The organism is Paraburkholderia lebeckiae (assembly GCF_050436325.1).
GTDB lineage: Bacteria > Pseudomonadota > Gammaproteobacteria > Burkholderiales > Burkholderiaceae > Paraburkholderia > Paraburkholderia tuberum.
In genome coordinates, this window is record NZ_JBNDLZ010000003.1 from 115,344 (window position 1) to 1,038,089 (window position 922,746).

Sequence of the window (922,746 nt, forward strand, 5' to 3'; positions counted from 1 at the left end):
ATCAAGCAGCATTTCGCCACGCGTAACTCAATGGAGCGCCCCACGCGCATCGACATGGAATTCGCCGACGGTCCGTTTCGCAAGTTCACCGGTTTCTGGCGCTTCACGCCGCTGCGCGCCGATGCATGCAAGATCGAATTCGCGCTGCACTACGAGTTCACCAGCATCCTGCTCGAGAAGATCATCGGGCCGGTGTTCAATCACATCGCCAATACCTTCGTCGAATCTTTCGTGAAGCGCGCCAACCAGCGCTATGGTCAGTCATGAGCGCGCGGCTAACGGTCGAGGTCTGCTATGCGCTCGCTGCCGAGCAGGCGCTGATTGCGGTCGAGTTGCCCGCGGGCGCGACGCTGCAACAGGCGATCGGCGCAAGCGGGATTCTGCAGCGCTTTCCGTCGATCGATCTGAACACGCAGAAGGTGGGCGTGTTCGGCAAGCTCAAGGCGCTCGATACGGTGCTGGCCGACCATGATCGCGTCGAGATTTACCGGCCGTTGCTGGTGGACCCGAAGGTGTCGCGCCAACGCCGCGTCGAAAAGACACGCAAGGCGGGGTCGATCGAGGGGCGGCGTTGGTTGAACAAGGATTCGCGCTAGGCGGCGCTAGTTGGGGGGGGGCGGCGGACCTTTTCGCGCGCCACCCGACTTGCATCATCACGTCACGTCACCTCAAGGCGCCGCCGTCTGCGCCTTATCGTTCATGCCCTCGATGCGCGCCGCACCCGACGAATCGTCGTCCGAATGCCGGCGCACCGACCACCAGACCCCCGCCACCAGCAGCAGGATCGCCGCGAGTTCGAGCGGGCGCGGCAGGCGCTCGTCGTAAATGAACGCGTAAAGCAGCGCGAACAGCGTCTCGAACACGATCATCTGGCCGGACAGCGTAAGCGGCAGCCGTTTTGCCGCGGCATTCCACAGGCCGTTGCCGATCCACGACGCGCCGATCGCGAGTGCGAGGTTGAGCAGCCAGAACGTGTGCCAGCGCGGGTCGGCCAACTCACCCCGCGGGCCGCCCGACGGCAGCGCCGCGACCACGAGCCACAACGCGCCGCCTAGCGCGCCAGTCACGACGCCCCACAGCACCGACCACTCATTGCCGCTGAAATGCGTCTGACGCTGCAGGTAACGGGCGTTCTCGACCGCGAACCAGGTCCAGCAAATGAGCGCGCCCACCGCGCAGGCCACGCCGAGCAGGCGCGTCGCGATGCTCGCCGGTGCCGCGCCGGCCACCGTAAAGACGTCGATATTGATGCAGACGATGCCCGCCATCACGGTCGCGAGCGGCCATGCGAGGCGCGCGAGCGGCACCGCGCCGTGATCGCGCCGGCCGAGCAGCGTGACCGTGACCGGCAGCACGCCGACGATCAGCGAGGCCGGTGCGATTCCGATCAGGTGCACGGCGGCCGTCAGCAGCAGGTAATAGACGATATTGCCGGCCAGCGCGAGCTTGACGAGCGCGATCAGATCCTCGCGGCTCAGCCGTTTGGCGAGCGAACGCGCGATCGGTAGCGCTGCGGCGAGCGACACGACGCCGTACATCGAGTAGCGGCCGGCGACGAGCAGGAGCGGGGAGAAGTCGGGCAGCACCCGCGGCACCAGAAACACCATGCCCCACAAGGCTCCGGCCATGACGCCGTATACGACACCGCGCTGCATCGACTGCCTCTGCTGGATAAACTGGAATGGCCGGCAGAATAGCGGTTATGCGAGCGGGGTGTCTTGTTCGATCCTGCATTCGGGCCGCTCGACCGCCGCTCGACAGGGTACGTGCCGCGAAAATGCCGCCGGCTCTGCCCCGATTTCGCCTGCGAACGCGCAAACGAAACCCGATCGAACCTGACGCGAACAGGCAAGCGAAATCGACGTATGCCGGAGCGGCAAAAAATCGTCTGAAATTCGCTAAGCTGCTGTTCGCGCAGTGAAAACCGGGGTGGTATCGCGTATAATTCGCTTTTGCGCCTATAGGATTTGCCATGCGTCTGATCCAAACAGCACTCACATTCGATGACGTGCTCCTCGTCCCGGCCTTCTCCGACGTTCTGCCGCGCGACACCAGCCTCAAGACCCGGCTGACCCGCAACATCTCCCTCAACATGCCGCTCGTGTCCGCCGCGATGGACACGGTCACCGAAGCACGTCTGGCAATCGCCATGGCGCAAATGGGCGGCGTCGGCATCATCCACAAGAACCTCACACCGGCCGAGCAGGCGCGTGAAGTCGCGAAGGTCAAGCGTTTCGAGTCGGGCGTCGTGCGCGATCCGATCACCGTGCCGCCGCAAATGAAAGTGCGCGACGTGATCGCGCTGTCGCGCCAGCATGGCATTTCGGGCTTCCCGGTCGTCGAAGGCTCGCAGCTCGTCGGCATCGTGACCAACCGCGACCTGCGCTTCGAAGAGCGTCTGGACGAGCCGGTGCGCAACATCATGACGCCGCGCGAGCGCCTCGTCACCGTCAAGGAAGGCACGCCGCTCGCCGAAGCGAAGGCGCTGATGCACAGCCACCGCCTCGAGCGCGTGCTGGTCGTCAACGACGCATTCGAACTGCGCGGCCTGATGACCGTCAAGGACATCACCAAGCAGACCGAGCACCCGGACGCATGCAAGGACGAGCACGGCAAGCTGCGCGCGGGCGCGGCGGTCGGCGTCGGCGCGGACAACGAAGAGCGCGTCGAGCTGCTCGTGCAGGCCGGCGTCGACGTGATCGTCGTCGATACCGCGCATGGCCACAGCATGGGCGTGCTCGAGCGCGTCAAGTGGGTCAAGCAGAACTTCCCGCACGTCGAGGTGATCGGCGGCAACATCGCAACCGCCGCGGCCGCCAAGGCGCTCGTCGAATACGGCGCGGACGGCGTCAAGGTCGGTATCGGCCCGGGCTCCATCTGCACGACGCGAGTCGTCGCAGGCGTCGGCGTGCCGCAGGTCACCGCTATCTCCAACGTGTCCGAAGCGCTGAACGGCACCGGCGTGCCGGTCGTCGCCGACGGCGGCGTGCGCTTCTCGGGCGACGTCAGCAAGGCGCTCGCGGCGGGCGCCAGCGCGGTCATGATGGGCAGCATGTTCGCCGGTACCGAGGAGTCGCCGGGCGAGGTATTCCTGTACCAGGGCCGCCAGTACAAGTCGTACCGTGGCATGGGCTCGGTCGGCGCCATGAAGGACGGCGCGGCGGACCGCTACTTCCAGGACAACTCGGCCAACATCGACAAGCTGGTGCCGGAAGGCATCGAAGGTCGCGTCGCGTACAAGGGTTCGGTCAACGCGATCCTGTTCCAGTTGATCGGCGGCGTGCGCGCGAGCATGGGCTACTGCGGCTGCCGCACCATCGCCGAAATGAACGAGAAGGCCGAGTTCGTGCAGATCACCGGTGCGGGCCTGCGCGAGTCGCATGTGCACGACGTGCAAATCACCAAGGAAGCGCCCAACTACCACGTGGACTAAACGCCCATGAAGCCACTGCTGCGCGTTGTACTGATCCTCGATGCGTTGTTGCTGCTGGCGTTCGGCCTGCTGTTCGTGCTGACGCCGTGGACCTCGCTGTATGACGCGTTGCAACTGGTGCCAACGGAGCCGATGCTGGTCGGCCAGGCGTTCGGCGTCGCGCTGATCGGGCTCGCGTGGCTCGCGGTGCATGCGTCGTTCGACGGGGCGCTGACCTCGACGGTCGCGAAGGTCGTCGGTCATGCGCACTGGCTGATCGGCGTGCTGATGCTGGTCTGGCTGCTGGGGCTGCATACGCCGTCGCTGACCGGCTTCGGGCAGATGGTGGCGGTGCTGGCCGGTGTCGTGCTGGTGGTGATCGGGCTCGGCGGCGTGCGGCTGTCGGGTGTGGTGCGGCGGCGCGAGAAGGGGATCGTGATCAAGCCCTCGTCGAGCAAGGCCGACAGTCGTGCCGATAAGCGTGCCGCGAAAGAAGCCGAAAAGGATGCCGCACGGCAGCGTGAACCCGAACGCGACAACGCGCGCGAGCCACGTGCCTCAGCGGGCTTTCCGGTCTATCACGCCGAGCCGGTGCCCGAGCCGGTCGTGCCGGTCACGCGGCCGGCCAATCCGGCTGCCGCGGCTTCCGTTGCCACTACCGCGCCGCTTCATCCGGCCGCAAGCGAGCCCGGCCTGAGCGAGTCCGAACGCGCCGCGCGCGACACCAGCAACGACGTGCCCGGCGCACCCCGGCCGCCGTTTCATGGTTGAAGCGCCGCGCGCCAGGCCGTTTGCCGAAGCTAACGGATTTCGTCCGCGCGCATCGCAGGCGGCGAGTTCCGAGGTTGGCCGCGCCCTTGTGCTTCATCGTAACGTTGGCTGTCCGCGCCGCGCCAAGACCGTCGCCGCGTGGACCGCTTTGAATTCCACGCCGCGCCTCGCGCGCGGCATTCCGTATCCGCTCACTTCTGATTCCGTCCGCTGCCATGCATGACAAGATCCTGATTCTCGACTTCGGTTCGCAAGTCACCCAACTGATTGCACGTCGCGTTCGCGAAGCCAACGTGTATTCGGAAATCCATCCGTACGACGTCGACGCGTCGTTCATCCGCGACTTCGCGCCGAAGGGCGTGATTCTGTCGGGCGGCCCGAGCTCGGTCACCGAGGAAGACACGCCGCGCGTGCCGCAAGCCGTGTTCGAACTCGGCGTGCCGGTGCTCGGCATCTGCTACGGCATGCAGGCGATGGCGCAGCAGCTCGGCGGCAAGGTCGACATCGGTCATCTGCGCGAATTCGGCTACGCCGAAGTGCGCGCGCGCAACCATACGAGCCTGCTCGAAGGCATCAGCGACTTCACCACGTCCGAAGGCCACGGCATGCTGAAGGTATGGATGAGCCACGGCGACAAGGTGCTGGAGATGCCGGCGGGTTTCGCGCTGATGGCATCGACGGAATCGTGCCCGATCGCCGCGATGGCCGACGAACAGCGGCGCTTTTACGGCCTGCAATGGCATCCGGAAGTCACGCACACGGTGCAGGGCCGCGCGATGCTCGAGCGCTTCGTGCTGCAGATCTGCGGCGCGAAGGCCGATTGGGAAATGGGCCACTACATCGACGAAGCCGTCGCGAAGATTCGCGAGCAGGTCGGTAACGAGCACGTCATTCTGGGCTTGTCGGGCGGTGTGGATTCGTCGGTGGCGGCGGCGCTGCTGCACCGCGCGATCGGCGATCAACTGACCTGCGTGTTCGTCGATCATGGCCTGCTGCGCCTGAACGAAGCCGAGCAGGTGATGGCGCTGTTCGCCGATCACCTTGGCGTGAAGGTGATTCACGTCGACGCGAGCGAAGCATTCCTCGGCAAGCTCGCCGGCGTGACCGATCCTGAAGCGAAGCGCAAGATCATCGGCGCGGAGTTCGTCGAAGTGTTCCAGGCCGAAGCCGGCAAGCTCACCGACGCGAAGTGGCTGGCACAAGGCACGATCTATCCGGACGTGATCGAATCGGCGGGCAAGGGCAAGAAGGCCGCGCAAACCATCAAGAGCCACCACAACGTCGGTGGTCTGCCGGAGACGCTGAACCTGAAGCTGCTCGAACCGCTGCGCGAGCTGTTCAAGGACGAAGTGCGCGAGCTTGGCGTGAAGCTCGGTCTGCCGCACTCGATGGTGTATCGCCATCCGTTCCCTGGTCCGGGTCTGGGCGTGCGGATCCTCGGCGAAGTGAAGCGCGATTTCGCGGACCTGCTGCGCCGCGCGGACGCGATTTTCATCGAGACGCTGCGCAACACGATCGACAAGGAAACCGGCAAGTCGTGGTACGACCTGACGAGCCAGGCGTTCGCGGTATTCCTGCCGGTCAAGAGCGTCGGCGTGATGGGCGACGGGCGCACCTACGAGTACGTCGTCGCGTTGCGCGCGGTGCAGACGCTCGACTTCATGACCGCGCATTGGGCGCATCTGCCGCATGAACTGCTTGGCCATGTGTCGAACCGGATCATCAACGAAGTTCGCGGGATCAACCGGGTCGTCTACGACATCTCGGGGAAGCCGCCTGCGACGATCGAGTGGGAGTGAAGGTAAAAATATCTCAATTAAATCAATGGATTACGAGGCTTGTTCGGATTGTCTATCAGAGTGCAACGTTGCCTCTAAGTATTTGATTTTTAATGAGTATCTCCACCATTCCGTAGAAAGCTGGACGTATTTGACGGTATCAAAGACGGTACAAGTGTCGGTAAACCGGACGGTAGTGGTTCCGTTCAAAATCCGGGTTTCAATTGTTACCGTCAATGCGATTCCGGACATGACCGTAAGGTTTTCCCCGAAAAGCTAGACTCCGCGTGGGTTAGCGGGCGTCTGTAGGTCTTGTGGTTGGTGACGGTAAAAAGTCGTCCCAACCACGAGAACGACCCACGATGCTCACCGAATCCGCGCTTCGCAACCTCAAGCCCCGTACAACTCTGTACAAGATTGCCGACCAGCCTTTCTGAGCGTCATTCGTCAGCTTAGGAACTACATGCCAGGGCTTCATGAAGCCGGGTTTGGGTCGTGCGCAAGCTCGTACACGGACAGCAATTTCAGCTGTCCACGGCACATGTACCGACGTATATTTTGGACAATTCTGTAGTGGCGGAAAGTTGGCCAGGTGAAGAAAAGCCGCACACTGCGGCTTTTCTTCGCACTCGTCATGCCAGTCGGAGCATGAGTGTGAGGGGACGAACCGGAGAAGGTGTGAACCCGTACGGACTCATAGAAAGCCGCTGCGTGTGCGTCAGTCGCATGCACAAGCATCGCACGTACGCCAAGATCTTTTGCGATCGAGCTAGCGCGATTGAGGGCATCCTTCAAAAGGGCAGCGCAGAGTTGGACGCCTTTTGTATTTACGTCTCGTGCTAGCCGGCCAAGCACAACCACCGGAATTGGATTCGGCATATTTCGACGAACGTTGCCGGTTGCATCGACATGGGCAACGGCTCCAGCCGCGAGGGCATAGTAGACGTGGGCGGTATCATCGGTCGTTACTAATACACGGCTTGCCCCACTGTTGTGGTTAATCAGGGCGCGCCGCTTCAGCCAGTCGTCAAGCTCCAGCCTTCCGCAGGAAAAGCTGGCAACGTCGTGCTCGGCCAGCAGCGGCTGCGGAGCAGAAAGCTTCCGATTCATTCGCTGTTTTCATTCCAAGGGGTTTTCACGTCCATAAGACGTGCAAGACCCGCGTTTGCGACTTTCGGCGCGTCTAGCAATTCGGTGAACTGCTTAAATTTTTCCGAATCAAGCCCAAAGAAAGTGCGATCCAGGACGACGGTCTGAGCGCGCTCGCAAGCGGCCTCCAACATAAAGTCAGAGCGGTTTTTGCCAAGCAGGCCCGCTGCGTAATCGATCAGATCACGTTGCTCTGGCAAGGCGCGAAGATTAATAGGTGTGTCGCGCATGATGCACTCCATACTGTATATACGATAGATATACGTGTGATAGAGCAATGTATATCTGATCAATACGCGCCGTAGCAGAATCAGTCAAGTTTCAGCCTGGCGACTGGATCGAGAAGTGCCTGGCGCACGAGGACGGACGTTCGATCTACAACAAGGCAGAGTACGCCGAGCAGCGGCGCCACATGCTGCAAGAGTGGGCCAACATGGTCGATGCCTGGATCGACGGGTAGAGCTACGTGCCGAAACTATTGCCCGAGACTGTGGTAGTGCCGGTGCTGAGTGCCACCTTGTGTGTCGAATCTGCGGGCGATGGAGGACGAGGCCCGGGATATACTGTGTGTCCTCTTTTTACCGAGCCAGTGGGCAATCAAGGACGCCTTACGGACTCGATCCGGGGGGCGGATTCAGCCGTTGGCGGATTGACTGGATCTGCCCGCGTGGGAGGCAATCCGAGACCCGCTGGACTTCGCATTGTTGGAGCGGGTCGGTCGCGCAAATATCACGTCAAGTCATGACTAGCAAACACTCTTCCACCAAGTCACGTCGATCCTCGAAGCTTTCCCGCCTCCACGCCCCCGATCACATGTCGCCCGCCGACTGGCAGCGCGCCTTGCGTCGGCAATTCGGGCAAGAGCAAGCGTTCTCGCTGGAGAATCTCGGGACGGAGACGTATTTCTCCGAATTCCGCGTCGGCAATCCGGAGTCGAACTTCAGCTATCGCGTGTCGATTCGTGGGGTCTGCCCGGGCGACAACTTTTGCGACTGTCCCGATTACGCCACCAACGAACTCGGCACCTGCAAGCACATTGAATTTACCTTGTCGCGACTGCTGCGCAAGCGAGGCGCAAAGGCGGCCTTCGCCCGTGGTTATCAGCCCGCATTCTCGGAGCTGTATTTGCGAAACGAGGGAGGCAGAGCGGTCCATTTTCGCGCCGGCGCGGATTGTCCGGCAAAGGTAGCCAAAGCGGCCGCCGCTTTGTTCGACGAGTCTCGGCGATGGCATCTGCCGGAGGACCGTTTCGAAGATCTCGGGCGCTTTCTCTCCAGGGTGGCGAAGGCCGGGCACGAATTGCGCGCCCATGACGACGCGCTCGATTTCATCGCCGGCCGAAACGATGCGGCGCGCCGTGCCAGGATGCTCGACGGGCAGTTTCCGCAAGGAGGGGCGACGCCCTCGCTGAAGAAGCTGCTCAAGGTGCCGCTCTATCCGTACCAGGCCGAAGGCGCATTGTTCGCCGTGCGTGCCGGGCGCGCCTTGATCGGCGACGAAATGGGCCTCGGCAAGACGGTGCAGGCCGTCGCGGCGGCGGAAATCCTGATCCGGCATTTTGGCGTGTCGAAAGTGCTAGTGATTTGCCCGACTTCGCTCAAGTATCAGTGGCAGAGCGAGATCACGCGGTTCTCCGGCCACGCTTCGAGGGTCGTCGCGGGCGGCCTTGCCCAGAGGCGGGGCGAATATGCGGCCCAGGATCTCTACAAGATCACCAACTATGAGAAGCTGAAATCGGACCTCGACATGATTTCCGCGTGGGCGCCGGAGCTGGTCATCGTCGACGAGGCGCAGCGCATCAAGAACTGGAACACCATTGCGGCGAAGGCTCTCAAGCGAATCGACAGCCCCTATGCCGTCGTGCTGACGGGAACGCCTCTCGAAAACAAGCTGGAGGAACTCGTTTCCATCGTTCAATTCGTCGACCAGCACCGTCTCGGGCCCACGTGGAAGCTGCTGCACGAACATCAGGTCAAGGACGAGGCGGGACGCGTGACCGGATACACGGGCCTCGAGAAGATCAGCCAGACCCTGGCGCCGATCATGATACGGCGTCGCAAGTCCGAGGTGCTGCTGCAGTTGCCCGGGCGCACCGACCAGAATCTGCTGGTGCCCATGACCGAGCTGCAGATGGCGTATCACACGGAAAACGCGGACATCGTGGCCAAAATCGTCCGACGCTGGCGTAACACCAGGTTTCTGTCGGATCAGGACCAGCGGCGCCTCACCTGTGCTTTGCAGAACATGCGCATGTCGTGCAACAGCACCTATCTGCTGGACCAGGAAACCGATCATGGCGTGAAGGCCGACGAGCTGGCGACGTTGTTCGAGTCGCTTTTCACGCAGCCGGACGAGAAAGTCGTGGTGTTCAGTCAATGGACGCGCACGCATGAGATAGTCATTCGCCGGCTCAAGAAGCTCGGCATCGGCTACGTCAGCTTCCATGGCGGCGTGCCGTCGGAAAATCGGCCCGCACTGGTGCAGCGCTTTCGGGACGATTCGGACTGTCGGGTATTTCTGTCGACGGACGCAGGTAGCACGGGGCTCAACCTCCAGCACGCGTCGACGCTCGTGAACATGGATCTGCCGTGGAACCCGGCGGTGCTGGAACAGCGCATCGCGCGCATCTATCGGTTGGGCCAGAAAAAGCCGGTACAAGTCGTCAATTACATCGCGAAGGGAACGATCGAGGAGGGCATGCTGTCGGTGCTGGCTTTCAAGCGCTCGCTGGCGGAAGGCATCCTCGATGGCGGCGCCAGCGAAATTCTGCTCGGTGGTTCGCGCCTGACCCGCTTCATGAAGGATGTCGAAAACGTCGCGGGGCGCATGGGAGAGAGCGAGGTCATGGCCGCGGCGGAGGAAGCCGCGAGCGGCGCAGTCGTGTCCGGCGACGCGGCGCGTGACGCGAGCGTCGTGGAAACCGACCTCGCCGGTACCGGAGAGCAGCCTCAAGCTTCGACCATCGATACAGCGCAACGAGGCGCGTCCTTCGAACCGTGGTCAGGGTTGCTGCAGTTCGGCGCGGCGCTGGCGTCGGCGTTGAATGAGCCGGGCGATGGCGCGGTTGCCGCACACCCGTGGGTCGAGCGCGATGCCGTGACGGGCGCGCGAAGTCTCAGGTTGCCGCTGCCATCTCCCGAGACGGCAAGACGACTGGCTGAGGTGCTGTCGACGATCTCGGATGCTCTGCTGCGCAACGGCAGCGCAAACTAAAGTCGCTGAACGTGGGAGTTGGGGCAGGCATCTTCGAGGCGGCCTGCTTCGAGTCGTATTCGAGTTGTACCCGACGGTGAGATGGGGAAGTTCTAAGCGCAAGCCCGCTCTTCGAGCGCCGCCCTGACCCGCCCGAATCCCACGCGCTCTTGCTCGAGCCGCAATCCATGGCGAATCCGGTTGTCGCGGAGGTCATCGAAGAGTTCCCGCTCTTCGGCAGTGAGCCGCGGCAGATCGCGGGTGACCTGATCGCCTTCTTCTCCCCAGAACGCTTCATGCGCCACCAGCGTCGCGCGGTCCATCAAGAACGATCCAACATGCGGGAACCGGCTGCGCAATTGATCGAGAATGGCGAAGCCGTGCGTGTCGATGTCGCCCCAGTAGTGGAGCGCACAGTCCGTGAGCCATCGCGCCGGCTCGAGAGCTTCCCAACCGTAGCCCGCCCCGAAGAGCACGATCGACTGCGGAACGTCGGGAAACGCCAAAAAATTTATCTCGTTTTCCGTAATGAACACGTGGCGGCATGGCAGTGTGAGGCGCGCGAAGCTGTCCGCGTCGAGTGCGATGTCGGGCCGGCCCATGCCGGGCAGAACGGCGAGCCTGTCATCGAGCGCGCGAAATCGAATCCGAGGCGGCTTCTCGCGGAACCCGTAGCGAGCAGCGAATTGGGCGGCGGCTGTCCGGCTGCTGTCGATTGACTCCGACGGCAGCACGAGATCGAGCCATTGGGCGAGGACGCCGCGCCGCGCCTCGATGAATTTCGTGTCGACGTTGGCGATTTCGGCTTGGCGAAGATATACGCCCGGCTGCGGATGTGCTTGCAGCCAATCGACGACTGCCAGCAGTCGTTCCCAATCGCCTGCGAATTCGAGTGCTTGCAACGGGCGCTGCGCAAGCCACGTGGTGAGCTTCGGCTGGCGGGAGCGTGTGATTTCGAGCAGCCGCTCGAACTGCGCTGCGTCGCGGCGCTTGCCGGCGACCGCGAGCGCATCGTCCAGACTGTCCACCCAAGCTGCTTGTGGCAAACGCTGCAGGCCGAGAATTCGATGATTGATTTCTCGCCATTCGATGCGTACGCGCGGTGTCGCGGCAATTTCCGCGATCCATGCGCGTACCGCGTCGAAGCGTTCGGCCAATTCGGACGAACTCGGGCCTTTTATCGTTAGACGTAGCGGGAACAGCCCCTCGGTGCCGTCTACGAGGCTCCGCAGCCATTCGCCACGCTCCCATAGGCGCTGGAGGCGAACGCGCAGTTCGGCGGTCGTCGTCCAATTCATCGCTCGAACTCCGCCTTGCGCGCGCGGTACTCCTCGATCGACAGGTTGCGCAGCTTCGAGGCGCGTCCGCCCTCGTTCTGAACGAATCCGACGCTCGAAACGAACGGCTCGATGATGTGAATCTTCTGCAGCGGCGTGACGATCAGCAGTTGCAGGTTCAGTTTTTGAAACAAGGTGAGACCGTATTGCGCCGATTCGTCGGAGCCTCGTCCAAACGCCTCGTCGATGACGACGAAGCGGAACGATCGAGAACGCACGGCGCCCCATTCGAGGCCGAACTGATAGGCGAGACTCGCGGCAAGGATCGTATAGGCGAGCTTTTCCTTCTGGCCGCCCGATTTACCGCCCGAGTCCGAATAGTGCTCGTATTCGCTGTCGTCCTCACGCCAACGCTCGCTGGCGGCGAACAGAAACCAGTTGCGCACGTCGGTCACTTTGGCGCGCCAGCGCCGGTCCTGCTCGGTCAACCCTTCGCGGCCGCGGAACCGGTCAATGATCCGTTTGACTTGCAGGAACTTGGTCTCCGAGTATTGGCTATCGTCCGAGCCGGTGAGTTCGCCCTCGGTGCAAGCACGCAGGTCGCTCTGGAATTCGCGGATCTCCGCGTCGGGGCTGGACTGACTCTCGAGGACGATGTATCGGCCCGCGTTGTAGTCGATTTGTCGCAACGATTCGTTGATGCGTTCGATACGTTCCTTGATCGTTTGCCGTTCGCGGGCGAGCTGGCCGTGGAAGTTGGCGATCTCGTTGATCGTATTGACGTTGAGCAGCTCTTTGAAACGCGCTTCGAAGCGCGGCAGATCGTCCGCTTGCAGCCGCGCGAGCATGTCACGGTACTCTGAGGTCGCGTCGAGGCTCGCATCGAAGTCGGCCGTTTCGAGCTTGTAGGCATCCTTGAAGGCCGCCATGGCCTTGACGATTTTTTCGGCAAGGCGGCCGAGCGACTTCGTTTCGTTGTCGATACGGGTTGTCAACGCCTCTCGCACGTCCCGCTCGCGGTTGTCGCATGACTCGACGGAAAGCTGGTGTTCGCCGAGAATCTCCGCTCGCAGCGCCTCGATTCGCTCGGCAAGTTCGGCATTCACTTCCGCAACGAGCGAGCGCGTCTCGTCGCGCAACGTTTGCGCTGCCTCCCGCCTGGCCAGGATACCGCCCAGTTCCGAGTCGGTTTCCGAGATCGCCGCTTCACTCTCTGTCAACGACGCTTGCGCCGAGTCCAATTGGGCCGTTAGCTCCGCGAGGGCGTCGCTTGCCGCTTCGAGGCGGGCTTTTTCGTCTGCCAGACGTGCGATCGCGGTCGCGCAGCTTCCCCAGTCGATGTCGCGGAAGTCGACGAACTCGCCGATGCGCGCAAGCGCTTCGAGCTGCTCGCGCACCTTCGCGTGCTCGCTTTGAGCTTCTCCAAGCTTCTGTCCGATCTCGCCAAGCCGAACCTCGAGCGCTCGCCGTTGTGCTTCGAGGGCGGCAATTTTGGCCGTGTTGCTCCAACCCAGCACGTAGCGGCTGCGATCGTCAAGCGGGTGGCGGTCGTCTTTTTCGTGGCGCTCGCCAGGCGCTTTCGCCTGGCCCGCACGCGTGATCGCGCGCATCTCGCGCCGAAACTGCTCCTGCGTATCGCAGCATGCATAGTCGAACCGGCGGCCGATTTCGCGCTCGAGCCAGCCATAGAACAGCGAATCGGGCTTGATCGCGAGTTTGTGCGCGAGCGAGTGGCGGTGTAGCTCGATGGCCTCGGCTGCACGCGCGGCGCGTTCAGAGCGCACGCGAAAGTAGACGAGCCGCCCCCGGAGATGAGTGCGATCGACCCACGCGGCGACGTTCGCATAGTGCTCGTCGGGCACGAGCAGCGACAGGCCGAAGTTGCGCAGGACGCGCTCGGCGGCGCCCTCCCAGTCGCGCGCATCCTCCTGCACCTGAATGAGTTCGCCGGCGAACGGCAGGGCGTCTTCCTCCAGACCGAGCGCCGAGCATAGGCTCGCCCGCATCGCGACTTGTTCCTTCGGGATGTTGTTACGTCGAGCTTTCAGGCTCGCGATTTCGTCCTCTAGCAGATCACGCTGCGCTTTCCCTTCGCGAAAGGCCACGCTCCATTCGGTAATCGCATTTTGCTTTTGCGCTTCGTCGTCGACGAGCGAGCTGCGCCGCTCGGCCAGACGTTGGCGTTGGGAAGCGAATGCGGCCTCATCCGTGGCCTCGGTTTCGCCGAGCAGCGTAACGATGGTGGCATAGCGTTGCGCGCGTTCGCGGCGACGCGCGCTTTCTCGCTCGTGCTGGCGGATTTCGACCTCGAGCTGCGCGATGCGATCGCCGCCTTGTTCGGCCACGGCGCGGCGCAAATCGTCCACGCGCTGGCGCGCCTGGTCGCGCGCTTCTTCGTGCCGCGCCTTGCGTGATATTGCACGCGCGTGATCCTCGTCGAGCAATTGGAGGCGGCGCTCGATGAGGCCGAGCTTGAGCCCGGCGAAGTAGGGTTTCAGTGCTTCACGGCACGCTCGCCAGCCTTCGAGAACGTGTCCTTGCTCGCTGTGGCGATCGCAGTCGTCGACGAGCGGTGTCAGCAGTTCCACCTGGCGCTTGGCTTTCAGTACCGCCTCGTGCGCGCGATTCAGATCGTCGAAGTGAGTGATCAGTGCGTCGACGCGCGGTGCAACGTCGAACGGCTCAAGCATGTGGCTGCGTACGAAGTCGGTGAGATTGCCCACCGATTTCATCGATACCGTTTGATGGAAGAGCTCGAGCGCTTGCTCGTTTTCGATTCCGAAGCGCCGCCGGAACCAGGCGCTGTATTTCGGAAATGTGTCCTCGATTTCGGCACCCAGCCCGCGCAGCTTTTTGCGCAGCTGTGCGATGTCGGTGCCGAAGCGCGAGAAGTCAGCGGCGATCGAGAGATCGCGTTCGGCACAGACGAAGAATCGCGCGGGTTGAGCGTGTGCGTCTTTCATCCAGAACACCTGCGCGAGTGTGACTGTGGCATCGTACCCGGCGTTACGAAACACGCCCAAAATCACCGAATAGCTGTTATGGTTGCGCAGGCTCACGGGCTTGGCCGTCCCCGTGACCTCGTTGCGCTCCGACTTGTAGTAGCCAAGCACATACGAGCGTAACGTACGTTCCTTGCTGTCCGCGCCTGCCGCCTTGTTGTAGGCGATGCGCTGCGCGGGCACGAGGAGGGTGGTGATGGCGTCGACTAGCGTCGACTTGCCGGAGCCGATGTCTCCTGTCAGCAGGCCGTTGCGGCCATCGACCCGCAGCACCCAGACTCGTTCGTCGAAGGTTCCCCAATTGAAAACCTCGAGCCGTTCGAGGCGAAAGCCCGTCAGGGCGTCGTCGATGGCAAAATCGAGGCCGAGCGTGCGCGGCTCATTCATCGCGGCTCTCCTGTCGGTCAGAAACCGTCGAATCTTGAAGGTGGTGCGCCCGATAGCTCGCGAGCCGGGCGTCGAAATCGAGCAGCCATTGCGCATCGACGAACGCCTTGAGAATGCGCCGCACCTCGAATGTGGGCGGTCCGCTCGTGGTCTTCATCCGGCGTAGGAAGCCGAGCTCGACGATCTTGTTCACGTGTGTATCGATTTGATCGACCAGGCGCGCCTCGTTGGTGCTCGCGGGAAGGAATACGCGTACGAGCTCGACGATGTCCTCGCGCGCAAGGACGAGCCGCGTGTCGCCGCCGCCAGCATCCCATTCCGCCAGCTTCTTTCGCAGCAGCGCGAGCAGCAGGCTCACGGGGAACGAGAGTGGACGCCGGGCAACGAGCCGGGGTAGCTTAGCCTGTTCCCCATCGACTTCAGCGTCATGCGCGGCGCGGCTTTTTACGAAGGCGTAGCCTTCCGCCTCGTCCACGACGAGCTCGAGGCCAAGCACGGCGACGTAGTCGCGCGCGTGCGTCTGCAATTCGAGCAGTGCGGCCCAGAGGTGCTCGTTTCCATCACGATAAACCACGCCCTTGAGCAGCGCGATGGCAACTGTCGACAAATCACCTCGACCAGGCGACGAGGCTTGCTGTTCTTCCGTCATCTCTACCTTGTGAAGATCACACGCGGCATCGTCGTGCGCTTAATGATTGGTGTTCCGTTGGCGTCGTTCGCCTGCCACTCGATCGTATCGGAAATGGTCTCATCGACGGTCGCGCGAAACGATCCAGCTTCGGCGCTCAGTTGCAAATAGGCGACGAGCTCGGCGAGCCCATGCTCGAGAGGCTGCGAAGCGGTCAGTTCGGCAAGCGTCACTTGCGGCCGATCTTGCAGGCATCGGCGGATATGGCCTGCGAGGCGCGCGCGATCGACGACGATCTGCGTGTAGAGTGCCGAGGCATCGAGGTTCGCCTCACCGGTTTCGATAGAGACGTTGGCAATGAGAGGGCGCAGCGCCGGCGCGTAAAGCGGGCGTTCCATCGGCAGCTCGATGTCAGTGGATGCGGTCTCGATCTCCATGACGGAGCCTGGTGGGGGCGCTTCGCGCAGCGCAAGCGCTTTCGTTTCGATACCGCGCAGAATGTCCATGATGCGGCGGTTTTCGAGCCACGCTTGATCGTCGAGGAAGCGTCGAAGCTGCTGCGAGAGCTGAGCTACCGTGCGCTGCGTATGCTCGCCGGCTTCCAGCCAGTCATAGTGGACGCGCCGCGTGCGCGCGTCGGGCCTCATTTCCATGACCGCCGGCAGCGCCAGCACGCGCTCGAGCCGTTTCGAGAGTTCCTCTTGACGGCGGCTCGACATCAGGAAGTCCCAAAACGCCCGGAAGCTGCTGCCCTGGTCCGAATCGGCGATCGCGTCGCGCTCGCCCATGATTTCCTCGATGAGCGCACCCTTCGATCCTTCCCAGAGCGCGATTCGCTCGCGCACATGTCGGTCCAGCAGCCGAAAGTTTTGTTCGACTTCACGGAAATCCGTGAGCAGGTCGCGCGCCATCTGCATGAATTGCTGAAAGCGGTCCTTGAGCGCGGCATCGTCGAGCAGCCGAACGTCACCGGCCTCCACGCGGGCGATTTCTTCGTCGATCTGGCCGCGCCGCGTGTGGAGTTCGGCAAGACGCTTTTCGGGGTCCGCCTCGCTGCCTTCGCCCATCTGCCGCAGCAGCTCGAAAAGTGTCAAGAGCCTCGATTCCGTGCCGACAAAGCTGCGTTCCGTCAGCGTGCCGAGCCACGCTATCGCTTTCTCCGTGGCGGGTGTCAGGTCGAACTGCGGTTCATCGGAACCTTGGCGATAGTACTTGCGTAACCATCCCTTTTCAGGGCTGGCCCAGTCGTTCAGATACTCGAGCGCCGGCTTCGGGAAGGCGTCATCGCCGAGTTGTTCGCGCAACGCGTAAAGCTCATCTTCGAGTGCTTCGGCAAGAAGCGGAGCCGCCACCACGCGCACGTTTGGCGCGACGAACACGCGGTGCAGGAAGCTGACAGCGAGCGGCGCGTGGTCGGAGCGTAACAGGCGCCAAGCGGGATGGCGCGTGCGCAGCGCATCGAGGGTAGGGTAGTCGAGGGGCATCGGTGCGAGATGACGGGTTCGGCACCCCTGAGGAGATCGCCGATCTTTGGCTCAAAAGGCCAGTATCCTACTCCGATTGTCGTCCCGATTTTGCAAGGCTCCGCTCTGGAATGAGTCTCACGGTGTTTCTGGCGGTGTACGTGGGCGCCCGCGCAGGGGTTCGCTCACGGTATCGACGACGGTATCGAATCGGCTTCAGATGCTCGGTCTTCCTGGCTTTTTAAACGGAGCGGGTGCCTATTGTCCAATGCCGTGCAATGGACCTCGAGATGGGCGGCGCTCCTCGACGATCTGGTCGCGCGAGCGCCGCGGTAGTCGTCGCGCGCGGCGCAAGGGCGAGGTGTCGTTGCGAGAACAGAATTGCCAGCGTATGCCGGTGCATCAGGTCCTCGCTGCCGCCGCGACTCGCGTCAGAACCCGAAGACCCGCAGCGCGTTGTTGCCGCGGATCGCGTCGCATTGCTCCTTCGGCAGACGCGCGGTGTTGGCGAACGCGCCGCGAATGTCGTACACCTGATGCGGCCAGTCGGTCCCGAACATCACGCGATCCGCGCCGACCACCGAGACGAGAAATTCGAGCGACGCCGGGCTATACGTGATGCAGTCGTAGTAGATACGGCGCAGATAATCGATCGGCTTGCGCTTCATCTTGCGACGTTGCGGGATCTCGACCTCGTTGCCTTTCTCGAAGCGGCCCGCCAGATAAGGCAACGCGCCGCCCGCATGTGACGCGATGAGCTTCAGATTCGGATACTGATCGAAGAAGCCTTCGAAGATCGTCCGCGTGATGGCGAGCGTCGTGTCGAACATGAAACCGACCGCCCAGCTCAGATCGAACTTCGTCATGTCCATCAGATCGACGCCGGGCGGATCGGTCGGATGCACGAGCACCGGCAACGCGCGACGGTCGATCTCGGCCCAGATCGGCGCGAACATCGGATCGGTGAGGTTGCGTCCCGCGATGTTCGCGAGCACCATCACGCCGCTCGCGCCGTTCTCGCAGGTGGCGAACTCGTTCACCGGCGCGGCGCCGCGCTTCAGCATGAACGCGCCGATCAGGCCGAGCGCGAAGAACACCGCGCAGAAATGCGCAGGCATCATGTTGTTGCCAGTCACGTGCAGCAGCCACGTCAGCACCATCGGCGAGAAGCCGCCGAAAACGGCCGCGCCGATGTTGTACGAGATCGCGAGGCCGGTCGAGCGGACTTCGGTCGGGAACAGGCCGGCGAGCGCGGTCGGAATCGGCGCGTTCGACGCGCTGATCAGCAGCGCGAAGCCAAGTTCGACGGACATGATCGACGCGAACGACGGCGCGTTGACGATCCAGTAGTAAGCGGGGTACAGCACGACGAGAAACAGCGCGAGCGCGACGCGAATCATGCGTTGGCCGCCGATGGGATCCGCGAGATGACCGAATAGAGGAATCGTCACCGCGCGCAGCAGCACGCTCGCGAGCAGCACGGAAAACGGCGGCGTCACCGGCATATGCAGGTTCTGCACCGCGTAAATCGGCAGATACGTGATGATCACGTAGGCCATCACGTTGAGCGCGGCACGACAGTGCGGTCGCGACGAACAACTCGCGCGGATAGTGCATCACGACGCGCGAGAACGGTACCTTCACGCGCGCGCCGAGCTTCAGGAACGCCTCGGTTTCTGGCAGATTGCGGCGGATATGGAAGCCGACCGGGCCGATCAGCAGACCAGGCAGGAATGGAATGCGCCATGCCCACGACTCGAGCGCCTCATGCGTGAACAGATGCGTGAGCGCGCTGCCCATCGCGACCGCGAGCAACGCGCCCAGGGCCTGTGCGAACATCTGCCAGCTGCCATACAGATTGCGGCGCGCTGTCGGTGCAGATTCGATCAACATCGCGGTCGCGGTGCCGAATTCGCCGCCGGCCGAATGCCCTGCAACAGACGCGCGCACAGCACGATCGCCGGCGCGATCAGGCCGATCTGCTGGAAGCCGGGGGTGAGCGCGATCATCGCGGCGGCCACCGTCATCATCGCGATGACGAGCGTGACGGAACTGCCCGGGCGTGAGCGCGGTCGGCTGCGCTTTGCGGCGACGCCGTCGATCGCGGCGGCGATCGTGCCGAAACTGCTCGCCGAATATCGCGCGCTGTACCCGAACATCGAGGTCTCGGTCGACGACGCCGCGCCCGATCGCCTGAGCGCGTCGACGCTGACAGGCGACGTCGAGTTCGGCATCGGCACGATCAGCGAGCGGCCCGAGGGCATCACGCTGCAATGCCTCGCGCGTGACAACTTGTGCGCAATCTGCCGCAAGGATTCGGAGCTCGCGAAAAAGCGGCGTGTGAGCTGGAAGGATGCGCTGCAGTCTCCGTGGATCGGTATCAAGTCGACGAGCGGCATTCGCAAGTTGATCGACGAAACGTTGTTCACGCACGGCATGCGCAAGGCGGTCGAGTACGAAGTGTCCTATATGACGACCGGGCTTTCGATGGTGCAGGCCGGTCTCAGTTGCACACGGCCTGTCGTACTGTATGAATATACAGTATCATGACTGCAATGGGCCGCTTGTGCGGCGGTGTGCGAATCGGCGGAAAAAATCAGCGAAGGAACGAGGCGCGATGCCTGAACAACTGTGGTTGCCCGGACTCGAGGCGCCGCCCCCGCTCACCGACGGGCTCTTTTTCGCGGTCTATCCCGATGCCAATACCGCGGCCGGTATCGCGAAGCTCGCGCAGCAGCTTTGCGTGGAGGCACGCGTGCGTAGCGGCGGGCACAGCGGCGTGCGCGGCAAACCGCTCGCGGCGAACCGTCTGCACGTCACGCTCAGGCATCTCGGCAATTTCGCGGGCGGCTTGCCGGCGGATGTGGTCGAGGCGGCGAAACGGGCGGCCGCGGCGGTCAGCATGGCGCCGTTTACGGTCGAATTCGACGCGGTTGCCAGCTTCGCGAAAAGGCCGCGGCTCGGGCCGGCGGTGCTGGTGGGCGAGCACGGTGTGCACGGACTGCACGTGCTTCACGATGCGCTCGAAGCGGGCTTGCGCGACGACGGCATCGAGCCCGGCGCACGTTTTACGCCGCACGTGACGCTGGCGTACGGGATGCAGTGGATCGAGCGCCGTACGGCCGAGGCGGCGTGCTGGAATGTGCGCGAGTTTGCGCTGATGCACAGCCTGCTGGGACGGACCAGACATATCGTCCTCGCGCGGTGGCCGTTGGTGGGGCCGAGCTGAGGAAGGAGGCGTAGGCCACCTCGGTGACGAATGCGCGGCTGTTTCGCGAGGCGCCGGCTAGAACCGCACGCTCGTCCCGCAGCCCCCGGCATAGGCGCCGCCGCTCGCCGCGGCGCCACCGCAAAAAACGCCGCAGCCGGAAAGCAGCACGGCCGCGGTAATCGCTGCCAGCGCGCTACGCACGCCGTTCCGCCGAGACGCTTGCTGGCCCCCTCGCGCTGGCTGCGCGGCGCAGATCGGACGCGGTTCCGCGACGGGGAGAGCACTGGGACGGCCGATCGGTGTGAATGGCATGGCGGCATCAAATTCGACGAGAGGGAACCTCTGCGTGCCGCGCCGGTTAAGCGCCGCGCGCGTTGTGCGACTTGATGACTTACTCTAAGTCCACGCTGAAACACCGTCAAATGCCGAGTTGCCGTCAAATCGGCGCCTTTATGCCGTCACGTGAGCACGGAGCGTCCGTGCGCTCCCTGATAGAATGCTCGGGCCGCAACGTTGTGGATTGCAGATGAAATTGCTTGATGCGCTTGTCGAACAGCGTATTGCCGCCGCCGCCGCGCGCGGAGAGTTCGACGACTTGCCGGGTGCGGGCGCGCCGCTGGCCCTCGACGACGATGCGTTGGTGCCGGAAGAGGTGCGCGTCGCCAACCGGATTCTGAAAAATGCGGGCTTCGTGCCGCCCGCCGTCGAGCAGCTTCGCGCGTTGCGCGATCTGCAAACGGAGCTGAATGCCGTGAGCGATCAGCCGACCCGTTGCCGTCTCCAGGCGCGCATGCTCGCGCTCGATATGGCGCTCGAATCGCTGCGCGGCGGCCCGATGGTCCTGCCGCGCGAATATTGCCGCCGCATCGCGGAGCGTCTCTCGGAGCGCGTGGGCAATGTCGATGTCGCCGCCGCGGGTTCGCAGTGAACGAGCCGCTCCCGTGTGCCGCCTCGATCGGCTCTTCTGCGCCAGCCGAGGCCGGCGAGAAATCCGTTGGCGCTTGCATCGGCGCGGTCTTTGCACCGGCGGCTGATCACCCCGTGGCCGCTGCCGCCATCCCTCCCGGAAATTCCGACGCTGCCATCATCTCCGAACGCGACCTGCGCTTCATGGCGCTCGCTCAGGCCGCCGCCGAAGAAGCGCGCGCAGCCGGCGAAGTACCGGTCGGCGCGGTGCTCGTGCGCGGCGACGAAGTCATCGCCACGGGCTTCAATCATCCGATCGGCGCGCATGACCCGTCCGCGCACGCCGAAATGGTCGCGCTGCGCGCAGCCGCGCAGTCGCTCGAAAACTACCGTCTGCCGGGTTGCGAACTCTATGTGACGCTCGAGCCTTGCCTGATGTGCGCCGGCGCGATCATGCACGCGCGCATCGCCCGTGTCGTGTTCGGCGCGCGCGATCCAAAAACCGGCGCGTGCGGCAGCGTGGTCGATGCGTTCGCGAATCCTCAGTTGAACCATCACACGACGGTCAGCGGCGGCGTCCTCGAAGCCGAATGCGGTGCCGCGCTCAGCTCGTTTTTTGCCGAGCGGCGTCGGACGAGTCGCGCAGCCCGCGCGGCGGCGCGCGGCGAAAGGGCTGAAGCGGCCGAAGCTGCCGTTGACACCGCCACACCCTCCAGCAGCGAACCGCCTCCAACCACGCCGCTCTAAAACAACCACGCCCAACGGGTCTTGCCATGACCGCTTCTCGCACCATCGAACTGATTGCGCCATCCGGCTATCCGCATGATCCGGAGGTGCTGCATCGCGCGCTGCATCGGCTGCGTGCGCAGGGGCATCGAGTCGACGGCGAGGAGGCCGCGAAGCGCCGCTACCAGCGCTTCGCCGGCACCGACGGCGAGCGCGCGGCCGATCTGAACCGGCTCGCCGATCCATCGCGTGAGCTGCCCGATGTCGTGTTGGCCGTGCGCGGCGGCTACGGCGCGGTGCGGATTCTGCACGGTCTCGACTACGAAGGGCTGCAGCGGCGGCTCGCCGATCAGCCGATAGCGCTGGTCGGTCACAGCGACTTCACCGCGATCCAACTGGCGCTGCTCGCGCGCGCCGGCCTGAAGACCTTCGGCGGCCCGATGCTGATGAGCGATTTCGGCGCCGAGCAGCTCAGCGAATTCACGATGCGGCATTTCTGGTCGGCGTTGACGCAGTCGACCATCACGGTCGAGAGCGACACGCCGCAAGCGCAGAGCGTCGACGTAACGGGCACGTTGTGGGGCGGCAATCTGGCGGTGGTGGCGTCGCTTGTCGGCACGCCGTATATGCCGCTGGTGCAGGGCGGCATCCTGTTCGTCGAGGACGTCAACGAGCAGCCGTTCCGCATCGAGCGGATGATTTATCAGCTGCATCTGGCCGGCATCCTCGCACAGCAGAAGGCGCTCGTGCTCGGTGATTTATCGGGCGGCAAGCCGTACGACTACGACAACGGCTACGACCTGCACGCGATGGTCGAGCAAGTGCGCTCGCTGATCGGCATTCCTGTCGTGACGGGGCTGCAGTACGGACACGTTCATAACATGGTGACGCTGCCGGTCGGCGCGGACGCGCATCTGGTCGCCAATGCGCATGGCTTCAGGCTGACGGCGTCGGGCTATCCGAGCATTGGCTGAAGCCGCCATAAGCGGGGCGGAGGGGGCGGATCGCCCGCTTTTTTTGCGTCAGTAACGCAACTAACTGTCGGTATTTGCACACTCACCACCTTCCACACCCACCGCCAAGGTTTTCAGTTTTTGTTGACAAAAACTGGCTGCCAGTACTCATCGTGGCATTGTCAAAACCGGGTAAGATTCCCGCCCAGACAGCCGCACACCTTGGTTCACAGGGCTTCTGCTGACGCAACGCAGCACGAAAACTGTCGAAAATAGACGCAAAAATTGTTGACAATATTTGTGTCCGTCCTATGATGACCAACATACCGAGACGCCAATCATGTCCGACACCGAATCCGTCGCGAACAGTTCGAAGCCCGAAGCAATCGCCGAACGCATCCGCGCGGCGATCCTCGAGCACCGGCTGGCACCCGGCGCGAAGCTCACCGAAGCTCAGCTATGCGAAGTATTCGGTGTGAAGCGCGGCCCGATCCGCCAGGCGCTGTCGCAGCTGGCGGGTGAGCGCCTCGTCGATCTCGAGCCGAATCGTGGCGCGTTTGTCGCGAGTCCGTCGCTGCAGGAGGTGCACGAGGTGTTCGAAATGCGCCGCATCATCGAGCTGGCCGTCGTCGAAAAGATCTGCAGCGGACACGGCATGCGGCGTTTGAAGAACATCGGCGGCATGATCGGCCGGGAACGCAAGGCATTCGAAACGCGGGATTTTCCGGCATGGATCCGCTTGTCGGGCGAGTTTCATACGGAGCTCGCGAACCTGACCGGCAACTCAGTGTTGTGCGATTGCCTGAACGGGCTGGTCGCGCGTTCCACGCTGATTTCCGCGCTGTACGAATCGCTCGGACGCAGCCCGTGCTCGTTCGAGGACCACGAAGCGATTCTCGCCGCGCTCGACGCCGGCGATGCGAAGCAGGCGGCCGCGCTGATGTCGCGCCATCTGCAAAGCGTCGAGTTGAAGATGCTGGAGCGCCCCGCGCGCGGGGCAGCGGATCTGCATGAAGTATTCGGCGCGCTCGCGCCGAAAGAAGCGTCCACGTAAAGAGCCGAAGCCGACTGCACCCCAGGCTGAGGCAAGCAGCAGGCGAGCGCCCGTTGGTGGTGCGCGCCGCACTGAATTGAACTGAACCGACATATGCACGGCCAGGCGGCCTCGCGTGAGCGCCGCCGGCCTGAACACGCATGTCCGTCGCGAGACGACGGACTTTCAGGTAGCGACGCATCGCCGGAAATCCGCGGCGGCTGGCGATGCGACAACCACAAGTACGTCAGTACGGAGACACGCGCGGCACGGTCCGGGACCACGACGCCGACTTCTTCGACCCTCGCGGGACGAGAAGCGAGCAACTGGCATGGCCGATGCAGTGTCCGTCGATGCTCTTTCGACGGTCCCTATCCAAAGGAGGAATCATGGCTCAGTTCAGTGCAGCGCCAGGCAGTCACCCCATCTCCAACTATCCGGACGGCACGGCTCAAACCGATCCGTCGATGCCGGCCGGCTACAGCGAGCGGCTCTACAACGAGGACCTCGCGCCGCTGCGCGCGCAGAACTGGAGCGCGTACAACATCTTCGCGTTCTGGATGTCGGACGTGCATAGCGTGGGTGGCTATGTATTCGCGGGGAGTCTGTTCGCGCTCGGCCTGACGAGCTGGCAGGTGCTGGTCGCGTTGCTCGTCGGCATCACGCTCGTGAACGTGCTGTGCAACCTGATCGCGAAGCCGAGCCAGCTGAACGGCGTGCCGTATCCGGTCGCGTGTCGCGCGACCTTCGGCGTGCTCGGCGCGAATGTCCCCGCAGTAATTCGCGGCCTGATCGCGGTCGCGTGGTACGGCATCCAGACCTATCTCGCGTCGAGCGCGCTCGTGATCGTCGTGCTGAAGTTCGTGCCGCAACTGCTGCCGTATGCGGACGTGCATCGGCATGGTCTGTTCGGTCTGTCGACGCTCGGCTGGGCGGGCTTCATGCTGCTGTGGGTACTGCAGGCGCTGGTGTTCTGGCACGGCATGGAGACCATCAAGAAGTTCATCGACTTCGCCGGGCCAGCCGTCTACGTCGTGATGTTCATTCTTGCCGGCTACATGGTGTATCGCGCAGGTTGGCGCAACATCGGCATCAACCTCGGCGGCGTCAAATATCACGGCATGGAAGTGCTACCGGTGATGATCACGGCGACCTCGCTGGTGGTGTCGTACTTCTCGGGACCGATGCTGAATTTCGGTGACTTCTCGCGCTACGGCAGGAGCTTTCGCAGCGTCAAGCGCGGCAACTTCTGGGGTCTGCCGGTCAACTTCCTCGCGTTCTCGCTCGTCACGGTGATCACGACCGCGGCCACGCTGCCGGTGTTCGGCGAACTGATCACGGATCCGGTCGAGACGGTGGGCCGCATCGACTATCCGATGGCCGTGATTCTCGGCGCGCTGACCTTCACGATCGCGACGATCGGCATCAACATCGTCGCGAACTTCGTGTCGCCGGCCTTCGACTTCTCGAACGTTGCACCGCGTCTGATCAGCTGGCGCGCGGGCGGTATGCTCGCGGCGGTCGCGTCGGTGTTCATCACGCCGTGGAACCTGTTCAACAATCCGGCCGTGATCCACTACACGCTCGACGTGCTCGGCAGCTTCATCGGACCTTTGTACGGCGTCCTGATCGTCGACTTCTACCTCGTGAAGCGTCAGAAGATCGTGCTCGACGATCTGTACACGGTCGCGTCGAGCGGCTCGTACTGGTATCGCAACGGCGTCAACTATCGCGCGGTCGCCGCGTTGCTGCCGGCCGCGCTGATCGCGGTGATCTGCGTGATGGTGCCGGGGCTCGACGGCTGCGCGAATTTCTCGTGGTTCATCGGCGCGGGACTCGGCGCGCTGTTTTACCGGATGCTCGCACGCTGAGTTTCGAGGCTTTGCGCAAGATTTCGCCGCTGCAATCACGAGTCGAACAGGAGTCGCCATGCGTATCAAACTGATCAATCCGAACACGACGCGCCGCATGACCGAGGCGATGGGGCGCTGCGCGCGCGACGTCGCCGCGCCCGGCACCGAAGTGATCGCCGTCAATCCGACGATGGGGCCGCCGTCGATCGAGGGCTATTACGACGAAGCGCTCGCCACGCCCGGTCTGCTCGCCGAAGTCGCGGCCGGCGAACTGGACGGCTGCGACGGCTACGTGATCGCGTGCTTCGGCGACCCCGGTCTCTATGCGGCCCGCGAGTTGGCGCGCGGTCCGGTCATCGGCATCGCCGAGGCGGCGATGCACGCGGCGAGCGTGCTCGCGCCGGGCTTTTCGGTCGTGACGACGCTCGCGCGCACCTGCGGCATGGCCTGGCATCTGGCCGAGCGCTACGGCATGAAGCGCTTCTGCCGCAACGTGCGTGCGACCGACGTCGCCGTGCTCGATCTCGACACGCCGGGCTCGGCGGCGCGCCGCATCATCCTCGACGAATGCCGTCGCGCGCTCGCCGAGGACGGCTCGGACGCGATCGTGCTCGGCTGCGCGGGCATGGCCGAGCTGTGCGCGGAGATCGAGGATGCGCTCGGCGCGCCGGTGATCGAAGGCGTGACGGCGGCCGTCAAATGGACCGAGGCGCTGGTGACGCTGCGTCTCGCGACGGCCAAGCGCGGCGACTACGCGCGGCCGCTCGCGAAGCGCTACGACGGCGCGCTCGCGTCGTTCAGCCCGGGTCCGCTGCGGGTAAACGCCGAATCGGCGGACACGCACATACACTCGCTGTAACACGCACTATCTGCCCGGCTGTATGGGCGCACCGGGGTGTTTTCGCTACACTGGGTCAACTCGGCGCTGCGGTTTCGGCAGCCGCTGAATCCACCTGTTGCGTGGCTACACGTGTGAACCCCGCACCGTTGCCGAGGGGTTTCGAACCGCGTTCACGCGCATTCCTGGTCCCGTCACTACGCATCCGTCAAACCATGCCACTCGACCCGAACTACCCACGCGATCTGATCGGCTACGGCCGCCACCCGGTGCATCCGAACTGGCCGGGGCGAGCGCGCGTTGCGGTGCAATTCGTCCTCAATTACGAAGAGGGCGGCGAAAACTGCGTGCTGCACGGCGATCCCGGTTCCGAGCAGTTCCTGTCGGAGATCGTGGGCGCGGCGGCGTATCCGGCGCGGCACATGAGCATGGAGTCGATCTACGAATACGGCTCGCGCGCTGGCGTGTGGCGCATCCTGCGCGAATTCGAAAGGCGCGACCTGCCGCTGACGGTGTTCGGCGTCGGCATGGCGATCGAGCGGCATCCGGAAGTCGCGCAAGCGTTCGTCGAACTCGGGCATGAGATCGCGTGCCACGGCTATCGCTGGATTCACTATCAGGACATGTCGCCGGAGCAGGAAGCGCAGCACATGCGCCTCGGCATGGAGGCGATCGAGCGCGTGACCGGCGTGCGGCCGCTCGGCTGGTACACCGGCCGCGACAGTCCGAACACTCATCGGCTGGTCGCCGAATACGGCGGCTTCCTGTACGACTCCGATTACTACGGCGACGACCTGCCGTTCTGGATGGACGTCGAGGTATCGGGTGGCAAGACCGTGCCGCAACTGATCGTGCCGTACACGCTCGACACCAACGACATGCGCTTCGCCACCCCGCAAGGCTTCAACACCGCGGACCACTTCTTCACCTACCTGCGCGACGCATTCGACGTGCTGTACGAAGAAGGCGACGAAGTGCCGAAGATGCTGTCGATCGGCATGCACTGCCGGCTGCTCGGGCGGCCGGGGCGTTTCCGGGCGCTGCAGCGCTTTCTCGACCACATCGAACAGCACGATCGCGTGTGGGTGTCGCGGCGCGTCGATATCGCGCGGCACTGGCACGAAACTCATCCTTACCAGCAAGACAGCCGCGAGGCTGCGGCATGAAGGCGATGCAATACACCCTGGACCAACTCAACAGTATCTCGACCGACGCGTTCGTCGCGGCGCTGTCGGGCATCTTCGAGCACTCGCCGTGGGTCGCGGAGATTGCGGCGCGGGAGCGGCCGTTCGCGAGCATCGACGAGCTGCATCGCAGGATGTCGCAGATCGTCGAAACCTCGGGCGAGGAGAAGCAGCTTGCGCTGATCAACGCGCACCCGGAGCTGGCCGGCAAGGCCGCGGTGCGCGGCGAGCTGACCGCCGAGTCGACGCGCGAGCAAAGCGGCGCGGGTCTCGCGCAATGCACGCAGGAGGAGTTCGACAAGCTGCATGCGCTCAATCACGCGTATCGCGAGAAATTCGGTTTTCCGTTCATTCTCGCGGTGCGCGGCTACGACCGCCACGGCATCATCGCGGACTTCGAATCGCGCGTGAACAACAGCCGCGCCGACGAACTGCGCGCGAGCCTCGATCAGATCTATCGCATTGCACGTTTGCGGCTCGACGACCTGATCGGCGCGTGACGCGCACCGCGTCACACAGCGAGCCGTAACGTTTTTCCCGCACCAATCGATCTCAAGGACGACAAAGATGGCAACTCCGATTCTCGACCCCAACGCACCGGAATTCACGCGCCGTTACGTGAACCTGGCGGACCCGCGTCTGGGCGCGCAGGCGCTCGAGGCCAGCGACGAATTCTTCGCGCCGAAGGACCGCATGCTGAATCCGGAACCGGCCGTCTTCATTCCGGGCAAGTACGACGACAACGGCAAGTGGATGGACGGCTGGGAAACGCGTCGCAAGCGCACGACCGGCTACGACTGGTGCATCGTCAAGCTCGCGCGGCCCGGCGTGATCAAGGGACTCGACCTCGACACGAGCCACTTCACCGGCAACTTCCCGCCGGCGGCGTCGGTGGAAGCGGCGCGCGTTGCGGATGGCGAGCCGAATCAGGCGACGCAATGGACCGAGATCGTGCCGTCGACCACGTTGCAGGGCAATAGCCACCACTACCTCGAAGTCGGCGACGCGAGCGCGTACACGCATCTGCGCGTGAACATCTATCCGGACGGCGGCATCGCGCGTCTGCGTGTTTACGGTCAGCCGCAGGTCGACTGGGGCGGCGCGAGCCGCACCGAGCAGTTCGATCTCGCGGCGATGGAAAACGGCGCGTATCTGGTCGGCGCGAACAACCAGCACTTCGGCGCGGCCTCGACGCTGCTGATGCCGGGTCGCGGCGTGAATATGGGCGACGGCTGGGAAACGCGTCGTCGTCGCGAGCCGGGCAACGACTGGGCGATCATCGCGCTCGCGCAGCCGGGCGTGATCCGCAAGATCGAAGTCGACACCGCACACTTCAAGGGCAATTATCCGGATCGCTGCTCGATCCAGGCCGCGTACGTAAAGGGCGGCACCGACAGCTCGCTCGTCACGCAGGCGATGTTCTGGCCGGTGCTGCTCGGCGAACAGAAATTGCAGATGGACAAGCAGCATTTCTTCGAGAGCGAGATCGCGGCGCTCGGGCCCGTTACGCATGTGCGCTTCAACATCTATCCGGACGGCGGCGTGTCGCGTCTGCGTCTGTGGGGTACGCTCGAATGAAAACGCTCGCCATCGAACCGCTGACGAAAGCGGCGTTCGCCGCATTCGGCGACGTGATCGAACTCGAAGGCGCGAAGCAGATTCCGATCAACCTCGGCACGACGATCCGCTATCACGACCTCGCGAAGGTCGACGTGACCGACGAGCACGGCCGCACGCTCGTCAATCTGTTTCGTGGCCAGCCGCGCACGCTGCCGTTCGAAGTGAAGATGCTCGAGCGTCATCCGCTTGGCAGCCAGGCGTTCGTGCCGCTCAACGACAAGCCGTATCTGGTCGTCGTCGCGCCCGCGGGCGCACTCGACACGAAGAAGATCCGCGCGTTCGTCACCAGTGGCTGGCAGGGCGTCAACTACGCGAAAGGCGTGTGGCACCATCCGCTGATCGCATTGGGCGAGACGAGCGACTTTATCGTCGTCGATCGTGGCGGCGAGGGGCTCAATCTGAACGAGCAGGATCTGGCGGAGTCGCTGTGGCTCACGGAAGATGCGTTGAGCGCGGTGGCGGTTTGATGGCGTTGCTGCTGCCGGGTCGCCGGCAGCGTTGCGGTTCGAAGAACAGGCCCGCGACGTGCGTTACGTCGTGGGCTTTTTTGCATGGATGGCGATCACTTGCGCTTGCCGAGCAGCGGCGAATGCCCGATGACTTCCCTTGACCGTTCGGGCGGCTCAGGCGCCGAAAATCCCGCTGCTTCGATCGCCGGCTTGAGCCCCCTGAATTGCACGCTTTTCTTTGGCGAGCGCAGCGATGTCATGCCGTCGTCCCACGCGTGCAGCATCTGTTTCGCGACCGTGCGCCACTGCGGTTCGTTGCGTGCTGCTTCGATCAACTCATGGCCGACCTCGACAGCCGAATCGCACAGCGCTTCGATCATCTGCGCATATTGGCGCGGAGCGATGCCCATGCGCGTGTTGAAAAATCGTTCCAGCGTTTTACCGGCTGCCCAGGTCTTCCGGCCGTCAACAGGCAAGCCGGGCGGATTGGCTGCGAAGCGCGGATAAGCCTGCGTCGTCACGACATCGTAGACGGGCGTGAACGCGACATCGTCGACCGACGTATAGAACAGTGCGACGTTCTTGGTGTGACAGTCCGCATTGCGCACGACGTAGTTGGTCAGCAGATGCCAGCCGAGCTGCTGGAGTTGCATCCGCGTGGTGTCGCGATCGAGCAGATAGGCTCTTGCCGCGTTGAGCATTTTCTCGCTGGTCGAATTGTATTTTTCGTGCGGCGGCAAACCGAGCAGGCCGCACAGGTCTTCCACCCCGTACGCCGGCAGTCCTTGCGCGTCCACATCGAAGCGCTCGACGATCAGTGCGCGGCCATCGTCCGACATCTGCGTGCGCGCAACGGACGCAACCCCAAGCCGCTCCAGCACGCGCATCGAATAGAACTCGTTGAAGCCGAGAAAGGGCGTGTTGTCGTCCGAACCTTTGACGATGTGACGGCTCGTTCGAATCGTCGGCTTACCGAGCTGCAACGGCGGTGACGCAGCAGACGGCTGCGCCTCTGGCGCGATGAACTTCGGCACGACGCCCGAAATAGCCGCTCGCGCGTATTCACGTACGAGTTGCGCGAAATGTTCGGCGGTGTTGTCGCCGTGCAGGATGTGCTGGACGTCGAGCGCCTGGAGTTCCGTGCCCGGCGCGACACCTTCGGGCGTGACAGTGACCCGACCAATCCCCATCGAACCCACCACGGCGAGCAACGAGAGATCGGTTCCGTCCAGCAACGGCCCGAATTGCTCGCGGATCAGATTCAGTAGATAGCCCTCGGGCAGGTTCTGCCGGAAAAACGGATGCAGGTCGCGCGGCCAGCGCCAGGCCTCTTCGCGCACCGGCATCGTCAGACTGACGAAGTCGGCCGCGCTCGCATCGACGTTGTATTTGAGGACATAGTCATCGCGCTCGCGAAACAGCGTGGCAACGTGCTTGCCTAGTACCTGAACGTCGAGCTTCATGGCTGCGCATCCGGGCTGCGCTGTTCGGCGAGGATGTCCTCAAGCGTGCGGCCGTGCCCGTGCGCGACGAACTTGAGATCGTAACCGGCGGCTTCGAGCAGGCGCACGAGCACGGACACGCTCATATCGTTTTTGGCGAGCGTTTCCATCCGTGCGACGGTCGTGCGGGCAACGCCCGCGCGGCGCGCCAGGTCTTCCTGCGATAGTTTGCTGTCTCGTCGTACGGCTTTGAGCATGTCCGAGACATCGGCGAGGTTGGTCATTTGTAGCCTCAGGGCGTCAAATTCGGCGAATCTGAGATTAATTGTAGCTCAAGGGGTACAAAACACTAATTTGTTTTGTGTCTCAAGGGCTACAATTCCGGTGGATTTGCGGATTTTGTCGCCCAAGGGCTACAAAATGAAAAATGCCGATCCGGTTGACTGCACCCGTCGCCATCCCAAAACAACAGCGGGCTTGCCGCTCACGTGACAAGCCCGCTTCACATTTCAGCCTCTGCCTCGGCACCGGTTCCGTGATCCGGACAGACGTCCTTACTTCGCCGCGCCACCCTCGAACCACGCGGCGATCTTCATCCGCTCGTCGTCGGTCATATGCGTGACGTTGCCGAGCGGCATCGCCTTCAACGTGACCGCCTGCTGATAAATGCGTTGCGCGTTCTGCGAAATTTCGTCGGGCGTATCCATCAGCACGCCGGCGGGCGCGCTGCCCATCATCGTCGGATGCGCGGAGTGGCAGGCCACGCAGCGCTGCTGCAGCACCGGCGCGATGTCGGCGACCTTCAGCGCCGGCGCGTTGGCGGCCTGCGCCTGCGGCACCACCGGACGCGGCATGGTCCACACGAGTGCCGTGCACATCAGCGCGACGCCGACGAGCGGCAGATACCACAACACCTGGCCGCGATGGCGCATCACGAAGAACTGACGGATCAGCGCACCGGCCAGCATGATGACGACGAGCACCGCCCAGTTGTACGGATGCGTGTAGGTCATCGCGTAGTGGTTCGACAGCATCGCGAACACGACCGGCAGCGTGAAATACGTGTTGTGCACCGAGCGCTGCTTGCCGCGCTTACCGTAGATCGGGTTCGGCGTGTCGCCCTTCAGCATCGCGTCGACCATCTTGCGTTGACCCGGAATGATCACGAAGAACACGTTGGCCGACATGATCGTCGCGAGCATCGCGCCCATGATCAGATACGCCGCGCGGCCCGCGAAGATATGGCAGGCGAGATACGCCGCGATCAGCACATAAACGCCGACGCAGATGCCGAGAAGTTTGTCGCGCGTGCCGAGAATACGGCACAGCGAGTCGTAGACGATCCAGCCGGCCGCGAGGAAACCGATCGCCGAGGCGACGGCGACCACCGGACCCATGTCGAGCACGTTTTTGTCGATCAGGTAGGTGCTCGGCGAGAACAGATACAGCACGGTAAAGAGACCGAAGCCCGACAGCCACGTCGTGTACGAAGGCCATTTCGACCAGTGCAGGTCTTCGGGCATTTCGGGCGGCGCGACCGTGTACTTCTGCATGTTGTAGAAGCCGCCGCCGTGCACGTGCCACAACTCGCCGAACACGCCGCGACGGCGCTGGTTCGGATCGGTCGGCGGCTTCAGGCTGTTGTCGAGCGCGACGAAATAAAACGATTCGCCGATCCATGCAATGGCGACGATGACGTGGAACCAGCGAATCGCGAGGTTCAACCAGTCGGTGATAAAGCCTTCCATGAAACTCCTCCACTTCTGATTCGTTGCGCGCGCGATGACGGTCGACGTCGTCGGTCATCGCGCCGACTGCGGGATAAAAGACGCAGCTCGCGGGTTGTTATGGGTATCGCGGGGCGCTTGTGCCTGGTAGTGCCTGCTTGTCCCGGTCGGGCGCGGCGCGCTAGCTGCCCCGATACGTGCTGTACGAAAACGGCGACACCAGCAGCGGCACGTGATAGTGTGCGTCGGCATCGGCGACGCCGAAGCGCAGCACGACGCGATCGACGAAGCGGGGTTCCGGCACCTTCGTGCCGAGCGAGGCGAAGTAGTCGCCCGCGCCGAACACGAGTTCGTACTCGCCCGCGACGAGCGCGTCGCCTTCGAGCAGCGGCTCGTCGCAGCGGCCGTCGTGATTGGTGACAGTGGTTTTGAGCGCGCGGCGCGTGTCGCCCGCGAGCGCGAAGAGTTCGACCTTGATGCCTGCGCCGGGACGGCCGTTCGCGGTGTCGAGCACGTGGGTAGTGAGCTTGCCCATTCGCAATTGTCCTTGTGTGAATGCGAGGTGTCGGCGGCGGCCCGATCCATTACGTTTGCGGCGGATCGAGGCTCCACGTCAGTGGCTACATACCCGTCGGCGAATCGAAGCGAGCGCCGTGGCAGCCATTGTAGAAAGGATGCTCTGTCCCGAGCGCGAGCGATAGGAAAGATAATAGTTCGCGCATGATGGACAGCCAGACGAAAGCCGCGCCGGCTCATCGGCCGATCGTACCGGCGCCAAAAATGCACCACTATATTGGCGGAGTGAAGTTGGGTATCGCAACCGCGCGGGTTGTCAGCGGGATTTTGGCTACCGAAGGTAAGCGCTGTGCGGCGCGACCCACGCGAACCCGATCCGGTTCGCGCGAGGTGGCGGCGCGACACACCCGTGCAAAGGCAGGCCTTTGGCACGAGAACCCCGAAGACGGCGACTCACGCTGGGTAACCGGGCCAATGGCGTTCAACGGAACGCGACGGCACGGTGGCGTGCCGCCGCATCGCGTTCGGAACGGCTTTGCATGCAGGCAATCAGGCGGACAGACGAATGACGATGAATGAAGCACTGAAACAACCCGGTAAAACGATGCTCGTGAAGCACGCGGACGTGCTGGTCACGATGGATGACGAGCGGCGCGAACTGCGCGACGCCGGGCTGTACATCGAGGACAACCGGATCGTCGCGGTCGGATCGACCGCGCAACTGCCGCAAACGGCCGACCAGGTACTCGACCTGCACGGCCATCTCGTGATTCCGGGCCTCGTCAACACGCATCACCACATGTACCAGAGCCTCACGCGCGCGATTCCCGCCGCGCAGAACGCCGAGTTGTTCGGCTGGCTCACGAACCTGTACAAGGTGTGGGCGAACCTCACGCCTGACATGATCGAAGTATCGACGCTGACCGCGATGGCCGAGCTGCTGCTGTCGGGCTGCACGACGTCGAGCGACCATCTGTATATCTATCCGAACGGCAGCCGTCTCGACGACAGCATCGCGGCCGCGCGCCGAATCGGCATGCGCTTTCATGCGGCGCGCGGCAGCATGAGCGTGGGACGCAAGGACGGCGGCCTGCCGCCCGATTCGATGGTCGAGCGCGAAGCGGACATCCTGAAGGACACGCAGCGTCTGATCGAGACGTATCACGACGATGGGCGCTACTCCATGCTGCGCGTCGTCGTGGCGCCGTGTTCGCCGTTTTCGGTGAGCCGCGACCTGATGCGCGAATCGGCGGCGCTCGCGCGCCAGTACGGCGTGTCGCTGCATACGCATCTGGCTGAGAACCTCAACGACGTCGAGTACAGCCGCGAGAAGTTCGGCATGACGCCGGCCGAGTATGCGCACGATCTCGGCTGGGTCGGCCATGACGTATGGCATGCGCACTGCGTGCAACTCGACGACGCGGGCATCGCGCTGTTCGCGCGCACCGGCACCGGCGTCGCGCACTGTCCGTGCTCGAACATGCGGCTCGCGTCGGGCATCGCGCCGATCAAGCGAATGCGGCTCGCGGGCGTGCCGGTCGGGCTCGGCGTCGACGGTTCGGCGTCGAACGACGGTGCGCAGATGATCGGCGAAGTGCGCCAGGCGCTGTTGCTGCAGCGCGTCGGTTTTGGGCCCGATGCGATGACCGCACGCGAGGCGCTCGAAATCGCGACCCTGGGTGGTGCGCGCGTGCTCAATCGCGACGACATCGGCGCGCTCGCGCCCGGCATGGCTGCGGATTTTGTCGCGTTCGATCTGCGTGAACCGCATTTTGCCGGCGCGCTGCACGATCCGGTGGCGGCTCTGGTATTCTGCGCGCCGTCGCAGGTCAGCTATAGCGTGATCGACGGCAAGGTGGTGGTGGAGAATGGGCAGTTGGCGACGCTCGAACTCGGGCCGGTGCTCGAGCGGCATAACGCGCTCGCGCGGCAGCTTTACGAGGCGTCGGCTTGAGTTCGAGCGGAACGGGTGGCACTCGCGCCGCGCGCAAGCCGCGAGTCGCTGATCCGTGAGCGGTGGCGCCCGGCGCGATCGGCGTCGCAGGCGGCGTCAGGACTTGTCGATCAAGGTCCGGGTCGCCTCGCCAACCAGGCCGCGCAGCCAGCGCACTTCGTCGGAGTAATGCACGCGCTCGTGCCACAACTGGTAGTACTGCATCGGCGGAAAGTCGAGCGGCGCGGCCACCACGGTCAGCGGCAGGAACTTCGCGTAGTAGTCGGCAAAGAGGCGCGTCGTCGTGAAGATCAGATCGGACTTGATCAGCACGTACGGCGCGAGATTGAAGTAGGGCAACGTGACGACCACATGGCGCTTGAGCCGCTCGCGCGCGAGATGCACGTCGATCGCGCCGCGCTGGCCGACCGAATACGGCGTCGGCGCGAGATGTGGCGCGTTCAGGTACTGGTCGAGCGTGAGCCCGCCGCGTTTGGCGAACGGATGCGCGTTGCTCATCAGGCAGACGATCTGATCGACGAACAGGTTCGACAGATGCAACTGCTCGGGCGGCTCCGGCCAGTTGCCGACCACGATGTCGAGCTTGCCGTCCTCGAGCGCGAGTTCGTAGTCGAACGCAGGGCCGAGCGAATGGAATTCGAGCGTCGCGTTCGGCGCGGCCTGGCGGAAACGCTCGACGACCGTCGGCACGAACAGGACGTTCAGGTAGTCAGGACAGCCGATCCGGTAGCAGCGGATCGACGTGGCCGGATCGAAATTGTGCTGCTGGAACTTGATGCGCTCGATTTCGCGCAGCGCGTTCTGCACCGGTTCGAGCAGGCGCAGACCGTACTCGGTCGGCACCATGCCGGACTTGCCGCGCACCAGCAGCGGGTCGCCGGTGATGTCGCGCAGACGGCGCAGAGCCGCGCTGATGGCGGGTTGGGACTGATTCAGTTTGACGGCGGCGCGGGTGACGCTGCGCTCCATCAGTAGCGTGTGCAACACGCGCAGCAGGTACGTGTCGATCGCCTCGCGTTGCTGGCTCATGGATTCTCCGAATATACGTACTGGCTGATCGAACTGACGTTGGGGTATATGCGTTTTAATATGGATGAAAAACGGCGTCAAGGGTGACATACCCGCAGAGCTTGCAGCGGCGGGGGTTTGCGGGAATTTTGTCAACTCGACTGAGTGGGGCGAATTAGGTATTGTCATCCGGTTGTGGTGACGGATCGCCCGTCGGCGGGGCGGACCGATAGTCCGCAATCTGGCGGCAATCTGGCGGCAAGCAGGCGGCAAGCAGCGTCACGAACGCACTACGGAATCTCATGAGCAACACTCCACTTAGCGACGACGCGCAACTCACCGGCCAGGCGGTGCCTCGGCTCGCGCTGACGGGCATCACGAAGCAGTACCCGGCCGTGCGCGCCAACGACGATGTCACGCTCGTCGTCGCGCCCGGCGAAATCCACGCGGTACTCGGCGAGAACGGCGCGGGCAAGAGCACGCTGATGAAGATCATCTACGGCGCCGTGCGACCCGACGCCGGCGAGATCCGTTGGGAAGGCGAGACGGTCGATATCGCGAGTCCGGCGGCCGCCCGCAAGCTCGGCGTCGGCATGGTGTTCCAGCACTTCTCGCTGTTCGAGACGCTGACGGTCGGCGAAAACATCGCGCTCGCGCTCGACGAACCGTTCGATCTGAAGACGTTGGCCAAACGCATTCGCGAGGTATCGGCCGACTACGGGCTCGACATCGATCCGCAGCGGCATGTCCACAGCCTCACCGTCGGCGAGCGGCAGCGTGTCGAAATCGTGCGCTGCCTGCTGCAGAATCCGCGTCTGTTGATCATGGACGAACCGACCTCGGTGCTGACGCCGCAGGCGGTCCGCAAGCTCTTCACGACGCTGCGCCGGCTCGCGGCCGAAGGCTGCAGCATCCTCTACATCAGCCACAAGCTCGACGAAATCCAGGAGTTGTGCGACACCGCGACGGTGATGCGCGGCGGTCGCGTGACCGGCCATGTGACGCCGAAGAACGAGACGCATGCGTCGCTCGCGCAGTTGATGGTCGGCCACTCGCTGCCGGACTACACGCGGCGCGAGCACAAGCCGGGCGCGGTGCTGCTCGACGTCAGGCAGTTGTCGGTCGCGAGCGACGATCCGTTCGGCACCTCGTTGCGCGACGTGTCGTTCAGCGTGCATGCGGGTGAGATCTTCGGCATTGCCGGTGTGTCGGGCAACGGGCAGGCGGAACTGCTCGCGGCGTTGTCCGGCGAGAAGCGCGCTGAAAAACGCAGCCTGCCGGCCGACACGATCACGATCTGCGGCAAACCGGCCGCTCGCCTCGGCGCGGGCGGGCGCCGCGCGCTCGGCTTCGGCTTCGTGCCCGAAGAGCGGCTCGGCCGCGGCGCGGTGCCGGCGATGAGCCTCGCCGACAACGCGCTGCTCACCGCGCACCGGCAGAGCATGGTCAACTCGGGCTGGATCAAAACGGGCGCGATGCGCGCGTTCGCGAAGCGCTGCATCGACGCGTTCGACGTGCGCTGCGGCGGCCCCGACGCGCTCGCGCAAAGTCTCTCGGGCGGCAATCTGCAGAAATACATCATGGGCCGCGAGATTTTGCAGGCGCCGAAGGTGCTCGTGGTCGCGCAGCCGACGTGGGGCGTCGATGTCGGCGCGTCGGCGTTCATCCGTCAGCAACTGCTCGATCTGTCGGCGCGCGGCGTTGCGATTCTGGTGATCTCGGAGGAACTGGAAGAGCTGTTCGATATCTGCGATCGCCTCGCGGTGCTCGCGGGTGGGCGGCTGTCGCCGGTGCGCGCGACCGGTGCGACCAACGCCGAGGAAATCGGCCGCTGGATGGCGGGGCTGTTCGGCGATCGCGAGGGCGCTGCGCCCGCGGCGGATCAGCCGGCGCATGCATGAGGCGAGGCGTTGCCCGCCGGCCACGCCAGGACGCTAACCACGCACGCGAATGCGGACCCTGAAGAACAGAACCCGAACAAATAGACGCTACCCATGATGCTTCCCTATCGACTCGAAGCCCGCACGTCGCCGTCGCGCACGATGCAGCTCGCCGTGCCGCTGATCGCCGCGTTGTTGACGCTCACGATCGGCTTCCTGATCTTCGGCCTCGTCGGCCGCGACCCGTGGCAGGCGATGCACGGGTTCTTCATCGAGCCGCTGTCGAGCATCAACGGCTGGTCGGAGCTGCTGCTGAAGGCGTCGCCGTTGTGCCTGATCGGCCTCGGTCTCGCGATCGGCTATCGCGCGAACGTGTGGAACATCGGCGCCGAAGGGCAGATGCTGCTCGGCGGCATCGCGGCAAGCGGCGTCGCGATCTATTTCGATCAGGCGAGCGGCTGGTGGATCCTGCCGACGATGATGGCGGCCGGCGTTCTCGGCGGCATGGCGTGGGCCGCGATTCCCGCGTTTCTGAAGAGCCGCTTCAATACCAACGAGATTCTCGTGAGCCTGATGCTCACGTACGTCGCGACGCAACTGCTGATCTATCTCGTGAGCGGCCCGTGGCGCGATCCGCAGGGCATGAACTTCCCGCTGTCGGAGATGTTCAGCGGCGACGCGCTGTTTCCCACGCTGTACGGCGACTGGCATTGGAAATTTCTGCGTGGCACGCGCCTGAATGCGTCCGTGTTCCTCACGCTGATCGCGATTCCGCTCGTCTGGCTGTTCATGCGCAAGAGCTTCGCGGGCTACCGGATGAACGTCGGCGGACTTGCGCCGCTCGCCGCGCGCTACGCCGGTTTCTCCGACAAGAAGACGATCTGGACGTCGCTGCTGATTAGCGGCGGCCTCGCGGGCCTCGCCGGTATGGGCGAAATTGCCGGTCCGATCGGCCAGTTGCAGGCGACGTGGTCGCCGGGCTACGGCTTCACCGCAATCATCGTCGTGTTCGTCGGCAGGCTGCATCCGCTCGGCATCGTGCTCGCCAGTCTGCTGATGGCGTTGCTGTATCTCGGCGGCGAAGCGGTGCAGACCTCGATGCAATTGCCGCAGGCGCTCTCGGGCGTGTTCCAGGGCCTGCTGCTGTTCTGCCTGCTCGGCGCCGACCTGTTCGTGAACTACCGCGTGCGGCGCCGCTCGGCCGCAGCAGTGGTTCGTTAAGTTTGCCAATAAGCTCGCTAATCCGCTTTCAGACTCGATATGGATATCCAGCAAGCCAGCGCGCTCACGTCGAGCGCGATCACCGCGGCGATCCCGCTCATGTTCGCGGGCGCCGGCGAACTCGTCGCCGAAAAATCGGGCGTACTCAATCTTGGCGTGGAAGGGATGATGCTGATGGGCGCCGTCAGCGGCTACGCGGTCACGTCGATCACCGGCAGCCCGTGGCTCGGCGTGCTCGCCGCGATCGGCGCCGGTCTCGCGATGTCGCTGCTGTTCGCGTTCCTCACGCTGACGATGCTCGCCAACCAGGTCGCGACCGGCCTGTCGCTGACGATCTTCGGCATCGGGCTGTCCGCGTACGTCGGCAAGCCGTACACGTCGGCGGCGGTGCGCGCGACGATCGATACGTGGACGATCCCCGGCCTGTCGAACATCCCGGTGCTCGGCCCCGCGCTGTTTACCCTCACGCCGCTCGATTACCTCGCGTTCCTGATGTTCGCCGCGATCGGCTGGTTCCTCTATCGCACGCGCGCGGGACTCGTGCTGCGCTCGGTCGGCGAATCGCCGCAGGTCGCGCACTCGGTCGGCTTTCCGGTGGTCGGCGTGCGCTATGGGGCGGTCGCGTTCGGCGGCGGCATGGCGGGGCTCGCCGGCGGCTACTATTCGATCGTCAATCTGCACCTGTGGCAGGAGAACCTGACCTCGGGCCGTGGCTGGATCGCGCTCGCGCTCGTGGTGTTCGCGACGTGGCGCCCTGGGCGACTGCTGATCGGCTCGCTGCTGTTCGGCGCGGTGACGGGGCTGCAGTTCTATGCGCAGGCGATCGGTGTGCCGGTGCCGACGCAGTTCCTCGCGATGCTGCCGTACGTCGCGACGATCGTCGTGCTCGCGCTGATCTCGCGCAATCCGAACACGATCCGGCTCAATGCGCCCGCGTCGCTCGGCAAGCCGTTTTTCTCGGCGGGCTGACGGCGACACAGATTCTTTATCGATCCGCTCAAACTATTCGCTCATTACGACAGGGGAAAAAAACATGAAGAGAAGAAATCTGCTGACCGCTTTCGCGTGGGGCGCGGCGTCGCTTGCACTTGCCGCGCCGCTCGCGCAAACCGCGCAGGCCGCAGACGTGCCGGGCGTCGCGTTCGTCTATCTCGGCAATCCGGGCGATGCCGGCTGGACCTTCGCGCACGACCAGGGCTCGCGGGAAGCCGAAGCGAAGTTCGGCAACAGGATCAAGATCACGCGCGTCGAGAACGTACCCGAATCGGCCGACTCCGAGCGCGTGTTCCGCGATCTCGCGAACAAGGGCAACAAGATCATCTTCGGCACGAGCTTTGGCTACCAGGATTTTCAGCTCAAGGTCGCCAAGGACTTCCCGGACACCATCTTCCTGCACGCGACCGGCTACAAGAAGGCGCCGAACTTCGGCACCTACGACGTGCGCATGTACCAGGGCGCGTACCTGGCCGGCGTCGCCGCGGGCTACGTGACGAAGAGCAACACGCTCGGCTTCGTCGCGTCGGTGCCGATTCCGGAAGTGGTGCGCAACATCAACGCGTTCACGCTCGGCGCGCGCTCGGTGAATCCGAAGGTGCATACGAAGGTGATCTGGATCAACAGCTGGTTCGATCCGGGCAAGGAAAAGCAGGCCGCCGAAACGCTGATCGGCCAGGGCGCCGACGTGCTGCTGCAGAACACCGATTCGAGCGCGACGCTCGCGACCGCGTCGGAGAAGCACGTGCACGCGTTCGGCTGGGATTCGGACATGAAGAAGTTCGGTCCTGACGCGCATCTCGGCTCGGTCGTCGCGCACTGGGGCGTGTACTACAGCGCGGTGATCCAGCAGGTGCTCGACGGCAAGTGGAAGAACGATCCGGTGTGGTGGGGCATTCCGCAGAAGGCCGTCAACCTCGAGGACCTGAACACGGCGGCGATTCCGGCCGATGGGCAGAAGCAGGTTGCCGCGAAGCGCGACGAACTCGCGAGCGGCAAGCGCGACGTGTTCACGGGCCCGATCAAGGATCAGTCGGGCACGGTGAAGGTGCCTGAAGGCAAGACGCTGACCGATGCGGAACTGCAGCGCCTGAACTGGTACGTGGAGGGTGTCGACGGGTCGCTGCCGAAGTAAATCGGGCGGTCCGTTGTTGAAAAAAAAGCTGCGTCCAGCCCAGCCTGGACGCAGCTTTTCTGTTTGCGGCTTGCGCGTGGCAACGGGCAAGCGTGTCGTGCGGTCGCCGCTCAGTCCTCGATGCGCAGGCCGACCTTCAGCGTTACCTGCCAGTACGCGACCTTGCCGTCCTCGATCTGGCCGCGCGTTTCCGTGACCTCGAACCAGTGCAGATTGCGCAGCGTTTCCGACGCTTTGGCAATTGCGGTGGTGATCGCGTCGTCGATCGATTTCGTCGACGAACCGGTCAGTTCGATCTTCTTGTAAACGTGTTCTGACATGAGTTCCTCCTTGGTGTGCGCCGCTGGTCAGTAAAACGCTGCTCGGAAACGCGCATGGAAAAAAGTATAGGCAACGGTTCGCGCAGTCCGACGGACATATGCGTCCTCGCCAGCGCAATTGCCTGCGCGGCGGATCAGACTTCGCCGCTCGAACCATTGATACTGCACATCGCATGCCCGATATCGCGCGACTTCAGCGCGGCGCGCGGTCGCTATCATCTGTACGCAACATAAGCCATTCAATCTGATAGCCGACGAGGTTCGAACGTGGAAACTGGTTTTTGCGGCCCGGTCTGATGGGCGCGCCGATGATCCGGCACCTGCTGCATGCGGGTCATAGCGTGCATGTGTGGAACCGCACGCGAGCCAAGGCCGAGGCCTTGCGGGCCGAGGGCGCGCACGTCGTCGATACGCCGCGCGAGCTGGCCGCGCGCTGCGACGCGGTTCTGCTGTGCGTAGCGGACGCGGCGGCGGTCGAGCAGATCGTGTTCGGCCCGGCGGGGCTGCTCGATGGCGGCCCCGCGGCGCCGCGCCGCATGGGCTGGATCGTCGATCATTCGAGCATTCCGCCGGCCGCGACGCGCGCGCTGGCGCGGCGGGTGGCGGATTTCGGCGAAGCGGGCGGGGCGGCGGACGGCGCGGCGGGGGAGCGCCTACGAGACCGGCACGCCGATGCCGGTCGCGTCGACGGTCCAGCAATTGCTGCGACTGGGTGCCGCGATGGGGCTCGCCGACGCGGATTTTTCGGCCTTCATCGACATTCTGCAGACGCCGCGCGGCGGCTCGAACGGGTGAGGCGGGTCGCGCCGGACCAACTGTCGGGTTGAAATCTCTAAACCTGCTAAAATATTCGGTTTTTCGCCGATATCACATTCAAAGGGACGCGCTGTGCTGTCTACTGCCAATATCACCATGCAATTCGGGCCGAAGCCCCTCTTCGAGAACATTTCGGTCAAATTCGGGGGAGGGAACCGCTATGGCCTGATCGGTGCGAACGGCTGCGGCAAATCCACCTTCATGAAGATTCTGGGTTCGGATCTCGAGCCGAGCTCGGGCAACGTGATGCTCGAGCCGAATGTGCGCTTGGGCAAGCTGCGCCAGGACCAGTTCGCGTACGAAGACGTGCGCGTGCTCGACGTCGTGATGATGGGCCACGCCGAAATGTGGGCCGCGATGACCGAGCGCGACGCGATCTACGCGAACCCCGACGCGACCGACGACGACTACATGCACGCGGCCGAACTCGAAGCGAAGTTCGCCGAGTACGACGGCTACACGGCCGAAGCGCGCGCGGGCGAGCTGCTGCTCGGCATCGGCATCGCGATCGAAGACCACAACGGCCCGATGAGCAACGTGGCGCCCGGCTGGAAGCTGCGCGTGCTGCTCGCGCAGGCGCTGTTCTCGAAGCCGGACGTGCTGCTGCTGGATGAGCCGACCAACAACCTCGACATCAACTCGATCCGTTGGCTGGAAGATGTTCTCAACCAGTACAACTCGACGATGATCATCATCTCGCACGACCGGCACTTCCTGAACCAGGTCTGCACGCACATGGCCGACATGGACTACGGCACGCTGAAGGTCTATCCGGGCAACTACGACGACTACATGCTCGCCAGCACGCAGGCGCGCGAGCGTCAGCAGGCCGCCAACGCGAAGGCGAAGGAGCGCGTGGCCGATCTGCAGGACTTCGTGCGCCGCTTTTCGGCGAACAAGTCGAAGGCGCGCCAGGCCACCAGCCGTCTGAAGATGATCGACAAGATCAAGATCGAGGAATTCAAGCCGTCGTCGCGGCAGAACCCGTTCATTCGCTTCGAGTTCGAGAAGAAGCTGCACAACATCGCGGTGGTCGCCGACAGCATCTCCAAGAAATACGAGCGCTCGATCTTCAATAACTTCAGCATCAGCGTGCAGCCGGGCGAGCGCATCGCGATCATCGGCGAGAACGGCGCGGGCAAGACCACGCTGCTGCGCTCGCTGCTGGGCAATCTGCAACTCGACCACGGCACGGTGAAGTGGGCGGAAAACGCCAACGTCGGCTACATGCCGCAGGACACGTACGAAGAGTTTCCGAGCGACGTCACGCTGATGGACTGGATCGACCAGTACCGCAAGGAAGGCGACGACGAGCAGATGGTGCGCGGCACGCTCGGCCGGCTGCTGTTCAATGCGGACGACATCCGCAAGTCGGTCAAGGTGCTGTCGGGCGGCGAGAAGGGCCGCATGATCTGGGGCAAGCTGATGCTGGGCCGCCACAACGTGCTGCTGATGGACGAGCCGACCAACCACATGGACATGGAGTCGATCGAGTCGCTGCAGATCGCGCTCGACAAGTTCGACGGCACGCTGATTTTCGTCTCCCACGACCGCGAGTTCGTGAGCGGCCTCGCGAACCGGATCATCGAAGTGAAGACCAATGGCACGCTGAACGACTTCGGTGGCAACTATGAGGACTTCCTGACGAGTCAGGGCGTTCAATAAGCGCTTCGGTTCACGCTGATCGAATCGCGTCATAGCAAAAAGCCCGCTTCGTCGAAGCGGGCTTTTTTTATGGTCGCGTCAATGTGCGATGCGCGCAACGAACACGCTCACACCTTGTCGTTCTGAAACCGCATCGCCGTGCCTTCCCGTTCGATCCGAGCCCAGATCGCGCGCTTTTCCTCGTCGCTGAGGAACACCCAGTTCGACACTTCGGTGGCGGTTCGGCCGCAGCCTTTACAGACCTCGTCGAAGAGCGTGGAGCAGACGCCGATGCACGGGCTGTCGGGAAGATCGTGGAGATTCGAAGTCATCGGAAACCTTGAGGCGGGGAGGCGAAGTCCCGCTATGTTAACCGATGCGCGCCGTGCGCCTCGCACGCGCCGCTCAGCGTCGTGCGGACTTCATGTCAATTGCGCTGACCTTTGCGTCTGCGATCACGCCTAAGTCGCCAGTTGCCACATCAGCGCGCCATTGAGCGCAATGATGAACGCCGCCGACAGCCATGACAGCACGAGCGGCACGCCGTGCACGCGCCAGCCGCGCATCAGCGCCGCATCGGACGCGCAGCGGATCAGCGGCACGACCGCGAGCGGCAATTGCAAGCTCAGCACGACCTGGCTCGCGACCAGCAACTGATTCGAGCCATGCTGGCCGAACACGCCCACCGCGAGCAGGGCCGGCCCGATCGCGAGCGCACGCGTGAGCAGCGCGCGTTTCCAGCGCGGTAACCGCAGCCGCAGGAAGCCCTCCATCACCGTCTGACCGGCCAGCGTGCCGGTGACGGTCGCGCTGAGCCCGCACGCGAGCAGCGCCGTCGCGAACAGGATGCCGGCCCAGCGGCTGCCGACGAGCGGCGCGATCAGCCGATGCGCATCGGCCAGATCGGTCACGTCGCGATGGCCGCTCGCATAGAACACGGCGGCCGCGACGATCAGCAGCGCCGCGTTGATCACGAACGCGAACGCAAGCGAGCCGAAAGTATCGAGATTGACGACGTGCAGCGCGGCCTTGATCTGCGCGTCGCTGCTGTCGGGCGCGTGATGCTTGACGAGCGCCGAATGCAGATACAGGTTGTGCGGCATGACCGTCGCGCCGACGATGCCCGCCGCGAGCCACAGCATGCCCGCGTTTCTGATCAGCTCGAGGCTCGGCGCCGTACCGGCCAGCGCCGCGTGCCAGTCGGGTCGCGCGAGCGCGAGCTGCACGACGAAGCACAGGCCGACGAAGCCGATCAGCGCGGCGATCACCGCCTCCAGCCTGCGGCCGCCTTTCTGCTGGAGCGCGAGCAGCGCGAAGGTGCAGACCGCCGACATCAGCACGCCGACCGTCAGCGATACGCCGAGCAGCAGTTGCAGCGCGACCGCGCTGCCGACCACCTCGGCGACATCGCAGGCGATGATCGCGACCTCGCTCGTCAGCCACAGGAACAGCGTCGCGCGCCGGCCATTGCGCTCGCGGCACAATTGCGCGAGGTCGCGCCCGGTCACGACGCCGAGGCGCGACGACAGCCACTGCATCAGCATCCCCATCAGGCTCGACAGCAGCACGATGCCGAGCAGGCCGTAGCCGTAGCCCGCGCCGGCGCCGAGCGCGGTCGCCCAGTTGCCGGGATCGATATAGCCGACCGCGATCAACGCGCCGGCGCCGAGGGAACGAGAACCAGTGCGCCGGACGCGTCGGCTCGCCCGGCAGACGCCGGCGCCGGTCGGGACGCATCGCGAAAGGATTGGTGTTCATCGTGCCAGAGCTTCTGGGAAACGCATCCTGCCGCAAGTCACATGCCCATCGCACGCGCGCAGCGGCTGGCCGGACATCGCGCGACGACGTCGCGCAATACGCATCAAAAGATCATGATAGGAGCATTCGAGCCGTCGTGGCGGCGCCGCGCGCATGAAAGGCGCGCCGGACGCCGACGCGGCTCTGCACCGTCCGGCACTCGTGCGGGCCAGAGCGGCGCACCGCCCAGGTGCGAGCCAACGCCGAGCTGACAACCAGATAACAGCGACTCGACGAAACCCTCGCAGCCGGTGCCCAGCGCGGATAGAGCGCGGCCGACGCCCGCGTATTTTTCGGTAGACAGGCGCCGATAACCCGTTAAAATTGCGCCCATTTTGCAAGGGTGCGGCCAGAGCCTGTACCGTTTGCGCGACAGCTCCGGGTTTTTTTTTGTGCGGGCAATAATTGGTGGTAGTTTTCGGGGTTTTCAGGGGACCGTGCAGGCGACGGCGCGGCTTGAGTGACGAGAGGATCGGAGAACGAGATGAACAAGCGGATAGTGGGGCATATGGCGGCGCTGGTCTTGTGCGCGACGCCGTGGTTGACGGCTGCTGCGAAGGATACGCAGCTCAACGTATATAACTGGTCTGACTACATCGCGAAGGACACGATCCCGAACTTCACCAAACAGACCGGCGTCCAGGTCAAGTACGACAACTACGACAGTGACGACACGCTGCAGGCGAAGCTGCTCACCGGCAACTCGGGCTACGACATCGTCGTGCCGACCAGCAACTACGCGGGCAAGCAGATTGCCGCGGGCATCTTCGAGCCGCTCGACAAATCGAAGCTGCCGAACCTGAAGTACCTCGACCCGTCGCTGATGGCGCTCGTCGCCGGCGCCGATCCAGGCAACAAGTACGTGGTGCCCTGGGCGTACGGCACGACCGGCCTCGGCTACAACGTGACGAAGGTCCAGCAGATCCTCGGCAAGGACGCGCCGCTCGATAGCTGGGACATCCTGTTCAAGCCGGAAAACATCTCGAAGCTGAAGGCCTGCGGCGTGTCGGTGCTCGACGCGCCGGACCAGATGTTCGCAGCCGCGCTGCACTATATCGGCAAAGACCCGATGAGCACGAACCCGGCCGACTACCGCGCCGCGCTCGCGATGCTGAAAAAGATCCGCCCGTATATCACGCAGTTCAACTCGTCGGGCTACATCAACGACCTCGTCGGCGGCGACATCTGCTTCGCGTACGGCTGGTCGGGCGACGTCGTGATCGCCAAGCATCGCGCGATCGAGGCGAAGAAGCCGTACAAGATCGAGTACTTCGTGCCGAAGGGCGGCGCGCCGGTGTGGTTCGACGTGATGGCGATTCCGAAGGATGCGAAGCACAAGGAAGCCGCGCTCGAGTGGATCAACTACATCGAGACGCCGCAGGTGCACGCTGCGATCACCAACGCCGTGTACTACCCGAGCGTCAATATGGAAGCGCGCAAGTACGTGGACAAGGACGTCGCGAACGACCCGGCCGTGTACCCGTCGCCGGAAACCATCAAGACGCTGTTCCTGTTGAAGCCGCTGCCGCAGGAAATCCAGCGGCTGCAAACGCGGCTGTGGACCGAGTTCAAGTCCGGCCGCTAGGCGCGGCAACAAACAGATAAGCAGCCTATGAAGCCCTCGGTGTTCACCGGGGGCTTTGTTCGTCAAACGCCGGAGTGAAGCAGCATTATGATGAGTAGTGACCAGCCGGGCGCGCTGGCCGGGACGGCCGTGCCGTCGACGGGCTCGAACGCCGCTACGGGCGACGCAGCGGAGCAGTACATCCAGATCGTCGATGTCGTGAAGAAGTTCGGCGAGACCGTCGCGGTCAAAGGGGTCAATCTGACGGTGAAGAAGGGCGAGCTGTTCGCGCTGCTCGGCAGCTCGGGCTGCGGCAAGTCGACGTTGCTGCGCATGATGGCCGGGCTCGAAACCGTGACGTCGGGCAAGATCCTGATCGATGGCGAAGATCTCGCGCAACTGCCGCCGTATCGCCGGCCGGTCAACATGATGTTCCAGTCGTATGCGCTCTTTCCGCACATGACGGTCGAGGCGAACGTGGCGTTCGGTCTGAAGCAGGAAGGCGTGCCGAAGGCCGAGCTGAAAGACCGCGTGCACAACGCGCTCGAACTCGTGCAGATGGGCCGCTTCGCGAAGCGCAAGCCGCATCAGCTGTCGGGCGGCCAGCAGCAGCGCGTTGCGCTCGCGCGCTCGCTCGTCAAGCGGCCGAAGCTGCTGCTGCTCGACGAGCCGATGTCGGCGCTCGACAAGCAGATCCGCCAGCGCACGCAGATCGAGCTTGTCAACATTCTCGACCAGGTCGGCGTCACCTGCATGATGGTCACGCACGATCAGGAGGAAGCGATGACGATGGCCAACCGCCTCGCCGTAATGAGCGAAGGCCAGATCGTGCAGCTCGGCACGCCGCATGAAGTCTACGAGTACCCGAACAGCCGTTTCTCGGCGGAATTCATCGGCTCGACCAATCTGTTCGAAGGCCATACGGTCGAGGACGAACCCGATCACGTGTTCATCGAAACGCCGGATCTGACGTGCCATTTGCACGTCAATCACGGCATCAGCGGTCCGCTCGGCATGCCGGTGACGATCTCGGTGCGCCCCGAACGCATCGCCCTCACGCGTAAGCCGCCGGAGGGCGCCTACAACTGGGGCAGGGGCGTCGTCACGAATATCGCGTACATGGGCGGCTATTCGCTGTATCACGTGAAGCTCGACGGCGGCAAGACCGTGATCGCGAACGTGACGAGCCTGGCGCTCACCGAAATCGATCCGCCGTCCTGGGGCGACGAAGTCTACGTGCGCTGGAGCGCATCGGCCGGCGTGGTGCTGACGTCATGAAAGAGGCGCTTTCGTCGTTTTTCGCGTGGCCAGCGCAGCGTCTGAAGTTCACGGGACGCACCGCGGTGGTGGCGGGGCCGTTCATCTGGCTGCTGCTGTTTTTCCTCGTGCCGTTCCTGCTGGTCGTGAAGATCAGCTTCGCCGATTCGCAGCTCGGCATTCCGCCGTACACGCAGCTCGTCACCTTCGCGGAAGGCGCGCTGCACATCACGCTCGATCTGTCGCACTACGCGTTTCTGTTGACCGACAGCCTCTACTTCGCGACCTATGTGAATTCAGTCGTGGTCGCGGCGATTTCGACCGTGCTGTGTCTGCTGATCGGCTATCCGATGGCGTACTACATCGCGCGCTCCAATCCGGCCACCCGCAATCTGCTGATGATGGCCGTGATGCTGCCATTCTGGACCTCGTTCCTGATCCGCGTGTACGCATGGATCGGCATTCTGAAGAACAACGGGCTGCTGAATAACTTCCTGATGTCGGTCGGCCTGATCCATTCGCCGATCGAGCTGTATCACACGAACACGGCGGTCTATATCGGCATGGTCTATTCGTACCTGCCGTTTCTCGTGATGCCGCTGTACGCGCATCTCGTGAAAATGGACCTGACCTTGCTGGAAGCCGCCTATGACCTCGGCGCGAAGCCGTGGAAGGCGTTCTGGCAGATCACGCTGCCGCTGTCGAAGAACGGCATCGTCGCCGGCTGTCTGCTGGTGTTCATTCCGGCGGTCGGCGAGTACGTGATTCCTGAGCTGCTCGGCGGCGCGAACACGCTGATGATCGGCCGCGTGATGTGGAATGAGTTCTTCGACAACGCCGACTGGCCGATGGCATCCGCCGTCACGTGCGCGATGGTGTTGCTGCTGCTGGTGCCGATGGCGCTGTTCCAGCATGCCCAGGCGAAGGCATTGGAGGAGGGCCGCCAGTGAAGCCGAATCGCATGCTGCAGCTGATCGCTCTGGGCATCGGCTTTCTGTTTCTGTATATCCCGATCGTCAGCCTCGTCGTGTATTCGTTCAACGAATCGCAACTGGTGACGGTGTGGACGCGCTTCTCGACGCGCTGGTACGCGGCGCTGTTGCAGGACGGCGAGCTGATCACGTCGGCGTGGCTGTCGCTGCGTATCGGCCTGCTCACGGCGTTCGCGTCGGTGATCATCGGTACGTGGGCCGGCTTCGTGCTCGCGCGCATGGGGCGCTTTCGCGGCTTCACGCTGTACACCGGCATGATCAACGCGCCGCTGGTGATCCCCGAAGTGATTCAGGGCATCTCGCTGTTGCTGCTATTCATCGAAATGGCGCGCTGGATCGGCTGGCCGGCCGAACGCGGCATCTTCACGATCTGGATCGGTCACGTGATGCTGTGTATTTCGTACGTCGCGATCATCGTGCAATCGCGCGTGCGCGAACTGCATCCGTCGCTCGAGGAAGCCGCGCTCGACCTCGGCGCGACACCGCTGCGCGTGTTCTTCTTCGTCACGCTGCCGCTGATCTCACAGGCGCTGGTGTCGGGCTGGCTGCTGTCGTTCACGCTGTCGATCGACGACGTGGTGCTGTCCGCGTTCCTGTCGGGTCCCGGTTCGACGACCTTGCCGCTCGTCGTGTTCTCGCGCGTGCGACTTGGTCTGAACCCGGAGATGAATGCGCTCGCGACGCTGTTCATCGCGGTCGTCACGGTCGGCGTCGTCGCGGCGAACTTCTTCATGCAGCGCGCCGAGCGCAAGCGGGTCATGATGGCGGTTTGAGCTTGCGCGACGCGCGGACATCGCGCGCGACGCGTGATCGAACTGGAAATCGCGGCCCTCACTTCTTCTCAAGATAGCGATGATCGAGTCCCTTCTGCGCGTGCTGGACTGGCAGCCGCTCTATCGGCTGTGGGAACTGATCGTGATCATCGTGAAGTTTCTGTGGGAGCTGTTGCGGTTGCTGAGCGGTGGCGGATAACGAATGCGCCGGCCCATGCCCAAGGCGCCGGATTGCCATTGTGCGGACTCAAGGCGCGAAGCGGTAATCCTGCGGCCGCACGCGGCGCGTACGCTTGCGAAAGCTGAACGTGAAGCCGGGCCAGATCGCGGTGACTTTGCCGCTCTGCGTCTGATACCAGCTGTGGCAGCCGCTCGTCCACACCGCGTGCCGCATCGCCTGTTGCAAACGCGCGTTGAAATCGCGCTGCACGTCGGCGCGCAAGGTCATCGTGCGCGCATTCTGTTTGCGCAGCACGCGCAGGCAATCGCCGATATACCGCAGTTGCGACTCGATCATATAGATCATCGAGTTATGGCCGAGCCCCGTGTTCGGGCCGGCGATCATGAAGAAGTTCGGGAAGTTCGCGATGCTCGTGCCGAAATAGGCCTCGGGGCCATCGCGCAGCCAGAGCGTGCTGAGGTCGGTGCCATCGAGGCCGGTCACTTCGAACGGCGCGGGCACGTCGTTGACCTGGAAGCCGGTGCCGCAGATGATCGCGTCCGCGCGGTGATGCACACCGTCGTCGGTCACGATGCCATCCGCGACGATCTCGCGGATACCGCTCGTCACGACGTCGACGTTCGGCTGACAGACGGCCGGGTAATAGTCGCTCGACAGCAGCACGCGCTTGCAGCCGAGCCGGTAGTTCGGCGTGAGCTTCGCGCGCAGCGCCGGGTCTTTGACGCGTCGCTGCAGATAGCTGAGGCCGAACTTCATCGGCATCTTCATCAGCTTCGGATTGACGACGAACGCGATCCCACGCGACTCGAGCTGCCAATAGATCGCGCTGCGAACGAAGCGCTGCGTGAACGGCAGCGTGCGGAACAGCCATTGCGCGTGCGGGCCGATCGGCTTGTCGCGTTTCGGCATCACCCACGGCGCGGTGCGCTGGAACAGAGCCAGATGCGCGACACGCGGCTGGATTTTCGGCACGAACTGGATCGCGCTCGCACCGGTGCCGATTACCGCGACGCGTTTGCCGTCGAGCGGATAGACGTGATCCCAGCGCGCCGAATGGAACAGCTTGCCCTCGAAACGTTCGATGCCGGCGATGCGCGGCAGCGCGGGACGCGACAGCGGACCGTTCGCGGCGATCAGCACGTCGGCCTCGACGATTTCGCGCGCGCCGTTCGTGTCGAGCTCGACGAGCCAGATCTGCCGCGCTTCGTCGAAGCGCACGGCGCTCACTTTCGCATTGCAACGCACGTAGCGATCGACGCCGTACTTGCGCGCGCAGTGCTGCAGATACGCGAGAATTTCGGCCTGGCTGCTGAACGAGCGCGACCACGCCGGATTCGCCTCGAACGAGAACGAATAGAGATGCGAGGGGACATCGCAGGCCGCGCCGGGGTAGGTATTGTCACGCCACGTGCCGCCGATGCCGCTCGCGGCCTCATAGACCGTAAACGACGTGATGCCCATTTGCTGCAGACGGATGGCCATGCCGATGCCGGCAAAGCCACTGCCGACGATCGCAATGCGCAGCGCGGTGGATGAAGCGGAAGGGACAGGCGTCACGGCGGTCTCCGGCACGGGGCGAAAGCGGCGGGTGAAACGATAGCGGCTCCGGCGCGCTGGACTCGCGCGGCGCGACGGGCAGGGGCGAAATCGCGCGTCTACAGCCTGTCTTTTCATTCGACGCGGATCGATCGGGTTCGATCAGGTATCGGTCCAACCGCCGGAATCGTCGTTGCTGCCCATATCGATGCCGCCGCCGCTGCCGTCATCGTTCCAGTCGTTCGAACCCTGACCGAAGTCGAGGCCGCCGCCGTTTGCGCCGTCGTCGCCGCGCCGGCGCAGTTCGTCGGGGTCGACGACCACGTCGCGCTCGACTACGCGGTCACGCCCATGACTGAGCGCCTCGCCAAGCAGCACGCCGGTCAGCAGACCGCCCATGCCGCCACCCATGCCACCACCTTGCTGCACGATGACCTGCGGCTGCTGCTGATAGGGACCCTGTTGCGGATAAGGCGGTTGCGGGTTGCCGAAGCGCTCGGCCTCCTGCGCGTACGTCGATTGCTGAGCGGTGCCCACGGACGCGGCGGTCGGATCGGGCCGGCCGTCGGCGCGCGCGCGCAGGCTCGCGATGCGCTGCTCGAATTCGTCGAGTGCATAGGGCGGCAGCGGATTCTTGCCGTTCGACAGCGTTTCGACGGCGCCGCGCAACTGCTCTTCGGTCGCTTCGACGTCTTTCTCGAGCAACTCGTGACCCGGCGTGGTGGACAGCTTCACGTCGAGCTTGATCGAACGCACCGTGTTGAGCATGTCGGTGGCGCGCTTCAATTGCGCGCGGCGGTCCTCGTCGGCGCGCGTGTCTTCCTGGCTGCGCGCGCGGCGCAAGGTCCAGCGCAGCACGAGCGCGATCACCGCGATCAGAACAATGATACCGATCCACATACCCACCCCCGGACCATGCCGTTGTTGCGCTTGCGACATCATCGCCGACTGTTGCTGCACAGCAGGCGCATTCTGCTGCGCGAACGGATTCGCGGCGTGACGGGTGACGTTGCCGCCCGCGCGTTCCGCGTCGCGGCGCAGGCGCGCTTCGGTTTGCGCGAAGCGGCCCGGGTCGGTGAAGCGGATCTGCGGATCGAGCGTCTTTGCCTGTTGGAGCTGCGCGAGCGCCTCGGCGGAACGGCCTTCGCGATCGAGCACCTGGGCGTACAGATAGTGCGCGTGCGCGTTGTTCGGATGCGCTTGCAACACTTCGGTGAGGCCGGCGTCGGCCTGCTGCCAGTTGCCCTGCGACATCGCCGATTCGATTTGCTGAGCGGTCGGCACCGCGAACGCCGCGGCCGACACGAGCAGCAGCGAAGCGAAGGCGGTTGCGAAAAGTTTTTTCATTTGCGGACCGGGCGGGGCGCGCCCGTCTCCATCAGTCGATTGCGGTGGCTGCCTGTGGCGGCCGGTATGCCGGTGCGTTCAGAAGCGAGCGCACCGGCATGTACTGCTACTGCCGTTGTCATTGCCGCGCGTACTTGCTGTGCGTACTTGCTGTGAAGCGGGTACACGCATCCAGCATTCACTGCGCCGGCGTATTGAGCTGCTTCTTCAGCGCTTCGAGCCGATCGTCGACGGACGGGCCGCGGTTCAGATCCGCGAGCTTGTCGTCGAGCGCCTTGCCGCTTTTCTCGTCGGCGGAGTTCAGCCGTGCGTCGGAACGCGCGTTCGACAGCGCGACTTTATCTTCGAGCTTCTGGAAATCCTCGGACAGGTTCTTGCCGCCGATGCCGCCGAGTGCGGTGGCCGCGGTATCTTTCGCCTGCGCGATCTGCTGCTTGGCTTGCAGGATGTTCGAGCGCGCGTTCAGGTCGTTGCGGCGCGTGCGCATGTCCTCGATCTGGCTCTTCAGTTGCGCGACCGACGGCTCCAGCGAAGTCAGTTCTTTCGTCAGCGCATCGCGTTCGGCTTCGGCCGTGGCCTGCGCGCCGAGCGCTTCACGCGCGAGCGCTTCGTCGCCGGACTGCAGCGCCCGGCGAGCACCGTCTTCATACTTCTTCGCCTTGTCCGCGGCAACATCGCGCTTGCTTTGCTGGGTGGCGACCTGCGCCTGAATCTCGATCAGCGAGTTTTCGGCCTTGCCGATGCTGTCGTCGAGTTCGCGCACGATCTGGCGCGAGTCGCGCGACGGATCCTGCACCGAGTCGGCCGCATCGTTCAAAAGACCTTTGAGCGTGCGCGAAATGCTGTCGAAAAGCGACATGAAAACCTCCAGAGAATGTGAGCGGCGCCGACGATGCGTGTGCGCCTGACTGCCTTGAATCATTGCTACTTTACGCCGCCGCGCGCCATGCTGCGCAACGTTCGGACCGGAGTTCGGGGCGCGCTTGCCAATTGCAATAGCGCGGTCCGTTTTTGTTGGGGCGCAAAGCCGGGTTGAGGATTGTCTGGATGATGGAAAGCCGCGATGGGCATGGACTTGACGGCGGATATTACACCATCGGCTGTGTTGAAGATGGCTTAATCGATGCGGCTTGCCGAAGGCCCGAACGATGCGCGAAAAGCCGCTGTTTGCGCGTGTGGGCGGGTGTTACCGCGCGACGTTTTCACGCAGGTGTCACTGATGTAACGATATGCAACGGGGACTCGTTGCGTACGCCCGCGTGCTGGCTCGGATGCAGTGATTGCGGCTCGGCGCGCGGTAATTTACTGTCACGCGAAGCGGCCGCCTTCGGCGCTCGGGTCGCTGTGCGGTTCGTCGTCGTCGGAGTCCGGGTCGTTGTGGCGGCGCTTGAGTGAGTTGCGCAGACGCGCCGACGTGCCGGCCAGCCGTTTCGATGCGGCGTTGTCGATTGCGTCCGCTTCGGCGTTTTCCGCGTTTTCGGCGGCTCGTGCTGCCGTCAGACGCGCGACGGCTTCGGCGGTGGCCGCGGCCTGTTCGTCCTGCTCGGCGGCGAGCGCGGCGGCGACGCCCGCGGGAAGCAGCGGGGCGGGAGGATCCGCAGCGTCGGTCGCGAGAGCGGGTCGACCGGCTTGCTGCATCGAGGGCGAATCCACGGCACCGGCCGCGCCGGCAGCCGCGCTTGCCGCGGCGGCCGCCGCCGGAGCCGCCGCGTCTTTCTCGTGCGCTTGCAGCGCTACCGGCAGCACGGCGCGCGCATAGCGCGTACCGCGCGCGACGCGCTGCAGCGCCGCGTTCAGCGGATCGGGCGCGCGCGGCGCGCGCAGCCGGTCGACGATGCTCGCGGCCTTGACCTGTTCGCTGGTCGCGCCGAAGCTCAGCACCGCGCGCCGCATCAGTTCACTCACGCTGATGCCCAGATCCTCGGCAGTCGCGGTGATCGCACGTTTCTGCGCGGTCGTGACGAACACGACGATGCGCTCACTGGGCTTGGACATGATCGACTCGCAGTCTTGTTAGCATGGGCGGGTCGGCGCGTGCCTCCGGATACGGTGTCGGAACCCGTCATCGGAACTGCCGTTGGATCCCGCCGTTCGGGTCCCCATCGCGCGCATCGAGGGACGCGCGCGGGGTTCATCATATGACGAGTTGCGACGCCACGGAACAAGCGCGGTGCGAAAATCCCGTGACATCAATGAGTTGTCGTGTTTGCGGCCGGCTTGTCCACAGCCCTTTCAACAGAAAATGTTGATAACCCCGCATAAGCTGCGCGTCGCACGCACGCTGCAATGCGCGCTGCGCGAAATTACAGACCCTTACCAGGAAAAGGCGGCCGGCGAAGGGAATTCTTACAAAAAAACTGCCTTGGACCGCTGCCGATTTCTTTAAAATGTGCCGTTACGTTGCGCCGGACATGGTCCGAGGCGTGCCGTGCGGCCGGCCGGGGGCAAGGTCCGCAGGGCGGCGTACGTCCCGGCCAGGATGTCGAACACGACCCATGCGCGCGCCGCGAGCGCGTGCAGACAGGCGCGCAGTCGCGGGCCCCTTATTCCAGTCATGCCAATCATCAAACGACCGCATTCCTCGAACTCTCCGGCCGGTGAAGACCGGGACTCCCACCAACGCACCCCTGGACGCAATGCCGCTTCGCGCGAGCCCGAGCGCGGCCGTCGATCGATCGGCGCGTCGCTCGTGCTGTGGTTCTTCGGCCTGATCGCGACCGTCGTCGTGGTCGGGGCGCTGATCGTCGGCTATGCGCTCGTCGTGATGGGGCCGCAATTGCCGTCGCTCGACGCGCTGACCGACTATCGCCCGAAAGTTCCGCTGCGCGTCTACACCGCCGATCACGTGCTGATCGGCGAATTCGGCGAGGAGCGGCGCAGCCTCGTGCGCTTCCAGGACATCCCCGACCAGATGAAAAAAGCGGTGCTCGCGATCGAGGACTACCGCTTTTACGAACACGGCGGCGTCGACTTCGTCGGCATCCTGCGCGCCGGTTTCGCCGATCTTGCGCATGGCGGCGCATCGCAGGGCGCGAGCACGATCACGATGCAGGTCGCGCGCAACTTCTTCCTCTCCAGCGAGAAAACGTACACGCGCAAGATCTACGAGATGCTGCTCGCGTACAAGATCGAGCGCGCGTTGACGAAGGACCAGATCCTCGAGCTGTACATGAACCAGATCTATCTGGGCGAGCGCGCGTACGGCTTCGCCGCGGCCGCGCGCGTGTATTTCGGCAAGGACCTGAAGGACCTCACGCTGGCCCAGGCCGCGATGCTCGCGGGTCTGCCGAAGGCGCCGTCCGCGTATAACCCGGTCGTCAATCCGAAACGCGCGAAGATCCGTCAGGAGTACATCCTGCGACGCATGCTCGAGCTGAACTACATCACGCAGCAGCAGTACGACCAGGCCGTGAAGGAAGAGATTCAGACGAAGAATCCGGGCAACGAGTACAGCGTGCACGCCGAGTACGTCGCCGAAATGGTGCGGCAGATGATGTACGCGCAGTACAAGGACGAAACCTATACGCGCGGCCTGAACGTCACGACCACGATCGATTCCGCCGATCAGGACGCCGCGTATCGCGCGGTGCGCAAGGGCGTGATGGACTACGAGCGGCGCCACGGCTATCGCGGACCGGAAGGCTTCGTGCAGTTGCCCGAGGCGGGCGACGACCGTGACCAGACGATCGACGACGCGCTGACCGATCATCCGGACAACGGCGAGATCATCGCCGGCGTGGTGACGGACGCAAGCGCGAAGCAGGTGGTCGCGCAACTGGTCGACGGTACGCAGGTGACGGTGTCGGGCGACGGCCTGCGCTTCGTCGCCGCGGCGCTGAGCCCGCGCGCGAACGCGACGCTGCGCATCAAGCCGGGTTCGATCGTGCGCCTCGTCGCCGACGACAAGGGCAACTGGCAGATCACGCAGCTGCCGCAGGTTGAGGGCGCGCTCGTGTCGCTGACGCCGCAGGACGGCGCGATCCGCGCGCTGATCGGCGGTTTCGACTTCAACAAGAACAAGTTCAACCATGTGACGCAAGCGTGGCGCCAGCCGGGTTCGAGCTTCAAGCCGTTCATCTATTCGGCGGCGCTCGACAAGGGGCTCGCACCGGCGACGATCATCAACGACGCGCCGCTGTACTTTCCGCCGAGCACGCCGGGCGGCGACGCATGGGAGCCGAAGGACGACGACCAGCCTGACGGTCCGATGTCGATGCGCGTCGCGCTGCAGAAGTCGAAGAACCTCGTGTCGATCCGCATCCTGTCGTTCATCGGCACCAAATACGCGCAGGACTTCGTCACGCAGCGCTTCGGCTTCGACGCCGACAAGACCCCGCCGTATCTGCCGATGGCGCTGGGCGCTGGCCTCGTCACGCCGCTGCAGTCGGCGGGCGCGTACTCGGTGTTCGCGAACGGCGGCTACCGGATCAATCCGTATCTGATCAACGAAGTGACTGACGCGCGTGGCGTGGCGATCTCGCGCGCGCAGCCGCTCGTCGCTGGGCACGATGCGCCGCGCACGCTAGAGCCGCGTAACGCATACATCATGAACAGCCTCTTGCACTCGGTCGCGACCGAGGGTACGGGAGCAGGCACCAACGTGCTGAAGCGCTCGGACCTGCAGGGCAAGACCGGTACGACCAACGACGCGAAGGACGGCTGGTTCGCCGGCTATCAGCAGTCGCTGGTGGCGGTCGCGTGGATGGGCTACGACCAGCCGAAGAGTCTCGGCAGCCGCGAATTCGGCGCGCAGCTCGCGCTGCCGATCTGGGTCGAGTACATGCAGCGCGCGCTGCGCGGTGTGCCACAGGCCGAGCCGCAGCAACCCGACGGTGTGACGGTGATGAACGGCGAGCTGTTCTTTACCGACAAGTTGCCTGGGCAAGGCTTCGTCGCGAGCATCGGTCTCGATTCGGGCAATCCGATGGCCGGCGCGACCGATACGGTGGGCGGTGTCGGGCCGGCGGGCATGACGCCGCCGGTGGTGCCGCCGCCGAGCGTGTCGACGAACGAGAAGAAGCAGATAATGGATCTGTTCGAGTCGAACAAGCCTTGATGTAGAAGCCTTATACGGCGGGGCTTTTCCGCGGTGTGCCACAAAATCTGTTCACAGTGCACCGAAAGTGTGATCATTTTCCGGCGCCTTAGCTCGTTGCAACGAGCTAAGGCGCCGGCGTGGTATGCAGAGCAGCACGGTGTCGCTCTGCACATGCCAACTCACCCGCGTGTGGCGCACGTCGTGAAACCTGAACTTCTCGGTGATGCCCACGCGTCGACGCGCCGCGCGCCACTCGTAATCGTTCCATCGGTCGACGGGTTCGCCGCCCTCTGTTGAATGGTCGGTTAACGATTCCCTACTGACCCGATCCTTCTCTGCGGCCTGCGTGCGCGAATGTATCGGGGGCTGAATCCATCGCGCGCTCAAGCACTTGGGCGCGATCTCCAGGCTTTATCAACAGGTCTTTCAACACATTCTGTGGATAACGGACCCGGCCGTTGTTTTCCCTTCGTGATTCCGCCCGACCGCGCTCTATTGCTTCAAAGCTGCTCCCTTGCACGACTTGCACGACAATGCGATTCGCTTCAAGCACTTAGACGCTTAGCCCCAGGCTTATCAACAAGTCTGTCAACACAAACTGGGGATAAGTGCGCCGCACTCCGTAGGGAATCCCAGGTTTAATTCGATGCGGTTGTGTTCGGTGTACCGACAGACGACGTCCCTCTTTGATCAACCGGCGGATTCCCCATCGCCTGAAACAACGCGGCCGTATCCGTCAGCCGCGCGCTCATATAGCGGATCTCATCGAGCTGCGCGTTGCGCCATTGCTGCTCGCTCGAACGCGTCGCGGCGACGGGCAGCGCGCCGAGCCGATAGCGCGCCGAGGTCTCATTGAACACGCCCTGTGCCGAACGCGCGGCGACGTTCGCGGCATCGAGCGACTGCGCGTCGTGCTCGAGCGAGGCGAGCGTGTCGGCGACGTTCTGAAACGCGGCCAGCACGGTCTGTTTGTATTGCGACACGCTCGCTTCGTACGTGTGCTGCGCCGCGCGGCGCTGCGCGAGCAGCGCGCCGCCATGAAACAGCGGTTGCGACAGCGACGCGCCGATGCTCCAGATGGCCCCCGCACCGGACATCGCGACCGGCCAGCTAAACCCGCCTTGTCCCATCGATGCCGACAGCGACAGACTCGGGAACATCTGCGCGGTGGCGACGCCGACATCGGTCGCCGCGGCCTTCAGCGCGGCGTCGGCGGCCTCGATGTCAGGTCGCGTGCGCAGCAGCTCCGACGGCACGACCACCGGCACCTGCTCCGGCACATGCAACTGCGCGAGATCGATGTCGTCGGGCGCGGCATCGGGTGTGCGGCCAAGCAGCACCGCGAGCGCGTGACGCGTAGTGAGCCACTGTTGCTTCAGCGCCGGCAGACTTGCCGACACGCTCGCCGCGCTCTGCTGCGCGTTCAGCAGATCGGCATGCGATACCGCGCCGAGCGCGAAGCGCCGTTCGGTATCGCGCGCCTGATCGTTGGCGAGGACCACGAGCCGCTCGGTCGTATCGATCTGAGCATGCAGCGCGGCGCTCGTGATCGTCGCGGTCACGATGTTCGCGGCGAGCGCGCGCCGCGCCGCCTCGAGCTGGTAGACCTGCACGTTCACGCGCGCGGCGAGCGCCGCGTTCGCGAGCCGCGCGGCGCCGAACAGATCGAACGTGTAGTGCGCCTGCAACTGACCGACGAACACGTTGTACAGAAACGTGTTCGGTCCGATCTCGGGGATCGCGAGCGCGCGATTGCGGGTGGCCTGGCCGCCGGCGTCGATGGTCGGCAGCAGCGAGCTGCCGACCTGCGCGCGCAATTGCTCGCGCGCGGCGGCGAGACTGCGGTCGGTCGCGTCGAGCGTTGGACTATTGCGCAGGCCTTCTTCGACGAGCGCGTTCAGCGCATCCGAGCGGTACAGCTTCCACCATTCGGGCACCGGCTGCGCGCCGGTCACGAACTCCTGCGTGACGCCCTGCGCGGGCACGGTTTGCGTCGGTAGCGGCTCGGCACCGTAGTGCGCGGGCTGCGGCATCGCGGGCGCTTCGCCGTTCGGTCCGAACGAGCAGGCGCCGAGCATGCAGGTGATGCTGGCAATGCTGGTGGCAAGCGTGGTACGGGCCAGCGCGTCGAAGCGCGCGCGGCGGTGGCCGGATAGGGCGGGAATAGTCATGCTCGTGCTCATGCTCAGTTACCCGTGTGCGTGGCGCCGGCACCGGACGGCGTCTGCGGCTCGCGCTCGTCGGCGCGTACGCGGAACGACGCGGCGTACAACGCGGGCAGATAGAACAGCGTGAGGATCGTCGCGCTCGTGATGCCTCCCATCAGCGCGGTCGCCATCGGCCCGAAGAAGTTCGAGCGCAGCAGCGGGATCAGCGCGAGCACGGCGGCCGCGGCGGTCAGCGTGATCGGCCGGAACCGCCGCACGGTCGCGCCGACGATCGCATCGAAACGCTTGTGCCCCGACGCAATGTCCTGCTCGATCTGATCGACGAGGATCACCGAGTTGCGCATGATGATGCCGAACATCGCGATCACGCCGAGCATCGCGACGAAGCCGAACGGCTGGCCGAACAGCAGCAAGGTGAGCACGACGCCGATCAGGCCGAGCGGCGCGGTCAGCACGACCATCAGCACGCGCGCGAAGCTTTGCAGCTGGATCATCAGCAGCATGAGCACCGCGATCACCATGATCGGAATCTGCGCGTTGATCGAGGTTTGACCCTTGGCGCTTTCCTCGACGGAGCCACCGATCTCGATCCGGTAGCCGACCGGCAGCGTCGCGCGGATCGGCGCGAGCGCGCGGTCCACCGCGTGCGTGACGTCGATGCCTTGCGCGCCGGCCGACACGTCCGACTGCACGGTGATGGTCGGCTGACGGTCGCGTTCCCAGATCACGCCGTATTCGAGGTCGTCGCGCAGATGTCCGAGCGTGCCGAGCGGCACCGGCCCGTTCGGCGTCGGCATCGCGAGCGCGGTCAGCAGCGACGGGTCGACGCGTTCGGCGCGAGGTGCGCGCAGATCGACGCTGATCAGCTTGTCGCGCTCCCGATACTGCGTGACCGTGTAGCCGGACATCGTCATCGCGAGGAAGCTGGCGATGTCTTCGGACGTCACGCCGAGTTCGCGCGCGCGTTTCTGGTCGATCTCGAAGCGCACCGAGCGCTCGGCGGGTTCGTCCCAGTCGAACTGCACGTTGCGCGTGCCGCGATTGGCGCGCATCGTCGCAGCGACGCGTTCGGCGATCGAGCGCACGGTCGCGATGTCGTCGCCGCTCACGCGGAACTGCACCGGATAGCCGACCGGCGGCCCATTCTCGAGGCGCGACAGGCGCGTGCGGATCGCCGGGAAGTTGTTGAACAACTCCGGTTCGAGCCACTGCGCGAGCTTCTCGCGATCCTTGACCGACTTCGCGGTGATCACGAACTGTGCGAAGTTCGGCTGCTGCAATTGCTGATCGAGCGGCAGATAGAAGCGCGGCGCGCCGGTGCCGACGAAGCTGACCGAGTGATCGATTTCAGGCCGGCCTTTGAGAACCTGCTCGAGGCGCTGCGCCTGGCGCAGCGTTGCATCGAACGACGCGCCTTCGGGCAGCCGCACATCGACCAGCAACTCCGGCCGGTCCGAGCTCGGGAAGAACTGCTGCGGCACGAGCGAGAAGCCGGCCATCGCGAGCACGAACAGCAGCACGGTGATTGCGAGCACGACGAAGCGCCGCTCGATGCACCAGCCGACCCAGCCGCGCAAACGCGTGTAGAAGCGCGTGTCGTAGATGTCATGTTCGTGATCGTCAGGCTCGTGCGCATGGCGCTTGCGCTCGGGCAGCATGTGATAGCCGAGCAGCGGAATCAGCACGACCGCCGCGAGCCACGACGCGATCAGCGCGATCGCCGACACCTCGAAGATCGAGCGCGTGTACTCGCCGGTGCTCGACTTCGCGAGCGCGATCGGCAGGAAGCCGGATACGGTGACGAGCGTGCCGGTCAGCATCGGAAACGCGGTGCTGGTGTACGCGAAGGCCGCGGCGCGCGTGCGGTTCCAGCCTTGCTCGAGCTTCACCGACATCATTTCGACCGCGATGATCGCATCGTCGACGAGCAGGCCGAGCGCGAGCACGAGGGTGCCGAGCGATACCTTGTGCAGGCCGATATCGAACAGGTACATGCACAGCGCGGTGACCGCGAGCACCACCGGAATCGAGATCACGACCACCATGCCGGTGCGCACGCCGAGCGATACGAGGCTCACGATCAGCACGATCCCGACCGCTTCGGCGACCGCTTCGAGGAAGTCGTTGACCGAGCGCGCGACCGCGTGCGGCATGCTCGATACTTCGACGAGATTCAATCCGGCGGGCAGCGCGGCGCGCAGTTGGGTCATCTGCTGATCGAGCGCGCGGCCGAGGCGGATCACGTCGCCGCCCGGCTGCATCGTCACGCCGATACCGAGCACGGGTTTGCCGCCGAAGCGCATCTGCGTGACGACCGGGTCGTCGTAGCCGCGCTTGATCGTCGCGATGTCGCCGAGACGGAACGTGCGGTTGTTGATGCGGATCAGCATGTCGGCGAGCGCGCCCACGTCGTTGAACTGGCCGCTCGGACGCACGAACACGCGGTCGTCGGTGGTGGTCAGCGTACCTGCGGGAGCGATCGTGTTCTGCGCGTTGATCGCCTGCCCAAGCTGTTGTGGCGAGATCCCGAGACGCGTCAACTGCGTGTTCGCGATCTCGATGTAGATGTGCTGATCGGGGTCGCCGAAATAGTCGACCTTGCCGACGCCCGGCACGCGCAGCAGCACCGAGCGTAGCTGGTCCGCGTAATCGTGCAGTTGCGCGGCGGAAAAGCCGTCGCCTTCGAGCGTGTAGATGTTGGTGTAGACGTCGCCGAATTCGTCGTTGAAGAACGGGCCCTGGATGCCCGACGGCAAGGTCGCCGCGATGTCGCCGACTTTCTTGCGCACCTGGTACCACGTCTCGGGCACCTGGCTCACCGGCGCCGAGTCCTTCATCGTGAAGAAGATCAGCGATTCGCCTGGACGCGAGTAGCTGCGCACGAAATCGATGTACGGCGTTTCCTGCAGCTTGCGGCCGATGCGATCGGTCAACTGCTCCTGCACCTGGCGCGCAGTGGCACCCGGCCAGTACGTGCGGATCACCATCACGCGGAACGTGAAGGGCGGGTCTTCCGACTGCGCGAGCCGCGTGTAGGCGAGGATGCCGAACGCGGTGGCGAGCGCGATCAGGAATACGACCAGCGCCTGATGACGCAGCGCCCACGCGGACAGATTGAAGCGTCCTTCTTCGTGCGACGTGCTCATGAAGCGAAGTCCTCGGGATGCAGCGGCGCGATCGCGCGGACTTTCTGGCCGGCGCTCACGGTGTGCACGCCTTGCAGCACGACGCTTTCGCCATCTTTCAGGCCATCGCTGACGACGAACGTGCGCTCGTAGTAGCGCGTAACGGTCACGCGACGCAGCTCGAGGGTGTTGTCCGCGGCGCGCACGACCCACACGGCCGGTTCGCGCCCCTCGTGAAATAGCGCGGTGACCGGCAGCGTGAATACGCCGTGCTGCGCGGCCGCCGCGGCGAGCGGCACCGCCGGCGTGACGTCGGCGGTCATGCCGAGGCGCACGTCGGCGCCGGCATCGAGCAGGGTCAGACGCGCGCGCCAGGTGCGGCTTTGCGGATCGGCGGCCGGCGACAGCTCGCGCACGCGTGCGGCGAGCTTGCGGCCCGGCAGCGCGGCGAGCGTGACGCTCGCGTTCTGGCCGACCGCGAATGCGGCGAGCGCGCTTTCGGGCACGTCGCACAGCACGTCGACGTCGCCGCTCCACGCGAGGTTGTAGACGGCCTGACCCGCCGACACGTTCTGGCCCGTGTCCGCCTGTTCAGCCGTGATGACGCCCGCATGACCGGCGACGAGCGTCGTGTACTGCAGCTGGTTCTTCGCGAGCGCCGCCTGCTGCTGCGCCTGATCGCGCTGCGCGAGCGCGGACGCGTAGGCGTTGGTGGTCTGTTCGAGCTGCGCGGGCGCGATCAGGTTTTCTTTGGCCTGCGCCCTGTCGCGTTCGAGCTGCTGCTGCGCATAGACGAGGTTGTGCTGCGCGGCGTCGAGCTGCGCCTGCGTGCTCGCGGCGTTTTTCTGCGCATCGGCCGGGTCGAGCAGGGCGACGACTTCGCCGCTTTTCACCGTGTCGCCGAGCCGTACCCGCCGCTCGATGATCTTGCCGGCGACGCGGAACGACAGCGGCGTCGAATAGCGCGCCTGCACTTCGCCGGGCAGCGACGCCGCCTGCAGCGCGTGGCCGTCCGCATGCACGGCGAGCGCGACCACCGGGCGCGGCGCGGGCGCCGCGGCTTCCTTCTTCGAGCAGGCCGCGAGCGCGAGCACGCCTGCCAGCGCCAGCGCGCAGGTCTGCCTGGAGAAACCGCGGTGAGAGGATGGGGGAGACTGCTGGCGCATCGCTGACGATGCGGGAGAACCGGGACGCTTCACAATTACCCCAACTGGAGACAGCGAACGAACACGGCAAGCCGCGCGGCCCGCCAGCGAAGACCGCATGCCGCGTCATGCTAATGGCATACAGGGATGGCTTTGAATGACGAGACGCATTCTAATACACTCCTGTATCTGAATGTATAGGTGGATTTGAATTCTTTTGGGTGCTAGGCTTGCGGCCATGAAACGTCAAAGACTGACAAGAGAGCAGAGCAAGGACCAGACGCGGGAGCGGCTGCTCGATGCCGCGCAGGCAACTTTCATGAAGAAGGGCTTCGTCGCGGCGAGTGTCGAGGACATCGCGGCGGCGGCCGGCTATACGCGCGGCGCGTTCTATTCGAACTTCCGCAGCAAGACCGAGCTGTTTCTGGAGCTATTGCGGCGCGATCACGAAGCGATGCAGGCGGGCCTGCATGCGATCTTCGAAAGCGCGGCGTCGCGCGAGGAGATGGAGGCGCGCGTGCTGCGCTACTACAGCTCGCTGCATCGCGAGAACAAGTGTTTTCTGTTGTGGGTGGAGGCGAAGCTGCTGGCGGTGCGCGACGGCCGTTTCCGGCTGCGCTTCAACGCGTTCATGCACGAAAAGATCGAACAGTTGAGCGCCTATGTGCGCGAGTTTTCGGAGCGCGTGGGCACGCCGATGCCGATGCCGCCCGAGCAGCTCGCGATCGGCCTGATGGGTCTGTGCGACGGCGTGCAGTTCTTCTTCACGGTCGATCCGCAGAATGTGCCGACGGAGATGGCCGAAACGGTGCTGGCGGGGTTTTTCTCGCGCGTGGTGTTCGGGCGCGATGCGTAACGGTAGGCGTTGAGCTTGGAGGCGCAGATGCGCGAATGCGCGACCCGGAGGGATCGCGCATCAGATACGGTTCAAGGCGGAAAAATCATTCGACCGGCAGTCGTGCGCAGGCCTCGGCGGCGGGCGCCGCGCACGCGAACGCGTATTGGCCGCTGGCGTCGAGGAATTTTTCCCCGGCGTGCAGGGCAACCTTGATATCGGGGCAGCGCTCGTAGCCGATATAGGCCGAGCTCGCGGCGGCCGACCAGCAAACCAGCGAAAACGCGATCTTTTCCAGCAGACGAAAACGATGTGGCATGGCGGTGTAGCGGTAACTTTCTTTGGCCGCTATCTTACCAGAGACTAGGGTTTATACCTAGCTAAAATCCACGATAGACACCGTAATAGTGGCGCGATGGACACGCCGCGCCGAATCTGACCGGAATGTCATGTCTGGGTCAGGGTTGGGACATGTCCTATAGCTAGAATCGGTTGCGTTGGGCGGACCCGCGCGCGCCCATGCGGCGCGGGTCGACACAGGCGGCAACGGTTGCGCCGGCCCGGCTTTACCGAGGCAGGAGTCGTCCCATGAATCAACTGCAGTCGATGCGCGTGTTCGTCAAGGTGGCGGACCTCGGCAGTTTCGTCGGCGCGTCGGGCGCGCTGGATCTGTCCACCGCGGTCGTCACGCGGCACGTCGCGGATCTCGAAGCGCGGCTCGGCACGCGACTGCTGAACCGCACCACCCGCCGTCTTTCCCTGACCGAATCGGGCGCGACCTATCTGGAGCGCGTACGCCACATCCTCGCCGATCTCGAAAACGTCGAGCAGATGGTGGTGGCGCGCAATCACGAGCCGGTCGGCACGCTGCGCATCGTCGCGCCGGTCGTGTTCGGATTGCACAGTCTCGCGCCGGTCGTGCAGTCGTACGCGGCGCGCTATCCCGACGTCGTGCCCGACGTCACGCTCGCCGACCGCCACGTCGATCTGGTCGAAGAGGGCTTCGACGTCGGCATCCTGGCTGCGCGGCACATGCGCAGCGCGAGCATCGTCACGCGGCGGTTGACAACCGGATACATGACGGTCTGCGCGACGCCCGAGTATCTGGCGCAACACGGCACGCCGAAGCGCCCCGAGGATCTGCTCAGGCATTCGTGTCTGAGCAGGCCGGCCGAGCAGGGCGGCGAGGAGCGCGTGTTCAATGGGCCGGCCGGCGAAGTGCGGGTGCGGCCGACCAACGCGATCGCGGCGAACAACGCCGAGATGCTGCGACAGTTCGCGCTGCTCGGCATGGGCGTGGCGATCCTGCCGAGCTACCTGATCTGCCGTGATCTGACGGCGGGGCGGCTCGTGCGCCTGCTCGACGCGTACAGTCTGCCGCCCATCGAGATCACGATTGCGTATCCGAGCCGGCTGCATCTGCCGGCGAAGGTGCGGACGTTTATCGACCATCTGGTCGAGCATTTCCAGCCGGAAAGCGCACGGGCGCGGGATTCGCGTAGCGTGGCGCCGGTGCGGGCGGTGGCGGAGGTGAGCGGGTCCGACGCTCCGACGGCGCGCGAGATCGCCGACGACGCGCTCGAAACCAGCCGCACGACGCGCCGTGTGACGCGGGTGGCGCGCGCGCGGATCGCGGCGGCGTCGCAGTTCTGACGTGTGAGGTGAAGCGAGGCTGAATCCGGGTTCAGATCCCTAAGCCCGGGCCATAGTTGCCGCCGATCAGGCGCGTGACCGACTCGACGTCGACATAATCCTGCTCCGGCATACCATCGAGCATCGCCAACACCTCGTTGCTCGCGCCGGCTTCACGCGCGGCGTCGACGAGTGCATCCTTGTTGGTCGGGAATTCGACTTCGCTGAGAAGATCGGCGATCTGCAGATCGATCGATTCGCCGGGGATGTCCGAGGCCGTCATGCGCATGCTCCTGGTGAGCTTAAATTAGTCACGTTGTTATTGCTGCCGCGAAAAGCCAGCGCCTCGCCGCGATGAGTTTCTCGCAGTCTGTCGCAATCCCGCGCGCATCGCCCCCATCGTCATGGCAGCCGGCGCAAACCGGGCAGGCGCGCCGTCGTAGTCGCGCCGCCGCCCGCCGTTGCGGCGGCCCTCACGTGGTCAGATGCTCGTTCTGCCCGGTCAGGCTGCGTTCCAGATGTCGGGACTTCGGTAGCGCAAGATGCTCCCAGTGCTGCGGACGGCTGGCGTCGGTGCCCGACACGTCTGGGGCCGGAGGCGCGACCGGCGCGGCGTTCGCGCGTTGGGCAAGCGTGATGGAATCCGTGCTGTCCGACGCGGTATGAACCGGCGCGGCAAAGCACGAGGCTGACAGCGTCACCATGATTAACAGTGTCGAGGTTTTCATCGCCCGACCTCCTAAAGCTCATGCGGCGCTGACAATCGAGCAAACCCTGTGCCGTCCCGCGTCGAGAGGACGGTGCAAGTCGAGGACGGCATGGCGCTGCGCGGCCCAGGCTCCTTACCATCTTAGATGGCAAATACTGCAACGCGCGCACATTTGCGACAAACCGTCTTGTAAATTCCATCATGGCACGAACAGGCGCGCGCGTCCGCCATGCGCTAGCGCAGCACGTCGAAGCGCGTCCACGGCCACGACGGCCGGTCGCGCATATAGCCGTTGAGCCAGTTCCACTGCGGATGCCGCTTCATGAACGCCTGTGCGTCGAACGGCCGGCCGCACGGATGCCCCCAGCGCGCGGTGAAGGCCATCTCGCGGGCCATTTCGCTGTCGACCACCTTGCCGTCGTTCGCGCCCCACGGATTGAACGGCCCGTGATCGGTGCCGCCGAAGCGCGCGTCGTCGAGCTCCAGATGCCCGCAGATCGTGCGCGAGCACGGGTTGTCGTTGCGATCGAGATAGACGTCGTGATGATCGGCGATCATCTGCTTCGCGAGCTCGACGTCGATGCTGCCGCGATGCAGTTCCTCGAGCTGCATGAAACGCAGACGCCGCGCGCCGTTCTTGCGCACGTCGGTATAGTCCTCGCCTTCGCCGATGCATTCCTGGTTGCGGATCTTCAGATCCGTCGCGGTGTTGTAGCCGCTGTAGAAACCGTCTTTGGTGGTCTCGAAGCCCGCATAGTGCAGCCCGAGTTCGTAACGCGCGATCTCGCCGGTCTTCGTGTCGCCGAGCAGCCAACTGTTCGCGTAGCCGCCGTTGTTCGCGAGCGAGAACATGTCGCACCATTCCTTGATGCTGTTCGCATATTGCGACGCGCGCCGCGAGCGATAGAACTCGGGCGCGCCGGCCGCGTTGTAGCCCGCGAAGTTCGAGATCGTGGTTTCGGTGATCATCAGGCCGGCCGCCGTGACCCAGAAATCGGTCAGGCTCGAGATGCAGCCCGGCAGGCCCTGCATCAGGATGCGGTTGCCGCGGTCGGGCACGATGTCGAACACGACGTTGAACGCGTCGCCGGCCGCGTAGCGGTCCCACGAGTTGTGCGCCATCACGATGCGGCCGTCGCGCGTCGCGTTGCCGGCCGCGATGAACGCGCTGCAGTGGTGACCGCGCCGGCCGCGCCACAGTTTCGCGCCCAGATGCGGCTGCGCCTGCGCGGCGTGCGTCGGCCACCAGCTTTGCAGCAGATCCATGTAGCCGTTCCACGCGAGCACTTCGGCGAACGGCAGCTTCGCACCGTCGGCGATGCCATGGATTTCATCGGCGAATTCGGTGTCGAGCTTGCTCGCGAACTGGCTCGTCGCGGCATTGACGAAGGTGTCGAACTCCTCGCCGGTGTCCCATTTGGCGAGATAGCGCGCGGTGCGGATCGCGTTTCTGATTTCGTCGGCGAGCAACTGGCCGTGCTGCTCGCCGCGATCGTACGGCTCGCCTTCGATATGCACGAAAATCCAGCCAGCCTGATCGCGGCGTACGGCCTCGGGGGACGGTTCGCTCATCTTCGCTCCGACGATACGGCGGGCGCTGTCGCTGCGCCCAAGCTGGGCTCACGCGTGCCGGCCGCGTGAAGGGCCGGCGGGTCTGTCCATTGTAGAGAATCCGCGGCGCTTTGCATCGCGCCCCGCGAAGCCTTCGAAAGCTCTAGTGCGACGGATTCATGCGGAAGTACGCATCGAGCAGCGAGGTCTTGTAGACGACGCCGGCGAGCTTCGGGTGCGCGGTGCTTTCGATCACCGGCAGCCGCTCGCCCTGAAACGCCATGAAGTGCTGTAACGCGACGGCGAGCGACATGTCCGGCGTCAGCACGTCGAAATGCGGCTGCAGATAATCGGCGGCGGTTTTCATCGACGTGTCGTGCCGGTCGAGCAGATCGGACGTGATGTCCTTCAGCGCGACCACGCCGAGAAACGCGCCCGAGTCGTTCGCGACGTACAGATACTTGACCGGATACTCGAGGAACACGCGCGTCATGTCGTGCACGGTCGCGTTCGGCGGCACGACGGTCTGCGCGGGGCGGATCAGCTCGCGCATCTGCGTCGCGCGCAATCGCGAGCGCTCCTGCTCCTCGCGATTGCGGCGCAGCGTGATCTCGTACATGGAGGTCTTGCCGATCGCGCGCGCGATGAAATACGCGACCACGCACGACAGCATCAGCGGCAGCACGACCTGATAGCTCAACGTCATCTCGAAGATCATCAGGATCGCCATCAGCGGCGCCTGGGTCGCGCCCGCGAGGAATGCGCCCATGCCGACCATCGCATACGCGTAAGAGGCCGACGTCGCATGCGGCCACAACGCGTGCATGCCTTGGCCGAACAGCGAGCCGACCGCCGCGCCGACGAACAGCGTCGGCGTGAACACGCCGCCCACCGCGCCGGAGCCGGCCGTCGCCGCGGTCGCCGCGAGCTTGCAGACGAGCACCAGCAGGAGCGCGGACCATGTCCACGGCGAATGCAGGATCGAGTTCACGACGCTGTAGCCGTTGCCCCACACCTCGGGCTCCGCGACCGAAATGATGCCGACCACGAGACCGCCGAGCGCGAGCCGCACCGGCAATGCGACCGGCAGCTTGCGAAAGGCCGCCTTCGATGCGTCGAGCAGCCGCAGAAACTGCGGCGCGGCCGCGCCGCACAGCGCGCCGAGCGCGACGAACAGCAGCACCTCGGGACCGGTCACGGTCGGAAACTCCGGCATCTCGTAGGGCGGCTTGTAGCCGGCGAACTCGCGCATCGTGATGTTCGCGACGACCGCCGCGACCAGCACCGGCCCGAAGCTTTCCATCGCGATCGAGCCGAGCACGATCTCGGTGACGAAAAACGCGCCCGCGATCGGCGCGCTGTACGCGGACGTGATACCGGCCGCCGCGCCGCACGCGACGAGCAGGCGCAGCCGCGGCGGATCGAAGTGGACCCAGCGGCCGATCAGCGACGAGGCGAGCGCCGCGAGCTGCACCATCGGACCTTCACGGCCGATCGAACCGCCGCTCGCGATCGTAAACAGCGACGACACGCTGCGCCACAGGCTCAGGCGCACCGGCACGACGCCGTCGCCGATCGCGACCGCTTCCATGTAGTCGGTGTGCGTTTTCGTGTCGGCGTGACGCTGCGCAATCAGCAGAAAAACGCCGGCGACGAGACCACCCGCGGCCGGCAGCCAGATGCGCATGGTCCACGGTAGGCTGCGCGCCATGTCGACGAAGCTGCCGGAGCGGCCGGCAATCGCCAGTTGCAGCAGTTCGATGCCCTTGCGAAACACGATGGTCGCCAACGCGCCGGCAATGCCGACCACAACGGCCCAGACCAGCACCGTATGGGCTTCGGAGAGGCGGAAAACGCTTTGGGCGCGGGTGCGCAGCTTCAGCAGGAATGAAAGCACGTCGTCGGTACGGGGCGCGATGGAAGGTTGAAAAAACCGCGGCACAACAGCAGCGCGCCCGCCTCGAATGGCGGGCGCGCGGCGGCGAGCGGGCGGGGGCCGGCGGCGCGGTTCAAGTCGCCGCCTTGTCGAGTTCAGGATAGTGCCGGAAGATGCAGCTTTCGTTATGGTCGATGCGCCGGTCCGAGTCCAGATACGCGGCGATGTTCGGTCTGGCGATCACCATGTCGTGCAGCGCGGCGAGCCGCGGATAGTGCTCGCCGAAGCGTTTCAGCGCGCGCGGAAACGCGTACAGCAGACCGTCGATCAGCTGGAACATCGACAGGTCCACATAGGTCAGCGTGTCGCCGACCATGAAGCTGTCGCCGGCCGGATTCTGCGCGAGCACGCGCTCGAAGTACGACATGAACTTCGGAATCCGATGGTCGATGAAATCGTGCGCGCGCACCTTCGCCGCGTCTTTCTGCTCCTCGTAGTAGAGGCCGCTCGCGAGCGGATGGTGGGTGTCGTGCGCTTCGGTGACGACGTCGGCGATCGTCAGTTGCAGGCCGTTCGCGACGTAGCGCAGGCTGTCCACCTCCGGCGCGAGCTTGAGCCGCGGGCCGAGATAGAACAGGATGTTGGCGGTCTGCGGGATCACCAGATCGCCGTCTTTCAGAAACGGCGGCGCGAACGGCGGATACGGTTCGTCGGGGCTGTCCATCACGGCCATCATCGCCTCCGTGCCAAGGCCCTTCGAAGGTTTGCCGCGCGCGACTTCGACATAGTCGACGCCGGCTTCCTCCAGCGCGAGCCGCACGAATTCACCGCGGCCTTGCAGGCCATCCCAGTAGTACAGTTCCAGGCTCATCGATCGATCCTCATTCCGGTCGCCGGGACGCATCGCGGGAAGGCAGTTTCACTACTGCCATCGGACCGTGTGCATAGGCGGGTTGTGGGAGCAAAGTTCGCAGCAACGAGTATGCCGTGTGATCGGCCCGGATGGGGCGCCAGAAAGCGCAAAACCCCGCGCGCGGCGGGGTATCGGCGAAGGCGGGGAAGCCGGCGACGGCTCAGCGGAACAGGTGCTGGACGGCCCATGTGATGCCGAGTCCGCCGGCGATCAGCCATACATACAGAATCAGGCCGGTGGTCAGCGCGCGCGGACCCGCTTCGCGAATCTGCGAGAAGCGCGTTTCCATGCCGAGTGCGGTCATCGCCATCGTCAGCGCGAAGGTGTCGAACAGGTTCAGCGTCGAGGTGGCGCTTTCCGGCAGCACATGCAGCGAGTTGATCGCCACGCAGGCGAGGAAGCCGAGTGCGAACCAGGGGATCGCCAGCTTGCGCGGGGCGGCGCCGTCCGTGCCGCCATCCTTCGCGCTGCGCGTCGCGCGGTTCACCCACAGGCCGACCACCAGCAATACCGGCACGAGCAGCATCACGCGGGTCATCTTGACGATCGTCGCGATGTGCGTCGCTTCGGGGCTCACGTTGCTCGCCGCGCCGACCACCTGCGCGACCTCGTGGATCGTGCCGCCGAAGAACAGGCCGGCGCCGATCGTGTCGAGATGCAGCCAGCCTGCGTTGAACAGCACCGGGTAGAGGAACATCGACAGCGTGCCGAACAGCACGACGCTGCCGACCGCCATCGCGCTCTTGTGCGGCTTCGATTGCAGCGTCGATTCGAACGCGAGCACCGCGGCGGCGCCGCAGATCGCGCTGCCGGCCGCCGTCAGGAGCGCGGTGTCGCGATCGAGCTTCATGATTTTCATGCCGGCCCAGGTGCCGATCACGAGCGTGCTGACGACGATCAGCACCGACTCCGCGAGACCCGGCAGGCCCACCTGGGCGATTTCCTGCAGGCTCACACGCAAGCCGAAGAACGCGACCGCGATGCGCAGCAGCTTGCGCGCCGAGAAATTCACGCCGGCCGCCCAACTGACCGGCATGCTGTCGCGCAGCGCGTTGCCGTAGATCGCCCCCGCGACGATGCCGACGATCAGCGGACTCAGGCCAAGGCCGGCAATCGCCGGAATCGCCGCGATGCGCGTGACCGCGGCGGCGAACAGCGCGACGAACAGTACGCCGTTGAGCTGGCCGCGGGTGGACAGCGCGGGGGAGGCGGCGGCGAGCGGGGCGGTGGGTGTGGACATGATCGGTGGCTTCGTAACGGACTTGCGTGGGACTGCATGGGCAGCAATGGGGCTAATCCTAAATTAGATATATCGATATGAAAAATCGTGATTTAGAATGTGAAGTATCGGCTCAACGGATATTTAAGCGAGATGACCCCGGATCAACTTATAACGTTCGCTGCCGTCGCTGAGCATCGCAACATCAGCCGGGCGGCGGTGGCGCTGCATCTGTCGCAGCCGGCGGTGTCCGGCCAGTTGCGGCAATTGCAGGACGAGTTCGGCGAGCCGCTGTATCAGCGCGATGGCCGCGGGGTGCGGCTGACGCCAGCCGGCGAGCAGCTCGCCGCCTATGCGGCGCGGCTGCGCGACACCTGGCGGCAGGCGCATGCCTATCGCGACGCGCTGCGCGGTCTCGAACAGGGCACCTTGCGGATCGGCGCGAGCACGACGCCGGCGAGCTACCTGCTGCCGTACCTGATCGCCGAATTCCATCGCCGCTATCCGCACGTGACCGTGCATACCGCCAACGGCAACACGGCCGAGATCGTCGGCGCGCTCGGCTCGGTCGATATCGCGATGATCGAGGGTCCCGCCGGCGCCGATCTGCCGCCGGACACGGTCGTCCATGCGTGGCGCGAGGACGAGATCGTCGCGATCATGCCGCGCTCGCATCCGCTCGCGCAGGCGGAAAACGGCGGGCGCATCGAGCTGGCCGCGTTCGGCGCGTATCCGCTGGTGCTGCGCGAGGAAGGCTCGGGCGTGCGGCAGACGGTCGAGCGCGAGTTCGCTCGCGCGGGCGTGCCGATGCGCGTGGCGCTCGAAATCGCGGGGGTCGAAGGGGTGAAGGAGGCGGTGCGGGCGGGGATGGGTGTCGGTTTCGTGTCGGCGATGTCGATGCGGCATGAGGACGGTGCGCTGCGGCTCTTGTCGCTGAGCCCCCAGCCGCTAACGCGGCGGCTGTCGATTCTGGTGCCGCATGCGAGCGCGCCGTCGCGGGTGGTCGAGCAGTTTCTGGCGATGTGCGTCGCGGACGAGGCCAGCTGACTTCCGCGCTGGCAGCGTACGGGTCGAGAATCCGAACCCACGGAGCGCTGCCGTGGCCGGCGCGCTTCGCTTTACGCTCGCCGTATGCCGGCCGCGCCTGGGGATTTCCTCTATGGTGCGCGATGGCTGTCCCGAGCACCATTCGCACATCGCAGCGCCTCCGGCGCTTTTTTTCGACGTTTAGTTGGAACCGGTTCCAGAAGCGGTTTCGCGCCACGATTGAGTGAGTTGGACATGGCTGATGCAGTGGAGATCGCGGTCGTCGCCAGCGCGTTCGGTGTGAACGCCGTGCGCGCCGACGGCCATCTGAAATGGGCGCAGGCGGCAAAGCGCGCCGGCGCGGCGGGTTTCGAAGTGCGCCGGGAGCTATTCGCAAGCGACGCGGACGCGGACCCGCAACGGCTGCGCGCGTTCGGCGCGGCGTTGGCCGATCTCGGGCTGTGGTCGGTGTTCTCGACGCCGGCATCGTTGTACGCGGCGGACGGCCAGCTCGACACCGACGCCCTGCGTGTCGCGCTCGATCAGGCGGCCGCGCTCGGCGCGCGCTTCGTCAAGCTGCAACTCGGCGGCTTCGCGGGCGAGGCTCACGGCGCGGCCATCGTCGCGCACGTCGCGGGCGGCTCGGGCACCACGGGCGTTGCGCGGCCACGGCTCGTCGTCGAAAACGGGCAACTGGCGCAGGGCGGCTCGCCCGCGCAGTTCGTCGGGCTGTTCGATGCGCTCGCGCGTGAAGGCCACGCGGGCGTGCTCGGCATGACGTTCGATACCGGCAACTGGGCGTGGCTCGACGTTGCGCCGCTACACATCGCACCGCAGCTCGCGCCGTACGTCGAGTACATCCATTGCAAGACCACCGCGGGCGAGGGCGCGCGGCGCTTTGCGAGCGCGCCGGCCGAGGATGACGCGCCATTCCTCGCGCTCCTCGACCGGCTGCCCCGCGATGTGCCGCGCGGCATCGAGTTTCCGTTCGATCCGAGCCGGATCGACGCGGATGCCGCGCGTTATGTGAGCTGGCTTGCGCGCGTGTAGACGCGCGACGCGGCATCACGAAGCGCCTCGGTCGAAGCCGTATGGAGCAGACGAGGCAGCAACCGAAGCAGCAACCGAAGCAGCAAAGAACGCATTCCACGCAACACGAATCACCGCATCAGAAGCACCACCAGGAGCCCAGCATGACCCGCCCTTACCCCGCCCTCGACGTGATCACCTACGGCGAAGCGATGGCGATGTTCGTCGCCGCCGAAGCCGGCCCGCTCGCGGGCGTCGGGCACTTCACGAAGCGCATCGCCGGCGCGGATCTGAACGTCGCGATCGGCTTGTCCCGACTGGGCTTCAGGGTGGGCTGGATGAGCCGCGTCGGCGACGATTCGTTCGGCCGGTACGTGCGCGACACGCTGACGAAAGAGGGCATCGACCAGCAATGCGTGAGCACCGACGCGCGCCATCCGACCGGCTTCCAGCTGAAGTCGAAGAGCGACGACGGCAGCGACCCGGCGGTCGAATACTTCCGCAAGGGCTCAGCGGCGAGCCATCTGTCGCTCGACGACTACGTCGCCGATTACGTGCTGCCCGCGCGTCATCTGCATCTGACCGGCGTCGCCCCGGCGATCTCGGCAAGCTCGCGCGAACTCGCATTCCACCTGGCCCGCGAAATGCGCGCTGCAGGCAGGACGATCTCGTTCGACCCGAACCTGCGTCCGACGCTGTGGCCCTCGCGCGCGGCGATGGTCGAAGGCTTGAACGCGCTCGCCGCGCTCGCCGACTGGGTGCTGCCCGGCATCGGCGAGGGCGAGATTCTGACCGGCCACACGCAGCCGGAGGACATCGCGAAGTTCTATCTCGAGCGCGGCGCGCGCGGCGTAATCGTCAAGCTCGGCGCGCAGGGCGCGTATTACCGCACCGCGACCGATGCCGCGACGATCGCCGGCCGGCCGGTCGCGAACGTCGTCGATACGGTCGGCGCGGGCGATGGTTTCGCGGTCGGCGTGATCAGCGCGCTGCTCGAAGGCCGCACGCTCGCGCAGGCGGTCGCGCGTGGCAACCGGATCGGCGCGCTCGCGATCCAGGTGATCGGCGATTCGGAAGGTTTGCCGAGCCGCGCCGAACTCGACGCGCTGGAGCTGGCCGAAGTACCGGGCATCGCAAGCGCGGCCTGACGCGGATCGGACCGCATCGATAGCGCTGCATCCACAACCAGCATCGACGACAACAAGAGCGCCCACAGCGCGCCCAGATTTTTTTCATCATTGATTCGGGACGACGCCGTCCAAGGAGACTTCCATGACCTCATCGCTTGCGATTCGCCGTTGGTGGACGATCATGCCGATCGTGTTCATCACCTACAGCCTCGCGTATCTGGATCGCGCGAATTTCGGCTTCGCGTCGGCGGCCGGCATCAACCAGGATCTCGGCATCAGCAAGGGGCTCGCGTCGCTGATCGGCGCGCTGTTCTTCCTCGGCTATTTCTTCTTCCAGATTCCGGGTGCGATCTATGCCGAGCGCCGCAGCGTGAAGAAACTGGTGTTCTGGAGCCTCGTTCTGTGGGGCGGCTGCGCGGCGTTGACCGGCATGGTCAGCAACATCCCGTCGCTGATGGCGATCCGCTTCCTGCTCGGGGTCGTCGAAGCCGCGGTGATGCCGGCGATGCTGATCTTCATCAGCAACTGGTTCACGAAGAGCGAGCGCTCGCGCGCGAACACCTTCCTGATCCTCGGCAATCCTGTCACGGTGCTGTGGATGTCGGTCGTGTCGGGCTATCTCGTGCATTCGTTCGGCTGGCGGCAGATGTTCATCGCCGAGGGCGCGCCCGCGATCATCTGGGCGATCTGCTGGTGGTTCCTCGTGAAGGACAAGCCCGAGCAGGTGTCGTGGCTGTCGCAGCAGGAAAAGGACGCGCTCGCGCAGACGCTGCGCGCCGAGCAGGCGGCGATCAAGCCGGTGCGCAATTACAGCGAGGCGTTTCGCACGCCTGCGGTCATCAAGCTGTGCGCGCAGTATTTCTGCTGGAGCATCGGCGTGTACGGTTTCGTGCTGTGGCTGCCGTCGATCCTGAAGAACGGCTCGTCGTTCGGCATGGTGGAAACCGGCTGGCTGTCGGCGCTGCCGTATCTGGCCGCGACGATCGCGATGCTTGCAGCTTCGTGGGCATCGGATAAACTCAACCGCCGCAAGGTGTTCGTGTGGCCGTTCCTGCTGATCGGTGCGATTGCGTTCGCGGCGTCGTACGGGCTCGGCTCCGCGCATTTCTGGGTTTCGTATGCGCTGCTCGTGATCGCGGGCGCCGCGATGTACGCGCCGTATGGACCGTTCTTCGCGATCGTACCGGAGCTGCTGCCGAAGAACGTCGCAGGCGGCGCGATGGCGCTGATCAACAGCATGGGCGCGCTCGGTTCGTTCGTCGGCTCGTACGTGGTCGGCTATCTGAACGGCGCGACCGGTTCGCCCGCGGCATCGTATGCATTCATGAGCGTGGCGCTCGTCGCCGCGGTGATCCTGACGCTCGCCGTCAAGCCGGCCGCGGCCGAACAACGTGGCCCCGCTCGTCCCACCGTCGCAAGGAAAATTAGCTGATGAACAAGATCGTCGCCTGGAAGTCGCTGCCCGAGGATGTGCTCGCCTATCTGCAACAGCATGCGCAGGTTGTGCAGGTCGATCCGTCACAGCATGATGCGTTCGTCGCCGCGCTGCGCGATGCCGACGGCGGCATCGGCGCGAGCGTGCAGATCACGCCGGCGATGCTCGAAGGCGCGAGCCGGCTGAAGGCGCTGTCGACGATCTCGGTCGGCTACGACCAGTTCGACGTCGACGACCTCACGCGCCGCGGCATCGTGCTCGCGCACACGCCGGACGTGCTGACCGAATCGACCGCCGATACCGTGTTCTCGCTGATCCTCGCGTCCGCGCGGCGCGTCGTCGAGCTGGCCGACTGGGTCAAGGCGGGGCAGTGGCGCACGAGCATCGGGCCCGCGCAGTTCGGGCTCGACGTGCAGGGCAAGACGATCGGCATCGTCGGGCTTGGACGCATCGGCGGCGCGGTCGCGCGACGCGCGGCGCTCGGCTTCAACATGGAGGTGCTGTACACCAATCGCAGCGCGAACCACCAAGCGGAGCAGGCGTATGGCGCGCGGCGCGTCGAGCTGGCTGAATTGCTCGCGCAGTCCGATTTCGTCTGTCTGCAGGTGCCGCTCACGCGAGAGACGCGACATCTGATCGGCGCCGCCGAACTGCGCGCGATGAAGAAGAGCGCGATCCTGATCAACGCTTCACGCGGCGCGACCGTCGACGAACCGGCGCTGATCGAAGCGCTGCGCAACGGCACGATTCACGGCGCGGGCCTCGACGTGTTCGACACCGAACCGTTGCCTGCCGACTCGCCGTTGCTCGCCATGCCGAACGTGGTCGCGCTGCCGCATATCGGCTCGGCGACGCACGAGACCCGTCATGCAATGGCGCTCAACGCGGCGGAGAACCTGGTCGCCGCGCTCGACGGCACATTGACGACTAACATCGTCAACCGTGAAGTCCTGGCGAAGTGAATCGCAGGGCGGCGCGCAAGCTCCCGCCCTCGGCCCGACACGAGCGATGAGCGAATGAGCACGACCCCGCCCAGCATGCCGCCTGGTCCCCCGAGCGCGCCGACGCGCCGCGCGACGATCACCGATGTCGCGCGCGAGGCCGGCACCGGCAAGACCAGCATCTCGCGCTATCTGAACGGCGAGTTCAGCGCGCTGTCGCCCGAGCTGCGCGCGCGCATCGAAGCCGCGATCGCGCGGCTCGACTATCAGCCGAACCAGATGGCGCGCGGCCTGAAGCGCGGTCGCAACCGGCTGATCGGCATGCTGGTCGCCGACCTGACCAATCCGTACTCCGTCGAAGTGCTGCAAGGCGTCGAGGCCGCGTGCCACGCGCTCGGTTTGATGCCGCTGATTTGCCACGCGGCGAACGAAGTCGAGATGGAGCGGCGTTACCTGCAACTGCTGACCACGTATCGCGTGGAAGGTGTGATCGTCAACGCGCTAGGCGTGCGCGAGGAGACGTTGCGACCGGTCGGCGACGGCGGGATTCCGGCGGTGCTGGTCGATCGGCGCGTGGAGGGGCTGGTCGCCGACATGGTCGGTCTGGACAATGGCGCGGCCGCCGCGCTCGGTACGCGGCATCTGCTCGAACGGGGCTTCGAGCACATCTGGTTCGTCGTGCAGCCGTTCGAGCAGGTCAGCTCGCGACAGTTGCGTGTCGAAGCATTCGATCGGGCGATGCGCGACGATGGCCGCGCGCGCGGTCGTACGCTGGTGCTCGATCTCGCCGATGCAACTGCGCTCGAGCGCGGTCTCGCGGAGCTGGATCGTGCGATCGACTCGCTGGGCGGGGCCGGTGCCGAGCCCGCCGGCGCCTCCCCACGCGTCGCGCTGTTCGCGGCCAACGCACCGGTCGCGTTGCGTCTCGCGCTGCATCTGAACGCACGTTACGGCGCGCACTGGCAGAGCCGCGTCGCGCTGCTTTCCATCGACGATCCGGATTGGGCCGAGCTCGCCGGCATCACGACGATCCGCCAGCCGACCTACGACATCGGCTATCGCGCGGTCGAATTCCTGCACGAGCGCATCGAAGGCGCGCAGACGGGCGCGCGCGACTGCCTGTTGCCCGGCGAGTTGATCGTGCGTGCGTCGACCGCACGCTGATTTCCGGCCAATCTGCGATGATGCGGGCTGCGGCGCGCAGCAGTTGCGCGCCGGGGATTGCAAGGAACCCCGCAAGGATACTCATGGTCGTGCCACCGCTTACCCTCGCGAGCCTCGCGCTCGCCACGCTCGTCATCGCCGCTTTACCGTTTCTGATTTACCGACAATTGCGCCGTCCGCTCGCGCTTCGGCCGCGCGACGCGATCGCCGGCGTCGCGGTGTTCGCGCTGTTCGCGATGGTCATCGAGCGTGCGCTGCACGACTATCTGTTGCGCGGCAACGAGACGAGCGCGGCGTTCCTTTCGCAGCCGCTCGCGTTCGTCGTCTATGGTGCGCTGGCCGCGGGCGTTTGCGAGGAAGTGGGGCGGTTCTTCGGCATGCGGCTGCTCATGAAGCGCGCGGCGGCGCGGCCGGCGGTGCGCAAGAAGGCGAACGTCGACGCGCCCGCCGGCGTCGATGCAAGCGCGGGCGCGAGCCCCGCCGCCAGCACGACCGCCGACGCGCGCACCGCCGCATTGCGCGCCGACGATGGCGCCGCGCTCAGCTACGGCCTCGGCCACGGCGGCGCGGAAGCGTGGATGGTCGGCGTGGTCGTGCAGTTCCAGTGGCTCGTGTTCGCGGTCCTCGAAAACCGTGGCCGGCTCGGCGATTACCTCGGCAATCTGCCGGCCGAAGCGGTGATGCGCGTGCATCTGATTCTCGCGAGCCTGACGCCGCAACTGGCCGGCATTTTCGCGCTCGAACGCGTCGCGGCGCTGGTGTTCCAGATCGGCCTGTCGGTGCTGATGTGGCGCGGCGTGCGGGCCGGCTCGCGCGCCATCCTGCCGCTCGCGATCGGGGCGCACGCGCTGATCGACGTGCCTGCGGCAATGACGCAGGCGCGGCTGCTGCCGCTCGCGGCGGCCGATACGATCTATGCGGTGGCGGCGGTGTTCGTCGCGGGACTGCTGATACGGATTTACCGGCGGCCGGCCGCGGCGTGAGCGGATGAGCCGCTGGACGGCAGGCGCCTCGCTATCCTTTCAGCGTTTCTCTAAAATGCGCCTACGTTTCAGGACCTTCTTTTCCCGGCAGCCTTCATGGAAGCTTACCAATACGACTGCGCGCATCCGGAGTTCGACGAACTCGCGCGCGTCATCAGCGATCTGTTTCCCGAGCAGACGCAGTTCATCGAGCGTGCCGCCGACGATGGCACGCCCACACTGACGGTTCACTGGGTAGCAATGCGCTTCGGTTCCACCGCGCGCCGTATCGCGATGACGGTCGCGATCGCGCCGGCGGCGCTCGCGCGTTATCGCGCGATGCCGGCGCGGTTGCGTGGCCGCAGCTTTGCGGTCTTGCGCGCGTACGTCGAAGCGAGCCTGGGCTCGCTCGAAGAAATGTACGCGAACGGTCAGGCGGTCCCGCGCGAAGTCACGGTCGATCTCGGCGAAGAGTTCGCGTGACGCGCGAATGAAGCGCGGGTGAAACGCGTGTGCAGCGGATTCAATTCGCGAGCCGATAGACCTTCGCGAAACGCGCGGCCTGCACGACGCCATAGTCGCCGGGCGCGTACTGCATGACCCAGTCGCCGGCCGCGCCGTGCAGCACGTCGCCGCCGCTCGCGGAGCGCGCGAGCGAGAAGGACTCGTCCATCCGGCGGGCTAGTACGACCGCCGGGCGGTTGCGGTAGGCGCCGGCTTCGCCGTGCGCGAGCGCGGCATCGGCGGGCAGGTACTTCGCGTCGAAGCGCTCGCGCGACACGACCCAGCGCTCGCCGGTCGAGCCGGTGATCAGCGCATCGCCGCGCACATAGCGGTTCGGGCCTTCGAGGCTCATCAACTGGCCCTCGGCGGCGGCGAATTCGACGCTTACCGTTTCGTCCTTGACGACGCGTTGGGCGTGCGGATCGTCACGCAAATCGAGATTGCTGAGTTCGGTCATGAAGCGGGTGGAAGATTAAGGGTGAGCGTTGCGGCGCGACTTGCCGCTTTGCGACGATCGTGCGTCGAGTCGCTGGGACGGGTAGCCGGCCCAGACAGCGCGCCCCCGAATAATGCCAGATGCATGAGCCGGGCGGGGGGAGGCGAAAGGCTGAGGCGTGGTGAGAAAGCCGCTGTTCGAGCGCCGGCGGAATCGCTGAAATCAATCGCGTCCGAACGGACCCACGCCCGCGACGGGGCAACCCCGGCGCGGGCGCTCTTTCATTACGGCTTGACAGTCGCGTCGCTCGCGGCTTCTGCCGCGGGCTTGCTGCCCTTGCCCTTGCCATGGTGGCCGCGATGATGACCCTCGGGGCCGCCCTGATGGAACGTCGCGTCGGCGAGCTTCTTCTGCTCCGGCGACAGGCTGCTATACAGCGGATCGAACGCATCGACGAGCTTCTTCATGCCGTCCGCATGCGCCTGCGCGATCGTTGCGTACTGTTTCATGTCGTCGAGCGCGCTCACGTTGGTGGCCGCCTTGCGCTGCTCGAACAGCTGGCCCATCGTTTCGCCATTGCTGCGCATGACGTCGGCGAACGCCTTCCATTGCGTTTCCTGCGCGGGCGTGATCTTCAGTTGCGAGTGCAGATAGGCAATGCGGTCTTCGACGTTGCGTTCGTGGCCGGCCTTGGCCGCGGGGGCCGAGGCCGTGGTGTCCGGCGCCGCGGCCGGCGCGGCGGTTTGGGCGAACGCGCCGCCCATCGAAACGGCCGTAGCCAGCATAACCAGTGCTTTTTTCATCGAAACTCCTGATGTCTGTTCGTTATTGAGACACGGCGCGCGGCGAGCGTCATGCCCCGCGCCAGCGGCGAATGGCGCCGCACCGCAAGCGGCTGCCGCATTCGCCCGTCGCCGCTATTAGTAACACGTTAACCCTACAATACGGTGCGTGTGCGACAAACGCTTACAACCGAAACGAACGCGAAACGGCTCGCGCCTGAGCGGCAATCGCGCCGACATACTGCGCCGGGGCCGCCCCCACAGTGTGCCGTGCATCTGTGACCGTACCGCGTGGCGTGACATGGCGCCGCTCCGTGCAGGCGCGCGATAATCCGCGACATTCCACACCAACTTCCTTCCCCTTCGATGAGACCTCCGCGCCTCGACCAGCTCGACGACCTCGACCGCAACCTCGTTGCACTGCTGCAAGCCAACGCGCGCGAGAGCGTCGCGAATCTTGCGCGGCAGCTCGGCGTCGCGCGCACGACCGTGATCGCGCGCATTGCGCGGCTCGAGCGCAGCAACGTGATCGCCGGCTACAGCGTGAGGCTTGGCCAGGATGTGCTCGATTCGAGCATCGTCGCGTATGTCGGCATCATCATCGCGCCGAAGCACGGGCCGGCCGTGCAGAAACGCCTCGGCAAAATGCCCGAAGTGCAGCTGCTGTGCGCGGTCAGCGGCGAGTTCGACTACGTGGCATGGCTGCGCGCCGATTCGCCGGAGCGGCTCAACGATCTGCTCGATCAGATCGGCGGGCTAGAGGGCGTCGAGCGGACCACGACGTCGATCATTCTCGCGCGCAAGATCGACCGCGGCACGGTGTGAGTCGGCGCGAGGCGTAACCTCTTCGCGAGTGCTGCGAGAGTCAATCGTTGACGCCTTTTTTACGCTGTTTCGACAAATCGCTTGACCGGTTCGTCAGAACGTCGAACCTGATGGTCAAACCGCAGCATTTTGCGCGTATGAACTGTTTTTGCTTCTTCCTACACTGTCATTCAAGGGTTCGGCCCGCAGGCGCCGCGCGCAACACGCGGCGCACTTCCCAAGCTCGCAGACAGCACATGGATAACAAGGAGAAGCAGATGAAAGTAGCTATCGTTGGCGCAGGTCTGATCGGTCACACCATTGCCCATATGCTGCGCGAGACGGGCGACTACGAAGTCGTCGCGTTCGACCGCGATCAGCACGCGCTCGACAAGCTCGCCGCCCAGGGCATTCCCACCCGTCGCATCGATTCCGCCGACGCCGCCGTGCTGCGCGCCGCGATCCAGGGCTTCGACGTGCTGATCAACGCGCTGCCGTACTACCTCGCGATCAACGTCGCATCGGCCGCGAAGAGCGCGGGTGTGCATTACTTCGACCTGACCGAGGACGTACGCGCGACGCACGCGATCCGCGCGATCGCCGAAGATGCCGATCACGCATTCATGCCGCAGTGCGGTCTCGCGCCGGGCTTCATCGGCATTGCCGCGCACGAGCTCGCGAACCGCTTTACGGAAATCCGCGACGTGAAGATGCGCGTGGGCGCGCTGCCCGAGTTTCCGACCAATGCGCTGAAGTACAACCTGACGTGGAGCGTCGACGGCCTGATCAACGAGTACTGCCAGCCGTGCGAGGCTATCCGCGATGGCCGCACGCAATGGGTGCAGCCGCTCGAAGGCCTCGAGCATTTCTCGCTCGACGGCACCGAGTACGAAGCGTTCAACACGTCGGGCGGGCTGGGCACGCTGTGCGAAACGCTGGCGGGCCGCGTCGAATCGCTCGACTACAAGTCGGTGCGCTATCCGGGTCATCGCAACCTGATGCAGTTCCTGCTCGAAGACCTGCGTTTGTCGAGCGACCGCGATACGCTGAAGACCATCATGCGCCGCTCGGTGCCATCGACCGCGCAAGATGTCGTGCTGGTGTTCATCACCGTGAGCGGCATGCGCGACGGTCAGCTCTTGCAGGAGGTGTTCACGCGGAAGATCTTCGCGAAGACCGTCTGCGGCGTGCCGATGAGCGCGATTCAGATCACGACTGCCGGCGCGATGTGCGCGGTGCTCGATCTGTTTCGCGAGCGCAAGCTGCCGCAAAAGGGCTTCGTGCGCCAGGAGCAGGTATCGCTCGGCGATTTTCTGGCGAACCGCTTCGGCAAGTTGTACGAAGGGCAGTCGCTGGAGGCGATGGCGACCGTTTGAGGCCGGCATGGCTCGCGTCGAATGAAAATCCCCGTACGTCGCCGACGTACGGGGATTTTCCGTTTTTCAGCCAGCATCGGACCAGCGCGGCACTCGCCAGACAGAAGGGAGGGCCGTCATCCAGCCACGATTTGCGCGACCAGCGCTTCATGGTCCGCCGAACTGGGCGCGGTATTGTCGAACATCAGCAGACCCTCGCGGCTCGCGCCGCTCGGCTCGAAACGCCGCCGCCGGTAGTCGTCCCAGTGCGCGAGCTTGTACGCATCGTTGGGATTCGCGCGCGCGACGATCCGCTGCCGCGCCACGTCCTCCGAGGTCCGCACCCACACGACACGCAACCTCACGTCCGGCGCGACGCCGAGCCACGCGTGATCGAACAGCCGCCGCTCGCGCACCTCGCGAGACAGCGGGCCGACGACCAACGCGCTGATGCCGAGTTCGAGATTGTCGCGCGCCGCATCGATGAGGCCGCGATACTCGGGGTCGCGCAGGTGCTGCAGGAAAAGAGGGCTGTCGCGATCGTTCGGATTGCCGGTCAGCATCGCCATCGCGGCCGCGCTATAGCCGCCGTACAGCGTGTCCTTGTCGAGCAGGCAGAAGGGGGTGCCGCTCACTTTCATCAGCGAGCCGAGCAGTTTTTTCGCCAGCGTCGTCTTGCCCGTGCCCGCATGACCGCAAAAGAAAACCAGAGAAGTCACGCAGGCTTGTCCTCATGCGGCGCGGCGGTGGCATCGGGGCGCGGGTCGCGCGCGAACTTGCCGTTGGCCTCGAGCCACATCACGTTGATGATGCCGAAGGCGAGCGCCACACCCACGCCGAGAATCCAGGTGAAATACCACATCGCAGTCTCCTTGATCGTGCGTCCGGCGACGCGGATCGACAGGCATGCCGGCAACCGACGACGGCCAGCCGCGAGCGCGGCCGCCTGCACCGATCATGAAGAAGAACGCCGCGCCATGCAAGAGGCGCGGCGCCCGAGCTCCGTGCGCCGTGGCTGGCGGTATGTCCGCGCGTTGCTATGATGCGCAACGGTCATGCGTACGAGCGTACCGTGTCCGCCGAACCGGCGGACGCGGAGCGACGACCCGCACTGCGTAGTCGGAAACTCGGGGCCACAATCGGGAGCACACGGGAGAACCAGCATGCCGATGCGCCTGTCTTGCCGCTGCCGAGCCGCACGGCTGGCCGGGTCCGCACGCTGTGCCGCGTTGGCCGCAGGCGTCGCGCTCAGCGTGCTGTCGCTGGCCGGCTGCGCGTCGACCCCGGCCGAGCCGGTACCGTTCGAACCGGTGCCTGCCGAGCGCATCGTCAGACAGGGCTATACGGCGCCGGGCCCCGGCCTCGTCGCGGTGGACCTGCGGCGCGAGCGTTCGCGCGACGTGATCGTGCGGTTTCGCAATGCGCTCGTCTATATCGACGGCGAGCGCGTGACCGACCTGATGAACGGCGAGCACGTGGTGTTCTATCTGCCGCCCGGCGCGCATCGGATCGGCGTATCGACGCAGTTCGATCCGGTCATCGAGCTGAACTTCGTCGTAACGGCCGACCCGCGCTACACGAACCGCGCCTCGGTCACGTTCAACGACGATCACCGCATCGGCCTGCAGCGGGTCGCGCAGTAGCGTGCGGTCGAGCATTAACAATTGGATACGCGCGGCTTAGGTATCGCGCCTTAACATGGCGGCTGATACAAGCGGCCTGGAAGCGTGCTTGTCCGTTCATGCAGGTCCGTCGACCGTCTTACGCAATGCTTACGTGAGAGGGTGGCGAGGTCTGCTTTCGTATGCAAGGTAATCCGAACATGCTGATCAATTGCGCCGCCTATCAGGACGGCCGGAAACTCGCCGACGTCGATGTCGACAGCATCAGCGACTACGTCGCGCGGCCCGAGTGCTTCGTCTGGGTCGCGTTGAAAGACCCGGAGCCCGAGGAACTCGCGGCCATGAAAGACGAATTCAATCTGCACGAGCTCGCGATCGAAGACGCGCAACACGGTCATCAGCGCCCGAAAATCGAGGAGTACGGCGATTCGGTCTTCACCGTGATGCACACGGTCGAGATGGATGAGACAGGCGAGCTGGTGATCGGCGAAGTCGATGTGTTCGCCGGCGCCAACTATGTGCTGTCGGTGCGCCGCGGCACGCGCACCGGTTTCCAGAGCGTGCGGACGCGCTGCGAGCGCGAGCCGCATCTGTTGAAGGAAGGCTCGGCGTTCGTGCTGTACGCACTGATGGACGACGTGGTCGACCGTTATTTCCCGATCATCGAGGCGATGAGCACCGAGCTCGAAACGCTCGAGGACCGCATCTTCGAGAAGAACGATTCGGCCGCCTCGCGCGCGATCGTGCAGGACCTGTACTCGATGAAGCGCCGGCTCGTGATCCTGCAGCACCATATCGTGCCGCTGCAGGAAGCGGTCGGCAAACTGACGGGCGGCCGTATTCCGAGCGTTTGCGCAGGCATGCAGGCGTACTTCCGCGACGTCTACGATCACCTCGACCGGATCGTCAGAACCATCGAGGGGCGTCGCGAAATCGTCGTCACGGCGGTGCAGGTGAACCTCGGCATGATCTCGCTCGCCGAGAGCGAAATCACCAAGCGGCTCGGCTCGTTCGCCGCGCTGTTCGCGGTGCCGACCATGATCGCCGGCATCTACGGGATGAACTTCGAGCGCATTCCCGAGCTGCATTTCAGGTACGGGTATCCGGTCGTTCTGGCGGTGATGCTGGCGATCGACTTCGTGCTGTACCGGCGTTTTCGCAAGGCCGGCTGGCTGTAGCCGGCGCACCGTTCAATTTCCTCGGGGTTTCACTTGCGGCGCGCGCGATACCAGGCCAGCATAAGCGGCCTGTGTGTCGCGCCGCACGCGACACACGGGCGTCATCGACTGCACGGACTGAGCGAGGGAACCTTGCCACACGCTGCCCGGATCGAACGAGCGTATTGCGGCGCCGCAGATGTTGCGCGCCGGTGCGTTGCAACACCGCGAATCGTTGACATTCCGAAGAGCTTGCGCTGAGAATAGGCCTCGCAAACGTTTGCGCATCACAAAAAATACGGCTCGCCCGCGAGCCTGACAACCTTGGAGATACGCATGAGCCATCGAACCCGTCGTCGCATTCTTGCCGCCGCAGTTCTCGCCACCGCCTCCGCCGTCCTGCCTTTTTCCGCCGCCCACGCGCAGAACGCCCCGGCTCATAAGCCGAAGGTCGCGCTCGTGATGAAGTCGCTCGCCAACGAGTTCTTCCTGACCATGGAGACCGGGGCGAAGGACTATCAGAAGCACAACCCCGACAAGTTCGAGCTGATCACGAACGGCATCAAGGACGAAACCGACACCGCCAACCAGATCCGCATCGTCGAGCAGATGATCGTGTCTAAGGTCGACGCGATCGTGCTTGCGCCGGCCGATTCGAAGGCGCTTGTGCCGGTCGTCAAGAAGGCGGTCGACGCGGGCATCATCGTCGTCAACATCGACAACCGGCTCGATCAGGACGTGCTGAAGTCGAAAGACCTGAACGTGCCGTTCGTCGGCCCCGACAATCGCAAGGGCGCGCGGCTCGTCGGTGACTACCTCGCGAAGCGCCTGAAGGCCGGCGACGAGGTCGGCATCCTCGAAGGCGTCTCGACCACCACCAACGCGCAGCAGCGCACGGCGGGCTTCAAGGACGCGATGCAGGCGGTCGGCGCGAAGGTCGTGTCGGTGCAGTCGGGCGAGTGGGAAATAGACAAGGGCAACGCGGTCGCATCGGCGATGCTCAACGAGTATCCGAACCTGAAGGCGCTGCTCGCCGGCAACGACAACATGGCGATCGGCGCGGTGTCGGCCGTGCGCGCGGCCGGCAAGCAGGGCAAGGTGCTGGTGGTCGGCTACGACAACATCAACGCGATCCATCCGATGCTGAAGGACGGCCGCGTGCTCGCCACCGCCGACCAGTACGCGGCGAAGCAGGCCGTGTTCGGCATCGATACCGCATTGAAGGCGTTGAGCGAAAACAGGAAGCAGTCGCAGCTGTCGGGCGTCGTCGAAACGCCGGTCGTTCTGGTGACGAAGGACACCCTGAAGTAAGCGCGCCGCGCCCGGCGTGAAGCACGAGCCGGGCGCAGTCGGAAAAGCGCACGGGAAGCCGTAAAAATCGCCACGAATTATGCGGGTAGCATGTTTTAGAGGCAAACCACCACCCAGTGATCCGCTTTTATTCAACGGACGCTCAAGAATCCCGCCGCACCGCCGTTAATCCCAGAGATAAGCGTCATGACAGCGGCTCGCGTGGTGAGAGGGAGCGCGGCCATGAGCACCTGTGCATTCCGCGCAGTGGGCCGGCATGACTCGTGGCAGCCGGGCGCGGTGTGCTGTGCGGCAAGCGCAGCGGACCGCCGGGGCGCCACGAAGGCGCCAGAAGCGCCATGCAACCAGGAGCGCGATGGATTCGACCGACCACGACGCCTTGCCTGTCGTACTGAGCGTCAGCGGCATCGGCAAGACCTATGCCGAACCGGTGCTCGCCGACGTATCGCTGTCGCTGCGAGCGGGCGAGGTATTGGCGTTGACCGGCGAGAACGGCGCGGGCAAGAGCACGCTGTCGAAGATCATCGGCGGGCTGGTCGAGGCGAGCGCGGGCACGATGCGGCTTGCCGACGCGCCGTACGCGCCCGCGAGCCGCACCGAGGCCGAGGCGCTCGGCGTGCGCATGGTCATGCAGGAGTTGAATCTGCTGCCTACGCTGTCGGTCGCCGAGAACCTGTTCCTGAACCGGCTGCCGCGTGCGGGCGCGTTCAGCTTCGGTTGGATCGATCGCGGCAAGCTGCGCGAGAACGCGCGCGAGGCGATGGCGCAGGTCGGACTCGACGCGATCGATCCCGACACGCTGGTCGGCGAACTGGGCATCGGTCATCAGCAAATGGTCGAGATCGCCCGCAACCTGATCGACGACTGCCGCGTGCTGATCCTCGACGAGCCGACCGCGATGCTGACCGCCCGCGAGGTCGATCTGCTGTTCGAGCAGATCGGACGGCTCAAGGCTCGCGGCGTCGCGCTCGTCTACATCTCGCACCGGCTCGAAGAGCTGGCGCGGGTCGCCGAACGGGTCGCGGTGCTGCGCGACGGCCGCCTCGTGCATGTCGACGCGATGGCGAACCTGACGAGCGAGCAGATCGTCACGTGGATGGTCGGCCGCGAGCTCGGCGAGCATATCGATCTCGGCGAGCGCAACATCGGCGCGCCGCTCCTGAAAGTGGAGCGGCTCGCGCGCGGCAAGGTCGTGCGCGACGTGTCGTTCGAGGTGCGCGCGGGCGAGATTTTCGGTGTGAGCGGACTGATCGGCGCGGGCCGCACCGAGCTGATGCGGCTCATCTACGGCGCCGACCGCAAGGACGGCGGCAGCGTGTCGCTCGCCGCGACGCCGGGCGCGTCGCCTACGCCGGTGCGAATCGACTCGCCGGCGGACGCGGTACGCGCGGGTATCGCGCTGATCACCGAAGACCGCAAGGGCGAAGGCCTGCTGCTGCCGCAACCGATCGCGGCCAACCTGTCGCTCGGCAATCTTCGCAGCGTCGCGCGGCACGGCCTCGTCGACGCGAAGCGCGAGAACGCGCTGGCGCACAAGCAGATCGCCGCGATGCGGATTCGCAGCTCGGGGCCCGCGCAGATCGTCGGCGAGCTGTCGGGCGGCAACCAGCAGAAGGTCGTGATCGGCCGCTGGCTCGCGCGCGACTGCCGCGTGCTGTTGTTCGACGAACCGACGCGCGGCATCGACGTCGGCGCGAAGTTCGATATTTACGGCCTGATGGGCGCGCTTGCTCGCGCCGGCCGCGCGCTCGTCGTGGTGTCGAGCGATCTGCGCGAACTGATGCTGATCTGCGACCGGATCGGCGTGATGTCGGCGGGCAGCATGACAGGCGTGTTCGAGCGCGCGAGCTGGAGCCAGGATGCGCTGCTCGCGGCTGCGTTCGCCGGCTACCGCGGCCGTGACGCGCTGCTGCACGCGCACGGCGTCAACGAAGCAGGGAGTCTGTGATGACCGATCAATCGTGGCGCGAGGCGGCGGGTGTCAAACAGGACGGCCAGTTGGACGGCCAGTTGGACGGCCAGCAGGGCGGCAAGCAAGGCGGTGCGCCGGACGCGCCCGCCGTGACGACGCCCGCCGATCCGTCGGCGCCGCTCGCGAGCGGCAAGCCGGCCGGCACGCGGCTCGGCTTTTCGAACTACCTGGGCCTCGCCGGCGCGCTGCTCGCGATGATCGTGCTGTTCTCGCTGCTGAGTTCGCACTTTCTGAGCTACGACACGTTCAGCACGATCGCGAACCAGATTCCGGATCTCGTCGTGATGTCGGTCGGCATGACCTTCGTGCTGATCATCGCGGGGATCGATCTGTCGGTGGGCTCGGTGCTCGCGCTCGGGGCGTCGGTGGTCAGCGTGGTGACGCTGAAGTGGGGCTGGGGGCCGGCTGCCGGCGCGCTGCTCGGGGTCGCGGTCGCGGCGCTGACTGGCACCGTGACCGGCGCGGTGACGGTGGGCTGGCGAATTCCGTCGTTCATCGTGTCGCTCGGCGTGCTCGAGGCGGCGCGCGGCATGGCGTATCAGATGACCAATTCGCGCACCGCGTATATCGGTGATGCGTTCGATTTTCTGTCGAACCCGATCGCGCTCGGCATCTCGCCGGCCTTTCTGATCGCGGTGGCGGTGATGGTGACAGCGCAGTTGGTGCTGACGCGCACGGTGTTCGGGCGCTACCTGGTCGGGATCGGCACCAACGAGGAAGCGGTGCGGCTCGCGGGCGTCAATCCGCGGCCGTACAAGGTGATCGTGTTCGCGCTGATGGGCGCGCTGTCCGGACTCGCGGCGCTGTTCCAGATCTCGCGGCTCGAGGCGGCCGATCCGAATGCAGGTGTCGGCCTGGAGCTGCAGGTGATCGCGGCGGTCGTGATCGGCGGCACGAGTCTGATGGGCGGACGTGGTTCGGTTATCAGCACGTTTTTTGGCGTGCTGATCATTTCGGTGCTGGCGGCGGGCCTCGCGCAGATCGGCGCGAACGAGCCGACCAAGCGCATGATCACCGGCGCGGTGATCGTGGTGGCGGTGGTGCTCGATACGTACCGCAGTCGTCGCAAACGCGCCTGAGGTGGGAGCCGCGGCGCAACGATGAATGAGTGCATGGGACCGGAGTAAGCGCTAAAGCGCCAACTCCGTTCGACCGCGATGAGACTGCATGGGACCGGAGTAAGCGCTAAAGCGCTAACTCCGTTCGACCGCGATGAGACTGCATGGGACCGGAGTAAGCGCTAAAGCGCTAACTCCGTTCGACAGGAGAGCAACAGGTTATGACGACGATCAAGGATGTAGCGGCGGTGGCGGGCGTGTCGTTCACGACGGTATCGCACGTCGTGAACAACTCGCGGCCGGTGTCGGCCGATGTGCGCGCGAAAGTCGAGCACGCGATCCGTCAACTGCACTATGTGCCGTCGGCAGTCGCGCGCTCGCTGAAGGCGCGCTCGACCGCGACGATCGGACTGGTGGTGCCGAACAGCACGAACCCGTATTTCGCGGAGCTCGCGCGCGGCATCGAGGACGGCTGCGCGCGCAATGGCTACTGCGTGTTCTTCTGCAACTCCGACGATGACCCCGCGAAGCAGCGCAACTATCTGCGCGTGCTGCAGGAAAAGCGCATCGACGGGTTGATCGTCGCGTCGGCCGGCGACGACGCCGTGCTCGCGCAGGCGCTCGCCGACGCGCGCGAGCCGCTCGTGGTGGTGGACCGCAACATCGAGGGAGTCAACGCGGACCTCGTGCAGATCGATCACGAGAAGGGCGCGTATCTGGCCACGCGTCATCTGCTCGAGCTCGGGCATGTGCGGATCGGTTGCATCACGGGGCCGGTGCAGACCGCGGTCAGCGCGATGCGGGTGCACGGCTTCATTCGCGCGATGGCCGAGCGTGGCATCGAGATTCCTGCCGATGCGATCGTCGAAAGCGATTTTTCGGGGACGGGCGGACATCGCGCGGCCGCGCAGCTGTTCGATACGGTCAGGCCGTCGGCGATTTTCGCGGGCAACGACATGATGGGTATCGGCGCGTTGCGCGCGGCGGCGGAGCGCAATATCAGCGTGCCGCGCGATTGCTCGATCATCGGTTTCGACGATATCGAGCTGGGCCGCTTCACGTTCCCGTCGCTGTCGACGGTCGGACAGTCGGTGCGCGCGCTTGGCGACACGGCCGCGCAGACGTTGATCGACCGGATCGCCGAGGCGTCGTCGAACGGCACCGCGCGGGCGCCTGCGCGCCGCCGCGTGGTGTCGCCGCGGCTGATCGTGCGGGAGTCCACCGCGACATGGGCGGGTGCGGAACGGCGGGATCTGGCGGCCTGATGCGCCGGATGAAGGACGCATGAGGGGCGCTCGAAGGACGCGCGGGCAATAGCGACGCGACCCGTCGCGCAACGGAGGACACTCGAGTGGCAAGCAACCCAACGCGCGCACGCGTCACGGTGGTCGGTAGTCTGAACATGGACCTCGTGGTGCGTTCGCCACGCCTGCCCCAACCGGGCGAGACGCTGGCCGGCCGCGGCTTCGCGCAGGTCGCGGGCGGCAAGGGCGGCAACCAGGCGGTCGCTGCCGCGCGGCTAGGCGCGCAGGTGTCGATGCTCGGCTGCGTCGGTGCCGATGCGAATGGCGCGCAGCTGCGCGCGGGCCTCGAAGCGGAGCGCATCGACTGCGCCGCGCTCGAAACCGGCAGGGAGCCGAGCGGTGTTGCGCTGATCGTCGTCGACGATGCGAGCCAGAACACGATCGTGATCGTCGCGGGCAGCAACGGCGAGGTCACGCCGGCCACCGTCGCGCGACACGAAGCGACGCTCGCCGCCGCCGACGTCGTGATCTGTCAGCTCGAAACCCCGCCCGAATCGGTGCGCGCGGCGCTGGCGACGGCGCGGCGGCTCGGCAAGACCGTGATCCTGAATCCGGCGCCCGCCACCGGCCCGTTGCCGGCCGACTGGCTGCCGCTGATCGACTACCTGATTCCGAACGAACTCGAAGCCGCCGCGCTGAGCGGTCTCCCCGTCGATTCGCCCGAGGACGCCGCACGGGCCGCCGCCGCGTTGCGCGCGGCCGGCGCGCGCAACGTGCTGGTCACGCTCGGTGCGCGCGGCTTGCATGCGTCGCTCGAAGGCGCGGCTGCGACGCTGTACGACGCGCCGCGCGTCGAGGCGGTCGACACGACCGCGGCCGGCGACACCTTCATCGGCGGCTTCGCGGCGCAGCTCGCGCAGGGCGCGAGCGTCGATGCGGCGATCCGCTTCGCGCAGCGCGCCGCCGCGCTATCGGTGACGCGCGCGGGCGCACAGCCATCGATTCCGACGCGCTCCGAGGTCGACGCATTGGACTGATGCCGCGGCGGCATTGGCACCTCGCACGTTGCCTGATCGAACTGTCCTGCAACCGCTTCGGGCGACTCCGAACGGCTCGCTTCTCCACCCATTCGCCCCGCCAAAACGTCAAAAATCGTGCTTTGACGAACATCGCCGCGTTTCCCTGCGCGCCGCGAACACACTCGCTTCCAGTCAACTTGCTTTCAACGTCCAACAACGTCTTTGTTCATACCTTTTAAATGCTTCAAGTCTATGAGTATGCTGCCGTAAACGGAAATTAGAGCGCTCGTTCAAAAAAGCGCCGGACCTAACACACGCCGCGCCCACGCTGCGTAGGCAGCCGCCGCTCACTGAGTACAGCACACAGGACCAAGCATGTTGAATAAAGGCATCACGATCAAGGCGCGAATTGGCCTCACGATGGCGTTCCTCGCCGCGTTGCTGGTTGCGATCGGCGTTTTCGGTCTGTTCGGCATGAGCCGTTCGAACGACGCCTATGAGGATACGTTCACCAACGCGATGCCGGGCGCGGTGAACATCGGCAACGCGGAAATCTACGCGGCGCGCGAACGACTCGCGCTCGACCGCGCCGCGTTCCTGGTCGGCACACCGGAAGCGGCCACCACCATCGAGCGCGGGCGCATGCTCGGGGGCACGTCCGACATGTGGTGGAAAAAATATCTCGATCTGCCACGCGACGCGGACGAAGACCGGCTTGCGCAGGACGTCGCCGCGAAGCGCAACGCGCTGCATCAGCAACTCGAAACGTTCGCCGCGACGATCACGGCGAACGATCAGGGCAAGCTGGTCGAGGACGCGAAGAATCTGCAGGTCGTCTTCAACGACCTCGTCGGCGCCGACGACGCGGTGCGCAAATACCAGTTCGACTCGGCCAGGCAGGGCTTCGACTCCGCGCAGAGCAGTTTCCAGACGTTCCGCGTGGTCAGCATCGGCGCGCTGGTGATCGGCGTGCTGGCGGCGGCGCTGTCGTATCTGACGCTGAGCCGCTCGATCGCGCGTCCGCTCGACGAAGCGCTCGGCCACTTCGATGCGATCGCGGCCGGCGATTTGCGTCGTCCGGTGATCGCGACATCGCGCGACGAAATGGGGCAACTGCTCGAAGGAATCGCCAGAATGCAGCGCAGCCTCACCGAAACGGTGCGCAGCGTGCGCGGCGGTAGCGAGTCGATCGCGACCGCGACGCGCCAGATCGCGGCGGGCAACGTCGACCTGTCTTCGCGGACCGAGGAGCAGGCGTCGGCGCTGCAGGAAACCGCCTCGAGCATGGAGCAGTTGACCGGCACCGTGCGGCAGAATGCCGACAACGCGCGCCAGGCGAGCGCGCTCGCGGCCAACGCGTCCGAGATCGCCAACAAGGGTAGCGCGGTGGTCGGCCAGGTGGTCGGCACGATGGGCGACATCAACCAGAGCTCGGCGAAGATCGCCGACATCATCTCGATCATCGAAGGCATTGCCTTCCAGACCAACATCCTCGCGTTGAACGCAGCCGTCGAGGCGGCGCGCGCCGGCGAGGAGGGGCGTGGCTTCGCGGTCGTCGCGGGCGAAGTGCGCAGCCTCGCGCAGCGTTCGTCGGCGGCGGCCAAGGAGATCAAGGAGCTGATCGATACGTCGGTCGAGCGCGTGCAGTCGGGCTCGGCGCTCGTCGACGAGGCCGGCCGCACGATGAGCGAAATCATCGGCGCGGTGCGGCGCGTGACCGACATCATGGGCGAGATCGCGGCGGCGTCGGAGGAGCAGAGCGGCGGCATCGACCAGGTCGCGCGCGCGGTCACGCAGATGGACGAGGTCACGCAGCAGAATGCGGCGCTCGTCGAGGAAGCGGCCGCCGCCGCGTCGTCGCTCGAGGAGCAGGCGGCGCGGCTGCGCAGCGCGGTCGCGGTGTTCCAGGTCGACGACAGCGGCCGTGGCGGTCACGAAGCGGCGTCGGCGCTTGCTGCGCCGAAGCGCCCGGTGTCCACGAGGCCGGTCGCTACACGCGCACGCAAGCTCACGCCGGCTACCTCGCAGACGGCGTTGCCGGCGAAGGCATCGATCCCGGCCGCGGCCGCTGTCGCGCCGCAGGTAGCGGCCGCGTCCACGCCCACGCGCGCGCCGGCCAGGTCCGCGGCGACGGCCGGCAGCGATCAGGATTGGGAGACCTTCTGAGCTGGCTCGGATCAGGTGTACATGGGCGGCGGCGCCGTCGTGCGTCAGGTGAGTCGAGACGCGCCGTTCGGCGCACCAGCCGTTGCCGTTTCCGTTCGCTAGCTGTCCGGCATTCGCGTCGCACCCGCGACGATCGCTTCGCGAAAAACCGCGCCTGGACCCCCATGCGCGGTTTTTTTTTCAGCTCCCGCAAGAATTAACGTTTGCGCGCCGCCGCCTTTCACCGGCGCGTGCTGCGATCCGGTACATTGACGGGCACGGCCCCGATCCGTTTGCGCGGCGCGCGGCTGCCCGCACCTCAACAGGTGGTTCCCACATATTGCTACGTCCTGCGAACCCTGCCATGCGCCAGCCACAAAGAACCGACATGACGCGATACGATCTTGCGCAATGCCTCGTCGAGGCACGCCGGCAGCGCCGGCCGATCGACGCGCCCGCACCCGACAGCCTGCCGCCCGACGCGGCGACCGCCTACGCGATCCAGCAGGCGGTGATCGTGGGCCTCGGTGAGTCGACCGGCGCGTGGAAGATCGGCGCGAAGTCGCCGGGCGGCGCCGCGTCGGGCGCACCGATTCCGGCCTCGCTGGTGATGCCGTCGCCAGCGACGCTCGCGCATGACGGATTCTTTCGCGTGCTGGTGGAGCTAGAGATCGCGTTCCGCTTCGACGTGACGATCGAGCCGCGCGCTCAGGCGTATGCGCGCGACGAGGTATTGTCGAAGGTCGGCGCCGTGCTGCCGGCCATCGAGATCGTCGACAGCCGCTTCGCCGAATGGCCGAACGTCGCGCCGCTCGCGCAGTTGGCCGACGCGCAGAACAACGGCGCGCTGATCACCGGCCATCCGGCCGTCTATGCGAGCCTCGCGCGCGGCTTCGACTTCGTGTCGCCGGAACTGGAGCTGAGTTTCAACGGCCGCTCGCTGATACCGGAAGTGACCGGCAATCCGGCAGGCGATCCGCGCGAGCTGCTCGTGTGGTTCGTCAACCATTGCGCGGCGATGGGCATCACGATCGAGCGCAACTGGACCTTGACCACCGGGTCATACGTCGGCGCGCACAAGATCGACGAGCCCGGCATCGTGCGTGGTCATATCGACGGATTGGGTGAAGTGGAAATTGAACTGACCTGATCGATGCTGCGGCGCTTGTAACCGCAAATTACAACGCTTGATTCCAAACGGCTGCCCGCGTGCAGCCGTTTTTATTTTGGCGAATTTGAAACGGTGGCAGTCTTTGATCGTTAACCTGTTCGAATGCATTTGTTGCAACTTTGCCGCTTCCACACCTATGAGAGCGCCGCGAGCTCGTCACGTGCATGCTTTTTGTGACGAAGTGTGCGTGCGCAGACAGCCGCATTGTGGTGGAGGGTCGACGGTGCGGGTACGGGATGTGCAATAGCAGCGCGGTGACATGACGCGATGCAGCGCTCCGGCGAAGTCGTGCAGGAGCACTGAATAGCGATGCGGTGCTGAAGAAGGTAGCGATACAGCGGAGCAGCAGATGATGTGACTGGTTGCCGTGTGAGTAAAAAAATTGTAGGCGGTCGAATCTCTGTTTCCAAGTGAGGATTGTAGCGGTGGCGGTTACGGCGCGATTTTCGCAACGTAGTCCGTGAAAAAAAATTTAAAAGGGTTTAGGATGAATTCGAGCGATGTCGTTTCCGAATAGCGCGCCGCGCACGACATCGCTCCAGACTTTGGCGAGGAGGTAGCATGGATATCTACAGCAGTTTCGCGACCCGCTTCGAGAAAACACGGGAGGACGAACTCTCGCTCGAGGAGTATCTCGCGCTCTGCAAAGACAATCCCGCCGCGTACGCCACCGCCGGCGAACGCATGTTGACGGCAATCGGAGAACCGGAACAGATCGACACTCGCAACGATCCGCGTTTATCGCGTATCTTCGCGAACAAGGTCATCAAGGTATACCCCGCATTCCGTGAGTTCTACGGAATGGAAGAGGTGATCGAGCAGGTGGTCGCCTACTTCCGGCATTCGGCCCAGGGGCTCGAAGAAAAGAAGCAGATCCTGTATCTGTTAGGACCGGTCGGCGGCGGCAAGTCGTCGATCGCGGAACGTCTGAAGCAATTGATGGAACGCGTGCCGTTCTATGCGATCAAGGGCTCGCCCGTCAATGAATCGCCGCTCGGTCTGTTCGACTACGAGGAAGACGGTCCGATCCTCGAAGAGCAATATGGCATTCCTCGTCGCTACCTGCGAGGCATTCTGAGTCCGTGGGCGGTCAAGCGCCTGCACGAGTACAACGGCGACATCCGCAAGTTCCGCGTGGTGCGCCGCTATCCGTCGATCCTTCGCCAGATCGCTATCTCGAAGACCGAACCGGGCGACGAGAACAATCAGGACATTTCGTCGCTGGTCGGCAAGGTCGACATCCGCAAGCTCGAACAGTATGCGCAGGACGATGCCGACGCGTACAGCTACTCGGGCGGCCTGTGCCTCGCCAATCAGGGCCTGCTCGAGTTCGTCGAAATGTTCAAGGCGCCGATCAAGGTGTTGCACCCGCTGCTCACCGCGACCCAGGAAGGCAACTTCAAGGGCACGGAAGGCTTCGGCGCGATTCCGTTCGACGGCATCATCCTCGCTCACTCGAACGAATCGGAATGGAAGGCATTCCGCAACAACCGTAACAACGAGGCACTGCTCGACCGGATCTTCGTCGTCAAGGTGCCGTACTGCCTGCGCTATAGCGAAGAGGTCAAGATTTACGAGAAGCTGCTGCGCAACTCGTCGCTGGCCAACGCGGTCTGCGCGCCGGGCACGCTGAAGATGATGGGGCAGTTGTCGGTGCTCACGCGTTTGCACGAGCCGGAGAATTCGAGCCTGTTCTCGAAGATGCAGGTCTACGACGGCGAGAATCTGAAGGACACGGACCCGAAGGCGAAGTCGTATCAGGAGTATCGCGACTTCGGGGGCGTCGACGAAGGCATGACCGGCGTGTCGACCCGCTTCGCGTTCAAGATTCTGTCGCGCGTGTTCAACTTCGACTCGACCGAGGTCGCGGCCAATCCGGTGCATCTGATGTACGTGCTCGAACAGCAGATCGAACGCGAGCAGTTCCCGCCGGAAACCGAGCAGAAGTATCTGTCCTTCATCAAGGACGTGCTCGCGTCGCGCTATGCGGAGTTCATCGGCAAGGAGATTCAGACCGCGTACCTGGAGTCGTACTCCGAGTACGGTCAGAACATCTTCGACCGCTATGTCACGTATGCGGACTTCTGGATCCAGGATCAGGAGTTCCGCGACCACGACACCGGCGAAAGCTTCGACCGTGCCGCGTTGAACGCCGAGCTGGAAAAGATCGAGAAGCCCGCGGGCATCAGCAATCCGAAAGACTTCCGCAACGAGATCGTGAACTTCGTGCTGCGTGCTCGGGCTGCGAATGCGGGCAAGAACCCCGCGTGGATCAGCTACGAGAAGCTGCGCGTCGTGATCGAAAAGAAGATGTTCTCGAACACGGAAGAACTGTTGCCGGTGATCTCGTTCAACGCGAAAGGCTCGGCCGAAGAGCAGCGCAAGCATGAAGACTTCGTCAATCGCATGGTGGCGAAGGGCTATACGCCGAAGCAGGTGCGCTTGCTGTGCGACTGGTATCTGCGCGTGCGCAAGTCGTCATGATGCGCGCATGATACTCATGGTGTGCCGCCCGTACGGTTCGACCGTACGGGCAACCGGCGAGGCGCAAGCCGCATAGCATTGCACTGCGCGGCGGGCGTCTCGCGCACCCGAAATATTAGTGCGGCCGCAGGGAATCGCGGTTGCATGGACGGGAGACCGGGCGTGCTTCATCAAATCATCGACCGCAGATTGGCAGGCAAGAACAAGAGTATTGCGAACCGTGAGCGCTTTTTGCGCCGCGTCAAAAACTATATTCGTCGTGCCGTTTCGGAGGCGGTGCGCGATCGCAGCATCAAGGACATCCAGAACACCCAGAGCATCACCATTCCGCGCAAGGACATCGCGGAGCCGTCGTTCCGTCATGGACCGGGCGGCCGGCGCGAGATGGTGCATCCCGGCAACTCGGACTACATCCGCGGCGACAAGATCCAGCGCCCGCAAGGCGGCGGTGGCGGCGGCGGAGGCAGTCAGGCCAGCAACGAGGGCGAGGGTCAGGACGACTTCGTGTTCGAGCTGAGCCGCGAAGAGTTCATGCAGTATTTCTTCGACGACCTCGAACTGCCGCGTCTCGTCAAAACCCATCTGACGGCCGTGCCGACGTGGAAAAGCGTCCGCGCGGGCTGGGCCGCCGAGGGTACGCCGAACAACATCGACGTCGTGCGTTCGCTGCGCAGCGCGCTCGGCCGGCGCATCGCGCTCGGCGCGCCGCTCGTCAACCAGCTGCACGAAATGGAGCGGCAACTGGAAGAGTTGAAGGCCGATCCCGCCGATCGCCGCGAAGAGATCAAGCTGCTCGAAGACGACATCCACCATCTGAAAGGACGCATCTGGCGGATTCCGTTCATCGATCCGTTCGATCTGCGTTACGTGAATCGCGTGAAGCAGCCCACGCCGTCGAGCCAGGCGGTGATGTTCTGCCTGATGGACGTGTCCGGTTCGATGGACGAGCAGCGCAAGGATCTTGCGAAGCGCTTCTTCATCCTGCTGTACCTGTTCCTGAAGCGTAACTACGAGCGCATCGAAGTGGTGTTCATTCGCCACCACACGCGCGCCGAGGAAGTCGACGAAGACACGTTCTTCCACTCGACCGAAAGCGGCGGCACCGTGGTGTCGAGCGCGCTCGAACTGATGCGCAAGGTGATGGACGAACGCTACTCGCCAACTGAATGGAACATTTACGGGGCGCAGGCTTCCGACGGCGACAACTGGACCGACGACTCGCCGAAGTGCCGCAAAATACTCTCGGATGACATCCTGGAGAAGGTGCGGTATTTTGCGTATATTCAGGTGACGCCCGAAGAGCAGAATCTGTGGCTCGAATACGCGCAACTGGCGCTATCGCAACCGCACATGGCGATGAAGAAGGTCGAAACCGCGGCCGATATTTATCCGGTGTTTCGCGAACTGTTCGAGAAGCAGGCGGCGACTTCTTGATGGGATACTGGTGGCGCACGAAGCGCCTGAACGACGAAGCGCGCGGCGATTCGTACGACAAGGGTGACCCGTCGTATGACGGCGCCGCAGCGCAACAAAGGCGTGCCGCAGCGACAGTCGGGGCATGCCGAGGCAGGAGTGGCCAGCACGGAGCCGCTCGCGCCGGAGCAGTCCGCGATCTGCAGCACGGGACGCACCGGAACGCCCATCGAAGGGCAAAGGGAAGTCCGTATGAACGTAGCCGATAGACGGCCTCTGCCGTGCCCGTCCGACTGGACCTTCGAATTGATCGAAGAGTACGACTCGCATATTGCCCGTGTTGCGGAGCAATACGAGCTCGACGTGTATCCGATCCAGCTCGAACTCATCAGCGCCGAACAGATGATGGATGCCTATGCGTCCGTCGGCATGCCGGTGAACTACCGTCACTGGTCGTTCGGCAAACATTTCCTTTCTACCGAAAAAAGCTATCGTCGCGGCCAGATGGGGCTCGCGTACGAGATCGTCATCAATTCGAACCCCTGCATCGCGTATCTGATGGAAGAGAACACGATGACGATGCAGGCGCTCGTCATCGCGCATGCCGCCTACGGTCACAACTCGTTCTTCAAGGGCAACTATCTGTTCCGCTTATGGACGGACGCGCACGCGATCATCGACTACCTCGTCTACGCGAAAAACTACATCGCGGAATGCGAGGAGCGCTATGGGCTCGATCGCGTCGAGGAATTGCTCGACTCGTGCCACGCGCTGATGAATTACGGCGTGGACCGCTACAAGCGGCCGCAGAAGCTGTCGCTCCAGAAGGAGTTCGCCGCGCGTCGCGAACGCGAGGCGTATCTGCAGTCGCAGGTCAACGAGTTGTGGCGCACGTTGCCCACGCGCCATACGCCGCTGCCCGAAGAGGTCGAGGGGCGCTATCCGCCCGAGCCGCAGGAAAACCTGCTGTATTTCGCGGAGAAAAACGCGCCGCTGCTCGAAGCGTGGGAGCGCGAGGTGATCCGGATCGTGCGCAAGATCGGACAGTACTTCTATCCGCAGCGGCAGACGCAGGTGATGAACGAAGGCTGGGCGACGTTCTGGCACTACACGCTGCTCAATACGATGTACAACCAGGGCAACCTCGAAGACGGCTTCATGATGGAGTTTCTCCATTCACACAGCAACGTCGTCTATCAGCCGCCGGTCACGAAGCCGTATTACAGCGGCATCAATCCGTATGCGCTGGGCTTTTCGATGATGAGCGATATCCGGCGCATCTGCGAAGCGCCGACCGACGAAGACCGCAAGTGGTTTCCGGATCTGGCCGGCAGTCCGTGGCTGCCCGCGATGCACTACGCGATGCGCAACTTCAAGGACGAGAGCTTCGTCGCGCAGTATCTGTCGCCGCATCTGATCCGCGAAATGCGTCTGTTCTCGGTGCTCGACGACGACATGCGAGACGCGCTCGAAGTGTCGGCGATTCACGACGATAGCGGCTACCAGTACGTGCGGCAGGCGTTGTCGCGGCAGTACGACATGCATCACCGCGAGCCGAACATTCAGGTGTGGGCCGTCAATACACGCGGCGATCGCAGCCTGACGTTGCGGCATTTCATGAGCGACAACCGGCACCTGTCGTCGGATAGCGAGGAGGTGCTCAAGCACATGGCGCGCTTGTGGCAGTTCGACGTGTACCTCGAAAGCGTCGACGAAAACGGTACCGTCAGAAAACGCTACGACTGCCGGTATATGCCGCCGTCCGTGAGAATATGAGCGCCGCCTGACTCCCGCCTGAGCGGTCCGTGTCGCCCGTCAAGCCCCTGCCAGTTCCCAACTGGCAGGGGCTTCGTTCTGTTGGTGCGCAAATCCGGCCGACCCAGGGCTTTCATCAGGCCACGCTGACAAAAAACCTTCCTGTGCTTTCATTTATGTAAAATTCGCGCACCCGCGACGGCCGCGCAGGCTGGGCGCGCGACATCAAGGCGGCGCCACGACCGTCCTCCTCGTTTAAATAAGGAAAGACACCAGCATGAACGACCAAACCGAACAATACGTCGTGGCCTCGGCGCACGACACGCGGCGCCGCATTTTTGCAATCGTCGGCGCTTCATCGGGCAATCTCGTCGAGTGGTTCGACTTCTATGTGTATTCGTTCACGGCGCTTTACTTCGCGCCGTCGTTCTTCCCGAGCGGCAACACGACCACGCAGTTGCTGAACACGGCCGGCGTGTTCGCCGCGGGCTTTCTGATGCGGCCGATTGGCGGCTGGTTCTTCGGGCGGCTCGCCGACAAACGGGGTCGCCGCGCCGCGATGATGGTGTCGGTATTCATGATGTGCGGCGGCTCGCTCGTGATCGCGATGCTGCCCACGTACGCGCAGATCGGCGCGCTCGCGCCTGCGCTGCTGCTGCTCGCGCGGCTGTTCCAGGGCCTGTCGGTGGGCGGCGAATACGGCACCAGCGCGACCTATATGAGCGAAGTCGCGTTGAAGGGCCGGCGCGGCTTCTTCGCGTCGTTCCAGTATGTGACGCTGATCGGCGGCCAACTGTGCGCGCTGCTCGTGCTCGTGACACTGCAACAGACGCTGACGACCGAAGAGCTGAAGGCGTGGGGCTGGCGTGTGCCGTTCGTGATTGGCGCTATCGCCGCGTTGATCGCGCTCTATCTGCGTAAATCCCTTGATGAAACCACCACCGCGGCGACGCGCCAGCGCAAGGAAGCGGGCACGCTGCGCGGGCTGTGGGAGCACAAGACCGCGTTCATGACGGTGCTCGGTTTCACGGCCGGCGGATCGCTGATCTTCTATACGTTCACCACCTACATGCAAAAGTACCTCGTCAATACGGCCGGCATGCACGCGAAGACCGCGAGCTCGGTGATGACCGCCGCGTTGTTCGTCTACATGTTGATGCAGCCGGCGTTCGGCGCGTTGTCGGACCGCATCGGGCGGCGCCGCTCGATGCTGTGTTTCGGCCTGTTCGCGACCCTCGGCACGGTGCCGCTGCTGCATGCGCTGAAAGACGTGACGAGCCCGTACGCGGCCTTCGCGTTGGTCGTCGTCGCGCTCGCGATCGTCAGCTTCTATACGTCGATCAGCGGCCTGATCAAGGCGGAAATGTTTCCACCGCAAGTGCGTGCGCTTGGCGTAGGGCTGTCGTATGCGGTCGCCAATGCGATCTTCGGCGGCTCGGCGGAATATGTCGCGCTGTGGCTGAAGTCCGCCGGTGTCGAGACGATGTTCTTCTGGTACGTGACGGCGCTGTGTGCACTCGCGGGTATCGTGTCGCTGCGTATGCGCGATCCGTCGTCGGAAGGGTATCTGCGGCACGAGCCGTGAACCGCTAGTCGGGCACGGCGAAACGTCGTGCCGCGATGGCAGCGTTCAAGCGGCGGTCCAGGGCAACCGGGCCGCTGTTTTTCATGGCATCGACGTTTGCGCTTCAATCCGCAAGCGAGGAACAGTGCGCTTCGCTCAACTGACGACGATCAGTGTCCCCCACGCACGCAGCAGGTCGCGCAAGCTCTCGGCCTGTTCCATCCTCGCGCCGCTGCGCAGATGAATCTGCACCGCGCGGCCCGCGATGCCGTCGATCGGTTGCGCGAACCATAACTCGACCGCGAGGCCTAGTCCTTCGCGTTGGTCATCGACGACCGGTTCGATCACGCGCGGCTTGAAACACGCATTGTCTGACATGGCGAAACACCACTGTTGCGAAGACGGGTCGTGCCCATCGTAATCAGCGGCGCGGGCGGGACCAGGTAACGAATGCGCGTTTGCCAAGCAGGGAATGCCTGGCAGAAAATCGCCTTGCACGGGCTCGCGCCGGTCGCGAGGCGCCTGTCGCAGTTCATACCGGCTTCGACCCGTTGTCGACGAACTCATCGATCCTCGCGGCCTCATTCACCGTGGCCGCGCCAACGGCCGCGACCGTCGCCATCGACGGCGTCGCCGCTACGCCGCCGACAGCATCGGCCGCCGCGCGCGGCATCGGCAGACGGCCACGCCAGGCCGCGCGCGCCAGCATCAGCAGATGGTAGTAAAGCCGCGCGCTAAAGCCGTAGTTGTAGGCGAACAGATGCGCGCGCGCGATCCGCCAGCCGGCGCGCGCCTCGCCGTTTCTCGCGTGAATCGACACCACGATCGGTACTAGCCGCCGCAGCGCCTGCCGCCGCGACGGTTCGAGCGCCGCCGGCAGACGCAGCGACTTCACGAACGCATACGCGCTCGACGTTGCGGCCATGCTCGTGCCGCGCGTGCTGTGCGAGACCGACGTCGCGGTCTTCCGATACACCGACACATAGTCGTGCAGATAAAACACCTCGCGCGCGGCCAGGCATAGCTCGGTGCCGAACACGTAGTCGCAGCAGACGTCATACCGCGCGTCGTAGCCGACCCGCTTGACGAGCCGCGCGTCGGCCATCCAGCCATTGTTCGGAAACATCTGGATCAGGCCCGTGCGGCCCGCGAGCGGCTGGAGACCCTCGCTGGCCTGAGTGCGCCGGAACGCCTCGTTCAGGCGCGCGCTCGCGGCGAGATCGATCGCACCGTCGTGACCCGCTTCGTATTGCGCACCGAATGCCGCATCGAGCCGCGGATAGCGCTGCCACAACGACACGAGTTTGTCGACGGCGTCGCTCGTCAGCAGATCGTCGTCGTGGATCAGCAGGATCTTGTCGCCGCGCGCCCGCTCGAACAGGCTCGACACATTGCGCGCCTGGCCAAGCGGCGGCTCGTGCTTCTCGTAGCGCACGCGCGGCTCGTCGCGGTAACGCTGCAAGACCAGTTGCCGCGAGCGCGCGTCCGTCGAATCGTCGCCAATCACGATTTCGACATGCGGATAGCTTTGCGCGAGGCACGAGTCGATGCATTCGATCAGCAGGTCGGGACGATTGCAGGTGGGCACGCAGATGGACACTTGGGCAACGGCCGCACGGGCGAGGGGAGAACTTGACGCGTTGGACATGATGACGCCTTTTATCGATCGGAAGCGGCATAAACCGGCGGAAAGCGGCAGCCGGTTCGCAGGGCGCACACCTTGCTGCAAGCAGCAAAAATAGTCCAAGGCGTCAAAAAAATATTCGGTAAAAATGAGGAAGAAATGTTTGCTTACAGAAAGGTGCTGGAAGGGAAAAGTGATGCGGCCCGGGTGCGCGACGCAGCCAGGGCCGCTCTGATAGGGTTCAATTTTCAACCGACTGACGGTTCGCCCTCGCCGGGTTTTTTGCCCGGACGGTCCGCCGGAGACTGCTTGTGACCTTCGTCGTGGCGCTCGGGCATCTTGCTCTTCGCGTTGTCGCTATGCACGGCACGGTGCGGATGCGCGAAATCCTCGGTCTGGGCGCTGGCCTCGCTTTTCGATTCGTTGTCGGCCGCGCTTTTTGCTTCGCCTTGGGATTTTTCCGTCGTCTTGCTCATCGCTGCTCTCCTGGAGGGGAAGACAAGCCTCCGGCAGCAAGACGCGGACCCGGGCGGGAGCAAACGGAAGTTCCGCGCTCAGGCAGCCGCGTGGCGCGGCCTGCTGCCCGTCAGCGACATGATGAAGTCGAGAAACACGCGCACCTTGGCCGGCGGATGGTGCCGTGACGGATACAGCGCATACAGCGGGTACACCTCGTCGCCCCAATCCGGAAAGAGCTCGATCAGCTTGCCGCTCGCAAGCAGCGACTCCGCGCCGAGCGCGAGAATCTGCGCGATGCCCTGGCCCGCGATGCATACGCTATGCAGCGTGCCGACGTCGTTGACGGTCAGCCGCCCCGGCGGCGTCAGCGCGAGCTGCTTGCGGCCGCGATGGAATTCCCAGCTGAACGGATAACCGGTGAGCGGATCGCGAAACTTGATGCAGATATGCCGGCCGTCTTCGAGCTCGCCCGGATTCGCCGGCTTGCCATGCTTCTTCAGATACGACGGCGCCGCGACGGTCAGGATGCGCGTATCGAGCAACTTGCGGGCGACGAGCGTCGACACCGGCGGGTCGCCGAAGCGGATCGCGACATCGAAACCGTCTCCGACCATATCGCCCAACTGATCGCGCGTGACGAGTTCGAGTTGCAGGTCCGGATGTTTGTCGATGAAACCGCCGAGGCGCGGCCCGAGCAAGAGCCGCGAAAAGAATGGGTCCATATTGACGCGCAGACGCCCGCGCACCGCGGTCGCGCCCTGCGCGGCGGAGGCGGCCGCTTCCTCGAGTCCGCCGAGCAACGGCACGATCTGCTCGTAGAATCGCCGGCCTTCGTCGGTCAGCGTGACCGAGCGCGTGGTGCGGTCGAACAGACGAATGCCGAGGCGTGCTTCGAGCCGGGCGACCGAACGGCTTACGCCCGATTGCGACATGTCGAGCGCTTCGCCGGCGGCCGCGAAACTGCCGCAATCGACGATCGCAGTCAGGACGCCCATGCCGTTCAGCACGCGCTCATCGAATGGCATCGGGGCTCCCTGCCTGGTAGCCATGGATGCTCGACATGCTAACGCGAAGACCATTCGAATGCATGCGCCGGCACACGATGAAACGCGTCGCGTCTCAACGCCCCACGCTCGGCGCAGCCTGGCCGCGAATCACGCGCGTGCCCGACGGGTCGTCGAGGTGGCGGAAGATCCACGCGGACACGAGCGTGATCGCGCCGACGCACACGAATGCGAGCCGGAAGCCGAGCGCCGCCGACCATTGCGCGGCGAACAGATTGACGAGCCCTCCGCCGATCGACACGCCAAGCCCGATCGCGAGCATCTGCACCATCGAGAACAGGCTATTGCCCATGCCAGCGTCTTCGTGCGACAGGTCCTTCAGCGTGACACTGTTCATCGCCGCGAACTGCATCGAGTTGGCCGCGCCGAACACCGCGAGGATCGCGATTTCGATCACGAGCGGTGTGCCGAGCGAAATCAGCGAGAATGCGACGATCGCCGCGCCGACGATGACCGTGTTGACGAGCAGGAACGTGTCGTAGCCGTAGCGGCGCACGAGCGGCGCGATCCAGCGTTTCGCGAGCGTGCCGGCGAGTGCCGCGGGCAGCATCATCAGACCCGAGTGCAGCGGCGAGTAGCCGAGCTGCAATTGCAGCAGCAGCGGCACGAGGAACGGCACCGCGCTCGAACCGACCCGGCATACGAGGTTGCCGATCAGGCCGACGCTGAAGTTCGGCTCGCCGAACAGCGACAGCTTGAACAGCGGATCGCGGCGGTTTCTGGCGTACGGAATATAGGCGAGCGCGCTGGCGACGGCCAACGCGAACAGCCCCGCCGACCACGCCGCGCGATGCGAAGGGACCGGCGCGTCGATCGCGAGCGAAAACGCGATCATGCACAACGACAGCAGGGCGCAGCCGATTACATCGAACGGCGGCGCCTGCGCCTCGTCATGCGACGGCAGAAAGCGGTGCACCGCGTACAGACCGAGCGCGCCGATCGGCACGTTGATCAGAAAGATCCAGTGCCACGTGATCGCCTGCACGAACCAGCCGCCGAGCGTTGGCCCGGCGATCGGGCCGAGCTGCCCCGCGATCGATATGAACGCGAGCGCCGACACGTATTGCTCGCCCGACACGCTGCGCAGCACCGCGAGGCGTCCGATCGGCAGCAGCATCGAGCCGCCGAGGCCTTGCAGCACGCGCGCCATCACGAGCTGGCCGAGCGTGTGCGCGCTCGAGCAGCAGATCGAGCCGAGCACGAACACGAGAATGGCGGCGAAATAGACGCGGCGGGTGCCGAAGCGATCGGCAAGCCAGCCGGAGGCGGGCGTCAGCATCGCCATCGTCAGCGTGTAGGCGACGACGACCGGTTGCATCGCGAGCGGCGCGACGCGCAGGCTGTTCGCGATCGACGGCAGCGCGGTGTTGACGATCGTCGTGTCGAGCGACTGCATGAAGAAGCCGGCAGCGACGATCCATAGTAGGGCGGTTTGAGAGGAATCCTTGGTCATGTTTTCGACAGCGGGCGCGGCGGCGGCAAAGCGCCGCCAGAGCGGGGCCAGGGCGAATTCCGTCATCTTATTGACATTCTCGTCAATCGGAACCCCACTAAGTTCGCTGACTGTTATCGACAATGCCGATAACCAGCGCGACAATCACGCATGCTCAATCCAATCTGGCTCAAGACCTTCTCGACCGTCGCGGCTTGCCATAGCTTCAGCGAAGCGGGGCGGCGGCTCGACCTGACGCAGTCGAGCGTCAGCGAACATATCCGGCGCCTCGAACAGAGCGTGGGCCGGCGCCTGTTCGTGCGCGACACCCATTCGCTCGCGATGACACCCGACGGCGAAGCGATGCTCGCGCATGCGAGCGTGATCCTGCAGGCGCTGTCGCGCGCGGAATCGCAGTTTCGCGCGCCGCGTCTGAAGGGGCGCGTGCGGCTCGGCTCGTCGGACGACATCGCGCTCGGCCCGCTCCCCACCGTGCTCGCGGCGTTTCGCAACGCGCATCCCGACGTCGAACTGGAAATCACGATCGGCATGACGGGCAGGCTCTACGAGTTGCTCGACGCGGGCGCGATCGATCTGCTGGTCGGCAAGCGCCGGCTCGGTGACCGGCGCGGCGTGCCGCTCTTCACCGGGCGCCTCGAATGGCTCGCGCGGACCGGCACGCTCGTCGATCTGAGTCAGCCGCTGCCGCTGATTCTGGTCGCCGAGCCGAGCGTGACGCGCGCGGTCGTGCTAGATGCGCTCGCCGAAGCAGGCGCGAGCTGGCAGATCGTCTGCACGAGCAGCAGTCATTCCGGCTGTATCGCGGCCGCGCGCGGCGGACTCGGCATCACCGTGCGGCCGCAGTATCTGGCCGCGCGGGGCCTCGCGCCGCCGTTGAATGCGGCCGGACTGCCGACCCTGCCGTCGGTCGAATTCATCGCGCTGGCGGCGAAGCGCTTGAGTCGCCCAGCGGGCACGCTGTTGCAGTTGCTGCATGACAGCGACCTGCGCGGGTCGTGGATCGGGGAGTGAGGCGGCCAGTGCGTCGCCTCATGCTGCCGTCATGCCGCCGCTCAGGCCGGCATCTTCCGGAACGAGATCGCGAAGCGGTTCCATGCATTGATCGCCGAGACGAGCAGCGTCAGGTCGACCAGTTCCTCGTCGCTGAAATGCGGCCGCACCGCCTGCCATACCGCGTCGGGCACATGCTCGTGCGACACCAGCGTGAGCGCTTCGGTCCACTCGAGCGCCGCGCGTTCTCGGTCCGTGAAGAACGGCGTTTCGCGCCACACGACGACGGTCGCGAGACGCCGCTCGGTTTCGCCGCCCTTGCGCGCGTCCGCCGTATGCATATCGACGCAATACGCGCAGCCGTTGATCTGCGACGCGCGCAGCCGCACCAGTTCGGTCAGCGATTTTTCGAGCGACGACTTGCCGATGCGCTCTTCGACGCCGAGCAGCGATTTGATCGCGGCGGGATTGGCTTTGTAGAAGTCGAGACGTTGTTCCATGATGGGCTCCTTGGCGGGTTGGACGATGCGATGCATCGGACAGGGGTTAGCTTAGTCCGTCGTTTGGATCATAAGAATGGCCGATTCCAGGTATTTTCAGGTAGCCACTTTCGGGCGTTGAGCGTGCCCGCCCAGCGCCCTTACCGTCGACGATGGCATCGTTGCCGCGGGCGGGCCGATTCGGTATGGTGGGTCAACGACGCTTCCATTGCGCCTTTCAACGTGATCCGGAGACCTGCCCCATGACCGTTGCCACCGATCCGTCCGCTGTGCCCACCTCGCCGATCCGCACCGATGTCCTGATCGTCGGCGCCGGTCCCGTGGCTCTGTTCGCGGCATTCGAGGCCGGCGTGATCGGCCTCACCTGTCAGATCGTCGACATACTCGAACGGGTCGGCGGCCAATGCATCGAGCTGTATCCCGACAAGCCGATCTACGATATCCCCGCGATTCCGTCGTGCACCGCGCGCGAACTGGTCGAGCGACTGGTCGCGCAGTGCAAGCCGTTCGATGTGCCGATTCATCTGGAACAGCGCGTCGACACGGTCGAGCAGCGCGACGACGGACGCTGGACCGTGCGCACGCAGCGCGGCCTCGTGTTCGACGTCGCGGCGATCCTGCTCGCCGCCGGCAACGGCGCGTTCGTCCCGCAAAAGCTCACGCTCCCCGAGGCCGTGGCGCTGGAACAGCGCCACGTGCACTACAGCGTGCCGCGCCTCGCCGATTTCGCCGACAAAAACGTGGTCGTCGCGGGCGGCGGCGATTCGGCGCTCGACTGGGCGCTGGCACTACGCAAGGTCGCGCGGCGCGTGACCCTCGTGCATCGGCGTGCCGGCTTCAGCGCGGCCGATTCGAGCGTCGAGCTGATGCGGCGCGCGGTCGACGCTGGCGAGATGGACTTCGTCGTCGGCGGGATCGCGGCGCTCGATGTGGAAGACGGCGCGCTGCGTTCGCTGACGCTGCGGCAGGTCAACGGCGAGACACAGCTCGAAGCCGAACATCTGATCGCGCTATATGGACTCGTCGCCGATCTCGGACCGATCGCGCAATGGGGACTGACGATTCATGGCGGGCGCGTCGACGTTGATACCTCGAACTACGAAAGTTCGCGGCCGGGCATCTTCGCCGTCGGCGACATCGCGAACTATCCGAACAAGCAGAAGCTGATCCTGTCGGGCTTTCACGAGGCGTCGCTCGCGTTGCGCAAGGCGTACGCGTACGCGTATCCCGACAGGAAACGCGTGCATGTCCATTCGAGCTACGACGCGAAGCTCGCGGAAAAGATCGGCGCGGCGGCTTGACGGGCGCGCCAGCGCAGCAGCAGTTTCGATTGGCGACGCGTGCCGATTCCCAGCGATGTCGAGCCGGGCCGGCCGTTGGCCTCACGCGACGGTCGGCCCGCGACTATCTGCTCGTGTTCCTCGCGGCAGGCAGTATTTCCAGCGGGTCGATTCGCGGCGGCCGCGGCGCTCGCGGCTTTGTCTTTCTTGCTGGCCTCATGGTGGCCAATCGCGCAGGCCGCCGCGTCGTGAATACCTTTTTCAATTGACACTCCTGTTTTTGCCAACGAAGGCCAAAACGGAAAGCCGAAACCGCGGCGCGGCGACGTTTTCCGTCATGCCTCGCTGGCTATCGCGAGGCTCGCCGTTATAAGCTTTGCGCCTTATCAGCCGGCGCGCGAGCGCCCTTCGCGACGCATCACGGCCCCTCCGTGGACCGCGCAACCGCTTGCGCGACGGCTTCGCCGCCGGCCAGGCGCGAGGTTTGCTTAAAACGAAAGTTCCAATGACGTGTCCGCCATGACCCAGCTCGATGCTTCTTCTTCCCACGACCACGCCGAGCGCGTTCGAGTGCAGGCCGAGGCCGCGCCGTCAGCGCCCGTCGGCGTCGATTATTTGTCGCTCGTGCAGGCGATCTCGGACTACGCGATCTTTCTGCTCGATGCGAAAGGCAACATCGTCAGCTGGAATGCCGGCGCCCAGAAGCTGAAGGGCTATGCGCAGAGCGAGATCGTCGGCCAGCATTTCTCGCGCTTCTATACCGAGGAAGCCGTCGCGCGCGGCTGGCCGACCTACGAACTGGAACAGGCGGCGCTGACCGGCCGTTTCGAAGACGAAGGCTGGCGCGTGCGCAAGGACGGCACGACGTTCTGGGCGAACGTCGTGATCACCGCGATACGCAGCGAGAAGGGCCAGGTCACGGGCTTCGCGAAGATCACGCGCGACCTGACCGCGCAGCGCGAATACCTCGAAGCGCTGCGCCAGAGCGAGGAGCGCTTCCGTCTGCTCGTCGATAGCGTGAAGGACTACGCGATCTTCATGCTCGATCCGCAAGGCTTCGTCGTCAGCTGGAATTCGGGCGCCGCGCGCATCAAGGGCTATACGCACGACGAAATCGTCGGCCGGCACTTCTCGCAGTTCTATGTGCCCGAGGAGGCCGCGGCCGGCAAGCCCGCGCGCGAGCTCGCGATCGCGCGCCAGATCGGCGCCGTCGAAGACGAAGGCTGGCGCATGCGCAAGGACGGTTCGACGTTCTGGGCCAACGTGATCATCACGGCCGTCTATGATGAATCGCGACGCTTGCGCGGCTTCGCCAAGGTCACGCGCGATTTGACCGAGCGGCGCCGGCGCGAGGAACTGGAGCGCTCCGGGGAGCGCATGCGCGAATTTCTCGCGACGCTCGCGCACGAACTGCGCAATCCGCTCGCGCCGGTGCGCAACGCGGTCGGCACGATGCAGATGGAAACCGATCTGAGCCCGGTGGTCGCGCGGGCGCGCGATCTGATCGATCGCCAGGTCACGCACCTGACGCGACTCGTCGACGATCTGCTCGATATCGGCCGCATCATGTCCGACAAGGTCGAACTGCGTATTGCGCGCGTCGATCTCGCCGAGCTCGTCGCGCGCGCGATCGAAGCGGCCCGGCCGTTCACCGACTCGCGCGAGCAGCGCGTGGTCGCGCATGTACCCGACGCTCCCGTGATGATTCGCGGCGACATGACGAGGCTCGTGCAGGTCCTGCAAAACCTGCTGCACAACGCGTCGAAGTTTTCGCCGAACGGCAGCGCGATCGAGATACAGGGACGTGTCGACTTTCGTATGGCGGTGCTCGAAGTGCGCGACCCCGGCTGCGGCATTCCGGTGCGCTCGCTCGACAAGATCTTCGAACTGTTCGCGCAGGAGAAGGAAGGGCAAAGTTTCGGCGAGGGCGGCCTTGGGATTGGCCTGACGCTGTGCAAGTCGCTCGTCGAAATGCATGGTGGCAGCATCGTCGCGAGCAGCGAAGGACTGGGACTCGGCAGCACGTTCACGCTGAGTCTGCCGCTCGCCTCCGCGCAGTCCGACACCGCGGAGAGCGGCACGATCGATGCCTCGCCCCACGTGCAGCCGCTGCGCATTCTCCTCGTCGACGACAATCGCGATTCGGCCGACAGCCTCGCGATGCTGCTCGAACTGAAGGGCCACGAGGTGCGTATCGCCTACGAGGGCGAGCAGGCGCTGCAGATCGCGCCGCGCTTCTCGCCGCATCTCGCGCTGATCGACCTCGCGATGCCGAAGATGGATGGCTATGCGACGCTTGCGGCGATGCGCGCGCGGCCCGAGATGTTGCGCACGATGTACGCCGCGATGACGGGTTTCGGCCATGCGAGCGATCTCGATCGAACTCGCAACGCGGGTTTCCATGCGCACCTCGTGAAGCCGGTCGAGATGGCGGTCCTCGACGCGTTGCTCGTGAAGGCGGATGGACGTCTGAGCGGAAGCGGCGGGACGTAGCCGCTTTTTCGCTGCGCGGCTGCCCCGCCAGCCGGGGCACGGTGTTTGCTGCGCCTCTGCATACGTTCCGGTCCGCCGCCGCTCGGCGGGCCGTGGATCGAACCGGTGCAGGGAGGCACGATGCTCGACACGCGCGACCATGCGGCCAGCTTCAAGGCCCAGTCACGGCAGGTCTCAAATCAACACGGTGGCCGCGCACTACGCGCGAGCGCCCGCGCGCCGCAGCCCGGCAAGCCAGCTATCTCGCTCGACGATTTTCTGCGCGACGCGCGTTTCGATGCGAACGATCCCGCTGCCCTCGGAGCGCTGCTCGCTGACCTGATCGAGCGCGGCTACGATCGCGCGCCGATCTTGCCATTGCCGGGGCATGGCGAGACGCCGGTGCGCTGGCGCGCGCTGGCCGCCGTTGCCGCATGCGACCTCGGTCTCGTCAAACTGTTCGAAGGCCACACCGATGCGCTCGCGATTCTCGCCGAGCTCGATGGTCCGCTGCCGCCCGCGGCAAGCCGCTGGGGCGTGTGGGCCGCCGAGGCGCCGCACGCGCGGGTGCGCGCCATCGACGAAGGAATCCAGAACGTTGCCGGCGAGGGCGCGCAGGTGCGCCTGTCCGGCACCAAAGCCTGGTGCTCCGGCGCGCGGGCGCTCACCCATGCGCTGGTGACCGCATGGCGCGACGACGAGCCCGTGCTCGCGGCGCTCGCGCTGGACCAGACCTCGATCTCGATCGATACATCGAAGTGGCAGGCCGTCGGCATGCAGGCGACCGCGAGCGCGGATGTCACGTTCAAAGACACCGTGGCGACGCTCGTCGGCGCGCCGCATGCGTATCTGCGCCGCGCGGGCTTCTGGCATGGCGGCGCCGGTATCGCCGCGTGCTGGTACGGCGCGGCCGCGCAAATCGCGCGCACGCTGCGCGACGCGTGCGCCCGGCATGCGGACGCGTATCGGCTGGCTCATCTCGGTGCGACCGATGTCGCCTTGCAGTCGGCCGCCGCGCTGCTGCGCGAAACCGCCGCGTGGATCGACGCGCAGCCGTCGGCCGATGCAGCGACGCGCGTGTTGCGCGCGCGTCTGGTCGTCGAGCAGGCCGCGAGCGCCGTGATCGAGCACGCGACGCGCGCGCTCGGCGCGGGCCCGTTGTGCCGCGACGCGCGCTTCGCGCGGGCGCTCGCCGACCTGCCGGTGTTCCTGCGGCAGAGCCACGCGGAACGCGACCTCGCAGCGCTCGGCGAACGGCTCGTCGAGGCCGCTGACACGACTGCCGCGCCGGCATCGCATCAGGCGTCTTGGCAAACACTCGCGCCGTGGACGCTATGACTTTTTTCCCCCAGCCGTGGGAGGATCGCTGAGATGAGCTCGACGGTGCCGTACTTCGATGAACTCTACCGACGCAGCGACGATCCGTGGCGTTTGCGCGAAGGCTGGTACGAACGCCGCAAGCGTTCGCTGACGCTCGCGCTGCTGCCGCGGCCGCGCTATCGCAACGCGTTCGAACCGGGCTGCGCGAACGGCGAGTTGACGGCCGGCCTCGCGATGCGCTGCGACGCGCTGCTCGCCGCCGATCTGCACGCGCGCGCCGTCGAGCTTGCGTGCGAACGCGTGGCGGGCGCACCGAACGTGCGGATCGAGCAGCGTAGGGTGCCGCGCGACTGGCCGACGGAGCACGGGCCGTTCGATCTGATCGTGATCAGCGAGTTCGCGTACTACCTCGACGCGGCCGAGCTCGAAACGCTGGCCGCGCGCATCGCCGGGTCGCTGACGGCGGACGGCACGCTGCTCGCGTGTCATTGGCGCCGGCCGTTCGCCGAAGCGCGCGAATCCGCCGACCATGCGCACGCGCTATTCGATGCGCGCTGCGGTCTCGCGCGTCTCGCGCATCATGACGAAGCCGACTTGCTGATCGACGTATGGTCGCGCGACGCACGTTCGGTCGCGCAGCGCGAGGGGCTTCTATGATCGGCGTGATCGTTCCCGCGCATAACGAAGAGGCGTTGCTCGCACGGTGCCTGGCGGCCTTGCTCGAAGCGTCGCGACACGAAGCGCTCGCCGGCGAGGAGGTGCGGATCGTCGTCGCGCTCGACGCGTGCAGCGATTTCAGCGGGGCGATCGCGCGCGCTTACGGCGTGCAGACGCTGACGCTGAAGGCGCGCAACGTCGGGATCGCGCGGGCGCTCGGTGCGTCGCTGCTGCTCGCGCACGGCGCGCGCTGGCTAGCGTTTACCGATGCCGACAGCCGCGTATCGCCCGGTTGGCTGGCCGCGCAACTGGCGCTCGGCGCCGATGCGGTGTGCGGCTCGATCGCCGTCGACGACTGGAGCGCGCATCCGCACAGCGTGCGCGAATATTTTCGCAAGACGTATGTCGACGCCGACGGACATCGTCATGTGCACGGCGCGAATCTCGGCGTTTCCGCGGACGCCTATCGGCGCGCGGGCGGCTTTCCGCCGCTCAAGTGCAGCGAGGACGCCGCGCTCGTCGATCGCCTGATCGCGACTGGCGCGCGCATCGCGTGGAGCGCCGCGCCGCGCGTGACCACGAGCGCGCGCACCGTGGCCCGCGTGCGCGGCGGTTTCGGCGATACGCTCATCTCATGGGCAACGGACGGCGCGCTGGCCTGAGCGACGGCGATGCGTCGCGGGCTCGTCTCGCTCTCAACTATCTGGACACCAGAACATTCGCACGGCAATCCGCCGCGGGGAGGACGAACATGATGGACGCGTTTTTCGTTCTATTCGGCCAAGGCAGGGAGCTCGATCCGTTGCAGATGGGTATGCGCTCGATCGCCGTGTTCGTGATCGCGCTCGCGCTGATCCGTGTATCGGGGCGCCGTTCATTCGGGCAGCGCTCGCCGTTCGATTCGGTCGTCGTGATTTTGCTCGGCGCGACGCTGAGCCGAGCGATCGTTGGTGCGTCGCCGTTTATCGCGACCGTGGTCGCGTCGTTCGCGATCGTCGTGTGTCACCGGGTGCTCGCGTGGTCGTGCATACGCTCGCGCCGCTTCGAGCTGCTGGTGGGCGGCGCCGAGCGCGAGGTGTTCAGCGACGGCAAGTTCCACGCGAACGAAATGCACGCGGCGCTCGTCACGCGCACCGACATCGAGGAAAGCGTGCGGCAGAAAACCGGCTCGCGCTCGATGGACGACGTGGCCGCCGCGATTCTCGAACGCAATGGCGAAGTGAGCGTGATTCGCAAGCGCGCGTGAGCGCCCGAACCCGTGAAGAGCGGGGCGCTCGCGCGGGGACACGGCAGCCGGCTCAGCCGCGCCCGCCTCGCGAAATCTCCGCGCCCGCGCCGCGCGGCAGGCGCAGCGTGACCGGAATCGACGCGAACGAGCATAGCCCGACCACGAGAAACGCGGGCCAGAAATCCGACCAGGTGATGCTCGGATGCCCATGCAGCGCGCGCGAAATCTGCAGCACGATGCCGCCGACCGTCACGCCGAGGCCGAGCGACATCTGCTGCACGACGCTGCCGAGGCTCGTCGCGCGGCCGACGTCGCGGCTCGCGATCTCCGCGTAGGTCAGCGAATTGAGGCTCGTGAACTGCAACGCGGGGAAGAAGCCGCCGAGCAACACGACGATCCAGATGATCCACGTCGGCGTGTGCGGGAAAAACAGCCCGCACGCGGCGATCGAAATGCCCGATAGCGCGGCGTTGAATACGAGCACCTGGCGAAAGCCGAAGCGGCGCAGCACCGTGGAGGCGATCGTGCGCATGAACATGCCGCCGAACGCGGACGCGCAGGTGATCAGCCCCGATTGGAACGCGCTCATGCCGTGGCCTTCCTGCAGCAGCAGCGGCAGCAGGAACGGCAACGCGCCGAGACCGATGCGAAATAGCGAGCCGCCGAGCACGCTCGCCTGGAAAGTCGGCACCTTGAGAAAACGCAAGTCCAGAAGCGGCAGTGCGACGCGCTGCGCATACGCGACGTAGACCGCGAGCAGCACCGCGCCGAGCGCGCACATGCCGAACGCGTCCGTATTCGAAATCAGTTCGCCGCCGACCAGCGACAAGCCGAGCAACAGCAGCACCGCGCCCGCCGCCGACAGCAGGAAGCCGATCCAGTCGAGCGGGCCGGGGTCGGGCTCGCGCGTATTGGCGATATAGCGATTGGTCAGATAGATGCCGAGAATGCCGATCGGCACGTTGATGAAGAAGATCAGCCGCCAGTGCAGATACGTGGTGATGAAGCCGCCGAGCAGCGGACCGGCGGCAGGGCCGAGCATTGCGGGCACGCTCAGGTAATTCATCGCGCGGATGAAGTCGGCTTTCTCCACCACGCGAAAGATGATGATCCGCCCGACGGGCACCATCATCGCGCCGCCGACGCCCTGGATGAAACGCGCAACCGTGAAAGTGGCAAGCGAGTTCGACGCGGCGCACAAAAGCGAACCCGTCACGAAGATGCCGATCGCGGTGCGGAATACCGTGCGCGCGCCGAACCTGTCGGCGAGCCAGCCGCATACCGGGATGAACACGCCGAGCCCGAGCACGTAACTTGTCACCGCGATCTTCAGTGTGACCGGATCGCGCCCGAAATCGCGCGCCATGGCTGGCAGCGCGGTGACGATCACGTTGGCGTCGACGCTTTCCATGAACATCGCGCACGCGACGATAAGAGGCGCAATCAGAGCTTTTCGGGTCTGGGCGATGGTCATATCGGCGAACCTGCGGCGAAGCGCCGCAGGCAAAGGGGTCATTATTGCACCTGTACGGTGCGGATTGTTAATACCTGCGCGACCGATGCCGCCCCTTTACTAATTTTCCGTCTCTGGTACGCGACGTTGGCATCGCGACGTCGCCAAAAATATTGTTTTGTTGCGCTGCGGCACGAGATCGCTATAATTGGGGTTATTGCGTAGGTATAAACCCTGATAAGGAGTCGCCATGAATACCGCATCGAATGTCGTCCGTTCCACCCCCGCTGCCAACACGTTCTTCGGCAAGCTGCGCGCGCTGGCGCTGCATGCGCTGAACCTGCATCTGCAGAACTGCGCAGTGATCGCCGAAGCGTACCGTCGCCCGAACTAAACGCGGAGGGTGCCCGCGGGCCCCAAGCCGCGGCTGTCGTGTCAATGCCCGCTCGAGTAGCGGGCATTGTGCTTTCTGGCCCCGTCAAGCGGAGCACATTCAGCGAGTCGGCTCCCCAGTCCCACCAGATAGACGCCCGCCGTCAGCCAATTCCGGGCTGCCAGCGCCGTTTCCTTCCTGATATCGTGCTTCCGCTACTGATTACGGCACGCCCAGCCGTGATCTTGATGCCGCGGTCGCGCCGGCCCGATGCCTCGCATCACGCGAGGAAGCATTACAATCGCGCTCTTTTGACGCGCGCCGCGCAAGTGAATCGACAGCAAAATTGCTAATGCTGTCAACCTTTTGCACGTTTTGCCGTTATCACTTTGTAATCGCCGCCACAGGCGACGCCGCGCGTGACGACCCGTTGCCGCGACCGCTCCTCGCAAGGCCCGCATTGACCATGTTCCACCGACTTCAACACAGCTTCGAGCGCCTCCCCGCGCTGCTCGGCCGTGCATCGAAAGCGCTTGGCAGCCGGGGCCTGCTGTCGTCCGTGCTCGCGCTCGTCATTTGCGGGCTGCTGCTGCTCGTGCTGCAGCATCTGTCCGAGGCGGTGAATTACCGTTCGGTGATCCGCGAACTGCGCCAGCTCTCGGCGCGCGAGTGGATCGGCGCGCTCGGCGCGACCGCGCTCAGCTACGTCGCGTTGGTCGGGCGCGACGCGGTCGGCCTGCGCTATCTCGGCGCGAGCGTGCCGCGCGCGGCGCTGTGGGTCGGCGCGACGGCCGGTTCGGCGCTCGGCAATGCGACCGGTTTCGGCGCGCTGACAGGCGGAGCGGTGCGCGCTCGCGTGTACGGCGTCGCGAACATCACGCCCGCGCAGATCGGCCGCATGACGGTGTTTACGAGCGTGTCGCTCGCGCTCGCCCTCGTGTTGATGACCGCGCTGGGCATGGTCTGCATGGCAGGCCAGCTCGCGCCGATGCTGCATGTGTCGCCAGTCGCGCTGCGCTGGAGCGGCGCTGCGCTGCTGCTCGCGCTGGCGCTCGCCGCGGCCGCGTGCCGTCGGCAAACCCGGCCGATCCGCACGCGCTGGCAGTGGCTCTCGTTCGATATTCCCGCGCGCCGCGATCTGCTCGCGCAGGTTGCGCTGGCGGTGCTCGACGTGGTCGCCGCGGGCCTCGCGTTGTGGGCATTGCTGCCGCACGCGAACGTGAGCTTCGTCGGCTTCATCACCGTCTACGCGGCCGCGCTGCTGCTAGGCCTGATTGGCCATACGCCCGGCGGCGTTGGTGTGTTCGAAGCGGCGATGGTGTTCACGCTGAGCGGCAGCGTGCAGATGCATCAGATGGTCGCCGCGCTGCTCGCCTATCGCGCGATCTATTTCGGCGTGCCGCTGATCGTCTCCGCGGCGCTGCTCGCGGGCTTCGAGGGGCGCGCGCTGAAGAATCGTCTGTCGATGTTGCAGGCGGAGCGCGTGTCGGAACTCGCGCCGCTGTTTCTGAGCCTCGTCACGTTCGTGGTCGGCGGGATGCTGGTCATTTCGAGCGCGACGCCGGCGTTCTGGCAGCGCATTCATATGCTGCGCGACCTGGTGCCGCTGTGGGTGCTCGAAAGCTCGCAGATGCTATGCAGCGTGCTCGGCGTGCTGCTGCTGTTCGTCGCGCGCGGCCTGCTGCGGCGGCTCGATGCGGCATGGTGGATGACGCTCGCGCTCGCGTTGCTGAGCCTCGCGCTGTCGCTGACCAAGGGTCTCGCGTTCGTCGAAGCCGGTGTGCTCGGCATGCTGATCGTGCTGCTGCTCGCGACGCGCAAGCGCTTCAACCGTCATTCGTCGCTGTTTGCGGAGCGTTTCACGGCCGGCTGGCTCGTGTCGGTCGCGATGGTGCTGATGCTCGCGACGTGGGTCATGCTGTTCGCTTTCCGTGACGTGCCATACACGGGCGATCTGTGGTGGCAATTCGCGTTCGACGAGCGCGCGCCGCGCGCGCTGCGCGCGACGCTCGCTGCGAGCGTGTTCGCCGCGACCTTCTCGTTCTGGCAATTGCTGCGTCCGGCGCCGGGCCGCTTCGTGAAGCCGGCGCCCGAAGATCTGCACGACGCCGCGCGCATCGTGCGCGCGCAGGAACGCAGCGATGCCGGTCTCGCATTGATGGGCGACAAGAGCTTCCTGTTTTCGGAGTCGCGCGAGGCGTTCCTGATGTACGCGAAATACGGCCGCACGTGGGCCGCGTTGCACGATCCGGTGGGGCCGCGCGAAGAGTGGGCGGGTCTCATCAGCAAGTTCGTCGCGCTCGCGCATGCACATGGCGGTCGCGCCGCGTTCTACCAGGTGCGCGCGAATGCGCTGCCGCTGTATCTCGACGCTGGCCTCACGCTGATGAAGCTCGGCGAGGAAGCGCACGTCGTGCTCGACGACTTCGATCTGAAGGGCTCGCATCGCGCGCATCTGCGCTATGCGCTCAAGCGCGGCGAGCGCGACGGCTTTAGCGTCGAAGTGATCGATCAGGCCCATGTGCCGGCCTCGCTCGAAACGCTGCGCGGCATTTCCGACGGTTGGCTCGACAGCCGCGACGCGCGCGAAAAGAGCTTCTCGGTCGCGGCTTTCCATGACGAATACCTGGCCGCGCAGTCGGTGATGCTGGTGCGCCAGAACGGCGAGCCGGTCGCATTCGTGACTTTCATGACGACCGATATGAATACCGAGGCGACCGTCGGCGTGATGCGTCACGTCGAAAGCGCGTCGCCGTATGCGATGGAATATCTGTTCACGCAGCTCGCGCTGCATCTGAAACAGGCGGGTTTCCGCTCGCTCAGTCTCGGTATTGCGCCGCTCTCCGGCGTGCAGCCGACGCCGCTCGCGTCACGCTGGCATCGGCTGGCCGGCATCGTGTGGCGCTTCGGCGGCCGCTTCTATAACTTCCGCGGACTGCGTGCTTTCAAGAGCAAGTTCCAGCCGCGCTGGGAGCCGCGTTATCTCGCGGCATCCGGTTCGGGCGTGTTCTTCACGCTCGCGGACCTGTCGCTGCTGGCAGGAGGCCGGCGTTCATGACATTGCATCCGTTGTTCCGGCTCGCCGTTGCGGCGAGCGTTCTGAGCTGCGGCGCGCCCGCGCACGCGGCCACCACCACCGTGCCTGGCGGCCGCTATGGCGACGTGCGCGTGACGCAGCCCGAGGGGCCGCTGCGCGGCTTCGTCGTGCTGTATTCGCAGGCAAGCGGCTGGAGCGCAGCCGATCAGCAGAGCGCCGATGCGCTCGCGAAAGCGGGCGCGATGACGGTCGGCGTCGATACCGCGCACTACGCGGCCAACCTTGCCGCGAAAAAGGAAACCTGTCATCAGCTGGTAGGCGATGCCGAGGCGCTGAGCCATCAGCTCGAACGGCAATCGCAGTCGAGCCGCTACTTCGCGCCGATCGTCGCGGGTACGGGCCAGGGCGCGACGCTCGCGATGCACGTGCTCGAGCAGGCGCCGTCCAATACGATCGCGGGCGCGGTGTCGGTCGACGCCGATCACACGCTCGACGCGCGCTTCGAACCGTGTCCGCCCGACCCGACCGTGATTCGCGACAAGGTGCCGGGCTTCGTCGAAAAGGCGAGCACGGGCAATGCCGATCGCGCGCGTCTCGTTGCATTGCTGACGCCGCATTTGCAGCCGGTCTCGACCAGCGCCGACGACGTGTCCGACCTGCCGCTGATCGAATTGCCGGCCGCGCATCCGAACGGCTTGATGGCGATCGTGATTTCCGGCGATGGCGGCTGGCGCGATCTCGACAAGACGATCGCGCAGGCACTGCAGAAAGATGGCGTGTCAGTCGTCGGCTGGGACAGCCTGCGCTATTTCTGGAGCGAGAAGCCGCCCGCGCAAACGAGCCGCGATCTCGCGCGGGTGATGCAAACCTATGGCGAACGCTGGCACGCGCAGCATATCGCGCTGATCGGCTATTCGTTCGGCGCGGACGTGATGCCGTTCGCGTATAACCTGCTGCCGCAGGCGCAGCGCGATAAGGTGTCGTTGATCTCGCTGCTAGGCTTCGCGCCTGACGCCGATTTCCAGATCCGCGTCGGCGGCTGGCTCGGCATGCCCGCGAGCGACAAGGCGCTGAACGTGCGCCCCGAGTTGACGCATGTGCCGCCGTCGATCGTTCAATGCTTCTATGGCAAGAGCGAGGCCGACACGCTGTGTCCGGCGCTCGACAAGACCGGCGTCGAAGTCATCCGCACCACCGGCGATCATCACTTTGGCCACGATTACAATGCGCTCGAGCAACGCATTCTCGCGGCATTCAAAAAGCACAGCGGCGTGCGCGATTGATGTCGGTGTTGATCGCATCAGCGGGGGCGCGCTTGCCGGTGCGCCCCGTTTTTCTTTGTGTCACTGCCGCACTGCGCGGAGATTGACAAAGCTTGCCAGGTCGACGAAGATCGCCGACATGAACTGCCTCGACATCCGTATTGCGCTGATTATTAGCATCATTCATCGAATGGTGGGTTAGCGCGCGTCGACTTGCAGTCACACATAACCCGCCAAACGAGGCGGGTTTTTTTATGTCCGCTTTCAGGTTCATTCTCTGCCTGCCTCCTGGCGAACATGCCGCGATTGCTATCGTTCGATGTCGATCGCCGTTGATGCGTTGTTGCATCGAATGTTGCCACCCAGGAGCTTGCCGTGCTGTTAAACGAACTCGAACAGGCCGCCGCAGCGGCCGGGCGCGTCGCGCCGTCTCATGACTACCTGAAAAAGACCCTGACCGCGCGCGTCTACGACGTGGCGCGCGAGACCGAACTCGAACGCGCGCCGAACCTGTCGGCGCGGCTGCGCAACCCGGTCTATCTGAAGCGCGAGGACAATCAGCCGGTGTTCTCGTTCAAGCTGCGCGGCGCATACAACAAGATGGCGCATATTCCGGCCGAGGCGCTCAGTCGCGGCGTGATCACCGCGTCGGCGGGCAATCATGCGCAGGGCGTTGCGTTGTCGGCGGCCCGCATGGGCGTGAAGGCGATCATTGTTGTGCCGGTGACGACGCCGCAGCTCAAGGTCGACGCGATCCGCACGCACGGCGGGCCGACCGTCGAGGTCGTGCAGTTCGGTGAGTCGTATAGCGACGCCTATGGTCACGCGGTCAAGCTGCAGGAAGAGCGCGGCCTGACCTTCGTGCATCCGTTTGATGATCCCTACGTGATCGCCGGCCAGGGCACCGTCGCGATGGAAATCCTCAGCCAGCACCAGGGCCCGATTCACGCGATCTTCGTGCCGATCGGCGGCGGCGGTCTCGCGGCCGGTGTCGCCGCATACGTGAAATCGGTGCGCCCCGAGATCAAGGTGATCGGCGTGCAGACCGATGATTCGTGCGCGATGGCCGCGTCGTTGCAGGCGGGCGAGCGCGTGACGCTGAACGAAGTGGGCCTGTTCTCCGACGGCACCGCGGTGAAGCTCGTCGGCGAAGAGACCTTCCGTCTGTGCCGCGAATATCTCGACGAAGTGCTCCTGGTGAACACCGATGCGCTGTGCGCCGCGATCAAGGACGTGTTCCAGGACACGCGCAGCGTGCTCGAACCGGCGGGCTCGCTCGCGGTGGCCGGCGCCAAGCAGTATGCCGAACGGGAAGGCATCGAGAACCAGACGCTGATCGCGATCACGTCGGGCGCGAACATGAACTTCGACCGCATGCGCTTCGTCGCCGAACGCGCGGAAGTGGGCGAAGCGCGCGAAGCGGTCTTCGCGGTGACGATCCCCGAAGAGCGCGGCAGCTTCAGGCGCTTCTGCGAGCTGCTCGGCACGCGCAGCGTCACCGAGTTCAACTACCGGATCGCCGACGCGAACTCGGCGCATATTTTCGTCGGCGTGCAGATCCGCAATCGCAGCGAATCGGCGCAGATCGCCGGCGCCTTCGAAGCGCACGGTTTTGCCACCGTCGACCTGACCTTCGACGAACTGTCGAAGCAGCACATCCGCTACATGGTCGGCGGCCGCTCGCCGCTCGCGCGCGACGAACGACTGTTTCGCTTCGAGTTTCCCGAGCGTCCGGGCGCGCTGATGAGATTCCTGTCGTCGATGGCGCCGAACTGGAACATCAGCCTGTTCCACTACCGCAACCAGGGCGCGGACTACAGCTCGATTCTGGTCGGCATTCAGGTGCCCGGGAGCGACCATGCGGCGTTCGAGCGCTTCATCGAAACGCTCGGCTATCCGTGCTGGGAAGAGACGAAAAATCCCGTCTACCGACTGTTTCTTGGCGAGTTGCAGCTCGTTTAGCGGATCGGGGTTTACCTGAGGGAACGCCATGCCGCAGCACGAGCCGCGTGTCGTGCAAATCGCCGGAAAAACCCACCAGTCTTGTGTTTGCGGACGAAACAGCCGCACGGCGCCGGCTCCTGCCTTACACCTTCTATCGCGCAACGCGATACGGCCTATCCGCCATATCGCGTTGCGCGATAGGCGTCGCGATCGTCACACTGAGCGCAAATTTCATCACCGCATTCAGGAGACATACATGCGCACCCAAGTCGGCATCATCGGTGCAGGGCCCGCTGGCCTGCTTCTTTCCCATCTGCTTCATTTGCGCGGTATCGACTCGGTCGTGCTCGAAACGCGCACGCGCGATCAGATCGAATCGACGATTCGCGCCGGCGTGCTCGAACAGGGCACGATGGACCTGCTGACGCAGACCGGTCTCGGCGAACGCATGAAAGCCGAAGGCGCGCTGCATCACGGTTTCGAACTCGCGTTCGAAGGCAAGCGTCGCCGCATCGATCTGACCGGCCTCACCGGTCATGCGATCACGGTTTATGCCCAGCACGAAGTGATCAAGGATCTAGTCGCGGCGCGCGTCGCCGCGGGCGCCGAACTGCGTTTCGGCGTATCGGAGACGTCGGTGCACGGCATCGATACCGATAAGCCGTCGATCCGCTATCGCCACGAAGGCGCGGAGGACGAACTGCAATGCGACTTCGTGATCGGCTGCGACGGCTCACAAGGCGTGTCGCGCCAGGCGATCCCGCAGACGCTGCGCAAAGATTTTGAGCGCGTCTATCCGTTTGGCTGGTTCGGCATTCTGTGCGAAGGCCCGCCCTCGTCGGAAGAGCTGATCTATGCGCGCCACGAGCGCGGCTTCGCGCTGATCAGCACGCGCTCGCCGAACGTGCAGCGCATGTATTTCCAGTGCGATCCGAAGGACTCGGTCGACAACTGGTCCGACGATCGCATCTGGGCCGAGCTGCATGCGCGCGCCGATTCGGACGAAGGCCACAAGATCATCGACGGCAAGATCTTTCAGAAGAACATCGTCGGCATGCGCAGCTTCGTGTCGACGACAATGCAATACGGGCGCCTGTTCCTCGCTGGCGACGCCGCGCACATCGTGCCGCCGACTGGTGCGAAGGGCATGAACCTCGCGGTCGCCGACGTGAACGTGCTCAGCAAGGCGCTCGACGCGTTCTACAAGGAAAACCGCGCCGATCTGCTCGACCGTTACAGCGAAACCGCGCTCAAGCGCATCTGGCGCGCCGAGCACTTCTCGTACTGGATGACCAGCATGCTGCATCGTATCGAAGGCGCTTCGGCGTTCGAGCAGCAGTTGCAGGTTGCCGAGCTCGAGTACGTGACGACGTCGCGCACGGCGGCGACCGTACTGGCGGAGAACTACGTCGGCGTCGCCGGCGCGCAGATGCAGGCGCAGCTGTAAGCGCTACTGCAAGCACCGCGCGATCATCGGGATCGCTAATTGATCGACAGATCCCGATGCGCGGCCGCCTGAAACTCCTTGGGCGTGACGCCGGTCTGCTTGCGGAAATAGCGGCTGAAATAGGCCGCATCTTCGAAACCGAGCGCATGCGCGATCTGTTTGATGCTCGAACCCGAGTAGACCAGATCGCGCTGCGCCTCGCGTATCAACTGATCGTTGACGAGCGACAGCGGCGAGTGGCCAAGCTCATCACGACAGATGCGGGCCAGTTGCGCCGCGGTCACCCCCAATTTTTCCGCGTAAAAATCGATTGGCAGATGCTCGCGCACATGCGTGGCGATCAGTTCGCGTAGCCGTTTGATCTGCGCGGCGCGCCGGTCATTGACGCTCGCGCCCGCGCTCGAGGCGGCATCGGTCAGACGGGCGACCTGCACAAAAAGTGCAATCATCAGCGACATGCCCGCGGCGATATGGCCGCGGGCGCTGCCGCGAAATTCCTGCTCCAGCAAACCGAACAAGGGCATCAACGTGCGCTCGCCGACCGAGGGCCGCACGGGAATCAGCGCGGGCCGCTGCAGCACCGGCACGAGGCCCGGCGACACCGCTTTCGAAATCGACTCCAGCGCGCGCTGCGCGGCTGTAATCACGAGCCCGTCGATCTCCGGCAAAAACACGAAACCGTGCACCGTTTGCGCTGGAATCAGGATCAGGCATGGCGCTTCGATCGTGAGCTTTTCGCTTTCGATCAGCACGTGGCCCGACCCGCTGCGGATATAGAGAATCTGCAGCAGTGCATCGTGCCGGTGCGCGGCGATATGCCAGTCGTTCGGACGACTGCGCTCGACGATCCATTCGAAATTGAACGCGTCGTACCACGGCGGCCGCGCGGACTCTCCGTACAGATCGTAGTTAGGGATATTCCTCATGCGGTTTTGTCTCCAATGTTCGAATTGTCCTGCGATGCGTTGCCTTTGTCCAATTTCGTCCCGAACCGCGTGGCTATACTTTTTTCCATCGAAGACGCGGTCGAATGACGCAGTTTGGTGAAGCCAGCCAACCTAAGCTCGCCGCGATCGGGAACATGGAGATCGGGAGGACTAAGCAAATGAATCAACGGAGAGATCGGCGGCGCGACACACCCGCCAACGCGCGACACTGGCTCGGGCTCGAAGGCAGCGTCTGCGTCGTGAGTGGCGCGGCGGGCGGCATCGGCAGCGCGATTGCTCAGGTGTTGGGCGACGCTGGCGCACGCGTGGCGCTGCTCGATCGAGATGAGCAGAAGTGCCGTGACGTCGCGCAAGCGCTGAACGCGAGCGGTGTCGAAGCACTGGCGCTCGCCTGCGATATCGGCGACATCGATAGCGTGCGCGGCGCGGTGTCGGAGGTCGAAGCGCGCCTCGGCGTCGCCGATGTGCTCGTGAACAACGCGGGCCTGTTGCGGCCGGGGGGCATCGAAGAGATTGGGCTCGATGCATGGAACGCGATGCTGCGCGTGAATCTGACCGGCTACATGCTGTGCTCGCAGCAATTCGGTCAACGCATGCTGAAGCGCTGCGCTGGCGCGATCGTGCATGTCGCGTCGGTGGCCGCGCATCATCCGCAGACCTATAGCGGCGCTTACAGCGCGGGCAAGGCCGGCGTCGCGATGCTGTCGAAGCAGATCGCGGCGGAGTGGGGGCCACGCGGCATTCGCAGCAATACCGTGTGCCCGGGCATGATCCGCACGCCGCTGTCGGCGGCGTTCTACGAGCACGGCGATATCGAACGCCGGCGCAGCGCGATGACGGCGAGCCGGCGGATCGGCGAGCCGAACGATATCGCCGATGTCGTCGCATTTCTCGCGAGCGAACGCGCGGCCTATGTGAACGGCGCCGAAGTCGTCGTCGATGGTGGCTTCGAAACCATGCTGATGGACCTCGTGCCGCGTCCCGGCTTCGAAGCCAACCAGGCCGCGCAAGCCACCCATGCCGACCGCCAGGTCCGCGCGTAAGGAGACCATCATGACCAACGCAACACGCGGCGCGACACTCACGTGCGACGTGCTCGTCATCGGTTCGGGTGCGGGAGGGCTGTCGACCGCGATCACCGCGCGCAAACACGGTCTCGATGTCGTCGTGATCGAGAAGGAGCCGTTCTTCGGCGGCACCACCGCGTTCTCGGGCGGTGTGCTGTGGATTCCGGGCAACCGTCACGCAAAGAGCAACGGCGTCAGCGATACGCGCGAAGCGGCGCTGACCTATATGCGCAACGAAACCGGCGCGTGCTTCGATGCCGCCGCCGTCGACGCGTTTCTCGACACGGGCCCAGAGATGCTCGACTTCTTCGAGCGCGAAACTGCCGTCAAATTCGTGCCGACGCTGTATCCCGACTATCACCCGAACGTGGGCGGTGGTATCGACATTGGCCGCTCGGTCGTCGCCGCGGCGTTCGATGCGCGCGCGCTGGGCCAGGACATCTCGCGATTGCGCCCGCCGCTGAAGACGATCACGTTCATCGGCATGATGTTCAACTCGTCGAACGCGGACCTGAAGCACTTCTTCAATGCGACGCGTTCGCTCACCTCCGCGCTGTACGTCGCGAAGCGCCTCGCGAGCCATCTGAAGGATCTTGCGCTGTACCGGCGCGGCGTGCAGATCACGAGCGGTAACGCGCTCGCCGCGCGACTCGCGAAGTCCGCGCTCGATCTCGGCATTCCGATCCATACGAACACGGCCGCTCGCGAGCTGACCGTGACGAACGGCAGCGTGACCGGCGCGCTCGTCGCCGGACCGCAAGGCGAGATGCGCATCGTCGCGCGACGTGGCGTCGTGCTCGCGTGCGGCGGCTTCTCGCATGACGTCGCGCGGATCGCCCGCGCGTATCCGCATCTGCGGCGCGGCGGCGAACACCTGTCGCCGGTGCCGCGCGGCAATACGGGCGACGGCGTCGGCATGGCCGAACGTCTCGGTGCGCAGGTGACGATCCGTTATCCGCAGCCCGCCGCATGGATGCCGGTGTCGCGCGTGCCGATGAGCGACGGCAGCGTCGGTGTGTTTCCGCATCTGGTGGATCGCTACAAGCCTGGCGTGATCGGCGTGACGCGCGCGGGCAAGCGCTTCACCAACGAAGCGAATTCGTATCACGACGTGGGTGCCGCGATGATCGAGGCCTGCGCGAACGAACGCGAAACCGCGATGTGGCTGATCTGCGATCACGCGACGATCCGCAAATACGGGCTCGGTTATGCGAAGCCGGCGCCCGTGCCGCTCGGCCCGCTGCTGCGCAAGGGCTATCTGAGCAAGGGCCGCACGCTCGCGGAACTCGCGCGCAACGCCGGTCTCGACGGCACGGCGCTCGAGGCGACCGTGAAGCGCTACAACGCCGACGCGGTGCGTGGCGAGGATCGCGAATTCGGCCGCGGCACGACATCGTTCAATCGCTATCTGGGAGACCCGGAGCACCAGCCGAACCCGTGCGTCGCGCCGATCGGCGACGGTCCGTACTACGCGCTGAAGGTCGTGATGGGCGATCTCGGCACCTTCGACGGCATCTCGACGAACATGACCGGTGAAGTGCTCGACGTGAAAGGCGCACCGATCGGCGGCCTGTACGCGGTCGGCAACGATCGCGCGAGCGTGATGGGCGGCAACTATCCAGGCGCGGGGATCACGCTCGGGCCGATCATGACGTTCGGCTATATCACCGGTCGTCATCTCGCGGGCGTGAGCGTCGAAAGCGCAAACAGCGCGAAGAGCGCAAGCAACGCGGACACCCGCGCAGTCGAAACCGTATTGAGGAGCGGCACATGAGCCAGGGCAAACCTTTCGTCGATCATCGCATCTACACGATCCGTCCGCGCGGCATGGCGGAGTTCATCGACGTTTTCGACCGGCTCGCGATGCCGATTCAGCTCAAGTATCTGGGCGCGCCAGTCGGCTTTTACATGAGCGATATCGGCGCGCTGAACCAGGTCGTGCATCTGTGGGGCTACGAGAGCATCGGCGACTACGACCAGCGCCGCACCGCGCGCGATGCCGATCCCGAGTGGCCCGCGTATCTGCAGGCGTCCGCGCATCTGATCGTCGCGCAGGAAAGCCGCATCATCAGGCGAGTCGACTTCAGGACGCTGACGATGCTGCGCTAGCCGCCCGTTCGAGGAGGAGACAGGCATGAACGAACGGACAGCGCGACGCTCGCAAACACGGTCGCGACCACCGTCGCGGCGTCCGCGTGTTGAACAGCAATTCGAACAATAAGAAAACACACCTTCATCTCAAGGAGACATCGCCATGAACAAGCTGAAAGGAGCACGCACATGAGCCGCTCCGAACGCAGTGTAGACGTGCAGGCCCTTATCGATGGACAGCGCTTCTCGCCGTTTCAATGGACGATTCTGGTGCTGTGCTTTCTGGTCGTCGCCGCCGACGGTTTCGACACCGCCGCGGTCGGCTTCATTGCGCCGTCGCTCGTGCAGCAGTGGGGTATCGCGCGCAGCGCGCTCGGCCCGGTGATGAGCGCGGCGCTGGTGGGACTCGGCATCGGCGCGCTCGCGGCCGGCCCCTGCGCGGACCGTATCGGACGCAAGACGGTGCTAGTGCTGTCGGTGTTCTTCTTCGGGCTGTGGAGTCTCGCGGCGGCCCGCGCGAGCTCGATCGAATCGCTGACCTTGCTGCGCTTTTTCACCGGCCTCGGTCTCGGCGCGGCGATGCCCAACGCGGTCACGCTAATGTCCGAGTACGCACCCGCGCGGATTCGCGCGGTCGCCGTCAATGCGATGTTCTGCGGCTTTTCAGGCGGTCTCGCGATCGGCGGTCTCGCATCCGCATGGCTGATTCCGCATTTCGGCTGGCCGAGCGTGCTGGTCGCCGGCGGCGCCGGTCCGCTCGTGCTTAGCGTGATGTTGATATTGTTTCTGCCCGAATCGGCGCAATTTCTCGCGGTGCGTAAGCGCGCCGATCAACGGATCGCGCGAATCCTGCAACGCATCGCGCCCCACGACCGCTTCGACGGATGCCGTTTTTTCGCAGTCGACGTGCGCCGTAATACCGGCGACGCACGTTCGCAATGGGCGCTCGCGATCATCCTGTCGGCGCGCTACCGCTTCGGCACAGTAATGCTGTGGCTCGCCTATTTCATGGGGCTACTGATTTACTATCTGCTGACCAACTGGCTGCCGACGCTGTTCAAGGACACCGGCTTCTCCGGTGAAAAGGCCGCGTTGATGACGTCGCTGTTTCCGCTCGGGGGCATCCTCGGCAATCTGTGCGTCGGCTGGGTGATGGATCGCTTCGCCGGGCATCGCGTGATCGCGTTCACCTACGTCCTCGTCGGCGCGCTCGTGTTGCTGGTCGGGCGGGGCGTCGGCCATCAGGTCTGGCTCGGGACGCTGATCTTCCTGACCGGCACGGTCGCGACCAGCGCGGTCACGTCGATGTCGGCGCTCGCGGCAAGCTTCTACCCGACCCGGGCGCGCGCGACGGGCGTGGCGTGGATGCTGGGAATCGGCCGCGTCGGCGGCGTGGCGGGCGCGCTCGTCGGTGCGGCGTTGATGGGGCTCGGCTGGCAGTTCGGCGCGGTGTTCAGCCTGCTCGCGGTGCCGGCCGTGATCGCGGCGGGCGGGGTGGTACTGGTGATGCGGCGCGAGCCGCTCGATCACGCACCGGTCGATGAAAACGTCGGCGCCATAGCGATCGAATGAGCGCGGCGTCGGGCGTGCCGCTACGCTCGAACAACGCGCGACCGCTCAGGACGCGCGCAGCAACGCCATTTCGTTGTGCAGCAGCGCGAGCAATTCGTCGTCGGTTGGCCGCGTGCCCCAGTGGCGCGCGCCGGCCACCGACGCGATCGCCATCCACGAATGCGGTGGAAACCATTCGCGCACCAGCGTGCCGTCCTGGCGCAGGCACAGCTGGCCGGTCAGCTCGCTGTATTCGGCGCAAATGTGCGCGCCGTCGACCTGCGCGGTTACTCGTCTCGGATCATTGCGTAGCACGTCGTCGCTCCTGTCAAAGGGGTGGCGCGAATGCAGGCGCGACACGTTGGCGCGATGGACGCCACCTGCCGTCTGTCAATGGTCATGCCCGCGATCGTCATGGTCATGACCATGACCGTGCCAGCCGTTGTCGTGCCAGTCGCCGTGCGGTCCGCGTGCATCGCGCCATTCGTCGTGATGACGCTCCCACTCGCGACGCTCCCAATAGCGATGACCATCGTAGTAGCGTTCGCCGTACCAGCCCGGAGCGACTATGACCGCGGGAGGCGGCGCAGGCGCATAGACGGGCGCGGGCTGCACATAGACGGGCGCAGGCGCGACCGCGATGCCCGGCACGCCGATGTTCACGCCGACATCGACGTGCGCGAAAGCGGCCGTCGATGCGCCGATCGCGAGACCCGCGACGACGGTCAACGATACCCAGCGGTTGCGTGAAAGACTCATGATTGTTCTCTGTTGTTTGGATGTCTGTGATGGAGTGCGAGCCGGACGCGCACCTACTGCGCGTGATGGCCCGATCAATAACGTTCGTAGTAGTGGTCATGATGCGGATGATCGCCAGGGACGACGATGCAGCCGCTCAACGCGCCACCGAGCGTGGCGGCAAGAATGACCAATGCGAGGATTTTTTTCATGATGTTGCTCCCTGAAATCTGTGATGCGCGTGCCTGTCGTGCGAAGCGTTTCATCAGAACCGCTTTCGTTTGAACCGAACTCTACTGAGCGGCGCGATTACCGGTGTGTTTGTGTGTAACAGGACGTGTCGATCCGAGTTCGCGCCGAAACGTCGATGCGCGTGCGATGAACGAGGAGGGAAGGCGCCGTGGGTTACGGGTCGAAATGCCGGGCGACTGTCGAGCGCGCGGTCAAACCCTTGAAGGGTCTATGAAAAAAACCGCATTCAATGGCAGACGAGGTATGGATTCGAAGCGAAGGTTCGGCGCCTCGCTTGCTGAAAAAAGAAGCGCATCGATTTTCGGCATATGTATGCGGCGCAGATACATTCGGTTGCAGACTGGGTAAGAAGTTCGGTGGTGCGCTCGGGCGAGCGTGATGGAAAGACGCTACACCTGTAGCGTCATCAGCTTGTCTTCAGCTTCGGTGAGATAGGTAAAAACGCATCGCGCGCGCACGACTTACTGCGCGGCCGCGGGCTCCGGGGCGGTCGCTTCGCGATAGCCGAGCCGCGTCGAAATCGCGAGACCGGCCTCTTTGAGCAACGCGACGTAATGCTGCTTCGTGTCGGGACCGCAGCATCGTTGGAAACGAAATCGACAGACCGGCGATCACACGGTCGAAGCGGTCGAACACGGGCACCGCGATGCATTGCAGGCCTTCTTCCTGCTCCTCGTTGTCCTCGCCGTAGCCCTGCTCGCATACGCGCGGCAGGATGCTCAACACCGCTTCGGCGCAGGTCAAGGTTTTTTGCGTCGACTTGCGAAATTCGATGTGCGAGAGCACGTCACGCGCGTCGGCCGGGTCCATCCATGCGAATAGCACCTTGCCGATCGCCGTGCTATGCAGCGGATTGCGTCGGCCGATCCGGGACTGCATGCGCAGCCCGTAGTCGGCGTCGATCTTGTGGATGTAGATGATCGCGTCGTCGTCGAGCGCGCCCAGGTGTACCGCTTCGCGTGTCATCTGGCCGATGCGGCGTATCTCGATGTCGGCCTCGCGCACCAGATCGACGCTTTCGAGCGCTTTCGCGCCGAGCTCGAACAGACGGATCGTCAGCCGATAGCGCTCGGTTTCGACTTCCTGGGTCAAGTAGCCGAGCGCCTTCAGTGTTTGAATCACACGATGCACGGTCGTCTTCGACATGCCGAGCCGTTGCGACAGCTCGCTGATGCCGATCTGTCCGGTGTCGCCGATCGCGCCGAGAATCGCGAACACGCGCCCGATCGACGACGCCGATTCGCCGCGCCCCGTATATTGACAGAAGAACGATCAATGGACGTGAGACAGGCCATCAACAGGGAATACACGGCCGTGATGCAACAGTACGGCACGAAGGAAGAGGCGGGCGCGTTCGTGCTGATGTCGGTCGAATCGGGGCCGCTGATCAGCATGATCATTCTGGGTGCGACGGGGCTCGCGTTCTTCGAGCCGCGCCTGTTCGTCGGCGCGGTGCTGCCGTTTCTGATCGGGTTTGCGGTCGGCAACTTCGATAGCGAGCTGCGCGAGCTGTTCGGCCGCTGCGTGCATCCGCTGATTCCGTTTTTCGGCTTTGCGCTCGGCAACGGCATCGATCTGAACGTGATCGTCACGAGCGGCCTGCCGGGCATCGTGCTGGGGCTTGGCGTGATCGTCGTGACTGGCGTGCCGCTGATTCTCGCCGATCGCTGGATTGCCGGCGGCAATGGCGCGGCGGGGCTGTCGGCGTCGTCGACGGCGGGGGCCGCGGTCGCGAATCCGGCGATCATCGCCGACATGATTCCAAGCTTCAAACCGCTGGTGCCGGCCGCGACCGCGATGGTCGCCACCGCTTGCCTCGTGACCGCGATTCTGGTGCCGATCCTCACGGCGCTGTGGGTGCGCCGGCATCATGCACGCGACGGGCTGCGCGAGGAGTTCGCCACCGCGACGCAGGCGCCGCCGCTCAACGAGCAGCGCGATGTGCCCATTTGAATGAGTCGGTAGCAGGAAGCCGGCGCGCCGCTCAGCGCGCCAGCTTCGCTTCGAGCATCGCTTTCACCGCCGGCCATTCGTCGTCGATGATGCTAAAGCGCACCGAGTTGCGCTTGCGCCCATCGGGCATGATCCGCTCGTGCCGCACGATGCCTTCCTGTTTCGCGCCGATGCGCAGGATCGCCGCGCGCGACTTGTCGTTGAGCTCGTCGGTCGTGAACTGCACGCGCACGCAGCGCATCACGTCGAACGCGTGGCACAGCAGCAGATATTTCGCCTCGGTGTTCACGACCGAGCGCTGCGCCGAGGCGGTGAGCCACGTATGGCCGATTTCGAGCTTGCGGTTCGCGCGATCGATCTTCCAGAACCGCGTGCTGCCGACGATCCGGCCAGCGCCCCCATTCTTTTCGTCCTTGTCGCGCCGCACGATCGTGAACGGCATCACCTTGCCGGCCGCGCGGCCGGCGAGCGCGGTGGCGATATAGGCGTCGACCGTCGCCGGGCCCGGCACGACGGTCAGCTTCATGTCCCACAGTTGCCCGTCGGCGGCGGCATCGACGAGGGCTTGCGCGTGCTCCTCGCGCAGCGGCCGCAGCTCGACGAACAAGCCGCTCAGCGTGGGCTGCATCGATTCGGCGGAAATATCGTTCATGGCAATAAAAAAGGCCCGCGAGCGGAAGACTCGTGGACCCGGCAGAGCGGTTGAGCCGCGCTCGGGAACGATGCGAGCGGCAAAACCGCGGCGCCGTTCCCGAAGCGCGTGATTGGCGTGATTAAACCGACATCACCGTGACCGCCTTGGTCACGAGGTAGGCTTCCATCGCCTCCGGGCCGCCTTCCGAACCGTAGCCGGAATCCTTGACGCCGCCGAACGGCATTTCCGGCGTCGGCGTGGCAGGCTGGTTGATCCACAGCATGCCGACTTCCATGCGCTGCGACAGCAGATGCACGTTGGCGAACGACTTCGTATACGCATAGCCGGCGAGGCCGAACGGCAGGCGGTTTGCTTCGGCGATCGCTTCTTCGAGCTTGTCGAAGCCGCGAATCGCGGCGACCGGGCCGAACGGCTCGTTGTTGAACACGTCGGCTTCGAGCGGCACGTCGGTCAGCACGGTGGCCGCGAAGAAGTTGCCTTCGGTACCGACGCGCTCGCCGCCCGTCGCGACCTTCGCGCCGGTCTTGCGGGCGTCGTCGACGACCTTGGCCATCGCGCTCAGACGGCGCGAGTTGGCGAGCGGCCCGAGCGTCGTGCCTTCGGCGAGACCGTCGCCGAGCTTCAGGCTTTCAGCGTGCTTGACGAGCGCCGCGGCGAACTCTTCGCGGATGCTGTTGTGCACGAGAAAACGCGTCGGCGAGATGCAGACCTGGCCCGCGTTGCGGAACTTCGCGGCGCCGGCTGCCTTGACCGCGAGCGCGACGTCGGCGTCTTCCGCGACGATCACCGGCGCGTGGCCGCCGAGCTCCATCGTCGCGCGCTTCATGTGCGAGCCGGCCAGCGCCGCGAGCTGCTTGCCGACCGGCGTCGAGCCCGTGAACGTGACCTTGCGGATCACCGGATGCGGGATCAGGTAGCTCGAGATTTCAGCCGGATCGCCGAACACGAGGCCGACCGTGCCGGCCGGCACGCCGGCTTCGACGAAGGCTTGCAGCAGCGCCGCCGGCGACGCCGGGGTTTCTTCCGGCGCCTTGACGAGGAACGAGCAGCCGCAGGCGAGCGCCGCCGACAGCTTGCGCACGACCTGGTTGACCGGGAAGTTCCACGGCGTGAACGCCGCGACCGGGCCGATCGGCTCCTTCAGCACCTGCGACTGCGCGGCAAGGTTGCGCGACGGCACGATGCGGCCATACACGCGGCGGCCTTCGTCCGCGAACCATTCGATGATGTCCGCGGCGGCCAGCACTTCGCCGCGCGCCTCGGCGAACGGCTTGCCCTGTTCCTGCGTCATCAGGCGGCCGATGTCCGCGGCGCGCTCACGCACGAGGGCGGCGGCACGGCGCATGATGGTTGCGCGCTCGTTGGCCGGCACCTTCCGCCAGGCTTCGAAGCCGCGCTGCGCGGCTTCGAGCGCGCGGTCCAGATCGGCGATGCCGGCATGCGCGACCTTGCCGATGGCCTGGCCGGTCGCGGGGTTGATCACGTCGAGGGTCTTGCCGCTGGCGGCGTCGCACCATTCGCCGTTGATCAGAAGACGGGTATCGGTATAGCTCGAGATGGCCATGCTGGGTTCCTGTGAGTGGGAAACAACTGGCCGCGCGGACGTGCGGCACGAGGCGACACTCCTGCGCGGCCATGAATGAATTGCCGATACCATTTATCTTATCTGATTGCGGGCAATCGCACCGGGCGCGGCCCGCAGGCGCCCGGTCGCGGCATGCGGCTTGCTGGGGCTTGGCACCGGAGCGATTTTGCGGGCCGTGCCGGGGCGCCGCGTCAGCGCTGCACGAAACGCTTGCAGGACGCAGCACTTCATCCATTCAACCGCTACTACAGCGCATCACGAGGACATCGCCATGCCAACCGGAACAGTGAAATGGTTCAACGACGCAAAGGGCTTCGGCTTCATCACTCCCGATGACGGCGGCGAAGATCTGTTCGCCCATTTTTCGGAGATTCGATCCGAAGGTTTCAAGTCGTTGCAGGAAAACCAGAAAGTCAGCTTTGAAATCAAGCAGGGGCCGAAAGGCAAACAGGCTGCCGACATCAAGCCCGTGTGACGCCGGCCGGGCGGCTCGTCCGCATGCGAGGCAGCCATGGATAAGGACGCCGCCTACGCGGAGATCGAGCGCAATGGCGGCGCCGCCTATGCGAAAACCTTCGCCGCGCGCTATCCCGACGAACCGCTGACGCCGTTCTGTCATCGCTATCTGTTCGAGCAGGCGCAGCGTGACGACGCGGCGCATGAGGCGGCCGCCGCCACGCACGACGACGAGCGCGGTTTCGCGCTGAGGTCGCTCGCGCGCATGGAGGCGTCGTCGCATATCGCGCAGGCGGCGGCGAGCGCGTCGCGCGACGCTGCAGCCGCCGCTCACACGTCGGCGCGCTCGGCGCGGCGCTCGGCCTTCTGGACCATGATCGCCGCGCTCGCGTCGGCGCTCGGCGTAGTGGTAAACGTGGCCCTCAATCTCGGCTGGCTCGAATGGGCGAGGCATATCGCGCGATGAGCGACGCGTCGGGCCGAGCGTTCGCGCCCGTGAAGGTGGCGTGAATCGGCGGCGCCGGCGGCGCTCGCCCGCACGCCACGCGACAACCTATCCATTTACCACACCGATACGACATCGATGCGACACGATTGCACGAACTCATCGATTACACAAATCGCCTCATCGGAGCATGCCGCGCGCGGTCTGAACGCAGTATTATTCTTCAGGTTTCCTTCAGCTTTGCTCCGTACTATTTGCGCCACTGCCCGTGGCCTTTCCGGACCGCGGCCGTCGCTACGTGCAGGTCGAACACAGGCTTTCCCGACCTGCATTCGGGCAATGGAACAGAATAGATTCCCTACTGAAAACCGAAAGCGCCTATAAAGGCTTGCTGGAGCATCCATGAAAACTCTGTTCTTGCAGGCGCCGTCGTACGACGGCTTCGATGGTGGCGCGGGTTCGCGCTATCAGGCCAAGCGTGAAGTTCGCTCGTTCTGGTATCCGACGTGGCTCGCCCAACCCGCGGCACTGGTTCCCGACAGCCGCGTGCTCGACGCCACGGCAGACGGCCTGTCCGTCGACGCCGCCCTCGACATCGCCTCGCAATACGAGCTGGTGGTGATTCACACCAGCACACCATCCTTCCCGACCGACGCGCTGTTCGCCCAGGACCTCAGGAAGCGCAAGCCGTCGCTGCTGATCGGCATGGTCGGCGCGAAGGTCGCGGTCGATCCGCATAATTCGCTGACCGCGACCGAGGCCATCGACTTCGTGTGTCGCGAGGAATTCGATTTCACCTGCAAGGAAATCGCCGAAGGCAAGCCGTTCGCACAGATCCTCGGCTTGAGCTATCGCACCCCCGACGGCTCGATCGAGCACAACGAATCGCGCCCGATCCTCGAGAACATGGACGAGCTGCCGTTCGTCGCGCCGATCTACAAGCGCGATCTGACCATCAAGAACTACTTCAACGGCTACCTGAAGCATCCGTATGTGTCGCTCTATACCGGCCGCGGCTGCCGCTCGAAGTGCACGTTCTGCCTGTGGCCGCAAACGGTCGGCGGCCATCGCTATCGGGTGCGTTCGGTCGAGAACGTGCTCGAGGAAGTCAAGTGGATTCGCGACAACATGCCCGAAGTCAAGGAGATCATGTTCGACGACGACACGTTCACCGACTTCAAGCCGCGCGCCGAAGAAATCGCGCGAGGCATGGGCAAGCTGGGGGTCACGTGGTCGTGCAACGCGAAGGCCAACGTGCCTTACTCGACGTTGAAGATCATGAAGGACAACGGCCTGCGCCTGCTGCTGGTCGGCTACGAGTCCGGCGACGACCAGATCCTGCTGAACGTCAAGAAGGGCCTGCGTACGGACATCGCGCGGCGCTTCGCGCAAGACTGCCGCACCCTCGGCATCAAGGTGCACGGCACCTTCATTCTCGGTCTGCCGGGTGAAACGCCGGAGACGATCCAGAAGACCATCGAGTACGCGAAGGAGATCAATCCGCTGACGATCCAGGTGTCGCTCGCCGCGCCGTACCCGGGCACTACGCTCTATAACCAGGCGGTCGAGAACGGCTGGCTCGCGGAGAACAAGGTGATCAATCTCGTCAGCAAGGAAGGCGTGCAGTTGGCGGCGATCGGCTACCCGCATCTGTCGCGAGACGAGATGTACCACCAGCTCGAAAACTTCTATAAACGCTTTTATTTCCGGCCGTCGAAGATCTGGGAGATCCTGCGCGAAATGCTGACCAGCTGGGACATGATGAAACGGCGCCTGCGCGAAGGCGTCGAATTTTTCCGCTTCCTGCGCGCGCACGAGGCGTGAGCGCCGCACACCTCGCCGCCGTCACGCTCGCGTACGCGTGCGCGGCGGCGACCGTTGTCGGCATCGGCTACACCGTGCTCGCGAGCGCGCTGATCGGGCGCTTCTTCGCGAGGGATGTAGCCGAACCCTCCAGCTTTCCACCCATTACGGTCATCAAACCGTTGCATGGCAACGAGTGGGCGTTGCTCGACAATCTGTCGAGCTTCTGCGCGCAAAATTATCCGGGGCCCGTGCAATTCCTGTTCGGCGTGCATGACTGCGCCGACCCCGCGCTGCAAACCGTCAACGAACTGCGGCGTCTCCATCCTCAGGCGGACATCACCGTAGTCGCCGATGCGCGTCTGTACGGCCCGAACCGCAAGATCAGCAACATCCTCAACATGCTGCCGCAGGCGCGCCACGACGTGCTCGTGTTCGCCGACAGCGACGTGTGCGTCGGCCCGGACTATCTGCGCAACGTGATCGGCGAATTGCAGCAGCCGGGCGTCGGGCTCGTCACCTGCGCATATCGCGGCCAGCCCGATCCGGGTTTCTGGCCACGGCTGTCGGCGATCGCAACCAACTACCAGTTCCTGCCCGGCGTCGTCACCGGACTCGCGCTCGGGCTCGCGCGGCCGTGCTTCGGCCAGACCATCGCGATGCGGCGCGACACCTACGAGCGGATCGGCGGCTTCATGCCGTTCGTGCAGCATCTGGCCGAGGACTACGAGATCGGCGCGGCGGTGCGCGCGGCGGGCGAGCAGGTCACGATTCCGCCGTTCGCAATCACGCATGCGTGTGTCGAAGCGAGCGCCGCACAACTCGTGACGCACGAACTGCGCTGGAGCCGCACGATTCGCCGCATCGATCCGCTCGGACACCTCGGCACGGCGCTCGTGCATCCGTTGCCGTTCGCGCTGCTCGCGCTCGCATGCTCGGGCGGCGCGCCGTGGGCGTGGCTGCTTGCGGCAGTGACGGTGCTCGCGCGTCTCGCGTTGAAGTGGCGCGCGGATCGGGCGTTGCGTCAGCGCTGCCGCGATCTGTGGCTTCTGCCGTTATGGGATATCGTATCGTTTGCGATTTTCGTCGCGAGCTTCCGCTCGTCGCGGGTGATCTGGCGGGGCTTCAGCTTCAAGGTCGACGGCGATGGGCTGCTGTCGGCGGCGCAGGACGAATGACGAACGAACGGCAGATTGGGCTGGCAATGAACGAAGAAGCTTCGAACGGGCGAAATGGGAGCGCCCTGGAGACGCATGGCAGCGCCCCGGCGACACGCGGCGTGCGGCGCATTACGTATACTGAGGTCGTGTGCGAGGTGCCCGCATGATGAAGCATCTGGGCCGCGCGGCTGCGCTCGCGGGTTTGCTGATCTCTTTGTGGCTCGTCTGGCGCGAAGATCCGCGCGCGGTGCTCAGCGCGTTGCGCGCGGCTGGCGCGGGCCTCGTGGTGGCCGCGCTCGCGCATGTGCTGCCAATGATCGCCAACGCGTGCGACTGGCGCTCGCTGATTCGCGGCGCGAACCGCCCCAGCTTCGGCAGGATGCTGCATCTGGTGTGGGTGCGGGAATCGGTCAACTCCATGCTGCCGGTCGCGCGGATCGGCGGCGAACTCGTGTCGTTCCGTATGTTCAAGCGCTGGGGCGTCAGGCCGTCGACAGCGGTGGCCAGCACCATCGTCGACATGCAGCTGACCGTGATCAGCCAGTTGATGTTCACGATGGTCGGCATTGGTTTTCTGTTCGCCAATGCGCAATCGGGCGCGCTGCGGCTCGCCGGGCAGCTCGCGTGGGGCGTGGTCGCGTTGACGCCGGTGCTGTTGCTGTTCGGGCTCGTCCAGCATGCCAATCCGTTCGAGCGCGTCACGCGCGTGGCGAACCGCGTGACGAGCGGCAAGCTAACCGCGCTGGTCGGCCAGTCCGCGCAGATCGATCAGTCGATCAAGGTGATCTGGCGCCGCCGCGCGGTCGTGCTGCGCTATCTGTTCTTCTGGCAGCCGCTGCAATGCGTGCTGACCTCGCTCGAAATCTGGCTCGCGCTGTATTTCCTCGGCGCGCGCGTGACGCTCGTCGAGGCGATCGTGATCGAATCGCTGATCCAGGCGGTCAGCAGCGCCGCGTTCTTCGTGCCGGGCGGTCTGGGCGTGCAGGAGGGCGCTTTCGTACTGATTGGCGGGGCGCTGGGGCTCGACCCCGCCACCTGTCTCGCGCTCGCGGCCGCGCGGCGAATTCGCGATCTGCTGATATTCGTGCCGGGCCTGATCGCGTGGCAGCTGTTCGAAGCGTCCGGCAGCGCGCGGCCGCATGCCGCACCGCACGGCGTGCGCGCCGAACTGACCAGGCAGCGTTCGGGCGTCGCTGACGCGAACCGGGGCGGCGAGCGGCGCTGAGCGATTGGCGCGCGCCTTCAGTGCGTCGCGCGATAGGCCGGAAACGACACCCTCACCGCAAGCCCTTGGTCCCCAATCCCGGCGCCTAGCTGCAGACTCGCGCCGAAATGCTCGGCGATCCGCGCAACGATCGACAAACCGAGCCCGCTGCCGGTCGCCTGATTGCCGGTCGCGCGGAAAAAGCGGTTCGTGAGCCGCGCGAGATCGTCCGGCGCGACGCCGGGGCCGTCGTCGCGCACGATCAGCTGCACCTGCTCGTCGGCATGGCGCACCGCCACTTCGACAGTGCCGCCCGTGCGTCCGTACTTGATCGCGTTATCGAGCAGATTGTCGAGCAGGATGCCGATCAGCACGGGCTCCGCGTCGATCTCGGCGAGCATGTCGCCGACCAGCTTCACATTGATGTGCTTCTGTTGCGCATTGCGCCTGTTCGCGAGCAGCGTATCTTTCGCGATCGCCGCCGGCCTCAGCGGCTCGGTGGGCAGCTTCTCCTGCACGTCTAGCCGCGCGAGCAGCAGCAGTTGCTCGGCGAGCCGCGCGCTGCGATCGACGCCTTGCACGACGCGCTCCATCGCGAGCCGTTGCAGCGCGATGTCGGGCTCGGCGAGCGCGACCTGCGCCTGTACCTTGATCGCGGCGAGCGGCGTCTTCAGTTCGTGCGCGGCATCGGCGGTGAAGGCGCGCTCGAGCTCGCGCGCATGGTGCAGACGCGCCAGCATCTGGTTGATCGCGTCGACGAGCGCGCGCACCTCGAGCGGCGTGCGGCCGATGCCGACCGGTTCCATGCGGTTGATGTCGCGCGAACGGATCGCGGCCGACAACACCTTCAGCGGCGCGAGACTCCAGCCGATGCTGAGCCACACGAGCACCGCGAGCACTGGCAGCGCGATCAGCGTGGGCCGCGCGATGCGGCTCGCGACACCGCTCACCAGATCGCTGCGGGTGTTGGCCAGTTCGAACACACGCACGCAGTGACCGAGCGCCGTTTCGCGCAACGTGAACGAGTGATAGAGCTGACCGCCCAGCGTGACGTCCTGCGCGCCGCTCGCGGGCGGCAACGGCAAATCCCACGCGGCGAGCGCATGCAGTTGCGGGCTGCCCGCCAGAATGGCGCCGTTGGCCGCGCGCACCTGGAAGAGGGCGTCGCGCGGCAGCGTGTCGTCGTCGTCGAGAACGCTCGCGCCGGGCTCACCGCCTCTCTCTTCTTCGCGCACGTCGATGCGCGCATTGGCGAGCGTCATCAGATTGCTCGAATCGAGCAGCGCGAGCATCTGCGCGAGTTCGGCGAGACGCGCTCGTTCCCACGCGGCGACTTCGTGGCTCGCCTGCCGGTAGCTCGACACGAGCGCACCGCCCCATACGATCGCGATGCTGGCGAGCACGAGCAGCACGAGGCGCCGTCGAATCGACGGACCGATCATTCTTTCTCCATCACATAGCCGATGTTGCGCACGGTCTTGATCAGGCTTGCGCCGAGCTTCTTGCGCAGGTTCGACACGTGCACCTCGATCGCATTGCTTTCGATTTCTTCCTGCCAGCCGTACAGGCTTTCTTCGAGCCGCGAGCGCGACTGAGGAATGCCGAGATTAGTCAGCAGTTGCAGCAGAATCGCCCATTCGCGCGACGTGAGCGGCACGCGCGCCTCGTCGATCTGCACCGTTTGCGCGGCCGGATTCACTGTCAGATTCTGGTAACGAATCAGATCGATACTGCGACCTTGTGCGCGGCGCAACAGCGCGCGGCACCGCGCCACCAGTTCGGTGAGATCGAACGGCTTGCCGAGATAGTCGTCGGCGCCCGCTTCGAGTCCGCCGACGCGATCGACGACCGTGCTTTTTGCGGTCAACACCAGCACCGGCACGTCATTGCCGACGTCGCGCACGCGTTTGAGCAGTTCCGTGCCGCTCACGCGCGGCAGGCCGAGGTCGAGTACCACCAAGGCATATTGAGTCGTGTCGAGCGCGAGGCCGGCCTTGTGGCCGTCGCGTGCCCAGTCGACTGTGAAGCCGGCCTGGCGAAGGCCCGCCTCGACACCGCAGCCGATGAGCTCGTCGTCTTCTACGAGGAGTAAGCGCATGAGGCAAATATTCCATTGTGGGGCTTTATTGCATAACGTCGAGCATTATGATGCAAGCGACATTGATGCACATAGACGAACAATCGGCCGCGTTCCGAAGTGTGACCACGCCGTTCGTTAGCCGCTTTATGCCATGCGCGTGCTTAAGGTTTCCTTCAGCTTGAATCGATACCATCGACGCGCTATAAAATGGTCGTCGCAGATCGTGATGCATGTGCGAGACCAGGTTGTCGTCAGACCATCGCAACCTGATCGTAAGGACTTCGATGGAGCGACGCGCGAGGCATTCTTTATGCTGGTTGATGGCGTCGATGGACGATCTCGACGAGTCCCGCCCATTGCCAGCATCCGGTCGGGCCGCAAGGCCGCGCACAAGGCACGTTATGAAGCGAGTCACCATCGACATGCTACGAGCCCATCTGCTAGTCGCGTCTCTGACGGCCGCAGCCACCGAAGCGCTGCTGTGCATCGCGTTACCGGTACTGCCCGTCCCTGACGCTTTTTTCGCTTCGGCATCGTTCAGGCTGTTCGCGCTGGCGCTGATCATCGGCGGCGTGGTGATCGCGCGCGAATTTGCCGAGGTCGCCTTCGAGGTCGCGGTGCGGCGCGACTACGCGATTCGCGCTGCTGTCGGCGCATCGCCCGCGGTGATCGCAGCGAATTGTCCGCGCCGGTGGCTCGTCGTGCTTCATCTGCGGCTAACGGGGCAACCTTTCGTGCTGGCCGGGCACTGACGGACACGGACGACACACAATGGCGGCGCACGCGTTGATGGCATGTCAATGGCTTCTGTTAGCCGCCTGCGTTAGCGCTTCGATCTATACGGTAGCCGCCGCGCTCGCCATGCCGTTTTTCACCGCCCGACATAAATCGAACCATCATGGGGGCAGGGCCGTCACTCGTGCGCTCAGCCGTTCGCTGATGGATTCGCTCGATTGCCCAACCGGGCCGTTCGCGCAGGTCGGTGTCAGCGTGCTGAAGCCGCTGTGCGGCGCCGAGCCGCGTCTCTACGAAAATCTGCGAACCTTCTGCGAGCAGCGCCATCAGCATTTTCAGCTGGTGTTGGGTGTGTCGTCGCCGCACGATCCCGCCATCGCGGTGGTGCGCCGTTTGCAGGCCGCCTATCCGAAGTGCGACATCGAGCTTGCAATCGACACACGCGTACACGGCAGCAATCTGAAAGTCAGCAACCTGATCAACATGGCGGCACGCGCGCGCCACGACGTGATCGTGATCGCCGACAGCGACATCGCGGTCGACTCGGACTATCTCGACAGCGTCGCCGCGCCGCTCGCGGACCCGAACGTCGGCGTGGTCACGTGCCTGTACGTCGCGCGCGGCGTCGGCGGTTTCTGGCCGCGTGTCGGTGCGCTGTTCATCAACGAGTGGTTCGCGCCCTCGGTGCGGGTCGCCCATGCGATGGGCTCGCGCCGCTTCGGCTTCGGCGCGACGCTCGCGTTGCGGCGCGCGACGCTGCAGCGCATCGGCGGCTTCGAAGCGCTGAAAAACTGCCTCGCCGACGACTACTGGCTCGCCGAGCACGTGCGCGCGCTCGGTCTGCAAACCGTGCTGTCGCGCGTGATGGTCGCGACCGACGTGATCGAGCCGACCTTCGCGGCGCTGTGGCAGCGCGAAACGCGCTGGCTGCGCACGATCCGCTCGGTCAATCCGCCGGGCTTCGTGTCGCTGCTGATCACGTTCCCCACGCCGTGGCTGTTGACGAGCGCGGGGCTGACCGTGTCGCTCGCGACGTGTGCTCACGCGCCTTTCGCGGCGGTAGTCGCGAGCGCGTCGGCCACCGCGGTCTGCGTTGGCGCGCGCCTGCTGCTGCACCTGCGCGCGGCACGCCGCGCGCGCACGTTCTGGCGCGATCTGCCGCTGGTGCCGTTGCGCGATACGCTGCTCGCGCTCCAGTGGCTCGTCAGCGCGTTCGGTTCGCACGTCGTGTGGCGCGGCGAGCGCATGCAGCTCGGCACGCCCTCCGCCGAGCGCAGCGGCCGGCTGGACAGCCTCACGTGATGGAGAGCGCAAAACCCACCCCGCCGCGCGGACTGATCACCACCGCCGACGATTTCGGTCTGCATCAGCGCGTCAATATCGCGGTCGAGCGCGCGCATCGCAACGGTGTGCTGCGCGCCGCGAGTCTGATGGTCGGCGCGCCGGCCGCCAAAGACGCGGTCGCGCGCGCGCGTATGCTGCCGGAACTGCGCGTGGGCCTGCATCTGGTGCTGGCCGACGGCGCCGCGCTGGCGCCGCGCGAGCAGGTCGCCGCGCTGCTCGACGACAACGGCCGCTTCGGCAGCAACATGGTGCGTGACGGCGTGCGCTTCTTTTTTCTGCCGCACGTGCGCCGGCAGCTCGCGCACGAAATTCGCGCGCAATTCGAAGCCTTCGCCGCGACCGGCCTTACGCTCGACCACGTGAACACGCACAAGCATTTTCATCTGCATCCGACGGTGCTGGGCCTGATCGTCGACATCGGCCGCGACTACGGCATGAAGGCGATGCGTTTGCCGTTCGAAGCGAACGCGCCGCTGTGGCTGCGGCCGTGGATCGCGCACGTGAAGACGCGGCTCGAACGCGCGGGGATCGCGCACAACGACTACGTGGTTGGCATCGCGGCGAGCGGGCGCATGGATGAGGCGACCTGGCTCGCCGCGCTCGCGAATCTGCCGCATGGTGTCGGCGAAATCTACTGTCATCCGGCGCTGGCCGGCGACGCGCTGAGCGACGGCATGCACGACTACCGGCATGCCGACGAGTTGCAGGCGCTGCTGTCGCCACGGGTGGCCGCCGCGATCCGCGCGCTTGGGGGGCGGCTCGGCGGGTTCGCGGATGTGCTCGAGTAGCGCCGTGCTTCGCGAAACGCGCATAACCTGGACTGCGCTCACACCGGCTGCTTTTTCATCAGCAGCTTCAGCAAAGCCGGCAGCAGCAACAGCACGAGCGGCAACTGCACGATCAACCCCGAAATGATCGCGATCGCGAGCGGTTGCTGCATCGCCGAACCTTGGCCCAGCGCGAACGCGAGCGGCAGCAGCGCGAGGATCGCGGCGATCGTCGTCATCGCGATCGGCCGCAGACGGTTGCGGCCGGCGGCCTGCAACGCGTCGTCGAAGGGCATCTCGTCGTCGCGCACCAGCGCCTGCAATTCCGACACATAGAAGATCGCGACCTCGGTCACGATGCCGATGATCATCGTCATGCCCATCATCGCTGAGATGTTCAACTCTATGCCGGTGATCCACAGGCCGATGAACACCGCGCCGGCCGCTAGCAGCGGCATCGCCAGCACCGCGAGCGCGACGCGCAGGCGCTCGTACAGGAACAGCAGGAGGCCGAACACGAGTGCGATCGCGGCGCCGAATACGGTTAGCAGACCCTTGAAGGCGATCTGCTGTTGCTGGTACAGACCGCCGAGCTCGTAATAGACGCCCGACGTCAGCAGGTTCGCGTCGCCGAGCGCCTTCTGCACGTCGGCGATCGTCGAGCCGAGATCGCGCCCGTCGATGCGCGCGGTGACCGCGACCATCCGCTTCAGATTCGAGCGGCTGATCTCGGGCTGACCGGTGACGCTCACGCGATCGGCGACGCGCTTCAGCGCGAACAGATGTCCGTCCGGCGCGCGTATCTGTAGCTGACCCAGTTGCGTATCGGTCATCTGGCGCGCGCCGTTCACGCGCACGCGCACGCCGACCGTTTTCGGGCCGCTCTGGAACTGCGTCGCGACATTGCCTTCGAGCATGTCGGTGACGGCCTGCGCGATCGCTTGCGGGTCCATGCCTTCGGCCGCGGCTGCGGCGGGCAGAATGTGCAGCTCGATCGCGTCGCCGGCGGGATTGATGCCGTCGTTCACGTCGACGATGCCCTGAATCTGGCCGATGCGCGCGGCCACCTTGCGCGCGGTGGTGTCGAGCGTGTGCGGGTCGTCGGAGAAAATCTTGATCTGCACCGGCTGCGGCACCGCGGTCAGATCGCCGATCAGGTCTTCCATCAGTTGCGCGAGCTCGATGCTGACGCCCGGCACCTGCGTGTCGATCTGCGAGCGGATTTCTTCCATCACAGTGTCGATCGGCTCGCGTTTGCCGGACTTCAGCCGCACGAAGAAGTCGCCCTTGTTCGGCTCGTTCAGATCGCCGCCGAGACCCGCGCCGGTGCGGCGCGAATAGGTCGCGACGTTCGGGTTCGCGCGCACGATCTGCTCGATCTGCTTCATCAGCCGGTCCGTTTCGGTGATCGACGTGCCCGGCTGCGTGTGATAGTCGAGCACGAAGCCGCCTTCGTCCATGCTCGGCATGAAGCCGCTGCCGACGCGCGTGAACGCGAACGCCGCAACGACGATCAACGGCACGACGCCGAGCAGCACGAGCGGCGGCCTCGCGATCACACGCCCGACCGTCACCGCATAGCGCCGGTTCAGCCACGCGGAGAAACGTGTTTCCTGGTGCTCCTCGGCGTCTTTGGGCTTTAGCCAGTGGTCGCACAGGATCGGGACCGCGAGCCATGTGACGAGGAACGAAATGAACAGCGCGCTCGCCATCGTCAGCGACAGCGCCTTGAAAAAGGCCCCCGTCACGCCCGACAGAAACGCGAGCGGCACGAAGATGATCAGTGTCGCCGCCGACGAACCCGCGAGCGGCCGCGTGAATTCGAGCGCCGCGGCCATCACGCGGCCGTGGAACGCGCGCGCGCCGGCTTCGCGCATGCGCCGCACGATGTGCTCGATCATCACGATCGCGTCGTCGATGACGAGGCCGACCGCGGCCGCCATACCGCCCAGCGTCATGATGTTGAAGCCCATGCCGAACACGTCGAGCAGCAGGATCGTCGCGGCCATCACGACCGGCACCAGCGCGACCGCGATCGCGGTGATCTTCCAGTTGCGCAGGAACACAAACAACGTCAGTGCCGCGAGCACGATGCCGATCATGATCGCGTCGCGCACGCTGGTGGCCGACGCGATCACGAGTTCGCTCTGGTCGTACCAGTTCGACAGATGCACGCCCGCGGGCATCTGCGGCTCGAATGCCGCGATCTTCGCGCGGATCGCGCGCGCCATCGCGACACTGTTGGCGCCGGGCTGCTGGTACACGTTCAGTAGCACCGCATCCTGACCATCGGCGGTGACGCGCATCCATTGCGGCACCACGCCCTGGCTCACCGTCGCGACGTCGCCGAGACGGATCTGCGCGCCGTTCGCATTGCCGTTGGCGGCCACGACGACGTTGCGCAGTTCGTCGAGCTGCGTGATCGTCGAGTTCGTGACGACGAGGTACAGCTTGTCGTGATCCTCGATGCGGCCGTTCGCCATCAGCACGTTGCTCGCGCCGATCGCCTTCGATACATCGGCGAGCGAGAGCTTGTACGCGGCGAGGCGGGCGGGATCGACCGCGACTTCGAACTCGTCCTGCGCGCCGCCGGTCACCTCGACGCGCGCGACGCCTTCCACCGACGACAGCAGCGGCCGCATCTGGAACTGCGCGAGATCGCGCAGTGCGGACAGCGACTGCCGCGTCGACGTGAGGCTGTACGCGAGCACCGGAAACACGGTCGGGTCCATGCGCCGCACGTGCATCGTCGTGCCGGGCGGCAGCGTCGTGAGAATTTCGCTGATCGCCGATTGCGCCTGCAACGTCGCCTGCGCCATGTCGGTGCCCCAGTCGAAGTTCAGCGAGATCTCCGCGGCGCCGCGGCTCGTCGTCGATGCGACGTCGCGCACGTTCGGCACGCGGCGCAGCGCTTCCTCGACCGGCATCGTGACGAGCGTCGTCATCTGCTCGGCGGGGCGGTCGCCCGCGTCGAGCGACACGACCGCGCGCGGAAACGCGACGTTCGGAAACAGCGAGATCGGCAGACGGAATGCGCTCAGCGCGCCGGCTATCGCGAGCAAGGCGATGACGAACAGCAGCGAGCGGCGATGCGTCTGCATCCATTGACCGAAGTTCATCGCGCGCCATCCCCGCCGGCGCGTACCGCCATGCCGTCTTTCAGCTCGTAGTTGCCGCTGCTCACGACGCCGAGCATGGGGTCGAGCGGACCGTCGACGCCGTAGCGTTCGCCGTTTTCGACCGCGATGCTCACCGCGACGCGGCGCGCCTTGTTTTGCGGGGTGATCTGGAACAGGTATGCGTGCTGGCCATCCCGCAGCACGGCCGCGCGCGGCACGATCCAGTGCGTGCCGGTACGGGTCGCGATGTCGCCAGAAACGCGCGTGCCGGGGATGAACGGCGTCTGCGCGAGCGGTACTGTCGCGCCGATGTTGACCAGTTGCGATTGCGGATCGATCGCGGCTCCGACGAGCACCACGCGGCCTTCGATCGACGTCTGCGCGAGTGCCGTGGACAGGCCGTGCAGTGTGACGGCATCGCCGGGATGGATCGAGGCGGCGTCGGTGGGCTCGACGCCGAGCGTCACGTTCGCGCGCGCGTCGCGGCTCGCGCCACTCGCGAGTTGCAGAATCGCCGCGCCGGCCTGCACCTGGTCGCCTTGTGCCGCCGATAGCTGCAGCACCACGCCGTCGAACGGCGCGGTCACGACCTTGTTGCCGCTCGTGATGCCGGTCTGATTCTGCGCGGCGAGCGCTTCGCGCGCATCGTCGACGGCTTTGCTCGCGCTGGCGAGCTGCGATTGCGTCGCGAGCCCCTTGTCGTACAGCGACCGGGTACGCACGAGTTCGCCTTGCGCGAGCGTCAGCGCGCTTCTCGCCTGGGTTGCGGCAAGCACGGCGGCAGGATCGGCCTGCACGACAAAGAGTGGCGTGCCGCGTTTGACGGTCTCGCCCGCCTGCACGCGCATCTGCACGATACGCGACAGGTAGGGCAGGTTGATTGTCGTCAAGTTCGACGCGGTGGCCGCGACGATCCCGAAGCCGCGCACCGGCTGCGCGATTGCGGCGCGCTGCACGCGCACGGTCTGTACCGCGACCGACGGTTGGGCTCCGCTGGCGGCGTTGTCGTCCGCACGAACCGGATGGACCGATGCATACAGCAGGATCGCGCAAGCGAGCGGCGCGGCGACGGCCGCAACGCGCGGCCACGGATGCCGCGACGAGAATAGGCTATTTCGCATGAGTGTCGATGAAAGTCTGAGCGGAAGAGAAAGCATCGGGAATCGCGCTGCCGAGCAGCGCCTGCAAGCCGATGCGTTGTTCGGCGAGCGCTTCGCGCAGCGTCGCGACGTCGATGCGTTTCGCGAGCGCGGCGCTTTGCGCATCGGTGTATGCGCCGAGCACGAGGTTGTGTTCGGCGTAGGCCGCCGCGGCTTCGCGCGCGGCGCGCTCGACGCCGGGCAGCGCGGCTTCGGTCTGCTGCAATTGGCGCGCGAGAATCGCGCTGTCTTCGCGTAGCCGGGCGACGTCCGCATACGCCTGGTTCAGGCGGGTCTGGTACTCGTCGCGAAGCCGCTGGCGGGTCGCTTTTTCGATCGCGACGTTGCCCTGGTTGCGGTTGAAGATCGGCAGACTCAGGTTGACCTGAAAGCCGCTCGTGTAGATGTTCGACGTGTCGCGCGCGCGCACGAAGCCGACCGACAGACTCGGGAACTGGCCCAGAATCGCCGCGCGATATTTCTGCTCCTGCGCTTCGTAGCCTGCCTGCAGCGCGATCAGATCGGGGCGGCGGCGGGCGAGCTCGGCGAGCGCTGAGTCGAGTGTGGCGTCGGTGAGCGGCGCGACGTCATCGTCGCCGCCCGGTTGCAATTGCATTTGCACGTCGGGCGCGAGGCCCAGCAACGCATTCAGATCGTGATGGGTTTGCGCGGCCGCGCGCTCGGCGTCGGTGTATTGCTTGCGTGCGTCGCCGTAGGCGAGCAGCGCGGCGGTGAGCGTATCGTCGGTCAGATTGCCAGCGGCGCGCGCCGCGGCCATGCGCTCGTAGCGCGTGCGCGCGAGATCGCGCTGCTGTTGCAACAGCGGCAGCATGCGCTGCTGGAAGCAGCGCTTCACGAACAACTGCCGCGCTTGCGCGACGACCTGCCATTCCTGCCACAGCAGGCCGAGATCGGTCTTCGCGAGCGTCGCGTCGGCGGACTGTTTATTCGCGCTGCGCAGCACGATCGCCATCACGTCGATGCTGAGGCCATAATTGAACGCGCGCGTGGTGCCGGCCGCGCCTGGATAATCGCTCGACACGCTCAGTTGCGGATCGGGCAGCAGACCCGCCGAATAAGCCTGCGCGCCGGCAATCCCGAGATCGTCGCGGGCCAGCTTCAGATCGGGGTTGTTGGCGACCGCGAGCATCGCGACTTCATCGATGTCGAGCCCGTCGGCGGGATCGAAACGATGCGCGGCCAGTTCGGGCAGCGGCATGCTAGCGGGATCGATGCGGATCCGCTCGAGCGATCGCGCTGACGTCGAGGTGTCCTGCGGCGCGAGCGGCTCGCGGTGATAGGTCGCGCAGCCACTCATCAGCAGCACGCACAACGGCATCAGTGCGCGCCGACGCAGCGTCGCGACGGAATGGAAATCAGGCAAAATCCGGCTCCTGCGAATCATCGGAAGGGGCGAGCGACTCGCGAACGAGGCCTCGCAGAGAGGGCTGATTTTCCGCAGCGCGCGCTTAAGACAGGCTTAACGTCGAATCGCGCGACCCAGGCCGTGCGAAATCGACGCGTCATCAGTACCCCGTAAGGGTTCGTTAAGCTGCCGCGGCCGATAATGCGGCGGCCAAAACCGCACGAAGGAGAGGAGAGGCCATGCGCCTGCTACTGGTCGAAGACGACGACATGATCGCGGAATCGGTGCTGGGCGCGATGCGCCGCGCCGGCTACGCGATCGACTGGGCCGAGGACGGCCGCGCGGCGGAACTGTCGCTCGATAACGGCGTGTACGACCTCGTGCTGCTCGACCTCGGCCTGCCGAAAAAAGACGGCATCGACGTGCTGAACGCGTATCGACGCAATGGCGGCGCGGCGCCCGTGATCATCCTGACCGCGCGCGACGCGGTCGACGAACGCATCCGCGGTCTCGATGCCGGCGCCGACGACTACCTGATCAAGCCGTTCGACCTCGACGAACTGGCCGCGCGCATTCGCGCGCTGCTGCGCCGGCGCACCGGCCAGAAGCAGCCGGTCTACAGTCACGGCGAACTGACGCTCGACCCCGCCGCGCATGAAGTGACCAAGGACGGCGTGCCGCTGCCGCTGGTGCCGCGCGAATTCGCGTTGCTGCAGGCGCTGATCGAGGAGCCGACCCGCGTGTTCACGAAGGCCGAGCTCGAAGAAAAGCTGTACGGCTGGGGCGAGGAAGTCGGCAGCAATACGATCGAAGTGCATGTGCACAGTCTGCGGCGCAAGATCGGCGCGGACCAGGTCGTGACGGTGCGCGGGGTCGGCTACCGCCTGAAGAGGTGCGGATGACGTCGATTCGCCGCTGGCTGCTCGGCTGGCTGATCTTCGGCATGGCGGCGGCGTCGATGGTCGCGGCTTTCGCGATCTTCCATACCGCGCGGCGCGAGGCGAGCGAGCTGTTCGACTACGAACTGCGCACCGTCGCGCTGTCGCTGCCGTCGGCGCTGAGCGGCGCGGGCAGCCGCGAGCGTCGCAACCCCGACCTCGGCGATCTCGCCGACGACCGCATCGTCATCGAAATCTGGGACCGCGGCGGTACGCTCGTCTATCGCTCCGCGCGGGCGCCGGTGTTCGAGCGTCTGCCGCCGGGCTTTCACACAGTGCCGCGCGGCGAATACCACTGGCGCATCTTCGGCGTAGCGCAGACAGACCGCTACGTGCAGGTCGCGCAACCGGTCTCGGTGCGCGAAGAACTCGCGTTGCATCTCGCGCTGCACACGCTGTGGCCGCTCGGCGTGCTGCTGCCAGTGACGATCGCGCTGGTGCTGCTGGTGGTCGCGCGCGGGCTCGCGCCGATCGGCGGCCTGTCGCGCGCGCTCGCGACGCGTTCGATCGATTCGCTCGAACCGCTGCGGCTCGACGGCAACCTGCCGGTCGAAATCCGGCCGCTCGTCGAAGCGCTGAACGATCTGCTGCAACGGTTGCATACGGCGTCGCAGGCGCAGCGCACGTTCATCGCCGATGCCGCGCACGAGTTGCGCTCGCCGCTCGCGGCGCTGAAGCTGCAACTGCAGGCGGCGTCGCGCGATGGATCGCTGAGGGGCGAGGGGCAGACGCTCGAGCGCGTCGAAAATCGGGTGAACCGGATCATCCACCTCGTGCAGCAACTGCTGACGCTCGCACGCGAAGACGCGCAGCCGGTCACGTCGACGGTGCCGGTCAGCCTGCGGCGCATCGGCGAGCAGGCGGTCAGCGATTGTTCCGTGCTCGCGGAGCTGCGAGAGATCGATCTCGGCCTCGAATGCGAACACGCGCGCACACCGAACGACGCCTATACCGTGCTCGCGGAGCCGCACAGTATCAGTGTGTTGTTAGCGAACCTGATCAATAACGCAATCCGTCATACGCCGCCGGGCGGCCGTGTCGACGTGGTGCTGCGACGCACGGGCGAGCGCGTGGGCTTCGAGGTCGTCGACAGCGGCTCGGGAATTCCGGAGGCGGAGCTCGAACGCGTATTCGACCCTTTCTATCGCGGCGAGGAGTCGAAGGGCGAGGGCAGCGGGCTCGGTCTCGCGATCGTCGCGCGGATCGCCGAGCGGCATCAACTCGGCCTGTCGCTGAGCAACAATGTCGGGGGGCCCGGTTTGCGGGTGTCCGTCACGGGGCTGCGCGCGCCCGCCGCCGACGCGCCCGTCACGGCCGCGAATTGACAATCGCCACTGCGGCTCGGAGTTGTCACAAGCACGTGAGCGCACGCTGCTACAATCTCGTTTTTACAGATCGACAGATTGGTTGTGCACTATGGGTTTCGAACAACTCGCTGAACTGAAGAAGCAACTGGCCGCGGCGCGCGCCGCCGCAGAGTCCGCCGGCAAGCCCGATCGCAAATCGGCCGCGCGCCCCGCTTCGAAGGCCGCTGGCAAGCCCGCTTCAAATTCAGGGGCACAACCTGGTTCACATGCCGACCGTGGCGCCAATCCGGGCACGAAGCCCGGTGGCCGGCCCGGCGCGAAGCCGGCCGCAAAGGGCGGCGCTCGCCCGGACGGTAAGCCGGGCACGCGCGCCGGCCGCCCGCAGCCGGCGCGCCACACCGAGCCGGCCAGGCCGGCGGTGGACGCCAAGCCGGTGGACCCGGTGGTGCGCTCGATCGGTCGTCTGCAAAAACGTTTCCCGGTCGCCTTCCCGAAGAATCCGGCCCCGAAGCTGGCGCTGAAGATCGGCATTTTCGAAGACCTCGTCGTGCATGCGAAGGAGCTGTCGCTGAGCGAAGCCGAACTGCGCGACGCGATCAAGACGTGGTGTCGTGGCGGACGCTACTGGAAGAGCCTCGTCGAAGGCGCGGCGCGCGTCGACCTGGCGGGCGTCGAAGCCGGCAAGGTCACGGCGCAGGAAGCGGCGGGTGCTCAGCGCCTGCTCGCGCATCGCGCGGCGAAGGCCGCGCAGAAGACCGCCACCGCGACGGCAAGCGCGAATGCGCCGACCGATGCAGGTACACCGGCCGAAGGCGCGGCCGCTAAAGAGTCGCAGGCCGAAGCAGCGGTAGCGGCAGTCGCGGAACAAGCGGCCCGCCAAGCGGATGCCGCTGCTGCGTCGCCGGAAGCCGTAGCGGCGGATGCCGCCGGGGGCGCGGACACGCAGGCGCAGACCAGCGCGCAACACGAACCGCAAGCCACCGCTCCCGCCTCGCCCCCCTCCCAAGCCTAACCTTGGCACAGCCCGTCATGGCCTTGATCACGAGGCCATGACGGGCGGCGCAGCCGTCAACCGGCTGCGCACGAATCCCACATGCTCGCGCAGCACGTAAAACGCATCCGCATACGCGAGCGGCATGCGCAGGTGGCTCAGCGCCGCCTCGATCTCATCCAGTTGCCCCAGTAGCTGCGTGCGCTCCTCGTCGGTTGCGCCGGCGAGCGCGTGCCGCTCGATCGCGATCAGCGAACCGTAATAACGATAGATGCGCGAGCGCACCCGCCACCGGTACAGCGCCGGAATCACGCGCATGGCGGGCACTAGCAGCACGGCGACCGGCAACAGCAGGAAGAGCGTACGATCGCCGATGCTCGCGAGCCAGAAAGGCAGCGTTCGATACAAAAAGCCCTTGCCGGTCCGGTAATAGCGCTGCGCGTCTTCGCTGATCGGATATTCGTGCTCGACCGGGTTCGGGAACTGGCCGGCGTGCTGCAACAGGCCCGCGGCGCCGTGCACTTCCTGCGCCGCCTCGATCAATAGGTCCGAAATCGCCGGATGCAGCGTGCTGCGCGCGACGAGTTCGACCGTCGGACTAATCAGGTGGACGGTCTCGGGCGGAATGCGCCGCTTCAGATCGAGCACGCCGGGCGGCAAGTCGATCTGGTCGAGAAACGGAAAGACGCGTGTATAGGCGCTCGCTTCGTCGAAATTCATCACCGAGATGCCGGGTACGCGCAACAGCCGCAGCATCAGGCCGCGCGTTGCCGAATCGCCGCTCAGAATCGCCGCGTCGACCTCGCCGGCAACCAGCTGCGTGGCGGCCTGCAGGCCGTCGCTGGGCACTAGCGTGGTGGCGCCGCCGGGCTCGATGCCGTTCGCCGCGAGCAGTTGCAGCGCGAGCAGCCGCGTGCCGCTGCCTTCGCGGCCGACCGCGATGCGCTTGCCTTCGAGCTGCGCAAGTTGCGTGAGCGCCGCGCCGCGATAGAACACGACGATCGGCACATAGAACACGCTGCCGAGCGACACCAGCGACGAAGTATCGAGCCCTTCGGCCACCCCGCCCTGCACGAGAGCGATATCGACGTGCTGCGTCGGATCCAGCAGCCGCTGCAGGTTCTGCACGGAACCTTGGGATTCGAGCACGTTCAGGCGGATGCCGTTGCGCGCGAGGATCTTGCGGTACTGGTTCGCGGTGACGACGAACGAGCTGTCGCGCGGGCCGGCGCTGATCGTGATCGTGCGCGGCGGCGCCGGATTGGCGATCCAGATGATCAGCACGATCGCGAACGCGATCAGCAGCGCCGTGATGAAGTAGGGCAGCAAGTGCTCGCGCCATTCGGCGCGCGTTGGTTCGGCGGGAAAGTGCGGAGGCCGCGGACGCTGCGCTTTCATGAAGACTCCGTGCGGGAAGCCAGGTGAAGGCATTGTCGCCTGTGCGGGGCGGCTTTGCCGTCGACGGTTCGCTCTATTGACCGGGCGCGCGGGGGTCGACGAAACCTGCCACCCACGGCCGAAAAATAACGACGTACATGGCATAATTTGCCGCAAATCGTGGTCCGGCAGTAGTGGACTGCAAAAACTCGCGGCGTGGCGCTGAGCGCATGTTGAATCGTTGGCATCGGAAGATCGGCAGTTGGCTGGGATTGCTCGCGATCCTGCTGACGACGCTCGCGCCGACCATCTCGCAAACGCTCGCCGCCCATTATCGCGCCGACGCGATGATGGGCGGGCATTGCCAGATGACGTCGATGGACGACACGGCGTCGATGCCAGGCATGCGGATGCAGGACGACACGCCCGACACCACCCAGCCCACCGCCAACCCGCCCGACGACTCCGCCACGCCTGCCAGCCATGCCGGCGCAAAGCACGCCCAGATGTCCGGCGATGCCTGCGGCTATTGCAGCCTGCTCGCGCATCTGCCAGTGATGCCGAGCGTCGGCATGCTGTTCGTCGCCGCGGTCCGTGCGCGCCAGCATACGGCCGCGGTGCGCTTCGACAGCGTGCGCCGCGTCGAACCGCCGAGCTTCGCGCAGCCACGCGCCCCACCTTCCGCCTGCTGATCCGAATTCGTTACGACGCGATGCGCGAACCCGCATCGCGCCCGCTCGCGCGCGTCCGTTCGATGACGCGCGCCAGCCTCGTCTCAACCGATCAGACAGGATGCACCCGATGCACACACCAGCAATGCGCGGCGGCCGTCCGCCGCGCGCGGCGCCGCTCGTCGCGGCCGCCACCTATTTCGCCTACACCGCTTACGCCGCGTGCGGCGTCGCAGGCCTCATCGCCGCGCCGTCCATCGCGCACGCGCACGCGATCGCGGGCGATCGCGTGTTCCCCTCGACGCTCGCCGTCGACGACCCCGGCGTCGGCGACGAAGCCAACTTCGAGTACGGCCATCAGCGCGTGCCCGGCGACGACGGCGACCAGAGCATCAACACCTTCAGCTTCGAGTACGACAAGCTGATCACGCCGCGTCTGGCCGTGTCGATCGACGGCGGGTACGTGATGCAGAACAACCCGCGCGCGGCCGGCTTCGACAACTTCGGCGTCGGCCTCAAGTACCTGCTGTACGTGAACGAGCCGCACGAGCTGATGACGTCGATCGGCGTCGATGCGGAGCTCGGCGGCACTGGCAGCCGCGCGATCGCCGACAATTTCTCGACGATCTCGCCGACCATCTTCATCGGCAAGGGCATGGGCGATCTGCCCGCTTCGCTCGCGTATCTGCGCCCGGTCGCGGTCACGGCCGAGGCGGGCCCCGCGCTCACCACCGGCGCGGGTCAGCCGAACGCGTTCAACTATGGCTTCACCGTGCAGTACAGCCTGCCGTATCTGCAGCAGCACGTGCACGACGCGGGTTTGCCGCAGCCGTTCGCGAACCTGATTCCGCTCGTCGAGATTCCGCTGTCGCGCAGTCAGGGGCAGACGACCGGCACGGTCAATCCGGGCTTTATCTGGATCAATCGCTATGGACAGTTCGGCGTCGAGGCGCAGATTCCGATCAACCGCGCGAGCGGCTCGCACGTCGGCATTCTGGTGCAGGCGCACCTGTTCTTCGACGACATTGCGCCGACCACGCTCGGCAAGCCGCTGTTCCCTTAAGTAGCGCAGGAGAAAGACGATGAACAACAGCTTCAAACATCACGCGATGCGCGCGGCGGCACTGATCGGCGGCGTGACGCTCGCGAGCGCGGCGTTCGCGCATGTGTTTCCGCAGAAGCAGGAGCCGGGCGCGGGCGCATCGGTGGCCGCGCCCGCGCAGGTCAAGGTGACCTTCGACGGGCCGCTCGAACCGGCGTTCAGCTCGCTCACCGTCACCGATGCGAGTGGCAAGCAGGTCAGCACGCGGAAGTCCTCGGTCGATGCGCAGCAGCCCGCGGTGATGACGGTGGCGCTGCCGACGCTCGCGGCCGGGCACTACACCGTGCATTGGGTCGCGGTGGCGTCGGACGGACATCGAACGCATGGGGATTATGGGTTCGATGTGAAGTAGCGCGGTACGATGCGCCGCGTCGCCGTGCTTAGGCGCGCGGCGCTCAGACCGCTCAGACGCGCTTGAACAATTGCCGCGCGAGCGAGCACATCAGCATCGTCGCCGGCGATTCGTCCTGCAGGCGCCGGCTCATGATGATCGGCGACGCGGCGCTTGCCGACGGAATCGGCCGGTACGCGACGCCATGCGCGCGCAAGCCCTCGACGCTCTCCGGCACGAGACACACGCCGACCTGCGCGGCGACCAGCCCCAGCGCGGTCTGCAACTCCCGCACTTCATGGATCGCTTTCGGCTCCAGCGCCTGATCGTGCATTGCCGAGATCTGCTGGTCCGCATAGCTCGGCCGCGGCGTGCTCGGATAGACGATCAGCGTTTCCTCGGCGATCGCGGCAAGCGTCAGCGGCTTCTTTTGCCGCGCGAGTGGATGGTCCTGCGGCAATGCGGCGATCATCCGTTCCTCGACCAGCACTTCGCGCGCGAGTTGCGCATCGTCGAAGCGCAGCCGGCCGAAGCCGACGTCGATCCGGCCACCTTTGAGCGCGGCCAACTGCTCGATCGTGAACATCTCGATCAGCGACAGCTCGATGTGCGGCGCGGCCTCGCGAAACGAGCGGATCACCGCGGGCAGCGCGCCATACAGCGTCGACGGTACGAAACCGATCACGATGCGTTCCGCGAGTTGCGCGAGCCGGCGCGTGAGCGGCGCGAGTTCGTCGGCTTCATCGATCAGACGTTTCGCCTGCGTGTAGAAAATGCGGCCGGCTTCGGTGAGCCGCAACGGCCGCGAGCCGCGCTCGAACAGCGGCAGGCCGACACTTTGCTCGATCTGCTGGATCTGCCGCGACAGCGGCGGCTGTGTCATATGCAGACGATTGGCCGCCCGCGTGATGTTCATTTCCTCGGCGACCGCGATGAAGTAGCGAAGTTGGCGAAATTCCATGCATGCCTCTGAGGTGTGATGCGTCGGCAATTGGCGTTGCGTTGGTCTGCTTCGCCTTGGGTGCTGCCGGTTGCGGTACGGTGCTGCCGCCGCGGCGCTGCGCGAGGGCAACGAATGATAGCAACAGCGCCGCTAAATACCGGCCAGATGGCGCACGAGCGCCTTTTCCGCGCGCGGCAGCGCATTCAGCTCGCGCATGCTGTTGCCGTCGTTCGTCACCAACGTGTGGCAGCTGTTTGCGGGATCGGGCGTGCGCGCGCTCGTCGGACGCTTATGGCCGATGCTGGCGGGCATCGTACTCGGCACGCTCGTTGCGGCACCATTCATTGCTTTATCTGACTGCTCGGCCTCGGCGTTCAATTGATGGCGCGCGCATTCGTTTAAAAGACGTTGGGAGGCAGCGGATAGCGGAGGAGGGAGATCGTGTGGCCCATTATTCTCGATACGCTCGGCGCGCTCGCGGTGCTCGCGAGCGTGGCCGCGCACATCGCGCTGCTGCTCGGCAGCGAACAAAAGCGCGGTGAATAAAAGCGCTTTTAGTGTATAGCGCCTGATCGTGACGTCTGCCCGTAGGAGTCTTGCGCGGTGCACGTCTCTGCTGCTGCGCGCCGTTCTTGCGGTCGATCAGCGCGCGCTTCCGCGACGCCGACGCGGACGCCGCGGCGCAAGCCAAACATCATCAATCGACGTAAGCCACGTCAACGGGCCCATCGAGGTCCGATGCGAATCGATTGTTCGTCGGAAGCGGCGTATCAATTCGTCTCGAGCCGCTTTATCCGGCCTCGCGCCATGCCTAAATTAACGACCAGTGACAGCGCCACTGCATTTCTGGCTTTTATTGGCGTGGGCCCCGCGACTCCTCGCGAGGCATGCCGGCGCGAACCATTGAAAGGACACGATGATGAGCAAGCTCACAGGCAAGGTAGCGGTTGTAACGGGTGCATCGAAAGGCATCGGAGCGGCGATTGCGAAGGCATTGGCGACGCAAGGCGCGTCGGTCGTGGTGAACTATGCGTCGAGCCGCGCGGGCGCCGACAAGGTGGTCGCCGATATCACCGCGGCGGGCGGCAAGGCGGTTGCGGTTGCCGGCGACGTGTCGAAGGCCGCGGACGCGAACGGCATCATCGATACGGCGATTGAAACGTACGGGCGGCTCGACGTTCTCGTCAACAACTCGGGTGTCTATGAATTCGCGCCGCTCGAAGAGATCACCGAAGCGCATTTCCATAAGCACTTCGATGTCAACGTGCTCGGGCTGCTGCTCGTGACACAGGCGGCGGCCAGGCATCTGGGCGAAGGCGGCAGCATCGTCAACGTGAGCTCGGTCGCGAGCCGCATCACGCCGCCGACCACCGCGGTCTACACGGCGACCAAGGGCGCGGTCGATGCGATCACCGGCGTGCTCGCGAAGGAACTCGGACCGCGCAAGATCCGCGTGAATTCGGTGAATCCGGGCATGGTCGAGACCGAGGGCACCCACAGCGCCGGCGTGATCGGCTCGGACTTCGAAACGTGGGCGATCAGCACGACGCCGCTCGGCCGTATCGGCCAACCCGACGATATCGCGGATGTCGTGACCTTCCTCGCTTCGGACGATGCGCGCTGGATGACGGGCGAGAGCCTGATCGCGAGTGGCGGGTCGCGTTAAGTCTGAAGGGGTTGCCAACGCTCGTGGCAACCCGCGGAACGATTCGAGCGCGATAGCGGGCGGCGGGGCCGGCAGCATGAAGGCCACGCCGCTCCTTGCAGCGACGGCGCGCGAGCTACGCGCGTTGAACGTCGCCCCCCGAGACCTCTGTTTCGGCTCCCGGCAACTCCACCGCAAAAAACGCGTCGAGCAGATTCGAGCCGGGCCGCTCGGCGAGCCGCGTCAGCGATTCGATCATCTGCACGCGGCAATCGAGCAGCGGCACCATCCGGATCCGCCGCGACTCGTTGAACTCTGCGCGCGCGATGACGCCGACGCCGATTCCCTGCGCGACCGCTTCCTCCAGCGCCTCGCGGCCATCCACGTACATGACCGGCTCGACTTGCAACGACTCCCGCACGAGCTCGATTTCGAGCAGTTGTTGGGTGACCGATTGCGGCTCGCGAAAGATCATCGGCTGTTCGACGAGCTCGGCGTAGCTCAGCCGGCGCTTCTTCGCGGCCGGGTAGCTCGCTGGCACCATCGCGACCAGCGGATCGCGCCGCAACACGCGCGACTGCAAGCGGCTATGCACCTGCGGCGCGGCCGTGATCGCCGCGTCGACCGCGCTCGACAGCACGCGCTGCATGCACTCTGCCGCATTGGCGATCGACAGCGTGACGACGATGCCCGGGTGCCGTTGGCGAAACGCGCCGATCAGCGCGACGGCGAGATCGGGCGCATCGGCCGCGAGCGATAGCGAACCCGACTTCAGCCCGCCCGCTGATTCGAGCAGTTGGCGCGCGTCCCGCTCGCAACTGAGCATATGCCGTGTCACGCTGAACAGGCGCAGCCCGAGTTCGGTCGTCTCCACGCCGCGCGGCCCGCGCTCGAACAGCTTGACGCCGTAGTCCTGTTCGAGCCGCCGCACGTGATCCGACACCGCCGGCTGCGTCAGCGACAACGCCTGCGCCGCTTTCGAAAAGCCGCCATGTTCCGCGACTGCATGGAACGCCCGCAATTGCGCGTATTGCACGTGAACCTCGTCATCCAATAAGTTTTTGCGATATCGCCATCGATTATATCGATTTTGCCGATGGACAACGCTTCTGTATCGTGTCAGCTATCGACATAGCGATATCGGAGTTGCGGACATGGAAAGCGCGATCGGCGGTTCGGCGGCGGCATTGGCCGTGGCAGCCGCGGCAACTTCGACCCGTTGCACCACACCCTGCGCCGCGCCGGCTGGCGGCGAGCCTTATCTGCTGACGCCGGGCCCGCTGACCACGGCACTATCGACGAAACAGGCGATGCTGCGCGACTGGGGCTCCTGGGACGGCGACTTCCGCGCGATGACCGCCGAGTTGCGCGCGAGCCTGCTGGAGATCGCCGGCGACACCGCGGGCGAGTACGACTGCGTGCCGCTACAGGGCAGCGGCAGCTACTGCGTCGAAGCGATGCTCGGCAGCCTGATTCCGCGCGACGGCCACGCGCTCGTGCTCGCGAACGGCGCGTACGGCAAGCGCGCGGCGACCACGCTTGGCTATCTCGGCCGCGCCTGCACACTGCTCGACAAGGGCGACTACCTGCCGCCGCGCGGCCTCGAAGTCGAACGCATGCTTGCCGCCGATCCGTCGATCACGCACGTGATCGCGATCCATTGCGAAACGAGCTCGGGCATCCTCAATCCGCTTGAGGAGATTGCAGCTGCGGCCGCCAGGCACGGTCGCAAACTGCTGATCGATTCGATGAGCGCCTTCGGCGCGGTGCCGCTCGACGTGCGGCAGATCGCGTGCGAGGCGTTCGTGTCGTCGGCGAACAAGTGTATCGAGGGCGTGCCGGGTTTCGGCTTCGTGATCGCGCGCAAGAGCGCGCTGCGCGAAGCGAAAGGCCGCAGCCATTCGCTCGCGCTCGATCTCTACGATCAATGGGACGTGATGAATCGCACGGGCCAGTGGCGCTTCACACCGCCCACGCATACGGTGGCCGCGTTCTTCGAGGCGCTGCGTCTGCACCGGCTCGAAGGCGGGCAGCCCGCGCGGCTCGCGCGCTACGCCAACAATCGCGACGTGCTGGTGGCCGGCATGCACGGGCTTGGCTTCGAGCCGCTGCTCAACGGGCGCTGGCGCTCGCCGATCATCGTGACGTTTTTTTCGCCGGCGCATCCGTCGTTCGAGTTCGCGCGCTTCTATGAACTGATGAAGGAGCAGGGCTTCATCATCTATCCGGGCAAGCTGACGGTGGTCGACAGTTTCCGCATCGGCTGCATCGGTCAGGTCGACGAGCAGGTGATGCGACGCGTGGTCGATGCCTGCGCGCAAGCGCTGCGCACGATGGGCGTCACGCACGCGGGGCCGCCGCCCGCCGCGCTCGACGAACGCAAGGCGCTCGCGCAGGCGGCCTGAGCCGCGACAGCAAACCCGCGACAGCAAACCCAATACATTCGGATTCCTGGGGATTCAAGCAGATGAAACACGTGAAGGCAGTGATTTTCGATTGGGCCGGCACGGTGGTCGACTACGGTTCACGCGCGCCGATGGGCGCCTTCGTCGAGACCTTCGAGCAGTTCGGCGTGCCGATCACGATCGACGAAGCGCGCGGCCCGATGGGCATGGCCAAGCGGCCGCACATCGCGGCGCTGATGGCGCTGCCGCGCATCGCGCAGGCTTGGGCCGAGCGCCACGGCCATATGCCGACCGACGCCGATATCGACGCCGTGTACGACGTGTTCGTGCCGAAGAACATCGCGGTCGCGGCGAGCTATAGCGCGGTGATCCCGGGCGTCGCCGAAGTCGCGAGCGCATTGCGTCAGAACGATATCCGCATCGGCACGACGACCGGCTATACCCGCGAGATCATCGACGAAATCGTACCGGGCGCGGCCGCGCAGGGCTTTGTGCCGGACAGCATCGTGTGCACCGGCGATACGCCGGAAGGGCGGCCCTCACCGTACATGATCTACCGGACACTGCCGGAACTCGGCGTGTGGCGCGCGAAAGAGGCGATCAAGGTCGACGACACCGAGGTCGGCATCGAAGAAGGCATCAACGCCGGCACGTGGGCGGTCGGCGTCGCGGTGAGCGGCAACGCATTCGGCATGAGCGAGGCCGAGGTGAAGGCGTTGCCGGCCGACGAATTCGCCGCGCGCCGCAACGCCGCGACGGCCAGGCTGAAGGCGGCGGGCGCGCATTACGTGATCGACAGCGTCGCGGATCTGATGCCGGTCGTGTACGACATCGACGCGCGGCTCGCGCGCGGCGAGCGGCCTTGAAGCGTCACTTGAAGAAACCGACCGCGAGATCGATGAACTCGCGCACCTTGCGCGGCACGAACTCGCGGCTCGGATACACCAGCGACACGGCCACGTCGCCATTGAGCACCGCATAGCCGTCGAGCACGCGCACTAGCGTGCCGGCGCGCAACTCGTCCTCGACCATTTCGAGCGGCAGCAGCGCGATGCCCATCGCGCCCAGCGCGGCCTGCTTCTGCATGATCATGCTGTTGACCGTGAACGATGCATCGATCGCGATGCTCTCGCCGCTGTCGTCGCCGTCCTCGCTCGCGCTTTCGGCATCGCCGTCACCCTTGCGGAAGATCCACATCGGGCCGGTCGTGTCGAACGGCGCGGCAATCAGCCGATGCCCGTCCAGTTCGGTCGGCGTTTGCGGTTGACCGGCCTGCGCGAGATACGCGCGCGCTGCCACCGGCACCGCGTGCGAGTTGATCAGACGCCGTACCACTAGCGACTCCGAGCGGATCATATGCTCGGTCACGATGCCGACATCGAAGCCGCCTTCAAGCAGATCGACCCGTTTTTCCGTCAGCGTGACGCGCAGGCTGACTTGCGGAAAGCGCGCCTGATATTCGGCGAACAGCGGCGTTAGCCGAAACAGCGAAAAACTGCCGAGCGCGACGATGCGCAGATCGCCGGCCACGTCGCGCGAGGCCGTGGTCGCGCGCGACTCCACTTCCTCCAGTTCGGCGAGCAGCACGCGGCAACCGTCCGCGTATTGCGCGCCGGCCTCGGTCAGCACGACCTTGCGCGTGGTGCGCTGAAACAGGCGAATGCCGAGATGCTGTTCGAGGCTCGACACATGACGCGTGACGACGGACGTCGACACATTCAGTTGCGCGGCGGCCTGCGCGAAGCTGCCGACATCGGCCACCTTGACGAAGGCCTGCATGGCCTGAAAAAGATTGATCATTCGAGTCCAAAAAACGTCTTTGTTGTGGCGGACGGCGTGGCTGAACTACCGCGCGACCAGCGCGCCGTCGCGGCCGTTCGCAATGACCAGCTTGCGCGCCGGCCGCGCAACGAGCGCATGCGCGAGCGTGTCGGCGTCGACCAGCACCAGATCGGCGCGTGCGCCCGGCTGCAAACCATAGCCTTCGAATCCGCAAGCGCGCGCGGCGGTGCCGCTGACGCAATCGCACGCGAGCGCAAGATCGTCGTCGCGGCGCAGGCCGTAGCGCATCGCGATCAGCATTGCCCGTTCCAGCATGTCGGGCGAGCCGTATGGCGTCCACGTGTCGCGAATTCCGTCGTTGCCGCCGAATGACGTGACGCCGTGCGCGAGACAAGCCGTGAGCGGCGGTACTGGCCCCGACGGCGGCGCGCTCGTCAACAGCGCGACGTGCAGCTCGGCGAGCCGCACGTTGGTGACCAGCGAGGCGTTCGTCGTGGGGCGCGGGGTGGTCATGGTCACGAGCGGCGGGCAAGGGGAATGAACGGGATGAAGGGGGTGAACGGCCGGTGCGTTGACGCAATCCGCGATGCTACCCTTAGACGATAATAAATTCGCCCCCGTTACGGCAAATACAGCGTGAACTAAGCCGGATATTCGGCGCGGCGAGATTGCGGCGCGAGGACGCGCCGACCGGCAAAATCCAAGGCCGGACGGCGGTTCACGGTATACTCCCGCGTAACTTGCCTGATCGCCAGGCTTGCCCGATACTCAGCTGTTACCCCCAAAATCTCCCCGTACGTCGAGTTAACGCTACTGCTTATGAGTACAATCCTTGAAAGTCTTCCGATCGGCCAGAAGGTCGGTATCGCGTTTTCCGGCGGCCTCGACACTAGCGCCGCGCTGCACTGGATGCGCAAGAAGGGCGCCGTGCCGTACGCCTACACGGCCAACCTCGGTCAGCCCGACGAAGACGATTACGATTCGATCCCGCGTCGCGCCACGCAATATGGCGCCGAAGGCGCGCGCCTGATCGACTGCCGCGCGCAGCTGGTCTCGGAAGGCATCGCGGCGCTGCAGTGCGGCGCGTTTCATATCTCGACGGCGGGCGTCACCTACTTCAACACGACGCCGATCGGCCGCGCCGTGACCGGCACGATGCTGGTCGCCGCGATGAAGGAAGACGGCGTCAACATCTGGGGCGACGGCAGCACGTACAAGGGTAACGACATCGAGCGTTTCTACCGCTACGGTCTGCTCGTGAACCCGGACCTGAAGATCTACAAGCCGTGGCTCGACCAGCTGTTCATCGACGAACTCGGCGGCCGTTCTGAAATGTCGGAATTCATGCGCCAGTCGGGCTTCGACTACAAGATGTCGGCCGAAAAGGCGTATTCGACCGACTCGAACCTGCTCGGCGCGACGCACGAAGCGAAGGATCTCGAAAGCCTCGAGTCCGGCATCAAGATCGTGAACCCGATCATGGGCGTCGCGTTCTGGCGCGACGACGTGCAGATCGCGAAGGAAGAAGTGACGGTCCGCTTCGAGGAAGGCCAGCCGGTCGCGCTGAACGGCCAGACGTTCCCGACCGCGGTCGAGCTGCTGCTCGAAGCGAACCGGATCGGCGGCCGTCACGGTCTCGGCATGAGCGACCAGATCGAAAACCGCATCATCGAGGCGAAGAGCCGCGGCATCTATGAAGCCCCGGGCCTCGCGCTGCTCAACATCGCATACGAGCGTCTCGTCACCGGCATCCACAACGAAGACACGATCGAGCAGTTCCGCGAGAACGGCCGCCGCCTCGGCCGTCTGCTGTATCAGGGCCGCTGGTTCGATCCGCAGGCGATCATGCTGCGCGAAACCGCGCAGCGCTGGGTCGCGCGCGCGATCACCGGCGAAGTGACCGTCGAGCTGCGCCGCGGCAACGACTACTCGATCCTCAGCACGAAGTCGCCGAACCTCACGTATCAGCCCGAGCGTCTGTCGATGGAAAAGGTCGCATCGACGTTCTCGCCGCGCGACCGCATCGGCCAGCTGACGATGCGCAACCTCGACATCACCGACACGCGCGACAAGCTGCGCATCTACTCGCAGGTGGGCCTGCTGTCGTCGAACGAGACTTCGGCGCTGCCGCAGGTGAAGGGCGACAAGGAGTAAAGCGGCGCGTCTGATTACCCGAACGTCGCATCGATCGATGGGCCGGCTCGCGAGAGCCGGCCCATTTTCTTTGGGGCTCCCGGATACGCTCCGGCGCTTGGGCGCGATCCCACATTCTGTGCTCAAGTTTCACGTGCCTATGCCGTTGACATAAGCTAAGCCCATTCTGGAACCCTTCCGTGCAACTCGCCCACAGTAACGACCGCCTCGCCAGCCGGATGCCAGTCGACTCGACCGCCGCCGGCGAACCCGAGGTCGAGTCTTCGGTCATCGAGTGGCTGTTGCACGACGACCAGGTGATGCGCGAGTGCTTCACGCATGCGGCGGAGATTCTGAAGAGCGTGACCGGCGCGGCAATTACCGCGATCGTGCTGCTCGACGAGGAGCATCAGCACTATCGCGCCGAGGTCGGCATGGCGATGCCGCTCGTCACGCGTGCGCGCTCGCTCGCCGACTACGCGGTGCGCGATGCCGACCTGTTCGTGATCGAGGATGCGCACAACGACAGCCGCTTCGGCGAATGCATGCTCGTCAAGCGTCATCCGTTCGTGCGCTTCTACGCGGCGATCGCGTTGCGCGCGCCGAACGGCGAGATCGTCGGCGCGCTGTGCGCGATGGACCCGGCGCCGGGCCGGCTCGACGCGGGCCGGCGCGGCGTGTTTTACCACCTGCGCGCGATGATCGAAAACGATCTGAAGATGCGCACGGCCACCGCGATCGATCCGCTCACCCAGTTGTACAACCGGCGCTTTCTGCTCGAAACCATCGCGCGCCGCTGGAAGGAGGCGCGCGACGGCGACGTGATGGGCTCGGTGGTCGTCGACGTCGACTGGTTCAAGCAGTACAACGACACCTACGGTCATCAAGCCGGCGATCACTGTCTGTGTCTGGTCGCCTCCGTGATGCAGGCCGCCGCCGACAGCGAACGCATCGTGGTCGGGCGCATGGGCGGCGAGGAGTTCGGAATGCTGATTCTCGAAGCGCAACCTTCGGTGCTCGAAGACACGCTCGAAACGCTGCGCCAGCGAGTGGCGGACCTCGCGATCGAGCATCGCGCGTCGCCGCTTGGGGTGGTGACGGTCAGCATTGGCGCGTCGCTCACGCCTATCAGCGATCTGTCGCGACCCGCGCATCGCGACGGTTTCGCGAGCGCTGACCGTGCGTTGTATCGCTCGAAGCATAAAGGACGAAATCTCGTGACGATGGCGTAGCGGGCGTTGGCGATTACGTCGGTACGGCTCTTTCTTCAGTCATGGCGCATTGCTTATAGGACCATCGTCCCATTTTCACCCGTTGCCATCGTGGCAATATGGATGCGCGTAGCGAACGTCGACGCAGTCGCCGGGTGCGACAGCAGGGTGTTTTACGATGCGCATCATTCAAACGTTGCTGTACATCGCGGCGTTCTGCTCAGGCATGATCGTCGGCCCCGCGGCGTGCGTCGCCGCCCAAAGTGTCGCCGCGCAGCCGGCCGCCTCGTCGGCCCTCCCGGCATCCCCAACCGCCGCGGCGTCGGCTCCCGCAGCGCGCCGTATCGATCTCGGCAATCAACCGTTCACGGGGGATTTCGACGCCATGCTCGACCGGCGTCTGATCCGCGTTCTGGTTCCCTACAGTCGAACGCTCTATCTGAATGAGCAAGGTCACGAACGTGGGCTGACCGCCGGTCTCATGCGGGACTTCGAGCGTTATGTGAACAAGAAGTACCGGGCGACGCTCGGCAAGCGTCCGCTCACTCTGGTCATCATTCCGACGACTCGCGACCAGTTGCTCCCGGGGCTGATAGCGGGCCGGGGCGACATCGCCGCGGGCAATCTGACGGTCACGGAGGCCCGCCTGAAGCAGGTCGACTTCGTGGCGCCGCGTGACCGGACAGCAGTACGCGAGGTGGTCGTGACCGGGCCGAAGTCGCCGGCCCTCGCGAAGCTCGACGATCTCAGCGGTAAGACGGTCCATGTGCGGCCAAGCAGCAGCTATTACGAGAGCCTGAACGCGTTGAACGCGCGTTTTGGCAAGGAAGGCAAAGCTCCGGTGAAACTCGTGCCGTTGCCCGACGCGCTCGAGGACGAGGACGCGATGGAGATGCTCAATGTCGGGCTGCTCCAGATCCTCGTCGTGGACGACTGGAAGGCAAAGGTATGGGCGCCGGTACTGGCTGGAATCGTCGTGCACAACGATATTTCGGTGCGCGACGCAGGCTACATCGGCTGGGCGGTGCGCTTCAAGAGCCCCAAACTGCAGGACGCGATCAACGACTTCTACTTGAATTACGTGAAGAAGCAGAGTGTCGCGGAAGTCCGTCTGCAGCAGGAAATGAAGCGCATCAAGCAGATCTCCAACAATACGGAGTCAGCGGAGCTGAAGCGGTTCAGACAGACCGTCGGTCTTTTCAAAAAATACGGTGCGCAGTACGGCTTCGATCCGCTTTTGCTTGCGGCTCAGGGCTATCAGGAGTCCCAGCTGAACCAGAGCGCCCGCAGTCACGTTGGGGCAATCGGGATCATGCAGCTGATGCCAGCCACGGGGAAGGAACTTGCGGTTGGCGACATCAGGGTGGCGGAGTCCAACGTACATGCGGGAGCGAAATATCTCGATGTGCTGATGGCCCGTTACTTTCCCGATGCTCACTTCTCGGAACGGGACCGCTCGCTGTTCGCATTCGCAAGCTATAACGCAGGACCCGCAAACATCGCCAAAATGCGCAAGGAAGCGGCGGCGCGCGGTCTCGATCCTAACAAGTGGTTCAACAATGTCGAAATCGTAGTCGCCGAGAAAATCGGCATCGAGCCAACGACGTACGTGCGCAATGTCTTTAAATATTACGTTGCGTACCGGCTCGTCCAGGAGGCCGAGGCTGCACGCGCTCGCGCTATCGGGCAGATGCGCAAGCTGGGCGGAACGTGAGGGAAGCGGGCATCTGAAAGCGCTGTCACCGCAGCGACGTGCCGCAGCCACACTGCTGCGCGATCATCGAGGCGCGCGCGCGAATAAACGCCGTCGGGCATTCACGTGGAGTCTGAATATGTCGACCGTTGAAGATCGCTTGCACGCACTTGGCTACGTCTTGCCGGAACCGTTGCGGCTTCCTCCAGGCCTGACGCTTCCGTTCCCATGGGTACGGGTAGTCGGCAACAGGGCTTGCATCTCGGGCCATGGACCGACCAACGCGGACGGCTCGCTGGCCGAGCCACTTGGCAAGGTGGGCAGTCAGGTTTCGCAGGAGCAGGCCTTCGTGGCGGCTCGTCTCACCGCGCTCGCTATTCTGGGCAGCCTCAAGCGCGAGCTCGGAAGTCTGGAGCGCATCGCCTGTTGGACGAGGGTGTTCGGCATGGTCAACTCGGCACCAGGGTTCAACCGACAGCCCGCGGTGATCAACGGCTTCTCGGAACTGATACTCGCTGTCTTTGGCGAGGAGCGCGGCGTTCACGCTCGCAGCGCGGTGGGACTGGCCGAGCTTCCCTTCAACATTCCCGTGGAGATCGAGGCTGAAGTCGAACTTTTTCCACGAGACGCTCGAGCGATTGCATCGAGCGAGGCGTGAGCCCGTGCCGCCACCGCTGTCGCGAGCGATCGTTTGAGAAATGGAAACGATCACGTTTCAGCGTGGAGGAGCGCCATGGTGAAGCGCCGTGATCTGATCAGGTGGCTCGCGGTCGTTCCGCTGGGTCAGTCAATCGGGCCGTTGCTTCGGCCTGGTGCCGCTCAGGCTGCGGAGGTCCCGCGACGCGTACGACTGGGCGAACCGGGATGGCCCACGCCTTCGGACTGGGCGCGACTGAAATAGCAGGTGGATGGCTACCTGATCCGAGCGGAGTCACCGCTCGACCTCTGTCGTGAATCTCCCGGCAATCGAATCTCGCCGAGGCCGGTCATGTGATCCACGGCTTCGACTCGCTGTGGTTGCCTGCAGCAATGCTGGCGAGCGAACGCCAACCCGAACTCGTCGACGCGCTGATGAGCGCTACGCGCTACTGGCTTGTCGAACTTCATTTTCAGAAAGGGCTCGCCGGCGCCCCTGCCGATGTCATTGCCGCCGGCCTGCAAACCCCAGTCAATCCAGTCGTGGCGGAGTCGTTCGCATTGGCAATCGCTGCGAGCGAGCGGCCACCGGCATTCGACGGACTGACAGGTCATCAACCCGATGTCTCGAAGGCACAGCGAGATGCGAAGCTCATCGGATTGGCCATCAACGAACTCGGGAAAATCGCAACGGCCGGTGGCGCATACGTCGCCGAGAGCAGCTATTTCCAGAAGGACTCGTAAGCGGCATATTGGGGGGCCAACTATGCCGCTCGCCGATTACATGACGCTCGCGAACCTGCTGCAGCCGTGCGCCGCGCTCGCGCCCGCCGCGACCGGCGCGCCGTATCTGACCGCGCTGCCGAGCGCGACCACCACCGCGCTGCGCACCGCGCGTTGCGCGTCGCTCGCGGCGGCCGGCGTGATCGCGGGAACGGATACGGTGACGCAGGCCACCAATGCGCTCGCGCTGCTGCATCAGAACGGCTATCAGACCGACTCCGACCTGCTGCAAGCGCCGATGTGGGACTCGCAGGCGGTGCCGGCCGTCGCCGTGACCTATGCGAATGCGTATGCGCGCGCAAGTGTCGCCGACAACCTGTGCGACTTCAGCTTCGGCACCACCAGCGCGACTGGCGCAGCCGGCGTGACGCCGGCGGTGTCGCCGATGCTGACGGTGTTCGGCAACGGCAACGGCGTGCCGCCGACCAATGGCATCAACCTCGTCTACAACGCGGGCGCCTCCGGCGCGGTCGATCATCGGCTCGCGACCGCCGATGCGAGCTACGCGGGCGCCGCATGTCTGCGCGCGCGGTGGACAAGCGGTTCGTTGAATGCCAGCGTCGATGCAATTCGCGTGAATGCGAATCTGCATGGCAAGCCCACCATCATCGTGCAAGGACGCGCGGATGCGCTCGTGCCGATCAATCACGCGTCGCGGCCGTATCTCGGATTGAATCAGGTGGCTGAGGGCAGCGCGAGCAAGCTGGCGCTGTACGAAGTCACGAACGGTCAGCACTTTGACGCGTTCCTCGGCGTCGCCGGTTTCGATACGCGTTTCGTGCCGTTGCATTACTACAATCTTCAGGCGCTCAATCTGATGTGGGCTCATCTGAAGAACGGCACGCCGTTGCCGCCGTCGCAGGTGATCCACACGATACCGCGCGGCGGCGTGCCGGGAGCCGCACCGGCGCTGACCACGGCCAACCTGCCGGCGATCTCGACGAGCCCGGGTGTCAATGCGATTTCCGCAACGAATGGCGCCGTGAACGTGCCGAATTGAGGGGCGCGTGCTGAAGCAATGCGCGCACACAGGTATCCGCCTGTGTGCGCGTTGCTGTGCATCTGGACGCCGCACGGGCGGTGCTGAGCTTCGCGCCGCGCAAAACGCTTTAGCCGCCGATCAGCTTCAACCCGACCGGCAGCGATTCCCCGAACACGCGACCTTCGTCGGCGTTATCGAGCGCGACGACTTCGCTGACCATCGTGATCCAGGCGCGCGGCGCGCTCGCCGCTTCGAGGCGTCGCACGACGCTCGCGCGCAGCGCGTCGGGCAGATCGCGCGAGCGGTCGCCGGTCATGCGGACGATCTGGACGGCCGCGAAGGCGGCGGGGTCGACCTTCTTCCAGTCGAGCGCGAGGATCGCATCGAGCCATTGCGCGGCGACCTCGGGCGGCACGACGCTATGCGCGCTGCCGTAAAACGGCTGGCGCGCGCCGATCCGTCCGACCGCCCACCAGCTTTGATGGTTTTCCGCGGGCTTTTTCAGGCGAGCGAGCACCGCCTCGCCAAGTTCGATCTTGCGTTCGGCCGGAATCCGTTCGAGCGATGCGGACAGGCGCACCATATCGGCAAAGCCGGTCTTCGCGACATCGAACGGCAGCTTGTGACGCGAATGCGCGGCCTTCTGCAGATAGTCCATCGCGTCGAGCACGCGCAGCTGCGCATCTTCGCCGAGGCCACCGGCCGCGCGGCGCCACAGCGTCCACCATTCCGACCATACCTGGCTGTCGGTCACGTATTGGATGCCATCGTCGAACAGCGTCCACAGTTGCTCGACGCGCCATTCGTCGAGCGGATAACCGAAGCCGGGCCGCACGCAATAGCCGGCCAGATTCAGCCACAGCCGTTCGTGATCGGCCGTGCGGCGGCGGCGGCGCGCGCGCTCCCACAGCGCGCCGAACAGTTCGCGCAGCAACGCGCTGTTCCAGCTGTCGCGCGGGCCGAGCAGATGTTCGAGCTGCGCGCGCAGTCGTTTGATCTCCTTCGGGTCGACGTTTTGCCCGCGGGCGCCGAAGCAACGGTCGATCAGTTCGATCGCGCGATCGAGCGCCGGGTGGCGTTGCGGTGCGCCCTCGGAGGATAGATCCACTTGCGCGTCGGCGTGGCGCAGCTGGAATTCGAGCAGCCAGCGTTGCGACGGCTCGTCGAGCTCGATGCAATGGACGTCGAGCGTGCCGACCTCGGTCAGCGACGTCGCGATGCGCACGGCGGTTTCGCGAGCGCGATGGCCGTCGCGTGGCTGGACGATCGTCGCGATCGGCGGCAAACGCACGAAGTCGCCGCCCGCGAGGTCGACCAGTTCGCCGGGCTGATACGCGGTGTCCGCGCTCGACGACACCAGGTGAAAGCGCACCGGATGCCCGAGCCGCAGCGCGAACGTGCGGTCCGAGATCAGAATCTCGTGACCTTCCTCGGTGCCGCGCGGCAGCAGGCAGATGCCGCGTTGCGCGGGCGTCGCGTCCGGTTCGGCGTCGCCTTTGCCGGCAGGCGTTTCGTCGAGCACCAGAAAATAGCTGCGTGGCGAACCGCCGCCGATTTTCGGCGCGAAGCCCGCGCGCGCGAGCGTATAGGCGACCGCGCCGCGTGCGACCGCGATGTCGGGGTTGTCGTTGTGCAGCACGTTGAGCGGCGCGCCGCGCCACCCGCCGAGCGTGTCGGCCAGACGCCGCGACAGCGCGTCGGCGCGGAACACGCCGCCGTTGAGCAGTAGCGTGTCGGGAACGGGCAGGGCGGCTGTGCCGGATGCGTCCGGCTTGCTGGAATCCGCGTCCAGGGCCTTGCGCGACTGCGCGGCGAAGCGTTCGAGAAACGCCGCGATATGCCGCGTGACCGCCGCATCGGTCGCGTACGGCAGGCCGAATTCGACGATCGCGCCGCGCGGCCGGCCCGGACGCTCATCGGCGGCCACCTGCGGAAAGAAACCATCGACGATGATCTTCTCGACCTCGTCGCGCGTGACCTGCGTCGTGCGCGCGCCGCCGATCAGCTTCGAGCCCGCGCCGAGCAAGGTGACCGGCGCCGACTCGGGCGCCTGCGCGCCGAGCAATTGCTCCTTCGCGACGCGCGGCATCGCTCGACCAGCTGCGACAGGCTCGCCGCCGATAGCCGTTGCGGCGCCTGCGCACCGCCGCCGGCACCACCCAACAGCCGCGCCTCGACCAGATGCGCGAGCGCGAGGTCCATGTTATCGCCGCCGAGCATCAGATGATTGCCGACACCGACGCGCGTCAGGCGCGGCTCGCCGTCGTCGGACAGGCCTACTTCGATCAGCGTCAGATCGGTGGTGCCGCCGCCGACGTCGCAGATCAGCACGAGCCGGGTGTCCGCCAACTCGTCGGCAAGCGTGTCGCGATGCCGGAACAGCCAGTCGTAGAACGCGGCCTGCGGCTCTTCGAGCAGCCGCAGCGACGGCAGCCCCGCGAGCCGCGCCGCTTCGACGGTCAACGCGCGCGCGCCTTCGTCGAACGATGCGGGCACCGTCAGCACGACATCCTGCTGTTCGAGCGGCGCCTTCGGAAAGTGCTGGTTCCATGCGGCGCGCACGTGCGCGAGGTAGCTCGCGCTCGCCTCGAGCGGCGAAATCTTGCGGACGTCGTCGGGCGCGCCCCACGGCAGGATCGGCGCGACGCGATCGACCGACGCGTGCGACAGCCAGCTTTTCGCGCTCGCGACGAGCCGCCCCGGCACCTGCGCGCCGAGCAGCCGCGCGAGCCGGCCGACCACGACCGGCTGCGTCGCGTCCTTGCCGTGGCCCGACGCCGCACGCGCACCGGACCACGGCAACTGCAGGTCGGCCGCGCTCAGTTCGCCGTCGGCCGGCTGATAGCGCACCGACGGCAACAGCGGCCGCGCGGCGACTTCGCCGGGGCTCACGAGTTGCTCGATCTCGAACACATGAATCTGCTGCGATCCGGCTTGCGCGTACGCGAGCACCGTGTTGCTGGTGCCGAGATCGATGCCGACGCTGTACCGCTTCATGTCAATCACGCATTCGCGTTGCCGCGCACGTCGAATTCGACTTTCCAGCGCTCGTCGGAGCCGCGCGGGATCGCTTCGAGTTCGAGCGTGCCCGCTTCGGTCACACGCGCGTGCAGCTTCACCGGCACGACTTCGCCGGCGGTGCGGCCGGCCGCCGGCAGCGTCGCCTGGATTTCCTCGAGTTCCTGCAACTCCTCGGGGCCCCAGTAATCGAGCAGCGTGCCGACCTGATCCTGACGACGCACCGACGAGCCGAAGAAGCGGAAATGCACGGGCTCGCCGACGACCAGCCCGAACTCCTGCGCGGGCAGCTCGGCGTCGGTGCCTTCTTCCATGCCGAACGGCGCGACGCACAGCGCCTGCACCGGCGGCTCGAGCCCGGGCACGGCCGGCATCGCCGATTCGATCGCGATGTAGTACGCGCGCGCGGTGCCGCCGCGAATCCGCACGCCGCGGCCGCGCCGCACGTAGCCGTAGTAGGCCGCGCCGCGCGCGACCGCCAGATCGAGGTCCGCGCCTTCGAGCAGACGGGCGGGCGCCGCGCCTTCGGTCGCGAGCCAGCCGTTCAGCGTGCCCATGATCCGTTCGACGAGCAGCGTCGACTTGAACACGCCGCCGTTGAACAGCACCGCGGTCGGATGCAGGAAGCTCGCATTGGGCGCGACATGCTCGCGCAGCCCTTCGAGTTCCGCCAGCGCGCCGACCTGACGCCCGAGGAACGCCGCCAGATGCCGCGTGATGCCCGCGTCCTGCGCATACGGCAAGCCGAGCTGCGTCAGACCGACCCGCGCGCGGCTCACCGGACGCGCGGCGCTGTCGATCTGCGGGAAGAAGCCGTCGAGGATCGTCTGTGTCAGTTCGGCGCGCGTCAGCTCGGTGCGGATCGAGCCGCCGATCAGCTTCGAGCCGCGGCTCGGCACGACGAGCGGCACGGTGTCGGTGGCGGGGTCGCTGAGCAGCGTTTCCTTCGCCGCGCGGCACGCGTAGGTGAGCGCGCGCAGTTGCCACGCGTCGGCCTGGGTGCCCTGCGCGGCGAGCTTGCGCGCGACCACGTGCGCGAGCGCGAGGTCCATGTTGTCGCCGCCGAGCAGGATGTGATCGCCGACCGCGACGCGATGCAGTTCGAGATTGCCGTCGCGCTCGATCACCGCGATCAGCGACAGGTCGGTCGTGCCGCCGCCGACGTCGACGACGAGGATGATGTCGCCGACTTCGACCTGCTTGCGCCACTGCCCGCCGCTCTTCTGGATCCAGCTATAGAGCGCCGCCTGCGGCTCTTCGAGCAGCGTCATGCGCGTGAAGCCGGCGGCTTCGGCGGCCTCCGCCGTCAGCTCGCGCGCGGCCGGGTCGAACGACGCCGGGATCGTCACCGTGATGTCCTGCTCGCCGAACGGCGCGTCCGGATGCGCGTGGTCCCACGCCTCGCGCAGGTGCGTCAGGTAGCGCACCGAGCTTTCGAGCGGCGACACGCGCGTGACTTCGGGCGGCGCGTCGTTCGGCAGAATGCCCGCGCGCCGGTCGACGCCCGGATGGCACAGCCAGCTTTTCGCGCTCGACACGAGCCGGATCGGCGTGCCGGCGCCGCGGCTGCGCGCGAATTCGCCGACCGCGAATTCGCGCTGGCCGGTCCACGGCAGGTAGAGATCGCCGGAGGCCAGTTCGTCGGGATGCGGCAGGTACAGGAACGAGGGCAGGAGCGGCAGATTATCGATTGCGCCGGGGCCCGTGAGCTGGGCGATCGACAGCACGTCCTGGGTGGTTTTCTCGCCGTCGCTCGCGTGCGTGTCCACGTAGGACAACGCGCAGTGCGTGGTGCCGAGATCGATGCCGATCGAATAGCGTGCGTCGTTCATAGCTCCACCTCCGCCGGTGCGATGACCTTTGCGTTATGACCGTCCGCGAGCTTCGGCAGACGCACATCCTCGACGCGCCAGCCGCGATGGCTGATGCTGCCGTTGAACGGCGCACTGCCGACCACGTTGCCGGTCAAACGGACCGAGCTCGCGTCGAAGCCTGCGGGCAGCGTCACGCGGCTGCCTTCGGCTTCGTCGCGCACCGGGCGGATCGTGAAGTGCTCGCGCAGCGTCGCGCGGCAGCCTTCGTGCACGAGGCGCGCGGCCGCGCCGATGTCGGCGTCGCTATAGGCCTTGATGTCCTCCTCGACGAAATCGATGAAGCGCGCGTCGCGTTGCAGCAGGCCGAGCAGTTGCAGCGCGGCGTCGGGGGAGGCCTCCTTCAGCACCGGAGCGCGTTGCGGCTTCGGTTGCGGGGCGGCGGCGGGGGCCGGGGTTGCCGCGGCGGCGGGGGCGGCTGCCGGGGCCGCGCCGATCTTTTCGCCGTTGCGCAGGCGCAGGACGTCGGCGGCGAAGTCGCCATTGCCGAGAATGCTGAAAAACGTGCCGACGGCCAGCGAAATGCGGCCGAGGAAGGATGGATTCGAATCGCTCATAAAGGCTCCTGATCTGCTCTGTTGGGGACGAGCGGTCCTCGCCGCGCTGCGTGCGCCGGGCAGCGAAGCTGACGGGCCGGGCGGGGCTGTGATGTTGCGGGTCGGCGCGCGGTCCGGGGCGACGATGCAACCGCTGGGCCCGAAAACGGTTTGGGGACGCTTCGCGACCGGGTCGGCCGCGCGTGCGGCGCGCGCAAAACCCGTATTTTGCCTTGCGGCGCGCCCGACGCGGGCAAAGCCGGCAATTCTAGCGGGCAATGGGGTGGGATTGGCGGGGAGTTGGGGGAAGCGGGCGATGCAGGAAGGCGCTTTGGCAGCGCGCCTGTCAGCGACGTTATGACTTCTTCGGATCCTTCGACACCCGCTTTGCCGATGGTGCGGGCGCGGGCCTGACCGGCCCGGCGACGTGGATGACGGCGCGGCGCGGTTGTCCGTGCGCGGCCGTCGCGGGTGCCGACCTGACCGGTCCGGCGACGTGCCTGTCGGCTCGAGGCGGCTGTCCGTGCGCGGCCATCGCCGGCGCGGTGCCGCCCGGGTGCCCGAGCGGCGGATGCGCGCCCCCCGGATGCTCGCCGCCGGGATGCTCCGGCAGATGACCGTCATGGCTCGCCATCACGCGATGCAGCTCCTCACGGCGATGCAAGACCTCCGCGCGATGATCGCCATGAGCATAGAACTGGCGATGCCGGACGCCGTCGCGACCGACGACCCAGATATACGTATCGCCGCCGACGATCACCACATCGCGATCGACCACATTGGCGACGTACACATCGGTCGGCAACGGCTGATACGCGGTCACGGTCACTTCGTTGACCCGGTTCGGGGCGCTGACGAGCCGGTCTTGCCCACTGGTCACGCAGCCCGCGAGAAAGGTAGCGCACGCAGCCGACGCCAACATCGCGTTTGTGATGGTTTTCAAGTTCATTCCCCGGTTTGCATCGATTGTTTGTCGAGCGACGCTCGTTTAACGGTCGGCGTTTTGCATTCTTGAGATATGAATCGACGACTAGGGAAATGAGCGGGTAAACGCGCAGGCGCAAACGCATGCCCGGCGCGCATCGCCTGATGAATTGATCCAACTGGGAAATAGAAAGAAATAACGCAAAAATTCCGGCACGCTTCACACGCCCGCTTCACACGCCCGATCCGCGCCTAATTGCCGCCCGCATCGCCGTCTTTAGACTTCGCCTCGTCCCAGTTCATCCGGTGTCGATTAACGGTCTCGGTATGCCGCGCGTCGTCCTCGGTATGGAGGTAAAGACTGGTCGTATTCAGCGAAACGTGGCCGAGATTGTCGCGGATCGTGCGCAGATCGACGCCGCCGTCCGCCTGATGCGAACCGGCCGTATGCCGCAGCCAGTGCGCCGACGCGCGCTCGAGCTCGTCGGCGCGATCGGCGAATTCGGGGCCGCGCGCGCGCAACCACATGGCCGCGCCCGCGAAGATGCCCTTGATCGCGTCGTGAATCGCCGAGCGCGACAGGCAGCGGTTGCGGCCCTTGAACGGCAGCACGAGCGGCGTTTCCTCGGCGCGGGTCGGCAGGGCGGCGAGGCCATTGAGCGTGCGGTAGCCGCGCAGTTCCTGAACCAGTTCGGCCGACACCGGCACGATCCGCTCCTTGTCGCCCTTGCCGAGCGTCTCGAGCCACCACTGGTCCTGACCATCGGCGCCGAGCCTTCTGAAGAACTGGCCCATCTGCCCGCCAGCCACCTCGGAAATGCGCATGCCCTGCAAATAGAAGAGCGTGGTCAGCCAGCGGCAACGCGCGTAGTACGCGCGTTGCGCATCGGTATCTTGCGGCAGCTGCTCGACGAACAGCTTCACTTCGTCCCATAGCGACGTCGACAGATAGCGGGTGACGCGCGGCGCCGAGCGCTTCGCGCGTTGTCGCAGGAGCGCCATCGGATTGCCGCGCAGATAGCCGGCATTGACGAGCCACGTGAACATCGCGTTCAGGATGATCAGCGCCTGGCGCTGGCTGGCCGGCGACAGCGGCCCGTTGAACGGCCGCCAGCGTGCGTCGCCGCGCGCGTATTTGCCGCCGTTCGCCGACACCCAGCGGGTGGCCGGCTGCGGATCGGCGATGAACGCCTTGAACAGCAGCAGATCCTCGTGCGTCAGCGACGACAGGCGGCTTGCCGAGCTGCACGACGGCCCATAGCAGCAGCCGCTCCGCTTCCTTGCGGTAGTTGTCGAAGGTGGTCTTGGTGTCCGCGTAATTGGACAGCCAGGCGCGCACGGCGTCGAGGTCGTTGCGCGCCGATAGTTGCGAGTTTTCCGCCGCGCCGCGATTGGTGCCGTCGCGGCCATCGAGCAGTTCCGGCACGACGAGCGATTCGACGGGCTGGACGGTGGCGAGCTCAGCGTTCAGGGCAGCTTTCGGCACGGCTTTGGACACGGTTCGGGACACTCCTCGGGCGCACGCCGTTTGGCGTCATTCTGCTCCGCTCAGGTGCTGTCAGAAGCGCTCGCCTGAAAAGAAAGCAGCGCCCACTCTGTTGCGGAAGAAACGCGAAACCCTATCACACAGTCGGCTGCGCCTGGCGCAAAACAGCCGGGTGCGCTCAAGCTTCGACTTGGTGTCGATCGATCGGCGTTCAGCGATGCGGGACGCCGCGCGGTGGCTACCCGATATAGTCGCCGTCTATTAGTGGCATTGCCGTATTCGAATACTATTGAACTTTGTCCTCGCCTATATTCGAATAGGAGTAGTGCGCCGACTCTGGATTTCATGAGTGCACTGCCGAGCCATTCGGCTGACTGTCGGGTTTTCGGATCGTCAAATTGCCACGCGAGCCTGACACGATGACAAACGCATAACAAGTACCTTGCATGGATTGGAGAAAGTACCTAGGCACCGACTCCGATCGACAACGGAGACATCCTCCAAAGGAGAGAACGCATGTCAAACGAAGCAAAGTGCCCGTTCATCCATACCGCCGGCGGCGGGACGACCAATCGGGACTGGTGGCCGAAGCAATTGCGCCTCGACCTGCTCAACCAGCATTCGAACCGCTCCAATCCGCTAGACGAAGACTTCAACTATGCCGAGGCATTCAAGAGCCTCGACTACGCCGCGGTCAAGAAAGACCTCGCCGCGCTAATGACTGATTCGCAGCCTTGGTGGCCCGCGGACTTTGGCCACTACGGCCCGCTGTTTATCCGTATGGCGTGGCATGCCGCCGGCACGTACCGCATCGGCGACGGCCGCGGCGGCGCAGGGCGCGGCCAGCAGCGTTTCGCGCCGCTCAATAGCTGGCCGGACAACGTGAGCCTCGACAAGGCTCGCCGGCTCCTATGGCCGATCAAGCAGAAATACGGCCAGAAAATTTCGTGGGCCGACCTGCTGATCCTGACCGGCAACGTCGCGCTCGAAACGATGGGCTTCAAGACTTTTGGTTTCGGCGGCGGCCGCGCGGACACGTGGGAACCGGATCAGGACGTTTACTGGGGCAATGAAAAGACCTGGCTCGGCGGCGACGTCCGCTACGGCAAGGGAGCGGCCGGCAGGGAAGACGACGAAGGCGTGCTGGTCGCCGACGAGGAACTGCACGGCACCGAAAAGAGCCGCACCGATCCGCCCGGCCGCAACCTCGAAAACCCGCTCGGCGCGGTGCAGATGGGCCTGATCTACGTGAATCCGGAAGGCCCGGACGGCAATCCCGATCCGCTCGCCGCGGCAGTCGACATCCGCGAAACGTTCGGCCGCATGGCGATGAACGACGAGGAAACGGTCGCGCTGATCGCCGGCGGCCACACGTTCGGCAAGACGCACGGCGCGGCCCCGGCCGATAACGTCGGCCCGGAACCGGAAAGTGCCGGTCTCGAGGCCCAGGGGCTCGGCTGGCGCAACAGCTTCGGCACCGGCCGGGGCGGCGACACGATCACGAGCGGTATCGAAGTCACGTGGACCGCGACGCCGACGCAGTGGGACATGAGCTACTTCCAGAGCCTGTTCGGCCACGAGTGGGAGCTGACGAAGAGCCCGGCGGGTGCGAACCAGTGGGTCGCGAAGGACGCGCAGGCCACGTATCCGCACGCGCACGACCCGTCGAAGAAAGTGCTGCCGACGATGCTGACGACCGACCTGTCGCTCCGCCTCGACCCGATCTACGAAAAGATCTCGCGGCGCTTCATGGACAACCCCGACGAGTTCGCCGACGCGTTCGCGCGTGCGTGGTTCAAGCTGACGCATCGCGACATGGGTCCGCGCGCCCGCTATCTCGGCCCGGAAGTGCCGTCGGAGGAACTGCTGTGGCAGGACCCGATTCCGGCCGTCGATCACCCGCTCGTCGACGACAAGGACGTCGCGGCGCTGAAGCAGAAGATCCTCGCGTCGGGGCTGTCCGTGTCGCAGCTGGTCACGACCGCGTGGGCCTCGGCCTCGACGTTCCGCGGCTCGGACAAGCGCGGCGGCGCCAACGGCGCGCGCATCCGGCTCGCACCGCAGAAGGACTGGGCCGTCAACCAGCCCGCTGAGCTCGCGAAGGTGCTGAAGGTGCTCGAAGGCATCCAGAGCGAGTTCAACGGTGCGCAGTCCGGCGGCAAGAAGATTTCGCTTGCCGACCTGATCGTGCTGGCGGGTGGCGCCGGTGTCGAGCAGGCCGCGAAGAACGCCGGGCAGCAGGTGACGGTGCCGTTCTCGCCGGGTCGCATGGATGCGTCGCAGGAGCAGACCGACGTCCAGGCGATCGCGGTGCTGGAGCCGGTCCACGACGGCTTCCGCAACTATCTGGGCGGCAAGTTCCCGGTGGCGGCGGAGAAGCTGCTGATCGACAAGGCGCAACTGCTGACGTTGACGGCGCCCGAGATGACGGTGCTGATCGGCGGCCTGCGCGTGCTGAAGGTGGGCGCTGGGAGCGAAGGTGTGCTGACGAACAAGCCGGAAACGCTGTCCAACGACTTCTTCCGCAATCTGCTCGACATGGGCACGGAATGGACGCCGGTGTCGGAGGCCGCGGAAACGTTCGAAGGTGCCGACACGAAGAGCGGCGAAGTCAAGTGGACCGGTACGCGCGTCGATCTGGTGTTCGGCTCGAACTCGGTGCTGCGCGCCTTGGGCGAGGTCTACGCGAGCGAGGACGGCAAGGAGAAATTCGTGCGCGACTTCGTTGCCGCGTGGGTCAAGGTGATGAATCTGGATCGTTTCGATCTGGCTTGATCCAGCCGGTGCTGGCCAGTAGTTCTTTGCCACGTCGACGCAGTTTTTGAAGGTGGATTTGCGAAGTCATCGAGCGCGCTTGCCGGGATGCCGGCAAGCGCGCTTTTTCTTCGCCTCGTCACTGCTTCTGCGCCGCCGCCTTTCAGATGTTCGAGCACCGGGTGCCGATGACACTCGTGCTGCCCGTATCCAGAATGGTCATGCAATCTCCATTGCCTCCACCGGAGGCAGCCACTCAGACCATCTTCAACACCACCCTGAAACGCGCGTGACCGCTCATCATCCGGTCGAAGGCCTGCGCCGCCTCGGCGAGCGGATACTCTTCGATCATCGGCTTGACACCGGTGAGCGCGCTGAACGCGAGCGTGTCCTGCGAATCAGCCGAGGTGCCGGAGGGCCAGCCTTGCACCGAGTTGCGTCCCATGATGAACTGCACGATCGGCACTTCGACCGGCTCTTCGGAAACCCCGACCATCACGAGCTTGCCGTTCAGGCCGAGACCGCCGAGCGTCGCGGTCATCGCCTTGCCGCTCGTCACCGTGGCCAGTATCAGCTTCGCGCCGCCCAGTGCCTGCAGCTTCTCGGCGACGTTTTCCGTTTTGCTGTCGATATAGTGATGCGCGCCCAGTTGCTGCGCGAGCGGGGCCTTGTCCTGACCGCGCGCGATCGCCACCGTGCGAAAGCCCATCTTGCGCGCGAACTGCACGCCGAGATGACCGAGGCCGCCGATTCCGAGAATCGCGACCACCTCACCGGCGCGCGCGCCGCTATTGCGTATCGCGTTGAACGTCGTGATGCCCGCGCAGAGCAGCGGCGCGGCATCGACATCGGAGAGATCGTCGGGAATGCGCGCCAGGGCTTCGACCGGGACCACCATGTATTCGGCGTAGCCGCCGTCGTAGCTGATGCCGGGGATGAGGGCGAACTTGCACAGCACGAAGTCGCCCTGGCGGCAGTGTTCGCATTTGCCGCAATGCCCGCCGTGCCAGCCGACCCCGACACGCTGCCCGACCTGCCAGCCCTCGACACCCGCACCGACCGAATCGATCGCGCCCGCTATCTCGTGACCGGGCACACGCGGATAGGCCAGGCCCGGCCACAGGCCTTCCTTGGTCATCGCATCGCTATGGCAGATGCCGCAAGCCTGAATCCTGATACGCACGTGACCCGCGGCCGCCTCGGGCACCTGGCGTTCGACCAGTTCGAGCGGGCCGCCGGCCTGCTTCACTTCGACTGCTTTCATCGTGGCCATGATGTTCTTCCTTTCCAGTGACGAACGGGACAAGAGGGGAACGAACTCCAACATCATAGTCCGCGTCCAGGGCGGCTCGCCAGAAAGAAGCCGCCGCCGCATGGCCGAGGGCGATGACATCCGATGTAATTGGCGCGCCGCGCGGCTGCCTCTACTCTTCGACTACCGCGCCGCCGATCCGATGGCGCACACCTCAAGGAGATACCATGTCCAGCTATCCCGTTCACACGATCGAGTCCGCTCCCGAGCAATCGAAACCCGTGCTGCAAAAACTGCAACAGGCGTTCGGCGTGATTCCGAACATCGCGGCCAAGATGGCGGCTTCACCGGTGCTGATCAACGGCTTCATCGGCCTGTTCGAGCGCGTGCATGCGAGCAGTCTGACGGAACCGGAGATCCAGACGCTGCTGCTCACCAACGCCGTGACGAACGCGAGCGAATGGGCGGTGGCGTTTCATACCGCGCTCGGCTTGAACGCGGGCCTGCGTCGCGCCGACGTCGAGGCGATCCGCCACGGCGGCGTGCCCGACGACACGAGGCTGGCGGCGTTGTCGACGCTCGCGCGCACGCTGATCGAAGAACGCGGCCGCCTCGCCGATGAGGACCGGCAACGCTTCCTCGCGGCAGGTTTCAGCGCGGAGCAGATTCTCGAGGTGGTTGCGGCGGTCGCCGCCTCGACGATCACGAACTACACCGGCAGCGTCACCGAGCCGCCGCTCGAAACGCAGTTCGCCGAATTCGCGTGGCACGCGCCCGCGCGCTGAAGCGATCCCATTCAGGCATCAACAGGAGGGCGACACGATGAACGTCACGAGTCACGATCCCAAAGTGCAGCCGGGCGATCTCGGCAGTCTGTTGCGCTATTGGCGTGACGTGCGTGGCGTGAGTCAGCTCGATCTGTCGCTCGAGGCCGGCATCTCGCAGCGGCAGATCAGCTTCATCGAGAGCGGGCGCAGCGTGCCGGGCCGCGACACGCTGCTGACGCTTGCGCAGACCCTCGACGTGCCGCTGCGCGAGCGCAATGCGCTGCTGCTTGCCGCGGGTTATGCACCGATCTATTCGGAAGCACCGTGGAATGCGCAGGAAATGCACGGCGTGGTTCGCGCGCTCGAACGGATCGTGCGTCAGCACGAGCCGTTTCCGGCGCTCGTGATGGACCGCGACTGGAACGTGCTGATGACCAACGACGCGGCCCCGCGCTTCTTCAACTGCTTCATCGACATGACCGCGCGCGAAGGCCCGCGCAACATGCTGCATCTGATTTTCGATCCGCGCGGCATGCGTCCGTTCGTCGCCGATTGGCAGGAGGTCGCGCGAAGTCTGCTGCAACGCGTGTATCGCGAGTCGGTCGGTCATGTAATCGGCGCCAACACGAAGCGTCTACTCGATGAACTGCTTGCGTATCCCGACGTGCCGCGCGACTGGAAGACGCATCATGGCTCTTCCGCGACACCCGCGACGCTGCCGATGGTTCCGCTCGGCTTCATCAGCGAAGGCGTGGTGCTGCGCTATTTCTCGATGGTCACGACAGTGGGCACACCGCAAAACGTGGCCGCGCAGGAGTTGCGCATCGAATGCATGTTCCCCGCCGACGACGCCACCGAAGCACGCCATCAGCAGCTGCTCGCGGCGCATGCGTCCCCGCAACCTCCAATATCGGCAAACCGTATGCCGTGATATAGCATCCTCGCGAATGGAACCCGACCGCTCGCGAAAGAGCCGGTCCCAGCGACATATGCGCTGATCTCATTGCGCAATGTCCCGACGGACGCCCGATTGAAGTAGTCCAGCGATCGCGCCCGTCAAAAACTGGCAGAACACAACACGAAACCGACCACCCGCGTCGGCGTTGTTTTCGTAGTGCTTGACCCAGATCAAGCCACCCGTCACACCGGGGCTCATGATGTAAGCGCGTGACGCATTACGTTCCCGCCAGCGCTAGCCGACGCATGACGCGACCGGGTTCAGGCGCGAACACGTTTGCCGCCACGCATCGTGTTTCATTCCGGCCATAGGAGAAGTCCGTCATGAAAGCACTCGTTTATCACGGTCCCGGCAAAAAGTCGCTCGACGAACGGCCGATACCCGAAATCACGGCGCCCACCGATGCAATCGTCAAAGTCACCCGCACGACGATCTGCGGCACCGATCTGCACATTCTCAAAGGCGACGTGCCGACCTGCGAGCCGGGCCGTATTCTCGGCCACGAAGGCGTCGGTGTCGTGCATCAGGTCGGCGAGGCGGTGAGCGGGCTCGCGGCCGGCGATCACGTGCTGATCTCGTGCATCACCTCGTGCGGCCGCTGCGACTACTGCCGGCGCGGCATGTATTCGCATTGCACGACGGGCGGCTGGATTCTCGGTAACCGGATCGACGGCACGCAGGCCGAATATGTGCGAATCCCGCATGCGCAGAGCAGTCTGTACCGCATTCCGGCTGGCCTCGACGAAGAGGCGCTCGTGATGCTGTCCGACATTCTGCCGACCGGCTTCGAATGCGGCGTGCTCAACGGCAAGGTTCAGCCGGGCTGCACCGTGGCGATCGTTGGCGCCGGGCCGATCGGTCTCGCTGCGCTGTTGACCGCGCAGTTCTACTCGCCGGCGCAGATCATCATGATCGATCCCGACGCGAACCGGCTGGAGGTCGCGCACCGCTTCGGCGCGACCGCGTGCATCGACAACGCGCATGCCGATGCGGTCGCGCAAGTGCTGAAGCTGACGGAATCGGTAGGCGCCGACTGCGTGATCGAGGCGGTCGGCATTCCGCCGACGTTCGAGCTTTGCCAACAGCTGGTCGCGCCGGGTGGAACGATCGCGAACATCGGCGTGCACGGCGTCAAATGTGATCTGCATCTGGAAAAGCTGTGGGATCGCAACATCGCGATCACGACGCGTCTCGTCGATACCGTCAGTACACCGATGCTGATGAAGACGGTCAAGGCGGGGCGGATCGATCCCACGCGTCTGATCACGCATCGCTTCCGGCTCGACGATATTCTTTCGGCTTACGAAACGTTCTCCCGCGCGTCGAGCACGCGCGCGCTGAAGGTGTTGATCGAAGCGTCATAGACGGTCAAATACACTCGAAAACGCGCGAATCAATATGGCACCGCGAATGCGCGCAATCACTCCGCAAAACGCGTCACCACCGCGGCGCCGACCGTTTCCATTTCGACGAGCACGGGTTTAGCGCCGATCGGCAACACGGTACGGCCCAACGACTCGTTGATGATCTCCGCCGCCGACAGATAGAACGCCAGCAGCGCTGTCAGCAGTCCGCCATAGCCTCCCGCGTGCCGCAGTGTCGCCGAACCGAGCCATTCGCCGGCCGCGAGCAGAAAGAAGGTTGCCCACAGCGCGACGAACACGCCCTGCAGCGCGCGCGACGAGCGGAACGTCGCGATCCACATGTAGAACGTGAAGACGCCCCACAACAGCAGATACCAGCCGACGAACGCGGCCGGCACCTGCTCGTGCAGGAACAACGCAAACAGCGCGAACGACCACCAGAACGCGCCATAGCTCAGAAACGCGGTGGCGCCGAACGTGTTGCCGCGCGGAATCTCCATCAGTCCGGCGACGATCTGCATGCTGCCGCCGAACGCGAACGCGACGGCGAGCACGAGGCCGAGCGAGCCGCCGCTGAACCAGCCGGCGTTGATCATGCTGAGCAGCCACGTGGTCAGCGCGAAAGCCGCAAGGCCGAGCGATGCGGGGTTGGGTGTGGTGAGTTTCATCGTGAAGTCTCCTGAATCGATCCGGGGGGCTTACTCGTGGTGGCAGAACTGCCGCAGCACGGCGGGGTTTTCGACGGTGGACATGTCCTGCGCGAGCGTTTCTCCCTTCGCGACCGAACGCAGCAGACGCCGCACGACCTTGCCGGAGCGCGTCTTCGGCATGCTGTCGCCGAAGCGGACTTCCCTGGGTTTGGCGATCGGCCCGATTTCCTTGCCGATCCACGCGCGCAGCTGGTCGGCGACCTGCCTTGCTTCGGTGCCTTCCGGGCGCGTGCCCTTGAGCACGACGAACGCGACGATGGCTTCGCCGATGGTCTCGTCGGGCCTGCCGACGACCGCGGCCTCCGCCACCAGCGGATGCGCGGCGAGCGCCGATTCTATTTCCATCGTGCCCATGCGGTGGCCCGAAACGTTCAGCACGTCGTCGATGCGGCCGGTGATCGTGAAGTAGCCGGTCCGCGGATCGCGGATCGCGCCGTCGCCCGCCAGATAAAGTTTGCCGCCCAGGTCGGCGGGGTAGTAGCCACTGCGGAACCGCTGCGGATTGCCCCAGATCGTGCGCAGCATCGACGGCCACGGCTGCTTGATGACCAGCAGACCGCCCTCGCCGTGCGGCAACTCGCAGCCGGTTTCGTCGACGATCGCCGCCTCGATGCCAGGCAGCGGCAACGTGCACGATCCCGCGACGAGCGGTGTTGCGCCCGGCAGCGGCGTGATCATGTGGCCGCCCGTTTCGGTTTGCCAGAAGGTGTCGAGCACCGGACAGCGCCCGCCACCGACTTCGCGCGCAAACCACTCCCACGCGCTCGGATTGATCGGCTCGCCGACGGTGCCAAGCAAACGCAACGAGTCGAGGTCGAAGCGGCGCGGATGCACGCCGCTGTCCGTCTCGGCGGCCTTGATCAGCGAACGGATCGCGGTGGGCGCCGTATAGAAGATGCTGACCTTGTGCCGCGCGATCATCTCCCAGAACCGTCCCGCGTCCGGCCACGTCGGCACGCCCTCGAAAATCACCTGGGTCGCGCCGACCGCGGTCGGGCCATAGCAGATGTAGCTGTGCCCCGTGATCCAGCCGATGTCGGCCGTGCACCAGTACACGTCGTCCGCGCGGAGGTCGAAGGTCCACTTCATCGTGACGGCGGCCCACAGCAGATAGCCCGCCGTGCTGTGCTGCACGCCCTTCGGCGTGCCGGTCGAACCGGACGTGTACAGAACGAACAGCGGATGCTCGGCACCGACCCATTCGGGCTCGCAGGTGTCGGGTTGGGCCGCTTCGAGTTCGTGCAGCCAGCAGTCGCGCGGTTCGTCCCACAGGATCGAGCCGCCCGTGCGCCGATAGACGATCACGGTATGGATGCCGTCGGTGCCTGCCATTTTCAGCGCTTCGTCGACGACGGATTTCAACGGCAGGTTCTTGCCGCCGCGCATCTGCTCGTCGGCGGTAATGACGGCGACGGCGCCGACATCGACCATCCGTTCATGCAGCGACTTCGCCGAGAAGCCGCCGAACACGACCGAATGCAACGCGCCGATGCGCGCGCAGGCCTGCATCGCGACGACGCCTTCGATCGACATCGGCAGATAGATCATCACGCGGTCCCCACACGCGATGCCGCGCGCGCGCAGCGCGTTCGCGAGGCGGCACACGCGCGCATGCAGTTGCCGGTAGGTGATGGTCGTCACGCTGCCGTCGTCGGCCTCGAAAATGATCGCGGTCTTGTTAGCGTTGCCGTCGTGCAGATGACGATCGAGGCAGTTGTACGACGCGTTCAACAGACCGTCGTCGAACCATTTGAAGAACGGTGCGTTCGATTCGTCGAGTACCTTGGTGAAGGGCCGGCGCCAGCTCAGATGCTCGCGCGCGAGCCGCGCCCAGAAACCGGTCCGGTCGCTGCGCGCTTCGTTGACGAGCGCTTCGTAGGCGGCCATGCCGTCGATGGCCGTGTCCGTCAGAAGCGACGGGGCGGCCGTTTCCGGCGCTTGATGGTTGATGGCGACAGTGGACATAGTCTCCTCGCTGGCTTGAATGACTGATATGGGACGGGCACACCGCGACTGCCGATGTCCAACGATCGGCGGCGCGGCTGCGCGCATGACTCGAACAGTGTTCTGGATGTCGCGACCAGTGTGTTGCGGGAAGCAAGGGGCACGATTGACCCAGATCAATCGCGGGTGCGGCGCGTGGTCGCGCCGTTGGCCTCTATACTGTGCGTCGTCAAACACGAGGCCCGCCGACGGCCCCTTGCCCGCCGGCTCTCGAAATCGGCATCGCTCGAACCCGCACATCCATGGATACTGATTTGTCGTCGCCGCGCCGCTCACGGCTCACGCGCGTGATCGAGGTTTTCGTCGTCTTTCTGAAGCTCGGGCTGACCAGTTTCGGCGGCCCGATCGCTCACATCGGCTACTTCCGGCGCGAGTTCGTCGAGCGGCGCCGCTGGCTCGACGATGAAGCCTTCACCGACCTGATCGGCCTGTGCCAATTTCTGCCAGGACCCGCGAGCAGCCAGGCGGGGTTTTCGATCGGGCTGCTGCGGGCCGGGTGGGGTGGGGGGCTAGCCGCCTGGTGCGGCTTCACGCTGCCGTCGGTACTCGTGATGCTGGCCTTTGCCGCGATCGCGCCGGACCTGGGCGGCGCGCTCGGCACGGGCGTGATTCACGGCCTGAAGCTCGTCGCGGTGGCCGTCGTCGCGCAGGCTGTCTGGGACATGGCGCGGCGTCTGTGTCCGGATCGCCGCCGCGCGGCAATCGCGCTCGCATCGCTTGGATTGCTCAGTGTGCTTGGCACCGTCTACGCCCAACTGATCGTGATCGGCGCCGGCGCCGTGCTCGGTGTCGCGCTGTGCCGGACCACGGCGGTGCAAGCGCCACGCGCCATTTCTCCGCGGGCCGGCGATTTTCAGGTGTCGCGTACGGCAAGCATCGTCGCGCTAGTGCTCTTCTGCGCATTGCTGTTCGCGTTGCCGCTATGGGCGGCAAGCGGGACCTCGCAAGGCATCCGCGTATTCGATGCGTTCTATCGCTCCGGCGCGCTCGTGTTCGGAGGCGGCCACGTGGTGCTGCCATTGTTGCAGCGTGCAACCGTCGCGACCGGATGGGTCACGCCCAACGACTTCCTGGCCGGCTATGGCGCGGCCCAGGCCGTACCCGGACCGCTGTTCACGTTCGCGGCGTTTCTCGGCTGGATGATGGCGCTGCCACCCAGACACTGGAGCGGCGCACTGCTGGCGACAGTGGGCATCTTTCTGCCGGGTCTGCTGCTCGTTCTCGCCGCATTGCCGTGGTGGCAGGCGCTGCGCGCGCGTGCGACGATGGCGGCGGCGCTTGCCGGCGTCAATGCCGCGGTGGTCGGCCTGCTGGCCGCCGCGCTTTATTCGCCGGTGTGGACGAGCGCGGTCCTGTCGGCGACGGATTTCGCCGTGGCGTGCATCGGCTTTTTGCTGTTGCTGCGCTGGAAGGCGCCCCCGCTTGCGGTCGTCGTGCTGTGTGTGGCGGCCGGCGTCGCGCAAACTGTGCTGCACCCGCTCTGACAGGACATGGTGGGCTCCTTGAATGTGATGTCGAGTGCGTGAATCAGGTTATGCGCGCAATGTGCGGATACCCGCACGGACGGTGAACCGCGTCGTGCGTGCGGGTGTTGGTCAACTTGCCGGTCGAGCGCGGGCAGCGTTAGAAGATTTACTGGCCCGCGCTCTGGTCGCCGTCCACATGCAGGATCTCGCCGGTCACGAACGATGCCGAGTCGAGATAGAGGATCGCATTGACGATGTCGCTCATCTCGTCCATGCGCCCGACCGGATGCAACGTGGCGAGCACCGATGCCTTGAGATGCGCCGGTGACGATGACGACCTTGGAGGTGCTCATGATTTGTCTCACGGAGTGATGATTCGGCCTGCTGGCCGTTCGAATCGATGGACCCGATGGAGGGCACCGTAGGCGCATCCGCCGCGAATTCGAGCACACACATGGACAAAGAGTCTTGCGCCACGAGAACAAATCTCGTGGAATCTGCCGGCTAGAGCCAGCGCCAGATGCCCGCGGGCCAACCGGAGAGCGGAATATGCGCCCAGGTCGCGACGAGCCAGAAAACGACGCCGCCCACCAGCGCGTGCATGCCGAACCCGCCCAGCCGCGCGCGGCCGGCGGCGATCGCCGCGAACGGCAGATAGCTCGTCTTCGATTCCCATGCGGGCCACAGATCGGGTTGCAGCCGCCGTTTCTTGCGGTCCTGTAGCGCGGCACCGACCAGCGCGAGGATGATGATCGCCCCGGCAAGCACGACGTTCCGGGTGACCGGGAACACGGCGATATGGCACAGTCCCCAAAGCGCGAACGACCACATCATCGGGTGACGGGTCACTGCGTACACGCCGCGCGCCGCGTCGGGAAACGCGGTGGGCCGGCCGCCGGTGGGCAATGCCGGGTTGCGGATCAGGGAGCCCATCAGAAGGATCGACGCGATCAGCATGAGCACGGTCACAACCGCCCACAGCACGTTGCCTGCCGGCCATAGCGGAGCGGAGACGGGCGTCCTGTCGTAAGCCATGACCATCCAGCCGAACGTCAGTATCGCAATCAGCGAATAGACGCCCATGGCACCCCGTTCGCCGATTGCCCGGACCATACCCGCCCGCAGCGGATGGGACAGGAGAAAGTGGCTGCCGACAAAAGCGAATGCCGCCACGACAAGTGCGTCGATGCTTTCCATTGGCCCGGCTCCTCAAGTCAGATGATCGGTCGACCGCGTGCATTGCGAGAATACTACTTCGCGCGCCACAACGAATGCAGCGATCGCTTCGCGATTTCAATTGCCGCGCGTCGCAAAACCTTGATTGGCAGTCTCGTCGTCGCAATGGCCGGGACACTCGCCATCGCGTCGACTGCGCAAGCGGGGCAACGGGCCCCAAACCATCCCCGGCGCATCGTTCACGCGCGGCGCAACCCGGTCGACACCTGTCTTTCCTGCTACACGGAACTGTTTGCGGGCGATCAGCCGTTTGCTTACGAGCTGACCGGACTCGGCGAGCATTACCGTTACTACGAGCGGCTCATCGCTCATTGGCGCAGCGTGCTACCGGCCGGGCGCTTCATCGAGGTCGATTACGAAGCGGTCGTCGATGACCTCGAAGGCGAGGCGCGACGTCTGGTGAATTTTCTCGACCTGCCCTGGGATGACGCTTGTCTGCGCTTCCATGAATACGGCCGCGTCGTGCGCACGGCCAGTCTTAATCAGGTGCCTCAGCCGATCTATAGGAGCTCGAAAGGTCGCTGGAAGCCGTATGAGGCTTATCTTGGTCCATTGCTGGAAGCGCTGGACAGCACGGGTTAAGAGGGTTGCGCGTAGCGCATTCGATGTTTCGGGAAGTTCTTCCGACTTACCTGGCTGCCAATCTGGCTGCCAATCCGTCGACGCGATGAGTTCAACGCCTCATGAATTACGCTGAAAGGAAGCGGGGGATCGCATTGTGTGAAGGTAAACCGCGCTGAGCGGTTATAGCTCAGGGTGGCTATCATAGTGATGTCCTATTTCAATGATATTGACAATATGGTCGCCTCCGAAATTCGGGTCATACTGGCTGATGACCACCCCATGATGCTGATCGGTATCGAACACAAGTTTGCAGATGTGAGCACGATCGAACTGGTAGGGAAAGCCAGCAACTCGACTGAACTGATCGCGCTTCTCACGAACACGCAATGTGACGTTGTCGTATCCGATTACGCGATGCCCGCGGGCGAATACGGTGATGGAATTGCTCTGTTTTCGTTTATAAAGCGCCGGTATCCTGACATCAAGATCGTTGTGCTGACGATGCTGGACAACCCGGCAGTAGTACGTGCGCTCGTGACGCAAGGTGTAACGTGCATCGTGAGCAAGTCCGACGCTGCTACCCACCTTATCCCCGCGGTTCATGCCGTCCATCACGGCGGCAAATATTATTCGCCGACCATCAACGAGATCGTCCAGTCGATTGACTGGAACCGCCGGGGCAGGGGCTCCTCGGAGGTCCTGAGTCAGCGCGAATCCGAAGTTGTACGTCTTTTTGCATCGGGCCTGACGGTAAACGAAATTGCCGAACGGCTGAGTCGCAGCAAGAAGACCATCAGTACCCAGAAAATGAAAGCGATGGAAAAGCTCGGTATTGAGCGAGAAGTCGATCTGTTTCGATATGCGTTGGATAATGGAATGGTGACTTCGACGCAGAAAACGACGGACAGTCCTCCTTCCACAGAATGAACACAGGAAGCGACCTGCGCTTTCATCGCGCTGCTCGAAAAACCGTCAACCTTCTTTGTGCGGGGAATTGAAGCGAGTTACCGCTTGGCAACCCACGTCAGGCTGTCCGAAATAACTTGACTGCTACAGTCCCGTTCACTGCGACTCTATCCTTGAGTGCGGCAAGTGGCCACGGCAGGTTCTAGAAGGGCAGACTTCTGGAATCATCGTCAGCACGGTGCTGAAACCATCCCTTGCGTCCCTGATCCAGGTCCGCCATGCCATCAAAGAGCATAGATTCCAGCGGGCATGAACGCGTGGTTCATCCGCCCACCGGCGATTCGCGCGTTGATGAGCCGAGCAGACTGAATCGCTATCAGCGGACGCTCGTCATGGGGGCAGGGGTCGCCGTCTCGTTTGTGCTGGTGCTGTTGACCGGCGTCGTGCTGAAATCGGCGGTCACCGACTACATCGACGATCGCTATACCGATTTCGCTCTACGGCAGACTCGCCTACAACTGGAATTTCTGGAGCGGGAAAGAACGCTGAGAGCCGCCATCCTGCATGAAGAATCGGCGTGGGGCACGCGAGTTCCTCCACCCGCGACCCTCGTCGACGAGTTTGCCGCGCAGCATGGACGAGTCGTTCTGCAGCGGCACAGGAATTTCGAACCGTTGATGATGCTCGGCGACGTCGGTCCGTCGCTGAACGCATCGGATTTCGCACCGTATCTGGCGCTCGGTGTTGATTTTGACTATCGTCTCGGCCCTTGGGCCAAGGTGCAGACCAGTGCCGTGTCAGGCTTCTTCTATTCGCCTGAGCGACGGTTCCTCGGCATTGTTCCTGCGCCGGCATCCGGCGATCTGTTCAAGCAGAGCGGCGCGCAAGACGTCCACGAACTTCTCGATCGCATTGCGCCGGACATCGGCGCTCTCGCGGACCCCAAGGTGGTCGAGCGGTTACGCAAGGACAGGAGTGCGATCTGGTTCCCGCCAGTCACTGATCCGTTTAGCGAACAGCCCGCAATCCGTCTGGTCATGCCGGCCTTTAGCGACGGCAAGATATTCCTCGTGGCTGTCCGCAAGATCTACGTGGGCCCCCTGATCGAAATGCTAACCGGGGAGCGGCGCTACGATGAAGAATCGCTGCTGCTCGATTCGGCCGGCAATGTGATCCTCAGCACGGCCAAGCCGGGTACCGGTGCCGCGCTGACGCAACGGATTCTCAATTCCCGTACGCAAGGGATGCAACCCGCCGGAGGAGTCCATCGCTCCCGGAATGGATTGTTCATGGCCAGTGCGGAGGTAACGGACTCCGGCTGGACGCTCGTTCACGCATTCACGTGGCGCACCATTTTGCGTGACATCGGTGCACGCCTCGCCGTTTACGTTGCCGCGATGCTGCTGGTCGTGGCTTTCATGTGGGTGCTTCTGTTGATGCTCGATCACAAGCTGTTCAAGCCCGACTACGAACGTTCGCAGCGAATATTCGAAAGTGAAGCCCTGAACCGCACGATGGTTGCTGCAGCACCGTCGGGATTCGCGCTGCTGTCTTTCGAGCAGGGAAATATTCTGTTGCAGAGCAACCTGATGCGTACCTACGAAGCGAACACGCATCCGGATGAACCAGGCTTGCACACCCGCCTGCTCGGTCTCTATGACCGCGGCCCCGGCGCGCCCGCGTGGCAGTCCGATCTGGAGATGGCGCTCAGACTTGCCGACGGCCGCGTGGACGATCTGCTAGTGAGTATGGTGCGTACCAGGTATCGTGGAAAAGAGGTGCTGCTTTGCAGTTTTTCCGACATTACGACTCTCAAGAACACGGAGCGCAAGCTGGACGAGGCGCGTGCGGCAGCGGACGCCGCCAACGAGGCGAAATCTGCGTTCCTCGCGATGATGAGCCACGAAATACGTACGCCGCTCAATGCCATTCTCGGCAACCTCGAGTTGCTCGGACGCTCGCCGTTGTCACCGTCGCAGGAGGAGAGAGTAGGGGTCATCACGTCGTCGTCCACTGCGCTGCTCGGGATCATCAACGACATTCTCGATTTTTCGAAGGTCGAGTCTGGCCAGATGACGCTCGAGTCGATCAGTTTCGATCTCGGCGATGTCATTCGACAAGTGGGTGCGATGTTCGAACCCGTCGCGCATGCGAAGGGACTCGAATTCGACTGCGTGATCGACGATGCGCTCGCGCCGCACTATCTGGGTGACCCAACGAGAATCCGGCAGATCGCGGTCAATCTGGTCAGTAATGCGATCAAATTCACTGCGAGTGGCGACGTACTGCTCGAGGTTTACCTCAAGGACGACACGGCCGACGATTCGCCCATCGTGATTGGCGTGAGCGACACCGGCATCGGCATGACGCCTCAGCAGCAGGAGACGCTATTTCATGCATTTAGCCAGGCCGATTCGTCGATCGCCAGGCGCTATGGCGGAACAGGACTCGGACTTGCGCTCTGTCTGCGCCTGACCGAATTGATGCATGGCACGATCCAGGTGAAGAGCGAGTTGAATGACGGCAGTACCTTTGTCGTGACGTTACCCATTCCGGTGAGTAGTGGCACACCGGTCGTCGCCCCAGAAGACAGCAAAGCCAAATGGGAGTTCACCGCGATCGACACACACGCCGTTCACATTCTTGTGGTCGACGATCAGCTTGCAAATCGGGAGTTGATCGCCGCGCAACTTGCCACGCTGGGATACGAGGCCGATATCGCCGATAGTGGCGGGGAGGCAGTGCGGCGCTTCAATGAACGCCACTATGATCTTGTGATGACCGACATCAATATGCCAGGGATGGACGGGTACGCGCTCGCGCGGTGTCTGCGCGATCAAAGCGCGACGGTGCCGATCATCGCCATTACTGCGCAAGTGGGTGCAGAAGAGCGTTCGCGATGCAAGAAGGCCGGAATCGACGAGGTCCTGCTGAAACCCGTCCTGCTTGGCACCATGGACGCGACGGTGAGGCGGCTGGTCAAGGAGGCCGGCAAACGCCCCGCAAGTGACACCGCAGCCAGGCTCGACATTTCGCATGGGCCATTGCCCGAGCCCATCCATGCTGCGATGAGCCAGGCACTGAAGGAATCGCTCGAGGCGCTGTATGTCGCCATTGAACGGGTCGATATAAAAACGGTGCTGGCCCATCTTCATTCGCTACGCGGCTCCTTCGCGATGATTCAGGAGACCGAGGTGGCGAATGCGTGTGCACAGATGGAGCAGGAAGCCAGAAATAACGACATTCCTGCCGTCAAGGACGGGCTCGATCGTTTCGAACCACTCGCTTATTCGACGCTCGCGCGGCGCGTGATAAACACGCAGCCAGAGGCGTGAGTTTTTTGCTTCAGCGCTGAATCAGCAGGCGTCTGGTCACTAACAGACGCTTGTGAATGCTGATTATCTTGCACGAAAAAATGCTGTGCTCCTATTTCTGTCTGGCGCGTCGTACGAGACGATAAAAAGTAAGTCGCCTTTTTCGCCAAAAACATATCTATCCCGACATAGCGACCAGCACACCTGACCCGTCACACAGTTCCGGTAGGATGCGCTCCTGATCAAGTTGACGATGCGCTTTACGCACTGTTTCCGGGTCAGCTTGAGCGATGGCAACGGCGGAAACGAATGCGCGAAGCGTAGCGTAGAGCCGTTAGGCGGCAACAGTTTTAGACCGCATTTTCGACCGGTTCCGGTGCGCCGCCGTTGGCTGCAGAACGGTATCCTGCCTCGACGACAGCGATCCCATGCTCGGCCTCCCGCAAACCTGCGACCGGAGGACGACCATTCGCCAGATCGGCCCAGTTGCGCCTTAAGAACACCGAGTAAAACGCGTCCGTGTTGTATTCGACCGTCGCGGTGCGTCCCTGCTGTTGGTCCCGCGCTTTGATGTAAAGCTGGTCGGCATAACCCCGGGCGTAGGAGGAGGTATGCGAGATGGAAAACGCGAAGTCTCGCTGATCTTCCGCTGTCGATGGATACAGGTAACCCGTTTCCACCACGCCGATTTGGCCCGCAGCGTTCCGGCAGGTGAACACGGCTTGCTCTTCAACGGTCACATCAGGCCGATACGTTCGCATCTGCGCCGAGACGTGGGTGATCGGGTTGTTTGTCAGGGTCGAGATCAGGTCGATGAAATGAACGCCGACATTTAACGTGCACCCTCCACCTGCATGCCGTTTATCGAGCATCCAGCTGCACCCGCCGCGTTCATATCGAGCTACGGGGCCAACGATGAACCTGAACGAGAGATGCTGGTATCCCTCCGGCGTAAATCCCTCTGCGGGGGAAAGACGGGCAGCCAGATCGCTCACGCGCATGATGAATGGAACACTGACGTAAACGCCGTGCATCTCGGCGAGCTGCCGGACCCGGCGAACCTCCCGGAGATTAAGTCCGCAAGGCTTCTCGATGAGAAACGGAATGCCGCGGGCAATCAGCCGCTCGGCCAGTTCGGCCATTTCTGAATGACGGCTGAATACCAGAGCAAAGTCGAAATCCTCTTTGAGCAGATCTTCATTGGAGCCGTACAGCTTGCAATTCAGCTGGTCCGCGACTGTTGATCCAGCAAATGAGGCAGTATCTGAAATACCCACAACCTGGACACCAGGATCTCGCAATGCAGCGAGATAGAGGGGAAAGTGCCAGTGGCTGACGTCGAAAACAGCAATTCTCATAGGGGGCTCCGGAGCACTACGATTGTCGAGGGCGTCAATCCATGTAGGAGCCACCATTCACGCTGAGTGTCTCACCGAAGATGTAGCTTGCATCATCCGAGGCGAGGAAGGCAGCGGCCCGTGCAATCTCCTCTGGGCGCCCAAGGCGGCCCGCGGGAATGTTAGAGATGGTCGTCGCCTTCATCTCGGGGCTCATCTCATCGGTGAGTTCCGTCGCGACGAGGCCCGGCGCGATGGCATTGACATTGATGCCAAAGGGTGCCGCGTAGCGTGCGAGCGATTTCGTCAGGCCGATGATTCCAGCCTTCGCAGCGGTGTAATGTGCGTTGCCACTGAAGTCGCCGCGCTTGCCGGCCACTGAACTGACGTTGACGATCTTTCCATACTTTTGCGCCTTCATCGACGCGAGAACAGCCTGGCAGCAGAGGAACGAGCCCTTGAGATGGATGTTAATCATCCGATCCCATTTCTCTGGGCTAATCTCGGGAAAACTGACGAAGTCGCCAATTCCAGCGTTGTTAATCAGGATGTCGACGCGACCATGGTCCGCAAGGAGCCGGCGGAACGCGTCCTCGACCTGGCTCGTATCAGCCACGTCAAAAGCGATGGCGCTAGCGCTTCCACCCCTTCGCTGAATGTTTTTCGCCGCGTCGGTTGCCGGTTCAAGCGTGCGGTCATTGACGATCACATGGGCACCACGGTCGGCGAGAACATCGGCAATAGCGATACCCAACCCGCGCCCAGCGCCCGTGACCACGGCAATCTTGCCCGACAGGTCCTGCTGATTTGAAATCATGACTACCCCCGATGTTGTTGGCTCGCGAGTACGTCGGAGCGCATCTGATTGGCGAAATCCTGTGAGTCGGCTGTTTCGGTTGCCCCGACCATCGTCTCGGCACGCAGGCGATCGTAGTCGCCTTTCGGGACGGGAACCGCGTTGCGGTCGCCGAGATCGCTGAGGTGGATCCGGTACGTCTCCCGCGTAGTGAAAGCGGCGATCGCGGCCACTACACAGATACCGAATGTCAGGGCCCCGATCTTCAGCGGGATATTGGCGGAGCCGGGGGGCGCGACCGCGACGAAGAGCGCGGGGAGAAACGCGGTCAGCATCGTGCCGACGTTCTGCCCGATGGCCATCCCGGACACGCGCACGCGCGTGCGGAACAGTTCGGGGAAGAGGCTCGGAAACACGCCGTTGAAGCCCTGATAGGCGACGCCCCACATGAGCACCGAAAGAGTCATCGCCAGCCACAGGTTATGGATGCTGATGGAGTACAGATACGCGAACGAGAGCAGTCCGGCGCTGAGCGTGCTGACAAGGACTGGCAGCCTGCGGCCAACCTTGTCTGAGAGGTTGCCGACGTAGGGAATCAGAATCACCGCGGAGATATTACCCAGAACAGGAATCCACAGATACACGCCGGGAGGAAAGCCGATGCCATACGCCGGCTGAACCGCGTAGGCGGCGCCGAAGACTGAGGCGACAACGGCGATCACCGCGGTAAGCGCCATGCAGAGCACGCGCGCGATATCGCCCCAGTTCTGCCGGAGCACTTCGACGACCGGCGAGACGGGAACTTCACCGTGTGCGCGCTCCTCGGTGAAGGCCGGGGTCTCGTCAACTTCGCGGCGAATGATGTAACCCGCAATGAGAACGACGATGCTGAGCAGGAACGGGATTCGCCAGCCCCAGGCGGTGAACTGGTCCTTGGGCATGAAACGCGCGAGTGGCAGGAAGATCGCTGCCGCGAGGAGCTGTCCCGCCTGGACCCCCTGGAGGGTAAAGCTCGCGAAGTAGCCACGCCGCCCGAACGGTGCGTGTTCCAGAATCATCGAACTGGCGCCGGAGATTTCTCCAGCGACCGCGAAGCCCTGGATGAGGCGCAGAACCACGAGCAGCACCGGAGCCCAGATCCCCACCTGCTGATACGTTGGCAGGAGCCCGACGGCCATCGTCGAGAAGCCCATGAGGAACATGCAGAGAATCAGCACCGTCTTGCGGCCGTGGCGGTCGCCCCAGTGCCCGAGGACGACAGCGCCCAACGGCCGGGCGATATAGCCGACACCATAGGTCGCCAGCGACGCAATGATGGCGACCGTCGGGTTGTTCGACGGAAAGAAGAGCTGCGGGAACAGCAACGCCGCCGCGGTCGCGTAGATGAAGAAGTCGTAATACTCCAGTGCTGAGCCGATCCACCCGCTGGCCGCGGCTTTCTTCGACTGGCGCTTGCCGTGAGGCTCAAGCGGGGTGTTCAGTTTCATCACTCGTCTCCGTTTTGATTGACTTTCCGGTGTTGGTTGTCTATTGTTGTAACACCGTTCCATTAAGAATCATGTTACGTCAATTATGAGAGTTGTCAAGGGTGCAGTTGATCGGTCGCTACAGGCGATCGAGTTGCTCGCAAGAGAAGCACGATGGATGCGTATGTCTGACATCGCCGCGGAACTCGAGCTCGAAAAAGGGCCCGCCCACCGGGTGCTCGCGCAACTCTGCGAGCAGGGTTGGGCGGAACAGGATGAACAGACGTCCCAATACCGTCTGACATTGAAGCTGTCCTTGCTGGGCCAGCGGTACCTGCACGGGCTCGGTCTGCCGGGTCTGGTGCAGCCCATCCTCGATGAAGTCGCCGCTCAATGCCGCGAGCTGGTCCGGTTGACCGTTGTCAACGAGGGAACACTTGCGTGGCTGGCATCGTCCCAGGGTGCGGCGCCCGGCCTGATGTATTCGCCGTCAATGGACAAGCCCATCGTCTTGCATGCCACGGCCAACGGCAAGGTATGGCTCGCGACCATGTCCAACGACGAGGCGATTGAACGCGCATTGCGCGGTGGGCTCGGCAAAGCGGCCGCCAGCGGCGCCTGTGCGCCGAAGGCGATCACCAGCGTCGAGCAGTTGATTCCGGAACTGGAGCGGACGAGGCAGCGTGGCTACGGACTTGTCGTTGAAGAGGCCGAGCCGGGCGTCGTGGCTCTGGCTGTGCCGGTGCGTTCGCTGACTGACGGTGCGGTGGTCGGCACCATGAGTATTGCGGGACCTGTCATGCGGGCTCAGCCGGAGCGTTACGACGCCTTTTACTCGCTACTGCAGGAAGCGTCCGCGAAGCTGGGTGCCGTATGGCCGCGCCAGAGCGTCGGTGCGCATGCGAGCGAGGCGGCATGAACGCGCCGGGCGCAGTTCAGGCTCTCGAGCGACTCACCGCGTTCGATGAACGCGCAGCACGTGTCCTCGTCGCGGCGCGCCGGCAAGGCACGCTCGCGGAGCGCCTTCCCATCGAGCTGCGCCCCGCGAATCTGGACGAGGGTTTCGCGATCCAGCAACAGGTGGGCGATCAGCTCGGCCGGCAGGCTGGCGCGTGGAAATGTGCGCTGCCGCCGGCGGGCAAACTCATCGCTGCGCCAATCTACGACGCCGTCATTCATCGAGGCGCCCAATGCCGCATTCGCGCGATGCCTGGGCAGTCCCTGGTAAGGGCAGAGCCTGAACTCGCCTGTTTGCTGGCTCGCGATCTGCCTCCACGGCGCGAAGCGTATGGCGAAGCCGAGGTGCTCGACGCTCTCGGGAATGTTCACCTCGCGCTCGAACTGCTGGCCAGTCGCTATGCGCATCCGGAGGCGCTGACGTTTCCTGAATTGCTGGCAGACGGTCTGTTCAACGCTGGTCTTGTCATTGGGCCGCGCGTTCAATTGCCCGAGGGCGCGACGCCGGCCGATCTCCCGATCGAATTCACCGTCAGTCTGACTCGCGCCGGACACGACACGGTCAGTTTTGCTGGCCGCCACCCTGATCGCAGCGTGCTCGCGCCGATCGTGTGGCTCGTCAATTTTCTCCGCGTCCGCGGCCTTGGGTTGCATGCCGGCCAGGCGGTGATCACGGGCTCTTACGCGGGCGTGCTCGAGTTGCCGATTGGTTGTGAGTTGCATATCGGCTTCGGTGATCTCGGCACGTTGCCGATACTTTTTTTGTCTTGATAGGAGTCTTCAAATGCGTCTCGTCCGTTTCGGCCAGCCTGGTCACGAGCATCCCGGTGTCATCGATTCGAGTGGCGCGATCCGCGATCTGACCGGCGCCGTCGACGACATCGACGGAACGACTGTTTCGCCTGCCGCCCTTGCGAAGCTGAGCGAACTCGATCTGAACCGCCTGCCCGTGGTGGAAGCGGGCATGCGCCTCGGCGCCTGTATCGGCAATGTCCGTAACCTCGTGTGCATTGGTCTCAACTACACCGACCATGCCGCCGAAACCGATACGCCGATTCCGCGGGAACCCGTCGTGTTCAACAAGCATACGGGTTCGATCAGCGGTCCGAACGATCCGGTCATCTTGCCGGCAGACGCGCAAAAGCTGGATTGGGAGGTCGAGCTGGGCGTGGTGATCGGCAAACCCGCCTGGCAGATCGATGAAGCTACCGCGCTCGATCATGTGGCGGGTTACTGCCTTGCCAATGACGTTTCCGAACGCGCGTATCAGCTCGAACGCGAAGGCCAGTGGACCAAGGGCAAAAGCGGCTTCTCTTTTGCGCCGCTCGGCCCGTGGCTCGTAACGCGTGATGAAGTGCCCGACCCGCAGGTGCTCGACCTGTGGCTCGACGTCAACGGCACACGTCGTCAGACGGGCAACACACGCACGATGATTTTTAACGTCGCGCATATCGTGGCGTATCTCAGCCGCTTCATGCCACTGATGGCTGGCGACGTCATTATTACCGGGACGCCTCCCGGTGTCGGCCTCGGTCAGAAGCCGCCCGTCTTTCTGAAAGCGGGCGACACCATGACCCTCGGCGGCAGCGGACTCGGCGAGCAGAGACAGAAGGTCGTGCGGTATGCGGATTCGCTTGGCACGGCATGGGGCCGTGGCGAATATCCGTTGGCACGATAAAACAATTCGATCTGTAGGAGGAGGAGATATGAGCCTTGCTGGAACGGGCGTCGTGACAATCTGGCATGACCTGCTGCCGGAAGCGAAGGATGAATTCTACGAGTGGCACAACCGCGAGCACATGCCGGAACGCGCCGGGATTCCTGGGTTCAGGCGCGGCCGGCGCTACATTGCGCTGGATGAGGGCCCCGAGTACTTCAATCTGTATGAAGCCGACACCGTGGAGGTGCTCGGCGCGCAGGACTACCTGCTTCGGCTGAATTCACCGACGCCGTGGACCAAGCAGGTCGTCGCCTCGTTTCGCAGCGTGGCCCGCTCGATCTGCCATGTGGCGTACTCCGACGGCGTGGGGCAGGGCGCCAATCTCATGACGGTGCGCTTCGACGTGCCTTCGGCGGCGCGGGCCGATGTCGTGAAGGGATTGCGTCAACAGGTCTTGCCGCCGCTCGCCGACCGGCCCGGCATCACGGGCGTGCACCTGTGTCTGGCCGATGAGGCCGTCAGCAAGGTGGAAACTGCCGAGAAGAAGGCGCGTTCGGAAGGCACCGAGGTGCCGACATGGATCGTGATGATCGAAGGATGCCGCGCCGACTATGTCCGCACAGCAGTGGACGCTTTCCTTGCCGGACTCGCTGCTTTGCCCGGGGCCGCTGCGGTTGCGCCGCACGCCACGCTCTATCAACTGGAGTACACACGCTGCAAGACGCCGTGGAGCGCTGGCTGAAACGTCGTTTGAACACGGCTGCACGGCGCGTCACACGACGTCGCGCAGCCGGCCCCGAAAATGTCGTCACGTTGAGAAACGAAGGAGTCGTTCCATGTCGTCCCCTGTTGCGGACAAGTCCGTCGCATCGACCGCGCTCAGGCCGGTTCGCGTCATTCGGCTCAATCCCGCTGACGATGTCGTCGTCGCCCTCGATCAGCTTGTGTCCGGCACGGTGCTGGATGTGGAAGCGGTGACGGTCTCGGGATTGATCCCGCCCGGTCACAAAGTGGCGACACGCGACATCGGTGAGGGTCAAGCGGTACACCGTTACGGCCAGATCATCGGCTTTGCGAGTCAGCCGATCCGCGCGGGGCAGCACGTTCATACGCATAACCTTGCGATGGGCGAATTCGCCCGTGACTACGCATTCAGTCAGGGCGTGCGTGCCAGTGTCCCTTCAACTGAGCCCGCGACATTTCGGGGCATTTTGCGCGAAGACGGCCGTGTGGCTACGCGTAATTACATCGGCATCCTTACCTCGGTGAATTGCTCGGCCACGGTCGCGCGAGCCATTTCCGACTATTTCCGCCGCGACATTCGTCCGCATGCGCTGGCCGCGTTTCCGAATGTCGACGGCGTCGTCGCGCTCACCCATGGTTCCGGTTGCGCCATTGACTCCGAAGGCGACGGTCTCGCGATCCTGCAGCGCACGCTTGGCGGCTATGCGTGCCATCCCAACTTCGCGAGCGTGCTGGTCATCGGCCTGGGCTGCGAAACGAACCAGATTTCCCGGCTGCTCGAAACCCAGGGGCTCAAAGAACATGACCGCTTGCGAACCTTCACGATTCAGGACACCGGTGGCACGACCCTGACAATTGCAAAGGGTATCGAACTGGTTCGGCAGATGCTGCCCTACGCGAATGACGTCAAGCGGGAAGCGGTTTCGGCAAGTCATCTCACCATCGGCCTTCAATGCGGTGGGTCGGACGGATATTCGGGCGTCACGGCCAATCCCGTGCTGGGTGCAGCCGTCGACCTGCTCGTGCGGCAGGGCGGTACTGCGATTCTCTCGGAGACGCCGGAAATTTATGGCGCCGAGCACCTGTTGACCCGCCGTGCGGTAACGCCCGAAGTGGGACAGAAGCTGGTCGATCGCATCCGGTGGTGGGAAGCGTACGCGCAGCGGCAAGGGGCGCAGATCAACAACAATCCGTCGGCGGGCAATAAGGCCGGCGGCTTGACGACCGTCCTCGAGAAATCGTTGGGCGGCATCGCAAAGGCAGGTTCGACGAATCTCGTCGAGGTGTACCAATACGCCCAGCCGGTTAAGGCGCGCGGCCTGGTGTTCATGGACACGCCTGGCTACGACCCGGTGTCGGCTACCGGACAGGTCGCGGGCGGTGCGAACCTGATCTGCTTCACGACGGGACGCGGTTCGGCTTACGGCTGCGCGCCCTCGCCGTCGGTAAAGCTCGCGACAAACACCGCACTCTGGCAACGTCAGTCCGACGACATGGACCTGAACTGCGGAGAAGTGCTGGAAGGGAGCGCAACGATCGAGCAACTCGGCGCGGTGCTGTTCCAGCTGCTGCTCGACGTGGCCTCCGGGAAACGTTCCCGTAGCGAGCAGCACGGTTACGGACAAAACGAATTCGTCCCCTGGCAAATCAGCGCAATTATGTGAGCCGCCGTTGTCCGGCATAAGTAGAGCGTGCACCGCGTTGATGCTCAGCAATGACCCATACCAGGTTGGAGAAAGATAGATGCCATTGAATGACCGATCCGCGCTGCCTGACGATCTGGAACACGCTGTGCTCGTGGGGCGCGCGTGGTGCCCTGATATCGGCGCGCCGCGTCCTGTTGCCGTTATAGGTGGCGAACTGGTGGATGTGTCGTCGTTCGCGCTGACGACCAGCACGCTGCTTGAGCAACCAGGAATCGGCCTTCGGCTGGAGGAGGCCGCCGCGAGCCTGCCGAAGCTGGCGACACTGGACGCGGTTCTTGCCAATTCGGCCTTCGATCGACGCGATCCGTCCACCCCTTGGCTTATCGCGCCATGTGACCTTCAGGCGATCAAAGCGAGCGGTGTGACGTTCGTCGAAAGCCTTCTGGAGCGGATGATCGAGGAGCGCTCGGGAGGCGACGCGAGCCGGGCCGATGAAGTGCGCGCGCGTGTCATGTCCGTGCTGGGCGATCGGCTCGCAAGCGTTCGCCCAGGGTCTGCGGAAGCTGAGGCGGTGCGCCAAGTACTTATTCAGGAAGGAATGTGGTCGCAGTATCTGGAAGTCGGCATCGGTCCCGATGCGGAAATCTTCACGAAAGCGCAGCCCATGTCCGCCGTCGGTACCGGCAGCGAAATCGGAATCCACGAAAATTCGCAGTGGAATAACCCGGAGCCTGAAATCGTGCTGGCGGTGACCAGCCGGGCGGAAATCGTCGGCGCCACGCTTGGCAATGACGTCAATCTTCGGGATTTCGAAGGCCGCAGTGCACTGTTGCTCGGTAAGGCGAAGGATAACAACGCGTCGGCCTCGATTGGCCCGTTCATTCGCCTCTTCGACAGTACATTCGGTCTCGATGATGTTCGGGCTGCGGAGCTTTCGCTGCGCGTAGAAGGAACGGATGGATATGTTCTGACAGGGGCAAGTTCCATGAAACGCATCAGCCGGGACCCGTCAGAACTCGTTGCGCAGGCGATGGGTTCTCACCATCAATACCCGGACGGAATGATGCTTTATCTCGGGACATTGTTTGCACCGAGCGCCGATCGTAATGTGCCGGGGCAAGGATTCACGCATCAGATCGGCGATACCGTGACGATATCGAGCCCGCGATTCGGTGCGCTCGTCAACACGGTCAACTATTCGCATCGCATTGCGCCGTGGGAGTTTGGAGTCGGCGCGCTGCTCGCCAGCATTCTTCGCCGGCAGCGAGGTTCGAATCGTGGCGTCTTTTCACCGGCCTTTAACCGAATTCCATCCACTGATTTCTGAGCAACGGACCCGCCCTGTGACCTCGCGGCACGTTCGGTTAGTTTGACAAAGCGTTCGAGTCTATATCTAGAGGCGACGGTCGTACGGCCGTGAGACTATCCGAGGACACTCACGGCCCATCGGCCGACGTTGTTGGGCTATCCTGCTGCTCTACTACTACCAGGACAGTCCGCCGCACGCCATGGCTCTCTCTCCGTTACCTCCACTGGCATGTCTGCAAGCATTCGAAGCTAGCGCCCGTTATCTGAGCTTCACTCGCGCGGGGCAGGAACTGAACCTGTCCACCAGTGCTGTGAGCCGCCAGATATCTCAACTCGAAGAATTCCTGGGACGCCGGCTGTTCGTGCGGGAGCACAACACCCTAAGGCTCACGCCGGCAGGGGAGACCTATGCGGTGGACGTGCGGCGCATGTTGGAACTATGCACTAGCGTTACCTCAAGTCTGATGGCTCGCGTCGTCAAGTCTCGTCTCACGGTGTCCTGCACAGCGGGCATCTCGGTATTCTGGCTCGCGCCCAGAATCGGCTCGTTTATCGACGCGAATCCCGATGTGGACCTGCGCATCATCGTGCGGGACCACTTTGGAGCCGTCTCGCCAGCTGAATACGACGTAGGCATTTTCTATCTGCGCAACCCCGAGGTTCCCGGAACGCACATACGGAAGCTCTTCGACGAAGAGGTCTTTCCGGTTTGTTCGCCGACCTATCTTGATGGGCGCAAACTGAAGCCAGTGGAACTGCTGTCCTGCACGCTACTTGTTCTTGAGGACGCGGAACGTAGCTGGATGTCCTGGCACACCTGGTTCGAACAGGCTGGGCTTGAACGACCAGCGCTCAATCAAACCATCATTGCCAACAGCTACCCACTCATTGTGCAGCTCGCGACGCATGGCAAGGGCGTCGCGCTCGGTTGGAACCGGGTTATCGACCCGCTCCTTGAGCACGGCGCGCTCGTCAGGGCATCGGACTCCCACGCCACCATGGGCGGCTCATACTTTGTCACCTGGCCATCAGAGCGTGCGGAAACACCTGCCGCCCGTCGGTTCCGCGAGTGGGTAGTCAGCCAGACACCCGCTTCCTGACGAACCCCGTTGCAAGCCTCTGGATGCGGTTGCGTTTTTTGCAAGCGCGTTTGCGAATTTAGCGTTATGCGGTCGCCACGCCAAAAATTACATTGGTTGCGTGACGAATCGCGAACGCACGCCCCGCAAAGCGACAATCCAGAGAGGTCTAAATGGCAACGAGTGCATCAAATGGCGTACTGGTGGGCGTGCCGCCCACGAGGACTGTGACGCGCCGGAAGGCGATTTTCGCCACTGTCATTGGCAGCGGTCTGGAATGGTTCGACTTTTCCGGGTACGCATTCTTCGCAGCAACCATCGGTAAGTTATTTTTCCCCGCAGGCAACGAGACAACGTCGCTGCTGCTATCACTGGCGACCTTTGGGGTTGGCTTCGTGATGCGACCCCTCGGCGGCATCGCGTTCGGCATCTACGGCGACAGGGTGGGGCGCAAGCGGGCGCTGTCGCTCGCCATGCTCATCATGGCGCTCGGCTCGGGCATCATTGCTTTCGCCCCTACATACCAGTCTATCGGCATCGCCGCGCCGTGTCTTATCGTCATCGCGCGATTGCTGCAGGGGCTGTCCGCTGGCGGTGAAATGGGCGGCGCTACCGCGTTCCTTACCGAGCATGCTCCAGCTAAACGTCGTGCTTTCTATTCGAGCTGGATTCAGACGAGTATCGGTTTCGCCGTGGTCATCGGCAGCCTTACCGGTACGCTCATCACGTCGAGCATGTCGGCTGATTCGCTGACCGCATGGGGATGGCGTATTCCGTTTTTCATCGGCATGCTGGTGGCTCCGGTTGGATACTACATTCGGCTGAAAATCGAGGAAACGCCCGAGTTCGTATCGGAGAAGCGCCACACCAACACGCCGCTGCGTGACGTCATTCGCGAGTATCCCCGCCAGGTGCTCTCCAGCCTGCTGATGGTCGTACTGTGGACCGTCTGCACGTACGTCATCCTGTTCTACATCCCGACTTATGTTGTGAAGTATCTGCACATGACCCAGCGCGAGGGCTTCACGTCGGGCGTCGTCAGCGGTGTCGTGCTGATGGTCATGGCGCCCGTGTTCGGGGCACTGTCGGATAAGGTCGGCAAGCGGCGGGTCCTGTCGGTTGCTGCGCTCGTTATTCTGGTTGCCAGCTATCCACTGTTCTCTCATCTGATTAAATCGCCCGACCTTGCCACGCTGCTGACCTTCCAGGCGATTTTCGGCGTGCTGATTGCTGCATACACCGGCCCGATTCTGGCTCTCTTCACGGAAATGTTCCCGAGCCGCGTCCGTGCGACCGGATTGTCTTTGGCCTACAACGGCGCAGTGACCATCTTCGGTGGCTTTGCCGCTTTCATCATCACCTGGCTCACCCAACACACGGGTGACGCCGAGTCTGCGTCTTATTACATTATCTTCGCCGCGGTAGTTAGCCTGCTCGGCATCTTGCTGACAAAGCCATACCAGGCTTGAGGAAATTCAGATGAACATGTTGGTAATCGAAGGGGTCAACGTTTTCGACCCTGCAACGAAGAAACGCCAGACAAACGTCAATGTCTGCATCGCCGACGGGAGGATTGCGGCAATAGGACAGATACCGTCGTCGTTTGTCGATGCCCGCAGAATGAGCCTTCCCGGGCGCACCGTCTTGCCGGGTTTCATCGACCTGCATGTCCACGTCGTCGCGTCAAATGCGAATCTGGGCGCTAACGCGATGATGCCAAACTTCCTGGCTGCGCTTAAAACGTTGCCGATTCTGCGCGGCATGCTGAATCGTGGGTTCACCACCGTTCGTGATGCAGGCGGCGCTGACTTTGCAATGTGCGATGCTGTCAACAGCGGCGTGCTTTGGGGCCCGCGCATCCTGTCTTCGGGCAAGGCGCTATCGCAGACCGGTGGGCACGGCGACTTCCGTCAGCGCAATGACAAGCTTGACGATGCCTGTGGGTGTCTGGGACGTCAGGGAGCGATTGCCCGGGTGGTCGATGGTGTCGAGGCGATGCGCCTGGCAGTACGCGAAGAACTCCTCAAAGGGGCCTCCCAAATCAAGATAATGGCGTCCGGCGGTGTCGCTTCGCCCAACGACCCCATCACCAACACCCAGTATTCGGAAGATGAAATCCGTGCCGCGGTTCAGGAAGCGGAGGCTGCCGGGACGTACGTGATGGCGCATGCCTACACCGCTCGTGCCGTCCGGCGCGCCGTCGAGTGCGGGGTGAAATGTATCGAGCACGGAAACCTTATCGACGAGGAGACTGCCCGTCTGCTGGCGGAGCGCGGCGTCGCGGTTGTGCCCACGATCGCCACTCTCGACCGTCTCATTGAACAAGGTCCCGCGCTTGGTTTCCCCGCTGAATCGCTCGCAAAGATTGAGGGAGCACGCTCCGTCGGCCGGCAGGCACTTGCGCTGATGGCGCGCGAAGGCGTGAAGGTCGGGTTCGGCTCAGACATGCTGGGCGAGCTGCACACCTTCCAGTCCGACGAGTTCGCGGTTCGGGCAGAAATCGTCGGCAACGTCGAGGCCATCCGGTCGGCAACCTGCGTTGCCGCCGAAATCACGGGTGAAGCAGGCGTGCGGGGAACGGTCGCCGTCGGAGCCGTGGCTGATCTCATCGTGGTCGACGGTGACCCGATTGAGGACATTTCACTTCTGCTGGGGCAAGGCGAACACATTCCCGTGGTCATCAAGGCTGGAGTGTGTATGAAGGAAGCCGGCCGACTGCTCGAGCCAATCGCAGAGTGAACTGCTGGCGCGCGGCATCGGTCGCGCCCACCCCTCCAAAGGCGGACCCGAACATGACCTCTCCCGGCACCCGAAATTTCGACGCCCACGCAACAGCTGCGCTGCTGGACTATCCCTCGCTGGTGCGCGTTCTTCGGGAGACCATCATCGAATACGGCGCGGGACACATCGTGAGTCCTGAGCGACTGGCCATTCCGATGCAGGACGGCGGCCTGATGTTATCGATGCCTGCCAGTGCTAAAGACATCGCCATCCATAAGTTGGTGACCGTGTGTCCTTCGAACGGAAAGCGCCTGCTTCCGACCATCCATGGTCAGGTCATCGCATGCGACGCGCACACCGGGGAAATGTTGTTCGTGCTCGACGGCCCGACCGTGACCGGGCGGCGAACGGCAGCGGTCACTGTGTTGGGCATCCAGACCCTGCATGGCATGGCTCCCCGCGAAATTCTCATCATGGGCACCGGGAAACAGGCGGCCAACCACGCGGAAGCTCTCGCGGCCTCCTTCCCGGAAGCCAAACTGTTCACAAAGGGCACCTCGCCGGCCGTCGCGGAGGCCTTCGTGGCGCGGACCCGGTCGGTAGCACCGAACCTGTCTGTCCTTGATGGCGATGTGATTCCCGACAGCATTGAAGTCGTCATCACGTTGACAACGAGCAAGTCTCCGGTCTACACGTTGCCGGCGCGACCGGGCCGTCTCGTCGTCGGGGTCGGCGCTTTCACGGCAGACGCAGCGGAAATCGGCAAGGAAACCGTCGGCGGAAGTTTCGTAGTTGTAGATGACCCTGTCGGCGCAACGCATGAAGCGGGCGACCTTATCCAGGCCAGAGTCGACTGGGCCTCAGTTTCTCCGCTTGCCAAGGCACTAGCTGGCGAGCCGAAGCCGAGTGCGCCGATTCTGTTCAAAAGCGTTGGCTGTGCTGCCTGGGACCTGGCCGCGTGCCGGGTAGCACGTTCAGCGCTCGACTCAAACGCCTGTCAAGTCGGCGCTGATGTGTCAGTAGCGTCGATTTGAATCGCCGCCGTCCCCGTAAAGCGAGGAAAAGCAGGACATCCACAGATTTCAGCGAAGCAAACATGAAAATCACGCGCACCATCTCGACTGTTGAAGTTCACACCGGCGGTGAAGCATTCCGCATTGTCACCAGCGGTTTGCCGCGCCTGCCTGGCGACACTATCGTCAAGCGACGTGCATGGCTGAAGGAGAACGCCGACGGTATCCGCCGGGCCCTGATGTTCGAACCGCGTGGGCATGCCGATATGTACGGTGGTTACCTGACGGAACCAGTGAGCCCGAACGCGGATTTCGGCATCATCTTCCTGCACAACGAGGGTTACAGCGACCACTGCGGTCATGGTGTCATCGCGCTGTCGACAGCAGCGGTCGAACTGGGCTGGGTGCAACGTCAGGTACCAGAGACACGCATCGGTATCGATGCACCGTGTGGCTTCATCGAAGCGTTCGTTCAATGGGACGGCGAGCACGCGGGCAATGTCCGTTTCGTCAATGTGCCGTCCTTTATCTGGAAACAGGACGTGACCGTCGAGACGCCGTCGTTCGGTTCGGTGACTGGCGACATTGCGTTCGGCGGTGCATTCTACTTTTACACCGACGGTCAACCACACGGACTTGAAATTCGTGAATCGTCGGTGGAAGAACTCATTCGTTTTGGAGCGGAGGTAAAGGAGGCTGCGAACAAGGCGTTCCCCGTCGTGCACCCTGATATCCCTGAAATCAATCATATCTACGGGACCATTATCGCTAACTCACCGCGGGGCGAGGGTGCCACGCAAGCCAACTGCTGCGTATTCGCCGACCGCGAAGTGGACCGTTCACCGACCGGCTCCGGTACCGGCGGACGCGTCGCTCAGCTGTATCTGCGCGGTAAGTTGGGAAAGGGCGACACGCTCGTGAACGAGTCCATCATTGGCACGGTATTCAAAGGACGGGTGCTGAGCGAGACGACTGTGGGCGATTTCAGGGCCGTCATCCCCGAGGTCGAAGGCAACGCTTTCGTTTGCGGCTTTGCGAATTGGATTGTGGACGAGCGTGACCCTCTGACTTATGGGTTCCTCGTACGGTAACCGGCTTTTGGTAGTACCAGTCAGCGCGGAACGCTGAGACGCCATCACGCGCGCTTTTTTGGGCCTCGAAAGTCGATAGCTCCCGTAACCTGGCGAGAAGGCAGCAACGCAGCACTTTCCTCGCGCTTTGCCGCCGTACGGGTTCGTCCTGCACATCGCGACTATGGGCGAAGCACCGTTCGCGATGAAGAATGGCTGCTTATCGAATGGCCTGATGGCGATCCGGAGCCGCTCAAATACTCTCTCATTATCGCCCGCGAAGAGGCGACACTTGGGTTTCTGATGGCTCAACGACTCCGAATGCAATCGGATGGACGGGATAAAAAAACTTCCTTGAACGCGCGCTGCCTGCCCTTTCCTCGGATTACATCCCCCGGAGCAGTCCAGCGCGCTCAACGCCACGTTCCTGATTCCATTACTACGTTGCGCATCCTGCTTGGACTAAGGCTCATGCAACGATGGCTCTCTTCCTGGTACGGCAATAGAGCGCGCAACTAATTATGTGACGCACTTAAGGCTAGACACCGATCCGATCACCGGCGCGAGCCTCACGCCGCACCTCCTGCGGCGGTAGGCCAAACCCGCGAATGAACGCTTCGCGCATATGCCGACGATCGCGAAACCCCGTCTCTGTTGCGATCACTTCCAGCGAGTGCCGACTCTTCTCGATCATCAGCCGCGCGGCTTCGAGCCGCAGCCCTTCGATCGCCTTCGCGGGCGACTGTCCGGTCTCCAAGGTGAACACCCGGCTGAACTGCCGCGGGCTCAGATGCGCCGTACCCGCGAGTTCCTCGACGGTGAGCGGCAGCCTCAGGTTCTTGCGCGCATAGTTCAGCGCCTCCTGGATGCGGTCGGATTTGGGTGCCAGGTCGAGCATTTCCGAATGCTGCGACTGGCCGCCCGCGCGCCGCTGATGCATCACGAGCTTGTGCGCGACCGAACGCGCCACGTCGGCGCCGAGATCCTTCTCGACCATCCCAAGCGCGAGGTCAAGCCCCGCAGTCATCCCCGCCGATGTCCAGATCGGCCCATCGACAATGTAAATACGATCTTCTTCGACGTGGATATCCGGAAACCGGCTCATCATGTCGCGCGCATGGGCCCAATGCGTCGTCGCGCGCCGGTTCGCAAGCAGCCCCGCTTCGGCCAGCACGAACCCGCCCGTGCAGATGCCGGCAATGCGTCGCGCCCGCGTAGCCGCCTTGCGCAGGAATGCGAGCATTTCGGCTGGCGGAGGCGAGGTGAGTGGCGCGCTGACACCCGCCGCGATCCACGTGTCGATCGCGGCGCGCACCCCGAGCGCACGCGTGACGACTGACATGCCGAGCGAGGAGCGCACCTCGCCGCCAGCTACCGAGAAGTTTTCGATCCGGTAGAACGTTTCGCCCGCCGCAACGTTCGCGTATTCGAAAACCGACTGTGACGCGAGCGCCATCACCTGGAAGCCATCGCTCAACAAATATCCGATCCGATGCATGTCGGCCCTCCGCTGTTTATCAGGTCAAACATCCGTGGCGGCGAGATGTCCTAAATCACGACCATATACGTCATTTGCGTCGGCGTCAATCCGGACCACAATTGCCTCACGCAATCACCAGCGAACGTCCAACAGGAGTACATCATGACGCAGGCACATCAGGGTACAGCTTTCATTACGGGTGCATCCACGGGTATCGGCGCGGTCTATGCCGAGCGGCTCGCAAAACGTGGCTACGATCTGATTCTCGTTGCGCGCAGCCGCGACCGGCTCGTGAGTCTCGCCGAGCGCATCGCCAACGAAACGGGCCGGTCCGTCGAGATAATCGACGCCGATCTCAATGATCCAACTTCACGCGCCACGTTGGAAGCGAAACTGGCGGAAGACGCGAGCATCGTGCTGCTCGTGAACAACGCGGGTGTCGGCACGCATACGCCGTTGCTCGACAGCGATGTCGAGGCCATGACGCGGATGATCGATCTGAACGTTACCGCGCTCACCCGCCTCACGTACGCCGCGGTGCCGGGCTTCGTCTCGCGTGGCTCGGGCGCGATCATCAACATCTCGTCGATCGTCAGCATCGCGCCGGAGCGCCTGAATGGCGTGTATGGCGGCACCAAAGCCTTCGTGCTTGCGTTCAGCCAGTCGCTGCATCACGAGCTCGCCATCAAGGGTGTGAAGGTACAGGCGGTGCTGCCCGGCGCCACGGCCACCGATTTCTGGCAGACCGGCGGCTTGCCGCTCGAGAACCTGAATCCGGCCATCGTCATGTCCGCAGGCGACATGGTTGACGCGGCGCTCAGCGGCTTCGATCAGGGCGAGCTCGTCACGATTCCGTCCCTGCACGACGGCGCGAAGTGGGATGCCTTCGAAGCCGCGCGCCAGGCAATGTTGCCGGAACTGTCGACCAACACGCCCGCACGCCGCTACACCGCTAACGAAAGGACCGTCGAGGGCGCATAGACACGATCGCGCGAATGCAAGCGGTATCGATGCGATACGGAAACGGCGCCCGTAACCGCGAGCGCGCAAGGCCGCACATCCTTTTTCAAGGAGTATCACCATGCCTATAGTTTCGACGGCGCCGACCCGGCGCAGCGCGTTCTCTTCAGCCGCGGCCGTACTCGGCCTGTTCCTGGCCGCTGGCTTCAGTTGCGCCCATGCAGTTCCGGCGGCGGAACAGCCTTCGGCGATACCACACGCAGCGGCTGAAGACGACTCGATCCGTCCTTTCTACGTTCACGTTCCAGACGAAACACTCGTCGACCTGCGCCGCCGAATCGCGGCCACCCGGTGGCCCGACAAGGAAACCGTCGCCGATCAATCCCAGGGCGTGCAGGAGGCGAAGATTCAGGCACTGGTGCACTACTGGGGAACCGACTACGACTGGCGTAAGACGGAGGCCAGGCTGAATGCCCTGCCGATGTTCGTGACCACGATCGACGGCGTCGATATCCAGTTCATCCACGTGAAGTCCCGTCACCCGAACGCGCTGCCGCTGATCGTCACTCACGGATGGCCAGGCTCGCCTCTGGAAATTGAAAAGGCCATCGGTCCACTCACCGATCCTATGGCTTATGGCGGCCGTGCGGAGGACGCCTTCGATGTCGTCATCCCCTCGATGCCCGGCTATGGCTTCTCCGGCAAACCCACTGGCGTCGGCTGGGGTCCCGATCACATAGCGCGGGCGTGGGATGTGCTGATGAAGCGTCTGGGATACAAGCAGTATGTATCTCAAGGCGGCGATTGGGGATCGGTGGTGGCGGATGCGATGGGGCGTCAGGCGCCGGCAGGGCTGCTGGGCATTCACGTCAATATGCCTGCGACGGTGCCACCGGAGGTCGCGAAGGCGCTAAACAGTGGCGAACCGGCGCCGGCCGGGCTGTCCGAGGTGGAAAAGGCCGCGTACGAATCGCTCGCCAACCTCTACAAAAAGGGCGGCGGCTATGCCGCCATGATGGTCACTCGCCCGCAAACCGAGGGCTACGGCCTGGCTGATTCACCCGCCGGTCAGGCGGCCTGGATGTACGACAAGTTCGCGGCCTGGACCTATAGCGGCGGCGACCCCGAGCGCTCACTCACCAGGGATGAGATGCTCGACGACATCACGTTGTACTGGGTCACGAACACATCGACCTCGTCGGGGCGGCTCTACTGGGAGAACAACAACAACAACTTCAACGCCGTGGAACAGAAGACCGCCGATATTTCCGTCCCGGTCGCAGTGACGGTTTTTCCCGGCGAGATCTATCGGGCGCCACGGAGCTGGACCGAGCGCAGCTATCACAATCTCAGCTATTTCCATGAGGTGAACAAGGGCGGCCACTTCGCAGCGTGGGAACAACCGCAGCTTTTTGCTCAGGAGCTCCGCGCGGCGTTCAGACAGGTGCGCCGACAACAGTGAGGTTCCGCCGGTTGCTCTAGCACGAATTCGTGGCAGCAACCGGCGCCAGGAGCCCACATCTCAGCAGGTTAGTGACATCAAGCGCCTGGTATCTGGTCGCTTCTACTTTATCGACGAGCAGGGACACGTGATCCTTGCTGATTTCGGCGAAGGCAAAAACGAGCCGCCCGCGGCGGCGAGCAGGCAGTTGCTCGCGCAAAAATTGTGCGGCGTACGCAGCTTTCCGGATTGAAATGAATCCACGGAACCGCGGATACACAGTCTTGCAAAACGCCCGGTTCACGACACACGTCAGATGCGTCGGCGCGCTGAAAATATTAACGACGGAGCGCGCCGAGTTGCCATCCAACCGATGTGTTCCGGGCGTTTTACCACCATTAATCGTTTCAAGGAGAACAGCATGAAAACTTCGATCGTAGCTTTAGCTTTTGCAGCATTCGCTGTTTCGGGCATAGCTCAGGCCGCCGAGAGCGCCACGACCTCCGCTGTCGCGCAGACGGAGCAATCCGGTACGAGCCGAATCGGCGCGTCGCCGAAGACGCGTGCCGACGTGCGCCACGAATTGATGCGGGCGCAGCAGGATGGTCAGCTCGCGAGTCTCCGCACGCTCTATCGCGGAAGCTGAACCTATCGTCATAGATCAGGGCGGCGCCGATTACAGTAACCGAGCGTTCGGCGGTATGTCCGATACGACATCGCAGTCGGGTTTCCGGCTCACCGTCCGGGATACTGTTTCCACCTATTCGCATCACTGAGCCGCTACGGCAAGGAATTCATCATGTCTCGAATCGACAAAGTGTTGTACACGGGCAAGACCCACACGACGGGTGGACGCGACGGCGCATCGCGCAGTTCCGACGGACGCCTCGACGTCAGACTCGCGGCACCAGGATCAACGGGCGGCGGGACGAATCCCGAGCAGATGTTCGCGGCCGGCTGGTCCGCCTGTTTCATCGGCGCAATGGGATTGGCGGCCGCGAAGATGAAGGTCGCGCTGCCCCCCGATACGGCCGTCGACGCCGAGGTCGATCTGTGCATCACCGATGGCGCTTACTTTCTGCAGGCTCGGCTAAACGTCAGCCTGCCAGGTGTGGAGCGCGAAGTCGCCGAGGCGCTGGCGCGCACAGCACACGAGACTTGCCCGTACTCGAAGGCGACGCGCGGGAACATCGATGTGGGCATCAGTGTGGTTTGAATGCGGCGACGCGGGTGGCGAAACTTCCGCCTGACGCATGAACGGCGGTCGGTGTGATCTGGGAAGCTCCATCCGCACCGACTTGCAGCCAATTGCCGAAGCAACAACAGGCGCCGCTTGGTAACAAAAAACCTGAGTCAATGCGGAGCAGCGCGTCAATCAGGAGTTCAAGGGATTATTTCTTGCGCGGGCGAGCCCGGCAGATAACTGGAGGAGGAGGGTGGCGGATCCTCGCCCCTTGACTTCCTGATCCGTCATCAGAGAAGAGGGCGAAGCTTATTGTCCGCGCCTAGTTCTAGCGGTCCTTTCCAGCCATTCCATAAAGCAAGTCTGCCGCTCGTTATAAGTGCTGCGTCACAGTTCGATTTGGCCGCAAGTTTGGTCCAGAACATACAGGCCGGAGCATGAACCGGTTTGGGCCAATCGGAAGAACCCAAATCGATTTTGACCAGACGCGCCTGGCTCGTGCCGTTCTTCGTGAACCGGCCTGTAAGTCGCGTGGTCATGGAGGCGCGGCAGCGCGCACCATCGGCCGCGAGTCCTGACGCGGCTTGGCCACGACGTGCGGCTCATCGAAGCCCAGCTCGCACGGCCGCTCGTGAAATCAAACAGGAATAACGCAGCTGCGGCGATCTGAGAAGCGGCCCAGAGTCCAAGCGTGCGGGTCGTTGCCGTCAAGACTGAAGACCAGCACGTGATGCTGACCATGCACCGCGTACAAAAGCAACTGTTCCTAATCCGCGTCATGCAGGTCAACCAGCTTCGCGGACTGCTATGCGAGGTAGGAGTTGCATTACCGCAAGGCCGCCGGGTATCAATAGAGACGCCAAAGGCGCGCTAGCTTCACTGGACGACAAGTTGCCCACGATGCTGACAGAGCTGCCGCTGTACGGTTTCTTGCCATTCAAGCCAAAACTCGGTCGTCGCGAGCGTCAGCCGCAGAAAGGAAAGCGCATCAAAACGAGTCGAAAGCCCGCTCGATACGGCCTCCCAGGAGAAGTGCGTGGAACTAAATAATCGACTTTCCAGGATGTGAGACGCCTTGTGCTGTGGGCGTTCGGGAGCGGCACCGAAGTCGTCCTCACCGAAATGCGCGCCAATTAGTTCCACTTTTTGGAACTAAATTTCGCGCACCTCTGCGGCCGGAACTAAATTTTGCGCATCTCTGTGGGCTCATCTACACTTGGATTGCCTCTCTCCTGGACGGGATCCTGGAAAGCATGCTTCATGTGGAGGACCGATGCCAAAGAGTCGCACCTTGCCGTCGCGGCAGCGAGAGCGTGTGCTAGTCGCCTATCGTTCACGTGGCAGAGCCAATCGAAATTTGTGGTTGGTTTATAGCCTTAAAACGAACCGCGATTGGGTCTTGGACAGTGACCGCCATCTTTTGCATTGGATCATCTTTCTTGAAACCAACCCCGATGTCCGGGCGTTTACCTTGGGACCTGACGACGATCCTCGAGCAGGCGGATCGGAAGAGCTGGATTTTGACGCTGCAGTGGATCTGACGGTGGGTGGGCGTGAGTACCATAAGCTCCAGTTCGGAGCGACGACGGAAGAGCGGAGGGGGCCTCCCTTCGAGCTCAACGAGTCCGACAAAAAGAATGTACGCATTTTCACGGAGGCCGACCTTTCGCCGCGCGCTGAAGAGGCTATGAGGTGGCTAAAGGTTCTGTCGTACAGTGCCGCTATTCGCGATGAAGCGCAATCAGGGGCCAGTGAAACTGCGATCACGATCATGCGCGGGCAGGGCGGTGGCTCCATTCGCGACGTGGTCCAGGCAATGGGGGATTTCGACGCCCAGATCGCCATTGGAGTCATTTCCCGTATGGCGGTATTGGGTCACGTCGCGCTTGACCTTTCTACGGCGGGTTTCACATTTTCCTCCCCGTGGGTTTGGAGGTCAGCATTATGAAATGGTCGAAAAAGGCGGCCCGAGCGGATGCACTTCCGCCCGATGAATGGCCGACACTTGACTATTCCAAACTGTCCAAGGAGGATCGGGAGTTTCTTGAGAATAGGGAAAACGCGGTCCGAATGGTGATTGCAGGGAAAACATATAAAGACATTCGAGCGGCCACCGGGATAGATAAAGACCAGGCCAGAAGAATCACGATGCTTTGCCTTTCGCCCGCGAAAGATGGAAGAATTATGGGATTTCGGGGGCTGCTTCCGTTCACGCGATTGAACAACAATATCCGCAGAAATCCGATAAGTCCGAAGCGGAGAGATCAACAGGGCGGGATGTCGTGCGCGATGCAAAGCATTCTTGCTCGGTTCCCCGACCTTGAGCGGCAGATGATCAAGCAGATTCGTAAAGAGAAAGAGCAAGGAACGATTCCAGAGTTTAGAATCAAGGGAACCGACTTGCATCGGATATTTACGGCGTTTCTAAAGGACGCAGGCGTTGGTGAGAATGAATGGCCTTTTTCGGCAAAATATAGAGGGCGGAAGAGTATTAATTCCTTTATGCGTGCCGTTCTTGAAAATGACGCTGGGGCAGCTGTAGATGCGCGCGGTGAGAAGGACGCAAAAGCGCATTTTGCGACCGGCTCGGGAATATCGCCCATAATTCCGTTTTCTGAGCCCTATGATGCAGTCGAGATTGACGCGCATCATATCGACGCGGTCTTCACGGTCGTGTTCAAAACTCCAATCGGGACGGAGGTCGAATCAGTCCTGGAAAGACTTTGGCTGATTGCGATAGTCGAACGACTGTCTACCGCTGTGCTCGCATATCGGGTTATTTATAGAACGGAAGTGACTGCTGTCGACGTTGCCGGATTAATTCGTGACGCGATAAGTAAGCGTTGGGTACCGAAGGAGCTAACAATTGGAGGGCTGAAGTATCCGCCGCGGGGTGGGTTTCCGAGCAGCGTGATACCCGAGGCCGATGGGGCTGTTTGGACGGTTACCATGTTCGATGGTGCTCTGGCGCATTTGTCAAAGCTCGTGCACAACACGCTTCGCCGAGAGATCGGGTTTGTGATCAATTGGGGACCGCCCGGCCACTTTGAACGTCGCCCGAACGTCGAGCGGACTTTCAAACGGATTACTGATGATATCTTTCTTCGTCTGCCATCTACGACAGGATCGGATCCGAAGTCAGGGCGTGCGGACGACGCAGCTGGCGCGGCCATGCATTACCGAATTCGTGCCGATGATACAGAACAATTACTAGACGTTGTGTTTGCCGAACACAATGCTTTGCCGGGGCAAGGAAATTTCTACAATTCTCCCCTTGAGACTCTACAGTTCTTTCTGAACGGCCCCTCACCTAGGGTGATGCTCCGAAAGCTGCCGTTCGCGGGATCAATCCGTGCCCGCTTGCTGCTAAGGCGGGAGCTTTGCACTGTGCGGGGCGGCGTCAAAAGCGGCCGCAAACCCTATATTCAGTTCGAAAATGTGCTCTACACTAGTCCTCTTCTGAGTACAAGTATAAAGCTTGTCAATAGCGAATTGACAATCTACGTTGACGACGAAGACCTTCGTACAGTCAAGGCATTTACGTCGAATGGATATGAACTCGGAATCCTAACCGCAATGCGCGGATGGAATCTGACGAAGCACAGCCTCGCAACGCGCAAAGCGATATTTCAGTTGGTAAGCAGGCGGATCTTAGTTTTAAGTCAATCGGCGGATCCAGTTCAAGTGTACCTAGTACATTTGGCAGAGCAGGTTGAAAAGTCTCGCAAAGCTGGAAAAGGTTCTTCAAAGGAATCAACGGACCTAGCGAGAGTAGCGAAAGACGCAGACATGACTCCGACGTTGCCCGGCGTTTCCTCTGATGGGATGCCAATAAGCGTTGCGGCTGAATCGACTGAACGGCCGCATCTGCGCCTAGTTCCGCCGTCGCGGAAACGCTACAAGGTTACGAACCGATAAAGAGGTCCGACATGTCAATACCTTCCGACGACAAGCCACGTTTATTATCAGAAGAAAGGGCCTCAGAAAGCGATATGTCTGGCACGGAGCAGGCAGCACCTGGCGACGTCCTAAAAAGCGATGAAGTTGATCCGGTTCGTTCGTGGTCAGTTGAGCGACGCGACGAATTTCTACCCGATCACCCGGTCGTAAAGCGCCGCTACACCGTGCCAACACCGATGCTGATACACGCACACGAAGAGTCGCGAGACCGGGTGTGGACGCGCAGAACTGGTATTGTATTCTATGGCGAACCGCGGGTTGGGAAGACAACTTGCGCCAGAAGCGTCATGTATTTTCTGCGAGAAGAGTTTGAGTCCATCTACATCACGATGGCTAGTTGTCGACGTTCCAAAAACCCGCGCGAAGGACTCATGTCGCGCCTGATCCTGGAGGGTAGTGACCACATACTCGCTGCCCGTTCAAAGCCTGATGACCTATTCCAAACCGTAATTTCGGACATTTTGACCAATGTGTCGAACTTGGGCGGCGACCAGTTTGTTCTTATTCTGGATGAGGTTAATCTTTGCAATGAATCAGATCTGACGGAGCTACTCCAAATTCACAATAAGCTTGAGATGAAAGGCGTCACGATGACAACGATTTCGTTTGGACAATCAACAGTTCTGAACTTGATTTCCAGCCTGAGGATAAGTGAAGAGTTCCAGATAGTCGCTCGTTTTTTCAGAAAGCCCATACCGTTTCTATCCTGTAATTCCGAGCAAACGCTCGCCGCCGTCCTCCAGTGTCTTGACGAAGAAACCGAATGGCCAGAAGGATCAGGCTGTAGTTATACTAATTTTTTCTTTCCGAAGGCATTCCGCGCAGGTTTCAGGCTCTATCAATACGCGAACCCCATCTGGAACGCCCTTGTAAACGCATCCCCACGCAGGACGTGGGGATTTACGATGGAGTCTATTACATTGACTGTAAATGGAATTTATATTGGAAAGAGCAGCTCCGATTCCGCCGGGATGGTGCTTTCCTCTGAAGATATTGACAACGCGTTGTCATCGGCTGATATCTGATCGTCATTTTTACGACCTCAAAATTTAATGTGCGTGGGAGCGTCACGTGAGTGTCCTGCCAGAAACATCGAGAGTTTAGACGCTTCGTTGATGTCTAAATAAGGGGCAACGAGCGTTGGCCCGCTTCCGTGCGCCGGATTTCGGAGATCGATCGGTTTTCCCCGCGCGTCGCTGCCGGGATAGATGTTTGGCTGCGCTGGAAGGTGCGATTTTATGCTGGATTTGGATAATGGAGCGAATTTCGCGAGGGACGCTACGTAGTGAGCGCCTAACTTGGAGTGACAAAGGGCCCGCGCCTTTCGAATCTGCGTGGAATTTACTGTTAAAGGTGCAGCTACTTAATGCTGTTGGTATTCAAGAACTGAGCCAACTGGGCCTAGTCGTTTACCGAGAACGTGAAACCCGTCGGCTGTTCACTTCCCAGGCGGATTGGGACATTCCACGCATCGCTTCTTGTCTGCATGTGGACGTCGCGCGAATTCGCACGGCGTTTATTGACTGTCTAGGTTTTCCAGCACCGCGGGATGGGCAGTACGCGGTACGCCATTGCCCTGACTGCAGAGCAGTAAACTATCACTGCACACTATTCAACTTGCCAATGGTCTCGCGCTGTCCTTGGCATGAGAAGGAATTGGTACACGGCTGCGATCGTTGCGGGAGGTCATCAACACGTCTGGATCGGAGACCTGGGCGAGACTTGCCGCGATGGAATTGCCCAGATTGCGGTTATGTTGTTGACCTCGACGCAGACCGGAATGTAAATCTGGTGTCGGACGAGACAGAAAAGGTCATTCGCGTTCATTGTCAACGCTTGATCGATTGGTGGACGGCAATTCAACGGGCGGCCGGCGACGCATCGGCGCTGTTAGATCCTCTAGCGAATACCGTTCGGCCGTTTGATTGTGACTGGATGTGGCGACTCAACTGGGCGGCAGGAGTCTGCCCTCCGCCGCCAGGGTGGGGCGTCACTCCCTGCACGTTTGCCGCCGGGTCCATTCTGCGATTCCCAGTCGGGGAACGAGCCCAGTCGCCAGACGGAGCGCAACATTACAGCGCCTACAGATTGATCCGGAAGTCTATTTTCCGGCAATTCATTTCGCCGCATGCAGAATGCTTGTCTGAATTGCAGGCGATGGACCCTTTCGAGAGGATATCGCTCGACCGCTCTACTTTGTGCACTGTGTGCCTTGCCTTTCTGAGTTGGCGCGTAGCGCATGAGGGACAAATTCCAGTCTTTGATCCTCACGGTGGACGGATTTCTCGTCCTCGGCTCGAAACTGTTGAATCTGTTGGCTCACCGGCGCATGGCGGCGATCATGAGATCCTTAACTTTGCGAATTTTCTCCGCATCTGGGCGCAAATAGAGCATTGCACCTCTGTGTCCGCATGCAGGATTGAATTATCACCCGAAAGATCCGTGCTAAAGCGCATTCCGCACGTTGTTGTTAGAAGCGAGGAGCACGAGGAACTGGTTTGCCTGATTCCTTCTGCTGCGCAGTTTTCAGCGATCGCCTTGGAACGGTGTTCGAAGCGACGATCCAGCGGTACGCCGATGGCGCGGGCTCCCGCAGCGTATGCTCGCGCGCGCTGGAATGTGGCGGACGAAAGCTTGCTGTTTGCCGCTCACAATCATGAGTCGCAATTCCGCAACGCGTATCAGTACGTTTATGTTTAGCACAATGGATTTGGCCGGAAGCAATGCAAGCTTTTGCGTCAGGTTGGCGATCTTGCTTGATGCCAATACGCTAATTCGATCGATTTTGGTCAGCGCGTCGTGGGCAGCGAACTTTGACGTAGCCGTGGGTCGGGTTATTGCCCATAGATGAGACTGATCGCCCGCGAGGATCTCGAGCCACGAGCCAGCGCGTCTCGGGTCAAGTTGTCGGAAAACTCCCCTCCACAAATGGCGCGTGCCTCACTCTGGCCGGTGCGCGCATAGGCGGCCGTGGTCTGCACCGACGCGTGGCCCAGCAGCGCCTGGGCGACCGGCAACGGCACGCCATGGTCGATCACCAGCGTGCGCGCATAGCCGTGCCGCAGCCAGTGCGTGGAGGCCCGCTCCAGCGCCGCGTGCATCGCGCTGTCTGCCGCCGGCAAGCGGGCCGCGGCCAGCGCGAAGAGCGCCCGGACCTCGTCGTAGAGTCCACTCGCGCCGAGTGCCCGGCCGCGTTCGCTGTGGATCAGTGGCAGACGTTCCTCGGCGGCCGGATCGGCCGGCAGTCCCACGGCGCGCCGGTAGGCGCGTAGGGCGGGCAGGCAGGCGCCGGGCAACGGGATCGCGCGCAGCCGATTGCCTTTACCCAGCACGTGCAGGGTCCACTGCCGGGCGTCGTCGACTTCCACGTGCGGCAGCGCCCGTTCCTCATGCCAGACGAGCTCCGCGAGCCGCACGCCACCGTAGCGGTAGAGCGTCCAGATCGCGCGGCGCCGCATCCAGAGCACCGGCGGTACCCCGGCCGGCGCGTCACCGGCGGCGACCGCATCGCAGTGCGTGAGCGCGGCGGCCGGCAGGAACCGCACGGGCGTCCAGGTCATGCGGGCGCGGCGCCCGGCGGCGAGTCCCTCGGCCGGATTGACCGTCAGATAGCCCACGCGGTGCCACCACGCAAAGAGGCTCGAGACCGCGGCGAGCGCGCGGGAGACGCTCGCCGGCGCCGGCCGCGTGACGTGGCCTGCTGCGTCCTGGCGGGGCGCCTGCAGCGCGTCGCGGTACGCGATCAGGTCCTGCCGCGTGAGATCCGAGAAGGGGCCGAGCACCTCGCGCCGGCACCAGGCGGCGAGGCGCCGCAGTTCGGACAGGTAGGCGCGCAACGTGTGCGGGGAGTGCGAGGCGCGCTCGCGCAGGAAGAGTTTCGCCGCCTGTGCGTCATCGGCGACACCGAGCGTGTTGGTGAGCGGCACCCGATTCGCAAAACGTCCGGCACGCGCGAGCCACGCCGGCTCCACCCCGGCGGGCAGCGGCACGAGGTCCTGGCGGACGGCAGCAGACTGGGTGACCGGGGCGTCTGCCTGCGCTTCGTCCACTGCCGCGGGACGGAAGCGCCGGCGGTGCTGGCGCAGGGCGCGCTCGAGCACGGTGGCTGCGGAGGGGGCCGCGGCTTCCGGCACGACCCGCAGCCGCCCGCGCTCCCAGTACTCAATGGCGGTGTCGTGCTCGAGCAGCAGCGCGAACACGGCGGGGTGTTCGCGCTTCGCGTCGGCAAGCGACGGGCAGCCGCGCTTGAGCGCCGTGAGCGTCCATCGGCAATGCCGCGGGTGGCCGAGCGCGTGGGCCAGGTACCCGAGCGCGGCGTCGACGGAAGCGGGCAGGCGCTGCGGCGGCCGGCAGCCGGTATCAAGCCAGTCGGACGGGTTCATCGCATTTTCCTCGCGGAGGCCGGCCTTTGTCCGGATGGGCGGGCGTGGCCCGCGACGCCGGCCTGAGCAGTTTTCACGGCGGGGCGCAGCCGGCGGCGGGCGGCCGGGGAGGATCCTGTCGCGGCCGCGTGGCCCAACAGGGCCAGCATCTGGCGTTGCTGCTCGACTACCACCGTCAGCGCGGCCGCTTCGGCCGACGCCTGCTGCTGGGCCGGGCGCTGCTCGGCCAGTTCGGTCAGCAGCCGCTCGCGCAGTGCCTCCAGCGCACCCAGGCGCTCGGCCGCCCGGGCAATCTCGGCCTCGAGGCGTTGCCGTTCGGTGTGAAACGTCTCGCGCTGGTGCGCGGTTTCGCGCAGCAGCTGCCGGGACAGGCCGTCATAGCGGGCGCGTTCGGCGGCCAGTTCCCCGGCGTGCTGGCGCGCTGATTCGGCCGCCGCGGCTTCCACGGCCCCAAGCTGTGCGCGCAGCGTGGCCACGGCGTCCCCGGCGGCGGCTGACCGTTTCTCCGCCGCCTCAAATCCGGCGCGGGCGACCGCGAGCTCCGCCTCGCGCGCACTGAGCTGGGCATGCACGTCGGTGAGTTCGACGCGCAGCAGTTCGACCTTCAGCCCGGCGTTGCGCTGCGCCTCGGTCGAGGCTTCCACCCGGGCTTCCGTTTCGCGACGCAGCCGCACGATGCCCTCGAGCTGGGTCGCGACGGCCGCTTCCCACAGCGCGCGCATCTGCGCGGCAATCTCCGCTGGCACGTCGGGCACCGCGAAGCCGGTCAGGCCCGCCTGCACGACTTCGGCCTCGATCGCGTTCAGGTGCCGGGACAGTGTGGCGGGGTCGCCGGCGCCCAGGCGCGCCCGCAGCTTGCGCACCGACACGATCCGGCGGAAGCGCGCGTCGGTGGCGGGCGCGGTGTCGCCCGCCTCGGCGAGCATCGCGAGCACGGTGGTGCGGATCGTCTCGGGAGTGACAGCGGCGGGGCGGGCCATGGCGGACTCCGGAAACCAGCACGGCAGCACGCCAGCGCGCCGGGGCGACGGGCAGAAACCCGCGGCAGGGGCGCAGGGCGGGATTTCCAGATTAGATTACGCACAGGCCTGACGCAAGACAACCCGATTTGGCGCGGCTAAAAATAGCGTTGCCGCGATAAACGCCCTTATCACCGGAAAACGCGGACAGGTCACCAAGCCGATGGGCACGTTCGCGGCCCTGCGAAGGACGCCTTACCTAGCCGTGTGAGGATGGCGGAGCACACTGTCGAACTTCAGCGGCGCACGCCGCCGGCTGATATGGGGGAAGCGTCACTGCGTTGTGGAGTGCGAGGCTTTCCTCGGTGCGGTGGCGGTCTTTGACGTGGCAGCGCGCTGTCGTTTCGGCCTTACCTTTCGGCGTCGAGCTTTTGCAATCCGACCTTCCAGATCGGCGAGCAGATCGCTGGGTGCACAACTGAGGGCAGCGGCGAGCGAGAACAGCATGGTGAGCGTGGGCTGGTGCTGGCCGAGTTCGAGCATGCTGACATAGTTCCGGCGGATTGACGCCTCAAATGCAAGTTGTTCCTGCGTCAGTCCGGCCGCAAGACGTCGTTCCCGCAACAGCACGCCAAAAACTGCCCGTACCTCTTCCAAATCTTGCTCCCAGTGAAATGGGAGCACTGTCGGCCGTTGCCGAGATGGCGGGTTGTGGAGATGTGCTCATCCTGCAATTTGCCGCTGGAAAACGCGACCTGCCCCGGGTTGCAATGGTGGAATTCGCGTCGGGTGCTGCGAAGACGCTGCTGCAACTGACGGCAGACGGCCAGATCGTGCGGGGCGCGGCAGTGCTGAGCGCGAAGCCGCACAAGGACTCGGCACAATGGAGTCTGCAGCCGCTGAGCGAAATTCACATCGGCGCAACCGCAGCCTATGACGAGGACCATCCGCTGGTGTCGTTCGCGCGATTCACGACAGCAGCGGGCGAGGAATTCTCGATGCCTGTCGGTATCGCCGAGAAACACTCGCCCGGAAAGCGCATCTACCCGTCCACGCCGGCGCGTTCGTCGAAGGCTGGTCGCCGGAAATCGAGGGTTGATGTCGCAGGTACGAGCTGACGGCATGCGTATCCAGATCGCCTCGGATCTGCATCTGGAGATCGTGCACCAGAGTTTTCCGGGTCACAACCCCGTCAGGCTGACGAATGCCGACGTGCTGGTGCTCGCGGGTGACATCGCGAAGGGGGCCGATGCGGTTGAGCCGTTTGCGCGCTGGCCGGTGCCCGTCATCTACGTGCATGGCAACCATGAAGCGTATGGCATGGAGTACGACACGCTGGCCAACTCCATCCGTATGCGCGCGGCCGGTACTGCGATTCATTACCTTGAGCGCGACACGTTTGTCATGGGTGATGTGCGGTTTCTCGGTTGTTGCCTCTGGACAGACTATGCGCTCAGTGGCGTGCGCGACCGGAGCATGGCGCTGGCCGGGCGGATGCTGCATGACCATCGTGTGATCCGCGTCGGCGACGGCACACGTTTTCGGCCGGAGCACGCGCTGGCGGAGCACGAAAAAGCACTGGCGTGGCTGCGGACCGAGCTGGCAAAGCCCTTCGACGGGCGCACGGTCGTCGTGACCCATCACGGCGTTGCGCCGCCGTCGGTGCATCCGCGCTATGCGAACGACCCGGTCAACGCTGCCTTCGTGAGTGACCTGCGACCTGTGCTCGAGCTGGCCGACGTGTGGATTCACGGTCACGTGCATGACTCGTTCGATTATCGCGTTGGCCAGTCGCGGGTGATTGCCAACCCGCGCGGCTATGCGACGAACCGTCTGATGGCGGGTGCGCCGACCGACCTGAAATGGGAAAACCCGGCGTTTGATCCGGCGCTGGTGATCGAGTTGTGAGCAGCTGTGCCGTGGCGCGCTGAGGCGGCGCAAACGTTCTGGCGATGCGCATGGGCGCTGCCGCGAGGAGATCGCCTGCAAAAAAATGGTTGACCCCCAGGACTACGGACTCGAGGGAGCATCTCGACACGGAGCGCGCCTGACCAGGGCGAACCGGCGAAAAAGACGGCGACAGTCATTGCCGCCTGACGGGAGAAGCGCACAGTTACGGGCGCGCCTGAAGGCCTTTGCGCTCGCCACGCGTAAAACAGGAACAGCGATGACTACAGCCCTCCACAGTCTTCAGGTTCAGCGGGAAGACACGATCCTGAAAATACTGGCCGAGGGCGAGTGGATTGGGGCAGACACCGTTCCCGCGGACGTAGCCGGATGGCAGCAGCGCGGCTGGATCTTTGGCGTGGAAGCTGAAGGTCAGCGGTACTTTGCCCGATACCAGTTCGATGATCGTGATCAGCCGCTGCCGGTCATCAGGGAAATTCTGGCAGAGCTCGGACTCGCCACGGACCCGTGGACAATTGCCGCCTGGTTTCACTTTCCCAACGGCTGGATTGTGGAGGAGGGTTGTACCGCCCCGATCGCGCCCAAGGATGCGCTTGATCACCACGTTGCGGTCGTTGATGCCGCACGCCGGTTCCGCGGAACATTCGGAGCATAACCATGGACGAATTTCCCGACCCGACAGGACCTTTCCGACCGGAAACGGTCGGGTTCGGGCATTCCCGATCAAGGTTGCGCTTACGCGCAAGACTGCTTCGACTTTCTCAACGGTCATCGCTGATGCCAGGATGCAGGTATCAGCTCGAACTGATGGGCACATGTCCGAACGCGCGACCGCCGCGTGGCAGAAAAAGGCTTATGTCATTGACGTCGCGGATTGCGTCCAGTATCTGAAGCGACTGCCCGTGACACGTGGCGCGTCGGCTAAACGCTCGCAAAAGGAACAGCGATTTATGAGCAGCAAGGACCACATCCGATATCAAGCGAAAGAGGGCGGTCAGCCCGGCTGGGATCTTTACGCCGAGATTTTTGAGCCAGAGGACGTCGTGTATCTGGAACTTGACGGGGTCGCCGCTGAAGTCACGATGCTCGGGAACCTGGAGCGCGGGCCGGGCACGGTGCTGTTGCCCTGCCGGTCGCCACCGCGAAGCAGCTCGGTCTCGTGCCTCCTGGCTGGAAAAAGTCGGGCTGGGAAAGGGAGTAGGTCATGCGCGAATACCGTGACAGGATGGTGCAGGAGATCGCCGCCTGCACATGCGACCGCTGCAGCCAGCGCATGTCGCCCGATGATGACCAGGGGGAGTGGTATGAAAAAGTGTCGCTCGACTGGCGCGGCGGCTTTGGCTCGGTTTTTGGCGACGGTGCCCATCTGAGCATTGACCTTTGTCAGCAGTGTCTCCGCGATACGCTCGGGTCATGGCTGCGGGTCGATCCGCCGTCCGCAACGGATAACGTGATTGAAGCCTTGAAGGGCGTCGTTTCCCGACCCGATGTGCCGGTAACTGTGGACCAGATGAATCCACTGCTGTTCGGCGAGCAAGACGAGTCCCGTGGCACGTTACTCCTTGCGACACGTGTCGCGAAAATAGTTGCGCAGGCGATAGCCGTCTTCCGGGAGCAGGATAAGGCGATCCGGTGGCTGGTCATGCCGCACAAGCGGTTTGCCGGCCGAACTGCGCTCGAAATGGCGAAGACCGAGGATGACGCACGGCTGGTTGAGGAAGCGCTGGTGCGGATTGACGAAGGGTACGGATAGCAAAAGGCCGGACTTTGGGGGCGCGACTGAAGAACTTGCTGCCCGATTGCGCATCCGCACATCGCCTAAAGCCGACGATCATCCGATGCGATAACTTGTATGTTGTCGCTGGGCATCCCCTTGAGCAAGCGTTTTCGCCGCGCAGTCTCGGACGCAACCGGAAAAACGGTCTTTAGCCCCGACATCCGGCTGACCGGTGCGCTCGGGTTGCGCTCACTGAGCTATCAAGCCACCAAGCGGCCGGTGGCATCGTGCGAGCCTGCGAATGGCTGATCAAGGTTCCGTTGCTGAACGCGTACAGTCGGCCACATTCGGTCATTCGCTAACAAGACCTGGATCGTCAACAATCGACGAGCCGAGACGATGGTCCTGACGCAGCTTCCTTTCCGCCAGGCAGAAGACGTCAATGATGAAATTGCTGACTGTTCGCGTTAAACCTGCCGTTCGGATTTGCGCATGTCCTTGATCCGGGTACAGCACACATCAGAGGCAGTGAACCGGTTTGACCGCCGCAACTTAGGGACGTCAGACAGATGTGAGCGTAAGCCCGGCAGCGTAGAAGGACGTCTAGCGCTGCCGGGTCATCCCCCTACGCGACGAAACGGCACTCCGACGCGGGTGTCCGCGTATCCATGTTCCTTCCGCGGTTCATATGGTCGTCGATTTCAGCCGCGCAACCGAGCATGCGGGGGTATAGAAATATAGTGAAGGCGGCCGTCTCCAAGGCGTTGCGGGAATAGGTTCCGTCACGATATGGCTGCCAGAGCATCTTGAGCAGCAACGCGGCAATCACCGCGTCGACGTTGACGCAGTAGACGTTTCGCGAAACCCCGGCGTCGAACAGACTTTGCACCAACGTCCGATAGAAGTCGTGGAAGATGTTATATTCGTCACGCTCGGCGAACAACTGCCGAACGAACACTTCACGTGGATCGTGGTTGACCGGCTTGTCCTTAAACACCGGATGATTCACGCCGGGAATCTTCTGAATGTCGAGGCTGCCGCTCGTTTTTTTGCTCGATTTGTATTTGGCATAACTTTCCACGTACATCATCGCCAGTGCTTTCAGATCGAGCCCGTGAGCCGGGTCGCCCGGGTCAGTCAGTCCACTATCCCTGAACTGGTCGAGCAAAAATGCAATTCCCTCGAATCCATTTCCGCCGTGTGTATAACCGCTGTGCGTCAGGAAGCCGATTAACGCCTTGTTGAGCTGGACGCGTTCGGGGTCTTCGGGACCGTCAGCAGAGACCGCACCTTTTGCACCCTGCGCGGAAATCGTTCCGGGTCCATTTGACAGCAGCAGACCGACCAGCAATTGGAAGGAAAACAAGTCGCTCGTGCCTGGCGACAATCCAAACAACGCGCTGAAGGCGGTTTCACCAAGCGACCGCTGCTCCAGGATTGCTTTCGTTTCGACGCCGCAGAAGCTGTCCGGGCAGTGCTGATCCGACGGCACCGACGCTCCGATTAAAGAACCGAACAGCTGTATCCACCAGGGAAGGCTCTCGGCCGAAAGGCGCGAAATGCGTTTGCGCATTAGCGGACCCCATGCGAGCGTCGCGCAAATGGCCGCCAGTACGGCGTCAGTAGTCGGTTCGCCAGGCAGGCTTTCGATATATCGCACGAACGTCGACTTCACGTCGCGGGCGTTGAGTCCGTCCAGGATTGCGCGAGCCCGCAAATCAGGTTCGCTGCCGACGAACAGGCTTAAGTCGCTGACTTGGGCGCGAGAAAAGTCGAAATTTTCGTCCGTCGCGTTCTCAAGCCTCACCGCAGCGAAGGCGTCGATTAGAGCGCGGACCGCCTGGCGGGGCCCGACTTGCCCGCGCGGCCCGATAATGCTCGCAGCGGCGGCAAGAACAGTGTTCGGTGCATTACCGGCATCCCGTGCAGCCTGCGCCGCCGCGAGCGCAGGATGGCCATACAGGTTCAGGAACGCACTCACAGCGACATTGATTAGCGCGCGGTCGTTCATCCCGCCGGGTTCGTGCAGCAGCGCAAGGCTTACGTTTGTCTCAAGGGGGTACTGCGCCGCATCAAGCATCGAAACACCGTACAGACTGGTCACCTGCGACTTCGGGTCCATCTGCGACGCGCCAGAAGCGTCCTTCATCGACTGTCGCGGTGGTACAGCTCCAACCTGTTTGTCGAGCGCGGCAATCTGGGCATCGTATGGGGCTGTGGCCTGCACGACAGGCAAATCGAGCGCCTGCGGCAGGCTCAATCCGCGGTGACTGCTAAACCACGGCTTCAAAGCAAGGTTGCCCTCAGGCTCGAAATCGGGCCGACAGGCGTTTTCACGCATCACAGCCGTCAGAGCGGCGGGTATGTGCGCGATGTTCGTGACGAGCGCGCCCTTTGCCGACACGACCGGATTGTCCGGTGTGAACACGCTCGATACCCCGAATTTATCGAGGAACCACTGTTCTTTTGATACAGCGTCGTCTGCACCACCAGACATGGCACCCGCGTGTCCCACTGCGCGGGTCAGCTTCGCCTTCCAGCGCCCCACGACGCACGCAACCACCGGTTTCGTGAAGTTGGCGTCGAGCTCATAGTAGCCGCCAGGTTCGACATAAAGAACGGCCGCCTTGCTTCGCGCGTCGTTTGCCAGCGCCGCAGCGAACTCGGGCGCCGCGAATTGAACGAATACGTCTTTGCCACTTGAAATGGCTGTTGTCGTACCCCATCCGGCCATCCGCAGGTAGGTTGCAATGGTCGTTGTGAAGTTGCCCGAGTTCGAGAACAATGCAATTGAGCCCCGCCGCAATGCCTCTTCAGGGTGGTCGCCGCCCAGCGCTCCGCCGATACGCACCTGGTTCCAGGCGTCAGCTACGCCGAGGCTGTTGCCGCCAAAAATGTCGATGCCGTTGGACTGACCCATCGCGCGGATTTCGCGGGAGTCACTGACTGCCAGCTTTTCGGTGACGATGAATATCTTCTTCAGTTCCGGATTGACACGGATTAGCTCAGCCACGCCGTCCCGTGCAGCGGAAGGCGGCAGATAGATGACGCCGCAGTTGAACCGGTGACCATCGTTCAGGCCTTCAAGGACATTGTTGTAGACCGGCACGCTTCCAAGTGCCGTTTCCAGTACCTGTCCGCGCTTTCCTGGAGCCGTACCAAACACCACGTTGCCGCCGGAATAGGCATGACCGACGGGCGTGACATCGCTCGACTCGCCGCCCAGAATGTTGAGCACGCAAACGCGGTCGTCCTTTGTGGCAACTTGGGATAACGAACTAATTCCTACGAAGTATTTAAACTCGCCAATGCCCTGCTTGTACATAATGATTCTCCTCAGTCGATGAGATGCTCAGGCAGCCTGTTTGACCGCAATTCCCAGCTTCGCCGCAATCTGCTCACGGCCGCCTGCTTTCATCCATTGGTCAACCTGCTTCGCATGCAGGACGACCTCGCTCATGTCCGAGTCAAACCCGAAGAAGGTGTACGGCAATCCCAGCGAATCGAGCGTGTCGCGCAATGCTCCCATTCCGCGAACCAGATTCGGACCACCACGGCCGACCACCACATAGAGCGGCGTCGGGCCGTGCTGACTGAAGTGCTCGCGTAACGCGTCGGCCATTGCGCGAAACGTTTCAAAAATATCCGTGTTGTTTGACTTTCCACCAATAATGAACAGAACATTGCTTTGCTGAATCCAGTGCTTGAAACAGATGCGGGCAACTTCCTTCATTTTTTCGTAGGGTGGGTTGCCGCCGAAGTCTGACGAGATGATGGCGTCGTCTCCGAGCATTTGCGTGACAAGGGAGTTCGCGCCGCCACCGAACGTCGGAGCGAGAATGCTGCCCTTCGCGTTAATGACGTAGACGTCGCTCTGCCCCTGATACGTGCGAAGCTGGTTGATTTCCTGTTCGAAGTCTGAATAGTCGACTGCGAAGAGATGCGCGGGCAGGTTAAGGCGCTGCCAGCGCGGGTCGTCACGGTCGAAACCGCATTTGAAGTCGCAGGCGATGGGCGTCAGCCTTCCCTTGCTATCCTCGCGCATCCGGATTGGATTGAGCTCGAGGGTCGTCATGCCGAATCCGTGATAGAGCTCCCACAACTTGGGGAGGTGCTGTACAAGCGGCGAGATAATCTGTTTGGGTGCGCCCAGCGTCGAAAGCGCGTTCGCCACGACGAATGCCTTGAGCCCGGTGAGCGGGTCAAACGGAATCTGCACAACTTGTGACTTGTCCAGTTCCTCGATGTCGACGCCACCGTGGTGCGTAAGCGTCATGGTGGGCGCGCGGAAGTGTGTCGAGTCGGTAATCGAGAAATAGACCTCGTACTCGGCCGGCACACCCGCCTCAAAGGTCACGCCGTTAGCTTTTGAAACGGTGTTGGCGACGTGATGCTCGACGAAGTAAAGGCGCTCCTTCTCCTTCAAGGCGGTCGTCAGGTCAGTTGCACGGCCAATCAGACCGGCCTTGCCCTTTTTGCCAACGCCGCCCTTGAAAACCGGCTTGATGAAGATCATGCCGTGCTTTTTCAGCATCGCTCGAATCTGTTCTTCGCTAGCGTCCGGACCCAGAATCTCGGGCGTCGGAAAGCCCACGAACTGCAGCAATCTGGCGCCGTGCAACATACCGGTGACTTGCATGATGACCTCAGGAAGTGAGTTGGGAAGTCGGTGTCGTCGGGACAATATCCCTCACGGGGTCTTTGTCGAACCCGTAAAACGAGTGCGGGGTTGAGCACAGGATTGCCTCGACAATCGCGGGCGCAAGAGGTAAGTCCAGCAACGCGCCAAGCGTCTGGCTGTAGTTCGTCGCATGTTCAAACTGCGTGTGTGGCCAGTCGCTACCCCACATCAGACGTTCGGCGCCAAATGCGTCTATGAGCTGGTCCGTGGCATCGCGCATGAACCTCGAGTCCGGCACCGAGCACCGATAGGCACCCGAAAGCTTGACCCACACGCGGCCAGATGGGCCAAACTCCAACAGGTCGTGAAACCCCGGGTCGCGTGTGCCGCTGTCCGGGTCAGGGCGGCCAAAATGGTCAACGACAACGGGCAAGCCCACGTCCAGCAAAGTGTTGACGAGTGGCGCCAGGTCCGACGCCTCCCTATGCAACTCAACATGCCAGCCTAGTTTTGATAACTGCCGCCAAAGCGTTACATATGGCGCCGAGCCCAGCTTGGGGAGCGTCTGCCCGACAAGGTTCAGACGCACGCCCGTCACACCCTGGCAGTTCAGCCGCACCAGGTCGTCTTCTGAAATATCGGGGGACACGACTGCCACACCGCGCAGCCGGCCTATGTCTCTGGTCAGCGCCTGTAAAAGATGGCTGTTATCGGTGCCGAGAAAGCTGGGCTGGACAAGGACGGCATTGGCAATATCGTTCTCGTCCAGCAGCTTCAGGTAGGCGTCCAGCGTTGCGTCATAGTCGGGTGCGTAGCGCCGTCCGTCCGCCAGCGGCAGCGTCCGGGCAAACACGTGCGCGTGCGTGTCAACGCGCGGCAGCCGTGGCCGCGCGATGGATGGTGCCTGGGTCATCGCTGGCTCCGGGGATGGTCAAGCGCTAATTCGGCGTCGGCGACCAGTTGTGAAGCCTGCTCGACGCCGGACGGCCGCAAACGCTTGCCGCGCGTTTCGGGAAGCAGCAACACGGCAACCATCGCCAGCCCGTACGCAATTGCGGCATCGATGCCAATCGCTGCTCCCAGCGACATCGAATGACTCATGTACCCGACCAGCACAGGGAAACCCGCCGAGGCGATGCGGCCGAAGTTGTAGCAAAAGCCGACGCCTGTCCCGCGCATATCCGCAGGATATAACTCGTTAAAGAGTGCGCCCAGACTGGCTGGGATGCCGGCAGCAAAGAAGCCTAGCGGGAAGCCCAGAACAAGCATTGCCGTGTTGCTCAAGGGAAGCATCACGTACGCAAGCACGGTGACGATGCAAGAAAATGCAAAGAATGCGATGTTGCGACGGCGTCCGATACGGTCGAGCAGGTAAGCACTCGCCATACAGCCGCACCAGAAAGCGACGATAACAACCGCAAGATACCCACCGGTGTTGAGGACCGACAGATGTCTTTCCTTGGAGAGGAAGGTCGGCAGCCAGGTCATGATGGCGTAGTACCCGCCGTGTGCGCCTGTGCCCAGAATCGCCCCGATAACGGTGGTCTTGATGACGCGCGGCTGAAACACCTGCGCGATTTGCGCCCACACAGAAACCGCTGGTTCAGCGCGAGACGGCTCAACGCGCACAGGTTCGCGGAGATTGCGGCGGACGTAAAGGACGAGAAGCGCGGGCAGCAGGCCAACACCGAACATGACACGCCACGCCGTGTCTGACGGCAACCACGAAAAAGCTGCGGCATACAACAGCACTGCGCCGGCCCAGCCGACAGCCCAGGCGCTCTGTACCGCGCCCATGGCCTTGCCGCGGTGTTCCGTCCGGATGGTCTCAGCCATCAACACGGCGCCTGCAGCCCACTCTCCGCCGAACCCGAATCCTTGCAGGGCCTTCAGGACCAGTAGTTGAGGAAAACTCTGGGCGAAGGCACAAAGGAACGTGAAGCTGGCAAACCAGAGAATCGTAATCTGCAGCGTCCGCACCCGACCAATCCTGTCGGACAAGGCGCCCGCCAACCAGCCGCCCATCGCCGATGACACCAGTGTCACGCCGCTGATTGCGCCCGCCTGCGTGTGGTCGATGCCGTACGCTGCGATGATTGCGGGGATTGCCAGGGTAAACATCTGCACATCGAGGGCATCGAGGCCCCAACCCGCGAAACATCCCCAGAAGGTGTTTCGTTCGAGAGGTGTACCTTGCTTGTACCAGGTGAACATCGCCGTCTCCAAGGTAAATTCATATATTCATGTATATGACTATATGTTTAGTCTAGGCGCCTTTACGAAAAAGTCATTGGGGATTTACCCTTGTTCCTGCAGATGTTGTACAGTGACTATTCCTGTGAACAACTATATGAATCATGGATATGCAATCGTTCTCGGCCAAGCCAGACGGTCGATTGCCCCGATACCAGCAGCTACGCGATGACCTGGTGCGCCGCATCGCGGAGGGCGAATGGGCGCCAGAAAAGGCAATCGACACAGAGGCGGAACTTAGCCAGTTCTACAACGTGTCGACCGGAACCCTTCGGAAAGCCATTGATTTGCTGGTGGCTGACGGGGTACTCACCCGCACCCAGGGAAAAGGGACGTTTGTCCGCCGCCCGCGCTTTGATTCGTCGTTGTTCCGCTTCTTCCGATTCAAGTCAGCTGACGGGAAGCCGGTCCGACCGACGGCGAAGGTGCTCAGCCGCGAGGTCGTCAAGCCAAACGAGACGATTCGCTCAACCTTGCGGATGAAGGCGACCGAGAAGGCTGTTCATCTCTCGCGGGTACGACTGATTGAGGGACAACCGGTTTTGTCGGAAGAAATATGGCTACCACGAAGCCGTTTCGAAGCGCTGGCGACTCTGCCCCTTGGTGGCTTCGAAGATTTGCTTTATCCGCTCTACGAGCGGCTTTGCCGCCAAATCGTCGCATCCGCCACCGAAATTCTGAACGTCGAACAGGCGACGGACGCTGATGCAGCGCTCTTGCATATCGACGTTGGGAGCCCGGTAATCCTTGTGCACCGTGTGGCATCCGATTTCGCCGGGACGCCTCTTGAATGGCGCACCACGCGTGGTGCTGCTGCAGCGTTCCAGTATCAGGTTGATATTCGCTGACAACGCGACTTCCTCGCCGCGTTCGGTGCCGTCATAGGGACCGACAACGCGAACCGACTCGCTGTCACCCCGGCAAGTCGCATCTGTCCCGCGACTTTCAGGCTCTACACCTCGTTCGCCGAATACATCACTGGTCGCCAGCTGCGGCCGCAGCTCGCTTGCATGCGCTCGTCCGGGTTATACCTCATTGCAGCCCGACCTCAAACATACAAACATATACATGACTATATCAATCTGCTTGTTTTCGTCTGACTGACCGTTTTTGAAACGCCAGTCGAGCGGCAGCGGGCATGGAACTTGGAGCGAACATGTCTACGTCCGTAACACGTGAGCAGCAGGTAATGAAGAAAATGGCATGGCGGCTGATGCCGCTGCTGATTGTCATGTTTCTTATCGCATTCATCGACCGCCAGAATGTCGGCTTCGCGAAACTGGAAATGGTTCAGGCACTCGGCATGACGGAAGCCGCGTATGGCCTTGGAGCATCGCTGTTTTTCATTGGCTACCTGCTGTTCGAGGTGCCCAGCACACTGGCGCTACATCGGTTTGGAGCCCGGACGTGGCTCGCTCGCATCATGATTACGTGGGGCGTCGTTACAGTGCTAATGGCGTTCACCAGGTCCCTGCCAGCTTTTTACTCGTTTCGGTTTGCGCTGGGCGTTGCTGAAGCCGGCTTTTATCCAGGCGTCATTTACTACCTGACGCAGTGGTTTCCTCAAAGCTACCGGACACGTGTGCTTGGCCTGTTTACCCTCGGCAGTTCGCTGGCAAACATGCTTGGCGCGCTGGTCGGAGGGCTGCTCCTTTCCTTGGGCGGAACACTGGGACTGGCGGGTTGGCAATGGGTCTTCCTTGCCACCGGTCTTCCGGCAATACTGATTGCCTTCGTAGCGCTTAAATATCTACCGAGCTCCGTCAAGGAAGCGAACTTCCTTTCCCAGGACGAGAAGGACATTGTGGTCGCAGCGCTTGTGCGCGATGCGTCCCCGGAAGCAAAGGAGTCCCGGCCATGGGCGGCATTGCTTGACCCGAAGGTTCTCATGTTCGCAGCGACCTACATGCTGATGTCGACGTCGCTGTACGGTGTTACGTACTGGTTGCCTACGCTGGTCAAGAGCTGGGGCGTTTCGTCGAGCGTCAATGGCCTGCTCAACATGATTCCGTGGGCACTCGCGACACTTCTTCTGCTTTGGCTTCCCGGGAAGCTCAAACGTGAACAGGTGGTGTTAAAAGCAATGGTCGTGGTCGCAGGCATCGGCGTTGTATGTTTTGCCTCCAGCCTCGTATTGCCGACGGTCTCGTTGCGCTTCATCGCCCTGTGTGTGGGTGGCGCCTGTATTCCTCTGCTGTACCCTTGTTTCTGGTCGCTTCCCCCGCGCTTCTTTTCCGGCGCTCGAGCCGCCGCAAGTGTCGCCGCCATCAACTGCATCGGCAATCTCGGAGGGTTCTTCGCACAGAACCTGATGCCGTACGTCGGCAAAGTTAGTAATAGCCATGTCGCACCAATGCTTGTTCCGACTGCATGCCTGTTAGCTCTCGCAATCGGGACCGCGATTGCGTGGACAGTCGGTGGGCATCGCAAGGCGGCGCTTGCATCGTCAACGGTTCCGCTTTGACGAGAGCGCTGAGACGCCTGGGCTCTTTGCACAGATGCAACGTGCACTTATTCGAGCCGCACTTTTCGACTGGTTGCTGGCTGAGTGCGGTTCAACATCGCGAACGGTTAAAGCCATCCGGGCTGGCTGGAGGCAGTTCCGTAGCAAGGCTCAAATCGAGCGCTCGTCGCCCTTTGCGCTTCTTCGGATATATGACGGGTTGTACGCCTGTAACCCCATCGTTTGTACGAAGTGAACGACCGCTTACGAGCTAGCTGAATGTCTCTTCGGGGTCGCAGAACGAAACCGCTCGCGCGGTAGGGGGCTCCGGTCCGACGCGGGAGGGCAGGGCGAGGCCGGTCACGCGGTTTTATGTTGGCGAATGAGGCAATCCGCCTCGTTCTCCAGCAGGAGCCGAATCATGACCTCCGCCCAACCGACCGTCAGCCCGCTGCGCCAGCGCATGATCGACGACATGCGTATGCGCCAGCTTGCCCCGAAGACGCAAGCCAACTATGTGCGCATCGTACGCGAGTTCGCCCGATACATCGGGCGCTCGCCTGATACCGCCACCGTCGAGGACCTGCGAACCTACGAGCTGCATCTGGTCGATCATGGCACGTCGCCGGTGTCACTGAACGCCGCGATCACCGGGCTGAAGTTCTTCTTCGAGATCACCCTCCACGAGCCCGAACTGATGGCCCGGATGCAGCCCGTGCGCGTGCCCCGTACGCTACCGGTCGTGCTCAGCCCCGATGAAGTGCGGCGGCTCATCGCCGCAACGGGCAACCTCAAGCACCAGACGGCCCTCTCGGTCGCCTACGGCACCGGGCTGCGTGCCAGCGAAGTGGTGGCGCTGAAGGTCACGGACATCGACAGCCAGCGCATGACGCTGCGCATCGAACAGGGCAAGGGCCGCAAGGACCGCTACGCGATGCTCTCTCCGGTGCTGCTCGAACGCCTGCGGGTCTGGTGGCGCGTGGCCCGTGCCCAGGGCAGGATGCCCGACGGCGGGTGGCTCTTCCCCGGGCTCGATCCCGTCGACCCGCTCAGCACCCGGCAGCTGAACCGCGCCATCCATGCTGCCGCCGAGGCCGCGCAGATCGACAAGCGCGTGTCGATGCACACGCTGCGCCACTATCTTCCCTGCCGGACTATGTCGGGCGATATGGATGAGAGTTCATATTGGCCCAACGATTGCACGCCTCAGAACAGAAGCGCCGCTCCGATCACCCAACATAGTTTCGTGACCCTACAGGCTGTTCAGAAAGGCGAGCAGTTGGTCCGTCGGGCAGAAGCGTCCCGCCTTGCCGCGTAATGGCGACATCTTCGCAAGGGCCTGTTCCTTCATTGCAAGCGTTGCCTCGAGATAGATCTGCGTTGTTTCTACCGATTCGTGTCCGAGCCACAGTGCAATCACTGAACGAGGAACGCCCGATTGAAGAAGGTCCATGGCAACCGTATGCCTCAAGCAGTGGACGGTGATCCGCTTCGTGTTCAAGGAGGGACACATTCTTGACGCCGCTTCTCTATGCTTGTTTATCAGGTACTGGACGCCATGGACACTGAGACGTCCTCCCCTGGCGCTCGGGAACAGCACATCACCATCACCGCGCTGCGGCTCGCGCAACCAGGATTTCAATACGGCGCGCGTAGACTTCGTGATCGGCGTGCAGCGCTCTTTGCGTCCCTTGCCGATTACGCGTACATGAGCGCCGGCACCAAGAACGAGATCCTCGCGTTTGAGTCCAGTCATCTCGGATAAACGCAGGCCGGTCTGCGCAGCCACCAGCAAGAAGGCATGATCACGTCGGCCGGACCAGGCACATTGATCGGGCGCGGCAAGGAGTGCGTCGATCTCCGGGCGAGTCAGGAAGTTGACGAGCGTGCGGGTGAAGCGCTTGCTGGGAATGGCTAGCACGCGCTGGATCTGCGCAGAGACCTGACGGCGGCTTATGCAGGTGTTGCTCGGCGAACCTCAGAAACTGACGGAAGGTGTCTCGATACGAGATGATGGTGTGAGGACTGGCCTGCCGCTGCTGCATCAGGCGCTGTATAAAGAATCGCTCCAGAAAGGGAGCAAAGCTGGCTGACTTGTTCATGAGCGGTTCTCCCAATGCCGCTCGAGTCGGCCCATCGATTCGCGCATGAGTTCGGGCGAGGCGTTGAGGTACCACTGCGTATCGGCCACATGGACATGACCGAGGTAGGCCGACAGGATGGGCAGACGACGCTCGGGGTCCTGTCCAGACCGGTACCAATGTAGAAGCGTTCTCGTCGCAAAGACGTGCCTCATGTCATGCAGGCGTGGCCCGTGACTGTCTGATTCGCCGCGCAGCCCAATCTGGCGCGAGAGTCGATAAAAGGCGCGATGAATCTCGCTGTTGTCCAGCCGGTTCCCCCTATTGGAAGCGAATACGTAGGATGACACGGTTCGCCCGGCCCAATAACGTTCTCGCCGTGCAATGTAGGCGGCAAGTACTTTGCAGGTCGAGACATGTAAAGGAACGAGTCTCGACTTGCCGAACTTGGTGCCGCAGATCGTCAACACTCCTGTCTTCAAATCAACGTCTTCAAGTTCAAGGTTTCTGACTTCGCCCAGACGCATACCCGTTACGCTGAGGAGCCCGAACAGGCAATGATAGGTCCATGGCTGCAGTTCATTGCGTTGGAACCTGCACGGCATTTGAAGCGCCGCGTCCAGCAGCGCTCGAATCTCACCATCCGAATATAGATATGGTCGTGCCCGCGTCGGCCGAAAGGGAAGCAGGCCTTGCGCTGGGATCTGGGTGCGTGGATCGGTTGCACTGCGATAGCGCGCGAACATACGGACAAAGCCCAGCCTCTGCGCCCAGCTTGCGGGTCGCTGCCATGATGGTTGCTGAGCCCATTCGAGAGCGAGCGATTGCGTGATGTACGAGGCGCGGCGTCGTTCCATGAACGCGACAAAGTCGCGCAATCCCTTGTCTGCCTCATTCAGCTTGAATCCGAGGGCGCGTCTCACGGTAACGTACTCGTCGAGCGCTTGCCGAAGCGTGTTCATCGCACACCTCCTGGCCATGGCACGGCCAGCGTTCGCAGCGCCTTGATATCGACCTTCGTGTAGATCCTCGTGGTCTGTGGATGCCGGTGTCCAAGGAATTCACCGATCTCGCCGAGCGACGCACCGTGGCACAGCATCTCAGTGGCCAATCCGTGGCGAAATTGGTGTGCTCCCATAGTCGGCGCGTCAATGCCGGCGCGCTGGAGCGAATGACGCACAACGGAGCCGACCGCACACGCGCTCCGAAACCCGGTGAACGGAGCTCTTGAGCGCAAGAATACGCGCCGACAGAGGCCGGACGGTCGATCACGACTCAGATATGCGGCGATCGCCCTACCGACGTCAGCGGGCAAGGGCAATTCGTTGCACAACCCGCTGTTGTTGCGAACAGTCAGGCATCCCTCGGCCCAGTCGATGTCGTTGAGTTCGAGGAACGCTACTTCTCCCGACCGCAATCCAAGTCGGGCAAGCAGGAGCAAAATGGCGTAGTCGCGACGACCAACCGCACTTCGACGATCGATGCTAGCAAGCAATTGCCGGATTTGAGCCGGCGCGATCGCGCGGGGAATCGCAGGCATCGACCAGTTGGCTACAACGGGAACAGCTGCGGCGAGATCGAGCGCCACGTCGCCACGATAGCTCGTATAGCGTAGAAAGGATCGCAGCCCAGCGGTCATGAGCTTCGCCCGCTTCGGGTGCAAACGTGGTGCCTGACGTCGCACGAATCTCACGATATGGCCCGCGCGCAAACGGGAGAGCGTGACCCGTTGGTTGCCGAAGCAGTCCTCCAGGAAACTGCGGACGAAGGGCACGTAGTTGCGAATCGTCGCTTCGGTCAGGGCGCGCGCTTCGCGCAAGTACGCTACGTAGGCCTTGATACAGCGCTCAATAGGCGACAGTTGGGAAACCGGTGTCTTCTCAGCGTGAATTACTTGCCTACTGCGTAGGAATTCCATGAGGTGTCCGAGGGCGGCGCGATCTCCGCGGCACAGTCGAACGATTCGCGCGCGATGTCGCAAATACCGTGTTGCATGGTCAGTGCCGATGCGGCGTGTTCCGACACCTGCGTGTTCAAGCCACCTGCTAAAGTCTGCTGCAATGCGCACTTGCCGATGCAGGGAATACGCACTGTATCCCTGATCACTCAGCGCTCTTGCAAATGAGGCGAGAAGCGTCGCAAGTGGCCCTTCAGGTGGTCGTGAGAGGACCACCTGATCATGGATGACGTACTTCACGTTGAGCTCCTTCCCCGATGTTGGGGTGCAGCGGGAAGGAGCCCCAGACTATCTCTATTTGGCTTCGCCCATTTGCCTCAAAAGGAGCAGCATTCCGGGCTTACAAGACATAGTCCGGCAGGGAAGATAGTGGCGCATCCAGTGCGGACTGGCCCGACGCAGCTTTTCCGCGAGCGGCGGATGATCGGCTTCGATGCTCTTCGCGGCGAGCACGAAGAAGCGCCGGAACACACCCCACAGGCGCGCAGAGCTGATCGCTGCGTCGCTGTCCGTCTCAAGGCTGCCGATCACTGGCGTTCCCGGTCGCCAGCGCTCGGGTATCACCGGCAACTCGCGCTCAGCCAGATAGCGGGCGAGGGCATCCCACGCAAGTGGCGGCAGCGCAACCCGCGCGAGCTTTTTCCCCTTGCCGGTGACCCGCAGCCAGTGCTCGCCCCGCGCATTGGTCTCGACGTGACCGAGCGTCGCGCCGACCAGTTCGCTCGCCCGCAGCCCGGTTGCGTAACCGAAGTCGATCAGAAACCGCAGCCGCTGCGCTGCTGGCGTAGACCAGCCATAGGACCATTCCAGCCCATCGGCCATCGTGCGAACCAGGGCCCATTCTCCGTCGGTAAAGGCACGCGACGCGTCGAGCGTCGATGCCGTTTTGCCGCCGCGCACCTTGATGCCCGCAAACGGATTGGCGAGCACGTAGCGCTGTTCGATCAGCCAGCGGAACAGCGAGCCGAGAATCGACAGCGCGTGCGCCACCGAGCGGGCCGACAGGCTGCCATTGAACGGCCGCCAGTCCGGCGACGTGCGCGGCCGCACGGGACCCACCCACCGGCCGCGCGGCGAGGGCGCGCGCAGGAACGTGCGATAGGCGATTGCATCGTCGGTCGTCAGGGAGGAGAGCGCCCGCCCGCGCTCGACGATCGCCCACAGCATCAGCCGCTCCGCTTCCTTGCGGTAGGTGCGTTGCGTGGCCGGCGATTCGTGCAGCGCAAGCCAGCTCTTCACCGCCTCGTAGTCGTTGGTGGCGTCGAGCGTGCAGGTGGCGGCCGGTGCGCGGAAGGTGCCTTCCGAACCATCGACTTCACCCGGCACCTTCAGCGATTCCCACGGCACCAGTTCACCCTGGCGGCTCGCCAGTACCAGCGCGCGTGCTCTTTCGGTCAGGGCCGGCCATGCCGCGAAGAACGCTTCGATGGCACGGGCGCTGGCCGCACCCAGCCCGGGCACGACCTTCCACCACTGGCGGCGACGGGGAATGCGCACCGTAAGATCCGCCAGCGTCCCGATGCCGTAGTCGCGCAGCACCCGCACGGCGCGGGGCGCGAACCATTGCGCGATGTCGTCGGCGATCTGCGGCTCAGGTGCGTGCGCGGTACGCAGTGCCTCGATCGCCTGTGCAGCGGTCTTCGCATGCTGCTCGCGTGCTTCGGCCGGATGGTCGAGCAGCACCGCGAGGTCATTGCGGTGAACCGCATGCGCGACGGTCACCAGCTTGCGCCAGATGGTGCCGAGCACGCCGCGTGCTGACCTCCCGTCGCCGAGTCGGGAAGGCAGATAGCGCTCGACCGCCTGCCGCACCGCTAATCCGGCGTACCAGGCCAGCAGTACGGCGAGTTCGTCGGCGTCAGGAAAGCGGGAGGGCCGGAGGGTGCGGGGGAGGGCAGGGACGTGCGACGCGTTTTCATGGCCTCATGTTTAGACGATGAACAGAGGCATTTTGGTCGGGTAGCAGCGGTGCATTACTGCACCGCCGCCCCCTAAGAACCGTGCATGCGAGTTTCCCAGCACAGGGCTCAAGCCTTTCAAAGCCCCATTGCCGAGGCCGGTTTCACTACTGAGAGTCCGAGGGCACGCGGCCCGATGGCAATCCGGGTGAAGCATCGTCAGGTTGCTGATCGTGTCCTTACCGCCATCGATCTTTCGCTCCAGATGGTACAGCCGCCAGCCACTGGATTTCGTGATCATTTGACGACAGACCGAACAGGACCTCTGCTGATCGAGCCACAACCGGATCAGCCGCATCCGGCCCTTGAGCGAGTCCATCATCGCGAAGCCCAACCGCTCTTCGAAATAACTTTCCCACTGCGGGTCGAACGGGTTTGCGGCACCCTTGATCTTGCGGTGCCGCCGGATCGGCGTGCCGACAATGTCGTACAGCGTCAGAAGTTCACGCTTTCCATTGCTGAGCACTTTGTCCGTCGCCGTACCAAAGACCCATTGGCGGGCGCCAACGGTTCGAAAGTACTTCCGACGTACCCAGTGCGAGTTCTTCTGCGGGTGTCGGCGCTTCGCCCAACGCCATAGACATTGCCAAATCGCATGAGCAACCTTGTTAAAGGTGCGCTTCGCCACGACATGCCGATAATAATCCGCCCAACCGCGAATCTTTGGGTTGAGCAGGCGGATCAGACGATCGTGTCTTAGCGTTGCATTGCCTTTCACGATGTCCCGAAGCTTCCGCATGAAGCGCTGAACGCTCGTTTTGGCCGGCTTGATCAACAACTTGCCGTCGTACTTGCGAACGTTCATGCCCAGGAAATCGAACCCATCGTTGATATGCGTGATCCGGGTCTTCTCCCGTGACAGCGATAATCCCCGCTGTGCAAGAAACTGCACGACCAGCGGCATGACTTCATCCTCCAGCACTTCTCGCGTCGCGCCAGTGATAACAAAGTCATCTGCATATCGAACGACGTTAAGGAAGGTCTGCACAACCCGCTTTTCACGCGTTATTTTTCACATCCAGCGCAGCCTCTGCGTTCAGATATTTTTTGGTGAGTTGGTCGCCGTTTTTTTCGCGCGCCGGAGCTCTTCAACCAGACATACGGACTTTATCGGCTCGGTGTTTCAAGCTTTGCGCAAAGCTCTACGCGCCATCCATAAATTGCCCAAAGCAAACAGCGTAGTGATCTGGGCGGTGTTCTTCATCAAACCACGATAGCGGGTCTTCATGTAACCGAACTGCCGCTTGAGGATGCGAAACGGGTGTTCGACCTTGGCTCGAATACCCGCCTTCAGGCGTTCGATCTGATCGTATATCGCGTCCACCGAATCACTCAGATCCAGTTTCCTGCGCTTTGCCGGTCGCATTGCAACATGCCAACGAACCGCGTCAGCCTCACAACGCTTTTCGATACCCTGATATCCGGCGTCCGCGTACACATCCGTTTCTTTACCATGCAGCAATGCCTGGGCTACGTTGATGTCGTGAACATTGGCCGCCGTTCCGATGACCGTATGGACCAGGCCCGAGTCGGCGTCCACGCCGATATGCATCTTCATCCCGAAGTACCGGTTGCCACCTTTCTGCGTTGATTGCATTTCCGGATCACGCGTGCCGGAGCCATTCTTTGTCGAACTGGGCGCGGCAATCAGAGTGGCGTCGACTGCCGATCCAGCCTTGAGCATCAGGCCTTTCTCCGTCAGGATTTCATTGACCAGCGCCAGCATTTGCACTGCCAGTCCGTGCGTTTCCAGCAGATGGCGGAACCGGAGAATCGTGCTTTCATCCGGCAAGCGAACCATCCCGCCGTCGAGACCCGCGAACTCGCGATAAAGCGGCACGTCATAGAGTGCCTCTTCCATGGCAGGGTCTGACAGACCGAACCATTGCTGCATGAAATGAATCTGCAACATCGTCGCAATCGGGAACGGCGGCCGACCGGTTTTGCCCGTGGGATAGTGCGGCTCGATCAGCGCAATCAGCTTCAACCAGGGCACAACACGCCGCATCTCATCGAGAAATTCCCGTTTGCGCGTGCGCTTCGTTGACAGATCCAGACCAAGACCAAGTTGCGCCATCACACTGCTCCTCGCCTAATTCGCTCTGTTTCCAGGATAGCTCAGCAGCAACGCAATGCCAGGACTTTTGCAGACCTTCCTTAACGATGTTTATCAGCAGTTCAAATACTTTAGCCATGCCATCCAGTCTAGCGCCCCCTCCGCATTGACACTCGCAGGGGCACCGTCGTCTCACGACCACGGCTTAGCTTGCGCCGGGCTACATTGTCTCGGTGGCTTCACACGGCGCTGTTACCAGCCCCGCATGCACCAATAGACTACGGGCGACGGAACGCCCGGTTTCCTCCCGCCAGACATCGACGGTAAAACAACGAACGAAGCGACCTCACGTCGCACATAAGAAAACTTATCTTAATAGTGTCGTTTGGCGATGCGTTTTTTTGCGCAAGCTTTTCTGGATGCTCGCGATCAGTCGTTCTCCAGCTGGAAAAATGAAGGGAAGAATGATTTATCCCCCCCGCTTTCGCGTCACCGTTAGCGGGGATAATCGGGCTGGGCGGCGGCATCGGTTTCTCGCTGAACAATCCTGTGCTGATCATCGCGGGCTCGCTCGTCGGCTCGTCAGGTGCGACTCTCTCGTACATCATGTGTCGCGCGATGAACCGCTCGTTCTTCAGCGTGATTCTCGGCGGCTTCAGCAACGAACTTGGCGCGCCGGCGGGCGGGCCGGCGAAACGGCGTCTGGTGAAATCCGGTTCGGCGGACGATGCGTCGTTCATGCTCGGCAACGCCGAAACCGTCGTGATCATGCCGGGCGACGGGCTCGCGTGACGGCGCGCAGAACGAATCGAAGGAGCTGACCGCAAGCTGGTGGAGAAGGGCATCGAGGTGAAATACGCGATTCACCCGGTCGCCGGACGGATGCCGCGGCACATGAACGTGCTGCTCGTGTAAGCCGACGTACGTTACGACAGTGCTCAAGATGGACGACATCCACGACGAGTTTGGTCAGGCCGACGTGGTGCTGGTGCTCGGCGCGAACGACGTGGTGAACCGGCCACGAAGAACGATCCGAAATCGCCGATTATGGGCGTGCCGATTATCGAGGCGTATAAGGCGCGCACGGTGATCGTCAACAAGCATTCGATGGCGGCGGGCTACGCCGGTCTCGACAACGATCTCTTCTACATGGACAAGACAATGATGGTGTTCGGCGATGCCAAGAAGGTGATCGAGGATATGGTGAAGGAAGTCTGAGGCATACATTACTCAAGACGTAAACCAGGTGGTTGCAGCACCTCACGTGATGGAGTTGTCAACGGCGGCGTAGGGAGCTTCGATGGGCAGTGGCAGCCCATATGCAAGCAACGAGCATTGGCCTTGCTCAAGCGGCATCACGTGGTTTGCATGAGCCGCAAGGGACGTTGTTTGGGTGGGCCAGAAACGCGAGCGTCTGCTCGCCCATCGCTGACATATAATTCGAATGTTGGTTAATTAGGATTTATATGATGGCGGATGAGCGACCCCTTGGGACCGAGCGGCCGGAACTGCCCGCCGAGCGCGGCGTTGCGCAATATCACCGGCTGGCGTCCCTGCTGCGGCACCGAATCGCGAAGGGCGAGTACCCGCTCGGCACGCAGCTGCCGCCGATCACGCAACTCGCGGACGACCTGGGCGTCGCCGTCATCACCGTCCGGCAAGCATACGAGCTGCTTTCCAAGGAAGGGCTAATCCGCAGCCAGCGGGGCGTTGGGACCCACGTTGCAGCGCTGCCCGCCGCCACGGGCGACCTCGAACAGGTGATCAACAATCCCTTCGCCGCGCCGCAGGCGCTTGCCTTCGAGATACTCGAAGTCGGGCGCCGCACCCTGATGCCGCAGGAGCTGCTCGCGCCGGATGATCGGCCGGCTGGCGAATACGTGTGCGTCCGCAAACTGCACACCTATTCCGGCGAGCCGTTCTGCTACGCCGAAATCTATGTGCCCACGCCGGTTTTCGAATCGCTGCCCAAGGACATCGCGATGCAGCGGAAACTGCTCGCCGCGGTACTCGACAAACTTGGCGCGCGCTGCAAACGCTTGCGGCAACGCGTGACCGTGATACCCGCCGATTTTCCTCTGTGCGATATGCTGAAGATCCCGTTTGCCTCGCCCGTCGCGAAGATGTCGCGACGCCTGGTTGACGGCAAAGGCAACGTGCTGTACGCCGGTGTTACCTGGTATCGGGGAGACCGCTACGTCTCCGAGATCGACCTCCCCGCGTCCGCCCTGAAAACCGTGCCGGGGATCACCGAGCCCCAGCGGCGGGCTGTCGGGTAAGCCCGCACTTGACGCCACTTTGCGCACGCCTAAACTACTAACATTAGTCATTTAAGTTTAACTCCGCGAAGCTGAGTCCTCACTGGAGTTCAATGCGTATGTGGAACCTTCTCTTCCTCCCGGCTACCCCCGTCCTTGAGTCGCAAGCGATGGCGGCGGCCCCTTATCCGGCCCAGCCCATCAAGATGATCATTCGCTTTCCGGTGGGAAGCGGAATGGACGCCGTGGCGCGCGTGCTCGACCAATCGCTGCCCGCCAGCAAGGGCCGGCCCGTCATCGTGGAAAACCATCCCAATGCCTCCGGCTTCATGGCGGCGCAGGCCGCAGCCCCGGCGGTCAAGATCGCATGGAGCCAGCCCGAATGAACCCCGTACCTACCGTGGTCAGGGCGGCCGATCTTGCCGCCTACGCGCCGGCCAACCACACCGGCACCTCCAACGTGCGCGTGATCGGCCCCGAGACTGTTGGCGCGACGGCGCTCGAAGTGCTGGTCGGCACGATCGTGAAATCGCACGGCGCGCGGCCGCACGCGCATCCGCACCTGGAGCAATGCGCCTACATGATCGAGGGAACCGGGGAGTCGGGGGCGGAAGGCCGCGTGGAAGCGATGGAGCCCGGGACCTGGGCCTACGTGCCGGCCGGCGTATTCCATTCGTTTCGCGTGACCAGCGACCAGCCCGGGCGTGTGCTGATCGTCTATACGCCGCCGTATGGCGAGAACCCGGCGCACACGATCACGGAACCCGACGACGCTGCCGCCGCGCCCGCTCACGGCAAGGTGCGCGTGCTTGCCGCCGGCGACGCCGCCACCGGCACGGTTCCCCTCATCGACCGCGAGACCGATGGCGCGCGCTGGGTCGACATTGCGGCGCTGCGCATGCCTGCCGGCAGCCCATCGGTCTGCACCGCGGAGCCTGACGTCGAGCAGGTTCTCTACGTCGCAGACGGACGGATCGACGCACGTGTCGACGGGCAGGACTTCGGTCTCGCCCCGGGCGACTTCCTGTTTCTTCCGCGCGGGGTCGCCGCCTCCCTGCGCTGTTTGCCGGAGCAGCCTGCATCCGGCTTCCTTATCAGGGGGCGGCTTCCATCCACTGCTTCAAATCCAGTAACAACGGGAGACAATTCATGAACGCAAGAATGCTCGCGCAGCCCACCACGTCCACCGGCGCCCCGCTGCCGCTGCCCGCTCTGCCACAGGACAAGCTCCTGACCGTCAACATCGAGCAGATCCCGCTGATCAGGGATGTCTTTCCGGGCATCCACATCAAGCCGCTGCGCCTTGACCTGGAGCGCGGCGAGTGGGTCTTCATGGCCATCCTGGAACCCGGTTGCTCGCTGCCGATTCACTACCACACCGGTACGGCGCAGGTGTGGACGATCCAGGGCTGCTGGGCGTATCGCGAGTACCCCGAGCAGCGGCAAACGGCAGGCTCCTACCTGTACGAGCCCGGCGGCTCGGTGCACACCTTCTACACCCCCGAGGACAACACCGAGGACACCATCACCATCGCCTGGATCGAAGGCGCGCAAGTGAGCTTCAACGAGGACGGCACGTTCCACTCGCTCAATGACGCGGTCTCGATCCGGTACGCGATCGAGGCCCTCGCGGCAGCGCGCGACATCGGACCGGTGCCCTACATTCGCGGCAATGGCGCCGACGTAGCCGGTGCCTGACCGGAAAAAGGAGCGCGGACAGAATGAGCAACGACTCGAACCAGGGTGGGCCGCTGGCCGGCCTGCGCATCATCGACATCACCGAGGTCGTCATGGGACCTTCGGCCACGCAGATGCTGGCCGACCTGGGGGCCGACGTGATCAAGGTGGAGCCGCCCGGCGGCGACATGCTGCGCGCCGTCGGACCGGGCGGGCGCTCGGGCGCCGGCCCCCTGTTCCTCAACCTGAACCGCAACAAGCGCAGCGTTATGCTGGACCTGAAGCGCCCTGCCGGCAAGGAAGCGCTGCTGAAGCTGGCGCAGACGGCCGACGCGCTGGTCTACAACGTGCGGCCGCAGGCGATGCAGCGCCTCGGGCTGGATTATGAGGCGCTGCGGCTGGTGAACCCGCGCATCGTCTACGTCGGCACCTTCGGCTTCAGCCAGCGCGGCCGCTATGCGGACTCGCGCGCCTTCGACGACCTGATCCAGGCGGCCGTCGCGATCCCCGAGGCCAGCGTGCGGGCCGGTTCCGACGTGCCGCGCTATGCCCCGCTCAACCTCTCGGACCGGGCCACGGGCCTGTACGCGTTCGGCGTGATCTGCGCGGCCCTGCTCGCGCGCGAGCGCACGGGCTGCGGGCAGGCGGTGGACGTGCCGATGTTCGAGACCACCGCGCAGATGATGCTGGGCGATCATCTCTACGGCCACACGTTCATCCCGCCGCGCGGTGGCTTCGGCTATCCGCGGCTGCTCAACCCGCAGAGGCGGCCGTACGCAACGCAGGACGGCCTGGTGTGCCTCGTCGTCTACACCGACGAACAGTGGCAGGCCTTCATGCGCGTGGTCGGCGAGGCCGAGCGGTTCAACAGCGACCCGCGGTTTGCCGACGGCGAATCGCGTACGCAGCACGTTGAGGCGCTGTACGAGATCCTCGGCGACAAGCTGAAAGCGCAGACCACGCAGCAATGGCGCGAACTGCTGGAGCCGCTTGGCATCCCGGTGTTGCCGGTGCACACCTTCGAGTCGCTGATGGACGATCCGCACCTGCAGGACATCAAGTTCTTCCAGCAGTTCGAGCATCCCACCGAGGGCATGCTGCGAACCATGGCGGTGCCCAGCGAATGGCCGCAAACCCCGCTGCCGCGGCTGCGCCCGCCGCCGTTGCTGGGTGAGCACAGCGCACAAGTGCTGGCCGAGGCCGGCTACTCGCCGCAGCAGATCCGCGAGATGGTGCAGGCGGGCGTGACGCAAGTGGCGGCGTGCAGCGAGTCAACGGGAGTCGAAGCATGAGCGAGGTCGTGCACGCCAGCCGGCAGGACGCGCGGCTGATTCTCACCATCGACCGCCCGGAGCGCCGGAATGCGCTCAACGCGGAAGTGATCGGCACGTTGCAGGAAGCGCTGGACCGCGCCCGGTCTGACGAGACGATTCGCGCGGTGGTGCTCACCGGCGCGGGCGACGAAGCGTTCTGCGCCGGCGCCGACCTGGGCGGGGATGCGTTCGCGTTCGGCTATTCCACGCCGACCAGCGCCTATGCCGACCTGCTGCGCACGGCCCGCAGGCTGAACGTGCCGCTAGTCGCGCGGGTCAACGGCGCCTGCATGGCCGGCGGCATGGGCCTGCTCGCGATGTGCGATCTCGCCATCACGGCCCGGCACGCGAGCTTCGGCCTGCCCGAGGTGAAGGTGGGCGTGTTCCCGATGCAGGTGCTCGCCGTGCTGCAGGCCCAATTGCCGCTGCGCTGCCTGGCGCAGCTGTGCCTGACGGGCGAGCCCATCGACGCGGCGCGGGCACGCGAGATCGGTCTGGTGAACGAGGTGGCTGACGACCTCGACGCTGCGCTCGAGCGCCTGCTGTCGCGGCTGCTCGCGAACTCACCCACCGCGCTGCGGCGCGGCATCTATGCGATGAAGGCGATGCGCTCGATGTCCTTCGAAGAGGCGATCGCCTTCGGCGAAGGGCAGATCGGCCTGCTGGCCCTGACCCAGGACGCGCGCGAGGGCCTGGCCGCATTCAAGGAAAAAAGGAAACCGCAATGGACGGGCAACTGACATCGTCGACGCCGGGCAAGGTCGTGCGCATCGGCGGCGCCTCGGGCTTCTGGGGCGACAGCAGCCTCGGGCCGCTGCAGCTGGTGCGCTGCGGCGCCATCGATTACCTCGTGTTCGACTATCTCGCCGAGCTCACCATGTCGATCCTCGCGGGCGCGCGCATGAAGCGGCCGGAGCAAGGCTACGCCATCGACTTCGTCACGGTGGCGCTGCGCTCGGTGCTGAAGCAGGCCGTCGAGCAGGGCATCCGCATCGTCAGCAACGCCGGCGGCGTGAATCCGAGGGGATGCGCCGCGGCGGTGCGGGCTCTTGCCGACGAACTCGGCGTACCGGTGCGGGTCGCGATCGTCGACGGCGACGACGTGCTCCCGCTCGCCGCGGCGATGCGAGCGGCCGGCACGGTCGAAATGTCCAGCGGCGAACCGATGCCGGAGCGGCTGGTGACGGCCAATGCCTATCTCGGCGCACTGCCCATCGCGCGGGCCCTGGCCGCGGGCGCCGACATCGTCATCACCGGGCGCTGCGTCGACAGTGCCGTCACCCTCGGCGTGCTGATGCACGAGTTCGGCTGGGAGGCCGACGACTTCGACCGGCTCGCCGCCGGCAGCCTCGTCGGCCACATCATCGAATGCGGCTGCCAGGCGACAGGCGGCCTGCACACCGACTGGGCCAGCGTGCCGGACTGGGCGAACATCGGCTATCCGATTGTCGAGTGCCGCGAAGACGGCAGCTTTGTGGTCACCAAGCCCGCGGACACCGGCGGCCTTGTCACGCCCGCAACCGTCGGGGAGCAACTGCTGTACGAGATAGGCGATCCGGCCAACTATTTGCTGCCGGACGTGACCTGCGACTTCCGCGAGGTGCGCATGGAGCAGGCCGGGCCGCATCGCGTGCTCGTGACCGGCGCGCGCGGCCGCCCGCCGACCGGCACCTACAAGGTCAGCGCCACCGCGCCGGCGGGCTTCAAGGTGTCCGGGCAGCTCACCATCGTCGGGATCGACGCCGCAGCGAAGGCCAAGCGCACGGGCGAGGCGCTGCTCGGGCGCGGCCGCCGGCTGCTGCAGGAGAGCGGGTTCGCGGATTTCCTGGCCACCCATATCGAGCTGCTCGGCACAGAGTCGGCTTACGGGCCGCATGCGCGCCCCTTGCCGACGCGCGAAGTCGTGTTGCGCCTGACCGTGAGGCATGCCGACCGGCGCGCACTGGAGATGTTCAGCCGCGAGTTAGCCGCACCAGGCACATCCTGGTCACCCGGCACGACCGGTGCCGGTGGCCGTCCCTCGGTGTCGCCGGTGCTGCGGCAGTTCGCCTGGCTCATTCCGAAGGAGCAGGTGACGCCGACGGTGACGCTCGGCGAGACGACATTCACCGTGACGCTGCCGCCACCGCAACCGCAGGTCGCGCGGGAACCGTTGGCGCCCATCGAGGGTGCGCTGCCCGCCGGCCCACGCCAGAGCGTGCCGCTCCTGAGAATCGCGCTCGGACGCAGCGGCGACAAGGGTGACACCTCCAACATCGGCCTCATCGCGCGGCATCCGGCCCTGCTGCCGGTGCTGAAAGACCAGGTGACGCCAGAACGCGTCGCGGAGTACCTCCGCCATCTGGTGCAGGGGCCGGTCCACCGTTACGAGCTGCCCGGCATCCATGCCATCAACCTCGTCTGCGAGCGGGCGCTGGGCGGCGGCGGCATGGCGTCGCTGCGCAACGACCCGCTCGGCAAGGGCATGGCGCAGATGCTGCTCGACATGCCGGTCGACGTCCCCGCAGGCATGTTGCAGGAGCTCCCCGCATGAATTTTGACTTCTCCGACGACCAGCTTGCAATCCGCGACGCCGTCGAGGCCCGCTGCGCCGACTTCGGCGCCGATTACTGGCTCGAGCGGGACCGCGATGGGCGCTGGCCCAGCGAGTTCTGCGACGCCGTTGCCCGCGGCGGGTGGTTCGGCGTGACCATGCCCAAGAAACATGGCGGCGCCGGCCTCGGCATCTCGGCGGCTGCGATGGTGATGCGCACGATCGGCAAGCTCGGCTCGGCGGCGGTGTCGTCGGTACACCTCAACCTGTTCGGCCCGCAGCCAGTGGTCGTGTTCGGCAGCGAGGCGCAAAAGCGGCGCATGCTACCGCCGTTGATCGACGGTTCGGATCGCGCCTGCTTCGGCGTGACCGAGCCCAGCGTCGGTTCCGACACCACACGCGTCAGAACCTTCGCCCGTCGCGCGGGCGACCGCTACATCGTCCACGGCCAGAAGGTCTGGACCTCGACCGCGCAGCACGCTAACAAAATCCTGCTGGTGGCCCGCACGACGGCGATCGAGGCATGCGCGCGGCCGATGGAGGGCGTCACGCTGTTCTACACCGACCTGGATCGATCGCGCGTGCGCATCAGCGAGATCGACAAGATGGCGCGCAAGGCAGTGGACTCGAACGAACTGTTCATCGACGGGCTGGAGATCCCCGTCGAGGATCGCATCGGCGACGAAGGCCAGGGCTTCAGGTACCTGCTGCACGGCCTGAATCCGGAGCGCATTCTCGTCGCGGCTGCCGCACTCGGCGCCGCTGAGACAGCGCTGGCGCGGGCAACCGACTACGCCAGGGAACGCGTCGTGTTCGGCCGGCCGATCGGCAAGAACCAGGCGATCCAGCATCCGCTGGCGGAATGCTGGATGCGCCTGCAATCGGCCGAACTGCTGATGTGGAAGGCGGCGGCGCTCTACGACGCCGGCAAGCCCTGCGGTGTCGAGGCTACGGCGGCCAAGTACCTGGCGGCGGAGGCCAGTTTCGAGACGTCGTTGCGTGCGGTGCGCACGCATGGCGGCTACGGCTACGCGAAGGAGTACCACGTCGAGCGCGGCCTGCGCGAAAGCGTGCTGTCGCTGCTCGCACCGGTGACACAGGAGCTCGCGCTGTGCTTCGTCGCCGAGCAGGCGCTCGGATTGCCGAAGTCGTACTGACCCGCGCAGCGCGAGACAAATCGCATCCAGGGCGCCGCAAAGGCACGTCCGGCGACACCGACCAGAACAATCAGCAACGCTCGACAAACCAGCGCCTGGAGACTGCGAAATGACGATGAACCTTGCGGGAGGACAGTCTCATGAAGAGGTTTGAGGGTAAGGTCGCAATTGTCGTCGGCGCCGCCGGGCACGGCAACATGGGACAGTGCATTGCCCGACACTTCGCCGGCGAAGGCGCCAGCGTGGTTGTAGCTGGACGACGCGCGCAGCCGTTGGATCAGCTGGCAAGCGAAATCGGAGGCGCCAGCCGGCTTTGCGATTTCACGCGCAAGGAAGACGTCGACGCCCTCGTCGCCTTCGCGCGCGAGCGCTATGGCCACGTCGATGTCGGCATCAACGCCACGGGCTGGGGACTTCTCCGGCCGTTCGAAGACACGAGTGAGGAAGAACTGCAGGCGATGATGGATCTCCAGTTCAAGGGACCCTTTCAGTTCATGCAGGCGCTCGTGAAAGCGATGAGGCAAAATCCGACGCCGGGGGGCTCGATCATCATGATCTCGTCGGCGACCGCGACGATCATGCTTGAGAACCACGCCGCCTATATGGGCACCAAGGCTGGCACCGACCACGTCGTGCGCTGTGTCGCCAACGACTTTGGCCATCTCGGAATTCGCGCCAATTCGATCTCTCCTGGCATCACTCGCACGCCGATGTCGGGTGACGCCCTGAACAACCCCGAAATACTGGGGGCCTTCGAGGCCGGCTATCCGCTCGGACGTATTGGCACTGTGGACGACGTCGCCGAAGCGGCTTTGTGGTTGGCAAGCGACGCGTGCTTCATGACGGGACAGAACCTGCAGGTCAATGGCGGGCTGACGCTGCGCCGCAATCCGACTGCGACGGAAATGGGCGCCCCCTATGCCCGGGTTATCGCGGACCTGTCCGCATAACGGAATCAATGGGGCAGACACGATTGAATACTCGTCCGCCGCCGAACGTGTCGTGCGAGGGGAGGCCGTGACGCAGCTGGAGGAAGCGGCGCCATGACAAATAAGTGCATCGGTTCTGGGGCGCATCCAGGCGATGCAGCTTTCCTGGTTATCAAATCAAGTAAATCAAAGGAAATGGCGTGAGCATCTTCACAGTGATATCGCCTGAATTCAAGGATCAGGACCGGCTGCAACTGGTGCATGAGTTCGATGGCTTCGACGGGACCGGCCAGAACCGTTCGCCCGCGCTGCAATGGCACGGCGCGCCGGCAGGCACCGGGAGCTTCGCCCTGACGCTGTACGACCCGGACGCACCCACCGGCAGCGGCTTCTGGCACTGGATCCTGTTCGATATCGATTCGTCCGTCACGCAGCTCGCCGCAGGCATAGGCTCCGCCGACGCCACGGACCTGGGCGCCAGCGGCACTCAGGTCACCAACGACTACGGCGCCACCGGCTACGGCGGTCCGTGCCCGCCCAAGGGCTTGCCGGCGCACCGCTATATCTTCACCGTGCACGCGCTGGGTGTGCGCAAGCTGGAGCCGCCGGCCAACGCGCCCAACGCGGTGGTGCGCTTCGTGATCTACCAGAACACGCTCGCTACGGCTACCCTGACCGGCCTCTACAACCGGTGAGGGTGCGCCTTGCCGCGACTGTTCGAACCTCTCGCCAGCCCCAACGCTCGGCTCGGCGCGACGCGGGCGGACGGCGTTCCTAGTGCTGGTGGTGGGACCGCTGGTGGATTCAATGGGGGCGGACACGATTGAACAATCCGACGCATTACAGCTACCCCCAACTTTGGAGACTGCAAATTGAGAACGAACATAGCCAAAGGCATCCTGATATTGCCGATGCTGACGTTGCTGGTGTTGCTCACGACGCCGCTCACCACGAACGCCTGGGAGCGCGGCAAGGTCGAGAAATTTGCCACGTTGCCGCCGGGTGAGGCGCATCCCGAGGGGATCACCATCGACCGTCAGGGGAACGTCTACGTCGCCACAGTGGCGGCGAACAAACCTGAGACGAGTGAGGGAACGCTCATTGTGTTCGACCCACATGGCAAGCACCTTCGGACTGTTCGGGTCAAAGGCTCAAGCCGGCTATTGCTCGATCTTGGGTTCCATCCGCAGAACGGCAAGTTGCTTGTGGTCGATTACCAAGCCGCGAAGGTCTGGGTCGTCGATCCCAACACGGGTGCCGCATCCGTTTTCATGACGGTCAAGGGTAATAATCCCGGCCTCGACGGGATGACGTTCGACGCTGCGGGCAACGTGTACGTGACCGACTCTCACCAGGGCATCATCTGGAAAACTGGACCGGGCGGCGGCGAAGCATTCGCGTGGGTCAAAAGCCCACTGCTCAGTCCGGCAAGGCCAGCACCGCGCATCGGCGCGAATGGTTTGGCGTTCAACAACGAGCGGACAGCGTTGTTCGTCGCCAACACAGCGAACGACACGATTGTCAAGATACCGGTGACCGGGTCGACGCTTGAACCTGGCACGCCTGAGGTCTTCGTCAATCGCGTCGGTGGGGGACCTGACGGCCTGATCATTGACGAGCACGATAACATCTGGACCGCGTGCAACCAGTCCAACGAAATTCTCGTACTCGAACCGACGCAGGGGCGAGTGATTGCAAAGCTCGGCGATTTCGGCGGAATCGATCGCGAGGGGGCGCCCATAGGCTTTCTCTGGTCGAACAGCCTCGTATTCCGCGGGGATGAGGTTCTTGTCACCAACCTTTCGCTCGATTTTGGCGCGGTCGTTTCGCAGTCTGAACGGACAATCGATGGACCGTGGGCTCACCAGGTGAAGGTCCACACGATCTCGAAAATCAAGAGGCGGATACCGGACATTTACAAGAAGTGACCGGATGCGCTCAAGAGTCCATGCCCAAACGGGGACTGGATCCGCGCCATAAGATGCCCCGGTCCTTTTACCGCACATTCTCGATCGATCCCAGAAGTCGCTCTTCGCTCCGAGGCCGCGCGACTTCTCGGCACGTCCCAGGGTGGGGGCGATCCCAGCCTCGCCTTCGAACTGCGGTACGCGCGCCAGAGCTCCTCGTCATTCGGGCACATGAAGCGCAGGTGTGAATTGGACTAGCCAGATTGCTTGCATGGAGATGGGCCGCCAGGTACGGATTCCAACCTCGGGACGATGCGGGCCATAAAGCGCTGGCGTGTGATGGCGATTTACAGATATGTAGTACTAAATATATCGGCACATCGAACATGTAATCGACATGAAGACACCTGGTCAGGACGATCACTGGGAGCGAGGAGATATTGATGAAGCAAGCGCCGATAGGAGACAGCATGCGTGCGATCAGTCGGGGAATTTGCGGTGCTACGTTGGTTCTTGCCGCAGGCCATGCAGTAGCGCAGTCGAGTGTGACGTTGTATGGGGTGGTCGACGTTTTTGGTCAGTATCTGAACAACGGTGGGACTCATTCGTTTTCCGAAAGAAGTGGCGGCTCCTCAGCGTCCCTTTTGGGGTTCAAGGGAAGTGAGGACCTCGGCCGCGGGTTGACGGCCGAATTCGCCCTCGAAAGCGGCTTCAACGTGAACAACGGGACGTTCTTCGCGGACAGCAATGCGCTCTTCTATCGTCAGGCGTGGGTCGGGTTGAGTCACGCCGACTTCGGTTCGCTGACCTTCGGTCGGCAGTATCAACCGAGCTTCAAGGTCGCCTACCCCGTCGACCCCTTTCGCATCAACGAAGTGATTTCGCCGCTCGCCGCGGCCGTCCTCGCAATTGACCGAAACACCTTGTCGACGCAGTACACCACCGGACGCACCAGCAATTCGATCAACTATCAATCGCCGAATCTGGGCGGTTTCACGTTCAACGCGATGTACGCGTTCGCCGCTACTGTCACGCAGCCTTTGCCGTCCACGTCGGGGAATTTTCTCGATGTATCGGCAACCTATTCTAACTATGGCCTGTTTGCTGGTTTCGGATACCAGTATCAGCATGCTGGACAGTTGAGCTTTCCTGGACTTCCTGGCCGCCTGGATCTGGTTGGAACGGCTCACTACACGGGGGCATTGGCTTACCGGTTCGGTATCGTGAACCTGCAGTTCGCCTATCTGTACGTGCAACCCAAAGACGCTGCAGCTGGTTCACTCGCGGCCCGTCTTGGTACGGTCCATTCCGTCAGCATTGTTGAGGTGGGGGCGACGATTCAGGCGACGTCGCAGGATGCCATCCAGATCGCCGTAATTGAACGTAATGTGCGCGGTTCACACGACAATACGCCCGGAATAGAAGTGGGCGCGGAACATAGTCTTTCGAAGCGCACGTTCGTGTACATGCGGGCCGGCTATATGAAGAACAATGGAGGCGCGACGACGAGCTGGCCCGGTATTGCCGTGACCGAACCCAACGCGTCGCAGACGCTGGTGCTCATGGGCGTGACGCACCGGTTTTAGCCGACATATGTCCGCGGACCGGCGACCAATCTGCTCGGGGAAGAGGACAGTGATTTTTAGTCAGCTCAGCCGCGCCTGGTACCTGGGCGCATCGCCACTGCATGCGCGCGATTGACGCGGCCGATCTTGCGCTCGAACTTATGATCGAGCGTGCGCAGTCGCGCCGGACACCGGGTGGTCGCCAACCTCCGCCGTCCCCGGGGAGGCGAGCACGTGCCACTGGCTCTGCTGATCCTGGGCACCGATTCGGTCAGGAGGAGTTCCCGCGGTGGGAAGAAGAGTTCGTCAGGCGCGGTATCGCCACGTTGAGCATGGACGGCCCAGAACAGGGCGAGGTCGGGTTCGAGCTTCGGGATCCGGCACGACTACGAGCGGCCGGTCGGCGCGCTGCTCGACGCCCTGGCAGGCCGGAACGACCTCGACCTGAGCCGGATCGCCGTGGCCGGCGCCAGCCTCGGCGGCTATTACGCCATCCGCGCGACGGCGTACGAGCCGCGCATACCTGCCGCGTTGGCCAACGGGACCCTGGAGCATGGCCGATGCGTGGTCCGGGTTCTCAGCGCTCTACCTCGCCAAGTACACGTGGAACCTCGGTGACGGCTGCGCCGAGACGGCCCGCCAGCGTGCGGCGTGCATGACGCTGGAAGGCGTTGCCGGTCACGTTGCGGTGCCGGCCCTGGTGATCTTCGGCACAGCGGACGCGTTGCTGGACGCCGACCGGCACGGTCGGCGGACCGCCAGCGAGATGCCCAAAGGAGAGCTGTGGATGTTCGAGGGCGGCAACGATGGCGTCAGCAACTTCGCGGCGGAGCACCTTGGCCCGGCGCCGACTGGCTCCTTGCCCACATGTAGCCGCGAGGATCTTTCTACCCTATACGTTCACGTATCCGCCTCCCGTGCGGACAACGGCTTTCCGCTCAGGGGAGAGGTCATGGACAAAGGTGTCAGCTTCCCGCAGGTCTCGAATAATTACAGTCTGCGGGGTTGCCAACGTAATGGCCGCCGCACGCAACCGCTTGAGAATGTCGAACAGCAGGTCGCTCCTCGTATCGCCTGCTATTCTTGGGCTGCGAACATAGCCGGTGACACTCAATGTGATGCCGTCGGCGGCGAGCTCACTGAACATGACCGATGGTGCCGGATGGTCCAGTATCGACGGGTGCGCCTGGTAGGCAGCGAGCAGAAGATCGCGCAACTGTTCAGGATCGATGTTGAGCGGGAAGGTGAGCGTGAGGGTCGCGACACCCTGCGTCCGGTTTCCCATCGTCACGTTGCGCACGTTTTGCGAGATCAGGTGGGAATTCGGGACGATGACCGTGGACCGGTCGGCGAGCTGGATTTCGGTAGCGCGAACGTTGATGCGGCGGATGTCGCCCTCGACGCCCGCAATACTGACGATATCCCCGACCTTGACCGGGCGCTCGGTCAGCAGGATCAGGCCGGAGATGAAATTCTTGACGATTTCCTGAAGCCCGAAGCCGATGCCGACCGACAGCGCGCTGACGATCCACGCGAGGCTGGTCCACCGCACACCCAGTATCGACAGCGTCAGCAGCGTGATAATCACCCGGCCCGTGTTGACCAATAGCGCGAGGAGGGTGGCTCGCATGCCGGCGCTCATACCGGTTTTGGGCAGTAACTCCTGATCCAGCCATTTGCGCACGGACCGAAGCAGGTACAGGCCAACACCCAGCGTGAGAACCGCGTTGACGATGTGTTCGGGAACGATGTGCAGCCTGTGCAGCCGGTTGCCGCCGACGATCTGGAGGATGCTGCCAGCCAGGCCGGCCGGCGTGGTGCCGAAGCCGCCGGTCAGCAGCGCGATGACCGTGATCGCCAGCAGCAGGCTACGGCCCACCGCGGACGTCACCGTCGAAGCCTGTTCGAGGTGGATGTCGTCCAGCCCGAATAGCTGCCTGATGGTTTGCCCGCTGGCATGGTGCGCCGAGAAGAGGTTTTCGCAGATGTCCTGGGTGAGCCTGCTCAGCAGGTAGAAGCTGCACAGGACGAGATCGAACCAGACAAGCTCATAGGTCAGGAATCGTGCAACCGAAATGTAGCCGGTCAGCAGCGAAACCAGCGAGCCCACGACGGCAATGGCGACACCGGCATGGATCAACCCGGCGACGGTCGAGCGGGCCTCCGGCGGTTCTCCCGCGGCGGCCAGCGCACTACGCACACGGTTCGCCCGCAGCAGGGCAGCGCCGATGGTCAGTGCGACCACCAGCGACACCACCCCGCGTCCGAGCAGCGTCATCTGCAGACTGGTATCGACTGTTCTGTTGAACTGCTCCACCGCGCCGGAGAGCATGAGCAGGGCCGCCAGTATCCGGGGGAACGGCTGGATCGCGCGCGCCACCGGATCGGCCATGACCGTCAGGCGCCACGAGGGTCGGTCACTGCGCAGCAGCGCCCGACCCAGTCCCGCGATCATTGCGCAGGTCAGGGCAAGCGTAGTCAGTTCGCTGGCGAAATCCTGCAGGTTGGCGTTTAGTGGCTGCTGATGAGTCAGGGCAAGATAGATGAACCGGACTGCGCATGCAGCGGCCGCCACGCTGGTGAGCGTGGTCGACAGCGCGATTGCGCTGCGTCGCAAACGGCCTTCAGGAAGGCGGTGCAGGCAGAACCATAGCAGTGCCCGTTCGAGCAGGTGGGCGCCTGCCGTCGCTGCTCCGAGCGCGAGCAGCAGCATCAGTACGATCGTGAGTCGCTCGCCCGGTTGCCACGCCGACTGCAGTTGACCGGTAAGCAGCGAATTGAATGCCTTCAGCCGGTCACGGTCGGTCGGTTCGGTCTGTAAGAGCGGGGCCCAGAACGCACGGCCCAGAATGCTGCCGGAGCGAAAGGCGAGCTGGTTTTTCAAATAGTCATGCTGCAACCGGCCAATCTGGGTAGTCAGGTTTGGCAGGTTCTCCCTGATGGTTTCCACCTGCCCGAATTCGGCGTCGAGCCGCGCCCGCTGTGCCGCAATAGTGAGACGCTGCTGGGCGACCGCCGGTATTTCCACACTGGTGCCCGGAGGCGGCGCAGGACCGAGCACGTCAAGCTGGGCCTGCAATTTCGCGCGCCCGGGCACCAATGACGTGGCCAGGAAATTGTCCACCCGAGCCGAAAGCTGCTGGATTGCTGTCTGCAGCTCGACGAATTGCGCGTCGCCTGTCGCCGTTGATGCCCGCTGCTTGATCTGGTCCTGTTGAGTCTGCAGCTTCCCCAGAATTGTCAGGGTCTCAGTGTCGTCGCCAGGCGATGCCAGAGGCGCAATTGCGATGGATTCCGACGGAGTGGCGGCCCAGACTGTCGGGGGAATCAGGCTGAATAACGCCAGCAGGGCGAGATGAAAGACGAAGTCCGGTACTTTGCGCATGATGGTTGAGCCGGCAAGGGCATGTAATTGCGTAAGGGGTGTAATGGCTCAGGCCTGTGGCGTACAGCCACGCTGTCGCGACTGCGCCCAGCCTCGCGCATCCTCCGCGATGCGGCCGGCCAGGCTCGCAATGGCGAGTTGCTGCGCGCGCACCAGGTCCGCGTAGCGCGAGCCACCGATCGACATCGAGCTGGCTTGCGCGATACAGGACGGCCGAACATTGCCCGCAGCGCGCCACCTCGCGCGTGGCCAGCGCGCGGCGGCGGTACACGCTGTCACAATGCTCGCAGACGACGAGAGTAGGGAAGGTTTGCATGAGCATCTCGCAATCAGGACGGCCTGCCACTGCCGCCGGCCACCGTTCGCTGCTGTGGCGCGTGGCCTACCTGAGCAGCGCGCGCGTCGAAGTACGAGGTCACATAGTCGATGAACGCCCGGACCTTCGCCGTCATCAGGCTCCGGTCCCGATAGGCGAGCCTGAGTTCGGCGTCCCCGCTCATAAGCTCGAAGTCGGGCAGCAACTGTACCAGCCGGCCATCGTCCAGCTCCTTGCCGACCATCGTCAGCGGCAACACGCCGAGACCCGCACCGCTCATCACCAGTTCCTTGTTCAACGCGGCGTTGTTGGTCGACACGTCGTGTTCCAGTGACACGGCAATCTGTTCGCCACCGCGCCGGAGCCGCAACTGTGGTTCGCTGATCGATGCCAGCATTGTGACGAAGCGGAATGCGGCGAGATCGTTGGGCCTTTGCGGTAGCTGGCGCCCCTTCAGATAGCTGGGGGAGCCCACCACGGCGAGTGGGAGGCGGCACAACGAACGGGTGATCGTGAGCTCGCTCGTGAGCATGAACGGCAGCACGATACCGAGATCAAAGGCTTCCCTGATCAGATCGACTGGCCGTTCCGCCAGCGTCAATTCGAGCTGCACGGCTGGGTACCGGGCGCGGAACCCGGCGATCAGTGGTGGCAGCTCGATCAGCGCCGCGGTGGTGTGGGCGACGAGCCGCAGTACCCCCGCAGGCTCCCGTGCGCGCTCCCCGGTACCGGCCTCGAGCACGTCCAGTTCAGCAACCACGCGCGAGCAGCCGCCGTAAAACTCCTCGCCAGATTCAGTGAGTGCGAGATGCCGGGTCGTGCGCTGGAAAAGACGCACACCGAGCCTGTTTTCGAGCCCGGTTATCGCGCGCGAGACGACTGTCTTTGAGACACCCAACGTATGCGCGGCGTGCGTGAAGCTCTGCATTTCGACGACGGTACAAAAGGTCCGCAGCGTTTCGAGATGGTCCATAAGTGTTCGCAATCCAGAGTAAATCAGTATTCAAAACCATACGGTTCAGTATAGGGAAACATACTGTTGCTGTCAACGTAAATAAACCGGTCAGTTCAGTATGTTAAAGTGACGTCAGGAAGATGGAAGATCGGTCAAGGTGCGTTGCCGCCGGCGGCGTCGTCGATCGATCTCATAAACAAAAGGAGAGCCCGAAGATGAGGGGGAAAACGGAAGCAAAGCGGCAGGCGATTGTTGACGCCGCGTTTGAGGTGTTCAGCGAGGTGGGGTTCGAGCAGGCGTCGATGTCGGAGATTGCGGCGCGGGCAGGCGGGTCGAAAGCCACGCTCTACAGCTACTTTGAATCAAAGGAAGAGATGTTCACTGAGTTCATGACCGCGGCCGCGCAGGAGGAAGTCCGGGAGGGGTTCGAACTGCTCAAGACCTCCACGCCGGTTCGCGATGCACTGGTGAGCTTCGGCACGCACTATCTGGTTGCGGTGCTGAAACCGCAACTCCTCGCCGTGCGCCGTCTCGCGCATCGCGAAGGCGGCCGGTCGAATATCGGCGCCCTGTTCTATGAGCGCGGGCCGAAGCTCGGCTGGCAAACGGTGGCTGTCTTCCTGCAGCAATTGATTGACGCTGGGCAGTTGCGCAGCTGTCACGCAGCCATCGCGACAGCGCATCTGCGCACGCTGTATGAAGCGGAGTTGATGGAGCTCTGCCTGTTTGGCGTGCCGGCCGATACCAGCCCCCGCAACATCGCGAAGGTCGTCCAGAGAGCGGTCGACGTGTTCATGGCCGCATACGGGCCGACCCACGCCGCACAAACCACGCACTGATCATCCGGCTGCCGCCCGCATTGTCCGGGCGGCACCGGCATCCAGGACAAACCCGCGGTCAATCCTTATACAGCGCACTGGCCACGTAGCGGCGCCGAAGGTCGCCCAGCAGCGCTGCAAGGATCGCACTCACTGGCAGCGCGAGCAGCACGCCAAAAAGGCCAAAAAGCTGGCCAAACGCAAGCAGGGCGAAGATGACCGCGAGCGGGTGTAGACCGATGCGGTTACCCACGAGTCTGGGAACAAGAAAAGAACTTTCGAGAACCTGCCCAACTCCGTACACGCTGCGACTGCGCCGATGCCGTACCAGCCGCCAAACTGCCGAAGTGCGGCAAGAAGGGCAAGGGCGAGTCCCAGGGCGCAACCCACGTAGGGGATGAACACCGCCAAGCCGGTGAAGAGCCCGATGGGCAGCGCGATGTCGAGGCCGGCCAGCGTCAACGCGATCGGGTAGAACACGGCGAGCACGCCCATCACGAGCAACTGGCCGCGCAAGTATTGCGACAGCATCTGGTCCATCTCGGTCACGAGTCCCCGGACCTTGCCGACCCAGCGCCGCGGCACAAAGCTTTCCATCCGCGCGAATATCTGGTGCCGGTCGTAAAGCTGATAGAAAAGGACAAGCGGCACGAGTACGACGTTACTCACCACGGGCGGCACGACGTTGCTGCCTGTACGCACGTACCGCCAGGCGGCGAGTATGACGGTCTGGCCGTCGCCGACTGTGTCGCCCGTCAGCAGGTGGCGGACTCCGGGCAGGTCGAGTGAGTAGCTGACGCCCAGCAGTGCCAGCTTCGGTTGCAGCCACGCGTTCAGGCCGGCGATGAAGACGGGAATGTTCTTCGCGAGCTCGGGCCCTTCCTTGTGGATCACGGCGAACGCAAGTAGCGGCAGTAGCGTCAGCAGCGATGCAAACAGGAGCATCATCAGGAGCACGGACACCGTACGCGGTACACGCTGGCGCACCAGCCACTCGACGCCCGCCTGCAATATGTACGCGACGAGCGCACCGAGCAGGAATGGCGTGAGAACCGGTCGCAAGATCCATAGAAGGATACCGAGGCCAGCGGCGATGGCGCTCCAGACGAGGGCCTGGCGCTGATAGGGAGTCGGGGGCATGGTTGAGAGTGGTATTCGGGTGGCCCGCAAGTGACAGCGCAAAAAAGACTGCGGCGTATCGGGGAGGGGTCATCAGTGTCGCCAATCAATCAGCGGGGCGCGCCCGCGCGCCCCCCGCGCTCAATGCGCCTGCGACGTATCCGCCACACGCGTCGGTTTGGGCGCAATCCAGATCGCCAGTGCGCCGACGACGAAGCAGCATGCGATGTTAAAGAAAAGCTGGTTGGTGGCGAGCATCACCGCCTGCGACTCGACCACGGTGCTGATCTGAGCCTGCGCCTGATGTGCGCTCCAGCCTGAGCCCGCTAGCGAGGACGCATAGTGGCCAGCCTGATCGACCAGGCCCGACAGCTCCGCGCGGTTGTACTTGGTCTTGTTCTCCCACAACGTGTTGACGACCGACGTGGCAATCGCTCCGCCGAAGGTCCGGCAGAAGCTCATCAGCCCCGCCGCCGAAGCTGTTTCGGGCTCGTCGACACTGCTCAGGCCGAGGCTCGTCGTCGGCACGAAGAAGAACGGCAGGCCGACGCCTTGCAGCAACAGCGGCAAAGCCACCTGCCAGAAGTCCATATCCGAATTCGCATGGGTGCGGAACAGTGTCACCGAGCCGAGCCACATTACGCCGGCAAACACGAGCCAGCGTCCATCGAACTTCGTTGACAATTTGGCAGCAAGCGGCGCGGACACGACCGCGAAGATGCCCGTCGTGGCCGTGGCATACCCGGCCCACGTGGCCGTGTACCCCATATTGTTCTGCAACCACAGTGGCGTGAGCACGGTGGCGCCGAAGTACGCGCCGAACGCCAGCGTCATGGTGACCACGCTCGCACCAAAGCCACGATGGCGGAACACCCGTAGATCGACGATGGGGTTACGCTCGGTCAGCTCCCAGATGAGGAAGGCGAGGAAGCCGATCACCGCAGTCACCGCCAGTACGCGAATTTCCATCGAGCTGAACCAGTCCTTGTCCTTGCCCTCATCGATCATGATCTGCAGCGCCGAGACCCAGATGACCAGTAGCACGAGTCCACCCGTGTCGATCCGCATCCGTATCTTCTCGGATTCATAGCGCTTGAGCAGCATCCATCCGGCGTAGGCGCAGATCAACGACACCGGCACGTTGATGAAGAAGATGTAGGACCAGTGGTAGTCGTCGCAGATGACGCCGCCCAGTACAGGGCCCATCACCGGCGCGAGCAGGGTCGTCATGCTCCACAGGCCGAGCGCGGCGGCGGTCTTCTCCTTCGGGAAGATGCGCAGCAGCAGGGTTTGCGAGAGCGGCATGAGCGGGCCGCCCGCGAGCCCCTGGAACACACGGAACAGCACCAGCGTGCCGAGCGACGTCGCCATCCCGCACAGTGCCGAACCCAGTCCGAACATGATGAGCGCCGTGATGAACACACGCACCGTTCCGAAGCGACTCGCAAGCCAGCCGGTCAGCGGAACCGTGATCGCTTCGGCCACCGCATAGGACGTGATGACGTATGTGCCCTGGCTGGTCGAGGAGCCAAGTGCACCAGAAATGGTCGCTACGGACACATTCGCAATGGTGCTGTCCAGCACCGCGACAAAGTTGGCGGCGGCGATCATCACCGCCGCGAGAATCAGCATGGAGCCGGACAGCGGCGGCAATGCGATGTCATTGACCTGACTGGAAGACATGGCGGCGGATCCTTAGTGAGCGGGCGCGTCGTTGCCGCCGCGCGTGTCGACCGTCGCTTCCATCGACAGGTTGATGCCGAGCGGGTGCGTGCGAAGCTCGGCCGGATCGATCCTGACGCGCACAGGCAGGCGCTGCACGACCTTGATCCAGTTGCCGGTCGCGTTCTGCGCGGGAATCATCGCGAACGCCGAGCCTGAACCGCCGGCCAGGCCCGTGACCTTGCCGTGATAGACGACCTTGCTGCCGTACAGGTCCGACTCCAGTTCCACCGGTTGACCGATGCGCACCTTGCCGAGCTGCGTCTCCTTGAAATTGGCGTCGACGTAGACGGATTCGATCGGCACGACCGACATCAACGCCGTGCCGGTCTGAACGCGCTGCCCCACCTGAACCTGGCGGCTCGCGACGACACCGTCGACCGGCGCGCGCAGCACGGTGCGCTCGAGATCGACGCGGGCCTGATCGCGCTTCGCGCGTGCAAGCAGGACTTCCGGATTGGTTTCGACCGTCGTGTCCGCAATCAGCACCTTGTTCGCTTCGAGCGAGCCGACTGCGGCGTCGCGGCTTGCCTTCGCCTGCAAGGCCGCGGCGCGCGCTGCGTCGAGCGCTGCCCTGGCGGTGGCAAATGCAGCACGGGCGTTGCTCAGCTCTTCACCGGATACGCTGCCGGTGTGGGTCAGCACCTCGCGGCGCTGCAGGTCGATCGCCGCGCGGTCAAAGTCAGCCTGGGCCGACGCGATCTGCGCGGCCATCCGGGTCTGGTCGGCTGCGCGCGCACTGACCTGCGCGCTCAGCTGGGTATCTGTGGCGACATAGCCGCGAACTTTGCGTTCGGCGCGGCCCACATCGGCCTCAGCCTGCGCGAGCGCAATCTTTGCGTCGGTGTCATCGATGACCACCAATACGTCGCCCTTATGTACCTGCTGCGTATTCACGACCGGAACGCTCCTGACGATCCCGCTCACCGCCGGCGTGATCGACGCGACTTCGGCTGCGGTGTAGGCGTTATCGGTCGACACGTGGTGCGACGCGATGAAGTGCCAGTAGCTTGCGTAGGCGAGACCGGCGACGAGAATGGCGCCGCCGAGCAGCGCGAACAGCTTCTTGCGGTTCGAAGGGGGAGCGCCGGCCGCGGCACCGGTATCGGCGGGCGCAGCGGAAACAGCGGAAGAGGGCGAGTCCGGCATCAGCGACTCGCTGGTTTTGACGAATTGGGTTTCAGACATGATCGGAGTCCTTGAAATCAGCTTTGCTTGTTGGGATGGGCTGCATCGGTCGCGGCCGGCGTGCTGGCCTGATATCCGCCGCCGAGTGCGCGCACGAGCGCGACATCGAGCGAGAAGGTGCGCGACCGGATATCGGCGAGCTGGCGCTGCGCGGAAGTCATCGTGTCGGCGGCGTTCAGCACTTCGAGATAACCGGCAAGGCCGGCTCGATAGCGATCGAGCGCGACCTGGTGCGCCTGGGCGGCGTCGTCGTAGGCGGCCTGCGTCGCTTGCAGCCGGTCCGCCAGCGCGCGTTCGCTTGCGGCAACGTCGGCCACGTCGTGCAGCGCCTTCGTCAGCGTTTCGTCGTAGTTCGCGACCGCCTCGTCGTAAGTCGCCCGCGCGCCGCGCAGTTCGCCGCGCAAACGTCCGCCGTTGAAGATGGGCAGCGTGATCGCCGGACCGAAGTTGCCGGCCAGCGAAGCCGCGTTCGTCAGCATGTTCAGGCCAAGCGACTGGAAGCCGACCGACGCGCCAAGCGTGATGTCCGGATAGAACCCGGCTCGCGCGACGTCGATCCGCTTCGCCGCCGCCTCTACACGCAGGCGTGCAATCACCACGTCCGGACGGCGGCCAAGCAGGCCGAGTCCAAGGTTGGCGGGCATCCCGGCAGGCTGCGTCAGATCGACGGCCGGCGGTGCGATGCGCAGGCCGCGGTCGGGCCCGGCGCCCATCAGCGCGGCGATCTGGTTGCGCTCGAGTGCAATCGATTCATCAAGCGCGAGAAGGTCGGCCTGCGCGCTTTGTTGCTTCGACTCGGCCTGCTTTACACCGGCCTGCGTTTCCAGACCGTTCGCGAAACGCTCCCGGAACAGCTGCGCGGATTGCGTGCGGACCTGCAATGCCGCCTGCGCACTGTCGCGCTCGGCGAATAGACGCGCGAGGTCGGCATAGGCTGCGGCGATCGACGCGGAGAGAACCATGCGGGCCTGTGCCGCATCGGCGCGCGCGGCGTCGAGCTCAGACGTAGCGGCGGCCAGCGCCGCGCGATTCTTGCCCCAGAAGTCGATCTCGTAGCTGAAGTTGAGCTCGGCGCTGCCGTAGGGGCGCCACCCGTGGGGAACGAAATCTGAGGGAATACCGTTGTTGTAGCTCTGCTTTTTCTTCTGGACCGAGCCGTCCGCGCTGACTTCGGGAAGCAGCGCCGCGCCCGCCACCTGCGCCGACGCCTCGGCGTTATGCAGCCGCGCCTGGGCGGCCGCCAGCGTCGGCTCATCCTGGAGCGCTTCCCCAATCAGCGCGTTCAGTTGCGGATCGTTGTAGCTGAGCCACCACTGATCAGTGGGCCATGCAGACGCCGTGCTGCCCTGCTTGCCGCCGTCCGCGCTGAGACTGTGCGCCGTCTCATACCTGCTGACGTCTTTCATGATCGGCTTCTGCGGCATGTCGGGCAGTTGCGCGCAGGCGCTCACCGCGAACGCGAACGCGAACGCGACGGCCAGCCTCACCGGTTTCATCTGACTCCGAATGTCCGTGCTCTCTTGCATGATCTCCTGCTCCCTTTGCGCCTTTTACAATACCGCGCAGTCTAGTTATCCAGATCGCCCATGTCAACACAAATAAACTGTACGGTTCAGGTATGGTAAAATCACAACATTGAAAATCAATACCGGTCACGAGCGTCGCCGCCGGCCATGTCGTTGATCAGTCTTGTAGACAGAAGGAGGGCATTGAAAATGAGGGTGAAGACAGAAGAAAAGCGGCAGGCGATCGTCGACGCCGCGTTCCAGGTGTTTTGCGAAGTGGGATTCGAACGGGCATCCATGTCCGAGATCGCGGCGCGGGCAGGCGGATCAAAAGCCACGCTCTACAGCTATTTCGAGTCCAAGGATCTGATGTTCGCGGACGTCATGATGGCCGCCGCGGAGGAAGCCAAAGTAGCGACGGAGCTACTCAAGACCTCGCTGCCGATTCGCGAGACACTGCTGAGGTTCGGCAAACACTATCTCGCCGCCACGCTCAAGCCGCAGATACTGGCGGTGCGCCGTCTGGCAAATCACGAAGGCGGCCGCTCGCACGTCGGCGCCCTGTTTTATGAGCGCGGGCCGAAGGTCGGCTGGCAAATGGTGACTGACTTCCTGCAGCAGGCGATTGACGGCGGGCAGCTGCGCAGCTGTAACGCAGACGTCGCGACCGCGCATCTGCGCGGGCTGTATGAAGCGGAGTTGCTGGAGCTTTGCCTGCTGGGTGTGCCGGCGGACACCAGTTCCCGCAACATCGCCAAAGTCGTTCAAAGAGCGGTTGATGTCTTCCTGGCCGCATACGGCCCCACGGACCAAGGTGACGCCGCATAGGCAGGACGCCTGGACGGGTCGCGGAACTCGGGGAGACGGCGGGCGAACCGCTACCGTGTCGCCAGGTGGGCGGTTTAGCCTGGACAGCGTCGGCGAAATCCGCCGCTTGCAACGCCTGACATGGGTAACAGCCTGCTAGCCCGTACCGGAGCCAATCGTACCTTGAAACGGCCAGTGGATGGCTACTCTGAAACATACCAGGACGGCGGGCCACGCCGATGGCGGTCCATGCGACCGCCGAAACCCGCAGGCAGCCGGCGAAGATGCAGCGCCTCCGAATTGCTGGGCAAGCGTTGAGAGCAGTCTATTGCTCGACCAGTCACGGTCTCACGGCCAGCGATTCGCGGACGTCATAGATGAATCGCCGGCAAACGCCGTCATGCATCGCATCATGCCCACCGCGAGGAACAGAATTGGGGTAGCCGCGATAATCGCCGGTCTCTCGGGCATGGCTGCGTGGATTGCGCAGCCACAAGGTTATTTCGGAAGCTGGGTCGGGACTTGCGTCGACGCTTGTGTCGGAAGCCGGTTCGGAAGCTGCGGAAGCTGTGGAGGGTGCGGAAGCTGCGGAAGCTGCGGAAGCTGCGGCCCACCCTGTGAAAGCTTCGTGGCGGGTTGCCGGGCGGAGGCTGGCTGCTGTTTTGGCAATTGCTGCGGCAGACTGCTTTGCGCCAGCACGGATGCGCTGGTAAGGAATGGGAACAATACGGGGAAGGTCTTTTTCATTTCAATTTTGTTCAGCTGGTTGTCTTGACCTTGATGCGATTGGCAGCCGCATGCCGTATCAACGCGCGGCCACAGTTGCCTTGTAACGCCAGGACGCCGTTGCGGTACTGAAGTCGACGGGGCTGCCCGACGCCACGTTGTCTGACGGGAGGGGAGCGGACGAACTATTCAGCCCGCCGTAGGTGTGGAACGCCTGTCGTTGGGCTTCCACGCGGGCCAACACCGCCTGAAAGTCCATTGCATGTTGTGTAGCGGCGCTCGTGCGGTCATGGTAGCCGACCGTTTGACGCTGAACCATTTGCGCAGCCGCTTGCTCATACGTCTGGGGACCATCGCTGTTAGCGAATGCGGCGGTCGAAAACGACAGGACCGACGCCACAACAGGGACGGGGAGGAAGGTCTTCGACTTTTGCATGATCAGACTCCATATCGAACGTCGGATGCGGGAGACGCGGTGTTTGGGGAACAACAGTCTGGCGAGGCATGAGTGCTGTTTGCCAGTTCGTTGGTGCCAGTTTAGTCAGTTACCGTCGGCTTACAAGCATCCCCGGGGCAACGGATAGTTGCCGTTGCCGTCACTGCAAGGGTCGCAGCCGGTTGCCCTGGAGCGGTGCGCGGTTCTTTAGTGCGTCCGCGGGCAGGGGCCGAGCGGACCATCTGGATGACGCGCAGCACATTTGCTTCGACGGTATCGAGCCGGGGCGTTACGCTAGCGGGATGCCGTCGAGCGTAACGCTTCAATCGAAGTTCGTTGCCGGGACGCTACGTGAATATCGCAATATCTTCCGCCTGTTGTTCTGATGCCAGCGCTTCGCGGTTCACGCCAGCCCGCGTATTGAAGATTCTCGCAACTCATAATTGCGCGCGTCAAAAGGCGGCGCGCTTTGCTTATACTGCATCCTCTGACACACACACTTCGCTATTTACGCAGGAATGCTTATGGCACACCAAATCACGTTCCAGATCGGATCATCGAACACGGAAGTCATTCATGAGGTCGTTCAGCATGCGTTGCGCAGCGCTGCTACGGCCTCCACCACGAATGGGGCTATCGATGTGCTCGGCCAGGCGCTACTCGAGGTCGAGCGCCTCGCCGTGCAAACGACCGTCCTGACGCACTGAGCCCTCTGCGCCCAACGGCGAAGGCCGCTCGATGACACGTCCAATGCGGCGCGTGTGACGGTTCTTTTGGCTGGTAAAGATACCCGCCGTTTCCCTTGACGCGGACCAAGCGACGAACGCGGCCCGTGCCGGGGTTCAACAATTTCGCTGTGCCCGGAACCTTGACGGACTTTAGATTGGCAACTTTTTTTGCACGATCCATAACCGGCTTCGCCTTTGAATATTCGCCCACGCGTCTATCACAGCTCGATTCCGAGATCGTGACAATGACTTTCGCATCGGGGCGGATTTGACCGGACGACCTCGGACAGGCTAGCGGGATACGTAGCGCGCCGGCCCGCACAAGCTCCGTTCGACACCCTCGATCTACAGACTAAAATCTTCGAGTGGCGCAAGATTTGCAAACGTCCCTCGCACACCTGTTAAGCGACATCGGCGCGCATCGGCGACGTCCAGTATGCGGCTCGAGGATACAAGTTGACTGATCGGTCGCGGGCAGCAACTGCGCGCGGTCGCGCAGTGTTTGTCCGGGAAGCATTACCAGCGAAACACGCCCGCGAAATCAAAAAAATGGATCGGCAAAGGCGAACTCGACTAACGTTCCGAGCATCATGGCAGCCGCATTTGCGGGAGGCGGGTCCACCTTTGTGGGGCGGTAGATTACATCGCCTGCGGCGATGCCTTGTCCGTTCAAAGCGCATATACCGCATCGTTTCGCTGTTTGAAGGCGCCAAAGCTGTTCGCCGTACCTGCAACCTCGAGCGTCGCTCCACGATACGGTGACTGTTCGTGGACCGGGTCGGTCGAGCAGCGCGATCGCAACGTCGCCATTCTTGACCGGCAGACTGCTCGATCCACGCGAATCGACTATATGCCTGACCCGAGCCGCCAATTGTTCCGCGCATCCCAAATCGAGTTGGCCCACTGTGCTCTGCCATGCAGTGTCCGCCGTCCCGCATAGATCCATGGGTGTACTCCCGTCAAAAGTGAGGTGGCGTTCAGCTGAGCCGTATCTTCGGCTGCACGAAGCCGTTAATCCGCTCGGCAGTCCATAGCATCATGGCCTTGCCAAGACCGTGCAAAGCCTGCTGATGTTGTCGATAGAGCATGGCGTGACTGAGCTGCGCGAATCGGCCCTTGATAAACCCGCCGCGGAAGAATCCGAACTGCCCGAGCGTCCCAAAAGCGTTGTAGTCGCTCAGCGACACGAGCGCGCCGAAGTCGTGAAATGCAAAGTCGGGCAATGAACCCCCGCCGAGCCAGTCCGGCAAGTGCTTTGCGAGGTGTTGTGCCTGCTGCGTGGCGACTTGCGCCGTCGGTGCGAGAGGACGTTCATTGCCGGCGAGCGTCAACGTCGAGCAATCGCCGAGGGCGAATAGTGCGTCGTCGTCCTGCGCCTGCAGGGTCGGCCTGACGGTGATCTGATTGGAACGATTGCTATTTATCCCATCCAGTTTGCCTAGAAAATCAGAGGCCTTGACGCCCGCCGCCCATACCATCAAATCCGCCGGTTGCTTGCTGCCGTCGCCCAACCGGAATCCATCGGATTCGGCGGCGGTCACTCGCGTGCCCGTTCGCACCGTGAAACCGATATGCCGTAACTGTGCCTCGGTGGACTCTGACACCGCCGGCGGAAATGCCGCCAGTACGCGCGGGGCACTTTCATAAAGGGTGAGCTCCAGTCGTGAGCGGATGCCGGGGTCGCCGTAACTCGACGCCACTTCGAGTAAGCGGCTCAATTCAGCTGCCAGTTCGACGCCGGTCGCTCCGGCGCCGACGATGGACACGCGCAAGGGGCTATTCGTCACAACACTCTGGAATATACGGATTCGCAATGCTTCGTTGAAGACTTCTGCCTGTGCCTGGCTGTCAATGAAATGGCAATGATCAAGTACGCCTGGCGTGCCGAAGTCGTTGGCGCGACTGCCTAATGCAAGAATCAGCACATCGTATTCGACAGTGCGCGGCCCGATCACGACTTCCCCCGACGGCGAACGCAGCGCCGCCAGCTTCACGATATGAGCGTTGCGGTCCAGACCTTCCATTTCCCCCGGCTGATAGTTGAAGCCGTGGTCGCGGGCGTGGGCGAGATAGATGACCTTCTGTTGCTGGGCATCGCGAGTGCCTGCCGCGATGGTGTGCAGCATGGGCTTCCAGATATGGGTTGCACTTTTGTCGATTAGCGTTACCTGACCGCGGCCGCTGCGGCCAAGCGTGTTGCCCAGCCTGGTCGCCAGCAGGAGTCCAGCGATGCCGCCGCCGACGATGACGATCCGGGGCGTTTGGCGCATCGTCAAATGTCTCTGTTGCATGATTTCGTACTCCCTTTCACCTTTTACAATACCATGCAGTATAGTTATCAGGCGGCCCCGATGTCAACATAAATGTACTGTACAGTTTCTGTAACGGAGGATCACAGCATTGCGAATCGTAGGCCAGTCGCGGGCGTCGCCGCCGCTGGTCATGTCGTTGATCGGTCGTGCAGCCCGCCGCAGCATTGAAGATGAGGGTGAAAAACAGGAACAAGGGCGGGTGACCGTGATGCCGCATTTGAGGTGTTCAGCGAATTGCGGTTCGAGCAGGCGTCGACGTCCGAGGTTGCGGCGCGGCAGGCGCATCAAAGACCACGGTCTACGACTGCTTCGAGTCGAAGGAAGCGAGGTTCACAGAATTCATATGCGCCGCTGCGCTACAACGAGTGGAGAGTGGCGGTCGAGGAACTCGCTTCTGGGTGGTTCGCCCGGGCGTGGACGCTAGCGCCATCTCGTACCTCGGCACGCTGCTGTGCGGTCATCGCAAAGGGGCGGATGAGAGATTCGAGTGGGCACGATGAGCCTGAGCAGCGACGCACTCGGCGCGGGGTCGCACTGATCGGATTCGGTATGGACGCGGCAGCTTCGCTCGAAACGGCATTGGCTGCGGCGTTTGCGCACGCCGGCGGCCACCGGCCGTATGGACGGCTCTAGGGCGCGAGGCGGGTGTCGCCTCTGACCGGCCTTCGCGCTTTCAAAGTTGTGATCTTGGTATGCCTGTACTGTGCAGTTTATTTTGGTTGATGTGAGTGGCTTATATAACTATACTGTACCGTATCGTAAAAGAAGAATAAGGGGCGGGCGATCATGCCGGAGAGCACGGACTCAGAGACCTTCCGCGGCCGCGCCAGAACGGATAACGATGACGATGCGCGGACCCACCTTCACCAATTGGCGGTGGAGAAAGGCGTCCAGCCTGGCGTTTGCTTACTGGATAAAAGACTAGTAGATCGCCGGCCGTCGGCCAGACGAACTGACGGCCTATCCATTTGGACAAGACGTGCCGCTGCACACTGGACTACATCGCGCGCAGTTTCCGAGGATCCGACGCAGAGTATCGGGTCACGCCTGAAGATGGTGGCGGTCCGAACTATGCAAATACATGACTACGCGGCAGCTCGTCGTTTCAAGAAGAGCGCAGAAGCAAATCAAGGAGGAACCCATGCAGAGAGAAGTCGTTGTTGTCAGCGGTGTGCGCACGGCCATTGGAAAATTTGGTGGTGGTCTGAAAGATTATCCACCGACAGAGCTCGGCGCGATTGTGGTGCGCGAGGTGCTGGAGCGCGCGCAGGTAGCGGGCAATGAGGTCGGCCATGTCGTATTCGGTAACGTCATCGCTACTGAACCGAAGGACTTTTATCTGGCCCGCGTCGCTGCACTCGTTGGTGGAGTCTCCAAGGCGACGCCGGCGTTTACGGTCAACCGGCTGTGTGGATCGGGGTTGCAGGCAATCGTCTCCGCCGCGCAAACGATCCTGGTCGGCGACGCGGACGTGGCGATCGGCGGGGGCGCGGAGAACATGAGCCGCGCTCCATACATGACAGCGGAAGCGCGCTTCGGCGCCCGCATGGGTGACGCGCGTCTGATCGACATGATGCTCGGAGCATTGAACGACGTTCCATGCGGTGCCGATGGGTATCACAGCGGAGAACGTCGCGCAGAAATATGGCATTTCGCGCGAACAGCAAGACGCCCTAGCGCTGGAATCTCACCACCGGGCGCCCCGCGCGATCTCCGAGGGGCGCTTCAAGGAGCAGATTGTCGCGCTAACGCGAATCCAGAAGGGGCGAGAAGTCGTGTTGTTTGACACCGACGAGCACGTGCGCCAGGACCTTGATCTAGCGGAACTCGCGGGGTGGTATGAACCGTTCGGCGCGGTGACACACGGCGAGCGGCATCGAGCGCCGCTTCATCGTCGGCAACGGGGCCTGCATTCAGCCGCGCAGAGCGGCATTCCATCCCCTTCCAGTATTAGCGTTTCATTGCATTTTGCGCCGGCGCGAATTCGTCATTCGCTCCGGCGTTTTGTCGTCTGTAATTGCTTTGCGCCCACTGGAGTGACGTTGCAGACGCACCAAGTATCTATTGTGTGAAAGGTGATTGTAATGGCGCGTTAAACCGATAAACTGGCTTCAACGACTAAGCACACAGGCTTCCGCCCCGGCGGTCGTTGTTCCGCTAACCAGTCTTTCTTTCTGTTTCTGATGGAGGTCTCATGCAAGTCCTGTTCAAGTCCTGCGACATTGAAGGCGCAAGCTTGCGCAGCTTCGCGCGCCAACGCACCCAGTTTGTGTTCCGCCCGATGGCCTGGCTGGTTTCCCGGGCCACCGTCAATCTCTCCGACGTCAACGGCCCGCGCCGCGGACTCGATAAGCGTTGCCAGGTGTAGGCGCAGGTGCCAGGTGCCAGGTGCCAGGTGCCAGGTGCGACCCCGGTCGTGGTGACGTCGATTGCGAAAGACTGGCGCGGCGCCCTCGATCTCTCGCTTGCCCGCGCCGTTTCTTCGATCGTCCGCAGGCGCTAGGCGCGCGCCGCGAGGCGCCGCGCGAGTCAACGAGAGTGCACCTGGAGCGCTGAGCCTGATGCCGTCTAAGCAAGCCACGCTTGCACGGCTACGGTGGCATCGTATGAGCGGTATTGCTCGCTATTTGCGGTCCGCGATGGAAAGACGCGTTCGGGCGACCTTCGCGAATTTCCGTCCTACACGAAAGAGATTCTTATGTATTCGCACACAATCAATCAGCTGCGACGCCTTGCGGTTGTCGTGACGCGCGGTACCGGTGTACTGGCCATGGCGCTACTGCTCCTCGCGGGTACTGTCGCATCCAACCATGCCGAAGCGAAGCGTATTGGCGGTGGTAGTAGCGTCGGCCGCCAGTGGCAGACGGCGTCGCCGGCCGGGCAAGGCCAACGGAGCCAGCAAGCTCAACCGGCGCAGCAGGCCGCGCCGGCGGCCGCTGCCGCGAAGCCAGGCAACCGCTGGATGGGCCCGCTCGCCGGCCTGGCCGCAGGACTCGGCATTGCCGCGCTGATGTCGTCGTTGGGGCTGGGTGAGGGGCTGGCCCAGATGCTGTCGAGCGTAGTGGTGATTGGCCTCGTGATTGTCGCCGGCATCATGCTGTTCCGCTTCATTGCCAACCGGCGCCGTCCGGATCTCGCTTATGGGCACGACGCGGCGAACGGGCAGCGCATGAACGGCTCCTTGCTCATGAATCAGAGCGGGCAGGCGGCGCCTGAAGCGAATTTCGGTGCCTGGCCGCGCACAGCAATGAATCCCGCCGCAGCGGCACAAACAACGACAGTGTCGGGGCTGCCTGTCGGGCTCGATCAGGCGGTCTTGCTTGCATCGGCCAAGACCTTGTTCCTGCGTCTGCAACGCGCCTGGGACCAGAACGAACAAGGCGACCTTTTCGAGCTGACAACCCCGGAAATGTTCGCGGTGATCAAGCGGGACCTGGAAGATCGGGGTAAACAGCCGAGCCATACGGAAATCACGCAGCTGGACGTGGAATTGTTGGCCACGGAACACAATGGCAGCGAAACGCTGGTTAGCCTTCGCTTTCACGGCCAGATGCGCGAAGACGAGGACGCGCAGACGGCGCAACCGTTTGAGGAGGTTTGGAACATCGTGGGCGAAGGGCACGGCGACCAGGCCTGGCGACTGGCGGGAATACAGCAGATTGGCCGTTAGCATCGAGCGCGGTCGGAACCGGCAGCGACTCGCTGCCGGTAGCCCACAAGCGCTATTGCGCGACTCGCAAACGGCAAACAAACCAACATCCGACATCACACAATCCGGGACTCATTCTATGCGTCGAGACTACTTTTCTCTTTGCCTGGCCACTGTCACGATGACATGCTTGCTAAGCGCCTGCGCGACCTCGCCGCCCAGCAGCCCGTCACCTGTTGCCGGTGCAGATCGCGATGCGCATGGTTGTATTGGTTCGGCTGGGTATTCTTGGTGTGAATCCACGCACCAATGCGAACGTCCTTGGGAACTCGCCAAGCGGAACGGCTTCGCGCTCTCCGCAGAGCAGTTTGCTCACTACTGCACGCCTGGATCAGCCGATTAGTCAATGACTTCAATGCGCGGACGCGTCAACAATGGCCTCGGGCGAGCAGCGTGCCTGCTCGATAGAATCGGCTTGGCCCCGCTTGTCGGCACTGGCAGAGTTCCTTAGTATGCCGGCCGAACGCCGTGTCGCATCACCATCTCAAGGCGGCCATTCGGCCGACGGACAAGCAAACGGCAGAGCAGGGTGGCTTGGAGCCTATTACATCTACAACGGTCTCACCGTCGAATGCTTTGGCAAGCCGCTCCAGACCGTTCCACCGATCCTGCCGGTTTCAAACCCGTAATCGCCATTATCACGCCCGCCGCCATGAAAGCGCCAGCCATCATGACCGCCGCGTGCAGCCCGCTGACCGGGTTGCCGGCCGTTCCGATGGCGAGCGATCCGAAGACACCTACTCCGAGTGCGCCTCCAGTTTGACGCGCCGTGTTCAGCACGCCTGAAGCAGTACCGACGGATCGCGGATCGACATTCGCAAGGACCGCAGTATTGATCGACGGAACCGCTAGCGCGACGCCGACACCGACGCCAGCAATGGCGCCGTAATCGCCAGCTGACATCCCTCGATTTCTAAGGCACCACGCCGGCGATCACCGGGTGACCTTCTTACCACCTGCCCGTGCTGCTGAAGATCTATATCTACGGTTATCTCGATCGTGTGCAGTTTAGCCGACGCCTGGAGCGGGAGTGCCAGCGCAATGTCGAATTGATGTGGCTGTCGCTGCACTGGTGCCAAAGAACCAAACCTTCGGCGCAAAGGCTGACCGCCGCTTTTGATCGGACTGACTTCATCTATATCGCCAAAGACGACCAGTGCCTGTGCCCGGCGGGTCAGCGTGCGATTTACCCAACTTAAATACTGCACAGCCTAGTTATCTGCATCATCATTGACCTCCACATAAGTAAACCGTACGTATCATATATGATGGGATCATCACATTGAAAGTCGAGGACCGGTCTAGGGCGTCGCCGTCGACGGCATGTCGTTGATGGGTCGTGCAGACCAAAGGAGCGCATTGAAGATGAGGTTGAAAACAGAAGAAAAGCGGCAGGTGACCGTTGGCGTGGCCTTTGAGGTGTTCAGCGCATTGGGGTTGAGCAGGCGTCGATGTCCGAGATTGCGGCGCGGGCAGGCGTATCAAAGGCCACGCTCTACAACTACTTCGAGTCGAAAGAGGAGATGTTCGCCGAGTTTATGGGCGCCGCCGCGCAACAAGGAGTAGGAGTTGCATTCGAGCGACTCAAGGCCACCGTGCCGGTTCCGACGCGCTGGTGAGCTTTGGCAAGCACTGTCTGGTTGCGGTGCTGACACCGCAACTGCTCGCGGTGCGCCGCCTCGCGCATTTCGAAGGTGGCCGGTCGAACGTCGGCGCTCTGTTCTACGAGCGCGGGCCGAAGCCCGGCTGGAAAGTGGTGACCGACTTCGTGCAGCAATTGATTGACGCCGGGAAGCTGCGCAGCTGTAACGCAGCTATCGCGACAGCGCATTTGCGTGAGCTGTATGCGGCGGAGCTGTTGGAACTCTGCCTGCTCGGTCTGCCGGCAGATACCAGTGCGCGCAACATCGCCAAAGTCGTTCAAAGAGCGGCCGACGTGTTCCTGGCCGCATATGGGCCGACGGAAGGGACCGACGCCGCGCAGGCGGGCGCCTGGACGCTCACGCACCGTGGGAGACGGCAAGCGAACCGTCACGGTGTCGCCAGGTGGACAGTTCAACCCACACACAGCGTCGGCGAAATCCGCCGTTTGCAACGCCTGACTTGGGTATCAGCCTGTTCCGGCGCCAATCGTCGCGATGAATGAGCCACTGGACGACTACTCCGGATCATGCCGGCATGGCCGGTCACGCCGATGGCGGTCCATGTGATCGCGGAAACCCGCAGGCAGCCGGCGAAGACGGCAGCGCCTCATCGAATTGCCGGGGGAGGCGTTGAGAGCAGTCCATTGCTCAAAAAACCTGGGTCTCGCGGCCAGCGATTTGGCGACGTCATGAACGAATCGCCGCAAACGCCGTCGTGCATCGCGCGCGCCTACGGCGATGAACGGCATCAGGTAGCCGCGACATTCGCCGGTCTCTCAGGTATGGCTGCGCGGGATGCGCTGCCATACGGGTTATTTCGGAAGCTGGCTCGGGACTTGCGTCGACGCTTGTGTCGGAAGCTGCGGAAGCTGTGGAGGTTGCGGAAGCTGCGGGCCGCCCTGTGAAAGCTGCTTCGTGGACGGTTGCCCGGCGGACGCCGGCTGCTGCGACGGCAATTGCTGCGGCATGTTGCTTTGCGCAAGCACGGACGTGCTAGTAAGGAATGCAAACAGTACAACGAAGGTCTTTTTCATTTCAATTCTCTACAGTTGGTTGTGTTGAGTTTGATGCGATTAGCAGCTGCAGGCCGTATCAACGCGCGGCCAAGGTTGCCTTGTAACGCCAGGACGCTGTTGCGGTACTAAAGTCGACGGGTCTATCGGACGCTACGTTGTCTGACGGGAGGAAAGCGGACGAACTAGTCATCCCGCCGTAGTTGTTGAACGCCTGTCGTTGGGCTTCCACGCGGGCTAACACCGCCTGAAAGTCCATTGCATGTTGCGTATCGGCGCTCATGCGTTCGTGGTAGCCGACCGTTTGACGCTGAACCGGTTGCACAGCCGCTTGCTCATACGTTTGCGGACCATTGTTGTTAGCGAATGCGGCGGTCGAGAACGACAGGATCGACGCGACAACAGGGGCGGGGATGAATCTCTTCGACTTTGGCATGATCAGACTCCATATCGAGCGTCGGGTGCAGGAGACGCGGTGTTTGGGGAACGACGGTCTGGCGAGGCCTTGAGTGCTGTCTGCCAGTTCGTTGAGTGCCAGTTTAGTCGCTTACCGTCTGCTTACAAGCATCCCCGGGGCAACGGATAGTTGCCGTCGCTGCAAGGTCGTAGCCGATTGCGCTGAAGCGGTGCGCGCTTCTTTAGTGTGTCTGGAGGCAGGGGCGGTACGGACCGTCTGGATGACACGCAGCACATTCGCTTCGACGGCATCCGCTGGGTATCGGAATACGTTCCGCTTGCTGTTCTTATGTCAGCGATTCGCGATTCACGCAAACCGTGTATTGAAGATCTCGCAACTCATAATTGCGCGCGTCGAATGGCGGCGCGCTTTGCTTATACTGCGTCCACCTGAAAACACGCTTCGTTTTTACGCAGGAATACTTATGGCAAACCAACTAACGTTCCACGCCGGATCATCGAACACGGACGTCATTCACGACATCGTTCAGCACGCGTTGCGCAGCGCTGCTACGGCCTCCACCACGAATGGAGCTATCGATGTGCTTGGTCAGGCGCTACTCGAAGTCGAGCGCCTCGCCGCGCACCCGAGTGTCCTGACGCACTGAGCGCTCTGCGCGTCTGCGAACTGACCGGGGATCAGACCGGCAGCGCAGCGCACGGCGTACCGGCGATGGCGGATGCAGCGCGGTTCGATCTATAGAGTCAATATTGACTGAACACGCTAATATGATAATATCATCAACATAATGGCCCGTCCGCGAAGTTGCTGTAGGCGAGTCGCCGCAATGCCAGCGCTCGCTGCATCAACCGTGGAAATGTCACCCATGACTGCTCAACCAGACCTCAACGATTCGCTGCATCGGTGGCAGGAATGACGCGACGACCGCGCTTCTTTTTCGCCTTGCTATGCTCGTTCCCGGTTGCTGTGGCGGTCTGCGGTTGTTCCACGACGGTGATGCCCGCGCCTCCCGTCATCGCGATTGTCGTTCCCGCGACGCCAGCACCGGCAATGATGTCGCCGCTCGATCCGATGGCGCATCCATTGTGGATCGAAGTCACCGGCCAATCGCAGACAGGCACCAGCAAGCCGGCGACGCCGCAAGACCCGTCGCGCCAGCAGGGTGATACCAGGCGGACCCACAGCGCGGCTAGCGGCGCGACGGCGATCTGACGGATGCGCCGCGCGGCGACCTCGGCATCGCCGGCTCCGCAGTTAAGACGGATGCTTCCGCCGATGCTTCGACCGAACGAAGAAAGCCACTCGATCACTCGCCCAGTGGGGGCGCTTATGACTGTATACCATCGTCAATCTCTGTTTTGGGGCGCCGTTGCGTTAGCGGCCGGCGTGTTGCTGTGGAACCTGCGTGCCGTTCTCACGCCGTTTCTGCTCGGTGCGCTCGCAGCATACATTTTGCAGCCGGGCGTGGAGTGGCTGGTACGCCATCGCATTCCGCGCGGCCTTGCGGCGCTGGTGATGATGTCTTTGTTTGCTCTGTCCGTCGCACTCGTCATGCTGCTCATGTGCGTAGTTGTCCAGAAGGAAGGGCCGGAACTCATCAGGCAAATTCCATTTATCGTCGCAAAACTCGATGGATGGCTGAAGCCGCGTCTGGCTTTTCTGGGACTGGATTATTCGCTCGACGTGACGAATATCCGCGAGGTACTGACGGCCCGTCTCAAAGCGGACGGGCAGGGCGCAGTGCTTGCCGTATGGCAGTACCTGCGCACCAGCAGCAACGTGATGATCAATGTCGTGAGCAATGCGGTGCTGATGCCGCTCGTCCTGTTCTATCTGCTCTACGACAGGCACGAGGCGTTCGCGCGCATGGCGAGCTTTGTGCCGCGGCGCTGGCTCGGCAAGACACGGGAATTCGTCGGAGAGATCGATTGCATGATGTCGCAGTATCTGCGCGGGCAACTGCTGGTGATTGCAGTGCTCGCCGTGTTTTACCCGACTGTGCTGACGATTGCAGGGTTGGATCTGGCGGTGCCCGTCGGCCTGTTTAGCGCGCTTGCGGTATTCGTTCCCTACATCGGCTTTGCGACCGGCCTCGCGTTCGCGCTCCTCGCGGCGCTGCTGCAATTCGGTGACTGGTATGGGCTGGCCGTGGTGGTCGCGGTGTATGGCGTCGGCCAGATTCTTGAAAGCTTTGTGCTGACGCCGAGACTGGTTGGCGAGCGCATTGGCCTTCATCCGCTCGCGGTCATCTTTGCGTTGCTGGCTTTTGGGCGGCTGTTCGGATTCTTCGGCGTGCTGCTCGCGTTGCCGGTCAGCGCCATCCTCGCATCGGCATTGCGGGAACTGCGCCACCGCTATCTCGCGAGTGCGCTTTACCAGAGTTGACCGCCGTCGCGATCGCCCGACTCGACGTCCGGGCACCGGCCCCGCCCACCCACCAACCCGACACCGCACCGGGCGGCCGCACCTGCGACGGTTCGGAAACGCCGCGCTAGTTGCACTGTCACTGCGAGGTCGGAGCGTCGGGAGCGGTGGGCAGTGGACGTCGCGCGATCCGCTCCGCCTCTACACGTGTGAGACCGAACGCCTGCAACACAATGGCGGCGGTTCGCTGGGCAAACTTCTCTTCCTTCGAGCGAAGCACCTTTCGCGCACCACGAACGGTCCGCTTCGACGAGATGGCCAGTTGCAGTTCGGCGGCAATTCCCGCGAGCACCGTGCCAATCACGGAGATAACAGACATGAGCCGGTCCGCGATCACAAAGCGCCTTTCTGAAATGCCCTTCTCGCTATCGCGCAGCAGGCGCAGGCCGAGGCCCCTGTTGAGCAGGCGTGGTGACAAACCTTCGCGAATGAGAAGTTGCCCCCAAACTGGCTCGCGGTAGGCCCGCAGGAGCGTGTGACGGACCGAGACGGCGATCACTTCCGCTGGATCGGACAACCCCGCGGCGAGGCGATCGAGCGTATCCGCAAATTCCTCGAACAGCCATTCGATGAGCGCCGTGAAGATGCCTTCCTTGGAGTCGAAGTGGTTGTAGAAGGAGCCGAACCCGACGTCGGCTGCCTCGGTGATTTCGTTAATGGTGACGGAGCTCAAACCCTTGGCCGCCACCAGTTTCAGCGCAGCGTCGAGCAGGCGCGCGCGCGTCTCGCGTTTGCGACGGGCACCGCGCGGATAGCTTTGATTGATCGCATCGCGGGACGCACTTGGCACCTTGAGAGAGCGTGCGCGGCTCGCGCGCGGTTTGGGGGCTTGTGGCATGTCGGTTTCGTAGTCATGATTATTCGATATCCGGATTCTAGATTTTTATGTCATAGTTGACAATAGACTCAGTATTGGGTCTAATCTCACCCGAGACGCCGACAACCGGACGTACGAAGGACCCAACGAGGCCGACTGAGCGAAAAAATTTCGTTAGCGGTCGATCCCAAGTCCTCGGCCTGAGCTGACAGACCAGCAGATCACCGGGCAGTAGGCATGAACGGGGCGCTGCTCCCCACGTGCTGGTTGCGTGGAACCACATCGAGATGGCAAGTACCGCCATGCACATCGATACGTACAACTAACGTATCAACGAAGCTTGTTTTATACGTCCGCGCTGATAGCGAACCGTGCTTGCTGGCACTCGGGTTTGCACGTCATCGGGAAATTTTCTTACCAGCGTTATCACCCGTCTTGTGAACATCGTGAAACATTCCCGCCCTATCGCGCAGGCGCCTGCGCGTCGCTTCTTACCTTCCCTCGTCCAATCGCCGCAGTGCGCACGCGTGGTGCTTGCGGCTTGCTGCGCGGTCATGCTCGCGGCATGCCACCAGCGCGAAGCCGCCGCTCCAGAGCCGAAGCCCGTGGTCGCCCTGGCCGTCCACGCTGACGGGCGCACGGCAAGTGCGTCGCTGCCGGCTCAGGTGCAGGCGCGCTACTCCACGGCGCTTTCGTTCAGAGTGGGCGGCAAGATCATCGAACGGCGCGTTCGCCTCGGCGATGCCGTCAAGGCGGGGCAGGTCGTTGCGCTGCTCGACCCCACCGATCTGCGCAGTAACCTTGCTAACGCGCGAGCGCAGCTCGATGCCGCCGAACACCGGTTCGTCTTCGCGAAGCAGCAGCTCGATCGCGACCAGGCGCAGGCGCAGGCAAACCTGATTGCACCGGCGCAGCTCGAACAGACGCAGGACTCGTACGCATCCGCTGTTGCGCAGCGCGACTCGGCGCTCGCCCAGATGGCGCTCGCCTCGGACAATCTGCGCTATGCGACGCTGACAGCGGACCACGACGGCGTGATTACCTCGGAGGACGCCGACACGGGCCAGAACGTTCAGGCAACCCAATCCATCTATCACCTCGACTGGACGGGCGACGTAGATATCGTCTGTGACGCGTCCGAGCGCATGCTGAGCTCGCTGACAGTCGGCAGCATGGCGCGCGTGAGCCTGCCCGCGTTGCCCGGCAAGATTTTCGAGGCCCGCGTGCGCGAGGTGTCGCCTAGCGCGGATCCGCAAAGCCGCACCTGGCGCGTCAAGCTCACCCTGAACGCGCCCAGCCCTGCAGTGCGCCTCGGCATGACGGCCACTGTTGCGTTCGATGCTGTCGGTGACGCGGCGGGCGCACAGCCGTTCACCGTGCCGGTGACGGCGCTCTTTCATCAGGGCGAGAACCCTGCTGTCTGGGTGGTGCGTACCGGCACCGACACACTTGAACTGCGTCCTGTGACGGTGCAGCGATACGACGAGCGCACGGTCTCCATCGCATCGGGCCTCCGCGACGGCGACCGCGTCGTGGTGCAGGGCGTACACGCCGTTAGCACGGGCCAGCACGTGCAGGTGGTGGCGCCCCTGCATCGGGAGGATTTCCCGTCATGAACTCCCGCGACCAAGAACCCGTGCGCGAGAGCGCGCCTGTGCCGTCTTCCGGGGCAGACAAATCTGGCGAAGGCAGCTTCAATCTTTCCGCCTGGGCGCTGCGTCATCAGCAGCTCGTGATCTTTCTGATCGGGCTCGCCACGCTGTTCGGCGTGATCGGCTATACGAAACTCGCGCAGTCGGAGGACCCGCCGTTCACCTTCCGCACGATGGTGATCAAGACCTACTGGCCTGGTGCGACTGCGCGCGAGGTGCAGGAACAGATCACGGACCGGATCGGCCGCCAGCTACAGGCCGCGCCGAATATCGACAACATCAAGAGCTACTCGCGGCCTGGCGAGTCGATGATCTTCTTTGCCATGAAGGACTCCGCGCCCGTCAAGGAAGTGCCGGACACCTGGTATCAGGTGCGCAAGAAGGTCGGCGACATTGCCGCGACGCTGCCGAAGGGAACCGTCGGCCCGTTTTTCAACGACGAGTTCGGTGACGTCTACACCAACATCTATGCGCTTGAAGGCGACGGCTTTTCGCCGGCGCAACTGCACGACTACGCTGACAGGCTGCGCACCGTCCTGCTGCGCATACCCGGTGTGGCGAAGGTCGACTATTTTGGCGACCCCGATCAGCACATCTTCGTCGAGATATCGAATGCGCAGCTCACGCGGCTTTCGATCACGCCGCAACAGCTCGCGCAGGCGATCGACGCACAGAATGCCGTGGCGCCCGTCGGCACCATCACGACCGCGGACGACCGCGTGTTCGTGCGCCCGAGCGGCGCGCTCAAGGATGTGCAGGCGCTCTCCGACATGCTGATCACCATCAACAAGCGCACGTTCCGGCTGGGCGACATCGCGAAGGTCACGCGCGGTTATGACGACCCGCCGGCAACCCAGATGCGCGTCGGCGGCCAGGCCGTGCTCGGCATCGGCGTGACGATGCAAAAGGGCGGCGACGTGATCGACCTCGGCAAGGCGCTCGACGCAAAAGCCGCCGAACTGCAGGCCACGCTGCCGGCAGGTCTGAAACTCGCGCCGGTTTCGAGCATGCCGCACGCGGTCAAGCACTCGGTGGACGAGTTCGTGAGATCGGTTGGCGAAGCGGTGGCGATCGTGCTGGTCGTGAGTCTCGTCTCGCTCGGCCTGCGCACCGGCATGGTCGTCGTGATCACGATTCCGATCGTGCTGGCGGTGACGGCGCTTTGCATGCACATGTTCAATATCGGCCTGGACAAGGTTTCGCTCGGTACGCTCGTGCTCGCGCTAGGCCTGCTCGTCGACGACGCGATCATCGCCGTTGAAATGATGGCGGTGAAGCTGGAGCAGGGCTGGAGCCGGGCGCGCTCGGCAGCGTTCGCGTATACCAGCACGGCATTCCCGATGCTGACAGGCACGCTCGTCACCGTATGCGGCTTCCTGCCGATTGCGCTCGCCAAATCGAGCACGGGCGAATACACGCGTTCGATCTTCGAAGTGTCGGCCATCGCGCTGATCGTTTCGTGGTTCGCGGCCGTAGTGCTGGTGCCGTTGCTGGGTTATCACCTGCTGCCGGAACGCAAGCCTGAACCCGGCGGTGCGCACCATGATCCGCATGAAATCGGCAACACCGGCTTCTACCGGCACCTGTCGGGATGGGTTGGGTGGTGCGTCGAGCGTCGCTGGGTCGTGCTCGGCGTCACCGTCGTGCTTTTCGCGATTTCCATGCTGGCCTTCACGCGCGTGCCGCAGCAGTTCTTCCCGAACTCGGAACGGCCGGAACTGCTGGTCGATCTGCGCTTGCCGGAAGGCGCCTCGTTCGAAGCGACGCTGCGTGAAGCGAAGCGCCTGGAAAAGGTGCTCGACGGCAAAGCCGGGATCGACCACTTCGTCGACTTCGTCGGCACCGGCGCGCCGCGTTTTTACCTGACGCTCGACCAGCAGCTTCAACAGCCGAATTTCGCGCAGTTCGTGATTACCGCAAAAAGCGTGGAAAACCGCGAGGAACTGATGCGTTGGCTCGACGGCAAGCTCGAGAAGGATTTCTCCGGCGTGCGGGCGCGCGTCTCACGGCTCGAGAATGGTCCGCCGGTCGGCTTCCCGATCAAGTTCCGCGTGAGCGGCGACGATATCGCGACCGTCCGTTCGATTGCGCAGACGGTGGCGGACAAGGTCCGCGCCGATCCCCGCACGCGCAACGTCCAGTTCGACTGGGACGAGCCGGCGGAGCGCTCGATCTCGTTCGAGATCGATCAGAACCGCGCGCGCCAGCTTGGTGTCACGTCGGAGGACGTGTCGAACTTCCTCGCGATGACGCTATCGGGCTACACGGTGACGCAGTACCGCGAGCGCGACAAGCTGATCAACGTCGATCTGCGTGCGCCAAAGAGCGAACGTGTCAATCCGGCGCAGCTCACGAGCCTCGCGATGCCGACGCCCAACGGCCCGGTGCCGCTCGGTTCGCTCGGCCACGTGCGCAATACGCTCGAGTACGGCGTCATCTGGCAACGTGACCGCCAGCCGACCATCACGGTGCAGGCGGACGTGCGCGGCGACGCGCAGGGCATCGACGTGACCCACGACATCGAACGTGCGCTCGCGGCGCAAACCGCCAGGCTGCCGGTCGGCTATCGCATTCAGGTGGGCGGCGCGGTCGAAGAAAGCGTGAAGGGCCAGACGTCGATCAATGCCGAAATGTCGTTGATGATCATCGCCGTGCTGCTGTTGCTGATGATCCAGCTCAAGAACTTCGCGCGGACCTTCATCGTCGTGCTGACGGCGCCGCTCGGCCTGATTGGCGTCGTGGCCGCGCTGCTGCTGTTCGGCAAGCCCTTCGGCTTCGTCGCGCTGCTGGGCGTGATTGCCATGTTCGGCATCATCATGCGCAACTCCGTGATTCTGGTCGACCAGATCGATCAGGATATCGCGGCAGGGCAGCCGCGCTTCGACGCGATTATCGGCGCAACGATAAGGCGTTTCAGGCCGATCATGCTGACCGCCGCCGCCGCCGTCCTCGCGCTGATTCCGCTGCTGCGCTCGGGCTTCTTCGGTCCGATGGCGACCGCGCTGATGGGCGGTATCACGATCGCGACGGTACTGACCGTATTCTTCCTGCCCGCGCTGTACGCGGCGTGCTTCAGGGTCCGGCACGACGAGCGCGGAACGCAACCGGTCGTCGCCGAACAGATGGAGGTTTGATGATGAGCTTCGCCTACAAGACATCCGTGATGGCCGTGGCTGCGGCCATCGCACTGACGGCCTGCACGTTCGGCCCCAACGGCGCGCCCCCGGCGATGCCTTCGCCTGCGCACTACGGTGCCGGGGCACAGCCGGCGAAGACCGTCGCAGCGGGCGGCGTGGCGCAGCAGTTCGATATCGGCGCAGTGGGCGTTCCGCAATGGTGGCAGCTTTACCGGTCGGATGCGCTGAGTGCACTGGTCGAGGAAGGCTTGCGCAACAGCCCCACGCTCGGGGCTGCGCAGCGGACGCTCGCAGCCGCGCAGCAGGAACTGCGCGCCCAGGTCGGCGCATCGACGCTGCCTTCAATCGATGCTGCCGCACAGGTCGATCGCGGACGTTCACCGCTTGTGCCCGGCATTGGCCCCAGCGAGGTTCGCTATAACTTTTTTGCCGGACAGTTTCTCGCGTCCTACACCTTTGACCTGTTCGGTGCGACGCGTTCGGCGAATGCGGCCAGCGCCGCTCGCGTAGACGTGCAGGCGTATCAACTGGAGGCGGCGCGGCGCGCGCTCGCGGCAAACATCGTCGGTACGACGATCAGCGCGGCGGCACTCGATCGCCAGATCGCGCTTACCGAACGGCTCGTCGCCGTGGCCAGGACGGTCGCGGACGAGGACCAGCACCGCTACGCACTCGGCTCGGTCTCGCGTGCGCAGGCGCTTGCGTCGACGCAGGATGCGGCTTCGGCTGCGGCGAGTCTTCCTGCGTTACGCCAGCAGCGCGCCACAGCCCTCCATGCGCTCGCGGTGCTGATGGGCCGCACGCCGGACAACGCGCCGGCCGTTCCCGACCTCGACAGCCTGACATTGCCCGAACACGTGCCCGTCGTGGTGCCCTCGGACCTGCTGCGTTCGCGCCCCGACGTACAGGCAGCCGACGCCGCCGTGAAGGCCGCTGCCGCCGATGTCGGCGCGGCGACCGCGCAGCTCTTTCCGAGCCTGTCGCTGACGGCCTCGATGGGCCGCGGGGGCTTTAGCTGGCCAGCGGTTCTCTCGGGCGCGGGCGGGCTGTGGGCGATCGGTGCGAGCCTGTCGCAACCGATCTTCCATGGCGGCGCGCTGTTCGCGCACCGCAAGGCGTCGATCGATGCTTACGATGCGGCCGTGCTGAACTACAAGTCGACCGTTCTGTCGGCGTTCCAGAATGTCGCGGATTCGCTTGCCGCACTGGATAACGACGCACAGACACTCGCGTCGACTGAAGCAGCGGCACAGGCAGCGCAGGCGGGCTTCGACGATACCGCGTCGCGCCGCCGTATGGGTTCGCTGCCGTCAACGGCGGAGCATGCCAGCGAGCAGCGCTTTCTCAACGCACGGATCGGCGCCGTGCGCGCGGCAAGCCAGCGCATGAACGATACCGTCGCACTCTTCCAGGCGATGGGCGAACTGCCGCCGGGCCAGCCGCAAACAGCGTCGGCGCAATGATCGCTTGTCGATGAAGATGGGAAGAGCAACCTGCCGATCAGGCCGCTCTTCCTCGACTGTACCGGCGGGTATCGGAGCAGTCGTTTCACATCCGAAATAAGAATGCGCCCACGTGCAGGAAGGTCAAGACGGACTTCACGTGCATCGAACGCGCCAGAACTTCAGGTTGTCCGGTTCCCTGTATGGACTATAAGAAACTGATCGCCTGTCACGAGTGCGATCTGCTGTTTCGCAAGCCTCTGCTACAGGGCGGGCAGACTGCGAGCTGCTCGCGCTGCCGTGCGAGCCTGGAAGGAACGCAGGGAGCGAGCGTGCCCCTCGACCGGATTGGTGCGCTCACCGTTGCAGCTTTGATCACATTCTGTATTGCGCAGGCTTTCCCGGTCATACAACTGCAGACCAACGGTATGACGTCGGAGGCGACGCTATTCGGCGCAGTGCAGTCGTTGTGGACGGGGCACATGCGCATCGTCGCAACGATGGTCTTGTGTTCGGCGATCCTGTTTCCGCTGATCGAACTCCTCGCCCTTCTCTATGTGCTCGTTCCGCTGCGCCTTGGCAAGGTAGTACGTCATTTCAATCGAATGCTTCGCGTCGTGCAGCTCATCCGTCCATGGGGCATGGTCGAAGTGTTCATGCTCGGCGTGGTCATCACGATCGTGAAAATGGTCAGCATGGCGCGGGTGATCCCTGGGCCAGGACTGTTTGCATTCGGTGCACTTACGTTGATGTTGGCATTTCTCTCGACTTTCGACCCGCGCGCGCTCTGGTCAACGCGGGACGAAATAAAGTTTCGACGACCCGCTGAGATCCGCTGGACCAGAGTGAAGCACAGGTGTGCCCCGCGAGCCCCGACGTTCTTCGGGTGGAAGCCCGCGGCGGCGGCGCATATGACGGCGCGGCGCGCCGGGCTCATAGCCTGTCATACCTGTGGACTGGTGCAGAAGCACATCGCGGCGTCCGCAGAGCAGCGCTGCTCGCGGTGCGAATCGGTGCTGCACACGCGCCGTCCCGACAGCGTGACGCGCACGTCGAGTCTGGTTCTTGCCGCCGCGCTCGCCTACATACCCGCGAATCTGTTGCCGATCATGCACGCGTCATCCCTCGGCCACTCGGAGGACGACACGATCCTCGGCGGCGTGGCGTACTTCTGGACTTCAGGCGACTGGCCACTCGCCGTCGTCGTGTTCGTAGCCAGCGTCGTGGTGCCGATGCTCAAACTCGCCATTCTCACGCTGCAGATCGTAGCGGCCCGTCGCAGTCCGGACTGGCAGCCGCTCGAACGCGCGAGGCTGCATCGGCTCGTCGAGTGCGTTGGCCGGTGGTCGATGCTCGATGTCTTCGTTGTCGCACTGACGGTCGCGCTGGTGCATTTCGGTTCGTTTGCCGTTGTCACTGCCGGTCCGGGCGCGCTGGCTTTCGGCGCGGTGGTGATTCTCACCATGCTGGCGTCGCATCAGTTCGATCCGCGGCTGATCTGGGACAACGTTCGCTGCGGGCCAGCGCGTGGTTAACGGCGATGAACGAATACCGTTCTAGCGGCGTCCGCACTCCTAAATAACCTCATATTTTCGAACTACTCTCCGAGCGATGCATCTTCCCACGCCACCCAGACCTGACATCAAGTCGCGAAAGCGCTGGATTCCCTCTCTCATCTGGTTAGTGCCGCTCATCTGTGCGCTGATCGGTGTTGCGCTGGTAGTCAAATCCGTCACCGACAAGGGACCGACAGTCACGGTCACGTTCAGCAACGCTGAGGGCATGGAGGCGGGCAAAACGAAGGTCAAATACAAGGACGTGGAGATCGGTTCGGTACAGGCGGTCGCGCTGTCAAAGGATCTGCAGCACGTCATCGTCACGATCGAGCTGACCAAACAGGCAGAAAAGTTCGCGAGCCGAGGCACGCGTTTCTGGGTGGTTCGCCCGCGCGTGGGCGCTAACGGCATCTCGGGCCTCGGTACGCTGCTGTCGGGCGCGTATATCGGTGTCGACGTCGGGCAGTCTTCGGAAAGGCAAACCGCATTTGTCGGCCTCGAAAGACCGCCGATCGTCACCTCCGGGCAGCCGGGGCATCAATACACGCTAAGAGGCGACTCCTTGGGCTCCGTCGATATCGGCGCGCCGATTTTCTACCATCGCATCCAGGTAGGCCAGGTGGTCGGTTTCTCGCTCGATCCGCATGGCACCGGCGTCATCGTCAATGTTTTCGTCAATGCCCCGTTTGACCAGTATGTCGGCACCAATACAAGGTGGTGGCACGCAAGCGGTGTTGACCTCCGCCTCGATTCGAATGGATTGAAGCTCAATACACAATCTCTGGCGACAGTGGTCGTCGGAGGCCTGGCGTTCCAGTCGCCGCCGGGTCAGGACGCCGGACAACCGGCCGCTGACAAGGCGGCGTTCCGACTCGCATCGGACGAGTCGGACGCGATGCGCGAGCCCGACGGCGCGCCGCTCAATGTGGTGATGCGGTTCAACCAGTCGCTGCGCGGCCTGTCTGTCGGCGCTCCTGTCGACCTTCGAGGCATCGCGCTGGGGCAGGTGACGGACATCGGTATCGAATACAACGAAAAGGAGAAGAGTTTCAGCATGAAGGTATCGCTGGCGCTGTATCCCGACCGGCTCAGCCGGCGCTCCAACGAAGCGCTACCGGCTCCGAACTCGCAGGGTGGTCATGAGTTGCTGGAAAACCTCGTCATGGAGGGAATGCGCGGTCAGTTGCGAACCGGCAACTTGCTGACAGGCCAGCTATTCGTGGCGCTCGACATGTTTCCGAAAGCGCCTCGGGCGAGCGTCGATGTTCATCGCAATCCTATTGAACTGCCGACTGTGCCTAACACCCTTGACGAACTTCAGGTGCAGATTGCCGATATTGCGAGGAAGCTGAATCAGGTGCCGTTCGACAAGATAGGAGCCAACCTTAACGGCGCACTTGAAAACGCCAACAAGCTGTTCGGGCACATGGACACAGAGGTCGTTCCACAAGCCCGCGACACGCTGGCGGCCGCGCAGAAAGCCTTCAGTACCGCCGAAACGACGCTTCGGCAGACCGCGCCCCTGCAGTCGGACATCCAGGATGCGATGCAAGAAATGACACGCACCCTGCAATCCCTCAATGCGCTCGCCGATTATCTGGAACGTCATCCCCAGGCGCTCCTGTTCGGCAAGAAAGGAGACCAACGGTGAAATTGATCCAATCCCGCGCGTGGTGCGCAATCGCCCGTATCGCGACCGTCATGGGTCTGGCCGCGCTGAGCGCCTGCGCTTCCCCGCCGGCCCGCTTCTATACACTCGGCACTGACAGCGAACCGACGCGTGCAAATGTTTCGGTCAGTCCGGCCTTCTGGATCGACATGCGCATGGTGAAGGTGCCGGCTTCAGTCGCAAGGAGCCAGTTCGTCGTACAGGTCGATGCGGCGCGCGTCAGGATTCTGGAAAACGAGCGCTGGGCATCGCCGCTTGCAGACGAGATCCGTAATGCGCTGCTCGCGGCCGCGACTCGACAGGCGAGCGGCCCCGACGCGTACCAGCCTGGTCACGCCGAGGACGCTCGCACGTATCAGGTCTCCGTCGACGTGCAGCGTTTTGAATCGTGGCCGGGCTCACACGCGCTGCTTGACGTCACCTGGAGTGTACGCAAGTCGAACGACTCACGAACATTGACCTGCCGCAGCATAGTCAGCCAGCGCGTATCGACCGGCTACGATGCACTCGTCAACGGCCATCGAGTCGCAGTGCGAAGGATAGGCACTCAAATTGGCGAAGCTGTCCGGGAATTTTCGGCGGCGCCGTTCGTGTCCGCCGTTGCACCGGCGCGCATGCCCGCGGGTATGAGAAGTTCGGCGTTGACATGCCCGGCTCTGGCGGGCTGAGCCGATACAGGAATTAATGCGCAACGCGGCGGGAGGGAAATGGCACCATACCGTCGCTGCAACTATGCCGGCACATTTACGCTAGTCGTTCCCGATGCTTGCAGCAGCAGCGGGAACGACGATCCCTGCTTGCGCAAGGAGGTCGATGATCTGTGCATCGCGCTCTTTGATCGCTGGTGCGAACGCCGCGAGATCACGCCACTCATCTACCTGCTCCATGCGTGGCCATTTTTGCCATCGCCGTCTCATCCGGTCAGAGTTGTGTCGCGAACGCTTCACGATCTTTCGAGGTTCCACAGCGAAGCTCTCGACGATAACGAGCGCGAGCTGATTACTAGCGTCAAAGCGTTGGCAGGCGATTGAGTTTAATCGCTAGCGGCCCGACCGGGCTTCTTCGCCGGGCCGCACCCGGCTGACTTCAGGCCGATCAGACCGATGGCACCGATCGGACCGGACCCCTGAACTCAGTTGGCGTCAACAGTCTCCTCCACGACCGGCAGCGGACGCGCTGCAATCTTCTCCGCCTCCGCGCGCTTGAGCCCGAGTGTCTGCAGCAGCATTGCAGCCGTACGCTCAGCCAAGTGCTCCCCGCTAAAGCCAAGTTCCTTGAGGACGGCTGCCGCGGGTGCGCCCGGAGCGACGTAGTTCAGCTCGGCGGCAATCACACAGAGGACTGTGCCGCCGACCGAAAGAAGTCCGATGAACGGGTCGGCCACCACGAAGCGCTTCGCGGCAATACCGTTAGCGATGTCGCGCATCAGCCGCTGGCCGAGCCCGCGGCTGAAAGCGCGCGCTGAAAACCCTTCACGTATCAGGAAGCGTCCCCATACGGGATCGACCCGGGCGCGCATCACGGTATGGCGCACGGAGACGGAAATCACCTCGGCCGGATCGGAAACGCCACCGGCAAGCCGATCCAGCATGTTCGCGAATTCCTCGAACACGTTGTCGACAAGCGTCGCGTAAATCGCCTCTTTCGATTCGAAGTGATTGTAGAACGAGCCAAAGCCGACATCGGCGCCTTCAGTGATTTCATTGATCGCGACGCCCTCCATGCCCTTTTCGGCCATCAGCCTGAGGGCGGCGTCGAGCAGGCGCGTGCGCGTCTCGCGCTTGCGACGCGCACCGCGCGGCTCCGGTCCTTCGGCAACGGCAACCGGGGCGACCGGCGCGGCACGGGTGGGACGCTTTGCTGTCTTGGGAGTTGTAGTTTTCGGCATGATGGATCCAAGCTTGGTTATGCCTAAGTATAGATCGTAATGTCTAGGTTGACAAAACGCTCAAGAATGATTTTAATGTCACCAAAGGCGGCCCGAAGGCGAGCCTCTTACACAAATACAACAGACAACAGCCGGAGTGACTGTGGAGATAGCAGCAAAGGACGGCGCTGCGCCGTCGAACCGGCATGGCCGGGTTCGTCCGCAAGGGCGCCGTCATGCAGTCCGTGCCCCCTACCTGGTTGGCGTGGACGGCGCGAGCTCACTGGTTCGGCGGCTCATTGGGCAGGAATTCAAAGGCAGGACGTTCGCCGAGGACTGGCTGATCGTCGATGCGCGGCATGCTCCGTGCCCCGTTGACCACGTGGAGTTCATCTGCGATCACCGTCGGGCGACCCCGCATAGGGTCGCGCCTGGCGGCCGTGAACGTTGGGAATTCATGCTGAGGCCTGGTGAGCATCACGAAGATACGGAATCGGAGACGCGCATCCGGGAGTTGCTCTCTCCCTGGGGCAATGTCGACGACATGATCATCGGGCGCAAGTCCGTGTATCGCTTCCATGCGCGCACCGTTGATGCATTCAGCAATGGTCGGATGTTTCTCGCAGGCGACGCGGCCCACATTACGCCCCCGTTCGTCGGGCAGGGCCTGGCTGCAGGACTTCGGGACGCCGCCAATCTTTGCTGGAAGCTCGCATGGGTGGTGCAGGGACGCGCCGACCCAAGGATTCTTATAGCTATGACGAGGAGCGGCGCCCCCCATGCGAAGGCAATGATCAACCTCGCAAAGTTCATGGGCAAGCTCGTCATGCCGCGAAGCGGCGCAGTCGCGCTGTTGACTCACAGATTGATGCGCGACGGTCTGGCCACCGACGTGAACCGTATCGTGCGGAAGAGTCTTCCGTTGCTGTGTAGTCCCATCAGCGCGCCGACGTTGGAAACCCAATACGCAGTCCGAACTGTCTGAATCCTTTTTCGCCATGAAACTGACTACTGCACAACCGGCCCGTCATCCCGATCCCACGACTAGAGCGTCAGCATTAGCCTATCTGATGTTCGACCGGCCGGATCTCGAGAAAGCCGAGCAATTTCTCAATGATTTCGGGCTTCGAACCGTATCACGCACCGACGCGCTCCTTCTACTGCGGGGAACGGGTGCTTCACACTTTTGCTATGTCGTCCGGAAGGCGCCGAAATCCCGGTTCGCTGGCTTTGGGCTACAGGTCGACAACAGGGTCGATCTTGATGCACTTGCAAAACTACCAGGCGCTTCGGAGGTCGAACGCTCGCCCTTGCCCGGCGGCGGCTATACGGTGCGACTGGCCGACCCTTCGGGCTTTCGCGTCGATGCGATATGGGGCCAAACGGCAGCCGCAACGTTGTCCCATCGGCCGCCCTTGCCGTTCAACTCCGTTGATGCGACGGTCCGGATCAACGGCACGCAGCGACCGCCCGAAGGCGCGCCGGAAATCATCCGGCTCGGACACGTCGTGCTCGAACTCGTCGACTTCCAGGAAACCTGCGCGTGGTATACGCGGCATTTCGGCCTCATCCCCAGCGACGTCCAGGTGCTTCCCGATGGCTCGCCGGCCGTCGCATTCATGCGGCTCGATCTCGGCGACAAGCCAGCCGATCATCATACGCTCGCGCTTGCACAAGGCTTCGTGCCCACCTACAGCCATAGCGCGTACGAAGTCGTCGACGCCGACGCGGTTGGCATGGGCCAACGCATTCTGCGCGACAAAGGTTGGACGCACGCGTGGGGGATCGGCCGGCATAAGCTGGGCAGCCAGATCTTCGATTACTGGCAGGACCCATTGGGCGACAAGCACGAGCACTATTGCGACGGCGACCTCTTTACGGCGGACGCGCCGACGGGTGTCCATGCGGTGAGCCGCGAGGCGATGGCCCAATGGGGGCCGACGATGCCGCGCAGCTTCACGAAGCCCAGGTTCACACCCGCGAGCGTCGTGGCACTTTTCAGAAACCTGCGCCGCAGCCCCGACCTGACGTTGAGCAAGCTGCGCACGTTGGCGAAGCTTTTCGCCTGAACCACCCCACTTCCATAGAATCCGGAGATCGATAAATGGCACTTCACGTTCTGCATTACCTTCATGATGGCCGCGCCCAGTGGGGCGTAGTCGCCAATGGCGCCATCACGCCGATTGCTGGCGAATTCAAGTCGACCGCCGAGTTTATCGAGGCCAATCCGGTCGAACGACTGACGGTACTGGACGGTCCGACGATTCCCGAATCGGATGTGCAATGGTTGTCGCCCGTGACAGCCAACCAGCAGTTCATCTGCCAGGGCGCGAACTATCGCCAGCATATGATCGAGTCTGGCATGGACCCGGATGTGAAGAAATTCAACATGATTTTCACGAAGGCGACGAGCTGCATCGTTCCTGCCGATTCCACCGTCGTGAAGCCCAAGGAAGTGCAGTTCCTCGACTACGAGATCGAACTGGGTCTTGTCCTCAAACGCGACGTCACGTCCCGCGAAACGGTCACCGACGAGAACCTGCATGACTACATTGCTGGCGTCGTGATCGTCAACGACTACTCCGCGCGCGATATCCAGATTCCGCAGATGCAGTTTTACAAGGGCAAGAGCTACCGCACGTTTGGCCCTGTCGGCCCTTACCTTTGCCTCCTTGAGAAACACGATATCGCGAAGTTGAAGGAGCTCGTGCTGACACTGACGGTCAATGGAACCGTCCGCCAGAATGACACGACTGCGGGTCTTGTCTATGGACCGGCAGAGACCTTGACGGAGCTTTCAGGCGTGCATGATCTGCGCACGGGCGACCTGCTGGCGACGGGCACGCCGTCTGGCTGTGCACTGAGCATTCCATCGCCCGAAAAGCAACGCGCCGCGGCGCAACTGCCTGACGCGGAAAAATGGCGTCTTTTCCTGAAAATGCAGGAGGAAAGGCCGCAGTACCTGAAGGTCGGAGACGTCGTGGAGGCGCATATCGCCAGCCACGATCGCTCGATCAATCTGGGCGTGCAGCATAACGTCGTTGTGGAACAGGCAGCATGAAAGGCATCGCAAACATGGACGAAGTCCTTGCCATCGAAACGCAGGGCTTGCCGGCGGATCTGCCGTCGAGCACTTACGAGATGATCTGCCGGGGCGCGGCGATTAATCCGTCGGCACCCGCACTTTCGTTCTTTGCAACCGCCGACGACCACCGCAACGCAGCGTGCTGGACGTACAGTGAACTCGTGCGCGATGTCACGCGAACCGCGAACATGTTTGCGCGCCTGGGCGTACATCGCGACTCAGTTGTCGCATACGTTCTGCCCAATCTTCCTGAGACGCACTTTGTGATCTGGGGCGGAGAAGCCGCCGGGGTTGTCTGCGCGATCAATCCGCTGCTTGAGAGTGAAGCCATCGGCGAACTGCTCAACGCCTCATGCGCGAGCGTGCTCGTCACGCTGGCGCCGTTTCCCGGAACTGACCTCTGGCAGAAGGTGCAGGCAGTGCTGCGCAAGCTCCCTTGCCTGCAGCATCTGGTGCTTGTGAACCCGGCCGACCGCATGCCTGAGGAAAAGGGCCTTGCGGCCCGGATGCTTGAACGTGGCGAGTGCGCACATCCTGATGGGTCTGGCGTCGTTCACGGCGCAGTACCTGCGCATATCTGCATTCACGATTTCCATACCGCCATTGCAAGGGAATCCGAGGAGGCGTTCAGCGGCACGCGTCGAATCAGCAACGCTGATGTTTCATCCTTATTCTGCACGGGCGGCACCACGGGGCTGCCGAAGATTGCGATTCGACGGCATGGCAACGAAGTGGCCAATGCGTGGAACGCGGGGCAATTCTTCGGCGAAAGCATTGGTCCGGGGAAAACGATTTTTTGCGGCTTGCCACTCTTCCACGTCAACGCCGTGATGGTGACAGGCTTGCTGGCGTTCTCGCGCGGTGCCCACGTCGTGCTCGGCACACCGCAAGGGTACCGGGGCAAGGGCGTGGTAAATCGTTTCTGGGAAATTGTCGAACATTACCGTGTCAACTTCTTCAGCGGTGTGCCGACACTTTACGGATCCCTGCTGGACGTGCCTGTTGGCGAGCACGATATCAGTTCACTCGAGTATGGCCTGTGCGGCGCCGCCCCCATGCCGGTGGAACTGCTTCGAACTTTCCAGGATCGCACAGGAATAAGAATCCTTGAGGGCTACGGGCTCACCGAAGGCACCTGCGTTAGCAGCGTCAACCCTCCGCTTGGCGAGCGCAGAATCGGTTCGATTGGTCTGCGTCTTCCAGGGCAGGCAATGAAAGCCGTAGTGGTCGATGGAACTGGCCGCTATGTGCGGGATTGCGTTGCGGATGAGGTGGGCCAGCTGATTATCTCCGGGCCGAATGTGTTCGCCGGCTATACGCGGCCGGAGCAGAACAATGGCATCTTGATGGAAATTGGCGACGGCGGGCGCTGGCTCAATACCGGCGACCTCGGACGCTGCGACCCTGACGGTTACTTCTGGCTCACCGGCCGGAAGAAGGAGCTGATTATCCGGGGCGGACACAACGTCGATCCTGCGGCAATCGAGGAACCACTGCATCGCCATCCCTCGGTCCAGATCGCCGCGGCTGTAGGACGCCCCGATATGCACGCGGGTGAGTTGCCGGTCGCCTACGTCCAACTGAAGCCAGGCACAACCGCAACCGAAGCAGAACTGGTTGAGTTTCTGCGTCACGAGATCAACGAACGCGCCGCGTTACCAAAGGGGATACGGATCATTGATGCGATGCCTCTGACGGGCGTCGGCAAGATTTTCAAGCCGGCGCTGAAACGGCGCGAAACGGCAGACGCCCTGGAGTGGGCACTCGCGGAGGCTGGCGTCGAGCATGCAACCGTTCACATCATTGATGAAACCTCGCGCGGACTGTCGCTGGAGGTCGAACTTGCCGACCCCGGGTTTGAGGCATTGGCGACGTCCACGCTCGGGCGCTTTGCGTTCGCATTTTCGATCTCGGCCGCCGCAAGGCCATCACGGGCGGAGCAACCGGTGGCGGGGGACGGCCCGGCAGCGACAGACGCGCTGGGCAGCCCAACGTGACACGAGCCACGAGATCAGAGGGGCGCATTCGGTCATGCGCGCGGATTAAAGGTTAGTCAGGCGTAGGCGCCACGATGCCGCGGTTCAAATTCCTGTCAGTGTCTTTACGTTAGTAATCCTATTGGTGTGAAGGAAAAGAGAATGAGTGTTGCGTCAGAGAGGTCTTTGCGTTCGCAGGTGGAAAAATGGCTCGGGCTGACTTCGTCGACATCGGTTCGCGTCACCCGGTTCAGGCGTGCGCGCTCGAATCAGAGACACTGCGTGCGTGTTGAGCTACTGCTACCGGCAGGCCCGCTTGGATTTTTTTTCTTCCGGCATCGCGACGGCGCGTGGTGCGTGTTCCCGCCTGAGACCGAACGCCTGGTGATGCACGCTTACTAGAGTGCAGGGACATGCGGGCGTCCGCCAATCGTCGCTACGAAAGGCGGAAAACGAGCAATTGGGCCGTTCCAAGGGCAACACCGCTGATTTATAAAAATTCCAGACAAAGAGACAGGAGACGACACGTGAGAAATTACGTGCGAGTGATCAATACAGTTGGGATGGCGGCTTGCATCTGCTCGGCTGCACTTACCGAGCATGCAGACGCCCAGTCCGCGGGAAGCATTACGCTGTCCACAGGATGGCTTCACATCGCGCCACAGGGTAACGCAACGCCGCTCACCGTGGAGAGTGTTGGCGGCGAAACGGTGAATCGCCAGCTATCCGGCACCGGGGCGCATGCGACGTCAACGAATACGGTGGGAATTACCACCGAGTACTACGTCACGGACAACATTGGCGTCGCTATGCTTTTTGGACTGCCATTGACAGTAAATCTGGTTGGCGATGGGACACTGGCGAAGTATGGCAACCTCGGCTCGACGAGGCCGATGCCGCCCGCCATTGAACTTCGATACCACCTCTTTTCGGCCGGCTCGAAGCTGCGTCCATTCATCGGTTTGGGCGTGAACTATACCTGGTTCACCCAGGTTCGGACAACTAATAGCCAGTTTGTCATGGATAGCGTGGGGGCCGGGTGGCTCGGCACACGCAACACTCAGTTCATCGTGGAATCCGGTATTCGAGATCGGGGCGAATTACGCGATTGCAAAGCACTGGTCGGTGGGAACCTCCGTCAACTACATGCCGGTAAAAACCAAGCTGACGTTAGACGGACAGACCGCGACTGGAACGCAGATCGTTTCGCAGTCGACGCTCCGGCTAAATCCACTTAGCGTCTTCGTGAACGTCGCCTACACGTTCTAGCGCGTACGGATCTTCAATGGGTCAATTGACATTTGAGCGCACTTTTTGAAGACATGCACCTTTATTTTTTTCGCCCGGACCTGACTGCGGTTCGCGCTTTTACAGTCGGGTACGGCATGTGGCAACACGCGCTGCTGCAAAGGGGCCGGCGTTGCCGGGTTTCTGACTCACAGCCTGGCATGACCGCGCTGACCCGCGCTGTTCGCACGTTCGGGGAAGTGGTCATACCGTCGTGCCGCCGCCTGCGCAACAAAGCTTCTCTTTGGATCGAAAAATGAAACGACAGGTCCTCAAGACCATTCTGTTCGCCTTGCCCAAGGTCCTTGACCTGACGGCACGCCGCTTTCCCGCTTATCGCGATCGCCTGAAGGAGCGCAATCTCGTGGCCTGGATCGGACTCGCGGATCAAAGCATCGGTCGGGTCATCACGTTCAGGAACGGGCGCGTTCGGTCGCACGCCGGCAAGCATCCGCGGGCCGACGTGCGCATGGTCTTCAAGGATGTGGCCACCGCGCTGAAGTTTCTTTCCCCCAATTCGGACCAGGGCGAAATCATCCACGCTGCCAAGAACTTCAAGGTGGTGACCGAGGGTGAGGACGAACTGCTGGTATGGCTCATGCAAACCCTAAGCATGATGCGCACCGTCGGCCTACCGATGGGCACGCCTATGCGCGACGGAACCCGCCGCTACACGACCTGCACAAACGGCGGCCCTCTGTTTGTCTACGTCAAGGACGACCGCGTCGTTCGGGTGACCCCAATCGATCTGGACAGCACGGATGCGCCAAGCTACGTGATCGAGGCGCGCGGTCGCCGTTTCACTCCGCCACGGCGTGGCCTGGTCGCGCCCCACGCCTTGACGCTCAAGTCGCTTGTCTATTCCGACAAGCGCATCCTTCACCCCATGAAGCGGGTCGACTTCGACCCCGACGGCGAACGCAATCCCCAGAACCGGGGCAAATCCGGCTATGTGCGTATCACCTGGGACGAGGCGCTGGACATTGTCGCCAGGGAAATCAACCGGCAAAAGCGCGTTCACGGTCCCGGTTCTATCACCTTCCCGATGTCGTCCCATCACCAGTGGGGCAACGTGGGCTACTACCTCAGCGCGCTGACGCGCTTTGCCAACCAGATCGGCTTCACCCGGGTCGCGGCCAATCCGGATAGCTGGGAAGGCTGGTACTGGGGCGCCATGCATCATTTCGGCAACTCGATGCGCATTGGCGTGCCATCCGGCTATGGCGGTGTCGAAGATTGCCTCAAGGAAGCCGAGATGATCGTCTTCTGGTCCTGCGACCCGGAAAGCACCAATGGGGCCTACGCGGGATTCGAAGGGACGCCGCGGCGCATGTGGGCCAAGGAGCTCGGCATCGAGTTCGTCCATATCGACCCGCACTGCAACCCAACCGCCCAATTGCTGGGCGGGCGCTGGATGCCGATCCGACCGCAAACCGATGCCGCTCTCGCCACCGCCATCATGTATGTGTGGGCCGTGGAGAACCTGTACGACAAGGATTACGTCGCCACGCGCACCACCGGGTTCGACGAGTGGAGGGCCTATCTTCTGGGCGAAACCGACGGCATTCCGAAGACTCCCGAGTGGCAGGAGAGCGAGACCGGCGTGCCGGCCAAGGACGTCCGTGCGCTTGCCCGCCGATGGGGGAACAGAAAGGTTCATCTGGCAGTCGGGATGACTGGCGCAGGATTCGGTGGCGCGGCCCGCGGCGCGACGGGAGCGCAATGGGCGCGCTGCATGATCATGATGATGGCGATGCAGGGCTGGGGGAAGCCAGGGGTCAATTTCGGCTGCCTGGAAGTCGGTGCTCCCCATGACCTCCATTTCTACTTCCCCGGCTATGCGGACGGCGGCATTTCCGGCGACCTGGCGTGGACCGCCAATGCGGTGAACAATTACCAGCGCATGCCGCACATCCTGTCCATGAATCCGGTCAAGCAAATGGTCCCGCGGCAGCAACTGCCCGACGCCATCATCAACGGCCATGCGACCGGCTATCTCTGGGATGGTATGTCGCAGGAAGCCCAGTTCGCGCCGTTCAGCTACCCCATGCCCGGGTACTCGCCGATCCACATGATCTATCGCTATGGCGGATCTGCCTTCAGCACGGTGACGAAATCCGGGCGCTGGGCCGACGCCTACCGGCACTCGAGTATCGAGTTCGTGGTCAACCAGTCGATCTGGATGGAGGGCGAGGCCCAGTTCGCCGACATCATCCTGCCTGCGTGCACGCCGCTGGAACGCTGGGACATCGGCGAATGGTCGAATGCCGGTGGCTACGCCCACCATGGGCATGGCACCGTCAATCATCGCCTGATCACGCTGCAGCACAAGTGCATCGAGCCTTTGGGCGAGTCACGTTCCGACTACGACATCTTCACCGCCATCCTGACCCGGCTCGGTCTGGGCGGCGTGTTCACCGAGGGATGCAGCGACCTCGATTGGGTCAGGCGGGTCTTCGACTCGTCGGACCTGCCCGATCATATTTCGTGGCGCGAGTTCTGCCGCAAGGGCTATTTCGTCGTGCCAGCCGAAAAGCCCGAGTTGCGCCATCCGGTGGACATGCGCTGGTTCGCGGAAGGCAGGCGCAAGGACCTGCAGGAACCCCATCCGCTGCCGTCCCAGTTCGCCGAAAAATTCGGCATGGGCCTGCAGACGCCGAGCGGCAAGCTGGAGTTCGTGCCCGAGTTGCTGAAGCGGCACACTGCGGACAATCCCGAGCGGCCACCGCTCAACAGGTATATCCCCTCGTGGGAAGGGCGGCGCTCGGACCTGGCTCAGCGTTATCCGCTGCAGTTGATTGCCACCCACAGTCGCTACAGTTTCCATACCCACTGTGACGGCAAGAACTCCTCGGTCAACAGTGTCGAGGACCATCGCGCGCTGATTGGCGGGCACCGCTTCTGGCTACTGAGGCTTGGTCCGGCCGATGCGGCCATGCGAGGCATTGGACATCGCGACCTCGTGAAGGTGTACAACGACCGCGGCGCTGTGATCTGCGCGGCCGACGTCTCGGCGCTGGTCACTCCGGGAGTGGTCAAGTCGTACGAGGCGAGCGCCGAGTTTCAGATGATCGAAATAGATGGCGAGCGAGTTGAGATAGGCGGTTGTATGAACATGCTCACCCCTGACCGGCCGCAAACCGCCGGAACCAGCAGTATGAGCCCGAACTCCTGCCTGGTGCAGGTCGAGAAGTGGCGAAGCGCCGAGGCGTTCATGCTCGGTCGCGCAGCGTAAGGACTACAAAATGAGCAAGTTGAACCTGGTTATCAAAGTGGGGCGTTGCGAGAATTGCCAGAACTGCGTGATCGCCGCGCGGGATGAGCACGTCGGCAACGACTTCCCCGGTTATGCCGCGCCTGCCGCGGCCAGTGCCGACAGCCCCGTCCGCATCCTGCGGCGCGTTCAGGGCGACGCGCATATGGTCGAGACCACTTATCTGCCGGTCATGTGCAACCACTGCGACGAAGCGCCTTGCATGCGGGTGGGCGGCGACGCCGTTCGCAAGCGCCCCGACGGCATCGTCATCATCGATCCGGTCAAGGCGCGCGGCCGCAAGGACATCGTGAAGGCCTGTCCGTACAAGGCGATCGTCTGGAACGATGAGCTGCAACTGCCGCAGACCTGGATTTTCGATGCTCATCTGCTCGACCAAGGCTGGCGCCAGCCACGTTGCCAGCAGTCATGCCCCACCGACGTTTTCGAGACGGTCAGGCTCGATGACGCAGCGATGGCCGAGAAGGCCGAGCGCGAAGGACTCAAGGTACTGCGGCCAAACCTGGGCACGAAGCCGCGCGTGTGGTACAGCGGCCTCGAGCGTTGGGAAACCTGCTTCATCGGGGGCAGCGTCAGCGCCCAGGTGGGAGACGTGGTCGAGTGCGTCACGGATGCGGTCGTCGCACTTTACGTCGGCGATCAGAAGGTAGGCGAAACCGTGTCAGACCACTTCGGCGATTTCCGGTTCGACGGTCTCGCCAGGGACAGTGGCAGCTACCGGGTCGAAATCCATCACGCCCTCGGCAACGCGTGGCGCAAGTGCGAATTGGGCGAAAGCGTTTATCTGGGTGAGGTTAGCCTCGCCCAGTCGACAAACAGTATGGAAGTTGCCTGATTACGAGCACCGCAACGAAGCTGCTTGGCATGAGGCAGGCGGACCGCTCACGCTTCGGACGGGCGATGTATGCAGTCGCCGGCCGACTCAGGGACGCACGCCATCGTCCGAAGATCCTCCAACCGGACGAAGGAAGCTCACGACGGCCTCGCGAAGCGCGTCTCTGCGCTTTTCCGAAGGGCTTCTGGATGCCTTGTTCCGGAATGCCAGTGCGCGGTATGACGGTTCCGATTTCCTCTCGCGTTGGCCAGATTTCGCTGCCATAATTGACTATTAAATCATAGGTGAGTTTAATGTCATGCGAGTCGCGAGGCAGCCGAATCCGGCGTCGACGGAGTCATTGCGAAATCCGTCATCTGACAAGCTCGCCGATCTGGCGGCACCGCAGATGCCGGCCTGACCGGTACTTTATGTCATGAAGCGGGAACGCCTGACACGGGCGCAGCGCAAAGAGCAGACGCGCGAATGCCTGCTTGAGGCTGCGCGGAAGATGTTCGTTAAAAAGGGTTTGGCCGCAACAAGCGTGGAGGACATCGCTGAGGCTGCTGGCTATACGCGCGGCGCGTTCTACTCAAACTTCGGCGGCAAGCCGGACCTGCTGATCAGGTTGTTGCGCCGCGACGACGAGAGGGCTCGGGCGAATCTCCTGGCGATCATGGAGAAGGGCGGAACGCCCGATGAAATGAAGGAGCGCGTCATTGCGTACTACAGCCAATCCTTTGTTGAACACGATTGCTTTCCACTTTGGGTCGAGGCCCAGTTGCTCGCGTGCAAGGACACCCGGTTTCGGGAGCGCATTGACGCCTTCCAGCAGCAAAAGCTGGAACAGATCGGCGCGTACATCCGCATGCTTTCGGAGCGCAACGGCAGGCCGTCGCCCCTGCAGGCCGAGACTCTCGCGGTTGGCCTGATGTGCCTGTGCGATGGCGCGAAGTTCTTGAGGATGTGCAGTCCGCAAGCGGTGAGCGACAAGGTGCTTCAGACAGTGCTTGCCGGATTTTTTTCGTCCGTGTTGTTGCGACAGCCGGAAGAAAGAGTCTCCGACATTCATCGTCCGGATATACCCGGCTGAACCGCGAAAGTCAGAGAACCACCGCGTACGAGGGCCAGTTCTGCTACGAAGGCCTGACACGATAAAGGTGAAGCGGCAACCGCTGGGTAAGGGCTATATGCGTTCGTTCACCATTGCAACTGTCCCTAGAGAACACGCCGGTCTCTAGCAGTTGACGCGGATATATATGTATTTCAAACTGTTAAGGGAGATGGCCATGTATTGCGACCGCACGAATTCCCTAAATACCACGGTCGGGAGCAACACAAATGACCGGAATGAAGCGGGTTCGGTGTCGAACCACCTCGTTGAGGCAACCAGTATCATTACGGCAAGGAACTGGGCATGGGCGCACCATAGCGACTCATATGACTGGATGGACTGGCACAGCCCATTTCCCGCGGCAACCCCTCTTGAGTGAACGCGGCATGGCGGCGCCGAGCTGTCGCTAAGGCGAAGCGACCGCTCGATAAGTTGCCGTGGGCATCGGTCGGAGGCATCGACAGGTGCCACTCGCCCCTCACCATAACAGGACATTGGCAGCACCCCCGGGCACCTTCGCCTGTTGATCGAGGCGACCCCAAAGGCACGGCGCCAAGCCTTGCCGCAGCCGGCTAGACGTACCGCTACCGCCATTTTCAGGCAGCGCTCAGCATTTCAATTCCCGACGTGCAAGAAAGAACCGGATGAACTCGGGGCCGACCCACCGCCCGCGCTTCTTTCATCTGGCGCTCATATTTGACGTGTAAACCAAGTCTGATCACATTGTCAAGGTTGACACAAGGGCGTACAATTCACGCGTGGATGAAGCGAGCGATGGGCGCGTCGTTATGACTGACGGCGCGCGGGTAGTCAACGCTACGCGTGATGGGCGCGAAGGTCTCGATACGTGGGAAATCAGTGAAGGATACAGTCTCCGGACAAGCGCTCGGGTTGCGCGAGATGTTCGCCAAAAGTACCGCGCGTGTGGTCGCTGTCACAGGCGGCTCTGAAAGATCGGGCTGCACGGCTGCCGTCGTCCATCTCGCGATAGCGCTGGGCAAGCAAGGGATGGACGTGCTCGTGGTGGACGAGTGTCCTGGCGACGGATCGGCGAGCGCGGTGCTCGGCGCGATCCGGGCAGCGGGCGAGTCCGCTTCCGTGCCGAATGGCAGGCTGCCGCGTGTGCTGCCGGTAGAAAATAGCCGATTGCCGATCGCCATCACGGGCCCCGGCCATACGAATGAACAACGCTACGGTGCAATCGAATACGACGCGGTGCCCGCCACCGCCCCTGATGTCGTACTGATCGACGCTGCGCTTAGCGACGATGGCGCACTTTCACCGCTTGCCTCGCAAGCTCACGATGTGGCGCTCGTCACGACTATGACGGCGGATGCAGCGGCAAACACGTACGTTCGCATGAAACGCCTGCATCTCAAGCAGGGAATCTCGCAGTTCCGCATCGTTATGAATCGGGTCGAGAATCAAGCGGACGCTCGCGCGGTTCTGGAGAGCCTCAGCAGAATTGCTCGCGATTATCTCGCCGCCTCGGTTCTTGATGGAGGCTGTATCAGAGCCGATCCCTGCATTGGGCGAGCCGGCGAGCTGCCGTGCGCTACCGCAGATGCGTTCCGTCCTTCCCCCGCCGCGGAAGATTTTGCGCGTCTCGCTACCGATCTCCACTCGTGGCCGCGGCGGCCGGCAGGATCGTGGCGGGAACCCATGTCAACGCTGCCGAGCGTCTGCGCCACGCGCCCGTGGGGTTGCTCGCCGTTTATTAACGCTCAACCATTGGTGCCTGCGCGAGAGACATCGAAAACTATGTGCCGCATCTATAAGCCGCGCTTCGATCGACAAGTATAGTCTGAGCACCTGTTTTCAGATCGAGCTTTAGTATAACGAAACATCTACCTTTATCTTGTCCGGTCGCAATGTTCTGGCCGCGGGCGAGACGCTAAAACCATGGAATACATCGAAAGCTTGCGCCTATTTCGCGCCATTGTAGAGGTCAAGAATTTCCGGCGTGCCGGCGAAATAATGGACTTATCGCCATCGGTCGTTTCGCGGGCGATCGCCTCGTTGGAGGAGCGGCTCGGAACCCGGCTTTTTCATCGCTCCACCCGACAATTTTCGCTGACGGAAGCGGCAGAGCGCTTTTACAACGGCTGCACGCGGATCCTGGACGATCTCGACTGTCTGGAAGCCGATGCGGAAAGTCAAGGTCGACTGCCTGCGGGCGTCCTCAGGCTGGTCGCACACACGACAGCCGCGCTGACATGGCTCGCACCACTAATTGCGTCGTACAAACTCAAATATCCGGGCATTAGCGTGGACGCCACGTTAACCGAGCGGCCAGTCGACCTGACAGCGGATGGCTACGACGTCGGTATCGTTATGCCTTTCATGCTGGCGACGGATTTGGCCGTGACGCGACTTCTCCACAGGCTGCCGTTGGTGATCGTCACCACGGAGACTTATCTGGGCAGGCGCCCTCGGCCTCGGCATCCGGCTGACCTGGCAGAGCATGTATTCGTCACTGTTCCGCCTTCGATGCATAAGCCATTCGTCACCTTTCGCACGGAGCATGAAAGCGTCGCGGTCCCAATCCACTACGAGATTACGTCGAACAACCCGATCTTTAATCGTGACATCGTGCTCCAGGGATTTGGTGTCGCTCTGCTTCCGATTACGCTGGTAGAGCACGATATCAAGGCCGGACGGCTGATTCGCCTGCTTGAGCAGTTCGAGATCGCAGATACGGCGGCGGAGGTCCGCCTGGCTTACATGGGACGCACGCTGTTACCCCCGAAGGTGAGGGCGTTTATCGACCACGCGTCGCAGTTCTTTGAGGACGGCGCCGAAACGCCTCCTCGAGCTCGTTAGGTTGTGCGACGACCGTAGCTAGAAAATCGGATATTCGGCGGGTGAAACTCAGATGCCCACGAGTGCCCGGTGCCATCGGATGTCGCAATCGTCCGGATGCGCGACGCTGGACATAGGCATCCTGTCGGGCCAGCCGCAAGCACCTCGCGCTGGGAACGCAACTGAAAAAGAAAGGGCTATGAGGGTGGCAGCACATAGAGACCGATTCATAGGCAACGTCCTCGGCAGTTGGGTGATCGCCTGCTGTGCGATGGATGCAGTCTGCTACTTGCTGCCCGACACGCCGCAACTGGCACCGCTGCCGCCGGTTTTTGAGCTGATGGTAGCGACAGGCGTGGCGGCATTGGCCGCACTGTTCGTGCCATCGCTATGTGGTCGTTTCGCGGCACGCCACGCAGGCTTGCTTGATCATGAGGGCACGCATTACGCGGCACGGTGTGGGCGTCTGGCCGGGCTGCTTCTCGGTGTATTGGGCGATATCGCGTTGCAGTGGATCTGAGAGAAGAGGCATGCGCTTGCAGTTTGCAAGATCGTGATCCAGTTCGCAGACGCTTGCGGGTACAGCGGTTGACCAGAAGCCTCATGGTGACATCTCGGCTCGAGTCTCACTTCGGCGATAACAATACTTTGAAAAAGAGGTGGGTTTTATGCCCAGCTAGCCGCTTCTTGCGTCCGCCCTTATTTCCGCGTGCGCGGGCGGCCGGCAGACCGGCGCGGGTACGCTCGCGGATATGGTTGCGCTCGAAGTCAGCCCACCGATCAGGTGAACAGGTGGCGGCAATCGATCGGCGCAGTATCGATGCTCTGCTGCAAGCTGCGCAGGCCGACGCAGGCGGCGTCGAGCCGCTCGAACCAGATAGATCGGATCCTTCAGCGACCGCCCGAGCCGGTCCGGCCGCCATAGCACTACCGTGTCACCGGATCGCAATGTGGCGAGCAGCGCGGTCAATCCCGTGCGTTCGGATTTCGCCCCGCTCGGTATGTTCGACGACGCGTTCACACCCGGCCCTGCCAACGCGTCGCGTTGCAGGTCGAGACCCTGGTCGTCCCTTGAGACGCGAGCGTATCCGGTTAAGATACGATTTCCAGTTTGCCGAAGGGAAATTAAGTATAGTCGGACATTGAAAGGTGGAAGCTGCTATTGGATGCTTTTTGCGTGGATTCTCGTGATGTCGGCCTTTCATGCGAACAGCGTCCATCGAACTATCGTTTATTGAAAAGGCACTTTCTCTCTGGCCTTGGCACTACGTCCGCCGCCCTGATACCCCGATGATCAGCTAGCAATGACCGCGTGACGTTTCGCTCCCGAAGGAGAAGCCCATGCCCACATTCAATCCTGCCCACAAAACGGAACTCGATGCGCTCCTATCGCGTGTCTCTCACGTCCGTGCGGGCAAGATGTTCGTTGTAGTCAAGCTACAGAAGGCGTCGACCGAGAAGCTGCTGAACGCGGACAGGAATGCCGGGTCATTTCAAACCATGAGGCGGCCGAAGATGCGAGAGTGTGTCCAGCTCAACGTCAGCAAGCTGGAGAACTATCGGGTCTACCGACCCGTTTTCGAAGAATCCATCCGCTACGTGCTGGCGCAACAGGGCGGCGCGACATCATGACCTGGATCGATGTGCGGGAATATCCGTTCGAATCGCGGTACTTCGCCCTGCCGGCGGGCCGGATGCACTACATCGACGAGGGCGCCGGGCGCCCAGTTCTGATGCTGCATGGCAACCCGACATGGTCGTTTCTCTATCGCCATCTCCTCAAACGGCTGCGCGACGACTACCGCTGCGTCGCTCCTGACCACATCGGCTTCGGGCTGTCGGACAAGCCCGCTGGCTGGAGCTACCGGCCAGAGGATCACGCCGATCACCTTGGCGCATTCATTGACGGCCTCGGGTTGTACGACATCACGCTCGTCGGGCAGGACTGGGGCGGCCCGATTGGGCTGGCCTATGCGATCGCCCATCCCGAACGGGTGTCCCGCATTATTCTGATGAACACTTGGGCGTGGCCGGTGAACCGCGACCCTCACTTTTTCGCCTTCAGTGCGTTCACGGGCGGTCCGATCGGACGTCTGCTGATCCGGCGCTACAACTTCTTTGCCCGCACGTTCATGCGTCAAGAATTTGCCGATAAGCGCAAATTGACACCCGCGCTGCACGCGCATTATCTGCGACCGCTGGCGTCGCCGGAAGACCGTACCGGCTGCCTTGTGTTTCCGAAACACATCGTCGCCTCGACGCCATGGCTGGGCGAGCTATGGACAGGCATCCCCGTCCTGAGCACGAAGCCAGCTCTGTTCGTCTGGGGCATGAAGGACGTCGCGTTTCGAGATAAGGAATTGAGGCGCTGGGAACGCGCGTTCTCAAATGCCAACACGGTTCGCCTGGCGGAAGTCGGGCATTTCGTGCAAGAAGCACCCGACGAACTGGCGAATGCTGTGATCACTTTTCTCAGCAAGACGGACCCAGCTTAGATGAATGATCGGAATATCTGCCAATCACGGGGCGCTTGGTCAGTCGCAGATAATCCCGGTTTCCGCGTCGGGCTGAGCGCAAACGGCGCTCATTGCAGATTCGACCTGTTTGGATTGCAGGTCATCACAGCTAGGGAGTTCCATGCGGACAAAGAGGCGGCGTCGCCTGACACAGAAACATGATCTGGCTGGCGCCCTCGTGAAGGTGTCAGTATTCGCCTCTTGGGCCGCTATCCGTAAGCACCATATCAACGAACTCACAGAAGGGTGCTTATCGCCAGCTGGGCGCCCTGCAGACACACCTCGTTGAAACCAAGTATGCCACTCTCTCAACTGACGAAGGCTCTATCAAGTTGGTGCGGAGGCGACGACAGAATGAGGCGATGACGAAGACAAAATCGCTTTGTCACGACCACCGCTTCTCCGCTGTCGTCATCAGCTGTGTAAGCACCTCGCGACGGCCGTCCGCAACGCGGCGCCCGCGTGAGGCATGATCGGGAATCGGGTTACGTGTCAGCAGACGCCGATGGGCCAGACTGCCGAGGCAGCTTCGTGGCCACGTTCCAGGGCAACAGTTCGTCGATGCGGTTAATGGGATGGTCAGCGATATGGGTCAGGACGTATTCGAGGTAGGCGCGCGGGTTGATCCCGTTGAGCTTGCATGTGCCGATCAGACCGTACATCGCGGCTGCCCGCTCGCCTCCGCTGTCGGAGCCGGCGAACAGGAAGTTCTTGCGGCCCAGACTCACACAGCGCAGCGCGTTTTCGGCCAGGGCGTTGCTGATCTCAGCACGACCCTCTTCGCAGTACAGCGCGAGCGCGTCCCACTGGTTGAGCGAGTAACGGATCGCTTTGGCCAGTTCGGATTTCTTCGACAGCGTTGCGAGCTTGTCCGTCATCCACGTCCTGATGGTCGCGAGCAGCGGCACGCTTTTCTCCTGCCGCAGGCACAGCCGTTCAGCAGCGGGTTTGCCACGGATGTCCGCCTCGATGCCGTAAAGTCCACCGATCAGTTCGAGCACCTCTCGGGTCGCCTCGGTAGGCGTTCGGGCATGCACGTCGTAGAGGTACCGTCTCGCGTGGTCCCAGCATGCAGCTTCACGGATCTTGCCGCTCTCGTACAGTTCGTTGAAGCCACTGTAGGCGTCGGCTTGCAGGATGCCCTCGAATCCAGCGAGATGGGTCTGGGGGTGGATGCCTTTGCGGTCGGGCGAGTAAGCAAACCACACCGCGGCCGGTTCGGTCGAGCCCGAACGGGTGTCATCGCGCACATACACCCACAGTCGCCCGGTCCTTGTCTTCTTCCTGCCCGGCTCGAGCACCGGGATCGGCGTGTCATCCGCGTGCAGCTTCGACGGTGCCACCGTGTAGCGGCGCAGTGCCTCGGTCAGCGGCACGCAAAGGGCCTCGCACTGGCCGACCCAGCGTCCCATGCTGGCCGGATCCAGCTTCACGCCGTCGCGCGCGGCAATCTGCGACTGCCGGTACAACGGCGCGTGGTCAGCGTACTTCGAGACGAGGATGTCGGCCAGCAGGCTCGGATGGGCAATGCTGCGCGTGATCGGCAGGCCGGGCATGGGCGGCTGCGAGAAGTGGTGGCCGCACGGACAGACCGTCTTGCGCCGGATCGTGCGGATCACCTTGAACATTGCCGCGACGCGGGCGAGCTGCTCGGACACGTCTTCTCCGAGCGGCTGCATGGCGCTGCCGCACTTCGGGCAGGTCGCGTCGGCGTCGAGTACGCGTTCTTCGCGTGGCAGATGCGGCGGCAGCGCTTCTTTCGGCGATGCGTCGCCCACAGGCGTGCTCGCGCTTGATTCGTGGGCGCGTCGCACGTCAGCGACACCACGCTCACCGGTCAAGTCCTCGAGCGCGGTTTCGAGCCGCGCGACCTCCCGGTCCAACTGCTCGGACTTGCGTCCGAACTGCATGCGCTTGAGCTTGTCGATCTGCGCCTTGAGCTGCTCGATCTCCAGATCGCGCTCGGCAAGCTGGGCACGCGCCTCGACCAGCAAGGCCCGCAGGGTTGCAACATCGTCAGGAAGTTCAGCGCCGTTCGACATGTGGCGCAGTTTACGAGCCTTCCTCGCGGTTTACAACATCGACAGCGCAGCCGTACGACGCGGCTGCCGCCAATCGATGCCTTCGAGCAACATCGACAGTTGCGCCGCCGTCAGATGGACCTTGCCGCCATCGGCGTGTGGCCAGACGAAGCGACCACGCTCAAGCCGCTTCGCAAGAAGCCAGAGCCCGTCTTCGGTCGCCCACATGACCTTCACGAGATCGCCGCGCCGGCCCCGGAAGATGAACACGTTGCCACCCAGCGGATTGTCCTCGAGCGCCGTCTGCACCTTTGCCGCCAGCCCCTGGAACCCGCAGCGCATGTCGGTGACGCCTGCCACCAGCCAGACGCGTGTACCCGTGGGTAGAGAGATCACGATCGCACGCTCCCCAGGACGACGCGTAGCGTGTCGGCGTCGACAACGCCGTTGACCTTGACTACCACGTCACCGAACCGGATCTCGATCGTCCCGGCTCGTGCAGTCCGGTTGCAGACGTCCCTTGCATCTGGGGGCATCGCCACGCGCTGCGGCGGCGTCTCATGAACCACCGCCACTGGAATCAGGCACGTCGTTTCCGCCTGCAATTGCTCGCGATAGCGACGCCGCCAGGTAAACAGCATGTTTGCATTGATGCCATTGTCCCGCGCCAGCTTCGCGACCGACGCACCAGGCTCACATGCCGCGGCCGCAAGCCGGCGTCGAAACTCGCGATCATAATTCGGGCGTCCCTTGCGGCTACCCGGCCTGGCTTCCGACTCTGTCACAGTGATGTCCATCAAATCGAAAATGATGGGCACCACTTTGATGTCGGTTCTCGCCGCCGTCTACGACGGTCGTCGTGAGGTGCTTACTCAGCTGTGCGGTTCGCTAGTATTGATATGACTTTGCATGTCAATCACGACATTGGTTTTCAGGTTGTTGCATGACGCATGAATTTCCTGAGGGCGGCGCAGAAGTAAGTCTCGACGGTGGATCACACTGATATTCGCGGGTTGGATACCGCATTACAGAGGTCCGCCTCATGAGCCTGCCGTTAACTTCCGCCGCAAGTTGGCGATGCCCGTTGCGTAATACCATCGCGGGTTGCTCGGATGCCGGGCTGCGCCGCCTTCAGGAAACTCCGTCCGTTGTTCGGGGAATCACACATAGGCCGCGGGCAGTTTTCTGCGAGGTATTGCAAGCGACATGGCCAGTCGCCGAGGCGCCCGCTCCTGTCGACAACGCGAGCGTGGTCGGCGTGCCAAGGTGCTAAGGTCACTAACCTGGCGGAGGCGGCGTATTGTAGGCCGGTTGCAATCGCGTCGCTTCGTCTTGCGTCCGATATACATCGGCGGCGCTGCGCGGCAGAGGCACGCGCTGGCCATTTGCGTACATGCACTGAACGTACGCCTGGTCGTAGCGGTGTTGAAGGCTGGTGGCGGAGCTTTGCGCCATGCCGCCGCCGATCGTGCTGCCGCCGAGCAGACCTGCGCCTGCGCCCACCGCTGCACCACGGCGGCCGTTGAACGCCGCACCGGCCGCCGCGCCGAGCGCGGTGCCGACGGCCGTACCGCCGAGGGCGCCGGTCGCTGCGGCCTGTTGGGTACTCACACCGCCGGTCTGCTGGGAAGCAATTGCTGGCACGTTGCGTCATCGGCGCGGAATTGATCGAAGGACTTGCCGGAGCCGGGCAGGGCCGTCACTGTGGGGCCCGTCGGCACGCCAGCACAGCCGGCGAGGGCGATGATGCCGGCCAGGCTGACTGCGGCGGCGACTACCGCAGATGCGCCCCGCTTCGCGCGCGATGGCGGGGAGATGGAATTCATTTGGCTCATATCATTTCGGCCCGGTTGGCATCACGGGCACTTCCACCCAGCCGCTCGAACATCCCTTCACGTATGGGTAATATTTTTTTGTCACCGGGCAATACCACCAGGTACCTGCCGGCGGACTCGTTTGCGTTTTCTCGACATAGACGGTGGTCGGGGCTGGCTGGACCGACTGGACGACGACGGGGGCAGGTGCAGCGTAGACGATGGGGGGCGGCGCGACGTAGATAGGGGGCGGGATACCCAATAAAACCCCGACCCTCACATGCGCTTGCGCGGTGCTACTCAGGCATACGGCTATCGTCGCGATCAGGGCGAGCACAACTATCCTCAACCTCACAAACTTTCTCCTATTCGATGAAGCGGCACCGTCGCCATTGGCGGCTGATGGGAGGCTCTGTTGCATAAGCCGAAGAATGAAAACAAGCCGTGCGCCGTGCATGCACGGCCTGATGACGGGCAGCGCCCACGTGCCGTACGAGTTTGCAGTCGAGGTGTCGATCACAACCTTCGGATGTTCCTGAGGAACCTTCGCCTTGCGCCAAGCCTCGCGTGCGGAGGTCGTACGCCGGCGTCGCAATAGTCAATCCGGCACAAGTCTGCGACTTGCCCACCTTGATGCCCAATCAACCTTCGCTGTAGATCGATCGATACGAGGCCAACTGAGCGGGAGTCGTTGACACCGGAACTGCGGAGCCCGATTTCACGCCACCGTGCCCACTGAACGCCTGCTGTTGAGCCGCCACGCTCGCCAGGGCGGCGTGGATATTCGCCGAATAGGGCGCGTCAGCGTTGGTCCCGTCGTAGCTCGCTTGCTGCAGCCGGATGACTCCTTCGTGCACTAGCTCACGCGTGAAAGGACCGTTGCCCTGAGCGGACGCGCCCGTGGGCAGGGCGATGACTGACACGACGGTGAGAACAGGCATGAACCCTTTAGCCATGGTGAAGCTTCCAATCTTGAGCGCCTGGAACAGTAGACGCGAAGTTAGCGAAACAACGACCAGGCGAGGTCTTGAAGCGCGAGTGCCGGTGCCGTTGAGGTCCGTCATCTTCTTATAAATTAATCACAAATAGCTCTCGTCAATACATTGTTTCCGTGCTTGCAACGTCGCGAGACGTCTATCGGTGCAGCGGTCGCGAAACGACAAAACGCCGCTGCGAACGACGAACTCGCGACGGGGAGCCTTCATGCTGCGCCGTGCGTTCGATGAAGGGCACGCGACGCACGCGATTTGCGACCGCGCGGCGAATGCATGGCCGCGTTAAGAAGCGATACGCTGGAATCGCTTGGGCTCTATGTTGTCGTGTCAGCAATACGCCAGGCAGCGAGTTGCATGTTCACGAAATGGCAACTCACAATTTGGCGCGTCGAATGACGACTCGCCGCCCTTATACTGCAACCCGCACCTGACACGGCATATGCTCAGTTTGACAGTGGATACAGGCTCGTTATTTACACAGGATTAGCCATGGCACAATAACTCACATCCCAGAGCGGACAATCGGAGACGGAAGTCATTCACGAAGTCGTGCAGCACGCGTTGCACAGCGCAGCTGCAGCGTCCACTGAAAGCAGTGCTATCGATGTGCGCGGCGACGCGCTGCTCGAACTTGAGCGCCTGGTCGCAAATACGAGCGTGCTGATGCACTGATCGGTATCGGTTGAGGGCGTTGTCAGGTTGTTGGGTTGGTCGCGTAAGATGGTGTGATGAAGAAATCAAAATCGCTTTATCACGGTCATCGTGTAGTGGGTCAAGTAATTTCGGACAGGCTGATAGGTTCTTTCGTTGTCGGTTTTGCCTCGTAGGCAGCGGGTGACAGGTAGCCCAAGGTCGAATGCAACCGTACGGCGTTGTAGAAGCCGACGATGTACTGGTTGATGTCGCGCCGTGCCTCGTCGTGGTTCGCATAGTGACGTTGCCACACGCGCTCCATCTTCAGGTTAAGGAAGAATCTCTCCATCACCGAGTGTCCCAACAATTTCCCTTGCGACTCATGCTGCAAACCAAGTGATGCTGCCTGAGCAACGCCTGGTATTCATCGCTCGCGTCCTAGGCGCCCCGGTCCGAATGCAGGACGAGTCCCAGCGCTGGCCGGCGCCGCTGCAGCGCCACGGTCAGTGCCGACATGACCATTCCAGCCGGCATGGTGGGAGCCATGGACCAGCCAACCACCCTGCGCGAGTACCGGTCCAACACGACCGCCAGATACAGCCAGCCCTTCGCCGTACGGACAACGTGATGTCCGAAACCCACGCGCGATTGGGTTCACCACGTCAAACTGCCGGTCGAGCACGTTCTCTGCCACGGGTAGCGTATGGCTGCTGTCGGTCGTCGAGACAAACTTGCGCTTCCAGCTCGTGCGCAGGTCCGCTTCGCGCATCAGCGTACGCACCCGGTAACGACCAATACGTAGCACTTGCTCCCGCAGCGCATGCATCACACGCCGGCTGCCATAGCTCGCGCCGCTGGCGGCCAGCTAGAGAAATGGCGCAGCAGGTGTCATTTGAGTGCGGCCATTGGATCCCCGAAGCCGGGTAGGGCAGGACAGCGGGATTCCCCCAAACGGTGCTTCATGCCGACTTGACGAGGCGTTTGGGCGAGGCTTTGACGCTAATAATCTGGAACTGACGCGGCTCTTCTACGAGAGCGACCCGGCTAGCGTGATTTGCGAATCACTGATTCAGAAGTTCTGATCGCGCAACGGCTAAGCACTTTGCCCTGTCGCGGTACGCTGCGCGGCTTTCTACGTCCAGGACGACTGGTCCCGCGGAAGCGAACCTTGTGGATCGTGCACCTCAAGTCGATCCGCCGGCTCCAATTCATCCACGTAAAGGACCAGGCTCACTCCTTCCGGCGACAGACGTGACCTGAACAGGATCCCTTTCGCGCCAGTCGCAATAACCTCGTCACCAATAATCCAGCTTGGCGGCTCGATGCGCTGATTAAACCAGTAACCGCGCCAGTCGCAGTAGAAATCTTCCCACAGGGCCGACCAGCTTCCGCCTTGATAACCGCCGGTGAAATCGACGATAGGGTCGACGGTCAACTGGTAACTGACGAGCGTCCCGGGCGGCATCAAGGGAGAGATCTGCTGATATTCCCGTACCGCGGTGTTGACGTCCAGCGCGAGATAGAGGGCATTGAGTCCGATGCGGTTGGCGCGACCGCCGTGCCTGCCAGCGCCTGCGCCGCTCGTCGGGGCAACGGCCCACTTCGGTACATGCATCCGGTACGCCGTGACCCCGGATAGGGCTTTGAGGATCATCCTGCCGCGCCTGCCTCGAAGGACGAAACGTAACGAAGTAGATCGTCAGTCCGGCCGTCCGATACCAACTGCTCGGCCGTCTTGTAGTCGAACACAGGTAACGGTTCATTCCGGTACCAGAACAATGCCTGACCGACGTCACCCGAAATGTCCGTTGCCGCGCGGATCACCCGGAGCGCGTCCCGCAGGAATCGCTGAACGCTCTCCGAGGCGGGCTGGCGACTGAGCGTATTGCGATGCACATGCGCCTGCAGGGCGAGCGTTTGCAAATCAATATGCAGGGCCTCGCCAAAACGACGCGCGGACACGATTGGTGCAGGACTATCCGGATCGCGAAGCGACGCCATAAACTGGTCGAAGCTGCCGCCCGCGTTGGGACGGGCGAGAACGGAATCGGGACTCATTTGAAATGCTCCGCGCACAATATGTGCACAATAATAGCACAAACCGCGAGTGTGCCGATCAGCGACAGTCCTGATTTCACTGCGCCAACTTGAATGATATGAACGCCCCCACCCAGTCGGTCCGTGTGAGCGATCCACCGCTATGCGGAATTTCTACCGAATTGAGAAGTGGTTGATCATACTCATCTGCTCAACCGAACAGAGGGGATCTGTCATGGCACATATGATCGTGGGTGTGGACATCGCAAAGAATGTAATGCAGGTTCACTGGGTGGATCCCGAAAGCGGCCACCGAAGATCTACCAGCCGCGTGCGCGGCGCGCGTGTCTGGGCGAGCTGATCCAGATCGATGGCAGCGATCACCGGTGGTTCGAGGAACGGGCGCCGGCCTGCTCGCTGCTGGTGTACGTCGACGATGCGACGAGCCAGTTGATGACGCTGCATTTCACAGCCACCGAGTCAACCTTCAGCTACTTCGAAGCGACGCGCGCGTACATTGAACGCCACGGCAAGCCCGTCGCGTTCTACAGCGACAAGTACAGCGTGTTTCGCAAGACCGGCGCGAACAGGGATGGCAGCAGCGTGACCCATTTCGGCCGGGCGATGTACGAGCTGAACATCGACACGTTCTGCGCGAACAGTAGCCCCGCCAAGGGGCGCGTCGAGCGGGCCCACCTGACGTTGCAGGACCGGCTCGTAAAAGAATTGCGGTTGCGTGGCATCAGCACGGCTGCCGGAGCCAATGCGTATGCGTCTGCCTTCATGGCAAATTACAACGTGCGCTTCGCGAAGCCACCGAAGAGCGGCTTCGATGCTCACCGCCCACTCAGGGCTGACGAGCATCTTGATCTGGTGCTCACGTGGCGCGAACCGCACAAGGTGAGCAAGTCGTTGACTGTGCGGTATGACCGCGTCATGTATCTGCTGGACGACACGCCCGGGCACCGCAAACTGATCGGCCGCTACATCGACGTGTGGGAGTATCCGGACGGGCGTATCGAACTCCGCGCCGATGGTCGTGCACTGTCATGCAAACAGTACGACCGGCTGACCGAAGTTGACCAGGGCGCGGTTGTTGAGCATAAGCGGCTGGGTCACGTGCTTCAGGTCTCGCAGGTGATCCAGGCTCAACGCGATAACAGCCGGATCGGCAAAGCGCCTTCGCGAACCCACCTGGGCGTCGCAACGAGGGTTCAAAGCCGCTCGCCAGGCAAGAAGAAGCAACGCGAGTTCACGCAGGCCGATATCAATGGTGTGATTCTGGAACAGTCGCAGCAGCGGCAAACGCAACAACCACGCAAACCTGGCCGTCGGTCTGCAAAGGTGGTCGACGCAGACGTAAGCGCCCTGCCAGTTCAGGCGTCGTCCTTCAACAATGTGTGAGACAAAAAGCGTTAGAAACAACCCCCCAAACCTGGACATTTCAACTTAGCCGGAAAGCGGACATTTCAGAATGGCCTCGACAGGTATGCTGTATGTGGTTGTGCGAGCAACCTTTTATGCTTCCCTTAGCTGTTTTGACTTGCGCTATTTCCCGGTATACAGGTCAATATCGTCTGGTAGGGTGAACCGGAGGATGGCCACCATTGGGCCGGCTTCGCGTCACGAGGGAGCATTGGTGCCGCCGATGGCGGCCCCGTTCAATGTCGCCGTCGTGCGGCTGGTTTGGCTAGTCGTTCGCAGAGTTCTGTCACGACGCCCGTTACCCAGACAAGGTCCTCTTCGCCGAGCTTTGCCAGATGTTCATTGAGGGTGCTTTCGGCATCAAGAGCCCGCGGCGAACTCGGTCCTATCAGCTTCGTGATGGGAACCGCGTAGAGATTGGCGAGGGCAATTAGACGGGGTAACGTCGGCCAGTTGGTACCTCGCTCAAATCGACTGATGGTCTCCGAAAACACGCCTAGCTCGGCGGCAACCTGGTCCTGCGTCAGCCCAGCTTCGGCCCTGGCTGAAGCCAATGCGCGACCCAGTCTGCGGGCAAATTTCTCTTCGTCGATCATTGCCACCGGGGCATCACCTCATGTTGAAAGTCAACATGAATCGTCCACTTACTGGTTGCTTCTGGTAACATCACAAAATGTTGAGTGGCAACATTTGATGTTGATTTTTGCGCGCTTGGCAGTGGTCGGACGCGGGCTTGAGTGGAAGAGCGGGGACTTAGCTGACCTTGCAGCAAACGGCCGGCTCTCGGGTTCTAACTCTAACGTTCGGTGCCAGTCGGCCGATGGAGGGCTCCTAAGTTCGCGTAGGTTCTCCCTGCATGACGTCTTGTCGGGGCGCGAAGCCGCGAGACTGGCCGGTACGAGTTTCGTGGGTCGACTATCCGTATCTCCGTGTCGGCGGCATGTGCTGCGGAGCCCACGTGTTTGGGGAGCAGTTCGTTGGTAATGAAAGCATTTGAGGTAGTGGCTGTATGTTTGTGACAAGTGAAAAGAACCGTTTGCCTTCGTCGGCAGTGCCGTTTGAGCCTGAGGGCGCAGGGGTGTGGGGGGCTATCTCGCAATTGATGCCGCTGGATGTACTGATCCTCCGGGTCTCGCCGCGGGGTTCGCGGGCCGTGCCGACGATTGTGATGATGGACCTGACCGGAAGCGCGTCGTCGCTTGACCAGTTCGCGGGCGGGGATGTCGTGCTGCGCGACGCGGCCGTGCTGAGCACGAAGCTGGCACGGGAGGTCGACCAGTGGACGCTCGAACCGCTGAGCGAGATCCGGGTGAGGGCGACCGAGCCCGAACAGTACAGCCAGGGCGAGCGACTGGTGACGGTGACCCGGTTCACCACGTCGGCAGGACGCACATTCTCCGTGCCGTACGCGTTGGCGACGCGCCCTGCGCGCGGCAGGCGGCTATGGCGGGCGAAGGCGCCAGCCGCACCGGCTAGTGCGTAATCCTGGCTGGCAGTGGATACGCGTCCGGAGGTGGGGCCGGGCGGGCCATTGAGGAGCCGGACAGCTGCCGCGCCGGCGTGGCGGCCTCGTGCTGTATCCCGATTTCGATGGAGGGTGCTCACCCGGAGGACGTGTGGCGCCGTCCGGGGCACCGGGCCATCTGTCGCGAGCCGCCGGGCCACGCGCTGTTTGAACACGCGGCGCTGCGTGCGCGCTGTTTCGAGCCGCCCCCGCGCTGCGCATCGTGCTGTCGACGAGCTGGGTGCGGGTGTTCCGCAGCGTGCGCAAGGTGGCGCGCCGCCTGCCGCCTGCGCTGCGTGAGCGGGTAGTGGGTGCGACCTTCCACGGCCGGATGGATCCGGTGTGGTTCCGGTCCGTGCCGCGGGGCGTGCAGGTCTGGGGCGACGTGTGCCGGCGTCAGCCCGCCGCGTGGCTTGCGCTTGACGACGGACCGCGGCTGGCCGGCCGTGTGCCGGAACCATCTGGTAAGGACTGGTCCGGTGCTGGGGATCAGCGCGCCACCAGAGTTCTGGGAGAACTGCTGGCGCGGCTTGGCGCGATGCACCGTTTGGACGAAGGCTGGCCGTGATAATCCGCCTTATCGCGGCGAGCGCACCACCGGCGCATCGGCTGCGGCTTCAGAAAGGGATCGGTATGAGCAGACGCAGGCGGGCGATCGGGCTTCCCGACGAAACCTCCGAGGCGCTGCGCGCGCGGCTGCGGCGGTTCGTGCGTGCGACCCGTGACGAGGCGACCGGGGTGACCGGGGCCGTCCCGATCCCGTTTCCCACCCACGTGACGGTGCTCGCCGGGCCGCTGCGGCGGATCCGCGGCGCGCGCGACCGCCGCACGGTGCCGGCGCCGGAGGTGCGGGCCGGGTCAGACGCGCGCAGGGAAGACGGCGACCAACCCTGATCGGCCCCGGGCGGGTTCGCGCTGGATGACACGGGGCGAGCCGACGGCCAAATGACGAAGTAACGGACATGACGGATACACACTTTCACGGCGCAATGCGCTGGCCCCTGCCGGCTGAACCCGAGCCGCAGGCCGGCTGGAACAACCGGTATTTCCTCGACACGGAATTCACCGACTTCCGGCAGTGCCAGCTGCTCAGTCTCGCCCTCGTGGGCGAGAACGGGTCCGAGTTCTACGGCGAGCGGACCGATTTCGATCCGGCGTGGTGCAGCGACTTTGTCCGCGCCGTGGTACTGCCGCAGCTCGGCCAGTCCGAGGGGCGCGCGATGCCGTTTGCAGCGCTACGCGAGGCACTGCGCGCATGGCTCGTGGCGGTGCCGGGCGACTCCGGGCCGGTGCTGTGCTACGACTACGAGACGGACCTGGCCCTGTTGCGGTTCCTGCTGGGCGGGCCGCTGCCGCGTGGCTGGCGGCTCGAGAACATCGCGGGCACGCGCAATCCGGAGCGGCGCGCCGCCTACTACGCGCGCCATGGCGGCGAGCACCATGCGCTGCATGACGCGCGCGCCAATGCCTATGCGTGCACCGGTTGAAGCCGGGCGGCTGCCGGCCGGGCCCTCGTCCGGTCTCCGGACGTGCGGACGCATTGCTTCGCTCAGACAGAAACAGCCTCATGACGGGGATCAGGATGGCCGGGATGCGTGTGTGGATTCCACGATCCGACGTACCGCGGATTGCACAGCGCCTGCGGGACCGACGCAAGGCGTCAGCGATGACACAGGACGATCTCGCGGTCAGGGCGGGGGTGGCGAGAGTGACCCTGGTGCACCGGGAGAAGGGGCGGTGGCCGCACACCGTCGCAGCCGCCACCGTGAACGCGCTGGAAGCGGCCCTGCAGGTGCCGCCGGGTTGGCTGCTCGGTCCTGAAACGCAACCGTTGCCGGACCCCGTGTTCAACGCAGCGGATGCCGTCGCCCGCGCAGACGGCGATCCCCAGTCACGGATCCCCGCCGCCCGGTGCCGCGAGATCGGCCCTCACGCGCGGCGGCTGCGCAGTGAACTGGGCCTGTGCGTTGCGGAGGTGGCGCGCGCCTGCCATGTGTCCCGTCCCACGCTGTTGCAGTGGGAACAGGGGACGTTTCCGAAGGCGCTCACCGTGGCGCGCCTTCGCACCTGGGAGCGCGCCCTGCTGCTCGCGCCCGGGCACCTGCTGGCGCCGCCGGCGTCGCATCCCGGGGTAGGCGATGGCTGCTGGCGCGTGACGATCGGCACTGAAACGCTCGAGGCTGCCATCCATCGCGTCGCGGCGTGCTTGGCCACCCGCGGACGCAATCTGCTCCAACCGGAGCAGCCGCTCGATGCAAAGGCCGCGCGCGATGCCGACCTGCTGGCCCACCGCTATGGGGTGGGCGCGCATCGCTGGCCACTGGTCGACGTGGCCGTCTCATACGGGATCGATCCGTCACACGCACGCCAGACCGTCGCGCGCATGGTCGCGCGCGCAGCCGGGTTCGCCTTCAGGATTCCGGTGCTGGATGACACGCTGGCGGTGGGCGCGGCGGGCTTTTCGTTCACGACCGCCGTAGCCGATGGTCGCATGCGTCACCTGCTGGGGCCCTCGCTGTCCATGGAGCACGCTGCGGCATTCACCGGCGAAATACTGTCCCGGCACATCACCGGTGCTGAGCCTGGCATGTCGATAGCTGGCAACAGCCTTCCGACCAAAGCAGCGGACGCTTCGTTGGCCGCGGACGTCGTCCGGGAAGAAGGAACCCGATGCGCGGCCACAGGACTGCGACACCGAATGAGAAGATCATCAGAAGGAGAGGCGAATGCTTAGGGTCACCATTGAATTGTTGCCCGGTGGACGGGAAGACGGAAAGCGGGTCATCGCGACGGCGGACATCGCGCGCACGAGTGGCGGGCCACTTGCGGACTACAGGGTGGCCCTGGACGATGCGGTGCTCGGCGACGTCGGCGAGCGGGTCATGGTCCGCGGGTATCCGAGATGGGCGGCCAGCGCTTGGGATCTCGTTGCGCGCTGTCTTGCCGCTGCGCTGAATCAGGGCCGCGAAACGTTGCCACCGCGACCCGCGCAACCTGAGGTAACGGTTCGCATGAATGACGCAGGCTATCGTTACGTGCGTCTCGATGAGATTCCCGAGCCTGCCAGAACCTGCTTCGACGAGAAGCTGGCCGGCTCGGGCATTCCTGATCATGGCTGCGCTTTCGCGCACGACTGGTTCGATTTTCTCAACGGCCAGCGCTGATATCACAGGGCCACGCGCAGGGGATGCGAAGGGGCGACCGGGGCGAGGTGGATCTCCATACGGTGGGCCGCCCGGCGCTGACGTCCGGTCAGCGCGGACTTCAGGCGTGACATGCGTGCACGCGCGCATGACGACGGCGGCGGAGATGCATCGATCTATCCGTGCACCGGGCCCACCACATAATCCCGTGCGGCCGCGACGACGGCCGGGAAGTCCGAAGCCAGGATCTCGCGAGGACGCCTGCCATGAAGCATGCTGTTGGTCGACTCAAACCAGGACGCAATCCGGAACGGACTGTAGCTGCAAAAATGCCCAGAATCTCTGCGACTCCAGGAATCGCGTAGCTGGCGTCGTCGAAGAGGTAGGCAGGGTACAAGGTCTGGCCGGCCAGTTCGATGGCAAAATCCCGGTTTCCTTTTTTCACCGGGGTGTCACTGCTGCCGGATCGGTGGTTTCCGGGTCGAGCCGCTTGCCGACTGTTTGCGCCGTCAGCTATTGCGTTCCATTGATCACCGCTGCGACGGCCTCCGATACCAGGTCGATCGTCCGCTTGCCGCTCCGTTCGGTGTTGTGATGCGCTTTCATCCTGAACCCTCCTGAGTAGCAGATAGCCAGCCGGTATTGACCCTGCGGAACGCGGCTGGCGCAGAAGCTGGACTCCCGGCCGGCAACGTGCAGCCGGATCCCGGCAACCTGAGTCGAGTCGACGAGGTGCTTGATCGCAAGTGCGGTATCAGCCGTGCCGTGATTCGTTGCCTGAATCGCGAATTGTATATTCCGCCGACGTGCGCATGGGACAGGAATTCAGGAGCGGGGTGACGTTCTGGAATACGCCGCCAGAATTCTATGGCGTCAAGCAGCATGGCCGGTCGGCCAACGTGATCGTCGCCGTATACGCATTACGCCGCGCGTCGTAGATTACGGCAATGGCGCTGCCTGGAGCATATTGCGGTTATAGACTGGAGTTTGTCGAGGCTGCATTTGCATCCGCCGGTCCGATCGGAAGAGGGGCTAACGTGCGAAGCGACTCGCGAACATTCTGTCCAGCCGTACTTGCACGGTGAACAGTGAAAAGACAGGCGGCGGTCAGTGACGACGCCGACCGCATCCAGTATTTGGAGCGATTGGGTGCAGGCAATTGGGGCATCGGCTAAACGCTCGGAATAGGAACAGGGATTCATGAGTACCAAGAACCGCATCAGGTATCAGGCGAAAGAGGGCGATCGGCCAGGATGGGATCTCTACGCCGAGATTTTTGAGCCGGAGGACGTCGTGTATCTCGAGCTCGACGGTGTAGCCGCTGAAGTCACCATGCTCGGGAACATGGAACGCGGGCCGGGCACGGTGCTGTTGCGCCTGCCGGTCGACACTGCGAAGCAGCTTGGTCTCGTGCCGCCGGACTGGGAAAAGTCGGACTGGGGAAGGGGGTAGGTCATGCGCGAATACCGGGACAGGATGGTGCAGGAGGTCATGGCCTGCACATGCGACCGCTGCGGCCGGCGTATGACGCCCAATGACGACCAGTGGGAGTGGTACGAAAAGGTGTCGCTCGACTGGTGTGGAGGCTTTGGTTCGGTTTTCGGTGACGGCGCCCATATGAGCCTTGACCTTTGCCAGCAGTGTGTCCGCGATACGCTGGGGCCGTGGCTTCGTGTCGATTCGCCGTCCGCACCGGATGGCTCAATTCAAACTCTGAAGGGCGTCGTGTCCCGACCCGATGCGCCGGTATCTGTGGAACAGATGAACCCTTGGGATCTCAACGAGCGCGACTAGAGGCCTTACCGCCTGATGCGGCTCCGCGATCGCACAGGCTGCCGATCATGGATGTCATATGTCACGGGCATGCCGACATCACCGTCGATACGCTGGAGTAGTTTGCTGCCTTCAGTTGAACAAGTTATCGTTATTGCTGAATGCGTCTTCTCGACCGCATGGCCGCCGGCCGCGCCGTCGGGAGTTCGAGCGCAGTTAACAGCATGATTTGGTCACTCATGACGGCGTCTCAGAGACAGCAGTTCGGCCATTGCGGACGCTCAGCTATCGCGCCTCATGGGGCGGCTGCACGGCAATAACCGGCCGTTCGCCCGAGGCGGCTCCGAAGCGGCGACTCTTGCTTCCGCGAATGGGTACTTACGACCCACTCCGGCCCTTCGGCGAATATTTGCGAACGTCTCCGCCACGTTCAAGAGCGGCCGTTTCGGCTTGCTCAAACCGAGCCGCTCAAGCCGATCAATGGTCGGTCCCGTGCGTGTTCACGAGAAGTGATCCGATTGGACATGCCGGTTGCGGGTCCATCCGCACCTCTAGCTGCCCACCAACGTTCACAGGTCTTATGTCGAAGACCGGGCCGATGTCGGACCGACTACGGGTGGAACCGGTGCAAGAGTCCGTGTGGGCCCACCATATCCGGCATTAGGGGTTTATACTTACCACGACTTCTCATGTCTTCCCCGACAAGGATTCAGCCCGCCCACTTAGGCGGGCTTCAATGTTTACAAAGATCGGTTCGAACGCAACAGGACGCTCCCCATTCCGCCTTGCTCTAATCCTGGGGGAAAGGTTCACACCGCAAAGCTATGTTCAGCCCTGTTGGTCTTTATATTGTCGGAATCATGTCGACCGCCGTGAGCGTACTCATATTGAGTTCGCTGTCCGGGATTCCTGGGCTGTACCGCTGGTTCGGTGCAAACATTCTGGCCGTGTCCGCATTGGTCGTTCTGACGTTGTGTGGCGCCTCCCCAACGCCCATGGCTATTCTCATATCCAGTGCGCTCCTTGCAGCCATCCCAATCGTAGCGCTGCAAGGTTTCAGAAAGTTTTTCGCCCTTCGCCCTTCGCAACCCCACGCGGTTGTGGCATACGTCATTCTGGTAATCGGCCTTGTTTACTGGACCTATGTTTCGCCGAACCCGGATGCCCGGATTATTTCGATGGCTGCCTTCGTTGGCTACTTTCGTCTATGTATCGGCTGGACGGTATACATCATGCGTCCTCCGCATCGGCCTCGGTACAGCTATCAATTCCTAGCCTTCGTCGCGGTGCTCGGAGGGCTCGTCTACATTGCTCGGGCGATCGTGACCGGTCTAGGCTGGGAACAGCACGCACACTTTCTAGACCTGACACCTATGAACGTCGCGTATATCGGCATCGGCATATTAACCTTGCCGTGCCTTTCGATAGGTGTAGTCATGCTCGCGTATGACCGCATGGCTGAGCGGATGGAGCGGCTGGCGACTGTTGATGATCTGACCGGAGCGCTCGTTCGGCGCGAGTTTATGGCTCGCGCCGAATTGCTGCTAGCGCATGCGAACCGTACAAGGTTGCGCTTGGCTGTTGCAATTCTTGATATTGACCATTTCAAAGCAATAAATGACGGACACGGTCATGCAGTCGGAGACAGCGCGCTGGTTCACTTCGCTTCCATCATGTCGAAGGGTATCAGGCGAGGCGATATTTTTGGGCGTCTTGGCGGGGAAGAGTTTGCGGTCCTGTTGCCAGAAACCTCCGGAGCAGACGCTGTTGCCATAGTTGATCGTTTGCGCCTGCAAATTGCCACGGCTGCGCTAGTCATCCCCGGCGGAGAAGTGGAGTGCACGTTCAGCGCTGGCGTCTCGGAATATGAGATGGGCGAATCGCTGAAAAACCTGATGGCGCGATCCGACGCGGCGCTTTATTCAGCAAAGGCTATGGGGCGGAATCGTGTCGTCGCAGCGGTCTCTGCTCGTGCTCAAACGATCGAAGCCGTCACGGAAGCACCGAAGCCAAATTGACCAAATCTCTGAGAGCGGATGGCGGCCAGACGCTGATCAGCAGACATTCGCCAAGAGAATATGAAGGACCGTTCGTGGCCGAAAGTGCCCCTCTTTGAACGATGCCATCAGGCGGATCGTCGGCCAAATCTGCGATTCGCGAGCCGCACGCGGCTATCGTGACCGACCGCCCGCTTCCGGGAGGCACCCGGCGGTGCCGCGCCGGTGCTTGACCCCACCTGATCGGGATGGAAAGACCCTTAAACGCGGGTAGGGGCGATCGCAGTACGCGGCCGCAGCGTCGCCATGATCAGGTAAATGCCGCCGCCGATCACTACGCCGAAGAACCAGCCATACGTATTCCACCAGGCCGGCAGCAGGTTGGTGAAGTTGGGCAGGAAGGTCGAAAACACGCTGCCGACCGCCGCCGCGGCCAGCGCGTTGACGTTCCAGCCGCCTTCGTAGCGATACTCGCCGTGCTCCTGGTAGAGCGCCGCGACGTTGATGTTCCCCTTGGCCACCAGATAGTAGTCGACCAGGATGATCCCCAGCAGCGGGCCCATCGTTGCGCCGATGGCGTTGACAAAGTGCGCGGCGTTGCCTTCCCACGGCGCAAACGGGTAGAGCACCAGCGCGATGGCTGCAGCGATGAAACCGCCCTTCCTGAAGCTGATCTGCCTGGGGAACGTGTTGGAGATGTCGAACGCCGCCGAGACGAAATTGGCCACCACGTTGATGCCTAGCGTGGCGACCGCGAAGGTCACCGCCGCGATGAGTGCCAGTATCCAGCTATCGAACTTGGCTGAGATCTGCTCGGGGTGCAGCAGCACTTCGCCGTACACCCTGAAGGCGGCGATGGTGGTGACGCCGGCGACCAGCGAGAACGCAATCAGGTTGACCGGCAGGCCCCACAGATTTCCTTTCTTGACTGCGTCGCGGTTTTTCGCGTAGCGCGAGAAGTCGCAAAAGTTCAGGTACAGCGCAGCGAAGTAGGTGATCCAGGTCGCGCCTACGGCCATCAGCGCCCAGAACGACCCGGGCTCGCCGCTGACGCCGGCGTCCCTGGTCTTCTCGAGCAGCGCGTCCATCGGAATGCCATGCTCGAACGAGAAGCCGCCCGCCTTGACGCACAGGCCGATCGCCAGGATCAGCATCGCGATCCACACCGCCGGACCGGCCAGGTCCTGGAATTTGCGCACCGTTTCCATGCCCTTCTGAATGATGAGCAGCTGCAGCGCCCAGACGATGAAGTAGCAGATCACTTCCAGCACCGAATGGCCGAGGAAGTGTGTGCCCTTGTGGAACTCCATCAGGCTGGTGCTGCGGATCAACAGCGCGACTATCGCGCTCGAAGCCGCTGCCGTCTGCGCGCCGTACCAGAAGCAGGCCACCACGGCGCGCACCAGCGCGGCGAAGTTGGCGCCCCACACGCCGAAAGAGGCGCGCGCCAGCACCGGGTATGGCACGCCGGTCTTCTCGCCGGCATAGCCGATCAGATTCATCAGCGCGAAGATCACGAGTGAGCCGAGCCCGATCGCCAGCACAAAGTTGGTAAAGCTGCCGCACAGCAGGAACAGGCTGGCGGCGAGGTAGTAGCCCCAGAGGCTGTGCACGTCCGAGGTCCAGACGTTGAAAATGCTGAAGGCACCCCAGTTGCGCACCCTGGCAGGTGCGAGATCTTCGTTGTAGAGGCCGGGGGAAGGGTTGCGGATTTCCATCTGTCATCTCCTTTGGATTTCGTGGAACTGAGGAAACACCGCCAGACGACCCTGGGCCGCGATGCCCCCGCGTCTGAAGCAGGCTCGTATGCAAGAACTGTATGTACTTTGCGGCACAGCTCTGAATGGGTTAACCCTGATCGAGTGCATGCCGGCGCAAACCAACCCTCCGATCCCACGCACAATGAACGCAATCGCAAGTTGGTCGTTGTTGTCCGTATGACCGCGTAAATCAATAAAATTGCGCGACGCTTCGTCCCGCTCGCAATCTGTGGGGCCGTTGATGTGGAGATGGCCGGAGGCCCCTCGTCGAAGGGTTCGATGTGAGGGCAGCCCGATTCAAATGCCGTGTTCGATTGACCTCCGATGGTCCCGCATCGGGCGACAGCTGGCGTTCGTCAGTTCAGATGCGATCTCAAATGGCAGAAGTGGATGGGTGCCGCCGAATGCAACCGGCGGTGCTCAGCCCCCTCACCGAAGTTTGCTGTCGGACCGGGTTCGGCCACAACTTGCCGTTCAGCGAGCCGGGAAATCTGCGGTTGGAGCGGCCGCATTACTCCGGAACCTGACGGACGAGCTACCCGCACAATTCGGCCGTTTCTGCCGTTGGGAAAGTGCGTTTGGCGGTCCGTTCCTGTCTAGGGAGCGGACGATGGCACAAAACACTACAACTTGGCCGTTTTAATATGGCATGTACGCCGCTAGCTGGTTCAGCTACTCCGCTCCTGAAGCAGTGCCACTATGCGCTGCGCGAGCGGAGATAGGTAAGTACCGGTGCGAAAGACCACACCAATACGTCGATCCACAGCGTTCGCGACGACATGCAGAAATACCGCCGTCACGCGCACGCCGGTTCGGCGTCCGCAATCGCGATGGCGAACTTGCCGCAAGCTGTGTTGCCTGGCGAGAAGGTTGTAGCACTCGCAGCGGGCAACTACGGCGGACAGTCCGCGATGGCTGTGGGTCTGTCGGTCGCGACGCAAAAGTGGATGGTCAAAGGCTCGGTCACGACGGGCGTTTCCGGTCACGGTTCCGTCGGCGGGGGCGCGGGCGTCGGCTACCGCTGGTAAGTAACCCTGGCTGTGTCCCGCTGCTGCCGCCGTTGTGCTGCGGCAGCGGGCAGCCGAACGGATTCCTATTCCTCTACATTAACTGTCCTGCATTTTTAATATGCGTTTTGCTACACGAAATTGAGTTAAAAAAACAGGAGAAAAAATTACAGATTTCCTTAGGGATGTCAGGAAATCCCCCGCTCACTTTCTGAGTGGTAATAAGGTGAATAGACCCTGATTGTTAAACTCCGCAATAGCCGGATTTCGCCAAAGGCTTTTTGTAGACAAATGAAAAGACCTATGAGAAAGTTCCCGCGGGCACTCATCTTTCTTTTTGTTACATGACTCAAATAAAGGGCGCCACGGCATTCCATGCGAATAGCTTGGCGGCCTTCGTCTCACATAGTGCTCAAGATCTTGCCAGAAAGAGAAACGGTGCGTGTAGCGGGCGCGAGACTAGTTGTCATGCCACGAACCAAGGAAACGTTGCAACAGGCTACTGAGGGGCAGTAACGATGAGTATCTCAGTCGGAACAGAGTCGGGCGCTGCCTCGGCGAGGAAATCATATCAATCTGACCGGCAATTGGCGCTCCGCCACGCGATCGGCTTTCCTCTGCGTCTGCCCTTCGGACCTTCATAACCCAGACATTCGTCAAACGTCTCAGCGGCCAGCTCGCCGAAAACTGGCTATCTGACTGACCCTCATCTTTAATTAGTCATGCGAATCGCATTTTGGGCGTGGGTATTCGCTCGCGCTCAAGATTCGTGATTCATCGAGGGCGGAAGGAACTTGCCGCAGTTCCAACGCTAAAGCAACGTGCGCCGCAACGAGACGGCTTAAACATAATAAATAGGCATCCTGAATAAATTGGGATGCATGCACACGCTCGCGTTTTGCGAATTTCGAATTTCAATTACCTCGTGAGGCAACGACATGAACAAAGCATATCGGACCATCTGGAACAAGGCGCTGGGCGCCTTCGTAGCCGCGTCGGAGTTGGACGCGTCGCGCGGCAAGGGAAAGTCGGGAGCGGCTGCTTCCATATGCGGCGCACGCTGCGGCGAGCAGGGTGCTGCGGCGTCGCATGGTTCGGGATCGCGTGTCGTCACCGTGCTGTTGCTCATGGGTTTCGGGGGATGGGCCGCGCAGGCGCAAGCGCAGGTGAGCTGTTCGGCGGCGCCCTACAACTTCTATAGTGGCAGCACCACGTGCGTGGGCTTTCAGTCCACTGCCTCTGGAGGCGGAGCCACTGCGGTAGGTTATGGCGCCAACAGTACGGGACTGAATGCCTTGTCCCTCGGCTTTCAGGCCATTGCGAGTGCTACCAACGCGATTTATATGGGCGCGCGTACAGCTGCGGGCACCGGCGCGACGGCGCAGTCGGCGATTGGCATCGGAACGGATGTCGTCGCTAGTGGAACGTCGGCCATTGGCATTGGCCTGGACAGCGTTTCTAGCGGCAATGTGTCGACTGCCGTCGGCCCCACGGCAAAAGCAACCGGAGACAACAGCGTTGCAATGGGTTCGAGTGCCAACGCGGCCGCTTCAGGCGTGGTCGCATTGGGCAGTGGAGCCACAGGCTCGCAAACCAACGGTATAGCCGTTGGTTCGGGAGCCAGTGCCACCGGCGCCAACGCCGTTTATCTGGGAGCGCGCACTGCGGCGGGCACCGGTTCGACGGGAACGGGGTCCATTGCGATTGGCACTGATGTGACCTCTAACGCCGCTTATGCCGCTGCGATTGGCTTCCAGGCCGTGGCAAGCGGACCTGCAGCGGTCGGGGTGGGCTACACCGCCGCGGCCTCCGGGACGCATGCTGTCGCTGTCGGTTTTCAGTCCATTGCCAGCGGACTCAACGCCGTGTATCTCGGACCGCGTTCGGTCGCCGGCACGGGCGCAACGGCGGCGGGTGCGATTGGCGTCGGCACGGACGTGACTGCGTCCGGTCCCTCTTCACTCGCCGCCGGCACAGTGTCCAAAGCGACGGCACAGAATGCCGTGGCTTTGGGAGCTGGCGCCGTCGCCTCAGGGCTCAACGCGCTCGGCATGATGAACGGCTCCAATGCGAGCGGTGCTAATGCAATAGCTTTGGGCGGAGCGGATTCTGTCGCGGAAGGCGGCGCGTCTGCCCCGGCGACGGTGGTGGGCGCCGCGGCGTCGGGCATTCGCGCCATTGCGATCGGCTCCGGCGCAAGCTCGGCTGGCTCCTCGTCCGTCGCCATAGGCGATTCGGCGCTGACGGGCGCCAGCACAGATGCCCTCGCCATGGGTACCTCCGCAACGGCAAACGCGGCTAATGCTTCCGCCATCGGCAATGCTGCAAGAGCGCTCGCCGCCTCCACGGTTGCGATCGGCGACGGCAGCACCGTCGCCGCGGCAGCCGGCGCGGGTTCGTTCGCCGGCGGCCATAACTCCCAGGTGCTCGGTGGGACGGGCGCAGTCGCGCTTGGTCAGGCGCAGACCGCGAGCGGCAACGGCGCAGTCGCGATTGGCGATCCGAATACCGCGACCGGCAATGGCGCGGTCGCCGTGGGCGCGAACAATACCGCCACGGGCGACGGCGCGGTAGCGCAGGGCAACGGCAATACTGCCAATGGTCAAGGCGCGGTCGCGCTGGGCAACGCGAGCACCGCGAACGGCGCGAGCGCGCTGGCGTTCGGCGATTCGGCGGTGGCCAACCAGACCCATGCGATTGCACTCGGTGCCGGCGCATCGACCAGCAACGCGAACGACGTCGCGTTGGGCGCGGGCAGTATGACCGCAGCGCCCCATACGGGCACTACTGCGCTTTACGGCGGCACCGCGGCCGGCATCGCGAACGCGGCCAATGGCGTGGTGTCGGTCGGCTCCGCTGGCAAAGAGCGGCAACTGCAGAACGTGGCAGCGGGTGTGATTTCGGCTACCAGCACCGACGGGATCAACGGCTCGCAACTGAACACGGTTGTCACCGGCGTCAATAATCTCGGCGCGTCTACGGCTGGCACATTGGGCGGCGGCGCCAGCTATAGCGCGACGACCGGCGATATCACCGGCTTTAGCCAGCCGGTCAACACCGTCAGCGCTACCGGAGCCGTAAGCGGACCCAACCCGCAGACGACGGTTGCCGGCGCGTTGACCGCGCTGAATACGAATATCGACAACACCGCCAATATCGCGGTGAAGTACGACGCGGCGGGCGGAACGAAGATCACGCTCGGTGCGACCGGCGGGGCGGGAGCCGGATCTCCGGTGACCATCACCAACATGGCGCCGGCCGCATTGAACGCGACAAGCACGGACGCGGTGAATGGGTCCCAGCTGTTCGCCACCAACCAGCAGGTGTCGACCAATACCACAGCGATTGCCAATATCAACAATGGCGGCGGGATCAAATATTTCCACACCAATTCGGTATTGGCTGACAGTGTTCCCACCGGCACTGATGCGATCGCGGTGGGACCGGTCGCCAATGCGTACGGTAACGATTCGATCGCCCAAGGCCTGAATGCGGTGGCCGGCGTAAACGGCGCACCGACCACAGCTAACGACATAGCGTTGGGCAACGGGGCTCAAGCCACGGGTGGCGATTCGATCGCTCAGGGCACCGGGGCAATCGCGAACACGGCCGGCGCCATTGCGATCGGTCAGACGGCAACCGCCACCGGCGGCAAGGCGGTGTCGATCGGCGCGGGCAATACCGCGAGCGGTAACGGCGCGGTTGCTATCGGCGATCCGAACTCGGCGATCGGGACCGGTGCGATAACCATGGGCGCGAACAATACGTCCAACGGCCAGGGCGCGGTGGCGCTTGGCAATGCCAATACCGCGAGCGGCCAGGGCGCCGTCGCGCTGGGCAATGCATCGCAAGCGAACAATGCCGGTTCGGTCGCGTTCGGCGACGCCGCAACGGTGTCGGCCGCGGCGACGCAAGGCGTGGCGATCGGCTCCGGTGCCACGGTTTCCAACGCCGGCGCGGTGGCTCTGGGGGCGGGAAGCACGACTGCCGCCGCGGTGGGGACGCCAGGCGCGACGATCAATGGGACCGCGTACACGTTTGCCGGCACGACGCCGGCGAGCACGGTCAGCGTCGGCAAGGCAGGCGCCGAACGCACCGTGACGAATGTTGCCGCAGGCCAGTTGAACGCTTCGAGTACCGACGCGGTGAACGGCTCGCAGTTGTACTCAACCGATCAGGCGGTCGACGCACTTGCCACGGCGGTAACCGCCAACAAGACGCACTACTACAGCGTCAACGACGGCGGCACACAAGGTGCCAACTATGCCGACGACGGCGCCACCGGCGTCAACGCGCTGGCTGCGGGTGTCGGCGCTCTGGCTTCCGGCGTGAGCAGCACGGCGCTGGGCAATGGTGCGCAGGCGCTGGCGAACAACGCAAACGCATTCGGACTGCAAGCGACGGCTTCGGTTGTCGGCGGCGTGGCGATCGGCTCGGGATCGGTTTCAGATCGCACGGTTCTGCCCGGAGCGGGATCGATCGCCAACGGTTCCCACGCGATTCCGTTCAATACCTCCGATGAGACTTTGCTCGGCGCAGTGTCCGTCGGCAGCAGCACCGCCTACCGGCAGTTGACCAACGTGGCCGACGGCACGCAGGCGCAAGACGCGGTCACCGTTAGGCAACTGGCGGGCGCATTGTCGTCGTTTTCGGTGACCGGCACGACCTATTTCCACGCCAATTCGACAGCGGCCGATTCGCTCGCCGTGGGCGCGGAGTCGATCGCGGTTGGACCGACGACTGTCGTCAATGGCGACAACGGCGTAGGCGTCGGCAACGGAGCGGTGGTCGATGCAACCGCGCCCGGCGGTGTTGCGATCGGCCAGCAATCGCATTCGGCCGCGGCCGACGCAATGGCGCTTGGCAGCGGCGCGATCGCGAGCGGCGCGCAATCGATTGCGCAGGGCGCCAACGCCAATGCCGCGAACCAGGGCGGCGTGGCGGTCGGCTCCGGCGCGCAAAGCAGCGCCACGGACGCCGTAGCGCTTGGTGCCGGTGCCAGCTCGACATTCGCCAATAGCGTGGCGCTGGGCAGCGGTTCAACAACAGCTGCGGCGGTGGCCACGCCGGGTGTCACCATCAACGGCACGGCCTACACCTATGCAGGTACGGCTCCGACCAGCACGGTCAGCGTGGGCAGCGCGGGTCACGAGCGCACGGTGACCAACGTAGCGGCCGGGCAGGTGAACGCGGCGAGTACCGACGCGGTGAACGGTTCGCAACTGTACGCGACCGATCAGGCAGTCAGCAGTCTGTCCGCGACGGTAACCGCCAACAAGACGCATTACTACAGCGTCAACGACAACGGTACACAGGGTGCCAACTACGCCGACGACGGCGCCACCGGTATCAATGCGCTTGCGGCCGGCGTAGCCGCCACCGCCGGCGGCGTCAATAGCACGGCGCTGGGCCAGGGCGCGGTGGCCAATGACGCCAACGCGGTGGCGCTGGGCAGCGGCTCGACCACGGCTGCGGCGGTGGCAACGACCGGCGGCACGATCAACGGCACGGCCTACACGTACGCCGGTACTGCCCCGACCAGCACGGTCAGCGTTGGTAGCGCGGGTCACGAGCGCACGGTGACCAACGTAGCGGCCGGGCAGGTGAACGCGGCGAGTACCGACGCGGTGAACGGTTCGCAGCTTTACGCGACGGATCAGGCGGTCGACAACCTCGCCGGGGTAGTTACGGCCAGCAAGACGCACTACTACAGCGTCAACGACGGCGGCACACAAGGCGGCAACTACAACAACGACGGCGCCACCGGCGTCAATGCTCTGGCGGCGGGCGTGGGGGCAACGGCCGCCGGCGTGAGCAGCTTTGCCGGCGGCAATGGCGCTGCCGCGCAGGCGAACAACGCGCTTGCATTAGGCGCGCTGTCGAGCGCTTCGGTGGCCGGCGGAGTCGCGATCGGCTCGGGATCCGTGTCCGATCGCGCGGTGCTGTCCGGCATCGGTTCGATTGCGAACGGCAGCCATGCGATCCCCTTCAACACATCGGATCAAACCTTGCTCGGCGCCGTGTCTTTGGGCAGCACGGCCGGCAACACCTATCGCCAGCTGACTAACGTCGCGGACGGCACGCAGGCGCAGGACGCCGTCACGATCAGACAGCTTGCGGGCGCGCTGTCGTCGTTCGCCGTGTCCGGACAGATGTACTTTCATGCGAACTCGACGGCCGCGGATTCGCTGGCGGTCGGCGCGCAATCGATTGCCGTTGGACCGACGACCGTAGTCAACGGTGACAACGGCGTGGGCATCGGCAACGGCGCCGTCGTCGATGCCACGGCGCCGGGCGGCGTTGCGATCGGCGAGAGCTCGAATGCGGCGCAGGCCGATGCGATCGCGCTCGGCAGCGGCTCGATCGCAAGCGGCGCCCAGTCGATCGCCCAAGGGGCGAACGCAAAGGCCGCCAACGCAGGCGGCGTTGCGATCGGCTCGGGGGCGCAAAGCAGCGCCATCGATGCAATCGCAATGGGCTCCGGCGCGAGCGCGACGATGGCAAACAGCGTTGCGCTGGGTGCCGGATCGGTGACGACGGTTGGCGCGTTGAGCAACTACATCGCGTATGGATTGAGCAGTCCGCAGTCGTCCGCGGGTGAGCTCAACATCGGCAACCGGCAGATCACCGGTGTCGCGGCCGGCAAGGCGGGTACCGACGCCGTGAATGTCTCGCAACTGGACGCGGTGTCGACCCAGTTGACCACGCTGATCAACCAGCGGACCACCAACAACGGCGGCAGCTTCTCGTCCTCGCCGGGCACGCCGACGCCACCGGCCTCCACCGGTTCGAATTCGTCGGCGGGCGGGCAGGGCGCGTCGGCATCGGCATCCAATAGCACGGCGGTCGGCAACAGTTCGCAAGCCAGCGCGACGGGCGCGACCGCTGTCGGGGTCGGCGCGGCCGCGAGCGGCAATAACTCGGTGGCGCTGGGGGCCGGCAGCTCGGATGGAGGCCGCAGCAACGTGGTGTCCGTCGGCTCGCTCAACGACACCCGGCAGGTGGCGAATGTGGCGGCGGGAACGCAAGGGACGGACGCAGTCAACGTGGACCAGCTCAATGCCGGATTGGCGCAAGCCAATGCCTATACCGACCAGCGCGTGGACCAACTGCAATCGGGCGTCAATTCGGTCGCGCGCAATGCCTATTCCGGCATCGCCGCGGCAACCGCATTGACGATGATTCCGGAGGTCGACAAGGACAAGACCTTGTCATTTGGCATCGGCACGGCAGGCTTCCGTGGCTATCAGGCTGTGGCGTTGGGCGGAACCGCTCGGCTCACCGAGAACATCAAGATGAAAGCAGGCGTCGGCATGAGCCCCGGCGGTACAACCTTCGGGATGGGCGCGGCCATGCAATGGTAGGGCGCGGACGCCTTCGCTCAAGTGCGGACAACCTGACCGTGCGCCGAACCGGGCGTACGAAAAAACAGTATGGAGAACATAATGAAGCAGCTTTCTGGATGGAGTTTATCGCTGAGCCTGGTGTTGCTTGCCGGATGTTCGAGTGCCTCGGGGCCGACGTTTAATGCTTATACGGTTACGGCCGCCGACGGTTCCACGCTTCATCAGGTGGAATGTCACGGGATATTCGAAGGACCGGCTACCTGCATGAAGGTCGCCGAGCGGATCTGTCATGGCAAACCGGTTCGCCCGGTGCAGAAAGTCGGACGCCTGCTGCCGGACACTGACCAGACCGACGTCACGCGGCGGCTTACCTTTGCCTGTGGCGACGCGACGGTTACGCCGGCTGCAGCGGCCTCGCAGCCGGTCGCAGCTGCGGCGCAAACGGTTGATCAGTTCGTGCTGCAAAGCGATGCGCTGTTTGCCTTCGGTAAATCAAGCCGCGCTTCAATGCTGCCGGGCGGAGCGGCCAGTCTCGATCAGGTCATGACGCGTATCAAGCAGCGCAGTGGCGTTCAGTCCATTTCGGTCGTCGGCCATACCGACCGGCTTGGGCCGGACGCAGTCAACCAGCCGCTATCTCTCGCGCGTGCCCAGACGGTGAGGGAGTACATGATCGATCATGGACTGAACGGTGAGTTGATTCATGCAACCGGCGTGGGCTCCCGCGATTCGACAACGCAATGTCGGGACGGCGGCAGCAAGTCGCTCATCGCTTGCCTGCAACCGGACCGGCGGGTCTCCATCGAAGTTCGGGCGCAGTGAGATGGCCCAGCGCCGAACGGACTCGCAATGACCGAGCGAACGTCGGCGCTGGGGCGTGCACGCGCGGCCCCGCCAGGGTGCGCAATGCGTCAAGCTTGCGCGCACGTCTCGCAGCAGTCTGCGCGACGTCGCAAGCCATCCTGCACATGCCCGTCACCATGGTCGTCCGTGACCCTTCGTTCCTGTGCATGCCGCAGCATCTAGCCTGCGACGATCTGATCGCAGCGTCGGAGGAAATCGAGCACTGGCTGAGTCTGCAACCGGAAGCGAACTGTCGGTCCGTAGGTTAGGCTCCAAGTATTTCGACGGTCAGCTTCAGGTCGGTGTTGTTGGAAAAGTCGCTGACCGTCTTTCTCGCGAGGTTGCAAGGGTCTTCTTACCCTTGACCGATGTTGTCGAGCGGTTTGTAGGCCGATCTGAGAGGTCGATTTTTTCGGTGGCAGATGGGAAACGCGGCGCAGCGACTTTTTCAACAGCATCGGACGGTACGACTCACTCGGATACTGTCGCAGCCGACTGTCGTTGGCCCTTGATTGCCAGCGGCAGCAAAGTAACCTTCAGCCGCCGCACGGCGCCCGAACGACGAACGTCCGCAATGGCCAATGACATGCCGACCGACTGTGCGGCGTGAACGGCCGTTGCACTCTGAAAGCTGCCATAGAGGTGGTGCGGGGATGTATGTCCGCAACGGGTCGGGAGTGTGAGTTCGCTGATGCGGAAAGCTGCCGTAGGGTTGCTCGATGCCGCCACCGTCAGCAGTCCGCCACATTGCCGACGTAGAACCCAAGCCGTGCCAATGTCGGCAATGGCCGAATTTTTGTCACTAAAGTGGCGGTACCTGGCGACTGCCGGACTCTGATACCCGGTGCCTGATCTCCGGCGTCCCGAGCGGCCGCAGTGGGTCCGGCATCTGCCTGATCAGTCCGGAGAAGAGGGGGATGCCCCCGTCGCCCCGCACCGACGCCCGGCTAACAAAAAAAGGCCCGCGCGCGGCGGGCCGGAATCCATGTGGAGACATGGAGGAGACGGCTTCAGTATAAACCCTGGTGCGATCCTGTGCACGCCCGACGCGGGAAGCCGCACACAGGACCCGGCCGGCGGCGTCACGGCCGGGCAGAGCGGCGCAACGAAGGGAGAACGGGGGAGAGTCCCTGCTGCCAGCGCGGCCTGGCCGTGATAAGCGGCGTCCGGGGTGTCCATTTAACCGAAGTTAGCGCGATTTGCCTCCGCGGGCGGCTCTGCGAATGTCGCTCCAAGCTGGGCGGATGTCCGCGTTGCCTCGGCGGCTGTTCCTGCGATCCGGCGACGGCACCGACACCCGGCTGCCGCTTTTCTAAACGTCTCGAACCGGCTTGTCGACAGCGGATTGATGCGACGCACGCGCTCGCCCACGGCGCAGAACTCACGACGGAGCGCGACGACCTGCGGCACGGATTGGTCTCGACGACGTCCATCTCTCTGCATGGCAATCGCGTCAAACGGGCGCGGCGGATCGCCGGGGCTTTCGGTATACGTGAGAGCGCAAACGCACCAACGCAAGGTTCTCCGTCCGTGTGAAGGCTTTTGGCCGCTTTCCCGAGGCAATCCTCGATTGCACGCCAACAAATATTTTTGCAGCTGCCAGCAGTTCAGGGGTAGCGATCTTTCGTGACAAACTTAGCCATTAGTATCTGTTACGCATCAGTTGACCCGGGCGGATTGCTGAGCTTTCGTCAACGCCGGTTCCATGTCTGGCGGCGGCTGAGTGCAATGAGACGCGATTGGGCCGCCGATGGCGCGACGGCGTCCCGACTAACCGGCAAAAATCGAATGACAACTCTGCTTCGGCGCGCTGGCGTATTGCATTTACGATAGTCCGTATAAAATCTCGACATTCCATGCTGCCAGGGGCAATGACCAAGATGCACTTACATTCTCTCGCGTTCAAAAATTTCAGGAGATTGAAGGATGCACGCATGGATTTCGCCGACGACCTGACGATCTTCGTCGGAGCCAATAATAGCGGGAAGACTTCAGCCACTCACGCGATTGAGTTGTTCCTTTCGGGCGGCAAGGACAAGTTCACAGTTCACGACTTCTGGGCAGGCTGCTGGACCGATTTTGAGACCTTTCCTGCCGAAGATGCGGTCGACGCCAAGGTTGAATTTCCGTCCATGTCTCTTGATGTCTGGATCAGCGTAGATGCAGACAATCTCTATCGCGTGGTCGAATTGCTGCCGCGCGCCGCTTGGGAAGGATCGCTGGTCGGGCTTCGGATCGAATTTTCAGCCAAGGATGCCGCCCAGACACTTGCTAATTACAGGGCGAAGGCTGCCGAAGCAGCCAAGTTTGGGACGACTAAGGAAAAGGACGGACAGGACTACCGGCCATGGCCGCGTAACATGCGCGACTACCTCTCCCAAGAGCTGAAGAACGAGTATGCCCTCCGCTATTTCATTCTGGATGAGGCGCAGCTCAAGGCAGAAGCTCCCGATACAGCTTATACGCCCAAGGAGATCATCGCTGATGCAGAGCGATCCGGACACTCTATCATTAACTCGCTGATCAAAGTCGACTTCCTTAGCGCGCAGCGCCATCTCAGCGACGGGAACGTTCAGGCAAGAACGGAAGACCTGTCGAAACGGTTAAGCCGATTCTACACCCGTAACCAGAAGAAACGGGAAGACGATCACAACGCTCTTAGAGCCCTCGCACTTTCCGAAGACCAGCTCACCAAACATTTTGCGGACGTATTCAGCGACACATTCAAATCGCTCCGCAAGCTTGGCTATCCAGGCCTTGCAAATCCCACCCTTGAGATCCGTGCCGCCCTCAAGCTAGAGCGTCTCATGAGCGACCAGCAGGCGAAAGTTCACTATCTTCTTGAAGAAGCGACCGCCGACATGGAAGCGCTAGCGCTCCCCGACAGCTATAACGGGCTGGGGTTCAAGAACCTCATCTATATGGGCGTTGAACTCTTAGACCTTCATTCGGGCTGGGCCACGACAGAGGAGGGGGAGGAAGACAAGCGGCAGCCGATCCACCTTATTTTTATCGAGGAGCCGGAGGCGCACATGCATGCGCAGCTCCAACAGGCATTCGTACGCAAGCTCACCGACCTGATCCCGGCCGCGGATGATGACGGCTATGCGACGCAATTTGTGATCACTACGCACTCACCGCATATCCTCTATGAGCGTGGCTTCCGGCCGATCCGCTACTTCAGGCGCTCGCCGGAAACAGGCGCGAAGCAGAGTTCACTCGTTTTCAACCTGTCGGTCTTTTACGATCAGAACGAGCCTGATCGGGATTTCCTCCAGCGCTACATGAAGCTGACGCATTGCGACCTCTTTTTCGCGGACGCGGCCATTCTGGTTGAAGGGAACGTTGAGCGTCTCGTCCTACCACTCATGATCGAGCACGGTGCCAAAGAGCTCGAAGCGGCCTATCTGAGCATCCTCGAAGTGGGCGGCGCTTTTGCCTATCGCTTCCGCAAGCTAATCGAGTTCATCGGACTGCCGACCTTGATCGTGACCGACCTCGACAGCGTCCATCCGGCATTGCCGAAAAAGGAAGGGGAATCTGTAGCAGGAGATGGTGCGGCCGCCGAAGCGGCGGAGGACACCGACGAAGACGATGACGACGATGATGGGCACGGCGCAGCAGGTGAAAAAAAGCCCAAGCCAAGGTCGAAATGTCCCGCTGACACGCCTGGCGCAATCACGGCGAACCAGACGCTGAGGCAGTGGCTTCCCGGCAAGTCACTCGTCGACGAACTTCTGGCTGCACCAATCGGTGCCAGACTTCAGGCCCCCACTGCAGAGGGCGGGGCACACGTCATGGTTGCATATCAACTCCCCGTGAATGCGACGTGGGGTGCGATCACGCTCGAGCTCAAGAGTCGTACGCTTGAGGAGGCATTCGCCTATGAAAATCTCGCCTGGTGCCAAAAGAAAGAGCACCACGAGGTCGGGCTCCGCTGGGCCAAATCGCTTACGATGTCACTTGAAGATCTTGCCGCGAAAATCCACAAGCGAGTGAAGAGCGAAAGCTTCAAGAAAACGAGCTTTGCGCTCGGACTTCTTGCTAGCAGTGATCCCGGGTGGATTGTCCCTGCCTACATCCAAGAGGGCCTAGACTGGCTCATGACGCACGTCGCGATCGAGGCGTCGGTATGACGAGCCGTGCGGGCAAGCCGGATACGCCGGCCGATATCGAGCTTCGGGCACTTCTTGACGCTGACGCTTCGACCGGCTTCGTCATGGTCGCGGGCGCGGGCTCGGGGAAAACCACTTCGATCGTCAAGGCACTTGATCATCTGCGAAAAACACGCGGCCCGTACCTTAGCCGACGAGCAAAGAAGATCGCCTGCATCACCTACACTGAGGTTGCGGTCGGTGAGATATGGGGCGATGTCGGGAACGATCCGCTCTTCCACGTGTCGACCATTCACAGCTTTCTCTGGACCGCGCTCAAGCCTTTTCAGGCAGACATCGCAAACTGGGTAGGTCGTCGGCTAGATCAGAAGATCGCCGACACGAAAGGGAAGATTGCCGCCTTCACGAACCGGACTCAGCAGAAAACTCGGGATCAGGCTGCGGCCGACATACAGCGCTACGAAGAGCTGAAGGTGAAGATCGTCTCTGTTGATCGATTTACCTACGGCGTTGGTACTGACTATCCCAAAGGGATCTTAGGGCATGATGATGTGATCAGACTGTCGACCGAGCTCATCCGGTCCCAACCCCTCATCGCGAGGGTTGTCGGTCAGAAATTCCCGTTCATTTTCGTCGACGAGAGCCAGGATACGGCCCCCGACGTGGTCGACGCATTCAAGGCAATATCGGAAGTGCTCGGTTCTAAGTTCTGCCTCGGCTTCATCGGCGATCCGATGCAGAAGATTTACACCACGGGCGCGGGCGCAATTGAACCTCTCGCAGGATGGAAACCCATCGAAAAGCCGGAAAACTTCCGATGCCCGATAGCAGTTCTGAATGTGATAAACAACATCAGGGCCGGCGCGGACGGTCTGACGCAGAAGGGCGGAAAGACTGAATTGGTTGGAGGAGAGCGAAAGCCTGTTCAAGGCACCGCGCAACTTCTCGTCGTTCCTAAGGATGACCGAAGCGGGCGGTTGGCCGCCGTTCGCCAATGGCTAGCTGATCGCCATGCCGATCCCCTCTGGCTCAGCGATGAGCCGGAAGCCGACGTGAAGGTGTTGGTAATCGCGCACCGCATGGCCGCCAGTCGGCTCGGCTTTGGCAATCTCTACGAGACCTTCCACGACAAAACGTCTGAAGGGCTGAAGGATGGCTTCGACGATGGCTCGCATTGGTCGGTACAGCCGTTTCTGAAGTTTGTGATGCCGCTGGTCTTGGCCAGCGCGGCTGACGATCAATTCCAAGTGATGAATCTGTTGCGCCGCTTCGCGCCGTCTCTTCAACGAGAACACGCGCGCGCGAATGCTTTGGCGATGATCCTGAAGGACCTAGACGAACGGGTGCGGACCCTCGCCGCGGCATGCAGCCCGAACTCAGCAGTCGCTGCGTTCGAGGCACTGAGACATCTCCGAGATGGCAAGATGTTCAGGCTGGATGATCGTCTCCTGACGGCGATGGCCGAATACGACGCAGCCATTCCGCCTACCGGCTCGGGCGACGTGGCTGCGCTGCAGAAGCTTTTGCACCATCCAATGAAGGAGCTCTGGGGCTACCGGACCTACATTGAGGAGCAGTCGCCATTTGCGACGCATCAGGGAGTCAAGGGGGCCGAGTTCAGCCGCGTTCTGACGGTTCTCGACGACGAGGAAGGCCGCCACAACCAGTTCTCATATGGGAAACTTTTCGGAATTACGCCACCGTCCGATACGGACCAAACCAACCTGCGTGACGGCAAGGAGACAACTCTTGACCGCACACGGCGCCTGCTTTACGTATGTTGCTCGCGCGCTGGAAAGCATCTCGCTGTGGTTTTCTTCGCGGACGATCCGGCTGCGGCACGCGCCGCTATCGCAGGCCTTGGACTGTTCCCGGCCGAAGATGTCCATAATCTCGCAATCGTCTAAACGCGCACGAACTCTGGCGTCTCGAACTGCGAGGTACAAACGGCGGCTCCAGGTAGTTTGAGTGTTTGGTGCGCGGTGCGGCATCGGCGGTCAGCACAAGGGACTTCATCGGCAGCCTCCAAAATTGAAAAACGGCTGCATTGCAGGATTTTGCTAAACTTACTGCCCAAAATTCAAAAAATTAGTTCTCGGCGCTGCAAGTAATAGGAAGGCGGAGCTGACAGCCAACCAAGAACAAATTTGCTTTATTTTCTGGAACAAATTTGCCGTAACGGACAAAGATCTCAAAAAATTTTATGTAGGAATCCTTAATTTTACATAATCTTAATTATCACCGGCAACCGTTGTAGAGGCTAAGTTGTAATGTCCGCTTTTAGCCAAGTTCAAATGTCCGCTTTTTCGCAGCGTAAGCTGACCGGCCGCCGGCGTTTCGGCGCGGGAGGCTTCCATGGCTGCGACCGAACGGATAACGATGACGATGCGCGAACTGGACAGGTTCAAGGTCATTCAGGACGTCGCCGACGGCAGGCTCAAGCCCTGGCGCGCGGCGGAACGGCTCAGGCTGACGACGCGGCAGGTTCGCCGTCTCGTTGGACGGTTGCGCGAACATGGACCGGAAGGTCTCGTGTCGCGTCGGCGCTCGAAGCCCAGCAACAACCAGCTGGACGCGGTGACGGCTGATCGGGCACTCTCGATCATCCGTGAGCGCTATGCCGATTTCGGGCCCACGCTGGCCTGCGAGAAGCTGTACGAATGTCACGGCATCCGGCTTGCCAAGGAGACGGTCAGGCGCCTGATGACGGATGCAGGTCTCTGGGTTCCCCGCCGGCAGCGACCACCGAAGGTCTACCAGCCACGCGCGCGGCGCGCGTGTCTGGGCGAGCTGATCCAGATCGATGGCAGCGATCACCGGTGGTTCGAGGAACGGGCGCCGGCCTGCTCGCTGCTGGTGTACGTCGACGATGCAACGAGCCAGCTGATGATGCTGCATTTCACAGCCACCGAGTTGACCTTCAGCTACTTCGAAGCGACGCGCGCGTACATTGAACGCCACGGCAAGCCCGTCGCGTTCTACAGCGACAAGTACAGCGTGTTTCGCAAGACCGGTGCGAACAGGGATGGCAGCAGCGTGACCCATTTCGGCCGGGCGATGTACGAGCTGAACATCGACACGTTCTGCGCGAACAGTAGCCCCGCCAAGGGGCGCGTCGAACGGGCCCACCTGACGTTGCAGGACCGGCTTGTAAAAGAATTGCGGTTGCGTGGCATCAGCACGGCTGCCGAAGCCAATGCGTATGCGCCTGCCTTCATGGCAAATTACAACGTGCGCTTCGCGAAGCCACCGAAGAGCGGCTTCGATGCTCACCGCCCACTCAGGGCTGACGAGCATCTTGATCTGGTGTTCACGTGGCGCGAGCCGCGCAAGGTGAGCAAGTCGTTGACTGTGCGGTATGACCGCGTCACGTATCTGCTGGACGACACGCCCGGGCACCGCAAACTGATCGGCCGGTATATCGGGGTGTGGGAGTACCCGGACGGGCGTATCGAACTCCGCGCCGATGGTCGCGCACTGTCATGCAGACAGTACGACCGGCTGACCGAAGTTGACCAGGGCGCGGTTGTTGAGCATAAGCGGCTGGGTCACGTGCTTCAGGTCTCGCAGGTGATCCAGGCTCAACGCGATAACAGCCGGATCGGCAAAGCGCCTTCGCGAACCCACCTGGGCGTCGCAACGAGGGTTCAAAGCCGCTCGCCAGGCAAGAAGAAGCAACGCGAGTTCACGCAGGCCGATATCAATGGTGTGATTCTGGAACAGTCGCAGCAGCGGCAAACGCAACAACCACGCAAACCTGGCCGTCGGTCTGCAAAGGTGGTCGACGCAGACGTAAGCGCCCTGCCAGTTCAGGCGTCGTCCTTCAACAATGTGTAAGACAAAAAGCGTTAGAAACACCCCCCAAACCTGGACATTTCAACTTAGCCGGAAAGCGGACATTTCAGAATGGCCTCGACAAACCGTGTGTTGTAGTGGCTAAGTTGTAATTCAGACGTCCGCTCGGTAGACCACCGTAAGACGATCAGCCGTCGGCTGTCCGGGAACAGCGACCTCTATAGTTGCGACGGAATGCGTGACGGTATCAGGTCAGCGATCCGTCCTGTCCGTGTCCGGGTTAGCGACTTCCCATCGGATTTTGTGTAGCCTGGTCGTCTCGTTATAGCGGTCGTCGGGCAAAGGGTGCACTTGAGGACTTCTGGGGTACAAGTAAAGATTGAAAGCACTTGTTGCTGATTCATAGCCTAGATTATCGCGAACAGTTTGAAGCGAAACGCCGTTGCCAACCATATCCCAACCGGCGGTGCGTCGTAGCCAATGCGCGGACGCTTTTTCCACCTGGTCGGCGCGAGCCTCAAAATCAGGGCCCTTGGAACGAAGCCAAGATGCGGTATTGCTGAAAACGCTTTTGATCGCGTCGTGAACCGTCGAGCGATGCAGACATCGCCTAGGGCCTCCAAGCGGAAGTAATAAGGGTGTCTTCTCTGCACGACAAGGCATCGAGGATAGGCCCATTGCTTTGCGGTACCGTTGCAACTCCTCAATCAATTCGAGAGATACCGGCACGAGACGTGGGTTTCCGCCCTTGGATGGCATCTTTAGCCACCACTGCTCGTTCCCGTCTGGTCCTGAGAGACAAACGAATTGCCTCATCTGACCTTTCGCAACCTCGGAAATGTGCATGCCCTGCAGATAGAAGCGCGTGGAACTAAATTTCCAACATTCAGGGAACTAAATGACCCACAAACATGCAGCGCAGGTTTGCGCGATATTTAGTTCCCTGAATGTTGGAAATTTAGTTCCACGCGCTGGAGAACGGTTACAAAGTTATGCAAAAACCGGTAACAAACTTATGCAAACAGACGCCTAGCGATTGGACAATCCGCACACCCAACATCAACACGACATTATAGTACTAATGTCGTGTAGAAGATCGAATAGTGTAGTATTTGATGCGTTTTACGTTGTATTATCAACACGTCGATATACCCAAAGCCGTTTACACCATGACCCTCGAAGCCGACATCGAAGTCGTCCGTCAAAACGCGTCCGAGACGCAGACGCTTTATCGCGAGGTCTGCGCGTTGCTGTTTTTCCGTTACGGCGAAACGCCGACCGCGAACCGCCTGTACCAGTTGGTGCGCAAAGGCAGCATGAGCGCGCCGGCCAAAGCGTTGCGGGATTTCTGGACCGACGTGCGCGACAAGACGCGTGTGGACGTCGGCCGTCCGGACTTGCCGCCCGAGGTCGCAGCGGCTGCCGGCGAATTCGCGGCCCAGCTGTGGCGTCTGTCGAGCGACGCCGCGAACGGCGCGCTCGACGTGTTCAGGCACGACGCGGACGCGCAAATCGCCGCTGCGCAAGAACAGGCCAGGCAACACGACAGGCAGCGTCAGGACGCCGTCGACAAAGCCGAACAGGCGGCCAACGATGTCGCGACCCTGCGCGCGCGGATTTCCGGACTCGACGCGCGCATCGTCGAGCTGCAGACCGCTAACGACATGCTGACGGCGCAACTGGCGACATCGAAGGAAGAAATCGCAGCAGGAGCCGCCGCGCTCGCCGATGCCCGCCGCGATTTCGCCGACGAACTCGCGAAGCTGCGCCGCTCGCACGAGCAGAACGAGCAGCGGCTCGCCGCGGCGGAAAAGCGCGCCTTGCTCGAAATCGACGGTGAACGAGCGGCGGCGCAACGTTTGCGCAAGGAGCTTCAGGCGAGTCACGAGCGGGCGGCGACGCTCGAAGCCGAATCGCGGGCTGAGCGGGACGCGCTGCGGGATGAGTTGGCCGCATCGAAGGCGGAACTGGCTGTCTCCGCTGCGCGGCATGCCGCGACCCGCGGGCAGCTTGCGGAAAAGGATACGTTGCTGGCTGAACGCGTGGCGGCGACCGACCTGTTGCGCCAGCGTATCGACACGCTCTCGCGGCAGATCGAGACGGCACGAACAGAAAAAACGTCCGCGCGCCCTGCCCGCCGCGCCCGCGAAAAATCACCCGTGCAGGGCCGCGCGACGGTGGGCTTCTCGGGCGCACCGTTCATTAAACGTTCGACCAACGCCAAACCACCCGAAGACTGAAGACTGCCGGCGTCCCGGCGCATGTCACCACGCGAGTCGCGATGAGTGGTTACCTTGATACACGCCCGCGCACGAGCACACAGCGGCGATGCGGGCGTCATCGGATGCCCTGTACGCGCGCCTTCTCGCCGCCGTCGCGCTGGTGTTCGCCATGCCGATGTACAACTGGTCGATGCCGTCTGCGTTCAAGGCGTTCATCGATAGCATCACGCGGACCGGCGTGACCTACCTGCACACGGAAGACGGCGGCATCGTCGGACAGCTCGGCCGGCACAACGGGCGAATCGTGGATAGAGAAGCCCGGCGCGCATCACAAGGTGATCGTCATGGGGCGGCGGCGCCCGCCGCCCGCGCGCAACGCTGCGTCAGAACCGCGGATGACACTCGAAACTGACCGACGACTCGTGCTCGGTCATCGCGCTGCCGCCGCTGACCGTCTCCGTATTCACGCTGCTTTGCATACCGCGACGATCGCAGTAGTCGCGCGCTTCGTTCATCGCGAGTTCGTGCGCGCGCGCCCAGGCCATGCGTCCTCCGGTCGCGCTGGCGGCGACCGTGTAGCTGCCGGGCTTGCCGCTCGCGACCACATCCGTGCTCGACGCGCACCCGACGAGACTCGCGCACGCGAGCGCCACCGCCGCCACCCCGCGCATGCGCGCGTGCAGCGGCGCCCTCTTCCTTTCCGTGCTTTCCGCTCGCGCGACGGACGCGACTTCGCGTACCCGCACCGTTTTGCGCGCCTCAGCAAGCATGTCCGAACCCTGATTCGACATCGTGGATCACCTGCATTTTTAACTGACTGGTCAGGCAGTAATTATCCGGAATCGTTCGCCCAGGATCAGCCGATACAACCGAAAACACTGTTGCGCGACTCCTAACAATGGACACGAGCGCCACGCCGCGATGGCGTCGGCAATGAGCGGACCACATGGTTCACAAAAGACCTTCCGGAATCCCTTTTGAGCGTCTAGTCTGTAACGATGCCTGTTCGACGGACAGGCATTTCGAACCGCAGACGGACCCCACCACATAGCGGCATACACCGGTCGCCGAACCGGAGGAGACATATATGGATCTCGAGGCACGTACCCTTCAGCGCGTCACGGTTCGGCTCGTGCCGTTCCTGATCCTGTGCTATTTCATCGCCTATCTCGATCGCGTCAACGTCGGCTTCGCGGCCTTGCAGATGAACAAGGCGCTCGATCTGTCCGCGAGCGCGTTCGGATTCGGCGCGGGCGTGTTCTTTATCGCGTACTTCTTTTTCGAGGTGCCGTCGAACCTGCTGCTCGAACGATTCGGCGCGCGCCGCTGGATCGCGCGGATCATGTTTACGTGGGGTATTCTCGCGGGCGCGATGGCGTTCATCCCGGACATCTCGCGCTTCACCGGGGTCTCGCCCGCGCACGTGTTTTTCGGCCTGCGCATTCTGCTTGGCGTCGCCGAGGCCGGCTTTTTCCCGGGCATCATCTTTCTGCTGACCTTGTGGTTTCCGGCCGCGTATCGCGGGCGCGTGGTCGGCTATTTCATGGCGGCGATTCCGCTGTCGACGGTGATCGGCGGCCCGATCTCCGGCGCGCTGCTGTCGCTCGACGGCCGCGGCGGACTCGGCGGCTGGCAGTGGCTGTATCTGATCGAGGCGGCGCCGGCGGTCTTGCTGTCGGTCGCGGTGCTGTTGTATCTGACCGACAAGCCCGCGGACGCCACCTGGCTCAGCGCCGAGGAGCGCGACTGGCTGATCGCGCGGCAGAAGCAGGAGCGCGAGCATCGCGAGGCGGTGCGCCACTTCAGCGTGAAGGAGGCGTTGATCAATCCGCGCGTGCTCGCCATCGCGCTGATCTATTTCGGGGCGAACGCGACCAACTACGGCCTGAGCTTCTTCCTGCCGCAGATCGTCAAGTCGTTCGGCCTCACTAATCTGCAGACGGGTTTCGTGACGTCGCTGCCGTACGTGGTCGGCCTCGTCAGCATGATTTTGTGGGGACGGCATTCGGATCGCCACCTCGAACGCCGCTGGCACGTCGCGATTGCGCTGTTCGTCGCGGCGGCCGGCATCGCAGCCGCGGCCGGCCTCGACGATCCGGTGCAGAAGATGATCGCGCTGTCGATTGCCGGCTTCGGCATCTTCGGTTGCCTGCCGGTAATCTGGACTTTGCCGGCCGCGTTCCTGTCGGGCGCTGCGGCCGCGGGCGGCATCGCCGCGATCAATTCGCTCGGCAATCTGGCGGGTTTCTTCGGCCCGTTCGCGATGGGCTGGATCAAGGACAGCACCGGCGGCTTCGGCGCCGGGCTGCTATGCCTCGCGGGCGCGGGGCTCATCGGTATGGCGGCGGTGTTGCTGCTGCATCACGACACGTCGCTGGAGACGGCGCATGGCAATCCGCATGCGCGACCGCCGGGTGAAGCGGGCGTCGCGAGGTCCTAGCCCTTCTGCCTCCCCCCTTCAATACGCACCCGGGCAGCGCGCCCGGGTCGCGTTCAGTTGGCGTTCAATTCGCGTTCAGTTCGCCTCGCCCCCGGTATTCGCTCCTTCGCCGCCCTGACCAGTCGAATCGGGCGGCACGAGGTCGTCCGGCGTCGGGGTCGGCGCGAGCGCTGCCGCACCGCCGCCATGCGTTTCGCCATCGACGGTAATGGCGGGCGCCGGCGTGGGAGCCGCTTCCGACCCCGACCCCGTCGCCGGCAGCAACGGCGGCACCGCGCGCGCTTCGCCCTGCACCGCGGACGCGCCCGCTGCCTCTGACGCCGCCGCCGGTGCCGCCACGGCCGACGTCGGCGGCTGCACCGACGCCACCGGCGCGCGCCGCGCCGGAGCACGCGCCACGACCTGCTTGTCCGGCTGCGCCGGCGTGCGCGCGAACAGGTGCCCGATCCACTCGCGCAAGCGTTCGGCGCGCTCGGCGAACCAGCCCGGCTGCTGCGCGGTATCGAACTTCAGGTGGCTGTCGACGAGCCGCGAGCGCTGCGCGCGCTGGAAGAAATCGCCGACGATCGGCAGCGCGCTATGCGCACCCTGCCCCCAGTAATCGCTGCGCAGCGTCACGCGGCTGTCGTTGAAGCCGACCCACGCCCCCGCCACCAGTTGCGGCTGCATCAGGATGAACCAGCCATCCGCGTTGCCCTGGGTTGTGCCGGTCTTGCCCGCGACATCGCCGCGCACGCCGAAGCGCGTGCGGATGCTCGCGCCGGTGCCGCGGCTGACCACGTCGCGCATCACGTCGACGAGCGTGCGCGCCGTGTCGGCGGGCAGCTCGCGACTCGGCGTGGCCGGCTTGAATTCGGCGAGCAGGTTGCCGTTGCGGTCCTCGATGCGCGTGACCATCAGCGGCTCGACGTAGCCGCCGAGGTTCGCGATCGTGCCGTACGCCGACACCATTTCCTTAAGCGTGACCGGGCTCGTGCCGAGCGCGAGCGACGGCACCGGGTCGAGCTGGCTGTCGCGCACACCCATCGCGCGCGCGAGCTTCGCGACCCTGTTCGGACCCACCGACTCCATCACCTGCGCGGTGATGCGGTTGCGTGAATAGGCGAGCGCGTCGCGCAGGCTGATCATGCGGCCGCTCGGCTCGTCCTCGTCGTTCGGCTTCCAGATTTCGCCGCCGGCGAGTTCGATCTGAACCGGATTGTCCGGCAGTTTGTCGTCCGGCTTCGCGCCGGCCTCGAAGGCCGCCGCGTAGACGAACGGCTTGAAGGTCGAGCCGGGCTGACGGCGCGCCTGCTGCACGTGATCGAACGGATCAACGCCAAAGTCGCGGCTGCCGACCCACGCCTTGATCTCGCCGGTACGTGGGTCCATTGCGAGGAAGTCGGCCTGCACGCGCGTCTTCGTGTCGCACACGCTCTGCACGAGCTTGGGATCGGTGAGCAGGCTTTTCAGCGCGTCGTCGTCGGCGAGGCCCGTGTCTTTGGCCGCGCGGAAGTCAGGCGTTTCGCGCAGGAACGTGCGCAGCAGGTCCTTGTCCGCCGAGCAGCCCGCGCGCGTGCCCCACGCGGAGTTTGCGATGTTCTGCAACTGGTTGCCCTGCAGCGTGACCGCCTGGGTGGCCATCGTCTGCAGACGCGAGTCGATCGTCGTGCGCACGACGAGTCCATCGGAATAGATGTTGTAGTCGTTGCGATCGGCCCACGCGACGAGCCATTTGCGCAGTTGCTGCGTGAAGTGCGGGGCGGGTCCGGGCGGCTCGATCTGGCGCTCGAAGTCGAGACGCAGCGGCTTGCGGGCGAGCGTGTCGTATTGGGCGGGTGTGAGCTTGCCGTACTTGACCAGCTGCGCGAGCACCGTATTGCGCCGCTGCAAGGCGCGCTCGGGGTTCAGCACCGGGTTGTAGTACGCGTTGCCCTTTAGCATGCCGGTCAGCGTCGCCGCTTCGAGCACGTTCAGGTCGGATGCGGACTTGTCGAAATAGGTGCGCGCAGCCATCTCGATGCCGTACGCGTTGTACAGGAACGGGACCGTATTCAGGTAGGTTTCGAGGATCTCGTCCTTCGTGTAGAACGCCTCGATCTTCAGTGCGGTGATCGCTTCCTTCAGCTTGCGCGTCAACGTCGGCGCGCGGCCGATTTCGTCGGGATACAGATTGCGCGCGAGCTGCTGCGTGATCGTCGAGCCGCCCTGGCGGTCGCCGGAGAAAGTGTGCAGCGCGGCCGAAGCGGTGCGCCGCCAGTCGAGCCCGAAATGCTGATAGAAGCGGTGATCCTCGGTGGCGATCAGCGCGTTGACGACGTTTGGCGAGATGTCCTTCAGCTTGACCCACTCGCGGTTCGACGGCTTGAACTCGGCGAGCAGCTTGCCGTCCGCCGACAGGATCTGCGCGGGCTGCTCGATCTTGGCCTTGCGGATGTCGCCGATGCTCGGCGTGAACGGAATCAGCAGCAGCACGTACAGTACGAATAGCACCGGCAGCGCGGCGAGCCCCCACGCGAACGTGCGGCGGGTCGGATGGCGCAGATGCCATGCGGCCTTCGCGAACAGCGGGTTCGCGAGCGTCAGCCCTTTGTCGAGGGCCGCCAGAAAGGAGGAAAAGAGGCGCTTCACTTGCTGTCGTCGGCTGGGAAAGGCGCAATCGTACCAAGATGTGGGGGTGCGTCGGTTTTTGCTCCGTTCGCGGCATGGAGTGGGGCTCCGGCGGGGCCACTATAATGTCGCCAATTCCGACAAGAGGTGCTTCATGATCATCAAACCGCGTGTGCGTGGCTTCATTTGTGTATCGACCCATCCGATCGGCTGCGAAGCCAACGTCAAGGAACAGATCGAATATGTGAAGGCACGCGGCCCCATCGCCAACGGCCCGAAGAAGGTGCTCGTGATCGGCGCGTCGACCGGCTATGGCCTTGCCGCCCGCATTAGCGCAGCGTTCGGCTCGGGCGCGTCGACCCTCGGTGTGTTCTTCGAGCGCGCCGGCAGCGAAACCAAGGCTGGCACGGCCGGCTGGTACAACACCGCGGCGTTCGAGAAGTTCGCCACCGCCGAAGGCCTGTACGCGACCAGCATCAACGGCGACGCATTCTCCGACGAAGTGAAGGCGCGCACGATCGAAGTGATCAAGCGCGATCTCGGCCAGGTCGATCTGGTCGTCTATAGCCTCGCGGCGCCGAAGCGCCAGCACCCGAAGACCGGTGAGGTGTTCAGCTCGGTGCTCAAGCCGATCGGCAAGGCCGTCAATCTGCGCGGCATCGACACCGACAAGGAAGTGATCAAGGAAACCGTGCTCGAACCGGCGACGCCGGAAGAAATCGCGCACACGGTCGCGGTGATGGGCGGCGAGGACTGGCAGATGTGGATGGACGCGTTGGGCGTTGCCGGCGTGCTCGCCGACGGTGCCAAGACCACCGCGTTCACCTACTTGGGCGAGAAGATCACCCACGACATCTACTGGAACGGCTCGATCGGCGCGGCCAAGAAAGATCTCGACCAGAAAGTGCTCGGCATCCGCTCAAAGCTCGCGGCCAAGGGCGGCGATGCGCGCGTCGCGGTGCTGAAGGCAGTCGTCACGCAGGCAAGCTCGGCGATTCCGATGATGCCGCTCTATCTGTCGCTGCTCTTCAAGGTGATGAAGGAAAAAGGCACGCACGAAGGCTGCATCGAGCAGGTCTACGGCCTGTACAAGGACAGCCTCTATGGCAGCCAGCCGCATCTGGACGACGAAGGCCGTCTGCGCGCCGACTACAAGGAACTCGATCCGCAGGTGCAAGGCCGCGTGCAGGAGTTGTGGAACCAGGTGAGCAACGACAACATCTACGAACTCACCGATTTCGCGGGCTACAAGACCGATTTCCTGCGCCTGTTCGGCTTTGAAATGAAGGGCGTCGATTACGACGCGGACGTCAATCCGGACGTGCAGATTCCGAATCTCGTGCAGGTTTGATCCACCGGGGGGCGGGCCCGCTTCGCGAGTTCGCCCCTGATGTTGCCCCTCCTCGCCTCCCTCCCCTCACTCCTTCAACACGTCAGCACGTCAACACGTCAGCACGGATACGCGCCCTGCAACGCGCGCAGAATCGCGAGCCCGATTGGAAAATCGTCGGAAATGCCCGGATGATTCGCGAAGAACGCATCGAGCAACGGATAGACCGTCTGGTTGCCGATCGCGAGCGTTGGTGGCGGACAGAACAGTTGCGGCTGTTTCCTCGCGACCAGATCGCCGTTCGCCCAGCCGAACGCGTTGATCGTGCCGGTGATGTACGCCGCATAGATCGAGTTGTTGTCGGCGTGTGCCCAGCGCTTGTATTGCGCGGCCGTCATTTCCGCGCTCGCGTTCAGAGTGAAGCACGCCGTCAGCAAAGCCAGCGCGAATTTCGTTACCCGCATCGTTGAACCTTCAATGTTGCCAAATGGCCGCCATTGTAGGCGACGCGGGGCGCACCGCGCACAAGCCGTCGAGCACGGGAATTCACAAGCAGAGCGTAAGCATTGAAGGAGGATTCTGTAAGAATAGACGGATTGCAGAAGCGCGAGATTCAACGATTACGGCGTGCCGTTTCGGCAATGCTTGCGATACCCGTCGCGCTCCGCCAGGCGCGCCATATAAGCGGCCAGCGCCGGCAAATCGTCGTGCTGCTGCGGCGTTTCGAGCCAGCGGTTCGCGGACAGCGCGATCGGAATATCGGCGAGCGAAAACGCGTCGCCCGCAATGTACGCACCGGTGCGCGCGAGCTGCTGCTCGACGATCGCCATATGCTTCGACCAGTTCGCGCACGACGCGGCGATCTTGCGCGGGTCCTGATGCTCGGGCGAGTGCCGCACGAGCGCGAGAAACGCGTAGCTCCACGAGCGGTTCAATTCGCTCGCCTGCCAGTCGATCCATTGATCACAGCGCGCGCGCTCGACCGGATCGGCCGGATACAGCCCGTCACCGCGATAACGGTTTGCGAGGTAACGGATGATCGAGTTCGATTCCCACAACACGAAGTCGCCGTCGCGAATCACGGGGACCATCGCGTTCGGGTTCAGCGCGCGGAATTCGGCGGCCTCGGTCGAGCGAAAGCCCGAGCCCCAGTCTTCCTGTTCGAACGCAAGCCCGAGTTCCGCGCAGGTCCACAACACCTTGCGCACGTTGATCGAGGTGGTCTTGCCGAGTATCTGCAGCATGAGTCGTTGGGTGTCGCGTGGATTGAATGGCTTGAAGGAATGAAACTCGGAAGCCAGCCAGTTTGCCTTGCGCGCGGCGCGCCGTCATGCGGTTTTCAGCGTCGCCTGTTCGCCGATCATGTCGTACAGCGCCTGCGCGGCCGGTGACAACTGCGCGGTCTTGCGCGCGACCAGCACCAGCGTGCGCGACACGGTGGGCTGCGTGAGGTCGACGGTGCGCACGCTCGGATACGCGCCCTTCTGCAGTGCGAGCGCGGGCACCACGGCCGCGCCGACGCGTTGCGCGACGAGTCCGACGGCGGTCGAGCTGCGCTGCACCTCGTAGAACGAACGCAGCGCGAGGTCGCTCGATTCCAACGCGACGTCGAGCAGCGCGCGATTGCCGCTGACCTCGCCGGCGAAAATCAGCGGGAACGGCTGCAACTGCCGCCATGCGATGCGCCGCCGCTTCGCGAGCGGATGGTCCTCGTGGCAGATCAGCACGTAGCGGTCTTCGGTGAGCGGCACGGTGGCGAGATCGGGATGATGCTCGCGCGCGATGTTGATGCCGAACTCGACCTCTCTGCGCAACACGGCCTCCTCCACCGCCGACGACGCGTGATCGAGAATCTTGATGCGATTGTGCGGATAGCGCGCCGAATACGCCTGCAGTATGCGCGGCAGATACTGCACGCCGACGGTCGGCACGCACGCGATCGACACGTCGCCACGTCGCGCGATGCCCGTTTCGCGGATCTCGACGAGCGCGTCCGCCAGCTCGCCGAGCAGCCGACGCGCCTGCGGCAGAAAATTGCGACCGATTTCGGTGAGCGCCATCGAACGCGTGGTGCGCTCGATCAGCGTGACGCCGAGATAGCTTTCGAGCTTGTGCAGCCGCTGCGTGATCGCGGTTTGCGTCACGTGCAGCGAATCCGCCGCGCTCTGGAAGCTGCCGCGATCGGCAATCGCGACGAAAGCCTGCACGCCGAGCGTGTCGATTTTCATTAGAAAAATGAAATAATCGGGATCATAAATTCATTTTACTCTGGGCTGTCAGCGGCCGAGAATGGCCGCAACGAACCCCCGCGAAGGAGCCAAAGATGACCGACAAAACCACGAACGAGCACAGCGATTGGCACGCGAAGCAGTACATGTTGTTCGAGAACGAGCGCACGCGGCCGGTCCGCGATCTGCTCGCGGCGGTGCCCTTGAACGGCGCGCGGCTCGCGGTCGACGTCGGCTGCGGCCCGGGCAACTCGACCGAGGTGCTGGCCGAGCGGGTGCCGGGCGCGTCGGTCAGCGGCATCGACAGCTCCGCCGACATGATCGCGGCGGCCCGTGGGCGGCTGCCGCAATTCCGCTTCGACATCAGCGACGTTGCGACATGGGACGCGCACGGCCCCTACGACGTGATCCTCGCGAACGCGGTGCTGCAATGGGTGCCGGACCACGAGCGTCTGTTCCCCGCGCTGGTGGCCAAACTTGCCAGGGGCGGCAGCCTCGCCGTGCAGATGCCCGACAATCTCGACGAACCGGCGCACCGGCTGCTGCGCGAAATCGCCATCGACGGGCCTTGGGCGACAAAGGTGAAGGGTGTCGAGCGCACCATGCGCTACGACGCAAACTGGTACTACGCGCTACTCAAGCCGCTGTGCGCGCGCGTCGACGTGTGGCGCACGGTCTATCACCACCCGCTCGCGGGCGCCGACGCGGTGGTCGATTGGTTCAAGGGCAGCGCGCTGCGGCCGTTTCTCGCCGCGCTCGACGACGCCGAACGCTGCGCGTTTGTGCAACGCTATCGCGACGAAATCGTCAAGGCCTACCCGGCGCTCGCCGATGGCACGGTGCTGCTGCCGTTTCCGCGGCTTTTCATCGTCGCGACGCGCGGCGAACGTTGAAGCCGCGCCGGGAACCGCTGCAAGCCGGTAAATGCCGGCGCTTCGACTGCGGCGGGTCGTCCCGGGGCGATCAGTTCGCCGGCGCACCACGATGACGCACCGTCCGCAAACCCGCCTGTGGCGGCGCCGCACTCTAGGGGTGGTCAGGAATTGCCGCCCGGGAATTCCGCATGCTAATGTGTGTAATAAGCGGAGGACGGCGCCCGCCGGCCTCACCGGGAAGCCATTTACTGCAGCGAGCGTCGCCATGAGTGATGTACGCCAACACCTGAGTCCCCGTGACCGCCTGGAGCTGTTGTGCTGGCTCACATGCGGAAGCCTCGGCGCTTATTATCTGAACGAAGACTGGCCCGACGCGGCATTTCACGTGCAGTCCGCGCACAAGTGGCTCGACCGCCGCGCGCGCGAAGCCGACTGGCTGTGCGTCGCGAAGCTGTCGGCCACCGCGGTCGAAATCGCGCGGCGCCACGCGCGCTTCGTCGATGCCGACTGGGCGCGCGACGCGGTTGAAGAAATTCTCGATACCGACGAACTCGACCCGCAAGCCCGGCTCGTCCGGCAGGTTCTGGCCGATTGCCAGAACGCGCTGGCCGACAAGCGGATCGCGGATTAGGCGCGGGCTCGTCTTTCTTCCTTTGTACAGCGGATGGGGCCAATTTTTTGGCCCCTTTTTGCGTTGTTCCGTGCTTCCGTGCGCAAGCACCGCTTGCGGTCGGTAAAAAATGCGGCACCCGCCGTCACGCACAGCCTACCGGCAGGCGGCCAATCCGCGTGCCCGCTCGGTTCGTGCAATCACCACGGACGCCCGCCCTTCATTCTTCGACCATCGTCTTCAGCTTCAGCAGCGCCTGATCCCACTGCCGCGAAATCGCGTCGAGCGCGCGGCGTGCCGCGTCGAGATGCGCGGGCTCGAACGCCCACAGGCGCTCGCGTCCGACCTTCACGTCATGTACGAGGCCCGCGTCGGCCAGCACCTGCAGATGCTGCGTGACCGACTGCCGCGTGATGTCGGTGCCGGCCGTCAGCTGTGCGATCGACATCGCACTGCCCGCGCACAACGCCGCGACGAGACGCAGACGCGTCTCGTCACCGAGCGCCGCGAACACCGCCGCCGAACTGCGCAGTGTCGCCGCCTTGAGGCCGGCCCTCGCGGGGGCCGCCCTCACGGAAGCCGCTTTAGCTCGCGCCGACATATCGTTCGACGTTGACCATCTGCTGCTCCCAACCGCCGTCGTTCAGCCGGAACGCTTCCGCGCGGCGCCCGATCGGCAACTGGTCGAAGCCCGATTCGACGACGCGCAGCAGCGTGCCAGACTCGACGTCGCTCAGATCGAATTCCACGAGCGTGGTCGGCTCAGGCGTGTAGTCGATCGTGATGTCGATCGCGGCCGGATGCCAGCGCCACGACAGATGATGCTCGGGCTCGACACGCTCGACCAGCACGTCCATTACTAGATGCTCGTAGCCCGGATAGGTGATGTGCCCCTGCGTGGATTGCCCCGCGACGAACTGCTTGCCGGTGAGGTTCACGCCGAACCATTTGCCGAATTCCTCGGCGTTGGACAGCGCGCGCCAGACGCGCGAGCGCGGCGCCTTCAACAGAATCCGCTTTTCGATGCGATCGGTTGATGAGTTCATATGCAGCCTCCTGACTGCATATTACAAACACCGCGACCGATATGCAAGCATTCGACTGCGCTTTATTCAGACCATGATGCGTGCGGCGCCGGTACGACCGAACGCCGCACGCCGCGCCTTACTCCGTCGCATGCGCATGCATGACGCCGGTTTGCATCGACCACGCCATCCACGGCCGGCGCAGCGCGACGATCGCAAGGAACGCGCAAGCCGACAGCGTGCCGAACGTCGCGAAGCCCATCTGGTAGCTGCCGGTGCTCTCCTTCGCGATGCCCATCACGACCGGCAGATAGAAGCCGCCAATGCCGCCCGCCGCCCCGACGATGCCGGACATCAGCCCGGTGCGGCCGGCCCAGCGATGCGGTACGAGCTGGAACGTCGCGCCATTGCCGAGTCCGAACGCGACATACAGGCACAGCAGCAACGCAATGCCGCCCGCGAGCGACGGCATCGCCGCCGCGAACAGGAAATCGCAAACCGCGATGATCGCCAGCAGCACGGTCAGCGCGCGCACGCCCGACACGCGATCGGCAATCAGGCCGCCGAGCGGGCGCACCATCGCGCCGGTCGCGGCGAGCAGCGCCATGAACAGGCCCGCGTCGATTTTCGACAGTTGATACAGGTTGGTCAGCAGCAGCGATACATACGAGGACATGCCGACGAAACCGCCGAACGTGATGCTATAGACGAGCATGATGACCCACGTATCGCGCTCGGCGAGCACCGAGCGGTAGCGTTGCGGCAGCACCGCGATCGCCAGCAGCGCACCGATCACCGGCAGCAGCAGCACGCCGGTCTTGCCCGCGCCGAATAGCCCCGCTTCGACGAGCAGCACGAGCGTGATCAGGCCGACCAGCGTCGTCGCGAAACCGCCGAAGGCGCGCAGCACGCTGCCGGTTTTGACGCCCGCGTCGTTGGCCCAGAAGTACAGCGTGATCGCCGCGATCGCGAGCAGCGGCAAGGCGCCGCCAGCGGCGAGTTGCCAACCGTAGCGCGTCGCCAGTTGCGGGAACAGAAAGCCGTCGAGCACGGCGCCGATGTTGCCGGCCGCGGCCAGCCCCAATACGAGGCCCTGCACTTTCGGCGGATAGTTGCTGCCGGCCATCGGCAGCGCAACCGCGAAGCTGGCGCCGCCGACGCCGAGGAACACGCCGAGCACCAGCAGCGTTTCGTACGACGGCACCGACTGCAGCAACGGCAGCACGATCGTCGGCACCGCCGACAGCAGCACGCCCATCAACGCAATGCGTTTGCCATGCGCGGACTGATACAGATTGCCGAGCGTCACGCGCAGAATCGCCGCGGACAACACCGGCACCGCGACGAGCAGCCCCTGCTGCGCGGGCGTCATCGCGATGCTCTTGCTGATGAACGGCGCGAGCGGCCCATACAGCACCCAGACGGTGAAGCCCGTGTCGAAATACAGAAAGCAGGCGACGAGTGCGCGCCAATCACCGCTTCGCAGGGAGTGCATCACGTTTTTCATCAGAGATCCTCAGTAAATAAAATGCCGGGTAGTCCAGTTGCTGCGTTACGTCTGTTTTGCGCCGGCATATCGCCCAGAGTTTTCACCCGGACTCGACATGCAAGCGTCATGCCATCGTGCTGTCTGTTACGAGGCCTTTTTAAAGGCATCTTCTGAAACGCATCGGCGGCTCAATACACGTCGCGTGCATAACGCTTTTCGCGCGTCAGACGGCTCACGTATTCGAGTGCCTTCTCTTCGCTCATACCACCGTGAGTCGTGATGACGTCCTTCAGCGCCGCATCGACATCGCGCGCCATCTGGTTCGCGTCGCCGCATACATAGAAGTGCGCACCATCTTCGAGCCATGCCCACAGTTGCGCACCGTGTTCGCGCATGCGGTCCTGCACATAGATCTTGTCGGCCTGGTCACGCGAGAACGCGACGTCGAGCCGGGTCAGCAGACCGCTCGCGCGCATCGCTTCGAGTTCGTCGCGATAGTAGAAGTCGGTCGCGGCATGCTGTTCGCCGAAGAACAGCCAGTTGCGTCCGCGTTCGCCGCGTGCCTGCCGTTCGTGCAGAAAGCCGCGAAACGGTGCGATGCCGGTGCCCGGTCCGACCATGATCATCGGCGTGTCCGATTGATGAGGAGGACGAAAGTGCGCGGACTTCTGTACGAACACGGGCACGTCGGTGTCGCTTGCGCGATCCGCGAGAAACGTCGACGACACGCCCTTGCGGTGCCGCCGTCCGTTGCTGTAACGCACGGCCGATACCGTCAGATGCACTTCGCCCGGATGCGCCTTCGGGCTCGATGCGATCGAATACAGACGCGGCTGCAGGCGTTTCAGCATGCCGGTCAACTCGGCGGCCGAGAGGCTCACCGGAAACTCGTGCAATACGTCGGCGAGCTGCTGTCCCCATAGCCATTGCTTCAGATCCGCCTTGCGTTCGGGCGCGAGCAGATCGCCCAGCGCGCCATTGCCGCTGCGCGCGGCGACGAACGCGAGCGCCTCGGCGCTCGGCCGCGCGATCTCGTAGTGCTTGCCGAGCGCATCGGCGAGCCGCATTTCGCCGATACCCGCGACGTGCACCGATGCCTCCGCGTGCAGACCGCTCAGCGTGATCAGTTCGTCGACGAGTTCGGGGCAGTTGCTCGGCCACACGCCGAGCGCATCGCCCGCTTCGTATTCGAGGTTCGTCTCGCCCGTTTGCAGCGACACGTAGCGCGTATCCTTCGCGGCGCCCTGCTGGTTCAGGCGCAGATTGCCGACGACGCGCGACGCGGCCGGCCGCGCCCTGGTCGGCACCGCGCCCACCACCGCGTTGATCATGCCGCCCGGCGGCACCGCGTACAGCGCGGCATCCGCCTGCTTGATGCAGACGATCACGCGTTCGAGCCATGCATCGGCGCTTTGCTGATATTCAATATCGCAATCGACACGCTCGGTCAGACGCAGCGCACCCTGCGCGGCGAGCCGCTCGTCCAGACGGCGGCCGTGACCGCAGAACTGATCGTAGTTGCGATCGCCGAGCGCGAGCACCGCGAAACGCACGCCGTCGAGGCGCGGCGCCGTGGGGGCGTTCAGTTGCGTCCAGAAGTCCTGCGCGTTGTCGGGCGCATCGCCGTCGCCGAACGTGCTCGTCATCAGCAGCACGTATTGCGCCTTCGCGAGCGTCGCGAACGAATAGTCGGCCATGCACGCGGTGCGGATTTCGAAGCCCGATTCCATCAGACGCGTCGCGTAACGCTCGGTCAGCGATTCGGTGTTGCCGGTTTGCGAGGCCCACAACAGCGTGACCTTTGGCCGCACGCGCACGATGCGCACGCCAGACTCGCGTGCCTCCTGTTGCGTGGAATCGGGCGGCAAGGCAGCGGCTGACGTCTGGGCCATCGTCGCGCTGCGGCTATACAGTCCCGCAAGCAGACCGTCGACATAGAGCCGCTTCACCGCATCGAACGGTGCGCTGTGCGGCAGCACCGGCACGTTGGCGAGACCTTGCGCTTCGGCCGAACGCAGGCCACTGACGAAACCCGCCAGATACGCGCGCTCCGCATCGCTGAGCGACGGCATGGGCGCGGGCTCGGGCGGCAATTGCAGCAAAGTCGTGAGGGCTTCGATACGAGGCATGGGTTGATCCTTGGCGCTGGGCGCTAAAACCGCTGCGTCGGCGGAGGTAGAGAGCGCATCGTGGTCATTGCGAGTGCTCGCGTCGCGATCCGCCGTCACCGGACTCAGCGCGACCGCGCAGACTTTCAGTTCGGGCTGCAGAGAAACCGGATCGACCGCGTCGTTGGTCACAGCATTGATGCACAGCTCGTCGCCGAACACGTCGTTCCAGTGCATCGGCGCGAAGCACTGACCCGCGCTCACACGATCGGTGAGCACGGCGGGCAGGACCGCGCGGCCGCGCCGCGAACGAATCTCGACCGCGTCCTTCGCGCGAATCCCGAGTTCGGCCGCGTCGTCCGGATGAATTTCGACGAAGGGTCCCGGGTTCAGCTTGTTTAGCATTGCGACCTTGCCGGTCTTGGTCATCGTGTGCCACTGATGCTGCAGACGGCCCGTGTTCAACACGATCGGAAATTCGCGATCGGGCAACTCGGCCGCGGGCTGATACGTACGCGCGAAAAACTTCGCCCTGCCGCTCGCGGTCGGAAAAGCAATGCGCGGGTGGCTGCCATCTTCAGACTCTCTGAGCGTCTGGCTCACGCCGTCATTCAGATAGCGAAGCGGATTGCGCTCGGACGAATCGGCCGACGCGATCGGCCACTGCAGCGGCGCGTCCTTCAAGCGGCGATGACTCGCGCCGCGCAGGTCGTAGCCGGTCGCCGGATTCGCCGCGCGCGTAAGCTCGGCGAACACTTCGTCGGCGCTCGCATAGCTGAACGCATCGGCAAAGCCCATTTCACACGCGATGCGCGCGATGATCTGCCAGTCGGGCAGCGCCGCGCCGGGCGGTTCGATGGCCTGCTGCATCAGCGTCAGATTGCGCTCCGAATTGACCATCACGCCTTCGGCTTCGGCCCACAGCGCGCCGGGCAGCAGCACGTCGGCGTAGCGGTTCGTTTCGGTATCGAGGAACGCGTCCTGCGCGATCACGAGTTCGGCCGCGCGCAAACCGGCGATCGCGGTCTGCCGGTTCGCGACGGTCGCGACCGGATTCGTGCAGATGATCCAGCAGGCCTTGATGTCGCCCGCGGCCATGCGCGCGAACATGTCGATCGTGCCGTTGCCCGCGTCCGCTTTGAGCGTGCCCGGTGCGATGCCCCACAGTGCTTCGACGAACGCGCGATCGGCGGCGACCAGCGCCGAACGCTGCCCCGGCAGACCAGGGCCCATATAGCCCATTTCGCGGCCGCCCATCGCGTTCGGTTGGCCCGTCAGCGAGAACGGTCCACTGCCGCGCCGGCAGATGCGGCCCGTCGCCAGATGCAGATTGCACAGCGCGTTGGTGTGCCACGTGCCGTGCGTGCTCTGGTTCAGGCCCATCGTCCAGCAACTCATCCAGTCTTTGGCCGACGCGATCATCTGCGCGGCGCGACGGATGTCGTCGGCGGCGAGACCCGTGATGCGGGCGACGTTCTCCGGCGTGTACCCGGCCAGAAACGCGGGCATCGCGTCCCAGCCTTCGGTGTGTTCGGCGATAAAAGCCGCATCCGTTGCGCCGTTTTCGTGCAGCAGATGCAGCAGACCGTTCAGCAGCGCGAGGTCGGTGCCGGGTCTGATCTGCAGGAACAGATCGGCTTTCCCGGCGGTCGTGTTGCGGCGCGGATCGACGACGATCAGCTTCGCGCCCGCCTTCACGCGATCCATCATGCGCAGGAACAGGATCGGGTGGCAGTCGGCCATATTCGCGCCGCTGACGAAAAACAGATCCGCGTGATCGAAGTCGTCGTACGAGCCGGGCGGACCGTCCGCGCCGAGCGACAGCTTGTAGCCGCTCGCCGCGCTCGCCATGCACAGGCGCGAATTCGCTTCGATATTGTTCGTGCCGATAAAGCCCTTCGCGAGCTTGTTGACCAGATACTGCGCTTCGAGCGACATCTGCCCCGACACGTAAAACGACAGCGCATCGGGACCATGCTCGTCGAGCACGCGCCGCAGACGCGCGGCGGTATCGCTCAACGCCTGCGCCATCGGCAGCGGCACCGGGTCTTCGTCGCGCGCACGACGCACGAACGCGCCTTCGAGACGACCCGACTTGCGCAGCGCGACGTGGGCCGACTGCCCTTTGGTGCAGAGCCGGCCCAAGTTGGCCGGATGCTCCTTGTCGCCAGCGATCTTCACGACCTGGCCGTCCTCGACGTGCAACACCATGCCGCAGCCGACGCCGCAATACGGACACACGCTCTTTACGCTGGTAGCAGACATGCGCGAATGATCGGGTTAAAAAATCAGAACGATGGACAAAGGCCGCTACCTCAGGCGGCGACCCACACCTGGCCGTTTTCGATGCGCGTGGCAAATGCGCTGACCGAATACGACGGCGTTTCGAGGCATTCGCCGGTGCGCAGATCGAAGTGATGCTTGTAGATCGGCGACGCGACCACGATGCGCTCGCCGAGGCTGCCGACGATTCCGCGCGACAGCACCGCCGCGTGCGAACCCGGATCGAAGTTTTCGATCGCGTAGACCGTGGGCTCGGCCGGCGACTCGACGTCGCCGCCATCGACGTGAAACACGGCCACCTGTTCGCCATTGACGAGCGCGCAAACGCCGGTGTTCGGCACGATGTCGTCGAGTGCGCAGATCGCGGTCCAGGCGCGGGGCAAGCGTTCGTTCTTCATGACTGGGCTCCTTTTGAGTTAAGCGGGAATCGGATGAGGTCAAACCGTCTCGACGACAACGGGAATCTCGATGCGCTGCACCTGCCGCTCGGCGAGCGTTGCCGGCCGGATCTGTCCGCGCTCCTCGACGAACGCGACGTTGCTGTCGGACTCGCCGCTGTTGACGAAATGGCGGAAGCGCTTGCGCGTTTCGGGATCGGTGACGGCCTTTTTCCATTCGCACTCGTACGTGTCGACCACATGCTGCATCTCCACTTCGAGCTCGGTGGCGACGCCCAGGCGATCGTTGACGATCACGTCGATCAGATAGTCGAGCCCGCCTTCGAGGTTGTCGCGCCACACGCTGGTGCGTTGCAGTCGGTCGGCGGTGCGCACGTAGAACATCAGGAAGCGGTCGATATAGCGCACGAGCGTCGCCTTATCGAGGTCCGCGGCGAGCAGTTCCGCGTGACGCGGCTTCATGCCGCCGTTGCCGCACACGTACAGATTCCAGCCCTTCTCGGTCGCGATCACGCCGACGTCCTTGCCCTGCGCTTCCGCGCATTCGCGGGTGCATCCCGACACGCCGAACTTGATCTTGTGCGGTGTGCGCAGGCCCTTGTAGCGATTCTCGAGTTCGACCGCGAGACCGACCGAATCGCCGACGCCATAACGGCACCACGTCGAGCCGACGCACGACTTCACCGTACGCAGCGATTTGCCGTACGCGTGACCCGATTCGAAGCCGGCTGCGATCAGCTCTTCCCAGATCGACGGCAATTGCTCGACGCGCGCGCCGAACAGATCGACGCGCTGGCCGCCGGTGATCTTCGTGTAGAGGCCATATTTCTTCGCGACCTGCGCGACCGCGATCAGGCCGTCGGGCGTCACTTCGCCGCCCGGCATGCGCGGCACGACCGAATAGGTGCCGTCGCGCTGGATGTTCGCGAGGTAGTAGTCGTTGGTGTCCTGCAACGACGCGTGCTCCTTCTTCAGCACGAATTCGTTCCAGCACGTCGCGAGAATGCTCGCGACCGCCGGCTTGCAGATGTCGCAACCGAGCCCGCGGCCATGCTTCGCGAGCAGCGCGCCGAAACTGCGCACTCCCTCGACGCGCACGAGGTGATACAGCTCCTGGCGCGAATACGGGAAGTGCTCGCAGACGTGGTTGTTCACCGCGAGGCCCTGCTTCTTCATCTCGGCCTTCATCACCTGCGTGACGAGCGGCACGCAGCCGCCGCACGAGGTGCCCGCGCCGGTAGCGCTCTTCAACCCCCCGATGTCGGTCGCGCCCGCGCACACGGCTGCGCACAGCTCGCCCTTCGACACGTTGTTGCACGAGCAGACCTGCGCGGCCGCGGGCAACGCCTCGACGCCGAGCGCCGGCTTTGCACTGCCGTCCGCTTGCGGCAGGATCAGGAATTCGGGGGACGTTGGCAGCTCGATGCGGTTCAACATCATCTGCAGCAGCGTGCCGTATTCGCTCGCGTCGCCGACCATCACGCCGCCGAGCAGATGCTTGCCGCAATCGGACACGACGAGCTTCTTGTAGATCTGCTTGCGTTCGTCGCTGAACTGGTAGGTGCGGCTGCCCGGCGTATTGCCGTGCGCGTCGCCGATGCTGGCGACGTCGACGCCCATCAGCTTCAGCTTCGTGCTCATGTCGGCGCCCGCGAATTCGGCCGGGTCGCCGAGCAACTGCTTCGCGACCACGCGCGCCATCTCGTAGCCGGGCGCGACGAGCCCGAACAGCTGGCCGTGCCACAGCGCGCATTCGCCGATCGCATAGATGTGCGGATCGCTGGTGCGGCACGCGTCGTCGATGGCGATGCCGCCGCGCGCGCCGAGTTCGAGGCCGCATGCGCGAGCGAGATCGTCGCGCGGACGGATGCCGGCGGAGAACACGATCATGTCGGTGTCGAGATGGCTGCCGTCGGCGAACTGCATGCGGTGCGTGCCCGCTTCGCCGTCGACGATCGCCGTCGTGTTCTTCTGCGTGTGCACCGTGACGCCAAGCTCTTCGATCCGGCCGCGCAATACGCGGCCGCCGCCGTCGTCGACCTGCACCGCCATCAGGCGGGGCGCGAATTCGACCACGCGCGTTTGCAGACCCATGTCGCGCAGCGCCTTCGCGCATTCGAGACCGAGCAGGCCACCGCCCACGACCGTGCCCGTTTTCGAGCGGGCGCCGCATTCGCGCATCGCTTCGAGATCGTCGATGGTTCGATAGACGAAGCAGTCGCCGCGCTCGCGGCCTGGCACCGGTGGCACGAACGGATAGGAACCGGTCGCGAACACGAGGCGGTCGTACGGCAGCGTTTCGCCGCTCGCGACCGTCACCGTGTGCGCGTCGCGATCGACCGCGACCGCCCGCGCGTTCAGCTTCAGTTGCACGTCGTGGCGCTCGAAGAAGCCGGGCTCGACGAGCGACAGGTCATCGGCGGTCTTGCCCGAGAAGAATTCGGACAGATGCACGCGATCGTAGGCCGGTCGCGATTCTTCGCCCAGCACCGTGATGTCGAGATCGTGCGCGCCCTGTTGCGCCAGGCATTCGACCAGTTTGTGGCCGACCATCCCGTGACCGATGACGATGATTTTCATGAGCGCGCTGTCCTCTGGTGTCTGGCGAAAGCGATTGTGGAAATAAAAACGGCGTCCCGCGAATCCAGCCGAGGGGCCGAATTCGGGGGACGCCGTTGTCCTGTTGGGTGCTACGGGCGCGTGCAGTCGTGTTGCAAGCGCGACGAACCAACGTTGGTCCGATGGCAACGCTTATCGCAAAGGTCGTGCCAATATCGATAAATGCGCCGGAAAGCGGGGTGTGGCGGGGATTTGCGGCAAGTCGCGCGGCTTCTAACCGGACCCCGCTCGCGACGCGTTTTGAGGCAGCAAAGCACAGGGATGGTGCGACGCAGCACTGTCGACGTGCGAAACGAAGGCGCACGGGCGTGCGGTCCTCGTCAAGTTTTCCGCGTGAATCGCAATGTGTGGCAACGGCTTGCGCGCCTTGATCGGATCGATGGCGTGGTCCTTGCATTGCTCCTGCGCAACGTCATCGCGGCAACGTCGTCGCGACGCGCAGACTCAACCGTCGACAGGCAATGCAATGGACAACGGCGTCCCCTCGTGATCTTCACGGGCGGGCGCCGTTTTCGTTTCGGGCCGACAGAAACCAACGGCATAAGGACACCAACATGAACACCAACACCGGCAAGGTCACGCTGCTGAGTGCGGGCCCGGGCGACCTCGACTTGCTGACGCTGAAGGCCGTCAAGGCGCTCGCGGCCGCCGACGTCGTGCTGCTCGACGACCTCGCGAATCCTGACATCGTGACGCTCGCGCCGCAGGCGCGCGTGATTCGCGTCGGCAAGCGCGGCGGCTGCCGCTCGACGCCGCAGGCGTTCATCGAGCGGCTGATGCGGCGTTATGCGCTGAAGGGGCTGCACGTGGTGCGCGTCAAAGGCGGCGAAGCGCTGCTGTTCGGTCGCGCGGGCGAGGAACTCGCGGTGCTGCGCGACGCGGGCCTCGCGGTCGAGATCGTCAACGGCGTCTCGTCGGGCTTCGCGGCCGCCGCGGGCCTCGGCATCTCGCTCACGCATCGGCGGCATTGCCACGGCGTCAGCTTCGTCACCGCGCACACCGAAGATCACGGCGAGCCGGACTGGGCCGCGCTCGCCGCGACGCGCACGACGCTCGCGATCTATATGGGCATGCGGCGCATCGACGGCATCGCCGCTGCGTTGCTCGCGCACCTGCCGGCCGAAACGCCGGCCGCGGTCGTGCAGTGGGCCGGCGGCAGCGACGAGCGGCGCCTGTTGACGCGGCTCGATCGGCTCGCCGCCGATGCGCTCGGCGCGGGCTTCGGCAGTCCGGCGGTGATTCTGGTGGGCAATGCGGTTGGCGAGAGCGCCGAAGCGCCTTGCTGGGAACGCGAAGCTCGCGGCAATCGAGATGGGCAAACACGAGCCGCGTCGGCCATTGCGCGGGCGGCCTGATCGGCGATCGAAGCGGGCCTCGGCCGCCTTTCATCCCATCAATCGCCGAACCCGAGCTCCGCGTCGACCTGCTGCCCGACCCGCAGCCAGGCCCCTGCCCCGCTCGCGACCAGCGCGTTGTTGCCGAACGTGACCGCGCCGTCGAAGCGCTCGCTGACGCGATAACCGAGCATCGTGTCGGTCGGCTCGTTCGGCCAGTCGGGATCGGGCGCGCCGCGCGCCTGATCGATGGTCGGCATCGGACAGCGCGAGCACAGCTTGACGAGCCGTAATTCGACGCGCGCGCTCGAGTCCGCATTCGCGCCGACGGCGAGCGTCTCGACATAGTCCTCTTCATAGGCATCGAGGCCGCTGAGCACGATATTGGGCCTGAAGCGATCGATTCTGATCGACGGTGCGCCTTTGCCGTTCAGGCGCGCGTTCAGATCGTCGAGCGAGGCCTGGCCGACCACCAGCAGCGGAAAGCCATCGGCAAAAAAGGTCGTGGCGCCCCCGGTGCTGTCCGTATAGTCCGGATCGACGATGCGTTCGCGTTCGGGATCGAACCGCAGCAAGCGCGCGGGTAGACCGAGGAACTCCGTGAACCAGGCCGCCGTTTCTTCGCCGGTGTCGAGCCCGTAGGCCGCGTCGCGCCACACCGCGGTAGCGACCCTGGGAGCCGCGGCGAGCCGCGCGGCATCGAGCGGCGTGCGCAGCTCACGCATGCCCGGCGCGCTGACGATCAGCTCCTCTGCGCCGAGTTCGACCTTGATCAGCGCCATGCGCGGATACACGCGCTGCGTGAACATCGCGCCTTCGGGATCGACGATCATCCAGTTGCGGTCGTATTCGAGGCCCGTCGCCAACAGCCGGGCCTCGGTGAGCGCGATGCCCGCGCAGGATTTGATCGGATAGACGAACAGTTCGTTGATGGTAGGCATGGTTGCACGCGCGACGGGAGCGCAGATCCGGCGAAGATCGGGGACAGAAAGTAGATCCGTATAGTACCGAAATTAGCGTTGACGTGGACGTGCGAGCCGGACCCTCTCATCGGGCTTTTTTAAGCTTGTTTTAAAAGTGGCGACCTAGAGTCGAATCACAGCAGCATGGAGAACGCATCGGACAGACGCGTTACTCCGACTCGACCGACTCAGCTGCTCATGTCGGGGGGCATGTGATGCGACGCGACAATCTCAAGTACTTCCTGATCGTGGAATGTCTGACCGTGGCGGTGTCCGCGGGCTGCATGGCGCAATCCCCTCCGAACAACGTAAGCTCTGGAGCGGATGTGCCGGCTGCCAGGCTTCCAGGCCACGACACGGCGCCCCCGATAGTGACGGACTTCTCGCGCCTCGTCAGCGAAGAAGGCAAAGCAGTCGTCAATATCAGCGTGACAGCGGCTCAACCCGTCGCCACCTTCACGCCCCTCTGGCCGCCGGCCGGCAGCGAAGACGATCCTTTTACCCGGCAGTTCCAGCCGTTCGCCTACGTCCCTCCTGGCGCGACAGGCCTGGCTTCGCAACGCAGCGGCTCTGGATTCATCATCGCCGCCGATGGTTACATTCTCACCGACTCCAGCCTGATAACCAAAGCAACCCGAATCAGCGTGACGCTAAGGGACGGCCGCAAGTTCAAGGCCACGGTGGTCGGCGACGACCCAGCGAGCGGTATCGCGCTGCTCAAGATTCCCGCCACCAGACTGCCGACAGTCAAAATTGGCTCGCCGTCCGCGAACAAGGCCGGTCAGTGGGTCGTTTCGATCGGCTCCCCTTATGGACTGAACGACACGGTGACGGCAGGCATCATCAGCAACATGTCGCGGCCTTTGCCAGGCGAGTCGTATGTACCGCTTATCCAGACCGACATGACCGAAAATGCGGGCGATGCAGGTAGCCCGGTGTTCAGTCTGAACGGCAACGTCATTGGGATCGAAATGCCTGTCACGAAAGAGATCGGCGACGTTCAAGGAGCCGCGTTCGTGCTGCCGATCGATGAAGCGATGAAAGTTGCCCAACAGCTGCAAATGCACCACGAGGCGGAACACGGACGCCTCGGCATCACGATTCAGGATGTCAGTTGGCCGCTTGCGCAATCTTTCGGTCTGAACAGGCCGCAAGGGGCGCTCGTCAGCTCGGTCGACCCGCGAGGACCGGCTGCCAGGTCCGGTCTCAGACCAGGCGACGTCATCATGAAGATCAATGGGGTTGATATTCCAGATTCGACTCAGTTGCCCGTCACAGTAGCCGATCTCAAACCGGGCACATCCGTCCATCTGGTGTACTGGCGCGATAACGCCACGCACGATACGACAGTCGCGCTTGGCGGTCTGAATGCCACTCCTGCCGAGACCCCGGCCATTGCGAAGGTCGCAGCTCCCGATGGATTGACCGTGCGTGGCTTGACCGCACAGGAGCGACACGACGCAGGTGTCGAAGGTGGTGTCCTGGTCGAAAAAAGCACGGGGGCCGGCGCGCTCGCCGGCATCGAACCGGGAGACATCATCCTGATGGTCGACAGCACTCATGTATCAAGTCCCGCCCAGTTCCGGCGGAAAGCGGCGAACAGCGGTAACGCGGTTGCGCTATTGGTCCAACGCGACGGACAGCGCAAGTTCGTCACCATCGACATGGGCTAGGGTCTGCTTACATGTGTAAACAGACCCTGGCAGCGCAGTGGCGGCGCGTACCTCATCGCCACACGTTACGAGGAGCTCGAAATGAACCAGCACGCAATCGTCAAAGTTGGCTTGACCGCACTCGCACTGGGTGCAAGCGTCCAATACGCGTTCGCGGCAACTCAGCCTTTACCCGCGGTGCAGCACGAGGGTGACGTTACGTTCCTGAGCGGCGGGATCGGCCTTGGCCAATCCACCGCTATCAAGGAGGTCATGCCAAGGTATCCACTCACGCTCGAGTTTGCGGGCAAGGCGGCTAGCGGCAACCAGTACCTTGCGAATATCCCGGTGACGCTATCCGACATGCACGGCAATACGATATTGCAGACCACCGCAAAGGGTCCTTTCCTGTTGGCGTCGCTGCCTCACGGCCGGTATAGCGTGAGCGCCACATATGACGGCAAGACCGAGCGCAGGGACGTGAATGTCGCTCCGTCGTCGCATGTGCACGAACTGTTCCTGTGGCCGATGTAGACCGGCGTTTCGCGTTTCTGGCCGCACGCGATCCGATTCGCCGGCTTTCCGGCTCGCGACGACCGCGGCGGCGCATTCGGTAACCGGTACTCGTGAAAAGTCGCGACGGGCTACCGAACCGACTCGGAGCTTGCCATGAAAAACGGTTCCAGCGAGCCTGTCGACGAAGGCCGCCGCAGATGGCTCATCGCCACATCGGCCGTCGGCGCCATAGGAGGCGTGGCGGTCGTCGTTCCTTTTGTCGACTCCTTTGCGCCGCCGGCCAGTGCGAGGGCAGCCGGGGCGCCAGTCAGCGCCGATATCGGCGGACTCGAGCCTGGCAGCATGATGACCGTGGCATGGCGCGGCAAGCCGATTTTCATCGTCAACAGAACCAACGAGATGCTGGCGGCCGTACTGAAGGCCAGTCCGATGGTCGCCGACCCGCATACCGTGCATCCGTTCTCGATACCGCTGCCGGCCTACTGCAACAACGAATACCGGTCGCGCCCGGATCATCGCAACATACTCGTTGTGATCGGCGTGTGCACCCATCTCGGCTGCACCCCGCTTCCCCGCTTCCAGCCCGGGCCGCAACCGAGTCTGCCTGACGATTGGCCCGGGGGCTTTCTGTGCCCTTGTCACGGCTCGACTTACGACCTGGCCGGTCGAGTGTTCAAAGACAAACCCGCGCCCCAGAATCTGGATGTGCCGCGTTACCTGTTTGCGTCGTCGACGAGCATCGTTATCGGAAAGGATGAAAAAGGCGAGGAGGCATAGCCGCGGCATACGGTCGAGGACGCGGGAAGTTCCTGCTACGGTCCCGCAATACCAGCCCGCCTCGCTACCGCTACATCGATCCGTGGCGGCCAGTCGAGCACGCGGTGTCGCGCCGGTTGCCTATCACCTACCGAGATCGAGATCACCAATTGATGCGCGAAGCCGCGAAACCCAAGGCGCCGAGCGCGAAACTGCCTGCGCCGAAAGAGGTGCGCGACTTGAAGTGCTCCTCGCCAACCGTCAGGCTTTCGCCGTTCGCCTCGCTCGACAGGTTGGCCGAAGAAAAGCCCGAGGGTGGCTCGGCGCGGTCCGCATACCATCGCGCCGTGGGACACGCAACGGCCGCCGCGCACGAGCCGCTCGACAACCTCATCCCGGCCCAGGGACCCGATGAATCCGGCGGCATCGAGTCGTCGGCAATCCGATCGCCCACCGTTGCATTCACGCTACCGCAAATGGCGGTCGCGACAATCAGCATAGCCCTGGACAACTTGCCGAGGAGTTTGGGTGAGCGTAGCGTGGAGTTCATCAGATGATCGCTGTATCGCATCCAGTAATACATGACTGTCTATCTGTAACGCTCCGACAGTGCCTCGTAAAGCGGCGGTGCCAAAACATTCGAAACCCGGCTCGCAATCAGCGCGGTCGCCCTCAGCGAAATGACGGGTGCGTGCTCATTGATCATCTCGATGATTATTACGAAGGCCGTGGTCGGACTTTGCGTGACTGCCGCGAGATAGCCCACCATGCCGTGCGCGATCAGCATCGGCAATTGCATCTGTCCGAGCGCCAGATGCAGCGTATTGCCGATCCCCGCACCGATCGCGAGCGATGGCGCCAACAGGCCGCCTGCGCCGAAATATGTCATAACCTGCTTCGATAAGGCGCGCATGCAGAACTGCGACGAGACCCCTGGCCACCGCGCCCAGCCGGAAAATCCCATAGTGGAACCACGGCCGCCGAGCGTGTTGCAGCGTTCTTCTGTCAAGGAATCGAAAGGAAGTGGCGAACGGATTCACCATTATGTATGGGCCAATTTAAAAAAAGCCCAGCCGTGAAGCTGGGCGGAGAGGATCGCCTTCTGTCGCCTGAAGACGAGTGGACGTTCTCTCGGACCCTATGCAACAACCAGCAATATCGCCGTACCGTGTTCCGCACCACTCGCCGCTAGGATAGGCATGTTGTGATATAAATACAAGTGAATCCCGAGTTCTTCGATAAAACGTCAATCGGGGTAGTTCGACACCAATTCATTCATACGAAGGCCTGCGCCGGCATCCGTCCCAGCAAGTGCTGATACAGGCCAACACCGACCAGCGCGGCACCGCCGAATACAACCTCGCTCTGCGAGAGCGACGCTCGCAGGCCGTCACGCATGAACTGGAAACGCTTGGCGTGCCCAGGACGCAACTGGAAGCCGTCAGCCTGGGCAAGGAAAAACCGGTTGCGCTGGGGCATGACGAAGCGTCGTGGTCGCAGAATCGCCGCGCCGACCTGGTGTACCGCTAATTGCGCAGCGCACGACGCGCAGACCGGCTCAAAGCCCGAAGTACCAGAGCCGCACGTCCTCTTCCTCCGACCAAATCTGCACGTCCAGCATCTCGTCGAATTCGACCGGCTCGCCCCGGTACATGCAGCAGAATCCGCGCTCGGTGCGATAGACGATTACCCACTCGCGTGGGTCGGGAGTTGCGTCGGGCGAACGGTCTTCCCGTGTGCTCCCGGAATCCGCAAGGTGCGCCGCGGCCTTGAGCCGCTCGCGCAACGTATGCCACTCAGTTTTCAGCTTCATCGTCGCTCACCTTCAGAGCCTTGCCGTGCACGGCATAGGAAGCATTGTTGACGCGCACGGATTGCGTTGACGTGGCGGTCCTTGCGCGAGCCCGGGGCTGGAAAATATCGATACTACGCGCGACGGCGTCCGCAATATGCTCCTTCGCAATCACGCCGGACACGTCGAACACGCCATCGACGGCGGAATCCGCGACGACCACCGCCATCACCGCGCGGCGCTGCCGGAGTTCGCTGATCACTTCGAACGCCGCATCGGATCGCTTCACGACGATGAAGTTGCGATGCGCGAGTTGCCCGATCGTGATCGTCGGATTGTCGTGGCTGACCGCGCGGCGCAGGCCAGTGTTGATGCGCAGCACGCCGTACAGCATGCCTGCCTTCGTGACGACGATGTGCCGGAACGGCGCGAAGCCCATCCGATCGAGGAGATCGCGAAACGGGACGTCCGCGTCGAGCACCAGTATGTCGGCCTCCATGATCGCCGCCGCGCTCTGCACGAGAAACATATTGGCGTGCAACGCATCTGGAATGACATGACCGCGCCTGACGAGCTTCATCGTGTAGATCGTCTCGCGCGAGAGGAGCCGGCGGGTGCCGATGCTGAACGCAACCGCAAGTATCATCGGCAGCACGATGTCGTAATCGCGCGTCATTTCGAAGATCATCGCCACTGCCGTCATCGCGGCACCCGTGCCGCCCGCGACCACCGCCCCCATGCCGACCATCGCGAATGCAGGCACGCTGACCGGAGCGGCCGGCACCAGCAAATGGAGCAGGGACGCCAGCGCGGCGCCCAACGTCGCGCCGATGAACAGCGACGGCGAGAACACGCCGCCCGACGAGCCGGAGCCGAGGCTAACCGACGTCGCGGCCGTCTTGCACAGCGCAAGCAGCAGCAGGAACAGGCCGCCTTGCAACTGTTCATTGAGCGTCGCCTGGATCGTTGCGTAGCCCACGCCTTCCACGTAGTAGTGCCCTGCGTAGCGCATCAGCAGATACATCATTGCGCCGACGAACAGCATGCCGAGCGCGTGGCGCGCAAAACGCCCCGGAACGCGATCGAACGCGTCCTCCGCCCAGTGCAATGCGCGAATCAGCAACACGGCCGCCACGCCGGCCACGACCCCGAGCAGCGCGTAAAGCAGCAGCGTGAAGCCACTCGCGAGATGGTTATCGAGCGCGCCGAGCTGAGGGGGAACCAGAAAAGCCGCCGATCCGCCAAAGAACAGCCGTCCCACGAACGTGGCTGTGCCCGTTGCCAGTGCAACGGGCAGAAAAGTCCCCACGCTGATTTCCGGCATCATCAGCTCGGTCGCGAACAGTACGCCGCCGATCGGCGTATTGAACGTCGCGGCAATGCCGGCCCCCGCGCCGCTCGCAACGAGAATGATCCGCTGACTGGCGGGCATCCGCAGCCACTGACCCAGCGTCGAGCCCAGTGCCGAACCGATCTGGATGATCGGACCTTCCCGGCCCACCGCCGCACCGGTGCCGATCGCGATCGCCGATGCGAGCGACTTGACGACCGCCACCACCGGACGGATCACGCCGCCCCCGAAATAGATCGCGTCCATTACTTCTGGCACGCCATGCCCTTTTGCCTCCGGTGCGAAGCGGCTTACCAGCCACGTGACCGCGAAGCCGCCTGCTACCGGCACGAGAATCACCCATGCGCCCCACGGCGACGGCGGGGTAAACTGGCTCGCGTCGTATAGCGGCGAAAGGCGTCCGAGAAACGCTGCATTATGGATAGTGCCGATCAGCATCCTGAACACGACCGCGCCAAAACCGGTCACGATTCCGAGGCAGAACCCCAGCATGCTCATGCGATAGAGGTCGAGCGGCTTCGCGACTTCATGCGCGTTGTCAGGAGGCGCCGAATCTCCTTGCTTGCCGTCGAGCTTCGTGGGGTCCATATCCCGCCTCTCCTCGCAACACCGTGTCCTCGTTCGGCGCGCGAGCCTCGAGCGGTCCCATGCATGCAATACAAGGTCCACGCAGAAAGAAGCCGAGCGGTCCTGGGGGCATGATCGAACATCGCACCGCCCGCCTGAATCGGTCGGTGCGACCGGGTAGACAGGCCTCGGCAATCATGTCATGCCGTGCCATGCACTATAGTCCTATCAACGCGTGTTCACCAACCCTGATGGTCGTGGCGATACGGGAACACCCACTGCTCACTGCATCTCAAGCCGGCGCGGGCACGCAATCCATCTGATACGATTTTGCGCTGTCACCCGTCACGCCGGATTTCCGGCGCGCTTTGCGATAGAGCAACGCGACTTTCAGCAACGCTGCGGAGAATCCGGTTTCAGGCACTTGGTCCATGTTCCGAACGAGACAGGCAGGAAAGTGAAACAAACATCACCGCGTATCCGGGTCGGCATGCCCAACAAGCAGGATCTCGAAGCCATGTCGGCATTCCGTTACCAGTTACGCAGGTTCATGCGGTATTCGGAAGAAATTACTCACGCGGAAGGAGTCACGCCTCTGCAATATCAGATGCTCCTTCACGTCAGGGGATTTCCCGACCGCTGCTGGGCCAGTATCGGCGAACTGGCCGAACGGTTGCAGGCGGCGCCCAACGGCACCGCGGCGCTCGTGTCGCGCTGCGAAGCCGCCGGGCTCGTCGAGCGTCGCCCCGACAATTCCGACCGGCGACTCGTGCAGGTCCATCTGACAGAAAAAGGCGAGCGGTGCCTGTTGAAGCTCGCGATGCTGCATAAGCGGGAAATCGAGTCATTCGGTTGGGCGCTGGGGCAGTTTCAGGTTCAACAGCCCCCCCTCTTCGGCGGGACTGCGGGATCGTCCGATTGATATTGACGCCGCCGCCCTGCAATGTGGGTCGGCTATCGGCGGTCACGTCCGCGAGATTCTTCGTTTGCCGGGCGTTCGGCGTATCGGAGAGAACGAGCGATCATCATCGTGCCGGCACGGGGAAGCCTTTAAGCCTGCTTTAATCGCCACTGCATAGATTGAAAGCGTACCAGGCCTGTCGTGCCTTCAACGAGCCAACGATCGATCCGCCACTGCCGACGCGGGGCAAGATTGATCGCTGCGGAGCCCTACTCATCGAAGCTGACAGACAGTTGACTGGCACTCTACTGGCTCTCTCGCACAAGGAGGACACACCATGCGTACGCTGCCTGCACTATGCGCTGGAATATGTTTGGGGTTCGCCCACCTTGCCATCGCGCACCCGACCTCGGACGTCGCCCTGAAAACTGGGTGCAAGGATTTCTCCGCGATCGCCATTCATCAACGCCCCCCGATCGCTGACTGGGTCGCACCGCCGAGCCGTCATCGTGTGGTCCGGACTGACAGCGCGATCATAGTCAATGCTGCTGCCCCGGTTGGCCTCATTGTCGGCGAGTGCGGGAAACCGACCTGATACAGGTCGAACGCAGATCGAATGTTTCTTCGGGCGTATCCGCCAGTTTCGGCTGCCTTCCACTGGTTTCGACTGGTTCGTGGGCGGCTAAGCGGTGTTCGCGTCGCCCATGCGCGGGTCTGGTTCACTCGTGAAAGCGTGAACCGGGCCTCGTTCGCTTGCCGCTGTCATCCAACGATGAACCGAAGCCGTCGCCCCCGCTACGGCTCGCGGCGCGACCATTGTCTGGCCGCAATGAATGCTTCGAAAACCAGCTCATCTGCTGGTCTACCTAGTTATTTCTGAGCCAGGCCGCGCTTGTGGACCGCCCTGCGGATGGCGTTGCGGCGGCACTGTCGAGCGCACGGGCAGAGCGGCCTGGCGAGGCCGCCGTTTCGCGCTGCCTCGCGCGGAAGTAAAATCGTCGGATCAGGCGCGCCGGAGAGTCGCAAGAAGCTTGCAACGGAGCCCCGAGGATCTTCTGAAGCGCCGCATCGCCGGTTACCGAAAGAAGCTGTAGAAGCCACCTTCCCATCACCCAGACAGGATATTCATTATGCTGAGCAAACCCGTGTTGACCGTCGCCGAGACCACCCGCATTGTCGATGCCGCCCGTGCGGAAGCCGAGAAGAACAAATGGCCTGTCGCGATCGTCGTCGCGGACGACGGCGGCCATCCGCTCGCGGTGCTGCGTCTCGACGGCGCGGCGCCCTCCACCTCGTATATCGCGACCGAAAAAGCGCGCACCGCGGCGCTCGGCCGGCGCGAAACCAAGGTCTATGAAGACATGATCAACAACGGCCGCACCGCGTTCCTCAGCGCACCGCTGCAGGGCACGCTCGAAGGCGGGGTGCCGGTGATCGTCGACGGCCACGTGGTCGGCGCGGTCGGCGTATCGGGCGTCAAGTCGGAGCAGGATGCGCAGGTCGCGAAAGCCGGCATTCAGGCGCTCGGCGTGTAAAGCGCCGAGCGCCAAAGCAATCCCGAAACACAAACGCGGACCGACGCCCCCTCGTCGGTCCCATAACAGATGGAGCAGTCGATGACTCAGATGAACCCGCGCGGCGGACTGCAGGTCGCCGCCAACCTCGACCAGTTCGTTGAATCCGAAGCCCTGCCCGGCACCGGAATCGACAGCGCCGCCTTCTGGTCGGGATTCGACGCCCTCGTGCACGAGCTGGCGCCCAAAAATCGGGCGTTGCTCGCCGAGCGCGACCGCCTGCAAAGCGAACTCGACAACTGGCATCGGGCCAATCCCGGTCCGGTGCGGGATCTGCGTGCGTATCGTGCGTTTCTCGAAGGCATCGGCTACATCGTGCCCGTGCCCGCCAGCGTCCAGGCCACGACCGACCACGTGGACAGCGAAATCTCCGGACAGGCCGGCCCGCAGCTCGTCGTGCCGCTGTCGAACCAGCGCTACGCGCTGAACGCCGCAAACGCGCGCTGGGGTAGCCTGTACGACGCGCTGTACGGCACCGACGCGATCCCCGAAACGGACGGCGCGGAAAAGCAGAAGGGCTTCAACCCGGTGCGCGGCGCAGCCGTGATCGCGTACGCGCGCAAGTTCCTCGATCAGGCCGCGCCGCTCGCGAACGGCTCGCACGCAGACGCAACGCGCTATAGCGTCGAGAACGGCCAACTGCTCGTCGCGCTGAAGAGCGGCACCACGGCGCTGAAGACACCCGCGCAGTTCGTCGGCTATCAGGGCGACGCGAGCACGCCGTCGGCGGTGCTGCTCAAGCACAACGGCTTGCACGTCGAGATCCAGATCGATGCGAACGATTCGGTCGGCAAGACCGATGCGGCCCATGTCAAGGACGTCGTCGTCGAAGCGGCCGTCACGACGATCATCGATTGCGAGGACTCGGTCGCGGCCGTCGACGCCGATGACAAGGTGCAGCTCTATCGCAACTGGCTCGGCCTGATGAACGGCGACCTGACCGAAGAGGTCACGAAGAACGGCAAGACCTTCACGCGCCGGCTCAATGCCGATCGCGAATACATCGGCGCCGACGGCAAGTCGCAGGTCAAGCTGCATGGCCGCTCGCTGCTATTCATCCGCAACGTCGGCCATCTGATGACGAACCCGGCCGTATTGACGAAAGACGGCCACGAGATTCCGGAAGGCGTTCTCGACGCGGTGATCACGACGCTGTGCGCGCTGCGCGACCGTCAGAACAAGCTGAACTCGCGCACCGGCTCGATCTATATCGTGAAGCCGAAGATGCACGGACCGGCCGAAGTCGCGTTCGCGAGCGAACTGTTCGCGCGCGTCGAAGACCTGCTGAAGCTGCCGCGCAACACGATCAAGATGGGCATCATGGACGAGGAGCGCCGCACCAGCATGAATCTGCTCGCCTGTATCGCCGAAGCGTCGGCGCGCGTCGCGTTCATCAACACGGGCTTCCTCGATCGCACCGGCGACGAGATGCACTCGGCGATGGAAGCGGGCCCGATGATGCGCAAGGGCGACATGAAGTCGAGCAAGTGGATCACGTCGTACGAGCGCAGCAACGTGCTGGTCGGTTTGAGCGCGGGCCTGCGCGGCCGCTCGCAGATCGGCAAGGGCATGTGGGCGATGCCCGACCTGATGCACGCGATGCTCGAGCAGAAGATCGGCCATCCGAAGGCTGGCGCGAACACCGCGTGGGTGCCCTCGCCGACCGCGGCGACGCTGCACGCGCTGCACTATCACCAGGTCGACGTGCAGGCGGTCCAGCAGGAACTCGAACGCACCGACTATGCGACGGTGCGCGACGAACTGCTCGATGGCCTGCTGACGATTCCGGTCGTCGAAAAGGCGCAATGGAGCGACGACGAAATCCGCGCCGAGGTCGACAACAACGCGCAGGGCATTCTCGGCTACGTGGTGCGCTGGATCGACCAGGGCGTCGGCTGCTCGAAAGTGCCGGACATCCACAACGTCGGCCTGATGGAAGACCGCGCGACGCTGCGTATTTCGAGCCAGCACATCGCCAACTGGCTGTATCACGGTGTGATCAAGCGCGAGTTCATCGAGGAGACGTTCAAGCGCATGGCCAAGGTGGTGGACGCGCAGAACGCCGGTGATCCGCTCTACCAGCCGATGGCGCCCGGCTTCGACACGATCGCGTTCAAGGCCGCGCAGGCGCTCGTCTTCGAGGGGCGCCAGCAGCCGAGCGGATATACCGAGCCGTTGCTGCACAAGTTCCGGCTCGAGGTGAAGAAGCAGGGTTGAGTCCGTCCGGCCGAAACGACGACGGGCGCCCTGCAATGCGGCGCCCGTTTTTCTTTCCAGGTCGTGTCACTTCACGCGGCTTCTGCCGTCAATTGCGCCGCGTCGCCACCTGACGCTTCGTTCTGCATATAGGCTTGCAGATACGCCTCGAATTCAGCCTTCACCTCGGGATGGCGCAGTGCGAATTCGACGGTCGCCTTCAGATAGCCGAGCTTGCTGCCGCAATCGAAGCGCGTGCCGAAGTAGCGATACGCGAGCACCTGCTCCTCGGTCAGCAACGACTGCACCGCGTCGGTCAGTTGCAGCTCGCCGCCCGCACCCGGCTTCAGCGCGCGGATATGCTTGAAGATCGTCGGCATCAGCACGTAGCGGCCCACCACGCCGAGATTCGACGGCGCCTCGTCCGGCGCTGGCTTCTCGACGATGCCCGACAGCTTGATCACGTTGTCTTCCCACTCGCGGCCGTCGACGACGCCGTACGAGCGGCTATCCTCGCGCGCGATCGTTTCGACGCCGATCACCGAGCTGTGATAGTGGTTGAAGGTATCGACGAGCTGACTCATCACGGGCTTCGCGCTATGCAGCAGGTCGTCGGCGAGAATCACCGCGAACGGGCTGTCGCCCACCAGTTTTTCGGCGCACAGCACCGCATGGCCGAGACCGAGTGCTTCGGCCTGGCGCACGTAAAAGCAGTCGACGTTGGCCGGCTTGATGCTGCGCACGAGGTCGAGCAGCTTCTGCTTGTTGCGCGCTTCGAGTTCGGATTCGATCTCATAGGATTTATCGAAGTGATCTTCGATCGCGCGCTTGCTGCGGCCCGTCACGAAGATCATCTCGGTGATGCCGGCGTCGATCGCCTCTTCGACCGCGTACTGGATCAGCGGCTTGTCGACGATCGGCAGCATTTCCTTCGGACTTGCTTTGGTAGCCGGCAGGAATCGTGTCCCGAGGCCCGCTACGGGAAACACGGCTTTGGTGACTTTCAGCATGGTAGGCATTCCCACATCGGTTAGAAATTGGTGTGTTCGCGGACCTGGCGGCCAATCAATGCCGGCGCAAGACTAGCAGAAAAATCTGCGAGGTTCGCGCAAGCGTTTTCTCCGCTTTAATTCGGATAATTCACGCATTAATCGCAATACTACATTGTGAAAATTTGAGAAACTATTACGCGTTTATTGCCAGAGGTGATCGAGCAAATCCGAAAGTCTTACCTTTCGGACGTCCCCTGACACGGGTCGCCTGGCGATCCGATGACCGGCTTCGGCAGCGCGTCATTCCTGTTCGTCAACGGGTGGCAGCTTGCCTGGGTTCATCCGGTAACTACGGATCGGCTCGTTGCGCAAGGCATCTCGGTAGGCGGAGGCGGCCACCAGGATCAGCAGGACGGCCACGCCGGCCAGTAAATGCAGGTTCATGACTTCACCTCTGGGTCAGAGAATCCTTGCTTTAAATTAGCACGACAAAAGCGATAAATAATTCAACACCCCATACGGCGACACGCAATTACAATTCGTCACAAAATCGATATCTGATTCAATCCGAAATGGATTTTTTAAATCATTTTTTAGGATTGCGGTGCTCTAGGATGGATGCGTCGCGGGTGCGCAAAACGCCCGCTCGACGGCCTGTTCCGCGTCAATTTTTTCTCTTTTCCGCTTCAGATAAGGACCGCGTATGAGCGACCCAGCGCTGGATGCCGCCGGCTCATCCCTGCCCCTCTCCCCGCTGCCGCGCCCGGAGAAAAACCCGGCCGCGGCGCATGCGCGCAGCGACGCGCACGTCGATAGCGCCAGCAAGGAGCACGCGATCGACGCGATGCGAGGCTTCGCCGCGCTGCTGGTCGCCTACTTTCATTGCCGCCAGATCGTGTGGGTCGGCATGCAGGCGTTTCATCAGAGCGTCGGACATTCGTTGAGTCCCAGTAGTCTCGCCGCGTATCTGACGTTTCCGATCGCATGGGGCTCGGCCGGTGTGCCGATGTTCTTCGTGATCAGCGGCTACTGCATCCATCGCGGCGGCGCGCTGCGGCTCGCGGGCAATCCCGCTTACCGGCTCGATGCAGGCAACTTCTGGCTGCGGCGCTTCGCGCGCATCTACCCCGTCCTGCTGGCGGCGCTCGTACTGACCTTCGCGCTCGATTCGTTGAGCCTGCAATTGCCGCCCGTCAGTCACAAGATTCGCGACATCGGCTGGCATCCGTTTCTGGTCAACCTGTTTTCGCTGCAGGGTGTGGCGGGTAAAACGTATGGCTCGAACGGCGCGCTGTGGACGCTGTCGCTCGAAGTGCAGTTCTATGCGATTTATCCGCTGCTGTTCGCGCTGCGGCGGCGCATCGGCATCAACGCCGTGCTCGCGCTCGTCGGCGCGATCAACGTTGCGTCCGCGTACGGGTTGGAGCGCCACGATCTGCAGTTCTTCACGTCGTACTGGTTCTCCTGGACGCTCGGTGCGTGGATCGCCGATGCCAAAGCGCGCAGCGCGCAAGGGGCGCGAGCGCCCGCATCGCTGTACGTGCTCGCGGCGGTATTGATCGCGGCAGGCTGCGCCGCGTTTCATTTCGGCCAGTACGGCGCGTTCCAGATCTGGTCGCTCGGTTTCGCGTGCTATCTGTACAAGGCGCTCGATGGACGTCATGCTTCCCGGCGTGAAACGGGCGGTGTGCGCGCGCTGCTTCGTGCCGGGTCGGATGCAGTAGCGCGCTTGCTGTCGCGCGTCGGTGACTTCAGCTTCTCGCTGTATCTGATCCATCTGCCGATCTTCGTGTTGCTGTCGTCGTGGCTGTTCCGCTCGTCGTTGCAGATGTCGATCTGGCCGTCGTTCGGTTATATGCTGGTCGCCGTGCCGGCCGCCTATGTGTCCTATCGGCTGGTTGAGTTGCCTGCGATGAGGTGGTCGGCGAGTTTTAAGCCTGGAAGGCGCTAGCAGAACCAGAGCATCGGGTCATGCTCACCGTATTCATGGCGGCATGGCGAGACGGAAAATCAATCGCGGCTTGAACTCTAAAGCCACCCGGCGGTGCAATAAAAAAAACGGAGCGAAAGCCCTTCGACTTTCGCTCCGCCACGCCAAGCAAGGACTGGCCAAGCCCTCGTCTACCCTCGCGTAAAAATCATCTCGTCACCGCGCTGCCACGCCGGTCAGAATCCCCGCGACCCCATCCACATAGCTGCGCGGGCCGAAGCGCTCCTGCGCGGTCCGATAGCCGTTCTCGACCAGTTTGTCGCGCAAGTCGCCGTTCGAGCGCAATTCGGCGAGCGTATCGGCGAGCGCATGCGCATCGCCCGGCGTACACAGCACGCCGTTCTCGTAGTCGTCGATGATTTCGAGCACGCCGCCTGCGCGCGACGCCACGACCGGCCGCTGCGCGAGCATCCCCTCGACGATCACGCGGCCGAACGGCTCCGGGGTGATCGACGTATGCACAACCGTATCGACCGCGCACATGCAGGCCGGAATATCGTGCTGGAAGCCGAGAAAATGCACCCGCTCGCCAAGCTTGTGCGCGGCGACGAAGGCGCGCAGTTCGCTCTCGTACTGGTCCTCGCCGAACAGCGCCGCGCCGACCAGCACCGCATGCATCTGCGGATTGAGCACCATTGCTTCGAGGAGCACATGCTGCCCTTTCCAACGCGCAAGCCGGCTGAACGAGCCGACGAGAAACGCGTCGCGCGGCAGATTCAGGCGCTCGCGCAGCACCGCTTGCGGCACCGTGCGCAATGCGTCGAATGGCTCCGCGGCGATCCCGTTGAACACGACGTCGATGCGCTTGCTGTCGAACCGCGTGAGCTTCGCGAACGCCTGCGCCGACGCAGCCGAATTGGCGATCACATGCGTGAGGCCGAGCCGCGCGCACCACTTGATGATCGCAAGCTGCTTGCCGCCGAAATGCTCGGCGCTGACGATGTCGCGCAAATGCCAGACCACCGGCCGTCTCGCGAGCTTGCCGGCCACGGCGCCGATCACCATCGCACGCTGCGTGTTCGCGTAGATCACATCCACCTTGCGCGCGCGTTTCGCGGTGGCACGCACGAGTGAGATGAGTCCCTTCAACGCCTGACCTTTCGGCATCGAACCGCCCTGCTTGCGCACATTTTTCAGCGCGCCGGCATCGAGCACAGTGACCTCGACGCCGGTTTTCGCGAGTGCGGTGTTGAACGGCCCGTCGTCGAATAGCACGACCTCGATGCGCGAGCGCAGCGCCTTGACGATTTCGAGCAGCGACAGTTCGGCGCCGCCGAGCACGCCGCTCTGATCGACGGCAAGAATGCGCGGCACGTTCGCGGCGCCCTGCACGGCCGGCCGATACGGCGTATAAGCCGGCAGCGTCGCCGTGCGCAACGCGGGCACCGCCGCGCGCACCTGCGAGAAAAAGCGCTCGCGGAAATGCGCGGCCGAAAACTGCTCGGCGTTACCGCGGCAATTCTCCGGCAGGAACCGGTGCCCAAGCTCGTCGAAACGATTTACGGCGGCGATGATCGAGTCGGTATCCTGTTCATCGAAGAACATGCCGGTCGGCTTCGGTTCGGACAGATCGCGCACGGTTTCGAGCGCTCCTCCCTTGCCGTACGCGATCACCGGCGTGCCGCAAGCCTGCGCCTCGACCACCGAAATGCCGAAGTCCTCTTCGGCCGCGAACACGAATGCCTTCGCGCGGCTCATGCGGTCCTTCAGCACCTCGAACGGTTGATAGCCCATGATCTCGACGTTCGGCCCCGCCTTCGCGCGGATCTTCGCCATGTCGGGTCCGTCGCCGATCACGACGAGCTTGCGCTCGGGCATCCGCGCGAACGCCTCGACGATCAGATCGATTTTCTTGTACGGCACTATGCGCGACGCGGTCAGATAAAAGTCTTCCTTCTCCGTGCACAGCGTGAACGCCGCGACATCGACCGGCGGGAAGATCACTTGCGCGTCGCGCTGATACACCTTCCTGATGCGTCGCGCGATGAACGCCGAGTTCGCGACGAAGCCGTCGACCGAGTTGGACGTGCGGATATCCCAGTTGCGCATGTAATGCAGAATCAGCCGCGCCAGCGCCGACTTCGGGCCGTTGGTCAGCTTCGACTGCCGCAGATACTGATGCTGCAAATCCCACGCATAGCGGATCGGCGAATGCACGTAGCTGATATGCACCTGATCGGGACCGGTCAGAATGCCCTTGGCGACCGCGTGACTGCTCGAGATCACGACGTCGTACGCCGACACGTCGAGCTGCTCGATCGCGAGCGGCATCAGCGGCAGATACGAGCGGTACTTGCTGCGCGCGAGCGGCAGCTTCTGGATGAACGACGTCGTCACCGGCTTGCCGCGCAGGAAGCTGCGATCGTCGAGAAAGTCCACGAGGCTGAACAGGTCCGCATCGGGAAAGCACGCGATGATCTGCTCGAGCACTTTCTCCGCGCCCGCGTAGGTGACGAGCCAGTCGTGCACGATCGCGATGCGCACGTTTTTGCTCGCGCGCGGCGCGGTACGGCGCGGTGCCGGCTGGATGCCGGGCACGCTCGTCAGTTCGTCGAGCGCGCTGCGCGTCGCGGGCCTCAACAGGTCTTTTTCAAGGACGTCTTGATTCATGCGCTTTTCCTCGGATTCAGTCGCAATAACAGTGAACGCGCAAGATTGCGCAAGGCGGGCGTCATCGTGATCGACCACGCGACGTTCGCGCCGACCATCAGCACACCGGCGGCGATCGCGAGCGCGAGGCTCGGCAGGAAGCTCGCGAGCCACAGGCTGGCGAGCAGGAAGGCGAGATGGGCTAGCATGTCGAGCACGATCTGGCGCGCGCGGATCGCGGCGAAACGCAGCAGCACCGCGTAGTCGAACAGCGCGCGGGCGCCGACCGCGACCGCCGCGCCCGTCAGGCCGAAATGCGTGATACCGAGCCACAACGCGCCGGCGAAAAGCGGCAACTCGACGAGGCCGATGCGCGCGGCGGTGGCTGGGTTGACCTGTGACTGAATCAGGATGCGCGTCACGTTCGCCTGGCCGACGAGCCACACGGCGACGATCATGATGCGGCCCACGGGCGCCGCGACCGTCGCGATCTCGTTGCCAACCCACAGATGCAGGAACGGTTCGAGCACCAGCATCGCGATGAGCGCGACCGGCGTGAACACGCCGTTCAGAAATTCGAGCGATTGCTGCGTGATCGTGTCGGCGTCGGCGCGGCCGACTGCGGAAAGCCGCGGAAACAGCGTGCGTACCAGCGCGGTCGGCACGATGTTCAGGCGCGTGACGAGGTTCTGCGGCACCGTGTAGTACGTGACGAAACGCGCGCCGAGCCGTGAACCGAGCATCACGCGATCGAGCGAATCGGCAACCATCGTCGTCACGCTCGCGATCAGCATCCAGCCGCCGAAGTTGAACAGCCCCTTTGCGACGCCGAGCCGCGGCGGCTGAATGCTGCGTATTTCAAGCACTTTCAGCGCGTAGCGGCCGAGCAGCAACGCCGCGAGAATCCGCGCGACGACTGCCGCGGCGAGTACGTTCTGCAAAGTCGCGCCGAGCCACCACGCGGCACCGAGCGGCAGCAGCTGGAACAGGAACGTGCCGATCGTCTGGTTCGTGTTGTAGACGCCGAAGCGTTCCGCGCCATTGATCGCGCCCGCGAACACCCACGACACGTTCGCGATCGGAATCGCGACCGCGAGCCACGGCAGCGCCATATAGACTTCGTGCTGCAGCTCGGGCGATACCTTCGTGAAATACGCGGTGTACAGGAACCCGCCGAAGTAGATGATCAGACCGCCCGCCACGCCGGTCGTCAGATTGAGCCACGTCGCGCTCCAGAACACGCGCGCGCTTTCCTGCTGGTCGCCCGACGCGCGCGCCTTCGAAATATGGTTCTGCGCGGCCATGCTCATGCCGAGATCGAGAATCCCGAAGTAGCCGATCAGCGTCCACACGAGACTGATCACACCGTAGCGCTCCACGCCGAGCAGCCGGATATACGACGGCACGGTCACGAGCGACACGAACGTCGGCAGCACGAGCCCGAAAAAGTTGATCGCCACGTTCCTGAGAATGCCTTTGTCCATCGAATCCCTTCGGTGTTGCGGTTAGATTGCGTGCGGGGCCGCGTCAGCGAGGCCAACGCACCTCAAGGCTTCCAGCGATACATCAGCACCTTGCCGCGCGCGTCTTCCTCGACGAAGACGAGGTACTCGCCATCGCCGCGCTTCGTCGCGCTGATACCGTTCGGCACGTCGACCCAACCCGACGCGCGGCCCACTTCGGGGCCCGGCCGGATCACGCCGAGTTCCTTGCCGCTGTCCTTGTCCCACACGTGCACCGCGCCGACCGGCTCGACGCCGAACACGTATTGCCCCTCGACCGTGACGCCGATGATCGTCGCGATGGGCTTGCTCTGCGTCTGCCACGGCAGCGTGATCGCGTAGCGCTGCACCGGCTTGCCGCTCGACCACTTGTCATAGCGCACCAGCACGCGCCCCACTTCCTTCCAGAAGCCCTGCGCGGTCGGCATATCGGCCGTATAGCCGCTCACGTACATCGTGTCGGTGTCCGATTCGTAGATCGCGCGATGCAGTTCGCTGAACGGTGCCGGCACCGGGTACTGCGTCAGGTTCGAGTACGAGTAGACCGGGTTGCCCTTCGCATCGAGTCCGCCGAAACGAAAGCGATAGATGCCCTTCGTATCCCGGGTACGCCAGATGTCGCCGGCCATATCGACCCACCAGCCCCAGCCGCCCGCGAGCTTCGTGCCGCTCGTGTTCAGCGTGTATTCGTCGCGATCGAAGCGCCCGTCGCCATTCGTGTCGCGCCAGATCCAGTCACCGCCCGGCGGTGCATTCGGCACCTTCGCGACCGCGCGCTCGCGACCTGCGATAAATCCCGAGGGAATCGCGGTCTCGCCGTCATGCTTCGGATCGAAGCGATAGATCTTCAGATGATCCGCATACATGTCGGTCAGATAGAGGAACGTGTGCCCCTTCAACCGCCGCGCGATCGGCAGACCCGGATACTGGTCGGTATGGAACACCGGATCGTCCGGGTACTTGAACCGATTCGACAGGAACCCCGCGTATTTCCAGTCCTGTCCAGACGGCTTCGACAAATCGAGTTCGAAGCGCTTGTTGCCGGTATAGACGCTGTCGGGCCGGGCCGGATCGATCCACGCGCCGTCGACGAACAGCAGCCCCTCGACCTGCCAGTTGCGCTTGCCGTTCGGCGCATAGCTTTCGAGCGTCGCGCCGAGGCCCGCGCCGATCGGCTCGTAACGCGGACCGATGCCATTGGTCGACACGTACACGTTGCCGCGCGCATCCACACCCACGCCGGTCAACCCGTTGAATCGCAACGGTCCGGGCTTGCCCGCGACGCCGCTGAAAATGCCGCCGCGCTCGCCGAGCGTGCCCGACTCCGTGTAGCGGCCGTCGCGCTTCGTGAAGAACAGCACCTGCTGGCGCGGACCGTTATCGGCGATCAGGAGGCGGCCTTGCGCATCGACGGCGAGGCCGACCGCGACCGTATCGGCCGGCAGCATGACGGTCTCGTCGATGCGCTGACCGGTCGCCGTGTAATGCCCGATACCCGGCGCGCGATCGCCGCGCGTGCCGCTGAGCACCCATAGCGTGCCGTCGGGCGCGAGCGCGATACGTCCAGGCTCGTGGACGTTCCACGTCGCTTTCTGCTGCATCGATTCGGCGTCGTAGACTTCGATGCGATTGCGCGCGGTATTGGCCGCGAACAGCGTCGTGTCGTTCGCGGCTAGCCCGCCGATCTCGGCGTTCGTGCCGGTCGGCACTTCGTTCATCATCAGAAAGCCGGCCGCGAGCTGCGCGTGCGGGTCCGCGTTTTTAGCCGCGGGCTGAAACGGTGCCACGCGCTTCGGCTCGTCGATCAGGCGCCGCGAGATACCAAACCATTGCTTACCCTTGTCCGGCCACACGCCCGGCTCGACCAGGCGTCCCTTTTCATTGCCGACCGCGATCGCGACGAACGCATACTTCCGGTTGACCGCGATCGCATTGCCGCCGGCGTTGCCCCAGCCATGCGTGCCGCCCGCGAAGCCAAGCATCTTGCCGTCCTGATAGACGCTCGCTTCAGCGCCGCTTTCGTCCCACGGCGCGTTCGTATAGACCTTGCCGTCGGGCGTGACCGCGATAGCGGTGATATCGATCTGCGTCCATGTGCCATCACCAAAGCCGAAGCTGTTGCCGATCCATGAGGTCTTCGCGTTCAAAGCGGTTTCGGCGCGAGCCGGCAGACTGGCCGATGCGGCGACGACGCCGGCGGCGCAGGCTGTCAGGGCGAACCAGCTTTTGAACGTGATACGGCGCAAGGCGGAACCTCCAGTCGATGTCCGGTCAACGCGATGCACGCGGACCTGCGCCCGCTCGGGGCGAAATTCAGTGATGTGGCAAAGCGAAACGAAGCGCAACCGATTGAAGCGCGGCGCCTGAAGGCAGCCGTCCGCACGACTAAGTTACGTGGAAAAAATGCGGTGACGAAAATCGAAAATAATTCAAAAATATTCGTCCGCTTATACGTCGCAAAAAGAAACGATTTTAAAAATAGATAAAAGCGCAAGCCTCGCCGTCACTCTCCTCTGTCGCGACAATCCCCCGTTCCTACCGATGCGATATCACGCAATGCGCATTTATTACGGATTGCCCGATGCTCACCACATAAACACATAAATCTTTCGAGAATGGCCAAAGAAATACCCTGTTTCAATCTGATTCAATTAGCCCATTCCAACGGGTTTTTTCTCGAGTTTCTTTTCCCTAGAATCGATTGCACTTCAGTTGCGACGCGAAGCGCGCGCCCGTTCGCCGGCAATCCGTGGCGAACCGCACGGCGCTTCGCCCGGCTCATCCGCTTACACCATGGACGGTTCATGACAGCCAGCGCATTGCCCCTCGCGCCCTCCCATTCCCGCATCGTGCAGCTCGACGGTCTGCGCGCGATCGCCGTGCTCGCGGTGTTCGCGCAGCACGCGTTGAAAGCACCGCTATGGATGGGCGTCGATCTGTTCTTCGTTTTGAGCGGCTTTCTGATCAGCGGCATCCTGCTCGATCGCAAGTCGCGTCAGCAGTCGTATTTCAGCTATTTTTATGCACGGCGCGCGCGCCGCATCCTGCCGCCGTACCTGCTGCTGATGGCCGTGTCGTCGCTGCTGTTCGGCCTCGCGTGGGCGCAGCACTGGTACTGGTACGCGTTCTTCGCGACCAATATCGGCGATGCGCTCAATCAAAGCGGTCATGACAGCCTCAACGTGCTGTGGTCGCTCGCGGTCGAGGAGCAGTTCTATATCTTCTGGCCGTTCGTGATCCTGCTCGTGCCCGAGCGTCTGCTTGGGCTGGTGGCGGCCGCGCTGATCGTGCTGGTGCCGCTGCTGCGCGCGCTCGCGACGCCGTGGTTCGATTCGTTCTGGCCGATCTACTACCTGACGCCGTTCCGCATGGATCTGCTCGCGGCCGGCGCGCTGCTCGCGGTTGCCGTGCGGCGCGATCGCAATGCGCTCGAACCGTTCAAGGGACTCGCGGTGCTCGGCGCTCTGGCCGCGCTCGCGGTGCTGGCATGGCTGCATCTGCACTACCCGCGTTTTCGCGCGGCGAATACGCCGTTGTCGAATGCGGGGCTGTATAGCGTGTCGCTGGTGCTGTGTACGTCGATCGTCGTGATCGCGCTGCAGAGCAAGGGCATCGTGAAGCGGCTGTTGTGCAATCGCGTGCTCGTTTATATCGGCACCGTCAGCTACACGATCTACCTGATCCACCTGAGCGTGCTGTACATGGTGTGGCCGCTGCATCTGAATCGCTATCTGAGCGCCGCGATCGCGCTCGCGATCACGCTCGTGTACGCGAGCATCACGTGGTTCGCATTCGAGAAGCGCCTGATTTTCGGCGCACGCGGGTCGGGAGCGACGACCGGCGCCGGCGCCCACGTTGCGCGGCAAGCACCGCAAGGCCGCGCATGAACGGCCCGGCTGTGGTTGCTGCCCACATGCTGGGTGTCGTGTCGGCGCTGCTGCTGATCGCGCCGACAACGAGCGCGGCCGTGGCCGAGCCGGCAGTGTCATCGCCGACGCAACTGCTGATCGACGCCTACGGCGACTCGACCACGCTCGGCATCACCTGCAGCGATGGCCACTGCGGCCCGCAAGCCGGCAACGCCGTCACGTATCTGCAGCAAGCGTTGCAGGCGCATGACGGCGAGCGCGTGCGCGTCACGAACTACGGCGTCGGCGGCACGATGGCCTGGCAGTTGCGCGACGGCACCGGCAATCGTCGCGCGGGACCGACGGCGGGACTGCCGTGGCGCGAACGTCTCGCCGCCTCGCCCGCGCGGATCGTGTTGATCAACTACGGCATCAACGAAGTGATGCACAACCAGACGCCCGAGCAGTTCTACGCGGCCGAGACGTCGCTCGTGCAAACCGCGCGAGCGCTCGGCAAGGTGCCTGTTTTGCAGACCTCGAACCCGATGCCCGATAACCGGCTCAACGCCCGGCTCGCCGCGATGATAGCGATGACGCGGCGCGTCGCCGCCGAACAGCAGGTGCCGCTCGTCGATCAATACGCGTATGTGAGCAGCCTGCCCGACTGGAAGTCGCTGATGTCGGACGGCGCGCATCCAAAGCCGGAGTTGTACCGGCTGAAGGCCGAACAGGACTATCGGGTCGTCGAACCGTTGGTGCGGCGGCTGCTGGACGACGCGCATTGAGCCTGGCCCTTAGGCGCGTTCCGTGCTTTTTTATTCACAAACTAGAAGGCAAGCTATGAGTCAACCTCGCAAAGCGATCATCACCGGCGTATCCGGACAGGACGGCGCCTATCTGACCCGGCTGCTGCTCGACAAGGGCTATCACGTGACCGGCACCTACCGGCGCACGAGTTCGGTCAACTTCTGGCGCATGCGTGAGCTTGGCGTGCTCGACCATCCGAATCTGCGTCTCGTCGAACACGACCTCACCGACCTCGGCTCGACGCTGCGCCTGCTCGACGGCACGCAGGTCGACGAGCTGTACAACCTCGCCGCGCAGAGCTTCGTCGGCGTGTCGTTCGACCAGCCGGTGACCACCGCTGAAGTGACCGGCGTCGGGGCGCTGAATCTGCTCGAAGGCCTGCGTACCCTGAGCCCGAAGACACGCTTCTATCAGGCGTCGACCTCCGAGATGTTCGGCCTCGTGCAGGCGGTGCCGCAACGCGAAAGCACGTCGTTCTATCCGCGAAGCCCGTATGGTGTTGCGAAGCTGTTCGCGCACTGGTCGACGATCAATTATCGCGAGTCGTACGACCTGTTCGCGAGCAGCGGCATTCTGTTCAATCACGAATCGCCGCTACGCGGCCGCGAATTCGTCACGCGCAAGATCACCGACACGGTCGCGAAGATCAAGCTCGGCAAGCAGGACGTGCTCGAACTCGGCAACCTGAGCGCGCAGCGCGACTGGGGCTTCGCACTCGAATACGTCGAGGGCATGTGGCGCATGCTGCAAGCCGACGCGCCCGACACCTTCGTGCTCGCGACCGGCCGCACCGAAACGGTTCGCGATTTCGTGCGCATGGCGTTCACGGCGGCCGGCTATCAGCTGGAATGGTCGGGCAAGGACGAGCGCGAGACCGGCATCGACGTCGCGACCGGCAAGACGCTCGTGCGCGTCAATCCGAAGTTCTATCGGCCGGCCGAAGTGGACCTGCTGATCGGCTGCGCGGACAAGGCGCGCGACACGCTCGGCTGGCAACCGCAAACCTCGCTCGAACAGCTGTGCCAGATGATGGTGCAGGCGGACATCGCGCGCAACGAGCACCACGAGACGTTCTAACACGGCATCCGTGTGCGGCGGCGCTCGCCGCACACTGCCCCGTCAACCGGCCAGTTTCCGGAACGTCTCCAGCACCGCATCGCCCTTGAACGGCTTGACGATCCAGCCCTTCACGCCGGCGGCCTTGCCGCGCTCCTTCATCGCGGGGCTGCTTTCGGTCGTCAGCATGATCACGTTGACGGTCTTGTTCGCGAGTTCGCCGCGGATTTTTTCGACCATCGTCAGGCCGTCCATGTTCGGCATGTTCACGTCGCTGACGATCAGGCGGATATTCGAATCCGTTTTCAGCTTCGCAAGGCCGTCCTTGCCGTCGATGGCCGTCGCGACGTCGAGACCGTTTTTCGCCAGAAAACCCGCGACTTCATCGCGTACCGTGCTCGAATCGTCCACCACCAGAATCTTTGCCATAACCATTCCCTTGCGTCACCGACGCGTCGTATCAAAACAGATCGAGTTCACCGGACTCGACGAGATCGTCGACGTCCATCGCGTTTTCAGAAAAATCTTCGGGTGACCAGCTCAGGTTGAAAACGAAGCGCTGGTCGATCGACACCGACTGTCCGCTCGCGGCGTCGCTCAATCGATATTGAAACCGCAACTGCGGATTGTCCGAGCCGAACGAGATGTAGCGATGCTTGTGATTGACCAGCAGTGGCACCTGCACCTGCACCTGACTTGCTTCGCGAGCGTTCTGCTGACCGAGGAAGCGGTCCTTGAACGCCCCCCAGATCAGATTGGTCAATTCGCCGAGCACGTCGTTCAGATCGCGAAAGCCCGGTTGCCCCGCGGCCATGCCGGGCTCGCGTGCGGCGCGATCGCGATCGATCATGCCGAGCAGCGGCTCCTCTTCGGCCTGCATCAACATATAGCCGCGACACCAGCTGCCTTCGAGCGGAATCAGGCTGAAGACCTCGCCGAAGATGATTCGATCGCGCACGATACTGGGCGTGTCGCGTTGCACCGTGACGCCGTCGAACAACGTGGCGAGCCGCGCTTCCGTGATCTCCGCGATACCGCGCACGAGCGCGTTCGGGAAGTCGAGGCTGAAGATGTACCGATCGACGGCTTCGCGCAGCGCCGTCAGATCGGCGGCATTGAAATGCGCGCATGCCGCGTTCGTCAACGGCTTCGGAAGCCGTTCGAGCGGCGCGTTGCCGCTCGAACGCAGGATCACCGGCAGTTCGGGGCGCAAGGCATTGATGCGCGCGGCGGTCGTAGCGGCCTGCTCGACCGAGCCCCCGTAGTTATCCGCCAGCAGAACGCCGCCGAGATCGATATTGGTGGCCAGTACCGAGCCGAGGCGGTTGCTGTCGCGCACCTTCAGTGCGATCAGGTTGTGTTCGTCGAAAAAGAGCTTCAGCGCTTGCGCGTGTGCCGGACAGTCGTCGAGCACGAGCAGCTTGCTGACGGGCTTGCTGGTATTCATCGTGTTTCAGTCTGCGAATGCAGTGTTGCTAGAAAAGTTCGAGTTCGCCTTCGGCCTCGTCGGCCGTGGCGAGTTCAGCCTTGAAGTCGAGGGGCGCCTGCGCGCATAGACATAGCGTGACACCCAGCCGGGCCGCACCGCCGATCGTCAGCTCGTACGCCCACACGTGATCGGGCCGCAACTCGTCCAGATACTCGATACAGGCGCTGTTCAATTCATACGGCGTCGACATGCCAAGATCGGGGAAATGATTGACCAGTTGCTGGTTCATGTAGCCGCAGCACAGGTTGCCGAGTTCCATCAGTGTTTCCGACAGCGACCGCGTCGCGTCGCCGCTGGCGTAGTAGGCGTGCGTCGCGTCGTCCTTACCGAAATGCAGCACGAACAGCAGCCGAAAGCCGATCGACGAGATCGTCAACGCCATCGCGCAAGGTCCGGCCGGATGATCGCGATCCCACCTCGGCACCGCCGTGATCTCGCACGAATCGCCCGGCGTCGCGGGCAATCTCGCGCGGGCCGCGTGACAGAAGATGTCCGCGATGCTTTGCTTCGCCTGATCGGTAATCACGCTGCGGCCTGCTCGAGCCGGGATTGGAACTGGGTCGCCAGCACTTCGACGCCGCCGAGCGACGCCGTGATCATCTTGCCGCCGGCCTGAATGTCCTGGAACGTCGCCGCCGTCGTCAGGTCGTTGCGATGCAGGCTCTCGCGATAGCTCTTCGACAACTCCTGCGAGCGCGACGCCAGCGAGCGCACTTCGCCCGCGACGATCGAAAAGCCGCGACCCGCGGTGCCGGCGCGCGCCGCTTCGATCGACGCATTCAGCGAAACGATCAGCACGTGCTGCACGATCGACGACAGCTCCTGGTTCTTGTTGTGCATGTCGCGGTTCTGCGACATCAGCGAAATCATCTGCTCGTGCCAGCGCTCGAACGTGATGGTCAGCGTCTTCAGACGGCCTGCCTCGTGCGCGATCCGCGTCGCATGCTGCAGCCACTCGTCGCTTCGCGAACTCGCGGCGTCGAGCGACGCCTGCAACGCTTCGCGATCGTGCGCGCACTGCTCGGCTTGCGCGCGCAGATCGGCGAGCATCGACTCCAGTGCGGCGCGCTCGCTGTCGGCCTGCTCGCCGAGCCGGACCGCCGCGTCGAGTTGCTGCTCGAGGGCCTGCCGCGCGAGCGCGTCGACACGCTGCGCTTGCTCACCCGCGCGAAGCTTCCGCCGATAAAAAATTCTCGTCGCGAGTGCGCAGAGAATACCGCCAACGCCTGCGGCCAAAAAATAACTTTCAAGCACAACCTGCTCCCATCGCTTCGTTCAATCCATCAGGCCGTCAGCCTGCTACCGCGTCCGCGTCACGCTCGCGCGCTGCATCGGCGGACGCGTCGAGACTGTCCACCGCCCAGTCCTCGGGGAACGACACGACGGTCTGAAAGCGGCGATAGTCCGCGCCGCGACGATCGTCGGTGAAATGCAATTCGATGCGGCCATGCTCGCGCCGCACGAAATCGCGCACGGCATCCATGCCCACGCCGCGGCCCGAAATCTCGCTGACGGTCTGCGCGGTCGAGAAGCCGGAACGGAAAATCATCTCGGCAATCGCTTCGTCGCTGAGCACGGCATCGGCGTCGATCCAGCCGCGTTCGATCGCGGCCGCACGGATTTTCGCGAGCGCGAGACCGCGGCCGTCGTCGCTGATGGTGATCTGCAGCGCGTGATGGTCGACGCCCACTTCCAGTTCGATGACGCCGGCCGCGTCCTTGCCGTTCGCGACACGCTCGGCGGCCGGCTCGATGCCGTGGTCGACCGAGTTGCGCAGCAGGTGCGTGAACACATTGCGCAGCGTATGGCTGACCTCGCTGCGCACGCGGTAGCCGTTGTTGTCGATGCTGACGACTGGCGCTTCCTTGCCGAGTTCGGCCGCCAGAGACGGCAGCGAGTCGAGCACGCCCGCGAGCGCTTCGTAGATCGATTCGGTGCCCAACAGACGCAGTTCGCGCTGCAACGATTCGCGCATCGACACGAGCGCTTCCCGGTCGGCCGGATCGGCGCTTTCGAGCAGATCCAGCTGCTTCTGGATCAACTCGCGATCGACCATCAGGTAGCGATCCACCGCGCCGCTCTGGCCCGGCCCCTTGCGGCCGAGGCTCACTTCGTTGATCGTCGCGTAGGATTCGAGCGCGGCCTTCACGCGCTGCAGATCCTCGATCAGAAGCTGCTGGTCCCACGCTTCGCTGCTGTCAGCGCGGCGCAATGCGTCGTAGCGCTGTTCGGTTTCGTGGACGATGCCGGTCAGATGCTGAAGGCTGTACGTGCGCGCATTGCCCTTGACGGTGTGCATGTTGCGGAACAGCTCGGCGACGGCTTCGTGACTCGGCTCGTGATGCTGACGGATGATCCGTTCGTTCGCGCTGATGAAGCCCGTGGCGCTTTCGACGAAGTGATGGAACTTCTCCTGACTCACCGCGAGAATCTCGCCGATCATTTCCAGCCGGCGCTTCTGTTCGCCGGCCTCGGCGGCGAGCGCGCGCAGTTCGGTCACGTCGCGCACGCACAGCATCAAACGCAGCACGACGTCGTGTTCGTCGGTGATCGCCGACCAGCTCAGGTCGAGCGTCTTCACGCGGCCATCGGCCATCGGCTTCGCGATCTCGTTGACGAGCAGGTGCTGATTGAACTCGAAGTTCATGCTGTCTTCACCGATGCATGCCTGCAGCGCCGCTTCGATCTGTGAGAGCGCATCGCTGTTGATATCGGTGCCGCCGAACACGAGATCGAGCAACGGACGGCCCGCAATCTCGCGCGTCTCGAAGATGGCCTCGAGATACGCGGAGTACTCCGGATGCACGACCACGCCTTCGACCACCGTCAGAATCCCCTGCTGCATGTTTTGCAGCATCGCCTGGATATCGGCGGTCTTCTGCTTCAGTTGCAGCGAGCTTTGCTGGATCTTCTCGATCATGCCGTTTGAACGCGACGATCGAATGACCGATCTCGTCCATGCGTCCGACCGGCACGCGGCGCGTGAAGTCCTGGCTCGCCGCGATCTCGCTCATCTCCACCTGCATGCGGCTCAGCGGCCGGGTGATCTGCCGATACAGCAGCGCGCTGATCAGCAACAGCACGACGATGGCCGCGCCGGTCGCGGCGCCGATCGCAGTCGTCGTCGTCGCGAGCGCGCTGTTCAGTTCGTCGATCGCGGCGTCTTTCTGGCGGTTCTTTTCGATCCGCAGCGTCTCGACGATGCCTTCGAGTTCATCGCGGTATTGCGCGACGTTCGCGAACAGATAGGCCTGCGCGAGTTCGTTCTTGCCGTCGGCCTTCATCTTCGCGGTGTCGTTGACCGCGTTGAAATAATTCGCGAGGCTGTCGCGCGCCTGGCTCACGAGCCCGGTTTGGGCCTGACCTTGCGCGGCCTTCGCCTGCACGTCGAGCGCCGCCTGCAACGACGCTTCCTTGCTCTTCAGCAGGTCCTGAGCCTGCGAGACCATGTTCGCGTCAGGCGCATAGACGAGCGTCATCATCGCGAGCTGCACGTCCTTGACCTGCGATACGAGGTCTGCCGACGCGAGCGCGCTCGGCACGACGCCCTGGGTAACCTGCCTGACGTTGGCGGCGCTGTTGCGGGTCTGAAGCACAGCGTATCCCCCGATGGCGGATAGCGCGACAAGCATCAGAATGACGAGAAGCGTGATGCGGTGGCGGATGGTCATCTGAGAATCCCCGAGATCTGAAAATACAAGGTCCCCGCTTTTTGGCGGGACGCCCGTGTGTTTTTGTACTTTCGGGCGCGGGGATTATGGTCGCGGACGTGTGACGTCAACGTGACGAAGTCGACGCGGGGCGCCACGTTTCAGGGATTTGAAAAATAAGGTCGGAAAATCGCGGCCAAGGGCTGATCCGGGCTCAAGTTCAACAGCAAAGTGCCGTTATTCATGGCCCATTTTTTTTGCCGGTCTTGCGGCGACATGAACGCGAGGCCCGAACGCAGTGATCCGAGCCTCGCCCTTTTTTCATTCGATTGAACCTTTGCCGCTGCGCTTTAATGCAGCACGTTCCCCGCAATCGCTTCGGCATACACCGCCGCGACCCGCTTCGCGATCACCGCGTTATCGAAGCGTTCGCGCGCATAGCGGCGGCATGCATCCGCATCGGGCAACTTCAGCGTACCGTTCAGCGCGCCGGCGAGACCTGCGGCGATCGCAGCCGCGCCGGTCTCCGGCAACACCAGATCGGGCGACAATCCCGCCACCGCCTCGGGCAATCCGCCGACCGGCGTCACCAGCACCGGCGTGCCCGACGCAAGCGATTCGACCGTGATGAGCCCGAAGCCTTCCAGCGCGACGGTCGGCACGACGCTGAGATTGGCCGCGCGATACAGCGCCGCCAGATGCTGATCGGGCACGAAGCCGAGCAGCTTCACGTTGTGTTCGAGCCCCGCGTCGGCGATGCGCGCCTCTAGCTCACCTTCGAGCCGACCCTTGCCCGCGATCAGCAGCAGCACGTCGGGCGCGCTGCGTTTGAGCAGCTTCACCGCATCGATCAGATCTTCGAGACCCATGCGCCGCACCAGCCGTCGCACCGCCAGCACGATCGGACGGTCCTGCGGCAATTGCAGACGCAGACGCGCCTCGGCCTGCGTGATCGGCAGATTGAACTGCTCGACATCGACGCAGCCCGGCACCACGCGCACGCGCTCCGGCGAGATGCCGTAGCGCGTCGTGAGAATCTTGCCGAACGCGTCGGACAGGACGATCAACCGCGACGAACGCGCGTATACCGACTGCTCCAGATAACGCTTCGCGCGCTGACCGAACGAATCGGCGCCTTCGACGTGGCTCTCGTCGGCCCACGGTCCCTGAAAATGCGACACCTGCGGAATGCCGCGCGTCACGTCGAGCCCCGGAAACGTATAGAGCGCGAAGTGCGACGAAATCACATCGGGCCGCGACGTGCGGATTTCGTGGCCGTAGCGCGCGGCGTGCCGCCATTAGCCGCAGCGGCAGCGATTGCGCGGCGGGGCCGAAGCCGTTGATCGCGCCACCGGTATCGGCCGCGACTTTCGGCGAGCCGGCGACGACGCCGCGCACCGCGACGCCCGCGCCCGGCAGCGCGCCGACCAGCGAGTAGTACATGCGGTCGAGGCCGCCCGCGCGTTCGGGAAACCAGTGCATCCCGATCTGCAGTGATTTGATTGAGCCAGTCGTCATGATGGTGTGCCCCTGTGTGTTGCTTGCGGTGAGTTGCTATGTGTGGACGTGGATGGCGCGCTTCGCGCCGTCATTCCACGCTCTTCTGTCCGGCGAGATGGTTCAGCGTCAGCGCATCGTTCTGCGCGACGACCGTCGCTTCCGTCTGGCTGCGCCGGCGGTTTTCCTGCTGCCCGGCCAGCTGCCGGTACAGCGCGATGTATTGCGCGGCCATGCGCGCCCAGCCGAAGCCGGTCGCGAGTTCGCTCGCGGCTTTGCCCATCGCGTGGCGCGCGCTGTCGTCGCCGGCGAGTTGCGCGACTGCGCCAGCGAGCGCTTGCGGGTCGTCAGGATCGTCCAGCACGATGCCGCACTCGGGCGTGATGATTTCGGCGCCGCCTGCGGTGCGCGCGGTCACGACGGGCAGCCCCGCCGCCATCGCTTCGAGCAGCGACAGACTCATCGCTTCGTAGCGCGACGGGAACACGAACGCGTCGACCGAATGCATCAGCACCGGCATCTCCTTCACGAGCCCGAGAAAATGCACGCGATGCGCGATGCCGAGCGCCTTCGCCTCGTCCGGATACGGGCTGCCCGGCAGAAAACCGGCCACCGCGATCTGCACATGCTCGGGCAGATGCTTCAACGCGGCGAGCACGGTGCCGAGATTCTTGCGCGGCGTGCGCAGATCGCCGACGAACAGCAGCAGGAACACATCGTCTGGTAACCGGAACTTTGCGCGATCGCCGCTCGCCGCCGCGAAGCCCTGCGTGTCGACGCCGTTGTAGATGACGTCCACGCGGTTGCGCGGCGTGAGACCGATCGCGCGGATTTCGTCGGCGACCTTCTGCGACACCGCGGTGATCACCTTCGAGCGCCGGTACGCCCAGCGTTCGAGCAACGCGTTGCAGCGCGTATAGACCGACTGGTACGCGGACCACACGCCCTTCGTGAGACCGAACGGGTAGTACTTGCTCGCGAACCAGCCGCTATGCACGAAATGCGAGGTATTGACGTCGGCGCGCATCCAGGTGATGAAGCCGTTCACGTGCAGCACGTCGTAGTCGCGGCGATGCGCGCGCAGCCACAGTGCGCTCTTCGCCGCGAACACCTGCTGGCGCAGCAGATTGGTGGGCCACCAGCGGCCGATCTTCACCGGCGCCCAGCGCACGTTAGGATGCGCGAGCAGCTCGGGCGCCACATGCGACGCGACCAGCGTCACGCGGATGTTCTCGTCGAGCGCCGCGCGCGCGATCTCGTGGTTGACGCGCCCCTGGCCGTCGTTATGGCGCACTACGTGCGTGACAATGGCGACTCTCAATCCGTGCCTCCGTGGAGAAATAGCGTGCGTGCGCGGTTCATTTTTTCGTGGTGAACCGCGGAAAGAATCGAAAAAGCGCCCATGAAAAGCAGCAGGCCGCCGGTGCCGACCAGCGAGTTCGTGAACACGAGCATCGCGAAGGTCGCAAGACACAGGCTCAGGCACGCGGAGACGAACTTGTCGTCGCGCAGCCTGAACGAGCCGAGCACCGCGCGCGTCAGCAGCCACACGATGCCGGACATGTACAGCAAGGTGCCGGGCCAGCCGAGCACGAACGGAATGTTCATCACGCCGCTGTCGAAGTTGCCGTACTGGCCGAGCTGGCCGCCGTCGTTGGAAAGTTTCGTCGAGGTGCCGGTCGCGCCCATGCCCTCGCCCGAGACGTCGGTAAACGCGGTCTTCGCGAAGGTCGCGTAGAACTCGTTACGCGCCGCGTAGCTCTGGTCGTCGTGCAGATTGACGATCGTGTTTAGCCGCGCCTGCATCCGTTCGGCCACCGGACCGACCGCCAGCAGCGGCACGCACAAGCCGGCGAGCAGTACCGCGCTCGCGACGATGCGCACGCGCACCTTGTTGTTCGACTTCACGAGCTGGATCAAGAGCGCGATGACCCAGCCTCCCCACGTCGAGCGCACGAGGCTCAGCGCGAAAGAGAAGAAGCCGAGCGCGGCGGCGATCCAGCGCACGCGATGCTGCGCGGCCATCACGAACACCATCGCGCCCATCATCGCGAACGCGAACGGGCCCGACGAATTCATCGTGCTGAACACGCGTACGCCCATCGGCACCGGGTCGCCCTGCGAGTTCATCTGCGAGCCGAGCATCCACAGCGCGTCCCACGGCGGCATGATGAAAAACTGAATCAAGCCGTAGCCACCCATCACCAGCATCCCCCAGATGAACGTGTTGATGATCGTGTCGCGATACTGCGGATACTGGCGCGTGTGCGCCATGATGTGAAAGCCGATCAGGATCGGATAGAGCCAGTTCGCGAGGTCGTAGGTGGCCGCGAGCGGGCCGCTCGACATCACGCCGATCAGGAACGCGTAGATCAAGCCGAGCAGGATCAGCAGCACCGGCAAGCCTCGGCGCTGCGCGAGCAGCCGGTAGTAGCGCAGCAGCGACAGCCCGCTGATCATCGTGACGGCGAGCGGCGCGACCTGGATCAAACTCGTCGGCGTGAACGCGCCCTTCGACCAGTCGGCGAGACGCCGCACTTCGGGGCTCAGGAACCACAGCCACCACATGAAGCCGATGTAGCGCGCCGGGCTCTTGAAGTAGAGCCACAGGCCCGTCAGGATCGCCAGCACCGGAAACGCCAGCGTGAGCACCGTGCCCTGATGCGCGACGATCAGCACCGCGGCGATCAGCCACAGCAGGAGCGGCGGCAGCCATTCTCGCGGGCCGCCTGACAGCAGCCCGCTCGCGGCGTGTTTTGCAGGAGCGGCGTTGGCCGCGCCTGTCGGCGGCAACGGGTTCGCGCGCGGAATCGTCGACATCGCTTATAGGCCTCCGCGCGATTCGCGCGCGGGTGCGGCGGGCTGCGCATGCGTGGCCGCGCCGGCGTGCGCGCTCGCCTGCCCGCGCGCGCTCAGCATCTCGCGCGTGATCCGCACGTGCTGCATCGCGTAGTGCTGGGTGGTCAGATCGCGCGCGAGCAGACCGGCCGCGGCTGCCTGCGCCTGGCGCAGTGCCTCGGTGGGCGCCGCGGCGAGGCGGTCGACCGCGGCGCGCAGCGCCTCTGGATTGAACGGCGGCACGTAGGCGGCTTCGTCGGCGGGGAAATAGTCGCGCAGCGCGCCGACGTCGGTCGCGACCATCGGCTTGCCGACCGCCGCCGCTTCGAGCATCACCGTGATACCCGACGCGTGCGAGTTCGGCCGCAGCGGCACGACGATCACGTCGGCCCAGTCGTACAGCTCGTGCTGCTTTTTGATGCCGGAAAACAGCGCGATCTCGACATTCGACGCGCGCAGCGACGCGGGAATGCGCCGCCGCGTCGCGAGCTTCACCGTGTAGCGCGGATCGCTGCCGAACGCCTTGATCAGCGTCTCCCAGTCGCGGTCGCGATCGTTGCCGATCGCCGCGATGCGCAGCGGCGTGCGCGGCGTCCAGTGCGTCGGCGGGGTGACCGGAAAGTCCCGCGTGTTCAGGCCGTACAGCAGCGGCGTCGCGTCGCGATGAAAATAGTCCCGGCACAACCCGGCGTTTTCGCTCGCGAGCGTGGTCAGCCGATCCGCCCGCGTCATCAGCTTGCGATACAACCAGCTGCGCACGATGCCGTACGACGGCCACTTGTCGAACAGCCACACGCTTTGCGCGAGCAGCAGCGGCGACGCGCCCGGCCCCGCCTTGCGCCCGCACAGCCGCAGCATCAGCGCGGCGGACAGCCATTCCTGCTCGGTATGCGTCCAGATCACGTCCGAGCGCAGCATCTCCGCCCGATTGCGCCACGTATGGATGAAATCGAAGCCGAGCGCGGCCTTCAGCGCGCGCCGTACGAGCCGCACGGGCCGGCTTTCGCGCGCGTCCTGCGAATAAGTCAGCGCGAACGCTTCGGACTGCGCATGGTGATAACCGTACAGGCAGCCGATATCGTCGCCCTTGCGATAAAAACGCGGATCGGCGCCGTAAAAGAGATGAACGTGAACCTTCGTGCTCATGCGGACACTCCGCTCTTCGACAGCGCGCGCCGCGCCTCATGGGCGCCTGCGCGAACCTCGCGCCAGCGCGACAGCCTCAACTGCGCCTGCTTCGACAGCAGAGCGAGCGCCGCATGGGTGAGGCCCGGATAAAGCCGTGTGCCGACCAGCGTCCACCACCACCACGCGGCTTCCCGGCGCAGCGGCGGCAACTGGTCGCGCAGGATCAGATGGAAGTTGAACGCGGCGTTGCGCAGCGCGGCCATCGTCTGCGCGTCGCGTTTGTCGTCGTCGAAACGCTCGGCCGGGAAATGATCGACCGCGATCTGCGGGTCGTACACGAGCTTCCAGCCCGCGTTTTTCACCGCGAGGCTGAACGCCATGTCGTTGTGCACCTGCGCGCCCGCGCCGCGCAGACGCGCGTCGAAGCGGATCGTGCGCACCGCTTCGCGCCGGTAGCTCATGTTGGCGCCCTTCAGGATGTCGACCTCGCGCGCCGCACCGACACCCAGATGATGATTGCCGATGATCTTGCCGTGCGCGGTCACCTTGCCGACCAGCGGCCGCTCGCCGTCGAGCACGCGGCCTTTTTCGTGCACCCAGTCGCGCCCGCCCAGCGCGCCGAGGCGCGCATCGGCTTCGAACGCGGCCGCGATGCGCTCGACCCAGTCGCGACGCGGCGCGGCGTCGTCGTCGGTGATCGCAATCACTTCACCGCTCGCGGCGTCGAGCCCGCGATTCAGTGCCGCGACCTGGCCGGGTATGTCCACCGGCGCGATCACGAGCGGCAGGCGGCCGCCCGTGGACGGATCGCGCAGGCACGCATGCGTCGCGTCGTCGTCGACGCGCGCGACCACGATCACTTCGTCGGGCGCGCGCGATTGCCGTTCGAGCGCCGCGAGGCAGCGCGCCAGATCGGCCGGGCGGCGATAAGTCGGTACCAGTACCGTCAGTTTCATCGTGATGTCCTCTGTTCCTGTCGTGCAGAAGTCGGTGCTGGGCTGCGGAGTCCGCGTCACGTGCTCAGGTACGCCTGAGTCGCCGCGTAGCCGCGGTCGTAGCCGCCCCGCGAGCGCGCCGGCATGCCGTTGAAGATGCCGCCCTGCACGTGGACGCCCGCCGAGCGCAGGCGTTTCAGCGCATCGGCCAGCTCGAGCTCGCTGTGCATGCCCGAGCGCATCACGAAGAACGTCGAGCCCGCATACGCGCCGATGATCGACGCATCGGTCACCGCGAGCACCGGCGGCGTGTCGATCAGGATCACGTCGTAGCGTTTCGCGAGGCCGTCGAGATACTGCGGCAGACGCGGCGACATCAGCAGCTCGGAGGGATTCGGCGGACGGCGGCCGCACGAAATGAAGCTGAGGCCTTCGATGCTCGAACCGCGAATCGCCTCCTCCAGCGAGATCTGGCCGCTCAGCAACTCGGACATGCCGTTCTCCTGCATGCCGCCGACCTGACGTTCGAGCGTGCCGCGCCGCATGTCGCCGTCGATCAGCAGCACGCGCTTGCCCGAATGCGCGAGCAGCATCGCAAGGTTCACGCTGAGGAAGCTCTTGCCGACGCCGGCCATCGGCCCCGTCAGCATGACGATGCGGTTGCGCGCGTCCATCAGCGTGAACTGCATCGCGGTGCGCAGGCTGCGCAGACTTTCGATCGTCACGTCCTTCGGCCGCGCGTTCGCAAGCACCGGACGCAGCCGTTCGCCGCCCCGTGCATAGCTGTTTTCGAGCTGCACCTGCTCGGCGCTTTGCGGCACGAGGCCGAACACCGGCAGATGGAACGCGCGCTCGACGTGATCGGGGTCGTCGATGCCCTTGAACAGATTGCGGCGCAGGAACACGAAACCGGTGCCCGCGATCAGCCCGAGAATTACGGCCGCGGAGATGATCAGCATCTTCTTTGGCTTGACCGGCGCGCCGGGGCGCAGGGCGGCGTCGACGATATGGACGTTGCCGCCGGTGCCCGCCTTCTGCACCGACAGCTCCTGCACGCGATTGAGCAGCAGCACGTAGATGTCTTCAGCGACCTTCGCGTCGCGCTGCAACTGCACGGCCTTCACTTCGGTGGCCGGCAGATCGCGGAAACGGTCCGCGTATTTGGTGCGCTCCGCCTGCAATTCGGCCATCTGCTGACGCGCCGCGACGAGCGTCGGATGGTCGTCGCCGTAGCGCTCGGCGAGCTGCGTCATCTGCAGACGCAACGCGGCGATCTGCTGCTCGTATTGCACGCTGCCTTCGAGGTAGACCTTCGCCTCGTCGCTCGCGTTGATCGAGCCGGACTGACGTTGATAGGCGGTCAGCGCGGCCTCGGCGCGTTCGAGGTCGGCCTTCAGGCGCGGCTCCTCGCTCTTCAGGAAGTCGAGCATCTTGCTCGCGTCGGCCTGCTTGTTCGACACATGCTCGCGCAGATACGACTGCGCGAGCGCATTGGCGACGAGCGCCGCATGCTCGGGACTCTTGTCCTCCAGCGAGATCTGGATCACGCCGGTCTGCTTGCCCTGCTCCTGCACCGTGATCGCCGACTGGAACGCGGTGATCGCATCGAGATCGTTCGAGCGCACGATGGTGAACTCCTGCCCGGGGCGCGCGATCAGCGTGTTGACGACCATCGTCACGCCCCCGCCCTGCGCCTGCTGCCCGACCTGGCCGCGCAGCAGCAGCGAGCCGTTGGGCGCGAACAGTTCATAGTGCTGCGCGTCGATCACGCGCAGCAGCAGCTTCTCGCCTTCGAGCGACGGCGTCACGTCGATCGAATCGACGTCGACTTTTTCTCCGCCCCATGCGTAGGACGTGAGCCCCAGCCACGCGCGCGCGGGCTGGCCCGGCGTCGCGAGGCGCGCGGCGATGCTGCCGAGCAGCGGGATCGTCTTCGGCGTAACGCTGAAGTTCAGCTTCAGCTGCTGCACGACCGGCGCGACCACGCCACGGCTCTTGATGATTTCGATCTCGGCGTCGGTCGGCAGCGACGTCGAGCCGCTGGTGATCGCGGCGCCGGTCTGCGTTTGCGTGAGCGCCTGCGACATGCTGTCGGACTGCTCGACGCGCACGTGCGCATCGGCCGAATAAGTCGGCCTGGCGAGGTAGCAGTATGCGACCGCCATCGCGACGATGATCGCGGTGATCGCGAGCAGCCACCAGATGTCGTCGAGGATCACCTGCACCAGTTGTCCGAGGACGACGTCTTCTTCTTCGGTCTTGATTGGACCAGCCATGTGTGGAGAGAGTTGATTGCTCACTGTTCCATCCCGTGTCGTTGGCTTCGGCTTTCGCGTCAGCGGTACTGCTGCTTTCGTTGCGCGTCCCGCACCGCCCGGACAACAGCGGCGCGGGACGTTACAGCCCAAACGTTCAGCGCGTCAGTTGCTTCAGATAGAACAGCGTCTGCACGCTCGGCAGCACCTGCTGCAACACACGGTTGAACGTGGTCGACGCGGCGGTGCCCACGTACACGACGTCGAGCGGCTGCAACTGGAACTGCGAGGACAGCATGATCGAGTCCGGCTGCGTCATGTCGAGGCGGAACACCTCGGGCGTGGTCGGATGCTCGCGCATGCCGCGCATCACGTAGATCTGGCGCGGATTGGCGTCGGTGTTGAGGATGCCGCCCCCTTGCGTGAGCGCGTCGGCGATCGTCATGCGGCCGCGCGCGATCGGCACCTGGATCGGCGTCTTCACTTCGCCCAGCACGAAGATGCGGCTGTCGGTGCGGTCCGGCACGTTGACCACGTCGCCGTTCTGCAGCATCACGTCCTGCGTGGTATCGCCCTGATCGAGCATGCGATCGGCATTGAGCACATAGAGCTTGTGGTTGCGCGTGAGTCGCACGCGCTGGATGTCGGCGTCCGGGTTCGTGCCGCCCGAGCGCGTGATCGCGTCGACCAGCGTCAGCGGCACGTCGCTGACCGCGAGCGGTCCCGGCTGCTTCACTTCGCCCGTGACCTGCACCTTCTTGCCGCGATACGACAGCACGCGCACGTCGACCTGCGGATTGCGGATATATGGCACGAGGCGCGCGGCGAGCTGATCGCGCAGCTCGGTCGTGGTCTTGCCCGCGGCCTGGATGCGGCCGACGAACGGGAAAAAGATCGTGCCGTCGGCGGCGATGGTCTGGCCGTACGGATCGGCCTGGCCCGGCAGCGCGGCCGTATACGGCTGCTGCAACGCACCCGCGATCGTCTGCGTGGTATTGCCGCCCGAGGACAAGGTACTGCCCTGCGGCGTGGTCAGCTCGGGGTGATCCCACACGGTGATGCCGAGAATGTCCTGCGGCGCGAGGTGGTACACGTACAGCGAAGGATCGGACAGCGCCGACGGCGGCAACGGCTGGGTTTTCGCGGCGGCGGCTTGCGCCTGCGCCATGATCAGGTTCGCGTCGATCAGATGGACCGGATAGGTTTCGCTCGGCGCCTGATCGTTGTCCTTGAGCCGCGACGTGTCGAGGTAATTGCCCGGTGCGGTCGCGCAGGCCGACAGAAAGGACGTCAGCAGAAGTGAGGCGGCGAGCTTCGTGCGCAAGCTCGCGAATGAGTTTTCGATGCGGGGTTTCTTCAGCATATTTTTTTCAGCCATCCCATGACCAGATGTTCGATGAGCACGAGACTCTCCCTGTATTCGTCTTCCGCGCCGCCGTGCGGATCGGCGACGTCCGAATCGGCTTCCCACTTGCCGAGCGGATAGACCTTGCCGCGCGCGGACGGATCGAGCGCTTCGACCTCGCTCACCTGCGCGCGCTCGGTCACCAGCACGAGATCGGCCGCGCGCACGAGCGAGCGCTCGAGGCGCCGCGCGTGGTGAACGCCGGCCGCGACGCCGCGCTCTTCGAGCAGGCGCCGCATCACCGGGTCCATGCCGTGGCCGTTCACCGCACGAATGCCCGCCGAATGAAACGCGATAGGCGCGCCCCCCGAGCGCGGCGCGCGCGCCTGGCTCGCCTTGAACAGCATCTCGGCGGCGGGCGAGCGGCACACGTTGGCGTGGCACACGATCAGAACGTTGTCGAACATGGCGGACTCTCTCGCGCGGCGATCGCGGTGGTCTCAGCGGCCGGAGGCTGCCGTCGCGGCGAGGTCCGCCGCCTGCATCGAACCTTTCGCGCCGACACGCGCGGGCGCATTGCGCAACGCATGCCGCCGGCCGATCGCGTGATACTCGATGCCGAGTTCGAGCAGCACGTCCGGCTCGTACAGATTGCGGCCATCGAAAATCAACGGCGTCTTCAGCATGCGCTTCAGCGCATCGAAATCCGGACTCTTGAAGACCTTCCATTCGGTCAGGATCACGAGCGCATCGACGCCGCTCGCCGCTTCCATCTCTTCACTCACGAACGAAAGTCGCGCATGCTGCTGCGGCACGTCCTTCAGATCGAGCGCGAGCACGCGCTTCGCTTCGTCGATCGAGACCGGGTCGTAGGCCTTCACGCGCGCGCCGCGGCCCAGCAGCCCGGCGATCAGCTCGCGGCTCGGCGCCGCGCGCATGTCGTCGGTGTTCGGCTTGAATGCGAGACCCCAGACGCCGAACGTGCGGTCCGACAGATCCTCGCCGAGACGCGCGACGATCTTCTGCGCGAGGATCTGCTTCTGCGCATCGTTGACCGCTTCCACCGCTTCGAGAATGCGCAGGTTCGCGTTGTGATCGGCCGCGGTGCGGATCAGCGCCTGCACGTCCTTCGGAAAACAGGAACCGCCATAGCCGCAACCCGCGTAGAGGAAGTCATAGCCGATGCGCGGATCGGAACCGATGCCGCGGCGCACCGCCTCGATATCCGCGCCGACGCGATCGGCCAGATTCGCGAGCTCGTTCATGTACGAGATGCGCGTCGCGAGCATTGCATTGGCCGCGTACTTGGTGAATTCGGCCGAACGCACGTCCATATACAGCGTACGCTCGCGATTGCGATTGAACGGCGCATACAGGCGCTTCATCAGTTCGCGCGCCTTTTCGCCGGGCACGTCCTCGTCGCAGCCGAGCACGATGCGATCGGGCCGCGTGAAGTCTTCGACGGCCGCGCCCTCCTTCAGGAACTCCGGATTCGACACGACCGAGAACATCTGCTCGACGCCGCGCGCGGCCAGCTCGGCGGCGACTACTTCGCGCACGCGCGAGGCGGTGCCGACCGGCACCGTCGATTTGTCGACAATCACCTTGAAGCGGTTCATATGGCGGCCGATGTTGCGCGCCGCCGCGAGCACGTATTGCAGATCGGCGGAACCGTCCTCGTCGGCCGGCGTGCCGACCGCGATGAACTGGATGTCGCCGTGCGCGACCGCGGCCTCGACGTCGGTGGAGAACGTCAGGCGCTTCGCGCGGCGATTGCGCGCGATGATTTCCTGCAGCCCCGGCTCATGGATCGGCACGCCGCCGTTGTTGAGCACGTCGATCTTGCGCGCGTCGACGTCGAGACAGAACACGTCGTGGCCGATGTCGGCCAGACACGCGCCGGTCACGAGGCCGACATAGCCGCTACCGATGATCGTCAGGTTCATGGATTGCACCTCGGTAAAAAAGTTGATTCAGGAATGCGCTCGCGCGATGCGTGGCATCGGCGCGGCCCGGCGCCCCGCGTTCAATAGGCGTTGCTGCCCGCGAAGCCCTTCCACAGCGTCAGCACGACGATCTTGATGTCGAGCCAGAAGGTCCAGTGCTGCATGTAGTACAGATCGAGCTTTACGCGGCCCATCATCTTTTCGATGCGATCGGTTTCGCCGCGATAACCGTTGATCTGCGCCCAGCCGGTAATGCCCGGCTTGATCCGGTAGCGGTACATGTAGCCCTTCACCAGATCCTTGTAGATGTCGTCGTGTTCGAGCGCATGCGGACGCGGACCTACCACCGACATCTCGCCGCGCAGCACATTGATGAACTGCGGCAGCTCGTCGAGGCTGGTGCGGCGCAGGAACGCACCGACCGCGGTGATGCGTGGATCGCGCCGCGTCGCCTGGGTGATCTTGCCGGCCGTTTCCTTGTGGACCTTCATCGAGCGGAACTTGAAGATCTCGAACTCGCGGCCGTCGATGCCCTTGCGCCGCTGGCGGAAGAACACCGGTCCCGGCGAGCTGAGCTTCACCATCAGCGCGATCGCGAGCATCAGCGGCGCGAGCGCGGTCAGCGCGCCCAGCGCGAACACACTGTCGAACACGCGTTTGGGCAGCACGCGCAGATCGGTGATCGGCGAGGCGGCCAGATTGATCGCGGGCACGCCGAGCAGCTCGACCATCGGCTGATTGAACAGCGTCAGGCTGCCGACGTCGGGGATGAAGCGGATGTTCACGAAGTCGTTGCGCAGATCCATCACGAAGCGATGGATCGCCTTCTCCTTCGAGATCGGCAGCGCGAGCCACAGCTCGCGGATCGCGCGCTGCCGTACCAGTTCGATCATGCGCTGATAGTCGCGCTCGACCGGCACGCCCGCGACCGCGTGCGCCGCGTCCGGGTCTTCGTAAGGATTGATCGTGCCGTCCTCGTCGAACACGACGACGGGCTTGAAGCCAGCTTCGGGACGGCCGAGCATCTGTTCGATCAGGAAGCGGCCGTACGGCGCGCCGCCGACGATCGCGACCGCGCGCTGATTGAAGCCCTCGCGGCGCAGCCCGCGCAGGATCGAATAGACGATCACCTTCGTGACGATCAGCAGCACGATCGACGCGAGCGCCCAGTAGACGAGCCACAGCCGCGACAGGCTGTCGGCGCGGTGCACGCTGAAGCTGATCAGCACGCCGGTCACTTCGACCATCAGCCAGCCGCCCGTGACGCGCGACAGCAGATCGTAGAGCGGCTTGCCTCGCCACGACTGATAGATGCCGAGCGCCGGGAAGAACACCACCACGAGCAGGCAGCCGAACGCAAGCGACACGCTTTGCATATCGTCGAGCCATACCACTCTGCCGCTGTGCACGCCCGCCGCCAGCACCGCGGCGAGCGCGACCATGGCGATGTCGATGATTCTCGCTAGAACGCTCAGCATGCGCCACCCCTCTGTTCGTCAGTCAAGTGCGATCCGTCGGTTGGTTGAAATGGCTGTTGCATGCGGGTTTCATCATTGCGCTTTTTTATTTCCGATCTGCCCCGGCGGCGCGATTGGACTGAATGAGGCTGAATGGCCTGACCGAAAAATCCGAATGCGAATGAGTGAATACCCTTGTTCATACCTCAATAAAGCGGTATTAAAATTCCAACGACAAGACCGCAAAAAATCTCAAATTGTATCGGTCAAAATTTCGGCATTTTTTATGCGTTTTGTGCGGCAATTGTTGCCGCAATTCGGCCCGACAGAAGGTTTCGGGCAGCCCATTCGGACGCTTTCACATAGAAGCTTTCGCTTTGCCAACAGTCATGGCGGGAATCTCGGGCCCCACTCGCGCTGTCATTCTTGCGCATCATTAAGCGAAAAAAATGCTTGCTGATTTTTTTCAGGTAATTTTTATTTTTAATAAATCGGCGAGACATTTTTTGTTGAATCTCGAATAAATTCGACGCGCCTTTTATCGGAATTGTATTTAACGCGCTTTTATTGATTCGCGACTTCGTGATAAAACTCGACGCATTCATCCAGCCTCGAGGAGAGTTCACCATGACAGCTCCGGCCCCGGTCACGCCTGCCGGCACCCGGCCCACCCCCGCCCAATCGCCCATGCCCTCAACCGCAACCAGCGTCCAGCTGAAGGTTCATCCCGTGATTCTCGCGGGCGGCTCGGGCACCCGGCTGTGGCCGATGTCGCGCGAGCAGCATCCGAAGCAGCTGATCGGCCTGCTCGGCGAAGAGTCGCTGCTGCAATCGACGACCCGCCGTCTCGATGGGCTCGAAACCGGTTATCCGATTGCCGGCCAGCTCGTGGTCGTCGCCAACGAAGAACAGCGCTTCACGACGGCCGAACAACTGCGCACGAGCGCCAGGCCGAGCCGGCTGATACTCGAACCCGTGGGCCGTGACACCGCGCCCGCGTTGACGGTGGCCGCGTTGTCCGTCGCCGCGCAGGACGAAGACGGCATCATGGTCGTGATGCCCGCCGATCACGCGGTCACCGACAGCGCAGGATTTCACGCGGCGGTCGCCGCCGGCGTTCAGCATGCGGCCGCTGGCCATATCGTCACCATGGGAATCGTGCCGACGCGTGCCGAAACCGGCTACGGCTATATCCGCATCGGCGCGCCGCTCGGTTCTGACGATGTGCAGACCGAAGCAGCGGCTCGCCCCGTCGCGCATCGCCTCGACCGTTTCGTCGAAAAGCCGCATCTGGAACTCGCGCAGCACTATGTCGAATCACGCGAATACTGGTGGAACAGCGGTATTTTCATCGTGCGCGCATCCACGTGGCTCAAAGCGATCCGCCATTTTCAGCCGGCCATTTACGAAGCATGCGAATCGGCCCTCGCGGGCAGCACGGCGGACGGCGACTTCTTCCGGCTGCAACGCGATGCGTTCAGCGGCTCGCCGTCGAATTCGATCGACTACGCGGTGATGGAAAAGCTCGGCGCCGATCAGAGCATCGCGTCGGGCGTGGTCGTGCCGCTTACGGCCGGCTGGTCCGACGTCGGTTCGTGGGACGCGATCTGGGACATCAGCGAGAAGGACCCCGATCGGAACGTGAGCCGCGGCCGCGTGATGTTCGAAGGCGCGAACTCCACCTTCGCGCATTCGGAAGGACGACTGATTGCCTGCGTCGGCACGCAGGATCTCGTCGTCGTCGAGACCGCCGATGCGATTCTGGTCGCCGACAAGTCACGCGTGCAGGACGTCAAGAAGATCGTCAACCGGATTCGCGAGGATGGCGGGCTCGAAGCGGCCAATCATCGCAAGGTGCATCGGCCGTGGGGCAACTACGATTCCGTCGACACCGGCGAGCGCTTCCAGGTCAAGCGGATCGTCGTGAAGCCGGGCGCGCGGTTGTCGCTGCAGATGCATCATCATCGCGCGGAGCACTGGATCGTCGTGCGCGGCACCGCGCTCGTCACGCGCGGCGACGAACGCTTTATCGTGTCCGAAAACGAGTCGGCCTATATTCCGCTCGGCGTTACGCATCGCCTCGAAAACCCGGGCAAGATGCCGCTCGAAATGATCGAGGTGCAGTCGGGTTCGTACCTCGGCGAAGATGATATCGTGCGCTTCGACGATACGTACGGAAGGCAATGAGGCGCGAGCGGTCGCAATGACGAAGCGGGAACCTGCGGCGGCGCAAAGCAGCCGCGGGGACCGGCGGGCTCATCCCACGTATGAGATGAGTTCTTTGTAGGTTGCGGAAAAGCGCTCCGCGGTGCCGCTGTCGGTCGTCACCGTGGGCGTACTTGCCCCGCTCGCGGTCGCGGTCGCGGTGTCCGACGGATTGCGGCGCAGCGGCCCGCGCAATGCATTCAGTGATGGCTTCAGCGGCCCGTGCAACGGCGCGCCGTGATTGCCCGGGTGATTCGCGATGCCATTGACCGACGCCGGTTCCGGCGCATGACGCAGGCCTGGCAACGAACGGTCCGCAGACCGCTGCGCAAGGTTCGCCGACGCGGGCGCGGCCGTTGCGTGGACCATCATCGTGGCCGCCGCGTCGGTCGCGCATTCGCGATCGATCCACTGACGCGCCCAGTCGAGCGCGAACTGCTGTGCGTGCTGCGCATCCGCGAAGCGCGGGCCGACGAGGCCGGAGCGCTCGACGCGCTTGCCGTCCCTGATGATCTCCGCCCACCCGCGATACATCGCATTCGGCACTTCCTCGACCACCACGTAGATCAGATAACCGCGCGAATCGGCGACTTGCATGCCGCGAGGGGCGAGGCACATCGTCAGCGACGAGATCGGGTCGTCGGCCGCGATGGGCTCGACCGTGCCGGACGCGGCCGGTTCGACGCGCATCTCCGCCGCCGTCGCGGACGTCGCCACTGCGGACGTCGCGAACGCCGATGTCGCCACCGCGCTCGCCGGCGCAAGCCCCGACAATTGCCGCGTGATGTCGCCGATCGGATCGGCCGTACGCCATTGGCTCAGCGCGCTCCCGACGCCGGGCGCCTGCCACGAGTCGGGACTCTTCCAAGACACGCCGCGCAGATTATTGTCTTCGCGCGGGCTCGGGGTTTGCGCAACCGGTGCCGCGGGTCTGGCCGTAACGGGCGGCGCCGGTTGGGGAATGTACGCGAACGTGCGCCCGCTTTGCGACAGCAGGCGGACCATCTCCAGCAGTGTGCCGTTCAGTTGCCACTCTTCGAAGCGGCGGCGGCAGGTGGGACCCGACGGATAGCGGCCCGGCAGCTTCGACCACGGCTCGCCGGTGGTCAGGATCCACAGCACCGCATTCGTCACGATGCGCGGTTCGGCGCGCGGCCGGCCGCGCCGGTTCAGACGGACGGCCGGCTCGTCGGAGACGAGCGGCGCAAGCAGCGCCCATTCGTCGTTGTTTAGCTCATCGAAAAACATTGGATTTTCTCCACGCGGCCTGGCCTGGCCGCGGCGTTGGGCCTGCCACGGATTCTCAACGTTCACGACCCGTGTGCGACCCTCGGTTGCACAAATTTGTTTGGTCCGTTCGGCTCGCTGGAGCAGCCCGCCCACACGTGGTGCGGCTCTTCCCTATTACGAAGCACAAAACGCGGTCTCACTCGTGCATGGGAAAATTTGTGCACGAAGCATACCATTCCAATCTTTGCATGAGTACAGTTGAGACAAGTGTTACGGATAGAAACAATCTTGTCCGTTTCGCTGCGTCGATTCTCGTATTGCCGTAACAGAAGATGCTGCTTATCCGGCATCTGATCTGTCTATTGCAAAGCACAATACCGCATGATCGATCAGAATGGGCTTTAGAAATGTAATTGCCGATCCAGCATGCATTTTTATGCGCTTTGATGGTTGATGTGAACATCGGTTTCGAGCGTCGGCGAAGGACTGTGACGCGCCCGCGCGGTGACATGGAGGCAACGGGAGGCGCGCACGCGGCCGCCGCGCATGCGCGGAGTTCGAGGCGTAACAGAAGCGACGCGGTCGCTTCGAAGCCGTTACGGGCGCACTGGTTTCGATGCGTGCTCGCCGACGACCGTGGTCCATTCGCGCACGCGCCAACGCGTGACCAGTCCGGAGAGCACGTACGGATCGGCTGTGGCAAAGGCCTCCGCGACCGCAGGCGACGCGCCGGTGAAGAGCAGCACCGCACCGTCCGTGGGTTCCGCGAGCGCGCCGGCCAGCAGCAGTTCGCCGCGCTCGGCGGCGGCCCATGCGAGTTTCAGATGCGCGTCGCGGTGCTCGCCGCGCCGCTCCAGATAGTCGGGTACCAACTCGTACATCAACAGGTAATGCATGGTAAGTCTCCTCGCGAGGTTGAGGGTTGGCAGGGAGCGGCATGCGCCGGAGCGCAGTTGAGGATAACGGCGACCACCGAATTTCATGCCTATTTTTTATTCAGTTGCATTCGCAGCAATATGAAAATTACCATTGCCTATTAACCATAGATCAAAATAGCGGAAACCGGAATTTCGTTTCAATAAGCTTGAAATAATCGCCCCGGGCAATCTGCATTGCATGACAAAATTCGCGCTCTCGTTCATTCGATTGTTTCAAACGCCGCAGCGCCGGTTGCGCCTCGCTGCTCAGGGAAAACGAGCGCGGACCGCTGTCAACCGGAATGCATTTTGAGCCGTTCTGGCAGAGACGGCATTTGCCATAATGGATGCGCCGATGGGCCCATGGATGCCGTCGTCGCCCGCGCGCATGAACGACCAGAAACGTTTTCACCACCGATGGAGTGTCCCATGAAGATCCAATCCGCTATCGCTACGCTGGTGTTGGGCGCGGTACTCGTATCACCGGCGTTTGCGCAGAACAGCCAGCAAACCAAGATGGCCGACTGCAACAAGCAGGCCGGCGACAAGAAAGGCGACGCGCGCAAGGCGTTCATGCAAACCTGTCTTTCCGCGAAGCCGGCCGCCGCCGCACCGATGAGCCAGCAGGACAAGATGAAGGTGTGCAACAAGCAGGCGGCCGACAAGAAGGGCGACGACCGCAAGGCCTTCATGAAGACCTGCCTGTCCTCCTCAGCGCCGGCCAACTGAGCGGCAGGCGTAGCCGTCCCCCACGCCGGCGCCCTCCGATCGACGCGGCGCCGGCGCATCGTTGTGCCCATGCGGCGCTCCGATCGAGTCCCCACGCCGCAACGCACCGTTTTCTTCTATGATGGCTGCGGAGACGGCCCACCCTCACTCATATAGAACCAATCAACTACGCGGGCCGCCATCTTGTCGTTGGTGCTACTGAGCATCGATCGGAGGCAAGGATGGTATCGAAGCACAAAAACCGCTGGTTAAGGCGGTGGTTGCTGGTCATCATATTCTGGGCCGTGCCTGTGGCGATCGTCGCGGTCAACGAGATCCGAGAGGAAATGTCGTACAACGCGGTCGATCTCGACCGCGCGCTGACCACCTGGAATTTCACCGCCGCGCAGCGCGCCGCCGGGGCGCCCGCGCATTGCCATGGCAAGCCCGACGAGGCCAAGGCGGCCGGCTGCCCGGCCGACGTGCTGGCCGCCAACGCGCCGCGCCAGCAGGACGCGATCAACGAATACAGCGTGCGCCGCTCGACGCTATTCGCCTATCTGTGGCACGCGTTCGTCGGCTATTGGATCGTGCCGGCGGCTATCCTGTTCGCGATCGGCGCGATCATCGGCATGGTGCGCCGCGCGCTGCGGCGCCCGCCGGCGGTCAAGAGTCCGGCGAATCACGGGTGAGCGGCGGCCGCGCCGCTTGCACTTCGCCGCAATTTGCTGCGCCGACACAACACTCTCACTGCCATGTCGATGGGCCGCCGCGCGAGACGAAAATCGGTAAAAAACGGCGCATCGTGCGGCCGCGCCGAAGCGTCTCCACAATCGCCGCGGCTCGGGCGCTGTTCCGCGTCGCCCCTCAGATCGTCGCTCGACGCGTGCTCCGAAGTCGCGCGCAAGACCGGTCAAATTTACTGTGAAGATCTCTTGCGATCAGGCCCAAACCCTTGTCCCATAAGGCTTTTCGCGTTGTCACGCAACGCGCCTTTTGCACCAGCCTGTGTTATAACTCAAAGGCAACCAGGCGACACCACCACGGTTGCGCCCCGGATCCATGACGGAGAAAAACGATGCAAAGACGACACTTCATGTTGAAGACGACCGCTGCGCTTGCTTTCGGAGGCCTTGCACTCGCCGGCTGCACGACGACGGGCAACACGCCGGACAATGCTCATGTCGACGCCTCGAAACGACAGTCGATCGACGCCAGCGTCGATGGCACGCTGTCCAAGCTATTCACGACCGTGCCGGGCTCGCGCGAGCTGGTGTCGAAGGCGCGCGGCGTGCTGGTGTTCCCGTCGGTGCTGCAGGCGGGCTTGATCGTCGGCGGCCAGTATGGCGAAGGCGCATTGCGGGTGGGCGGCGCGACGGTCGGCTATTACAGCACCGCGTCGGGCTCGTTCGGCCTGCAGGCGGGCGCGCAGTCGAAGGCGATCATCTTCCTGTTCATGACGCAGGATTCGCTCGACAAATTCCGCAACGCGAACGGCTGGTCGGCCGGCGTCGATGCATCGGTCGCGCTCGTGAAGATCGGCGCGAATGGCGCCGTCGACACGACCACGGCCACCGCGCCGGTGCAGGTTTTCGTGTTGACGAACGCGGGCCTGATGGGCGACGTCTCGCTGCAAGGCACGAAGGTCACGCGGCTGAAGATCTGAGCGCGCTCATCGGCGCGCTTCACTGATCACTTGCGCGCGCATCGCGGCGAAGGCCGCGCGGTGGACCCTGTGCGGGTCGTCGCGCGGTCTTTTTGTTTTGTATGCCGATGCCGACGCTCGGGAACGGAAAAACTCGCGCGCAAAAAAAACGGCGCCGCGCATCGCGCACCGCCGTCCTTCGCTTCGACACGTCCCAATGATCCCGCGTCAACGGCCCGACGAATCGACCACTTTGAACCTCGAGCGCTTCTGTGCGCGAATCACCAACTGATAGGCCTCCACATACTCACGCGCCATCCGGTGCGACGTGAAGCGCTCCTCGAAACGCCGCCGCACGCCCGCGCGCGACACCTTGTCCAGCCGGTTCACGGCCGCCACCGCGCCGATCTCGTCCTCCACGATGAACCCGGTCACGCCCTCTTCGAGCACTTCGGGCACCGAGCCGCGGTTGAACGCGATCACCGGCGTGCCGCAAGCCATCGCCTCGATCATCACCAGACCGAACGGCTCCGGCCAGTCGATCGGAAACAGCAGCGCATGCGCGCCCGACAGAAACTCGGCCTTCTGATGATCGGCAATCTCGCCGATGTACTCGACGTACGGCAGATCGAGCAACGGCCGGATATCGCGCTCGAAGTACTCGCGGTCGGCCGCATCGACCTTGGCGGCGATACGGATCGGCATGCCGCAGCGGCCCGCGATGCGGATCGCCGTATCGACGCGCTTTTCCGGCGAAATCCGGCCGAGAAACGCGAGGTACTTCTGCTCGACCGGTTGCGGCGTATAGAGCTGCGCCGGCAGGCCGTGATAGACGGTGGTGAGCCAGCGCGCCTGCGGCAGCGGATGACGCTGAGCGTTCGAAATGGAGATCACGGGCGCGGTGTTGAACGTGTCGAACACCGGCTGCTGCTCGGGCAGATCGAGCCGGCCGTGCATCGTCGTGACGAACGGCGTGTCCTGCCGCTTGAATACCGAGAACGAGTAGTAGTCGAGGTGGAAATGCAGCACGTCGAACTCTTCGGCCTGGCGGCGCACGAGTTCCATCAACAGCATATGCGGCGCGATGCGGTCGCGAATGCCCGGATCGAGCCGCAGCGCGCGCGGCCACACCGCTTCGAGCTTCGCGCTCGTGACGGAGTCGCCGCTTGCGAACAGCGTCACGTCGTGGCCCTGCTCGACCAGCGCTTCGGTGATGTACGACACGACGCGCTCCGTGCCGCCGTAGAGCTTCGGCGGCACCGATTCGGTCAGCGGGGCGATCTGCGCAATCTTCATATTGTGTCTCCGTGAGCCGGCGGCTGGCGCGCAATCGCGATGCCGTCGGCGACGCCGAGTATGACAGCGCCATGACGTCGGAACAATGCGCGCGGTCCCTAAGCGTCGCATGCATCGTCGCTAAGGGAATTATTCCCTGGCCTCTGTCGAAAAGCCGCAGGTCTTGCAATTGCTCGGTGCTGTTACAAGCGGCTTACATCCGGTGACACGCGGCCGCGCGCCGGCTTGCGCGGGCTTTGGGGCCGTCGCCGCCCCGTCATTTGTGGCCGCCGCCCTCGCCCGACCCGCGCACGGGCACGCTGCGCAAATCCCTGAGGAAGCTGTCGCGCCACACCCCGAGATCGTTCTCACGCAGCGCGGCCATGTTGATTTCGTGACGCCGCTGGCGAGCGTCGAGCGGCATTTGCAGCGCGCGTTGCAAGGCCTCGCACATGCCGATCGCATCGTGCGGATTGACGAGCAGCGCGCCAGAGAGCTCGGCGGCCGCGCCCGCGAAAATCGACAGCACGAGCACGCCGGGATCGTCGGGATTCTGCGCGGCCACGTACTCCTTCGCGACGAGGTTCATGCCGTCGTGCAGCGGCGTGACGAAGCCGATCTGCGACTCCCGAAACAGCGACATCAGCTTCCAGCGGTCGTACTGCTGGTTCAGATAGCGGATCGGCGTGTAGTCGAGCCCCGAGTAGCGGCCGTTGATGCGCCCGGCCTCGTATTCGAGATCCTGGCGGATCTTCTGATAGGTCGCGACGTCCGAGCGCGTAGGCGGCGCGATCTGCACGAGCGTGACGTTGCCGCGCCATTCGGGCGAGCGTTCGAGCAGCAACTCGAACGCGCGAAAGCGCTCGACCAGTCCCTTCGAATAGTCGAGCCGGTCGACGCTCATGATCAGCTTGCGCCCCTCGAGGCTTTGCTTCAGCTCGAGCACGTGCTGGCGGCTTTCGTAGCGCTTGGCCTGCTCGGCGATTTCGTCGGGGAATACGCCGATCCGGTAGACGCCGGTGCGCAGCTTGCGCCCGAACGCCTCGACGATGCCGTCCGCACTCACCGTGCCGCGCGCGTGACGCGTCACGTAATCGTGGAATGCCTGCTGGTCGGTGGCGGTCTGGAAGCCGAGCAGGTCGTAGCACGACAGCGACTTCACCAGTTCCTCGTGCGGCGGAATGTTGAGCAGGATCTGCGGCGCGGGAAACGGAATATGCAGGAAGAAACCGATGCGGTTCGTCACGCCCTCGCTGCGCAGCGCCTCGGCAAACGGGATCAGATGGTAGTCGTGAATCCAGATGATGTCGTCGGGTTCGAGCAGCTTGACCAGCTTGTGAGCGAGCCACGCGTTGACGCGCCGGTAGCCCGCGTACTCCTCGCGCTCGTAGCGCGCGAGGTCGTTGCGGTAGTGGAATACCGGCCACAGCGTCGCGTTCGAGAAGCCGCGGTAGTACTGGTCGTAGTCCTTGCGCGTGAGGCCGACGGTTGCGAAGGTCACCGCGCCGTCCTGCTGGAGCATCGGCCCCGCGTTGGCGACCGTTTCGCTGACTACGTCGCCGCTCCAGCCGAACCAGACGCCACCTGCATCCTTCAGCGCGCCGAAGACGCCGACCGCGAGTCCACCCGCCGATCCCTTGGTCTCCGTCGGCGTCGCGACCCGATTCGACACGACGATCAATCGGCCCATAGTGCATGTCCTCCGTCATTCTTGCGATGCGATGCGATGCGCCGCGACGCCTGAGCAGTCGTGGCGCGCCCGTTAATAGCAATCGGCGTGCCCGCGCATCGCCGGGCTTGCCGAGGGCGGTCGCCAGTCGCCACGCGCGACGCGATCCGCAACGCCCGGCTAAGCCTGCTCCTTAGCCTTCTGCGCGACCTCGCCCGCGCCAGTGCGGTCGATGCGGTTCGCCACCGGATCGGCTTCGGTATGCGCGGCGGTGCTGCCGGCTGGCGTCTGGCGGCTGCGCGGCAGCCAGTCGCTCGGGCCAGCGCCACCGGTCTCCAGCTCCGCCGACACCTCGGCACGCGCCCGCGGCAGGTATTCCGGGTAATGCCGATGAACGAAATCGAGCAGCCCTTCGCGCACACGGCAGCGCAGATCCCACGCAAGGCCGGAATCGGGCGCGCTGACGAGCGCGCGCAACTGCATCGCGCGCTCGGTGCAGTCCGTCACCTGCAGTACCTGCACGCGGCGGTCCCACTCGGGCGCGTTCTCGACGATGCGGGCGAGCTCCTCGCGCAGCGGCGCGAGCGGCATCCGGTAATCGACGAACAGGAACACGGTGCCGATGATCTGCGAGCTGCTGCGGGTCCAGTTCGAGAACGGATTTTCGATAAACCATTGCAGCGGCACGATCAGACGGCGCTGGTCCCACAACCGCACCGACACGTACGTGCCGGTGATCTCCTCGATGCGCCCCCACTCGTTCTGGATCACGACGACGTCGTCGAGGCGGATCGGTTGCGACAGCGCGATCTGCAAACCGGCGATCAGGTTGCCGAGCACCGGCCGCGCCGCGATACCGGCGACCAGACCGGCGACACCGGCCGACGCCAGCAGGCTCGCTCCGATCTGCCGCACGTTGGGCAAGGTCATCAGCGCACCGCCGACACCGATGATCACGATCACGATCATCACCGAGCGCGCGAGCACGCGCGCCTGCGTATGGATGCGGCGCGCCTGCAGGTTATCGGAGGAATCGAGCGGATGGGCGCGGATGATCGCTTCGCCGATCGCCGCGGCCGAGCGCACCGACAGCCACGTCAGCGCGGCGATCAGCGCGATGCCGGTGATGTCGCGCACCGGTTCGATGAAATTGAGGGTGTCGGGCGCCTCGGACCAGACCCACGCGAACGCGAGGATCACGAGGGCGAACAGCGACGGCTTGTCGATGTAGCGCAGCACGACGCTCGTCAGCGCGTGCGGCCGCGCGAGACGCTTCACGACGCGCGCGCCGAAGCGGTGAATGCCGATCGCCACGATCGCCACGATGGCCGTCACGATCAGCGTGCCGAGCCACGTATGCAGCGGCGCGGCCGCCACGCGGTAGAAGTCGTCGATAGTAGGCATAACGGGCATCTTCCTCCGGGCTCGATGAGCGGCGGCGCGCCTGCGCGACTACTGACATCCGGGGCGCACGACGGCGCCTGGGTGTTACAACGGGTTCTTCGATGCCCCGCGGTTATCGATCAGCCGTCGCTCTTGCAGGGAAACGCCTTGCCGAGACCCAGCGAAATCGCCGTGCTTGCGTTGTAGCCCGCGGCGTTCGGGTTCTCGGCGATGTACTTGCGCACCGCGTCGGTCAACTGCGCCGAGCGCGCATCCGGCGGCAGGCAGAAGTACTGGCCGACGCGCGGACCGGTGGTGCCACCGATCGCGTCGATCGTGTTGAAGATGCCGTCGGCCGCGCCTTCGATGTAGGCCGCGCAGGCGCTACGCGAAGCCACGTCCGTCTTGGTGCACAGCTTGTTGAGGTCGCCTCCCGTAAACGCGGCTGCCGAAAGCGGCAAGGCAAGCGCGCCGGCGAAAATCAAAGCCCGCAGCATGGTGTTCCTTTCCAGGGTGGTTTATTCACGCGGTCTTTCTGCCGCGTCCGGACGGCGCGCTACGCGGCGCGCCAAAGTCGTCATTCTGCACTGTTTTACGCGGCGGCAGCAGGCCGGCTGCCGCGCGGCTCGGCCAAAACGGCTGCAAAGCGGCGCGGCATGGCGAGGCGCCTGACGCCTCGCGGGCGCACCGCGCCGCCTGCCGACAAAACGTCATTGCTTCTGCTGCTGCGTCTGCTGCATGCGCGCCGTGAGCCCTTCGACGACGTCCGGCTCCTTATAGGTCTTGGCGAAATCGAGCGCGGTCATACCGATCTGGTTTTTCACCGACAGGTCCGCGCCATTGTCGAGCAGCAGCTTGACGGTGGAAACGTGGCCGCCGCGCGCGGCCATCATCAGCGGCGTGGTGCCGTTCGGCGAGCCCGCGTCGACGTAGGCCGAGTGGTCGAGCAGCACCTTGACGATGTCGTCGTGGCCGTTCGCGGCCGCGTAGTGCAGCGGCGCCCAGCCCTTCTTGTTGACTTCGGCGTCCTTCGCGATCAGCAGATTGACGAAGTTCAGGTCGCCGACCAGCGACGCCATCATCAGCGCGTTTTCGCCGGCCTTGTCCTGAATCTCGATATCGGTCTTCGGATTCGCGAGCAACGCGGCCGCGACCTTGTCGGATTTCTCGCGCGCGGCGATCACGAGCAGCGGGATGCCCTGATTGTCGACGCTGTTCGGGTCCATGCCCTTCGCGAGCAGCTTGTTGACGCCGTCGACGTCGTCGAACTTGACCGACTTGATCAGCGAGTCGATCGGCGCCGCATGCGCGGGCACCGCGACGAGCGCCGCGCACGCGAGCGCGGCGGCGCACGCGAGACGGCGCGCCGGCGCGAGAGCCCGGGCGGCCGATCCGGCGGACAGCGGTTGGAAATCAGCGGACGACGTCGAAATTTTTTTCATATGGTACTTTAGGAAATCTTCCTATCCCTTTGATGTTACTCTGTTTTCTAGCTCAGACTCCGTCCGGCGCGGCGAGTCCGAACAGTCTGAAGAAGTTTTGCGTAGTGGCGGCGGCCAGCGCCTCGTCCGGCATCTCGCGCTGCTGCGCGATGAAGCGTCCGACATAACTGACGTACGCAGGTTCATTCGGTTTGCCGCGATACGGCACCGGCGCGAGATACGGCGAGTCGGTTTCGATCAGCAGACGGTCGAGCGGCACGCGACGCGCGACGTCCTGCACATCGGTCGCGCTCTTGAACGTGACGATGCCCGACAGCGAAATGTAAAAATTCTGCGCGAGCGCCTGCTCGGCGATGGCCCACGGTTCGGTGAAGCAATGCATGACGCCGCCCGGCACGCCGGCGCGCTCCTCGGCCATGATGCGCAACGTATCTTCCGACGACGAGCGGGTGTGAATGATCAACGGCTTGCTGGTCGCGTGCGCGGCGCGGATGTGCGTGCGAAAGCGCTCGCGCTGCCACTCCATGTCGGCGATCGAGCGGCCCTCGAGGCGGTAGTAATCGAGCCCGGTTTCGCCGATCGCGACGACCTTCGGGTGCCCGGCCAGCTCAACCAGCTCGGCTACGCTCGGCTCGCGCATGTGCTCGTGGTCCGGATGCACGCCGACCGACGCGTACACGTTGTCATAGCGGCTGGCGATGTCCAGCACCGACGGCAGCGTTTCAAGATCCACCGACACGCACAACGCGTGCGAGACCGAATGGCTGCGCATGTTTTCGAGCACTTGCGGCAGACGGTCCGCGAGTCCTTCGAAGTTGATGTGGCAGTGCGAATCGACAAACATGGTCAGGTCCTGCGAAAAAGGGGCTTGCGGCTGGGCGATGGCGTGGCCGGGGCCGCTTGGGACAGCTCAGGTAGCGCTGCTTGCGCAGCGTGCTCAACCGGCGTGCGCAAGACGCTTGCCAAGAATCACCAGATCGCGCTCGACGCCATCCAGCACCGCGACGCGCGGTAGCGTGCCCCATGCCTCGAAGCCGAAGCCGCGGAACAGCCGCACGCTCGCTTCATTGTGACCGAACACGAAGCCGAGCACCGTATCGATGCCTAGACCCGGTGCCGCGTCGAGCGACGCCGCCAGCAGTCGCTTGCCGAGTCCCTGGCCGCGCGCGCTTTCGTCGAGATAGATGCTGACTTCGGCGGTGCGCTGATAAGCCGGCCGGCCATAAAAATCGGAAAAGCTGAGCCACGCGATCACGCGGCCCGCCTGCTTCGGATCTTCGACCACCCACAGCGGCCGCTTCTGCGGGCCGTGCGCATGAAACCACCTATGCCGGCTTTCGACGCTGACCGGCTCGAGGTCCGCGGTGACCTGGCGCGACGGGATCGTCGAATTGTAGATGGAGACGATCGCGGGCAGATCGTCGAGCGTGGCGTCGCGGTAGAAGAGGCTCATGGCGGGTTGGCTTGAATGAAAAAGACGGAAGGCTGTCCGGCTGCGGGCTCACGCAAACAGCGCGCGATAGCCGATGAACAGTTCCTCGAACACGAGCCGCGCGTTCAACGGATGGTTCTCGACCGCGCGCTGGCGCGTGACGGTGCGCAGAAAACGCGCGAATGCATTGGCGTCGGCCTGGGTGGCGCAGCGGGTGAGTGCGGCTGACGCCTGCAGGAAATAGCGCGGCGCGCCGCCGGTGCGCTGCGCGAGCAGATCGTACATCCAGCGCTGCAGCCAGCCGAGCACGAGCGGCACCGGCAGCTTCTGCAAGGCCTCGCCGCATGCGAATGCGTCACACCCGGCGCCGGCCGCGAGCTGCTTGAGCGTCCAGTCGCGCAGCGGACGGTTTTCGTCGCTGGCGAGCGCGAGCGCGGCGAGCGGCGCGCCACCCGCCTCGGCGAGCAGCGCGCGGGCGTCGTCGACGCCTTGCGCGGCCAGCCATTGCGCGGCGGTGTCCGGCGCGGGCACGCTCATCGGCCACTGACGGCAGCGGCTGATGATGGTCGGCAGCAAACGGTCGACGCGCGCCGACACCATCAGGAACACGACGCCCGCGGGCGGCTCTTCCAGCGTCTTCAGCAACGCGTTGGCGGCCGCGACGTTGAGCGCCTCGGCCGGATACAGCACGACGACGCGCGCGCCGCCGCGATGCGAACCGACGCCGACGAAGTCGAGCAGACCGCGGATCTGTTCGATCTTGATTTCCTTGCTCGGCGTGCGGGTCTTCTTGCCTTCGTCGCCATCGGCTTTTTCGGCCTTGTCGTCGGCGCCGTTCGCGAGGCCGGCTTCGGCGGCGAGTGCCTCCGGCACGACGATGCGGTAGTCGGGATGATTGCCATGCGCGAACCAGTTGCAGGCCACGCACGCGCCGCACGGCTCGCCGTTCGGTTGCGGCGCCTCGCACAGCAGACCCTGCGCGAGGTGCTGCGCGAAACGCAGCTTGCCGATGCCCGCCTGGCCGTGCAGCAACAATGCGTGCGGCCAGTGGCCGTGCAGCTGCTGCAGGCGATTCCAGTCATCGGCTTGCCACGGATAGATCATCGTTTGTCTTTTTGAATCAATCGGTTGTTGGCGCTACTTCAGATGTCGAGTGAACTTCGCCCGAGATTATAAGAAGCGGTTATATCTATTTAGAATCATAGGGTTGTAATCAACTCCTCAAGCTGCTTCTGAATTCGAACGATGCTCAGCGAAGAGTCGATGATAGCGAATCGATATGGCGCTTCTTCGGCGCGGCGCATGTATTCGGCGCGCGTGCGCTCGAAAAACGCCGCCGACTCGCTCTCGAAACGATCCGGATTGCGCGCTGCGCTGCGCCGCTCGTTGGCGACGGCGGCCGGCAAATCGAACAGCACGGTCAAATCCGGCTGGAAACCGCCCTGCACCCAGCGCTCGAGCGTCTCCAGCTTGTCGCGCGGCAAGCCGCGGCCGCCGCCCTGGTAGGCGAAAGTGGCGTCGGTAAAACGGTCGGACAGCACCCAATCGCCGAGCGCGAGCGCCGGCTCGATCACCTCGGCCAGATGCTGACGGCGCAGCGCGAACATCAACAGCGCCTCGGTTTCGAGATCCATCTTCTGATGCAGCACGATTTCGCGGATCTGTTCACCGAGCGGCGTGCCGCCCGGCTCGCGCGTCATCACGACCGAGCGGCCGCTCGGCGCGAGCTTCGCCTCGAGCCGTTCGCGGAACCAGCCCAGATGGGTGGTCTTGCCCGCGCCGTCGATGCCTTCAAACGTAATGAATTTGCCGCGCGCCATCATTGCCCTCGAATGTATTTGTCCACGGCCTTGTTGTGTTCGCCGAGGGTGTCAGAAAAGATGCTGCTGCCGTCGCCGCGCGACACGAAGTACAGCGCGTTGCTTTGCGCCGGGTTCATCGCCGCCTGCAGCGACGCGACGCTCGGCAGCGAGATCGGCGTCGGCGGTAGGCCCATCCGCGTGTAGGTATTGTATGGAGTGTCGGTCTGCAGGTCTTTCTTCCTGATGTGGCCGGCGTAGCTGTCGCCCATTCCGTAGATCACGGTCGGGTCGGTCTGTAGCGGCATGCCGGCGCGCAGACGGTTGGCGAACACCGCGGCGACGAGCGCCCGGTCGGACGCCTTGCCGGTTTCCTTTTCGACGATCGACGCCATCGTCAGCGCGTCGTACGGGGACTTATACGGCAGATTCGGCGCGCGCGAGAGCCACGCCTCGTCGAGACGCACGCGCATCAGACGGTACGCGCGGCGATAGATGTCGAGGTCGCTGGTGCCCTTGTCGAACAGGTAGGTATCCGGGAAAAACAGCCCTTCGCCGTTGCCGATCGACGCCTCGGGCGCGCCGATCGCGCTCATCAGATCGGCGTCGCTCATGCCGAGCGTGTCGTGCTTCAGCGCGGGATTGGCGTCGAGTTCAGCGCGCATATGTTTGAAGGTCCAGCCTTCGATGATCGTCGCCACATATTCGTTGACGTCGCCGCGCGCGATTTTCTGCAGCACCTCGTAGGGCGTGATGCCGCTCTTGAACTCATAATTGCCGGACTTCAGCTCGCTTTGCAGCCCGAGCAAGCGCGTCATCGCGATGAACAGCTCGGGCTCGACCGGCACGCCGCCGCGATTGAGCTGCAGCGCGACGCTGCGCAGGCTGCTGTGCGGCTTGACGGTGACGTCGAGTTGCGCCGGGGTCAATTCGAGCGGGCGGGTGGCCCAGTAATATCCAGCGGTGATGGCCGCCGCGGCCAGCACAACGACGAGCGCGCCGGCGGCGAAACATTTCTTCAGAAGGGACATGCGAAACGTGACAGGGTTGGACTGAATATAATAACTGTTTGCCTTAGCCAAAGTCAGAATTGACTGTTCCCGGAATCCATGAACACACCGCTCGTGAACACCTCAGGTAACGCTTCCGGTCTCACTCCCGCCGCGGCGGCGCCCGCCGCCCTGCCCATCCTGCCGCGCCCGTCGGCCGAAGAATTCACCGCCGTGCTCGAGCATGGCGCGTACATGCCGCTGTCGCAGTTCGGCGTGATCGACACGACCGGCGACGACGCGGCGAGCTTCCTGCACGCCCAGTTGACCAACGACGTCCAGCATCTCGACGCCGCGAACGCGCGCCTCGCCGGCTACTGCTCGGCCAAGGGCCGGCTGCTCGCGTCGTTCCTCAGTTGGCGCAGCGGCGATACGATCCGCCTACTGGTATCGAAAGACGTGCAGGCCGCGGTACAAAAGCGGTTGTCGATGTTCGTGCTGCGCGCAAAGGCCAGGCTCGCCGACGCGAGCGGCGAGTTCGCGGTGGTCGGTCTCGCGGGCGACGTGCGCGGCGCGCTGTCCGGCGTGTTCGACGCGCTGCCCGACGGTGTGCACGTGCAGGTCGACGGCACAGCGGGCACGCTGATCCGCGTGCCCGATGCGTTGGCGCGCCTGCGCTATCTGTGGATCGGCCCGAAGGCGCAGATCGAAGCGCTGCTGCCGTCGCTCGACGGCAGGCTGAAGCGCGTGTCGCCGGCCGTGTGGGACTGGCTCGACATCCGCGCGGGCGAGCCGCGCATCACGCAGCCGGTCGTCGAGCAGTTCGTGCCGCAAATGGTCAACTTCGACGTGCTCGGCGCGGTCAATTTCCGCAAAGGCTGCTATCCGGGTCAGGAAGTGGTCGCGCGCAGCCAGTATCGCGGCACGATCAAGCGGCGCACGTCGCTCGCCAACGTCGCCGGCGAGCTGGACACGGTGCGGCCCGGCACCGAGCTGTTCCACTCGGACGATCCGGGCCAGCCGTGCGGGATGATCGTCAACGCGTCATCGGCGCAAGGCGGCGGCGTCGATCTGCTGGTCGAGACCAAGCTCACGGCGCTCGACAGCGGCAGCGTACATCTCGGCGCGGCCGACGGCCCGGCGCTGCGCTTCCTGACGCTGCCCTACGGTCTGCCGGCCGAAGTCTGATCGTTGGAGAGGGTAAGAAGCGGCGCAATCGGGCGCCGTTTTTTATTGGCTGCTTTATTCTCGTCTGTTTTTTGCCGCTTTCGTTTGCCGCCTGCGTCGCTGCATCAGGCGGCCGCCCCATGCTCTGAACGGGAGATGCTCCCCGATGTGCCTGATCGTTTTCGACTGGCGACCTGATGCGCTCGATGGTCCGCTGTTCACGCTCGCCGCGAATCGCGACGAGTTCTTCCGCCGCACGGCCGAGCCGATCGGCTGGTGGCGCGACGCGCCGGAGGTGCTGGGGGGCCGCGACCTCGTGGGCGGCGGCACGTGGCTCGGCTTGTCGCGCGACGGCCGCTTCGCCGCGCTGACCAATTACCGCGCGCCGGGCGAAATGCGCGCCGATGCGCCGACCCGCGGCACGCTCGTCAGCGACTGGCTCACGAGCGCCGCGCGCGACGCCGACGGCAATCCGCACGAGACGCCGCTCGCGTATCTGCGGCACGTCGCGCAAAAAGGCGACATCTACAACGGCTTCAATCTGCTGGTCGGCGACTGGACACGTCGCGAGCTCGCGTGGTACTGCAATCGCGGCGCCGTCGACGCAAACAGCGGCCCCGCGCTGCTCGCGCCGGGCACGCACGGCATCTCGAACGCGGTGCTCGATACCGCGTGGCCGAAGCTGGTCAAAAAGCGCGGCGAGCTCGGCACGCTGCTCGCGCGCGATCCGATGCCGCCGCTCGAACGCCTGATCGATCTGATGCGCGATCCGCGGCTCGCGCGCGACGACGAATTGCCGTCGACCGGTATTCCGCTCGAACGCGAACGCGTGCTGTCGGCGGCGTTCATCGAATCGCCGGACTATGGCACGCGCAGCACCACCGCGTTGCGCGTCGCCGCCTATGGCGACGTGATCGGCGTCGCGGTCGCCGAGCGCAGCGACGACAACGGCTCGCACCGGATCGTGCGGCCCGGCGATTTCGAGCGCAGCTTCGCGTTCAATGTCGAGCGCGACCGGATGAGCGTGGCGTGATCGTTTGAGCACCGCCTGGCCGGCGCATTCGCCGCCGGCCGCTCATCGCTTCGCGATCACCGCCCTCACCCGATGCCGAATGCCGAGCGCAACGCCGCCGCGGCGTCCGCATGCGCCTGCGCGACTTCGGGCACGAAGCCGCCCATCTTGAAGAACTCGTGGATCATGCCGGCGTAGCGTTTGAGCGTGACCGGATTGCCGAGCGCACGGAGTTTCTCCGCATACGCATCGCCCTCGTCGCCGAGCGGATCGTATTCGGCGGTCGCGATCCACGCGGGCGCGACGCCACGAAAATCCGGCGCACCGCGCTCGCTGTCGAGCGGCGCGAAACGCCAGTCGTCGCGATCGCCGCTATCTCGCACGTATTGCTCGAAGAACCACTGGATCGTGTCGCCCGACAGCAGGAAGCCGTCGGCGAGGCGCGAGTGCGAGTCGGTCTGCTGATGGCCGGTCGTGCCCGGATAAATCAGCAATTGCAGCGCGAGCGCGATGCCGGCGTCGCGCGCGAGCACCGCGCAAACCGTCGCGAGCGTGCCGCCCGCGCTATCGCCGCCCACCGCGAGCCGCGTGCCGTCGATGCCGAATTCGGCCGCGTGCGCGTGCAGCCAGCTAAGGGCGTCGAAGGCATCGTCGACAGCGGTCGGAAACTTGTGCTCGGGCGCGAGCCGGTAATCGACTGACAGCACCGCGCACTGGCCGTCGCGCGCGAACATCCGGCACAGCGCATCGTGCGTATCGACGCTGCCGACCGTGAAGCCGCCGCCGTGGTAGTACACGAAGGCAGGCAGCGGCTCGGCCCAGCCCGGCTCGACCGGGCAGTAGAGGCGCACGCGGATCGTCGCGCCGTCGCGCGTCGGCACGCGCAGATCTTCGACGGAGAACATCGGCGCGCTCGCGATCTCGAGGATCGGCGCGCTTTTCTCGTACGACGCGCGCGCCGCTTGCGCGCTCATCTGGTGGTACTGCGGGCGTTTGGCCCGCGCGATCATGTCGAGCACCTGCTCGATCGTGGGATTCAGCGGCATGGTTTTGGCAACGTGGTGCGCGTCGCGCATCGGGCGGCGCGCAGTGCGCCAATTATTGTCAGGAGCCAGCGCACCGGCCACGCAGCCGGCCGCTACTGTGCATTCTTCACCTCGGGCTTCAGCGACATCGGATCGGATGGCTCGCGCAACTGCTCGATATCCTCGTGACGCAGCTTCACGGTCGCCATGATGCCCGGATGCGTGATGATATAGAAACGCCGCGCGGCGATCGCCTCGAACGCGATGTCGGCGACGTCGTCGGCCGTGAGCTTGCCCGACTGCACCGCGCGCTGCAACTGCTTGCCGGCCGCGATCTGCGAGCGCGTCGGCCGGCCCGCGTTGCGCAACTCCTCGGGACGCGCGCGCTCGGCATCCGCGATGCCGGTCGGCACGAAGGCGGGACACAGCAGCGAGCAGCCGACCTCGCCGCCCGCGCCGGCCTGCGCGAGCTTCAGGTCGTGATACAGCGTCTCGGTCAGCGCCACCACCGCATGCTTCGACGCGTTGTAGATGCCCATTGCCGGCGGCGCCAGCAGCCCCGCCACCGACGCCGTATTGACGATATGCGCGGGCTCCTTCTGCGCGAGCATGATCGGCGCGAACGCGCGCACGCCGTGCGCGACACCCATCACGTTGACGCCGAACACCCACGACCAGTCGTTCGCCGAGCTTTCCCACAGGAAGCCGCCGGTGCCGACGCCAGCGTTGTTGAACAGAACGTGGACCTTGCCGAACGCGGCGAGCGCCGCCTGCGCGAGCGCCTCGACCTGCGCGGCGTTCGATACGTCGGTCGGCACGCCGATCGCGTCGGCGCCGGTTTCGCGCAATGCGTCGACGGTTTGCGCGAGCTGGTCGGCGTTGACGTCCGCGAGTACGAGCTTCATGCCGAGCGCCGCGCCCTTGTGCGCGAACGCGCGGCCAAAGCCGCTGCCCGCGCCGGTGATCACCGCCACTTTGCCCGCGAATTCGAACATCCTGTGACTCCCTGGTTGCGTGGCGGCTTGCCGTTGCATGATGACGTCGCGCTCAGATCAGCCTGACCAGTTGCTTGCCGAAGTTACGGCCCTTCAGCAAGCCGATGAACGCCTCGGGCGCGGCTTCGAGCCCTTGCGCGATCGTCTCGCGATAGTGCAGCTTCTTCTGCGCGACGAGCGTGCCGAGCTGCTTGAGCGCCTCGGGCCACACGTCCATGTGTTCGCTGACGATGAAGCCCTGCACGAGCAGCCGCTGCGTCAGCATCAGCGATGGATGCTTGAGCGGCAGCGGCTGGCCGTCATAGCCCGCGATGAAGCCGCACAATGCGATGCGCCCGAACGCGTTCATGCGCGCGAGCGTCGCGTCGAGCCCGTCGCCGCCGACGTTCTCGAAGCAGCCGTCGACACCGTCGGGCGTGACGGCCTTCAGGTCCTGGTACAGGTTACCGGCCTTGTAGTCGACGCACGCGTCGAAGCCGAGCGTCTCGACCACATAGCGGCACTTGTCCGCGCCGCCCGCGATGCCGACCGCGCGCGCGCCCGCCGCCTTCACGAGCTGACCGACCACGCTGCCCACCGCGCCGCTCGCCGCGCTGACGGCCACCGTCTCGCCGGCCTTCGGCGCGATGATGCGGTTCAGCCCGTACCATGCGGTGACGCCCGGCATGCCGACCGGCCCGAGATACGCCGACAGCGGCACATGCGTGTCGTCGACCTTCTGCATGCCCGTGCCATTCGAGGTGCCGTACTCCTGCCAGCCGAACATCGCGACGACCTTGTCGCCGACCGCGAACTTCGGATTCCTCGTCTCGACGACCTCGCCGACCGTGCCGCCGATCATCACTTCGTTCAGCGGCTGCGGCGCCGCGTATGACTTGCTGTCGTTCATGCGTCCGCGCATATACGGATCGAGCGACAGATAGTGGTTGCGCACCCGTACTTCGCCGTCGGCGAGCGGCGCGAGCGGCGTTTCGACGAGCTTGAAGTTATCGGGCGTGGCTTCGCCTTGGGGGCGCGAAACCAGCAGCAATTGGCGATTGATCTGGGTCATGCGGTCGTCTCCTTGGGTTGTTGGCCGCTCAGTCGCTCGGACCGGGCTTCGCCGCCGGGTCGCTGCGCAGACGCTGCCGCGTGACGTCGCGGCCCACCGCGAGGCGGCGCATGTATTTGAAGGTGCCGAGCGCTTTCGCGACGAAGTGGCCTTCGCTGTCGCGGATCTCGCCTTCGCAATAGGCCATCGTCGTCGAGCGATGCAGCACGCGGCCGGTCGCGCGCAACTCGCCGCGTCCCGGCTGCATGAAGTTGACCTTCATCTCGACGGTGACGACGCCGACGCCGTCGCCGGCGAGACTGCGCGCGGCCATCGCGAGCGCGACGTCGGCGAGCGTCATCGTGACGCCGCCATGCGCGACGTCCCACGTGTTCATGTGATCGCGTTGCAACGGCAGCACGACTTCGCTGACGCCGTCGGCGGCCGACAACAACTGTGCGCCGAGACGGTCGATGAAGGGACTTTCGGGCAACGATGCATGGCCCGTTCTGGATGAGGTGGATGGATCGGTCATGGCTCAGATATCTGATTTCGTAGCCGACGGCGCGTGTCGAGCCTATGGCGGGAAATGATACCCGCTATCGCGTTGACGCATGGGCCGCCATCCGTGCCGCGAGGCGCCCTAGTCTGCGCACCGCTTCGTCGGTCAGATCCAGATCCGCACCCGGACAGCTGAGCCGAATGAAGTGATCGAAACGCCCGGCGTTCGAAAATACCGTGCCCGGCATGATGCGAATACCGTCATGCAACGCGGCGTCGAATAAAGCCGACGACGATACGTGGCGCGGCAATTCGATCCAGAAAAACATCCCGCCGCGCGGCGGCGTGAACCGCGTGCCGTCGGGAAACGATGCCGCCACCGCCGCGGCCATCCGCTCGCGCCGCAGCTGCAAGCTCTCGCGCAAACGCCGCAAATGGCGCTCGTACGCGCTCGTCTCCAGGAACCCGGCGAGCACGACTTGCGACAACTGCTCGTTGTGGCGCGACTGCGCGAACTTCAGCATACCGATGCGCGGATGCCACCGGCCACCGTTGATCCAGCCGACGCGCATGCCAGGCGCCAGCGTCTTGTTGAACGATGTGCAATGGATCACAGTGCCATCGGTGTCCCACGCCTTCAGCGAGCGGGGCGGCTGCGCGGCATCGACGAGCTCGCGGTAGGGATCGTCCTCGATCAGCGCGATGCCGGCGCGCGCGCACAGTTCGACGAGGCTCGCCTTGTGCGCGTCGGGCATCACGCTGCCGAGAGGGTTTTGCAGATTCGGCACCACCACGACCGCCTTGATGTCGGGATGCGTGTGCAGCGCGAACGCCAGCGCCTCGATCGCGAGGCCGGTGCTCGGGCTGGAAGGAATTTCGAGCGCGCGCAGACCGAGACTTTCGAGCGCCTGCAGCAAACCGAAGAAGCACGGCGATTCGACCGCGACCGTGTCGCCCGGCTGCGTCACCGCGCGCAACGCGAGGTTCATCGCTTCGACGCCGCCGTGCGTCATGATGATGTCGTCCGCGCCGATCTGGCTGCCGGCCTCGAGCGCGCGCCGGGCGATGATCGCGCGCAACGCCGGATCACCCTGATCGGGTCCGACGGCGGTCAGCAAGGTGGGTCGCCGGCGCAACGCGCGCACCGCGGCCTTTTGCAACGCATCGGTCGGATAGAGATCGGGTGACGCGGTCGCGCCGCCGAGATTCAGCGCGTGCGGATAGCGCTGAAATTTCGACACGAGCGCCGAAATCTCCGAATGAATGCCGACGAACTGCGCGGCGGCGCCGGGCTGCATCGCGAGATCGGGCTCGGCGGCGCAGGGCAACGCAGCCGTCGGTGACACGCGCACGAAATAGCCGGCGCGCGGCCGGGCGTCGATCAGCGCGGCGCGTTCCAGTTCGCGATAGCTCTCGGTCGCCGTCGCGAGGCTCACGCCGTGGCGCTGCATGAACGCGCGCATCGACGGCATGCGGTCGCCCGGGCGCAGCACGCCGTGGCCGATCGCGCGGCGGTATTGGTCGGCCAGTTGCCGGTAAAGCGGCTGGCGCTCGGCTGGCCGGTCCGTCGAGGGACCTTGCGGTGTGAAGAGGAGTTCGCTCATGAACCGATGGTGCGGATAGTCCGCGCGCCGCGACAGATACACATCGACGTGATTCGGACCGATACAGCGTGACGAAACGCACCACTGTACCGGTTCAGATTGTCGACAGCTGCGCCTGTTTTCATCCGGACGGACTCCCTAAGCTGTGTGACACGAAAACGATTTAAAGGAATGGGTCATGCCTGTGCGTCCATACCACGATCGCTTGTTACCCGGTGCAGAAGTGGATTGCACCGCGGCGTCGCATCTTGCCGCCGGTCAGATGGCCCTGCACGACTTGCGCGCCCGCAGTTCGATCATCGCGGTCGAAGGTGCATTGCAACTCGTCTTCCGCGATCATTCGCTGGCCTGGCTCGGCAACGACGCCCCGCTCACGTCGCTCACGTTGCACGAAGGCGAGCGCTTTGTGACCTCGCAACGTGGCGTCGTGTCGATCCGCGCGACGCAGGCCGATCGCGCTGCATTCATCGTGCTGCCTGCACACGCTGAACACAGCGCGCGCGGTTTCGTTCTGCAAGCCGCTCGGCGTCTCGCTTGCGTCGTGCGCACACGGTGGCGGCGCGCCGCCTGAAACGTCGCTGCGCGCGCCATGCGGCCCGTTACAATGCATGACCAATCCGGTTCGTTCGAGGTGCAGGTCATGTCATTCTTTCGCGCGCTGCAGCCGGGCCTGGTCTCACGGGTGTGGCGCCTGTTCGCCGCCGTCGTCGCTGTCACGCTGACACTCGCTGGCTGCGCGGGCCTGTTCGGTGCCGACCCGTTGCGCGTTAACGTGGCGGGCATCGAGCCGATCGCTGGCCAGGGCATGGAGATGCGCTTCAACGTCAAACTGCGCGTGCAGAATCCCAACGACTCCGCGGTCAGCTTCAACGGCGTGTCGCTCGATCTGGAACTGAACGGCAAGCCGTTCGCGAGCGGCGTCAGCGACCAGAGCGGCACCGTGCCGCGCTTCGGCGAAACCGTCGTCACCGTGCCGCTGACCGTGCCGGCTTTCGCCGCGGTTCGTCAAGCCTTTGCGCTAGCCGGCGCCGCGCAGTCGGGACAGGTTCCGTACGTTCTGCGCGGCAAGCTCGCGGGTGGCGTGACCGGTACGACGCGATTCACCGATCAGGGGACGCTGAGCCTGCCGTCGTCGGACACGGGCTGGTAATGACGCCGGCCCACGCCGCTCAAACCACTTCGAACAAACCCGCCGCGCCCTGCCCGCCGCCGATGCACATCGTCACGACGACGAACTTCACGCCGCGCCGCTTGCCTTCGATCAGCGCATGGCCGACGAGCCGCGCTCCCGACACGCCGTACGGATGGCCCACCGCGATCGCGCCGCCGTTCACGTTCAGGCGGTCGTGCGCAATGCCGAGTTGGTCGGCGCAATAGAGCACCTGCACCGCGAACGCTTCGTTCAGCTCCCACAGCCCGATGTCCTCGACCTTGAGGCCGGCTTTCTTCAACAGCTTCGGCACCGCGAACACCGGGCCGATGCCCATTTCGTCGGGCTCGCAGCCGGCCACCGCGAAACCGCGGAATATGCCGAGCGGCTGCAGCCCTTCGCGTTCGGCCAGCGTCGCGTTCATCACGACGCAAGCGGATGCGCCGTCCGAGAACTGGCTCGCATTGCCCGCGGTGATCACGCCGCCCGGCTGCGCGGTGCGGATCTTCGACACGCCTTCGAGCGTCGTGTCGGCGCGAATGCCTTCGTCGCTGCTGACGGTCACTTCTTTCGTGTAGAGACGGCCACTCGCCTTGTCGGCGACGCCGGCGAGCACCGTCAACGGCACGATTTCGTCCTTGAATTTACCGGCTTCGAGCGCGGCCGCCGCACGTTGCTGCGAGCGCACGCCATATTCGTCCTGGCGTTCCTTCGAGATCGAGTAGCGCTTCGCGACGTTCTCGGCGGTCTGCAGCATCGACCAGTAGATTTCCGGCTTGTGCTCGGTGAGCCAGCCGTCGGTCATCATGTGGCGGTTCATCTCGTTCTGCACGCACGAGATCGACTCGACGCCACCCGCGACGTACACGTCGCCCTCGCCGGCGATCACGCGCTGCGACGCAAGCGCGATCGTCTGCAATCCCGACGAGCAGAAACGGTTCACGGTCATGCCCGGCACGCTGACCGGCAAGCCCGCGCGCAATGCGATCTGCCGCGCGATATTGCCGCCCGTCGCGCCTTCCGGATTCGCGCAACCCATGATCACGTCCTCGACGCGCGCCGGATCGAGCTTCGCGCGCTCGACCGCGGCCTGCGTCACGTGGCCGCCGAGCGTCGCGCCGTGCGTCATGTTGAAACCGCCGCGCCACGATTTGGCGAGGCCCGTGCGGGCGGTGGATACGATTACGGCGTCAGTCATGCGTGTCTCCAATTGCAGTGTCGAAAGTGGCGCGCCGGCTCACTGCCGTGCGTTCAAAAGCGCATCACCGCGCCGCCTCTATCGTTTGATGCGAGCAATGCGGGGGAAACCCGCACCGCTCAATTCGTGAGCTGAAGCCAGCCGCGCTCAGCCGTTGAACCCGCGACCTTCGGCCGCGAGCTTCGCGATGCTCGGGGCGAGCTTCCACGCGTCGCCGTTCGGCCGCGCCGCATAGCGGCGAATCGCGCGCTCGACGTTGTAGAGCCCCACCGTGTCCGCGTACAGCATCGGGCCGCCGCGATGCAACGGGAAGCCGTAGCCGGTCAGATAGACCATGTCGATATCCGACGCCTTCGACGCGATGCCTTCCTCGAGAATCTTCGCGCCTTCGTTGACGAGCGCGAACACCAGACGCTCGACGATTTCTTCGTCGCTGATCTTGCGGCGCTCAGAGTTGGTTTCCTTCGAGTACTCGCCGATCATGTCGTTGACCACGCCCGAAGGGTATGCGGTGCGATCGCCCGCCTTGTAGTCGTACCAGCCGCCGCCGGTCTTCTGGCCGAAGCGGCCCATCTCGCACAGACGGTCGGCGATCTTCGAGTAGTGCATGTCGGGGTGTTCGAGATAGCGGCGCTTGCGGATCGCCCAGCCGATGTCGTTGCCGGCGAGATCGCTCATGCGGAACGGACCCATCGCGAAGCCGAACTTCTCGATGGCCTTGTCTACCTGCGCTGGCAACGCGCCCTCTTCGAGCATGAACAGCGCCTGACGAACGTATTGCTCGATCATCCGGTTGCCGATAAAGCCGTCGCACACGCCCGACACCACCGCGGTCTTCCTGATCTTCTTCGCGAGCTTCATCACGGTGGCGAGCACGTCCTTCGCGGTCTCCTTGCCACGCACGACTTCGAGCAGCTTCATCACGTTGGCCGGGCTGAAGAAGTGCATGCCGACCACATCCTGCGGACGCTTCGTGAACGCCGCGATCTTGTCGACGTCGAGCGTCGACGTGTTCGACGCGAGGATCGCACCGGGCTTCGCGACTTCATCGAGCCGGCGGAACACCTGCTCCTTCACGCCCAGTTCTTCGAACACGGCTTCGACGATCATGTCGGCGTGCTTCAGGTCGTCGTAGGAGAGCGTCGAGCTCAGCAGCGCGAGGCGCTGTTCCATCACCTCGGGCTTCAGCTTGCCTTTCCTGACGGTCGCCTCGTAGTTCTTGCGGATCGTCGCGAGACCGCGGTCGAGCGCTTCCTGCTTCGTTTCCAGCAGCGTGACCGGAATGCCCGCGTTGAGGAAGTTCATCGCAATGCCGCCGCCCATCGTGCCGGCGCCGATCACGGCCACCCGATCGATGTCGCGCACCGAAGTATCCGACGGCACGTCGGGAATCTTGCTCGCCGCCCGCTCACCGAAGAACGCGTGACGCAGCGCGCGGCTCTCCGGCGTCTGCACGAGCGCGATGAAGCATTCGCGCTCGAATGCGAGGCCCTTGTCGAAGCCGTCCTTCACACCGGCTTCGACCGCGTCGATGCATTTATGCGGCGCCGGGAAGTTCTTCGCGATTGCCGCGACGCTATTGCGCGCGAACTGGATGAAACCGGCCGCGTTCGGATGCTCGATCTTGCGGTCGCGCACCTTCGGATGCGGGCCGGCCTCGGCGCCGACCTTGCGCGCGAACGCGAGCGCGGCTTCGGCCAGTTCGGCGGGATTCGCGACGACTTCGTCGAACAGCCCCGACTCGGCGAGCTTTTCCGAGAGCACCGGCGCGCCCGACACGATCATGTTCAGCGACGCTTCCAGACCGATGGCGCGCGGCAGACGCTGCGTGCCGCCCGCGCCCGGCAGGATGCCGAGCTTCACTTCGGGCAGCGCGATCTGCGCGCCGGCCGCGGCGACGCGGTAATGCGCGCCGAGGGCAAGTTCGAGGCCGCCGCCCATCGCGACGCTGTGGATCGCCGCGACGACCGGCTTCGCGCTGCCTTCCACGGCCTTGATGACCGTCGCGAGCGTCGGCTCCTGGGTCGCCTTCGGCGTATTGAATTCGGTGATGTCGGCGCCGCCCGAAAAGGCCTTGCCCGCGCCCGTCAGCACGATGGCCTTGATGGCCGGATCGTTCTGTGCGCGCTCGAGCCCTTCGACGATATCCGCCCGCGTCGACAGACCGAGCCCATTGACGGGAGGATTGTTCAGCGTGAGAACGGCCACGCCGTCATGAGTTGTGTAGTCCACTGCCATCTGCGTGCCTCCGTGCGATCCATGCATTGAGGCGGCGCATGATGCGCCGCCCGTCCGGTTCATCGAGCCTGCTTATGGTCAGACTTTTTCAAGCGACGGTTCCGGGGTCAGCAGGCACAATACACCAAAAAAGAACGAACGTTCAATTTATTCCAGAGTGGGGTTTCCCCTGGGACTCGGGGCTCAGCGGACAGCTGCGGCCGTCTTCGAGCGCGGACGGCAGCACATGGTCGCGGAACAGATCGCGCAGCTTCAGCTTCTGCAGCTTGCCGGTCGCCGTGTGCGGTAGTCCGTCGACGAACACGACGTCGTCGGGGATCCACCACTTCGCGACCTTGCCGTCGTAGAACGCGAGCAGTTCGTCGCGCGTGACGTCTTGCCCCGCGCGTTTGACGACCACGAGCAACGGGCGCTCGGTCCACTTCGGATGCGCGCACGCGATGCACGCGGCTTCCGCGACCGCCGGATGCGCGAGCGCGACGTTCTCGACGTCGATCGAGCTGATCCATTCGCCGCCCGACTTGATCACGTCCTTCGAGCGATCGGTGATGTGCAGGAAGCTGTCGGGGTCGATCGTCGCGACGTCGCCGGTCGGGAACCAGCCGTCGATGAGCGGCGAGTCTTCCTTGCGGAAATACCGGTCGATGACCCACGGCCCGCGCACGTGCAGATCGCCGAACGCGACGCCATCCCAAGGCAGCTCGCGGCCATCCTCGCCGACGATCTTCATGTCGACGCCGTAGATCGCACGACCCTGCTTTTCGAGCAGTTTGCGCTGATCGGCGGGCGGCCGCCGGCTCTGCTCCCAGGTCAGCTTCGACAAGGTACCGAGCGGCGACATCTCCGTCATGCCCCATGCATGGATCACCTGCACGCCGTAGTCGTCCTCGAGTATCCGCAGCATCGCGGGCGGACAGGCGGAACCGCCAATCACCGTGCGCTCGAGCGACGAAAACCTCGCGCCCGTTTCGCGCAGGTAGTTCAGCAGACCGAGCCACACGGTCGGCACGCCGGCCGAGCACGTGACGCGTTCGCTCTCCATCAGTTCGTACAGCGACTTGCCGTCGAGATCCTTGCCGGGGAACACGAGCGTCGCACCGGTCAACGGCCCCGCGTGCGCGAGGCCCCATGCGTTGACATGGAACATCGGCACGATGGGCAGCACCGAGTCGCGCGCGGACAGGTTCATTGCGTCGGGCAACGCCGCGCCGAACGCGTGCAGCACCGTCGAGCGATGGCTATACAGCGCGCCTTTAGGATTGCCGGTCGTGCCCGACGTATAGCAGAGATATGACGCCTGGCGCTCGTCGAGCGCGGGCCAGTCGAAGCGGCCGTCCTGCCCGTCCATCAGCGTTTCGTAGCACAGCACCGACGTTTGCATCGGCGGCCGATGCGCTTCATCGCACAGTGCGATCCAGCCGCGCACGCGCGGGCACTGCGGCGCGAGCGTGTCGACCAGCGCGGCGAACGTCGTGTCGAACAGCACGTACGCGTCGTCAGCATGATTGACGATGTAGGCGATCTGGTCGGGGAAAAGCCGCGGGTTGATCGTGTGACACACGGCGCCGAACCCGGTGGTGCCGTAATACGCTTCGAGATGCCGGTAGCCGTTCCACGCGAGCGTCGCGACGCGTTCGCCCGGTTCGACGCCGAGCGCGATGAGCGCCTGCGCGAGCTGCTTCGCGCGCTGCTCGCAATCGCGGTACGTGTAGCGATGCAGGTCGCCTTCGATGCGCCGCGACACGATCCCGGTGCTGCCGAAATGCCGCGCGGCATGCGCGAGCAACGATGACACGGTGAGCGGCACGTCCATCATCTGGCCCAGCAGCGGCGTCGTCATAAGGCGGGGTCTCCTCGGCTTGTTAGTGGGTCGATGGGTTGACGGAAGATCGTGGCGGCGTCGACCGCGGCAGCATGGTCCGAACGATGAAGGCGGCCGCCCAGCAGCGCCGCGGGCGCGGACTTACAATATCGGCTAATCCAGAGGCGCTCAACATGTCGTTTTCCCCAAGCTTTGCAGGGCTATCCGCAGCTTTGACGGATCTTTCCAACACACTCGCCACTCCCCCAGCCAACGCGTTCGCGCGGCTCGGCGGCACGTTCCTCACGCGCCTGCCCGCCGCGCCGCTCGACGCACCCTATCTCGTCGGCTTCTCGGCCGAGACCGCCGCGCGGCTCGGGATGCCCGAGGGCATCGAGCGCGACCCGGGCTTTATCGAGCTGTTCTGCGGCAACGCGACGCGCGACTGGCCGGTCGACACGCTGCCTTATGCGTCGGTGTACTCGGGGCATCAGTTCGGCGTGTGGGCCGGCCAGCTCGGCGACGGCCGCGCGCTCGGTCTGGGCGAGCTCGAACACGACGGCGAGCGCAACGAACTACAGCTCAAAGGCGCGGGCCGCACGCCCTATTCGCGCATGGGCGACGGCCGCGCGGTGCTGCGCTCGTCGATCCGCGAATATCTGTGCTCGGAGGCGATGCATCATCTCGGCATTCCGACCACGCGCGCATTGTGCGTGATCGGCTCCGACCAGCGGGTGCGGCGCGAGACGATCGAAACCGCGGCGGTGGTCACGCGCGTCGCGCCGAGCTTCGTGCGCTTCGGCCACTTCGAGCACTTCTACGCGAACGATCGTGTCGACGCGTTGCGCTCGCTCGCCGATCATGTCGTCGAGCGCTTCTATCCGCATTGCAAGGAGGCCGACGATCCGTATCTGGCGCTGCTCGCCGAGGCGGTGCGCTCCACCGCGGATCTGATGGTCGACTGGCAGGCGGTCGGTTTCTGTCACGGCGTGATGAATACCGACAACATGTCGATCCTGGGCCTGACGATCGACTACGGCCCGTTCGGTTTCATGGATGGCTTCGATGCCGGCCACATCTGCAATCACTCCGATACGCAGGGCCGCTACGCCTACCGGCTGCAGCCGCAAATCGCGTACTGGAACCTGTTCTGCCTCGCGCAGGGACTGCTGCCGTTGTTCGGCGAGAAGCACGACGAAAGCGTGCGCGCCGACAAGGCGGTCGAAGATGCGCAGCACGTGCTCGCCGGCTTCAAGGACCGTTTTGCGCCGGCGCTCGAAAACCGCATGCGCGCGAAGCTCGGCCTCGAACAGGCGCGCGACGGCGACGACGCGCTGGTCAACCGGCTGTTCGAAGTGATGCACGCGAACCGCGCCGATTTCACGCTGACGTTCCGCAATCTCGCGCGCCTGTCGAAACACGATGCGAGCGGCGATACGTCGGTGCGCGACCTGTTCCTCGATCGCGCCGCCTTCGATGCATGGGCGAACGACTATCGCGCGCGGCTCGCCGAAGAGTCGCGCGACGACGTTGCGCGCGCCATTGCAATGAATCGGGTGAACCCCAAATTCGTACTTCGCAACCATCTGGCGGAAACGGCGATCCAACGCGCGAAGGAGAAGGATTTCTCCGAGGTGGAACGGCTCGCGGCCGTGTTGCGTCACCCGTTCGACGAGCAGCCCGAATACGCGTCGTATGCGGACGTGCCGCCCGACTGGGCGAACTCACTGGAAGTGAGCTGTTCGTCATGACGCGCCGGGGCAGTTGAATCGCCACGGCCGTGCCTACAGGAAACACCGGTACGAACCAGGACAAACCCGCGAGACAAACCCGCGAGACAAACCCGAGACAGGAACCCGACCATGAGCAACCCCGACGATCTCAAGCATGACGCCCCAGCCGTACAGAAAAACGACGCCGAGTGGCGCAAGCAACTGACCGACATGGAATACCAGGTGACGCGCCATGCGGCCACCGAGCGCCCGTTCACGGGCCGCTACAACGATCACTGGGAACGCGGCGTCTACGACTGTGTGTGCTGCGGCACGCCGCTGTTCGAATCGGACACCAAGTTCGACGCCGGCTGCGGCTGGCCGAGCTATTTCCGCCCCATCAACGGCGAGGTGATCGCCGAGAAGACCGACCGCTCACACGGCATGCTGCGCATCGAGGTGCAGTGCAAGAATTGCGGCGCGCATCTGGGTCACGTGTTCGAGGACGGACCGGCGCCGACCGGTCTGCGTTACTGCATCAATTCGGCTGCGTTACAATTCGAGCCCAAGTAACGCGGCGCGGCAGCGGGCCTGCCCGCTTCGGGCGCTGCGGCGCGAATCGCGCGCGGCGCCCTTCTCATGCGCCAGTCCCGCTCGCCAGCGGCCACCGCGCACCTTGCACGCCACCCGGGCGCGCTTCAACGTTCGAATCACTCTCCGACTTCCCGATCAGATAATGAAATTCCTGTTCGATCTGTTCCCGATCATCCTGTTCTTCGTGGCCTTCAAGATCTGGGGCATTTTCACGGCGACGGCAGTGGCGATCGTCGCCACGCTGGTGCAGATCGCGTGGGTGGCGTTCCGCCACCGCAAGGTCGACCCGATGCTGTGGGTGAGTCTCGGCGTCGTCGTGGTATTCGGCGGCGCGACGCTCGTGCTGCACAACGACACCTTTATCAAATGGAAGCCGACCGTGCTGTATTGGGCGTTTTCCGTCGCGCTGATCGTGTCGCAGCTCGGCTTCAACAAGAACCTGATCGAAGCGATGATGGGCAAGCAGATCGCGCTGCCGCACGCGATCTGGGGCAAGCTGAACCTGATCTGGGCGGTGTTTTTCGTGCTGCTCGGTCTGCTGAACCTGTTCGTCGCGTATCACTACACGACCGATCAGTGGGTCAATTTCAAGCTGTTCGGCGCGACAGGCTGCCTGTTCGTGTTCATCGTCGGACAGAGCCTGTGGCTGTCGAAGTACATGAAGGAGGAATGACATGAGCGACCTGTTCATGCACGCCACCACCGCCGAGCGCGCCGCGCTGATCGAGGCACGCCTCACGGCCGCGCTCGCGCCCGTCGAGTCGATCCGCATCACCGACGACAGCGCGCAGCACGCCGGCCATGCCGGCGCCTCGGCCGGCGGTCATTTCAGTGTCACGATCGTGGCCGTCGCGTTTGCCGGGAAGCCCCGCGTGGCGCGGCATCGCATGGTGTATGATGCGCTGGCCGATGCCATGCAGCGCGGCATTCATGCCCTTGCAATCACGGCGTATACGCCCGAAGAATTTGCTTTGTTGCCCCGCTAGGAACCTTTCGATGACCTTGAAGAAAACCCGCCTCTGGGTATTGCTGGCTGCGTTCGCGGCCGCACCTGCATTCGCACAGAACATCGCCGTGGTGAACGGTACGCCGATTCCGAAGTCGCGCGCCGATGCATTGATCCAGCAACTGGTTCACCAGGGACAGCAGGACACGCCGCAGTTGCAGCAGGCCGTGCGCGAAGAGCTCGTGAATCGCGAAATCCTGATGCAGGAAGCGCTGCGTCGCGGGCTGCCGAACCGTCCGGACGTCAAGGCGCAAATCGCAGTCGCGCAGCAAACCGTGGTGCTGCGCGCGTTGATCGAAGACTTCGTGAAGACCAACCAGCCGACCGACGCCGAAGTCACCGCGCGCTACAACGCGCTCGTCAAGGATGCGGGCGGCAAGGAATATCACCTGCACCATATCCTCGTCGACAACGAGCAACAGGCGAAGGACCTGATCGCAAAGATCAAGGCCGGCGCAAGCTTCGAGAACCTGGCCAAGCAGTACTCGAAGGACCCGGGATCGGGCAAGAACGGCGGCGATCTCGACTGGTCGGACCCGAAGGCCTACGTGCCTGAATTCGCGGACGCGGCCACGCATCTGCAGAAAGGCCAGATGACCGACACGCCGGTGCATACGCAATTCGGCTGGCACATCATCCGTGTCGACGACATCCGCGCCGTCACGCCGCCGCCGCTCGAGCAGGTGCGCGCGCAGATCGTGCAGCAGATCCAGCAGGAAAAGCTGCAGGCGTTCGAAGAGAATCTGCGCAAGAACGCGAAGATTCAGTAAGGGTCGGCGGGCAGATTGTCTTCGGATAGTCCGCCTGGCTCTGAAGCCTGAATGCGATAAAGCCGCCCGTGGGCGGCTTTTTTGTTGCTGCAAGATTTGCAGCGGCGGCGTGCGTGGCTGCCGCAAACAGGAGCCGCCGCACGCGGGCGGCAGCCCCTCGACTCATCAACCGAGCCAGCGACGCGCGTTCTGGAACGCGCGCAGCCACGGGCTCGCGTCCGTGCCGATCTCGCCCCAGCCCTGCGGATGCCAGCTCATCTGCACCGCGCGATGCACGCGCTCCATGTGCGGCATCAGCACCGTGAAGCGGCCGTCGGCCGTCGTGACCGATGTGATGCCCTCGGGCGAACCGTTCGGGTTGAACGGATATTGCTCGGACGCCTGACCACGGTGATCGACATAGCGCATCGCGACCGCGACCTTCGACTTGTCGCCCTGCTGCGAGAAGTCCGCAAAGCCTTCGCCGTGCGCGACCGCGACCGGAATGCGCGAGCCTTCCATGCCGGCGAAAAAGAGCGACGGCGATGCCTGCACCTCGACGAGCGAGAAGCGCGCCTCGAACTTCTCCGACTTGTTGCGCGTGAACTTCGGCCATGCTTCGGCGCCGGGGATCATCGACGCGAGGCTGCTCATCATCTGGCAACCGTTGCAGATGCCGAGCGCGAACGTGTCGCCACGACTGAAGAACGCGGCGAACATGTCGGCCAGTTGCGCGTTGAAGCGGATCGTCTTCGCCCAGCCTTCGCCGGCGCCCAGCGTATCGCCGTACGAGAAGCCGCCGCACGCGACCGCACCCGCGAAATCGGCGAGGTTCGCGCGGCCCGCGAGCAGGTCGCTCATGTGCACGTCGTGCGCGTCGAAGCCGGCTCGATCGAATGCATAGGCCGTCTCCAGATGCGAGTTCACGCCCTGCTCGCGCAGGATCGCGACGCGCGGACGCGCGCCCTTGCCAATGAACGGGGCGGCGACATCGTCGGCCGGATCGAAGCTCAGCACCGGCGTGATGCCCGGGTCGGCCGCGTCGAGCAGCGCGTCGTATTCGGCGTCGGCGCAGGCCGGGTTGTCGCGCAGACGCGCGATGCGCCAGCTCACTTCGCTCCACGTGCGATGCAGTTCGGCGCGCGGCGCTTCGTAAACCTTCTTCGCGTCGCGATAGATCTCGATCACGTCGCGCTCGCTGGTCTTGCCGATCACGTGCGAGCACGCCGACAGACCGTGTTCGCGCAGCGCGGCGAGCACAACGTCGCGGTCGGCCGCGCGCACTTGCACGACGGCGCCGAGCTCTTCGTTGAAGAGCGCGCGCAGCGTGCGGTCTTCGCGGCGGCCGCTGGTCTGCTTCGCCCAGTCCTTCGCGTCGCCGTAATCGGATTCGTGGTGCGGGTCGAGCACGAGCATGTCGACGTTCAGCGACACGCCCGCGTGACCCGCGAACGCCATTTCGCAAACCGTCGCCCACAGTCCGCCGTCCGAGCGGTCGTGGTACGCGAGGAGCTTGCCGTCGCTGTTGAGCGCCTGGATCGCGTTGAAGAAGCGCTTCAGATCTTCCGGATCGTCGACGTCCGGCACCGTGTCGCCGACCTGCTGCGTGACCTGCGCGAGAATGCTGCCGCCCAGACGCTGCTTGCCGCGGCCGAGATCGATCGCGATCAGCACCGACTCGCCGACTTCGCTCACGCGCTGCAGTTGCGGCGTCAGATGGCGGCGCACGTCTTCAACCGGCGCGAACGCGGAGATGATCAGCGACACCGGCGCGACCACTTCCTTCGCGACGCCGCTCTCTTCCCAGCGTGTGCGCATCGACAGCGAATCCTTGCCGACCGGAATGCCGATACCGAGCGCCGGGCACAGTTCCATGCCGATCGCCTTAACCGTGTCGTAGAGCGCGGCATCTTCGCCAGCCGCGCCGCACGCGGCCATCCAGTTGGCCGACAGCTTGAGTTTGTCGAGCGACGCGATCGGCGCCGCCGCGATGTTGGTGATCGCCTCGCCGACCGCCATACGGCCAGAGGCCGGTGCGTTGATGACGGCGAGCGGCGTGCGCTCGGACATCGTCATCGCTTCGCCGCTGAAGCCTGCGTAGTCCATCGTCGTGATCGCGACGTCGGCCACCGGCACCTGCCACGGACCGACCATCTGATCGCGCGCGGTCGTGCCGCCGACCGAGCGGTCGCCGATCGTGATCAGAAACGACTTGCTCGCGACCGTCGGATGACGCAGCACGCTCTGCGCGACATCTTGCAGCGCGAGGCCGGTCACGTCGACCGGTTCGAGCCTGCGCTCGGCACGCTTCACGTCGCGGTGCATACGCGGCGCCTTGCCGAGCAGCACTTCCATCGGCATATCGACTGGCTGGTGCGCGCCTTCCTGCTGTTCGGCGTCGATCAGCTTCAGCTGACGCTCGGCGGTGGCCGTGCCGATCACCGCGAACGGGCAGCGCTCGCGCCTGCACATCGCTTCGAACGCCGGCAGATCGGCCGGCGCAATGGCGAGCACGTAGCGCTCCTGCGCTTCGTTCGACCAGATTTCGCGCGGCGACAGACCGCTCTCCTCGAGTTGGATCTTGCGCAGTTCGAACAGTGCGCCCTTGCCCGCACCGTCCACCACTTCGGGGAACGCGTTCGACAGACCGCCCGCGCCGACGTCGTGAATACTGAGGATCGGGTTCTTGTCGCCGAGCTGCCAGCACGCGTTGATCACTTCCTGCGCGCGTCGCTCGATTTCCGGGTTGCCGCGCTGCACCGAGTCAAAGTCGAGCTCGGCGGTGTTGGTGCCGGTCGCCATCGAGCTCGCGGCGCCGCCGCCCATGCCGATGCGCATGCCCGGGCCGCCGATCTGGATCAGCAGCGAGCCTTCCGGCAGATCGTGCTTGTGCGTGTGCTGGTCGGAGATATTGCCGATGCCGCCCGCGATCATGATCGGCTTGTGATAGCCGCGCACGAGACCCGCGACGTTCTGCTCGTAGGTGCGGAAGTAGCCGCCGAGGTTCGGCCGGCCGAATTCGTTGTTGAACGCGGCGGCGCCGAGCGGGCCGTCGATCATGATCTGCAACGGCGAGGCGATGCGGTCCGGGCGGCCGTACGCTTCGTGCTGGTCGGCCGGATTGCGCCGTGCGAGCGGCTGAGCGGTGTCGCGGGCGTTTTCCCACGCCTCGACGCCGTCCGGCAGTTCGAGGTTCGATACCGTGAAGCCCGCGAGGCCCGCCTTCGGACGCGCGCCGCGTCCGGTCGCGCCTTCGTCGCGGATTTCGCCACCTGCGCCGGTCGCGGCGCCCGGGAACGGCGAGATCGCGGTCGGATGGTTGTGCGTTTCGACCTTCATCAGCGTGTGCGTGAGCTCGACGCTGCGGCCATAGTGCTCGGGCAACTCGCTCGCGCCGAGGTCGGCCGGCGTGCGCGGGAACCAGCGCTCGGCCATGCCGCCGACCATGATCGCCGAGTTGTCCGAATACGCGACGATCGTGCCCTGCGGGTTCAGCTTCTCGGTGTTGCGGATCATGTTGAACAGCGACATGTCCTGCTTCTCGCCGTCGATCGTCCAGTCCGCGTTGAAGATCTTGTGGCGGCAGTGCTCGCTGTTGGCCTGCGCGAACATCATCAGCTCGACGTCGGTCGGATTGCGGCCGAGCTTCGTGAATGCGTCCACCAGGTAGTCGATTTCGTCGTCGGCGAGCGCAAGGCCCAGTTCCGCGTTGGCGGTTTCGAGCGCGGCGCGGCCGCTCGCGAGCACGTCGACGGTTTGCAGCGGCTTGGCCGGCAATTCGTCGAACAGATGCAACGCGTGGTCGCGCGACGGCGCGACGCTCTCGGTCATGCGGTCGTGCAGCGCGGCGGCGACGGCCGCGCGCGCTTCGTCCGACAGCGTCTTCTTGCCGCCGAGCAGGGCCGCTTTTCAGCGTCACCGAGTACTCGACGCCGCGCTCGATGCGGCGCACCCGCGTGAGTCCGCACAGATGCGCGATGTCGGTTGCCTTGCTGGCCCACGGCGACACGGTGCCAAAGCGCGGCACGACGAGGAAGGTCTCGACCGCGCCACGCTCCTTGCCTTCTTCGAACGGATCGCCGTAGTGCATCAGCGCCTCGATCTTCGCGCTGTCTTCAGCGGACAGTTCAGTCTGGGCATTGACGAAGTGCAGATACTGCCCGCGCACGCCGGTGATATTCGGGTCGATGCGCGTGAGCGTGTCGAGCAGGCGGGTTTGACGGAAATCGGAGAGGGCCGAAGCGCCGGGGAAACACGAGAAGTGGGCCATGGGACTTGACGTTGCGTCGCTCATCATTGATGCCGGGGAGCCGCGCATGCAGGCGACGTGAGGCGGAAAGGAAGTCCGAGATTATACCCCGGGAACGGGCTTCCAGCGGGCTCCGGGGTGCGTGGGCGGCGGCCCGCGCCTGCCCGCGCGAGGCGTCGCGGCGGTGCCCGTCGCGTCGCCGCGCGGCTGTTTTGACTGCTATCATTCGCGTTTCACCAGATCGGCGCACGCGGCCCGGGCTTCATCCGGCGGCGCGCCGCATGTCACAGCCAACGGGAACGCGCGCGAGCCGCCCGTCGGCACATCGAATCAGAGCATGGATGTCATCGTCATTGGCGGCGGAGTAGCGGGCGTCGCCACCGCTTATCACCTGCGCGCGGCCGGCCACCGGGTATGCGTCGTCGAGCGTCACGCGACCGTCGCGCAAGGCGCCACCTACGGACAAGGCGGCAACGTGCTGCCGACGCCGCTCGACGTCTGGTTCGGCCCGACCTTCATGGCGAGCCGCTACAACGCGAAAAATGGCGTGATCAGCAAGACCGGCTTCAACGGCGCCGCGCGGCAGTTCATCAAGCAGCTCGGAGCATGGCAGGAACCCGAGGCGTTCGCGCGCCAGTACGCGCTGCTGCGGCCGCTGATCGAATCCTCGCGCGATGCGATGGCCGACGTCGAAGCCCGCTTCGGCCTCGAATTCGAACAGGCGAGCGGTCTGCTGTACCTCGTGCGCAGCGCGCACGAATGGGAACTGAACGCAGCCGCGCTCGATCTGCTGCACCGGTTCGAGGTGCCGCATCACGTGCTGAGCCCGGCCGAATGCGCGGCGTTCGAGCATGCGGTCCCCACAGATCCTGAATTCGCCGGCGGCGTGCTGTTCGAGCACGAGCGCACCGCGAACTGTCCGCTTTTGACCAAGCTCGTCAAACAGGTGCTCGATACCCAAGGCGGCGTGCAGTTCATGCCGAACTGCGAGGTGACCGGCATTCGTCTCGAAAGTCAGCGCGCGGCGGTCGAACTGGCGCCGCGCGACGGCGCGCCCCGCTCGCGCGAGATCGACGTGGTCCAGGCCGACGCGGTCGTGGTCGCCGCCGGTTACGGCAGCCTGGCGCTGCTCGAACGCGCGGGGCTCAGGCTGCCGCTGCATCCGCTGCGGCTGCATTCGCTGGTCGCGCCGATCGCGCACGAGGAATGCGCGCCGCACGTCGCGATCGTCGATGCGGTCAAGCGCATCGGCATCAGCCGCATGAACCATCGGCTGCGGATCGCGGGCGGCGCGGTACTGCAAAGCGCGAGCCAGATCGACAAGCCGCTCGGCGAAGCGCTGACCAAGGAGGCGCTCGCGTTGCTCGGCCAGGCGACGCACGACTGGATTCCGGGCGCCGCGCGCATTTCGGCGGCGCTGCCGTGGGAAGGCGTGAAACTGCTGTCGCCCGATGGCTTGCCGGTGATCGGCAACGCGCTGCATCCGCGGCTGTTCATCAACGTCGGGCATGGCCCGGCCGGCTGGGGCCTCGCCTGCGGCGCGGGCAAGCTCGTCGCACAGCTGATGTCGGGACAGACGCCGACGTTGCCGCAAGACACGCTCGATGCATTGAGGCCGGAGCGGTTCCAGTAAGGTTTCGTGCTGTTCCAGGCGGGTATGGCGGGCTGACAGCCCGCTGTCGATACCTCGTGTTCATCGTACCGCTTCCGCCGCACGCACCGAAACAGCCGCACGGCGTGCGCCTATCGGCACTAACATAGCGATTCCAAAGTCTGCCCGCCGCGCCGCGGGCGCACCGCCAGGTTTCGCCATGACAGACGCAGAAAACTCGCCGCTCGCCCTTTTCGATCCGCTGACCGACTCGCAGCCGCGTGCGCTGCCGCTGTTGACGCTGACCGACTTGCGGATCGCCGAATCCCAGGCCGCCGCGGCCCTGCCCGAGCACACGCTGATGGCGCGCGCCGGTCACGCGGCCGCGCGCTGGCTGCTCGAACGGATCGCCGCGGAAACGTCGGTGACGAAGTCGCAGCAGCGCGCGTGGCTGGTCGCCGGCCCCGGCAACAACGGCGGCGACGCGCTGGTCGTCGCGACGGAACTGCACAAGGCCGGCATCGCTGTCGAAGTCTGTATGCCGGTTGAAGTGAAGCCCGCCGACGCGCGCTGGGCGCTCGACGCCGCGCGCGCCGCCGGCGTGCCGATCGACGCGTCGCCGCCCGCCTCGCTCGACGGCTATGGCTGGCTCGTCGACGGTATGTTCGGCATCGGTCTCGCGCGGCCACTCGACGGCGTCTTCGCGACGCTCGCGCGCCAGCTGTCGCAGCGCACGAAGGCGCGCCCGACACAAGGCGCCGTGCTCGCGCTCGATGTTCCCAGCGGGCTCGACAGCGACACCGGCACGGTGATCGGCGGCAACGGCGCGGCGGCGGTCCATGCGACGCACACGATCACGTTCATCGGCGCGAAACCGGGGCTTTTCACCGCGCAAGGCCGCGATCTCGCCGGGCGAGTGACGGTCGCACCGATCGGGCTCGTGGCAGGGATCAACGGCGGGAGCAGCCAGGACGCTGCCACCAGCGCCTCGCGTGCGGCGATCCAGCTCAGCGCCCCCGATCTCTTCGGCCCCTTCATGCCCCCACGCAACTTCGCGACCAACAAGGGCACCTTCGGCAGCCTCGCGGTGGTCGGCGGCGACACCGGCATGTGCGGTGCGCCGATTCTCGCGGCGCGCGCGGCGCTCTACACCGGCGCGGGCAAGGTCCACGTCGCGCTGCTCGGCGAAGGCGCCCCGCCCTACGATCCTCCGCACCCCGAACTGATGCTGCATCCGATCGACACGCTGCCGCTCGATTCGATGGGCGCACTCGCGATCGGCTGCGGCATGGGGCACGGCGAACGCGCGACGCGGGTACTGCACGACGTGCTGCAACTCGACGTGCCCAAGCTGTTCGATGCCGACGCGCTGAACCTGGTCGCCAAGGATCCCGCGCTCGCCGCGGAAGTCACCGCGCGCGGCGTGCAAGGCGATCCGTGCATTTTCACTCCGCATCCGCTCGAAGCGGCGCGCCTGCTTGGCAGCGATGCGGCGAGCGTGCAACGCGACCGTCTCGCGGCCGCGCGCGCGCTCGCGGCGCGTTTTGCGAGCGTCGTCGTGCTGAAGGGCGTCGGCACGATCATCGCCGCGCCCGACGGCCGCCTCGCGCTGAACCCGACCGGCAACGCCGCGCTCGCGACTGGCGGCACCGGCGACGTGCTCGGCGGCATCATCGGCGCGCTGCTCGCGCAGCATCTGCCACGCTTCGAGGCGGCGCTCGCGGGCGTCTATCTGCACGGCCTCGCCGCCGATACACTGACCGCGCAGGGCCACGGCCCCGCCGGGCTGACGGCCGGCGAGCTGGCACCGATGGTGCGTACCTTGTTGAACCGGCTGTTCTATTCGGCGCCGCTTGCTTGACGCGCGCGATTGCTCTGAATACGAATCGCGTTCGCGGCGCTCGTTCACACCGATGAAACATCGCGATCCCAATCATTGCGAGCGCGCGCAACGCACTGCTGCCCGTCGCGCATCCCCGCTATACTGATTGCCTGCGCCGCGCGTCGGGTCGATCGCGGGTCGCGGCGATACGCCAGCGGGCGCGGGCGCCATCTCGCGTTTTCGCGAAGTTCACCCGCTTCGCGAAGTATCGTCGGCACCTGTTCCGATCCGGGCCGCGTGGCATCGCTCTGACTGCATCGCCGCATCACTCTCGGCCGCGCTTCATGTGCGCGCCTTCCTTCGTGCCCCTTGGTTAGACGGACGCTATGACCCAGAACTCGCTCCCCTCCTGGTCCTCGCTGCAGACGCATTACGACACGATTCGCGATGCGCATCTGCGCGACTGGTTCGCCCCCGAGAACGATCCCGCTCCCACGCGCGCCGAACGCTTCACGTTCGCGGGCGGCGGTCTCTCAGCCGATTTCTCGAAGCACCGCATCACCGACGAAACCCTGCAACTCCTCGTGCAACTCGCCCGCGAAGCCGGCGTCGAAAAGCGCCGCGACGCGATGTTCGCGGGCGAAGTCGTCAACCCGACCGAAGGCCGCGCCGCGCTGCACACGGCATTGCGCGCAACCGACCCGAAGGCGCCGTTCTTCGCCGAAGTGCAGGCCGAGCGCAAGAAAATGGCCGCGTTCGCCGAGCAGGTCCGCAGCGGCGCATGGACCGGCTATACCGGCAAGCGAATCCGTCATGTCGTGAACATCGGCATCGGCGGCTCGGATCTAGGGCCGAAGATGGTCGTGCACGCGTTGCATCATCTCGCGACGCCAGAGATCTCGACGCACTTCGTGTCGAACGTGGACGGCGCCGATCTGTACAACGTGATGCAGCAGATCGATCCCGAAGAGACGCTCGCGATCATCGTGTCGAAGACTTTCACGACGCTGGAGACGATGACCAACGCGCGCTCGCTGCGCGACTTTTTCATCCAGAAAGGCTGCCCGGAAAGCGCGCTGGCGAAGCACTTCGTCGGTGTGTCGGCCAATACGGCGGAAGTCGTCAAGTTCGGCATCGCGCAAGAGAACGTGTTCTCGATGTGGGACTGGGTCGGCGGACGCTACTCGCTGTGGTCGGCCGTCGGTCTGTCGATCATGATCGCGGTAGGTCCGCATCAGTTCGACGAGCTGCTCGCCGGCGCCAACGAGATGGACCAGCACTTCCGCACCGCGCCGCTCGACAGGAACCTGCCGGTGCTGCTCGGCATGATCGGCATCTGGTATCGCAACTTCTTCGGCTCGCAGAGCTATCTGGTCGCGCCGTATTCGCAGGCGCTGCATTTCCTGCCGTCGTATCTGCAGCAGCTCGAAATGGAGAGCAATGGCAAGTCCGCGCGTCTCGACGGCGCGTTCGTCGACTATGCGACTTCCGCAGTCACGTGGGGCGAGCCGGGCACGAACGGTCAGCACGCGTTTTTCCAGATGCTGCACCAGGGCCCGACGATCGTGCCGATCGATTTCATCGCGGTGCTGACGCCCGAGCATCCGCTCGCCAGCCATCATCCGAAGCTGCTCGCGAACTGCTTCGCGCAGAGCGAAGCGTTGATGCTGGGTCGCACGCTCGAGGAAGCGAAGAAGGTGGCCGGCCCCGACAAGCCGGAACTCGCACCGCACCTGACGTTCCCCGGCAACCGTCCCACCGCGACGCTGCTGCTCGACGCGTTGACCGCCCGCACGCTCGGCGCGCTGATCGCGCTTTACGAGCACAAGGTGCTGGTGCAGGCGTCGGTGTGGAACATCAACCCGTTCGATCAGTGGGGCGTCGAACTCGGCAAGATTCTCGGCAAGGTGGTCGAGGCCGATCTGGGCGCGGCGAGTGCCGACGTGAAGAAGCATGACTCGTCGACGTCGGCGCTGATCGCGCGGGCCCGGGCCGCGTTGAAGCGCTGAATGGAAGTCTGGAGCGCACGATAACGCGCCATAAACAGAACAATGCGGGCTACGGCCCGCTTTGTTTTTACTACGACGACGACATGCTCGAGGAACGCGAGCGCAAGCCCGCAATCCGCCAGACCATCAAGCGAGCCGCCCCGCTTCGATCGTCACCGTCGTATCGCAACGCCGCGCGAGTTCGATGTCGTGTGTCACGAGCACGAGCGTCGCGCCGTGCGCGCGATTCATCTCGAACATCAGATCGATCACCGCGTGGCCGGTGGCCGCGTCGAGACTGCCGGTGGGTTCGTCGGCGAACAGAATCGCCGGGCGCGTGACGAACGCGCGCGCGAGCGCGACGCGCTGCTGCTCGCCGCCCGACAGCAGCTTCGGATAATGACCTGTACGCTGCCCGAGCCCAACCTGTTCGAGCAGTTCACGCGCACGCGCGGCGGCCTCGCGTGTGCCGATGCCGCCTTGCAGTTCGAGCGGCAACGTGACGTTTTCGAGCGCGGTCAGATGCGGCATCAACTGAAACGACTGGAACACGAAGCCGACCGCGCCGCTGCGCAACGCGGCGCGGCCGTCTTCGTCGAGTTCGCCGAGTTCGCGACCGAGCAGCCGAACCGAGCCCGCGCTCGCGCTGTCCAATCCCGCGAGCAAGCCGAGCAGCGTAGACTTGCCCGACCCGGATGCACCGACGATGGCGACGCTGCTGCCGGCATCGATGGCAAGATCGATGTCATCGAGAATCGTCAGTTCGCCTGCAGCATCCTTAACCCTCTTGCACAAGCCCCGCACTTCAATGACTGGATCAGTTCTGTTTGGCATGGTGAAGCGTAGGTTGAAAGTGCGCGCCATCGCCCCTCGCGCCGCGGCGCTGTCTGCGGCATTCGGCGCGACCATGATGGCCGCCGCGCTGGTTTCGTTACCGTTGCGGGCTCACGCGGCGAATACGCCCGAACCCGCGAAGCCGGTGATCGTCGTGCTCGGCGACAGCATCTCCGCTGAGTACGGGCTGCCCCGCGATACGGGCTGGGTCGCGTTGATGCGTCAGCGTCTGGCCGAAGAGCGCATCGATTATAGCGTCGCCAATGCGAGCATCAGCGGCGACACGACAAGCGGCGGACGCGCGCGTCTGCCCGCGCTGATGGAACGGCTCAAGCCGAGCATCGTGATCGTCGAGCTCGGCGCCAACGACGCGTTGCGCGGCGTGCCGCTCTCGACGACCGAGGACAACCTGCGCACGATCATCGAACAGGCGCAGCAAGGCCACGCGAAGGTCGTGCTCGTCGGCATGTACGTGCCGCCCAATTACGGCCCCGACTATACGCAAAAGTTCCACGGCCTCTACGGCCAGCTGTCGAAGGAGTTCCATGTGCCGCTCGTGCCGTTTCTTCTCGCCGGCATCGCGGATAAACCGGACATGTTCCAGGCCGATCAGCTCCACCCGACGCAGCAGGCACAGCCGCTGCTACTCAACAACGTGTGGCCCACTGTCAAGCCACTTCTTCGCACAAGTTCGCCGCACTGAAAGACCTGCTAACGACTTGTTTCCGGAACCTGGGGAACACGGATCGCCGAGCCGTTCGACAGATGGGCAATCCCTGCCACCCGGCTCATTCTTGAGCGACTTCTGAGGAGATAACGTTGAAATATTTACCGTTAATCGCTTTGACCGTTGCCATCTCGGCCTGCGCGGCTCAACCGCCGGCCGGCGTTCAGTCCGTGGGTCAAAGCCAGCAGCCGCCTCGCGCCGTCGCAACCTGCATCGCGCAGAAATGGGCGGATAGTTCGCAACAACAGGTGGTCTCGCAAAACACCCTCGCCAACGATCAGGCCATGGACGTCTACGTCCCGGGCCAGCAGCCGCCCAACGGCGCGGCCGCGGTGGTCCGTCCTTCGTATAGCGGCAAGGGCACGTGGGTCGGCTTTCGCGCCGGCGGCGCTGGCGGTGGCAACGCCACCGGCGCGATCAGCGGCTGTCTGTAAAGCTGCCACCTGGCTGTAGATAAAAAAAGCCCCGCAAATGCGGGGCTTTCTTTTGGACGAGCAGGTAATGCTTACTGCGGCTTACTGATCGGCCGGCTGGGCGGCGCTGTCGAGCGTACCGTAGAACTTCACCTTCGAGCGCTCGCGCAGCGCTTTCAGATAGGCTTCGGCCTGCGACTGCGCGTCCACCTGCGCGATCTGCTGCTGCGCGACAGCGAGATGCTGCGCGTCGGTGGCCGCGGGCTGCACGATCTGGTTCACGCGATAGATCGCATAGCCATCGTCGCCGAGATCGACACCGACGTAGGCTGGCAACTTTTGCGCATCGACCTTGTAGATTGCGCTCAGTGCGGCAGGCGGCACGCCCTGCGCGTCATTGCGCGACACCTTCAGCGGCGACGAGAAACCGGCGGTCGCCTTCGACTTCTCGAACTCGGCCAGCTTCGCGACGCCGTCCTTGTGCGCTGCTTCGTTCGCCTGCACGGCGATCACCTTCTGACGCACCGCGTCCTTCACCGCGTCGAATGCGGGCACGGCAGCGGGCTTGTAGTCGGTCACACGCGCGGCGATCAGCGTGTTGTTGCCGACGTCGATGGCCTGCGTATTGTTGTGCGCCGATACCGCGTCGTTCGCGAACACGGCTGCGAGGAACTTCGGGTTGTTCAGCGGGCTGTCGGGCGGCAGCTTCGGATCCGGCTGCGGCGTAACCGTCGCGGTCTGGATCTGCAGCTTGAATTTGTCAGCGGCCGGCTGCAGGCTCTTGGCCTTTTCATAGACGAGCGACGTGAAACCTTCCGAGCTGTCGGTGAACGCCTTGCTCGCCAGTTGCGTCTTCAGCTCCCTCGCGATCTGGTCCTTCACTTCGTCGAACGACTTCGTGACCGCCGGCTTTACATCGGTGACCTTGATGATGTGGAAACCGAAGTCGGTCTGGACGATGCCGCTGATTTCGTCCTTCTTCAGCGCGAACACCGCGTCGTCGAACGCCTGGCCGCCCGCGATCATGCCGCGGCCGAAGTAACCGAGATCGCCGCCCTTCGATGCCGAACCCGGATCCTGCGAGTTCTGCTGCGCGATCTGCGCGAACTGGTCCGGATGCGCCTTGAGCTGCGCGAGCAACTCCTCAGCCTTCTGCTTCGCTTTGGCCTTGTCGGCCGCGCTCGCGTCCTTCGGTGCCGCGATCAGGATATGGCTTGCGCGCACTTCGCCTTCGGTGCGGAAGTGGGCGATGTTGTCGTCGTAGTACTTCTTCAGGTCCGCGTCGCTCGGCTGCACCGATGCGCTCAGCGTGGCCGGCGACATCATCAGGTATTGGATCGTCGCCGTAGCGGGCGTCGCGAAGTCGTTGCGATGCGCGTCATAGTACGCTTGCAGTTGCGCATCGGTCGGCTGGATCTTCGCCGCGTAATCGTGCGGATGGAACGCGATGCCCTGCACTTCACGCTGCTGCTGCGCGAGCTCGGTCAAGTGCTGCGCGAGCGTCTTCGACGTGAACGCGCTCGCCTCGATGCTCTCGGGCAGTTGTTGCATAGCGAGGTTGTAGCGCACGCGCTCGTCGTACTGATCGGGCGTCATGCCCTGCATCGCGAGCAGTTGCTTGTAGCGGTCGAGGTCGATCGACCCGTCGGGATTCTTCAGCGACGAGATCACCGGATCGGACAGCAGAGCGCGGCGCACCGCTTCGTCCGATGCGCTCAGATGCAGACGCTGCGTTTCGTCGGCAAGCACACGCTGTTCGATCATGCCGTCGAGCATCTGGCGACGGCGCTCCGGCGTGTCGAACGACTTCATGTCGAACTTCGCGCCGAGCATCTGACGCCCGCGGTCGATCTGCTGGCGCATCGCGTTGTCGTATTCGACACGGGTGATCTTGTGACCGTTGACACTCGCGACGTTTGCACTTTCGTCAAAGAAGCCGCGGAAGCCCTGAATACCCACGAAACCCAACCCCGGCAAAATGACGAGGATGAGCATGAACATCATCAGGCGCTGGTGATTGCGGAAAAAATCGAGCATGCGTGAGGGGTGCCAAAAACAGAACGCCCGATCTTACAACAGCGGGCAACAAAAAAGGCGAACCGGAGTTCGCCTTTCGTGGATACTGGCGGAGTGGACGGGACTCGAACCCGCGACCCCCGGCGTGACAGGCCGGTATTCTAACCGACTGAACTACCACTCCTTATACTGCACTTTTGCGACTGGAAACACCGCAGCCGAATCTGAAACTGGTGGGTGCTGAGAGGCTCGAACTCCCGACCTACGCCTTGTAAGGGCGCCGCTCTACCAACTGAGCTAAGCACCCGTTTCGTGATTCAGTGCTTGATGTGTTTTCTGCCTTGCCGCTGCCCTCCCCGAGAATCGTTCATGCAGTCGGGTTAAGTAATTCCTCAAGCAGCGAGCCCATTAGTTTAGCGCATCCTTCAGAGCTTTGCCAGGCCTAAATTTAGGAACCTTTGCTGCCTTGATTTTGATCGCGGCGCCCGTGCGCGGATTGCGTCCGGTGCGCGCGGTGCGCTTGCCGACCGCGAACGTGCCAAAGCCGACCAACGTCACAGATCCGCCCTTCTTCAACGTGTTTTTGACGCCCGCGATGACTGCATCGAGCGCACGGCCCGCCGCGGCCTTCGAAATGTCGGCTTGCTGTGCGATGTGATCGATCAATTCCGTCTTGTTCATTCAAACCCCCGTGAATGTTTATTGGCAATCGTGACAGTGCTTTCCAGCACCTCCCGCCACGCGGCCGGCGCGAACGCCAGGCCGCCTCATTAGAAACGGCCGAAACTCCTGTGTCAACCGGGGTTGAGCCTGATCGGCGTATTTTAGAGGGGCGCTTTTGTCACAGTATGTTGCAGCGGAAAGACTGGCGATGCAGCCTGGCGACGAAGCCGCGCGGGCAAAAAAAACCCGCGGCTCTTGACCGCGGGTTTTCTGCTTCAGCGAACGACACCGCTGCGAATGCTTTGGCTTCAGCGCATTCTGATGCGCATTGAATCTTAGTGCTTGACGACGTCCGTCGCGGCATCCTTGCCCGGCTCAGCCCCAACCGGCGCCGAGGGCTTCGGTTCTTCTTCCGGTAACGCCTGCGGTACACGTTCGAGCGCAAGTTCGAGCACCTTGTCGATCCAGCGGACCGGCACGATTTCGATCGCGTTCTTCACGTTGTCCGGAATCTCCGTCAAGTCCTTGACGTTTTCTTCCGGAATCAGCACCAGCTTGATGCCACCGCGATGCGCCGCCAGCAGCTTTTCCTTCAGGCCGCCGATCGGCAGAACTTCGCCACGCAGCGTGATTTCGCCCGTCATCGCGACATCGGCGCGCACCGGAATACCGGTCAACACCGACACCAGCGCGGTCGTCATCGCGATACCAGCCGAAGGACCATCTTTCGGCGTCGCGCCTTCCGGCACGTGGATGTGAATGTCCTGCTTCTCGAACGCTTCGTCCTTGATGCCAAGACGACGCGAACGCGAGCGCACGACCGAGCGCGCCGCTTCGACGGATTCCTTCATCACGTCGCCGAGCGAACCCGTGCGGATCACGTTGCCCTTGCCCGGCATCACCGCGGCTTCGATGGTCAGCAGATCGCCGCCCACTTCAGTCCACGCGAGACCCGTGACCTGGCCCACCTGATTTTCCTTCGCGGCCAGACCGAAGTCGTACTTGCGCACGCCGAGGAACGTGTCGAGGTTGCTGCCGTCGACCTTCACCGCGCCTTCCGCCTTCTTCAGCAGAAGCATCTTCACGACCTTGCGGCAAATCTTCGAAATTTCACGCTCGAGCGAGCGGACGCCCGCTTCGCGCGTGTAGTAACGAATGATGTCGCGGATCGCAGTTTCCGTCACATCGACCTCGCCATCCTTGAGGCCGTTGTTCTTCTTCTGCTTCGGCAGCAGATAACGCTGCGCGATGCTGACCTTCTCGTCTTCCGTATAACCGGACAGACGAATCACTTCCATCCGGTCGAGCAGCGGCGGCGGAATGTTCAGCGAGTTCGACGTCGCCACGAACATCACGTCCGACAGATCGAAGTCGACTTCGACGTAGTGGTCGGCGAACGTGTGGTTCTGTTCCGGATCGAGCACTTCCAGCAGGGCCGACGACGGATCGCCGCGGAAATCCTGACCCATCTTGTCGACTTCGTCGAGCAGGAAGAGCGGATTGCGCACGCCGACCTTGGTCAGGCTTTGCAGAATCTTGCCCGGCATCGAACCGATGTACGTGCGACGGTGGCCACGAATCTCGGCTTCGTCACGCACGCCGCCCAATGCCATGCGCACGAACTTGCGGTTCGTCGCGCGCGCGATCGACTGACCGAGCGAAGTCTTACCAACGCCCGGGGGCCCCACGAGGCATAGGATCGGCGCCTTGACCTTGTCGACACGTTGCTGGACCGCGAGATACTCGAGAATGCGTTCCTTCACCTTCTCGAGACCGAAGTGGTCTTCGTCGAGCACGCGCTCCGCATTCGACAGGTCGTTGTTGACCTTGCTCTTCTTGCGCCACGGCAAGCCGATCAGCGTGTCGATGTAGTTGCGCACGACCGTCGCTTCCGCCGACATCGGCGACATCAGCTTGAGCTTCTTCAGCTCGGCGTCGGCCTTCTTCTTCGCTTCCTTCGGCATGCGGGCGGCCGTGATGCGCTTCTCGAGTTCTTCGAGATCCGCACCTTCTTCGCCTTCGCCGAGTTCCTTCTGGATCGCCTTGACCTGTTCGTTCAGGTAGTACTCGCGCTGACTCTTCTCCATCTGACGCTTCACGCGCCCGCGGATACGCTTTTCGACCTGCAGGATGTCGATCTCGGCTTCGAGTTGCGCGAGCAGATGCTCCAGCCGCTCGATCACCGGGAACATCTCGAGGATGTGTTGCTTCTGGTCGAGCTTGAGCGGCAAATGCGCCGCGATCGTGTCGGCGAGACGCCCTGCCTCGTCGATACCCGACAGCGAGGTCAGGATCTCCGGCGGGATCTTCTTGTTCAGCTTCACATACTGGTCGAACTGCGACACGATCGCGCGACGCAGCGCTTCGGTTTCAGCGCTGTCGGCGTGGTCAGGTTCGAGCGGCATGACTTCGCACGAGAACTGCGTTTCCTGTTCTTCGATGGAAAGCGTCTTCGCGCGCTGCAAGCCTTCGACGAGCACCTTCACGGTACCGTCGGGCAGCTTCAGCATCTGCAGGATGTTGGCGATACACCCTACTTCGTACATGTCCTTTTCGGTCGGCTCATCTTTCGCAGCCGTCTTCTGGGCGACGAGCATGATGTGCTTGCCGCCTTCCATTGCTGCTTCGAGAGCCTTGATCGACTTCGGGCGGCCTACGAAGAGCGGAATCACCATGTGCGGGAAAACGACTACGTCGCGCAGCGGGAGCAGCGGCAGCGTAATGCGTTCCGGCGGGAGGAGTTGGGTTCCTGACATTTCATTTCCCCATGAGTGGAATCAGTTCGTTCGATAGGTGAGGCCAGCAGAAAATATTGCAAGCCTCCGCGTGTGGGAAAAGTTCAGTGACTCCGAAGGTTTAGTGACTCCATAGTTGAGAACAACCAGCCTGACCACACGATAAACGAAAAAGCCGTTCACGTCGCCATGAACGGCCTTTTTGCACAACTCGAAAGCCGATCAGTTCGAACCCGCGACCTTTGGCGCGTCTTCGTAGATCAGCAGCGGTTTGCCGTCGCCGTCGATAACGTTGTCGTCGATGATGACCTTGCTGACACCTTTCATTTGCGGAAGGTCGTACATCACCTCGAGCAATGCCTGTTCCAGAATCGAACGCAGGCCCCGCGCGCCCGTCTTGCGGCGGATCGCCTTGCGCGCCACGGCCTGCAACGCGGCCGGACGGATTTCGAGCTCGACTCGCTCCATGCTGAACAGCTTGTGATACTGCTTGACCAGCGCGTTCTTCGGTTCAACGAGAATCTTCATCAGCGCCGCTTCGTCGAGCTTGCCGAGCGTGGCGACCACCGGCAGACGGCCGATCAGTTCCGGAATCAGGCCGAATTTGATCAGATCTTCCGGCTCGACTTCGCGCAGCACTTCGCCGGCGTCGCGGTCCTGCTTGCTCTTCACGCTCGCGCCGAAACCGATGCCGGTCTTCTCGGTGCGATCGACGATGACCTTCTCGAGGCCGTCGAACGCACCGCCGCAGATGAACAGGATGTTGGTTGTATCGACCTGGATGAAGTCCTGGTTCGGATGCTTACGGCCACCTTGCGGCGGCACCGACGCCATCGTGCCTTCGACCAGTTTCAGCAGAGCCTGCTGCACACCCTCGCCCGACACGTCGCGTGTGATGGACGGGTTGTCGGATTTGCGACTGATCTTGTCGATTTCGTCGATGTAGACAATGCCGCGCTGGGCCTTGTCCACCTCATAATTACAATTCTGCAGCAGCTTCTGAATGATGTTCTCGACGTCTTCGCCGACATAGCCAGCTTCCGTCAGCGTGGTCGCGTCGGCAATGACGAACGGCACGTTCAGAAGGCGAGCGAGCGTCTGCGCAAGCAGCGTCTTGCCGGAGCCGGTCGGGCCGATCAGCAGGATGTTGCTCTTGGACAGCTCGATTTCATCCTTCTTGTCGAGATGCTTGAGGCGCTTGTAGTGGTTGTAGACCGCGACCGCGAGGATCTTTTTCGCGCGCTCCTGACCGATCACGTACTGGTCGAGAATTTCGCGGATTTCCTGCGGGGTCGGCAGATCGGACTTGGACAAGCCGGCCTCGATGCCCGCACCTGCAGCCTCGTCACGAATGATTTCGTTGCACAGATCGATACATTCATCGCAGATGAATACCGACGGGCCAGCAATCAGTTTCTTGACCTCATGCTGGCTCTTGCCGCAAAACGAGCAATACAACAGCTTTTCGCTGTTAGAACCTTTCTTGTCCGCCATAGATGTGTGAGCCTCCGGACACCGGATTACATAATACGCCGTTTGCCCCCACCACGCAGTTTGGGCGCGGCAGGGCTAGTGAGCACGATAACGGCGCTTGCCGCAGACGCCCGGACGGAAGTTGAACATTCACAACCGACCCGAAGACGGTTTTGCCGCAACAGTGGGCAAAACAGCAGGCAAAACCGTACCAGATCAGGGACGCTTGTGCGCCACCTGGTCGACGAGGCCGTACGCCTGCGCGTCATCGCCGGACATGAAATTGTCACGATCGGTGTCACGCGCGATACGTTCGACGGGCTGACCGGTGTGGTGCGCGAGCAGATGATTCAACCGATCCTTCAGGTACAGGATTTCACGCGCCTGGATTTCAATGTCCGATGCCTGGCCGCGCGCGCCGCCGAGCGGCTGATGAATCATCACGCGCGAATTCGGCAGCGCGAAACGCTTGCCCTTCGCACCGGCCGCGAGCAGGAACGCGCCCATGCTCGCCGCAAGCCCCATGCACAGCGTCGAGACGTCCGGCTTGATGAACTGCATCGTATCGTAGATCGCCATACCGGCAGACACGGAGCCGCCCGGGCTGTTGATGTAGAAGTAGATGTCCTTGTCCGGATTCTCGCTTTCGAGAAACAGCATCTGCGCAACCACCAGATTGGCCGTCTGGTCGTTCACTTCGCCCACGAGGAACACGATGCGTTCCTTCAGCAGACGCGAATAAATATCATAGGAGCGCTCGCCCCGGCCGCTCGTTTCCACGACGATCGGCACCAGACCGAGTGCCTGCGCTTCGAGATCCCGGGACGACTGGGAGGTCAACGTGTCCAGCATTTGGGCGCGAAAGGTCATGCAATTGATCCTTGTCTGGAAATATTCTGAATATTAGCTGCTAGACACAGGTTGGTGCGACGAGCCCGTATTCAAGTGCCGTCTTCGTGTGCGCCGCACGACCGGATCCGGTACGTCACACAGATTCATGGCACAAAAAAACGGCGTGCGGGCCGTCGGTCGCTCCGACAGCCGGCACGCCGTTCCAGCGACGCTTACGCTTGCGCCGTTGCGCTTGCCAGTTCCTCGAAGCTCACTTCCTTGTCCGTCACCTTGGCCTTGCTGAGGACGAAGTCGACGACGTTGGCTTCAACGACATACGCTTCCATTTCAGCAAGACGTTGCTGGTTGGAATAATACCAGCGGACGACTTCCTTCGGGTCTTCGTAGCTTTTCGCGAATTCATCGACTTCGGCACGGATCTGCTCCGGCTTCGCCTGCAGTTCGTTCGCCTTCACGAGCTCGGCCAGCACGAGACCCAGCTTGACGCGGCGTTCGGCCTGCTCCTTGAACATCGCGGCCGGGATCGGCGCGTCCTTCGCGTTCGGCACGCCGCGCTGTTCCAGATCCTGGCGAGCCATCACGACGAGGCGCTCCTGATCCTGCTCGATCAGCGCGTTCGGGACGTCGAGCTCCGAGATTTTCAGCAGTGCGTCCATCACCTGGTTCTTGACGATGGCTTGCGTGCGGCGCTTCGCTTCGCGCTCGAGGTTGTCCTTGATTTCAGCGCGCATCTTGGTCAGATCGCCGTCTTCGATGCCGAGCGTTTTCGCGAATTCGCCGTCGACTTCCGGCAGATGCGGCCATTCGATCTTCTTCATCGTGATCGTGAATTGCGCCGTCTTGCCCGCCACTTCCTTGCCGTGGTAGTCGTCCGGGAACTTCAGATCGAATTCCTTCGCTTCGCCGACCTTCAAGCCGAGCGCCGCTTTTTCGAATTCCGGCAACATGCGGCCTTCGCCGAGGATGAAGCCGAAGTCTTCGGCGCTACCGCCCTGGAATGCTTCACCGTCGATCTTGCCGACGAAGTCGACCGTCACGCGGTCGCCGTCTTTGGCGGCCGTGTCCGCGCCGCCGTCGCCGTGCTCGCCTGCCTCGCCGCGAGCGTGGAAGTGCACGCGCTGTTTGCGCAGGATGTCCAGCGTGCGGTCGATTTCCGCTTCGCTGATGCTGGTCATGGTGCGCTCGATTTCAGCCGTGGCGACGTCGCCCAGCTTCACTTCCGGATACACCTCGAAGGTCGCGTCGAACGCGTAGCTGCCTTCAGCAGCGTCGGTCTTCGGCGCGAAGCTCGGCTGACCCGCGACACGCAGGTTTTCGGTGCGGCTGATGTCGAAAAATTCCTTGCCGACCTTGTCGCTCAGCACTTCGGCTTCCACCTGGCCCGAATACTGTTGCGTCACCATCTTGAGCGGCACCTTGCCCGGGCGGAAACCCGGCATGCGCACGTTCTTCGCGAGTTGACGGATACGCGAATCCACTTCCTTCTGCACGGCATCCTTCGGCAGGGAAATCGTCACGCGGCGTTCGAGCTTGCCGAGGTTTTCAACAACGTTAGCCATGGCTTCAATCGTCCTAAAATTATTCGAGCGAATCAGTTATCTTCTCCGTGCTGCCCGTCGATGTCGCTTCGCATCGATTTGCGCCGATTTGCGCCGATTGCATCGATCACGCACCTGCGCCGCGGGCTTGCAGGCCGTCGGCAGCACGGTTGAGTCCAAAGAGCCAAATATTTTAGCAAACTATTTGCGCGCCTAGCCGGGATTCGATGATTGCATCGAGTTTTCCCTGCATTCCGGGCGTTTTGAGGGCCATTTTCGGTTAGTTTCGACACAGCGAGTGCGAGCGTCATGGCGGCGATCCCGCCTATGCCTTTCGACATATTCATCCGACGCCCCCATGCTGATAAGCTAACGCACTCGGTCGGGCTGCCTCCGCCGGTCGCTTCATCCGCTCCAGCAACTGCTTACAACGACTCAAACGTCCCAGAGACACCATGCCGAATTCGTCGCCCTCGCCTGTCGTCGTCATCGCTCCCGATTCATTCAAAGGCTCGCTCAGCGCGGAACAAGTCGCGCAGGCGATCGCATCCGGCATCCAGCGCGCACGCCCCGACGCCAGCGTGCGCATCTGTCCGATGGCCGACGGCGGCGAAGGCACGCTCGACGCAATGCTCACCAGCGGCGGCGAGCGCCGCACGCTTAGCGTGCGCGGCGCGGCCGGTCCGACGCGCGCAGCGCTGACAGGCCTGCTCACGGACGGCAGCGCCATCATCGAAACGGCGGAAATCGTCGGCATTACGGACCCCATCGGCATGGGCCTGCCGGTCGAGGCGCGCAGTACGCGCGGCATGGGCGAAGCGATTCGCGCGCTGCTCGATGCCGGCGTGCGGCGCTTTTTCGTCGCGCTCGGCGGCAGCAGTACGAACGACGGCGGCGCCGGCCTGCTGACCGGCCTCGGCTTGCAACTGTTCGACGCGCAAGGCAACGTACTCGAAGGCACACCCGAGCAGCTTGCGCGCGTGGCGCGGGTCGATGCGTCGCTCCTCGACGCGCGGCTTGCCGACACGCAGTTCGTCGGCATGTCGGACGTCGACAATCCGTTGACCGGCGAGCACGGCGCGACCGCGATCTTCGGTCCGCAAAAAGGCGTGAAGACCGAACAGGTCGCACCGATCGACGCGGCGCTCGCGCGCTTCGCCGATCTGCTCGAAGCCGCACTCGGCCGCACGGCGCGTGACCTGCCGGGCGCGGGCGCGGCGGGCGGCCTCGGCTTCGCATTGCACATGCTCGGCGCGCAGTTCGAGCCCGGCGCGGAAACCGTCGCGCGGCAAATCGGCCTCGACGCCGCGCTCGCGGGCGCCGACTGGCTGATCACCGGTGAAGGCCGTTCCGACGTACAGACACTGCACGGCAAGGCGCCATTCGTCGCGTGTGCGCGCGCGCGCGCCGCGGGCGTGCCCGCCACGCTGCTGTCCGGCGCGGTCGACCCCGCCGCGCTGCCGCGTCTTGCCGAATACTTCAGCGGCTGCTTTTCTCCGGCGCCGGGGCCGATCACGCTCGACGTCGCAATTCGCGACGCGGCGCGCCTGCTCGCCAACGAAGCCGAGCAGCTGACGCGCCTGAAATACGGCGTGCGTTGACCCGCGAAACGGTTGCCCCCAACAATCACAGCGCCACGACCGTTCCACTCATCACGGGATGACCATGAAGGACTCCGCCAAAGCCGGGCTCGAGCAGTTCCTCACGTATCGTCTGCATGTACTGAACAAACTGGCCGAGCGCGGCATCAGCGCGCGCTACGCGGCGAAGCTCGACGTGACGCTGCCCGAAGCGCGGGTGATTGCGTCGGTGGGATCGTTCGGACCGTTCTCGATCATGGAGTTGGCACGCCATGCCAATCTCGACAAAAGCCAGGCAAGTCGCGCGGCCGAAGCGCTGATCCGGCAGGGACTCGTGCAGCGCGAATCGAGCGCCGCGGACGGCCGCGTCGTGCTGGTCTCGCTGACGCAGGAAGGCCGCGCGCTGTATCGCAAAGTGATGCCGATCGCGCGCAAGTGGAACGTCGATATGTTCGACTGCCTCGACGAAGAAGAAAGGGCCGCGTTCGGCGCGGCGCTCGACAAGGTGATCCGTGCCATGAACGCGCGGGAGCGATAGCGCGCGGCGAACCGGCCGTGTTTGAAAAGCGCCGTTTCACGGCATTGGGCGGCGCGTGTCAGAATTGAGCCTCGGCCAACGCGCCTTCACCCTCTTTTTCATCCAGGGACGCTTCAGTGGACATCAACAAACAGATCGCGGCACTCACCGCGTCGGAACTCCAGACCGCCGGCGCGAGCCAGGCGACCGCGATCGCGGTCAGCGTCGTGCTGCGTCATCTTCGTTCGCCGGAACTGGCGAAACTGCTGTCGTCGGCATTTGAAAATCATCAGGCGGTGATGCTGCAAACGCCGTGGCCGGACCAGATGCTGCAGGCGTTCGAGTCGACGCGCCGTTTCCTCGAAGGCGCCGCGCAAGCGGAATTGCCGGGCTCGGAGGAAGCGCCGCGAACGCCGGGCGCCTGAGTCGCGCGGTCGTAATGAAAGGCAGCGGAGCAACACTGAGGTCTTTCAGAGGACCGCGCAAAAAAGAAAAAACCTCGTCGGTCCAAAGACTTGACGGGGTTTTTCTTGACTACCAATCAGTGGTGCGAGGGAGGGGACTCGAACCCCTACACCCTTGCGGGCGTCAGGACCTAAACCTGGTGCGTCTACCAATTTCGCCACCCTCGCAGCCGGGTACGCCGCGATGCGTCGCGCCCGATTGTCCTGTGCACTTCCAGGCGAGCCTAACACGTGCCCGAAACGTGCCCGAAAGCGTAAGCGCGAGATTCTAACTGATTGATTCGCGCTTGTCTGCACCCGGCGGTATCTGCGCGCGCGACGCCGATGCTACAATTTTTGGCTCGTCGAGACGGCCGCCGCGACGGACGTCGGCGCCCTTCTCGCCAGTCCTTCCCCACACTCTCACCCCGTGAATTTCGACGACTATTGCCAGCAGAAAGCGGCGCCCCCAGGATCGAGCACCTACTATGCGCTTCGCCAGGCGCGCGCCGCCAGTCAGCCGCTGTTGACGGCGCTCTTCGCATTGCGTCGCGAGTTCGAGGAAACGGTCAAGGAGACGAGCGATCCCGCAGTCGGCCGCACGAAGCTCGCGTGGTGGCAGAAAGAAATCGCCGCGCTGGCCGCGGGCTCGCCGTCGCATCCGGTGTCCAAGGCACTCGCGGCCTATCTGCCCGACGCGCAGGCCGAATATCCGGCTCTGCAGGAACTGCTCGCGGGCTTCGAGATGGATCTCGACCAGGCACGCTATCTCGACTATCCGAACCTGCGGCGCTATGTGCATGGTGTCGGTGGCAATTTTGCGTCGCTGGTGTCGCGCGCGGCCGCAACCGGATCGGCCGACGATGCCGCGCAAGCGTCGGCGTGGGCCGCTCCGCTCGGCGAGGCGCTGATGCTCGCGCAGTTCGTCGCCGAAACCGGCAACGATGCCCGGTACGGCCGCATCTACGTTCCGATCGACGAGATGCAACGCTACAACGTCACCGCCGCCGATCTGATCAATCGCAAATACACCGACGCTTTCACCGAGCTGATGCGGTTCGAAACGCATCGCGCGCGCGACGCGGTGCAGACCGCGCTCGCCGCGGTGCCCGCCAGCGCGCGGCGCGCGCAGCGCACGCTGCTCGCGCTCGCGGCGCTCGCATTGGCGTTGCTCGATGAAATCGAGCGCGACGGTTATCACGTGCTGCATCAACGCATCGCGTTGACGCCGATCCGCAAGCTATGGATCGCGTGGCGCGCGAAGTAGCCTGAGCGCCGGGCGCGTCGATTCGCGCCCGGCGCTCACGCCCGCAGCAACGGCAGCGGCTCGAACCGCTGCTGCAGAATCGCAGGCGCGTCCAACCCCCACCTAGGCCCGAGCACCGTCGCATAAAGCTGGCGTCGAGCCGCGCAAGCATCGGCGGCATGCCAAACAAACCGCCCTGCACGCGCAGCGTCAGCTCGATGTCATAACCGCTCGTGCGAAACTGCGCGGCGATCGGCTCGAGGCGTGCCGGGTCCAGCGTGTCGAAGATGAACTCGCGCCAAAGCTTCGTCGTGACGAACGTCGCGGTCTCGGGCCGCGCGCCACACGTATGCCTGCATATCGGGATCGAGACTCCAGCCGGTGTAGGCTCGTGCGGCCTCGACAACGTTGCGCTGCGTATAGCGCCCCTCGCCGAGCGTGAACAGCTCCATCACTTCGCGCGCGAAATTTTCGTTGGGCTTGCCCGTGCGATTGGATCCACCGTCGAGGCACAGCAGCATCGCCGGATCGCGCACCCACCATGCTCGTAAAAGTTCGTAACGCTGTCCCAGCAGCTTTTGTTGCTCGTGACGCTGATCCGGCGTCCATGCGGTGCGCTCGGCGCGCGTTGGGATCGGCTCGAATACCAAGTCGGGAGGTTGCGATATCGTTTCGCTGCGCGCGCTCGTGAGTGGCGTGACATCGTGAGCCGAGGCGCCCATATGCACGAAGACGCGCACAAAAACGCGCCGGTGCTGGCGACTCAACGGAGCAGCGGATCAGAAAGTGGACGCTGAAGATACAACGGGTTTTTTCACGCGGCGATGCGCGCGCTGGGATTAACGCTTGTACAACTCGCGCACGGCGTCTTCGATGTGCTGCCGCAACAGCCGACGCTCTTCGGGCGTCATATGCCCGTCGCGGCGACGTTGATCGAGATCGGGGGGAACCGCGGTGCGCAGCATCGCGTCAGAGGCAGGGTGATCGATGCCCGCGTTGTGGCGGCTGGTTCTGCCATTGCCCGAGCGGGGCGCATGCTCGCTCGCCGTTCTATCCGCGGACGGCTGCGCATGGGCGAGCGTCGGGCCCAGTGTGCCTGCGAGCGTACCGGCAACCGCCAGTGCAATCACGCTCAGGCGCACGTTTGGCCAAACCCCTCCCTTCATGTTGTTCCCTTCGTGGCGCGGCAACCGGCTACCTCAGATGCGTATACAAACCCCGGTAACAGCCGGGTGCGAGAGTTTTGTCGAGTGAAGTATCCACCGAACAGCCGCATTCAGTAAAGCAGTCTAAACGCGCATACTTTACGTCGCGCCACGCCGCGGGTAAATTTTGTAACCGACTGTAACCCCAGAAATGGTGTAACCGCGCACCACTTTCTAATCGCGCTAAGATGCCGACCATGGAAACCAAAAACCCTTCGAAAATCCTCGTCGTCGACGACGATCCACGCCTGCGCGATCTTCTGCGCCGCTATCTCGGCGAACAAGGCTTCAACGTCTACGTCGCCGAAAACGCGCCGTCAATGAACAAGCTCTGGGTGCGCGAGCGCTTCGATCTGCTGGTGCTCGATCTGATGCTGCCCGGTGAGGACGGCCTGTCGATCTGCCGGCGACTGCGCGGCAGCAACGACCGCACGCCGATCATCATGCTGACGGCCAAGGGTGAGGATGTCGATCGCATCGTCGGCCTCGAGATGGGTGCCGACGACTACCTGCCCAAGCCATTCAATCCACGCGAACTGGTCGCGCGCATTCACGCGGTGCTGCGTCGTCAGTCGCCGTCCGAATTGCCGGGTGCGCCGTCGGAGACCACCGAGGTGTTCGAGTTCGGCGAGTTCGCGCTCAATCTCGCCACCCGCACACTGACCAAGGCCGGCCAGGAAATTCCGCTGACCACCGGTGAGTTCTCGGTGCTGAAGGTATTCGCGCGTCATCCGCGTCAGCCGCTGTCGCGCGAAAAGCTGATGGAACTGGCACGCGGCCGCGAATACGAGGTCTTCGACCGCAGCCTCGACGTGCAGATCTCGCGTCTGCGCAAGCTGATCGAGCCGGATCCAGGCAGCCCGCGCTTCATTCAGACCGTGTGGGGCCTCGGCTACGTCTTCATCCCCGACGGTGCAGCCTGAGTTTGTGCTCCGTTTTCGTTTCTGTGTCACTTAAGAAGGGCCCATGCGGATCGACCGGCGCCTCCTGACGCTCGCGTTCGGCGGCCTTTTCTGGCGGACCTTTCTGCTGATCGCGCTGTTGATCGCGGTCAGTCTCGCCGCGTGGTTCCAGAGCTTTCGCGTGATCGAGCGTGAGCCGCGCGCGCAGCGCGTGGCTCTGCAACTCGTCGCGATCGTCAAGCTCACGCGCACCGCACTCCTCTATTCCGATCCCGACCTGCGGCGCGCGCTGCTGCAGGATCTGGAGAGCAACGAAGGGGTGCGCGTGTACCCGCGCGAAGCCACCGACAAATACAAACTCCAGCCCGACGAATCGTTGAATCGCCTGATCGAGCACGACATCCGCGGCCGTCTCGGCGACGACACCATCATCGCGCAGAGCGTCAACGATATCAACGGCGTATGGATCAGCTTCAAGATCGACGACGACGATTACTGGGTCGCGCTCGACCGCGACCAGCTCGACAACGCCACCGGCCTGCAATGGGCCGGCTGGGGCGTGTTCGCGCTTGCGCTGTCGCTGTTCGGCGCGGCGTTCATCACGAGTCTGGTGAACCGGCCGTTCGCGCGTCTGGCGATGGCCGCGCGCCGGGTCGGCTCGGGGCAATCGCCCGAGCCGCTGCCCGAGCGCGGCATGGGTGTGGCCGCCGAAACCAATCGAAGCTTCAACCAGATGGTGCGCGACCTCGAACAGCTCGAGGCGGACCGCGCGCTGATGCTCGCGGGCATCTCGCACGATCTGCGCACGCCGCTCGCACGGCTGCGGCTCGAGACCGAAATGAGCCCGTCCGATCAGGCCACCAAGGACGCGATGGTCGACGACATCGAGCAGATGGACATGATCATCGGCCGCTTCCTCGACTACGCGCGTCCCGTGCAGCGTGTGCCGGAGCCGGTGGACCTCTCGGTGATCGCGAGCGAACTCGCCGCACGCATGCAAAGCGAGGACAGCATGCGGTTGATCACGCGGCTCGCTCCGTCGGCGGTGATCGAGGCCGATGAAACCGACATGCGTCGCGTGGTCGGCAATCTGCTCGAGAACGCGCGCGCAAATATGGGCTCAGCGACGGCGACGGGGTGCCACACGTGATTCTCGAAACGCGCGTGTCGCACTCGCGCGTCGAACTCTCGGTGGTCGACGAAGGCCCCGGCATTCCCGAAGACCAGCTCGCGCTCGTCACGCGGCCGTTCTATCGTGTGAATTCGGCGCGCACCCAGGCCAACGGCACGGGCCTCGGCATGGCGATCGTGCAGCGGCTCGTCGCCCGTTATCGCGGCGCGCTGCGGCTGCGCAACCGCTCGCCCGGACCAGGTCTCGAAGTGACGATCGAGTTTCCGCTCGCGAAAAGCGCGTGAGCCGACGACGCGCGGCACCGCGCGCCGTCGCCATTCGAAACACGCCGCTTGTTGCGACTTCCGAAGGAGTCTTTGCATGAAAACCGTTGGCGATAAACTCGAAGCGTTCACCGTCATTGCCGCCAAGCCGGGCTTCAACCATCACGAAGAACACGGCGTCTCGGCGTTCGAATACATCACCGAGCAGTCGTTTCCAGGAAAGTGGAAAATCATTTATTTCTATCCGAAGGATTTTTCGTTGGTCTGCCCGACGGAAATCGTCGAATTCAGCAAGCTCGTCAAGGAGTTCGAGGACCGCGAGGCCGTGCTGCTCGGCGGCAGCGTCGACAATGAATACGTGAAGCTCGCATGGCGCCGCGAGTACAAGGAGCTCGACAGGCTCAACCACTACTCGTTCGGCGACGTGAAAGGCGAGCTGATCGACCAGCTCGGCGTGCGCGACAAGGAAGCGGGCGTCGCGCTGCGCGCGACCTATATCGTCGATCCGGACAACACGATCCAGCACGTGTCGGTCAACAATCTGTACGTGGGCCGTAATCCCGAAGAAGTACTGCGCATCCTCGACGGCCTGCAAACGGACGAGCTGTGTCCGAGCAATCGGGCAATTGGCGGGGCGACGCTGTAAGCGGCACCGCCCGTCACCCAAACAAAAATCCCGTTCAGCTCCTGACCAACAACACCGCGGCCTGCGCCTCGATACCCTCGCCGCGGCCGAGATAACCGAGCTTCTCGTTCGTCTTCGCCTTGACGTTCACGCGCTCGATCGGCAGACCGAGGTCCGCCGCGATATTGGCGCGCATCCCTTCGATATGCGGTGCGAGCTTCGGCGCCTGCGCGATCACGCTGCTGTCGACGTTGCCGATCGCAAAGCCGGCCGCCTTCACGCGCGCCACGCATTCGCGCAGCAGCACGCGGCTGTCGGCGCCGGCGAACTTCGCGTCGGTATCGGAGAAGTGGCGGCCGATATCGCCCAACGCGGCCGCGCCAAACAGCGCGTCGGTGATCGCGTGCAGCAGCACATCCGCGTCCGAGTGACCCAGCAGCCCGCGCTCGTACGGAATCGTCACGCCGCCGATGATCAGCGTGCGTCCCGGCACCAGCGCATGCACGTCGTAGCCTTGCCCAATTCTGAAATCCATGTGCGTCACGTCCTCAAGTGCTGAAGGTTTTAAAGCCTCTTTAAAGCCTTTCTAAATCTTTCCAATGTGCCAGGCGCGGTATCACGAACCGGCGGGGCGGCTCAGAATCGCCTCGGCCAGATCGAAATCTTCCGGATACGTGACCTTGAAGTTACGCAGGCTGCCTTGCACGAGCTTCGGCGCGTGGCCCGACCATTCGATCGCGCTCGCCTCGTCGGTCAGATCGTGGCCGTCGGCCTGCGCGCGCAAGATCGCCTCGCGCAGCATGCCGATGCGGAACATCTGCGGCGTCTGCGCCTGCCACAAGCCGTCACGCGCTTCGGTATGGGCGATGCGGTCATCGGCCGACGCGCGGTCGATACGCTTCAAGGTATCGGCGACCGGCAACGCCATGATGCCGCCGACCGCATCGTCCTTGAGCGAACCGATCAGCGTACGGATCAGCGCCGGCGTGATGCCCGGCCGGGCCGCGTCGTGCACGAGCACCCAGTCGCCGTCGTGGGCGCCGAACTCGGCGAGCGCGTGCAAACCGTTGAGCACCGACGCCTGGCGCGACGCGCCGCCCACGCGACGCACCGCGAAGCGCAGATTGCCGAAGCGGCGGGCGTCGAAGTGCTGGTCGTCGGGCGCGATGACGACTAGCGTCTGCGTGAATTCGCTGCACGCGTCGAACGCGGCGAGCGAGTAATGCAGCATGTCGCGGCCGGCGACAGTGCGGTATTGCTTGGGCATCGCGGCGCCGGAACGGCTGCCGGTGCCCGCGCACGGGATCAGGGCAAAGAGACGGGAAGTCACGAGTGCGGATGCCGCCAGGTCAAAGTAAAGGACGGATTTTATAATACGTCCTTCGCTTCCACGCCCGTACACGCGTAAACTTGGCCGTCGCGTGAGCCCCGAGCCGCCCTTTTTCTCCTTTATGCCAGATATCGCCGCATCCTCGCAGTCCTCCCCGCCCGTCGCGCTCGTCAAGGCCGGCCAGCGTTTCGCCTTCGACGGCACGCGCGGTTCGTCCGACGCCCTGCTGATCGCCCGCTACCATCTCGCGTATCGCGAGAAGACGCCGCTGCTTGCGGTGGTCTGCGAAAGCGCGGTCGACGCGCAGCGGCTGTCGCAGGAAATCGGCTTCTTCGCGCCGGACGCGCGCGTGCGCCTCCTGCCCGACTGGGAGACGCTGCCTTACGACACGTTTTCACCGCACCAGGACCTCGTGTCCGAGCGACTCGCGACGCTGCACGATCTCGGCGAAGGCCGCTGCGACATCCTGCTCGTGCCGGCCACGACGGCCTTGTACCGGATGCCGCCTGCATCGTTTCTGGCCGCCTACACGTTCTCCTTCTCGCAAGGCGAGCGGCTCGACGAAGCGAAACTGAAGGCGCAGCTGACGCTAGCCGGCTACGAGCACGTGAGCCAGGTGGTGCGTCCCGGCGAATATTGCGTGCGCGGCTCGCTGCTAGATCTGTTCCCGATGGGCTCGCCACTGCCCTACCGGATCGACCTGTTCGACGACCAGGTCGACTCGATCCGCGCGTTCGACCCCGACACGCAGCGCAGCGTCTATCCGGTCAAGGACGTGCGCCTGCTGCCGGGCCGCGAATTCCCGTTCGACGAGGCCGCGCGCACCGCCTTCCGCAGCCGCTGGCGCGAGACTTTCGAGGGCGATCCGAGCCGCGCGTCGATCTATAAAGACATCGGCAACGGCGTGCCGTCGGCGGGCATCGAATACTATCTGCCGCTGTTCTTCGAGGAGACGGCCACCCTCTTCCATTACTTGCCCGACGGTTCGCAACTCGCGTTCGTCGGCGATCTGGACGCGGCGATCCGGCGCTTCACCAACGACACGAAGCAGCGCTTCAATTTCCTGTCGCACGACCGCGACCGGCCGATTCTCGAACCGCAGAAGCTGTTCCTGTCGGATGAGGATTTCTTCACGTTCGCGAAACCGTTCGCACGGCTCGTGCTGCCCACCAACGGCGACGGCGCCTGGTCGATCGCGCTGCCGAACCTCGCGATCGATCGTCACGCCGACGATCCCGTCTCGGCGCTGCGCGCGTATCTGACCACGACGCCGAACCGCGTGCTGTTCGCCGCCGAATCGGCGGGCCGCCGCGAGACGCTGCTGCAACTGCTCGCCGACAACCAGCTGAGGCCCGCCTCGGCCGACAGCTTCGCCGACTGGCTCAAGAGCGACGCGCGTTTCTCGCTCGGCGTCGCGCCGCTCGCGAACGGCTTCGCGCTGCCGGGCGACGGCATCGCGATCATCACCGAAACCGAGCTGTACGGGCCGCTCGCGCGCCGCGCGGGACGCCGCCGCCAGGAACAGGCGAGCAACGTCGATTCGATGGTGCGCGATCTGTCCGAGCTGAAGGTCGGCGACCCGGTCGTGCATTCGCAGCACGGTATCGGCCGCTACATGGGTCTCGTGACGATGGATCTCGGCGAAGGCGAAACCGAGTTCCTGCACCTCGAATACGCGGGCGACAGCAAGCTCTACGTGCCGGTCGCGCAATTGCACGTGATCTCGCGCTATAGCGGCGCCGATCCGGAAAGCGCGCCGCTGCATTCGCTCGGCTCGGGCCAGTGGGAAAAGGCCAAGCGCAAGGCCGCGCAGCAGATCCGCGACACCGCCGCCGAGCTGCTCAACCTGTACGCCCGCCGTGCCGCCCGCGAGGGCCACGCGTTCGCGCTCGAACCGAAGGACTACGTGAAGTTCGCCGAGAGCTTCGGTTTCGAGGAAACGCCGGACCAGGCCGCCGCGATCGCGGCCGTGATCGGCGACATGACGAGCGGCAAGCCGATGGACCGGCTCGTGTGCGGCGACGTCGGCTTCGGCAAGACCGAGGTCGCATTGCGCGCGGCGTTCATCGCGGTGATGGGCGGCAAGCAGGTCGCGCTGTTGGCGCCGACCACGCTGCTCGCCGAACAGCACACGCAAACCTTCAGCGATCGCTTCTCCGACTGGCCGGTGCGCATCGCCGAGCTATCGCGCTTCAAGTCGACCAAGGAAGTGAACGCGGCGATCCGGCAGATCAACGAAGGCGCGGTCGACATCGTGATCGGCACGCACAAGCTGCTGTCGTCCGACGTGCAGTTCAAGCGGCTCGGGCTCGTGGTCATCGACGAGGAGCATCGCTTCGGCGTGCGTCAGAAGGAGGCGCTGAAAGCGCTGCGCGCGGAAGTCGACGTGCTGACGCTGACCGCGACGCCGATTCCCCGTACGCTCGGCATGGCGCTCGAAGGCCTGCGCGATTTTTCGGTGATCGCAACGGCGCCGCAAAAGCGCCTCGCGATCAAGACCTTCGTGCGGCGCGAGGAAGACAGCGTGATTCGCGAAGCAATGCTGCGCGAGTTGAAGCGCGGCGGCCAGGTCTACTTCCTGCACAACGAAGTCGAGACGATCCAGAATCGCCGGCAGATGCTCGAAGAGCTGGTGCCCGAAGCGCGCATCGCGGTCGCGCATGGACAGATGCACGAACGGGAACTGGAGCGGGTGATGCGCGACTTCGTCGCGCAACGCGCGAACGTGCTGCTGTGCACGACGATCATCGAAACCGGCATCGACGTGCCGAGCGCGAACACGATCCTGATCCACCGCTCCGACAAGTTCGGCCTCGCGCAATTGCATCAGCTGCGTGGCCGCGTCGGCCGCTCGCATCACCAGGCATACTCGTATCTGCTCGTGCACGATCCGCAGGGGCTCACCAAGCAGGCGCAACGGCGGCTCGAAGCGATCCAGCAGATGGAGGAACTCGGCTCGGGCTTTTATCTCGCGATGCACGACCTCGAAATTCGCGGCACCGGCGAGGTGCTCGGTGACAAGCAGTCGGGCGAGATTCACGAGATCGGCTTCCAGCTTTATACCGACATGCTCAACGACGCGGTGAAGGCGCTCAAGAACGGCAAGGAGCCAGACCTCACCGCGCCGCTCGCCGCGACCACCGAGATCAACCTGCATTCGCCGGCGATCCTGCCGTCGGACTATTGCGGCGACGTGCAGGAACGTCTGTCGCTGTACAAGCGCCTCGCGAACTGCGAACACAACGATTCGATCGACGGCATCCAGGAAGAGCTGATCGACCGTTTCGGCAAGCTGCCGCCGCAGGCGCATGCGCTGGTGGAGACGCATCGACTGCGGCTCGCCGCGAAGCCGCTCGGCATTTCGAAGATCGATGCCGGTGAAGCGGTGATCGGCCTGCAGTTCATCCCCAATCCGCCCGTCGACGCGATGCGGATCATCGAGATGGTGCAGAAGCACAAGCACATCAAGCTCGCGGGTCAGGACAAGCTGCGTATCGAAACGCGCAGCCCGGATCTCGCGGTGCGCGTCGCGACCGTCAAGGAGACCTTGCGCGCGCTCGGTTCGCCGAGCCGCGGCACGGCGGCGGCGGCTGCTCGCTGAGCGCGGCACGCTGCGCGCACAGGCTCCTGAAAAGCGCAGAAAACGGGGGGACGTCCCCCGTTTTTTGCATCGATGCTGCGCTGCGCCGACGCGAGCCCGGCTTTTTGGACATCCTTGCGAAAATGCAATTTGGGATATGATCGATAGACACAAAACGCTGGAGTCTTGTCATGTCTCACGTCGCTGAAACAGCGCAATCGTTGCAGTCCTCCGCCTCCTCTGCTTCTCCGATATCTCTGCCCTGGGTCACCCGTCTCGTGTCGATGGACACGGTGAGCCGCAATCCAAACCTCGGCCTGATCGAAACCGTGCGCGACGAGCTGCGCGCGGTCGGTATCGAAGCAACGCTGACGCATGGCAAGGGCGGCAAATGGGCGAACCTGTTCGCGACCATTCCCGCGCACGACGGCGAAACGAACGGCGGCGTCGTGCTGTCGGGCCACACCGACGTCGTGCCGGTGGACGGCCAGCAATGGGACAGCGATCCGTTCAAGCCGGAGATTCGCGGTGACAAGCTCTATGGCCGCGGCACCTGCGACATGAAGGGCTTCATCGGCACGGCGCTCGCGCTCGTGCCGGACATGCAGCGCACGAAGCTCGCGAAGCCGATCCACTTCGCGCTGTCGTTCGACGAGGAAGTTGGCTGCGTCGGCGCGCCGCTTCTGATCGCCGATCTGATGAAGCGCGGCGTGAAGCCGGACGGCTGCATCGTCGGCGAGCCGACCAGCATGCGCCCGATCATCGCGCACAAGGGCATCAACGCGTATCAGTGTTGCGTACGCGGCCAGGCCGCACATTCGTCGCTGACGCCGAAGGGCTTGAACGCGATCGAGTACGCGGCTCGCCTGATCTGCTACATCCGCGACATGGCCGACCAGTTCCGGGCGCAAGGCCCCTTCGACGAACTGTACGACGTGCCGTTCAGCACCGCGCAGACCAGCACGATCACGGGCGGCAACGCAATCAACACGGTGCCGGCCGAATGCCAGTTCCAGTTCGAGTTCCGCAATCTGCCGACGCTCGATCCCGAGCAGATCTTCGCGCGCATCGACAGCTACGCGCGCGAAACGCTGCTGCCGAAAATGCTGCGCGAGCATTCGTCGGCCGCGATCGAGATCACGAAGATCGCCGCGGCGCCCGGACTCGATTCGTCTGAACAGGCCGCGATCACGCAGCTCGTACGCGCGCTGACGGCCGACCAGGACAAGCGCAAGGTCGCATACGGTACCGAGGCCGGCCTGTTTTCGAACGCGGGGATTCCGAGCATCGTCTGCGGCCCCGGCGACATCCAGCAGGCGCATAAGGCGAACGAATTCGTCGAGCTCGAGCAGCTCGTCGCGTGCGAGCGCTTCTTGCGCAAGTTCATCCACAGCATGTCGGTCGAGGTCGCTTAGCCCGTTTCGTTGCAGCGGCGCGCAGCCGCAGTGAACCTGCGCGCCGAGCCATCGGTCTCAGCGACATCGACGACTCCGGAGCGACGGCCATGTCCAGCGCCATGCAGCAGCACACGGATCACACGATCGACGGTGAGCCGATCCCCACGCTCGACGACATCGCCGCGCAGCACTTCGCGTTGACGCCGTGGGTCGCGCGCACGCCGGTGTTCGACCGGCTCGAGTTCTCGTCGCTGCGCGGCACAGTCGTCAATTTCAAGTTCGAGCTGCTGCAGGCGGGCGGCAGCTTCAAGGCACGCGGCGCCTTCACGAACCTGCTCGCGCTCGACGACGCGCAGAAGAGCGCGGGTGTCACCTGCGTGTCGGGCGGCAATCACGCGGTGGCGGTCGCCTATGCGGCGATGCGGCTCGGCGTCAGCGCTAAGGTCGTGCTGTTCAGCGCGGCAAATCCGGCCCGCGTCGCGTTGTGCCGCGAGTACGGCGCCGACATCGTCTATGCGGAAGATCTGGCCGAAGCGTTCGAACTGGTGCGCCGCGTCGAGGCCGAGGAAGGCCGCTATTTCGTGCATCCGTTCAACGGCTATCGCACGGTGCTCGGCTCGGCGACGCTCGGTTACGAATGGGCCACGCAAACGCCCGACCTCGAAGCGGTGATCGTGCCGATCGGCGGCGGCGGACTCGCGGCCGGGGTCTCCACCGCGCTGCGGCTCGCGAATCCGAACATGCACGTGTACGGCGTCGAACCCGAAGGCTCGGACGTGATGAGCAAGAGTTTTGCCGCCAACCATACGGTCAGAATGGGCCATATGCACAGCATCGCCGATTCGCTGATGTCGCCGCATACCGAGCAATACAGCTACGAGCTGTGCCGCCGCCATGTGGATCGGATCGTCACCGTGTCCGACGACCAGTTGCGCGAGGCGATGCTGATCCTGTTCAATCAGCTGAAGCTCGCGGTCGAGCCGGCTTGCGCGGCCGCCACGGCCGCACTGCTCGGACCGCTGCGCGAACAGTTGCAGGGCAAACGCGTGGGCGTACTGCTGTGCGGCGCCAATATCGACCCAGTCAGTTTTGCCGCGCATCTGGAGCGCGCGCGCCATAGCGAGTCACAGTTTCCTCATTAGCGACGCGCAGCAAATGCGCTTGTCGCCTTGCGGCTAAAGCACTAGCCTATCCGCTTCAGGTTGGTATGATTCGGCTATTCATATCAGGGAGGTGTATGTATGAGCATGATCCAGGAATTTAAAGAATTTGCCCTCAAAGGCAATGTGATGGATCTGGCGGTCGGTGTGATTATCGGCGGCGCGTTTTCCACCATTGTCAATTCCGTGGTTAAAGACCTGATCATGCCGGTTGTCGGGGTCGCTACCGGCGGCCTCGATTTCTCCAATCTGTTCGTTCGCCTGGGCCATATTCCGGCCACTTACAAAGGCAACCCCGAATCATATAAAGACCTGCAGACGGCTGGCGTGGCGGTGTTCGGTTACGGTTCGTTCATTACCGCGACGATCAACTTCCTCATTCTCGCGTTCATCATCTTTCTGATGGTCAAATTCATCAACAAACTGCGCAAGGAGCCGCAACCTGCACCGGCGGAGCCGCCGCCGACGCCGGAAGACGTGCTGCTGCTGCGCGATATCCGCGATTCGCTGAAGAACCAGCAGCGTTAATCGTCGAATCAAGCTCGGGTTGGACGGCCTGAGCCAGTGAAATCAAAAGGCCTGTTGCGATCGGCGTCGCAACAGGCCTTTGTATTTTCACGCTGCTTTCAGCGCGCTGCCCTTTATCGAACCTTACTCATCCTTTCGCCACTTCAACTGCGCGGCGTTTTCGATCATCGCTTCGAGCTGGCCGAAATTGACCGGCTTCGTCAGATGCGATGTAAAGCCCGCGCTCAAACAGCGGCGCACGTCCTCGTCGGTGCCGAAGCCGGTCAGCGCGACGGCTGGCACGTCGGAATGTTCGCGAAACGCCATGACGAAATCAAGACCGGTGCCATCGGGCAATCCGACATCGCTGACAACCAGATCGAACCTGTGCAACTGCGTCGCGGCAAGCGCATCGTCGACGCGCCCGACCACCGTCACCTGATGACCCAAGCCGCGCATCAATTGGGCCATCACGTCGGCGGTGTCGGCATGGTCCTCGATCAGCAGCACGGACAGCGAACTCGCCGGCTGCGCGCTGCTCGGCACGATGACCGGCGGCGCGGTGGCCGGCGCGGCGGCGGTCGGCAGCGTGATCGTGAAGGTCGCGCCGCAATGCGGACCGGGACTCTGCGCGGTCACAGCGCCGCCGTGCGCGTCCGTCAAAGCCTTCGTGATCGCGAGACCGAGACCCAGGCCGCCGAACTGCCGCGTCATGCTTTGGTCGCCCTGCTCAAACGCATTGAACAGCTTGCCGATCTGCTCCGGCTCGATGCCGATGCCGGTGTCTTCGACCGAGATCTGCACCTGCATGCGTTCGTCGCGTGTGCGTACATAGATATGGCCGCCGTCCGGCGTGAACTTCGCGGCATTGCGAATCAGGTTCCACAGCATCTGTTGCAGCCGCGCGCGATCGGCGAGCACGTAGTGATGCGTCGCGTGCTTGTCGACATGCACGTCCTGCTGCTTGACCTGGATTTCGCTGCGAAAGAGTTCGAGCACGCTGTCGATCACGTCGTGTACGTCGACGGTCTCCAGCGACAGCCGCAGCTTGCCGTTCGCGACGCGCGTCAGATCGAGCAGATCGTCGATCAGCCGCGCCTCCAGTTCGACGTTGCGGCGGATCATGCGCACGCTCGCACGCGCCTGCTCCGGCAGTTCCGGGATCGTCTCGAGCACGCTCGCTCCCGCGAGCACCGGCGTGAGCGGGGTGCGCAATTCGTGCGACAGCATCGCGAGAAAACGGTCCTTCGCGCGATTCGCTTCTTCGGCGGCCTGGCGCGCGGCCTGCTCGGACTCGAGCAGTCGCTCGCGCTCCTCGATCGCCTCGCGCTGCGAGTGGATGTCGGTGCAGCTACCGAACCATTTGCTGACGTTGCCATTGGCATCGCGCATCGCGACCACGCGCACGTCGAACCAGCGGTACTCGCCGTCGTGGCGGCGAATCCGCATCTCGTGCCGATAGTCGCCGCTGCGGCCCGCGACGGCCTTGAGCCAGCTTTGCCGGATCTGCTCGCTATCGTCGCGATGCACGGCCTCGAGCCACGCGAGACCATGCGAGCCATGTTCGGGCAAGCCGGTGTAGTCGTACCACTGCTTCGACAGGAAGTCGCAATCGCCGGCCGCGTCGCAGGTCAGCACGAGATGCGGCAACGTCTCCGACAGCGTGCGGTAATGCAGCTCGCGATCGCGCAGCAGTAGCGCTTCGTCGGACGCGCGTTGCAGCCGCACCTGAGACAACACGCGCTCCACGGCCTCTGGCAGATAGTCGAGATAGTCGCCGGACTTCGGCACCACGTCGGACACGCCCGCGCGCAGCGCTTCGATCACACGCGACTCGTCGGTGAAGCCGGTCACGAGGATCGCCGGAATGCGCACGCCCTCCGCGCGCAGACGCCGGAAGAAATCGAGCCCGGTCTCCGGCCCGCGCAGCTGATAATCGAGCACGAGCAGATCGGGGCCGCCGCTCGCGACCCGCTCGCGGGCCGTCTCGACGCCGGCGCAGATTGTCACCCGGCAGCCGGCGCGTTCGAGCGACTTGCGCGCGAGCCGCAAGATCCCCTCGTCGTCATCGACGACGAGTACATAGGCGGCGCGCGGCGTGGACACTTCTTCGATCATGCAGGTGCTCTCCGGCTCGGTACGGTGCTCATCTTGTCATGAACGGCTTTCGGACAGCTTCAGGGCGGCGCGAGCCGATGCCCCGGCGGCAGTTTGACCACTTGCAGGAAAAAGCCGAGAGGCGCACGGCCTCGATGAACGCATCGTATTCGACCGGCTTGCAGATATAGACGTTGCAACCGAGTTCGTAGCAGCGCGCGATTTCGCGCGGTTCGTCGGTCGTGGTCAGCACGATCACGGGCACGGCGGCGGTCTCGGGGGCTTCCTTCAGACGTCGCAACACCTCGAAGCCGTCGACGCGCGGCATCTTCAGATCGAGCAGCACGACGAAATTCGCCAGATTCCGCTCGACGAGCGTCGCGTGGCCGTCGTCGTCTTCGATCAGAACGATGCTGACCGCTTGCGCGTAATTCATAGGCTCTCCGTGCCAACGATTGGTCATCCATGCCGCCGGGAGGATGGCAGCGGCAGTGCCCGCGCCGGCATGCGCGGCGCTCAAAGGCGCGCCGGCTGCTCGGGCAGCACCACGAAAAAGGTCGATCCGGCGCCTTCGGCCGATTCGACCCAGACGCGCCCGCCGTGCCGCTCGACCGCGCGCCGCACCACCGCGAGGCCGATCCCCTCGCCGCGTGCGACGTCCCCGTGCAGACGCTGGAACGCCCGAAACACCTTCGACACATACACGGGCGGAATACCGAGCCCATTATCGCGGACGTAATAGGTGCGCATACGGACCACGCGCGGCTCGCTTTCGTCGACGGGTTCTGGCGCGAGCGCGCCGACCTCGATGCGCCCGCGGCGCGCCGGATCGAGGAAAGTCAGCGCGTTGCCGATCAGGTTGCCGAAGATCTGCTCGACCGCCGCCGGATCGCCCCATGCGGGCGGCAGCTCGCGCACCGTGACGCTCGCGGCGCGCCGGTCGATCGTGCCTTGCAGCCCATCGACGACTCGCGCCACCGCGCGCCCGACGCTGACCCGCTGCCACTGGTATTCGAGCCGTCCCGCACGCGAGATGCGCAACAGCGCGTCGATGATCGCCGCCGCGCGCGCGACCGCGGTGCGCAAATAGTGCAACGACTCGCGCACGTCGCCATCGAGGATCTGCGTCATGCGCCGTGCTTCGTTGTCCGGCAGACGAGCCTGTCCGACGAGCACGTCGAGCTCGTCGCACGACACGTGCAGCTCTTTCGAAAACCCCTGCAGATTGACGAGCGGCGAGCGCAGATCGTGCGACACGCTGTAGATGAACATCTCGTTGTCCTGCGTTTCCTGGCGCAATTCCTCATTGACGGCCGCCAGTTCGCGCGCGCGTGCTTCGAGTTCCGTCTTCAGCGCCTCCTGCCCGGCTTCCGCCTCGCGCAGACGCGCATCGGTCTGATGCAACACCGTGTCGAGCGCGGCGATTTCGTCGCTGCCCGACAACGGCGCCGCGAGCGGCCGGCCGCTGCCGAGCCGCTCGGCGTTATCGGTCAGCACTTCGAGGCGTTGGCCGATGCCGCGCACGAACACGAAAGCGGTGACCGCCCAGATCAACATCGAGCCGAACACCGCGGCGATCAGCGCGCGCTGCTGAAGCTCGCGCCGCTCGCCGAGCGCGCTCGAGCGCTCGACGTCGAGCTCCGACGCCGCCGCGCCGAACTGGGCCAATTCGTCGCGGAACACGGCGATCTGCTCCGGCAACTCGCCGGTTTCGAGCGCGATATAGGGGCGTAGACTGCGCTTCTCGTGCAACGCCTGCGAGATCGCGACACTCTGTTCGCGATACGCGTCGATCGCGCGCCGCATGCTGCGCACGCGCTCGGCCTGGGCCGGCGTTTCAGCGACGAGCGCATCGAGCTTCGCGAGCCGGTCATTCATGTCGACCCACACCGCATGGCGGTCGATCAGCGAGGCGCTGCCCGTCACCATCGCCGTGCGCATGCGCGCGGCCTGACGCAGCAGCGGATCGGCGATGGCCGACGACTCGTAGAGGATCTGCTTGCTGTTGTCGACCCATCGCGCGGCCTGCGCGGTCCGCTGCTGGGTATCGAAGACGACCCCGAGCAGCGCGAGTTCGACCACGCTCGGTATCGCGATCAGCAGCAGACCTTTGGTGAATAGTTTCATGGTTCCGTCAGGGCGTTCAGGCTGTGGTTCAGGCTGTCACTCGAACGGCTGGGCTCGCGCGCACCCGTCGCGCCCTGCAAGGCGGGCGCCGCGCGGCTGGACGGGCCATTATCGACGTGAATCGGAGATATTTCAACGACGCGCCAGCAAGCGCTCGACCACACAAAAATGACTTTTTTATTGGGATGGGATGTTTTTTCCGCGCCGCCTGCGTCTATGATGGAGACAAGGTGTGCTGGGATGCGAATGCGCGCGGCGAGGCGGTTCGGCATGATTCGTGCGGGAGGCGGTGGGGCGATGCGGTAGCGTCGAATCATCGTGAATCCGGCCTTGTCGTATGCTATAAAAGATCGACGTGCGGCGCGCGAAAGCCGGGAGTGGTCGCATGAAGACGCAGCGATTCTTGCAATTCTTTTTCAGGCGAATTTTTATGTCCTTCCCGAAAAAGCGTAGACGCGCGAAGGTGGACGGCGACGAGTCGTTCCTCGCGGTTCTGCGGCATTTCAAGCCGTTCGGTCAACTCGACACCAAGATTGCGCGGGCTCGCGCGCAGGACGAACCGGTGCTCTATGCACACGTGCTGCCCGGACTCGACGTGCTTCTATGCAGTGTGCGCGGCGCACAGCCGCCCTACCCCGCACCAGCCGAATTGCGGCGGCGCTGCATCGAATCCATTACCAACGCGTTGGAGCAGCCGCTCGATGGTCTCGAGAACGGCGGCTACTGGTACGAGGCCGACGGCTTCGGCTTCCTCGTGTTCGCGAGCCGTGCGCGCGGCAAGATTCTGACGGAGTTCGGCGCGACACGAATCGGTACCCGCCGCGGCGTGCGTCGCCAGGATGCGTCGGGCGATGCCACACCGCGCTCGCTCAGATAGGCCGATCAGATGCCCTGAAGTTCAGGGCTGCTGATGGGTCTCTCAGTCGTCATTCATCCGCAGTTTCGACAGCTGATGTCGTCACGCGTCTCTGGCGTCTTCGTCAGAGCGGCGCTACTTTCATCGACGCGCTCGTGTGCGGGCGGCACGCTGATCAGCCACAGAAAGATCAGCCACAGGCCACCGCCGAGGCTCCAGCTCACCCAGTCCAAAGGCCAACCCGACAACATCAGCTGCCCTTGTATTCAGCCGCGCTCGCCGGCGACGGCGTCGCTCGCTTACGATCCACCGCGGCTGGCGACGACGCGCCGCCCGAAGACTTGTTGACCGGCGCTCCCTCGAGTGACATCGGCGCCTTCGGCTGTTGCTTGACGCCCGGCGGCGGCGCCTTTGGCATCTGCCGCACTTGCGCGAGCAATTGCGCGCACGGCAGCGGCTTGTTGTTGCTCGGCGCAAGCAGCGGGATCAGCGCCGCGAACGGATTGATCAGCCCGAGCCCGACCACCGCGCCGCCGCGCAACGCAAGCGCGGCCGCATTGACGCCGACGTGCGGATCCTTGAAGGTGCCCTTCACGTACAGCGGCGAGCGCAGCGAAAAAACCCGGAAGCCCTTCGTATGCGGATGCACGCCGAGGTCCATCGTTTCGTCGCGCAGATTGATGTGACCGTCGATGTTGATCACCGCGTCGTCGGTATCGAGCGCGAACACGCGCGCTTCGAGCACGCCGTCGGTCGCGACGAAGTCGGTGGCCGCGCAGTTGATCTTCACGTCGCGCGTGCCGAACAGCTTTTCATAGACGACGTTCGCGACATTGAGCCCGGCCGCCTCCATCAGCAGACGGCTCACGGTGCCTTCGGTCACGAGCGCCTTCAACTCGCCGTTCGATGTCGCCGCGAGCGCCGCCGGCGAATTACCGGTCGCGGACAGCGACGCATCGCCGTTGATCTCGCCGAGCGCGGTCTGCATTGTCTTGAAGGTCGGGAACAATTGCTTCAGCTTGATATGCCGCGCCGACATCGCGAAGCGGCCCTTCAGGGGCGCCGCGCTGCCATCGAGATGAATGTCCGACGCGAGCGAGCCGCCCGCGACGCCGAACTTCAGCGGCACGAGCGACAGCACGCCGTCGGTCATCACGACGTGCGTGTACAGATCCGTGATCGGCAGGTTCGAGTTCTTGATGATGCGCCGGCCGGTGAACTTGACGTCGGCGTCGATCGCCTTCCAGCGGTCGGTGCGGAACTCCTCGACCGGCAGTGCGCGATTGCTCGGCTGCGCGGCCGCGTCGCCGCGCCTCGCCTTGCTCGCGTTCGAATCGGCGCCGATCACCGGCGCGAGATCCGAGAACTGCAACAGATGCGACTCGAGTTCGCCTTGCAGCAGCGGACGTGGCTCGCGCCCGGTATAGGTCAACGAACCGTTCAGATCGCTGCCGCCGACCCGTCCTGTAAAGTTTTCATACGTGAACACGTTGCCGCTCGCTTTGAACTGACCGATCAGATGACCCTCGGTCGCGTACGGCGGGGTCTCGGGCAAGGTCACGCCGGTCAGCGAATACAGGCGCGCCATGCTGTTGCCCTGCAGCCAGAGACGCAGATCGAGCGCCGCGAGATGCGCCGGATCGGTGACCGTGCCGACGAAGGCGATATGCAGATCGCCGGCTTTGACATCGGCTTGCACCGGGAACGGGCGGTTCGCGTCTTGCAGCGCGAGCACGCCGCCGAGCTTGCCGCTGCCCGACACCGGCGTGCGGTTGTAGGTGCCCTTGACGGTCCAGCCGATCGCATAAAGCGGCGTCGCGCGCCGGGCGCCAGGTGCGGTGCCGCTCGCCCCCGAGACAGCCGCGGCCGGGCTAGCGCTCCCGCTGGTGGTTTCGGCTGGGGCGGCGGCGCCGCTCGTCGCGAGCACGCCGGAACTCACGCCCACGCCCGACGTCGCGGATGCGCCCGATGCGCCCGATGCGCCCGATGCGCCCGATGCGCCCGATGCCTGCGCTGCCGCTTCATAAGCCGCCGCAGCGGAAGCCGCCTTCGCCTCCGAGGCCGCCTGCGCCTCGGCCTGGGCGGCGAGCTTGCTCGCGCCCGCGCGGCCGACCGCCTGAGCCGACGCGCTGCGCGAGGCCGCTTCCTGCTGCTTCAGCGCGTCGCCGATCGGGATCGGCCGCCCGAGCGTATCGACGACCATCTGCACCTCGACCTTCTTCTGCTGATCCGACAGCGCGATGTTGCCCTTCGCGAACGCGATGTCGTGCAGATCGAGCTTCCACTCGGTGGGTCCGCTCGACGACGGCAGCTTGAAGGTCCAGTTATTGCGCCCGTCGACAAGACGTTCCAGATCGACCGACGGATTCACGAGGTTGATCGCCGGAATCACGATGTCGTGCGCGAGCAGCGGCAGCACCTCGACCTCGAAGTCGATTTCGTCGAGCGTCGCGAACTGCGGCTGTTTGGTCCAGTCGGGATTGCCGATCGTGATGTTGGCCGCCGAAAAGCGCGGCCAGGGCACCCAGCCGCGCCAGCCGGTTTCGCCGACCGCATGACGCCAGCCCACCTTCAGGTCGCCGTTGATCGCGAACGGCCGGCCGATCGCCTGGCTGACCTTGTCGTCGATGTAAGGCCGCGCGCGGTTCCAGTCGAAGGTCAGGATGAAGATGACGAGCGCGAAGATCAGGATCACGAGCGCCGCCAGCAGCCATGCAAGGATTTTTCCGACCCGTCGTCCGGTGCCGCTCGACACTGCCATTGAAAAGCTCCGCGTGTTGTTCTGCGTTGTGCACGGTGCAGCAGTTATCGTGCCTGGCGCGCGAGCGTGAATCGCCGCGTCGGTCGTGCGCTGTTGCGCCTCGTCGTTTTATCATGGCGCACGCTTTGTCGACACTCCCACCGGCACACCCTCCCCACGACGTTCCAACCATGACCGATGTTCCCTTCGTCCTCGCCGACGGCATCGTGCGGCGCGATGCGCAGCGCGGCCAGACGCTGTTGCAGCCGACCACCTTCGCCCTGCGCGCCGGCGAGCGCGTCGCGATTACCGGACCGTCCGGCTCCGGCAAGAGCGTGTTTCTGCGCGCGCTCGCGCTGCTCGATCCGGTCGATGCGGGGCGCATCCTGTGGCATGGCGCGCCGCTCGAGCGTGTGCGGATTCCGCGCTACCGGCGCGCAATCGCGTATATCCGGCAGCGGCCCGCGCTGATCGACGGCAGCGTCGAAGACAATCTGCGCTATCCGTTTGAGCTGCGGGCATATCGCGACGCGCGCTTCGATCGCGCGCGCGCGGCCCGGCTCGCCATGCAGGCCGGCCGCGGCGACGACTTTCTAGGCAAGCGCGCAAGCGAATTATCGGGTGGCGAAGCGCAGATCGCCGCGCTGATCCGCGTGCTGCAACTCGCGCCCGAAGTGCTGTTGCTCGACGAGCCGACCGCATCGCTCGACCCGGCGTCGTCGCGCGCGATCGAAGCGCTCGTGCAGGCGTGGTTCGATGCCGCGCCGGGCGCTCACGCATCGATGTGGGTGTCGCATGATCTCGAGCAGGCAACACGCATGAGCGAACGGCATCTGACGATGCGCGCCGGCGTACTGGCAGAACACACTCCCGTGCGGCGCGATGCGGACCAACGCGCTCCCGCGGACCAGCGTCGGGAGCCCCGCCAATGAGCCTGCAGAATCTGAGCTTGTGGGACGTCGCGATCGCGACGCTGCTGATCGTCGTGAATGGCGCGGTGTCCGTCGCGCTGAAGCTCGATCTCGAGCGCAAGCTCGCATGGGCGGCGGTGCGCACCGTGGTCCAGTTGCTCGCGATCGGCTATGTGCTCGGCTGGGTGTTCAGTTTCGCTCGCTGGTACGTCGTGCTGCCGCTGATGATCGTGATGACGCTGATCGCCGGTTTCGCCGGCGCGCAGCGCGGCAGCCGCACCTATGCCGGACAACGCGCCGACAGCGTGCTGTCGATCTGGCTCAGCTCGTGGCTCGTGGCCGCGGTGGGACTGTTTGTCGTGATCCGCATCCATCCGTGGTACGCGCCGCAATATGCGATTCCGATTCTCGGCATGATCCTCGGCAACACGCTGACCGGTGTATCGCTCGGCATCGAGCGGATGACCGAGGAGCTGACCGCGCGGCGCGACCGGGTCGACATGGCGCTCGCGCTCGGCGCGACACGCTGGGAGGCCGCCCAGGCGCCGGCGCGCCAGGCGGTGCGCGCGGGCATGATGCCGACGTTGAACCAGATGGCGGTAGTCGGCGTCGTCAGTTTGCCGGGCATGATGACCGGTCAGGTGCTGGCCGGGCAGTCGCCATTGCAGGCGGTGCGCTATCAGATCGTCATCATGTTTCTGATCGCGGCGGCGTCGGCGCTGGGGACGGTGGGCGCGGTGCTGCTCACGTACCGGCGGCTCTTTTCGGCCGAGCATCAGTTCTTGCCGACGCGGCTCGTCGAGCGTGAGGCACGCAAAGGATGACGTACAAGGATGACACGCTAGCGCGTGCTACGTCCGCGCACGCGGCCATCATGCCGCGCGCTCGAACCTTCACCGCTTCGCGGTGACGGCGATCTCCGTGCCGTCGGTCAGCGTCAGCGTTTTCGTCGTGCCGTTGACCGGCATCGTGAAACGCACGATCTGACTCACGCGCATATCGTTCGGACACTTGAGCGTCTTGCCGCCGCTCGTCACGGTTTTCACGCCATGCGGCGTCTGCGCCTGGAAGCTCAGTTGTACGGCCGCGGTGCCGTCGCTCGACACCACCGGCGCGAAGCGGATCTGCGTCTGGCGGATCATCGCGCCATTCTCGTCGACCGGCAGCGACGCATAGTCCGGGCATGCGTCCGAGCCGGGCACCGGACCGCCGGGCGGCACGGTCTTCCACGTGAAGTCGTCCGATTCGCCCGAGCGGATCGTGCGGGTCTCCTGGGAATTGCCGAACTGTTTGGACGTGACGCGAACGGTGTAGCGGATCGGACCGTCGAGCGCGGCCTTGTTGGTCACCGTGATCGGCGTGGCTGCGCGAGCAGCCGGCACGAGCGCGCAGGCGAGAGAAGCGACAACGGAAACGGCGGAGAGTTTGAAGCTGAAGCTCATACTGTCACCTCCTTGTTGTGCCGCTGCGCGCTCGCGTCGACGCGACTGCCTGTGCACTGTTCACGCACTGCCGAGGGCCGGCCGGTTCATACCGGCTTGCCTCGCCGCAAGACACGCAACCGTTTTGGCATGCTGCGTCGTCAGTCTAACGCCAAGCGCGCTGCCGCGCGTGTCGTGTCGGCTCGGGTGTTAACCCGCTTGCGGCGACGCGCTTTCTGCGCGTCGATTTCATCTCAGAAGCCGGTCAGCACCAGCTTGCCGATCGTGCGTCCTGCTTCGAGCAACCCATGCGCGCGACGCAGATTCTCCGCGTTGATGCGGCCGAGGTCCTGGCCGAGCGTCGTGCGCAACGTGCCCGCATCGACGAGCCGCGCGACCTCGGTCAGCAGCTTGTGCTGCTCGATCATGTCGGTCGTGCCGAACATCGAGCGGGTGAACATGAACTCCCAGTGAAACGCGGCGCTCTTCGCCTTCAGCAATTCGACGGGCACGGCGGCGCTGTTCTCGACGATCGTGCAGACGCCGCCTTGCGGCTTGATCAGTTGCGCGGCGGCCGGGAAATTACGGTCGGTGTCGTTGAAGATCAGCACGTAGTCGACCTGCTCGATGCCGATCTCCTTCATCTGCGCGGGCACATCGCCGAAATGATCGACGACGTGATCCGCGCCGAACTCCCGGGCCCATTTCGCCGATTCGGGCCGCGACGCGGTCGCGATTACCTGCAGCTTGCCGAGCTGCTTCGCGAGCTGGATGCCGATCGAGCCGACCCCGCCCGCGCCGCCGAAAATCAGCACCGTACGGCCTGCGTCGGCGCCCTGAGGCGATACGCCGAGGCGATCGAAGAATGCTTCCCACGCGGTGATCGCGGTCAGTGGCAGCGCGGCCGCGTGCGTGAAATCGAGTGACGCCGGCTTGTGCCCGACGATCCGTTCGTCCACCAGATGAAACTCGCTGTTGGCCCCCGGCCGCGTAATGCTGCCCGCATAGAACACCGGATCGCCGACCTTGAACAGCGTGACCTCGGGCCCGGCCGCGACGACGGTGCCTGCCGCATCCCAGCCGAGCACGCGCGGCGTCTTCTCGAGCGTGTCTTTCGGCGCGCGCACCTTGGTGTCGACCGGGTTCACGGAAATGGCTTCGACCTTGACCAGCAGATCGCGGCCGGTCGCTTCGGGTTTCGGCATCTCGACGTCGACGAGCGCTTCGGCGTGATCGATCGGCAGATAACGGTAGAGTCCGACGGCTTTCATGGCTGCTCCTTGGGGGTTCGGTTGATGTGACGCATGACTCGTATCGTACGATGATTCTTATTCTGATAAAACAGGCATAATCGCTGAAACATTTTTTGGTTTTTCAGAATAATGGACGATTCAAGCCGGGCCGGCCGGTCCGTGCCCAACGAACGCGAACGGCTCGATCTGCTCGACGTCGCGTTGTTCGTGCGTGCCGCGCTGCTCGCCAACGTGTCGGCGGCCGGGCGCGAGTTCGGATTGTCGGCGGCGGTCGCGAGCGCGCGGATCGCACAACTCGAAAAGATCCTCGGCGCGCGTTTGTTGCATCGGACCACGCGCCGCATCAGCCTCACCCAGGACGGTGAAGTGTTCATGACGCGCGCCGAGGCGCTGCTCGACGCGGCCGCCGCGGCGCGCGCATCGGTCGGCCGCGCGCAGGCCGCACCGCAGGGACGGCTGCGCGTGTCGATGCCGTCGTCGTTCGGGCGTCAGCATGTGTCGCCGGTGATCAGCGAGTTTCTGCGCCGCTATCCGGGTGTCAGCGTCGATCTGCGCCTGACCGATCAGGTGGTCGATCTGGTCGACGCGGGAATCGATGTCGCGATTCGCGTCGGCGTGCTGAAGGATTCGTCGCTGGTCGCGCGGCGGCTCGCGGTCAACCGCCGCGTGCTGTGCGCGGCCCCCGCCTATCTGGCCGCGCGCGGCACGCCGCATCATCCGTCGGATCTCGCGCGGCACGAGTGCATCATCCTGTCGGAGCAGCGCGACTGGCGCTTCGTGACGCCCGCCGGTCCGCTCGACGTGCGCGTGAGTGGCCGCCTCGTCACCGACAACGGCGAGGTGATTCGCGATGCGCTGCTCGCGGGCTTCGGCATCGCGCTGAAATCGACGTGGGACGTGGCGCCCCATCTGCGCAGCGGCAATCTCGTCAGCGTGCTCGACAGCTATCCTCTCGCGGACGACGTCGCGATCTGGGCCGTGTACCCAAGCCGCGCGTTCGTGCCGCCGAAGACGCTCGCCTTCATCGACTTCGTCGCCGCGCATTTTGGCGATCCGCCGTATTGGGATCGCGAGCCGGTTGGCCTGGCGGGCGCGTAGGCGGCGCGATGCCCGCTACGCCGCGTCAGCGCTTGCCGCCCTTTGCGCCGCCCTGCTTGCGGTCCGAGTTCACATCGGCATGCGCGTCGTTCTGCGTGCGTTGCTGATACTCGCCGCCGCCGCGGCGGTCGGTATCCTGCTGCCCATGCTCGATGTCGTCATGCGCCTGCTTGCCGACATGGCGCGGCTCGTCCTCGTGCTGCGACTCGGGATGCTGGTCGGCTTCATGCGGCAGCGGCGCCGCGGCTTCCTGCAACGACTTCGGATCCTTGTTCGCGTGCGGGTCGGCTTGCGGGTCGCCATCGGTCGATTGCGGCAGGGTCTTCATTGCATCGCTCCTTCGCGAAGCGCGTTCGCGCGCAAAGTACGCACGGCGCGTTCGAGGGTTGGATTCAGCTCCCCGGACGAGCGCTCATCACGCGACGCCCAGACGTTTTTTTATCGCCGCCGTGATGCGCTGACGCGTCTTTGCGTAGTCGGCCCATGGGTCGCTTCCGAGGCCGTCCACGCGCTCGTGGACGTTGCGGATACCCCATTGATCGCCGCTCGTCGTGCTCTCCAGTTCGTCCCACGCGAGCGGCACCGACACCCCGAGCCCCGGCCGCGCGCGCGCCGAGAATGCGGCCACCGTGCTCGAGCCACGGTTGTTGCGCAGATAGTCGATGAAAATCTTTTTCTTGCGATTCTGCGCGCCCATCTTCGCGCTGAAGTACTGCGGCAGCGTCGTCGCCATGTGCTGCGCGACCGCCTGCGAGAAATCCTTCACTTCGTCCCAGCCGGCCTGCTTCGCGAGCGGCACGACCACGTGCAAGCCCTTGCCGCCGCTCGTCTTGCAGAACGACTTCAGGCCCAGTTCGTCGAGCAGCGAGCGGGTCAGTTGCGCGGCCTCGACCATGCGTTCCCAGCCGAGCGACGGGTCCGGGTCGAGATCGAACACCATGCGATCGGGCTTTTCGATATTCGACGCGACCGCATTCCACGTATGAAATTCGACGGTGCCCATCTGCGCGGCGCCGACCAGCGCGGCGAGCGTGTCGATCGTGATCAGCGGAGGATGGCCCGGATCGAGTCCCTCGTGCTGCGTGACGTGCGGAATCGACAGCTTCTGGCTGTGCTTCTGGAAGAACAGCTCACCGCCGATATCCTCGGGCGCGCGCACCAGCGCGACGGGTCGCTCGCGCAGATGAGGCAGCATCCATTCGGCGATTGATTCGTAGTACTGCACCAGTTCGAGCTTGCTTGCGCCGCTGCTCTTGTCGATCACGCGATCGGGATGCGAGATGCGCACGCCGGCGATTTCGCTCTGTGCACGCGAGCGTGTTGCCGTGGTTCGGGCGGACGCGCTTTCCTTGGCGGCGGGCCTGGCGGCACTGGCGGCCTTGCTGGTTGCGCGCTTTTTCGGCGCGCCTGTTTGCGCCGTATCGGCGGTGGCGGTTTCGGTTTGCTGTTGCACGTCGGCTCCTTGTCGGGCGGTTTCCCTGACGATCTGGCGCGCCGGCTTGTCGTCGCGCAGGCTGACGAACGACGCCTGGCGCACGATGCCGTCGCCCGTCCATTCGGCGAAGTTGCATTCGGCAACGAGCACCGGCTCGACCCAATGCACGGGCGTGCGGCTGCGCTCGCGCGGCTCGCTCGCGAATGGCATGCGCTTGCTCGCGTGCGCGTCGAGCGCCTGTTTGACCGAGCGCAGCAGCGCGGCGTCGAAGCCCGTGCCGACGCGGCCCGCGTACTGCAGCCGGCCGTCGGCGTCGTAGACGCCGAGCAGCAGCGCGCCGAACGCCGCGCGGCTGCCGCCCGGCTCCGAATAGCCGCCGATCACGAACTCCTGGCGGCGCCGGCACTTCAGCTTGATCCACGACGGCGAGCGGCCCGACACATAGCTGCTGTCGCGCCGCTTGCCGATGATGCCTTCGAGCGCCATGTCGCACGCGCTCTTGAGCAACTCGTCGGCGCTGAACGCGAAGTCGTTCGAAAAGCGCAGCACGCGATCATCGACGCCTTCGAGCAGCGCCCGCAAAATCGCGCGCCGCTGTTCAAGCGGCACGTCGCGCAGGTCGTAGCCGTTCAGAAACGGCAGATCGAACAGATAGATCACGATGTCCTGCGGGCGATGCGCATCGAACGCGTTTTGCAGCAACTGGAAGTTGGGTACGTCGCGTTCATCGAGCACGACCGCTTCGCCGTCGAGCCACGCGCTTTGCACGTCGAGTCCCGCGAACGCCTCGATCTGCTTGCTGAACTTTGCGGTCCAGTCGTTGCCATTGCGCGTGAGAATGCTGACGACGCCGCCCTTCGCCTTCGACGCATGGTCGATGCGCGCGAGCACGCGGTAGCCGTCGAACTTGATTTCGTAGAGCCAGTCATCGCCTGGCGGCGCGCTGTCGACGAGCGTCGCCAGCTCCGGCTTCAGGCTCGCGGGCAAGGCGGCTTTGAGCGCGCCTTCGATCGATGGCGATGCGGCGAGTTCGCGTAGCGACTGCGTGCTGCGCGTCGCGACGATGTCGGGGCGTTTGGGATCGGCTGCGCGGCGCAAGGATGCGGATTTCGCCGGCTTGCCCGCGCTCGTGGCCTTGCCGTTGCGCGAGGTTTTCGTCTCCGCTTTCGATTGCTTCGTTTTCCTGCCTTTCGAAGCTCCGTCGGCCAGCACGCTGCCCGGCAGCTTCTTCAGCACGTCGTAGTCGCTTTCGTCGCGCGCTTCCTCGTCGCGCTCCTTGATCAGCAGCCATTGCTCCTTGTCGCCGCTGCCGCGCATGTGGCTCCGTACGAGCGTCCAGCCGCCATGCAGCTTCTCGCCGTGCAAATGAAACTTGAGCTTGCCGGCCGCGTACGACCGCGCGGCTTCGGCCGCCCCGCCCGCCGGCTCCCACGTGCCGCGATCCCACACGATCACGGTACCCGCGCCGTAGTTGCCGGGCGGAATCTCGCCCTCGAACGTACCGTATTCGACCGGATGATCCTCGACGTGCACCGCGAGCCGCTTGACCGACGGGTCGAGGCTCGGCCCCTTCGGAACCGCCCACGACAGCAGCGCGCCGTTCAGTTCGAGCCGGAAGTCGTAGTGCAGACGCCGCGCGTCGTGCTCCTGGATCACGTAGGAGAGCGTATCGGGCGCGGCACGCGTCGCGCGCTTGCCGGTCTTGCTCGCGGCACGCTTGCGGGTCGTCGCGCCGGCCGGCTCCGGCGTATCCTCGAAGCGGCGCTTGCGATGATAGTGCTCGAGTCGGTCGTTCATGGCGATGACTCCGGTGCGTTTGGTGCGATAGGCGGCTCGGCCGCCCGCTCAGGCCGCCGCGCGCCGTTTGCGGGACGTTGCGGTGGTTTTCGACGTCGCGCGCCCGCTGCCGCCGCTACCGCTGCGACTGCGCGCCGTGCTTGCCGCGCGCGGCTTTTTGCGCGCGGGCGCGGCCGCCTCTTCATCGGACTCGGCCTCGCTATCGCTCTGATCCTCGTCCTCGTCGGCGGCGCGCTTGCGGCCTGTGGCGGCCTGCTTGCCCTTGCCGCGGCCAAGACTGCGGCGCAGCAGATCGGACAGGTCGAGAATGTCGGCGGACTTGCGCGACTCGTGCGGCGTTTCGACCTCGACGACCTCCTCGGTCTTGCCCGCCTTGATCTTGCGCTCGACGAGCGCCATGATGTCGTCGCGAAAAGTATCGTGATACTTCATCGGGTCCCACGTCTCGCTCATGTCGTCGATCAGCTTTTTCGCCATGTCGAGTTCTTTCGCCGACACGCCGGCGGCCTTCATGCCTTCGGGCGGCACGTTGAATTCGTCGAAATTGCGCACCTCGTCGGCCCAGCGCAGTGTGTTCAGCGCGAGCATCGGACCGAGCGGAATCAGCGCCGCCAGATGCTGCTTGTTGTGCAGCACGACACTCGCGACGCCGATCTTGCCCGACGCCGTCATCGCCTCGCGCAATAGCGCATAGACCTTTTCACCCTTGCGGTCGGGCGTCAGGAAATACGGCGTATCGAGATAGAGAAACGAGATGTCGGGGGCGTCGACGAACGCGAGGATGTCGACCGTCTGCGTCGACTCGGGGTTCGCCGAGCGGATTTCGTCGTCCGACAGGACGACGTAGCGATCCTTCTCGTACTCGAAGCCGCGCACGATGTTGTCGCGGGTCACGTCCTTGCCGGTACGCTTGTTGAACTGCTTGTAACCGATCGGATCGATCGTGCGCTTGTCGAGCAGATTGAAGCCGACCTTCTCCGACTGCGTCGCCGGATAAAGCTGCACCGGTACGTGGACGAGCCCGAAACTGATTGCGCCCCTCCAGATCATGTGTGCCATCGCGCGCTCCCCTGTCCCATGGCCCTGAGATATCACGCGAAGCAGCAAGCGTGCCCGCATTTCGGCGCGCTCGACACTGCTGCCACGCGCAAAGCAGGAGCGGGTCGAACCAGCGGCGTGCTGTCATGGGGTTGTAAGTCTTGCGACGAGGCGGCAAAACCTACGGCATTCGTGGTGTGCGCAGTCCACGCGGCGCCCGCATCAAGGCTCGAGCAGGACCGGTACCGACGCAAACCCGCGAAACCGCACGCGACCGCCCCGCGTCGGCTCACCATCGACGCGATACGCCGGGAAGCGCTGCACGAAGCGCCCGATCGCAATCCGCGCCTCCAGCCGCGCCAGCGACAGACCCGCGCACTGATGAATCCCGAACCCGAACGCCAGATGCCGGTTCGGGTCGCGGTGGATATCGAAGCGGTCTGGCTCGGCAAACTGCTCGGGATCGCGATTGGCCGCGCCGATGCACAGCGTGACCGGTGTGCCGCGCGCGAGCGCGACGCCGCCGATCTCGGTATCGACGGTGGCCATGCGATTGCCGAGCTGGTTCGAACTCTCGAAGCGCAAGCACTCCTCGACCGCGGTGCCGATCAACTCCGGCTCGCGCAGCAGCGCGGCACGCTCGTCAGGCCACTCGCTCAGCGCGACGAGCCCGTTGCCGATCAGGTTGGTGGTCGTTTCGTGCCCGGCGTTCAGGATGAAAATGCAGTTCTGCAGCAGTTCGGCTTCAGATAGCTGCTCGTCCGGCCCCTCTCCATGGATCAGCCGCGTCAGCACGTCGTGCTGCGGATCGCCCGGCTCGCGGCGGCGTCGTGCGACGAGGCCGCGCAGATAGTCGACGAATTCGCTGACCGCGCGATTGCCGCGCTCGAACTGCGCGTCGGTCAGCGACGGCTCGAGCGCGCCCAGTATCGCGAGCGACCAGTTGCGCAGCGGCGCCCGTTCATCGTGCGGCACGTCGAGCAGATTGCCGATGACCTCGACCGGAATCGCCGACGCGAATTCGCCGATCAGATCGATACGTCCGCGCTGCGCGGCCGCATCGAGCAGGCCGTCGACGAGCCTGGTCAGCGCGGGCTCCATCGCCGCGATCGCGCGCGCGGTCAGCGCGCCGGCGATCAGCTTGCGCACACGCGTATGACGCGGCGGATCGTTGAACACGAGACTCGTGGTGTGATGCGCGTAGAGGAGAGAGTCGCCGTATTTCGGGCGGAACTCGACGGTCTTGTCGGAGCTGAAGGTCTTGGGGTCGCGGTAGACCGCCTGCACGTCGCGAAAGCGCGTCAGGAACAGCGAGCCGTCGGGCATGCGCCGGATTGGCTCATAGCTGCGCAGTGCGTGATAGACCGGATAGGGATCGGCGTAGAACGCCGGGCTCAGATGACGCAGATCGAAGTCGCGGGCAAGGGAGGATGCCTCGCTGGCGGTTGCCGGGGTCATGCGTTGTCTCCGTGGGGCGTCTTGTTGCGCCCGTGTGGGGTGGTGGGTTCGTGTGACCGTATTCATTCGGTCTGTTCCCGTTACGGCGATGCGCCGAACGCCGGCTTCAGCCAACGCGACGACTGCCTCACATGATTCGATGCGCCAGTATGAATCGCACGCCGCCAGAGCGCACGGCAAGTCCGGCACGGCCGCCTGCGACGGGCCAATGCACATAACCGATACAATAGCGGGATTTTCCGCGCGCCACGCGCCTCTTTCTTTCCGCGCCACCGGTCGTCCATGAACCTCGTCATTCAAAGCGTCGCCCCCCTTTCCGCCGACCACCACAAAACGCTCGTCGCGCTCGCACGCGGCTCGCACGCCGCCGTCATCGATGAGCAGCGCCATTCGCATCGCCGACGCGAACCTCGCGCAACGCGCCGACGTCGAAGCGTATTGCTATGCGCATCAACTCGACTACGCGTTTGTCGAAACCGGCCGCCAGTTGAGCGACTTCGGCCTCGTCGCGATGGACATGGATTCGACGCTGATCACGATCGAGTGCGTCGACGAAATCGCCGATTTCTGCGGGCTCAAAGCCGAAGTCGCGGCGATCACCGAGGCTGCGATGCGCGGCGAGATCAAGGACTTCAACGAGAGCCTGATTCGTCGGGTCGCGCTGCTGAAAGGGCTCGACGCCAGCGCGCTCGAGCGCGTGTACGAGGAGCGACTAAGGTTGTCGCCGGGCGCCGAACGCATGCTGGCCGGCGCGAAACAGGCGGGCCTGAAAACGCTGCTCGTGTCGGGCGGCTTCACGTTCTTCACCGCGAAGCTGAAGACGCGCCTTGGGCTCGATTTCACGCGCGCGAACACGCTTGAAATCATCGACGGCAAGCTGACCGGCAATGTGATGGGCGAGATCGTCAATGCCGACGTGAAAGCGCGCATGTTGCGCGAAACCTGCGCGACGCTCGGCATCGAACCGTCGCGCGCAATTGCGATAGGCGACGGCTCGAACGACCTGAAAATGATGGCCGAAGCCGGACTCTCCGTTGCGTTCCGGGCGAAGCCGGTGGTGCGGGAAGCAGCCAGCGTGTCGTTCAATTTCGTTGGACTGGACGGTTTGCTGCGGTTGGTTTGAGGCTGGCGCTTGAGCGATCCGTTATCGCTCGCGTCGGCACAACATAGCGTCGCGCCGCGGCATCGAACATTCGGCCGAACGGTCGGGTCTGCTTGATACACAGCGCAACAAAAAAGCCCGCCGGGAGGAGATCCCGGCGGGCTTCTCGAACAACGTGTCGAACAGGGCTAACGCGTGTTAAGCCAGCCTGGCCAGGCTCTGCTCGATATCCGCACGCAGGTCCGCCTCGTCTTCCAGACCGATATAGAAGCGCACCAACGTGCCGCGATGCGGCCACTGCGCCGCAGTGCGCATCGACGCGATGTCGTACGGCATCGCGAGGCTATGCGCGCCGCCCCAGCTCCAGCCGAGCGAAAACAGTTCGAGTGACTCGCAAAACGTGTCGATCTGCGCCGCGCTGTACCGCTCGTCGAACACCACCGAGAACAGTCCGCCCGCGCCGCTGAAATCGCGCTTGTACACTTCGTGCCCCGGACAGTCGGCGAGCGCCGGATGCAACACCGCGACGATTTCCCGCCGGCTCTTCAACCACGTCGCGAGCGACAGCGCCGCGCGATCGTGCTGCGCGAAACGCAACTGCATGCTCGGCAGGCTGCGCAGGATCAGTGAGCAGTCGTCCGAGGACACGCCGATGCCCATGCGCATGCGCGCCGCCTTCAGCTTCACATGCACGTCGCGGTCGACCGTGATCGTCGCGCCCATCAGCACGTCGCCGCCGCCGGACTGGTATTTGGTCAGCGCCTGCACCGAGATGTCGACGCCATGGTCGAACGGCCGGAACGCGAGGCCCGCGGACCACGTGTTGTCGATCGCGGTGACGACCTTGCGCGCGCGCGCCGCCGCCGTGATGGCCGGTACGTCGGGCACTTCCATCGTCACCGAGCCGGGCGCCTCGATCCAGATCAGGCGCGTGTTCGGCTGGATCAGACTGGCGATGCCCGCGCCGATCAGCGGATCGTAGTAGCGCGCCGTGATACCGAAATCGCGCGCGAGCCAGTCGCCGTGGTCGCGGTTCGGCGAGTACACGTTATCGGGAATCAGCACGTCGTCGCCCGCCTTCACGAGCCCGAAATAGACGTTCGAGATCGACGACAGCCCCGACGGTTGCAGCAGAGCATGATTGCCGCCCTCGATCGCGGCGAGGCGCTGAGCGAGCGCGATCTGCGTCGGCGTCGCATGCAGGCCGTAGCGCCATTGCGCGTCGTTTTTCCAGTCGAGCGCGCGCATCGCGGCGAGGTCGGGAAATACCACCGTCGACGCGCGCGTGACGGGCGTCGAGAACGATTCGAAGCCCGGCGTGATGTGGTCCTCGGCACGCACGATGCGGGTCTGCAAGCCATGTTTGAATTTGGATTCAGTCATGTGAAGCTCGGTGAAAAACATAGTGAAGCGAACCTGAAGCAACGGCCGCACTGCGCGATTCCGGATGCCCGGCGCGCGGTGCGCATCAGTAGCCCGTTTGCAGGTTGCTGACGCCGCCCACTGAGTGCCCCCCGGCAGCGGATGCCGGCGCGGGAGCCGCCGCTGCGCCGTTGGCCGCGGCCGGTTGCGGTGAGGGGGCTGCAGGCCTGGTCGCCGCACCGCCGGCCGAACCGGCCACCGGCACCGCCTGCCCTGCCGCCAGCGGCTTCAGCTTGAATTCCTGCGGGTTCGAATCGTCGACGTTCATGCGGTCGCCTTCGAGCGAGCCGTCCGCCGCGAACTTGCCGACCCAGTTGCCGGTGATATGCGTGCCGTCGTTCGATTCCTCGACTTCGAGCGTATCGCCGTCGCGATCACCGGCGATCAGAATCACCTCGCCGCTATCGGTGTACTGATACTCGCCGTGCACGCCAGATGGATCGTCGGTCTTGGGCCCGAGCCGCAGCACGATCGGCCGCGCGCCGAGCGTGCCCACGTAGCGCGGAAACTTCGCGAACTCGGGGCTCGGTTTCAGCGGCAGCTGGATCGGCGGCGGCGCGGCCAGTGCCTTGACCGCATCGCTTTCCGCCCACGCCTGCGACGGCATCCACAGCACCGTGCCGGCGCACAGCAGTGCGGCAGCGCTCGCCACCACGCCGGCGCGCCGGCGCAAGGCGCGCGTTGCCGTGCGGGTTGCCGAGCCCTTCGTCACTTTCGCTTCCTGCATCCTGTCCATCCTTGTTACTGGTTCCTGCGCGCTACCTATGCCGGGCCGGGCTGCCTACTTTGCGCGATCAGAGACGCTCGAAAACCGCCGCGATGCCCTGCCCCCCGCCGATGCACATCGTGACGAGTGCATAACGGCCGCCAATGCGCTGCAGCTCGTAAAGCGCCTTGACGGTGATCAGCGCGCCAGTCGCGCCGATCGGATGGCCGAGCGAAATGCCCGAGCCATTCGGATTGACCTTGGCCGGATCGAAGCCGAGTTCCTTGCTGACCGCACAGGCCTGCGCGGCGAATGCCTCGTTGGCCTCGATCACGTCGAGATCGGCGACCGTCAGACCCGCGCGCTCGAGCGCCTTGCGGCTCGCCGGCACCGGCCCGATGCCCATGTACGCCGGATCGACGCCCGCATGCGCGTACGACACGAGCCGCGCCAACGGCTTCACGCCGCGCCGCTCGGCGACGCTACGCTCCATCAGTACGACGGCCGCGGCCGCGTCGTTGATGCCCGAGGCGTTGCCCGCCGTCACCGTGCCGTTTTCCTTAGCGAACACCGGCTTCAACTTCGCGAAGTCGTCCGCCGTTGCGTTCAGCCTCGCGTGCTCGTCCGTGTCGAACACGACGTCGCCCTTCTTCGACGGAGTCGTGATCGGCAGAATCTGTTCCTTAAAGTAGCCGCTCGTGATCGCGTGGGCCGCGCGGCGGTGCGACTCGAGCGCGAGCGCGTCCTGGGCGTCGCGCGAGATGTCGTACTTGCGCGCGACGTTCTCGGCGGTCACGCCCATGTGGATCGACTGGAAAGGATCGTTGAGCGCGCCGACCATCATGTCGACGAGACGCGCGTCGCCCATGCGCTGTCCGAAGCGCGCGGCCGGCATCGAGTACGGCGCGCGGCTCATGTTTTCCGCGCCACCGCCGATCGCAATGTCGGCGTCGCCGAGCAGCACGCTCTGCGCGGCCGAAACGATGGCCTGCAAGCCCGAGCCGCACAGCCGGTTGACGGTCAGCGCGGGCGTATGCTGCGCGACCCCGCCGTTGATCGCGGCGACGCGCGCGAGATACATGTCCTTCGGCTCGGTGTGCACGACGTTGCCGAACACGACGTGGCCGACTTCGTCGCCCGACACGCTCGCGCGCTCGAGCACTTCGCGCACGACACGCGCGCCGAGGTCCGTCGGCGCGAAATCCTTCAGGCTGCCGCCGAACGTGCCGATTGCCGTGCGCACACCGCTCACCACCACTACGTCCCGTTGCATCGCTTGTCCCTCCTGTTGTCTCTCCAGTCTGCCTGGATGATTGCGCCAGCGCGGGCCATGCTGCGCCGCGCAGCTTACGTGATATCTACCCCGCCAGCAGCCGCTCGACGGTCTCGCGCGACGGAATCGGCGCGACCGCGCCATAACCTTGCGTGGACAGCGCGGCGGCAACATTCGCGTAGCGCGCGGCGGCAAATGGATCATCGCCCGCGACGATGCGCGCGATGAATGCGCCGCCGAAACAGTCGCCGGCGCCGGTTGCATCGACCGCATCGACGACGTGACCCGGCACGACGCGTCGCTCGTTAGGTGTCGCGATATACGAGCCGTCCTTGCCGAGCTTCAGCGCGACCACGCTCGGTCCGTGCGACAGCAGAAAATCGACGATCTCGTCACGGCCGGTCAGCCCCGTCAGTTCGGTCACATCGTCCCAGCTCGGCAGGCAGATGTCGGTCTGGCGGATCGCCTCGAGCATCACCGCGCGCGCCCGCGCGAGCGGCCACAGCTTAAGACGCAGATTGGTGTCGAAGCTCACGCGCGCGCCATTCGCGCGCGCATGCGCGATCGCTTCGAGCGCGGCGTCGCAGGCGCTCACGCTGATCGCAAGACTGATGCCGGACAGATGGACGACCTTCGCCGCCGCGAGCGCGTCGCGCGGCAGATCGGCGGGTGCATAGCGGCTCGCCGCCGAGCCCGCGCGCAGATAGTCGAACGCGTGGCCGTTGGGGCCGTGCGACACGAAGTAGACGCCGGTCGAGGCCCGCGGATCGACGCGCACGAACGACGTGTCGACCTGCTCGCGCTCCCACAGATCGACCAGCAGGCGTCCGAAATGATCGGTGCCGACCGCCGACACGAAACCGGTCCTCGCACCCTGGCGCGCAGCCGCGATGCAGAAGTTCGACGTGTCGCCGCCGAAGCCTTGCAGGTAGTTCGGCTGGTCCTTCGCCGACTGGTTGAATTCGATCATCGCCTCGCCGAGCGCGAGGATGTCCGGTGTTTGAGCTTCGGGCCCTGCGGCCGCGCTGTGCGTCATCGCCTAGACCTCGCCCCACAAATCGTGGCCGTCCGCGCCGGTGATCTTCACCGACACGAAATCGCCGACCTTGTAGCGCTTCGACGCCTTGGCGGACGGCGCGATATAGACGACGCCGTCGATCTCCGGCGCATCCGCCGCGGTGCGGCCGATGCCGCCGTCCGCGTTGATTTCGTCGACGAGCACCTTCAGCGTCTTGCCGACCTTCCGCGCGATGCGCTTGGCCGACACCTGCTCGGCCACTTCCATGAAGCGCGCGCGACGTTCCTCACGCACTTCATCGGGCAGCGCGCCGTCGAGTTCATTCGCGCTCGCGCCTTCGACCGGCGAATACGCGAAACAGCCGACGCGATCGAGCTCCGCCTCGCGGATGAAATCGAGCAGCGTCTCGAACTGCTCTTCGGTCTCGCCCGGAAAGCCGGCGATGAACGTGCTGCGGATCGTCAGATCGGGGCAGATCTCGCGCCAGGCCTTGACGCGCTCCATCACCTTCTCGGCGTTGGCCGGGCGCTTCATGCGCTTCAGCACTTCGGGATGCGCGTGCTGGAACGGCACGTCGAGATACGGCAGCACGTGGCCCTTGTACGGACCCTCGGCCATCATCGGAATCACTTCGTCGACGCTCGGATACGGATACACGTAATGCAGGCGCACCCACGCGCCGTATTGCGCAGCGAGTTCGCCGAGCGCGGCGACCAGATCCGTCATGCGCGTCTTGATCGGCTTGCCGTTCCAGAAACCGGTGCGGTATTTGACGTCGACGCCATATGCGCTCGTGTCCTGCGAGATCACGAGCAGTTCCTTCACGCCGGACTTGAACAGGTTCTCCGCTTCGAGCATCACTTCGGCGACCGGGCGCGACACCAGATCGCCGCGCATCGACGGGATGATGCAGAACGTGCAGCGGTGATTGCAGCCTTCGGAAATCTTCAGGTACGCGTAGTGGCGCGGCGTGAGCTTGACGCCCGCGGCGGGCACCAGATCGACGAACGGATCGTGCGGCTTCGGCAGATGGCTGTGCACCGCCTGCATCACCTCGCCGAGCGCGTGCGGGCCGGTCACGGCGAGCACCTTCGGATGCACTTCCTCGATCAGCCCCGAGCCACTCGCACTCTTCTTCGCGCCGAGGCAACCGGTGACGATCACCTTGCCGTTTTCATTGAGCGCTTCGCCGATCGCGTCGAGGCTTTCCTGCACGGCTTCGTCGATGAAGCCGCAGGTGTTGACGACCACGAGGTCCGCGCCGTCATAGGTGCCGGAGATTTCGTAGCCTTCGGCGCGCAGCTGGGTGATGATCTGCTCGGAATCGACGAGGGCCTTGGGACAGCCGAGAGAGACGAAGCCGACTTTCGGCGTGGCGCCCGGTACGGCCGGAGCGTTCGAGGGGGTGGAAGACATGGGGAACCGCTTGAAGACGTTAAACCGTGAATTGTAGCGGTTCGCCACTGCCACCGCTCGTAAGTCTTTGAATTCTAGTCTTCAAACGGGGATGGGTTCGGCAGGACCGGGTTGATCCAGCTCGCTATTTTCTTCGTCGCTGGAAACGTGCTGACGCGTCGGCGCCGACGCGGCTCCGGCCGCCAGCGCCTGGCCGATTACCGTAAGAATTTCGTCAGAGTCCTGCACTCGGCGGATCGCCGCATGCAGTTCGGCGGCCTGTGGCCAGGTCCGCTGCAGGTAGCTGAGCCACTTCTTGACGCGGCCGTGCTCATGGGTCAGCGTGCCATGCGCCCGCAGCTTGTTCATGTAGCCGACGATCGAACCCAGCACCTGCTGCCATTCGTCGGCAGATGGACACGGCTCGATGAGCCCGCGGATTCGCTGCGCGAGGAATGGATCCGACACGGCGCCGCGCCCGATCATCACGTCCGCGCAGCCGCTGACCGAGCGGCAACGCTGCCAGTCCGCCACCGTCCAGACTTCGCCGTTCGCGATGACGGGCACGTCGACAGCGTCGTCGATGCGCGCGATCCACTCCCAGTGCGCAGGCGGCCGATAGCGGTCGTCGCGCGTGCGCGCATGCACGACGAGCGAGGCCGCGCCGCCGTCCGCGAGCGCCTGCGCGCATTCGATCGCCCGCGACGTGTCGGACACGCCGAGGCGCATTTTTGCCGTCACCGCGATATCGGCAGGCACCGCGGCGCGCACGGCCGAGACGATCTGGTTCAGCAACTTCGGGTTCGCGAGCAGCATCGCGCCGCCGCCGTGCTGATTGACGACTTTGGCGGGACAGCCGAAGTTCAGGTCGATACCGTAGGGCGATAGCATGGCCGCGTACGCGGCATTGCGTGCCATCCACTCGGGATCGCTGCCGAGCAGCTGGATCACCATCGGCGTGCCGCTGGCGGTCACGCTCGCGTGCAGGATTTCGGGCGCCTCGCGCTCGTAGACGCGGGTTGGCAGCAGCGAGCCTGTGATGCGGATGAACTCGGACACGCAGCCGTCGAAAGCGCCCGCGCTCGTCAGCACGTCGCGCAGCACATAGTCCGCAAGCCCTTCCATCGGGGCGAGAAACAGCCTACTCATGAGCGGTGTGGGTGAACGGCGGGTCAGAGCAGAACGATCCGCGCGGCCTTCGCAACGGAAGACGCTGACGCGATCAGGGAGACGGTCTGAAACATGGGACGGGTCCTGCGGAAGAAAAACGGTAATGGCGCAAGCAGCGATGTGCCGGCAGTGGAGGCAACGGTCATTGAACCGCAGCCGGAATCCGGTTCCGACGGAAAAGCGTCCCCATGCGCGGGCCGCCATTGTAGCGCGTCGGCGGCTTCGCGCTCCCGCGAGCCATGCAGGAGGATCGGCGACGGAGGCTGAATGTCAACGGTACGCCGACGGCCGGTCCCTGGCCCAGCCCGTACTCGAGGCGCGCGATCTCGTTGCGGCAATGAAGGTCGGCTTCGCGTCCACAGGCAACCCCAAAGCCCTCGTCGACCGGAGCAGACCTCGCCGCCATTCACTCCTTCACTTCTTCTCCGTCTCCGGATTGTCCTGCGGCGTGGCCGGCGCATTGCTCGCATTGTTCGCATTGACCGCGCCGCCCGGCGTAAACGGGAACGTGGCGAACATGGTCTTCGCCTGGTTCTGCATCTGCTCCTGCATCTGCACGAACATGTTCTTCGATTGCTCGATGTAGCTGGTCATCATGCCCTGCATCATCGGCGCCTGCATGTTCATGAACTGCGACCAGACTTCGGGGTTCATCGCCTTGCCTTCATAGAGATTCTTCGACTGGTCGGCAAGCTTCGCCTGAATGTCGATGAAGGCCTGGATGTTCTTTTCCAGATACGTGCCCATCATGCCCTGCATCGCATGACCGTAGAACCGGATGATCTGCGACAGCATCGACGACGAGAACATCGGCAGGCCGCCGCTCTCTTCTTCAAGAATGATCTGCAGCAGGATCGAGCGCGTCAGGTCCTCGTTGCTTTTGGCATCGATCACCTTGAAATCTTCCTGATCGAGCACGAGTTGCTTCACATCAGTCAGCGTGATGTAGGTACTCGTCTCGGTGTCGTAGAGCCGACGATTCGGATATTTCTTGATCAGTCGTTCGGCCGTTTTCTTTGTAGTAGTAGTCATGTAACGCCTTTAAGCTCGAGTTAAGCAAACGCGGAAACGGCGTCCGGGCTGTGCAATGGGATCCATTGCGCAGCCGGGACGCCGGCGAAACCATCTGAGCCGAAGCGCGCCGCCTTCCGGTCCGGCGCGCCGATGGCTCAGCCCATATGCAAGCCGCCGTTCAGCGAAAAATCGGCGCCCGTGGCGAAGCCCGATTCATCCGACGCAAGCCACGCGACGATCGACCCGATTTCGCCCGGCTGACCGAGGCGGCGCACCGGAATCGTCGCGACGATTTTTTCCAGCACGTCCGGGCGGATCGCCTTGACCATGTCGGTGCCGATGTAGCCCGGCGACACGGTATTGACCGTCACGCCCTTGGTCGCGACTTCCTGCGCGAGTGACATCGTAAAGCCGTGAATGCCGGCCTTCGCGGTCGAATAATTGGTCTGCCCGAACTGGCCCTTCTGGCCGTTCACCGACGAAATGTTGATCACCCGGCCAAAGCCACGCTCGACCATGCCGTCGATCACCTGCTTGGTGACGTTGAACAGGCTGGTCAGATTGGTGTCGATCACCGCCGTCCAGTCTTCGTGCGTCATCTTGCGGAACACGACGTCGCGCGTGATGCCGGCATTGTTGACCAGCACGTCGATCTCGCCGACTTCGGCCTTGACCTTGTCGAATGCGTCCTTGGTCGATTGCCAGTCACCGACGTTACCCTCGGAGGCGACGAAGTCGTAGCCGAGTACCTTCTGCTCGTCGAGCCACTTCGCACGGCGCGGCGAATTCGGGCCGCAGCCGGCGATCACCCTGAAGCCTTCCTTGTGCAGACGCTGGCAGATGCTGGTGCCGATGCCGCCCATGCCGCCCGTTACGTACGCAATTCGCTGTGTCATAAACCACACTCCGTTATCGTTGTCGAGGCGCCTGCCGGCGGCCTCGTGCCTCGCCTGATGCTGGTTCGCGTTGCCGCCGGGCGACCGTCTGGCAACGCGCACTGCCGACACGAGTCACCTGTTGCAACGCGCCGCACCGCCAGTTGGCGTGCGGCGCGGCCAGATGCCTGTGCTGGCGAAGACCGCGCGCGACCGGTCGCGAATGCGCGCGGCGTACCCAGCGTACTTTAAACGCGCTCGACCGCCAGCGCGACACCCATGCCGCCGCCGATACACAGTGACGCCAGACCCTTCTTCGCATCGCGCTTCTGCATTTCGTGCAGCAGCGTGACGAGAATCCGGCAACCGGACGCGCCGATCGGGTGGCCGATCGCGATCGCGCCTCCGTTCACGTTGATCTTCGACGTGTCCCAGCCCATCTGCTTGTGCACGGCGAGCGCCTGCGCGGCGAACGCTTCATTGACTTCCATCAGGTCGAGGTCGGCCGGCGTCCAGCCCGCGCGCTCGAGGCAACGGCGCGAAGCCGGTACCGGGCCCATACCCATCACCTTCGGATCGACACCCGCGTTCGCGTATGCCTTGATGCGCGCGAGCGGCGTGAGGCCGAGCGCTTCCGCTTTTTTCAGCGACATCACGAGCACCGCGGCTGCGCCGTCGTTCAGACCCGATGCGTTGGCCGCCGTGACCGTGCCTTCCTTCGAGAACGCCGGCTTCAGGCTCGCGAGCGATTCGGCCGTCACGCCATGACGCACGAATTCGTCGGTGGCGAAGCGCAGCGGCTCGCCCTTGCGCTGCGGAATCTCGACCGGCACGATTTCGTCGTTGAAGCGCCCCGCCTTCTGCGCGGCTTCGGCCTTGTTCTGCGACAGCGCCGCGAACGCGTCCTGCTGCTCGCGCGTGATGCCGTGTTCTTTCGCGACGTTCTCAGCCGTCACGCCCATGTGGTACTGGTTGTAGACGTCCCACAGGCCGTCGACGATCATCGAGTCGATCAGCTTCGCGTCGCCCATGCGGAAACCGTCGCGCGAACCCGGCAGCACGTGCGGCGCGGCGCTCATGTTTTCCTGGCCGCCTGCCACGACGATGTCCGCGTCACCGGCGATGATCGCGTTGGCCGCGAGCATCACGGCCTTCAGACCTGAGCCGCAGACCTTGTTGATCGTCATGCCCGGCACGGCCGACGGCAAACCCGCCTTGATCAGCGCCTGACGCGCGGGGTTCTGACCGGAGCCCGCCGTCAGCACCTGGCCCAGAATAACTTCGCTCACCTGTTCCGGCTTCACGCCTGCCCGTTCGAGCACGGCGCGCACCGCGAGCGCGCCGAGTTCAGGCGCGGCAATCTTCGCCAGCGACCCACCAAACTTGCCCACTGCAGTACGAGCGGCCGATACGATCACAACATCAGTCATTTCAATATCCTCCGGGCATCCCGGCCAACCGCGCCGCAGCCCGTTACGTTAAAAATTGCGTTGCAACTTGCGTTGCTCTCACGCCTTCATCAACCAGACGCTCATTCACCTGCCAAACACCTATGCACCGGCCGACTGCGCACTATGCCGACGTCGACAGCAATGTCGTAAGCGCATCGAGCCTGTGCGTGAACCTACTCCCGTTGCCGCACGTAGCGGCCCGGCGCCGGCTCAATGACCGGGAATTCGTCGGAGCCCAAATTGGCGCGCGCCTTCACTTTCTTGCCGCCGTACTGATCGAGCCAGTCGGTCCATTCCGGCCACCAGCTGCCGGGCACTTCGGTCGCCGCGTCGAACCAGTCGTCCGCGCTTTCGGGCAGCGTCTTCGCGTCGGTATCGAGCTTCCAGAAGCTGCGCTTCTTCTTCGCGGGCGGATTGATCACGCCGGCGATATGGCCCGAGGCGCCGAGCACGAACTTCAGCGGCCCGGTGAGCAGAGGCGCCGACGCATACGCGGTTTGCCACGGCACGATATGGTCTTCGCGTGATCCGTAAATGAAGGTCGGCACGTCGATCTTCGACAGATCGATCGGCTCGCCGCAGGTGGTCAGCGCACCGGGCTCGCGCAGCTTGTTCTCGAGATACGTGTTGCGCAGATACCAGACGTACATCGGCCCGGGCAGACTGGTCGAGTCGCTGTTCCAGTACAGCAGGTCGAACGGTACCGGCGTGCGGCCCTTCAGGTAACTGTCGACGACGTAGTTCCAGACGAGGTCGTTCGGGCGCAGGAACGAGAACGTGTTCGCGAACTCGACGCCGCGCATCAGTCCCGGCGGCGCGCCGTTCTTGCCGCCGATGCTCTGCTCGCGCATCTGCACGTGCGCCTCGTCGACGAACACGTCGAGCACACCCGTGTCGGAGAAGTCGAGCATCGCGGTGAGCAGTGTCATCGACGCGGCCGGATGTTCGCCGCGCGCCGCGGCCACCGCGAGCGCGGTGGCGAGCATCGTGCCGCCGACGCAAAAGCCGAGCGTATTGATCTGCTCGCGGCCGCTGATCTTGCGCACGGTGTCGATCGAGGTGAGCACACCCTCGCCGATGTAGTCGTCCCAGGTCTTGTGCGCAATGGACTGATCCGCGTTGCGCCACGAAATCAGGAACACCTGATGGCCCGAATCAAGCCCGTGCGCGACGAGCGAGTTTTCGGGCTGCAGGTCGAGAATGTAGTACTTGTTGATGCACGGCGGCACGATCAGGAGCGGCCGCTCGCGCACCGTCGCCGTGCGCGGCTTGTACTGGATCAGCTGCAGCAGATCGTTCTCGAACACGACCGAGCCTTCGGTGTTCGCGAGGTTCTCGCCGACCGCGAAACGCGATTCGTCGGTTTGGGAAATCTTGCCGCGCTGCATGTCGGCGAGCAGGTTCATCACGCCCTGGCGCAAGCTCTCGCCTTTGCTGTCGAGCAGCGTTTTCTGCGCTTCGGGATTCAGCGCGAAGAAGTTGCTCGGCGAGGCCGCCGCGGTCCACTGCTGGACCGCGAAGCGAATGCGCTCACGGGTTTTCGGCTGGGTGTCGAGCGCGTCGACCAGCTGCTGCAGATAGCGCGCGTTCAGCAGATACCACGCGGCGGTGAACGCGTAGGCCGGCGCCGCGCTCCAGGCGTCCGCGCTAAAGCGCCGGTCCTTGAGCTCGGGCGCCTTGATCGCCGACGTGGTGGCCTGCTGGATCAGCTCCATCGCCTCGCGCGAATAGTCGGTCTGCAGCTTCTGCAAACGCTCGGGCGGAATCGCGGCGGTGGGAATGCTCAGCCCCGGCAACGACGGCAACGCACCGGCGGCCAGCTTGCTGAAGTCGGGCATGCCGGGAAACGCCGGTATTTGCGGGAAGCCCGCCGTTATCTGCGCGAAGTCCGGTATCTGCGGCATTGTGGGCATCTGAAATGACGGGCCATTGGGCTGCGCGCCGAACGAACGCCAGGCGTTCATCCAGGCGTCGAGAAATTGCTGCATGCCTGCGGCTGACGATGCGCCGCTCGTACCGGCCTGCTGCGTCTGCTCCTTCGAGGAGTCGGTGCTGGGGGAAGCTGGGGAATGAGATGCTGCCATACCTGCTTTTGACCGGTAAGTCCTTGCGGACGGGTTGAGAGGCAGCTCCGTGCGCACGTGGCGATTGCTCGCGACTTCGTCACGCCCTGTCCCATGAACGACGAGGAGCTTGGGAGGAACATTCTTGCTCCCCATCACAAGGCATGTCAATGCTTGTTCCCGATTTTGCCGCAGTGCGATAGTTTTTTAATTATCGTTTTCCCTGTATGGCAAATCGCGCGTTAACGAATCAAATGATGCTTGCCGGGGTAAATCAAAAAAACTCCTACGGCGCATGGCATTTAAGCATATTTATTCGTTCGATCACCCACACAGCCGGCGGGCGATTCGCGCTATCGGCGGGCCTTCCGGCAGCGCAACAAAAGATGCGTGTGAAGGCCGGCCAACGGGCCCTCAGCGATGGGCCGGCAGTGGGATTCGCGATTAACGAACCGATGCGCATTCACGCGAAATAAAACAACCGTTCGATTTTAAAAGTATGACAAGATGCGCCCGCGCACCATTCCGAATTAATCGGCAATTGATTGCGCCTGTTCGTCGATCCAGATCAACGCGGCCATGCGTCCGGTCTCGCGATCACGGCGATACGAATAAAAACGCTCGCGCAACGTGACCGTGCACAGATCGCCGCCGCTGATGCGCGTAAGGCCGAGCCGCTGCAGGCGCAGGCGCGCCAGCGCCGGCAGATCGGCGAGATATTTGCCGGCATTCCCGGGATGCGCGACGAACGCCTTCGCGGTCGCGTCGAGTTGTGCATCGTCGGCAACGGTCATGAAGGCGTCACGCACGTCTGCGCCGACTTCGAACGCGGTGGGCCCGATCGACGGTCCGAGGTACGCATGCAGCTCGCTCGCGCGCACGTCCGCCAGCGCCGCGACCCGCGCGGCGGTCTGCTCGACGATGCCCGCCGCGAGTCCGCGCCACCCGGCATGCGCGGCGCCGACCGCGCGCCCCGCTTCGTCGCACAACAGCACCGGCATGCAATCGGCGACCATGACGACGCACGCGATGCCCGCGCGATCGGTGACGCTCGCGTCGGCGCGCGCCGGCGCACCATGCTCGCGCGCGTGCGCGATCGCATCCTCGGCGCGGACGATGCCGGCGCCATGGATCTGTTCGAGCCACGCGGCCTCGCGAACACCGGTAAGCGCGACGAGCCGTGCGCGATTGCCCGCGACCGCGGCGGGATCGTCGCCGGTCTTCATGCCCAGATTCAGCCCGCCGGGCTGGTCGGCGCCGTCGCGCCAGCGGCCGAACGGCGCGTTGCTGACGCCGCCGTCGCGGGTGGTCACGAGCGCGCGCACGCGCGGCGACACGTTCCATGCGGGTTGCACGACATCGGCAAAACCCAGCTCCGGCAGATTGGTGCTCATGCGTGATCGTCCTCGTCGTGGTCGCTGTCTTCATCGTACGCGCCGTCGTCGAACGACGCATCGTAGTCCTCATCCTCGCCATACGCATCGTCGAACTCGCCCGCGTCGTCGCGACCCAGACCGAGCGCGGCCGACAACGCCTCGATGTCGGCCGGCACGTCGGCGCGCCACTGCATCGAGCGGCCGGTCTTCGGATGAATCAGGCCGAGCCGCCACGCGTGCAGCGCCTGGCGCGCGAAGCCGTCTGGCAGCGGCGTGACCGAGCGCTTGCCGCGCGCGCGTCCGTACACGGGATCGCCGAGCAACGGATGACCGATGTGCGCGCAATGCACGCGAATCTGATGCGTGCGCCCCGTCTCCAGATCGCAATGAATCGCCGTGACCGGCTGACGCTGCCAGATCGCCGAGGACACGCGCCGGAAATGCGTGCGCGCCGGCTTGCCGGCCGCGCCCGTCACCACGGCCATGCGCGTGCGCTCGCGCGGATCGCGGCCGATCGGCGCGTCGATCGTGCCTTCGTCGGGCAGGTTGCCCCACACGAGCACGAGGTAGCGGCGCTTGACCGTGCGAGCCTGCAACTGGCGCACGAGGTCGGTCTGCGCCTCGAGCGTGCGCGCGACCACCATCAGCCCCGAGGTCTCCTTGTCGAGCCGATGCACGATGCCCGCGCGCGGCAGACCCGCCGCGGACTCGCCGTAGCGGTAGAGCAGCCCGTTCAGCACGGTGCCGCTCCAGTTGCCAGCCGCCGGATGCACGACCATGCCGGCCGGCTTGTTGATGACGACGAGCGTGTCGTCCTCGTAGACGATGTCGAGCGGCACCGGCTCGGGCGTGAAGGCGAGCTGTTCGGGCAGCAGATCGGGCACGAGTTCGATCGTCGCGCCAAGCGGCACCGGCTGGCGGATCTTCGCCGCCTTGCCGTCGACGCGCACCCGCTGCGCCTCGATCCAGCTTTGCAGACGGCTGCGCGAGAACTCCGGGAATACTTTGGCCAGCACCTTGTCGAGGCGCTCGCCCGCCAGTTCGTCGGGTACCACGACGCTGCGCGGCGCTTCGTCGGCCGCGCGCACGGGCACGGGTGCCGCCGTGGCCGCAGAGCCTTGCGGGCTGCTTGCGGCGAGCGCGTCGCCGGAGAAATCGTCGTCGACGGAATCGGCGCCCAACGCGTCGGCTGGGTCGGCGCTTACGCTATAATCTTCGTTGCTATTCCCGGCGCCTGCGGCGCCTGGAGTATTTGAGCGGGTCATTGAATCTGGGTCACCTGGACGTAAAGCTAGACTGGAAAATGCGAGCCTTGAACACCATCACTGAAGCGTCGATCAATTTGGCGGCCATTAAGAAGGCGGCCCGGAAAGTGGCCGGATACATTGCGTGCGCCGCGGCCGTCGTCGCTGTTGCGGCTTGCCACGGCCTGCCGGAGAAGACCGACGAAACGGCAGCGTGGAACAACAACAAATTATATACGGAGGCGAACGACGCCCTGACCGGTGGCGACTGGGGCAAGTGCGCGAAGTATTTCGAGCTGCTCGAGGGCCGCGACCCGTTCGGCCACTTCGCCCAGCAGGCGCAGATCAACGTCGCGTACTGCAACTGGAAAGACAACGAAAACGCCGCCGCCGACCAGGCCATCGACCGCTTCATCCAGCTGCACCCGGATCATCCGGACATCGCCTACGCGTATTACCTGAAGGGCATGATCCACTTCAACGACGACCTCGGTCTGTTCGGCCGCTTCTCGGGCCAGGATATGAGCGAGCGCGATCCGAAGTCGCTGCGCGAGTCGTATGACGCGTTCAAGGTCGTGGTGGACCGCTTCCCGAACAGCAAGTATGCGCCGGACGCCGCCCAGCGCATGCGCTACATCGTGAATGCGCTCGCATCGCACGAAGTCCACGCCGCGGACTACTACTATCGCCGCGGCGCCTATGTCGCCGCGATCAATCGTGCGCAGCTCGCATTGCGCGAGTACAAGAACACGCCGGCCATCGAAGACGCGCTGCACATCATGATCCTGTCGTACGAGAAGCTGAACAACCAGCAACTCGCCGACGACACTCGTCGCGTGCTGGCCGGCACCTTCCCCGACAGCCCGTACGTGACCGGCCGCGCACGGCCCGGCACGGTGAAGTCGTGGTGGCAGTTCTGACGCCTCACGCGCCGACGGCACACTGACCTTCGTCTGAAAACGAAAACGCCACGACCTCGGTCGTGGCGTTTTCGTTTATGCGCGCCGCGAGACTCAATCGCGCTCGAACAGCGCAATCGATTCCACGTGCGACGTATGCGGGAACATATTGACGACGCCCGCGCCCACCAGCCGATAACCGGCCTCATGCACGAGCAGCCCGGCATCGCGCGCGAGCGTGGCCGGCGCGCACGACACATAGACGATGCGCTTCGGCAGCGGCCCGTTGCCGCTCTGCGCAATCTCCGCGAGCGCCTTCGCGATCGCGAGCGCGCCTTCGCGCGGCGGATCGACGAGGAACTTGTCGAACTGGCCGAGCGCGCGCAAGTCGTCGGCGGTGACCTCGAACAGGTTGCGGCACGCGAACGACGTGTGCCCGGCGACACCATTCAGCTCCGCATTCGCGAGCGCGCGCTGGGTCAGCACTTCGCTACCCTCGATACCGACCACTTCCCGCGAGATTCGCGCGAGCGGCAGCGTGAAGTTGCCGATCCCGCAGAACAGGTCGAGCACGCGGTCGGTGCGTGCCGGCGCCAGCAGGCGCAACGCGCGGCTCACCAGCACGCGGTTGATCGCGTGATTGACCTGGGTGAAATCAGTTGGCTTGAACGGCATACGGATGCCGTATTCGGGCAGCGTGTAGTCGAGCTGCGCGTCGAGAGGATAAAGCGGCGTGACCGTGTCGGGACCGCCCGGCTGGATCCAGAACTGCACCTTGTGCTCGTCCGCGAACTCGCGCAGCACCTGCTCGTCCCCGGCCGTCAGCGGTTCGAGGTTGCGCACGACGAGCGCCGTGACCGACGAGCCGACCGCGAGCTCGAGCTGCGGCATGCGGTCGTAGATAGACAGCTTGCGGACCATGAAACGCAGCGGCATCAGCATCGCCGATACATGCGGCGGCAGCACCTCGCAGGTCTTCATGTCGGCGATATAGCTGCTCTTTTTCTCGTGAAAGCCGATGCGCATGCCGCCGCGCTCCGGCAGGTAGCGCACCGCGAGCCGCGCACGATAGCGATAACCCCAGGACGGTCCGTCAATCGGCCGGAACACCGTTTCGGGGCGCAGCTTCGCCAGATGCTGCAGGTTGTCCTCGAGCACGCGCTGCTTGACCGCCACCTGCGCGCGCATGTCGAGATGCTGCATCGAGCAGCCGCCGCAGATATTGAAGTACGTGCATTTCGGCGTCGTGCGGATCACGCTTTCGCGGAATACCTGGACGACTTCGGCCTGCTCGAATTTCGGCTTGCTGCGATGCGTCGAATAACTGACGAGTTCACCCGGCAGCGCACCTTCGACGAACACGACCTTGCCTGGCGTGCCGTCTTCGCTCGTGGTGCGGCCCACGCCGCGCGCTTCCATATCGAGCGAAACGATTTCGATGAGCGGTTCGTTGCCGGTAATGACGGGCGCCGGCGCCGGGGCGTGCGCTCTGGCATGCTTCGATGAGCGCCGCGGCGAGCGACGTTGGGGGGCAGTTCGGGACACCTGCGGACTTCCTGACGAACGATGGGGGAAAGGCGAGATTGTAGACGAAGCGCCGGGCCTGCCTGCCTGCGATGCGGTGCGGACCACACGCGGATCGCGGCCCGGATTGCGGCTCCTCGGCGGAGGCTCTGCTCGCGCGCGCTTACTGCTCGAACGCCGCCAGATACTCGGCCCACTGCGGTGCGCTTTCCAGCGCGAGCGCGTTCTTCACGAGGTTGATCTCGTCAGCATACTCCGACGGCGAAAAGCCACCGCGCATCAGTTGGAAGCGGCAATACAGCAGGTACGTATTGACGACGTCGGTCTCGCAGTAATTGCGGATTTCCTCGATGCGCCCTTGCTGGAACGCCTGCCACACCTGACTGCCGTCCATGCCCATCTTGCCCGGAAAGCCGCACATCTTCGCGAGCGCGTCGAGCGGCGCGTTCGCGCGCGCCTGGTACATCGCGAGCACGTCCATCAGGTCGGTGTGTCGCGCGTGGTAGCGGCTGATGTAGTTGTTCCACTTGAAGTCGCGGTCGTCCTCGCCGAGATCCCAGAACCGGTAGGCGGGGATGCCGTTGACGAGCGCCCGGTAGTTGAGCACCGGCAGATCGAAACCGCCGCCGTTCCACGACACGAGTTGCGGCGTGTACTTTTCGATCACGCGATAGAACGACTGCACGAGCGTCGCCTCGCTGTCATCGGGCGTACCGAGCGAGCGCACGCGAAAACCGTTGTTGTCACGGAACACGCAGGAAATCGCCGCGACCCGCTGGAGGTGATGCGGCAGAAAATCGCTGCCAGTTTTTTCGCGGCGTGCGGCGAACGCGTGCCCGGCGACGTCGGCGTCGCTCATCGACGCGGGCAAATCTTCAAGCCGGCGGATGCCGGCGACATCGGGAATCGTCTCGATGTCGAAAACAAGAATCGGTGTCATCAGGTCAGAGAACGGCGTCTTTGCGGACACCGTTTGAGGCAAAGAAGCGCTTCAGTCGCACCAGCGCTTCCTGTTGGATCTGGCGCACACGCTCACGCGTGAGGCCCATTTCGTCGGCCAGCTCCTCGAGCGTGGCGGGCTCGATGTGATTCAGACCGAAGCGCCGCTCGATCACATGGCGGTGCTTGTCCGACAAACGCGCGAGCCATGCGCGTGTCAGTGTTTCGAGCTCGCGATGCTGCACTTCGGCGTCTGGCGACTGGCTCTGGTCGTCCGACAGCAGATCGAGCAGGCTGCTCGCCGGATCGAGATCGAGCGGCGCATCGAGCGAGGCGGTGTGCTCGTTCAGCGCGAGGATGTCGGTGACTTCGTCGGTGGTCTTGCCGGTCAGATAAGCGATGTCGTCGATGCTCGCGTCGCGGCGCTCGGCCGCCTCCCCCGAATTCATCGAGTTCTTTTCCAGATGGCGCTTCGCGCGCAACACCTGGTTGAGCTCACGAATCACATGCACGGGCAATCGCACCGTACGCGCCTGGTTCATGATCGCGCGCTCGATGCTCTGGCGGATCCACCACGTCGCGTAGGTCGAGAAACGGAAGCCGCGCGTCGGATCGAATTTTTCGATTGCGTGCATGAGGCCGAGGTTGCCCTCCTCGATCAGATCGAGCAGCGGCACGCCGCGATTCAGATAACCCTTGGCAATGCTGACGACCAGCCGCAGATTGCGCTCGATCATCACCTGCCGCGCTTCGAACTCGCCGGCCTTGGCAAGGCGCGAATATTTCTGCTCTTCCTCGACGGTGAGCAACGGCTTCACGCTGATGCGATTCAGATAATGCTGGATCGTGTCGGCCGTGAGTTCGGCCTGCAGCAGTGCGCGGAAATCGTCGGCGTCGGGCGGCGCCTCGCCGGTGGTTTCGCGCGCGTCAGCGCTCTCGCTGTCGTCGAGGCCGCTCTGGCGTTCGTCGAGATCGCGCTCCTCCGCGACCTCTTCTTCCACTTCCGAAGCGCCGCTTTCGTCCACTGCGGCAGACGTGACTTCGCTGATCGTCTCAGACTCGGCTTGCGGCGGGCGGCGCTTCGATTTCGGCATGGTCGTATCGCTTATTGCGGCGGCAAATACTTCAGTGGGTCGACTGGTTTACCCTGTCGGCGAACTTCGAAATGCAACATCACACGGTCGGAATCGCTATTGCCCATCTCTGCGATCTTCTGCCCTTTCGTAACCGCTTCCCCCTCTTTTACCATCAAAGAGCGGTTGTGTGCATACGCGGTGAGATAAGTTGCATCATGCTTGATGATAATGAGATTGCCGTAACCACGCAGCCCATTTCCGGCATAGACGACGCGACCATCGGCTGACGCTTTAACCGGCTCGCCCGCGGAGCCGCCGATATTGACGCCCTTGTTGGTCGAGTCGTTGAACGTGTTGAGCAGCGGACCGCGCACCGGCCATGCAAATGCTACGTTGCCCGCCGCTGCGCTGCCGATGTCGGCGCTCGCCGCAGAGGGATTGGCCGGAGGCGCAGCTACCGCACCATTCGCGGGCGTACCGGTCGTCGCGCCGCCGTAGAGCGGCGGCATCGCGGCGCCGACCGCGGCCGGCGCGTTGTTGTTCAGCGGTGCGCTTTGCACCGCCCCCGTGCTGCCGATCGGCGCGGTCGACACGCCCGGCGTCATGGCCGCGGTATTCGCGCCCGGCGGCACGACGCGCAGCAGCTGGTCGACCTCGATCTGATTCGGGTTGGTCAGGTTGTTCCACGTCGAGATGTCGCGGTAATTCTGGCCGTTTTCGAGCGCAATGCGGTACAGCGTATCGCCCGGCTTGACGCGATAGTAGCCGGGCGGCGGCGGGCCGAGCGGCACCGCCGGTTGCGCCGCGCCCTGCGCGGTGGCGAGCGTGCCGCCGCCGGAGCGGTCGACGACGGGCGCCTGGTCGAGCCGGGATGCACAGGCCGTCATCAACAGGGACAAGGCGAGCACGCACACGCTGCGCTGGGTTACGGTCAAGGGGGTATTCGGGGTGGTTCTCTGCATCGCGCGCAACATACTCATCGGTGTCAAATCACTCCGGATTTTAAGGGTACAAAGAAAACGCGATCAAGCCGCGACTCGCGCCACTGCGCGGGGCCGAGGCGCTCGACCAGCGTCAGCACCTGACTCTGTCCTTCCTGTGAGCCGACCGGCGCAACCAGACGTCCGCCGATCGCGAGCTGCTCGATCAACGCCTGCGGAACGTCGAGCCCGGCAGCCGCGATCACGATCGCGTCGAACGGCGCCGCCGACGGCAAACCGAGCCGCCCGTCGCCGTAATGCAGCCGGATATTCGGAATGCGCAGCGGACGCAGATTCGTCTTCGCGCGCTCGGACAGCGGCTTGATGCGCTCGATCGAATAAACCTCGCGTGCGACCTGGCTCAGCACCGCCGCCTGATAGCCGCAACCGGTGCCGATTTCGAGCACGGTGTTCAGCGCGCGCCCGGCCGCCGCGAGTTCGATCATTCGCGCAACCACCGACGGCTTCGAGATAGTCTGGTGATGACCGATCGGCAGCGCGGCATCTTCGTACGCCTGGGCCGCAAGACCCGGATCGACGAACATGTGGCGCGGCACCGCCGCCATCGCGTTCAGCACACGCTGATCGCTGACGCCATTGGCTCGCAGGCGTTCGACCATGCGTTCGCGAACCCGTTCCGAGGTCAGCGCCAAGGCGTTGTTCATCGCGCCGCTGCTCGCGCCGCCGAATGCGCCGCCCATCGCACCGGCCAACGCGGCGTTCAGCGCGGGTTTCGCGCTTTGCTGCAGTTGCGACTGAAGTGGCGATGGTGTCGCGCGTGCGCTGTGGCCAGACGCATGCGTCGAGGTTTTGCCTGGCTTGACCGACGACTTCGGTGCTTGCTTGACAGGCTGCCCCACCAATGCACCGGCGAACGCGTTCGCTGTTGTCTTCGCGACAGGAGCGGCCTGCGGCTTTGGCGGCATCGCACCGGTCGCCGCCGTTGACGTACCGAACGAAGCGCTTTGCGTCTTCGCCTGGGGAATCACCTGGGGTCGCGTCGCCGGCGTGGATTGCGCAGCAACTGAGGTCCTCGCTTGCGCCCGTGCGGCCGCGCCGCCCTGCGTCGGCTTCGCCGACGGCTGCCGTGCGTTCAACGCCGCGCTCGCCGCGAGCGCCGCCGCGCGCATCTCACCTGGACGTCCCTCGGGCCGGCGCGGTTCGCGCACCAGGTCCTCGAGCCCTAGCGGAAAGCGCTTCGCGCGCTCGCCGGTCATGAACTGCCGCTCCCGGCGCGCAGCCAGTCGCGCGCCGCGGGCAGCATTTGCGTGTAGGTCAGATCGAGCTGTAGCGGCGTGATCGACACGGCGCCGTTTGCCACCGCATGGAAGTCCGTGCCTTCGCTCGCGTCGCGCGCCTGGCCCGAGGCTCCGATCCAATAGATCGGTTCGCCGCGCGGATTGGTCTGGCGGATCACCGGCTGCGACGGATGACGTTTGCCGAGTCGCGTGATCTGCCAGCCGCGCAGTTCGTCATACGGCAGGTTAGGAATATTGACGTTCAGCAGCGGATGTCCCGGCAACGGCCGCGCGAGATAATGCTCGACGATTTCGGCGGCAACGCGGGCCGCGTCTTCGAGATGCGCCCAGTCTTTGTCGACGAGCGAGAACGCGATGGCCGGCACCCCGAACATGATGCCTTCGGTGGCGGCTGCGACGGTGCCGGAATACAGCGTGTCGTCGCCCATGTTCTGGCCGTTGTTGATACCCGACACGACGAGGTCCGGTGTATGGTCGAGCATGCCGGTCAGTGCGATGTGCACCGAGTCGGTCGGCGTGCCGTTCACGTAGTAGAAACCGTTCGCCGAACGCAGGACCGACAGCGGCCGCCACAGCGTCAGGGAATTCGACGCGGCGCTGCAGTTCTGTTCGGGAGCCATCACGGTGATGTTGGCGATCGGCTTCAGCGCTTCGTAAAGCGCGGCGAGGCCCGGCGCCAGATAACCGTCGTCGTTGCTGAGTAGGATTCGCATGCGCCGATTGTAACCGAGGAAAGATGGCACGCGAACGACATGGACGGCGTGTCTGCGCGGTGTGCACAAGCCTCGTGCGAGCCCGTATGTTCCAGGTGCGCAGATGCTTGTATCGAACGCAAAGATGCTGCTTCGCACTGAATGCGCGGCCGTGCGCGCCCGTCGATGAATCGGCAACCTGTGCGTGCTTCGCGCTGTGCAATGCAATACGGCTTGCGCGCGACGCATCAAAAGCGCGCTGCGTGTCGTAACCCGCAGCGCAACAAATAGCACGATCGTGCGCTTTGCTTTACACTCGAAAATAGTGCAAACCCTGAACGATACGGAGACACGATGCGCGCGATTCGCTGCAAGCAGTACGGGCCGCCCGAGAGCCTGGTCGTCGACAACCTGGCGGATCTCGAAGCGCCGCCTGGCCACGTCGTGATCGACGTGAAGGCCGCGGCCGTCAATTTTCCCGACGTGCTGATCATCGAGAACAAATACCAGTTCAAGCCGCCGCTGCCGTTCACGCCCGGTTCGGAAGCCGCGGGCATCGTGCGCGCGGTGGGCGAAGGCGTCACGCAGTTCAAGCCTGGTTCGCGCGTGGCCGCGTTCACCGGCTCCGGCGGTTTTGCCGAGCAGGCGCTTGCGCCCGCCGCGGCCTGCGTGCCGCTCGACGATGACGTGTCGTTCGAACTCGCGGCCGCGTTCACGCTCGCGTATGGCACCTCGCATCACGCGGTGGTCGATCGCGGCGCGCTGCAGCCGGGCGAGACGATGCTCGTGCTCGGCGCGGCCGGCGGGGTCGGGCTGGCGGCGGTCGAAATCGGCAAGGCGCTCGGCGCGCGCGTGATCGCGGCGGCATCGAGCGACGAAAAGCTCGCGACCTGCGTGAAGCACGGCGCGGACGCGACGATCAACTACAACACCGAGGATCTGCGCGAGCGCATCAAGGCGCTCACCGACGGCAAAGGTCCGGACGTGATCTACGACCCGGTCGGCGGCGTGTATGCGGAGCCGGCGTTTCGCAGCATCGGCTGGAGGGGGCGCTATCTGGTGGTCGGCTTTGCGAATGGCGAGATTCCAAGGCTGCCGCTGAACCTGATGTTGCTCAAGGGCGCAAGCGTGATCGGCGTGTTCTGGGGCGACTTCGCGAAGCGTGAGCCCCAGCGCAATCGCGCGGCATTCGAGCAGATGACCGGCTGGATTCGTGAAGGCAAACTCAAGCCCTACGTGTCCGCCCGCTACTCGCTCGACGACACCGGCCGCGCGTTGCGCGACATGGCCGAGCGCCGCGTGATAGGCAAGGTGGTCGTCACGCCGTAGCACAACCAATAAAGGAGCAACAAAAACGGCGCGGCGGCCGACTGCGATTTCGGCCGCCGCGCCGCTTGCGATCCACGATCACAGCTTCTCGGTATCCCCGGTGCGCGGCTGCCACTTCATCAAACGCCGCTCCGCGGTCCCGACGATCGCATCGAGAATCAGCGCGAACGCGGTCAACACCAGAATCCCCGCGAACACCGTGTTGATATCGAAGGTGCCCTCGGCCTGCAGGATCAGATAGCCGACGCCGCGCGCCGAGCCCAGATACTCGCCCACCACCGAGCCGACGAACGCAAGCCCCACCGACGTATGCAGGCTCGAAAACACCCAGCTCATCGCGCTCGGCAGATAGACGAAACGCAGCAGCTGTTTACGGTTCGCGCCGAGCATGCGCGCGTTCGCGAGCACGATCGGACTCACTTCCTTCACGCCCTGGTAGACGTTGAAGAACACGATGAAGAACACTAGCGTGACGCCGAGTGCGACCTTCGACCAGATGCCGAGGCCGAACCACACGCCGAAGATCGGCGCGAGAATCACGCGCGGCATCGAGTTCGCGGCCTTCACGTACGGATCGAACAGTGCGCTCGCGGTCGGCGCGAGCGCGAGCCACAGGCCGACGCCGAGCCCGATCGCGGTGCCAAAGACGAACGCGAGCACGGTCTCGACGAGCGTGATCCACAGATGCAGATAGATCTCGCCGCCCGTGAACCATTCCCAGATCCGCTGCAGTACTTTCTGCGGCTCGCCAAAGAAAAACGCCGCCTTGTTCGGATCGTCGAAATAAAACGGCGGTATCAGCGTCGGGCTCGTCAGCACGTACCACAGCACGAAGCACAGCACGAGCAGCAGCCACTGCCAGATCACCAGATTCGCCCGGCTCGGGCGCAACGTCTTCCACATGACTTGGTTTGCCTTGGACGATTATTGAACACGTCTTCTTTTCGATGCGCAGGCGGGGATGCGCGGCCCATTTAAACAGCGGTCAGTTGCTGCTGATAACCCTTGAGCACCTCATCGCGCAGCACACCCCAGATCTGCGCATGCAACTCGACGAAGCGCGGATGCGAACGGATTTCGGCCACATCGCGCGGCCGCGGCAGATCGATCCGGAACTCGCCGATCGGATGCGTCGCAGGCCCGGCCGACAGTACCACCACGCGATCCGACATCGCGATCGCTTCGTCGAGATCGTGCGTAATGAACAGCACGGCCTTGCGCTTCGCGGCCCAGAGATCGAGCAGCTCATTTTCCATCAGCTGCCGCGTTTGAATATCCAGCGCGGAAAACGGCTCGTCCATGAGGATGATGTCGGGGTCGAGGATCAGCGTCTGCGCCATCGCGACGCGCTTGCGCATGCCGCCCGACAGCTGATGCGGATAGCGGTCGCCGAAGCCGCCCAGACCGACACGCTTCAACCACTCTTCGGCCTTCGCGCGCGCTTCCGAGGCCGGCACGCGGTGAAACGACAGGCCGGCCGTCACGTTGTCGAGCGCCGAGCGCCACGGCATCAGCGCATCTGCCTGGAACATATAGCCCGCACGGCGATTCAGGCCGCTGAGCTTTTCGCCGAACACGCTGACGCCGCCCGTCGACGGCTGGAGCAGCCCCGCGCCGATGTTCAGCAGCGTGGACTTGCCGCAGCCAGTCGGCCCGACGACCGACACGAACTCGCCGGGCTCGATACGCAGCGTCGTGTCCTTGACCGCTGTGTAGCGCTGTGCGCGGTTGTCACGCGCGGCGAACGTGCAGGTGATGTTTTCGAGCGCCAGGGCAGCAACGGTCATCGTACGGCTCGCTTCGGGAATCGGGTTAGCGGGGAATTGTCGCGGCGACGCTGGGGCGACGGGTGTGGACGCGGCGAATCGCCCTGTCCACGTCCCATTCGATGCGCCTGTGCGCGCGCCGCGTCGTTCATGCCTTGACGGTCGCGAGCGCCTTCTTCACGAAGTCGTTGGTCCACGTCTTCGACAGATCGATCTGCGCGTTCTGGATCACCGGATCGAACGCTTTCAGCGTCTTCAGCGACGTCGCGGGACCGTCGGCGGGCATCAGGCCGTCGGGCGACATCGCTTCGCGCACGTGCTGCCACGCGTCGAGATAGAGCGCGCGGTCGCCGAGCAGATAGCTCTCCGGCACCGTGTTGATCAGTTCGCTGCCGCTCGCGTTCTGCAGCCACTTGAGCGCGCGCACCATCGCATTGGTCAGCGCCTGCGTGGTGTTCGGGTTCTTCGTGATGAACGACTGCGAGGCGTACAGGCAGCCCGCCGGCATGTCGCCGCCGAACACGATGTGCGTATCGGTGAGCGTCCGGGTGTCCGACACGACGCGCACGTCGCCGGCGCGCTCGAGGCGCGTGACGACCGGATCGAGATTGGCGATCGCGTCGATCTGTCCGGACTGCAGTGCGGCGATCGCGCCGGCACCGGCGCCCACGCCGATGAACGCGACGTCCTTCGGACTGAGCCCCGCTTTCGCGAGGACGAAGCTCGCCATGATCGAGGTCGACGAACCCGGCGCGGTCACGCCGATCTTCTTGCCCTTCAGATCGGCGATCGACTTGTAGTTCGGCATCGTCTTCTTCGACACCGCGAGCACGATCTGCGGCGCGCGGCCCTGCAGCACGAATTCGCGGAACATCTGTTTTTGCGCCTGCAACAGCAGCGTATGTTCGAACGCGCCGGAGACCACGTCGGCGCTTCCGCCGACTGCCGCCTTCAACGCCTGCGAGCCGCCCGCGAAGTCGGAAATCTCGACTTCGAGCCCCTCGTCCTTGAAGTAGTTGCGGCGCTCGGCGATCGTCAGCGGCAGGTAGTAGAACAGGTTCTTGCCGCCGACCGCGATGGCGACCTTGGTGGTCTCGGGCTTGCCCTGTGCGAAAGCGAACGGCGTGGCCGCGAGCGAGGCGCCCGCGAGCGCCGCACCGCCGGCGAGGAAGGTTCTGCGTTGCATGGTCCGTTGTCTCCAGATTTTTTGTAGTCCGGCTTTTTGACCGCCCGGGTGCGGGTTGCGCAAGCGCTTGGGCACGGTGTGGGGCTGCCGGTCGCGCGGCGCGAATCGTGCGTCAGCGCCGCGCTTTACGCGCCTTTCTCTATGCGTTGCGCTGTGCGCCTCAAACGATCTGTTGCACCCGCAACCGCGCGATGCCGTCAGCATCATAACCTAGCGATTGCAGGACTTCATCGGTATGTTCACCCAGTTCTGGCCCCAGCCAGCGCGTCTCACCGGGCGTCGCCGACAGCTTCGGCGTAATCGTGGGCAGCGTGATTTCCTTGCCGTCCCGCCACTTGAACCGCTGGATCATCTGCCGCGCGATGAACTGCGGATCGGTGAACATGTCGGCGACGCTGTAGATGCGGCCCACCGGCACGTCGGCCGCGTTCAGCACCGCGAGCGCTTCGTCGATCGTGCGCGTGGACAGCCACGCGCCGATCGCGGCGTCGATTTCCTGCGTGCGCGGCACGCGGCCATCGTTATGCGCGAGCGTCGGATCGTTCGCGAGATCGTCGCGTTCGATCGCGATCATCAGGCGCCTGAAGATCGGATCGCTATTGCCGCCGATCACGATGCTGCCGTCGCGGCACGGATACGTATTCGACGGCACGATGCCCGGCAGAGACGCGCCGGTACGCTCGCGCACCATTCCGTAGACGCCGTATTCGGGCACTACGCTTTCCATCATGTTGAAGACGGCCTCGTACAGCGCGACGTCGACGACCTGCCCCTTGCCGCCGTTCACCTGCTTGTGATGCAGCGCCATCAGCGCGCCGATCACACCGTGCAGCGCGGCGATCGAATCGCCGATCGAAATGCCGATGCGCGGCGGCGGCAGATCCGGATAGCCGGTGATATGGCGCAGACCGCCCATCGACTCGGCGATCGCGCCGAAGCCGGGCCGGTCGCGATACGGGCCCGTCTGGCCGTAGCCCGACAGACGCACCATCACGAGGCCGGGGTTGTCGGCGGACAGCACGTCGTAGCCGAGCCCGAGCTTTTCGAGCAGACCGGGCCGGAAATTCTCGACGACGATATCGGCCTCTTTCGCGAGTCGCCGCACGATCTCCTTGCCCTCTTCGGCTTTCAGGTTGACCGTGACGGACTTCTTGTTGCGCGCCTGCACGGCCCACCACAGCGACGTACCGCCGACTTCCGGGTACAGCTTGCGCCATTTGCGCAGCGGGTCGCCGCCTTTGGGGTCTTCGATCTTGATGACGTCGGCGCCGAATTCGCCGAGAAAACGCGCGGCGAACGGCCCGGCGATCAGCGTGCCGAGTTCCAGCACCTTGACGCCGGCGAGCGGACCGCACGCGTCATGCGGTGCGGCGCTCGCGCCTGATTCGGGGGTGGCGCTCATGAGTCTCCTTGGTTCTGCATCGTTGTGTACCCAGCCTCTCTGGCTTGCAACGACTTGCGACGATGCGTGCCTGGACGGATATGACGGCGGCCAACGAAAGCCGCCTGGCTACATCGAACGACGGTCGAGCATCGCGCGCGCGATCGTGCCCGCGTCGACATACTCGAGCTCGCCGCCCACCGGCACGCCGCGCGCGAGACGCGTCACGGCAAGGCCGCGCGCCTTCAGCGTCTGTCCGAGGTAATGCGCGGTGGCCTCGCCCTCGTTGGTGAAATTGGTGGCCAGCACGACTTCCTTGACGACGCCATCCGACGCGCGCTTCACGAGCCGGTCGAAATGGATTTCCTTCGGGCCGATGCCGTCGAGCGGACTCAACCGTCCCATCAGAACGAAATAGAGGCCGCGATAGGTCATCGTCTGTTCGAGCATGATCTGGTCGGCCGGCGTTTCGACGACGCACAGCAGCGACGGATCGCGCTCCTCATCGAGGCAGACCTCGCAGATCTGCGCTTCGGTAAACGTGTTGCACTTTTCGCAGTGACGCAGATGCTCGGTCGCGAACAACAGCGAGCGCCCGAGCTTTTCGGCGCCTTCGCGATCGTGCTGCATCAGGTGATACGCCATGCGCTGCGCGGACTTCGGCCCGACACCGGGCAGCGCGCGCAGCGCTTCGACGAGCGCCGACAGGGCGGAAGGTTGTTTCATGCGGATCGGCGTCGACGTGGGTGGTGCCCGGGTGGGCAAATCGGGATGCGGGGGTGTTGCTCGAACCGGGCCGCGCTTTCACGCCGACGACGCTTTCACGCGCGGCTGCAGGTTCGATGTTTCCAGCCTGCACGCGGCGCGCGGCGGCGAGCGTCTGCGTTCGCACCGCGGCAATGAACCGCCGCGGCGCTCACCCGCTTCAGCCCTTTCTCAATCGGAACAGGTTCAGAACGGCAGCTTGAAACCCGGCGGCAGCGGCAGGCCGGCGGTCATGCCGCCCATCTTTTCCTGCGCGGTCGCCTCGGCCTTGCGCACGGCGTCGTTGAACGCGGCGGCGACGAGATCTTCCAGCATGTCCTTGTCGTCGGTGAGCAGGCTCGGGTCGATCGACACGCGGCGCACGTCGTTCTTGCAGGTCATCGTCACCTTGACGAGACCGGCACCCGACTGCCCCTCGACTTCGATCAGCGCGAGTTGCTCCTGCATCTTCTTCATGTTTTCCTGCATCTGCTGGGCTTGCTTCATCAGCCCGGCGAGTTGGCCTTTCATCATGGACGTGCTCCTTCTAGATAGCGTGAAATCTGGCATTCCGGCGCCGCGCTGCGACGACGCCGCGAACGATGGATCAGTGGGCCGGCGACGCGCCGTTCGAGGCGGCGTCCGGGGTAATCGGGCGGACCGAGCCCGGCACGATGCTCGCGCCGAACTCGCGAATCAGCGACTGCACAAACGGATCGGCGCTGATCTCGCGCTCGGCTTCCTGCTGGCGCTGCGCGCGCAGCTTCGCGTCGTGCGCGGCGGCGGTACGGCGCGCCGGGCCGACTTCGACCTGCACGTCGACGTTCTGGCCGAGCCGCTCTACGAGCGCTGCCTTCAGTTTAGCGACCTGCGACGCTTCTGCGTATTGCGGCACCGGCACATTGAGCTTCAGCGTGCTGCCGTCGAGCGCCATCAGTTCGCTGTTGAACGCAAGCTGATGCGAGATGCCCTTCAGCGGCAGATCGACGGCGAGCGCCGGCCAGTCGCCGGTGAAACCTAGCGGATCGAGCGACACGGCAGGCGGCAGCGGGCGCGTATCGGCGACCGGCGCCGGCGCGGCGGCGTGCGCGGCCGGGCCGTCCATGCGGACGTCGTCGGGGCCGCGGTCGAATACCGGCACGAAGTTGTCGTCTGGCGGAATGAAGTACGCGTCGTCAGCGGCCGACAACGGCATGTAGTCGTCGGGCGGCATGTCGTCCCATGGCGGGATCGACGGGCTGTCCTGCTGCGCATTGCTGCTCGCGCCGCTGTTTGCGTCGCGAGCGGGCGCCGCCTGCGCGGCGGTCTCGTGCGTCACGCGGCGTGGCGCACCGGGCGTCGGCACCGGCACGACCACACGCGGCGCGGCGGGTTTCGGTGCGGCCGGCTTCGCGGACACGTCCGTGTTAGCGCGGCCACGGTCGGACGATACTTTCATGCCGGCGTTGCGCAGGACGTCGAGCGCGGCGCTGGCGCCGCCCGCGCGACGCGGCGCTGAGTCGGCTGCGGCCGCCGGTGCCGCCGCTGAAGCGGGCGCCGCCAATTCCGGCCGCGCTTCCGGTTCCGGTGACGTGGCCTCTTCCGCGCGACCAGGCGCGGCGGTTGCAAGCGCGCTCGGTGCGGACGAAGGTGCGATGTCGGAAACTTCGTTCGAGACCGGTGCGGTCGAGCTGGCAATCGTGGCGACGGCATTCGCTGGCGCGTCTTCCCACGGCGCCAGCGGGGGCGCCGTAGTGGCAGGCGCGTCTGTCACGCGGGCGACTTCGGCATTGGGCGATTGCGGTGCTGCTTCAGACTGCGCGGAGTCGGCTGCGGGCTTCGCGATCGGCTTTGCAGTCGCCCCGATCGATTTCATCGCGTCGCCCAGCTCCTCGCCGGCAACGCCTACCTGGGGTCCGCGAACGTGCGCAGCAGCTGCCATGGCCGTCGCGGACGAAGGTGACAGCGCGCGCAGCGCGGCAACCGTCGGTGCACCTGAGCGCTTCGTACCGGCGGCGGCGCTCGCACCGTTCTGCGTGCCAGCGGCTCCCGCCGCTCCGCCACCGCCGCCTGTCGGCGCCGGCTCGAACGCGAGCATGCGCAGCAGCGTCATCGTGAAGCCCGCGTATTCGTCGGGCGCGAGGCCCAATTCGCTTCGGCCGATCGTCGCGATCTGATAGAACAGTTGCACCTGCTCGGCGCTCAACGCGTCGGCGAAACGGTGCAAGTCGGCCGCCTCCGGCCATTCGTCGAGCACCGACGAAGGCTCGAACTGCGCCCACGCGATCCGATGCAGCAGGCTCGCCAGATCTTGCAGCGCCGTCGAGAACGACAGGCTGCGCAAGGCCATCTCGTCGGCGACCGCCAGCACCGCCGCGCCGTCGCCCTGCGCGAGCGCGTCGAGCAGACGGGTCAGATAGCTTTGATCGAGCGCGCCGAGCATGCCGCGCACCGCGTCTTCACTGACCTGGTTCGCCGAATAGGCGATCGCCTGATCGGTCAGCGATAGCGCGTCGCGCATCGAACCGTCGGCCGCGCGCGCGAGCAAGCGCAACGCCTGCGCCTCGTGAGGCACGTTCTCTTCGCCGAGAATGCGTTCGAGATGCGACACGATATGGCCTGCCGGCATCTGCTTCAGATTGAACTGCAGACAGCGCGACAGCACGGTGACCGGAATCTTTTGCGGGTCGGTGGTCGCGAGGATGAACTTGACATGTGGCGGCGGCTCTTCGAGCGTCTTCAGCATCGCGTTGAACGCGTGGTTCGTCAGCATGTGCACTTCGTCGATCATGTAGACCTTGAAGCGCGCATCGACGGGCGCGTACACTGCGCGCTCGAGCAGCGCGGCCATTTCATCGACGCCACGATTACTCGCCGCGTCCATTTCGACGTAATCGACAAAGCGCCCTTCGTCGATCTCGCGACACGCACGGCATACGCCGCAAGGCGTCGACGTCACGCCGGTCTCGCAATTGAGCGCCTTCGCGAAGATGCGCGACAGCGTGGTCTTGCCGACGCCGCGCGTACCTGTAAACAAATAGGCATGGTGCAGACGGCCGCCGTCGAGCGCATGGGTGAGCGCGCGCACCACGTGCTCCTGTCCGACGAGCGAAGCGAAATCCTTCGGCCGCCATTTGCGTGCGAGAACTTGATAGGTCATCCGGAAATTGTATCAGTAACAATGGCGCGCAAAACCGATTCGGGAAGACGCGCGAAACGGCCACGACGACGCTCCATCGGAACACGGCGAACGATCAATACAAAAGCTGGGAATGACTGTGGAGAAACTGCGGACAAGCCGTGAAAACGGCTGCGGAGAAAAAAGCAAGGAAAGGTGACGAGCCCGACCCTCGGCACTGGTGGAAAACGGCTGTGGCTGCTTCGTTCCCGACCTGACCAGATTGACCATCCCTCCATGCGAGGAGGCCCGTCACGAAAGATTCTATCATTGCCGCGCGCATTGTGCGACTGTTGACGCGAGCAAAACGCGAACGACGCTTCGCTTTGAACGGCTTCGCGCTGTTTGCGCCCGCTTCCTGCACGCCGCCCGACGCCCTGCCAGCCACCGCGGCGACGCCCGCCACGCGCGGCACTTGAGTTCGCCGCGCGCGCCACCATTTAGATTGCAATGCGGTATCCGTGAGCCGCAGAAACCGGCCGACACTACGGCGGCGGCCTATTAGCCCCACTGTCCTGATGAGTACTATCACCATCGGCAACGCATAGCGAATTAAGCTACACTGCCAGTTGAAAGACCCGCATACGCGACTCTTTCTGCGCATTCCGTGAAGATCCGGCGTTTTTTCAGACCGTTTTTCTGATTTTCACAGGCAGGCGCGGCAAGGCTCTGGATGCGGCAGAGCGAAAGGAAATTTTCCCGGTTTTGACGTATCGTGGCGAGCAATTCAGGCGGGCCTCGAACCGACAGAGGTATTCATAAATGAGCGAACAAATCAAGCATATTAGCGACGCATCGTTCGAACAGGACGTCGTGAAATCCGATAAACCCGTGCTGCTCGATTTCTGGGCCGAATGGTGCGGTCCGTGCAAGATGATCGCGCCGATCCTCGACGAAGTCGCGAAGGATTACGCCGATCGCCTGCAAGTCGCTAAGATCAATGTCGACGAGCATCAGTCCACGCCGGTTAAGTTTGGCGTGCGCGGCATCCCCACACTGATCCTGTTCAAGAACGGCGCCGTTGCCGCTCAGAAGGTCGGCGCTCTGTCGAAGTCGCAACTCACCGCGTTCCTCGACGGCAACCTGTAAAGCAGCAGTACGCCGCGGCGTTCGCGGGTCCATCGCGCGCCGCAGTCAGTTCGAGAATCGGGCGCATCAGTGGAGCAATCCGCCGCGCACGCCGGTCAAGCAAAGCGTGTTGTCAGCCGGCAACACGCTTTGCAACAAAGATGCCACGCCGCCGCACTGGCTTAAATTGGCGTGTGCTATGCTAGAATCCACAAAACGTCGAAAAGACGTGTAAGTCTTTGAGCGGTTCCGCTCACCCTCCTCCCAGATTTCATTTCGTCGCACCTTCTCCTGCGGGTTCTCCGTATGCATTTATCCGAGCTTAAGACTCTGCACGTGTCCCAATTGATCGAGATGGCCAATGGCCTCGAGATCGAAAGCGCGAACCGCCTGCGCAAGCAGGAATTGATGTTCGCCATTCTAAAAAAACGAGCCAAAGCGGGCGACACGATCTTCGGCGACGGCACCCTCGAAGTGCTGCCGGACGGTTTCGGCTTCCTGCGTTCGCCGGAAACCTCCTACCTCGCCAGCACGGATGACATCTACATTAGCCCGTCGCAAATCCGCCGCTTCAACCTGCATACTGGCGACACGATCGAAGGCGAAGTGCGCACGCCGAAAGACGGCGAGCGCTATTTCGCGCTGGTAAAGGTGGACAAGGTCAACGGCCAGCCGCCGGAGGCCTCCAAGCACAAGATCATGTTCGAAAACCTGACGCCGCTGCACCCGAACAAGGTGCTGCTGCTCGAACGTGAAATGCGTGGCGAAGAGAACGTGACCGGCCGCATCATCGACATGATCGCGCCGATCGGCAAGGGCCAACGCGGCCTGCTCGTCGCGTCGCCGAAGTCGGGCAAGACCGTGATGCTTCAGCACATCGCGCACGCGATCAAGCAGAACCATCCCGACGTCGTGCTGTTCGTGCTGCTGATCGACGAGCGCCCGGAGGAAGTGACGGAAATGCAGCGTTCGGTGGCCGGCGAAGTGATCGCCTCCACGTTCGACGAACCCGCTGCGCGTCACGTGCAGGTCGCCGAAATGGTGATCGAGAAGGCCAAGCGCCTCGTCGAAATGAAGAACGACGTCGTGATTCTGCTCGACTCGATCACGCGTCTCGCGCGCGCTTACAACACGGTGGTACCGGCCTCGGGCAAGGTGCTGACGGGCGGTGTCGACGCGAACGCGCTGCAGCGCCCGAAGCGGTTCTTCGGCGCGGCGCGCAACATCGAGGAAGGCGGATCGCTCACCATCATCGGCACGGCGCTGATCGAAACCGGCAGCCGCATGGACGATGTGATCTACGAAGAGTTCAAGGGCACCGGCAACATGGAAGTGCACCTCGAGCGCCGTCTCGCCGAGAAGCGCGTCTATCCGTCAATCAACCTGAACAAGTCGGGCACGCGCCGCGAAGAGCTGCTGATCAAGCCCGAAGCGCTGCAGAAAATCTGGGTACTGCGCAAGTTCATTCACGACATGGACGAAGTCGAGTCGATGGAATTCCTGCTCGACAAGATCCGTCAGACGAAGAGCAATTCCGAGTTCTTCGACATGATGCGTCGTGGCGGCGGCAGCTAACGCGCGACCTTCGTGCTGGCCGTATTAGTCGGCAACTGCAATGCATGAAAAACCGCTCGCAAACTGCGAGCGGTTTTTTTCGTCCATCATCCGCAGAGACAATGCGCCGCCTCAACATGAACGTGAACGTACACACGGTTTCTCGAAGGGGCCTCGGCTATCCGGTCGAGAACATCGGCTGCACGTCGGCGCCACATCGCTGATTTCGGCGAGCGCGCTGTTCGTCTATCTGCGTTTTGCGAAGCTGCTGCTGCGCAAGAAGTGGATCATCATCGTGCCGGGCTTCGCGGTGGCCGAGTTCGCCGCCGGGTGGATGACGCTCATGTCGCCGGACCGAGGAGTTCACGCACGGCTACCGGCTGAAAAACATCGTTCGGCAGTTGACCATCTTCTTCGCGACCGCCTCGGCGATCATCGTCGAGCAGCACCGGCTCGCGCTGCATCAAAGTCGCCTCGCGGAGTCCGTGAATCCGTACAATCCGGTCTACCAGAACACGATCGCCTCGATCAGCCGGTCGATTGCGCAGCAGGCCAGTTTGCTCGCGTCGCTCGACGGTTTCTATTTTCTGATCGGCGTCGCGATATGCGGCGGCCTGTTCGCCGCGAGGCAAAAAAAGATCGACTGAAGGTGGGCTCCAAGCATGCTGTCGAAACTCACGAACTGGCTGGGCACACGGCGTCGCGAGCGCGCGCTGCGCGACTATGCGATCGACGATTCCTTGTGGCAGGCGACACTCGCCGGCCTACCCTTTCTCACGCATCTGGAAACGCCCGATCTCACGCGGCTGCGCGAGATGACGAGTCTCTTCCTCGCGCAGAAGGAGTTCTCGACCGCGCACGAGCTCGAGCTGACCGATGCGATGACGGTCGGCATCGCCGCGCAGGCGTGCCTGCCGGTGCTGAACCTGAGCCTCGATCTGTATCGTGGCTGGGTCGGCGTGATCGTCTATCCGGGCGAGTTCGTGATCCGCAAGACCGTTGAGGACGAAGATGGCGTCGTGCACGAGATCGAACACGACGCCAGCGGCGAGGCGTGGGAAGGCGGCCCGGTGGTGCTGTCGTGGGAAGACGCGCAGATGACCGATGGCAGCGACGCATACAACGTCGTGATCCACGAGTTCGCGCACAAGATCGACATGCTCAACGGCGAAGCGGATGGCCACCCGCCGCTGATGCGCCGCTGGCACGCGCCGCTCGATGCGCAGGCATGGGCCGATGTGTTCGACCATGCATACGATCACTTCTGTGCGAAAGTCGACGCGGTGCCCGAGCGACGCTGGGCGCGTTTCGAACGCGAGTCGCTGGTCGATCCGTATGCGGCGGACCATCCGTCGGAATTTTTTGCCGTGTGCAGCGAGGCGCTATTCGTCAAGCCCCAAGCGTTCGAGGCGGAGTATCCGGAACTGTACCGACTGCTCGCGCGCTACTACCGGCAAGATCCAGCGCGCGTCGGATTGACGTTCACGCCGGTTTGAGACGCCGCGAACGGGCGCCGCTTGCGCCGCAATAGAATCCGCTGGCAGAAAAATCGCCAAACGACTGATTTTCTGGCATAATCGCGGTTTTTCGACCGTAGGCAAGTGGCTCGCGCCTGAAGGCAGTCCAGTTCCAGGCTGCACGCGGGTTGGCTACCGCCAGATTAAAGGAAAGACCATGAAAGAAGGCATTCACCCGAATTACCGCGAAGTCCTGTTCGTCGATATGTCGAACGACTTCAGGTTCGTGACGCGCTCGACCATCCAGACGCGCGAAACCGCGGAATTCAACGGCAAGACCTACCCGCTCGCGAAGGTCGAAGTGTCGTCGGAATCGCATCCGTTCTACACCGGCCAGCAAAAGATCATGGACACGGCCGGCCGCGTCGAGAAGTTCAACAAGAAGTTCGGCGCACGTGCTTCGGGCAAGGCAGTAAAGTAATACCGCAACGGTGCCGGCTTCCGGCCGGCAACGGAGCAAACAGAAAGGGCAGCGCGAGCTGCCCTTTTTTGTCGCCTGCGCTTGCGCCCGCTGGGTCGCGCGCCGCGCGAAGCCTTCAGCCAGAAGGAGCGCGCCGCGCTTTCGCGACACTGTGTTACAGCTTGTCCATTGACGTTGCCGGGCGTTACCGGCCGTGACGTGCATCGCACGGCACGACTACAATGCCGGATGCTCGAAACGGGCCCTTGCGCCCTGACCTGCCAGGCCGCTCCGGCTGCATCGTTTATCCAGACTCCACATACCGCATGAGACCTGTCGTTCGCCTCACCGCCTCTGCGACCAGTGCGTTGCCGCGCTGGCTGCTGCTGGCCATCTGTATCGTCTACGCCTCGTTCGGCCTATTCGGCCGCGATCCGTGGAAGAACGAGGACGCAGCCGGCTTTGGTGTGATGTGGACGATGGCGAACGGCGGCGCGCACGACTGGCTGCTGCCGAATCTGGTCGGCAAATATCTGACCGAGGACGGCCCGCTCGGCTACTGGCTCGGCGCGAGCGCGATCCGCGTCCTCGCACCGTGGGTCGACGCGAGCAACGCGTCGCGCGTGTTCACGGGCCTGCTGTTCTGCGCGGGCTGCGCGTTCGTCTGGTACGCGGCGTATCTGCTCGGCCGGCGTGCCGAAGTGCAGCCGTTCAAATATGCATTCGGCGGCGAGCCGGAACCGCGCGACTATGGCCGCACGCTCGCCGATGGCGCACTGCTGATCCTGCTCGCGTGCTTCGGCCTCGCCGAGCGCGGTCACGAGACCACGCCGCAGCTCGTGCAGTTCGTCTGCATCGCGATGCTCGTGTACGGCCTCGTGCGCATGATCGACAAGCCGATTCAGGGCGCGCTGACCTGGGGTCTCGCGATCGGCCTCGTCACACTCGCGAGCAGTCCGGTGCTGGTCGGCGCGCTGCTGCTCGGCACGCTCGCGATGACGCTGATCGTGCGCGAAACGCGATCGCGCTGGCTGCTGCTCGCGGGTCTGCCCGTGGCGCTCGTGCTCGCGGTGTCGTGGCCGATCATCGCGCTCACCGCGTTCCCCGACGACGCTGTCTGGTATCTGAACCAGTGGCTGCACGTGAGCCTGAGTTCGTTCGCGGGCCCGCCCGGCTCGGTCGCCGCGTATGCGCTGAAAAACCTGCCGCTCTTCACATGGCCCGCGTGGCCGCTCGCGCTGTGGTCGTGGTTCAGCTGGCAGGGATTGCGGCGCGCGCCGCACGTGGCGATTCCGCTGTCGGTGATCGGGCCGCTGTTCGTGCTCGTCGTGCTGCAAAGCCATCAGTCGAACCGACTCTACATGCTGCTGCTGCCGCCGCTCGCGGTGCTCGCCACTTTCGCGTTGCCGACGCTCAAGCGCGGCGCGATCAACGCGATCGACTGGTTCGCGCTGCTGAGCTTCACGATCCTCGGCAGCTTCGTGTGGCTCGTGTATGTGGCAGGCCTGACCGGCTTTCCGCACCCGCTCGCGCGCAATCTCGCGCGACTCGCGCCCGGCTTCGTGCCGCAGTTCAAGATTCTGTCGTTCGTGTGCGCGGTCGCGGTGACCGTGTGCTGGTTCCTGCTGGTGCGCTGGCGCCTCGCGCGTCATCCGAAGGTGCTGTGGCGCAGCGTCGTGCTGTCGAGCGCCGGCACCACGCTGATGTGGGTGTTGCTGATGACGCTGTGGCTGCCGGTCGTCAACTACAGCCGGACCTATCGCGACGTCGCGCAGCAGATCGCCAACCACTTGCCCGATGACTACACGTGCATCGCGCCGGTACGCCTCGGCAATGCGCAGATCGCGACGTTCGCATATTTCGGCGACATGCACTTCTCGTTCGACCAGGACTGCGACGTGATCCTGCGTCAGGACTCGCAGGACTACGGCGACCCTAGCGCGATGCCCGACTACATCTGGAAGCTCGTGTGGGAAGGCCGCCGCGCGGCGGACCGCGACGAGCGCTTCCGCCTGTACGTGCGCATCGACCGTCCCAAGCCGCCGCCCGGCAAGCGCCGCAACTGGCACAAGAAGCTCGACTGACCATGTTCGCCGACGTACGGAAAATCGCCGCGCTCGCGTGGCCCGTATTGATCGGCCAGTTGGCGATCATCGCGTTCGGCGTGATCGACACGGCGATGGTCGGGCGCTACTCGGCCGTCGATCTGGCCGCGCTCGGCCTCGGCTCGTCGATCTACGTCTCGGTCTATATCGGCCTGACCGGCATCGTGACCGCGCTGCAGCCGATCACCGCGCAGCTGTACGGCGCGCGTCGCTACGGCGAGATCGGCGAAGAGGTCCGCCAGTCATGGTGGCTTGCCGCCGCGCTGACCGTGATCGGCTTTCTGATCCTGTTCTTCCCCGGACCGCTGCTGGCGTTGTCGCGCGTGCCCGACGCGCTGCACGAGCGCACGCTCGCGTACCTGCGGATTCTCGCGTTCGGGCTGCCCGCCGGCCTCGCCTTCCGGGTCTACGGCTCCGTTGCCAACGCGCTCGCCAAACCGCGGCTCGTGATGTTCCTGCAGATCGCCGCGCTGCTGCTGAAAATTCCGCTCAATACCTGGTTCATTTTCGGCGGCCTCGGCGTGCCCGCGCTGGGCGGTCCGGGCTGCGCGCTCGCGAGCACGCTGCTCAACTGGGCACTCGCGGCGCTCGGCATGCTGCTGCTCGCGCGCGTCGACGATTTCAAGGCACTCGGCATCTTCACGCACTTCTGCTGGCCGGTCTGGAAGCGCCAGGCCGCGCAACTGCGGCTCGGTATTCCAATGGGGCTGTCGTATCTGATCGAGGTCACGTCGTACACGTTCATGGCGCTTTTCATCGCGCGTTTCGGCACGACGACGCTCGCCGGACATCAGATCGCCGGCAACGTCGGCGCGGTGCTCTATATGACGCCACTGTCGATCGGCATCGCGTCGTCGACACTGGTCGCGCAGGCGCTCGGCGCGCATCGGCCGCAGGCGGCGCGCACGCTGTCGCGTCACGGCATCGCGATGGCGGTTGCGATCGCGTGCTGCTACGGCGCGCTCGTGCTCGTGCTGCGGCCGTACATTGTCGACGGCTATACGACGAACGCGCAGGTCGCGGCGAAGGCGTTGCCGCTGGTGCTGATCGTCGCCTGCTACCACCTGTTCGACGCGTTGCAGATCTCGACCGCGTTCGTGCTGCGCGCCTACAAGGTCGCGGTCGTGCCGACCATCATCTATGCGGTGGCGCTGTGGGGAGTCGGGCTCGGCGGCGGCTATGCGCTCGGCTTCGATACGACCGGCCTCACGCCGCCCTGGCTGACCGGCGCGCGCGGCTTCTGGGTCGCGAATTCCGCAAGTCTCGCGATTGCCGGCCTCGGCTTGCTCGTGTACTGGCGATTCGTGAGCCAGCGCTATTTGCGCGAGGCTGCGGCGGCGCGGGTCGATTCGGCTGTTTGAAGGGATGGGGGGTTGGGAAGGCCTCGAATAGCACCGACCGGACCGTCAGTTGCACCCAAGCCGGGGTGAGAGACGACCTGTTCTGCATCCGCCTTTCCGTTCCCCGCGCAGCTCAGCCTGCCGACGCCGCGCATGCGGCCTCCCCCTCCCGATCCTTGGCCTCAAAAATTTCCCGCGCCGCGAACAGCGCATTGAGCGCGGCCGGAAAGCCCGCATAAAGCGCCATCTGCATGAACACCTCGACGATCTGCTCGCGCGTGCAGCCGACGTTCAGCGCCGCCTCGATATGTACCTTCAGCTGCGGCTGCGCGCAGCCGAGGGTCGCGAGCGACGCGATCGTCGCAATCTCACGCGTGCGCAGATCGAGCTGCGGCCGCCTGTAGATGTCGCCGAAGCCGAATTCAATCAACAGGCGTCCGAATTCCGGCGCGACTGGCGCGAGCGCGGCGATTACCTGTTCGCCCGCCGAACCGTCGATTTCCCTGAGCTTGTCCCAGCCCCGCGCGTAGCGGTCGTTGTGTGCGTAGTCCATTGCGAGTCCTTATCGGAGTGTGAGGGCGACGAGGTTTCGTCGTCCTGTCGTGCCGGATCGGGCTCAAGCGCGCCGCTCGTGGCCGCCTCGTAGTACGCGATCTTGTCGTCGATCGCGCCGAGGTTGCTCTGCAGATCGGCGATCCGCGCGAGCAGCGCGGTGCGATGCGCAACCAGCAGGTCGCGGCGTGTGCGCATCGTCGGATGGCCTTGCGCGCGCAGCGCGGCGATCTGCTGCATGCCGGAGATCGACATGCCCGTTGCCTTCAGACGCATCACGAAGCGCAACCAGTCGAGATCGGCCGGCGAGTACAGCCGGTGCCCCGTCTGCGTGCGTCCGACCGGCCGGATCAAGCCGGCCTGTTCGTAATAGCGCAGCGTGTGCGTGGACACGCCGATCGTTTCGGCAACCTGACCGATGGTGAGCGCGGTTGAGTGTTTCGACATGACGGACTCAGGTTAGGACTTCGAGTGCACTCTAAGTCAAGCGTCGGACGCTGTCATTCCTTTGCGTTGCTCGTTCTTTATCGCAGACGAGTCATTGCGATCGATATCGACCGATAAATTCACCGGCACTGCATGCCGCTAAAAGCTTTAAATATTGTGTGGCGGATTTACTTGTCATCAATCGAACGGTATAAATCGTCCGCTATCTCAAATCGGGCTTGCGATTTGTCCTATGCTTAAACGCAGCGCCCGCTGACAGGATAGGTCGTCCGTTCCCGGCTAACTTTTTGCCCTCAATGGAGTGCTTGCCATGCTGAAGAAGCTTTTCATGCTTTGCGTCGCTGTGGCTTTGTCGCTGTCGGGCCGGATTTGCCGCGGCCGTGGAAGTGAATACCGCCGATCAGGCCGCGCTCGAATCGGTCAAGGGCATCGGCCCCGTGCATGCGAAAGCGATCCTCGACGAACGCGGCAAAAACGGCCCGTTCAAGAACGCCGACGATCTCGCCGCGCGTGTGAAGGGCATCGGCCAGAAATCGGTCGAGAACCTCGAAGCGGCCGGACTGACGATCAACGGCTCGTCGGCACCGCCGACCGGCGCGAAGACGTCCACCAAGTCGGCCACGAAGACCACACCGGCGGCTCCCGCGGCAACCACCGCCGCCGCGCCCGCTGCCACGACGGCAGCGCCGGCCGCGGCTGCCCCTGCCTCGGCCGCGAAGCCGTCGAAGTCGAAGAAGAAGGACAAGGCCGCAGCATCCGAAGCGGCAGCCGCTTCGGCTCCGGCCGTCGCGGCTAGCGCACCGGCCGACGCGTCCGGCACCAAGGCTTCGAAGAAGAAAGCGAAGAAGAGCAAGGCGGCATCCGCCGCGGCTGCGTCCGGCGCTTGAGCCCGGCGGGGCTGCCGCCCTGCGTTTCACCGCGACGCGCAACCGCGCGTCGACGTCACCCGCCCGGCCGTCATACGCGCCGGCATTGAAGAGAGACCGTCATGAGCCTACTCGACACCATCGGTTCCCTGCTTGGCAAATCGCCAGAAGGCGGCGGCCAGCAAGCGCTGATCGCCGCCGCGCTCGAATTCGTCAACAACCAGCCTGGTGGCCTGAACGGCCTGATCCAGCGCTTCCAGGAAAAGGGCCTCGGCGACGTCGTGTCATCGTGGGTCGGCAATGGCGAAAACCAGCCGATCGCACCCGACGCGCTGCATAACGTGCTTGGCTCGGAAGCCGTGACCGGCCTCGCCGCGAAGGCCGGCGTCCAGCCGGATCAGGTGACGGGTCTGCTATCGCAGATCCTGCCGCACGTCGTCAACGCGGCCACGCCGGAAGGCGAAGTGCCGGCCGATGGAAAGCTGAATGCGACCACGGTGCTCGGCGCGCTCGGCGGTTTGTCGGCGCTGCTCGGCAACAAGGGCAACGCTTAAGCACGCTGTGCGCCATGCGCTGGCGGCGGCTTAGGCTGCCGGTCGACGCCAACGCCCGGTTTGAAATCGGCGGGCAAAAGAAAACCGGCAACGAAGTCACCTTCGTTGCCGGTTTCTTAACGTTGGCGGGAACGGCTCGACTGCCGTCGTCCCGTCGCGTCATCAAGCCATCGCGTTCAGTGCACGACGCGTTCGAACAGCACCTCGCCGTCGTCCACTTCGACCGGAATCACATCCTTCGGACCGAACTTGCCGGCCAGAATCAGCTTCGCGATCGGGTTCTCGATCTCCTGCTGGATCGCGCGCTTCAGCGGCCGCGCACCGAACAGCGGGTCGTACCCGACCTTGCCGATGTGCTCGAGCGCCGCGTCCGACACCACCAGCTGCATGTCGAGCTTCGCGAGCCGCTCGTGCAGACGCTGCAACTGGATCCGTGCGATCGACTGGATGTTCGAGCAATCGAGCGCATGGAACACGACGACGTCGTCGATCCGGTTCAGGAACTCGGGCCGGAAGTGCAGCTTCACCTCTTCCCACACGGCGTCCTTCACGGCTTCCTGGGGCTCGCCGACCATCGCCTGGATCACCTGCGAACCGAGGTTCGAGGTCATCACGATCACCGTGTTCTTGAAGTCGACGGTGCGGCCCTGGCCATCGGTCATGCGGCCGTCGTCGAGCACCTGCAGCAGCACGTTGAACACGTCCGGATGCGCCTTCTCGATTTCGTCGAGCAGGATCACGCTATACGGCTTGCGGCGCACGGCCTCGGTCAGATAACCGCCCTCCTCGTAGCCGACGTAACCCGGCGGCGCGCCGATCAGACGCGCGACGCTGTGCTTCTCCATGAACTCGCTCATGTCGATACGGATGAGATGCTCTTCCGAATCGAACAGGAACGACGCCAACGCCTTGCACAGCTCGGTCTTGCCGACTCCGGTCGGCCCGAGGAACAGGAACGAGCCATACGGACGGTTCGGGTCCGACAGACCAGCGCGCGAGCGGCGAATCGCATCGGCGACCGCGTTGATCGCCTCGTCCTGGCCGACCACGCGCTCATGCAGCTTCGACTCGATCTGCAGCAGCTTTTCGCGCTCGCCCTGCATCATGCGCGACACCGGAATACCGGTGGACCGCGACACGACCTCGGCGATCTCTTCCGCGCCGACCTGCGTGCGCAACAGACGCCGACGCTTCGGACTGTTCTGCTCCTCGGCTTCGGCGCGCGTGACTTCCTTCAGCTGCGCCTCGAGACCCGGCAGCTTGCCGTACTGCAATTCAGCCACCTTCTCGAGCTTGCCCTCACGCTGCAGACGCACGATTTCCGCACGTGTCTTCTCGATCTCTTCCTTCAGCTGCGCGCTGCCCTGCACCGCCGCTTTTTCCGCGGTCCAGATTTCATCGAGGTCCGAATATTCGCGGTTGAGCCGCTCGATTTCCTCTTCGATCAGCTGCAGACGCTTCTGCGACGCCTCGTCCTTCTCCTTCTTCACGGCTTCGCGTTCGATCTTCAGCTGGATCAGACGACGGTCGAGCCGATCCATCTCCTCCGGCTTCGAGTCGATTTCCATCTTGATCTTCGACGCGGCTTCGTCGATCAGATCGATCGCCTTGTCGGGCAGGAAGCGGTCCGTGATGTAGCGATGCGACAGCTCGGCGGCCGCGACGATCGCCGGGTCGGTGATGTCGACGCCGTGGTGCAGCTCATAGCGCTCCTGCAGACCGCGCAGGATCGCGATGGTCGCCTCGACCGACGGTTCGTCCACCAGCACCTTCTGGAAGCGGCGCTCGAGCGCGGCATCCTTTTCGATGTACTTGCGGTATTCGTCGAGCGTGGTCGCGCCGACGCAATGCAGCTCGCCGCGCGAGAGCGCCGGCTTCAGCATGTTGCCCGCGTCCATCGCGCCTTCGGCCTTGCCGGCGCCGACCATCGTGTGAATCTCGTCGATGAAGACGATGGTTTGCCCTTCGTCCTTCGCGATGTCGTTGAGCACCGCCTTCAGGCGCTCTTCGAACTCGCCGCGATATTTGGCGCCCGCGAGTAGCGCGGCCATGTCGAGCGACAGCACGCGCTTGTTCTTCAGCGTTTCCGGCACCTCGCCGTTGACGATGCGCTGCGCGAGCCCCTCGACGATCGCGGTCTTGCCGACGCCCGGCTCGCCGATCAGCACCGGGTTGTTCTTGGTGCGGCGCTGCAGGATCTGAATGGAACGGCGGATTTCGTCGTCGCGGCCGATCACGGGATCGAGCTTGCCTGCGCGGGCGCGCTCGGTCAGGTCGATCGTGTATTTCTTCAGCGCTTCGCGCTGGCTTTCGGCGTCCTGGCTATGCACCTGCGAGCCGCCGCGCACCGCGGCGATCGCGGTTTCGAGCGCCTTGCGCGACAACCCGTGCTCGCGCGCGAGACGGCCGGCCTCGCCTTTGTCGTCGGCGACCGCGAGCAGGAACATTTCGCTCGCGATGAACGTGTCGTTGAGCTTCTGCGCTTCCTTGTCCGCCTGGTTCAACAGACCGGTCAGTTCGCGGCCGATCTGCACGTTGCCGTCGGTGCCCTGCACTTGCGGCAACCGCGTGACTGCGTCGTTCAGCGCGGTTTGTAGAGGTTGTACGTGCACGCCGGCGCGCGACAGCAGCGAGCGAGCGGAGCCGTCCTGCTGCGCGACGAGTGCCGCCAGCACGTGGACGGGTTCGATGTACTGATTGTCGTGGCCAACCGCCAGACTCTGGGCGTCCGCGAGCGCTTCCTGGAATTTAGTGGTGAGTTTGTCGATTCTCATCAAGAGACCTCCAATTTCGATTACCACCAAAATGAGGCGTTTTATTAGGGTTTCAAGCGCTTTTTTGGCCTCGGTCGTAACTATTTAACATTTGAGCGCAAGAACTGCCGCGATCATTCCCCAGTGACGCGGTCGGGCGGGATCGCGCACCCGGGAGCCGGTCGGATGTTCTAGTTCTTGTGGCCCAGCGTCGCCGGACTGCCGCCGCGCGTGCTATCCGATGCCACCGGAATCGGCAGCGGCACCATCTGAATCGTGGAGCCTAACCCGAGCAACGCCGCGAGCGGACTTTTCGGTTGCGCGACTTCGCCGATCGTAAAACGATCGAGCTCGGCGAGAAAAGCGAGGTTCGCCGCCTGCAACGCGCCACGGAGCCGGCACTGCGTCGTGATGACGCAAGGCCGCTGTTGGCCCTGGCGGTCCGGCAGACAGCCGACCAGCGCAAAGTCGCTTTCCGTGACCCGCACCACGTCGCCGACGGTCAGCGACAGCGATTGCGCGCCGAGCCGCAAGCCGCCGTTGCGGCCACGCACGGTTTCGACCCAGCCGAGTTCGCCCAGCTGCTGCACGACCTTCATCAGATGGTTTTTCGAGATGCCGTAGGCTTGCGAAATGTCCTGAATCGTCGATAATCCGTCGCCCCGCACCGCGAGATACAGCAGCACGCGCAGCGCGTAATCCGTGTAGTCGGTAAGTCTCATAGGTCCTGGTATAGCTTGAAAGGCTGCGAGCAAGTGCCTTGAACGTCCCGATAACCGTGTCGACGCGAGGGTTGCCGGGAACGAGCGCTACGCCCTAACATGACTGGCTGGCTGGCGTCGCTCCCCGAATCGCGCTGCAAAACTGTTTCGGATAGCAATAGTAGCTTTTTCCGCATCAACCGTTTGTCAGAAAAACGGGGGGGCAAGGTTCAGTTCAGCCGACATCGGCAACCGCAATTTTCTGGAATCCGCATGAATCCGTCTTTCCCCGCCGCGCCGCCGGTCGAACGCGCGGCCGAACCCACCGACGCCAATATCCGCGACCTCGTCTATGGCTTTTACGATCGCGTGCGTGCCGACCCGCTGCTCGGTCCGGTCTTCGACGCGAAGCTCGCGGGCCGATGGGACGACCATCTGCCGAAGATGTGCACATTCTGGAGCAGCCTCGTGCTCGGCGCGAAGCAGTATCGCGGCAACGTGCAGCAGGCGCATCAGCCGCTCGAAGGCATCGAGCCGCAGCATTTCAGCCGCTGGCTGTATCTGTTCCTCGATACGGTCGAATCGCGCTATCAGCCGGCCGCGGCGGTCCGTTTCATGGAGCCGGCGCTGCGGATTGCGCAGAGTCTGCAGCTGAGCCGTTTCGGCTGGGATTACAAGATCCCGCCGGAGCAGCAGGCGCTGCTCGAGCGGGTGGCGCCGAAGCGTCGGCCGCGAGATGGCGACGTTGACGACGATGGCGAGCATCCGTCACGGCCGGCTGGCGAGCCGTTCCCGGTGCCGATCATCGGACGCTCGCGGGACGAGTGAACGTCGGCCGGCGCCGACACCCCTGACACAAGGAGGCCGCGTGCGCCGTCGCAACTCCGCGGCCCGCGACGCGTTTACTCCGGAGTTCGATTTCCCGATTCGATTCCCCAGCGCGCGAGCGCGGCATCGTCGGTCACGCGCGCGTCGACCCAGCGCTCGCCCGCGTCGGTTTTCTCCTTCTTCCAGAATGGCGCTTCGGTCTTCAGATAGTCCATCACGAATTCACAGGACGCAAACGCGTCGCCGCGATGCGCGGCCGTCGTCGCAACGAGCACGATCTGATCGAGCGGATACAGCTTGCCGACGCGATGCACGATCAGCACCTCGATGCCCGGCCAGCGTTCGCGCGCACGCTCGACGATCGCCTCGAGCGACTTCTCCGTCATGCCCGGATAATGCTCGAGCTCCATCGTCTCGACCGCGCTGCCCTCGTTGAGATCGCGCACGGTGCCGACGAAGCACGCGACCGCGCCGATGCTCGGATTGCGCGCGCGCAGCGCGGCCACCTCGGCACTGAGGTCGAAGTCTTCGGTCTGGACGCGAACGGGCATGGACGGCTCCTGAGGGCTTTTGTCGCTGGCGTGAACGTGATGTGCGAGAGCGCCGCTCAGCCGCCTGTGACGGGCGGAAAGAACGCGACCTCGCAGCCCTCGGTGATGCGCGTGCTCGCGCCGGTCATCACGTGGTTGCAGGCCGTGCGCAGCGCGCGGCCTTCGGCGAGCGTCTCGGCCCAGATGCCGCCACGCACGCGCAGCCACGCGCGCACATCGCCGACGGTCGCGATGCCGTCGGGCACCTCGACGCTTTCGTCGGACGTATTGAGCGCTTCACGCACGCTCGCAAAGTATCGGAGTTCAATCTTCATCGGGATACCGCCGGTCTAAGCCGCGCATGCCGCGGACGACCGGCCTCAGTTCAACAGTTCGGAAAACGGAATGAAGCGCACGGTTTCGCCGGCGCTGATCGCGTGGTTCGGCGGATTGTCGATCAGACCGTCGCCCCACACGGTCGACGTCAACACGGCCGAACTCTGATTGGCAAACAGATCGAGCCCTCCCGCCACGTTGACGCGCGCGCGCAGGAACTCGTTGCGGCGATCGGCCTTGCCCTGCGTGAAGTCCGCACGCAGCGACAGCGCGCGCGGCGCGACCGCCTGCACGCCGGCCAGCCGCAGTACGAACGGACGCACGAACAGCAGGAACGTCACGAAGCTCGACACCGGATTGCCGGGCAGGCCGATGAAAAACGTTTCGGCCGGCTCGCCCCCATTTGCACCACCCGCACCACCCGCACCACGCCGCACCGCGCCGAACGCGAGCGGCTTGCCCGGCTTCATGGCGATCTGCCACATCGACAGACGCCCTTCGGCCTCCACCGCTGGCTTCACGTGATCCTCCTCGCCGACCGACACGCCGCCGCAGGTGAGAATCAGATCGTGCGCCTCGGCGGCTTCGCGCAGCGTCGCGCGGGTCGCGTCGAGTTGATCGGCGACGATGCCATAGTCGGTCACGTCGCAGCCAAGCTTCTCGAGCAGGCCGCGCAGCGTGAAGCGATTCGAGTTGTAGATCGCGCCGGGCTTCAGCGGCTCGCCGGGCATCGTCAGTTCGTCGCCGGTGAAGAATACGGCGACCTTCACGCGGCGGCGCACCTCGAGCCGCGCGCATCCGACCGACGCGGCAAGTCCCAACGCCTGCGGCGTGAGCCGCGTGCCGGCCGGCAGGATCACCGAGCCCGCGCGAATATCGGCGCCCTGCGCGGTGATCCACTCGCCCGCCTGCGGCCGATGCACGATCGTCACCTCGTCGCCAGCCACCTCGGTCTGCTCCTGCATCACGACCGCGTCCGCGCCGGCGGGCACCGTCGCGCCGGTGAAGATGCGTGCCGCGCTGTTGGGCGCGAGCGGCGTCGGCGCATGGCCGGCCGCAATGCGTTGCGAGACCGGCAGGCGGCTGCCGTGCGCGAGATCGGCGATGCGGACCGCGTAGCCGTCCATCGCGCTCGTGTTCATCGGCGGCACGTCGAGCGGCGACGTGACGTCGGCGGCGAGCACGCGATTCAGCGCGTCGAGCGTCGGCAGCGTTTCGATACCGTCGAGCGCGCGCGCGGCGTCGAGCAGGATCGCCAGCGCATCGGCAGTGGCGAGCATCGGGGCGCGGGGCGTGGGTGTGGACATCTGGAGGGTGGAAGCCGCAGGTTAAAAGAACATTGTAGCGGCCGATGCCGTTGGCCTGGGCAGCCGGGCGTTATGGGGAGCTTTTTGTGTTTTTCGATGCGCGGCCGCGGAGGGTGCGGCCAGCGTTTTCTCGTAGTCCGGGCGTGGGCGTCGATCAACGTGAATCGACGCGGCATCCCGCGTGAGCCGTAAAACGGCTCACGCGGCCCGCTCGCCCCTATTCGCCGGTATTCGCGACGATGAAGTCCTTCACCCGCTGCGCATCCGCGGGCACGACCTCGAAGCGCTGCGGCAATGACTCGAGCCCCGAGAACGCCGCCGGCCGCTCCGGCTCGCGCAGCAGCGCCTCGCGGATCGTCTCGCCGAACTTGATCGGCTGCGCGGTCTCGAGCACGATCATCGGAATGCCGGGCTGCAGATGCTCCCGTGCGACCTTCACGCCGTCGGCCGTGTGCGTGTCGATCATCGTGTCGTAACGCTGGAACACGTCGCGGATCGTGTCGACGCGGGTGTCGTGGCTGCTGCTGCCCGACACGAAACCGAACTCCCTTACGCGCGCGAAGTCGCCACTTGCCGCGAGATCGAAACCGCCCTTCCCCTCGACGTCGCGGAACAGTTGCAGCACGCGCGCCGGATCGCGGCCGAGCAGGTCGTACACGAAGCGCTCGAAGTTCGATGCCTTCGAGATGTCCATGCTCGGGCTGCTCGTGTGATACGTCTCGGCCGCCTTGCGTACGCGGTAAATACCAGTGCGGAAGAACTCGTCGAGCACGTCGTTCTCGTTGGTCGCGACGACGAGCTTCTCGATCGGCAGACCCATCATGCGGGCGATATGACCCGCGCACACGTTGCCGAAGTTGCCCGACGGCACCGTGAACGACACGCGCTCGGCGTTCGACTTCGTCGCGGCAAAGTAGCCCTTGAAGTAATAGACGACCTGCGCGACGACACGCGCCCAGTTGATCGAATTGACCGTGCCGATCTTGTACTTCGCCTTGAACGCGTGATCGTTCGACACCGCCTTCACAATGTCCTGCGCGTCGTCGAACACGCCTTCCACCGCGAGGTTGAAGATGTTCGGGTCTTGCAGGCTGTACATCTGCGCGGTCTGGAACGCGCTCATCTTTTTGTGCGGCGACAGCATGAACACGCGGATGCCCTTCTTGCCGCGCATCGCGTATTCAGCGGCGCTGCCGGTGTCGCCCGACGTCGCGCCGAGAATGTTCAGCGTTTCGCCATGCTTCGCGAGCGCGTACTCGAACAGGTTGCCGATCAGCTGCATTGCCATGTCCTTGAACGCGAGCGTCGGACCGTTCGACAGTTCGAGCAGCGACAGCGGCGCGCCGTCTTCGACGCCGAGCGTCTTCAGCGGCGTGATCTGCGCGGCGCTTTCGTCGTCGCGCACGTTGCAGTAGGTCGCGGCCGTATAGGTCTTGCGCGTCAGTGCGCGCAGGTCGTCGGCGGGAATGTCGTCGCAGAACTTCGACAGGATCTCGAAGGCGAGATCCGCGTACGGCAGCGTGCGCCAGCGCGTGAGTTCGTCCGCGGCGACGCGCGGATAGTCGGCCGGCAGATACAGGCCGCCGTCTTTCGCGAGACCGCCGAGCAGGATGTCGGAGAAGGTATGGCGCTCGCCGGCTCCGGCGCCGCGCGTGGAGAGGTAGTTCATAGTTCGGCCTAGTTCAGCGCTTCCATGCGCAGCTTCGTGACTTGCGAGACGACGGTCTGCAGCGCCTCGATCGACCTGATCGCGGCGTTGACCTGCTTTTCGACCGTCTCGTGCGTGATCAGCAGAATGTCGGTTTCGCCCTTGCCGTTCGCGTCGACGAGCTCCGATTCCTTTTGCAGCAGCGCGTCGATCGAAATGCCGCTGTCCGCCAGAATGCGCGTGATGTCGGCGAGCACGCCGGTCACGTCGGCGACGCGCAGGCGCAGGTAGTAGCCGCTCGTGACTTCTTCGATCGGCAGGATCGGGGTGTTCGACAGGCTGTCCGGCTGGAATGCCAGATGCGGCACGCGGTGCTCAGGGTCGGCCGTGTGCAGACGCGTCACGTCGACGAGATCGGCGACTACGGCGGAAGCCGTCGGCTCGGCGCCCGCGCCCTTGCCGTAGTACAGCGTCGTGCCGACCGCATCGCCGTGCACGACGACCGCGTTCATCGCGCCTTCCACGTTGGCGAGCAGACGCTTTTCCGGAATCAGTGTGGGGTGCACGCGCAGCTCGATGCCCTTGTCGGTGCGTCGCGCGATGCCGAGCAGCTTGATGCGGTAGCCGAGTTCCTCGGCGTATTTGATGTCGAGCGCGGCGAGCTTGCTGATCCCCTCGACGTACGCGCGGTCGAACTGCACCGGCACGCCGAACGCGATCGCGCTCATGATCGTCGCTTTGTGCGCCGCGTCGACGCCCTCGATGTCGAAGGTCGGGTCGGCTTCCGCGTAGCCGAGCTCCTGCGCGGCCTTCAGCGCGGTCGCGAAATCGAGCCCACGGTCACGCATCTCCGACAGAATGTAGTTCGTCGTGCCGTTGATGATGCCCGCGATGTACTGGATGCGGTTCGCCGTCAGCCCTTCGCGCAGTGCCTTGATGATCGGAATGCCACCCGCCACCGCCGCCTCGAACGCGACCATCACGCCGTTCGCGCGCGCCGCCTCGAAAATCTCCGTGCCATGCACGGCGAGCAGCGCCTTGTTGGCGGTGACCACATGCTTGCCGTTGTTGATCGCGCGCAGCACGAGGTCGCGCGCGATGCCGGTGCCGCCGATCATTTCCGCGACGATCGCGATCGAGGGATCGCCGACGACCGCATTGAAGTCATCGGTCAGCGCCACGCTGCCGGCTTCGCCGCCGAGCGCCGCGGTCGCCTTGGCCGGGTTGCGCACGGCAATGCGCGCAATCTCGATGCCGCGACCCGCGCGACGTTTGATTTCTTCCTGATTGCGGCGCAGTACCGTGAAGGTGCCGCAGCCTACCGTGCCGAAGCCCAGCAGTCCAACTTTGATTGGTTCCATGCAGCGTGTGTTTCTAGTAGAGGTTTGAAAAGGGTGTCGGGGGTGGCACGAGCGGCGCGCCTCATTTGCCACATCACGCGCCACATCGTACGCGAGGCCGGCTCAGGCTGTGTGACGCTTGCGGTAGCCGTCGAGGAAGCGCGCGATCCGGTTGATCGAATCCGCAAGGTCGTCGACGTTCGGCAGGAACACGACGCGGAAGTGATCCGGCGTCTTCCAGTTGAAGCCGGTGCCCTGCACGAGCAGCACGCGCTCTTCGAGCAACAGGTCGAGGATGAACTGCTGATCGTTCTGGATCGGATACACCTTCGGGTCGAGGCGCGGGAACATGTACAGCGCCGCTTCCGGCTTCACACAGCTCACGCCGGGGATCGCCGTGAGCATGTCGTAGGCGAGCTCGCGCTGTTTGTACAGGCGCCCGCCCGGCACGATCAGGTCGTTGATGCTTTGATAGCCGCCGAGCGCGGTCTGGATCGCGTACTGGCCGGGCACGTTCGGGCACAGCCGCATCGACGCGAGGATGCCGAGCCCCTCCAGATAGTCTTTCGCGAGCCGGCGGTTCTCGCCGATCAGGCCCGAAATGGCCATCCAGCCGGCGCGATAGCCGCACGAGCGGTAGCTCTTCGACAGGCTGTTGAACGTGACGGTCAGCACGTCTTCGGACAGCGACGCCATCGACGTGTGCGTCTTGCCGTCGTAGACGATCTTGTCGTAGACCTCGTCGGCGAAGATCACGAGGCCGTGCTGGCGCGCGATCTCGATCAGGCCGAGCAGCAGTTCGTCCGAGTACAGCGCGCCGGTCGGGTTGTTCGGGTTGATCACGACCAGCGCGCGCGTGTTCGGCGTGATTTTCGCGCGAATGTCATCGAGGTCGGGCATCCAGCTATTCGACTCGTCGCAGATGTAGTGCACCGGCGTGCCGCCCGCGAGGCTCACGCCGGCGGTCCACAGCGGGTAATCGGGCGCGGGCAGCAGCACTTCGTCGCCGTCGTTGACGAGGCCCTGGAGCGCCATCACGATCAGCTCGGACGCGCCGTTGCCGATGTAGACGTCGTCCAGCTCGACGCCGTGCACGCCCTTTTGCTGCGTGTAGTGCATGATCGCCTTGCGCGCGGCGAACACGCCCTTCGAGTCGGAGTAGCCCGACGAGCTGGGCAGGTTCAGGATCATGTCCTGAATGATCTCGTCCGGCGCCTCGAAGCCGAACGGCGCCAGATTGCCGATGTTCAGCTTGATGATGCGGTGACCCTCTTCTTCGAGCCGCTTCGCATGTTCGAGGACGGGCCCGCGAATGTCGTAGCAGACATTCAACAACTTGTTTGATTTGAGAATCGGTTTCACGGCGGGCACTTCATCCTGGTTGATGGCTGGGGCAAACCTTGGGCAAACGGGGCCTGGCTGACGACGCCGGGCCGCTCTGATTCGCCGCTACGGGGAATTCGGACGCGGCGGCGACGGCGGCCAGCCGCGAAATGGGGTCGAACTGTCGAGCGGCCGCGGCTTTCCGGGTTCCGGCGTGGAAAAAACGCAACGAAAGCGGGCGATGCCAACCCAGGTAGCCGGTGGGCCACGCCGATGCGCCCAGCGCGGCTTGTGGCGGCACTTGAGCGAGGGGCGCCGCAAGGCGGCTAAAAAGTTATAATTTAGCGGATTTTGGCCGACTTCCGCAATGCACCACCCGCATCGGCAAGCCTTTTCGGCCTTCTCGTGTGCCACACGCGTCGAACCGCGCGGCCTGTGCGACGTGCAGTCAGGCCGGCAACACGCATGACGTCTCACGACGACTTCGGAAAACCAATTTGAAATTACATCAGGATTCCAGCGGCGCGCTCAATACCGTTACCGGCTACGGCGCCGACTACGTCGAAATCAATCTGGTGCGTCACGCGGGCAGTATTCTCGTGCTGCCGGACGCGCCGGTCATTCCCTGGCCCGTCTCGTCGTTCGAGCAGTTGAGCGCCGAGCATTTCGCGATGCTGGTCGACGCCGCGCCCGAAGTGGTCGTGTTCGGCAGCGGCGAGCGGCTGCGCTTTCCGCACCCGCGCCTGACCGCCGCGCTGAGCGCGAAACGCATCGGCGTAGAAACGATGGACTTCAAGGCCGCCTGCCGCACCTACAACATTCTGATGGCCGAGGGCCGCAAGGTCGCGGCCGCGTTGCTGATCGAGGCCTGAGCGTGCCCGGCGCCGGTGCATCCCGCGCCGGCGCGCCCGGCCGGCCCGATTCTGCCCCCCGCGTCGCGCCCGTGCGCGCGCCGTCGATAACAAGAAGGGTTGATATTTCATGAACGATACGCCGTCGAGGCTACCGCTCAACCGCACCGCGATCCTGTTGCTGGTGCTGGTTCTCGCCGTGATCTGGTTCGTGCCGCTCGGCTGGCGCCATCTGCTGCCGAGCGACGAAGGCCGCTACGCCGAAATGGCGCGCGAAATGTTCCTGACCGGCGACTGGATCACGCCGCGCTACAACGCCTACAAGTACTTCGAGAAGCCGCCGCTGCAAACGTGGGCGAACGCGCTGACGTTCGCGTGGTTCGGCATCGGCGAATGGCAGGCGCGCCTCTACACCGCGCTGACGGGCTTCGCCGGCGTGCTGCTGATCGGCTTTACCGGCGCCCGCGTGTTCAACGCCGCGACTGGCGTGTTCGCGGCACTCGTGCTCGCCTGTTCGCCGTACTGGAACCTGATGGGCCACTTCAATACGCTCGACATGGGCCTGTCGCTCTGGATGGCGCTCACGCTGTGCGCGCTGCTGCTCGCCCAGCGCCCGAACCTGCGGCCCCCATGCGTGCGCGGCTGGATGTGGGTGTGCTGGGCGTCGATGGCGCTGGCGGTGCTCTCCAAGGGCCTGGTCGGGATGATCCTGCCGGGCGCGGTGCTGGTGCTGTATACGCTGATCGCGCGCGACTGGGCGCTGTGGAAGCGTCTGCACCTGGTGAGCGGGCTGATCGTTTTTTTCGCGATCGTGACGCCGTGGTTCGTCCTCGTGCAGCAGCGCAATCCGGAATTCCTGAACTTCTTCTTCGTCGTTCAGCAGTTCAAGCGCTATCTGACGCCCGAGCAGAATCGCCCCGGCGCGTTCTACTACTTCGTGCCAGTGCTGCTGGTGGGCTTCCTGCCGTGGCTGTCGGTAACCGTGCAAAGCGTGCGCCACGCGTGGCGCCAGCCGCGTCAGCCGAACGGCTTCGCGCCGGTCACGCTGATGCTCACGTGGATCGTCTTCATTTTCCTGTTCTTCAGCGCGTCGCACTCGAAGCTGCTGTCCTACACGCTGCCGATCGCGCCGCCGATCGCGATGCTGATCGGCATGTATCTGCCGCTCGTCACGCGCGAGCAGCTGCGCCGGCATCTGGCGGGCTACGCGCTGTTTTTCGTGGTCGCCGCGTTCGCGGCGCTGTTCCTGCCGCGCTTCGGCACTGCGCGCAATCCAGCCGAGCTGTATGCCGAATACCGCGTGTGGGTGCTCGCCGCGCTAGCCGTCGCGTTCGTGCTCACGCTGTTCGCGCTGTGGTTGAACCGCCGCGGCCAGAGCGGCGTGGGCGCCAACGCGCGAGTCGGTCTCGGCAGCCTCGCCGCGTTCGGCGCGGGCTGGCTGCTGCTCGGCACCATCGCGGGCACCGGCCACGACGTGTTCGGGCGCCTGAGCTCCGGCGCGCCGCTCGCGCCCGCGATCAAGGCCGAACTCGCGAAGCTGCCGCCCGACACGCCGTTCTACTCGGTCGGCGTGCTCGACCACACGCTGCCGTTCTACATCGGCCACACGATGATCATGGTCGCGCACCCGGACGAGCTCGCATTCGGCGTGTCCGTCGAGCCGCAAAAATGGGTGCCGACGGTCGACGCGTGGATCGAGCGCTGGAAGGCCGATCGCTACGCGCTCGCGCTGATCCCGCCGCCGACCTACGACCGCCTCGTCAAGCAAGGCGTGCCGATGCAGGTGATCGCGCGCGATCCGCGCCGCGTGGTGGTGATGAAGCCGCTCGCCGACGCGGCTCCCGCCGCCGCCCCGGCCGCAGCGGCGGCAGCAGCACCCGCTACCCCCACTATCGCCGCCTCGGCAGTCGTCGAAGTGAGGCCCGCAGCATCGGCCACGCCGGCCCCCGTCTCCATGCCCGCGGCAAAGCCCTAACCCTTTCGAGAACCAGACCGTTCGATGAACCCGATTTCCCTGTTCTGCATCCTGGCCGGCGTCACGCTGAACGCCGGCGCGCAGCTGCTGCTCAAGGCCGGCACGAATGCCGTTGGACACTTCGAATTCACCCGTGCGAACATCCTGCCCATCGGCTTCAAGCTGGCAACCCAGCCGCCGATCATCGGCGGGCTCGCCTGCTACGTGATTAGCGTGGCGGTGTGGATCATCGGGCTCTCGCGCGTGGACGTGTCGATCGCCTATCCGATGCTGTCACTTGGCTACGTCGTCAACGCGATTGCCGCGTGGTACCTGTTCGGCGAAGTGATGTCGGTGCAGAAGCTGATCGGCATCGGCATCATTCTCGTCGGCGTCGTCGTGCTCGCGCGCAGCTAGGCGCGGCGCCCCGCGTAGGAACCCGCGCGGCACACGCGCCGCCTAAGCCTGACGTAAGGTAGGCCGCGGTAAGCTGAGCGGTTGCGTTTTTTAAGCCGCGGCCTTGGGTTTGCGGGTAGTTTGTGGTTTACTTCGCGCCCATCGTACTTCGCGCCTGTCGGGCCGCGCCCCTTTCAATCGAGCGATGCATTCAATGAGCCAGTCACAAGTCCCGTTTTTGCCGTTTGTCAAACCCGAGATCGACGAGGAAACGATCCAGGGCGTCGCCGACGTGCTGCGTTCCGGCTGGATCACCACCGGCCCGCAGAACCAGAAGTTCGAGGCCGCGCTGTCCGAGTTCTGCGGCGGCCGCCCGGTGCGCACCTTCAATTCTGGTACCGCGACGCTCGAAATCGGCCTGCGCATCGCCGGCGTCGGTCCCGGCGACGAAGTGATCACGACGCCGGCCACCTGGGTGTCGACCAGCAACGTGATCCTCGAAACCGGCGCGACGCCAGTGTTCGCCGACATCGACCCGATCACGCGCAACATCGATCTCGACCTGCTCGAAAAAGCGATCACGCCGCGCACCAAGGCGTTGCTGCCAGTGTTCCTGTCGGGCCTGCCGGTCGACATGGACCGTCTGTACGGGATCGCCCGCGCGCACGAGCTGCGCGTGATCGAAGACGCCGCGCAGGCATTCGGCTCCACCTGGAATGGCGAGCGCATCGGCAAGCTCGGCGACATCGTGTCGTTCAGCTTCCACGCGAACAAGAACCTGACCTCGGTCGAAGGCGGCGCGCTGGTGCTGAACAACGAGGAAGAAGCGGTGCTCGCGCAGAAGTACCGCCTGCAAGGCATCACGCGCACCGGCTTCGACGGCATGGACTGCGACGTGCTCGGCGGCAAGTACAACCTGACCGACGTCGCCGCGCGTGTCGGCCTCGGCCAGCTGCCGCATCTCGAGCGCTTCATCGCGCAGCGCAAGAAGCTCGTGCGCGCGTACTTCGCGCAACTCGAAGGCGGCGCGGCCGTTAAGCTCGGCGTCGGCCTGCCGCCCGCGGACTTCGAAAACAGCAACTGGCACATGTTCCAGATCACGCTGCCGCTCGAAAACCTGTCGATCGACCGCGCCGGCTTCATGGGCGAGCTGAAGGAGCGCGGCATCGGCTCGGGCGTGCACTACCCGGCGCTGCACCTGTTTTCCCTGTACCGCGCGCGCGGCTTCAAGGAAGGCATGTTCCCGCACGCGGAGCGCTTCGGCGCCACCACCGTCACGCTGCCACTCTTCACGCTGATGAACGAAGGCGACGTCGAGCGCGTGTGCCACGCGGTCAACGAAATTTGCGAACACTACGGAAAATAAGCGGACATGACTTATTCGGAACATCGCGCCGTCGCACCGGAAGTGTCGATCATCATTCCGGTGTACAACGAGGAAGCCGGACTGGCCGCGCTGTTCGCGCGCCTCTATCCGGCGCTCGACGCGCTCGGCACCGGTTATGAAGTGATCTTCATCAACGACGGCAGCCGCGACAAATCCGCGGCGCTGCTCGCCGGGCAGTTCCGCGCGCGCCCCGACACCACGCGCGTGATCCTGCTGAACGGCAACTACGGCCAGCACATGGCAATTCTCGCGGGCTTCGAGCAGTCACGCGGCGACATCGTGATCACGCTCGACGCCGACCTGCAGAATCCGCCCGAGGAAATCGGCAAGCTCGTCGCGAAGATGCGCGAGGGCTTCGACTACGTCGGCACGATCCGTCGGCAGCGCCAGGACAGCCTGTGGCGCCGCAAGGCGTCGCGCGCGATGAATCATCTGCGCGAGCGCATCACGCGCATCAAGATGACCGACCAGGGCTGCATGCTGCGCGCCTACAGCCGCCATATCGTCGATACGATCAACCGCTGCGGCGAAATCAACACGTTCATCCCGGCGCTCGCGTACACGTTCGCGCAGAATCCGGTGGAAATCGAGGTCGCGCACGAGGAACGCTTCGCCGGTGAGTCGAAGTACTCGCTGTACTCGCTGATCCGTCTGAATTTCGACCTCGTCACCGGCTTCTCGGTGGTGCCGCTGCAATGGCTGTCGTTCATCGGCGTGATCCTGTCGCTAGGGTCCGCGGCGCTGTTCGTCCTGCTGCTGATTCGCCGTTTCATCATCGGCGCGGAAGTGCAAGGTGTGTTCACGCTGTTCGCCATCACGTTCTTCCTGCTCGGCGTGATCATCTTCGCGCTCGGCCTGCTCGGTGAATACATCGGCCGGATCTATCAGCAGGTGCGTGCCCGGCCGCGTTATCTGGTGCAGACCATTCTCGAGGAACGCGACGGCGGGGCCGTCGCCGAAGCGCCGCGTCAGACCGTCGTGCAAGGCGTGCAGCCGGTGCCGGTCGCCGACCAGGGACACCATCCATGAAGCCACGCGCCGTCGTATTCGCGTATCACAACGTCGGCGTGCGCTGCCTGCAGGTGCTGCTCGCGCGCGGCGTCGAGGTCGCGCTCGTCGTGACCCACGAAGACAACCCGAGCGAGAACATCTGGTTCGGCAGCGTCGCTTCGGTGGCAGCCGAGCACGGCATTGCCGTCGTCACGCCGGCCGATCCGAAGAGCCCCGAACTGCGCGCCGCGGTGAGCGCCGCGCGGCCGGACTTCATCTTCTCGTTCTACTACCGCCACATGTTGCCGCTCGACCTGCTCGCGATCTCCGCACGGGGCGCTTACAACATGCACGGCTCGCTGTTACCGAAGTATCGTGGCCGCGTGCCGACCAACTGGGCGGTGCTCAACGGCGAAAGCGAAACCGGCGCAACGCTGCACGAAATGGCCGCGAAGCCCGACGCCGGCGCGATCATTGCGCAAACCCCGGTGCCGATCCTGCCCGACGACACCGCCGCGCAGGTCTTCGACAAGGTGACGGTCGCCGCCGAGCAAACGCTGTGGCGCGTGCTGCCGGCGCTGCTCGCGGGCGAGGCGCCGCATCTGCCGAACGATCTCGCGCATGGCAGTTACTACGGCGGGCGCAAACCGGAAGACGGCCGCATCGACTGGAATCAGTCCGCGCAACAGGTCTACAACCTGATCCGCGCGGTCGCGCCGCCGTATCCGGGCGCTTTCACCGAGCTGAACGGGCGCCGTTTCATCGTCGCGCGCGCGCGTCTGGCCGCGCCCGGCGCGCTCCGCTCGGATTTGCCCCCGGGCCTGCACGTAAGCGATAATGCCGTTTTCGCGATCTGCGGCGACGGCCGCGCGATCAACATCCACGAATTGCGGCACCAGCACGGCGGCGGCGAGACTGACGTCAGTCCGGCGGAATTCGCCCAGCTCATCCAATCTCATTCATGAAAAAAGTCCTGATTCTGGGTGTCAATGGCTTCATCGGCCATCACCTGTCCAAACGCATTCTCGAAACGACCGACTGGGAAGTGTTCGGAATGGACATGCAGACCGAACGTCTCGGCGACCTCGTCAATCATGAGCGGATGCACTTCTTCGAAGGCGACATCACGATCAACAAGGAGTGGGTCGAGTACCACATCAAGAAGTGCGATGTGATTCTGCCGCTCGTCGCGATCGCCACGCCCGCAACGTATGTGAAGCAGCCGCTGCGCGTGTTCGAACTCGACTTCGAGGCGAACCTGCCGATCGTGCGTTCAGCCGTCAAGTACGGCAAGCATCTGGTGTTTCCGTCGACCTCCGAGGTCTACGGCATGTGCACGGACGAGCAGTTCGATCCGGAAGAATCGCAGCTGTCGTACGGCCCGATCAACAAGCCGCGCTGGATCTACGCGTGCTCGAAGCAACTGATGGACCGGGTGATCTGGGGCTACGGCATGGAAGGCCTGAACTTCACGCTGTTCCGTCCGTTCAACTGGATCGGCCCGGGCCTCGACTCGATCTACACGCCGAAGGAAGGTAGCTCGCGCGTGGTCACGCAGTTCCTCGGCCACATCGTGCGCGGCGAGAACATCAGCCTCGTCGATGGCGGCGCGCAGAAGCGCGCGTTCACGGACATCGACGACGGCATCAGCGCGCTGATGAAGATCATCGAGAACAAGAACGGCGTCGCCACCGGCAAGATCTACAACATCGGCAACCCGATCAACAACTTCTCGGTGCGTGAGCTCGCGCACAAGATGCTGGCACTCGCGGCCGAATTCCCCGAATACGCGGACTCGGCCAAGAAGGTGCAACTGGTCGAAACGTCGTCGGGCGCGTACTACGGCAACGGCTATCAGGACGTGCAGAACCGCGTGCCGAAGATCGACAATACGAAGCAGGAACTCAGCTGGGCACCCACGTCGACTTTCGACGAAGCGCTGCGCAAGATTTTCGAAGCGTATCGCGGCCACGTCGCGGAAGCCCGCGCACTCGTCGAACAGCAATAAGGGCGCGTCCTTGGCTCGCATCGTCCTGAAGATCGACGTCGACACGCTGCGCGGCACCCGCGAAGGCGTGCCGAATCTCGCGCGCATCTTCGACCGCTTCAAGGCGCGCGCCACCTTCCTGTTCAGCCTCGGGCCCGACCACACCGGTTGGGCGATGCGCCGCGTGCTGCGGCCGGGCTTTCTGAAGAAGGTGTCGCGCACGTCGGTGGTCGAGCATTACGGCGTCAGGCAGTTGATGTACGGCGTGCTGCTGCCCGCTCCGGACATCGGCGCGAAGGCCGCGGCCGAGATGCGAGCGATCCACGAAGCCGGCTTCGAGTGCGGCATCCATACGTGGGATCACGTGTACTGGCAGGACAACGTGCGCGCCAAAGATCGCGCGTGGACCGTCGCGCAGATGCAGCAGAGCCACGCGCGGTTCATCGAGATATTCGGTGCGCCGCCCGTCACGCACGGCGCCGCGGGCTGGCAGATGAACGGCCACGCGTTCGAGCAGATCGACGCGTGGGGCATGCGCTACGCTTCCGACGGCCGCGGACACTCGCCATATCTGCCGGTGGTCGACGGCAGGACGCTGAAGCACGTGCAGATGCCGACCACGCTCCCGACGCTCGACGAAGTGCTCGGTGTCGATGGTGTCGATACGCACAACGTCGCCGCGTGGATGCTGAAACAAACTGAAAAAAATCCGCACGACCAGGTGTTCACGCTGCACGCGGAACTCGAAGGACAGAAACTCGCGCCGGTTTTCGAACAGTTGCTCGAAGGCTGGCGCGCCCAGGGCCACACGTTCGCGACGATGGGCGATTACTACGCCACGCTAGACCGCGACACGCTGCCATCGTACCCTGTCGCGTGGGGCGAGATTGCGGGGCGCTCCGGCGAACTGATCGTCCAGCCCTGAAGGCCCGCGACGCGGGAGTCGTTAGAAGGCGCGCCGCTTATCGCCTGCCTGTTGCCCGCCTGTTGCCCGCTTCCTTGCCGAGTCTGACGATCGGACAACCGCGCGCCGACCGTATTCCCGAACAACAACAACCTCGACGACAGACCGGCCGACGCCGCGGCACCTAGCGACGCCAGCCCCAATAACCGGAGAACCTCGTGTCCATCGCAGTCGACCAACCCATCCCCGACTTCACCGCCGCCGCGACGGGCGGCGAAATCACGCTGTCAAAGCTGCGGGGCAAGAAGGTGGTGCTGTATTTCTATCCGAAGGACAACACGCCGGGCTGCACGACCGAAGGCCTGCAGTTCCGCGATCTGTATCCGAAGTTCAAGAAAGCCGGCGCGGAAGTGATCGGCGTGTCGCGCGACAGCCTGCGTTCGCATGACAACTTCAAGGCTAAGCTCGAACTACCCTTCCCGCTGATTTCCGACCCGGAAGAAACGCTGTGCGCCCTCTTCGCCGTCATCAAAATGAAGAAAATGTATGGCAAAGAGGTACGGGGAATCGAGCGCTCCACGTTCCTCATCGACGCCGATGGCGTGCTGCGCCAGGAGTGGCGCGGCGTCAAGGTGCCGGGCCACGTCGACGATATTCTGGAGGCTGTACAAGCGCTTTGATGCGCGTTATATTGGCCCGCAATGAGTGCCTGTCCACCCCACATTGTTCTCCGCTGCGCCAGCCCTGACGGCCGCCTGACCGGATCCACCGGTGCCGTTCGGAGCGTGAGGCGCAACGTGAGCATCATCGTCGAGCCGCTTGCCCCGAATGCCGGGGCGGCGGCTTTTTTAATTGCGCGCGACCGTTCGTTCATTGGTTCACGCGCTTCCGTCAAGGAGCCTATCGAAAACCAGGCGAACCGGCATCTCTAGACCGAATGCGCGCCTCCTCGCGCAAACTCGATGTCCCATGAGGGCATCGTCAGAATGCGACGGGCGGCGCACGATATGTGACCCGATCATTTCGAGGGAAACCATGCCTTTGCCTACTCCCCCCAGCAAGCTCGGCAATCTTTTGTCGCCTGACGAATACAAGGCCAAAGCCGTCACGCCCGCGCGCTCCACCGCGAAAAAACAGGCGCGTGAAGGGGAATCCGCAGAGTCGGCCGATTACGGCCGCGCCAATGTCGCCACGCCGATGGCGCACGCTGCCAACGCCGCCACCACGTTGTGGCCCGTGCCCGCCGTCGAGTCGCCGCCCGCCGCGCAACCGGCGCCGGCACTCGGCCGCAAGACCAAACAGACCGCCGCGCTGTTGCAGCCGGTTCCGTCTGCGCGCCCGCAGCTCGAAGCCGACGCGGCCGAAGCGCAGCCGGTCGTCGCACGCGCGCCCGCCGCGAAGCAGCCCACGGCCGAAACAGCCGCCGCGCCCGCCGCAGCGAGCCCTGCCGGCACGCGCAAAAAACGCGGCACGAGCTCCACGCCCGCCGAGGCGCAGAAGCTTTTCGTGCTCGACACCAACGTGCTGATGCACGATCCGAGCTGCCTGTTCCGCTTCGAGGAGCACGACGTCTATCTGCCGATGATGACGTTGGAAGAGCTCGACGACCACAAGAAGGGAATGTCGGAAGTCGCGCGTAACGCGCGTCAGGTGAGCCGCACGCTCGACGCGCTCGTCGCGAACGCGGGCGACATGGCCGACGGCATTTCGCTCGCGCGTCTGGGCAGCCGCGAGGCGTCCGGGCGGCTGTACTTCCAGACCCGGCTGACCGCGATCGAGCCGGTCGAGGGTCTGCCCGAGGGCAAGGCCGACAACCAGATCCTCGGCGTCGTGCGCGCGCTGCAGCGCGATCGCGCGGATCGCCAGGTCGTGCTGGTGTCGAAAGACATCAACATGCGCATCAAGGCGCATGCGCTCGGTCTGCCGGCCGAAGACTACTTCAATGACCAGGTGCTCGAGGACAGCGACCTGCTGTTCACGGGCATCCGCGCGCTGCCGCAAGACTTCTGGACCAGGCACGCGAAGGGCATGGAAAGCTGGCAGGACACGAAAACCGGCACCACGTACTACCGCGTGACGGGTCCGCTGTGCGCGTCGATGCTGGTCAACGAGTTCGTTTATCTGGAGCCGCAGAACGGCGAGCCCGCGTTTCATGCGCTGGTGCGCGAACTGAACGGCAAGACCGCGCTACTGCAAACGCTGCGTGACTATGGCCACCACAAGAACAACGTGTGGGGCATCACGGCGCGCAATCGCGAGCAGAACTTCGCGCTGAACCTGCTGATGAATCCGGACATCGACTTCGTCACGCTGCTCGGCCAGGCCGGCACCGGCAAGACGCTGGTCGCACTCGCGGCGGGTCTCGCGCAGGTGCTCGACGACAAGCGCTACAACGAGATCATCGTGACGCGCGCGACGGTGCCGGTCGGCGAAGACATCGGCTTTCTGCCGGGCACCGAAGAGGAAAAGATGCAGCCGTGGATGGGGGCGTTCGACGACAACCTCGAAGTGCTGCAGAAAACCGACGACGCCGCCGGCGAATGGGGCCGCGCCGCGACCCAGGAGCTGATCCGCTCGCGCCTCAAGATCAAGAGCATGAACTTCATGCGCGGCCGCACTTTCGTCGACAAGTATCTGATCATCGACGAGGCGCAGAACCTGACGCCGAAGCAGATGAAGACGCTCGTCACACGCGCGGGTCCGGGCACGAAGATCATCTGCCTTGGCAACATCGCGCAGATCGACACGCCTTACCTGACCGAGGGCAGTTCGGGCCTGACCTATGTGGTCGATCGCTTCAAGGGCTGGGCGCACAGCGGACACGTGACGCTCGCGCGCGGCGAGCGCTCGCGCCTCGCTGACTACGCGTCGGAGATTCTCTAGAGGTTCGCCGGTTTTTTTCCGGCGTTTGATCGCAGGCCGCGTCCGGTTCGTTCCGGACGCGGCTTTTTCATTGCACCGGCGTTCCCCGCGGGCAACACTTAGCGCACAAACTTCAAGTAATTTATCAACAATTCTTGCCGCAGGCTTGTTGGACGGCTACCATCCCGACATCGTCAGTGAGTAAACGGGTGCTTACCGCCCGTGCCGTCTTCATGCGCCGACTCGCCTTATCGCTGCTGCCCGTCCTGCTGCTCGCCGCCTGTGCCGGCGCGCCGCAGAAGACGTCACGCGGGTCAGGCGGCAGTGTCGTCGCGAACGGCGCCTATCGCGCGCCGCCGCCCGGCTTTCCCCACTTCGTCGATCACAGCATCGGCCGCGAGGAAATCTCCATTCAGGCGATGAGTCTCGTTGGCGTGCCCTACCGTTGGGGCGGCAATACGCCCGACAGCGGCTTCGATTGCAGCGGTCTCGTGCGGTACGTCGTGCTTCGCGCGGCGTCGGTGAACCTGCCGCGCACCACGGCCGAGATGAGCGGGCGCGGCGAGTCGGTCGAACCGGACGAAATCGCGCCTGGCGATCTGATCTTCTTCAACACGACGGGGCGCGCGCATTCGCACGTCGGCATCTACGTGGGCAAGCTGCGCTTCGTCAACGCGCCATCGACGGGCGGCACCGTGCGGCTCGACTATCTGACCAATCCCTACTGGGCGAAGCGCTTCGACGGCATCCGCCGGATGGCGGGACCGGCGGCGACGCCGGCGCCGTTCGATACGCCGAGCTATCAGGCTGCGGTGCCGCAAACCGAGCGAGGTGCTGCGGCCGCGGCGACGGGCACGGCAACAACCGTGGCCGCTCCGGCAGCGTCGATCTACGCGGGCCCGACGACGCTGTCCAGCGCGCCGTCGATGGCAACGGCCCGGCCGGTCGCGAGCGCGACGCCGGCGACCGGTGCAGGCGGCGGCACGCCCGTCGTGCAAGCCGATCAATTCGAGCCGCCGCCGCCGGGCCTCGGCGCCGCGCAGCTGCAGGCACGTTCAGCGGGCGCCGTGGCAGCGACGATGGTCCCCGCGGCTCAGGCGAGCACGTATGAAAGCGACGCTCGTTCGCCCGCTCAACCGATGCAGTCCGCGACGACCGCCCGCACCCTTGCCCAACCTTCACCCGACCCGATCGACGCCGCCGCCGATGCATTCGAACCGCCGCCACCCGCCTCCATCGCGGAACGCCAGGCCCGGCAGATGCAGCAGACCGAAGGCAGTGGATCCGTGCAGCTCATGCGTGCGTCGACGGCTTCCCACGGCGTGCCCGCACCCACGCAAAGCAGCGACGACCCGATTGCCCGTTTCGCGAACGGCAACTTTTGACGCCGTGATCTGCTATCGTCATCGATATTCTTTCGACGGCGGGTAACGACCATGGAACTCGGGCTCAGAAATAAGGTGGTGCTCATCACCGGCGGCAGCAAAGGCATCGGTTTCGCCTGCGCGCGCGCCTTCGCACAGGAAGGCGCGAGGGTGGCGATCGTGTCGCGCGACCCCGCCAACCTTGCGCGCGCCTACGAACAGCTGAAACAGGAAGGCTTCCACGTGCACCGCACGCGCGCCGACCTGCACGAAGCGCACAGCGCCGCCGATATCGTCGAGGAAGTCAGCACCGCCGTGGGCCCGATCGACATACTGATCAACAGTGCCGGCGCCGCGCGCCGGTACGACCCCGAGACGCTCGATGCCGACGCATTCCGCGCGACGATGGAAGCGAAGTATTTCCCGTATATCTATCCGCAGCAGGAAGTGCTGCGCCGTATGGCCGAGCGCGCGAAAGCCAACGGCGGTGCCGAGCCGGGCACGATCGTCAATATCATCGGCATGGGCGGCAAGGTCGCGAGCGACATCCATATCGCAGGCGGCGCGGCCAACGCGGCGCTGATGCTCGCGACCGTCGGCCTCGCGCACTACTACGCGCGCTATGGCATCCGCATCAATGCGATCAATCCGGGCTCGACGCTGACCGAGCGCGTCGAGGAAGCGGTCCGGCTGGAAGCGGCGCAGCAAGGCATCGGCAATGACGAAGCGCTGGCGCGCGGCCAGGCCCGGATGCCGCTCGGGCGCTATGCGAAGCCGGAGGAAATCGCCGACGTGGCGCTGTTCCTCGCGAGCCGCCGCGCGAGCTATGTGACGGGCGCGATCATTCCGATGGATGGTGCGAACGCGCCGCTGATCTGAACGCGTCGCGCGACGCGCTTTTTAGTCGAACTGCTAGGAGACACCGGTGCGATGCCATGGGCGGCATGTAGCCGAAGCCGGCGCGTGCTACTCAGCCAAACTCAGCCGAACCCGGTAGCGCAGGCCGGCATCGCATGGTGATTACAGGAAGTGGTGACCCAGCCACCAGGCCCCGCCTGACAGCACCGCGGAAGCCGGGATCGTCAGAATCCAGGCCCAGACGATGTTGCCGGCGACACCCCAGCGCACCGCGCTCAGCTTCTGCGTCGCGCCGACTCCGACGATCGCGCCGGTAATCGTATGCGTAGTAGAGACGGGAATGCCGAGCGCCGAGGCGGTAAAGAGCGTGATCGCTCCGCCCGCCTCCGCGCAGAAGCCGCCGACCGGCTTCAACTTCGTGATTTTCTGGCCCATCGTGCGCACGATGCGCCAGCCACCGAACAGCGTACCGAGACCCATCGACAGATAGCAGCCGCCGATCACCCACAGCGGCGGCGCGTCCGCCTTCATCGAGGCGAAGCCGGTGGCGATCAGTAGCATCCAGATGATGCCGATGGTTTTCTGCGCGTCGTTGCCGCCGTGACCCAGGCTGTACAGGCCAGCAGAGAGCAATTGCAGACGCCTGAAGCGCCGGTCGACCTTGCTAGGCGGCGTGCGGAAGTACAGCCACGACACCAGCAGCATGAAAAACGAGCCGAGCACGAAGCCGAGCAGCGGTGAAATGAAGATGAACGCGACGGTCTTCATCAGGCCGTCCCAGTTCAGCGATTCCCAGCCCGACTTCGCGAGCGCCGCACCCACGAGGCCGCCGATCAGCGCGTGCGACGAGCTGGACGGAATGCCGTAGACCCAGGTAATCACGTTCCACGCGATCGCGCCGACCAACGCGCCGAAGATCACGTAGTGGTCGACGATGTCCGGGTCGATCGTGCCCTTGCCGACGGTCGTGGCCACCTTCAGGTGAAACACGAAATACGCGATGACGTTGAACGCCGCCGCGAACGCCACCGCCTGCTGTGGCTTCAGCACGCCGGTCGACACGACCGTGGCGATCGAATTCGCCGCGTCGTGAAAACCGTTCATGAAGTCGAACACCAAAGCAATGGCAACCAGGCCGGTGACGACCCAGATAGCGAGTTGTATCGATTGCATTATGCGTTTTCCAGCACGATGCCTTCGATGATGTTCGCCACATCCTCACACTTGTCCGTGATCGTTTCGAGCAACTCGTAGATCGCCTTCAGCTTGATCAGGACCTTGACGTCGTCTTCCTCGCGGAACAGCTTCGACATCGCCGCGCGCAGCACGCGGTCGGCTTCCGATTCGAGCCGGTCGATGTCCTCGCAGGCCTTCAGGATCTGGCTCGCCTGCTTCATGTCCGACAGCAGGCTGACCGCGAACTGCACGCGCTCGCAGGTCGCCGTGCAGATATGCGCGAGCTGGCTCGCCTCCGACGTGACCGCTTGCACGTCGTACAGCGAGATCGCGGTGGCGACGTCCTCCATCAGATCGAGGATGTCGTCCATCGTCGTGATCAGCTTGTGGATCTCGTCACGGTCGAGCGGCGTGATGAAAGTCTTGTGCAGCAGGTCGATGGCTTCGTGCGTGAGCTTGTCGGCCGCTTTCTCGGCCTTTTGTACGTTCTGCTTGTGGGTTTCGGCGTCCTGCAGATTGTCGATCAGGAGCTCGAGTTCGCGGCTGGCCGAGATGATGCACGTTGCGTGCGAATTGAAGATTTCAAAGAACTTGCCCTCGGTGGGCATGAATCGACCGAACATTGGGATCCTGGAAATGGGTCACGTTATGCTGACATAAAACCGCCATATTGTACCGTTCCGTCATCATTGCCGCATTCGTGACAGCGCCGTTACAACAGCCCACGGCACTTTGCGTCACTCACCGCCGTAGAAGTTCTGCGCGCCCGCAAAATTATCGAACTTCGTGTATTGACCGTGGAAAGTGAGTCGAACGGGACCGATCGGACCGTTCCGCTGCTTGCCGATGATGATCTCCGCGGTGCCCTTGTCGGGGCTGTCCGGGTTGTACACTTCGTCGCGGTAGATGAACAGGATCACGTCGGCGTCCTGTTCGATAGCGCCCGATTCGCGCAGGTCCGACATGATTGGCCGCTTGTTGGGCCGCTGCTCGAGGCCGCGGTTCAGCTGCGACAAAGCGATCACCGGCACGTCGAGCTCCTTCGCGAGGCTCTTCAGCGAACGCGAGATTTCCGAGATTTCGGTCGCGCGGTTTTCGCCCGACGACGAGCCGCTCATCAGCTGCAGATAGTCGATGATGATCAGGCCGAGCTTGCCGCACTGGCGCGATAGCCGGCGCGCGCGCGAGCGCAGTTCCATCGGGTTCAGACCGCCGGTTTCGTCGATGAAGATCTGCGCCTCGCTCATTTTCTGCACCGCATGCGTAAGCTTCGGCCAATCCTCGTCGGTCAGGCGCCCGGTTCTCATGCGATGCTGGTCGAGCCGGCCGACCGAGCCCAGCATACGCATCGTGAGCTGCGTGCCCGGCATTTCCATCGAGAACACCGCGACGGGTAGTCCGTACTCGACCGCGACGTATTCGCCGACGTTCATCGAAAACGCCGTCTTACCCATCGACGGACGGCCCGCGACGATGATCAGCTCGCCGCCGTGCATGCCCGAGGTCATACGATCCAGATCGACGAAGCCGGTCGGCGTGCCGGTCACGTCGCTCGGATTGGCGGTGTGATAGAGCGTGTCGATCCGCTCGACCACCTGGGTCAGCAGCGGCCCGATCTCGAGAAAGCCTTGGGTGCCGCGCGCGCCGTCTTCCGCGATCGAGAACACCTTCGATTCCGCTTCGTCCAGCAATTGCCGGACTTCCTTGCCTTGCGGGTTGAACGCGTCGGCGGAGATTTCATCGGCGACCGACACGAGCCGGCGCAGCACCGCACGGTCGCGCACGATTTCCGCATAGCGGCGGATGTTGGCCGCGCTCGGTGTGTTCTGCGCGAGCGCGTTCAGGTAAGCGAGGCCGCCGACATCTTCCGCCTTGCCCGAAGTGCCGAGCGCTTCGTAGACGGTGACCACGTCGGCGGGCCGCGTGGCCGCAATCAGCTTGCCGATGTGCTCGAAGATGATGCGGTGGTCGTAGCGGTAGAAGTCGCTTTGCGCGAGGAAGTCGGCGATGCGGTCCCACGCCGCGTTATCGAGCAGCAGGCCCCCCAGCACCGATTGCTCGGCTTCGATCGAATGCGGCGGGACTTTCAGCGACTCGAGTTGGGGATCTTTGGACGGTGCGTTCATGGGGAGGAATTATCGGGCAATCCGGCGACGGCTGCGAGCGGAAAAAACGCGAATACGGGGATATACGAGAGATAGTCGGGCACAAAAAAAGCAGGGGCCGGTTTCCCGGCCCCTGCTCTTCACCAGCAATACGCTGGCTGATCCTGCCTGATGCTTAGACGCGGTCGGCTTGGACGCGGTCGGCTTAGACGTGCTCGCCGATCACGGCCACCGTCACATCGACGAGAACGTCGGTGTGCAGCGAAACCTGAACCTGGTGCTCGCCAACCATCTTCAGCGGGCCTTCCGGCAGACGCACTTGCGCCTTTTCCACTGCGAAGCCTTGCTTGCCAAGCGCTTCGGCGATGTCGGCGTTGGTCACCGAGCCGAACAGACGGCCGTCGACGCCAGCCTTCTGATTGACCTGAACGGTCTGGCCTGCCAGCTTTTCGCCTTGAGCCTGAGCGGCTGCCAGCTTTTCAGCGGCGTGCTTTTCCAGTTCTGCGCGGCGCACTTCGAATTCAGCCAGCGCGTCCTTCGTTGCACGGCGAGCTTTTTTATTCGGGATCAGGAAGTTACGTGCGTAGCCGTCCTTGACCTTCACGATGTCGCCGAGGTTACCCAGATTGACGACTTTTTCCAGAAGAATGATTTGCATTCGGATGCTCCTTATCGCGTCGTCGGGTTAGGCCTTGTGCTGGTCGGTGTACGGCACCAGCGCGAGGAAACGTGCGCGCTTGATAGCCGTGTCCAGCTGGCGTTGATAATGCGCCTTGGTACCCGTGAGACGTGCCGGCGTGATCTTGCCGTTCTCGCCGATGAAGTCCTTCAGCGTTTCGATGTCTTTGTAGTCGATGTACTCGACGCCAGCAGCCGTGAAACGGCAGAACTTCTTGCGCTTGAAGAGCGGGTTCTGTTGCTGACGACGCTTGTCGAATTTCTTACCAGTCGGGCGGGGCATGATTAGTCCTTTCCAATGTCCTGCAATGCTGTGATGTGAAATACCAGAGTTCGCGCGTTACGGTGCTTTTTAGCCAGAAAACCTGTGAAGAGCGTTTCGACGCCCATCTGACAGTTTTCGAGCTTACCGCTCGCTTCGCCCGCGGCGACCGCCTGCATGGTCAGTTCGACCTGACGGGCAATGCCCGCCTCGACGACTTCCGTGCGGTGGTGCAACGTGCAGCTTGCAATCGGAACGCCGGCGGGGGTGTACCGCACCGGTTCGCGTTCGACGACGCTCGCCGTAAGTTGCAGCCGGTTCATGTACCTGTTTATGTCTCGTGTACGTGAGCGGAGCGACGCTGCGTGTCTGGCAGCTTAAACAATGAGTCTTAAGCCTGCGCTTCGGTCGGCTGAGCTGCTGCCGACTTCTTGGCTTCTTCGCGCTGCACTTCCTTCATCATCGGCGACGGGCCGGTTTCGGCCTTCTTCATCTTGACGATGAGGTGACGCAGAACGGCGTCGTTGAACTTGAACGCATGTTCCAGCTCGTCGAGCGTGGTCTGGTCGCACTCGATGTTCATGCAGACGTAGTGAGCCTTCGCGAGTTTCTCGATCATGTAGGCCAGTTGGCGACGGCCCCAGTCTTCGACGCGGTGGACCTGACCACCGTGCGACGTGATCGTGCTCTTGTAACGCTCGATCATGGCGGGCACCTGCTCGCTTTGATCGGGATGCACGATAAAGACGATTTCGTAATGACGCATTACACACTCCTTGTGCTGACTTTTGGATAGAAGCCGCCCGGGCGTCGAAACCGGTGCGGCAAGTGAGAAGCCCAAAAGTGTAACCCGAATGGGGACGGGTTGCAAGGAATTCCGCCGATTCGGCGGCGGAATCGGATGTGTTTTCAAGAGTTTAGGTGGTGGGTCGCGGAAGTCGGGCCGTTCTTGTCCCTCAGCCCGCTTCCGTGCGCTGGCTGCCGCTCTGCAAACGCGCTCTGAGCGCCGCTTCGAGACCACTGAGCGCATCGGGTGCGGCGTCCGTGATCGCCCACCAGGTCATGCCCGCCGCGTCCCAGTGCGCGATCGAATAGCCGTCGTGGGCGAGCGATGCCGGCGCCGCGCCGTCAATGCCACGCGTTGTGGACTGCGGAAATACATACACGTCGATCACGTGCTTGCCGTAGCGGTACACGAGCACCGCGACCCGCTGGTGCGCGAGGTAGTCGAGCCGGCCCCCCTCCAGCGCGAAGCCGGCCGCCGCGAGGTCCTCGACCGGCGGCGAGTAGTCGAGTCGACCGTTGAACCATGGCTTGACCGTGTGACGGTCGGTCGAAATTACGTCGATGTCGCGGCCGGAAACCTGCGCGCGCACATGGCTTTCGATGAGTTCGTCGGTGAATGGCGTGAATTCGGCGGGACGGCGCAGCGTCAGCGTCAGGACAGCGGTGGCCGCACACAGCGCGATCATGAGCACCGCGAGACCGCCGCGCGCGACCACGCGGTTGGCGCCGCCGGCTGCATGCGGTCCGTTGAAGCCGATTAGCCGGCCGCGTGAATCGCCCGAGCGACCCGGACCGCTGAAGCCTCTGAGCCACCGGTCGAGCCACGCGGGCCGCCGCGCCCAGCGACGCTGACGCTGAGGTTCGTACGTCGCCATGTCGGTCATCCCGGCGCTAGCGCTGCCGGTAGACTCCTCCTCTGCATCTTCAGGCGCCGCCGTCGTGGCCAACCCCACAGACCGCAAGGTGAACTTCCCGTGGGGCGCGTTCCACTTCGCGCCGACCGCCAAGGGGGCGCCGATCACGCTGAACCCAACGGCCGTGCCGAGCACCGCGAACAAATCGAGCCCGTTGGAACTGCCGCTGCTCGATGCGACCGTCGAGCGCGCGAACGGCGCCAAGGTGGGCCGTGTGGTCGACGTGCTGATCGACGGCAACGCGCAGCCGCAGGCGATCGTCCTCGACGTCGGCGGGATGGTCAGCACCGACCGGCGCACCATCGCCGCGAACTGGTCAGCGCTGCGCTTCGTCACGCGTGACAAGGAACTGCATCCGCAGATCGATCTGAGCGACGCGCAGATCAACGCGACGCCGCTCTACGCGAGCGACAAGCCGATTCGCGCGGTGTCGCCGGCGCCGCCCGCGCAGCCTGCCGCCAGCGCCGCGCCGGCGGCCTCGGCGCCGCCGGCCGCATCGTCGGCCGTCGCGGTTTCCAACGCACGGGCGGTCCGATGACGGTCCGTACTATGGTCACGGCGCGAAGTCTGCGCGCGCTCGATTGGCTCAACTTCTTCGTCGCCAACGTGCAGACGGGCTTCGGGCCGTTCATTGCGTCCTACCTCGCATCGCACAAGTGGACCCAGGGCGAGATCGGCATGGTGCTGTCGGTCGGCACGATCAGCGCGATGGTCAGCCAGGTACCCGGCGGCGCCGCGGTGGATGCGTTGCGCAACAAGAAAGCGGCGGCCGCGTGGGCGATCGGCGCGATCATCCTCAGCGCGATGCTGCTCGCGATCAGCCCGACCGTGCTGCCGGTGATCGCCGCCGAGGTGTTCCACGGCTTCGCGAGCTGCATGCTGACGCCGGCGCTCGCGGCGATCTCGTTCGCGCTGGTGGGTCGCGCGAATCTCGGCGACCGGCTCGGCCGCAATGCGCGCTGGGCGTCGATCGGCAGCGCGGTCGCGGCTGGTCTGATGGGACTGTTCGGCGAGTACTACTCGCCGCGCGCGGTGTTCGTCCTGACCGCGGGCCTCGCGGTTCCGGCGCTGATCGCGCTCGCGATGATCCAGCGCACCGACACGATCGAGCTGCCGCAAGCGACGCCCACCCCCGAGCAGCTCGAGCGGCGCGAAAGCCTGCGCGAGCTGCTGCGCGACAAGCGCATGCTGCTGTTCGCCGCGTGCATCGTGCTGTTCCATCTGTCGAACGCGGCGATGCTGAACCTGGCCGCCGGCGAAGTGACGGCCGGCATGGGAGACAACGTGCAGCTCGTGATCGCGGCATGCATCATCGTGCCGCAGGCGATCGTCGCGATGATGTCGCCGTGGGTCGGGCGCTCGGCCGAACGCTGGGGCCGCCGGCCGATTCTGCTGCTCGGCTTCTCCGCGTTGCCGATCCGCGCGCTGCTGTTCGCGGGCATCAGCAGCCCCTATCTGCTCGTGCCGGTGCAGATGCTCGACGGCTTGAGCGCCGCGGTATTCGGCGTGATGCTGCCGCTGATCGCCGCCGACGTCGCCGGCGACAAGGGCCGCTACAACCTGTGTATCGGCCTGTTCGGTCTCGCGGCTGGCATCGGCGCGACGTTGAGCACGACGGCGGCGGGCTTCGTCGCCGATCGTTTCGGCAACACGGTGAGCTTCTTCTGCCTCGCGGCGGCCGGTGCGCTCGCGGTGCTGCTGGTGTGGGCGGCGATGCCCGAGACGCGCGACGCGGCGACGGCCAGCAACGGCGATGGCGCGGCTGTGCCCGGTCGTGGAAAGTCGGCGGCGAGGTGAGTCAGTCGGCGAGAAACACCTCTTCGCCTCGACCCAATGGCACGACGACCGGTCGCTGCACGACGGTCTCGATATCGATGTGCCGCCCCTCGCGCGAAGAGCGTTCGAAGGCATCCAGCACCTCTAGCACGTGTAGCGCCAGTTCGCCGCTCGCGCGATGCGGCCGACCTCGACGCAACGCCATGGCCATGTCCAGCACGCCCACAGCGCGGTAATTGGCCACCCGCGCACCACTCCTCAACGTGAAGTTGTCGACGCCAAAAGCATGGACCTGTGTGTCGAGCGGCTTAAAGCCGCCATCACGTTCAGCCACGCGCGGACTCCCGCCGAAGAAATTGGGATCGACGCCCAACAGGCTACCTTCCGTGCCATAGATCTCGATGGGCGCACGCTGATGGGCCCACACGTCCCAGGAGGCGCTCATCACCACGTTGGCCCCATCCGCAAAATGCAGGATACCGTTGACCGTGGTGGGCACCTCGACCTCGATGACCTGGCCCCTCAGCGGCTCACTGGAGATGATGCGCTGGGGAAAACCGATGGTGGCGCAAGCAGACACGCGTGCCACCGGCCCAAGCAGATTGACCAACTGCGTCACGTAATACGGGCCCATGTCGTGAATCGGGCCGCCGCCTGGCTTGAAAAAAAACTCAGGATTGGGATGCCAGGACTCCATGCCGCGGGACAACACGGCCACGGCCCCGCCAATGGCACGCCCAATGCGGCCCGCATCGAGCGCCGCGCGGCACGCCTGATGGGCCGCGCCGAAGAAGGTGTCCGGTGCGCAGCCCACGCGTAATCCCGAAGCCTCGGCTCGCGCCAGCATCGCGCGTGCGGACGCGAAGTCGGTACCCAGGGGCTTTTCGAGGTAGACGTGCTTGCCCGCCTCCAGAATCTGCAGGCTGACCGGCACATGCGCGTGCGGCACCGTAAGGTTGATGACGATTTCGATGTCGGGGTCGGCCAGCAGCGCATCCACCGTCATCGCGGCAACGCCGTGCTGCGCGGCCTTGGCCCGGGCGGCCTCCGGACGCAAGTCGGCGCAAGCCTTGATGCGGACGAATTCCGAATTCGCCGCGCCGGTGAAATAGGCATCGCTGATGTTGCCGCAACCGATGATGCCGACGAAGACAGGTTTCATGGATCAGGCTCCGAGCTGGTGCAGATAGGCAAAGGCATTGCGGGCGAAGCGTTCGCCGTCGCTGGGATTGTCGTGCTCGGCGGCGAGGAAACGCGCCCCCGCTTCGCGGCAGGCGGCGGCCAGCGTGGGCCAATCCATGACGCCGTGACCGACGTCGGCCCAGCCGTCCTCGTCCAGTTTTTCACCCGCGGGCGCGAGGTCTTTCGCATGGGCCGAGACCACGCGGCCCGTATAACGACGAAGCCATGGCAGAGGATCGGCGCCGCCGCGCACGAGCCAGGCTACATCTACTTGCCAGCCGAGCGGGCTTGCCCCGGCGGACTCGAACAGCAGTTCCAGCGCCGTTGCGCCGTTCTCCTTGGGGCTGAGTTCCCAATCATGGTTGTGGTAAGCGAGGGCGATGCCCTGAGCGGCTAGCCGATGGGCGAGGCTGCCCAACTCGTTGCCGAGCGCCCGCCAATATGCGGCGTCACTGTCGCGCTCGGCGGGCGGCACCGCGGGCATGACCAACTGGGTGATACCGAGGGTCTCGCAGGCCACGGTCACTTCGTGCAAACGCTCACGTAGCATGGCCATGCTGAGGTGGCTGGAGGAGGCGCCCAGGCCGCGCGCCTGAAGCTTGTTCCGGGTGTCGGCCGCGTTTTCGAGCAAGGACCCGATCAGCTCCACCTGGCGAAATCCGGCTTGGGCGGCAATGTCGAACTGCCGGTCGAGTTCGCCCGCATTACGCAGGCTGTAAATCTGGATGGAAATGGGCAAGGCTTGATTCATGGTCGTCAACCCAAAGAGTCAAGGTGGATCCGGCACGGATGGCCTACGGAACCGGGCGCGAGTCAAAAGGTAAGCGCTTTCCCGTTTACTTGGAACACGGGCTTTACCCTATGCAGCAGGAGCCGGCACAAACAGGAGCTTCGTCTAAGCGGATTGCATAATGCCGCGGTTTGCAGACACCATGGATTCCCGCAAGGCGAGTCCGAACCCCGCTTGATTTCGACGTTCGATAACGCATGATGGGAAAAATTTTTCCCGTGATGCTAGAATCGTTACCTTCCTGCTGGTGACAGATGCGCCGCTGCCTGAATGAACCCATGCGAAGCAAACCCTCCATCGAAGCCGTTGCCCGCGAGGCTGGCGTTTCCATTGCCACGGTGTCGCGTGTGCTCAACGGGACGAAGGCCGTGACGGCGGCCACGCGTGAGCGGGTCGAGGCAGCCGTAAGGGCACTGAACTACCGGGCCAATCCGTTCGGCCGCAGCCTGAGTACCGGTCAGAGTCGCATTCTGCTGATGCTCATGCCGGATTTCTCCAACCCCTACTACGCCGAGATCGTGCGCGGGGCCGGCGCGGTCAGTCGCCAGGCCGGTTACACGCTGCTTCCGGCGGACCTGGAAGCCTGGAGTGGCACGGCGGACGCCTCGCTGCCGACGCTGGCTGGCAGTCTGAGCGACGGCGTCATCAATCTCGTGCCCATGTCCGACCCGGCAGCCCGGCGCGAGGCGGCGAACGGCAAGCCTTGGGTCAATTGCTCGGAATTCTTGCCCGGTAGCGACGTGCCTTATGTCAGCATCGACCATCGCCAGGCCGGTACGGATGCCGTGCAGTACCTCATCAACAAGGGCCACCGGCGCATCGGCTTCATCACCAGCGATGAGCGCTTCCTGTATGCGCGTCAGCGCCGCGAGGGCTATGACGCAGCACTACTGCGCGCCGGCCTCGCGCCTGCGCCCGAGCTCGTCTGCGTCACTGGCGACAATAGTTACGCCGCCGGAAGCCAGGCGGCGGCAAAGCTGCTGGCGGTGGTGGAACCGCCGAGCGCCGTGTTCGCCGTGTCGGACACGTTGGCCATCGGCGCGATCAAGGGCTTTAGCAAAGCCGGCCGGCGGGTTCCGCACGACGTGGCGGTAATGGGCTTCGACGACGTGCCCATCGCTGGCATCTTCGAGCCGGGGCTGACGACCGTGGCCCAGCCCATGGTCGAACTGGGCGCCGCGGCGGCCGAAATGCTGCTGGCGCTGCTCGACGGCCAACGCCCGGCGTCGCGCATCCTGCAGCATCAGCTGGTGCTGCGGGAGTCGGTTTGAGCGGTCGATCGGGAGAAGTAAAGATCTGCTTTGCCCACCGAGGTGGTTTGTAGCTGTACAAGGACAATCCCCCGGTTTGCGACTCCCTCGACTTGCTACCTTATCTTCCTCGTCAGCCGTGCGACCGGTCACATCGTTGGCGCGCCGGATGCTCGTCCGCAAGTGGCTCTTTTTCTGCATCGTAGGCCTCAAGCAGCAAAGCCGGCTCCTTTTCGCGGGACAACGAGATCTGCTGGCATGACGCAGACCTGCTCACTACGATTCTTCATGTGTGAGCGCTACGGTTCGCGCGAATCCGGTCGGATCGCGGGCCGTTGGCAATCACCCTCCGTGGAAGGAGGAGTCATGTCACCCTCGTCATCAAGTCGTCCGATGCAACGCGCGCCCTCTCGCCCGCAGTCGTCCAGGCGCACCGCACCTGGTATCGTTGTCTCGCTCCTGGGATTGTCATTGGCGCACGCGGCATTCGCTGCGGGTGTTCTACCGCAAGGCGGACACTACGTCGCCGGCGTGGGAACCATCGCTAGTCAGTGCGATGCGCTCACCATCACGCAACCTGGCTCGACTCGTGGCGTGATCAACTGGACCAGCTTCTCGATCGGCAAAGGCAACACCGTCACGTTCAACAACGGTTCGGGCGCAACGCTCAATCGCGTGACGGCCAGCGCGCCTTCGGTGCTTCTCGGCAGTCTGAATGCAACGGGCAGTGTGTACCTGATCAACCCGCAGGGCATCGTGGTGGGACGCAGCGGCGTCATCAGCGCGGGCGGACGGTTCGTGGCTTCGACGCTCGATCTGCCGGATACCGCCTTCATGAATGGCGGGCCGCTCACGTTCTCCGGCACGTCGAATGGCAAGGTGGTGAATCTCGGCAAGATCAGTTCCAGCGGCGGCGACATCTTTCTTATCGCACGCGATGTCGTGTTGAATGACGGCGTGGTAAGCGCACCGAACGGCACCGCTGAATACGTGGTTGGGCAGCAGGTGATGTTGTCCGATTCGTCGAGCGGCAGACAGTTATTCGTGCAGACGGGCAGCAAAGGTACCGTGGTCGATCGGGGCACGACACAGGCCGCGCAGATCAATCTCGAAGCGGCCGACGGCAACATCTACGCGCTTGCCGGTGGCGGCTCGCGAATCCGCGCGACCGGAACGGCTACGCGCGACGGCCACATCTGGCTGGTAGCCGACAGCGGTCACGTAACGCAACAAGGCACCATCGCAGCGAAGAACGTCGATGGCAGCGGCGGAACCGTCGATACACTTGCCGCCACGCTCACGTTCGCGCACGACGCAGCGGTTCAGGCGGGGCTGTGGAACGTCTCCACACCAGGCTTCACCGTCGATCGCGCCACGGCGCGCGCTTTCATGCGCAGTCTGAACAATGGCACATCGGTCGACGCAAGCGCGACTGGCACCGATGGCGCAAGCGGTGATCTGACCGTTGCGTCGAATCTCCGCTGGAAAGGTCCGGCGTCGCTCTCGCTCGCGGCGGCTCACGATGTGACGATCGCACCGGGGACGACGCTAAGGAACACCGGCAGCGGCAATTTGAGTTTGCGGGCGGACTCGACGGCCATCGATAACGCCGGCAGCGTGGCCAACCACGGCACGATCGACTGGTCCAACAGTACCGGCACCGTCAGCGCGCTTTACGATATGAACGGCAGCTACACCCCCGGGACGATCCTCCCCAATACGGCGTGGACAGCCGCGCCTTTTAGCGGGCTGGTGACGCAAGTGACCGGCTACAGGCTGATCAATTCGCTGACCGATCTGCAGAACATCTCGCTCGACCTGGCTGGCAACTATGCGCTCGGCAAGGATATCGATGCCAGCGCGACGGATCTTTCTTCCCGCAGTGTGTCCTCCGGCGGTGTCGACTTCATTCCGCTTGGCAACGCGGCTAGCCCGTTCTCCGGCCAGTTCGATGGAATGGGACATGTGATCGACCACTTCAATGAGCTGGAGAATTTCTCGCCGTCGGAGACCCGCTCCGCCGGCCTGTTCGGCGAGATTGGCAGCGCGGGCGTCGTGCGTAACGTCGGCATGACGAACAGCCTGCTGATCGCCGTCCAGAATGTTGGCATCAACCAGCCCTTTCCGATCGCCTACGGCATCCTCGCGGGTCGCAACCTGGGCTTGATCACATACGCGTACACGACCGGTGGCCGCTCTGCTCCGCACTATGGCAACGTGCCGATCGGCGGTTTGGTGGGCATCAACGATGGCGTCATCGAGCGTTCGTGGAGCAGCGCCTCCGTGGGTGACGCCGGCGAAGCAGGCGGCCTCGCCGGCGGCAACTCAGGGCTGATCCTTCAATCGTTCAGCACCTCTGATGTCAGCGGGAACGTGTTCATTAGCCCCGGCGGACTTGTCAGCACAAACGGTGGCACGATTTCGCAGTCATACGCTGCCGGGAATGTTCTCGGACTTTTTGCGGCCGGCGGATTGGCTTACGCGAATAGCGGTGTCATCGAGCAGTCGTTCGCAGCAGGCCCGGTTCGGGGCCCGTCGTATCAGGGCCCGGACTACGGCACTTACGGCGGTATCGTCGCCTACAGCGTCGGCGGAACGCTCGCAAGTAACGTCTATTGGGACAAAGAGACGACGACACGTATGGTGAGCTCAGGATATGGCTCTCAACTGCCTGCGTCGAACGGCCTCACCACCGCGCAGATGGGCAATCCGTCAAGCTTCGACGCATCGTGGGACTTTAGCCCGACGGGCGTGTGGGTCATGCCGCCTGGCGCGTCGCATCCTATCCTGCGCTGGCAATCAGGTCAGTGAGCACGAGAATGCCGCGGCGCGCATCTGGTTGACTCTGCCGCGGCAGTCGGTGCGGTCTGACCGGGCGTTTGTGGCCGCTCGCCCTGTGAGGACCCTTCTGACGCGCTTCTTCTATCCCTTAGGTTGTGCGTTGTTCAAGTGCCCCAGACCAATATTTTCCCGATGAAATATAAGCGGTCTCGTAAGCGATTCTTGAACTGGACTCTCAGGCTTGCTAAATTTCAGGGACATTTCCAATGTAAGTTGATGCGGCGATCGATAAGCAAAGGGGAAAGATCTATGGCTGTCGTCGTTCACAACCTCGCTGTGGGTCATTCGAGCTGGAGCGTGGCGTGATGGCGAACCAGGCAGCGCCCGGTACGTGCGCCTATCAGCATATCGTGCGCGCCCAAGGTATCAGCCTGTCCTACGGCAAGATACGGGCACTTTCCGGCATCGATCTCGCCATTGGGCGGAACGAGATCGTCGGCCTGATCGGTGATAACGGCGCGGGTAAGTCGACGCTCATCAAGGTACTGACTGGTGTCGTGCGGCCGAGCACGGGCAAGCTGTTCATCCGGGACGAGGAGGTCGACTGGAGCCGCTTTTCGGTGCGCGAGGCGCACCGACTGCGCTTCGAGACGGTCTATCAGGAAAAATCGCTGGGCGAGAAGCAGCCGCTGTGGCGTAATTTTTTTGTCGGCCGGCAGATCACCAACCGGTTCGGCTTCATCAAGGTTGCCGAACAGCGGCGCATTGCCAACGATATTTTGAAGCGCCAGCTCGGCTTCCGCGGCGTGGGGATCGACGCGGATTCGCTGATTGCGAAACTCTCCGGTGGCGAGCGCCAGGGCATCGCGATCGGACGGGCAATGTATTTCGACAGCGATCTGATCATTCTCGATGAACCAACGGTTGCGCTTGCCATCAGCGAGGTGCGTAAGGTTCTCGACTTCGTACGGTCGATCAAGGCGTCCGGCCGCGCCTGCATCTACATCGAACATAACCTCGCCCATGTGCACGAGCTCGCCGATCGGCTCGTCGTGCTCGATCGTGGCCGGGTCGTCGCGGATATGAAATCGGGTGAGATGAGCCTCGAGGAACTCACCCGGTTCTTGATTTCGCTACAGCAGAGCGGGCACGGGCCGGCGCTGGCTGCGGGGAAAGGACGTGAGTGATCCGATAAAAGACGAACAGCCGGCCCGGCTAGTGGGTTTTCGCCTGCCGGGTTTTGCACGCATCGAGGGAATCCCGAGCCTGGTCGTGTTCGTGTTGGTGGTCGGCCTGTTCATGGCAACCGCACCGCGCGTCTTTTTAGGCTGGCCAATCTACTTCTCCTTCCTGACCACCGTGCCACCGCTGGCGGTGTTGGCGATCGGGCTCACTCTGGTGGTTGCGGCGGGGGAAATTGATCTGTCCTTCCCCTCCGTGATGGCATTCTCGGGCTTTCTGTTCGCCTGGTGCGTGAACACCACGGGATCCGCCTGGCTAGCCGTGATCGCGGCATTGGCGGGCGGCGCGCTGGTCGGCGTGGTGAACGGGGTGCTGGTCGCGGTGGTCGGTGTGCCTTCGATCATCGTGACAATCGGCACGCAGTTCCTCTGGGCTGGTGTTGCTTCGATCCTGTCCGGCGGGCTCTCCAATGCGCTCCAGGAGCTCGCCAACGGTTCAGCCTATGCAGTATTCGCGGGCACGTTGTTCGGTGTGATCCCGATGCAGGCGCTCTGGGCGCTCGGGCTCGCAGTGTTCATGTGGTTCATCCTCAATCGTCACCGATTTGGCGAGCACCTGCTGTTCATCGGAGACAACCGAAACGTGGCGAAGGTCGTGGGCATCAATGTCGTGCGTGAGACGGTGAAATTGTTCACGCTGATGGGTGTGCTGGCCGGCTTCGCCACGGTGCTGCTCACGCTCGAGAATCTGAACTATTTTTCAACCCAGGGGCAAGGCTATCTGCTGCCGGCGCTGGCCGGCGTGTTCATCGGCGGAACCTCGGTGTTCGGTGGCACGGCGACGATCGTGGGTACCTTCTTCGGCACTTTCGTGATAGGCATGCTGGAGGCCGGAATCGTTGCGACAGGTATCGCCGGCTTCTGGGTACAGGCGATCGAAGGGGTGGTGTTCATCGTCGCTGTGACGCTGCATCTGTTGGTAGAGAATCCCGCCAGGCTGCGCGTGTTGCGCGAAAGGTTCAGGCTTGGGGGGCGATAAAGCCGTTAAATCAGGAGCAAGGAGCAGAAATGATCAAGATCATGACGGGATCCCTCCTGGGGGCGAGTATTCTCGCGTTTGGCCTCGCGCAGACGGCCGGTGCCACTGAGCCGACCACGACGGGGCCGCTCGGCGCCGGTATGACAATGTATATGCAGATGGGCGGAAACCCTGGCGACGGCGCGACGCTGCCACGTCAGACCGGGGCTGCGGACGCGGGGCATGCCTTAGGCATCAAGGTGATCGAGCAGTTCTCGGCCTGGAGCCCAGAGACAATGCTTGCGCAGTTTCGCCAGGCGATGGCGGCGCATCCGACGTGCATCGGCATCATGGGCCATCCGGGCGATCCAGCCTTCGCGCCACTGATCAAGCAGGCGGTAGACCAGGGCATCATCGTTACCGTCGGCAACACGCCGCTACCCGAGAACCAGAAACTGTACGACGCGAAGGGCTTCGGCTACGCCGGCGTCGAACTCTACGTCGGCGGGCAGATCACCGCGCAGGCAATGCTCAACGCTGGGATCAAGAAGGGCGACGAGGCGCTGGAATACGGTGTGTTCAACGAGAGTGTGCGCAGTCAGTCTGACCGTGGTCTTGCCGAAACGCTGGAGAAAGCCGGCGTAAAGGTGACCAGGCTCAATATTTCACCTCAGGTGGATTCCGATTCATCGCTCGCCGTGCCGATCCTGGTCGCCTTTATCCAGGCGCACCCGAATCTGAGGGCGATTGGGACTCAGCACGGCGGTGTAACCGGGTTCATTCCGCAGGCGCTCCAGCAAGCCGGCAAGAAGCCGGGGCAAATCATCATTGGCGGCATCGATCTGGCACCGGCCACGATTTCGGGGCTGCAGAGCAAATACATCACCGCGACGCTCGACCAGCAACTTTATCTGCAAGGCTTCCTGCCGGTCACGCAATGCGTGCTCTCCGCTGCTTATCATTTCGCGGGACTGACCATCAACACCGGCGCAGGTGTCCAAACACCTGCGACGATCGACTCGCTCATCCCGTTGATCAAACGCGGAATCCGCTAAGGTCGGAATCCGCCCGCCGCAAATAATCTAGCGACCGGTTCGAGGGCTGGCGTTACTCAACCGCACGGATCAGGGTTGGCGTTTGCCGCGGCCACCAGCGGGTTTGCCAGCCGGCTTACGTGAACCCGCAGCTGGCTTGCTGGCGGGTTTGCTGCGTGGCTTTTGCACGCTGAATGGGCTACCGCTGGACAAGCTTGTGCCTTTACCCGCGGCCACAGCGCGTTGCGCTGCAGGCTTGCGTTTGTTTTCGCCACTTTGCGGGCGCGGTTTTTTGCTGAGCACCTGCATGGCGCCCGGCGCAGCTTGCGGCACTTTGGGCTTCTTAGGCTTTTTGGGTTTCTTGATGATCTGGCCCGTCGCGCTAGTTTGCGGCACGCGGTGTTCGGCTTCAAAACCGGGCTCTTCTTCACGGGGCAGCGTTTGCCGGATCAGCGCTTCAATCGCGGCCAGTTGCGGGGCTTCATCGGCGCACACAAGGGACACCGCCACGCCGCTGGCGCCCGCTCGGCCGGTACGGCCAATACGGTGCACGTAGTCTTGCGCCACGATCGGCAGATCAACGTTGATCACCAGCGGCAGATCGTCGATATCCAGCCCGCGCGCAGCCACATCGGTGGCTACCAGCATATGTACTTCGCCCGTCTTGAAGCGCTCCAGCGCACGCAGGCGCGCGGGTTGCGGTTTGTCACCGTGGATTGTGTCAACCGCATAGCCCGCTTCATCCAGCATGGCCGCCAGGTAGTCCACGCCATTGCGGGTTTTGACGAACACCAGCGCGTGCTTCCAGTCGTACTCAGCCACAAGGTGCATGAAGAGGTCGGGCTTGTTCTTTTTATCCACCGGCACCACCCACTGCTTGATCTTGCTGGCCGTGGCATTGGGCGGGCTGACGCTGATATTGACCGGGCCGCGCAGAATGCCCGCCGCCATGGCGCGGATATCATCGGTAAACGTGGCAGAGAACAGCAGGGTCTGGCGCTGGGCGGGCAAGGCAGCAAAGACGGCGTTGAGTTCGCGCGCAAAGCCCAGATCCAGCATGCGGTCGGCTTCATCCAGCACCAGCGTTTGTACCTGATCAAACTGCACTGCGTTCTGGCGATGGAGATCTAGCAAACGGCCCGGCGTGGCGACGAGCACATCCACGCCTTTGCGCAACTTCATCATCTGCGGGTTGATACTCACACCGCCGTAGGCGGCCAGAAATCGTAAGTCGAGGCCTTTGCCGTAATCGATAAAGCTTTGCAGCACTTGTTCGGCCAGTTCACGCGTGGGCACCAGCACCAGGACAAGCGCGCGGTTGCTGGACACCGCCGGGCCGTGTTGCACCAGCCGTTGCAACAGCGGCAGCGCAAAACCCGCCGTTTTGCCAGTGCCGGTCTGTGCCGCAGCCATGACGTCCTTGCCACTGAGCACAGCAGGAATCGCCTTGGCCTGCACCGGCGTAGGTGTCTGGTAATTGAGGTCCTGCACATTACGCAGCAAGGGATCGATCAGGCCAAGCGAGGCAAAAGACATTGGCGTATTCCGGGCTAAAGCCGCAATTCTAGCGGTTACCGCCTGAACCGTCGGACTCTGGATGGTCCCTGCAGATCCCGCCGGAATGATATATGATGGTCGTCATGAAAAATCCACCCATCACCCGGAAGCCAGCCAGCCGCAAGGAAATCACGCATGAGCGCATCGTCGAGGTCGCCGCACGAGCGATTCGGCGCAGCGGCTACGACGGCACGGGCGTGGCTGACATCATGAAGGAGGCAGGTCTGACGCATGGCGGCTTCTATGCCCATTTCCCGTCGCGCGAGGTGCTGCTTGCCGAAGCCGCTGACCGCGCCGGAGCTGAATCCGTGGCGCTGTCGGAGCGTATCGCCGCGTCCGTGCCGCCGGAACAGGCGTTGCCGGCGATGACGCGCGCCTATCTGTCGAAGGAGCATTGCGAGAGCATCGAGACAGGTTGCCCGATCTCTGCCCTCGGCTCGGAGATGCCGCGCCAGGCGCCGGCCGTACGGCGCGCGGCCACCCGCCGCATCAAGGAGATGATCGATGTCGTTGCGCGCCAGTTGCCCGATTGGGGTCAGCCAGGCGCGCACGAACAGGCGCTTTTGATGGTCGCCACAATGGTTGGCACGATGGTGATGGCGCGTGCCGTCGACGACCCCAAACTATCGGAGAGTTTTCTTGAAGCGGCATTGAAAAAGCTCGCACCGACTGATGCGTAAATACGCCGGCCCTGTGCCGGTTTTCATTGGACCGTAAATATGACAGTCATCATATTTGAGTGAAACGAATGCTCAGCCAATCACGCAAAGACATCTTGGGAAGAACATCATGCAAACCAAAATAGCGCTCGTGACGGGCGCCTCGTCAGGAATCGGCGAAGCCACGGCAAAGCGGCTTGCGAAGGCCGGATACAAGGTCTACGGCACCAGTCGGCGCGGCCAACGAGCCGGCCAACAGTCGTTCGACATGCTGCCGCTCGATGTGACCAGCGATGCATCCGTTGCAGCCGCCGTCAGCGAAGTACTGCGCCTGCAGGGCCGCATCGACCTGCTGGTGAACAATGCCGGTTTCGGCGTCGCCCCTGCCGCCGCGGAAGAGAGCTCGATCGACCAGGCACGCACGATCTTCGATACGAACTTCTTCGGGATCATCCGCATGACGCGTGCAGTCGTACCTCATATGCGGCGACAACGCAGCGGCCGCATCATCAACATCGGTTCCGTGCTCGGTTTTCTGCCAATGCCCTATATGGCGCTGTATTCCGCCACCAAGCACGCGGTGGAAGGTTATTCGGAGTCGCTCGACCATGAGTTGCGTACGCTGGGCATCCGCGTATCGGTCATTGAACCTGCCTACATCAAGACGCCTTTCGACGCGAACTTCATCGCGCCCGACGCCCCTCTCGACGAATACCGCGAGGTGCGCTCGGCCGTGGACAAGCGAGTGAAGGAAGTGGTCGAGGGCGCGGACGGTCCCGAGGTCGTGGCCGAAACCGTACTGCAGGCCGCCATCGCGGCTCGTCCGAAACTCCGCTATACCGCTGGCGGACTCGCCGCCCGTCTGCGATTGCTGCGCAGATTTGCGCCCGCTGGACTGGTGGACCCCGGTATCCGCAAAGATCTGCGGCTGGCAACGTAGACGACGTGACTGTCTCCTCCCTGTTCAAAGGCTCTGCATCCGTGCTATTGCCAGCGAAACAACCAGACTTAACGAGCAACTGACAAGGAACCATGATGCAAGCATTCGTCGTCGATCGTTATGGACGCAAGAATGGCTTACGATCCGGCGATATGCCGGTTCCAGAGCCGCGCGAGGACGACGTATTGATCCAGATCCACGCCGCGGGCGTGAACCCGCTCGATGCCAAAATCAGAGACGGAGAGTTCAAGCTCATTTTGCCCTATCGTTTGCCGCTGATTTTGGGCAACGATCTGGCAGGGGTTGTCGTGCGCGTCGGATCGCGCGTGCGGCGATTCAAGCCCGGCGACGAGGTCTACGCGCGCCCGCACAAGGATCGTATCGGCACTTTCGCGGAATTCATTGCGGTCAAAGAGGATGGCGTGGCCCTCAAGCCGGCAGCACTCACGATGGAGGAAGCGGCTTCAATCCCGCTGGTTGGATTGACCGCCTGGCAGGCGCTGATCGAAAAAGGGCAATTGAAGAAAGGGCAGAAAGTGCTGATACATGCCGGCTCGGGCGGTGTCGGCAGCTTCGCCATTCAACTGGCGAAGCATGTGGGCGCGACCGTCGCGACAACAGCGAGCGCGCGGAATATCGAACTGGTGAAGCAACTCGGTGCGGATATCGTCATCGATTACAGGAAAGACGACTTTGCGACCATCCTGAAGGACTACGACCTGGTACTGGATACGCAAGGCGGCAATGCGCTCGAGAAGTCGCTGCGTGTGCTCAAGGCCGGCGGCAAGCTCATCGGGATCGCCGGTCCGCCTGATGCCGAATTTGCGAAAGAGATCGGTGCGTCGTGGTTCCTGAAAACGGTGATGCGCTTTCTGAGTTATCGCATCAGGAAGGCCGCGAAACGTCATGACGTCAGCTATACATTTCTCTTTATGCGGGCCAGCGGAGAACAGCTCAGCCGGATTGCCGCACTGATCGACGCGCGAGCGATACGACCCGTCATCGATCGGGTATTTCCGTTCGAGTCGACCCAGGAGGCTTTGGCTTATGTCGAAACCGGACGTACAAAGGGTAAGGTTGTCATCAAGATCCGATAGTCAGCGTGAAGCAGGGCAAATGGCAAAAGAGGCGCGATCGACAAGATCGCGCCTCTTTTTTCAGCGGACCCCGATCGCCATCACGTCAATCGATCGCCCTACCCGCGGTCTCTCGCATGAACGGCAACGGCAGCAACGACAGGACGCTGCAACCGATCAGATACCACGCCGGCGCGAGATTGCTGCCCGAAATCTGGATCAGCCAGGTCGCGAAAAACTGCGCGAAACCGCCGAAGATCGACACGCCGAGGCAGTACACGATCGACATGCCGGTCGCGCGGATCGCGCGCGGAAACAGCTCGGGCAGCATCACGATATTGGGCACCGCGGTGAACGTGACGAGCAGCGCGAGGCCCGCGACCACCGCAAGCAGCACCGGCACCGTCGGCGACGCGTTAATCGTCATGAAGGCCGGGTAGACGGCGAGAATCAGCAGCACGCGCGATACCCACAGCACGCGCTTGCGGCCGACCCGATCCGACAGCGCGCCCGCGAACGGCGAGCAGATCACCGTGACCACTGCGCCGGTCCACGCGGCCCACAGCGCGGTCGCCATCGGCAGATGCAGGATGCGGATCGCGTACGTCGACAGGTAGAACAGCACGATGTAGTTCGCCGCGGTGCCGCCGATCGTCGTCAGCACGCCGGTCGTGATCGAGCGCGCGTGGTCGCGGAACAGGTCGCGCACAGGTAGCGACGGAACTTGCGCAGCGGGCTTCGCAACGGTATCCGAAACAGCCTGCGCAACAGCGCCGCCAGACGCTGCCGTGCCATCTTCAACACCCGGCAGCGTCTCATCGAGATGCCGCCGGATATAGATGCCGACCGGCCCCATCGCCATACCGATCACGAACGGCACGCGCCAGCCCCAGCTTTCGAGCGCGGCCGGCGACAGCGTCGCGGCCAGGGCAACGCCGAGCAGCGAGCCCACCACCGTGTTCATCCCCTGGCTCACGAACTGCCAGCTGCCGTAGAAGCCGCGCGTGCGATCGCTGCCGTATTCGAGCAGCAGCGCCGTCGATGCGCCCACCTCGCCGCCCAGTGCGAAACCCTGGATCAGCCGCGCGAGAATCACGAGCAGCGGCGCCGCGACGCCGATCGCCGCATAGGTCGGCGCGAACGCGATGATCGCGGAACCGAGCGTCATCAGCCACAGCGTCAGGCTCATCGCGGCCTTGCGTCCGGCGCGGTCCGCGTAGCCCCCCAGCACGATGCCGCCCACCGGCCGCATGATGAAGCCGACGCCGAACGTGCCGACCGCGAGCATCAGCTGCACGAGCTGACCTTCGACCGGGAAATACAGCTTGCCGATGATCGTCGCGAAGAAGCTGTAAATCGTGAAGTCGAAAAACTCGAGGCCGTTGCCGAGCGTGATCGCGGCGATCGCCTTCGCATGGCCGACGCGCTTTTTAGGTTCATCGGCGAGGCGCTGCGCATCGAGCGCATCGAGCGCATCGAGCGCATCGAGCCCATTGGCGCTCGCGGGCCGCGGTGTCGCGGAATAGTCCATCTGTGTCTCCGTCATTATCTTGTGGCCGCTACGGCAAGACGCTCGCGCGCCGCCGCCGCGTCAAACGAGGAACGTCTGCGCGAGCTTGACCCAGTAGGCCGCGCCGGTCGCGAGGCAAGCGTCGTTGAAGTCGTAGCCGGGGTTGTGGACCATGCAGCCGCCCTCGCCGTCGCCATTGCCGATGATCAGATAGCTGCCCGCGCAGCGTTCGAGCAGGAACGCGAAGTCCTCGCTGCCGGTCAGCGGTTGCATGTCGTGAATCAGCCCGTCGACGCCCAGCCAGTCGAGCGCGACCTGGCGCGCGAGCGCGGTCATGGCCGCATCGTTGACGAGCACCGGGTAGCGGCGCTGATAGTCGACCTCGGCACGCGCGCCGAACACGGCCGCCTGCCCGGTCGCGACCTCGGTGATGCGCTGCTGCAGATGGTCACGCACCTCGGGCCGCAGCGCGCGCACCGACAGGCGCATCTCGGCGGTTTCGGGGATCACGTTCGGCGCTTCGCCCGCGTGAATCGCGCCGACCGTGATGATCGACATATCGAGCGGCGCGATGTTGCGCGACACGATCGACTGCAGCGCGAGCACGATCTGCGCGCACACGACGACCGGATCGACCGCCTTGTGCGGCACCGCGCCATGGCCGCCGCGGCCGATCACCTTGATGATCACCGTATCCGACGACGCCATGAACGACCCCGGCATGAAACCCAGCTTGGCCGTAGGAAAGCCCGGCATGTTGTGCATCGCGAACACGGCGTCGCAGGGAAACTGTTCGAACAGGCCGTCGTCGAGCATTTTCTTGGCGCCGGCGAGCCCTTCCTCGGCCGGCTGGAAGATCAGATTCAGCGTGCCGTCGAAGCCTTTTTCGCGCGCCAGATGCCTGGCGGCGGCGAGCAGCATCGCCGTATGGCCGTCGTGACCGCATGCATGCATCTTGCCGGGCAGCTTGCTCGCGTACGGCAGGCCAGTGGTTTCCTGAATCGGCAGCGCGTCCATGTCAGCGCGCAGGCCGAGCCGGCGGGTGCCGTGGCCGAGCTTCAGTTGCCCGACGACGCCGGTCTGCCCCAAGCCGCGATGGACGCTGTAGCCCCACTCCCGCAGGCGGTCGGCGACCAGCTCGCCGGTTGCGAACTCCTCGTAGGCCAGCTCCGGATGCGCGTGGATGCTGCGTCGCAGCGCGATCATTTCCTGTTCGACTTCGGCGATGCCCGCCGGAATGACCATTGTGTTCATGCCGTCTCCTGTCGATCGGACCTGGCGCTTCAGCGCTTAGTCCGATCCCATGCAACTGGTTGCGCCCCTGTCAGCGTGAACTCAGCATAGCGGCGCCGATATTCGGGCGGCAGGCGTAGAATCGTTGCGGTGCCAACTCTTGGTTGCCCCCGTCACGCCTCTCATTCGAATGAAACTGCATCAGCTCAATACCTTGGCGGCGATTGCCGATACCGGAAGTATCCGGGCGGCCGCCCGCTCGCTGGGGCTTTCCCCGGCCGCCGTGACCAAGGCGATGCGCGAGCTCGAAGCCGATCTGCACGCGCCGCTCGTCGTGCGCAGCGCGAGCGGTGTCGCGTTCACCGAGTTCGGGCGCGCGCTCGTCGTGCATGCGCGGCTCGTGCTCGGCCAGTTGCAGCGCGCGCAAGCCGAGATCGAGGCGTTGCGCGGAGCCGCCGCCGGCAAGCTGTCGATCGGCGTCACGCCGTGGGTCGCGCTGACTTTTCTGCCGCCCGCCGTGCGGCGCTTTCGCGAGCGGATGCCGGAGGTGCAACTGGAATTTTTCGAAGGCCTGCTCGCGGTCGTGCAGCCGCGTCTGCGCGACGGCAGCCTCGATTTTTCGATCGGCCGGCCGCCGCCCGCGTCGCCGCAGTCGGAGTTTCAGAACGCGCCGCTCTTTTCGACGCACGCGGCGGTGGTCGCGCGGCGCGACCATCCGAAGGCCGGTTGCCGCACGTTGCTCGACCTTCAAGACGCGGAATGGATACTGAACTGGGACCCGGCGAGCCGCGAGTCGATGTCGACCAATCTGTTCGTCAAGCGCGGCATGCCGGTGCCGCACACGATCGTGCTCGCGCATTCGCTCGCGATCGTGCTGGGCCTGCTCGCGCACACGGATATGGTCAGCATCTTTCCGTGGCCGCTCGTCGAGGTGATACGCGCGAAGGAAAAGCTGTGGGCGCTGCCGCTGCGTGAAACGCTGGACGAAACCATCATCAGCATCACGTCGCGGCGTGGCGCGCCCACGAGCCCGGCGGCCGCGTGCTTTCTCGACTGCCTGCGCGAGACGATCGACGAAGGCGCGCGCTCGCAGGACCCGGAACAGCGCCGCCTGTTTCATTCGATCGAACTGTTGCTGTAACGGCTGGCGCGGTTTTTCATGCGGCCCGCCGCGTAGTCAATCGAGAAACTCGCCCGCCCGCTTTCTGAGCATCGCGCTGAAATCGTCGAGCCAGCCGATCGACAGACGCCAGCTCTGCCAGTACAGATCGACGTCGACATGCTTGCCCGGCGCGATCTCGACCAGTTCGCCGCGCTGCAGATGCCCGGCGATCATGCGCTCGGGACACATGCCCCAGCCGAGGCTCATCACGCACGCGCGCAAAAACCCGGCGACGTGCGGAATCCAGTGCAGCGGCGGATCGAGCTCCGCGCGGGTAATGCGCCGCATGAAGCGCTTTTGCAGCTGATCCTTCGGATTGAAGTCGACGCACGGCGTGCGCCGCAGGCTGTCGCGCGTGACGCCGTCGGCGAAATAGCGCGCGAAAAACGCCGGCGAGCACACCGCCAGGTATCGCATGCGGCCGAGGCGTGTCGAGCGACAGCCCTGCACCGGTTCGGCCTGCGTCGTGATCGCGCCCTGCACGCTGCCGTCGCGAATGCGCTGCGCGGTGTAGTCCTGGTCGTCGATCACGAGGTCGAGCAGCATCTCGCGTTCGACGCAGAACGGCGCGACCGCGTCGATGAACCAGGTGCCGACGCTGTCGTCGTTGACCGCGACGCGCAGTGCCGGCCACTGCTCGACGAGCGCGCCGGGCAGTGCCGGCAGGCGGCCTTTCAGCTCCGCTTCGAGCAGTTGCACGCGTTCGGTATGGCGGCATAGCAGCGCGCCCGAGGTGGTCGCGACGCACGGCTGCCCACGCTTCACGAGCACGCTGCCGACCCGCTCCTCGAGCAGCTTGACCCGCTGCGACACCGCGGACGGCGTGATATTGAGCTCGCTCGCGGCACGGTCGAACGAGCCGTGGCGGACCACGGCGGCCAGCGCGTCGAGCAAGGCGTAGTCGAGCATTAGCGTTCCTTAATCGGCATTAAGCAAATTAGCTTCTCTTATGAGATGCCAACCCGCAGACTAGCGCTGTTGGATTTTCCCGTCTATCCCCGCTGCTTTCCTTTTTCCGGACCACTTATGAACTGGTTGTCTTTTTCCCATGGCGCGGCGCTGTGCGCGTCGCTGATCGTTACGATCGGCGCGCAGAACGCGTTCGTGCTGCGGCAGGGCATCATGCGCTCGCATGTCGGCAAGATCGTGCTGTTGTGTACGTTGTCCGATTTCATTCTGATCGGCGCGGGCGTCGGCGGCGCCGCGGTGCTGATGGAGCGTTTCCCGCGCTTCGTGCACGCGATGCTCTATGTTGGGCTCGCGTATCTCGCCTGGTTCGGCATCAGCGCGCTGCGCCGCGCGGTGCGGCCCGGACACGCGGTGCTCGATGGCTCGGCCGGCGCGTCCCGCGATCAGGCGCCGCCTGCGCAACGCGCGCTGCCAATCATCCTGATGACGCTTGCGTTCACGTGGCTCAATCCGCACGTCTATCTGGACACGTTTCTGTTGATCGGCACGGCCGGCGCGCGTGAACCGGAAGGCGCACGGGTCGCCTTCGCGCTCGGCGCGATGACGGTCAGCGCGGTGTGGTTCGTTGCGCTCGGCTATGGCGCTCGCATGCTCGCGCCGCTGTTTCGCCGCGCAACTGCGTGGCGCGTGCTGGATGGCGCGATCGGCAGCATGGTGTTGCTGCTCGCGTTCACGCAATTGCGTTGAGCGTTCGACGCGAGCCTTATTTCAGCGCCGATTCTTGCGGCTCGCCTCGCGCGGCGGGTGCATCGGCGTCGTCGCGCGGCACGAGGTTCATCAGCCGCGCAAGCACCGGCCACTTCAGCAGCGACTGCTGGTAAGCCTCCTTCGCCTGGGCATCGAAATAGCGCGCCGTCTCGACCTCCGGCAGACGCAGCGCGAGGCCGCTGATGTCGTCGACGGGCCAGCCGCCGCGCGCGGCGTTTGTCGAGGCGTTCGTCATTTGCCGTCCACCCACACGCCGTCCGGCGTCTTCACCACATAGCCGGATGCGGTCTTCATCGTCACCGTCCCCTCGTTTTCGCCGACCATCTGCGTTTGCGGCAGATTCGTCGCGTACTGCGACAAGCTCACGCCCGGCTTGAACGGGCTGTTCGACACGAGGTTCGACAGCAGCTGCGCCACCGCGAGGAAGCTCGACGGATTGTCGATCACCGTGGTTGGCCCATGACTGCCCGGGAAACCAACGACGCGCACGCCGACCGGCCCATGCACGATGCGCGGCGTCGGAATCTCGCGCAGACCCGCGACCTGGTTCGCGTCGCCGCGCAGCGCCGCGCCGTGCTCGGGCACGAACACGATCACCGCGCGCCGCCCCGACGACGCGATCAGATCGGCGAAGCGGTCGAAGTCGCTCATCAGCTTGTTCACCCGCAGCGGATACGAATCGATACTCGACAGGCTGCTGTTCGGCAACCGGTTGCCGTCGTGCAGGCTGATCGTGTTGTAGTACAGCGCGACCGGGCCCGCGATGCTCGCGCGCTGCGCATACCAGGCCGCGAGCGTCTCGTAGTCGTCGCGGACCGGCGAGCCGTCGAACGCATGCATCGCGACCGGCACGCTCGTGTTCGGAATCAGCGGTACGTTCGGTGCGCCGGCGTTGTCGTGGACCAGTTCCAGGAAATTGTCGAAGTGACCGTCGTGGTTCAGCATCGTCTGCGGGGTGTAGCCGGCCTGCGCGAGATCGGCGAGCAGATAGCACTGCGGCGGCGCGTTCTTGTACAGGTCCGCGTGCGCCTGCTGGCCGCAGCTCGCGCGCAGCACACGAATCGCGGCCGGCCCGCTATAGCTCGCCGCGGTGCTGAAGTTCGTGAACAGATAGTCGAAGTGCGAGAGCAGCGGATGATTGCGCGCCTTCGCGACATCGAGGTCGTCCCACGACAACGAGCAGATGTGCAGCACGATCACGTCGAACTGCGCGTTCGGATCGGCGGCCAGATGACCGAAGCTGACCTGCCGCTGCGACTCCTGCGAGCGGAACGCGGCAAGCGTCGCGTTATGGTCGAGCGGCTGCGCGGCGAGCGCGTTGTTCGCTCCACTCGCGCCGGCATTCGCCGTTGCGTTCGCCGCTGCACCGCGCAGTTGCGCGAGCACCAACCCGCCCTCGTGCCACAGCGGAATCGCGACCAGCGCGATCAGCACGAAGGTCGCGACGCGCACCCAGCGATTCACGATCAGATAGCCGACGAGCGCGCCCAGCGCCGCGAGCAGCAGCATCGGCGGCACGAAGCGCTGCGCAAGTTCGAGCCAGTAGCCGAAGCTGAACGTCGTCAGATTGCCGAACTCCTCGGTCAGACGCGAGAACGGCGGCACGTTCGCCTCGTGGTACATCAGCGGCACGCCGAGCGCGAGGCCGACCAGATTGCGCACGATGCGCAGCGCGCGCCGGCGCAGCGTCGAGCTCACGACGAGCGCGAGCGCGAAGCCGAGATTCGCGAGCCATAGCGGCTGCAAATGGCCGCCCGCGAATAGATACAGCTTGAGGATGAAGTACAGGTTCCACAGAGTCATGAACGGGTTCTCTCATTGGCCTGCGCACGAGACGATGCGCGCAGGCGGCATCAATAGCGGGTGCGGTCGAGCGCGAGCAGCGTCTCGCAGGCACGCGCGAGCCCGCCCCACAGTCGCGAATAGCCTTCGACGCCCATCGCGAGCACTTCCTTCAAACCGCGCAGCGGCGCGTCCTCGATCGTTTGCTCATCCCAGTCGAGCCACGCGTCGGCGCGGCCGAACGTGCATTGCACGAGCTGCCGCTCCTGTTCGAGCGTGAGACCGTCGAAGCGCACGCCGAGGTGCCGTCCGACGCAGCGGCTCACGTACACCGGAAAATGGAACTGGCGATCGCCGCGGCTCAGGCACACGCCGAGGCTGTCGCCCGGCGCGAGATTCAAACCCGGCTCGACGTCGAGACCAAGGCCGCCGGTCGAATAGTCGCTGGTCGTGCAGGCGAGCGTCGAGCCGTCCGTGAGCAGCAGCGTCGCCGCCGCGCGCATCGCGATCCGATGCGTGACGCGCACCTGCTTCGCCTCGCGCGCGACGCTCGCGGCCGCGCCGAGCATCACGAGGTTGTAGAGCGTCCAGAACACGTTCATCAGGATCGTTGCCGTTTCGCCGCCCTGCCCGAACATGAGCCGGTACACGCCGGCGGCGAGCGCGCCGGTGTTCAGTAAGAGCAGCACCAGATACGGCTTCGAGGTCGACCAGTCGAAATAGCCCTCGCCGATGCGCCCGCCCTTGTCGGTCACGTTGAACTTGCCGTGCCTCGGGCTGAAGAACGCAACGGTCGTCGGCAGCACGATGTACCACGCGAGCACCGACTCGTAGACTTCGGCCCAGAACGAGTGACGGTACTTGCCCTGCATCCGCGAGTTCGCCACGTTCGCGAGCACGATGTACGGCAGCACGAAGCCCGCGATCGTCGTCGCCGATGCGTTGATGAAGTACATCTGGAAGAACAGGTACGCCATGGGCATCGTCAGGAACACGAGCCGCGGCACGCCGTAGAAGAAATGCAGCATCGCGTTGCCGTAGCAGAGCCGCTGGAAAAAGCTCAGCCCGCGGCCGACGAACGGATTGTCGATGCGGAAAATCTGCGTCATGCCGCGCGCCCAGCGCGTGCGCTGCCGGATATGGCTCGCGAGGCTTTCGGTCGCGAGACCGGCGGCTTGCACGGTCGGCAGATAGGCGGTCGTGTAGCCGCGCCGGTGCAGCTTCAGCGCGGTGTGCGCGTCTTCGGTGACGGTCTCCACCGCGATGCCGCCCACTTCTTCGAGCGCCGCGCGTTTGAGGATCGCGCACGAGCCGCAGAAGAACGACGCGTTCCACAGATCGTTGCCCGACTGCACGAGTCCGTAGAACAGATTGCCCTCGTTCGGCACGCGGCGGAACGTGCCGAGGTTGCGCTCGAACGGGTCCGGCGAAAAAAAGTGATGCGGCGTCTGCACCATCGCGCAGCGCGCGTCGCGCAGGAACGTGCCCATCGTCGTTTGCAGGAATGAGCGCGTCGGCACGTGATCGCAATCGAAGATCGCGACGTACTCGCCTTGCGTGCTGGCGAGCGCGCTATTGATGTTGCCGGCTTTCGCGTGACGGTTGTCGTCGCGCGTCAGATAGCCGATCCCGCACGCCTGCGCGAACGCTTTGAATTCCTCGCGGCGGCCGTCGTCGAGCAGATAGACGCGCAGCTTGTCGGCGGGCCAGTCGATGCCTTGCGCGGCGAACACGGTCGAGCGCACGACGGCCAATGACTCGTTATAAGTCGGGATATAGATATCGACGCTCGGCCAGCTCGACGTATCAGCTGGCAGACTGGCGACCGCGCGATTCAGCGGCCACGCGGTCTGCACGAAACCGAGCAGCAGAATCACCCACGTATACGCTTCCGCGCCGAACAGCAGATAGCCGAGGATCGCCTCGCCCGGCGTCTGGAACGACAGCGTCTGCGTGACGCGCCACCAGACATAGCGCACCATCGCGAGCAGCGCGAGCGTCGTCAGGATCAGCACGGGCATGCGGCCCGGAAAGCGTCGCACGATCAGCGCGACGATCACGAGTACCGCGAAGAACGCGAACTGACCATCGGATTGCAGCGGCGCAGTGCCGATCACCGCCCATAAACCCGCACCCGCGGCAACCATGAGCGGCAGCAGCCAGCGAATGTGGCCGACGCGCTGGGTCGCGTCTTCGAGCCGCGTGCCCCAGCGCTGCCACGGCAAGCTCGCCAGCAGCGCGTCGATACGCTCGCGCCCGCGCCGCCCGAGCAACCATAGCGGCACGAGCCAACGGTCGATCCACGCGGCTAGCACCCGTACCGTCGCCGCCGCGCTTCTCGACGACGGACGCAGCGCGCGCACGAACGCGCGCCACAGCCATGCGCGCAACCGATGCGGCTCGAGCACGCCCCATTGCAGCGCGAAATGCAGCACGGCCGCGCGAATCCAGCGGCGCGCGTAGTCGGGCTTGCCCGGCGCGGCCGGTTGGAAGAACAGCCGCACGAACCAGTCGAGCGGCGTGCGCGTCGCGCGCAGGCCGAGGCCGCGCGCGAGCCAGTCGAGCGCGCGCTTACGCATCGAACGCATTTCGCGCGCGTTCATGAGGCGCCGCCCCGCCGATCGAGCGGCGCCGTGGCTTCGGTGAGCCACGCGTCGAGCCAATTCGCGAGCCCCTGCAGATCGTGCGACGCCTGTGAATGCGGGGCGTCGTCGAACAGCCACGTGCCGCGCGCGAACGACTCGGGCAACGCGCCATCGAAATGCACGCGCTGCGCGAGCGGCAGCTTGTCGCCGAGCGCCCCGCCGAGCATCGCCAGCACGTCGCGCTGCATGTCGCGCGCGGGATTGAGCCGGTTCACGATGATGCGCAACTGCGCGCACGCATCGCGCAGCGCGCCGAGCCGCGCGACCAGCGTCGCGCAGGCGGCCGGCTCGGGCGGCGTCACGCACAGCGCGAGGTCTGCGCAACGCAGCGCGTGCTCGGCCTGCTGCGACGGATAGCGCGCGGTGTCGATCAACACGACGCCATCGCGTGGCAGATCGAGTTCGGCGAGCGCGTCGGCGAGCCAACGCGGATCGGCGGCGAGGCGTGCGTCGCACTGCGTGCTTTGCGCGGCGGACACCGCGCCGTACGGCACGAACAGCACGCCGTCCGCGTTGCGCCATGTGCAGGCATGCCATGCGGTATCCGCGTCGAGCAGTGCCTGCGACAGACCGGTCGCCGCGAGACCGTCGATGCCGAGCTGCGCGCCGAGCATGTTCTGCGGATCGAAGTCGAGCGCGACAACCTGGCGGCCGCGGCGCGCGAGCAGTACCGCGAGCGCGGCGGTCAACGTCGTGCGGCCCGTGCCGCCCGCGGTGGAGACGACGGCGATCGTTTTCATCGCGCCACCTCGTCTTGCGTCGTATCGAGTGCGGGCAGCAGACGCGCGCGCAGCGCGACCGGCTCGATGCCGCACGGCACCGCGTCGCGCGGATCGAAGCCGCGCATGTCCGCGAGACCGCGCCGTACGCCGACGCGCTGCCAGACGACCCATACCGGCAGCGCGACGAGCATGCCGGCCACGAAACAGATCAGAACCAGTTCGATCATTCGATGCTCCTCGCGCGCAGCGGCATCGCGCTGGGTTCCGCGCGACGGCGCCGCGGCGTGGAATGGGATGGGAGGCGCTCAGCAGCGGGTGGCTTCGCCACGGTTGATTCGATAGGCCAGGCGGGTCCAGTCGTTGGCGCGGCCGCGCTTGCCGCCACCGCGGCGTCGGCTTCGAGCTCGGCGCGCGCATGAACCAACACCTCTTCCACCCGCGCCAGTTGCGCGGCGGCCACGTGCGCCCCTTCGCGCGCGGCTTCGTCCGGTGCTGCGGCGAGCGGTGCGCGCCAAGGCGCGCCATCACGCATGGACGCTGCGAACATATCGCTGTAATCGGCGATCCGATTACGCCGGTTGGCCGCTTCCAGCGCGTCGAGTTCAGCGCCGATGCTCTGCTCCGCCAGATGCACGAGCGTGTCGGCGAGCCGTTCGACCGGCACATCGATGATCCGAGCCAGCGCGGCGTCCGCATCGGCGAGCCGGCAGGCGAACAGGAACACATACAGATGCGACGCGTCGACGGTCAGCACGTCGCCCGCGCGACGCGGCACGCAGTGCTTCAGTGCATCGACGTGCGCGCATTGCGGCAGCAGCGTCAGCTTAACGAGCACATGCGGCAACTGCAGCACGGCGCTGCGTGCGAGCACGAGGCGCACGCGCTCGCAGAACGCGCGGGCCGGCAGATAGCCGCGCACGTCGTCGCTCAACGCGGCGCTCAAGGCACTGCGATAGTCGGTGGCGACCGGACGCGTATGGAGTTGCCCCTGCAACGACTGCAGCAGCGACTGCATGCGCGAGAACGGCAGGTCGCGGCCGAGCACGAGGTTCGCGCCGAGCGTCAGCACCAGCAGCTCGTATTGATGGCGCAGCACTTCTCCCCGCTCGACGACGACGATCTTGAGCGCGCGCCCGCCCTGGCGGCGCAGCGCATGAACTGTCGCGCACAATGCGTCGAGCTGCGCGCCGCCCGCGTAATCGAGCACCACGGTCGCGGCCTGCGCATGGGCGCACGCGCTCAGCACCGCGGCCTGATCGGCGCACACCTCCCAATGCGGCGGCAGCCATGCCTCCTGACCGCACACCACCGCGCGGCTCACGACGACGCGCTGCTCGTCGCGCGCAAGCAGGCGTTGGCCGCGCGCGACGCTGTCCGCTGGCGTGTCGGGCGCGACGCTGAGGCGACCGCTATCGGTAAAGCGCAGCGAGCGGACTTCGCCCGTCACCAGTGTGCGATCCGCGCGCCAGAAGTCGGCATGCCACAGCAGCTCGCCGTGCGTGCGCTCCATCCGTGCGACGCCCGCGCATGCCGCATGGAACGCGTTGCGGTGCAGCGCATCGACGGCACCGTCCCGGGCGCCGCGCGGGTCGAGTGAATCGTCGTCGCCATTTCCATCGATGCCGAGCAGCAGCACCAGCGTGATACGCCGTGCCGCACACCAGTTCGCGAGCATGCGGGCTGCGTGCGCGAGCGCGGCAGCGTCGTGCCAGTTGAACCAGCGCTCGGCGCCTTCGATGAAATACAGCGAGCGGGCACGAAAGCCGAAGCGCTTCAGCGCGCGCAGACCGCCGAACAGTTTGCCGTGCGTCGCGGCGCTGTCGGCGTGCTGCTCCTGCGCTTGCGAGTCATCGACTGGCGGCATCGCAAGCACGTTCAGATTGCGCGGCCAGCCCGCGGCCGGTGCGCTGGCGCTGAAGCCCAACTCGCGCAAACGCTGGGCAACGGCCGCGCGCTCACGCGCGAGCACGACCGTCACGTCGCGAGTGAGCGCGGCGCGAGCGCTTTCCCAGATCAGCGTGTCGACGCCCGGCGTATCGACGCCCGGCGTGTCGGCCCCCGGCGTGTCGGCCCCCGGCGTGCGCGGCGCCGCATAGATCGCATACAGCTTGCCCGCTTCGAGCGCGGCCCATTCGTCTGGCAATGCCTCGATTGCCAGACGGCCGATCTGCTGTGCGCGACGCGGCGCATCGCCGCCGAACATGCGCAGCCAGCGTCGCAGAAAAGCGCGCACGGGAGTTTGGGTTGGATTCGAATCGGTGCTCACGTCTGCTGTCCCCGGTCTCGTTGCATCGCCGCTCAATAGCTCGAATAAAGCCGTACCGGCTGCGGCGACAGACGGTTGTCCTGCTTGCGCGCATCGAAGGTGTAGCGCAGATAGACGAGCGCGGCGCTCGGTGCGTAGTCATGCGAACGATCGATGCTCAACTGCCCGCCCAACACCAGATGCGGATCGACGCGATACTCGACGACGCCCGCGAGCCCATACGAAAACACGACGCCGCGTGTCGAGCTGCCTGCATTGACGAGGCTCTCGAGCCCCGGCGCCGCGCCGAGCCCTGCGGGCAGACCGTTCGGGTAGTACGGCGAATTCCGCTCATACGAGTTCGACACGCCCACGGTCGCGCTCAGATCCCACTTCAGCGCGCCGCGCCGCCCCAGCCATTCGAGCGGCACCCCGAGCGACAGATAGCGCTGCGGACTGTAGTAGCCGCCCTGCCCCAACGAATAGAAGCGCAGGTTGTTCGTGTAGTGCCACGCGTTGCCGACGAGGCCGGTGCTCACCAGTGCATTCGCGCGCCGATAGACCGGCATCGTGAAGCCGGTGCGCAGCGTGAATTCCTGATTGCTCGCGACGTTGCGTCCGCTCAGTTCGCCCGCGCCGAGATCGGCGAACAGGTTCGCCGCGCCGATATCGAGCGACGAATGCAGGTCGATACCGTCGCGGCGCACGCCGCCCCACACCGCGCCGGTCACCGGATCGTGCATGCCTGCATACGACAGCTGACTGCCCGTTTGCGGACGGCGCGAGCCGCTCAGCGAAAAGCTCGCCGGTCCCGCGTCGAACCGATAGCGCACGCCGCCGACGAGGTAAGACACGGGGAAACCGAGCGGCGTCGTGCCGACGTCGAAGCGCCACGCGTCGGACGTGTAGCCCGCGCCGAGCGCGACGCCAGTGGCCGGCTGATGCAGATACGGCAAGCGCGCGGCCAGCGTGGCGAGTTGCTGCGGCGACAAGCCGAGCGAGGTGCCGAGCTTGTCGGCCGCGCCGAAGGTGCCGAAGGCATCGCGTGTGGACGCGTTGGCGTCGCTGACGTCGAGCGTGCCCGCATCGAGACGCACGGTATCGAGGTGCGCGAAGAAGTGGCCGTCGTAGCGATACGGCATCTGCACGTACACCGGCACCTGCCACGCGCGCAGTTGCGAGATGCCCGCGTCGCCGGACTTATAGGCGGGCAGCCAGCCGGTCTCGATCGAGGGATTGCGACGCTGTTCGAGATCGTCGAGCGCGGCCCGCGCGGGCGTGCCATCGGGTCCCGCGCTCACGCCCGCCGAGCGTTCCTGCGCGAGCGACAAACGATAGAGCGAAGCGGCATCCTCGTACTGCCCGAGGTCTTCGGCGATGCGGCCGCTTTGCACCGTCACGTCCGGCCGCGTTGGATACGCGACGCGCAACGCCGCCGTGATCCGCTGCGCGTCGCGCGCTTCGTTCAACGCGGCGAGCCGGCGCGCGGCGGCGAGCCGCGTGTCGACGTCGTCGGGCGCGGCGCCGTCGAGCACGTCGTGCACGACGCGCAGCGCGGCGCCGCGCTGGCCGCTCTGCTCCAGCACGCGGGCCAGCGCGAGCTGCGCGTCCGCATCGTTCGGCTGCGCGGCTAGCAGTGGCGCCAGCGTCGCCCGCGCGGCCGCGTAGTGGCCCTGCACGCGCTGCAGATCGGCGAGTTCGAGCGCGTAGCGTTTGTCCCGCCGACCGGCCGGGCTGACCGCCGCGAGTCGCTGCCGGGCCGCTTCGTAATCCCCACGATCGATCGCTTCGTCGGTTTGCCGCAACGTCGCACGCAGCGCCTGGTCCTCGAGGCGCGCGCGTTGCGCGGCGTCCAGCTTCAGTTGCGGATCGCCACGCAACTGCCGAAGCCATGCGGACAGCTCCGCGTCGCGTCGCGCGCTGCCGAGCAGATCGCCGTAGCGCAGCCGCACGTCCGCGTCGGCCTCGTGCGGATGCGCGTCGATCCAGTCGCGCAACAACGCGAGGCCGCGGCCGGCATCGCCCGCATCGATCCACTGCGCACCGACCGACGCGAGCAGATTCGGATCGTCGCCGGCCAAAGCGTGCGCCTCGTCGAGCAGGCGGACCGCGTTTGCGCGATCGTCGCGCGCGAATGCGGCGCGCGCGTCGGCGAGCCTCCGTTGCGTTTGCAGATTGCGATCGAGCGCCCGCATACCATCAGTGCGGTCTTGCTCCGGGATCAGTGCGAGCGCCGCTTGGGCGCCGCTCAGGTCATCGAGCGAATTGCGGTAAAGCGCGCTCGCATAGCGCATCTCGGCCGATGACGCGAGCGCGAGACCCTCGTCCATCACGATGCGGCCGAGTTGCGGCAGCCCGAGATCGCGGTACAGACGCGCGAGCGCGAAACGCGTCCACGGTGCGTCGGGCTCGCTGCGCAATGCCGCTTCGTAGCGCTGCGCGGCGGGCCCGCGCGCGCCGTCGGCGAGCAACTGGTCCGCCTGGCTGGCGAGCAGATCGGCGCGCAGACGAGCGAGGCTCTGGCGATCGTCGGCGGCGGTGAAGCGGCTTTGCAACGCATCGATCAGCGGCTCGACCTGTGCCGCGCGGCCGGTGTTTTCGAAAAGCGTCTGCGTGCTGCGCAGCGCCGCCACGCTCGCCGCATGCCCGCTCAGCATCTCGCGCAGCAGCGGCTCGGCCGCGCTCCAGTCGTGCTGCGCGAGCAGCGCGTCGGCGAGCATCAGCTTCGCGTCCGCGTTGTCCGGCTCCATCGCGAGCGCCGCGCGTGCCGCCCGCTCCGCATCCTGCGGGTGGCCTGCCGCGGCGGCCGCGCGGCCTTGCGCGAGCGTTCCCCAGAATTGCGCGGTGCGCGCTAGACCCTGCCATTTCGCGCGATTGTCGGGCGCGAGCGAGGCCGCGCGCAGAAACAGCGTGCGCGCTTCGTCGTGCCGCCCGGCCCGCATGCGCGCGATGCCGAGACCGCCGACTGCGTCGGCATCGTCGGGACGCGCGCTCGCGGCGCGCGCGAGCAGCGGCTCGGCGGCCGCGAGATCGTTGCGCGCGAGCGCCTGCAGACCGCGCTGCTGCGCGATGTAGTCGGGGTTGCGTTCGAGTTGCCGTTGCGCGTCGAGGCGCGCTTCGAGTGTCGCGACGCGCTCGCGGAATTCGGTGTCGTCCGGCGCCAGTTGCAGATACGCGCGCAACGCCGGCAGATACGCGAGGTCCACACCCGCCGATTGCAGCACGTGACGCCACGTGTCGAGCGAGGCCGTGCGATCGGAGTCGGGCCGCGTCGCCAGATTCCAGGCGATGCGGTTAGCCTCCGCGCGCGTGTCGCCGCGCGTGTTCAGCAGATTCGCGAGCACCAGCGCCGCGTCGACGTCGGACGGATCGGCGGCGATCCGCCGATGCAGCGCGACGAGCGCCTGCTCGCGGCCCTCGGGCGTGCCCGCGAGAATCTGGTAGTACTCGGCGCCGAGCGAGCCCGACGGCGCACCGTGCGCAAACAGCAGCTGCAACCGCCGCGCCGCTTCGGCGGACTGGCCGCTACGCGCGAGCAGACGCACGGTCGCGAATTCCTCGCGGCCGTTCGTGGCGACGCGGAATTCGTCGTCGAGCTGCTGGATCGCCGCGCTGTCCGGCGCCTTGGCGCGCAAGCGCGCAAGCGTCGCCTGCGCGGCCTGCGCTTGGCCGAGACGCAATTCGATGCGCACCTGCTCGGCAAGCAAGGCCGGATCGCCGGGGGCGGCGAGCAGCGCCTTGTCGATCGCCTGCAAGGCGAGGTCGTCGCGATGCTTGGTCGACCACATGAGCGCGGTCGCGAGCAGGCGTTGCACGGCGGCGTCGTGTGGCGGCGCTATGGCTGGCAAAGCAGCGGGCGCTGCCAGTGTCCTTATCGCAGCCGTGCGCGCTGCAGCAGTGCGCGCGGCCGTCGTGCGCATCGCTTCGGCTTCGCTGGTACTGCCGTATACGTGTCGCGTCATCGCCGCGAGCCACGCGCACGCGAGCACGCCAATGCGCGCTGCGCGCATTACTGCGGCGCGGCGCGGCACGACGTGCTCCAGTGCGGATCGAGGGTGCCGTCGGCGGCGAAACGATAGCGGCCTTCGCGCCAGCCGAGCGCGAACAGGCTCAGCACGCTCGTGTAATAGCCGGCGGCCGTCTCGCGATCGAGCGCGGCGACGCGGGCGATCTGCGCATCGGCGAGCGCGCGCTGGCCGCGCGCATCGAGAAACGGCACGGCCGCCGCCGAAAATCCCGCGTTGCCCATGTTGATGCCGGCACGGCCAGTGGTCGCGTCGACTTTCTCGGGCGGCGCGCCGTGCGCGGCGATGAAGCTCGCGAACGGCGCGAAGCGCGCGAGCAGCGTCGGCGCGAGCGGATCGCGCCGGTCGAGCATGCCGGCCCACAGGTACACGCGAATCGCGTTGTAGGCGCTCTCGGCGTCGGTCTGCGCGTCGGGCGCGAAGCCGCGGCGCGCGCGGTACAACGCCCAGTCCGGCGCGAAGCCATGCGGCGCGGTGTCGATCAGGATGCGGCTCGTGCTCGCGAGCAAACGCGGCCAGCGCGGATCGCCGGGCAGCCGCGTGGCAAGGCCGCGCAGCACCTGCGGCGGCGTGTAGCTCGGATTGACGCGCCACACGTCCGCGTCCGGATGAAAGCCGACCGGGCCCGGCAGCAAGGTCAGGCCGAGCCCCGGCACGTTGGCCGTTTCCTCTTCGAGCACGCGCCGGGCGAGCACCGCGCCGCGCGCCGTGTAACTGCGCTCGCGCCATGCGTCGCCCGCTTCGAGCAGCGCATAGGCGATCCACAGGTCGGCATCCGAGGACGCATTCGCGTCGAGCACTGCCCAGTTGCCGTCGGATGAACGGCCCCACAGCCACGCCGGCAGGCGCGCGGTCAGGTCGCCCTGAGCGAGATGCTGCTCGGTCCAGCGCAGGATCGTGTCGAAGGCCGCGCGGTCGTTCGCGACGAGCGCGAAAAACAGTGCGTACGATTGCCCCTCAGACACCGTGCGCTCGTCGGGCGAGCCGACGTCGATGACGCGGCCATCGGCGGAAAGGAAATCGCGCTTGAATTGCTGCCAACCCGGCCAGGGTGCGGCGGTGCAAGCGGCGAGGTCGGCGCGGCTCGGCTCTAACGCTTGCGTGGCGAACGCGTCGTGACTGCTCGCAAGCGTCAGCATCGTGGCAAGCACCGCGGCTGACAGCGCCGCTGGCATCCTCGCCGCTGTTCGCACGAGGCTGCTCGCGACCCTCGCGCGCAGGCCCGCGCCACTTTCAACGCTCACCCCAGCACGGGCATCAACTCGCACGCCCAAGCCGCCGCGCGCTGCCCGCCGCAGCATCCCGCCCTTCGCCTGACTCATCGATCAGACTCCCCGGCGCCGCGCGGCCAGTTCCTGCAACGCGGTGAACGCGCCGATCGCGAGCAGCAAGCCGGCGAGCGCACCGAGCACGCCGAGCAGCACCGGATGCTGCATCGCCTTGCTCCACAACCGCGCATACCAGGGCACGTAGCCGACCAGATAGGTGTCGCCGACGCGCATGCTGTCCACCTTGCCATCGCGCAGCAACGCGAGGTCGCCCTGCAATTGCGCGATGCGGTCCGGCTTTTCGAGCATGTCGAGCAGTTGCGGCAGCTGCTGTTGATCGGAGCCGGTCAGCGCGACGACGCTGCGTCCGTGGCTGCCCGGCAATTCGAAGCCCATCAGCGCGGCAAGCGGTCCGTCGCGTTCGATGCGCGCGCCGCCATCCGGCCGATGCGCGCCGCTGCGCCGGGCGCCGCTGCGCCACTGCTCGTCGACCGCGAACGAGGTGCGCGCGAGCGGGCTCGATCCATCGGTGTCACCGGTCTGGGCACCCATCGTCAGCGGCAACGCATGCGGCCAGCGCGCGAGCCACGGCGCCGAGCCGTCGCCGCCGATCAAGAGCAGATCCTTGCCGCTCAGCTGCGCGAGCTCGCGCGGCCGCGCGACCTGTACGCGCAGCGCCGGATAGCCGGTCCACTGCCCCATGTGGCCGAGCATCGTCAGCAGGCTTTCGAGCTCCTGCGGCGCGGGATGCTCGGGAATCACGACAGCCGTTTGCGACAGGTCCGCGTAGCGCGTGAACGGAAAGCCGCTGTTCGCGAAGAACGCGAGGTTCGGCATCTGCGCGAAGTGGACGAAGTCGGAGAAGTCGATCGTCGAATCGGGATCGACCGCGGCCTGCACCGGATTCGTGGCGACGCCCTGGCATAACCCGGTCTTCTGCGAATCGAGATTGAAGCGCAGCTGCAACTGGTTCGAGCTGCCGATCCGAAACGCGGGAATGTCGAGCGCGCTCGTCGAGCGGTTGCCGTTGTTCGACAGCACCGGCAGTTGCAGGCGGCCCTGCGCGTCGTCGGCGGTCGCGAGCGCGAGCCGGTACGACTTGACCAGCTGCTCGTTGATCTGCACCGCGAGCGCCGAATTATTCTGCACGGTCGGCGCCGTGTAGCGGTACTTCAGATTCAGCGGCACGCCCGCGCCGTTCCACGAGTACAGATCGGCGGGCACGCGCAGGTTGAGGCGGATCGCGTCTGGCGAGCTGCCGCGCACCTGCAGTTGCGACGGATCGTCGACCAGCTCCTTGAACGCGACCGGCCGGTCGACCGGCAGCCAGCGCGGCGCGTCGTACGGTTTGCGCGGCGCGCCGGCGGCGAACTGCGTGATGCGCACCGCGGGCCCCGCGAGCGCGGTCGTGCCGAGCACGAGCGCGGTGCTCGCCTGATCGACTTCGGCGGCGCTGCGGCCGGTCACGATCAGCAGCTTGCGGTTCGGCGCGACGGGATTGTCGGCGACGATCAGCATCGGACCGTTGATCGGCGGCAGCGTGAGGCCGGCGGGCAACTGCTCGCTGCGCGCGACGACGACCGCGTGCGAATCGGTGGGCAACGTCGACAGCGCCGTAAAGCGCGCCTGCCGGTAATCGGCCTGCGCGCCGAACCACGAGGCGAGCACGCCCGCGCTGCGCAGCGTCGCGTTGTCGGCGCCGGCCGGCAGCACGAACGGCAGACGCAGCCGGCTCGCGTCGCGGTGATCGAAGAACGGCGCGGGCAGCAGTGCGAGATCGTCGGGCAAACGGATCGGCGCGGTATCGACGATGAATTCGCTCGACGGACTCACGTCGGCCCACAGCGCGGAGTTCTCTGGGTCTTCGCAATGCTCGAGCGTGTAATGCGCGATCAGGCGCAGACCGATCTGGTTGTAGTCGGTCAGAAAACGCGGATCGAGCGCGATGTCCTGTGTGACGAGCTTGCCGGCGTGCTCGCGATCGAACGGCACGGTCGCGACCACTTCGTTGTTGATCGACACCTTCAGATGCGACATCGCAAACACCAGCGACGGCGAATACGTGTAGCGCAAGCGCAGGCGCGCGGCCGTGACCACGCGATCGAGCCGCACGCCGAGATTGACGGTGCGCGCGTCTTCGACGCCGCGCAGCGTCAACGGCTGATACGCGCCCAGGGTCGCGAATGAAACGCGCGATGTGCTGGAGCCGGATGCCGGCGTTGGGACGCTGGCGTCGTTGTCGAGGTAGTGCGGGTTGACGTTGGCGGTGACGGCGCTCGCGCCGGCGACAGTGGGCGCGCTCGGCGCATTCGCGGCCGCGACGACGACAGGCACCGATGGCGCGGCGCCCGAGCCGACGGCATACAACGCGCCGACAACGGCGGTCAGCGAAAGGCAAAACGACACAACTGGTTTCATGAACAGCTCAGCTTGTTGGACCTCGACCGTGCGCGCTCGAGTGCGCCAACTACGGTGCGAATCCGGTCTGCCGCGCGAGCGCGCGAAGTTGAAAACGGACTGGCGGGCGCGCGCAGCAGGCGAAACAGGCGGCGGCGCGCTATGCCTGGTATACGGAAAATCCGGCGAAACCTTGAGCGCAACGAGCGACGGGTTGGCCAACCGGGTTGGCCAACACCTGAGCGCAATCGGCAGCAGCCCTAACCGGTGATGCGTTCTGTTTATGTTTCGAAGCCGGCCGGTCAGGCAAGAAGGTGCAGGTGCCTGCCGCTGTTGGGCGGCGCCACGATATCACAATTTGCAACGTTGTTGACATCTTGTAAGATCCGCAGTCATTTGCCGCACTCGAAGTCATCCCGACACATGGCCGATCCTGCCGATTCCCCCGCTCATTCACCCATCGCGCCGCCCGCCAAGCGCAGCGGTCCGCTGCGCGGGTTGTTCGCGCTGCGGCATTCGTATGCCGGCATCGTCGCGACATTGCGTGTGGAAAGCGCGTTCCGTCAGGAAGCCGCGCTCGCGGCTATCCTCGTGCCGACGGCGTTCCTGATGCCGGTCGACGCCATCGCGCGCGTGCTGCTGATCGGATCGGTGCTGCTCGTGCTGCTGGTGGAGCTATTGAATTCGGCGATCGAGGCCGCCATCGACCGGATCTCGTTCGAGCGGCATGAATTGTCAAAACGTGCGAAAGACTGTGGCAGCGCGGCCGTGACCATTGCGCTGCTGATGTGTGCGCTGACGTGGGGCGTGTTGTGCGGGCCGCTTGCGTATCGCTGGTTGGGTGGGTGAGGCGCAACGCGTTCTACGTGTCCGCACCATGGTTGGCATGGTTGCGCGCCCAGTGACGAGGGGTGCAAACGTTAGCGCGGGTTCAACGGCAATTTCGCTTACCGCCAGGCAGCCCTTCCGCAAACGTTGGCGGCAATCAGGCGATGGCACATCTATTGCTGAATTCCGCTCGCCGGCATCTCACCCGTGAAGCCGCGTGACGTACGCAACGGGGCGCCGTTCAAACGTCATTTCAACAATCCACCGGTGGAGGCACCATGCTTCGATACGCTGTGATTTTCTTCATCATCGCCATCATCGCCGCAGTGTTCGGCTTTGGAGGCATTGCCGCGGGCGCAACCGAAATCGCCAAGGTGTTGTTCTTCATCTTCCTGGTGATCTTCCTCGTCACCCTGCTGATGGGCGTGATCCGACGCTGACGGCTGCATACAGCGTTCGGTGAATTCACCCTCGCCCGATGCGAACCGGCCACGCTGCGTGGGTGCCGCGTTGACGTTTGCGCGGCTGCTGTCGCCGTTGCAATACTTGCCGCAGCATATTGCAATAGTTGCAGAAGCATCGGGCGCTTCAACTCTGCTTTTCTTCTCGCGCGATGCTTCGCCCTCCGAAGCATGGAGTGTCATCGTGCCGACGATGTGTCCTTCATACACCGCGACATGGCAATCGCCGCGCAGCACGCGCTCGCGGGTCGTCTCGATGGTTTGATCCACGCACCGAAGTGCAGGGTTGGCCCGTGAGCGTCTCGAGCAAAAATGTCGTAAATACTCAGGCCGATCAGCCGTCGTTCACGAGATGTTCTCGGCCTCGTACAGACGACGGCCCGCCGCATCCTTGCTGCCGAGGATGGGCTGAAAATCGATCGGCCAATCGATGCCGATGTCGGGATCGGACCACAGCAGGCAGCGCTCGAGCTCGGGGAACCAGTACTCGGTGGTCTTCCACATGCATTCGGCGACATCGGACAGCACGACGAAGCCGTGCGCGAAACCGGGCGGCACCCAGATCTGCCGCTGGTTGGCTTCGCTCAGATGCTCGCCGCTCCATTTGCCGAAGTTCGGTGAGTTCAGGCGCACGTCGACCGCGACATCGAAGATCTCGCCGCGCACGACGCGCAGCAGCCTCCCCTGGGGACGCTGCACCTGGTAGTGCAAGCCGCGCAGCACGCCGTGCACGGCGCGCAGATGGCGGTCCTGCACGAAGTTGAAACCTTGCGCGACGTCGTCCGAAAACTCGTCCGCGCTGAAACTCTCGAAGCAGAAGCCGAACTCGTCGATGAACACTTCCGGCTCGATGAGTTTCACCTCCGGCAATGCCGTCGCAATGACCCTGTTGCCCATCGCCACTGTGCTCGTAAAAAGGCTGGCCAGCGAACATACGGCCGCTCTCGCGACCGCGTCCGACAGACGAGGCGCGCCCGCAACGCGGGCGCCCTATCGCATGCTAAAGATACATGCTACGCCTCACTGGCCGCCCGGCTGCGGGCGCGATACTCGGTTGGCGACAAAGCCATACGCTTGCGGAAAATTTTCGCGAGACGGTCGCCGTTGCCGGTGCCGCTGCGACGCGCGATCTTGTCGACCGGCAATTCGGTCTCGGTCAGGAAGTTGCATGCGATACGCAGCCGCACCTGCAGCAGATAGTCCGACGGCGTGACCTGCATCTCGTGCTTGAAACGGCGCAGGAAATTGCGCTCGCTCATTGCGGCGACCTGCGCGGCATCGGCGACCGAGACCGGACGATCGCAGTTGGCCTCCATCCAGCGCGCGGCCGCGCGAATCTTTTCGGCGACGCTCAGCGTGCCGCCCTCGGCCGGCAGCGGTACCCACGTCGCAGCCATGCCGGGCATCACGCGATCGGCGACGCTGCGCGCGAGCTCGGCGCCCAGGTCGCGCTTGATGAACATCAGCGCGCTGCGGGCGCAGTCGTGACGGTCGTTGGCCGCGCTGAACGCGCCTTCGCTCGCGCTCGCGCCCGGATAGCGGCTCATCAGGCCGTCATGCTCGGTCGGGCCGGCCGCTTCGAGCACGAGGCGCCCCTCGCCGATCGTTTCGATCGCGCGTGTGCGCGACTGCACGGCGCGCAGCCAGTTCAGCAGGCGTTCGTCGCGCGCGGCCACGTGGGCGCCGTAGCCGCCAGCGATGAACAGCACGTCGAAACCGCCGCCAAAGCGCGTGTCGATGCGGTCAGTCCAGATGCGCGCCGACGACGAGCTGGCGACATTGCCGCCGTCCATCGACAGGAACTGCACTTCGTAGGGCGGATCCTCGCCCGCTCGTGTGCCCGCAAACTCATTGGCGGTCTGGAACATTTCCACGACGGTACCGGGGCCGAGCAGCCAGAAGCCGTCGAACAGCAGAATGCCGATTCGCCGCGCTGCAGTACGGACGTTCAAAGTGGGCGTGTGTAGCCACGTAATTCTCGTTGTATCAAGGTGCATGTGCGGCATGATCTTCCCCAAACGGTCATACGTTGCGGACCCCGATTTGCCCCGCCATCAGACGGAACGAGAAAATGCGTTATTACGGCGGAAAAACAGACCAACGCCGCATAAGAGATTAAGCGTGATGTTAGCGGAATGGATCGCTATAGTAAATTTGAAAAACGAATTTCATCACGACAGCCCCTGTCTGAGGAAAAGCGGTTATTCAGCGATTGATATGAGCGCGGGGCAGGCCGGACAACTATGCAAGCCGCGCGAAGAACCTGGGGAGATCTTACCGCAACGCCTTGATGGACGGCACTCTCGCGCATTCGGACAAAGTTGCCGGTAATGCGAAGCCTGGCCATTCCGCGTTACCGAGTACGTTTCTTGCGCGGTCCAAAAATGTTTCAATTGTGAACTGCTTATCGCCCGATTATGTCCGGGCAATTCGGTAGTTTATTCGCAAAGCGTAAATTTATTGCCCGCGGCATTAGGTATTTCCGTGGCATTCGCTCCGGGCCACAAATTAATATCCAAATGCTTATTTATCGGCGGTTCTAAAAATGTTTCTATTTTGAAACATCGCCGGCCCCTTTCGTATGATTTAAACGCTCGCACGCGCCGCGTTGATCGAACCTCGGATGATTGATGCAGCGCAGCAATCATGTGTGGCGGACACGCGACGAGGCGCCGGCCGTTGCAACCTGCGAAGTTGCAACGGCATACCTGATGCGCGCGCCTGGGAATGTGAGCAAACAGTCGGCTGGGGAACCGAATCGCGGCGCGCAACGGCCGCGCCACCGCTCGTCACCGTGCCTCAGCCATTCGTCCCTTCGCCGGCCAGCGTCGCAGCAGCGGCCGCGCGCGCGAGCACCGGCCGCAAAGCCACGCCCGTGTGACTCGCGGCCACGCGCGACAGGCTTTCCGGATCCGTCGCGGCAACGATCGTACCGCCGCCCACGCCGCCCTCAGGACCGAGGTCGATGATCCAGTCCGCCTCGGCGATCACGTCGAGATCGTGCTCGATGACGACGACGCTATGCCCGCCATCCACGAGCCGATGCAGCACGCGAATCAGCTTCGCGACGTCCGCCATGTGCAGGCCGACCGTTGGCTCGTCGAGCACGTACAGCGTGTGCGGCGGCTTCTGGCCACGCCGCGTGATGTCGTCGCGCACCTTGCTCAGCTCGGTGACGAGCTTGATGCGCTGCGCCTCGCCACCCGACAGCGTCGGCGATGGCTGACCGAGCGTCAGATAGCCGAGCCCTACGTCTTTCATCAGTTGCAGCGGATGTCCGATGTTCGTAATCGACGCGAAGAACTCGACCGCTTCGTCGATTTCCATGGTCAGCACATCGCCGATGTTCTTGCCGCGCCACGTGACCGCGAGCGTCTCCGGATTGAAGCGCTGGCCGTGGCAGACGTCGCACGGCACCTTCACGTCGGGCAGGAAGCTCATGCCGATCGTGCGCACACCCTGGCCCTCGCATGCGGGGCAGCGGCCCTCGCCCGTGTTGAACGAGAAACGCGACGCGGTATAGCCGCGCGCGCGCGCCTCCAGCGTGCCCGCGAACAGCTTGCGGATCGCATCCCACACGCCGATGTAGGTGGCGGGACACGAACGCGGCGTCTTGCCGATCGGCGTCTGATCGACTTCCAGCACCCGGTCGATGCTCTCCCAGCCGGTGACCGAATCGCAGCCCTGCCACATGTGCGTGACGTTCAGCGGCGCGCGCGGCGCCGAGCGCGCGAGCACGCTCGAACGCCGGTTCGCGGCCGGCTTCTCCTCGGCGGCCGCGCGCGCGCGGCGCGTGGCCGGAGACGACAACACAGAGCGCCCGACCGCATCGAGCAGATTGGTCATCAGCACGTCGCGCGCGAGCGTCGATTTGCCGGAGCCGCTGACGCCCGTCACCGCGACGAGCCGCGCGAGCGGAATGCCGACCGTCACGTCGCGCAGGTTATGCAGCTTGCCGCCATGCACGGTCAGCCAGTTCTCCGGCACCGCGGCCGCACGCTTGCCTGCCGCGACGACCTCGCGACGCGGCTGCAGCGGATGTACGATCGGCTGCGCGAGGAAACGCCCGGTCAGCGAATCGGGCTGCGCGGACAGGTCCGCGACGCTGCCCTGCGCGATCAGCGTGCCGCCGCGCTTGCCCGCGCCCGGCCCGATATCGATGATGTGATCCGCGCGCCGGATCGTATCTTCGTCATGCTCGACGACGACGAGCGTATTGCCCTTCTCGCCGAGCTTGCGCAGCGCGTTCAGCAGAATCTGGTTGTCGCGCGGGTGCAGACCGATGGTCGGCTCGTCGAGCACGTAACACACGCCCTGCAGATTGCTGCCGAGCTGCGCGGCGAGCCGGATGCGCTGCGCTTCGCCGCCCGACAAACTCGGCGCCGCGCGATCGAGGCTCAGATAGCCGAGCCCGACTTCTTCGAGGAACTGCAGCCGGCTGCCGATTTCACTGACCACGTCGCGCGCGATTTCGGCGGCGCGGCCCGTCATCTGCAGCGTATCGATCCACGCGCGCGTGTCGGACACGGTCCATTGCGCGACATCGACGATCGCCTGCGAGTCGAACGTGACCGCGCGCGCGACCGGATTCAGACGCGTGCCCGCGCAATCCGGACACGGCTCGTCGACGAGTCCTTCCGGTTCCTGCTCCTCCGACGGCAGGCTCTGCTCGCGACCGCGATTGTCGTCGTCGACGACGGTGTCGTCGTACGCGGCCCGCTGCTCGCGCGTCAGCGACAGCCCCGTGCCGACGCAGCTCGTGCACCAGCCATGCTTGCTGTTGTACGAGAACATGCGCGGATCGAGCTCGGGGTAGCTCGTGCCGCACACCGGACACGCGCGCTTCGTCGACAGCACCTTCACGTCGCCGAGCTTCGCGGTGGACTCGCCGCCGTTGAGCGCGTCGTGCAGACCATCGAGCGGCGCGAGCAGATGCATGATGCCTTTACCGATGTCGAGCGTCTGATCGAGCGCTTCGCGCAGCTCCGCTTCGTGATCGGCCGAGATGACGAGGTCAGCGACCGGCAGCTCGATCGTGTGCTCGCGGAAGCGGTCGAGCTTCGGCCACGGATCGACCGGCACGAACTCGCCGTCCACACGCAGATGCGTATTGCCGCGCGCCTTTGCCCATTTCGCGAGGTCGGTGTAGACGCCCTTGCGGTTCACGACGAGCGGCGCGAGGAAGCCGACGTGCTGGCCCTTGTGATCGCGCAGCAACTGCGCCGCGATCGATTCGGCGCTTTGCGACGTGACCGGCGTGCCGTCGTGGATGCAGTGCTGCAAGCCGAGCTTCACGTACAGCAGACGCAGGAAGTGCCACACCTCCGAGGTCGTCGCGACGGTACTCTTGCGACCGCCGCGCGAGAGCCGCTGCTCGATCGCGACGGTCGGCGGAATGCCGTACACGGCATCGACTTCGGGCCGGCCGGCTGGCTGCACGATCGAGCGCGCGTACGCGTTCAACGATTCGAGGTAGCGCCGCTGACCTTCGTGGAACAGGATGTCGAACGCGAGCGTCGATTTGCCCGAGCCCGACACGCCGGTGATCACGTTGAACTTGCCATGCGGAATGTCGACGTCGAGCGCCTTCAGGTTGTGCTCGCGCGCGTTGACGATGCGCACGACGTCCTCGCCTTCGATCGCGCGACGTGCGCGGGCCGCGCTCAGGGCCTTCTGCAGCGGGATGCCCTGGGGCTCCGCCGCGGCTGCGGTATCCATCGCGCGGTCGTATTGCAGCAAAGCCTCGCCGGTATGCGATTCGGCACACGCTTTCACTTCGTCCGGCGTGCCCGCGCACAACACGCGGCCACCGCCGTCGCCGCCTTCGGGACCGAGGTCGATGATCCAGTCGGCCGCGCGGATCACGTCGAGATTGTGCTCGATCACGATCAGCGAATGACCGCTCGCGAGCAGCTTGCCGAACGCCTGCATCAGCTTCGCGATGTCGTCGAAATGCAGACCCGTGGTCGGTTCGTCGAACATGAACAGACGCTTCGCGATCACCTGCTTCGCGCCGCGTGCGCCGCGCGCCTGTGCCGATTCCGCGAGAAAGCCCGCGAGCTTGAGCCGCTGCGCCTCGCCGCCCGACAGCGTCGGCACGGGCTGGCCGAGCTTCACGTATTCGAGCCCGACGTCGACGATCGGCTGCAGCACGCGCAATACTTCGGCGTCCTTCGCGAAGTACGCGGCAGCCTCGCTGACGGTCAGTTCGAGCACGTCGGCAATGCTCAACGCGCGCGCCGGCTGGCCTCGCTCGATCTTCACCTCCAGCATTTCCCCGCGATAACGACGCCCGTCGCAATCGGGGCAGCGCAGGTACACGTCGGAGAGGAACTGCATTTCGATGTGCTCGAAGCCCGAGCCGCCACAGGTCGGGCAGCGGCCATCGCCCGAATTGAAACTGAACATGCCGGGGCCGTAGCCGCGCTGTTGCGCGAGCGGTGCCTTCGCGAACAGCTTGCGGATTTCGTCGAACGCGCCGACGTAGCTGGCCGGATTCGAGCGCGCGGTCTTGCCGATCGGCGACTGGTCGACGAACACGACGTCGGTGACCTGGTCCGCGCCGTTCAGCGCCTTGAACGCGCCGGGCGCCTCGGTGGCGAGCCCGAAGTGGCGCGCCATCGCCGGGTACAGCACGTCCTGCAACAGCGTCGATTTGCCGGAACCCGACACGCCGGTCACGCACACGAGCCGCTGCAATGGAATTTCGACCGTGACGTCGCGCAGATTGTGCTCGCTCGCGCCTTCGAGCACGATGCGCGGCGTGCTCGCGTCGACCGCGCGACGCGACCAGTGCGCGGCATCCGCGACATGGCGCCGGCCGCCGAGGTACTCGCCGGTCAGCGTGCCGGTCGAGCGAATCGCCTCGGGCGCGCCGTCGAAAATGATCGAGCCGCCGCGCTCGCCCGGTCCCGGACCCATGTCGATGAGCCGGTCCGCCGCGAGCATCACCGACGGATCATGCTCGACCACGACCAGCGTATTGCCCGCGTCGCGCAGCCGGTGCATCGCTTCGACGATGCGGTTCAGGTCGCGCGGGTGCAGGCCGATGCTCGGCTCGTCGAGCACGAACAGCGTCTTGGTCAGCGACGTGCCGAGCGCGGTGGTCAGGTTGATACGCTGCACCTCGCCGCCCGACAGCGTGCGGCTTTGCCTGTCGAGCGTCAGATAGCCGAGACCGACGTCGCATAGATACTTGAGGCGCGTGCGCACTTCGGCGAGCAGCAGCTTCAGCGCGTCGTCGAGCAACGCGCTCGGCAGCGTGATGTCGTCGAAGAAGCGGCGGATGCGCTCGATCGGCATCAGCATGAGATCGTGCACGGTCAGGCCCGGCAACGCTTCGAGCTGCGCGCGCGACCACTTCACGCCGCGCGGCATGAAGCGTTGCGCGGGCGCGAGCACCTGGTTCGCGTTGGCCTTGCTGCCGAGGCGCCACAGCAGCGATTCGGTTTTCAGACGCGCGCCGCCGCAGGTTTCGCACGGCGTGTAGCTGCGGTATTTCGACAGCAGCACGCGGATATGCATCTTGTACGCCTTCGATTCGAGATAGTCGAAGAAGCGTTTGACGCCGTACCAATGCGTCTGCCACTTGCCGTTCCAGTCCGGCGAGCCGTTGATGACCCAGTTGCGTTCGCGCTCGCTAAGCTCGCCCCACGGCGTGTCGCGGCGGATGTCGGCTTTCGCCGCGTAGCGCATCAGGTCGTCCTGGCACTCCTTCCACGCGGGCGTCTGCATCGGCTTGACCGCACCTTCGCGCAGCGTCTTGCGCGCGTCGGGGATCACGAGACCGAGGTCGACGCCGATCACGCGGCCAAAACCGCGGCAGGCATCGCAAGCGCCATAGGCCGAGTTGAACGAGAACAGCGCGGGCTGCGGATCGGCATAGCGCAGATCGCTTTCGGGGCTGTGCAAGCCGGTGGAGAAACGCCAGATGCGCGGCTCGGCGGCTTCGGCCTGCGGCTCGTCCGAGGTAGCCGGCAGCACGTAAATATTGACGCGCCCGCCGCCGCGCTTCAGCGATGCCTCGATCGCCTCGATCGCGCGTGCTTTATCTACCGAGCGCAGCCGGAAGCGGTCGGCGACGACATCGAGCAACTTGCGCTTGCCGGTCGGCGAGTCGACTTCGCGCTGCGCCTGCACGCGCGTATAGCCGCTCGCCGACAACCACTGCTCGACCTCCTGCGCGGACGCCGACTCCGGCAGCTCGACCGGGAACGTGACGACGAGCCGCGGCTCCTCCTGCGCGGTGCGCTCGAGCAGTTCCGCGTAGATCGTCTCCGGCGTATCGTGCCGCACGAGGTGCGCGCTCTGGCGGTCGAACAGCTCGGCCGCGCGCGCGTACAGCAGCTTCAGGTGGTCGTTGAGCTCGGTCATCGTGCCGACCGTGGAGCGCGAGCTGCGCACCGGGTTGGTCTGGTCGATCGCGATGGCGGGCGGCACGCCGTCGACGCGGTCGACCTGTGGCCGATCCATCCGGTCGAGGAACTGGCGCGCGTACGCACTGAAGGTTTCGACGTAGCGGCGCTGGCCTTCCGCATACAGCGTGTCGAACACGAGGCTCGACTTGCCCGAACCCGACGGCCCCGTGACGACCGTCATTTCGCCGGTGCGCACGTCGAGGTCGACGTTTTTCAGGTTGTGCTGGCGGGCGCCGCGAATGCGGATCGTGCCCTGGATCTTGTTGCCGCTCGGGTTGCCGCCTTGGGGAGTGTCAGCGAGGGTGTCAGGGGTTGCGTCGTTGGAGGACAATTTTTCCGACCGTCTGAAGGAGTGGGTCACCTCTCACGGCCGGCTCTCGCGACCGCGCAAGTTCGGTGCAGCCGGGTCGGCGCAAGGAGCGCCCGGAAGCCTGGCTGTGGGGGGATACTATACTGTATGTTTATACAGTTTTCCATGACGGGCGCAGACGCGCCACGATCTCCGGATCGGCCGCGATGCGCAAACGGCTGCGCCGCGGTCACACCGCCTGACTAGCCGAGCGCGCTTTCAACCCGCGAGCACCCGGCCGCATCCGGTTTTGCGCAACCTGCCGGGGTTCCGCGCGCGGCACCGTCGCCGAGCGCATAGGCGACGCAACGCCTCGCCAGCACCTCGGTCGGATCGACGAGCCGCACCACCCGCCCGCCCGGACACGCGAGCACCGGGTCACGCAACAGCAACGGCAACTCGGTGCACGCGAGCACGATGACCTGCACACCCCGCGCGAGCAGATCGTCGACAGCCGCCGCGAGGTCCTCGCAGCATTCGCCCGACGCGTGCCCCGCCTTCACGCCGCGCGGGCCGTAGATCGCGTTCATCAGACGCGCTTGCGCAGTGGCGGACGGCGCGATCTGCACCAGGCCGCGCGCGTCGAGCGCCTGTTCGTAGACGCGGCTCGCGAGCGTACCCGAGGTGGCCAGCACGCCCACTTCGCGCAGACCCGGAAAGGTCTCGCGCAGATAATCGGCGGTACAGGTCAGCATATTGAGGATCGGCACGCGCAGCGCCGGCTGGAGCCGCTCGACGAACGCATGCGCGGTATTGCACGGAATCGCGATCAGATCCGCGCCGCCGTCCTCGAGCGTCTTGCAGGCCGCGTACAGCGCGAGGGTGGGATCGTCGCCGCGCTCGAGCAGCGCCGCGGTGCGGTCGGGGATCTGCGGATTCTGCTCGACCATGATCCGGATATGGTCCTGATCGCGCGCGGCCGGCGTGTTGCGCACGACCTTGGCCATGAAATCGACGGTCGCGGCCGGCCCGATGCCGCCGACCACGCCGAGGCGGAACGTCCGCTCCGGCTGCGTGTACTGCGCCGCCGCGACATAGCGCGCATACACCTGGTTCGTATCGACGAGCGGCACCTCGATACGGCCGAGCGCGCGCAGCACGAGGCCGATCTCCGCGAGCCCCGGCACGATCACGTCGACGTCCTGCGCGACCAGATCCGCGCACGCCGCGCGCAACAGCTCGACGGGCCGCCCGTGCAGGCGCCCGTCGCGGATGCCCCCGACACCAAAGACGGCGCTCGTCACGCCGTCGAAACCGGTGTCGTTGCGCGGATAGCACACGTCGAACTGCCCGGCTTCGAAGTAGCGCTCGAACAGGCCGTTCGCGCGAATCGCCGCCGACGTTAGCACGCCGATTCGGCGCGCCGACGGATAGGTGCGCCGCACGTGCGCGGACAGCGCGGTCATGATGTTGGCGACCGGCACGGTGACGTTGGCCGCGAGTTCGTCGATGAAGGTATGGCTCAGAAAGCATGGCAGCACGATCGCGTCGACGCCGCGTTTTTCGAACGCGCGCATCGTGTCGAACACGTGGATCTTGAACTGCGGGTCCGTCGCCTCGGGCGCGGCGGGCCCCTGCCACGCGCGCGGTTCGAAAATCAGATCGAAGGGGCGCGCGGCGCCTGGCCGGCGCGACGCCGTGCTCATCCGGCTGAGGATGTCGGCACTGGCGAACTGCGCCGCGCCCGTCGCCACACCTAGCGAACGAAAACGATTCATGATCAGATCCCCCGGTCGTTCTGTGCGTCCACCCTCGATCACGGGCGGCTTTCTGTGCGCTTGAGAATGACATTATGCGAGGCGCACGTGTCCAGTGGTTAACCACGAAAAAGCATTACTTTGCGGTTTTCGCTCCCTCAGTTCACCGGCGCGAAAATCTCCCGCAGCCACTGCGCGAACACTCGCACGCGCGACGACAACTGCCGGTTCTGCGGATACAGCACCGACACCGGCATCGGCGGCGGCGGATAATCCGCCAGAATGACCCGCAGCCGCCCCGCCGCCAGCTCGCCATCCACGCGGTAACGCGGTACCTGCACGATGCCGAGCCCGGCGAGGGCCGCGCCCGTGTACAGTTCGGCGCCGCTGACCGACACCGCCGACGGCAGCACGAGCGCGGTATCCCGCCCGTCGACGCGGAATTCGAGCGGCACCGGCTTGCCGGTCGCGCTCGACACGTAGTTGACCGCGCGATGCGTCGACAGCGCGTCAGGATCGGCCGGCTCGCCATACGCGGCCAGATACGCGGGACTCGCGACCGTCACCTGCTGCAGTTGCGCGACGCGCCGCCCGACCATCGACGAATCCTGCAGCACGCCCGCGCGCAGCACGCAATCGATGCCTTCGCGCACGAGGTCGACGAGCCGGTCGTCCTCGCCGATCATCAGCTCGATGTCGGGAAAGCGCGCGAGAAACGCGGGCAGCGCCGGCACCACGAAGTGCCGCGCGAGCGTGCCCTGCACGTTCACGCGCAACAGCCCCTTCGGCGCGAGATTGGAAAACGCCCCCTCGGCCTCCTCCAGATCGGCGATCAGGCGCACGCAGCGCTGGTAGTGCGCTTCGCCGTCGGGCGTGAGCCGCACCGTGCGGGTCGTGCGTTCGAGCAACCGCGCGCCGAGCCGCTGCTCGAGGCGCTTCATCAGGTTGGTGACGGTCGCGCGCGGAATTTGCAGATCGTCGGCGGCGCGCGTGAAGCTCTGGCGCTCGGCGATCCGCACGAATACGCGCATTTCCTCGAAACGGTCCATATCGATGGATTATTGAAGCAAATGGAATGATGATGGCGAGTCTAACCGGATTATCTCTGAGCGCAAAGCGTTCATGATTCACTTCACCGATTCACCACCTTCCATGAGGAAACCAATCATGAGCACGAACTCACAACCGAAAGTCGCCATCGTCACGGGCGCATCGCGCGGCATCGGCACGGCGATCGCACAGCGGCTCGCGAAGGACGGCTACGCGGTCGCCGTCAACTACGCATCGAGCGCGGGCGAAGCCGACGCGCTCGTCGGTGCGATCCGCGAAGCTGGCGGCAAGGCGGTCGCGGTGCGAGCCGACGTGTCGAAGCCCGACGACGTGCGTCGCATGTTCGAGATCACCGAACGCGAACTCGGCAAGGTGGATGTGCTCGTCAACAACGCGGGTGTGATGAAGCCCACGCCGCTCGCCGACACGCCCGACGCACTCTACGACCAAACCTTCGACATCAACGTGCGCGGCACCTTCAACACGCTGCGCGAAGCGGCCGCGCGCCTGAACGACGGCGGGCGCGTCGTCAATTTCTCGACCAGCGTGCTCGCGCTGAACCTGCCCGGCTATGGCATCTACACGGCGACCAAGGCAGCCGTCGAAGCGTTCACGCGTGTGTTCGCGAAGGAACTGCGCGGGCGCGACATCACAGTGAATGCGGTCGCGCCGGGACCGATCGCGACCGCGCTATTCCTCGAAGGCAAGACCGACGAGCAGATCGAGACGTTCGCGAAGATGCCGCCGCTGCAACGCCTCGGCGAGCCGGAAGACGTGGCGGGCGTGGTCGCGTTTCTGGTCGGCCCGGATGCGGGTTGGGTCAATGGGCAGGTATTGCGGGCCAATGGCGGTTTGGCCTGATGGGATGCCCCGGCTGCGGCGCCTGAAACGTGGTCGACCCGCCGCTCAAACCGCCTTGGGATTGCGTTCCGCGAAGCCTTCCTGATGCCAGTACGGATACGCGGGGCGCACCGTGCTGGCCGCATCGAGCTTCGCGACCTGGTCCGGCGTCAGATTCCAGCCGACCGCGCCGAGGTTCTGCCGCAGTTGCTCCTCGTTGCGCGCGCCGATCAGCAGCGTCGCGACGGTCGGCCGTTGCAGCAGCCAGTTCAGCGCGATCTGCGGCACGGTCTTGCCGGTTTCGGCGGCAATTTCGTCGAGCGCGTCGAGCACGCGGAACAGATAGTCTTCCGGCACCGGCGGCCCCATGTCGGCGGTCTTGTGCAGACGGCTCGTCTCCGGCAGCGGCTGGCCGCGCTTGAGCTTGCCGGTCAGGCGCCCCCAGCCGAGCGGACTCCACACCACCGCACCGACGCCCTGGTCGACGCCGAGCGGCATCAGCTCCCACTCGTAGTCGCGCCCGACCAGCGAGTAGTAGGTCTGATTCGCGACATAGCGCGGATAGCCGTAACGGTCGGCGATATCGAGCGACTTCATCAGATGCCAGCCGGAAAAATTCGACACGCCGATATAGCGGATCTTGCCCGCGCGCACGAGGTCGTCGAGCGTGGACAGCATTTCGGGGATCGGCGTTTTCGCGTCGAAGCCGTGCAGCTGGAACAGGTCGATGTAATCGGTTTGCAGACGCTTGAGCGCTGAATCGACCGCCTGGATCAGATGGAAGCGCGACGAGCCGACGCCGTTCGGATCGTCGTCGAAACGAAACGTCGCCTTGGTCGACAGGATCGCCTTGTCGCGCTTGCCCTTCAGCGCCTCGCCGAGCACCGACTCGGACGCGCCCTTCGAATAGATGTCGGCGGTGTCGAACATCGTGACGCCCGCGTCGAAACAGATGTCGATCAGACGCCGCGCTTCGGCGACGTCGGTCGCGCCCCACGCCTGGAAAAATTCACCCTTGCCGCCGAACGTACCGGTGCCGAGACTCAGCACCGGCACCTTGAAACCCGATGCACCCAGATGTCTGTATTCCATTGAAGAACTCTCCGTGGCATTGCCGTCGATGAACGGAGGTTCAGTCTACGCGTGTCCGCCAAACGGCGTCACGAAGGCGACGCGCTCAGATCCGTCAATGCATCGCGCACGGCATCGATCACGCTGCCCCAATCGCCGAGCGCCGGTTGACGGAACAGACGTGCGGACGGATACCACGGCGTGTCGCTGCGTTCGAGGAACCAGCGCCAGCAGGTGTCGAAGCGGTTCAGAATCCAGACGGGTTTGTCGAGCGCGCCGGCCAGATGCGCAGTGGACGTGTCGACCGAAATCACCAGATCGAGACTGGCGACGAGCGCGGCGGTATCGGCGAAATCGTGCAGCAGCCCGGTGTAATCGGCGACGCGTTCAGCGTAGGCGCTTTCGGCTAATTGCGGTGCGGCCGCGCCCTTCTGCACGCTGAAGAAGCGAACGTTCGGCACCTCGAGGAGCGGCGCGAGTTGCTCGAACGTGAGCGACCGACGCGCGTCGATCTTGCGCAGCTCGGCGATATGCGCGCGGTTCTCGCCGGCCCAGACGAGGCCGACTTTCAGCGGCCTGATTGCGTTGGCATCCGCGTTGATGTTGCCGTCGCGTTCGATCCGCTCACGCCATTCGCTGACGGCCGCCGGCTGCGCAAAAAGATACGGCGTCGCCGCCGGAATGCTCGCTTCGTTCGTGTCGAACGCAAGCGGCAAGCTCAGCAGCGGGCAATGACAATCGAACGACGGCAACGGCTGCCCCGCTTCGATCAATTGATCGACACCATCGAGCGTCGACAGCAATCGCAACAACGCGCCCGGCACTTCGAGCACGACCTTCGCGCCGAGCATCGCAACGAGCGGCGCATAGCGGCAGAACTGCAACGTGTCGCCCAGGCCCTGCTCCGCATGCAGCAGGATCGTTTTGCCGTCGAGCGGAACATCGCCGAGCCACAGCGGCTGCGTGAACGCGCGCCTGCCGGCCTTGATGCGGCTGCGCTCCCAACGCCATTCGTATTCGCGCCAGCCGGTATCGAAGCGGCCCATTTGCAGCAGGCACAGCGCCTGGTTCCAGTGCGTTTCGACCGACGCCGGATTCAACGCAAGCGCGCGCTGATAGCTCGACAACGCCTGTTCGCGCTGATTCAGATCGATCTGCGCGAGACCGAGGTTGTTCCATGCATCGACGAAAGCAGGCGCAAGTTCCAGCGCGCGTTGGTAGCAGCGCTGCGCTTCGTGCGGCTGGTTCAGATCGCCGAGCACGTTGCCGCGATTGCTCCATGCATCCGGATAGTTCGGCTGCAACGCGAGCGCCTGGTCGCAGCTATCGAGCGCATCGGCATAGCGGCCGAGATCGCGCAGCACGCAGGCGCGATTGTTCCACGCCGGCGCAAACTCCGGCACGAGCGAAAGCGCGCGTTCGTAGCTCGCGAGCGCGTCGAGCGGACGGTTCAGCGCCGCCAATGCGTTGCCGCGATTGTTCAACGCATCGGCGAATTTCGGTTGCATCGCGAGCGCCCGCTCGGCACACGCGAGCGCTTCGTCATGGCGCTGCAACGCGTTCAGCGCATAGGCGAGATTCGAATGCACGGCCGGCTGTCTCGCGTTGACCACGAGCGCCTTCTTCAGCAGATCGACACCTTCCTGCAAGCGGCTGGTTTGCAGCGCGAGTTCGCCGAGCCAGCGCAACGCGTCGCCATGCTTCGGCTTCAGTTCGAGTATCTCGCGATACAACTCCTCGGCTTCGACGAGCGCGCCGTTCTGCTGGAGCGCGACGGCTTGTCGAAGCAGATGGTCCAACTGTTGCGGCAGACTGGCTGGCTTGCTCATGCGGTACCTGAAATCGAAGGCGCGAAGAATCGTCGGATGAAGCGCACGATTATCGCCGAAAAGCCCGGATTCCAAGTACCGCCGCTGCCGCGTAGCGACGTGACGCCGCCTATTGCGCGGCCACGGACAGATGCTTGCGCTTCGCGAGATCCTGCGCCATCGCATAGTGCTGCTGGATCGTCGGCAGCGCCTGTTTCGCGGCGGCCTTCAACTGCTCGTCGCGGCCCGCGGCGATTTCCGCCTGGAAAGCGGACAGCGCCTTCTGTTCACCCGCGAGCGCGACCTGCTCGATGTACACCTTGTCGAAGTCCGCGCCGCGCAGGTGATTGATGCTTGCGAGCACGGCCGCATCGGGATCGTTCTTCGGCACGTCGACACCGCGCGGACTCGCCGCGCGCAATGCGTCGGTGATCTTCGCGTCGTCGCTCGACACGCGCTCGGCAAAGGCCTTCACGTCGCGGTCGGCCGAACGCGCGGTGGCGATACGCGCGGCATCGCGCTGCGTCGCGACGGCTTGCGTGCCGTCCGCGATGAAGGTCTGGTCGGCGGCATGCAGGCGGCCCGTGTCCGTGGACGCGGCGCTCTGCGCGCTGGCCACCGAGGCAGCCGTCAGAAGACCACCGAAGCAGGCAGCGGCGGCGATGCGGGCCAAAGCGACGGAAGGGACGGAAGGCAGGCGGATCATACGTTCTCCTTGAGGTGAAAGCATCTGAAAGCAAAACGACGGACACGTGTGCGCCGCGAACGAAGCGTGCGATCCAAAACGCTGCGGACTGCTTGCGAGCCCAGCGCGGCGCCACGCTTTTATCGCTGCCGATTCTAGAAGCCACGCCGTCGGGCAGGTGAAACGCTGCTGTCGCTTCTGTAACCTTAGGTAACCCTCATATGAATGCGCACACGTTTGCCGTATTCGCGTGAATCGCGCGCGCCGCTCGACGCTGCCACGCGGTGCTGAATTTTTCGCCATCGGCGCCGATAACCAGATACAGGCACGCTCAGCACCGCTCAGCACCGCAATTCTGGAGAACGATTCCGATGGCAGACGACCACCGTGCCAATCACGAGCGCCACACCGAACGCAGCAACCTGACGAGCTCCAACAAGTTCGAGCTGCTGCTATACCGCCTCGGCCACGTGCCGGGCAGCGACGCGCACGAGTTGTATGGGATCAACGTGTTCAAGGTGCGCGAAATCTCGACGATGCCGACCGTCACGCCGATCGCCGGATCGTCGCCTTACGTGATGGGGGCGGTCGACATTCGCGGGCAGATCATCCCCGTGATCGATCTGCCGCGGTTGATGGGCTGCGAGCCGACGCGCGGCCTGAACATCCTGCTGGTCACCGAGTTCGCGCGTTCGACGCAGGCCTTCGCGGTCGAGGAAGTCGACGACATCGTGCGACTCGAATGGAACCAGGTGCTGTCGGCCGATGGCTCGGCGGGCGGCAAGCTCGTCACGAGCATCGCGCGCATCGACGGCAATACCGGCGACTCGCGGCTCGCCCAGGTGATCGACGTCGAGCAGGTGTTGCGCGACGTGTTCCCGTCGCAGCATCCGAGCGTCGATCCGGCCTCGGTCGGCCAGGCGCTCGGCATCCGCCGCGGCGCGAAGATCCTCGCCGCCGACGACTCCGGCTTCGCGCGCAAGCTGATCGAACAGGCGCTCGCCGCGATCGGCGCTGACTACATCATGACGAAGACCGGCGAGGAAGCGTGGCAGACGCTGCAGCAGGTCGCGCGCGAAGCGCAGAAAAACGGCGCGCGCGCGAAAGACACCATCGCGCTGGTACTAACCGATCTCGAGATGCCGGAGATGGACGGCTTCATGCTGACGCGCCAGATCAAGGCCGATGAACGCACGCGCGATATTCCGGTGATCATTCACTCGTCGCTGACGGGCGCGGCCAATGAGGCGCATGTGAAGAACGCGGGCGCCAACGGCTATGTCGCGAAGTTCGCGGCGAGCGAGCTCGCCGACGCGATCCGTGGTGCGCTGGGTGCCGCGCCGGCGAAGACGGCGGCTTGAGGTCTGGGGTGTCGAGCAGTGAATCGGGTCGCCGCGCTCAACGATGCGCGGCAAGCTCGATCGAGAAGTCCATCCGGCCGATCTCGACGCCCATCGTGTTGAGCCGCTGCGGCGCATGAAAGCCGTCGAGCGCCGCGCGTTGTTCAGGCGTACCGATATCGAGCACGGCGAGCAACTCGGCGGTGACCGCGTAGAGCACGGCGGGATTGCCGTCCTCGATCTTCAGCGCGATGCCTAGCGCGCCCTTCGCGCCGAGCCGCGCGGTCTGCCGCGATGCGCGTACGCCGATCGCATAGCTGCCGTCCGCGCCGACCTTGCCGACCAGCGCGCCATCGAAAGCCTGCATCAGCAGCGTACAGAAGCGCCCCTCCCCGCCGACCAGTTCCGGGTACGACGTCATCGCGCGATAGATGCGAGCGAGCGCGGCCGCGCGCGGCGTCGTCGCGGCGGCTTCGGTTTCCTGTTGATCCTGCGCCGCCGCGAGTTTCGCGAACAGACGTGCGAGCCGGTCGAGCGCAAACGCCGGCGTCGGCAGATTGCAGCCGTCGATCGCCCATTGCACGCCCTCGTCGGGCAGATCGCAGACGCTCGCGACCGTCTGCTTCACACGCACCTGCAACGGATGCCCGGGCAGTTCATAGCCGGCGAGCGCCGCGCCGATCGAACGCGCGCCGGCCAGCATGCCCGCGTGCTTGCCCGAACAGTTGCTGCACACGCCGGTGGGCGTAAAGCCGCGCCGGATCCAGTCGACGTACACCGCATCCGATAGCGGCGGATGACCGCCGCAACGCAGATCGGCCTCGCTCGCCTGCGCTTTCGCGAGCATGCCGCGCGTGCGTTCGATATGACGCGGCTCGCTGCTGTGCGATGCGCACATCAGCGCGAGATCGGCTTCGTCGAAACCGCAACGCTCGAGCGCGCCGGTTTCGAGCACCGCGAGCGCCTGGGCCGGCTTCGCCGCGGAACGCGCGAGCGTCATGCGCGCGGCGTCGCCGAACGAATACAGCAGACGACCGTCCGCATCGACGACCGCGACGTGCGCGAGATGCGTGTTCTCGACGGATTCACCACGATAGATCGTCGCCGCGACCGGCGCGGCGGGGTGCAGTTCGGACTGGCTCATGCGGTTCGTCTCCTCGTAGTGTCATTGATCAGGCATTGGCGCACAGGCCCTGGCAATCAGGCGCTCGCCGCGAGCGCCTCTTCGCGCTCGAGCGTGCGCGTGTGCCGCAGTTCGGGAAAGAGCCGCATCCACAACAGCGCGATCGCGATCGTCGCGACACCGCCGACCAGCACCGCGGGCTGCGCGCCCCACCATCCCGCGGTCAGGCCCGATTCGAACTCGCCCAATTGATTCGACGTCCCGATGAACAACGAATTGACCGCGCTGACGCGGCCGAGCATTTCATCGGGCGTGCGCAATTGCACGAGCGACAGCCGCACCACCACGCTGATCGTGTCCGACGCGCCGAGCACCATCAGCGCGAACAACGACACGAGGAACTGATGCGACAGCCCGAACACGATCGTCGCGATGCCGAACGCGATCACGCCGCCGAACATCGCCGCGCCGGGCCGGTTGCGCAATGGAAAATGCGCGAGCCAGATCGTGCCCGCGAGCGCGCCGATCGCCGTGCCCGAGCGCAACAGGCCGAGACCGAGCGGGCCCGCGTGCAGCACGTCGCGCGCGAAGATCGGCAGCAACGCGGTCGCGCCGCCGAACAGTACCGCGAACAGATCGAGCGACAGCGCGCCGAGAATCACCGGCTCGCGACGAATGAACGCGATGCCCGAAAAGATCGATTCGAGCGTGACGGGCGCGCGGCTCGCCGGCTTCATCTGCAACGGAATGCTCCACACCGACGCGGCCGCCGCCGCGAACGTCAGCGTGCACGCGAGATACGCGGCACCGGGACCGATGCCGTACAGCAGACCACCGAGCGCGGGCCCGGCGATCTGCGCGGTCTGATTGGCGGACGTCGCCCACGCGGTCGCCTTCGGCAGATAGCCGCGCGGCACCACGGCCGGCAGCAGCGACGCCACGGCCGGCGATTCGAACGCGCGCGACGCGCCGACGCAGGCGGCCAGCACGTAGATAACAGGCGCGCTGATCCAGCCGCCGAAGGTGCCGATCGCGAACAGCAATGCAGCGACACTTTCGAGGCTCTGGCAGACGGCGGCGATGCGGCGGCGATCGTAACGATCGGCGACATGGCCGACGACGAGCGTCAGCAGGAACATCGGCAGAAACTGCGCGAGACCGACGAGGCCAAGTGCGAACGCGCTATGCGTGAGCGCGTAGACATGCCAGCCCATCGCGACCGCGAGCATCTGGAACGACAGCGACGACAGGATGCGGGTGCACCAGAAACGCTGGAACGGCGGATGTTTCGGCAGGCTGAAATGCGGGGAACCGGCGGGATCGATGGAGGCTGGGGGCATCGGGTTTGTTGCTCGTGACGGGGCGCATCGGGGCGTGGGTTGGGCGGGCGCCAGTTTAGAGCAAGACCGGAGGAGATGCACAAAGGAGGCCGATCTCGAATCAGTGGAGACGCCCATCGTCGAAATGGGGCGCCATACCTAAACCGTAGCCCGGGCACATCGGACACCCATGTGCCATCGAAAAGATTGAAAGCCAGATTGTGGCCTGGCTCTTCAGTTGCATACAGATCCAGTTCAGTTCCTTTCAATTTGGCGCCTCGATTGATCGTCAAGTCTGCCGATTACGGTGCATCAGCGCGCCGTATGTCACGCGACGGGCGTTAAATCGAACGCGCGTCCGCATCAATGGGCATGATTGGGCATCAGTCGGGCTCGCCGCGCGCTTCGCAGTGCGTATATTTATGCTTGATGTATCGATGTGAACTGCCGGCCTGTTTGCGGCTATGATTGTGCCCCGTGGGCAGCCGCCCGGCTGGCGGTACTCCGGCCCACTCCCCACCGGCCAGCCACACCGTCTGACACTCGAACTACCGGAGGGCATCGAATGGTACTGGGGTGGCTCGTCCTACTTCCGTTCATGGCCGCGGCGCTCATCGCGCTCACGAGGCCGCGCGCCGCCGCGCTCTGCACCTGGATCGCGTTCGCGACGGCGCTGTTCGGCTGCGGGCTGCTGCTGAGCGAGCGCATGGGCATGGGCGACCACGACGTGCTGCAATGGCGCCATGAGTGGATGCCCGACATCGGCCTCGCGCTGTCGCTGCGCCTCGATGGCCTCTCGTTCATGTTCGCGTTGCTCGTACTCGCGATCGGCCTGCTCGTCTTCATCTACGCACGCTACTACCTCGCCGGCAGCGATTCATTGCCGCGTCTGTACCTGCTGCTACTGCTCTTCATGGGCGCGATGCTCGGCATCGTGCTGTCGAACAACCTGCTGCTGCTCGTCATCTTCTGGGAACTGACGAGCCTCGTCTCGTTCCTGCTGATCGGCTTCTGGCCATCGCGGCCCGACGCAAGGCGCGGCGCACGCATGGCGCTCACCATCACCGGCGCGGGCGGTCTCGCGCTGCTTGCGGCCGTGCTGTTGCTCGGCCACGTATGCGGCAGCTACGAGCTGAACGACGTGCTCGCCCAGCTTGACAAGGTGCAGCACGATCCTGTCTACCCGGCCATTCTGCTGCTCACGCTGTTCGCGGCGTTCACGAAGTCGGCGCAGTTTCCTTTTCACTTCTGGCTACCGCACGCGATGTCGGCGCCCACACCCGTGTCGGCCTATCTGCATTCGGCGACGATGGTGAAGGCCGGCGTGTTCCTGCTCGCGCGTCTCTATCCGGTCTTCGAAGGTACCCACCTATGGGCGTATACGGCGACAGTGGCCGGGCTCGTCACGCTGGTGGGCGGCGCGGGGATGGCGTTGTTGCAGCGCGATCTGAAGGGCCTGCTCGCCTATTCGACCATCAGCCATCTCGGCCTGATCGTGCTGCTGTTCGGCCTCGACACGCAGCTCTCGACTGTCGCCGCGCTCTTTCACACGGTCAACCACGCGGTGTTCAAGGCGTCGCTCTTCATGGCGGCGGGCATCGTCGATCACGAAACCGGCACGCGCGATCTGGGCCGTCTGCGCGGCCTGCGCAGGTACATGCCGCATACGGCCGTGCTCGCGAGCGTCGCGTCGCTGTCGATGGCCGGCGTGCCGCTGCTCAACGGCTTTCTCTCGAAGGAAATGTTCTTCGGCGAAACACTTGCGCAAAGCATGTTCGGGCCGCTGAACCTTGCCGTGCCGGTCATCGCGATCGTGGCGGCGGCGCTCTCCGTGGCGTACTCGCTACGTTTCGTCTGGGGCGTGTTTTTCGACGGCGAGACGCCGCGCGATCTGCCGCACTATCCGCCGCACGAGGCGCCGCGCTTCATGAGGCTGCCGATCGAGATTCTCGTGGCGCTGTGCCTGCTGATCGGCCTGTTCCCGCAGCAATGCATCGGCAGGCTGCTCGCGTCGGCCGCGTGGGTCACGCTCGGCGGCAAGCTGCCCGACTACAGCCTGAGCCTGTGGCACGGCGTCAATACGCCGCTCGTGATGAGCGCGGTGTCGTTCGCGGCGGGCGCGGCGCTCTTTTTTCTGCGCCGCAATGCCTTCCGCCACCGTCGCACGGCGCTCACCGAGTTGAACGCGAGCGAAATCTTCGACCGCTTCGTGCAGCGTCTCGAACAGAGCGCCGGCGTGATCGTGCGCTTGTTCGAGACGCGCTCGCTGCCGGCCTACCTCGCATGGATGATCGCGGCGATGCTGATCGTGCCGGGCGTGCCGCTCGTCGCGCTCGACACCTGGAGCGGCAGCCACACGCGCCTGCCGCCCGATCCGTTCACGCTGGGCGGCCTCGTGCTGATGGCGTTGCTCGCCGTCGGCGTGGTGCTCGTGCGTGCGCGCACCCTTTACGCGCTCGTGATGCTGAGCACCTGCGGCCTGCTCGTGTCGCTCGCCTTCGTGCGCTTCTCCGCGCCCGATCTCGCGCTCACGCAGATCTCCGTCGAACTGGTCACGATCCTGCTGCTCGTGCTGGCCGTCTATTTCCTGCCCGCGCTGCAACGCGCCGTCGAGCCGCTCCCCGTCCGGCTGCGCAACGGCGTGCTCGCGCTCGCGGGCGGCGCGCTGCTCGGCGCCGTGTCGTACAGGATCATGACGAGCGCGCCGCTGCCAGGCATCGCTCCGTACTTCCTCGCCAATGCGCTGCCCGGCAGCGGCGGGCATAACGTCGTCAACGTAATCCTCGTGGATTTCCGCGGCTTCGATACGATGGTCGAAATCAGCGTGCTCGTGGTCGCGGGGCTCGCCGTCAAGGCGCTGCTGCGCGGGCTGCGCCTGAAGTCGCCCGATGCGGGGCCGGATGGCCGGCCATGGTCGTCGCAATCGCATCCGCTGATGCTCGCGATCCTCGCGCGGCTGATGCTGCCGCTCACCGTGCTCGTCGCCGTGTTCGTGTTCCTGCGCGGCCACAACCTGCCCGGCGGCGGCTTCATCGCGTCGCTGATCCTCTCGATCGCGTTGTTGCTGCAGTACGTCGCGAGCGGGGTGCTGTGGACCGAGTCGCGCATCCACCTCAACTACCGCGCGCTCGCGGGCTTCGGCATTCTGATCGCCGCGGCCACGGGGCTCGGCAGTCTCGCGTTCGGCCAGCCGTTTTTGACCAGCGCGTTCGGTCACCTTCACGTACCGCTGATCGGAGAGATCGAACTGTCTACGGCGATGCTGTTCGATCTCGGCGTAACGGGCGCGGTGGTCGGCACGACACTGACGATCGTCTCGCACCTCGGCGTGCGCGACAAGGACATGCAGTCCGTGGAGAAAAGCTGATGGAAGCTGCCTTTGCCATCGCGATCGGCGTGCTTTGCGCATGCGGCATCTACCTGCTGCTGTGCGCACGCGTGTTGCCGGTGATTCTCGGTATCACGCTGTTCTCGTATGCGATCAACCTGTTCCTGCTCGGCATGGGCCGGCTTTCGATCGGCAAGCCAGCGGTCATCGCGGCGGGGGCGCAATACGCCGATCCGGTGCCGCAAGCGCTCGTGCTGACGGCCATCGTGATCGGCTTCGCAATGACGGCCTTCACCGTGGTGCTCGCGCTGCGCTCGTTTTCGATCACGGGCAACGATCACGTCAATGGCGAGGAGACGCCCGTCGAATGAACCACCTTCTCCTGCTCCCGATCCTGATTCCGCTCTTTTCCGCGGGCGTCATCGTCGCGCTGCCGCTGCGCGCGAAACGCCTGCAACGCGCGCTGAACGCGCTCGCCATCATCGCGCTGCTGCCCGTCGCGTGCCTGCTGATGGCGCGCGCCGCGCAAGGCGAGATCGCCAGCTACGCGCTCGGCGCATGGCCCGCGCCGTTCGGCATCGTGCTGGAACTCGACCGGCTCGGCGCGCTGATGCTGGTGCTCACCGCCGTGCTGGCGGTCTGCTGCCTGCTCGGCACCTCGAGCGAGGACGCGAGGCGCGGCCGCTATTTCCGTGCGCTGTTCCAGTTCGAACTGATGGGCCTGAACGGCGCCTTCCTCGCGGGCGATCTCTTCAACCTGTTCGTGTTCTTCGAGCTGCTGCTGATCGCGTCGTACGCGCTGCTGCTGCATGGTGGCGGCGCGCGACGGGTGCGCAACGGCTTGCACTATCTGTTGATGAACCTCGTCGGTTCGTCGTTCTTTCTGGTCGCGATCGGCGTGCTCTATGGCGTCACGGGCACGCTCAACATGGCCGACATGGGCGAACGTCTGGCGCATCTCGGGCCGGAGTCGTCGCTGCCCCTCGCGCAGTTCGCGGGCGCGACGCTGATGCTCGTGTTCGGCCTCAAGGCCGCCGTGTTTCCGATGTCGTTCTGGTTGCCGCAGGCCTACAGCAGCGCCATCGGCCCGGTGGCCGCGTTGTTCGCGATCATGACCAAGGTCGGCATCTATGCGATGCTGCGCTGCGACGCGCTCGTGTTCGGCGCGGCGGGCGGCGTGCTCGATGCGTTCATGCATCAGTGGGCGTGGTGGCTCGCGACCGCGACGATCGTGTTCGGCGCGCTGGGCGCGTTGGCGGTGTCGAGTCTCAAGACCACGACGGGCTATCTCGTGCTGGTTTCGGTGGGTCTGCTGATCGCGGCGATCGCACTACAGACGCCGCTTGCATGGAGCGCGCTGCTCTACTACCTGATCAGCACGACGCTCTGCACTGGCGCGCTGTTCCTGCTCGCCGACACGCTCGAACCCGAGCAAGCCCCGACACCGCACGCCGCGCATGCCGCCGTTTCCGCCGATGCCAATTCGATCGAGCCCGGCTCGCTCGAAGCGCTCGACGACGCGGCCGCGGCGGCCATCTCGCCCGACCCGGACCGCGAAGCGGTGGCGACGCTGGCGCGGGTGCAGCCGCTGCAGGTCGAGACGGCCGGCGCGCTCGCCGTGCTGGTCGGGGAACCGGCTCGCACCGAAGCCGAAGCTACGGTCGAAGCGGTCCCGCGCACGCATGCACCGTGGCCGTCGAACCTCGCCGCGCTGCTCTATCTGATCGCCGCGGTGGGCGCCGCGGGCCTGCCGCCGCTGTCCGGGTTCCTCGGCAAGGCGATGGTGCTGGCCGCCACGCCGCTCGGCGCGGCAGTCGTGCTGTGGCCGGCCGTACTGCTGTCGAGCCTGCTCTCGATCGTCGCGCTGAGCCGCACGGGCACGCGCCTGATGTGGGCCGCGCCGGCCGGGCGCGCCGTCGCCGGCAAAGAGGAGCGCGCACCGCGTGGCAGTAATGCGAAGCTCGCCGCCTGCGCGGTCCTGCTCGGCTGTGTCGTGGCCATCACGCTCGGCGCGGGCGCGGTGCGGCACTATCTCACCGATACGGCGACACAGCTATTCGATCGCGCCGCCTACGTGCACGCGATCCTCCCCGCGGCGCGCTCCTCGCCACCAGCGGCCGCCGCGACCACGGCCGACGCACAGGGGAACTGACGATGTTGAAACGGCTCTTCCCCCACCCGTGGCTCGCGGTCTTGCTGATCATCTGCTGGGTGCTGCTGATGAACGACGTCTCGCCGGGCAATCTGCTGCTCGGCGCCGTGCTCGGCTACGTGATCTCTTTTCGCGTCGCCAAAGGCTTGTGGCTGCGACCGGTGCGCTTCGGCCGACCGTGGCTGCTCGTGCAACTCGCCTGGCATGTGTTGGTCGACATCATCGTGGCCAACGTCGAGGTCGCGCTGCTCTTGCTCGGCCCGACGCAGCGGATGCGCCCGGCGTTCATCGAAGTGCCGCTCGACAGCACCCACGAGATCGCGCTCACGGTGCTCATCAGCGTGGTCTCGCTGAGCCCTGGCACGCTGTGCGCCGAACTCAGCGACGACCGCACGCGCCTCTCCGTGCACGTGCTCGATCTCGACGACGAAGCGGCACTCATCGCGCTCATCAAGTCCCGTTATGAAGCCCCTTTGATGGAGATCTTCGCATGCTAGCCATCGTGATTCCGATCTCGCTCGCGATCCTCGGCATCGCGTTCCTGCTCGCGCTGTGGCGCCTCGTGCGCGGGCCGTCGCTGCCCGATCGCATCGTCGCGCTCGACACGCTCAACATCAATGCGATCGCGTTGATCGTCGTGTACGGCATCAGCTTGCGCTCGACGGTGCTCTTCGAGGTTGCGCTTCTGATTGCCGTGATGGGTTTCGTGGGCACCGTCGCGCTCACCAAGTACCTGCAGCGCGGCGACATCATCGAACTCAACTAGCGTGGGGTATGCCGATGGAAACTTTTGTCGAAGCGATCGTTTGTTTGCTGTTGCTGGCCGGCAGTCTGTTCACGCTGGTCGGGGCGGTCGGGCTCGCTCGACTGCCCGACTTCTTCATGCGGCTGCACGGTCCGACCAAGTCGACCACGCTCGGTGTGGGCGGCATCGTGTTCGCGTCGGTGGTGTATTTCAGTGCGCATAACAACTTCGCGAGCCTGCATGAGTTGCTGATTCCGGCGTTTCTGTTTCTCACCGCGCCGATCAGTGCACATATGCTGGCGAAGGCGGGGATTCAGCAGGGAGTGACGCTGTCAGAGGCGACGCGGGGGCGGCCGCCTGTTACGGGCGCTTGCGCGGAACGGGGGAATACGGGGGAGTTGCGGGAGGGGGATGAAGGGTGAGGCTCGTCGAATCTTCGTGCCTCTCGGGACGATCCCACGTGCACAAAATTCTCGTTGACCGGACTTCGCAGTTGCAGTTGCAGTTGCATAGAGGCAGATGCCGCTGGGCCGATGTGTTGCTCGCGGACTATGCATCGAAACCGCCGCTAACGGACACCGGATAGCTACAGCTCGCGTCATGTGGGTAGCGGTGTAGGTACACAAACGAAAAACGGGCCGAGGGCCCGTATTCATTTGATGTCCTGGCGGAGAGAGGGTCCGCCCGAGCCCCGTCTCCCACCGTCGTCCTTTATCGCAATCAGCCGGTAATTTCCCCGTAAAATCAATGCATTACCGTTCAGGTGCGTCGGTAATGTATCCGACCCCATTGCAATTTGTCGCCTTTAACCGTAAATTTTATGGTGGGTAGATTGGGGGTAGACGAATGCCGAAGATTGCACGGGAGCTGGGCGCGCTGGCGGTGTCACGCCTGACCGAACCCGGCTTACACATGGTCGGCGGGGTGGCGGGCCTGGCGTTACAGGTCACGCCGGGTGGCGCGCGCTCATGGATCCTGCGCGTGATGGTCGGCAGCAGGCGGCGCGAGATCGGACTCGGCGCATATCCGGCCGTCCCGCTCAAGACTGCGCGCGAACACGCGAGTGCCAAACGCGACGAGATCGCCGCCGGGGTCGACCCGGTGCTGGCGCGCAAGGAGAAGTTCAGCCAGCTGCGGGCCCGTCAGGCGCGCGAAATCACCTTTGAGGACGCGGCGAAGCGCTTCATCGAGGCGAAGTCGGCCGAATGGAGCAACCCGAAGCATGCGAGCCAGTGGCGCAACACGCTTGCAGAATACGCCTATCCGCTGATCGGCAGGCTTCAGGTCGCGCATGTCGGCCGCGAGCATGTGCTCGCCGTGCTCGAACCCATCTGGACAACGAAGACGGAAACCGCGTCGCGGCTGCGCGGCCGGATCGAGAACGTGCTCGACTGGGCACGCGTCAAGGGCTATCGCGAAGGCGAGAATCCCGCGACGTGGCGCGGTAACCTGGACAAGCTGCTCGCCGCACCCAGCAGGACGAAGCGGGTTCGCAACCATCCGGCGATGGCCATCGACGAAATGGGTGCCTTCATGGTGTCGCTGCGCGGCACGCTGACGACGGCCGCGCGCTGCCTGGAGTTTGCCATCCTGACTGCCGCCCGCTCGGGCCCTCAAGCGTGCCCACTTCCCCGGAGGGAGGGCGGTGTCCATTCCATCTCGACCCGCGCACGAACGTCCGTATCGGGTCCGCCATTCTGCACGATTACATCAGAGCGTCGGATGGGAACCTCGAGAACGCATTAGATCGCTATAGCGGGGGCGCCAAAGACTATGCGCGACGCGTGGCCGATCACTTGAGCATGATCAAGGCTGAATTCGGCTTGTAGTGCGGCTTGCTCTAGAACACGATCATGCAAGTGCCTGGCGCGGTGGCCGAAACCCAGTCGGGGCTGAGCTGCCGATCAGGTCTGGCCTCAGTTCCGTCTCGACCGGCAATGTCGCATCTCCGGCCAGCAGCCGGATATCGGAAAGCATCGAGTTCGGCCTGCGTGGTCGTGCCGGTCCCGACCTGATGTTCCCATTGTTCTCGTCGCGCACGTTCAGTCGGCTACCTGGTCCGCTGCCTTCCAGGGCGCCCGTCGTTGATTGGGGCGATTACTATTCCCGCTGGCTGGGTCGTAATTCAAGCGTCTCACGAAGCGATAGAAGAGCCATGGATGGATCTTCAGCAGCGAGATGACGACGGAAAGTTTCGGCCGGCCGTCGGCATAAATGCCTATCAAGTGCTCGATGCGCAACTTTTCCGAAACGCTTTTCAGAATCGGCCTTGCTAGTTGATAGCTCGGCGCGGTGCTGGCGGTTTGAAACGCAATTGCACGGTATGCAAAGACGTATTTGAGCCGGAAGAACAGCCGCTTGTAGTCGGGAATCCCAAGGGAGGCGGTGTATTTTTCGACGCGATACTCTTTCAGCAGCCCCATATAAGTGACGATGTTTTTCCGTCGCACAGGATTGCTGCCCTTTACTGCATGAATGAAGATCATTGGATTGCCCACTCTTGTGCCGCCGCAGTAGATATGCATCATGTGCTCGTCATCAATGACGCGCTGCCCGTGTGGCAAGCCGCCAGCGCGTTGCTTCCAGAGCGCTATCGATGGTACATCGTCCACGAGCAGTACGCGCTCCTGTTCGCGGTGAAGCGCCTCGAATGATGCACCCGCGCCTTGGCTTCGCTGAAGCTCATGGCGCGGCACGCAAGCCGCGCCAACCCTCACGTCTACTGTGTCGACCAGTGTTGGTGCTTCAGCAACCCGCTTACGTACCGTAGCGGCATTTTTAGAAGCTCATACATTTTCCTGACACCATCAATAATCGCGACAGGTGTGCTGCTTCGAAAACGGTCTATTCCGGCGGTAGCGATACCGTATTCGCATCAATCACACGCATTATCATTCTCAACGGCTGGAGCGCCTTTCCGGAGCCGGATGTATTGGCCACGTTGTGCGCTTGATATGATGAAGCCATGGGAGATACTCTTTCAGTAGCCTCATAAAACTGACGATATCTTTCCGTCGCACCGGATTGCTGCCCTTTACCGCATGAATGAACAACATTGGATTGCCCAGTCGACCGCTCGCATATGATTTGCCTACATCGCTTGTTTTGCCACGAATGACCTTTATCGGAGCGCCCAGCATCCCGTATTGCGCGAGCGTCTGATTCAATTCAAACAATGGACTCGTAGTTGAATCGTCTCCCATGCCGCTCCCAGCCGAACCGACCGGGCGTGTATGGAACACGGAAAAACGATCAATAATGCCAACCTTTCCAAAAGAAGCGACCCACTTGGGCCACAAGAAATCGACGCCCCAGCCTGATTGGCTCATCCCAAAGCTGTGTTTTATCGCATGCAAAGCATTCGACGAGAAACATGGCATCATCACCTCCACGAAATTTGTTTCGCGAAATTCAAACGCGCTGTTTTGCAACGTCGTTTGGTGACCGAAATAGCTTCTCTCGTCGAGAGACGGTTGCGCGAGTGCGAAATTCTCTCGTTCTACATACTCGAAGAAGTCGTTCAGGGTTTGAACATCCGTCAGGATGTCGTCGTCCGGGAGCCAGATGTAACGATATTGCAGAATCAATTGGGCATTTTGCAACATGAAGTCGTTAAGACCTTCCCATTTTGATCCTTTGAATCGATGTATGGCTTTGGCAAAGATGTCTGCATAATCTTCGTTCTTCCCGTAGTAACTCAGCATCAAATCAAAGTTGGGGGCCTGTCCGCCGCTGAACCATTGCGGATGCAAGGAACTGTCTCCACACCTCAGAACGACCAGGTACTTTTTCATCTTTCAATTTCCCTATGCGTAGATGCAGATTGCGCGGCACGTAAAGACAGTCACTGGCGAAGAATTGCATTTGACCGACACCAACCGCGCGAAATCATGAAACGACACACTCCGCTCGGCGACGCGCGCCCTTCCCATTTCCACAGCGTGCGCACTCGCCGATAGATTGCGCGGCTGACACGCCTCGACACGGCGAGTGTCACGTTGGTGGTCTGCGGTGGGTGATCTTCGAGCCACCGCAACCGTGCTTCGATATCGCGTTCGCGGTCCGCGTAGAGTGAAATCGGAAAGGGATGGCCGAGCCTCGCGTCGTACAGCGCGCGAGCGGCATCGACGATGTCGCGGTTCTCCTCACGCTGGGTAAAGTACGCGATGTGAACGAACGGCACGCTGCGCGTACAAACGATTCGCAGCTGGTGTCGCGCGCAGTACATATGCATCATGTGCTCGTCGTCTTGCCCACCGTCGTCGATCATGTCCCATAACTGCTTGCGAAAAAGAATGCAGCCGATCGAATAGCGCGATCCTGAGGGCACTTCGCAAGGTTCGAGCGCCCGAGTGGCGGCGATGAAAGCATCAGGCTGCAGCGTCGTCCGTTCATGTAGCCAGCGCGCGATATGCGGATAGCCCCATATCGTGCCATTGGTGCCTTTCTCGATCTGGTCAGCAGGGATGATTCGCATCGGACAGCGACCGTCCCCGGCGGCACCGACGAAATGCGGATGCGCCTGGTTCGTGAAGTACTCGCGTTCCAGACTCATCGCACGCATCACCTCAGGGAAGCCCCAGTTGTTGTTGATGAGCGGGGTGACGTAGGCACGCCCGTTCCCGCTTTCCTTTTCCACCGCGTCGTACGTGGCGAGCATCTTGTCGAACCACCCGCCGGCGATCGGGAACGCGTCGTCGTCCACCTTGCAGATCAGGTCGATTTCGGCGAACGCCGGCTGCGAGAGTAGTTTCTTGATCGTGCGATAGGGTGGACCAGGCGGAATATCGTCGACGACCCGAACGACGCCCGGAAAAAGCCTTGCGTAGCGCCGCGCGACGGCAAGCGTGCGTTCCGCGTCATAGCCGCCCCTGCAGTTCTGAAGCAGGATGAACTCTACGCCTGTCGGCCGGTACGCCATGTGACTGGCGAGGGTCAGTTCAAGCGCTGCGTAGTCGCGACAGAGCAGGACCAGAATGGCGACTCGCCTCAATCCCGCGTTTGAGCCGGATGCAGTCATGCTACTCCTTCGTAGGACGAGTACATTGCCGAGGCAAGACGGCTACGTTGCATCGCAGCACTTTCCGGGTGCCGGATCGAGAGGCGCGGTCCGGTGAGTTTCCGGACTGAGCGTCGGCGAGTGCGAAGAAAAACTCGGCGGTAGCGGATAACTGTCTCCTGACCTCAACGTTGTAGATATCTATGCCCGACGGCGTGACCAGGATTGCGCGGGGTTCCAGTGATTTTTATAGGGGTCCCACCGCACCGCCCGACGCATGCAGCGTGCTCGTATCTTATATATCCGCTGCAGGAATGAAAGATAACCGGCCCAAATCGTTGATGAGTTGTCGCAATTGGCGGTGCCTCTGCCAGTCGGATGCGGATCGTTCGAGAAAATGAGCATTTGCACCAGCCGCTCGAACGGCCTTGGGGTCAAGACCGCTTTGCAAATACGTCCTTGAACGCGGGCATTGCCGAAAAGACGTTTGGCCAGCCCGCATAGAAGGCAAGTTGAGTCAGCACTTCCGACGCGTCGTCGCGAGTCAGTCCATTGTCCATCGCGCGATTGAGGTGATACGGTATTTGCCCCACCTGGCCGTTTGCAACGAGCGCGCTGACTGTCACGAGACTGCGATCACGAGGGGCGAGTCTGGGCCGCAACCAGAGATCGCGAAACAGAACGTCCGTCGTGTACTGGACTACGCCGGGGCTACCTCGCCGAAGTTTTCCTTCACCGTCTGCGCGCGTTGTTGCTCGTCCGCTTCGTTCAACGGCAGAAGCGCGACGTCGGTGGCATACGCGTGATCTGGACCGACGCCGCGTTCAGCGAAGATGGGCCCGACGACCGCCGCAGCCGCGATTGCGTTTCCCCAGCCGGCATAGAAGGCCAAATGCGCGATCATCTCCGACACTTCTGCCGCATTTACCCCGTTATCGAGCGCGAACCGTAATTGAAACGGCATCTCGATGACCTGCTTGCGGGCGATGAGTACCGACAGCGTCACGATGCTCCGGTCTCGCGGCGACAGTTGCGGCCTCTTCCAACGGCCGCCGAACACGGTTTCGTTGGTATAGCGCGCGAAAGCGGGAGAGGCGAGCGTGAGGTGAACGTTCATTGATGGAACTTGCATCTTTCGAGTCCTTTGATTGAGGCGCCGGCCGCATCCTGAGTTGCGGTGCACAAAAGTGCAGGTCTGCGGCCGCGTGAACGGCACTTACACCTGGCCGCCGCTGCCGAGGTACTGCTCGTCCGTAACTTTCTCCAGCCATTCGACATTCTTGCCGTCGAGCGCTTCCTGAATGGGATGTGTGTCATCGCGGTGGTCGAAGTTGCGCCATGCCAGTGCTTGTGGCCAGGCGGGCACCAGACCACGTCACCCGCGCGAATTTCCACGCGCGGCTCGCCCTCGCACTGGGTCCAACCGCAACCGGCTGTAACGATCAGTTGCGTTGAGTGCAGGGCCAACAATCATCATTGGTCGAAAAGGAAGCGTCGGCGAAGTTAACTTTTCGCCAGTATCCTGCTCGCCAATCGATACCACCTACTATGTGGACGACTTCAAATGCGGGGTTCCTAAATTTTGGTACTACCAGCTCAAACAGCTTAACCTTGGTTCGTTAAACAAGTCGACTGCAATCCCTGGATTAAGCCGAGCAGACGCCTATCCATTGCCGATAGCAATGCCTTCGCATGCGGAGCAGCAGCGCATCGCCGACAAGCTTGACACCATGCTTGCGCGCGTGGATGCGTGTCGTGAGCGGCTCGATCGCGTGCCAGGAATTCTCACTCGCTATAGAGCGTCGGTTCTTGCTGCGGCTACGAGTGGGAATCTGACAAAAGATTGGCGCGAAACTATGGGACGCGCCAGCAGCTATGCCCAACCGGAGTGCTGGACTAGTACCACGATTGGCGCGTTGCTCATTGATCTCAGATACGGCACCTCAAAAAAGTGCGACTACTCTGCTAGCGGCACCCCCGTTTTGCGCATACCAAACATTGCCGATCACGGAAAGATTATTCATGAAGACATGAAGTCTGTGCACTTCGATGCAAACGAGGTGGCGAAGCTCGCGTTGCGTGCAGGAGATATTCTGATCATTCGATCAAACGGTAGCGTGGAGATAGTTGGCAAAGCAGGACTGGTTACCAAGCGTGAGGAAGGAATGCTGTTTGCGGGCTATCTCATGCGTTTACGTATGAACCAGGAGGTGATCCTGCCGGCGTTTGCTCGAATTTGCCTTGCATCCCCGGAGCAGCGACAACGCATCGAGGTTACAAGCAGGTCTACCAGCGGTGTTAACAATATAAATTCGGACGAGGTTCGGGCGCTTCCGCTGTTGTTGCCGCCCCTTGACGAACAGATGGAAATCGCCGGTCGTGTCGAAAAACTGTTCGCATTTGCCGATCGCGTTGAGGCACGGATAGAGCAGGCGCGCCTTTCTGTTGAGCGACTTTCGCCGGCTATTGTCGCCAAAGCCTTCCGTGGCGAACTCGTTCCGCAGGATCCGAACGATGAGCCAGCCGCAGAACTGTTGAAGCGGTTGGCCAAGCAGCGGTCCTCCGAAGGCAAGACGACGAAGAGCACGCGCACAAAACCCGCCGCGGCAGTTGCGCTGAAGAGAGAAGAGAAAACGGCTGTCGAGTAGGAGTTTACCCGTCGCAGCCCGACAAGTGGGGTAGTGCTGCGCGGTCATGCATCCGCTGCGCGCCGCCCTACCCGCTCAGCGAGTGTCCGATTTCACTGGGACCGATTACACGCTACCCGCGGAGACGCGAACGTCAGGTAGATGACGTGCCGCCTCCTGGCCAGAGCCGGCTCTCGAATGACGACAAGGGCCGAGAACTCGGCAGCGAATCCCCCGTCAATGCCTTTTGCGCTCCACAACGCGCCACATGGTCTCAAGCTGGCGACCGGCGGCAACGGGTCCGATAGTACTCATCGTGACAATAACGCGAAATTCGTGGTACGCAGATCCGAACGTCCGGAAGACGGCTTTAAGCCCCATGAACGGCGCGACCTGAACGTCAACATGGGCCGAGCAACCGTCCTATATTAGCTGCACATACAACGAGCTTGACTGTTTCGACAGCCGACGGGCGGTATCCAAGTGTCGGCCAACTACAGCTTCGCAGACTTTAGTGCCGGCGTTGGCGGATGGCAGCTTTCGCATGCGGGAAGTGAGACTTCAGACCTCGTTGCCATCGGTCGGTCCTTCGACGTTTCGATGCTGCCTTTCAGCGCTCAGCCATCGACTGCAACAGGCACTCGTTAAGTGGATGGGTCTTTGCTCTCGCAAGCCGTTACCGCGTCGCTTGTCGACAAGCGGCTTCAGTCCACAAGGCGCATCTGGCCTCGCGCTTCCAGTTGCTGTTGCTCTGATCCTTTGGCCTTGCGTCTCCTGCGGGGTCCCTGGCGCAAGCACTCGACGAGGATCAAGCGCGCCTCGTCGTCAGTACACGCGAAGCCATCCGGCCGGGTTACCGTGATCGTGTATTCGTCGCCGAGGCTGGGCTGATTCAGCAGCGCCTTGCCGGGCAGTTCAAGGAAAATCTTGCGCATGAATGTGTTTGACGCATTTGGGTCGGTACCTTCCTTACGGTCGAACGATCTGGCGGGACCGCGATATTGTGCTGTCGATGTCCAGGCATTGCGATGCGGTCTGCCTTGCCACGCAATGTGCACCCACCGTCTTGGCTGATCAATGCGGCAGCACACACTTATCGTCGCAATTGGCGGGAACAGATTCCAAGCAGGACCGGCTGTGTGGCATACGGGTAACGATGATGTGTTCCCCCGGAAATTTTTCAATTTGTGATTTTCCTCATGCAGCACTTCGTCGAGCGCAGAAAACGATGAGCTGCTCGAAAATCAGGCCGCGCGGCGTCAGCTCAGATTGGCGATGCTGGTACGTGCGGTAGCGACAGGGCAGTTGCCCAGTCTCGATGAGAACTGAGCCACCTGGACAGTTTCACCGGCGACGAGGCACCGTTTGTTCTATCTATGAAATGTCCGCCGGAAACGGTGAACCGGCCATAGATTGCGGAGTACGGTTCCGAAGCGATCAAGCAGTCGCGCAATCTCCCGGAGTTCCCGTAACGAGAGCGGAGATCTTTTTTACGGCCATGGTCAACGGCGCCAGGCTGAGGATGACCGCTACAGCTTGCGCGGCAGCGGCGTCCTCTACGCCGGTGACGCCTGCCGCTGCGCATGATCTGCGACAGAGGACCGAGCCCGCACTCCCGGGCGCGTCCGCGTTCGAGTTGACCGTCGCTTAAGGCATCGGGAGAAACATGGGCGCGTCAGATTTTGCGCGACAAGTGCGCGAGGACCGCGAGCGATGGGAGCACCAGCGCGAGGAACAAGATCGCAGACTTAAAGAGCCGATAAACGAGTGGACCGATTCATCCGCTGGTTCGCATGGCCGATGTGCGCTTTGGTTGGCCTGTCGTTTCTCGTGCTGCTTTACACGGTCGCGCCGGCGATGCAACGCGGTCATCCGGCCACGCACCAGTGGCAGGCCCTAACCCGATAAGGAGGTTGCATGGACACGCACAAGTTCGTACTTGCGCTGGAGGTCGAAGGTATGGATCCCGACCAGGCAGCCATCATCGCCCACGAGATATACGCAATCTATGCTCACTCCGGACTGGGTGGAGTCTATAAACCCGTGGACTATGGCGATCTTGAAATGCTTCGCGCGAAGGCAGATCTTGTGCGAGCCGAGAAAGAAGCGCGACTCCAGGCGCTACTCGCGATGAGAGCTGACGACGCCGTACAACAAGCGTACTGGATGGGCGAAATGAAGCGGATCGAAGGAGAGAGAAGGAAGCGCGGCTTCATCAGATGAGCGGTTCCAGACTCCGCAGCCGAATGGCGATTCAGGCAGACGATTGCCTCCGAACCTGACCGGTTGCATGGCCGCCGGGAGTTGGCATTGCCGGCCGGGACCCAGGCGGCGTTCCGCGAAGTCGGCAACGGCAACAGGTATCACGCGCGCGCGTGTCGCCGCCAATGCTCAATGCAAACGGGATGGTTTCAACCCATGGTGGCAACGTGGCGTGCGCCGACCCCTGTACCGACGGGCCACGACCCGCAACCACAGTTTGGCGTATGGTGGGTTGTTTGGTGGGTAGAAACGAAAAACGGGCCGAGAGGCCCGTATTCATTGATATCCTGGCGGAGAGACGGGGATTCGAACCCCGGATAGGCTATTAACCTATACACGCTTTCCAGGCGTGCGACTTAAACCGCTCATCCATCTCTCCGGCGGGAGCCGAATTATAGCAAACTTCGCGCCCTGCGCCACACCCTGGCCAAAGCCCCGCGCAAACCGCCTACGGATGCCGGATATAGTCGACCAGCGCGATCGTATAAGCGTCCGCCTTTCGATCGATCAAACTCACCCCGATCGCCACGAGAAAACCCGCCGGCACGCCGAACACGCCTGAACTGATCGGCTCAATGCCAAACCAGCGCGCACCTGTGAATCCCGTCATCTGCGTGAAGAACGGATACGTCGACACGATGTAGTAGATGCACACGACGAGCCCGGCGACCATCCCCCCCACCGCGCCGAGCCGCGTCGTGCGTTTCCAGAACACGCCGAGCACGAGCGCCGGAAACAGACTCGACGCCGCCAGAGAAAACGCCGCCCCGACCAGAAACAGAATATTCCCCGTATTCAGCGACGCCACGTACGACGCGAACAATGCGACACCCAGCAGCAGAATCTTCGAGATCGTCACGCGCCGCTGGCTCGACGCGTTCGGATCGATCATGTGGTAGTACACGTCGTGCGATAGCGCGTTCGCGATCGTCAGCAGCAGACCATCCGCGGTCGATAGCGCCGCCGCGAGCGCCCCCGCCGCGATCAAGCCCGACATCACATACGGCAGCCCCGCGATCTCGGGCGCCGCGAGCACGACCATATCGGGCTGCATCTGGATCTCGCTCCAGCGCACGATACCGTCGCCGTTCGTATCGGCGAGGCTGATCAGGCTCGGTTCGACCTTGCGCCATTGCATTAGCCACTGCGGCAGATCGGCGAAATGATGGCCGACCAGATTCGACAGGATCTCGTACTTGATCAGCACCGCCAGCACCGGCACGGTCAGATAGAACAGCGCGACGAAAAAAAGCGTCCAGCCGACCGAGCGGCGCGCCGACGCCACCGAAGTCGTCGTATTATAGCGCGTCAGGATATGCGGCAAGCTCGCCGTGCCAAGCGACAGACACAGCAGCAGCGATAGAAAGTTACGCGCATGCGTGCTCCGGTCTTCATCACCGACAGCAGGAAACGGTTCCTGCATCGGCACTGGCGCGGTCGCCCGCATCAGCATGTCGTCGCGCTTCTGACTCCAGACGATCTGCGCGGCGGCGGCATCGCGCGGAAACTGTTCGAGCGCGCGCTCGCGCTCCTTGATCTCGCGCAACGGACCGTTATGGCGGCGCAGATCGCCGACCTCCTGCGTGAGCCGCCGCTTTTCGTCGATGAACGATTGCGGCAGCGTATCGAGCCGCAGTTGCATCAACGCGGCGCGGCGTCGATAGTCGTCGCGCACGCGCTCCTCGAGCGGCGCGTCGCGCACCTGTTTCTCGAGCCCTTCCATGCGCTCCATCAGGCGCCCATAGCTGAATTGCGGCACCCAGCCGAGGCCGTCCTTGTGCGCGATCATCGATACCGGTATCAGCATTGCGAGGATCAGGATGATGTACTGTGCGACCTGGGTCCAGGTAACGGCACGCATGCCGCCCAGAAACGAGCAGACCAGAATGCCCGCGAGCCCGCAGAAAATGCCGACCGCGAAATCGACGCCGATAAAGCGCGTCGCGATCAGCCCGACGCCCTGGATCTGCGCGACCAGATAAACGAACGAGCACAGGATCGCGGCGAGCGCCGCGAGGCCGCGCACCGCGTTGCTCGAATAGCGCGTGCCGAGAAAATCGGGAATCGTGTAGCGCGCGAGCTTGCGCACATACGGCGCGAGCAGGAACGCGACGAGGCAATAGCCGCCGGTCCAACCCATCAGGTACGCGAGGCCGTCGTAGCCGGTCGCGTAGATCGAGCCGGCGAGACCGATGAACGATGCGGCCGACAACCAGTCAGCCGCGGCCGCCATGCCGTTGAACGCCGACGGCACGCGCCGCCCCGCCACGTAGTATTCGACCAGGTCGGACGTGCGCGACAGCACGCCGATCACCGCATACACCGCGATCGGCACGAACAGGAACACATAGCCGATCCACACCCCAGGACCGGTGCTGCGCTCGATGCGCCACATCACGTAGACGAACAGCAGAAAGCCGAGCGTATAGAGCGCGTACGAGCGGATCAGCCGATGCGTGAGCTTCATCGGCTCAGCGCCCGCGCGCGGCCGGCGCGTCTGTGTCGATCTTGACGTCATCGTTCGCGCCGCTGGTGGAATCCGCGGCGGGACCACTTGCCGCATCGCGCTGCGAATCCGCTTCGAACGCGTGCTGCAACTGACGATCGGCGCGCTGCATCAGCACGATATAGACGACGATCAACGCGAGGTAGATCAGGATCGCGCCTTGTGCGCCAAAGTAGAACGGCAGCCTGAAGCCGCCTGCGTGCACCTGCGCGAGCGCGGGCGCCAGCAATGGCACGACGAAGGAGACGAAGAAGCCAAGCGTCATCAGCACCGCGATCAGCGCGAGGTTGAAACGCCAGTACTTGCGATGCGCGAGCGCCATCGCCGCCGAGACCGGTGGCGGTTCGGGCGGGGGGTTCAACGTGGCGTGGGAGGATAGGTGCGGCGCGGTCATGCGCCTATGTATCAAAAAGGCATCGGCGAGGCAATTGGGATTGTCCGCGCAACGCCGCGATGCAACCCGTCCGCTCGAATGACGGGTTTGCGCGGCGTGCCCGCAAGCATGTCGATCGACACACCGCCGCCGTCCGCGCAGACCCGCTTACAACGCTTTAAATCGACTCGCCGAGCTGATCGAGAATCGCCGGGTTTTCCAGCGTCGACACGTCCTGGGTGATTTCCTCACCCTTCGCGAGCGAACGCAACAGACGACGCATGATCTTGCCCGAACGCGTCTTCGGCAGGTTCTCGCCGAAGCGGATGTCCTTCGGCTTCGCGATCGGACCGATCTCCTTGCCGACCCAGTTGCGCAGGTCGTTCGCGAGCTTCACGGCCTCTTCGCCTTGCGGACGCGCACGCTTGAGCACCACGAACGCGCACACCGCCTCGCCGGTCGTCGCATCGGGGCGGCCCACCACGGCGGCTTCCGCAACGAGCGGATTGGCCACCAGTGCCGACTCGATCTCCATCGTGCCGAGCCGATGGCCCGACACGTTCAGCACGTCGTCGATGCGGCCCATGATCGTGAAGTAGCCGGTCTCCTTGTCGCGCACCGCGCCGTCGCCGGCGAGGTAGAGCTTGCCGCCGAGCTCGTCGGGGAAGTAGCTCTTCTTGTAGCGGTCCGGATCGCCCCACACGTTGCGCAGCATCGCCGGCCACGGGCGCTTGATCACCAGAATGCCGCCCTGCCCGTTCGGCACGTCCTGCCCGGTTTCGTCGACGACCGCGGCCATGATGCCCGGCAGCGGCAGCGTGCACGAACCCGGCACGAGCGGCGTCGCGCCCGGCATCGGCGCGATCATGTGGCCGCCGGTCTCCGTCTGCCACCACGTATCGACGATCGGACAGCGGCGGCCGCCGACGTTCTCGTAGTACCACACCCACGCTTCCGGATTGATCGGTTCGCCGACCGTGCCGATGATGCGCAACGTCGACAGGTCGTAGCTCTTCGGATGCACTTTAGCGTCGGCCTCGGAGGCCTTGATCAGCGAGCGGATCGCAGTAGGAGCCGTATAGAACAGCGTGACCCTGTGCTTCGCGATCATCTGCCAGAAGCGCCCGGCGTCCGGATAGGTCGGCACGCCCTCGAACACGACCTGGGTGCCGCCAAGCGTGAGCGGCCCGTACGTAATGTAGCTATGGCCGGTGATCCAGCCGATGTCGGCGGTACACCAGAACACGTCGGAGGGGCGCCAGTCGAAGGTCCACTTCAGCGTTTGCGCAGCCCACAGCAGATAGCCGCCGGTGCTGTGCTGCACGCCCTTCGGCTTGCCGGTCGAGCCCGACGTATAGAGGATGAAGAGCGGATGCTCGGCGTCGACCCATTCGGGCGCGCACTGGTCCGACTCGCCATGCGTGAGTTCGTGCATCCACAGGTCGCGCCCTGCGTCCCACGCGACCTTGCCGCCGGTGCGCTGGTACACGATCACGCTCCTGACCTTCTCGCAGCCGCCGAGCGCGAGCGCTTCGTCGGCGATGTTCTTCAGCGGCAAGGCCTTGCCGCCGCGCATCTGTTCGTCCGACGTGATCAGCGCGACCGCGCCGACGTCGACGAGCCGCTCGTTGAGCGACTTCGACGAGAAGCCGCCGAACACGACCGAGTGCGTCGCGCCGATCCGCGCGCACGCCTGCATCGCGACGATGCCCTCGATCGACATCGGCATATAGATGACGACCGGGTCGCCTTTCTTCACGCCGCGTTTTTTCAGCGCATTCGCGAAGCGCGATACGCGTCGCAGCAGATCCTGATAGGTGACGTTGGTGACGGTACCGTCGTCGGCTTCGAACACGATCGCGACGCGCTCGCCGTTGCCGGCCTCGACGTGACGGTCGATGCTGTTATACGACGCGTTCAGCTGGCCGTCTTCGAACCACGTATAGAACGGCGCCTTCGATTCGTCGAGCACCTTCGTAAACGGCTTGTGCCAACTCAGCGTCTCCTTCGCGAGACGCCCCCAGAAGCCTTCGTAGTCGCGCTCCGCTTCGGCGGCGAGCGCCCGGTACGCGTCCATGCCGCAGATTGTGGCACCTTTCGCAGTGTCAGCGGAGGGCGGAAAAACGCGGCGTTCCTGAAGAACCGATTCAATCGCAGACATCGACAACCCCTTGGTGAAGATGAAACGTAAAACCTGTACCGGCGCGCGTCGGGCGCGGGCCTTATCCTGTTCGAGCCGCCACGAGCGGCGCTGGGTCCCACCGCGATGCCGTCCGACGCGTGTGCGTGCGGCATCGCAACATTCCTGCAGGCGGGCGCTCTGCTCAATCGTATCCAGCGTTGAGGCTTAACCATAAGCGCTGCAACTTACCGGCCACTTACGCGCATCATGTTGATCTGCAAGCGAAAACCCTTAGATCGCGAACGCCGTCGACGCGGCCACGCGTTGATCAGACGAGAGGCGCCCGCCTTTACGCTCTCTTGCACGGCCTCTTACAATGCTAACTGAACTAGCCGTCCGGATTCCAGCTTGAATCGCTACGCCCTGCTTCTCATTACCTCGATGCTGCTGGTCGGCAGCAATGTCGGAATCGGTAAATCGATCGTCGCCTTCGTCCCCGTCCCGCTGTTCGCGCTGCTGCGTTTCGTGATCGCGATGGTCGTGCTCTGGCCACTACTGCGTGTGACCAAACTGCGGCGCGTCAAACGCGACGAATGGATCAACCTGTTTTTGCAGGCGCTATTCGGCACCTTCGGCTTCACCCTGCTGATGCTCAACGGCGTCGCGCGCACGAGCGCGGTCGCGGCCGGCGTGATCACGAGCACGATTCCGGCGGTCGTCGCGCTGCTGTCGTGGCTGATCCTGAAGGAGCGGCCGGATGGCCGCGCGCTCGCGTCGATCGTGCTGGCGATCGTCGGCGTCGTCGTCATCAATGTCGCGCACGTCGAAACGGGCGCGAATGCGACGGCCGGCGCCGGCTCGCTCGCGGGCAACTTCATGGTGCTTGGCGCCGTGTGCTGCGAATCGCTGTACATCATCCTGTCGCGTCGTCTCACGCAAACGCTCGCGCCGATCGACATCTGCGCGTACACGCATCTGTTCGGCCTGCTGCTGATGCTGCCGCTCGGCGCCGGCGCGCTCGCGCATTTCGACTATCGCGCGGTGCCGTCGAGCGTCTGGATGCTGGTGCTGTGGTATGGGCTGTCGGCCAGCATCTTCTCGTTCTGGCTGTGGATGAAAGGCATCCGTCACGTGCCAGGCAGTCTTGCCGGCGTGTTTAGCGCCGTGCTGCCGGTCGCCGCGGCACTCTACGGCATCGTGTTCCTCGGCGAGCGGCCCACGCTTGCGCACGGCATCGCGCTTGCCTGCGTGGTCGCCGGTATCGGCCTCGCGAGCCTGAAGGCGCGCAGCGTGCCGCCGATCGCATCGTAATTCTGGTGTGGCGGGCGCGCTGCCCGCCGCAAAGCAGCAGATTCGACCGACGCTGTACAATGGCGCGCCTGACGCGAGTCTCGCGCCCCTTCGACGGCCGCGCCCCGCACCGCCGTCGGCGCCTGGCCCCCGTGTTCCGTCACCCGCGCTTCATTGACCGTTGCCTATGTCCGCTTCGCGACCCGCCTCCGCCCGTCCGCGCCGCCCCATGCGCGCGCTGCCCCACCTCGTTTTCATGAGCCGCTGGCTGCAGGTGCCGCTGTACCTCGGGCTGATCGTCGCGCAGGCGGTCTACGTCGTGTTATTCCTGAAGGAAGTCTGGCATCTGGTCACCGACTCGATGAAGCTCGACGAAACCAGCATCATGCTCGTCGTGCTGGGCCTGATCGACGTGGTGATGATCTCGAACCTGCTGATCATGGTGATCATCGGCGCGTATGAAACGTTTGTATCGCGACTCGGCCTCGACGGTCATCCGGACGAACCGGAATGGCTCGATCACGTGAACGCCGGCGTGCTGAAAGTGAAGCTGTCGATGGCGCTGATCAGCATCTCGTCGATCCATCTGCTGAAGACCTTCATCAGCCCCGACCAGAACACCACGCACACGATCATGTGGCAGGTGATCATCCATGTCGCTTTCCTCGTATCCGCGCTCGTGATGGCGTTCGTCGACCGCCTCACCACGCACACGCACCCCAAGCATCTCGAAGAGCCCGCGGCCTTGCACGCCGTGGGTGGCACCAGAATTTCCACTCCCATGAAGGCGCAAGACTGACCGCACCGCGCTGCGATCCGACAACAAGCGTCAATCCCCACTGAGCTAGCCATGACCGTCATCAAACAGGAAGACCTGATTCAGAGCATCGCTGATTCGCTGCAGTACATCAGCTACTACCATCCGCTCGACTACATCGAAGCGCTCGGCCGCGCGTACGAGCTCGAACAGAGCCCCGCAGCGAAGGACGCGATCGCGCAGATCCTGACCAACAGCCGCATGTGCGCCGAAGGCAAGCGCCCGATCTGCCAGGACACTGGCATCGTCACGGTGTTCGTGAAGGTCGGTATGGACGTGCGTTGGGACGGCGCCACGATGAGCGTCACCGACATGATCAACGAAGGCGTGCGCCGCGGCTATCTGAATCCGGACAACGTGCTGCGCGCATCGATCGTGAGCCCGCCCGAAGGCGCGCGCAAGAACACCAGGGACAACACGCCGGCCGTGATCCACTACGAGATCGTGCCGGGTAACACCGTCGACGTGCAGGTCGCGGCCAAGGGCGGCGGCTCGGAGAACAAGTCCAAGTTCGCGATGCTGAACCCGTCGGACTCGATCGTCGACTGGATCCTGAAGACCGTGCCGACGATGGGCGCGGGCTGGTGCCCGCCGGGCATGCTCGGCATCGGCATCGGCGGCACCGCTGAGAAAGCGATGGTGATGGCGAAGGAATCGCTGATGGACCCGATCGACATTCAGGACGTGATCGCGCGCGGCCCGAAGGACTGGATCGAAGAACTGCGCGTCGAGCTGCACGAGAAGGTCAACGCACTCGGTATCGGCGCGCAGGGCCTCGGGGGTCTATCCACTGTTCTCGACGTGAAGATCATGGCCGCGCCGACGCACGCCGCATCCAAGCCGATCGCGATCATTCCGAACTGCGCGGCGACGCGCCACGCGCACTTCACGCTCGACGGTTCGGGCGTCGCCAAGCTCGAAGCGCCGTCGCTCGACGCATGGCCGAAGGTGCACTGGGAACCGAACACGGAAACCAGCAAGCGCGTCGACCTCAACACGCTGACGCCGGAAGAAGTGGCGGGCTGGAAGCCGGGCCAGACGCTGCTGCTGTCGGGCAAGATGTTGACGGGCCGCGACGCCGCGCACAAGCGCATCGCCGACATGCTCGCGAAGGGCGAGAAGCTGCCGGTCGATTTCACGAACCGCGTGATCTACTACGTCGGCCCGGTCGATCCGGTGCGCGACGAAGCGGTCGGCCCGGCGGGCCCGACCACTGCGACGCGGATGGACAAGTTCACCGAGACGATGCTCGCGCAAACGGGCCTCATTTCGATGATCGGCAAGGCCGAGCGCGGCCCGGTCGCGATCGAGGCGATCAGGAAGCACAAGGCCGCGTATCTGATGGCCGTCGGCGGTGCCGCGTACCTCGTGTCGAAGGCGATCCGCAGCGCGAAGGTGCTCGCGTTCGAAGACCTCGGCATGGAAGCGATCTACGAGTTCGACGTACAGGACATGCCGGTCACGGTCGCCGTCGATTCGAACGGCACCTCCGTGCACCAGACCGGCCCGAAGGAATGGCAAGCCAGGATCGGCAAGATTCCGGTCGCCACGGCTTGATGAGTCGCGATTAACGCTACTCGAGGTCAGTCGAAAAGCCGGGGCCGCGATCCCGGCTTTTTCTTTCCGTGCGTCATGCATGCGCAAGGCGCCGCACGCACGAGGCCGCCAACGCCGCCAAAAGTTGTATCGGATTTCTTGGCTTTTTTGGACATGACGTTTATTGTTGTCGGAAATTCAAGGTCCCCGGAAAAGGAAATAACATGCAAGGCGACAAGAAGGTCATCGAATATCTGAACGCGCAGTTGAAGAACGAACTGACCGCGATCAATCAATACTTCCTGCATGCCCGAATGTACGGTCACTGGGGCCTCGACAAGCTCGGCAAGCACGAGTACGACGAGTCGATCGGCGAAATGAAGCATGCCGACATGCTGATCGAACGGATCTTCATGCTCGACGGTCTGCCGAATCTGCAGGACCTGCACAAGCTGCTGATCGGTGAGGAAACCAAAGAGATCCTCGAATGCGATCTGAAGCTCGAACAGATTTCGCAAGGCACCTGCAAGGAGGCGATTGCCTACTGCGAATCGGTGCGCGATTTCATCTCGCGCGAAATCTTCACGAAGATTCTCGACGACACCGAAGAGCACATCGACTGGCTCGAAACCCAGCTCGATCTGATCGACAAGGTCGGTATCCAGAACTACCAGCAAAGCGCGATGGGCTCGGTCGAGTCCTGATCGAAGCACGCTGAAGCATCCCGCGCGGTAGCGGCACGACGCCTGCCCAGCAGGCATTCGCGCCGGACCGTACCGCACGGGCGATATACTTGCGCGCTTGTTCGCGCCTCACCGTGGTTTCACCCTTTTCCCCGACCGCCACTTCACGCTCGTTTTCTTCGCCTATGCCCGCCCCTTTGCCGTCCCCGACTGTCCGCAGTGTTGCCGCTGGCGCCGCGTCGCAGGCGCCGATCGGCATTTTCGACTCGGGGCTCGGCGGCCTGTCCGTGCTGCGCGCGGTGCGCGCGCAACTGCCTGACGAGGCGTTGCTGTATGTCGCCGATTCGCTGTACGCGCCCTACGGCGAGCGCGACGACGACTTCATCACCGACCGCACGCTGGCCATCGGCGAATGGCTAGCCGCACAAGGCGCGAAGGCGCTGGTGGTCGCGTGCAATACGGCAACCGCGCAGTCGATCGCGCTGGTGCGCGAAAAGCTGCCGATTCCGCTCGTCGGCGTCGAACCGGGTGTCAAGCCCGCCGCGCTGCAATCGAAAAGCCGCGTCGCCGGCGTGTTGGCGACCCAGGCGACACTGCGCAGCGCCCGCTTCCGGGGGCTGCTCGAACGCTACGCCGTCGATTGCCGCTTTCTATGCCAGCCCGGCCACGGGCTCGTGCAGGCGGTCGAGCGCTGCGACGTCGGCTCTGCCGATCTGCACGCACTGCTGCGCAGCTACCTGGAACCGATGCTCGACGCGGGCGCCGACACGCTGGTGCTAGGCTGCACCCATTACCCCTTTCTCGACGCGGCGATCCGCGACATCGTCGGCGAGCGGCTCGCGCTGATCGACACGAGCGTGGCGATCGCGCGTCAGCTCGAACGCGTGCTCGAGCAGCACGGCCTGCGCGCCGCCGCGTCGGCCGAGATCACGCCGCTGCCGCGCTTCTACTCCACCGACGACGGCATCCATCAGCAGCGACTCGCCGCCACGCTGCTGCGGATCGAGGCCGCGGTCGAGCAGGTATCGATACCGTCGCGCCGCACGGCCGCATCGGATTCTCGCGCCGCCTAGAGCCGGCAACCGGCGCGCTTCCCGCCCTTCCTGCCAACGAAATCCATTCTAAGAGACTGGTTTTGTTACAAAAAATCGCATAGGACACTTGCCAAACGAACCAAACAAAATGATAATAATTCGCATTAACGTTAGCTATGACGCCTGCCATGATCGTCTGTGTCTGCAAATCCGTATCCGACCGCACAATCCGCTCCTCGATTGCGGACGGCATCGACTCGTTCGACGAGTTGCAGTTTGAACTCGGCGTCGCCTCGTGCTGCGGCAAATGCGAGGAATCCGTGCGTGAAGTGATGCTGCAAAGCGGCGTGTGCGCGAGCCGTTGCGGCGTGGTCGAGCATCGGCAGGTGCAGAGCGTCGCCGAGGTCGTGCAAGTCGCATTCTACGAGCGCAAGGCAGCCTGAGCTCAGCTAGCAGGGCCCGGTGCAAGCCCTGTCGGTGCGTCTAAAAGCCCCCCTCTGCTTCACGCACGTTTAATGTAACGCTCGATGCGACGTTGAATGTGCCGGATGTTTGCAACACAACCGCAGTACTGTCCGCCGTACTGCGTTATCCCACTGCCGTCAGCAAGCCAGTACTCGTACCAGCCAGCTACCCCGCGCCCCTTCGAAAGGAGTTCGAGATGGAATTGCTGATTGGTTTCGTGATTACCTTGTTCATTTCGCTGCTGATTTTCCGAACATGACGATGTCCTGTCTGACGCGCCGCCCGCACGGTGCGCTGCCCCACTGACCATGCAGGCTCCGCATCCCGTTTCCGCCGGCGCCCCGCTGGCGTCGTCCACCCGACCGAATTCCCGCGCGCTGACGGCCACTTCCGTAGTCGCCGCGGTTCACGTCGCTCTGCTCGCCGTGATCATGACGCTGCGTCACGAGCCTGTGCCGGTCGCGCTCGAATCGCACGTGATGACCGCCGAACTGCTGCCGCCCGCGCCGCTCGCCGCGCCGGTCGCGCTGCAATCGATCGCTCCGCCGCCGCCCCGGCCAACACCGCCGGTCCATACGAGGCCGAAAGCCCAGCCAAAGCCGACTCCCACGCCCAAGCCGACGCCAACTCCGTTGCCACAGGCCGCTGCGCCATCGCCGACGCCGGTCGCGGCGCCCGATCCGACGCCGCCCGCGCCCGCCGCGCCGGGGACACCGCCCGCCGCGGCAGCGCCCGCGATCGGCAAACCGACAATGGAAATCAGCGCGCCGAAAAACGTGTCGCACCTCGATTGCAATATCACCCAGCCCGAATACCCGGCTCTATCGCGGCGCCGCGGCGAATCCGGCACCGCGTACGTGCACTTCGTCGTCGGTCTGAGCGGCAAGCTCGAGAACATCGAGTTGAAGAAAAGCAGCGGCTTTAGCCGTCTCGACGACGCTGCCGTCGCCGCCGTACGCGCGAGCGCCTGCAAACCGTATCTCGAGAACGGCGAGCCCGTCAGGGCCGCGTACACCCAGCCTTTCAACTTCAATCTGACCGACTGAAGCAAGATTTCAAAAACAGGGAATTGCAATGCAAAACTACGGATTGGCACACGTGTGGGCGCAAGGGGATTTCGTGACGCGCGGTATCGCGCTCGCGCTATTGATTATGTCGGTGATGTCGTGGAGCGTGATCGTCGTCAAAGGCTGGAACGTGATGCGCCTGAAGCGCCTGACGAAGAACGCCGAGCAGGCGTTCTGGCATTCGGACGACCTCGCCGACGGCGTGAAGAAGCTCGGCGGCGGCGCCTCGACGCCACATGACAACCCGTTCCTCGCGCTCGCGCTGTCGGGCCAGGAAGCGGCCGACCATCATCACCAGACGCAGCCGCATCTGCACGACCGCATGGACGTGTCGGACTGGATCACGCGCTGCCTGAAGGACACGATGGACGAAAGCGTCGCGCGGATGCAGAGCGGTCTCGCGATTCTCGCGTCGATCGGCAGCACCGCGCCGTTCGTCGGCCTGTTCGGCACCGTGTGGGGCATCTATCACGCGCTGCTCGCGATCGGCGCGAGCGGCCAGTCGTCGATCGACCAGGTCGCCGGCCCGGTCGGCGAGGCGCTGATCATGACCGCGTTTGGTCTGTTCGTCGCGATTCCGGCCGTGCTCGGCTACAACGCGCTGACGCGCGCCAACAAGGCGATCGTCGCGAAGCTGAGCCGCTTCGCGCACGGGCTGCATGCGTTCTTCGTAACGGGTGCCCGTCTGTCGTCGACCAGGCGCGGCGACGGCCTGCGTCTCGCAACCCGCGCCAACTGATCGACGAGGCATTCCAATGGCAATGAGCCCTTTCGCCGGAGACGATGACGACGGCCTGATGAACGAAATCAACATGACGCCGCTCGTCGACGTGATGCTGGTTCTGCTGATCGTCTTCATGGTGACGATTCCGGTGATCCGTCACGCGGTCAAGATCGATCTGCCGCACGCGAGCAGTCAGAAGGAAGACACGAAGCCCGCGCAGGTGACGGTATCGATCGACGCGGACGGCAACGTGCTGTGGGACAGCGCCAAGGTCGACGATGCGGCGCTCGCCGCGAAGATCGCCGCGGCCGCTCAGGCGAGCCCGCAACCGGAGTTGCATCTCGATGCGGACCGCAAGGTGCCGTACGAGAAGGTCGCGCAGGTGATGTCGGCCGCGCAGGCTGGCGGACTGACGAAGATTGGTTTCGTCACGCAGCCCAAAGCGAAGTAAACGGTAACGTGGCACGCGGAGCAGCGCGCTCGTCCACGGGAAAACCCCTTTAAACAGGGCCAAAAAGTAAAAGGCCTTCATCGTCGGATGAAGGCCTTTTTTTGCGCACTCGGCGCCTTCGGGCGGCGGGATCATTTGCCATCGGCCGAAGACTGATAGCTTTTATCACCGCATGCGAGGGCCGTGGTCGACACGGACAACGCGGTCAGCCCTATCAGGCCCGCTATGATAGCGGCCATGAGTTTTCGCATAGGACACTCCTTAGCGAAAGGGATTTCACTATATGCCTGTGTGTGCGCGCATTCAAGCACGCGGCCATTGAAAGTAATCATGACAGGCCGCGCTTAAATGCTAAAAACGATTTGCGAAGCGCGCTAGCGGCCCGCGGCGCATCGTGCCCCCTTGACTTGCCACAGAGCCTTATGAAACCGCCGCCGACACAGCGGAGGAAGCCCTCGCCACCGATCCCTGCGCCGCCGCTTTTTCGGCGCGCTCAGGACACTCGCCGATGATGTGCTTGCCCTCATCCGGATCGAGCATCTCGACAAGATAATCGACGAACGCGCGCACGGCCGGCACCATCCCCTGACGCGACACGAACACCGCGTACAACTGCGGCGTCGGAAAACTCCAGCCCGGCATCACGGGCGACAACTGCCCCGCTCTCAACGCGGCTCCATACATCATCTCCGGCAATGCGGCGATGCCGACGCCGGCGAGCACCGCCTCGCGAATCGTCATCAGATCGGCGGTCACGAGGCGCGGCTCGTGTTCGTGAGCATGGCGCGTGCCGTCGGGCGAGATCAGGTTGTACACGTGGCGGCCGTCGCTCGTCGGCACGTCGAGTGTTTCGAAGCGGTTCAGATCGGCCGGCGTCAGCGGCGGCGCATTCTGCTGCAGCAGGCTCGGCGCGCCGACCAGCATCTGCTCGGTGCGCCACAGCGGCCGCACGACGATGTTAGCGCTTTCCGGCGGATCCGAACGCACGCGCAGTGCGACGTCGATCGAATCCTCGAACAGATCGACCACGCGATTCGTCACGCGCATAACGACGCGCACCTCCGGAAAGCGGTGCATGAATTCCGGCAGGATCGTCGACATAATCGTCTGCGAGATCGTGACCGGCACGCTGACGCGCACCGTGCCGCGCGGCGACGAGCGCAGCTGCTGTACGACATTGACCGCCGCCTGCGCTTCGCTGAGCATCGCCTGACAGTGCTGGTAGAACAGCTGCCCCGCTTCGGTCAGCGCGAGCTTGCGCGTGGAACGCTGCAACAGACGCACGCCGAGCGAGGCCTCCAGCTCCGTGAGGCGACGCGACAGGCGCGACTTCGAGATGCCCAGCACCCGCTCGGCGGCCGAAAATCCGCCATGTTCGACGACCTGCGAAAAGTACATGAGGTCGTTCAGATTGTGTGAATCGATCTTCATCTCATCGTTCCATGAACAGAACAATCCATTGCTGAGGGACGGCTGGCACCGCCAAAAACGGTCCCTATAATAGCCCCATGTTTCAGAAATGACGCTATTCCCCATTTTTCGAGGTGATATTGATGACTACGTCACGCACGATCGAACGCACGTTCCCGTCGGTTCGCACGGTGGAGGGCGGCGGATTTATCGTTTATCGACCGTTTCCGACGCGTCTGCTGATGGACTTCGATCCGTTCCTGCTGCTCGACGAAATGGGGCCGGTCGACTATGCGCCAGGCGAGGCCATCGGCGCGCCCGATCATCCGCATCGCGGCTTCGAGACGGTCACCTATGTGCTCGAGGGCCAGTTCGGCCACAAGGATTCGGCGGGCCATTCCGGCACGCTGCACGCCGGTGACGTGCAATGGATGACCGCGGGCGCGGGCGTCGTGCATAGCGAAATGCCGGACCCGGAATTCACGCGCACCGGCGGTCGCGTGCACGGCCTGCAGCTATGGGTGAACCTGCCGCGTCGCGACAAGATGATTGCGCCGCGCTATCAGGAAATCCCGTCGGCACGCATTCCGGCCGCGACGTCCGAAGACGGTCAGGTGCGCGTGAAGGTCATCGCGGGCGAAGCGCTCGGTGTCAAGGCCGCGATCGAAACGCGCACGCCGATCCTGTATCAGCATTTCTCGTTGCAGCCGGGCGCGACGATTCGCCAGCCGGTACCGGCCGACTATCGCGTGTTCGCGTATGGGCTGTCCGGCAAGGGCGTGTATGGCGAAGGCGACGCGCGCGCGGACATCGACGCGCGCACGATGGTGGTGTTCGCCAACGACGGCGACGCGGTGACCATCACGGCTGGCGACGAACCACTCGAAGTGCTGGTGCTCGGCGGCGTGCCGCTGAAGGAACCGGTGGTGCGTTATGGCCCGTTCGTGATGAATACCGAAGACGAAATCCGTCAGGCGGTGATCGACTATCAGGCCGGGCGGATGGGCGCGATCACGCACTGACAGGCGAGCGCGTACCGCGCGTTTGTCTCGCCTGTCGGCGCGAGGCGAAGCTTGCCCCCAGCCACGCGCGCGCCGCCAAATCACCCGCCTCGGGGCGCGAACGCCGGTAAATTCGTTCACAATATCGGCTCATGTCGCGCGGCCCGCGTTGATTTCAACAGTCCGCGGCGCGCGACGTTATTTGATCCCTATCAGAGGAGCGCGCATGGCAGAGTCCACCGTCACCGCCCACATCGGTTCGACGAATTTCCAGGTCGTGTTCGATGACGGCAAGCACACCTGGCTTGCCGACGAACCCGAATCGCTAGGCGGCGGCGACCGCGGCCCGACGCCGGTCTCGCTGCTGCTGTCGAGCCTCGGCGCTTGTACGTCGATCACGCTAAAGATGTACGCGCAGCGCAAGGGCTGGCCGCTCGCGGGCGTACGGGTCAAACTGTCGATGGAAACCGGCGACGCAGGCTCGACGATCGACCGTCAGATCATGCTCGATGGCGAACTCTCCGGCGAGCAGCGGGAACGGCTTTTGCAAATCGCCAATGCGTGCCCGGTGCACAAGATCCTCACGCACACGATCTCGATCCGCTCCGCGCTCGCGGTCGCTTAACAGCCGCAGCAAACGGGCATAGGACGGTCGGACGCCGTCCGTTCGGGTCACGAGAATTGCAATATTTTCATAGGACGCAGTCGTCTTGAATTTCGAACACCTTATTCAGATCAACGATCCGTTGAATCCCTTCGTCGAATCGATGACCCGCGAGCAGCTGTGGCAAGGGCTCGTGCTGCGCGCCGAGCAGCCGCAACTGTTCGTGATCGGTCTCGACAGTTGCACGATCCTGTCGCGCGACGGCAATGTTCTCGAGCGTGAGTTGCACTACGGCCACGCCACTGTGCGCGATCGGGTCACACTGCAGGAAACCGAAAGCGTGCGCTACGACATCCTGCCGACCGCCGAGCACGTCGGCGGCTCCCTGACGATGACGATCGAGCAGCCCGATGAGTTGCAGCTGTTCCTACGCTTCGAGTACGCGACCACGCTGCCCGTCTCGACCGACCAGGACGCCGTGCAGACGCAGGAGATCGTCAAGTCCGCATATCGAGAGAACGATATCGATACGGTGCGGCTGATCCGCCAGTACGTCGGGGCCAGGCAGGAACCGGGACCGTTGCACTGAGAGACCGCGCGGGCGCCCTGCCCACGCTGTCACGGGACCATGGCCAGGATGGCCTCCAGAGTCGCCGTCCAGACGAACTTTCATTCAGCTATCAGAAGTCGGATCCGATCGATTTCCCTGTCTTGTTAATAGGAATAGTTATCATTTAGAATGATCACATCGAATCGACGAACAAGCTAAAACGAATGACCGATATGACTCGCTCCTCCACGCTCAGCCTGCGCCGCTCGTCCACCGCGCTAACCAGCCGCCCGAAATCGTCGACGACGGCCGCGCCCGCAGCGAAACCCGGCGCGGAACGCACCGCCGGCCAAGGCGAGACGTCGGAACGGGTCGTGCGCAGCGACGCGCTGCTGCAAGGCCATAGTCATATCAGCATCGTGCACAACGGCGACACGTATCAACTGCGTGCAACGCGCCTCGGCAAGCTGATCCTGACGAAGTAGCAAGACACGAGGTAAGTACCGGGTATTGTGGGGACCACCTCCCAGAGAGGTGTTAGGCATTAGCCAGCCATGACGGCTTGCACGCGAGAACTAGACCCCTTCGTGCAGACACAAGCCAGCCGTCGCAGCAAGCCAGGCCGCTTTTTTGGTTCTCGCTCGAAAGCCGATGCGCGCAACGTCGTACATCGCTGAAAATGAAAATGAAAAAGCCGTGGGATGCCACCATCCCACGGCTTTTTTGTTTGCGCTTGCGCCTGCGTTCGCACCGGACACAGGCTAAAGATTTACTTCGAGGCCCAGCCCCAGAACATCAGCCACCACGCGCTATTGACGACCGCCAGCGCCGCGACGAACCACAGCATCGCCAGCGCACGTTGCACGAAGCGCTCGCTGTAGCGGCGCGTGACGAGCCACGCGAGCCATGCGCTCCACGCGCTCGCAATCACGAGAATTGCGATGCGCAGATCCGACGCCCACCACAGCGACACGTGCTCGGCGCGCAGCAGCGACAGCGTCGTCGCCGACAAACCAAGGAATACGCCCGCGCCCGCGATCGGAATCAGCCCCTGCGTCAAGTGATGCAGTCGGGTTGCGTCGAAGCGCCCGAGCATGCGCGTCGCGCCCGTCAGCAACAGCAGCAGCGCGGTGCCGTAGACAAGCGCCGTCGACAGGATGTAGCCGATCAGCAGCGAGCCGTCGAGCCACGAGAACACGTCGTTCTGGTCGGGGTAATGCGTGAACAGGAACCACGGCGCGTTGGTGTCGAGCGGCCATGTGATGTCGCGATCGACGAGCCACGTCGCGGCGAACATCTTCAGGTCGATGAACCAGCGCGACGCGGTCCAGTGGAACGCGCCGATCGCGATGCCGAGCAGGCCATACAGGATCAGCGCGGTGTCCCACGGGTTCGCGTTCTTGTCGCCCAACTGCACGACTTCGGTCGACGGCTTGCGCCATGTCAGCGCGATTGCATCGCGGTGTCCGCTGCAGCGGCCGCACATGTGGCAGTCCGCCGCGCCCTTCATGTTGCGCAACGGCACCAGCGGCGCGCAGTTGATCGGAATCACGCGATGCCCATGCTCGCCGTTCGTGTACGAGCGGCGCCACGCGTCTTCGTCGACCTTGTAGTGAAACGGCGCGAGCCGTGACAGAAGCGAAAAAACCCCGTTGACCGGGCACAGGTATTTGCACCAGACGCGCTTCTCGCGTCCGTATAGCAGACCGATCACGATTGCCGCGAAGGTCGAGCCGCCGAGTACCAGCAACACCGCTTTCGGATACTGGTAGACGCTCACCATCTGCCCGTAGATCGTCGTGATGCCGAACGCGACGAACGGCCAGCCGCCCCAGCGCATCCAATGCGGAATCGCGCGGCCGCGGCCGAATTTGCTCGCGAATTCGGCGAGCGCGCCCTCCGGACACAGCACGCCGCACCAGACGCGGCCGAGCATCACCATCGACAGCAACACGAACGGCCACCAGATGCCCCAGAACACGAACTGCGCGGCGAGCGTCAGGTTGTTCCACAGATGCGCGGTGTCGTCCGGCAGTGGCATCAGCGCGGGCACGACGATCAGGAACGCATACACCGCGACCACGACCCACTGGATGCCGCGAATCACCGCGCCGTGGCGCTGCATCCACTGGCCGGCCGCCGCGAGGCGGCCCGGCCGGCAAGCCATCACGGCGCTCATGCCGCGCGCCCTGCCGTCTGCTGCGCGGGCTTGCGACTGGCGCGGCGCACGAGCAGATAAACAACCGCCCAATACACGGCATAGGCGAGCAGATTCATCAGCGCCGGATGCGCGCGGTAGCCGGTCAGTGTCGCGACGAGCGAACCGAAGGTGCTCGAGTCATCGAGAATCGCCGACGAATTCCACAGCTGGCCGACGAGCGTCGGCAGGATTTCCTTGTCGATCAGCTTGTCGACGCCGGTCTGGAACAGCCCCGCGCCGAGGAATAGCAGCATGATTTCGGTGACGCGAAAAAAGAGCCGCCACGAGATGATCTTGCCGCCGAGCTGCAACACGTAGAAGGTCAGGAACGCAAGCGCGAGACCGATCACGACAGCGAGCATCTGACTGCCGTCGACATGACCCGACTGGCCGAAGCCGAGACCGTACAGGAAGATCACGGTTTCGCTGCCTTCGCGCGCGATCGCCAGTGCGACCAGCAGCGCCACGCCCCACCAGTTCGCATCGCGCTGGCTCTTTTGCAGCGACTGTTCCATGTCGCGCTTCAGCGTGCGGCCGTGCTGCTTCATCCACAGCACCATCTGCACGATCAGCGCGCAGGCGATTAGCACCATCGCGGTCTGGAAGTAATCCTGCGCGTCACCAGAGAGCACCTCGGTGAAGCCCACCAGCGCCGCGCCCAGTGCCACCGCGGCGATTACGCCGGCCGCCACGCCGCCCCACAGGTACGGCAAGCCGCGGCGGGCGTCGTCGTCGCCGTTTTTCAACCACGCGTACAGGATGCCGACGACCAGCAGCGCCTCGACGCTTTCCCGCCACACGATGAACAGAATCTGACCCATTCAAGCTCTCCCTTCGATCCTTCTACTGCCCGCTTCCGTTGCCTCGCGCGACCGACAGCGCCCGCTTGCCGTGGCGAGTTCGCGTTCGCATTCGATCGAGACCCTGCTTACTTCGCGACGATCACGCCCTGCGCCTGCTGGTGAAAGTCGTCGAAAAACTTGTATTCGCCCGGCTCCAGCGGAGCAATCACGACGAACGAATCGGCGCCGGGCGCCAGAACCTTCTCTTTACGCAACTGCACGCTTTCGAATTCGGCCGCGCCCTTGCCGGTGTTGCGTACTTCGATCTTGATACGCTGGCCTGCCGGCACTTCGATGCGGGCCGGGTTCAGTTTGCCGTCGTTCATTTCGAGCTTGAAGGTCGGCAGGTCGGCTGCATGAGCCGTGGCCGCCAGGCAAAACGTGGCGGCAAGCATCGCGATCTTTCGGTTGATTCTCATTGCCCTTTCCGGAAAACGCGACGCGCCAACGCCAGATATGACTCCGACTGTCCGCGCGCCGTCTGCTGCATTCACTGATACGTTGAGCGACCGCGCTGGCACCGCGCGCCGATCAGTAACCGCCCTTCTTGCCGATGCCAGCGAAGGTGAAGTCGTATTCGAGCGTGATTGGCTTGAACCACGGACCCACGCCGGTTTCCTTGTCGACGTGGCGGCCGAACGCCATGTGGCCCATCTGCATCGGCGGTTCGACGATCAGCTTCAGGTGATACTTGCCCGGGCCTTGCAGCTTGACGTTGTCGCCGTAGTGCGGACCATCGTTCGCGACCATCGGCATCAGGTCGCCCTTCAACGGCTGGTTCGAGCCGGCCTTCGTCAGTTCGTAGTGCACCTGCAGATACGGCATCCAGTCGCCTTCGGCGAAACCGGTCGGATTGTTCTTGACCGCGTGGATGTCGGACTCGAGGTGGATGTCCGAATCCGACGCCTTGCGCATCATGCCTTCGGGTTCCATCGTGATCGGCTGCAGGTAGACCGCGCCGATTTCCATGCCGCCCTGGATCTGCTGTTTGCCGATCGGATATTCGGCGGCCGAGGCCGACAGCGCCGCGACAGCAGCTACCGCTGCCGCGCCACCGCGCACAAAGGAAGAAATCCGCATTGAAGCTCCTTGTTTCTATCAGGCTGGATCGATTTCATTGAAACACTGCGGTCGCAAGTCAGATGTAAATTTAAATGCGAACCATTCTCAATATTGGGCGAGTTTATCATCGATCGTTGACGAGAACAAACCTGTCAGCACGCTCTGCCTAATGACAGCAGGGTCTTAAGGTCCGCTTAAGAAAGCCTTCGTGCGGGGGGAGGAAACAGAACAGAATTAGTCACAGCCAAGGCGTCCCGCGCCAACGGCTTCACCGGCAGCTTGAGCGCTGGCTGATGTGAACAGGCGCGGCGAATGGCCGCGCCCTTTCGTGGTGGACAAAAGCGGTGGAGGGACGCGTTAGTTATTCGACGCCCGACACGTGGTCGCCGACGTTCGCGCCGAACACGCGCTGACGCAGCAGCGCTAGCTGGTCGCGGGTCTGCGCGGCCTTCTCGAATTCGAGATTCTTCGCGTGCTCCATCATCTGCTTTTCGAGACGCTTGAGCTCCTTGGCGAGCTGCTTCTCGGACATGTCCTCGAACTTCGCGCGGGCTTGCTGTTCCTTCAACTCGGCGCGCGCTTCGTCGACGTTGTACACGCCATCGATGATGTCGCGAATCCGTTTCACGACGCCGCGCGGCGTAATGCCGTTCGCGGCGTTGAACGCGATCTGCTTCGTACGGCGCCGCTCGGTTTCGTCGATCGCGCGACGCATCGAGTCCGTGATGTTGTCCCCGTACAGAATCGCCTTGCCGTTCACGTTACGCGCCGCCCGGCCGATGGTCTGGATCAGCGAACGCTCGGCGCGCAGGAAGCCTTCCTTGTCCGCGTCGAGAATCGCGACGAGAGATACCTCGGGAATATCGAGCCCCTCGCGCAGCAGGTTGATGCCGACCAGCACGTCGAACGCGCCGAGACGCAGATCGCGGATGATTTCGACGCGCTCGACCGTGTCGATGTCGCTATGCAGATAGCGCACCTTGATGCCGTGGTCGGCCAGGAACTCGGTGAGCTGCTCGGCCATCCGCTTGGTCAGCGTCGTGACCAGCACGCGGTCGCCGGCCTTGATGCGCTCGTTGATCTCGCCAAGCACGTCGTCGACCTGGCTGCGCGCCGGCCGCACTTCGATTTCAGGGTCGACGAGGCCGGTCGGCCGCACCAGCTGTTCGGCGACCTGCCCCGCGGTCCTCTTCTCGTAATCGGCGGGCGTTGCCGACACGAACACGACCTGGCGCATCTTGCGCTCGAACTCGTTGAACTTGAGCGGCCGGTTGTCGAGCGCCGACGGCAACCGGAAGCCGTAGTCGACGAGATTTTCCTTGCGCGCGCGGTCGCCGTTGTACATGCCGTTCAGCTGGCCAATCAGCACGTGCGATTCGTCGAGCATCATGATCGCGTCGGGCGGCAAATAATCGACGAGCGTCGGCGGCGGCTCGCCCGGCGCCGCGCCCGAGAAGTGCCGCGAATAGTTCTCGATTCCCTTGCAGAAACCGAGCTCCTGCAGCATTTCGAGGTCGAAGCGGGTGCGCTGCTCGAGGCGCTGCGCCTCGACGAGCTTGCCTTGGCTATAGAAGAATTCGAGGCGCTCGCGCAGCTCGGCCTTGATCGTTTCGACGGCGCGCAGCACGGTATCGCGCGGGGTCACGTAGTGCGACGATGGATACACGGTAAAGCGCGGAATCTTCTGTCGCACGCGGCCGGTGAGCGGATCGAATAGCTGCAGTGTTTCGATTTCGTCGTCGAACAGCTCGACGCGCACCGCCATCTCGGCGTGCTCGGCCGGGAAGATATCGATGGTGTCGCCGCGCACCCGGAACGAGCCGCGCTGGAAGTCGGCTTCGTTGCGGCTGTACTGCATCGCGATCAGCCGCGCGATGACGTCGCGCTGGCCGAGCCGGTCGCCGGTGCGCAGCGTCAGGATCATCCGGTGGTATTCGGACGGATTGCCGATACCGTAAATCGCCGACACTGTCGCGACGATCACCACGTCGCGCCGCTCCATCAGGCTCTTGGTCGCCGATAGCCGCATCTGCTCGATATGCTCGTTGATCGACGAGTCTTTCTCGATGAACAGATCGCGCTGCGGCACATACGCTTCCGGCTGGTAGTAGTCGTAGTACGAGACGAAGTACTCGACCGCGTTGCGCGGAAAGAACTCGCGGAACTCCGAATACAGCTGCGCGGCGAGCGTCTTGTTCGGCGCGAACACGATCGCCGGGCGGCCGAGCCGCGCGATCGTGTTGGCCATCGTGAAAGTCTTGCCGGAGCCGGTCACGCCGAGCAGCGTCTGGAACGCGAGACCGTCGCCGACGCCTTCGACGAGCGTGTCGATGGCCGTGGGCTGGTCGCCGGCGGGCAGATACGGCTGGTAGAGCTTGAACGGTGAACCTTCGAACGTGATGAATTTCGATTCGTCGAGCGTATCGTCGGCTTCAGTCAGATGGTGTTCGGACATGAGGGGCGGCACCGGGCCTTGGGCAAAAGATCATTCTAACGGGTTGCGGAAAGCGAAGATCGAGCGGGCTTACGTAGGGCGGCCCTGGGCGCCGGTGTGTCATGGCCCTTTGCGGACTTGGGCGCCCTGAAGGGTTAGCGCGAACTCCAATGCCGGCTGTGTCCTACACGCCACGCGTCGTCGTCGCGCAGTCAACGCCAATGGACAGCGCACCTCGGCCCGTTCGCGTCGTCGACATCGCCACGCCCGCTCGAATTCCTTGCTGCCACATGGCTCCCCAGTGCCTGTTTTTCAAGCAAATAATTGCTTTTTGCCCGTCCGGTCGTCCGAAAAAAGCGGCCGGATTCGTTACAATGCGAAGTTGCGCTCGCTCGCCGCTGTCCATAGGCCGTCCCCGATTTTCGCGTTTCGTCGAACTCACGCCCACCCGCGAAACGCCGCCGACGCCCCAGATGAGGCCGCTCGCGCGCGAAGCCGCCCTCTTTTCACTACTGCTGCCCACCCATCATGTCTCTGTTCTCCGCCGTCGAACTTGCTCCCCGCGACCCGATTCTGGGCCTGAACGAAGCTTTCAACGCCGATACGCGCGCCACCAAGGTCAACCTCGGCGTTGGCGTGTACTTCAATGAAGAAGGCAAGATTCCGCTGCTGCGCGCCGTGCGCGAGGCGGAAAAGGCTCGCGTCGAAGCCGCGCTGCCGCGTGGCTATCTGCCGATCGAAGGTATCGCCGCTTACGATGCCGCCGTGCAAAAGCTGCTGCTCGGCAACGACTCGCCGCTGATCGCGGCCGGCCGCGTCGTCACGGCGCAGGCGCTGGGCGGCACGGGCGCGCTGAAGATCGGCGCGGACTTCCTGAAGCGCGTGAATCCGAATAGCAAGGTCGCGATCAGCGATCCGAGCTGGGAAAATCACCGCGCGTTGTTCGAAGGCGCGGGCTTCGTCGTCGAATCGTATCCGTACTATGACGCGCAGACGCACGGCGTGAACTTCGACGGCATGTTGAGCGCGCTGAACAGCTATGAGGCGGGCACGATCGTCGTGCTGCACGCGTGCTGCCATAACCCGACCGGCGTCGACCTGAGCGTCGAGCAGTGGAAGCAGGTCGTCGAGGTCGTCAAGGCGCGCAACCTCGTGCCGTTCCTCGATATCGCCTACCAGGGCTTCGGCGACAACATCGAAGCGGACGCGGCAGCCGTGCGTCTGTTCGCGGCGCAGGAACTGAACGTGTTCGTGTCTTCGTCGTTCTCGAAGTCGTTCTCGCTGTACGGCGAGCGCGTCGGCGCACTGTCGATCATCACCGCGAGCAAGGAAGAAGCGGCGCGCGTGCTGTCGCAACTGAAACGCGTGATCCGCACCAACTACTCGAACCCGCCGACGCACGGCGGCTCGGTGGTCGCGGCCGTGCTCGCATCGCCGGAACTGCGCGCGACGTGGGAAAGCGAACTGGGCGAAATGCGCGACCGCATCCGCGCGATGCGCAATGGTCTCGTCGAGCGTCTGAAGGCAAGCGGCGTTGATCGTGACTTCGGCTTCGTGAATGCACAGCGCGGCATGTTCTCGTACTCGGGTCTGACGGCACCGCAAGTGGACCGTCTGCGCGAAGAGTTCGGTATCTATGCAGTCAGCACGGGCCGCATCTGCGTGGCTGCGCTCAATACGCGCAACCTCGACGTCGTCGCCACCGCGATTGCTCACGTGCTGAAGTAAGGCGATTCACGGCGCGGAGGTCTGCCGTGCAAGTGCAGCAGGTTCGCCGCTGCCACCCCTATAAAAACGGCGCCCTTTTCTGAAAGGGCGCCGTTTTTTTATTTTCTGACGGTTCGGCCTTGGTTGGCGCAGCGTCGGAGCTCTCCGCGAGGAATCAGCGCGAATCCCGATGAATATCGTGCGTGACGAATCCGGCATCGTTTTCCGGCATATCGAGCCAGTCGGGCTGCTCGAGAGAACGGAGAATATCTTCAAGACCGCTTCGCCAATGCTCGCGCATCGTCGACAGACCGAATTGAAAGTCCTTGTAGTGTCCTTCGTATTCCTTGTGCCGATAGATCAGGTGAATCACGTTGTAGCGCTTTGAACACGACAAATCTTCGGCCAGCTTGCACCACGGATCGTCGCGTTGGTCTTCTGGCACACGGTCCAGCACCTCGCGCAGTACGTGACGGAAACGCTGCGAGCGCTGCAGCATGTCGGTCACGAGACGCGTACGGCTCGAATACTGGATGTCTTTCATGCGCCCCTGCACGTCGGTGAGGTTGTCCGGCACCGGCCCGATCGCACTCCATAAGTCGACCTGAAACGCGAGCGTGTCGCGACGCGGCGTGGACTGGAGCACCTCGTAGAGCGGCGTATTCGACATCAGGCCGCCGTCCCAGTAGAACTGACCGTCGATCTCGACGGCCGCGAAGCCCGGCGGCAACGCGCCAGACGCTATGAAATGCTCGGGCCTGAGCGTGGTGTGCGTATTGTCGAAGTACGCGAAATTGCCCGTGCCGCAATTTCACCGCGCCCACCGACACGCGTATTTCGCCGGAATTAATCCGGTCGAAATCACACAGCGACTCGAGCGTGGCCTTCAGCGGCGTGGTGTCGTAGTAGCTCGCCAATTGAGGCGGACCGGACACAGTGGGCAACGGCGGTGGGAAACGCGGCACGAAAAAGCCCTTTTGCCCTTCGACGATCGCGCTCATTGCCTGCGCTGCCGTAAATGCCTTGCGCACCGCTTCGCTCGAATTGAACAGCAGGTGTTCGATCGGAGCTGGCAAGGGCGCCCCGAACGCCGGCTGGCAGATCGTCTCCCAGAATTGCAGCAGACGCTCGACGCGTCGTTCCGGTGGATTGCCCGCAATGATCGCCGTATTCAGTGCACCGATCGAGATGCCCGCGATCCAGTTCGGTTCGATGCCGGCTTCGTAAAGTCCCTGAAAGACGCCGGCCTGATAGGCGCCGAGCGCGCCGCCGCCTTGCAGCATCAGCGCGACGGTTTCGTAGTTGGGCAACCGGGGATGCCGGCGCGGGCGGGCGGCGACCGACGGACCCGCGCCCTCCCCGTCGCCCGACACGCCCACGCGCGCCCGCTTCAGATTGCGTTGCGCCATGGACGGCCCCTTAGTGCATGTACCAGCCGTGGCTCACGACGAACGACTGGCCGGTCAGAGCCGCGCTCGGGAACGTTGACAGGAACAGCACGGTCTGCGCGACGTCTTCAACCGTCGTGAAGATACCGTCGACGGTGCCGCCCAGCATCACGCGCTTGATCACGTCCTCTTCGCTGATGCCAAGTTCTTTCGCCTGCTCGGGAATCTGCTTGTCGACGAGCGGCGTGCGCACGAAGCCCGGACACACGACGTGCGAACGCACATTATGCGCAGCGCCCTCCTTGGCAAGCACGCGCGACAGGCCCAGCAGAGCGTGCTTCGCGGTCACGTACGCCGACTTCAGCGGCGAGGCGAGATGCGAGTGGACCGAGCCCATGTAAATCACGACGCCGCCGCGATTGTCCTTGTACATGTGCTTGAGCGCGGCCTTGGTGGTCAGGAACGCGCCGTCCACGTGAATGGCCTGCATCTTCTTCCAGTCCGAGAACGAATAGTTTTCGATCGGATTGACGATCTGGATGCCGGCGTTGGAAACGAGAATGTCGATCGAACCGAATTCCTCGGCGACCTTGTCGATCCCCTGGTTGACGGCATCTTCGTTCGTCACGTCCATTGCCACGCCGATTGCCTTACCGCCGCCCTTTCTGATTTCTTCAGCCACGGCGTTCGCGCCGTCCTGGTTCAGGTCGGCGATCGCGACCGCAGCACCCGCGGCCGACAGAGTCAACGCGATCTGTTTGCCGATGCCGCTCGCGGCGCCAGTGACGACGGCAACCTTGCCGTTCAGATTCGAGTTCACAGACGACATCCAGAACCTCCATGCAGTTGATGAGCAATGAGACCACGAGACCGCGCGCGGCGAGAAGTCGGCCAAACGGTATAGACCGTTCGGCGGATCCAGCGCGGCGGCCGACTTTGCTATTGTGCATGAACCCTGTGAACGACATAGGTAAAACGCACATCGAACCGTATCTCTTTAAACTGGATGCTTTCGGGCTGAATCCGGGCTCCATTCCCGTGGCATCACCAACCAGGAGACATGTATGAATTATCGACGTCTGGGCCGCTCGGGCCTGCAAGTGAGCGAGTTGTCCATCGGCTCATGGGTCACGTACGGCAACCAGGTGGATCACCGCGCCGCGCGCGAATCGCTTGCCGCGGCGCGCGACGCGGGCGTCAATTTCTTCGACAACGCCGAAGTCTACGCGGGCGGCAAATCCGAGGAAATCATGGGCCATGCGTTGAAGGAGCTCGCGTGGCCGCGCGTGAGCTATGTCGTGTCGACGAAATTCTTCTGGGGACTCAACGAAGCGCCGAACCAGTACCGCACGCTGAACCGCAAGTACCTGATGAACGCGATCGATGCGTCGCTGAAGCGCCTGCAGCTCGACTATGTGGATCTCGTGTTCTGTCATCGTGCGGACCCGAACACGCCGGTCGAGGAAACGGTGTGGGCAATGAGCGACATGATCGCGCGCGGCAAGGCGCTGTACTGGGGCACCTCGGAATGGAGCGCCGACGAGATTCGCGCCGCCTATGGAATCGCCGAGCGGCATCATCTGCACAAGCCGGTCATGGAGCAGCCGCAATACAACCTGTTTCACCGCAAACGCGTCGAGCAGGAATACAAACGGCTCTACGAGGACATCGGCCTCGGCCTGACCACGTGGAGCCCACTCGCATCGGGGCTGCTCACTGGCAAATATCGCGACGGCGTGCCAGCCGACAGTCGCGCGCAGTTGCAGGGCTATGACTGGCTGCGTCAGCAGCTCACGGACCCGACCCGGAACAATGTGGTCGGCCAGCTCGGCGCGGTCGCCGACGAGCTCGGCTGCACGGTCGGTCAGCTCGCGATCGCGTGGATTTTGAAGAATCCGAATGTCAGCACGGTGATCACGGGCGCCTCGCGGGTCGAACAGATCGGCGAAAACATGCAGTCCGCCGAGGTGGCCAAGCGCATCACACCAGAGATAAAGCAGCGGATCGAGGAGATCATCGGCGACGCGCACGAGTAATCGCGCGCGCAGCGCCCTAACCGGGCACGCGCGGTCGCGTACAATACGCGACCGCGCGTCGCCGCTCCTTCGGGCCAGCCTGCGCTCTCTCAGCGTCCTCTCATCATGCTCAGCTACCGCCACGCCTTTCATGCCGGCAATCACGCCGACGTTCTGAAACACGCCGTCGTGTTGCAGCTCCTGCGCTACCTTGGCCAGAAGGACAAGGCCTACTGGTATATCGACACGCACGCGGGCGCCGGCGTTTACTCGCTGAAGGAAGGCTACGCGACGAAGACCGGCGAGTTCGAGACGGGTATTGCGAAACTGTGGGGCCGCAACGATCTGCCGCCGCTGTTCGCCGAATACGTCGATGAAGTCAGCGCGCTCAATGCCGATGGCCAGTTGCATTTTTATCCGGGCTCGCCGTATCTCGCGTGGCGACAGCTGCGCGCGCAGGATCGTATGCGGCTCTTCGAATTGCACAGCACCGAAATCGACGTGCTGCGCCACAATTTTCGCGACGCGGGCCGACGCGCAATGCTATATGCGGGCGACGGCTTCGACGGCATTCTCGCGCTGTTGCCGCCGGCGCCGCGTCGCGCGCTGATCCTGCTCGACCCGTCGTATGAAGACAAGCGCGATTACGGGCGCACGCTGCGCTGTGTCGAGGAAAGTCTGAAGCGGTTTCCGACCGGCACGTATGCGATCTGGTATCCGCAGGTCAAGCGCCCCGAGTCGCAGCGCTTTCCCGATCAACTGAAGCAGTTGCAGAAGGACAACTGGCTGCACGTCAGCCTGACCGTCAGCAATCCGCCGGAAGACGGCTATGGGCTGTTCGGTAGCGGCATGTTCATCCTGAATCCGCCGTATACGCTCGCCAAGACGCTGAAGGATCAGATGCCATGGCTCGTCAAAACGCTCGGCGAGGACAAGGCTGCGACGTTCAACGTCGAATATCGCGGCAATTGAGCGTGATGACCGGCGCGTGAGCGTGCCGCGCGCGGTTCCCCGTCACCTGTCTTGCGCAACCCGATCTCCGCATACGCTCACTTGAACTGCGCGGCCGCCTTGCTCGCGAACTGGTTCGTATAGGTAGCACTCAGGTCGATCTTTTTCGGATCGAGCCGGCTATCGAACGACGACAACGCGCGCAGCGACGTCGCCGGGCCATCAGCGGGCATCAGTCCGTCCGGCGAATACGCGTCGCGCACGTTGTGAAAGGCGTCGAGATAGAGCGTCGGGTCGCCCAATAGATAGGCTTGCGGCACCATCTCCAGCAGATCCGTATCGCTCGCAGTCTGCAGCCAATGATTCGCACGCACGATCGCGTTGGTCAGCGCCTGCGTTGTCTTCGGATTTTTCTGGATGAAGCTTTCGGCCGCGTAAAGCGTCGCCGCGGGCATCATGCCGCCGAACACCTCCTGCGTGCCTTTCACCGTGCGCGTATCCACAAGCACCTTGATGGCGCCGCTACGCGTGAGCTTGGTCATCATTGGATCGACATTGGACAGCGCGTCGATCTGCCCACTGCCCACCGCGGCCAGCACCGTCGCGCCGCTGCCGACGCCGATCGCCGAAATGTCGCTGCGCTGCACGCCGGCCTTGCGCAACGCAACGGTGAGCACGAGATCCGTCGACGAACCCGGTGCGCTCACGCCGACCTTCGCGCCTTTGAAGTCCGCGAGCGACTTGAGCTGATCGGCCTTCGACTTCACCACGCCGATCACGATCTGCGGTGCGCGGCCCATCAACACGAACGCGCGATAGTGCTGACCCTTCGCCTGCATGAACAACGTGTGCTCGAACGCGCCCGCGCCGACTTCGGCGCTGCCGCCCACCACCGCTTCGAGCGCTTTCGAGCCGCCCGCGAAATCTTCGAGCGTGACGTTCAGGCCTTCGTCCTTGAAGTAGCCGAGCTGCTGTGCGGCGAGGACCGGCAGATAGTAAAGGCCAGGTAAGCCGCCGACGGCCATCGTCAGTGTCGGCATTTCCGGCGTGTCCTTCGCGAACCCAGCGCCCGGCAACGCAGCCAGTGCGAGCAGCATCACGCAGGTGCGCGTCGCACGCTGCGTCCATTGATTGAGCATGGTGACGTCTCCTTGTCGTGTTTTCCGTTCGAAGCAGTGACGCAGGCGCACATGCCGAGATCGAAGCTCACGGCGCCAAGGCGCGCAACGATTGTCGTCGGACGGTTTCACGAACGCCATGCGCCCAAACCCGAATGCGATTGTCGGGTGCGAGGCAAGCTGGCGTATGGGGCAGAAACGGGACCGTGCAGAAGCACCGCCGACGATCTTTCGCGCCGTCGGCACCTATTGCGGCAGGGGCACCGCTCGAGGCATCGGCCGCGGCGGCACGCCACCACCCGCCGGCAATTGGATATACGGCGCAACCACGAACGGCGGCGACGATTCCGGAGGCAGCTCGACCGGTGCCGCGATCGGCGGCGCGGCGACGATCGGCTCCGGCGCAGGCGGCGAGCTCAGCAGTACGGTACCGCTCTGGCCATTATTGACGCCGCCATGCGTATCGAGGATCACGGCGGGACCCCCGTTATCGGACACCGCGAATGCGTCCGACGCGGCGCAGAGGGTGGCGAGCGTCGCCACGGCGGCCGCGGCCATCGCGGATCGGAAAGTTTGCAGCGAACGGACGGAGGACATGGACAGCCCGATTGGTTATGAATGCCGTCTTGCGCGAAAAACGCCCTACATTACCGCGGGCCGCGTTACGAAGCTAGTCGATATTCGCCATCAGCAGCTTTCTTGCGCCGTTCACTCGAAAAACGTTGAAGGCACACGCGGATTTCGATGTCCAGATACGACAAAGCCCCGCTTTGACGGGGCTCGACATTGATACTGCAATGGCCGCGCAAAAGCAGGCCACGTCAGGTCAAACTCAAGGCGGAAACTTACAGCGAATAGCCGTTGGTTTCGAGCGAACGGATGCGCTGTTCGAGCTGAACGATATCCGACGACGATGCGAGATATGCCTCACGACGGCTACGTTCCGCAGTCTCGAACCAGGTGCTGAGCTTCTCAAGAATGAATGCAAACATCATGTTCTCCAAGGATCAGATCGAATCCCCGGTGATATGACATCAGGGATTTCCCGTAAAAGGGTTAACCCTGATTATAGCCCTAAGGTGCAACCTGGAAGAGTGAAATGCACGCATGGCGTGCATTCCGTTTTGGAATAACGCACTGGAAAGGTGCAATCCAGCGCCTGGTTTTATTAAGATTCATCGAGGCGACCTTTAAGCGGACGTTATTTTCGCAATTTTATGCGCACTTTCGGTGCATAAATCGCTCGAACCTTAAGAATCGTCAGGCTGGGTTGCACTTCGATCAGCTGCTAAAGCGGACGGCAACCTTGTCCCGATACAAGATCGGTGTCCGCCAGTCGCTCGATAATCGGACAATCTGGCCGGTCATCACCATGGCAATGATCGGCCAGATGCGCGAGAGTGTCGCGCATGTCCGTCAGTTCGGCGATGCGGCGATCGAGTTCGGCGACATGTTCGAGCGCGATCCGCTTTACTTCGGCACTTGCACGCGAGCGGTCGTGCCATAGAGCAAGCAGCCGCCGGATATCCTCGACCAGAAATCCGAGCCGGCGAGCCTGGCGAATAAAGCGCAAGGAATGCACTTCCTGCGGGCCATACACGCGATAACCGGCACTCGTGCGCGCCTTCGCAGTCAATAGGCCGACACTTTCGTAATAGCGGATCATTTTTGCCGTAACGCCCGACACGCGGGCCGCTTCGCCTATGTTCATGACTGTTTCCCCAAGGTTGCGGCTGAACTCCAATCGATCCTACACCTTCCCATGGTGGGAAGGTCAGCTACTCAAACAAGGTACGGGAGGCATAATTCGACTATCCGCAATCTGATTCCGCCGAGGTCTTTGCAATGACAATCGAACTCCAGGTAGAAGGCATGAGCTGCCAGCACTGTGTTGCCGCTGTCACGAGCGCGATTCGCGAGCACGACGCCGCCGCGCAGGTTCAGGTGGATCTCGCGACCGGCCGCGTGCTCGTGGAGTCGGCGCAACCCGTCGATGCGCTGAAGGCCGCGATTGACGAAGCCGGATACACGGTCACGTCTGTGCGCTGAGGTGCCGCGCATGCTCAAGGTTGCCGTAATAGGCGGTTCCGGATTGCTCGGCCGCGCGCTCAACGACGAACTCGCGCGCCAGACCGGCTGGCAGACCGTCTCCACCGCATGTAGCCGAACGTCTCCGCGAATGGTCGCGTTGGATGTTCGCGATAGCGTTGGGGTCGAGCGTTTCATCGACCGCGTAGCGCCGGATGCCGTCGTGATTGCCGCCGCGGAGCGCCGTCCCGATGTATGCGAGCGCGATCCGGCGCTTGCTCGCGCGCTGAACGTCGATGCTGTGCGAATGATCGCCGGGGCGGCGAACCGACACGGCGCGTGGACACTGTCGATCTCAACCGACTACGTGTTCGACGGCACGCACCCGCCCTATCGTCACGACAGCACACCAGCGCCACTGAACGCGTACGGACAGAGCAAGCTCGAAGGCGAGCGAGCGCTGACCGACACGGCCGAGGGCGGATGCGTGCTGCGTCTGCCGCTGCTATATGGTCCGATCGTCAGTTGGTCGGAATCGGCCGTGACTAGCCTCGTGCCGGCGATTGCAGCGGCGGCGGCGCCGGGAGCCCAGGCTGCCAGGATGGACGCTTGGGCGATCCGCTATCCTACGTTCACGCCCGATGTCGCTTTCGTGATCCGACAGATGCTCGAGCGGCACGCGCGCGGCGAAACGATCTCTGGCATCGTGCAATGGTCGGGCGACGAACCGATGAACAAGTATGAGATCGCCGTGCGCCTGGCAGAAGCGTTGCAACTCGACGCGCGTCTGACGCCTCAGCGCACACCCACCGACGCGACGCCGCGCCCGCACAACTGTCATCTGGCATCGAGCCGTTTAGAGGTACTCGGAATCGGCCGACGCTCGCCCTTCGATATGGCGATCCGGCAGGTGCTGGCCGCGTTTCCGTGGCAGGGACAGGCGACTTCCGTATGATCCGGCGGCTTGCGTGCGTACGGTAAGCGGCTGGCGAACTCACGTTGACGAACGGTGAATCAGGCGACAGCGGTAAGAGGCTGCCAGTTATGTGGCAGCAATGCGGCGATGTCGCTTGCCCTGTGGGCGGGCAGCCGTGTCCCGATGTCTTTCAGATATGCGTGCGGTTCGTGACCGTTGAGTTGCGCTGAGCGGATGAGGCTCATGATTGCGGCCGCACGTTGGCCAGCGCGCAGCGACCCGGCGATCAATCAGTTGGCCCTGCCGATGGCCCCATGGACGGATCTGGTTTCCGAGCTAATTGTTGTCTATGGGCACGTGCCCGTCATCGAGATAGCGCGTAAGCGCCTCCCAGCGTTTGAGGCTGTAGTCCAGCGCTTTCGCAATCGCCGAACGTGCCGATACCAGCTTGCGTTGCACCACCATCCATTCGTGAAGGGCGTCGCACACCGGTTTGGCGCGGCTCTGCCGATGCCGGTGTCGTGCGTCGATATCAAGAGCCGCGGCATCGCGTTCGATGTTGTAGAGCTCGGTGAAGAACGGCAACGCCTGCTCAGCCACCTGACTGCTGTGATTGGCATGCAGCTCGAAGAACTTGCGCCTTGCGTGAGCTGCGCAGCCGATTTCGGTGATGCCCTAGAGGAATGATGACGTTGCCCCCGTTTGGCGAATCCCATAGCTGGGGGAATTATGCGGCTTCGCCTTGCTGAGTCGCGAACCAGTTCTTCTCGAATGTCATGGGGCTGACGTAGTCGAGCGTTGAGTGTAACCGGCGTGCGTTGTAAAAGCCCAGCCAGTCAATCACCTCATCCATTGCGGCACGCCGGGTGGCGAAGTGTCGTCCGTGCATGCGCGCCACCTTCAGCGAACCCCAGAGACTTTCCGTCGGCGCATTGACGCTCCTATGTCAAGGGACACGCGTTGACTCGGCCAGATCCGCGAGGATGAGCGGGTACAGCTCCCTCACGATATAGCGCTTGAGGCAGCGATGAATTTCCTTGTTCGACATGCCTTCTTTGGTCCGACGCTCGACATAAGCACGGGTCCGAGGGTCGCTTCTCATCCGCACCATCGCAATGGTCCACAAGGCGTTGTTTGCAGACCGGTCGCCGCCCCTGTTCAAGCGATGCCGGACCGTTTTGCCAGACGATGCCTGCAACGGGCTCGTGCCGCAAAGCGCCGCGAGCGCAGCCTCGCTTTTCAGGCGTTCGGGATTGTCGCCCGCGACGGCGACGAGCACTGCAGCGGTCTGTGGGCCAACACCGAATCTCTCACGAAGCCGGCTGGCGTGCTGGCTGGTCAGGCGATCAAGCATGGCATCGAGCGTGTTGAGCTCCTCTGCCAGCGCCAGCCAGCGCTTGGCCAGCAAGCGCAACGTGGTCGTCAACGTTTGCAACATGGGCGTGTTGCCCAACGAGCGCAGGCGGGCGCAGCTCGCAACGCATTCTGCTGTCTTCGTTTTCAGAAGGCGCTCGCGAATTTCCTGTGGCGCGCTGACCAGCAAAGCCCGCAACTGATTGATGGCCTGCGTCTTCGCTTTTACAGCGCTGCGTCTGGCAACGGAGACGGCGCGCATTGCTTCGGCAGCGCCGGACTGCTCCTTGGGAATAGCAGTTGCTTTTCCGGAAAGAACCGCGCGGGCTGCATTTTCTGCATCGGTGGGATCGGACTTCCCTCGAGACCGACGTGTCGCCCGGTCGGGGCGATTGACTTCAAGTACTTCAATCTCGTGATCGCGCAGCACGCGCGCCAAACCCGCTCCATAGGTGCCGGTCCCTTCTACGCCGGCGCGGAGCAGATGACCGAACGAATTCGCCCAGGTCACCAGGTTGAGATATCCTGCCGTGTCGGTCGATACCGACAGTGTTCCAAGGAGTTTCCCCGTCTCGCTAATCACAGCCCCGACATGCGCATCCAGATGCGTGTCGACGCCCAGAATCACTTCGTTGTTTTGTTCCATGCGTGTTTTCGTCGTAGTGGGCGCATCGCCAACCTCACTCGCAGGACAGGACACTCACGGTGCAGAACAAAGCTCCTATCAGGTCACAGACGGTGAGCCCGGCAACGCTCGGGGAACGCCGGAATCCGATCGACAGGTCAACGCCAAGGCAGCTTCGCCAATCCCAGCACGGGTCAGATCGGTCCGACGTTCAGAGGCGATCTTAGACTGAGTGTCCCAACAATCACCGCGTCGGCTCATCGACGAACGCATGCCGTAGGCCTTCAACGTATCCTGAAACAGGCCGCTGCAATACTGGGCGGATTCAACACGGACAAGGGCGAGGACGAATGATCGGCCTCGAGGATCGCCAGCGGCTGGCCCGGGAAATCGAATCGGCCAATCGGGCTGGCGCACGGTTGCGTCTGGCCTGCGAGGTCGCCGGAATCGATGTGCGAACGCTGCAACGCTGGAAGGCCCATCAGGGGCTCGTCAAGGGCGACGCCAGGCCCGGCGCGATGCGCCCACTGCCCGCGCACACCCTGAGTCCGCAGGAGCGGGCAAACGTGCTGCGCATAGCCAACGAGCCACGCTTTGCCGACATGCCACCGGCGCGTATCGTGCCGATGCTGGCTGACGAAGGCGTGTACATCGCCAGCGAATCGACCTTTGCGCGCGTGCTGCGCGAGCATGGGCAGATGACGCGCCGTGGTCGTGCCAGAACGCCTTCGAGCGCCCGGCCGCCGACCACGCACGTCGCAACGGCGCCGCGCCAGGTGTGGTGCCGGGACATGACGTTTCTGCCGGCAACGGTAACAGGTCGATGGTTCCACCTGTACCTGATCCTGGACCTGTATAGCCGCAAGATTGTCGGCTGGGAGGTGCACGACAGCGACGCGGCCGAACACGCTGCTCATCTCGTGCGTCGTACGGCGCTCTCCGAAGGCATTGCCGTCCTTGAGACCCGGCCGGTGCTGCACGGCGATAACGGTGCGACGCTCAAGGCCACGACCGTGCTGGCGATGCTCCACTGGCTGGGTGTCAAGCCGTCGTACTCACGCCCCCGTGTCAGCGACGACAACGCCTACGCCGAGGCGCTGTTCCGAACCGCGAAGTACCGGCCGGAGTTTCCGGTCACAGGCTTCGAGGACCTGAACGCTGCTCGCAACTGGGCTGCCGGCTTCGTGCAGTGGTACAACTTCGAGCATCGTCATAGCGGCATCCGCTACGTGACGCCTGCGCAGCGTCATGCCGGCGACGATCGTGCGCTTCTCGCGGCACGTCACGCACTGTACGTGAAGGCGCGCGCATGCAATCCGGCCCGCTGGTCGTGTCACACGCGCAACTGGACACCGGTTGGTGCCGTGACGCTTAACCCCGAACGTGACTCAGTCGTTGAGATGGCGTCGATCGGCGCAAATAAACAGCCTCTGGCTGCATGAGTGAGGCGACAACCTGCTTGACGCGCGCCGCAACCATCGAGACCGACTTGCCCGGCTCGAAACTCTCTCTCACCATCGCCAGCTTCTCTTCCGCTGACCACCGCCGCCGGCGTTCCGGTCCCGTCAACACTTCCATCACTTCTTGTTTGTTGTTAGTCAAAAACACAGTCGTATGCCTACCCGCTATTTTAAGCGGGAAACTGTGTCCGGCGATTCAGGGGGCCGCTCCGCCAGCTTGCGTATTCCACGCAAAGAGAACAGCCATTCCACGGCAAAGTGAATCGTGATTCCACGGCAAAGAGAACAAGGATTCCACACCATCGTGAACAAACTGAGCGCAGCGACGCGGGACCTTTGCCTTTTTACTCGGACTGCTGCTTCGCGGTCAATCGGCTACGCGTCTTGCGCAGTGATTCGCCCGCGAGGGTGATGCGATGTGCGTTGTGCACGAGCCGGTCGAGGATCGCGTCGGCGACGGTCGGCTCGCCGATCGCTTCATGCCAGTGATCCACTGGAATCTGGCTGGTGGCCAGCGTGGATCGGTGTCCATGCCGGTCATCTAGCACCTCCAGCAGGTCGCGCCGCGCGGAATCGGTCAGCGGCGCCATGGCCAGATCGTCGAGAATCACGAGATCCGTCTTGGCCAGTTGTGCAAGCCACCGCGCGTAGCGCCCGCTGCCGTGTGCGATCGCCAGTTCCTCGTTCAGTTTCGGCATGCGCAGATAGCAGGCGGAGAAGCCCTGACGGCACGCCTGGATAGCGAAGGCGCAACCCAACCAACTCTTGCCGAGCCCGGTCGGGCCAACCAGGATCAGGTTCTGCCGCTCCCGAAGCCACTCACCGGTCAGCAGTCGGGCGGTAAGCGCGCGATCCAGTCCGCGGGCGGTGCGATAGTCGATGTCTTCAGGCGATGCGTCGGGGACCTTCAGTCTGGCCCGGCGCAGCCGGGCCGCCGTTTGTCGCGAGTCACGTTCACTGGATTCACGCTCGACCAGCAACCCCAGACGTTCTTCAAAGCCCAGCCGGTCAATGCCGTCCTGGGACTGTTGCTCGGCAAGCGCCGCCGCCATGCCGGGCAGGCGCAGCGCGTGCAGTTTGTCGACAGTGGGATGTTGCAGCATAACGACTCCCTTTCAATGATAGTAAGACGGCCCGCGCACGTTGGCGTGCATGAGCGGCAGGTCAGCCTGGGTGGTAGCCGCTTGGGGCTCCCGGTCCAGGCCGTTCTTCAGCGTCGAGGCAATGAACTTGTAGTTCGGCGCTTTCAGATCGATGGCGCGGCGGCAGGCGGCTTCGAGCCGGTCGCGCCCGTAGTCCTTGCCCATGCGCAGCACGCCCAGGCAGGTTCGATAGGATTGCTGCGGGTGCTTGCGGGCACCCAGCAGGTACTGATGACGGCCGCCGTATGCGGACCGATGTCGGCGGCCCAGTTGCGCAGCCGCTGCGGATCCCAGCCTTTCGCGACAGCCAGGTGCTCGGGTGGCATGTGCGCGTCGATCGTGGTGTGGTGGCGAGTTCGGGCGCTTTTGCCGTGGGCGGCAATGCGTTGGCCACGATGGAAGATTTCGACGGTGTTGGCCGTGTGACGCATGTCGACCTGCTCGCGCGCGTAGCGGTACGGCACCGAGTAGTAGTGCTGATCGAGCTCAACGTGGTAGTCCGGGCCGACGCGTGCAACCTTCCATTCCGCGTACTGATACGGCCGCTCGGGCAACGGCCTAAGCGCCGGACGATCGATCTCGTCAAACACGCTCCGGCGGGAGCCGGGCAATTTCTTGAAGGGCCGGTTGTTCAGATCGGTCAGCAAGGCGGCGACCGCCCGGTTCGCCCCGTCCAGACTGAAGAAGCGCTGATTGCGCAGGCGGGCGAGGACCCATCTCTGCACCAGGAGAACCGATAACTCTGCTTTCGGCTTGTCTCGCGGTTTTTTACTGCGAGCCGGGATCACAGCCACGGAGTAATGCCTGGCCATTTCCTGGTAGGTTGGATTGATGTCCGGATCGTAGAACCCAGGCTTGTGGACGCCCGATTTCAGGTTGTCAGGGACCAGGATTTCGACCAGGCCGTCATAGAACGCGAAGGCGCGCACGTGCGAGCCGATCCAGTCTGGCAACTGCTGGGTCCAGGTGAGTTCCGCGAAGGTGAAGCCGGACACGCCGAGCGCAGCGACGAACAGCTCGGCCTCTCGGATTTCACCGGTGGCCGGGTTGATGATGCCGAGCTTCTTGCCCGAGTAGTCGACGAACAGCTTCTGGCCCGGCACGTGCGTTTGCCGCATCGTGACCGGCAGCCGCTGCGCCCATTCCTGGTAAGCCTTGCAAAACCAGCTGTAGCCGCAGCCGTCCGGATGCTGCGCCTTGTATTCCTGCCACAGCAGATCAAGCGTGACGCCTTTCCTGCCGAACTCGCGATGCACCGTCGGCCAGTCCGGCATGCCGCGCGTTGGCTCGCGCCGCGCCGGCGGCGGATACAGCCTCGCCTCGAGCGCCACGTCGTCCGTCAGCAGTTCCGCTGGCAGCGGCCAGCCCAGCCCTGCCAGCCGCGTGCGGCGCAGGTAATGCCACACCGTTGTTGTCGAGGCGCCGACCGCGTCGGCGATCTCCCTCTGGTTGCGGTCGCACTCGAAATGCAGCCGCAGCACTTCCCTGATTTTGCGCATGGTCAACCTGACATTTGCCATTCGGCACTCCCGACAAAACCGTCGATCGTGCCACCGTTGACCCGCGTCGCCGCCACCCCGAAATCCTGTTCGCGATTGGAACGGCCCCGTCGAAAACCGGACACGAGGTAACGCTTAAACTTTAAGGTAGTCTTCCGCCTATGTTTAAGCCTAGCTCCCATGTAGAACCCGTTGAGGTTCTGACCCAGCCGGAACAGCGCCGGCGCCGCTCTGTCGAGGAGAAACTCGCGATAGTGCGTGAGACCTTCGAACCCGGAGCGAGCGTTTCCGGGGTAGCCCGTCGCCATCAGGTGAATGCGAACCAGGTGTTCGCCTGGCGCAAGCTGTATCAGGATGGCAGCCTGTCAGCCGTGAGTGCCGGCGAACAGGTGGTGCCAGCCTCCGACCTGGTCGAAGCGACGAAGCAGATTCGCGAACTCCAGCGGCTGCTGGGCAAGAAGACCATGGAAGTGGAAATCCTCCGCGAAGCAGTGGAGTACGGCCGGGCAAAAAAATTGATTGCGCGCTCACCATTGCTGCCGGGGGACGACCGATGAAGACGGTCTGTGAAGTCCTGGGTGTGTCGCGCTCTAATCTTGCGGTCAAATCGAAGCGCCCCGCCGAGTGGGTCGACCAGCGCAAGACGCCAGCCCTGGACGACATGCCGCTGGTCACCGAGCTTCGGGGGCTGGTTGCCGAGCTGCCCACCTACGGCTACCGGCGTGTGTGGGCGCTGCTGCGGCGAAGCCGGGACGCGCAGGCCCAACCTCGCGTTAATGCAAAACGGGTTTATCGGGTCATGCGTACCTACGGCCTGCTACTCGAGCGCCGGCCTTGTCATGCCCAGTCCGCACGCCGGCACGACGGCAAGGTCGCGGTGGAGCGAAGCAATGCGCGCTGGTGCTCGGACGGCTTCGAATTCCGTTGTGACGATGGTGCGCCATTGCGCGTCGTCTTTGCATTGGATTGCTGCGACCGCGAGGCCATGAGCTGGGTGGCGAGCACGGGCGGCTACACCGGTGACATGGTGCGTGACGTGATGCTTCAGGCCGTCGAGAACCGCTTCCACGGAGCGCTGAGAACCGACAATGAAATCGAGTGGCTTAGTGACAACGGTTCCTGCTACATTGCCGATGAGACGCTGAAGTTCTCGCGGGCAATCGGCCTGAAGCCCGTCACGACACCCGTCAGAAGTCCGCAGAGCAACGGGATGGCCGAGAGCTTCGTCAAAACGATGAAGCGCGATTATGTCTCGTGGATGCCCAAGCCTGACGCCAGGACGGCGCTGCAAAACCTGGCCATCGCGTTCGACCACTACAACGAATCGCATCCGCGCAGCGCTCTGAAATACCGCTCGCCACGCGAGTTTCGCCAGCAAGCAAATTCACTAACCTAAGCGTGACCGCGTGTCCGGTTATGCAGGGGCGAGTCCAGCGATGGCGTGGAAACCCTGTTCTTTTTGCGTAAGCACCTCGCGACGGCCGTCCGCAACGCGGCGCCCGCGTGAGGCATGATCGGGAATCGGGTTACGTGTCAGCAGACGCCGATGGGCCAGACTGCCGAGGCAGCTTCGTGGCCACGTTCCAGGGCAACAGTTCGTCGATGCGGTTAATGGGATGGTCAGCGATATGGGTCAGGACGTATTCGAGGTAGGCGCGCGGGTTGATCCCGTTGAGCTTGCATGTGCCGATCAGACCGTACATCGCGGCTGCCCGCTCGCCTCCGCTGTCGGAGCCGGCGAACAGGAAGTTCTTGCGGCCCAGACTCACACAGCGCAGCGCGTTTTCGGCCAGGGCGTTGCTGATCTCAGCACGACCCTCTTCGCAGTACAGCGCGAGCGCGTCCCACTGGTTGAGCGAGTAACGGATCGCTTTGGCCAGTTCGGATTTCTTCGACAGCGTTGCGAGCTTGTCCGTCATCCACGTCCTGATGGTCGCGAGCAGCGGCACGCTTTTCTCCTGCCGCAGGCACAGCCGTTCAGCAGCGGGTTTGCCACGGATGTCCGCCTCGATGCCGTAAAGTCCACCGATCAGTTCGAGCACCTCTCGGGTCGCCTCGGTAGGCGTTCGGGCATGCACGTCGTAGAGGTACCGTCTCGCGTGGTCCCAGCATGCAGCTTCACGGATCTTGCCGCTCTCGTACAGTTCGTTGAAGCCACTGTAGGCGTCGGCCTGCAGGATGCCCTCGAATCCAGCGAGATGGGTCTGGGGGTGGATGCCTTTGCGGTCGGGCGAGTAAGCAAACCACACCGCGGCCGGTTCGGTCGAGCCCGAACGGGTGTCATCGCGCACATACACCCACAGTCGCCCGGTCCTTGTCTTCTTCCTGCCCGGCTCGAGCACCGGGATCGGCGTGTCATCCGCGTGCAGCTTCGACGGTGCCACCGTGTAGCGGCGCAGCGCCTCGGTCAGCGGCACGCAAAGGGCCTCGCACTGGCCGACCCAGCGTCCCATGCTGGCCGGATCCAGCTTCACGCCGTCGCGCGCGGCAATCTGCGACTGCCGGTACAACGGCGCGTGGTCAGCGTACTTCGAGACGAGGATGTCGGCCAGCAGGCTCGGATGGGCAATGCTGCGCGTGATCGGCAGGCCGGGCATGGACGGCTGCGAGAAGTGGTGGCCGCACGGACAGACCGTCTTGCGCCGGATCGTGCGGATCACCTTGAACATTGCCGCGACGCGGGCGAGCTGCTCGGACACGTCTTCTCCGAGCGGCTGCATGGCGCTGCCGCACTTCGGGCAGGTCGCGTCGGCGTCGAGTACGCGTTCTTCGCGTGGCAGATGCGGCGGCAGCGCTTCTTTCGGCGATGCGTCGCCCACAGGCGTGCTCGCGCCTGATTCGTGGGCGCGTCGCACATCAGCGACACCACGCTCACCGGTCAAGTCCTCGAGCGCGGTTTCGAGCCGCGCGACCTCCCGGTCCAACTGCTCGGACTTGCGTCCGAACTGCATGCGCTTGAGCCTGTCGATCTGCGCCTTGAGCTGCCCGATCTCCAGATCGCGTTCGGCAAGCTGGGCACGCGCCTCGACCAGCAAGGCCCGCAGGGTTGCAACATCGTCAGGAAGTTCAGCGCCGTTCGACATGTGGCGCAGTTTACGAGCCTTCCTCGCGGTTTACAACATCGACAGCGCAGCCGTACGACGCGGCTGCCGCCAATCGATGCCTTCGAGCAACATCGACAGTTGCGCCGCCGTCAGATGGACCTTGCCGCCATCGGCGTGTGGCCAGACGAAGCGACCACGCTCAAGCCGCTTCGCAAGAAGCCAGAGCCCGTCTTCGGTCGCCCACATGACCTTCACGAGATCGCCGCGCCGGCCCCGGAAGATGAACACGTTGCCACCCAGCGGATTGTCCTCGAGCGCCGTCTGCACCTTTGCCGCCAGCCCCTGGAACCCGCAGCGCATGTCGGTGACGCCTGCCACCAGCCAGACGCGTGTACCCGTGGGTAGAGAGATCACGATCGCACGCTCCCCAGGACGACGCGTAGCGTGTCGGCGTCGACAACGCCGTTGACCTTGACTACCACGTCACCGAACCGGATCTCGATCGTCCCGGCTCGTGCAGTCCGGTTGCAGACGTCCCTTGCATCTGGGGGCATCGCCACGCGCTGCGGCGGCGTCTCATGAACCACCGCCACTGGAATCAGGCACGTCGTTTCCGCCTGCAATTGCTCGCGATAGCGACGCCGCCAGGCAAACAGCATGTTTGCATTGATGCCATTGTCCCGCGCCAGCTTCGCGACCGACGCACCAGGCTCACATGCCGCGGCCGCAAGCCGGCGTCGAAACTCGCGATCATAATTCGGGCGTCCCTTGCGGCTACCCGGCCTGGCTTCCGACTCTGTCACAGTGATGTCCATCAAATCGAAAATGATGGGCACCACTTTGATGTCGGTTCTCGCCGCCGTCTACGACGGTCGTCGTGAGGTGCTTACTCACCGGGCGCTTACCTTACAATCATCTCTGTCGATGTTGCTGTTGATTTGGGCCGCGTAAACGCAAAAACCCCACCGCGGCGGGTGGGGTTTCTGACGTGGGGGGAGCCTGACGATTACCTACTTTCACACGGGCAATCCGCACTATCATCGGCGTGGAGTCGTTTCACGGTCCTGTTCGGGATGGGAAGGGGTGGGACCGACTCGCTATGGTCATCAGGCATGACGGGTTGCTGCGTCGCAGGGGGTTGGAGTCAACCGGTTGCGCCACAGCCAATCGGGAAGAAGCGTAAAGGATTCGTGTGGGGGGTTGTGTTGTTTCTGGCACAACACTGAATCCCAACCGTGCGTTTCTGTTAGCTCCCGCGGGAGTTCACACCAATCCCCTTCGGGGATCGGACCCGCGCAAGTGCTGAAGCACTAACGCGGGTCGAGACACACCTGTTATAGGATCAAGCCTTACGGGCAATTAGTATCAGTTAGCTCAGTACATTACTGTACGTGCACACCTGACCTATCAACGTCCTGGTCTTGAACGACCCTTCAAGGGGCTCGAAGCCCCGGGGATATCTCATCTTAAGGCGAGTTTCCCGCTTAGATGCTTTCAGCGGTTATCTCTTCCGAACATAGCTACCCGGCGATGCCACTGGCGTGACAACCGGTACACCAGAGGTTCGTCCACTCCGGTCCTCTCGTACTAGGAGCAGCCCCCTTCAAATATCCAGCGCCCACGGCAGATAGGGACCAAACTGTCTCACGACGTTTTAAACCCAGCTCACGTACCTCTTTAAATGGCGAACAGCCATACCCTTGGGACCGGCTACAGCCCCAGGATGAGATGAGCCGACATCGAGGTGCCAAACACCGCCGTCGATATGAACTCTTGGGCGGTATCAGCCTGTTATCCCCAGAGTACCTTTTATCCGTTGAGCGATGGCCCTTCCATACAGAACCACCGGATCACTATGACCTGCTTTCGCACCTGTTCGACTTGTCAGTCTCACAGTCAAGCACGCTTATGCCATTGCACTATCAGCACGATTTCCGACCGTACCTAGCGTACCTTCGTACTCCTCCGTTACACTTTGGGAGGAGACCGCCCCAGTCAAACTGCCTACCATGCACGGTCCCCGACCCGGATCACGGGCCAAGGTTAGAACCTCAAACAGATCAGGGTGGTATTTCAAGGACGGCTCCACGCAGACTGGCGTCCACGCTTCATAGCCTCCCACCTATCCTACACAGACCGGTTCAAAGTCCAATGCAAAGCTACAGTAAAGGTTCATGGGGTCTTTCCGTCTAGCCGCGGGGAGATTGCATCATCACAAACACTTCAACTTCGCTGAGTCTCGGGAGGAGACAGTGTGGCCATCGTTACGCCATTCGTGCAGGTCGGAACTTACCCGACAAGGAATTTCGCTACCTTAGGACCGTTATAGTTACGGCCGCCGTTTACCGGGACTTCAATCAGGAGCTTGCACCCCATCATTTAATCTTCCGGCACCGGGCAGGCGTCACACCCTATACGTCCACTTTCGTGTTTGCAGAGTGCTGTGTTTTTATTAAACAGTCGCAGCCACCAGTTTATTGCAACCCCTTCACCCTTCTGGCGCAGGCCAGTCAGGCTACCAGGGCGTACCTTATCCCGAAGTTACGGTACCAATTTGCCGAGTTCCTTCTCCCGAGTTCTCTCAAGCGCCTTAGAATACTCATCTCGCCCACCTGTGTCGGTTTGCGGTACGGTCACTGTGAAACTGAAGCTTAGAGGCTTTTCCTGGAACCCCTTCCAGTTGCTTCGCCACCGAAGTGGCTCGCCTCGCACCCTTGAATTACGCGCCCGGATTTGCCAAAGCGCCTTCTCCAATGCAAGGACCGGGACTTCCAACACCCGGACAACCTTCCGCGATCCGTCCCCCCATCGCATTTCACAATGGTGCAGAAATATTAATCTGCTTCCCATCAGCTACGCATTTCTGCCTCGCCTTAGGGGCCGACTCACCCTACGCCGATGAACGTTGCGTAGGAAACCTTGGGCTTACGGCGAGGGGGCCTTTCACCCCCTTTATCGCTACTCATGTCAGCATTCGCACTTCCGATACCTCCAGCACACTTTCCAGTGCACCTTCGCAGGCTTACGGAACGCTCTCCTACCATGCACATTACTGTGCATCCGCAGCTTCGGTATATGGCTTAGCCCCGTTACATCTTCCGCGCAGGACGACTCGATCAGTGAGCTATTACGCTTTCTTTAAAGGGTGGCTGCTTCTAAGCCAACCTCCTGACTGTTTTAGCCTTCCCACTTCGTTTCCCACTTAGCCATATTTGGGGACCTTAGCTGGCGGTCTGGGTTGTTTCCCTCTTGACACCGGACGTTAGCACCCGATGTCTGTCTCCCGTGATTGCACTCTTCGGTATTCGGAGTTTGCTATGGCGTAGTAATCCGCAATGGACCCCACAACCATGACAGTGCTCTACCCCCGAAGGTGATACACGAGGCACTACCTAAATAGTTTTCGGAGAGAACCAGCTATTTCCAGGTTTGTTTAGCCTTTCACCCCTATCCACAGCTCATCCCCTAACTTTTCAACGTTAGTGGGTTCGGTCCTCCAGCACGTGTTACCGTGCCTTCAACCTGGCCATGGATAGATCACCTGGTTTCGGGTCTACACCCAGCGACTGGACGCCCTGTTCGGACTCGCTTTCGCTACGCCTGCCCTAATCGGTTAAGCTCGCCACTGAATGTAAGTCGCTGACCCATTATACAAAAGGTACGCCGTCACCCCTTCGCAGAGGCTCCGACTGTTTGTATGCATGCGGTTTCAGGATCTGTTTCACTCCCCTCCCGGGGTTCTTTTCGCCTTTCCCTCACGGTACTGGTTCACTATCGGTCGATCACGAGTATTTAGCCTTGGAGGATGGTCCCCCCATCTTCAGACAGGATTTCACGTGTCCCGCCCTACTTCTCGTACACCCAGTTCTTTCCCGCTGTTTTCGTCTACAGGGCTATCACCTGCTATGGCCGCACTTTCCAGAGCGTTCGACTAACAATGAGAATAAAGAGTACAGGCTGATCCCATTTCGCTCGCCACTACTTTGGGAATCTCGGTTGATTTCTTTTCCTGCGGTTACTTAGATGTTTCAGTTCACCGCGTTCGCTTCACGCAGCCTATGGATTCAGCTGCGGATACTCCATTAGGAGTGGGTTTCCCCATTCGGACATCTCCGGATCAATGCTCGTTTGCCAGCTCCCCGGAGCTTTTCGCAGGCTACCGCGTCCTTCATCGCCTGTGATCGCCAAGGCATCCACCACATGCACTTGTTCGCTTGACCCTATAACGGGTGTGTCTCTGGGTCGACCCACGTGAGCGCTTGAGCGCTTACGTGGGTCCCATCCCCGGAGGGGACAGACGCACTCGCTACAGGTTGAGTATTCGTGTTGCGCCGTATTCCAAAGCGATCTCTCGATCACCTTTAAAATACATCGATACAATCACAACCCTGATTCACCTACTCACACACCCATCTCCAGGCATGCTTTCGTGAATCTCTTTACTACTTCTTCCTGATTGTTAAAGAACGACAGCCGGTATGAAGCCTCTGCCTCATACCGCCCTGACTGGCTCAATCGCCAATGCGCAACGCTCTGCCTGCAGGCAGAACACTGCGCATTGAGGATTGGTGGAGGATGACGGGATCGAACCGACGACCCCCTGCTTGCAAAGCAGGTGCTCTCCCAGCTGAGCTAATCCCCCTGTCCCACAGCCATTCCAGCGGCCCCAGCCCTTCAGCTCACCCGACACGACACTGGTGGGTCTGGATGGATTCGAACCATCGACCCCCGCCTTATCAAGACGGTGCTCTAACCGGCTGAGCTACAGACCCCTGCTGTCTGTCTGCGTTGCTGCCATTAACCACAGCCGATAAGCGTGAGCACTTGAATGCAGTGAATGCATAGCTCTGGAAAGGAGGTGATCCAGCCGCACCTTCCGATACGGCTACCTTGTTACGACTTCACCCCAGTCATGAATCCTACCGTGGTGACCGTCCTCCTTGCGGTTAGACTAGCCACTTCTGGTAAAACCCACTCCCATGGTGTGACGGGCGGTGTGTACAAGACCCGGGAACGTATTCACCGCGGCATGCTGATCCGCGATTACTAGCGATTCCAGCTTCACGCACCCGAGTTGCAGAGTGCGATCCGGACTACGATCGGTTTTCTGGGATTGGCTCCACCTCGCGGCTTGGCAACCCTCTGTTCCGACCATTGTATGACGTGTGAAGCCCTACCCATAAGGGCCATGAGGACTTGACGTCATCCCCACCTTCCTCCGGTTTGTCACCGGCAGTCTCCCTGGAGTGCTCTTGCGTAGCAACTAGGGACAAGGGTTGCGCTCGTTGCGGGACTTAACCCAACATCTCACGACACGAGCTGACGACAGCCATGCAGCACCTGTGTTATGGCTCCCTTTCGGGCACTCCCGCCTCTCGGCAGGATTCCATACATGTCAAGGGTAGGTAAGGTTTTTCGCGTTGCATCGAATTAATCCACATCATCCACCGCTTGTGCGGGTCCCCGTCAATTCCTTTGAGTTTTAATCTTGCGACCGTACTCCCCAGGCGGTCAACTTCACGCGTTAGCTACGTTACCAAGCCAATGAAGGCCCGACAACCAGTTGACATCGTTTAGGGCGTGGACTACCAGGGTATCTAATCCTGTTTGCTCCCCACGCTTTCGTGCATGAGCGTCAGTATTGGCCCAGGGGGCTGCCTTCGCCATCGGTGTTCCTCCACATCTCTACGCATTTCACTGCTACACGTGGAATTCCACCCCCCTCTGCCATACTCCAGCGCTGCAGTCACCAATGCAGTTCCCAGGTTAAGCCCGGGGATTTCACATCGGTCTTACAGCACCGCCTGCGCACGCTTTACGCCCAGTAATTCCGATTAACGCTCGCACCCTACGTATTACCGCGGCTGCTGGCACGTAGTTAGCCGGTGCTTATTCTTCCGGTACCGTCATCCCTCACGGATATTAGCCACGAGGTTTTCTTTCCGGACAAAAGTGCTTTACAACCCGAAGGCCTTCTTCACACACGCGGCATTGCTGGATCAGGCTTGCGCCCATTGTCCAAAATTCCCCACTGCTGCCTCCCGTAGGAGTCTGGGCCGTGTCTCAGTCCCAGTGTGGCTGGTCGTCCTCTCAGACCAGCTACAGATCGTCGGCTTGGTAGGCCTTTACCCCACCAACTACCTAATCTGCCATCGGCCGCCCCTTGAGCGCGAGGTCCCGAAAGATCCCCCGCTTTCCTCTCCCGAGCGTATGCGGTATTAATCCGGCTTTCGCCGGGCTATCCCCCACTCCAGGACACGTTCCGATGTATTACTCACCCGTTCGCCACTCGCCACCAGACCGGAGTCCGTGCTGCCGTTCGACTTGCATGTGTAAGGCATGCCGCCAGCGTTCAATCTGAGCCAGGATCAAACTCTTCAGTTCAAACCTGTTACTGTTTTCGGGCTCTCTCGAACCCGGTCGCTCACTCAACGTACTGACGATGATCAGTCCGCCTTTCGACAGACAAACCTTCCTCTAATACTGTGTGAGGCTGCTGATACTTCTGCCTGGCAGCAGACTCCGGAGAATCCGCCGCCGCATTCCGCATCAAGCGCCCACACTTATCGGCTGTTAGTTTTTAAAGATCGGTCCGCCAAACCCGCCGCGCCTGAACCACTCCTGCCCGGCACTGCTTCGTTTGCGTCGCTGCGTCTGCAGCAGAGAAACGGGATTATGGAGAACTTCCGCCGGATCGTCAACAGGTTTTTGTCGCCCGCTTAACCGGCCCACCCCGCTGAAACCCTCGCCATCAAAGGCTTCCCGCTTCTCCGCACCCCGGCGTCCGGAGCACGAAAGAGCGGAATTCTAGTCGCCGCAGCCAGAACTTGCAAGCGCAATCCTAGGGTTTTCCTTAGGGGGTCTTTTCCATACGGCCCGGATCGTCTATCGCTGGTGTTTTCACTTCGGGCGCCAGCGTCTGGGCGGCGGATGCGCCGATCGTCCAATCATGCAGCACGGTATAAGCGACCGCCAGCAACGTTGGGCCGATGAAAACACCAAGAAAACCAAACGCAAACGCGCCGCCGAGGATGCCGAGCATCACCAGAATCAACGGCATGTCACTGTTCTTGCCAATCAGGATCGGCTTGATGACGTTGTCGGCCATGCCGACTACCAGCAGGCCCCATATGACCACAAAAATCGCCCATCCAGTCGACCCGCCCTGATACAGCCAGATCGCTGCCGGCAACCAGACAATGACCGGACCGCCCGGCACCACCGACAGAAAAAACGTCACGAGCCCGAGCAGCGCCGGCGCCGGTACGCCCGCCATCCAGAAACCGAATCCCGCGAGAACCGCCTGTACGAGGGCCGTACCAAGAATCCCGTAGACCACCCCCTTCACCGTGCTGCCCGCCAGCGCCAGCAGATACTCGGCGCGCTCACCGGCTACCCGACGCATGCCGGCGTTCAGCCAGGCGGCCGCCCCCTCGCCACCGGTATAAAAGAAGAACGCGAGCACGATGCTCAACGCCAGCAGCCCCAGCCCATGCGTCACCGCAAGCGCCGCCGCCAGAATCCACTTCCCAGCCGGCGCGGCGAGCGTGCGCAATTGCGCGATCAACTCGGAATTGCTGCTGGTCAAGCGCTCCCAAAAGGCCTCGATGCTCGAACCAACCAGCGGGATCCGCTGCACCCACGGCGGCAGATCGGGCAACCCCGACTCGAAAAGTCTTTGCACCAGCGCAACGATGTCGTGAACATGCGCGCCGAACGCGAAACCTGCATAGACGAACGGCCCGAGCACCACGACCAGAATAATCAGCACGATCAAGGTCGCGGCCAGCTTGCGCCGCCCGCCGACCACGCCAGTGAGTCGCCGGTAGAGTCCCCAGGAACTGTAGCTGAGGATGGCGCCCCACAGCAGCGCGGTCGTAAAGGGCGCCAGTACCAGCAACGACCCACCCACGAGCACAATCAATGCGAATACCGCAGCAAGTCGCTCGATCAGTTGGTCAGATTTCACGATGGATCTCCTGTTGCGCCAGACCGTGGCAATGACATGACGCACGCCCGTCAGGCGCCCGCTGGACGCCGTCAGTATAGAAGCGAGTCGGGCGTCCGGGGTGTCTTATACCATCCGGCCAGGCTGTTGCGAGTCGCTTGCGACTGTGCCGGTGGCGACCGCATTTTTGAGATGAAAGGGCTCAAATTGCCCGGAGATTGCTGACCAATACATATAGCTGCCTGGAAAAGACTACAATATAAGGTTCCGTGCCCCCATTTTTTCTGGATTTATGCGCTCGCGAATCGCCAAACGTCTCCCTCCCGACGCCGACAAGCTCGTCGGTCTCTCGCTCGCGCTTTTCGCGTCGGGCAGCCGTACCGAAGATCGCTTCTGGGAAGCGAAGCTCGACGCGCTGCTGACCAAGGTCGTGCGCAACGCCAACCAGACTACGCTGGACGCCGCGCTCGACCATCTGCAGCAAAACCATCCGGATGCCTACGGCGCGCTGGCCGACATGGCGGAAACGCACAGCGAATCGTTCGTGATCGAACATGAAGGCGTGTCTTATGAAGCGCTGCTGATCGCCGCGCCCGTGCTCGCCTGGACCCGCTACGTGATTCCGTCCGGTCCGCTCAAGTCCGACGCCGCCGACGCCCTGCGCGCACACTTGCAAGCGCACGTGCTCGCCGCCAACACGCGCGTGGCAATGGCTCCGTTCCTGTACAGCATCGACCAGTTGCCGCGCCATCACGTCGAAACGTGGCGCATCGCCCAGCAACTTGCGCAAGCCGCGGTCAGCGGCGGCAACGCGAAGCTCAATTTCGGCGAATTGCCGGAGACCTCGCCGATTCTGGCGGACCCGCGCTTTCTGCTCGCCGTAGTCGCCGCGCCCGTCGGCGACGCGACGTTCCGCTGGCAGGAAGAAGAGCACGGCACTCGCATCGAGCGCGGCCAATGTCTCGAGCAATGGGCCAAGCAAGGCGGCGCGAATCTGTCGGTTGTGCTGCCGGGCTGCGAATTCGAATGTCTGCTGCCGGATGCGTACTACTCGGCGTGCCGCGACGCCGATGAAAGTGTGCGTCCGCACACCGTGCGTACCGCCGTGCGTTATCTTTTCGACACTATTGGCGCGGCGCCGCAGGATCTGCGCGCGGTGGTCGCCGGCTTCGGCGAACGGCGCATCGACGAGTACCGCGTCGGCTTCACGCGCAAGGGCAGCAACGATGTGATCTACGGTGTCGTGTGGCCACTCTACGGCCGCGAAAACGGCGAGGCGGGCATCGACGAGGAGCCGGAGGAAATCACCGGCTCGGACGAACCGCTCGAGGAAATCGTCGCGCTGCTCAAGGAAACCGGCATCACGGATGTGCGCCGCCACGCGGGCCGCTTCGAGCCGGAATATTGCGACGACTGCGGCGTGCCGCTGTATGCGGACCCGCTCGGCGAAATCGTCCACGCGGAAATGCCCGAAGACGCCGAGCCCGCGCAACCCCATTTCCATTGACACCGAAGTCGAAATCCCGGCCTTATCGCAAAAAAGCCCCGTATGTACGGGGCTTTTTTGTTGATTGTCCGCATTTCTTATGCCTTTTGGACAGCCGTCAAAACGGACGGAATTTGTCATCATAGGCACGGTGACGCATCGCCGTGATCGAGTCAGCTCCACGAGTCCCACAGATGCGTCGCGCCATTTCGCCCGATACATCTGGAGACATGCATGCGCTTCGCGATTCTCAATTCAAACGCAGAACGACGTGATGGACTCAAAGCCTTGCTGCGGCAGATCGACCGGCTGGCGCGCTTCACAGAAGCCGATGAATGGCGTCTGCTCGAACGTCCGTTCAAGCGTTATCGGCCTGATCTCGTCGTGATCGACTGGGAGGACTGGATGTCGGTTGCACAGGTGCGCGCGTTGCTCAGCCACTTTCCGGACCTGCGCATCAGCGTGCTCACCGACGGGACTTTGCCCGCGCTCGTGCGCGCGCTGATGGACGAAGGTGTGCTCGGCGTTGTTCCACGCGACACCGATCCCTGCCTGATCGTGCGCGCATTGGAAATGGTGCTGCTCGGAGGTCACTACGTGCCGCCCGGCGCGCTGGCGATCGATCCGCCGCTGCCGACCGACACCGCGATCCGTACGTTCGACGAAGAAAGTCCGCCGCCCCGCCGCAACAAACTCTCGGGCGGGCTGTCACCGCGGCAGGAGCAGATCATGCGCTGCGTGCACATGGGCAGCACCAACAAGATGATCGCGCGCACGCTCGGCATTAGCGAAGGTACGGTCAAGATCCACCTGACGAGCATATTCCAGCAACTTGGTGCGCCCAATCGCGCCGCCGCGGTCGCGCTTTACAACGGATGGCTCACGAATCATTTGCAAGTGCTGCGCAACAACGGCGAGCACAGCGCTCGGCCGGTCATACGCGGGCAGCCTGGCCCGGTTCCGCTCCGGCGCCGCACACGTGCGCACTTCCAGTATTCGTTGCCGGGCAGCGACACCAGCAGCGCGCTACCGATGGCCGCAGAGCCCGCCACGTCGTACGGTGAGGCCCCAGACGGCCGGCCCGCGCCGAAGTCGGTCGGGCCGGGTTCCACATGACGCGAGGCGCGGGGCACGCCGCGCGCATGGGTTGGAACGTCCGCATCCGCGCAGCGTCGAGGGTGGGCTGGCATGGAATCCGCTCACACCTTTTGTCGTCCAACGAGTAATATGAGACACATGGGTTTCCTCTACACACCGCTTCCGTTTTGGGTCGCTGTCGGTGGCTGGATTGCCACTGCGATGGTGATCGCGCTCGCGCTGTGGAAAAAACCTTTCAAAAGACTTCAGGACGGCACGCTCCAGCATGTCTGGCTCGCGATAATCGTCGCGGTGTCGGTGCTGTGGGCGAGCAACGCCTGGCTCGACGACGGCACCGTGATGCACCTGCTCGGCGCCACGCTCGTTGTCACGCTGTTCGACTGGGGGCTCGCCCTGATCGCGATGGCCGTGGTCGCGGGGCTGGCCGCCGTCGTCTTCGATGCGCCGTGGCAGGGCATCGCGCTGACGTTCCTCGTATACGGAGCCCTGCCCGTCGCCATCTCGACCTTGCTCCAGCGCATCTGCACCGCGTGGCTACCGCGCAATCTTTTCATGTTCATCTTCGGCCAGGGCTTCGTTTCGCCCGCCATTGCCGTGTCGTTGACGGCCGCGGCAGCGCTCGGCATCCATGTCATGGTGTCTGGCGGTTCGATGGCCGTGGTGCCGATCGGCTACCCGCTCAGCGTGCTGCTGCTCGCCACCGGCGAAGCATGGTTCACTGGCATGGCGACCGCGCTGATCGCGGTCTACCGTCCCGCATGGGTGACCACCTACGACGTGCGGCGCTATCGTCTGGGCGGCCCGCGCATCTGAGAATGCGCGCTTTGACGTCGCGTGCGGCGCATCTATGATAATCAGCGCCTCGTCACCGGAGACTTTCCGGGCGCCTCCATCAGGAGAGGGCAGAATATTTGCAGCAACATTGAACTCAACCCTTGCGCGGGGCATCTTATTTGCCTCATCTCCCATTTGCGTCTAAAGAACTAGATGGATCGCACCAATGTACCGAGCCGGTTGCTGCGGGTGATCGGCCGGTTGGCAGCCTGCGCAGCGAGTCTCTCCCTCATCTGCGCGGCTCCCGCATTCGCTGATCAGCTCGAACAGCACAACGACCTCGTCAAAAGATTTATCACCGAAATGCACGCGGATCCGCTCGTCGCGGACTGCGCCGCGCATGGCGACTTCGTCGCGAGCACCTCGACCGCTTTCGACCACGTCGAATTCCCGTCCAGTTCGTTCGACAGTGCGCACTCGTCGGTCACGCCATGGAACGACTCGTTCGACGAAGGCAAGCAGCGCGTCAAGGTGGACAGCATCGTCACCGTAGAGGGCGTCGGCGTGCGCCAGGACAACTCGGGCGAGCCGGCCGATCTGAAATTTCGCTGCGGCTACGTCGGCTCGCAGATGCTCGCGTTCAGCTGGAACGATCCAGTACCGCCAAACCGCGCGCATAGCGCGGGATCGGGCAAGCACAAAGGCGGCAAAGGCAAGCACGCGGTCGGCGGCAAGACGTCGAAGAAGTCGTCGAAGACAGGCTCCGGCCAATCGTCGCGCACGACGTCGAGCAAATCGGCAAACAAGAGCTCGAAGAAGAAGAGCCAATGACATCTGGCGCCGATCGGGCCGTGCCACCGTCCGGTCAGTCGCCCCAATAAAAAACGAGGCGCGCACTTTTGCCGTGCGTGCCTCGTTTTTTGTGTCCATCCGTCCGCTTCTTCAGGCAAACGTCTCCACGTGTCGCAGGATCGCTTGCAACATTGCGGCGCCAAGCGATGCGCTGCGCTCGCCGTTCCAGCCGACCCTCTCGTCGGGCAGATTTGCGTTGTCCTTGAACGGCATTTCCAACGTCAACGACAGACAGCCGAATTCATTGCCGATGTACTTCGACGCGAGCTTCAACGCATCCTCGCGATACTTGCTCGCCGCATAGCCATACTTGTCCTGAAAATCCGGACTCGCGTGCGTGAACGCCTCGATGAACGCCTTCTGCTCGCGCCCCTGCCGCTCGGTGAAGCCCGGCAACATCTCGGAGCCCGCGACGAACACGTACGGCAATGCCTCGTCGCCATGAATATCGAAAAACAGGTCGCAGCCTATCGCATGAATCGCGTCGCGCACCACCAGCACCTCGGGACTGCGCGCGGCGTCCGGCTCCATCCATTCGCGATTCAGGTTCGCGCCGGCCGCGTTGGTGCGCAGATTGCCGCGCACGCTGCCGTCCGGATTCATGTTCGGCACGATGTGAAACACCGCATGATCGTACAGCTTGCGCGCGACCGGGTCGCCCGCCCAATCGCCCCAACCGACGAGGCGCTTCACGAACCCCTCGATGAACCATTCGGCCATCGTCTCGCCCGGATGCTGCCGGGCAATCAGCCAGATGTTCTTTTTGGGCGTGGCGTTGGCGGCATCGTTGGCTGGCGGCGTGCCGAGCGTGAGCAGCGAAATCGGTCGCCCTTCGACTGTCTTGCCGAGCTCGGTCAGCGACGCGTGCGGCATCTGCTGCACGGCGCCGAGAAACTCGGCATGACGCTCCTCGCTGTACGGTTCGAAGTACGCGTAGTAGATGCTGTCGAAATCGGGCGTATGGTCGATCGTCAGCACACGGCCGTCGTACGACGTCGGCACGCGAAACCAGTTCACGCGGTCATAGCTCGCGACCGCCCGATAGTCGCGCCAGCCCTCCGCGAACGCGCACGCGGCGGCGTTCTCGAAGGTCATCACGCAGCGCTCGCCCGCCGCGCCCGACAGGCGGAAATAGAACCACTGCGCGAACTCGGCGTGGCTGTCGGGCCGTACGCGCAGGCGAATATTGCCGGCGTCCTCGCAGGACAACACATCAACTGCGCCTGCGTCGAAATTGCTCGTAATCGATAACGTCATCGGAGTCTTCCCTGCCTGAATTCACGCTGCCTCTTTAGCGCAGCGGCACGCTTATTCCGCAACGCGGCGGCGAAATACGAAAGTGGAGTCGTTCGAGGCTTCGGCACTGAACGCGTAGCCTTCGGTCTCGAAGTCCTTCAACTGCTCGGGACGATCGAGGCGATTTTCCACCGCGAAGCGCGCCATCAAGCCGCGCGCGCGTTTTGCATGGAAGCTGATGATCTTGTAGCGGCCGCCCTTCCAGTCCTCGAACACCGGCGTGACGACCGGCGCGTCGAGCAGCTTCGGCTTGACCGACTTGAAGTATTCGCCCGATGCGCAATTGACCAGCACGCGCGAGGTGGCCGCATTCTTCTTCAACTGCGCGTTCAACGCGTGCGTGATCCGCTCGCCCCAGAACGCGTACAGGTCCTTGCCGCGCGGGTTGGCGAAACGCGTGCCCATTTCGAGCCGGTACGGCTGCAGCAGATCGAGCGGACGCAGCAGGCCGTAGAGGCCCGACAGCACCCGCACGTGATTCTGCGCATAGTCCAGATCGGCCGACGACAACGTCTTCGCACCGAAACCTTCGTACACGTCGCCGTTGAAAGCGAGCACCGCCTGCTTGGCGTTGTGCGTGCCGAATTGCGGCGACCAATCCGCGTAACGCTGAAAATTGAGGTGCGCGAGCTGATCGGAAATGCTCATCAGCGAAGCGATCTGTTGCGGCGACAAACGGCGCAGGCCGCTGATCAGTTCGGCGGCGTCATCGACGAAATCGGGGATCGTGTGCTTTTTGACGTGCGGCGGGGTGTCGTAGTCGAGCGATTTCGCCGGCGACAGAACGATTATCATAGAGGCTTGCAGGCACGCCGTGCCTGGCGGTCAAAGACGAAAGCCCGATTGTAACGAATGCCCGGTTCCCTCGCCTCAAGCGGCGCGTTGCGCGTCGTACTCGATTCCAATGTCTGGATCGACATACTCGTATTCGACGACCCGCACACGCGGCCGATCGCCGCCGCGCTCGAAAGCGGCGCGCTCGCCGCGCTGATCGACGCGCGCTGCCTCGCCGAGCTCACCTACGTGCTCGACTATCCGCAGTTCGCGCACCGCAATGTCGACAAAGCCGCTGCGCTCGCGGTCGTCGCGCGGCTGGCGCAACTGGTCGAGCCGTGTGAGCCGACCGAGTCCGCCGCCGACGCGCGGCCGCTGCCCCAATGCAAGGATCGCGACGATCAGAAGTTTCTCGAGCTTGCGCATGCGGCGCGGGCCGACTGGCTCGTATCGAAAGACCGTGCGGTGCTGAAGCTCGCGAAACGGATCGCGCGCGACTTCGGCTTCAGGATCGCGCAACCGGCACCGTTCGTCGCGGAAATCGGCATCGCGCAGAATGCTGGGGGCGAGCCCGTCAACGCGTGAATCCGACCGTCCGTGCGGCGCGTTGAGCCGAGCGCACGTTGACGGTTGATCGTCAGGCGGCTTCTGACGATCAACGTGAAACCCGCGGCGCGCACAGCGTGTCGCGATTCCCTACAATCAGGCTTCGCCCTTCGCAACGACAGTTCGAGAATCGGCCCACCTTATCGCCCTGCTACCCACGACGCCATGAACGCACCGCACGACACGCCCACGAGCCCCACGTTTCCGTCTCGCCTGCCGAACGTCGGCACGACGATTTTCACCGTGATGAGCGCGCTCGCCGCGGAAAAAGGCGCGGTGAATCTGGGTCAGGGCTTTCCCGACTTCGCCTGCGATCCGCGCATCGTCGACGCGGTCGCGAACGCGATGCGCGATGGCCACAACCAGTATCCGCCGATGGCCGGTGTGCTGCCGCTGCGTCAGGCGATTTCGGACAAGATCGCGAATCTGTACGGCCGCCACTACGACGCCAATAGCGAAATCACCGTGACCGCGGGGGCCACTCAGGCGTTGCTGACCGCGATTCTTTGCACCGTCCATCCCGGCGACGAAGTCATCGTGATCGAACCGACCTACGACAGCTATCTGCCGTCGATCGAACTCGCGGGCGGCAAGCCGGTCTTCGTCACGCTCGACGCACCCGACTACGCGATCCGGTTCGACAAGCTCGCCGCCGCGATCACGCCGAAGACGCGGCTCATCATGATCAACACGCCGCACAATCCGACCGGCACCGTGTGGCGCGAACAGGACATGCGCAAGCTCGAGGAGATCGTGCGCGGCACCAACGTGCTGATCCTGTCCGACGAGGTGTACGAGCACATGGTCTACGACGGCGCGCCGCATGAGAGCGTCGCGCGTTATCCGGAACTCGCACAGCGCAGCTTCGTCGTGTCGAGCTTCGGCAAGACCTACCACGTGACGGGCTGGAAAGTCGGCTATGTGGCCGCGCCCGCCGCGCGCTGACCGCCGAGTTCCGCAAGGTGCACCAGTTCAACGTGTTCACCGTCAACACACCGATGCAGATCGGCCTCGCCGATTACATGAAGGACCCGGCGCCGTACGTGGAGCTACCGGCGTTCTATCAGCGCAAGCGCGATTTCTTCCACGCGGGCCTCGCGAATTCGCGCTTCAGGCTCCTGCCGTGCACGGGCACGTATTTTCAGTGCGTCGACTATTCGGCGATCAGCGACCTGCCCGAAGCCGAATTCGCGCAATGGCTGACCGGCGAAATCGGCGTCGCGGCGATTCCGGTCTCGGCGTTCTATCACGAGGCGCACGAGTCGGGCGTGGTGCGCTTCTGCTTCGCCAAGCAGGAAGGCACGCTCGCTACCGCGCTCGAACGGCTCGCGCGGCTCTAGGATGCCTTGCGCGATGCCACGAACGAACCCACGTTACTTGCCATCGCGCTGCGCGGCACGGGTGTGCGCTTCGCACCCGTGCGCGCTTCATGGCACTGCGCTCATTCCCTCAGGACGCACGCGACGCCGCGACACAGGCCTTGCGATCCTCCGTCACGCGCCGCGCAGCCGGCCGCGGGTCGATCGTCTTCACGTAGCGCTTCCAGTCGATCCCCGCTTCGCGCAGAAAATCGCGGCCGTAAATGGTCTGTGTCGCCATACCGACGAGCGGCAGGTTCACGTAGCCGGCGGTATCCGCCACGCTGAATTGCTCGCCGCACAGATACGGCGAGAACTTCGCGATCCGTTTGAAACCGGCGACGTGATGCGTGAGCAGCTTCTCGACGCGCCCTTTCGTCGCGTCGCTGACGGTGCCGCCGAAAAACGCTTCCTTGTACAGATTGCGCACCGTCAGTTCGAGATGTACATCGACAAAGAAGATCATTTCGCGTTCCTTGGCGGCCTGCCACGGATCGGCGGAGAAGATCCGCTTGTCGGGAAAACGCGCAGCCAGATATTCGACGATGCACTGCGACTCGCAGAGGTCGCCGTGCTCGGTTTGCAGATATGGCACCTTGCCGAGCGGCGAATGCTCGAGCAGCGCTTCTTCCTGACTCGGCTTCACGAACTGCTCCTCGAACTCGATACCATGTTCGAGCAGCACGAACTTGACCTTGTTGTAGTAGTTGGACAGCGCAAAACCGCTCAGCTTGATCATCGGGTGTCTCCTTGTGTCATGGTGCGTGAGACCGCGCGTCGAGGTTGAAGCAGCGGCTTTCCATCGAATCATCCAAGGAATTGCACGATCGTGCTATTCTAAAATAACCATGGAGTCGGGCATCACAATGAACTCTCGCAATTTCAGCATAGAGACCATCGGCATCGTCGGCACCGGTGCGATGGGCCGCGGTATCGCGCAGATCGCGGCGCTCGCTGGCCTGCGCGTGCGGCTCTACGACACCAACGCGGCCGCCGTCGGCGCCGCGCGCGACTATCTCGCGGAGACTTTCGCCAAATTGACGGCCAAAGGCAAGCTGGAGCAGTCGCGCTCGCTCGCCGCGCTCGCCAACGTGAGCGGCGTGCAGGCGATCAGCGAACTGGTCGGCTGCGATCTCGTCATCGAGGCGATCGTCGAAAAGCTCGAGGTGAAGCAGGCGCTGTTTCGCGAGCTCGAAACCGTGGTCAGCGGCCGCTGCATCCTCGCGTCGAATACGTCGTCGCTGTCGATCACCGCGATTGCCGCGGGCTGCACCGATCCGTCGCGCGTGGTCGGCTATCACTTCTTCAATCCGGTGCCACTGATGAAGGTCGTCGAAGTGATCGACGGCCTGCGCAGCGACCCCGAAGCCGGCGAGGCGCTGATGGATCTCGCCCGCCGCATGGGCCACACGCCGGTGCGCGCGAAGGACATGCCGGGCTTCATCGTCAATCACGCGGGCCGCGGCATGAATACCGAGGGCTTGCGTGTGGCGGGCGAAGGCGTCGCGAGCTTTGCGGACATCGACCGCATCATGCGCGAGCAGGCCGGCTTTCGCCTCGGGCCGTTCGAGCTGCTGGACCTGACCGCGCTCGACGTGTCGCATCCGGTGATGGAGTCGATCTATCACCAGTTCTACGAAGAACCGCGTTACACACCGTCGCCGATCACGGGCACGCGCCTATCGGGCGGACTGCTCGGCCGCAAGAACGGCGAAGGTTTCTATCGCTATGTGGACGGCAAGCAGCAGGTTCCATTCGAAGCGCCCGCGCCGACCACGCTGCCGCAAAGCGTGTGGGTCAGCCAACGCTACCGCGACGCGTATGAGGCCGTCGTGCAACTGGTCGGCAAAGCCGGCGCGAAGCTCGACGAAGGCGCGACGCCCGCCACTGGTTCGCTGATCGTCGTCACACCGTTCGGCCACGACGCGAGTACGGCCGCGGTCGACGAAGCGCTCGACGCGAGCCGCGTCGTCGCCGTCGATGCCCTGTTCCCGCTCGTCGGCGCGCAACGCCGCACGCTGATGACCACGCCGGCCACGACACGCACCGCGCGCGATAGCGCGCATGCGCTGTTCGCCGCCGATGGCATCCCCGTCACCGTGATCCGCGATTCGACCGGCTTCGTCGCGCAGCGGGTGGTCGCGACGATCGTCAACATCGGCTGCGACATCGCGCAGAAGCAGATCGCGACGCCCGAGGACATCGACCTCGCCGTCATGCTCGGCCTCGGCTATCCGCGCGGACCGCTCGCGCTCGGCGACGCGCTCGGCGCCAACACCATTCTCACGATCCTGCGCAACATGCACAGCGTGCTCGGCGAGCCGCGCTACCGTCCGTCGCCGTGGCTCGCAAGACGCGCGCAACTCGGCCTGTCGCTCACGCAACGCGACGCCGCCGACATCCCAACGGAGACCCAATCATGAGCGCCGCCCTGCTCGCTTCACGCCCGGCCAGCAGCGAATCCACGCTTGTCCTCACGCTGTCGAACCCCGGTGCGCGCAACGCGTTGCATCCGGACATGTACGCCGCGGGCATCGAAGCATTCGATACCGTCGAGCGCGATCCGTCGATTCGCGCCGTCGTGATCACCGGTGCCGACAACTTCTTTTGCGCGGGCGGCAATCTGAACCGCCTGCTCGAAAATCGCGCGAAAGATCCCTCCGTGCAAGCCGATAGCATCGACATGCTCGCTCAATGGATTTCGGCACTGCGGCTATCGTCGAAGCCGGTCATTGCCGCGGTGGAAGGCGCGGCGGCCGGCGCCGGATTTTCGCTCGCGCTCGCCTGCGATCTGATCGTCGCCGCGGACAGCGCCAAATTCGCGATGTCGTACGCACGCGTCGGCCTGACGCCCGACGGCGGCGGCTCGTGGTTTCTCGCCGAGGCGCTGCCGCGCCAGCTGGCCACCGAGGTACTGATCGAAGCCAAGCCGATCGGCGCCGCGCGCCTGCACGAATTCGGCGTCGTCAACCGGCTCGCCAAGGCCGGCACCGCGCTCGATAGCGCGCTCGCGTGGGCCGACGAGCTCGGCGCGATTTCGCCCAATTCGGTCGCGCGCATCAAAGGGCTGATCGCCGCGGCCGGCACGCAACCGCTCGCGGATCATCTGGTCGCCGAGCGCGATAACTTCGTCGCGTCGCTGCATCATCGCGACGGTCTCGAAGGCATCACCGCGTTCCTCGAAAAACGCGCACCCATCTACAAATAAACGACGAGAGAGCCGCCCGACATGCCCGACTACCAACTGCCGAAACGTCGCCGCATCTTCCTGATGCGTCACGGCGACGTCACCTACTTCGACGACTCCGGCCGCGCGATCGATCCTGATACCGTGCCGCTGAACGCGAACGGCCGCGAGCAGGCGAGCGCGGCGGGCCGCGTGTTCGCCGGGCAGCAGGTACGCTTTGACCGCGTGATCGTCAGCGGCTTGCCGCGCACGATAGAAACCGCGCGGTGCGTGCTTGCCGAAACGGGTCAGCAGATCGAGCCCGAAATCGAGCCCGCGTGGCAAGAAATTCGCGGCGGACGGCTCGGCGGCATTCCGCCGAGCGATATCGAGGCGGCGTTTCTCGGCGTGTTCGACGGCATCGTGCCGGAGAGCATGCGCTTTCTCGACGGCGAAACGATCGGCGAGCTGTTCGATCGCGTGCTGCCGGCCGTCACGGCGCTGCGCGAAGACACGTCGTGGGACACCGCGTTGCTGGTGCTGCACGGCGGCGTCAATCGCGCGATCCTGTCGCACGCGCTGACGGCCGGCGGCCGCACATTCTTCGGTCATCTGTCGCAGGCGACCGGCTGCATCAACGCGCTCGATGTCGGCGCCGCGCCGCGCGACTGGGTGCTGCGCATGCTCAACTATTCACCGCCGTCGCCGTTGCATCGCGACGTTCGCAACACCACCATGGAAATGCTCTACGCACAATTCATCCGATACCAGCGTAGCTGACACCGAACTGGAGGAGACACATGGCGCAAGCCACGCAGACCGGCGAACCCGCACGCAGACAGGACTACTCGGCTTTCGAGGGCACCCGCCCGGTCAACGAGCGGCAACGCTTCGACAGCGACGCGCTCGCCGCGTGGCTGGCCGGGCATGTCGACGGATTCGAGGGGCCGCTCACGCTCGAGCAATTCGCGGGCGGACAATCCAATCCCACGTTCAAGCTGATCACACCGTCGCGCGCGTACGTGATGCGCGCGAAGCCCGGACCCGCGGCGAAGCTGCTGCCGTCCGCCCATGCGATCGAACGCGAATATCGCGTGATGCACGCGCTCGCCGACACCGACGTGCCGGTCGCACACATGCTCGCGCTGTGCGAGGACGAAAGCGTGATCGGTCGCGCGTTCTACGTGATGGAGTTCGTGGAAGGTCGCGTGCTGTGGGATCAATCGCTGCCCGGCATGACGTCCACCGAGCGTGCGGCGATCTACGACGAAATGAATCGCGTGATCGCGGCGTTGCACAGTGTCGACGTCGCCGCCGCCGGCCTCGCCGACTACGGTAAGCCGGGCAATTACTTCGCGCGCCAGATCGGCCGCTGGAGCAAGCAGTATCTGGCGTCCGAGACCGAGCCGATCGACGCGATGCACCGGCTGATCGAATGGCTGCCACAGCATATGCCCGCCGAAACGAACGAGCGCGTGTCGGTCGTGCACGGCGACTACCGGCTCGACAACCTGATTTTCGATCGCAACGAGCCGCGCGTGCTTGCGGTGCTCGACTGGGAACTGTCGACGCTCGGCGATCCGCTCGCCGACTTTGCTTACCACTGCATGGCGTGGCATGTCGACCCCGCGCAGTTCCGCGGCATCGCGGGACTCGATTGGGCCGCGCTCGGCATTCCCGATGAAGCGCGGTACGTAGAGCGCTATTGCCAACGCACCGGTTTCGAGATTCGTGGCGACTGGAATTTCTATCTGGCCTACAACATGTTCCGCATCGCAGCGATCCTGCAAGGGATCATGAAGCGCGTCGTCGACGGTACCGCATCGAGCGCGCAGGCGCTCGACGCCGGCCGGCGCGCGAAGCCGATGGCCGAACTCGCCTGGCACTATGCGCAGAAGGTTCTCTAGACACAAGGGCGCGCCCTGCTCCCCATCATTTGCAGTCCGTTACCCGCGAGGTCCAAGATGAATTTCGACTACACCCCGAAGGTCCAGGCGTTGCGCGAAAAACTGCTCGCCTTTTTCGACGAGCACATTTACCCGAACGAACAGGCGTTCTATGCGGAGATCGCGCGCAACCGCCAGAACGGCAACGCATGGGTGCCGACCGAACTGGTCGAGCAACTCAAGCAGAAGGCGCGCGACGCCGGTCTGTGGAATCTGTTCCTGCCGCAATCGGAGCGAGGCGCGGGCCTGACGAATCTCGAATACGCGCCGCTGTGCGAGATCATGGGCCGCGTGCCGTGGGCGCCGGAAGTGTTCAACTGCAACGCGCCGGACACCGGCAACATGGAGACGATCGAGCGCTACGGCAGCGAAGAGAACAAGCGCGAGTGGCTCGAACCGCTGCTGCAAGGGCAGATCCGTTCGGCGTTTCTGATGACGGAGCCGGAGGTCGCGTCGTCGGATGCGACGAACATCCAGACTAGCATCGTGCGCGATGGCGACCATTACGTGATCAACGGCCACAAGTGGTGGTCGTCGGGCGCGGGCGATCCGCGCTGCAAGGTCTATATCGTGATGGGCAAGACCGATCCCGACGCACCGCGCCATCAGCAGCAGTCGATGATCCTCGTGCCCGCCGACGCCACCGGCATCACCGTGCATCGCCCGCTCACGGTGTTCGGTTACGACGACGCGCCGCACGGCCACATGGAGATCACACTCGACAACGTGCGCGTGCCCGCCACCAACATGCTGCTCGGCGAAGGCCGCGGGTTCGAGATCGCGCAAGGCCGTCTCGGCCCGGGACGCATCCACCACTGCATGCGCCTGATCGGTCTCGCCGAACGCGCGCTCGAATTGATGGCGAAGCGCTCGCTGCAACGTGTTGCGTTCGGCAAGCCAGTTGCGTCGCACGGGGTCACGCAGGAGCGTCTTGCCGAGGCGCGCTGCATGATCGAGCAGGCGCGTCTGCTCACGCTGAAGACCGCGTACATGATGGACACCGTCGGCAACAAGGGCGCGCGCGGCGAGATCGCGATGATCAAGGTGGTCGCGCCGAACATGGCGTGTCAGGTGATCGATTGGGCGATTCAGGCGCATGGGGGCGGCGGCGTCAGCGACGATTTTCCGCTCGCGTATGCCTATGCCTCGGCGCGCACGCTGCGTTTCGCCGACGGCCCCGACGAAGTGCATCGCAACGCGATCGCCAAGCTCGAACTTGCGCGTCATATGGATGCGGGCGCGGCGGCTCGCGTTGAGACGCCGGTCACACGCGTTTGAGTGCTTCGGCTCGGTGTGAGCGTGGAGCCTGAGCCCGCGGCAAGCAGCGTCGCGCGATCTATGCTCTAATTTTCGGCAACGGCGGCGCCCTCTTTGCGGCGCCGCTTCGACGAACAAAGGAGCCAGGATGATCGACGTCTATAGCTGGGCGACCCCGAACGGCCATAAGATTCATATCATGCTCGAGGAAACGGGCCTACCCTACAACGTGCATGCCGTGAACATCGGTGCCGGCGATCAGTTCAAGCCGGAATTTCTCGCCATCAGTCCCAACAACAAGATTCCCGCGATCGTCGATTCCGAAGGTCCGAAAGGCGCCGACGGCCGGCCCTTCGCGCTATTCGAATCGGGCGCGATCCTGATTTATCTGGCCGAGAAAACCGGCAAGTTTCTACCGAGCGATCCGGCCGCGCGCTACGCGGCACTGCAATGGCTGATGTTCCAGATGGGCGGCCTCGGTCCGATGCTGGGGCAAACGCATCACTTCCGCGTGTATGCACCCGAGCAGATCGAATACGCGGTCAATCGCTACACCAATGAGGCGCGACGTCTGTACGGCGTGATGGACACGCAACTCGGCAAGACGCGTTACCTGGCCGGCAACGACTATACGATCGCGGACATCGCCGCGTTTCCGTGGACACGTTCGTGGAAAAATCAGGGCATCGAACTCGATACGTTGCCGAACGTGAAGCGCTGGCATGAAGAGATCGCTGCGCGGCCGGCGGTGGTGCGCGGCGTCGACGTGCTGGCGTCGGCGCGCGCGCCGCTGATGGACGACAAGGCGAAAGAGATCCTGTTTGGCGCGACGCAGTACGCGAAACACTAGTTTCGGTCGTCTCGCTGACGCGGCTCGACACAAACAGAAAGCGCGCGCGGCATGCCTGCCGGCTCGCGCTTTTTCATTTCGTCTGCGAAGGGAAAACGCTAGAAGTAATGCCGCGTGATGAACTCCGCGACGCACACCGGTCGTTCGCTGCCCTGACGCTCCAGCGTCACGTTCCACGCGAGTTGCACGCCGCTGTTGTCGAGGTCGGTCACCGCCTCGACGGCGAACTTCCCACGCAACGACGACCCTACGAGTACCGGCGACATGAAACGCACGCGGTTCAAGCCATAGTTGACACCCATGCGCTGCTCGATCTTCACCGTTTTGCCGAGCAAAGCCGGAATCAGCGACAGCGTCAAAAACCCATGCGCGACCGGGCCGCCAAACGGCGATTCGCGTTTGGCCCGCTCGGGATCGATGTGAATCCACTGATGATCGCCGGTTGCCTCGGCGAAACGGTCGACCCTCTCCTGATCGACGCTCAGCCATTCGCTGACGAGCGGCTCGGCGCCGATGAGCGCGCGCAAAGCACCCGCGTTGTCGAAAGCGACTAGCGTCGCCGCGCTCGCCGTCATGCCGCCGCTCCCGGATTGCGCAGGCCGAACATGCCGTTCGAGCGCACCGTGATCACCGTTTCGCCGTGCTGATTGATGCCCTCCCAGCGTGTCGACACGATGCCGCGATCCGGCTTGCTCTGCGACACGCGCTTGTCGACGATGACGTTCATCATCGTGATCGTATCGCCGACTCGTACCGGCTTGAGCCAGCGGATCTCGTCGATCCCGGGCGAACCCATCGATGTCGAATCCGCCAGTACCTTGCGCACGAGCATGCCCATCATTACCGAGCAGGTGTGCCAACCACTCGCGACGAGGCCGCGGAACGGCGATTCGGCCGCGGCGGCTTCGTCGAGATGAAACGGCTGCGGATCGAACTTCTGCGCGAACTCGACAATTTCCTCGCGCGTGAACACGTGCTTGCCGATTTCGCGGCTCGAGCCCACTTCCATGTCTTCGAAACTGATTTTCATCGTGCACCTCCTTTGTCCGGTGGAACGGCCCGATCAGTCTTCGGCGACGGCAAATCCGGGCAGCGTGGCAAACCGCGCGAGATGATGATCGCCGTCGCCGAGCGTGGTCTCGATGATCGCGAGGCGCTTGAACAGATGTGCGGCCGCCACTTCGTTCGTGACACCCATGCCGCCGTGCAACTGCACCGCCTGTTGACCAACGAAACGCGCGGCCTGGCCGACCCGAACTTTTGCCGCGGAGATCGCTTGACGGCGCTCGTTCGCGTCTTCACTCGCGTAGCGCATCGCGGCCAGATACGTGATCGAACGCGCCTGCTCCGCGTGGATCAGCATCTCGACCATGCGATGCTGCAACGCCTGGAAACGCGCGATCGGCTGGCCGAACTGCTGGCGTGTTTTGGTGTACTCGACGGTGGCGTGATTGAGCTCGTCGAGCGCGCCGATCGCTTCCGCGCACAGCAGCAGCGTGCCATAGTCGGCGATCTGCTCGAGGGTTGCCGCCCCCGCGTGTTTGCCGGCGAGCCGGCGCGCGGGCGTGCCATTGAATTCGAGCGTCGCGGCGCGTTGACCGTCGATCGTGCGGTACTCGGTGAGCGTGACGCCGGCCGCGTCACGCGCGACGACAAAGAGTGCGATTTCGCCATCGAGGCGCGCCGGCACGATCCAGTGGTCCGCCTGCGCGCCGTGCAGCACGACCGATTTGGTGCCGCTCAGCGTGTGCTGCGCACCCTGCCCGCTCGCGGTCGTCGCGACTTCGAACAGGTCGTAGCGCGCATGCGGCTCGTGAAACGCCACGGCCAGCCTGGCTTCGCCCTGGGCCGCCCGTTCGAGCAGCGCGGCATCTTCGCCGTCGCCGGTGCCGGCAAGGCGCAACGCTTCGATGCCGACCGCGGTCGCCCAAAACGGCTCGACGACGAGCGCGCGGCCGAGCTCCGCCATGACTAGAAGCATGTCGATCGGACCACCGTTGAAGCCGCCCTGAGTTTCGGGCACCGGCAACGCGGTCAGCCCCAGTTCGGTGAACGCGGCCCAGTGCACAGCCGATACGCCCGCCTCCGAGCGCACGATCTGCTGGCGCGCTTCGAAGCCGTAGCTCTTGTCGAGATAGCGGCGCAGCGCATCGGCAAATTGCTGTTGTTCGTCGTTGAAAGTGAAGTCCATGCGCCGCTCCTCAAAGTCCGAGAATCATCTGCGCGATGATGTTCTTTTGAATTTCGTTCGAACCGCCGTAAATCGACGTCTTGCGGAAGTTGAAGTAGTACGCGGCAAGCGGCGCGGCATCGTCGTCGCCGGCAAGACTGTGCTCGCGTTCGCCTTCGAGGAACGGCACGTCGAACGGCGCGGCCAGCGGGCCGATTGCTTCGAACATCAGCTCGGTGAGCCCCTGTTGCACTTCCGTGCCCTTGATCTTCAGCATCGACGCTTCCGGGCCCGGGCCGCGACCGCCCGCCTCGTTGGCTACCACCCGTTGCACGGTGACTTCGAGCGCCATCAACTCGATTTCGAGACTCGCTACCTTCGCCGCGAACACCGGATCGTGCAGCAGCGGCTTGCCGTTCTTTTTCTGATTCAGCGCGACACGCTTCAGAAACGCCAGCTCACGCTTCGACGCTCCGACTCGCGCAATGCCGGTACGCTCGTGGCCGAGCAGATATTTCGCATACGTCCAGCCGCGATTTTCTTCGCCGACGAGATTGTCGACCGGCACTTTGACGTCCTCGAAGAACACCTCGTTGACTTCGTGATCTTCGTCGAGCGTGATGATGGGCCGCACCGTGATGCCCGGGGTTTTCATATCGATCAGCAGGAACGAGATGCCCTCCTGCTTTTTGGCGCCGCTGTCGGTGCGCACGAGGCAGAACATCATGTCGGCGTGCTGGCCGAGCGTGGTCCAGGTCTTCTGGCCGTTGACCACGTAATGATCACCGACGCGCTCCGCGCGGGTGCGCAGCGACGCAAGGTCGGAACCCGATCCCGGTTCCGAGTAGCCCTGACACCACCAGTCCGTGCCGTCGAGAATACGCGGCAGAAAGTGGCGCTTCTGCGCCTCGTTACCGTACTTCATCAGCACCGGCGCAACCATCGACACACCGAAAGGCAGCACGGAAGGTGCGCCGATACGCGCGCACTCTTCTTCCCAGATATGTCGTTGCGTCGCGTCCCAGCCGGGGCCGCCGTATTCGCGCGGCCACGCGACCGCCGACCAGCCTCGCGTGCCGAGCAGCCTGTGCCAGCTCGCGAAGTCTTCGCGGGAAAGCCGTTTGTGATTGAGAACCTTGTCGCTCAGCTCGCGAGGCAGATTCGCTTCGAGCCAGGCGCGGATGTCGGCGCGGAACGCGTCTTCAGCGGGGGAATAGTCCAGATTCATGCGTAGTGTCTCCTGGCCGCCACCACCCGGCCGCCTGGAGCCACCGCGCTATTGCAGTGGTTCCTTCAGCGCAGCTGGGACCGGTAGCGGCATCACTTCGATGCCTTCCTCGACCAAGGCACGCGCATCCTCCGGTGTCGTGACACCGCGAATACTGCGCACAGGCGCTTCGTTGTAGTGAATGCGCCGTGCTTCCTCGGCGAAGCGGTCGCCCACGTTCTCCGTCTTCTCCAGTACCTCGCGCAGCGCGCGCATCATGTGCGCCTGCATTTGGTCCACGCCCGCCGGCGCCTTGGAGTCGGTCGCGCCCGACAGGTTCAGACGCGGTGCCGAAGGCAAACGGCTCACCTCATTCGCACCGCAGATCGGACATTCGACGAGCTTGCGGGACTGCTGCGACTCGAAGTCATCAGCCGAAGCGAACCAGCCTTCAAACCGATGGCCATGCGGACACTGTAAATCGAGGACCTTCATGTGGAATCGGGGCTTGCGTGCCAGTTTAGCGCAAAATGGAAATTTGTGAACGGTCGTTCGCAAAGCTTTAGGGCCGACGCGCGACCGCCAGCAGCCGCAAGGGAATATGGCGCGGGTGGGCGATTTTACCGCTTTACGGCACGTGCTGCCGAAGGCGGCCCGGCTAATAAGCGGTGCCACATTTGCTCCGTTCTAGGGCCCGCTTGCGGCGCACTGCTACGCCACGAGATTGCTCAGTTGACGGCTCACACGCGGTTCAATCTGACGGGCCTCCTTCGTCAGATTGATCTGCTTCGCCAGTCTTGCGACATCCGCCACACCGATGTCAATCTCGTACCCGCCGCGCGCGGTCAGCCATTCGAGCACGTCCGCCAGATGCCACACCGACGCACTGCCTTCGTGGACCGGCAACGGGAAGTCGATTGCGTTGTTCAGCATCAGCTTGCGCATGTTTTGCCGCGACACGCCGGCCACCTCGGCCACGTCGGTCAGCCCTACGAAGTCAGGTCCCGCCTCGACCAGCTGGGCGGACGGCACCGCACCTTTCACGTCCTTGAGCGCGCTGGTGACAGCCGCGAGTGCGCTCGTGCCTTCACGGGTGAAAAGCAGCCCGAGGCGGCCGGGTTGCCCGACGCCAATCGTGGCGTCGTCGCACCCCGCTTCGCCCAACCGCTCGACGATTGCGTCTGCATCGCAATCTTCCGCGGCGAGGCGGTATTTCAACGTGAACACATATTCCATACGTTACTCCTGTCTTCGTTAAGCCCAGGTTGTTGCGACTCCTGCTCGATACCTGTGTGATACCTACGAACCCACTAGCGCCGTGCCGCACAGTTGCCGACGATGCGCCGCAAGTGCCTGGCGTGATTGCCGGCATTCTTCGGCGTACTCCAGACGCTCGATATACAGAACTCCCCGCAACGACATTCGGCGTCTTTGTACGGGCAATGGATTTTTCCCCACGCATGACCTCTTCCGCCGTCCTGAACGCGCCAGCCGTGCTGCTCCGCGTATGCCAATGCGGCCTCGGTCTCTTTTTTCATGTGCCTTGCTCGAACCATCGAGACCTCCAATTTAATCGCTCCAGCGCAGGTTGTCAATTGACAACCTGCGCTGGAGCTGAAATGAGATCACTCCGACCTTTAACGTCAGTCATCCAAAACAAAATCGACGACGAATTCGGTGATCGAGAGCTTCATATTAGCCGGCCGCCGGCGCTACGACGAGCCAGCCAGATGGCATAGGAAACGACTGATTTTTTGAGCCGGAAAGAAACCGCGAAGTCAATAAAAAAGCCCCTGCCGGTCATCGACCAACAGGGGCTCCGTTCACCTGCAACGCGGATCAGCTATCGGGCAGACGCGAACTTATACCGTTTCGGGCGCCTCGGTCGGCCACGTACCCGACAGCACTTTCTCGAGCCAGAAGGTACCGATGATCGTCTTCACATCGGTGATCTCGCCCGTGCGCACCCACTCGGATACCTGCTCCACGGTCGCGGTGAAAAGTTCAAGAAACTCGCCTTCGTCGAGCTTGCGCTCACCCGCGGTCAAGCCCCGCGCGAGATAGATATCAATGAACTCGGTCGAGTAAGAAATGATCGGGTGAATCCGGGTAAGGTACACGTACTCGCGCGCGGTATAGCCGGTTTCCTCGCGCAGTTCCCGAACCGCGCAGGCCAGCGCGCCCTCGTTCGGGTCGAGCTTGCCGGCCGGATATTCGACCATCACCTTGCCCATCGGATAGCGATACTGACTTTCGAGCAGCACGCGACCGTCGTCGAACAAGGGGATCACCATGACGGCGCCCGGATGCTGAACGTATTCGCGCGTCGCCCGTTTGCCGTCGGGCAGTCGGACCGTATCGTACTTGACCGTCATGAACGGTCCTTGATGGACCGTCTTGCTGTCGATACAAGTCTCAGTTAGCGCGGCGTCGTGATTGGGAAGTTCAGCCATGTGCGGACCTCGGAATAGCCAGGCGCGCGCGACGGCGGGACGCCGTCAGCGACGTTTGACGAGATATTGGAAGGTAAAGCCGGGGAAAGCGAACACGACGAACAGCGCGAACGTGATCGCGTAGAACTGCCAGCCCTGCTCGAAGCGATTTCCCGCCCGCGCTTCGAGCAAAAAGCCCAGCGCGCCGACCACGAAATACAGCACGATCAATTCGGCAATCCGAAGCCAGGCGCTTTTCTTCGCCGCTTTCAACGGCACCGCGGCGAAGAGGCGCTGATTCAGGAACGGCAGGTTGGCGCCGACCAGCGCCAACAGCACGATAAACCAGCCCGCAGCGGACATCAGAGCAGCAGCGTGTGCTGGATCGCCTGCAGGCAGGCGCGCAACAGCGGATCCGGCACGATACCGAGCACCAGCACGGCGACGCCGTTCAACGCGAGCAACGCGCGCGTGCTCGTGTCCGCCACGATCGGCGACTTGTCTTGCGGCTCGTCGAAGTACATCAGCTTGACGATACGCAGGTAGTAGAACGCGCCGAACAGCGACGTGATCACGGCGAGCACGGTGAGCCAGGTCAGGCCGGCGTTCATCGTCGCTTGCAGCACGGCGAGCTTCGCATAGAAGCCGACTGCCGGCGGAATACCCGCGAGCGAGAACATCATGATCATCATCACGAACGCGAATACCGCGCTGCGCTGATTGAGGCCCTTGAAGTCCTCCAGCGTGTCCGCTTCGAAGTCGCGGCGCGCGAGCAGCATGATGACGCCGAAGGTGCCGAGCGTCGTGATCAGGTAGACGATGCTGTAGAACATCGCCGAGCCGTACGCGTTCGCGGCGCCCGTGGTCTTCTGGTCGACCACGCCGGCGAGCAGGCCGAGCAGCACGAAGCCCATGTTCGAGATCGCCGAATACGCGAGCATCCGCTTGACGTTGCGCTGCACGATCCCGGTGATGTTGCCGACGATCAGCGACAGCGCCGCCAGAATCACCAGCATCTGCTGCCATTCGACCGCCAGCGGCAGCAGGCCCATCACGAGGAAACGCAGACCCCACGCGAACGCCGCGACCTTCGGGCCGCCGCCGACGATGAGCGTCATCGCCGTCGGTGCGCCCTGGTACACGTCAGGCACCCACATATGGAACGGCACCGCACCCATCTTGAACGCCACGCCCGCCACGATGAAGATGACGCCGAACAGCAGCACGGTCGGATCGTAGTGGCTCGTGCTGATTGCCTTGAACACTTCGTTCAGATCGAGCGAGCCGGTCGCGCCATACAGCATTGAAACACCGTACAGCAGGAAGCCGGAAGCCAGCGCGCCGAGCACGTAGTACTTCATCGCCGCTTCGTTCGACGACGCCACTTCGCGACGCAGCGCGATCACCGCGTACAGCGACAGCGACATCAGTTCCAGACCGAGATACAGCGTCAGGAAGTTATTGCCCGAGATCATCACGATCTGGCCGAGCAGCGAGAACATGCCGAGCAGGAAGAAGTCGCCGCGGAACAGGCTACGGTCTTCGAGGTAGCGACGAGAATAAACGATCGTCACCGCATAGCCGAGCGACACCACTGCCTTCATCACGTTGGCGAACGGATCGACCACGTACATGTGATCGAAGAAGTAATGCACTTGCGGGTCGAACGCATTGATCGCGAACCAGATCCCGGCGACGAGCGTCGAGAAGAACGCGATGAAATACGTGGTACGGCGACCCTCCTGGCCGACGAACGTGTCGTTGAGCCACGCGATGACAATGGCGAACATCACCAGTGCGTCGGGCAACAGAGCAGTCATAGGGGCGTTTTGCATGGTCTTAAATTCCTCCGCTCGTCGTTACTGAGGCAACGGCAGCTTCGATTGGGCAACGTGGGAGAGGAGGTTTTCCACGGATACGTGCATCACATCGGTAAAGGGCTTCGGGTACAGGCCCATGAACAGCGTTAGTGCGGCGAGCACTGCCAGCATGAAAAATTCGCGACGGTCGATGTCGAGCAGGTTCTTCACGTGGTCGTTCGCGACCGCGCCGAAGTACACGCGCTTGTACATCCACAGCGTGTAGGCCGCGCCGAGAATTAGCGTGACTGCCGCGCCACTCGCGATCCAGAAGTTGTACTGGACGGAGGCCAGAATCACCATGAATTCGCCGACGAAACCGGAAGTGCCCGGCAAGCCGCAATTCGCCATCGCGAACAGCATGACGAACGCCGCGAACTTCGGCATCACGTTGACGACGCCGCCGTAATCGGCGATCTGACGCGAGTGCATGCGGTCGTACAGTACGCCGATGCACAGGAACATCGCACCCGACACGAAACCGTGCGAGATCATCTGCACGATCGCGCCTTCCGCGCCGAGCTGATTGAAGATAAAGAAGCCGAGCGTGACAAAACCCATGTGCGCGATCGACGAATACGCGACCAGTTTCTTCATGTCGGCCTGCACCATCGCGACGAGACCGATGTAGATCACCGCGATCAGCGACAGCGTGATGACGACCGGTGCGAGGAAATGGCTCGCATCAGGCGTGATCGGCAGCGAGAAGCGCAGGAAACCGTACGCACCGAGCTTCAGCATGATCGCGGCCAGCACGACCGAGCCGCCGGTCGGCGCTTCCACGTGCGCGTCAGGCAACCACGTGTGCACCGGCCACATCGGCACCTTCACCGCGAAGGCCAGGAAAAACGCGATAAACAGTAGCACCTGCGGCGTCATCGCGATCTGCGCGTGCTGCCACGTGGCGATGTCGAACGTGCCGGTCTCGTTGTACAGATAGATCAGCGCAACCAGCATCAGCAGCGAGCCCGCCAGCGTGTACAGGAAGAACTTGAATGCCGCGTACACGCGGTTCGCCCCGCCCCACACGCCGATGATGATGTACATCGGGATCAGCGTCGCTTCGAAGAATACGTAAAACAACAGGCCGTCGGCCGCGCTGAACACGCCGACCATGATGCCCGACAGGATCAGGAAGGCCGCGAGGTACTGGCCGACGTTCTTCGTGATCACTTCCCACGCTGCGATCACGACGATCACCGTGATCAACGCGGTCAACGCAACGAACCACATCGAAATGCCGTCCACGCCGAGGTGATACGTGATGTGGAAGCGCTCGATCCAGTTCGCCTGCTCGACGAACTGCAGCTCGGCGGTGCTCGAATCGAAGCTGGTGATCAGTGGCAGCGTGACGAGGAAGCTCAGAACCGAGCCGATCAGCGAAATCCAGCGCGCGGGGGCGGGGTTCTCGTCGTTGCCGATCGCGAGGACCAGCAGACCGAAGAAGATCGGCAACCAGATCGCGATGCTCAGAATCGGATAAGCGTGCATGAGTGTCCCTCGCCTTATTTGCCGCCGAGCGTTACGAACAGGGTCAGGAGCCCCAGCATGCCGATGATCATGGCGAACGCGTAATGGTAGATGTAGCCGGATTGGAGGAAGCGGATCACGCTCGCGAACCAGCCGATAAAGCGTGCGCTGCCGTTGACGATGCCGTCGATCACGACCACGTCGCCTTCCTTCCACAGACCCCGGCCAATGGCCACCGCGCCCCGCGCAAACACGACTTCGTTGATCTTGTCCATGTAGTACTTGTTATCGAGCAACGTGTAGATCGGGCCGAATGCGCGCTTGATGACAGCAGGCAGATCCGGACGGACCAGATACAGGAACCATGCGACCACCACGCCTGCGAGCGCGAGCCACACAGGCAGGCCCGACACCGAGTGCAGACCCATCGATGCCCAGCCCTGGAATTCTTCGGTCATCTCATGCAGCGCCGGATGGTTCTCGCTGATGTAGATCACCTTGTCGAACGCGACGCCGTGCTGGAAGAAGTCGCCGAACAGCATCGGACCGACGCCGATCGCTCCGATCACGATCGACGGAATCGCCAGCAGCACGAGCGGCACCCACACGACCCACGGCGTTTCATGCGGCTCGTGAGCGTGGTCGTCGTGGCCGTGCGCGTCATGCCCATGCGACTGTGCTTCTGCGCCCATCGGCGATTCCGGGTGCTTCGGATTGCGGAAGCGCTCCTCACCGTGGAACACCATGAAATACATACGGAACGAATACAAGGCGGTCACGAACACGCTTGCGACCACCGCGAAGTACGCGAAACCCGAGCCCGGCAGATGCGACAGCTTCACCGCGTCGATGATCGAGTCTTTCGAGTAGAAGCCCGAGAAGAACGGCGTGCCGATCAGCGCGAGCGAACCGATCAGCGATGTGATCCACGTAATCGGCATGTACTTGCGCAGGCCGCCCATGTTGCGCATGTCCTGATCGTGATGCATGCCGATGATCACCGAACCCGCGCCGAGGAACAGCAGCGCCTTGAAGAACGCATGCGTCATCAGGTGAAACACGGCGACCGAATATGCCGACGCGCCGAGCGCGACCGTCATGTAACCGAGCTGCGACAGCGTGGAATAAGCGACCACACGCTTGATGTCGTTCTGGACGATCCCGAGGAAACCCATGAACAGCGCGGTAATCGCACCGATGACCATGACGAACGACAGCGCCGTATCCGACAGTTCGAAGAGCGGCGACATGCGTGTGACCATGAAGATACCGGCCGTCACCATGGTCGCCGCGTGAATCAGTGCGGAGATCGGCGTCGGGCCCTCCATCGAGTCCGGCAGCCACACATGCAGCGGGAACTGAGCCGACTTACCCATCGCGCCGATGAACAGGCAGATGCAAGCCACCGTCAGCAGGCCCCAGTCGGTACCGGGGAAGTTCAGCGCCGCGAGTTCGGTACGCTTCGCGAAGACTTCGCCGTAGTTCATCGAGCCGGCGAACGCGAACAGCAAACCGATGCCGAGCAGGAAACCGAAGTCGCCGACGCGGTTCACGATGAACGCCTTCATGTTCGCGTAGATCGCGCTCTCACGCTTGAAGTAGAAACCGATCAGCAAGTACGAAACGAGACCCACCGCTTCCCAGCCGAAGAACAGCTGCAGGAAGTTGTTGCTCATCACGAGCATCAGCATCGAGAACGTGAACAGCGAGATGTACGAAAAGAAGCGCTGATAGCCGTCGTCGTCGGCCATGTAGCCGATCGTGTAGATGTGCACCATCAGCGAGACGAAGTTCACCACACAGATCATCATCGCGGTCAGCGAGTCGACCAGGAAACCGACTTCGAGCTGCGTCTTGCCGATCGACATCCATTGATAAACGGTCGCGTTGAAGCTCGCGCCATCCATCACCTGCAAAAAGATGATGACCGACAGGATGAACGAAACCGCGACGCCGAGGATCGTGACCGAATGCGCACCCGCCCGCCCTATCGCCTTGCCGAACAGCCCCGCAATCAGGGAACCGGCAAGCGGTGCCAGCGGAATTGCCAACAGCAGGTTTTCATTGAGTATCGTGGACATAACCGCTTTTCCTGAAATTAACCTTTGAGCTGATCGAGATCCTCGACATTGATCGTGTCGAGACTACGGAACAGGGTCACCAGAATTGCGAGACCGATCGCCGCTTCGGCTGCCGCAACCGTCAGCACGAAGAAGACGAAAATCTGGCCATGCACGTCGCCCAGGTAGTGCGAGAACGCGACGAAATTGGTGTTCACCGCGAGCAGCATCAGTTCGATCGCCATCAGGATGATGATGACGTTGCGGCGGTTCAGGAAAATGCCGACGATGCTGATCGCAAACAGGATCGCGCCGAGGACAAGGTAATGGGCAAGGGTCAACATGATTTCAATCTCCTGTCCGCTCAGCTGTTCTTGGCCGGCGCCGAGTCGGCCGCTGCTGCAGCTGCCGCGGCAGCCGCTTGTTCCGCCGCGAGAGTCGCCGCGGTTTTCTCTGACGGCATCTTCACAACGCGCACGCGGTCCTGTGCGCGCACCTTGACCTGTGCGCTGACGTTCTGACGCTTGCTGTCCTTCTTGTGGCTCGTGGTCAGCGCGATCGCCGCGATGATGGCAACCAGCAGGATCAGGCCGGCAATTTCGAACGCGAAGATGTAGTCGGTATAGATGACCTTGCCGATCAGGCGCGTGTTCGACCAGTCGCCCATGCCAGCGGCGGCCGCGGCCGTGTCGTGCAGCGCCGTGGTGGTCGCGCCGTAGCCGTGCCACAGGATCAGCGCGGTTTCGACCACGATGATCGCGCCCACCGCCGAGGCCATCGGCACAAAGCGTTTGAAGTCCTTGCGCAGTACGTCGAGATTGACGTCCAGCATCATCACGACGAACAGGAACAGCACCATCACCGCGCCGACGTAGACCAGCACCAGCAGGATCGCGAGGAACTCGGCCTCCAGCAACATCCAGATCGCGGCTGCGTTGAAGAACGCCAGCACCAGAAACAGTGCGGACGATACCGGGTTGCGCGAGGTGATCACCTTCAGCCCTGAAACCACCAGGAGCAGCGCGAAGATGTAGAACAGTACGGTCGTGAATTCCATGATTACCGGTTCATCGTTAGGCCATCGTCAGGCATTGTTCTTTGGCACCCGTGGCTGGCAAAAGCGGACGAAACCGCCAGAACCGCCACACCGGTGCGCCGTGCCGCGGCGTTCAGGCCGCGGCGGTCGGCCCGACAGCAGGCCGTGTTACTGCTTTTACTGCCGCAATTGTTGCAAGCGGGAAAGCGCTTCAACGATACGGTGCGTCGGCTGCCTTGTTGGCGGCGATTTCTGCTTCGAAGCGGTCGCCAACGGCCAGCAGCATGTCCTTCGTGAAGTAAAGGTCGCCGCGCTTCTCGCCGTGATACTCGAGAATGTGCGTCTCGACGATCGAATCGACCGGGCAGCTTTCTTCACAGAAACCGCAGAAGATGCACTTGGTCAGGTCGATGTCGTAGCGCGTCGTGCGGCGCGTGTTGTCCGCGCGCGTTTCCGATTCGATTGTGATCGCGAGCGCCGGACACACTGCTTCGCACAGCTTGCACGCGATGCAGCGCTCTTCGCCGTTTTCATAGCGGCGCAGCGCATGCAGACCGCGGAAACGCGGCGAGATCGGGGTCTTCTCTTCAGGGAACTGCACGGTGACCTTGCGCTGGAACGTGTAGCGTCCGGTCAGCGCGAGGCCTTTCAGCAGTTCCGTGAGGAAGAAAGTCTTGAAGAAGTTTTGGATTGCGGTCATAGGTTCGTCCGCCCTTTATTTCCAGATGTTCAACGGCGACATGATCCAGAAGCCGACCACCACGAGCCACACCACGCAGACCGGAATGAAAACCTTCCAGCCGAGACGCATGATCTGGTCATAGCGATAGCGCGGGAACGTAGCACGCGCCCAGATGAACACCGACAACAGGAAGAAAACCTTGGCGACGAGCCAGACGATGCCCGGGATGAACGACAGGAACCCGAACGGGGCGCTCCAGCCGCCGAGGAACAGTGTTGCAGCCAATGCCGAGATCACGATCATGTTGATGTACTCGGCGAGGAAGAACAGCGCGAACGCCATACCCGAGTAATCGATCATGTGGCCCGCGACGATTTCCGATTCGCCCTCCACCACGTCGAACGGGTGGCGGTTCGTTTCGGCGATGCCCGAGATGAAGTACACGACGAACATCGGCAGCAGTGGCAGCCAGTTCCAGGAGAGGAAGTTCAGGCCGTGCGAGGCGAAGAAGCCCTGCTCCTGCGAGCCGACGATGCCAGACAGGTTCAGCGTGCCGGCCGTCATCAGCACGACCACCAGCGCAAAGCCCATCGAGATTTCGTACGAGACCATCTGCGCGGCGGCGCGCATCGCGCCGAGGAACGCGTACTTCGAGTTCGACGCCCAGCCGGCCAGAATCACGCCATACACGCCGATCGACGAGATCGCCATCGCGTATAGCAGACCCGCGTTGATGTCACCGAGCACCGCGCCCGCCTGGAAAGGAATCACCGCCCAGACCGCGAAGGCCGGCACCACCACCATGATCGGCGCGATCACGTAGATCCAGCGGCTTGCCTGGGCCGGCTGGATCACTTCCTTCAGCAACAGTTTCAGCACGTCGGCGATCGGCTGCAAGAGCCCGGCGGGACCGACGCGGTTCGGACCGAGACGCACATGCATCCAGCCGATCAGCTTGCGCTCCCACAGGATCAGGTAAGCGACGCACAGCAGGATCGCGACGGCCACCACCAGGATGCGCACGAGCGCCCACACCGTAGGCCATGCCACACCGAGAAGTTGGGCGCCGCCCGAGTTGATCGTATCGAACAAGCTCATTTACGCCTTCTCCACCACCAGTTCACCGAACAGGCTGCCCAGCGCTGCACCGGCAGGCGTAGCCGCCGATACGCGGACGACCGTCTCCGCAAGATTCGCGTCGCGCACGGCCGGCAACTGCACCGCTTGCTCGCCCTGACGAACGCGCACCGCGTCGCCCTCTTTCAAACCCAGTTTGTCGAACAACGCAGCCGGCAGGCCGACCGAATTCGCCGTACGGGCCGCCACGGTCAGATGCAGCGACTCCGCGCGACGCACGAGCGCATCGGCATGATAGATCGGCACGTTCGCGAGACGCTCGAACTTGCCTTCCGCCGCCTTCGCGGCCTGGCCGCGCGTCACCGCGACGCCGGTCCGGTTCGACAGACGCGAACTCAGTTCGCCGTCGCCGAGCGCGGCCGCGCGCACTTCTTCGACCGTGTCGTATTCGAAGCCCGACGCGCCGAGCAGGCTGCCCAGCACGCGCAACACCTTCCACGCGGGACGCGTGTCGCCGAGCGGACGCACGACGCCGTTAAACGCCTGCACCGTACCTTCAGCGTTGACGAACGCGCCGCCCGTTTCCGTGAACGGCGCGATCGGCAGCAGCACGTCGGCATAGTCGGCGCCGGCCTGGAACGGCGACATCACGACGACCATCTCGGCCTGCTTCAGCGCGGCGAGCGCCTGCGCCGGATTGGCCGTGTCGAATTCCGGCTCGAGATTCAACAGCAGATAGCCCTTGCGCGGCTGCTCGAACACTTCGCGCGCGTTCAGACCGCCTTCGCCCGGCAGCGCGTTCACAAGGTGCGCGCCGACCGTATTGGCCGCTTCGGTCAGGAAACCGAGCGTTGCACCGGTTGCCTCGGCAATCCATTGCGCCGCGGCGTGGATCGCCGCGAAGTCCGGATGACGAACCGCTTCGTTACCAAGCAGCACGACGCGGCGCTCGCCGGTAGTCAGCGATTTCGCTATCTGCTTGTGCGCGTCCGTCGGCTGCGTGCCCGCGAATGCTTCCGGCAGCGCAACGCCCTTCGCTTCGCCCACCGCGCCGGCGATGCCTGCCAACACCTCGAGCCATGCCGACGGCGCCGCGACCACGCGTTGCGCCTGAGGGATCATCGCGTCGTCGTTGGTGGCCTGGAGCAGCGTAAGTGCCGAACCGCCTCGTGCGACCTGGCGCAAACGCGCGGCGAACAGCGGATGGTCACGGCGCAGATCCGAGCCGATCACGAGCGCCGCATCGACGTTCGACAGATCGGCGATCGTGCCGCCGAGCCACGGCGCGCCACTAACGGGCGCCGAGAAATCCGACTGACGCAGACGGAAGTCGACGTTCGGCGTGCCGACCGCTTGCCCGATCTGCTTCAACAGGAACAGTTCTTCCACGGTGCTGTGCGCGCTCGACAGCGCGGCAAGGGCGTTCGCACCGTGGTCACTCTTGATGCCCTTCAGACCCTTGACCACGTATTCGAGCGCGGTCTGCCAGTCGGTTTCGACCCACTGGCCGCCTTGCTTGAGCATCGGTTTGGTAAGACGCTCGGGGCTGTTCACGCCTTCGTACGAGAAGCGGTCCTTGTCCGAGATCCAGCACTCGTTGATCGCTTCGTTTTCGAACGGCAAAACGCGCATCACGCGATTGTTTTTCACCTGCACGATGAGGTTCGCGCCGACGGAATCGTGCGGGCTCACCGACTTGCGACGCGACAGCTCCCATGTACGGGCGCTGTAGCGGAACGGCTTGCTCGTAAGCGCGCCGACCGGGCACAGATCGATCATATTGCCCGACAGCTCGGAGTCGACCGTCTTGCCGACGAACGACGTGATTTCCGCATGCTCGCCGCGGCCCAGCATGCCGAGTTCCATCACGCCGGCGATTTCCTGGCCGAAGCGAACGCAACGCGTGCAGTGAATGCAGCGCGACATCTCTTCCATCGAGATCAGCGGACCCACGTTCTTGTGGAACACCACGCGCTTTTCTTCGCTATAGCGCGACGACGACTTGCCGTAACCAACGGCCAGATCTTGCAACTGGCATTCGCCGCCCTGGTCGCAGATCGGGCAGTCGAGCGGATGGTTGATCAGCAGGAATTCCATCACGGCTTGCTGGCCCTTCACCGCCTTGTCCGACTTGGTGCGCACGATCATGCCGGCCGACACCGGGGTCGCGCACGCGGGCACGGCCTTCGGCATCTTCTCGACATCGACCAGACACATCCGGCAGTTGGCCGCAATCGACAGCTTCTTGTGATAGCAGAAGTGAGGAATGTAGGTGTCGACCTTATGCGCAGCCTGAATCACCATGCTGCCTTCAGGCACCTCGACTTTCTTGCCGTCTATTTCCAGTTCAACCATGATGGTCAATCTTCCTTAACCTGTTACCGCTCAATCGTTCGCCTGTTCATCGCCCGCTTCGGGCGATGAATCCTGCGGTTGAGGTGTTCGTCTGGTAGTTATCCGTCAGCCGAACCTGTCGGGCCGGCTCAGGCAGCCACCGTCACGCAGCCACTGTTTCGGGCGCCGCCGTGCTGGCATGACCGCCGACAAGGCAATGCTTGTGGGCGACGTGATATTCGAATTCGTCCCAGTAGTGCTTGAGCATGCCCCGAACCGGCATAGCGGCCGCATCGCCTAGCGCGCAGATCGTGCGGCCCATGATGTTTTCCGCGACGGAGTTCAGCAGATCCAGATCTTCCTGGCGACCGAGACCATGCTCGATACGATGCACGACGCGATACAGCCAGCCCGTGCCTTCACGGCAAGGCGTGCATTGACCGCACGACTCTTCGTAATAGAAGTAGGACAGGCGCAGCAGCGAGCGCACCATGCAGCGCGTCTCGTCCATCACGATCACCGCGCCCGAGCCGAGCATTGAGCCGGCCTTCGCGATCGAGTCGTAGTCCATGTCGGTCTGCATCATCATCTCGCCCGGAATCACCGGCGCCGACGAACCGCCAGGAATCACAGCCTTGATCTTCTTGCCGCCGCGCATGCCACCGGCGAGTTCCATCAGCGTCGCGAACGGCGTGCCGAGCGGAATTTCGTAATTTCCCGGACGCTCGACGTCACCCGACACCGAGAAAATCTTCGTGCCGCCGTTGTTCGGCTTGCCGATTTCAAGGTAATTCTGCGGGCCGATGGCGAGCAGGAACGGCACCGCCGCGAACGTTTCGGTGTTGTTGATCGTGGTCGGCTTGCCGTACACGCCAAAGCTCGCTGGGAATGGCGGCTTGAAGCGCGGCTGACCCTTCTTGCCCTCGATCGATTCGAGCAGCGCGGTTTCTTCGCCACAGATGTACGCGCCGTAACCGTGATGCGCATGTAGCTGAAACGAGAAGCCAGAGCCCATGATGTTGTCGCCGAGGAAGCCGGCGCGGCGAGCTTCTTCCAACGCTTCTTCGAAGCGCTTATAGACTTCCCAGATTTCGCCGTGAATATAGTTGTAGCCGACCGTGATGCCCATCGCGTACGCGCCGATCACCATACCTTCGATCAGCGAATGCGGATTGAAGCGCAGAATGTCGCGGTCCTTGAACGTACCCGGCTCGCCCTCGTCCGAATTACAGACGAGGTACTTCTGGCCCGGGAACTGACGCGGCATGAAGCTCCACTTCAGACCAGTCGGGAAGCCCGCGCCGCCGCGGCCGCGCAGACCCGACGCCTTGACGTCGGCGATCACCTGCTCGGGCGCGATCTTTTCTTCCAGGATGCGGCGCAGCTGGGCGTAACCGCCGCGAGCCACATAGTCTTCGAGATGCCAGTTGTCGCCGTTCAATCCGGCGAGAATCAGCGGTTTGATGTGACGATCGTGTAAAGACGTCATTTCGAAAGTTCCTCGAGCAGCTGGTCGATCTTCTCGCGGCTCATGAAGCTGCACATGCGTTGGTTGTTCACCAGCATCACCGGCGCGTCGCCGCACGAACCCATGCACTCACCCTCTTTCAGCGTGAATTTGCCATCGGGCGTGGTTTCGCCGAAGTCGATGCCGAGCTTCTGCTTCAGGTATTCAGCGGCGCTTTCGGAACCGCCGTCCGGGCCGAGCTGGCACGGCAGGTTCGTACAGAGCGTGATCTTGAACTTGCCGACTCGCGAGGTCTCATACATCGTGTAGAAGGTCGCTACCTCCTGCACGGCGATTGCCGGCATGCCGAGATAATCCGCGACGAACTGCATGAGTTCGGGCGACAGCCAGCCATGCTCCGTTTGAGCAGTGGCCAACGCCGACATCACGGCGGACTGTTTCTGATCCGCGGGGTACTTTGCGACCGCACGATCGATTTCTTTCAGGCCTTCAGCTGAGATCATTTTCAGACACGACTCTTTCAATTCCTACCGAACGAAAACCTGTCGCTCAAGTCATACTGCGACAGACCCGGCGTTCCTTTGCTTGACCCGCGTGGCGGTGCGACGACCGCAGACGCGCGTCGATGAATACATCCTAGCGATCCACTTCGCCGAACACGATGTCCTGCGTGCCGATGATCGTCACGGCGTCGGCGATCATGTGGCCGCGCGCCATTTCGTCGAGCGCGGACAGGTGCGCATAGCCCGGGGCGCGGATCTTCAAACGATACGGCTTGTTGGCGCCGTCCGAGATCAGATAGATGCCGAACTCGCCCTTCGGATGTTCGACTGCGGCGTACGCCTCGCCTTCGGGCACATGGAAGCCTTCGGTGAACAGCTTGAAGTGGTGGATCAGATCTTCCATGTTCGACTTCATGCCGACGCGCGACGGCGGCGCAACCTTGTGATTGTCCGTCATCACCGGGCCCCGATTTTTGCGCAGCCACTCAATGCACTGTTTCGCGATACGCGTGGACTGGCGCATTTCTTCGACGCGCACCAGATAGCGGTCATAGCAGTCGCCATTCACGCCGACCGGAATGTCGAAGTCGAGCTTGTCATAAACCTCATATGGCTGCTTCTTGCGCAGATCCCACTCGATGCCCGAGCCACGCAGCATCGCGCCGGTCATGCCGAGCTGCAGCGCGCGCTCCGGGCTGACCACGCCGATACCAACCAGACGCTGCTTCCAGATCCGGTTGTCGGTGAGCAGCGTTTCGTATTCGTCGACGCACTTCGGGAAGCGCGTAAAGAAGTCGTCGATGAAGTCGAGCAGCGAACCCTGACGGTTTTCGTTCATCTTCGACAACGCCTTCGCATTGCGAATCTTCGACGCCTTGTATTGCGGCATTGCGTCAGGCAGATCGCGATAGACGCCGCCCGGACGATAGTAGGCCGCGTGCATGCGCGCGCCCGACACCGCCTCGTACACGTCCATCAGGTCTTCGCGCTCGCGGAACGCATACAGGAACACCGCCATCGCACCGACGTCGAGCGCGTGCGAGCCAATCCACATCAGGTGATTCAACACGCGCGTGACTTCGTCGAACAGCACACGAATGTATTGCGCGCGCAGCGGCACGTCGATGCCGAGCAGCTTTTCAATGGCGAGCACGTAGCCGTGCTCGTTGGCCATCATCGACACGTAGTCGAGACGGTCCATGTACGGCACCGACTGGATGAACGTCTTGCTTTCGGCGAGCTTTTCAGTCGCGCGATGCAGCAGACCGATGTGCGGATCGGCGCGTTGGATCACTTCGCCGTCGAGTTCGAGCACGAGACGCAACACACCGTGCGCTGCCGGGTGCTGCGGACCAAAGTTGAGCGTGTAGTTTTTGATCTCTGCCATGACGTTCTCTTAGTGTTTCAGACCGCCATAGTGATCCTCGCGGATCACGCGCGGCGTGATTTCCCGCGGCTCGATCGTCACCGGCTGATAAACGACGCGCTTTTCTTCCGGGTCGTAACGCATCTCGACGTAGCCGGAGACCGGGAAATCCTTGCGGAACGGATGACCGATGAAACCGTAGTCGGTCAGAATGCGGCGCAGGTCCGGGTGACCTTCGAAGACGATGCCGTACAGGTCGAACGCTTCGCGCTCGTACCAGTTGACCGAATTCCAGATATCGACGACGGACGGCAGGATCGGCATGTCGTCGTCAGGCGCGAACACGCGCAGACGCAGACGCCAGTTGTTTTGTACCGACAGCAGATGCAGCACTGCCGCAAAACGCGGGCCGTCGTAAGCCCCTTCGGCATAGGTCTGATAATCGACGCCGCACAGGTCGACACACTGCTCGAAACCGAGCGAGCGATCGTCGCGCAGACGCTTTGCCACGTTGAGGTAGTCGCCGGCCTTGACGACGATCGTCAATTCACCGACCGACTCGGTCAGGCTCAACAGGAGGCCGCCAAAGGCCGCCTCGAGGTTCGCTTTCAGGGTCTCGAGTTTGCTTGCCATATTGTGGGAGGCGTTGGCCTTATTGACGGGCGATGGTGTTGGTGCGGCGAATCTTGGCTTGCAGCTGGATCACGCCATATACCAGCGCTTCCGCGGTGGGCGGACAACCCGGCACGTACACGTCGACCGGGACGATCCGGTCGCAGCCGCGCACCACCGAGTACGAGTAGTGATAATAGCCACCGCCGTTCGCGCATGAGCCCATCGAGATCACCCACCGCGGCTCCGCCATCTGGTCGTAAACCTTGCGCAGAGCGGGCGCCATCTTGTTGCACAGCGTGCCGGCGACGATCATCACGTCCGACTGACGCGGACTCGGACGAAACACCACGCCGAAACGGTCGAGATCATAACGGGCAGCGCCCGCATGCATCATCTCGACCGCGCAGCACGCAAGACCGAACGTCATCGGCCACAGCGAGCCGGTGCGCGTCCAGTTGATCAGTTTGTCCGCCGTAGTGGTGACAAACCCTTCTTTCAAGACCCCTTCGATACTCATTTGCTTTCCACTCCAGACGGGGCGGCAAGCCTGGCCACCCACGCAAACCGGCGATTAATCCATCATTCCCAGTCGAGGCCGCCCTTCTTCCAGATGTAGGCAAAGCCAAGCAGGAACTCGAGCAGGAAAATCATCATCGCCGTGAACCCAGCCCAGCCGATGTCACGCAACGCAACGCCCCACGGGAACAGGAACGCGGTCTCAAGGTCGAAAATGATGAAGAGAATGGCGACGAGGTAGTAGCGCACGTCGAATTTCATGCGCGCATCTTCGAATGCTTCGAAGCCGCACTCGTACGGTGCGTTTTTCTCGGTGTCGGGCTTGTTGGGACCGAGGAGCTTGCCAATACTGACCAGTGCTACGCCTAAACCGGTGCCCACAATAAGGAACAGCAATACGGGGAAATAGGCTGCGAGGTTCAAGACAATCCTCAATCGGTTGGTTCTGAGTGCCGTCAGGAGCATAGCACCCCTGACGCGAAATCACTTCCTCAACGCGCATGACGCAAGCCGTACAGCCATACGCCAGAAGCGAAAATGCCAGCCGAAGCGAAGCAAACGGCTGGCATTTAGATAACATTTGGTGCCGACGGCGAGACTCGAACTCGCACAGCTTTCGCCACTACCCCCTCAAGATAGCGTGTCTACCAATTTCACCACGTCGGCACTATATGCAATCCGGGAAAACAACTTGTAAAACCCGCGAATCGCTTCAAGCTTTGAATTGTAACTTGTTTAAGCGGATTGTTCAACGCACAAGACCACGTCCGCCGAAAATTTATTTCGGCACACCCGTCGCCGGAACCGACGCAGGCGCTGCAGGCGCTGCCGCCGCCGGGGCCGAGCCCGCAGCCGGCGCAGAAGCCGCGACCGGCGCAGTAGCTGCCGCGCCCAGCACGCCTGCCGACGGCTTCACGTGATACGCACCAAGGTAAGTGAGTGCCAGTGTCGTGGCAAAGAACAGCGCTGCGAGCACTGCCGTGGTACGCGACAGAAAGTTCGCCGAACCTGTCGCACCGAACAAGCTACCCGACGCGCCGCTGCCGAAAGCCGCGCCCATATCGGCACCTTTGCCGTGCTGCAGCAACACAAGTCCGATGACCCCGAACGCCGACAACAACTGAACGACGATAATCAATGTTTTCAAATACAGCATCACACCCACCTGAGTCTTTATTTAACCGCGCCGCACACTGTGTGTTGCGCGAAATGGAGCCATCCTCGCCGCGACGCCCAGCCTAACCAGCCACGCTGGTCGCGGCGGCCGCCTTGCAGATCGCAAGGAAATCCTGATCTTTCAACGACGCGCCGCCGATCAGGCCGCCGTCGATATCGAGCTGACGGAACAGTTCTTCCGCGTTGTCCGGCTTAACGCTGCCACCGTATAGCAACGGCACATCCGCCGCACCCTTGGCCGTGAGACGTGCGCGCAGGAATCCATGCACGGCCTGCGCCTGTGCCGCCGATGCGCTCTTGCCGGTGCCAATTGCCCACACCGGCTCATACGCGACGACGAGGCGAGCCGCTTCCTGAGCCGACAGCTTCGCGAGCACCTCGTCGAGCTGACCGCCGACGACCTGCTCGGTCCAACCAGCTTCGCGTTCTTCGAGCGTTTCGCCGACGCACACGATCGGCGTCAAACCCGCCTCGAGCACACGCTGCGCTTTCACCGCGACCAGTTCGGCGCTTTCGCGGTGATACGCGCGGCGCTCCGAGTGCCCGACGATCGCAAACGTGGCGCCGAAGTCCGTCACCATCGGCGCAGCCACTTCGCCGGTATAGGCGCCATGCGTGAACGCGGACACGTCCTGCACGCCCCACACGATCGGGCTGCCTTCGAGCAACGACTGAGTCTGCCCGAGATAGAGGCTCGGCACGCATACACCGACGCGCACGTCGGGCGGCAGTTCACTGGCGCCCTGTGCCACTGCCTGCAACAACGCGGCGTTCGCGGCGAGCCGCCCATGCATCTTCCAGTTACCGACTACCAGTTTGGCTCGTTGTTGATTCGACATCGTCTCGTATTGTCCTGTCTTGCCAGTCCGGCCTACTCTGCCGGCGGACTTCGCTCGCGCCTCGCTGCAGTTTGTTCCTGCGCTCGCGGCCCGCCCGTCGGATTGATCCGGCGCGCGCAAAACGCGCAATTTTACTGCGTGGGATGGATCGGGTCAAACCGATGATGTCAAGCCTCCTGACCCCACGTCAACACGATCTTGCCGACGTGCGTGCCGCTTTCCATCAGCGCATGCGCCTCGGCAGCCTGGGCGGCCGGAAACACGCGATGCACGACCGGCTTGATGCGCCCAGCTTCGAGATGCGGCCACACGCGCTCCTTCAGTTGCGCGGCGATCTGCGCCTTGAACTCGATCGGCCGTGGTCGCAGCGTCGAACCGGTAACCGTCAGACGGCGGCGCAACACTTCGTTCAGGTTCAGCTCCGCCTTCGCGCCGCCGAGCAGCGCAATTAGTACGATACGGCCACCGTCGGCGAGAGCCGACAATTCGCGCGGCACGTAGCTGCCTGCCACCATGTCGAGGATCACGTCCACGCCGCGATCGTTGGTCAGCGACTTGATGACTTCGACGAAATCTTCAGTCCTGTAGTTGATCGCGCGTTCGGCGCCGAGCGCTTCGCACGCGCGGCACTTTTCGTCCGAGCCCGCGGTCGCGAACACACGGAAGCCGAGCGCATGCGCAATCTGGATCGCCGTCACGCCGATGCCGCTCGAACCACCCTGCACGAGCAGCGTTTCATTCGCACCGCCCTCGCCCTGGCCGAGCTGCGCGCGATTGAAGACGTTGCTCCACACCGTGAAAAACGTCTCAGGCAGCGAAGCCGCTTCGATATCCGACAACCCCGCCGGCACGGGCAGGCATTGCAGCAGTGGCGCAGTCGCAAATTCCGCGTAGCCGCCGCCCGCGAGCAGCGCACACACGCGATCGCCGATCTTCAGACCGAACGGGTTGTTCTTCGCGTCGATCGTGCCACCGACGATCTCGCCCGCCACCTCCAGCCCCGGCAGATCCGACGCTCCCGGCGGCGGCGCATAGCCGCCCTTGCGCTGAAACACGTCCGGACGATTGATGCCGGATGCCGCCACCTTGATCAGCACCTCGCCAGTCTTGAGCTGCGGCGTCGGACGCTCCGCCAGCTTGAGGACTTCCGGCGCACCGAATTCAGTGATTTCGATCGCTTTCATCTGCGTCAACTCCAAGATTGGATTGCGTTACCTACCCGTTGCTGCCGTCTGCCGTAGCGCCGCGCTGCGATTCGAATGCGCAACGCAATCCATCCTGCATGAAAAACGGCCGGCGCGCATGACACGGCCGGCCGTTTGTCCGCTACCGCCTTACTGCGGCGTCGGCTCGCCTTGCTCCGCGTCGTTCAGCAATGCCTTCGCCGACAGACGCACACGACCCTTCTCGTCCGTCTGGATGACCTTGACCTTCACCTGCTGGCCATCCTTCAGATAGTCGTTGATGTCCTTGATGCGCTCGTTCGCGATCTCGGAGATATGCAGCAGACCATCCTTACCCGGCAGGATGTTCACGATCGCGCCGAAGTCGAGCAGCTTGAGCACGGTGCCTTCGTACACCTGGCCCACTTCGACTTCCATCGTGATCGCTTCGATACGACGCTTCGCTTCGGCCATGCCTTCGCTGTTCGTGCTCGCGATCGTGACGACGCCGTCGTCGGAAATGTCGATCGTCGTGCCGGTTTCTTCGGTGAGCGCGCGGATCACCGAGCCGCCCTTGCCGATCACGTCGCGAATTTTTTCCGGGTTGATCTTGATCGTGATCATGCGCGGTGCGAACTCCGACAGTTGGGTGTTCGCGCCAGCCACGGCCGAGGTCATCTTGCCGAGGATGTGCATGCGGCCTTCCTTCGCCTGCGCGAGCGCGACCTGCATGATTTCCTTCGTGATGCCCTGAATCTTGATGTCCATCTGCAGCGCGGTCACGCCTTGTTCCGTACCCGCGACCTTGAAGTCCATGTCGCCGAGATGATCTTCGTCGCCGAGAATGTCGGTCAAGACCGCGAAGCGATTACCTTCGAGGATCAGGCCCATCGCGATACCGGCGACGTGCGCCTTCATCGGCACGCCGGCGTCCATCAGCGCGAGGCAGCCGCCGCACACCGAAGCCATCGACGACGAACCGTTCGACTCGGTGATTTCCGACACGACGCGGATCGAGTAGCCGAATTCGTCGGCGCTCGGCAGGCACGCGACGAGCGCGCGTTTGGCGAGACGGCCGTGACCGATTTCACGGCGCTTCGGCGAACCGACGCGACCTGTTTCGCCGGTCGCGAACGGAGGCATGTTGTAGTGGAGCATGAAGCGTTCGCGATACTCGCCTTCGAGCGCGTCGATATTTTGCTCGTCGCCCTTCGTGCCGAGCGTCGCGACCACCATCGCCTGCGTCTCGCCGCGCGTGAACAGCGCCGAGCCGTGGGTACGCGGCAGCACGCCGGTGCGGATTTCGATCGGACGCACTGTGCGCGTGTCGCGCCCGTCGATACGCGGCTCGCCGTTCAGGATCTGCGTCCGGACGATCTTCGCTTCGATGTCGAACAGCACGTTTCCGACCGATGCCTTGTCGGCCGCCACGGTGCCCGCTGCCGCCGCTTCTTCCTCGAGCCTTGCCGAGGTCGCCGCGTAGACTTCCTTCAGCTTGGTCGAGCGAGCCTGCTTGTCGCGGATCTGGTACGCGGCGAGCAGTTCCGCTTGCGCAAATTCGGTCACGCGCGCGATCAGCGCTTCGTTCTTCGCGGCCGGCTGCCAGTCCCACTCGGGCTTGCCGCCTTCGCGGACCAGTTCGTGGATCGCGTCGATCGCGGTCTGCATCTGTTCATGACCGAACACGACGGCACCGAGCATCACTTCTTCGCTCAATTGCTGCGCTTCCGATTCGACCATCAGCACCGCGCGTTCCGTGCCGGCGACGACGAGGTCGAGCGCCGATTCCTTCATCTGCGGACGCGTCGGGTTCAGCACGTATTCGTTGTTGATGTAGGCCACGCGCGCCGCGCCGACCGGGCCGTTGAACGGCAGACCGGACACCGCGAGCGCCGCCGAGGCGCCGATCAGCGCAGGGATGTCGGCGGGGATTTCCGGATTCAGCGACAGCACGTGAATCACGACCTGCACTTCGTTGTAGAAGCCTTCCGGGAAGAGCGGACGCAGCGGACGGTCGATCAGGCGCGAGATCAGCGTCTCGCCTTCCGACGGACGGCCTTCGCGGCGGAAGAAGCCGCCCGGGATCTTGCCGGCGGCGTAGGTCTTTTCGATGTAATCGACGGTGAGCGGGAAGAAGTCCTGGCCCGGCTTCGCGGTCTTCGCGCCGACCACGGTGGCGAGCACCACGGTATCTTCGACGTCGACGATCACCGCGCCGCCCGCCTGGCGAGCGATTTCACCGGTTTCGAGGCGAACGTTGTGCTGCCCCCACTTAAACTCTTTGACGATCTTATTGAACATAGTCATTGCTTTTCCTCATCGTAATGCCGCGCGGACCGGAGCGGCGCGGCAACGCCAAGCCGGCGCCGCATGGGAAGAGTCGTGCTATGCCATTCCAGAGAGTCACGTGCTGCGACTGCGCGCGAACCGCTGGAATGACACAAAACTCCGCCCTGAAGCCCGGCCTTGTTTCCTGTTACTGCTTCTTCTACTGCTGTTCTGCTACTCCTACTGCGCTTGCCCGTAGACGCCGCGCGAACCGGCATACGCCGAGGATCACAGGCGCTGCGCGTTACACGAAGCGCGCCGCGCAAAAACAAAATGCCTGTATCAGCGAAACTGACACAGGCATCTTGCTGAACGACTGGCCGATTACTTACGCAGACCCAGCTTCTCGATCAGGCTGCGGTAACGATCCGCGTCCTTACCCTTCAGGTAGTCGAGCAACTTGCGACGGCGGCTCACCATGCGCAGCAGACCGCGGCGGCTGTGGTGATCCTTCGTGTGCTCCTTGAAGTGGGAGGTCAGTTCGTTGATACGGGTCGTGAGCAGCGCGACCTGAACTTCGGGGGAGCCGGTATCGTTGGCTGCGCGTGCGAATTGCGCGACGACTTCCGACTTCTTGCTTGCTTCAACTGCGGACATGTCAATTTCCTTGATAACTGGACAGGCGGTCACGGAAGAAAGGCCGTGCCGTGGGATACCCGTTTCACAATTTACTGAGTCCCGTTCGTGGCTGAATTAACTGAATCAGAACCCAGCCCAACAACGGGACGCGTATTGTAGCACAGCCGATTCCGGCCGCGAACCCCGGGCCAGCAAGGCGGATCGAGTGTCGCTCGCGGGCGCTCAGGGGCGCCGCATCCGGCAGACCGTCGGCAATAGTGTGCGCTCGGCTGGTAGCACCAGCACCGTGCGAAAGCCATAGCCCGACCCTTCGTTATCGAAATGCACGCCGGGTGTGCCGGCTTTGTCCATCTGCATCACGTAGAGGGGCTGGATCAGCTGATGGTCATCGGCGCGCATCCACGATGCATGAAGAGCGTTGTCGAAGCGGATGCCCTCGAGCGCTTTCGCGACCGCCGTCGGATCGGCGCTGCCGGCGCGGCTCATCGCGGCGGCGAGCGTTTCGATCATCAGTGGCATGCGCAGCACCGGATAGTCGTCCTGGGCGGCCGGAAAGCGCGCGCGGAATGCCGCATACCACGCGTCGGAGGCCGCGCCACCGACATTCGGATGCCACTCGGCCACCGCGATCACGCGACCCACGCCTGCTTCGCCAAGCGCGGCCGGCGCGCCGAGGCTGTTGCCGTAGAACGTGTAGAACTTCGTGTCGAGGCCCTGCTCGCGCGCCGCCTTCACGAGCAGCGTCAGGTCGTTGCCCCAGTTGCCGGTGATCACGGCGTCCGCGCCGCTCCCGCGGATCTTCGCGATGTACGGCGCGAAATCCTTCACGCGGCCGATCGGGTGAAATTCGTCGCCGACCACCGCGATGTCGGGACGCTTCGCCGCGAGCGTCGAACGCGCGAGGCTGCTCACGTCGTGTCCGAAGCTGTAATCCTGGTTCAGCAGGTACACCTTTTTCACCGCCTTGTCGCGCTCGATCACCTCGGCGAGCGCGGCCATCCGCATGCCGGCGTGCGCGTCGAAGCGGAAGTGCCAGAAGCTGCAGTCCGCGTTGGTGAGCGCGGGGTCGTCGGCGGAGTAGTTGAGGAACAGTTCGCGGTTGTCCGGCTCGCGGCTGTTCTGCTTCCCGATTGCGCCGATCAGCGCCGCGGCGACCGCCGAGCTATTGCCCTGCAGGATGTAGCCGATATGGCGATCCGCGGCCGCGCGCAATTGCGTCAGCGCTTCCTCCGTGCTGCCCTTGCTGTCGAGCACGACGAGTTCGAACGGATGTGCGCCGTCCGCGAGCTCCACGCCGCCGTGCACGTTGACCTGCTCGACACCGAAACGCAGATTGCGCTCGACCGCCGCGCCCGCGTTCGCGAACGGGCCGGACATGCCTTCGATCAGCGCGAGCTGGATTGGCTTGCCGGTGAATTTGCCGGCCGGCAGGCTCGCGGACTTGCTTGCGTGATTACCGGCCGGGCTTGTCGCCAGCGTGGCCGCGCGGCTCCCCGGCTTGCCGGTGGCCGGAACGGTCCCCTGCGCGGACGCCTGACTCGCGCCCGTCGACGCCGGATTCGCCGCCTCAGCCACGCCAACTCCCGCCGCCGCCATCGAAATCGCCGTCAGCGCAACCGCCGCCGCCCCTCGCCACATCGCCGTCATGGTTGTCCCGCCTGAATCTTCGAAGCCCGGATCATAGGATGACGCGCACGGAATAGGCAAGCCGGCGCATCCGTTGCCGTTTGGTGGCGACGCACGTTCAGGCAGCGCCGTTCTTTCGCCGCAGCACGTGTCAAAATAGTGCGTTTTCGATGATAAGAACCGCTATTCAAACGACATCGGAGGAATACATGCCGAACCGCCACCACCCCACGGCGGCTGCTATCACAGCCCCGGCCGGCGCCAGTCTGCGCCGCGCCGCGCTCGTTTGCCTGAGCGTGCTCGCGGTCGCCGGCTGCGCCCAGCCGTGGCAGCAGTATCAACCGGGAGCGGACGCATCGACGGTCATCGCGCGCCTCGGCCCGCCGCGCGAAACCTATGATCTGCCCGACGGCGGCAAGCGTCTGATGTGGCCGACCCAACCAATGGGCGAAACCACCACCGCCGCCGACATCGACGCGGCCGGCAAGATCATCAACATGCGCCAGGTGCTGCAGCCCAACGAGTTCTACCGCGCCGAGATCGGCAAATGGACGCGCGGCGACGTGCTGGTGAACTTCGGCCGCCCGGTCGAAACGTCGTACTTCCCGTTGATGAGGCGCGAAGTCTGGACCTATCGCTATCTCGAAGACAACGTCTGGTACATGTTGTACAACTTCTACTTCGATGACCAGGGCATCTTGCGCCTCACGCAGAAGACCCCCGACCCGCTGCACGACCCTGACCGCCGCAATCTGTTCTGAGCACTGAGCGCCCTCTTCGGAAGAAGCACCAAATCTCAAAAAAGCCGCCTTCCATAGGCGGCTTTTTTATTGCTTAAGCATAAAACAGAATTTTATCCTGCTTACGTCAATAATTTTGCGAAAGAAAGGTTATTGTAAACACCGTTCGGGCACCGGCTCGCAATCACGTGCAGACACGCTTTCGGTCCGGTGCCAGCTCAATTGCCTCTCATACGGAGTTGCTACGATGAACCGACCCAAACACCTGCTGGTCGCCAACGTCGCGTGGGCCCATGAAACCGCGACGCGTAATCCGGCATTTTTTCGCGACCTGATGCGCGGACAGAATCCGCACATTCTGTGGATCGGCTGCGCGGACAGCCGCGTGCCCGCCGAAACGATCACGCATTGCGAGCCCGGCGATCTGTTCGTCCATCGCAACATCGCCAACCTGTTTCATCCCGGCGACGACAACGTCGCGAGCGTCCTTGAATACGCAGTGCGGGTGCTCAAGGTCGGCCATGTGATCGTCTGCGGCCACTATGGCTGCGGCGGCGTGCGCGCCGCGCTGCTGCCGCCGGACCCCGCGCTTCCCCATGTGAACCGCCGTATCGCGCCGCTCTGCGCACTCGCCAAAACGCATCACTCGGAGCTGGACGGCGCGGCGACCGAGCCGGATCGCGTCAATCGCCTCGCCGAGCTGAACGTGCTCGAACAGGTGCGGCAGCTACGGGCGAGCCCGATCGTGCACGAGGCTGAGCCGGCGCCGCTCGTGCACGGCTGGATCTTTGCGCTCGACGACGGGCGCATCAAGGTTCTCACCTCCGGCTATACCGCCGACGACGCGATGACCTGCACGACCGCCGCGCACAGCGCGGCCTAGCGAAGCGCGTCGCCCATCGTCCCACCTCTCGCTCTTCGACACCATGGATAATCAAACCTCTTTTTCCGCGCTCCAGAGCGACGTGCTCGCCGGAACGGCCGTTTTTCTGGTGGCCTTGCCGCTATGCCTCGGCATTGCTCACGCATCGGGCGTCGACCCGTTTGCCGGACTGGTGTCCGGCATCATTGGCGGGCTCGTGGTTGCCGCGCTGAGCGGCTCGCGTCTGAGCGTGAGCGGCCCGGCCGCGGGCCTCGTCGTGATCGTCGTCGACGGCATCGCACGGCTTGGCGGCTTTTCCGCTTTCCTGCTGGCCGTACTGCTGTCGGGCGTCATCCAGTTCGCCTTCGGCATGCTCAAGGCCGGCCGGTTCGCCGCCTACGTGCCGTCGCCGGTGATCAAGGGGATGCTCGCCGCCATCGGCGTGCTGTTGATCCTCAAGCAGTTTCCCGTTGCGCTGGGGCTATCCGGCACCGCCGACTCCGTCCAGTCGGCGGCGGCGGTCGCAACGCCGCTCGGCCCAATCTCACTGACCGCCGCGCTGATCACACTGCTGTCGCTCGCGATCCTCGCCGGCTGGGAAACACGCGCGCTGCGCCGCTTCGCTGTCGTGCGCATCATGCCCGCGCCGCTCGCGGTGGTGCTGCTCGGCATCGGCGCGACGCTCACCCTCAATCTCGTCGCGCCATCGTTGGCACCGCCCGCCGAAGGGCGGGTCGCGTTGCCGTCGCTGGAATCGTTCGCGGCACTGCAGGCCGTGCTCGCGTCGGCCGACTTCGGCCCACGGTTCGCTCAGCTCATCAATCCCGACATATGGCGCGTTGCGATCACGATCGCTATCCTCGCAAGTCTCGAAACGCTACTGAGCCTCGAAGCGGTCGAACAAATCGATCCGGAGCGCCGCCGCGCGCCTCCCGATCGCGAGCTGAAGGCGCAGGGCGTGGGCAATCTGATCGCGGGTGCGATCGGCGGCCTGCCGATCACCGCGGTGATCGTGCGTAGTTCCGCGAACGTCCATGCCGGCGCAAAAAGCCGACTCTCGGCGATCGTTCACGGCGTGTTGCTTCTCGTTAGCGTGTTCGCGCTCACGAGCGTGATCAACCTGATCCCGCTCGCCTGCCTTGCCGCGATCCTGATCTTCACCGGGTTCAAACTCGCCAAGCCGTCGTTGTTCGCCGGGCTCGCGCGGCAGGGATTCGCGCCGTTCGCACCATTTATCGTGACAGTCGTCGGTGTGCTCGTCACCGATCTGCTGATCGGTATCGTGCTCGGCATCCTGTGCAGCATGCTGTTCGCGCTGCACGCAAACCTGCGCGGCCCGATCGTGCTCGCGCAGCATGGCGATCACTACCTGCTGTCGTTTCGCAAGGACGTGTCGTTTCTCGGCAAGGTGCCGCTCAAGCACTATCTGCAGCAGATTCCGGATGGCGCCACCGTCATCGTCGATGCGACACGCGCCGATTTCGTCGATCACGACGTGCGCGAACTGCTGGACGCGTTCGTCGCCGATGCGCCTCGCCGTGGGATTACCGTCGACGTCAGATTTCAAGTCCGCGAGCAGGCCCGCGCAACGCGCGGCTGGTCGCTGCGGCGCACGACGGCGGAGTAGTTTCGTCATATCGCGCCGCCGCAGCTGCGCGATGTCGGCAGAAAAAAGCCCCGTGTGCCGAGCACCACGGGGCTTCTCCTCCGATCCACACAAGCGATCGCGCGCTACCGGCGCGCCATGCTCGCGTTACTCCGAGCGCTGCGGATTCACCTTGTCCGCATTCGAATACAGCTTGTTGAGCGCCGAAAAATATGCCTTCGCGGATGCCGCGACGATATCCGGATCAGTGCCCGTGCCGTTGACGATGCGCCCGCTCTTCGACAACCGCACGGTCACTTCGCCCTGCGCCTGCGTGCCGGTCGTGATCGCGTTGACCGAGTACAGCAGCAGTTCGGAGCCGCTGCCCACTTCCGTTTCGATCGCGTTGAGGGTGGCGTCGACCGGTCCGTTGCCGCGCGCTTCGCCGGTGATCTCTTTACCCTCTACTGAGAACACGACCTTCGCGTGCGGCTGCTCGCCGGTTTCGGAATGCTGCGACATCGACAGAAACTTGTAGTGCTCCTTCTCGTGCGCTTCCGCCGATTCCTCGTTGACGATGGCGATGATGTCTTCGTCGAAGATCTCCGCCTTGCGATCGGCGAGTTCCTTGAAGCGCGCGAAGGCGGTGTTCAGTTCGGCTTCGCTGTCGAGCGCGATGCCAAGCTCCTGCAGACGCTGTTTGAACGCATTGCGGCCCGACAGCTTGCCGAGCACGATCTTGTTCGCGGCCCAACCCACGTCTTCCGCGCGCATGATTTCGTAGGTATCGCGCGCCTTCAGGACGCCATCCTGATGGATGCCCGACGCGTGCGCGAAAGCGTTCGCGCCGACCACGGCCTTGTTCGGCTGCACGACGAAGCCAGTGATCTGCGACACGAGCTTCGAGGCCGGCACGATCTGAGTCGTGTCGAGGCCGACGTCGAGTCCGAAGTAATCCTTGCGGGTCTTCACTGCCATCACGATTTCTTCGAGCGAGGTATTGCCCGCGCGCTCGCCGAGACCGTTGATCGTGCATTCGACCTGGCGCGCGCCGCCAATCTGCACGCCGGCGAGCGAATTCGCGACCGCCATGCCGAGGTCATTGTGGCAATGCACGGAGAACACCGCCTTGTGCGAGTTGGGAATGCGCTCGCGCAGCGTCTTCACGAGTTGGCCATAGAGTTCCGGCACGCCGTAGCCGACGGTGTCCGCGATGTTGATCGTGGTAGCGCCCTCGGCGATCACCGCTTCCAGCACGCGGCACAGGAAGTCCAAATCCGAGCGGCTGCCGTCTTCCGGCGAGAATTCGACGTCGTCGGTGAACTTGCGCGCAAAACGCACCGCAAGCCTGGCTTGCTCGAATACCTGTTCGGGCGTCATCCGCAGCTTCTTCTCCATGTGCAGTGGCGACGTCGCGATGAACGTGTGGATGCGGAAATGATCGGCCGGCTTCAGTGCGTCGGCGGCCTTCTGTATGTCCTTGTCGTTCGCGCGCGCAAGCGAGCAGATCGTGCTGTCCTTCACGAGGCCGGCGATCGTATGGATCGCATCGAAGTCGCCGTTCGAGCTGGCCGCGAAGCCCGCTTCGATCACGTCGACTTTCATCCGTTCGAGTTGCCTGGCGATGCGGATCTTCTCTTCCTTCGTCATCGACGCGCCGGGCGATTGCTCGCCGTCACGCAGCGTGGTGTCGAAAATGATCAGTTTGTCGGACATGTCGGGCCTCCTCGGGAGTCGTTCAGATATGGGACTTGGTTTTGGAAAGGGACGATGGGCGCCGCCGCTGGCAAGGTAGGGCGATCACGATGATCGCGGCCGGTGCGGACGGAACGCAAAAACGCATAAGGGCGTGAACGAAGCATGATGGCGCGGCGCAGCGAACGGCCTCGCCGACCCGGCAAAATCGGCCACGCCCACGCACTGATCCGACGACTATAGCGGCATTCCAGCTACCGCGCAATGCACACCGGGGCGGCCTGCGGCGCAGTCCGAAGCGACCTCGTAACGGCACCAACCAACGAAAAACGGCAGCCTGTGGGCCGCCGTTTTTCGTACATCGCTGCGACGCAGCGCTCGTCAAATCCTCAGCGGTCGTGCGACATCGAACGCGCCGGATTGGCCCGGCCGCGCACCGCCTGATACGCCCAGAACACGTAGCCGGACAGACCGTACAGCACGAACAGACCGAACAGCATCAGCGGCGGATCGGACGACACGAGCACGAAGGCGACCACCACCAGCAGGATCACGCCGAACGGCACGCGATGCCGTACGTCGAGCGCCTTGCCGCTATAGAACGGCGCGTTCGACACCATCGTTACCCCCGCGTAGATGGTCAGCACGAAGGCGACCCACGGCAGCCAGACGAGCTTCAGCGGCACGCGGTTGTCGGTGGCGAGCCACACGAAACCGGCGATCAGTGCCGCCGCGGCCGGGCTCGGCATGCCCTGGAAGAAACGCTTGTCGACCACGCCGATATTCGTGTTGAAACGCGCGAGCCGTAGCGCCGCGCCGGAACAATAGACGAACGCCGCGAGCCAGCCCCAACGGCCGAGATCCTTCAGGATCCACTCGTACATCACGAGCGCGGGCGCAACACCGAACGACACCATGTCCGACAGGCTATCGAACTGCTCGCCAAACGCGCTTTGCGTATGCGTCATGCGCGCGACGCGGCCGTCCATGCCATCGAGCACCATCGCGACGAAGATCGCGATCGCTGCGATCTCGAAGCGCACGTTCATCGCCTGCACGACGGCGAAGAAGCCGCAGAACAGCGCGGCCGTGGTGAACGCGTTCGGCAGCAGGTAGATGCCGCGTTTTCTGAGGAACTGCTGACGCTGCGCGCGCCGGCTGTCGGCGACCGGCGACTCCGTGACCACCGGCGGCTTGTTGCGACGAAACGGCCGCGGCAGCGGTCCACTGCTGCGGGGTCGACGCGGTTTGAATGCGGCCATTCGGACAACCTCCTGTATGCCGCTTTACAGCTCGGCGAGGATCGTGGACGACGCCGACACCTTCTCGCCGATCGACACGCGCGGACGGCTGCCCACCGGCAAATACACGTCGACGCGCGAACCGAAGCGGATGAATCCGTAACGCTGGCCGCGGGTCAGCGGCTCGCCTGCACGGACGTAGCAAAGAATCCGCCGCGCGATCAGCCCGGCAATCTGCACCGACGTGACCGTCTGGCCGCCGGCCATTTCGATCACGACCGCGTTGCGCTCGTTTTCGAGCGAGGCTTTATCGACCGCCGCGTTCAGATACGCGCCAGGAAAGTATTCGACCTTCGAGATTGCGCCGTCGACCGGCGAGCGCTGCGAGTGCACGTTGAATACGTTCATGAACACGCTGATCTTCAGCGCTTCGCGATTCGCATAAGGATCATGCGCGGTTTCTACCGCGACGATACGACCGTCGGCAGGACACAGCACCGCGTTGGCCTGCGTCGGAATCGGACGCGCTGGGTCGCGGAAAAACTGCACGATGAAGATCAGGATCAGCCAGAAGAGCCACGCAAAGCCGAACCCCGCGAAGGCGTGAACCAGTAATGCAACGACGGCCGCGATGGCGATGAACGGCCAGCCTTCTCGCGCGATGATCGGATGAGGGTAATTCATGGATGGCTTCTGTGTTTTTGTAAAACCGTAGGATAGCAAAAGCCGCCCAGGGTTCAGCACCCTTGGACGGCTTTTTGACTGGTCCGGGCCACCGCGCCGAAGCGCCGCGCCGGACCTCGTTACGTCGAAACGCCTAGTTCTTCGACTGGTCGACGAGCTTGTTCTTCGCGATCCAAGGCATCATCGCCCGCAGCTTCGAGCCAACCTGCTCGATCTGGTGCTCGGCCGTCAGACGGCGACGCGATTGCAGCGTCGGTGCGCCAGCCTTGTTCTCAATGATGAAGCTCTTCGCGTATTCGCCGGTCTGGATGTCGGTCAGCACGGCCTTCATCGCCTTCTTCGTTTCAGCGGTTACGATGCGCGGACCCGTCACGTACTCGCCGTACTCGGCGTTGTTCGAGATCGAGTAGTTCATGTTCGCGATGCCGCCTTCGTAGATCAGGTCGACGATCAGCTTCAGTTCGTGCAGGCACTCGAAGTACGCCATTTCCGGCGCGTAACCCGCCTCGACCAGCGTTTCGAAGCCGGCCTTGATCAGGTCGACGGTACCGCCGCACAGCACAGCCTGCTCGCCGAACAGGTCGGTTTCGGTTTCTTCACGGAAGTTCGTTTCGATGATGCCGGCACGGCCGCCGCCGTTAGCCGCTGCGTACGACAGCGCGATGTCGCGCGCCGCACCCGACTTGTCCTGCGCAACCGCGATCAGATGCGGCACGCCGCCACCTTGCGAGTAGGTGCCGCGAACCGTGTGGCCCGGCGCCTTCGGCGCGATCATGATGACATCGAGGTCGGCACGCGGGATCACCTGGCCGTAGTGAACGTTGAAGCCGTGCGCGAACGCGAGCGCTGCGCCCTGCTTGATGTTTGCGTGGACTTCCTTCGCGTACACGTCGGCGATCTGCTCGTCCGGCAGCAGCATCATGACGACGTCCGCGCCCTTCACCGCTTCCGCGACTTCCTTGACTTGCAGGCCGGCGTTTTCAGCCTTGCTCCACGATGCGCCGCCCTTGCGCAGACCGACCGTGATGTTCACGCCGCTTTCCTTCAGGTTCAGCGCGTGCGCATGGCCTTGCGAGCCATAGCCGATGATGGTGACCTGCTTGCCCTTGATGAGGGAAAGATCGGCGTCCTTGTCGTAGAAAACTTTCATGTCGGTTCCTTGGCTAGATTCGATGATTCAGAGAAATTCAGGTACTGCGAATGTTGGTGTTGGCAGCTGGGCGATACTGCGTTGCCCGGCCTTGCGATCGCGACGTCAGACCTTCAGAATGCGCTCGCCGCGACCGATGCCCGAACTGCCCGTGCGGACTGTTTCGAGAATCGCCGTGGAGTCGAGCCCCTCGATGAAGGCGTCGAGCTTGTCGCTCGCCCCCGTCAGTTCGATCGTGTAGGTCTTTTCAGTGACGTCGATGATGCGGCCGCGGAAAATGTCCGCCATCCGCTTCATCTCCTCACGTTCCTTGCCGACCGCCCTCACCTTGATCAGCATCAGCTCGCGTTCGATGTGGGCGCCCTCGGTAAGGTCGACCACTTTCACCACCTCGATCAGGCGGTTCAGATGCTTCGTGATCTGTTCGATCACGTCGTCCGAGCCAACGGAGACGATGGTCATGCGCGACAGCGAACGGTCTTCGGTCGGAGCCACCGTCAAGGTTTCAATGTTGTAGCCGCGTGCTGAGAACAGCCCCACCACGCGCGACAGCGCGCCCGGTTCGTTTTCCAGCAGGACGGAAATGATGTGTCTCATGTTTCGCTTCTTCCAGATGATGTGTCGATGTCTGCGAGCGGAGCGGCGCCGCTTCGTGTCTGCCCTCGCCTTTTGTGAAGGCGCGCATCACGAAGCCGGCGCTGGATTTATCCAGACGCCCCGTCGTTAAAGATCTTCCGAACCCATGAGCATCTCGGTGATGCCCTTGCCGGCCTGAACCATCGGCCAGACGTTTTCGGTCGGATCGGTCTGGAAGTCGAGAAACACCGTGCGATCCTTCAGGCGCAGCGCTTCCTTCAGCGCCGGTTCCACATCGGCCGTGCGCTCGATGCGCATGCCCACGTGTCCGTACGCTTCGGCGAGCTTCACGAAGTCCGGCAGCGCATCCATGTACGAATGCGAATAGCGTTTGCTGTATTCGATCTGCTGCCACTGGCGCACCATGCCCAGATAGCGGTTATTCAGCGAAATAATCTTGATCGGCAGCTCGTACTGCTTGCAGGTCGACAGCTCCTGGATGCACATCTGGATTGAGCCTTCGCCCGTGATGCACAGCACGTCGTCGTCCGGATGTGCCATCTTCACGCCCATCGCGGCCGGTAAGCCGAAGCCCATCGTGCCGAGGCCACCGGAGTTGATCCAGCGACGCGGCTTGTTGAACTTGTAGAACTGCGCGGCCCACATCTGGTGCTGGCCAACGTCGGAGCACACGAACGCGTTGCCGTCGGTCAGCTCCCACGCCTTTTCGACCACGTACTGCGGCTTGATGATGTCGCTCTTGCGGTCGAACTTCAGGCAATCTTTCGCGCGCCAGCCTTCGATGTCCTTCCACCAGTCGGCGAGCGCCGCGGCGTCGGGGCCATGCTCGGCCGTCTGCAACTGCTCGATCAGTTCCTTCAGCACTTCCTTCACGTCGCCGACGATCGGAATGTCGACCTTGACGCGCTTGGAAATGGAAGAGGGATCGATGTCAATGTGGATGATCTTGCGCGGCCGCGACGCGAAGTGGTTCGGATCGCCGATCACGCGGTCGTCGAAGCGCGCGCCGATCGCGATCAGCACGTCGCAGTGCTGCATCGCCATATTGGCTTCGTACGTGCCGTGCATGCCGAGCATGCCGAGGAATTTCTTGTCGCTCGAGCGGTAGCCGCCCAGACCCATTAGCGTATTTGTGACCGGATAGCCGAGCAGATCGGCGAACTGGTTCAATTCACGCGACGCGTCCGCGAGCACGATGCCGCCGCCGGTGTAGATATACGGACGCTTCGCCGACAGCAGCAGCGACACCGCCTTGCGGATCTGACCGGAGTGGCCCTTCGTGACCGGGTTGTATGAGCGCAGCGAAACGCTCTTGATCGGCTCGTATTGGCACGGGGTCTTCGACACGTCTTTCGGAATGTCGATCAGCACCGGGCCGGGACGGCCGGTACGGGCGATGTAGAAAGCTTTCTTGACCGTGGCGGCGAGATCGCGCACGTCCTTCACGAGAAAGTTGTGTTTCACGCAGGGACGGGTGATGCCGACCGTGTCGCATTCCTGGAATGCATCCTGACCGATCGCGGCAGTCGGCACCTGGCCGCTGATCACGACCAACGGGATCGAATCCATATAGGCGGTCGCGATGCCGGTCACCGCGTTGGTGACGCCGGGGCCGGAGGTCACGAGACACACGCCGACCTTGCCGGTGGAGCGCGCGTAGGCGTCCGCGGCATGCACGGCGGCCTGCTCGTGGCGCACGAGCACATGCTGGAACTTGTCCTGTTTGTACAGCTCGTCGTAAATGTAGAGTACCGAGCCGCCGGGATAGCCCCAGATGAACTCGACGTCTTCGTCGGCCAGTGCCTTCATGAGCACGGTGGCGCCGATAGAGTCTGCTTCGTGATGGGGGGTCGTATCCGACGTGGAGAATTCCGCGCTGGGCATATTCATTGATTCACCTTTCGAATTTTCGGCAAAAAATTGATCGGGTGCTCTCTGCCGGGCTTGTGGCTCGGGTTCAAGCGGCGCGTCCAGTTGACAGGCAGGCTTCTTGGGCCACACCTCAATTGAGACAACTCACTTATGTTGCGAACCAGCGACGATAGCTTCTGACGCGCTCGCGGTCAAGAAAATATTGCCATTGGCTCGCGCGTAGGAGCGCGCGATCGGACGGAATGTCGGTTGTCATGCAAATGCAAGCTTGAGCAGGTTTCACCCCTATCGGAGCAAAAGTTTGTTAGCATCCGCGAGTTTTACGACATTTTTCGACGATTACGCGCACGCTTGCTGCGCCGACCCCAACCGGATGGCATCAGACAAGGAACTCGCCGATTTTCTGGCGGGCGTCGAAAGGCGCGCATTCAAGCAGACGGTCTACGCCGTGCGGGACGACGATGCGTCCCTCGACATCGTGCAAGACGCGATGATCAAGCTCGCCGAGAAATACGGCGACCGCCCGGCGGCCGAGCTACCACTGCTGTTTCAGCGTATTCTGCAGAATGCGACGCACGACTATTTCCGCCGTGCCAAAGTACGCAACACCTGGGTTAGTCTATTCTCGTCGCTCGGCAATGCCGACGACGACGAGTTCGATCCGCTGGAAACCCTGGAGGCCGAGGCGGGTTCGGCTGGCGCCGAGAGCAACGAACAGAAGCTCGAACGAGAGCAGGTCCTTCAGTCGATCGACGACGAGATCCAGAAATTACCGGCACGTCAACGGGAGGCGTTTCTCATGCGTTATTGGGAGGATATGGATGTCGCCGAGACTGCCGCCGCAATGGGCTGCTCCGAAGGCAGCGTGAAAACGCACTGCTCCCGGGCCACTCACACGCTGGCGCAAGCGCTCAAGGCGAAAGGAATCACGCTATGAGCTCCCTTGAAAACACAGAACTCGAGTTTGCGCGTCAACTGCGCCGCGCTCTCGACGAAAACACCGCCAGCCTCCCTCCCGCCACCGTCGACCGGCTCGCTGCCGCGCGTCGTGCCGCGTTGGCGCGCAAAAAGCCCGAAGCCGTCAGCGCGCCGGTGTTCGTGCCTGCGTTCGCCGGCATGCCGGCCGGGATGGCGGAGCTACCGCAGGGAGGCTTCGAGCCGCGCCGCCGCTGGCCGCTGCGCCGCTTCGCGCTCGCGTGGCCGCTGGCCGCGCTGGTCGTGAGCCTGATCGGCATCGCGTACTGGGAAGATCAGCAGCGCACCGCCGAACTTGCCGATATCGATGCCGCCATGCTAAGCGACGACCTGCCGCTCAATGCCTATCTCGACCACGGCTTCAACGCGTATCTTTCACGCGCCCACTGAGCGGGAGATTCCTCGGGTGAGTTACAAGCGCGGCCTGGCCGTTGTTTTCGGATGCACGATCGCGGCCCTGGTGTCGTTTGTCGCGACCTATCCGCGCTTTCACCCGAGCCCATCGTCGGCGGGCAATCCGTCGCCCGGCGTCAACGTCGCCGCGCCCGCGCCCGCCCCCGCACTTTCCGTCGAATTGCCCGGCCTGCCGGGCAGCAACAGCCCCCTCGCGTGGTCACGCCTGAGCGCCGCCGACCACGCCGCGCTGGCCCCATTCGCATCGCAGTGGGATTCGTTTAGCGACGAACGCAAGCGAAAGTGGATCAAGATCGCGTCGCGATACGCAAAGATGTCGCCGGATGCGCAAAAGCGTCTGCATGAGCGCATGAGTGAATGGGTGCGCATGACGCCCGATCAGCGCCGCGTCGCGCGCGAAAACTACCAGGTTTCGAAGGAGTTGCCGCGTGAAGCGCGCCAGAACGCGTGGAAAGCGTACCAACAACTGCCCGAAGAAACGAAGGAGCGGCTCGCCGCGAGCGAACGCAAGCGTCGCCCCAGCGTCGTCAGCGCGCCGCCATCGGCTCGCAAAGAGATCAAGGGCATCGACCGGTTCGTGAATGCGCGCGAGCACGGCGCCAGCGCTGCCGCGGCGGCGAGCGCCGCGCCGGCTGCCTCCGCGCCGGCTGCGGCCTCGCTGCCGGCGCAGCCTGCGATTCCGGCAGCGGGCAGCTTCGTACCGGCGACGCCGGTGCCCGTGTCGCCTGCCGAAGCGCCGGCAATCTTCCACGGCTCCTGATTCCGATCCCCCACCCATTACGTGTCCCAGCCGCTCGCCACCCCCACCCTGCCTGCCGCCGCACCCGCCGGCACGGCGCCCACCGTCCGGCGACGGCTCGCGGCACTGCTCTACGAAACGGTCATTCTGTTCGGCGTCGTGTTTCTCGCCGGCTATCTGTTCAGCACGCTGACGCAGCAGCGTAACGGACTCGCGCATCACAACCTGCTCGCCGGCTGGATCGGCCTCGTGGTTGGCGTGTACTTCGTCTGGTTCTGGACGCACGGCGGCCAGACGCTGCCGATGAAAACCTGGCGATTACGGGTTGTTGGCGCTGATGGCGCGCCGGTTTCGGTTGGGCGGGCGATTGCGCGGTATGTGCTCGCCTGGTTGTGGTTTTTGCCGCCGCTGGCGTTGCATCCACTTCTTGGGTTGCGGGTGCCGCAGACGCTTGTTATTGCGGGCGTCTGGTTCGTGGTGTGGGCCGCGAGTGGGCGTTTTGATCCGCAGCGGCAGTTTTTGCATGATCGGCTCGCGGGGACGCGGGTCGTAGCGGTTGGGCGCTAGCGCGCGTGGGCGATTAGCAGAATGCGTTGTTCCCCTTGGGCGGAGTGAGGCCTTTTTTTTGTCTTTTTTCTTTGCGGTGTTGGCCTTTCCTTGCTTTGTTGTCGGTCTATTGGCGTTGCCCCTGTGCGGGGCGGCACCTACTTTCTTTGCTGCTGCAAAGAAAGTAGGCAAAGAAGACAGCTAAAACCGCCAGCTCATAAGCGGGTCCGTCGGTCTGCAGAAGGTAGTGGTGCATCTGGAATCCGTGCTCCCGCACATTCGGCGCCAGTGACAAGGCTGTCATTCTTCCGGCGGCGCTACGCGCGCCGAATCCCCGTTCCCAAACCACCGGTTGTTTCGGCGCATCGCCGAGGCGCAGCCGACGGCCCCCGCTGCGCGGGCCAAACCATTGGTTTGCCAGGCAGACCCTTCCGCGACGCACGTAGTGCGGAGTGGGAGGGATGACGGCTTTGTCACGAGCGGGGAATGTGCGGGAGCCCGGATTCCAGATGCACCACTACCCCTTCCAAGCCAAGGGACCCGCTTAAGAGCTTGCGGTCTTAGCTGTCTTCTTTGCCTACTTTCTTTGCAGCAGCAAAGAAAGTAGGTGCCGCCCCGCACAGGGGCAACGCTAATAAACCGACAAGACAACAAGGAAAGGCCAACAAAGCCAGAACAACGAAAAAACAGGCCCCGCCAAGGCCCCCCGTAATAAGAACTTCTCATGACTGTCACGCCGAAGTCACACGCACCCGGCCCAATACGGGCACCGCCACTCGACGCGTGAGCCATGGACCCAAATCCGTCCGCGACTTCCCTGTTTCGTCAAACCGGACCGAGCGTCGACCCCGTCGCGTTCCGGCCCGATCCGGGTTCTACTCAACACGGCCTGCCGCTGCCCCCGACGCCATCACTCGATGCCCGCGCCGATCATCCCGATGACGGCCACGACGATCCGCATCGCTATCGCACGATCTGGCTCTCGGATATCCATCTCGGCTCGAGCGGCTGCCAGGCGGGATATCTGCTCGACTTCCTGCGCCACAACGAATCGGAGTACCTGTACCTCGTCGGCGACATCATCGACGGCTGGCAGTTGAAGAAAGGCTGGTACTGGCCACAGGCGCACAACGACGTCGTGCAGAAAGTGCTGCGCAAAGCGCGCAAAGGCACTCAGGTCATCTACGTGCCCGGCAATCACGACGAAGCCGCGCGCCAGTTCTGCGACCTCGCGTTCGGCGACATCCACGTACGCGGCGAAGCGTTCCACACGACGCTCGCCGGCAAGCGGCTGTGGATCGTGCACGGCGATCTGTTCGACGGCGTGATCCAGCACGCGAAATGGCTCGCCTATCTCGGCGACACGCTGTACACGATGATCCTCGTACTCAACCGCTGGTTCAACCGCATTCGCAGCAAGCTCGGATTTCCGTACTGGTCGCTGTCGCAATACCTGAAGCATCAGGTCAAGAACGCGGTCAACTTCATCTCGTCGTTCGAACGCGTAATGACAGACGAAGCGCGTCGCCGCGGCTGCGACGGCGTCGTCTGCGGGCACATCCACAAGGCCGAGATGCGCGAGATCGATGGCGTGCTCTATTGCAACGATGGCGATTGGGTCGAGAGTCTGTCGGCGCTCGTCGAGACTTATGAAGGCGAGCTCAAGGTGATCTTCTGGACTGCGCTGCGCGCGCCCCAGGCGGGCACGCAAAAAGCCCGCGCCACTGCCTGAGCACTTCCACTCTCCACTTCCACAGGGCCCGCAGCGATGAACAACGCGATGAAGATCATGATCGTCACCGACGCATGGGAGCCGCAGGTCAACGGTGTCGTACGCACGCTGAAGAACACCCAGCGCGAACTCACCGCGCTCGGCCATCAGGTCGACCTGCTGACGCCGCTCGAATTCCGCACCATCCCGTGCCCGACTTACCCGGAGATACGCCTGTCGTTGCTGCCGCGCCGCCGGCTGCGCGAGCGCATCGACCGTTTCGCGCCCGACGCGTTGCACATCGCGACCGAAGGTCCGCTGGGAATGGCCGCGCGCGCGTATGCGCTCGAACACAAGCTGCCGTTCACGACCGCGTATCACACGCGCTTTCCCGAGTACGTGCAGGCGCGCTTTCGCATTCCGCTCGCGGCGACCTACAGGTTTCTGCACTGGTTCCACAAGCCGTCGCTCGCGGTAATGGCGCCGACCCCCGTCGTCAAGCAGGACCTCGAGAAGTTCGGCTTCACGAACGTCGTGCTGTGGACGCGCGGCGTCGATCTCGAAATCTTCCATCCGATGGACTCGAAGGTGCTCAACACCGCGCGGCCGATCTTCCTGTACGTGGGACGCGTGGCGGTCGAGAAGAACGTCGAGGCATTCCTGCAGCTCGATCTGCCCGGCTCGAAGTGGGTCGCGGGCGAAGGTCCGGCGCTCGCCGAGCTGAAGTCGCGCTATCCGCAGGTCAACTATCTGGGCGTGCTGTCGCAGGCCGAACTCGCGAAGGTCTACGCGGCCGCCGACGTCTTCGTGTTTCCGAGCCGCACCGACACGTTCGGACTCGTGCTGCTCGAAGCGCTCGCATGCGGCACGCCGGTGGCCGCATATCCGGTCACCGGCCCGATCGACGTGCTCGGCGACGGCGGCGCCGGTGCAATGCACGAGGATCTGCGCGAAGCCTGTCTGCAGGCACTGAAGATCGATCGGTCGCATGCGCGCGCATGGGCCGAGCGCTTCTCGTGGGCAGCGGCGTCCGCACAATTCGCCGCGCATCTGAAGCCGCTGCGCGGCACGGCGTATCGTGAGGAAAGCGCCGCTGCGTGATGCGGCGCGCGGAGCCATCCATGCGAAGCAGTCGATCCAGCGCCGAAGGCGCGTCGAACGGCGCACTGCGCGCCGTCGAGTCCACCCGCGACACCACCAGCATCGAACCGTTCGACGACGTACGCGAGCCGGGTATGACCGGGCATGCGGATACCGTGCAACGGGTGAACGGCGGGAGGACCACGACCGGCGGCGCCAGCGTCGCGGGTGGCGTGCAACCTGACGCCACCCACGACACGACTCGCGACTCGAGCCACGACGCCCCCAACGAACCGCTCAGCCCCGACGACCCGCTCGCCCCGCTGCCCTTCAACCCCTACAAAGGCAACCGCGGCCTCACGCGCGCATGGCACGCGATGAAAAACTCGCTGGCCGGTTTTCGCGTTGCGATTCGCGAGGAAAGCGCGTTTCGTCAGGAACTCACGTTGGCCGCGATCCTGATTCCGTGCGGCCTCGTGGTGCCCGTCGATCCCGTGTCGCGCGTGTTGCTGCTCGGCTCGGTGCTGCTGGTGCTGATCGTCGAGCTGCTCAATTCGAGCGTCGAAGCGGCAATCGACCGGATCTCGCTCGAACGTCACGAATTGTCGCGCCGCGCGAAGGATCTCGGCAGTGCGGCCGTGATGGTCGCGCTCGGCATGTGTGTAATGACGTGGGGAGTCATCGTCGGGCCGCTGGTCGTCGGCTGGGTTCGCGCGTGGCTTTGAGGTTCGATGCGGGTTGAAGCGCACGCTTCGCCACGCCCCCCAGGATGAAAATCCGCGCAGGCGGTTGGGTATTAGAACGCTCGGTTTATAATCGTTTGACGGTCTCACAGGAAAGCGCTCGCGCAAACCTATCCGCGCCTCGCCTCATCCTGCCCTTTCGGGGGGCCCGCCGCGTGTCGGCGGGTTCGGGAGAGCTCAATATACCAACCGCATCCGGGTGGAATACGCAGCAGCGGCACGCCGCCACGCGCCCAGCCCGGCATAACCAGGGCCGGACGACATGGAAGCCAAACCTCCCCGCCGCACGCGCGAACGGATTCTCGAACTGTCGTTGAAGCTGTTCAACGAAATCGGCGAGCCGAACGTCACGACGACGACGATCGCCGAGGAAATGGAAATCAGCCCAGGCAACCTGTACTACCACTTCCGCAACAAAGACGACATCATCAACAGCATCTTCAGCCAGTTCGAGCAGGAGATCGAGAAACGTCTGCGTTTCCCCGACGACCATCGCGCGACCATCGACGAGATGTGGTCGTATCTGCAGTACATGGTCGATTTCACGTGGCGCTACCGCTTCCTGTACCGCGACCTGAACGACCTGCTCGCGCGCAACCGCACGCTCGAGACGCACTTCAAGCAGATCATCAGCCATAAGGTGCGCTTCGCGAGCCAGTTCTGCGAACAGCTCGTCGCCGACGGCGAAATGGTCGCGACGCCGCAGGAAATGCAGGTGATCGCCACCAACGTCGGCGTGATCGGCACGTACTGGCTGTCATATCAGTTCGTCATGAATCCGCGCAAATACAACGAGCAGGAAGCGATCCGCGAAGAGCTGCATCAGGTCAGCGTGCAGATCGTCTCGCTGATGGCGCCCTACCTGCGCGGCCGTTCGCGGCAGCTATTCGACGACCTCGTTTCGGGCACGCTGCCCAAGCGCGAGTTCTACGACTACCTGCCGCCGCGTGAAGGCGCCGCGCCTCGCAACGAATCGAAGGACAGTTGAGCATGAAGTCGGTGTGTGTCTATTGCGGCTCCTCGATGGGAGCCAAACCGTTGTACGCGCAGGCGGCGCGCGCGTTCGGCCGTGCGCTGGTCGAGGCCGATCTCGCGCTCGTCTATGGCGGCGGCAAGGTGGGGCTGATGGGCGTAATCGCCGATACCGTGATGGCCGAAGGCGGCCGCGCGATCGGCGTGATTCCCGAGCTGCTCGTCAGCAAGGAAGTGGGGCATAACGGCCTGACCGAACTGCACGTGGTGCCCGACATGCATCATCGCAAGAAGATGATGGCCGAGTTGTCCGATGCGTTCGTCGCGATGCCCGGCGGCGCGGGCACGCTCGAGGAGCTGTTCGAGGTATTCACGTGGGCGCAGCTCGGCTACCACGGCAAACCGGTTGCACTCCTGAACACCGACGGCTTCTACGCGCCGCTGATCGACCTGCTTCAGCACACGGTCGACGAAGGCTTCATGCGCAAGACCTATCTCGACATGCTGCAGATCGACGCCGATCCGCTCGCGTTGATCGGCAAGCTGCAACGCTACGCGCCGCCCGCGCGCGACAAATGGGCGGCAGTCCAAAGCGACGCGATCTGAATCCCGGGTCCACCGAACCCGAGCAAAGCTCGCCGCGCACACTCCACCCCAACGACGAGGTTGCGATGACGAAAGCTGTTCTGATCACCGGCGGCAGTCGCGGCATTGGCCGCGCCACCGCGCGTCTGCTTGGCGCGCGCGGCTGGTGCATCGGCGTGAACTACGTGCGTGACCTCGCCGCCGCGCAGCAGACAATCGCAGAGGTCGAACACGCGGGCGGCCGCGCGGTGCCGATTGCCGGCGATGTCGCGAACGAAGCCGACGTGAGCGGCATGTTCGATACGCTGCAGCAATCCTTCGGCCGCATCGATGCGCTCGTCAACAACGCCGGCATCGTCGCGCCGTCGAGCCAGCTCGCCGATATGGACTTCGCGCGTCTGAAACGCATGTTCGACGTCAACGTGCTCGGCGCCTATCTGTGCGCACGGGAAGCGGCACGGCGCATGTCGACCCAGCGCGGCGGCGCGGGCGGCGCGATTGTCAATGTTTCGTCGGCGGCGGCGCGGCTCGGTTCGCCGAACGAATACGTCGACTATGCGGGGTCAAAAGGCGCAATCGACACGATGACGCTCGGCCTCGCGAAAGAACTCGGCCCGCAGGGCGTGCGCGTGAACGCGGTGCGTCCGGGCCTGATCGACACCGAGATCCATGCGAGCGGCGGCAAGCCCGAGCGCGCCGCGCAACTGGGCGCGACCACGCCGCTCGGCCGCCCCGGCCGCGCCGACGAAGTCGCCGAGGCCATCGTGTGGCTGCTCAGCGACGCGTCGTCGTACGTGACGGGCGCACTGTTTGACGTCGCCGGCGGCCGCTGAGCGAACGCCTCACGCAACGGGGCGCAAGCCTTAAACACTTGGCGCGGTCCACTACGGCCGCGCCGTTCCAGCCCGCTCCCCTCTCCTCTTTCTCCGCGAACCCCCGTCGATTTCTCGTGAAACCGGCACAGCCGCGCATCGAATGCGCGCGCGTCCGTTCGTCTGTAATCTTCAGTAATAATGCGGCGCTACAATCGACCAGATCGTATGCATTCGCAGGCGACGTAAGGAAAACATAAGTACAAAGCCAACGCCGCCGCGTACGCTGACAGAGACTTCCATGCAAGACAAGCAGTCCGCGCGCTGGCGCGCGCACAGTGCCAACGCGACGACCCCGACCTCGGCCGCTCCAGCGGGTGGCGCGCACGAGGCCGCGCTTTCCGCCAGCACCGCGCACCCGTTTGCCGGCGCACAGACCCACCCGGCGGCCGGGGACCCCGCGGCTTCGGGCGCAGCGGTATACAGCGCCGACACCGCCCATGCATCGGGCTCCGCCGTTTCTGCCGACCGCGCAACGCGCGGCCTGCAGCGTTGGCGCGCGCTCGCGGCGATCCGCCCGCTGTTGTGGCTCGTCGCGCTGGCGATCCTGTGCGCGTGGCTCGCCCCCGGCATTCTCGGCCACGAACCGTGGAAGCAGGACGAAACCTACACATTCGGCATCGTCCAGCACATGCTCGATACCGGCGACCTCGTCGTGCCGACCAATGCCGGCCAGCCCTTCGTCGAAAAGCCGCCGATCTACGATTGGGTCGCCACGGGTCTTGCGTGGATGTTCGGCCGCTATCTGCCGCTGCACGATGCGGCACGGCTCGCGAGTGCGCTTTTCGCGGGCCTGACTGTGTATTACACCGCACGGGTCGCGCGTCGCGCGGTCGCTGCGTCGAGCTGGTTCGACCTGCGCGTGATCGGCACGCTCGCGCTGTTCGGCGGCACGCTCGTCGTCGTCAAGCACGTGCACGACATGATGACCGACGTCGCGCTGATGGCCGGCGCCGCGCTCGGTTTTTGCGGACTGTTCGAACTCGTACTCGTGCATCTGCGTGACGACCCGCGCGCCGCGTCGTATTTGCCGATGCACGCGCAAGCCGCCCGGCAGACCAAACCGCTCGATGCCCACGAGCGGCGTCACGCGATCATCAGCGGCGCGACGATGTTCGGCGCGGGCGTCGGCGTGTCGCTGCTCGCCAAGGGGCTGTTCGTACCGCTCGTGTTCGGCGCCACCACCTGCGCGGCGCTGCTGTTCTATCCCGCATGCCGCAGCCGCGGCTTCGCCGGCGCGCTCGGCCTCGCCGCGCTCGTCTGCGCGCCGTTCGCGCTGATCTGGCCGATCTGCTTCTACCTGCGCTCAGAGGCGCTCTTCAAGGTGTGGCTGTGGGATAACAACTTCGGGCGTTTCTTCGGTTTTTCGGTCGCCGAGCTCGGCTCCGAAAACGAGAGCCACCTGTTCGTGCTGCGCACCGTGCTGAGCGTCGGCTTTCCGGTCGTACCGCTCGCGCTGGCCGCGCTCGCCGGTGGCGCATGGCGGCGCTGGCGCGATCCGCGCGTCGCGTTGCCGGTGCTGTTCGCGGGTATCGGTTTCGCGGTGCTGCAAAGCTCGGCGACGGTTCGCGAGCTGTACATCCTGCCGTTCATCGCGCCGCTCGCGCTGGTCGCGATGCAGGGCGTCGAACGTTTGCCGGCGCGCCTGCATACCGGCTGGGATATGACTAGCCGAGTGCTGTTCGGCAGCGCGGCCGCGCTCGTGTGGATCGTCTGGTCGACCATGACGACCCCCGCGAGCACGCATGCGTCGCTGCATCTGCTCGGCCGCTGGCTGCCGCTCGACTGGGTGCTGCCGATTTCGCCCGCGCTGATCGTCGGCGCGCTGCTGCTGACGATCGGCTGGCTGTGGCTGCTGCCGTCGTTCAAGTACGCGGGCAAGTGGCGCGGCGCGCTCAGCTGGTGCGCGGGCGCGATGCTCGTCTGGGGGCTCGTCAGCACGCTGTTGCTGCCGTGGCTCGACTATGCGAAAAGCTACCGCTCGGTGTTCCGGGACCTCGGCGCGAAGATGGATATCGAATGGAACGACGGCGACTGCATGGCAAGCGCCGGACTCGGCGAATCCGAAGCGCCGATGCTCTTCTACTACACGGGCATCGTGCATCAGCCGAGCGAAGATCCGCGCACGACCGCCTGCACCTGGCTGATCGAGGAAACCCACCGCGACAACGCGCGGCCGCCGGCCGGCGAATGGCGGCTGTTCTGGTCCGGTGCGCGACCGGGCGATTCGGATGAGCTGTTGCGCGTCTTCGTGCGCACGCCGATGGCGGGCAAGCCGCACGGCGACGAGTAGAGCCGCGCAACGCGTCGCGCCGGCCGAGTGTCTCGCGCGCGCGTCCGCGTCGATTCAGAACGACGAACCGGGCGCGCGCAGGAACGCGATCTCCTCGTCGCTCGATTCACGTCCGAGCAACCCGTTGCGATGCGGAAAGCGGCCGAATCGTTCGATCACTTTCGCGTGGCGCAGCGCGTACTGATAATAGCCGTCACCGCCCGGCTCCGCGGCAAGCTGTTTGAAGAGACGCAGCGACTCCTGCTGGCTCGCGAGCGTTTCATCGTGCTCGAACGGCAGATACGCGAACGCGCGATGCTGCACGTCCGGCAACAGCCGATCGGCGCCGCTCGCGATGATCCGTTGCGCGGTTTGCAGCGCCTTGGCGTCGGTCGCGAAGGCGCGCGGCGTATTGCGATGGCAGTTGCGGGAAAACTGATCCAGCACGATGACGAGCGCCAACGCACCCAACGGCGTGCTCTGCCATGCGTCGAGTTCACCCGCGTTCGCCGCATCGATCAGGTTATCGAAACGTTCGCGCAGCATCGTATCGACGGCGTCATCGCGCTTGAACCAGAACTTGCGCTCCGTGCCGCGCTCCGGCGTGCCCGGCGCACCGAACCAGCAGTCGAGAACCTCGCGCGCCCGCGGCCCGAGCTCCGCATAGTCGGCTTCGACCGAGTACGGTGCCGAGGTGGCGTGCGGCGGCGTGTCAGCCATTGCGGTTGCGCATCCAGTCGGCGGTTTCGAAGAACGAGCCGAGCAGGCGCTCGCGCAACGGTTCCGGCAAGCCGACATCCTCCATCGCCCACGCCATGCACCTCAGCCACTGGTCACGCTCGCTCGACGCGATCGCGAACGGCAGATGCCGCGCGCGCAGACGGGGATGGCCAAAGCGGCCGATATAATGATCGGGACCGCCGAGCCAGCCGCACAAAAACCAGAATAGCTTGTCGCGCGAACCCTCGAGCGACGCCGGATGCAACGCGCGAATCCCGGCGAAATCCGCCTCGAGATCCATCAGGTCGTAAAACCGGTCGACCAGTTCGCGCACCCGCGTCTCGCCGCCCACCAGTTCGAAGGCCGTCGGCTTGTCCGAAGACACTTCGTCGTTCAAATCGCTCATACCTGCTCAACAGCAAAAAGACATCACCAGGGAAAACTCACGCATCGCGCAGCGACTGCAGCGCTGGCCGCGCCAACACATGCCGCAGACTCAGCCACCCGCCGACACCGGCACACGCGATGCCGGCCGCAACGCCCACCGGCAGCAGCCACGGATCGAAGTCCAGATAAAACTCGAACACGTGCGTGGCCAGCATCGAGCCGACGATCTGCGCGCCGAGCGCCGCCATCAGGCCGGCAAGCGCGCCGACCGCGACGAATTCGGCCACCTGCACCGCCCGCACCTGACGATGCGATGCGCCCAGCGCACGCAGCAGCGCGGATTCTCGCATACGCTCGTCGCGCGTGCCGGCGAGCGCCGCGTATAGCACCAGCACGCCGGCCGCGAGCGTGAAGGCGAACAGGAATTGCACCGCGCCGATCACCTGCTGCAACACGCGCTGCACCTGCGCGAGGATCGGGCCGGTATCGATCGCGGTCAGATTGGGATACCTGGCGATCAGGCCGTCGATCGTCGACTGTTTGTCCACCGGCAGATGGAAGCTCGTGATGAACGTCGCCGGAAAATCCTGCAACGAAACCGGCGGCATCAGCACGAAGAAGTTGACCTTGAAAGAACCCCAGTCGAGCTTGCGCACGCTCGTCACCGGCGCCTCGACAGTCAGCCCCGTCACGTCGAAGCGCAGCACGTCGCCGGGCTTCACGTTGATCAGCTTCGCGAGACCCTGCTCGATCGAGATCTGCGGCTTCGTCGTATCGCCGAACCAGGTTCCCGCGGCGATCCGGTTATCGTCGGGCAATTGCGTCGTGTAGGACAGGTTGAACTCGCGGTCGACCAGTCGCCGCGCATCCGCGCCCTTGAACGAATCCGGATCGACCGCCTTACCGTTGATCGCGACGAGCCGCCCGCGCACCATTGGCGACAGCGCCGCGCCGGCGATGCCGTGCGCGTCCAGATACTGCGTGACCGCGTCGCGCTGATCGGGCTGGATGTCGATGATGAACTCGTTGGGCGCATCGGGCGGGGTCGATTTGCGCCAGCCCTGCACGAGGTCGTTGCGCGTCATCGCGATCAGCAGCAGGCACATCAGGCCGATGCCGAGCGCGGTGATCTGCAGCGCGCTGGTACTGCTGCGCCGCTCGAGCGACGCCAGCGCATAGCGCCAGCCGATGCCCGCATTGACGCGCTCGCTGCGCACCACGCGCGCCGCGCCCCACAACGCGAGCCGCGCGATGCCGGCGAACGCCAGCAGCCCGCCCGCGAATCCACCCGCGACGATGCCCCCGAGCTTCAATTCCCCCGCGGCCAGTATCAGCAGTCCCGCGAACAGCACGATGCCGAACGCGTAGGCGGCCCACGCAGTGCGTCCCTCCTCGCCCCATTCACGCCGCAGCACGCGCACCGGCGGCACGCGCGTGAGCGGCAATAGCGGCGGCAGCGCGAAGCCGAGCAGCAGCACGAGGCCGGCCGCGATGCCTTCGAGCGCGGGCCACAGCGTCGGCTGCGGCAGCACCACGTCGATCAGGCCGCCGAGCCACGTCAGCAGCGCGAGATGCCCGAGATAACCGAGCGCCACGCCGAGCACGCCGCCGAGCACGCCCAGCCCGACGAATTCGAGCGTGAACAGCGCGCGCAGCGCGGCCTGGCTCACGCCGAGACAGCGCATCGCCGCGCAGCCGTCGAGATGCCGGCGCATATAGCGGTGCGCGGCCATCGCGATCGCGACGGCCGCGAGCAGCGCGGTCAACAGCGCCACGAGCGTCAGGAAATGGCCCGCGCGATCGAGCGTCTGACGCACCTGCGGCTGGCCGTCCTGCAGCGACTCGAGCGCGACGCCGCGCATCTTGCCGCCGTCGACGCGCTCATGCGCAAACTGCGCGAAGCGCGCGACCGCGTCGTCTGAACCGGCGACCAGCAGCCGGTACGTGACGCGGCTGCCATAGGTGATCAGGCCCGTCGACGGTACGTCAGCGGCGTTCAGCATCAGGCGCGGCGAAAAGTTGACGAACGAAAAGCCGCGATCGAGCTCGCGCGTGATCAGCGCGCCGACCGTGAAGTTGCGATTGCCGAGCTTCACCGCATCGCCGATCTTCAGCTTCAGCGCGTCGAGCAACTGCTGGTCAACCCACACGGTGCCCGGCGCCGGAATCGACGTCGCTGGATGATCGGCCGCACCCGGCGCCGCCGCGATGCGCAGCGCGCCGCGCAACGGATAGCCGGGTGAAACCGCCTTGACGGCGGCGAGCCGCGACGCCGGCTGCGCGCCGGTCGAATTGATCATGCTGGGAAAGATCGCCGTGGTGGCGGTGCGCAGGCCCAGGGCGTGCGCCTCCGCGGCGAATTGCGGATCGACCGGATGATCGGCGCGCACGATGAAGTCGGCGGCGATCATGCGCCGCGCATCGCGCTCGAGCCCCTGATGCAGCCGATCGCCCAGAAAACCGACGCTCGACAACGCCGCGACCGCCAACACGAGCGCGAGCAGCAACATCGTCAGTTCGCCCGCGCGCCAGTCGCGCGCCGTCATCCGCATCGCCTGGCGCAACAGATCGGTGCCGCCAAGCCGCCGCGCCGGTCTCGTGTCGGCGCGCGTCCTTGAACCCGCCTTGGATCCTGGTAGTGCTTCGCTCAATCGTGCCTACTCCTCGCAAATCGCGACACCATGTGCGTGGCCATGCCGCGAAAACCGCCCTGCACGCCACGCCACAATCGCGGCAACGCCCACGCCGCGAGCAGCAGGAAGCCTACCATCAAGACCAGAAACACGAGCGGCACGAACAGCGCAAGCAGTACGCCGCCGACCACGAGGCCGTCCTCGGCGGTCGACGTGACGACGTTCGACACCGGCTCCGGCGACAGGTTGATCAGCGCGCGCGTGCCCGCCTTCGCGAGATGCGCGATGCCGGCGAGCGTGCCGCCCGCGAGCGCGGCAACGCTCAGCAGCGTCGGATCGGCATGGCCGAGCGCGCCGGCGGCCAGCACGGCGCCGGCCGGAATGCGGATGAAGGTGTGGATCGCATCCCACAGCGAATCGAACGCGGGGATCTTGTCGGCGAGGAATTCGGCCAGCGTCAGCACGGCCGCCGCGCCGATCACCCATGGCGACGACAGTGCGGACAACGTGTTCGGCAAGTGAATCAGGCCAAGACGTTCGAACACGCCGGCCAGGAGGACCGTCAGATAGAGGCGCAGACCGCTGCCCCATGAAAGGCCCGCTGCAAGTGAAAGTGATTCAAGCATGGCCGCCTCCACGCGCTCAGTGCGTGCCAGGCGCCGCGGCGGGAACGAGCGGGCGTTCCGCGCCGAAGCCGTCAGGCTCGCCAGGCCGGCCGCGCCAGCCAGGCCGCGGGCAATTTCAAGGTCGCTTCTGTCTCATTATAGCTACGATAATTCGCAGAACGCAGAGCGGCGAAGCCTTCGCTGTGGCTTGCAGGCAATGGCGGCCGCGCCCCGAGCGGAGCTGGCCGCCCGGTCAGTGCCCCGACGACAGCTTCAGGCCGACGAGGCCGATCACGATCAGCGACGCACTGGCGACGCGCGCGACCGTCAACGCCTCGCCCATCATCACGACGCCGAAGATGAACGCGCCGACCGCGCCGATCCCTGTCCAGACGGCATAGGCTGTGCCGAGCGGCAACTGGCGCATCGCGAGCGCGAGCAGCACGAAGCTGCCGAGCGCGGTCACGATCGTGAAGACAGACGGCCACAAGCGGGTGAAACCTTCGGAAGTTTTGAGACCGGCCGCCCACGCGACTTCGAGCAGACCGGCAATCAGGAGAAGAAACCAGGACATCGACACAGCTCCATGAAAAATGGGGCCGTCCCCGATGATTGATGCAGGCGCAAGGTCGTCCTTACGTCGCGAGATTATAACGAAGCGGCATCGCGGACGAACTCACACCGCGCCCACCAGCCGGTACCCGACGCCCGTCTCCGTGACGATATGCTCCGGTTGCGCCGGATCGCGCTCCAGCTTGCCGCGCAGATGCGCCATGTAGATGCGCAGATAGTGGTGACTCTCGACGTGCGACGGCCCCCACACGTCGCGCAGCAAGTGCCGGTGCGTGAGCACGCGGCCCGCATGGCGCACGAGCGTCGCGAGCAGCCGGTATTCGATCGGCGTCAGATGGACCGCGGCGCCGTCGCGCGTAACCTGGCGCAGCGCGAGGTCGACGGTGACCGCACCGAAGCGCACCTGCGGCGATTCGTTCGCGCCGCCGTGATTGCGCCGCCGCAGATGCGCGCGGATCCGCGCAAGCAACTCGGACACGCCGAACGGCTTGGTCAGGTAATCGTCGGCGCCGGCGTCGAGCGCGGCGACCTTTTCGCTTTCCTGGGTACGCGCCGACAGCACGATCACCGGCAGCTCGCTCCAGCCGCGCAGCTCGCGGATCACGTCGAGGCCGTCGGTGTCGGGCAGCCCCAGATCGACGATCACCAGATCGGGCTTGCGCGTCGCTGCTTCGACGAGCCCCTGCTTGCCGGTCTCGGCGTCGTGCACGGCGATGCCCTCGCCTTCGAGCGCCGTGCGCACGAAGCGGCGAATCTGCTTCTCGTCTTCGATCAGAACGACGGTGATGCTCAGGTCACTCATGGGTGGGTCGGGTGAGCGGGTTGAGGGCGGCGGCGGTGTCGGTGGCTGCGCCTTCGTCTTCGAGCGTATCAAACGTCTCGGGTGCGTCGGGCGGCGTCTTGACCGGCAGCGTGAACCAGAAGCGCGCGCCCTCGACGTGGCCATCCGTGGCCATCCGGTTGAGCGCGCCGATTGTACCGCCGTGCGCCTCGACAATCGCGCGGCAGATCGCGAGCCCAAGGCCGATGCCTGGTTTCGCCGACTCCTTCTCGCCGCGCGTGAACTTCTCGAACACGCGCGCTTCCATGCCGGCGGGCAGGCCGGGGCCGTTGTCGTCGATCGTGATGCGCACGAACGGCGTGCCGTCCGCATCGAACTGCTGCGCGCCGATCGCGAGCGGCGTGCCGGACGCCGTGTATTTGGCCGCGTTCTCGAACAGGTTCGAGAACAGGCGCTCCATCAACACCGCGTCGAGATGCAGCAGCGGCAGATCGGCGGGCAGCGTAACCTGCACCGGACGATCCGCGAGCACACGCTTGCACGCGCGCAGCGCGGCGCCGACGGTCTCCTCGAGCAGCGTCCATTGCTGGTTCAGTTGCAGGCTGCCGGCCTGCAAGCGCGCCATGTCGAGCAGATTCGTGACGATGCCGGTCATGCGCAGCGCTTCTTCGTGGATTGCGTCGACGAGTTCGTCGTCACGCCGCGCGGCGGATTGCGCGTCGGTCCGCAAAGAAGCATTCGCCTCGCCTTCTGTCCGCCCCTGTCCCGCCTGCCGCCCCTGCGCGAGCATCGACGAAAACCCGACGATCGTCGTCAGCGGCGTGCGCAGATCGTGCGAAATCGCCGACAGCAGCGAATTGCGCAACCGCTCCGACTCCATGTGGACGAGCGCATCGCGCGCGATATCGACGTAGTGCACGCGTTCGAGCGCGAGCGCGATCTGCGCGGCGAACGCGTCGAGCATGCGGCGCTGTTCGGGCACGGTCAGCTCGCGCTCGTCACGCACGACCGCCGCGAGCACGCCGCGCGTGCGCATCGGCGCCTTCAGCGGCAGATACAGCGCCGCGGCGGCCGGCAGCGTATCGGTGCCGTGGCCGGCCGGCTTCTGCTGATCGTAGACCCACTGGCCGACGTCGAGATCGAGCGCGTCGCCTTCGAGCGTGATCGCCGCGTCGGGGTCCTCGATCTTCTGTTTGACCTTATCGACGCTGTCGGGCAGCAGAATCGCGACGCGCGCGCCGAACACCTCGCTCACGTGCCGGCTGCCGATCCCGACGATCTGCTCGGTGGTCAGCGCCGCGGCCATCTCGCGCGCCATCTCGTACATCGCGCCGGTGCGCTGCTCGCGGCGTCGCGCGACACTCGCCTCGCGGCGCAGGCTCGAAGTCAGATGGCTGATCACGAGCGACGTCAGCAGCATGCCGAAGAACGTCAGCAGGTACTGCGTATCGGAAACCGACAACGAGATGCGCGGCGGCACGAAGAAGAAATCGAACGCGGCGACGCTCGCGAACGACAGTACGACACCCGGCCCGCGTCCGAGCTTCACCGCGGTGAAGATCACGCCGAGCAGATACAGCATCACGAGGTTGGTCAGATCGATGCGGTCGATCAGCTGGCTCGACAGCAGCGTGATCGCCGTGCCGATCGCGAGCGCGAGCGCGTATGCGCGCGGCGGCGAACGGCGCTCGCGCGCCGCGCTCAACGCCTCGCGCCACGCGTTCGCGGTCGTGTTCAACAGACGCCGCTGCTCGCCGCCATCGCGCTCCGACGACACGCGAATCAGCGTGAGATCGAGATCGCCGCTTTTCTCGGCGATGCGCTCGCCAACCGGCCGGTGCAGCCAGCGGCTGATGCCGGTGCGCGACGACGCGCCCGCCACCAGCTTCGACACGTTGCGCGCCTGCGCGTAACCGATCAACGCGTCGAGCGCATCGGTGGCGGCGAGCGTCGCGGTTTCCGCGCCGAGTTCGGCGGCGAGCTTCAGCGCGTTCAGCGTGCGTTCGCGTCGGGCGTCGGGCAGGCGCTGCAACGCGGGCGTTTCGACATAGACCGCGAGCCAGTCGGCCTTCAGGCTCGCGGCGAGGCGCGCCGCCGAGCGCACCAGCGCCGGCGCTTCGGGACCAGGACCAACACACACCAGCAGCCGCTCGCGCGCCTGCCAGATACGCTGGATCGAACGATCGGCGCGGTACTCGCGCATCTGCGCGTCGACGCGATCGGCGGTGCGGCGCAGCGCGAGCTCGCGCAGCGCGATCAGGTTGCCCTTGCGAAAGAAGTTGCGCACCGCGCGCTCGGCCTGCTGCGCCATGTAGACCTTGCCGTCGCGCATGCGGTCGAGCAGTTCCTCGGCCGGCAGATCGACGAGCGTGACTTCGTCGGCATGATCGAACACGCGATCGGGCACGGTCTCCCACACCCGGATGCCAGTGATCTGGCCGACCACGTCGTTCAGGCTCTCCAGGTGCTGCACGTTGACGGTCGTATAGACGTCGATGCCCGCGTCGAGCAGTTCGTAGACGTCCTGCCAGCGCTTCAGATGACGCGCGCCCTGCACGTTCGAATGCGCGAGTTCGTCGACGAGGATCAGTTGCGGCTTGCGCGCGAGCGCGGCGTCGAGATCGAACTCGCCGAGCTTGCGGCCGCGATACTCGATATGCGCGAGCGGCAGCACGTCGAGCCCCGCGAGCAACGCGGCGGTTTCGCTGCGCCCGTGCGTTTCGGCGATGCCGACCAGCACGTCGACACCCTCTTCCTGGCGGCGGCTCGCGGCCTGCAGCATCGCATAGGTCTTGCCGACGCCGGCCGACGCGCCGAAGAAAATCTTCAGCCGGCCGCGCTGGCGTTTTTCTTCGTCGCGCTGCAGCTTGTCGAGCAGTTCGTCAGGATCGGGGCGGTTCATGCTCAGTGGTTGTCGTAGTCGTCCGGGCGGCGGTGTCTGCATGGTGGCACGGCCCGCGCCGGCCCGCAAATGGCGGCGCGGCGCCACGCGAAACGCCGCTGTTTCATCGATGAACCGAAATCGCCACTGGTGCGTCGTCGATGCGTTCAGTCTCAGCCGCGCTTCATTTCATCGAGCGCGAGATTGAGCTTCAGCACATTCACGCGCGGCTCGCCGAGCACGCCGAACTGGCGCCCCGTCGTGTAGCGCTCGACGAGTGCCTGCACGTCGTTCGGCGCGAGGTGACGGGCCTGCGCGACCCGCTCGAGCTGATACTCGGCCGCGGCCGGACTGATCTCCGGATCGAGCCCGCTGCCCGACGACGTGACCAGATCGACCGGCACCGGCTTCGACATGTCGGTGCCCGCCGCCTTCAGCGCCGCGAGACGGCCCTTGATCTCGTCGAGCAGCGCGGGGTTGTTCGGCCCGAGGTTCGAGCCCCCCGAGCTCTGCGGGTTGTACGGCATCGGGCTCGTCGCCGACAGCCGGCCCCAGAAGTACTGGGGCGCGTCGAACTGCTGGCCGATCAGCTGTGAGCCGACCACCTTGCCGTTCTGCTCGATGAGGCTGCCGTTGGCCTGTTCGTGGAACGCCGCCTGGCCGAACGCGGTCATCACGGCGGGATATGCGAGTCCTGTGATCGCGGTCAGCACCGCGAAGATCACGATCAGCGGACGGAACAGATTTTTCATGATGGGTCTCTTTCCCTTTTCATCACCTGTGTTGCTGCGTAATGACGCGCTGCGCGCTCAAACCCAGCCGAACGCGGCGAGCACCATATCGATCAGCTTGATGCCGATGAACGGCACGATGATCCCGCCAAGGCCATAGATCAGCAGATTGCGGCGCAGCAGGATCGCAGCGCCTAGCGCGCGATAGCGCACGCCCTTCAGCGCCAGCGGAATCAGCAGCACGATGATCAGCGCGTTGAAGATCACCGCCGACATGATTGCCGAGGTCGGCGTCGCCAGATGCATCACGTTCAGCGCGTTCAACGCCGGATACGTCGATGCGAACGCGGCCGGAATGATCGCGAAGTACTTGGCGACGTCGTTGGCGATCGAGAACGTGGTCAACGACCCGCGCGTCATCAACATCTGCTTGCCGATTTCGACGATCTCGATCAGCTTGGTCGGATTCGAATCGAGGTCGACCATATTGCCGGCCTCTTTCGCCGCCTGCGTGCCGGTGTTCATCGCGACCGCGACGTCGGCCTGCGCAAGCGCGGGCGCGTCGTTGGTGCCGTCGCCGGTCATCGCGACCAGACGCCCTTCGGCCTGGTGAGCGCGGATCGTCGCGAGCTTCGTTTCGGGTGTCGCTTCGGCGAGAAAGTCGTCGACGCCCGCTTCGGCCGCGATCGCGGCGGCGGTCAGACGGTTGTCGCCCGTCACCATCACGGTCTTGATGCCCATCTTGCGCAGCTCGGCGAAGCGCTCCTTGATACCGCCCTTCACGACGTCCTTCAACTCGATCACGCCGAGCACGCGCGCGCCCTGCTCGCCTTTCTCGGCGACCACCAGCGGTGTGCTGCCGCGTCGCGCGACATCGGCGACCGCGTTGCTGACTTCGTTCGGGAAGCGGCCGCCGTTCGCTTCGACATAGTGCTTGACCGCATCGGCCGCGCCCTTGCGGATTTCACGGTTCGGCGCCCCGGAGGAAGTCCCCTGGGGGGAGAGATCGACGCCGCTCATCCGGGTCTGCGCCGTGAACGCGAGAAACACCGCATGCAGCGAGGCCATATCGCGCTGACGGATATTGAAGCGCTGCTTCGCGAGCACGACGATGCTGCGGCCTTCCGGCGTTTCGTCGGCAAGCGACGACAACTGCGCCGCATCGGCAAGCGCTTCTTCGGTCAGACCTGGCGCCGGCAGAAACTGCGACGCCTGGCGGTTGCCGAGCGTGATCGTGCCGGTCTTGTCGAGCAGCAGCACGTCGACGTCGCCGGCCGCTTCGACGGCACGGCCCGAGGTCGCGATCACGTTCGCCTGCATCATGCGGCTCATCCCGGCCACGCCGATCGCCGACAACAGGCCGCCGATCGTCGTCGGGATCAGACACACGAGCAGCGCGGCTAGCGCGGTGATCGTCACCACGTGGCCCGCTTTCGCTGCTTCGACGGAGAACATCGAGAACGGCAGCAGCGTCGCGGTGGCGAGCAGCATCACGATGGTCAGTGCGACGAGCAGGATGGTGAGCGCGATTTCGTTCGGCGTCTTCTGACGCTTCGCGCCCTCGACCATCGCGATCATGCGGTCGAGGAACGCCTCGCCCGGGTTCGCTGTGACGCGCACGACGATCCAGTCCGACAGCACCCGCGTGCCGCCCGTCACCGACGAAAAGTCGCCGCCCGACTCGCGGATCACCGGCGCCGATTCACCGGTGATCGCCGATTCGTCGAGCGAAGCGACGCCCTCGATCACTTCGCCGTCGGCCGGGATCACGTCGCCGGTCTCGACCAGCACGACGTCGCCACGGCGCAGATCGGTCGCGGTCGTGATGCGGATCGGCGACTTCGGATGCGGCTCGTTGAGCTTCTTCGCCATCACGTCTTTCTTCGCGCTGCGCAGCGACGCGGCCTGCGCTTTCGAGCGGCCTTCGGCGAGCGCCTCCGCGAAATTCGCGAACAGCACCGTGAACCACAGCCACAGCGTGACCGCAAGGATGAAGCCCACGGGCGCCTCGGCCTGACCGCCGAGCGCGGCGATCCACAGAATGGTCGTCAGGATGCTGCCGACGTACACGCAGAACATCACCGGGTTGCGAAACTGCGTGCGCGGCGTCAGCTTTTTAAAGGAGTCCACGATCGCCGGGCGCAGCAGCGCCGGGTCGAACATGGACCGGGTAGCGTTATGTTCAGTCATTGAATCCTCGAATGTCCGTGGGCGCTTGCAGGCTTGCGGCGTGCAAGCGCCTGTTCGGTCGTTGGCTCGCTGCCGTGGGTCACTGCACGCCGATCATCATCAGATGCTCGACGCCGGGACCGAGCGCGAGCGCCGGGACGTAGGTCAGCGCGCCGACCAGCAGCACCGTGCCGAGCAGCAACACGACGAACAGCGGTCCGTGCGTCGGCAGCGTGCCGGCGGTGACGGCGATGCGCTTCTTCGCGGCGAGCGAACCGGCGATCGCGAGCACCGGCACGATCGTGCCGAAGCGGCCGAACCACATCGCGATCGCGGTGAGCCAGTTGTAGAACGGCGTATTCACCGTGAGACCCGCGAACGCGCTACCGTTGTTGTTCGCCGCCGAGCTGAACGCATAGAGGATCTCGGAGAAGCCGTGTGCGCCGGGGTTTGCGATGCCGGCCTTGCCCGCCTCGCTGAGCACCGCGATCGAGGTGCCCACCAGCACGAGCAGCGGCGTGAGCAGCACGACGATCGACACCATCTTCATCTCGTAGGCCTCGATCTTCTTGCCGACATATTCAGGAGTACGCCCGATCATCAGTCCTGCGACGAACACCGCGAGCAGCGCGAACACGAGCATCCCGTACATGCCGGAACCGACACCGCCGAAGATAACTTCGCCGAGCTGGATCAGCAGCATCGGATACAGGCCGCCGAGCGGCGTCAACGAATCGTGCATGTTGTCGACCGCGCCGCACGAAGCCGCCGTCGTCGCGACCGTGAAGATGCCCGACTGCGCGATGCCGAAGCGCGTTTCCTTGCCCTCCGCATTGCCGCCCGCCTGCAGCGCGTTCGCCGACTGATCGACGTTGAGCGCCGTGAACGCGGGATTGCCGCTCTGCTCGGCGCTGATCTCGCCGAACACGCAAACGCCGAACGCGATCGTCATCGCCGCGAGCACCGCGACGCCCTGCCGCCGGTCGCCAATCACGCGGCCGAACACGAGCGCGAGCGCGGCCGGGATGATCAGGATCGACAAGATCTGCACGAAGTTCGAGAACGGTGTCGGGTTTTCATACGGATGAGCCGAGTTGCCGTTGAAGAAGCCGCCGCCGTTGGTGCCGAGCATCTTGATCGCTTCCTGCGACGCGACCGGGCCCATCGCGATGGTCTGCGTCTTCACGGGCGTGTCGACCGTCACCGGATCGCCCTTCGCGTCCTTCACCGGATTGCCTTGCGCGTCGAGCTTCGGCGCGGCGTAGGTGGTGGTCTGCAGCGTCGGCACCTCCTGATATGCCTTGAAGTTCTGGATCACGCCCTGACTCATCAGCAGTGCGGCGATGATCGCCGCCATCGGCAGCAGGACGTACATCGTCACGCGCGTGATGTCGACCCAGAAGTTGCCGATCGTCTGCGCGGTATGACGCGCGAAGCCGCGCATCAACGCGAACACGACGACGATGCCGGTCGCCGCCGACAGGAAGTTCTGCACGGTCATGCCGAGCATCTGCGTCAGATAGCCGACGGTCTGCTCGGGCGTGTAGTCCTGCCAGTTGGTGTTGGTCACGAAGCTGACCGCTGTGTTGAACGCGCTGTCGACCGACATCGCGCCGAACTGCTGCGGATTGCCTCGCAGCCACCCTTGCACGCGCAGCAGCACGTACAGGAACGCCGCACCGAGCACGTTGAACGCGAGCGTGGCGACCGCGTAGTGCCTCCAGCCCATTTCCGCCGCTGGATCGACGCCCGCGATACGGTAAAGCAGCCGTTCGAGCGGCGCGCCGAAGCGCACCACGCGCGAACTGCCGTCCATCACGGCGCCGAGATAGCTCGCCACCGGCACCGCCGCGGCCAGTAGCACGACGATAAAAAGACTCGCCTGCAGGACATCGTTCGTGTTCATTCAATGTCCTCCGCGCGCAGCAGCGCATACACGAGATAAACGAACAGCAGCGCGGTGGACGCGCCGGCCAGCCACAGCATCCAGGTCATCAGCGCGCTCCTTGTCCGCGGCGCAACTGCATCAGCTTCTCGCAGCCGCCAATCAGCCCAAAGGTCAGCAAGGCAAAAAGCGCCAGGCCCCCGACATACAGCACATCCATTCTCGTTCTCCATTCACGGACTTTGGATGGATAGAACGGTATGCCGATCGGCCTAAAGGGCTGGTCAAAGATCGGGGGGTGCGCGTAAAAATCGCGTAAACGGACAAGGCCGTTTCATCTCCCGATGAAACGGCCCTGATGGATGACGTGTAGCGCAGCCCGAGGCCGCGCTGCCACTTCTTTACGGCAGCAGGATCGTCGACCCCGTCGTGCGGCGCCCTTCGAGGTCCGCATGCGCCTGCCCGACGTCCGGCAGCGCATAGCGCTGATTGATGCTCGTCTTGACCTTGCCCGAACTCAGCACGTCGAACAGCTCGGCCGACATCGCCTCGTAGTCGCTGCGTTTCGCCATATAGGTGAAGAGCGTCGGTCGTGTAAAGAACAGCGAGCCGCGTCCCGCGAATTCCGACGAGTCGATCGGCGGCAGCGGACCCGATGCGTTGCCGAAGCTCACGAACAGGCCGAGCGGCGCGAGACAGTCGAGCGACTTCTCGAAGGTGTCCCTGCCGATCGAATCGTAGACAACCGGCACGCCAGCGCCGTTGGTGATCTCGCGTACGCGCTTCGTGAAGTTCTCGCGCGTATAGACGATCGCGTGATCGCAGCCGTGCGCTTTCGCGATCTCGGCTTTCTCGTCGGAACCGACCGTGCCGATCACCGTCGCGCCGAGCGCCTTCGCCCACTGGCACACGAGCAGGCCGACGCCGCCCGCTGCGGCCTGAATGAGGATCGTGTCACCGGCCTTCACGCGATACGTGCGGCGCAGCAGATATTGCGCAGTCAAGCCTTGCAGCATCACCGACGCGGCCTGCTCGTCGCTGATCGCATCGGGCAGCTTGACGACCTGCGCGGCCTGCAGCACGCGCTCCTGCGCATACGCGCCGGGCGGCCGCGCGACATACGCCACGCGATCGCCGACCTTCAGACCGGTCACGCCCGAGCCCACCGCACTGACCTCGCCGGCCGCTTCCATGCCGAGCCCGCCCGGCAGCGGCAGCGGATACAGACCGGTGCGGAAATACACGTCGATGTAATTGAGGCCGACCGCCGTCTGGCGAATGCGGATCTCGCCCGCGCCGGGCTCGCCCACCTCGACGTCGACCCATTTCATGACTTCGGGGCCGCCGGTTTTGTCGAATCGGATCGCCTTGGTCATCATGTCTCCTTCATCTGTATGGATGTGGGTGCGGCGACGCGCGCACTCACGCCTCGCCGGACAGGCGCAGCGTCAGCACGTCGAGCACCATGCGGGCGGTCGAAATGTTCGTCGCGCACGGAATGTTGTGCACGTCGCACGCGCGCACTAGCGCGTTGATGTCCGGCTCGTGCGGCTGCGGCGTCATCGGGTCGCGCAGGAAAATCACCATGTCGACGCGCCCTTCGGCGAGCTGCGCGCCGATCTGCAGGTCGCCGCCGTGCGGGCCCGACAGCATGCGCTCGACCGTGAGGCCGTGCGCGTCGCTGATGCGTCCGCCGGTCGTGCCGGTTGCGACGATCTCGCAGCGCGCGAGCGTGTCGACGTATTCGCCGGCCAGTTTGACGATGTCGTCCTTCTTGTGATCGTGCGCGATCAGCGCAATGCGGGTGCTCATGACGTAAGACTCCTCAAACCGTTGTGACTATCGTTGTTGTGATGTGACGGGTGTCGTTCGCGTGCGGCGGCTCGGTACTTGCCTGCTCAGTACGTACCAGGATAGGCGCCGCCGTCGATCAACCAGTTCTGCCCGGTGATGTAACCCGCGTGCGTGCTGCACAGGAACGCGCAGGCGCGGCCGAATTCTTCGCGATTACCGAAACGGCCGGCGGGGATCGTCTTCATGCGCTGCTTGCGCGCTTCGTCGATCGAAATGTTGTGCGTCTTCGCCTGCGCCTCGAATGTGACCGCGATACGGTCGGTGTCGAACAGGCCCGGCAGCAGGTTGTTGATCGTCACGCCGGTCGGCGCGACCTTGCGCGCGAGCCCCGCGACGAAACCGGTCAGGCCGGAGCGCGCGCCGTTCGACAGGCCGAGCACGTCGATCGGCGCCTTCACCGCCGAACTCGTGATGTTGACGATGCGCCCGAAGCCGCGCGCGCTCATCTTGTCGATGGTCTGACGGATCAGCTCGATCGGCGTGAGCATGTTGGCTTCGAGCGCGCGGATCCAGTCCTCGTGCGTGAAGTTGCGGAAATCGCCCGGCGGCGGGCCGCCCGCGTTATTGACGAGAATGTCCGGCTGCGGGCAGGCCGCGAGCGCGGCCGCGCGCCCTTCAGGCGTGGTGATGTCGCATGCGACGGTCTTCACCTCGACGCCGCTCTGCTTGCGGATCGCCTCGGCGGTCGCTTCGAGCGTTTCGGCGGTGCGCGCGACGATCGTCAGGTTGACGCCCTCGGCGGCGAGCGCTTCCGCGCAGCCGCGTCCCAGACCTTTGCTCGCCGCGCAAACCAGCGCGCTACGTCCTGCGATTCCCATGTCCATGTGGATGCCCTCCTGGAAGTTTCCCCAGATTCTAGAAGAATCGGTGTCGGACTGTGCCGCGTCGCTGCAATCTCAGGTATCGCCGGGCGGTACTCTTTCGGTAAACTTGCGCGGTAGCGCGCTTTTCCACCGTTCGTCCGACCTTCCGGCGCGCACGGAGCCAACGGATGAGCGCGCCGAACCGATCCACCTTGCCGCCGCGCGCGAGCCCGCCATGACCCAGGACAGCCGTTTCCCCAATCTCTTCATCCTCGATCACCCGCTGATCCAGCACAAGCTGTCGCACATGCGCGACCGGGACACGTCGACGCGCACGTTCCGCGAACTGCTGCGCGAAATCACGCTGCTGATGGGCTACGAAATCACCCGCAACCTGCCGATGACGACGCGCCGCATCACCACGCCGCTCGTCGAGATCGATGCGCCGGTGATCGCCGGCAAGAAGCTCGCGATCGTGCCGGTGCTCCGCGCGGGCGTCGGCATGTCGGACGGCCTGCTCGAGCTGGTGCCGTCGGCGCGCGTCGGCCATATCGGCGTGTATCGCGCGGAGGATCATCGGCCGGTCGAATACCTGGTGCGGCTGCCGGACCTCGAAGACCGCGTGTTCATCCTCTGCGATCCGATGGTCGCGACCGGCTACTCGGCCGTGCACGCGGTCGATGTGCTCAAGCGCCGCAACGTGGCCGCCGAGAACATCATGTTCCTCGCGCTCGTCGCCGCGCCCGAGGGCGTGCAGGTGTTCCAGGACGCGCACCCGGACGTCAAGCTGTTCATCGCGTCGCTCGATTCGCATCTGAATGAGCATGCGTACATCGTGCCGGGCCTGGGCGACGCGGGCGACCGGTTGTTCGGTACGAAGAACTGACCCGCCGAGGGCCAGCGGGGGTGGCCTGGCGATGCCGCCGCTCCCGAACCGGCCCCGCTTTCGCCCGCATCCGGCCCTCCCGGCGACACATCCGCGCCGCCTCCATTCATTTTCGCGTCGACTTCATTGCATTTGCGGCCGGTTTCGCGGCGCGGCCCCCTCTGCCGCACCCTCGCGGCATGATAAAATTCGCATCCGCTCGACGGAGCGGCTCGACCCGCACGATCACTCGCACCGCCGCCTGCAATTTCGACTGGCGCCCCGCGCCTTCGCACCGGGTCATGCGGCGCCTGGCCGCGCAAGCTGCCCCGCTCCATCGCGCCGCCGCCCTGCGGCCCCGTCTGGCCGGCCGATCCAGCACGAACCGGCACGAACGCCTACCGGCGGGCAAGCGCGGAACGACGCGCGGGAACGGCCAGGCTGAGATCGGCGGCACAGGTGGCCGCCTCGATCGGCCAACAGGAGCAACAAGCACGAGCGGCCGGCAGCCTTTCGCCTGACGGATTGACATCGAGGCGCAACACGCGAGGCGCCCGACATCGCAACGACAATTGCACTATGCGTGCGCCCCGCTGGCGCGCGCGACGGAGAAAAGTATGGCGGGTCATTCGAAATGGGCCAACATCAAGCATAAGAAAGCAGCGGCCGATGCCAAGCGCGGCAAGGTCTGGACGCGGCTCATCAAGGAAATCCAGGTTGCGGCCCGTCTGGGCGGCGGCGAAATTGACTCGAACCCGCGTCTGCGGCTCGCGGTCGACAAGGCGTACGACGCCAACATGCCGAAAGACAACATCAATCGCGCGATCCAGCGCGGTGTCGGCGGCGCGGACGGCGCGAACTACGAGGAAATCCGCTACGAAGGCTACGGCATCGGCGGCGCGGCCGTGATCGTCGACACGATGACCGACAACCGCACCCGCACGGTCGCGGAAGTGCGTCACGCGTTCTCGAAGAACGGCGGCAACATGGGCACCGACGGCTCGGTGTCGTTCATGTTCGATCACGTCGGCCAGTTTCTGTTCGCTCCCGGCACCGCCGAAGACGCGCTGATGGAAGCCGCGCTCGAAGCGGGCGCCGACGATGTCGTGACGAACGAGGACGGCAGTATCGAGGTGCTGTGCCCGCCGAACGATTTTTCGAAAGTGAAGGCTGCACTCGAAACGGCGGGCTTCAAGGCCGAACTGGCCGAAGTCACGATGAAGCCGCAGACCGAAGTCGAATTCACCGGCGACGATGCCGTGAAAATGCAGAAGCTGCTCGACGCGCTGGAAAATCTGGACGACGTGCAGGAAGTCTATACAAACGCGTCGATCGCCGGCGAGTGATGGCGCGCCGGGCTCTGACGTCGTTTGCCCTTGCTGTTGATGGTTTATTGCACGGCTGAGCACACCGCTCGGCCGTTTATGGTTTTCAAGTCTCGGGGATTCACATGAAGTTACTCGTCGTCGGTTCCGGCGGTCGCGAACATGCGCTCGCATGGAAGCTCGCGCAATCGCCGCGGGTCCAGCTCGTCTACGTCGCGCCGGGCAACGGCGGCACCGCTCAGGATGAGCGTCTGCTCAACATCGACATCACCGAGCCGGCCGCGCTCGCGGATTTCGTCGAACAAGAACAGATCGCGTTCACGCTGGTCGGGCCGGAAGCGCCGCTCGCGGCAGGCATCGTCAACCTGTTCCGCTCGCGCGGTCTGAAGATCTTCGGGCCGACCAAAGAGGCCGCCCAGCTCGAAAGCTCGAAAGATTTCGCCAAAGCGTTCATGAAGCGCCACGGCATCCCGACGGCCGAGTACGAAACCTTCGCCGACGTCGCCGCCGCGCACGCGTATCTGGACGCCAAGGGCGCGCCGATCGTGATCAAGGCCGACGGCCTCGCCGCCGGCAAGGGCGTGGTGGTCGCGCAAACGCTGGAAGAAGCGCACGCCGCGGTCGACATGATGCTGTCGGACAACAAGCTCGGCGACGCCGGCGCGCGCGTCGTGATCGAGGAGTTCCTCGCCGGCGAGGAAGCGAGCTTCATCGTGATGGTGGACGGCAAGCACGTGCTCGCGCTCGCGTCGAGCCAGGATCACAAGCGTCTGCTCGACGGCGACCAGGGCCCGAACACGGGCGGCATGGGCGCCTACTCGCCCGCGCCGATCGTCACGCCGCAACTGCATGCGCGCGTGATGCGCGAAATCATCCTGCCGACCGTGCGCGGCATGGAGAAGGAAGGTATCCGCTACACCGGCTTCCTGTACGCGGGCCTGATGATCGACGCGCAAGGCAACCCGAAGACACTCGAATTCAACTGCCGGATGGGCGACCCCGAAACGCAGCCGATCATGGCGCGTCTGAAAGGCGACTATTCGAAGGTGGTGGAACACGCGATCGCCGGCACGCTCGACACCGTCGAGCTCGAATGGGACCGCCGCACCGCGCTCGGTGTCGTGCTCGCCGCGCACAACTACCCGGACACGCCGAGGAAGGGCGACCGCATCAACGGCATTCCCGCCGAAACCGCGGATTCGGTCACGTTCCACGCCGGCACCACGCTGACGGACGGCAAGCTGACCACCTCGGGCGGGCGCGTGCTGTGCGTCGTCGGTCTCGCGGATTCGGTGCGCACCGCGCAGCGCGGCCGCGTACCACACGATCAACCAGATCGCGTTCGACGGCATGCAGTATCGCCGCGACATCGGCTATCGCGCGCTCAACCGCAAGCACGACGGCAAGTAAGCTTCGCTAGCGCTGGACGCCGTGCGGGCGGCGCACTGCCGGTGCCACAGGCGCCGCAGTGCGGGCACGTTACACGACGCGCGCTACACTCAATCTTTCCCGCTCGTCGCGGCAGACGGGCACGGAGCCCGCGAATCGACTGAAGCGGCAAGCCGCCTCCCAGTTTGCCTCCGGCAACCAGGCAATCCGAACCAGCGGTCCGAGTGCGCAGACATCCAGCGCGAACGCGGCCATCGCTTTCTTTCGAAGAACCCGCGGCACGACGAGCGTGCCGCCCCAGCACCTGCATTCATGAGCAATTCGAGCTACGACGCACAAGCCGTGCGCAGCTGGCTGCAAGGCCTGCAATCGCATATCGCGGACACGCTCGGCGCCTTCGACGGCACCGCGTTCGCTACCGACGCGTGGCAGCGCGCGCCCGGCGAGAAGCTGCGCGGCGGCGGCGTCACGCGGATTCTCGAAGGCGGCCAGTTCTTCGAGCGCGCGGGCATCGGCTTCTCGGACGTCGCGGGCGACGCGCTGCCGGGCTCGGCGAGCGCCGCGCGGCCGCAACTGGCCGGGCGCGCCTTCGAGGCGATGGGCGTGTCGCTCGTGCTGCATCCGCACAATCCGCACTGCCCGACCGTGCACATGAACGTGCGCCTGCTCGTCGCGACGAGGGAAGGCGAAGAGCCGGTGTTCTGGTTCGGCGGCGGCATGGACCTGACGCCCTACTACGGCTACGAAGAGGACGCGCGGCATTTCCATCAGGTGTGCCGCGACGCGCTCGTGCCGTACGGCGCGGACCTGTACCCGCGCTTCAAGCGCTGGTGCGACGAGTATTTCTTCCTGAAGCACCGCAACGAACCGCGCGGCATTGGCGGGATTTTCTTCGACGATTTCTCGGCGCCGGGCTTCGAGCACTCGTTCGCGATGCTCAAAAGCGTCGGCGAAGGCTTTCTCAAGGCGTACCTGCCGATCATCGAGCGGCGCCGCAATACGCCGTATGGCGAAGCCGAGCGCGCGTTCCAGGCCTACCGGCGCGGCCGCTACGTCGAGTTCAATCTGGTCTTCGACCGTGGCACACTGTTTGGGCTGCAGAGCGGCGGACGCACCGAATCGATCCTGATGTCGATGCCGCCCGTGGTGAACTGGCGCTACGACTGGCACCCCGAGCCGGGCACGCCGGAAGCGCGTTTGTACAGCGATTTCCTCGTGCCGCGCGAGTGGGTGTGACGCGCCACCTGTCTCGCTTACGGTCACGACAAAGGATCCTCACCTGAAGCCTAACGCTCACCCTGTCGCCCTGCCTCGCCGGATCGGTCTGCTGGGCGGCACTTTCGATCCGATCCACGACGGCCACCTCGCGCTCGCGCGGCGGTTCGCCGACGTGCTGCGGCTGACCGAACTGGTGCTGCTGCCGGCCGGCCAGCCGTGGCAGAAAGCCGACGTGTCGCCCGCCGAACATCGGCTGGCGATGACGCGCGCGGCGGCCGCGTCGCTCGCGATCCCCGGCGTGACGGTACGCGTCGCGACCGACGAAATCGAGCACGATGGCGCGACCTACACGGTCGAGACGCTGCAATGCTGGCGCGAGCGCGAAGGCGACGACGCATCGATCACGCTGCTGATCGGCGCGGATCAACTGGTGCATCTCGACACGTGGCGCGACTGGCGGCGCCTGTTCGAGCTCGCGCATATCGGCGCGGCCACGCGGCCCGGCTTCGACCTCGCGTCGGTCGCCCCCGCGGTCGCCCAGGAAATCGCCGCGCGCCGTGCGCGCGCCGACGTGCTGCAGGCCACACCCTGCGGCCATCTGCTGATCGACACGACGCTCGCGTTCAACGTTTCAGCCACCGACATTCGCGCGCATCTGCGCGAGCAGGTCAAGCAGCGGCTCGCCCACGCGGGTGCGGGCAGCGCACAGGATCAGGCCGCAAGTCATGTCCCCGCCGCGGTGTGGGACTATATTCTTCAACATCATCTGTACCACCGGTAACTCCATGGATATTCGCAAACTGCAACGCGTAATCGTCGACGCTCTCGAAGACGTCAAGGCGCAAGACATCAAAGTGTTCAACACCAGCCACCTGACCTCGCTGTTCGATCGCGTGATCGTCGCGAGCGGCACGTCGAACCGGCAAACCAAGGCGCTCGCGTCGAGCGTGCGCGAAGGCGTGAAGGAAGCCGGCGGCGAGATCATCAGCACCGAGGGCGAGGATATCGGCGAATGGGTGCTGGTCGATTGCGGCGACGCCATCGTGCACATCCTGCAGCCGGCCCTGCGCCAGTACTACAACCTCGAGGAAATCTGGGGCGACAAGCCGGTGCGCATCAAGCTGTCGACGCCGAATCCGTTCGGCGGCGCGCGCGCAAGCGAGCCCGACGACGAGGAAGACGAGGAAGCGCCGGCCGCGAAGCCCGCGCGCAAGACCACGGCGCGCCGCAAGTAAGCGGGCCTTGTCGGGCACAGCGCTACTGTCCTCGCGATGAAACTGCACATCCTCGCCGTCGGCCACAAGATGCCGGACTGGATCTCGACCGGCTTCGACGAATACGCGAAACGCATGCCGCCCGAGTTGCGCATCGAGCTGCGCGAGATCAAACCGGAGCAGCGCTCGTCGGGCCGTTCGGCCGAAAGCGTGATGGCCGCCGAACGGCAGAAGATCGAAGCCGCGTTGCCGAAGAACGCACGCATCGTCGCGCTCGACGAACGCGGCAAGGACTGGACCACGATGCAGCTCGCGGGCGCGTTGCCGGGCTGGCAGCAAGACGGCCGCGACGTGGCCTTTCTGATCGGCGGCGCGGACGGGCTCGATCCCGAGCTGAAGGCACGCGCCGATATGATGCTGCGCGTGTCGAGCCTCACGCTGCCGCACGCGATGGTGCGCGTGCTGCTGGCCGAACAGCTTTATCGGGCGTGGAGCATCACGCAAAATCATCCGTATCATCGCGCGTAGGTGCTGAAGCCTCGCGCGGCGACACTTGGCAACGATTCGTTGCTGCTGACGCGTCGCGCGCGCTCTGCTCCATACGCTTAAGCGTATTGCGGCCGCTTCATGCGATGATGCGCCCGACGCGCTGTGCGTCGATGCCGCTATTGGATGCAGCGCATCGATCGGATCACCGGCTCAACCTCGCCCCGCTCGCTCTTCCACGCCCACCCGCGTTCACCACCCCACGCCGTCCGTTTCCCGCTCTATCGAGACCCGTTCATGCCCACGCCTTCCGCTTCGCTGCATCCGTTCGTCTACCTCGCCTCGCAAAGTCCGCGCCGCCAGGAGCTGCTGCAACAGCTCGGCGTGCGTTTCGAATTGCTGCTGCCGCGCCCCGATGAAGACGCCGAAGCGCTCGAAGCGGAACGGCCCGGCGAACACGCGCGCGACTACGTGCAGCGCGTGTGCATCGCGAAGGCGCATGCGGCCCGCGCGCGGCTCCTCGACGGCGGTCACGAGGTGCGGCCGATCCTCGTCGCGGACACCACTGTCACGATCGACGACGCGATTCTCGGCAAGCCCATCGATGCCGACGATGCGGTCGCGATGCTCACACGTCTCGCGGGCCGCACGCACGAAGTGCTGACCGCGCTCGCCGTGATCGATGCCAACGGCGCGCTGCTGCCCGCGGCGTTGTCGGTCTCGAAGGTGCGTTTTGCTGCAGTGCACGCAGACGCGTTGCGTCGCTACGCGGCGAGCGGTGAGCCGCTCGGCAAGGCGGGGGCGTATGGCGTGCAGGGACGCGCGGCGGAGTTTATCGAGCATATAGACGGGTCCTATTCGGGTATCATGGGTTTGCCGCTTTTTGAAACCGCTGCCCTCCTGCGTGCAGCGCGCATCGACTTCTAGAACAACACCATGAATGAAGAAATCCTGATCAATGTCACGCCGCAGGAAACGCGCGTCGCGCTCGTTCAACAGGGCGCCGTCCAGGAACTTCATGTCGAACGAACGCTGTCGCGCGGCCGCGTCGGCAATGTCTATCTCGGCAAGGTCGTGCGCGTGCTGCCCGGCATGCAATCGGCGTTCATCGACATCGGCCTCGAACGCGCCGCGTTTCTTCATGTCGCCGACATCTGGCATCCGCGCATCGCCGGCGAAGCGCAACATCAAACACCGCATCAGCCGATCGAAAAGATCGTCTTCGAAGGTCAGACGCTGATGGTGCAGGTCGTCAAGGACCCGATCGGCACCAAGGGCGCGCGGCTGTCCACGCAAGTGAGCATCGCCGGGCGCACGCTCGTGTATCTGCCGCAGGAGCCGCACATCGGCATCTCGCAGAAAATCGAGAGCGAAGCCGAGCGCGAGGCCGTGCGTGCGCGTCTGACCGCCGTGCTGCCCGCCGACGAGAAAGGCGGCTACATCGTGCGCACGATCGCCGAGGATGCGACCAGCGAAGAGCTCGCAGCCGACGTCGCGTATCTGCGCAAGACGTGGGCGACGATTCTGTCGCAGGCCCAGCGCATGCCGCCCACAAGCCTGCTCTACCAGGATCTGAATCTCGCGCAGCGCGTGCTGCGCGATTTCGTCAACGATGAGACGTCGCGCATCCAGGTCGATTCGCGCGAGACGCATCAGATGCTCGCCGATTTCGCGGCCGAGTTCACACCGGCGGTATCGTCGAAGCTGCACCACTACACCGGCGAGCGGCCGCTGTTCGATCTGTACAACATCGAGGCCGAGATTCAGCGCGCGCTATCGCGTCGCGTGGATCTGAAGTCGGGCGGCTACCTCGTGATCGACCAGACCGAGGCGATGACGACGATCGATGTGAACACCGGCGGTTACGTCGGCGCGCGCAACTTCGACGACACGATCTTCAAGACCAACCTCGAAGCCGCGCATACCATCGCGCGGCAATTGCGGCTAAGGAATCTTGGCGGCGTGATCATCATCGATTTCATCGATATGGAAAACGTCGAGCATCGCGACCAGGTGCTAGGCGAATTGAAGAAGGCGTTGTCGCGCGATCGCACGCGGGTGACCGTCAATGGTTTCTCGCAACTCGGGCTTGTCGAGATGACGCGCAAGCGTACGCGTGAGTCGCTCGCGCATGTGCTGTGCGAGCCTTGCCCGATTTGCCAGGGCAAGGGGCAAGTGAAGACTGCGCGCACGGTGTGCTATGACGTGTTGCGGGAGATTTTGCGCGAGTCGCGGCAGTTCAATCCGCGCGAGTTTCGCGTGGTCGCTTCGCAGCAGGTGATCGATCTGTTTCTCGAGGAAGAGTCGCAGCATCTGGCGATGCTGATCGATTTCATCGGCAAGCCGGTGTCGTTGCAGGTGGAGTCGAATTTGAGTCAGGAGCAGTACGACATTGTTTTGATGTAATTGCCAAAATCCTTATCCAGCAAGGATAGTGGCTAAAAAAATGGCCTATTTTTCGCGCTAGCTACCCATCTAGCTACCCATTTTAGGTGCGCTGGCGATGAACGAGGATCAACGGGCCGTTCCCGTGACCATCAGAATTCGAAATCAGAAAAGAAAGGCCCGCGCGGATCACTCCGGCGAGCCCTTCCGTATAGATGACGCCCTATCGACACTCGCCCAGCGATGCCCACCCCTCGGCCAGAATCGAGCCAATAGCGATCAACGATAAAAGGGTCGCGGCAAGGACATAGGCGCGGCATGCGGCCATGGGCTGCCGGTTAGGTCTGCGTTCGTTGCTCGTCATGCTGCGTGATGTTTCGGCTGCGCGGCGTTGCAGCGTTGATCAATTGTGGCGCGCACGATCGGATTGGCGAGCAGCTGGCGGGAATCAAGCACGCCATAACGGGCGCGAAGCGTTTTTTCAACCGCCTGACAGTGTGCATAGTTGCCGCTGTCGGCAAGGCTGTACGCAGCTCGCCGCATGGCCTCGCGCCGCCCAGCCCCTAGCACATCCCGCCTCGTCGTGGCTTGCCTCTGACGTAAGGGTGTCCCCTACATCATAGGTCGCACGACGAGACATGTTTGCACGTTATCAATTGCGCGGCCTTCATTGTGGCGGTATGCAGGACGACCGGTGAGCAGCGCGAGGCCGATAGCCAGGTTCGTCGCCATTCGTACAAGCTCACCGGGCAAGCATCCGAGTCTTCTGCTCAACAAACTCTGCCTCGGTCAGAATACCGCGCTCCCGTAGGCCGGCCAGCCGTTCCAGCTTTGAAACAATATCATCTGTCTGCACTGCATTGGTCTCTGTCGGCACAGCGACAGGGGCGGGACTTCGGTATGCGTTCAAGGCGTCGCGTACTTTGTTGGTGAAGCCGGCTACCGACTTCTTCGGGACATTCTTGATTACGCGCTCACTGGCCGCGTCCTCGATGCGGATCGTCCCGAACACAAGCCCCGTGCTGCCAGATACCGCGTTTATCTTGTCCAGGTTGATAGAGATCTGCTTTAGTCCGAACAGAAGTCCCTTATCAAGGAAGATCACGCGATGGTCAGTCAACGCAATCAGCCAGGTGTTGCCGTCCATAAGCCCTGAAGCAAAAGCTAAAACCTGCTCACCATCCATGAGAATTTCAGGGAGGTGATCAGCTCCTTTTTCGTGAAGAACCGGTCGTCACCGATTTCGCGGGCGATGCGGTTGTACTCCGCTTTGAGATCCTGCTTGCTGGCATTCTTAAAATCAAACATCGTGGGGGCCTTCTCCTGTTTATCGGTACTCGTCAATCTCGATGGTGCCGCCCATCGCTTCCATCATCGCGCGGATGTCGTCCGGCACATCGGGCATTCGGTCCCCGGTCTCGTTCATCCAGTAGCACCAGATCGACATAGCTACCCCGTCCCGGCAAACGAGATCGCGAAGACCGTGACGAGGCAAGGCGAGCGTCTTTATCAGGTACCGGAGATGCGGTTCCAACAGATTGCTTTGCACAGCGCGCTCGCTTTCAACTGCCCAGGAGCCACGTTTCGCCGGATGGTCGCTGAGCTTGCCAGATGGATAAAGGTACGGCTCTCCCTTCGTTCTGCTCCGACTCGGCGTCACGCCGAAATAGTCGGTCCAAAAGTCCGGCGATACGGCGTCCCCATTGATGTAGAACGTCGCATGAGCAAGCGGCCAGGTACTTGAGGAATCAGGGCGCATAGTTGTGGATGTTGTCATCGAGCAGTTGTCCGTTGGATTCGACGCTTCCGTCGTCGTGGAAGATCACGTTATCCGATGGGCGCAGTCCGTTCTCTGGCTTGAGGAGGTGCAGCATTTTGCTGAAAGTGTTCTGGTCGTAACCAAGCATCTTCGCGGCAAACTTCGGACTATTCATAGAGGCCGCCAGCTCTTCAACGTCACCGCTTACCGCGTCCGGTGTGTATTCGAACGGCTGCGCGTCACCGAGCGGCGTCGATGTACCCTCTGCCGATTCAGCGAACCCCTCGGCCACACCATCACCTTCGCCCATGTCCGCGTTGCCGCCGACAAGTGCACCGGCCACGGCCTCGACTACCCCAAGCAGGGCGCCGCCACTGCTACTGCCGCCGATCGCAGCGCGCGCGGCGACCAGTCGCGATTCCCACGTGGCCGGATCGTACGGGCCTGACAGGACCGGCTCGCCGATGAATGAGGTGATGCCGGGCGGGAACAGATTGGGTGAGCGGCTCCAGTAGGTTCCACCTCCACCCCCTGATGACGGCCAGCGCAGCGGTGCAGGGGTGGGGCTGTACACACGCCCCAGCGCGGAACGCCGGTCACGGTGGACCACCGGGACGAGCCGCCCATCTTTCACCGCCTGCCTGAGAACGCGCTCGATACTCGCGTTGTCGGTCGGCAGGTTCCAGTGCGGGAGACCCAGCGCATCCCTGACATAGGTCTGGATTTCGCGTAGAGCCTGACCGCCCGTGATCGTTCGCAGATCCCAGCGGGGACGGAAATACCGGTCGAAGTCTTTCCGGTCCTGTTCAAGCTGCCTGCGCGCGTCTTCTTCTTCGTCCCGCCTGTCGTCCCTCATGAACGACCAGCCTCGCGAGCGGCTGCTATCTCGATCCCAAAACAGGCTACTGCGCCGTTCTCGCTCCATGCTGTGATACTGGCTGGCCGCATGCAGCGTGCACTGCCAGCTGCACTCCAGCGGAATTTCTAGCGTGTCCCAGGGCATACGATGGTCTCTATCCGTGTGACGGCGTAAACGTAGCAGATCATCGGAAGGCTATGTTTTCGGGATATGTGCTGAAACTCGAGCTGGACGAGTGAGTTTGCGAGGCGCCTCGGCGTTGCGATGCTTAACCTGATCGCCTTTGGAACGTCAGAAATCAAGCAGTACATGAGCGCTACGCGGAAGCCCATTCAGCCCTGGCGTTCGGGCTCGTCGTGATTCCGGCCCCGGTCCCGCTGACGCTGCTGTTCGAACTGACGAGACCGCGCGGCACTGGCCTGTTCGTTGACCTGTCGTTGAGCCTTGACTGCTGCCTTCGCCAGTTCGGGCTGTCGGGCCTGCACGCGCTCCTGGGCGACCGTGTTCGGGAACGGCAGACCCGTTACCCAGGCGGTGTCGCCCGTGCCGTAGGCCTCGGCCCGCTTGCGAATCGCCCTGAGCGCAGCGTCCGCCCGATCTGCCTCGATCGCGAGCGCTCTGCGCTCCTGCTCCCACTTGTCACTGATGAGACGCCGCAACGCTGACGGGCGGGCCTCGTCGTGCTCGGCCAGCGAGTGCCGCGCGTCTTTGGCGGCCTGTTCGCGTCCGGCCACTGCCTCGGCGATGTAAGCCGCCTGTTCGCGCACCACCTCGCGCTGGTAAAGGGCCAGCACTCGGTCGGAGAATACTGCCCGCAGCTTGTCCTGCAGCGCCTCAGGCTGGTCCTTTATCCGACTATCGAGCTCGGCCCATAGCTGATCAACCGTTCCCGGCTTCTTCGCGTCAGCTACTTCCGGTGCCAGCTCTGCGCGGGGCGGCTCGATGACGGCGATCACCTCGCCGGAACGCACTACATCTTTAAGCACGCTCGCCAAGTCATCGGCGGCCGTACCAAGCCGGTGAAACTGGATGAAACTCAGTCCGTCCGGTGATATAGGTCACAGCGTCCGCTTGGACCTAGGTCTACTCTAAGTGATCGCATTCAGCACCTTGCAAGGTTGCTTCAATCGTGAGGGAATAACCTAGCAGATCGCCGGGAGGCTATGTTTTCGGGATACGCCCCGTCAACAAAAAAGCCGACCATCGCGGGTCGGCTTTCTCATCCTCGTCTTTCCCGGCTGTCCGTTAGTGGTGCAGAACGCGTCGAGGGAGGGCTTTGGGGATTATCGATACTCAAGCCGGACATAGACAAGCGGGCGATCGGGCTTGCCGTTGAGTCGTTCTATTTTCGCTGAGAGGTATCCTGTTGATGCCCACTTTGCTACGCGGGCGCGAAGAGCCCGATTCACGTAACCCAGCGGCTTTCCGTGATGCACGAAAAAAAGCGCGTCACGCTATCGGCCTGAGGAGGAACGTTCGGCTTCCCAGTAGTTGACGCACCTGCGGTCGGGGAGATCGACTCCCGCCCCAAAACACGCCCCCGCCCTTGGACTAAAGTCCCCTATCACGCTGATAACCAAAGTGTGGCCGTTTCATCGGATATGGTTTGATCGCAGGAGACCCAGCTTGAGCGTTGCAATGTCGCTGGAATCGATAATGCCCATGCGAGCGTCTCGCATCGGGAAGGGCAACACTCCCGTGGCCGTGTTGCACTTCGCTCTTGAAACCGCCCCACCAGGCTTGTCATTTCAGAGTGTTCGAAATTCCGCGCTAACATACGTTCGATTGCCCAATTGGAGAGAGTGAGCACGCACTCGTCGACGCCTGGGAACGCCGCAGCGTCCGCGGGTCTAGTGGATCTTGAATGGCCGCAACACGCAACTAATCCACGAAGTCGGACAGCTTTAGTCAAACGGTCTGCAGAATGAGAAAACGATTACCTCCCCTTAACTGGTTGCGCGCATTCGAATCCTCTGCCCGGCATCTCAGTTTCACCCATGCGGCGACAGAGTTGAGCCTGACCCAGGCGGCGGTAAGCCAACAGGTGAAGGGACTCGAGTCGCAGTTGGGGGCAGTCCTCTTTAAGCGTTTGCCAAGAGGACTCGAGCTCACTGAGGCCGGGCTAGCCTATTTGCCGGTTGTCCACGAGGCCGTAGAGCGACTGGCGGCCGCAACTGAAGAAATCTTCGGGCAAGGTCACGGCAGAGTCCTTACCGTTCGGGTCAGCCTGGTGTTTTTTACCCATTGGCTGGCAATGCGCTTACCCGACTTTCGTGAACGCCACCCCGAGGTCAATCTGCGTATCACCAGCAACATATGGGGGGGCGATTCGAGCGTGACCGACGTCGAAGCCGATATGGAAATCCGCTATGGACATGGAGAATGGACGGGACTCAAGGCCGAGCGGCTGACCTGGGATACGTTGCTGCCGGTCTGCGCCCCATTCTTGCCCTCCGAACAGACGCCACTGGCTACCCCGAAGGATCTCCGTCACCACGAACTACTCCACGTCCTGGGCTACGAGGAGGGCTGGGGATACTGGTTGAAGAAAGCAGGCGCGGGACAGGTCGACTCTTCGAAGGGAATGCAGTTCGATACCTTGATCTCTGCTTTGAGAATGGCCGAGCTTGGTCAAGGGGTGGCCTTGGCGCGCTCGTCGCTGGTCCAGTCGATGCTGGACACTGGGCAACTGATAGCGCCTTTCAAATCCCAGCTTACGACCAGTGAAGCTTTCTACCTGGTCTATTCTCCTCACAGCATCGTCAACCCTGATGCCGCGGCATTCGTGGCCTGGTTGAGTGCGAAGGCCCAAGAGGGGCGTGCGCGGAACTGATCAACCAGGTTGACATCGCACGTCCATTTCGCCGGGCTGCCAGTGATCGACTGGCCATTTTCCTGCGCGTTCACTCCGCCGGCCTCAGCCATAAATAAAATAGCCCCATCCTCGTTTTTTTTATTGCTTTACCGGCTCCCCGTTGTATCCGACAGTGATCCCAGTTCGTCGCCACGGCCACTCGCCTCGCATTCGAAATGCGGTTGATTGGTGCGGGCGGCGACCCACCACAATGATGACCTGCGTTTCGGAAGATCTGCAGGTCCTGGAGATGAGTCGGTGAGCCATGGGAAAGCACAATCAACTGCCTTTTAGCGGCGTGAAAGTCATCGACTTTGGCCAGTACATCGCCGGCCCGGCCGTGGCGATGATCCTGGCGGATCTCGGCGCCACCGTCATTCACATCGATCCCCCTGCTGGGCCGCTTTGGGACAGCCCGGCCAATGCCGTACTGAACCGCAACAAGTATTGCTTGCAGCTTGACCTGAAGTCCGCGCAGGGGCGCGAGGCGGCCATGGCATTCATCGCGCGTGCCGATATCGTGATCGAGAATTTCCGGCCGGGCGTCATGACCCGGTTGGGCCTGGACTTCGCCGAGCTGCGTCGTCAAAGGCCCGAGCTCATCACGCTGTCCATCCCTGGCTTCGCCAGCAACGACCAGTTGCGTCGTCACTGGCGCGCCCTCGAGCCGATCATTGCGTCGGCCTCCGGGGTATTCACCGATATGGGTCAGAACCGCGTACTGATGGGGATAAACCCGAGCTTTTCGCCGCTGCCGCTAGCCTCGTCCTACGGCACCATGCTGGCTGTCTCCGCGGTGGCACTCGCTCTGCAAGCGCGGGAGCGCACGGGAGTGGGTGATCAAATCGAGGTGCCTCTGGCCGCGGCGGTGATGGAGGGGCTGTCTTACAACTCGATCAAGATCGACGGTTATCCCGAACGCTACAAGACCTTGCGCGAAAAGGAAATTGAGCGGCGGCGGTCGGAAAATCTTCCGATGAACCTCAGCTACGAAGAACTGCAAGAATATCTCGACCCCTTTTACCGCACGTACGAGTGCGCGGACGGTCGCAAGTTCTATGCGGTATGCCCGTCACACCGCTCGCACGCCAGGCGTTGCCTTCAGGCGATGGGCTTGTACGAGGAAATGCTATCTGCCGGGCTGTCGACAGTGAGCGACCCATACCTTCCTATCTCTCAATGGGAGGGGGATGCCTCACTCGGTGTCTACCCGTTGCCCGACCATTGGGCCCGGCGCATTTCGGCACGCATGAAGGAGGTGTTCCTGACCAAGACAGCAGCCGAGTGGGAAAAAATTTTCGGCGAAGGCCGTTTTCCCGGGGCACCCCACCGCTCGACTCAGGAGTGGTTGCACGACGAGCACGCCAACGCCGCTGGTCTGGTGGTCGATGTCGACGACCACCAGTATGGCAACATGAAACAGCCTGGCGCGATCGCCTGGCTGGAAGACAGTGCCGAACTGATGCTCTCGCCCGACGCACGCCGCACGGTGAGTCTCGAAGAAGCCCTGGCCATCCTGGATGAGTGCGCGCCCACGGCACTCCCACCCCCATCTGAACAGCATGTTGGCGGCTGGCTTGACGGTGTGCGTGTCCTCGATCTGACCAACGTCATCGCGGGTCCGCATTCGACCTCCTACCTCGGCCGGTTCGGCGCCGAGGTTATCAAGCTCGACCCCGTAACGCCCAACTATGATCCCTGGAACACAGTGGTCTTTGGCATGTCTTCGGGCCGCGGCAAGCAAAGCGTCCTGGTCGACCTGAACCACCCCGACGGACGCGAGGTGTTTAACCAATTGGTTCGTTCGGTTGATGTGATCGTGATGAATGCACCGGATCGTCAACTGGCACCTTTGGGTCTTGACGAAGCGAGTCTCCAGGCTGTCAACCCTGGCGTGATCTTCTGTCAACTGGATTGCTTTGGCGGACCGCGTCGCGGCCCGCGGACCGATTATCTCGGCTACGACGACTTGATCCAGGCCGGCACCGGCATCATGCTGCGCTTCGGCGGCGGCATGGCAACGCCAGAGGAACACGCTCACGTCGGAACCATTGACGTGAATTGCGGGTTCGCTGCAGCGCTCGGCGTTGCCGCCGCTTTATATCGCAAAGCCAGAACCGGCCAGATCAGCCGTGCCCGGACCTCCCTGGCATCGCTCGGCAACCTGGTGCAGATTCCCTTCTGCTACGACTACCCACGGCGGGCCCCGTTCGATGAGCCTTCCGGCCGTAGCGCCCAGGGCTTTGGCAACCTGTCACGCTTCTTTCGGGCCGCGGATGACTGGTTGTATGTGGACGCCAGCGAAAAGGAACTGGACAAGCTAAACGCCGTAGAGGGGCTGACGGGCATCCGCGACGCGGCAGATCCCGCAGCGTTTCTCAGCTCCGCGTTCGCCACGGCCTCCGCCGAAACCTGGCAGACGCTGTTGCAAGCGGCCAATGTGGCGGCAGCCATTCCGGACAATATCGACAACTTGCGCCAACGCTACAGCCGCCCTGCAGACAATCGTCCGGGCATCGATAACGGCAGCTATTCATTCAGTGTGTATGCCGAGCATCCGAGTGGACGACGCGTCATCCAACTCGATCCTTTTGCGATTCGCCCTCACGTTGCTCCGATCCGCGCACTGGCGCCAGCAGAAAAGTTTGGTGCCTCGACCCGAGGGGTTCTGCGCAAGATGGGCTACAGCGATACCCAGATTGCGACGTTGATTGCGCGAGGGGCGGTCGGCGAAAGCTGGTGCGAAGAGTACTTGCCCAGCTGAATACGTCACCGTTGCGGGCAAGCCGGAACAAATCGCGACCGCTCCGCTGATGTGTGGGCGCGGCCGATAGCAGCAAGCACCCTGGAAGAAAAAAAGCTGTAGCGAGGGGGTGTTCGAATATTTATAAGATTGGAGACGAAGATGCACGTACGACACCGCAAGCTCCCGGGTACCGAAAACACCCGGCGAGGCGCAGAAATCGTTATCGAGAACCTCAATCGAGCTACGCAGCACATGGCGCGAAAACGCCCATGGCGAGGCACGGGGAAGGAGGTGCCCTGTGCGCCTCCCTGTCGCCGCAGCCGATCCGCAGACACAGCGCTACCGCCTGCGCTGCCAGGTGCCTTCCGCACCGAAAGACATTGAGGGTAACGATCATGCAAGACCAGGGCAACACATTTGTGAGCTTCCGCAATGTTCGGAAGACATACGACGGAGAGACACTCGTCGTCAAAGACCTGAATCTCGACATCCAGAAGGGGGAGTTTCTCACTTTGCTCGGTCCGTCCGGCTCGGGAAAGACCACCTGTCTCATGATGCTCGCCGGGTTTGAATACCCAACCGATGGAGAAATCTGGCTGGACGGTCAGTTGCTTAATCGTATTCCGCCGCATAAACGCGACATCGGAATGGTATTTCAGAACTATGCACTCTTCCCACACCTGACCGTCGGACAGAACCTCGAGTATCCCCTCAAGGTTCGCAAGATGCCGCCAGACGAGCGGGCCGCGCGCGTCAAGCGGGCGCTCGAGATGGTCCACATGGAAAAGCTGGGCAAGCGAATGCCAGGTCAGCTCTCAGGCGGTCAGCAACAGCGAGTGGCGCTTGCGCGTGCGTTGGTGTTCAACCCCAAGCTTGTGCTGATGGACGAACCGCTTGGCGCGCTGGACAAACAGCTGCGCGAGCACATGCAGATAGAGCTCAAGGCATTGCACGAATCTCTTGGCCTGACCTTTGTGTACGTCACACACGATCAAGGTGAGGCGCTCACGATGTCTGATCGAGTAGCGGTCTTTGATCAGGGGGTGATCCAACAGCTCGACCAGGTCGACTCGCTCTACGAATCGCCGAGGAATCTGTTTGTAGCCAACTTCATTGGTGACAGTAACCGGGTGGAAGGCACCGTCGTAAGCCGGGATGGTAATTATTGCGAGTTGCGAATTGCAGACGGTACGACCGTACGTGCGCTGAATGTTGCCGGGCTCAATGTCGGTAGCCACGCCACAGGGGTGATCCGTCCCGAGCGGCTCTCGATTGGACGGCAATCCGAACAGCAGCGCAATGTCATCAACAGCGAAACGCTTGGGATGATCTACTTCGGCGATCACGTCCGGCTGCGTTGCCGCTGCCCCGGAGAAACAGAGTGTTTCGTGAAGGTTCCGCTCGGGCAGGACGGGGCGGCCCATGTCCAACCGGGAAATCGAATCGCGTTGTCGTTTCATGAAGATCATCTAAGAGTTTTCAATTGACCACGCGTAGTGAAATCACCTTGTGCCAAGGAGAACGAAATGAGGTTCTTTAGAAATACGGTCGGCGTGGCTGCCATGATGTGTTGTTCCGCTTTCGCACTGGCCGACAGCCTTACGACGGTCAATTACGGTGGCGCCGTGGGGAACGCCGAGAAGGCTGCCTGGGTTGAACCGTTCTCGAAAGCGAGCGGTATTCCGACGAATGCGATTGAGTACACGGGCGAAATGGCCAAAGTCAAAGCGATGGTCGACGCCAAAGATGTCACGTGGGATGTCGTTGAAGTCGAGTCGGCAGACATCGGACGCGGCTGTCAGGACGGACTCTTCGAGAAGCTCGACTGGTCGAAGATCGCGAAAAAGGGTGATCTGGTGCCTGGATCGGTGACTCCCTGCGCTGCCGGCACATTCGTGTGGTCGACCGTGCTGGCATACAACCCGACGCTGATGAAGGGCACGCCACAGGGCTGGAAGGATTTCTGGGACGTCAAGAAATTTCCTGGCAAGCGTGGCATGAAGAAGGAGGCGCGTTATAACCTCGAATTCGCACTGATGGCAGATGGCGTTCCGGCGAAAGACGTGTACACCGTGCTGGGCACGGAGGCTGGCGTCAATCGGGCGTTCAAGAAGATGGACGAACTCAAGCCACACATTCAGTGGTGGGAGGCTGGCGCACAGCCGCCGCAGTTCCTGGTCGCCGGTGACGTTTCGATGTCCACCGCGTATAACGGCCGCATCGACGCCGCAATGCGGGCAGGGAACAAGAACCTGGGTATCTCGTGGGACCAAAGCGTCTATGAGCTGGACTTTTTCGTGATTCCGAAGGGCTCAAAAAATAAGGATGCAGCCGAGAAGTACCTTGCCTACGTGCTCGAACCTCAGGCTCAAGCTACGTTCGCCCAGCACATCCCGTACGGACCAACCAACAAGGGCGCCTTAAAGTTGCTTGATGCAACCACTCTTGCAAACCTGCCTAACTCGCCGAAGAACGGCAAAACCGCTATCCCCAACGACGTAGAGTTCTGGACCGACCACGGCGACGCGCTAGAACAGCGTTTCACCGCGTGGGCAGCGAAATAACGCGAATCGCGTACCCATCGCTCGAACGCAGGGGTACGCGAAGGAGAGAGACATGAGCGCGGTAACTACTCAGCAGCAGGATTGGCATTTGCGTGAGCTCAAGCGATCGCTCAGGAACGTGAATTTACGTAAGCAGATGGCGGCGCTGGCGCTGGTCGCTCCTCTTGCTATTTTCATTTTTCTGGTATTCGTGATGCCCGTTGCATCCATGATTTCGCGGTCGATTCAGAGTCCGGAAGTCGTTGACGCGTTGCCAGACACGACGGCGGCGCTGCGAAACTGGGATCGGAAATCGGCAGTTCCGGATGACGCTTTTCGCGGGCTGATGCTCGATATCGAGCGCAACGGCGGGAACAACAGTTCGGGTACCGCTGCCGGTCGACTGAACGGGCAGAAGGAGGGTTTCCGTTCGTTGTTTTACAAGACTTCGAGCGCACTTCCGTTCGGCGACAATGATTCAGCGCTGCCTGCGCACGAGGTTCGACAAAAACTGATCGAACTCGACAGGCGTTGGGAAGATCCCGGTTACTGGCAGGCAATAGCTAAAGATTCATCCCGATACACAAGCCAGTATCTCCTCGCGACGATGGACTACCGTCGCAATTCTGCCGGTGACATCGTTCCGGTTGATCCAGGCGCCTCGGCATATCGGGAGGTATTCCAGCGAACGTTCGTGATTAGCGGCCTGGTAACGTTCGCCGCGCTGCTCCTCGGCTACCCCCTGGCATACTGGATCTCCAGTCTGCCGGCGGGTAAGGCAAATCTGCTGATGATCCTGGTGCTCCTTCCCTTCTGGACTTCGATCCTCGTGCGGATCTCCGCCTGGATTGTCATCCTTCAAGGATCTGGCCTCGTCAACAAGGCGTTGCTGTCGCTGGACCTGATATCGTCTCCATTGACACTGCTGTTCAACCGGACGGGGGTGCTGATCTCGATGACTCATATCCTCCTGCCGTTCATGATTCTGCCTCTGTACAGCGTCATGAAATCGGTGCCGGCCACCTATACGAAGGCAGCGATCTCGCTGGGTAGTCACCCGTTTGGCGCGTTCTGGAAGGTCTACTTTCCGCAAACGCTGCCAGGAGTCGGCGCCGGCGGACTGCTGGTATTCATCACGGCGTTGGGCTACTACATTACTCCGGCATTGCTGGGCGGAGCCGGCGACCAGATGGTGAGCTACTACATCGCCTATTTCACGAACGTGGCCTTGAACTGGGGGATGGCGTGCGCACTGGGAGCGGTTCTGCTTCTCGTGACGTTGATACTCTTCGGTGTTTATCGAAAGATCGTCGGCAACGAACTGAAGGTAGGTTAGGACCATGAAAACGACCGTATCGCGTTTTGCACCTTATACGTCGGCTCCCGAGATCGCGTGGCACTACTTTTTGCGATCGACCAATGTCATGATCCTGCTTTTTCTGGTCTTGCCGATACTGGTGATCATCCCGCTTTCTTTCACGGACAATACATTCCTGGTCTATCCGATACACAAGTTCTCGTTCAAGTGGTACCACAATCTGTTCACGTCCATTGACTGGCTTCGTGCCGGAAAAAACAGCTTCATCGTAACCCCGCTTGCCACGATCCTGGCCACTGTCCTCGGGACGTTGGCCGCGTTAGGCCTCAACAAGGCGACGTTCAAAGGCAAGGGCGCGCTGATCGGCATTTTGATCTCGCCGATGATCGTGCCGGTGATCGTCACTGCCGTCGGGATGTATCTGTTCTTTGCGAAGTGGGGGTTAGCCGGGTCGTACCTTGGTCTGATTTTGGGTCATACCGCTATCGCTGCTCCATTCGTGGTGGTCACTGTCAACGCCACCCTTGCCGGGTTCAACCAGAATTACGTGCGCGCGAGCCTGAGCCTCGGTGCGTCGCCCGTCAAGACGTTCTTCTCCGTCACCCTGCCCATCATTGCGCCGGGCGTTATTTCTGGAGCCCTGTTTGCATTCGCAACGTCGCTCGATGATGTCGTCATCACGATGTTCATCGCGGGTCCGACACAAGGTACATTGCCGTTGCAGATGTTCATCGGCCTCCGGGAAAACATTACTCCGACGATTGCTGCCCTTGCGACAATTCTGATTGTATTTTCCAGCCTGCTTCTGGTGACGATGGAGTGGCTGAGGTCCAGAAGCGCGGCGCGACAGATAGCGACGTGACATTGCTTGCCGCGGCACCTGTCGCCTTATGCCCGTGGAGGCCGTCGGGCATGGCGTAGTGGTACATCCTTGAATGGTTTATGTTGTCTGGATGTATCACTTCGCCATGCCTGACCGCCTGCGTTTACCGTCAGAGAGGACAAGCATGGCTTTTTCAGCCCTTTATCTGCAGCAGAATGACAGCGGTTTTTCGGCCGGGGTTACCAGCCTCGATGACCGAACCCTCGACGAGCATCCCCTCGCAGCCGGCGAAGTGCTCATTCGTATCGCGCACTCGACGCTTAACTACAAGGACGCGCTAGCGGTCACGAACCGCGGTCCGGTCGTACGCGCCTGGCCAATGGTCGCGGGTATCGATGGCGCCGGCGAGGTGGTGACATCGACAGATTCTCGCTGGAAAGCGGGCGATATTGTCCTCGTCAACGGATGGGGCCTCGGCGAAACACACTGGGGGTGCCTCGCAGAGAAAGCCCGCCTGAAGGCCGACTGGCTGATTGCGGTACCGCAGGGACTATCAACGGCCGAAAGCATGGCAATCGGGACGGCCGGCTACACGGCGATGCTATCCTGCCTTGCGCTGGAACAGGCCGGTGTCAAGCCGGCCGACGGTGAAGTCCTCGTGACCGGCGCGAGCGGCGGTGTGGGCAGCGTGGCAATCTCGCTATTGAGCAGTTGGGGATTTACGGTCGTGGCGTCGACGGGCAAGCCCGAGCAGGCGCATTTTCTGAGGCGTATCGGCGCCGCCGATGTGGTCGATCGGGACTCGCTGTCGGCAGCCGGCAAGCCGTTGCAGAAAGAGCGCTGGGCGGCGGTTGTGGATTCTGTCGGCTCGCATACGCTTGCCAACGCATGCGCACAGACGAAATATGGCGGCGTCGTGACGGCGTGTGGTCTCGCGCAAGGCATGGAGTTCCCGGCGAACGTTGCACCGTTCATTCTGCGCGGTATAAAACTGCTGGGCATCGACTCGGTTATGTGTCCGATCGCTCATCGTCAGATTGCGTGGAACCGGCTCGCTGCGAATCTGGATCGAGCAAAGCTCGCCGAACTCACGCACCGAATAGCGTTGCACGACGTGCCGGAGGCAGCCGTGCAAATGATGGATGGAAAGCTGAGCGGTCGCACGGTTGTCGACATTTGCCGCAGCGCATGATGTCGGGCGCTTCCGTTCGGATTTGAAGGTCTGCTACTTCAGGACCGGTGGTGTGCTCTCCCGTGCCGGGATGTGGCAGCACGGGAGCTGTAGCGGTTTTGCAGTGGAAAGACTATCTCGCCGTCGGCATCGCGAATTCGGCACCTTGCTCGATACTGTCCGGCCAGCGTTGCATGATTGACTTCTGACGCGTATAGAACCGGACGCCTTCCTCGCCATACGCGTGCGTGTCACCGAACAAGCTACGCTTCCAGCCGCCAAATCCGTGCCACGCCATCGGTACCGGGATCGGCACGTTGATGCCAACCATTCCAACCTCTATTCTCCGGCCGAACTCGCGCGCGATGTGTCCGTCGCGAGTGTAACAGGCGACGCCATTGCCGAATTCGTGCGCGTTGACCAGGTCGACGGCCTCTGTAAAGTCCTTCGCTCGGACGCAGGACAGCACCGGTCCGAAGATTTCCTCTTGATAGATTCGCATCTCGGGCGTGACGTGGTCGAACAACGTGGCACCGGTAAAAAAGCCTTCCTCGTGCCCCGGAACTTTGAGGCCACGTCCATCGACAACCAGCGACGCGCCTTCTTCGACGCCAATCGCGATGTAGTTTTCAATGCGTTCCAGCGCCTGACGTGTGACGATCGGCCCCATTTCGGCGTCGGCCTCCATGCCGTTCTTTACTATTACGGAGCGTGCTCGATCAGCGAGCCGCGGAATCAGCTTGTCGGCAACGTCGCCTACGAGGACTGCGACCGAGATCGCCATGCACCGTTCACCCGCGGAGCCATAGCCTGCGCCGACCAAAGCGTCGACGGCTTGATCAATGTCAGCGTCGGGCATCACAACCATGTGATTCTTCGCTCCGCCAAGCGCCTGGATCCGTTTTCCGTGCTTTGCCCCCGTCTCGTAGATGTAGTTGGCAATCGGCGTCGAACCGACGAAACTGACCGCTTTTACGTCAGGATGCTCGAGTAGTGCGTCCACGACTACCTTGTCCCCCTGCACGACGTTGAACACGCCGTCAGGCAACCCGGCTTCCTGCAGCAGGCGGGCCATGTAGAGCGAAGCTGACGGATCACGCTCGCTGGGCTTCAGAATGAACGCATTGCCTGCGGCGATCGCGATCGGAAACATCCAGCAAGGAACCATGCACGGAAAGTTAAAAGGCGTGATTCCCGCGACAACGCCGAGGGGTTGCCGGGTCGTCCAGTTGTCGATATCGGTCGACACCTGTTCCGTATGGTCGCCCTTCAGCAATTGCGGGATGCCGCAGGCAAACTCGATCACATCAATGCCCCGTGCTACTTCGCCTTGCGCATCGCTGAACACTTTTCCATGCTCGGCCGTCATGATCGCTGCCAGCTCGTCCTTGTGCTGGTTCATCAGTTCGAGAAAGCGGCGCATGACGCGCGCGCGACGGATGGGTGGCGTATTGCTCCATCCCTGGAATGCCCGTGTCCCTGACGCTACTGCGGCACTTACGTCGGATGCGTCGCCGAGGTGCACCATGCGTGCAGGAGAACCGGTCGCGGGGTTGAATATCGGCTGCTTTCGAGTGCCTGAGCCAGGCACGTGGCGACCGTTGATGAAGTGAACCACGTCTGCGTCGTCGTTGAAGGGCTGCATTTCATACTCCTTGCTGGGATTGGAACAGGTTCTAAGTGCCACAAAAACGGGCGATGGGAATAGGGTCTTGCCTTCCGATGGCAAGAGCTGTTGTTGCATCTGAATGACCGTCACTTCGACAGATCAGATGCGGTTTTTTTTAGGGGGAATTCGCTTACCAGAGACCGCGGTAGAGCTCGACCATTTCCGCGACCGAGGGCACGCGTGGGTTATTGCCAGGCGAGCCAGAGGCCAGAGCCTGCTGTGCCATGGTCGGCATTAAGCTGAAGAAGCGCTCGCGGTCGATGCCAAATTGTTCGGGCATCGGCACCTGAAGGTCAGCGTTGATCGACCGCAATTCATCGAGCAACCTGGCATTGGCGGTCTGCGTACTGTCCTGCCTGTCGGCCACGCCCATGGCACGAGCGCAATCAGCGTAGCGTTCTTCCGCCGCCGGGATCGAGAACGCGGTCACACTGGGCAGCAGCATGGCGTTGGACAGGCCATGGGGAACGTGGAAAAAAGCGCCGATCGGTCGACTCATGCCGTGTACCAGCGCCACGGATGCAGCGGAGAACGCCACACCCGCGAGCGTCGAACCGAGCATCAGGGCTTCGCGGGCGGCTGTGTCCTGGCCGGATCGATAGGCTTTTCGCAGATTGGGGCCAATCAAGCGCATGGCCGCCAAGGCCTGACTGTCGCTGTACAGGTTGGCTTTCTGGCTGACGTAGGCCTCGATCGCGTGGGTCAGCGCATCAATACCCGTATCGGCGGTGACGCGCGGCGGCAGGCTGAGGGTCAGGTTATAGTCGACCAAGGCTGCCACGGGCATGAAGCCGATGCCCACACAGAGCATTTTTTCGTCGTTCTGCTCGTCAGTGATGATCGTGAAACGGGTCACTTCCGAGCCGGTTCCCGCAGTGGTGGGCACCGCGATAATTGGCAACCCAACCTCGGTAACAATGCGCGGAAATTTATAGTCGCGCATTTCTCCACCATGCTTGGCAAGAATGCCAATCGCCTTGGCGCTGTCGATCGGACTGCCGCCGCCCAGTGCAATGATGCTGTCGTAGTCCCCTGCGCGAGCCTTCTCCACGCCAGCTCGAATCGAGTCAACCGTGGGCTCGGGGACTGTATCAGCGAAAATTTCGGCTGTCCTGCCATTGGCGGCGAGATCCTCCTGAATGCGCCCGGCATAGCCCAGCTGCACCATCATCTTGTCGGTGATGATCAAGGGGCGACTGCAGCCGAGAGTCGCCAGAACCGTGGAAACTGTCTCGCTGGCGTTGGCGCCGACCTGAAGGATGCGCGGCAAAATCACTTGGTTAGACATATCGAATCCAGTATTAATGTCGGTTAAATATAAAAAGCTATCCGGGATCTAATCATTAATTGAAGTCTTCGTCTCGATGCCTTGTCTTTTTGATAATTTAGATAATAAAACATCGATATCTTTGATATTGGGAATGGTGAAACTTGCCGGAGCGGTATGGTTTTCGGTGTTCCTTAATTCCCAGTTAGGCATCACCTGTTCGAGAGGTCCCTGCAGGCGTGCATCGCGATGACGCAATAAATCCCGCGTCATTAATAGAGATAGCAGCAAGGTGATATGCCCATGGCCGGGCCGGCCGTGTGTTGGCCGAAGTGAATGGCCCCTGACTTCGTAAGCCGGTAGTTGATTAAGCTTCTGTCCATATGACTCATCGACTCGTCTCCCGGACCCGCAGATTTTCTGCAATGCAGGTCATCATTGTCATAGGTAGCCGTCAGCACTGATCAATCGCGTTTCGGCTGCAAGCTGCCGTGGCGGCGCGCTGAGGTTACTGTCGGGTAGAACGAGGAGCGGGTAAAGCAATAAAAAAGACGATAATGGGTCCGCTTTACTTATGGCTTTGGCCGTCGGGGCGAGGTGGAAGGCTATTTTTGCCCATCCCCCGAAATCTGAAATCCTCCGAAAACCGCTGCCAGGCTTGGCTTTGAGGGGTGTACTGCAGCAAAAATAGCCGACCGGTTTATTCTCCACATCGGGGATCGAACTCCCGCAAGGCGTATTGCAAGTCGAGGTCACGACGGCTGTTCTTGCCATCCTTCGGTCCGGGCTTCGTGTCGCTGCAACGCTGTGCCTGACTATCGCTTATCGTATCGGGTCGGCTCCCGATCCCGCCTTCGGTAACCCCCTCGCGGGCTAATCGCCGGGTGTTGTCCTCAATGGGCGCTTTGACCCGCATCATGCAAAATAGCCGCATCGAAAATGCGGAGGATGGCCCGTGGGTGTCAACTTCGACCTGAACGATTTGCAGGCGTTTCGAGCCGTCGTGGAATTGGGTAGCTTCCGCAAAGCAGCGGAGGCGGTCAATATTTCGCAGCCAGCGCTGAGCCGGCGCATCGAGAAGCTCGAGGCAGCGCTCGGTGTGCGGCTCTTCGAGCGGACCACTCGCAGCGTGACGCTCACCACCATAGGTCGCGTGTTCGCCCCAAGCGCGGAACAACTTCTCGACGATCTCGATGTCGCATTGCTCGGCATCCGCGACGTCTCCAGCAGCCGCCTCGGTCATGTGACCATCGCATGCGTGCCGTCGGTCGCCTACTATTTCCTGCCGAGCGTCGTTGCCGCCTATCACAGCCGCTATCCGCGTATCCGGGTCAAGCTGCTGGACTCGAGCGCCAACGAAGTGCTCGGCTCGGTCATCAGCGGTGAAGCCGATTTCGGCGTCAGCTTCATGGGCAGCCAGGAAACCGAGGTCGAGTTCAAGGTCCTGCTGCAGGAACGGTTCGTCGCCGCGTGCCGTCGCGATCATCCCCTTGCCCGGAAAAAACAGGTGACCTGGAACGAGCTCTATGAACACGAATATGTATCCGTGGACAAGACTTCTGGCAACCGCCTGCTGCTCGATCAGGCGTTGACCAAGGTGGCGCCGGCAACGCCGAGCGTCTGCGAGACTCGCCATGTCACCACCATGCTCGGCCTGATCGAAGCGGGACTCGGTGTGGCAGCGGTGCCTTCAATGGCAATGCCCATGCGCGATCATCCGATTTTGACCAGCGTGGCGCTCGTCGATCCGGTCGTGACGAGGCGAGTGGGTATTGTCAGACGCCGGGGACGTCCTCTCGCGCCGGCCGCGCAGCAGTTCTATCAGACGATTCTCGACACGAAGCGCAGCGGCATGGCCCGCGCGGCGAAGAAGACCCCGAAATGACACTGCCAAGGCCATTCCGGCTGCTTTACGTCCAGGTCCTGCTTGGAATGGGACTCGGCATGACCGTCGGGCACTTCTGGCCACAGGTAGGCGCGTCGCTGAAACCGCTCAGCGACGCGTTCGTCGCGCTGGTTCGCATGATGATCGGGCCAATCGTCTTCTGCACGATCGTCATCGGCATCACGTCGCTTGCGAGCGGCTCGAAGATCGGCCGGACCATCGTGAAAGCGCTCGCGTTGTTCTACGTGCTCACCATCGTTGCGCTCGTTCTGGGCCTCGCGACCGCGTTCGCGCTGCATCCGGGTGCGGGACTGCACATCGACGCGCATCATCTGGACACGGCCATCCTGGCGCAGTATTCGACGCGCACGCAGTCGCACGGGCTCGTCGAGTTCGCACTGCATCTGATTCCGGAGACGCTTGTCGGCGCCTTCGAGAAAGGCGAGGTTCTGCCGGTCCTGCTGCTTGCCCTTCTGTTCGGCTTCGCATTGAACGCCAGCGGAAGCGCCGGACGGCGAGTGCAGGAATTCATCGATAGCGTCGCACACGTGCTATTCCGCATCCTCGCGCTGATCATGCGGCTTGCCCCCGTCGGGGCATTCGGCGCGATGGCGTTCACGGTGGGCCGTTTCGGCATCCGTTCGATTGGCTCGCTCGGCATGCTGATGTTGTCGTTCTATGCGGCGTGCCTGCTGTTCGTCGTCTGCGTGCTCGGTCCCCTCGCACGCCTGCATCGCTTCTCCCTCTGGCGTCTGCTGCGCTACATTCGCGAGGAACTCGTCATCGTGCTCGCGACGTCGTCGACCGAACCGGTGCTGCCACGTCTCATCGTCAAGCTCGAAGCGCTTGGCTGCGACAAGGGCATCGTGGGTCTCGTGCTGCCCGCCGGCTATTCCTTCAATCTCGACGGCACGGCGATCTACCTGACGCTCGCCTCGATGTTCATCGCGCAAGCGTGCGATGTACACCTCTCGGGCGGCCGGATCGCGACGATGCTCGTGGTCATGCTGATCACGTCGAAGGGCGCGGCGGGCGTGTCGGGCAGCGGACTGGTTGCGCTCGTCGCGACGCTCACCGTCATTCCCGATCTGCCGGTTGCAGGCGTCGCGCTACTGGTCGGCATCGATCGCTTTATGTCCGAGGCGCGTGCCCTGACGAGTGTGATCAGCAACGCCTGCGCGGTGATCTTCGTATCGATTTGGGAGCGCGCCTGCGACCGAACGCGTCTGAAGGATGCATTGAGCCTGGCGCATGAGCCCGAAGAAGCTTTCGATCAGCCCGCCGACCTGCCGGGCTGAATCGTTGCCGTCGTCTCAATGCGTGGCGACGGAATCGAGCCCGGTCGATGTCACCTCCGGCTGCACGGCGGGCGACGCGAGATAGTCGAGCAGCGCTTTCGCCTCCTTCGGATGCTGCGCGCCGACCGGGATGCCGGCCGCAAAGCGCGTGACGGACTGTATCGACTCCGGAATCTTGCCGACGTAAGCCGCGCCCTTCACCGGGAGCAACTCGCTCACCTGCTGAAATCCCACTTCGTAGTCGCCGGTTGCAACCACCGACGCCACCGGGATCTTCGGGATCATTTTCGCCTTGTTCTTCACCTGTTCCTCGATGCCGAGCCGCTTGAACAACTCGCGCTCGATATAGACGCCGCTCGCGCTATCCGAGTAAGCGATCGACCGTGCATGCAGCAAGGTTTCCTTGAGCGCCGCCTCAGACTCGATGTCGGGCTTCGGCGCGCCATCGCGCACGACCATCCCGATGCGCGAATCCGCGAGCTCGACGCGCGAATCGGGGATCACCTTGCCCTGCTTGATGAGGTCGTCGAGTGCATAGCCGACCATGATCACCACGTCGGCAGGCTCGCCGCGCTGAAGCCGGTTCGGAATGGCCTCCGGCGACTTGCCCATCGACGGTCCGAGCGCGGTATCGAGCGTGTTGCCTGTGGACGCCGCGAACTTGGGGCCGAGCAGCTTGTAGGCGGCGGTGAAGCCGCCAGAGCTCATCACGTGCAGATCGGCGGCCTGCACGTTCGCCGCAGCGGCGCCGCTGCCGAGGAGCGCCGCGGCGCAGAGTTTCAGAAGGATGGATTTCATGGTTGAAAGAACGTCAGGCTGAAGTTCGAGGAGCGAAGCGATGCTTCAGGAAGCCGCATGCAGCGGAATGCGATGGCGCCGATACAGTGCGAGTGTGGCGCCGAGCCCGCACACCGCGGCGAAGCTCATCCAGTAGCCCGGCGCGGCCTTATCGCCCGTCATGTGAATGAGCGCGGTCGAGATAACGGGTGTGAAACCGCCAAAGACCGCCGTCGCGAGGCTGTAGGCCAGCGAGAATCCGGCGACACGCACTTCGACCGGCATCACTTCGGTGAGCGCGACGATCATCGCGCCGTTGTACATCCCGTACATGAACGAGAGCCAGAGCAGCACAAGCAGCATGTTGACGAAGCTCGGCGCGTGAGCCAGCAGCGAAAGCGCGGGGTAGGCGGTCGCAATTGCCAGGATCGTCATTCCGAGAAGGAGCGGACGGCGTCCGATCCGGTCCGATAGGGCGCCACCGATCGGCAGCCAGATGAAGTTGGAGATCCCCACGCACAGCGTGACGAGCAGGCTATCGGCGGTGCTCAGATGCAGGACCGCCTTGCCAAACGTCGGCGCATACACCGTGATCAGATAGAAGCTCGTGGTGGTCATTGCGACCAGCAGCACGCCCGCGATCACGACATTCCAGTTCTGCACGAGCGTCGTAAAGACTTCTTTCATACTCGGGCGATGCTGGCGCTGTTTGAATTCCTGCGTTTCCTCGAGATTGCGCCGCAAGATGAAGATGAACGGCACGATCATGCAGCCGACGAAGAACGGCACGCGCCATCCCCACGCAGCGATCGCCGCCGTATCGAGCCACTGATTGAGCGAGAAGCCGAGCGCGGCAGCGATGACGATCGCCACTTGCTGGCTCGCCGACTGCCAGCTCGTGAAGAAACCCTTGCGGCCCGGCGTCGCCATCTCGGCGAGATAAACCGATACGCCGCCCAGTTCCGCACCCGCGGAGAAGCCCTGCAGCAGACGGCCAATGAGAACCAGGGCCGGGGCGAATAGTCCGATCGTCGCATAGCCGGGCACGAACGCGATCAGGATGGTGCCGCTCGCCATGATCGACAGCGTGACAATCAGGCCCTTTCGGCGACCGACATCGTCGATATACGCGCCGAGGATGATCGCGCCGAGCGGCCGCATCAGGAAGCCCGCGCCGAACACTGCGAACGTCATCATCAGTGAAGCGAACTCGCTCCCCGCCGGGAAAAAGACCGCGGCAATCTGCGTGGCATAGAAGCCGAACAGGAAGAAGTCGAACTGCTCCAGGAAGTTGCCTGCCGTCACGCGTAGCACGGCGAATGCCTTCGATTGCCCGGGGGCCAGCGGGGGTGAGGAGGGATGCATCGAGGTGTCTCCAGAAATTTTGAACTTGCGGTGTTCGGGCGATTTGTTGTTTGTCGAATGTTCGCCCGGACCACACGAAACGATAAGTGCTATTTTCGAAACGATTGATGTCCGTTGGTTATCAGTGTCGGCGAAGCGCTCAAGCTACGAAGCGGCACTGGGACGCGGGCGTTCGGGTGTCCATGTTGCGTCCGCGGTTGAGGTGATCGTCGATTTCCGCCGCGCAGCCGAGCATGCGCGGATAAAGGAAGATCGTGAATGCGGCGGTTTCCAGATCGGTCTCAGTCAATTCACCACGTTGCAGCGGCTGCCACAGCATCTTCAGCAGCAATGCGGCGATCACCGCATCGACATTGACGCAATAGACGTTGCGCGAGACGCCTGCCTCGAACAACGCCTGCACCAGCTCGCGGTAGCACGCATGGAACACGTTATATTCCCCACGCTTCTCGCTCAAGTCGGCGATGAACACTTCGCGCGGGTCGTGGTTGACCGGTCTGTCCTTGAAGACGGGATGGTTCACGCCCGGCAGCTTCGCGATATCGAGGCTACCCGCATGCTTCTGCCGCGCCTTGTACTGCGCATAGCGCTCGACGGAGCGCTCGGCGAGCGAGCGCAGGTCCACGCCGTGGCCGGGCTTCGACGGATCGTCCAGCGCGGTTTCCCTGAAAGCATCCATCAGGAACGCGATACCCTCGTACCCGTTCCCGCCGTGCGTGTAGCCGGTATGCGAGAGAAAGCCGACCAGCGCCTTGTTGAGCTGCACGCGCTCGGGGCTTTCCGGGCCGTCGGCGGATACCGCGCCCTTTGCTCCCTGCGCCGAGATGGCTCCCGGACCGTTGGTGAGCAGCAGACCGACGAGCGTCTTGAAGGCGAACAGATCGTTGGGCCCCGGCGCGAGGTTGAGCAACGCGGCAAAACAGATTTCTGTCAGGCTGCGTTCGTTCAGCAGCGCTTGCGTGGTAAAGCCGCAAAAGCCGTCGGGACGGTGTCGCGAGGCGTCAGCCGATGCACCGATCAGCGTCCCAAACAGCATGCTCCACCAGGGCAGGCTTTCGGCGGTCACGCGCGAGATGCGCTTGCGCATGAGCGGGCCCCACGCCAGCGTCGTCGTGATCGCGGCCAGCACCGCGTCGCCGGTCGGGTGAGCGGGCTGAGACGTGAGCCAGCGCACGAGGACCGATCTGACTCGACGCTCGGCGAGTCCCGCGAGCATTGCTTCGGCGCGCAAATCGCGCGTGTCGGTAAAGAGCGGCTCGCAGCCGCTGACGTCGATCCGGGCGATGTCAAAGTTCTCGTCGAGCGCACTCGTAAGACCGGCTGCCGAGAAGCGTTCGATCATCCATTTCGCGGCATCCCGCGCCGCGCGCTGACGTTTCGGCCCGATGATCGAGGCCGCGGCGGCCAGAATGGCGTTGGGTGCATTGCCGGCCTCGCGTGCGGCTTGCGCCGCCGCGAGTTCCGGCGTTCCGTGCAGATTGACGAATCCGGCGATCGCGACATCGATGAGCTTCTCGTCGTTTTCTCCGCCGAACTCGTGCAGCAGGGCAAGGCCGACGTTCGCTTCGAGCGAACGCGTCGCGGCCTCCAGCATCGACGCGCCGTGCAGGCTGCTCACTTGCGTTTTCGCATCCATCTGCGATGCGCCCGATGCGTCCTTGAGCGCCTGGCGCGGAGCGATCACGCCGATCTGTCGATTGACCTGATGGACCTGCTCGTTATACGGCGCAACAGCTTCCACGACCGGAATCGCGAGGCCGTCCGGCAGCGCGATGCCCTGATCGGAGCCGAACCACGGCTTGAGTGCGAGACTGCCCTCCGAGTCGAAATCGGGCATCGTCGCGTTGGCGCGCATCACGGCGCTCAGCGCGGCCGGGATGTGCGCGATGTTTGTCACCACGGCACCCTTCGTCGAGCAGCATGGATCATCCGGCGTGAAGAGGCGCTCGACGCCGAACTTCTGCATGAACCAGCGTTCCTTGGCTTGCGCATCGTCGTTGCCGCCGGCCATCGCGCCGGCGTGGCCGACTGCCCGCGTGAGGCGGCTCTTCCACCGTCCCACGACGCACGCGACGACTGGCTTCGTGAAGACCGCATCGGCCTCGTAGTAGCCACCCGGTTCGCAGTAAAGCACCGCAGCCTTGCTGCGCGCATCGTTGGCGAGTGCGAACGCGAATTCCGGCGCGGCATAGTGGATGTAGACGTCCTTGCCGCTCGAGATGACTGTCGACGTGCCCCAGCCACCCATGCGCAGGTATTGCGCAATCGTCGTGCTGAAGCCACCGGAGTTGGAGAAGATCGCGATCGAGCCCTTGCGCAACGAATCGTCAGGATTGTCGCCGCCGAGCGCTCCGCCGATCCTCACGCGATTCCACGAATCGGCGACGCCGAGGCCGTTCGCGCCGAAGATGTCGATGCCCGCCTGCTGGCCCATCGCGCGGATTTCGCGGGCGTCGTGGACCGCGATTTTCTCGGTGATGATGAAAATCTTCCGCAGCTCGGGATTCACGCGAATCAGCTCAGCGACGCCGTCGCGGGCCGCGGACGGCGGCAGGTAAACGACGCCGCAGTTGAACCGGTGTCCCGCCTGCAGGCCCTCACGGACGTTGTTGTACACGGGGATATCGCCGGCCGGCGTCGCGAGCACTTGCCCGCCCTTGCCCGGCGCGGTGCCGAATACGACGTTACCGCCCGAGAATGCGTGACTCACCGGCGTCACGTCCGACGATTCACCGCCCAGGATGTTGAGCACGCACACGCGATCCTCGCGCGTGGCGATCTGTGCGAGTGAGTTGACGCCAACGAAGTACCTGAACGTATTGCTGCCTTGCTTGTACATGTCGATCTCCTCAGGCATGAGCCGTTCCGGTTTGCCTCGGTGACGCGCCAATCCTTGCTGCGATCTCGGTGCGGCCGCCGGCGCGCATCCAGGCGTCCGCCTGGCGTGCGTACTGGATCACTTCGCTGATGTCAGAGTCGAAGCCGAACAGCCGGTAGGGCAGGCCCAGCGAGTCGCAGGTGTCCCTCAGCGCCGACATGCCGCGCACGAGGTTCGGGCCTCCCCGGCCCAGCACGACATAAAGCGGTGTCGCTCCGTGCCCGCTGAAGTGCTCGCGCAGGGCGTCGGCCATGGCGCGCAGCGTCTCGTAGATGTCCGTGTTATTGGACTTGCCGCCGATGATGAAGAGCACGTTCGCCTGTTCGAGCCAGTGCCTGAAACAGATGCGCGCCACTTCCTTCATCTTCGCGTAAGGCGGATTGCCGCCGAAATCCGACGAGATGATCGCGGCGTCGCCCAGCATTTCGGTGACGAGCGAGTTGGCGCCGCCGCCGAAGGTAGGGGCGAGGATCGTCCCCTTCTCGTTGATCACATACACATCGCTCTGGCCCTGGTGGGTGCGAAGCTGGTTGATCTCCTGCTCAAAATCCGAGTAATCGGCGGCGAACAGATGAGGCGGCAGGCCAAGCCGCGCCCAGCGCGGATCGTCGCGATCGAAGCCGCACTTGAAGTCGCACGCAACCGGCGTAAGGCGACCGTGCCTGTCCTCGCGCATGCGGATCGGGTTCAACTCGAGCGTCGTCATGCCGAAGTCGTGAAAGAGTTCCCAGAGTTTCGGCAACTGCTGCACGAGCGGCGAAATGATCTCCTTCGGCGCGCCGATCTCGCTCAGTGCATTCGCTACGACGAACGCCTTCAGCCCGGTCAGCGCGTCGAACGGCACCATCGCCACCTGCTTCGGGTCGACTTCCTCGATGTCCATGCCGCCCATGTGGGAGAGCGTCATGGTCGGTGCGCGAAAGCGGGTGGAATCCGTGATCGAGAAGTAGACTTCGTGCGTGGCCGGCACACCGGCTTCGAACGTGACGCCATTCGCCTTCGCCTTGATGTGGCCGACGGTATGCCCGGCGAAGTAGAGCCGCTCCTTTTCCGCGAGCGCGGTCTTCAGGTCGGTCGCACGGCCAAGCAAACCTGCCTTGCCCTTCTTGCCGACTCCGCCCTTGAAGACGGGCTTGATGAAGATCTGGCGATGACGGTCGATCAGCGCCTTGACTTCCTCTTCGCTGGCGCCCGGACCCAGGATTTCGCTGGCCGGAAATCCGACGAATTGCAGCAGGCGCGCGCCGTGCAACATACCGGTGATTTGCATGAAGTTGTCTCCTGAAGGGCATAGCGATATAGAAAGAAACGGGTGTTCGGATTGGTCGTTTGGCGAAAGCGCCAGGCGTGACAAGCGGCCGTGACGCCGATGGCGTTCGGAATGCGTTGCTGATGTGTGTTGAATTGTCCGGTGCTCGAACCGGCTGGGGCTCGAGACGGCCCGGCCCAAGGGGCGATCGTTAGCCGCTCCAGGTGCGCCTTGCGTTGTACATAGCCTTGTCTCCGATGCGTTTTACTTTCGTTCCAATCTCGCTGGAACCTTGAGTACAGATACTCACGCAAATGGAGTTACGCGATAAGTGCATTTTTTCGAAGCATTGATGTTTGGACGTTATCAATGCAGCTGGATGAAACGTGGCATCACCGGCCACGTTCCTCCGCTGCCTGTCGGGGCAGACGGGTCAGCGGTTCAATCTGTGATGTGACTTTCGTTGATGGTCCGTCATGCGCGAATGAAGCGCCATTCGACATATGCAAGAGACCCTATCTCAGCCAGTTGAGACTCACATCGATGCCTTCCTGTGCGGCCTGGTCTATGAGTTCGTGCAGCGTGTACCCTCTCTCCCGCGCTGCACTGATCTGTGTCCGTATGGATCTGACGCCGTCCCCCACCTTGACTGACTCGCTCGTCTTTCGCCTTTTCGGGTAGCGCATCAAGCCTGCGTCCGAGCGCCTCGCACTGCCCTCGCGTGAAACTTCTGATGACCGGCATGACTCGCTCCGACACACGACCTTCATTGCATCTTGCGCAGGTGTTCACGTGCCGTCAACACCAGTTGCGTGCAGTTGTCGGCGCGGATGGAATAGATCGGAATACAGAGGAATTTGGCGGAACAGGAAATATTTTTTGGTGTTGATCCCAGTTCTCTTCAATGCACATGGACTTTCACACGCTCACTGCTCACGCACACGAGCGTCAACAGAACTGGTCAGCATGTGCTCGTCGATTCACCGTAAGCACCTCACGACGACCGTCGTAGACGGCGGCGAGAACCGACATCAAAGTGGTGCCCATCATTTTCGATTTGATGGACATCACTGTGACAGAGTCGGAAGCCAGGCCGGGTAGCCGCAAGGGACGCCCGAATTATGATCGCGAGTTTCGACGCCGGCTTGCGGCCGCGGCATGTGAGCCTGGTGCGTCGGTCGCGAAGCTGGCGCGGGACAATGGCATCAATGCAAACATGCTGTTTACCTGGCGGCGTCGCTATCGCGAGCAATTGCAGGCGGAAACGACGTGCCTGATTCCAGTGGCGGTGGTTCATGAGACGCCGCCGCAGCGCGTGGCGATGCCCCCAGATCCAAGGGACGTCTGCAACCGGACTGCACGAGCCGGGACGATCGAGATCCGGTTCGGTGACGTGGTAGTCAAGGTCAACGGCGTTGTCGACGCCGACACGCTACGCGTCGTCCTGGGGAGCGTGCGATCGTGATCTCTCTACCCACGGGTACACGCGTCTGGCTGGTGGCAGGCGTCACCGACATGCGCTGCGGGTTCCAGGGGCTGGCGGCAAAGGTGCAGACGGCGCTCGAGGACAATCCGCTGGGTGGCAACGTGTTCATCTTCCGGGGCCGGCGCGGCGATCTCGTGAAGGTCATGTGGGCGACCGAAGACGGGCTCTGGCTTCTTGCGAAGCGGCTTGAGCGTGGTCGCTTCGTCTGGCCACACGCCGATGGCGGCAAGGTCCATCTGACGGCGGCGCAACTGTCGATGTTGCTCGAAGGCATCGATTGGCGGCAGCCGCGTCGTACGGCTGCGCTGTCGATGTTGTAAACCGCGAGGAAGGCTCGTAAACTGCGCCACATGTCGAACGGCGCTGAACTTCCTGACGATGTTGCAACCCTGCGGGCCTTGCTGGTCGAGGCGCGTGCCCAGCTTGCCGAACGCGATCTGGAGATCGGGCAGCTCAAGGCGCAGATCGACAAGCTCAAGCGCATGCAGTTCGGACGCAAGTCCGAGCAGTTGGACCGGGAGGTCGCGCGGCTCGAAACCGCGCTCGAGGACTTGACCGGTGAGCGTGGTGTCGCTGATGTGCGACGCGCCCACGAATCAGGCGCGAGCACGCCTGTGGGCGACGCATCGCCGAAAGAAGCGCTGCCGCCGCATCTGCCACGCGAAGAACGCGTACTCGACGCCGACGCGACCTGCCCGAAGTGCGGCAGCGCCATGCAGCCGCTCGGAGAAGACGTGTCCGAGCAGCTCGCCCGCGTCGCGGCAATGTTCAAGGTGATCCGCACGATCCGGCGCAAGACGGTCTGTCCGTGCGGCCACCACTTCTCGCAGCCGCCCATGCCCGGCCTGCCGATCACGCGCAGCATTGCCCATCCGAGCCTGCTGGCCGACATCCTCGTCTCGAAGTACGCTGACCACGCGCCGTTGTACCGGCAGTCGCAGATTGCCGCGCGCGACGGCGTGAAGCTGGATCCGGCCAGCATGGGACGCTGGGTCGGCCAGTGCGAGGCCCTTTGCGTGCCGCTGACCGAGGCACTGCGCCGCTACACGATGGCACCGTCGAAGCTGCACGCGGATGACACGCCGATCCCGGTGCTCGAGCCGGGCAGGAAGAAGACAAGGACCGGGCGACTGTGGGTGTATGTGCGCGATGACACCCGTTCGGGCTCGACCGAACCGGCCGCGGTGTGGTTTGCTTACTCGCCCGACCGCAAAGGCATCCACCCCCAGACCCATCTCGCTGGATTCGAGGGCATCCTGCAGGCCGACGCCTACAGTGGCTTCAACGAACTGTACGAGAGCGGCAAGATCCGTGAAGCTGCATGCTGGGACCACGCGAGACGGTACCTCTACGACGTGCATGCCCGAACGCCTACCGAGGCGACCCGAGAGGTGCTCGAACTGATCGGTGGACTTTACGGCATCGAGGCGGACATCCGTGGCAAACCCGCTGCTGAACGGCTGTGCGTGCGGCAGGAGAAAAGCGTGCCGCTGCTCGCGACCATCAGGACGTGGATGACGGACAAGCTCGCAACGCTGTCGAAGAAATCCGAACTGGCCAAAGCGATCCGTTACTCGCTCAACCAGTGGGACGCGCTCGCGCTGTACTGCGAAGAGGGTCGTGCTGAGATCAGCAACGCCCTGGCCGAAAACGCGCTGCGCTGTGTGAGTCTGGGCCGCAAGAACTTCCTGTTCGCCGGCTCCGACAGCGGAGGCGAGCGGGCAGCCGCGATGTACGGTCTGATCGGCACATGCAAGCTCAACGGGATCAACCCGCGCGCCTACCTCGAATACGTCCTGACCCATATCGCTGACCATCCCATTAACCGCATCGACGAACTGTTGCCCTGGAACGTGGCCACGAAGCTGCCTCGGCAGTCTGGCCCATCGGCGTCTGCTGACACGTAACCCGATTCCCGATCATGCCTCACGCGGGCGCCGCGTTGCGGACGGCCGTCGCGAGGTGCTTACGATTCACCTTGAGGGAGAACCGGAACACGTTCGATGTTGCTAGCCAGCAAACGCGATACTCACCTACCTTGCGTCGCCATCGCTACGGTGCTTCCATTCACGGCCATTCGACTTGCACAGGCATTCACGACCACGCAACGGCGCCTCCAACATCAGTGTGATCTGCTCTATACCCAGTGATGCGTCGGGTGTCGCCACGTCTGATGCACTCGGAGATCAACCGGCCATGCACACGCAACCTACTTCGCTGCATCACTGCATTGAACGCACGACACACTGCGACTACATTGAAGCGAATTTCTGTTGCACATGGCTTGTACATCCTATGCACGGAGGTCACACATGGCGCAGAAAACAACATGAAAATTGAGGTATGGCAGGATAGGCTTGCGCCGGTTTTGGGCGCCATGGGCACCCACTCCGACACGCCGCACCCGCTCGCAGCATCAGTGGCTTCTGCGATCCGCACAATCCGCGGCAACGCGGGTCGAACGAAAATACCAACGGACTCCTGAGACAGTATCTCCCTAAAGGAATCGATCTCTCAGTGTATTCGCAGGCAGAACTCAATGCCGTCGCCAGGCGACTCAACGAACGTGCGAGGAAAACTCTAAACTTCGATACACCGGCTGAGCGATCTCATCAATCTGTTGCATCGACCGGTTGAATCCGCCGAGTGGACCGGCCATCGCAATGACGGCTTTGTGTGTTGCGCGAACGGCAACTATTGGCCGACTATCGCCTGATGCGCCCAGCGTTTGCCACTCCGCAAGTGGCGCTCGACTTTCTCACGCGCGGTCGTTGGCGAAAGGTTGGTCTCAGGTAGTTCCGCGGCGCGCGCCACCCTCACGAGTAACCGGCAGCAGGCCGCTGCCGGTTTCAACTACGCTCTCATCCGTCAATTTGCTGAATGCCGGCCAGTCGCCACGCCTGGTTGCCACGTGCGTCGCTGACCATGTTCCAGACTTCCTGGAACGGCTGGGCAGTCGGCGCATCGTCTTCCCGCATTTGACCGTAAAAGCGAACGCTAACCAGCGTTTCATCCGCATTGCGTTCTGTGCCAAGCAGTTCCGCGTCAAGTTGCGTGACTTCCGTATGACTCACCTGGCGACCCCGAGCTTCGAGATCCCGCTTGATTTGCGCGAACATCTCCGGCGTCGTCAATTCGAACAGGTCACCCTGCTCGTTCCGGTCCCATGCGCCTTGAAGGCGCATGAACAAGGTCTTTGCCGATACAAGAAACGCCGCCTGATCTTGCTCGAGTGGTAGTCCCGTTGTCCTCTCCGTGTCCGCTGCTCCCGTCGAACCCATCGCCGCGTTCGGCCAGCCCCGCAAGTTCGCTTCAGGCCGCGCTTGCGGGATCTGATTCAGAAACCGTGAGCCGTTCGTTTGCTGGCGGTTCACGGGACCGTGTCCATAGGCAAGATCCGGACGACGCCGGTTGGCGATAAAGCGGAATAGCATCACGCCGGCGAAAATCACCGCCCCGATCAGCAACGCATTCGACAGCATCTGCGCCAGTTCTTCGCCCAGGCCAAACGACGACAGCAATGCTGCAATCCCAAGGCCCGCAGCGAGACCAGCCAGCGGGCCCATCCAGCGGTTACCCGCTGGCGCAGCAGGCGCCTGCGCGGCCTGTTGTGCCGGCTGTGCCTGTTGGCTTCGCTGCGCTTGTCCAGACGGCGACGCCGTCTGCGACTGCCGCCCGATGCTTTGACTCCCGCCTACGCGCTTCGCCTCGGCGTCGTTCGACGCCACGGCGCCCAGCGCCAGCAGTCCCGCCAGACCGAGCGCGGCCGTCCCGCGCGTGACTGCACCGGCAGCACCTCGTAATTTGTTGATGATTTGCGTGTACATAAAAACCTCTTTCGATGAGTCGGGAAACTGCCCGCAACGCGCTCCATTTGCGCGCGCAAATACATTACGAACAGTAATATTTTTAGCTACGCAAGCTCGCCGCCGGTTGTGCCTTCGATCCATCAAAAGCGGCGTGAAAACCGTTGCCGTGGATGTAGTGCACCAGTTGCCGGATGGTGTGTTCCTGCTCGGAAATCAGGTTCTTGATCAGATCGCCGATCGACACCATTCCTGTCACCTGCCCTGCGCTGATCACAGGCAGATGGCGAATCCGATCTTCTGTCATGATCGCCATGCACTCGTCCGTCGTCTGCTTCGGGCTGACATAACGCACCGCCGTCGACATGATGTCGCGCACAGGCGTATTCGTTGACGAGCGTTCCATCAGAACGATCTTCCGGGCGTAATCCCGCTCCGTCACGATGCCGGCTATGCGCCCGTCGTGCACGGCGATGAGCGCTCCAACCTCCCTGTGAGCCATGATCGATATCGCGTTGCAAACCGAAGCGGATGCCTCGATCGACCACACTGTCCGGGAAGCTTTCGCACGCAGCAATTCTGCAACCGATGCCATATGTCACCTCTGTCAGCTGTCATGAAACGCCGCCGACACCTCGGGGCGAGGTTTCAAATCTAACTGAACCCATACCGACATAAAATTCGTATTTTTATTGTCGATACCTCGAGAAAATCGTATCTTTCCGTAATCGACGGAGGGTACGTGAATTTCAAGCATCTCTATTACTTTTGGGTCGCGGCTCGCGCGGGCGGCATCGTGCGCGCGGGCGAACAGTTGCACATCACGCCGCAAACGCTCAGTGGCCAGATCAAGCTTCTCGAAGAGGCGCTGGATAAGAAGCTGTTCAGGAAAACCGGCCGCACGCTCGAACTGACCGATGCGGGGCGCCTCGCGCTCGACTACGCCGACGAGATATTTTCGTTAGGTTCGGAACTCGAAAGCGCTGTGCGGCGCGAAAGCGAATCCGGTGCGCAAACGCGGTTTCGCGTCGGGATCGCGGATTCGGTCCCCAAGGCGATTGCGTACCGGCTGCTGGAACCCGCGCTGAGCGCGTCGGCGTCGCTGCGCATGATCTGTCACGAAGGCAAACTGCACGCGCTGCTCGCGCAACTGGCCGTGCACCGCCTCGATCTGATCATCGCGGACGCCCCCATTCCCGTCGACGTCAACATCAAGGCGTTCAATCACCGCCTCGGACGTTCGACGCTAAGCTGCTTCGGAACCCAGGCGCTGATTCAAGGCAGCAAAAAACGCTTCCCGATGTCGCTCGACAAGCTGCCGGTGCTACTGCCCGGCACGGAATCCGCCGTGCGGCGCAAGCTGGATCACTGGCTCGCCTCGCACGCCATTTCGCCGCGCATCGTCGGCGAGTTCGACGACGGAGCGATGACCATGGCATTCGGCCGCGAAGGCCGCGGCCTGCTGTTCGCGCCAACCGTGCTCGAAAGCCAGTTGCAGACAGAGCACAACCTGACGATAGTCGGGCAGATCAATTCGATCGTCGAGGAATTTTTTGCAATCTCTATCGAGCGCCACATCAGCCACCCGGCTGTCGCGATGATCATGGACGCGGCGCGTAGCGAACTGTTCAACGTTTAGGCGGGGCCGTTTCTGTGTAGGATGACCTCGCGATGCCGGCAACACCCTGGTTTGAGCACGGTTGCGGCCCCTTACGTAGCAGGAACGCGGCGATCACCTCGAAGGTCTCGATGCGAACGCACGCGTGTTCAATTCGATGATGACAATAGCTACTACCGCTATTCCATTAGAGCGATGAGCAGATTGCTAATGTCCGCGAGAAGCACGCATGCGTTTTATATCGAGTCGACGTCCATACGCGATCTATCCAAAGTTTGCGGCCGACGGCTCGCCTGATCAAACGGCCGGGCAGATGAAGGCTATGGCCGTTTCCGATGTGAACGCGACGTTCGAATGTCCTCGTGAGAGCACGTGCCGGTGGGTGGTGATGGCCGCACCCGGCCGGATGGCCACGCACTCGCATAAGCACCACGAATTGAGCAGCGGCGATAAATGAATAGGCTCCAGCAAGACGGTGGGCTTGATTCGAAGGACAATACTCAGTCTCGATCAAACTTCATCGCTTCATTGGAGGAAATTGGGCCATGAAGAACTCGCCGAGGACCTGGCCGGCGCTTCCTGCGTTGATTCTTTCGCTCGCTGGCTGCGCTGCGGGCGGCATATCGCAAAGCTTGCCGCCATTAAGCGCTGCGCAATGCCGCGACCCGGCCGCGCTCAGGAACAACGCCCCTCCCACCCCTGAGCGAAGCCGGAGCGAACTGGCGGCCCTGAGGAAAGCGGGCTACGACCCATCACCATGGTTCGATCCACACTACCCGGAGGATCTGCAGGCGGCGCAGCGTCAGGTCGATCGTTGGTATCAGGCGGAATGCCAGCAGGCGGAACCCGACTAAGGCGCCCGGCGTCGTCCGCGATACAGCTGCGCTGACGATGATCGCAATGCGATAGTTCCATTGGGCCGATTGCGCCTTGCGAGCCGAGAAATGGAACCGTGCAAAGGTCGCCCATCGACCCTATATAGCCGCCCTTCGACCAACCGCTGACTCAGTGGCGGGTTTCAAGGGCGGATTCAACCGGTGGATGCAACACACTGAAGACTGCGCAAGCAGTGGGAGTGTTGCAGATGAAACAGCGACGCCGGATTTACTACAGCGAGAAGCAGAAAGCGCTGATGTGGGAACGTTGGCGGAAGGGAGAGTCTCTCCAGAAGATCGCCCAGCTTTTTGACCGGAGGTGGATGCAATAGTTTGCTGGAATCGTTCGGCGGGCGTCTCGTAGTCCAGTGTCTTTCTTGGACGCTCCGTTCACGTTTCTCGGGGTGCCCTTCTATGAGCAAAAAGTTGTCAAGGTTGTTTACGAACTAGGTCACAAATTATCGATCGAGTACCCTCACGCCTCGCCGGAACGAAGTAATCAATGCTGCAAATCAAATCTAGGTTTCAGGTCTGAAGCCGATCGTCGCGCTCGTGAGATCCAACGTCGCTGGGTAGCCAGGCGCGGTTGCCCGCGCCCAGCCCCTGAGAACTGTACGTGCAAGTTTCCCCGCATACAGCTCAAGCCTCCGCCAAGGCATCTTTCGACAGCCGCTTTCACAACTTATTTCCGGCGTACTTTTGACTTCCATGACAACCGGGATGGTGCAGTTGAATAATGCCCGCTGCAATCGATCCGCCGTCGGTTCACAATGAAGCGGGTCACCCAAAGGGGTGTTGCTGCGTCCATTTGCTTCCCCTCCGTTAAGATGGTTCTACCTACTCTCTTGTGACGAGAGGGCACGCACCCGTCGATTGCCCTGCTTGCTGATGCCCTGATCTGTGCGGGTCCCGCTACTGTCGTATGGCTGTGGTACGAGGCCCAAGCACGCGCCGACTTCACGCCGGTTGTGGAATGCCCGCCAGAACAGTTCGAGGGCAGGAGGCATGCAGGTCAGTCAAAGTCGAACATATCGAACAGTGACTTCTTCTTGCGGCGCGGATCGTAGTGCTTGCGCTGATCGCCGTGGTAAGAATCGTTGCGCCGTCCCCCCTGCTGGTCATGGTGGCCGTCGCGGTCGCCGTAGCGCGCGTCGCGCTCGACCTGATTGCTTCTGTTGTCCGGTTCGGGCGTGTCCTGCATCTGGGTCAGCAGCTTGTCCAGCTCGCCGCGATCGAGCCATACGCCACGGCATGTCGGGCAATAGTCGATCTCGATGTTCTGACGCTCGGTCATCAGCAGATCGGGGGTCTTGCAAACGGGGCACTTCATTGCGTTGCTCCTTTCGTAACGTTCAACCTTTGTGCTGGCGGTCGGGGCGGCGTTCAACCGCCCCGATACTTCTGTCAGTCCGCTTCAGTCCGCTTCGTTCAGTTCGAGAAAGCCGAACCGCTGGTCTGCGTCTTTTCAGACCTTGCTTCGGAGCCGGCTTCACGCTCCGCTTCCAAAACTGCCGCCTTGTGCTCGCGCTTGTCCTTCCTGCGCCGCGCCATCATGTTCATGCCTTCGACGAAGGCTGCGAACGCCATGGCCGTGTAGATGTAGCCCTTCGGCACGTGCGAACCAAAACCTTCGGCAATCAGCGTCATCGCGATCACCAGCAGGAAGCTCAGCGCAAGCGTGACGATGGTCGGATTGCGCTCGATGAACTTCGACAGCGGGCGAGCCGCGAACAACATCGCCGTGACAGCAGCGATCACTGCAATGAACATGATGGGCAAGTGATCCGTCATGCCGACCGCGGTGATGATGCTGTCGACGGAAAACACGAGGTCGAGCAGCAGGATCTGGCCGATGGCAGCCGTCACCGTCAGGCCGCCGACGCCCATCGCAGGATTCGTGTGCGCCTCGGCGTCACGGCTCACGTGATGGTGCATTTCACGCGTGGCCTTCCACACAAGGAACAGACCGCCCGCGAGCAGGATCAGGTCGCGCCACGAAAACGCGTGATCGAACACGGAAAACACAGGCTCGGTGAGACGCGCGATCCACGCGACGGTGCCCAGCAGGCCGAGCCGCATCAGCAGCGCCAGGATGATGCCGATACGCTGCGTGCGCGCGCGTTGCGCTTCGGGAAGCTTGTTGCTCAGAATCGAAATGAAGATCAGGTTGTCGATGCCAAGCACGATCTCCATCACGACGAGCGTCACGAGGGCAACCCATGCAGCGGGATCGGCGGCCAGGGTCAGCAAGGATTCCATTTGCGAGCGTCGTTCTCCGGTTGAGAAGAAAACGGCTGATTACTGGGTCACAGCCTGTGGAAAGCATGATCGCCTGGCGCCGTATTCGAAAAAACCAGTGATAAGCTGACGGTTGATTCGGTTTTTTCGAAGTGAGGCCACACATGCTCAACTACCGGCACTTGCACTATTTCTGGGTCGTCGTGAAGGAAGGCGGGTTTGCGCGCGCCGCCGAACGGCTCGACATGGCGGTGCAAACCATCAGCGCGCAGGTGCGCGAACTGGAAAAATCGCTCGGACATCAACTGCTGAAGCCCGCCGGACGCGGCGTCGCGATGACGGAAGCGGGACAGGCGGCGTATGCGCGAGCGGAGGAAATCTTCCAGATCGGGCGCGCGTTGCACGACGAAGTGCGCGAAGCGGCCAGCGGGACCGTCGCGCGCTTCGCGGTCGGCTTGACGGATGGCATTTCGAAGCTGGCCGTCCATGCCATTCTTGCGGGCGTGCTGGGCACGCCTTCGCTACGGCTGCTCTGCCACGAAGGCGAAGCGGAAGACCTGCTGGCGGAACTGGCGCATCACCATCTGGATCTCGTGCTGTCCAGCCAGCCCGCGCCGCACAACTCGAATCTGCGTCTATCCAGCGAGCGCCTGATCGCTTCGCCGATCGACTGGTACGGGCCGGCCGCCGTGGTGCGAAAACCGCTTGTCGATCATTTTCCGCAATGCCTCGCGTCGCTGCCGGTGTTGCTGCCGACGGGGCACTCGTCGCTGCGTTCGCGCCTCGACCGCTGGTTCGAAGCGGAAGGCATCCGGCCACGCGTCGCGGGCGAGTTCGAGGACAGCGCGTTGATGGCGCTGTTCGCGTCGCGCGGCATGGGCGTGTTTCCGCTCGCGGCGTTCGGCGCCGAGCGCAACGATCCCACGCATCGCGGCTTGCGCTGGCTCGGCCGCTCGCCGGAAGTGAAGGAGGAAATACACGCAATCGTGTCGCGGCGCGGGCGGCATCATCCTTTCACGCAAAAGGTGCTGAGTGCGGCGCATGCGTGACCGCGTTCGCGATCACGAAAAAGAAGGTTCGGTTTTTCCGAAGCTGCATTTCCGTTATTTCTGCTTTTTCCTCGACGCCTCCTCACCGTACTCTTGAGCCGTACCCACGAAGGAGGTGTCTCATGCAAGTCCTGTTCAAGTCCCGCGACCGTGAAGCCGTCCGTCTGCGCAGCTTCGCGCGCCAACGCATCCGGTTCGTGTTTCGCCGCATGGACTGGCTGATTTCGAAGGCGACCGTCAGCATGTCGGACATCAACGGCCCGCGCGGCGGACTCGACAAACGCTGCCAGGTGCAGGTGCAGACGCCCGATGCGACGCCTGTCGTCGTGACGTCGATCGCAAGAGACTGGCGCGGCGCACTCGATCTCGCGCTGGCCCGCGCGGCGCGTTCGATCATCCGCAGGCAGCAGGCGCGCATTGCGACTCGGGGTCCCCGTGATTTTGATGCCGTTTACGGGCGATGAACAAGGTACGCGCGAATCCTATGAAGACAGATAGCAAACGTCTTGTGCTGAAATAGCAACATTACATAAACCTTTCGATTATCCGGTGTCAAAGGAGAGTTGAGGGTTCTATGTCACCGCAGTCATTCAGCCAGTTTCCACAGGAGACTTGTGAATGAAAAGAATTTTGCTGTTCCTCGCCACCAACCTCGCGGTGGTGTTGGTGCTTTCGTTAGTAATGAATGTGTTGGGCGTCGGCCGCTTCCTGACCGGGAGCGGGCTCGACTTCAATGCGCTGTTCGTGTTCTCGCTGGTGATCGGCTTCGCCGGTTCCATCATTTCGCTGCTTATCTCCAAACCGATGGCGAAATGGGCAACCGGGGCGCGTGTCATCGATTCGCCGCGCGATTCGACTGAGCAATGGCTGATCGACACTGTACGGGAGCTCGCGCAGCGTGCTCGCATTCGTATGCCGGAAGTGGCAATTTTTGAAGGCGCGCCGAACGCGTTCGCCACAGGGGCTTTCAAGAATTCAGCCCTGGTGGCTGTCTCCACCGGATTGCTGCAATCGATGAACACGGAGGAAGTGGAGGCTGTCCTTGCCCATGAGATTTCGCACGTGAGCAACGGCGACATGGTCACCTTGACGCTCATTCAGGGCGTGGTGAATACCTTCGTGATTTTCTTGGCCCGTGTGGTCGGGTACTTCGTGGACAAGACCTTGTTTCGTACCGAACGCGGTGTCGGTCCCGGGTTCTACATTACCGTTATTGTTTGCGAGATTATTTTCGGCATTCTCGCTTCGGTGATCGTCGCGTACTTCTCGCGCCGGCGCGAGTTCCGCGCTGATGCGGGCTCTGCGCAACTGCTGGCTTCTCCGCGACCGATGATCAATGCGCTGGCCCGCCTGGGTGGACTTGCACCCGGCGAACTTCCGCAATCCTTCAAGGCATCCGGCATTACCGACAAGCCGGGGTGGCTCGGGCTCTTCTCCACGCACCCACCGATCGACAGGCGTATTGCCGTGCTGCAAAGCAGCGGGTAGTCAGTAAAGCAGGGCTGCGCGCGGCATTCCAACATGCGACGTCGACGTTTAGACAAGGGTGCTCCACGTGCTACGGCGCGCGGAAGCACCGGCGCGCCCGCAAATTCTCAGCGTATCTAAAGGGAACGCGTTCATGGACGAGAGCTATCAGAAGTCCCTGGTCAAGCGCATCATCCTTGCATTTCTTCTTGGCGGGCTCGTAGTGCTGAGCTACATAGTGCTGCACCTGTTCCTGGTGCCAGTGGCCTGGGCCACCATCTTTGCCTACGTGACCTGGCCCGCTTATCGCCGCTTGCGCTCGCTTATGCGCGGCAACGCCTCCGGCAGCGCGATGCTGATGACGATCATTCTCTCGGTGGCGTTCATTCTGCCGTCAATCTGGCTGATCGTGCTGCTGCGTGACGAACTGACCGCGGCCTACCAGACCGTCGCCAGCTACCTCGCCAATGGGCCGCACAAACTGCCGGAATTGATTGCGCGCGTCCCGTGGCTCGGGCTGTGGCTGCAGGATCTACTGAATCAAGTATCGGCCGATCCGATGGCTTTGCGCGCGCAAATCGCTGAGTGGGGGCGGCAGTGGACCGGAGAGGTCGGCCAGTTAGTCGGCGGCGTGGGTCGCAATGCGACGAAATTGGGCTTTGCCTTGCTGACGCTGTTTTTTATGTACCGGGACGGCGAAAGCGCGTTGGATCAAGTGCGCCGCATACTACGGCGTTTTCTGGGCGATCGCCTGGACGCCTATCTCGCTTCTATCGGCGCAACGATCAAGGCGGTCGTCTACGGGCTCGTGCTGACGGCACTGGCGCAGGGCGCGCTTGCCGGCTTGGGTTACTGGGTTGTCGGGATGCAGGCGCCGGTGTTGCTGGCTGCGTTTACGGTGCTGATCGCGTTGATACCCTTTGGCACGCCGTTCGTATGGGGATCGATCGGTGTATGGCTCCTCGTCACAGGAAAAACGATAGCCGGGGTCGGTCTTTTACTCTGGGGCGCACTGGTCGTTAGCTGGGTGGACAACCTGATTCGTCCGCTCGTGATCAGCAGCGCTACCCGGATACCGTTTCTTCTGGTCGTGTTCGGTGTGCTGGGCGGGCTTGCGGCCTTTGGCCTGGTAGGACTGTTTGTAGGTCCCGTCATCCTGGCGGTCCTGATGGCAGTGTGGCGTGGGTGGCTGGAGGAACAGGCAACCGTGGGCACTGGAACACAAGGCTAGCCCAACGCACTGCTGAAGTGATCAATTGCTTGCTGCAATCACTCACGGCTTGGGCAACGCGGCTAAAGCGAGATTTAGTCACGCTTATGTTCGCCAGTCGCGATCCGGCCACGCCGTTGCTTGCGAAATTTCTCGCATTGGAAACGGTGGCACATCAGCCCTGTCGACCTTATTCCCGACTTCATACCCGTCCTCGACATCTGACAGATCTGGTCGTCGTGCCGCTTGGAGTCTGGCTTTGCTTGCGTCTCATCCCGAAGGCTGTCATCGAAGACAATCGCGGAAAGGCCGAAGGCTGGCTAACTGACAACCCGGTAAGCCAAGAAGCATAGTCGGTCTCGCGACAATTTCGGCTATCTGGGCACTCGGCGCCTGGTTGCTGTGGCGTTGGCTTGCTCGCTGAACTGGTCGCACGACTCGCACGTTGTGCGACAGCTGACGTAGCAATCGGTTGAATGTCCGGTCAAGCCAGTGCAACGGCCGGTCGAATGTCGCCACCACAAGTCAAACGAGTGTCCCTTGATGGCCCGAATTCGGCCGAAGATCGCGAAGATCAAGGCGGCGGGCTTCGAAGTGACGGCCAAGCGCACGATCACCGAGCACATCAGGTAGCACGACAAGTCATCATGCGCGTGCGTGATCGGTGCCGCGGCTTGAGGACCGACGATTATCTGTGCAATTGATTGCAACGCCATCACCCGCTGCGTGCCCACGCCCGAGATTCAAAAAAGTCGCGTGTGCAAGTTGATGAACACTCATGTCGGTTCTGCACTCAATCCTTGTGTATGTTATCGATGATCTGCCGAACGCTATCTGATTGATCACCCTTGAACTGAGCGGCTCGCCGCTTATGGAAGAAGACCGTGGCGATTGAGTGCGGAAATGCCTGTTGGAGCGAGTTGCGCGTATAAACTCAGTGCAACTTCAACAGGGAGACATCCAATGCAGCTTCTTGATCACGTGTCGATCGGCGTTCCCGACATCGAGGCAGCACGACGTTTCTACGACGCCGTCATGACGGCTCTCGGCGCGAGCAAAGTCTTCGACCGCCGCACCGCGTTAGGCTACGGCGAGCGTTGCACGACCGACGACACCTCATCGACCTATCTGGCCGTGTATCTCGATCCAGATGAAATAGGAGAAAACAAACGTCACTGGTGCTTCAAAGCGCCGTCCCGCGAGCACGTCGATGCATTCTTCAAAGCGGGACTCGCGACTGGTGGCAAATCCGACGGCCAGCCCGGCTTGCGACCTCACTATCACCGCGACTACTACGCGGCATTTCTGATCGACCCGGCCGGCAATCGCGTCGAGGCCGTATGTCATGCCCCTACTAACCCCTAACCCTAAGCCGCTACCTCACACCCCGCCAGTTCCAACACGGACTGCGCCCTCTCATGCAAATCGCCGCCAGCCAACGACGCATCCGGCGACCTGACCCACACGGCGATCCTCGACGTCGCGCCGCCATCCGCCGGATGATCCGCAACCGACGCCACCGGTGCAAGCGTCGAGCCGCTCAGCACGCGCGGCTCGTCGGCCACGAGTTTCTGCAGTTGCCCGATCGCCGCATCCACGTCCTTGCGCTGCGCGAGTTCCACCTCGACCTCGATGCGCTGTGTGCCGCCACAGCTGTAGTTGATCACCGGATTGTTCCAGATCTGGCTGTTCGGCACGACCACGATGTTGCCGTCGCCGCATCGAAAGCGGACCCGCACGACGAAGTGGCAAGCGAGAAAAGCGCCAAACACGCGACGCATCGCGGTGATGCGCGAGAGCGTCTCAAAGATTGAGATGCACGGTCTGCACCTCAGTGCTGCGCGCCGCGCTCGGCGCGATTCGGCGACGCTACACGCCGCGTGGCAGCGCTGCCTCGATGAACACCGCGCACAACGCTTCCATGCCCTTCGCGTCCTCCTCGTCGAAGCGCGCGACGACCGGGCTATCGACATCCCACACGCCGATCAGCGTGCCGTCGGGCGCGACGAGCGGCACGACGATCTCCGATTGCGACGCCGAATCGCATGCGATATGGCCGGGAAACTCGTGCACGTCGCGCACGACCTGGGTCTGACGAGTTTGCGCGGCCGTACCGCAGACGCCCTTGCCGAGCGCAATGCGCACGCACGCGGGCTTGCCCTGGAACGGGCCGACCACCAGTTCGCGGCCATCGTGAAAGTAAAAGCCGGCCCAGTTCAGATCGCTCAACGAATGAAAGACGAACGACGAGAAATTCGCGGCATTGGCGATCCAGTCCGTTTCGCCGGCCAGCAGCGCGCGCGCCTGCGCGACCAGTTCTTCATATTGCGCGGCTTTGGGCAGATGCGAGGTGGAGGAAACTTCGAACATGACGGCGTCCGGGATCAGAGCGGGATGGAAAGCGGTAAGGGGTGAAGTGTAAAGCAAGCGCAAACCGCGCGCGCGGGTGTCGAACGCTGTGACACGCGCCGCGCGTCTACGCTCGCCGTCCCCGTCGGTTCTCGACTCTCCCTGCTTGGTTTTCTCCCTTCCGGCAGTCAGCACAATGACAGGCCACTAGCTTTTTTCGAATATGGCTCTCACGCTGACCGTCTCGGCAAGCGTGCGCGGCACAAACACCACACGCTACGATTAATGATTTCATCGGCAATTGGGCCGTGACCGATGTAGTTGACTACGCCGATATTTCCGGTGGCATCCCCGAAGCAAAACGGATTCTCGGCATGACGATGACAATTACGCCGCAATGCATCGTTCGCGCCCTACGCGATAAGTGAGAACTCGTTGAGTACCCGTCCCAGCGGCCCGGGCCTTTTACTGATCGACCCCAATAATCACGCTCGACGCCTTGAAAACCGCCGTCGCCGCCTTGCCGCTCGCGAGGCCGAGGCGCTCGACGCTGTCGTTCGTGATGATCGCCGCGATCTGCGCGCTGCCGGCACTGATCGTCACTTCCGAATTGACGGCGCCCTTCGTCACCGCCGCGACGGTCCCTTCGATGCAGTTGCGCGCCGACACCTGCTGCCTCGCGACATCGACCATCACGATCACCGACGATGCCTTCACGAGCGCAAACGCCTGCTTGCCGGTCGCCAGCCCGAGCGACTTCGCGCTGCCGTGCGTGATGATCGCGACGACCTCGAGACCGTCCGGCGTGCGCAGCGTGACTTCGTCGTTGACGGCACCGTGCTTGACGCCGGTGACTTCGCCGCTGAACTGATTGCGTGCGCTGGTTTTCATGGCGGACTCCCTGGCGATTGTCGCGCGTGGCGACGCGCGGTGGACGGATAAAGCGAGTGTAGTCGAACCCGCGCGCGCCGCCGCCAAACATCCGATGCGCCGTGCGCATCGCCGACACCGTATCATCGTGGCCGTGCACCTCATACGCCGAATCTTTATGCCCGTCGCCGTTCTCTCCCGCCGTGCCTGCCGCGCCGTCGTGCTGTGCGTCGCCGTCACGACGCTCGCCGCGTGCAGCGCGCCAACGCCGCCGCGCAGCACGCACGCGTTCGTCGACAACGTCACGCTGTTTTCGCTCGCCCATTACGACCAGAACGTCGATCACTGGCTCGATCCGAACAGCCCCGACTACGATCGGCCGTTTCTCAGCGCCGCCGAGCAGCGCGCACATTTCGACGCGCTGTTCGCGCGCTACTTCGGCACGGGCGAGAACGCGCCGTCGCCGTGGAATCCCGCCTGGGTGACGACACGCGTGTTTCGCGAGCAGGGCGAGGACATTGCCGCACTGCAACAGCGCCGCATCGACAGGTTCGACAACACCGGCAAGCGTGGCGGCGTCATCGGTTACGGCGAAAACTTCCGGCCGCACGACAAGGCGTGGATCGACGCGATCGCGCGCAACATCAACGTCGCGCAGTTCACGCAAACACCGGTCTATCAGCCCGAGCGGCGCGCGATCGCGACCGGCAACCTGATGGTGCGCGAGTTGCCTACCACCGATCCATCGTTCTACGACCATCGCCTGGCCGGCGAGGGCTACCCGTTCGACAACCTGCAGATCTCGGCGGTGCGACCCGGCACGCCGCTCTATGTGCTCGGCAGCAGCGTCGACGGCGCGTGGCATTACGTGCAGACGCCCGACGTGCAGGGCTGGGTGCGCAGCGACGGCGTCGCGTTCGCCGACGATGGTTTCATCGATCAATGGCGCGCGGCGGCCGGGAAGTCGCTAGGGACGGTGATCGTCGCGTCGGCGGCGGTCAACGACAGCCACGGCGTGTTCCGCTTCGCTGCCCCGGCCGGGACGATGCTGCCGCTGGCGGCGGGTGCCTCGGCATCGCCAGCCGCGACCAGCACCAATGCAGGCACACTCCAGCTCCTCGTTCCCGCGCGCGACGTCGACGGCCACGCGCTGATCCGCTCCGCGTCGCTCGACGCCACGCAGATCACGCCGATGCCGCTCGCCGCGACGCCGCGCCATCTCGCGATGCTGTTGAAGGCGCTGATCGGCCGGCCGTACGGCTGGGGCAACAGCGGGCTCTACAACGACTGTTCGTCGGAACTGCAAAGCATCTTCGCCGCGTTCGGCGTGTGGCTGCCGCGCCATTCGTCGACGCAGATGAGCGCCGGTCGCATGGTCGATCTGTCGGAGTCGACACCCGCCGAACGACTCGACTATCTGGCGCGGCATGGCGTGCCGCTGCGCACGCTGATCTACATCGGCGGCCACGTGATGCTGTACCTCGGCAACACGACGCGCGACGGCGCCACGGTCCCAGTCGTCTATCAGGACGTCTGGGGCCTGCGCCCTGCCGACAACAGCCGGCGCGCGGTCATCGGCGGCTCGGTGATCCTGCCGCTCGACGAGCGCATCCCCGAGGACGCGACGCTGCAGTCGCTCGCCGCGACGCCCACGTTCCAGATCAGCATCCTCGGCGCGCCGGCGGGCAGCACGGCGCCGTCGTCCGCGCCGCCGGCGGACGAGGACAATCCGGCGGGATAAATGCCGGGCCGCTCTCCCCCGCGCCTGAAAATATTTTTTTCGGAGTGTCGATCCGACGGTGACCAACTCGTCGTAACGTTGAAGATCCAGCTCACGCAGCCGGTCTTTCCCCTGAGGAACCGTTACTTCAAGGAGTCACCATCATGTCCAGCGCCGCAGCCAAACCGATCCCGGACGGGATGCACTCGCTCACGCCGTACCTGATCTGCAAGAACGCCGCCGAAGCGATCGCGTTCTACACGAAAGCTTTCAACGCCGTCGAACAGATCCGTCTGCCGGGCCCCGACGGCAAGGTGATGCACGCGACCCTGAAAATCGGGGACTCCATGCTGATGCTGACCGACGAATGGCCCGAGCACCAAACCTTCGGCCCGAACACGCTGAAGGGCACGCCGGTCACGATTCACCACTACGTACCAGACGTCGACGCGAGTTTCAAACAGGCGGTCGACGCGGGCGCGACCGTCACGATGCCCGTCACCGATATGTTCTGGGGCGACCGCTACGGCCAGGTCAAGGACCCGTTCGGCCACAACTGGTCGCTCGCGACGCACAAGCGCGACCTGAGCGCCGAGGAAATCCAGCAGGCGATGGCCACGATGGAGTGTTCGTCCCAAGAGAAGAAGTGAGCGGCCGATGGGCGTCGGGCAATCGCACGCCCACGCCCACCGACACCAGTCCCGAAGGAGCAACGTCATGCAGAAAATCGCGCCGTGCCTGTGGTTCGACGGCAACGCGGAAGAAGCCGCGGTGTTCTACACGTCGGTGTTTTCGGCGTCGCGCATCGCCACCACGCTGCACGCCACGGACGCCGGCCCAGGACCGGCGGGCAAGGTCGTCGCCGTCACCTTCGAAATCGAAGGCCAGGAATTCATGGCGCTGAACGGTGGCCCGCAATATAAATTCACGCCGGCCATCTCGCTGTTCGTGCACTGCGACTCGCAGGAGGAAATCGATCGCTACTGGTCGAAGCTGCTCGACGGCGGCGGCGAGCCGTGGGCCTGCGGCTGGCTGCGGGACCGCTTCGGCGTGTCGTGGCAGATCGCGCCCAACGTGCTGCTGCAGATGCTGCGCGACCCGGATCGCGCAAAGGCAAGCCGTGTGATGGCGCAGATGATGAAGATGGTCAAGCTCGATATCGCCCCGCTCGAACAGGCGTATCGCGGCGAATAGGACGGCGGCCAGCAGGCGCCCCGCCTCGCCCGCGCGATCTTTTGATAGGATCGGTCTCGACCCCAACACGGCGAGACAACCACGGTGCGCGTCAACCATCAGGCCTTCTTCTGCTCGCTGTTCATCGCGCGTCTCGCCGATCAGATCCTGCTCTTCCTGGTGCCGCTCGTGGTGTTTCAAACGACGCGCCAGGTCTCGTGGTCGGGGCTCGCGTTTTTCATCGAAACGCTGCCGCGCTACCTCGTGTTCCCGTTCTTCGGCGCGCTCTGCGACCGCTTTCCACCGCTGCGGCTGATGCGGCTGAGCCAGGCGGTGCGTGCGCTCGCATGCTTCGGCGGTATCGCCGCGTACGCGCTGTTCGGCGGCATCGGCTGGCTGATCGCGCTGTCGGCCGCGTGCGGCGTGCTGACGAGCCAAGGGCTCGTCGCGCGCGAGGTGATGCTGCCGCAGATCTTCAGCACGCAGCAGATCCAGAAGGTCCTCGCGTATTCGCAACTGGCCGATCAGCTCGGCTTCGTGCTTGGGCCGATGCTCGCCGCGTTGCTGCTCGGTGTGTGGCATTGGGAATGGGTGGTCGCAGCGACCGGCGTGCTGTTTCTGTGCGCCGACGCCGCGCTGTTCGTCTGGCAGCGACTGAGCGGTTTTCGCGCGCCTTCGCCTGTCTCCGCTCAATCGCTCGCGCCTACCGCTCACTGGACCACGCCGCTGCGCATCGCGCTCGATCACGTGTGGACGCTGCCGGGCCTGAAGAAGGTCATCATGCTCGCGGCCGCGGAGAACCTCGTCATCGGTGTCACGCTTGCGACGTCGGCGGCGATGGTGACGGGTTCGCATGCGCAATCGAGCCGCTACTACGCCGGTCTGCAAACGGCCGGAGCGATCGCCACGGTGCTGGTGCTGCTGACGGTTGCGCGCGCCGGATGGCCGGCGCGCGTGCTCGGTCTCGTCGCGTTCGTGACGATCTGCGCGGGCGGCGTGATCGCAGGCGCGAGCGCGTCGCCGTGGGGCTATGCGCTCGGCTTCCTGCTGATCGTCGGCTTCGACAAGATGTTCAACGTCTACATCCGCAGCGCGCGTTTGCAGATCATTCCGCCCGAGGACTACGGCAAGACCATCGGCGTCGCGATTCTGCTGAACAACCTGACGCAGCCGCTCGCCGGCCTGCTCGTCGGCGTGTTCTCGGCGCGCACCCAAACCGGCCCACTGATCGTCGCGCTGTCGCTGACGATGGGCGGCATCGGCGCGGCGGTATCGATCGGCTCGGCGCTGCTGCGCCGCAAGCGCGCGTGGGCGCTAGAAGACTAACGGCGCTTCGACGCGCGACGACACGCTCGAAGTTACCCACAGTTTTTGTTGGCAAATCTGTGCATAACTTCCCGGAAAAATCCGCAAGCCTTTGATACGGCTGTCGTTTTTTCATCTGCATCGAAGGTGCGGCAGCGCACGGAGTTTTACCGGGGTTCATGAGTGGCCGGCTGCGCGCAGACCGTCGTCAGCGCCGCGCGCATGCGAAGCGTTTCATCAGATTTACACGCCGTCAGCTAAACCCGGCACGCTGTAATTCGTGACAAAAAGGCCGCGTTTATTGCGGCGCAATTAGTCGCATTTCTGGTTACGAGTTCACGAAAAGAAACAATCCACATATAGCCTAAATTTTTTGTATCGATGACAATGGGTCTGCATGCTCCGACGCAGCCGGGGCCCACGCTTCCGCTCAGAATAAGGTTTGAGTCAATTCGATGTGAATTCGATCCGAATATGCGCCGCAAATCATTATTAACAGAATAGAAATTGTTAAACCTTGATTTGTTAAATTCAATTTAAATCACACTGGTCAAATGCGTTCGGAGTACCGCATCTTTAATCAAATGCTTCGGCGAGCGCAGCAATTGCGGCGCGAAATCGGCGCCGTGCCCGCGGACGTCGGCCCCGCGCTACGCGAAGACGCGGAAGCTGCCGGCGTGTCGCAGGGACGGCGGCGCGCGCTGAAAACGCTCTTGGGGCTTGCGGTCGCCGCGCCCGCGGGCTGGCTCGCGAGCCGCTTGCCGTGGCAGATGTGGACCGCCGAATTCCGCACCGCGACTGGCGAACTGGACGACGTGCTTCTGGCAGACGGCACTCAGATCACGCTGGGCAGCGCGAGCGCGATCAACGCCGCGTTCGAGACGAACGTTCGGCGCGTCGATCTGCTCGGAGGGGAAATCATGGTGCGGCCCGTGAGCGATGTTGGCGGCGCACCGGGCGCCCGAACGACTCATGCGCCTTTGCTCGTGCAGACGGCCGAAGGCGTCGTCGAAGCGCGCGGCGCGCAGTTCAGCGTGAGGCAACGGGATGGTTTCACACGCGTGGCCGCGTTTCGCGGCGACGCGTTGGTGAGGCCGGCATCGGGCGCGGCGCTGTTGCTGACGCAAGGCCAACGGTGCACGCTGACACGCTTCGGCGTCGCGGCGCCGCAAGCGCTCGACCCGCGCGAGGCGATGTGGACGCGTGGCCTGCTCTACGCGAACGACATGCGTATCGCGGATCTCGTCGACGAACTCGCGCGCTATCACGCCGGCGTATTGCGCTATGCCGACGACGTCGCCGATCTACGCGTGTCGGGCATCTATCAGCTCACCGATACCGACGCGACGCTCGCGCTGCTGCAGCGGACCCACCCGATCCGCTTGCGCTCGATCACGCCTTACTGGACCCTCGTCGAAGCGCTCGACAGCGCGAGAATCTGACGCTCAGGCCGCGACGGCCTGCGGCAACGCGAACCCTTGCTCGCCCTGCTCGCCGCCCAGCGCATCGAGCAGATCGCGCAGCATGCGGTCGAGCTCGGCCGTCATCAGCGCGACGTCGGAATCGAAGCGCTCGTCGTCGTTCTGCGCGGTCGGGTCGCTCGCTTCCTTGAGCACGTCGAGCGCCGCGACGCGCTTGATCGTCAGCGACGGCGTCAGCACGAACGACACGCGATCGTTCCACGTCATCGCAAGCCGCATGCATTGCTTGCCCGCCTCGATGTGGCGGCGCATGTCTTCGGCGTCCAGCGTATGCCCGACATAGCGCACCGTCGCGTTGCCCTCGGTGGGCGAACGCAGCTCGGTGTCCTGATCGAGCGTGAAACCCGCCGGCGCGTCGCCGTCGAGCAGCCAGCCGGTCATCGCCGCGACCGGCGACTGCGCGACGCGCACCGTCATCAGCGGCAACTGGTCGATCGACTTGACGAGCAGACCGCGCACATCGTCGGCGATCGCCTGCGACGCCGCGTCGATCACGAGCCAGCCATTCGTGCAATCGATCCACACGCGCGTATCGCGGCGGATGCTGAACGCGCGCGGCCGCAGCTCGTCGGTGACCTGCTCCTTCAGGTCGCGCATCTGCTTGCGGCCCGGCTTGAAGCCCTGCTGCTCCTCGAGTTCGGCCGCGCGCTCGCGCGTGATCTGGGTGACCACCGACGCGGGCAGCAGCTTCTTCTCGGCACGGAACGTCAGCAGCATCTGACCGTTCATTGCGTAGACGAGCGAGTCGCCGTCGCGCGGCGGCGCCCAGCCTTGGGCCTGCATCTCGATGCTCTGGCCGGGCGCGAACGCGTACGGCGCGAGCCACTTCTGCATCTGTTCAGGGTTAACGGACCACGGCGCGGGCAGACGGTGCAGCTGAAGGTTTTTGAACCACATGAGCGAAGTCGGATTTAGCCAAAGCGCAGCATTTTATCCGACGAGAACCAGCCGGGGCGTTCTGGCGGACGCAATCCCGCAGACCGCCTATTTTCAAAAATAAACCGTAAATCCTTCCAACTGCAGGCCATTATCAAATCTCGCCGATGTCAGCCGAATGCGCTTCATCAACTTACTTCCCAAGAGCGCCTCCATAGTCGAAGCCGTCATGGTTTGGCGGTAGCCGGCCGGCCGCGCGTTTTGGCTCCAAATCACCTAGACTTTTGGACAGGACAGACCCAGACGGAGGCGGTCATGGCCGACCAAACCGCAAGCTGGCAGACAGTGCAATACGAGGGCTTCGAGATACACGTCTCACCGGTCGAGAAGGACCCGCCCGACCCGGCGCATGCTGCCAATGCGGCCGCGCAAAACAGCCGCTACACGTATCTAGGCTATGTGTGCCATCCGGGCGCCAACCCCCAGCTTCCCGGCCATGCGGTGCCGTTCCACGCGGACGGCGAGGAGAGCTTCGCGAGCCTCGACGACGCGCTCTACGAAGCGGTGCACGTGGGACGCAGCATCATCGACGGCACGCATCCGGATCTGACGGTGCTGCCGCTCGTGACGGGCGGCGTTTGACACACGCAGCGCGTCAAGCACCCGTTTTCGGCTCGCCGCCCGTCAGCCCAGCGCGCGCTTGATGCGCGACTTAAGCAGCGCACGGCGCAGCCGGCCGGTGCGCTCGGGCTCGCTGACCGCGAGCGCGCCGTCGATGGCGGTGCCGCGGCGCAGGTAATAGCGGTCGAAGGTCGCCTGTGTCATCCCCCACTTGTTGAGGAACTGGCGACGCCCGTCGTTCTTCACGATCTTGCCGGTGCTCTTCTGCTGGAAGTGGTAGACGAGACTGTCGCCGACGCCGACGAACACGCGGCAGCCCGCGTCCCACAGCTTCATCGAGAAATCGTTGTCGCTGCTCATGCCGGGGCTCAGTTCGCTGCTGTAGCCGCCCACCTTGAACCACCAGTCCCGATGCACGAGCGTCGGCGGCCACGTCGCACCGCGCCAGTCGGCGCGCACGAGACCGGGCGCGGCGGCGACCAGCTCGTCGGCGCGAAACGCCTGCGCATCGCGGCCGAAGTCGCGCACGACCACGCACGGATTGCCCGACTCGACCGGCTCGATCATCGTGCCCGACAACATGAACAGGTTGTCGGCCGGCATCTGCGCGAGACGCTTGACGAGCGCGTCGTCCCAGCCGGGGCAGCAGTACATGTCGTCGTTCATGTAGACGATGTAGTCCTGCGTCGCGCGCGCCGCCGCGATATTGACCGCGTGGCAGATGCCGATATTGCCGGGCGACGCCGTGTGCTCGATGCCCTCGTCGCGCACCCACGCGAGCGTGCCGTCCGAACCGTCGTTCACGTGCACGATGAGCTGGTGCGGATGCGTCGAATGACGGCGCAGGCTTTTGATCACGAGGCGCAGATAAGGCAGGTTGTTCCAGGTCGGGATGATGATTGAGAACATCGAGTCGGTCCGTTGAGCTGGGCGCGTGGCGCGGCATGCGCCGCGCGCCGGCCATGAATGTCGCGCGATTGTACCGCCCCCTCCCGCTCGCACGACAGACGCCGCCCGCCCGCCCCGCTGCGTCCCGCGGGCCAGCGCAACCTCACCGCGTGCGGCAGCAAGCATTTCGCAAGGAAGCGCATGGTTATAATCCGGGTCGCTCCACCGTCTTGAAAAACTCAAATGGTCCGGCGCCCCCTGCAATTTTCACCACCGGAACGGTAGTGTTTCATCGATAACACGTAGATCTATGATTTTTGCTTCCAGTCTGATCTGGCTCACGTCGGCTCTGCTGTTTCTCGCGCCCGCGGTCAATCTGATGTGGCGCGGCGGCACCGGCTACTGCTTTTTCGCGCTCGTCGCGCTCGCGCTCGGCGCGGCCATCGTCAACCGGCGCATGCCGGGCTATTTCTCCGCGTTGCGGACCTACCGCTGGTTCACGATCGGCATGCTCGCGTTCGTCGTCGGGATCGGCGCGCAGCAGTTGGTGCTCGGCTACTGGCTGCCACGCGAATTCGACTCGGTCGCGCGCTTCATGCTCGCGCTGCTGGTGTTCCTGCTGCTGCGCCAATTGCCGTCGCGCAACCTGCGCATGATCGGCTGGGGCTGCGCGGCCGGCGCGCTCGCGGTCGGCGCATGGGCGTTCATCGATCAGCCGCCCGGCGGCTGGACCGACGCGAACCGCCTGAACAACTCATACACGAACGCGATTCCGTTCGGCGATACCGCGCTGCTGCTCGCGTTCCTGTCGGTGTTCACGCTCGGCTGGGACAATCCGCGCGACTGGCGCGTGCTCGTGCCGCGCGTGCTCGCGCTGGTGTCGGGCGGCTATGCGTCGTTTCTGTCTGGCACGCGCGGCGGCTGGGTCGCGGTGCCGGTGTTCGTCGTGCTGCTCGGCATGCAGTACCGCTGGTTCACCCAGAAGAAGCGCCTGCTGATCGCGACGCTCGTCATCGTGATCGGTGCGGGCGGGCTGCTGTCGACCGAACGGGTTCAGAAGCGCTTCGCCGAAGTGCCGAACGATGTCTCGATGATGCATAAGGGCGAGGACTTCACGGCCACCGGTCTGCGCCTGCAACTGTGGAACGCGTCACGGATGATCTTCGAGCGGCATCCGGTGTGGGGCATCGGCAAGGGCCATCTGGTCGACGAGCTCGGCGTGATGGCGAAGCGCGGCGAAGTGAAGGCCGAGATCGTCAACGAACGCGCGCATAGCGACTTCTTTTCGACACTCGCCGAGATGGGCGCGGTCGGCGTGATCTGTCTGCTGCTGTTCTACTACGGCATGACGGTGTATTTCTGGCGACACCGGCACGCGACCGATCCGGCGATTCGCGCCGCGTCGTATTCGGGTCTCGCGGTCGCGACGAGCACGGTGATCTTCGGGCTCACGATCGACGTGCTGGTGCCGATCATGGTGACGGTACTGCTCGCGCTGCTGGTGGCGACGCTGCTGGCGGTGATCGATGCACGCAAGCGCGAGTTGCGAAGCGAAGCGCGGACCACGCCGGCGCCAGCCGCGGTCGTGCGCGAGACGCAGCCGCGCGATTCATTTTGACTTGAGGACAAGCGGCGACCCGAGCGCGGAGCGCCACCCTCATCCTCGCGTGAACACCTCGTAAAGCGCCGCGACGTGCGCGTCGACGCTCGGGTCGTACACGAAGCTGTCGCGCGGCGTCGCGATGCGCGCGGCGCCGCTCTTCACGCGCCCGACCGCCTGCTCGATCGCGTGCTCGAAACTGCCCGCGGTCTGCCGCGAGAACTCGATCTTCGCTGCGCCGGTCACCGTCTCCGCCGAGCCGACGTTGTCGGCGATCACGAGCGGCGTGCCGCACATCACCGACTCCACGCCGACGAGCCCGAACGGCTCGTACGCCGACGCGACGACCGTGAAATCGGCGGCCGCGAACAGTTTCTCGATCTCCTTGCTGTAACCCGCGTAACGAATTGTGTCGCCGGTTTTCGGCACCGGGCGTCCCGCGACGACGAGGCAGACCGGCAGCGTGGTGCGCGAGAAAAACGCTTCGAGCAGCGGATAGCCCTTGCGCTCGTGACTCGTCGACGAGAACACGAACATCACGCGATCGTCGGGCACGCCGAGCTGGCGGCGCACGGCCGCGCGCGCGGCGGCGTCGAGCGGCCTGAAGCGTTCGGTATCGACGGGCGGATAGAGCACGTCGATGCGCGCGGCCGGCACGTCATAAAAACGCTGCAACTCGCGGCTCATCAATTGCGAATGCGCGACGATCGAGCGCGCCCGCGTGTAGACGCGCCGCTCGAGCTCGATCTGCCATTCGTCGCTGCGGCGCGGCGCGCGGCCCGCGGCTTCGAGCGAACCCGGATGCGTGCCGCCGCACAACGCGACGTCGGCATGCGTCGAGTGATTGATCGAGAACACGCACGCCGGACGATGCCGCTTCAAACGCTGCTTCAGACGCCAGTCGAACGCGAGGTTGCGCAGCTTGCGCGGCGCCCAGCGCACGTCGAGCGGCTGCGCATCGATCCACGCGGCCTCGGGCAGCGCGCGGTCGATCTCGCGCGCGAACAGCGTCGGGCGCAAACCCATGCGATGCAGGCCGGCGATCACGTCGCGCGTGTAGCGCTCGGCGCCACCGCTGTTCTTCAGCGCCTGAGCGGTCAGCGCGATGTCGGTGAGGGGACGGCGGTTCGGGTCGAGGGCTGCGTCGCGGGTTGGCTCTGACAAGGATCGGTCTCGGTGGGGCGCACGCGCGGGCGAGGCCGTGGGTGCGGAATTTCGGGGCAGCGGCAATTGTAAAGGATGGCTTTCGCCGGCTTCGGCTCGGGGTGCCCGGGTTTGCGGCGTGCGTCGCGCGGCGCGACCGTCAGCGGCTAGAATCTAGGCCAATCGCCTTCGTCCCGACTCCATGACCGATAGCCCGCCGTCCGCCGCAACCGCCGACACCGCCCGCCCGCTCGTCTCGATGCTGGTGATCGCCTACAACCAGCCAGAGCAGATCGGCGACGCCGTGCGCAGCGCGCTCGCGCAAACCTACGAGCCGCTCGAAATCATCGTCTCCGACGACGCGTCCAGCGACGCCACCTACCCCCGCGATCGAAGCGGCGCTCACCGGCTACGCGGGCCCGCATCGCGTGATCGCACGGCGCAATACAGTGAACCAGGGCATCAGCGCGCACCTGTCGCAACTCGCGCAGCTCGCGCACGGCGAACTGCTGTTCGTCGCCGCCGGCGACGACATGTCGGCGCCCGAGCGCTGCGAGCGCGTCGTCGATTGCTGGCTCGCGCACGGGCGCCGCCCCGACCTGATCGCCACCGATCTCGCCGACATGGACGAAGCGGGTCACGTGCACGAGCGCGTGAGCCCGACCGAGCTCGATCGCTATCGCAGCTTCGACGACTGGCTCGTCGAGCGTCCGTGGCTGATCGGCGCCGCGCATACGTGGTCGCGACGCCTGATCGAGCGCTTCGGGCCGATGCTGCCGGGCGCCGCGGCCGAGGATCAGATCATGGTGCTGCGCGCGATCCTGTCGGGCGGCGCGATCAGTCTGCGCGAGCCGCTGGTGCGCTATCGGCGCGGCGGACTTTCGCGCAAGCGCCGCTACCGGTCGGTCGACGAACTGATCGCGCGGATGCGGCAAAGCAATCGCTACGGACTCGCGGAGCTCGCGCAACTGCAGCGCGACGCTCAGATCGCCGGTGTGGGCGAACGCATGCGCGCGGCGATGGCGCCGAAGCTCGCGCGCGAGCAGTTCATCCACGCGATGTTCGAAGCGGGCAGCCTCGGCGAACGCCTCGGGCTCGCGACGCGCAGCGCCGGCGTGAAGCTCGGGCTGCGGATTCGGATGTTCCTGTATGCGAGTTGCCCGATGGTCTACGCGCCGGGCATGTGGATCAAGCGGGTCGTGCGGGGCAGAAAGGCCTGAAGACGACGATAGGGTCTCGCGGTGCCTGGCGACGCCACATGGGTCACGAAAGTCCGCGCGACGCACCCCGCCGCTGCCGCAAGCGCCGCGCGAGACTCGGCCTTCGCACCTCGACGCCGAAGCTCAGCACGCTCGCGCGCAAGCGCCGCAGCATCTTCACCGAGCGCACGAAGGTCTCGCCGGTGTGGCTGATCATCACGAACTCGAATGCGCCCCGCCAGCTCGCGACACCGCGCGAAAAGGCATACATGTCGTGACGCGCATCGACGGGCAGCTCGGCGCCGAAGCGTCGCACGAACACCCGCACCTGATCCGCGATGGCTTCGATCTGCCGCCGCCGACTCGCGCCGCGCCGTCGTGCCGCCCCGGCACCGCATTCGTCGCGCGCCGCGCCGCGCTCGTTGGTCGCGCTCGCGCCTACCGCGTTGCCGTCATGCTGCCGATACTTCAGATGCGGCGCCGCGACGTGGCGAATCTCGCCGAACGACGCGACCACCATCGCGAGCCACCAATCGTGCATCACGATGCCGGGCGGGAACGGCAGCGCGCGTTCGAGCGTCGCGCGATTGACGAGCATCACGCAGCCGGGCACATGGTTGCTCAGCAGAAAATCGCGCAGTCGCGTCGCGCAGCGCGACTTCGCGGTGATATCGAACAGCGAGCGCGACAAACAGCACAGCGTCGAGTCGACGAGCTCGATGTCGCAGAACGCGAGCGCCGGCGTCGCGGCGCCGCCCCCCGCGCTTTCCACGCGGCGCACCTCGCGCATCAGATCGGTGACTTTCTCGGGCGCCCAGACGTCGTCCTGGTCGGCGAGCGCGAGGTAGTCGCCGCGGCAGCCGGCGAGCGCGCGCTCGAAATTGCCGACGATGCCGGCCCGCGTACCATCGCCGACGAGCCGCACCGGCACGCGTCCCGTATAGGACGCGAGCAGTTCGCGGGTGCCGTCGCTGGAGGCGTCGTCGGATACCACGACTTCGAGATAGGGCCAGCTCTGCGCTTCGAGCGAAGCCAGCAGCTCGGGCAGATAAGTGCGGCCGTTGTATGTTGCGAGCGCGATGGAGACGAGCGGCTTGCTCGGATCTTCGTGAGACATGGGCAGTCGATTTCCGCGAGGCGGGCCGTGATTGCCCGCCAGCATGCGATTAGCGCCAAAAAAGCGCAATAAATTGAAACTTAAACACAACACCGGCGCAGAAAATGGGCTGGATAGGCGAATCAGCGGCGGGGGCCGCGGCACAGCGCGCGCGCCCGCCGTTCGCAATGTGCCGGATCAAACCGGGCTTTGCTGGAACTGGATGCGATGCAGATGCGCGTACAAGCCGTCGTGCTCGAGCAGCTCGCGATGGCTGCCGCGCTCGACGATCCGCCCCGCTTCCATCACCAGGATGCGGTCGGCGCGCTCGATCGTCGACAGCCGGTGCGCGATCACGAGCGTGGTGCGGCCTTTCATCAGCGTTTCGAGCGCCGCCTGCACGTGGCGCTCGGACTCGGAATCGAGCGCCGACGTCGCTTCGTCGAGAATCAGGATCGGCGCGTCCTTGTAGATCGCGCGCGCGATCGCGAGACGCTGGCGTTGCCCGCCCGAGAGCATCATGCCGTTGTCGCCGACGAGCGTCTCGATGCCCTGCGGCATTGCCTGCACGGTGTCCCACAGGTTCGCCGCGCGCAACGCCGCCTTGACCTTCTCCGCATCGACCTCCTGACCGTACGCAACGTTGTGCGCGATGGTGTCGTTGAACAGCACGACGTCCTGGCTCACCATCGCGATCTGGCTGCGCAGCGCGTGCAGGTCGTACTCGGGCAGCGCGACGCCGTCGACCAGAATCGCGCCGCCGGTCGGATCGAAGAAGCGCGGCAAGAGGTTCACGAGCGTGGTCTTGCCGCTGCCCGACGGACCCGCGAGCGCGACCATCTCGCCAGGCGCCACCTTGAACGACACCTTGTCGAGCGTGTGACGGTTTTGCGTGGAGTTCGTGCCGTAGGTGAACGACGCGTCGCGGAACTCGACCTCGCCGCGCGCGCGAGCGAGCGGCTTGCCGCCGCCTTTCGGCTCGGCGGGTTCGTCGATCAGGCCGAAGATCAGCTCGGCCGCGGTCATGCCGCGCTGCAACGGCTGGTTCACGTCCATCAGATGCTTGAGCGGCGAGATGATCAGGAGCATCGACGTGACGAACGCGACGAAGCCGCCGACCGTCGTCTGATCCGACGACGACTGCACCACCGCGATCGTGATCACGACCGCGAGCGCGATCGACGCGAGGAACTGAGTCAACGGCTGCGCGAGGCCACCGGAGACCGTCATGCGCATCGCGTAGCCGCGCAGGCGCCGGCTCATTTCGGTGAAGCGGTCCGTCTCGTACTGCTCGCCGTTGTGCACCTTGACGACCTTGTAGCCGCCCACCGTTTCTTCGACGATGTACGACAGCTCGTTGGTGAGCAGCTGATGCTCGCGGTTCAGTCGCCGCAGCCGGCGGTTGATCTTGCCGACCAGCCAGCCGATGCCCGGCAGCAGCACCGCGACGATCAACGTCAGGCGCCAGTTCAGATAGAACAGATAGCCGAGCAGGAAGACTACCGTCAGCGAGTCGCGCACGAGCGTGACCATCACGCTCAGCAGCACGTTCAGGATCTGGTTGACCTCGAAGACGATCGCGTTGATCACCGTGCTTGCGGTTTCGCGCTGGAAGAACGCCACGCTCGTGTGGATCATGCGGTCGAACATCTTCAAACGCAGCTCGAGCAGGATCTTGTTCGACACGTACGCGAGCAGATAGCCGGACGCGTACTGCGACACGCCGCGAATCAGCGCGAGGCCGATCACCGCGACCGGCACGAGCCACTTGGTCTTGTCGACTGCGTGCGAGCCGAAGCCCTTGTCGAGCAGCGGCTTGAGCAGCGCGGGAATGGCGGCGTCGGTGCCGGCGCTCACCGCCATCGCGATGATCGCGCCGACCACGACCCACAGCAGCGGCTTGATGAAAGGCCACAGGCGCCGCAGGACGACGGCCGGCGACGACGCATCGCCTGAACCCATGGGTTTGCTTAACGTTGGCTTTGCGCTCAAGGAATCCTCTGGAAATGCGGAACAGCGAGCACGCGGCGCATAATTGGGCGGCCGCGTGAAATATCAAAAAAGAGCATTGTAATCGGTTGCAGACGACGGCCGGCGCTCGGCGCGCGACGGCATGCGCGCAACACCTGGCGGATCGGCGCCGTGGTGTGGGGCCGGATGAGATGTGTATACTCGCTGCTCGATTGCCGGGTCGCGACCCGCTCCGTCACTTCGTCCTCCACGCAACTCAGGTATGCAAGAAACCACTCTTGGCGTTGCCATCATCACCCGGAACGCGGCGGCGCGGCTGGCCGAATGCCTGCAGGCCGTGGCCTTTGCCGACCAGATCGTCGTGATCGACGGTGGTAGCACCGATGGCACCGCCGACATCGCTCGCGCGCACGGCGCTCGCGTCATCGAACAGACGGACTGGCCGGGCTTCGGCCCGCAAAAGAACCGCGCGGTCGATGCCCTGACGACAAGCTGGATCCTGTCGCTCGACGCCGACGAAATCGTCACGCCGGAACTTGCCGCATCGATTCGCGCGACGCTCGCCGCGCCCGCCGCCGACGTCTATGCGGTGGATCGTCTGTCGAGTTTCTGCGGTCACTGGGTCCATCACAGCGGCTGGTATCCGGACTGGATTCCGCGCCTCTTCAAACGCGGCACCGCGCGCTTCTCCGACGACCTCGTGCACGAGCGCCTCGTGTTCGACACGCCCGCGCAACGCCTGACCGGCAAGCTGATGCACTACTCGTACGAGGACTACGAGGGCGTGCTGCGCAAGCTCGACGCGTATTCGACGGCCGGCGCGCGGCAGCGTTACGAGGCCGGGCAGAAAGGCGGCATTCGCCTCGCGCTCGGGCGCGGCCTGTGGGCGTTCGTGCGGACTTATCTGCTGCGGCGCGGTTTTCTGGATGGCCGCGCCGGGCTGATGATCGCGCTGTTCAATGCGGAGACGGTGTACTACCGGTTTCTGAAGCTGGCGCGCCTGGAAAAAACGGGCGGGCGCTAAGGCCAGCCGATACACGCGGCACCGGCCCATCCACACCGCGGACCTCGCTCAATACACGATTTCGATCGAGCTTCCCGCAAACTCGCCGCGCAGCGCGGCGAGCAGTTCATCGGTCGGCTTCACGCGCCACGCGTCGCCCAGACGCATTTCGCCTTGCGCATGCTCGCTGCGATAAACAACCTGCACGGCGAGCCCGTTCGGAATCTGCACAGCTTGACGCTGACGGCCGCCGTCGCCGCCGAAGCCGCCACGCCCACCGCCATTGCCGCGCGGCGCGGCCGCCGGCGTGGCTGTGGCGGACGGCTCGTCCTTGCCGGCGGTGTGCGCTTCGAGCACCCGGCGCAATGCCTGCGCGTCCGCGTTGCCGTTCATCTGCACCTTCAGCGAGTCCGCGTAACGGCAGCGCGCGCGGCCGAGATCCATCACCGTTTCGACCGTGAAGCGGATGCCGCCCGTGAACGCGTCGTTGCGCGCCTGGCCCTGCACGACCAGCAGCTCGTCTTCCTTGAACAACTGCTTGTGCTCTTCGAAGACCTCGTTGAACACCGTCACTTCGCACTGGCCGGTGCCGTCGTCGAGCAGCGCGATCAGCATCTTGCCGCGCTGGGTCATCTGCGTGCGCAGCGACACGATCACGCCCGCGACCAGCTTGTCGCGCCCTTCCTTCAGTTCGCCGATCTTCTGGCGCACGAAGCGACGCACTTCGTCCTTGTATGCATCGAACAGATGGCCGGACAGGTAGAAACCGAGCGCGGCCTTCTCTTCCTGCAGCTTGCGCTTTTCCGGCCACTCCGGTTCGTCGACGAGTTCGTGGCCTTGCGACGGCGCGTCGCCCATGTCGAACAGGCCGGCCTGCAGCGCATTCGCCGCCGCCTGCTCGGCCGCTTCCATCGCGAGCGACACCGACGCGATCAGCTGCGCGCGGTTCGGATGCAGCGTGTCGAACGCGCCGGCGCGAATCAGCGCCTCGATCGTGCGACGATTGACGATGCGCCGATCGACGCGGTTGCAGAAATCGAAGATGTCGATGAAGCGGCCTTCCTCGCGCGCGCGCAGGATTTCTTCGATCGCGTTCTGGCCGCTGCCCTTGATCGCGCCGAGACCGTAGCGGATCGTGCGCGAGCGCTTGCCGTCGGCTTCGGCGACCGGCTCGAAGCGATACGCGGACAGGTTCACGTCCGGCGGCAGCACGGCCATCTTGTTCGCGAGGCAGTCTTCGAACAGGATCTTGACCTTGTCCGTGTCGTCCATCGCGAGCGACATGTTGGCCGCCATGAATTCGGCCGGATGGTGCGCCTTCAGCCACGCGGTGTAGTACGCAAGCAGCGCGTAGGCGGCCGCGTGCGACTTGTTGAAGCCGTAGCCCGCGAACTTCTCCATCAGGTCGAAGATTTCGTCGGACTTCTCGCGCGTGAGGCCGTTGGTGGCCGCGCCTTCCGCGAAAATTTCGCGGTGCTTGGCCATTTCCTCGGGCTTTTTCTTACCCATCGCGCGACGCAGCAGGTCGGCGCCGCCCAGCGAGTAGCCGCCGATGATCTGCGCCATCTGCATCACCTGCTCCTGGTAGACCATGATGCCGTAGGTCTCTTTCAGAACAGGTTCGACGCGCGGGTCCGGATATTCCACCACCTCGCGGCCATGCTTACGCGCACAGAAGCTCGGGATCAGGTCCATCGGACCCGGGCGGTACAGCGCGACGAGCGCGATGATGTCTTCGAAGCGGTCGGGCTGCGCGTCCTTCAGCATGCCCTGCATGCCGCGGCTTTCCAGCTGGAACACGGCGACTGTATTCGCTTTCTTCAGGATCGAGAACGACGCCGGGTCGTCGAGCGGCACCTGGGCGAGCGACCAGTCCTGCTTCGACGGATCGAGGCGGCGGATGTAGCGCTCGGCCCAATCCAGAATGGTCAGCGTGGTCAGGCCCAGAAAGTCGAACTTCACGAGGCCGACTGCTTCGACGTCGTCCTTGTCGTACTGGCTGACGACGCCGCTTTCGTCGCCCTGCGTGTACAAGGGGCAGAAATCGGTCAGCTTGCCCGGCGCGATCAGCACGCCGCCCGCGTGCATGCCGACGTTACGCGTCAAGCCTTCGACGCGCTGCGCGAGTTCGAGCAGTTGGTGCACTTCGTCTTCGTTGTCGAAGCGCTCCTGCAACAGCGGCTCTTCCTTCATCGCGTCGGCGATCGTCACGTGCTTGCCCGGCTTGAACGGAATCAACTTCGCGATGCCGTCCGTGAACATGTAGCCGAGATCGAGCACGCGGCCGATGTCGCGCACCGCCGCCTTCGCCGCCATCGTGCCGAACGTCGCGATCTGCGACACCGCGTTCGCCCCGTATTTCTCCTTCACGTACTGGATCACGCGATCGCGGCCGTGCTGGCAGAAGTCGATATCGAAGTCGGGCATCGACACCCGTTCCGGATTCAGGAAACGCTCGAACAGCAGGTTGTAGCGCAGCGGATCGAGATCGGTCACGCCGAGCGCATAGGCGACCAGCGAACCCGCGCCCGAACCCCGGCCCGGCCCGACCGGCACGCCGTTGTTCTTGGCCCAGTTGATAAAGTCCGCGACGATCAGGAAGTAGCCCGGAAAGCCCATCTTGATGATCGTGCCGCACTCGAATTCGAGGCGCTGGTAGTACGTCGGGCGTTGCGCGTCGCGCTCGGCCTCGTCCGGATACAACTGTTCGAGCCGCTTTTCGAGGCCCTCTTTCGACAGCTGCACCAGGTAGTCGTCGAGCGACATGCCGTCGGGCGTCGGAAAGAGCGGCAGCTTCGGCTTGCCGAGTTCGAGCGTCAGATTGCAGCGCCTGGCGATCTGCACCGTGTTCGCCAGCGCCGAAGGAATGTCCGCGAACAGCGTGGCCATTTCCTGTTGCGTGCGGAAATACTGCTCGGCCGTGAAGCGCTTCTGACGACGCGGATTCGCGAGAATGTCGCCTTCGGAAATACACACGCGCGCTTCGTGCGCTGTGAAGTCGTCGGGCGTCATGAACTGCATCGGGTGCGTCGCGACGACCGGCAGTTTCAGCGATGCCGCGAGCGCGACCGCCTGCTGCACGTACTGCTCGCCGCCAGGCTGGCCGTAGCGCTGCAGCTCGATATAGAAGCCGCCTGGGAACACCTTCGCCCAATGCTGCGCGTGGCGCTTCGCCGCCTCTTCGTTGCCGGCCGCCAGCGCGAGACCGATGTCGCCCTGCTGCGCGCCCGACAGCGCGAGCAGCCCTTCGCCCAGACCGGATTCGAGCCAGCCGGCTTCGATTTCCGCGCGGCCGCGATACTGGTTCGTCAGCGAGGCCTTGCTGAGCAATTCGCAGAGGTTCAGGTAACCGCGGCGGTCCTTGACCAGCAGCAGCAGACGGGAAGGCTTGTCGCGGTCGTCAGGATTGGTGATCCAGACGTCGCAGCCGGCAATGGGTTTGATCCCTTTGCCACGCGCTTCCTGGTAGAAACGGACGAGGCCGAACGCGTTGCCGAGGTCGGTAAGCGCGAGCGCGCCCTGACCGTCTTTGGCCGCCGCCGCGACGATGTCGTCGAGACGCACGATGCCGTCGGCAATCGAGAATTCGGAGTGAACGCGGAGATGAACGAAGCGGGGATCTGACATGGGCGACATTGTAACCCCACCCTTCCGCGGTTTTCAGGTCAAAACGGCGCGTTGGCGATCCGGCCAGGACGAGGTCGGAGCGAGCGCTGTTTGCGCTGGCGCAACTCGTTAGCCATTCGGCCAGGTCGGGGAAAATGCCGGGTTGAGGGATAATAGAGGTTTCGCCTCTCTCGACGTGGCCATTTAACCGGCAAACGCGCGGCAAACGCGCGCGAACCCGCGCGTCAAACCCCGGGTCTCATACGGGGCGCAACAGCGGCGGCACATTCCGCCGCCCCTCGCCACGCCGGCCATCTTTACCGCAGAACACACATGAGTATCGTCAATCTCGCCGCGTATCAATTCGCGACCATCGAAGACACCGCCGCCTGGCGCCCGTTCGTCACCGAACGCTGCAATGCGCTCGGCCTGCGCGGCACCATCCTGCTCGCGCCGGAAGGCATCAACCTGTTCATCGCCGGCACGCGCGAGAACACCGACGCATTCATCGACTACATTCGCCACGACGCGCTGTTCGAAGGCAAGTTCGCGAATCTGCAGTTCAAGGAAAGCCTGTCGGACAAGCAGCCCTTCACGCGCATGCTGGTCAAGCTCAAGCGCGAAATCATCACGATGAAAAAGCCGGCGATCCGCCCCGAGCTCGGCCGCGCACCGTTCGTCGACGCGCCGACGCTGAAGAGCTGGCTCGACCGCGGTCACGACGACGAAGGCCGTCCGGTCGTGATGCTCGACACGCGCAACGCGTTCGAAGTCGACGTCGGCACGTTCGAGAACGCGCTCGACTATCGGATCACGAAGTTCAGCGAATTCCCCGGGGTAATCGATAGCAACCGTGCCGATCTCGAAGGCAAGACGGTGGTGTCGTTCTGCACGGGCGGCATCCGCTGCGAGAAGGCCGCGATCCATATGAAGGAGGTCGGCATCGAGAACGTGTACCAGCTCGAAGGCGGCATCCTCAAATACTTCGAGGAAGTGGGCGGCGCGCATTATCACGGCGACTGCTTCGTGTTCGACTACCGCACCGCGCTGAATCCGCAACTCGAACCGACCGCGACCGCGCAATGCTTCGGCTGCCGCGCGGTGGTCACGCCCGAGCAACAGCAATCGCCGATGTACGTCGCGGGCAAGAGCTGTCCGGCGTGCCATCCGGACAGCAAGGCCGCGTGCGCCGCCTAATGACAGCCGGGGTGCCCCGCGACGCGGGCGCCGCACCTTTCGTCCCCAAACCATGACCTATCGCGGACGCTTCGCGCCGTCGCCGACCGGCCCGCTGCATTTCGGCTCGCTGGTCAGCGCGCTCGCGAGCTGGCTCGACGCGCGCGCGCAGCGCGGCGCGTGGCTCGTGCGGGTCGAAGATATCGACGGGCCGCGCACGGTGCCGGGTGCCGCCGAAGACATCCTCGCGACCCTCGAACGCTTCGGCATGCGCGCGGACGAAACGCCGGTCTGGCAAAGCCAGCGCATGGCGCGCTATCAGCACGCGCTGGAGCAGTTGAAATCGACCGGTCTCGTCTATCCGTGCGGCTGCACGCGCAAGGAAATCGCCGATTCGCTGCTGCACGCGCACGCGCGCAACACCACACTTGCCTACCCCGGCACCTGCCGCACGGGTCTGCATGGCAAGCCGGCGCGCGCGTGGCGCCTGCGCGTGCCCGACGGCGAGCCCGCCGTGATCACGTTTGACGACCGCTGGCAGGGTCCGCAGACGCAAAATCTCGCGACCGAGGTCGGCGATTTCGTGCTGCGCCGCGCGGACGATCAGTGGGCATATCAGCTGGCGGTGGTGGTGGACGATGCGGACGCGGGCATCACGCACATCGTGCGCGGCGCGGATCTGATGGATTCGACGGCGCGGCAGATTTATCTGCAGCGTTGTCTGGGTGTGGCAACGCCCGAGTATCTGCATGTGCCGGTCGTCACGAACGAGCACGGCGAGAAACTGAGCAAGCAGAACGGCGCGACCGCGCTCGATAGCGACAAGCCGCTCGAAGCACTAGGCGCGGCGGCACGGCATCTGGGACTGAAGTTGGGAAGCGAGCCGCCCACGACGCTGGAGCAGTTCTACAGCGCCGCGACCGCGGCCTGGGCAAAACGGATGAACATTCGCGCATCCCGATGATGCGCACGTGTGAAGCCTGCTGCGTTTTCCGAGACATCGAACCACGCGGCCCCACCGTTTTCACGCTCGAGGCGTTGCACCCCGAGCTCTGAACCCGACAGCCCGTCTTACGACGACGAAGGCGTCTTCCTCGGCATTCCGAAGCCACCGAGCAACGCTGCCAGTTGCCGCTTCGGCGCCGTCTTTTGCGGCGCGGAGTTCGACGCGGCCGTCTCCTCGATCTTGCGCACCGATGCCGGCGACGGCTCGTACGGCTTCAGGAAGAAATCGTCGACCGGTTGCGCGCGATGATGATGCGGACGGTCATACGAACCCGACGCCCCGCCCGTGCGACGGCGGCTGCGCTCGTCGCGCGATTCGCTGCGCTCGCGGCGCGGCGGACGGTCCTCGTGATGATGGCGCACCGGCGCCTCGACGGTCAGGCGCTGCAAGTCGAGCGGACGCTTGATCAGCTTCTCGATGTCGGCCAGTTGCTTGCGCTCGTTCGGGCTGCACAGCGACAGCGCGTCGCCCGATGCGCCCGCGCGGCCCGTGCGGCCGATCCGGTGCACGTAGTCTTCGGCGTTGAACGGCAGGTCGAAGTTGATCACGGTCGGCAGTTCGACGATGTCGAGACCGCGCGCGGCGACATCCGTCGCGACGAGCGCCTCGACTTCGCCGCGCTTGAACGCGTCGAGCGCCTGCATGCGCTCGCTCTGCGAGCGGTCGCCGTGAATCGCGGTCGCGACCACGCCGTCGCGTTCGAGGCTGCGCGCGAGCCGGCTCGCGCCGATCTTGCTGTTGCAGAACACGAGCACCTGCTTCAGGCCACGCTCGCGGATCAGCTGCACGACCGCGCCGGTCTTGTCGCCCTCGGCGACTTCATAGACGATCTGCGTGACATTGGTCGCGGTCGAGTTGCTGCGCGCCACTTCGATGGTCTGCGGGTTGCGCAGATACGTCGCGGCGAGCTTCTTGATTTCGCCCGAGAACGTCGCGGAAAAGAGCAGCGTCTGGCGTTCTTTCGGCAGCAGGTTCAGGATGCGCTGCAGGTCGGGCAGGAAGCCCATATCGAGCATGCGGTCGGCTTCGTCGAGCACGAGCATCTGCACCTGGCCCAGGTTCGCGCTTTTCTGCTGCACGTGATCGAGCAGACGGCCCGGCGTCGCGATCAGGATTTCGACGCCGCGGCGCAACTGGTCCGACTGCGGATTCATGTCGACGCCGCCGAACACGACCGCGCTGCGCAGCGCCGTATGCTTCGCGTATGCCTGCACGTTCGCGGCGACCTGATCGGCGAGTTCGCGGGTCGGCGTGAGGATCAGCGCGCGGACCGGATGGCGCGCCGGCGACGCGCTCGTACTGGCCTGCGGCAGCAGGCGCTGGATGATCGGCAGCGAGAAGCTCGCGGTCTTGCCGGTGCCGGTCTGCGCGGCGCCCATCACGTCACGGCCCGCCAGCACGACCGGGATCGCCTGAGCCTGGATCGGCGTCGGCGACGTATAGCCCGATTCCTTGACGGCTTTCAGGATGTCGGGCGCGAGGCCGAATTGATCAAAAGTCTCGGTACTGGGCGTGACGGCGGTGTCGGACATGGTGGCTTTCGCTAAAAATGCGCGTGGCGCGATGCGCGCGGCAGCGGTCGGGACCGCGGAGGGCATCATGATGAAGGCGGAGCCACGTCGTTCCGCGCGAGACCCGTCTGAGTTCGGTTAATGCGGCCGGCTCCGGCTGGCGGAAACACCCGCCGAAAGCCGAGCATTGTAGCACTTCAGCAAAAACGCTCGTGACGGCTGGCTGGCTGGCGGCTCGCGGCCGTTGCTTCGGTCGCAGCGTAGTGCGCACAGACGACAGTGGCGTGACAGCCTGGCGCTTTGGCGCGCGGCGTTTGTCAGCCGTCCCCGCGCCCGCACTGGCCCCAATTGCGAACGGTCGCCCGCCCCCGCTCACGTGAGATCGCCTCTCACCACGTCTCGCGCATCACCATCAGCCGCAGCTCCGTCATATCCTCGATCGCGTAGCGCACGCCCTCGCGCCCGAGCCCCGAATCCTTGACGCCGCCATACGGCATGTTGTCGACGCGGAACGACGGCACGTCGTTGATCACGACGCCGCCCACTTCGAGCGCGTCCCACGCGCGATGCGCATGCGCGAGCGAATCGGTGAACACGCCGGCCTGCAGGCCGAAGTCGCTGTCGTTGACCTGCGCGAGCGCCGCCTCGAAATCGTCGAAGCGCTCGAGTATCGCAACCGGCCCGAACGCCTCCTTGCGATACAGATCGGTGTCGCGCTTCACGCCTTCCAGCAGCGTCGCCTCGAACATCGCGCCGTCGACCTTGCCGCCCGCGACGATCTGCGCGCCCGCCTGCACCGCCCCTTCCATCCAGCCGGCGAGCCGTTTCGATTCCGATTCGGAGATCATCGGCCCGACGAAGGTCTTTTCGTTCTTCGGATCGCCCATCACGAGCGACTTCGTCTTCGCGATCAGCTTCTCGCGCAGCGCGTCGTATACGCTCGTGTGCGCGAGAATCCGCTGCACGCCGATGCAGCTCTGCCCCGACTGATAGAACGCGCCGAACGCGAGCCGGTCGACCACGTAGTCGAGCTTGCCGCCCTGGTCAGCGTCGACGATCGCCGCCGCGTTGCCGCCCAGCTCCAGAATCACCTTCTTCTTGCCGGCTTTGCGCTTCAACTCCCAGCCGACCGCGGGCGACCCGGTGAACGACAGCAGCTTGAAGCGCTCGTCGGTCGTGAACAGGTCGGCGCCGTCGCGATGCGCGGGCAAAATCGAAAACGCGCCCTTCGGCAGATCGGTTTCCGCGAGAATTTCGCCCATGATCAGCGCACCGACCGGCGTGCGGCTCGCCGGCTTCAGCACGAACGGCACGCCGGCCGCGATCGCCGGCGCGACCTTGTGCGCGGTCAGGTTCAACGGAAAATTGAACGGCGAGATGAACGAGCACGGCCCGATCGGCACGCGCTTCACATAGCCGTGATACCCGTTCGCACGCGGCGAAATCTGCAGATTGACGATCTCGCCGTCGATACGCACGCTCTCCTCCGCGGCGACCTTGAACGTGTCGATCAGACGCGTGACTTCGCCCTTCGAATCGTTGATCGGCTTGCCCGCCTCGATGCACAGCGCGAGCGCGAGTTCGTCGTAGCGCTCGCGAAAGCGCTTCACGCAGTGCTCGAGCACCGCCTGGCGCTTGAACGGCGGGTAGGCTCGCATGGCCGGCATCGCATCGACCGCGAGGCCGATCGCCTTGTCGATCGCGGCCGCGTCGGCCATGGCGACGCGCGTGGCGACTTCGCCGCTGAATTTGTCGGTGACTTCGAGATCGGTGTTGGCCGCCACAGGTTCGTTGGCGAGGTAGTACGGATAGGTTGTCTGCAACATGTCGCACTCTCCTTGATTCGATGCACGCAAGCTCAAAGCCGCGCGGACAGCCGCTTGATCTCGCGATTGAGCACGCGCTCGTTGTCCGAATAGTCGATCGGCAGGTCGATCACGTGCACGCCCGGCGTCGCGAAGCACTCGCGCAACAGCGGCGCGAACTGCTCGGCCGCCTCGATCCGATGACCCTGCGCGCCATAACTTTGTGCATAGGCGACGAAATCCGGGTTCGCAAGCGTCATGCCGTAGTCCGGGAAGTTCATGTTCTCCTGCTTCCAGCGGATCATGCCGAACGCGTCGTCGCGCAGAATCAGGATCACCAGATCGAGCTTCAGCCGCACCGCCGTTTCGAGCTCCTGCGAATTCATCATGAAACCGCCGTCGCCGCACACGGCGATCACCTTGCGCTCCGGATGCACGATCTTGCTCGCGATCGCCGACGGCAGCCCCGCGCCCATCGACGCCAGCGCGTTGTCGAGCAGCAGCGAATTCGGCTCGTGCGCGCGGTAGTAGCGCGCGAACCAGATCTTGTACATGCCGTTATCCAGACACACGATGCCGTCGACCGGCGTGGTCTCGTACACGTCGTTGACTATCCGCACCGGGTACATCGGGAAGCGGTCGTCGTGCTGGCCCTTCACCAGATGCGCCTCGAAGTGCTCCTTGATCTCCTTGAAACGCGTGAAGTCCCAATGCTCCTGACGCGTCTTCAGGCTCTCCTTGAGCTGCCACACCGCGTTGGCGATATCGCCGACCACTTCGATCTGCGGGAAATACACCGGATCGACTTCGGCGCCGAGGAAGTTCACGTGGATCACGGTCTTCTCGCCCGCCTCGCCGCTGCGCATGAAAAACGGCGGCTTTTCGATCACGTCGTGACCGACGTTGATGATGCAGTCCGCGTGCTCGATCGCGCGGTGCACGAAGTCGCCGTCGGAGAGCGTCGCGTTGCCGAGCCACATCGGATGCGATTCGTCGATCACGCCCTTGCCCATCTGCGTGGTGAAAAACGGAATGCCGATCTGGTCGACGAACTCGCGCAGCATCTTCGTCGTGGTCTTGCGGTTGCCGCCCGCGCCGATCATCAGCAGCGGATGCTTCGCGGCGGTGATCGCCTCGACCGCGCGCGCGACTGCCTTCTCCTCGGCGACCGGGCGGCGGCTGTAGCTCTTCGGAATCGGCTTGCCATCGCCCTCCTCGTGCGCAACGTCCTCGGGCAATTCGAGGTGCGTGGCGCCCGGGCGCTCCTCCTCGGCGCAGCGCACCGCCTCGCGCACCGTCGCCGGAATATTGCCGATCGACACGATCTGCCGTGTGTACTTGGTGAGCGGCTCCATCATCCGCACGACGTCGACGATCTGGAAGTGCCCCTGCTTGCTCGACTTGATCGGCTTCTGGCCCGTGACCATCAGCATCGGCATCCCGCCTAGCTGCGCGTAGGCGGCCGCGGTCACGAAGTTGGTCGCGCCGGGGCCGAGCGTCGCCAGACATACTCCCGTGCGGCCGGTGAGCCGCCCGTAGGTGGCGGCCATGAAGCCGGCCGCCTGCTCGTGGCGCGTGAGGATCAGACGGATTTTCGAGCGGCGCAGCGACTCGAGCAGATCGAGATTTTCTTCACCGGGGATGCCAAACACATACTCGACACCTTCGGCTTCCAGCGATTTGACGAACAGGTCCGATGCTTTCATTGAGGGTCTCGCTTGATGACTCGGGAAACGGACAATCGAAGACGACAACGACGGCTGCGCGCGAAACACCGCACCGCGCGCGCGGCATGGCAAACGGCATGGCGAACGCCATGCCGGACAGCTTACTACTCGAACGGAAACGATGCGCGCGAGCGCACGAGGCGGCGCGGGGGGACAGGAAGCCAGGCGCGAGAAGAAGCAGGCGGCGGTAGGGGATGAAGCCGCCGCATGAGGCGCATGTGTCCGCCGATCAGCAAATCAGCGAATCACGGTCACGCAGTCGGAGAGAATCGGCGGCGCGTTCTCGCCGCTCGTCAGGTCGTACAGGTTGGCGCGCGGACCCTTGGTCCACCACGTATAGCTGCCAGCCTGGTACTTCGCACCGGACGCCGAGATCGTGTTGACGAACAGCATCGACGTGCCTTTCACCGGCAGCACGGCGAAGCTCTGGCCGTTCCGCGCGTTCCAGTAGGTGACTTGCAGGATCTTGCCGGTCGCGCAGGTGTATTTGCGCGTCTGGTGGTTCTTGCCCTCGAAGTGCTTGAACTGCAACGGCGCGGCCGATGCGCCGCCGGAAGATGCCGCCAGCCAGGCCACCGTCGATGCTGCCGCCGTGAGGATTGCAACACGCCATGTCTTCATCGAACACCTCGATTGTTGCGGGGGTCAGGCAGGGAGGGCAACACCGGCCGCGACGCCGAGTCACGGCCGAGTCACAGGCCGCTCATGGGCGATTCACGGACAGCTCAACGACGCTTCAAGGATCGATCACGTCGGCACACGCATCGGTCGGCGCAGCGGCGACGTGGCCGACCACCGGCACGATCTTCAGTCCCGCCGAAGCGATCCGGCACGGCGCGGCCGCGAGCCCGCAGCCGCTGATGCCGGCGCACAGCGCGAACGCCACGGCGAGTGCGCCGACCCGGCGAAGCGCGCCGCGCCATGGAGTACTGCGCGATTCAAGCGCCATACGATCCTCTGATCTCTTTGCTTCGATAAGCCGGAAACAAATGCCGCGGGCTCTTTCGTGTGCGTCCCGCACACTTTTGCGCCACGCGTCGCCGCCTGCCCGCTACTTCGCCGACACCGGCCGCACTGCGGCCGCCGCCTGGCTGGCACGCGAGCGCGCTTCCCCGATGTTCTCGCCGGTCGCGAGCGCGACGCCCATGCGACGTTTGACGAAGCTTTCCGGCTTTCCGAACAGGCGCAGATCCGCATTGGGCACCGCAAGTGCGGCCGCGACGCCTTCGAACGCGATGCCGGCCTCGTCGCGACCACCGTAAATCACCGCCGACGCGCCCGGAGCACGCGGCGACGTATCGACCGGCAGGCCGAGGATCGCGCGCGCATGCAGTTCGAACTCCGAGAAGCGCTGCGAGCACAGCGTGACGAGCCCCGTGTCATGCGGACGCGGGCTGACTTCCGAAAACCATACGTCGTCGCCGCGCACGAAAAGTTCCACGCCAAAGAGGCCTCTGCCGCCGAGCGCCGCCGTCACCTTGTGCGCGATCTCGCGCGAACGCTCGAGCGCGAGCGGGCTCATCGGCTGCGGCTGCCACGATTCGACATAGTCGCCCGCGACCTGCACGTGGCCGATCGGATCGCAGAAATACGTGCCGACCGCGCCGCTCGCCGGGTCGATCGCGCGCACGGTGAGCTGCGTGATCTCATATTCGAAGTCGATGAAACCCTCGACGATCACGCGTCCGAAATTCACGCGGCCGCCCGCCATCGCGTACTGCCAGGCGGGTTCGACGTCGGCGTCGCCGCGCAGCACCGACTGCCCCTTGCCCGACGACGACATCACCGGCTTCACGACGCACGGATAGCCGACCTTCGCGATGCCCGCGCGCAGCTCTTCGAGCGAATCGGCGAATGCGTACGGCGAGGTCGGGAGACCAAGCTCTTCCGCAGCGAGGCGGCGGATGCCTTCGCGGTTCATCGTCAATTGGGTGGCACGCGCGGTCGGGATCACCTCGGCGAGCGCCTCGGCTTCGATCGCGGCGAGCTCGTCGGTGGCGATTGCCTCGATTTCGGGGACGATCAGATGCGGGCGCTCCTGCTTGACCAGCGCGCGCAGCGCGGCGCGGTCGGTCATGTCGATCACGTGCGCGCGATGCGCGACCTGATGGCCCGGCGCGTTCGGGTAACGGTCGACCGCGATCACTTCGACGCCCAGCCGTTGCAGCGCGATGATCACTTCCTTGCCGAGCTCGCCGGCGCCGAGCAGCATCACGCGCGTCGCGGATTCAGAAAGGGGGGTGCCGATCCGTTGGCCGATCTGCATGGGAACTCCAGATAAAAGTCGGGATGAGGGTGGGATTGGATAGACCGTGATGTTAACATGCGGGCCCCTTGCCGCGCGGCGCTCAGGGTGCGCTTTGGGTGCGCTCGCGAGGCCGTGGCAGTCGAGCGGAACCGTGCCGCCGCGTCGACGTTCGCAGCCGCGATCACGTCACCGCGAGCATCGCTCGCGCACGACAAGCTTAGTACGTTACCCTTACGCCTTCGCCAGTTTGAACAGGAACGACGCCATGCTCATCCGCTCCCGCCCGCGACGTCTTGCGCGCTTTACTCCATGCCTGCGCACGGCCGTCGCCGCGTTGAGCGTCGCCGCGCTGCTCGGTGCCTGCGCGATGCCGAAGCATCCGGACGCGTCGGCGCCGCCGCCCGATCCGTTCAATCCCGCCGCCGCGCAACTGCTCGACGACACCAGCTGGGTGCTGAGCTCGTGGAAGAACGCCGACGGCACGGCGCGCGCGGTGCCGTCGGAGGATCAGAAGCCGCTCACGCTGACGTTGTCGACCGAAGGCGGCCGGCGTCACGCGAGCGGCTTTTCCGGCTGCAACCGCTTCATGGGTTCGTACATGCTGAAGGACGGCAAGCTGAGCTTCGGTTCCCTCGCCGGCACACGCATGGCGTGCGTCTCGCCGGGCGGCGACATCGAGAAGCCGTTCCTCGACGCGCTCGAGCGCATCGATCGCACCGGCGTGCAGATGCGAGCGCCGCAACAGATGCAGTTGATCCTCGACAACGGCGACACCCTGATGTTCGATCGCAGCGACAAGTGATGCGAGTTTGCGCCGCGTTCGGGATTCGCGCCGGCCTTCGAAGCCGCGCGCTGCGCCGTTTAAACTCGACGGATTGCGCTTGCGCGCGCTCCGTCATTCGTAGATGTCTGGTATGCACACGGTAGTTTTCGGCTGGTTCGGCGGGTCGGCCGTCTGGTTCATTCCTCTTTTGTGGCGCCTCGTGAAGTCGATGCTGCCGGGCGGCGCGGGTCTGCGCGGCCCCGGCACGATCCGGCTGTGGCTCGGCTTCGTCTGCGTGCTGATCGCGAGTTGCACGCTCGAGGGCTCGCTGATCGGCATCGCCGGCATCAATGGTTTCGGTCATGCGCTCGCCGCGGCGCTTGGACATCTGCTCGGCCATGTCGGCACTCCGCTCGCGGCGCTCGCGCTGCTCGTGATCAGCCTGCCGTGGCTCGTCGACTTCCGCTGGAGCGACGTCGCCGTTTGGGCCGACGGCGCGTTCGGCCTCGGTCTGTCGCGGGGACTCGCGAAGCGCGACGAGGATGCGCGCCGCCACCGCAGCGTCGACGACGGCGCGCCGTCGCATGTGTCGCCCGCTACCAACACGATGGCGCCGCGCAATAGCAAGGGTCGCTACGCGCGGCCCACGGTGTGGCGTCCGCCCGTGAGCGGGCGCGGCGCGGGCTCCGCCGCTGCTGCCGGCAACGCGGCGGCTGGCATCGCAGGTAGCAAGGACCCTTCCGCACGTGGCCTCGGCGCAAGGCGAGCCGATGCGGCCGCTGACGCGGCGCGCGGGCCGGTCAAGCAGACCGAGCCGGTGCTACGCACGGGGTCGAGCGCGTCGCCGCGCCCGGCAACGTCGACGGCAACGCAGGCGCTGCATGCGGGCAAGGCTGCGGACAGATCCGCCGCACCATTCGTGCCGACCGAGCCGGTCGCGCCGGCCGGCTGGCTGCGCACGACGGAGCCGCGCGCGGCGACGGCGGCGGCATCGCTGGGCGCGGCGGGTGCATCGGCCGCATCGGGTATGCCGGCTCGTGATGGCGCTGCGCAGGCCGGGCGGCGCTCGGTCGGAGATCAGCGTGCGGCCGCGTCGTTCGGCTCCAGTGCCGCGTTGGCGGCGACGGCCGCCAACGCGGCCGGCGTGTCGGCGCGAGCGGCACAGGCAATGGCGGGCCGCGCCGCCGCGTCGGGCGCCGGTATCGGCATGGCGGCGGGACCGATGAATGCCGCGGGTCGCGCAAGCCGCCCGTCGTCGCTGCCACGTCCGGACGACGGCAGCGCGCCGCTCAATCGCGGCGCGACCCCGCGTCAACCGTTCCCGGCCGCTTCGCGCGCCAACGGTGTGACCTTGCCGTCGACCGTGCGCCGGCCTACACCGAACTTCACTGGAACGACGACGAACGCGTCGACGGTCGCGCCGCCCGCGAGCGTCGAGGAAACGCTGCGCACCATCGCGGAAAACGCCGCGCGCTGGACCGACATGGCCGGCGTGAGCCTGGCGCGCAGCCGTGGCACCGATGGCGCGAAGCTTGGCGATGCAGAGCGTGCGTCGACGACGTTCGATGTGGCACCGCCGCAGCGGGACGTGCTGCCTGTCGAAAACGGCGAGACGGTTGCGGCGCCGCAGGCGCAGAACGTGGAGAGTTCGGCGCGGATGGTGTCGCCGGCGCAGTCGCAGCAAGAAGCCGCACCAGTCGAGTTGCCGGCTGGGCGTGCGGTGGTCGAGTCCGAGAGGTCGGTCGAGGGCGGCAACGAAGCGGTTGCGCAATGGCCGACCGAACCACCGGTCATTCATGCGCCGCTTACGGCTGCGCCGCAGACGACGACTGCAATCGAGTCGGTGGCCGAGGTGGCTGCTGCGGCTGTCGAATCCGCGGTTGTCGAGCCATCGGCATCCGCTGTGGCTGAGCCTGCCGCCACGGAACCCGCCGCAAGCGCGCCGCAACATGAGCCGCCGACGGCGACGCCATTCGAGCGCTTCGCAACCGGCCTCCGGGACGATGCTTCGCAAGAAGACGCACCGGCGGTCCAAAACGATTCGACGCAGACAGCAACAAATACCAGCGTCCCGGCATCGCAGACGGAGGAATCCGCGCGAACCGTCGAACCGGCCACCGCCGACACCGCGACGCCTTTGCAAGCGCTGGCTCCGGCAGCCGAAATCGTCATCGACAAGACGCTCGTGCCTTGGGAGAGCAAGCTCGGCCCCGCCGCGGCTCAACGCGCGGCCGCATCGGCGGATTCGCCGCAGACGGAGGCCGCCGCGCCGTCGAGCGCAAGCGTGCCGCCGTGGTCCGGCGCGGCGGTCTCGGAGCTCGCGAGCGAAAGTGCGCAGTCAAGTGAGCCCGCGACGTCGCACGCCGCTGCCCTGCTCGCTGTGAACGAGCCCGCAAACGACTCGCCGTCGTCGACTTCGACGAGTGCGGCGAACCTCGCTATGCCGGCAACCGCACCGGCCGTCGTCTCGAACGTAGTCCGTTTCCCGGGCTTCGCCGCGCCGGCGACCAGCATCGAGCCTTCGGTCGGTGCAAGCGCGACGCCTGTCGCGAACGCGCCGGCCGTCGAATCGTCGCCCACGCCGTCGCCCACTTCGTCGTCTTCACCCGCGCTAACACCGCAACCGCAGGTCCAATCCGCCGATCAACCCACTGCCGAGCCCGCCGCCCGCCCGCCGCTGCCCGGCCACGCGCCGGTCAACGGCTTCGAGTTCCATGCGCCGGCCGCATCGATGGTCGAACTGCCGACGCTCGATCTGCTCGCCCCCGCCGATGCAGACATCGAACCGATCCCGGACGAAAAGCTCCGCGAAACCGGCCAGCTAATCGAGCAGCGCCTGCAGGAATTCAAGGTGCCGGTGACGGTGGTCGGCGCATCGGCGGGTCCGGTCATCACACGCTTCGAAGTCGAACCGGCGCTCGGCGTGCGCGGCAGCCAGATCGTCGGTCTGATGAAGGACCTGTCGCGCGGTCTCGGTCTCACGTCGATCCGCGTGGTCGAAACGATTCCGGGCAAGACCTGCATGGGCCTCGAACTGCCGAACGCGAAGCGCCAAACGATCCGCCTCTCGGAAATTCTCGAGGCGAGCGTCTACCAGAACTCGCACTCGCAACTCACGCTTGCGATGGGCAAGGACATCACCGGCCATCCAGTCATCGCCGATCTCGCGAAGGCGCCGCACATGCTGGTGGCCGGCACGACCGGCTCGGGCAAATCGGTCGCGATCAACGCGATGATCTGCTCGCTGCTGTTCAAGGCGACGCCAGAGGAAGTGCGCCTGATCATGATCGACCCGAAGATGCTCGAACTTTCGGTCTACGAAGGCATTCCGCATCTGCTCGCGCCGGTCGTCACCGACATGAAGCTCGCGGCCAACGCGCTGAACTGGTGCGTCGGCGAAATGGAAAAGCGCTACCGGCTGATGTCGGCCGTCGGCGTGCGCAATCTCGCCGGCTTCAACCAGAAGATCCGCGACACCGAGGCGAAGGGCAAGAAGCTCGGCAACCCGTTCTCGCTGACGCCCGATGCGCCCGAGCCGCTCGCGCCGCTGCCGCTGATCGTCGTCGTGATCGACGAGCTCGCCGACCTGATGATGGTCGCCGGCAAGAAGATCGAGGAGCTGATCGCGCGGCTCGCGCAGAAGGCGCGCGCGGCCGGCATCCACCTGATCCTCGCGACGCAGCGGCCGTCCGTCGACGTCATCACCGGTCTCATCAAGGCGAACATTCCGACGCGCGTCGCGTTCCAGGTATCGTCGAAGATCGACTCGCGCACGATTCTCGACCAGATGGGCGCCGAGTCGCTGCTCGGCCAGGGCGACATGCTGTTCCTGCCGCCGGGCACCGGCTACCCGCAGCGCGTGCACGGCGCGTTCGTCGCCGACGAGGAAGTGCATGCGATCGTCGAATATCTGAAGCAGTTTGGCGAGCCGCAATACGAGGAAGGCATTCTCGACGGCCCGGCCGCCGATGGCGGCGCGGCCCAGGACCTGTTCGGCGAAGCGCCGGATGCGGAAGCCGATCCGCTGTACGACGAAGCGGTCGCATTCGTCGTACGCACGCGGCGCGCGTCGATCTCGTCGGTGCAGCGGCAGTTGCGCATCGGCTATAACCGCGCGGCGCGGCTCGTCGAGCAGATGGAGACGGCCGGCCTCGTGTCGGCGATGAGCATCAACGGCAGCCGCGAAGTGCTGGCGCCGGGACCGGCGGAATGAGCGCACGGTGAATCGCTAACCGGGTCGGCGATGATCCGGAAGAAAAAACGGACAGCCTCACGGTGTGAGCTGTCCGTTTTTCATTTACCCGCGCATGCCGCGCATCACGACGGTGATACCAGCTTGAAGTCGACTGGCGAGCCGAGGTCGAAATGCTGCTTCGGATTCGGATCGAGCAGCCCCGTCTGCTGATCGCGCTTGAACACATAGACCGTGTCGCTCAGCTGATTGCCGACGATCAGCCAGTTGCCGGTCGGATCGATGGTGAACTCGCGCGGCGATTTGCCGAGGCTCGACTGCCGGCCGATCTGCTTCAGGTGTCCAGTGGCGGGATCGACCGAGAAGATCACGATCTCGTTCGCGTCGCCGCGATTGGATGCATACACGAAGCGTCCGTCCGGCGACATATGGATCGCCGCCGCGCCCACCTTCCCCTTGAAGTCAGGCTCGCTCAATGGCAGCGTCTGCACGAGCTTCAGCCTGCCGTCGTGGTAGTCGAACGTGCTGACGGTCGCCGCGAGTTCGCTCGTCAGATATGCGTGCTTGCCGTCCGCGCCAAAGATCAGATGGCGCGGACCCGTGCCAGCCTTCTGCTGCGTGTAGCCCCAGTCCGTCGCGACGAATGGGCCCGCGCCGGCGCTGCTCTGCGGCGCGTAGCGGTACGAGTACAGCTTGTCGGCGCCGAGGTCCTGCGCGAACAGATAGCGGCCGTCAGGCGAGAACACGGTCGAATGCACGTGCGAGTTGTCCTGCCGCCCTTTCACCGGACCGCCGCCCTCGTGATGCACGGTCTGCACCGAGGTGCCGACTTGGCCGTTCGCCTGCAGCGGAAACACCGCGAAACTGCCGCCCGGATCGGGCGCGACCGAATAGTTCGCGGTCAGCAGATACCTGCCGTCCGCCGAGATGCTCAGATAGCACGGATCATTGCCGTCCGACGACACCTTGTTCAGAAACGTCAGCTGCCCGCGCGCGGCATCGAAGCCGAACGCGCTGATGCCGCCGCGCTGCGTGGCCGGGCCGTTGTCACCGGGCAGTTCGTTGACCGAATAGACGAAGCGGCGGTCGCGGCTCACGACCAGAAACGACGGATTGACCGTCTGCGCGACCGACACCTGGGTCGCCGCGCCGGTCTTCGTATCGAAGCGAAAGACGTAGATGCCCTCGCTCCTGCCGCTGGTGTAAGTACCGACCAGCATCGTATAGACGCCGTCCGCGGGGACCGGGCCAGAATCTTGCGCATCCGCGTGCGAAGCAACAATCGAAACCATGAGCGCGAAACCTCTTATTATCGAACGGGCGGCCCGCAACCGCGTTGGCCGCGTTGCGCGCCGGGCGATGCTTTCCGCCGTGCAATCCGCGGCAGATGGAGCGGCGCGGTCAGCGCCAAGCGGACGGGAACCCTGAAAGGCAACACTCGCAAGAGCAGACGTAAAAACGGAAGTCGGAACTGGGCGTACGGCAATACGCCCGACGGCACGGCGACTGTGAAGCATGAGACCTCCTCGACATCGATTGTCTGGTACGGGCTCGCGTATGAGCCGGGGTACGAGCGGTTGCAACGGTGTCTGGTCTGCCGCGCCGCGAATCGAGCGTCGTTCCACGTTGTTGTTGTCGAAGTCAGTATAAAAGCGTTGGGTCGGATCATGCAGTGAATCCACCGCGGCGGCACGGTCTGCGCCGGCGGCTCTGGTCCCGCGCGGCGGGACGTTTTTCAATCGTTTTCTCAATCGCGCATCACGCGTCTCAACCACGGAGTCTCCATGAACGTCACTCTCAGCCTGGGCCCGCTCGTTTCGCTGATCGCCGGCATCCTGATCCTGATCATGCCGCGCCTGTTGAACTACATCGTCGCGCTTTACCTGATCATCATCGGCATCATCGGGATCTTCGGCGTGGGCTCGTCGCATCTGTGAGCGGCAGGCGCCGCGACGCCGGGCGTGAGATTTGCGTCCGGTATCGAGGTGGTTTCGCACGAAGGGAAGGTTCGCTGGGTGCCAGTGCCACTCGCCCGTGTGAGAGCGCGGCAAATGTCACGCCGTGACATATGCGGGAAGCGGGCATCGCGCGCAAGATGGACGCGCGCGACCGCCCGCGCCACGGGATCGACCTGACGCGATCCAGCGTGAAGAGACGGATAGGAGATGCAAAGGCGCGGTGCGAAGGGATGCGGCGAATGGCCGGCGCGGATACGCCAGGAACCTGCGCTACGAACGCTCGGCCCTACCGCTCAACCGTTCGCCAGCTGTTCGAGCCGCAGGCGCCCCTGCAACGACAGCGCGCCGACCGCATAATGATCGGCATCCTGCTGATAGCGCCGGAAGCAGGCCCGCTCGACCAGGAAGGAGGCGGCAGCCAGCAAGTCGTTGCGGCTCAGGCCGAGCCGGCCATGATCGAGCGGCAGCATGGAGTCGCCGGCAAGCTGGCTGGCGGCCGAGAGAATCGTGATGCAATCGGATTTCGAAGGGTTCAGCATGGCTTTCGTCCTCGGAAACGGCGTCTGCATGCGCCATGAGCAAGGCCGATTCGCAGTCCGGCAGCTCGCCGGACATCGGCATGAAATTTGATTGTATGCATGGATTTGACAATTTTCCAACCCGCGTTTTGCCGTACTGTGCGGTGAACCAAACACTGCCGATCATGGTCCGGTAATAACACCCCCTCGAAGCGCGGCTGCTGTCGCCGTCCGTAATAACGACTCGTTTTCCGACACGCTTTCCATGCCTGCATACATCGAAGACTACGCACTCATCGGCGATGGCCATACCGCCGCGCTCATCTCCCGCGAGGGTTCCGTCGACTGGCTCTGCTGGCCGCGCTTCGACTCGGGCGCCTGCTTCGCCGCGCTGCTCGGCACGCCCGACAACGGCCGTTGGCTGCTCGCCCCCGCCACCGAGGGCGAGCATGCCGCGCCGACCATCACGCGGCGCTATCGAGGCGAAACGCTGATCCTCGAAACCGACTTCGAAACGCCCGACGGCGCCGTCACGCTGATCGATTTCATGCCGCCCGGCAACGGCTGGTCTGAGCTGATCCGCATCGTCGTCGGCAAGCGCGGCACCGTGCGCATGAAGATGGAACTCGTGCTGCGCTTCGACTACGGCTTCTCGATTCCGTGGGTCGACAAGCTCAAGCACGACAGCGGCATCAAGGCGATCGTCGGCCCCGACAACGCGGTGCTGCGCACGCCGGTCGAGCTGCACGGCGAAGACATGAAGACCGTCGCGGAATTCACGGTAACCGAGGGCGAGCGCGTGCCTTTCTCGCTCGCGTACGCGGCGTCGCATCTGCGCATTCCGCCCGCGCGCGATCCGCACACGTCGCTCGCGCGCACCGAGAACCACTGGCTCGAATGGGCGGCGCGCGGCACCGTCGAAGGACGCTGGGCCGGGCCGATCCGCCGCTCGCTGATCACGCTGCGCGCGCTCGCCTACGAGCCGACCGGCGGCATCGTCGCGGCGCCCACCACGTCGCTGCCCGAGCGGCTCGGCGGCACGCGCAACTGGGACTACCGCTACTGCTGGCTGCGCGACGCGACCATCACGCTGCTCGCGATGATGCGCGGCGGCTACTACGACGAAGCGCGCGCCTGGCGCAGCTGGCTCGGCCGCGTGATGGCGGGCGCGCCGGACCAGTTGCAGATCATGTACGGCATCGGCGGCGAGCGACGCCTGCCCGAATCCGAAATCGACTGGCTGCCCGGCTACGAGGGCGCGAAACCGGTGCGCATCGGCAACAACGCGGTCGGGCAGCGTCAGCTTGACGTCTACGGCGAGGTGATGAACGCGCTGCATCTCGCGCGCGTCGGCGGCCTGCAGGCGGACGTCACCGCGTGGAGCGTGCAGCGCGCGATGCTGGAGCACCTGACAAAGATCTGGCGCGAACCCGACGAAGGCATCTGGGAGACGCGCGGCGGCCCCGAGCATTTCACGTTCTCGAAGGTGATGGCGTGGGTCGCGTTCGACCGCGCGATCCGCTCGGCCGAAATGTTCAAGCTCGACGGCCCCCTCGACGAATGGCGCGCGACGCGCGACACGATTCACGCCGAGGTCTGCGAGAAGGCATGGAATCCGGAGCTCAACGCGTTCTCACAGTACTATGGCAGCGATCAGCTCGACGCGAGCGTGCTGCTGATGCCGCTGGTCGCGTTCCTGCCGCCGCAGGATCCGCGCATCAAGGGCACGGTCGAGGCGATCGAGCGGGACCTGATGCACGGCGGCTTCGTGCTGCGCTACCGCACCACGGAATACGACGACGGCTTGCCACCGGGGGAAGGCACCTTTCTTGCTTGTTCGTTCTGGATGGTGGATAACCTTGCGCTGCAGGGGCGCGTGCAGGAAGCAACCGAGATGTACGAGCGGCTGCTCGCGCTGTGCAACGACGTCGGCCTGCTGTCCGAGGAGTACGACCCGGTCGATAAACGTCTCGTCGGCAATTTTCCGCAGGCGTTCTCCCACGTGGCGCTCGTGCACACCGGACTGAACCTGATGAAGCACGAGCAGGAGATGGCGCAGGCGACCGGCCATCCGGCGCATAACGGCATCCGCGCGACGGAGCTTGAGGTTCAGGCAAGCCCTGATAGCGGCGGAGCAGCATCGCCGTTAGCATGATGCCGTGACAATTTGCGTACACTGAATGCGAATATTGTTGCATTGCACAAATTTGCCTTGTTCGATATCATCGATCTGTCTGTCGGCCGACAATAATGTGCCTACAACCACAATGGCCCGCCGCAACGCCCCACGCGTGTTTGCGAAGCCCAATGCGAACCGCTTAAAACGGAGCAAACATGCTCTATCAATTTCATGAATTCCAACGGGCGATGTTGAGCCCCCTCACTGCCTGGGCTCAGGCTGCATCGAAATCATTTGCGAATCCGGCCAGTCCGCTAGCCTATGTGCCGGGCGCCACGCGCCTTTCCGCCGGCTACGAACTGCTTTACCGGCTCGGCAAGGACTACGAAAAGCCCGAGTTCAATATTCACCAGATTGTCAAAGACGGCCATAACATTCCGATCGTCGAGCAGACATTCATCGAAAAGCCGTTCTGCCGTCTGATGCGCTTCAAGCGCTTCGCGGATGACAGCGAAGCTGTCAGCCAATTGAAAGACGAACCGGTCGTGCTCGTCTGCGCACCGTTGTCAGGACACCACGCCACACTGCTACGCGATACCGTGCGCACGTTGCTGCAAGACCACAAGGTCTACATCACCGACTGGCTCGACGCGCGCATGGTGCCGCTAGAAGCCGGCTGGTTCGGTCTGAACGACTACATCGCGTATATCCAGGAATTCATTCGCCATATCGGCGCGAAGAATCTGCACGTGATCTCGGTGTGCCAGCCGACCGTGCCGGTGCTCGCCGCCATTTCGCTGATGGCGAGCCGCGGCGAGGACACGCCGCGCACGATGACGATGATGGGCGGCCCGATCGACGCACGAAAGAGCCCGACCTCGGTCAATTCGCTGGCCACGCAGCACTCGTACGAGTGGTTCGAGAACAACGTGATCTTCACGGTGCCGCCGAACTATCCGGGCGCGGGCCGCAAGGTCTATCCCGGCTTCCTGCAGCACACCGGTTTCGTCGCGATGAATCCGGAGCGTCACGCGGCGTCGCACTGGGATTTCTACCAGAGCCTGCTGCGCGGCGACGAGGACGACGCCGAAGCGCACCGCCGCTTCTACGACGAGTACAACGCGGTGCTCGACATGGATGCCGACTATTACCTCGACACGATCCGCGTCGTGTTCCAGGAATTCCGTCTTGCCGAGGGCACGTGGGTCGTCAACGGCGAACCGGTGCGGCCGCAGGACATCACGACGACCGCGCTGTTTACGATCGAAGGTGAACTCGACGACATTTCCGGCGACGGCCAGACTTACGCGGCGCACGACTTGTGCAGCGGCATTCCGGCGAAGAGCAAGCGTCACTTCACTGCGGAGAAATGCGGCCACTACGGCATTTTCTCGGGCCGCCGCTGGCGCACGATCATTTACCCGCAATTGCGCGACTTCATTCTCGAGCACAACAAGGCGGCAAAGACGGCGAAAGAAAAAGTCGAAGCCTGAGCATTAAACTTGCATTAGCATATAAAAAGCCAACGGTCCCGTTCGAGGCCGTTGGCTTTTTTATCGCGCTTTGTTCGTGATACTGATTTTTTGCCGCAGCCCGTGATCACCGCCGCACTGCCCGTTACTTTCTCAACAAATACGCGAGCAGCAGCTCTGTATTCATCTGAATCACCTCGCTGCGTTCGGCGGCGCTGCTGAAATCGCGGCCGAGCGTCGCCTCGAGCGTGAAACGGTTCGACACGATGTAGTAGCCCATGCCCGAGAGCGTCACGTAAAAGCGCAGCGGGTCGATGTTCGTGCGAAACAGCCCCGCGCGCTGCCCACGTTCGAGAATGCCGCCGAGCGTGGCGACGATCGGCGAAATCATTTCGCGTATGCGCGTGGACTTCTGCATATAGCGTGCTTCATGCAGATTCTCGTTGTTGATGAGCCTCAACAACTCGGGATGATCGCGGTAGTAGTCCCACACGAAATGCGCGAGACGCGTCACCGCCTCGACCGGCGCGATTCCGTTGAGTTCGAGCGTGCGTTCCGCTTCGTTGAGCGCGCTGAACGCGTGCTCGAGTACCGCGGTGAATAGCTGCTCCTTGCTACCGAAGTAGTAATAGAGCATTCGTTCATTGGTTTCCGCGCGGCGAGCGATCTGATCGACCCGCGCGCCGAACAGCCCTCCATTTGCAAACTCTTCCGCCGCCGCGAGCAAGATGCGGCGCCTCGTGCCTTCAGGATCTCTTTTGATTTTCGGCTGATTCATGGTGGCATCGTCTTCGTGAGCCGCGTTCTCCGGATCGCGCCGCCGGCCTCTCCTCGAGCCTTTTTGTGGCGGCGTTTAGCGGGCGCGTCGTGGTTGGGAAACACACCCTTTTCTGCGGTCTTTCGAATGAAGCGCTTCGATTATGGCACATGGATTGCGAATGGCAATCCGGGAAATCGGCGATAATGTGCTATTTAGTTCAGGTCGTGCGATCGCACGGCAAGCTCCCGCGCCGCAACCGTGACAGACGTCAAAACACTCGCGGATCGCATCGAAGATCTGCTGCCCCAAACGCAATGCACGAAGTGCGGTTATCCCGCATGCCGTCCGTATGCCGAAGCCGTCGCCAATGGCGAGGCGAACTATAACCAGTGCCCGCCCGGCGGCGCCGAGGGCATCGCGCGCCTCGCCGCGCTGCTCGGCAAACCGGTGATTCCGCTCAATTCGGCCAATGGCGTCGAACGTCCGCGTCCGTTGGCGGTTATCGACGAACAGGTGTGCATCGGCTGCACGCTGTGCATGCAGGCGTGTCCGGTCGACGCGATAGTTGGCGCACCGAAACAGATGCACACCGTGGTCGCCGAGCTATGCACCGGCTGCGACCTGTGCGTGCCGCCCTGCCCGGTCGACTGCATCACGATGCGCCCCGTGACCGGCGAGGCCACCGGCTGGGATGCATGGAGCCAGAGCCACGCGGACGCCGCGCGGGGGCGTCATAACCGCCACGAGACCCGTCTCGCGCGCGAGCGCGACGCCGCCGAAGCGCGTGCTGCGGCGCGGCGAGCCGCAAGCGCGCCGGCGGCTGCGCCGCACGCGGTTGCGGCAAGCGGCGCGGCAGTGCAGTCCGAGGCCCCCGCCGCCCCGATTGCGGACGACGCGGAAGCGAAGAAACGCGCGATCATCCAGGCCGCGCTCGAACGCGCGCGCAAGAAGAAGGAAGACTTGGCCGCGAAAGGCCAGGGACCGCTGAACACCGAGAACGTCAGCGCCGACGTGCAGGCACAGATCGACGCCGCCGAAGCGCGCCGCCGCCGTCTCGGTGTTGCCAGCGGTGGCGACACGCCCGGCTCGGAGCAGCAATCCGACGAGTCAAATGAGTCAACCGAATCCAATCCGCCATCCAACTCGCCGCCAACCGCGCGCTGACCACGCCGACGCAACCCGGCCCACTCACACGGACCCGCTCCGCATGAACGCGAACAAACGCCGCGCGATCTACGAAACGCTTCAGAGCCTCAATCCGCATCCGACCACCGAACTCGAGTACACGACGCCGTTCGAACTGCTGATCGCGGTGCTGTTGTCGGCGCAGGCGACCGACGTGTCGGTCAACAAGGCGATGCGCAGGTTGTTTCCGGTCGCGAACACGCCGCAGAAGGTGTTCGACCTCGGCGAGGAAGGTGTCGCGAGTTATATCAAGACGATCGGTCTGTATCGCACGAAGGCGAAGAACGTGATCGCAACTTGCCGCATGCTGCTCGACCAGTACGGCGGCGAGGTGCCAGAAGATCGCGAGGCACTCGAAGGGCTGCCCGGGGTCGGCCGCAAAACGGCCAACGTGATCCTGAACACTGCATTCGGCCATCCGACCATCGCGGTCGACACGCACATTTTCCGCGTTGCCAACCGCACCGGCCTCGCGCCCGGCAAGGACGTTCGCGCGGTCGAAGCGGCACTCGAAAAATTCACGCCCGCCGAATTCAGGCAGGATGCGCACCACTGGCTGATCCTGCATGGACGCTACGTGTGCAAGGCGCGCCGCCCCGAATGCTGGCATTGTGCGATCGAGCCGCTGTGCGAGTTCCGGCCGAAGACTCCGCCACCCGATCTATAAGGCCGGCCCAGCTCGAAACCCGGGGCCGTGCAGCGCGCCTGCAGCCCACGGGGCCGCCGCGTAAAATAACGCCTTACGCGCAGCGCGCACTGCGGACATGCACCGTCGCGCTCCGCGCCCTCACTCCCACGCACCGGTTCCACGATGTTCAATCCCAGCCGCGACGAAGTTCGCCTCTTTTTCACCGACACCTGGCGCAAACAGCGCCAGGGCGAGATTTTGACGCCGCTCGAGGCGATCGCCGCCGACTGGATCGTCGAGCATCCCGAATATCACGCCGATCTCGCCGATGGTCCCGCCGCCCAGGCGCAGGACTATTCGCCGGAGCGCGGCCAGACCAATCCGTTCCTGCACCTGTCGATGCACCTGGCGATCTCCGAGCAGTTGTCGATCGATCAGCCGCCCGGCATTCGAGCCGCGCATGAGCGGCTCGCCGCGCGCCTCGGTTCGACGCACGAGGCGCAGCACGCGATCATGGACTGCCTCGGCGAAACCATCTGGGAAGCGCAGCGCACCGGCACGCCGCCGGACACGGACGCGTACCTGCAGCGCATCGAACGGCGCGCGACGCGCGACTGAGGCGACTGGAAACTCTGGCGCGGCACCACGCCAGCACGCCGAGGTACGACACCCTCAAAGCAAAACACCCCGCCAAGGCGGGGTGTTTTGCTTTTGAAGCTTCGGCGCGAAACCGGTGCCCGACGCTTACTTTTTCTGCACGAGGTCGCCTTTCAGCGATTCGACGTAGGCGGCGATGTCCTTCATGTCGCCTAGCGACAGGCTCTGCACCTGTGCCTGCATGATCGCGTTGTTGCGGCCGAGGTGTGGATTGCCAGTACCCATCTGGTACTGACGCAGCGCCCAGAACACATAGTCGGCGTGCTGACCGGCCAGCTTCGGATACTCCGGGCTCACCGGCTTGTTCAGGTTGGGACCGTGGCAGGCCGCGCAGTTGTGGCTGTCGGCGAGCACCTTACCGTTGCCGGCGTCGGCCGCGTGTGCTGCGTTCGCCGCGGCCAGACCGATTACCGTCGCCGCGCCGACCGCCTTGAATACCGTGTGGAGTGCCTGTTGGGGCTTGATCATGAAATCTCCTATCCCGCGAATTGGATGTGCTGGTGACCGACGCCGATCACTTGTCGGGATTGTTTTTCGAAGCGGCAGTTTGCGCTGCGTAGTACGCGGCGACATCGGCAATGTCCTGATCCGACAGCGTCACCGCGATCGCGTGCATCGTGGCGAAATGGCGGTCGCCCTTCTTGTAGGCGCGCAGCGCGTTTTCGAGGTACGCCTGATTCTGGCCACCGAGCATCGGCACGCGGAAAACCTCTGGATAAGCCGTGCGGTATTCAGGGATGCCGTGGCAGCCGATACACATCGCGACCTTGTCCCGGCCCGCCTTGGCGTTGCCTACGACATCCGCTGCCTGCGCATTGGCCGCATACCCCGCGAGCACCGACAGCGCTGCGATCACGACGTGTTTGCCGACGAATTTATTCATAGATGTAACCTGGCTTGAGGGGAAACGGGTGCCCACAAAGGCAGCGGTCCGCGCCGTTCTTCTTGTACGGTAGCCACGCAGGCCAAAAAAATCGGGCTAATTGTACCGCGACGCCGCGCCGAACGTCCACCGGACACGGGGGCCGCGCAACGCCCGCCGGGACGGGTCCACGCCATGACCGCGGCGGCTTCGCAACGACGCCACAGCGGCACCGCGGCCGCGTCGCTGCGCGGCTGACACCATACGTGAGACGGTTTCAGGCCAACAGGCCTTCTGACTTATACTGGGTTTTTTCCCGCACAAGAGCATCTCGCCATGCGTTTCGAAGGCTCATCGCAGTACGTCGCCACCGACGACCTCAAGCTCGCGGTCAACGCCGCGATGACGCTCAAACGTCCGCTGCTGATCAAGGGCGAACCCGGCACTGGCAAGACCATGCTTGCCGAGGAAGTCGCCGCCGCGCTCGGCATGCCGCTCTTGCAATGGCACATCAAGTCGACCACCAAGGCACAGCAGGGGCTGTACGAATACGACGCGGTGTCGCGTCTGCGCGATTCGCAGCTCGGCGACGAGCGCGTGAAGGACATCCGCAACTACATCGTCAAGGGCGTGCTGTGGCAGGCGTTCGAATCGGACGAGCAGAGCGTGCTGCTGATCGACGAGATCGACAAAGCCGACATCGAATTCCCGAACGACCTGCTGCGCGAACTCGACCGCATGGAGTTCTACGTGTACGAGACGCGCGAGCTGGTGCGCGCGAAGCATCGCCCGCTCGTGATCATCACGTCGAACAACGAGAAGGAGTTGCCCGACGCGTTCCTGCGCCGCTGCTTCTTCCACTACATCCGGTTTCCGGATGCGACGACGATGCAGCAGATCGTCGACGTGCACTACCCCGGCATCAAGAAGGATCTGCTCGCCGCGGCGCTGCAGAGCTTTTTCGAGCTGCGCAACGTCGCGGGACTGAAGAAGAAGCCGTCCACCTCCGAACTGCTCGACTGGCTCAAGCTGCTCCTCGCCGAAGACATTCCCCCCGAAGCACTGCGCTCGGCCGATCAGAAGCAGATCGTGCCGCCGCTGCACGGCGCGCTGCTGAAGAACGAACAGGACGTGAGCCTGTTCGAGCGGCTGCTGTTCATGAACCGCAACAACCGTTGAGCGGGCGCCGCGCCGCAGGACATCCAGCATGCTGATCGACTTTTTCTACTCGCTGCGCGCCGCCAGACTGCCAGTCTCGGTGAAAGAATACCTGACGCTGCTCGAAGCGCTGAAGGCCAACGTGATCGCGCCGTCGCTCGACGAGTTCTACTACCTCTCGCGCATCACGCTCGTGAAGGACGAGCAGTACTTCGACAAGTTCGACCAGGCGTTCGGCGCCTTTTTCAACGGTGTCGCGGCGACCTCGGAGCTCGCGTTCGAGATTCCGCCCGACTGGCTGAAGAAGAAGCTGCAACGCGATCTGTCGCCCGAGGAAAAGGCGCAGATCGAGGCGATGGGCGGCATCGACAAGCTGATGGAGCGCCTGAAGGAACTGTTCGACGAGCAGAAAGAGCGCCACGAGGGCGGCAACAAGTGGATCGGGACGGGCGGCACGTCGCCGTTCGGTCACGGCGGCTATAACCCCGAAGGCGTGCGCATCGGCGGCGACGCGGCCGGCAATCGCACGGCCGTCAAGGTATGGGAAGCGCGCGCGTATCGCGACTACGACGACCAGGTCGAAATCGGCACGCGCAACATCAAGGTCGCGCTGCGACGGTTGCGCCGTTTCGCCCGCGAAGGCGCCGCGGAAGAACTCGACCTGCCCGACACGATCCGCAGCACCGCCGCGAACGCCGGCTGGCTCGATCTGAAGATGGTGCCCGAGCGGCACAACAACGTAAAGGTGCTGATGCTGCTCGACGTCGGCGGCTCGATGGACGATCACGTGAAGCGCACAGAGGAGCTGTTCTCCGCCGCGAAGGCCGAGTTCAAGCACCTCGAGTTCTACTATTTCCACAACTGCGTGTACGACTTCCTGTGGAAGCACAACCGCCGCCGCCATGCCGAGCGCACACCGACGTGGGACGTGCTGCACAAGTTCACGCCCGACTACAAGCTGATCTTCGTCGGCGACGCGACCATGAGCCCGTACGAAGTGTTGCAGCCCGGCGGCTCGGTCGAGTACAACAACGCCGAGGCCGGCGCTGTGTGGTTGCGCCGTCTCGCCGACCACTTCCCGCACTTCGCGTGGCTGAACCCGGAGCCGGAAGCGCTGTGGCCGTACCGGCAGTCGGTCAGCGCGATCCGCGAAGTGCTGGGCCACCGCATGTATCCGCTGACGCTCGCGGGCCTCGAGACGGCCATGCGGGTGCTGAGCAAGTAACGCCCGCCGTTCCAGAATCCACGTCCCGTCGCTCTAACTTCCAAAACAAGAAAGCCTTCGCATGAGTTCGTCCCCGTCGCCCCAGCTGTCCCCCGCCGCCACACCGCAGAGGCGCTTCAATCCGCTCGCCGATACGTCGCTGTCGACGATCGTCGCGGGCTTCGTCGCGGCGATGACCGGCTACACGAGCTCGCTCGTGCTGATGTTCCAGGCGGGCCAGGCCGCGCATCTGAGCGACGCGCAGATTTCGTCGTGGATCTGGGCGCTGTCGATCGGCATGGGCCTCTGCACGATCGGCCTGTCGCTGCGCTTTCGCGCGCCGATCGTGATCGCGTGGTCGACGCCGGGCGCGGCGCTGCTGGTGTCGTCGCTGCCGCATGTCGAGTATGCGCAGGCGATCGGCGCATTCATCTTCTGCGCGGCGCTGCTGACGCTGGTCGGCGTCACCGGCTGGTTCGATGCGCTGATGAAGCGGATTCCGTCCGGCCTCGCGGCAGCGCTGCTCGCGGGCATCCTGTTCGAGATCGGCATCGAGATTTTCCGCGCCGCGCAGTACCAGACCGCGCTCGTGCTGACGATGTTCTTCACCTACCTGATCGTCAAGCGGTTCGTGCCGCGCTATGCGATTCCGGCCACGCTCGTGGCAGGCACCGCAGCCGCCGGCGGCCTCGGGCTGCTCGACTTCAGCCACTTTCACGTCGCGCTCGCGCATCCGGTGCTGACGCTGCCGTCGTTTTCGGCGGCGGCTTGCGTGAGCATCGGCATTCCGCTGTTCGTCGTCGCGATGGCCTCGCAGAACGTGCCGGGCATCGCGGTGCTGCGCGCCGACGGCTATACGACCCCGTCCGCGCCGCTGATCGCGACGACCGGCGTCGCGTCGCTGCTGCTCGCGCCGTTTGGCTCGCACGGCATCAATCTTGCGGCGATCACGGCGGCGATCTGCACCGGCCCTGAAGCGCACGAAAACCGCGCCAGGCGCTACACAGCGGCCGTATGGGGCGGCATTTTCTATCTGCTCGCGGGCGTGTTCGGCGCGACGATCGCCGCGCTGTTCGCGGCGTTCCCGAAGGAACTGGTCGTCTCCGTCGCGGCGCTCGCGCTGTTCGGCTCGATCATGAGCGGGCTCGCCAATGCGATGCAGGATACGAGACAGCGCGAGGCGGCGCTCGTCACGTTCATGGTGACCGCGTCGGGACTCACGCTGCTGTCGATCGGCTCGGCGTTCTGGGGGCTCGTCGCCGGCGTGGTGACGCAAGTCGTGCTGAACGCGCGGCGCGTGTGAACGGATCGCCACGCCCGGCTGTCCATACCCGGTGTTCATACCGTCCTCGGCGATCCGCCATAGAATAGATGTATCCGGCAGCGTTTCCCAAGCCATCGTGGGACGCGCTGCGGCTTGACCCGCGGCCGCCGGCGCCGGCTCATTCCTGCTGCCGGCGCGGCGGCGTCCTCATTTCTCCTGAACCATGGCGCACACGCGCCCTGAAGGCCCGAACATGACAACCGCACTCGACCAACTCAAGCAATACACCACCGTGGTGGCCGACACCGGCGACTTCCAGCAGCTCGCGCAGTACAAGCCGCGCGATGCGACCACCAATCCGTCGCTGATTCTGAAGGCCGTGCAGAAAGACGACTACCGGCCGCTGCTCGAAAAGACCGTGAAGGCGCATGCGTCGAAGCCGGCCGGCGCGATCATCGACCAGTTGCTGATCGCCTTCGGCACCGAAATCCTGAAGATCATCCCAGGGCGGGTGTCGACCGAAGTCGACGCGCGCCTGTCGTTCGACGTCGAAGGCTCGATCGCGAAAGGCCGCGAGCTGATCGCGCTGTACAAGGAACACGGCATCGAGCGCGACCGCGTGCTGATCAAGCTCGCGTCGACGTGGGAAGGCGTGCGCGCGGCCGAGGTCCTGCAGAAGGAAGGCATCCACTGCAACATGACGCTGCTGTTTTCGCTCGTGCAGGCCGCCGCCGCCGCGGAAGCTGGCGCGCAGCTGATCTCGCCGTTCGTCGGCCGCATCTACGACTGGTACAAGAAGAACGCCGGCAGCGCGTGGGACGAAGCGAAAGACGGCGGCGCCAACGATCCGGGCGTCAAGTCGGTGCGCCGCATCTACGCGTACTACAAGAAGTTCGGCTACAAGACCGAGGTGATGGGCGCGAGCTTTCGCACGACCTCGCAGATTCTGGAACTGGCCGGCTGCGATCTGCTGACGATCAGCCCCGACCTGCTGCAGAAACTGCACGAGAGCACCGACAAGGTCGAGCGCAAGCTGTCGGCGGAGACATCGCACGACGCGGACATCGAGCGCGTGCCGGTCGACGAGAAGTCGTTCCGCTTCCTCCTCAACGACGAAGCGATGGCGACCGAGAAGCTCTCCGAAGGCATCCGCACGTTCGCCGCAGACGCGGTGAAGCTGGAAAAGCTGATCGACACGCTGCGCTGAGGCGCCGGAGGCGGCGGGCGTGGCTGGCTGAGTGACGCTCACGCTCGCTGCGCCGCTCCGCGCGAATGCCATCCATGACAGGCGGCGCTGGACCTCACGGTTCAGCGCCGCTTCTCGTTCACGCTGGGTCGCCACCGGCGACGTAGCGTCACAATCGACGCGCCGCCACCGACTACAATCGACTTCACGCCTCTCCCCGCCGCCGCTGGCGAGGAACGACGGCGCCCGCCCAACGCCTGACCATGGAGACGATCATGTACGTTCAGCCCTATGTGTTCTTCAACGGCCGTTGCCAGGAAGCGCTCGATTACTACACCGACAAGCTCGGCGCCCAGGTGACCTTCAAGATGCTGTTCAAGGAAGCGCCGCCGGACGCGCACAATCCGCCACGCCCCGAACTCGCCGACAAGATCATGCACGCGAGCGTGCAGCTGGGCACGAGCACGTGGATGGCTTCCGACGGCAACTGCGATCCGGCGGCCGGCCCGTTCAATGGCTTCAGTCTGTCGCTGACCGTCGATGACGGCGCGTCGGCGGAAAAGTGCTTCAACGCGCTCGCCGATGGCGGCCAGGTCGTGATGCCGTTCCAGCAAACGTTCTGGAGCAAGGGCTTCGGAATGGTGGTGGACCGCTTCGGCATGATGTGGATGGTCACGCTGCCGCCGCAGGTTTGAGGCCTGGGGGCAGGCTCGCCAGCGCTAGCACCTACCCACCACGCGTCGCCCGCTCGTGCCGCTCGATGTTCCAGTTCGGCTCGGTCTCCAGCAATAGCGCGCGCAACCGGTCTACCTGCTCCGCGAGCCGCTGACCGAGCCAGTACGGCCCTTGCCAGTCGGGCGGCAACGCGGTGGCCACGTCGCCGTGCCCCTTCGCGAGCGGCGCCGCGGCCGGAATGCCAAAGCGCGACGGACGGCCAAAACGCAGCCCGCGCGCGGTGGACAACAGGATCGCCCGCACGGCGCGCACCTCGGCGCCGCAACGCGCTGCATAGGTGGTGCGCGCGGCGGCATCGGCGTTCATCAGCGGCCCCGTGGCAAGCAGTTCCAGCGCGCTGAGCACCGAGCGATGCAGCCGCTGGATCTCCTCGAGCCTCGTCTGCGGCACGTCGATTTCCTTCGCGACCGACGGCATCAGCGAGCGCAGTTGCACGAGCCGCTTGTTGATCCGCAGAAAGCGCTTGACCTGCTCCTCCTCGGTGATCGTTTCGCCGTCGAGCAGCCGCGCGTAGATTCCCGCGCATTCGCGCAGATTGGCGGCTAGGCCGTAGCGCCACGAATACGTCGCGTGCAGAGGAAACGCGAACGAAGACGCCAGCGCGATGACGATACCGATCAGCACGTTCAGCGTGCGCCACAGGCCGACGTCGATCAGATTGTCGCCGTGGCCCGCGACGATGCACATCGTGATGGCGGTCAGGAGCCCGATATAGCCGGACGAGCCAATCGCGAACCATGCGCAGATCGACGCGATGATCGCCTCCAGCACATAGGTGAGCGGCAGCGAACCGATGAAGTGCTGTTGCACGATCAGCAGGAGCCCGATCGATGCGCCGAGCAGCGTGCCGGCCGCGCGTTCGGCCGCTTTCTTGCGGATATTGCCGTGATGCTGCAAGCCGCCGATCACGACCAGCAGCGTCACCGACGACCAGATGCCGTGCGGAATATCGATGCCGGTCGTCGCGAGAATCGACACCAGCATCGCGACGCCGACGCGCAGGCTATGTAGCACCTTGGCGTGCCGGTAGCGGTAGTACGGCGACGTGACCGCGCGCACCATCCGGCTGAGCGCCGCGCGGCGGGAAACCAAAGTGGGAGTATCGGCAGCAGCCATGGCGGCGCGCGGCGAACGCGTGAAAGGACGGTTCCGCTATCCTGCCCTGGAGTGCCCCGCAAACACAAACGCCCGCCAACTTCCGTCGGCGGGCGTTGCGTGTTTCAGAACGTGATTTGCGGCTGGAATCAGCCTTCGACGATGTCCAGGTAGTCCTCCGGATGCGTACGGTCCTCGGCGCGCTGCATGCCCACCGCGCGCACGATCAGGCTCACGACGACCGACACCACGAGGTTCACGACCAGCGACCACACGGCCGCATAGCCCGGAATCGCCATGCCGAACAGATGGATCGTGAAGATCGAACTCGCGAGGTTCAACGAAATCGCCATCCACGTGCCGGTCGCGATACCTGCCGCCCAGCCGAGCAACAGACCCCGGTAGTCGAGCACGCGCGTGTAGAGACCCAGCACGATCGCCGGCAGCGTCTGAATGATCCAGATCCCGCCGAGCAGTTGCAACTGGATCGCGTACGTGAGCGGCAGACCGAGAATGAACGCCACCGCGCCGACCTTGACGATCAGCGACACCAGCTTCGCGACGTTGGTCTCCTGCTCGTGCGTCATGTTGCGGTTGACGAACTCCTTGTGCACGTTGCGTGTATACAGATTCGCCGCCGCGATCGACATGATCGCCGCCGGCACCAGCGCGCCGATACCGATCGCCGCGAACGCGACGCCGACGAACCACGACGGGAAGAAGTGCAGGAACAGCGCCGGCACTGCGAAGTTCGGGCCGAAGGCCTTGAAGTACGGCGCGAACTCCGGCATGTCCTTCACGCCGGCCGCGAGCGCCATGAAGCCGAGCAGCGCGAGCAGGCCGAGCACCAGCGAATACGCCGGCAGCAACGCCATGTTGCGGCGGATCGTGTTGCCCGACTTCGACGACAGCACCGCGGTGATCGAGTGCGGATACAGGAACAGCGCGAGCGCCGAACCCACCGCGAGCGTCGCGTACGCGCTATAGCCGTTCAGGCTCGACACGTCCGGCGACTTCAGCAGCAGCTTGGCCGGCGGGACCGCGCCGAAGATATGGCCGAAGCCGCCCAGCTGCGGCGGAATCACGATGATCGCGGCGAAGATCGTCACGTAGATCAGGATGTCCTTGACGACCGCGATCATGGCCGGCGCGCGCAGGCCCGACGTGTACGTGTAGGCCGCGAGGATCGCGAATGCGATGATCAGCGGCAGATCGCCGACGAAGCCGGTCGTGTCGAAACCGAGCGCGCCGATCACCACTTCGATACCGACCAGTTGCAGCGCGATGTACGGCATCGTCGCGACGATGCCGGTCACCGCGACCGCGAGCGCGAGCATGCGGCTGCCGTAGCGGGCCGACACGAAGTCCGCCGAGGTCACGTAGCCGTGCCGCTTCGCGACGCTCCACAGCTTCGGAAACACGACGAACGCGAACGGATAGATCAGGATCGTGTACGGCAGCGCGAAGAAGCCCGTTGCGCCCGCACCGAACACGAGCGCCGGCACCGCGATGAACGTGTAGGCGGTGTACAGGTCGCCGCCGAGCAGGAACCACGTGACGATCGTGCCGAAGCGCCGGCCGCCGAGACCCCACTCTTCGAGATGCGCGAGATCGCCGCGCCGCCAATGGGCCGCGACGAAGCCGAGAATCGTGACGCCGATGAAAAACAGAACGAAGACGAAGGTTGCAATGGGGTTCATCGTTGCGCGCCCCCGTTCGTGCGACCCGTATAGCGGGACTTGGTCTTCGAATAGACGAACGCGGTGATCACCGCGCTGATCAGCACCCACAGCAGCTGATACCAGTAGAAGAACGGGAAATCGAACAGCTGCGGCTCGATCCGGTTGTAGGACGGCACCCAGATCATCGCGATCCAAGGCAGCAGCAATAGCCAGAGCCAGTGCTTGCTGGCTTTCTTCACGTCGGCATCGTGAGCCATGACGTCTCCTGTTTCCTATTTAGAATTTATCTGCCCGCGGTCGACGGGAGGTGGGACTCAGCGGGTGGTCGTCCCGCGGTCAGCCACGGGCTCCCCGAAAGCTTCGAAAGAGTATAGGAGTGGCGAACGCCCGGTCAAGCAGGGACGACCCGAGTCGCGTCGGCGTCCAGCAACGCGACGAAGCGCCAACGATGCAGGCTGGATGACGTTGCAGCGCAGACGTGAAAAAAAATACCGGAAGCAAAGCGGCCGTGCCGACCGATACGCCGGCACGGCCGCTTCATTCTCCGTGCGCTGATCAGAGCTCAGCGCTCAGATCGCAAACGATGCGCCCGTCTGCCGCGTCGATTCGCGCAGGCCCTTGATCCATTTGCGCGCCGGCAAGCCGAGCTCGGCTTCGATCAGCTTCGCGCGCGCCTCTAGCGTGGTGAACGGCACGTCGAGCGCGGGGCCCGAGAACGCGATCGCGATACGGTTGCCGTCGTGCACTTCGGGCAGCGCGACGACGCGACCGTCGAAGGCTTCGTTCAGACGCTTCATATTGCGCACGAAGCTCGGATGATCGCCGAACAGATTCACCGTGACGATGCCCGCGTCGGTCAGACACGCACGTGCCGCACGGTAAAAGCCGACGCTGTCGAGCACTGGGCCGCGCGCGGTCGCGTCGTAGACATCGATCTGCAGCGCGCCGATGGTGCCGTGGTTCGCGCTCTCGTTGACGAAGTCCCACGCGTCGGTTTCATGAACGGTCAGACGCGCGTCGTCGGGCGGCAGTTCGAACATCGTGCGCGCGGCCACGACGACCGCCGGATTCAGTTCGACGGCCTCGACCTTCGCGCTCTTCAGGAAGCGGTGCGCGAACTTCGTCAGCGACGCGGCGCCGAGCCCGAGCTGCACGATGCGCTTCGGCGTTTCGAGGAATAGCAGCCAGGCCATCATCTGCTGCGCGTATTCGAGTTCGATGTGATCGGGCTTGCGCAGACGCATCGCGCCTTGCACCCATTCCGTGCCGAAATGCAGGTAGCGCACGCCGCCCTCTTCGGAGAACGTCACCGGTGCGAAGCGCGGCTTGCGCGGCGCTTCGATTTGCGGCGCGTCGTGCTCGACGGTGCCGCTCGCGTTGCGCGTGGATCTGGGTGCCTTCTTGTGCGCCATTTTCCGTTTACCGCCGATGGCTTGGGCGTCGCGGTCACGGAAAGCGCGCGCCTCGGCCGAAGCGCGCTTGATCAGATTCGTCATGTAGGGATGTCGCGCAACAGGCGCAATATTTTTGGTCGAACGAGAGCATAGCATTCGCTGCGACTCGCTCATTCAAATCAACCGCTCACAAACTGCTTTCAACGAACTCACAACACGTCCACGACGAAGCCGAATTTGGTTCGGCATCCTCGAAGAACCAAAAATTTTTCCGACCGCTGGGTCGCGACCAACCTGCGCCATTACGCCACGCGCAAACGATTTACGTGGCGCTTTATCGCCGTTTTCCGTCACCAGCCGCAGCTTGCAGCGCATTTCCTCCCGGTGCGGCCCTCTCCGCCGGTTAAAGAGTCCCCCGCCCAATGTCGTAAACGGGCGTACGAGGAATGACTGTCGACCCATGCGATGCATCGCATCGCATTGCGTCGCACGGCCGCCACTACAAATCAGCGCTGCAGGGGAATTACTTTGAATCGTCAACAGTCCTGGACGCGCACAGCAGCGCCCGGCGAGATCATCTATTCCGAGGGCTACTCGGGTGAGCCTGTGGTCTTTCTGATCACGGAAGGCAAGGTCGAACTTTCCACTCGCTGCGACGACAAGAAGGTCGTCGTCGCGACGCTGGGCCGTGGCGAATTCTTCGGCGAGGCCGCGTTGCTCGCTGCCGAGCCACGCAGCAACACGGCGAAGGCGCTGACCTTCTGTCAACTGACCGTCGTGCCGGCCGGCATGCTCGACGACGAGATCGAGCGCGTGTCGCCGTTGCTGCGTCATATCACGCGCACGCTGATTCGTCGCGTAAAGCGCAAGGACGATCTGCTTGCGACCTACACCCACGCCGACTTTCTGCCGGGCGTACTGTCGTACGCGCACGTGCTGACGCTGATGTCGAACGGCGAACGGCGCGATGGGAACGACAGCTGGGGACGACGGCCGCCGCAATCGCACGCCGAGGAGATCTCGGTGCCGCTCGTCGAAGTGATCAAGAAGTGTCGCGCGATTGCCGGCCATTCGCGTCCGCACGTGATGGCGATGCTCAAGCGGATGGAGAAGCTCAACCTCGTTACGATCGAGGCCGCGCAGCCCGGACAGCTGACTAACGCGTCGACCGAATACTCGGCGTATGACGGCGCGGCCGCGCGCCAGGTCGTCACGTTCGACGCCGCGCGCATCGTCGATCGCGCGCAGCAGGTCGCGGACGGCGACCTCGATATCGCGGTGAACAGCGAACTCGAGCTGATCGAGCTGACCGATCTGGAAGCGTTGATCGGTGTCGACAAGACGCTGATTCTGAACAAGTTGTCGCACGGCGAAATCGCCGACGAAGTGTTCGCGTTCCGCAAGTCGAAGGTACTGACCTATGTCGAGCAGCAAGGCGTCGCCTATTTCTCGCGACGCAATACGCACCAGAGCGGCGCGCTGAATTCGCTCGACGATCTCGCCTTCGTCGACCAGCGCACGCTGTTCGAAGCCGTCAGCGGCTTCGATACGTACGATCTCGCGAAGCTGCTCGCCAGCGTCGACGGGCAGCCAGTGGCCGAGCGCCTGCTGGCGGTGATGACCGAAGTGCGTCGCAACGAAGTGTCGTGGGTGATGCGGCGCGATATCAAGATCGATGCGATCGAAGTCGGCGACATCGAGCAACGGTTGCTCGACGCGGTGAAGACACTGAAGGCCCCGGCGGCGCCACGCGCGGCGCTGCAGGACGCCGCGCGCTAACCGGTTTGACGGCGCGCCATCGCTCATGCGCGCAGCGTGAGCGCGGCGCCGAGCGAGGAAAAGCATGGATCTGTTGACGTTGTTTGGTGTGCTGTTCGGTGGAGCGGCAATCGTTTTTGGCTTCGCGCTCGAAGGCGGGCATTTTCCGACGCTGTTCCAGTACGAGGCGTTCGTCATCGTGCTCGGCGGCACGTTCGGCGCGGTGATGATCCAGAACACGTGGGCGCGCTTCTTCGATGCGCTGAAGCTGCTCGGTCTCGCGTTCACGCGCGCGCGACGGGTCGACCAGAACAGCCTCTCCGACCTCCTCGAATGGGGCGACCAGGCGAAGCTCAACGGTCTGCTCGCGTTCGAATCGATGGACGTCAGCGGCATTCATCCGTTCGCCAGACGCGGGCTCGAACTGCTCGCGAACGGCGTGTCGACCGCCGTGCTCGAAGATGCGCTGCAGCGCGAACTCGATGCGTACGCGCGCAACCACATGGCGGCGGCGCGCGTGTGGCAGCAGGCGGGCGGCTACGCGCCGACGTTCGGCATCCTCGGCTCGGTGCTCGGGCTGATCCAGGTCACCAATCACATTCTCGACCCGGCGCAACTCGGCTCGGGGATCGCGACGGCGTTCGTCGCGACGCTGTACGGTCTCGCGCTCGCGAATCTGGTGTTTCTGCCGCTGTACGGCAAGCTGCAGGCGCAGGTCGACAGCGAGGTGCGGTTTCGCCGCCTCTATCTCGACGGGCTGCTCGCGATTTCACGCAAGGAGTCGCCGCATACGATCGCAACGCGCCTGACGGGCGAGGTGCGCGGGCGCGCGGCGGAGTCGCTGGCCTGAGCCTGCCATCGAGCGCGTTCTCATTGGAAACGGATCAATCACCTATGCAAACGACGGCTGGTGGCAAGGGCGCGCCAGGCGGCGCGGACGATCATCGCGCCGAACAGGGCGGCGAAGGCACCGAGGGCGGCCGCTGGCTGATCTCGTACGCGGACCTCGTCACGACGATGATGGTGCTGTTCCTCGCGCTGTATGTGTTGCAGTTGGCGAAATCGAAGCAACTCGAACTCAGGTATCAGACGCTCGAAACGAAAACGTCGCAGCAGAGCGCGCCCGCGCCATCAGGCGGCACGCAACAGGAGGCGCGCAAGCAGTTGAGCGCATGGCTCGATGCGCTGCGCGAGAAAGGGCTGATCACTGTGACCGATCTGCCGCACGGCGTCGAAATCGGCGTCAACGCGAAGATCCTGTTCAACGCCGGCGACGCGCGGCTGCTGCCCGATTCGTTCGATGTACTCAATCAGATCGCGCAGGGACTGCAAAAGGATGCGACGGGGAATGTGCTCGTCGAGGGGCATACCGACAGTGTGCCGATCTCGACCGCGAAGTATGCGTCCAACTGGGAGCTGTCGTCGGCTCGCGCGGGCGCAGTGGTCAGGTATCTGGTCGAGCGCGGGATCGAGCCGCATCGGTTGGCCGCGATCGGACGGGCGGACAATTTTCCGCTGGTCGCCGGCAATGACACGGCGGCAAGAGCGGCCAACCGGCGGGTCGCGATCGTCGTGCAGTATTGAACGCGTTCGCCGGTAGCATTGGCCGCCCTTCCCTGCAACGAGCCGCCCGCCGGCGGCTCGTCTTCACATCACCTCACTTCACGCATCACGTCATTCGACGCGTACCGCCCCAAGCGCCTCGTTCAGCGTGCGGCTCGGCCGCATCACCTCTTCGAGCTTGTTGAAGTCCGGCTTGTAATAGCCGCCGATGTCCGCCGGCGCGCCCTGCACCGACGCGAGCTCCGCCACGATCACCTGCTCGTTGGCGGTCAGCTGCGTCGCGAGCGGCGCGAACTGCGCGGCGAGCGCGGCGTCGTCCGTTTGCGCGGCCAGCTCCTGCGCCCAGTACATCGCCAGATAAAACTGGCTGCCGCGATTGTCGAGCTCGCCCGTCCTCGGGCTCGGACTGCGGTTGTTGTCGAGCAACTTGCCGGTCGCGGTGTCGAGCGTCTTCGCGAGGATCTTCGCCCGGTTGTTGCCGGTCTTGATGCCCAGTTCTTCGAGCGACGCCGCGAGCGCGAGGAACTCGCCGAGCGAGTCCCAACGCAGATGGTTCTCTTCGACGAGCTGCTTCACGTGCTTCGGCGCCGAACCACCCGCGCCGGTCTCGTACATGCCGCCGCCCGCCATCAACGGCACGATCGACAGCATCTTCGCGCTCGTGCCCAGCTCCATGATCGGGAACAGGTCGGTCAGATAATCGCGCAGGATGTTGCCGGTGACCGAGATCGTATCGAGCCCGCGCACGACGCGCTCGAGCGTGTAACGCATCGCGCGCACCTGCGACATGATCTGGATGTCGAGGCCGGTGGTGTCGTAATCCTTCAGGTAGGCCTCGACCTTCTTGATCAGCTGCGCTTCGTGCGGGCGATACGGGTCGAGCCAGAACACCGCGGGCGTGCGCGAATTGCGCACGCGCGTGACCGCGAGCTTGACCCAGTCGCGGATCGCCGCGTCCTTCACCTCGCACATGCGCCAGATGTCGCCCTGCTCGACGTTCTGCGTGAGCAGCACCTCGCCGCTGGCTAGATCGACGATGCGCGCCTCGCCGTCCTCCGGCACTTCGAAGGTCTTGTCGTGCGAGCCGTATTCTTCCGCCTTCTGCGCCATCAAGCCGACGTTCGGCACGGTGCCCATCGTGACCGGATCGAACGCGCCGTTGGTCTTGCAGAAGTTGATGATCTCCTGGTAGATGCGCGCGAACGTGCTCTCCGGAATCACCGCCTTGGTGTCTTTTGGCCGACCGTCGGCGCCATACATCTTGCCGCCAAGCCGGATCATCGCCGGCATCGACGCGTCGACGATCACGTCGTTCGGCGCATGCAGGTTCGAGATGCCCTTCGCCGAATCGACCATCGCCAGTTCCGGACGATGTTCGTGGCACGCGTGCAGGTCGCGGATCACCTCCTCGCGCTGCGATTCCGGCAGCGTCTGGAGCTTCTCGTACAGATTGACGAGGCCGTTGTTGACGTTCACGCCGAGCTCGTCGAACAGCTTGCCGTGCTTCGCGAACGCGTCCTTGTAGAACACCTTCACCGCGTGGCCGAAGACGATCGGGTGCGAGATCTTCATCATCGTCGCCTTCACGTGCAGCGACAGCATCATGCCGGTCTTGCGCGCATCTTCCATCTGGTCTTCATAGAACGCTAGCAGCGCCTTCCTGCTCATGAACATGCTGTCGATGATCTCGCCGTCCTGCAGCGCGACCTTCGGCTTCAACACGATCGTCTTGCCGCTCTTCGTGACCAGTTCCATCTTCACGTCGCGCGCGCGATCGAGCGTCATCGATTTTTCGCCGTGATAGAAGTCGCCGTGCCGCATGTGCGCGACGTGCGTGCGCGACGCCATGCTCCATTCGGCCATGCTGTGCGGATGCTTGCGGGCGTAGTTCTTCACCGCGGCCGGCGCTCGACGGTCCGAGTTGCCCTCGCGCAGCACCGGGTTCACCGCGCTGCCGAGACACTTCGAGTAGCGCTGACGGATCGCCTCCTGTTCGTCGGTCTTCGGATCTTCCGGATAGTCGGGCACCTTGTAGCCCTTCGCCTGCAGTTCCCTGATCGCGCTCGTCAGTTGCGGCACCGATGCGCTGATGTTGGGCAGCTTGATGATGTTGGTGTCGGGTAACGAGGTGAGGCGACCGAGTTCCGCGAGGTTGTCGGGCACCCGCTGCGCTTCGGTCAGAAACTCGGGGAACTCACCGAGGATGCGGCCCGCGACCGAGATGTCGCTGGTCTCGACCTCGATGCCGGCCGGCCTGGTGAAGGTCCGGATGATCGGCAGGAACGCGGCCGTCGCAAGCAGCGGGGCCTCGTCGGTGAGGGTGTAGATGATGGTCGGTTGCTGGGTCGTCATTGCTAGGCTCTGGGCGGGCGGTTGAGAGGCATCTCGCACGTGATACGGGCAGGATGCGCAAACGTCGATCAGGAAAACGACAACGCTAGGACACAAACGCTGTGCGTGGCGGATGGCGATGCGGAGCCCTGGAACGCCAAAGCGGAACGATTAAGCGAACACGGCGGACTGCGTCGCGCAGCGGGTCGCACGTTTGGATTCTGCCTCATTTTCGGGCTGCGAGGAGAATTTGGAATGTGAACAACGGGAGCACACATGGACACGGCAGAGCAAATGACGATCGCGGCTGACTGGATACGCGAAGCCGGCGTCAGTCGCGCCATCGTGCATGCCAGGCGTGCGAACATTCGCACCGCTACAATCCTCCGATATCGATGTTCCCGCAGATCTGCCAAACCAAGCCGGAGCGTGTGATGGACGGCGATACCCGGAAAGCCCAATCCGACTGGATTTCCCGTTCGGAATCCACCCGCGGAGTCGAACGCATCGAAGCCTTTTTCCACGGCAACGCGTACTCGATGCATCGGCACGACACCTATGCGATCGGCCTGACCCTCGCCGGCGTCCAATGCTTCCATTACAGGCGCGGTTTGCGCACCAGCCTGCCCGGACAGACCATGGTCCTGCATCCCGACGAAGTGCACGACGGTCAGGCCGGCACGAACGAGGGATTTCGTTATCAGATGATTTACGTGCAGCCCGCCGCGATCCAGGAAGTCCTTGGCGGCCGCCCCCTGCCGTTCGTCGAAGGCGGCGTCACGACCGATCCGCGCCTGTTCGAAGCCACGAAGACAGCGCTGCGCCAGATGCGTGGCGACGCGGAGCCGCTCGAACGTGACGACGCGCTCGCCGGTCTCGCGCTTGCGCTGGATAACGCCTCGGGCGCGCGGCAGACGCGCAGGTCCGCGGATTTCGCGGCAGCGCAGCGAGCACGGGAATATCTGCACGCATCGTGCACGCACACCGTCACGCTCGATGAACTTGCCGTCGTCAGCGGGCAGGACCGCTGGAGCCTCTCGCGCGATTTCCGAACTTTTTACGGCACCAGCCCCTATCACTACCTGGTCATGCGCCGGCTCGAAGCAGCGCGCGCGATGATGCTGCGCGGCGTTTCCCTCGTGGACGCGGCGGCGGCAGCCGGCTTCGCCGACCAGAGCCACATGACCCGACATTTTCGCCACGCATACGGAATCCCTCCCGCACGTTGGCTCGCGATGACGAGCGATCGGCGCGCCGGCTAACGCAAGCTTGCACGATCGTTCAAGACGCTCGCCGGCGGCGGGACTATGCTCTGTTCCAGGTACCACCCGAATGGAGCCACCATGCACAGCGATTCCCAGCCGACACCCGAGCAACGCGGCCAATACAAGACCATCAACCTGCTCGACAAGATCAGTCAGATCGACGACCACTGGCAGCCGCGCGTCGTGGCTGAAATGAATGACTATCAGTTCAAGGTCGTAAAGATAGCCGGCGATTTCGTCTGGCATCGGCACGCCGATACCGACGAGACGTTCATCGTCCTCGCAGGCCGGTTGCGCATCGACTTCCGCGACCGCTCGATCGAACTGTTTCCCGGAGAAATGGCGGTGGTACCAAAGGGAGTCGAGCACAAGCCGTATGCCGAGTCCGAGGTGAAGCTGCTGCTCATCGAATCGCGCGGCGTCGTCAATACCGGCGATACGACCAACGAAAGAACCGCCGAAAACGACGTATGGATCTGAGAGCCGCCATGCAAACGCCGCGGCCGATCGTTCGCGAAGCCGTTTTCCCCGCCGACACGCACAACCTCGTCGCCGTGATCCGCGAGTATGTCCGCTGGCTGGATATGGATCTGTCGTACCGTGGATTCGATGCGGAAATGGACGCGTTCGAACACGTTTATACGCTGCCATCCGGCATGTTCTTCGTCGCCGACGCCGGCGGCGAGCTCGCCGGTTGCGCGGGGCTGCTTCGTCATACGGCAGACACTGCGGAAATCAAACGGCTCTATGTTCGTGAAGCATTCAGAGGGTTGTCGCTTGGCGAAACGCTGGTCACATCGGTGATCGGGAAAGCGAAGACATTGGGATTCTCGACGCTGGTTCTCGACACGGTTCCGCAAACCGGTTTTGCACAGCGCATCTACGAGCGGTTAGGGTTCGTCGAAACCGCGCCCTACTACGAGAATCCAGTCGAAGGCACACGGTTTCTTGCGCTCGATCTATGACCGCGAATGGCATCCTGTCGGTCGATCAGACGCAGGTTAGCCGTCGCCATATGTCGAGCTTTTGAGCGTATGAAACCGAGGCATGGGCGGGACTGCTCGATGGCAAACGGACAAGCCGGTATTGCTCTGCCCGCTCGCCCAACGCTTTCATCCCGATTTTGGCCGCCGTCCCCCCGTTGAAGGCGATAGAAGCCAGTTTCGGCAGCGTATCGATGAGAGCAATCAGATCGTTGCTGGCATGGTCGCGAATCCGGCTATCCAGGCTTCCTGCCCGACGAGCCTCGGCAACGACATCCCACAGTCCGATATGGTGTTCGAGCAACGTCTCAAGACGCGTCGAGTAGGCCATACCAACCAGATCCCGTTCTATCGCTTCACCGACCAGTAACCAGAATTTGTTCTGCGGGTGTGCGTAGTATTGGCCGTGAGCCAACGACACCTCGCCCGGCAAGCTACCGAGGATCAAGACCCGCGTATCAGCATCGACGACAGGCGCAAAGCAACGCTTGAACGACATCAGCGGCTCCGCTCGTCGGCGCTGCGCGGCACGCTGTGCGCACGCGACGCGGTGTGATCGAGCGGACGACCGTGCTCGCGCACCCGCGCGTGCGCGATATGCGCCGCGCCGGTGCCTGACGCGGCAGCGTGCGCGCGAGCGGCCGCGTCCAACGCACGCAAATGCTCCCACAGTGCCGGCAACATGCATTCGGTCACCATCAAAGGCGCGCCATGCCGCTCGAACACCGAGCGACGCGCCACCAGCGCATGCGGCGCATGCCGATCGCCGCCGTCGATTTCATGCGCGGCCAACCGATACAACGGATGCCGCTGCCCCACCCTGCGGCTCACCAGCGACGAACGCGCGACGCTGCTATCGCTATACAGCAACTCCGCGAGTGGCCGGGTGCGCAGCCGGCGCGTCGCCTGCCAGACGCCGACGCTCGCGGCACGCGGCGTCACGCTATGCGCGGCGACGAACGGCACGTCATCGACCGACAGCACCACTTCGCGCACCCACACCGGCGCGCGCGGCGCGAGTCCAAGCGCGGCGGCTTCGTCGGGCCACGGCAGCGCGACGGCTTCGCGGGTCACGCGCACCGCGACCGCGCCGAGCGCGCGCAGGTGCGCGGTCAGTGAACCGCCGCGGGTCAGCCAGTCTTTCTGGGCGGCGCTGAAAGTGGCCAAAGGCGCGACGCGCCAGTGGGCGCCGGTGGGATCGAAACGGATAGGCATGGTGTCGGATTATAGCGGCGTGCTCCGAGGGCAATTTTTCGCGGCGACGACCGCGGCGATCGTGCGCGCTCGTTCAGCCAGGGAGCCGACGCAAACCAGAAGGCAAAAAAAAATGCGCTGCCGAAGCAGCGCATTTCTCAACTACCGGGCGTCAATCCAGCAACGACATCAACGCTTTCGGTTCACGCTCAACCCGCGCGCGACAGCAACAACGCATTGGTCCGCTTCACGAAGCTCGCCGGATCTTCCAGCGCGCCGCCTTCGGCGAGCAGTGCCTGATCGAACAGCAGATGGCACCAGTCGTCGAAATTCGCGCTATCGGCATGCAGGCCCTTCACGAGGGCGTGCTCCGGATTCACTTCGAGAATCGGATGGAACTCGGGCGCCTGCTGGCCCGCGGCCTTCAGCATGCGCTGCAGGTAGCCGCTCATTTCGCCGTCGTCGGCAACGAGGCACGACGGCGAGTCGGTCAGACGGAACGTCAGACGCACGTCCTTCGCCTTGTCCTTCAACGCTTCCTTCATCTTCTCGACGAGCGGCTTGAACGCTTCGCCGATCTTCTCCTGCGCCTGTTTTTCCTCGTCGTTCAGCGCGCCGAGATCGAGGTCGCCGCGCGCGACGCTTTGCAGCGGCTTGCCGTCGAATTCGTTGAGGAACGACAGCATCCATTCATCGACGCGATCGGTCAGCAACAGCACCTCGACGCCCTTCTTGCGGAACACTTCGAGATGCGGGCTGTTCGACGCGGCCTGCCACGTGTCGGCGGTCACGTAGTAGATCTTCGTCTGCTCGGGCTTCATGCGAGCGACGTAGTCGGCCAGCGACACGGTCTGCTCGGCCGTGCCCGTATGCGTCGTCGCAAAGCGCACGAGCTTCGCGACGCGCTCGCGATTGGCGAAGTCCTCGCCGATGCCTTCCTTCAGCACCTGGCCGAATTCCTTCCAGAAGCCCGCGTACTTTTCCTTATCGGCGTCGTTGTCCGCGTTGGCCAGTTCTTCCAGCATCGACAGCGCGCGCTTGGTCACGCCTTCGCGGATCGCCTTCACGTCGCGGCTTTCCTGCAGGATTTCGCGCGACACGTTAAGCGGCAGATCGGCCGAATCGACCACACCCTTCACGAAGCGCAGGTACGTGGGCAGCAATTGCTCGGCGTCGTCCATGATGAACACGCGCTTCACGTACAGCTTCAGGCCGCCGCGCTGCTCGCGGTTCCACAGGTCGAACGGCGCGTGCGCCGGCACGTACAGCAGTTGCGTGTATTCGCTGCGGCCTTCGACGCGGTTGTGCGTCCACGTCAGCGGATCTTGATGATCGTGCGAGATGTGCTGGTAGAACTGCTTGTACTGATCGTCGGTGATGTCGTTCTTCGAACGGGTCCACAGCGCGCTCGCCTGGTTGACGGTCTCGTCCTCGTCCTTCGTGACCATCTCGCTCTTTTCCGCGTCCCACTCTTCCTTCTTCATCAGGATCGGCAGCGCGACGTGGTCCGAGTACTTCTGGATGATCGACTTCAGCCGATACGACGACAGCAGTTCGTCCTCATCGGCACGCAGATGCAGCGTGATGGTCGTGCCGCGCGCGGCGCGCTCGATCGTCTCGACCGCGAAATCGCCTTCGCCCGCGCTTTCCCACCGCACGCCTTCGGAGGCCGGCAAACCGGCGCGGCGCGTCTCGACGGTGATCTTGTCCGCGACGATGAAGCCCGAATAGAAGCCCACGCCAAACTGGCCGATCAGCGCCGCGTCCTTCTGCTGGTCGCCCGACAGCTTGCCGAAGAATTCCTTGGTGCCCGAACGCGCGATCGTGCCGAGGTGCGCGATCGTCTCGTCGCGGCTCATGCCGATGCCGTTGTCGTCGATCGTGACGGTGCGCGCGGCCTTGTCGTACGACACGCGAATTCGCAGGTTCGAATCGTTCTCGTACAGCGCGCTGTTTTCGATCGCCTCGAAGCGCAGCTTGTCGGCCGCGTCGGACGCGTTCGAAATCAGCTCGCGCAGAAAGATTTCCTTGTTGCTGTACAGCGAATGGATCATCAGTTGCAGAAGTTGCTTCACTTCTGCCTGAAAGCTCATGGTTTCTTGTGCCATGGTCGGACTTCCTCTCTGTTGCGAATTGGGGGATGAGCGGCGGCCGAAGCGGATTCCAACCGCGGTTCGGGCTCGCCGTGCCGGAGCGCCGGACCGCCGGATCGTCCGCGCAAATGGGGACGCTCCGGCGCGGTTTCAAGAGGCGCGACGCGCGACGCCGTCGAGATAACGGCTTAGGAACGCCGGTAATTCAGGATCGCCGCAATTGGCGATATTGAAGCGCATCCACGTGCTCGGCGACTGCTGCGGCGAAAACAGCCCGCCCGGCGTCAGCAGATAGCCGGCTTCGTGCCCGGCCGCGGCGAGCGCGCCTGCGTCCACGCCGGTGTCGGCCCACAGGAACATCCCGGCCGTCGGCGTCAGAAACAGCTTCATGCCGGTCTTCTCGATCATCCGCACGGCCTTCTCGCGCACGCCGTCGAGCCGTGCGCGAATGCGCTCGACGTGCCGCCGGTAGTGGCCCTCGGTCAGGATCTTGTAGATCACGCGCTCGTTCAACTCCGGGCTCGTCATGCCGACCAGCATCTTCTGATTGGCGACCACCATCGCGACCTCTGCCGCGCACGCGATGAAACCGACGCGCAGATTCGGCGCAAGCGTCTTCGAGAAACTGCCAAGGTAGATCACGCGCTTTAGCTGGTCGAGGCTCGCGAGCCGCGTACCCGCGTAGCTGGGCGGGCACAGGTCGCCGTAGATGTCGTCCTCGACGACGATGAAGTCGTACGCCTCGGCAAGCCGCAGGATGCGGAACGCCTGCGCGGCGCTCAGCGAGGTGCCGGTCGGGTTCTGCAGCACCGAGTTGATCACCAGCATTTTGGGGCGCCATTCCTGGACCAGCGCTTCGAGCGCGTCGAGATCGGGGCCGTCCGGCCTGTACGGCATGCCGACGAGCCGCGCGCCCTGCGACGCGAAGCAGCCGAACATCTGGAACCACGCCGGATCGCCGACGATCACCGCATCGCCCGGCTTCACGTAGATGCGCGAAATGAGGTCGATCGCCTGGGTGATGCCCGACACCATCACGATCTGCTCGGGCGACGCGCCGATCTCCAGCTCCTCGAGCCGCGTCTGCAACTGCTGACGCAGCGGCAGGAAACCTTGCGCGGTGCCGATGCCGAGCATCTGCATGCCGCTTTGCCGGCCGAGCGTGCGCAGCGCGTTGGTGATCAGGTCGCCGTCGAGCCAGCGGGCCGGCAGATAGCCGAGGCCCGGACTGCGCTCGGGCCGCGCGCCGGTGTGCAGCATGTTGCGCAGCAGCCAGACGACGTCGATATTGGCCGGCGCGGGCAGCGGCTCGGCGCGCGGGCGCAGCTCGGAGACCGTCGCCGCGCCGCCCTGGCGCTCGCGCACATAGAAGCCGGACCCCCGCCGCGACTCCAGAAAACCCTGCGCGACGAGCCGCTCGTACGCTTCGACCACCGTGAAGCGCGACACGCCCTTGTCGAGCGCGAGCTTGCGGATCGACGGCATGCGCATGCCGGGGCGGAACACGCGCTCCTCGATGCGGCGCTGCGCCCATTGGACGAGCTGTTCGACCAGCGTCAGCGACGCGGTGTCGTGCGGGGCAGGAATCTGGGTAAGCGGGACGGACATGACGGACTCCAACTGTACCGAACAGTATCGCGCCGATTGTACCGTTACTGTGCAGGTCACGGCCGTTACATTTGAATCCAGCGAGGCTGGTGACACCATGTAAATCCATACGTATGGCCCGCCGATCCGGCAAACGGTTATGCTTACGGCCCCGGCAGCGCTGCCCTCAAGCGTGCCGCGCAACTGGCCCTTGCGCAGAACAGCGTTTTCCATCGATCCGCCATGACAACCCTGACAGCCCAATCGCTCAGTCTCGATCACCTCGTCGTTTCCGCGCGCACGCTGGACGAAGGCGTCCAGTACGTCGCCGATACGCTCGGCGTCGCGCCGGCCGGCGGTGGCGCGCATCCGCTGATGCGGACCCACAATCGCCTGCTCGGCCTGTGGGGCGGCGTCTACCTGGAAGTGATCGCCATCGATCCGCGCGCCGCGGCCGACGCAACCGATGGCACCGCGCCGCGCCCGCGCCTGTTCGCGCTCGACGACCCGGCGACGCAGGCGCGACTGGAAAACGGGCCGTATCTGTCGCATTGGGTCGCGCGCGTCGAGCGGCCGAAGCATCTGGCGACGTGGCAAGCGCAGTATCCGCAGCGCATCGCGCCGGTCGTGCCGATGACGCGCGGCGATTTCACGTGGGGCCTGACGGTGCCCGACGACGGGTCGTTCCCCGCGTGGCAAGGCGCCGGCGACGGCGTGCTGCCCTCGCTGATTCAGTGGGACTCGACGCGGCATCCGTCGCAGTCGCTGGCGCCGACGAACCTCGCGCTGAAAGCGTTGAAAGCCGTGCATCCGCGGCCAGAGCTGATTGGCGAGCAACTGCGCTGGCTCGGCGCCGCGCACCTGCTCGACGTGCAGCCGACCGACGGCGCCGCGGCGCTCGTCGCCGAATTTGAAACACCCGAGGGTCCGCGAACCCTCGGATAAGCAGCGCGTGATTGGGCAACCCCAACGGCAATGGTTGGCCAGTCGCGCGATAATTGAAATTTTGACCGGTTCCAGAAATACCAGAGGAGATCATGGACCAAAGCGACCTGAAAGCCCCGACGTGGCAATTGTCCGAACGCGCGCGCAAGCTCACGAGCTCCGCGATCCGCGAGATCCTGAAGGTCACGGAACGGCCCGAAGTCATCTCCTTCGCCGGCGGCCTGCCCTCGCCGGCCACCTTCCCGGCCGAGCGCATGCGCGAGGCGTCCGACCGCATGCTGCGCGACACGCCCGCCGCGGCGCTGCAGTACAGCGCGACCGAAGGTTATCTGCCGCTGCGCGAATGGGTCGCGCAACGCCACTCGACCAACGGCGCGCAGATCCGCGCGTCGCAGGTGCTGATCACGACCGGCTCGCAACAGGCGCTCGACCTGCTCGGCAAAGTGCTGATTTGCGTCGATAGCCCGGTGCTGGTCGAAACGCCGACCTACCTCGGCGCGCTGCAATCGTTCTCGATGTACGAGCCGCACTACGTGCAGGTGCCGACCGACGAGCAGGGCCTGGTCCCCGACGGCCTGAAGCCGGAACTGACCAATGGCGCGCGTCTGCTGTACGCGCAGCCGAATTTCCAGAATCCGACGGGTCGCCGTCTGCCGGTCGAACGCCGACGCGCGCTCGCCGAGTTCGCGAAGACCGCGCCGTTCCCGGTGATCGAGGACGATCCCTATGGCGCGCTCGACTACGCGGGCGAACCGCTGCCGACGATGTTGTCGATGGCGCCCGATCACATCGTCTATCTCGGCTCCTTCTCGAAGGTGCTCGCGCCGGGTCTGCGCGTCGGCTTCATCATCGCGCCCGAGGAGCTGATCTTCAAACTCGTGCAGGCCAAGCAGGCCACCGACCTGCACACGCCGAGCTTCACGCAGCGCATCGTGCACGAAGTGGTCAAGGACGGCTTCCTCGACACGCACGTGCCGACGATCCGCGAGCTGTATCGCAATCAGTGCGACGCGATGCTCGCCGCGCTGGAACGCTATATGCCCGAAGGCGTCAGCTGGAACCGTCCGGAAGGCGGCATGTTCATCTGGGTCAATCTGCCGGCGGGAATCGACAGCATGAAGCTGCTCGCGGAAGCGGTTGCGCAGAACGTCGCGTTCGTACCGGGCGCTCCGTTCTTCGCGAACGAAGCCCAGCACAACACGTTGCGTCTGTCGTTCGTCACGGTGCCACCGGCTAAAATCGACGAAGGCGTGGCGCGTCTCGCCGCACTCGTGCGCGCGAAAATCTGAACGGCGTTAGCCGCACTGCCATCGGGGCGAAGCTTGCACGCGCGTTGCGTGCGGACTTCGCCGGCATTCATGCAATCTCACCGAAACGAGGACACAACATGGCTCAATCGAATGTGTACGACAAGCTCAAGGAACTCGGCATCGAATTGCCGGCGGCGGGTGCGCCGGCAGCGGCCTATGTGATGAGCGCGCAAAGCGGCAACACGGTGTACCTGTCGGGCCACATCGCGAAGAAGGACGGCAAGGTATGGGTCGGCAAGCTCGGTGCGACGCTCTCCACCGAGGAAGGCAAGGCCGCCGCGCGCTCGATCGCGATCGATCTGCTCGCCACGTTGCATGCGCACGTCGGCGACCTGAACCGCGTCACGCGCATCGTCAAGCTGATGAGCCTCGTCAACTCGACACTCGAGTTCACCGAGCAGCATCTGGTCACCAACGGCGCGTCCGAACTGATCGCCGACGTGTTCGGCGAGCGCGGCAAGCACGCGCGCTCGGCGTTCGGCGTCGCGCAGATTCCGCTCGGCGCGTGCGTGGAGATCGAGCTGATCGCCGAGGTCCAATAGCATCGACGCGATGTAACCAAGCATGCGGTGTCGCGTGAGATGCGCATACGACTCACGCCGCATTGCGATTCAGGCGCGCCGTCCGGTGTCACGCACCGGCGGCGCGTTTCTGTTTTATGGCGACGGTGGATCGCCGCCGCGTAGCCGGATAGAATCCGCGAACTCCCTCAACGTCCATTGCCCCGGGGCCCGTCGATGTCCGCTCACACCGTTCGTTTCAAACAGGTCGACGTGTTTACGTCGACACCGTTCAAGGGGAATCCGCTTGCCGTCGTATTCGATGCCGACGCGCTCGATACCGCGCAAATGCAGGCCATTGCGCGCTGGACCAATCTGTCCGAAACCACGTTTCTGCTGAAGCCGACCGACGCGGCCGCCGACTATCGCGTGCGCATCTTCACGACGGGGGGCGAGTTGCCGTTCGCGGGTCATCCGACCTTGGGCACCGCGCATGCTTTGCGCGAAAGCGGCTACCAGCCGAAGCAGGCCGGCAAGCTGATCCAGCAATGCGGCGTGGGTCTCGTCGAACTCGAAGCGCTCGACGGCGCCGACAACATGCACGGCGCATGGGCATTCGCCGCGCCGCCCGCGCGCGTGACACCACTCGCCGAGCATCGTTACGAAGCGCTGTCTACGGCTTTACGTAGTCAGGCGATCGACTTCAGCGCGCCGCCGTGCGCGGTCGACAACGGCGCGCCGTGGCTCGTCGTGCGGGTCGATTCGGCACGCGCCTGCCTCGCGCTCGAACCCGACGCGGCGGCGCTCGCCGAGCTCGTGCATTCGGTCGACACGCACGGCGTCGCCGTGTATGGACCGCACGACGCCGACGGCCCCGCGACGTTCGAGGTTCGTTGCCTGATGGCGGGCGGCGGCTTCGGCGTCGGCGAAGACCCGGTGACGGGCAGCGCCAATGCCGCGCTCGCGGGTCTGCTGAACCTGCAGCACCGTCGTCCCGCCGCGCGCTACACGGCGCGTCAGGGCACCGCGCTCGGGCGCGCGGGGGACGTGTCGGTCCACTACGACGATGCACGCGGCAAGATCTGGATCGGCGGGCCTTCGGTGACGATCGTCGACGGCACGTGCCGGCTCGCGTAAGCGAGCTGCGGCTTCGCGCGCACGCCACGGCGACACGCCACATGTCGCCGCTTCACACCACAAAAAGCCGCGGCGCGATTGCGTCGCCATACCTGGTTCTCCGAATTCATCGTGGCCGGATTGCAAAAGCCCTGCCAGAAACTGCCGAGTGGCAGGCACCGTTGCCGATGAGGTCTTCGACAAATCACGGACCTGTCGCGTCGTAAGACCGGCGATGCAGGCCACGTGAACAGCCGCACCTGGGCGCTCGCCGCGCGAGCGTATACCCCATGCCCGGAAGCTTCCTTAATCCAGTTGCATTCAGTAATATCGAGACGTATATAGCGAACTCTATCCGATGACCTGTGGACGGTCCGGGCGCGGCGCCACGCCCTCTCCTCCTGCGCAGCAGCTTTGGCATCTTGGTCACCATGCAGCCATCCATCTATTTCGCGCAATCGATGCCCATGCGTTTGCAAGCGGCCCGCACCCAGCGAAGGCCCGCGCGATGACTCAGTCCCGCTTCTCCGAGCCGCGCGAGGCCTGGCCGCGACGCGATCCATTGGTCACGCGCCGGCGCGCGTTGCTCGTCATTCCCGCGCTCGGGGTACTCGTACTGATCCTGCTGTGGACCGTGATCTTCGCGCGGCTGTCGGTAGAAAGGGACGCGACGTACCGCGAGGCGATGGCGTCTTCCGCAATACTTTCAGCGGCGCTCGAACAGCACACCGTCAAGGCGATTCACCAGGTCGATCAGATCACGCGCTTCGTCAAGTACGAATTCGAAAAGACGCCCGATCATTTCGATCTCGCGAGCACGGTCGAAAAAGGCGTCGTGCAAAGCGAAACGCTCGTGCAGGTGTCGATAATCGACGAGCACGGCAGACTGATCGCCAATACGACCGAACTCAACCCCGCTCATATCGACTTGTCGGACCGCGAGCACTTCAAGGTCCACGAGCACGAAAACGACGACCAGCTGTACATCAGCAAGCCCGTGCTCGGCCGCGTATCGGGTCACTGGACGCTGCAGATGACGCGGCGTCTCAATCATCCGGACGGCTCGTTCGCGGGCGTCGTCGTGGTCTCCGAAGACCCGAGCTACTTTACGTCGGACTTCTACAACAACGCGGCGATCGGCCGCGAAGGCGTGATCGCGGTGATCTCGGACAACGGCACCGTGCTCGCGCGCCGCACCGGCAACGCCAGCAGGACGAGCAGCACGTTCACCGCGAGCGGCATGTATCCGACCTCGGAGCACGTGTCGGGCACCTACGTCGATTCGATCGACAACGTCACGCGCATCGTGTCGTACCGGCACATCGACGGCTATCCGCTCGGCGTGCTCGTCGGTCTTTCGCAGGACGAAGAATTCGCCGATTACAACCACACGCGCAACGTCTATCTGTTGATGGCGGGCTTCATCTCGCTCGCGATGCTCAGCTTCTTCGCGGTCGCGACCGGCCTGATAGGCAAACTGCTAGGCCGCGAGCGCGAGATGACGCACCTCGTCGAATACGATCTGTTGACCGGCCTGCGCAATCGCTACGCGACGCTGCAGGCGCTGCGCCATGACGTCGCGCAGCCGTTCAACCTGGGCCGCCTCGCGATTCTTTTTATCGACCTCGACAACTTCAAGACCGTCAACGACACGCTCGGCCACAACGCCGGCGACATCGTGCTGCAGATGACAGCCTCGCGCCTCGCCACCGCGGTCGGCGACGACGGCGCGCTGAGCCGCATCGGCGGGGACGAGTTCGTCGTCGTGATCAAGGGCGACGATGTCGAAAAGCGCGCGGTCGCGCTCGCCGAGGCCGCCGGCGAAGCGTTCTCGAAGCCGTTCGAGGTGCGCGGCAGCGCGTTCGTGCTGCATGCGAGCATTGGCATCGCGCTGTACTCGGTCGCCAACGAAAGCGAGATCGATCTGCTGAAGAAAGCCGACCTCGCGATGTACAGCGCGAAGGACGCCGGCAAGAACTGCTACCAGTTCTATTCGCCGCATCTGTCGCATCGCGCGGACCATCTGATGAAGTGGGAGCAGCAGTTGCGCGTCGCGCTGGCCGAGGGGCAACTGTTCCTCGCCTATCAGCCGAAGATCGATCTGACGCGCCGCTGCATCACCGGCTTCGAAGCGCTCGTGCGCTGGAACCATCCGCAGCACGGACAGATCCCGGCCAACGAGTTCATCCCCGTGGCCGAGTCGACCGGCCTGATCGTGCCGATCGGCGACTTCGTGATCGAGACCGCATGCCGTCAGCTCGCGCAATGGCAGCGGCAGGGCTACGACACGCTATCGCTCGCGGTGAACATTTCGGCGGTGCAGTTCTGGCGCGGCGACCTGCTCGAAACGGTCTCGCGCGCGATCGAGGAAACCGGCATCTCCGCCCGTCGCCTCGAACTCGAAATCACCGAAACGACGATGATGGAATTTCCGGACGTGGTCTCCGAAAAAATCTTCGCGTTGAAGCGTCTCGGCGTACGCATCGCGCTCGACGATTTCGGCACCGGCTACTCTTCGCTGTCCTATCTCAACCGCTTTGCCGTCGATACGCTGAAGGTGGACCGCTCGTTCGTCCAGGCGATTCCGGGGGACCGCAGCGTCTGCGTGATGGTCACCGCGATCGTCAATCTCGCGCGCTCGCTCGGGCTCGCGGTCGTGGTCGAAGGCACGGAGACTGAAGAGCAGATTGCGTGGCTGGCCGCGCTCGGCCATATCGAGGCACAGGGCTTCCTGTTCTCGCGGCCGGTGCCGGTTGAGGCGATCCCGGCACTGCTCGAGCGCTTCGGGGTATGCGGCATGAACAGCGTCAGCGGCCGCCGCGTCGCGCACGAAGCCGACAGCACAAGCAGCCTATCCAGCAACAATTAAAGGACGGGCGCCCGCACGGCGGGGCCCGCGCAGCGCCGATGCAGACCATCACGAGCGATGAGGCTGCCCGCCGCGGGCAACGGGAACCGCTATGGACGCTGTTCCGGGTCGTGTGCGGCCTGTCGGCGCTGTCGTGGGGCGGTCTCGCGTTGATGGCGCAGCTCGAGCATCATTACGTGGAACGCGAGGGGCGGCTCTCACGCGTCGCGTTCTCGGACCTGATTGCGCTCGCGTGGATGGTGCCGGGACCCGTCGGCTGCAACGTCGCCGTGCAGCTCGGCCACGCGCTGCGCGGACGCGCGGGCGCATGGGTCGCCGGTGTGGCGAGCGTCCTGCCCTTCTTCACGCTGATGACGCTGTTCGCAATCTTTTATCGCACGCCCATCGTGCACACGATCGCGTCGCAAACCCTGCTGCATCACTTCAGCGTCGTGCTCGCGACGCTGATCGCGGTCACCTGGTACAAGCAAACCCGCGCGCTCGTGCGCGGCAAGCTCGAATGGACGGCGGCGCTGCTCGGCAGCATCGCGCTGCTCTATGCGCACAGCGCCGCGGCGTATGTGGTGATGCTCGGCGCGGCCTTCGGCGCCGGCTGGTTCGCGAGTCCGGAACGCGACTCGCGACTCGCCGTGTCGCTCCAGCGCGGCGACTATCGGCTGCTGGCCGCGCTCGGCGTGCTGCTCGTGCTGTTTGCGCTGCCGCTGCCGCATCGCTATGACCTCGCGCTGCTGTGGCCGCGCCTCGCGGGCGCCGGCATGACGCTGTTCGGCGGTGGCTTCTCGGCGTTGCCGGTGCTGAAGACGCTGTTCGTCACGCCGGCGGTCGGCGTGTCCGATAACGACTTCACGCTCGCGTTTACGCTGTCGCCGTTGTCCCCTGGACCCTTGCTGAACGTTGTGCCGTTCTTCGGCTATCTCGTCGATGGCTGGCTCGGCGCACTGATCGCGACGCTCGCGCTTTTCGTGCCGTCAGGCTGCCTCGTCGTGCTCGCGCAGCGGCATCTGCATCAGTTGAAGGTGAACCCGCGCTTCGAGCACGGCATGAGGATTCTGCGCGCGGTCACGACCGCGTTTCTCGCGGTCGCGGTACTGCGCATTGCCGTGCACGTACCGCTGGAGCCGATCTATCTGCTGACCGCGACGTTCTCCGCGATGTGCTTCGCGAAGCTGAAGGTACCGGTGTATGCCGTGTACGGAACGGTGGCGGTGGCGTGCGGTTTGTGGCTCGCGTACGGCGCCACGACGTGATGCGTCGCGGGCCGCACGAAGCCCGTTGCGCCGTTGGCGATCCGGCGATCCGGCGGTCCGGCGATCCGGCGATCAGAACCCGCGCGACAGCACAGCGACGCCGATCGTCACGACGCCCAGCACGAGATTGATCAGCACGAGACGGCGGACCGTACCGACCGCCTGCGCGCCATCGGGCCACTTCTGCGCCTGCACCGCGCGGCGAATGCGCGGATACACGGCGAAGCGGATATGCCCGAAGATCAGCATCATCACGATGCCGAGACCGGCCATCGCATGCAGCGGCCAGCTAGCATGACCGCCGCCGAATTGCATCAGCAGGAAGCCGCCGCTGATCAGGATCACGAGCACCGACACCCCGACCCAGTTGAAGAAGCGGCCAAATACCGACTCCCACAGCGGCAGGCGCAATTGCGGCGACAGATCGCCGAGCGCAGGACGCAGGCAGAAATGCGCGAACACCATACCGCCGACCCACACCGCCACCCCGAGCAGATGCAGAAAAAGCGCGACTTCGATAGCCTTGTTCATGTAGTTTTCCTCTCCCGACGACGCCACACCGTTTAGGACACGCGATCCGCTCAGCACCAACTGAGCGCGTTCGACCATACGTGATGCAGGCAGTTCCGGGTATCGACGTCTATTGCGTCGTGTTTTGTCGTTGTGATCGCGGCACTTTCGTCTGGCCGCGATGCCGACGCGCCCCGTTTGCTTCCACGCCCTTCGTGCGACGGACTTTTCTGCGATAGACCGCGAGCGCCCCGCATGCTAGCAGGCGCCCATGGTTTCACCGCGTCAAACTTCGTTAAATCGACTCCACTAAGCCGGCAACACCGGACGCATGCCGTCGAGCTTCAGCTTGCTGTCGGGCGCGCGTCCCTTGCGCGCACGCTTGCCGACATGCGCCGCAAGTTCGGCGCCGGCCAGCTTCTCCTCGTCGACGCGGCCGCCACGACGCGTGCCGATCAGCATCACGCCTGCTTTGTTGATCGCGAGCGCCTGCACGAGCGTTTCGTTGTCGTCGAGCGCCATCAGCGTGACGCCACGGCCGCCGCCCGACAGCGTCTTCATCTCGTCGAGGCCGAACACGAGCAGACGCCCGCCCGACGACAGACACGCGACCTGCGCCGCGTCCGGCAGCATCGGCATCGGCGCGAGCGGCGCGGCGCCGGCGTCGATCGTCATGAACGACTTGCCGGCCTTCACGCGGCTCACCATATCGCCGACCTTTGCGATGAAGCCGAAGCCGTTGCTCGACGCGAGCAGCAGCGCCTGTTCCGCCGACGCCGCGTAGTAGTGCATCAAATGACTGCCCGATTCGAGCTCGATCAGCGACGTGACCGGCACGCCGTCGCCGCGTCCGCCCGGCAGTTGAGCCACCGCGACCGAATAGACGCGCCCGTTGCTACCCCACGCGATCAGCGTATCGGGCGTGCGGCATTGGAACGCCGCGTAGAGGCCGTCGCCGGCCTTGAAGCTGAAGCCGGCCGGATCGAGCCCGTGGCCCTTCAGCGCGCGCACCCAGCCCTTCTGCGACACCACGACGGTGACCGGCTCGTCGACCACGCGCGCTTCGAACGTCGCGCGCTTTTCCTGCTGGATCAGCGTGCGGCGCTCGTCGCCATACTGTTTCGCGTCGGCTTCGATTTCCTTGATCAGCAGGCGCTTCATCGCCGGTTCGCTGCCGAGCAGTTCCTCGAGCTTCGCCTTCTCGTCGCGCAGCTCGGCTAGTTCCTTCTCGATCTTGATCTTCTCGAGGCGCGCCAACTGACGCAGCCGGATTTCGAGGATGTCTTCGGCCTGGCGGTCCGTGAGTCCGAACGCGGCCATCAGCGCGACCTTCGGCTCGTCCGATTCGCGAATGATGCGGATGACTTCGTCGATATTCAGGAAGACGATCATCCGGCCTTCGAGAATATGGATGCGGTCGTCGACCTTCGATAGACGATGCCGCGTGCGGCGCGTCACCGTCGCGAAACGGAACGCGATCCACTCGTGCAGGATTTCGCTCAAGCCCTTCTGACGCGGCCGGCCGTCGCCGCCGACCATCACCATGTTCAGCGGCGCGTTCGATTCGAGGCTCGTATGCGCGAGCAGCGTGTTGACGAAGTCGGTCTGATCGATGCGGCTCGACTTCGGCTCGAACACGAGACGCACCGGCGCGTCCTTGCCCGATTCGTCGCGCACCGCGTCGACGAGCCCGAGCAGCGTCTGCCTCGTCTGCAACTGCTCGGGCGTGAGCGTCTTCTTGCCGAGCTTGATTTTCGGGTTGGTCTGTTCTTCGATTTCCTCGAGCACCTTCTGCGCGGCCGTATTCGGCGGCATTTCGGTGATCACGAGTTGCCACTGGCCGCGCGCGAGATCCTCGATCTTCCAGCGCGCGCGCACCTTCAGGCTGCCGCGGCCGGCTTCGTACGCGGCGGCGATTTCCGCCTCGCTCGAAATGATCTGGCCGCCGCCGGGAAAGTCCGGACCAGGCACGTGCTGCATCAGTTCCGCGTGCGAGAGCTTCGGATTGCGGATCAGCGCAACCGCCGCGCCCGCGACTTCGCGCAGGTTGTGCGAAGGGATTTCGGTCGCGAGACCCACCGCGATGCCCGATGCGCCATTGAGCAGCACGAACGGCAGACGCGCCGGCAGCACCTTCGGCTCTTCGAACGAGCCGTCGTAGTTCGGCATGAAGTCGACCGTGCCCTGGTCGATTTCGGCAAGCAGCAGCTTCGCGATCGGAGTCAGGCGCGCTTCGGTGTAACGCATCGCCGCCGCGCCGTCGCCATCGCGCGAGCCGAAGTTGCCCTGGCCGTCGATCAGCGGATAGCGCATCGAAAAGTCTTGCGCGAGACGCACGAGTGCGTCGTACGCGGACTGGTCGCCGTGCGGGTGATACTTACCGAGCACGTCGCCGACCACGCGCGCCGATTTGACCGGCTTCGCGTTGTCGCCGAGGCCCATCTCGTTCATCGCGAACAGGATGCGGCGCTGCACCGGCTTCTGCCCATCGCAAACATCGGGCAGCGCGCGGCCCTTGACTACGCTGACCGCATACTCGAGGTACGCACGCTCCGCGTAGTTGCCGAGCGTCAGCACGTCGCTGTCCGACGGCGGCTCGTTGAAAAGGTCGAGAGTGTTATCGTCGTCCATCTAGATTCCGTGTCCGTGTTTGGCTTGAAGTGTCGTATGCCGCATTGAGGCGCAATGCGCTCAGATGTCCGCTTCTACTTCGTTGCCTTTCTCTTCGAGCCAGCTGCGACGCGACGCCGCTTCGCCCTTGCCCATCAGCATCGTCATGCGCGCGACGGTCGCATCGTAGTCGAGTTCGCCGAGCGCGACCGGCTGCAGGCGGCGCGTGTCGGGATTCATCGTCGTGTCCCACAGCTGCTCGGCGCTCATTTCACCGAGACCCTTGAAGCGGCTGATCGACCACTGGTTGTCGCGCACGCCGTCCTTGCGCAACTTGTCGAGAATCGCCTCGAGCTCGCCTTCGTCGAGCGCATAGAGCTTCTGCGCGGGCTTCTTGCCGCGCGCGGGCGCATCGACGCGAAACAGCGGCGGACGCGCGACGCACACGTGACCGCGCTCGATCAGTTGCGGGAAATGCTTGAAGAACAGCGTGAGCAGCAGCACCTGGATATGCGAGCCGTCGACATCCGCATCCGACAAAATGCAGATCTTGCCGTAGCGCAGATTCGACAGATCGATCTTGTCGTCCGGACTGTGCGGATCGACGCCGATCGCCACTGAAATGTCGTGCACCTCGTTGTTCGCGAACAGGCGATCACGTTCGGTTTCCCATGTGTTCAGCACCTTGCCGCGCAGCGGCAGGATCGCCTGGTATTCCTTGTCGCGACCCATCTTCGCGGAGCCGCCCGCCGAGTCGCCCTCGACGAGGAACAGCTCATTGCGACCGATTTCCGTCGATTCGCAATCGGTCAGCTTGCCGGGCAGCACGGCGACGCCCGAACTCTTGCGCTTCTCGACCTTCTGCCCCGCGCGCGTGCGCGCCTGCGCCTGCTTGATCACGAGGTCCGCGAGTTTCTTGCCATGCTCGACGTGCTGGTTCAACCACAGTTCGAGCGCCGGCCGGGCGAACGACGAGACGAGCTTGACCGCATCGCGGCTATTCAGGCGCTCTTTGATCTGCCCTTGAAATTGCGGGTCGAGCACCTTCGCCGACAGCACGAACGACACCCGCGCGAACACGTCTTCGGCGAGCAGTTTCACGCCCTTCGGCTGCAGGTTGTGCAACTCGACGAAGCTCTTGACCGCCTGATAAAGACCGTCGCGCAAGCCCGACTCATGCGTGCCGCCCGCGGGCGTAGGAATCAGGTTCACGTACGACTCGCGCGTGAGCGGACCTTCCTCGCTCCACGCGACGACCCACGTCGCGCCCTCGCCTTCGGCAAACGTCTCTTCGCTCGAACGCGAGCTTTCCGCGTAGCGCTCGCCCTCGAACAGCGGAATCAGCAGATCGCTACCGTTCATGCCTTCGAGCAGATAGCCGCGCAGGCCGTCTTCGTATTTCCAGCTTTGCCGCTCGCCGGTTTTCTCGTTGACGAGCGCGACCTCGACGCCCGGCAGCAGCACCGCTTTTGAGCGCAACAGACGCTGCAATTCACCGAGCGGCAGGTTCGGCGAATCGAAGTACTTCGGATCGGCCCACGCGGTCACGCGCGTGCCGGATTTCTTGTCGGCCTTGGTAGCGGCACGCACTTCGAGCGGCTTCGCGACATCGCCGTGCGCGAAGCTCAGTTCGGCGACCTTGCCGTCGCGCCACACGGTGACGTCGAGCCGCGTGGACAGCGCGTTGGTGACCGACACGCCGACGCCGTGCAGACCGCCCGAGAACGTATAGGCGCCGCCGGCGGCCTTGTCGAACTTGCCGCCCGCGTGCAAGCGCGTGAAAACGATTTCGACGACCGGTACGCCTTCGTCGGGGTGCAGGCCGAATGGAATGCCGCGGCCGTCGTCGTCGACCGAGACCGAATGGTCCGCGTGCAGCGTGACCGTGATTTGCCGGCCGT

At 63.9% G+C, this 922,746-nt stretch carries 759 protein-coding genes, 7 tRNA genes, 3 rRNA genes, 1 other RNA gene and 50 pseudogenes (2 of these 820 running past the window's edge); 413 read left to right on the forward strand and 407 right to left on the reverse strand.

Going from position 1 to position 922,746, the window contains the following annotated elements:
- Both OKW44_RS18600 and OKW44_RS18605 read left to right on the forward strand, forming a co-directional pair.
- On the forward strand, positions 1-267 hold the 3' portion of the coding sequence (locus OKW44_RS18600; RefSeq protein ID WP_018417666.1) for a type II toxin-antitoxin system RatA family toxin. 171 nt of this gene lie to the left of the window's left edge; only the last 267 of its 438 coding nucleotides appear in the window; its start codon lies beyond the left edge, outside the window; its stop codon occupies positions 265-267.
- Positions 264-596, forward strand: coding sequence for an RnfH family protein (locus OKW44_RS18605; RefSeq protein WP_018417667.1), 333 nt, complete (start codon positions 264-266; stop codon positions 594-596). The genes OKW44_RS18600 and OKW44_RS18605 overlap by 4 nt, the downstream gene beginning before the upstream one ends.
- A 72-nt stretch (positions 597-668) precedes the next feature.
- On the opposite strand, the gene OKW44_RS18610 is transcribed toward OKW44_RS18605, so the two are convergent.
- Positions 669-1,655, reverse strand: a complete 987-nt coding sequence (locus OKW44_RS18610; protein WP_026225321.1) for a DMT family transporter — start codon at positions 1,653-1,655, stop codon at positions 669-671.
- A gap of 317 nt (positions 1,656-1,972) precedes the next feature.
- Here OKW44_RS18610 and guaB point away from each other — a divergent pair, with 317 nt between their 5' ends.
- The 3 genes from guaB to guaA all read left to right on the forward strand — a co-directional run bounded on the left by guaB (position 1,973) and on the right by guaA (position 5,982).
- Positions 1,973-3,433, forward strand: coding sequence for an IMP dehydrogenase (gene guaB / locus OKW44_RS18615; protein ID WP_018417670.1), 1,461 nt, complete (start codon positions 1,973-1,975; stop codon positions 3,431-3,433).
- Positions 3,434-3,439: 6 nt separating this feature from the next.
- On the forward strand, positions 3,440-4,183 hold the full coding sequence (locus OKW44_RS18620; RefSeq protein ID WP_018417671.1) for a hypothetical protein: 744 nt from the start codon (positions 3,440-3,442) through the stop codon (positions 4,181-4,183).
- A gap of 215 nt (positions 4,184-4,398) precedes the next feature.
- Positions 4,399-5,982 carry a glutamine-hydrolyzing GMP synthase gene (gene guaA / locus OKW44_RS18625; RefSeq protein ID WP_018417673.1) on the forward strand — a complete coding sequence of 528 codons (1,584 nt, stop codon included), beginning with the start codon at positions 4,399-4,401 and terminating at the stop codon, positions 5,980-5,982.
- Between the two features lie 453 nt (positions 5,983-6,435).
- Here the strand turns inward: guaA and OKW44_RS18630 are convergent, their stop codons facing one another.
- The gene (locus tag OKW44_RS18630) at positions 6,436-7,071 is read right to left on the reverse strand and encodes a GNAT family N-acetyltransferase (protein ID WP_343219738.1); all 636 of its coding nucleotides are present in this window, start codon (positions 7,069-7,071) and stop codon (positions 6,436-6,438) included.
- Positions 7,068-7,340 carry a type II toxin-antitoxin system TacA family antitoxin gene (locus OKW44_RS18635; RefSeq protein ID WP_018417674.1) on the reverse strand — a complete coding sequence of 91 codons (273 nt, stop codon included), beginning with the start codon at positions 7,338-7,340 and terminating at the stop codon, positions 7,068-7,070. Before OKW44_RS18635 ends, OKW44_RS18630 begins: the two co-directional genes overlap by 4 nt.
- A gap of 101 nt (positions 7,341-7,441) precedes the next feature.
- Between OKW44_RS18635 and OKW44_RS18640 the strand changes: the two are divergent.
- Together OKW44_RS18640 and OKW44_RS18645 are read left to right on the forward strand one after the other, a co-directional pair.
- Positions 7,442-7,567: pseudogene (locus tag OKW44_RS18640) on the forward strand (tyrosine-type recombinase/integrase); the annotation flags it as partial.
- 356 nt (positions 7,568-7,923) lie between these two features.
- Positions 7,924-10,323 carry a DEAD/DEAH box helicase gene (locus OKW44_RS18645; protein ID WP_018417675.1) on the forward strand — a complete coding sequence of 800 codons (2,400 nt, stop codon included), beginning with the start codon at positions 7,924-7,926 and terminating at the stop codon, positions 10,321-10,323.
- A 92-nt stretch (positions 10,324-10,415) separates the two neighbouring features.
- Here the strand turns inward: OKW44_RS18645 and OKW44_RS18650 are convergent, their stop codons facing one another.
- The 6 genes and pseudogenes from OKW44_RS18650 to OKW44_RS18675 form a co-directional block, all read right to left on the reverse strand.
- Positions 10,416-11,600 (reverse strand): DUF3322 domain-containing protein, encoded by a 1,185-nt coding sequence (locus tag OKW44_RS18650; protein ID WP_018417676.1) that lies wholly within the window; start codon positions 11,598-11,600, stop codon positions 10,416-10,418.
- A complete protein-coding gene (locus tag OKW44_RS18655; RefSeq protein ID WP_018417677.1) occupies positions 11,597-14,968 on the reverse strand; it encodes an ATP-binding protein in 3,372 nt (1,123 codons plus the stop codon). The genes OKW44_RS18650 and OKW44_RS18655 overlap by 4 nt, the downstream gene beginning before the upstream one ends.
- Positions 14,961-15,617 carry a DUF4194 domain-containing protein gene (locus OKW44_RS18660; protein ID WP_026225324.1) on the reverse strand — a complete coding sequence of 219 codons (657 nt, stop codon included), beginning with the start codon at positions 15,615-15,617 and terminating at the stop codon, positions 14,961-14,963. The genes OKW44_RS18655 and OKW44_RS18660 overlap by 8 nt, the downstream gene beginning before the upstream one ends.
- Positions 15,618-15,619: 2 nt before the next feature.
- Entirely contained in the window at positions 15,620-17,080 is a 1,461-nt protein-coding gene (locus tag OKW44_RS18665) for a DUF3375 domain-containing protein (protein ID WP_018417679.1), read from the reverse strand.
- Between the two features lie 410 nt (positions 17,081-17,490).
- Positions 17,491-18,618 carry an amidohydrolase family protein gene (locus tag OKW44_RS18670; protein ID WP_018417680.1) on the reverse strand — a complete coding sequence of 376 codons (1,128 nt, stop codon included), beginning with the start codon at positions 18,616-18,618 and terminating at the stop codon, positions 17,491-17,493.
- 160 nt (positions 18,619-18,778) lie between these two features.
- Positions 18,779-18,952: pseudogene (locus OKW44_RS18675) on the reverse strand (MFS transporter); the annotation flags it as partial.
- A 33-nt stretch (positions 18,953-18,985) separates the two neighbouring features.
- Here OKW44_RS18675 and OKW44_RS18680 point away from each other — a divergent pair.
- The 12 genes from OKW44_RS18680 (at position 18,986) to OKW44_RS18735 (ending at position 29,850) form a co-directional block, all read left to right on the forward strand.
- Complete coding sequence (locus tag OKW44_RS18680) at positions 18,986-19,609, forward strand: LysR substrate-binding domain-containing protein (RefSeq protein WP_162633876.1); 624 nt, start codon at positions 18,986-18,988, stop codon at positions 19,607-19,609.
- 67 nt (positions 19,610-19,676) lie between these two features.
- Positions 19,677-20,288 (forward strand): 2'-5' RNA ligase family protein, encoded by a 612-nt coding sequence (locus OKW44_RS18685; protein ID WP_018417682.1) that lies wholly within the window; start codon positions 19,677-19,679, stop codon positions 20,286-20,288.
- 508 nt (positions 20,289-20,796) lie between these two features.
- On the forward strand, positions 20,797-21,198 hold the full coding sequence (locus OKW44_RS18690; protein WP_018417683.1) for a DnaJ family domain-containing protein: 402 nt from the start codon (positions 20,797-20,799) through the stop codon (positions 21,196-21,198).
- A complete protein-coding gene (gene tadA / locus OKW44_RS18695; RefSeq protein WP_018417684.1) occupies positions 21,195-21,923 on the forward strand; it encodes a tRNA adenosine(34) deaminase TadA in 729 nt (242 codons plus the stop codon). Before OKW44_RS18690 ends, tadA begins: the two co-directional genes overlap by 4 nt.
- 26 nt (positions 21,924-21,949) lie before the next feature.
- On the forward strand, positions 21,950-22,876 hold the full coding sequence (ldcA, locus tag OKW44_RS18700; protein WP_018417685.1) for a muramoyltetrapeptide carboxypeptidase: 927 nt from the start codon (positions 21,950-21,952) through the stop codon (positions 22,874-22,876).
- Positions 22,877-23,195: 319 nt separating this feature from the next.
- Entirely contained in the window at positions 23,196-23,909 is a 714-nt protein-coding gene (locus OKW44_RS18705; RefSeq protein WP_018417686.1) for a GntR family transcriptional regulator, read from the forward strand.
- Positions 23,910-24,277: 368 nt separating this feature from the next.
- Positions 24,278-25,759, forward strand: coding sequence for an NCS1 family nucleobase:cation symporter-1 (locus OKW44_RS18710; protein ID WP_018417687.1), 1,482 nt, complete (start codon positions 24,278-24,280; stop codon positions 25,757-25,759).
- Between the two features lie 58 nt (positions 25,760-25,817).
- Complete coding sequence (locus tag OKW44_RS18715; protein WP_018417688.1) at positions 25,818-26,600, forward strand: aspartate/glutamate racemase family protein; 783 nt, start codon at positions 25,818-25,820, stop codon at positions 26,598-26,600.
- Positions 26,601-26,794: 194 nt separating this feature from the next.
- Positions 26,795-27,745 (forward strand): allantoinase PuuE, encoded by a 951-nt coding sequence (gene puuE / locus OKW44_RS18720; RefSeq protein WP_018417689.1) that lies wholly within the window; start codon positions 26,795-26,797, stop codon positions 27,743-27,745.
- The gene (gene uraD, locus OKW44_RS18725; RefSeq protein ID WP_018417690.1) at positions 27,742-28,263 is read left to right on the forward strand and encodes a 2-oxo-4-hydroxy-4-carboxy-5-ureidoimidazoline decarboxylase; all 522 of its coding nucleotides are present in this window, start codon (positions 27,742-27,744) and stop codon (positions 28,261-28,263) included. The genes puuE and uraD overlap by 4 nt, the downstream gene beginning before the upstream one ends.
- A 67-nt stretch (positions 28,264-28,330) precedes the next feature.
- A complete protein-coding gene (gene alc / locus OKW44_RS18730; protein ID WP_018417691.1) occupies positions 28,331-29,341 on the forward strand; it encodes an allantoicase in 1,011 nt (336 codons plus the stop codon).
- Positions 29,338-29,850: an ureidoglycolate lyase gene (locus OKW44_RS18735; RefSeq protein WP_018417692.1), complete on the forward strand. Its 513-nt coding sequence runs from the start codon at positions 29,338-29,340 to the stop codon at positions 29,848-29,850. Before alc ends, OKW44_RS18735 begins: the two co-directional genes overlap by 4 nt.
- A gap of 95 nt (positions 29,851-29,945) precedes the next feature.
- Here OKW44_RS18735 and OKW44_RS18740 read toward each other — a convergent pair whose 3' ends face one another.
- From OKW44_RS18740 to uraH, 4 genes are all read right to left on the reverse strand, one after another.
- Complete coding sequence (locus OKW44_RS18740) at positions 29,946-31,295, reverse strand: type II toxin-antitoxin system HipA family toxin (protein WP_018417693.1); 1,350 nt, start codon at positions 31,293-31,295, stop codon at positions 29,946-29,948.
- Positions 31,292-31,558 (reverse strand): helix-turn-helix domain-containing protein, encoded by a 267-nt coding sequence (locus tag OKW44_RS18745; RefSeq protein ID WP_018417694.1) that lies wholly within the window; start codon positions 31,556-31,558, stop codon positions 31,292-31,294. The genes OKW44_RS18740 and OKW44_RS18745 overlap by 4 nt, the downstream gene beginning before the upstream one ends.
- Before the next feature lie 270 nt (positions 31,559-31,828).
- Positions 31,829-33,022, reverse strand: a complete 1,194-nt coding sequence (locus tag OKW44_RS18750; RefSeq protein ID WP_018417695.1) for a urate hydroxylase PuuD — start codon at positions 33,020-33,022, stop codon at positions 31,829-31,831.
- A gap of 160 nt (positions 33,023-33,182) precedes the next feature.
- Positions 33,183-33,536, reverse strand: a complete 354-nt coding sequence (gene uraH / locus OKW44_RS18755; RefSeq protein WP_018417696.1) for a hydroxyisourate hydrolase — start codon at positions 33,534-33,536, stop codon at positions 33,183-33,185.
- Between the two features lie 546 nt (positions 33,537-34,082).
- On the opposite strand from uraH, the gene OKW44_RS18760 reads away from it, so the two are divergent.
- On the forward strand, positions 34,083-35,471 hold the full coding sequence (locus OKW44_RS18760) for an 8-oxoguanine deaminase (RefSeq protein WP_026225326.1): 1,389 nt from the start codon (positions 34,083-34,085) through the stop codon (positions 35,469-35,471).
- 96 nt (positions 35,472-35,567) lie between these two features.
- On the opposite strand, the gene OKW44_RS18765 is transcribed toward OKW44_RS18760, so the two are convergent.
- Positions 35,568-36,500, reverse strand: coding sequence for a LysR substrate-binding domain-containing protein (locus OKW44_RS18765; protein ID WP_018417698.1), 933 nt, complete (start codon positions 36,498-36,500; stop codon positions 35,568-35,570).
- Between the two features lie 281 nt (positions 36,501-36,781).
- On the opposite strand from OKW44_RS18765, the gene OKW44_RS18770 reads away from it, so the two are divergent.
- From OKW44_RS18770 to OKW44_RS18785, 4 genes are all read left to right on the forward strand, one after another.
- On the forward strand, positions 36,782-38,380 hold the full coding sequence (locus OKW44_RS18770) for an ABC transporter ATP-binding protein (RefSeq protein ID WP_018417699.1): 1,599 nt from the start codon (positions 36,782-36,784) through the stop codon (positions 38,378-38,380).
- 93 nt (positions 38,381-38,473) lie between these two features.
- Complete coding sequence (locus OKW44_RS18775) at positions 38,474-39,580, forward strand: ABC transporter permease (RefSeq protein ID WP_018417700.1); 1,107 nt, start codon at positions 38,474-38,476, stop codon at positions 39,578-39,580.
- Positions 39,581-39,619: 39 nt separating this feature from the next.
- Positions 39,620-40,549: an ABC transporter permease gene (locus tag OKW44_RS18780; protein ID WP_018417701.1), complete on the forward strand. Its 930-nt coding sequence runs from the start codon at positions 39,620-39,622 to the stop codon at positions 40,547-40,549.
- Positions 40,550-40,613: 64 nt separating this feature from the next.
- Positions 40,614-41,708, forward strand: a complete 1,095-nt coding sequence (locus OKW44_RS18785; protein ID WP_018417702.1) for a BMP family ABC transporter substrate-binding protein — start codon at positions 40,614-40,616, stop codon at positions 41,706-41,708.
- Between the two features lie 110 nt (positions 41,709-41,818).
- On the opposite strand, the gene OKW44_RS18790 is transcribed toward OKW44_RS18785, so the two are convergent.
- Positions 41,819-42,028, reverse strand: coding sequence for a dodecin (locus tag OKW44_RS18790; RefSeq protein WP_018417703.1), 210 nt, complete (start codon positions 42,026-42,028; stop codon positions 41,819-41,821).
- 267 nt (positions 42,029-42,295) lie between these two features.
- Between OKW44_RS18790 and OKW44_RS18795 the strand changes: the two are divergent.
- Positions 42,296-42,823: pseudogene (locus OKW44_RS18795) on the forward strand (NAD(P)-dependent oxidoreductase).
- Between the two features lie 93 nt (positions 42,824-42,916).
- Positions 42,917-44,509, forward strand: a complete 1,593-nt coding sequence (locus OKW44_RS18800) for an ABC-F family ATPase (RefSeq protein ID WP_035470072.1) — start codon at positions 42,917-42,919, stop codon at positions 44,507-44,509.
- A gap of 107 nt (positions 44,510-44,616) precedes the next feature.
- Here OKW44_RS18800 and OKW44_RS18805 read toward each other — a convergent pair whose 3' ends face one another.
- Together OKW44_RS18805 and OKW44_RS18810 are read right to left on the reverse strand one after the other, a co-directional pair.
- Entirely contained in the window at positions 44,617-44,820 is a 204-nt protein-coding gene (locus tag OKW44_RS18805; protein ID WP_018417706.1) for a DUF1289 domain-containing protein, read from the reverse strand.
- Between the two features lie 129 nt (positions 44,821-44,949).
- Positions 44,950-46,246 (reverse strand): annotated as a pseudogene (locus OKW44_RS18810) (Nramp family divalent metal transporter).
- A gap of 523 nt (positions 46,247-46,769) precedes the next feature.
- Here OKW44_RS18810 and OKW44_RS18815 point away from each other — a divergent pair.
- From OKW44_RS18815 to OKW44_RS18830, 4 genes are all read left to right on the forward strand, one after another.
- Entirely contained in the window at positions 46,770-47,870 is a 1,101-nt protein-coding gene (locus OKW44_RS18815) for a polyamine ABC transporter substrate-binding protein (protein ID WP_026225327.1), read from the forward strand.
- Positions 47,871-47,960: 90 nt separating this feature from the next.
- Positions 47,961-49,127, forward strand: coding sequence for an ABC transporter ATP-binding protein (locus OKW44_RS18820; protein WP_026225328.1), 1,167 nt, complete (start codon positions 47,961-47,963; stop codon positions 49,125-49,127).
- Positions 49,124-50,056, forward strand: coding sequence for an ABC transporter permease subunit (locus OKW44_RS18825; protein WP_018417710.1), 933 nt, complete (start codon positions 49,124-49,126; stop codon positions 50,054-50,056). Before OKW44_RS18820 ends, OKW44_RS18825 begins: the two co-directional genes overlap by 4 nt.
- Positions 50,053-50,871, forward strand: coding sequence for an ABC transporter permease subunit (locus tag OKW44_RS18830; protein ID WP_018417711.1), 819 nt, complete (start codon positions 50,053-50,055; stop codon positions 50,869-50,871). The genes OKW44_RS18825 and OKW44_RS18830 overlap by 4 nt, the downstream gene beginning before the upstream one ends.
- A 247-nt stretch (positions 50,872-51,118) precedes the next feature.
- On the opposite strand, the gene OKW44_RS18835 is transcribed toward OKW44_RS18830, so the two are convergent.
- From OKW44_RS18835 to OKW44_RS18850, 4 genes are all read right to left on the reverse strand, one after another.
- Positions 51,119-52,609, reverse strand: a complete 1,491-nt coding sequence (locus OKW44_RS18835; protein WP_026225329.1) for a flavin-containing monooxygenase — start codon at positions 52,607-52,609, stop codon at positions 51,119-51,121.
- 141 nt (positions 52,610-52,750) lie between these two features.
- Positions 52,751-53,935 (reverse strand): tetratricopeptide repeat protein, encoded by a 1,185-nt coding sequence (locus OKW44_RS18840; RefSeq protein WP_018417714.1) that lies wholly within the window; start codon positions 53,933-53,935, stop codon positions 52,751-52,753.
- Positions 53,936-54,113: 178 nt separating this feature from the next.
- Positions 54,114-54,794 (reverse strand): PspA/IM30 family protein, encoded by a 681-nt coding sequence (locus OKW44_RS18845; RefSeq protein ID WP_018417715.1) that lies wholly within the window; start codon positions 54,792-54,794, stop codon positions 54,114-54,116.
- Between the two features lie 449 nt (positions 54,795-55,243).
- The gene (locus OKW44_RS18850) at positions 55,244-55,930 is read right to left on the reverse strand and encodes a hypothetical protein (RefSeq protein WP_018417716.1); all 687 of its coding nucleotides are present in this window, start codon (positions 55,928-55,930) and stop codon (positions 55,244-55,246) included.
- 559 nt (positions 55,931-56,489) lie between these two features.
- Here OKW44_RS18850 and OKW44_RS18855 point away from each other — a divergent pair.
- Positions 56,490-58,991 (forward strand): penicillin-binding protein 1A, encoded by a 2,502-nt coding sequence (locus OKW44_RS18855; protein ID WP_018417717.1) that lies wholly within the window; start codon positions 56,490-56,492, stop codon positions 58,989-58,991.
- A 620-nt stretch (positions 58,992-59,611) separates the two neighbouring features.
- Here the strand turns inward: OKW44_RS18855 and OKW44_RS18860 are convergent.
- The 3 genes from OKW44_RS18860 to OKW44_RS18870 are packed head-to-tail and all read right to left on the reverse strand — an operon-like array spanning position 59,612 to position 65,432.
- Positions 59,612-61,144: an efflux transporter outer membrane subunit gene (locus OKW44_RS18860; protein ID WP_018417718.1), complete on the reverse strand. Its 1,533-nt coding sequence runs from the start codon at positions 61,142-61,144 to the stop codon at positions 59,612-59,614.
- 14 nt (positions 61,145-61,158) lie between these two features.
- Positions 61,159-64,287: an efflux RND transporter permease subunit gene (locus OKW44_RS18865; protein WP_018417719.1), complete on the reverse strand. Its 3,129-nt coding sequence runs from the start codon at positions 64,285-64,287 to the stop codon at positions 61,159-61,161.
- Complete coding sequence (locus tag OKW44_RS18870) at positions 64,284-65,432, reverse strand: efflux RND transporter periplasmic adaptor subunit (protein WP_026225330.1); 1,149 nt, start codon at positions 65,430-65,432, stop codon at positions 64,284-64,286. The genes OKW44_RS18865 and OKW44_RS18870 overlap by 4 nt, the downstream gene beginning before the upstream one ends.
- A gap of 217 nt (positions 65,433-65,649) precedes the next feature.
- On the opposite strand from OKW44_RS18870, the gene OKW44_RS18875 reads away from it, so the two are divergent.
- Positions 65,650-66,267, forward strand: a complete 618-nt coding sequence (locus OKW44_RS18875; protein WP_018417721.1) for a TetR/AcrR family transcriptional regulator — start codon at positions 65,650-65,652, stop codon at positions 66,265-66,267.
- A gap of 85 nt (positions 66,268-66,352) precedes the next feature.
- Here OKW44_RS18875 and OKW44_RS18880 read toward each other — a convergent pair whose 3' ends face one another.
- Complete coding sequence (locus OKW44_RS18880) at positions 66,353-66,565, reverse strand: hypothetical protein (protein WP_018417722.1); 213 nt, start codon at positions 66,563-66,565, stop codon at positions 66,353-66,355.
- A gap of 269 nt (positions 66,566-66,834) precedes the next feature.
- Here OKW44_RS18880 and OKW44_RS18885 point away from each other — a divergent pair, with 269 nt between their 5' ends.
- A complete protein-coding gene (locus OKW44_RS18885; RefSeq protein WP_018417723.1) occupies positions 66,835-67,899 on the forward strand; it encodes a LysR family transcriptional regulator in 1,065 nt (354 codons plus the stop codon).
- 31 nt (positions 67,900-67,930) lie between these two features.
- On the opposite strand, the gene OKW44_RS18890 is transcribed toward OKW44_RS18885, so the two are convergent.
- The 6 genes from OKW44_RS18890 to OKW44_RS18915 all read right to left on the reverse strand — a co-directional run bounded on the left by OKW44_RS18890 (position 67,931) and on the right by OKW44_RS18915 (position 74,167).
- Positions 67,931-68,161: a DUF2795 domain-containing protein gene (locus tag OKW44_RS18890; protein ID WP_018417724.1), complete on the reverse strand. Its 231-nt coding sequence runs from the start codon at positions 68,159-68,161 to the stop codon at positions 67,931-67,933.
- Between the two features lie 190 nt (positions 68,162-68,351).
- Positions 68,352-68,606 carry a hypothetical protein gene (locus OKW44_RS18895; protein ID WP_026225331.1) on the reverse strand — a complete coding sequence of 85 codons (255 nt, stop codon included), beginning with the start codon at positions 68,604-68,606 and terminating at the stop codon, positions 68,352-68,354.
- A 215-nt stretch (positions 68,607-68,821) separates the two neighbouring features.
- Positions 68,822-70,159 (reverse strand): C45 family autoproteolytic acyltransferase/hydrolase, encoded by a 1,338-nt coding sequence (locus tag OKW44_RS18900; RefSeq protein WP_018417726.1) that lies wholly within the window; start codon positions 70,157-70,159, stop codon positions 68,822-68,824.
- 142 nt (positions 70,160-70,301) lie between these two features.
- A complete protein-coding gene (locus OKW44_RS18905; RefSeq protein ID WP_026225332.1) occupies positions 70,302-72,035 on the reverse strand; it encodes a ClcB-like voltage-gated chloride channel protein in 1,734 nt (577 codons plus the stop codon).
- Between the two features lie 112 nt (positions 72,036-72,147).
- Entirely contained in the window at positions 72,148-72,885 is a 738-nt protein-coding gene (locus tag OKW44_RS18910) for a glutathione S-transferase (RefSeq protein WP_018417728.1), read from the reverse strand.
- A gap of 202 nt (positions 72,886-73,087) precedes the next feature.
- A complete protein-coding gene (locus tag OKW44_RS18915; RefSeq protein WP_018417729.1) occupies positions 73,088-74,167 on the reverse strand; it encodes a YeiH family protein in 1,080 nt (359 codons plus the stop codon).
- Between the two features lie 132 nt (positions 74,168-74,299).
- Here OKW44_RS18915 and OKW44_RS18920 point away from each other — a divergent pair, with 132 nt between their 5' ends.
- The 8 genes from OKW44_RS18920 to OKW44_RS18955 all read left to right on the forward strand — a co-directional run bounded on the left by OKW44_RS18920 (position 74,300) and on the right by OKW44_RS18955 (position 82,316).
- A complete protein-coding gene (locus OKW44_RS18920; RefSeq protein ID WP_018417730.1) occupies positions 74,300-75,193 on the forward strand; it encodes a LysR family transcriptional regulator in 894 nt (297 codons plus the stop codon).
- A 234-nt stretch (positions 75,194-75,427) separates the two neighbouring features.
- The gene (locus OKW44_RS18925; protein WP_018417731.1) at positions 75,428-76,222 is read left to right on the forward strand and encodes a sugar phosphate isomerase/epimerase family protein; all 795 of its coding nucleotides are present in this window, start codon (positions 75,428-75,430) and stop codon (positions 76,220-76,222) included.
- Between the two features lie 143 nt (positions 76,223-76,365).
- Positions 76,366-77,349, forward strand: coding sequence for a sugar kinase (locus tag OKW44_RS18930; RefSeq protein ID WP_026225333.1), 984 nt, complete (start codon positions 76,366-76,368; stop codon positions 77,347-77,349).
- Positions 77,350-77,473: 124 nt separating this feature from the next.
- Positions 77,474-78,763 (forward strand): MFS transporter, encoded by a 1,290-nt coding sequence (locus OKW44_RS18935; protein WP_026225334.1) that lies wholly within the window; start codon positions 77,474-77,476, stop codon positions 78,761-78,763.
- On the forward strand, positions 78,763-79,728 hold the full coding sequence (locus OKW44_RS18940; RefSeq protein WP_018417733.1) for a 2-hydroxyacid dehydrogenase: 966 nt from the start codon (positions 78,763-78,765) through the stop codon (positions 79,726-79,728). The genes OKW44_RS18935 and OKW44_RS18940 overlap by 1 nt, the downstream gene beginning before the upstream one ends.
- 54 nt (positions 79,729-79,782) lie before the next feature.
- Complete coding sequence (locus OKW44_RS18945; protein WP_018417734.1) at positions 79,783-80,871, forward strand: LacI family DNA-binding transcriptional regulator; 1,089 nt, start codon at positions 79,783-79,785, stop codon at positions 80,869-80,871.
- 83 nt (positions 80,872-80,954) lie between these two features.
- The gene (locus OKW44_RS18950; protein WP_018417735.1) at positions 80,955-81,854 is read left to right on the forward strand and encodes a YhfC family intramembrane metalloprotease; all 900 of its coding nucleotides are present in this window, start codon (positions 80,955-80,957) and stop codon (positions 81,852-81,854) included.
- Between the two features lie 96 nt (positions 81,855-81,950).
- Positions 81,951-82,316, forward strand: a complete 366-nt coding sequence (locus tag OKW44_RS18955; RefSeq protein ID WP_018417736.1) for a DUF3022 domain-containing protein — start codon at positions 81,951-81,953, stop codon at positions 82,314-82,316.
- 40 nt (positions 82,317-82,356) lie between these two features.
- Here the strand turns inward: OKW44_RS18955 and OKW44_RS18960 are convergent, their stop codons facing one another.
- The gene (locus OKW44_RS18960) at positions 82,357-82,794 is read right to left on the reverse strand and encodes a PGDYG domain-containing protein (protein ID WP_018417737.1); all 438 of its coding nucleotides are present in this window, start codon (positions 82,792-82,794) and stop codon (positions 82,357-82,359) included.
- A 263-nt stretch (positions 82,795-83,057) separates the two neighbouring features.
- Positions 83,058-83,576, reverse strand: a complete 519-nt coding sequence (locus OKW44_RS18965) for a Spy/CpxP family protein refolding chaperone (RefSeq protein ID WP_018417738.1) — start codon at positions 83,574-83,576, stop codon at positions 83,058-83,060.
- A gap of 345 nt (positions 83,577-83,921) precedes the next feature.
- Between OKW44_RS18965 and OKW44_RS18970 the strand changes: the two genes are divergently transcribed.
- The gene (locus tag OKW44_RS18970; protein ID WP_008922942.1) at positions 83,922-84,380 is read left to right on the forward strand and encodes an Lrp/AsnC family transcriptional regulator; all 459 of its coding nucleotides are present in this window, start codon (positions 83,922-83,924) and stop codon (positions 84,378-84,380) included.
- Positions 84,381-84,637: 257 nt separating this feature from the next.
- A complete protein-coding gene (locus OKW44_RS18975; protein ID WP_026225335.1) occupies positions 84,638-85,735 on the forward strand; it encodes a saccharopine dehydrogenase family protein in 1,098 nt (365 codons plus the stop codon).
- Between the two features lie 116 nt (positions 85,736-85,851).
- Here OKW44_RS18975 and OKW44_RS18980 read toward each other — a convergent pair whose 3' ends face one another.
- Both OKW44_RS18980 and cydX read right to left on the reverse strand, forming a co-directional pair.
- On the reverse strand, positions 85,852-86,433 hold the full coding sequence (locus OKW44_RS18980) for a P-loop nucleotide/nucleoside kinase family protein (RefSeq protein WP_018417740.1): 582 nt from the start codon (positions 86,431-86,433) through the stop codon (positions 85,852-85,854).
- Complete coding sequence (cydX, locus tag OKW44_RS18985; protein ID WP_026225336.1) at positions 86,430-86,576, reverse strand: cytochrome bd-I oxidase subunit CydX; 147 nt, start codon at positions 86,574-86,576, stop codon at positions 86,430-86,432. Before cydX ends, OKW44_RS18980 begins: the two co-directional genes overlap by 4 nt.
- A gap of 301 nt (positions 86,577-86,877) precedes the next feature.
- On the opposite strand from cydX, the gene OKW44_RS18990 reads away from it, so the two are divergent.
- From OKW44_RS18990 to OKW44_RS19050, 13 genes are all read left to right on the forward strand, one after another.
- Positions 86,878-87,357: a hypothetical protein gene (locus OKW44_RS18990; protein ID WP_026225337.1), complete on the forward strand. Its 480-nt coding sequence runs from the start codon at positions 86,878-86,880 to the stop codon at positions 87,355-87,357.
- 179 nt (positions 87,358-87,536) lie between these two features.
- Positions 87,537-88,514, forward strand: coding sequence for a magnesium/cobalt transporter CorA (gene corA, locus OKW44_RS18995; protein ID WP_026225338.1), 978 nt, complete (start codon positions 87,537-87,539; stop codon positions 88,512-88,514).
- A 315-nt stretch (positions 88,515-88,829) separates the two neighbouring features.
- Positions 88,830-89,804 carry a sugar ABC transporter substrate-binding protein gene (locus OKW44_RS19000; RefSeq protein WP_018417744.1) on the forward strand — a complete coding sequence of 325 codons (975 nt, stop codon included), beginning with the start codon at positions 88,830-88,832 and terminating at the stop codon, positions 89,802-89,804.
- Positions 89,805-90,159: 355 nt separating this feature from the next.
- Positions 90,160-91,752: a sugar ABC transporter ATP-binding protein gene (locus OKW44_RS19005; RefSeq protein ID WP_018417745.1), complete on the forward strand. Its 1,593-nt coding sequence runs from the start codon at positions 90,160-90,162 to the stop codon at positions 91,750-91,752.
- Positions 91,752-92,855, forward strand: coding sequence for an ABC transporter permease (locus OKW44_RS19010; protein ID WP_018417746.1), 1,104 nt, complete (start codon positions 91,752-91,754; stop codon positions 92,853-92,855). The genes OKW44_RS19005 and OKW44_RS19010 overlap by 1 nt, the downstream gene beginning before the upstream one ends.
- A 200-nt stretch (positions 92,856-93,055) precedes the next feature.
- Complete coding sequence (locus OKW44_RS19015) at positions 93,056-94,099, forward strand: LacI family DNA-binding transcriptional regulator (protein ID WP_018417747.1); 1,044 nt, start codon at positions 93,056-93,058, stop codon at positions 94,097-94,099.
- A gap of 86 nt (positions 94,100-94,185) precedes the next feature.
- Positions 94,186-95,115 (forward strand): ribokinase, encoded by a 930-nt coding sequence (rbsK, locus tag OKW44_RS19020; RefSeq protein ID WP_018417748.1) that lies wholly within the window; start codon positions 94,186-94,188, stop codon positions 95,113-95,115.
- Positions 95,116-95,472: 357 nt separating this feature from the next.
- Positions 95,473-97,263: a methyl-accepting chemotaxis protein gene (locus OKW44_RS19025; protein WP_018417749.1), complete on the forward strand. Its 1,791-nt coding sequence runs from the start codon at positions 95,473-95,475 to the stop codon at positions 97,261-97,263.
- Positions 97,264-97,630: 367 nt separating this feature from the next.
- Complete coding sequence (locus OKW44_RS19030; RefSeq protein WP_018417750.1) at positions 97,631-98,392, forward strand: 2-keto-4-pentenoate hydratase; 762 nt, start codon at positions 97,631-97,633, stop codon at positions 98,390-98,392.
- Between the two features lie 582 nt (positions 98,393-98,974).
- Positions 98,975-100,897, forward strand: coding sequence for a PrkA family serine protein kinase (locus tag OKW44_RS19035; protein ID WP_018417752.1), 1,923 nt, complete (start codon positions 98,975-98,977; stop codon positions 100,895-100,897).
- 162 nt (positions 100,898-101,059) lie between these two features.
- On the forward strand, positions 101,060-102,331 hold the full coding sequence (locus OKW44_RS19040; protein ID WP_026225339.1) for a YeaH/YhbH family protein: 1,272 nt from the start codon (positions 101,060-101,062) through the stop codon (positions 102,329-102,331).
- A 231-nt stretch (positions 102,332-102,562) separates the two neighbouring features.
- Positions 102,563-104,086 carry a SpoVR family protein gene (locus tag OKW44_RS19045; RefSeq protein ID WP_035470159.1) on the forward strand — a complete coding sequence of 508 codons (1,524 nt, stop codon included), beginning with the start codon at positions 102,563-102,565 and terminating at the stop codon, positions 104,084-104,086.
- 256 nt (positions 104,087-104,342) lie between these two features.
- A complete protein-coding gene (locus OKW44_RS19050; protein WP_018417755.1) occupies positions 104,343-105,650 on the forward strand; it encodes an MFS family transporter in 1,308 nt (435 codons plus the stop codon).
- Positions 105,651-105,785: 135 nt separating this feature from the next.
- Here OKW44_RS19050 and OKW44_RS19055 read toward each other — a convergent pair whose 3' ends face one another.
- The 5 genes from OKW44_RS19055 to OKW44_RS19075 form a co-directional block, all read right to left on the reverse strand.
- Positions 105,786-106,007 carry a hypothetical protein gene (locus OKW44_RS19055; protein ID WP_018417756.1) on the reverse strand — a complete coding sequence of 74 codons (222 nt, stop codon included), beginning with the start codon at positions 106,005-106,007 and terminating at the stop codon, positions 105,786-105,788.
- Between the two features lie 154 nt (positions 106,008-106,161).
- Positions 106,162-107,277: a glycosyltransferase family 2 protein gene (locus OKW44_RS19060; RefSeq protein ID WP_018417757.1), complete on the reverse strand. Its 1,116-nt coding sequence runs from the start codon at positions 107,275-107,277 to the stop codon at positions 106,162-106,164.
- A 224-nt stretch (positions 107,278-107,501) separates the two neighbouring features.
- Positions 107,502-107,729 (reverse strand): hypothetical protein, encoded by a 228-nt coding sequence (locus OKW44_RS19065; protein WP_018417758.1) that lies wholly within the window; start codon positions 107,727-107,729, stop codon positions 107,502-107,504.
- A 78-nt stretch (positions 107,730-107,807) separates the two neighbouring features.
- Positions 107,808-108,737, reverse strand: a complete 930-nt coding sequence (locus OKW44_RS19070; RefSeq protein ID WP_018417759.1) for a LysR family transcriptional regulator — start codon at positions 108,735-108,737, stop codon at positions 107,808-107,810.
- Between the two features lie 94 nt (positions 108,738-108,831).
- Positions 108,832-110,229: a DHA2 family efflux MFS transporter permease subunit gene (locus tag OKW44_RS19075; RefSeq protein ID WP_026225340.1), complete on the reverse strand. Its 1,398-nt coding sequence runs from the start codon at positions 110,227-110,229 to the stop codon at positions 108,832-108,834.
- A 150-nt stretch (positions 110,230-110,379) separates the two neighbouring features.
- Between OKW44_RS19075 and OKW44_RS19080 the strand changes: the two genes are divergently transcribed.
- Positions 110,380-111,240, forward strand: a complete 861-nt coding sequence (locus OKW44_RS19080) for a LysR family transcriptional regulator (RefSeq protein WP_018417761.1) — start codon at positions 110,380-110,382, stop codon at positions 111,238-111,240.
- 41 nt (positions 111,241-111,281) lie between these two features.
- Here OKW44_RS19080 and OKW44_RS19085 read toward each other — a convergent pair whose 3' ends face one another.
- Complete coding sequence (locus tag OKW44_RS19085; RefSeq protein ID WP_018417762.1) at positions 111,282-111,719, reverse strand: carboxymuconolactone decarboxylase family protein; 438 nt, start codon at positions 111,717-111,719, stop codon at positions 111,282-111,284.
- A 242-nt stretch (positions 111,720-111,961) separates the two neighbouring features.
- Here OKW44_RS19085 and OKW44_RS19090 point away from each other — a divergent pair, with 242 nt between their 5' ends.
- From OKW44_RS19090 to OKW44_RS19115, 6 genes are all read left to right on the forward strand, one after another.
- Positions 111,962-113,020 (forward strand): NAD(P)/FAD-dependent oxidoreductase, encoded by a 1,059-nt coding sequence (locus OKW44_RS19090; protein WP_018417763.1) that lies wholly within the window; start codon positions 111,962-111,964, stop codon positions 113,018-113,020.
- A gap of 498 nt (positions 113,021-113,518) precedes the next feature.
- The gene (locus OKW44_RS19095; RefSeq protein ID WP_018417765.1) at positions 113,519-115,492 is read left to right on the forward strand and encodes a PAS domain-containing hybrid sensor histidine kinase/response regulator; all 1,974 of its coding nucleotides are present in this window, start codon (positions 113,519-113,521) and stop codon (positions 115,490-115,492) included.
- Positions 115,493-115,612: 120 nt separating this feature from the next.
- The gene (locus tag OKW44_RS19100; protein ID WP_026225341.1) at positions 115,613-116,809 is read left to right on the forward strand and encodes an acyl-CoA dehydrogenase family protein; all 1,197 of its coding nucleotides are present in this window, start codon (positions 115,613-115,615) and stop codon (positions 116,807-116,809) included.
- A gap of 33 nt (positions 116,810-116,842) precedes the next feature.
- Positions 116,843-117,448: an SAM-dependent methyltransferase gene (locus OKW44_RS19105; protein ID WP_018417767.1), complete on the forward strand. Its 606-nt coding sequence runs from the start codon at positions 116,843-116,845 to the stop codon at positions 117,446-117,448.
- On the forward strand, positions 117,445-118,110 hold the full coding sequence (locus OKW44_RS19110) for a glycosyltransferase family 2 protein (protein WP_018417768.1): 666 nt from the start codon (positions 117,445-117,447) through the stop codon (positions 118,108-118,110). The genes OKW44_RS19105 and OKW44_RS19110 overlap by 4 nt, the downstream gene beginning before the upstream one ends.
- An 89-nt stretch (positions 118,111-118,199) precedes the next feature.
- A complete protein-coding gene (locus tag OKW44_RS19115; RefSeq protein WP_026225342.1) occupies positions 118,200-118,694 on the forward strand; it encodes a DUF421 domain-containing protein in 495 nt (164 codons plus the stop codon).
- A gap of 52 nt (positions 118,695-118,746) precedes the next feature.
- On the opposite strand, the gene OKW44_RS19120 is transcribed toward OKW44_RS19115, so the two are convergent.
- A complete protein-coding gene (locus tag OKW44_RS19120) occupies positions 118,747-120,150 on the reverse strand; it encodes an MFS transporter (RefSeq protein WP_026225343.1) in 1,404 nt (467 codons plus the stop codon).
- Positions 120,151-120,379: 229 nt separating this feature from the next.
- On the opposite strand from OKW44_RS19120, the gene OKW44_RS19125 reads away from it, so the two are divergent.
- The 3 genes from OKW44_RS19125 (at position 120,380) to OKW44_RS19135 (ending at position 124,822) form a co-directional block, all read left to right on the forward strand.
- Complete coding sequence (locus tag OKW44_RS19125) at positions 120,380-120,523, forward strand: hypothetical protein (RefSeq protein WP_018417771.1); 144 nt, start codon at positions 120,380-120,382, stop codon at positions 120,521-120,523.
- Positions 120,524-120,968: 445 nt separating this feature from the next.
- Complete coding sequence (gene mprF / locus OKW44_RS19130; protein WP_018417772.1) at positions 120,969-123,560, forward strand: bifunctional lysylphosphatidylglycerol flippase/synthetase MprF; 2,592 nt, start codon at positions 120,969-120,971, stop codon at positions 123,558-123,560.
- Positions 123,557-124,822, forward strand: a complete 1,266-nt coding sequence (locus OKW44_RS19135) for a virulence factor family protein (RefSeq protein WP_018417773.1) — start codon at positions 123,557-123,559, stop codon at positions 124,820-124,822. The genes mprF and OKW44_RS19135 overlap by 4 nt, the downstream gene beginning before the upstream one ends.
- Here the strand turns inward: OKW44_RS19135 and OKW44_RS19140 are convergent.
- Positions 124,794-125,075 (reverse strand): hypothetical protein, encoded by a 282-nt coding sequence (locus OKW44_RS19140; protein ID WP_162633877.1) that lies wholly within the window; start codon positions 125,073-125,075, stop codon positions 124,794-124,796. The genes OKW44_RS19135 and OKW44_RS19140 overlap by 29 nt on opposite strands.
- Positions 125,076-125,176: 101 nt before the next feature.
- Between OKW44_RS19140 and ilvA the strand changes: the two genes are divergently transcribed.
- Both ilvA and OKW44_RS19150 read left to right on the forward strand, forming a co-directional pair.
- Positions 125,177-126,763, forward strand: a complete 1,587-nt coding sequence (gene ilvA, locus OKW44_RS19145; protein WP_018417775.1) for a threonine ammonia-lyase, biosynthetic — start codon at positions 125,177-125,179, stop codon at positions 126,761-126,763.
- Positions 126,764-127,001: 238 nt separating this feature from the next.
- A complete protein-coding gene (locus OKW44_RS19150; RefSeq protein WP_018417776.1) occupies positions 127,002-128,192 on the forward strand; it encodes a 4-hydroxybenzoate 3-monooxygenase in 1,191 nt (396 codons plus the stop codon).
- Positions 128,193-128,227: 35 nt separating this feature from the next.
- Here the strand turns inward: OKW44_RS19150 and OKW44_RS19155 are convergent, their stop codons facing one another.
- Positions 128,228-129,118: a helix-turn-helix domain-containing protein gene (locus tag OKW44_RS19155; protein ID WP_018417777.1), complete on the reverse strand. Its 891-nt coding sequence runs from the start codon at positions 129,116-129,118 to the stop codon at positions 128,228-128,230.
- Between the two features lie 179 nt (positions 129,119-129,297).
- Here OKW44_RS19155 and OKW44_RS19160 point away from each other — a divergent pair, with 179 nt between their 5' ends.
- The 4 genes from OKW44_RS19160 (at position 129,298) to OKW44_RS19175 (ending at position 133,869) form a co-directional block, all read left to right on the forward strand.
- Complete coding sequence (locus OKW44_RS19160) at positions 129,298-130,182, forward strand: SDR family NAD(P)-dependent oxidoreductase (protein ID WP_018417778.1); 885 nt, start codon at positions 129,298-129,300, stop codon at positions 130,180-130,182.
- A 10-nt stretch (positions 130,183-130,192) separates the two neighbouring features.
- Entirely contained in the window at positions 130,193-131,980 is a 1,788-nt protein-coding gene (locus OKW44_RS19165) for an FAD-dependent oxidoreductase (protein ID WP_018417779.1), read from the forward strand.
- On the forward strand, positions 131,977-132,315 hold the full coding sequence (locus tag OKW44_RS19170) for an NIPSNAP family protein (protein ID WP_018417780.1): 339 nt from the start codon (positions 131,977-131,979) through the stop codon (positions 132,313-132,315). The genes OKW44_RS19165 and OKW44_RS19170 overlap by 4 nt, the downstream gene beginning before the upstream one ends.
- Positions 132,316-132,486: 171 nt before the next feature.
- Positions 132,487-133,869 (forward strand): MFS transporter, encoded by a 1,383-nt coding sequence (locus OKW44_RS19175; RefSeq protein WP_018417781.1) that lies wholly within the window; start codon positions 132,487-132,489, stop codon positions 133,867-133,869.
- A 45-nt stretch (positions 133,870-133,914) separates the two neighbouring features.
- Here OKW44_RS19175 and OKW44_RS19180 read toward each other — a convergent pair whose 3' ends face one another.
- The 3 genes and pseudogenes from OKW44_RS19180 to kdgR all read right to left on the reverse strand — a co-directional run.
- Entirely contained in the window at positions 133,915-134,163 is a 249-nt protein-coding gene (locus tag OKW44_RS19180) for a hypothetical protein (RefSeq protein ID WP_026225344.1), read from the reverse strand.
- A gap of 75 nt (positions 134,164-134,238) precedes the next feature.
- Complete coding sequence (locus OKW44_RS19185; protein ID WP_018417783.1) at positions 134,239-134,607, reverse strand: hypothetical protein; 369 nt, start codon at positions 134,605-134,607, stop codon at positions 134,239-134,241.
- Between the two features lie 692 nt (positions 134,608-135,299).
- A pseudogene (gene kdgR, locus OKW44_RS19190) lies at positions 135,300-136,086 on the reverse strand (DNA-binding transcriptional regulator KdgR); the annotation flags it as partial.
- Between kdgR and OKW44_RS19195 the strand changes: the two are divergent.
- A pseudogene (locus OKW44_RS19195) lies at positions 136,078-136,791 on the forward strand (2-keto-3-deoxygluconate permease); the annotation flags it as partial. The pseudogenes kdgR and OKW44_RS19195 sit on opposite strands and share 9 nt — an antisense overlap.
- Before the next feature lie 31 nt (positions 136,792-136,822).
- Here the strand turns inward: OKW44_RS19195 and OKW44_RS19200 are convergent.
- Together OKW44_RS19200 and OKW44_RS19205 are read right to left on the reverse strand one after the other, a co-directional pair.
- Positions 136,823-137,443 (reverse strand): GNAT family N-acetyltransferase, encoded by a 621-nt coding sequence (locus tag OKW44_RS19200; RefSeq protein WP_018417786.1) that lies wholly within the window; start codon positions 137,441-137,443, stop codon positions 136,823-136,825.
- 121 nt (positions 137,444-137,564) lie between these two features.
- On the reverse strand, positions 137,565-139,010 hold the full coding sequence (locus tag OKW44_RS19205; protein WP_018417787.1) for an NAD-dependent succinate-semialdehyde dehydrogenase: 1,446 nt from the start codon (positions 139,008-139,010) through the stop codon (positions 137,565-137,567).
- 292 nt (positions 139,011-139,302) lie between these two features.
- Between OKW44_RS19205 and OKW44_RS19210 the strand changes: the two genes are divergently transcribed.
- The 5 genes from OKW44_RS19210 to OKW44_RS19230 all read left to right on the forward strand — a co-directional run bounded on the left by OKW44_RS19210 (position 139,303) and on the right by OKW44_RS19230 (position 144,120).
- Positions 139,303-139,506, forward strand: coding sequence for a cold-shock protein (locus OKW44_RS19210; protein ID WP_007181784.1), 204 nt, complete (start codon positions 139,303-139,305; stop codon positions 139,504-139,506).
- Positions 139,507-139,542: 36 nt separating this feature from the next.
- On the forward strand, positions 139,543-139,953 hold the full coding sequence (locus OKW44_RS19215) for a hypothetical protein (RefSeq protein WP_018417788.1): 411 nt from the start codon (positions 139,543-139,545) through the stop codon (positions 139,951-139,953).
- A 381-nt stretch (positions 139,954-140,334) separates the two neighbouring features.
- A complete protein-coding gene (gene hpnJ / locus OKW44_RS19220) occupies positions 140,335-141,756 on the forward strand; it encodes a hopanoid biosynthesis associated radical SAM protein HpnJ (protein WP_018417789.1) in 1,422 nt (473 codons plus the stop codon).
- Complete coding sequence (gene hpnI / locus OKW44_RS19225) at positions 141,753-142,913, forward strand: bacteriohopanetetrol glucosamine biosynthesis glycosyltransferase HpnI (RefSeq protein ID WP_018417790.1); 1,161 nt, start codon at positions 141,753-141,755, stop codon at positions 142,911-142,913. The genes hpnJ and hpnI (OKW44_RS19225) overlap by 4 nt, the downstream gene beginning before the upstream one ends.
- A 145-nt stretch (positions 142,914-143,058) precedes the next feature.
- On the forward strand, positions 143,059-144,120 hold the full coding sequence (locus tag OKW44_RS19230; protein WP_018417791.1) for a lysylphosphatidylglycerol synthase domain-containing protein: 1,062 nt from the start codon (positions 143,059-143,061) through the stop codon (positions 144,118-144,120).
- A 17-nt stretch (positions 144,121-144,137) separates the two neighbouring features.
- Here OKW44_RS19230 and OKW44_RS19235 read toward each other — a convergent pair whose 3' ends face one another.
- Positions 144,138-145,541, reverse strand: coding sequence for an ATP-binding protein (locus OKW44_RS19235; protein ID WP_018417792.1), 1,404 nt, complete (start codon positions 145,539-145,541; stop codon positions 144,138-144,140).
- Positions 145,538-146,197, reverse strand: a complete 660-nt coding sequence (locus tag OKW44_RS19240; RefSeq protein ID WP_018417793.1) for a response regulator — start codon at positions 146,195-146,197, stop codon at positions 145,538-145,540. Before OKW44_RS19240 ends, OKW44_RS19235 begins: the two co-directional genes overlap by 4 nt.
- A gap of 383 nt (positions 146,198-146,580) precedes the next feature.
- Here OKW44_RS19240 and OKW44_RS19245 point away from each other — a divergent pair, with 383 nt between their 5' ends.
- From OKW44_RS19245 to hpnK, 3 genes are read left to right on the forward strand one after another with little or no spacing between them, the layout of a single operon-like run.
- Positions 146,581-146,931, forward strand: coding sequence for a hypothetical protein (locus tag OKW44_RS19245; RefSeq protein WP_018417794.1), 351 nt, complete (start codon positions 146,581-146,583; stop codon positions 146,929-146,931).
- 19 nt (positions 146,932-146,950) lie between these two features.
- Positions 146,951-148,216, forward strand: a complete 1,266-nt coding sequence (hpnI, locus tag OKW44_RS19250; RefSeq protein WP_018417795.1) for a bacteriohopanetetrol glucosamine biosynthesis glycosyltransferase HpnI — start codon at positions 146,951-146,953, stop codon at positions 148,214-148,216.
- Positions 148,216-149,046 carry a hopanoid biosynthesis-associated protein HpnK gene (gene hpnK, locus OKW44_RS19255; protein ID WP_018417796.1) on the forward strand — a complete coding sequence of 277 codons (831 nt, stop codon included), beginning with the start codon at positions 148,216-148,218 and terminating at the stop codon, positions 149,044-149,046. Before hpnI (OKW44_RS19250) ends, hpnK begins: the two co-directional genes overlap by 1 nt.
- Positions 149,047-149,084: 38 nt before the next feature.
- On the opposite strand, the gene OKW44_RS19260 is transcribed toward hpnK, so the two are convergent.
- Genes OKW44_RS19260 through OKW44_RS19270 form a run of 3 tightly spaced genes read right to left on the reverse strand, consistent with a single transcriptional unit; the run spans position 149,085 to position 154,667 of the window.
- Complete coding sequence (locus OKW44_RS19260; protein ID WP_018417797.1) at positions 149,085-152,144, reverse strand: efflux RND transporter permease subunit; 3,060 nt, start codon at positions 152,142-152,144, stop codon at positions 149,085-149,087.
- Positions 152,141-153,265 carry an efflux RND transporter periplasmic adaptor subunit gene (locus OKW44_RS19265; RefSeq protein ID WP_018417798.1) on the reverse strand — a complete coding sequence of 375 codons (1,125 nt, stop codon included), beginning with the start codon at positions 153,263-153,265 and terminating at the stop codon, positions 152,141-152,143. The genes OKW44_RS19260 and OKW44_RS19265 overlap by 4 nt, the downstream gene beginning before the upstream one ends.
- Positions 153,255-154,667 carry a TolC family protein gene (locus tag OKW44_RS19270; RefSeq protein WP_018417799.1) on the reverse strand — a complete coding sequence of 471 codons (1,413 nt, stop codon included), beginning with the start codon at positions 154,665-154,667 and terminating at the stop codon, positions 153,255-153,257. Before OKW44_RS19270 ends, OKW44_RS19265 begins: the two co-directional genes overlap by 11 nt.
- 221 nt (positions 154,668-154,888) lie before the next feature.
- Between OKW44_RS19270 and OKW44_RS19275 the strand changes: the two genes are divergently transcribed.
- From OKW44_RS19275 to OKW44_RS19285, 3 genes are all read left to right on the forward strand, one after another.
- Positions 154,889-155,551, forward strand: coding sequence for a response regulator (locus OKW44_RS19275; protein ID WP_018417800.1), 663 nt, complete (start codon positions 154,889-154,891; stop codon positions 155,549-155,551).
- Complete coding sequence (locus tag OKW44_RS19280; protein ID WP_018417801.1) at positions 155,548-156,912, forward strand: ATP-binding protein; 1,365 nt, start codon at positions 155,548-155,550, stop codon at positions 156,910-156,912. The genes OKW44_RS19275 and OKW44_RS19280 overlap by 4 nt, the downstream gene beginning before the upstream one ends.
- Positions 156,913-157,003: 91 nt before the next feature.
- Positions 157,004-157,906, forward strand: a complete 903-nt coding sequence (locus tag OKW44_RS19285; RefSeq protein WP_018417802.1) for a ProQ/FinO family protein — start codon at positions 157,004-157,006, stop codon at positions 157,904-157,906.
- A 27-nt stretch (positions 157,907-157,933) separates the two neighbouring features.
- Here OKW44_RS19285 and OKW44_RS19290 read toward each other — a convergent pair whose 3' ends face one another.
- Complete coding sequence (locus OKW44_RS19290; RefSeq protein ID WP_018417803.1) at positions 157,934-159,283, reverse strand: TAXI family TRAP transporter solute-binding subunit; 1,350 nt, start codon at positions 159,281-159,283, stop codon at positions 157,934-157,936.
- A 209-nt stretch (positions 159,284-159,492) separates the two neighbouring features.
- Between OKW44_RS19290 and OKW44_RS19295 the strand changes: the two genes are divergently transcribed.
- From OKW44_RS19295 to OKW44_RS19305, 3 genes are all read left to right on the forward strand, one after another.
- On the forward strand, positions 159,493-159,954 hold the full coding sequence (locus OKW44_RS19295) for a DUF2946 domain-containing protein (RefSeq protein ID WP_018417804.1): 462 nt from the start codon (positions 159,493-159,495) through the stop codon (positions 159,952-159,954).
- Between the two features lie 109 nt (positions 159,955-160,063).
- A complete protein-coding gene (locus OKW44_RS19300) occupies positions 160,064-160,996 on the forward strand; it encodes a hypothetical protein (protein WP_026225347.1) in 933 nt (310 codons plus the stop codon).
- Positions 160,997-161,015: 19 nt separating this feature from the next.
- On the forward strand, positions 161,016-161,387 hold the full coding sequence (locus tag OKW44_RS19305; protein WP_018417806.1) for a copper resistance CopC family protein: 372 nt from the start codon (positions 161,016-161,018) through the stop codon (positions 161,385-161,387).
- 52 nt (positions 161,388-161,439) lie between these two features.
- Here the strand turns inward: OKW44_RS19305 and OKW44_RS19310 are convergent, their stop codons facing one another.
- Both OKW44_RS19310 and OKW44_RS19315 read right to left on the reverse strand, forming a co-directional pair.
- The gene (locus OKW44_RS19310) at positions 161,440-162,327 is read right to left on the reverse strand and encodes a LysR family transcriptional regulator (protein WP_018417807.1); all 888 of its coding nucleotides are present in this window, start codon (positions 162,325-162,327) and stop codon (positions 161,440-161,442) included.
- Between the two features lie 132 nt (positions 162,328-162,459).
- Complete coding sequence (locus OKW44_RS19315; RefSeq protein WP_018417808.1) at positions 162,460-162,654, reverse strand: hypothetical protein; 195 nt, start codon at positions 162,652-162,654, stop codon at positions 162,460-162,462.
- 574 nt (positions 162,655-163,228) lie between these two features.
- Here OKW44_RS19315 and OKW44_RS19320 point away from each other — a divergent pair.
- Positions 163,229-163,975: an SDR family NAD(P)-dependent oxidoreductase gene (locus tag OKW44_RS19320; RefSeq protein ID WP_026225348.1), complete on the forward strand. Its 747-nt coding sequence runs from the start codon at positions 163,229-163,231 to the stop codon at positions 163,973-163,975.
- 115 nt (positions 163,976-164,090) lie between these two features.
- Here OKW44_RS19320 and OKW44_RS19325 read toward each other — a convergent pair whose 3' ends face one another.
- On the reverse strand, positions 164,091-164,990 hold the full coding sequence (locus OKW44_RS19325) for a LysR substrate-binding domain-containing protein (RefSeq protein WP_026225349.1): 900 nt from the start codon (positions 164,988-164,990) through the stop codon (positions 164,091-164,093).
- A gap of 118 nt (positions 164,991-165,108) precedes the next feature.
- Between OKW44_RS19325 and OKW44_RS19330 the strand changes: the two genes are divergently transcribed.
- On the forward strand, positions 165,109-166,359 hold the full coding sequence (locus tag OKW44_RS19330; RefSeq protein WP_018417813.1) for a 2-aminoethylphosphonate--pyruvate transaminase: 1,251 nt from the start codon (positions 165,109-165,111) through the stop codon (positions 166,357-166,359).
- Between the two features lie 62 nt (positions 166,360-166,421).
- Positions 166,422-167,225, forward strand: coding sequence for a phosphonoacetaldehyde hydrolase (gene phnX, locus OKW44_RS19335; RefSeq protein WP_018417814.1), 804 nt, complete (start codon positions 166,422-166,424; stop codon positions 167,223-167,225).
- Between the two features lie 4 nt (positions 167,226-167,229).
- Here phnX and OKW44_RS19340 read toward each other — a convergent pair whose 3' ends face one another.
- Together OKW44_RS19340 and OKW44_RS19345 are read right to left on the reverse strand one after the other, a co-directional pair.
- Complete coding sequence (locus tag OKW44_RS19340; protein WP_018417815.1) at positions 167,230-168,159, reverse strand: LysR family transcriptional regulator; 930 nt, start codon at positions 168,157-168,159, stop codon at positions 167,230-167,232.
- Between the two features lie 45 nt (positions 168,160-168,204).
- A pseudogene (locus OKW44_RS19345) lies at positions 168,205-168,606 on the reverse strand (amidohydrolase family protein); the annotation flags it as partial.
- Between the two features lie 354 nt (positions 168,607-168,960).
- Here OKW44_RS19345 and argG point away from each other — a divergent pair.
- From argG to OKW44_RS19375, 6 genes are all read left to right on the forward strand, one after another.
- Positions 168,961-170,295, forward strand: a complete 1,335-nt coding sequence (gene argG / locus OKW44_RS19350) for an argininosuccinate synthase (RefSeq protein WP_018417817.1) — start codon at positions 168,961-168,963, stop codon at positions 170,293-170,295.
- A gap of 179 nt (positions 170,296-170,474) precedes the next feature.
- Entirely contained in the window at positions 170,475-171,506 is a 1,032-nt protein-coding gene (locus OKW44_RS19355; RefSeq protein WP_026225350.1) for a diguanylate cyclase, read from the forward strand.
- Between the two features lie 157 nt (positions 171,507-171,663).
- On the forward strand, positions 171,664-173,199 hold the full coding sequence (locus OKW44_RS19360; RefSeq protein WP_018417819.1) for an MltF family protein: 1,536 nt from the start codon (positions 171,664-171,666) through the stop codon (positions 173,197-173,199).
- Positions 173,200-173,317: 118 nt separating this feature from the next.
- Positions 173,318-173,836 carry a RidA family protein gene (locus OKW44_RS19365; RefSeq protein ID WP_018417820.1) on the forward strand — a complete coding sequence of 173 codons (519 nt, stop codon included), beginning with the start codon at positions 173,318-173,320 and terminating at the stop codon, positions 173,834-173,836.
- Between the two features lie 332 nt (positions 173,837-174,168).
- Positions 174,169-174,558 (forward strand): hypothetical protein, encoded by a 390-nt coding sequence (locus OKW44_RS19370; protein WP_018417821.1) that lies wholly within the window; start codon positions 174,169-174,171, stop codon positions 174,556-174,558.
- Positions 174,458-175,597, forward strand: a complete 1,140-nt coding sequence (locus OKW44_RS19375) for a 3-hydroxybutyrate oligomer hydrolase family protein (RefSeq protein WP_239498983.1) — start codon at positions 174,458-174,460, stop codon at positions 175,595-175,597. The genes OKW44_RS19370 and OKW44_RS19375 overlap by 101 nt, the downstream gene beginning before the upstream one ends.
- A gap of 109 nt (positions 175,598-175,706) precedes the next feature.
- On the opposite strand, the pseudogene OKW44_RS19380 reads toward OKW44_RS19375, so the two are convergent.
- The 5 genes and pseudogenes from OKW44_RS19380 to OKW44_RS19400 all read right to left on the reverse strand — a co-directional run bounded on the left by OKW44_RS19380 (position 175,707) and on the right by OKW44_RS19400 (position 183,426).
- A pseudogene (locus OKW44_RS19380) lies at positions 175,707-178,576 on the reverse strand (Hsp70 family protein).
- 5 nt (positions 178,577-178,581) lie between these two features.
- The gene (locus OKW44_RS19385; RefSeq protein ID WP_018417824.1) at positions 178,582-180,429 is read right to left on the reverse strand and encodes an Hsp70 family protein; all 1,848 of its coding nucleotides are present in this window, start codon (positions 180,427-180,429) and stop codon (positions 178,582-178,584) included.
- Positions 180,426-181,025, reverse strand: coding sequence for a DUF2760 domain-containing protein (locus tag OKW44_RS19390; RefSeq protein WP_018417825.1), 600 nt, complete (start codon positions 181,023-181,025; stop codon positions 180,426-180,428). Before OKW44_RS19390 ends, OKW44_RS19385 begins: the two co-directional genes overlap by 4 nt.
- 334 nt (positions 181,026-181,359) lie before the next feature.
- Positions 181,360-181,953, reverse strand: a complete 594-nt coding sequence (locus OKW44_RS19395; protein ID WP_018417826.1) for a hypothetical protein — start codon at positions 181,951-181,953, stop codon at positions 181,360-181,362.
- Between the two features lie 227 nt (positions 181,954-182,180).
- Positions 182,181-183,426, reverse strand: a pseudogene (locus OKW44_RS19400) (tyrosine-type recombinase/integrase).
- Positions 183,427-183,930: 504 nt separating this feature from the next.
- Here OKW44_RS19400 and katG point away from each other — a divergent pair.
- The gene (gene katG / locus OKW44_RS19405) at positions 183,931-186,189 is read left to right on the forward strand and encodes a catalase/peroxidase HPI (RefSeq protein ID WP_018417828.1); all 2,259 of its coding nucleotides are present in this window, start codon (positions 183,931-183,933) and stop codon (positions 186,187-186,189) included.
- 235 nt (positions 186,190-186,424) lie between these two features.
- On the opposite strand, the gene OKW44_RS19410 is transcribed toward katG, so the two are convergent.
- Positions 186,425-187,441, reverse strand: a complete 1,017-nt coding sequence (locus OKW44_RS19410) for an alcohol dehydrogenase (RefSeq protein WP_018417829.1) — start codon at positions 187,439-187,441, stop codon at positions 186,425-186,427.
- A gap of 206 nt (positions 187,442-187,647) precedes the next feature.
- Between OKW44_RS19410 and OKW44_RS19415 the strand changes: the two genes are divergently transcribed.
- The 3 genes from OKW44_RS19415 to OKW44_RS19425 all read left to right on the forward strand — a co-directional run bounded on the left by OKW44_RS19415 (position 187,648) and on the right by OKW44_RS19425 (position 190,509).
- Positions 187,648-188,205, forward strand: a complete 558-nt coding sequence (locus tag OKW44_RS19415) for a carboxymuconolactone decarboxylase family protein (RefSeq protein WP_018417830.1) — start codon at positions 187,648-187,650, stop codon at positions 188,203-188,205.
- Positions 188,206-188,242: 37 nt separating this feature from the next.
- Positions 188,243-189,118 carry a helix-turn-helix domain-containing protein gene (locus OKW44_RS19420; RefSeq protein ID WP_018417831.1) on the forward strand — a complete coding sequence of 292 codons (876 nt, stop codon included), beginning with the start codon at positions 188,243-188,245 and terminating at the stop codon, positions 189,116-189,118.
- 350 nt (positions 189,119-189,468) lie between these two features.
- Positions 189,469-190,509 (forward strand): zinc-dependent alcohol dehydrogenase family protein, encoded by a 1,041-nt coding sequence (locus OKW44_RS19425; protein ID WP_018417832.1) that lies wholly within the window; start codon positions 189,469-189,471, stop codon positions 190,507-190,509.
- Between the two features lie 56 nt (positions 190,510-190,565).
- Here the strand turns inward: OKW44_RS19425 and OKW44_RS19430 are convergent, their stop codons facing one another.
- Both OKW44_RS19430 and acs (OKW44_RS19435) read right to left on the reverse strand, forming a co-directional pair.
- A complete protein-coding gene (locus OKW44_RS19430; RefSeq protein WP_018417833.1) occupies positions 190,566-191,177 on the reverse strand; it encodes an acetate uptake transporter in 612 nt (203 codons plus the stop codon).
- 30 nt (positions 191,178-191,207) lie between these two features.
- The gene (acs, locus tag OKW44_RS19435) at positions 191,208-193,106 is read right to left on the reverse strand and encodes an acetate--CoA ligase (RefSeq protein WP_429412476.1); all 1,899 of its coding nucleotides are present in this window, start codon (positions 193,104-193,106) and stop codon (positions 191,208-191,210) included.
- A gap of 359 nt (positions 193,107-193,465) precedes the next feature.
- Between acs (OKW44_RS19435) and chrA the strand changes: the two genes are divergently transcribed.
- Positions 193,466-194,707, forward strand: a complete 1,242-nt coding sequence (gene chrA, locus OKW44_RS19440; protein WP_018417835.1) for a chromate efflux transporter — start codon at positions 193,466-193,468, stop codon at positions 194,705-194,707.
- Between the two features lie 148 nt (positions 194,708-194,855).
- On the opposite strand, the gene OKW44_RS19445 is transcribed toward chrA, so the two are convergent.
- Both OKW44_RS19445 and OKW44_RS19450 read right to left on the reverse strand, forming a co-directional pair.
- Positions 194,856-194,993 (reverse strand): hypothetical protein, encoded by a 138-nt coding sequence (locus tag OKW44_RS19445; RefSeq protein WP_018417836.1) that lies wholly within the window; start codon positions 194,991-194,993, stop codon positions 194,856-194,858.
- Between the two features lie 200 nt (positions 194,994-195,193).
- The gene (locus tag OKW44_RS19450; RefSeq protein WP_018417837.1) at positions 195,194-195,886 is read right to left on the reverse strand and encodes an NnrU family protein; all 693 of its coding nucleotides are present in this window, start codon (positions 195,884-195,886) and stop codon (positions 195,194-195,196) included.
- A 210-nt stretch (positions 195,887-196,096) separates the two neighbouring features.
- Here OKW44_RS19450 and OKW44_RS19455 point away from each other — a divergent pair.
- From OKW44_RS19455 to OKW44_RS19465, 3 genes and pseudogenes are all read left to right on the forward strand, one after another.
- Positions 196,097-196,507: pseudogene (locus OKW44_RS19455) on the forward strand (sulfotransferase family protein); the annotation flags it as partial.
- 189 nt (positions 196,508-196,696) lie between these two features.
- Complete coding sequence (locus tag OKW44_RS19460; protein WP_018417839.1) at positions 196,697-197,416, forward strand: response regulator; 720 nt, start codon at positions 196,697-196,699, stop codon at positions 197,414-197,416.
- Positions 197,417-197,673: 257 nt separating this feature from the next.
- Positions 197,674-200,730 carry a hybrid sensor histidine kinase/response regulator gene (locus tag OKW44_RS19465; protein WP_239498984.1) on the forward strand — a complete coding sequence of 1,019 codons (3,057 nt, stop codon included), beginning with the start codon at positions 197,674-197,676 and terminating at the stop codon, positions 200,728-200,730.
- 329 nt (positions 200,731-201,059) lie between these two features.
- Here the strand turns inward: OKW44_RS19465 and OKW44_RS19470 are convergent, their stop codons facing one another.
- From OKW44_RS19470 to OKW44_RS19480, 3 genes are read right to left on the reverse strand one after another with little or no spacing between them, the layout of a single operon-like run.
- On the reverse strand, positions 201,060-202,067 hold the full coding sequence (locus tag OKW44_RS19470; RefSeq protein WP_018417841.1) for a Gfo/Idh/MocA family protein: 1,008 nt from the start codon (positions 202,065-202,067) through the stop codon (positions 201,060-201,062).
- Between the two features lie 34 nt (positions 202,068-202,101).
- Positions 202,102-202,863, reverse strand: coding sequence for an SDR family NAD(P)-dependent oxidoreductase (locus OKW44_RS19475; RefSeq protein ID WP_018417842.1), 762 nt, complete (start codon positions 202,861-202,863; stop codon positions 202,102-202,104).
- Between the two features lie 2 nt (positions 202,864-202,865).
- Positions 202,866-204,329, reverse strand: a complete 1,464-nt coding sequence (locus OKW44_RS19480) for an MFS transporter (protein WP_018417843.1) — start codon at positions 204,327-204,329, stop codon at positions 202,866-202,868.
- Positions 204,330-204,414: 85 nt separating this feature from the next.
- On the opposite strand from OKW44_RS19480, the gene OKW44_RS19485 reads away from it, so the two are divergent.
- From OKW44_RS19485 to OKW44_RS19540, 12 genes and pseudogenes are all read left to right on the forward strand, one after another.
- The gene (locus tag OKW44_RS19485) at positions 204,415-205,227 is read left to right on the forward strand and encodes an IclR family transcriptional regulator (protein ID WP_026225352.1); all 813 of its coding nucleotides are present in this window, start codon (positions 204,415-204,417) and stop codon (positions 205,225-205,227) included.
- The gene (locus tag OKW44_RS19490) at positions 205,224-206,036 is read left to right on the forward strand and encodes a fumarylacetoacetate hydrolase family protein (protein ID WP_018417845.1); all 813 of its coding nucleotides are present in this window, start codon (positions 205,224-205,226) and stop codon (positions 206,034-206,036) included. Before OKW44_RS19485 ends, OKW44_RS19490 begins: the two co-directional genes overlap by 4 nt.
- Before the next feature lie 13 nt (positions 206,037-206,049).
- Positions 206,050-206,943 carry a fumarylacetoacetate hydrolase family protein gene (locus OKW44_RS19495; RefSeq protein WP_018417846.1) on the forward strand — a complete coding sequence of 298 codons (894 nt, stop codon included), beginning with the start codon at positions 206,050-206,052 and terminating at the stop codon, positions 206,941-206,943.
- Positions 206,944-206,971: 28 nt separating this feature from the next.
- Entirely contained in the window at positions 206,972-207,667 is a 696-nt protein-coding gene (locus tag OKW44_RS19500) for a DUF4286 family protein (protein WP_018417847.1), read from the forward strand.
- Positions 207,668-207,761: 94 nt separating this feature from the next.
- A complete protein-coding gene (locus OKW44_RS19505; protein ID WP_018417848.1) occupies positions 207,762-209,333 on the forward strand; it encodes a UxaA family hydrolase in 1,572 nt (523 codons plus the stop codon).
- A 79-nt stretch (positions 209,334-209,412) separates the two neighbouring features.
- A complete protein-coding gene (locus OKW44_RS19510) occupies positions 209,413-210,642 on the forward strand; it encodes a fumarylacetoacetate hydrolase family protein (protein ID WP_018417849.1) in 1,230 nt (409 codons plus the stop codon).
- A gap of 181 nt (positions 210,643-210,823) precedes the next feature.
- Positions 210,824-211,723 carry a LysR substrate-binding domain-containing protein gene (locus OKW44_RS19515; RefSeq protein WP_026225353.1) on the forward strand — a complete coding sequence of 300 codons (900 nt, stop codon included), beginning with the start codon at positions 210,824-210,826 and terminating at the stop codon, positions 211,721-211,723.
- A 152-nt stretch (positions 211,724-211,875) separates the two neighbouring features.
- Positions 211,876-213,171, forward strand: a complete 1,296-nt coding sequence (locus OKW44_RS19520) for an MFS transporter (RefSeq protein WP_026225354.1) — start codon at positions 211,876-211,878, stop codon at positions 213,169-213,171.
- 10 nt (positions 213,172-213,181) lie between these two features.
- Positions 213,182-214,441 (forward strand): metal-dependent hydrolase family protein, encoded by a 1,260-nt coding sequence (locus OKW44_RS19525; protein ID WP_018417852.1) that lies wholly within the window; start codon positions 213,182-213,184, stop codon positions 214,439-214,441.
- A gap of 53 nt (positions 214,442-214,494) precedes the next feature.
- Entirely contained in the window at positions 214,495-215,457 is a 963-nt protein-coding gene (lhpI, locus tag OKW44_RS19530) for a bifunctional Delta(1)-pyrroline-2-carboxylate/Delta(1)-piperideine-2-carboxylate reductase (RefSeq protein ID WP_018417853.1), read from the forward strand.
- Positions 215,458-215,519: 62 nt separating this feature from the next.
- A complete protein-coding gene (lhpH, locus tag OKW44_RS19535) occupies positions 215,520-216,527 on the forward strand; it encodes a trans-3-hydroxy-L-proline dehydratase (RefSeq protein ID WP_018417854.1) in 1,008 nt (335 codons plus the stop codon).
- A gap of 84 nt (positions 216,528-216,611) precedes the next feature.
- Positions 216,612-216,937 (forward strand): annotated as a pseudogene (locus OKW44_RS19540) (IS701 family transposase); the annotation flags it as partial.
- 107 nt (positions 216,938-217,044) lie between these two features.
- On the opposite strand, the gene OKW44_RS19545 reads toward OKW44_RS19540, so the two are convergent.
- Positions 217,045-218,004, reverse strand: a complete 960-nt coding sequence (locus OKW44_RS19545) for a GlxA family transcriptional regulator (RefSeq protein WP_018417855.1) — start codon at positions 218,002-218,004, stop codon at positions 217,045-217,047.
- Positions 218,005-218,148: 144 nt separating this feature from the next.
- Between OKW44_RS19545 and OKW44_RS19550 the strand changes: the two genes are divergently transcribed.
- The 8 genes from OKW44_RS19550 to OKW44_RS19585 all read left to right on the forward strand — a co-directional run bounded on the left by OKW44_RS19550 (position 218,149) and on the right by OKW44_RS19585 (position 228,230).
- A complete protein-coding gene (locus OKW44_RS19550; protein WP_018417856.1) occupies positions 218,149-218,967 on the forward strand; it encodes an SDR family NAD(P)-dependent oxidoreductase in 819 nt (272 codons plus the stop codon).
- A gap of 100 nt (positions 218,968-219,067) precedes the next feature.
- A complete protein-coding gene (locus OKW44_RS19555) occupies positions 219,068-220,408 on the forward strand; it encodes an epoxide hydrolase family protein (RefSeq protein ID WP_018417857.1) in 1,341 nt (446 codons plus the stop codon).
- 400 nt (positions 220,409-220,808) lie between these two features.
- Positions 220,809-221,033, forward strand: coding sequence for a DUF4148 domain-containing protein (locus OKW44_RS19560; RefSeq protein WP_018417859.1), 225 nt, complete (start codon positions 220,809-220,811; stop codon positions 221,031-221,033).
- A gap of 153 nt (positions 221,034-221,186) precedes the next feature.
- A complete protein-coding gene (locus tag OKW44_RS19565) occupies positions 221,187-221,603 on the forward strand; it encodes an organic hydroperoxide resistance protein (RefSeq protein ID WP_018417860.1) in 417 nt (138 codons plus the stop codon).
- A 1,366-nt stretch (positions 221,604-222,969) separates the two neighbouring features.
- Positions 222,970-223,518, forward strand: a complete 549-nt coding sequence (locus tag OKW44_RS19570) for a hypothetical protein (RefSeq protein WP_204357094.1) — start codon at positions 222,970-222,972, stop codon at positions 223,516-223,518.
- Positions 223,515-225,488, forward strand: a complete 1,974-nt coding sequence (locus tag OKW44_RS19575; protein WP_018417862.1) for a hypothetical protein — start codon at positions 223,515-223,517, stop codon at positions 225,486-225,488. Before OKW44_RS19570 ends, OKW44_RS19575 begins: the two co-directional genes overlap by 4 nt.
- Before the next feature lie 11 nt (positions 225,489-225,499).
- Positions 225,500-226,555, forward strand: a complete 1,056-nt coding sequence (locus OKW44_RS19580) for an AAA family ATPase (protein WP_113061861.1) — start codon at positions 225,500-225,502, stop codon at positions 226,553-226,555.
- A gap of 1,114 nt (positions 226,556-227,669) precedes the next feature.
- Positions 227,670-228,230, forward strand: coding sequence for a hypothetical protein (locus tag OKW44_RS19585; RefSeq protein ID WP_162633880.1), 561 nt, complete (start codon positions 227,670-227,672; stop codon positions 228,228-228,230).
- Between the two features lie 134 nt (positions 228,231-228,364).
- Here the strand turns inward: OKW44_RS19585 and OKW44_RS19590 are convergent, their stop codons facing one another.
- The 3 genes from OKW44_RS19590 to OKW44_RS19600 all read right to left on the reverse strand — a co-directional run bounded on the left by OKW44_RS19590 (position 228,365) and on the right by OKW44_RS19600 (position 231,555).
- The gene (locus OKW44_RS19590; RefSeq protein WP_018417866.1) at positions 228,365-229,912 is read right to left on the reverse strand and encodes a tyrosine-type recombinase/integrase; all 1,548 of its coding nucleotides are present in this window, start codon (positions 229,910-229,912) and stop codon (positions 228,365-228,367) included.
- Positions 229,909-230,892, reverse strand: a complete 984-nt coding sequence (locus OKW44_RS19595) for a DNA-binding protein (RefSeq protein ID WP_018417867.1) — start codon at positions 230,890-230,892, stop codon at positions 229,909-229,911. Before OKW44_RS19595 ends, OKW44_RS19590 begins: the two co-directional genes overlap by 4 nt.
- Before the next feature lie 312 nt (positions 230,893-231,204).
- Positions 231,205-231,555 carry a helix-turn-helix domain-containing protein gene (locus OKW44_RS19600; protein ID WP_343219740.1) on the reverse strand — a complete coding sequence of 117 codons (351 nt, stop codon included), beginning with the start codon at positions 231,553-231,555 and terminating at the stop codon, positions 231,205-231,207.
- Here OKW44_RS19600 and OKW44_RS19605 point away from each other — a divergent pair.
- The 4 genes from OKW44_RS19605 (at position 231,447) to OKW44_RS19620 (ending at position 234,532) form a co-directional block, all read left to right on the forward strand.
- Positions 231,447-231,989 (forward strand): hypothetical protein, encoded by a 543-nt coding sequence (locus OKW44_RS19605; protein ID WP_162633864.1) that lies wholly within the window; start codon positions 231,447-231,449, stop codon positions 231,987-231,989. The genes OKW44_RS19600 and OKW44_RS19605 overlap by 109 nt on opposite strands.
- 4 nt (positions 231,990-231,993) lie before the next feature.
- Positions 231,994-232,779, forward strand: a complete 786-nt coding sequence (locus OKW44_RS19610) for a metallophosphoesterase (protein ID WP_018417869.1) — start codon at positions 231,994-231,996, stop codon at positions 232,777-232,779.
- 259 nt (positions 232,780-233,038) lie between these two features.
- Positions 233,039-233,434, forward strand: a complete 396-nt coding sequence (locus tag OKW44_RS19615; protein ID WP_018417870.1) for a hypothetical protein — start codon at positions 233,039-233,041, stop codon at positions 233,432-233,434.
- Positions 233,435-233,983: 549 nt separating this feature from the next.
- Entirely contained in the window at positions 233,984-234,532 is a 549-nt protein-coding gene (locus OKW44_RS19620; protein ID WP_018417871.1) for an MbcA/ParS/Xre antitoxin family protein, read from the forward strand.
- Between the two features lie 589 nt (positions 234,533-235,121).
- Here the strand turns inward: OKW44_RS19620 and OKW44_RS19625 are convergent.
- Genes OKW44_RS19625 through OKW44_RS19640 form a run of 4 tightly spaced genes read right to left on the reverse strand, consistent with a single transcriptional unit; the run spans position 235,122 to position 241,331 of the window.
- Positions 235,122-237,821: a CoA-binding protein gene (locus OKW44_RS19625; protein ID WP_026225355.1), complete on the reverse strand. Its 2,700-nt coding sequence runs from the start codon at positions 237,819-237,821 to the stop codon at positions 235,122-235,124.
- 27 nt (positions 237,822-237,848) lie between these two features.
- Positions 237,849-239,135: an ATP citrate lyase citrate-binding domain-containing protein gene (locus OKW44_RS19630; protein WP_018417873.1), complete on the reverse strand. Its 1,287-nt coding sequence runs from the start codon at positions 239,133-239,135 to the stop codon at positions 237,849-237,851.
- A 7-nt stretch (positions 239,136-239,142) separates the two neighbouring features.
- Positions 239,143-240,030 carry an amidohydrolase family protein gene (locus tag OKW44_RS19635; RefSeq protein ID WP_018417874.1) on the reverse strand — a complete coding sequence of 296 codons (888 nt, stop codon included), beginning with the start codon at positions 240,028-240,030 and terminating at the stop codon, positions 239,143-239,145.
- The gene (locus OKW44_RS19640; RefSeq protein ID WP_018417875.1) at positions 240,027-241,331 is read right to left on the reverse strand and encodes an MFS transporter; all 1,305 of its coding nucleotides are present in this window, start codon (positions 241,329-241,331) and stop codon (positions 240,027-240,029) included. The genes OKW44_RS19635 and OKW44_RS19640 overlap by 4 nt, the downstream gene beginning before the upstream one ends.
- 143 nt (positions 241,332-241,474) lie before the next feature.
- On the opposite strand from OKW44_RS19640, the gene OKW44_RS19645 reads away from it, so the two are divergent.
- From OKW44_RS19645 to OKW44_RS19655, 3 genes are all read left to right on the forward strand, one after another.
- On the forward strand, positions 241,475-242,218 hold the full coding sequence (locus OKW44_RS19645; RefSeq protein WP_026225356.1) for a GntR family transcriptional regulator: 744 nt from the start codon (positions 241,475-241,477) through the stop codon (positions 242,216-242,218).
- Positions 242,219-242,526: 308 nt separating this feature from the next.
- A complete protein-coding gene (locus tag OKW44_RS19650) occupies positions 242,527-243,834 on the forward strand; it encodes an MFS transporter (RefSeq protein ID WP_018417877.1) in 1,308 nt (435 codons plus the stop codon).
- Between the two features lie 400 nt (positions 243,835-244,234).
- On the forward strand, positions 244,235-245,131 hold the full coding sequence (locus OKW44_RS19655) for a tyrosine-type recombinase/integrase (RefSeq protein WP_018417878.1): 897 nt from the start codon (positions 244,235-244,237) through the stop codon (positions 245,129-245,131).
- On the opposite strand, the gene OKW44_RS19660 is transcribed toward OKW44_RS19655, so the two are convergent.
- From OKW44_RS19660 to OKW44_RS19690, 7 genes and pseudogenes are all read right to left on the reverse strand, one after another.
- A complete protein-coding gene (locus tag OKW44_RS19660) occupies positions 245,066-245,734 on the reverse strand; it encodes a tyrosine-type recombinase/integrase (RefSeq protein ID WP_343219741.1) in 669 nt (222 codons plus the stop codon). The two genes, OKW44_RS19655 and OKW44_RS19660, sit on opposite strands and share 66 nt — an antisense overlap.
- On the reverse strand, positions 245,619-245,915 hold the full coding sequence (locus OKW44_RS19665; protein WP_343219742.1) for a site-specific integrase: 297 nt from the start codon (positions 245,913-245,915) through the stop codon (positions 245,619-245,621). The genes OKW44_RS19660 and OKW44_RS19665 overlap by 116 nt, the downstream gene beginning before the upstream one ends.
- Positions 245,912-246,856 carry a tyrosine-type recombinase/integrase gene (locus tag OKW44_RS19670; RefSeq protein ID WP_018417881.1) on the reverse strand — a complete coding sequence of 315 codons (945 nt, stop codon included), beginning with the start codon at positions 246,854-246,856 and terminating at the stop codon, positions 245,912-245,914. Before OKW44_RS19670 ends, OKW44_RS19665 begins: the two co-directional genes overlap by 4 nt.
- Positions 246,853-248,091, reverse strand: a complete 1,239-nt coding sequence (locus OKW44_RS19675) for a tyrosine-type recombinase/integrase (RefSeq protein WP_026225357.1) — start codon at positions 248,089-248,091, stop codon at positions 246,853-246,855. The genes OKW44_RS19670 and OKW44_RS19675 overlap by 4 nt, the downstream gene beginning before the upstream one ends.
- Before the next feature lie 129 nt (positions 248,092-248,220).
- Positions 248,221-249,770 (reverse strand): annotated as a pseudogene (locus tag OKW44_RS19680) (site-specific integrase); the annotation flags it as partial.
- Between the two features lie 10 nt (positions 249,771-249,780).
- Positions 249,781-250,797, reverse strand: a complete 1,017-nt coding sequence (locus tag OKW44_RS19685) for a group II intron maturase-specific domain-containing protein (RefSeq protein WP_051103733.1) — start codon at positions 250,795-250,797, stop codon at positions 249,781-249,783.
- 135 nt (positions 250,798-250,932) lie between these two features.
- Positions 250,933-251,886 (reverse strand): IS5 family transposase, encoded by a 954-nt coding sequence (locus OKW44_RS19690; protein WP_018417885.1) that lies wholly within the window; start codon positions 251,884-251,886, stop codon positions 250,933-250,935.
- 528 nt (positions 251,887-252,414) lie between these two features.
- Between OKW44_RS19690 and OKW44_RS19695 the strand changes: the two are divergent.
- The 14 genes and pseudogenes from OKW44_RS19695 (at position 252,415) to OKW44_RS19760 (ending at position 265,225) form a co-directional block, all read left to right on the forward strand.
- A pseudogene (locus OKW44_RS19695) lies at positions 252,415-252,780 on the forward strand (NAD(P)(+) transhydrogenase (Re/Si-specific) subunit beta).
- 28 nt (positions 252,781-252,808) lie between these two features.
- Positions 252,809-253,083, forward strand: a pseudogene (locus OKW44_RS19700) (NAD(P)(+) transhydrogenase (Re/Si-specific) subunit beta).
- A 248-nt stretch (positions 253,084-253,331) separates the two neighbouring features.
- Positions 253,332-254,144, forward strand: coding sequence for a GntR family transcriptional regulator (locus OKW44_RS19705; RefSeq protein ID WP_239498985.1), 813 nt, complete (start codon positions 253,332-253,334; stop codon positions 254,142-254,144).
- A gap of 98 nt (positions 254,145-254,242) precedes the next feature.
- Entirely contained in the window at positions 254,243-254,509 is a 267-nt protein-coding gene (locus tag OKW44_RS19710) for a hypothetical protein (protein WP_018417889.1), read from the forward strand.
- Complete coding sequence (locus OKW44_RS19715) at positions 254,506-255,276, forward strand: cupin domain-containing protein (protein WP_018417890.1); 771 nt, start codon at positions 254,506-254,508, stop codon at positions 255,274-255,276. Before OKW44_RS19710 ends, OKW44_RS19715 begins: the two co-directional genes overlap by 4 nt.
- On the forward strand, positions 255,273-255,821 hold the full coding sequence (locus OKW44_RS19720; RefSeq protein WP_026225358.1) for a 2,4'-dihydroxyacetophenone dioxygenase family protein: 549 nt from the start codon (positions 255,273-255,275) through the stop codon (positions 255,819-255,821). The genes OKW44_RS19715 and OKW44_RS19720 overlap by 4 nt, the downstream gene beginning before the upstream one ends.
- 23 nt (positions 255,822-255,844) lie before the next feature.
- A complete protein-coding gene (locus OKW44_RS19725; protein WP_018417892.1) occupies positions 255,845-257,092 on the forward strand; it encodes a CaiB/BaiF CoA transferase family protein in 1,248 nt (415 codons plus the stop codon).
- A complete protein-coding gene (locus tag OKW44_RS19730; RefSeq protein WP_018417893.1) occupies positions 257,089-257,853 on the forward strand; it encodes an enoyl-CoA hydratase-related protein in 765 nt (254 codons plus the stop codon). The genes OKW44_RS19725 and OKW44_RS19730 overlap by 4 nt, the downstream gene beginning before the upstream one ends.
- Positions 257,838-259,646, forward strand: coding sequence for an acyclic terpene utilization AtuA family protein (locus OKW44_RS19735; RefSeq protein ID WP_018417894.1), 1,809 nt, complete (start codon positions 257,838-257,840; stop codon positions 259,644-259,646). The genes OKW44_RS19730 and OKW44_RS19735 overlap by 16 nt, the downstream gene beginning before the upstream one ends.
- Positions 259,643-260,803, forward strand: coding sequence for an acyl-CoA dehydrogenase family protein (locus OKW44_RS19740; protein WP_018417895.1), 1,161 nt, complete (start codon positions 259,643-259,645; stop codon positions 260,801-260,803). Before OKW44_RS19735 ends, OKW44_RS19740 begins: the two co-directional genes overlap by 4 nt.
- Before the next feature lie 140 nt (positions 260,804-260,943).
- Positions 260,944-261,753, forward strand: a complete 810-nt coding sequence (locus tag OKW44_RS19745) for an SDR family NAD(P)-dependent oxidoreductase (RefSeq protein WP_018417896.1) — start codon at positions 260,944-260,946, stop codon at positions 261,751-261,753.
- A gap of 179 nt (positions 261,754-261,932) precedes the next feature.
- Complete coding sequence (locus OKW44_RS19750) at positions 261,933-262,427, forward strand: YbhB/YbcL family Raf kinase inhibitor-like protein (RefSeq protein ID WP_018417897.1); 495 nt, start codon at positions 261,933-261,935, stop codon at positions 262,425-262,427.
- A gap of 177 nt (positions 262,428-262,604) precedes the next feature.
- Positions 262,605-263,660, forward strand: coding sequence for an SMP-30/gluconolactonase/LRE family protein (locus OKW44_RS19755; protein WP_239498986.1), 1,056 nt, complete (start codon positions 262,605-262,607; stop codon positions 263,658-263,660).
- A 449-nt stretch (positions 263,661-264,109) separates the two neighbouring features.
- On the forward strand, positions 264,110-265,225 hold the full coding sequence (locus OKW44_RS19760; protein ID WP_026225360.1) for a porin: 1,116 nt from the start codon (positions 264,110-264,112) through the stop codon (positions 265,223-265,225).
- Positions 265,226-266,096: 871 nt separating this feature from the next.
- On the opposite strand, the gene OKW44_RS19765 is transcribed toward OKW44_RS19760, so the two are convergent.
- Both OKW44_RS19765 and OKW44_RS19770 read right to left on the reverse strand, forming a co-directional pair.
- Positions 266,097-268,589: a DUF3772 domain-containing protein gene (locus OKW44_RS19765; protein ID WP_018417901.1), complete on the reverse strand. Its 2,493-nt coding sequence runs from the start codon at positions 268,587-268,589 to the stop codon at positions 266,097-266,099.
- Positions 268,590-268,918: 329 nt separating this feature from the next.
- The gene (locus tag OKW44_RS19770) at positions 268,919-269,878 is read right to left on the reverse strand and encodes a LysR family transcriptional regulator (protein WP_018417903.1); all 960 of its coding nucleotides are present in this window, start codon (positions 269,876-269,878) and stop codon (positions 268,919-268,921) included.
- A 197-nt stretch (positions 269,879-270,075) separates the two neighbouring features.
- Between OKW44_RS19770 and OKW44_RS19775 the strand changes: the two genes are divergently transcribed.
- Positions 270,076-270,699, forward strand: coding sequence for a TetR/AcrR family transcriptional regulator (locus OKW44_RS19775; RefSeq protein WP_018417904.1), 624 nt, complete (start codon positions 270,076-270,078; stop codon positions 270,697-270,699).
- Positions 270,700-270,757: 58 nt separating this feature from the next.
- Here the strand turns inward: OKW44_RS19775 and OKW44_RS19780 are convergent.
- The 4 genes and pseudogenes from OKW44_RS19780 to OKW44_RS19795 form a co-directional block, all read right to left on the reverse strand.
- Positions 270,758-271,818 (reverse strand): annotated as a pseudogene (locus OKW44_RS19780) (AI-2E family transporter).
- A gap of 120 nt (positions 271,819-271,938) precedes the next feature.
- Positions 271,939-273,480 carry a DHA2 family efflux MFS transporter permease subunit gene (locus OKW44_RS19785; protein ID WP_018417910.1) on the reverse strand — a complete coding sequence of 514 codons (1,542 nt, stop codon included), beginning with the start codon at positions 273,478-273,480 and terminating at the stop codon, positions 271,939-271,941.
- A gap of 12 nt (positions 273,481-273,492) precedes the next feature.
- Positions 273,493-274,668, reverse strand: coding sequence for an HlyD family secretion protein (locus OKW44_RS19790; RefSeq protein WP_026225361.1), 1,176 nt, complete (start codon positions 274,666-274,668; stop codon positions 273,493-273,495).
- A gap of 56 nt (positions 274,669-274,724) precedes the next feature.
- Positions 274,725-276,203, reverse strand: a complete 1,479-nt coding sequence (locus tag OKW44_RS19795; RefSeq protein WP_018417911.1) for an efflux transporter outer membrane subunit — start codon at positions 276,201-276,203, stop codon at positions 274,725-274,727.
- A 219-nt stretch (positions 276,204-276,422) separates the two neighbouring features.
- Between OKW44_RS19795 and OKW44_RS19800 the strand changes: the two genes are divergently transcribed.
- Complete coding sequence (locus OKW44_RS19800; RefSeq protein WP_018417912.1) at positions 276,423-277,040, forward strand: TetR/AcrR family transcriptional regulator; 618 nt, start codon at positions 276,423-276,425, stop codon at positions 277,038-277,040.
- A gap of 784 nt (positions 277,041-277,824) precedes the next feature.
- Here the strand turns inward: OKW44_RS19800 and OKW44_RS19805 are convergent.
- Complete coding sequence (locus OKW44_RS19805) at positions 277,825-278,181, reverse strand: hypothetical protein (RefSeq protein ID WP_018417913.1); 357 nt, start codon at positions 278,179-278,181, stop codon at positions 277,825-277,827.
- A 524-nt stretch (positions 278,182-278,705) separates the two neighbouring features.
- Between OKW44_RS19805 and OKW44_RS19810 the strand changes: the two genes are divergently transcribed.
- On the forward strand, positions 278,706-278,888 hold the full coding sequence (locus OKW44_RS19810; protein ID WP_018417914.1) for a hypothetical protein: 183 nt from the start codon (positions 278,706-278,708) through the stop codon (positions 278,886-278,888).
- 562 nt (positions 278,889-279,450) lie between these two features.
- On the opposite strand, the gene OKW44_RS19815 is transcribed toward OKW44_RS19810, so the two are convergent.
- Positions 279,451-279,855, reverse strand: a complete 405-nt coding sequence (locus OKW44_RS19815) for a DUF3331 domain-containing protein (RefSeq protein ID WP_084753959.1) — start codon at positions 279,853-279,855, stop codon at positions 279,451-279,453.
- 31 nt (positions 279,856-279,886) lie between these two features.
- Positions 279,887-281,179 (reverse strand): NAD(P)/FAD-dependent oxidoreductase, encoded by a 1,293-nt coding sequence (locus tag OKW44_RS19820; protein ID WP_018417916.1) that lies wholly within the window; start codon positions 281,177-281,179, stop codon positions 279,887-279,889.
- Positions 281,180-282,362: 1,183 nt separating this feature from the next.
- Between OKW44_RS19820 and OKW44_RS19825 the strand changes: the two are divergent.
- From OKW44_RS19825 to OKW44_RS19840, 4 genes and pseudogenes are all read left to right on the forward strand, one after another.
- Positions 282,363-283,089, forward strand: a pseudogene (locus OKW44_RS19825) (thiolase family protein); the annotation flags it as partial.
- 326 nt (positions 283,090-283,415) lie between these two features.
- On the forward strand, positions 283,416-283,589 hold the full coding sequence (locus OKW44_RS19830; protein WP_018417919.1) for a hypothetical protein: 174 nt from the start codon (positions 283,416-283,418) through the stop codon (positions 283,587-283,589).
- A gap of 330 nt (positions 283,590-283,919) precedes the next feature.
- On the forward strand, positions 283,920-284,891 hold the full coding sequence (locus OKW44_RS19835; protein ID WP_018417920.1) for a Tim44 domain-containing protein: 972 nt from the start codon (positions 283,920-283,922) through the stop codon (positions 284,889-284,891).
- A 118-nt stretch (positions 284,892-285,009) separates the two neighbouring features.
- A complete protein-coding gene (locus tag OKW44_RS19840) occupies positions 285,010-285,273 on the forward strand; it encodes a hypothetical protein (protein WP_084753960.1) in 264 nt (87 codons plus the stop codon).
- A 218-nt stretch (positions 285,274-285,491) separates the two neighbouring features.
- Here the strand turns inward: OKW44_RS19840 and OKW44_RS19845 are convergent, their stop codons facing one another.
- Positions 285,492-285,833 (reverse strand): MFS transporter, encoded by a 342-nt coding sequence (locus tag OKW44_RS19845; protein WP_018417921.1) that lies wholly within the window; start codon positions 285,831-285,833, stop codon positions 285,492-285,494.
- Between the two features lie 14 nt (positions 285,834-285,847).
- On the opposite strand from OKW44_RS19845, the pseudogene OKW44_RS37015 reads away from it, so the two are divergent.
- Together OKW44_RS37015 and OKW44_RS19855 are read left to right on the forward strand one after the other, a co-directional pair.
- A pseudogene (locus tag OKW44_RS37015) lies at positions 285,848-286,129 on the forward strand (transposase); the annotation flags it as partial.
- A 166-nt stretch (positions 286,130-286,295) separates the two neighbouring features.
- Positions 286,296-286,893, forward strand: a pseudogene (locus OKW44_RS19855) (TetR/AcrR family transcriptional regulator); the annotation flags it as partial.
- Between the two features lie 772 nt (positions 286,894-287,665).
- On the opposite strand, the gene OKW44_RS19860 reads toward OKW44_RS19855, so the two are convergent.
- On the reverse strand, positions 287,666-288,022 hold the full coding sequence (locus OKW44_RS19860) for a hypothetical protein (RefSeq protein WP_018417923.1): 357 nt from the start codon (positions 288,020-288,022) through the stop codon (positions 287,666-287,668).
- Positions 288,023-288,467: 445 nt separating this feature from the next.
- On the opposite strand from OKW44_RS19860, the gene OKW44_RS19865 reads away from it, so the two are divergent.
- Positions 288,468-288,650: a hypothetical protein gene (locus OKW44_RS19865; protein WP_018417924.1), complete on the forward strand. Its 183-nt coding sequence runs from the start codon at positions 288,468-288,470 to the stop codon at positions 288,648-288,650.
- Between the two features lie 238 nt (positions 288,651-288,888).
- On the opposite strand, the gene OKW44_RS19870 is transcribed toward OKW44_RS19865, so the two are convergent.
- Positions 288,889-289,314, reverse strand: coding sequence for a hypothetical protein (locus tag OKW44_RS19870; RefSeq protein WP_018417925.1), 426 nt, complete (start codon positions 289,312-289,314; stop codon positions 288,889-288,891).
- 19 nt (positions 289,315-289,333) lie between these two features.
- Here OKW44_RS19870 and OKW44_RS19875 point away from each other — a divergent pair, with 19 nt between their 5' ends.
- Positions 289,334-290,389, forward strand: a complete 1,056-nt coding sequence (locus tag OKW44_RS19875; protein ID WP_018417926.1) for an AI-2E family transporter — start codon at positions 289,334-289,336, stop codon at positions 290,387-290,389.
- Positions 290,390-290,507: 118 nt separating this feature from the next.
- Here OKW44_RS19875 and OKW44_RS19880 read toward each other — a convergent pair whose 3' ends face one another.
- Positions 290,508-291,266 carry a TetR/AcrR family transcriptional regulator gene (locus OKW44_RS19880; protein WP_429411142.1) on the reverse strand — a complete coding sequence of 253 codons (759 nt, stop codon included), beginning with the start codon at positions 291,264-291,266 and terminating at the stop codon, positions 290,508-290,510.
- A 533-nt stretch (positions 291,267-291,799) separates the two neighbouring features.
- Between OKW44_RS19880 and OKW44_RS19885 the strand changes: the two genes are divergently transcribed.
- From OKW44_RS19885 to OKW44_RS19915, 7 genes are all read left to right on the forward strand, one after another.
- Positions 291,800-292,861 carry an efflux RND transporter periplasmic adaptor subunit gene (locus OKW44_RS19885; protein WP_018417928.1) on the forward strand — a complete coding sequence of 354 codons (1,062 nt, stop codon included), beginning with the start codon at positions 291,800-291,802 and terminating at the stop codon, positions 292,859-292,861.
- Positions 292,858-296,031 carry an efflux RND transporter permease subunit gene (locus OKW44_RS19890; protein ID WP_018417929.1) on the forward strand — a complete coding sequence of 1,058 codons (3,174 nt, stop codon included), beginning with the start codon at positions 292,858-292,860 and terminating at the stop codon, positions 296,029-296,031. The genes OKW44_RS19885 and OKW44_RS19890 overlap by 4 nt, the downstream gene beginning before the upstream one ends.
- Positions 296,032-296,033: 2 nt before the next feature.
- Complete coding sequence (locus tag OKW44_RS19895) at positions 296,034-297,497, forward strand: efflux transporter outer membrane subunit (RefSeq protein WP_026225365.1); 1,464 nt, start codon at positions 296,034-296,036, stop codon at positions 297,495-297,497.
- A 182-nt stretch (positions 297,498-297,679) separates the two neighbouring features.
- Positions 297,680-299,011, forward strand: coding sequence for a paraquat-inducible protein A (locus tag OKW44_RS19900; protein WP_018417931.1), 1,332 nt, complete (start codon positions 297,680-297,682; stop codon positions 299,009-299,011).
- A gap of 76 nt (positions 299,012-299,087) precedes the next feature.
- Positions 299,088-300,683: a PqiB family protein gene (locus OKW44_RS19905; protein ID WP_026225366.1), complete on the forward strand. Its 1,596-nt coding sequence runs from the start codon at positions 299,088-299,090 to the stop codon at positions 300,681-300,683.
- Positions 300,680-301,369, forward strand: coding sequence for a PqiC family protein (locus OKW44_RS19910; protein WP_018417933.1), 690 nt, complete (start codon positions 300,680-300,682; stop codon positions 301,367-301,369). Before OKW44_RS19905 ends, OKW44_RS19910 begins: the two co-directional genes overlap by 4 nt.
- 39 nt (positions 301,370-301,408) lie before the next feature.
- The gene (locus tag OKW44_RS19915) at positions 301,409-301,732 is read left to right on the forward strand and encodes a hypothetical protein (RefSeq protein WP_018417934.1); all 324 of its coding nucleotides are present in this window, start codon (positions 301,409-301,411) and stop codon (positions 301,730-301,732) included.
- Between the two features lie 101 nt (positions 301,733-301,833).
- On the opposite strand, the gene OKW44_RS19920 is transcribed toward OKW44_RS19915, so the two are convergent.
- Positions 301,834-302,589: a TetR/AcrR family transcriptional regulator gene (locus tag OKW44_RS19920; RefSeq protein WP_018417935.1), complete on the reverse strand. Its 756-nt coding sequence runs from the start codon at positions 302,587-302,589 to the stop codon at positions 301,834-301,836.
- A gap of 202 nt (positions 302,590-302,791) precedes the next feature.
- On the opposite strand from OKW44_RS19920, the pseudogene OKW44_RS19925 reads away from it, so the two are divergent.
- The 11 genes and pseudogenes from OKW44_RS19925 to OKW44_RS19975 form a co-directional block, all read left to right on the forward strand.
- Positions 302,792-303,442, forward strand: a pseudogene (locus tag OKW44_RS19925) (FAD-dependent monooxygenase); the annotation flags it as partial.
- Positions 303,443-303,566: 124 nt separating this feature from the next.
- Positions 303,567-304,637: a VOC family protein gene (locus OKW44_RS19930; protein WP_026225367.1), complete on the forward strand. Its 1,071-nt coding sequence runs from the start codon at positions 303,567-303,569 to the stop codon at positions 304,635-304,637.
- A 35-nt stretch (positions 304,638-304,672) separates the two neighbouring features.
- Positions 304,673-305,629, forward strand: a complete 957-nt coding sequence (locus tag OKW44_RS19935) for a fumarylacetoacetate hydrolase family protein (RefSeq protein WP_018417938.1) — start codon at positions 304,673-304,675, stop codon at positions 305,627-305,629.
- A complete protein-coding gene (locus OKW44_RS19940; RefSeq protein ID WP_018417939.1) occupies positions 305,626-307,650 on the forward strand; it encodes an acyl-CoA synthetase in 2,025 nt (674 codons plus the stop codon). Before OKW44_RS19935 ends, OKW44_RS19940 begins: the two co-directional genes overlap by 4 nt.
- Before the next feature lie 542 nt (positions 307,651-308,192).
- Positions 308,193-308,898 (forward strand): annotated as a pseudogene (locus OKW44_RS19945) (OmpW/AlkL family protein).
- Between the two features lie 274 nt (positions 308,899-309,172).
- Entirely contained in the window at positions 309,173-312,151 is a 2,979-nt protein-coding gene (locus OKW44_RS19950) for a molybdopterin-dependent oxidoreductase (protein ID WP_018417941.1), read from the forward strand.
- Between the two features lie 10 nt (positions 312,152-312,161).
- Complete coding sequence (locus tag OKW44_RS19955; protein WP_018417942.1) at positions 312,162-313,025, forward strand: 4Fe-4S dicluster domain-containing protein; 864 nt, start codon at positions 312,162-312,164, stop codon at positions 313,023-313,025.
- Between the two features lie 415 nt (positions 313,026-313,440).
- Positions 313,441-314,097 (forward strand): TetR/AcrR family transcriptional regulator, encoded by a 657-nt coding sequence (locus OKW44_RS19960; RefSeq protein WP_018417943.1) that lies wholly within the window; start codon positions 313,441-313,443, stop codon positions 314,095-314,097.
- Positions 314,098-314,943: 846 nt separating this feature from the next.
- The gene (locus tag OKW44_RS19965; protein WP_018417944.1) at positions 314,944-315,921 is read left to right on the forward strand and encodes a MinD/ParA family ATP-binding protein; all 978 of its coding nucleotides are present in this window, start codon (positions 314,944-314,946) and stop codon (positions 315,919-315,921) included.
- 99 nt (positions 315,922-316,020) lie between these two features.
- A complete protein-coding gene (locus OKW44_RS19970; RefSeq protein WP_018417945.1) occupies positions 316,021-316,941 on the forward strand; it encodes a LysR family transcriptional regulator in 921 nt (306 codons plus the stop codon).
- A 79-nt stretch (positions 316,942-317,020) separates the two neighbouring features.
- Positions 317,021-317,440, forward strand: coding sequence for a hypothetical protein (locus OKW44_RS19975; RefSeq protein ID WP_162633882.1), 420 nt, complete (start codon positions 317,021-317,023; stop codon positions 317,438-317,440).
- Positions 317,441-317,596: 156 nt separating this feature from the next.
- On the opposite strand, the gene OKW44_RS19980 is transcribed toward OKW44_RS19975, so the two are convergent.
- Entirely contained in the window at positions 317,597-317,956 is a 360-nt protein-coding gene (locus OKW44_RS19980; RefSeq protein WP_239498988.1) for a recombinase family protein, read from the reverse strand.
- 305 nt (positions 317,957-318,261) lie between these two features.
- Here OKW44_RS19980 and OKW44_RS19985 point away from each other — a divergent pair, with 305 nt between their 5' ends.
- Positions 318,262-318,552: a hypothetical protein gene (locus OKW44_RS19985; RefSeq protein WP_018417947.1), complete on the forward strand. Its 291-nt coding sequence runs from the start codon at positions 318,262-318,264 to the stop codon at positions 318,550-318,552.
- The gene (locus OKW44_RS19990) at positions 318,549-319,415 is read left to right on the forward strand and encodes an alpha/beta fold hydrolase (protein ID WP_018417948.1); all 867 of its coding nucleotides are present in this window, start codon (positions 318,549-318,551) and stop codon (positions 319,413-319,415) included. The genes OKW44_RS19985 and OKW44_RS19990 overlap by 4 nt, the downstream gene beginning before the upstream one ends.
- 506 nt (positions 319,416-319,921) lie before the next feature.
- Here the strand turns inward: OKW44_RS19990 and tnpC (OKW44_RS19995) are convergent.
- From tnpC (OKW44_RS19995) to OKW44_RS20030, 8 genes and pseudogenes are all read right to left on the reverse strand, one after another.
- The gene (tnpC, locus tag OKW44_RS19995) at positions 319,922-321,478 is read right to left on the reverse strand and encodes an IS66 family transposase (RefSeq protein WP_280783584.1); all 1,557 of its coding nucleotides are present in this window, start codon (positions 321,476-321,478) and stop codon (positions 319,922-319,924) included.
- A gap of 30 nt (positions 321,479-321,508) precedes the next feature.
- Positions 321,509-321,853 carry an IS66 family insertion sequence element accessory protein TnpB gene (gene tnpB / locus OKW44_RS20000; protein ID WP_026225368.1) on the reverse strand — a complete coding sequence of 115 codons (345 nt, stop codon included), beginning with the start codon at positions 321,851-321,853 and terminating at the stop codon, positions 321,509-321,511.
- The gene (tnpA, locus tag OKW44_RS20005) at positions 321,850-322,242 is read right to left on the reverse strand and encodes an IS66-like element accessory protein TnpA (RefSeq protein ID WP_280783331.1); all 393 of its coding nucleotides are present in this window, start codon (positions 322,240-322,242) and stop codon (positions 321,850-321,852) included. The genes tnpB (OKW44_RS20000) and tnpA (OKW44_RS20005) overlap by 4 nt, the downstream gene beginning before the upstream one ends.
- Before the next feature lie 493 nt (positions 322,243-322,735).
- Positions 322,736-323,283: pseudogene (locus OKW44_RS20010) on the reverse strand (hypothetical protein).
- Positions 323,284-323,912: 629 nt separating this feature from the next.
- The gene (locus tag OKW44_RS20015) at positions 323,913-324,335 is read right to left on the reverse strand and encodes a hypothetical protein (RefSeq protein WP_018417952.1); all 423 of its coding nucleotides are present in this window, start codon (positions 324,333-324,335) and stop codon (positions 323,913-323,915) included.
- Positions 324,336-325,038: 703 nt separating this feature from the next.
- Positions 325,039-325,758 (reverse strand): annotated as a pseudogene (locus tag OKW44_RS20020) (IS3 family transposase); the annotation flags it as partial.
- Between the two features lie 273 nt (positions 325,759-326,031).
- Positions 326,032-326,553: an RES family NAD+ phosphorylase gene (locus OKW44_RS20025; protein WP_018417956.1), complete on the reverse strand. Its 522-nt coding sequence runs from the start codon at positions 326,551-326,553 to the stop codon at positions 326,032-326,034.
- Entirely contained in the window at positions 326,550-326,957 is a 408-nt protein-coding gene (locus OKW44_RS20030; RefSeq protein ID WP_018417957.1) for a hypothetical protein, read from the reverse strand. The genes OKW44_RS20025 and OKW44_RS20030 overlap by 4 nt, the downstream gene beginning before the upstream one ends.
- A 168-nt stretch (positions 326,958-327,125) precedes the next feature.
- On the opposite strand from OKW44_RS20030, the gene OKW44_RS20035 reads away from it, so the two are divergent.
- Entirely contained in the window at positions 327,126-328,340 is a 1,215-nt protein-coding gene (locus OKW44_RS20035; RefSeq protein WP_429411158.1) for an ISNCY family transposase, read from the forward strand.
- A 257-nt stretch (positions 328,341-328,597) separates the two neighbouring features.
- On the opposite strand, the gene OKW44_RS20040 is transcribed toward OKW44_RS20035, so the two are convergent.
- Positions 328,598-328,957 carry a helix-turn-helix domain-containing protein gene (locus OKW44_RS20040; RefSeq protein WP_018417959.1) on the reverse strand — a complete coding sequence of 120 codons (360 nt, stop codon included), beginning with the start codon at positions 328,955-328,957 and terminating at the stop codon, positions 328,598-328,600.
- Between the two features lie 413 nt (positions 328,958-329,370).
- Here OKW44_RS20040 and OKW44_RS20045 point away from each other — a divergent pair, with 413 nt between their 5' ends.
- The 9 genes from OKW44_RS20045 (at position 329,371) to OKW44_RS20085 (ending at position 336,799) form a co-directional block, all read left to right on the forward strand.
- Positions 329,371-329,844, forward strand: coding sequence for a hypothetical protein (locus OKW44_RS20045; protein ID WP_026225371.1), 474 nt, complete (start codon positions 329,371-329,373; stop codon positions 329,842-329,844).
- 244 nt (positions 329,845-330,088) lie between these two features.
- Complete coding sequence (locus tag OKW44_RS20050) at positions 330,089-330,433, forward strand: HAD domain-containing protein (RefSeq protein ID WP_063713699.1); 345 nt, start codon at positions 330,089-330,091, stop codon at positions 330,431-330,433.
- A gap of 65 nt (positions 330,434-330,498) precedes the next feature.
- Positions 330,499-330,759 carry a hypothetical protein gene (locus OKW44_RS20055; protein WP_162633887.1) on the forward strand — a complete coding sequence of 87 codons (261 nt, stop codon included), beginning with the start codon at positions 330,499-330,501 and terminating at the stop codon, positions 330,757-330,759.
- Positions 330,760-330,827: 68 nt separating this feature from the next.
- Positions 330,828-331,352 carry a 3'-5' exonuclease family protein gene (locus OKW44_RS20060; protein WP_018417962.1) on the forward strand — a complete coding sequence of 175 codons (525 nt, stop codon included), beginning with the start codon at positions 330,828-330,830 and terminating at the stop codon, positions 331,350-331,352.
- Positions 331,353-331,456: 104 nt separating this feature from the next.
- Complete coding sequence (locus OKW44_RS20065) at positions 331,457-332,599, forward strand: helix-turn-helix domain-containing protein (RefSeq protein ID WP_035470080.1); 1,143 nt, start codon at positions 331,457-331,459, stop codon at positions 332,597-332,599.
- The gene (locus OKW44_RS20070; protein ID WP_018417964.1) at positions 332,592-333,029 is read left to right on the forward strand and encodes a hypothetical protein; all 438 of its coding nucleotides are present in this window, start codon (positions 332,592-332,594) and stop codon (positions 333,027-333,029) included. Before OKW44_RS20065 ends, OKW44_RS20070 begins: the two co-directional genes overlap by 8 nt.
- Before the next feature lie 1,179 nt (positions 333,030-334,208).
- Positions 334,209-334,460, forward strand: coding sequence for a hypothetical protein (locus OKW44_RS20075; protein WP_018417967.1), 252 nt, complete (start codon positions 334,209-334,211; stop codon positions 334,458-334,460).
- 3 nt (positions 334,461-334,463) lie between these two features.
- The gene (locus OKW44_RS20080) at positions 334,464-334,802 is read left to right on the forward strand and encodes a hypothetical protein (RefSeq protein ID WP_018417968.1); all 339 of its coding nucleotides are present in this window, start codon (positions 334,464-334,466) and stop codon (positions 334,800-334,802) included.
- 839 nt (positions 334,803-335,641) lie between these two features.
- Positions 335,642-336,799: a GGDEF domain-containing protein gene (locus tag OKW44_RS20085; protein ID WP_239498989.1), complete on the forward strand. Its 1,158-nt coding sequence runs from the start codon at positions 335,642-335,644 to the stop codon at positions 336,797-336,799.
- Between the two features lie 239 nt (positions 336,800-337,038).
- Here the strand turns inward: OKW44_RS20085 and OKW44_RS20090 are convergent, their stop codons facing one another.
- Positions 337,039-338,496 (reverse strand): NCS1 family nucleobase:cation symporter-1, encoded by a 1,458-nt coding sequence (locus tag OKW44_RS20090; RefSeq protein WP_018417970.1) that lies wholly within the window; start codon positions 338,494-338,496, stop codon positions 337,039-337,041.
- A gap of 791 nt (positions 338,497-339,287) precedes the next feature.
- Between OKW44_RS20090 and OKW44_RS20095 the strand changes: the two are divergent.
- The 9 genes and pseudogenes from OKW44_RS20095 to OKW44_RS20135 form a co-directional block, all read left to right on the forward strand.
- Positions 339,288-339,566: pseudogene (locus OKW44_RS20095) on the forward strand (YadA-like family protein); the annotation flags it as partial.
- A gap of 917 nt (positions 339,567-340,483) precedes the next feature.
- Positions 340,484-346,909, forward strand: a complete 6,426-nt coding sequence (locus OKW44_RS20100; protein WP_018417972.1) for an ESPR-type extended signal peptide-containing protein — start codon at positions 340,484-340,486, stop codon at positions 346,907-346,909.
- Between the two features lie 81 nt (positions 346,910-346,990).
- Positions 346,991-347,713 carry an OmpA family protein gene (locus OKW44_RS20105; protein ID WP_035470081.1) on the forward strand — a complete coding sequence of 241 codons (723 nt, stop codon included), beginning with the start codon at positions 346,991-346,993 and terminating at the stop codon, positions 347,711-347,713.
- A 1,368-nt stretch (positions 347,714-349,081) separates the two neighbouring features.
- Positions 349,082-349,270 (forward strand): annotated as a pseudogene (locus OKW44_RS20110) (hypothetical protein); the annotation flags it as partial.
- A 344-nt stretch (positions 349,271-349,614) separates the two neighbouring features.
- The gene (locus OKW44_RS20115) at positions 349,615-351,870 is read left to right on the forward strand and encodes an ATP-dependent nuclease (RefSeq protein WP_051103748.1); all 2,256 of its coding nucleotides are present in this window, start codon (positions 349,615-349,617) and stop codon (positions 351,868-351,870) included.
- A complete protein-coding gene (locus OKW44_RS20120; RefSeq protein ID WP_018417976.1) occupies positions 351,867-353,756 on the forward strand; it encodes a UvrD-helicase domain-containing protein in 1,890 nt (629 codons plus the stop codon). Before OKW44_RS20115 ends, OKW44_RS20120 begins: the two co-directional genes overlap by 4 nt.
- A 448-nt stretch (positions 353,757-354,204) precedes the next feature.
- A complete protein-coding gene (locus OKW44_RS20125; protein WP_429411169.1) occupies positions 354,205-355,686 on the forward strand; it encodes an ISNCY family transposase in 1,482 nt (493 codons plus the stop codon).
- 1,127 nt (positions 355,687-356,813) lie between these two features.
- Positions 356,814-357,884, forward strand: coding sequence for a DNA-binding protein (locus OKW44_RS20130; protein ID WP_035470243.1), 1,071 nt, complete (start codon positions 356,814-356,816; stop codon positions 357,882-357,884).
- 58 nt (positions 357,885-357,942) lie between these two features.
- A pseudogene (locus OKW44_RS20135) lies at positions 357,943-358,159 on the forward strand (NAD(P)H-dependent oxidoreductase); the annotation flags it as partial.
- 90 nt (positions 358,160-358,249) lie between these two features.
- On the opposite strand, the gene OKW44_RS20140 reads toward OKW44_RS20135, so the two are convergent.
- Positions 358,250-358,657, reverse strand: a complete 408-nt coding sequence (locus OKW44_RS20140; protein WP_018417980.1) for a hypothetical protein — start codon at positions 358,655-358,657, stop codon at positions 358,250-358,252.
- Between the two features lie 296 nt (positions 358,658-358,953).
- Between OKW44_RS20140 and OKW44_RS20145 the strand changes: the two genes are divergently transcribed.
- Positions 358,954-360,306: an MFS transporter gene (locus OKW44_RS20145; protein ID WP_018417981.1), complete on the forward strand. Its 1,353-nt coding sequence runs from the start codon at positions 358,954-358,956 to the stop codon at positions 360,304-360,306.
- Between the two features lie 75 nt (positions 360,307-360,381).
- Here the strand turns inward: OKW44_RS20145 and OKW44_RS20150 are convergent, their stop codons facing one another.
- Positions 360,382-362,916, reverse strand: a complete 2,535-nt coding sequence (locus OKW44_RS20150) for a penicillin-binding protein 1A (RefSeq protein ID WP_018417982.1) — start codon at positions 362,914-362,916, stop codon at positions 360,382-360,384.
- A 133-nt stretch (positions 362,917-363,049) separates the two neighbouring features.
- Between OKW44_RS20150 and fabV the strand changes: the two genes are divergently transcribed.
- Positions 363,050-364,246, forward strand: a complete 1,197-nt coding sequence (gene fabV / locus OKW44_RS20155) for an enoyl-ACP reductase FabV (protein WP_018417983.1) — start codon at positions 363,050-363,052, stop codon at positions 364,244-364,246.
- A gap of 98 nt (positions 364,247-364,344) precedes the next feature.
- Here the strand turns inward: fabV and OKW44_RS20160 are convergent, their stop codons facing one another.
- From OKW44_RS20160 to OKW44_RS20170, 3 genes are all read right to left on the reverse strand, one after another.
- Positions 364,345-364,689, reverse strand: coding sequence for a Rap1a family protein (locus OKW44_RS20160; RefSeq protein ID WP_018417984.1), 345 nt, complete (start codon positions 364,687-364,689; stop codon positions 364,345-364,347).
- A 156-nt stretch (positions 364,690-364,845) separates the two neighbouring features.
- On the reverse strand, positions 364,846-365,469 hold the full coding sequence (locus OKW44_RS20165; protein WP_018417985.1) for a glutathione S-transferase family protein: 624 nt from the start codon (positions 365,467-365,469) through the stop codon (positions 364,846-364,848).
- An 84-nt stretch (positions 365,470-365,553) separates the two neighbouring features.
- Entirely contained in the window at positions 365,554-366,453 is a 900-nt protein-coding gene (locus OKW44_RS20170) for a LysR family transcriptional regulator (RefSeq protein ID WP_018417986.1), read from the reverse strand.
- Positions 366,454-366,548: 95 nt separating this feature from the next.
- Here OKW44_RS20170 and tam point away from each other — a divergent pair, with 95 nt between their 5' ends.
- Both tam and OKW44_RS20180 read left to right on the forward strand, forming a co-directional pair.
- A complete protein-coding gene (gene tam, locus OKW44_RS20175; protein ID WP_018417987.1) occupies positions 366,549-367,346 on the forward strand; it encodes a trans-aconitate 2-methyltransferase in 798 nt (265 codons plus the stop codon).
- Positions 367,347-367,593: 247 nt separating this feature from the next.
- Complete coding sequence (locus OKW44_RS20180) at positions 367,594-367,959, forward strand: hypothetical protein (protein WP_026225375.1); 366 nt, start codon at positions 367,594-367,596, stop codon at positions 367,957-367,959.
- Between the two features lie 199 nt (positions 367,960-368,158).
- On the opposite strand, the gene OKW44_RS20185 is transcribed toward OKW44_RS20180, so the two are convergent.
- From OKW44_RS20185 to nirB, 6 genes are all read right to left on the reverse strand, one after another.
- Positions 368,159-368,539, reverse strand: a complete 381-nt coding sequence (locus tag OKW44_RS20185) for an ArsR/SmtB family transcription factor (RefSeq protein WP_026225376.1) — start codon at positions 368,537-368,539, stop codon at positions 368,159-368,161.
- On the reverse strand, positions 368,523-368,984 hold the full coding sequence (locus tag OKW44_RS20190; protein ID WP_018417990.1) for an SRPBCC family protein: 462 nt from the start codon (positions 368,982-368,984) through the stop codon (positions 368,523-368,525). The genes OKW44_RS20185 and OKW44_RS20190 overlap by 17 nt, the downstream gene beginning before the upstream one ends.
- Positions 368,985-369,102: 118 nt before the next feature.
- Positions 369,103-370,470, reverse strand: coding sequence for an MFS transporter (locus tag OKW44_RS20195; RefSeq protein ID WP_018417991.1), 1,368 nt, complete (start codon positions 370,468-370,470; stop codon positions 369,103-369,105).
- A gap of 170 nt (positions 370,471-370,640) precedes the next feature.
- Positions 370,641-374,825: a bifunctional nitrate reductase/sulfite reductase flavoprotein subunit alpha gene (locus OKW44_RS20200; RefSeq protein WP_026225377.1), complete on the reverse strand. Its 4,185-nt coding sequence runs from the start codon at positions 374,823-374,825 to the stop codon at positions 370,641-370,643.
- A gap of 50 nt (positions 374,826-374,875) precedes the next feature.
- Positions 374,876-375,241: a nitrite reductase small subunit NirD gene (gene nirD, locus OKW44_RS20205; protein ID WP_018417993.1), complete on the reverse strand. Its 366-nt coding sequence runs from the start codon at positions 375,239-375,241 to the stop codon at positions 374,876-374,878.
- A gap of 39 nt (positions 375,242-375,280) precedes the next feature.
- Positions 375,281-377,821 (reverse strand): nitrite reductase large subunit NirB, encoded by a 2,541-nt coding sequence (gene nirB / locus OKW44_RS20210; protein ID WP_018417994.1) that lies wholly within the window; start codon positions 377,819-377,821, stop codon positions 375,281-375,283.
- 593 nt (positions 377,822-378,414) lie between these two features.
- Between nirB and cobA the strand changes: the two genes are divergently transcribed.
- Complete coding sequence (cobA, locus tag OKW44_RS20215) at positions 378,415-379,215, forward strand: uroporphyrinogen-III C-methyltransferase (RefSeq protein WP_018417995.1); 801 nt, start codon at positions 378,415-378,417, stop codon at positions 379,213-379,215.
- Between the two features lie 38 nt (positions 379,216-379,253).
- On the opposite strand, the gene OKW44_RS20220 is transcribed toward cobA, so the two are convergent.
- Positions 379,254-380,135, reverse strand: coding sequence for an MOSC domain-containing protein (locus OKW44_RS20220; RefSeq protein ID WP_018417996.1), 882 nt, complete (start codon positions 380,133-380,135; stop codon positions 379,254-379,256).
- A 236-nt stretch (positions 380,136-380,371) separates the two neighbouring features.
- Between OKW44_RS20220 and OKW44_RS20225 the strand changes: the two genes are divergently transcribed.
- From OKW44_RS20225 to OKW44_RS20240, 4 genes are all read left to right on the forward strand, one after another.
- Complete coding sequence (locus tag OKW44_RS20225) at positions 380,372-381,829, forward strand: trypsin-like peptidase domain-containing protein (RefSeq protein ID WP_026225378.1); 1,458 nt, start codon at positions 380,372-380,374, stop codon at positions 381,827-381,829.
- 81 nt (positions 381,830-381,910) lie between these two features.
- Complete coding sequence (locus OKW44_RS20230) at positions 381,911-382,342, forward strand: carboxypeptidase-like regulatory domain-containing protein (RefSeq protein ID WP_018417998.1); 432 nt, start codon at positions 381,911-381,913, stop codon at positions 382,340-382,342.
- Between the two features lie 135 nt (positions 382,343-382,477).
- Entirely contained in the window at positions 382,478-383,101 is a 624-nt protein-coding gene (gene petA / locus OKW44_RS20235; RefSeq protein ID WP_018417999.1) for a ubiquinol-cytochrome c reductase iron-sulfur subunit, read from the forward strand.
- A gap of 149 nt (positions 383,102-383,250) precedes the next feature.
- A complete protein-coding gene (locus OKW44_RS20240; RefSeq protein ID WP_162633889.1) occupies positions 383,251-383,637 on the forward strand; it encodes a hypothetical protein in 387 nt (128 codons plus the stop codon).
- A 32-nt stretch (positions 383,638-383,669) separates the two neighbouring features.
- On the opposite strand, the pseudogene OKW44_RS20245 reads toward OKW44_RS20240, so the two are convergent.
- A pseudogene (locus tag OKW44_RS20245) lies at positions 383,670-383,951 on the reverse strand (chloride channel protein); the annotation flags it as partial.
- Between the two features lie 416 nt (positions 383,952-384,367).
- Here OKW44_RS20245 and OKW44_RS20250 point away from each other — a divergent pair.
- Positions 384,368-384,610: pseudogene (locus OKW44_RS20250) on the forward strand (OmpA family protein); the annotation flags it as partial.
- Positions 384,611-384,638: 28 nt separating this feature from the next.
- Here OKW44_RS20250 and OKW44_RS20255 read toward each other — a convergent pair.
- Both OKW44_RS20255 and OKW44_RS20260 read right to left on the reverse strand, forming a co-directional pair.
- Positions 384,639-384,893: a hypothetical protein gene (locus OKW44_RS20255; RefSeq protein ID WP_018418003.1), complete on the reverse strand. Its 255-nt coding sequence runs from the start codon at positions 384,891-384,893 to the stop codon at positions 384,639-384,641.
- Positions 384,877-386,811 carry a chloride channel protein gene (locus OKW44_RS20260; RefSeq protein ID WP_280783607.1) on the reverse strand — a complete coding sequence of 645 codons (1,935 nt, stop codon included), beginning with the start codon at positions 386,809-386,811 and terminating at the stop codon, positions 384,877-384,879. Before OKW44_RS20260 ends, OKW44_RS20255 begins: the two co-directional genes overlap by 17 nt.
- 469 nt (positions 386,812-387,280) lie before the next feature.
- On the opposite strand from OKW44_RS20260, the gene OKW44_RS20265 reads away from it, so the two are divergent.
- The 3 genes from OKW44_RS20265 to OKW44_RS20275 all read left to right on the forward strand — a co-directional run bounded on the left by OKW44_RS20265 (position 387,281) and on the right by OKW44_RS20275 (position 391,482).
- Entirely contained in the window at positions 387,281-387,712 is a 432-nt protein-coding gene (locus tag OKW44_RS20265; RefSeq protein WP_018418006.1) for a MarR family winged helix-turn-helix transcriptional regulator, read from the forward strand.
- A 1,109-nt stretch (positions 387,713-388,821) separates the two neighbouring features.
- On the forward strand, positions 388,822-389,226 hold the full coding sequence (locus OKW44_RS20270; RefSeq protein ID WP_018418008.1) for a heme-binding protein: 405 nt from the start codon (positions 388,822-388,824) through the stop codon (positions 389,224-389,226).
- An 81-nt stretch (positions 389,227-389,307) separates the two neighbouring features.
- Positions 389,308-391,482, forward strand: a complete 2,175-nt coding sequence (locus OKW44_RS20275; protein ID WP_026225380.1) for a malate synthase G — start codon at positions 389,308-389,310, stop codon at positions 391,480-391,482.
- Positions 391,483-391,553: 71 nt separating this feature from the next.
- Here OKW44_RS20275 and galU read toward each other — a convergent pair whose 3' ends face one another.
- Entirely contained in the window at positions 391,554-392,471 is a 918-nt protein-coding gene (galU, locus tag OKW44_RS20280; protein WP_051103749.1) for a UTP--glucose-1-phosphate uridylyltransferase GalU, read from the reverse strand.
- Positions 392,472-392,753: 282 nt separating this feature from the next.
- Complete coding sequence (locus OKW44_RS20285) at positions 392,754-392,897, reverse strand: hypothetical protein (protein WP_184074077.1); 144 nt, start codon at positions 392,895-392,897, stop codon at positions 392,754-392,756.
- A gap of 259 nt (positions 392,898-393,156) precedes the next feature.
- On the opposite strand from OKW44_RS20285, the gene OKW44_RS20290 reads away from it, so the two are divergent.
- Positions 393,157-394,404, forward strand: coding sequence for an acyltransferase family protein (locus OKW44_RS20290; protein ID WP_018418012.1), 1,248 nt, complete (start codon positions 393,157-393,159; stop codon positions 394,402-394,404).
- Positions 394,405-394,599: 195 nt separating this feature from the next.
- Here the strand turns inward: OKW44_RS20290 and OKW44_RS20295 are convergent, their stop codons facing one another.
- From OKW44_RS20295 to OKW44_RS20305, 3 genes are all read right to left on the reverse strand, one after another.
- Positions 394,600-397,053, reverse strand: coding sequence for a glycosyltransferase family 4 protein (locus tag OKW44_RS20295; RefSeq protein ID WP_018418013.1), 2,454 nt, complete (start codon positions 397,051-397,053; stop codon positions 394,600-394,602).
- On the reverse strand, positions 397,050-398,516 hold the full coding sequence (locus tag OKW44_RS20300; RefSeq protein ID WP_018418014.1) for a flippase: 1,467 nt from the start codon (positions 398,514-398,516) through the stop codon (positions 397,050-397,052). The genes OKW44_RS20295 and OKW44_RS20300 overlap by 4 nt, the downstream gene beginning before the upstream one ends.
- Before the next feature lie 62 nt (positions 398,517-398,578).
- Complete coding sequence (locus OKW44_RS20305) at positions 398,579-400,780, reverse strand: NHL repeat-containing protein (RefSeq protein ID WP_018418015.1); 2,202 nt, start codon at positions 400,778-400,780, stop codon at positions 398,579-398,581.
- Between the two features lie 558 nt (positions 400,781-401,338).
- Between OKW44_RS20305 and OKW44_RS20310 the strand changes: the two genes are divergently transcribed.
- The 3 genes from OKW44_RS20310 to gmd are packed head-to-tail and all read left to right on the forward strand — an operon-like array spanning position 401,339 to position 404,266.
- Positions 401,339-402,421, forward strand: a complete 1,083-nt coding sequence (locus tag OKW44_RS20310) for an acyltransferase family protein (protein WP_018418016.1) — start codon at positions 401,339-401,341, stop codon at positions 402,419-402,421.
- Positions 402,418-403,167 carry an SGNH/GDSL hydrolase family protein gene (locus tag OKW44_RS20315; RefSeq protein WP_026225381.1) on the forward strand — a complete coding sequence of 250 codons (750 nt, stop codon included), beginning with the start codon at positions 402,418-402,420 and terminating at the stop codon, positions 403,165-403,167. The genes OKW44_RS20310 and OKW44_RS20315 overlap by 4 nt, the downstream gene beginning before the upstream one ends.
- 55 nt (positions 403,168-403,222) lie before the next feature.
- Positions 403,223-404,266 carry a GDP-mannose 4,6-dehydratase gene (gmd, locus tag OKW44_RS20320; protein ID WP_018418018.1) on the forward strand — a complete coding sequence of 348 codons (1,044 nt, stop codon included), beginning with the start codon at positions 403,223-403,225 and terminating at the stop codon, positions 404,264-404,266.
- 42 nt (positions 404,267-404,308) lie between these two features.
- Here the strand turns inward: gmd and OKW44_RS20325 are convergent, their stop codons facing one another.
- From OKW44_RS20325 to OKW44_RS20400, 16 genes and pseudogenes are all read right to left on the reverse strand, one after another.
- Positions 404,309-404,674: a response regulator gene (locus OKW44_RS20325; RefSeq protein ID WP_018418019.1), complete on the reverse strand. Its 366-nt coding sequence runs from the start codon at positions 404,672-404,674 to the stop codon at positions 404,309-404,311.
- A gap of 31 nt (positions 404,675-404,705) precedes the next feature.
- Positions 404,706-405,692, reverse strand: a complete 987-nt coding sequence (locus OKW44_RS20330) for a chemotaxis protein CheX (protein ID WP_018418020.1) — start codon at positions 405,690-405,692, stop codon at positions 404,706-404,708.
- 28 nt (positions 405,693-405,720) lie between these two features.
- On the reverse strand, positions 405,721-406,260 hold the full coding sequence (locus tag OKW44_RS20335; protein WP_018418021.1) for a hypothetical protein: 540 nt from the start codon (positions 406,258-406,260) through the stop codon (positions 405,721-405,723).
- Positions 406,257-406,988, reverse strand: coding sequence for a methyl-accepting chemotaxis protein (locus OKW44_RS20340; protein ID WP_026225382.1), 732 nt, complete (start codon positions 406,986-406,988; stop codon positions 406,257-406,259). The genes OKW44_RS20335 and OKW44_RS20340 overlap by 4 nt, the downstream gene beginning before the upstream one ends.
- A gap of 37 nt (positions 406,989-407,025) precedes the next feature.
- Positions 407,026-409,405 (reverse strand): annotated as a pseudogene (locus tag OKW44_RS20345) (ATP-binding protein).
- A 329-nt stretch (positions 409,406-409,734) separates the two neighbouring features.
- Positions 409,735-410,902 (reverse strand): annotated as a pseudogene (locus OKW44_RS20350) (glycosyltransferase family 4 protein).
- Between the two features lie 70 nt (positions 410,903-410,972).
- Positions 410,973-412,202 (reverse strand): glycosyltransferase family 4 protein, encoded by a 1,230-nt coding sequence (locus OKW44_RS20355; RefSeq protein WP_026225383.1) that lies wholly within the window; start codon positions 412,200-412,202, stop codon positions 410,973-410,975.
- Entirely contained in the window at positions 412,199-413,701 is a 1,503-nt protein-coding gene (locus OKW44_RS20360; RefSeq protein WP_018418026.1) for a glucose-6-phosphate isomerase, read from the reverse strand. The genes OKW44_RS20355 and OKW44_RS20360 overlap by 4 nt, the downstream gene beginning before the upstream one ends.
- 3 nt (positions 413,702-413,704) lie before the next feature.
- The gene (locus tag OKW44_RS20365; protein WP_018418027.1) at positions 413,705-414,865 is read right to left on the reverse strand and encodes a glycosyltransferase family 4 protein; all 1,161 of its coding nucleotides are present in this window, start codon (positions 414,863-414,865) and stop codon (positions 413,705-413,707) included.
- On the reverse strand, positions 414,862-415,803 hold the full coding sequence (locus OKW44_RS20370) for a glycosyltransferase family 2 protein (RefSeq protein ID WP_018418028.1): 942 nt from the start codon (positions 415,801-415,803) through the stop codon (positions 414,862-414,864). The genes OKW44_RS20365 and OKW44_RS20370 overlap by 4 nt, the downstream gene beginning before the upstream one ends.
- A 56-nt stretch (positions 415,804-415,859) precedes the next feature.
- Positions 415,860-418,058 carry a polysaccharide biosynthesis tyrosine autokinase gene (locus OKW44_RS20375; RefSeq protein ID WP_018418029.1) on the reverse strand — a complete coding sequence of 733 codons (2,199 nt, stop codon included), beginning with the start codon at positions 418,056-418,058 and terminating at the stop codon, positions 415,860-415,862.
- Positions 418,059-418,194: 136 nt separating this feature from the next.
- Positions 418,195-419,400, reverse strand: coding sequence for a polysaccharide biosynthesis/export family protein (locus OKW44_RS20380; protein WP_018418030.1), 1,206 nt, complete (start codon positions 419,398-419,400; stop codon positions 418,195-418,197).
- A complete protein-coding gene (locus OKW44_RS20385; RefSeq protein WP_018418031.1) occupies positions 419,394-419,849 on the reverse strand; it encodes an arsenate reductase/protein-tyrosine-phosphatase family protein in 456 nt (151 codons plus the stop codon). Before OKW44_RS20385 ends, OKW44_RS20380 begins: the two co-directional genes overlap by 7 nt.
- Positions 419,850-419,882: 33 nt before the next feature.
- Positions 419,883-421,328 carry a UDP-glucose dehydrogenase family protein gene (locus OKW44_RS20390; protein WP_018418032.1) on the reverse strand — a complete coding sequence of 482 codons (1,446 nt, stop codon included), beginning with the start codon at positions 421,326-421,328 and terminating at the stop codon, positions 419,883-419,885.
- A gap of 80 nt (positions 421,329-421,408) precedes the next feature.
- Positions 421,409-422,806 carry an undecaprenyl-phosphate glucose phosphotransferase gene (locus tag OKW44_RS20395; RefSeq protein ID WP_018418033.1) on the reverse strand — a complete coding sequence of 466 codons (1,398 nt, stop codon included), beginning with the start codon at positions 422,804-422,806 and terminating at the stop codon, positions 421,409-421,411.
- 263 nt (positions 422,807-423,069) lie between these two features.
- Positions 423,070-423,414, reverse strand: coding sequence for a hypothetical protein (locus OKW44_RS20400; RefSeq protein WP_280783610.1), 345 nt, complete (start codon positions 423,412-423,414; stop codon positions 423,070-423,072).
- Between OKW44_RS20400 and OKW44_RS20405 the strand changes: the two genes are divergently transcribed.
- Positions 423,413-424,972, forward strand: a complete 1,560-nt coding sequence (locus OKW44_RS20405) for a mannose-1-phosphate guanylyltransferase/mannose-6-phosphate isomerase (protein ID WP_026225385.1) — start codon at positions 423,413-423,415, stop codon at positions 424,970-424,972. The two genes, OKW44_RS20400 and OKW44_RS20405, sit on opposite strands and share 2 nt — an antisense overlap.
- A gap of 69 nt (positions 424,973-425,041) precedes the next feature.
- Here the strand turns inward: OKW44_RS20405 and OKW44_RS20410 are convergent, their stop codons facing one another.
- The 3 genes from OKW44_RS20410 to OKW44_RS20420 all read right to left on the reverse strand — a co-directional run bounded on the left by OKW44_RS20410 (position 425,042) and on the right by OKW44_RS20420 (position 427,549).
- Complete coding sequence (locus tag OKW44_RS20410) at positions 425,042-426,238, reverse strand: DUF6566 family protein (protein ID WP_018418035.1); 1,197 nt, start codon at positions 426,236-426,238, stop codon at positions 425,042-425,044.
- Between the two features lie 578 nt (positions 426,239-426,816).
- On the reverse strand, positions 426,817-427,116 hold the full coding sequence (locus OKW44_RS20415) for a YciI-like protein (RefSeq protein WP_018418036.1): 300 nt from the start codon (positions 427,114-427,116) through the stop codon (positions 426,817-426,819).
- 151 nt (positions 427,117-427,267) lie between these two features.
- A complete protein-coding gene (locus OKW44_RS20420) occupies positions 427,268-427,549 on the reverse strand; it encodes a hypothetical protein (RefSeq protein WP_162633891.1) in 282 nt (93 codons plus the stop codon).
- A 17-nt stretch (positions 427,550-427,566) separates the two neighbouring features.
- On the opposite strand from OKW44_RS20420, the gene OKW44_RS20425 reads away from it, so the two are divergent.
- The 3 genes from OKW44_RS20425 (at position 427,567) to OKW44_RS20435 (ending at position 429,511) form a co-directional block, all read left to right on the forward strand.
- Positions 427,567-427,866: a PsiF family protein gene (locus OKW44_RS20425; RefSeq protein WP_018418037.1), complete on the forward strand. Its 300-nt coding sequence runs from the start codon at positions 427,567-427,569 to the stop codon at positions 427,864-427,866.
- A gap of 221 nt (positions 427,867-428,087) precedes the next feature.
- Positions 428,088-428,537 (forward strand): hypothetical protein, encoded by a 450-nt coding sequence (locus tag OKW44_RS20430; RefSeq protein WP_026225386.1) that lies wholly within the window; start codon positions 428,088-428,090, stop codon positions 428,535-428,537.
- A gap of 386 nt (positions 428,538-428,923) precedes the next feature.
- Positions 428,924-429,511, forward strand: coding sequence for a BPSL1445 family SYLF domain-containing lipoprotein (locus OKW44_RS20435; protein WP_026225387.1), 588 nt, complete (start codon positions 428,924-428,926; stop codon positions 429,509-429,511).
- Positions 429,512-429,718: 207 nt separating this feature from the next.
- Here OKW44_RS20435 and OKW44_RS20440 read toward each other — a convergent pair whose 3' ends face one another.
- From OKW44_RS20440 to mltG, 10 genes are all read right to left on the reverse strand, one after another.
- Entirely contained in the window at positions 429,719-430,786 is a 1,068-nt protein-coding gene (locus tag OKW44_RS20440) for a glycosyltransferase family 4 protein (protein ID WP_018418041.1), read from the reverse strand.
- A gap of 256 nt (positions 430,787-431,042) precedes the next feature.
- Positions 431,043-432,455 carry an alpha,alpha-trehalose-phosphate synthase (UDP-forming) gene (gene otsA / locus OKW44_RS20445; RefSeq protein WP_018418042.1) on the reverse strand — a complete coding sequence of 471 codons (1,413 nt, stop codon included), beginning with the start codon at positions 432,453-432,455 and terminating at the stop codon, positions 431,043-431,045.
- Positions 432,456-432,614: 159 nt separating this feature from the next.
- Positions 432,615-433,838, reverse strand: a complete 1,224-nt coding sequence (locus OKW44_RS20450; protein ID WP_018418043.1) for a mechanosensitive ion channel family protein — start codon at positions 433,836-433,838, stop codon at positions 432,615-432,617.
- 119 nt (positions 433,839-433,957) lie between these two features.
- The gene (locus OKW44_RS20455) at positions 433,958-434,314 is read right to left on the reverse strand and encodes a Rap1a/Tai family immunity protein (RefSeq protein WP_018418044.1); all 357 of its coding nucleotides are present in this window, start codon (positions 434,312-434,314) and stop codon (positions 433,958-433,960) included.
- 213 nt (positions 434,315-434,527) lie between these two features.
- Positions 434,528-435,259: an ankyrin repeat domain-containing protein gene (locus tag OKW44_RS20460; RefSeq protein ID WP_018418046.1), complete on the reverse strand. Its 732-nt coding sequence runs from the start codon at positions 435,257-435,259 to the stop codon at positions 434,528-434,530.
- 52 nt (positions 435,260-435,311) lie between these two features.
- Positions 435,312-436,103 (reverse strand): TatD family hydrolase, encoded by a 792-nt coding sequence (locus OKW44_RS20465; RefSeq protein WP_018418047.1) that lies wholly within the window; start codon positions 436,101-436,103, stop codon positions 435,312-435,314.
- Between the two features lie 93 nt (positions 436,104-436,196).
- The gene (locus tag OKW44_RS20470) at positions 436,197-436,712 is read right to left on the reverse strand and encodes a GNAT family N-acetyltransferase (RefSeq protein ID WP_018418048.1); all 516 of its coding nucleotides are present in this window, start codon (positions 436,710-436,712) and stop codon (positions 436,197-436,199) included.
- A 48-nt stretch (positions 436,713-436,760) separates the two neighbouring features.
- Positions 436,761-437,795 (reverse strand): DNA polymerase III subunit delta', encoded by a 1,035-nt coding sequence (locus OKW44_RS20475; RefSeq protein ID WP_018418049.1) that lies wholly within the window; start codon positions 437,793-437,795, stop codon positions 436,761-436,763.
- Between the two features lie 95 nt (positions 437,796-437,890).
- Positions 437,891-438,511 (reverse strand): dTMP kinase, encoded by a 621-nt coding sequence (gene tmk / locus OKW44_RS20480; protein WP_018418050.1) that lies wholly within the window; start codon positions 438,509-438,511, stop codon positions 437,891-437,893.
- Positions 438,511-439,521: an endolytic transglycosylase MltG gene (gene mltG / locus OKW44_RS20485; RefSeq protein ID WP_026225388.1), complete on the reverse strand. Its 1,011-nt coding sequence runs from the start codon at positions 439,519-439,521 to the stop codon at positions 438,511-438,513. The genes tmk and mltG overlap by 1 nt, the downstream gene beginning before the upstream one ends.
- Positions 439,522-439,599: 78 nt before the next feature.
- Here mltG and ygfZ point away from each other — a divergent pair, with 78 nt between their 5' ends.
- Positions 439,600-440,667, forward strand: a complete 1,068-nt coding sequence (gene ygfZ / locus OKW44_RS20490; protein ID WP_018418052.1) for a CAF17-like 4Fe-4S cluster assembly/insertion protein YgfZ — start codon at positions 439,600-439,602, stop codon at positions 440,665-440,667.
- Positions 440,668-440,812: 145 nt separating this feature from the next.
- Positions 440,813-441,679, forward strand: a complete 867-nt coding sequence (locus OKW44_RS20495) for an NRDE family protein (RefSeq protein ID WP_018418053.1) — start codon at positions 440,813-440,815, stop codon at positions 441,677-441,679.
- A 65-nt stretch (positions 441,680-441,744) separates the two neighbouring features.
- On the opposite strand, the gene OKW44_RS20500 is transcribed toward OKW44_RS20495, so the two are convergent.
- The 5 genes from OKW44_RS20500 to OKW44_RS20520 all read right to left on the reverse strand — a co-directional run bounded on the left by OKW44_RS20500 (position 441,745) and on the right by OKW44_RS20520 (position 446,813).
- The gene (locus tag OKW44_RS20500) at positions 441,745-442,704 is read right to left on the reverse strand and encodes an alpha/beta hydrolase (protein ID WP_026225389.1); all 960 of its coding nucleotides are present in this window, start codon (positions 442,702-442,704) and stop codon (positions 441,745-441,747) included.
- A 92-nt stretch (positions 442,705-442,796) separates the two neighbouring features.
- Positions 442,797-443,678: an SDR family oxidoreductase gene (locus OKW44_RS20505; protein ID WP_018418055.1), complete on the reverse strand. Its 882-nt coding sequence runs from the start codon at positions 443,676-443,678 to the stop codon at positions 442,797-442,799.
- 52 nt (positions 443,679-443,730) lie between these two features.
- Positions 443,731-444,729 (reverse strand): NADP-dependent oxidoreductase, encoded by a 999-nt coding sequence (locus tag OKW44_RS20510; protein ID WP_018418056.1) that lies wholly within the window; start codon positions 444,727-444,729, stop codon positions 443,731-443,733.
- A gap of 28 nt (positions 444,730-444,757) precedes the next feature.
- Positions 444,758-445,243: a PaaI family thioesterase gene (locus OKW44_RS20515; RefSeq protein WP_026225390.1), complete on the reverse strand. Its 486-nt coding sequence runs from the start codon at positions 445,241-445,243 to the stop codon at positions 444,758-444,760.
- A gap of 64 nt (positions 445,244-445,307) precedes the next feature.
- Positions 445,308-446,813 (reverse strand): aminotransferase-like domain-containing protein, encoded by a 1,506-nt coding sequence (locus OKW44_RS20520; RefSeq protein ID WP_035470252.1) that lies wholly within the window; start codon positions 446,811-446,813, stop codon positions 445,308-445,310.
- Between the two features lie 178 nt (positions 446,814-446,991).
- On the opposite strand from OKW44_RS20520, the gene OKW44_RS20525 reads away from it, so the two are divergent.
- Both OKW44_RS20525 and OKW44_RS20530 read left to right on the forward strand, forming a co-directional pair.
- Positions 446,992-447,384, forward strand: coding sequence for a hypothetical protein (locus OKW44_RS20525; protein ID WP_018418059.1), 393 nt, complete (start codon positions 446,992-446,994; stop codon positions 447,382-447,384).
- 69 nt (positions 447,385-447,453) lie between these two features.
- A complete protein-coding gene (locus OKW44_RS20530; RefSeq protein ID WP_026225391.1) occupies positions 447,454-447,963 on the forward strand; it encodes an LEA/WHy family protein in 510 nt (169 codons plus the stop codon).
- A 19-nt stretch (positions 447,964-447,982) separates the two neighbouring features.
- On the opposite strand, the gene OKW44_RS20535 is transcribed toward OKW44_RS20530, so the two are convergent.
- The 3 genes from OKW44_RS20535 to OKW44_RS20545 all read right to left on the reverse strand — a co-directional run bounded on the left by OKW44_RS20535 (position 447,983) and on the right by OKW44_RS20545 (position 453,239).
- Positions 447,983-449,161 (reverse strand): acetyl-CoA C-acyltransferase, encoded by a 1,179-nt coding sequence (locus OKW44_RS20535; RefSeq protein ID WP_018418061.1) that lies wholly within the window; start codon positions 449,159-449,161, stop codon positions 447,983-447,985.
- 147 nt (positions 449,162-449,308) lie between these two features.
- Entirely contained in the window at positions 449,309-451,399 is a 2,091-nt protein-coding gene (locus OKW44_RS20540) for a 3-hydroxyacyl-CoA dehydrogenase NAD-binding domain-containing protein (protein WP_018418062.1), read from the reverse strand.
- A 142-nt stretch (positions 451,400-451,541) separates the two neighbouring features.
- Positions 451,542-453,239, reverse strand: coding sequence for a 3-(methylthio)propionyl-CoA ligase (locus OKW44_RS20545; protein ID WP_018418063.1), 1,698 nt, complete (start codon positions 453,237-453,239; stop codon positions 451,542-451,544).
- Between the two features lie 155 nt (positions 453,240-453,394).
- On the opposite strand from OKW44_RS20545, the gene OKW44_RS20550 reads away from it, so the two are divergent.
- The 5 genes from OKW44_RS20550 to OKW44_RS20570 all read left to right on the forward strand — a co-directional run bounded on the left by OKW44_RS20550 (position 453,395) and on the right by OKW44_RS20570 (position 457,282).
- On the forward strand, positions 453,395-454,951 hold the full coding sequence (locus OKW44_RS20550) for a protein adenylyltransferase SelO (RefSeq protein ID WP_026225392.1): 1,557 nt from the start codon (positions 453,395-453,397) through the stop codon (positions 454,949-454,951).
- Positions 454,952-455,062: 111 nt separating this feature from the next.
- Complete coding sequence (gene msrB / locus OKW44_RS20555) at positions 455,063-455,485, forward strand: peptide-methionine (R)-S-oxide reductase MsrB (RefSeq protein WP_018418065.1); 423 nt, start codon at positions 455,063-455,065, stop codon at positions 455,483-455,485.
- A 163-nt stretch (positions 455,486-455,648) separates the two neighbouring features.
- Entirely contained in the window at positions 455,649-456,179 is a 531-nt protein-coding gene (locus OKW44_RS20560) for a septation protein A (protein WP_018418066.1), read from the forward strand.
- A 1-nt stretch (position 456,180) separates the two neighbouring features.
- Positions 456,181-456,492: a BolA family protein gene (locus OKW44_RS20565; protein ID WP_018418067.1), complete on the forward strand. Its 312-nt coding sequence runs from the start codon at positions 456,181-456,183 to the stop codon at positions 456,490-456,492.
- Between the two features lie 10 nt (positions 456,493-456,502).
- Positions 456,503-457,282: a peptidylprolyl isomerase gene (locus OKW44_RS20570; RefSeq protein ID WP_018418068.1), complete on the forward strand. Its 780-nt coding sequence runs from the start codon at positions 456,503-456,505 to the stop codon at positions 457,280-457,282.
- Between the two features lie 165 nt (positions 457,283-457,447).
- On the opposite strand, the pseudogene purL reads toward OKW44_RS20570, so the two are convergent.
- Positions 457,448-461,531 (reverse strand): annotated as a pseudogene (gene purL, locus OKW44_RS20575) (phosphoribosylformylglycinamidine synthase).
- A 316-nt stretch (positions 461,532-461,847) separates the two neighbouring features.
- On the opposite strand from purL, the gene OKW44_RS20580 reads away from it, so the two are divergent.
- The 3 genes from OKW44_RS20580 (at position 461,848) to pgi (ending at position 466,932) form a co-directional block, all read left to right on the forward strand.
- Positions 461,848-463,143, forward strand: a complete 1,296-nt coding sequence (locus OKW44_RS20580) for an FAD-dependent oxidoreductase (protein ID WP_026225393.1) — start codon at positions 461,848-461,850, stop codon at positions 463,141-463,143.
- Between the two features lie 178 nt (positions 463,144-463,321).
- Positions 463,322-464,962: a bifunctional ADP-dependent NAD(P)H-hydrate dehydratase/NAD(P)H-hydrate epimerase gene (locus tag OKW44_RS20585; protein WP_018418071.1), complete on the forward strand. Its 1,641-nt coding sequence runs from the start codon at positions 463,322-463,324 to the stop codon at positions 464,960-464,962.
- Positions 464,963-465,309: 347 nt separating this feature from the next.
- Positions 465,310-466,932 (forward strand): glucose-6-phosphate isomerase, encoded by a 1,623-nt coding sequence (gene pgi, locus OKW44_RS20590; protein WP_018418072.1) that lies wholly within the window; start codon positions 465,310-465,312, stop codon positions 466,930-466,932.
- A 126-nt stretch (positions 466,933-467,058) separates the two neighbouring features.
- On the opposite strand, the gene OKW44_RS20595 is transcribed toward pgi, so the two are convergent.
- Complete coding sequence (locus OKW44_RS20595) at positions 467,059-467,745, reverse strand: ABC transporter ATP-binding protein (RefSeq protein ID WP_026225394.1); 687 nt, start codon at positions 467,743-467,745, stop codon at positions 467,059-467,061.
- On the opposite strand from OKW44_RS20595, the gene OKW44_RS20600 reads away from it, so the two are divergent.
- Both OKW44_RS20600 and OKW44_RS20605 read left to right on the forward strand, forming a co-directional pair.
- The gene (locus OKW44_RS20600; protein WP_018418074.1) at positions 467,744-468,448 is read left to right on the forward strand and encodes an arylesterase; all 705 of its coding nucleotides are present in this window, start codon (positions 467,744-467,746) and stop codon (positions 468,446-468,448) included. The two genes, OKW44_RS20595 and OKW44_RS20600, sit on opposite strands and share 2 nt — an antisense overlap.
- Before the next feature lie 116 nt (positions 468,449-468,564).
- On the forward strand, positions 468,565-468,906 hold the full coding sequence (locus tag OKW44_RS20605) for a hypothetical protein (RefSeq protein ID WP_026225396.1): 342 nt from the start codon (positions 468,565-468,567) through the stop codon (positions 468,904-468,906).
- Positions 468,907-468,987: 81 nt separating this feature from the next.
- Here the strand turns inward: OKW44_RS20605 and OKW44_RS20610 are convergent, their stop codons facing one another.
- The 8 genes from OKW44_RS20610 to tig all read right to left on the reverse strand — a co-directional run bounded on the left by OKW44_RS20610 (position 468,988) and on the right by tig (position 478,183).
- Positions 468,988-470,922 carry a SurA N-terminal domain-containing protein gene (locus tag OKW44_RS20610; protein ID WP_018418076.1) on the reverse strand — a complete coding sequence of 645 codons (1,935 nt, stop codon included), beginning with the start codon at positions 470,920-470,922 and terminating at the stop codon, positions 468,988-468,990.
- An 86-nt stretch (positions 470,923-471,008) separates the two neighbouring features.
- Positions 471,009-471,085 (reverse strand) — tRNA-Asp (locus OKW44_RS20615).
- Between the two features lie 47 nt (positions 471,086-471,132).
- Positions 471,133-471,208: transfer RNA gene (locus OKW44_RS20620), tRNA-Val, on the reverse strand.
- A gap of 101 nt (positions 471,209-471,309) precedes the next feature.
- Complete coding sequence (locus tag OKW44_RS20625) at positions 471,310-471,582, reverse strand: HU family DNA-binding protein (protein WP_018418077.1); 273 nt, start codon at positions 471,580-471,582, stop codon at positions 471,310-471,312.
- 317 nt (positions 471,583-471,899) lie between these two features.
- Complete coding sequence (lon, locus tag OKW44_RS20630; protein ID WP_018418078.1) at positions 471,900-474,320, reverse strand: endopeptidase La; 2,421 nt, start codon at positions 474,318-474,320, stop codon at positions 471,900-471,902.
- Positions 474,321-474,521: 201 nt separating this feature from the next.
- On the reverse strand, positions 474,522-475,793 hold the full coding sequence (gene clpX, locus OKW44_RS20635; RefSeq protein WP_018418079.1) for an ATP-dependent Clp protease ATP-binding subunit ClpX: 1,272 nt from the start codon (positions 475,791-475,793) through the stop codon (positions 474,522-474,524).
- A 195-nt stretch (positions 475,794-475,988) separates the two neighbouring features.
- On the reverse strand, positions 475,989-476,642 hold the full coding sequence (gene clpP, locus OKW44_RS20640; RefSeq protein WP_013089401.1) for an ATP-dependent Clp endopeptidase proteolytic subunit ClpP: 654 nt from the start codon (positions 476,640-476,642) through the stop codon (positions 475,989-475,991).
- Between the two features lie 194 nt (positions 476,643-476,836).
- The gene (gene tig / locus OKW44_RS20645) at positions 476,837-478,183 is read right to left on the reverse strand and encodes a trigger factor (RefSeq protein ID WP_018418080.1); all 1,347 of its coding nucleotides are present in this window, start codon (positions 478,181-478,183) and stop codon (positions 476,837-476,839) included.
- Between the two features lie 434 nt (positions 478,184-478,617).
- Here tig and OKW44_RS20650 point away from each other — a divergent pair, with 434 nt between their 5' ends.
- The 3 genes from OKW44_RS20650 (at position 478,618) to OKW44_RS20660 (ending at position 480,684) form a co-directional block, all read left to right on the forward strand.
- Positions 478,618-479,763, forward strand: coding sequence for a glycerate kinase (locus tag OKW44_RS20650; RefSeq protein WP_018418081.1), 1,146 nt, complete (start codon positions 478,618-478,620; stop codon positions 479,761-479,763).
- A 64-nt stretch (positions 479,764-479,827) separates the two neighbouring features.
- Positions 479,828-480,280, forward strand: a complete 453-nt coding sequence (locus tag OKW44_RS20655) for a MarR family winged helix-turn-helix transcriptional regulator (RefSeq protein ID WP_026225397.1) — start codon at positions 479,828-479,830, stop codon at positions 480,278-480,280.
- Between the two features lie 116 nt (positions 480,281-480,396).
- Positions 480,397-480,684 (forward strand): hypothetical protein, encoded by a 288-nt coding sequence (locus OKW44_RS20660; protein WP_018418083.1) that lies wholly within the window; start codon positions 480,397-480,399, stop codon positions 480,682-480,684.
- 120 nt (positions 480,685-480,804) lie between these two features.
- Here the strand turns inward: OKW44_RS20660 and OKW44_RS20665 are convergent.
- Positions 480,805-480,891 (reverse strand) — tRNA-Leu (locus OKW44_RS20665).
- 241 nt (positions 480,892-481,132) lie between these two features.
- Here OKW44_RS20665 and OKW44_RS20670 point away from each other — a divergent pair.
- Positions 481,133-481,969, forward strand: a complete 837-nt coding sequence (locus OKW44_RS20670; protein WP_018418084.1) for a squalene/phytoene synthase family protein — start codon at positions 481,133-481,135, stop codon at positions 481,967-481,969.
- A gap of 35 nt (positions 481,970-482,004) precedes the next feature.
- On the opposite strand, the pseudogene OKW44_RS20675 reads toward OKW44_RS20670, so the two are convergent.
- The 3 genes and pseudogenes from OKW44_RS20675 to OKW44_RS20685 all read right to left on the reverse strand — a co-directional run.
- Positions 482,005-482,153 (reverse strand): annotated as a pseudogene (locus tag OKW44_RS20675) (DUF1501 domain-containing protein); the annotation flags it as partial.
- Positions 482,154-482,210: 57 nt separating this feature from the next.
- A pseudogene (locus OKW44_RS20680) lies at positions 482,211-482,670 on the reverse strand (DUF1800 family protein); the annotation flags it as partial.
- 117 nt (positions 482,671-482,787) lie between these two features.
- The gene (locus tag OKW44_RS20685) at positions 482,788-483,114 is read right to left on the reverse strand and encodes a hypothetical protein (protein WP_026225399.1); all 327 of its coding nucleotides are present in this window, start codon (positions 483,112-483,114) and stop codon (positions 482,788-482,790) included.
- A gap of 227 nt (positions 483,115-483,341) precedes the next feature.
- Here OKW44_RS20685 and ompR point away from each other — a divergent pair, with 227 nt between their 5' ends.
- The 3 genes and pseudogenes from ompR to OKW44_RS20700 all read left to right on the forward strand — a co-directional run bounded on the left by ompR (position 483,342) and on the right by OKW44_RS20700 (position 486,096).
- On the forward strand, positions 483,342-484,076 hold the full coding sequence (gene ompR, locus OKW44_RS20690) for an osmolarity response regulator transcription factor OmpR (protein WP_006048917.1): 735 nt from the start codon (positions 483,342-483,344) through the stop codon (positions 484,074-484,076).
- A 43-nt stretch (positions 484,077-484,119) separates the two neighbouring features.
- Positions 484,120-485,471, forward strand: a pseudogene (locus OKW44_RS20695) (ATP-binding protein).
- A gap of 76 nt (positions 485,472-485,547) precedes the next feature.
- Positions 485,548-486,096, forward strand: a complete 549-nt coding sequence (locus tag OKW44_RS20700) for a peroxiredoxin (RefSeq protein WP_018418087.1) — start codon at positions 485,548-485,550, stop codon at positions 486,094-486,096.
- Positions 486,097-486,130: 34 nt separating this feature from the next.
- On the opposite strand, the gene ispF is transcribed toward OKW44_RS20700, so the two are convergent.
- Both ispF and ispD read right to left on the reverse strand, forming a co-directional pair.
- Complete coding sequence (ispF, locus tag OKW44_RS20705; protein ID WP_018418088.1) at positions 486,131-486,610, reverse strand: 2-C-methyl-D-erythritol 2,4-cyclodiphosphate synthase; 480 nt, start codon at positions 486,608-486,610, stop codon at positions 486,131-486,133.
- An 81-nt stretch (positions 486,611-486,691) separates the two neighbouring features.
- Positions 486,692-487,405 carry a 2-C-methyl-D-erythritol 4-phosphate cytidylyltransferase gene (gene ispD, locus OKW44_RS20710; protein ID WP_026225400.1) on the reverse strand — a complete coding sequence of 238 codons (714 nt, stop codon included), beginning with the start codon at positions 487,403-487,405 and terminating at the stop codon, positions 486,692-486,694.
- 121 nt (positions 487,406-487,526) lie between these two features.
- Between ispD and mfd the strand changes: the two genes are divergently transcribed.
- From mfd to mscL, 4 genes are all read left to right on the forward strand, one after another.
- Complete coding sequence (mfd, locus tag OKW44_RS20715) at positions 487,527-491,006, forward strand: transcription-repair coupling factor (RefSeq protein WP_018418090.1); 3,480 nt, start codon at positions 487,527-487,529, stop codon at positions 491,004-491,006.
- A 170-nt stretch (positions 491,007-491,176) separates the two neighbouring features.
- On the forward strand, positions 491,177-492,400 hold the full coding sequence (gene argE, locus OKW44_RS20720) for an acetylornithine deacetylase (protein WP_026225401.1): 1,224 nt from the start codon (positions 491,177-491,179) through the stop codon (positions 492,398-492,400).
- 89 nt (positions 492,401-492,489) lie between these two features.
- On the forward strand, positions 492,490-493,524 hold the full coding sequence (locus OKW44_RS20725) for a threonine/serine dehydratase family protein (RefSeq protein ID WP_018418092.1): 1,035 nt from the start codon (positions 492,490-492,492) through the stop codon (positions 493,522-493,524).
- Positions 493,525-493,623: 99 nt separating this feature from the next.
- Positions 493,624-494,070, forward strand: coding sequence for a large conductance mechanosensitive channel protein MscL (gene mscL, locus OKW44_RS20730; protein ID WP_018418093.1), 447 nt, complete (start codon positions 493,624-493,626; stop codon positions 494,068-494,070).
- Positions 494,071-494,193: 123 nt separating this feature from the next.
- Here mscL and OKW44_RS20735 read toward each other — a convergent pair whose 3' ends face one another.
- From OKW44_RS20735 to OKW44_RS20750, 4 genes and pseudogenes are all read right to left on the reverse strand, one after another.
- On the reverse strand, positions 494,194-496,167 hold the full coding sequence (locus OKW44_RS20735) for a hybrid sensor histidine kinase/response regulator (protein ID WP_018418094.1): 1,974 nt from the start codon (positions 496,165-496,167) through the stop codon (positions 494,194-494,196).
- Positions 496,168-496,226: 59 nt separating this feature from the next.
- A pseudogene (locus OKW44_RS20740) lies at positions 496,227-496,582 on the reverse strand (response regulator).
- An 80-nt stretch (positions 496,583-496,662) separates the two neighbouring features.
- Entirely contained in the window at positions 496,663-498,273 is a 1,611-nt protein-coding gene (locus OKW44_RS20745) for a sensor histidine kinase (protein WP_018418095.1), read from the reverse strand.
- A complete protein-coding gene (locus OKW44_RS20750) occupies positions 498,270-498,545 on the reverse strand; it encodes a hypothetical protein (RefSeq protein WP_204357096.1) in 276 nt (91 codons plus the stop codon). Before OKW44_RS20750 ends, OKW44_RS20745 begins: the two co-directional genes overlap by 4 nt.
- Before the next feature lie 113 nt (positions 498,546-498,658).
- On the opposite strand from OKW44_RS20750, the gene OKW44_RS20755 reads away from it, so the two are divergent.
- Positions 498,659-499,150: a hypothetical protein gene (locus OKW44_RS20755; RefSeq protein ID WP_018418096.1), complete on the forward strand. Its 492-nt coding sequence runs from the start codon at positions 498,659-498,661 to the stop codon at positions 499,148-499,150.
- Between the two features lie 229 nt (positions 499,151-499,379).
- On the opposite strand, the gene OKW44_RS20760 is transcribed toward OKW44_RS20755, so the two are convergent.
- Positions 499,380-501,890 (reverse strand): AsmA family protein, encoded by a 2,511-nt coding sequence (locus OKW44_RS20760; protein WP_018418098.1) that lies wholly within the window; start codon positions 501,888-501,890, stop codon positions 499,380-499,382.
- Positions 501,891-502,060: 170 nt separating this feature from the next.
- Between OKW44_RS20760 and OKW44_RS20765 the strand changes: the two genes are divergently transcribed.
- Together OKW44_RS20765 and OKW44_RS20770 are read left to right on the forward strand one after the other, a co-directional pair.
- Positions 502,061-502,801 carry an ABC transporter ATP-binding protein gene (locus tag OKW44_RS20765; RefSeq protein ID WP_018418099.1) on the forward strand — a complete coding sequence of 247 codons (741 nt, stop codon included), beginning with the start codon at positions 502,061-502,063 and terminating at the stop codon, positions 502,799-502,801.
- Positions 502,798-503,604 (forward strand): ABC transporter permease, encoded by an 807-nt coding sequence (locus OKW44_RS20770; protein ID WP_018418100.1) that lies wholly within the window; start codon positions 502,798-502,800, stop codon positions 503,602-503,604. The genes OKW44_RS20765 and OKW44_RS20770 overlap by 4 nt, the downstream gene beginning before the upstream one ends.
- A 69-nt stretch (positions 503,605-503,673) precedes the next feature.
- Here the strand turns inward: OKW44_RS20770 and OKW44_RS20775 are convergent, their stop codons facing one another.
- Complete coding sequence (locus OKW44_RS20775) at positions 503,674-504,222, reverse strand: DUF6013 family protein (RefSeq protein ID WP_018418101.1); 549 nt, start codon at positions 504,220-504,222, stop codon at positions 503,674-503,676.
- 233 nt (positions 504,223-504,455) lie between these two features.
- Positions 504,456-505,472, reverse strand: coding sequence for a zinc-binding alcohol dehydrogenase family protein (locus OKW44_RS20780; RefSeq protein WP_018418102.1), 1,017 nt, complete (start codon positions 505,470-505,472; stop codon positions 504,456-504,458).
- Between the two features lie 111 nt (positions 505,473-505,583).
- Between OKW44_RS20780 and OKW44_RS20785 the strand changes: the two genes are divergently transcribed.
- Positions 505,584-506,552 (forward strand): LysR family transcriptional regulator, encoded by a 969-nt coding sequence (locus OKW44_RS20785; protein ID WP_018418103.1) that lies wholly within the window; start codon positions 505,584-505,586, stop codon positions 506,550-506,552.
- 25 nt (positions 506,553-506,577) lie between these two features.
- Here OKW44_RS20785 and OKW44_RS20790 read toward each other — a convergent pair whose 3' ends face one another.
- The 4 genes from OKW44_RS20790 to OKW44_RS20805 all read right to left on the reverse strand — a co-directional run bounded on the left by OKW44_RS20790 (position 506,578) and on the right by OKW44_RS20805 (position 512,280).
- Positions 506,578-506,880, reverse strand: a complete 303-nt coding sequence (locus tag OKW44_RS20790) for a hypothetical protein (protein ID WP_018418104.1) — start codon at positions 506,878-506,880, stop codon at positions 506,578-506,580.
- A gap of 87 nt (positions 506,881-506,967) precedes the next feature.
- Positions 506,968-509,784, reverse strand: coding sequence for a DNA ligase D (ligD, locus tag OKW44_RS20795; RefSeq protein WP_018418105.1), 2,817 nt, complete (start codon positions 509,782-509,784; stop codon positions 506,968-506,970).
- A gap of 48 nt (positions 509,785-509,832) precedes the next feature.
- Positions 509,833-510,843 (reverse strand): non-homologous end joining protein Ku, encoded by a 1,011-nt coding sequence (gene ku, locus OKW44_RS20800; protein WP_026225402.1) that lies wholly within the window; start codon positions 510,841-510,843, stop codon positions 509,833-509,835.
- Between the two features lie 201 nt (positions 510,844-511,044).
- Entirely contained in the window at positions 511,045-512,280 is a 1,236-nt protein-coding gene (locus OKW44_RS20805; protein ID WP_018418107.1) for a cytochrome P450, read from the reverse strand.
- Between the two features lie 282 nt (positions 512,281-512,562).
- Here OKW44_RS20805 and OKW44_RS37020 point away from each other — a divergent pair.
- Together OKW44_RS37020 and serB are read left to right on the forward strand one after the other, a co-directional pair.
- Positions 512,563-512,622 (forward strand): annotated as a pseudogene (locus OKW44_RS37020) (hypothetical protein); the annotation flags it as partial.
- 34 nt (positions 512,623-512,656) lie between these two features.
- Positions 512,657-513,403: a phosphoserine phosphatase SerB gene (gene serB / locus OKW44_RS20810; protein ID WP_503129142.1), complete on the forward strand. Its 747-nt coding sequence runs from the start codon at positions 512,657-512,659 to the stop codon at positions 513,401-513,403.
- A gap of 177 nt (positions 513,404-513,580) precedes the next feature.
- Here serB and OKW44_RS20815 read toward each other — a convergent pair whose 3' ends face one another.
- The 10 genes from OKW44_RS20815 to phaC all read right to left on the reverse strand — a co-directional run bounded on the left by OKW44_RS20815 (position 513,581) and on the right by phaC (position 525,694).
- Positions 513,581-514,765, reverse strand: a complete 1,185-nt coding sequence (locus OKW44_RS20815; protein WP_026225403.1) for a cystathionine beta-lyase — start codon at positions 514,763-514,765, stop codon at positions 513,581-513,583.
- An 85-nt stretch (positions 514,766-514,850) separates the two neighbouring features.
- A complete protein-coding gene (locus OKW44_RS20820) occupies positions 514,851-515,531 on the reverse strand; it encodes a hypothetical protein (protein ID WP_018418110.1) in 681 nt (226 codons plus the stop codon).
- A 67-nt stretch (positions 515,532-515,598) separates the two neighbouring features.
- Positions 515,599-516,783 carry a beta-ketothiolase BktB gene (gene bktB, locus OKW44_RS20825; protein WP_018418111.1) on the reverse strand — a complete coding sequence of 395 codons (1,185 nt, stop codon included), beginning with the start codon at positions 516,781-516,783 and terminating at the stop codon, positions 515,599-515,601.
- A gap of 85 nt (positions 516,784-516,868) precedes the next feature.
- Complete coding sequence (locus OKW44_RS20830; RefSeq protein ID WP_018418112.1) at positions 516,869-517,819, reverse strand: sugar kinase; 951 nt, start codon at positions 517,817-517,819, stop codon at positions 516,869-516,871.
- Positions 517,820-517,822: 3 nt separating this feature from the next.
- Positions 517,823-519,217: a 30S ribosomal protein S12 methylthiotransferase RimO gene (gene rimO, locus OKW44_RS20835; protein ID WP_026225404.1), complete on the reverse strand. Its 1,395-nt coding sequence runs from the start codon at positions 519,215-519,217 to the stop codon at positions 517,823-517,825.
- A gap of 81 nt (positions 519,218-519,298) precedes the next feature.
- Positions 519,299-520,345 carry a tRNA dihydrouridine synthase gene (locus OKW44_RS20840; protein ID WP_026225405.1) on the reverse strand — a complete coding sequence of 349 codons (1,047 nt, stop codon included), beginning with the start codon at positions 520,343-520,345 and terminating at the stop codon, positions 519,299-519,301.
- Positions 520,346-520,780: 435 nt separating this feature from the next.
- A complete protein-coding gene (phaR, locus tag OKW44_RS20845; RefSeq protein ID WP_018418115.1) occupies positions 520,781-521,398 on the reverse strand; it encodes a polyhydroxyalkanoate synthesis repressor PhaR in 618 nt (205 codons plus the stop codon).
- A gap of 137 nt (positions 521,399-521,535) precedes the next feature.
- The gene (locus tag OKW44_RS20850) at positions 521,536-522,276 is read right to left on the reverse strand and encodes a 3-ketoacyl-ACP reductase (protein WP_018418116.1); all 741 of its coding nucleotides are present in this window, start codon (positions 522,274-522,276) and stop codon (positions 521,536-521,538) included.
- 227 nt (positions 522,277-522,503) lie between these two features.
- Entirely contained in the window at positions 522,504-523,685 is a 1,182-nt protein-coding gene (locus tag OKW44_RS20855; RefSeq protein WP_018418117.1) for an acetyl-CoA C-acetyltransferase, read from the reverse strand.
- Between the two features lie 194 nt (positions 523,686-523,879).
- Positions 523,880-525,694: a class I poly(R)-hydroxyalkanoic acid synthase gene (phaC, locus tag OKW44_RS20860; protein WP_018418118.1), complete on the reverse strand. Its 1,815-nt coding sequence runs from the start codon at positions 525,692-525,694 to the stop codon at positions 523,880-523,882.
- A gap of 302 nt (positions 525,695-525,996) precedes the next feature.
- Here phaC and OKW44_RS20865 point away from each other — a divergent pair, with 302 nt between their 5' ends.
- On the forward strand, positions 525,997-526,245 hold the full coding sequence (locus OKW44_RS20865; RefSeq protein ID WP_162633893.1) for a hypothetical protein: 249 nt from the start codon (positions 525,997-525,999) through the stop codon (positions 526,243-526,245).
- A gap of 54 nt (positions 526,246-526,299) precedes the next feature.
- Here OKW44_RS20865 and pgeF read toward each other — a convergent pair whose 3' ends face one another.
- A complete protein-coding gene (pgeF, locus tag OKW44_RS20870) occupies positions 526,300-527,163 on the reverse strand; it encodes a peptidoglycan editing factor PgeF (protein WP_018418120.1) in 864 nt (287 codons plus the stop codon).
- Positions 527,160-528,410 carry an RluA family pseudouridine synthase gene (locus tag OKW44_RS20875; protein WP_026225406.1) on the reverse strand — a complete coding sequence of 417 codons (1,251 nt, stop codon included), beginning with the start codon at positions 528,408-528,410 and terminating at the stop codon, positions 527,160-527,162. The genes pgeF and OKW44_RS20875 overlap by 4 nt, the downstream gene beginning before the upstream one ends.
- Positions 528,411-528,448: 38 nt before the next feature.
- On the opposite strand from OKW44_RS20875, the gene OKW44_RS20880 reads away from it, so the two are divergent.
- Positions 528,449-529,309 carry an outer membrane protein assembly factor BamD gene (locus OKW44_RS20880; RefSeq protein WP_035470089.1) on the forward strand — a complete coding sequence of 287 codons (861 nt, stop codon included), beginning with the start codon at positions 528,449-528,451 and terminating at the stop codon, positions 529,307-529,309.
- Positions 529,310-529,402: 93 nt separating this feature from the next.
- On the opposite strand, the gene rlmD is transcribed toward OKW44_RS20880, so the two are convergent.
- The 6 genes from rlmD to surE all read right to left on the reverse strand — a co-directional run bounded on the left by rlmD (position 529,403) and on the right by surE (position 535,779).
- On the reverse strand, positions 529,403-530,833 hold the full coding sequence (gene rlmD / locus OKW44_RS20885) for a 23S rRNA (uracil(1939)-C(5))-methyltransferase RlmD (RefSeq protein WP_026225408.1): 1,431 nt from the start codon (positions 530,831-530,833) through the stop codon (positions 529,403-529,405).
- A 142-nt stretch (positions 530,834-530,975) separates the two neighbouring features.
- Complete coding sequence (locus OKW44_RS20890) at positions 530,976-531,752, reverse strand: 3'-5' exonuclease (protein WP_026225409.1); 777 nt, start codon at positions 531,750-531,752, stop codon at positions 530,976-530,978.
- Positions 531,753-531,756: 4 nt separating this feature from the next.
- A complete protein-coding gene (gene rpoS / locus OKW44_RS20895; protein ID WP_018418126.1) occupies positions 531,757-532,845 on the reverse strand; it encodes an RNA polymerase sigma factor RpoS in 1,089 nt (362 codons plus the stop codon).
- Between the two features lie 11 nt (positions 532,846-532,856).
- The gene (locus OKW44_RS20900) at positions 532,857-533,807 is read right to left on the reverse strand and encodes a peptidoglycan DD-metalloendopeptidase family protein (protein WP_026225410.1); all 951 of its coding nucleotides are present in this window, start codon (positions 533,805-533,807) and stop codon (positions 532,857-532,859) included.
- A gap of 5 nt (positions 533,808-533,812) precedes the next feature.
- On the reverse strand, positions 533,813-535,024 hold the full coding sequence (locus tag OKW44_RS20905; protein ID WP_018418128.1) for a protein-L-isoaspartate(D-aspartate) O-methyltransferase: 1,212 nt from the start codon (positions 535,022-535,024) through the stop codon (positions 533,813-533,815).
- A complete protein-coding gene (gene surE, locus OKW44_RS20910; protein WP_018418129.1) occupies positions 535,021-535,779 on the reverse strand; it encodes a 5'/3'-nucleotidase SurE in 759 nt (252 codons plus the stop codon). Before surE ends, OKW44_RS20905 begins: the two co-directional genes overlap by 4 nt.
- 333 nt (positions 535,780-536,112) lie before the next feature.
- Between surE and OKW44_RS20915 the strand changes: the two genes are divergently transcribed.
- Positions 536,113-537,087 carry an NADPH:quinone oxidoreductase family protein gene (locus OKW44_RS20915; RefSeq protein ID WP_018418130.1) on the forward strand — a complete coding sequence of 325 codons (975 nt, stop codon included), beginning with the start codon at positions 536,113-536,115 and terminating at the stop codon, positions 537,085-537,087.
- Positions 537,088-537,165: 78 nt separating this feature from the next.
- On the opposite strand, the gene OKW44_RS20920 is transcribed toward OKW44_RS20915, so the two are convergent.
- From OKW44_RS20920 to ffs, 8 genes are all read right to left on the reverse strand, one after another.
- The gene (locus tag OKW44_RS20920; RefSeq protein ID WP_018418131.1) at positions 537,166-537,990 is read right to left on the reverse strand and encodes an ABC transporter permease; all 825 of its coding nucleotides are present in this window, start codon (positions 537,988-537,990) and stop codon (positions 537,166-537,168) included.
- Between the two features lie 71 nt (positions 537,991-538,061).
- A complete protein-coding gene (locus OKW44_RS20925; RefSeq protein ID WP_018418132.1) occupies positions 538,062-538,874 on the reverse strand; it encodes an ABC transporter ATP-binding protein in 813 nt (270 codons plus the stop codon).
- Positions 538,875-539,001: 127 nt separating this feature from the next.
- Positions 539,002-540,039: an ABC transporter substrate-binding protein gene (locus OKW44_RS20930; RefSeq protein WP_018418133.1), complete on the reverse strand. Its 1,038-nt coding sequence runs from the start codon at positions 540,037-540,039 to the stop codon at positions 539,002-539,004.
- 160 nt (positions 540,040-540,199) lie between these two features.
- A complete protein-coding gene (locus OKW44_RS20935) occupies positions 540,200-541,441 on the reverse strand; it encodes a CaiB/BaiF CoA transferase family protein (protein ID WP_018418134.1) in 1,242 nt (413 codons plus the stop codon).
- Positions 541,442-541,549: 108 nt separating this feature from the next.
- Positions 541,550-542,146 carry a recombination mediator RecR gene (gene recR, locus OKW44_RS20940; protein WP_018418135.1) on the reverse strand — a complete coding sequence of 199 codons (597 nt, stop codon included), beginning with the start codon at positions 542,144-542,146 and terminating at the stop codon, positions 541,550-541,552.
- Between the two features lie 225 nt (positions 542,147-542,371).
- Positions 542,372-542,698: a YbaB/EbfC family nucleoid-associated protein gene (locus tag OKW44_RS20945; protein ID WP_018418136.1), complete on the reverse strand. Its 327-nt coding sequence runs from the start codon at positions 542,696-542,698 to the stop codon at positions 542,372-542,374.
- 73 nt (positions 542,699-542,771) lie between these two features.
- Positions 542,772-545,303 (reverse strand): DNA polymerase III subunit gamma/tau, encoded by a 2,532-nt coding sequence (locus OKW44_RS20950; protein WP_018418137.1) that lies wholly within the window; start codon positions 545,301-545,303, stop codon positions 542,772-542,774.
- Between the two features lie 173 nt (positions 545,304-545,476).
- An RNA gene (gene ffs / locus OKW44_RS20955) (signal recognition particle sRNA small type) lies at positions 545,477-545,575 on the reverse strand.
- Positions 545,576-546,083: 508 nt separating this feature from the next.
- On the opposite strand from ffs, the gene trxA reads away from it, so the two are divergent.
- The 8 genes and pseudogenes from trxA (at position 546,084) to OKW44_RS20995 (ending at position 553,326) form a co-directional block, all read left to right on the forward strand.
- Positions 546,084-546,410: a thioredoxin TrxA gene (gene trxA, locus OKW44_RS20960; RefSeq protein WP_013089343.1), complete on the forward strand. Its 327-nt coding sequence runs from the start codon at positions 546,084-546,086 to the stop codon at positions 546,408-546,410.
- A 285-nt stretch (positions 546,411-546,695) separates the two neighbouring features.
- Positions 546,696-547,964 (forward strand): transcription termination factor Rho, encoded by a 1,269-nt coding sequence (gene rho, locus OKW44_RS20965; RefSeq protein WP_026225411.1) that lies wholly within the window; start codon positions 546,696-546,698, stop codon positions 547,962-547,964.
- 149 nt (positions 547,965-548,113) lie between these two features.
- Positions 548,114-548,298 (forward strand): annotated as a pseudogene (locus tag OKW44_RS20970) (MFS transporter); the annotation flags it as partial.
- A gap of 46 nt (positions 548,299-548,344) precedes the next feature.
- On the forward strand, positions 548,345-548,590 hold the full coding sequence (locus tag OKW44_RS20975) for a hypothetical protein (protein ID WP_018418140.1): 246 nt from the start codon (positions 548,345-548,347) through the stop codon (positions 548,588-548,590).
- A gap of 15 nt (positions 548,591-548,605) precedes the next feature.
- Positions 548,606-549,439 (forward strand): M90 family metallopeptidase, encoded by an 834-nt coding sequence (locus OKW44_RS20980; protein WP_018418141.1) that lies wholly within the window; start codon positions 548,606-548,608, stop codon positions 549,437-549,439.
- 178 nt (positions 549,440-549,617) lie between these two features.
- On the forward strand, positions 549,618-549,881 hold the full coding sequence (locus OKW44_RS20985; protein ID WP_018418142.1) for a type B 50S ribosomal protein L31: 264 nt from the start codon (positions 549,618-549,620) through the stop codon (positions 549,879-549,881).
- 305 nt (positions 549,882-550,186) lie between these two features.
- Positions 550,187-551,944, forward strand: coding sequence for an ArnT family glycosyltransferase (locus OKW44_RS20990; RefSeq protein WP_026225412.1), 1,758 nt, complete (start codon positions 550,187-550,189; stop codon positions 551,942-551,944).
- A gap of 2 nt (positions 551,945-551,946) precedes the next feature.
- A complete protein-coding gene (locus OKW44_RS20995; protein ID WP_018418144.1) occupies positions 551,947-553,326 on the forward strand; it encodes an MATE family efflux transporter in 1,380 nt (459 codons plus the stop codon).
- Positions 553,327-553,438: 112 nt separating this feature from the next.
- Here OKW44_RS20995 and OKW44_RS21000 read toward each other — a convergent pair whose 3' ends face one another.
- Together OKW44_RS21000 and OKW44_RS21005 are read right to left on the reverse strand one after the other, a co-directional pair.
- The gene (locus OKW44_RS21000; protein ID WP_018418145.1) at positions 553,439-553,858 is read right to left on the reverse strand and encodes a carboxymuconolactone decarboxylase family protein; all 420 of its coding nucleotides are present in this window, start codon (positions 553,856-553,858) and stop codon (positions 553,439-553,441) included.
- Positions 553,777-554,304 carry a MerR family transcriptional regulator gene (locus OKW44_RS21005; protein ID WP_018418146.1) on the reverse strand — a complete coding sequence of 176 codons (528 nt, stop codon included), beginning with the start codon at positions 554,302-554,304 and terminating at the stop codon, positions 553,777-553,779. The genes OKW44_RS21000 and OKW44_RS21005 overlap by 82 nt, the downstream gene beginning before the upstream one ends.
- 310 nt (positions 554,305-554,614) lie before the next feature.
- Between OKW44_RS21005 and OKW44_RS21010 the strand changes: the two are divergent.
- Positions 554,615-555,191 (forward strand): annotated as a pseudogene (locus tag OKW44_RS21010) (ComEA family DNA-binding protein).
- A gap of 101 nt (positions 555,192-555,292) precedes the next feature.
- On the forward strand, positions 555,293-555,724 hold the full coding sequence (locus tag OKW44_RS21015) for a YidB family protein (protein ID WP_018418148.1): 432 nt from the start codon (positions 555,293-555,295) through the stop codon (positions 555,722-555,724).
- Between the two features lie 176 nt (positions 555,725-555,900).
- On the opposite strand, the gene clpB is transcribed toward OKW44_RS21015, so the two are convergent.
- Entirely contained in the window at positions 555,901-558,498 is a 2,598-nt protein-coding gene (gene clpB / locus OKW44_RS21020; protein WP_018418149.1) for an ATP-dependent chaperone ClpB, read from the reverse strand.
- A gap of 170 nt (positions 558,499-558,668) precedes the next feature.
- Positions 558,669-559,199, reverse strand: a complete 531-nt coding sequence (locus tag OKW44_RS21025; RefSeq protein ID WP_018418150.1) for an Rrf2 family transcriptional regulator — start codon at positions 559,197-559,199, stop codon at positions 558,669-558,671.
- 252 nt (positions 559,200-559,451) lie between these two features.
- On the opposite strand from OKW44_RS21025, the gene OKW44_RS21030 reads away from it, so the two are divergent.
- The gene (locus tag OKW44_RS21030; RefSeq protein ID WP_018418151.1) at positions 559,452-560,006 is read left to right on the forward strand and encodes a group III truncated hemoglobin; all 555 of its coding nucleotides are present in this window, start codon (positions 559,452-559,454) and stop codon (positions 560,004-560,006) included.
- A gap of 74 nt (positions 560,007-560,080) precedes the next feature.
- On the opposite strand, the gene moaE is transcribed toward OKW44_RS21030, so the two are convergent.
- The 6 genes from moaE to OKW44_RS21060 form a co-directional block, all read right to left on the reverse strand.
- Complete coding sequence (gene moaE / locus OKW44_RS21035) at positions 560,081-560,557, reverse strand: molybdopterin synthase catalytic subunit MoaE (RefSeq protein ID WP_018418152.1); 477 nt, start codon at positions 560,555-560,557, stop codon at positions 560,081-560,083.
- A gap of 56 nt (positions 560,558-560,613) precedes the next feature.
- On the reverse strand, positions 560,614-560,871 hold the full coding sequence (gene moaD, locus OKW44_RS21040; protein ID WP_018418153.1) for a molybdopterin converting factor subunit 1: 258 nt from the start codon (positions 560,869-560,871) through the stop codon (positions 560,614-560,616).
- A 45-nt stretch (positions 560,872-560,916) separates the two neighbouring features.
- The gene (locus tag OKW44_RS21045) at positions 560,917-562,152 is read right to left on the reverse strand and encodes a molybdopterin molybdotransferase MoeA (RefSeq protein WP_018418154.1); all 1,236 of its coding nucleotides are present in this window, start codon (positions 562,150-562,152) and stop codon (positions 560,917-560,919) included.
- A gap of 244 nt (positions 562,153-562,396) precedes the next feature.
- Positions 562,397-563,848, reverse strand: a complete 1,452-nt coding sequence (gene thrC, locus OKW44_RS21050; protein WP_018418155.1) for a threonine synthase — start codon at positions 563,846-563,848, stop codon at positions 562,397-562,399.
- Between the two features lie 8 nt (positions 563,849-563,856).
- Complete coding sequence (locus OKW44_RS21055; RefSeq protein WP_018418156.1) at positions 563,857-565,188, reverse strand: homoserine dehydrogenase; 1,332 nt, start codon at positions 565,186-565,188, stop codon at positions 563,857-563,859.
- 102 nt (positions 565,189-565,290) lie between these two features.
- Positions 565,291-566,538, reverse strand: a complete 1,248-nt coding sequence (locus OKW44_RS21060) for a pyridoxal phosphate-dependent aminotransferase (protein WP_018418157.1) — start codon at positions 566,536-566,538, stop codon at positions 565,291-565,293.
- 449 nt (positions 566,539-566,987) lie between these two features.
- On the opposite strand from OKW44_RS21060, the gene OKW44_RS21065 reads away from it, so the two are divergent.
- The 13 genes from OKW44_RS21065 (at position 566,988) to OKW44_RS21125 (ending at position 580,064) form a co-directional block, all read left to right on the forward strand.
- On the forward strand, positions 566,988-567,362 hold the full coding sequence (locus OKW44_RS21065; protein WP_018418158.1) for an Mth938-like domain-containing protein: 375 nt from the start codon (positions 566,988-566,990) through the stop codon (positions 567,360-567,362).
- Positions 567,363-567,471: 109 nt separating this feature from the next.
- Positions 567,472-569,316, forward strand: a complete 1,845-nt coding sequence (locus OKW44_RS21070) for an ArnT family glycosyltransferase (protein ID WP_018418159.1) — start codon at positions 567,472-567,474, stop codon at positions 569,314-569,316.
- 24 nt (positions 569,317-569,340) lie between these two features.
- On the forward strand, positions 569,341-569,712 hold the full coding sequence (locus OKW44_RS21075; protein ID WP_018418160.1) for an SMR family transporter: 372 nt from the start codon (positions 569,341-569,343) through the stop codon (positions 569,710-569,712).
- Between the two features lie 193 nt (positions 569,713-569,905).
- On the forward strand, positions 569,906-571,057 hold the full coding sequence (locus OKW44_RS21080) for a DegT/DnrJ/EryC1/StrS family aminotransferase (RefSeq protein WP_018418161.1): 1,152 nt from the start codon (positions 569,906-569,908) through the stop codon (positions 571,055-571,057).
- 6 nt (positions 571,058-571,063) lie between these two features.
- Positions 571,064-572,107: a glycosyltransferase gene (locus OKW44_RS21085; RefSeq protein ID WP_018418162.1), complete on the forward strand. Its 1,044-nt coding sequence runs from the start codon at positions 571,064-571,066 to the stop codon at positions 572,105-572,107.
- On the forward strand, positions 572,104-573,033 hold the full coding sequence (locus OKW44_RS21090) for a formyltransferase (protein WP_018418163.1): 930 nt from the start codon (positions 572,104-572,106) through the stop codon (positions 573,031-573,033). Before OKW44_RS21085 ends, OKW44_RS21090 begins: the two co-directional genes overlap by 4 nt.
- Positions 573,030-574,076, forward strand: coding sequence for a bifunctional UDP-4-keto-pentose/UDP-xylose synthase (locus OKW44_RS21095; RefSeq protein ID WP_018418164.1), 1,047 nt, complete (start codon positions 573,030-573,032; stop codon positions 574,074-574,076). Before OKW44_RS21090 ends, OKW44_RS21095 begins: the two co-directional genes overlap by 4 nt.
- Before the next feature lie 10 nt (positions 574,077-574,086).
- Complete coding sequence (locus OKW44_RS21100) at positions 574,087-574,980, forward strand: polysaccharide deacetylase family protein (RefSeq protein ID WP_018418165.1); 894 nt, start codon at positions 574,087-574,089, stop codon at positions 574,978-574,980.
- A gap of 197 nt (positions 574,981-575,177) precedes the next feature.
- Positions 575,178-575,639, forward strand: a complete 462-nt coding sequence (locus tag OKW44_RS21105; protein ID WP_018418166.1) for a peroxiredoxin — start codon at positions 575,178-575,180, stop codon at positions 575,637-575,639.
- A 117-nt stretch (positions 575,640-575,756) separates the two neighbouring features.
- A complete protein-coding gene (locus tag OKW44_RS21110) occupies positions 575,757-575,891 on the forward strand; it encodes a hypothetical protein (protein ID WP_260321379.1) in 135 nt (44 codons plus the stop codon).
- Between the two features lie 103 nt (positions 575,892-575,994).
- Positions 575,995-577,842 carry a PhoH family protein gene (locus tag OKW44_RS21115; protein WP_026225413.1) on the forward strand — a complete coding sequence of 616 codons (1,848 nt, stop codon included), beginning with the start codon at positions 575,995-575,997 and terminating at the stop codon, positions 577,840-577,842.
- Positions 577,843-578,054: 212 nt separating this feature from the next.
- Positions 578,055-579,206 carry a C40 family peptidase gene (locus OKW44_RS21120; RefSeq protein ID WP_018418168.1) on the forward strand — a complete coding sequence of 384 codons (1,152 nt, stop codon included), beginning with the start codon at positions 578,055-578,057 and terminating at the stop codon, positions 579,204-579,206.
- A 51-nt stretch (positions 579,207-579,257) separates the two neighbouring features.
- Positions 579,258-580,064: an SDR family oxidoreductase gene (locus OKW44_RS21125; RefSeq protein ID WP_018418169.1), complete on the forward strand. Its 807-nt coding sequence runs from the start codon at positions 579,258-579,260 to the stop codon at positions 580,062-580,064.
- 141 nt (positions 580,065-580,205) lie between these two features.
- Here the strand turns inward: OKW44_RS21125 and OKW44_RS21130 are convergent, their stop codons facing one another.
- From OKW44_RS21130 to OKW44_RS21165, 8 genes and pseudogenes are all read right to left on the reverse strand, one after another.
- On the reverse strand, positions 580,206-581,216 hold the full coding sequence (locus tag OKW44_RS21130; protein ID WP_018418170.1) for an inorganic phosphate transporter: 1,011 nt from the start codon (positions 581,214-581,216) through the stop codon (positions 580,206-580,208).
- Complete coding sequence (locus tag OKW44_RS21135; protein ID WP_018418171.1) at positions 581,216-581,842, reverse strand: DUF47 domain-containing protein; 627 nt, start codon at positions 581,840-581,842, stop codon at positions 581,216-581,218. The genes OKW44_RS21130 and OKW44_RS21135 overlap by 1 nt, the downstream gene beginning before the upstream one ends.
- Before the next feature lie 114 nt (positions 581,843-581,956).
- The gene (locus OKW44_RS21140; protein ID WP_018418172.1) at positions 581,957-583,345 is read right to left on the reverse strand and encodes a replicative DNA helicase; all 1,389 of its coding nucleotides are present in this window, start codon (positions 583,343-583,345) and stop codon (positions 581,957-581,959) included.
- A 184-nt stretch (positions 583,346-583,529) separates the two neighbouring features.
- Positions 583,530-583,982: a 50S ribosomal protein L9 gene (gene rplI / locus OKW44_RS21145; RefSeq protein ID WP_018418173.1), complete on the reverse strand. Its 453-nt coding sequence runs from the start codon at positions 583,980-583,982 to the stop codon at positions 583,530-583,532.
- Positions 583,983-584,009: 27 nt separating this feature from the next.
- Positions 584,010-584,285 carry a 30S ribosomal protein S18 gene (gene rpsR / locus OKW44_RS21150; protein WP_013588504.1) on the reverse strand — a complete coding sequence of 92 codons (276 nt, stop codon included), beginning with the start codon at positions 584,283-584,285 and terminating at the stop codon, positions 584,010-584,012.
- 2 nt (positions 584,286-584,287) lie between these two features.
- Positions 584,288-584,587 (reverse strand): primosomal replication protein N, encoded by a 300-nt coding sequence (gene priB / locus OKW44_RS21155; protein WP_008922420.1) that lies wholly within the window; start codon positions 584,585-584,587, stop codon positions 584,288-584,290.
- A gap of 68 nt (positions 584,588-584,655) precedes the next feature.
- A complete protein-coding gene (rpsF, locus tag OKW44_RS21160; RefSeq protein WP_018418174.1) occupies positions 584,656-585,030 on the reverse strand; it encodes a 30S ribosomal protein S6 in 375 nt (124 codons plus the stop codon).
- 190 nt (positions 585,031-585,220) lie between these two features.
- Positions 585,221-585,994: pseudogene (locus OKW44_RS21165) on the reverse strand (anti-sigma factor family protein); the annotation flags it as partial.
- Between OKW44_RS21165 and OKW44_RS21170 the strand changes: the two are divergent.
- Positions 585,990-586,502: a hypothetical protein gene (locus OKW44_RS21170; RefSeq protein ID WP_429411277.1), complete on the forward strand. Its 513-nt coding sequence runs from the start codon at positions 585,990-585,992 to the stop codon at positions 586,500-586,502. The pseudogene OKW44_RS21165 and the gene OKW44_RS21170 overlap by 5 nt on opposite strands.
- Positions 586,499-587,761: an MFS transporter gene (locus tag OKW44_RS21175; RefSeq protein ID WP_026225485.1), complete on the forward strand. Its 1,263-nt coding sequence runs from the start codon at positions 586,499-586,501 to the stop codon at positions 587,759-587,761. Before OKW44_RS21170 ends, OKW44_RS21175 begins: the two co-directional genes overlap by 4 nt.
- 1 nt (position 587,762) lies before the next feature.
- Here OKW44_RS21175 and OKW44_RS21180 read toward each other — a convergent pair whose 3' ends face one another.
- Together OKW44_RS21180 and OKW44_RS21185 are read right to left on the reverse strand one after the other, a co-directional pair.
- Positions 587,763-588,902, reverse strand: coding sequence for a Gfo/Idh/MocA family protein (locus tag OKW44_RS21180; protein WP_018418567.1), 1,140 nt, complete (start codon positions 588,900-588,902; stop codon positions 587,763-587,765).
- 3 nt (positions 588,903-588,905) lie between these two features.
- A complete protein-coding gene (locus tag OKW44_RS21185; RefSeq protein WP_018418568.1) occupies positions 588,906-589,673 on the reverse strand; it encodes a sugar phosphate isomerase/epimerase family protein in 768 nt (255 codons plus the stop codon).
- 317 nt (positions 589,674-589,990) lie between these two features.
- On the opposite strand from OKW44_RS21185, the gene OKW44_RS21190 reads away from it, so the two are divergent.
- From OKW44_RS21190 to OKW44_RS21210, 5 genes are all read left to right on the forward strand, one after another.
- Positions 589,991-590,983: a LacI family DNA-binding transcriptional regulator gene (locus OKW44_RS21190; protein ID WP_018418569.1), complete on the forward strand. Its 993-nt coding sequence runs from the start codon at positions 589,991-589,993 to the stop codon at positions 590,981-590,983.
- A 345-nt stretch (positions 590,984-591,328) separates the two neighbouring features.
- On the forward strand, positions 591,329-593,773 hold the full coding sequence (locus OKW44_RS21195; protein ID WP_026225486.1) for a two-partner secretion domain-containing protein: 2,445 nt from the start codon (positions 591,329-591,331) through the stop codon (positions 593,771-593,773).
- Positions 593,774-594,108: 335 nt separating this feature from the next.
- Positions 594,109-594,930, forward strand: coding sequence for an ATP-binding cassette domain-containing protein (locus OKW44_RS21200; protein WP_018418571.1), 822 nt, complete (start codon positions 594,109-594,111; stop codon positions 594,928-594,930).
- Entirely contained in the window at positions 594,923-595,963 is a 1,041-nt protein-coding gene (locus OKW44_RS21205; RefSeq protein ID WP_239499001.1) for an ABC transporter permease, read from the forward strand. The genes OKW44_RS21200 and OKW44_RS21205 overlap by 8 nt, the downstream gene beginning before the upstream one ends.
- Positions 595,964-595,992: 29 nt before the next feature.
- Entirely contained in the window at positions 595,993-596,997 is a 1,005-nt protein-coding gene (locus tag OKW44_RS21210; protein ID WP_018418573.1) for a substrate-binding domain-containing protein, read from the forward strand.
- Between the two features lie 69 nt (positions 596,998-597,066).
- Here OKW44_RS21210 and OKW44_RS21215 read toward each other — a convergent pair whose 3' ends face one another.
- Positions 597,067-598,512, reverse strand: coding sequence for a DEAD/DEAH box helicase (locus OKW44_RS21215; RefSeq protein WP_018418574.1), 1,446 nt, complete (start codon positions 598,510-598,512; stop codon positions 597,067-597,069).
- Between the two features lie 92 nt (positions 598,513-598,604).
- Here OKW44_RS21215 and OKW44_RS21220 point away from each other — a divergent pair, with 92 nt between their 5' ends.
- The 3 genes from OKW44_RS21220 to OKW44_RS21230 all read left to right on the forward strand — a co-directional run bounded on the left by OKW44_RS21220 (position 598,605) and on the right by OKW44_RS21230 (position 601,229).
- Positions 598,605-599,213, forward strand: a complete 609-nt coding sequence (locus OKW44_RS21220; RefSeq protein WP_018418575.1) for a TetR/AcrR family transcriptional regulator — start codon at positions 598,605-598,607, stop codon at positions 599,211-599,213.
- Positions 599,214-599,322: 109 nt separating this feature from the next.
- Positions 599,323-600,132, forward strand: coding sequence for an oxidoreductase (locus tag OKW44_RS21225; RefSeq protein WP_018418576.1), 810 nt, complete (start codon positions 599,323-599,325; stop codon positions 600,130-600,132).
- A gap of 95 nt (positions 600,133-600,227) precedes the next feature.
- Positions 600,228-601,229, forward strand: coding sequence for an NADP-dependent oxidoreductase (locus tag OKW44_RS21230; RefSeq protein ID WP_018418577.1), 1,002 nt, complete (start codon positions 600,228-600,230; stop codon positions 601,227-601,229).
- A gap of 85 nt (positions 601,230-601,314) precedes the next feature.
- Here OKW44_RS21230 and OKW44_RS21235 read toward each other — a convergent pair whose 3' ends face one another.
- On the reverse strand, positions 601,315-602,739 hold the full coding sequence (locus OKW44_RS21235) for an MFS transporter (RefSeq protein ID WP_018418578.1): 1,425 nt from the start codon (positions 602,737-602,739) through the stop codon (positions 601,315-601,317).
- A 60-nt stretch (positions 602,740-602,799) separates the two neighbouring features.
- The gene (locus OKW44_RS21240) at positions 602,800-603,972 is read right to left on the reverse strand and encodes a M20 aminoacylase family protein (protein ID WP_018418579.1); all 1,173 of its coding nucleotides are present in this window, start codon (positions 603,970-603,972) and stop codon (positions 602,800-602,802) included.
- 169 nt (positions 603,973-604,141) lie between these two features.
- Here OKW44_RS21240 and OKW44_RS21245 point away from each other — a divergent pair, with 169 nt between their 5' ends.
- Positions 604,142-605,092 carry a LysR substrate-binding domain-containing protein gene (locus OKW44_RS21245; protein WP_018418580.1) on the forward strand — a complete coding sequence of 317 codons (951 nt, stop codon included), beginning with the start codon at positions 604,142-604,144 and terminating at the stop codon, positions 605,090-605,092.
- A gap of 36 nt (positions 605,093-605,128) precedes the next feature.
- Here OKW44_RS21245 and OKW44_RS21250 read toward each other — a convergent pair whose 3' ends face one another.
- A complete protein-coding gene (locus OKW44_RS21250; protein ID WP_018418581.1) occupies positions 605,129-606,022 on the reverse strand; it encodes a LysR family transcriptional regulator ArgP in 894 nt (297 codons plus the stop codon).
- 117 nt (positions 606,023-606,139) lie between these two features.
- On the opposite strand from OKW44_RS21250, the gene OKW44_RS21255 reads away from it, so the two are divergent.
- Complete coding sequence (locus OKW44_RS21255) at positions 606,140-606,769, forward strand: LysE/ArgO family amino acid transporter (protein WP_018418582.1); 630 nt, start codon at positions 606,140-606,142, stop codon at positions 606,767-606,769.
- Positions 606,770-606,785: 16 nt separating this feature from the next.
- Here OKW44_RS21255 and OKW44_RS21260 read toward each other — a convergent pair whose 3' ends face one another.
- The 9 genes from OKW44_RS21260 to bcsB all read right to left on the reverse strand — a co-directional run bounded on the left by OKW44_RS21260 (position 606,786) and on the right by bcsB (position 621,895).
- Positions 606,786-607,025, reverse strand: a complete 240-nt coding sequence (locus OKW44_RS21260; protein ID WP_018418583.1) for a hypothetical protein — start codon at positions 607,023-607,025, stop codon at positions 606,786-606,788.
- Complete coding sequence (gene bcsG / locus OKW44_RS21265; RefSeq protein ID WP_018418584.1) at positions 607,022-608,593, reverse strand: cellulose biosynthesis protein BcsG; 1,572 nt, start codon at positions 608,591-608,593, stop codon at positions 607,022-607,024. The genes OKW44_RS21260 and bcsG overlap by 4 nt, the downstream gene beginning before the upstream one ends.
- 50 nt (positions 608,594-608,643) lie before the next feature.
- Positions 608,644-611,175, reverse strand: a complete 2,532-nt coding sequence (bcsA, locus tag OKW44_RS21270; RefSeq protein WP_018418585.1) for a UDP-forming cellulose synthase catalytic subunit — start codon at positions 611,173-611,175, stop codon at positions 608,644-608,646.
- Complete coding sequence (bcsQ, locus tag OKW44_RS21275) at positions 611,172-611,957, reverse strand: cellulose biosynthesis protein BcsQ (protein WP_018418586.1); 786 nt, start codon at positions 611,955-611,957, stop codon at positions 611,172-611,174. The genes bcsA and bcsQ overlap by 4 nt, the downstream gene beginning before the upstream one ends.
- Positions 611,954-612,166, reverse strand: coding sequence for a hypothetical protein (locus OKW44_RS21280; protein WP_018418587.1), 213 nt, complete (start codon positions 612,164-612,166; stop codon positions 611,954-611,956). The genes bcsQ and OKW44_RS21280 overlap by 4 nt, the downstream gene beginning before the upstream one ends.
- The gene (bcsE, locus tag OKW44_RS21285) at positions 612,163-614,142 is read right to left on the reverse strand and encodes a cellulose biosynthesis protein BcsE (RefSeq protein WP_239499013.1); all 1,980 of its coding nucleotides are present in this window, start codon (positions 614,140-614,142) and stop codon (positions 612,163-612,165) included. Before bcsE ends, OKW44_RS21280 begins: the two co-directional genes overlap by 4 nt.
- Before the next feature lie 95 nt (positions 614,143-614,237).
- Positions 614,238-618,194 (reverse strand): cellulose synthase subunit BcsC-related outer membrane protein, encoded by a 3,957-nt coding sequence (locus OKW44_RS21290; RefSeq protein ID WP_018418589.1) that lies wholly within the window; start codon positions 618,192-618,194, stop codon positions 614,238-614,240.
- Positions 618,194-619,531 carry a cellulose synthase complex periplasmic endoglucanase BcsZ gene (gene bcsZ / locus OKW44_RS21295; protein WP_018418590.1) on the reverse strand — a complete coding sequence of 446 codons (1,338 nt, stop codon included), beginning with the start codon at positions 619,529-619,531 and terminating at the stop codon, positions 618,194-618,196. The genes OKW44_RS21290 and bcsZ overlap by 1 nt, the downstream gene beginning before the upstream one ends.
- A 3-nt stretch (positions 619,532-619,534) precedes the next feature.
- Positions 619,535-621,895: a cellulose biosynthesis cyclic di-GMP-binding regulatory protein BcsB gene (gene bcsB, locus OKW44_RS21300; protein ID WP_026225489.1), complete on the reverse strand. Its 2,361-nt coding sequence runs from the start codon at positions 621,893-621,895 to the stop codon at positions 619,535-619,537.
- Positions 621,896-622,297: 402 nt separating this feature from the next.
- On the opposite strand from bcsB, the gene OKW44_RS21305 reads away from it, so the two are divergent.
- Positions 622,298-622,723: a diacylglycerol kinase gene (locus tag OKW44_RS21305; protein WP_018418592.1), complete on the forward strand. Its 426-nt coding sequence runs from the start codon at positions 622,298-622,300 to the stop codon at positions 622,721-622,723.
- Between the two features lie 257 nt (positions 622,724-622,980).
- Positions 622,981-623,142 (forward strand): DUF1328 domain-containing protein, encoded by a 162-nt coding sequence (locus OKW44_RS21310; RefSeq protein ID WP_013089029.1) that lies wholly within the window; start codon positions 622,981-622,983, stop codon positions 623,140-623,142.
- Between the two features lie 366 nt (positions 623,143-623,508).
- Here OKW44_RS21310 and rfbC read toward each other — a convergent pair whose 3' ends face one another.
- The 5 genes from rfbC to OKW44_RS21335 form a co-directional block, all read right to left on the reverse strand.
- Positions 623,509-624,060, reverse strand: a complete 552-nt coding sequence (gene rfbC / locus OKW44_RS21315; protein WP_018418593.1) for a dTDP-4-dehydrorhamnose 3,5-epimerase — start codon at positions 624,058-624,060, stop codon at positions 623,509-623,511.
- Between the two features lie 116 nt (positions 624,061-624,176).
- Complete coding sequence (locus OKW44_RS21320) at positions 624,177-625,169, reverse strand: GlxA family transcriptional regulator (RefSeq protein WP_026225490.1); 993 nt, start codon at positions 625,167-625,169, stop codon at positions 624,177-624,179.
- 793 nt (positions 625,170-625,962) lie between these two features.
- Entirely contained in the window at positions 625,963-631,911 is a 5,949-nt protein-coding gene (gene uvrA, locus OKW44_RS21325) for an excinuclease ABC subunit UvrA (protein WP_018418595.1), read from the reverse strand.
- 221 nt (positions 631,912-632,132) lie between these two features.
- Positions 632,133-633,647 (reverse strand): cysteate racemase, encoded by a 1,515-nt coding sequence (gene cuyB / locus OKW44_RS21330; RefSeq protein WP_018418596.1) that lies wholly within the window; start codon positions 633,645-633,647, stop codon positions 632,133-632,135.
- A gap of 137 nt (positions 633,648-633,784) precedes the next feature.
- A complete protein-coding gene (locus tag OKW44_RS21335; protein ID WP_018418597.1) occupies positions 633,785-634,675 on the reverse strand; it encodes a LysR family transcriptional regulator in 891 nt (296 codons plus the stop codon).
- A gap of 118 nt (positions 634,676-634,793) precedes the next feature.
- Here OKW44_RS21335 and OKW44_RS21340 point away from each other — a divergent pair, with 118 nt between their 5' ends.
- Positions 634,794-635,537, forward strand: a complete 744-nt coding sequence (locus tag OKW44_RS21340) for an SDR family oxidoreductase (protein WP_018418598.1) — start codon at positions 634,794-634,796, stop codon at positions 635,535-635,537.
- A 45-nt stretch (positions 635,538-635,582) separates the two neighbouring features.
- Here OKW44_RS21340 and OKW44_RS21345 read toward each other — a convergent pair whose 3' ends face one another.
- The 3 genes from OKW44_RS21345 to OKW44_RS21355 all read right to left on the reverse strand — a co-directional run bounded on the left by OKW44_RS21345 (position 635,583) and on the right by OKW44_RS21355 (position 639,101).
- Positions 635,583-636,608 (reverse strand): aldo/keto reductase, encoded by a 1,026-nt coding sequence (locus OKW44_RS21345; RefSeq protein ID WP_018418599.1) that lies wholly within the window; start codon positions 636,606-636,608, stop codon positions 635,583-635,585.
- 68 nt (positions 636,609-636,676) lie between these two features.
- Positions 636,677-638,416, reverse strand: coding sequence for a tetratricopeptide repeat protein (locus OKW44_RS21350; protein ID WP_026225491.1), 1,740 nt, complete (start codon positions 638,414-638,416; stop codon positions 636,677-636,679).
- Between the two features lie 109 nt (positions 638,417-638,525).
- Complete coding sequence (locus OKW44_RS21355; protein ID WP_018418601.1) at positions 638,526-639,101, reverse strand: DUF4142 domain-containing protein; 576 nt, start codon at positions 639,099-639,101, stop codon at positions 638,526-638,528.
- A 350-nt stretch (positions 639,102-639,451) separates the two neighbouring features.
- On the opposite strand from OKW44_RS21355, the gene OKW44_RS21360 reads away from it, so the two are divergent.
- Positions 639,452-640,441, forward strand: coding sequence for a chemotaxis protein (locus OKW44_RS21360; protein ID WP_018418602.1), 990 nt, complete (start codon positions 639,452-639,454; stop codon positions 640,439-640,441).
- Positions 640,442-640,478: 37 nt separating this feature from the next.
- Here OKW44_RS21360 and OKW44_RS21365 read toward each other — a convergent pair whose 3' ends face one another.
- Both OKW44_RS21365 and OKW44_RS21370 read right to left on the reverse strand, forming a co-directional pair.
- On the reverse strand, positions 640,479-641,564 hold the full coding sequence (locus tag OKW44_RS21365; RefSeq protein WP_018418603.1) for an asparaginase: 1,086 nt from the start codon (positions 641,562-641,564) through the stop codon (positions 640,479-640,481).
- 56 nt (positions 641,565-641,620) lie between these two features.
- On the reverse strand, positions 641,621-642,883 hold the full coding sequence (locus OKW44_RS21370) for an MFS transporter (RefSeq protein ID WP_018418604.1): 1,263 nt from the start codon (positions 642,881-642,883) through the stop codon (positions 641,621-641,623).
- Between the two features lie 544 nt (positions 642,884-643,427).
- Between OKW44_RS21370 and OKW44_RS21375 the strand changes: the two genes are divergently transcribed.
- The 7 genes from OKW44_RS21375 (at position 643,428) to OKW44_RS21405 (ending at position 650,833) form a co-directional block, all read left to right on the forward strand.
- Positions 643,428-646,229 carry a monovalent cation/H+ antiporter subunit A gene (locus tag OKW44_RS21375; protein WP_026225492.1) on the forward strand — a complete coding sequence of 934 codons (2,802 nt, stop codon included), beginning with the start codon at positions 643,428-643,430 and terminating at the stop codon, positions 646,227-646,229.
- Positions 646,229-646,561, forward strand: a complete 333-nt coding sequence (locus OKW44_RS21380; protein ID WP_018418606.1) for a Na+/H+ antiporter subunit C — start codon at positions 646,229-646,231, stop codon at positions 646,559-646,561. The genes OKW44_RS21375 and OKW44_RS21380 overlap by 1 nt, the downstream gene beginning before the upstream one ends.
- Positions 646,558-648,342 (forward strand): monovalent cation/H+ antiporter subunit D, encoded by a 1,785-nt coding sequence (locus OKW44_RS21385; protein WP_429411302.1) that lies wholly within the window; start codon positions 646,558-646,560, stop codon positions 648,340-648,342. The genes OKW44_RS21380 and OKW44_RS21385 overlap by 4 nt, the downstream gene beginning before the upstream one ends.
- A gap of 2 nt (positions 648,343-648,344) precedes the next feature.
- Positions 648,345-648,839, forward strand: a complete 495-nt coding sequence (locus tag OKW44_RS21390; protein ID WP_018418608.1) for a Na+/H+ antiporter subunit E — start codon at positions 648,345-648,347, stop codon at positions 648,837-648,839.
- On the forward strand, positions 648,833-649,108 hold the full coding sequence (locus OKW44_RS21395) for a K+/H+ antiporter subunit F (protein ID WP_018418609.1): 276 nt from the start codon (positions 648,833-648,835) through the stop codon (positions 649,106-649,108). Before OKW44_RS21390 ends, OKW44_RS21395 begins: the two co-directional genes overlap by 7 nt.
- Before the next feature lie 8 nt (positions 649,109-649,116).
- Positions 649,117-649,509 carry a Na+/H+ antiporter subunit G gene (locus tag OKW44_RS21400; protein WP_018418610.1) on the forward strand — a complete coding sequence of 131 codons (393 nt, stop codon included), beginning with the start codon at positions 649,117-649,119 and terminating at the stop codon, positions 649,507-649,509.
- A gap of 424 nt (positions 649,510-649,933) precedes the next feature.
- Complete coding sequence (locus OKW44_RS21405) at positions 649,934-650,833, forward strand: tyrosine-type recombinase/integrase (protein WP_084753981.1); 900 nt, start codon at positions 649,934-649,936, stop codon at positions 650,831-650,833.
- Positions 650,834-651,129: 296 nt separating this feature from the next.
- Here OKW44_RS21405 and OKW44_RS21410 read toward each other — a convergent pair whose 3' ends face one another.
- Positions 651,130-651,615 (reverse strand): hypothetical protein, encoded by a 486-nt coding sequence (locus OKW44_RS21410; RefSeq protein ID WP_429411307.1) that lies wholly within the window; start codon positions 651,613-651,615, stop codon positions 651,130-651,132.
- On the opposite strand from OKW44_RS21410, the gene OKW44_RS21415 reads away from it, so the two are divergent.
- Entirely contained in the window at positions 651,607-651,741 is a 135-nt protein-coding gene (locus OKW44_RS21415) for a hypothetical protein (protein WP_018418613.1), read from the forward strand. The genes OKW44_RS21410 and OKW44_RS21415 overlap by 9 nt on opposite strands.
- Before the next feature lie 243 nt (positions 651,742-651,984).
- Here OKW44_RS21415 and OKW44_RS21420 read toward each other — a convergent pair whose 3' ends face one another.
- The 5 genes and pseudogenes from OKW44_RS21420 to OKW44_RS21440 all read right to left on the reverse strand — a co-directional run.
- Positions 651,985-652,881, reverse strand: coding sequence for a DUF707 domain-containing protein (locus OKW44_RS21420; protein ID WP_018418614.1), 897 nt, complete (start codon positions 652,879-652,881; stop codon positions 651,985-651,987).
- A 50-nt stretch (positions 652,882-652,931) separates the two neighbouring features.
- On the reverse strand, positions 652,932-654,107 hold the full coding sequence (locus OKW44_RS21425) for a hypothetical protein (protein ID WP_239499002.1): 1,176 nt from the start codon (positions 654,105-654,107) through the stop codon (positions 652,932-652,934).
- Between the two features lie 413 nt (positions 654,108-654,520).
- The gene (locus OKW44_RS21430; protein ID WP_343219762.1) at positions 654,521-654,748 is read right to left on the reverse strand and encodes a carboxymuconolactone decarboxylase family protein; all 228 of its coding nucleotides are present in this window, start codon (positions 654,746-654,748) and stop codon (positions 654,521-654,523) included.
- A gap of 38 nt (positions 654,749-654,786) precedes the next feature.
- Positions 654,787-655,218 (reverse strand): carboxymuconolactone decarboxylase family protein, encoded by a 432-nt coding sequence (locus OKW44_RS21435; protein WP_343219763.1) that lies wholly within the window; start codon positions 655,216-655,218, stop codon positions 654,787-654,789.
- 84 nt (positions 655,219-655,302) lie between these two features.
- Positions 655,303-655,532 (reverse strand): annotated as a pseudogene (locus tag OKW44_RS21440) (cupin domain-containing protein); the annotation flags it as partial.
- A 5-nt stretch (positions 655,533-655,537) separates the two neighbouring features.
- Here OKW44_RS21440 and OKW44_RS21445 point away from each other — a divergent pair.
- The gene (locus OKW44_RS21445) at positions 655,538-656,734 is read left to right on the forward strand and encodes a restriction endonuclease subunit S (RefSeq protein ID WP_084753982.1); all 1,197 of its coding nucleotides are present in this window, start codon (positions 655,538-655,540) and stop codon (positions 656,732-656,734) included.
- 683 nt (positions 656,735-657,417) lie between these two features.
- Here OKW44_RS21445 and OKW44_RS21450 read toward each other — a convergent pair.
- Positions 657,418-657,648 (reverse strand): hypothetical protein, encoded by a 231-nt coding sequence (locus tag OKW44_RS21450; protein WP_018418617.1) that lies wholly within the window; start codon positions 657,646-657,648, stop codon positions 657,418-657,420.
- An 832-nt stretch (positions 657,649-658,480) separates the two neighbouring features.
- Between OKW44_RS21450 and OKW44_RS21455 the strand changes: the two genes are divergently transcribed.
- Positions 658,481-658,621 carry a hypothetical protein gene (locus OKW44_RS21455; RefSeq protein ID WP_280783908.1) on the forward strand — a complete coding sequence of 47 codons (141 nt, stop codon included), beginning with the start codon at positions 658,481-658,483 and terminating at the stop codon, positions 658,619-658,621.
- Between the two features lie 9 nt (positions 658,622-658,630).
- The gene (locus OKW44_RS21460) at positions 658,631-658,936 is read left to right on the forward strand and encodes a hypothetical protein (protein ID WP_018418620.1); all 306 of its coding nucleotides are present in this window, start codon (positions 658,631-658,633) and stop codon (positions 658,934-658,936) included.
- Between the two features lie 327 nt (positions 658,937-659,263).
- Here the strand turns inward: OKW44_RS21460 and OKW44_RS21465 are convergent.
- The 4 genes from OKW44_RS21465 to acs (OKW44_RS21480) form a co-directional block, all read right to left on the reverse strand.
- Positions 659,264-659,354 (reverse strand) — tRNA-Ser (locus OKW44_RS21465).
- 69 nt (positions 659,355-659,423) lie between these two features.
- Positions 659,424-661,442, reverse strand: a complete 2,019-nt coding sequence (locus tag OKW44_RS21470) for a sodium:solute symporter family protein (protein ID WP_018418621.1) — start codon at positions 661,440-661,442, stop codon at positions 659,424-659,426.
- A gap of 4 nt (positions 661,443-661,446) precedes the next feature.
- The gene (locus tag OKW44_RS21475) at positions 661,447-661,875 is read right to left on the reverse strand and encodes a DUF4212 domain-containing protein (protein WP_026225493.1); all 429 of its coding nucleotides are present in this window, start codon (positions 661,873-661,875) and stop codon (positions 661,447-661,449) included.
- 157 nt (positions 661,876-662,032) lie between these two features.
- The gene (gene acs, locus OKW44_RS21480; protein WP_026225494.1) at positions 662,033-664,015 is read right to left on the reverse strand and encodes an acetate--CoA ligase; all 1,983 of its coding nucleotides are present in this window, start codon (positions 664,013-664,015) and stop codon (positions 662,033-662,035) included.
- Between the two features lie 369 nt (positions 664,016-664,384).
- Between acs (OKW44_RS21480) and OKW44_RS21485 the strand changes: the two genes are divergently transcribed.
- The 9 genes from OKW44_RS21485 (at position 664,385) to OKW44_RS21525 (ending at position 672,043) form a co-directional block, all read left to right on the forward strand.
- Positions 664,385-665,287, forward strand: a complete 903-nt coding sequence (locus tag OKW44_RS21485) for a DMT family transporter (protein WP_018418624.1) — start codon at positions 664,385-664,387, stop codon at positions 665,285-665,287.
- A gap of 208 nt (positions 665,288-665,495) precedes the next feature.
- Positions 665,496-666,065 (forward strand): TIGR00645 family protein, encoded by a 570-nt coding sequence (locus tag OKW44_RS21490; protein ID WP_018418625.1) that lies wholly within the window; start codon positions 665,496-665,498, stop codon positions 666,063-666,065.
- Between the two features lie 51 nt (positions 666,066-666,116).
- Positions 666,117-667,640 (forward strand): fumarate hydratase, encoded by a 1,524-nt coding sequence (locus OKW44_RS21495; protein WP_018418626.1) that lies wholly within the window; start codon positions 666,117-666,119, stop codon positions 667,638-667,640.
- 203 nt (positions 667,641-667,843) lie between these two features.
- Positions 667,844-668,323, forward strand: coding sequence for a bacterioferritin (gene bfr, locus OKW44_RS21500; protein ID WP_018418627.1), 480 nt, complete (start codon positions 667,844-667,846; stop codon positions 668,321-668,323).
- Between the two features lie 164 nt (positions 668,324-668,487).
- A complete protein-coding gene (gene murI, locus OKW44_RS21505; protein ID WP_026225495.1) occupies positions 668,488-669,375 on the forward strand; it encodes a glutamate racemase in 888 nt (295 codons plus the stop codon).
- Between the two features lie 149 nt (positions 669,376-669,524).
- Positions 669,525-669,779, forward strand: coding sequence for a (2Fe-2S)-binding protein (locus OKW44_RS21510; protein WP_026225496.1), 255 nt, complete (start codon positions 669,525-669,527; stop codon positions 669,777-669,779).
- A 330-nt stretch (positions 669,780-670,109) separates the two neighbouring features.
- Positions 670,110-670,847: an energy transducer TonB gene (locus OKW44_RS21515; protein ID WP_018418630.1), complete on the forward strand. Its 738-nt coding sequence runs from the start codon at positions 670,110-670,112 to the stop codon at positions 670,845-670,847.
- A 28-nt stretch (positions 670,848-670,875) separates the two neighbouring features.
- Positions 670,876-671,607, forward strand: a complete 732-nt coding sequence (locus tag OKW44_RS21520; protein ID WP_018418631.1) for a MotA/TolQ/ExbB proton channel family protein — start codon at positions 670,876-670,878, stop codon at positions 671,605-671,607.
- Positions 671,608-671,623: 16 nt separating this feature from the next.
- Entirely contained in the window at positions 671,624-672,043 is a 420-nt protein-coding gene (locus OKW44_RS21525) for an ExbD/TolR family protein (RefSeq protein WP_018418632.1), read from the forward strand.
- A gap of 420 nt (positions 672,044-672,463) precedes the next feature.
- Here the strand turns inward: OKW44_RS21525 and OKW44_RS21530 are convergent, their stop codons facing one another.
- Positions 672,464-673,474 (reverse strand): LysR family transcriptional regulator, encoded by a 1,011-nt coding sequence (locus tag OKW44_RS21530; RefSeq protein WP_018418633.1) that lies wholly within the window; start codon positions 673,472-673,474, stop codon positions 672,464-672,466.
- A gap of 122 nt (positions 673,475-673,596) precedes the next feature.
- On the opposite strand from OKW44_RS21530, the gene OKW44_RS21535 reads away from it, so the two are divergent.
- From OKW44_RS21535 to hemP, 4 genes are all read left to right on the forward strand, one after another.
- Complete coding sequence (locus OKW44_RS21535) at positions 673,597-674,475, forward strand: pirin family protein (RefSeq protein ID WP_018418634.1); 879 nt, start codon at positions 673,597-673,599, stop codon at positions 674,473-674,475.
- 205 nt (positions 674,476-674,680) lie between these two features.
- Positions 674,681-675,079, forward strand: a complete 399-nt coding sequence (locus tag OKW44_RS21540) for an OsmC family protein (RefSeq protein WP_018418635.1) — start codon at positions 674,681-674,683, stop codon at positions 675,077-675,079.
- A gap of 85 nt (positions 675,080-675,164) precedes the next feature.
- A complete protein-coding gene (locus OKW44_RS21545; protein WP_018418636.1) occupies positions 675,165-675,647 on the forward strand; it encodes an SRPBCC family protein in 483 nt (160 codons plus the stop codon).
- Positions 675,648-675,832: 185 nt separating this feature from the next.
- Positions 675,833-676,093: a hemin uptake protein HemP gene (gene hemP / locus OKW44_RS21550; RefSeq protein WP_018418637.1), complete on the forward strand. Its 261-nt coding sequence runs from the start codon at positions 675,833-675,835 to the stop codon at positions 676,091-676,093.
- A 284-nt stretch (positions 676,094-676,377) separates the two neighbouring features.
- Here hemP and OKW44_RS21555 read toward each other — a convergent pair whose 3' ends face one another.
- The 5 genes from OKW44_RS21555 to uvrB all read right to left on the reverse strand — a co-directional run bounded on the left by OKW44_RS21555 (position 676,378) and on the right by uvrB (position 682,167).
- Complete coding sequence (locus OKW44_RS21555; RefSeq protein WP_018418638.1) at positions 676,378-677,787, reverse strand: 4Fe-4S binding protein; 1,410 nt, start codon at positions 677,785-677,787, stop codon at positions 676,378-676,380.
- Positions 677,784-678,629 (reverse strand): FTR1 family iron permease, encoded by an 846-nt coding sequence (locus OKW44_RS21560; RefSeq protein WP_018418639.1) that lies wholly within the window; start codon positions 678,627-678,629, stop codon positions 677,784-677,786. Before OKW44_RS21560 ends, OKW44_RS21555 begins: the two co-directional genes overlap by 4 nt.
- 107 nt (positions 678,630-678,736) lie before the next feature.
- A complete protein-coding gene (locus OKW44_RS21565; RefSeq protein ID WP_018418640.1) occupies positions 678,737-679,069 on the reverse strand; it encodes a cupredoxin domain-containing protein in 333 nt (110 codons plus the stop codon).
- Between the two features lie 112 nt (positions 679,070-679,181).
- Positions 679,182-679,730: an iron transporter gene (locus OKW44_RS21570; protein ID WP_018418641.1), complete on the reverse strand. Its 549-nt coding sequence runs from the start codon at positions 679,728-679,730 to the stop codon at positions 679,182-679,184.
- A 343-nt stretch (positions 679,731-680,073) separates the two neighbouring features.
- Complete coding sequence (uvrB, locus tag OKW44_RS21575) at positions 680,074-682,167, reverse strand: excinuclease ABC subunit UvrB (RefSeq protein ID WP_018418642.1); 2,094 nt, start codon at positions 682,165-682,167, stop codon at positions 680,074-680,076.
- A 507-nt stretch (positions 682,168-682,674) separates the two neighbouring features.
- Here uvrB and OKW44_RS21580 point away from each other — a divergent pair.
- Entirely contained in the window at positions 682,675-683,874 is a 1,200-nt protein-coding gene (locus OKW44_RS21580; RefSeq protein WP_018418643.1) for an amino acid aminotransferase, read from the forward strand.
- A gap of 154 nt (positions 683,875-684,028) precedes the next feature.
- Here OKW44_RS21580 and OKW44_RS21585 read toward each other — a convergent pair.
- Positions 684,029-685,262: pseudogene (locus OKW44_RS21585) on the reverse strand (DUF3734 domain-containing protein).
- 10 nt (positions 685,263-685,272) lie between these two features.
- Positions 685,273-686,070 carry a 3-hydroxybutyrate dehydrogenase gene (locus OKW44_RS21590; protein WP_018418645.1) on the reverse strand — a complete coding sequence of 266 codons (798 nt, stop codon included), beginning with the start codon at positions 686,068-686,070 and terminating at the stop codon, positions 685,273-685,275.
- Between the two features lie 235 nt (positions 686,071-686,305).
- Between OKW44_RS21590 and OKW44_RS21595 the strand changes: the two genes are divergently transcribed.
- On the forward strand, positions 686,306-687,277 hold the full coding sequence (locus OKW44_RS21595; protein ID WP_018418646.1) for a potassium channel beta subunit family protein: 972 nt from the start codon (positions 686,306-686,308) through the stop codon (positions 687,275-687,277).
- Between the two features lie 105 nt (positions 687,278-687,382).
- Positions 687,383-688,228, forward strand: a complete 846-nt coding sequence (locus OKW44_RS21600) for a 23S rRNA (adenine(2030)-N(6))-methyltransferase RlmJ (protein WP_018418647.1) — start codon at positions 687,383-687,385, stop codon at positions 688,226-688,228.
- 77 nt (positions 688,229-688,305) lie between these two features.
- Here the strand turns inward: OKW44_RS21600 and OKW44_RS21605 are convergent, their stop codons facing one another.
- The 4 genes from OKW44_RS21605 to cueR form a co-directional block, all read right to left on the reverse strand.
- Positions 688,306-689,346: an ABC transporter substrate-binding protein gene (locus tag OKW44_RS21605; protein WP_018418648.1), complete on the reverse strand. Its 1,041-nt coding sequence runs from the start codon at positions 689,344-689,346 to the stop codon at positions 688,306-688,308.
- A 225-nt stretch (positions 689,347-689,571) separates the two neighbouring features.
- A complete protein-coding gene (locus tag OKW44_RS21610; RefSeq protein WP_026225497.1) occupies positions 689,572-689,922 on the reverse strand; it encodes a hypothetical protein in 351 nt (116 codons plus the stop codon).
- A gap of 248 nt (positions 689,923-690,170) precedes the next feature.
- Entirely contained in the window at positions 690,171-690,317 is a 147-nt protein-coding gene (locus OKW44_RS21615; protein ID WP_018418650.1) for a DUF3563 family protein, read from the reverse strand.
- A 296-nt stretch (positions 690,318-690,613) separates the two neighbouring features.
- Positions 690,614-691,036, reverse strand: coding sequence for a Cu(I)-responsive transcriptional regulator (cueR, locus tag OKW44_RS21620; RefSeq protein WP_018418651.1), 423 nt, complete (start codon positions 691,034-691,036; stop codon positions 690,614-690,616).
- Between the two features lie 134 nt (positions 691,037-691,170).
- On the opposite strand from cueR, the gene OKW44_RS21625 reads away from it, so the two are divergent.
- A complete protein-coding gene (locus OKW44_RS21625; RefSeq protein WP_018418652.1) occupies positions 691,171-691,374 on the forward strand; it encodes a heavy-metal-associated domain-containing protein in 204 nt (67 codons plus the stop codon).
- Positions 691,375-691,384: 10 nt separating this feature from the next.
- On the forward strand, positions 691,385-692,308 hold the full coding sequence (locus OKW44_RS21630) for a dTDP-4-dehydrorhamnose reductase family protein (protein WP_026225498.1): 924 nt from the start codon (positions 691,385-691,387) through the stop codon (positions 692,306-692,308).
- A gap of 59 nt (positions 692,309-692,367) precedes the next feature.
- Here the strand turns inward: OKW44_RS21630 and OKW44_RS21635 are convergent.
- From OKW44_RS21635 to OKW44_RS21645, 3 genes and pseudogenes are all read right to left on the reverse strand, one after another.
- Positions 692,368-692,944, reverse strand: a pseudogene (locus OKW44_RS21635) (IS66 family transposase); the annotation flags it as partial.
- A 52-nt stretch (positions 692,945-692,996) separates the two neighbouring features.
- A pseudogene (locus OKW44_RS21640) lies at positions 692,997-693,203 on the reverse strand (IS3 family transposase); the annotation flags it as partial.
- 12 nt (positions 693,204-693,215) lie between these two features.
- The gene (locus OKW44_RS21645; RefSeq protein WP_018418657.1) at positions 693,216-694,268 is read right to left on the reverse strand and encodes an IS110 family RNA-guided transposase; all 1,053 of its coding nucleotides are present in this window, start codon (positions 694,266-694,268) and stop codon (positions 693,216-693,218) included.
- A gap of 296 nt (positions 694,269-694,564) precedes the next feature.
- On the opposite strand from OKW44_RS21645, the pseudogene OKW44_RS21650 reads away from it, so the two are divergent.
- Positions 694,565-695,689 (forward strand): annotated as a pseudogene (locus OKW44_RS21650) (IS3 family transposase); the annotation flags it as partial.
- Positions 695,690-695,717: 28 nt separating this feature from the next.
- On the opposite strand, the pseudogene OKW44_RS21655 reads toward OKW44_RS21650, so the two are convergent.
- The 3 genes and pseudogenes from OKW44_RS21655 to istA all read right to left on the reverse strand — a co-directional run.
- A pseudogene (locus tag OKW44_RS21655) lies at positions 695,718-695,825 on the reverse strand (transposase); the annotation flags it as partial.
- A 226-nt stretch (positions 695,826-696,051) separates the two neighbouring features.
- Positions 696,052-696,810 carry an IS21-like element helper ATPase IstB gene (gene istB / locus OKW44_RS21660; protein ID WP_018418659.1) on the reverse strand — a complete coding sequence of 253 codons (759 nt, stop codon included), beginning with the start codon at positions 696,808-696,810 and terminating at the stop codon, positions 696,052-696,054.
- Between the two features lie 12 nt (positions 696,811-696,822).
- A pseudogene (gene istA, locus OKW44_RS21665) lies at positions 696,823-698,369 on the reverse strand (IS21 family transposase).
- A gap of 140 nt (positions 698,370-698,509) precedes the next feature.
- Here istA and OKW44_RS21670 point away from each other — a divergent pair.
- Positions 698,510-699,744, forward strand: a protein-coding gene (locus OKW44_RS21670; protein ID WP_085952325.1) for an IS3 family transposase whose coding sequence is annotated in 2 segments (ribosomal slippage) — positions 698,510-698,864 and positions 698,864-699,744 — 1,236 coding nt in all. Because the reading frame shifts where the segments join, the coding sequence is not laid out codon by codon here.
- A gap of 130 nt (positions 699,745-699,874) precedes the next feature.
- On the opposite strand, the gene tnpC (OKW44_RS21675) is transcribed toward OKW44_RS21670, so the two are convergent.
- The 9 genes from tnpC (OKW44_RS21675) to OKW44_RS21715 form a co-directional block, all read right to left on the reverse strand.
- Positions 699,875-701,431 carry an IS66 family transposase gene (tnpC, locus tag OKW44_RS21675; RefSeq protein WP_280783932.1) on the reverse strand — a complete coding sequence of 519 codons (1,557 nt, stop codon included), beginning with the start codon at positions 701,429-701,431 and terminating at the stop codon, positions 699,875-699,877.
- Between the two features lie 30 nt (positions 701,432-701,461).
- Complete coding sequence (gene tnpB / locus OKW44_RS21680) at positions 701,462-701,806, reverse strand: IS66 family insertion sequence element accessory protein TnpB (protein WP_026225368.1); 345 nt, start codon at positions 701,804-701,806, stop codon at positions 701,462-701,464.
- Entirely contained in the window at positions 701,803-702,195 is a 393-nt protein-coding gene (gene tnpA, locus OKW44_RS21685; RefSeq protein ID WP_280783934.1) for an IS66-like element accessory protein TnpA, read from the reverse strand. The genes tnpB (OKW44_RS21680) and tnpA (OKW44_RS21685) overlap by 4 nt, the downstream gene beginning before the upstream one ends.
- Before the next feature lie 194 nt (positions 702,196-702,389).
- A 5S ribosomal RNA gene (gene rrf, locus OKW44_RS21690) occupies positions 702,390-702,503 on the reverse strand.
- A gap of 227 nt (positions 702,504-702,730) precedes the next feature.
- Positions 702,731-705,612 (reverse strand): 23S ribosomal RNA (locus OKW44_RS21695).
- A 346-nt stretch (positions 705,613-705,958) separates the two neighbouring features.
- Positions 705,959-706,034, reverse strand: a tRNA-Ala gene (locus OKW44_RS21700).
- 53 nt (positions 706,035-706,087) lie between these two features.
- Positions 706,088-706,164 (reverse strand) — tRNA-Ile (locus OKW44_RS21705).
- Positions 706,165-706,243: 79 nt separating this feature from the next.
- Positions 706,244-707,776 (reverse strand): 16S ribosomal RNA (locus tag OKW44_RS21710).
- Together the 16S, 23S and 5S rRNA genes with 2 tRNA genes alongside form the textbook arrangement of a ribosomal RNA operon.
- A gap of 469 nt (positions 707,777-708,245) precedes the next feature.
- Entirely contained in the window at positions 708,246-709,361 is a 1,116-nt protein-coding gene (locus tag OKW44_RS21715; RefSeq protein WP_018420047.1) for an AI-2E family transporter, read from the reverse strand.
- Positions 709,362-709,632: 271 nt separating this feature from the next.
- On the opposite strand from OKW44_RS21715, the gene OKW44_RS21720 reads away from it, so the two are divergent.
- From OKW44_RS21720 to OKW44_RS21735, 4 genes are all read left to right on the forward strand, one after another.
- A complete protein-coding gene (locus OKW44_RS21720; RefSeq protein ID WP_018420046.1) occupies positions 709,633-710,847 on the forward strand; it encodes a DUF2863 family protein in 1,215 nt (404 codons plus the stop codon).
- A 213-nt stretch (positions 710,848-711,060) separates the two neighbouring features.
- Entirely contained in the window at positions 711,061-711,942 is an 882-nt protein-coding gene (locus OKW44_RS21725; RefSeq protein ID WP_018420045.1) for a response regulator transcription factor, read from the forward strand.
- A 120-nt stretch (positions 711,943-712,062) separates the two neighbouring features.
- A complete protein-coding gene (locus OKW44_RS21730) occupies positions 712,063-712,737 on the forward strand; it encodes an energy-coupling factor ABC transporter permease (RefSeq protein ID WP_018420044.1) in 675 nt (224 codons plus the stop codon).
- Positions 712,738-712,911: 174 nt separating this feature from the next.
- Positions 712,912-713,529 carry a BspC domain-containing protein gene (locus OKW44_RS21735; protein ID WP_018420043.1) on the forward strand — a complete coding sequence of 206 codons (618 nt, stop codon included), beginning with the start codon at positions 712,912-712,914 and terminating at the stop codon, positions 713,527-713,529.
- A gap of 111 nt (positions 713,530-713,640) precedes the next feature.
- On the opposite strand, the gene OKW44_RS21740 is transcribed toward OKW44_RS21735, so the two are convergent.
- Positions 713,641-714,807, reverse strand: a complete 1,167-nt coding sequence (locus OKW44_RS21740; protein ID WP_018420042.1) for a M14 family metallopeptidase — start codon at positions 714,805-714,807, stop codon at positions 713,641-713,643.
- A gap of 51 nt (positions 714,808-714,858) precedes the next feature.
- On the reverse strand, positions 714,859-715,641 hold the full coding sequence (gene yaaA / locus OKW44_RS21745) for a peroxide stress protein YaaA (protein WP_018420041.1): 783 nt from the start codon (positions 715,639-715,641) through the stop codon (positions 714,859-714,861).
- Between the two features lie 57 nt (positions 715,642-715,698).
- Here yaaA and OKW44_RS21750 point away from each other — a divergent pair, with 57 nt between their 5' ends.
- Both OKW44_RS21750 and OKW44_RS21755 read left to right on the forward strand, forming a co-directional pair.
- Positions 715,699-716,205 carry a putative toxin-antitoxin system toxin component, PIN family gene (locus OKW44_RS21750; protein WP_026225706.1) on the forward strand — a complete coding sequence of 169 codons (507 nt, stop codon included), beginning with the start codon at positions 715,699-715,701 and terminating at the stop codon, positions 716,203-716,205.
- 186 nt (positions 716,206-716,391) lie between these two features.
- Positions 716,392-717,566: pseudogene (locus tag OKW44_RS21755) on the forward strand (pyridoxal phosphate-dependent aminotransferase).
- Positions 717,567-717,675: 109 nt separating this feature from the next.
- On the opposite strand, the gene OKW44_RS21760 reads toward OKW44_RS21755, so the two are convergent.
- Positions 717,676-718,323, reverse strand: coding sequence for a glutathione S-transferase family protein (locus OKW44_RS21760; protein ID WP_018420038.1), 648 nt, complete (start codon positions 718,321-718,323; stop codon positions 717,676-717,678).
- 127 nt (positions 718,324-718,450) lie between these two features.
- On the opposite strand from OKW44_RS21760, the gene OKW44_RS21765 reads away from it, so the two are divergent.
- The 6 genes from OKW44_RS21765 to OKW44_RS21790 all read left to right on the forward strand — a co-directional run bounded on the left by OKW44_RS21765 (position 718,451) and on the right by OKW44_RS21790 (position 724,803).
- Positions 718,451-720,007 carry a 3-hydroxyacyl-CoA dehydrogenase gene (locus OKW44_RS21765; protein ID WP_026225705.1) on the forward strand — a complete coding sequence of 519 codons (1,557 nt, stop codon included), beginning with the start codon at positions 718,451-718,453 and terminating at the stop codon, positions 720,005-720,007.
- Positions 720,004-720,792 (forward strand): oxepin-CoA hydrolase, alternative type, encoded by a 789-nt coding sequence (locus OKW44_RS21770; protein ID WP_018420036.1) that lies wholly within the window; start codon positions 720,004-720,006, stop codon positions 720,790-720,792. The genes OKW44_RS21765 and OKW44_RS21770 overlap by 4 nt, the downstream gene beginning before the upstream one ends.
- A 21-nt stretch (positions 720,793-720,813) precedes the next feature.
- Positions 720,814-721,530 carry a histidine phosphatase family protein gene (locus OKW44_RS21775; protein ID WP_018420035.1) on the forward strand — a complete coding sequence of 239 codons (717 nt, stop codon included), beginning with the start codon at positions 720,814-720,816 and terminating at the stop codon, positions 721,528-721,530.
- 20 nt (positions 721,531-721,550) lie between these two features.
- A complete protein-coding gene (locus OKW44_RS21780; protein ID WP_018420034.1) occupies positions 721,551-722,657 on the forward strand; it encodes a phosphotransferase in 1,107 nt (368 codons plus the stop codon).
- A gap of 57 nt (positions 722,658-722,714) precedes the next feature.
- Positions 722,715-723,974, forward strand: a complete 1,260-nt coding sequence (locus OKW44_RS21785; RefSeq protein ID WP_018420033.1) for an acyl-CoA dehydrogenase family protein — start codon at positions 722,715-722,717, stop codon at positions 723,972-723,974.
- Positions 723,975-724,101: 127 nt separating this feature from the next.
- On the forward strand, positions 724,102-724,803 hold the full coding sequence (locus OKW44_RS21790; protein WP_018420032.1) for a glutathione binding-like protein: 702 nt from the start codon (positions 724,102-724,104) through the stop codon (positions 724,801-724,803).
- A 98-nt stretch (positions 724,804-724,901) separates the two neighbouring features.
- On the opposite strand, the gene OKW44_RS21795 is transcribed toward OKW44_RS21790, so the two are convergent.
- From OKW44_RS21795 to OKW44_RS21940, 30 genes are all read right to left on the reverse strand, one after another.
- Positions 724,902-725,378: a MaoC family dehydratase gene (locus tag OKW44_RS21795; RefSeq protein WP_018420031.1), complete on the reverse strand. Its 477-nt coding sequence runs from the start codon at positions 725,376-725,378 to the stop codon at positions 724,902-724,904.
- Positions 725,375-725,833, reverse strand: coding sequence for a MaoC family dehydratase (locus tag OKW44_RS21800; RefSeq protein ID WP_018420030.1), 459 nt, complete (start codon positions 725,831-725,833; stop codon positions 725,375-725,377). Before OKW44_RS21800 ends, OKW44_RS21795 begins: the two co-directional genes overlap by 4 nt.
- 33 nt (positions 725,834-725,866) lie before the next feature.
- Positions 725,867-726,994 (reverse strand): acyl-CoA dehydrogenase family protein, encoded by a 1,128-nt coding sequence (locus OKW44_RS21805; protein WP_018420029.1) that lies wholly within the window; start codon positions 726,992-726,994, stop codon positions 725,867-725,869.
- A 10-nt stretch (positions 726,995-727,004) separates the two neighbouring features.
- Positions 727,005-728,201, reverse strand: coding sequence for an acyl-CoA dehydrogenase family protein (locus tag OKW44_RS21810; RefSeq protein ID WP_018420028.1), 1,197 nt, complete (start codon positions 728,199-728,201; stop codon positions 727,005-727,007).
- Positions 728,202-728,249: 48 nt separating this feature from the next.
- On the reverse strand, positions 728,250-728,675 hold the full coding sequence (locus OKW44_RS21815) for a DUF1178 family protein (RefSeq protein ID WP_018420027.1): 426 nt from the start codon (positions 728,673-728,675) through the stop codon (positions 728,250-728,252).
- A gap of 216 nt (positions 728,676-728,891) precedes the next feature.
- Positions 728,892-729,416 carry a helix-turn-helix transcriptional regulator gene (locus OKW44_RS21820; RefSeq protein ID WP_018420026.1) on the reverse strand — a complete coding sequence of 175 codons (525 nt, stop codon included), beginning with the start codon at positions 729,414-729,416 and terminating at the stop codon, positions 728,892-728,894.
- 74 nt (positions 729,417-729,490) lie between these two features.
- Positions 729,491-729,736, reverse strand: a complete 246-nt coding sequence (locus OKW44_RS21825) for a hypothetical protein (protein ID WP_084754031.1) — start codon at positions 729,734-729,736, stop codon at positions 729,491-729,493.
- A gap of 306 nt (positions 729,737-730,042) precedes the next feature.
- The gene (locus OKW44_RS21830; protein WP_026225704.1) at positions 730,043-730,633 is read right to left on the reverse strand and encodes an NUDIX domain-containing protein; all 591 of its coding nucleotides are present in this window, start codon (positions 730,631-730,633) and stop codon (positions 730,043-730,045) included.
- Positions 730,634-730,678: 45 nt separating this feature from the next.
- The gene (locus OKW44_RS21835; RefSeq protein WP_018420024.1) at positions 730,679-730,975 is read right to left on the reverse strand and encodes a DUF2818 family protein; all 297 of its coding nucleotides are present in this window, start codon (positions 730,973-730,975) and stop codon (positions 730,679-730,681) included.
- The gene (nuoN, locus tag OKW44_RS21840) at positions 730,975-732,447 is read right to left on the reverse strand and encodes an NADH-quinone oxidoreductase subunit NuoN (RefSeq protein WP_035470481.1); all 1,473 of its coding nucleotides are present in this window, start codon (positions 732,445-732,447) and stop codon (positions 730,975-730,977) included. The genes OKW44_RS21835 and nuoN overlap by 1 nt, the downstream gene beginning before the upstream one ends.
- A gap of 24 nt (positions 732,448-732,471) precedes the next feature.
- On the reverse strand, positions 732,472-733,962 hold the full coding sequence (locus tag OKW44_RS21845) for an NADH-quinone oxidoreductase subunit M (RefSeq protein ID WP_018420022.1): 1,491 nt from the start codon (positions 733,960-733,962) through the stop codon (positions 732,472-732,474).
- Between the two features lie 14 nt (positions 733,963-733,976).
- Positions 733,977-736,022: an NADH-quinone oxidoreductase subunit L gene (gene nuoL / locus OKW44_RS21850; RefSeq protein WP_018420021.1), complete on the reverse strand. Its 2,046-nt coding sequence runs from the start codon at positions 736,020-736,022 to the stop codon at positions 733,977-733,979.
- Positions 736,023-736,039: 17 nt separating this feature from the next.
- Entirely contained in the window at positions 736,040-736,345 is a 306-nt protein-coding gene (gene nuoK, locus OKW44_RS21855) for an NADH-quinone oxidoreductase subunit NuoK (RefSeq protein ID WP_006052894.1), read from the reverse strand.
- Positions 736,346-736,365: 20 nt separating this feature from the next.
- Entirely contained in the window at positions 736,366-737,058 is a 693-nt protein-coding gene (locus tag OKW44_RS21860; RefSeq protein WP_018420020.1) for an NADH-quinone oxidoreductase subunit J, read from the reverse strand.
- 190 nt (positions 737,059-737,248) lie between these two features.
- Positions 737,249-737,737, reverse strand: a complete 489-nt coding sequence (nuoI, locus tag OKW44_RS21865) for an NADH-quinone oxidoreductase subunit NuoI (protein WP_018420019.1) — start codon at positions 737,735-737,737, stop codon at positions 737,249-737,251.
- A gap of 15 nt (positions 737,738-737,752) precedes the next feature.
- A complete protein-coding gene (gene nuoH / locus OKW44_RS21870; RefSeq protein ID WP_018420018.1) occupies positions 737,753-738,817 on the reverse strand; it encodes an NADH-quinone oxidoreductase subunit NuoH in 1,065 nt (354 codons plus the stop codon).
- On the reverse strand, positions 738,818-741,151 hold the full coding sequence (gene nuoG / locus OKW44_RS21875; protein WP_018420017.1) for an NADH-quinone oxidoreductase subunit NuoG: 2,334 nt from the start codon (positions 741,149-741,151) through the stop codon (positions 738,818-738,820).
- A 142-nt stretch (positions 741,152-741,293) separates the two neighbouring features.
- Complete coding sequence (gene nuoF, locus OKW44_RS21880) at positions 741,294-742,619, reverse strand: NADH-quinone oxidoreductase subunit NuoF (protein ID WP_018420016.1); 1,326 nt, start codon at positions 742,617-742,619, stop codon at positions 741,294-741,296.
- On the reverse strand, positions 742,616-743,101 hold the full coding sequence (nuoE, locus tag OKW44_RS21885) for an NADH-quinone oxidoreductase subunit NuoE (protein WP_018420015.1): 486 nt from the start codon (positions 743,099-743,101) through the stop codon (positions 742,616-742,618). Before nuoE ends, nuoF begins: the two co-directional genes overlap by 4 nt.
- Before the next feature lie 133 nt (positions 743,102-743,234).
- Positions 743,235-744,488, reverse strand: a complete 1,254-nt coding sequence (locus OKW44_RS21890) for an NADH-quinone oxidoreductase subunit D (protein WP_018420014.1) — start codon at positions 744,486-744,488, stop codon at positions 743,235-743,237.
- 9 nt (positions 744,489-744,497) lie between these two features.
- Positions 744,498-745,100: an NADH-quinone oxidoreductase subunit C gene (locus OKW44_RS21895; protein ID WP_018420013.1), complete on the reverse strand. Its 603-nt coding sequence runs from the start codon at positions 745,098-745,100 to the stop codon at positions 744,498-744,500.
- A gap of 19 nt (positions 745,101-745,119) precedes the next feature.
- A complete protein-coding gene (locus tag OKW44_RS21900; protein WP_006052903.1) occupies positions 745,120-745,599 on the reverse strand; it encodes a NuoB/complex I 20 kDa subunit family protein in 480 nt (159 codons plus the stop codon).
- Positions 745,600-745,661: 62 nt separating this feature from the next.
- Positions 745,662-746,021: an NADH-quinone oxidoreductase subunit A gene (locus OKW44_RS21905; RefSeq protein WP_018420012.1), complete on the reverse strand. Its 360-nt coding sequence runs from the start codon at positions 746,019-746,021 to the stop codon at positions 745,662-745,664.
- Positions 746,022-746,179: 158 nt separating this feature from the next.
- Positions 746,180-746,264 (reverse strand) — tRNA-Leu (locus OKW44_RS21910).
- 112 nt (positions 746,265-746,376) lie between these two features.
- Positions 746,377-746,754 carry a preprotein translocase subunit SecG gene (gene secG / locus OKW44_RS21915; RefSeq protein ID WP_018420011.1) on the reverse strand — a complete coding sequence of 126 codons (378 nt, stop codon included), beginning with the start codon at positions 746,752-746,754 and terminating at the stop codon, positions 746,377-746,379.
- 82 nt (positions 746,755-746,836) lie between these two features.
- Positions 746,837-747,613 carry a triose-phosphate isomerase gene (gene tpiA, locus OKW44_RS21920; RefSeq protein ID WP_035470478.1) on the reverse strand — a complete coding sequence of 259 codons (777 nt, stop codon included), beginning with the start codon at positions 747,611-747,613 and terminating at the stop codon, positions 746,837-746,839.
- Between the two features lie 167 nt (positions 747,614-747,780).
- On the reverse strand, positions 747,781-748,797 hold the full coding sequence (locus tag OKW44_RS21925) for an NAD(P)H-quinone oxidoreductase (RefSeq protein WP_026225702.1): 1,017 nt from the start codon (positions 748,795-748,797) through the stop codon (positions 747,781-747,783).
- A gap of 150 nt (positions 748,798-748,947) precedes the next feature.
- Complete coding sequence (pnp, locus tag OKW44_RS21930) at positions 748,948-751,083, reverse strand: polyribonucleotide nucleotidyltransferase (RefSeq protein WP_026225701.1); 2,136 nt, start codon at positions 751,081-751,083, stop codon at positions 748,948-748,950.
- 345 nt (positions 751,084-751,428) lie between these two features.
- Entirely contained in the window at positions 751,429-751,701 is a 273-nt protein-coding gene (rpsO, locus tag OKW44_RS21935) for a 30S ribosomal protein S15 (protein WP_008920609.1), read from the reverse strand.
- A 204-nt stretch (positions 751,702-751,905) separates the two neighbouring features.
- Positions 751,906-753,330, reverse strand: coding sequence for a branched-chain amino acid ABC transporter substrate-binding protein (locus OKW44_RS21940; protein WP_018420007.1), 1,425 nt, complete (start codon positions 753,328-753,330; stop codon positions 751,906-751,908).
- A gap of 188 nt (positions 753,331-753,518) precedes the next feature.
- On the opposite strand from OKW44_RS21940, the gene OKW44_RS21945 reads away from it, so the two are divergent.
- The 3 genes from OKW44_RS21945 to OKW44_RS21955 all read left to right on the forward strand — a co-directional run bounded on the left by OKW44_RS21945 (position 753,519) and on the right by OKW44_RS21955 (position 756,538).
- A complete protein-coding gene (locus tag OKW44_RS21945) occupies positions 753,519-754,070 on the forward strand; it encodes a hypothetical protein (RefSeq protein WP_018420006.1) in 552 nt (183 codons plus the stop codon).
- Between the two features lie 226 nt (positions 754,071-754,296).
- Positions 754,297-754,932 carry a carbonic anhydrase gene (locus tag OKW44_RS21950; RefSeq protein ID WP_018420005.1) on the forward strand — a complete coding sequence of 212 codons (636 nt, stop codon included), beginning with the start codon at positions 754,297-754,299 and terminating at the stop codon, positions 754,930-754,932.
- 43 nt (positions 754,933-754,975) lie between these two features.
- Complete coding sequence (locus OKW44_RS21955) at positions 754,976-756,538, forward strand: SulP family inorganic anion transporter (RefSeq protein ID WP_018420004.1); 1,563 nt, start codon at positions 754,976-754,978, stop codon at positions 756,536-756,538.
- Positions 756,539-756,664: 126 nt separating this feature from the next.
- Here OKW44_RS21955 and OKW44_RS21960 read toward each other — a convergent pair whose 3' ends face one another.
- The 6 genes from OKW44_RS21960 to OKW44_RS21985 form a co-directional block, all read right to left on the reverse strand.
- The gene (locus OKW44_RS21960; RefSeq protein ID WP_018420003.1) at positions 756,665-758,212 is read right to left on the reverse strand and encodes a 2-isopropylmalate synthase; all 1,548 of its coding nucleotides are present in this window, start codon (positions 758,210-758,212) and stop codon (positions 756,665-756,667) included.
- Positions 758,213-758,580: 368 nt separating this feature from the next.
- Positions 758,581-759,453: a CDP-diacylglycerol--serine O-phosphatidyltransferase gene (gene pssA, locus OKW44_RS21965; protein ID WP_018420002.1), complete on the reverse strand. Its 873-nt coding sequence runs from the start codon at positions 759,451-759,453 to the stop codon at positions 758,581-758,583.
- 24 nt (positions 759,454-759,477) lie between these two features.
- Positions 759,478-760,116 (reverse strand): phosphatidylserine decarboxylase, encoded by a 639-nt coding sequence (locus tag OKW44_RS21970; RefSeq protein WP_018420001.1) that lies wholly within the window; start codon positions 760,114-760,116, stop codon positions 759,478-759,480.
- Between the two features lie 133 nt (positions 760,117-760,249).
- On the reverse strand, positions 760,250-761,266 hold the full coding sequence (gene ilvC / locus OKW44_RS21975) for a ketol-acid reductoisomerase (RefSeq protein ID WP_008920617.1): 1,017 nt from the start codon (positions 761,264-761,266) through the stop codon (positions 760,250-760,252).
- Between the two features lie 105 nt (positions 761,267-761,371).
- A complete protein-coding gene (ilvN, locus tag OKW44_RS21980; protein WP_018420000.1) occupies positions 761,372-761,863 on the reverse strand; it encodes an acetolactate synthase small subunit in 492 nt (163 codons plus the stop codon).
- A 126-nt stretch (positions 761,864-761,989) separates the two neighbouring features.
- Entirely contained in the window at positions 761,990-763,753 is a 1,764-nt protein-coding gene (locus tag OKW44_RS21985) for an acetolactate synthase 3 catalytic subunit (protein WP_026225700.1), read from the reverse strand.
- Positions 763,754-764,108: 355 nt separating this feature from the next.
- Here OKW44_RS21985 and OKW44_RS21990 point away from each other — a divergent pair, with 355 nt between their 5' ends.
- The 11 genes from OKW44_RS21990 (at position 764,109) to OKW44_RS22040 (ending at position 774,665) form a co-directional block, all read left to right on the forward strand.
- Positions 764,109-764,672 (forward strand): RNA polymerase sigma factor, encoded by a 564-nt coding sequence (locus tag OKW44_RS21990; RefSeq protein ID WP_018419998.1) that lies wholly within the window; start codon positions 764,109-764,111, stop codon positions 764,670-764,672.
- Entirely contained in the window at positions 764,669-765,100 is a 432-nt protein-coding gene (locus tag OKW44_RS21995; RefSeq protein ID WP_018419997.1) for a DUF3619 family protein, read from the forward strand. The genes OKW44_RS21990 and OKW44_RS21995 overlap by 4 nt, the downstream gene beginning before the upstream one ends.
- 16 nt (positions 765,101-765,116) lie before the next feature.
- Complete coding sequence (locus OKW44_RS22000) at positions 765,117-765,884, forward strand: DUF3106 domain-containing protein (RefSeq protein ID WP_018419996.1); 768 nt, start codon at positions 765,117-765,119, stop codon at positions 765,882-765,884.
- 21 nt (positions 765,885-765,905) lie between these two features.
- A complete protein-coding gene (locus OKW44_RS22005) occupies positions 765,906-766,430 on the forward strand; it encodes an RDD family protein (RefSeq protein ID WP_018419995.1) in 525 nt (174 codons plus the stop codon).
- 769 nt (positions 766,431-767,199) lie between these two features.
- Complete coding sequence (locus OKW44_RS22010; RefSeq protein ID WP_018419994.1) at positions 767,200-768,141, forward strand: UDP-2,3-diacylglucosamine diphosphatase; 942 nt, start codon at positions 767,200-767,202, stop codon at positions 768,139-768,141.
- A gap of 48 nt (positions 768,142-768,189) precedes the next feature.
- Positions 768,190-769,221, forward strand: a complete 1,032-nt coding sequence (locus OKW44_RS22015) for a glycosyltransferase family 4 protein (RefSeq protein ID WP_026225699.1) — start codon at positions 768,190-768,192, stop codon at positions 769,219-769,221.
- 20 nt (positions 769,222-769,241) lie between these two features.
- Positions 769,242-769,925: a diacylglycerol kinase gene (locus OKW44_RS22020; protein ID WP_018419992.1), complete on the forward strand. Its 684-nt coding sequence runs from the start codon at positions 769,242-769,244 to the stop codon at positions 769,923-769,925.
- A gap of 280 nt (positions 769,926-770,205) precedes the next feature.
- The gene (locus OKW44_RS22025; protein ID WP_018419991.1) at positions 770,206-770,931 is read left to right on the forward strand and encodes a TetR/AcrR family transcriptional regulator; all 726 of its coding nucleotides are present in this window, start codon (positions 770,206-770,208) and stop codon (positions 770,929-770,931) included.
- A gap of 2 nt (positions 770,932-770,933) precedes the next feature.
- Positions 770,934-771,521 carry an LOG family protein gene (locus OKW44_RS22030; protein ID WP_026225698.1) on the forward strand — a complete coding sequence of 196 codons (588 nt, stop codon included), beginning with the start codon at positions 770,934-770,936 and terminating at the stop codon, positions 771,519-771,521.
- Positions 771,522-771,586: 65 nt separating this feature from the next.
- Positions 771,587-772,333, forward strand: coding sequence for an SDR family oxidoreductase (locus OKW44_RS22035; RefSeq protein ID WP_026225697.1), 747 nt, complete (start codon positions 771,587-771,589; stop codon positions 772,331-772,333).
- A 280-nt stretch (positions 772,334-772,613) separates the two neighbouring features.
- On the forward strand, positions 772,614-774,665 hold the full coding sequence (locus OKW44_RS22040; protein WP_018419988.1) for an ArnT family glycosyltransferase: 2,052 nt from the start codon (positions 772,614-772,616) through the stop codon (positions 774,663-774,665).
- A gap of 54 nt (positions 774,666-774,719) precedes the next feature.
- On the opposite strand, the gene OKW44_RS22045 is transcribed toward OKW44_RS22040, so the two are convergent.
- From OKW44_RS22045 to OKW44_RS22115, 15 genes are all read right to left on the reverse strand, one after another.
- The gene (locus OKW44_RS22045) at positions 774,720-775,364 is read right to left on the reverse strand and encodes a DUF924 family protein (protein WP_018419987.1); all 645 of its coding nucleotides are present in this window, start codon (positions 775,362-775,364) and stop codon (positions 774,720-774,722) included.
- Complete coding sequence (locus OKW44_RS22050) at positions 775,357-775,770, reverse strand: group II truncated hemoglobin (RefSeq protein ID WP_018419986.1); 414 nt, start codon at positions 775,768-775,770, stop codon at positions 775,357-775,359. Before OKW44_RS22050 ends, OKW44_RS22045 begins: the two co-directional genes overlap by 8 nt.
- A 37-nt stretch (positions 775,771-775,807) precedes the next feature.
- Positions 775,808-778,297, reverse strand: coding sequence for an ABC transporter permease (locus OKW44_RS22055; protein ID WP_018419985.1), 2,490 nt, complete (start codon positions 778,295-778,297; stop codon positions 775,808-775,810).
- A gap of 101 nt (positions 778,298-778,398) precedes the next feature.
- Positions 778,399-779,010 (reverse strand): DUF4126 domain-containing protein, encoded by a 612-nt coding sequence (locus OKW44_RS22060; protein WP_018419984.1) that lies wholly within the window; start codon positions 779,008-779,010, stop codon positions 778,399-778,401.
- Positions 779,011-779,242: 232 nt separating this feature from the next.
- Complete coding sequence (gene sugE, locus OKW44_RS22065) at positions 779,243-779,563, reverse strand: quaternary ammonium compound efflux SMR transporter SugE (RefSeq protein WP_018419983.1); 321 nt, start codon at positions 779,561-779,563, stop codon at positions 779,243-779,245.
- Positions 779,564-779,665: 102 nt separating this feature from the next.
- A complete protein-coding gene (gene kdpE, locus OKW44_RS22070; protein ID WP_018419982.1) occupies positions 779,666-780,364 on the reverse strand; it encodes a two-component system response regulator KdpE in 699 nt (232 codons plus the stop codon).
- The gene (locus OKW44_RS22075) at positions 780,357-783,245 is read right to left on the reverse strand and encodes a DUF4118 domain-containing protein (protein ID WP_018419981.1); all 2,889 of its coding nucleotides are present in this window, start codon (positions 783,243-783,245) and stop codon (positions 780,357-780,359) included. Before OKW44_RS22075 ends, kdpE begins: the two co-directional genes overlap by 8 nt.
- 152 nt (positions 783,246-783,397) lie before the next feature.
- Positions 783,398-783,976 (reverse strand): potassium-transporting ATPase subunit KdpC, encoded by a 579-nt coding sequence (gene kdpC, locus OKW44_RS22080; protein ID WP_018419980.1) that lies wholly within the window; start codon positions 783,974-783,976, stop codon positions 783,398-783,400.
- A 57-nt stretch (positions 783,977-784,033) separates the two neighbouring features.
- Complete coding sequence (gene kdpB, locus OKW44_RS22085; RefSeq protein ID WP_026225695.1) at positions 784,034-786,145, reverse strand: potassium-transporting ATPase subunit KdpB; 2,112 nt, start codon at positions 786,143-786,145, stop codon at positions 784,034-784,036.
- A gap of 79 nt (positions 786,146-786,224) precedes the next feature.
- The gene (kdpA, locus tag OKW44_RS22090) at positions 786,225-788,030 is read right to left on the reverse strand and encodes a potassium-transporting ATPase subunit KdpA (protein WP_018419978.1); all 1,806 of its coding nucleotides are present in this window, start codon (positions 788,028-788,030) and stop codon (positions 786,225-786,227) included.
- Positions 788,027-788,119 (reverse strand): K(+)-transporting ATPase subunit F, encoded by a 93-nt coding sequence (gene kdpF, locus OKW44_RS22095; RefSeq protein ID WP_013088901.1) that lies wholly within the window; start codon positions 788,117-788,119, stop codon positions 788,027-788,029. The genes kdpA and kdpF overlap by 4 nt, the downstream gene beginning before the upstream one ends.
- Positions 788,119-788,229, reverse strand: coding sequence for a hypothetical protein (locus OKW44_RS22100; RefSeq protein WP_018419977.1), 111 nt, complete (start codon positions 788,227-788,229; stop codon positions 788,119-788,121). Before OKW44_RS22100 ends, kdpF begins: the two co-directional genes overlap by 1 nt.
- Positions 788,230-788,410: 181 nt before the next feature.
- A complete protein-coding gene (locus OKW44_RS22105) occupies positions 788,411-789,385 on the reverse strand; it encodes a quinone oxidoreductase family protein (protein ID WP_026225694.1) in 975 nt (324 codons plus the stop codon).
- A gap of 46 nt (positions 789,386-789,431) precedes the next feature.
- Positions 789,432-789,821: a methylglyoxal synthase gene (locus OKW44_RS22110; protein ID WP_013088898.1), complete on the reverse strand. Its 390-nt coding sequence runs from the start codon at positions 789,819-789,821 to the stop codon at positions 789,432-789,434.
- A gap of 86 nt (positions 789,822-789,907) precedes the next feature.
- On the reverse strand, positions 789,908-790,687 hold the full coding sequence (locus tag OKW44_RS22115; protein WP_018419975.1) for an SDR family oxidoreductase: 780 nt from the start codon (positions 790,685-790,687) through the stop codon (positions 789,908-789,910).
- A 214-nt stretch (positions 790,688-790,901) separates the two neighbouring features.
- On the opposite strand from OKW44_RS22115, the gene upp reads away from it, so the two are divergent.
- The 9 genes and pseudogenes from upp to rng all read left to right on the forward strand — a co-directional run bounded on the left by upp (position 790,902) and on the right by rng (position 799,569).
- Complete coding sequence (upp, locus tag OKW44_RS22120; protein WP_026225693.1) at positions 790,902-791,552, forward strand: uracil phosphoribosyltransferase; 651 nt, start codon at positions 790,902-790,904, stop codon at positions 791,550-791,552.
- A 596-nt stretch (positions 791,553-792,148) separates the two neighbouring features.
- A complete protein-coding gene (locus OKW44_RS22125; protein ID WP_018419973.1) occupies positions 792,149-792,877 on the forward strand; it encodes a YebC/PmpR family DNA-binding transcriptional regulator in 729 nt (242 codons plus the stop codon).
- Between the two features lie 104 nt (positions 792,878-792,981).
- A pseudogene (gene purD, locus OKW44_RS22130) lies at positions 792,982-794,266 on the forward strand (phosphoribosylamine--glycine ligase).
- Between the two features lie 291 nt (positions 794,267-794,557).
- Positions 794,558-795,481 carry an oxygen-dependent coproporphyrinogen oxidase gene (hemF, locus tag OKW44_RS22135; protein ID WP_018419971.1) on the forward strand — a complete coding sequence of 308 codons (924 nt, stop codon included), beginning with the start codon at positions 794,558-794,560 and terminating at the stop codon, positions 795,479-795,481.
- Between the two features lie 43 nt (positions 795,482-795,524).
- Positions 795,525-796,244, forward strand: coding sequence for a nicotinate-nucleotide adenylyltransferase (locus OKW44_RS22140; protein WP_051103766.1), 720 nt, complete (start codon positions 795,525-795,527; stop codon positions 796,242-796,244).
- Positions 796,245-796,248: 4 nt separating this feature from the next.
- Entirely contained in the window at positions 796,249-796,698 is a 450-nt protein-coding gene (gene rsfS, locus OKW44_RS22145) for a ribosome silencing factor (RefSeq protein WP_018419969.1), read from the forward strand.
- A gap of 36 nt (positions 796,699-796,734) precedes the next feature.
- Positions 796,735-797,205, forward strand: coding sequence for a 23S rRNA (pseudouridine(1915)-N(3))-methyltransferase RlmH (gene rlmH / locus OKW44_RS22150; protein WP_018419968.1), 471 nt, complete (start codon positions 796,735-796,737; stop codon positions 797,203-797,205).
- 255 nt (positions 797,206-797,460) lie between these two features.
- On the forward strand, positions 797,461-798,090 hold the full coding sequence (locus tag OKW44_RS22155) for a Maf family protein (protein WP_018419967.1): 630 nt from the start codon (positions 797,461-797,463) through the stop codon (positions 798,088-798,090).
- Between the two features lie 9 nt (positions 798,091-798,099).
- Complete coding sequence (rng, locus tag OKW44_RS22160; RefSeq protein WP_018419966.1) at positions 798,100-799,569, forward strand: ribonuclease G; 1,470 nt, start codon at positions 798,100-798,102, stop codon at positions 799,567-799,569.
- 339 nt (positions 799,570-799,908) lie between these two features.
- On the opposite strand, the gene OKW44_RS22165 is transcribed toward rng, so the two are convergent.
- The 6 genes from OKW44_RS22165 to OKW44_RS22190 all read right to left on the reverse strand — a co-directional run bounded on the left by OKW44_RS22165 (position 799,909) and on the right by OKW44_RS22190 (position 803,161).
- A complete protein-coding gene (locus OKW44_RS22165; protein WP_018419965.1) occupies positions 799,909-800,091 on the reverse strand; it encodes a hypothetical protein in 183 nt (60 codons plus the stop codon).
- 199 nt (positions 800,092-800,290) lie between these two features.
- Entirely contained in the window at positions 800,291-800,734 is a 444-nt protein-coding gene (locus tag OKW44_RS22170) for a PH domain-containing protein (protein WP_204357107.1), read from the reverse strand.
- Complete coding sequence (locus OKW44_RS22175; protein WP_018419963.1) at positions 800,713-800,856, reverse strand: hypothetical protein; 144 nt, start codon at positions 800,854-800,856, stop codon at positions 800,713-800,715. Before OKW44_RS22175 ends, OKW44_RS22170 begins: the two co-directional genes overlap by 22 nt.
- Before the next feature lie 19 nt (positions 800,857-800,875).
- Positions 800,876-801,325, reverse strand: a complete 450-nt coding sequence (locus tag OKW44_RS22180; RefSeq protein ID WP_239499044.1) for a DUF4279 domain-containing protein — start codon at positions 801,323-801,325, stop codon at positions 800,876-800,878.
- A complete protein-coding gene (locus OKW44_RS22185) occupies positions 801,297-802,310 on the reverse strand; it encodes a hypothetical protein (protein ID WP_018419961.1) in 1,014 nt (337 codons plus the stop codon). The genes OKW44_RS22180 and OKW44_RS22185 overlap by 29 nt, the downstream gene beginning before the upstream one ends.
- A 188-nt stretch (positions 802,311-802,498) precedes the next feature.
- On the reverse strand, positions 802,499-803,161 hold the full coding sequence (locus OKW44_RS22190) for a hypothetical protein (RefSeq protein ID WP_018419959.1): 663 nt from the start codon (positions 803,159-803,161) through the stop codon (positions 802,499-802,501).
- 929 nt (positions 803,162-804,090) lie between these two features.
- On the opposite strand from OKW44_RS22190, the gene gcvA reads away from it, so the two are divergent.
- From gcvA to acuI, 7 genes are all read left to right on the forward strand, one after another.
- Positions 804,091-804,999, forward strand: a complete 909-nt coding sequence (gene gcvA, locus OKW44_RS22195) for a transcriptional regulator GcvA (RefSeq protein WP_026225692.1) — start codon at positions 804,091-804,093, stop codon at positions 804,997-804,999.
- Between the two features lie 286 nt (positions 805,000-805,285).
- Positions 805,286-807,784, forward strand: a complete 2,499-nt coding sequence (locus OKW44_RS22200) for a CoA transferase (RefSeq protein WP_018419957.1) — start codon at positions 805,286-805,288, stop codon at positions 807,782-807,784.
- A 377-nt stretch (positions 807,785-808,161) separates the two neighbouring features.
- Positions 808,162-809,253 carry an ABC transporter ATP-binding protein gene (locus OKW44_RS22205; protein WP_018419956.1) on the forward strand — a complete coding sequence of 364 codons (1,092 nt, stop codon included), beginning with the start codon at positions 808,162-808,164 and terminating at the stop codon, positions 809,251-809,253.
- A gap of 39 nt (positions 809,254-809,292) precedes the next feature.
- A complete protein-coding gene (locus OKW44_RS22210; protein ID WP_018419955.1) occupies positions 809,293-810,330 on the forward strand; it encodes an ABC transporter substrate-binding protein in 1,038 nt (345 codons plus the stop codon).
- A gap of 52 nt (positions 810,331-810,382) precedes the next feature.
- On the forward strand, positions 810,383-811,645 hold the full coding sequence (locus tag OKW44_RS22215) for an ABC transporter permease (RefSeq protein WP_051103765.1): 1,263 nt from the start codon (positions 810,383-810,385) through the stop codon (positions 811,643-811,645).
- A gap of 4 nt (positions 811,646-811,649) precedes the next feature.
- Complete coding sequence (locus tag OKW44_RS22220; protein WP_018419953.1) at positions 811,650-812,489, forward strand: ABC transporter permease; 840 nt, start codon at positions 811,650-811,652, stop codon at positions 812,487-812,489.
- A gap of 145 nt (positions 812,490-812,634) precedes the next feature.
- Positions 812,635-813,642, forward strand: a complete 1,008-nt coding sequence (gene acuI, locus OKW44_RS22225) for an acrylyl-CoA reductase (NADPH) (RefSeq protein WP_018419952.1) — start codon at positions 812,635-812,637, stop codon at positions 813,640-813,642.
- Between the two features lie 112 nt (positions 813,643-813,754).
- On the opposite strand, the gene OKW44_RS22230 is transcribed toward acuI, so the two are convergent.
- On the reverse strand, positions 813,755-815,266 hold the full coding sequence (locus OKW44_RS22230; RefSeq protein ID WP_026225691.1) for a CoA-acylating methylmalonate-semialdehyde dehydrogenase: 1,512 nt from the start codon (positions 815,264-815,266) through the stop codon (positions 813,755-813,757).
- A 154-nt stretch (positions 815,267-815,420) separates the two neighbouring features.
- Positions 815,421-816,578 (reverse strand): iron-containing alcohol dehydrogenase, encoded by a 1,158-nt coding sequence (locus tag OKW44_RS22235; RefSeq protein ID WP_018419950.1) that lies wholly within the window; start codon positions 816,576-816,578, stop codon positions 815,421-815,423.
- A gap of 934 nt (positions 816,579-817,512) precedes the next feature.
- On the opposite strand from OKW44_RS22235, the gene OKW44_RS22240 reads away from it, so the two are divergent.
- Together OKW44_RS22240 and dctA are read left to right on the forward strand one after the other, a co-directional pair.
- A complete protein-coding gene (locus OKW44_RS22240; RefSeq protein WP_018419949.1) occupies positions 817,513-818,442 on the forward strand; it encodes a LysR family transcriptional regulator in 930 nt (309 codons plus the stop codon).
- Positions 818,439-819,740, forward strand: coding sequence for a C4-dicarboxylate transporter DctA (gene dctA / locus OKW44_RS22245; RefSeq protein WP_026225690.1), 1,302 nt, complete (start codon positions 818,439-818,441; stop codon positions 819,738-819,740). The genes OKW44_RS22240 and dctA overlap by 4 nt, the downstream gene beginning before the upstream one ends.
- Positions 819,741-819,755: 15 nt before the next feature.
- Here dctA and OKW44_RS22250 read toward each other — a convergent pair whose 3' ends face one another.
- The 4 genes from OKW44_RS22250 to OKW44_RS22265 all read right to left on the reverse strand — a co-directional run bounded on the left by OKW44_RS22250 (position 819,756) and on the right by OKW44_RS22265 (position 826,030).
- Positions 819,756-820,538 carry a substrate-binding domain-containing protein gene (locus OKW44_RS22250; protein WP_018419947.1) on the reverse strand — a complete coding sequence of 261 codons (783 nt, stop codon included), beginning with the start codon at positions 820,536-820,538 and terminating at the stop codon, positions 819,756-819,758.
- A gap of 45 nt (positions 820,539-820,583) precedes the next feature.
- Positions 820,584-821,882, reverse strand: a complete 1,299-nt coding sequence (locus OKW44_RS22255; protein ID WP_026225689.1) for an MFS transporter — start codon at positions 821,880-821,882, stop codon at positions 820,584-820,586.
- Positions 821,883-822,021: 139 nt separating this feature from the next.
- Positions 822,022-824,721 carry a CoA-binding protein gene (locus OKW44_RS22260; RefSeq protein ID WP_280785259.1) on the reverse strand — a complete coding sequence of 900 codons (2,700 nt, stop codon included), beginning with the start codon at positions 824,719-824,721 and terminating at the stop codon, positions 822,022-822,024.
- 10 nt (positions 824,722-824,731) lie between these two features.
- Positions 824,732-826,030 carry an ATP citrate lyase citrate-binding domain-containing protein gene (locus tag OKW44_RS22265; protein ID WP_280784005.1) on the reverse strand — a complete coding sequence of 433 codons (1,299 nt, stop codon included), beginning with the start codon at positions 826,028-826,030 and terminating at the stop codon, positions 824,732-824,734.
- 1,051 nt (positions 826,031-827,081) lie between these two features.
- Here OKW44_RS22265 and tnpA (OKW44_RS22270) point away from each other — a divergent pair.
- From tnpA (OKW44_RS22270) to OKW44_RS22285, 4 genes and pseudogenes are all read left to right on the forward strand, one after another.
- On the forward strand, positions 827,082-827,474 hold the full coding sequence (gene tnpA, locus OKW44_RS22270) for an IS66-like element accessory protein TnpA (protein WP_280784007.1): 393 nt from the start codon (positions 827,082-827,084) through the stop codon (positions 827,472-827,474).
- Complete coding sequence (gene tnpB, locus OKW44_RS22275; protein WP_026225368.1) at positions 827,471-827,815, forward strand: IS66 family insertion sequence element accessory protein TnpB; 345 nt, start codon at positions 827,471-827,473, stop codon at positions 827,813-827,815. The genes tnpA (OKW44_RS22270) and tnpB (OKW44_RS22275) overlap by 4 nt, the downstream gene beginning before the upstream one ends.
- Positions 827,816-827,845: 30 nt before the next feature.
- Positions 827,846-829,402, forward strand: coding sequence for an IS66 family transposase (gene tnpC, locus OKW44_RS22280; protein ID WP_280784009.1), 1,557 nt, complete (start codon positions 827,846-827,848; stop codon positions 829,400-829,402).
- Positions 829,403-829,919: 517 nt separating this feature from the next.
- A pseudogene (locus OKW44_RS22285) lies at positions 829,920-830,132 on the forward strand (transposase); the annotation flags it as partial.
- Between the two features lie 224 nt (positions 830,133-830,356).
- Here the strand turns inward: OKW44_RS22285 and OKW44_RS22290 are convergent.
- Both OKW44_RS22290 and OKW44_RS22295 read right to left on the reverse strand, forming a co-directional pair.
- Complete coding sequence (locus tag OKW44_RS22290) at positions 830,357-831,322, reverse strand: Tim44 domain-containing protein (RefSeq protein ID WP_018419938.1); 966 nt, start codon at positions 831,320-831,322, stop codon at positions 830,357-830,359.
- A gap of 82 nt (positions 831,323-831,404) precedes the next feature.
- Positions 831,405-831,896: a CBS domain-containing protein gene (locus OKW44_RS22295; RefSeq protein ID WP_026225688.1), complete on the reverse strand. Its 492-nt coding sequence runs from the start codon at positions 831,894-831,896 to the stop codon at positions 831,405-831,407.
- Between the two features lie 147 nt (positions 831,897-832,043).
- Between OKW44_RS22295 and nhaR the strand changes: the two genes are divergently transcribed.
- Positions 832,044-832,940, forward strand: a complete 897-nt coding sequence (nhaR, locus tag OKW44_RS22300; protein WP_018419936.1) for a transcriptional activator NhaR — start codon at positions 832,044-832,046, stop codon at positions 832,938-832,940.
- Positions 832,941-833,464: 524 nt separating this feature from the next.
- Positions 833,465-833,773, forward strand: coding sequence for a DUF4148 domain-containing protein (locus OKW44_RS22305; RefSeq protein ID WP_018419935.1), 309 nt, complete (start codon positions 833,465-833,467; stop codon positions 833,771-833,773).
- A gap of 875 nt (positions 833,774-834,648) precedes the next feature.
- On the opposite strand, the pseudogene OKW44_RS22310 reads toward OKW44_RS22305, so the two are convergent.
- From OKW44_RS22310 to OKW44_RS22320, 3 genes and pseudogenes are all read right to left on the reverse strand, one after another.
- Positions 834,649-834,789, reverse strand: a pseudogene (locus tag OKW44_RS22310) (transposase); the annotation flags it as partial.
- Between the two features lie 17 nt (positions 834,790-834,806).
- Positions 834,807-835,124, reverse strand: coding sequence for a TFIIB-type zinc ribbon-containing protein (locus OKW44_RS22315; protein WP_018419933.1), 318 nt, complete (start codon positions 835,122-835,124; stop codon positions 834,807-834,809).
- Between the two features lie 98 nt (positions 835,125-835,222).
- The gene (locus OKW44_RS22320; protein WP_018419932.1) at positions 835,223-836,053 is read right to left on the reverse strand and encodes a TerC family protein; all 831 of its coding nucleotides are present in this window, start codon (positions 836,051-836,053) and stop codon (positions 835,223-835,225) included.
- A gap of 143 nt (positions 836,054-836,196) precedes the next feature.
- Between OKW44_RS22320 and OKW44_RS22325 the strand changes: the two genes are divergently transcribed.
- The 6 genes from OKW44_RS22325 (at position 836,197) to OKW44_RS22350 (ending at position 841,123) form a co-directional block, all read left to right on the forward strand.
- Positions 836,197-837,081 (forward strand): LysR family transcriptional regulator, encoded by an 885-nt coding sequence (locus OKW44_RS22325; RefSeq protein ID WP_018419931.1) that lies wholly within the window; start codon positions 836,197-836,199, stop codon positions 837,079-837,081.
- A gap of 122 nt (positions 837,082-837,203) precedes the next feature.
- The gene (locus OKW44_RS22330) at positions 837,204-837,545 is read left to right on the forward strand and encodes a hypothetical protein (protein WP_018419930.1); all 342 of its coding nucleotides are present in this window, start codon (positions 837,204-837,206) and stop codon (positions 837,543-837,545) included.
- Between the two features lie 154 nt (positions 837,546-837,699).
- Positions 837,700-838,569, forward strand: a complete 870-nt coding sequence (gene htpX, locus OKW44_RS22335) for a protease HtpX (RefSeq protein ID WP_018419929.1) — start codon at positions 837,700-837,702, stop codon at positions 838,567-838,569.
- Between the two features lie 133 nt (positions 838,570-838,702).
- Positions 838,703-839,779: an AI-2E family transporter gene (locus tag OKW44_RS22340; protein WP_018419928.1), complete on the forward strand. Its 1,077-nt coding sequence runs from the start codon at positions 838,703-838,705 to the stop codon at positions 839,777-839,779.
- Between the two features lie 120 nt (positions 839,780-839,899).
- Positions 839,900-839,983 carry a DUF1232 domain-containing protein gene (locus tag OKW44_RS22345; protein WP_239499052.1) on the forward strand — a complete coding sequence of 28 codons (84 nt, stop codon included), beginning with the start codon at positions 839,900-839,902 and terminating at the stop codon, positions 839,981-839,983.
- 738 nt (positions 839,984-840,721) lie between these two features.
- Complete coding sequence (locus tag OKW44_RS22350) at positions 840,722-841,123, forward strand: VOC family protein (protein WP_018419926.1); 402 nt, start codon at positions 840,722-840,724, stop codon at positions 841,121-841,123.
- A 2-nt stretch (positions 841,124-841,125) separates the two neighbouring features.
- Here OKW44_RS22350 and OKW44_RS22355 read toward each other — a convergent pair whose 3' ends face one another.
- From OKW44_RS22355 to OKW44_RS22365, 3 genes are all read right to left on the reverse strand, one after another.
- Entirely contained in the window at positions 841,126-841,539 is a 414-nt protein-coding gene (locus OKW44_RS22355) for a mechanosensitive ion channel domain-containing protein (RefSeq protein WP_018419925.1), read from the reverse strand.
- A gap of 88 nt (positions 841,540-841,627) precedes the next feature.
- Positions 841,628-842,128, reverse strand: coding sequence for a free L-methionine (R)-S-oxide reductase MsrC (gene msrC, locus OKW44_RS22360; protein ID WP_018419924.1), 501 nt, complete (start codon positions 842,126-842,128; stop codon positions 841,628-841,630).
- A gap of 444 nt (positions 842,129-842,572) precedes the next feature.
- Positions 842,573-842,998, reverse strand: a complete 426-nt coding sequence (locus OKW44_RS22365; protein WP_018419923.1) for a TOBE domain-containing protein — start codon at positions 842,996-842,998, stop codon at positions 842,573-842,575.
- 157 nt (positions 842,999-843,155) lie between these two features.
- On the opposite strand from OKW44_RS22365, the gene OKW44_RS22370 reads away from it, so the two are divergent.
- From OKW44_RS22370 to OKW44_RS22390, 5 genes are all read left to right on the forward strand, one after another.
- Positions 843,156-844,718, forward strand: coding sequence for an SH3 domain-containing C40 family peptidase (locus tag OKW44_RS22370; RefSeq protein ID WP_026225687.1), 1,563 nt, complete (start codon positions 843,156-843,158; stop codon positions 844,716-844,718).
- Positions 844,719-844,861: 143 nt separating this feature from the next.
- Positions 844,862-845,347, forward strand: a complete 486-nt coding sequence (locus OKW44_RS22375; RefSeq protein ID WP_018419921.1) for a VOC family protein — start codon at positions 844,862-844,864, stop codon at positions 845,345-845,347.
- Positions 845,348-845,414: 67 nt separating this feature from the next.
- The gene (locus tag OKW44_RS22380) at positions 845,415-845,891 is read left to right on the forward strand and encodes a VOC family protein (RefSeq protein WP_018419920.1); all 477 of its coding nucleotides are present in this window, start codon (positions 845,415-845,417) and stop codon (positions 845,889-845,891) included.
- 84 nt (positions 845,892-845,975) lie between these two features.
- A complete protein-coding gene (locus tag OKW44_RS22385) occupies positions 845,976-847,196 on the forward strand; it encodes an MFS transporter (protein ID WP_018419919.1) in 1,221 nt (406 codons plus the stop codon).
- A 563-nt stretch (positions 847,197-847,759) separates the two neighbouring features.
- Positions 847,760-848,617, forward strand: coding sequence for a FecR family protein (locus OKW44_RS22390; protein WP_239499042.1), 858 nt, complete (start codon positions 847,760-847,762; stop codon positions 848,615-848,617).
- Between the two features lie 3 nt (positions 848,618-848,620).
- Here OKW44_RS22390 and OKW44_RS22395 read toward each other — a convergent pair whose 3' ends face one another.
- On the reverse strand, positions 848,621-849,553 hold the full coding sequence (locus tag OKW44_RS22395) for a recombination-associated protein RdgC (RefSeq protein ID WP_018419917.1): 933 nt from the start codon (positions 849,551-849,553) through the stop codon (positions 848,621-848,623).
- Between the two features lie 294 nt (positions 849,554-849,847).
- On the opposite strand from OKW44_RS22395, the gene OKW44_RS22400 reads away from it, so the two are divergent.
- Positions 849,848-850,174 (forward strand): hypothetical protein, encoded by a 327-nt coding sequence (locus OKW44_RS22400; RefSeq protein WP_018419916.1) that lies wholly within the window; start codon positions 849,848-849,850, stop codon positions 850,172-850,174.
- Between the two features lie 42 nt (positions 850,175-850,216).
- On the opposite strand, the gene OKW44_RS22405 is transcribed toward OKW44_RS22400, so the two are convergent.
- On the reverse strand, positions 850,217-851,062 hold the full coding sequence (locus tag OKW44_RS22405; protein ID WP_018419915.1) for a glycosyltransferase family 2 protein: 846 nt from the start codon (positions 851,060-851,062) through the stop codon (positions 850,217-850,219).
- A gap of 289 nt (positions 851,063-851,351) precedes the next feature.
- Between OKW44_RS22405 and OKW44_RS22410 the strand changes: the two genes are divergently transcribed.
- Positions 851,352-852,659, forward strand: coding sequence for an O-antigen ligase family protein (locus OKW44_RS22410; RefSeq protein ID WP_018419914.1), 1,308 nt, complete (start codon positions 851,352-851,354; stop codon positions 852,657-852,659).
- A gap of 39 nt (positions 852,660-852,698) precedes the next feature.
- On the opposite strand, the gene OKW44_RS22415 is transcribed toward OKW44_RS22410, so the two are convergent.
- Positions 852,699-853,805 carry a glycosyltransferase family 4 protein gene (locus OKW44_RS22415; RefSeq protein WP_018419913.1) on the reverse strand — a complete coding sequence of 369 codons (1,107 nt, stop codon included), beginning with the start codon at positions 853,803-853,805 and terminating at the stop codon, positions 852,699-852,701.
- A gap of 181 nt (positions 853,806-853,986) precedes the next feature.
- Here OKW44_RS22415 and OKW44_RS22420 point away from each other — a divergent pair.
- Positions 853,987-855,004 (forward strand): annotated as a pseudogene (locus OKW44_RS22420) (glycosyltransferase family 2 protein).
- Positions 855,005-855,047: 43 nt separating this feature from the next.
- Here the strand turns inward: OKW44_RS22420 and OKW44_RS22425 are convergent.
- Positions 855,048-856,100, reverse strand: coding sequence for a glycosyltransferase family 2 protein (locus OKW44_RS22425; protein ID WP_018419911.1), 1,053 nt, complete (start codon positions 856,098-856,100; stop codon positions 855,048-855,050).
- 177 nt (positions 856,101-856,277) lie between these two features.
- On the reverse strand, positions 856,278-858,071 hold the full coding sequence (gene msbA / locus OKW44_RS22430; protein WP_026225686.1) for a lipid A export permease/ATP-binding protein MsbA: 1,794 nt from the start codon (positions 858,069-858,071) through the stop codon (positions 856,278-856,280).
- A gap of 241 nt (positions 858,072-858,312) precedes the next feature.
- On the opposite strand from msbA, the gene OKW44_RS22435 reads away from it, so the two are divergent.
- A complete protein-coding gene (locus OKW44_RS22435) occupies positions 858,313-859,074 on the forward strand; it encodes a glycosyltransferase family 2 protein (RefSeq protein ID WP_018419909.1) in 762 nt (253 codons plus the stop codon).
- 48 nt (positions 859,075-859,122) lie between these two features.
- Here the strand turns inward: OKW44_RS22435 and dnaE are convergent, their stop codons facing one another.
- Positions 859,123-862,689 carry a DNA polymerase III subunit alpha gene (gene dnaE / locus OKW44_RS22440; RefSeq protein WP_026225685.1) on the reverse strand — a complete coding sequence of 1,189 codons (3,567 nt, stop codon included), beginning with the start codon at positions 862,687-862,689 and terminating at the stop codon, positions 859,123-859,125.
- Positions 862,690-862,992: 303 nt separating this feature from the next.
- Here dnaE and OKW44_RS22445 point away from each other — a divergent pair, with 303 nt between their 5' ends.
- Both OKW44_RS22445 and gluQRS read left to right on the forward strand, forming a co-directional pair.
- Positions 862,993-863,856 carry a sulfurtransferase gene (locus tag OKW44_RS22445; RefSeq protein ID WP_018419907.1) on the forward strand — a complete coding sequence of 288 codons (864 nt, stop codon included), beginning with the start codon at positions 862,993-862,995 and terminating at the stop codon, positions 863,854-863,856.
- A 52-nt stretch (positions 863,857-863,908) separates the two neighbouring features.
- Positions 863,909-864,799, forward strand: coding sequence for a tRNA glutamyl-Q(34) synthetase GluQRS (gluQRS, locus tag OKW44_RS22450; RefSeq protein WP_018419906.1), 891 nt, complete (start codon positions 863,909-863,911; stop codon positions 864,797-864,799).
- 107 nt (positions 864,800-864,906) lie between these two features.
- Here the strand turns inward: gluQRS and OKW44_RS22455 are convergent, their stop codons facing one another.
- From OKW44_RS22455 to purT, 6 genes are all read right to left on the reverse strand, one after another.
- Positions 864,907-866,373 carry a DEAD/DEAH box helicase gene (locus OKW44_RS22455; RefSeq protein WP_026225684.1) on the reverse strand — a complete coding sequence of 489 codons (1,467 nt, stop codon included), beginning with the start codon at positions 866,371-866,373 and terminating at the stop codon, positions 864,907-864,909.
- Positions 866,374-866,741: 368 nt separating this feature from the next.
- Positions 866,742-868,178 carry an aldehyde dehydrogenase family protein gene (locus OKW44_RS22460; RefSeq protein WP_018419904.1) on the reverse strand — a complete coding sequence of 479 codons (1,437 nt, stop codon included), beginning with the start codon at positions 868,176-868,178 and terminating at the stop codon, positions 866,742-866,744.
- A gap of 32 nt (positions 868,179-868,210) precedes the next feature.
- Positions 868,211-869,863, reverse strand: coding sequence for an acetolactate synthase large subunit (locus tag OKW44_RS22465; RefSeq protein WP_018419903.1), 1,653 nt, complete (start codon positions 869,861-869,863; stop codon positions 868,211-868,213).
- 258 nt (positions 869,864-870,121) lie between these two features.
- On the reverse strand, positions 870,122-870,505 hold the full coding sequence (locus OKW44_RS22470) for an MliC family protein (RefSeq protein ID WP_018419902.1): 384 nt from the start codon (positions 870,503-870,505) through the stop codon (positions 870,122-870,124).
- Positions 870,506-870,620: 115 nt separating this feature from the next.
- Entirely contained in the window at positions 870,621-870,833 is a 213-nt protein-coding gene (locus tag OKW44_RS22475) for a DUF6726 family protein (RefSeq protein ID WP_018419901.1), read from the reverse strand.
- 102 nt (positions 870,834-870,935) lie between these two features.
- Positions 870,936-872,150, reverse strand: coding sequence for a formate-dependent phosphoribosylglycinamide formyltransferase (gene purT / locus OKW44_RS22480; protein ID WP_018419900.1), 1,215 nt, complete (start codon positions 872,148-872,150; stop codon positions 870,936-870,938).
- Positions 872,151-872,397: 247 nt separating this feature from the next.
- Here purT and OKW44_RS22485 point away from each other — a divergent pair, with 247 nt between their 5' ends.
- Together OKW44_RS22485 and OKW44_RS22490 are read left to right on the forward strand one after the other, a co-directional pair.
- On the forward strand, positions 872,398-872,934 hold the full coding sequence (locus OKW44_RS22485; protein WP_018419899.1) for an META domain-containing protein: 537 nt from the start codon (positions 872,398-872,400) through the stop codon (positions 872,932-872,934).
- A gap of 112 nt (positions 872,935-873,046) precedes the next feature.
- Positions 873,047-877,108 (forward strand): FtsK/SpoIIIE family DNA translocase, encoded by a 4,062-nt coding sequence (locus tag OKW44_RS22490; RefSeq protein ID WP_018419898.1) that lies wholly within the window; start codon positions 873,047-873,049, stop codon positions 877,106-877,108.
- Positions 877,109-877,212: 104 nt separating this feature from the next.
- Here OKW44_RS22490 and OKW44_RS22495 read toward each other — a convergent pair whose 3' ends face one another.
- Complete coding sequence (locus OKW44_RS22495) at positions 877,213-878,604, reverse strand: lactonase family protein (RefSeq protein ID WP_239499041.1); 1,392 nt, start codon at positions 878,602-878,604, stop codon at positions 877,213-877,215.
- A gap of 267 nt (positions 878,605-878,871) precedes the next feature.
- Here OKW44_RS22495 and OKW44_RS22500 point away from each other — a divergent pair, with 267 nt between their 5' ends.
- Positions 878,872-879,024, forward strand: coding sequence for a DUF3096 domain-containing protein (locus OKW44_RS22500; RefSeq protein WP_013088853.1), 153 nt, complete (start codon positions 878,872-878,874; stop codon positions 879,022-879,024).
- Positions 879,025-879,338: 314 nt separating this feature from the next.
- Here the strand turns inward: OKW44_RS22500 and OKW44_RS22505 are convergent, their stop codons facing one another.
- Positions 879,339-879,584, reverse strand: a complete 246-nt coding sequence (locus tag OKW44_RS22505; protein ID WP_026225683.1) for a hypothetical protein — start codon at positions 879,582-879,584, stop codon at positions 879,339-879,341.
- 244 nt (positions 879,585-879,828) lie between these two features.
- On the opposite strand from OKW44_RS22505, the gene OKW44_RS22510 reads away from it, so the two are divergent.
- Together OKW44_RS22510 and OKW44_RS22515 are read left to right on the forward strand one after the other, a co-directional pair.
- Complete coding sequence (locus OKW44_RS22510) at positions 879,829-881,718, forward strand: glycoside hydrolase family 15 protein (RefSeq protein WP_018419894.1); 1,890 nt, start codon at positions 879,829-879,831, stop codon at positions 881,716-881,718.
- A gap of 179 nt (positions 881,719-881,897) precedes the next feature.
- On the forward strand, positions 881,898-883,175 hold the full coding sequence (locus OKW44_RS22515; RefSeq protein WP_018419893.1) for a polyhydroxyalkanoate depolymerase: 1,278 nt from the start codon (positions 881,898-881,900) through the stop codon (positions 883,173-883,175).
- A 124-nt stretch (positions 883,176-883,299) separates the two neighbouring features.
- Here the strand turns inward: OKW44_RS22515 and OKW44_RS22520 are convergent, their stop codons facing one another.
- Positions 883,300-883,932, reverse strand: a complete 633-nt coding sequence (locus tag OKW44_RS22520) for a TetR/AcrR family transcriptional regulator (protein ID WP_013088849.1) — start codon at positions 883,930-883,932, stop codon at positions 883,300-883,302.
- A 240-nt stretch (positions 883,933-884,172) separates the two neighbouring features.
- On the opposite strand from OKW44_RS22520, the gene rsxB reads away from it, so the two are divergent.
- The 3 genes from rsxB to OKW44_RS22535 all read left to right on the forward strand — a co-directional run bounded on the left by rsxB (position 884,173) and on the right by OKW44_RS22535 (position 886,345).
- Positions 884,173-885,078 carry an electron transport complex subunit RsxB gene (gene rsxB / locus OKW44_RS22525; protein ID WP_018419892.1) on the forward strand — a complete coding sequence of 302 codons (906 nt, stop codon included), beginning with the start codon at positions 884,173-884,175 and terminating at the stop codon, positions 885,076-885,078.
- A gap of 43 nt (positions 885,079-885,121) precedes the next feature.
- Positions 885,122-885,766 carry an endonuclease III gene (gene nth / locus OKW44_RS22530; RefSeq protein WP_018419891.1) on the forward strand — a complete coding sequence of 215 codons (645 nt, stop codon included), beginning with the start codon at positions 885,122-885,124 and terminating at the stop codon, positions 885,764-885,766.
- Between the two features lie 144 nt (positions 885,767-885,910).
- Entirely contained in the window at positions 885,911-886,345 is a 435-nt protein-coding gene (locus OKW44_RS22535) for a DUF1841 family protein (RefSeq protein WP_018419890.1), read from the forward strand.
- A gap of 126 nt (positions 886,346-886,471) precedes the next feature.
- Here the strand turns inward: OKW44_RS22535 and OKW44_RS22540 are convergent, their stop codons facing one another.
- On the reverse strand, positions 886,472-886,852 hold the full coding sequence (locus OKW44_RS22540; RefSeq protein WP_018419889.1) for a c-type cytochrome: 381 nt from the start codon (positions 886,850-886,852) through the stop codon (positions 886,472-886,474).
- 46 nt (positions 886,853-886,898) lie between these two features.
- On the reverse strand, positions 886,899-887,267 hold the full coding sequence (locus OKW44_RS22545) for a c-type cytochrome (protein WP_018419888.1): 369 nt from the start codon (positions 887,265-887,267) through the stop codon (positions 886,899-886,901).
- Between the two features lie 315 nt (positions 887,268-887,582).
- On the opposite strand from OKW44_RS22545, the gene OKW44_RS22550 reads away from it, so the two are divergent.
- The 5 genes from OKW44_RS22550 (at position 887,583) to OKW44_RS22570 (ending at position 892,753) form a co-directional block, all read left to right on the forward strand.
- Positions 887,583-888,425: an AAA family ATPase gene (locus tag OKW44_RS22550; protein ID WP_018419887.1), complete on the forward strand. Its 843-nt coding sequence runs from the start codon at positions 887,583-887,585 to the stop codon at positions 888,423-888,425.
- Between the two features lie 28 nt (positions 888,426-888,453).
- Entirely contained in the window at positions 888,454-889,629 is a 1,176-nt protein-coding gene (locus OKW44_RS22555) for a vWA domain-containing protein (RefSeq protein WP_018419886.1), read from the forward strand.
- A gap of 61 nt (positions 889,630-889,690) precedes the next feature.
- Positions 889,691-890,911 carry a benzoate/H(+) symporter BenE family transporter gene (locus OKW44_RS22560; protein ID WP_018419885.1) on the forward strand — a complete coding sequence of 407 codons (1,221 nt, stop codon included), beginning with the start codon at positions 889,691-889,693 and terminating at the stop codon, positions 890,909-890,911.
- 214 nt (positions 890,912-891,125) lie between these two features.
- Complete coding sequence (gene tal / locus OKW44_RS22565) at positions 891,126-892,079, forward strand: transaldolase (protein WP_026225682.1); 954 nt, start codon at positions 891,126-891,128, stop codon at positions 892,077-892,079.
- A gap of 254 nt (positions 892,080-892,333) precedes the next feature.
- On the forward strand, positions 892,334-892,753 hold the full coding sequence (locus tag OKW44_RS22570) for a VOC family protein (protein WP_026225681.1): 420 nt from the start codon (positions 892,334-892,336) through the stop codon (positions 892,751-892,753).
- Between the two features lie 31 nt (positions 892,754-892,784).
- Here the strand turns inward: OKW44_RS22570 and OKW44_RS22575 are convergent, their stop codons facing one another.
- From OKW44_RS22575 to OKW44_RS22590, 4 genes are all read right to left on the reverse strand, one after another.
- Positions 892,785-893,909, reverse strand: coding sequence for an FUSC family protein (locus OKW44_RS22575; protein WP_026225680.1), 1,125 nt, complete (start codon positions 893,907-893,909; stop codon positions 892,785-892,787).
- 128 nt (positions 893,910-894,037) lie between these two features.
- Positions 894,038-895,588, reverse strand: coding sequence for a monocarboxylate uptake permease MctP (gene mctP, locus OKW44_RS22580; protein WP_018419881.1), 1,551 nt, complete (start codon positions 895,586-895,588; stop codon positions 894,038-894,040).
- The gene (locus OKW44_RS22585; protein WP_018419880.1) at positions 895,585-895,827 is read right to left on the reverse strand and encodes a DUF3311 domain-containing protein; all 243 of its coding nucleotides are present in this window, start codon (positions 895,825-895,827) and stop codon (positions 895,585-895,587) included. The genes mctP and OKW44_RS22585 overlap by 4 nt, the downstream gene beginning before the upstream one ends.
- 312 nt (positions 895,828-896,139) lie before the next feature.
- A complete protein-coding gene (locus tag OKW44_RS22590; RefSeq protein ID WP_018419879.1) occupies positions 896,140-897,066 on the reverse strand; it encodes a class I SAM-dependent methyltransferase in 927 nt (308 codons plus the stop codon).
- 426 nt (positions 897,067-897,492) lie between these two features.
- On the opposite strand from OKW44_RS22590, the gene OKW44_RS22595 reads away from it, so the two are divergent.
- The 3 genes from OKW44_RS22595 (at position 897,493) to OKW44_RS22605 (ending at position 900,306) form a co-directional block, all read left to right on the forward strand.
- A complete protein-coding gene (locus tag OKW44_RS22595) occupies positions 897,493-898,743 on the forward strand; it encodes a Crp/Fnr family transcriptional regulator (RefSeq protein WP_018419878.1) in 1,251 nt (416 codons plus the stop codon).
- A gap of 64 nt (positions 898,744-898,807) precedes the next feature.
- Complete coding sequence (locus OKW44_RS22600; protein ID WP_018419877.1) at positions 898,808-899,572, forward strand: flagellar motor protein; 765 nt, start codon at positions 898,808-898,810, stop codon at positions 899,570-899,572.
- A 44-nt stretch (positions 899,573-899,616) separates the two neighbouring features.
- Positions 899,617-900,306: an OmpA family protein gene (locus OKW44_RS22605; RefSeq protein ID WP_018419876.1), complete on the forward strand. Its 690-nt coding sequence runs from the start codon at positions 899,617-899,619 to the stop codon at positions 900,304-900,306.
- Positions 900,307-900,396: 90 nt separating this feature from the next.
- Here the strand turns inward: OKW44_RS22605 and OKW44_RS22610 are convergent, their stop codons facing one another.
- Positions 900,397-902,637, reverse strand: a complete 2,241-nt coding sequence (locus OKW44_RS22610) for an NADP-dependent isocitrate dehydrogenase (protein WP_018419875.1) — start codon at positions 902,635-902,637, stop codon at positions 900,397-900,399.
- A gap of 413 nt (positions 902,638-903,050) precedes the next feature.
- Between OKW44_RS22610 and OKW44_RS22615 the strand changes: the two genes are divergently transcribed.
- The 3 genes from OKW44_RS22615 (at position 903,051) to OKW44_RS22625 (ending at position 904,846) form a co-directional block, all read left to right on the forward strand.
- The gene (locus OKW44_RS22615) at positions 903,051-903,878 is read left to right on the forward strand and encodes an AraC family transcriptional regulator (protein WP_018419874.1); all 828 of its coding nucleotides are present in this window, start codon (positions 903,051-903,053) and stop codon (positions 903,876-903,878) included.
- Between the two features lie 81 nt (positions 903,879-903,959).
- Positions 903,960-904,361 (forward strand): cupin domain-containing protein, encoded by a 402-nt coding sequence (locus tag OKW44_RS22620; protein ID WP_018419873.1) that lies wholly within the window; start codon positions 903,960-903,962, stop codon positions 904,359-904,361.
- A complete protein-coding gene (locus tag OKW44_RS22625; RefSeq protein WP_018419872.1) occupies positions 904,352-904,846 on the forward strand; it encodes a GNAT family N-acetyltransferase in 495 nt (164 codons plus the stop codon). The genes OKW44_RS22620 and OKW44_RS22625 overlap by 10 nt, the downstream gene beginning before the upstream one ends.
- 25 nt (positions 904,847-904,871) lie before the next feature.
- On the opposite strand, the gene OKW44_RS22630 is transcribed toward OKW44_RS22625, so the two are convergent.
- From OKW44_RS22630 to OKW44_RS22645, 4 genes are all read right to left on the reverse strand, one after another.
- A complete protein-coding gene (locus tag OKW44_RS22630) occupies positions 904,872-905,363 on the reverse strand; it encodes a DNA-deoxyinosine glycosylase (protein WP_018419871.1) in 492 nt (163 codons plus the stop codon).
- On the reverse strand, positions 905,363-906,079 hold the full coding sequence (locus OKW44_RS22635) for a chorismate--pyruvate lyase family protein (RefSeq protein WP_018419870.1): 717 nt from the start codon (positions 906,077-906,079) through the stop codon (positions 905,363-905,365). The genes OKW44_RS22630 and OKW44_RS22635 overlap by 1 nt, the downstream gene beginning before the upstream one ends.
- A gap of 188 nt (positions 906,080-906,267) precedes the next feature.
- Positions 906,268-908,166, reverse strand: a complete 1,899-nt coding sequence (gene htpG / locus OKW44_RS22640) for a molecular chaperone HtpG (RefSeq protein WP_018419869.1) — start codon at positions 908,164-908,166, stop codon at positions 906,268-906,270.
- Between the two features lie 135 nt (positions 908,167-908,301).
- Complete coding sequence (locus tag OKW44_RS22645) at positions 908,302-909,759, reverse strand: aminotransferase-like domain-containing protein (RefSeq protein WP_018419868.1); 1,458 nt, start codon at positions 909,757-909,759, stop codon at positions 908,302-908,304.
- A gap of 231 nt (positions 909,760-909,990) precedes the next feature.
- Here OKW44_RS22645 and OKW44_RS22650 point away from each other — a divergent pair, with 231 nt between their 5' ends.
- The 6 genes from OKW44_RS22650 (at position 909,991) to OKW44_RS22675 (ending at position 917,725) form a co-directional block, all read left to right on the forward strand.
- Positions 909,991-910,683: a VOC family protein gene (locus tag OKW44_RS22650; protein WP_026225678.1), complete on the forward strand. Its 693-nt coding sequence runs from the start codon at positions 909,991-909,993 to the stop codon at positions 910,681-910,683.
- 92 nt (positions 910,684-910,775) lie between these two features.
- The gene (locus OKW44_RS22655) at positions 910,776-911,972 is read left to right on the forward strand and encodes an aminotransferase-like domain-containing protein (protein WP_018419866.1); all 1,197 of its coding nucleotides are present in this window, start codon (positions 910,776-910,778) and stop codon (positions 911,970-911,972) included.
- Positions 911,973-912,070: 98 nt separating this feature from the next.
- Positions 912,071-912,535, forward strand: a complete 465-nt coding sequence (locus OKW44_RS22660; RefSeq protein WP_018419865.1) for a RidA family protein — start codon at positions 912,071-912,073, stop codon at positions 912,533-912,535.
- Between the two features lie 195 nt (positions 912,536-912,730).
- Positions 912,731-913,630 carry a PhzF family phenazine biosynthesis protein gene (locus OKW44_RS22665; RefSeq protein WP_018419864.1) on the forward strand — a complete coding sequence of 300 codons (900 nt, stop codon included), beginning with the start codon at positions 912,731-912,733 and terminating at the stop codon, positions 913,628-913,630.
- A 487-nt stretch (positions 913,631-914,117) separates the two neighbouring features.
- Complete coding sequence (locus OKW44_RS22670) at positions 914,118-916,478, forward strand: bifunctional diguanylate cyclase/phosphodiesterase (protein WP_018419863.1); 2,361 nt, start codon at positions 914,118-914,120, stop codon at positions 916,476-916,478.
- A gap of 38 nt (positions 916,479-916,516) precedes the next feature.
- Positions 916,517-917,725, forward strand: coding sequence for a chromate transporter (locus OKW44_RS22675; protein WP_018419862.1), 1,209 nt, complete (start codon positions 916,517-916,519; stop codon positions 917,723-917,725).
- Between the two features lie 72 nt (positions 917,726-917,797).
- Here the strand turns inward: OKW44_RS22675 and OKW44_RS22680 are convergent, their stop codons facing one another.
- The 3 genes from OKW44_RS22680 to OKW44_RS22690 all read right to left on the reverse strand — a co-directional run.
- Entirely contained in the window at positions 917,798-918,256 is a 459-nt protein-coding gene (locus tag OKW44_RS22680) for a CopD family protein (RefSeq protein ID WP_026225677.1), read from the reverse strand.
- Positions 918,257-918,544: 288 nt separating this feature from the next.
- On the reverse strand, positions 918,545-920,866 hold the full coding sequence (gene parC, locus OKW44_RS22685) for a DNA topoisomerase IV subunit A (RefSeq protein WP_018419860.1): 2,322 nt from the start codon (positions 920,864-920,866) through the stop codon (positions 918,545-918,547).
- Positions 920,867-920,926: 60 nt separating this feature from the next.
- Positions 920,927-922,746: the 3' portion of a DNA topoisomerase IV subunit B gene (locus tag OKW44_RS22690; protein ID WP_018419859.1), read on the reverse strand. 166 nt of this gene lie beyond the right edge of the window; only the last 1,820 of its 1,986 coding nucleotides appear in the window; its start codon lies off the right edge, out of view — the gene reads right to left on this strand; the stop codon is at positions 920,927-920,929.

Bases quoted from the DNA above. Each gene is read 5' to 3' on its own strand.
- OKW44_RS18605 (WP_018417667.1), top strand. From the start codon at position 264: ATGAGCGCGCGGCTAACGGTCGAGGTCTGCTATGCGCTCGCTGCCGAG.
- OKW44_RS18610 (WP_026225321.1), bottom strand. From the start codon at position 1,655: ATGCAGCGCGGTGTCGTATACGGCGTCATGGCCGGAGCCTTGTGGGGC.
- guaB (WP_018417670.1), top strand. From the start codon at position 1,973: ATGCGTCTGATCCAAACAGCACTCACATTCGATGACGTGCTCCTCGTC.
- OKW44_RS18620 (WP_018417671.1), top strand. From the start codon at position 3,440: ATGAAGCCACTGCTGCGCGTTGTACTGATCCTCGATGCGTTGTTGCTG.
- guaA (WP_018417673.1), top strand. From the start codon at position 4,399: ATGCATGACAAGATCCTGATTCTCGACTTCGGTTCGCAAGTCACCCAA.
- OKW44_RS18630 (WP_343219738.1), bottom strand. From the start codon at position 7,071: ATGAATCGGAAGCTTTCTGCTCCGCAGCCGCTGCTGGCCGAGCACGAC.
- OKW44_RS18635 (WP_018417674.1), bottom strand. From the start codon at position 7,340: ATGCGCGACACACCTATTAATCTTCGCGCCTTGCCAGAGCAACGTGAT.
- OKW44_RS18645 (WP_018417675.1), top strand. From the start codon at position 7,924: ATGTCGCCCGCCGACTGGCAGCGCGCCTTGCGTCGGCAATTCGGGCAA.
- OKW44_RS18650 (WP_018417676.1), bottom strand. From the start codon at position 11,600: ATGAATTGGACGACGACCGCCGAACTGCGCGTTCGCCTCCAGCGCCTA.
- OKW44_RS18655 (WP_018417677.1), bottom strand. From the start codon at position 14,968: ATGAATGAGCCGCGCACGCTCGGCCTCGATTTTGCCATCGACGACGCC.
- OKW44_RS18660 (WP_026225324.1), bottom strand. From the start codon at position 15,617: ATGACGGAAGAACAGCAAGCCTCGTCGCCTGGTCGAGGTGATTTGTCG.
- OKW44_RS18665 (WP_018417679.1), bottom strand. From the start codon at position 17,080: ATGCCCCTCGACTACCCTACCCTCGATGCGCTGCGCACGCGCCATCCC.
- OKW44_RS18670 (WP_018417680.1), bottom strand. From the start codon at position 18,618: ATGGCCTACGTGATCATCACGTATCTGCCGATTTACGCGGTGCAGAAC.
- OKW44_RS18680 (WP_162633876.1), top strand. From the start codon at position 18,986: ATGCCCTGCAACAGACGCGCGCACAGCACGATCGCCGGCGCGATCAGG.
- OKW44_RS18685 (WP_018417682.1), top strand. From the start codon at position 19,677: ATGCCTGAACAACTGTGGTTGCCCGGACTCGAGGCGCCGCCCCCGCTC.
- OKW44_RS18690 (WP_018417683.1), top strand. From the start codon at position 20,797: ATGAAATTGCTTGATGCGCTTGTCGAACAGCGTATTGCCGCCGCCGCC.
- ldcA (WP_018417685.1), top strand. From the start codon at position 21,950: ATGACCGCTTCTCGCACCATCGAACTGATTGCGCCATCCGGCTATCCG.
- OKW44_RS18705 (WP_018417686.1), top strand. From the start codon at position 23,196: ATGTCCGACACCGAATCCGTCGCGAACAGTTCGAAGCCCGAAGCAATC.
- OKW44_RS18710 (WP_018417687.1), top strand. From the start codon at position 24,278: ATGGCTCAGTTCAGTGCAGCGCCAGGCAGTCACCCCATCTCCAACTAT.
- OKW44_RS18715 (WP_018417688.1), top strand. From the start codon at position 25,818: ATGCGTATCAAACTGATCAATCCGAACACGACGCGCCGCATGACCGAG.
- puuE (WP_018417689.1), top strand. From the start codon at position 26,795: ATGCCACTCGACCCGAACTACCCACGCGATCTGATCGGCTACGGCCGC.
- uraD (WP_018417690.1), top strand. From the start codon at position 27,742: ATGAAGGCGATGCAATACACCCTGGACCAACTCAACAGTATCTCGACC.
- alc (WP_018417691.1), top strand. From the start codon at position 28,331: ATGGCAACTCCGATTCTCGACCCCAACGCACCGGAATTCACGCGCCGT.
- OKW44_RS18735 (WP_018417692.1), top strand. From the start codon at position 29,338: ATGAAAACGCTCGCCATCGAACCGCTGACGAAAGCGGCGTTCGCCGCA.
- OKW44_RS18740 (WP_018417693.1), bottom strand. From the start codon at position 31,295: ATGAAGCTCGACGTTCAGGTACTAGGCAAGCACGTTGCCACGCTGTTT.
- OKW44_RS18745 (WP_018417694.1), bottom strand. From the start codon at position 31,558: ATGACCAACCTCGCCGATGTCTCGGACATGCTCAAAGCCGTACGACGA.
- OKW44_RS18750 (WP_018417695.1), bottom strand. From the start codon at position 33,022: ATGGAAGGCTTTATCACCGACTGGTTGAACCTCGCGATTCGCTGGTTC.
- uraH (WP_018417696.1), bottom strand. From the start codon at position 33,536: ATGGGCAAGCTCACTACCCACGTGCTCGACACCGCGAACGGCCGTCCC.
- OKW44_RS18760 (WP_026225326.1), top strand. From the start codon at position 34,083: ATGACGATGAATGAAGCACTGAAACAACCCGGTAAAACGATGCTCGTG.
- OKW44_RS18765 (WP_018417698.1), bottom strand. From the start codon at position 36,500: ATGAGCCAGCAACGCGAGGCGATCGACACGTACCTGCTGCGCGTGTTG.
- OKW44_RS18770 (WP_018417699.1), top strand. From the start codon at position 36,782: ATGAGCAACACTCCACTTAGCGACGACGCGCAACTCACCGGCCAGGCG.
- OKW44_RS18775 (WP_018417700.1), top strand. From the start codon at position 38,474: ATGATGCTTCCCTATCGACTCGAAGCCCGCACGTCGCCGTCGCGCACG.
- OKW44_RS18780 (WP_018417701.1), top strand. From the start codon at position 39,620: ATGGATATCCAGCAAGCCAGCGCGCTCACGTCGAGCGCGATCACCGCG.
- OKW44_RS18785 (WP_018417702.1), top strand. From the start codon at position 40,614: ATGAAGAGAAGAAATCTGCTGACCGCTTTCGCGTGGGGCGCGGCGTCG.
- OKW44_RS18790 (WP_018417703.1), bottom strand. From the start codon at position 42,028: ATGTCAGAACACGTTTACAAGAAGATCGAACTGACCGGTTCGTCGACG.
- OKW44_RS18805 (WP_018417706.1), bottom strand. From the start codon at position 44,820: ATGACTTCGAATCTCCACGATCTTCCCGACAGCCCGTGCATCGGCGTC.
- OKW44_RS18815 (WP_026225327.1), top strand. From the start codon at position 46,770: ATGAACAAGCGGATAGTGGGGCATATGGCGGCGCTGGTCTTGTGCGCG.
- OKW44_RS18820 (WP_026225328.1), top strand. From the start codon at position 47,961: ATGAGTAGTGACCAGCCGGGCGCGCTGGCCGGGACGGCCGTGCCGTCG.
- OKW44_RS18825 (WP_018417710.1), top strand. From the start codon at position 49,124: ATGAAAGAGGCGCTTTCGTCGTTTTTCGCGTGGCCAGCGCAGCGTCTG.
- OKW44_RS18840 (WP_018417714.1), bottom strand. From the start codon at position 53,935: ATGAAAAAACTTTTCGCAACCGCCTTCGCTTCGCTGCTGCTCGTGTCG.
- OKW44_RS18845 (WP_018417715.1), bottom strand. From the start codon at position 54,794: ATGTCGCTTTTCGACAGCATTTCGCGCACGCTCAAAGGTCTTTTGAAC.
- OKW44_RS18850 (WP_018417716.1), bottom strand. From the start codon at position 55,930: ATGTCCAAGCCCAGTGAGCGCATCGTCGTGTTCGTCACGACCGCGCAG.
- OKW44_RS18855 (WP_018417717.1), top strand. From the start codon at position 56,490: ATGCCAATCATCAAACGACCGCATTCCTCGAACTCTCCGGCCGGTGAA.
- OKW44_RS18860 (WP_018417718.1), bottom strand. From the start codon at position 61,144: ATGACTATTCCCGCCCTATCCGGCCACCGCCGCGCGCGCTTCGACGCG.
- OKW44_RS18865 (WP_018417719.1), bottom strand. From the start codon at position 64,287: ATGAGCACGTCGCACGAAGAAGGACGCTTCAATCTGTCCGCGTGGGCG.
- OKW44_RS18870 (WP_026225330.1), bottom strand. From the start codon at position 65,432: ATGCGCCAGCAGTCTCCCCCATCCTCTCACCGCGGTTTCTCCAGGCAG.
- OKW44_RS18875 (WP_018417721.1), top strand. From the start codon at position 65,650: ATGAAACGTCAAAGACTGACAAGAGAGCAGAGCAAGGACCAGACGCGG.
- OKW44_RS18880 (WP_018417722.1), bottom strand. From the start codon at position 66,565: ATGCCACATCGTTTTCGTCTGCTGGAAAAGATCGCGTTTTCGCTGGTT.
- OKW44_RS18885 (WP_018417723.1), top strand. From the start codon at position 66,835: ATGAATCAACTGCAGTCGATGCGCGTGTTCGTCAAGGTGGCGGACCTC.
- OKW44_RS18890 (WP_018417724.1), bottom strand. From the start codon at position 68,161: ATGACGGCCTCGGACATCCCCGGCGAATCGATCGATCTGCAGATCGCC.
- OKW44_RS18895 (WP_026225331.1), bottom strand. From the start codon at position 68,606: ATGAAAACCTCGACACTGTTAATCATGGTGACGCTGTCAGCCTCGTGC.
- OKW44_RS18900 (WP_018417726.1), bottom strand. From the start codon at position 70,159: ATGAGCGAACCGTCCCCCGAGGCCGTACGCCGCGATCAGGCTGGCTGG.
- OKW44_RS18910 (WP_018417728.1), bottom strand. From the start codon at position 72,885: ATGAGCCTGGAACTGTACTACTGGGATGGCCTGCAAGGCCGCGGTGAA.
- OKW44_RS18915 (WP_018417729.1), bottom strand. From the start codon at position 74,167: ATGTCCACACCCACCGCCCCGCTCGCCGCCGCCTCCCCCGCGCTGTCC.
- OKW44_RS18920 (WP_018417730.1), top strand. From the start codon at position 74,300: ATGACCCCGGATCAACTTATAACGTTCGCTGCCGTCGCTGAGCATCGC.
- OKW44_RS18925 (WP_018417731.1), top strand. From the start codon at position 75,428: ATGGCTGATGCAGTGGAGATCGCGGTCGTCGCCAGCGCGTTCGGTGTG.
- OKW44_RS18930 (WP_026225333.1), top strand. From the start codon at position 76,366: ATGACCCGCCCTTACCCCGCCCTCGACGTGATCACCTACGGCGAAGCG.
- OKW44_RS18935 (WP_026225334.1), top strand. From the start codon at position 77,474: ATGACCTCATCGCTTGCGATTCGCCGTTGGTGGACGATCATGCCGATC.
- OKW44_RS18940 (WP_018417733.1), top strand. From the start codon at position 78,763: ATGAACAAGATCGTCGCCTGGAAGTCGCTGCCCGAGGATGTGCTCGCC.
- OKW44_RS18945 (WP_018417734.1), top strand. From the start codon at position 79,783: ATGAGCACGACCCCGCCCAGCATGCCGCCTGGTCCCCCGAGCGCGCCG.
- OKW44_RS18950 (WP_018417735.1), top strand. From the start codon at position 80,955: ATGGTCGTGCCACCGCTTACCCTCGCGAGCCTCGCGCTCGCCACGCTC.
- OKW44_RS18955 (WP_018417736.1), top strand. From the start codon at position 81,951: ATGGAAGCTTACCAATACGACTGCGCGCATCCGGAGTTCGACGAACTC.
- OKW44_RS18960 (WP_018417737.1), bottom strand. From the start codon at position 82,794: ATGACCGAACTCAGCAATCTCGATTTGCGTGACGATCCGCACGCCCAA.
- OKW44_RS18965 (WP_018417738.1), bottom strand. From the start codon at position 83,576: ATGAAAAAAGCACTGGTTATGCTGGCTACGGCCGTTTCGATGGGCGGC.
- OKW44_RS18970 (WP_008922942.1), top strand. From the start codon at position 83,922: ATGAGACCTCCGCGCCTCGACCAGCTCGACGACCTCGACCGCAACCTC.
- OKW44_RS18975 (WP_026225335.1), top strand. From the start codon at position 84,638: ATGAAAGTAGCTATCGTTGGCGCAGGTCTGATCGGTCACACCATTGCC.
- cydX (WP_026225336.1), bottom strand. From the start codon at position 86,576: ATGTGGTATTTCACCTGGATTCTCGGCGTGGGTGTGGCGCTCGCCTTC.
- OKW44_RS18990 (WP_026225337.1), top strand. From the start codon at position 86,878: ATGCCGATGCGCCTGTCTTGCCGCTGCCGAGCCGCACGGCTGGCCGGG.
- corA (WP_026225338.1), top strand. From the start codon at position 87,537: ATGCTGATCAATTGCGCCGCCTATCAGGACGGCCGGAAACTCGCCGAC.
- OKW44_RS19000 (WP_018417744.1), top strand. From the start codon at position 88,830: ATGAGCCATCGAACCCGTCGTCGCATTCTTGCCGCCGCAGTTCTCGCC.
- OKW44_RS19005 (WP_018417745.1), top strand. From the start codon at position 90,160: ATGGATTCGACCGACCACGACGCCTTGCCTGTCGTACTGAGCGTCAGC.
- OKW44_RS19010 (WP_018417746.1), top strand. From the start codon at position 91,752: ATGACCGATCAATCGTGGCGCGAGGCGGCGGGTGTCAAACAGGACGGC.
- OKW44_RS19015 (WP_018417747.1), top strand. From the start codon at position 93,056: ATGACGACGATCAAGGATGTAGCGGCGGTGGCGGGCGTGTCGTTCACG.
- OKW44_RS19025 (WP_018417749.1), top strand. From the start codon at position 95,473: ATGTTGAATAAAGGCATCACGATCAAGGCGCGAATTGGCCTCACGATG.
- OKW44_RS19030 (WP_018417750.1), top strand. From the start codon at position 97,631: ATGACGCGATACGATCTTGCGCAATGCCTCGTCGAGGCACGCCGGCAG.
- OKW44_RS19035 (WP_018417752.1), top strand. From the start codon at position 98,975: ATGGATATCTACAGCAGTTTCGCGACCCGCTTCGAGAAAACACGGGAG.
- OKW44_RS19045 (WP_035470159.1), top strand. From the start codon at position 102,563: ATGAACGTAGCCGATAGACGGCCTCTGCCGTGCCCGTCCGACTGGACC.
- OKW44_RS19050 (WP_018417755.1), top strand. From the start codon at position 104,343: ATGAACGACCAAACCGAACAATACGTCGTGGCCTCGGCGCACGACACG.
- OKW44_RS19055 (WP_018417756.1), bottom strand. From the start codon at position 106,007: ATGTCAGACAATGCGTGTTTCAAGCCGCGCGTGATCGAACCGGTCGTC.
- OKW44_RS19060 (WP_018417757.1), bottom strand. From the start codon at position 107,277: ATGTCCAACGCGTCAAGTTCTCCCCTCGCCCGTGCGGCCGTTGCCCAA.
- OKW44_RS19065 (WP_018417758.1), bottom strand. From the start codon at position 107,729: ATGAGCAAGACGACGGAAAAATCCCAAGGCGAAGCAAAAAGCGCGGCC.
- OKW44_RS19070 (WP_018417759.1), bottom strand. From the start codon at position 108,737: ATGCCATTCGATGAGCGCGTGCTGAACGGCATGGGCGTCCTGACTGCG.
- OKW44_RS19075 (WP_026225340.1), bottom strand. From the start codon at position 110,229: ATGACCAAGGATTCCTCTCAAACCGCCCTACTATGGATCGTCGCTGCC.
- OKW44_RS19080 (WP_018417761.1), top strand. From the start codon at position 110,380: ATGCTCAATCCAATCTGGCTCAAGACCTTCTCGACCGTCGCGGCTTGC.
- OKW44_RS19085 (WP_018417762.1), bottom strand. From the start codon at position 111,719: ATGGAACAACGTCTCGACTTCTACAAAGCCAATCCCGCCGCGATCAAA.
- OKW44_RS19090 (WP_018417763.1), top strand. From the start codon at position 111,962: ATGACCGTTGCCACCGATCCGTCCGCTGTGCCCACCTCGCCGATCCGC.
- OKW44_RS19095 (WP_018417765.1), top strand. From the start codon at position 113,519: ATGACCCAGCTCGATGCTTCTTCTTCCCACGACCACGCCGAGCGCGTT.
- OKW44_RS19100 (WP_026225341.1), top strand. From the start codon at position 115,613: ATGCTCGACACGCGCGACCATGCGGCCAGCTTCAAGGCCCAGTCACGG.
- OKW44_RS19105 (WP_018417767.1), top strand. From the start codon at position 116,843: ATGAGCTCGACGGTGCCGTACTTCGATGAACTCTACCGACGCAGCGAC.
- OKW44_RS19110 (WP_018417768.1), top strand. From the start codon at position 117,445: ATGATCGGCGTGATCGTTCCCGCGCATAACGAAGAGGCGTTGCTCGCA.
- OKW44_RS19115 (WP_026225342.1), top strand. From the start codon at position 118,200: ATGATGGACGCGTTTTTCGTTCTATTCGGCCAAGGCAGGGAGCTCGAT.
- OKW44_RS19120 (WP_026225343.1), bottom strand. From the start codon at position 120,150: ATGACCATCGCCCAGACCCGAAAAGCTCTGATTGCGCCTCTTATCGTC.
- OKW44_RS19125 (WP_018417771.1), top strand. From the start codon at position 120,380: ATGAATACCGCATCGAATGTCGTCCGTTCCACCCCCGCTGCCAACACG.
- mprF (WP_018417772.1), top strand. From the start codon at position 120,969: ATGTTCCACCGACTTCAACACAGCTTCGAGCGCCTCCCCGCGCTGCTC.
- OKW44_RS19135 (WP_018417773.1), top strand. From the start codon at position 123,557: ATGACATTGCATCCGTTGTTCCGGCTCGCCGTTGCGGCGAGCGTTCTG.
- OKW44_RS19140 (WP_162633877.1), bottom strand. From the start codon at position 125,075: ATGAACCTGAAAGCGGACATAAAAAAACCCGCCTCGTTTGGCGGGTTA.
- OKW44_RS19150 (WP_018417776.1), top strand. From the start codon at position 127,002: ATGCGCACCCAAGTCGGCATCATCGGTGCAGGGCCCGCTGGCCTGCTT.
- OKW44_RS19155 (WP_018417777.1), bottom strand. From the start codon at position 129,118: ATGAGGAATATCCCTAACTACGATCTGTACGGAGAGTCCGCGCGGCCG.
- OKW44_RS19160 (WP_018417778.1), top strand. From the start codon at position 129,298: ATGAATCAACGGAGAGATCGGCGGCGCGACACACCCGCCAACGCGCGA.
- OKW44_RS19165 (WP_018417779.1), top strand. From the start codon at position 130,193: ATGACCAACGCAACACGCGGCGCGACACTCACGTGCGACGTGCTCGTC.
- OKW44_RS19170 (WP_018417780.1), top strand. From the start codon at position 131,977: ATGAGCCAGGGCAAACCTTTCGTCGATCATCGCATCTACACGATCCGT.
- OKW44_RS19175 (WP_018417781.1), top strand. From the start codon at position 132,487: ATGAGCCGCTCCGAACGCAGTGTAGACGTGCAGGCCCTTATCGATGGA.
- OKW44_RS19185 (WP_018417783.1), bottom strand. From the start codon at position 134,607: ATGAGTCTTTCACGCAACCGCTGGGTATCGTTGACCGTCGTCGCGGGT.
- OKW44_RS19200 (WP_018417786.1), bottom strand. From the start codon at position 137,443: ATGAACGATATTTCCGCCGAATCGATGCAGCCCACGCTGAGCGGCTTG.
- OKW44_RS19205 (WP_018417787.1), bottom strand. From the start codon at position 139,010: ATGGCCATCTCGAGCTATACCGATACCCGTCTTCTGATCAACGGCGAA.
- OKW44_RS19210 (WP_007181784.1), top strand. From the start codon at position 139,303: ATGCCAACCGGAACAGTGAAATGGTTCAACGACGCAAAGGGCTTCGGC.
- OKW44_RS19215 (WP_018417788.1), top strand. From the start codon at position 139,543: ATGGATAAGGACGCCGCCTACGCGGAGATCGAGCGCAATGGCGGCGCC.
- hpnJ (WP_018417789.1), top strand. From the start codon at position 140,335: ATGAAAACTCTGTTCTTGCAGGCGCCGTCGTACGACGGCTTCGATGGT.
- OKW44_RS19230 (WP_018417791.1), top strand. From the start codon at position 143,059: ATGATGAAGCATCTGGGCCGCGCGGCTGCGCTCGCGGGTTTGCTGATC.
- OKW44_RS19235 (WP_018417792.1), bottom strand. From the start codon at position 145,541: ATGATCGGTCCGTCGATTCGACGGCGCCTCGTGCTGCTCGTGCTCGCC.
- OKW44_RS19240 (WP_018417793.1), bottom strand. From the start codon at position 146,197: ATGCGCTTACTCCTCGTAGAAGACGACGAGCTCATCGGCTGCGGTGTC.
- OKW44_RS19245 (WP_018417794.1), top strand. From the start codon at position 146,581: ATGAAGCGAGTCACCATCGACATGCTACGAGCCCATCTGCTAGTCGCG.
- hpnI (WP_018417795.1), top strand. From the start codon at position 146,951: ATGGCGGCGCACGCGTTGATGGCATGTCAATGGCTTCTGTTAGCCGCC.
- hpnK (WP_018417796.1), top strand. From the start codon at position 148,216: ATGGAGAGCGCAAAACCCACCCCGCCGCGCGGACTGATCACCACCGCC.
- OKW44_RS19260 (WP_018417797.1), bottom strand. From the start codon at position 152,144: ATGAACTTCGGTCAATGGATGCAGACGCATCGCCGCTCGCTGCTGTTC.
- OKW44_RS19265 (WP_018417798.1), bottom strand. From the start codon at position 153,265: ATGCGAAATAGCCTATTCTCGTCGCGGCATCCGTGGCCGCGCGTTGCG.
- OKW44_RS19275 (WP_018417800.1), top strand. From the start codon at position 154,889: ATGCGCCTGCTACTGGTCGAAGACGACGACATGATCGCGGAATCGGTG.
- OKW44_RS19280 (WP_018417801.1), top strand. From the start codon at position 155,548: ATGACGTCGATTCGCCGCTGGCTGCTCGGCTGGCTGATCTTCGGCATG.
- OKW44_RS19285 (WP_018417802.1), top strand. From the start codon at position 157,004: ATGGGTTTCGAACAACTCGCTGAACTGAAGAAGCAACTGGCCGCGGCG.
- OKW44_RS19290 (WP_018417803.1), bottom strand. From the start codon at position 159,283: ATGAAAGCGCAGCGTCCGCGGCCTCCGCACTTTCCCGCCGAACCAACG.
- OKW44_RS19295 (WP_018417804.1), top strand. From the start codon at position 159,493: ATGTTGAATCGTTGGCATCGGAAGATCGGCAGTTGGCTGGGATTGCTC.
- OKW44_RS19300 (WP_026225347.1), top strand. From the start codon at position 160,064: ATGCACACACCAGCAATGCGCGGCGGCCGTCCGCCGCGCGCGGCGCCG.
- OKW44_RS19305 (WP_018417806.1), top strand. From the start codon at position 161,016: ATGAACAACAGCTTCAAACATCACGCGATGCGCGCGGCGGCACTGATC.
- OKW44_RS19310 (WP_018417807.1), bottom strand. From the start codon at position 162,327: ATGGAATTTCGCCAACTTCGCTACTTCATCGCGGTCGCCGAGGAAATG.
- OKW44_RS19315 (WP_018417808.1), bottom strand. From the start codon at position 162,654: ATGAATGGTGCCGCAACGAGCGTGCCGAGTACGATGCCCGCCAGCATC.
- OKW44_RS19320 (WP_026225348.1), top strand. From the start codon at position 163,229: ATGAGCAAGCTCACAGGCAAGGTAGCGGTTGTAACGGGTGCATCGAAA.
- OKW44_RS19330 (WP_018417813.1), top strand. From the start codon at position 165,109: ATGGAAAGCGCGATCGGCGGTTCGGCGGCGGCATTGGCCGTGGCAGCC.
- phnX (WP_018417814.1), top strand. From the start codon at position 166,422: ATGAAACACGTGAAGGCAGTGATTTTCGATTGGGCCGGCACGGTGGTC.
- OKW44_RS19340 (WP_018417815.1), bottom strand. From the start codon at position 168,159: ATGATCAATCTTTTTCAGGCCATGCAGGCCTTCGTCAAGGTGGCCGAT.
- argG (WP_018417817.1), top strand. From the start codon at position 168,961: ATGAGTACAATCCTTGAAAGTCTTCCGATCGGCCAGAAGGTCGGTATC.
- OKW44_RS19360 (WP_018417819.1), top strand. From the start codon at position 171,664: ATGCGCATCATTCAAACGTTGCTGTACATCGCGGCGTTCTGCTCAGGC.
- OKW44_RS19365 (WP_018417820.1), top strand. From the start codon at position 173,318: ATGTCGACCGTTGAAGATCGCTTGCACGCACTTGGCTACGTCTTGCCG.
- OKW44_RS19375 (WP_239498983.1), top strand. From the start codon at position 174,458: ATGCGAAGCTCATCGGATTGGCCATCAACGAACTCGGGAAAATCGCAA.
- OKW44_RS19385 (WP_018417824.1), bottom strand. From the start codon at position 180,429: ATGAACGACGCACGCTATTCGATCGGCATCGATCTCGGCACCACGCAC.
- OKW44_RS19390 (WP_018417825.1), bottom strand. From the start codon at position 181,025: ATGAGCGATTCGAATCCATCCTTCCTCGGCCGCATTTCGCTGGCCGTC.
- OKW44_RS19395 (WP_018417826.1), bottom strand. From the start codon at position 181,953: ATGAACTTGAAAACCATCACAAACGCGATGTTGGCGTCGGCTGCGTGC.
- katG (WP_018417828.1), top strand. From the start codon at position 183,931: ATGTCAAACGAAGCAAAGTGCCCGTTCATCCATACCGCCGGCGGCGGG.
- OKW44_RS19410 (WP_018417829.1), bottom strand. From the start codon at position 187,441: ATGGCCACGATGAAAGCAGTCGAAGTGAAGCAGGCCGGCGGCCCGCTC.
- OKW44_RS19415 (WP_018417830.1), top strand. From the start codon at position 187,648: ATGTCCAGCTATCCCGTTCACACGATCGAGTCCGCTCCCGAGCAATCG.
- OKW44_RS19420 (WP_018417831.1), top strand. From the start codon at position 188,243: ATGAACGTCACGAGTCACGATCCCAAAGTGCAGCCGGGCGATCTCGGC.
- OKW44_RS19425 (WP_018417832.1), top strand. From the start codon at position 189,469: ATGAAAGCACTCGTTTATCACGGTCCCGGCAAAAAGTCGCTCGACGAA.
- OKW44_RS19430 (WP_018417833.1), bottom strand. From the start codon at position 191,177: ATGAAACTCACCACACCCAACCCCGCATCGCTCGGCCTTGCGGCTTTC.
- acs (WP_429412476.1), bottom strand. From the start codon at position 193,106: ATGGCCGCCTACGAAGCGCTCGTCAACGAAGCGCGCAGCGACCGGACC.
- chrA (WP_018417835.1), top strand. From the start codon at position 193,466: ATGGATACTGATTTGTCGTCGCCGCGCCGCTCACGGCTCACGCGCGTG.
- OKW44_RS19450 (WP_018417837.1), bottom strand. From the start codon at position 195,886: ATGGAAAGCATCGACGCACTTGTCGTGGCGGCATTCGCTTTTGTCGGC.
- OKW44_RS19460 (WP_018417839.1), top strand. From the start codon at position 196,697: ATGTCCTATTTCAATGATATTGACAATATGGTCGCCTCCGAAATTCGG.
- OKW44_RS19465 (WP_239498984.1), top strand. From the start codon at position 197,674: ATGCCATCAAAGAGCATAGATTCCAGCGGGCATGAACGCGTGGTTCAT.
- OKW44_RS19470 (WP_018417841.1), bottom strand. From the start codon at position 202,067: ATGAGAATTGCTGTTTTCGACGTCAGCCACTGGCACTTTCCCCTCTAT.
- OKW44_RS19475 (WP_018417842.1), bottom strand. From the start codon at position 202,863: ATGATTTCAAATCAGCAGGACCTGTCGGGCAAGATTGCCGTGGTCACG.
- OKW44_RS19480 (WP_018417843.1), bottom strand. From the start codon at position 204,329: ATGAAACTGAACACCCCGCTTGAGCCTCACGGCAAGCGCCAGTCGAAG.
- OKW44_RS19485 (WP_026225352.1), top strand. From the start codon at position 204,415: ATGAGAGTTGTCAAGGGTGCAGTTGATCGGTCGCTACAGGCGATCGAG.
- OKW44_RS19490 (WP_018417845.1), top strand. From the start codon at position 205,224: ATGAACGCGCCGGGCGCAGTTCAGGCTCTCGAGCGACTCACCGCGTTC.
- OKW44_RS19495 (WP_018417846.1), top strand. From the start codon at position 206,050: ATGCGTCTCGTCCGTTTCGGCCAGCCTGGTCACGAGCATCCCGGTGTC.
- OKW44_RS19500 (WP_018417847.1), top strand. From the start codon at position 206,972: ATGAGCCTTGCTGGAACGGGCGTCGTGACAATCTGGCATGACCTGCTG.
- OKW44_RS19505 (WP_018417848.1), top strand. From the start codon at position 207,762: ATGTCGTCCCCTGTTGCGGACAAGTCCGTCGCATCGACCGCGCTCAGG.
- OKW44_RS19510 (WP_018417849.1), top strand. From the start codon at position 209,413: ATGCCATTGAATGACCGATCCGCGCTGCCTGACGATCTGGAACACGCT.
- OKW44_RS19515 (WP_026225353.1), top strand. From the start codon at position 210,824: ATGGCTCTCTCTCCGTTACCTCCACTGGCATGTCTGCAAGCATTCGAA.
- OKW44_RS19520 (WP_026225354.1), top strand. From the start codon at position 211,876: ATGGCAACGAGTGCATCAAATGGCGTACTGGTGGGCGTGCCGCCCACG.
- OKW44_RS19525 (WP_018417852.1), top strand. From the start codon at position 213,182: ATGAACATGTTGGTAATCGAAGGGGTCAACGTTTTCGACCCTGCAACG.
- lhpI (WP_018417853.1), top strand. From the start codon at position 214,495: ATGACCTCTCCCGGCACCCGAAATTTCGACGCCCACGCAACAGCTGCG.
- lhpH (WP_018417854.1), top strand. From the start codon at position 215,520: ATGAAAATCACGCGCACCATCTCGACTGTTGAAGTTCACACCGGCGGT.
- OKW44_RS19545 (WP_018417855.1), bottom strand. From the start codon at position 218,004: ATGCATCGGATCGGATATTTGTTGAGCGATGGCTTCCAGGTGATGGCG.
- OKW44_RS19550 (WP_018417856.1), top strand. From the start codon at position 218,149: ATGACGCAGGCACATCAGGGTACAGCTTTCATTACGGGTGCATCCACG.
- OKW44_RS19555 (WP_018417857.1), top strand. From the start codon at position 219,068: ATGCCTATAGTTTCGACGGCGCCGACCCGGCGCAGCGCGTTCTCTTCA.
- OKW44_RS19560 (WP_018417859.1), top strand. From the start codon at position 220,809: ATGAAAACTTCGATCGTAGCTTTAGCTTTTGCAGCATTCGCTGTTTCG.
- OKW44_RS19565 (WP_018417860.1), top strand. From the start codon at position 221,187: ATGTCTCGAATCGACAAAGTGTTGTACACGGGCAAGACCCACACGACG.
- OKW44_RS19575 (WP_018417862.1), top strand. From the start codon at position 223,515: ATGAAATGGTCGAAAAAGGCGGCCCGAGCGGATGCACTTCCGCCCGAT.
- OKW44_RS19580 (WP_113061861.1), top strand. From the start codon at position 225,500: ATGTCAATACCTTCCGACGACAAGCCACGTTTATTATCAGAAGAAAGG.
- OKW44_RS19590 (WP_018417866.1), bottom strand. From the start codon at position 229,912: ATGAACCCGTCCGACTGGCTTGATACCGGCTGCCGGCCGCCGCAGCGC.
- OKW44_RS19595 (WP_018417867.1), bottom strand. From the start codon at position 230,892: ATGGCCCGCCCCGCCGCTGTCACTCCCGAGACGATCCGCACCACCGTG.
- OKW44_RS19605 (WP_162633864.1), top strand. From the start codon at position 231,447: ATGCAAGTTGTTCCTGCGTCAGTCCGGCCGCAAGACGTCGTTCCCGCA.
- OKW44_RS19610 (WP_018417869.1), top strand. From the start codon at position 231,994: ATGCGTATCCAGATCGCCTCGGATCTGCATCTGGAGATCGTGCACCAG.
- OKW44_RS19615 (WP_018417870.1), top strand. From the start codon at position 233,039: ATGACTACAGCCCTCCACAGTCTTCAGGTTCAGCGGGAAGACACGATC.
- OKW44_RS19620 (WP_018417871.1), top strand. From the start codon at position 233,984: ATGCGCGAATACCGTGACAGGATGGTGCAGGAGATCGCCGCCTGCACA.
- OKW44_RS19625 (WP_026225355.1), bottom strand. From the start codon at position 237,821: ATGTACAAGCAGGGCATTGGCGAGTTTAAATACTTCGTAGGAATTAGT.
- OKW44_RS19630 (WP_018417873.1), bottom strand. From the start codon at position 239,135: ATGCAAGTCACCGGTATGTTGCACGGCGCCAGATTGCTGCAGTTCGTG.
- OKW44_RS19635 (WP_018417874.1), bottom strand. From the start codon at position 240,030: ATGACCCAGGCACCATCCATCGCGCGGCCACGGCTGCCGCGCGTTGAC.
- OKW44_RS19640 (WP_018417875.1), bottom strand. From the start codon at position 241,331: ATGTTCACCTGGTACAAGCAAGGTACACCTCTCGAACGAAACACCTTC.
- OKW44_RS19645 (WP_026225356.1), top strand. From the start codon at position 241,475: ATGGATATGCAATCGTTCTCGGCCAAGCCAGACGGTCGATTGCCCCGA.
- OKW44_RS19650 (WP_018417877.1), top strand. From the start codon at position 242,527: ATGTCTACGTCCGTAACACGTGAGCAGCAGGTAATGAAGAAAATGGCA.
- OKW44_RS19655 (WP_018417878.1), top strand. From the start codon at position 244,235: ATGACCTCCGCCCAACCGACCGTCAGCCCGCTGCGCCAGCGCATGATC.
- OKW44_RS19665 (WP_343219742.1), bottom strand. From the start codon at position 245,915: ATGAACAAGTCAGCCAGCTTTGCTCCCTTTCTGGAGCGATTCTTTATA.
- OKW44_RS19670 (WP_018417881.1), bottom strand. From the start codon at position 246,856: ATGAACACGCTTCGGCAAGCGCTCGACGAGTACGTTACCGTGAGACGC.
- OKW44_RS19690 (WP_018417885.1), bottom strand. From the start codon at position 251,886: ATGGCGCAACTTGGTCTTGGTCTGGATCTGTCAACGAAGCGCACGCGC.
- OKW44_RS19705 (WP_239498985.1), top strand. From the start codon at position 253,332: ATGATGGCGGATGAGCGACCCCTTGGGACCGAGCGGCCGGAACTGCCC.
- OKW44_RS19710 (WP_018417889.1), top strand. From the start codon at position 254,243: ATGTGGAACCTTCTCTTCCTCCCGGCTACCCCCGTCCTTGAGTCGCAA.
- OKW44_RS19715 (WP_018417890.1), top strand. From the start codon at position 254,506: ATGAACCCCGTACCTACCGTGGTCAGGGCGGCCGATCTTGCCGCCTAC.
- OKW44_RS19720 (WP_026225358.1), top strand. From the start codon at position 255,273: ATGAACGCAAGAATGCTCGCGCAGCCCACCACGTCCACCGGCGCCCCG.
- OKW44_RS19725 (WP_018417892.1), top strand. From the start codon at position 255,845: ATGAGCAACGACTCGAACCAGGGTGGGCCGCTGGCCGGCCTGCGCATC.
- OKW44_RS19730 (WP_018417893.1), top strand. From the start codon at position 257,089: ATGAGCGAGGTCGTGCACGCCAGCCGGCAGGACGCGCGGCTGATTCTC.
- OKW44_RS19735 (WP_018417894.1), top strand. From the start codon at position 257,838: ATGGACGGGCAACTGACATCGTCGACGCCGGGCAAGGTCGTGCGCATC.
- OKW44_RS19740 (WP_018417895.1), top strand. From the start codon at position 259,643: ATGAATTTTGACTTCTCCGACGACCAGCTTGCAATCCGCGACGCCGTC.
- OKW44_RS19745 (WP_018417896.1), top strand. From the start codon at position 260,944: ATGAAGAGGTTTGAGGGTAAGGTCGCAATTGTCGTCGGCGCCGCCGGG.
- OKW44_RS19760 (WP_026225360.1), top strand. From the start codon at position 264,110: ATGCGTGCGATCAGTCGGGGAATTTGCGGTGCTACGTTGGTTCTTGCC.
- OKW44_RS19765 (WP_018417901.1), bottom strand. From the start codon at position 268,589: ATGCGCAAAGTACCGGACTTCGTCTTTCATCTCGCCCTGCTGGCGTTA.
- OKW44_RS19770 (WP_018417903.1), bottom strand. From the start codon at position 269,878: ATGGACCATCTCGAAACGCTGCGGACCTTTTGTACCGTCGTCGAAATG.
- OKW44_RS19775 (WP_018417904.1), top strand. From the start codon at position 270,076: ATGAGGGGGAAAACGGAAGCAAAGCGGCAGGCGATTGTTGACGCCGCG.
- OKW44_RS19785 (WP_018417910.1), bottom strand. From the start codon at position 273,480: ATGTCTTCCAGTCAGGTCAATGACATCGCATTGCCGCCGCTGTCCGGC.
- OKW44_RS19790 (WP_026225361.1), bottom strand. From the start codon at position 274,668: ATGCCGGACTCGCCCTCTTCCGCTGTTTCCGCTGCGCCCGCCGATACC.
- OKW44_RS19795 (WP_018417911.1), bottom strand. From the start codon at position 276,203: ATGAAACCGGTGAGGCTGGCCGTCGCGTTCGCGTTCGCGTTCGCGGTG.
- OKW44_RS19800 (WP_018417912.1), top strand. From the start codon at position 276,423: ATGAGGGTGAAGACAGAAGAAAAGCGGCAGGCGATCGTCGACGCCGCG.
- OKW44_RS19805 (WP_018417913.1), bottom strand. From the start codon at position 278,181: ATGCAAAAGTCGAAGACCTTCCTCCCCGTCCCTGTTGTGGCGTCGGTC.
- OKW44_RS19810 (WP_018417914.1), top strand. From the start codon at position 278,706: ATGGCACACCAAATCACGTTCCAGATCGGATCATCGAACACGGAAGTC.
- OKW44_RS19815 (WP_084753959.1), bottom strand. From the start codon at position 279,855: ATGGATCTATGCGGGACGGCGGACACTGCATGGCAGAGCACAGTGGGC.
- OKW44_RS19820 (WP_018417916.1), bottom strand. From the start codon at position 281,179: ATGCGCCAAACGCCCCGGATCGTCATCGTCGGCGGCGGCATCGCTGGA.
- OKW44_RS19830 (WP_018417919.1), top strand. From the start codon at position 283,416: ATGCAAGTCCTGTTCAAGTCCTGCGACATTGAAGGCGCAAGCTTGCGC.
- OKW44_RS19835 (WP_018417920.1), top strand. From the start codon at position 283,920: ATGTATTCGCACACAATCAATCAGCTGCGACGCCTTGCGGTTGTCGTG.
- OKW44_RS19840 (WP_084753960.1), top strand. From the start codon at position 285,010: ATGCGTCGAGACTACTTTTCTCTTTGCCTGGCCACTGTCACGATGACA.
- OKW44_RS19845 (WP_018417921.1), bottom strand. From the start codon at position 285,833: ATGTCAGCTGGCGATTACGGCGCCATTGCTGGCGTCGGTGTCGGCGTC.
- OKW44_RS19860 (WP_018417923.1), bottom strand. From the start codon at position 288,022: ATGCCAAAGTCGAAGAGATTCATCCCCGCCCCTGTTGTCGCGTCGATC.
- OKW44_RS19865 (WP_018417924.1), top strand. From the start codon at position 288,468: ATGGCAAACCAACTAACGTTCCACGCCGGATCATCGAACACGGACGTC.
- OKW44_RS19875 (WP_018417926.1), top strand. From the start codon at position 289,334: ATGACTGTATACCATCGTCAATCTCTGTTTTGGGGCGCCGTTGCGTTA.
- OKW44_RS19880 (WP_429411142.1), bottom strand. From the start codon at position 291,266: ATGCCACAAGCCCCCAAACCGCGCGCGAGCCGCGCACGCTCTCTCAAG.
- OKW44_RS19885 (WP_018417928.1), top strand. From the start codon at position 291,800: ATGCTCGCGGCATGCCACCAGCGCGAAGCCGCCGCTCCAGAGCCGAAG.
- OKW44_RS19890 (WP_018417929.1), top strand. From the start codon at position 292,858: ATGAACTCCCGCGACCAAGAACCCGTGCGCGAGAGCGCGCCTGTGCCG.
- OKW44_RS19895 (WP_026225365.1), top strand. From the start codon at position 296,034: ATGAGCTTCGCCTACAAGACATCCGTGATGGCCGTGGCTGCGGCCATC.
- OKW44_RS19900 (WP_018417931.1), top strand. From the start codon at position 297,680: ATGGACTATAAGAAACTGATCGCCTGTCACGAGTGCGATCTGCTGTTT.
- OKW44_RS19905 (WP_026225366.1), top strand. From the start codon at position 299,088: ATGCATCTTCCCACGCCACCCAGACCTGACATCAAGTCGCGAAAGCGC.
- OKW44_RS19915 (WP_018417934.1), top strand. From the start codon at position 301,409: ATGGCACCATACCGTCGCTGCAACTATGCCGGCACATTTACGCTAGTC.
- OKW44_RS19920 (WP_018417935.1), bottom strand. From the start codon at position 302,589: ATGCCGAAAACTACAACTCCCAAGACAGCAAAGCGTCCCACCCGTGCC.
- OKW44_RS19930 (WP_026225367.1), top strand. From the start codon at position 303,567: ATGAAACTGACTACTGCACAACCGGCCCGTCATCCCGATCCCACGACT.
- OKW44_RS19935 (WP_018417938.1), top strand. From the start codon at position 304,673: ATGGCACTTCACGTTCTGCATTACCTTCATGATGGCCGCGCCCAGTGG.
- OKW44_RS19940 (WP_018417939.1), top strand. From the start codon at position 305,626: ATGAAAGGCATCGCAAACATGGACGAAGTCCTTGCCATCGAAACGCAG.
- OKW44_RS19950 (WP_018417941.1), top strand. From the start codon at position 309,173: ATGAAACGACAGGTCCTCAAGACCATTCTGTTCGCCTTGCCCAAGGTC.
- OKW44_RS19955 (WP_018417942.1), top strand. From the start codon at position 312,162: ATGAGCAAGTTGAACCTGGTTATCAAAGTGGGGCGTTGCGAGAATTGC.
- OKW44_RS19960 (WP_018417943.1), top strand. From the start codon at position 313,441: ATGAAGCGGGAACGCCTGACACGGGCGCAGCGCAAAGAGCAGACGCGC.
- OKW44_RS19965 (WP_018417944.1), top strand. From the start codon at position 314,944: ATGGGCGCGAAGGTCTCGATACGTGGGAAATCAGTGAAGGATACAGTC.
- OKW44_RS19970 (WP_018417945.1), top strand. From the start codon at position 316,021: ATGGAATACATCGAAAGCTTGCGCCTATTTCGCGCCATTGTAGAGGTC.
- OKW44_RS19975 (WP_162633882.1), top strand. From the start codon at position 317,021: ATGTCGCAATCGTCCGGATGCGCGACGCTGGACATAGGCATCCTGTCG.
- OKW44_RS19985 (WP_018417947.1), top strand. From the start codon at position 318,262: ATGCCCACATTCAATCCTGCCCACAAAACGGAACTCGATGCGCTCCTA.
- OKW44_RS19990 (WP_018417948.1), top strand. From the start codon at position 318,549: ATGACCTGGATCGATGTGCGGGAATATCCGTTCGAATCGCGGTACTTC.
- tnpC (WP_280783584.1), bottom strand. From the start codon at position 321,478: ATGTCGAACGGCGCTGAACTTCCTGACGATGTTGCAACCCTGCGGGCC.
- OKW44_RS20015 (WP_018417952.1), bottom strand. From the start codon at position 324,335: ATGACGGACCTCAACGGCACCGGCACTCGCGCTTCAAGACCTCGCCTG.
- OKW44_RS20025 (WP_018417956.1), bottom strand. From the start codon at position 326,553: ATGATCCTCAAAGCCCTATCCGGGGTCACGGCGTACCGGATGCATGTA.
- OKW44_RS20030 (WP_018417957.1), bottom strand. From the start codon at position 326,957: ATGAGTCCCGATTCCGTTCTCGCCCGTCCCAACGCGGGCGGCAGCTTC.
- OKW44_RS20040 (WP_018417959.1), bottom strand. From the start codon at position 328,957: ATGATCGACGAAGAGAAATTTGCCCGCAGACTGGGTCGCGCATTGGCT.
- OKW44_RS20045 (WP_026225371.1), top strand. From the start codon at position 329,371: ATGTTTGTGACAAGTGAAAAGAACCGTTTGCCTTCGTCGGCAGTGCCG.
- OKW44_RS20055 (WP_162633887.1), top strand. From the start codon at position 330,499: ATGAGCAGACGCAGGCGGGCGATCGGGCTTCCCGACGAAACCTCCGAG.
- OKW44_RS20060 (WP_018417962.1), top strand. From the start codon at position 330,828: ATGACGGATACACACTTTCACGGCGCAATGCGCTGGCCCCTGCCGGCT.
- OKW44_RS20065 (WP_035470080.1), top strand. From the start codon at position 331,457: ATGCGTGTGTGGATTCCACGATCCGACGTACCGCGGATTGCACAGCGC.
- OKW44_RS20070 (WP_018417964.1), top strand. From the start codon at position 332,592: ATGCTTAGGGTCACCATTGAATTGTTGCCCGGTGGACGGGAAGACGGA.
- OKW44_RS20075 (WP_018417967.1), top strand. From the start codon at position 334,209: ATGAGTACCAAGAACCGCATCAGGTATCAGGCGAAAGAGGGCGATCGG.
- OKW44_RS20080 (WP_018417968.1), top strand. From the start codon at position 334,464: ATGCGCGAATACCGGGACAGGATGGTGCAGGAGGTCATGGCCTGCACA.
- OKW44_RS20085 (WP_239498989.1), top strand. From the start codon at position 335,642: ATGTCGACCGCCGTGAGCGTACTCATATTGAGTTCGCTGTCCGGGATT.
- OKW44_RS20090 (WP_018417970.1), bottom strand. From the start codon at position 338,496: ATGGAAATCCGCAACCCTTCCCCCGGCCTCTACAACGAAGATCTCGCA.
- OKW44_RS20100 (WP_018417972.1), top strand. From the start codon at position 340,484: ATGAACAAAGCATATCGGACCATCTGGAACAAGGCGCTGGGCGCCTTC.
- OKW44_RS20105 (WP_035470081.1), top strand. From the start codon at position 346,991: ATGAAGCAGCTTTCTGGATGGAGTTTATCGCTGAGCCTGGTGTTGCTT.
- OKW44_RS20115 (WP_051103748.1), top strand. From the start codon at position 349,615: ATGCACTTACATTCTCTCGCGTTCAAAAATTTCAGGAGATTGAAGGAT.
- OKW44_RS20120 (WP_018417976.1), top strand. From the start codon at position 351,867: ATGACGAGCCGTGCGGGCAAGCCGGATACGCCGGCCGATATCGAGCTT.
- OKW44_RS20125 (WP_429411169.1), top strand. From the start codon at position 354,205: ATGGCTGCGACCGAACGGATAACGATGACGATGCGCGAACTGGACAGG.
- OKW44_RS20130 (WP_035470243.1), top strand. From the start codon at position 356,814: ATGACCCTCGAAGCCGACATCGAAGTCGTCCGTCAAAACGCGTCCGAG.
- OKW44_RS20140 (WP_018417980.1), bottom strand. From the start codon at position 358,657: ATGTCGAATCAGGGTTCGGACATGCTTGCTGAGGCGCGCAAAACGGTG.
- OKW44_RS20145 (WP_018417981.1), top strand. From the start codon at position 358,954: ATGGATCTCGAGGCACGTACCCTTCAGCGCGTCACGGTTCGGCTCGTG.
- fabV (WP_018417983.1), top strand. From the start codon at position 363,050: ATGATCATCAAACCGCGTGTGCGTGGCTTCATTTGTGTATCGACCCAT.
- OKW44_RS20160 (WP_018417984.1), bottom strand. From the start codon at position 364,689: ATGCGGGTAACGAAATTCGCGCTGGCTTTGCTGACGGCGTGCTTCACT.
- OKW44_RS20165 (WP_018417985.1), bottom strand. From the start codon at position 365,469: ATGCTGCAGATACTCGGCAAGACCACCTCGATCAACGTGCGCAAGGTG.
- OKW44_RS20170 (WP_018417986.1), bottom strand. From the start codon at position 366,453: ATGAAAATCGACACGCTCGGCGTGCAGGCTTTCGTCGCGATTGCCGAT.
- tam (WP_018417987.1), top strand. From the start codon at position 366,549: ATGACCGACAAAACCACGAACGAGCACAGCGATTGGCACGCGAAGCAG.
- OKW44_RS20180 (WP_026225375.1), top strand. From the start codon at position 367,594: ATGAGTGATGTACGCCAACACCTGAGTCCCCGTGACCGCCTGGAGCTG.
- OKW44_RS20185 (WP_026225376.1), bottom strand. From the start codon at position 368,539: ATGTCGGCGCGAGCTAAAGCGGCTTCCGTGAGGGCGGCCCCCGCGAGG.
- OKW44_RS20190 (WP_018417990.1), bottom strand. From the start codon at position 368,984: ATGAACTCATCAACCGATCGCATCGAAAAGCGGATTCTGTTGAAGGCG.
- OKW44_RS20195 (WP_018417991.1), bottom strand. From the start codon at position 370,470: ATGAAAAACGTGATGCACTCCCTGCGAAGCGGTGATTGGCGCGCACTC.
- OKW44_RS20200 (WP_026225377.1), bottom strand. From the start codon at position 374,825: ATGTCTGCTACCAGCGTAAAGAGCGTGTGTCCGTATTGCGGCGTCGGC.
- nirD (WP_018417993.1), bottom strand. From the start codon at position 375,241: ATGAAGAACGAACGCTTGCCCCGCGCCTGGACCGCGATCTGCGCACTC.
- nirB (WP_018417994.1), bottom strand. From the start codon at position 377,821: ATGAAAATCATCGTCATCGGTCACGGGATGGTCGGCCACAAACTGGTC.
- cobA (WP_018417995.1), top strand. From the start codon at position 378,415: ATGAACACCAACACCGGCAAGGTCACGCTGCTGAGTGCGGGCCCGGGC.
- OKW44_RS20220 (WP_018417996.1), bottom strand. From the start codon at position 380,135: ATGCCTACCATCAACGAACTGTTCGTCTATCCGATCAAATCCTGCGCG.
- OKW44_RS20225 (WP_026225378.1), top strand. From the start codon at position 380,372: ATGCGACGCGACAATCTCAAGTACTTCCTGATCGTGGAATGTCTGACC.
- OKW44_RS20230 (WP_018417998.1), top strand. From the start codon at position 381,911: ATGAACCAGCACGCAATCGTCAAAGTTGGCTTGACCGCACTCGCACTG.
- petA (WP_018417999.1), top strand. From the start codon at position 382,478: ATGAAAAACGGTTCCAGCGAGCCTGTCGACGAAGGCCGCCGCAGATGG.
- OKW44_RS20255 (WP_018418003.1), bottom strand. From the start codon at position 384,893: ATGAAGCTGAAAACTGAGTGGCATACGTTGCGCGAGCGGCTCAAGGCC.
- OKW44_RS20260 (WP_280783607.1), bottom strand. From the start codon at position 386,811: ATGGACCCCACGAAGCTCGACGGCAAGCAAGGAGATTCGGCGCCTCCT.
- OKW44_RS20265 (WP_018418006.1), top strand. From the start codon at position 387,281: ATGCCCAACAAGCAGGATCTCGAAGCCATGTCGGCATTCCGTTACCAG.
- OKW44_RS20270 (WP_018418008.1), top strand. From the start codon at position 388,822: ATGCTGAGCAAACCCGTGTTGACCGTCGCCGAGACCACCCGCATTGTC.
- OKW44_RS20275 (WP_026225380.1), top strand. From the start codon at position 389,308: ATGACTCAGATGAACCCGCGCGGCGGACTGCAGGTCGCCGCCAACCTC.
- galU (WP_051103749.1), bottom strand. From the start codon at position 392,471: ATGCTGAAAGTCACCAAAGCCGTGTTTCCCGTAGCGGGCCTCGGGACA.
- OKW44_RS20285 (WP_184074077.1), bottom strand. From the start codon at position 392,897: ATGAACCTGCATTTACTGGCCGGCGTGGCCGTCCTGCTGATCCTGGTG.
- OKW44_RS20290 (WP_018418012.1), top strand. From the start codon at position 393,157: ATGAGCGACCCAGCGCTGGATGCCGCCGGCTCATCCCTGCCCCTCTCC.
- OKW44_RS20295 (WP_018418013.1), bottom strand. From the start codon at position 397,053: ATGAATCAAGACGTCCTTGAAAAAGACCTGTTGAGGCCCGCGACGCGC.
- OKW44_RS20300 (WP_018418014.1), bottom strand. From the start codon at position 398,516: ATGGACAAAGGCATTCTCAGGAACGTGGCGATCAACTTTTTCGGGCTC.
- OKW44_RS20310 (WP_018418016.1), top strand. From the start codon at position 401,339: ATGACAGCCAGCGCATTGCCCCTCGCGCCCTCCCATTCCCGCATCGTG.
- OKW44_RS20315 (WP_026225381.1), top strand. From the start codon at position 402,418: ATGAACGGCCCGGCTGTGGTTGCTGCCCACATGCTGGGTGTCGTGTCG.
- gmd (WP_018418018.1), top strand. From the start codon at position 403,223: ATGAGTCAACCTCGCAAAGCGATCATCACCGGCGTATCCGGACAGGAC.
- OKW44_RS20325 (WP_018418019.1), bottom strand. From the start codon at position 404,674: ATGGCAAAGATTCTGGTGGTGGACGATTCGAGCACGGTACGCGATGAA.
- OKW44_RS20330 (WP_018418020.1), bottom strand. From the start codon at position 405,692: ATGAATACCAGCAAGCCCGTCAGCAAGCTGCTCGTGCTCGACGACTGT.
- OKW44_RS20360 (WP_018418026.1), bottom strand. From the start codon at position 413,701: ATGTCGACGATTCCGCGCGCGAACCCGTTGCCGCCGACAGGCGCGGCC.
- OKW44_RS20365 (WP_018418027.1), bottom strand. From the start codon at position 414,865: ATGAGCACGAAGGTTCACGTTCATCTCTTTTACGGCGCCGATCCGCGT.
- OKW44_RS20370 (WP_018418028.1), bottom strand. From the start codon at position 415,803: ATGAAACTGACGGTACTGGTACCGACTTATCGCCGCCCGGCCGATCTG.
- OKW44_RS20375 (WP_018418029.1), bottom strand. From the start codon at position 418,058: ATGGCTGGTCCAATCAAGACCGAAGAAGAAGACGTCGTCCTCGGACAA.
- OKW44_RS20380 (WP_018418030.1), bottom strand. From the start codon at position 419,400: ATGCTGAAGAAACCCCGCATCGAAAACTCATTCGCGAGCTTGCGCACG.
- OKW44_RS20385 (WP_018418031.1), bottom strand. From the start codon at position 419,849: ATGTTCGACAACGTTCTGATCGTGTGCCACGCCAACGTGTGCCGCTCG.
- OKW44_RS20390 (WP_018418032.1), bottom strand. From the start codon at position 421,328: ATGAACCTGACGATCATCGGTAGCGGCTATGTCGGCCTCGTGACCGGC.
- OKW44_RS20395 (WP_018418033.1), bottom strand. From the start codon at position 422,806: ATGCTGAGCGTTCTAGCGAGAATCATCGACATCGCCATGGTCGCGCTC.
- OKW44_RS20405 (WP_026225385.1), top strand. From the start codon at position 423,413: ATGACAGCTCCGGCCCCGGTCACGCCTGCCGGCACCCGGCCCACCCCC.
- OKW44_RS20400 (WP_280783610.1), bottom strand. From the start codon at position 423,414: ATGGTGAACTCTCCTCGAGGCTGGATGAATGCGTCGAGTTTTATCACG.
- OKW44_RS20410 (WP_018418035.1), bottom strand. From the start codon at position 426,238: ATGTTTTTCGATGAGCTAAACAACGACGAATGGGCGCTGCTTGCGCCG.
- OKW44_RS20415 (WP_018418036.1), bottom strand. From the start codon at position 427,116: ATGCATTACCTGTTGATGTACGAGTTGGTACCCGACTATCTGGAGCGG.
- OKW44_RS20425 (WP_018418037.1), top strand. From the start codon at position 427,567: ATGAAGATCCAATCCGCTATCGCTACGCTGGTGTTGGGCGCGGTACTC.
- OKW44_RS20430 (WP_026225386.1), top strand. From the start codon at position 428,088: ATGGTATCGAAGCACAAAAACCGCTGGTTAAGGCGGTGGTTGCTGGTC.
- OKW44_RS20435 (WP_026225387.1), top strand. From the start codon at position 428,924: ATGCAAAGACGACACTTCATGTTGAAGACGACCGCTGCGCTTGCTTTC.
- OKW44_RS20440 (WP_018418041.1), bottom strand. From the start codon at position 430,786: ATGAAGATTGCGCAGATCGCCCCGCTGACCGAATCGGTGCCGCCGAAG.
- otsA (WP_018418042.1), bottom strand. From the start codon at position 432,455: ATGGGCCGATTGATCGTCGTGTCGAATCGGGTCGCGACGCCGACGGAG.
- OKW44_RS20450 (WP_018418043.1), bottom strand. From the start codon at position 433,838: ATGCCTACTATCGACGACTTCTACCGCGTGGCGGCCGCGCCGCTGCAT.
- OKW44_RS20455 (WP_018418044.1), bottom strand. From the start codon at position 434,314: ATGCTGCGGGCTTTGATTTTCGCCGGCGCGCTTGCCTTGCCGCTTTCG.
- OKW44_RS20460 (WP_018418046.1), bottom strand. From the start codon at position 435,259: ATGAAAAAAATTTCGACGTCGTCCGCTGATTTCCAACCGCTGTCCGCC.
- OKW44_RS20465 (WP_018418047.1), bottom strand. From the start codon at position 436,103: ATGTTTGTCGATTCGCACTGCCACATCAACTTCGAAGGACTCGCGGAC.
- OKW44_RS20470 (WP_018418048.1), bottom strand. From the start codon at position 436,712: ATGAGCCTCTTCTACCGCGACGCCACGCTCGACGATCTGCCCGCGATC.
- OKW44_RS20475 (WP_018418049.1), bottom strand. From the start codon at position 437,795: ATGATCTATCCGTGGCAAGCCGATGACTGGAATCGCCTGCAGCAGCTG.
- tmk (WP_018418050.1), bottom strand. From the start codon at position 438,511: ATGGCGCGCGGCAAATTCATTACGTTTGAAGGCATCGACGGCGCGGGC.
- mltG (WP_026225388.1), bottom strand. From the start codon at position 439,521: ATGTCCCTTCTGAAGAAATGTTTCGCCGCCGGCGCGCTCGTCGTTGTG.
- ygfZ (WP_018418052.1), top strand. From the start codon at position 439,600: ATGAACACACCGCTCGTGAACACCTCAGGTAACGCTTCCGGTCTCACT.
- OKW44_RS20495 (WP_018418053.1), top strand. From the start codon at position 440,813: ATGTGCCTGATCGTTTTCGACTGGCGACCTGATGCGCTCGATGGTCCG.
- OKW44_RS20500 (WP_026225389.1), bottom strand. From the start codon at position 442,704: ATGCCGCTGAATCCCACGATCGAGCAGGTGCTCGACATGATCGCGCGG.
- OKW44_RS20505 (WP_018418055.1), bottom strand. From the start codon at position 443,678: ATGTTCGAATTCGCGGGCAAAGTGGCGGTGATCACCGGCGCGGGCAGC.
- OKW44_RS20510 (WP_018418056.1), bottom strand. From the start codon at position 444,729: ATGACCCAGATCAATCGCCAATTGCTGCTGGTTTCGCGCCCCCAAGGC.
- OKW44_RS20515 (WP_026225390.1), bottom strand. From the start codon at position 445,243: ATGACCGATCCATCCACCTCATCCAGAACGGGCCATGCATCGTTGCCC.
- OKW44_RS20520 (WP_035470252.1), bottom strand. From the start codon at position 446,813: ATGAGCGAACTCCTCTTCACACCGCAAGGTCCCTCGACGGACCGGCCA.
- OKW44_RS20525 (WP_018418059.1), top strand. From the start codon at position 446,992: ATGCCTGTGCGTCCATACCACGATCGCTTGTTACCCGGTGCAGAAGTG.
- OKW44_RS20530 (WP_026225391.1), top strand. From the start codon at position 447,454: ATGTCATTCTTTCGCGCGCTGCAGCCGGGCCTGGTCTCACGGGTGTGG.
- OKW44_RS20535 (WP_018418061.1), bottom strand. From the start codon at position 449,161: ATGACTGACGCCGTAATCGTATCCACCGCCCGCACGGGCCTCGCCAAA.
- OKW44_RS20540 (WP_018418062.1), bottom strand. From the start codon at position 451,399: ATGGCAGTGGACTACACAACTCATGACGGCGTGGCCGTTCTCACGCTG.
- OKW44_RS20545 (WP_018418063.1), bottom strand. From the start codon at position 453,239: ATGACGACGCCGCTGCTGGGCCAGATGATGGACGTGCCGCTCACCGTG.
- OKW44_RS20550 (WP_026225392.1), top strand. From the start codon at position 453,395: ATGTCGTTTTCCCCAAGCTTTGCAGGGCTATCCGCAGCTTTGACGGAT.
- msrB (WP_018418065.1), top strand. From the start codon at position 455,063: ATGAGCAACCCCGACGATCTCAAGCATGACGCCCCAGCCGTACAGAAA.
- OKW44_RS20560 (WP_018418066.1), top strand. From the start codon at position 455,649: ATGAAATTCCTGTTCGATCTGTTCCCGATCATCCTGTTCTTCGTGGCC.
- OKW44_RS20565 (WP_018418067.1), top strand. From the start codon at position 456,181: ATGAGCGACCTGTTCATGCACGCCACCACCGCCGAGCGCGCCGCGCTG.
- OKW44_RS20570 (WP_018418068.1), top strand. From the start codon at position 456,503: ATGACCTTGAAGAAAACCCGCCTCTGGGTATTGCTGGCTGCGTTCGCG.
- OKW44_RS20580 (WP_026225393.1), top strand. From the start codon at position 461,848: ATGGATGTCATCGTCATTGGCGGCGGAGTAGCGGGCGTCGCCACCGCT.
- OKW44_RS20585 (WP_018418071.1), top strand. From the start codon at position 463,322: ATGACAGACGCAGAAAACTCGCCGCTCGCCCTTTTCGATCCGCTGACC.
- pgi (WP_018418072.1), top strand. From the start codon at position 465,310: ATGACCCAGAACTCGCTCCCCTCCTGGTCCTCGCTGCAGACGCATTAC.
- OKW44_RS20600 (WP_018418074.1), top strand. From the start codon at position 467,744: ATGGTGAAGCGTAGGTTGAAAGTGCGCGCCATCGCCCCTCGCGCCGCG.
- OKW44_RS20595 (WP_026225394.1), bottom strand. From the start codon at position 467,745: ATGCCAAACAGAACTGATCCAGTCATTGAAGTGCGGGGCTTGTGCAAG.
- OKW44_RS20610 (WP_018418076.1), bottom strand. From the start codon at position 470,922: ATGCTCGATTTTTTCCGCAATCACCAGCGCCTGATGATGTTCATGCTC.
- OKW44_RS20625 (WP_018418077.1), bottom strand. From the start codon at position 471,582: ATGAACAAGACGGAATTGATCGATCACATCGCACAGCAAGCCGACATT.
- lon (WP_018418078.1), bottom strand. From the start codon at position 474,320: ATGTCAGGAACCCAACTCCTCCCGCCGGAACGCATTACGCTGCCGCTG.
- clpX (WP_018418079.1), bottom strand. From the start codon at position 475,793: ATGGCGGACAAGAAAGGTTCTAACAGCGAAAAGCTGTTGTATTGCTCG.
- clpP (WP_013089401.1), bottom strand. From the start codon at position 476,642: ATGACCTTTCGCGCCCAAATGCTGGACACGTTGACCTCCCAGTCGTCC.
- tig (WP_018418080.1), bottom strand. From the start codon at position 478,183: ATGGCTAACGTTGTTGAAAACCTCGGCAAGCTCGAACGCCGCGTGACG.
- OKW44_RS20650 (WP_018418081.1), top strand. From the start codon at position 478,618: ATGCCGAATTCGTCGCCCTCGCCTGTCGTCGTCATCGCTCCCGATTCA.
- OKW44_RS20655 (WP_026225397.1), top strand. From the start codon at position 479,828: ATGAAGGACTCCGCCAAAGCCGGGCTCGAGCAGTTCCTCACGTATCGT.
- OKW44_RS20685 (WP_026225399.1), bottom strand. From the start codon at position 483,114: ATGAAGGGAGGGGTTTGGCCAAACGTGCGCCTGAGCGTGATTGCACTG.
- ompR (WP_006048917.1), top strand. From the start codon at position 483,342: ATGCCGACCATGGAAACCAAAAACCCTTCGAAAATCCTCGTCGTCGAC.
- OKW44_RS20700 (WP_018418087.1), top strand. From the start codon at position 485,548: ATGAAAACCGTTGGCGATAAACTCGAAGCGTTCACCGTCATTGCCGCC.
- ispF (WP_018418088.1), bottom strand. From the start codon at position 486,610: ATGGATTTCAGAATTGGGCAAGGCTACGACGTGCATGCGCTGGTGCCG.
- mfd (WP_018418090.1), top strand. From the start codon at position 487,527: ATGCCAGATATCGCCGCATCCTCGCAGTCCTCCCCGCCCGTCGCGCTC.
- argE (WP_026225401.1), top strand. From the start codon at position 491,177: ATGTCTCACGTCGCTGAAACAGCGCAATCGTTGCAGTCCTCCGCCTCC.
- OKW44_RS20725 (WP_018418092.1), top strand. From the start codon at position 492,490: ATGTCCAGCGCCATGCAGCAGCACACGGATCACACGATCGACGGTGAG.
- mscL (WP_018418093.1), top strand. From the start codon at position 493,624: ATGAGCATGATCCAGGAATTTAAAGAATTTGCCCTCAAAGGCAATGTG.
- OKW44_RS20735 (WP_018418094.1), bottom strand. From the start codon at position 496,167: ATGATCGAAGAAGTGTCCACGCCGCGCGCCGCCTATGTACTCGTCGTC.
- OKW44_RS20745 (WP_018418095.1), bottom strand. From the start codon at position 498,273: ATGAAACTATTCACCAAAGGTCTGCTGCTGATCGCGATACCGAGCGTG.
- OKW44_RS20750 (WP_204357096.1), bottom strand. From the start codon at position 498,545: ATGCCGAACCGCCTCGCCGCGCGCATTCGCATCCCAGCACACCTTGTC.
- OKW44_RS20755 (WP_018418096.1), top strand. From the start codon at position 498,659: ATGAAGACGCAGCGATTCTTGCAATTCTTTTTCAGGCGAATTTTTATG.
- OKW44_RS20760 (WP_018418098.1), bottom strand. From the start codon at position 501,890: ATGGCAGTGTCGAGCGGCACCGGACGACGGGTCGGAAAAATCCTTGCA.
- OKW44_RS20765 (WP_018418099.1), top strand. From the start codon at position 502,061: ATGACCGATGTTCCCTTCGTCCTCGCCGACGGCATCGTGCGGCGCGAT.
- OKW44_RS20770 (WP_018418100.1), top strand. From the start codon at position 502,798: ATGAGCCTGCAGAATCTGAGCTTGTGGGACGTCGCGATCGCGACGCTG.
- OKW44_RS20775 (WP_018418101.1), bottom strand. From the start codon at position 504,222: ATGAGCTTCAGCTTCAAACTCTCCGCCGTTTCCGTTGTCGCTTCTCTC.
- OKW44_RS20780 (WP_018418102.1), bottom strand. From the start codon at position 505,472: ATGAAAGCCGTCGGACTCTACCGTTATCTGCCGATCGATCACGCCGAA.
- OKW44_RS20785 (WP_018418103.1), top strand. From the start codon at position 505,584: ATGGACGATTCAAGCCGGGCCGGCCGGTCCGTGCCCAACGAACGCGAA.
- OKW44_RS20790 (WP_018418104.1), bottom strand. From the start codon at position 506,880: ATGAAGACCCTGCCGCAATCGACCGATGGCGACCCGCAAGCCGACCCG.
- ligD (WP_018418105.1), bottom strand. From the start codon at position 509,784: ATGAACGACCGACTCGAGCACTATCATCGCAAGCGCCGCTTCGAGGAT.
- ku (WP_026225402.1), bottom strand. From the start codon at position 510,843: ATGGCACACATGATCTGGAGGGGCGCAATCAGTTTCGGGCTCGTCCAC.
- OKW44_RS20805 (WP_018418107.1), bottom strand. From the start codon at position 512,280: ATGACCCCGGCAACCGCCAGCGAGGCATCCTCCCTTGCCCGCGACTTC.
- serB (WP_503129142.1), top strand. From the start codon at position 512,657: ATGAGCAGCGCCATTCGCATCGCCGACGCGAACCTCGCGCAACGCGCC.
- OKW44_RS20815 (WP_026225403.1), bottom strand. From the start codon at position 514,765: ATGACTGAATCCAAATTCAAACATGGCTTGCAGACCCGCATCGTGCGT.
- OKW44_RS20820 (WP_018418110.1), bottom strand. From the start codon at position 515,531: ATGCAGGAAGCGAAAGTGACGAAGGGCTCGGCAACCCGCACGGCAACG.
- bktB (WP_018418111.1), bottom strand. From the start codon at position 516,783: ATGCAACGGGACGTAGTGGTGGTGAGCGGTGTGCGCACGGCAATCGGC.
- OKW44_RS20830 (WP_018418112.1), bottom strand. From the start codon at position 517,819: ATGACGCACAGCGCGGCCGCAGGGCCCGAAGCTCAAACACCGGACATC.
- rimO (WP_026225404.1), bottom strand. From the start codon at position 519,217: ATGTCTTCCACCCCCTCGAACGCTCCGGCCGTACCGGGCGCCACGCCG.
- OKW44_RS20840 (WP_026225405.1), bottom strand. From the start codon at position 520,345: ATGAGTAGGCTGTTTCTCGCCCCGATGGAAGGGCTTGCGGACTATGTG.
- phaR (WP_018418115.1), bottom strand. From the start codon at position 521,398: ATGACTACTACTACAAAGAAAACGGCCGAACGACTGATCAAGAAATAT.
- OKW44_RS20850 (WP_018418116.1), bottom strand. From the start codon at position 522,276: ATGACACAGCGAATTGCGTACGTAACGGGCGGCATGGGCGGCATCGGC.
- OKW44_RS20855 (WP_018418117.1), bottom strand. From the start codon at position 523,685: ATGACTGATGTTGTGATCGTATCGGCCGCTCGTACTGCAGTGGGCAAG.
- phaC (WP_018418118.1), bottom strand. From the start codon at position 525,694: ATGCAGCAATTTCTCGACGCCTGGATGAACGCCTGGCGTTCGTTCGGC.
- OKW44_RS20865 (WP_162633893.1), top strand. From the start codon at position 525,997: ATGGCAAATCGCGCGTTAACGAATCAAATGATGCTTGCCGGGGTAAAT.
- pgeF (WP_018418120.1), bottom strand. From the start codon at position 527,163: ATGAGCACCAATCTGCCGGAGCTGGGTTTTGCCGATGTCGTGCAACCC.
- OKW44_RS20875 (WP_026225406.1), bottom strand. From the start codon at position 528,410: ATGACCCGCTCAAATACTCCAGGCGCCGCAGGCGCCGGGAATAGCAAC.
- OKW44_RS20880 (WP_035470089.1), top strand. From the start codon at position 528,449: ATGCGAGCCTTGAACACCATCACTGAAGCGTCGATCAATTTGGCGGCC.
- OKW44_RS20890 (WP_026225409.1), bottom strand. From the start codon at position 531,752: ATGACACCGATTCTTGTTTTCGACATCGAGACGATTCCCGATGTCGCC.
- rpoS (WP_018418126.1), bottom strand. From the start codon at position 532,845: ATGCCGAAATCGAAGCGCCGCCCGCCGCAAGCCGAGTCTGAGACGATC.
- OKW44_RS20900 (WP_026225410.1), bottom strand. From the start codon at position 533,807: ATGAGTATGTTGCGCGCGATGCAGAGAACCACCCCGAATACCCCCTTG.
- OKW44_RS20905 (WP_018418128.1), bottom strand. From the start codon at position 535,024: ATGACCGGCGAGCGCGCGAAGCGCTTTCCGCTAGGGCTCGAGGACCTG.
- surE (WP_018418129.1), bottom strand. From the start codon at position 535,779: ATGCGAATCCTACTCAGCAACGACGACGGTTATCTGGCGCCGGGCCTC.
- OKW44_RS20915 (WP_018418130.1), top strand. From the start codon at position 536,113: ATGCGCGCGATTCGCTGCAAGCAGTACGGGCCGCCCGAGAGCCTGGTC.
- OKW44_RS20920 (WP_018418131.1), bottom strand. From the start codon at position 537,990: ATGTGGAAGACGTTGCGCCCGAGCCGGGCGAATCTGGTGATCTGGCAG.
- OKW44_RS20925 (WP_018418132.1), bottom strand. From the start codon at position 538,874: ATGACCGTTGCTGCCCTGGCGCTCGAAAACATCACCTGCACGTTCGCC.
- OKW44_RS20930 (WP_018418133.1), bottom strand. From the start codon at position 540,039: ATGCAACGCAGAACCTTCCTCGCCGGCGGTGCGGCGCTCGCGGGCGCC.
- OKW44_RS20935 (WP_018418134.1), bottom strand. From the start codon at position 541,441: ATGAGCGCCACCCCCGAATCAGGCGCGAGCGCCGCACCGCATGACGCG.
- recR (WP_018418135.1), bottom strand. From the start codon at position 542,146: ATGAAACAACCTTCCGCCCTGTCGGCGCTCGTCGAAGCGCTGCGCGCG.
- OKW44_RS20945 (WP_018418136.1), bottom strand. From the start codon at position 542,698: ATGATGAAAGGCCAACTCGCCGGGCTGATGAAGCAAGCCCAGCAGATG.
- OKW44_RS20950 (WP_018418137.1), bottom strand. From the start codon at position 545,303: ATGACCTATCAAGTTCTCGCACGCAAATGGCGGCCGAAGGATTTCGCT.
- trxA (WP_013089343.1), top strand. From the start codon at position 546,084: ATGAGCGAACAAATCAAGCATATTAGCGACGCATCGTTCGAACAGGAC.
- rho (WP_026225411.1), top strand. From the start codon at position 546,696: ATGCATTTATCCGAGCTTAAGACTCTGCACGTGTCCCAATTGATCGAG.
- OKW44_RS20980 (WP_018418141.1), top strand. From the start codon at position 548,606: ATGCTGTCGAAACTCACGAACTGGCTGGGCACACGGCGTCGCGAGCGC.
- OKW44_RS20985 (WP_018418142.1), top strand. From the start codon at position 549,618: ATGAAAGAAGGCATTCACCCGAATTACCGCGAAGTCCTGTTCGTCGAT.
- OKW44_RS20990 (WP_026225412.1), top strand. From the start codon at position 550,187: ATGAGACCTGTCGTTCGCCTCACCGCCTCTGCGACCAGTGCGTTGCCG.
- OKW44_RS20995 (WP_018418144.1), top strand. From the start codon at position 551,947: ATGTTCGCCGACGTACGGAAAATCGCCGCGCTCGCGTGGCCCGTATTG.
- OKW44_RS21000 (WP_018418145.1), bottom strand. From the start codon at position 553,858: ATGGACTACGCACACAACGACCGCTACGCGCGGGGCTGGGACAAGCTC.
- OKW44_RS21005 (WP_018418146.1), bottom strand. From the start codon at position 554,304: ATGTCGAAACACTCAACCGCGCTCACCATCGGTCAGGTTGCCGAAACG.
- OKW44_RS21015 (WP_018418148.1), top strand. From the start codon at position 555,293: ATGAGCCTACTCGACACCATCGGTTCCCTGCTTGGCAAATCGCCAGAA.
- clpB (WP_018418149.1), bottom strand. From the start codon at position 558,498: ATGAGAATCGACAAACTCACCACTAAATTCCAGGAAGCGCTCGCGGAC.
- OKW44_RS21025 (WP_018418150.1), bottom strand. From the start codon at position 559,199: ATGAGACTTACCGACTACACGGATTACGCGCTGCGCGTGCTGCTGTAT.
- OKW44_RS21030 (WP_018418151.1), top strand. From the start codon at position 559,452: ATGAATCCGTCTTTCCCCGCCGCGCCGCCGGTCGAACGCGCGGCCGAA.
- moaE (WP_018418152.1), bottom strand. From the start codon at position 560,557: ATGCCCGTTCGCGTCCAGACCGAAGACTTCGACCTCAGTGCCGAGGTG.
- moaD (WP_018418153.1), bottom strand. From the start codon at position 560,871: ATGAAGATTGAACTCCGATACTTTGCGAGCGTGCGTGAAGCGCTCAAT.
- OKW44_RS21045 (WP_018418154.1), bottom strand. From the start codon at position 562,152: ATGCTCGCCACTGCCGATGCGCTGGCGATCCTGCTCGACGCCGCGCGC.
- thrC (WP_018418155.1), bottom strand. From the start codon at position 563,848: ATGAACTACCTCTCCACGCGCGGCGCCGGAGCCGGCGAGCGCCATACC.
- OKW44_RS21055 (WP_018418156.1), bottom strand. From the start codon at position 565,188: ATGGAACCAATCAAAGTTGGACTGCTGGGCTTCGGCACGGTAGGCTGC.
- OKW44_RS21070 (WP_018418159.1), top strand. From the start codon at position 567,472: ATGAACGATACGCCGTCGAGGCTACCGCTCAACCGCACCGCGATCCTG.
- OKW44_RS21075 (WP_018418160.1), top strand. From the start codon at position 569,341: ATGAACCCGATTTCCCTGTTCTGCATCCTGGCCGGCGTCACGCTGAAC.
- OKW44_RS21080 (WP_018418161.1), top strand. From the start codon at position 569,906: ATGAGCCAGTCACAAGTCCCGTTTTTGCCGTTTGTCAAACCCGAGATC.
- OKW44_RS21085 (WP_018418162.1), top strand. From the start codon at position 571,064: ATGACTTATTCGGAACATCGCGCCGTCGCACCGGAAGTGTCGATCATC.
- OKW44_RS21090 (WP_018418163.1), top strand. From the start codon at position 572,104: ATGAAGCCACGCGCCGTCGTATTCGCGTATCACAACGTCGGCGTGCGC.
- OKW44_RS21095 (WP_018418164.1), top strand. From the start codon at position 573,030: ATGAAAAAAGTCCTGATTCTGGGTGTCAATGGCTTCATCGGCCATCAC.
- OKW44_RS21115 (WP_026225413.1), top strand. From the start codon at position 575,995: ATGCCTTTGCCTACTCCCCCCAGCAAGCTCGGCAATCTTTTGTCGCCT.
- OKW44_RS21120 (WP_018418168.1), top strand. From the start codon at position 578,055: ATGCGCCGACTCGCCTTATCGCTGCTGCCCGTCCTGCTGCTCGCCGCC.
- OKW44_RS21125 (WP_018418169.1), top strand. From the start codon at position 579,258: ATGGAACTCGGGCTCAGAAATAAGGTGGTGCTCATCACCGGCGGCAGC.
- OKW44_RS21130 (WP_018418170.1), bottom strand. From the start codon at position 581,216: ATGCAATCGATACAACTCGCTATCTGGGTCGTCACCGGCCTGGTTGCC.
- OKW44_RS21135 (WP_018418171.1), bottom strand. From the start codon at position 581,842: ATGTTCGGTCGATTCATGCCCACCGAGGGCAAGTTCTTTGAAATCTTC.
- OKW44_RS21140 (WP_018418172.1), bottom strand. From the start codon at position 583,345: ATGAACGCACCGTCCAAAGATCCCCAACTCGAGTCGCTGAAAGTCCCG.
- rplI (WP_018418173.1), bottom strand. From the start codon at position 583,982: ATGCAAATCATTCTTCTGGAAAAAGTCGTCAATCTGGGTAACCTCGGC.
- rpsR (WP_013588504.1), bottom strand. From the start codon at position 584,285: ATGCCCCGCCCGACTGGTAAGAAATTCGACAAGCGTCGTCAGCAACAG.
- priB (WP_008922420.1), bottom strand. From the start codon at position 584,587: ATGAACCGGCTGCAACTTACGGCGAGCGTCGTCGAACGCGAACCGGTG.
- rpsF (WP_018418174.1), bottom strand. From the start codon at position 585,030: ATGCGTCATTACGAAATCGTCTTTATCGTGCATCCCGATCAAAGCGAG.
- OKW44_RS21175 (WP_026225485.1), top strand. From the start codon at position 586,499: ATGACGGTCCGTACTATGGTCACGGCGCGAAGTCTGCGCGCGCTCGAT.
- OKW44_RS21180 (WP_018418567.1), bottom strand. From the start codon at position 588,902: ATGAAACCTGTCTTCGTCGGCATCATCGGTTGCGGCAACATCAGCGAT.
- OKW44_RS21185 (WP_018418568.1), bottom strand. From the start codon at position 589,673: ATGAATCAAGCCTTGCCCATTTCCATCCAGATTTACAGCCTGCGTAAT.
- OKW44_RS21190 (WP_018418569.1), top strand. From the start codon at position 589,991: ATGCGAAGCAAACCCTCCATCGAAGCCGTTGCCCGCGAGGCTGGCGTT.
- OKW44_RS21195 (WP_026225486.1), top strand. From the start codon at position 591,329: ATGTCACCCTCGTCATCAAGTCGTCCGATGCAACGCGCGCCCTCTCGC.
- OKW44_RS21200 (WP_018418571.1), top strand. From the start codon at position 594,109: ATGGCGAACCAGGCAGCGCCCGGTACGTGCGCCTATCAGCATATCGTG.
- OKW44_RS21210 (WP_018418573.1), top strand. From the start codon at position 595,993: ATGATCAAGATCATGACGGGATCCCTCCTGGGGGCGAGTATTCTCGCG.
- OKW44_RS21215 (WP_018418574.1), bottom strand. From the start codon at position 598,512: ATGTCTTTTGCCTCGCTTGGCCTGATCGATCCCTTGCTGCGTAATGTG.
- OKW44_RS21220 (WP_018418575.1), top strand. From the start codon at position 598,605: ATGATGGTCGTCATGAAAAATCCACCCATCACCCGGAAGCCAGCCAGC.
- OKW44_RS21225 (WP_018418576.1), top strand. From the start codon at position 599,323: ATGCAAACCAAAATAGCGCTCGTGACGGGCGCCTCGTCAGGAATCGGC.
- OKW44_RS21230 (WP_018418577.1), top strand. From the start codon at position 600,228: ATGCAAGCATTCGTCGTCGATCGTTATGGACGCAAGAATGGCTTACGA.
- OKW44_RS21235 (WP_018418578.1), bottom strand. From the start codon at position 602,739: ATGGACTATTCCGCGACACCGCGGCCCGCGAGCGCCAATGGGCTCGAT.
- OKW44_RS21240 (WP_018418579.1), bottom strand. From the start codon at position 603,972: ATGAACACAATGGTCATTCCGGCGGGCATCGCCGAAGTCGAACAGGAA.
- OKW44_RS21245 (WP_018418580.1), top strand. From the start codon at position 604,142: ATGAAACTGCATCAGCTCAATACCTTGGCGGCGATTGCCGATACCGGA.
- OKW44_RS21250 (WP_018418581.1), bottom strand. From the start codon at position 606,022: ATGCTCGACTACGCCTTGCTCGACGCGCTGGCCGCCGTGGTCCGCCAC.
- OKW44_RS21255 (WP_018418582.1), top strand. From the start codon at position 606,140: ATGAACTGGTTGTCTTTTTCCCATGGCGCGGCGCTGTGCGCGTCGCTG.
- OKW44_RS21260 (WP_018418583.1), bottom strand. From the start codon at position 607,025: ATGACGAACGCCTCGACAAACGCCGCGCGCGGCGGCTGGCCCGTCGAC.
- bcsG (WP_018418584.1), bottom strand. From the start codon at position 608,593: ATGACTCTGTGGAACCTGTACTTCATCCTCAAGCTGTATCTATTCGCG.
- bcsA (WP_018418585.1), bottom strand. From the start codon at position 611,175: ATGAACGCGCGCGAAATGCGTTCGATGCGTAAGCGCGCGCTCGACTGG.
- bcsQ (WP_018418586.1), bottom strand. From the start codon at position 611,957: ATGAAAACGATCGCCGTCGTCTCCACCGCGGGCGGCACGGGCCGCACG.
- OKW44_RS21280 (WP_018418587.1), bottom strand. From the start codon at position 612,166: ATGATCGAACTGGTTCTGATCTGTTTCGTGGCCGGCATGCTCGTCGCG.
- bcsE (WP_239499013.1), bottom strand. From the start codon at position 614,142: ATGTTCGGCGGCGATGCGCCGCGTCGCGCACAGCAGATCGGCCGTCTG.
- OKW44_RS21290 (WP_018418589.1), bottom strand. From the start codon at position 618,194: ATGCGCGCAGCGCGCATTGGCGTGCTCGCGTGCGCGTGGCTCGCGGCG.
- bcsZ (WP_018418590.1), bottom strand. From the start codon at position 619,531: ATGAGTCAGGCGAAGGGCGGGATGCTGCGGCGGGCAGCGCGCGGCGGC.
- bcsB (WP_026225489.1), bottom strand. From the start codon at position 621,895: ATGAAACCAGTTGTGTCGTTTTGCCTTTCGCTGACCGCCGTTGTCGGC.
- OKW44_RS21305 (WP_018418592.1), top strand. From the start codon at position 622,298: ATGGCCGATCCTGCCGATTCCCCCGCTCATTCACCCATCGCGCCGCCC.
- OKW44_RS21310 (WP_013089029.1), top strand. From the start codon at position 622,981: ATGCTTCGATACGCTGTGATTTTCTTCATCATCGCCATCATCGCCGCA.
- rfbC (WP_018418593.1), bottom strand. From the start codon at position 624,060: ATGGGCAACAGGGTCATTGCGACGGCATTGCCGGAGGTGAAACTCATC.
- OKW44_RS21320 (WP_026225490.1), bottom strand. From the start codon at position 625,169: ATGCCGCACATGCACCTTGATACAACGAGAATTACGTGGCTACACACG.
- cuyB (WP_018418596.1), bottom strand. From the start codon at position 633,647: ATGAATCGTTTTCGTTCGCTAGGTGTGGCGACGGGCGCGGCGCAGTTC.
- OKW44_RS21335 (WP_018418597.1), bottom strand. From the start codon at position 634,675: ATGGACCGTTTCGAGGAAATGCGCGTATTCGTGCGGATCGCCGAGCGC.
- OKW44_RS21340 (WP_018418598.1), top strand. From the start codon at position 634,794: ATGAGCACGAACTCACAACCGAAAGTCGCCATCGTCACGGGCGCATCG.
- OKW44_RS21345 (WP_018418599.1), bottom strand. From the start codon at position 636,608: ATGGAATACAGACATCTGGGTGCATCGGGTTTCAAGGTGCCGGTGCTG.
- OKW44_RS21350 (WP_026225491.1), bottom strand. From the start codon at position 638,416: ATGAGCAAGCCAGCCAGTCTGCCGCAACAGTTGGACCATCTGCTTCGA.
- OKW44_RS21355 (WP_018418601.1), bottom strand. From the start codon at position 639,101: ATGATCCGCCTGCCTTCCGTCCCTTCCGTCGCTTTGGCCCGCATCGCC.
- OKW44_RS21360 (WP_018418602.1), top strand. From the start codon at position 639,452: ATGGCAGACGACCACCGTGCCAATCACGAGCGCCACACCGAACGCAGC.
- OKW44_RS21365 (WP_018418603.1), bottom strand. From the start codon at position 641,564: ATGAGCCAGTCCGAACTGCACCCCGCCGCGCCGGTCGCGGCGACGATC.
- OKW44_RS21370 (WP_018418604.1), bottom strand. From the start codon at position 642,883: ATGCCCCCAGCCTCCATCGATCCCGCCGGTTCCCCGCATTTCAGCCTG.
- OKW44_RS21375 (WP_026225492.1), top strand. From the start codon at position 643,428: ATGGTACTGGGGTGGCTCGTCCTACTTCCGTTCATGGCCGCGGCGCTC.
- OKW44_RS21380 (WP_018418606.1), top strand. From the start codon at position 646,229: ATGGAAGCTGCCTTTGCCATCGCGATCGGCGTGCTTTGCGCATGCGGC.
- OKW44_RS21385 (WP_429411302.1), top strand. From the start codon at position 646,558: ATGAACCACCTTCTCCTGCTCCCGATCCTGATTCCGCTCTTTTCCGCG.
- OKW44_RS21390 (WP_018418608.1), top strand. From the start codon at position 648,345: ATGTTGAAACGGCTCTTCCCCCACCCGTGGCTCGCGGTCTTGCTGATC.
- OKW44_RS21395 (WP_018418609.1), top strand. From the start codon at position 648,833: ATGCTAGCCATCGTGATTCCGATCTCGCTCGCGATCCTCGGCATCGCG.
- OKW44_RS21400 (WP_018418610.1), top strand. From the start codon at position 649,117: ATGCCGATGGAAACTTTTGTCGAAGCGATCGTTTGTTTGCTGTTGCTG.
- OKW44_RS21405 (WP_084753981.1), top strand. From the start codon at position 649,934: ATGCCGAAGATTGCACGGGAGCTGGGCGCGCTGGCGGTGTCACGCCTG.
- OKW44_RS21415 (WP_018418613.1), top strand. From the start codon at position 651,607: ATGCATCATGTGCTCGTCATCAATGACGCGCTGCCCGTGTGGCAAGCC.
- OKW44_RS21410 (WP_429411307.1), bottom strand. From the start codon at position 651,615: ATGATGCATATCTACTGCGGCGGCACAAGAGTGGGCAATCCAATGATC.
- OKW44_RS21420 (WP_018418614.1), bottom strand. From the start codon at position 652,881: ATGAAAAAGTACCTGGTCGTTCTGAGGTGTGGAGACAGTTCCTTGCAT.
- OKW44_RS21425 (WP_239499002.1), bottom strand. From the start codon at position 654,107: ATGACTGCATCCGGCTCAAACGCGGGATTGAGGCGAGTCGCCATTCTG.
- OKW44_RS21435 (WP_343219763.1), bottom strand. From the start codon at position 655,218: ATGCAAGTTCCATCAATGAACGTTCACCTCACGCTCGCCTCTCCCGCT.
- OKW44_RS21450 (WP_018418617.1), bottom strand. From the start codon at position 657,648: ATGCGCAAGATTTTCCTTGAACTGCCCGGCAAGGCGCTGCTGAATCAG.
- OKW44_RS21460 (WP_018418620.1), top strand. From the start codon at position 658,631: ATGGACACGCACAAGTTCGTACTTGCGCTGGAGGTCGAAGGTATGGAT.
- OKW44_RS21470 (WP_018418621.1), bottom strand. From the start codon at position 661,442: ATGAAGCTCACGCATCGGCTGATCCGCTCGTACGCGCTCTATACGCTC.
- OKW44_RS21475 (WP_026225493.1), bottom strand. From the start codon at position 661,875: ATGACCGCGCCGCACCTATCCTCCCACGCCACGTTGAACCCCCCGCCC.
- acs (WP_026225494.1), bottom strand. From the start codon at position 664,015: ATGTCTGCGATTGAATCGGTTCTTCAGGAACGCCGCGTTTTTCCGCCC.
- OKW44_RS21490 (WP_018418625.1), top strand. From the start codon at position 665,496: ATGCGCGCGCTGCCCCACCTCGTTTTCATGAGCCGCTGGCTGCAGGTG.
- OKW44_RS21495 (WP_018418626.1), top strand. From the start codon at position 666,117: ATGACCGTCATCAAACAGGAAGACCTGATTCAGAGCATCGCTGATTCG.
- bfr (WP_018418627.1), top strand. From the start codon at position 667,844: ATGCAAGGCGACAAGAAGGTCATCGAATATCTGAACGCGCAGTTGAAG.
- murI (WP_026225495.1), top strand. From the start codon at position 668,488: ATGCCCGCCCCTTTGCCGTCCCCGACTGTCCGCAGTGTTGCCGCTGGC.
- OKW44_RS21510 (WP_026225496.1), top strand. From the start codon at position 669,525: ATGATCGTCTGTGTCTGCAAATCCGTATCCGACCGCACAATCCGCTCC.
- OKW44_RS21515 (WP_018418630.1), top strand. From the start codon at position 670,110: ATGCAGGCTCCGCATCCCGTTTCCGCCGGCGCCCCGCTGGCGTCGTCC.
- OKW44_RS21520 (WP_018418631.1), top strand. From the start codon at position 670,876: ATGCAAAACTACGGATTGGCACACGTGTGGGCGCAAGGGGATTTCGTG.
- OKW44_RS21525 (WP_018418632.1), top strand. From the start codon at position 671,624: ATGGCAATGAGCCCTTTCGCCGGAGACGATGACGACGGCCTGATGAAC.
- OKW44_RS21530 (WP_018418633.1), bottom strand. From the start codon at position 673,474: ATGAAGATCGATTCACACAATCTGAACGACCTCATGTACTTTTCGCAG.
- OKW44_RS21535 (WP_018418634.1), top strand. From the start codon at position 673,597: ATGACTACGTCACGCACGATCGAACGCACGTTCCCGTCGGTTCGCACG.
- OKW44_RS21540 (WP_018418635.1), top strand. From the start codon at position 674,681: ATGGCAGAGTCCACCGTCACCGCCCACATCGGTTCGACGAATTTCCAG.
- hemP (WP_018418637.1), top strand. From the start codon at position 675,833: ATGACCGATATGACTCGCTCCTCCACGCTCAGCCTGCGCCGCTCGTCC.
- OKW44_RS21555 (WP_018418638.1), bottom strand. From the start codon at position 677,787: ATGAGCGCCGTGATGGCTTGCCGGCCGGGCCGCCTCGCGGCGGCCGGC.
- OKW44_RS21560 (WP_018418639.1), bottom strand. From the start codon at position 678,629: ATGGGTCAGATTCTGTTCATCGTGTGGCGGGAAAGCGTCGAGGCGCTG.
- OKW44_RS21565 (WP_018418640.1), bottom strand. From the start codon at position 679,069: ATGAGAATCAACCGAAAGATCGCGATGCTTGCCGCCACGTTTTGCCTG.
- OKW44_RS21570 (WP_018418641.1), bottom strand. From the start codon at position 679,730: ATGCGGATTTCTTCCTTTGTGCGCGGTGGCGCGGCAGCGGTAGCTGCT.
- uvrB (WP_018418642.1), bottom strand. From the start codon at position 682,167: ATGTCCGAACACCATCTGACTGAAGCCGACGATACGCTCGACGAATCG.
- OKW44_RS21580 (WP_018418643.1), top strand. From the start codon at position 682,675: ATGTCTCTGTTCTCCGCCGTCGAACTTGCTCCCCGCGACCCGATTCTG.
- OKW44_RS21590 (WP_018418645.1), bottom strand. From the start codon at position 686,070: ATGTCGTCTGTGAACTCGAATCTGAACGGCAAGGTTGCCGTCGTCACT.
- OKW44_RS21595 (WP_018418646.1), top strand. From the start codon at position 686,306: ATGAATTATCGACGTCTGGGCCGCTCGGGCCTGCAAGTGAGCGAGTTG.
- OKW44_RS21600 (WP_018418647.1), top strand. From the start codon at position 687,383: ATGCTCAGCTACCGCCACGCCTTTCATGCCGGCAATCACGCCGACGTT.
- OKW44_RS21605 (WP_018418648.1), bottom strand. From the start codon at position 689,346: ATGCTCAATCAATGGACGCAGCGTGCGACGCGCACCTGCGTGATGCTG.
- OKW44_RS21610 (WP_026225497.1), bottom strand. From the start codon at position 689,922: ATGTCCTCCGTCCGTTCGCTGCAAACTTTCCGATCCGCGATGGCCGCG.
- OKW44_RS21615 (WP_018418650.1), bottom strand. From the start codon at position 690,317: ATGTTTGCATTCATTCTTGAGAAGCTCAGCACCTGGTTCGAGACTGCG.
- cueR (WP_018418651.1), bottom strand. From the start codon at position 691,036: ATGAACATAGGCGAAGCGGCCCGCGTGTCGGGCGTTACGGCAAAAATG.
- OKW44_RS21625 (WP_018418652.1), top strand. From the start codon at position 691,171: ATGACAATCGAACTCCAGGTAGAAGGCATGAGCTGCCAGCACTGTGTT.
- OKW44_RS21630 (WP_026225498.1), top strand. From the start codon at position 691,385: ATGCTCAAGGTTGCCGTAATAGGCGGTTCCGGATTGCTCGGCCGCGCG.
- OKW44_RS21645 (WP_018418657.1), bottom strand. From the start codon at position 694,268: ATGGAACAAAACAACGAAGTGATTCTGGGCGTCGACACGCATCTGGAT.
- istB (WP_018418659.1), bottom strand. From the start codon at position 696,810: ATGCTGCAACATCCCACTGTCGACAAACTGCACGCGCTGCGCCTGCCC.
- tnpC (WP_280783932.1), bottom strand. From the start codon at position 701,431: ATGTCGAACGGCGCTGAACTTCCTGACGATGTTGCAACCCTGCGGGCC.
- OKW44_RS21720 (WP_018420046.1), top strand. From the start codon at position 709,633: ATGCGCTCGCGAATCGCCAAACGTCTCCCTCCCGACGCCGACAAGCTC.
- OKW44_RS21725 (WP_018420045.1), top strand. From the start codon at position 711,061: ATGCGCTTCGCGATTCTCAATTCAAACGCAGAACGACGTGATGGACTC.
- OKW44_RS21730 (WP_018420044.1), top strand. From the start codon at position 712,063: ATGGGTTTCCTCTACACACCGCTTCCGTTTTGGGTCGCTGTCGGTGGC.
- OKW44_RS21735 (WP_018420043.1), top strand. From the start codon at position 712,912: ATGGATCGCACCAATGTACCGAGCCGGTTGCTGCGGGTGATCGGCCGG.
- OKW44_RS21740 (WP_018420042.1), bottom strand. From the start codon at position 714,807: ATGACGTTATCGATTACGAGCAATTTCGACGCAGGCGCAGTTGATGTG.
- yaaA (WP_018420041.1), bottom strand. From the start codon at position 715,641: ATGATAATCGTTCTGTCGCCGGCGAAATCGCTCGACTACGACACCCCG.
- OKW44_RS21750 (WP_026225706.1), top strand. From the start codon at position 715,699: ATGCCCGGTTCCCTCGCCTCAAGCGGCGCGTTGCGCGTCGTACTCGAT.
- OKW44_RS21760 (WP_018420038.1), bottom strand. From the start codon at position 718,323: ATGATCAAGCTGAGCGGTTTTGCGCTGTCCAACTACTACAACAAGGTC.
- OKW44_RS21765 (WP_026225705.1), top strand. From the start codon at position 718,451: ATGAACTCTCGCAATTTCAGCATAGAGACCATCGGCATCGTCGGCACC.
- OKW44_RS21770 (WP_018420036.1), top strand. From the start codon at position 720,004: ATGAGCGCCGCCCTGCTCGCTTCACGCCCGGCCAGCAGCGAATCCACG.
- OKW44_RS21775 (WP_018420035.1), top strand. From the start codon at position 720,814: ATGCCCGACTACCAACTGCCGAAACGTCGCCGCATCTTCCTGATGCGT.
- OKW44_RS21780 (WP_018420034.1), top strand. From the start codon at position 721,551: ATGGCGCAAGCCACGCAGACCGGCGAACCCGCACGCAGACAGGACTAC.
- OKW44_RS21785 (WP_018420033.1), top strand. From the start codon at position 722,715: ATGAATTTCGACTACACCCCGAAGGTCCAGGCGTTGCGCGAAAAACTG.
- OKW44_RS21790 (WP_018420032.1), top strand. From the start codon at position 724,102: ATGATCGACGTCTATAGCTGGGCGACCCCGAACGGCCATAAGATTCAT.
- OKW44_RS21795 (WP_018420031.1), bottom strand. From the start codon at position 725,378: ATGACGGCGAGCGCGGCGACGCTAGTCGCTTTCGACAACGCGGGTGCT.
- OKW44_RS21800 (WP_018420030.1), bottom strand. From the start codon at position 725,833: ATGAAAATCAGTTTCGAAGACATGGAAGTGGGCTCGAGCCGCGAAATC.
- OKW44_RS21805 (WP_018420029.1), bottom strand. From the start codon at position 726,994: ATGGACTTCACTTTCAACGACGAACAACAGCAATTTGCCGATGCGCTG.
- OKW44_RS21810 (WP_018420028.1), bottom strand. From the start codon at position 728,201: ATGAATCTGGACTATTCCCCCGCTGAAGACGCGTTCCGCGCCGACATC.
- OKW44_RS21815 (WP_018420027.1), bottom strand. From the start codon at position 728,675: ATGAAGGTCCTCGATTTACAGTGTCCGCATGGCCATCGGTTTGAAGGC.
- OKW44_RS21820 (WP_018420026.1), bottom strand. From the start codon at position 729,416: ATGGAATATGTGTTCACGTTGAAATACCGCCTCGCCGCGGAAGATTGC.
- OKW44_RS21825 (WP_084754031.1), bottom strand. From the start codon at position 729,736: ATGGTTCGAGCAAGGCACATGAAAAAAGAGACCGAGGCCGCATTGGCA.
- OKW44_RS21830 (WP_026225704.1), bottom strand. From the start codon at position 730,633: ATGGCTGAACTTCCCAATCACGACGCCGCGCTAACTGAGACTTGTATC.
- OKW44_RS21835 (WP_018420024.1), bottom strand. From the start codon at position 730,975: ATGTCCGCTGCGGGCTGGTTTATCGTGCTGTTGGCGCTGGTCGGCGCC.
- nuoN (WP_035470481.1), bottom strand. From the start codon at position 732,447: ATGCAAAACGCCCCTATGACTGCTCTGTTGCCCGACGCACTGGTGATG.
- OKW44_RS21845 (WP_018420022.1), bottom strand. From the start codon at position 733,962: ATGCACGCTTATCCGATTCTGAGCATCGCGATCTGGTTGCCGATCTTC.
- nuoL (WP_018420021.1), bottom strand. From the start codon at position 736,022: ATGTCCACGATACTCAATGAAAACCTGCTGTTGGCAATTCCGCTGGCA.
- nuoK (WP_006052894.1), bottom strand. From the start codon at position 736,345: ATGTTGACCCTTGCCCATTACCTTGTCCTCGGCGCGATCCTGTTTGCG.
- OKW44_RS21860 (WP_018420020.1), bottom strand. From the start codon at position 737,058: ATGGAATTCACGACCGTACTGTTCTACATCTTCGCGCTGCTCCTGGTG.
- nuoI (WP_018420019.1), bottom strand. From the start codon at position 737,737: ATGACCGCAATCCAAAACTTCTTCAAGACTTTCTTCCTCACGGAACTG.
- nuoH (WP_018420018.1), bottom strand. From the start codon at position 738,817: ATGAGCTTGTTCGATACGATCAACTCGGGCGGCGCCCAACTTCTCGGT.
- nuoG (WP_018420017.1), bottom strand. From the start codon at position 741,151: ATGGTTGAACTGGAAATAGACGGCAAGAAAGTCGAGGTGCCTGAAGGC.
- nuoF (WP_018420016.1), bottom strand. From the start codon at position 742,619: ATGACGTCTTTACACGATCGTCACATCAAACCGCTGATTCTCGCCGGA.
- nuoE (WP_018420015.1), bottom strand. From the start codon at position 743,101: ATGATCTCAGCTGAAGGCCTGAAAGAAATCGATCGTGCGGTCGCAAAG.
- OKW44_RS21890 (WP_018420014.1), bottom strand. From the start codon at position 744,488: ATGGCAGAGATCAAAAACTACACGCTCAACTTTGGTCCGCAGCACCCG.
- OKW44_RS21895 (WP_018420013.1), bottom strand. From the start codon at position 745,100: ATGGCAAGCAAACTCGAGACCCTGAAAGCGAACCTCGAGGCGGCCTTT.
- OKW44_RS21900 (WP_006052903.1), bottom strand. From the start codon at position 745,599: ATGAGTATCGAAGGGGTCTTGAAAGAAGGGTTTGTCACCACTACGGCG.
- secG (WP_018420011.1), bottom strand. From the start codon at position 746,754: ATGCTGTATTTGAAAACATTGATTATCGTCGTTCAGTTGTTGTCGGCG.
- tpiA (WP_035470478.1), bottom strand. From the start codon at position 747,613: ATGTCGAATCAACAACGAGCCAAACTGGTAGTCGGTAACTGGAAGATG.
- OKW44_RS21925 (WP_026225702.1), bottom strand. From the start codon at position 748,797: ATGAAAGCGATCGAAATCACTGAATTCGGTGCGCCGGAAGTCCTCAAG.
- pnp (WP_026225701.1), bottom strand. From the start codon at position 751,083: ATGACTATGTTCAATAAGATCGTCAAAGAGTTTAAGTGGGGGCAGCAC.
- rpsO (WP_008920609.1), bottom strand. From the start codon at position 751,701: ATGTCCGCAGTTGAAGCAAGCAAGAAGTCGGAAGTCGTCGCGCAATTC.
- OKW44_RS21940 (WP_018420007.1), bottom strand. From the start codon at position 753,330: ATGACGGCGATGTGGCGAGGGGCGGCGGCGGTTGCGCTGACGGCGATT.
- OKW44_RS21945 (WP_018420006.1), top strand. From the start codon at position 753,519: ATGCCGAACCGCCACCACCCCACGGCGGCTGCTATCACAGCCCCGGCC.
- OKW44_RS21950 (WP_018420005.1), top strand. From the start codon at position 754,297: ATGAACCGACCCAAACACCTGCTGGTCGCCAACGTCGCGTGGGCCCAT.
- OKW44_RS21955 (WP_018420004.1), top strand. From the start codon at position 754,976: ATGGATAATCAAACCTCTTTTTCCGCGCTCCAGAGCGACGTGCTCGCC.
- OKW44_RS21960 (WP_018420003.1), bottom strand. From the start codon at position 758,212: ATGTCCGACAAACTGATCATTTTCGACACCACGCTGCGTGACGGCGAG.
- pssA (WP_018420002.1), bottom strand. From the start codon at position 759,453: ATGGCCGCATTCAAACCGCGTCGACCCCGCAGCAGTGGACCGCTGCCG.
- OKW44_RS21970 (WP_018420001.1), bottom strand. From the start codon at position 760,116: ATGAATTACCCTCATCCGATCATCGCGCGAGAAGGCTGGCCGTTCATC.
- ilvC (WP_008920617.1), bottom strand. From the start codon at position 761,266: ATGAAAGTTTTCTACGACAAGGACGCCGATCTTTCCCTCATCAAGGGC.
- ilvN (WP_018420000.1), bottom strand. From the start codon at position 761,863: ATGAGACACATCATTTCCGTCCTGCTGGAAAACGAACCGGGCGCGCTG.
- OKW44_RS21985 (WP_026225700.1), bottom strand. From the start codon at position 763,753: ATGAATATGCCCAGCGCGGAATTCTCCACGTCGGATACGACCCCCCAT.
- OKW44_RS21990 (WP_018419998.1), top strand. From the start codon at position 764,109: ATGGCATCAGACAAGGAACTCGCCGATTTTCTGGCGGGCGTCGAAAGG.
- OKW44_RS21995 (WP_018419997.1), top strand. From the start codon at position 764,669: ATGAGCTCCCTTGAAAACACAGAACTCGAGTTTGCGCGTCAACTGCGC.
- OKW44_RS22010 (WP_018419994.1), top strand. From the start codon at position 767,200: ATGGACCCAAATCCGTCCGCGACTTCCCTGTTTCGTCAAACCGGACCG.
- OKW44_RS22015 (WP_026225699.1), top strand. From the start codon at position 768,190: ATGAAGATCATGATCGTCACCGACGCATGGGAGCCGCAGGTCAACGGT.
- OKW44_RS22020 (WP_018419992.1), top strand. From the start codon at position 769,242: ATGCGAAGCAGTCGATCCAGCGCCGAAGGCGCGTCGAACGGCGCACTG.
- OKW44_RS22025 (WP_018419991.1), top strand. From the start codon at position 770,206: ATGGAAGCCAAACCTCCCCGCCGCACGCGCGAACGGATTCTCGAACTG.
- OKW44_RS22030 (WP_026225698.1), top strand. From the start codon at position 770,934: ATGAAGTCGGTGTGTGTCTATTGCGGCTCCTCGATGGGAGCCAAACCG.
- OKW44_RS22035 (WP_026225697.1), top strand. From the start codon at position 771,587: ATGACGAAAGCTGTTCTGATCACCGGCGGCAGTCGCGGCATTGGCCGC.
- OKW44_RS22040 (WP_018419988.1), top strand. From the start codon at position 772,614: ATGCAAGACAAGCAGTCCGCGCGCTGGCGCGCGCACAGTGCCAACGCG.
- OKW44_RS22045 (WP_018419987.1), bottom strand. From the start codon at position 775,364: ATGGCTGACACGCCGCCGCACGCCACCTCGGCACCGTACTCGGTCGAA.
- OKW44_RS22050 (WP_018419986.1), bottom strand. From the start codon at position 775,770: ATGAGCGATTTGAACGACGAAGTGTCTTCGGACAAGCCGACGGCCTTC.
- OKW44_RS22055 (WP_018419985.1), bottom strand. From the start codon at position 778,297: ATGACGGCGCGCGACTGGCGCGCGGGCGAACTGACGATGTTGCTGCTC.
- OKW44_RS22060 (WP_018419984.1), bottom strand. From the start codon at position 779,010: ATGCTTGAATCACTTTCACTTGCAGCGGGCCTTTCATGGGGCAGCGGT.
- sugE (WP_018419983.1), bottom strand. From the start codon at position 779,563: ATGTCCTGGTTTCTTCTCCTGATTGCCGGTCTGCTCGAAGTCGCGTGG.
- kdpE (WP_018419982.1), bottom strand. From the start codon at position 780,364: ATGAGTGACCTGAGCATCACCGTCGTTCTGATCGAAGACGAGAAGCAG.
- OKW44_RS22075 (WP_018419981.1), bottom strand. From the start codon at position 783,245: ATGAACCGCCCCGATCCTGACGAACTGCTCGACAAGCTGCAGCGCGAC.
- kdpC (WP_018419980.1), bottom strand. From the start codon at position 783,976: ATGAAAAATCTGTTCCGTCCGCTGATCGTGATCTTCGCGGTGCTGACC.
- kdpB (WP_026225695.1), bottom strand. From the start codon at position 786,145: ATGACTGAACATAACGCTACCCGGTCCATGTTCGACCCGGCGCTGCTG.
- kdpA (WP_018419978.1), bottom strand. From the start codon at position 788,030: ATGAACACGAACGATGTCCTGCAGGCGAGTCTTTTTATCGTCGTGCTA.
- kdpF (WP_013088901.1), bottom strand. From the start codon at position 788,119: ATGACCTGGATGCTGTGGCTGGCCGGCGCGTCCACCGCGCTGCTGTTC.
- OKW44_RS22100 (WP_018419977.1), bottom strand. From the start codon at position 788,229: ATGGATGTGCTGTATGTCGGGGGCCTGGCGCTTTTTGCCTTGCTGACC.
- OKW44_RS22105 (WP_026225694.1), bottom strand. From the start codon at position 789,385: ATGACCAAGGCGATCCGATTCGACAAAACCGGCGGCCCCGAAGTCATG.
- OKW44_RS22110 (WP_013088898.1), bottom strand. From the start codon at position 789,821: ATGAGCACCCGCATTGCGCTGATCGCGCACGATCACAAGAAGGACGAC.
- OKW44_RS22115 (WP_018419975.1), bottom strand. From the start codon at position 790,687: ATGGACATGGGAATCGCAGGACGTAGCGCGCTGGTTTGCGCGGCGAGC.
- upp (WP_026225693.1), top strand. From the start codon at position 790,902: ATGACCCAGGACAGCCGTTTCCCCAATCTCTTCATCCTCGATCACCCG.
- OKW44_RS22125 (WP_018419973.1), top strand. From the start codon at position 792,149: ATGGCGGGTCATTCGAAATGGGCCAACATCAAGCATAAGAAAGCAGCG.
- hemF (WP_018419971.1), top strand. From the start codon at position 794,558: ATGAGCAATTCGAGCTACGACGCACAAGCCGTGCGCAGCTGGCTGCAA.
- rsfS (WP_018419969.1), top strand. From the start codon at position 796,249: ATGGATATTCGCAAACTGCAACGCGTAATCGTCGACGCTCTCGAAGAC.
- rlmH (WP_018419968.1), top strand. From the start codon at position 796,735: ATGAAACTGCACATCCTCGCCGTCGGCCACAAGATGCCGGACTGGATC.
- OKW44_RS22155 (WP_018419967.1), top strand. From the start codon at position 797,461: ATGCCCACGCCTTCCGCTTCGCTGCATCCGTTCGTCTACCTCGCCTCG.
- rng (WP_018419966.1), top strand. From the start codon at position 798,100: ATGAATGAAGAAATCCTGATCAATGTCACGCCGCAGGAAACGCGCGTC.
- OKW44_RS22165 (WP_018419965.1), bottom strand. From the start codon at position 800,091: ATGCGGCGAGCTGCGTACAGCCTTGCCGACAGCGGCAACTATGCACAC.
- OKW44_RS22170 (WP_204357107.1), bottom strand. From the start codon at position 800,734: ATGGATGGTGAGCAGGTTTTAGCTTTTGCTTCAGGGCTTATGGACGGC.
- OKW44_RS22175 (WP_018419963.1), bottom strand. From the start codon at position 800,856: ATGTTTGATTTTAAGAATGCCAGCAAGCAGGATCTCAAAGCGGAGTAC.
- OKW44_RS22180 (WP_239499044.1), bottom strand. From the start codon at position 801,325: ATGACAACATCCACAACTATGCGCCCTGATTCCTCAAGTACCTGGCCG.
- OKW44_RS22185 (WP_018419961.1), bottom strand. From the start codon at position 802,310: ATGCCCTGGGACACGCTAGAAATTCCGCTGGAGTGCAGCTGGCAGTGC.
- gcvA (WP_026225692.1), top strand. From the start codon at position 804,091: ATGAGAAAACGATTACCTCCCCTTAACTGGTTGCGCGCATTCGAATCC.
- OKW44_RS22200 (WP_018419957.1), top strand. From the start codon at position 805,286: ATGGGAAAGCACAATCAACTGCCTTTTAGCGGCGTGAAAGTCATCGAC.
- OKW44_RS22205 (WP_018419956.1), top strand. From the start codon at position 808,162: ATGCAAGACCAGGGCAACACATTTGTGAGCTTCCGCAATGTTCGGAAG.
- OKW44_RS22210 (WP_018419955.1), top strand. From the start codon at position 809,293: ATGAGGTTCTTTAGAAATACGGTCGGCGTGGCTGCCATGATGTGTTGT.
- OKW44_RS22215 (WP_051103765.1), top strand. From the start codon at position 810,383: ATGAGCGCGGTAACTACTCAGCAGCAGGATTGGCATTTGCGTGAGCTC.
- OKW44_RS22220 (WP_018419953.1), top strand. From the start codon at position 811,650: ATGAAAACGACCGTATCGCGTTTTGCACCTTATACGTCGGCTCCCGAG.
- acuI (WP_018419952.1), top strand. From the start codon at position 812,635: ATGGCTTTTTCAGCCCTTTATCTGCAGCAGAATGACAGCGGTTTTTCG.
- OKW44_RS22230 (WP_026225691.1), bottom strand. From the start codon at position 815,266: ATGCAGCCCTTCAACGACGACGCAGACGTGGTTCACTTCATCAACGGT.
- OKW44_RS22235 (WP_018419950.1), bottom strand. From the start codon at position 816,578: ATGTCTAACCAAGTGATTTTGCCGCGCATCCTTCAGGTCGGCGCCAAC.
- dctA (WP_026225690.1), top strand. From the start codon at position 818,439: ATGACACTGCCAAGGCCATTCCGGCTGCTTTACGTCCAGGTCCTGCTT.
- OKW44_RS22250 (WP_018419947.1), bottom strand. From the start codon at position 820,538: ATGAAATCCATCCTTCTGAAACTCTGCGCCGCGGCGCTCCTCGGCAGC.
- OKW44_RS22255 (WP_026225689.1), bottom strand. From the start codon at position 821,882: ATGCATCCCTCCTCACCCCCGCTGGCCCCCGGGCAATCGAAGGCATTC.
- OKW44_RS22260 (WP_280785259.1), bottom strand. From the start codon at position 824,721: ATGTACAAGCAAGGCAGCAATACGTTCAGGTACTTCGTTGGCGTCAAC.
- OKW44_RS22265 (WP_280784005.1), bottom strand. From the start codon at position 826,030: ATGCAAATCACCGGTATGTTGCACGGCGCGCGCCTGCTGCAATTCGTC.
- tnpC (WP_280784009.1), top strand. From the start codon at position 827,846: ATGTCGAACGGCGCTGAACTTCCTGACGATGTTGCAACCCTGCGGGCC.
- OKW44_RS22290 (WP_018419938.1), bottom strand. From the start codon at position 831,322: ATGTACACGCAAATCATCAACAAATTACGAGGTGCTGCCGGTGCAGTC.
- OKW44_RS22295 (WP_026225688.1), bottom strand. From the start codon at position 831,896: ATGGCATCGGTTGCAGAATTGCTGCGTGCGAAAGCTTCCCGGACAGTG.
- OKW44_RS22305 (WP_018419935.1), top strand. From the start codon at position 833,465: ATGAAGAACTCGCCGAGGACCTGGCCGGCGCTTCCTGCGTTGATTCTT.
- OKW44_RS22315 (WP_018419933.1), bottom strand. From the start codon at position 835,124: ATGAAGTGCCCCGTTTGCAAGACCCCCGATCTGCTGATGACCGAGCGT.
- OKW44_RS22320 (WP_018419932.1), bottom strand. From the start codon at position 836,053: ATGGAATCCTTGCTGACCCTGGCCGCCGATCCCGCTGCATGGGTTGCC.
- OKW44_RS22325 (WP_018419931.1), top strand. From the start codon at position 836,197: ATGCTCAACTACCGGCACTTGCACTATTTCTGGGTCGTCGTGAAGGAA.
- OKW44_RS22330 (WP_018419930.1), top strand. From the start codon at position 837,204: ATGCAAGTCCTGTTCAAGTCCCGCGACCGTGAAGCCGTCCGTCTGCGC.
- htpX (WP_018419929.1), top strand. From the start codon at position 837,700: ATGAAAAGAATTTTGCTGTTCCTCGCCACCAACCTCGCGGTGGTGTTG.
- OKW44_RS22340 (WP_018419928.1), top strand. From the start codon at position 838,703: ATGGACGAGAGCTATCAGAAGTCCCTGGTCAAGCGCATCATCCTTGCA.
- OKW44_RS22350 (WP_018419926.1), top strand. From the start codon at position 840,722: ATGCAGCTTCTTGATCACGTGTCGATCGGCGTTCCCGACATCGAGGCA.
- OKW44_RS22355 (WP_018419925.1), bottom strand. From the start codon at position 841,539: ATGCGTCGCGTGTTTGGCGCTTTTCTCGCTTGCCACTTCGTCGTGCGG.
- msrC (WP_018419924.1), bottom strand. From the start codon at position 842,128: ATGTTCGAAGTTTCCTCCACCTCGCATCTGCCCAAAGCCGCGCAATAT.
- OKW44_RS22365 (WP_018419923.1), bottom strand. From the start codon at position 842,998: ATGAAAACCAGCGCACGCAATCAGTTCAGCGGCGAAGTCACCGGCGTC.
- OKW44_RS22370 (WP_026225687.1), top strand. From the start codon at position 843,156: ATGCCCGTCGCCGTTCTCTCCCGCCGTGCCTGCCGCGCCGTCGTGCTG.
- OKW44_RS22375 (WP_018419921.1), top strand. From the start codon at position 844,862: ATGTCCAGCGCCGCAGCCAAACCGATCCCGGACGGGATGCACTCGCTC.
- OKW44_RS22380 (WP_018419920.1), top strand. From the start codon at position 845,415: ATGCAGAAAATCGCGCCGTGCCTGTGGTTCGACGGCAACGCGGAAGAA.
- OKW44_RS22390 (WP_239499042.1), top strand. From the start codon at position 847,760: ATGCTTCGGCGAGCGCAGCAATTGCGGCGCGAAATCGGCGCCGTGCCC.
- OKW44_RS22395 (WP_018419917.1), bottom strand. From the start codon at position 849,553: ATGTGGTTCAAAAACCTTCAGCTGCACCGTCTGCCCGCGCCGTGGTCC.
- OKW44_RS22400 (WP_018419916.1), top strand. From the start codon at position 849,848: ATGGCCGACCAAACCGCAAGCTGGCAGACAGTGCAATACGAGGGCTTC.
- OKW44_RS22405 (WP_018419915.1), bottom strand. From the start codon at position 851,062: ATGTTCTCAATCATCATCCCGACCTGGAACAACCTGCCTTATCTGCGC.
- OKW44_RS22410 (WP_018419914.1), top strand. From the start codon at position 851,352: ATGATTTTTGCTTCCAGTCTGATCTGGCTCACGTCGGCTCTGCTGTTT.
- OKW44_RS22425 (WP_018419911.1), bottom strand. From the start codon at position 856,100: ATGTCTCACGAAGATCCGAGCAAGCCGCTCGTCTCCATCGCGCTCGCA.
- OKW44_RS22435 (WP_018419909.1), top strand. From the start codon at position 858,313: ATGCAAGAAACCACTCTTGGCGTTGCCATCATCACCCGGAACGCGGCG.
- dnaE (WP_026225685.1), bottom strand. From the start codon at position 862,689: ATGTCGCCCATGTCAGATCCCCGCTTCGTTCATCTCCGCGTTCACTCC.
- OKW44_RS22445 (WP_018419907.1), top strand. From the start codon at position 862,993: ATGAGTATCGTCAATCTCGCCGCGTATCAATTCGCGACCATCGAAGAC.
- gluQRS (WP_018419906.1), top strand. From the start codon at position 863,909: ATGACCTATCGCGGACGCTTCGCGCCGTCGCCGACCGGCCCGCTGCAT.
- OKW44_RS22455 (WP_026225684.1), bottom strand. From the start codon at position 866,373: ATGTCCGACACCGCCGTCACGCCCAGTACCGAGACTTTTGATCAATTC.
- OKW44_RS22460 (WP_018419904.1), bottom strand. From the start codon at position 868,178: ATGTTGCAGACAACCTATCCGTACTACCTCGCCAACGAACCTGTGGCG.
- OKW44_RS22465 (WP_018419903.1), bottom strand. From the start codon at position 869,863: ATGAAAGCATCGGACCTGTTCGTCAAATCGCTGGAAGCCGAAGGTGTC.
- OKW44_RS22470 (WP_018419902.1), bottom strand. From the start codon at position 870,505: ATGAAGACATGGCGTGTTGCAATCCTCACGGCGGCAGCATCGACGGTG.
- OKW44_RS22475 (WP_018419901.1), bottom strand. From the start codon at position 870,833: ATGGCGCTTGAATCGCGCAGTACTCCATGGCGCGGCGCGCTTCGCCGG.
- purT (WP_018419900.1), bottom strand. From the start codon at position 872,150: ATGCAGATCGGCCAACGGATCGGCACCCCCCTTTCTGAATCCGCGACG.
- OKW44_RS22485 (WP_018419899.1), top strand. From the start codon at position 872,398: ATGCTCATCCGCTCCCGCCCGCGACGTCTTGCGCGCTTTACTCCATGC.
- OKW44_RS22490 (WP_018419898.1), top strand. From the start codon at position 873,047: ATGCACACGGTAGTTTTCGGCTGGTTCGGCGGGTCGGCCGTCTGGTTC.
- OKW44_RS22495 (WP_239499041.1), bottom strand. From the start codon at position 878,604: ATGCTTCACAGTCGCCGTGCCGTCGGGCGTATTGCCGTACGCCCAGTT.
- OKW44_RS22500 (WP_013088853.1), top strand. From the start codon at position 878,872: ATGAACGTCACTCTCAGCCTGGGCCCGCTCGTTTCGCTGATCGCCGGC.
- OKW44_RS22505 (WP_026225683.1), bottom strand. From the start codon at position 879,584: ATGCTGAACCCTTCGAAATCCGATTGCATCACGATTCTCTCGGCCGCC.
- OKW44_RS22510 (WP_018419894.1), top strand. From the start codon at position 879,829: ATGCCTGCATACATCGAAGACTACGCACTCATCGGCGATGGCCATACC.
- OKW44_RS22515 (WP_018419893.1), top strand. From the start codon at position 881,898: ATGCTCTATCAATTTCATGAATTCCAACGGGCGATGTTGAGCCCCCTC.
- OKW44_RS22520 (WP_013088849.1), bottom strand. From the start codon at position 883,932: ATGAATCAGCCGAAAATCAAAAGAGATCCTGAAGGCACGAGGCGCCGC.
- nth (WP_018419891.1), top strand. From the start codon at position 885,122: ATGAACGCGAACAAACGCCGCGCGATCTACGAAACGCTTCAGAGCCTC.
- OKW44_RS22535 (WP_018419890.1), top strand. From the start codon at position 885,911: ATGTTCAATCCCAGCCGCGACGAAGTTCGCCTCTTTTTCACCGACACC.
- OKW44_RS22540 (WP_018419889.1), bottom strand. From the start codon at position 886,852: ATGATCAAGCCCCAACAGGCACTCCACACGGTATTCAAGGCGGTCGGC.
- OKW44_RS22545 (WP_018419888.1), bottom strand. From the start codon at position 887,267: ATGAATAAATTCGTCGGCAAACACGTCGTGATCGCAGCGCTGTCGGTG.
- OKW44_RS22550 (WP_018419887.1), top strand. From the start codon at position 887,583: ATGCGTTTCGAAGGCTCATCGCAGTACGTCGCCACCGACGACCTCAAG.
- OKW44_RS22555 (WP_018419886.1), top strand. From the start codon at position 888,454: ATGCTGATCGACTTTTTCTACTCGCTGCGCGCCGCCAGACTGCCAGTC.
- OKW44_RS22560 (WP_018419885.1), top strand. From the start codon at position 889,691: ATGAGTTCGTCCCCGTCGCCCCAGCTGTCCCCCGCCGCCACACCGCAG.
- tal (WP_026225682.1), top strand. From the start codon at position 891,126: ATGACAACCGCACTCGACCAACTCAAGCAATACACCACCGTGGTGGCC.
- OKW44_RS22570 (WP_026225681.1), top strand. From the start codon at position 892,334: ATGTACGTTCAGCCCTATGTGTTCTTCAACGGCCGTTGCCAGGAAGCG.
- OKW44_RS22575 (WP_026225680.1), bottom strand. From the start codon at position 893,909: ATGGCTGCTGCCGATACTCCCACTTTGGTTTCCCGCCGCGCGGCGCTC.
- mctP (WP_018419881.1), bottom strand. From the start codon at position 895,588: ATGAACCCCATTGCAACCTTCGTCTTCGTTCTGTTTTTCATCGGCGTC.
- OKW44_RS22585 (WP_018419880.1), bottom strand. From the start codon at position 895,827: ATGGCTCACGATGCCGACGTGAAGAAAGCCAGCAAGCACTGGCTCTGG.
- OKW44_RS22590 (WP_018419879.1), bottom strand. From the start codon at position 897,066: ATGACGAATCTGATCAAGCGCGCTTCGGCCGAGGCGCGCGCTTTCCGT.
- OKW44_RS22600 (WP_018419877.1), top strand. From the start codon at position 898,808: ATGGATCTGTTGACGTTGTTTGGTGTGCTGTTCGGTGGAGCGGCAATC.
- OKW44_RS22605 (WP_018419876.1), top strand. From the start codon at position 899,617: ATGCAAACGACGGCTGGTGGCAAGGGCGCGCCAGGCGGCGCGGACGAT.
- OKW44_RS22610 (WP_018419875.1), bottom strand. From the start codon at position 902,637: ATGACGACCCAGCAACCGACCATCATCTACACCCTCACCGACGAGGCC.
- OKW44_RS22615 (WP_018419874.1), top strand. From the start codon at position 903,051: ATGGACGGCGATACCCGGAAAGCCCAATCCGACTGGATTTCCCGTTCG.
- OKW44_RS22620 (WP_018419873.1), top strand. From the start codon at position 903,960: ATGCACAGCGATTCCCAGCCGACACCCGAGCAACGCGGCCAATACAAG.
- OKW44_RS22625 (WP_018419872.1), top strand. From the start codon at position 904,352: ATGGATCTGAGAGCCGCCATGCAAACGCCGCGGCCGATCGTTCGCGAA.
- OKW44_RS22630 (WP_018419871.1), bottom strand. From the start codon at position 905,363: ATGTCGTTCAAGCGTTGCTTTGCGCCTGTCGTCGATGCTGATACGCGG.
- OKW44_RS22635 (WP_018419870.1), bottom strand. From the start codon at position 906,079: ATGCCTATCCGTTTCGATCCCACCGGCGCCCACTGGCGCGTCGCGCCT.
- htpG (WP_018419869.1), bottom strand. From the start codon at position 908,166: ATGGCACAAGAAACCATGAGCTTTCAGGCAGAAGTGAAGCAACTTCTG.
- OKW44_RS22645 (WP_018419868.1), bottom strand. From the start codon at position 909,759: ATGTCCGTCCCGCTTACCCAGATTCCTGCCCCGCACGACACCGCGTCG.
- OKW44_RS22655 (WP_018419866.1), top strand. From the start codon at position 910,776: ATGGACCAAAGCGACCTGAAAGCCCCGACGTGGCAATTGTCCGAACGC.
- OKW44_RS22660 (WP_018419865.1), top strand. From the start codon at position 912,071: ATGGCTCAATCGAATGTGTACGACAAGCTCAAGGAACTCGGCATCGAA.
- OKW44_RS22665 (WP_018419864.1), top strand. From the start codon at position 912,731: ATGTCCGCTCACACCGTTCGTTTCAAACAGGTCGACGTGTTTACGTCG.
- OKW44_RS22670 (WP_018419863.1), top strand. From the start codon at position 914,118: ATGACTCAGTCCCGCTTCTCCGAGCCGCGCGAGGCCTGGCCGCGACGC.
- OKW44_RS22675 (WP_018419862.1), top strand. From the start codon at position 916,517: ATGCAGACCATCACGAGCGATGAGGCTGCCCGCCGCGGGCAACGGGAA.
- OKW44_RS22680 (WP_026225677.1), bottom strand. From the start codon at position 918,256: ATGAACAAGGCTATCGAAGTCGCGCTTTTTCTGCATCTGCTCGGGGTG.
- parC (WP_018419860.1), bottom strand. From the start codon at position 920,866: ATGGACGACGATAACACTCTCGACCTTTTCAACGAGCCGCCGTCGGAC.